The sequence below is a fragment of the Vibrio sp. SCSIO 43132 genome (assembly GCF_019904195.1).
In the GTDB taxonomy this organism is placed as follows: domain Bacteria; phylum Pseudomonadota; class Gammaproteobacteria; order Enterobacterales; family Vibrionaceae; genus Vibrio; species Vibrio nigripulchritudo.
In genome coordinates this window covers 1,268,771-2,191,516 of the sequence record NZ_CP063199.1, presented here as the reverse complement: position 1 = coordinate 2,191,516, position 922,746 = coordinate 1,268,771, and the positions used below count along the sequence as shown (strand labels likewise).

The window sequence follows — 922,746 nt, the reverse complement described above, 5'->3', positions numbered from 1 at the left end:
CAATTTCAGAAATAATGTCAAAAGAAGGCATGGAATTATCCTTTGGTTGCGCGTGATTTTATGGCGTCTGCCAGCATATCTAGCATATCGACCGTGTGCTCCCAGCTCAAGCATGGGTCGGTGATTGACTGCCCATAAGTCAAAGAGTGAATGTCGTTCATTGGCTGGTTACCTTCAAGAATGAAGCTTTCAGCCATAATACCTGCAATGTAACTTGAACCAGAACGGATTTGGTCACAAATATCTTGCGCCACTTCCAGTTGCTTACGATGCTGCTTTTGGCAGTTAGCGTGACTAAAGTCGACCACAAGTTTTTGTGGTAAGTCGAATTCTGCTAATTGCTTGCAGGCATTTTCAATCGATTCAGAATCGAAGTTAGGTCCTTTATCTCCACCACGAAGAATGACGTGACCATAAGGGTTGCCCGATGTACGGTAAACCGTCATTCGTCCATTCTTGTCTGGCGAGTAAAAGTAGTGAGACGCGTGGGAGGCGCGAATTGCATCAATGGCAATCTTAACGTTTCCGTTCGTGCCGTTTTTAAAGCCAACAGGGCAGGAAAGTGCAGATGCCATTTCGCGATGAATCTGAGATTCAGTAGTACGTGCTCCAATCGCACCCCAAGTGATGAGGTCGGCAATGTACTGACCAGTAATCATGTCGAGGAACTCAGTCGCCGTAGCCAATCCGAGTTTGTTAATGTCCAGAAGTAATTTACGCGCTTTGTTTAAGCCCGCTTCCAGCGCATAAGATCCGTCCAGGTTAGGGTCGGTGATCAAGCCTTTCCATCCGACAACGGTTCTTGGCTTTTCAAAATAAGTACGCATAACGATGAAAAGCTCATCTTTGTACTTGTCCTGGATGTCACTCAAACGCTTCGCATAATCCAGCGCCGCATCTGTGTCGTGAACCGAGCAAGGACCAACAATAGCGAGTAGTCGGTCATCTTCACCAGCTAAAATGGCTTCAATTTGTCGACGAGACTGTTCGATTCGCTCGGCAACGTCATCCGTGAGTGGGTGAGCTTGAACCAGCTCTGCAGGGGTAGGCATAGGACCTAGCGGCTGAGTTCTTAATTCGTCTGTCTTTAAGGGCATGTTCACGCCTGTTGTTGTACTACAAAGCGGTTAAGATAGCTGAAATCCATAAGGGAATAAACACGCAATTCTCCATATGAACAAAAACTTATCTTTACACGCGAAATATCGCAAAAAAATGCCCGAAATGTACAGCTGACTTGACATGCCGTTGTTAGAACTTGACGCAATATAGGCTTAAGTTATCCAGAATTTAGTTTGGTGACGCTGTCACTTATTTGAGGTGGCTTTAGAAGACGATCTTAATCTTTGTTTACATTTTGTTGACATTTACAGTGGCTTTTATTTAACTGGTCAGACAAGTTAAATAAATTAGGAGCAACGGATGCTCTCAGCTCTCCAAAAAGCCAATCTCTATCTTCAAATTTTTGGATTCTCTAAAGTGCCACTGATTTGGCTCTGCAGACCTAAGATTCTAAATATTGATGAGCAGTCTGTAGAAGTTCGCATCCCACTGCGAAGGCGAACCAGAAATCACCTGAACAGTATGTATTTTGGCGCGTTGGCAATTGGCGCCGATTTGGCTGGCGGCTTTATGGCGATGGGAAAGGCTCAAGAAAGAGGTGGAAAAGTTTCTCTGGCGTTTAAAGCTGTAAAAGGTGAATTTCTAAAAAGACCGGAGCGAGACGTTCATTTCACGTGCTCGGATGGTGAACTGATTGACCAGATGCTGGATGAGACGTTTTTAACAGGAGAACGGGTCAATAAACCAGTAACCATTACCGCCACTTGCCCATCCTTAAATGGAGATGAGCCCATGGCGGTATTTGAGCTGGTGCTATCAGTGAAAGCAATTAAATCGTGATTTGTTCAATGTCGACGATCTTTGAACGGTTTAGCACGATTTTCCAACGATAGTAATTGGGTTCAGCGTCGTGATTATCTTCTTTGATGATTAAGTTCAGCAAATGACGTTTTTCAACGGATTCTTTGCTTACCTGGCCATCTTTTAGCTGATAGATCTTGCTGGAGCCTTTGTCCATTAATCGGGCAATAGGGCTCAGACTAACGTTTAGTGTTTCTCTCGTTTGCTCGTAACCACTCATAAACAGAGTGGTGGTCATTTCAGTCTGGCTTCGGTAGTGCAAAACTTGCTCTTCCCGTTGAGCGACCCGGCGTTTGCGTATTTTCTGAATTCTGTCTGGCAGTTTGGAGTAACTAGTGTAATCGAGCCATTCGATTTTTTGCCCAACCATTTTATTAGTACTTGGGTCGAAATATCGACCACGCCATTTAGGTTTGCCTTTACGAATCCAGCGCCAAAGTATATCCCTGAGGTCGTCTTTGAATATCTCACGCAGCGCATAAATAAAAGACATAATGATGATGAAAGACACGGTAATCTCTCCCAGACGATCTCTCATCAGAATGGCAATGGTGGTTACAAATATCATCACAAACCCCGTCGCGATGCCTTTTACTGCACGCATCACGTTCTTACCCATAGAGCGGTTTTTCTTTTTCAGAACAATAGGGTATTCAATTAAGCGTCGCAGCAAGCGCATTTTGTTCGACATGCGGGTAATGTCGTTGCGCGCTTTCTTAGAGTTGTAGCGATTGAGTTCACGATGAGCCACCTCTTTTTCGCAAAGGACAATCAAACGTTCTTTGATTGCACCATACTCTTTGCCTCGTGGAAGGTGTGCCACCAGTGAGAGAAAGTGCTGTTCCGTGTACCAGGAAAGGTAGTTATCGATGTTAGCGTAATAGCGTTTCTGAGTTTCATCGTATGGAATGGAGCGGCGCAGTCGCTTAAGAATGTCTAATGCGATACCAATTACGTCATCCACCTCTTCTTCGGTGACGCTGTCACGAGATTGTTGATTCAATTCGTCTACGGCCTTATCCAGAGCGATAAGGTATTGGTAAGCATACAAACTCAAGCTAACACGATACTGGTTATTAGAAAGTTGTCCCCGTTTTGCTAACCGGCTGTGTACTAGTGGCAGGTGTGTTTTGTCACTGTAGTAGGCGCGTTTTTCACTGATCGCCCCGTAGTAAAAATCGTTTTCAGACAAAACGTCTGCGCTAAGCCCTAATTCCCCTGGGGCAAATATATACACGTCCAAATCCAACATCTTGGTGGTCGGCATAACGTGCGTAATTTTTAAAGTTAATGCGTCTTGTTTTTCAACCGTTATCAAATAGAAGTCCTTTCTTTTTATTTTTATGTCGTGAAAGCGTAATCAAAAGATTGGTATAGAATAATAAGTCAGATATCAATAAGCCAACAAGCACTGCTGTTGTTTGCTGCATCGTATTGAAAATGAAGAGTGATTTACCTAACCAATGATAGCAGAATTAACGTATAATCACCGCCAAATTTAAGATGAGTAACACCTTAACATGATAAAAATTGGTCAAACCAACACATTGGAAGTGGTTCGTAAAGCAGAATTCGGTCTGTTTTTGGATGCGGACGACTACGGCACTGTGCTTCTGCCCAACAAACACGTACCTGTTGGTGCAGATTTAGGCAGTGAGATTGATGTTTTTCTTTATTTCGACTCTGACAACCAGCTCTGTGCAACGACTGAAATGCCGATTGCTCAGGTAGGCGAATGGGGTCTGATGAAAATTGAAGGCATCAACAGCACAGGCGCATTTGCCAGCTGGGGGATTGATAAGAAAGATCTGCTGATTCCATTTAGCGAACAGCGTGCTCGTTTTCGCCCCGGTCAGGAAGTGCTTGTGTATGTCTATACCGATAAGGCATCAGGTCGAATTGTAGGAACAACCAAATTCAATAAGTGGTTGGACAAAACACCTGCGAAGTACACCAAAAACCAACAGGTTGAATTGATTGTTGCGGAGCGCAGTGATCTCGGCTTCAAAGCGATTGTTAATGGTGAGCACTGGGGAATGATTTTCCGCTCGGATGTGTTTGGAAAGTTGTTTATCGGTAAGCGTTTAAAGGGCTACATCAAGTCTGTGCGTGAAGACGGGAAAATCGACCTGTCACTGCAAAAAGTCGGTACCGCAAAAATGGACGACCTAAGCAACAAGATCATTGAGACTTTGGAAAAGAAGGATGGATTTTTGCCGCTTAATGACAAATCCACACCAGAGGCTATTTTTGCAATTTTCCGTACCAGTAAAGGTACATTTAAAAAGACCATTGGTGGGCTGTATAAGCAGGGAAAAATCGTTATCGAGAAAGATGGTATTCGCTTAAATAAGTGATTTTAAACGCCACTTATGTATTTCTCGAATTCCCGCCCAAAAAGAGCCCAGAACGATTCCTGTTCTGGGCTAGGGGAATGGCTCTTTTGTAAAGAGCCTGCGCTAATTGCTTTTACTAAAGCATAGTACACACAGGCTCAAATACCACCATATGTAGTGCCTAGAACAGGTTTCCGTCCCTAACTAGTTCTCTTGGAAGACCATTTTTTATTCGGTTTCCTACCCATTTTCCGATTCCGATGACATCTTCGCCAAATTTTACGATGACTTCACCTTTGCCGGAGAGGTTCTCAGGGCGGACATCTCTTCCCATAAACCATTCTCTGGCATCTTCGATATTCAAAGATATGCTTTGAGTTTCTTCACCTGTTGAGAGTGCCATGATGGCTTCATGTTGCCAGCGGTAACCTTTCTTATGCGCTTCTGCCAGCTTAATGCCCATGCGATCAAAGCGAATCTCGCCGATCATTGATTCTAGTGCGGTAGGAAACAGCCATACTTCTTTGTCTCGAAGCCATAGCTGAGTTTGGTCTGGTAACGAAATTCCTAGCGTTTCGGTTAGGTGTTTCTCCACATCCTGACCGACTTTTTTCGATGCTTTGTCAAAAGGGAACTTACCCAGACGCTTTTTCACTTCAGGAGATTCAACAGAATGGTGTTTACGAAGGCGAGCAACAAAAAAGCCTTCGCTATCAAAAATCTGTGGGTAAATATGAAGGAAACCATCTTCGGTAATCGCGTTTTCAGCGTTTTCGAACAAACCGTGTAATGGTTCAAAATCGACGGCGTCGCCAAATTTTTCTTTCAAGTGGTGACATACCTGCTGGTTTTCTTCCAGATTCAGTGTACAGGTCGAGTAAACTAATACGCCGCCGGGCTTCAATGCGTAGAAGGCACTTTCAATCAGATCTTTCTGGGTGTGGGCGATATCAAGAACCGATTCTTTGCTCCAGTTATTCATCGCATCAGGGTCTTTACGAATGGTGCCTTCACCAGAACAAGGTGCATCTAGCAAAATGGCATCGAACTGTTCTGGCAACCATCCACCGAATATGCGTCCATCAAAGTTGGTTAACGCAACGTTTCGCACACCACAACGTTGGATATTTGAGTACAGTCCCTTAATTCGGCTGGCAGAAAACTCATTAGCAACGAGGGCACCACGGTTATTGAGCGCTGCTGCAATTTGCGTTGTTTTTGAACCTGGCGCTGCTGCAACGTCTAACACGGTATTCAGAGCATCGACGTCGTTGTCTGCAAGCAATGCCGTCACGGGCATCATTGAGCTGGCTTCTTGTATATAGAAAAGTCCAGCCATATGTTCTGCTGTGTTTCCAAGAGGTACAGTGTCAGTTTCTTCTCTTTCAATCCAGAAGCCAGTATCGCACCAAGGTACAGGTGTCAAAGTCCAGCCTTTCGCCTCTGCTCGAACTAAAAAGTCCTCAACTGAAATTTTCAGAGTATTCACACGAATACTTCGACGCAGCGGACGTTTACATGCCGCGATGAATTCATCCATATCCAGATGAGAAGGCATAATGTCTTGAATTTGACTGATGAATGCGTCTGGGAGTTTGATGTTAGAGTGCAAAGTGGTATCTCTGAAGAAAAATTTGCTGCCAATTCTAACGGAATATAAAAAAAATGCAGCCTAAAGTAAGGCTGCATTATTAGTTTGAGGTGGCTTAAATTACCTAGGGATAGGTGTTCGCCATTCCAGCCATTCTGGTTGTGATACTGCATAAAGGAAGAACGCAGACTTTTCTTTCGCTTCAGGAGGAAGAGGGCGTGTATCCGGAGTAGCAAATGCAATGCCTCCGCGGACTAAGCTGTCTACCGTGCCTGCTTTGATTTTGGCGCCAGTAATGCCTATCGACACATCGACACCAGAAACGTTCCAAAATACTGTATTCTCACGTACTAAGTGTTCAAATTGATGATCAACCTGAATGGTGGTGATGATGCGATCGGCAAACGCCCCCAGATTTACGTCAATTACACGACCCACTTCCATGTCGCGGTATAAGAGAGGCGTACCAACGGATATAGAGTTTCTTCGCTCGCTCTGGAGCTGAAACTCTTTGCCCTGTAACTGGCTACTTTGCATATGAAGTTTGAAGGCGAAAGTGCTTTTCTTACCTGCCGGCTCAACATCGATGTATTTCGACAGCAAGGTTTCGATGTTTTTCACACCTCGTAAACCGACTTCCGGCTGAACAAGCCAGAAGTGAGATTTATCCAAAGCGATGTTTTTAACAAACTCAGGAAGAATCCGAGCTTTAATTTCGACCTTCTCTGCAGTGAAGTTTGGAGTGACCAGAGTGACTTCGCCAACTGGAACCCCTTGGTATCGAATTTCCATACCCGAAGCGACACCAAGAGCACTGTCGCTGGTCAGAGTAATCAAACGCCCGTACTTTCTCGCTTCATCGTAGTTGTCATACAGTTTCCAGTACTGTTTTAGTTTGTTTTCCACACCAGGTAGTGAATCAAAAGCAATACCGCCTTGAATCAAGGTTTTGACTGGCGCTGCTTTTATGTTGACTCCGTTGAGGTCGGCGTTGACTTCAATACCAGAACGATTCCAGAAAACGGTGTTTTTGCTTAGCAAATGTTTGTACTGGTTATCCATTTTTAAGTGGAGCAGTACGCCTCCGTTAGTCAGTTTGAAATCGGATACTTTACCTACCTGTAGATTGCGGTAGAGAAGTGGCGCACCTTTGGAAACCGAAGGTAAGTTTTGACTAAACAGAGTGAGGTCGTATGAGCCAGACTTGTTAAATTCAGCGAGTTCAGCGAGCGACTGACTGGCAAATAATGGGTAATTCGTTTTAGGTTTCTTACTACCAGAAGAAATAAAGCTGATCGAACCTGAAAGTAAGCGTTTGGCTGGTGGCACCGATACGCTGATCCCAGAGTCAGTCAGCTCGGCTTTTGCGCTTCCATCAACAAAGAAGCGGTTGCGGCTTTTGATTAAGTGGGCGTATTGCGCATCAATCAGTGCCTTCATCTGAACCTGATCATTGTCCAGTTCTATGTCGATGATACTTCCGACCTGAATTCCGCGGTAGAGTACATGAGTTCCGTATTCCAGCCCAAAAGAATCCTTCGACGTGAAGGTTACTTCCAAAGAACCGGGCTTTTCCAGTGCAAATACGGACTTTCTGATGGCGGTAAACTCGCGTGATTTCTCACCCTGACCGGGTACCAGTGTCAGGAAGTTACCTGTCACAAGGTTTCCGATGTTTTCAATCCCGGTTAGGGAAACTTCTGCTTCTTCCAATAAGAAGCGTGTACCTGTATTCAGTGTGTCGGCGAAGCTTGGTTGAATGGACGCATAGGCGATGATTTTCGTTCTATCGAGAGAAAGCTGAATATCCGTGATCTGACCAATTTCAATGCCGCGATAAACAATCGGAGCACCATTGGTGCTGACCTTGTTGTCGTTCGGTAACTCTATCTGAATAGGGATACCGCGACCTGCGGTTTTGAGATCGGGATAGAGTTTAAACTCGGCCCCTTCAGTAATCGGTTGTCCTTCGTCGGGCGAGTCCACAGCAATTGCACCGCCCAGCATAGCACTCAGGCTTTCTACCTTAACGTCTACGCCGTCAAACCCAACGTTTGCACCTATTCCGCTTACGTTCCAGAAACGGCTTTCACTGGAAACCAGATGACGGTATTCGTCTTCTATGAAAGCTCTGATACTGACTGAGTTACCGTCAGGGTCTAGCTGATAACCGTATACTTCACCAATTGGGATTTTCTTGTAGACAATTTGGGAGCCGACTGAAATCGAACCCAGATCGGAAGAGTGGAGCACAATGTTCAGCCCCTGATTTGCTAGCAGATCTGTCGGGCTGTTTTCCAACGCGGTGTAGACGGTATCAAAGTCGTCATCTTCGTCATCACTGGCGCCTGGGTGAATGGCAATGTAGTTACCGGATACTAAAGCATCCAGACCAGATATGCCGGATAAGCTGGCTGTTGGTTTAACCAGCCAGAATCGTGTCTGACCGCTCAGTAGTTTAGTGGCTTCCGGGTAGATATCTGCTTCTACAAAAATATTATCCAGTTCAGGGGAGAGTTTGATATCACGCACCATGCCCACTTCCAGACCTTGGTAACGAATCGTGGTTCTGCCTGCAATAAGCCCCTGAGCGTCTGAGAAATAGATCTGAATTCGCTGACCCGCTTCGTTGACGGCTTTAACGACCAGCCACCCCGCGAGGCAGATGGTTATGATCGGCAAAAGCCAGAGAGGGGAAATGCCAATATCCCGTTTTACACGTGGTGTATGGGCGCTTTGATTGTTGTCTAAACTACTCATTTAACGTCGCTTTCCGTTCCGGGACTTCTTTATGGTCCCATATTAACCGGGGATCCAAGCTCTCAGTTGCCAGCATAGTCAATATGACAACAATCGCAAAGGCAACAGCTCCATATCCCGGTGTAAAATCAAGAATTTGTCCTCTGTCTACCAGAGTCATCATGATCGATATGACAAATAAATCCATCATCGACCATTTACCAATCCATTTCACAGCAAAATAAATGTTCATTCGTGTTCTGTGACGTGTTTTCTGTTTGAACTGGACACTCAAAAGGATGTACCCAAGCCCAAGAATTTTTATGGCAGGAACCACAATCGATGCGACAAAAATAATCACCGCGATGCCGGGCATTCCGTTTTTCACCAGAGACGCCACTCCAGAAAAAATCGTGTCTTCCAGTCGCTTTCCGTTGGTCAGTAAAATGGAAATAGGAATAACGTTAGCCGGGATAATCGCAATGGAAGCGGCAATCAAATATGCCCACGTTTTCTGAACTGAAAAGGGACGCCTGTGATTCAGAGGGCTATCGCAACGGTCACAGCGAATCGAATCTGGTTGCGACAAATGGCAACTGTGGCAATGAATGTCTTTTCTGGGGTAGTCGAACCCTGATTCTGGCTGCCATGTTTCCCAATATCGGCGAACGCTGATTCGGGTGACAAGCATGAGCGAAAACAGCTGCAACATAATGAGCCCCAGCAGCCCCCAGCCGACAAAAATATCCGCATAATCCTGCAACTTGAAGCAGGAAATACCAATGCTGATCAGGAATACATCCAGCATCATCCAGTGTTTTAGGTGCTGAATATTAAGAAGAGAGTATTGAAGGGGGCGAAACCAGCGGTAGCGTAATGAAAGATGAGCAACCACCACAGACATGCAAACAATAAAAGGTGCAATTGAGGCGCAGAACAGAACCAGCAACCCAAGCCCGACAAACCCTTCCTGCATTAATGAAAACGTGCCGTCGGGAAGAGTAGCCGGAATCATCACCCCAAACAGGCGAATGCTGATAAAAGGAAAAAAGTGAGAAGGGATAAAAAGCAAAAGGCAGGCGACAGCTAATGCTAAGTTGCCATTAATAGAGCGCTCACCACCGCGGTACAACTGAGTGTTGCAACGGGGGCAATGTGCGCTTTGCCCCTTAGAGATGTCCAGCTTATCGACAGGGAGCTCACAATGCTGGCAAAGGCGTACTTGATTGACTTGCTGCGAGTGCTCCTCAGTCAGCGTCATCTTACTTTCCGCGTTGTAATCTTTATCGATTTCTTGTGACAATGTCACGCTCCGGTTTGAACGCTACCATAGAGTGTTTGATACAGCCCATCTTGTTGAACCAATTCAACATGCGTACCTGCTTGAGTTACTTGCCCGTCTTCTAAAACATAGATCAGATCAGCTTGTTTTACGGCAGACAATCGGTGAGCGACAATCAGTGTTGTTCTTCCAGCGAGGAACTGATTCAGAGCAGAATGCAAAGCAGACTCAGTAGCTGTATCCAGCGCCGACGTGGCTTCGTCCAGAATAACGAACTTCGGATCGCTCAAAACCATGCGGGCAATAGCCAGCCTTTGTCGCTGTCCTCCCGATAGCCTTACACCCTGTCGACCGATTTGAGTATCCAGACCATCGGTCAGTTGCTCTGTGACATCTTGTAGCTGCGCCACTTCCAGTGCTTTCCAAAGCTCTTGGTCACTGTGGTTGCTGCCTAAAGTCAGATTATGCCTTAAGCTGTCATTAAAAAGTATAGGTTGTTGTAATACAACGGCAATTTGTTTACGTATGAGCTCAAAGCCTATATCGTCTGAAGAGTGACCATTAAACGATATTTGCCCCGAACTTGCTCTGTAAACCCCGATTAAAAGCTGAATCAGGGTAGATTTTCCTCCGCCACTTGCTCCAACAAGCGCTACCTTTTTGCCTGCCGGAATTTGAATCGACAACTCATTGAGTACCGTTTTTTCATCGTTGTAAGCGAAAGTGACGTCTTTGATATCTACATCCACGCTGTTGCTCATGCCAAACGGATCCACTTTACCACCTGAGCGTTTTTCTTCTTCAAGGGCAAGTAAAGAGTTAATGCGTTTCAAAGCAGCTTTTGCGCTATACCAGGAAAATTGAATTCCCAGAAGCTCCTGAACGGGCGTGAGCATAAACCAAAGGTAACCGAATACCGCAAAAATCTGACCGATGGTCAGATCACTGAACAGAACCATAAGCATGGCAACAGCCCTGAACAGTTCAAAGCCAAGTAAAAATAGTAAGAATGATACTCGACCAGCTGCTTCCGACTGCCACGCGTATTTGTCGGCGTCGACTCGGATGTCGTTCGCTTGCTCTTTCAACTGGTCCAAGAAAATACGTTCTTTGTTAGCAGCTCGCAGTTGGTAAATGCCGTCGAGTGTTTCAATCAGTCGGTTTTGGAAGCGTTCAAAAGATTGGTTTTCTCTCTTCTTTAAGTGCTTTACTTTGCCGCCAAGCTTACGAGAGAAGTAAATAACAATAGGGTTAACAAGCAGAATAAAGAGCCCAAGTCGCCAGTCTAGCCACAAGAGAATACCCGCAGTACCGATTACAGTAAGAAAGCTGACAATAAACTTGCTCAGTGTCGACCCGATGAACTGATCGATGGTTTCGATATCAGTGATTAAGTGGGCATTGATGCCGCCACTTCCGCGCGTTTCGTACTGTGCAATGCTGATTCGACCCAGTTTGTCGATCATGATTTCACGCATCTTACAAGTTATTGTCTTGGAAACGAGTGTGAACTGCCGACTTTGAAGAATATTAAGCGCCTGCGATGCGCAACGCATCAAAATAACCAGCAACAGGGTAAGACCTATATAACCCGTTGGAGTTTGCCAGTATTCGGGTAAAACCTGATTCATTGCAGCCAAACCACCGGCTGGCTGGTCCATAAGTACTTCGTCGACCATAAGTGGCATAAGTAGGGGAATGGGCACACTGATTAAAGTCGCAGCAATTGCAATCAAGTTAGCGACCATCAAGCGTTTTTTGTGTTTTTTTGCTTGTGTTAAAAGCCACGAACGGCTAATAGTGTGTTCTCTCATAACGAATTTTTTACAAATGCCAGTTTTATTACATCAATGTGGCATTGTACGTACATCTCAGGGAAAAAGAAGAAAATGATAGAAAAGCAGTACCAGACTCTGACAAAGCAAGCACAGGCGATCATTGAAGGAGAGACGGATTTAATTGCCAATTTGTCGAACCTAAGCGCCTTGCTGAATATGGAGCTGGACAGGCTTAACTGGGTTGGTTTTTATCTTATGAAAGAAAACGAGTTAGTGCTCGGTCCATTTCAAGGTAAACCTGCTTGTGTGAGGATTCCGGTTGGGCGAGGTGTTTGTGGAACTGCTGTTGCAGAAGATAAAGTTCAGCGAATTGAAAATGTCCACGATTTTGAAGGGCACATTGCCTGTGACGCAGAAAGTAACTCAGAAATTGTGATTCCATTTCGAATTAATGGAGAAATTGCTGGAGTACTGGATATTGATAGCCCTGAAATCGAGCGTTTTGACCAAAAAGACGAAGCGGGTTTGACCTTCTTAATGAAGGAAATTGAAAAGCTGCTCAATTCCCACGCGAACAACGATTAATTTACAACTTGGTTGTGGTTTTTCCTAAGCATGTCACTATAATAGCGAAAATATTTACATGAACGCTTTGCGGACAGGCCGCAACAACCAGGAATCCTCATGGAAAACACTGAAAAGTTAAAAAACAGCAAAGAAGTTATTGCATACATTGCTGAATGTTTCCCTAAGTGCTTTACTTTAGAAGGTGAAGCTAAACCATTAAAAATTGGTATCTTTCAAGATTTAGCAGATCGTCTGAGTGAAGATCCGAAAGTAAGTAAAACTCAGTTACGCGCTGCTCTAAGACAATACACGTCGTCTTGGCGTTACCTACATGGTGCAAAACCTGGCGCAGTTCGTGTGGATCTGGACGGTAACGAATGCGGTGCCCTAGAAGAAGAGCACGTTGAACACGCTAAGACTGCACTTGCAGAAAGCAAAGCGCGAGTTCAGGCTCGTCGTAAAGAGAAAGCAGAAAAAGCACGTGAAGAAGGTAAAGCGAAAGCGAAGGCAAATAAGCCTCAAGCTCGTAAAGCGAAGCCTAAAGCACAAAAACCTCAGAACAATAAAGCAGCAGCGCCTACGCGTCCGTTGAATGACGATGACATGATCATTGGCAACTCAGTGAACGTAAACATGGGTAAAGGGAATATGGCTGCTACAATTGTTGAAATTAACAAGGATGATGTGCGTGTGCAGCTGAACAATGGCCTGCAGATGGTCGTAAAAGCGGAGCACCTACGCGCTTAAAGGAGAAATTCCTACGCATGAAATGTCGTTCTAAATTGACTCTGATTGCTGCCAGCTTTATGTTGGCGGCGTCAGCCCAGGCTCTCGAAGCCAAACTTTCCAAAGCCGACTTGCCACTTCTTGCTCCTGAAGTCCAACACACCACAGCGAGCAAACGAGTGACTTCCAGACTGACTCGTTCACACTACAAGCATTTCAATCTTAATGATGAATTCTCTCAGGCGATGTTTGATCGCTACGTAGAAATGCTTGATTACAACAAAAACATCTTCACTCAAAGTGATATCAACTCATTTGCTGAATGGTCAGTACAGCTTGACGACCAGTTGAAATCTGGCAGCAATATGATTGCGTTTAAGTTGTATAACCTGGCAAACGAAAAGCGTTTTGAACGCTTTGCTTACGCGTTAACCCTGTTGGATCAAGAGATCAAGTTTGATACCGATGAATCGATGATGGTTGATCGCTCTGATGCCAAATGGCCTACAAGCCAGGAAGAGATTAATGAGCTTTGGCGCAAGCGAGTGAAATACGATGCGCTAAACCTGAAGCTGACAGGCAAAGAGTGGTCAGAAATTAAAGAAGTGCTCGAAAAGCGTTACAACAACGCAATGAAGCGTATTTCCCAGACCAAAAGCGAAGACGTTTTCCAGCTTTACATGAACGCGTTTGCCCGTGAAGTAGACCCGCATACCAGTTACCTTTCTCCTCGTAATGCAGAGCAGTTCCAGTCAGAAATGAACCTTTCACTGGAAGGTATTGGCGCGGTTTTACAGATGACCGAAGATTACACCGTGATTCGGTCGTTGGTTGCTGGTGGTCCGGCTTCTAAAAGCAAGCAATTGTCGGAAGGCGACCGCATTATTGGCGTCGCGCAAGACAAGGAAGAGATGGTTGACGTTATCGGATGGCGTTTAGACGACGTAGTCCAGCTCATCAAAGGTCCGAAGGGAACAAAAGTACGTCTGCAAATTTTGCCTGAAGCAAAAGGTGCGAAAAGTTACGATGTCACAATTGTTCGCGATAAAATCCGACTTGAAGACCGCGCTGTAAAATCTGAAGTATTTGAAAGAGATGGCAAGAAAATTGGCGTACTTGAAGTGCCAAGCTTCTATGTTGGTCTTTCCAAAGACACAGACAAATTGATCAGCGAGCTAAAAGAACAAAACGTAGACGGTATTGTTGTTGACCTGAGAAACAACGGCGGTGGTGCGTTAACTGAAGCAACTGCCTTATCTGGTCTGTTCATTAAGAGCGGTCCGATTGTTCAGGTTCGTGACAGCTATGGTCGCATTGAGCAGAATAGTGATACTGGCGGGCAGATCAGTTATGACGGTCCGGTTACTGTTCTAGTCAATCGCTACAGTGCTTCGGCATCTGAAATCTTTGCTGCGGCACTTCAGGATTATGGTCGAGCCGTTGTTCTGGGTGAAAACTCGTTCGGTAAAGGTACGGTTCAGCAACACAGAAGCTTGAATCATATCTACGATCTGTTCGAGAAAGAGCTGGGATATGTTCAGTACACCATCCAGAAATTCTATCGAATCAACGGTGGCAGTACGCAAAACAAAGGCGTTGTTCCAGACATTGCATTCCCAACTGCCGTTGAACCCGAAGAAACGGGTGAAAGTGTAGAAGACAATGCACTGCCTTGGGATCAGATCAAAAAAGCCGAATATTCAGTATTGGATGACAAGTCTAAGTTAATTGCCGAGCTTACTGCGCTTCATGACAAGCGTATTGCTTCTGACTTGGAATACTCCTTCATTAATGAAGATATTGCTGAATACAAAGCAGAGAAGGAAGAAAATTCAATTTCTCTGAATGAGGCTGCTCGTAAGCAAGAACAAAATGAAGCAGAAGATAAGCGTTTGAGCCGAATCAATCAGCGCCAGAAGGCGATGGGAGAGAAGGTTTACAAGAGCTTAGAAGACCTGCCGAAAGATTATGAGGCACCGGATGCTTACCTTGATGAGGCGGTAGCGATAACGGTAGATATCGTCAAGAAAACAACCTCTTAAGGTTAAATAATTTGAAAAGCGAGCATCGTGCTCGCTTTTTTATTGTCAAAAATTAATGTGATATAGATCTAAAATTTTGGGTGTTTACTCAATTCACTTCTAAGCTTAAAGAAAAAGCGAGGTAGAAGTGATGAGAGTATTACTATTAATTCTTACCTGTTTTTTGTTAGGTTCGACTCATGCCGAGGTGAAGCAAAAAGCGGATTTGACCCAATTTACCCATCCATTTTTGCTGGGAGACTGGTATCTTTTCAACCCTGAACCAGACGACTCATCAGAAGATTTTCTCGCTATCCGTCTGACCCTTGAGTCTGACTACATCTTCACTATAGAAATTCAGAAGAAAGACCACAGTGTCGATTACTGGCAGGGTCGATATGAAGCGGATGAATCCACACTCGTATTGGGTCTGGATACCGACACTCCTCAAATCTACCAATACCAAAACAATCACAATCAGCTCAATTTAAACGGTGTTGTCTTCCAAAAAGCACTTCCTTCAGCACTTGTAGGGAGCTGGACCAGCGAGTCACTGGGTGGTGATGACATTCTAGCGAGTGACGTGAGCAAAATGGACTTAGTGTTGAAAGCAGATTTTGTCTTCTCATTCCGGGTTGAGTCCAGCGAGGGTGTGGAAGCTATTCATGAAGGCATCTATATAATTGAAGGCGACCACTTAGTCCTAATGTACAGTGACGGCGAACACGATTCCCGCTACACACTTGTCGATGATCAGCTCACCTTAGACAGCCAGTCGTCAGATATGTACGCTGTCCTTAATCGAGTAAAATAACCCCATCCAACTTACCGGAATAGCAGCGTATGCTTTTCCGGTATCATTTTGTGAGACTTGCTGTTTTCCATTATCTTCTTTAGCCGTCTTGTCTTATGATACACCTGTCGAGATATACCTAAGTAACCTCATACCTGATCTAAGTTCAAATACTCCTATTTAGGCTACAATCGTTTAAGCCGCTTTGTTGCCATGCAACACAAAGATATCTAAAAGGAAATTTCATTATGGCTCAGAACCCTCAAGCCAAATATCGTAAAGATTACCAGTCACCAGAATTCACTATTACACACGTGGATCTAACGTTCGATTTGCACGATACAGCAACGATCGTTACTGCTGTTTCCACTGTAAAAAAGCTTAAAGGCAGCACAACGTTGTTTCTAGATGGAGACGAGCTGAAATTACTGAATGTTAAAGTTGATGGTCAGGACTGGACTGATTATCAAGAAGTGGAAGGTGGTCTCGAAATCAATGGGTTAACTAACGATTTTGAGCTGTCTATTCAGACAGAAATTAATCCATCGGCTAATACGGCGTTGGAAGGGCTATACAAATCGGGTGGTGGTTTTTGTACTCAGTGTGAAGCAGAAGGTTTCCGTCGAATCACCTACTATTTAGATCGTCCAGATGTATTGGCAATTTTCACAACAACCGTTATTGCAGACGAAGAACAAAACACTTACCTACTGAGTAACGGTAACCGAGTAGAAGAAGGCAAGCTGGAAAACGGTCGCCACTTTGCAAAATGGAATGATCCACATCCAAAACCTGCATATCTGTTTGCGTTAGTCGCCGGGGATTTTGATGTTCTGCGTGATAAATACGTCACCGCTTCTGGTCGTGAAGTCGATTTAGAGATTTACGTAGACAGAGGAAACCTGGATCGAGCACCATTTGCGATGACTTCGCTGATCAATTCGATGAAATGGGATGAAGAGCGCTTTGGTCTTGAATACGACCTGGACATTTACATGATCGTTGCTGTTGATTTCTTCAACATGGGGGCGATGGAAAACAAAGGTCTGAATGTTTTCAACTCTAAATACGTTTTGGCGAATGACAAAACCGCAACCGATGATGACTACCTTGGAATCGAAGCGGTAATTGGTCACGAGTACTTCCACAACTGGACAGGCAACCGTGTCACTTGCCGCGACTGGTTCCAATTGAGTTTGAAAGAAGGGCTGACCGTATTCCGAGATCAGGAGTTTTCTTCTGATTTGGGTTCTCGTGCTGTCAATCGTATCAACAACGTCCGTGTTATCCGTGGTCCTCAGTTTGCGGAAGATGCAAGTCCAATGTCTCATCCGATTCGCCCTGAAAAAGTGATAGAAATGAATAACTTCTACACTTTGACTGTTTATGAGAAGGGTAGTGAAGTGATTCGTATGATGCATACTTTACTTGGTGAAGAAGGCTTCCAGAAAGGCATGAAGCTTTACTTCGAACGCCATGATGGCACCGCAGCAACTTGCGAAGACTTTGTCGCAGCCATGGAAGATGCATCTGGTGTCGATCTCAAGCATTTCCGTTTGTGGTACAGCCAGTCGGGAACACCGGTTGTGGATGCCGAAACCGAATACAACGCTGAAGCAAACACTTTTTCGTTAACGCTAAAACAACATACACCAGCAACACTAGAGCAAAAAGAAAAACAGGCTCTGCATATTCCGTTTGATATAGAGCTTTACAATCAGGATGGCAGTATTGTTGAGTTACGCTGTAACTCTGAAAAAGTTCATAATGTTCTGGACTTCACTCAGGCAGAACAAACCTTTGTGTTTGAAAATGTTGAAGAACGTCCGGTCATCTCGATGCTTCGTGAGTTTTCTGCACCTGTAAAACTCAACTACGAATATTCAGATGAAGACTTGAGTTTCTTGATGGTTCACGCGCGTAATGATTTTGCTCGTTGGGATGCAGGGCAAATGTTGCTGGCAAAATACATTAAGCTGAATGTAAGCCGTCACCAGAAAGGTGAATCATTTGAACTGCCAGAAAATGTCGTTGATGCATTCCGCGGTTTGTTGCTGGATGATTCACTAGAGCAAGCATTTATTGCTGAAGCGATCAAAGTACCTAGCGAAGTCGAAATTGCAGGTTGGTTTAAACCCGCTGATGTCGATGCTATTCGATTCGTTCGTGAGTCGATTCGCAAAACTTTTGCAGCAAGCATGAGTGATGAGCTAAGTGCGATTTTCCACAGTAATAGCCAACAGAATTATGTGGTAGAGCATGATGCCATTGGCAAGAGACTGATCCGCAATACTTGTTTGAATTATCTCGCGTTGACAGAGCAGGGTAACGACTTGGTGAAAACAGTTTACCAAGAAGCAAACAATATGACGGATACTCAAGCGGCATTGATGGCAGCAAACGCTGCGCAGTTGGCTTGTCGTCAAGAATTGATGAATGACTTTAGTGACAAGTGGAGTCATGATGGTCTTGTGATGGATAAGTGGTTTGCACTTCAAGGCACGAACCCAGCAAACAATGTGCTTGAGACAATTCGAGATGCAATGAACCATCAGGCGTTTGACCTGAAAAACCCTAACCGCACTCGTAATCTAGTAGGGACATTCTTTGGTGGCAACCCAGTTAATTTCCATAACAAAGATGGTAGTGGTTACCAATTTGCAGGGGAAATTCTGGCAATAATGAATGAGAGTAACCCTCAAGTTGCGTCTCGTCTGATTGATCCGCTGCTGAAATACCGTAACTACGATGAAGAGCGTCAGGCATTAATGCGCAAAGAGCTGGAAAAACTGTCCAAACTCGACAATCTGGCCAAAGACCTCTTTGAAAAAGTAACAAAAGCGCTAGAATCTTGATAAAGACTGATTAGTAAAAGAAAATAAGTGGCAGTTTTTACTGCCACTTTTGTTATCCATGAACCAGTATCAATTTTCTCTAAACATCACCTATCAAGAGTTTTTGAATCACTATTCTGGGGCAGCCAGTTCCGTAATTGTGTATACAGACCAAGGATTAAAAATCCAATTACCTGCATCTCGTTTCAGACCGTTTCTTAGTCAAATTGGTGTCAAAGGGCGATTTAGACTAACAACTGACCAGAATAATAAGTTTCTCAAGTTAGAAGCTCTGTGAATCAACGAGTTTTCAGAGAGTTAAATAGGTACCTTAATCACAGATTCAGACTTTTTTCTCTTTCCCACACGCAATTCATTTAACCTTTTATCAATATTGCTTTTACAATATATGTATGCCTGATTTTTCTAGTCAGGTTAAGGCATTACCAAGTTGCAGTAAGGGCGAAAGACCCAAGCAATAACCCTACAAAAAATTCTAAGATTGGAGCGTTAATATGACCGCACGAGAAAACGTTGTGCCGGTTCTTCTTGAAAAAGTTTACAAACTGATTCAAGACAAACTCGAGCTTGCCCACCAACCTTTAGTGACAAAACTTGCTCAACACCTGTTTAGTACCATAGGTCAGGAAGACCTGGTGCAAAGGAATGAGTCCGATCTCTACGGTGCCGTTGTCAGCCTTTGGCATCACATCAGTGAGAAACAGGCGAAGGATATTTCGGTAAGAGTATTTAACCCTACGGTAAGCCGACATGGATGGAAGTCTACCCATACGATCGTTGAAATTGTGGTACCTGATAGCCCATTCCTAGTGGACTCGGTGAAAATGGCGTTAGCTCGCTTAGATCTTTCCAGTCACTTAATGCTCCATGGTCCCACTCGAATTGCTCGCGATAAAAACAATAACATCAAAGGCGTAAACGAAAAGTCAGGAGACAGCCTGTCTCTTTTCCATATCGAAGTCGATATGCTGGCAGACAAAGCCAAGATGACAGATCTGAAAAATGAACTTGTCTCTATTCTGACGGATACCGGTTTAGTGGTTGCGGATTGGAAACCAATGGCAACGAAACTGAACCAGGTAATTAAAGAAATTGAAGATCAACGCGTTGCGCTTCCAGTTGAAAAAGAGCGCGTTGATGAAACCATTGCGTTCTTAAAGTGGTTAGGCAATCACAACTTCACCTTTATGGGATACAAGGAATACGACCTTGTTGCCGTAGAAGGGGATCACGAGCTGCGCCCAACTGAAGAAAAGGGGTTGGGAATATTCTCTGTTGATAGCCGAGTCCGCGCTGTGAAACTTTCGGATCTTGCCGATTCGGCGAGACTGGAAGCCAAAAAGCCTTACTTGCTGATCGTCACCAAAGGTAATACCGCATCCCACATTCACCGTCCAGCCTATACCGATTACATCGGTATCAAGAAGATTGGTAAGAATGGCAAAGTGATCGGTGAACACAGATTTACTGGTCTTTATACGTCGGCAGTATATAACCAGAGCGTGGCGAACATTCCTCTGATTCGTGACAAAGCGAACCGTATTCTTGAATCAAGCGGCTACTTGCAAGGGGCGTACTCTTACAAAGCACTTCATAATATTTTGGAAAACTTCCCGCGTGACGAACTGCTTCAGGCAACTGAGCAAGAATTGCTGCAAGTGGGGTCGGGTGTTGTGCAAATGCAAGATCGTGATTTGCTAAGACTCTTCATTCGCAAAGACCCATTTGGTCGTTTCTTTAGCTGCATGGTTTACGTGACTAAAGAGCGATACAACACTCAGCTTCGCCGTCAGACTCAACGCATTCTTGGTCAGTACCTGAATTCCGATCAAGAAGTAGAGTTCACCACTTATTTCTCTGAAAGCCCACTGGCGAGAACGCATTACATTGTTCACGTTAAGAACAACAACATCGATATTGATGTCAAAGAGATAGAGCAGAACCTTATGGAAGTATCTTCATCCTGGGATGACCGACTACAAGAAGCGATCATTGCCAACACTGGTGAAAGCACAGGTTTGCCATTATCCAAAGAATATCTGCGAGCTTTCCCTCGTTCTTATAAAGAAGCTATGCTGCCAGGTTCTGCAGTGGCAGACATTGAACGCCTTGAAGCATTAGATACACCAGAAGATTTGGGTATGCTTTTCTACCGTCCTCAGGAAGAAAGCCATGACTCAAAAGCGGTACACCTTAAGTTGTACCATCGCGAACAACCTATTCATTTATCTGATGTTCTTCCAATGTTGGAAAACCTCGGATTGCGTGTCATTGGTGAAGCACCGTATGAAGTTCGCAAGTCTAATGGGGTGACATACTGGATCTTAGATTTCTCAATGTTGCTGGCTTCTAATGTATCCGTCGATCTTCGCGAAGCACGTGATCGTTTCCAACAAGCGTTTGCCGACATCTGGTCTGGCACTCTGGAAAGCGATGGCTTCAACCGGTTGGTATTGGGCGCAGGTTTGACCGGGCGTGAAGTGACGATTCTTCGAAGCTATGCACGTTACATGCGTCAAGTCGGGTTCCCGTTTAGCCAGAGCTACATTGAAGAGACGCTCGCGCATCACCCTAATATTGCAAAAGGGCTGGTGGATCTGTTTAGCAAACGCTTTGAACCTAAGTTCAAAGGGGCGAAGAAGAACCAGACTGAGCTGATCAACAAGATCAACGAGCAGTTAGATGCGGTTGAGAGCTTAGATGATGATCGTATCATTCGCCGTTACATGGATATGATCCTTGCAACGCTTCGTACTAACTACTACCAAAAAGCGGACAATGGGCTGCCAAAACCTTGGCTGGCTCTTAAGCTTAAGCCGACGGAAATTCCGGAAATCCCACAACCTGTTCCTGCGTTTGAGATTTTCGTTTATGCCCCTGACATCGAAGGTGTTCACCTGCGTGGCGGTAAAGTGGCACGTGGTGGCTTGCGTTGGTCAGACCGACAAGAAGATTTCCGTACAGAAATTTTAGGATTGGTGAAAGCGCAGCAAGTTAAGAACACGGTTATCGTTCCAGTTGGTGCAAAAGGTGGTTTCATCTGTAAACGCCAGCCAAATCTAACGACTCGTGATGAGATATTTGCGGAAGGTCAGCGTTGTTACAAACAATTCATTCGTGCTTTGCTAGACGTATCGGACAACATTATTGAAGGTAATGTTGTATACCCAGACAATGTGGTTCGCCACGATGAAGACGATGCTTACCTAGTTGTTGCGGCAGATAAAGGTACAGCAACATTCTCTGACCTTGCCAACTCGGTTGCAGATGAATACAACTTCTGGCTGGGTGACGCATTTGCTTCTGGCGGTTCTAATGGTTACGACCACAAAGCCATGGGTATCACTGCGAAAGGTGGCTGGGAGTCGGTGAAACGTCACTTCCGAGAAATGGGCGTTAACTGTCAGACAACAGATTTCACCTGTATTGCCGTTGGTGATATGGCGGGTGACGTGTTTGGTAACGGCATGCTGCTTTCTAAGCATATTCGTTTGCAGGCAGCGTTTAACCATCTGCACATCTTCATTGATCCAAATCCAGATTCTGCCAAGAGCTGGAAAGAGCGTGATCGCTTGTTCAACCTTCCTCGTTCAAGCTGGGAAGATTACAACAAGAAGCTTATCTCTAAAGGTGGCGGCATTTTCTCCCGCCGAGCGAAGTCTATCGACCTGACACCAGAAATTCAGAAAATGCTAGGTACTCGTAAGAGTTCGATGGCACCGAATGACCTGATCAAAGCGATCTTACAGATGGAAGTTGATCTGTTCTGGAACGGTGGTATCGGTACTTACGTCAAAGCGTCCAGTGAGACTCACACCGATGTAGGTGATCGCGCTAACGATGCATTGCGCATTGATGGTCGTGACATGAAAGCCAAAGTTGTCGGTGAGGGCGGTAACTTGGGTATGACTCAATTGGGTCGTATTGAATACGCGCTTAATGGTGGTCGAGTCAATACCGACTTCGTTGATAACGTTGGTGGTGTGGACTGCTCAGATAACGAAGTGAACATTAAGATCTTCCTGAACAGTCTGGTTGCAAACGGTGATCTGACAGTTAAACAACGTAACCAGATCTTGGATAAGATGGAAGACGAAGTGTCTGAAATCGTATTGAAAGATGCGTACTGGCAGTCAGAGTCCATTTCGGTCAGTGAGCAGCAAGGTCCTTCTTTGGTGAAAGAGCAAATTCGCTTTATTCACACTATGGAGAGAGCAGGCTATCTTGACCGTGCACTGGAATACATTCCAGATGACGATACATTGCTTGAGCGTGAGAAAATGGGTCAGGCACTGACGCGTCCTGAGTTATCAGTATTAGTTGCTTACGGCAAAATGGTACTGAAAGAGCAGTTGGTGTGTGATGAAATCTCGCAAGACGAATTCCATGCTCAGCAATTGGTTAGCTACTTCCCATCTGAGTTACGCCGTAACTATTTGGATCAGATGGTTAACCACCCACTGAAAGCCGAAATCATCGCAACTTGCCTTGCAAACCAGATGGTTAACGAGATGGGATGTAACTTCATCACTCGAATGCAGGAAGAGACGGGCGCTTCAGTTGTTGATATTGCCAATGCTTATTCTGCTGCGCGTGAGATCTTCGAGCTTGGCGGCATAATGAAACAGATCCGCGATTTTGATAATACAGCGACAACGATCGCACAGTATGATCTGATGTATGCGATCCGCCGAATCCTTCGTCGCTTGAGCCGTTGGTTGCTAAGAAACCGTTCGAACAAGTCGACAGTGAAAGAGTTGGTTGCTTTGTACCATGATGATGTTCAGGCAATCATGAAGAATCTGGATACGCTTTTGGTAGAAGAAGAAGTGAAAGAGCACAACGATCTTGCTGACCTGTGGATCGCGCAGGGCATTGATCGCTCGGTTGCGAACTATGTCGCTCGTTTATCTAGTCTCTACTCAGCACTGGATATATCCTCAGTGGCTCGTGAGCAGGGTAAAACAGTGGAAGAAGCCGCGAAAATGTACTTCACATTGGGCGATCGTCTTTCATTGCACTGGTTCCTTAAACAAATCACCAATCAGGCAGTCGAAAATAACTGGCAAGCGTTGGCAAGAGCGTCATTCCGAGAAGATCTCGATTGGCAACAGCGTTTGTTAACTGCACAAGTACTTAACTGTGATTGCAGTTCTGGAAAAGTGAAAGTAGACAAAGCATTGGATGAATGGATGGAGAACAATAAATCGTCATTGGTTCGTTGGGAAAACATTCTAAACGAGTTTAAGGTCGGTTCTGTCCATGAATTCGCTAAATTTTCCGTCGCTCTGAGAGAATTAACGTTATTAAATTTGAATTGTGCTTCAAATGAGTAAATAATACAGCCCCGTTTAACGGGGCTTTTTTCTTTCGGAGGCACAATGCTTTACCGTCTAGCCAGAACTGGCTTTTTCCAACTCGATGCCGAAAAGGCACACGATCTCGCTATCGAAAACTTCAAACGTTTCAACGGCACACCTTTCGATCTTTTCTATCGTCAGCAACTTCCTAATCGTCCAGTCGAATGCATGGGACTTACTTTTAAAAATCCAGTCGGTTTAGCGGCAGGTCTGGATAAAAATGGTGAGTGTATTGATGCGTTTGGTGCGATGGGTTTTGGTTTTGTTGAAGTTGGAACGGTCACACCACGTCCACAACCTGGAAACGACAAACCTCGTTTGTTCCGTTTGGTTGAAGCTGAAGGCATCATTAACCGAATGGGCTTTAACAACATGGGGGTTGATCACCTTGTTGAAAATGTGAAGAAGTCAACTTACGACGGAATCATCGGAATCAACATAGGTAAGAATAAAGATACGCCGATCGAAAAGGGAAGTGAAGACTACCTGATTTGTATGGAAAAAGTGTATCAGTACGCGGGCTACATTGCTGTGAACATTTCCTCACCAAATACTCCGGGACTTCGCTCGTTGCAATACGGTGAAGCATTGGACGAATTGCTTTCGGATCTGAAATCCAAGCAAGCGGAACTGGAAATCAAACATGGTAAGTATGTACCGTTGGCACTGAAAATTGCTCCGGACCTAAGCGATGATGAAATCGTACAAATTTGTGATTCGCTAGTGAAGAATAAAATCGATGGTGTAATTGCAACTAACACCACACTTGACCGTTCTATTGTTGATGGGATGAAACACGCAAATGAAGCGGGTGGTTTAAGTGGTCGTCCTGTTCAGTCTCGAAGCACAGAAGTTGTTCGCAAGTTACACGAAGAGTTGGGTGACAAACTGCCAATCATTGGTGTGGGTGGTATCGACTCGTACGTTGCAGCCAAAGAAAAACTTATGGCTGGTGCGTCTTTGGTGCAAGTATATTCTGGCTTTATCTATAAAGGTCCTGGTCTGGTCAGAGATATAGTGAAAAACCTATAAATTTTCTTCTGAAAATCACATCATATTCACAAAAATGAAAGGGGAGTTTTCCCCTTTTTTTTTGTCGATCGCTTTGTAGAATAAATGAGTAAATGGATTTTAGTGAAGTAGGCTGAAATCTAACTTACTGATCACTATAAAGATTAAAGAGACAGGACATGTTGAAACCAAGCGACAACTGGAAGTGGTACTTTGATAACGAAGTAAGCGCCCTGGTATTAGGGCTTGATGGAGACATGGCCTTCAAAGTAGAAATTCCTCAAAAATTTCTGGTGGATTGTGCATTTAAAGACAGCGAGTTTTCTGTCGACGACGCATCCGTATTCCAGCAATTCAAGGAATCTGTAAGCACTTTGCCTCTGAGTGAGCCTAGACAAGCTCAACTTATTCTTAATTGTGTTGCCACAAATCGTTTTCATAAACCTGTTCAACCTAAGAGCTGGTTCTTCGATCACCAAGGTGGGGGACACGCTCCTTCACAAGGCGAGCTGGTCCACTTGAAGAATGAGTTGAACAGTGGTCTGTTTATGGTGGTTGAAGTTTGCGACAACGCGAGTGTCTGTGCTTCGGTAGAGTTAGATGGATTCCAGTTGACGTCTTCGAAATCCTTAAGTTTTTGTCAGTCTGTCAAAGTCATGCATGACCGCATAGCTAGGGCAGAAGTATTCGACAACTATGCGCCAATAGCTCTGGTAGGCTAAAACGCGCTTTTACATCCCTAATGAAATCGTTCCTTTGAGCTGCTGGCATTGCCAACAGCTCTTTTTTTGCTTGCTCACCACCAACCGTTCGTTACAAATCTCTCTCTAGTTCTTCATCAAGTTGAGTAAAAACTGAGCTCAAATTTGAGAACTTTGAACCGCATCAAATATTTTTTTCCTTCCATATTTCCTCAAATCTGGGGATTAACGTTCGATTTTTCATCAAAAAATTCCCATTTTAAGCCTGAATGTAGTTAACTTTCAGCTCTAAATTTGTTCTGGTATATACCAAAAATTGCTCGAATAAGTATTCACTATCTACACGAGCCTTTATTTAACGTCAATTATATTGTCACTAAGTACTTACCAACATAATTAGCGTAGTTTTATGTAATGGCTCGCTGGTTTTTGATGGAAAAGTGGTCAATTGAATGGATGGGAAGAATAATTCGTCATAATGGGTTCGGCATGCCAAGTTAGGTCAGGTATAATCGAGCTCATTTTTGTTATTAAAAGACCAGTATGAATCAGTATTTAGCCGTCACTTCTAACGGACTTGAAAACCTGCTTGTTGACGAACTTAAAACGCTAGGGATTAGCGATCCAAAACCTGTACAGGCAGGTGTGAAATTCAAAGCAACCAATGCTCAAATTTACCGCGTCTGTTTATGGAGTAGGTTAGCTTCGAGATTCGTTCGCATACTTGCTGAATTCAATTGCCAGGACGACATGGATTTATACCTGTCTGTGACCGCTGTGAATTGGGCTTCTCACTTTGATAGCAACAAGACGTTTGTTGTGGATTTCAATGGTACAAATAGAGAGATTCGCAACAGTCAGTATGGTGCGTTAAAAGTTAAAGACGGAATCGTTGATTCCTTTAACAAGAAAAACCTTTCTCGTCCCTCGATCCGCAAAGATCAACCAGATCTTCGTGTTCATGTGCGTCTATTCAAAGACAAAGCGCTGGTGGGCTTCGATATGGTGGGCTCCGGCTTGCATCACAGAGGCTATCGTACTGAGTCTGGTCGTGCCCCCTTACGTGAAACGCTCGCGGCGGCGATTATCTCGCGCTGTGGCTGGGAACAGGGCATGCCACTGCTAGACCCTATGTGTGGCTCCGGAACATTACTGATTGAAGCCGCAATGATTGCTGCCAATATGGCACCTGGTGTTCATCGCAAATACTGGTGTTTTGAATCACTGAAAGACTTTGAACCGGAAACGTGGGCTGAGATCAAATCTGAAGCGAATGTACAAGCGCGCAGAGGCACCAAAAAGGTGGAATCTAAGTTTTATGGCTTTGATAACGATACCCGCGTTCTGAAAACAGCGCGTGAAAATGCGAAACGTGCGGGTGTAGAGTCTCTGATTCACTTCGAGAAAGGGGATGCGGCTCAGATCAAGCGCCCGGGGTCGTTTGATAACGGCGTGATTGTCTCTAACCCGCCGTATGGTGAGCGTTTGGGTACTCACCCTGGTCTAATCGCACTTTACACAGCCTTTGGTGGTCAACTTAAGACTGAATTCGGAGGTTGCAAAGCGTCCATCTTCTCCTCTTCAGATGAATTACTGAGTTGTTTGCGAATGAGAGCCGACAAGCAGTTCAAATTGAATAATGGTGCGTTACAGTGTCACCAAAAAAATTATAGCATCTCAGAGCGTGCGCCGGGTGATACAGCTAAAGCAGCAGACAGCGAGACTCTGATTGCGCCTGATTTCGCAAACCGTCTTAAGAAAAACTTGGGTAAGCTAGGTAAGTGGGCGCGTAAAGAAAAACTGGACTGCTATCGGGTCTACGATGCGGATCTACCTGAATACAACGCAGCGATCGATATCTATCAGGATCATGTTGTGATTCAGGAGTATGCTGCCCCTAAGAACATTCCTGAAGAGAAAACCAAACGTCGTCTAACCGATATGATCCGCGCAACCATTCAGGTTACAGGCGTGGAGGCAAACAACGTTGTTCTTAAAGTCCGAGAGAAGAAGAAAGGCAGCAGCCAGTATCAGAAGCTGAGTCAGGATTCGGAATTCATGCAGGTAACCGAGTATGGCGTAGAACTACTGGTCAACCTCCACGACTATCTCGATACCGGGTTGTTCCTGGATCACAAGCTTACACGTCGCAAACTAGGTCAGATGGCAGGGGGTAAGGATTTCCTTAATCTTTTTGCTTATACCGGCTCTGCAACCGTTCATGCCGCTTGTGGTGGAGCAAAATCTACAACAACTGTCGACATGTCGAAAACCTATCTCGAATGGGCTCAGGAGAACCTGAACATCAATGGTGTGGGTGGCAACGAGCACGAATTCATTCAGGCGGACTGTCTGCAGTGGTTAGAGCAGGCGGAAGAAGACTTTGATCTGATATTCATCGACCCACCAACGTTCTCTAACTCTAAGCGCATGAAGCAATCTTTCGATGTTCAGCGTGATCATATTCAGCTAATGAAAAATCTAAAGCGTCTGTTACGTGGTAACGGAACTATCGTTTTTTCAAACAACAAACGCCATTTCAAAATGGATGTGGACGCACTCAACGAACTTGGGTTAAGGGCAGAAAATATTTCTTCGCAGACCTTGCCACTGGATTTCGCGCGTAACAAGCATATTCACAATTGCTGGATCATCACTCATCAAGGATAAGGTGTGATAACTCTCTACAGCACAGAAGGATGTCATCTCTGTGAGATGGCATATGACCTTCTTAAACAGGCTGGGGTAACCAGCCAAGTTGAAATCATCGATATCGCATTCGACGATGAGTTATTTCAACGTTACGGGGTCACTATTCCTGTCATTTCTGTTTCTGAATCAGGCGAATCTGAGTTAGGTTGGCCTTTTGATTTACCACAATTACAACAATGGTTAGACAAACATGGCATTAATCACCATTCATAATGGTCAGCTGGCTTTTGGCGACCACCCATTACTGGATCATGCAGACTTTGCATTGCAAGAAAACGAACGTGTTTGTCTGGTTGGTCGTAACGGGGCAGGCAAGTCAACACTAATGAAGGTGTTGGCGGGCGACATTCTTCTCGACGATGGCAAGATGCAGGTTACTCAAGACGTGGTGGTATCACGCCTTGAACAAGATCCGCCGCGCAACGAAACAGGTACAGTTTTCGATTATGTGTCTGAAGGCTTAGCTGAAGTGGGTAAGCAACTTAAGATCTACCAGGATCTGCTCGATCTGGTTGCTAAGGACCCGAGTGAAAAGAACATCAACAAGCTCGCGAAGACGCAGGAATCCCTTGAACACTCTGGTGCCTGGCGATTCGAAGACCGTATTCAGAACGTTCTGGCGGCATTAAAGCTTGATGGGCACACTCTACTCACTGATTTATCGGGTGGATGGCAGCGCAAAGCTGCTCTGGCGAGGGCTCTGGTTTGTGATCCAGACGTACTGCTTTTAGATGAGCCTACCAACCACCTAGACGTAACTACCATTGAGTGGCTTGAAGGGTTCCTGAAGGATTTTCGTGGTTCAATCATCTTTATTTCGCATGACCGCGCATTTATTAAGTCGATGGCAACGCGAATTGTTGATCTTGACCGCGGGCAGCTTGCCAGCTTCCCGGGTGACTATGAGAACTATCTGGTCGAAAAAGAAGAGATGCTTCGTGTTGAAGAAATGCAGAATGCAGAATTCGATAAAAAACTAGCTCAGGAAGAAGTTTGGATACGTCAGGGTATTAAAGCGCGACGTACGCGCAATGAAGGACGTGTTAGAGCGTTAAAAGCGCTTCGCAAAGAGCGAAGTGAGCGCAGAGAAGTGCAGGGCAAAGCCAATATTCAGATTGACGATGCAGCTCGCTCAGGAAAAATCGTATTTGAAGCCCAAAACGTTAACTTTAACTTTGAAGGCAACAAGATTGTTGATGATTTCAGCTTCAACATCATGCGCGGCGACCGAATTGCGTTGATTGGTCCAAACGGTTGTGGCAAGAGTACAGTGCTTAAGTTGCTGTTAGGGGACTTAGAACCTGAATCCGGACGTCTTCACTGTGGGACTAAGCTAGAAGTTGCGTATTTTGACCAGTATCGTGAAATCCTGGATCCAGAGAAGTCGGTTATCGACAACCTGGCTGATGGCAAACAAGAAGTTATGGTGGGTGGCAGGCAACGACATGCATTAAGCTACCTGCAAGATTTCCTTTTCTCACCAAAGCGTGCCCGAACTCCGGTGAAAGCTTTGTCCGGGGGCGAAAAAAACCGCTTATTGCTGGCTCGTATTTTCCTGCGTCCGAACAACTTATTGGTGCTAGATGAACCAACTAACGACCTGGATATAGAAACTCTGGAACTTTTGGAAGATTTGCTTGCCAACTATCAGGGTACATTGTTGTTGGTCAGCCACGATCGTCAGTTTGTGGACAACACAGTGATGACCAGTTGGATTTTCGAAGGCAACGGCAAAATAGAAGAGTTTGTTGGTGGCTATCACGATGCCCAGCAACAACGTCTGCAAGTTAAGGCGGTTCGAGAGGTTGAAAAACCAGCAGTAAAAGAGAAACAGGTTGAGGAAAGTCCCAAAAAGTCTCAGGCTCGTAACAAGCCTAAGAAGTTATCGTATAAGCTACAGCGAGAGCTTGAAGCCTTACCGCAACGACTAGAAGATCTGGAACAAGAGATCGAAGATTTGCAGGCAAACGTTAACGATCCTGACTTTTTCGCCAAGTCAGTGGATGAGACTCAGCCTGTACTGGATAGATTGTCCGCTGCGGAACAGGAATTAGAAATTGCCTTTGAGCGCTGGGAAGAGCTCGAAGCGATGCAACAGGAATAAGAAAGAAATATGAGTCGTAATAAAGTATTTAAACTTTCAGCGATAGCGTCACTGGTTATCGGTGCCACGTCTGCACAGGCTGCTTTGTATAACATTGAAGTTGTAGAGCAGTCTCAGAACGAAAACTTCGGTTCAGCAATCAGCGAAGTTAGCACAGTGACTAACTGTTTTACTGAAGACTGTGCTTCTGCTAATCCGAAAGTCGCGTCTCGCGGACGTATAGGTGAAGCAGGTCAGTGGATCAATGATGAAATGGACTTTCTGTTCGATAATCGATTCAGATTTGTCGACCAAACTAGCAACCGCGACGAATACCGTAAGTACTGTGACTACAACCTTCGCTACAACACTTGTGAAGCGTGGGCAGACAGGTTCTTCTATGGTACTAACGATTCAGGCGGTGCGCGCCGCGTTCTGAACTCTTTCAGCTGGTCAACACCATTTACTGCGGCTAACAACAACACCAAAGCCTTCGTTACAGGTGGCGTATCATTAATCTCTGAGGTGTCTGGAAACATTACAGGCACAAATGAAATCGTCGTGAATAACTTTGACGGCGATACCGCGATTGGGAACTCCAGCAGTGGCTATATGCATACGGGCAGCAGCAACTTTGCGCGCCAGTACAAAAGCCGCGGCTTTTATGGCACAACCGCGCTTGAGCCTATCGTGACGTCACAACCACTTGATACCATGGGTGTAACTCGCGCCTTTGATTCATTTGAGTACAACGGCAAGAAATACGTCGTTGGATCTTCTGCTTTCTCCATCTTCGGTGATAAGTCGGATTGTGAAACAGTATCTGATCCGCATACTAAAGCGCAGTGTCAGAATCTACGATTCAACAATCAGGCTGTAGTTTGGGATGTGACAAACACCGGAGCGATTACTGTCTCTAAGGTGACAGACACGTCTACAGGTACTCAGTCCTATCAGGCAAGTGTGCGGGCAGCGACAATCAATCCAAACGATTCGAACAAGCCAGTATTGGTAGGGTATTACAACCGCAAAAACTCTTCGGACATGCTTCCTGAAGCGGCGGTATTCTTGCCAACGTTCGATACCGGAGGTGAAATCAACGGTTGGAGCACGAAGGCAATCAGTGGTACCACTCTGAATCCTGATGGTTACATCTACCACAACTCCGTGGCTACCGATGTGAACCAAAACCTTTTAGTGATCGGCAACACAAAACGCGGTAATTACGATTACAAACGTAGCCGAACGGATGTTCCTGTTGAGGAGGGCTCACTGAACAACCGACTATGGGTTGCAAATGCTTCTTCCAGCAGCCCATCTGCGACGTACCTTTCTGGAGGAATCTTCTTTGCTGGTGCTGGTGGTGATATGCGTTCAGTGAACGATTTCAACGAAATCGTTGGGCGCATCGACGCGGAAAACGTTCGTGAAGTGGATGGAAAGATCCGACGCAAACGCGGATTTATTTTCCCATATGCAGCAACCGGCATTACAGGAAACCGCTCTGGTATTTTCCAAAATCGCGCGTGGTGGTTGGATGATCTAACTAATGATGGATCCGTGGGTGGCAATAATAACCAGTTCCGGATCATCGATGCCAATGACATTAACAATGCTGGCATTATTTCTGCTTCCGCAATGATGTGTGCTGGTGGTTACAAAACCACGAGCCACAACGCTTCGTGTGACGGAACGGAAAAGCTTGTTTCTGTTAAACTTACTCCGATTAACGGCGCAACGGCTGCCAATATTCAGCAAAGATCGGCTGATAAAGATCCCGTTGAACGCAAAGGTGCAGGGGTAGGGATCTTACTTTTAGCAGCCCTATCACTAATTAGTTTCCGCCGTAAATAAATTAATTGTTAATAATGGGCATGGGTTCACAAAATTGGATCCATGCCTTTTTTGTGCCTTGAGGATCGAGTTCGATTGGACGATTCTTAATACCGGAGTCATAAAAACTCCATCTAAAAGTAACAGTAGTAAGATAACGATTTACATTGTATGAGGACTGTACTATGAAGAGACAGAAGCGTGATCGCCTTGAAAGAGCTCAATCTCAAGGATACAAAGCGGGTCTGAATGGTCGATCTCAGGAGGCTTGCCCCTATCAGCAGATGGACGCGAAATCGTATTGGCTAGGCGGTTGGCGTGATGCCAGAGATGACAAGCAAGCTGGTCTCTATAAATAACCACCCATTTCCTCACAGACCCCTAAGACAGGGGTCTTTTTAAAACAATTTAATGCACTATAACTAAATATATTACATCAAAAAATACAGTGGGCAAGCCACTGTATTTTAGAATCTGGGGTGATTAAAAAGCAGAAGTGTCTTGGAACAGACCTACCTTCAAATCTTTCGCTACGTAGATCTCTTTGCCATCAACTAGAACACGACCATCTGCAAGACCCATAACCAGCTTACGGTTCACAACACGCTTCATGTCGATTTCGTACGTGACTTTTTTCGCAGTTGGCAGGATTTGACCCGTGAATTTCACTTCACCAACACCAAGAGCACGACCTTTACCTTCGCCACCAATCCAGCCAAGGAAGAATCCAACTAGCTGCCACATCGCATCCAAGCCAAGACAACCTGGCATTACTGGGTCACCTGGGAAGTGGCAATCAAAGAACCACAAATCTGGAGTAATATCCAATTCAGCTTCAATGCGACCTTTACCAAAAGCACCTTCAGTTTCAGACATCTTCGTCACACGATCCATCATCAACATGTTTGGCGCTGGAAGTTGAGGACCAGTAGGACCGAACAACTCACCACGGCTAGACGCTAGAAGTTCTTCGCGATTGTATGATTCACGTTTGTTTTGCATTGTTTATTACTCCAAAAATACGTAGGGGCATCTTAGTGAACAGGTGTACGCCAAACAAGTCGGATCAGTTATGGTCGAACCACTGTTTTATTCTATCAATCAAACGATTACCATGCTCCGGTTTATCTGACCCGGCAAGCCTTTCTTCAATCTTTGCAAGAATGGTATCTTCGCCTTCGCCACGGAACTCTTTGCCCGTCAGAAGTGGTAACGCTTGGTCTACGGATTCCACCGTCCAGATGTGGAATTTCTTCTCTTTGATCGCTTCTACCAGCTCATCTTTAAGAGCCAGATGCTTCAGGTTGGATAGGGGTAAAATCACGCCCTGACCACCAGTTAAGCCCTGATGAGCACATACATCATAGAAGCCTTCTATTTTTTCGTTTAAGCCGCCTACAGCCTGTACACGACCAAATTGGTCGACGGCACCAGTGACAGCTACTTGCTGATTCACTGGTTGCTCCGCCAATGCGCTTAAGAAGGAGCATAGCTGAGCAAGAGAGGCGCTATCGCCATCCGTTTCGCAATACGATTGCTCAAACACAATAGAGGCAGAGTAAGGCAGTGGCTCTTCAAGTTCCAGTGCGCGGCTAACAAAAGCCTGCATGATCATCATGCCTTTCGCATGAAGGTTACCCGCTAGATCGGCTTTGCGTTCGACATCCGAGATATCGCCATCACCAAAGTGGATCACACAGGAGATACGGGCAGGCTCACCATAGGAAATAGGGTGACCGGCAACATCCACAACCGTCAGACCATTAACCTGACCGATTTGTTCTCCCTTGGTTTCGATAACGACCTGACCATCCAAAATGTCTTCTAAAGCACGATTCGGCAGGTAAGACTCGCTGTAGCTTTTTTTCGCAAGGGATGCCTTGATGTGTGTGGCTTCGATTGTTTTCCCACCTGATTCAACGGCGGCTTCACTCAACAGAGTATTGTGCCAAAGGGGACCAAGTGGAAAGAATTGCTGATCCTCACATTCACGAGCACCCGCACGAAGCAACTCTTCAATACCCGACACAGATAAAGAAGGCAGTGAGAATTCCGTTGTCAGAGATCGAACGTAACCTAGGTATCTCTCCATAGACTCGTCTGAGATTCTTGAGTCTGCTTCAATCTCGGCAAACATACAGAATCCGCTAGCAATGTCTGCGTCCATGTAATCAAGGTCGCTCATTTGGCTACGGTTTCCAACAATTACCAGTTTTACATCAACGTGACGAGTTGGGATCTCATCGACCAGAGCTTTTGATGAAGTGGGCTCGAGTGAATAGGACTCACCCAATAGAGCGGATTTGAGCTTTGCCCAGTTAGAAAAGCTAGCAAAAAGAAGACTGGCAGACACAATCAGGTAGCCGCCATTTGCCTGTTGCAGCAAACCTTCTTCAACTCTTGTCACTTCTCCGTCTTTAGATTCAAAGCGCCCGAAAAGTACTTTGCTATCAAGAGATTCGGTTTTAACTACCGGTTTGTTTTCGATCTCACCGATACGCTGTAACTCTTGAAACGAAGCGACTAATGTTTGGCGGTATATCGCGTTGTCGGGAGCGTTAACTAGAAGGACACGGGTTAAGTTGCTAAGTTTATCAAAGCGGATCAAGGCAGAAGAGACGCGCGGCTGCATTGCGATGAAGGATTGTGAAGGGATGGTTTCAAATCGTTCGAAAAGCGCATGATACGCATCGTATTGAGGAGTAACTTTCTGCCAAGTTTGCTGCATTTTTTGTGTTTCGTAAATTTAAAAGAGCCAAAGTATATACCCAAACAACGTGAAGATGCAGTGTTGAAAAGGAATTAATTGCTCAAACTGCAACAGTTTGATTTTTAAAACAGACATAGTTAGCGAATAGCCGTACGACTGCACTAAAAAAGTGGAAGTCTTTTGAGCTTAAAATCGACAAAACCAGAAGGATGTTAGGGCAAAGTGTGATCGTTATAAGATTGTATTTTGGCATGTTCTGGGTTACGCTGTCACACAGGCATACGTTAAGGACAGGTTCATGAAATATCAACAGCTTGAAAACCTCGAATGTGGTTGGAAATGGCAGTATCTCATTAAGAAATGGAAAGATGGTGAGGCGGTTACGAAACACATTGATTCCAGCGAAGCAGATCAAGCCATAGAGCAGTTAAAACGCATTGAACATGAACCGACGTTTGTCCTTGAGTGGATCGAAAGGCATATGTCGCCTGAGCTCGATAACAAGATGAAACAGGCTATTCGGGCAAAACGAAAGAGACATTTCAACGCTGAGCAGGTTCATACGAAAAAGAAATCCATCGATCTTGATTATCGAGTGTGGGAAAAACTGTCCAACCGCGCTAACGAGTTAGGCTGTACTTTGTCAGATGCCATTGAATACCTGCTAAGTGAAGCTTCGCGCAGTGAGAAGGCGAGCAAGAAAGTAAGCAGCCTGAAAGAGGACTTGAGCAAACTGCTCTCAGATTAATATAGGAGACAAGCATGTTATGGCTATTACTGGTCGCTGCCGTTGTCATCTTCTGGTTAGTAGGTGTCGATCGACCAAAACTGAAAATGGAATTCAAGGACGGGGAGCTGAGCAGCCACAAAGGGCATTTACCAGCAGGCTTCAAACATAATTGCCTTGAAATCGCTCATAAAAATCCATTTTCCGGTGTAATCAAAGTCTATACGACAAGAAATGGTGCAAGGCTGACTTTTACTAAATCCATCCCAAATAAAATTCAGCAAAGAATCCGTAATGTGTTCCCTCACCAAGGATTCAAAAACGACTCTTCTAAAAAGTCCGCATAATCACAATGCCAAGTTGGTGATACTCATCAGCTTGGTTCAAATCTTTTATAAAACCTTTGCAAGTCCCAGGCTAACAACACGAAGCGGATCGTAATTCGACTTTTGTGAGTTAGGTCAATAGCTTCGAAAAGCGTAAGTTTCTCTGCAGTGAAAGGGGGAAGCATGATCCTTAGAGCCTTACTTATTGCTTTTATGTTCAGTGGTATTAGTGGTGCGGCAATTGCCGATGATTCACATACCAACAAAGTTGCCGAGAAAATCAAAAAACGAGTCGAGAGATCAATTAAACGTTATAGAAAGCCCTTGCAGGGATACTGTAACTATATGATTGAAATGGAGCATAAGGGAAAGTATGCCTACATTAAACGCATACGTTATGCAGGAGACAAAAAGATCTGCAAAGTAGGCAAGAAGGGTCTCAAGAAAGGTATGCGCTTCAAATATAAAGTTCCTGAAATGTATATCCGTATCCATGTCTCCGAGTAAGTGGATTTTCATGAATTTAAAGCATCTATCTACATCATAATGCACTATAACTAAATATATCTTGTAAGATTTCAATAAACCTTTTGGTGAATAGCTCCATTTCACTGGCACTTTTCAAGTGCGTAGCTATCCAGAAAAACGAGTTCATCCGTTGTTAAAGATGATTAATAAATCTTGGATGATTTTCGATGATTTCTGTCACACAAATATTTTTGTCGATAAACGCAAAAAAGGAGCCTAAAAAGGCTCCTTAACCCCAGCGCAGCAAGCAAAGGTGTGAGGTCGGGTGTAATAATGCAATCGATTACATTTCTGTGTAAATCATTATTAACCAGTGTTTGATTTTGATCGCAGCAAAATCTTTAAGTTTCATAGATATACATAAATGAAACAGAAAAATACCGTATTTAGACCGGAATAGAGACAAAAGAAAACTTAATTAAGAATGGTACTAAAAGTGTAAGAATGGGATGACACTGAATACGTGGGCAAAATACATTTGTATGAGGGCGTTATCTGTTCTGGTTCTGCTCAAGAAGGTCTAAATTTTCAGGGAATAGTTGCGAGAATATTGTAATCAGCGAATCGAGGAACCTTGACGTTTTCACTAGAGGCAAAAAAAGACGATGGGTTATCCATCGTCTTTCATTTTGTAGAGCTCAAGTTATCCAGAGTTCAGGTTAGCTAGCTCAATTCAAAGTCCAGATACTCTGAAACTTGCTTTAACAGATCTTTCATATCCTCTTCTTCGCGCACGATTGAGTAATGATCACCTTCCAAATTCAGGACTTCCATCCCGGGCAGATCGTCATGCCAGGTCGCCGGGTTAGGGTACCAGGCCATAGGGTTTTCAATACTTGGGCTGGCGTGCAGGTAAAGAATATTGCCTTGGATGCTTAGGGGCTCAGGAACATAACCATGAACGGCATCTTTAGTGGTGTTTTCCATCGCGAGCAGACGGGCAAAATAATCTACAGTAAGAGCTGGTGGGAACAGGTTGAGCTTCTGACCCTCACCAACTACGTAATTTAGCCTCTCCAGGTCTGTTTCGTACTGCGTTAGCTTTTCAATATCCACGTCCAGCTTAAAAGCGTATTTAAAGAAAAGGTACATTGTCTCGACTGGATCTTCTTGTTCAGGTTCATACATTACACCGTTAAGAGCATCGTGCAGACGCTGGTATTGATCAGCTTCTACCAACCTTGCCGTTACTGCTTGATCAAACAGCAGTTCAAACTGGTCTTCAGGGTTCAGGCTGTGATTTCGAAGTTCCTCAGCGCTGGTGTTCAATCCGTACATCTGGCGGAAGAAGGTTGTTAACCCCTGAGCGATATCTGTGTTTTCTCTTTTGTGGTAACCGTTAGGGAGGTCAACCAGTGCAAGCGTACCGACTTTCCTGCCATAGCTTTCAAGGATGCGAGCAATTTCAATCGAAATCGGGGCGCCAGCACAGTAACCCAGAATAGAAATATCACCTTCTGGCTGCTGTTCAACGATCAAGTCGGCGTAACGCTGAGCGTATTCATTGACACTGAATCGGGCGATCTCTTCGTCCGATTCCGCGCCCGGAGCCCTTAATCCATATACGTTTACGTTTTCAGGAATCAGACCCACCAGCTTGTGATACACCTGAACGTGACCATCACCAGGGTGAACGAGGAACAGATAGTGGTCGCTCGTACTTGTTTGCATTTCAATGAGCGAATTGACCGCTTCAGGTGGGACAATTTTCCCTGTGTCAGGATTGCGAACTGCCTGCTCTACAGCATTAGCCAAATCAGCAAGCGTATCCTTATTCATCAGGGTATCGGCTTTAATTTTCGTATTGAACTCCCGGTTAACCTCAGACAGCATCGACAGTGTTTGCAAAGAGGTTCCGCCCAAGTCCGTAAAGCTGTGTTCAAGATAAATCTGGTCACTAATAGAAAGAACATGCTGCCAGATACTGGCGATACCCAACTGCGTGATGGTCTCAGGGAGGGTTTGTGGTTCCAGCGCGATTTTTGAATCTTGAGCGTGACTGATAACAGCTTGCGTATCCAGTTTACCTCCAACTTTAATGGGGAAGCTCTCCATCCAAGCATAGCGTTTTGGATGCATGTAAGGCGGTATCTGGCTAACCAAGTAGTCACTTAACTGACAGGCAATGTCGTTGGCGTCTTCCGGATCGTGCGCGGTGTGATATGCCGTCAGAGATGTGGGTGTTCCTTTGGAGTTTCTTTCTACAGCAATGTAAATATCAATGGCTCGGTCACCAAAGAGAGCAGTACACGCATCCTTAAGTTGATTGGCAACTTCGTCAGTCACAACCAATTGTCCAGAAAGTTTGATCTGGTTGTCTTGCCTGCCTACAAACACCAGTTCGCCGTTAGGAGTTATCTCGACAATGTCGCCAGTTCGGTAGAAGCACTCGATGTTATCTGTTACCGGATCCGGAATGTAAATGTATCGAGACTGGTTGTTTTTCTGATCTTTGTAGACGTTCTGAAGACGATTACTCACCAATAATTCGCCTTTCTCTCCCTGTTGGCAAAGATGCCAGTGTTGAGTGTTTTCATCGAAGTGCATGACTCTGGCGTCTACACCGCGAATCGGCTTGCCCAAGTGGGTGGGGATGACTTCGCTAGAAATGCTTTCGTCATAAAGAACCGCACTCATCACCCAGATCCCAGCTTCTGACGGACCGTAGCCATTCACAATGCGAGACACACCCGCTTTAGCCAATCTATGCGGAAGATCGTCGCTGAACGCCTCGCCGACCAGCATAATCGTATTAACGGGAGCAAAAATGGGGTTCGGGTTACCCTCATGAGTCTGAAGGAGGTGGCTGACGTGGGATGGGGTAATCGTGATATGGGTGATATGAAAATCATGGATAAAGTCGATAAAACCCATATGACAGAACATTGTCTGCTCATCGATCAGAACCAGACAGGCTCCGTTACCCAACGCAATCGCCAACTCATGCACGACTGCATCAAAGTTGCGTCGTGCCAGTTGTATGATTCGGGCTTCGTGGTTGAGTTTTAGCTCCTCATTGCCCGTACGAGTCAGGTTTGAAAGAGGGAGCATTGGCATAGAAATGACTTTCGGTTCCCCCGTGGTGCCAGAGCTGCAGAACACGCAGGCGTCGTGCCTTGCACCAACCGCCGATACCGATTCGTCGGAAGTTTGGGATATGTCAGACTCATGCTCACTAAGCAATAGCGTTTTAAATCCAGAGAAATGCGAGCTTAGGTTGGCGTTTTCATCGTCCAGAAGAATGATATCGGGTGCAATTTTATGCAGCCGTTTAGTATTTACTTCTGCCCCAAGCTTGGGTTCCACCAGATGGATGGCAGCCCCCAGTTTTAAAACTGCCACAAAAACGGTGGCAACTTCTATATTGGTGCGTGATGTACACAGGGCAATCACATGTTTACGGTGACCTAGTGAAAGGCGTCCTAGCTCTTCACGAAGGTAATTTGCTAGCCGGTTCGCTTTTGAATCGAGTTCCCGGTAGCTGTAGCTTTCTCCTGCTGGGTTTAAAATGGCTTTATTGTCAGGATATTGTTTTGAGATAAGTTCGAACTGATGAATCCAGGGCAAAGCTACATGATCGCTTTTTGCCGACAGCTTGCGAAGATGGATTGAAGCTTCCATATTTGATTGATTTCCACTCAATTTAAGTCAAATACAAAGTTCACCTCATAGAAAGATAACCTCTTGCTTGTCCTTGTTTAGCGGAGGCACGTGGTAAAACTATCTTTCATAAAAACAGCGTTGAGGTGGGTTGGTTTAATCAAGTGCGAAAGCTAGCAGAACTCAGTTGCATATTTTACCGTTTCATATTCCCTTAATATAAAATTTGCACCAAAGATGGGGAATATTGAAATCTAGAAATACGTCATTTACACCAATCGGGCATATTTGCCCAACTGGTAATATTATCAATGAAATCTTGAGGTTAGCATTGAGTTTGGAGAGGCTGGAGAATGCGAATCATTTATAGTTTGAGCTTGTCGAGTGGTTTAACTTCAATACGATAGTCGATGTAAAGCGTGGAGTCAGGACTCAAAGAAACGCAAGTTGGTGATGCTTTTTGCTGGTAAGGGTTAGCGGTTTGAGCGGTATTCGGAGACAAGCCAAAAGGTGAGCAAACCGGTTCCATTCCTAAACAGACATTGCGTCCATTCCACGGCTCTGCTTTAAACCCTCGGTTTGAATACCAAAGTAACAGATCTGGCAGTACGTCAAAGTCCCAATCCAAGGTCACCATCCAGTCTTCTTCAATATGGTGTAACGCGGCTTTGCCATCTGTCCTCTCCAGTTGCATCACTTCTTCTATGTCTTCTTTAAATGGAACGCGGGAGGCATCAATATTTCCACCCAGAATATGAGGCACGTCCTCAAGAGACAGAAAGGTTCTATCTGGCTGAAATTGCTGAGACCCTGGCAGTACGATAGATGGATGTGTGTGTCCTTTAGTGAATTTACCGGGGGCAATTTTTGCTCCTTGTGGTTGGTTGGGTAACCTTAGGCATGTATGCAACGACACAGGCTGGCAAGTAGGGCGTCTGGCTTGAATGCCAAGACGAAGATCCACCGCGGGAGCGTTAGGATCGGGTCGTAAAGTACGGGTCAGCCGGGCGATATCATGGTCGCTGGGGTAGTCTATGTACATGGAAATTTCGTTGTCTTCTGATGGCTCGAAAGTCCAGTTGTGATGAGAGCCATAGCCATGAACAAAATCTATCGATTCGTTCTCGTCCAAAATATCACCCCACGTTTTGGGAAAGTGTTCAGTTGGCATTGGATAACCAAAAGGCACACATGGCCATTCCCCCCTTAAATGTCTGGTGAGGTTATCCACTTCATCTCCGACTTCTTCGCCATGCCACGGCGCGATGTAGAAAGGGTTGACCTGTTTCCCATTGGGTAGAATGAAAACGCTTGGTCCGATCATGGCACCCATAGACTGTACGCTAATAGTGCCAAACTCCCACGCCAATGCGCGGGAGTCTGTATTTTTAGGTTTTTTCTTATTCATCTCAGACTCTCTGTAATCGGGACCAGTTTGGAATGTTCGCCCTATAGGTAGGCAAGCCTGCGACGTCACTGTGATAAAGCTGAATTTCTCCCGCTCGCTCGTCACCCTCCAACAGATAAGCGGCAGTCGTAACCAACAGGGTTTTCATATCTCTCCCTCCAAAGCACACATTGGTAGGGCGAGACGTGTTGACCTTGTACAGCGTCTCTAACTCGCCAGAATGGGTCAATCTTGCAATGCCCGAACCGTCCCATCTGGCACTCCAGATATGTCCTTCGCTATCCATGGCAGCGCCGTCCGGCACTCCATAGCTGTCGCCAAGTTTAGAAAACACTTCAGGTGAACCGATCGAACTCGTTTGCGCATGGAAAGGAGAGCGATAGATTTCACTCTTCATTGAATCAGCAAAATACAGCCATTTATCATCGGGTGAAAACACCATCATATTGAATACGCCAATGTGCGTCTGATGATTGCGAATGGTGTGTCTGTTGACCATAGAGAAGAAGTTGCCGTTTGCACCAATATCAAGAGGGCTGCCATCATCGGCGATGTTTTTCTGCATCGAACCCAGCCAGATATTACCGTTTCTGTCGACACCGCCATCATTCATCCGATTTAACGGATCAGAATCAATTTCAGTCCAAAGCACCCACTCGCGCTTCTTTAAATCGAGCAGATACAAACCGTCATAAAGGGTGACCAGCAATTTGTCGGGATCTTCTGAAGGCAAGGTATTAACGGGTGGTGCTGGTGTGGAGAAGGTAACCAGTTCTTCTTCATACAGTTTGTATTGAAACAGCAAAGAGCGAGTCACGTCTATCCAGAAAAAGGACTCTGTTTTATCGCACCAGCAGCATCCCTCTGCTAGATCGCAGCGGTCACCAATGGTTTTTTGAAAGTTCAGCATAGAGGTTACCTCTCTGTTGATTAGAAATGGTAGAAAAACTCATGACCGCCACCAAAGTGCTAATTCGGGGAATACGATCAATAAAACCAGAGCGACAATTTGCAGCGCGATAAAAGGAACCACGGCTTTGAAAATCATCCCTAGTGATATTTCAGGAGGTGCGACCGACTTAAGATAAAAGGCGGCAGGACCAAAAGGAGGTGTAAGAAAAGAAAGCTGCATGTTGAGTGAAAACACCACCCCAAACCAGATTGGGTCGTAGCCGATTTGATTGATGATCGGCACAAAAATAGGGAGGGTCAGTAAGGCGATGCCTACCCAGTCCAAAAACATGCCCAGAATGAACAAGATACCCATCATCAAGAACAGGATGTAAATCGGCTCGCCATCACCAAATGAAAGAATGAGTGATTCAATAAACCGAATCCCACCCATCAGGTTGTAAACCCCAACCAGTATCGATGCTCCGATACCAATCCAGATGATCATCCCAACGGTCTCGAGCGTTCGTATCGTGCTTTCTTTAATGAGTTTGAATGTGAGCTCTTTACGCACCCAGGTAGAAATCAGGATCCCGATAACACCCAAACCGGAGGCTTCGGTTACTGATGCGATACCAGAGTAGATAGAACCCAAGACCATAAAGGCGACGAGAACCGGAAGAATCACGCCTTTGAAAGCGACCAGTTTCTCTCTTAATGGTGCGTCGAGCTCCTGATCAGAGGCGATAGGTGCAACTGAAGGGTTGCTGTAAGCACGCACCAGAACATACGCCACATACATGGATGCCAGCATGAATCCAGGTACAAATGAAGACGTAAAGAGATCACTGATCGAAACGTTGGCAATCAACCCATAAATAATCAGTACAATGGATGGCGGCACCATAGAGCCTAATGCACCACCAGCAACGACGGTTCCTATCGCCAGGTTTGGATCGTATTTTTGCTTTAGCATTTGCGGTAGTGCGAGCAAGCCGAGTAATACGATTTCCCCCCCAATAATGCCAGACATGGCAGCCAGTAACACGGCAACCAGTAGTGTCTGGATGGCGACACCACCTCGCAGGCGACCTGAAACCAACCTCATGGCGTTAAACAGATCGGTTGCGATAGACGATCGATCAAGTATCGCCGCCATCAAGACAAACATGGGCACGGCAATAAAGACGTAGGAGGATATAAAAGCGTAGATTCTGCTGGCGAGCAGTGGTGTGGCTTTTGGTCCAATCCAGAACAGCAGAAAGAACATGGCGACAAAACTGGTCACGAAACTCAATGGCATGCCAAGAAGCAACAGCACGAGCAGCATGCCAAGTAATAGCAGGCTGCCCCATTCAATACCGATGGCAGAGAGTTCAAACATGCGACCCCCGAGTTAGTTTGTTGATTAATCGGAAAACAAATTGAATGAACATCAGGCAAAGAATGAGAAAGAGGGTGATTTTAATGAAAGCGGGAAAAGCGGGGTCCCACGCACTGCCCGTTGTTTCAAATCTAATGTCGCCATTGGGAGCAAACACAGCACGAAGAAGCACCTGCCAGGCTGCCCAGGCTAACATCCCGGTAGAAACGCAGCACATCGCATAAATAATGACATCAAGCCAGCGTCGGACTTTGGGAGAAACGGCGTCATAGATGATGACGACACGAATGTGCTTATCTTTTGCGACGCAGTGACTGCCTCCGTACACAAACAACAACGCGCCGATCATCACCGTGGTTTCGTGCACCCAGAAAGTAGGGCTGTCGAACACATACCGCTGAATGACTTCGTAAAATATAACGAGAGCACTAACCAGAAATAGAAAACTGATGGTGTGACCGACTTTTACAACCAGCCTGTCCAGGTAGTTCAAAGGTTCTTGCTGTTCACTTAAATCCATAAAACCTTCCTTGGCTTAAGGGGCTGTGCAAAAAAGCACAGCCGTGGTGTTGGACGGTTAACGGTTCAGCTAAAGCATGCCGTTGTCTGCCAAAAACTTGGTTATCGCTTTATAGACTTTTTGAGCATTAGGCGACTTTTTGGCGTACTTCTCCCACTCATTTTTGGCAATGGATCGGAACTTATTGCGCTCTGTTGCCGACCAGTCGTGAATCGTGATTTTTCCACCGGCTAATACTTCTGCCACCGCTTTCTGATCCGCCATTTTCAGGCGAGAAACCATCTGGCGGGCAAAATCGCGAACCGAAACATCAAGAATGGTTTGCAGATCGGCAGGCATGCTGTCCCAGGTTTCTTTGTTGATTGAAACCTCTAAGACTGGAAGAGAGTGGAAGCCCGGATAAACGGGGTGAGGGGCGATGTCGTGCATGCCTTGCTGGTGGTTGGTTGAAAACACCGTATAGTCTGCCGCATCAATAACGCCTTTATCGAGAGCGGTAAACACTTCCGAACCGGGTAAATTCACAGGGATTGCACCAGCCGCGGTGAAGATCGTCTGCACTAAACCTTCTGGCGCGCGCAACTTCAAGCCCTTAAGATCTGCTACTGAATCAAGTGGTTTCTTTGAAACAAAAGCTTCAAGACCTGTAGCGGAAGCACCAATAAAGTGAAGCCCGTAAGGCGCTAGCAGTTCCTGATAAAGTTCCTTGCCGCCGCCGTGTTCAATGAAGAGCAACATCTCGCTTGGGTCTGACCAGGCACCCACAGGGTTACCCAAAAGCCCGAACGCTGGATCTTTTCCTGAAAAATAACCTGTAGCCGTAATATGACCATCAAGGATGCCTGCGCTGATTGCGTCGATGGTTTCAGTGTGCTTCACCACAGAACCCACGGATAACACTTCAATCATCACTCGGTTATTGGTCATCTGAGCAACGCGTTCTGCCCATTCTTTTTTAAGCAGGAAGTTAGGGTTCCCAGAATTATCACTGGATTGGAACTTGAGTTTGTACGTCTCTTTGGCTGCATATGCAGTGGTGCCCACCACACAAAGCAGAAGCACGAGTAAGATTTGCTGTATCTGTCGTTTCATTGGTCTATCTCCATGTATAGTCAATGCTCCTTCCTTCTGGAGCCGTAAAACCTAGCCTCGACGTTGTTGTTTTATCTCTCACTTGTATTTTTTGTGTGGGTTATTTATTTGCGTGAATAACCTGCTGTTCTAAAAGTGTTTGTGTTTCTTCTTTGCTAAAACCAAATTCGGTGAGTACCTCAACAGAATGTTCTCCATACAGAGGAGCATGAGTGAGATCGCTACGCGACTTCTCCCCAAATCTGATTGCTGGTGAAACCGCTTTGTATTTCCCGCCGATGGGGTGTTCGATTGTGGTGATATGAGGTGCCGCTTGCGGGTGAGACAAAAACTCCTGATAGGAATTCACCACGTTGCACCAGACACCCAGAGGAGTAAGCAGTTCATCCCAATCCTGTGCTGAACGTGTTTTGAGTGTGTCGGCGACAAGGAAATAGATTTGGTCGCGCCACTCACACATATCGTCAATATCACTTTGCGAAGGGCGTTGAGATTTCAGAGTTTCTAACTCAGGTTTTTCCAGAGCCTGTGCGAGTACCGACAAGTCCGCCTGCGCAATGGCAAAATACCCAGACTGACATTGGTAGATCCCATAGGGCGGTTCCTGATATATCGACACGTGAGGCGCTTTGCTTCGTTTGGGAGGTGTGTCGGAGGCAAACCATGTGGCGATCTCCTGACATTGCATTTCCATAATGGCACCCATCATGGTGACAGACACTTCTTCGCCAACCTGAGTTCGGCTTCTGGCAATCAGAGCAGCTAGCACTCCTTCACACAGCATGTGAGATGCCGTGACATCCACCATGTAAAGAGGTGAGGGCATGGGCAAACCGTCTTCCCGGCCACCGTGCATGGTTAAGCCAGTAAACGCCTGCAACAACAAATCCTGACCGGGGCGATCTTTCATAGGACCGTCACTGCCATAACCACTGATTGAACCGACCACCAGAGACGGATTGATCGCCGAAAGCGATTCGAAATCTATACCCAGCTTTTTCGCTACTCTCGGGCGAAAGTTCTGAACCAGCACGTCTGACTGTTTTACCAAACGGTACAACGCGTTTCTGCCTTCCTCAGACTTAAGATCCATCACCAGCGAGCGTTTGTTTTGGTTCAAAGTCACATAGCAGGTGGCGTCACCAAACTTGGTGACATCGGCCATTGGGGCGTGGCGGGAAAAATCTCCGCCGCCCGGTGCTTCAATCTTAATAATATCTGCGCCCATTTCTCCCAGGCGCTGAGTGCACAGGGGACCAGCCATCGCAATCGTTAGATCCAGTACTTTTATTCCCTGTAATGGACCTTTATTTGAATTGGAGTTTTCCATTTATCGCCCCTTAAACACCGGTTCTCTTTTCTCGCCAAATGCTGCAATCCCTTCTGCGGCATCGTCCGTCATCATGCACAGCGTATAGCCGTCGTTTTCCCAGGATAAACCTTGCTCAATCGAGGTTCCCTGACTCTGGCGAATCACATTTTTAGCCGACTGAACCGCAATCGGCGGGTTCTGTGCGATGCGCTTTGCAAGACGTTTTGCTTCCGACATCAGGTCATCTTCCGAAACGATTTTCTGAACAAAACCCACTCGGTGAGATTCTTCTGCGCTCATTAGCTCGCCCGTAAGGATCCACATGGCTGCGTTTCCAAACCCAACCAGACGAGGGAGAATAGAGGTGTTACCACTCCCTGCGTGCCAGCCTCGCTGTATTTCAGGAGCACCAAACCGGGAACGTGGTGTCGCGATTCGAATGTCACAGCAAATCGCAACTTCCAGTCCGCCTCCTAAGCAATAGCCATCAATGGCTGCAATCGCAGGCTTGCGCAAATGGAGAAGTGGGGCGATGTAATCACGGTCGTAATTGGCGCGGTTTCGTCCTTCCCACGCAGTGCCAAGATCATCAAGCATGTTGACGTCACTGCCAGCAGAAAAAGCGCGTTCACCCTGACCCGCAATCACCAGCACTTTGATGTCGTCATCCGTGTCGACCTGCTTGGCATACTGGACGATTTCTGTCCCCATCGCGGCAGTAATCGCATTGAGCTTGTCTGGGCGATTGAGCGTGAGCGTCGCAATGCCATCTTCGACGTTGAATAAAATATGGTCCGACATAATTCCTCTCTATAGTTCGTAAATTGGTGGCGTTATTTAGATTGTTGTTTTTCAGAGCGGGCGAGACGCCACTGACCAATAGCAACAGCAAGAACCAGCAATAAGCCTTTAGCCACGAGTTGATAAAACGTTGGAATACCGAGTAAATTCATGCCATTTGATAGTGTGGCAAGAAGCAATACCGCCAGCATGGTGCCAAAGACGGTCCCTTTACCGCCGGCGAGTAATGCGCCGCCCAGAAACACGGCGGTGATCGCTTCCAATTCCAGCCCTTGTGTTCCGGATGCGGGTTGACCAGAGCTTGTTCTGGCCGTCACGATGACGCCTGCTAATCCGGAAAGCGCACCCGAAATGGCGTAAATGTAAAAGCGCATACGAGTCAGGTTGATACCCGCCAGTCTTGCGGCGGCGGGGTTGCCCCCCATGGAGTAAATGGAACGACCAAATACCGTGTAGCGCATGATGAAGTGCCCCATAAGCGCCACAATCACGAGGATGATAAAAGCGACGGGAATGCCGGGAAAATCGCCGAATGCCATCACTCTTCCTGAACCTAAATAGGCAAGCCCCTGATCCAAAACACCTACAGGTCGGCCACCGGGCGCAATTAAGAAAGCGACTCCCCGAAAAGCCGAGAAAGTTGCCAGAGTTGCCACCACCGGATTGACTTTGAGGTGGGAAATAATGGCAGCATTGACCAGCCCGAGTACCAAGCCAATCGCAATGCCTCCTGCGATACCCCCAGCCACGGTTCCCATTTGGGTCACGATAATGGCGCAGATAACCGACGCGCAGCCCGCGATAGAACCGACGGATATATCAAGCCCTTGGGACACGATCACCAGTGTCATCCCGACAGCAATAAGCCCGACAACCGCCATGTTCTGACCAATGTTGAGCAGGTTACGGGGTGAAAAAAAGTATTCGGTTTGGGTGGTGATTAAAGCCACCATGATGATCAGAGCAATAATCAGCGACAGGTTTTCTACACCAACCAGATCGGTCATTCTTTTTAGCAAAGAAGGTTTCGGGTTGGGCGCTTTAACTGAAACCGAGGCTGCTTCATTTTTGGGCATGTGACTCTTCCTTGAACACAATATTTAATGAACGGCTTTACCGCTAATGGCAAAGTTAACGATGGACTCTTCGGTGGCTTCCTGACTGGGAATAGGGGCAGAGATTTCACCTTCATGCATCACGATGATGCGATCAGACATAGACAGCAGCTCGGGCATTTCAGATGAAATCATCATGATGGCCATGCCTTGTTGTGCCAGTCGATCTATCAGACGGTAAATTTCTGCTTTAGCACCCACATCCACCGCCCGAGTGGGCTCATCAAGAATGAGCACTTTCGGGTTTGCGGCAAGCCAGCGAGCCAGAACCACTTTTTGCTGATTTCCTCCAGATAGCTTCCCAACCTCCTGATCTAAACTCGGGGTTTTGATTTCTAACTGATTAATGAAGGGGGTGATGGTTTCGCCCATTTTGGCGTAGCGTAAAATGCCAAAGCGAGCCAGAGCCGAGTACACCGCCATAGAGGCGTTTTCCAAAACGGAGCGAACTAAGATCAGCCCCTCCGCTTTGCGGTTTTCTGGGGCAAATCCAATGTTGGCTTTAATGGCATCGGCAGGGGATGAGATTTTCTGTTCTTTCCCTGCGACAAAGACCTGCCCAGAGTTTTTTGGGAACTCTCCAAACAGCACTTTTGCCAGTTCTGTTCTTCCAGCACCGACCAGTCCGGCAAACCCTAAGATTTCGCCTGCCTTGATTTGAAAACTGATGTCTTTATGCCAGTGGCTCGACAAGTTTTTCACTTCAAAAACGACGTCTTGCTGGCTTGCATTCTCTCTTTGAAAACTGTGTACCAGTTCACGTCCTACCATCATGCTGACGATCTGATCTTCATTGGTCTCAGAGGCGTTAACGTCTCCTGTGACCAAACCGTCTTTTAACACCACAATGCGATCCGCGATTTCCATGATCTCGTGCAAACGGTGAGAGACGTAGATAACCCCAAGCCCTTCGGCTTGTAATGTCCGAATCAGGCGAAACAGCTTTGTGCATTCTTCGGTGGTTAACGACGAAGTGGGTTCGTCAAACGCCACCACTTTCGCACCGTGTTTGACGGCTCTCAGGATCTCAACAATGTGCATCTGGGCAGGGGAAAGCTTATGCCCTAAGGTATGAACATCGAGCATGCCAGTGAAGCCGTATTTCTCCAGCAATCGCTCTGTGCTTTGCACTATTTCAGAGTGATCCACTCTGCCATCCTGAGTCTGGGGGTATTCACCAATAAACACGTTTTCAGCGGCAGAAATGTAAGGCACTATTTCCGGTTCCTGACGGACAAGACGAAAGCCAGCATCTCTGGACTGAAGCGGTGTTGCTGCACTGATGTCAGAGCCGTCTAAACTGACCTGACCTTTATCCAGTTGGTAATCACCGCACAATATTTTCAGGAGTGTTGATTTGCCTGCTCCGTTCTCACCGATAAAGGCGACTACTTCCCCTGAATCGACCTTCATCGAAACATGAGAGAGGGCTTTGACGCCTGGAAAAGATTTCCAGACGTCCTGTACAGACAATACCGTTGCCGATTCCATATTGATTCCTCAATTACAGGGCATGAATGTCTGATAGTTTGAGGCATCGACTATGGTGGTGTTCGCGACCGTTTTAAGTGGCAGCGGCTGACCAGACTCAATGGATTTAATTAACGCGCGGGCAGCCGCTTCACCAACATCAACTCCGCTGATGTAAAGCGCGGCTTTGAACCCGCTTGGGATATTGGCTTTCCAAGGGCGGCACGCTTCATAAGCACCAAGACCAACTGCGATAACATCTTTAGCAGGGAAGCCTGCATTTTTAAGAGCATTTGTTGCACCGAGTACACCTTCATCGTTACAGGCAAAAACAACCCACTTATTGATGCTTGGATGTGAGGTGATAACAGGTCCCGTTGCTGTCAGGCTGCTGTCTGTAGTACCTGAATAGGCGACAGGGTAGATCTTGCTGGCATCAGCACCCGCGGCGATCACTTGCTCCCGAGACGCGTCAGTCCGGTCATTACACACCGATACTGTCTGCACTTCGACACTCAGGACACCGTAATCGTTTTTCTCCAGCCACCCAGATTCTTTCAAAAGTTTTCCGGCTCGCTGACCCACTTTTGTTCCCATCGCTTTGCCATCGAATCCGGCGAATGGAATCGGATTTCCATCTCCATCCTTAAGCGGATCATCGGTGGCAATGACTGGGATCCCGGCTTCTTTCGCCGCGCGAGCGACTGCTGGACCAAGAGCCTGATCCGGCGCCGTAATCGCGATGGCTTTCGCACCAGACGCAATCGCATCGGTCACCGCATTGATGGCGAGGTTAGCGTCGAGTTCCACATTAATGATTTTTGCTGAGTAACCCAGAGACTGGGCAGCGTCTTTAAATCCGTTGCCTTGATCAATGAAGTATTGCTGAGTACCACTTTTGTAGATGGCAACAATTTCTCCATTACTTGCACTTGCGCTCGCAACTGCCAGCAACGCAGACAAGGCAACGATCGAACTTCCTTTGTTCATGTTTCTTTCCTTGTGGTGGTTGGTTATTTTTTGTACTTTAGATTATTATATGTTTATCAGACAAAGATGATGTGATCAAGCACAGGAAAAATAGAAATGCAGCGTTTAACAGGGAAAGTAGCAATCGTGACCGGAGCCGGTCGGGGGATCGGAAAAGCCATTGCACATCGGTTTTCAAGTGAAGGTGCAACAGTGGTAATCGCAGAGCGGGATGGCAGGCTGGGCAAGGAAAGTGCAGCGTCCATTCAGAGTAAAACAGGGAACCCCGTGGTCTGTATTACAACGGATATTTCGGACTCTAATTCGGTATCCGCAATGGTCAAAGAGACGAGCTCATTATTTGGAAGTGTGGACGTTCTGGTAAACAACGCGGGTATTGCGGTATTCAAAGAACCACTGGATATGGCTCAGGATGACTGGGACTTATGCATGAAAGTGGATCTTGAAGGTGCCTGGTATTGTTGTAAGGCGGTATTGCCTTTTATGCTTGAGAAAAGAAATGGGGCGATCATCAATATCATTTCTAATCACGCTTTTTCCATCATTCCTAAAACGTTTCCATACCCTGTTGCCAAACATGCTCTGCTGGGGATGACGCGCTCTTTGGCTCTGGAATACGCAGGGGAAGGCATCGCTGTTAACGCCATTTCCCCCGGATACACCGATACTCAAATCGCACAGGATGAATTTAATAAATCGGACAATCCAGACGAAGAACGGGCAAAGGTAGAAGCCAAGCAACCCGTTGGGAGGTTATGCAAACCCGAAGAAGTGGCGGCGGTCGCCGCGATGCTCGCTTCTGAAGAAGCGCGGTTTATGATAGGAGAAAACCTAGTGATGGATGGTGGCGTGACGATACGAATGTACGAGTAATACATTTCGCGAAATTTGAAAGTAGATATTAAACACAGCTCCACCTACTGGAGCTGTGTTCGTGTATTGATCTATGCGGATTCTAAATACGCTTTTCTTTCCGCTAACGCTGTGAGCACTGGTCCTTGTCCCCAAGGAACAATTTTATTCAGAGGGACATGCCAATAGTGTTCATCCACTAGAGCGGACATCACTGCCGCAGACACACCCATTAAGTTTCCGTCGTTATCCAGATTTTTAACCATCGCCTCAAATGCGAGGTTGGCAGGCTTTTCAAAGGTTTCAGGATCCAGAATGCCTGCTTTCATTCCACGATAAAAAGCGGTCGCCATAAAAGCAGCAGTGGAAGATTCAGGACCTGATCGCTCTTCGTGAATCATCGCGTACCAGTTGCCATCTGGAAGCTGGAATTCCAGCATCTTACTGGCTAATTGCTGAGCCTGTTCTTTAACCGTGTTTGCACCTTCTACATGAGAGGCGTAGTGAGCGACGTCCAGTAAGCCCAGCAGCGCCCATCCTTGCCCACGACCCCAGCCATCAATGTACGATTGCTTGGTGTCTTCCAGCCAGTAGTGACGATAAAGCCCAAGCTCAGGGTTAAACAGAAATTGTCGATAACCGAGTATTTCGCGAACTGCTCTTTCTCCCCAGTTGCCTGAAGGGTCGATATGAGACAGGTGAGCATAGAAAGGTGGATCGAAGTGCATGCAGTCGAGCCAGATACCAGCCCCCGGATTGAGCATTTGTTTTTGTTGCTCCTCAGATAGCGGAACGCCGCCGTATGGCTGTCTGAGTGAGCGAAGGGTGTCTTCAAAGGTGACGGGCACACCATCAATATTGCGTCTTTCACTCAAATGGTGCGCTAAGTCGATGGTGGCCTGTTTCAGGTTTTCGTCTTTCTTTCTCTCGATGATCGAGCACATGATGTGACCTGGTGCGGTATTGTCATCCAGTTGAAACGGGGTTCGTCTGGTAGCCCAGCCGCGGAAAAATCCCCAGGTAAAGTCAGACCATCGGTTATCACCAAGATAATCTGACGCTGCCAGTAAACCTTCAAACCCTACAGAATCGCCGTAGAACCACCCCTGAAAGGGGTGCTCTAATAATCGGTCGGCGACATTGGCAATGATTTCATTTCCTAATACATCCTTGTTCATGTAAGTCCTTTAAGGGTATACAGACCCTAGTTGTTAACCAATTTCATTCCCTCGTGAGCATCACTGATTGCACGATTGATAAGCGCTTTCATTGCTTCCTCTGCAACGGTCGCGTCTCCTGCCATAAAGGCGTCGTATACGTCTTGGTGAAGAACGTGGCTTTCTTCCATCCCTATCATTTTGTCGGTGTATCCTTTGCCTTTCATTTGCAAATCAATGAGCAAGGCGAGGGCCGCTTCAATAACAAGAAACAGGTGATTGAGCAGTTCCGACTGAACGCACGCAATTAACGCACGATGAAATTCCAGATCCGTTTCAATAAAGCGGTTTCGTCTTTCCTGCTCAGGTGCGTTATCGTCTTCAAACACTGCCACTTTTGCATTCCATGCATCGGTAACTCGCTGGCGGTCTGAATCCGTTGCGGTTTGAGTGGCAGAAAAGGTAATACCCGGTTCGAGGACGAGTCGGGTTTTAAGCAGATCGTTCAGCAGGTCGTGAGTTTCGCCAGACTTGATTCGCCATTCCATTAAGTCTGGGTCGAGCAGACGCCATTTTGAGCGGGGCTGTACGCGTGTCCCATCCGAAGTTCGGCTAAAAATAAGCCCTTTGGCAGAAAGCATACGAAAGGCTTCTCGAATGACAGAGCGACTCACACCCAGCTCTTCAACTAAGGCGGCTTCTTTGGGCACGGCTTCATTCTCACTCCATTCACCGCCCACAATGCGAACACCAAGGTGTTCAACAACGGTTCCGAGAATGCCGCGGTGTTTGATTGATCCTTCAAGCAAGCTTGCGCGATTCAGTAAGCTATTTTTACTCATGTACGCTCTCCATATTTATATGTTTATCATATTAACACACAAAATAAAGCGCTGCTTACTTCATAACCAGATGAGAAATGATCGGGGAGGAGAGAGGTGTTATTGAAATGCCTTTTGCCTTTATATCAAAAATTGAGCAGGAGCGATCCATCGGTGCTGATAAACAAGATTTGGGACAAGTAAAGTCGCCGTTTTTCAGACGTTAAAGGAATAGTTTTACGTGAGAAAGGTCGGTGGAAAACAAAGAAGCAGCAACACGGGGAAGCTGCTTTTTAATGTGAATTAGAATGGGAGTGGATTACCACTCTGCGAAGGAGCCGTCTTCATTTGTCCAATGTGGGTTTCGCCATTTAGGTTGTGAAAGGGCTTTTTGATGCTGCTCGCGCATAAAGTCTTCGTCTATGTCGATGCCTAACCCCGGTCCTTCAATGTTAAGGCAGTAGCCTTTTTTAAAATCGAAGACATCTTTATTGGTTACGTAATCGAGAACATCGTTTCCTTTGTTGTAGTGCATCCCGATACTTTGTTCCTGAATGATGGCATTCTGGCAGGAGGTATCAATATGAACAGACGACGCCAGCGCAATTGCGCCCAGTGGGCAGTGAGGGGCGAGTGCGACGTCGTAAGCTTCTGCCATCGAGGCGATTTTTTTCAGTTCGGTAATACCGCCACAGTGACAAACGTCAGGCTGAATAATGTCGACGCCACCATGTTCCAACAGCTTTTTGAAATCCCATCGAGAATGTAATCGCTCACCAGTAGCAATAGGAATGGCACCATAGCGGGCAATCTCGTGGATACAGTCGAAATGTTCTGCCAGTACGGGCTCTTCCACGAACATAGGGTGCATTGGCTCCAGCTCTTTCATCATGACTTTCGCCATGGCTTTGTGAACCCGCCCATGAAAGTCGATTCCAATACCAAAATCCTTACCCAGTGCATCGCGAATACCCTGAACTCTATCGAGCAGCGCGTCTACCTTGCTGTAATTGTCGATGAAATTCAGCTCTTCGGTGCCATTCATTTTGATGGCATTAAACCCTAATGATTTTCGTTCCTTTGCCATGCGGACTACATCGTTGGGTCTGTCACCTCCAATCCAGGAGTAGGTTTGGATTTTGTCGCGGCACTTGCCTCCGAGAAGCTGATAAATAGGAGAGTCTAGTGCTTTGCCTTTGATGTCCCAAAGTGCCTGATCAATACCTGAAAGGGCGCTCATCATTACTGCGCCACCTCGGTAAAAGGTTGACCGGTGAAGGTAGTTCCAGTGCAGTTCTATGTCTTTTGGATCTTTACCAATAAGGTATTCCATTAACTCATCAACGCAGGTATGAACTGTGTGCGTTCTGCCTTCTAAACAGGGCTCTCCCCAGCCTGTAATGCCTTCGTCGGTGGTGATTTTTAAAAAGCCCCATCGGGGTGCCACTATAAATGTTTCGTAACCAGTAATTTTCATATAACGCCTTCAATAAGTCTTTGAGTAAAAGGGAATTCGCCTTTAACGTTCTGTGGAATTTAAGGATGCCCAACAATCCCGAAACGCTTTGGCACGCGTTCGCAAATCAGATGGCGTAATCCCTTTCTTATACAGCCCCGACCCTAAGCCAAACCCGTCGACACCAGCATCAATGTAGGACTGCAATTGATCTTTGTCGGCTTCAATACCACCTGTTGGGCAACAAATCATGTTTGGAGGCAGAACCGATTTAATGGCTTTAATGCCGATTGGTTGAATCAGTTCGGCGGGGAAAAATTTCAGTGCGCTTGTGCCATGTTCAATGGCAGAAAAGGCTTCCGAAGGAGTTTGAACCCCAGTGAAGACAACGCAATCGTGCTCTCTGGCTGTGGAGACCACGTCGGGGTTCAGGTTAGGAGTGACGATCAGTTTGGCACCGGTTTCGATAACGGGCATCAGCTTATCTACCGTTGTTACGGTTCCTGCACCTATAATGGCTTTATCGCCAAAGTGCTGCACCAGCTTTTCTATGCTTTTTACTGCATCTGGAGAGTTCAGCGGTACTTCAATAAATCGAAAATCATACTCCAGAAGCACGCTGGTAATGTCGATGACTTCATCAGGCTTTACGCCGCGAAGTATGGCGATAAGTGGCAGGGTGTTAAACCATTCATTATTTCTAAGCTGATCAGTGTTCATTGCAGTTCTCGCTGTTGTAAATGGTTGTCATACCTTTCAAAAAGCACTGGTCGCCATCATGAATCTGGTGGCGAATATTCAGATAACTCAATGCGTTGGAATAGCGGTTGCTTAAACCTTTTGAGCCGACCAGGTGGACTTCTTCCTGTTCATCGATCTTGGAGAATTCATGACCAATGAGAAGCCCAGAAATGTATGAGTGGACATGCGCTTCTTTGATGTCTTTTGTTAAACGGAATGATCTCGCGCTGAACAAAACGTGATTTAAAGGGTGGCTGATGCCGATATCCAGACCTTTGTTAAACACAGCTTCATCGGGTTCCTGTTCTGGTAAGGCTTTGCCTAACAAGCTATGGCTGGTCAGAACGGAATAGAGTTCACCAGTCATCACAGTAGAGAAGTGCATCAGTTGATCGTTTTTCCAGACCGCATGCTTGCTGTGTGTGCCGCATAAAATAGCTGTGAAATCCTGCTGGAGTTGGTCACTTAACCCCACCAACTGAACCTCTTCCCCCCGCATCACATCTGGGTGACCAAAAACATTCTGGCAAAGAACGCCAGCAACAATCTTCGCCTGGATTCCCGAAAGCAAGGTCACGGTTTTAGACCTCTTAGCAATATCAGAAATAGTCGCGGGGGCAGGGAGGTAAGGCACTTCACGCCAGCCCTGTTGAGAACCAACCATTCCAGCCATTATGACGGGCAGCGGACCATGACTCTCAGTCCAGTGGTGAATCAGCCCGTCAAATTCTTCGGGGAATTGTTGGTGTTTAACGGAAAGCAACCCTTTAGGAGCCTGAATGGTGTCCAAACAGTCGCCTGATTCAGACATCAGAAATGCTCTGAAATTGGTTGTTCCCCAGTCTACGGCAATCCATTGCCCAGTCATAAAAACTCCATGTATTACTTTAAATTCAATCTTGTAATACAAGATTGATGAGTGTGAGAACACTCCAAAAGCCAGGTGCCTGCAACTCAGGCTAGCGAATCAAATCGCTGGCTTTCAGCTCTTTAACGGTTTTACTTGTTGCGTCTAATACAATCTCGCGCATTGTTTCCCGAGCTTGTTCGGGGTTTCTCATTCGCACTGCATCCATCACTTTGTAGTGATCTTGCAAAGCAGGTTGGCTTAGCGTCATGTTTTGCTCTAGCGTTCGGGTAAACGACACCGCCATCGTTGTTGTCAGAGCATCACCAAGCGAAATCAAAAACGGGTTTTTGGTCGCCACTAAAAGCTGCTTATGAAATTCCATATCACCCATTCTGACTTTCTCTCGGTCGCCCTCCGCCAAACCTGTTTCCATCAGGTTGTAGCCTTTTTCTATAGCGGCTAGGTTGTCTCCGGTGGCATTTAACGCCGCTAACGCTGCTGCGTTTGGTTCAACCATTAAACGCACTTCAAGCAGGTGGGGAATAAAGGTATCGGACTCTTTGAATTCAGCCACCCAGCGCAAAACGTCGTGATCCAGCCAGTTCCATTTATCCGGTGTGTTGGCAACACTTCCCACCTTGGGGGTTATGGTAATCAGCCCTTTGCTGGCTAACGTTTGTAATGCGCTTCTTACCGATGTTCTCGATACGCCCATGGCAAGTGCCAATTCGTTTTCTCCTTTAAGAAAGGAGCCCGGCTGAATGTTTTCTTTCAATAGGTCATAAACAATCTGGTCAATTGCCAGTTTCGATTTAGATATTCTCATTTATGAATTCATTAATTCTGTTCTTGTCATACATGGTGGGTTAAAAAGTAACCAAAAACAGTGAGAGATGTCTTGTTTTATTGTTTTTATTGTCAATAACGGAGGGAGAATCAATCAATGACTATCCATTAACATTCATTGATCTTTAAGGTGTGTATGGAGTTGAGAAACCTTTAGCAACACAAGAGAATATGCGTCGCTAAAGGCGAGGGTGTAGGTAATAAAGCTTATTTAACAGGTTTTTAAGCAAAAGAAGCTGCTGCTTCAGGTGTGGTTTCATCAAAAAGCGAAGCAATGTGTTCTGGGTTGTAACCCGAACTCACAGGTACACGAATAAGTTTTACTCCGGCACTTTCACAAGCGTGTGATAATCAATTGATTTCATGGTAATTTATCCACTAAGAATTTGAATGGGTTTAAGTTCATGAAGGCGATTTTTATCAAAGCTATCAAAGGTGCAGCATGCTGGTGGGAATGGGTTTTCAATAACAGGAAGCATGCCGATAGCTGGCGAAAGGCTTCCATATTTATGTTTACCTTAGCTGCACTGACGTTTATGCAGCTGATGTTGGTTATTTTACCGATTGAAAAGGATGGAAAGTTCAACCTTTACGAAACAGTGAGGATTGAGCAAAAGGACATCCCAAACATTTTAGAATATGAATGCAAACTCGATAGTGAAGCATACACACAATGCTCGATGGCTAAGTATCAACTAAACAATGTCAAAGTGCTGCTGCCCATTTTTAGTTATGGCACTCAAATAGCTTTTGCGCTTGGTGTTTTGCTACTCATTTTGTCTTTTATAAGTGGTATAGAAATCAAAGAAGATGAGTATGACCAATGGAAGAAAGACTTAGACAAAGCTTCGAGCGGCAAGTCTGAAAATGATGAAACGGAAGAAGAGATGAATGAATTAAGCTGAGACACATCAAGCGACAGTAAGAATTTTTCTGCCATCAGATTGATTGGAACGGCGCCATCAAGCCAACGGGTAATCGTCGGTTTGGACACTTTTAGCTTTGTTAACAATTAATCTTGTGATGCGCATTATGTGGTCTTTATGTTAAAACCTTGATGTATTGATATTTATAACAATATCAATGAATTAAATGCACTTTGAATGACGTCTATTTTCAAGAAGTCTTACATAAATGAGTGCTTTGATTACTATCCCTGAGATATGCAGTGAAAATATGATTTTGAGTTCCAATTCGCAGTATGGGACACAGATCACATGAATAAAGATATTAAGAACGACCTCTACAATACAGGCTTCTACACGAACCAAATTCTAGACCTTTTCATTTGGCACTTTGACGATGACAAACAAGCTGCCAATTTCTTCGGCGTAACCCCTAAAACTGTCCAATCCTGGAGAAACAAACGTAAATGGCCTGTCGCGGTCATTAGGCTGTTGTTGATCATGCACAGGGGATATTTGCCACCAGATAGAGCGTGGCGAGGGTTCAAGATTCGGGGAGATAAGCTTTACACGCCAGGTGGACGGGAACTTTCTGCTTACGACCTCCAGGAGTTGGATATCAAAGTTTCTTTAGGTCAGAACGTCGTAGAGTTCAGGCGTAAAAAAAACCGTGTCAGAAAAAGTAACTTGATGTTGCGTAGACAAAAAAATAGGGCGCTTTTGCGCCCTAGGTAATGATTATTTTGATGTTTTTAAATTCTCAACTAATTCTTTCAATTCTTTAACTTCAAAATTTTTATTATTAATTTTAATTTCGTTATCATGTATTTTTTTATTCAAGTTATCTATAGAGACTGATTTATATTGGTGGTCAATGCAACTATTTGGATCACTAGATATAATACCATTGTATAGACGTTCTTCCATTTCTCTAGTGGCAATCAACATGTTCTTTCTATCTTTCAATAAACCGAGCTGTCTTATGTTTTGATCTAGTATTGAAATAACATTGTTGATATCAAAACTTTCATTAGATTCCTCAATTTCTATACTATCAAGTCGTCTTACTTCTCGTATCTCGTTGACCAGGTCTTGATTTAATTTTTCATTTAAAAATCCACTTGAATACTCTATAAATCTGTCGGTTTGATACATATGGAAAGAATGTTCAGTATTAGCTTTGAATTCCTCTATAAGTTCTGGTCTAGGACCTATAGTCTTTCCTTTAAAATTTATCCACCAGTCTTCTTTTTTGTCATCAGTTATAAGAATTATTGCTCTCTTTTCTTGTTTGGATTTATCAATTACTTGCTTCCAAACAATTAAATCACCAAACATTTTGTACTGGTTTGCTTTGGAGTTACTTTTATCAGATTTACCAGAATCCATATAGCCCGGAGGGATTTTGTTTTTATATCGCTCTTCTCCCTCTTTTATTAATTCTCCTAATTTATCTGTATTGTAAGGTGAACCCACACGACCACTAAATATTTCAGATATAGAATCTTTTATTTTATCATCATGTATACGTTTAGTATGAGTTTTTTTATTTTCTTCTAATTCATATTTTAACATGGAGAAAATTCTATCAACTTTTCTCATCGTATTTTTACTAACGAATGGATGTTGACGAGAATTTATTAATCCTTTGTGTAAAGAATTAATTGAATTTATGGTTTTGTCGTATGATTGCTCTTGTGAATCTATGACAGAGAGTCTGTTGTTAAGGTACTCCTCTGCGGCTCTATGTGGTAGCCACACTCTATTTTTAAGTTTTTCCAATATTTGCAAAAACTCATCCCTTGATGAATCGGAGTATCTATAAAGGTTAAGCAAAACATTTGTATCAAAAGCAAATATACAACTTTGCCAAAGTTCCTTTATTTGGTCTTCATCTTCTTTAAAATGTCCAGGAAATAAGTCTTTCATTTCTTATGCTTTGCCTATCAAGTCTGTTAGATAGTTGTATTCTAACGATTGAGCTTTTATAAGCAACTACTTGATATAAGCCATTAACAATATGGATGTTTTCTGTGCAAAAGGAGCCTTTCGGCTCCTTTTTCATTCCATCCGAGCAGCAAGCGAGGGCAAGGAGGTTTGTAAGGGGTTATCGTGCGCTTTGGTTCTTACCTGTGTAAATCGTCATTACTCTCGCTTCGAGGCGCTTCACCTGTTTTCTACGTGATTACATCATATTTCAACAATATCAATTAATTAGTCAATATCATGCTGTTTCATTGTGGCTTTTAACCTGATAGCAAAAACTGCTTTGCCTGGTTGCTGCAGCTGGCTGGTTTGATAGCATTCTTTGAAGTTTTTAAGCCAGTATCGTTTGATTTTGATGGCATTTCAGGGAGAGGAATATGGGAACGTTGACGATTAGACTCGACGATAAGCAAGAAGAGGTCATTGATACACTGAAAAAGCACTATCGCGAGTCTGCCAGTACCAAAGCCGTGTTGAAAGCGGCGGCAAATGTGCCAGTGATGCAGAATGAGATCAATAAGCTGGAGCGCGAACTGAGCCAGGCATTAAGAGAGCTTTCCCAGCTTCGCTCTGCCAGTAACAATTTTTTGTCCAGTCTGGAGCAGTTAAAGGTGGCGAGTGATAGCAAAAAGACGTCCAGGAACCGGCTCGATCAGTTGGATTTGATAGCAGATTAGCGATACCGGTTCGACTCGAGACGGAAAAACTGATAGCAAAAAGGCGCATTACGCGCCTTTTTCTATGTCTGCCAGTCGCTTTTCTAACTGCTTGATGCGATTAGCGTGCTCTTTCAGAGTGAGCTTAATCCAGCCTATGTCCACTTTAATGGCGGCGATTGTGCCCACGCTGGAGATTAAGCCTGTCACAATTGCAATGATGTAAGGGTCTTCCATTATTGCCTCCCAAATCGTTTGTCTAACCAGTGCTCAAAGCCCACACGTAACATGCGCCGGAATCCAAAGGTATCAATGTAAATCATGGCGAGCACGTACCAGTAATATTCTGGTGTGCTTTCCAGGGCCTCAAAGCCTGCTTCAACGAACGGCACACACTGAGGAATAAACGCCAGCAGTACGGGCAATGTGGTGATGAAAAGCAGGTAATCAGCTTCCCAGCCACGATTTGCCAGGCTGAGCTCGTCCAGGCGTGTGGCGTTGGCGTCACCTTGCTCCAGTCGCTTGATGGTGGCGACGGTCTTGGCTTCGTCTAAACGATCTTTTCTTTCTTTGGCTTTGTGCTTGGCGTCCTGGTGCGACTGAAACAACCCGACCAGGGGCGAGAAAAGGGCAGTCAACCAGGTCATATCAGCCCCCAGTGTTTCAGCAGTTTGAGGGAGTAGGCGGCGGCAATCGCGCCGGCCACCGTTATCCCGATTTTCTTCAAATCTTCACGGGTCATGCGAGCGCCACTCCTTGCCTGGCGTCATCCAGACTGTAATAACGACCTACTTCCATGATGCTCATGGCGTGCATGACTTTGGCGAGGGTTTCATCGTCGAATAAATCGATATGATCATGAACTGACACCCCCAGGCGTTTTGCCACGAATCCGGCGTAATTCTTGGTGTCGTTTTCGTTTGGCGGCGCAAAGCGGTGGATGATTTGTTCCAGGCTGTAAAGGTGATACAGGCGCTGATAGTTGCGCAGCAATTTGGCGCCGGCCCGGAAGCCGTATTTGTGGTGCTTGAACGTTTCAAAGGCTTTGTCGCGTGGAATGGCGGCTTCGCCATGCCAGTCGTTACCAATGCGGATATTAAGCGGGTTGTTGTTGCGAACGCCGCGAACGGTGTGCTGTTTTGCCATGTAAAGGGCTCCTAATACGATAATCAAGGCGAGGGCATAGCGCATGGCTATACCCCAGCTAGAACATTTGAAAAGTTGATGTACAGGGGTGTTTCGGAATAGAACGCCGACAAGTCAACCGAGGTATGCCCGTCCTGCGCCACACCCTGCACGCGAATATGATGCTCGTCGTGCTTGGTCACTGAGAGCTGATTAAAGGCGTGAGACCGCTGTTTCCCTTGCGTGTAAGCGAATACCCAATGCTTTTCCATCCCATAGGGCGTGTGGTATTGCTTCATCGGCACCAACTTACCCGTTGCCACTTCGGACGCGGGGAAAGTGCCGATCACTTCCGTGCATTTGTGCATGCGTGTTGGTTGCGGCGTCATATCCGGCACAACGTCCAGCTTTTCGTAATTGATGAACACGCCCGCTTCAATAATCAGCGCGGATTTGCCGTTGCTATGTCGCGAGTTGTCGGCAGAATCGGACTCAACGAAATAGGCGTATGCCTGGCTCGGGTCTAGCTCAATTCCATGAATCCACTGTCTTTCATGCTCATCAAAGGAATGCTTTGTCAGCACCTTTTCAGCCACGATTTGCTTGGCGTTGCCGTCAACGTCCAGCTCTACAATACCGAATCGCTGTCCCTGGTTTGTCTGCCCGAAGAAATACACGCTGTAGTATTCCGGCAGCTCATCACTTGGCGCTACCCAATCCTTTGAATACAGTGCCTCATCACGATGAGTGGTAAACATTGAGAACATGACGATTTTGCTTTTGCCGCTGGCACCATCGGCGAGGACGCCCGTTGCAAAGTTCCCGTACTTCTTGGAATACAGCGCAACAGGGTTTATCACGTAGTAGCTCAACCCAATGCTATCGGTATCTGCACCCGCCAATAGGGTTTCGATACCCCAACCAATCGGCGCGGGTCTGCCAAGACTCTTGCCAATGTGCATATTGGAGGCACTCAGATTGGCAAATTCACAGCCTTCCGTTAGCCAGCGCGCACCCTTATATCCGGTGTCTCGCGCCGTGGTGTTCATGGTGGTATTCCAATCCGTAGTTGATTGAGTCAAATCGGGATTGCAAAGCAGGTTTCTAGGGGGAGCAGAGGCGCCTTTTGCGTCGGCTTTGGCGCTGTCTATCGCTTCTGCCAGATATTCAATTTTGTTTCGGCTGCTGCCTTGTGGGAGGTTGTCTTTCACTTCACCCATAATTAGTACTCCAGAAATTGAACGTGGTCGGTCGCTGCGCCAGTGACGGCTATGGCACTTTCCACAAAGAGTTCGATGGATTCCCCAGCATCCAGCTCAAAGTCACCCAGATGAATGGCTCCGGTGTTGGCTTTGGGGGCTTTCACCGTAATGCGCCCGCGCTTTTTGGCAGGGATGGTATAAGGGAGGGCATGCTTGCCCGTGGCGTAGCTGGAGCTGGTACGCTGGCGCACGGTGAACGTCTGCTTAGTGCGCACCATGACATCACCGGCCATCCCTACTTTTTGCCCTGGCGCCAGCTCAACGGCCGGCAGACTGGCAATGACCAACTGCTGCCCGTTAGCCAGCTCAATGGCGGGTAGGGAACGGATGTCAATTTGCTGCCCGTTCTCTAGCTCAATTTTGGGCAGACCACTTACGGCTACGCTTTGATTTGGCGCCATGACCATGGGCGGCATTTGCCCCACAATCACTTCTTGCCCATCGGCGGGCGGCACATAGCGACCCATGCCCACTTCGATTTCAATCAGGCCGTGCTCGCCCAGGTTCTCAACGGTTATCAGACCGCCCAGCGCTTTATCCAGAATCTGGGCGCCACGGCGCAAACGGTAGTTACCGCGCTGAGTTTCAATCGAGACTTCTCCTGGGCAATTTGCCACATACAGAAATTCGCCAATCGCTTGAAATTGCGCCCGCTGACGGGGCGCTAAGGTTTGTTTGAGACTCACTTAATTGATCTCCTTTGCAACGGTGACCAGGACAACCGCACCGACAACCAGACCCAGACCCCAGATGATGTACTTAGTGCGCGTCTCTGCGCCGCCGTCCATCTTCTTAGAGATGAGTTGACCCATCATTTTGAGGTTTTCGCTGTTTTGCGCCGCCTGATTGCCCGCCAGCCCAGCAATGTATTGCAGGTTTTCACTGTGAGCATCGCTGAGCATTTCAGACGTTTCCAGGCTGAGCTCCATCGCGCCTTCGGCAACGTTTTCCCCCATATCAATGGCGGCGGTGGTCACTTCCGTGTTGCCATTGATGGCCATTTCTCCCAAGTCTTTGGCGGCCTGAATGGCGCCGTGGTCGGTGGCCGTCACATTGATGTTGGAATTACTGACCCCAGAAACCGCCACGCCCAGGTTGTCACCCTGGATGGCGTTCTGACCGTTGGTCTGTTCGGTGTTGGTGGTGTTACTGCTGCTAGAACGTCCGCCCATGCTCACCTCCCAGCTCTAGCGTCAGATGAGTGATGCCGTCTTCGACGACTTCGGAGAATCCGATTTTCTTATAGATTTTGATGATGCCTGGGCGGATAGCCTGACCTTTCAGTCTGGCGTAACCCTGGCCTTTCACCGTATCGATAAAAACGGGCAAACCTTTCTCTAAACCCTGACCACACAGCGCCGACACGTAATAGCTGCCGTCTTGCTGGGCTTCACCCACAAAGCGCAGTGAGACACCATCGCCCTCAAGGTGGTAGAAGCAGGCGCGTTTCTCCCTGACCAGGCGAGTGGTGTGCTCAAATTCTACATTGGCATCGGAGAGCCCGCCAAACGCGGGTCGCAGGTGTTCAAACTGCGCCTCAATGTCGGCGCGGTTTGGTTTGATGAGAGTGAACTTCATTTCTTTTTCACTCCTATGTAAAACAGAGCAAGGATCAACAAAATCCAGGGCAGGGCTGACGCCTTACCCCCCATGTTGATAGCGCCCTGTGACGCGCCGCCAATACTGTTGGAGCTTTTCGCAGCGCTTGGACCGCCACTTAAATCCATTGGCATGGCGCCGCTGTTAGTAAATGGAGGTATCATGCGGTCACCTCCTTAGCCACGCGATAGGCCAGGTAAGCCCCGCCGCCCATCACGCCGAGTTTTACGAGCTTTCCGGCGCCGGAGCCTGTCCACAGACCCGCCCCGAAACCGACACCACCCGCCGCCAGGGGAAGCAATACAATCAATGGCATGACTCACCCCCGTTTTGCGAGATAGACAATCCCGCCAACCACCAACACACCCAACAGGATGTGTGTGGTATTGATGGGCAAAGTCTGTTTGTAAACAATCGGCTGACCGTTGGGCTGCTGCGCAGGCACGTAGTGAGGGCGCTGCTCCTCTGGAGCGGCGCTTTTCACCTTGTCGGCTTCATTTTCGAACCAGGCATGAACAAACTTTTCGCCGCCGCTTATCACGGAGTCGGTCAGTCCTGCCAGGGATTCGCCCCAATCATCTAGCATGGCGCCTCCTTAGCTCTTGGCTTTGGTTGGCAGTGGCGTGACTTGCTGAACCGACTCGACCACGACAGGAACTGAGCCAATGGCACTTTTGTCGAGCTCAAACGCGAGCTGGGACTGCGCCGCAGTGTTGAGCATGCCATCCGAGCCAAACCCATAGCGGATAAAGTCCAGGCTGAACCATCCGGCGTTTTGCTCTTTCTTGGCCTGCGCCAGGTCAAACGCGTTATCTTCTTTGGTTACGTTCAGCTCTTCCAGGTTGTCACGCAGCACACGAACGCGATCAATGGTGTCGCTCAGGAAGTGAATGCGCTTGAGCCAGTATTCCGGGCTGCGCTCGGCAAAGTCGAACGGGGTACGACCGGACGCCGACGCAAACCAGGTCATTTCATACAGGCGAGGCATGTAGTAACGGATGGATTGTGAGGGCAGCACGTGAGCACGAGCGCGCATCACTGGCGCCGCTGGCAGATTTCCGTTGGCGTCAGCGGCTTTTTGTTTAAGCTGAATGTAAACAAACCACACTTCGCCAGGCAGAGTGACCAGGTCAGTCTGACGGACGCCGACTTTGGTGCGCAGAGTCGGATCACCAAATGAAATGATGTAGCGACCAGACTCAGCAAAGTTCTTGCGGTGTGCCTGGAGCTTCACCAGGGATTCGCCTGATATGCTGTATTTCGCTGAGCCATTGAGCGCCACTTCCACGCGCTCAATGTCGGCGGGGTTGGTGATGTTGGTGATCAACTCAATGGAGTGATAGGTAGGGCCGGCAACCATGCGCAAAGAGGCACGATTACCCCAGCCAACGCCTTCAATCGGGTCGAGCTCTTTAGGGCGAGGAGCGAACTGCGTAGTTAGAATTTCCATAGTCACCCCTTAACCAATGGTGTCTTCAACGGCGTCAACGTTGTTGGATGCCCAAACCACGCCCACGGAAACGACCAGCGCCACAACGCCCACAATCGCAATGTTTTTCGGTGTTACTTTCATAAAAATGATGTCCTGATTAGTGAAATAAAAAACCGCCCAGAAATAGGGCGGTTTCATCTTTGCCTAACCTTGGCGAATCATTCCTAATAGGGATTAGCTAAGGGTTCGTAATAAGTGGGCTTTGGTTCACATCTACCATCGTATTTTGCCTGGCTTATAGGGCTTTCCTTCCTGCAGGAGATACTCCAGTTTGCTCAGCTGATTGATGTCAGTGGCTAAAATGCCCGTCATGTTCTCCAGATAGATGGCGCTTTTGACCGTCTTTTGCATCATGATGCAAGCAAAATGGCAGTTGTCTATGATGGTCTTGGACACCTCCTGACCCCGCTGAAACATGTTGATGCTGTGCAGATTGAACTTACGGCCCAGGCGCAGTATTTTGCCGTGATACCCCGTTGCCTTGCCTGCGTTTAAGCTGTGCTCGGCGACTTCTTCACAGATGATTTTCAAGGGCTTTCGCTTACCATTGCCCACGCCCCAGACCACACGACAGAAGCGATCAAAATCTTCCGGCGTGGTTTCATGAGTGGGCTGATACGCAATCTTAAAGCTCTTATTGGTCTTACGTCCGGCTATCAGCGCCGCCGCAAAGTCGCGCAGCTTGGTGTAACCGCGTACCACACGGTTGCACAGCTCGCCGTGGTAGTCGCCAAGCGGGTCAAAAATCGCCACCTGGTCAGACGATTTGATAAAGAGCTTCTTAGCGGCTGAGGTCTTGCCACAACCGGACATGCCACACACGTAGACATGGTGATTGTCTAACGCATTGTTGGCGTTAATCGGTCTCATGGTTTTCTTCCTTGCTCTCTTTGACCTTGGCGGCTTCTTCTGCCTGCTTAATGGCGCGGTACTGGAAGAACATTGAGCCGCCAGCCGTTGCCAGTGCCACCACAAACCCCAGCTCCTCTTTGTAAGGCTTTAACCAGGGAGGGAGCTCACCGCCGTATTTGTGCAGAATTGGCGCCGTAGCTTTTGCCAGTGCTGCGGAGTGGGGCTCCCCAAAACTCAAAGCAGGGTGTACCGCTTGCTGAATCAGATACTCCGCGCCGCCCACCAACATGGCGGCGTCTTCTTCCAGGGCTTCGATTTGCTGCGCTTTGGTTGGGGGAGGTGACGCCGCTGCACTGACCGCCGCATCGGGGTTAAACTCGTCGTCTTCGGCGCCCATTGCCTGGATTAGCGCTAGCTCCTCATCGGTGCTGTGGGTATCCACCGCTTCGTGTTCGTCAATCACCTGATCCATTAATTCTGTGTCTACTACGCTCATTATGCTGCCGCCCTGATTACTGTAATTGTCTTGCCTACTGCCCATCCCAATACACTGCCAATGCCCACGCAGAGCGTGGTCACTAATAGCTTGCTTTCTTCTTTGGGTGGCTCGCTGTTTTGCTCATCTTTTGGCTTATCATTTGCCAACGGTTTGGTATCGGTTGGTTCACCTTTTGGTGAATCATCCGCAGTCGATAAGCTATCGCTCTCTTTGGGTTTGTCCTGGTCAAGCCTGGCGCGCATCATTGCCAGCTCGGCTTCCACTTCTTCGAGCGGTTTGTACTGGCTCATGAGTTGCTGTGGGACTGTAGCGGTGCGGTTGTCTGTCCCGCATTCGCACCGGCCGACGTAATACGCTTTGCGTTTACCCGTTCCCTGGCGAATGGATTTTGGGGTTAAGCAATCAGGGCAGGCGATATAGCCCAAAATCGGATTCTTATTACTTACCGTCATAGCCATGTCCCCTGAATTTCGCTAACACATTGCTTTATCGCCGCTTTTATCTTGAGGTGTCTAACGGTCTTATCCCAATCACAGTCAAATTGCTGAAACGTTTGCAGTAAGCTTCTCAAGTCGCTTGAATGCTCATTAACCAGGTCTTTCCCTATCACCTGACTGAGAAACTGGCGATTGGTGTACTCACCTTTGAAGTCTTCAAACGTTGATACAAGTTCGCCGCAGGTGATGTCATAGAACCGGATTTCAGCAATCGCTTGCTCTAACGCTTTCATCATGATTTGCGCGTGCTGCTTAGGGGTTGTATACACCTGTGACGACATCTCAATCAGGCGCTTCAATATGATCGTAAGCTGCTGGTTTTTAATCATGACTGGCTTTCCCTGGTTTGATGGGTTTCACCAGGTTCAGCTCAATCAGAACTGCCAAAGGCACTTGGATTTCACCTGTTTCCCAGCGCGACAATGTGGCTTGAGTCACGTTGATGCCATGCTGTTTTAGAAATTCAGCTTGAGTGAGCCCCGTTTCGGCGCGAGCTTCGGTAATAAGCGAAGCGGTGATAGGGTGCTTACAGTTAGGCGTTTTCATTGGTTCGCCTCCACAAAATCGCGGAGTTTATCGACGCAGGTTTGCTCAAGTTGAGCCAAACGCTGCTCCAGGTCTTGGACTTCGGTTTCGAGTTTACTGATTGCGCGGCTGGCTTCGTCCTGGTTGTCACTGGACTCGACGCAAAAATCGGTAACGGCTTTCGCCCAGTTTCGCACCTGGGTGAACGGTTTGGTGAGTTGGTCTATAAAGCCTTTTGGGATAAAGGATGGTACTTTGATATCAGACGGCGAATATTGCTCAACCCCTTGAGCATAATCAGCAATCCTTTGGACAGTTTTTTTCATGTTGTTTCCTTAACTAGAAGCTAGGAAACCGGACTTTCTTTATCTATCAGCTAAATATTACCAATAGTAAGTAATCGATTGCAAATGATTGCATATCTATATGTTGTATTTAGTAAACTCTTCAATTTCAACCCCTTTTCTTGCTAAGCCATCGCGAAGCGATAGAAACGACCTGTACACGCCCTGAGTGCGTGAAAGCTTATTGTCTTTGAACCTGAACATATCACGTCTTGAGTCTCGTCAGCGTTAGTTGTAGGGGAGGGAATATGACAATTCTTACCGCGTGGCTAAGGAGCCAGCTCGCTTGCGAGCAAGAAGCTCCGCTTCATCATCTTATCCCCGATTTTCAGGGGATAAGGATATAAGTTCTTTATTTCTATTAATACCATCGTTCTAGTCGAAGACTATGTTGGCTACTTATTAGGACTATCAACTAATAGTGACAACTAGGAGTAGTTAGAAATGGATATACAGAGGCTTATCCACAGATTGAGTGAATAATGACCGCGCATCCTGTGAATACTCGCAACTGTCACCCTGTCATGTTTTGGTTTGTATTGATTTTTGAATTGTATGGTGGTAGCGTGAGACTAATCATGATTCAATTTTTATTTGCTTCTTGAATCATAGAAAACACGAAAACCGCCACTAAGGCGGTTTCTTTGTTTTTGTCGGTCACTCAGACCTAGACGGGTATCGGTTCGGGCTCTGGCTCGCGCTCTGCTGCTTCTTTGCGGCGTCTGGCAAGTAGGGTGATTGGGGTTTGAATGTACTTGATAGGGCGTTGCAGGCGTCTTGCCAGCAGTTTCAGCCACTCTTTAGACGCTTTCTTGGCTTCCTGATACTGCTCAAGAATACCTAGGTCGATAAAGTAAGCTTCCTCAATGCGCTTGATGGAAGCCAGACCGCGCCATTTGGTCTGGTTGTTTTTGCCTGTATAACGTTCGCGAGGTTGCTTAGAGCTGATCCAACCTTTGGCAAACGCAAACTTGATGCACTGCTTAACGCGCCACAGGGGCAGGTTGGTTTTCTCTGCCACAAATCCCCACGTACGAAGCGCAAAGCCGTCTTTGGTCGCGATACCAATCTTGTTAGAGGTGTAACACATTTCCTCAACCAGAAGGGTCATGACCTTGGCGATGTCCTGAACGAAAGATTTGCGCATACCGCGCCCGTTGGAAGTCAGGAACGCGGCGGAGCTGGAAGGGCACTCGGCTATTTTCTCAAGAATAACGCGATTCAGACACGCCAGCGGGCGGTCTTTGCGTTGTTTTGATTGAGTAACCTGTTGTTCCAAGTTCTTATTCCTGACGTTAAAAAGAAGCCACTATCGGTGGCGAATCGGCGGCGATTAATTCGGTTACTTTTGGTGATTCCATCTCGCTTCCCCTAAGCCAACATCATGTCTAGAATTGCTTGCTTAGCTACAATAGCGGCTTTACATGCATTCAAGTTTGGTAAGTCGTTGCGATGGTCTGCCCAGTGAAGCGTGGACACTAGAACTTCGTTTCCGTCTTTATCAAAGGTATATTCGCCGTCTTTACTCAGGAGCACCTTAGGTGAACCAATGAGCTTGGCGGGTTCGAAATTGGGTTTGGTTGGTGCAGCCATGACGTTTCCTTTTAAAAATCGTAAGTCAAAGGCTTATAAGCCTGCTAGACTTGTCTGAGTGTTGTATTTAAAAGAAATCTGTTAGAGCCAACGAGGACAGAGCGTTGGAATGTAATACCTTGTTCATGCGTAATTCATGAACAAGTTGATAGCATTTCAACTTATTGTGTTCTAACAAATTTTTACCCGGTCTCACCGTAGTTTCATTCATCTATCAGTCGGGTGCTCCTTAAACTGCCGTTCATATCTCACCATGTCAGGCAGAGAAAGGAGCGATTTGATAGATATCAGACCATCTCGGTTTCGACATCCGCATTTAAAAACATCAACTTAATGATTTCAACCGATTGGCTACAACGTAGAGACTGGTCTATGCTAGCGATCGGAGGGAGAAAACATGATAACGACGCTAGAGCTTTTAAACCGATTACGTGTTGAAAAACAATTACCTAGCGACAACCAGGTAGCCAAATACTTAGACATTTCCCACAATGCAGTTCATAAATGGAGAAATGGCGGCACAATGAGTGATGAACTTGCCGCAGAGATAGCTCAGTCACTAGGTTTAGATGTAGATTTGGTTGTCCTAGCGATTATTGCTGAAAGGTCTAAGAACCAGCGAGCAATAGAAAAGCTAGAAAAGATATTAGAGAAGTTTGATGCCGCTTAGGTATCAACTAGAAAGCAAAGCTAATCATTTGATTTAATTGAGTTATTAGCTTTCTTTTTTGGTGTTCTCAGTGCGCATTATGTATATTATGTTAAATAAGGCATCAATCTACGTCGATTCTGATACATTCAGCTCTCCCTTTCCCTTCAAAAGCCATGCAATTTAACAATAATCCTATTTACCATAAAATACCTAATAGTCATTTCTTTAATCAGAGATTAAGTAAATGACTATTAGCTTTAGTTCATTTGGGCTCTTGCATCTACAACTTCAACTTTGCTTCGTGCCGTTGGCTTGTACATTAAACTCTTATCACGCGCACGTAGCTTTGCTCTAGCAACATAAGTTTGATTGAAGTCCTTTTTCTAGCTTGGTTCTGACCTGATATGAAGCGTCTGCTATGGTTATCTTCCCTAACTTTTTGCGGTCGAGCCCAGCGTTCTGGCGATAAGCTATCGTTCCTTTCTTGAATAACACGTGAGACGCCGGCTTTCCGATCGCTGCGGGATAAAGAATCGCCATGTACACATCTTCCAGTGAGCGCATCCTACTACGGTACGGTTTGAAATAAGCTTCGACATAGTCAAGTTGGTCTATAGCATTCATTCTAGCCAACTTTTTTGTGCATGTTCCCAATCCTTTTGCTGTCGCAGGCATAAACTGAATCAAACCGGTAGCTCCACTGCCCGCTCCATTTTTAATGGCTGGGCTGAATGTTTCTGCTGTTTCGAATGCCATACAAGCCATTAGGAAGTTAGGATCGATATTAATGCGCTTACTTATCTCTTCGACTTTGACTCGAAATTCAGGTGAAACTTTCTCTCCCCAGGCGAGCTTTCCTGATGCGCGATAAGTTTTTGATACCGGTGGCTTTCTGCTATTTGAACGGCTTGATGTAAATGGGATGACTTTTAAGAATTTTTGAACTTTCGATTGGATTCGCTTGGGAAAGGAAAAGAACTTGTCTATTTTGCGTTGAAGCTTTTTAACTTTTAATAGTTTGTACAATAACTTGGAAATGGCTTTCACGATACAACCTTACTTGGAAAACACAGCAGAACAGTAATTCATTTGATTGGCTTTTGATATCAACCTTGGGTGTTGAGTACAAAAGCGTGAAATGAATCACTGTGCGTTGTAAGCAAAGGCTAAGGCTTGTAACTAAACGCAAATATTGTCGTTTAGCAATAGGCTTTTAAGATTTCCTGTATGTCTTTTGCCCTGATTGGTTTGGCGACAAATCTGTCCATGCCTGCCGCAAGACATTGGTCTTTGTCGGTATTCATCGCGTGTGCGGTTAGCGCAATGATAGGTAGCGTTACCCCTTGTTTGCGAAGTACTTTGGTGGCAGCCAGTCCGTCCATTTCTGGCATCGAGATGTCCATAAATATCACGTCCAGGTTGTTCTGGTTTTTCTCGACATACTCAACGGCTGCGACGCCATTAGGCACAATGTGGACGTTGTGACCAAGGTTAGACAGCATCAGTTTTATCACCATCTGGTTTGCTGGGCTGTCTTCTGCAACAAGAATGTTCAGTTTGTTCTGAGAATGGATAACGTCGCTGTTGCGAGCGTTTTTTCCTACATCATTTTTGGAGCCGATTATCGGTAAGGTTACGGTGAACTTGCTGCCTTGGTGGCGGGTGCTGTTTACCGTGATATCACCGCCTAGTAATCTGGCAAGCTGCTTAGATATTGCAAGCCCTAGCCCTGTGCCACCGTATTTTCGGGTTATCGAACCATCGGCTTGGACAAATGGTTTAAACAGCTTCTCTAGTACGGAATCATCCATGCCAATACCAGTATCGGAGACCTGTATCACCAACGATTGATTGCCCTGTGTGCGAACATCAACGTTGATCTCTCCCGACTCTGTAAACTTCACGGCATTGCCAACCAGATTAAACAGAATCTGCGACAATCTGGTCGAATCGGTGTGGATTTCTTTCGGAATGTCTTCTGCTAGATTCAGAGAGAGCTGTAGATTTTTATCGTTAGCAAGTGACTGATAATGCTGTAAGTTTCCTGTGACAATGTCACGTAAATTGACGTTCTTTGTATCCAGTTCAAAGCTGCCCGACTCTATTTTTGACAGATCGAGTACATCACTGATAATGGCAAGCAGAAGCTCAGCAGATGACTCCATCATTCTTAAGACTTCGGTATTGTTTTTGTTAGTGCACTTGGAAAGCTGAACATCAATCAGCCCAAGAATCGCATTCAGGGGCGTTCGGATTTCATGGCTCATCATTGCAAGGAATTGGGATTTTGCCTGATTGGCTTTTTCCGCTTCCATTCTTGCACGCTGTAGCTCAAGGTAACGCTGCTTACTCTGAGAGATGTCTTTTACCGTGCCACGGTAACCAAAGAACTCACCTTCTAAATCGTAAAGAGGAGCGCCGCTTATGCTTAGCCAAATCCCTTCTTCTTGGTTGTAGCACCATTCTAAATCGCGTATCGGTTGACGAGATTCCATTGCCGCATTGAGCTTTTCAAGCTCTGGAATGTTGCCCAGCATGGCTTGAATACACTGACCGTGATAATCCACTTTAATAGGTGAAATATCGGAGATGTAAGTGACGCGGTAACTACTGTTGGTCTCCCACAGACAATCCCCTACACTGTTGGCGAAGTCTCGGAATCGTTCCCGGTTTTGTCTGAGTTCACTGGTTCGGGTTGCGACCAAAGACTGCAATTTCTCTTTGTAGTCGATATCAATAACAGCCCGTTCAATAAGCGGTATCAGTCTGGCGAGAATATCCTTACAGGCAACGGAGAACTGCCCCTTGCGGTTGCCAATGAACAGAATCACCGACTGACTGGCTTCTGACTCTACGCCTGTCATCAGTAGAGATTTGACCTGATCTTGCAGGATGGAGTTGAAATGGCTGAATTGCAGCAGAGATTCGGGCTGGTAGATGATGATGCTTTCGCCCAGAATAGCGCGGTCGAGTTTGTCGTCCTGTTGCCATTCCTGGTCGCGGAATACTTTGTTGGTGCTCAGCAGAGTCTGAAAAGCAGTTTCCCCTGGGCTGCGGGAAAGTACGATGGCATCTTCAAAATTGATGTATTTGCGCAGAACGGTAAGCAGACCATTAAATATCTGGTGTTTGTTACTTGCCCCCGTCATCGATGAGAGAGAGGCAAGGATCGCTCTGTTTTCATCAAGCAGTTTTTGTTCTTTTTCTTTGCTTTTTTGTAATTCAAAAAGGGCTTCTTGGAGCTGCTCTTTATCAAAAGCGTTCATTAGACTCTCTTACTTTGATGAAACACAACGGAGGACACCATAAGGTTGCCGTGCGCATTTATACCGTTTTCAAACCTACCCTGTTCGCCATACGTGAATGGGCAGATAAAAGGTTGATTCTTAAGTGCACTGTGTACCTGTTCGCACACTGTATTCATTGCACTTTCTATGTGAAGCATGGATCCCGCGCAGAATATGTTGATGGCACCTAACGGTTCGCCCATATCGATACAGGCGTCATTAGTTAATTGAATGACTTTGCCAGCCCGGCTGATGAGTCGTTCTTTGGACCCCGTCATGAGGTGGACACGTTCGCCTTCTGCGATTTCTGTAAACAGCTCTATCCCTTCCCCATTGCTGGAAGTTTTCACTGGATGAGACAATTTGTAGATCGGCTGATAATCGATGCTGCCAACGATTCTTCCTAATGGAAATAAGTTGGTGGTGGCAAACAGGCTTTGTTCATCGACAATGTGATTGCCAAGCGACTGGCACCATGTCTGATAAACGTCTAGTGCGGGTTTGTGGTCTATTTCAAGTATGGAGCGGTGCCCTACTTTCGTGACTTCTCCGCTGACACCTGTTGTGGAATAGCCTGTGTGGAACCCGGTTTCGCAAGGCGACGAAGGAAACAACACCGAAATGGATATCCCTTCCTGAGATGTGGCTTGCTCGGTGAATACGTGCCATTTGCCTTCAAGCGAATGATCGGCGGCGCTGCCACCAATGAGAGGCACCAGAGTACCAAACTCTTGGTAGATGGCGTCGATAACTGGTTCTTCAAACCCTGGGGTGGCATGCACAATAATAAGGCTTGGCAGTTCGCCAACTCTTCCGCTGTTCTGAATGGCTTCTCTCAATACCTTTTTGGTGTTTTGCGCAGCTGAGGTCAGGCAGCCGTCGCTTATCCCCGTTCCATAAGCTGAAGTACTCTGAGAGTCGGCAAGTATCATAAGCCCGACAACGGGTCCTCTATGGAACCCCTTTTCTGTCAAAATGCCACGGCAGGATGTACACCCTTGAATCGGGGTATCCGGAAACTGTTGAGTCAGTTGATTTTTAAGTGCTTTGGCGGAGTATTCTTCAGTGAAGTAGCAAAGAATGAGAGATGGGTTGATATCGTCAGGAATTTGCGAACTCAGATCAATTACAGCTTCAGACTCATCAGAGCAATGGGAAAACGCGGATATCAACTTCATTTTTTACGGTATGAAACAAGTAACTAATTCTATTTTGTTTTATACAGGAATAAACGGTTCACCGCATCTATTTATTACCAATTGCTCAATAATATGAGAGCGCTATTTTTCTTTATGAATGACCTTCACATAATCCCCGTTTTCTTTATTTGTTATCAAAATGTGATCATATTTTTGTTGTTTGGAAATTAACCAGTTTGAATTATTTTTATCCGCACTAACTATATTGTTATTAACAGATACGCGAAACTTATCAGAGTCACCTACAATATAGATGTCATGTTCGGTAACGCGTATTTCGAATGGTTGCTTGTTTAGTGAAAATTGGCATGTCTTAACCACACAATTGATAATGTTTCCTTGATCTTGATCAAGTGTGCGCCACGTAAATGCTGCTATTAAAATCAATAACATGACGACAATTTGAGTGAGTCGGGCTGGTGTTAATTTCTGTGCGGGCATTTAAGTTTTTCCTCTATGTAACAAACTTCAAATTTTTAACAATTAGTTGAATGACCGGAGTATAAGTGAGGTTAATTTCCTGTCATTGATATGTTAGTTCCAGTATAGTGGCACATTGAAAATGCCGCTTTTTATTAAAATCGTTAAAAGGAATTAACAGTATGAAAAAACGACAATTCCTCGACCGATTTGGTGGCATTACGACAAATGTCGTGTTGGAAGCAAAAGTGTAGTTAATAAAAATTTGGAAGCATGCAAATGAGCCAAGAAAAGCAGCTAGAACAAAACTACAACTATACGGTCGTTCGGCAGTTTACCTTAGTTACCATACTCTGGGGAATTGTCGGAATGGCAGTTGGTGTTTTGATCGCCGCTCAATTAGTCTGGCCACAGCTTAACTTTGATACGCCGTGGTTGACGTACAGTCGCTTACGTCCCCTCCATACTAATGCGGTTATTTTTGCGTTTGGTACTAGCGCCCTTTTTGCAACGTCCTATTACGTTGTGCAGCGTACGTGTCAAACTCGTTTATTCGGTGGTCCTCTTGTCGCCTTTACCTTCTGGGGATGGCAGGCAATTATCTTAGCCGCTGCAATTACTCTGCCTTTGGGTTATACCTCGGGTAAAGAATATGCAGAGCTTGAGTGGCCTATCGATATCGCAATCGCCCTTGTTTGGGTTGCCTATGCCGTCGTATTCTTCGGTACTTTAATCAAGCGAAAGACCTCTCATATTTACGTAGCAAACTGGTTCTTCGGTGCCTTTATTATTACTGTCGCGGTTCTTCATATCGTGAACAGTATGGCCATTCCAGTTGCAATGGGTAAATCTTATTCTATTTACTCCGGTGCCGTCGATGCGATGGTACAGTGGTGGTACGGTCACAACGCCGTAGGTTTCCTTCTTACCGCAGGTTTCCTTGGCATGATGTATTACTTCGTTCCAAAGCAAGCTGAACGACCAGTTTATTCTTACCGTTTGTCTATCGTTCATTTTTGGGCACTGATTTCTCTTTACATCTGGGCTGGTCCTCACCACCTACATTACACAGCACTACCCGACTGGACTCAGTCTTTGGGTATGGTGATGTCTCTTGTTCTGTTTGCTCCATCCTGGGGTGGCATGATCAACGGTATTATGACTCTGTCAGGCGCGTGGCATAAACTTCGCCATGACCCTATCCTTCGATTCCTGATCGTTTCGCTGTCTTTCTACGGCATGTCGACGTTCGAAGGTCCTATGATGTCTATTAAGACGGTCAACGCGCTGTCTCACTACACCGATTGGACAATCGGTCACGTACACTCTGGCGCACTTGGCTGGGTTGCGATGGTTTCTATCGGTTCGGTTTACCACCTGATTCCGAAACTGTTCGGTCAGGAGCGTATGTACTCGGTTAGCCTGATCAACACGCACTTCTGGTTGGCAACTATTGGTACGGTTCTATACATCGTCGCAATGTGGATCTCCGGTGTAATGCAAGGTCTGATGTGGCGTGCGGTTAACTCCGACGGTACGCTAACTTACAGCTTCGTTGAATCTGTAGAGCAATCTTACCCGTTCTACTTTGTTCGTTTCCTTGGTGGTTTCATCTTCCTGGCTGGTATGTTCTTAATGGCATACAACGCTTATAAGACAATCACTGCCCCTAAAGACAGCTTAAAAGCTGTAGCGCAACCGGCATAAGGAGATTGACTAATGAGTTCGAATTCAAATAACCGCCACGAGATTGTTGAGAAGAACGTTGGTCTGATGGCCATCTTGATTGTCTTCGCAATCAGTCTGGGTGCGTTGGTAGAGATTACTCCGTTGATTTTCCAAGATCAGACAACAAAGCCTGTTCAGAATCTTCGCCCATACAGTGCGTTAGAAATGGAAGGTCGTGATATCTACATCCGTGAAGGGTGTAACGTTTGTCACAGCCAGATGATTCGTCCGTTCCGTGCTGAAACTGAGCGTTACGGTCACTACTCCATTGCTGGTGAAAGTGTTTGGGAACACCCATTCTTGTGGGGTTCCAAACGTACTGGACCTGATTTGGCACGTGTGGGTGGTCGTTACTCCGATGAGTGGCACCGCGTTCACTTGATCGACCCTCGCGAGTTGGTACCTGAGTCCAACATGCCAGGCTTCCCTTGGCTGGAAGAAAACGTATTAGATGGCAAGCTGACTCAGAAGAAGATGACTGTCTTCCGTGATCAATTTGGCGTTCCTTACACCGACGATCAAATCGCAAATGCAAAACAAGACGTAGAAGGTAAAACAGAGATGGATGCCATCATTGCTTATCTTCAATCTCTTGGTCATGCGATGAAGTAAGGGGGAATTATGGATATCGGTACTATTCATAGTATATGGACCATAGTGTTGTTCGTTAGCTTTTTAGGCGTGGTTTGGTGGGCTTACGGTAAAAGCCGCAAAGAACGTTTTGAAGAAGATGCAAACCTGGTGTTTGCCGACGAGCAGAAACCCTCTGAAAGTGACGAAGGAGTGACCAAAGAATGAATACGTTTTGGAGTCTCTGGGTAATTGTTATTACCGTAGGTACGTTGCTGGGTTGTGCTGCCCTACTATACTGGTGTGTAAAGGACAAAATGGGCGTGGAAGATGGTGTTGATATGGGGCACGAATACGATGGTATTCGCGAACTGAACAACCCTCTTCCAAAGTGGTGGACGTATCTGTTTGTAAGCACCTTTGTGTTTGCTGTTATTTATCTGGCTTTGTTTCCGGGTTTAGGTAACTTCAAAGGTTTTCTGGGTTGGCAGAGTTCCGACCAAACTGTAACAACGATCCAGCAATCTCGTGATCGAATTGCGCAAGCGCAAAAAGACAAGCGACTGGATCAATACGCTAAAGAGCTGGACGATGCAGATACCTATTTTGGTGAAGCGTTCCGCAAACTAGCATACAACGAAGCGGGTGAACTGAACGACATTCCTGAAATCGCTAAAAATGAAGAAGCGATTAAGGTTGGTCAGCGTTTGTTCCTGCAGAACTGTTCGCAGTGTCACGGGTCGGATGCTCGTGGTCAGAAAGGTTTCCCTAACCTGGCTGACAATGCGTGGCTATACGGCGGTGAACCTCAGGCTATCGTTAATACGGTAATGAATGGTCGTATCGGTGCGATGCCAGCATGGGGCGAATCGTTCGGCGAACAAGGCGTACGTGAAGTTGTCACCTACACCTTGAGCTTATCTGGTCGTAAAGTGAATGCACGTGAAGCCGCGGCAGGTAAAGCGCGCTTTGCAGCATGTGCAGCGTGTCATGGTACAGATGGTAAAGGTAACCCAGCGTTTGGTGCTCCTGATCTGACTGACCAGATATGGTTGTTCGGTGATACACGTGCCGACATCACTGAGACGGTTATGTACGGTCGTCAGGGTGTGATGCCAGCTTGGAAAGACATTCTGGGCGAAGACAAAGTTCAGCTTGTTTCTGCTTATGTCTGGAGCCTGACTAACTCAGACAAATAGTACATATCTATACAGCCCCTTTTCATGGGGCTGTCTTTTCTTTAAGTTAAATCTATATTCCGTTGTTGAGAATTTTTCTATGGTAAAGCCTTGGTATAAACAGTTTTGGCCGTGGTTCCTGATCGCGCTTCCAGCTACCGTTGTTGTGGCAAGTTTCGTCACGCTTGGTATTTTTTCTAAAAACTCTGTGTCTCTGGTTGCCGAGGATTACTATAAAAAAGGAAAAGGTATCAATATCGATATCTCGAAACAGAATGTAGCAAAAGATTTAGGGTTAACCGCAAGCGTCTCAACCAGCAGTGACCGAATCATTGTGGACTTTAACAAAGGGGAACTGGATCATTTCCCTGCACTTATTGTGACATTTTCTCACCGTACTCTGGCCGACAGAGACTTTTCTCAAACCTTATCTGCCAATGGTCGTGGTCAGTATGGTTTTAGCCTCGATAACGAAATTCAGGGTCCCTGGTTTGTAGAAGTTGAACCTCACAACAAAGAGTGGCTCATTCAGGGCAAAGTCACGTTCCCTTCCCAGACTCCGACGCAACTAGGTAACTGAATCGATGACAAAAGAGTGTTACCACTGTGGTGAAGATGTACCAGCCAACACTGAGTTTAAAGTCGAAATTTTAGGGGAAGAGCGCGATATGTGCTGCCCCGGTTGTGAATCCGTCGCCCAAACCATCGTTGATAGCGGTTTGGTTTCTTATTACCAGTACCGAACTGCCCCTGCGGAAAAAGCCGATTTAGTTCCAGAGCAACTCAGAAACCTGATTCATTATGACAATGAGGAAGTACAGTCTGAGTTTGTGCGTCAGTCAGAACATCAGTCTGAAGTGACATTGTCACTCGAAGGGGTGTCTTGTGCTGCCTGCGCCTGGCTGATTGAAAAACAGCTGGTAAATCAGCAAGGCGTGTTGTCGATTCGTGTGAACACAACCACCAACCGAGCCATACTGGCATGGGATAAATCCAAAGCAAAACTGAGCGACTTGCTGTCGACTGTACACCAGTTAGGATACAAAGCGGCACCATTCGAAGCGGATCAACAGGAAGCCAGTTACCATCGAGCGATGAAGCAATACCTTTACCGCTTGGGGATCGCAGGTTTAGCCACCATGCAGGTAATGATGCTTGCTGTCGCACTTTACCTTGAAGTGTTCGGGGATTTGGATGCCGAGTTCAAACAGTACTTCCGCGTTGTGAGCCTTATCTTTGCCACCCCTGTTCTGCTCTACTCTGCCCTGCCTTTTTACATGAATGCCTGGCGCAGTCTGAAAGGACGAACTCTGGGTATGGACGTACCTGTATCGCTTGCGCTTATCTTTGCCTATATCGCCAGCCTAGTCGCAACGGTTACTGAGCAAGGTGAAGTCTTTTTCGAATCCATTACCATGTTCACTTTCTTCCTTCTATTAGGGAGATTTCTGGAGATGCGCGCCCGAAGAAAAGCGGCTGCTGCCAGCGCAAACCTGCTAAAACTGATTCCGTCTATGGCGACCAAGCTGGATGGTTCACAGCTGCCAGTAAAAAGTCTGAAGATTGGTGATCAGGTTAGAGTATTACCCGGCGAACATATTCCCGCAGATGGCGTTATTCTGAATGGTCGTGTCCATATTGATGAATCCATGCTGACAGGCGAGTCCATTCCTGTTGTGAAAAAGCAAGGTGATATGGTCTTTGCCGGGACGTTAAACGGTGAAGAGTCTTTCGACTTGGAAGTGAACACCAGTAAAGCCAACTCGATGATCTCCAACATCGTGCGCCTTCAGGATGAAGCGCAAATGTCCAAACCTAAAATTGCAGAAATTGCGGATGTGGTTGCCCGCTACTTTGTGGCAGCCATTTTGATCATTGCGGCAGGCACTTGGGCATACTGGCATCAGACCAAACCCGATGATGCGTTCTGGATTATGCTTGCCGTGTTAGTTGCGACCTGCCCTTGTGCGCTTTCACTTGCAACACCAACAGCGATAACCTGCGCAACTTCCCGGATGGGTAACCTTGGTATTCTTCTTCGCAAAGGTCACGTGTTCGAAACCTTATGCAAAGTTAACCATTTGGTTGTGGACAAAACGGGAACACTCACCGAAGGCAACATTCAGATAGATAGAACCGAAGTGGCGAGTGAGAAACTCACTGAACACGAGTGCCTTGCTATCGCTGCCTCACTGGAGCGGCACGCCAATCATCCGATTGCCAAAGCGTTCAAGACCTTTGTCGAAGAAGGCGTTGAAGTGACTAATGTTGAAAACCGAATTGGCTTCGGCATTGTCGGTGAGTATCAAGGTGCATCCTGCAAAATAGGTAGTGCTGCGTTTGTACTCGGTGAAGAAGTGAATGCCTCACAGCCTTGCGTCTATCTCTCTCTAGACAATCAGCACGTTGCCACTTTCTACTATCACGACCCTATTCGTAAGCAAAGCAAGACACTGGTTTCAAAACTTGCTGAAGCTGGTATTAAAACCACGCTGCTGACTGGCGACTCGATGGCAAATGCAAAACTTGTTGCTGAAGAAATTGGCATTGAATCTGTGGTTGCTGGTGCGACACCGGAAGATAAGCTTGCGTTCCTGTCAACACTTGGTGACAACGAAGTATCCCTAATGATAGGTGATGGGATTAACGATGCCCCTACACTTGCTGGTGCACACCTTTCTGTAGCAATGGGTGGAGGTGCGGATGTGGCTAAGTCGTCCGCCGATATGGTGTTATTAGGTGACAAACTGGATAAATTGATTGAAGCACGTTCACTCGCCCTCAAAACACGCAAAATTATTAGAGAAAATCTTGCGTGGTCGCTAGGATACAACTTATTGATTTTGCCCTTGGCAGTCGCGGGCTTAGTTGCTCCTTATATTGCCGTCGTCGGCATGTCTGCCAGTTCCATCATTGTTGTTACTAACTCACTCAGGTTGCTCAAAGAAAATGGCTAGTCTTTATATATTGATCCCGATTGCGATTGTTCTTGTCTGCCTGGCAGTTGCCGTTTTCTTGTGGGCGGTAAAAAGCGAGCAATTTGAAGATCTGGAGCGTCAGGGACACAGCATTTTGTTTGATGAAGATGAAACGAATGACAAGCCGGAAGACAAAAATGCTCGAAGCCACATTGAGCAAAATAGAAATGATCAAAATAGCAATGCTCAAAGTAGTAAAGAGTAACGGTACTTATGGCTGATTGGTTAGGGGCACTGATCATCGGTATTTTAGGGGCTGGTCACTGCATGGGAATGTGTGGTGGCATCGCTTCCGCAGTTGCAGTAGGTAACCCGAATTCAACTCGTACTCTTTTTATCACCTTATTTTATAACCTTGGTCGTCTATCCTCCTATGCCGTAACTGGTGCGGTGATTGGTGGCGCGGTGTCGTCTATCGCACAGTTTTCAGACTTTAATCTCGCCCTCACATACCTGCGTTTGGTGTCGGCTGTGTTTATGGTTTTACTGGGTTTATACATTGCCAAGTGGTGGCAGGGTTTGCTGGCGGTCGAAAAACTGGGGCAAGGCATATGGAAGTTCGTATCCCCTGTTGGTCAGAAGCTATTACCACTGAGATCCCCGCTTCACGCACTGCCATTCGGATTTGTCTGGGGGTGGCTGCCTTGTGGGTTAGTTTATTCAACCCTCACCTGGGCAGCGGTATCTGGCAGTGCACTTGATGGTGCCGTAATTATGTTTTCATTCGGGCTTGGCACCTTACCCGCCATGCTTTTAGTCGGCATGAGCGCGGTGAAATTTCAGAAGTGGCAAAGAAATGAAACGTTCCGACAGTGTGGCGCAATCATACTGATTGCTTATGGGTTATACACTGGTTACGATGCGTTCACGTTACTTTCATAAATTGTCACATCCCTTTGTTTCGATAAATCTTTTTTCACTACCCTTTAGTATTAGGAAGTGTTAAAATATTGATGTATATCAAAATAGCGTTTGGAAGTTATGATTTCAGATAAGCCAGCAACAAAAAGAGTTCAGTCCGGTGGATGTGCCATTCACTGCCAAGATTGTAGTATTAGCCAACTTTGTATTCCTTTCACTCTCAATGAATCTGAGCTTGACCAATTAGACGAAATCATTGAGCGAAAGAAACCTATCCAGAAAGGTCAGGAAATCTTTAAAGCCGGTGATGAACTTAAATCACTGTATGCTATCCGCTCCGGCACTATCAAAAGCTACACCATCACAGAACAAGGCGACGAACAAATTACTGCTTTCCACCTGGCAGGTGATTTAGTCGGCTTTGACGCCATTACTGACGACTCTCACCCGAGCTTCGCACAAGCGCTAGAAACCTCAATGGTTTGTGAGATTCCATACGAAACCCTCGACGACCTTGCTGGTAAAATGCCTAAGTTACGTCAGCAGATCATGCGTCTGATGAGTAATGAAATCAAAGGCGATCAGGAAATGATCCTGCTGCTATCCAAGAAGAACGCTGAAGAGAGACTGGCTGCATTTTTGTATAACCTTTCTACTCGTTTCTCTCAACGTGGATTCAGCCCACGCGAGTTCCGTCTTACCATGACGCGTGGCGATATTGGTAACTATCTTGGTCTGACAGTTGAGACCATCAGCCGTTTATTAGGTCGCTTCCAAAAAGCTGAAATGCTGAGTGTTAAAGGCAAGTACATCACTATTCTTGATCACGACGCACTGCAAGAATTAGCAGGCGTTTCTGCTGAATAACCAACTCTCAATCCTAATTGTTGAACCTCGGTTCCATGAAGTGGCTCAGTTCTGAGCCACTTCATATTTCTCTTCTAATAATCTCTGTTTTCCTAAATTTTTCTGCTCTACTAAGCTACAGTTAACTTAAACCATGCCTCTAACCTTTTGGTTTCTAAGGAGCTGTTATGAGTATTTACAATAAGATCCTCGTTGTTGCTGATGTTAATAGCGATCAGCAGCCAGCACTGGCCCGGGCGATTCAGCTGAGTGAAAGTAGTCGTTCTGAAAGCCACATCACGTTCTTCTTATCGATTTACGATTTCTCCTATGAAATGACTTCCATGCTTTCCGTAGACGAGAGAGACGCAATGAGACGTGGCGTTATTCAGCAGCGCGAAGCCTGGATGGAAGAAGTGGCTGAACCTTACCTCAATGAGTCCGTTAAACTGGACATCAAGGTGGTTTGGCATAATCGCCCTTATGAAGCGATCATCGGCGAAGTGTTCGCAGGTGAGCATGAAATCGTAGTCAAGGCGACTCGTAAACATGACGTATTGGAGTCGGTGATCTTTACTCCAACCGACTGGCATATCTTACGCAAGTGCCCCTGCCCCGTGCTTTTAGTGAAGAACCACGATTGGCCTGTAAACGGTAATGTTATGGCGTCTGTCCACGTTTCATCTGAAAACCCGACCCACCAAGACCTGAACGATGCAATGGTTGAGCAACTGCAAGACATTAGCGGTCGCTTGAACGCTCAGTATGTACTTGTTAATGCTTACCCAGTTACGCCAGCGAACATTACCATAGAACTGCCTGAGTTTGATCCAACTACATACAGCGACGCGGTACGTGGTCATCACCTTACGGCAATGAAAGCATTAAGGCAGAAACACGGAATTGATGAGAGCAATACCCGAGTTGAGCAAGGTCTGCCAGAGGAAGTGATTCCCAAAATCGTAGATGAACTGGATGCGGGTTTGGTTATTCTGGGAACGACTGGTCGAACGGGTTTGTCAGCCGTCTTTATTGGCAATACGGCAGAACACGTTATTGATAAGATTAATTGCGATGTTCTGGCGTTAAAACCGAAGGGCTACATCAGCCCGCTGGATCCTAATCAGTAACAAATTACTTCTCAGATAAAACAGGCAAGCCATTGGCTTGCCTGTTTTGTTTCTATACTTTTAGTTCGCTATGCCTTTCGCACCTTAAAACACTGGCATCTAGCGCGGATATCCGTATTATACGCACTTCAATTTCTTGTCGAGATAACAACAGAAAAAGCTGGATATGACTGAGCAAAGTAAAGAGCGCACCAAAGCTCAACAGTACAACTTTAACAAGTTGCAAAAACGCATTCGCCGCAACACTGGTAATGCCATCAAAGACTTCAACATGATTGAAGATGGTGATCGCATTATGGTGTGTCTATCTGGTGGTAAAGACAGTTTTACCATGTTGGATATCTTGATGAGCCTGCAAAAAAGTGCGCCGATTAACTTTGAGCTGGTTGCAGTAAACCTTGACCAGAAACAGCCAGGTTTCCCAGAGCACATCTTGCCAGACTATTTAGAAAGCTTGGGTGTCGAGTACAAAATCATAGAAGAAGACACCTACTCTATTGTTAAAGACAAAGTACCAGAGGGCAAAACCACCTGTTCGCTTTGTTCTCGTCTGCGCCGTGGTATTTTGTACCGCACAGCAAAAGAACTGGGTGCAACAAAAATCGCGCTAGGACACCATCGCGATGACATCATTGAAACCATGTTCCTGAACATGTTCTACGGTGGAAAGATCAAAGGCATGCCACCAAAACTGGTTTCAGACAATGGCGAACACGTGGTAATTCGTCCACTGGCTTATTGTCGTGAAAAAGACATCATCAAATACGCTGATATGCGTGAATACCCAATCATTCCGTGTAACTTGTGTGGCTCACAGCCAAATTTGCAGCGTCAGAATGTGAAGCAAATGCTGAACACTTGGGATAAGCAGTTCCCAGGTCGAATTGAGACCATGTTTACTGCGATGCAAAACGTGGTTCCTAGCCACCTTGCAGACTTTGAACTGTTTGATTTCAAATCCATCAACCGCGATTCAGGTGTCATTAACGGTGGTGATATCGGCTTTGATAAAGAAGAGATGCCGCAAGTTCAAACTACCGACGAAGATGCGGTAGAGTTTGATCCGAAATTGCAGTTGGATGTAACCAACATCTGATTTAAAGAAGGGGCTCAGTTGAGCCCCTTTTCATTTCTTACTTTCTTGCCCATTCAGGCAACCAGTCTCCGTGCGCCTGACGCAGTTCATCCACCAACTGCCAGATCTGTTCAAGGTCCAGTTCCGCTCCGGTATGCGGGTCCATCATGGCGGCATGGTAAATATGTGCAGGGTTTTCCGTCATAAGAGCTTCCACAACCAACGCCTGCACACTCACGCTACTCTGGATAATGGCGTTAAGTTGTGGTGGCAGACTTCCTACTTTGGTTGGCTGAATACCCATAGCATCAACCAGACATGGGACTTCAACGGCACAGCCCTCCGGCAGCGAATCGATTAGGCCGTTGTTTGGAACATTACCGTAAATCACTTCTGGCTCATTGGTCCACGCCGCATTAATGATTGCCGAGGCATATTCGTTGCTCTTGTGAACTTCGATAGTGTCTTCAGACATGAGTTTTTGAGATTGCTCGTGCCATTTGTCTATCTGTTCAATACATCGTTTGGGGTATTCATCTAAAGGAATGGCGAATTTTTCAATAAGATCTTCCCTACCCGATTTGATAAACCATGGCGTGTATTCCGCGAAGTGTTCAGAGCTTTCGGTGACAAAGTACCCTGTGCGCTTCAGCATTTCGTATCGCACAATATTTTGGCAGCGTGGCATCTCCTGGCTTTCTGGTCTTGGGTATACGCCCGATTCATAGCCTTCAAGAAGCTTCGGATACAAATCTGCGTACTCACCATTTTCCAAACGCTCTTCAAAGCTCAGAAAAAACGCAATGTGGTTGATGCCGGCGCAGCGGTATCGGATGTTCTCGATTGGTATTTGCAAATCAGACGCTAAACCCTCAGAAGTGTGTTGCACAGAATGGCAAAGACCGACCTGCTTGATCTGCGGGTATTTCTTCGCAATCGCCCAAGTATTGATTGCCATTGGGTTTACATACTGAAGAAGCAACGCCTCTGGACAGACTTCAAGCATATCTTCACAAACCGACCACAGATGTGGAACGGTGCGCAAGCCACGCATGATGCCACCAATGCCTAAGGTGTCAGCAATGGTTTGCTCAAGTCCAAACTTCTTGGGGATCTCAAAGTCGGTGACGGTACAAGGTTCAAAGCCCCCAATCTGAAAAGCGACGATAACAAAGTCTGCGCCTTCCAGTGCTTCTCTCTGGTTGAGGTGAGTTGAAAGTGTCGCTTCACACTTCAACGTCGACACCATTTTTTGAGCGACAATATGGGACTCATTGAGTCGACCTTCATCAATATCCATCAACGCCACATGAGCGCCCTGAAGGGATTCTCTTTGGAGTACATCGCCAACGATGTTCTTCATAAACACGGTAGATCCCGCGCCAATAAAAGCTATTTTGGGGTACGATTTCATTTTTATTGTCCTTAGAGTTTGTTGACCTTAATCTCACGGTGGTAATTCAGATTATTGGCAACGAAGTGGACATATTCTTCCTAAATAATCTTATAGCTTTCCAGAAAGGCAATAAGAGCAATTCTAGAAATGCCAAAAATTCTTCAGAAAAATGAATCTATACTTGTGAAAAAGCATTCAAGCTGACAATGTTGTAGGCACATACGAGCAGTACTGATAAAGGCGGATATGAAACAGTCGACACCTTCTCATGAGTTTTCCAGCACCTATCGTGTAGAGGACCCTGATTACCCGAAAGAATGTGGTGTCGTGTTTGAAGACATTCAACCGAGGCAGTTCGAGCCTTCGTACTATCATCACCATGCTTCTATCGAAATGAACTATCTGCACCAAGGCGAAATGACGTATTCGTTTTCTGGAAACGATGTCACCATAAAAGGTGGCGTTTTCACTCTTTTCTGGGGAGCTAACCCCCATAGGGTGCTTAGCGTGAACGGAGCGAAACAAATTACCAACGTTTATATTTCCCTCTCTCAGTTACTTCAGTGGAATCTGCCTTCCTCTTTTATAAGTGCATTACTCAGCGGTTCGGTAATTTGCGCCCGGGAAAATAATGACATCGACCTTAATTTAGTTAACCGATGGGTAAACGAACATAGTACAGAAAGTCCATGGCATAGACTGCACGCTCTGGAAGTTGAAGCGAGGTTGTTACGGCTTGCGACCGAGGGTTGGTCGACCATCTTGAGAAGAGACATACAAGATGCCAACTCTCTGATTGGCGGTAAAGCTATCCTCCACTTTGAAGCGATGCTTCGTTTTATGAGTGAACATTTCTCAGTTCCAATAGGATTAGATGAAGTGGCAGATAATGCAGGTGTATCCAAAGGGTACGCTATGTCTTTGTTTAAAAAGCTACTCGGTAAGACCATTAAAGAACATCTTACCGATTTACGCTTGTATCATGCGAAAATGCTACTAGCAGAATCGGATACTAAGATAGTGGCGATAGCGCTAGACAGTGGTTTTGGGTCTCTGTCTGCATTTTACGATGTGTTTCAGAAACACGAAGGGATATCGCCAGCGGCTTTTCGCAAAAGGAATATCAATGAATCACGCCTGCACTCCAGTTCAGAAACTTGAAATGCAGGCGAATAGCGATTAGTCCGCTTTAGGCAGGTATGGAAGCACACGGGTTGTTGCTTCAGGCAAAGTGAAGCTCCCGTTTTCTGTGATTTGGTTCAGTGCTAGGTATGCACGACCGTCTACCACATCGATAGTTTTGCCGTTAGAAAGCTTGATTTCACTGTTCAGTTCGTTAGCAAACTCCAGTGTTACGCCTTCCACATCCGGTGTAAACCAGCTTGCGAACATACCGCCTAAATCTTCCAGCATCACCTGCATCTGAGGCAACAGCTTCTCGACATCACCGTATTGAACTGTTCCGCTAAACTGCTCTTTTGCCATCACAACCATGGAGAAGTCGCAGCGTTTGTCTTTTTCGGTACGCACAAATACCAAAGGGTTTGCCGATTTTAAGTTCTTATCGACAGGTACTTTGAGTTCAAAACCAGAGGTATCAAACTCTTCGTAATGTTCTTCCTTCTCCATCCACGCCTTCTCAAGTTTGCAGAGCTTTTTGGTGTCTGCATCGATAAAGAAAAGCCCGACTTTAACGTCATCGTGCCCTTCTTTGGCGTTGTTTTTCATTTGGGTATAGAGCTTGGAATAAGTGAACATGTATTCCTGCGCTTGAGTTGGCAGCGCTAAACCTAGCGAAACAGTTAGGGCTAATAAAGATTGAATTTTCATTATTGTTTTCCGGACTCAGACCAATATTTCTTGTTGTGTCTGATCATGGCTTGCAGTTCATCTACGTACGCCTGACCACGCTCCGAATAGTGACTTAATCCTTGCGTCAATGCGAGTGCCGTCTTCTCACTTTTCAGGTCTTGTCCTGTTTGTTCCAGCTCGGCTCGGATTGTGCGCAACTCCGCATACGCTCGGTTGCGGTTAACGTTCATAAAGTAAGCGGCAACAGACTCTTGCGCGGAATTGAACTTCGCCACTTCGTGGGTTGCACCTTCTGTTCTTCTAAGTGGCACTAATCCACACCCTGCGCGATAGCACCACTGACCAAAGTAGTTGTTTGCCTGAGTCGCGAATCTTGACGTTCCCCATGCGGATTCATTGGCAGCCTGCGTTAGAACAAGCGCTGGAGGTAACACGTTCACACGAAGCAACATGGCTTGGATCCAACTCTGAGTAATGCCTTCAGAAGGGGTCGCGTATCGATAGGCTTTCGCGAGTTTTTCAGCTTTGGCGAGATTATCTGGGTTTTGGCGAACGGTTGATTCCGCTTCTAGCATTGAACTCAGAAAATCTCTTTCTTGTTGGATTCGGTGATTTTCTATTGCGATTGCCGGGGAAAGAAAGCCAAAGAATGCCGTCTTTTTCTTGCCTACATTGCCGATGGCTGCGAAATCAGGCGTAGCGCCCATTTCAGGTAGTGGCTTGACTGGTGGTTGTTGAACAACGGGGGCTGGTTCTTTTTTTGGGTAGAAAGGAAATAAAATCGCCACTGTGAAAAACACAGCAGCGATAAGTTTTAGCAGGTTTTTAAGCATCAAATGTTCCGGAATTATCTGGACCTTGTTGAGGTTTCGCTGGAATATCAGAAGCAACGATTTTGAGCTGAATGCCAAACATGTTGCGATACAGTATGCCTTTGACATGAAAGAAGAAAGGCACAACAAAGATAAGACCAATACCATAGAAAATGGTCGCCATAAAGAACATGAAAGCGACAACGAGATAAATGCCAGCTATTGGAAGTAATTTTTTGTTTACAGCTCTCAAAGACAGCAATAAAGACTGCATCGGCGGAATTCGTTTTTCGCAAATCAGCAAGATTGAATGGCTAAACGCAATGGTCAGATAAATGGAGAGGAAAGGCAGCAACTGCCCCGCTACGCCCTGCAAAAGCAGGTTGAACATGGTCGCCAGGATGATCGGAATCGTGTATTGAAGACCTTTTGCCATATGACGAGATTTGGTTCTTAACCCGGCGGCGTGGCTCATCGCCATCAAACTGATACCTGCGGAAAGAGGTGCACTGATTAGCTCATAGCTGAAATTGGCAAAGAGGAGTGAACTGACGATCTGCGGATCCATCTTCTCTGGGGTTTGAAGCAAACTGAGCAACACTGATGGGTCACCAAGCTGCATTTTTAGCGCGATAAAGAAAATCAAAGCCTGAATGACGATCAGTGCCATAATTGCTGGGGAAAACGAGAAGAAGTTTTTAACCGTATATTTCCAGGCTTCCTGAATGACGTCGCTGGGTTTGAGTTCGTAATTCCCTGAAAGAGCCTGTTCGATGCTCCCCCCCAGATTGAAATCTTTTACTATCTCATTATTCATAGATACTTCCGGGTCAGTGCCCTGACCTTATAGCTTTCTTGGTACAACTTGCTCTGCGGCAAGTACTAAATGATGGCGATTATACGTGCGCTCTGCGAAGTCTTAAAAGCAAGAATGCAACACTTGTTTAATTTTAGATTCAATTGACCAATAATTGCACTTTCTTGCCATTTCTTTTGGTTCGATTCCGTTGTCGGGCAAAAATTCCGTCTATAAATCGAAAGATTAGGGGTATACCCAAACTACCTGAAGAGTCTATGTTCAGCGAGAATTGCTTGATTTTCAGACAAGGCAGCGATTTGTGGATTTAGTGTACTAAATCGAAAATCGATAACGACGTATGAAAAGCAAGCAAACTCGCCCTTGGGAGCTTATCTTCTATTCCATTTCTTCGTCAAAGAGCTTGGAAAGGGTGGACCATTACACAGCGCACTTTTCCTTGAACTGAAAAAGAAGATATAGCTCTGAACCATGAATCTTCAGGTAATTTGGGTATATAGTTTAATGCTTAAATCAGCATTCGAACTCTTGATGAATAAGGGTTTAGAGATGAGGTACAAACAGGTAAGCAAAAGCCGCAAAAATTTTTAGGTTTTTGTGTAAGAAAATGCTTTGCGAACACCGTTTTGAGGAATATGATTCGCTCCCCACTCCACATACGTTCTGGGATGTTTTTTTAGAATCAAGCAGACCAGTGCTGGCTTTTAATTAGGAGAAAAACAGACATTGAAAAAGCCAACTCATGTTGTACAACTGTCGTCCATCGAGAAAAGCTTTGATGGTAAAAAAATCATTGATGGATTCGACTTAAACGTGAATCACGGCGAGTTCCTGACCATTCTTGGTCCGTCTGGCTGTGGCAAAACAACGGTACTGAGGATGATCGCGGGCTTTGAAACCAGCGATCAGGGAACCATCAAACTTGATGGTGTCGATGTTACGGCTACACCAGCAGAACAGCGCCATGTGAATACGGTTTTTCAGAGCTATGCTCTGTTCCCGCACATGACGGTGTTCGACAACGTCGCATTTGGTTTGCGCATGCAAAAAGTGCCTTCGGCTGATATTGAACCTCGCGTAATTGAAGCGCTAAAAATGGTGCGCCTGGATCATATGGCTGCGCGTAAGCCGCATCAGCTTTCTGGCGGTCAGCAGCAGCGTATTGCGATTGCACGTGCAGTAGTGAACAAGCCTAAAGTACTGTTGTTGGATGAATCTTTGTCTGCACTCGACTACAAACTGCGTAAGCAGATGCAAATCGAGCTGAAACAGCTGCAACGTCAGTTAGGTATTACCTTTATTTTCGTTACTCATGATCAGGAAGAAGCGCTGTCTATGTCTGACCGCATCATCGTGATGAAAGACGGGAAGATTGAGCAAGACGGCTCCCCTCGTGAAATCTACGAAGAGCCGAAAAACCTGTTCGTGGCGAAATTCATCGGCGAGATCAACGTATTTGATGCTGATGTGATTGCACGTATCGACGACAAACGCATTAAAGCAAACATCGAAGGTGTGGAGTCCACCGTCTATTACGACAAAGCCGTTAAAGGTGGCGACAAGCTACAAGTATTGCTTCGTCCAGAAGATTTAAGACTTGAAGAAATTAAAGAAAATGAGTCAAAAGGCATTGTCGGGCACGTAATTGACCGAACCTATAAAGGCATGACACTGGATTCCGTGGTGGAACTGGAATCGGGCATGCGCGTTATGGTCAGTGAGTTCTTCAATGAAGATGATCCGGATGTAGACCATTCTCTGGGTCAGAAAGTCGCCGTAACTTGGGTTGAAAGCTGGGAAGTGGTACTGGCAGATGAACAAGAAGCTTAATCTACAAAATGCCATCATCGGCCTTATTGTAGGCTGGCTGGTGATATTTGTGCTGTTTCCGAACTTAATGATCATCGGAACCAGTTTTTTGACCCGCGATGAAGCCAATCTGATTGAGATGACCTTCACGCTTGAAAACTACGCTCGTTTAGCGGACCCGCACTATTTCAAAGTGCTGTGGCATTCGTTCTATATGGCGATTGTTGCGACACTGCTTTGTCTGGTGATTGGGTATCCGTTTGCCTACATCGTGGCAAAAATGCCTGAGAAATGGCGTCCGTTTATGTTGTTTTTGGTGATTGTGCCGTTCTGGACTAACTCACTGATTCGCACATACGGATTGAAAATTGTGTTAGGCACACAAGGCATCATAAACAAAAGCCTAATTGCGATGGACATTATCGATAAGCCGATTCGTATTATGTACACCGAATCTGCTGTAATGATTGGTTTGGTTTATATCCTGCTGCCGTTCATGATTTTGCCGTTGTACTCCGCGATAGAAAAGCTGGATGACACCTACCTGGAAGCAGCTCGCGATCTGGGTGCAAACAAGCTTCAGACGCTGTTGAAAGTGGTATTGCCACTGACTATGCCAGGCATCATCGGCGGTTGTTTGTTGGTTCTGCTTCCTGCATTAGGGATGTTCTACATTTCTGACTTGCTGGGTGGTGCGAAGAACCTGCTTATTGGTAACGTCATCAAGAGTCAGGTGCTTAATGCTCGAGATTGGCCGTTTGGTGCCGCAACCAGTATTGCACTGACGGTTGCCATGGCGATTATGTTGTATGCCTACTACAGGGCAGGAAAACTATTGAATAAGAAAGTGGAGCTAAGCTGATGGGCAAGTCAATTAAGTTTAGCTTTATGACGTTGGTGTACGCGTTTTTGTATCTGCCAATCATTGTGTTGATTGTTAACTCCTTCAATGCCAGCAAGTTTGGTATGAAATGGGGAGGCTTCACCACGAAATGGTACGAAGCGCTGGTGAACAACGACAGCCTGATGCAAGCCGCATGGCACTCACTGAATGTGGCGGTGTTCAGCGCAACAGCAGCCACCATCATAGGAAGCCTGACAGCGGTTGCCCTATTCCGCTATCGCTTTAAAGGCAAAGGTATGGTGAATGGCCTGCTGTTCATTGTGATGATGTCTCCAGACATTGTTATGGCGATTTCGTTGCTTGCTCTGTTCTTAGTAGTGGGCGTGCAATTGGGTTTCTTTACCCTTTTCTTTGCTCACATCACGTTCTGTTTGCCATTTGTGGTGGTAACGGTTTACTCCCGCCTGAATGGTTTTGATGTAAAAATGCTGGAAGCGGCGAAAGATTTGGGTGCGAGTGAATGGGTGATTCTAAAGCAAATCATCCTGCCTCTGGCGAAACCTGCGGTTGCGGCGGGTTGGCTGTTGAGCTTTACGCTGTCTCTGGATGACGTAATCATCAGTTCATTCGTCACCGGTCCAACGTACGAAATTCTGCCATTGAAGATCTACTCAATGGTCAAAGTCGGCATCTCGCCAGAAGTGAATGCACTGGCAACTGTGATGCTGGTGGTATCTCTTGTGTTGGTTGTGATTTCACAATTGCTTGCAAGAGAAAAAGTGAAGTAAATTAGAGTGATAAACTTATTTTACTCATTCGACAGCGCAGTGTTTGACTGCGATGTTTTCTTATCCCGTTTAGTTTGGAGCTAACGTTAATGAAAAAATGGGCTACTTTTTTAGCTGGTAGTGCATGTGCGCTTTCTTTACTGACTCAATCAGTACAAGCGGACGAAAACAAAGAATTGGTATTCATGAACTGGGGACCGTACATTTCGAGCGATCTCTTAAAACAGTTTACCGATGAAACAGGCATTAAAGTGATTTACTCGACCTACGAGTCGAACGAGACCTTGTATGCCAAGCTGAAAACTCACAATAAAGGTTACGATTTGGTGGTTCCGTCGACGTATTTTGTTTCCAAAATGCGCGATGAAGGCATGTTGCAGAAAATTGATAAGTCTAAGTTAACTAACTTCGACAAACTCGATACCAACTACCTCGATAAGCCTTATGATCCAAACAACGACTACTCGATTCCTCATGTTGTCGCTATTACGGGCTTAGCGGTGAATACCGATATGTATGATGCAAGCCAGTTTAACAGCTGGGGCGATCTATGGAATTCCGATTTGGAAGGTCAGTTGATGCTGATGGATGACACACGTGAAGTGTTCCATATTGCTCTTCGCAAGCTCGGCTATTCCGGTAATACCACCGATGAAAAGCAAATCGATGAAGCGTATGCAGAGCTGCAAAAACTGATGCCAAACGTGCTGGTGTTCAACTCAGATAACCCAGCCGCGCCTTACCTTTCTGGTGAAGTGGGTGTTGGTATGCTCTGGAATGGTTCAGCCGCTGCTGCGCAGGCTGAAGGTTTGCCGTTGGAACTGGTTTTCCCGAAAGAAGGCGGTATTGGATGGGTGGATAACTTTGCTATTTCTTCCGGTGCAGCAAATGTGGATGCCGCGCATAAGATGATCGACTTCCTGCTTCGCCCGGAAGTCGCAGAGCAAATTTCAAAAAACGCAGGCTATTTAACCGCGGTAAAAGAGTCTAACGAGAAATTTAAAGACGTGTCACCACTCTTCCCTTCTCAGGAAGATTTAGACCGAGTGGAATGGCAGGCAGCGGTCGGCGATAAGACAGTGAAGTATGAAGAGTACTTTATGAAGCTAAAAGCTGGTCAATAAAATATCATCTGAATGTTATTTCTAAGGGCAATTTCGATTGCCCTTTTTCATTTTTCATAAACTGGAGTACAATTCTGCCACCTAATTTTGAGAGGCTGAGCACATATACTCAAGTTACACATAACACGTGCCACGACGCTCTCCCACTAACAGATAAAGGGAAACAATGAAAAATTGCTCTAAGCTGTTTGCTGGTCTTATCAGTGCTGCATCTATCCTTTCTTTCAACGCTTCTGCTGCAGACGAAGAACTGTATTTCTACAACTGGTCCGAATACATCCCAAGCGAAGTCTTAGAAGACTTTACCAAGGAAACCGGAATTAAAGTTATCTACTCTACTTACGAGTCTAACGAAAGCATGTATGCCAAGTTGAAGACTCAGGGTTCAGGTTACGATCTTGTGGTGCCTTCTACTTACTTTGTATCTAAGATGCGCAAAGAGAAGATGCTGCAAAAAATCGACAAAGAAAAGCTGTCTCACTTTGCCGATCTCGATGCTAATTACCTAGACAAGCCTTTCGATCCAAACAATGACTACTCTATCCCATACATTTGGGGCGCGACGGGCATTGGCATTAACTCAGACATGCTAGACAAAGACAGCGTGAAAAGCTGGGATGATTTCTGGGACACCAAATGGGAAGGTCAGCTGATGATGATGGATGACTCTCGTGAAGTCTTCCACATTGCGTTAACCAAGCTGGGTTATTCCGCAAACACTACAAACCCTGATGAAATCAAAGCCGCGTACGAAGAGCTGAAAAAATTGATGCCTAATGTGTTGGTGTTTAACTCAGACTTCCCTGCGAACCCTTACCTAGCTGGTGAAACTTCTTTGGGTATGCTTTGGAACGGTTCGGCGTACATGGCACGCCAGGAAGGTGCAACCATCGACATCGTGTGGCCAGAGAAAGGCACCATCTTCTGGATGGATAGCTTAGCGATTCCAAGTGGTGCGAAAAACATCGAAGCCGCACACAAGATGATCGACTTCCTGCTTCGCCCTGAAAATGCAGCGAAAATTGCGGTAGAAATTGGTTACCCTACACCAGTGAAATCGGCTTACCCTCTACTGCCAAAAGAGTTTGCGAATGATCCGAGTATTTTCCCTCCTCAAGAGGTGATGGACAGTGGCGAATGGCAAGATGAAGTGGGTGAAGCCAGCACACTCTATGAAGAGTACTTCCAGAAACTTAAAGTGAACCTGTAAGTCACTTAAAGATTCTAGAAAAGTATCGAGACAAGAGGAGCGGATTTCCCCCGCTCTTTTTTATTTCTTTTCAACCATATACAGACTCAATTCTTATACAGGAAAAATATTTGTATAAAAATCGAGCTTTCAGTGATCGTTTCGTTATTTATGTCAGTAAAAGTTCATAAAAAGAACAAACTCTAAGAAAAGATCAAAGGAGCTGGTTATGGACAACAATAAACACGACTTCAAAGTCCCGACAACCTATCGTGAGCTTATGAAACTTGCAGAGCAGCTTCTTTCTGATATTCGTGCCTTGCAATCCAGCAAGTATCATCCTCATAGAGATTCACTCATCTCTCTTAAGAACTTTCATCTAGACATAGTTCATAGCAAAGCGAGAGAAACTTTAAACTCGCCTTCCGAAAAGAAAGTTGAGAAAAAAGAGACCAAGCCAGCTGTCTCGCGTGTCCCAACAGAACTGAACCACTTGGTTCAAGAGCTCGTTTCTCTATATGCTTCCTCGGACTCAAACTGCAAAACCGAAATGCTGGAACATATCAAGGATGTGAATCGGTTCGCTGCCATCAACAATGGCTCATTGGCTCTGGATTAGCCCAAGAAGTTCCCAGTTCAATTATCCTTTTTAAGTTTTTGTGCACATGTTGATAATGTAGTTAACAAGTGATTGAGAGGGATTATATTTTGTATTAGTTTTAATTCTCCGAATAATAAAACAACAATACAAATGAAATTACTTCAATCAAAAACTTATGCTTCGCTGTCTGTCCTTTTAGGAATGGGTCTAGTGTCGGGTTGCTCCTCCCTCCCAACCGAAACCAGCCATGACCCTGTGATGACTGCGTCGCAGCCCTCTTCTCACGCCTTAATCGTTCCCGTTGTTATTGATGGAAAACGCTATCACTTTCTGCTGGATACAGGTGCAAGCGTCACTTTTATTGATCCCGACGTTGCCAGACAAATTACTAAGCAGATATCTCTAGACACGTTTCCACCTATTCTTCGCCGAGATTTTGGAAACATCACTGGGGTTTCCGGTGTTGTAGAACCCGATCGCTTCTCCTTTTTTGAACCGGTGGAAATGTCAATTGGTGACAAAGTCATTCACGACCATGACCTGTGGATTGGGTTTGAATTTGATGTTATCACCGAAGGTAACGGCATCCAGATAGACGGCATTTTAGGCGCTGACACATTCCGAAAACTCACCTGGCTCAAAGACAATCGTTCGAATCAGCTTTTTGCATACGATTACGCCCTTAATGCTGCAGACTTTCAACAGTGTGTTGGCTATTCAGATACATACAACCGTGCTCCTTGGCTAGTCATGAACTACGGGGATCTTGATGTGACCGTTATGACGGATACTGGTGCGACCGATTCTCGGTTTGGAGAGGACTTTATTCAGTTGCTTGAGCAGGAAACCAAATCGATATATCAAAACCCTGAGCCACAACTCTCCTATGATGCAAATGGTTTTAAAGAGGAACACAGTTACATAGTGAAAGATCTCTATTTCGAAGGGATGCCTCTGGGTGAGATTGAAGTGTCGGCGAACATTAGCCAGTATGCGGTTGGCATGGACTTTTTCTCGCGATTTGATCGCTTTGCTTTTATGCCAAACAAGCTCATGTTCTGTTATGACGCGACTTCTATAGAAGAAACCTGGCAGCAGCCGGAAAGACTGATTTATGTGCGTTTTTCCAATGAGCAGTTAGAGATCTTCTACAACCCAGAAGAAAGGCTGACTCAATACGGGCTGCAAAATGGCGACGTGGTTTTGGAAGCGAATGGAAAACACTACAAGCCTATTGAAATACGTCAACTGGGTGATTTGCTCCGAACTGTACCCAAGGGTGAGTTAACGATGAAGATTCGTCGAAATGGTAAAGAACTGACAATAGAGATCTGACGGCCTTTGTTAGTAGAGAAAACAACTAGTAACGATAAACAAAAGGCAGGCTCATACAAGCCTGCCGTATCTGAAATCTTTCATTAAAGAAGTTGATTATGCATGAGCACGCAATGCGTCGGGTTCGCTTAATAACTCTTCGACCAGTTTTGGTACTTCAATGCTCGCTTTTCCATAGCGTTTTTCTTCGAATTCACTTTCGACCGCACTTGGTTCAAGGTTAATTTCGATGGTGTGTGCACCATGCATTCTTGCGTCGTGGACAAAGCCCGCAGCTGGATACACAACACCGGATGTGCCAATCGAAATAAATAAATCGGCCTCTTCGAGTGCCAGATAGATTTCGCCCATTCGGAGCGGCATTTCGCCAAACCAAACAATGTGAGGTCGCATCTGAGTTGGCATCTGACAGCAGTGGCAAAGATCGCCAGATAGGATGTCTTCAGAGCAATCCACCACCTGATTCGATTCACTGCATCGCGCTTTCAGCAGTTCACCGTGCATGTGAATGATGTTCTTGGTGCCACCGCGTTCGTGAAGGTTGTCTATGTTCTGGGTGATAACGGTGACTTTGCCGTCCAGTTGTGCTTCCAGCTTTCCTAGCGCTTCGTGCGCAGTATTCGGTTTTATAGCGGGATCTTGCAGTTTTCTGCGTCTTTGATTGTAAAACTCTTGCACCAGTTCAGGGTTACGCTGAAACCCTTCAGGGGTCGCCACATCTTCAATTCTGTGGTTTTCCCATAGCCCATCCTGAGCTCGGAAAGTCTGAATGCCTGATTCGGCGGATATCCCTGCTCCAGTGAGAATCACAATGTTTCTGTAGGGGAAGTTCATACGACACACATCCTTGTAATTATGTCCCCTAACCTTAGCACTAAAGACACAATGGTAAAAAGGGTATGGCGCTAGACCATAGTCGTAAAAAGGGCGACTATCGTCGCCCTTCTGAAGAATGTTTTATTTTTGAACCTGATTTCAGATTAGTCTTCACTGGTTGAACCGATTTTGTGAATCGCCAGATCTGCACCGTTGAATTCGTCTTCTTCAGACAGTCTTAGACCTGTCACTGCATTGAGTATGCCGTAAACAATGGCTGCACCAATCAGAGCAACCACGATTCCGATAACCGTACCCAGAACCTGCACAGTTAAGCTTACGCCACCTAAACCGCCAAGACTACTCTGACCAAAAATACCGGCAGCAATACCACCCCATGCACCACAAACACCGTGCAGTGGCCAGACGCCCAGTACATCGTCAATTTTGGTTTTGTTCTGAAGGTAGGTAAACAGGTAAACAAATATCGCGCCCGCAACGCCACCTGTAATGAGAGCGCCAATTGGGTGCATCAGGTCGGAACCCGCACAAACGGCCACCAGCCCGGCTAAAGGACCATTGTGGATGAACCCCGGGTCATTGCGCCCTGCAACCAATGCGGTGAGAATACCGCCAGTCATCGCCATTAGAGAGTTCATGGCGACCAGACCACTGATTCCTTCAAGAGTCTGAGCTGACATCACGTTGAACCCGAACCAACCTACGCATAAGATCCACGCGCCAAGTGCCAGAAACGGGATGTTAGAGGGCGCAAAGTTGGTATGCTTCCCTGCCCTGACACGGCCGTTACGCATGCCTAAGAAAATAACCGCCACCAGCGCAATCCAGCCACCTACGCCATGAACCACAACAGAACCAGCGAAATCATGAAAACCTGCGCCAAATGAGGATTCAAACCAATCCTGAAGACCAAAGTTACCGTTCCAGATCATGCCTTCAAATAGCGGGTACACCAGACCAACCGTAAAGAAGGTCGCAATCAGTACCGGATAAAAGCGAGCACGCTCTGCGATACCGCCAGATACGATGGCTGGAATGGCTGCAGCAAAAGTAAGTAAAAAGAAGAATTTAACCAACTCGTATCCGTTGCCTGCCGATAATGTCTCTGCATCAGCAAAGAAGTTGGCACCGTAAGCCATCCAGTAACCGATAAAGAAATAAGCAATGGCAGACACTCCGAAATCCGCAAGAATCTTTACTAAGGCGTTGACCTGATTCTTTTTACGCACGGTACCCACTTCAAGAAAAGCAAAGCCTGCGTGCATGAGGAAAACCATGATGGCACCGAGAAGAAGAAATAAGGTATCTGAACTCTGAGTGAGTGTGTGGACTGCTCCCTGCAAGTCCGCAACGGTATTACTCATCTTTAACTACTCCTTTATTATTTTTGCACGCTTCCTGTGCACTCTGAGTCTTATTCCCCAAATCAGGGAAAGATAATTCTCAGCTATAACGCAAGGATCATTCCAAAGAGAATTGGATTCGTTAAAAATGATTTAAGGTATTGTTATAAATAATAAAAATATTATTGAGGAAGAATAAATTCAAAAGATGCGAATACTCAGGTGCACTATTATGGTGAGATTGCACCCGGTTGGGTTGATCAAATTGGTGCAAACTCTGCGCGTCACTCACGCAGAGCGGTTTACACTTCAGTCTGGCTTTTTGAGAGCTTGTACAAAATCTCAGCAGCTTGCTTGGGCGTGAGTTTGTCTGGTTCAAAAGCGTCAAGGTTGAGCTCTTGTAGCAGAGACTGCAGCAACTCACTTGACCCTGCATAACCCATCTGCCAGTTCTGGAACGCCGGCTTCTCTATCTGCTGTACCGACATAATGGCCACCCTGTCGTGGCGAACATCCTGACCAATCTTAATAAAAAGTTCACTCACTTCTTCACTGTCTCCTTCCAGAACCTGTAAGAAGAACTGGTTGTCATAGCAGAGCATGCCGCATATATCCTGTGAAGAGTTGTTGTCTCTGGCTGTGCCAAGAATCTCTTTCAAATCCGCTAAAGACATCTCTTTGGTTGCTTCGCTGTAGTATAAAAGACGAATTGTTGCCATATGCCATTTCTCCTGAGCGCATTTCTGTATTCTTTACTATTCTAAAATATAGTCCAACTATATGAATTTGGGAAAATATGTCTGTTAAGGTTTTGCTGTCTGAAGAGCTCAAAAACACTTTTCAGTTTGTGAATAGTGCAGCCAACGTCACCATTGAGCACACCCCGTCCAGAAGAGTCATGCGATCCATTCGTTCGTTTGAACCAGATATCGCTATCCTGCATTGTAATATTGATAGTTTTGATGACATTCCTGAGATTTGCCAATACGCAAGGAGTACGCTAGGCAGAAAGACCATGACCATTTGGGTTGTTTTTGACGGTGAACTTACCCAAGCGCTGACCATGTCAGGTGTTGATCACTGTTTAAGCCTCACAACCACTCCGGAGAATATATTCCAGTTCTATTTCCAGCGAGATGTAGAGCGCCACAGCGCTATGAATGAAAACGAAGCCATGCTTCAGAGCCGGTTAACCATGCTCCATCAGGTCGGGCGTTCAGACACAAAGAATGCAGACGAGAAGACGTTTCTTGCGCTCGTTATCGATGCCATCAGCAATTTCTGTTCGGCAAAGCATGCGTTTCTTTACGACGTGTCCAAGGAGCGACTGGTACAGAACGTTTTCCAACTTAAAGATAAAACGTTGTCACTGGCGAGTGAAAACGACAGTCAAACACTCAAAGCCAATGTCTCGATTGAAAAGCTAACGACGCGTCCTTTGGTAAATCTTGACCCGCCAGCTCCAATTCACAGTGCATTTGGTGGTGCTGCCATACTGCTCTTCCCCATCAGTATTTATGAACGAGTCAGATACGCTCTGGTTTGTCTTATCGAGCAAAAGCATCTGGATTTGCTTACCGTTACCAACCTGAAAGTGCTCGAAGAAGTCGCGCATCAATTGCACTCACGTCTTGAACGCCGTTACGCCATGGCAGAAGTGAACCAAAGATTCCAACAGGCACAGGTGTCGCTGGCGCATATCAAAGATGATAACGAAGAGCAGATTCAGTCCGAGAAAATGCTTTCGCTCAGTAACATTGCTGTTGGCTTGTTGCATGAAATGAATAACCCAATCAGTTCTACGCTGGGAAATTTCGAACCTTTAAAGCAATACATTGATTCCATTCTGGAACTGCTGGAATTGCACAAGCAGTTATTTATGGAACCTAACAATGAAGCTAAGCACGAAGTGGTCGCTATCTACTACGAAGAAACCGATATAAGCGAGATCCTCGAAGACATTCAGTCCGTTATTTCGGATTCAGAATCCGGGCTGATGCGAGTGAAAGACGTGTTACTAAGCCTGCGGGTGTTTGCCGATAAATCTCTCGATGCCAGACTCACGCCTTTCAAATTGTCGAGCGCGTTTTCCAAGGATGATGCCTTCTTAAACCCTGAAGGGATTTCGGTAGAAAATCAGATGGACGAGAACTTAATGGTGACGGGCAACCGAAACATGCTGCGAAAAGTGCTGGAGCTGGTGTTTAGAAATGCAATCGACGCGATTGATCGCAAAGACCAACAAGGTGCCTACATTAGTATTTCGACTCGCGCAGACGACCAGTATGTAAGGCTTCTGATAGAAGACAACGGAACTGGTATGGATAGCGAGGTTCTGGCTAAAGTCTTTGAACCGTTTTACACCAATAATGGCAAGAAGAACGCAACTGGCCTGGGGTTAACTATTGCTCAGTTTGTTATGCAGAAACTGCATGGTTCGATCCGAATCGAGTCGGAGCCAGAAAACTTCACTCGCGTCATTTTAAAAATGCCAGTTGGTTGATTTGATAATCATATCTAAATCTCATAAAAAATAGTCATCGCCATGTACATTGGAGAAAAAGCGACATTGAATTGTGTCGCTCCAAAAACATGCAGGTGGTTAACTATTTATGAGTAGCGTTTCTTGTGACACGGCTGATACCCGAATCCTGAATCAAACCCAATGGCTGAGTATTGCTTTTCTCTGGTTTGCGGGAATATTTGCGGCAATGCAGTTTGCCAAGTTTTCCATATCCTACGAGTACTTACTCACGGCTTACCAGATTGATGGAGCTTCAGCGGGCACTTTGCTCTCAGTTGTGGGCATGGTCGGGCTGGTTCTGGGTGTGATTGGTGGCGTGCTGTCTGGAAAAATAGGCTACAGCCGAGTCCTTATAGGCTCTTTACTTATCGGTGGAGGTCTTTCTCTGCTTCAATCTACGCTCCCTAGCTACCCAGTTTTGCTTATGAGTCGGTTTATCGAAGGGGCATCGCATTTGGGTGTGGTGATTGCCGCCCCAACACTTATGCTTCAACAGGCGCAGAAAAAGCATCACTCTCTAGTTATGGGGATCTGGGGGGCATTTTTCGGAGTTGCGTTTGCCGTTACAGGTTGGCTCGGAAATCAAATTCTATCTGTGTATGGTCTTTCTGGGCTGTTTCTTGGTCATGCATTGCTGTCCATTCCTTTGATCGTGTTCTTTGTCTTACACCACCCTCGTAATCAAAATGGTGAAGGAGGCGGCATAGGAAGCCTGTACACGCTTTTTCAGACGACAATTCGGGTTTATCTGAATCCCAGAACGTGTTTCCCGGGTGTTGTGTTTTTCTTCCACACCTTCATGTTTGTGGCGCTCCTTACATTTATTCCGAGAACATCGGCTAATGAAGAAATAAGAAGCCTGCTGTTCGTCGTACTCCCGCTGGTGAGTATTCTTGGTACTTTTCTGGCGGGTGCCCTGACTCAGTATTCTTTGAAAGCGCCTGTTCTTTTGTTTGTCGCGTATATCGCTATTGCCTTAGCGACGTTCTCTACCATCAAGTTACAACATCAGGAGTTTTACTTTGTCGCTGCGGCAGTGGTACTGATGCTGTTCTCGGGTATGGTGCAAGGCGCTTCTTTTACCTTGATTCCCTACTTATCCCAAACCGAATCAGAACGAGCGATGGGAAATGGCGCAATTGCTCAGTTAGGGAATTTAGGTGCAACCATCGGTCCACCTGTATTTGCGTATGCCATTGATTCATTCGAAGGTAACGGACTGTTTGGTATCACAGCTGCTCTTTGTGTAGCGGGTTGTATTACTGCTGTCTTTATCTGGCGGCGGCGTGACTAAATGAAAGAAGCCCCGTAAAGGGGCTTCTTGTTTATTTTCATTGCTGGCTTTCGCCTTCCTGCTTTTTGACTCTTTCAAACCAAATGTTGTGGTGTTGCTTTGCCCACGTTTCATCCACATAACCGGTTTTCATGCCTTCCAGAGCCCCCTCTGTACCGACCGTACCGATATAGATGTGCCCAAGCGAAGCGGCGATCAATCCGAGTGACGAAATACCGTGGAGGATGTTGACCACCATCATCAGTTCTCGGGTTTGATTGAATATAGGGAAATCCATAATCAAACCGGTCACGCATACTGTTACCCCTGCCGTTGCCAGTAGCCAGAACCAGATTTTCTCGCCCCCGTTACAGAAATCTGCTTGAGGGTGCTTTCCGTTTGGCAGTATACCGCCGCCCTGTTTAAACCATTCCAGATCCACTTTGTTGAAGAAGTTGTTCTTCATCCATTTTATCAACATGACGACCAGACCAATCACAAACAGCGGACCCAGATAGTTGTGCGATACCTTAGATGCTGCAATAACGAAATCCCAGATTCCGTAAGGCACAACGGGTTTCATGATGTACTTACCATACATCAACAGCAGACCGGATAAGGCAAGAATCAGAAACAGTGATGCCGTATACCAGTGAAGCGCGCGCTCAAACGGCGTCCATCTTAATACTTTGTTTCCGGTTCTTTCTTTAGAGAGCTTGATTTGCCCTGCCCAGAGATAAAACGCCAGTAAAGAGGCGAAAGCCCCCAGGATGACGTAACCTCCGATGGGCGTCACCCATTTGTTACGCACTTCTCGCCAAAGCTGACCGCTGGCATTGATCAATACGCCGTGTTCAGAGGATTGAGACGTGGTATAGCCCTCTTCCCCATTTTTGACCAAACGCCAGTAATCCGCTCCGGCGAGCTGAGCGATCTCTTTTTCCGCGCTTGCAGATTCGTTGGCAAGCACAGGCTTGCCAACAAACACAAGAAACAACGAAAAGAAGGTAACGATGATGCGTGGTAACATTTTGGTCCTCTAGCTTTTGGTTGCGTCGAATGCGAGATCTTCACCGCTTGTCCAGCCGGAGCTAATGCCGCCTCTTTCCACCATACGCTGGCGGAAGATTTCAGACACGGTATTCGCATCGCCTGCTAACAAAGCTTTGGTAGAACACAGCTCGGCACACATAGGCAGCTTGCCTTCCGCAATGCGGTTAGCTCCGTATTTCACTTTCTCTTCAGAAGATCCGTTTTCAGTTTCAGGACCGCCAGCACAGAAGGTACATTTGTCCATTTTTCCACGCTCACCAAATGCAGAGGTTTGCGGGAATTGTGGCGCACCAAATGGACAGGCGAACAGGCAGTATCCGCAACCGATACACAAGTCTTTGTTGTGCAGTACGATGCCGTCTTCGGTTTGACGGAAACAATCCGTTGGGCAAACCGCCATACACGGTGCATCGGTACAATGCATACACGCAACTGAAATGGAGTTTTCACCCGCTTCACCGTCGTTTAGTGTGACGACACGTCGGCGTTGAAGCCCCCATTCGAGGGCATCGTCGTTTTCGTTCTTACATGCGGTGACACAGCCGTTACACTCGATACAACGTTTGGTGTCACATAGGAATTTCATCTTAGCCATTTTATGACTCCTTACGCTTTACGAATGTTGCAGAGAGTTACTTTGGTCTCCTGCATCTGGGTCACTGGGTCATAACCATAAGTAGTGGCGGTGTTTGCCGCTTCACCAAGGACATACGGGTCTGTCCCTTCTGGGTATTTATCTTGAAGATCTTTACCCTGGAACTTTCCGCCAAAGTGGAAAGGAACAAACGCCATTCCCGGTTTCACGCGTCTTGTCACCATGGCTTTCACGTGAATACGCCCTTTCTCGGCACCTTCAACCCAGACCATGTCGCCATCCCTAAAGCCAAGATCGTTGGCGTCTTTCGGATTCACTTCTACAAACATTTCCTGTTGAAGTTCAGCCAGCCAAGGGTTGGAACGCGTTTCTTCGCCCCCACCTTCGTATTCAACCAATCGACCAGAAGTAAGAATGATGGGGTACTCGCCCGACTTATCCTGATCCTGAATGGATTTGTATAAGGTAGGTAAACGATAGATGGATTCTCTGTCGTCCCATGTTGGGTAGTCGGCAACCAGATCGCGTCTTGGGGTGTACAGAGGCTCGCGGTGTAGTGGCACTCGATCTGGGAACGTCCAGACCACCGCTCGTGCCTTGGCGTTACCAAACGGGATACATCCGTGTTTAATGGCGACGCGTTGAATGCCACCCGACAAATCGGTTTTCCAGTTTTTACCCTCTGCGGCGGTTTTCTCGGCTTCCGTTAAGTCATTCCACCAACCCAGTGCTTTAAGCAGTTTGTCGTTGAACTCTGGATAGCCATCTTCCAGCTCACAGCCTTTCGAATAGCTGTCCACCGCAAGCAGATTCTTTCCTTCGAATTCCACACCAAAACGTGCACGGAAGTTACCACCCCCTTCTGCAACTGGCTTGGATGTGTTGTAGAGGATGTGCGTACCTGGGTGTTTCATTTCCGGCGTGCCCCAGCAAGGCCAAGGTAGACCGTAGGTTTCACCGTGTGCGGGTCCGCCTTCTGCTTCCAGTGAGGTTTTGTGGAAGGTATGCCAGTTTTGCTGATGTTCTTTCAAACGCTCTGGGCTTTGACCTGTGTAGCCAATCGTCCACATACCACGGTTGAATTCGCGAGTGATGTCTTCAATCAGAGGCTGGTTGTTTTCGACTTTCACGTTTTTAAACAACTGATCGGAGAAACCCAGTTTCTTCGACAGCAGATACATGATCTCGTGGTCGGGTTTGGATTCAAACAGCGGTTCTACTACTTTGTCACGCCATTGAAGTGAGCGGTTAGAAGCGGTAACACTGCCATAAGTCTCGAACTGAGTGGTCGCAGGAAGCAGATAGATACCGTCTTTGCGATCATTCATGACAGCCGCAACAGTCGGATACGGATCGACGATGACCATCATATCCAGTTTTTCCATCGCTTTTTTCATCTCTACGCCACGAGACTGGGAGTTCACCGCGTGTCCCCAATAGAACATGGCTCGGATGTTGTCTTTTTGCTCGATGTTGTCCTTGTTTTCTAAAACACCGTCGATCCAGCGAGACACGGGAATACCCATGTTGTTCATTGGCTTCTTGTCACGGTATTTGTTCTGATCGAAGCGATTCTGAACCCACTCGAAATCGACTTCCCAGACTTTAGACCAGTGTTTCCACGCGCCGTCAGACAGACCGTAATAACCCGGAAGCGTATGAGAAAGCACGCCCAAATCGGTCGCGCCCTGTACATTGTCGTGACCACGGAAGATGTTGGCACCGCCACCACTCTTACCAATGTTGCCAAGCGCCAGCTCAAGAACACAGTAAGCACGGGTGTTGTTATTACCTGTGGTGTGTTGGGTACCGCCCATACACCAGACAACACAACCCGGGCGGTTTTCAGAGAGCAGCTTAGCGGTTCTGTATACTTCCGCTTCATTCACACCTGCAACGCGTTCAACTTCAGCCGGTGTCCAGCGAGCAACCTCTTCTTTGATTTCATCCATGCCAAATACGCGTTGGCGAATGAATTCTTTGTCTTCCCAGTTGTTTTTGAACACATGCCAGAGGATGCCCCAAATAAAGGCGACATCAGAACCCGGACGGATAGAAACAAAGTGATCCGCTTTGGCTGCGGTTCGGGTACGACGAGGATCCGCGACCACGATTTTGCAGTTGTTCTTCTCTTTGGCGATCAGAATGTGCTGCATGGCGACTGGGTGCGCTTCAGCAGGGTTAGATCCGATAAACAGCATCGACTTGCAGTTGTGCATGTCGTTAAAAGAATTGGTCATTGCCCCGTAGCCCCAGGTGTTTGCCACACCAGCTACCGTTGTGGAGTGACAAATCCGAGCCTGGTGATCGACGTTATTGGTGCCCCAAAGCGACGCCATCTTACGGAACATGTAGGCTTGTTCGTTGTTGTGCTTGGCACTGCCGAGGAAGTAAACCGAATCGGGTCCAGATTCTTTGCGAATTTCCAGTGTTTTGTTGCCAATCTCTTCGATGGCCTGATCCCAGCTAAGCTGTTTCCACTTTCCGCCTTCCAGCTTTATTGGATATTTCAGCCTGCGTTCGCCGTGACCATGCTCACGCAGTGCCGCGCCTTTCGCACAATGACCGCCAGCATTAAACGGGTGGTCGAAAGCCGGTTCTTGACCCGTCCAGACTCCGTTTTGCACTTCGGCATAAATGCCGCAACCCACTGAACAGTGGGAACAGATGGTGCGTTTAATTTCTACGGGGGTATTTGCCGACACACTCTTTGCTTCTGCTTTACGCATCATGCCCGGCGCAAACATAGAAGCCCCTACAGCGGCTCCCCCTGCGGCGAGTGTTGAGTTCTTCATAAAAGAACGGCGGCTAAGTCCGATTTGGCATTCTTCCTTGTTGACGCTATCGGAACGCTTGGTAAGTTTCATTCCATTGCTCCTTATAAGGTGTCGTAATAATCACGGATATGTTGCGTTTCTTTGTATCCGGTGGTTGGTTCGGTCACCTCTGGTTGTGTTTCCTCAGCAGCAGCGACTTTGGAAGTGCCAGCGGCAAGTGCCCCTGCTACCGTGACTGTGGTCATTCCTTTGAGCAGGTCCCGGCGTCGAGGATCGATGGCTTGTTTGTCTTTCATACATTGCTCCAGTTACGTAAATGGATGCTTTGCATCTCTGTTTTATTGTTCGGTTGCGATCATCTTTGTTTCTCGAACAGGAACACGGGCGAAGCGTGTTTGCTCTATCAACAAAAACTGATTCATCACAGTCGCCAAGGCTGCGTAAAATTGCGCATGCTCAGCTTGTTTTATCTGTACCGTGAGTTTTTCAAACCAAGGTTGTATGTGGCGGTTAAAGAACGCGTTTTGCTCGATTTCAGTTTCCAGAAGCGACATAACCTCGCACAATGCGGCGATATGATCTTCAGGTTCTTTGGTGGTTTCATTGCGTTCAAAACCCAGTCTTTCTAAATCCTGTCGAATTAGAGCCAGAGGCTTTTCCATGAGCGACCCTGTCAGGTGCCAGGATGCGAATGGCATCACTTCTCCTCTGCCAATTCCGATGAAGAGGAGTTGATATTCATCTGCAATGTCTTGTGGGCTGTATATAGCGGCCGCCAGACTGAGTTGCGTCCATGCATCAGACATTCGGCTGTCGGCACCTTCACTGATTTCAATGCCTTGAAGCCAGTCGAGCACGTCTTCTTTAGGAGCGGAGCGCATCAGAGCCGCAAACAGTGCGTAGATGTCGCTTCTCATTGACTCATTTTTTGTAGACTGTTCTGAAATAGTCATTAGACGCCCCCTACACATTCAGCTGTTTTTCTGGATGTTCAGCAAAGTCGTTGAACATGTCGATAACACGGCAGTCTTCACACATCGCGATGCGGTTGATGGCGATTTCATCGCTAAAATGGGAGTGACCACGTAACTTATTCTGTAGCATGGTGATCATGGACTGAGGCGCAAAAGGTTTACCGCATCGTAAACATTCCGCTGCTTTCTCCTGATGGATCACTTTCGCTTGTATTCGTTCTTCTTTATCCCAGTTGAATCTCGGTTGGAGCGATAACGCACTTTCTGGGCATGCTTTTTCGCACATCCCACATTGAATACAGTCTTGCTCTACAAACCTGAGCTCCGGTGAAACTCCGTCATTGTGTAGTGCGCCTGTTGGGCAGACGGCTACGCACCCCATGCACAGCGTGCAGTCCTTGCTGGCACAACTTACGTTGCCGAAAGGCGCGCTGGCGGGGACTGAACTTTGAATTTTTTCTGGTATATGGAGGGAAGAAAGGTGGTCTAGCGATTTAAATAATCTTTCACGCTTCGTGCCCTTTAGTTCACCGATGGGTGTACATAAAGACGAATTCAATAAAGTGGGGCTAGAATCTTTTAAGTCTTCGAGATACAAAACTTGAATTCGTTCACCCTCAATTCCTAACTGCGAAAGCAGCGCCTGTGCTGTGTCTATCTCCTGCCCTAAAACACGCAAAATGGTTTCTGGCATTTTACGACTCGCTGCAAACATCACTTGAGCCGCACCATTGGTCAGCGCCGCAAACCAGGTATCGATGCCAACAGACGGCAATTCTTCCAGTTCAACCGGAATCACATTGTCCGGTAGCGCATTAAGTGCCATCAGGTTGTATGTTTCATGGCGACTGCTGCAAAACAGGATAATTGGGTTATCGCCCTTAGCTTCACGGTAGTTTTTTAGCAGTCTTTCAACAAATGCCTGAGTTTGAGTAGGTTCGGGAATGGCATAATGAATGGCTTCTGTCGGGCAAGCCGTAGCACAGGTTCCGATACCCTGACAAAGGTATGGGTTGATTTGAATTTTGTGCCCAATTTCTTCATTACCATCACTGGTTAACGCTCCGGCTGAGCAGGCATCAACACAACGATCGCATCCTTTTACACCGCGAGAGCTGTGTGCGCACTTATCGGTGTCCAGCCGAAAATACTTTGGTTTATCAAACGTGCCCATCATGTCGGGGATCGACTCCAGTGCTTCTGGTAACGTCGGATACCCTCGTCCACACGGGAAATAACCAGGAACCGGTACTTCTTCTGTCATAAGCCCCTGCAAGGTCATGTCCAGCACGACATCAAAGCAGTCATGCCCAATCGCCGCAGTAGCTAAATTTACGGTATTTCCAGCGTGATTAACGGTGACTTTAAAGGCTCCAAGAAAACCATGAATGTGTGGCTGGTGACCAAAATACAGTCGGGATGGATCGATTAATTGGTCGGATTCTGCATCATGCTCGGTACAAAGCAGAGTAAGCGAGTCTAGATGGTTTAGCTGCGTTTCAATCTCAGCAAGAATTGGAAAAGGACCAATCACTAATGTATGACCCCCACTGTGGTAGCTGACCGTTGGGGGAATGAGGTTGGTCAGCTCCACAGTGTTGGTTAACGCTGCTTTCCTTGCGAATCCGTTTGCACTTGTTGGCTCAGGAAGTTTCTGTTTTAACATTGCTTTATGTTCCATTTTTGAACGTATCTTCGTCCTATATCGGAGGTATAAAGCAATTTGCGATCCAACCGCTCCTAATTGATATTTTGATAGCTTCTAGTTTGGGAATATGTGCGCAATGTTAAGCAGTTGTGACATTTTGTCGCAGGTTAATTTTCTGAGCCTTAGTCAAAATGTACCTACTTTCCATGTGGTATATTTTGTCCAGTTGGATGGCTTTCTTGCATGTTGTCTGCAGAAATTTCCGACTGAATATCTTCACAGTCATTAGTGTTTTGGACGGCTTCATCTTGTTGTCCGATACTCTGAGGATTCTCCTCCTCTTCAAGCTGTTCTTTCACCCATCCGCGGAGTTTTTCGGAGACCTCTTTTGTCAGGTTTCCTACTGATGCGTAGTCGTGGTCGTAATCGTTTAGTGCGTCGACTTCACTGAATTCACCACTGAGGAACAGCTTTCTTAACGCTGCTTTTTTTATCGCGGCGTCAGCGCCCTCTTTTAAAAGAGAGGCAACGCTGGGCTCGTCGGTCTCGCTTTGTTCAGGCTCTTCGATATCGTCTGGTATTTCTGCTTTATCTGGCGCTTGTGGTGAGGCTTCCTGCTCTGCCGTTTTCTGAGTATCGGCTTTTTCAAGATCAAGGATTTGCTCTGATTCAGAGTCTTTATCTTCTTGTAATTTTCGTGCGCTCCAGCGCTTTAAGAAATCAGTTGCCACTTGCTCTGCCCGCCCCTCTGCGCTTCTTACGTCGTTGTTCCAGAAGTTCACCATGTCTGCCAATAAAGGCTTCCATCCACGCCTGAACTGGTAATGGCATATCAATGGAAAGAACCAGATAGTCACCATCCATATAGCTGCCTGCCACCGCCTGAGACGCTGTTAACGCAACAGGTTTTAGCTGGTCAAGGTTTTCAAGAGCCAGGAACAGTTTGGGCTGCACCGAGTTCAGGTTAAAGCGGTAGTCAGTGCGTTCATCCCGATGAAGTTCTAAAGGCATAGTCAACTCAGAGTGGTTTTCGGGTTTCAGGTTGATGCTCTTCCATTCCCACTGTTGAGTAACCCATCGACCTGTGCCCACATTCTTACTATCAAGGACACATTCAACCATCCAGAGGTCTTCGTTTTTATCTAGTGACATATTGCTTCCAATCTTTGTGTTGGTTAAAAGTCTTAAGGGTTAAAAGCAATTCTTGCGCCAATTGGCAAGGTAATTGCTGTTTGAACGTAGAACACACAAGAATAAGGAAGCTGCTTTGTCTTATCAGCCCAAAATAATAAAAACAGGAAACTCACCTTCTCCTACCCAAGAAGTTGAGGTATTTGACGAATATGGCGAGCGCATGGTGAAAGAAATAGCTTGTGAGCGCCCTATTACCGTAATGCTTAACTGGAAGGAAATCGTGACTCTGATGACGTTAGGGTCGCGACCCGACGCTTTGGTACTGGGTTACTTAAAGAATCAGAGTTTTATTGAAGACCCCTCAGCCATTGAGTCCGTCATTATTGACTGGGAAACCAACACCGCTGCCGTTATCACTAAAGAAAATACGGATCATTTAGAAAAAGCGCTGAAAAAGAAGACTGTTACTTCGGGCTGTGGTCAGGGCACTATGTATGGCAACGTAATGAAAAAGCTCGAAAACTACCAGGTACCTCAGGTTGTGACCAAGCAGTCGGATATTTATGCTTCATTAGAGGCACTCACCCATCACAATGACACCTACAAAAAGGCGGGTGGCGTTCATGGCTGTGCGATTTGCCGAAAAGAAGAAATATTGTCGTTTGTTGAAGATGTTGGTCGCCACAATGCCGTTGATACACTGGCGGGAGAAATGTGGCTTAAACAAGAAACTGGTGACGACAAAATTTTCTACACGACAGGTCGCTTAACATCCGAAATGGTCATCAAAGTGGCACAAATGGGAATACCGGTTTTGCTTTCCCGTTCTGGTGTGACGCAAATGGGGTTAGATCTGGCAAGGCAATTTGGCATTACCACTATCGCCCGAGCTAAAGGCTTGCGTTTTCAGGTCTTTACCGGTGCTGAAAACATAAAGTTTGATGTAAAAGGCAATCACTGAGTTTTTCCTTTCTCTTCCCTTCTAAGGTGCGTTAAGCGCACCTTCTTGCAATCCTCTAATACTATGCTATCTGTTAATAATACTGACTGTCATGAAAAATACACATAAATGAAACATAAGGCATTCAGTGGAACAATACTTCAGCGAATTCAGTTGTATCGTTTTGTTTAACGTCAGTCCAAACCAAGAATGGTCGTTGCTCTATCGGGTCTTTCCGAGGCGGCGGCGATAAGTTATTGGTGGAGGAGCTAGGTTATGCCATTGAATATGAAAATCGCAGGTGCCCTTTCTCAGTACACGATTAAGGCGAAATTGCTTGCCGTAACTGGTGCATTGTTAGTTTGTATTGGTACTTACGCAGTTTATGAAAGCACCATAATACAAGAGCTGGAAAGTCTGCAGTTTGCTGCTGAGCAAAACGCACAAAGTGAGACAGAGTTACTTCTGTTACGGCGTCATGAAAAAGACTTCTTAGCGCGCAAAGATCCCAAATACATCAAGAAATTTGAGTCCAGTTACCAATCCCTGCAATCGAGAGTCGGTAATCTGGACACACTGCTCGCCCAGTACGCGACCCAGAGCAACACGGATTTTGCTGATATTGAGCAAACGTTAGAACAATACCTTCTTCAATTTAACCGGCTTGCTACTCAAATGTCCTACATCGGGTTGGACGAAGAATCCGGACTGCTCGGCGAGCTTAATTCTAAGGAAGAAAAACTCAATAACCTTCTGGTTACCGCGGATCGCCCTAGCCTTTCTAATGAATTTTTGCGATTAGTGGATAGCCAGAATCGATTTTTCCTGACTCAGCGACATGAGCAATATCAACAGTTCCAGGAAAACTGGCAGGGGTTTCATTCAAAGATTCAGGAACAGCCTCTTTCAACTGCGATGATCGATGCTCTTAGCCTGGCTTCTGACGACTTTAGAGGGGCTTTCGATGAGCTCTATAAAGCGTGTGTAGCATTGGGGTTAGATCATAACAGTGGGATGCGTGGCGAACTCAGGAAAAATGTTCACGGTACTGAAGATAGTCTGAACCGGATGCAGACTCAGATTGGTGAATTGGTTAATGAATTGCGGGTAGAAGCAAAAGTCAAACTCAGAAGTTTTGGTATCGGAATCGGTCTGTTTATCTCAACCTTACTTATTTTACTGAGCATTCAGATCTCTGGTCGGTTGATTAATGTTCGAAACATGATGCGCAATATTGCTGAAGGTGAAGGCGACCTTACGGTAAGAATGGAAGACAAAGGTAAAGATGAGCTGGCCCAGCTTAGCCAGTCCTTCGACAAGTTTGTAGGTAAACTTCAGGGCAGCGTGCTGGAGTTGGCTGCTGTAACCGTTCAGCTCGCTCAGGCGGCGGAATCCTCTCAAAAAGCCGCTAACACCAGTTTGGATAACGCCGAGCAGCAACAGATGGAATCCTCCTCTATCGCTACTGCGGTCAACCAAATGCTAATGACCACCAATGAAATTGCTTCAAACATTGAGAATGCTGCCAGTACCGCGCATAAAGTAAAAGTTGATGCGGAAGAAAGCATGCGGCTCAGCCATATAGCGGGTGACAGCATTCAAGGGCTCACCGATAACATTACCAACTCGCAAAATCTGGTGCGTCAGTTGGAAGAACAGAGCACCGAAATCCAATCTGTTGTGTCGGTGATCAGTGAAATTACCGAGCAGACGAACTTGTTAGCGCTAAATGCAGCGATTGAGGCTGCCCGGGCTGGAGAAAATGGCCGTGGTTTTGCGGTGGTTGCTGATGAAGTGCGCCAGCTTGCAAAACGTACATCTGATTCGACCAAGGTGATTGAACGAACTATTAGTGGGCTATCTACTGGTGTACAAAGCACCGTGAACCTGATGCAACAAAGCTTAACTAAAGCGGGAGACACTAATCAGCAGACAATACACGCCGTAGAAGCAATTCAAAGGATTGTGGAAGAAGTCAGCGCCATCTTTGATATGAACTCTCAAATTGCCACCGCTTCCGAAGAGCAGGCTATGGTGTCTGCGGACATTGATCGAAACATCACGCACATTGCCGATCTGGCAAATAACACCAAAGACGCCGTGAATGTTTCGGTACAAAACAGCAGTGAAGTCCGTCAGGCTGCGGATAGATTGGAGCTGATTGTTGGGCAATTTAGATACTAGGGTTTAACGATTGAAGTCATTAGAAGAGAAATCGCGTTTTGCTTCTAGGAGTAACATGCTCCTAGAAGCATCGGAATAGGCGCATGGTTTTACCCTTCTGCCATTACCCGCTTAAGTTTTTGAAGTTCCGGTTCATCAAATGTTACGTAGCCAATGGGTATTTGGGTATCGACCTGAGTGATAATCAATTCTGCGCTCTCTTTCCCAAAGCCGCCACACAGCTCAATGACCTGAATGCCTTGCTCCACCATTTCCTTTGCTACGATCACCGCTTCTTCATCGCTGCTGACACAGGTAATATTCGTTGAGAAGCCTTGCGTAGCGATTTTTGCTTTGTGTTCCGAATGATTGTAATTGTCTGCTTTTACAATAAAACCGTATCTTTCAAGCATGATCCGCTCCATCTTTGTCAATTGGGCGTTGGGATTTCACGAGTTTTGCCACCCGACGATACCAACGCTTTTTAGGGTAATGTACCGTCAGCTCATAATATTCAGAGTCGTTAAAAATCAGCTGATACTGGTCCGTTGCTAACTTACTGAATGAAGTTAAAACATAGCTGTTGTAGTACGGTGTTAAATTGCAATCGCCGACCTTTTCGAACTGCTTATTGATAACGACGACTTCACAACCTTCTTCAAATAAGCAGTCCCAGCTTAATATGAGTAGAAAATACGCACCGCAGTCGTACTGCTTTTCAATAACATACCCTGGGACTTTGAAGCTTAGTTGCTGTCCACGAAAATAAAGGTGTGACTCTAGAGGCCTATCTTCATATCGACCTTGATGAGTTTGTATTGTAAACGTGTCGACAGCTTCCATGTTCTTCTGTTCTGCGGTTGGTTTAGTACTACATTATCACCAAGACAAATTCGAATCATGATCTGCTGTGCCATAGAAATCTATGGCGCTTTTATGACAAAGCCTTTTTCAATACCGGATTGAAAACCGACTTTTTCATACAGCCGGTGAGCCGAAAAACGAGTCTCGCCAGACAGAAGCACTACTTGATAGCAATTCTGTTCCCAAGCCAGTTCTAGCGCTTTTTCCAATACCTTCTGGCTGAGCCCACGGCGTCGGAAATTTTCACTGGTAATCACATGTTCAATAATTCCGAAGGGCTTGCCTGCGTTGGTCACGGTTGGTACTAACCCTAGTTGACATGTCGAGGTTAGATGTCCATCTACTTCAGCGACAACGAGCGTTGTATGCGGATTATTTTGCATGGTTGTCCAGGTTTCCGAGAGTTCCTCCTCCGTAACAACCGGATCGTTGCCGCGCAGTTCTTTATACAATTTAAGAATACCCGTTAAATCGTCTTTTTTCGCAATGCGGATAAGCTCCATGCATTTATCTCCGTGAAGTTATTTGTTTAAATCTCTTAAAATCTGAGCGACCAGCTCTTCTATATTGGAAGACCCTTTTATAACTATTCCTCTTTTTTGATTCAGAGAACTCAAGATCGCTGGTTTTCCTAAGCTGGGAAAATTCCAGATAAGTTTTAGCAAACGTGGAAGTATCATAATTTCAGGGCAGTTAGCAGGAAGTTCAGGTCTGGAGCGGAAAAGGTACGGTAAGTTACGTTTTAAGCAACGAAACACACAAATGGTTCGAGGTACATCTAGAAAAACAACATAATCTGAATTGTCGCGGACAAGTCGAGAAACGCCTTCGATAACCCAGTGATCATGCCCGATTAACTCATTCTCACCTTGCGATCTCTCTTCTTTTGAAGCCGCAACCCACCCCTCTTTCCAGACGACGCTGTCCAGGCTATAGACAGGCAGATCTAATGCCTCACCTAATCTGCTTGCCAGCGTTGTCTTACCGGAACCTGCGTTGCCTGTGATGTGGATTTTCATTTTAATGGGGTGACTCTTCAGAGCACTTTTGAAATTGCTTTTTGAGCTGCTGGCGCACAAAGTTCAAGTTGAGAAAGGTCTAGCCAATCCATCGACTCAATCTCTGAGCTGGTAGAAATTTCTCCCATAAAGTCAGCGTAATAACAGTGCATTTCAAGCGTTGTACCTTCAAATCCATAGGCCACATCGCAGATGGAAAACGCGCGTTTTATCGTAGCTGGATCTAAATCAACACAGAGTTCCTCTTTAATCTCTCGAATTAATCCAGCTTCATGGGACTCCCCGGGTTCCAGTTTTCCACCCGGAATAAAATATTTGTCTTTTCCTTTGGTTTTTACGCAAAGTACTTTTGAGTCACGCGCAAGAACCCAGGCAACACTTTCTAGTTTTTTCATTTTTAAGCCAAAAATATCAATCGAATAATCAGAGCAAACACATAGAGACCAATACAAATTGCCCACACTCTTGCCAGGGCATGGCCAATATTTCTTTTTGGATTATTCGCCGAGGTCCACAAGGATTTCACAGCAAAAATACCAAAACCGATAAACAACAATGAAGAGATCGCATATTGTGTTGTCTTGAGAATGGACTCAGAGTTGGTGAAAAATTCAAATTGCATAGCCACGGCGCCGATTGCCAGAGCGGTTAGCGTTGTTAGAACATAGCCAACCAAACTGACGAATACGACAGATTGCCAAACCGCGATGTCACCTTTCCATGCTCGACGTAGAAACACTTTATTCTCCAAAAAATATCATTTATTTAGATTCTAACTCTTTGTTAATTATTATTTTTAATTCACGGGTGGGGTCAACACTTAATGGATGGCATAGAGTGCGAAAGCTCGCAGAAAAGGAAATTTGGAAGTACAGCGGGAGAAAATATCCCGCTGCTCGTTTAGGAATGAATTTAATCCGCAAACACCAATTTGTTTTTATCGAGATCTCTGACATAAGCTGAGAATCGGGGACCTCTCTGGTTGGGCTTCCCCTCGCAGGTACCACCTAGCTCAAGTGCCTTATTGTAAAGCCTTTTGACTTCATCAACGGAACCCACACTAAATCCAACCATGGTTCCGTTTCCATTAGTGGCGGGTTCTTGGTTAAATGGGATCGCGACTGCGAACGCAAAGTCTCTGGATTCATCTTGCCAGTAAGTCATTCTTTCGTTGGATAAAACCTGACTAAATGCGGTTTTCTCAAACAGCGCATCATAAAACTGTGTAGATCTGTCCAGATCGTTCGTGCCAACAACAAAATAGTTCATTTTCATGGTTCAGTTTCTCCTACTCAATGTTAGGAGAACTATATATTCACACCGCTGACAAGGAGTGTCAGCAGACCCTAGATGCTGAAGGATTCCGATACTTTAAGGCGGTATGTCGAATGGTATGTATCAATCGAAATTTGATGGTTATGGCTTTGCTTGTTTAGTACTTCTACCACCTTGGAAAACGAGCTGTCTTTACCAAATCGCTCGGCAAGTGCCGAATAGCGCCTTGAAGACGAAAACAGCACGTGTGCCAGCTCTTCAGATGTTACCGGAAGAGTGATTTCTGCTTTCGAAACGTTAAGTTCATGAAGGTTTGAATCTCCTTCAAAGTTCTCAGCGTGGTTATAGCTAGAGGATCTGGGTGGAATTGCAGCGCCCAGCTTATTTAGAAACTGTTCCAGTTTTACTTCAAAATCATAAACTACAATCAACGCGTCTGGGCGACAGACCCGAGCCAGTTCAGTACTCAGTGTTGAGGATTTTGCGTATGACAAGGAGCCTGCAAAAGAAACGACATCAATAGACTGTTCACCAAGCGGGATACTTTCTGCTGTACCTTGTAAAAAGCTGATGTTCTTATGAGGTGTTGCCTGAGCGAGCATTGCTTCACTGGGTTCAAGACCTATAACGTTCTCACAGAAATGGCTGAGTGCTTCTGTCGATATGCCTGTACCGCAGCCTATATCCAGACCGGTAGAAAAGCGTTGGTTTTCTGGAAAAATATCTTGGAGAATTTTTCTATGAATAGGTGGTCGATACGCTGCGTAATGTTCTGATACCTGGGTGTTATATTGCTCGCTCACATAGGTTCCTTATTTTGGTTAACTTAACCCGATTGAGTCCGATGTTCTCCTGCTAAAAGCCCGAAGAGTGCGGAATCTGAAACAACTCCGCCTATTTCCCATCTTTGCCTTAGAAGCCCTTCTTTCACAAAACCCAGACGTTCTAAAGCGTTGCCTGATGCGACATTCAGGGGATCAATTTCAGCTTCGATTCGTCGCAATTCTAATGTGCTAAACGCGTACTCAATAAGTACACTCGCTGCTTCAAACACTACGCCTTTTCCCCAAAAATTGCGGCTAATGCCAAACCCAATCTCGGCTCTTCTGGACTCTTGCTCTAAATTAAACAGCATTATTTTACCTAACAGGTTCCCGCTGTCTTTGAGGTATATTCCAAGAGTGAGTTCTTTGTTGTTATTCATCGATTCACGGCTGGTTTTGATGAACTGAGTCGCGACATCTAACCCATCCCAAGGCGCACAATTCCAATACTTCATGACTTGGTGATCCGAAAAAATGTCGTAAAGGTCTTGTGCGTCGTTTTCGCTAAGCGCTCTCAATATCAAACGCTCTGTTTCTATTTTTGTTGTAATCATTCAGTGAAAAAGCTGCCTGTATTATTGAGTTGAAGAGATGGAGCCACTGCCGTTAAACGAAGCTTTCAGATGCTCAGGTACTCCGGAATATTCAATACGACCAGAGCCATTCGCTTGGGCGTCTAGTGTCTCTGAAGCATGGACCTTCACTTGCCCTGAACCATTGATCCTGACTTTCACTTTTTTAGCCTTCAGTTCAGATGCATCGACATCTACGTCACCGTCTGCAGTGACGGATAAGTATTCTGCATTGCCAGATACTTGCGATGTGGCAGAACCATAAACCGACAAGTCGAACTCATTTGCCGTCACTTCTGTGATGTTTGCCTCTTGGTCACCATTTAAGATCACTTCATTCACAGATCCATTGGTTAGGTTGAATTGATATCCTTTGCTGATTCGGACATTGTTTTTAGTGTCTATTACGAGCTTTCCGCTAGAACATTTGTATCTAAGATACCCAAGTTCTTTGTCTGTTCCTTCAACGCTACCAGATGATTTCCCTTGAGCCACAAGATTCACGGTTGAAGGTGCGTTTACCACCAGCTTTGTGTAATCGCAGTCCGGTACGCTACCACCTGCGAAGGCGTTACTTACGAATGCTAATTGACTGCTCGCCAGAGCGAAAGCCAGATAATTCCAGTGCCGAATTTTCATTGTTTTTCCCTTTAATTTAACGCTACAGAAAGGTGTGGAGGACACCCTTTTTACCAACTGAATTGTGTTTGAACCACTCGATTGTCGAACCAAGGATCGCAGCGACTTTAGAATAGAATCATCGGTATTAATTCAACAAAAAAGTATGGAGTAACAGGTCTAGCTTTTACCTTCTGCAATCAAAAGATGCCATTTGTAATATACCTTGTACCGCAATCGGAATTGATATAGAAATCGAAACAATGGTCTTTCCCTTATAAGTAACACAACTTTTCGATATGAGAGGTATCGCTTCTCACTACATTGCTGATCAGGAGACATCCAATGAAAGTCGATTCTCAGTTAAAAGAAGTACCAGAAACCATGCTATGGACATTGCATAACCGTGCCAATGAAGCGATGCGTGAAGATTCGGTGATACAGGACGACAAAGCCATTCAGATCTACCAGAGTATCAACTATGACTACGAAAAGAGCTTCGGTAAGGCAGATCCTTCACATGCGATTCGGTCTCTTGATTTTGACCGTGAAATTAGTGCTTTTCTTGATGAGTATCCCGATGGCACTATTGTTAATCTCGGAGAAGGGCTTGAAACACAACGGTTTCGAATAGATAACGACAAAGCATTATGGTTATGTGTTGATTTACCTGAATCAATCGAAAACAGAGAACAGTTTATTCAGCCCGACTCGCGTCATCTCCATATTGCTCTTTCTGCCTTGGATCTGACTTGGTTTGAAAGTGTTCCCAAGGACAAGCCCGTATTCATTTCTGCGCAGGGACTATTTATGTACTTCGCCGAAGAACAAGTGAGGTCTCTGCTTCAGGCAATAGAACAGAACTTCGATAACTGGGTAGTTATGTTTGATACCATCCCTGCGTGGCTTTCCAAGAAAACTATCTCACAAGATGGCTGGCAGAAAACGCCAGATTATAAAGCGCCTCCCATGCCTTGGGGGGTGAATCGTAGTCAGATAAGGCAAACATTTAGCCGATGGCTTCCTGAACATGTGAGCGTGAGAGATATTGGGTATTCAACTTTCCCCAGAGGAATCATGAAGTGGGTATTTTTATTGTTCACGTCAACTCCCGGTCTGAAAAACGCTACCCCAACAATCGTTAAGCTGGAAAGCTGGCAATAAATTCTCCAGCCTATAGGTAGCTAGTAACCAAGTCAGAATCGCGAACTTAGCGAAGTGTTTCTACACCCTATTGCTGTCGAAAACTGAGAACGTAAAAGTGGTACTCTTTTCCTGTTTTTGCGAATTCCTTCGCACGAAGATCCAATCGATCTAATATCTGAATTCAGTTTAGGTAGTTAAGCTGCCCATACCAATCAATAGGTTATCTCCCACTTTCAACCTCATGAACAGAAGATAAATTTCATTCGCACAAATGATAATTACTATCATCTTTGTTAGTTTGTGATATGTTATAACATCTCAAATATTCAAAGGATGAGATTGTAGTTTGAAAGAGATAAATGTGGTCATCATTGGAGCAGGTCCAGCAGGTTTAGGCTGCGCTGCTCTGCTTAAACAAATGGAGATCGAAAACGAAGATATGTTGGTCATTGATGCTAATACCATTGGTAGTAGCTTTGAAGCGTGGCCAAAGGAAATGCGAATGATCACCCCGTCATTTCCCAGTAACGGCTATCACCAGACCGACCTTAACGCGATCACACCGGATACTTCCCCTGCATTCAGTTTAAACAAAGAGCACCCAAGTGGTGCAGATTATGCCCAATACCTGCGTAGCGTGGCGAAGCATTACGACTTACCGGTGAAGGAAAATACTAAGGTTGTTGAAGTGACACCTCATAGCGAAGACCGCTATTTGGTAAAGACAGAATCCGGTGAACCTATCCTATGCCAATACTTGATATGGGCAGGTGGGGAGTATGCCGCTCCTCGGTTGAAAGCCTTTGAAGGCAGTGAACTTTGTTTACACAACAGTCAAATCGATTCCTGGGCTGATTGCAAAGAAGAACATTACGCCGTAATTGGCACATATGAAAGTGGTGTTGATGCCGCATTTAACCTGGCAAGCCAGGGAAGGCGCGTCACCTTGATTGATTCGGGTAGCGAGCAAGAAGATACCTATGACCCAAGTAGAGTGTTGAGTCCTTACACAGCCGAGCGTTTATCGTCTATGGCAAACATGGATTTAGTCGAACTTGAACAGGGATTCAAAGTATTGGAAGTTCGAGCTTCAGAAGATCAGTATGAACTGATATCAACCACAGGTGACACACTTATAAGCAAGGGAAAACCCATCAACTGCACGGGTTTCGATACCCACCTTGGTCCGGTAACTGATCTCTTTGATATAGCAGAAGACGGATTTCCTATCGTCAATAAATTTGATGAATCCACCCTGCATCGCAACTTATTTTTGTCTGGTCCCAAACTGGTTCACGGAAACAATTTGCTTTGCTTCATATACAAATTCCGCGGTCGATTCGCAACACCATGCAGCATTATTGGTGCTGAGCTAGGGCTGGACACGTCTGTCTTAAATCACTACGAGCAGGCAGGAATGTTATTGGATGACTTTACGTGTTGTGAAACTCAGCAGTGTTTCTGCTGATTAATAGTGTGAGGATTTTATGTTTAAGAAGCACGTTACTAAAACGATCAGCTTATTCACTCATTCAACAAGCCTTTTAATATTGGCCATTGTGGTGGGTTCGATAATTGGTCTTACCTCCCCTAGCCTTGGCAGTTCTGCAGGCAACTATATCGACCCCACTATTATGGCGTTAGTGGTTCTGTTGCTGTTTGAAGTACCGCTGAAAGGTGTGTTTAAAGGCGGAACCAATGTTCGTTTTATCGGATTGGCTTGGGTGATGAACTTTATCATCATACCCGTAGTTGGATTCGGTATTGCGTCGGTTTTCTTGTCTGGTGAAGCGCTGTTTTATACAGGTCTTGTTATTTACTTTATGGCGCCATGCACCGACTGGTATTTGGGCTTTACTCGCCTTGCTAAAGGTAACGTAGAATTGGGAGCCACTTTATTGCCAATCAATATGGTGAGCCAGCTTGTTTTGTTCCCGGTTTATCTACTTGCGTTCAATACAGTTATTGAATACAAAATTGACTTAACAGTTCTGCTTGAATGGTTTATCAAACCTTTGATCGCCGCCACTGTTTTGCGATTTGTTCTGCATCGCTTTATCGATAAATTATTGCCTATCTGTAATGCGTTGATTCCGTTGGTGTTGATGCTTTTGGTTGGTCAGATATTTGCTGCCAACATCAACCAGCTAGCGGCACACTTATCTATCGTTCCTCTATTGCTTCTTGCGATTTTCGTCTTCTTTATCGTGACATTTGCATTAGGAGAACTGGCAGCGAAGTTTGCAAAGCTAGAGTACCCAGAGCATTGTTTGCTCACCTTCACCACCGGAGCAAGAAACGCCCCTCTGATGCTTGGTTTAACGACGGTAGCTATACCTGACCAACCGCTGATTTACGCGACCATCACGATCGGAATGCTAATTGAGTTCCCTCATTTAACGGCATTGAAAGCGATATTCCTGAAGCGTTTTAAATCTGAATCGTCCAGCAATTTAGCAACGTCCAGTTAATTACTTGAAAAGTCAATTAAGCCGCTTACCCTTGTTTAGCAAAGAGTAAGCGGCTTTTTACTATCACGCAGCTCTTGGAGCAAACATGATGATTGCCATGCCTAACAGTGCGACAGACACCCCAACAATATCCCAAAGTGTTGGTCGGATCCCATCAACTAGCCACAGCCACACGATGGCAACAAAAATGTAAACACCACCGTATGCCGCGTAAACCCTGCCCGCCGCAGTCGGGTGAAGAGATAACAACCAGGCAAAAAGAGCCAGGAATATAGCGGCAGGTACCAAAAGCCAAACTGACTTATCTTCTTTTAGCCATAAATATGGCAAATAACATCCTAATATTTCTGCAATCGCTGTGACAAAGAACAAGCCAAGTGTTTTTACTTCTAGCAACCGAATTTCCTCAATTTTTTAATACTGTTCATTCAACAATCATTTTGGTTTCGCCAGTGTTATGGCTACTAAGCCAAAGTGTTCTGATGATCATCCATTGATTAACCCAATCTAATTGGAATCGAAGAGTAAGTGAAATAGCTTTACATTGGCGTTACCGAAAGCGCGACACTTAGGTTACTCTTCAGCAAAGAAATGATATCTCATTAAGGTCGAACAGTTTTCAGACCACTAACCCAAGTGTGACGTGGGCTTTCGCCTTGATCCTGTATTGCCTCAACCACAAAATCCACAAATAGCTTTACCCGCAATGGAAGAAGTTCTCGCCGATGATAGAGAATGTAGACCCCTTCGTCCGCAGACCGAATGCCAGGGAATAGCGGGAGTAGTTCACCACTGTTGATCCAGTCTCGGGCTATGAAATGCGGAATCTGCGTCAGTCCAAGCCCTTGAGCACAAAGTTCCGCCATCGATTCTCCATCATTAACGATGATGTTTTTGTCTACCGCTTGCGTTTGAGCCTCATCTTCAGGAGAGAGTTTTAGCCCAAGTATCTTTCCCGTTTGTTTATAGCGAAACCGAATCCAGGTATGCAGATGAAAATCCTCTGGTCCACTGGGTGTTCCGTGCTGGTCGAGATACTCTTTGCTTGCACAAATAAGGAAATCAATCGGGCTTAATTGCCTAGCAATTAACTGGCGATCCTGCACCGAGCCGGAACGAATAGAGACATCAATGCCCTGCTCTATCATATCGACATAGGAATCGTCGTAATGAATTTCCAAATCTATACTGGGGTATTGTTGGCGAAACTGCTTAAGTAAAGGCTGGATATAGCGGCGGCCATAAGAAACAGGCAAATTAAGCTTTAGCGTACCCGACGGCGAACTATTCAGATGCTGTAACTTTTCCTCACAGGCGATAAGCTCATCTAACACAAGCTTTGCTGTACGCGCATATTGGTGACCTGCCAATGTCAGGCTGAGTTGGCGTGTTGACCGTTGAAACAACTGCACACCAATCTCAGCTTCTAATCTATGCAAAGCTTTACTCACTGTTGATGGATCGGTGCCGTATTTTTTCGCTGCACCAGCGAAACTCCCTCTCTCTAATGTTGCAACGAAAAATCGCAACGAGCGTATTTTGTCCATGCTAAATCCATATCCATTCGTGAATTATATTCACTTTAGATGAGAGAAGTCGGCACTTCAATCATGAAAATCGCTCGTTAAGATGGTTGCAGCTATTTATTAAATTAAAGGATGACAAAATGTTTGATGGCAAATTGAAGGGTCGTATCATTGCTCTGTTCACCGTTTTTCTCGCATTGTTTGTCTTGGTACCTACGGCATCAGCGGAAAAAAAGAAAATAGGTATCTTGGTCTATGATGGTGTGCTTACCTCGGACGTTACGGCACCACTTGAAGTGTTTGGCGTTGCAAGTCGACTAACTTGGTTCAGTGACTATGAAGCGGTCACTATTTCTGTCAGTGACAAACCCATGATCACCACTGAGGAAGGTTTAAAAATTGGAGTTGATACCTGGATTGGGCAATCACCAGAGGTTGATGCGTTAATCGTTACATCGAGCTATGACATGGATCCGCTGATCGAAAACAAAGTGCTGATCGACTATATCGCTTCAACGTCAAAAAAAGCGGAATGGATGGCAAGCAATTGTTCGGGTGCTTACCTGTTGGCAGAAGCTGGTTTGCTAAATGGTAAACAAGCAACCACCTGGGCTGGTGGTGAAAGAGATTTTCAACGTGACTATCCTAAAGTGAAGGTATTGAGCGACACAAACTATGTCGTCGATGGGAATGTCCTCACATCCAATGGCAGCCTTGTGAGTTATCAGGCAGCACTAAAGCTTTTGAATTTGATGACTTCACAATCTAAAGCTCAGGAAGTGGCGGATGCACTGCAATATTCTCGCTTCTCTCATCAGACTTTTTAAGTGCTGATATTTATTGAAACAGCCTCAAGAGAGGGTCAGCTGCCCTCTCTTGTAGTCCGACTAAAATATTTAACTTCCATTCGAAAGAAACCTGCACGCTAGTCGTCATAACTTTCTGGAAATATCTGAAAAAAACAGTTTCCAGCTTTCAGACTTTGTATCGTAAGTTTCATATACATGTTTGATGTTCCCTTTATTGTCAACGTTCCATGTTCCCCTGAAAGGCGTTTCTTTTCCTGTAGAGTGGTTAACAATATTTCCTTCAAAAAACAAAACGTTTTCAGATGTCGGTTCGCCAAACACTTCGAAAGTAAATCTTTCGCTACTCCAAAAGTGCCTCCATTTCCCTTTGTTAACGTCTAAGCTGAGCACACCGACAGACAGGTCACCCTTATTATTTTTGAATTTTTCCAGAATGGCACAACCGCCAGAAGTAGTCTGATATTCTGTCCGACCAAGTTTGTTGCCGTTTTCCAGATAATAGTCATATTTTCCCGGCAAGAAGTTTAGAGCGTTAGAAAGTCGGTGAGATGACTTACAAAAAGAATCACCACTAGGTTTGGCTAAATCGTTTGCTTCAGAACGTTGGGATGGTTTCCTGGCTACACCAATAAAAAAGCGTTTCCAGTTATTTTCTTCTTTACCAAGTTTGAGAAACTCTTTGGTAACTGAGCCATCAGAATTTCGGGTGTATACTCCTTTTACTGCGGAGCTTGCTTCCCCATTGTTAGGGTACATACGCCCTTCTAGGATAAGATTGCCCGACTCATCTAATCCTCCGGAATAATCAATATGAAAACGTGGACTCATCCAAACCTGACGCCATTTTTTTGATTCAGGATCAAAGAAGTTCATTCCCGTACCAGTTTCACCTGAAATTGTCTTCCATTCTTCTAGGATCAGGCAGCCTTTCTCCTTTTTATGGTACGTTTGGTTGGCTATCAGCTTTCCATCCAGAGTATAAAATTCCCACTCTCCAACCAAAAAATCCAAATCTCTATACGGAGAAGTATCTTCAGCACAAAGAGGGGGTTGAGCAAATCCTGAATTTATTGAGCAAATCCCTGCTAGCGTAAATATAAAAAACCTTACGAAAATATTCTTCATCCGTTCATTTCCCTTGAATTTAACGCTAGGGCTCTTCGCTACTCTCGTATTGGCAGACACAACACTTATGACAGCCGAGCTACCCTACTCTTTTTTGATAACAGGGACCCACCAACGAACACCCATTTCACTGAAATGCCTATAAGGCATCGGAAAATAAGCGACAATATCGGGTTTGTCTCCATCCCTTTCGTAACCCGTAGCAGAAAACCATTCACCGTAGATATATCTGTTCGTTTTCATAGCGCTTCTATAAGTGCATTCAAACTCGGCATAAGTGGCAGTTGGCACTGTATGAACTTCGAATTCTTCTGAGTTGCTGTCTGGAATAAACTCTATGCCAAGCACATCCAAAAATTCATCGAGTTTGTCTGCTTCACTTGGGAAATAGGCGGTGAGAAGTGGAGCGCCAGTTATTGATCCCGGTCTGCCATGAGTTAATTGACAAAGCGCTTTATACTCATTCGACTTGACGTACTCTTTCCAAAAATTCTGACCATTTTTTGCAAAGTCATCGAATTTAAAGCTCTTGCTTTTCCCAACAATCTTAAACGAAGGTCTTTCTACTATTTTATAATCCATCTTTTCGGCACCTATAGCTTCAGAAGGAAAAGAGGCTCGCTTGTACGTGGCGATTTTTGCCTGAGATGTTCGAGCGTCGCTTGGATTAATCCCATGCACGCTGCGAAATGCTCGGGTAAAGGCGTTTGGGGAGTCGTATCCATATCTTAAGGCGATATCAATGATTTTTTCCTGACTACTTACCACATCAACAGCAGCCAAGGTAAATTTACGCCGCCTAACGTACTCAGCAAAGGTTACATTGAAATAGGCATAGAATACTCTGTGAAAATGATATTTTGAGCAGTATGCAATTTTGGCTGCCTCATCTATCGAAATTTCACCATCAAGGTTTTCCTCAATGTAATCAAGAACTAAATTCAATCTTTCAAGCCAGCTCATACAAAGCCTCCACATGAGAGAATATAGTAGTTATCAAGCTGAATTCGCGTCTCACCTTTTTTTGCTGTCTGGTACTGAGGAAGAGGAAAACGCGTAGAGCCGAACCCTTTGGGCAGCAGACTGGTAGACAGTTAAATACGTCAGGCGTGGCTCTCATCTGATTCTTTGGGGTCTGCACCATACTCATTAGTACCTTTAACACCTTCTGTCGCGGCAAAAATAATGAGTACTATCCAGCCGATGAGCGGTATTAGCGCAATTAAAACCCACCATCCAGTACGACCTATATCATGTAAGCGACGCACGTTTACCGAAATTCCCGGAACGATTAGCGCCAACCCATAAATGATGCCCAGAAACTCAATCCCTAAAATTTTGTCAATTAGCCCCAAAATAGACGTGAAGATCGCGTTGAACAAAATGAACATCCAGTATTCTTTTCTTCTCGCCCTCCCCTCAAATATCGCATACTTTTTTAAGACAGCTATATACCATTCCATTTCCCATTCCCTATGGTTTGCTTTTAATGATAGATACCGTAATAAGTTAAGTGAATGGTCCCTCCAAGTGGCTTAATACAGCCTTAAACTCGCTCTGGTTAGGGGGATTCAAATAGTTCACTACTAAATCGATACTGACATAAGCATCAAAATTGAATAAGGCATGTAAAGTGCTGAACAAAATTAGATGTGAGCTAAACAACATAAAGCAACTTTGGAAATTTAATTTTCACATACACGCATTCGCTGAACCATTTCCAATTGCCTTCCGTAGTACAGATAGTTATCTAAATACGGATCTAAATATGTTTTCTTTTTTTAAGAACAACTCGGCTAAAAAGCTCAAAAAACGACACTCGATGCTTCTTGAACAAGCGATGCAAGCTCAAAGGCGCGGAGACATCCGAACTTACTCACTATTAACTGCTGAAGCTGAAGAAGTTTTTGAGCAAATTAAGGGCATGGGCAACTCCAGTTCTTAAACTATTGCCCAGTCAAAAGGACAAGGATCCTTTTAAATGACGTGGTTGATTAAGGATCCGTCACGTCATTTGAATTACGAAAACTCAGCTTAGGCTAGCTCACATCTTCACTGGTAAGACAGACTAACCATCCACCGAGTTTTTCTTGCGGTATGCGAGCGGGGTCAGACCTTTAATTCTTCTGAATTGGCGACTGAAATTGGCGAGGTTTGCGAAGCCGACTTGCTGGCTAATGTTGGCAATACTTTCTTTTGATTCAACCAGTTTGATGCAGGCTCGCTGGATGCGTATTCGGTTTACAAAATCGGTGAATCGATGTCCTGTTGATTTGTGAAAGAAGCGTGAGAAATAAGATTCCGTCATATCGATAAGATCGGCGACATCTTTCACACGAATGGTTTTTTCGTGGTTAAGCATAACGTAGTCCAGCACAAGGTTAATTTTGTTGTGCATGACTTCGGAATCTTTCTTCTCAGAGGGCGGAAGCGTGGACAGAATTCTTGTTTTCTGTTCGTTTAGGAAATCCATAAACCTCAGGAAGTTAGTTAGCTTCTCAACGCCCCGGGTATTACGGACCGATTTCATAAATTCCATGCTGGTTTCCATGGGCACGTCCAGAAACTCTACCCCCATTTTTGCCTGTTCTATCAGTTGCTTAAACAAGGATAATTCAGGAAATATTTGTGCCGCTCTCTGTATCAGTTCAGGTTCAAACAACACCACCATGTCTCGCAGCTTGTGAGTTTCCCCTTCTGCAAGATAGCTCACCCAGTTATGGGGAAGCCAAGGACCCACCAGTATAAGTTGCCCCGGCGAAAATGGCCCTACGTGGTTACCTATCATGGCTTTACCTGTTGTTTTCACAATCAGATGGAGTTCGTATTGCTCATGCACATGCCATTTAATTCGGTGATGAGGTACGCCATGTTCCGTATACGCCACCGATTCTTTGTCGAACGCCATGAACTCCCAAACGGGTTCTTCGCCCAGGCTTTCCCGATGATACGGCTTAATTTCATAGGTGGACATAAGAAGCTCCTACTCGACTCGAACGCTGTTTCTCATACTCTGAATATAGCGTCTTAAACTCTTGGTATTTCTTTTTATAGACGGCTTGATACTCTGGGTTGGGGAAAATCTCTTCAAGCACTCTAGGTGCATGACAAACGGATGAAACAGGTTCTCCGGTATCACACAGCCTGGCCAGCCTCGCCGCTCCATAAGCCGGACCGCTCTCTCCACCTTCGTAGCGAAGGATCTTTATGCCTAGAATGTTGGCGATAATCTGAAGCCATAATCGGCTTTTGGTTCCGCCACCAATGGCACCCAGAAATTCGACTTTAGTGCCGCTTTCCTGAATGGCGTTCTGACAGTCTAGCAGTGAAAAACCAACACCCTCCAATATTGCCTGAGTCATGTGGTGCCCTTTTGTCGCCCATGTCATATGGTGAAAACTGGCGGTCGCAAATGGATTGTTATGAGGCGTCCTTTCCCCCATCAAATATGGGAGGAATAGCGTTGGTTGAGTGGGATCGTAATCGGCTTCGAGCTCAGCAATAAGCTCACCAATATCTTGCTTGGTTAAATCGGCGAACCACTTTAACGGGCTGGCACCGTTCAACATGCACGCCATTTGAAACCAACGTTCAGGAACAGCATGAGCAAAAGAGTGGACTAAAGCATGAGGATAAGGTTTGTAGGTTTCAGTGGTCACAAAATACTGAGCGGATGTCCCTAAAGATATGAACGCGTCTCCCTGATTTATTGCTCCAATACCAATGGCTCCGCATGCTGCATCTCCCCCGCCAGCGCATAAGGTGACCGAAGTGGATAAGCCAATTTCGGACGCAATCTCTGCTAAAAGCTGACCAGTATCTTCTGTGCCTTCTTTTAAGGTAACCATCTGATCTGGTCGAAGCCCACTGATTTCGAGCATTTTGTCCGACCATTCACGGCTTTCTTCATCAAGCCACAAGGTGCCTGCAGCATCACTGACGTCTGTCGCAAGCTCGCCAGTCAGCTTTAGCCTGACGTAGTCTTTGGGAAGGAGAATATGTCGAATAGACTTAAACGCGTCCGGTTCATGCTCTGCCATCCAGCGCAGTTTAGGAGCGGTAAATCCAGACATCGCGGGAACACCCGCTACGTTCCCGAGTTCAGGAAACTCACGATTCATATCTTCTGCTTGCTGATGTGAACGTCCATCATTCCAAAGGATGGCGGGTCTTACTGGATTGAGCGACTCATCGAGCATGACGGCGCCATGCATTTGCCCAGAAAGCCCTATGCACTGAACATCGGAAAATGGCACTGGGAAATCGTGTTTGATTTGCTTCAGAGTGTTAAGCGTTGCATTCCACCATAAATCGGGTTCCTGTTCGGACCATAGTGGTTTAGGAGTGGATGCAGGATAGGATTCGCCAGCGGTGCCAACGACGGTTCCATTCCCCCCCATAAGCAACGTTTTTACCGATGAAGTACCAATATCAATTCCCAGGTAGTGCGCCATTTTCCTTCCTTATGCTGCGTTAAAGTATGCCTTTACTCTTAGTTCATCGCGTTGCCGCCATCGACATTAAATGTCTGAGCGGTAATGTAGTCTGACATTGGTGACGCCAAAAACAACGCCATTCCCGCCATGTCGTCTGGCAAGCCCATTCGTCCCAACGGTACTTCTTCACCAACCAGCCTTTTCTTTTCACCGGGCTGACGGTTTTCATACTTAGCGAACAATGCATCCACCTGATCCCACATTGGAGTGTCGACGACGCCCGGCGAGATACTATTTACATTAATGCCATTGTCAGCCAGTGCCAACCCAGCAGACTGGGTGTAGCTGATAACCGCTGCCTTAGTTGCGCAGTAGTGAGCAACTAAAGGTTCACCGCGCCTTCCCGCTTGCGATGCCATATTGATGATCTTACCGCCCTTACCTGCTGCAACCATTTCTTTTGCGACTGCCTGCATCATGAAAAACATCCCTTTCACGTTGACGTTGTATAAGCGGTCAAACTGTTCAGATGTAGACTCAAGAATCGGTCCCATATCGAATATCGCAGCATTGTTGAACAGCACGTCAATTTGACCATACTGTGTTTTTGTCTTTGAAATTGCCTGCTCAATCTGATCCAAATCCGTCACATTGGTTGGGCAGTAACTTAGCGAGTCTGGGTATTGCTTTATTAACTCGCGTAGCTCTGCGGATGGAGAATCAGCAAGATCCAGAACCATACAGCTTGCGCCATTAGCAAGATAAGTGGCGCAAACCGCTAATCCAATTCCTCCGTTTGCGCCGCTAAGCAGAGCGACTTTCCCTTTCAAAACCAGTTGGTCTTGATTAAAAACGGTGATACTCATTTCATTTCCTTATGATTTTAAGCGTTCTACCTGATTTCTTGGCTTTGCGGCTGTTTTTGAATGTGTAGACACGAGAATCGCCAAGATGCTTAGAGTGAAATAACCCTAAGGTATATCTATATAATTCCGACCCAAATTTGTCTGAGAGCTGGGCTTTCCTATCACTATCAAGCCTGTCACATATTTTAGACAGACGTACGAATTGACCTTTACTCATTAGCTCTCGGATTCCTCATATTCTTTTGATTGGGTTTCAATCTGCTTTTTAAGCTGCTCGGTAAATTCAGGAAAACGCGACGTCAGCCCCTGCCAGACATCTTCATTTGATAAAAATATAGTGACAGGGTCACTAGAGTTAAGCCATTGTTCTGCTTTACTGAAATGCGGGTCTTTATAGTTAAACGCGAGCTTTCCGTTATGGAATCGCTCCAGAAAGCAATACCAGTGAGCGATAAGACAAATCGCATATCGTGGCATATGGTTTCTTTCGAGATTAAAGCGCACAGTGGGCAGTATGAACTGAGGAAACTTGCTCACGCTGTCCATCGCGATCCTCTCTATTGAGTCGGCAATATGGCTATTGCTGAAACGCTCAACAATTTTCTGGCGATATTGCTCCAGATCGACAGGCGGATGGCTGATAGTCGGGATAACCTCGGTTTGATGATAACCCTTTAACCAATCGGCAAGCTGGTCGTCTTCCATGTTCTGATCGAAGGTGATGTAATTTCTTAACGCACCCACATAAGACAACAAAAAGTGACCGCCATTTAAGATGCGTATCTTGGTTTCTTCGTATTGATGGACCTGACTGGAAAAAGTTACGCCGACTTTTTCTAACTGGGGAAAGTCTGAAGCGAATTTGTCTTCAATGACCCACTGTTCGAAGTCTTCGCCCATAATTGGGCACTCGTCTTTTTCATCGATGATGGTTTCAAGCTGCCTCGCCAGTCCTTTTGGAGGAACGGGCGTGATTCGATCGACCATACAACAAGGGAATGTGACGTGTTTACTGACCCATTCTAAAAGCTCAGTTTCCTGCTTAGCCGAGAGAAACTGTTTAAACGCATTTTCTAATAGAGTTCCGTTGTCGCGTAGGTTATCGCAGGTCAAAACGGTAATTGCTCCCGCCTGGCTCGCCGCTCTCTGTTTCAAAGCGTAACTTAAGTATCCGTAAACCGTTTTTGGCGCATCCGAATTAGCTAAATCTGATGCAATTTCCACATCCCTTAAGTTAACGTCGTTGGTATCTGTCAGATAATAACCGCCCTCAGTAACCGTTATGGTTAACGCCTTTACGTTCGGATCGGTGAAGATGCTATCAAGTTCGGAAACGTCACCGGAAGCGTCGACAACGGTATCCATCGCTTCAATTTTTCGGATTTCGATATCACCGTATGCGGAGATTTTCTTTAGATGATATCGACCGCCCTGCTGTTGCAAGGTTTGAGTGATTGTTCGTGATTCTGGGCGAAGGTTGACGCCGGTATAGTGCCAATGGTCAGAAGGTGGAACCAGACGATTAAATCTGTCGACGTAATACGCCTGATGTCCACGGAAAAAAGATCCCACACCAAAATGAACCAGTCTATTCGTCATAAGAGAGCTCCTCATAAATATTGAGCGCTTGCTCTTGTGAATCAAACAGATAGATTTGCTCTTTGTCCAAAGCCAACCCTACTTCCTGATTCAGTTTCGGGCTGTCTGCGGGCGCATGTTTAGAAACCAGAGTCTCGCCGTTTTCAATGCGGACGTAGCTTAGGGTTTCCGAACCCAGTTGTTCGATTACTTCAACCACACCTGTTACGTCGCCTTGCTCTGTTGGGACAATGGTGACGGCTTCTGGTCGAATTCCCAGCGTTTTTGCTTGCAAAATCGAACTACTGTATTTATTTACAGGTAGCCGAATTTGAGCATCGTTAGTTAACTGCGCTGTCAGATTTTCGCCTTCAGAATGAACGGTTCCGAGGTTAAGCAGGTTCATTTTTGGTGTACCGATAAAGGATGCAACGAACAGGTTTGCTGGCTGATGATAAAGCTCTAGCGGAGAACCAATTTGTGCCACTTCCCCTTGTTTCATGATCACCACTTTGTCGGCGAGCGTCATGGCTTCGACCTGATCGTGTGTTACGTAAATCATGGTGGTGCCAAGTTCATGATGGAGGCGAGAAAGCTCGATACGCATTTCAACACGAAGTGCAGCATCCAGGTTAGAAAGTGGCTCATCAAACAGGAATACTTTCGGGTTACGTACGATGGCGCGCCCAATTGCCACACGCTGCCTCTGACCACCAGAGAGTGCCTTTGGTTTGCGATCAAGCAATGGCTCAAGTTTCAGTGCCTTAGCGACTTGCAGTACTTTTTTGTCGATCTCATCTTTTGGTATGTTTGCCAGCTTAAGGGCAAAACCCATATTTTCTTTAACCGACATATGTGGGTACAACGCGTAGCTTTGGAACACCATGGCAAGGTTACGCTTAGATGGGTGCACTTCGGTAATCAGTTCACCATCTAAATGAATTCCACCAGCAGAAGATTCTTCCAGCCCTGCAATGGTTCTCAATAGTGTCGACTTTCCACAACCGGATGGACCAACGAAGACCACAAACTCACCCTTTTGAATTTCAAAATTGATGTTTTTAAGGGCAAGTGCATCGCCGTATTTTTTGTCGAGTTGGTTGACTGTTAAATAACTCATTTTACTGCTCCGAAGGTCAATCCTTGTACCAATTGTTTCTGACAGAACCAGCCAAGCACGACGATAGGTGCACAGGCTAATGTGGATGCGGCAGATAACTTCGCCCAAAACAATCCTTCCGGGCTGGAATACGTTGAAATCATGGTGGCTAATGTGCCGGCATCTGCGGATGTTAAGTTGATCGCCCAGAAGGCTTCATTCCAGCTCAAGACAATAGACAAAAGCGCTGTAGACGCGATGCCACCAAATGAGAGCGGAAGCAGCACATAACGAATTTCACCTAACGTGCTCGCTCCGTCTAAACGAACGGCTTCGAGAATGTCTTTTGGAATGTCCTTAAAGTAAGAGAACAACATCCAGATGACGATCGGCAGATTGATTAAGGTGTAAATAATAGTCAGCGCCAAACTACTGTCGAGCAATCCTGCCTCTTTGCACAGTATGTAGATCGGCACCAAGACCCCGACGGCAGGTAACATCTTGGTTGAAAGCATCCAAAGGAGCATATCTTTGGTACGTTTACCCGGGTAAAACGCCATTGAATACGCCGCAGGAACCGAGATGATCAAGGCGATCAACGTGGAACCAAATGCTGTGATTACTGAGTTTTTGGCGAATTTCAGGTAATCGCTTCGCTCCTGAACGATGCCGTAGTTTTCAACCGTAGGCTCAAAGATAAAGCTCGGTGGAACCGAAATGGCCTGTTGTTCCGTTTTGAATGAGGTAATCAGCATCATGATGATCGGGAAAAACACGATCAACGCTATCACCCAGCTTAAAACGGCTCTAAATCGAAATGTCTGATTCATAAAGCTCTCCTAGGCGACTAAGTTTTTGCCAATGGCACGGATTAAGAAGAAAGCCACAATGTTGGCGAGAATAACCGCAATCAAACCACCCGCAGACGCCACGCCGACATCAAATTGCATTAAGGCTTGAGCGAAAATTAGGAATGCGAGGTTGGTTGACTCGTACCCAGGTCCACCACTGGTGGTCACAAAAATTTCCGCAAACACAGAGAGTAAGAAGATGGTTTCGATCATCATCACTACCGCGATAGGTCGTGCCAAATGTGGAAGCGTTAAGTAGCGGAATACTTGAAATCCGTTGGCACCATCCAGCACTGCTGCTTCTTTTTGTTCGGTATCCATCGATTGCAGTGACGTCATAAAGATCAGCAGGGCAAAAGGCATCCATTGCCAGCTCAACATGGCGATAATCGAGCCCAGCGGGTAATCCGAGAGCCAATCTACAGGTTCTAACCCAACCGATTCCCAGAGTGACGCTAAAACGCCATAAACCGGGTGCATCATTAGGTTTTTCCAGATCAATGCGTTCACCGTTGGCATAATGAAAAACGGTGAAATCAGCAATACCCGAACAATGCCCCTGCCCTTAAACGGTTTATCCAGTAACACGGCAATCAAAACCGCAGCAATCACGGTTACGACCAACACCATGCCAACTAACGTCAGTGTGTTGGTCACCGCTGGCCAGAAAGCTTCGTCGGTATAGAAAAATTCAAAGTTAAGTCCGCCAATGTAATTATTCTCTCCCGGATACAGGAGGTTGTATCGGATGACGGAAAAATAAATGGTCATGGATAATGGCACGACCATCCACAGCAATAAGCTGATGAAGGATGGAAATACCAATATTTTGGGTAACCACCTTTGCATAAAGACTTCCTTGTAAAACGAATTGGGGTGAAAGCCCCAAAAGTACTTCTGAAGTGAGCAGGAGCGGTATCGCCCCTGCTACTGTCTTGCGATGGAGCTTGGCTAAGCTAGCCTCGCTCGGTTACTTGTAGTAACCAGACTTACGCATCTCACGGTCGGCAGACTTGTTCGCATTTTTCAGCGCCTCCTCTACCGAAACGTTTCCTGCTAAGGCGTTAGTAAACTGCTGTCCTGCAGCAATACCAATCGCCTGGAACTCAGGAATTGCGGCGAACTGTACGCCCACGTAAGGAGATGGCAGCAAAGTACTGTTTTGAGGATCAGCAGATTGAATCGCTTTCAGTTCTGCTTCAGCAAAGACCGCGGCATCTTTGAATGCTTGCGTGTCGTAAGTTGACTGACGAGTACCTGTTGGTACGTTCGCCCAACCGTTCTCTTGTGCTACAAGCTTGATGTAGTCCTGAGAAGTCGCCCATTTCACGAACTTTTCAGCTTCAGCTTGGTTTTTACTGCCAGCTGGAACACCAAGTGCCCATGCCCAAAGCCAGTTAGCGCCGCGATTGGTTACCGCAATTGGTGCTTGCGCAAATGCGACCTTATCTGCAACTTTACTTTGCTTAGGATCGGAGATGAAAGAAGCTGCGATGGTGGCGTCGATCCACATGCCACATTTACCTTCATTGAACAGCGCGAGGATTTCGTTGAAGCTGTTGGAGGTTGAACCGGGAGGGCCATAAGTGGTTAGAAGGTCAACATAGAAAGATACAGCGTGGTTCCACTGAGGAGTGGTGAGCTGAGGTTTCCATTCTTCGTCAAACCAGCGGGCACCAAATGAGTTGGCCATTGTAGTAATGAATGCGGCGTTATCACCCCACCCTGGCTTACCACGCAAGCAGATGCCATAAACCCCATTGTCTGGATCATGGATGGATGCCGCAACGTCACGGATGTGACCCCACGAAGCGTTATCCGGAATTGCCATGCCTGCTTTATCGACCAGATCTTTACGGTACATCACCATCGAGCTTTCGCCGTAGAATGGGACCGCGTACATCTTGCCGTCGACAGACAAGCCAGAACGAATCGCCGGTAAAATATCGTCAGCGTTGTAGCTGGCGTCGTCTTTGATTTCTTTGAGCCAGCCTTTCTTACCCCAGATTGGTGCTTCATACATACCAATCGTCATGATATCGAACTGACCACCTTTGGTTGCGATATCTGTGGTCACACGCTGGCGCAACACCCCTTCTTCCAGAGTCACCCAATTGAGTTTCACCCCTGGATTCGCCTCTTCATATGCTTTGCTAAGCTTCTGCATTTCAATCATATGACCGTTATTTACCGTCGCGATGGTTAGCTCGGTAGCCGCAATAGCGGGCGCACTTGAAATGGCAGCAAGTACAGAGGCAGAAAGTAATGTCCTGAGTTTCATGTTCATTCCCTCGACTGTTTTTAGTTTATTTTGAGGTATGTTGCTTATTAACATCCCCGCAACAATCACAATTCAAAAATAGTCAAAAGAGAAATTATTGAGTGCAGAAAAGTACTTTTTAGTCTTTTAATGATCTTTTTCTGCGCTAAAAGTATTATTTTTGAGACTAAAGGGTAAAAATTTGATAACAAAAAGGCGCTCAATTAATGAGCGCCTTTTTCGTGGTTTATCGAATAATTTGAGTGATTATTCTTCTACACCGCGAGATTTTAGGAACTCAGAATAGGTTCCTTTGAAATCAGTGATCTTGTTGTCTTTGATTTCGATGATTCGGGTCGCCAGAGAGTCAACAAACACACGATCGTGCGAAACGAAGAACAGTGTGCCTTTGTATTGCTCAAGAGCAGTATTCAAAGATTCGATGGATTCCATGTCCATGTGGTTGGTTGGCTCATCCATCAACAACATGTTTGGTTTGTGCATCATCAGTTTGCCAAGCAACATACGACCTTGCTCACCACCGGAAAGCACTTTTACTGACTTTTTGATGTCGTCTTGCGAGAACAACATTCTGCCCAGAAAACTACGAATGACTTGCTCGTCGTCGCCTTCCTGACGCCATTGCCCCATCCAGGTCATCAAATCCATATCGGCTTCAAAGTCTTCGGCATGGTCTTGCGCGTAGTAACCGATGTTGGAGTTTTCAGACCACTTGAATTCACCTGAGCGCGGCTCATGAACGCCTGCTAGTGTGTTCAGAAGTGTCGTTTTACCCACGCCGTTTTCACCGATAATCGCAACCCGCTCACCCACTTCAAAAATGGCATTGAAGTCTGAAAACAGGTCGTTTTCATAACCCTGACTTAGGTTTTCTACAATCAGTGCGTTACGGAATAGCTCTTTAGACTGTTCAAATCGAATGAATGGGTTTTGACGGCTTGATGCTTTTACTTCATCAAGCTTAATTTTATCGATCTGCTTAGCACGGGATGTTGCCTGCTTGGCTTTTGAAGCGTTGGCAGAGAAACGCGCCACAAACGTTTGAAGTTCAGCGATTTGCGCTTTCTTCTTGGCGTTGTCTGCTAACAGACGATCGCGAGCCTGAGATGCTGCCGTCATGTACTCATCGTAGTTACCTGGGTAAACACGAAGTTCACCGTAATCCAAATCTGCCATGTGAGTACAGACACTGTTCAGGAAGTGACGGTCGTGCGAGATGATGATCATGGTGCAGTTACGTTCGTTCAGCGTTTCTTCCAACCAGCGGATGGTGTCGATGTCCAGGTTGTTGGTTGGTTCGTCGAGCAACATGATGTCTGGGTCTGCAAACAGGATTTGAGCCAGAAGAACACGCAGTTTCCAGCCCGGAGCGACTTCGCTCATCAAACCGAAGTGTTGTTCCAGCGGAATACCTACCGCAAGCAACAACTCGCCCGCTTTGGCTTCTGCCATGTAGCCATCCATTTCGGCAAACTGGGTTTCCAGATCAGCAACCTTCATGCCGTCTTCTTCGCTCATTTCAGGCAAAGAGTAGATACGGTCACGCTCTTGCTTAACTTCCCACAGCTCTTTGTGACCCATGATAACCGTGTCGACAACGGTGAATTCTTCGTAAGCAAACTGATCCTGGTTCAGTTTCGCAACGCGCTCATTTGGGTCGTAGCTGACGTTACCAGAAGTCGGGTCGAGTTCTCCGCTCAAAATCTTCATGAAAGTGGATTTACCACACCCATTTGCGCCGATTAAACCGTAACGGTTGCCTTCGCCAAACTTAACTGAAATGTTTTCAAATAGTGGCTTCGCGCCAAATTGTTGTGTGATATTCGCGGTAGAAATCAAAACCGAACCCCTTAGATAGTAAAAAGCGCTGCCACGGTACTTGGCAACGCGTTTTGATGCAAGTGTTTATTGGGTTTCAGACCAGAAGGGACTGGCTTTGGTCTTGAGATTTCTTCAAAAGTTTACTGCCTAGTAACTTCTCTATTAGCTTTTCACCTGCAATCCACTCGCCATACCCCGCATTGGTGTGGATATGACCCGCTCCGGGAATCTCTACAATTTCACTTCCCCATGATTTCGCAAATAAATGAGCTCTTTCCAGTGAAAGATGCTCGTCGTTATCGCTTGTAACAAGAATACTGGGGAATGGCAGAGGTTTAAATGTTAGAGGACGTAGAGTATGGATCTCAGAGATTGCACTGGGTGAATCAACATCAGCTGGCGCAACCAATAAAGCACCAATTACTTTGTTGGAACTGAACATTGATGACCACTGAGTAATGGTTACAGCACCACAACTGTGTCCAACCAGAACTACCTTAGAGTCAATAGAAGCAATTGTTTTTTCAAGAACATTGACCCATTTATCGCGTTCTGGCATATCCCAGTTTTCTTGTTGAACCCGAACAACATTTTGATATTTTCGTTCTATGAAAGTTTGCCAATGCTGTGGACCTGCGTTTGTGTATCCGGGTACTAAAATGATCGTAGTCATTACTGAGTTTTCTTTCCTTATTTTATTCCGTCATCACCAGTTCAACGGCGTTAGCCTTCTGTGGCAGATACACCGAGAACTGGCTCCCTAAACCAACTTTGGAAGTGACTTTAATTTCTCCACCCGTCTGGCTGAGAATGCTTTGCGAAACGGAAAGACCAAGCCCGGTTCCGTCTCGTTTAGTTGTATAGAAAGGATCAAACACTCGCTTGAGCTGTTCTTCTGGAATACCGCAACCCTGGTCAATCACATGAACGACTGCGCCTTTGGTTTCGTCTTCTTCCTGCCAGTCTTCGGTGCGAATGGTTAATACCCCTTCTCCATTCATGGCGTGGATGGCATTCATTTCCAAGTTTACCAGAATTTGCAGCAGGTGATGTCGGTTGACTTCGACAACCGATTTGGCATTCAGCTCGGTAACAAATTGAACGTCGCGTTTTTTGGCGCCAGTTTTAACCAAGGTCAGGCTTTCTTCGACGATTGGGTTAACGTGTTGCCAGGTAATTTCGTCTTGCACACCACCCTGACGGCTATACTGGAGCAGGCTTCGCGTAATGTTTCGAATGCGATCAATCTGATTCAGAATGGTATCAATTTCTTCTTCAATCGAATCTGCTTTGTCACCCAGTTCGAATTTCAATAATTCTACGTTTCCTAGTATTACCGCGGTTGGGTTGTTGATTTCGTGGGCGATACCGGCGGTCAGCTCACCGAGTGCGGCTAGTTTCTCGTTCACCACTAACTTATCGCGGGTCTGGTTCAGCAGTTTGATATGAAGTTCGAGTTGTTCTGTCTTCTCATGAAGTTTGGCGGTTCGTCGCTCTACTTTGCTTTCTAGCTGATCGGCTGCCTGACGGATTTCGGCGTTACGCTGAGCAAGCAAGTCGAGCATGTTGTCGAACTGGCGCGCAAGCTGAGTCAGCTCATGTTCGTCATCCAAACCTAATTGTCCGATGCGCTTGTCTCTGCCCGCCTGCACTGATTTTACTACATGGTGAATCCGCTCAATCGGGTGGAACAGATCACGTGAACCACGATACACAATCATCCCAGATATGAGCAGCAAAGTAAGAATGGTGAGACTGATTTCGCCAAGGTTGGTGATGTAAACTTTGATAAGCGGCCAGATCAGATACCCTGTGTAGAGCATGCCAATGACATCGTTGTACTGGTTGTAAATGGGCTGGTAAGCGGTGATGTACCAGTCGTCATAAACATAAGCGCGGTCGATCCAGTTTTCCCCTCTGTCCAGAACCGCTTCTTTAACCTGAAGGGAAACCGTTGTGCCAATTGCTCTGCCTTTGTGTTCCTGACTGTCCAAAGGCACGTTGGTACTGATTCGCAGGTCATCCATGAATAGAGTTACTGTACCGATTTGAGGCTGAAGTGCGTTGGGTTTGGCGTAGATCAGGTCACGGATTTGGTCGACCAGACCGGTGCTGTTATTAAGAAGCAAGCCACCATCGAGATACCCTACAACCCGTTGGTCTTCATCTTTTACTGGCAATACGCTTCGACTGATTAAACCACGTGTTTCCACCCCTTCTCCGTTTAACAGAGGAATCTGGGCTTTGGTCGCGAGGTCGCGGTTGAATTCTTTCATCTGATCAACGGTGAACACGTCGAAGAAAGACGCTTTCTGAGCGAGTAACTCTTGGTTGGTTGAGTGTTCAATAGGGATCCAGCGAAGAAAATCGAGCTGGTAACTGTGCTTTTGTGCCGATACCCAGTCACCGAGTTCGAGAGCATCGCGATGAGCCGACATCAACCGAATCTGAAATGGATAGGAGTTTGCCAGCGATTTCATACTCTGGACTTGTTTGTCCTGAAGTATCTGAATGCTGTTGTCGGCTACAGAAAGCTTTTCGGAGACATTCACTAAAGCATTCTGCCAAGTGTAATGGGTCGACCAGTAAAAAGTGATACCCACTAAGGCAAGCAATGTTAGTAATATTGGGGCTGACGTTAAGAAAAGTAGCCTGTAGCGCACCATTGACTTAAGGCGCAGTCGCCAGACTTTGAATACATTAGATACACCGGGTTTATTATTCGGCATCGTCCGATCCTTCTGATTCCCATTCTTTGTATTTTCGTTCTAGGGTTTTTCGAGCAACACCTAACTGCCGAGCGGCAGCAGATTTATTGCCATCATGGTGGCTCACTACTTGCTGAATATGTCTTTTTTCGACTTCTTTTAAACTCCATTCGTTGGGGTAACCAAGGATCTCGTCGCTTCGATAATCCGGAAGCTTAGGCATAACAGTTTCTAGTGACGTTGTCACTGATACAGTTGGCTGAACGGGCTGTGAATAGTCTGCGTTCAGTTCTCTCCAATGATGTGCCGGCGGCTTGCCAAGCAAAATACATCTTTCCATTAAGTTTTTGAGTTCCCGAATGTTTCCTGGCCAGTCGTAGTCGTGCATGGCCAGTATGTCTTCGTGCGCCCACTTAGGTTCTGGCATACCGAGTTCTTTCGCTAGCGACTTGGTAAAGAATGGAACAAGATCGATAAGGTCAGATTTACGTTCTTTAAGTGGTGGAACATCAATTTTCAGTACATTCAGCCGGTAATACAGGTCTTTTCTGAAAGTGCCAGCTTCAACCTCATCTTTCAGGTTTCGGTTGGTTGCCGCGACAATCCGGACATCCACACTGACTTCTTTTTCACTACCGACAGGTCTTATGGTTCTTTGCTCTAGCACCCGCAGTAACGACGATTGCATAGCGATGGGCATTTCACCAATTTCATCCAAAAACAACGTCCCACCACTTGCCACGCGAAACAGACCTTCACGGCTTTTCTTCGCCCCGGTGAACGCACCTGCTGTATGACCGAATAGCTCACTTTCCAATAATTCAGGCGCTATTGCGCCACAGTTTATAGGAACAAAAGGACCTGTTCTTCCACTCGCAGCGTGTACCCCACGCGCAACTAATTCCTTCCCCGTACCCGACTCTCCTTCTACCAGAATCGAGGCACGCGATGGTGCAAATTGTCCCATTAACTGTTTGAGTGACTTGGTTTTTTCTGAGTTGCCAATCATTTCACTGCTGATGAGACGATTCACATCTCGGGTAAGTGCGTGATGAAGACGTGTTGCCAGTCTTTTATCCATGCATCGCTGCACTGATTGCAACATCTGTTCCAGATTAAACGGTTTGAGTATGAAGTCAGTCGCACCGAGCTTAAGTGCGCTTATCGCGGTTTCGAGGTCGGCATATCCCGTCATAAAAATCACATCACAACGACGGTCGTCATCGTTAAATGCTTCTTTCCACTCTATACCCGAACGACCCGGTAAGTTGATGTCCAGAATGATCAGGTCGTAATGATTTTCCAGCCTGAATTTTTCGGCCTGCTCGATGCTGCCGCAGCAGTCGACTTTGGAAAACCACTTGCCTAATGCCTTTTTCAATATGGCTTGCATGCCTGTTTCATCATCGACTACCAATACAGAAAACGCCTGATACTTACCAACATGATTGGGTTGTGATTGAGAACTGGAAAGATAGGGATCGTGTGAAACTGACATATATGGCTCATTTAAGGTCTGTTGAACTGGGACAGAGTGTACCAATCAAGATCAATACAAAAAGAAAGTATGTGCGACATTTTGTCCTAGCTCAAATTTTTCGATTGTATTCCGGTTGCCAATTGAACGACCTACTTCACAGAAACGGGCTAAATTCATACCCAAGTGTCTTGGGCTTACTTGGGTATAGTTGGCACTGAGCTTGCTATATCCCTATAAGCATCATTGATATGCCTGACCACCAAACGTATTGAATCCGTTTTGGCTGGAAGCAATAAGAAAAACGTCTAACAAAAACAAAAATGGAATTGAGTAATGAAAAAAATAGCGATGACCCTCGCCTTTTGTACAACTGTCAGTTATCAGGCTTTTGCCGACCAGGAAAAACCTCATATTCGTTTAGCGACGACCACCAGTACTTACCACTCCGGTCTTCTCGACTACCTGCTACCAGAATTTGAAAAAGAAACGGGTTACAAGGTTGACGTGATTGCAGCTGGCACGGGGAAATCTTTGCGCATGGGGCAAAATGGCGATGTCGATCTTGTCATGACCCACGCGCCAAAAGCGGAAGCTACGTTCGTTGAAAAAGGTTACGGTGTGCTTCCCCGCTCCCTTATGTATAACGACTTTGTGGTCGTAGGACCTAAGAATGATCCTGCGAAAGTTTATGGTGGTAATGACGTGGCTAAAGCGTTCAAACATATCGCGAATAGTCAGTCGACGTTTGTTTCTCGCGGTGATGATTCAGGAACGCACAAAAAAGAGCTTAACCTGTGGGCGCAATCTTCTATTGAACCGAATTTTGGCGGCTATCGCTCGGTTGGGCAAGGCATGGGTCCAACGCTCAATATGGCGTCTGAAATGCAGGGATACACGCTGACTGACCGTGGTACATGGCTCGCATATCAAAATAAGGTGGATTTAGGCATTGCCGTTGAAGGTGACCAACGCCTGTTCAATCCTTATCAGGTCATTCTGGTTAACCCCAAACGCTACCCAGACATAAATTATCAAGGTGCTAAAGTTTTCAGTGACTGGTTAGTTAATTCCAAAGGACAAACTTTGATCAACAGCTTCAAGCTACAGGGCAAACAGTTGTTTGTGGCAAACGCAAAGAGTGAATAACCGTGAATCTATGGCAAACCACATTAGAAGCATTGCAGCTGCTGGTCAGCTTTGACCCGCAGCTCTGGACGATTGTTACGGTATCGTTCAGCGTTTCTCTGTCTGCGTTAATGCTGGTTATTGTGCCTGCTCTACTTTTTGCTTTCCTCCTTGCTTATTGCGAATTTCCCGGTCGCTGGTTTGTTCTTTCACTGGTGAACACCCTTCAGGCTGTGCCTACGGTTGTCATTGGTCTTTTGCTATACATGATGCTTTCAAGAGCAGGACCACTTGGCGACTGGCAAATGTTGTTCACTCAAAAAGCCATGATCTTCGGGCAAATGCTGATTTGTTTCCCCATACTGGTTTCCATGATGCACGGTGCCCTTCAGTCCAGTGACAAAAGAGCTGTGGAAACGTCTTTAACACTGGGTGTATCCATTCCACATGTAGCGGTCACTTTATTGTGGGAGAACCGTTTCCCACTGATGGCCGCAACCATCACTGCTTTTTCCCGCATCATTACCGAAGTAGGCTGTTCGATGATGGTGGGTGGAAACATCATGGGAGTGACTCGAAATATTCCGACGGCGATTGCTATGGAAAGCCAGAAAGGTGCATTTTCTCAGGGGGTTGCTCTGGGCATTGTGCTTCTTTCACTCGCCTTATTACTCAACTTCACCCTTTCCTCGGTTCGGGGTAAAGGCTATTTGCGGACTTAGGAGGCAGAGGGATGACGCTAAAACTGTCTGCGCGCAACTTATCGATGCGGTTTAAAGATCGAGTTCTGTTTTACATTCCTGAAATTAAAATAGGACCAAACGAAGCGGTTTACCTGAAAGGTGATAATGGGGTTGGAAAAACCACCCTGTTGAAAATCTTTGCTGGCTTGGTGGAACCAACGGATGGTGAGATTGATTTCCCCTCACCTTCCTGGTTCAAACGTGCCCTTGGTATTCGTACCCGTCGAGACATCATTTACCTGCACCAGTCACCCTATCTATTTGATGGTACGGTGTATCAAAACGTTGCGTATGGCGTAAAATACGGTGGAGAATGCAAGCTGGAGAAGCGTAATCGGGTCATTACGGCGCTAAGAATGGTTGGGTTAGAAACTTTGGCTGAAGAACATGTGTCTTTGCTCTCCGGCGGTGAAAAACAAAGAGTCGCCATGGCAAGAGCGTGGATTCTTAACCCGTCTATTCTGTTAATGGATGAACCAAGTGCCAGTCTGGATCAAGAATCGATTGATCGATTGGTGGTAATGTCAAAAGACTTATTAAGCCGTGGCGCGAGTCTGGTGATCACCAGTCATCAAAGTAATGCACTGACTCAGCTCTGCCAAAAACAGTGGTGTATAGAAAATAAATCACTGTCAGAAAAACCATTATTACAACTCATACAAGAGAAGCACTATGCAATTTCCAACGCAAATTAGTTGGGTCATTTTAGCTGGCGGAAAAGCAACACGAATGGGTGGACAGGACAAAGGTCTGGTCACCCTTAACAACATTCCTTTGATTGAGCATGTTCACTCTATTCTGAGTGAACAAACAGACGATATCCTCATTAATGCGAACCGAAACCAATCACAATACGCCAAATACGCGAAGGTGATAAGTGACGATTTCGCAGACTTCCCCGGACCACTTGGTGGTATCCACGCTGGCCTCAAACACGCCAGCCGTGACTGGGTTGGTTTTGTGCCTTGCGACAGCCCGAATATTTCAAACGATCTGGTTTCACGATTTCAATCTGCAATTCAGGTCGATTCTGACATTTTAGTCGCACACGATGGCGGTCATTTACAGCCCGTTTTTACGCTTTTCCATAAGCGTGTTCTGCCTAAACTAGAAGCATTCCTTGAGCGAGGCGACAGAAAGATCGTTCTGCTTTATGACGAGTGTGTGACCCACCGAGTGGATTTCAGCGATGTAGCAGAAAGCTTCATTAACCTGAACACACCAGAAGAATTACAAGAGTTTGGCACCCTATTATGAACGTAAAACAAGTGAACAACCTGCCTGTACTGGGCTTTGCTGCTTATAGCGGAACCGGAAAGACCACCCTTCTTGAGTCTCTGTTGCCTAAGCTTACGGAGAAAGGTATCCGAATTGGTGTACTGAAACACGCCCACCATAATTTCGATGTCGACAAGCCGGGGAAAGACAGCTACCGCCTGAGAAAGGCGGGCGCAAGCCAGATGTTAATTAGTTCACGTTATCGTCATGCCCTGATGACAGAAACTCCCGATTCAGAAGCCAATTTTGAGTATTTGCTTTCGCGTTTTGACCACAATGAACTGGACTTGATTCTGGTCGAAGGCTGCAAAAACATCGCCTTCCCTAAAATCGAGCTAAACCGAGAAGAAGTTGGAAAGCCTTGGCTGCATCCGAATGATGACAATATCATCGCGATTGCGAGCGACAGAAAAGTCGAATCGCCTCTTCCTCAAATAGACATCAATGATCTGGATGCCATTGCCGATTTTGTCATCCAGTTTTCACAAGACAGCTTCGCTACGTCGAAGCCAGCTTCAACCGAAGCCTGTTGCGATACGCTTTCTCCGGTATTTCTTTCGGTAGAACAAGGGAGAGAGGCGATACTCAGCGCCATTACTCCTCTAAGCGACACCAACGAGACATATTTGAAGAATGCTTATGGGCATGTTCTGGCTTCGGATGTGCATTCTCCGATTAATGTGCCTGCTTACACCAATTCTGCTATGGATGGTTACGCAATCAGAAGTGATGACATAGGGCGAGCTGAATTTCAGATCGTTGCCGAAGTCATGGCAGGAAATGCATTCAATAGCAATCTTGAAGTCGGGCAAGCGGTAAAAATCATGACGGGTGCACCTACCCCAAGTAACGCTGATACGGTTGTCATGCGAGAGCAGGCAACAGAAGATGGTGACATTGTCACATTTGGTAATTCATCCATAAAGGCTGGTCAAAACGTTCGCCAAGCGGGAGAAGACCTTGCAGAGAATCAAACCGTATTTCAGCAAGGCAAGCGCATTGAGTCAGCTGAAATGGGCATGTTAGCTTCCTTAGGTATTGATACTTGCCACACATTTCGCACGGTCAAAGTGGCACTCTTCTCAACGGGAGATGAGGTTCAGGCTCCCGGGGAACCGCTAAAAGATAGCTGCATCTATGATTCGAATCGATTCACCCTATTGGGAATGCTTGAGCGACTGGGTTGCGAGGTGATTGATTTAGGTATTTTGGAAGATGATCAGGCGAGTATCACTCAAGCCCTCAAAGACGCGTGCGTTGATGCCGATGTCATTATTACTTCTGGTGGTGTATCGGTTGGGGATGCAGACTTCATCAAAAATGCGCTAGAAGAACTGGGCAGCATTGATTTCTGGCGCATCAGTATGAGACCGGGTCGCCCACTGGCTTTTGGAAAGATAGAAGACAAGCCATTCTTCGGGTTACCTGGCAATCCGGTAGCCGTGATGGTGTCTTTCATTAACTTTGTTGAGCCTGCACTTCGTAAACTTCAGGGTGAGACAGGTTGGAACCCATTGAAAATCAAAGCAATCGCCATTGAGAACTTACGTTCTCGTCAGGGAAGAACGGAATTTAGCCGTGGAATTTACAATGTAAACTCAAGTGGGCTACTGGAAGTTAAAACAACAGGAAAACAGGGTTCAGGCATATTACGTTCCATGAGCGAAGCGAACTGTCTTATCGAAATTTCACCTGAAATCGACACTGTGAAAACGGGTGAAAGCGTCACCATCATTCCGCTTCAGGGCAGAATATAATTGGCAACGTTCTGCTGTCTTGGTAGAGTGAGCCCAAATTTTCCAGATGAGTTTAAACAATGGCGCGTACCATTATTTACACATATAAAAAGCAAGAGAAAACCCTACTCTTCTCTTACGAAAAATTTCGTAGCATTCATGAAGCGGTAGCCGATGCTGAAGGCATTGATATTTCAGACTATTTAAAGATGGAACAGCAAGTTGAAGCCGTTTCTGATACCAAAGCCGTACGTGACTTTCGAGACAATCATTTCAAGAAACTGGGTTTTGGAAAGATAACCCTAGCCCAGAAAGAAAACCTAGGTGTTGGTAAGAAGAAATCTTAAAAATCCTTGTAAAAAAGAGCCGCGAAATATCGCGGCTCTTTTAGTTTTGGGTTTTAAGACCCTAAAATTATTTGATATTCAGGAATGCTGCACCACGAACACCGCCTGAATCGCCGTATTTGGCTTTCACAATTTTCGGTGCTTTGGCAATTGAAAGAAGGTATTTAGGCACACGTTTCGGCATTTCTTCGTAAATCAGGTCGAAATTAGACAGTCCGCCACCTAGTACCACTACATTCGGATCAAACGAGGTAAACAGGTTACCCAGGCAAATTGCCAGAAGCTCCATAAACCTTTCAACGTGCTCTACCGCTTTCTCTTCGCCTTCGGCATGCAATTTGATAAGTTCAACCGCTTTGATACGTTCACCATAGTAGTGCTCGTACAGCAGTTCAAAGCCACGACCCGAAAGGTAGCTGTCCAGAGAGCCTTTCTTACCACTTCCGCAATCAAACAAAGGAGCGTTATCTCCTAGATGGAACCATGCATCAATAGGTAGACGTGTATGCCCTATTTCGCCAGCAACGCTGTTGAGACCAGAATGGGTTTTACCTTCAAAGACAAAACCGCCACCAAAACCTGTACCCAGGATAAGACCCATAACGACCGGTTCATCTTTTAAGTCTTCGTCCATCGCTTCAGACAGTACAAAACAGTTCGCGTCGTTTTCGATTTTTACGCTTCGACCAATTTTTGCCTCCAAATCACTGCGCAGCGGTCTGCCTTTTGCGGCTGGGACGTTGACAGTCAATACCGTGCCGTCGTCCGCGTTTTCCATACCCGGAATACCAATGCCGATAGTACCTTGAGTGCCAAATTCGGCGTCGTATTTCGCGACCAAACCCGCGATTGTTTCAACCAGCTTTTCGTAATCGTCACCGGGAGTCGGAACGCGCTCAGTTGCCTGACGCTCCAACTTGTCATTAAACGCCCCAAATTCAATCTTGGTGCCACCGACATCAAAGCCGTAGTACATGTTTCTCTCCTGAATACGTATAAATGGTGTAATTTAACTACCCATGCATTATCCACAAACCGCGCGCACAGTCCGTGATATAGCACCAATTAATGTTGTCAGTAAGTTTAACTGGCGACTCTGTGCTCAATGTTTGCGGTGCATTCGAGGTATTTGGTTAGCATAGGTTTACTGAGGTCTGGTTTTATTCTTGTTTTGCTGAGTAAGTAGCTTTCTTTGAACACATCAAACCACAAAGACAAGGTTTCAGACGCTTGCTTTTCGTTAAATAACGCCAACACCATACTCGCCACCTCAGCAGTAGCCAGGTGAGTTTCATTATCTGATTTTCTCATCATGTAACTTGAAACGGTTTCTGGACGAATAGACAACACAGGTAATCTGGACAGGTATTCTGATTTTCTGAACATCTTTCTTGCTTCGCGCCAACTTCCATCAAGAAAGATCAAAAGAGGCGTTTTGTCCGAATGAAAATGGCGAACGGACGGGTCTTCTATATCAATAAGACGCGACTTTTCATCAACATAGTCTTCCGGGAAGACGACGACGGGCTGATATTGGTCGTCTTCAAGCAATCGAATCAAAGCTTCATCAGGTTCTGTGCGTGTCCATTGAAAGGCGTAAGTTTCTTCAACGGTGTCTGCTATCAGCCGACCCGTATTACTGGGTTTCAGAATCTCGTTATCCGACATGATGATCAAAGCCGCGACTTTGGTGGCAACTTTGGGTTGGTGTTCGCAAATACAATGTAAGGTAGCGACCTGACAGTATTGGCAACGTACAACTTTTGCACCACGGGCATTAAAAGGCTTTGTGGCTTTCGCAAGACGTTGCTGAAAAAGAGAGTGAACTTGATGGATGCGCATGAAAACGGACGAATTGAAATTTTGGACAATTATATATGCTGCTTGCCTCTTTGTGCAGAGCTCACAGATAAATTAATCAGTATGCGCGTATACTGAAGCAACACGCTAATTAAACAGGCGTATCAAAAGGACGTATAAATGGAAGATCCAGCAATCATTCGATTAAGCTTTTTTATTGGCGGGCTACTGCTATTTGCCTGTTGGGAGTATTACGCTCCACGTAAAAGTTTAACTCAAAGCAAATGGACTCGCTGGACGAACAACCTGGGGTTGGTGGGGCTGAATAGTATTTGTCTGGCGATCATTATGCCCATCGTTGCTTTCGATAGCGCCCTGCAGGCACAACACTTTGGAATTGGCTTGTTTCATTACTTTGCCCTTCCCTGGTGGTTGAATGTTCTGTTGTCCGTTATTTTGCTGGACTTCGCCATCTACGTTCAGCACGTTCTGTTTCACAGGCTTCCGTTTTTGTGGCGCTTGCACAGAATGCATCATGCCGATCAGGATATAGACGTCACCACAGGAAGTCGTTTCCATCCTATCGAAATCATCCTGTCGATGTGGATTAAAATATTGCTTGTATTGGCGCTCGGTGTATCCCCAATTGCGATAGTGGTGTTTGAGATTATTCTTAACGTCAGCGCAATGTTCAATCACAGCAACGGAAAGCTGCCTTTAAAACTGGATAGCTGGTTGCGAACCTGGTTGGTCACACCAGACATGCACAGGGTTCATCACTCTGTGGTCGTCAAAGAAACGCATTCAAATTTTGGCTTCTTTTTATCTATCTGGGATCGATGGTTTGGAACCTACCGCGATCAGCCAGTCAAGGGGCATCACGATGTAGAAATTGGGCTTCCTTTATTCAGAAAACCCAAAGAGCAACATTTATGGAAGATGCTTACTCAGCCATTTAGACAAAACTGATATAAATCTCGAAGCTAAGAAGTCTTACTCCCTCCATAAGCGCTAATATTTAAATTCTAGAGTTTGGGTGGGCGTTTTTATGAGAGTGAGTTTCGTTGTAGCTTTGACGATTGCAGCATTAACGTTGATGAACCAGGGATTAGCTAATGCTGACCTAAAGACAAAAAAAGAGGAGTTGGATACCCTTTTGTCCAAAGCCAGCGAGGACAAAAAGATTTCATCACAAGAATATTTGATGCTGGAGCAAGCATATCAAAGCACCATTCGCGATTATCCCGATTCATATATTGGCTATGATGGTCTGTCGACGCTTGCGCTATTTAGAGAAGATTGTGTTCAAGCGATAGAATATTCAAAACAAGCTCTCCGCATTCAACCTAATATCCTCTCCTATTTTACGTTGTTAAATTGCTACAACTCTCAACAAGATTACCTAAAAGCGGTTTCCGCTGCTGATTCGGCTTATTCACTTAATTCAAATATCGCTAACAACACGCGCTACCTCATTGCCAGTTCTCACGCCTATACAGGTATTGGCAAATATGATGTATCTAAAAACCTTCTCGCAATGGCGTTAAAGGTGAACCCAGAGATAAAGAAGAATGAATCATTTCTCCAGGCGGGAAGGCGTCTGTCGGAGGCGGTACATCAATCACAAAATGTGAGCTACAAAGTAAGTGCCAAAGAACAGCTGTTGTCTAGAATGGCAAGTTCGTGTGAAGAGGAAGTTCATGCCAGTGTAGATAAAGCAATTGAAGTAAAAGGCTTTTCCTATCAGTCGAATAAAGACAACGGGCTTTGGCGAGAAGCCATTTTTGAAAAGCAATTTAAGTTCGTTGAACTTTGCGTGGGCAATGATTCTCGCTCATCAGAGGATTTAGCTGCAGGATGCTGGAGAATATCAAGCCAAAGCAAAGATGTTGGCGTTTGCAGCTCTCAAATTAACAAAAAGTACTCTAGCTGGGAGGGATACAAAGATTTCTATCAAACTCGTTGTCTTACCGTGTCAGAAACAAATTCTCCAAGTGCTAAGTATGGTTTTTGGGCTGATGAGGTTCCTATCTTAGATATGGGAGGACACGGAAAGATCACACGGCATACTCAGCTAATCAAAGATGGCGTAGGCAACATATTGAGTAGGGATATTCGATTTCTCTTTTACAAACCCAATAAAATGACCGGGAGACTTTCGAATAACCGCTGTGCTGGGAGCGGAGGAAGTTGGGACTGGCATTCATTACTGTTTGAACAACTTGTCCCAACCACTGATTGAGTTCACTCAATCATTAAGCAAGTTCGTATTTGTGGAGCATTGCCTGTTGATGTCCGGCAATGTCTGCCACCTGTTCTGCGCTTTCTATCATGGACTCGAGTTGAAATTTGGTGTTTTCACCTAGCTCTGAAATAGACTGAATGTTGTTGTTTACGTCTGTCGTCGAGCGCTCCTGCTGCTCAGTCGCGACCGAGATTTGTTCAACACGTTGCTTTATTGCTTCTACTGAAGCTTCAATTTTTGCGAAGGTCTCTTTCACATCTATGCTGGATTGCATTGCCTGGGACATTTCTTTTCGGCTATCCGTTACGCTTTGCTTAGCTGTTGCTGCGGCACTGTGAAGTGCTTCCATCATTTCGCGGATGTTAGTGGTCTGGCTGCTGGTGTCGCTGGCCAGTTTTCTTACTTCATCGGCGACGACTGCAAACCCTCTGCCCTGCTCTCCTGCCCGAGCGGCTTCAATGGCAGCGTTTAATGCGAGTAAATTGGTGTTTTCAGCAATTCCACTTATCAAGTCAACCAACTCGCTAATCTCACGGACTTTTCCGTCCAGCTCCACCATAGATTTTTCATTGGTGGTCAACGTGGTATCCAGTTTTGCTAGGCGACTGGAATTCTGCTCAATGACTGATGAACCTCGAACTGATTCCGCTGCTGCGTTTCTTGATTCATCGTTCGACTCCGATGCGACTTTGGCAATTTCGCGAATGGCGCTTTGCAACTCAAATACAGTAGAAACCATTTCGTTTAAAGAGTGGTTTTGATTTTCCAGACTTGATTTCGTTTCTTCTGCTGCGGAGTGACTAATCTCTGCTGTCTTATACAGGGTTTCACAGTTCTCTGTTACGGTTTTGAGAGAGTCGCCCGTCGAGTCGACAACTTTATTGAGTTGGGAAGCAACAACGCGCATTTCAGAAGGACCCACTGCAGAGACAGAATGTGCAAACTTGTGCTCGGTCAGCATTTGAAGCGCGCCTGTTATGTTGCGAACCCCTTTGTTAATCCAACGCCTCAGCAATACACCGGTGACCAAGATGATGACTACCAAAGCTGCGCCAACCGCGAGTAAAATGACTCGAACCTGATCTATAGTCCGCTCTACTTCGTTCTCACTTTTCGTAATCAGTGTATGAGCGGTAGAGGATATATTGCTCAGCATTTCAATCGTTTCATCGGCGCTGACTGTGGCATCTCGTACGAGTTGTTTTTGCTTCTCTACTTTCTCAAGTTTGGTCAGAATCAACTGTAGAACACCCCCCTCCTGAAAGCCTTCTTTTACCATTTCGTAGGGTGCCGTTAAGCTTGCAAATTCGTTGATGTCTGGGTACCACTCAGCAAAATCGTCGTAAGCCAGGTTTATTCCAGCTATACGGTTTCGCATTTCTTTGTATTCGCTGGTCGCTTTTTCAATATCTTCTGCCATCATCATGACCAGAAAAGTACTTTCCATCGAACTGGCACTGGCGATAAACCGGTTCGCCGCGTCTGATGCCTCGGGGTTTTCCTGTACCAGGAAAGAAGCAACCCGATTCATTTCAGGTCCAATTGAGCTCAGTCCATAGCGAAAAGACGGAATCATTTCATCGAGTTCCGCTTGCGTTTTAAACACCGCTTTTTGATTTTCCAATACTTGCACAGAACCTTTTCTTAAGGATTCGACAGATTCAATCAGTCGCTCTTTCTGCTGATTGGAAACCACACCGCCAAACGCATCGGATAGCCGGAACAGGGAGTCGATCTTAGACTGCCCCTGTGCCGAGAGCGTATTCAAAACTGTCATCGTATCTTGCAGTTCTGCCTCAGTTTCGCTTTGAATACCTTGATTTAAGCGCTTAACCTGAGTCAATATCCCTTGAGTTAACTCTGCATTATTCATTGCAAGAGGAAGTGCCTGATTAGAAAGGTGATTGAATTCCGAGCCTACTGTGTCTATCCCTCGCTGGCTGATCACTGAAAGTGACACTACCATTAGCGTGATAATAGCAAACACGGCAACGATGGCATGGATGAGTGAAAGAGAGAAACGGGTCTTGCTGGTTCTACTCATTGAGCGGTCCTAAAAACTTGTCCACATTGGTCTTGATGTGAAAGAGTCTATGGTGCGCTCGTGACAGCTATATTTCAGTAAAGGAAAAACTAAGAATTAAAACTTATATGAATTTTCAAAGGATTATATCGATAAAAGCCATATTTGTGACCCTATTACTTGTAGGGTGTTCGCAAAGTGTCCCGTATAGCTCGTCACCACCTTTTGAGCTAAACAGTGAAAACCACACAGTTACTCAACAGGCTTTGTCTAAGGTTTATACCCGATGGGAAGGTGTGCCCTATCGATTTGGTGGAAATGACCGCTACGGTCTGGATTGCAGTGCGTTTACCAAGATTGCGTTTAGCGAGGCATTCTCCAAAACATTGCCACGCACAACCGAAAGTCAGAGCCAGCTTGGTACTAAAATCCGTTATCGGGACGCACAACCCGGTGATCTCGTGTTTTTTAAAACAGGATTCAAACAACGTCATGTCGGGGTTTACATGGGAAATAACGCGTTTATGCACGCATCCACCTCGAAAGGCGTCATCATATCGCGCTTAGATAACCCTTATTGGGCTGACGCTTTCTGGCACTTCAGACGAGTCCATTGAGTCTATACCCAAGTAACCTCATGATGCTAGGTTCAGCGAGATTTAACTGGCTTTCAGGCAAGGCATCGATTTGTAGATCTAGTGGTTCTAAATCAAGAATCGATAACGCAGTATGAAAGCCAGTTAAACTCGCCCTTGGGAGCCCATACTCTGTTCCATTTCATCGTCAAAGAACTTGGAAAGGACTCGTCATTCCGCTGCGTTCTTTTCCTTGAATTGAAACAGAATATGAGGCTCTGAATCCTGCAACTTGAGGTCACTTGGGTATATAGGCTACAGAATAGAAAAAGGCTGGTGATTCACCAGCCTTTTTCACGTTTGAACCGACCATTTGCTTTAGTCGTATTGAGCAACCGCGCTGTCGAACAGGTTTTTAAGTAGCGAGATATACTCGTCTAAGAATGCGATTTGCTCATTTGTCGCTTTCTTGCTCCACGCACCTGCTAACACTTCCCCTAAATCTTCAGCAACGGAGTCTGCTTCTTTCAGCAGTTTAAAACGTACGCTTGAATGCAGTTCGGGGTTCTGTTCGAAAATGGCCATGATATTGGTTGCGATAAGATCGGTGACGACATCTTCGATACTTTCTTCTCCAGTATCGCCGTCGACTTGGGCAAAAATGTCAAGGTTCATTGTCAGGTGCTCAATCAGAGCAAGGTAGCCATCTGTTTCTACAACCACTTTATAATCTCCACCGAGTTTGGTGTTTTATTGTTTCTACCTAAATTTTAAGACATATCTGACCAATTTGATATATCCAAAAGGTCAGTTGCTTAATAAATAACTCATTTTGAGCTGTAAAGTAGAAAGAACGGGCTTTTAAGTTAATACGTAAGCGGGCAAGTTTTCGCTTACTCAGTCATGAATTGTAGATTGGTTTCGACCATTTTGTTTTGAGCTGTATAACGCTTTATCTGCAAATTCCAACCAAGCTAGGTAGGTTTCCATTTCAGGGCGGAACTCACTAATTCCTAGGCTAATAGTAAAGCTTATATCTCCCTGCTCGGTAGAAACGGCAGTTTCTTCGATACGCTGCCTGAGCCTTTCGGAAAAGTAGTGTGCTTGTTCTGAATTGGTATTGGGGAGCAATACGGTGAATTCTTCGCCGCCGTATCGACCGCAACAATCTGCTTGTCTGGCGGTTTTTTTCAGAAGATGTGCCGTTTGGCGTATAACGCCGTCTCCTGAACTGTGACCATAGGTGTCATTGACCTTTTTAAAATGGTCGATATCAAAGATCACCAGAGACGCTGGCGTATTGAGTGTCTGGCACTGGATAAACTGATCGCTAAGGCACTGTTCCCAATGCGCACGATTGTACAAACCCGTTAAGCCGTCGGTTCTGCTCAGGTGGCTGAGTTTTTGGTTGGTTTCTCTAAGGTGGAGTTTCTTCTTAGCAATGTCTGACACATCGTGAATCATTAGACAGACATGAGTCACTTCGCCGGTCAGTGCTCTTAGTGGCGTAATCACTACGTTTTGGTACATCACTGCCAAACCATTTGATACCGGGGAAAAGTTATTAAACTCGAACAGATAAGGTCTGTCTTCCCAGCTTGAAAAGCCTCTCATCTTTAATTTGATCGAGGCTTCAATTTTGGCTTTTAACCATTCGCTTGGAAGCTGAGGAAACAAATCAAACAGGTTGTGCCCCATGATGATGTCTGCAGTAATGCCGCTGTATGACTGCATGAAACTGTTCCAGGTGCAGACTTTGTAATTGGTGTCGAGTACCACTAACCCGGCGTCCATGTTATCCATCACCTGTAATGCCCAGTGAAATTCGGATATGTCCAGAGTCAGGTCTGACATTACATCGTCTCCAGTATTCGTTTTATCTTACCGACCGATCGAGAATCGATAAGGAACAGCACTTCACATTCAAAATGAATGGACTCAGCAAAGTAAGTGTATTCGACGGTAAAGAGCTCCCCTACACCGCCGACATTAAGGGAATTGATTTCTTGGTGAAAGTGGTCGATGACCGCTGGCTGGCGGAGCGCAAACTGGGTGCACATCTGTTCCCCAAGGGACACTAAGTAAGAAGCCACCAGCAAGTTGGCAATATTGATAACCACTTCGTTATATGACGACTCTTGAACCTTGTAGCCCAGGCTCTGCCCCATTTCTTCTATTTGGGTGCCTCGCATACAAACCAGAGCTTCGCCGTGAATACCGCCACCTACAAAACGCTGAGCGACGGCCACAGAGCCTTCACGGTGCAAAACGTCTTCAAGCGTCATCGCCAACTCGCCTGGGCTGAGCAGACCGACGTTTGGTATTGGTATATGAATGAACTCGCCCAAGTGGTCAGAGATGATGGCAGCCCCGCGCCCCAATGCGATATTGGTCAACTCTTTAAACTGAGTAATAGGATCCAGCTTTGGAAGTGGTGTGGATGAAGAAGACTGGCAAAAGGTTAAGCCGATACTGGGAAAAAGCGGTCTCGCGGTTTCCGGATTCAGAGGCTTTTCAATGAATTCGTAAGCCCCAAGTTCTTTACATCGCTTTTTGGCGGCTTGCTGCACGTCGCCGGAAACGACGATCACTTTAGTCGGGTAATCACTGACGGGCATTGCGGATAGGACTTCGTACCCGTCTAGTACAGGCATAGTGAGATCCAGAAACATAACGTCGATGTTCTGCACTTTGAGTATGTCTAGTGCTTCCTGACCATCCCCAGCGAACAGAATCTTCTGATGCTCGGAATCAGCAATACAACGCGCTACTGACTTACGAGCCAGTGCTGAATCGTCACAAATTAGTACTTTCATAGAAAACGCTTGGGATTACTTTCCTGAATCAACATCACACTATAATGGTTACACTTTACAAAACTATGCTTTAGTTTAGTTTTTGTTTCCAAAATCGGATTTGCTTCACATCTGATCCTGAAAAGAAGATCTCGATCAGATCATTTGATCTTTGTGTTATTTACGAGTCAGTTAGGCATATGTGGCATATTTAACAGTAACCACAAAAAGTATTGGGCTAATATTGGGGTGTAGAATCCAACCGACGGCAGGAATGGGATATGTGGCAATCTATTTCTCAGCAACTCTCTGAAGTATTGGTATTTGAATACAAGATTAAAGAAAAAGTTCGGATTAGCGGTGGTGATATCAGCCAAAGCTATATGATCAGTGATGGCGAACAGCGGTATTTCGTCAAAACGAATGATCGTTCCTTTCTGCCGCGTTTCGAGCTTGAAGCTGAGGGGTTACAGTCTCTTACCCAAACTGATTCGCTATTTTTACCCGAGGTGGTTCACGTTGGGCATTGTAAGGATCATGCCTTTCTGATCCTCAATTACATACCCTGCAAACCTTTAGAAGGCGCAAAAGCTAGCTATCGCTTCGGTCTTCAGTTAGCAAAACATCATAACTGGGGTGACCAGAAAGAATTTGGCTTCGATAGCGACAACTACATCGGAGCCACACTCCAGCCGAATTCCTGGCACAAAAACTGGGCGCGTTTTTTTTCAGAGCAGCGTATTGGTTGGCAGCTTCAACTAATGAAAGAAAAAGGCGTGGAGTTTGGCAATTCAGACCTGATTGTTTCAGCGGTCTATGACCGACTTTCGCACCACCACCCTCGCCCTTCACTCCTACATGGTGATTTGTGGAGTGGCAACGTTGCGAATACCCCAGTAGGGCCTATGGTGTACGATCCGGCGCCGTATTGGGGAGACGCCGAGTGTGATATAGCAATGACAGAGCTTTTTGGCGGGTTTATGATCGACTTTTATCAAGGCTATGAAAGTTTGAGACCGCTTTCTGAAAGCTACTCATCTCGGCGAGACGTCTACAATCTTTATCACATTCTGAATCACTGTAATTTGTTTGGTGGTCACTATCTGGATGACGCGCAAACTATCGTAGATAGCTTACTGTCTGAAATTTCGTAGCCACATTAGCTCAAATTATTGGATGGATTAAATCCATCCAATTACATAATTAATATTTCAAAATATTACGTATCTGATTTTATATAAATAAGGCAATAATCAGCCTGTTTCTACGCTGACTTCACATCTTTCTTTTCTTCTTTCATTGGCTCAGATGCATTTTTCTGACCGTCAACACGTGATCTAGGTCGTTTTTCTCTGAAATTTTGCACTTATTCATGTTTCATACTTAATTCAATTCGAATAGTAAGACGAAGAGCTAGTATGAATAAGAATTCAACAGGGGATTCTAATTGATGTAAGGACCGATGTTATGAAAGCTTACACAGAAAAGAGCGTAAAGTGCCCTCACTGCGGATATACAATACGTATTACCTTGGATTCATCAAATGGCAGCCAGGAATTCTACGATGACTGCCCTGCTTGTTGCCATGCGATTCACTTGAATATGCTGGTGGACGAACAGCATGATAAGGTACAGCTATTCATTGACGCTGATGACGAACAAATATTCTGAATTGAGCCTTGAATTTGCCTTTTCCATAGTCAATAACATTGATATAAAAATAAAGAGCACCTTACTAAAGGTGCTCTTCTTTTGTTTATATAATCAAATAGTTAGTTTAGACGTTGCGATTTTTTAACACGCGCTCTACTGTATCGACAATTGCTTGTGTTTGTGGGTCAAACTCTATATTGACAGGCTCACCGATTTTGCGATTTCCGAACAGAGTCCTTGTTAAAGTTTCTGGAATCAGATGAACACAAAATTGATTATCCTCAACCGAACCTATCGTCAGAGAACAACCGTCTATCCCGATGTAACCTTTTTCCAAAACATATCGCATATGGTCGTTTTCAAGTTCAAACCAGATGGTTTTGTTGTTCTCACTTTCTTCGATTTTCGAAATAGTAGCCGTAGTGGAAATGTGACCAGACATTGAATGCCCGCCGATTTCGTCGCCAAACTTTGCAGCTCGTTCAACGTTAACGTAATCACCAACATCGCAGCCGCCCAAATTGGTTAACTTAAGTGTTGCCTGCATGAGATCGAAGGAAATACGATTCCCATCGATATGTGTAACCGTTAAACAGCAACCATTGTGCGCAACCGATGCGCCAATTTTAAGGTCTGAACCTAGCTCTCCTTCCAGCTCTAGAACGTGAGTTTGAAATTCCTGTTTTCTCTCTATCGATACAATCTTCGCTGTACCCTGCACAATTCCGGTAAACATTCTTGTCCTATCAATATATGTATCAAAGTTATTGGTATCTTACGATCAAAGCAGTATCATTCGCCACTCTAAGCTATGTTGGAGTTTTGTGTGCACCGCTATAAAAAAGAAGCTTCTCAATTAGTTAAGCTCGCTACCCCAGTACTCATTGCGTCTGTTGCTCAGACGGGAATGGGATTTGTCGACACCGTTATGGCAGGTGGTGTTAGCCCTACCGATATGGCAGCAGTTGCTATTGCTACCAGTGTTTGGCTGCCCTCTATTCTGTTTGGCATCGGCTTACTTATGGCATTAGTGCCCGTTGTCGCCCAGCTTAACGGTTCTAACCGTCAGGTAAAAATTCCTTTTGAAATTCATCAGGGCATCTTTATGTCCTTGCTACTTACTGTGCCTATCGTTGGCGTCCTTTTCCAGACACAGTTGATCCTGGACTGGATGGATGTAGAACACCTTATGGCAGAAAAAGCCAACGGCTACATGTTCGCTGTGATGTGGGCAGTCCCTGCTTTCTTACTGTTTCAGACTTTACGAAGCCTGACAGATGGTATGTCCCTGACCAAGCCCGCGATGGTGATTGGCTTTGTGGGATTACTTCTCAACATTCCGCTTAACTGGATTTTTGTGTACGGAAAGCTTGGCGCTCCTGCCCTTGGTGGTGTGGGCTGTGGCGTCGCAACGACCATCGTCTACTGGATTATGTTCCTGATGATGTTGTTCTACGTCGCGAAAGCCAAAAAGTTACAACACATTAAGTTGTTTGATGAGTTTCATGCGCCTCAATGGAAAGCACAAACACGACTATTTAAGCTCGGCGTACCTGTCGCAGCCGCGCTATTTTTTGAAGTAACGTTGTTTGCGGTTGTCGCGTTACTCATAGCGCCTTTAGGCCCAACGATCGTTGCTTCCCATCAGGTGGCGATCAACTTCTCTTCCCTTGTATTCATGCTTCCAATGAGTATCGGCGCAGCAGTAAGTATTCGTGTCGGTCATAAATTGGGGGAAAACAGTACTGAAGGCGCAAGAATCTCTTCGCATGTCGGCATTTTTGTTGGTCTGGCAACGGCGTGCATCACTGCTCTGCTTACCGTGCTATTCCGCGAACAGATTGCCCTGTTGTACACAGACAACAAGGAAGTGGTAGTCACCGCAAGTACTTTGTTAGTGTTTGCCGCGATTTATCAATGTACCGACTCAATTCAGGTGATTGCAGCTGGTGCGTTACGTGGATACAAAGACATGAAAGCCATCTTTAACCGTACTTTTATAGCGTATTGGATATTAGGTTTGCCCGTTGGTTACGTGCTAGGCATGACAGACTGGGTAGTCGCCCCAATGGGTGCGACTGGCTTCTGGATTGGCTTCATAGTGGGTTTGTCTTCCGCAGCCTTTATGCTTGGTATGAGGCTTCACTGGATGCACAAGCAGCCAGATGACACCCAGCTCGAATTCTCCGCGCGATAATGTCAGCGTAAACGTTCGATTTTTGTTATAGCCCGGTTTTCCGGGCTTTATTCTATTTGGTTGATACATTTCAGTCTCAGTGGCGTAGAATTAGAAAAAACAATGGAATGTAATGCGTTGCTACGAATCACTTTTTTCGCCTCTATCTTCTTTCTGACAGGATGCTCTGATCCTGTCACCAACATGTATCAAGACTATCTGGAACGAGTCGCACGTGTTCAGGATGCCCCTGAAATGGACGCCCCGGAAAAGCGATTTACTTCATTGCCAGATAAGAAAGTGCTTCAATTGACCATTCCACGTCTGTCACTTGGTCTGCTTGAATCGTATGAATTGCGTAATTGTGGTTTGTTTGAGTTGATTGCAGAGCGCAACTCATCTCTTGGAAAGGTTCAGGATGAGTTTCGTCAGCTGGATTACGAAACTCAATTTGTTTCCAAAGCCAGTGAATGCCTTTCGCACCCAGAAATTTCTGAAGAAGTGAAATCCAAACTTACTAAGGCATACCAACAGAAAGTCAGGCAGTACCCTCTTCATTTCCAACATGTGTTTACTCAGAGTAGTGCCTGGCGGGCTCAACTAACCGGGAAAGACTGGTTGCCTGAAGATTCGATGTCTTCGGTAACAGAAGTAAAGCTCGCTTTGGACCCGTTCATCAAGATATCTCAGTCCATTAGGGGACACGACACATCTGCATCGAATAGTGTTACACCGTCACAGGAGGCCATTGAAACAATCCCTGTAATTGGGAATCTTAAATACAGTCTGGATAACAGTACGCTTTGGCTCGAAACCCTGACAAGTCAGCTTAAAAAATACGACGGTAACATCCGATGTGGGGCAAACATCAACAGTACGCAGTTCAAATATCTTAGAAACGTTTTCCAGTCTCAATATATCGAGCAAGTGCAGCCTTATCTGGCACAGTTGGATTCCGCATACGTGAAAATTGGCGAGGACATTAACTTCTTATTAGAGGAAATAACCGAGCAGCATGGAACGTTTTTTAACATTGAACAGAGCCATAGAGAGTTTAAAATTGCGACTCTTGAACACGTTAAATACTGGCAAAACCTATTCGCCCGGTGTGGTGTAAAGCCCGGGCGTTAGAATCATCATAAACTCAGATGTGCTAACTCACAGCTTACTCTATTCTTTCCCTTACAAATCTCGCGAATCTGGGCTTTCCTGTCGACGTTTTACCATTAAAGCGATAAGTGATTCGAGCTCCCACTGGTAATGGGTCTTTCCTCATCGAATCTTTTAACCCACTGCCAATATAAAATTCCTTACCGTCAGCACATCTTACAAAGTAAGAACCAAGCATTCCGTGGTACTTACCCTCACCCGGTTTGTATCCGATGATTGTGGCTTCTGCATCCTGATACTTTTTAAGTTTGAGTAGGTCATCAGAACGACCTGGTCGATATCTTTGGTTCACTTTACGCAGCATCACACCCTCGCCGTAATTACCGTCAATGGTGTCGAGCATGTGCATTAGCTGAGAATGATTACCTGCAGGATGGTGTTCGACATAGCGAACATGATGTTGGTTGATCACCTGAACCCAGTTTTGAATGTCGTAATAGCGTTTGGCGTAATCACCAGCAGAATGTGGAAGGTCAAAAACCATGAACTGAATGTCCTGCCACGCACGATCAGATGGCGTTTTGTCCATCACAGTTTGTTGAACAACGTGAAATTTACCTCGACCAGCCCAAAGTTCACCCTCCATCATGACGGGAGGCAGGTTTTCAATAAACCAAACAGGAGCATGAATCTTTGTACCTTTGCGGCTGTAAAGTGTTTCACCATCCCAAACCACGCGTATTCCGTCGAGTTTCTCCGAAACCCAGTATTCATCAAGATTGACTTCCGATTTGTATTCGTTCGCCAGGAGCAGTGAGTGCTCGGTAGGTCGTTCTGCAATTGCTGACGTTCCGCTCAGCGCAGCGATAATCACGCACGCTAAAATCCTTTTCTTCATTCCTTTCCCTAGTCCTTTGGGTACGACATTAGATTGAATAATGTCATTTATATTTATCGGAATCCGAATCCCGGAGCGAATTATCAGTTGATCAAATGCGATCTATTCTCACCTATTTACTTAACTCTTTGAAATGATTACAACGCGATCAGACGGTTGTCACTTTTTCAATTTATCTGGTTAAAAGCCTCAAACATCCATTGTTTAGAAACTCAGAGACTAATTTGGTCGAATTTATAACCAAGGTGATCACAAAGACGCCAACCAGTTCAAAAACCTCAAATTTCCACTTGCACCCCTCGCCCGCAGTGGTTAATATCCTCCTCGTTCCAAGGGAATGCGTCCGTAGCTCAGTTGGTTAGAGCACCACCTTGACATGGTGGGGGTCGGTGATTCGAGTTCACTCGGACGCACCATTCCTTGTTGAATGAATATGTATTTTGGGTCCGTAGCTCAGTTGGTTAGAGTACTACCTTGACATGGTAGGGGTCGGCGATTCGAGTTCGCCCGGACCCACCAAATTACTGAAAAGCCTGCTTTTATAGCAGGCTTTTTTACGTTTAGAAGAAACCTCAACCTGCCTTCCGTCATTAATCTCATCATCTATGTATTGAATTAACATTCAAGCGAATGAATACTCGAAAAATAGTGACGCTGTCACTGTGGTAATTTCGTGGTAATTTTGTGGTAAAATACAGTAGTTAGATTTTCGCGATTTATTCAGAGTTATTAGAAGTTCGGAATTGAGGGCTTGATAGCTTTTAACTCGCTGCGATTGAGAACTCTTGAGGTGTCATAATTATGTCTACAAATTTTTTCACATCCACAGATTGTGTATAGTTGTCCGCTATCCAACTCAAATTCTAACTGCTAAAGATACGCAATGGATAAGTAAATAGTGACTGCAATATACCAATTGATGGAGCTTCCTGAAGACTTCAGAACTATTAGCCTCAACGTTATTTCCTTAGCGTCTATGCTAAATGGCGTTAACTTTAATGAATTGCGTAAACAGCCAGCATCAAATATCAGCTTGCAACCGTATTGGAGTGATAATGTATCGTGCTCCAGTAAAGAAGTGTTAGGTGATAACACTAGCATTCCGGACATCTTTGTCTGGCTTAGAACCTATCTCGTTTTAAGTTCAGAAGCGGCCAAAACTCTATCCCCCTATCTTGAATCGAAAGGAGAATTACTGCCAATTCGAGTGGATGAAGAACCAATGTACATATTTAACTGTCTGCAGTTTGGCAAAGAGGATTTGGAGTTGTGTGCCAAAAGATATCTCAATGGTATCGAGGATGGGTATGATACCTTGGCATTTGACCAGGATGATGTTTCCGAAAAACTGGTATTTAAATCCAGATTAGTGGGTCCAACTTTGTTTGTAACCGATGAGTTTAAGTCGATGTGCGAAAGTCATAAATTTAAGGGGCTGCGCTTTGAACCCAACCTATTGGCGGTGTTTTAAGACTTTATACCTTGAAGTAAGTCATATCTGAGCTTTTCGAGTTTCATACCTAAAGTTTTGAAAAGCAGTTTTAAGGGTTCATTATGACAACATTCAACCGAGTTTTCATTGTCACTGTTAACGCCAATGAGTTTGCCATTCTTCAGGAAAGTAACCTGGAAATGTCACTTCAGGCAACCACTCATAATTTTCCAGATTTGAATGGAGAGTCTTTAGCTTCTGACTGGCATTCTATTGATGTTGGTTGGCTAGAAGTTGACGGTGAACCCACGTTACCTAAGCCCGACATTGTCGCTTGGGGAGCCACTGCCCTCGCCGCCTCAGAAGAGACAATGAAAAAGTTTGATGGATTGAAAACATGCAGCGAGTTCTTGCCGTTAAATCTTAATGGGGAGCGCTGGTTAACATTGAACATCACTAAAACTATTGATGCCATTGATAAAGAAAAAACCGTCGTGAACCTTCGTAACGGTAAGCCAAGTCGCGTGCGTCCTTTCAAGAAGTTGGTCCTAGCCAAAGAGTCGATTTCGGACGGTGGGATTTTCAGAGTCCACGGAGCAGGCTTACGCACTTTTTGCACTGACCAGCCGGGCGGTTTTTTCGATATAGTGACCTCTAATAACTTATCTGGCGTTAACTTCACCGAAGTCGATTCTGAGTAAAACCTTACTTTGCTTGTTATCTTTTTAAACACATCCACAAAAAGTGACATTACTCACTTAAATGAATACTGTTTTTATATACAGTTTTATGTATAAGGAACAAATCCAAAAGCAAGAAATCCGTCTAGTTAGAATATCAAGCAAAGAAATCACGTAGATAGAACAGAGTCTCAGCTAAGTATTCATTTTTCTCAAAATCAGCACGCGTAACCTAAGCTTGCTCTTAGCCTTTAACTGCCTAACTTGATGTTTCGTATTGCATTACTTTTTTCTTTTGACCCGCACATGGACGTGACCATTGATCAAATCAAGGATGAGAGGTTTCGCTATGCGCTACATATCAAAGAGAATCAGAAATGTTGAACCCAACGATTTGGCATTAAAGGTTGGTGATCTGGTCGTGGTTGACTCTGGGGAATTCCCCCCTAGCGGAGAGTTTGGGTTGTACAAGGACAGTGACGGACGAGAATATCTGGGGTGGGAAACTCAGTATTCTCGCCCTGTTGGCAAACTCATCGGGATATTGAGATACCCGTATTGAGCAAGTGTTCCCAAAAAACTACTCAGTCTCAGTGCCATAGCCCTGAAGGGATGTTTCTAGGATCTCTTGGAAGCTTCTTAAGTGTATATATGTCTTTCAAATAGGCTTTCCGAAAATGTATTCTCCTCGCTCCCCATGCCGGCAATTCACTAAGAATAGAAACAAGCCCTTGAATTTCTGCTGACTCAAACCTGTACCCTTTCATCAGTAACTCTTCTAATACAGGGTATAGGTCTCTATAAATGTCGTTTGCATTAACTTTATTGTCTATTTGTCCTTTCATTTTCAGTAAAACTGACAATAAAGGCGAAGCCGGACTAAGCTGACTGAGAGTTTTGTTCACTGCGAATCACCTTCACGATGTAAATGTTTAGGAGTAATTGTAAAAAGAACAGCACTAGATAATCATTGGGCAACGTCTGATCACGATATAGATACATCGGATAGACATTCTCGAGGATTGTAAAAAGAATAAAGAGGACAGAGAAGTACGAAATGAACTTATCACTGAATATCTTCACTTTTTGATAAATTCCAACCAAAGCAATAATGGCTATGTAGGCAAGAAGAGGAGTGACAAAAGCAATGGCTTGTTCCACTGTATCACCGACAGTGCTATAAGCATTCATAAATGCTGAGCCACCAGCCAATATGGCAAGAAGTACGATAACTCTTATATTCAAGCTGCCTCCTGTTATAGCAATAGATACGTGCTCGTTGAGGCTAAATCGTAACATTAGGGAAGTATATATCTAGGCTAGTCTTTAAGACTTATGCAGCATTTCACATACAGGCAATTTCTTGCCTGAATTACTCACGAACCAAGTCGCCGCATTGCAGCTTAAAAAACAACATTCAACGCAAACCAAAACTGCCACACGTTGGCTATCGAGTTGAGGTTTTTGCTAACAATTACCACGACTGGAACACCAGACCTGGCAAACACATCTTATGCAGTTTTTCTGGAAGATTAATTACTAGAGCCTCCAGTTCTGAGTAAGGTATGAATTTGCCAAAAGAGCCACCATGTTTTGGGGACGGGTGCTCCACCCATAACTGCTCAGATTCTTCAAAACGTACTTGGAGAACCCTCTCATTCGAATCTATAAAGCCTATAAAATCGTCCGGTTCTCTTAATATCTGTAATGCAACGCTGACCGCAGTATATTTATCGATAACAATCGGGTTTGAACTCGGAATATGGTCGTCCGATGAATGACAGCTGTAGAATACTTTGGCTTCCATATTAACTTCATCCTAAATAGTGTTAACGCCATCTAAAACCGCAGACAACGAACAAACCAAGCCGCTGCATTACGCCTTAAACACTAAATTCACCGCAAACCCAAAATGCCACGCGTTGGCTGTCGACTTGAAGCGCTTGTATGGATTAATAACCCACCTCATGCTTAAACCTAGCTGCTTCTTGAGCATCAAGACCTATTCGTTGCGAATATTTGAACTCTTCACCATATATTGACTCGTATTCCAAGCTAATGGTCAACTCTGGGGATGAGATAAGCTTCAGAAACTCTATTGGGCAACTAGCATCCAGAGGACTTGTTGTAGGACCAATAATCTTTATCTCATACCCTGCCTTCAGCGATACACCCTCTTTAAACCAGCGTTCAACATAACATGAACTTTTTAGATCAAGGTGTGCGTAAATTGCTGGCCAATTATTAACTGTCATGTCAAATTCGTTGCCGTTCGCCTTAATATACACCTTTTTAATAAACGCTGGACCTACACCAGCGTTTGATATGAAAACCCCATTTTCGCCACCAATTCCAGGAACGCGAGGAGATGAAGTAATAAACGGTTTAACTGATAATCGATTGTGCTCTCTTGCAACAACACCTTGCCAAATTGAAACACAAACCGCAGTCAGGGCAATAACCACTGAAGATATACTCAGAATTCTGTCCGTTGTCATTGTGACCTCTATAATCTAACGCCTTAACAAGGTGCAGCTAACAGCCACGAAACCGAAGCAAAGCTAATGTAATCACTAAAATCAACCAAACCAAAAATGCCAAAGGTTAGCTGTTGCTCTTGAGAAATTTGTTAGTTTACAGAAGTTCACTATCTACATTGGATAATGATACCCGCTTCTCAGCTTCTTCTGTCATAGTGTCTAAACTATATGTGGAGCCTGAAAGGCTAAAGCGAGAAACTTTAAAGTGACCACTCTCCATCGGGATGGCAATCCCTAATTGCTTACTTTCTTTAGCAGTCTTCTCAATCTTGTCAAAGTTATCAAAAACCAACACATTCTGGTCACCGACCCTATCTCCACAAACAAGATTAAGATTTAGAGAGCCAGATTCAGCATTGATTAACACTGGATATTGATTACCTGTAGTACAAACAATATCAACGCCAATTAAGAATAAGCACTGCTGGTCTTTAAAATAACAATATTTCCCAAAAATATGATCGCTACTATTGATAGTTGCTGCGTAATAGTAGTCATCACCATCCGTATTAATAACCCAGTCTTTGTGAATGACCTCAGCGGCAAAGGTTGTTAGGCTCGACGTGATAGAAAGCAAAGTAAATAGCAGTTTTTTCATTCAGATGACCTTAGATTTGAATATTGTGTCCGTAGTATAATCAATACTCCTTTGTATCGTATAGGAGATTAATAAGTGTGCTGTAAGCTAACACCTTGCAAAGGTGCGGCTAACCACACGAAACCTAAGTAAAGCTACCGTAACCACTAAAGCCAACCGAACTAAAAATACCAAAGGTTAGCCGTCACTCTATAGCAATTTGTTTTGTACCATTCACCCGACTAGACTAAACATCAAATTTGCTAACGACTCTGTTTTTGCCTTTATAAAGGCGCTATTATCAAAAGCATAAGCTTTATGATTGTATATACCCATGCATTCAATCCAAGTTAGTTTTTCACCAAAGCGATCGATTACATGCGTACATTTTCCTCCGCGAGTCCTTGTCGCACAGAATATGATATTGCACTGCGACTCAATAGCCGACTCAATAGCGTTGAGGTTATCCTGTACTTGTTTGACTACATCTCCTTGAGTAGAAACCCCAACATACTTACCATTGATGAGGAAAATAGCTATACGATCATCCTCATCCTCATCAGCATCTTTTATTGGGATGGTTTTTTCAGCTTTCTTTGTCAGAATTTCTATAAGTGCATTCAAACACGATGTTTTACCAGCGTTTGAAGTTCCGCATAGCGCGTAAACACGCTCTAACGCCATGTTTACTCCTTGTAAATAACTAATGACATGACTCCCCTTCTCCTAGAATCTGCCACACTGATGTGGTACTGATTAACTCTGGAGGCACCATGTCTAATTGTTCTTAATTTGGCGGTATAGACTTGGCGAAAAATCACTTTAGCATCCACGTCGTTGACTCCAACGCGAAAATCATTCTCCGCAAATTCGATATCTGCCCTAAACTGCTGACTACTTAAGCAAATACCCACCTAAACGCATATAGTTAGTAGCGTGTGGCGGCGTGTATTCATGAACGAAATGACAAAACGAAGTGGATAGCTATGTTGTGTGAGAAGGATTGGCTGCTATCGCAGCCAAGAGAATGTTATTGCCTATTAACAGGCGGAAGGCTTATATGTATTACGGATACTTTTTCCACGCAAGGCATGTATTAGGTTTGCCGAAAATATCCCGACTTAGCCTGTGTCCTAAACATTTCAGTTTGTCATTTTCAAATTTACGCAGATATGTAGATAGCTGCTTGTGAACGTGCATAAATGGGTGCTCGCTGTCACTATAGGCAGCTAGGGCTTCTATATATTCCTTTTGGTTATTTTGAGCTATTTCTAATATTAATTCGTGCGAATTGAATTCAGAAGCCATAGCTTCAATAGCTACCGGAACTTGACTATAAAGCGTAGTGAAATCAAATTTTGCCATGAAACCTCCTTGTATTGATAAAGCCAAATTAAGCAGCCCAAAAAGGCTCAAATAGTGTTTCTGCAAACCATCATAGTCACATAACCCAATGCAAGCTAAAACTGCCTTGTATTTTTGGTCTGCTTGAATTTCTTGTTATGCCCACACACCTAACTCAAAGCGGCTTGACTGCCTCACCAAGATGCCAAACGTTCGCGATGAACTGAAAGCGCCTCGAGACCTAAAGCTAAGCAATTGGTTGAGATTTCGCTACCCAAAGAAAGCGCTGAACTACCAACGAATGCAAAACCGAAAGCACTAGAAAACAAATGAGCTATAAAGCCCTGTTAACAGGCAATAATATTGTTGGCTAGAATAAGCGGCGAAGGAGCAAAGCCAATTATATTTTGTTCTGGTTTAACAGCTCGTTAGCCTTTGATTTGTAGTTCAGCCTGTAAAGTAGATCTAAGTATCTTTTCAAGCATTTTCATTCCTCTTGGTGTATACTCGTATATAATTGTGCGAAGGTGCCGCAAATCGAATGGGATGTCATCTATGGATTGTGCAAGCAAGATACATCTTTTCCCGAGTGAGTGTGCCATTCCAATTTCATAGAAAACATTGGGATTTCTCCCCGTACAATCTGCAATACCAATTTTACAATAATATATTGCGGACCAAACTTCTTGCATTATTGAATTACTTGAAAAAAAATCGTCTCCACGACTACATGAAATTTTCAATTTTGAAGCGATAGGCAAAATATGATCCGTGTAGACTGGCTCCATTTCATCGAGAAAAGGCATCATTACAAATATGTCTGACCATGGGTGGGCTTCCTTTTCAATTGGCTTTCCAAAAATTGGAGCGACTCTAATAGAGTAATCGGGTCTAGCGACCTCTTCTGTCAGACTTACGTCCAATATCGTTTGAATTGCGTGTAAGCTTTGAGAAGCTGTTAATGAGATTTTTCCAAGTTCATGCAGAAGCTCGACAGGAGAAACGGAGACAAAAATATTACTATCAATACCCTTGACGTCCACTAAACCTGATTCGACTAGGTCTCTTACTTTTAGAAGTAAATGACCTAAGAAGCGGGACCAGCTATCTTTAGGACGGTTTTCACCAAATATCAGTTGTTCTAATTCAGTGAACAATATCGGACCACGTTCTCTGATTGCCAATAATGTAATTACCGAGCCTTTGTTTCCTTGGAAAAAATTATAAGGGTTTTTCATTGGGAGAAACATAGTAGACGTCCTTTTGTTTAACATGTGCAAATTTTCTACTTAAAAGGCTAATGCCTAATTAAGGTTTGAATAACGCAATACCAAAGATTCTGCATGCCATTCTAAACACTAAAACCACCGAATAGTGAAAATGCCAAGCATTGCAAATCACTCTTAAGCAGATTGTTAGCACTCAGTCTTCAGAGATTTCAAATTTCTTAGCTTTGATTTCAAGAGCTTTTTGCGTAGCCCGTCGCTCATCTCGCATTTTGATATAATAGTGCGCAAGACCAGAAATAAGACTTAAGGCAACACCACCAAAAATGAACGCCATTTGCTCAGTCGCACCACCATGAATAAACTCCATGATTTGATCATAAAACACTCCATAAGTGACCATGACCAGCCCAAGAAACATATACACTTTCAGTAAAGTTGCTGTCATAGGTAAAGAAGATCTTCTACTTGATTTAACGTAGGTAATTTCTTTTTCCGCATTCTTGATGTCGGTTGCGGTAATTTCGACAAATTCGTCACCAAATACATACTTTTCTTTTTGAAGAAACTCTTCAAGTTCACGTTTACGCAATGACTGATAATTTTCTAGTGCTTGAGAGCCAGATTCTGTATATATAACTTTCATTTTTTACTCTACTTCGACTTTGTATTGGAAATACGGGTTGCAACTAGAACTCCAGCCAAGACAACTGCAACGACAAAAACGGGAGTTCCCCAGTTTTTAGACAAGTTGGCAGCGGCATATGCAGAAAGTGCTGTCAGAGCATATTCTGAAACTTGACATACAATCCACCATTTAGAAGTTTTCTCTGCGCCGAATGTATGGCTAATTACATTTGCCGAAGACCTTACATGATCATGCGTTACCTCTCTGGGCATATCATCAGCTTTCGCCGCATCACCAAAATTAAGTGACTTTTTATAAAGAACAGTAGCAAAATCGCTTACTGTTGACTGATATCGCTGAATCCCCGACTGTGTGAAACCAGCTTCTTTTAATTCTTGATCCGTTTTCAAGATACCTAACCTTATGGGATTATTTATAATGCTTAAAAATCAGATAATTATAACACATCAAAATTCCAAATAACTAGAATCAAACTTCTCACCATGTGGAGTGAGTGCTAACGCTTAATTAAGTAGCCAAGAACGCACCCATGCTGTTTCTGTAAGCCACCTTAATCACTCAAAGCAACACATTGTAAAAATGCCATGCATTGTGAATCAATCTTCAGCGGATTGTTAAGCAACAATTTCTGACTCGCCTAACAGGTTATAATTATTATTATCTTCTAAAGTATCTAATATTTTAACCGTATTGATCACTTCAAACAAAATCCAAGCATGAGGAAAGTCACTCTCTCCATGATTCAACTTGTAGGCACGAATTATAACTTCATCTTTTACCGCTAAACCAGATTCTGAAAATTCAAGTTTAAATTCTGAATATAAATTTTTGTCCGACACGTGTATTAGTTCATCATAGACTATTCTTTCACCGCATATTGTTTTTACTTTGACTTTTTTAGGCAGATCCTCTGAATTAGAAACTAAAAATAACTCCCCAAGAATATATTCGTCTATATTATTAGATAACTGAGAGATAGGTTTATACTTTTTATCCTCTAGATCTCTTTCCATATAGTAAACTAACTGACACATTAAACTATCCTTGATTCAATATTTACGTTTTGGCATTGCTTATTCATAACATTTTCTGATGACTTCGAATCAAACTTATATTGAGTAACACATACGTATCTACCCTTTCGACCAACAACCGGACCAACTATATAATCATGATTTGGGTAAAAAGTATAGGAACCTGTAGTTTTAGGTTTAGCAGACAATTTATTAAATAATCTTCGCCCTTGCTCTATATCCAGAGTCTTTTTCTTATAAAAATTATCTAGGTCGAGAATGTTTATTTTTACTTCCAACGTATTATTAAAATAGTTCATTGCATCATTAGCAGTCCCATAGACGCCTTTAGTCTTGTGGTAAGCTCGCCGCTTAGCTAGACGTCGACTGTTTCCTAAATAAAATCCTTTACCAAACTCACCTCCACCTTTATCGACATCAACCTTACAGTTTTGTAAATCCCTTACAATATTAGGATCCGTACCGTGATATAAAGTAATTTCCATTGTATCCTCTTTTTACTTAACGCCTAGCATAAGGCGTATCAACACCAAACTAACCAAGCGCACTATGCTCCATCCCAGAACCGCCGAATAAAAAGCATTACATTGATGACTTTATTATGTTCATTCTATTAACGTCGGTTTTCATATACACGCGTGGTAAACCCCCATAATCCGTCAATATCATCAACTTCAATATTGAGCATACAATAAGCAGTACCAAAATCTTCTAATGTAAGATTGTTCCCATCAAAACCTTCTATGCTACGAGCAAAGCCAAATAGCTTATTTATCAGGGCTTGCAACTCAGCTAAACAATACATATATGACATAATATTTTCTGGTATTTGAGAAACATGCTCATCTTCTGAAAATTCATTTTGCAAAGAACTTAACCTTGAATGATGAATTTGTAACCTCATCAATATATATGCTAGGTACTCACCAACTTCATTTTCTGCACTTGCGATACATGAACTAAATACAGCTCTATACGATTGGGGCAATTCTGGATGAGAATGAACAAGAGGAGTTGAACATCGATCACTACAGTCACTTGCTCTTTCCCAAGCATTAACAAGCATAGGAGTGCACTTTTTTAGATACTTAGTAAGTTCACTTAAGGACTCTGGTAAGAGGGCTTTAGCAGCAACAAATTCCCTCTCCCTTTTCTTTTTACCGTTATATTTAGATATGTTAAATGCTATTACACTTGAACTAAACGCTAACATACCTACATTTAAAGCTTGCCATGAATACCAAACACTATGCACATACTTCCAACTACCTCCGCTATTAATAACAGGGTGAATGAACATCGCATACGCATATGCCAAGAATGTAACGAAGCAAACCACATTAACCACTTTAATAACTTTATCCATTTAGCATCTCAATATCTGTGCACCTAACGCCTTGCCAAGGTGCGGCTAACTGCCACGCCCCCCAAACAAAGCCGCCGTAATCCCTAAACGCAACCAAACCAAAAATGCCAAAGGTTAGCCGTCACTCTTAAGTAATTTGTTACATAGCTTTATTTCGGTAATTTGATATTATTTGCATTACCTCACTAAGCTCTTGGTTTAATAGCATGTTTGCTTGCACTACGCTCTGATTAAAAGCTTCATAGTTAACCTGCTCGGATATTAGTTCAATTATTGGAAGTGTAGGAAAAGCAGTTATCTGAGACAGTTTTTCAAGTGCAATATTTTCCAAAGGATATAAGTCAGACACCCTTTTTTCTGTTTGATTATTTGCAAGAGTCACCCTGCTACCACCAACTTGTCCAGTCCGAAACGCCAGCTCTGTATAAGCGACATCCAGTGACTTTTTAGTTTCTCTTGCAACATTTACACCGTGACAAATTGCCTGTAACGAACTCGATATTGACTGAACCAAAATTAGCTTTTGTTGTGACTCTGCAAGGTGTGCTGATTTTGCAGCTGAAGATGCAGACCTAAATGAAGCAACTGATGAAAGTGTTGCGACAACAACTGCAAGGATGTTTACTAGATCTTTCCAGTTTTCAGTGACTATTTTTAAAACGTCCAATTTTACCTCGACTTTGATTAGCCACATAACGCCCAGTTAAGTAGCCAAAAACGCACAAATGCTGCTTTTGTAAACTGCCCTAAACACAAAACTCAACGCAAACTAAAAGTGCCACGCGTTTTTGGTCTACTTGAACTGTTTGTTAGGCATTTGCGCATTCTGTTAACCATTGATATACCGCTGAACAAAAGGGTAAAATAAAAATCCTCACATGCCATTCCCTACAATTCGTATGTTCTCCTGATAAATAAATTTCCGGCAGATGCAGCAATTCATGCTCCATACTTACTGAATGAATTACCTTATTGAAACATTGCCGCAAATTTAAGAGGTTGCCGTCGCTATCATCTCCGATGAACTCTTCGAATGAAAAATTCGATGCTGAAAGGGTAGGTATAATCTTAGAAATTTTGTCGTCTAGTATTCTTGCGGAAATACTTATACTTATTAATTTTTCTGAGACTATCGCTTCATAATTATGCCCATAATCAAGAAATATATTCGCACTACTCCTTGAGCGTACATCACCTTCATCATCATCTTGAAACCTGTTTAACCCATAACCTAAATTGAGAAGGATGAATGTATCTCGTTTAATTTTCTCGTAGTCCACAATCAGACTGGATTTTTTAGGTAATATCATCTACTTGCCTATCATTCATGCCTAACAATCATTATGGGACAAAATGTCTGAATAATTCATCAACAGCGTGCCCAATGATACTCAAACACGCGCACAAGAATAGCATGCAATTCATTGTGTAATCTAGACTTATGCACTTCATAATGTCGATTGTCTGGTGTGAAAGTGGGCGTTGTTCAATATTTCATCAAATGTACGAGAATACAGCTATCTTGAGTTACTTCTCACAGCTGTTCTCCCCACCCCTTTTATGAAATCCATACTTGTCACGAAGACTCTGAATACGCTAAATGGATTTCTCTCGGCTTAGCGGTGCTTTCAAAGGTTTGCTTGGTAGTGATTTGGGAACAGAATCAGTAAAGGATTCCCCTCGAATTATCCGAGTTAAAACCTTTTGGTATTGACTCTGAAAAATAGGATATGTGTGTTTCTCTGAGCGGGTTTTAAGTGCATCCCAACCAGTTTTGCTTCCCATTACGTATAGTGCTGGATGTGTCCAATTAGCCCTGGTGGGTTCAGAGGCATGTCTGCAAACTTCCAGGTACGCACTGCGAACGTCAGGGATACCGTGTTGCTCCGAACTCCCGTGGCACCAGTCAATAAACTGCCCTGCACTCGGGAAAAATGGGCTGCTGTGTCTTCTCGCTTCCCTTAACCCCTGTTGTAACTGGGCTTGAGTAACAACTTGATTTTCAATAAATGCCTTGGTCCAGGTTTTCTTGGTTCGGGCAAGCGTTTCCTCATCCGGCAATGCGTGCCGCCACGATGGAAAAATCGATTGCAGCTCCGCAAACAACGTATTCACTATCTTGGCAGCATTGTCTTCAACTGATTGTTTTGCCGCAGGTTGACGCGCGTATTTGTCCGCAAAACGCTTCGGGTTTTGGCGGTATTCCTGGCTCAGTTGATTAACATTTTTCATCTCCCCATCTCCTACCAACCAAGGTCTTTCGCCCAACTCGTATCACCACTATGAAAATCTGGGTAAGGCTTTGAATGGAAGCGCTCTTTAGGGGCGACCCATGCTGCTTTGAACGACTTCCAACTTCGTGTTTCCCATTCAGTCAGGCAGTCATCAAGTGTAAATCCGTATTGCCTTGCTCGAATAAATTCTTTCGCAAGCTGGTTAGCCACTCGCTGGCTAATGGGACCGCCTCGGTTGGCTTTTCGAATCCGTTTGAGTTCTGAGATCTGCTCTGAAGTGATGCCTTCGAAAACTGAAAAATCCACAGGAGGGGGTGATGATTTTTGGTCTGGAGGTTTGAGAGTCTTTTTTTTGTTTCTTTTTTTTATATTTGCATTTTGTAATATTGTATTCTTTTGTGGTTGTCTATCCGCATAACAATTGTTATCTGTTTGGATAACAGCGTTATCCATTGGCATAACTTTTTGTTCATGGTCGAGTTGTCTATTCGCATAACAATCGTTATCTATTGGCATAACTTTCGTTATCTGTTTGGATAACGTTCTGACTTTGTCTACCCACTCCGATATCGTTTGATTGATACCCAATTTCCGCCCTTCTCTTATAAGGATTCGCCTTTCTAAAAGGGTCTTGATGGTCTTACTCAGATTAGGCTTTTTGATACCGGTCATCTCGTGAAGCTGTTCAAGAGAAACCCAATCCACTAACTTGTGGTATCCAATGGTTCTTCTCATCACAGCAAACAAAACACGATGCTCTTGATCACTTAAACGGGTACTGCATAGTTTGTCTGCCAGCTCATTGGGAATACTAAAGAATCCAGATACGCAGATAGACCTTTCTTTGTTTTCAATTTCACGTTCAGGAAAATCTAAGACATTTTCTTTGCCAGTCACATGGTTCATGATGCCCCCTCTGCATTCTGCTAATTTGAGTTGAGTTCAGGATGACACTCTTCAAGTAAGTTGATAGCAGCGAGCGATGTTGCTACAGACTCTCTGAGTTCCTTATGTGTTTTCCGGATTAACGGGATTGACTCAGGACTCCCTTCAAGCTCGATCATTGAAATTTGAGCTTCCATGTTTTCCTTCGTGAGAGATGCTGCAATTGTCGAACAACAAAGCTCATCATTCATTTTGATGGGACTGACACCAATGTATAAACCAGGTATATCGTAGACTTCGTTTAGGTAAGAAATACGGAGGTCAAGGGGCATGGCGGCAACAATGGCTTGTTCAACAAAAAATAGACGGGCGGGCAAACGTTTAGTGCCTTCGCTTGCGCACTCGCTACCAGGTTAAGCTGTCCTGGTAGCCCCTTTCCAGATTCCTAACCAAATCCACGGTTTTGTATAACAAGGTTTCCCAACTTAATAACAGTTATATCTATAATTCTGCGCCAGTTGGTTCTGATGGAAATGTTGCAATGCCCACCTTGTTGGTTTCTTTGTTATTTACTTTTTGCACCTTGACTGTTTTCTCACAATTTAATTTGGAGAATCAGCTACTTGCAAAAGACAAGATAAGCTTTTCAAGCACAAGTTCTATTGCCATACCCAGCTTTTCAGATGGCTGGAATAAGAACGGACATTGTACTCCCAGGCTTATGGAAAGCTGTTGGTTTTCCATAGAAATTTCCGAGCAAGAAAGACAACATTATTCGCTGTACCTGGTGAATCGAACTCTCAGTAACGGTCAACTTTTCTTTTTCGAAGATCAACGACTCTTGCTGACAGAAGACTTCAAAGGCTTTCGAGCCATTCAACTGGATAAGCCCTTTTCGTATGATCGCATTTACCTGAAAACGCCCAACGAACAATATGCCCTGTTTAACCCAATTTTAGTCAACAACGCACATCTACTTGGTCAACTCATCACGAGAGACATTTTTGTTGTTGCCCTGATGACAGTCTTTGCCGTTTTATCTGTCTTTTACGCACGATTTAAATGGCATGAAAGTAAAATATCTTCAGTGTCATGCATTGTCTATATGGCAGCACTTACCCTCTTTTATCTATACGGTTACGGCTTTTTGCCTTTGAGTCACGTTACAGAGAAAGGGATTCAAAATGTAGAATGGTTAAGTAACGATTTTTGGTATTCCTGCTACATCGTCTCTGTTTTTGCATTCTTTCTGACGGTGTATTGCAAGGAAAACAGCAGGCTTAACCCGACTCACATCGTCATTATGGTCGGATTCATCGCGGCTCAAGTTGTCGCGTTGAATGTACTTAAAGCGAGTGAACCGAATTTAATCATCAACATGGCAGGTGGTGCGTTGGTGTTCTATCACCTAATCACCCACAAAGATACGCGATATAAACCTTTTATTATCAACATGTATGCGGCGTGTTTTGCGGTGTCGGTACTAATAGCCATTGCCACTTACCGCAATAGCGAAGTAACCAAGTATCTTTTCCTGTTGCAGGCGATGTTTTATCTGTTCCACGTATTGATCATCACGCTTTGTATCTATGAACTGGCGGATATGCGAGTGGTTAATTTCAATGACTACGGACTTATCCTTCGCAAATCCAACAAAGATCCGCTCACAGGCTTGCCAGATGTTGAAATATTGAAAGACAAAGCAGTCTTTGATGAGAAACAGTTTCTCTATTTCATTACCATCAAAAACATTGACTCAATCAACCGACAACTGGGTCGCGCAAGCGGTAATCACATATTAATCAAGCTCTCTAGGGAGCTTAAGAATGTTGCGCGAGTGAATCAGGGGCAACTCTACAGGGTAAAGTCTTCTAGCTTTTTACTAATTACATCTCAAACCTCGTCCAGCCGCATAATCGACTTGGTTAAGAGCAACCTGACATACTCAACGGACATTAAAGTTGATATTTGCTTTGGTCGCTACGAGACCCAACCGTCTGATTCTTGTCAGACAAGCATGTTCAAAGCTCAGTTGTGTTGCTTAAATGCAATCGAGCAAGATGCCATGTTTAAAGACTGGAATGACAACGATCACTTCATGCTTTACTCACTTCCAGAAAGAAAGCAAGAAGCAAAGTCTCTCATTCTTTCCAATGCTTTGCGGCTGTATTCGCAACGAATATTTCCTCTTTCTGAAAAAGCCAATACAAACAAGTTTGAAGTACTTTGCCGCTTACACTATGAAGGTCAGAATCAACAGGTGATTCCAGCTGGTCAAGTTTTGAAAGTTGTGACACTGCATGGTCTCGAGCAACTACTTGATAAAACCATTTTGTCCAAGGCAGCTTCTTATCTCGCTCAACATGAACGTTTGGAACTCGCCGTTAACATCACACCTAAGTCTTTGCTCGACCCCGAGCTCGTCAGGTTTCTAAAAACATTACCCCACTCTGTCCGTTCCCGCATGTGTTTGGAGCTGACAGAACAGGATTTTTACGCCATGGACACGAGTTTTTCTTCCATCCTGCAAGAACTCCGAAAGTCTCAGTTGAAGATTGCTCTTGATGACTTTGGCTCGGGTTTTTCCAGCTACGCCACTCTCTCTAATGACGTGTTCGACTTCATTAAGATTGATGGTTCTCTGGTTCAGCACGTTGAGCACTCAAAATTCCAACAAAAAATGATTGAGTCGATTGTAGAACTTGCAGAAATCAATGGTGCAAAGGTGGTTGCAGAATTTATTGAAAACAGACATCAACGCGAAATACTAGAAAAGCTTGGAGTTCACTACGGTCAGGGATACGCCGTACATAAACCTCAGGAAATAAGCGCAGTACTGAATGAGCTGGAGGCAAGTCGTGAAGCAAGCTAACGATCTTGATAATCTTAGAGAGCGTGTGTTTCTGAAGCTTTCCATCTTTCTGGGACTTGTTGCCATTCCATTAGCTGCGCTGAATTACTATCTTGGGGATATGACATTGGCGCTTATTCAACTGACATACACGTTTACTGCGATTGTTACCTGGAGAATATTTGATCGTTTTCAGACCAAGAGATCATTAATTCGCACACACATTTTGATTCTTTGTGCGGTGATTTTACTCTCCATCATAACCAAGCCCATAAACGAAGGTGTATTTCAGTGGTCCATCTGTTTGCCTGCGATATTTTTCTTCCTTTTGGATAAGAACGAAGGTGTTACCTATTCGCTGCTGTATCTGGTCATCAAAATCATTGCACTCATGTTTATCTGGGAACCTGAGATACAGATATCCGTGGTTAACTTTGTTCTTTCCTACCTGCTGACGGCATCGGTATGTTTCACGTACGAAAGCAAACGCACAAGTTATCAAAAAGACTGGAAAAAGCTGGCACACTTCGATTTTCTGACAGGAGCACTAAACCGACGTGCTCTGGATTGCCACCTTAGCGAGATTCAGAAAAATGAGGTTGATGTACCTGCCGTAGTGAGCTTTGACATAGATAACTTTAAGCAAATCAACGACAGACACGGTCATGATGGTGGCGATCAAGTGTTAATCGAGCTAACCAAGCGACTACAGAAATTTTGTGGAGAACAATACGTCTATCGCGTCGGTGGAGAAGAATTTGTCGTCGCACTATCAAGAGAGTTGCTTGCGTATTCTGGATCAGTAAAGAGCGCCGCTGAGTCAATTTTAAGGTGTGTCTCGATTCATCCTGTCTGCCACAATGAGAAAAGTATTTTTGTCACTGTAAGTGGCGGTTTAGTTACAAGAGACAACTTCGATACCGGAATGTGGTCGGTGTTGGATGAAAATCTTTATATGGCTAAAAAGCACGGTAAGAGCCGGATCTACAAAGACAAAAATCTGCTGGCGTTGTTTGAATAGTATAAATAAGAAAAGCTGCATTATGCAGCTTTTCGAATTTCTGAGTAATTGTGTTTTTACCTACACGTTTTGCAGTACACCGCGCCTGATCTGGTCTTCTTCAATGGATTCAAACAGAGCTTTGAAGTTACCCTCACCAAATCCTTCGTTTCCTTTACGTTGAATAATTTCGAAAAACACCGGTCCGATGACCGTCTGAGTGAAGATTTGCAGTAAAATGCCGTCTTTCATTGGCGCGCCGTCGATCAGGATTTGCAAGTCGCGCAAATGGCTCACGTCTTCTCCATGCCCCTCAACACGTTCGTCTACTTTTTCATAGTAAGTATCCGGGGTTGGCATAAAGTCCATTCCGCGATCGCGAAGTGTCTGAACGGTCTTGTATATGTCGTCTGTCGTTAAGGCAATATGCTGAATCCCTTCCCCGTTGTATTCCTTCAGGAACTCTTCGATTTGGGATTTGTCATCTGATGATTCATTAATCGGGATACGAATCTTGCCACATGGCGCTGTCATTGCCCGGCTGACCAAACCCGTAAGTTTGCCCTCGATATCGAAATAGCGGATTTCGCGGAAATTGCCGATTCGCTCATAGAAGCCAGACCAAACATCCATGTTGCCCTGACGCACGTTATGAGTAAGATGATCAATCACATTCAAACCGACGTCTTTGTTAGCAAGCCTTTGTGCCGCATCTTCATAGAAGGTGAAATCTACATCGTAGATCTCGCTTGTGCCGTATCGGTCGACAAAATAGAGCAAACTTTCTCCAATGCCATAAATCGCAGGGATGCTGAGCTCCATTGGACCAATTTGGGTTACGTACTGCTTGCCGCCATTCTCAAGTGCATGAGCCAGAGCCTGTGCTGAGTCCTCAACTCTAAAGGCCATACCACAAACTGAAGGACCATGCTCGGCTGCGAACTTTTCAGCCTGACTATGAGGCTGTGCATTGACGATGAAGTTAATGTCGCCTTGGCGATACAACCAGGCTTCTTTTGAACGGTGTTTTGCCACTTCTGCAAAACCTAAAGACGAGAAGAGATCTTTTAAATCCTGAATCCCTTTGTTATCTGCGGCTGTGTATTCAACAAACTCAAATCCATCTGTACCTAGCGGGTTGTATGAAATATCCATAACCCTATCCTCCGTTGTATGTTCACGTTTAAATACAACATGGATGATTTTTTATCGGGTGGAAACAGATGTTAATGAAATGATAAATTTGGTTAAAGGTTTAAAATCTGTACAGATAAATTTACAGTACATCACATTGGCAAAAAATGCATGAAAGTAAAGCATGTTACGGGTATTTCCTAGCCGTAAATTTTACTGCCCAACATCAAGAATGGGCTTTACATTTAATTAACATCCATAACTTCGCCACTTTCGGCATCAAGATAAATTTTGTTCTCTCGCTCAATGCCACCACAGTAGGTGTAGTACACATCTCTTGGTTGATAATCCACAGATTTAAGCCAGCCGCGCATTTCTTTGAAATCGCCATTGGAGCAGACACCATCGTCGATTAAAGCCTGAGACACTTTTAAGAACAAGTTTCGGTGGGTAACAAAATTGTCTGAATGTTTGATGGCGATTTCGAGTCTTCCTGAACGAACCGTTGCCAAATTCTCAGGTATGGAGGATGAAAGAAACTGTTCAGAAACCCACTGAGCGAAGTTACCATCGCCAAATTCGTAATACTCTGAGATGCGAGCCCAGCCCTGATTAGATTCCAGCACGTTTACCTTATCGCCAATATCAAGGACTCGTGAAATCGGAGCATCGATGCCAGGTTCCCTTCGAACGTTAAGACGGCTTGAAGTGACGTAGTATTCACCCAATTCAATGGTCGCCACATTCTTCTTTTCTTCAAGCTCCATCATAGGCTTTTCTGCTTGCTGGTCTGGCTCTATAACCTGGCCGTCCGAAACGGCTACCATAGCCATTTGAGGCATCATGACGAAATAGTAGTATGCACCACCTCCGCCCAAACCCAATAAAATCAATAACAACAGAAGCTTTTTCATTCAATACCATCCTGATTGGTTCTCTTAATCTTAGCAGCTATGAAATTTCGAGCGTGATATTGATCTGGCTCAGCCTTAAAAAAGAGAGGTTTCATGTAATGTGCTTGTACTTCCGTGATGTAGCGTGCGGTTGCTTCGCCCGTTTTACGTCCATACCTACTCATACAGAGGTCTTATGTCAAAAGTAAATCAACAAAGGCTTGTCGAACACTTCATGTCACTGGTCAAAATCGACAGTGAATCCCGCTATGAAAAACAGATGGCAGAAGCAGTCTCAGAGGAACTGGGGCAATTGGGCTTTGAAGTAAAAAAGCTTCCCGTTACAGAAGACATTTCAAACGGTTTTAATGTTTATGGCAAGCTTGCTGGGAAACTGGAAGGCAGCGTTCTTATAAGCGCCCACCTTGATACGGTAACACCGGGAAACGGTATTGTTCCGATTCTCGAAGATGGGGTTATTTGCTCAGCAGGTGACACCATTTTAGGTGGTGATGATAAATCGGGTATTGCTGCACTGATCGAAGCGGTTCGCACCATTCAGGAAAATCGTCTGGATCACCAAACTATCGAGGTAGCCTTTACTGTTCACGAAGAAGGCGGTCTGCATGGTTCACGCCAGTTCGATATGAGCGTTATCGAATCGGGTAATGCGATTGTTCTGGATTCAGGTGGACCGATTGGCAGTATCATTACCACAGCACCCGGTCAGCAAAACTTGAAAGTGACGATTAAGGGCAAACCAGCTCACGCAGGTCTGGCACCGGAAGAAGGCATCAATGCCATGGTTGTGGCATCGGATGCCATCTCAAACATGACACTGTCACGTATCGATGAAGAAACCACTGCAAATATTGGTGTCGTTACTGGTGGTCAGGCAACCAATATCGTTATGCCTGAAATTTACATAGAGGCAGAAGCCCGATCTCTCAAAGACGATAAGCTGTCAGCACAAGTGAAGCATATGGAAGAAACATTCAAAGCCGCGGCTTCAAAACATGGTGCAGAGGTAGATATTGTTTCAACTCGTGCGTACGACGCCTATCAAATTGATGATTGTGACCCTCTGATTGTATCTATCAAAGAAAGCTTCGAGCGCGTTGGTATGGTAGGACAAACCAATTCAACAGGCGGTGGTAGCGATGCCAACATTTTCAACAGCAGAGGATTGAAAACGGTAAACCTGTCCACGGGAATGGCGAAAGTACACACCACAGAAGAGTTCATTAAAGTCGAAGATATGGTGAATATTACTCGTTTCCTTGTGTCCCACCTTACCAACTAACCAAAATTAAAAAAAGGCAGCGTAATAGCTGCCTTATTCCTGCCAGTTAGACTTCATTTTTTCAATGGTATCTGATGGCACATCATGTATTGAGCCGAATTCTTCTCTGCACACCATGATGTCGATTTCAAAGCCGCTCGTTTTTGCTAAAAGAAGATAAGGCTCCATTTCCCATTTCTCGATAAAGGTGTTCGATACGACGACATCTGATCCTTTGTTGAGCCATTTCTTAGTCTGGCTAAAACACCAGCTATGGGCTTGTTTTAACTTCCTGGGCTGAAACCGGTATTCCCCTTTTCGGTCAACAAAATACATGTCCGCTTCGATGTGCTTCGCATTCATTGTTTTTGCTAAAGTCGACTTCCCTGAACCGGGTAAGCCGCGTACCAGTGTTAAGCGCGGTTTCGTCATGATCTGGATGTGTAAATTGCAACTGTGTGCATGTTAGCGTTTGAGTCATGACAAAACAACGGCAGATCGATTATTCCACCTCCGGTTGGACATATACCTTGTTCCTTCCGGTTTTCTTGCCCTCGTAAAGCAAATCATCTGCTCGGTGCATCAGATTGTCCATGGTGTCACTTTTGATCAGTGTTTCCGCCAGTCCGATGGTAACGGTAATGGATGTTTCAATCCCTTCATGACTGATCACCAAAGTGCTCACCTGTTTTCTGATGGTTTCCGCGACCTTCTTTGCCCCTTCTAGCTGGGTGTCTGGCAAAATCACGCTGAATTCTTCACCACCAATCCGTGCAAACACATCATTCACACGAAGCCGATTTTTGATGAGTGCTGCCACTTCACGCAATACTTCATCTCCGAATAGATGCCCGTGTTGATCATTAACCTGTTTGAATTCATCAAAGTCGATCATCATTAAACAGAAACTTCTGCCTGCCCGGCTAAAACGTTCAAACTCAGCGTTCAGGCGTTCCAGATAGAAACGTCGATTATAAGCGCCAGTTAGCGGGTCGGTTATCGCTTGTTCACGAAGCTGAATCTCAAGGATTTTCTGATCGGTAATGTCTCTGATGGTGCCAATGAGCGTGTTTGTACCGACCTGAAAGTCCGCCATTTCGTGTACCCAGATAAGTGTTCCACTGGCATGCTTAATCATATGCTGCACGTCGTATTTACCGCTTATTTGGGCGGCGCGTTCACTTTCATCCACTCGGTTTCTGTGCTCTTCGGCAACTAAGCTTTTAAAGAACGACAGGCTTGGTTGAACCTGTCCCCGTTCATAGCCCAAAATGGTGTACACCATATCCGACCAATAAACATCGCCTGTATCTAAGTTGCATTCCCAGTGCCCCATCCTGCCAATTTGGTGCGCGGTTTTGAGCCGATACTGGCTGTCTTGCAGTTTGAGTTCCAGATTCTTTTGAGAAGTAATATCAGCTACTGAACCTATGTAGCCGTTGGTGTTGAAAACGGGGCTTTTGAATTTGCGCACAGAGTCGGAAAGCCATAGATAGAATCCATCTTTATGACGGAATCGATACTGCCTTGTGAGTACGCTGTCTCTTCCTTCTTTCTGCCATTGTACAAACTCTGTTCTCGCTTCGTCGTACACACTCTGAGGTAATTGCTTTCCCCAGTAACCTTCGCTTTCAACAATCTCAGATTTATGGTGCCCTGTCATTTCGCTCACATCTTTAGATATAAAATCAATGCTCTCCAGTGGATCGCCTTGGCAGCGGTAGATGACGTTTGGGCTGACATCTATCATTGCATCAAGCTCATGGTTCATAGACTCAAGTTGGACGGCTTCAGACTTATTTGAAGTTACGTCTATATGGGTGCCAACCACCCACTCGGGGTCACCCGTAGGTGTTCTGGTCATGAGTTTGCCAAAGTCGCGCACCCAGACTTCCCTACCGTTTCGGTGTTTCATACGCACTTCGCATTCATAATAAGGAGTGTCTCCAGAAAAATGCGCCATCAATTGTTCTTCTGAAATCGATAAATCGTCTTCATGCACATGTTTAATCCAAGTATCGATGGAAAGCGGTTTTAGTTCCTCTAACTCGTATCCAATGATTTCCGCCCAACGTTCATTGAACACGACTTCTCCCGTCTGAACATTCCATTCCCAAGTGCCAGCGCGAGAACCTTCAAGCATGGTTCGAAACTTAAACACATCTGAAGATTCCTGATAAACAGATTCGCTGTCCTGACAGGCAAACCGTATCTGCCACAAATTATCATCGCTAAGTGAGATGGGTTCGATGACACCTTCGCTAAGCCCTTCTTCACTTTCCACCATGACTTTTTGTTGCTGGCGATTTTCCCTTGAATAAAGGTGTGTTGGAGTGATCACCTGCCCAGACGTCAACCAGGTAATTTTTAAAGAGGTACCAATAAGTGATGTGGCAGAGGGAGTAATTAACCCACTTTCTGTAAAGCGTCGGTTCTTCCCCAGGATATTGAGTTCACTATCCAAAATAATGGCGTATTCGCTGTGTGACATGTGTCGCCTCAGGACGTTTTTATAATTTGTTTTTCGTGATGGTCGCTGTGGAGTTTTTATTATCGTCCGAGCAAAAATGCGCTTTAGGCAGCCACACTTTCCCTGCAGCCGCAGATAGACTCTCGAAGCGTTTCTTTAATAAATGTAGACACAGACTCGACGAACCCCATAAAAATAGGGCGACATAACATGGCTTTATGCCAAAACAGAGACGTCTGGCACAAAAATGAGAATTCGGAAATTAAGATCTATAAAATTCAATCTACAGCTCACTTACGTCGGATAAACAATTTGAAACGAATTGAACCTCATATCGAATGTTGTGTCCGTAGCTCATAACTGCTATCTATGTATTTAACCTTCTGATAACCAAACGGAACTTAACAAACATGATAACTAAAGGACGGTTGGCTGCCTCCCTTTTATTGCTTCTTTCCGGGGCATCACAGGCTGGCGACCTGAGTGTGAAAGTGGGTGGTTTTTACTCCAGCGCAGATACATCCATGGGGGCTTACTCTTCAGATCTATCGAGAAGTTTCGATCTGGATTTTGAATCCGACTTAAGGCTAAAAGAACGCGAGGTCTTACCCTACCTTAAAGTTGAATACGCGTTTAACTCAAAGCATGCAATGTACCTTGACTGGCGTAGCTTACACCGAAATTCTTCGGTCACCTCAGAACGCGCTTTTTCTGTCCCAGTTGATGGGGAAATCTACGACGCTAAAATTGGTGCAACCATTCAGTCCACGCTGAACATCGACCTTGCACGATTGGGTTACTCCTATTCGTTTTTTGAAAACGAAAACTGGGACCTGGACCTGACGGCTGGTATCCACATTATGCAAATGCAGATTGGACTGGGGGGCGAGCTGAGTTTACAAGGTGGTAATCAGAATGTTGTGTTAGGTAAAGGAAACTATGCGTTTACCGATGTCACAGCTCCACTTCCAGACATTGGTTTGGAAGCGGAATACAAGATTAACGAAAACTGGCGCGCAATTTCCCATGCTCAAGTGTTTTACATTGAGTTTAATAGCATCAAAGGTTTGTTAGTAGACGCCAATTTGGGTGTGCAATACCAGTTCAATGAAAACTGGAACGCCGAAGCTTCCTACAGCTATTACGAAGTCAATGTGAATTATGGGTCTGAGCGAACCGATCTGAACGTTAACTTCCAGTTCTTTGGTCCTATGGTGACTCTTGAATACCAGTTTTAAAATCTGACTTAAGGAAAAGCCAGTCGTGTTGACTGGCTTTTCTAGTTCTATGTGTCTCGGTATATATTCGCGAGGCGGTTATGAAGGAAGTTTTCTATGAAAGAGTCTAACTCTTCCAGCTTTGTGCCAATAACCCAAAAGCTTTCGTACTCAGCGACCAGAAAATCGTGCCCCGCTTCTGTTAACTGATAGTCTGAGATGGAAGTGCTGCCGGCTTTTTCGCTTTTTTCTATCAGACCTGCATCAATCAGATCTTCAAACCGAATCCCAAAGTCCAGACAAAAATCGAAAAGAGGTTTGCTTCCCCTTTTCATTTGTGTGCTTTTCCATATGTCGCGCTGTTCAAAAAAGCATGCTGATACAGTCATTTGCTCATTAGTGATGATTTCTACATTAGATACAGACATGGTATTTCTTCAAACCCGGTAGTTGAATGAATTCAGAGTATCTTGACGTAGAACTGACAGTTATTTCGTCGCGACTCCTACGTCCAGACCATCTAGCCACATCAGGAAACGTTTTACGTCGTCTCCTTTGAATATGCCGCCGTGTTGTGGGCAGAGCATATCAATTTCCAGCTTACTGACTTTTTCAATCCATGCGGTCTTGGCTCTATTTGAGGGCATCCACCTACGATGAAAATACTCCATTTTTGGTATGTGAGCATCAAAATCCTGAACAAACATCGGCGCATCTACAGCGTCTAGTGCTGCTCCGATGTCTCCCGACATTAATATTTTAGCTTGTGGATCGTAAACTGAGAAATTTCCTGACGAATGCATGTAATGAGCGGGAACGAATTGCAACTCTAACCCTGCCAGGCTGAGCGTTTTTCCTTCATCAGGAATCGGCATGTAATCGACGTTCTCCATACCAAAATGCTTAATGAACCCTTCCCACAACCAAGGCGAATGAAGTTTGGCTTTTGGAAGAGCCTGATCCCATAAACCCAGGGATGAAATAATGTCGGGATCCTGATGAGACGCAAACAGGTGGGTAATGTTTTCGACTGGTACTTCTTTAACAACACATCCCAGCATGGCGGAAAACAGCTCAATACCTCCTGGGTCAAGAAGGATGGCTTCGTCACGGTGGGTAATCATGTACTGGTTAGTGTCTATGATGCCGTCTGGTTTTTCCGGATCCCGTCCAAAAACTATCCAGCGATGAGTTCCTTGGTTAAACAGCACTTTTGTTTGCATAGACTACCCTTGTGAGTTCAGAGAATAAATTGAGTGACTGAAGAACATGGCTTTGAATTTCTTTTGCAGAATCTGCCACGCTGGTCGCTATGCAGTTTAGCTGCTCCTGATGCAGTTCTTCAGCCTGAGAAGCTTCGACACTGAGCATGGTGGATATGATTTGTGCGGTTTTCAGCTCACTGTAAAGCTCATCCAGCATGTCATTGAGACCTCGAGCTTCTTTCTTAAACTGAGCAATAAGTTGGGCGTGTTGTTCACGGGTTTGTGTGATTGCGGGTGCAAGGCTTTCGATGTAGCGAGCATCGGTATCTCGGCAAATTACATTATTGAACTTGGTGAGCGCAGAGGATGAACGTGTTTCGGAGGTCGCTATTCGACTTAATAGTTGCGCCTTTTGATTGATGACTTTGGACGTATCCAACGTTTTTCTAACCAAATCATCTATAGAATCCGTAATTGGTCTGAAGCCAGCTGCGCTTTCCCCTGCCCTTAGCGCCAGTGCCCGCGCATTGCTGGCTATTAATAATAAACGTTTGGCAATCACCATTCCTTTATTAAGCTCTGCAGCCACTTCCGCAGCAATCACAAATACTTTCTTCTCTGACATGCTCTTTTACACCAACTGTAGTTAGAGTTATTTTTTCTCTTTCTTTTGAATATAGTTCAGAGAGCTCACTTAACCATACATAAGCGGTGGTTAATTCCTAAAGATTACGAAAATTAGGTGTTTGGGATTTCAATCGCTAATCCTTTGATTACAATAAGGCTGTAACCATCGGAGTGAATATGCTTTCAACCAGTCGATTAGCAGAAAAACTTAATGTGAAATCTGGCGCCCTGTTTCATGCACTTGAGCGTTATGAGTTCATCGTGAAAAAGGATGAATCCTGGACCTTAACTGAACTTGGTGAAGCCCAAGGCGGCAAGTATCAGGAATCTAAGCAATACGGAAAATACATTGTCTGGCCTGAAGATATGTATGTGCCGGTTTATGAGCTCAAAAAAGACAAGCTGACCGCAAGCCAGGTGGGAGCTAAGTTTAAGCTCTCATCGCACCAAATGAACCAATTGTTTGGCGAGTTGGGGTGGATTGTACGCTCAGGTAAAGGATGGGTTACCACGCCGCTGGGCAAACGTATGGGGGCAGACCAGCGCAATAATGCAAGTTCGGAAATTGACTATGTTGTTTGGGATTCAGGAATATTACTGAATGCCAGACTGCTTGCTTCCGCGGAAGAGCTACTCGGCTGCCACGTAAGCCAGCGATCCACAGATAAGTCTTATTCTAACTTCCGCCAGAAATTCGAAGCCAAATACCACTGTGCCGATGGGCACTATGTACGCACTATCGAAGAAATGCATATCGATAACTGGCTGTATCTCACTGGTGTCACACACGCCTATGCCCGGACTCTGCCAATCGAGCAAGATGTGCAGTCTTCTTTCTACCTTCCCAGAGTGAATGTTTATCTTGAATTTCAGTCGGCTGACCAATCGACCGAGCAAGCAACTGAATTTAAAGAGAAGCTAGAAACATACAGAAAATATGGGCTTAAGGTGCTGGTCATCTCAGAGGATGAGCTGTCCGAACTAGACAAGTCGATGCCAACAAAACTTTCCAGCATTGGCGTGACAATGTCACAATTAAAAAGTCAAAAATAGCCAGCTTATTCGCTGGCTCCATTTATCTGCTTTGCTTAAGATTTAAGACCAATTGATTTCTTCAATGAAATCTTCAGTGTGCTTACAGTTTGGATAGCGGCTACATGCGTAATACCGTTTTCCTTTGTAAGCGCCCTGAACGCCAACTTTCACCACCATTGGTGACTGACATTCTTTACAGAATCTCACCTCAGGTTCAATTTCCAGCGTATCAATGTACTCGGCCAATACTTTGCGTAGTCTCCCTACCTGGTACGCGTATTTTTCATTAGCGCCTATCAGGGGGATACCAGACGTTTTACAAACATGCATCAGAAGCTTTTCGCGCTCTGCTTTGGTTTTATTCAGCTCTTTTCCGTTATCGAATTCAATTATGCACATCACTTCTAACGTACCGGGGCGGCAAATCACAAAATCCAGGTGCTTTCGCGCAATCTTGTTAAAGGCAGCAAGCCACTTCTTTTTGTCCTTGTTAGGGACGGGCATGATCACGTCCGCCATATGGACTTTTGAAAAGACGATAGCGCGGTTATCTAATGCGGCAATCAATGCATTGTAAAAGGCAATTTCTTTGCTTCCCATTAAACTGCCGACCTTCTTATAGGGGTACGTTATGGGTGCATAGCGTTTCGCAAAATATTTTTGGTAAATGATGAATACAGTGACCAAGATAAAGAGCAAAATGGCAACGCTCTGCATATTGATTCCTTCTTGAAGTGGATAAGTCAGTTGGGAAGCCCAATTCAACAAGTAATTGAGCCTTATGGATTATGAGCCTTATTTTGCCCTTCGGCAATAAACATCTATACATAACCCATGGAGGATTAAGGTATAATTCGAGAGATGAATATTGAACTCTCTCTTAATGCGCTTCTTTTTGTTGCGCTCTGCATTCTTGGTATTGCTATTTGCGTTTCGGACATCCGTCATCGACGCATTCCCAACAAACTGGTACTGCTTGTTGCCCTTTGTACACTTCCTCTCGCTTTTAACAATGGTTTTATCTGGGACTCACTTCCCTACGCGGTGTTGGTTTTCGTTATAGGCTTTGTTGCGACTGTGATTGGAATCTGGGGAGGTGGTGATACCAAGCTACTCACTGCTTTTGCCATTGGCATTCATCCAGACTACTTACTATTAAGTGTGATGAGCATGTTTTTACTTGGTGGTATTCAGGTAATCATAATGGCGCTGTACTACCGAAGCCTGAAAACATTTCGGGAAAAAGGCATTGCCTATGGAATACCTATTGTAATCAGCAGTACAGCGATGTGCTTTATCAGTGTGATCAGTGGCTTTTAAAATGCTGATCCATATAGTCTCTCATGATTTGATCAGCATCTATCTTTCCTAGACCTTGGTTAAATACTTCTAGCCAACGCTCGCCTTCAGGACCACGTGTAAAGGCAATATACAAATCTTTGTACACCAGCGGCTTTTTGTTTAACTGAAGTTTCTCTTTAACCTGAGAAACTTCAGGATCATGCATTCGAAGGTACCGGAGTACATTTTCATCAATGACAGCGAGATCAAGTTCAGAACTCGCCACTTTCAGTACGTTTTGCGTGTCTGTCATCGACTCTTGTGCTTCGAGCTGACCACTGTGGATCATTTCATCAAATTCGCGGGTGTTTCTGTAACCACTTACCACACCAATTGTGTATGGCACCAAATCGGTAAGCGCACGCCATCGAATCGGCTTGTCCACATTTTCGACCAAACCTAACATCCCGCTCCCCATGGGTTCTGAAAGCAGTAACTTGTTGGTTTTGAAATAATAGGCAGGAAAATAGCCAACGTAATAATCGCTGGATTTGGCGAGAGAAACAGCTCTGTTCCAGGGGAAGAAGTCCACTTCCAGTTGGTGACCCATTGCGTCAAACGCCGCTTTAGCCACGGCGACACTGGCACCTTGCTGCACCAGTTCTTCGCCCGTGTATGGGGGCCAATAGAGTGAGGTAAGCCTGACGGTGTCCGCCATTACGCAACCGGATACCGCTGCGGCAGCCGTAAAGATACAGCTATGCCATAGTCTTCTAATTTTAGGTTTCATGTGTTTAGCAACTAACGTTTTATGGTGAGATCAGTTCAATAATTGTCCGATCTTCTGGTTTTATGGTGTTGATTGTTTTTTTCCAATGCTTATCAATAAGCTGTTGCATTAAACCACTCTCTTTGGCTTGCTTCAATGCCCTTTCGATCAGCAACTTGTATTCTATTGCTGATTCACTCAAATAGAACACCATGCTGCGGTTGTATTTCAGGATGAGTCGGTCTTCTATTTCTAACTGTGGTTGCCCTTCTGCTTCAGCAAGAACTTCATGCATTCCCCGGGGAAAGTAGTTCACGCCACCGGTTTCAGAGAGCATTTCATACAGCTGTCGCCATTCTCCATCTTTTACATGATATGGCAGGTTACTCGCCTTCCAAACATCTATGTCATACCAGTTAGCTCCTAGCCCAGCTACTAGCCCGGATTTTTGCAAGTCCAGTAATGTGTTGATGTTTTTATAATGATGCTGCGCACCTTTAGGAATGAGTAAAATTCTCTGCCCAATCATGCCATTCGTTAATGGCACATCGACTAACGCGTACTTCTTATCGCGTTCATTGGTCTTAACTAGCCAGTAAAGGGAGATCTGATTTTTGTTCAACATGTGAACAGCACGCTTTTGGGGAGTGTGACGGGAAGGAGTAATAATGGTGACTTCAATACCCTGAGCTTTTAAGGATTCAGTTAGCAGCTCATGGAAAAATTCATGGCCATTATCTTTGAAAGCAGGCAGCGTTAAAGTGACTTTGTTGATTGCAAACACGTTGAATGCAATTCCGTAGCATAATGAAAAACCTACCAGCCAATGACAAAGCCTCATACACCTCTTCCTAAAACAAAGACCCTCTTATTTAATATATACCTTAATAAGCTCTATGCTTAATTTCTGGTCAGATTTATGTTTAAGAATTATTAAGAATGAGGACTTTACATCTAGTTTGCAGTAAGTTGAGGCGGAAGTGGCTTGGGTCGACCAAGGTAAAAGCCCTGGAACATATCGATATTCATGTCTGCAAGCTTATCAAGCTGCGCTTTTGTCTCTAGCCCTTCAAGAATCACTTTAGCGCCAATGCTGTTTGCTAGCTCAAGCGAATCCACCAAATCGAAGTCATTATGACTTACGAAATTGTCCAACAGTGACTTATCTAACTTTATGATGGAAGGCAATAGAATTTTGGCTCTCGCCTCGTTCGAAGCACATTGCCCAAAGTCGTCCATTGCGATGGTAATACCATATCGGCTTAGTACCTGAGCACCTTTGAGAATTTTATGTACATCACCCTCATCGAATTCCATGATTTCGTAGACCAGTTGTTCTGGATTCAGGTGAACTGCTTGTAAGAAACCTAATAGAACGTCTATTGCGTTGTCATCGTGTGAAAGTACTTGAAATACTAATGGCGATGCATTGATGAAGATTTTCTTTTCGCGATGGGAGGACTGGGCAAAATTTCTCAAATGTATGCTTGCGCATAACAAAGAGACGTTAATCATATCAACAAAAGTGAGCTCTGCGCTTCTGAAGAAAAGGTCAGGTCTTACGGGTTCCTGATTTTCGTTTTTAATTCGAACAAGTCCTTCAAACCCAAACACATCTCCACCTGCTATTAAGATAGGCTGAAAGACACTACTAAATGTGTAGTTTTTGTAGTGAGCACACAAGTACCCTTCTTCATCCCTAAATAGATGTTTTTGAAAATCTTCCGGGCTTGAGAGATACATGCAACTTTTCCAAGTGAGAGCGCGTGAGTATCAAGTCATTATGCGTATGCTTTTTCATAAAATCAAACAACTCAATAACTGGTTGTACCTTAAACGTAATTCATATAGGGCGATTTATAAGAGATAAATCGTTTTAAGGAAACGTCTTCTGAGCCAAAACTTCAAAACCTTCTCGTCGCAACTTAAACCGAACAAAAAACAATCAAAATATAAATCTTCCCCCTCGCTGACAAAATCCATAATGAGCCAATTAGAAAATATGATTATACGGTAAATATAATTGAAACATCTTGTAATGATTTATTGCACAGTTTCTGTTAACTTGCTTCCAATTATCGTTTACACAAATGAAAGATCTCCCTATTCTCTCAGATTAGCCGAACTCACTTTTTGTTGTTTTTAGAGGTTCCACTTTTCATGAAAATCACAGCTTCGACATTGCTGTCTTCAGCAACCATTGCATGTCTGACGATTGCAAATCCCGTGTATGCTGAATTGAGCAACCAAGACTCTATCCAATTGAATGACAAACCTTTTGTTGTTGGTGCTGTGTCTCAAAAGGTGAAATCACGAATTAAATGGAGCTTACCACTAGCGAACTATCTTGCAGATTCACTCAAAGAATTTGGATACACGCACGGTGAAGTCGTGGTGGTTTCAACTCTGGAAGAAATGGAAGAAAAGCTAAGAAATCACAAGGTTCACTTGCTTCCTGCAACTGTGTATAGCGCCCTACTTTATGAAAAGAATGCTGATGCAAATATTCTTACAAGACGTTGGAAAAAAGGCAGAGCCACATACAGCTCTATAATTTTTTCTATAAAATCAGAAGATTCAAAATCTTTTTATGAGCTAAATGGAAAATCTATACTTTTTGAAAAGCCAAGTTCAAATAGCTCATTCTTTATACCTGCGGTTTCGTTACTTAGCCAAGGGTATGAACTTCAATATTTAGACAGCCACCGCCAAAAACCAGATTCGGACAAGGTGGGCTATATGTTTATTGATCAACAACTCAAACAGTCTAACGAAATTAACATCTCCTCCTGGGTCTATCAGGGAAGAGCAGATCTTGGTGCCTTCAGTGACAGTAATTGGAACGCCAATGAAGATATGCCAGCAAAGATTAAACAATCTGCGGAAGTTGTTTACGAATCGTCCCCATACCCTAGGGATCTGATGCTGTCTTCTCCTGAATTTTCTGATGAAATGAACAATGCAATCAGACACACACTGATGAACATGCATAATACTGCTGAAGGCAAGGCAACGTTGGTTAGATTCCAGAAAACCACAAAATTTGATGAACTCAATGAAGAAACAAGGAAAGTTTTGGATGAAGCGCGCCTGCAACTACCAAAAATTGAAGCCCTAACAAAATGAGCCGTATTTCTTCGATAAAACTGAGCACCCGCTACATTATCGCGACAGCGAGCATCATTGCTGCGCTGTCGCTCAGTCATTTTATCCTGCAAAAAAATCTCTATAACGAGCACACCGATAGCATTATCGAAGAACTGAACAAACACACCCACAACAGCTTAAGCCGACAGCTTCAACTTCGTGGCAAGTCGATTGCACTTTATCTGTCTGAACACCTGTTTGATCCGCTGTACAACTACAATCTTGAGGCGACCTATTTAGCGATTCAGCCTGCCCTTTCACAGCGAGAAGTGATGGTCGTTAATGTCATTAACAAAGATGGCAATGTGTTCCACGATGGTACTGAAGAAATGCTTTCATTTGGCGCGGTGCCGCCGAATCAGGACCTCATTAAGCAGTCGATGCGTAAAAACAAACCCTTTATCAAGCAGACTAGTTCCAAGCTGATATACATTCAGCCCATCTCCCAGTCTGGTATGTCAATGGGTGCGGTCTACATTGAGTTAAGTCTGGAAAAGCTCCTGAACGATATATCCGACAACCAAAAGATCATTGGTGAAGCTTACAAAGAGAACATTCGAAGCCTTTATCAGGGGCACTTCTGGATTACTTTTGCCAGCTTTGCATTTAGCCTCCTTCTCGCCACTCTTATGGCGCGCTCGCTTACTAAACCCATTCGCCGGCTGACCACACACATACAGGAAACGGGGCAAGGCAAGTTCAGAACTATGCGCGCTTTGCGTCGTTCAGATGAAATTGGTGAATTGGTTAACGCCTACAATGACATGGGAATGCGCATTGAAAAGCATACTGAAGATATACGCTTTATGGCGTACCACGATGCTCTCACAGGTTTACCAAACCGAACGTATTTTATTAGCCATGTAAATGAGCTAATTCAATCCGGTCAACATCAACAAATTGACGTTTTCTTTATCGATCTGGATGAGTTTAAACAGGTGAATGATCACTTTGGGCATGCCTCTGGCGATCACCTGCTCGAAATCGTCTCAACTCGATTATCACGTGAAGTGGGATACGGTTTCCCTGAAACTGAATCAAACATGGTAGCTCGCCTTGGTGGCGACGAATTTTTGATTTGCTGCGCGGGATTGTCTCCAAAACAACGTGAATATATGGCGGGCAATATTCTTTCTACCCTTCAGAAAGACATAGTGATTGAGAGCGACACCATTGTCGCCGGTGGCAGTATCGGGCTTGCTTCATACCCAAGCCACGGTCAGGATGCCGAAACCCTAATCAAAAATGCAGACATCGCGATGTACCACGCCAAAGAACGTGGGAAAAACACCTACAGTTTGTTCACCAACGTGATGAACCAAAAGATAGAGCGACGCATCGATATTGAACAGGAACTGCGCAAAGCATTGAACCAGCCGGAGCAATTCGAACTTTGGTACCAGCCTAAGATTGATATGCAATCTGGAAAGCTTTTGGGAGCAGAGGCTTTGGTCAGATGGCGACACCCTACTCGTGGGATCATCATGCCAGACGATTTTATCCCTATCGCAGAAAATACCGATATGATTCTGCCTCTGGGACAACATTTGATCGATCGCGCCTGTCAGCAGCTCGTTACCTGGGAGTCTACGCTTCCAAAAGACTTTTACGTAACTATTAACCTTTCTGCAAAACAACTCTACAGGCAGGACATAGGTGGCATTCTGGCAAAAAGCATGTTGAAGGCGGGTTGTCGTCCAAGGCAGTTACAACTGGAAGTCACAGAAAGCCAGCTGATTCAGGACATCGATACCGCACGCGACATCATTCGAAATTTACGCGAACACGGTATACAGGTACTGCTAGATGACTTTGGTACCGGTTACGCATCGCTTAGCTATTTGCAAAAACTTCAATTTGATGGGGTGAAAATAGATCGATCATTCGTTTCCAATACGGATACCAACGCCAACGATCGCTCTCTGGTAGAAGCCATTGTGTCTATGGCGAACAGCTTGGGCATGAAGACAGTAGCGGAAGGAATTGAAACTAAAGAGCAGGCTGAGTACATCCGTGGTATCGGATGTGATATCGGTCAGGGTTTCTTCTATTCAAAAGCACTACCTGCTGATCAGTTCACCTCAAAGTGGATTTCTCAACCAGAAGCAACAAATTAAGCTGATACAAATCGTAAAAAATATCGTAACAACAGCACCTACATCGTTTTTGATATTTTTCACAATGCATTTTGAACGGTAACTTATTGAAACTGGCTACCGTTTGTTAAGGTCAACAGGCCCTAGTGATATATGTTCAAAAAGTGCTTTTTAGTGTTGTCTGCAAGTTACCCTATTAGCGGTATAGCCGACATTGTTTCTTTGTCTCCAAATCCAAATAAGGTTGCTCCGGCAGTTTCCGGGCAACTATTTGAAAATCAGCAGCCTGTGCCGGGGGCAACGGTCGTTCGTACCATCACCACCAACCGAACCATTGTGGAGATTGTGAAAACCGATAAGAACGGCTATTTCAAATTCACTCCGTTTCACTACGACTTTCCTATCCACACAAAGTCATCCGACACTATTCGTTCAATGATAAACATCACCGCTGAATACGGAAAAAACTCAAAAGCGATATGGTCTTCTGAGCATGCAGGAAGTCATTACCTGCCCTTTATGCCGCCAGCAATGAAAGACTTAAGCTGTGATATGAGTGAAACTGTTAGCCTTTACGAATTCTCATCGGGCTACCAGCAAATTCTTCCAACACGGGTAACCAGTGTCTGTCAGCTTTCAATAGAGTAAGGCTGTCACTCCCCTTTACTACTCAACAAAAAGCCCCGCTAAAAAGCGGAGCTTGGTTTTTGTGAACGAAAAGTAAGGTCTGCCGACCCTAGATACGTCTGAACTGGCTTACCAACTTACCTTGCGAATCAAGGTTAGCTACCAAGCCTTCACATTCATCTCGCGTATCGCTCGCTAGAATATTCGTCGCGGAGCAAACCTCACTGATGGATTGAACGCTTGAGTTCATATCCTCTGTTACCCTTGCCATCTCTTCTACTGCTGTTGCAATCTGGCTATTTCTATCTGAAATGTCTGAGACTTGACCCATCAGCACGTCCAGCTTGTTACCGGAAATTTCTGCGCTATCTACACATTGTTTAGACAGGCTGTTGCCTTCTTGCATTGCGTTAACAGCACTTTGCGTACTGGACTGAATCTGGGTAATCACCGACTGAATCTCTTCTGTCGATTCATGGCTTCGCTGTGCAAGTGTACGAACTTCATCTGCAACGACTGCGAACCCACGTCCTTGTTCACCAGCACGTGCCGCTTCAATTGCCGCATTCAGCGCCAGCAGGTTGGTTTGTTCAGCGATTCCCTGAATCACGGTCAGCACATCGCCAATGGTTTTACCATGAGCTTCAAGTTCGGAGAACAAACCAGACGCTTCATCCAACTGAGCAGACAGCTTCGAAATTGCGTCCTTCGTTTGGCTAACCGCGCCAAGCCCTTCCGTTGCAGCCGTATTTGCGTTAGCTGTTGCCTCTGATGCGCTCTGCGCGTTTTCTGCAATTTCGTTTGCCGTTGCGTGCATCTGGTTAACAGCAGCAGCGACTTGTTCAGTTTCTGCAGTTTGCCCTTCGAGGTTAGATGCAGTGGTTTCACAGTTATTGGAAGAGGACTGCGCCGCTTCACCAATCTGATCGTTCGAATCCTGTATGCGCCCTACTACGGCATTGAGCTCTGACTGCCTCATCTTAAGAGCCAGCTTAATTTCCGAAATGTCATCAATATGATCGTTGTAAACCAACTCCATCAGTGGGTTGTCGAAGACTTTGCGAGATTCCTCAGATAACGCTTCCAACCTTCTGGTTAGGGAATACACCGACGCAATTGCAAGAAGAAGCAAAGCCCAGACGCCAACGCCTGGAACAAAAGTGTTAGCAATTGCAGAAAGGATGGTCGCGGGAACAAAGTACATGGTGGCTCTTTGCCACAATCGTGTTCTTGGAAGCTTTAGCTTAAATGGCGTTTTACCAGCACGAATTTGTGCGTATATTTTTTCTGCGTTATCAACATGATTACGTGCTGGGCACAGTCTTACAGACTGGTATTCAACGGTTTTTCCGTTTTCCTTGATTGGTGATGCAAAGGCATCTACCCAATAATGGTCACCATTAGCACAGCGGTTTTTAACCAGCCCCATCCAGGACTTACCTTGTTTGAGGTGTTCCCACATGTCTTTGAAAGCTTCGGGCGGCATGTCCGGGTGCCTGACCATGTTGTGCGGCTGACCAACCATCTCGTCCAGCTTATATCCAGCGACTTCGCAGAATTCTTTACTGGCATAAGTGATGTGACTGCTTGTTGAAGTTACTGACAGCAAATTATAGCTGGGTGGATACATGACTTCTTTTTGTGTAACCGGTTGATTTACGCGCATAATAACCTCAGTTGTGAATCATATTTCTATTTCGATTTTTTTGGGGTAACACTTTGTTTAGCAAAATCTAATGTCATTTATATGAATAGCTCTCATATTTCTATAGACGCAAAATTAGTGAAACTCAAACCAACGAATGAGACTTTTTGAATATTGATACTAAGTCGATTAAAAAGACGCATATTGACCACAAAAACACTGGGTTATTAAAACTCGACTGCTTTAATTACATTAGAAATCCATTGAAAACGAAGCTACCTTCTTAATAGAGCGATATTTACTATTTAGCTCAAAAAGTTATCTAGTAGATTTTTCGTCTCGAGGTCGGTAATAAACTTTATAAATACCGCACTCTTTCCTGTGAAATCAGATGCTTACATAAGCTTACAAATACATGTGCTACAAATCGAAAATATAGAAATGCACAGAAAAAGAATGATCTGCCGTGATTGGTTTGATCTCTACAATTAACTACTAACTTTGGCGGATTCTAAAAATTATTTGCTTATCCTGCGACGCAACACAGGCATAGATTTTATATTGCGACAAATAATCAAATTAGTGCATATGGATCGGGCATAGCATTCAAGTCAATAATGGTGAAATCGATTACTCCAGTAAGAATCCAAAGAAACAGGCGTAGTACATGCGAGAATATGAAGACTTTGAATTACTTCATAACCCGATATGGATATTTGATCTCGACAGCAAGCAAATAGTCTGGGCGAATTCCCCGGCGCTGGTCTTGTGGGAAAGCGACTCTCTCGACGAGTTAAAGAAACGAAACCTCCGCTCTTCAATGTCGATGGCCGTCGAAGCCACACTGGAACAATATCGAAAGAAGTTCAACAACAACGAAAAAGTGCGTACCTGGTGGAGTTTTACGCCGAAACGCAAACTCAAATGCGCGCTTTGCGTGTTTTCAGGAATCGAAATAGCCCCAGGTAAAACTGCCATGCTGGTTGAAGTTGTGGCGGAACGAAACAGTCTTAAACGTGATCTCGCATTTTCTGGAGGCGGTAGCCTCTCACTTCTTTTTGATCACAAAGGCAACCTTGTCAGCGCCAATGAAGCATTTCGACTCACGTTTGCAACCAGCTTTTACACCTTGGGTGATTTACTTTCTTCAAAAATCCGAGCTTTTGAATGGCTAGAGTCCGCACCTATGAAGCAGGAAATTAAAGAAGAAATTAGCTATGACATGGATGGAAAACCCCATCACTTCGATGTGACCGCACAATGGTTGTTTGACAAGAACCAGTTGCTACTTACTCTGGTCGATATAACGGAAAAGAAACAGCGATTAGAAGAAGCCAGTTTCAATGCCTGTCACGATTACCTCACCGGATTGTACAATCGTCGTGGCATGTTAGATGTTATATCAGAACACACCATTCAGCAGATTCCCTTCACACTCGCCTTTCTCGACCTCGATGGGTTCAAATTGATAAACGATACCTACGGTCATGAGGTAGGTGACGAACTCCTAAAAGCCGTGACTCAGCGTTTGAAGCAGTGTGTGCCTGATGGGTGCATATTAGGCAGATTTGGAGGCGATGAGTTTGTACTCCTGTTTCCGCAAAAAGGTCTTGATCAGGTCTCTTCTACACTGGGGCAGATCATTCACCTAGTTGCCAATCACTATCCTATTAATCGGATTGGCGACCTTTCCATTACTGCCAGTATGGGGGCCAGCCATTATCCAACCAACAGCCAGGATGTTGAAACACTTATAAAGCAATCTGGAATGGCAATGCATCAGGCTAAAAATGAAGGTCGCAATCGCTTTGAATTGTTCTCTCCTACCCTTTCCAGCACTCTCAACCGAAAAGTATTGGTCAGACAACGACTTTCTCACGCGATAGAAAGAAAAGCGTTTACATTGGTTTTCCAACCCATTTTGGAAACTCAGTCAGATACCATGGTTGGTGTTGAAGCACTTCTGCGCTGGGAAGATGAAAAGCTCGGTAACGTACCACCAGAAGAGTTTATTCCACTCGCAGAAGAAACCGGGCAGATCATCGAAATTGGCAATTGGGTTTTGAATGAAGCATGCAAAACGTTAGCAGAGTGGAAACACGTTCTCCCGAAAAATTTCACCATGAGCGTGAATATCTCTCAAATTCAGGTCAACAATTCACTCAGCAAGCAGCTGGAAACCATGCTCAATTACTATCAGATTCCATCAACACGTCTGGCTCTTGAACTGACGGAATCTGCCATGGTTTTGAAGCATGAGGAATGCGGTAAGTGGCTAAATGACATCGTGGATCTGGGGGTTAGGATTTATCTCGACGATTTCGGCACTGGCTACTCTTCTCTTTCGGTGTTGGATGCACTTCCGATTTCAACCATCAAACTGGACAAAAGCTTTGTCCATAAGTGTCATAAAGGAAGTGAAACCATCATTAAAGCAACAGTCTCCCTTTGCAACGCTCTGGGTATGACGCTCATTGCGGAAGGTATAGAGACAGAGGAGCAACTTTCAATGATTGAATCTCATGGTTGTCGTTATGTACAAGGCTTTCTTCGCAGTTATCCGCTACCGAAACACACTTTGGAAAGTCGATATTTGAATGCTGGCAATGATGAACTCATCGAAGTTTGTTCGGAATGATCAGTTTTTAACTATAAATTAAGGGATTACTAATGTAATCCCTTTTTATTTCTTTTGACTCCCAGTTTTCAATCAGTTACTCGTTTTGTGGCACAAACAGTGAGCTCAGAACGAATACAAATCCTTATTATTTCTTGTTCGCATTAGACCTTTGTCTAATAAAACACTCAATACGATATTGATGTAGATCAATAAGACCCACACAGTCGATAAGGTATTGTTAACCCCGTTACAGCAATGTGAAATATATGAACAAATCATGCCGCTCGTAACGGTTTTCCCTACTTTTACTAAACACCCATCGGTGTTTATTTTGTAAGCTCAGGACACTGCGGGCGCCTGAGCTTTCTTTTTTTAACCCATCAGTTCTTATTTTCAGTGACCTTATTCAAGATCGCTGCTAACTTGTTCACCTCTTAACACCAATTTTCCCAAGGATGCGAATGTTCGAGCAGGTCGTTAACATTATTTTTCCGGTTATCGCTCTGGTTTTTGTTGGCTTTATCGTTGCCAAATTCATTAAACCCGACTTTAAACCCATTAACCGAATAAATATGGATGTGTTTACACCCTCGTTAGTATTTTCATCCTTGGCAACCATGTCGTTAGATGCGCAGCAACTGCCATTGATTGGTGCTGCCCTGATTGCCATTCTGGTCCCGGGAATCCTGATGATTCCTGTCTGTAAAGTTCTGAATCTGAACTACAAAGCCTGGGCACCACCCCACATGTTTCGCAACAGTGGTAATCTGGCTATCCCGTTATTTACCTATACGTTTGGCGATACGGCACTAGCACCAGCGGTACTGCTATTTGTTATGTCAGCCAGCACCCATATTAGTGTTGGGCTGGCATTGCTGAGTGATGGGAACCCGTTCAAACAAATTATTAAAATGCCTGTATTCATCGCGGCTTCGTTGGCACTGGCATTCAACCTGTCGGGAATTGAGTTGTGGCGACCTGTCTACAACGCCACTTCGTTGCTCGGCCAAGCAGCCGTTCCTGTAATGCTTCTATCGCTTGGTTCTCAAATGTGTCATATGAAATTGGCGGGATTGAAAGCGGGTGTGATGTGTTCACTACAATCACTAGCGACCGGGCTCGTCGCCTTCCTGATAATTTATCACTTTGTTCCGCTTCCACCGATGCAAATGCAGATGATGGTGTTATTTACCATGCTGCCACCAGCCGTAATGAACTATCTGTTTGCCGAGCGATTCAATGTCGAGCCAAGAAATGTTGCGTCTATGGTTCTGTTCGCGAATTTCTTCAGCATCTTCACTCTTCCGATCCTACTGATGACTGCACTTTCGATGGGAACGTAATTATACCCAAGTAAACTCAGTCATGTGAGCTATTTGGATACAAACCAGTTTGCCTGTTCGTGTTCATCCAGAAACGTCCAGGCAACAAACCGAGTGATCTTCTGACCGTGCGTCATTTCCACGATGTGCACTTCATGAGCCTCTAATTTTTCCAGCGCTTTTCGTAATGGTCGAACGTTGTCTTTCTTAGAAACCAAAGTCGTGAACCACAGGCACTGTTTAGCAAAGTGCTTACTTTCAAAAGCCATGTTACGGATAAATTTTTCTTCTCCACCCGGACACCATAGTTCTGCTTTTTGTCCACCAAAGTTGAGTTTCGATGCCGTGCACTTTAGCTCACTCCCTTTCTTTGCTCGGTTCTGTGAAAGGTTTTTCAGCTTTCTCTCCGTGCCTTTCGCGGCTTCCTGAAGTGACTTATGAAACGGAGGATTACACATAGTGAAATCTACCCTTTCATCCGGTTTTAGAATGTTTCTGAAATAGCACTTTGGATCGCTTTGCAGTTCCACCAAGAGATTACGTTTTAACGATGGATTGCTGTCGGCAATCTTATTCACGTTCGCTACGGATTTTGAGTCGATATCAGTCGCTCTCATCACCCAGTTGTACTGGCTTATTCCAACTATTGGGTAGACGCCATTTGCTCCGGTACCTATATCCAGCCCCGTCACTTCATATTCTTTTGGCACATTGATTAGAAGATCAGAAATATGATGAATGTAATCAGCCCTTCCCGGTAGTGGAGGACAAAGGAAGCCTTTGGGAATATCCCATTTTGTGACACTGTAATGCTTGGCTAACAAAGCTCGATTCAGAGCAATCACAGCCTGTTCATCAGAAAAGTTTATCGATTCGTCACCCTTAACCGTTTTAATTACGAACTTCTGCAGCTCTGGAGATGCTTTACACAAAGACGGGAAGTGATACTTGCCCTTATGAGGGTTTCTTTTATGTAACGCTCCGAAGCGTTTCTTGGTTACTTTTGTTTTAGCCGTCTTGTCAGAGGCTTTGGACTGGCTTTTTGAAGGCACGAAGCGATTTTCCTGTTAAGAAAGTTCTTGATAAGTAAGGTACAAGCGAGCGTCCAGTTCTAGTTGGTGATAGTCTGGCTCCATATGACAACAGAGTTGATAGAACGCTTTGTTGTGCTCCTTTTCTTTTAAATGTGCAAGCTCATGAACGACTAGCATCCTCAAAAGCGGCTCGGGTGCATTTCGAAATAAAGTCGCTATGCGAATTTCGTTCTTGGATTTGATCTTGCCACCATGAACCTTTGATACGTAGGTATGAAGCCCAAGAGCATGATTGACCGTGTGGATCTTCTTGCAATACACCACTTTGCTTAAAGGCGCTGACTTCTTAAGATATCGATTCTTGAATTGCATGGTGTATTCAAAAAGCGCTTTGTCAGAAGTGATGTTGTGGTTATTTGGATAGCGTTTTTGTAGCCAGGGTCCGAGATTACCCTGATTTATGAGCTGCTGAATCTGATCGAGAATGTGTTCAGGGTATCCCTGAAGGTACTGGAGCTGAGTGTTCATTGTCTCTTCCCGGCTGGAACGTCAGGCATTCTACACCTAAAAAGAGCATTTAAAAAAGCCCCTTTATCAAGAGGCTCACAGTGTACGAATTAAGAATACTCGTTATTGCTGGAATGATTCGCGTGCAGAAACGTTATCAAACCACTTCTTAATTGCTGGGTAAGATTCAAATACTTCAATCTCTAATCCATTCGCCGCAAAGCCAACAAAGATAGCACCAGTGATGTCTACAATTGTAAAGTGGTCTGCCGCAACATACTCAGATTCCGCCAAACGTTTTTCAAGTTTTGGTAAAAAACTCTCTACACGTTTCTTAGACTCCACACCCCAGGCTTCAACACACGTCTCGCGATCGCTGTAGATGCCTGTCAGGTTTCGAAACGCCTGAAAACCGGCATACAGACCTTCAAACTCCATGACACGATGCCACATTTCTACGTTAGCCTGCTCAAGTGCATCTTTACCAAATAGAGCTTTGTTGTTTTCTGTAACAGCATCCAAATAACGACAAATTGCCACACTCTCCGAGATCACTTCGCCGCCATCCAGTTCAAGTAGAGGCACCTTACCGTTTAACGACTTAGCCAGATATTCAGGTGTCAGGTTATCGCCTGCTCTTACATTGAGCTGTTCTTTTTCCATCTCAATTCCCAGCTCTTTCATAAAGATAGTTACGCGACGCGAGCTAGGAGTCATTGCTGTTTCGTAGAGTTTCATTTTGTTTTGTTCCTTTATCTGAACGTTCGTTTAGATTTACTTTAAAAGAAACCTAAACGATCGGTCAAGTATTAAATTTTTCTTTCAAAGCTGATATACTCCGTCGAGCAAGAAGTGAGAGAAACTATGCCTAGAAAAAGTAACTTTGATAAACAAGAAAAACTCATTGAAGCCATGACCCTGTTTTGGGAAAAGGGCTATGCCAATACATCGGTAGCGGATCTGGTCGATACCCTAGGTATCAACCGTTTTAGCCTTTACAACACCTATGGCGACAAACAGGCACTTTACTATTCCGCTCTGGATTTCTACCTGGACAACATTTCGTTCCCTTCAATGAAATCACTTCTTGAAGAAGATGCTGACCTAATAACTATAGAAGAATTCCTAACCCGCTTTGCCAGTATTCAAAAAGATCAGAAAAGCGGCTGTTTTTTGCAGAATGCGCTCATTGAGCATGGCGGAACCGACGATATGGTGAAAAATCGTGGAGAAGGTGTGTTTGACTTGCTTCTGAGTAACTTTGAAAAAGCGTTGATTAACGCGCAGTCAAAAGGACAAATTGACAATAAAAGTGATGCAAAAGCCTTGGCGTCGCTACTCCTGACTCAGGTTCAGGGTGTCAGGGTACTGGGGAAAGCCAAAGCGTATGACCAGTTAGAAATGGCAGTGAAATCCCTATTTCTGCTGCTCAAAGCCTATAAAATTTAACGTCAGTTTTGTTTCTCTGACCTTTCTTCTGGCTCATCGGCAAACCGGTGAGCTATTTCATCGAACGTCTGCTCTACCCGTCTGAAAGCTTCTACTACATCCGGATCAAAATGGGAGCCGGATGAAGATTCTATGATCTCGACGGCTTTGCTGTGAGGAAATGGCGGCTTATAACACCTTGAAGAAATAAGCGCATCGTACACGTCTGCAACAGCCATCAACCTTGCGCTTAATGGTATATCTTCACCAACCAGATGGTCTGGATAACCTGAGCCATCCCATTTTTCCTGGTGGTAATAAGCAATGTCTTTAGCATGCTGTAAAAATGCGCAGGTCACTCCCAAGGTTTTTTCAACCGCATCTATAGTGTCGCCACCAAGCTTGGAGTGCCCTTTCATGATATCGAATTCTTCGTCGGTCAATTTACCGGGTTTGAGGAGAATATTGTCTGGAATGCCGACCTTTCCTATATCGTGCAGAGGCGCAGATTTATACAAGGCTTCGATGGTTTCAGAGTCCAGTTTACTGGCATATTTAGGGGATTCAGCCATGGTTTCGGCAAGAATCTTCACATATTTTTGCGTGCGTCGTATGTGGTTTCCTGTGTCGTTATCCCGAGTTTCCGCTAACGATGCCATCGCCAGTATCGTCGCATCCTGAAGCAATTCCAGCTCCTCGGTTCTTTCCTTAACTCGCTGCTCCAAAACATCGTTGTGCTCTTTCAGGCTTTCCATCGCGAACTTGAGCTTGAGGTGAGTCTGCACGCGAGCAAGCAGAATCGGCGGGCTAATGGGTTTCAGGATGTAATCCACTGCCCCTACATCAAACCCTTTCTGCTCATCTTCAATCTGCGATTTTGCGGTTAGAAAGATGACGGGAATCGATTCCGTTTTTGGGTTCTTTTTAAGCTTGTAACAGACTTCGTACCCGTCCATTACAGGCATCATGATGTCAAGTAACACCATGTCCGGGTTGAATCGTTCGCATAACTCCAGAGCTTGCATACCACTGACAGCCGCAAGCACTCGATAGTCGTCTTTAAGCAAACCGGTAATCAGAGTCCGGTTTTCAGCTGTATCATCGACAATCAGAATTGTCTTTTTGTCACCCTGCTTAAACAACATTAGGCTCCTTGCACTTTACCCATGTCCAAAGGGTATAAATTCACCAAGCTCCTGAGAATGGAAGCTGCTTGGTCAAAATCACAGTCGTGGATCAGCTGGCAGCAGCGTTCAAATTCCTCGCCACCTAATACCGCCTCAAAATCGTGGTGATGTTCTTCCAGAAAGTCGATGGCACTTGCATCAAAGTTTTGCAGCAGTTCATCAAGCTTGTGTGCCCTTCCTAGAATATTGGCATCTACTTCTTGTTTTTTGGTCGGCAGTTCGTGCCCAATAACGCTCGACAGCTCAGGGAAAAGATCTTGAATGTAGATGTCGATGTCATTGAGTAAAACGCTCATTTCATCTGGCTTTTCACTTTCTATCAGCACTTCCAATCGGGAAGCCATGTCTGACAGCCTCATTAATCCCATATTCGAACCAGAACCTTTAAGAGTATGGGCAGCCATTGATGCACTTGCGCTATCCCCTTTCTCTATCATGATCTCGACGCGCTTGCGGAAATCGAACTCTTTATTGATCAACTGACCAAGAAGTTTCTTAAACAAGGCTTCATTGCTTCCAACGCGTAGCAATGCATTTTTATAGTCGATAGCATCCATGTCGTATAAGGTGCGATTTTCACGTTTTACCTCATTAACGATCGGTGCTGGTTCAACCGTTTGAACCTCTTGTTCTTCTTTAGGTTCAGTTACAGCTTCTGGTGGGGGGCTCGGTAACTCTTTTATTTTATTACCAACCCACTTGCGAATAAGTTGGTACAGAGTCTCCGGGTCAATAGGTTTAGATATATGGTCATTCATGCCTAAATTGAGGCATCGTTCACGTTCCTCAACCATGGCATGAGCCGTCATGGCGATCAGTGGAATGTCTTCATAACGACAGTTCGAACGAATTCTCTTACTCGCTTCGTATCCGTCCATGACCGGCATCTGTAAGTCCATAAACATAATGTCGAATGGTACTTCGCCTTCCCCGGACTCCGACAGATGCTCCAACGCTTCTTTCCCGTTGTTTGCAATCGTGACTTCCATTCCTTTGCCCGACATGAGTTCGAACGCAATCTGCTGATTGATTTCGTTATCTTCCGTTAACAGAACTCGCAAACCTTTAAACTCATCGTTATCTTCAGAGCGGACTTCCTCTGCTATTTCAAGCGCTCTGTCCACATCCGTAAATAACTCAATCAGGCAGTCGTACAATGAAGACTGGCTCACAGGCTTAGTCAGATAATTTGCTATTTCAATGTCGTTAGATGCTTTCTTTACTTCGTCTTTGTCATAGGCCGTCACCATAACCACTTTAGGCAGGCTCTCGTTGCCAATGCTGTCACGCATCATAGATACGGTTTCAATGCCATTGAGTTCCGGCATATTCCAGTCCATCAGCACCAGTGAATACGGGTTTTCGTCCTTGATGTGTTGCTCAACCATATCGAACGCTTCTTTACCGTTGTGTGCCACCTCTGGCTGAATCGGCAATGTTTCGAGCATTTCAGACATGATCTCTACCGCATGTCGGTTGTCATCTACAATAAGCACTTTTAGCTCATCCAGCATATCCGGGCGTAAAGCCGTTAAGCGGTCTTTGCTGCTTGCAATTTGATCTGCCAGATCAAACCACACATTGAAAACAAACCGGCTTCCTTCATCAGGTTCGCTGTCTACCCGAATGGTTCCGCCCATTAGCTCTACCAGTCGGCGACATATGGAAAGCCCAAGCCCAGTTCCGCCATATTTTCGTGTGGTACTTCCATCCGCTTGAGTGAATGCGGTGAACAGTCGACTGGATTGCTCTCTGGTCATCCCTATGCCCGTGTCAGCAACGGTGAACTCCAGTTCTATGCGGTCGCCAATCTGCTCAAGCAAGTCTACGGATACTGTGATTTCCCCCTGCTCTGTAAACTTAACCGAGTTGTTCACCAGATTTATGATCACCTGACCAATACGCAGTGGGTCACCAATTAGTTGCTGAGGAATCGTTCGTGGGATGTGGAACAGAAGCTCAAGATTTTTTTCAAACGCTTTTTGCCCGGTTACGGTCGACACATTTCGGAAAACGTCATCTAAGGTAAACTCGATGCTCTCCATTTCGAGCTTGCCTGCTTCGATCTTCGAAAAATCGAGAATGTCATTAATGATGCCAAGTAACAACGTGCCCGAACTGTGAATTTTCGAAACGTAGTCTCTCTGCTTTGGCGACATGTCGGTTTTAAGGGCAAGATGTGCCATACCAATAATCGCGTTCATTGGTGTACGAATTTCATGGCTCATATTGGCAAGGAACATGGATTTTACTTCGACCGCTTCTTCGGCTTTCGCCATCGCCGCATTTAGCTCCCGCTCCGAGAGTTTTCGCTCGGTAATATCACGAATAAATAATGTCGCCTGACATATGTCGCCAAGCTGAAAAATGGTCATGCCTATTTCAGCGGGAACCAAGCGCCCAAATTTGTCTTTGGTTTCAACTTCAAAAAACTGCCCCGCAAGACTTTGCTGTACCTGTAAGTCAAGCTTGGCACCAAGAACATCGTCCAGACGACTTTCGCCTTCCATGTTCAGTAGTTGCTTAATAGGCTGATCCAACGCTTCATCGGCGGTGTAGCCATAAAGCTCCTCGGCGTTCTTATTCCAACTGATGATTTGGCAATCTTTGTTAAGCAGGATCACACCTATTGGTGCACTGTCGACAATGGTTCGGGAGAGTTCTTCTGACTTTTGCAGATCCAGTGTTTGCGATTCGATCTCTTTCTCTAAACCCTCCTGATGGTGAGCAAGGGCGGCATTTTTAGCCTGTAAATCAACCATCAGTTCTTCGACGGTTTTTACTGAAAGCTCGCGTTCCAACAAATCCAGTTCAAATAAATCAAATGGGGTTTTGGCTTTAAGTTCGATTTCAATGAGAGAGTCAGAATGCTTAAATGGAATTCGGGCAGATGAAATGAGATTAAAATCGATTTCCTGTTCAATGGTGTCACTGACAAACCGAATCGAAGCTTCATTCGCCAGAATTTTGAATGTGACGGGCGCGTAGTTCTCGTTCACCACTCTAAGAAGCTGTGAGAACTTAAAGCCCCACATATCGACTTCGACGGGAGTATAGCCACTGCTTTTTAATATGCTAGTGATTTTTTTGCGCGCCAGAAGCAAACTGGCGTCGCTACCGTCTATTGTCAGTAATCCAATTTCATTCATCGCTGCACCTAACTACTATTACCGTTGCATCGTCATGCCGTTTGCTGAAACGTTCCATGATGATGCCAGAGGCGCTATCGGCAGTTTCGTACTTCAACGTCGGGCACTCGGACAAATCAAAATGTTCCTTGATTCCGTCTGTGGTGAGTACGAACATATCTCCATCAACGTAACGGTCGGAAAATGGATTCAGCGTTGGGATTCTTTCGCCCACGATACCCGGCTGGGAGCCAAGACTCATCGTTGATTTAGAGAAAACCCTGACGCTATTGTTTCCGACACCTACACACTCAAAGGTTTTTGTTGCCCGGTTAAGGGTAAACAGTGTGATTGCCGCGCCAATACTGCCTTTAAATTCTTCATTTAACTTGTTCAGAAGCCATTTCAGGTCAAACGAACTCTCGTTTTGAATCGACTCTTCAATCTTGCGAGACAAGCTCGCTGCATGCTGACCATGCCCTAGCGAGTCGATTACCGCGACAAACAATCCTTCATCACTTTCGAGAATGACCGAGCCATCACCACACACGACTTCGCCATAGAAAGGTCGGCTTCTGACGCTATAACTAAAAGGACTCATTGCACCCATTTACTCGCCACCACCTGTGTCCCGTTACTGGAAGACTCAATGTGAAATTCGTCCATCATTCTTTTTACACCGGGCAAACCCAGACCAAGCGTTCCAGACGTACTTTCACTGTCTTTGAGTGCGCGTTCGATGTCCTCAATACCTTGACCTTTGTCGACTGCGCGAATCTCTAGCCCTTTTTTGGTCGAGCTGTTCATAACATGCAGGAAGATGTCCCCATGGTTTGCATATTTCACGATGTTCATGGCAAGCTCTGAAACGCTGGTAGAGATTTCGTTGACTTCAACGTCGTTGAAACCAACCTCTTTCGCCATTACGTAGGAAGCCATCACGACCGTCATGACTTCAGACTCGGATGACACATGGTAGACTTCTTCCCGATAGTCCTGAGATTGCTCTAGAAATGCTCCCATTAAGCTCCTCCTGTCCGGCGCTGGTTAATGAGCTCGATACCCTGTTCAAGACTCGTCACCGTTTGAAGACCATCGGTATTCACGTTTAGCTCAACCAAAGCGCATACCAACCCGGGTCTAAGCCCGACCAGAACGCATGTTGTTCCCATTATTCCCACCGAATCGATGATCTTTCTCAAATGCTCGAAATTGGTTCTGTCTAATGTTCCGACGCCCGAAAGATCGAGTAACACGCCATCAACCGAACGTTTATGGATCTGTTCCAATAACTGCTGCTGAAATCCCAGCAGTACGTTATTGGTCAAATCCACCTGAATTGAGGCAATGAGTGTTGAATCCAGACTATTGATGGTAATGGCTGATTCCATGTCTACCCTCAGCTAGCTTTGTCTTGGACGTCCAGACCGACTATGTTGAATGCTTCTTCCAGTGCATCCCTTAGCGTTGCGTTGGTTCTGACTTCACCCACGTTTATTCCCAACTGCACCATGGTTTGGGCTATCGCCGGAGAGACACCAGACACAAGACATTCACACCCCATAAGGCGTGTCGCTTTAGTAATTTTGATGAAGTGATTGGCGACAGCGGTATCTACCACTGCAACACCCGAGATGTCCATGATGAAGATTTTGGCGCGTGCATCGGCTATTTTTCCGAGCACCGCACTCATGATGTCCTGAGCACGTTTTGAATCGATGATCCCCACGATTGGCAACATTAGAATGTCCTGCCAGATCATGGTTACTGGAGTGGACATGGCAAGAAGCGCTTCACTCTGCTCCGAAATACGTCGGTTGATCAGATTTGAGTAGGTTTCCACTACTATGGTGGTGTCCATATGAAGAAGTTTAGTGAACGCCGTGACCAAAGCGCTGTATTCATCGCTGTATAAGCTACCGTCGTACATTCTTTTGGTGAAAATGACGAGCGACATATTCATACCAGCAAAATAGGTAGGAAGAGAAAGCCCAACCCGCGCATGAACTTCCCCCAATGCAATACGCTCTGCTATGTATTTGTTATTGATATCGGCTTCGAAGAAGGATTCCCAGTAGCGTAGTTGCTGATTCTGAACCCGATTGAGGCGACTGCTGTCGTTGAAAAACTGCTTATATTCCGGCAGCGTTTCAAGCCAGGTGTAAAAATGGCGTACGTACTCATCCATTTTTGGGGTCATGATTTTGCCAAATTTACGGATCAGAGCGAGGTCTGTCTCCGTTAAATCGTGTAACTCCATTAAGGCTTTTGGATCAGCTTGAACGCCTTGACTTGAACTCATACATTCCTCCCAAAGAGACAACATTCACTCTAAAAACCCCGTCAATAGTAATGTTTTTAATTGGTGACGGAATTCACACTACTTTTTCTTAATAGTAGTAAAAGATCTTGTAAGTGAGATGTTTTCTTAAGCAGAGGACAGGAGAATACGGTTTCAATGAGTTTTTACTCATTGCTTTTTCAAACGGCGCAAATCCGTTAGAATGCCGAACTTTCCACAAGCCAGAGACAGTTATGAAACGCGTTGTTCTCTACATTAAAGATAAGTGCCCTCACTGCAAATCAGCACAGCAATACCTTGATTCGAAGGGAATAAAATACCGCCTGTGCAACGCTAAGATGCAGAGAGGAAGAAAAGAGCTGGATGCCATCGGCGCACGTTCAGTACCAGTACTAAAAATAGGCGATCAGGTGATGATTGGCTGGAACCTGAAAAACTTTGAAAAGATGTACAAATCTTAAGTTTCTCACCCTTGGCTATTCTGTTTTACAAACTCAATAAACGTCCGGTTGGCTAAAGACAAATACCCGCCTTTTCGCCATGCCATAGCAAGGTCTAAGTAGACAGGCTCTGAAAACGGAATCCCTTTGATGCCCGTTTCATTGTCTGTCACCAGTTCAAGTAACGCAGTTACTGCAAACTCCTGCCTAACGATTTTAAGAATCATGGTGAGTAGGTTGCTTTCAAACGAAAACTTCGCCTTCAACTGATTGGATTCACAGATTTCATCGATAAAATCACGGTGAAAGTAACCTTTCTTAAACATCACCAGTTCCTGTTCAAAAAACTCCTGATAAGAAATGGATTCTTTTGTCGTTAAAGGGTGATGCTCCCCGACGACAGCCACCATTTGCGACCGAAATATAGGGTCGACGTCTAAAACATCTGGCACGTTTTCATTGATCACCACACCGATATCCAGCTCTCCGTTTAGGAGCATCTTCCGAACAGATTGCGTCCCAGCTTCAACGATGGTCAGTTTTAAGTTGGGGTACGATGCTTTGAATGCCATTAATATCTCGGGAAAATAATAAGACCCCATCATGCTCGGCACGCCTAATCGTACTTCACCTTTTTCCAGCCCTTTCAGCTCTTCCATGGCCAGTTTTGCGTCGTTGAGTTGCTGCAATATCCCTTTTGCGAAAGGCAGAAGCACTCTGCCTTCATCAGTTAATGCAAGCTTGCGTTCATCACGATGAAACAGTGAGAGTTCCAGTTCGGCTTCTAACTTTTTGATGGCAATACTCAGGGCTGGCTGAGCAATGTTCAGTTTGGCGGCGGCTTTAGTAACGTTGCCGGTTTCAGCAACAGCAACAAAATAGCGAAGAGGTTTGCTTTCCATATATTTTAGATATAGCAGTGATATTTTTTATATATTTTCACTATAGAGTACAGATTGCTAGTCTTTCCTTGACGTTTTTCAGAGTAAGTCCGCATGATAGATACCCATTCCCCTTCTTATCGTTCTGTGAGTTTCGCATTAGCTTTTGGCTCATTCATTGTATTTAACAACCTCTACCTGTTTCAGCCTATGCTGCCTCTGATGGCAGATCATTTCGGTGTCTCCTCCACACAGGTTAACTGGATTTTAGCTGCAGGTACTTTTGCTCTTGCGTTTTCCCTAGTTCCTTGGGCGGTCTTGTCGGAAAAGATCGGTCGCCGAAAAGTGATGCTTATTAGCTTATTTCTGCTTCCGTTCGTGGGCTTAACACTATTAACTTCTGAAAGCTTGCTTACTCTTACCCTTTCACGAGCAGCAATGGGCTTTGCACTGGCTGGCTATGCAGCGGTTGCGGTTGGGTACATGGCAGAAGAGTTTTCACCTCAGGCACTCGCATTGGCAATAGGCACCTACGTAAGCGCCAATTCTCTTGGCGGGATTGCAGGTCGTTTATTTGGAGGATTAGTCACTCAGTATTTTGACTGGCAATCCGCGGTGATTGGAATGGCGATATTCAGCTTATTGGCAGCCATTTTGGTGTTAAAGCTATTGCCACCTCAAAAACACTTTAAACCTCAGCCCGGTTTGTTTTTCCACCATAACCGTAGCGTTTTAAAACATCTTAAAAATCGAGAATTACTGCTTGCGATGTTACTCGGTGGCGTTAATTTCGCGTTGTTCGTTAATCTCTACAGTGTGGCGGCGTTCAGGTTAGTTGAACCTCCTTATGAGCTTCCTGTCGGGATCGTCTCTATGATTTTCCTTTGTTATCTGGCGGGCACCATCAGTTCGCGACTGAGTGGCAACTGGCGTAAACGCTTTAGCAGTGTTTCAGGCATGGTATTGGGTACAGTCATCAGTGCTTCAGGAATGCTACTCGCCTACGTCGATTCTACCTCAGCGCTGGTTGCGGGATTATTGCTAGTAGGATTTGGCGCTTTCTTCGTACATTCGCTGGCGTACGGATGGGTAAGCCAAAGAGCCAAACACGCCAAGGCGACCGCGACTGCTCTCTATCTTGTTCACTATTACATAGGTGGAAGCTTAGGCGGCTTCCTATTGATTTACTGCTGGCAACACGGTGGCTGGGGAAGCGTCATTCTTGGGGGAAGCGGTCTCTATATCGCTATGTTTTTGCTGTGTTACAAGTTGAAAGGGTTTGAAAGGCTCAAATCAGACTCAATGATGCATTTGAGCAAAAAAGCTGGTTGAAGGTTAGTACACTTGGGATTGCCGTTTTGAATGTGGTAGGCTTGCGCCAAAATTTGCCTAAAGAAGTCCGAGCAATGTCGAATTCAAAAGATCAACAAATCCACCAGCAGGTCACTCAATGGCTGGAAGATGTCGTTATTGGTCTCAATCTGTGCCCTTTTGCTGCCAAACCCAACCGCAACAAGCAAATTAAGATCGCCATCAGCCATGCCACTCGCGAGGAAGCGTTGCTTGAAGATATTCTTACTGAGCTGGTTGAGTTACACAGTTGTGAACCAGAGAAGCTTGAAACGACCTTAGTTGTTGTCCCTGACATGCTGTCTGATTTTATGGACTACAACTTTTTCATCGACTGGGTCGAGGCTCTGATTAAACAGCAAGACTGGGAAGGGATCTATCAGGTGGCGACATTCCATCCAAACTACTGCTTTGGTGGTGCAGATCCAGAAGACGATGAGAACCTGACTAACCGAGCGCCTTATCCAATATTCCACCTTATCCGTGAAGAGAGCATGGAGAAGGCCCTGAAACATTACCCAGATCCAGAGTCGATCCCAGACACCAATATAGAAAGAGTCTCAAACCTTTCGGAAGCGGAACGAAAAAAGCTGTTCCCTTACCTCTTTGTCTAGGGTCTACAGCCCGCGAATAACCCTTAATCCAAAATCTAGGAAAACACTTTGTCTAACACATCATTTAAATCTTTAGGGTTAAAACCTGAACTTCTGACCAACCTTGATTCACTGGGTTATGAGGAAATGACTCCAATACAGGCACAAAGCCTGCCTTTTGTTTTAAAAGGTCAGGACGTGATTGGGCAGGGTAAAACAGGCTCTGGTAAAACGGCAACATTTGGTTTGGGTTTATTGCAGAACCTGAATGTGAAAAAGTTTCGCGTACAGTCATTGGTTTTGTGCCCTACCCGTGAGCTTGCCGACCAAGTAGCAAAAGAAATCCGAAAGTTAGCGCGAGCAATCCATAATATTAAGGTGCTAACGCTTTGTGGTGGAATGCCAATGGGACCTCAGATTGGCTCCCTTGAACACGGCGCACATATTCTGGTTGGTACACCAGGTCGTATTCTGGATCACTTAGATAAAGGTCGAATCAGTTTAGAACACCTTAATACGCTGGTGCTGGATGAAGCGGATCGCATGCTAGACATGGGATTCCAGGATGCGTTGGACGCCATCATCGAACAAGCCCCTACAGACAGACAAACTCTGCTGTTCAGTGCTACCTTCCCTGACTCCATTGAAGCGATATCCAAACGTATTTTGCGAAAACCACAGCGAATCACCGTGGAATCGACACACGATACCGTGAGTATTCGCCAGCATTTTTATGACGTAGCAGGCTGTGAAGAAAGACTCGAAGCGACAAGAAGAATTCTAATGCAGGATAAACCTGAGTCGACGGTCATTTTTTGCAATACCAAACGCGATGTAGATGAAGTAGCGGACGAACTTCGTTACCACGATTTCAGTGTTATCGCACTGCATGGAGACATGGAACAAAGACAGCGTGATCAGGCTTTGGTGCAATTTGCGAATAAAAGCGTATCGATACTGGTTGCAACTGACGTTGCCGCCCGTGGGCTGGACGTCGACAATTTAGACGCCGTTATCAACTTCCACCTAGCACGCGATCCGGAAGTTCATGTTCACAGAATCGGGCGTACTGGTCGTGCAGGGGCAAAAGGTTGCGCGCATTCCTTTATCAGTGAAAAGGAATCTTACAAAGTTGCTCAAATTGAAGAGTATTTTGATTTCGATATTCGAACAAAAGATCTACCAAGTGAAGACGTACTTAACCAGCGCGCGTATTACGCAAAGATGGTGACACTTCAAATTGATGGTGGGAAGAAGCAAAAAGTTCGCCCGGGTGACATATTAGGCGCGCTAACTGGCGACGACGGCATCCCGGGGAGTCAGGTAGGAAAAATCAATGTATTCCCTATGAGCGCGTACGTTGCTGTTCATACTGAAAGTGCCAAGAAAGCCTTCAAAAAGCTTGAGAAAGGCAAATTAAAAGGTAAGCAGTTCCGCGTAAGATACGTGAAGAACTAGTAGAGATAGATTTAAGCAGCGCCTCACGCACTGGGGCGCCGTGAGAATCTATGATTAGCAACACATACCCTGTTTCGCCCTTTCGCTTTTGCTTCATACAGAGCATTGTCTGCCGTCAGGATAAAGTCATCAAGTAAGCTCTTAGGGTCGTTAACTTTAGAATCTGAAAACTCAAAGAAACAGACACCAATGGAGACGGTGATCGTTGATGTCCCGGATTTGATTTTCGACACGCTCGACATGATTCTGTCGCAAATTTTCATGATGTCGTTTTTGTTGGTTCTTGGCAGCCAAACCACAAACTCTTCCCCACCAAACCTCGCTATTAAATCGATTTCACGAATCGCATCCGCGATACTATCGGCGGTTTTCACTAAAATCTTATCGCCATACAAATGCCCAAACGAATCATTTACCAATTTGAAGTGGTCGATATCAATCAAAGCCAGTGCACCTTCGGTTTTGTCAAAAGCCAGACGGCGAATGGATTTGGGCACAACATCCAGTAACGAGTGGCGGTTTGGCAGCTTGGTCAGCGGATCGAACAGAGCCAGTTTTTCTAATTCTCTGTTCAGTTTCTTTAGCTCTGTCTCGTGTTGATGTCGCCTCAGTTCTACAGAAATCCAGGACGCCATCAATTGCAAAGCGTCGACATCCGACTCGTTGAATTGCCTTTTATATGGCTTATGGCTAGAAAAATTAAGAGTACCGTAGAGGTTGCCTTCAATGTATATGGGCACGCCGATGTACGATTCTAAACCAAAATTTCTGTAAGCCGGATGTTTGGCTAGTTCGTCATTTTTGCTCATATACTCTATTGCCACAGGCTTATCTGATTGGCAGGTGATCTGGCAGTAAGTGTTAAGGAGAGGAAACGAGTCTCCGGCATTGAGCTCGATATGGTCAGGGCGCTGGACCTGTAATACAGTGTAATCTTCACCTTCGATATGTGAAAAGATGCCTATATCCAGCTTAAAACGTTCGCATCCGAGTTTTAGCAGCCTTTGGATCTGTGCGTCTAATCCGTTTGAGTAATTATTCGTTATTTCATAAAGGCGTCGTATAACCTTTTCACTTGAGCTCGACTCACTCATAATGACATTCCCAGTATTTCTGCCTATCTGTTAGTTCACGTGCTTATATTTATTGATTTGGTGATGTTCCCCACCCTTTTAATAATCTTAGTTATAAAGCTCACATTTTAAAGCCAATGAAGAGAATTAATTTTTCTGGTAACATGCGGAAAAATTCAAACGAGAAGCATACAATGCAACTGACCAAGCTGACTCAAGACCTATACGATCATCTATATCAAGACATTACTGAATTCCGCTCTACTTTTGACCTACCTGTCGCACAGCCAGATTCACTGGATGAAAAAGCCGACCAACTTCATTCTTCTCTAGCGATTGAAGAGCTCACAGAACTGGCAGAAGCTGACTGCAAAACTGAGCAGGCAGATGCCATTGTGGATACGGTATACGTTCTTATGGGTCGTTTAGTGCACCTTGGGCACAGCAAAATGGAAGACAACATTGCAATCAGCTACCTGATTGACCTGCTTCTTCACGTTGCCGCTAACCGTGAGATTGATTTTGTACCTTGTTGGGATGAAGTGCATTCCAGTAACATGAGCAAAGTGTGTCGCAACGAGAATGAATACAGCGAAACAGAAGCGCATTACGCCAAACAAGGCGTGAAGCTGGTAGCGGTAACTAAGGGCGAATACATCATTGCTAAGTGTGCAGAAGATGTAACGATTGAAGGCAAAACGATTCGTCAGGGCAAAGTACTTAAGTCGGTTTACTACCGCCCTGCCGATCTAGCGAAACTGACGGCTTAAGCAAACAGCTAATCAGAGTTATAAAAAGCCCGAGTCTCAATACTCGGGCTTTTTAAATCCAACACACGCCAATCCTATCCGTTTCACTATTTCTTCATTTAACCTTTAAACGTCATGTGCTGAACGCAGTACTTCTCTACCGTTTTGAGATGAACGTCTATGCCTAAACCCGGTCTATCGGAGGCAGCAACCCACCCTTGATTCTGTACTATAGGCTCACTCACCAGATCAAATTGCGCGGGACCCGGAATTGGCTTCAATTCGAATACGATGGAGTTATTGCTGGCATGAGAACAGTGCAAACTGGCCGCCGTCGTAATGGCTGTACTCCAGGCGTGGGCGTTAATAAATCGGCGCTTCGCAGAGATATGATATTGAATCTTCATGTATCCGGTGATGCCTTCAACACGCCCCGGATCTACCCCGAATACATCTACCGTATCTGTGTCTAGCAAAGCTTGATAGCCTTCGACGTTCCATTCGCGTTCTCCACTGGCAATGGAAACTCCGACCTTTGACCTCAGTTCTTTGTACCCCAGAATGTCAGTTGGATATAGAGGCTCTTCCATCCAACGAATATTGGATTCCATCATTCTTTGTGTGGTTCTGACGGCAGTAGGCACATCCCATTTCACGCCATTCCCTGCGTCGACCATGATGTCTGGTGTGTCTCCTAGAGCTAACCTTAAATCCGCAACAAACTTAACATCGATGTCTGGTGAGACTTTACCAATAGGTGAAGGACCTTTCTTGGCGAATCCCAGTTTGCAAGACTGGTATCCCTGATCGTGTATATAACCTTCCAGCACTTCGACGGTCTCTTCTGGCGTAGGATGGTTGACGTGGATACATGCGTTTGCTGGCAGTTTTTCCGTTACTTTTCCGCCAAGAAGTTCGTATAAAGGTGCACCGAGTACCTTGCCTTTGATGTCCCATAGTGCGATGTCTATGGCACTTACGGCAAAGTTCGCAATTCCGCTTCGACCATACCACCAGGTATGATCACGCATCTTGTGCCAGATCTTTTCTATTTCCAGAGGGTTTTCATCTTTTATTACCTCAAAAAGCCCTTCCACAATCGGCACTGCCGCTTTTGTTGCCTCAGGAAACTGAGCAATACCTTCTCCCCAACCTTCAACGCCATCACTGGTGGTCACTTTGACTAACAAGGCACAGCGCTGTGAAGAGTAATCATTCGGCTCTGGGTAGAACAGCACATAGGTATCAATCGATGCAATTTTCACAGTATTCTCCTTAAATCTTCCCATTAGGGTCTGTTGACCTTAGTGCTTACGTATTGGGCATCGCAGTGTTTGCCCTTTTAAACCCCGAACAATCTCTTCCGCGGCAAGGCGTTGTAGTCGCTGCATCGATTGAGTGGAATACCAGGCCGAATGGGGGGTCAACACCAGATTCGGTGCTTTCAGCAACGGAGAAGCAAAGCTCATGGGTTCCTTGCCAAATACATCCAACGCAGCAGCACCAATCGAACGTGTTTGAAGTGCTTCCGCCAGCGCCGCTTCATCGACCAATTCGCCTCTCGCGGTATTCACTACCAGCGCGCCTGATTTCATTTTCGCCATTGTCTGTTTGTTGATGATTTTTATGGTCTCTTCCGTCGCGGGCGCATGAAGCGTATACGCATCAGCGGATGACCAGAATTCGTCAGAACTCGATAACGTCACACCAAGCGATTCTGCTTCGCGCTCCGTCATCAGAGGGTCACAGACCAGAAAATGAAAACCAAAAGGTTTTAACCTGTCTAACACCGCTTTGCCGATGCGACCGAAACCGAAAAAGCCGACAGTGGTTTCTTCAAACGGTTTCAGGTCGCCTCCGACTTCTACTGCTCGCCAGTATCCGTCTCTAATCGACTGGTCGAAAGCGACGTTTTTGCGAAGGCACATTAGAAGCAAGCTGGCGGTATGATCCGCGACTTCGTTGGTGCAGTAATCGGGAACGTAGGCGAGTTTTAACCCATGCTCATGCCCAGATAACACATCGATATTGTCATAACCCACACCGTACCGAACGACAGTTGTACCCGGATTAACTGCGTTTACTGCCTGACGACCAAACGGAGCAAACTGCACCAATACTGCATCGGCGTTTTTAACGACTGAACAGACTTCCTCTTCGGACCGACATTGATACGCTTCGAGCTCGTAGCCCTGCTCTTCCAACACTGCTTTTTCGATGTCCAGATTTGGGAAGGTATAGTCCGTACAGACTACTCGTTTCTTTTCACTCATAACCCCTCATCCTCGTTCTCAAAATCTCCGATTAAAGGGGGATGTCTGACATCAAGCTCTTGTCCGTTGTATTGCTTTTCAGTATCACGAATCAGCCTTGTGATGCCTTTGGCGGCATGAATCGGAGGCATAAGACTTTCTTTCGGAATGATCGCATGCGGAATGTCGTTGATCTTGGCGGCGCGAATTTCATCCTGCATTCGGGAGTTCACACCACCTGGTCTTAAGCTGTAGACACGAATGCCGTATTCGTTGACTTCCTGATGAAGGACCGAAGAAAAAATCTTAAGTGCGGCTTTACCACAGTTGTAACCGCTCCAACCGTCTAGCGGCGCTTCGGAAGCACCCGAGCTGATGTTGATGATGCTTGAGTCGGCTTGTTGTTTGAAATGAGGTATAACAGACTTTACACAATGAAAACTGCCGAAAATGTGGGTGGAAACACACTGCTTCCATGCGTCTGAATCGGTATCTTCGATCAAAGCTAATGGCTGAATGACGCCCGCGTTATTGACCAGATCGGTGATTTTGCCAAATTTTTCGACGGTTTGATCGACCACGCTTTGGACGGCTTCTCCATCTTTCACATCACAGGTTAACGCAAGGCAACGTCCTCCGCTTTCAAGAATAGCGCTCTCCACTTTTCCGAGCTTTGATGGTTCATTCGAAATGATAGTGACCGCAGCCCCTTTCTTCGCCAGCAGCTTTGCCGTTGCTTCTCCAAGACCACGGCTTGCCCCTGTGACCAGTACGACTCTGTTTGAAAAATCCATTGCACCTCTCCTTATGCCTTAAATGAAAACTGATTGGGAAGTAAAAACGGGAAGCCAGTTTGCGTATCCACTTCTATCTTCATAATTGGTGTCATATAAGCGCCCCATTTGGCATTCACCTCACTGTTGCTGAGATAGTCGATGGTTCTCTGTAAATTATCCGTTTCGAAATAGCCGAACAGCGTCAAACCGTGACGAAAAATCTGATAGTTAGTAATGCCCGATTTTGTAAGTTCTTCACTCATTTCTGGCCAAATTTCATCATGGCGCTTTTTGTATTCTTCTTCGTATCCGGGTCTGACTTCCAAAACCCATGCGTAGCTTTTCATGGTTCATTCCTCAAATTTAGGGTGCAAAAACCCACCTCCACTAAGCAATAGCCGTGAAGTCCCTGATTTCGTTATATCTTTACTTTTCGTTTTTTAAATAGTCGTAGATGATTTCACCCTCCACCAGGTCAAAATCACCCTTCCAGTAAAATCCCTGCAGCATTTCGACCACCGGCAGACGAAACAGAGGTGCCTGCGCATTGGGTCTCAGCTCTACAGTACAAGGACCCGACCAACACTCCGTCACTCTTACGTTTGCCAGTTTGCGAGAAGTAAGCTGTCGAATTGCAGGCTTGCCGTCGATATGATTTACCGCTTTTAAATTAATGTTGGTGGCAAAATCCATGTATTCGCTTAACGATTCGATTTCGTCTTTTTGCTGCTTGTATGCAAGTGTTCCAGTGAAAATGTCGATGCCGTTTCGGGAGATCGTCCCGACCATCAGATCTCCACGAAACTGAATGTCTGGAGAGCCTAGTTTTTTAGGTTGACCATGCACTTCCCGACCATGGCAGACGCCCACTTCTGAGTTCAGAAACAGGTAAGGCGAATATGCGCCGCTATGTTCTTTATCGGAAAAGATAGCATTTGGCAATCTAGCACCGACCATGACATTGGACTCACGATAGTCCCCGATGTAGTCGGTGTCGTTCATTCGATAGATGTGTACCATCACCACATCGCCTGTCACCTCAAGCGGAGGAGGAAGCAAGCCTGCAATTGCCTGTTGCGTGGTTCGGTAGGTAAACGTCAGCACTTCTACGTTGCGAAACGAAAACGGAAAAGGCGGAATGGTTGGCGCGTCCCAAGGCGTCGAAAACTGATCCGCGAGGATATCCGCTTCGGTCAGCGTTTCGGAAAATGTTTTGCGTTTAACCATGAGCCGCCTCTTTCCAGTTAGAAAATACATCTCTCAGCTTGATGGTTTCTGAAAGCACATCTTCATGCAGCGTTCCCATGTAGTCTTGATGTACGTATTCCAGCGCCAAATAGCCTTGGTAGTTCAAGGCGGCTAACTGCGCAAATACATCGAGATAGTTGATTGTGCCCTGCTCCAGACGAGTTTGCAGATAGCCCATTTTTGCCTGACGAAGATGGATATGCGCGGCATGCGCGAGTAATGGATCGATCTCCTCCTGACGATAGCCCAAACAGACGTAATGAGCATGATCCAAAACCAGCTTTAGTCCCTCTACTTCATCCAATAAGGCTTCGGTTTGGGCAGGCGATTCAATGCACGAATGAACATGAGGCTCAATGGCGACCTGAACACCCGTCCCTTTGGACATCTCAACCAGCACATTTAGGTTTTCCGCACTTTGTTTTATTGCATCACCTCGCGTTTGTCCGGGATTAACTACCCCAGGAAGAATGAATGCCGTTTCAATACCTGCCTGCTGGCAGAATTCCAGTACCTTACTGAAATCCTTTTTATTCTTGTCGAGCGAACACGCCAGCGCCAGATTCCTGTCTTCCAGAGATTCGCCAAACAGGTGATAAAGGCAAGGAACATCAAGTGGCCGTTCTTTAATGGTTTTGGCGTAAGTGTCTGGTGATGAAAGCACTGCGGATTTATCTATAGCTGAACGATAAAAGTAACCGATATCCAGACTACCGATACCCAGCGCGTTACTGATTGCACACGCTTCGTCCAGACTGCATTGCGGCATCGACCATGATGTGAGTGACAAACGCATATCAGACTCCTTCCGTTTTTCCGCTAGAAAACGAGCGATACATGGCATCTAGCACCGCAACCGACTTCATGCCTACCGTGCCTGACGCGTATACCTCGGCATTCTTGCCCGAACATAAATCCACAAAGTGATGTATTGGCAGCATGCCGTCGTAATCTGTCGCGCCAGATTCCAATTCGATTTCTTCATCCTGTCCGTCATGGCGGAAAACAGACACACGAGGTCGCTCGATATCAACCGTGAGCACGCCTTCGGTGCCAAAGATTCGAATATCCAGCATAAAGCCTTTGTGCTTAGGCATGGTCGAGGCTCCGGATAAACTGACCAGCGCCCCTTCTTTTGTCGAGACAATGGCGGCATCGTAATAGTCAACGCCTGCTTTAGACTGCGTTTGTTTGGCAATTACGTCGGCTGGTGTGAGATCCGCGATTTCAAATAGAAGACCAAGCGCATGAGTAAGCTGGCCCCAACCGTATCCCCCTGCGTTATTAGGATCAGACCAAGTAGAGGTAGGCGGTCTGAAAAGATGTGACTCTGTGTCGACCATTTCTTCGCCGTTGAACAAGTCCGCGAGAGGTGATGCCATCTGACAGACAACGTGAGAGACCTGACCGATCTTGCCCTGAGAAACCAGCGCTTTTGCAGAGTGAGTAAATTCAGCAAAGTTCCAGCCGTGGGGCATGGTGATGAATGTGTTGTTTGATTCTGCGAGGGAAACCAGTTCCCTCGCCTGTTTGATGTCTGCTGTCAGGGGCTTTTCGATAATACAGGGAATGCCTTTTTGTAAGCACGGTTTGGCACAGGCAAAGTGCGCCGTATGAGGAGAACTGACTACGACACCATCGACGCTTTCCTGCTCCAGCATGGCTTCGACATCGGTGTAAGTAGCGTCGATTTGAAACTTGTCCGCTACAATCTTTAAACGTTCTTGGTCTTTATCTACCGCAATAATTCGTTTAACCGATGGGTTTTGCTCTAGCGCAGGAATGTGGTTAAAGGTTGCCCACCATCCTGTTCCAATGACTGCAATGGTTGCTCCTGTATTCGCTGATCCTTCCTTGGACATCATTTTCTCCTGTTTTCATTCTATTCGTTTGCGACAGACTCTCGGGTCGAGATACGAACATGTTCCATGTGCAGCCTCATCGCAGACTTTGCCATTTCGGCATTTCGCAGCGTGAGTGCTTCGACGATCAACTTGTGATCTTCGATACTGCGCTGGATAAGGTTCGGAGTCTCACTCGCCATTTTTCGATATCCCATGCCAAGCACATTTAAACTCTCAGACATGCGCTGCATAAATGGGTTACCGGACGCATTGGCAATCACTCGGTGAAATTCGGTATCCAGCTTTCGAAATAGCGATGGGTCGTCCGTCGCTTCGCATTGCTGCTGAATCAAGTCGTTCAGGCGATTTAAATCTGGTTCCTGAATCAACACACTCGCCGATTCAACAATTCCGCACTCAATTACCACCCGTGCATCATAAAGCTGGTCTACACTCAGCTTCTCTAACGTCATATAAAACTGGAGCGGGCTGAGCAGTTCAAACGCATCCAGTGAAGACACGTAGGCGCCGCCTCCCTGTTTGCTTTGTACTACCCCTAAAATCGCTAACCCTCTCAACGCTTCCCTTACGCTCGGGCGAGACACTTCCAAAGCGTTGGAAATTTCTCTTTCGGTGGGTAAACGCTCTCCCGCCGCAAAGTTCCCTGTCTGGATCTGCTCCAGAATGTACTTTGCTACTGCTTCTGAAACTGAAGACGCTTCTATGGATTTGTAAGAGTCAATGTGCATTCCGTTTTCCGTTCTCATTACGCCAACGCTTTTCTTCGAATAGCATCCACACCTACCGCCAGAAGCAATACCGCTCCGCGAGTGATGTCTTGCCAGAAACTCGAAACATTCATTAGCGTTAAGCCATTATTTAATGTGCCTAACAGTAACACAGCGATCAGCGTTCCCCACACGCTGCCAACACCACCTTTGAGACTGGTCCCGCCTAAAATAATGGCGGCAACTACCGTGAGAAGGCTCTGCCCAGCCGCATCAGGCGCACTCGCACCCAGCATTGATGCGAGCACGATGCCAGCTAAGGCTCCGGCTAAACCTGACATGATGTACCAAAGCATCTGTGTACCCACCACAGGAACCCCAGCAAGATAACTGGCTTCCTGGTTGCCACCGCAAGCGTAGACGTATCTGCCGTATCGGGTTTTCGCCAGTACAAACCAAATTACGGCAACGATTAAAACCAGCAGGATGAAGGGTACTGGTACACTGGCGATCTGACCGTTTCCAATAAACTGAAATGCATCGTCGAGCAAAGGTTTAGAAAGCCCGCCCGTCATTACTAATGCAGTACCCGTAAAAATACTCATGGTGCCAAGTGTGACGATGAGTGGGTTGAGTTGTAGCCGTGTTGCGAAGTAACCGTTGATATAGCCGCAAACCGCGCCAAGCACTAAACCGACGCCACAGCCGAGCCAGATGTTTCCATAGCTCTCATAAACCATTGACACGGTTACACCAGAGAGCCCTGCAACTGCAGCCACAGAAAGATCCAACCCGCCGGCGATCATTAAAGGCGTTCCTGCTGCTGCCATCAATCCAACGACTGCCATGTTGGTGCCAATGCTCATTAAATTGTCATAACTCAGAAACCAAGGGGACAAAGTGGAAAACGTCACCAAAATGCACGCATAAAAGAATGCCAGTACGATCAAGCTTGCCCACTGCCCGACTAATAGAGAGCGAAGCCAGGAATCACCTTCTGGTTTAATTGAATTGGGCTGACTTTTTTTCATTAATTCCATGTCCTACTCCAATTAATGCAACGCTTTGTGGTGCGTGGCAGCAGCGTGCATCAATTCATGCACCGTAATATCGTTATTCGTGTCCAACACCACATCTCCGTGTGCAAGCACCATTTTTCTGTCTGCAATGCCAGCGATTTCCTCGGCATCGGTAGAAGTCACAACGATGGCGACACCTTCTTCTGCAAGATCGCGCAGGCATTGGTAAATGTCTTTTTTAGCGCCAATATCGACGCCTCGGGTGGGTTCTTCCAAGATCAACACCTTGATGCCAGAAACCAGCCAGCGCGCAAGGCACACCTTCTGCTGATTCCCTCCTGAAAGAAAACGAATCTCCTGTTCTAAATCAGCCAGCTTTATTCCCAAGTTATCGATCCAGCGCGTGACCAACGTTTTCTCTTTTTCCCGATCCACAATGGATGTGTTCTGAGTAAACTGATGGATGTGAGCTAAAGTCATATTTCTTGCAACTGACATATCGGGGATAATGCCATCGCGCTTTCGCTCTGCCGACACCAAGCCAATGCCTGCTCCAATCGCGGTTTGCGGGTCTTGGGTATGAACTCTTTTTCCCCTGACCTTTAGATCCATCGTTCCGCCCAACGCTTTGCTGTCGAAAATTGCCTGACCAAAATATTCCAGCCCCGACCCTATCAACCCAAACAGACCGACAATCTCGCCTTCCCGAAGTTGAAATGTAAGCTCGTTGATGTGTCCAGGAACCTGCATATTAGAAAGCGAGAAAATGGGCTCTCCTTTTGTGTCATCAGAATCAGGGAAAAGAGGTCCGGTTGTGGTTCCCAGCATGGCGTTGAGTACTTCATTCACGCTGGTTTCTTCTTTGGCATAACTTCCGATCATCTGCCCGTCACGCAACACGGCAATGCGATCAGAAATTTCAAACACTTCATCAAGATAGTGAGAAATAAACACAATGCTTACTCCTCTGTTGCTCAGTTCGCGAATCGATTCAAACAGAGCTTGAGATTCGTTTCGGTTAAGCGATGCAGTTGGTTCATCCAGTACGATTACTTTTGCCTCGCCATCCAGCGCACGCGCCAGTTCGACAATACGTTTTTGCTGAGTGGTGAGCACAGACACCAAGCTATCCGGCTTAATGTTTGAAACCCCGAGTTGCTTTAGTAGCCTTAGCGTTTTTCCGTTCATTGCGTCGTAATCCAGGGTTTTGATAAACCCAGACTTCTCGGGTAAGTCGCCCAGACAAATGTTCTCTGCGACTGTCATATCAGGCATGACAGAAATCTCCTGTGGCAGCAGCTTAATGCCCTTTGCAATGGCGTCTTGCGGCGTCACAAATGAAATCGACTGCCCTTCGACTTCAATATCACCAGAGTCTTTGGTGTACACACCGGTCAGAATCTTCATTAAGGTCGATTTTCCTGCCCCGTTGGCTCCTAGCAGGGAGACAATTTCTCCCCGCTTGAGGTCGAAGTTCACATCGCTAAGAACACGAACTCCGTTGAAGGCTTTGTTTATGTTTTTTAGATTGAAGACAACGTCTTTCATTAAACAAACCTCGATTGCGCTTAAGGCTGAGCCGGAACCAGACTTTCAAAGCCCTTCAGATTTGGATCGCTGCGCAGAGAATCCAGATGAGCTGAAAGCTTCGCGGTATCCAGTTCTAACTGCATGCCTTTGCCATCACGGCATTTATGTTCGTAATAGAACTCACAGATGTTGTTTTTGGTCACCATGACGTGATTCACCAATACAGAATCAGGAATGTCTAGACCAGCTAACGACATCAGTGCGATAGGAACCAGATAGTTTCCGTAGCGTTCAGGGAAATAACCCACAGAGGCAACAAAACGATCTTCACTCACTAATGGTTCTAGTTCATCTGCCCCCATACCAACGAATAAGCTTTGATCTTCCCTTTGCGCTTGCTGTACAGCACGCAACATACCTAATGCTGATTGGTCGTTAATCGCAATTCCCATTACCACTGCGTCTTTTGGAATTCGCCCCAGAACGTTTTTCATCTGATTGAACGATTCCTGAAGGGTGTTTTTGGTATCGATAATGATGATGTTATCTTCATTGAAGCCGGGAAGTTTGGCTTGAAAACCTGCTATCTGACCGCCTGTTCTCATACCCACAACGGCACCGGATTGTGCTAAACCGCCAACAACCAGATACCCTTTATTCACCTTGTCTTCGCCCCATTCAGCTACCGCTGCTTGTGCTAAGAAAGTGCCACCCATAAATCCGGATTTGGGGTTGTTTGCTCCGAAGAATGTTGCACCCTTCATCGGAATATCGATGGCAGTAACACCAATACTCTTTTGGTTAAAAGGCTTCATTACCGCGGGACCAAAGTTGATGTCTGTTTGGAACTCGATTGCGTAATCCACATTTCGGCGAGCAAACGACTGTGCGTTTTTAAGAGCCGTTGGACCATCAAGACGGTTGTCTGCAATTACCAGCGCAACTCCCGCTTTATTGGCGTTCTTCTCAATCCCTTGTTCAACCTTTACGCCAAAGGCAATGTTTCTTTGAAGATTGGCAAAGCCAAACACATATTGTTTGCCATTCTTTGGTGGATTCTTTTCTTTTGCCAGCGCGACCAGATCCGCGTACTCGCTGTCACTGAGCAGTTGCCCTTTCAAAAAATCCGTAGATGCGCTGACACTAACACTGGTTAGCGACAGCGCGACGCCAAACACAAAGCTAGGCGCAAAACTCAATATCCCTTTCATGGTTTTCGTCCTTGGTGTTGTTTTAGTAAACAAACTTGCCTTACCAATTACGCTAAACAAAAAATATTCAGTTCGCAACACTAAATTAACAAATTTATCACTAAGCAATCACAATCACCTGCTTATCAACATGTTAACGATTTTCTCACTTTTGAAATTGATTGAGAGGACCGTTTTAAATGATAATAGATTGTAAAAGTTGCCTTACCAAAAGAGGATTTATGATCGAGTTACGCGAATACAAGCTTTTCGACGGTGAGAAAGAAAACTGGCTGAAATTCATGGACGAGGTTGTGCTACCTCACCAGATAAAATGCGGAATGAAGATTTTGTTCCAGAGTATTTATGAGGACGAAAGTAAAGACGTTTGGTTTGTCTGGGCTCGCCAATATGACTCTGAGGAACACAAAATCAAGGCAAATAAAGCAACTTACAACGAGTGGTGGATCAGGGAAGTAAGACCTAAGGTATTTACCATGATCGACAAAGATGCAGTGCGCGTTCGCTGGTTGGAAGAATTGGGCTAGCCCCGGTATTTGAGTTCTAGCCCAAACTGCGGTTACTTCCGGGATATAGAAGGCGGAATGGCTCGCGGTCAACCTCTCCAATCGGCTTTGTTGGGTGATTGAACCCAGTCACTGGTTTTCCATCGAGATCAACCTGTTCAATACAGAGAGCTTATGTTTTGGTTGTTGTGTATACCCACCCAGCCGACTGGTCTTTAATCCCATTTTCACAATGCTTTCGCACATTGACACTGCACAGGAAACACCATCTAACACAGGCAAACCAAACTTCTCAGACAATGCTGCTGCTAGGTCTGTCATTCCCGCACACCCTAGAACGATAGCTTCCGCTTTGTCTTCTGAAATTGCTCGCTCAATTTCATCCCCAAGAATCTTCATCGGCTTAACGATTCCATTTTCCAGTTCCAGAACCGGGATTTCAGAAGCTCGCACTTTCACACAGCGCCTTTCCATCCCATATCGCAAAATATTGTGTTCCAACGCTGGCACAGATCTAGCCAACGTAGTAACAACGCTAAACTTATTGGATAGGACTGACGCGATGTGATATCCCGCTTCGCCAATGCCTATTACGGGTTTGTGCGTAAGACATCGAGCCGCGTCCAACCCAGTGTCGTCAAAACAGGCGATGATCACTGCGTCAAAGTCATCTGATGCCTCTATGGTTGCTAGCATGCCAGGTATTGCCATTGCTTCATCAAAAAAACCTTCAATGGAGACAGGTCCTTCAAGCGAAGAAACCGCAATGATTTCGGTATCTAGAGAAGCCGTTTTCTGTGCGGAGAGACGAATTTTTTCTGTCATGCTCGCGGTTGTATTAGGGTTTACAATCAGGATTTTCATGTTGAATTATAAATCCCCGCCTAAGTAAGCTGCCTTGATACGGTCATCGTGAATCAGGCTCTTTGAAGGACCTTCTAAAACGATGGAGCCAGTGGACAAGGCGTAAGTCCGGTCGGATATTGACATTGCCATACGGCTATTCTGCTCAACCAGCAACACACTGACATTCTGATCTTTTGAGATCGAGACTATCGAGCGGGCAATGTCCTGTACCAGTTTTGGTGCAATCCCAAGACTGGGTTCATCAAGAAGAAGTAGATCAGGTTTTGCCATCAACGCCCGACCAATTACCATCATCTGCTGTTCACCTCCTGATAAGGTTCCGGCATGTTGTGAAAAACGCTCTCGAAGCCGAGGAAACCGTTCAAGCACACTATCCAGTGACTCTGAAATTTCCTTTTTGTCTGAGCGTGTGAATGCCCCCATTAAGAGGTTGTCTTTCACTGACATATATGGGAAAACTCTTCGTCCCTCTGGAACCATCGCAATTCCCCGTTTTACTATCTCCGCTGCTGGCGTCCCGTCTAAACGTTTATTGTCGTAGTAAATCGAACCTGACTTGATTTTTGCCAAACCCGTTATGGCTCTCAAGATAGAGGACTTCCCTGCACCATTGGCTCCAATCAACGCCACTGTTTCACCTTTCTTAAGATCAAGTGATACACCTTTCAAGGCATAAACGTGGTCGTAATAAAGCTCTACATTTTCAAATTTAAGTATCTCGGTCATAGACTACATTCCCACCGCTGCATCTTCCGACCCTAGGTAAGCCTCTATGACTTTTGGGTTGTTTTGAATTTCAAAGGGTGTCCCTTCAGCGATTTTTTCGCCAAAGTTAATCACTACAAGGCGGTCCGAGATTTTCATAACAGCAGGCATATCGTGTTCCACCAGCAAGATGGTGACTCCCCGTTCGTCACGAAGACGTTTGACTAAGTTGACCATCCGCATTGTTTCGTCATGATTCATCCCAGCAAAGGGTTCATCCAAAAGAATAATTGACGGCTCTGTAGCCAAGCCTATCGCCATACCCAATGTTCTGAGGTGTCCTTGAGGTAAGTTTGAAGCCATCTCGTCCGCAATAGATTCTATTCCAAGAAACTCTATTAATTTGTCTGATGAATCTTTGAATCTTGCTTCGTCTTCCCTGGCGAGTCTTGTCCTGACAAAGAAGCCCAGTAGCGAAGACTTTGAACGTAAATGATGGGCAACGACAATGTTTTCCCTCACTGTCATTGAACGAAAAATTGTGGTCTCCTGAAAGGTGCGAACAACACCTAACCGGGCAACCTTATGGGGAGCTTGATTGCTGATTCTCTGCCCTCGAAAATAGACTTCTCCGCTGCTTGTCTTTAGGAACGAAGAAATAAGTTTAAACAGCGTGGACTTACCCGCGCCATTTGGTCCGATAACGGACAGAATTTCACCTTTTCTGACCGAGAAACTCACGTTGTTTACTGCGGTGAGACCACCAAAACGTTTGGTTACCCCTCGTAGTTCTAATAATGGCAACATTAGCGTTCTCCCTTTTTATCTAGCAGGCTTAAGATGCCATTTGGCAAAACCAACATCACAACGATTAAGAGCCCCGAATAAACAAGCATCTGGTATTTGCCTATGCTGAACAACAGATCCCATCCGAAGTAAAGCATCAGAGTCCCGAGCATAGGTCCGAACACATATCCAAGCCCCCCGAGAAAGCAATTGAGCATAAAGTTGATGCTGTCTGCAATTTGGAAAGAGGAGGGATAAACAGACTGCGTAATCGCAACGAAACTTGCGCCTGCAACCCCACCAAAGAAAGACGAAATTGAATAGGTCAACACCCGCAGATAAGTCGTATTCACACCAATCGAGGAAGCCAGTTCCTCATTCTGCTGGAGCGAGCGGCAAAGGTGCCCAAGACGAGAGCTGACTATCCGCCACAGAACAAAAAAAGCCAAAACCATCAAAGTCACAGCCATCACGTAAAACGCAATCTTAGGTCTCTCGAAAGTGTCGAACCCCGGAATCAACGTAAAGTTAAATACTTTCAACGCTTGAGGCAGCGGAATCGAGGTAATGCCTTTTGCGCCTTGCGTAATTGGTAATGCCATTGCGGTCAATCGCATAACTTCTGTAAGAACCAGCGTCACCATCGCGAAATACACTCCGCGAAGACGCAATATTGGCAACCCTATAAATACTGATAACACGGCGCAAAATACACCTGCCAATGGCAATGCCAGCCAAAAATTGACGTCTGCCTGAGTCACGAGAATAGCGGCAACGTAACCACCGGCTAAAGAGTACGCACCTTGACCAATATTGATCCGTCCTATGTAAAAGGTTAGCCAGACACCCGCGGATGAAATTGAAAGTAGAGCAACAGACGTCAATGTATAGTAAAAATCTGTGCGACCGGTTATCTCTATAATGAAAGGAATGACCAGGTAGGTTGATACCAAAAAGACGGCTACCCAACTTATTGTTTTCTTGTTCATTTTATTACCCCCATGGTTTTCCCATCAGCCCGTGAGGGCGAATGACCAAAAAGAGCATCAAAGAGGCAAATATAACGAGATAGGTAATATCACCGTATTGGGATAAAACAGACAGACCGACACTTTCCATCATACCCAGAATAAAACCGCCGACGATGGCTCCCGGAATAACCCCTGCTCCACCAATCATGATCATAATGAATGCTTTGGTCGAAGTGGGTCCTCCCATGCCTAGATTGATGCCAGTTATAGTCACAAGTAGCCCCCCTACAACACCTGCAAGCATCGCCCCCAATGCAAAACCAATCATCTGATAGCGATCTACATTTACCCCCATCAAAGTTGCAGCAACCTTATCTTGAGCCAGTGCTCTCATAGCTCGTCCTGATTTCGAATGTTGCATCACCAGAATAAAGACCACGATCATTGCGATAGCCAGGAATCCGATGAATATACGGTCGTAAGGCATGATGATGCGAAAGTCCCAATTAAAAACGCCGTCGATGATTTTCGGAACACCTCGTTGCTTCTCGCCAAACACCAACAAGATAACGGCATCCAGAAAAAAGCCAATCCCTGCCGCTAGCAACATGGTACTTTCGTCTCTTTTGGTTTTTTTGATAACTGGACGAAACAGAAACCGTTCCACCGCAGCACCTACAATCGCCAAGACAACGGCTGAAACCAGTAATGCAATAATGAAAGGAAAGCCAAATTGAGAGACGAATGTATAGGTAACGAATCCGCCCAATACATACATCTGTCCATGGGCAAAATTGAGAACATTCATCAATGAAAATATAAGAGTCAGACCCAATGCAATCAGTGCGTATTGCGCGCCAAGATACAGCCCGTTGGCGATAATTTGTTCCATAAGTAATCCCTAACTAAAGAACAGTAGTCCATGGCGACACACTTTGTGCTTCGCCATGGAGTGGAGAGTTCGACTTTTAGTCGACCTTTGCAACGAACAAGGTCTTAAACTCGCTATCCTGATACACATTCACAACCAGTGGCACCGATATCTGACGCTTCTGACCGAAAGATGTTTTACCAACGTAGCTAAGCTTAGATTCGCCTTTGATATAGGGATTTGGCGCTTCAAACGAATCCATTGTCTGCTTGAATTCGTCCACGTTTGTGATAGCCGAAGGATTGGACTTCAACGTCTCCAGGATGTATTCCAATGCATACACTTTGGTGTTTGACTCGTCGTTGTACTCACCGTATTTGTGGGTATAACGCTTAACAAATTCACGCATAGCGTCTGAAGCAAGTTCTGGTGTTGATGCTCCCCCGACAGAAATAAATCCGTTAGCCAGATCGCCAGCCCCTTCCCTAAGTACGCTTGCGTCCTGTGCAGTTTCAGTCGATATCAAACCGCTGTATCCAAGCTCCCGAGCAGAACGAATTAGCTGAGGTGCGCTAGCCGGGGATACGCCTGAAAGAACAAGCAGGTCAGGTTTAGACTTAATAACCGGAAGTAGAACAGGAGTGAAGTCCGTAGTATCTACCTGATAAGTAACATTACCCGACACCACTTTCAGACCAAGAGCCTCAGCCGCAACAATGCCGCTGTCTCTTTGACTCAACGGATCCGATTCGTTAGCCGCAACAAAAGCAACCTTTTTAATACCTTTGTTTTCGATGAGATACTTGTAGATAGCAGGACCAGATTGGTAGTTTGCAACCATTCCCAGTACCGCATTAGAAGCAGGAGCTTGATAGAGGGTCTTAGGGAATGCATAAGGGAAATACATGATACCTTTTTGCTCAGCCACCGGTCTTACTGCAGCAGCACCATCGTCTACATTAGGACCTACCACATAATGAATGCCCTCTTGCGCCATCTTTTCCATACCTGCGACAGCGCGCTTAGGGTCCTTTTGATCGTCAAAAGCAACAATTTCAATGTCGTAGGTTGTGTCTCCGATGGTGTAACCACCTGTTTCGTTGATCCACTCGGCACGCGTTTCCATTGATCGTTGATTAGAAATACCCCAAGCGGCAGCAGGACCAGAGGTCACTCCTACAAAACCGATCTTCAGCACTGGGTTTGCAGCAAAAGTAGCTGTCGATATCACAGCACTCATTGCACTAGCAATTATGCCGGCTTTAAGAAAACCACATTTATTCATTCCAATTACTCCTTTTCTTTTATGTGCAACTGAATTTGGTCTCCGACCAAAAATTAGTAATCTGTACCAGCGCACGCTTATTGTTAACAATGAATAGTCACATTGTTAACAATCCTGTTATCAATAAAGCAAATTGGATACCACTTTTTCAGCCTATAAAAAGTCCAATTAATACAAAAAGATAAAGCGAACTACTTTATAACCCCTGCTGTTGCATATAGTTTGATTGGTCTAAATGTGTGCAAAAACCATTGAAAACTGCACTTGTTTGGACATACTGTTTAGAAATTGAGTGGGACTTTTAAACGGAGTGATTTCTTTAATATGAAAGCGACGACCGCTAAAGATATGGCTGAAGAAGAAGCAATTGTTGATCAGATATATGAAGCAATCATCGATCAACGCCTTACCCCCGGAACCAAGCTCTCTGAGTCTGAATTGGGCAAAGCATTTAAAGTGAGTCGGATGCGCGCCAGACGCGCAATTTTTATGCTGGCTGACAGAGGTCTTATCAACCGCCAGCCCAATAAAGGCGCCTTTGTTGCTAGCCCGTCCGAAAAGCAGGCTCGTGATATTTTTGATATGAGGCTCCTGATAGAACCGTCTATTGCAAAACTTGCCTCTGAAAGGGCGAAGCCCAAAGATATACGGCTACTGGAAAAACATTTAAAAAAGGAATCTGCCGCGCGTGCTGCTGATAATCGTCGTGATTCGATAAAACTTTCAGGACAATTCCACACCCTTCTTGCTCAAGTCGTCGACAACGAAGTGATGTTACAGGTTGTCAGAGATCTGATTACACAATCGTCTTTAATAATAGGTATCTATGATTCAGCTGGAGCGAGTGCATGCAGAGAGGAAGAGCATGCGGAATTAGTAGAAGCGATACGAACAAAAAATGGCGAGCTCGCTCATGATCTGATGTTAGAACACATCCATCACATAAGGGACAATATTGATTTCGATAGCAAGACAAAGAAAAGCACAGATATCGTGAGCTTGTTTTCTTAGTTAGCCGGAACAAATTCCCGATAAAATGTCCCGGCTATTTCATTTGCTTAATTAGTAGTACTCACCGTGGCGATAATCCCATGACTGGAAACTGTCAGACAGGTTGATCAGGATTTGTTCAATATCCAGACCTTTACGAATCAGAATTGGGGCCGGAGAGATCGATCTTTCACTTCCCTGCTCTGGGATTAGAATGCCGTCGCTGTCGACCATAGCAACCATCACACCTTGTTCGTATCGAGTTTCTACCGTCTTATCTGGCTGAATTGATGCGACGTAGTCGTTGGCTTCAATAATCAGGTCTGCCGCAGCTTCAATACGGTCGCCGATGTACTCAACCTGCCCCCTGTTACCTTTGCCTGAAGGGTTAGCTGAACTGGCGAAAGTAAGAATCCCTTTGTCCCAGTTGTGCGCGACAATCTGTTCTGATGGAGTACCAAATTTAACCACAAAACAGCTGGTATTACGGTGGTCTGTAACCAGCTTTCTTACTTCTGGATCCAGTTTTTCAAGCGCTTCTTTTTTCCATGGAACAATACAACCCATCAATACATCTTGATCCCAATGTAACTGATAGAAAGCCTCAACCTCTTTGTTGAGTTCTGCCAGTTCTTTCAGTTGCTCCATTGAACCGCAAAGCACGACCGCGGGTTTGTTAAGCTTGCGTTGCTTAGCATCGAATTTACGCTTAAGCCCTTCTTCATTTGCCGCCATAATGATGTAACCTACTTTAGTCGGGCTTACGATCATCTTGCCTTCTTCTAAAGACTTGGCTGCGCTTTCAACCAGGCTTCCATCCCACTTCACTCGTTCTGTCATACTTTCACCAAAAGAATATCCATATAAAATTAAATGATAATGATTATCATTACCATGAATAGAAAAGTAAACTTAATGGAATGCATTGATGAAATCAACACTTGTTTTATTTATGTTCAACAGAATAGAAAACGCCAACCTTTTATGGGTTGGCGTTTGTTATGCGAACTTACCGATCAAATGTGAATTGCCGTTGTATTGGAGTAAACCTTAATCACCTTGTTAACGGGCAGCCTACAGCGCGAGCTTGAACCCTTCATGCGTTGCTTTGAATCCGAGCTTCTCATAAAACCTGATTGCATCAGGACGCTGCTTGTCACTTGTTAGTTGAACGATCGTACAACCTTTGCTCTTTGCCAGTTCGATAGCATGCGCAAACATTTGTTCACCTAGCCCTTGCCCCCGATAGTCGCTATGGATCCTCACACCTTCAATAAGGCATCGCCAGCTACCTATATGTGTAAGATAAGGAATGAATGTAACTTGAAGCATTCCAACTAGAGCATGTTCAAATTCAACAACCAACAATTCGTTGTTTGGATCTCGCATAATTGCTTCGAACGCTTCAAGATATGCGCTATTTAGCGGAATAGAAGTGTCTTCTCTCTGACTACCAAGCGGATCATTTGAAAGTAAAGCGACAAGGCTTTCTTCCAAGTCTTCAGATTTAGCTGAACGATAGTTTAATTCCATAGACAGTACCTTTTTTTAATTCTTGTAAATAACACCTTATCAAGGTGTAAAAACCGTCCACTACACTCTAACCCTAGCAAGACCAAAATGCCAAAGGTTAGCAGTCATCCTTAAGCCACTTGTCAGGCATCTTGCTGCCTCTGAGACGAAATTAACCCCACTTTCAAGTCTTTCGCTTCACTACGTCTTAAACATCAAAAATTACTGTACACCAAAAGCGCCATGTATTGGCTGTCGGTTTAAAGATTTTGTTAGCTGCACGTGGCAAGCTTGAATTCCAAGCTTTCTTTAACGCTCAGCCACTCTGTATTTATGATTGAAAATACAACGGTATCCCTGTAGCCGCCATTAGCAAGCTTTTGATGATTTCTAAGCACACCATCTTGCTTTGCACCAAGACGGGCGATAGCAGCTCTTGAGGCTTGGTTATGCCAGCTCGTACGTAATTCAACTGCGATAGCATCAAGCGTCTCGAATGCATGTTTCAAGAGTAGTAGCTTACATTCAGTGTTAACTGATGTGCGTTGGAAGCTTTTGCTGTACCAAGTATAACCGACCTCGACTCGTTTATTTACAGAATCCGCATTACAGAAACGTGTGGAACCAATAACTTTACCGCTAGATTTTTCAACAACTACAAATGGTAGAGCTAATCCTTTAGATTTTTGCTCTAGTGCATTTGAGATGTATTCATTGATATTTTCTTTACTAGGAACTGAAGTGAACCAAAGCTTCCAAAGTTCACCATCTGTCGCAGCCAGCACTAGCTCGCTCAAATGCGCCTCAGATAACGGAACTAATTTTATAGTCATTGAGTCAAGCTCAACGTCGTTTAACCACATGTTACTCTCCATGCTTGTGTGATTTTGATTGAATAGAGATAACGCCCAAATAAGGTGATGAGTTGGTCTCCCCTACCACTTCACTCATGCTAGAACATGTTTGAAGTGAGGACATCGAAAATGATGAAAGTGTCAGTCATGTAACATCACTAAATTGTTGACATTGATTTAGCCAAAAACGTACAAATGCCGCTTTTGCAAAGCACCTTAAGCAAACCCAGCGAAAACTAAAAATGCCACGCGTTTTTGGTCTGTTTGAATTGTTTGTAAGGTAAACTATTTACAGAACCTATTTGACTTGTATAAAAGAAACAAACCAATTGAGACTTCTATCATTTCAGTCAACAAAAAAGTAATTTGAGTACTACTAAAAGTACCGGTTAAATATGAACCAACCAACCGAAACACAATGAACGAAGTTATAATCACTGTTGCTACTAAAGCGGAGTGAACCCATGTGTTACTGAAATAATACAATAGGGCGATACTTACACCTATTCCAATCATTAGACTGCAATAGATTAAGATAAATGCAATCTCCCCATCAGAATCAACTGCACTTAAACCTATTCTTTCCAGCTTGCTATCAATATCCCAAAGCGCATTAAATCCGGAGAAAATAAAGTATATCGACATTATTCCTATATAAATTTTTCCCCAAAAATCTATTTTCATATTAATACTCATAATTTAATGATTGACCTAACAAACGACATGGATTCCCCTTTCCTAGAATCTGCCACCCAGAGGTGGTATCAATTAACACTGGAGGCACCATGTCTAATCGTTCTTGTTTTGGCGGTATCGACTTAGCGAACAATCACTTTATCATCCCAGCCATTAATTCCAACGAAAAGGTCATTCTCAATAAACCAGAAAATCACTCTAACCTACTGATTAAATTAAAATAAAATTCCATCCATGCTTATGTGTGGCGGCGCGCATTATGGCGGTTAAATATGTGGTGCAACATACCAAATGTAGAGTGGCAGACCAAAAGCCATCGCTTGAAGTTTACATTTTCTTAAACTCTACAACCATTTGAGGATAAGAGCCTTCCGGGTGAGCATAAAAATCAAAATTAAGTTTTTTATAAAACTTAATTGCCACTTCATTTTTAGGGTTGACGCCTAGCCGAATACCTGGGTACAAGTGTTTAACACGTGAAAGCAGCTCGTTATACATTAAAACCCCGATCCCCATTCCTTGATATTGAGGTAAAACAGAAATAGCTAACTCCGGATACTCTGAGTATTGCTTAGTAATTGAATCTTTAACTCTTAACTGAATAAATCCAGCTGCTACTCCCTCAATATAAGCAACTATTCCAACATCATCCTTTTCGCCCCAATCTATGTAGTACTCTTTCACCTTAGGATGATCCAATACATCTCTGGAACGTCTAGGTTCGTCAGGCGAGTCCCATAAAGCAATGTAAATAAATTCTCTATGTAAATCGATATCACATTTAGTTAATTCTTTATAAATAATTTCCAATTCTAAACTCCGAAAATTGTGTAACGCCGATCTAAGGGGTGAGCGACGCCACCACCTAGCCAAAATCATTCTGCCGTAGACACTAAAGCTAAATCAAACCGAATATGCCAAGCGTTGCGAATTGCTCTTAAACAGATTGTTATGTTTTTTAATACGAACGAAGGTCATTATAATAATTTATCGCTTTCACAATATTTGGCATTTTCTCTTGTAAGAAGTCCGCTTCGGTTGCTAAAAGGTGAATTTCTTCATTTTTAAGAACATTTTCAAGTAGTGCTTTTGAAGCTTCTTTATCAAATTGTCTCCCCATATCTAAACCATCATCCATTTCATAGAAGTACCTTAATACTAAGTCTGTATTTTTAGATACCTCTGAAACATCAAATGTAACAATCGCGGACATAATATTCGATTTATTCATAATTAACACATAACGCCCAACCAAGGTGTGAATCACAGAACCACAACGCCCAACTTACCACCGTAAACACTAAACTTAACTCAAACCAAAAATGCTAAGTGTTGCAAATCAATCCCAAACAGATTGTTAGTTTTATTTCTACAAGTCTGTTTTATAACGACCTTCCAGCGCTCTATCAGTTTCACGTATGAATTCTTGGTCTGAATCTGTATTTTCAGCTATTTCTTTACCAAAAGACACTTTCATTGGTTCCATATAAGTGGCTGAATCCCATGCTTTACTGCGTAACAACGGCTTACCACAATGGAAGTAAGCGTTTTGTACCGATATTTCAAGAACCATTAGCGCTCTATGTGTTGTACCTGAGACTTCATCACATATACCGCCTTCCACCAAGCGACAACACCCATGCACTCGTAGTGTTTCAACTGTACCAGGCCGGAGAAAAATTAAGCCTACTTTATTGGTCGTCTCAACGATATTTGTCAGTGAAAAAGCTAGTTTGTTTCCACGAAGTTCGGGTAACAATAAAGTGTGTTCATCACGAACTTGTACAAAGCCTGCTCTGTCAGCCTTTGGGGAAATAGTAGGAAAGCCAAATTCGTCAACAGTAGACAACATGACGAGAGGAGCAGTCTGAATGAACTCCTGCATTCTGCTATTTAACTTCTTGTAGATCTTTTTGCTAGCTAGAGGGTTGGGCTCGCCAATAATCTCTCTAATTTCTTCTAGTGAAGCTAATTCATTCATATTTCTTCCTTGATAAAACTAACGCCGGCTAAAACCGCAGACAACGCACAAATCAAGCCGCCGCATTGCACCTTAAACACTATAATCACCGCAAACTAAAACTGCCATACGCTGGCTGTCGGTTTGAAGATTTTGTATGGATAATCTTTCCTGAATTCGGGTAATGTGAGACCCAGGCTTTAGCTGCAACTAAAGCTTTCTATGGGGTAGTTCGATTGAAGCTAGGCTCCTCTGTCGAGAGACCGATAACAAACATGAACACCCCATAGGATTCCAAGCACAAACCTCGAATAGTCGACTGGGTCTCGAACCCGCATTTCGCAAGCAAGAGTTAGCTTATTATGACAACACACTTCAAAACATTAATATCGGCGTTGATACTGGTAAGGCGCAACTCGATATTTTTATACGACCACTTAATCTCTTTTTCACTGTGTCAAACAACGACAAAGGCATCAAAGACGCCATCAAAATTATAAAGAAACACTCACCTGAACGTATCGTTATTGAAGCAACCGGACGCCTAGAAATGCCCTTTGTCCTGGCATGTGCTGAAGCCAAATTACCTATTGTTCGCGCCAATCCCATCCACATTAAACGCTTCGCAGGAGCCATTGGACGAAGAGCTAAAAACGACCGATTAGTTGCTGAGCTTATCGCTCATTACGCAGAAGCAATCAAGCCCGACATCTCCATCATAAAAGCAGAAAACATACGATTGATGAGTGACTTAGTCATACGTCGCAATCAGCTACTCTCTATGCAAACAATGGAGAAGAACCGTATTCAGGTATTGCCAAAATCTCTCCATTCGACCATCAAGCCAATGTTAACCGCCATGAAAAAACAGATTTCAAACATCGAGGATAAGCTGGTTAAACTCATCGAATCATGTCCAGACTATCAGACCAAAAACGACATCCTGCAAAGTGTTCCTGGCATTGGAAATATCGCAGCTGCATCAATCATCAGCAACGTTCCCGAGCTGGGTTACATCACCAACAAACAAGCGGCCTCCCTCATTGGTGTTGCACCTATTACTCGAGAAAGTGGGCGTTACAAAGGCAAGCGGGTGATTCAAGGAGGAAGGGCACAAGTTCGAACCGTTCTATATATGGCGATGATGTCTGCTATGTAGTGTAACCCTATTTTCAAAGCGACTTATACACGCCTCGTTCAATCAGGAAAACCGAAGAAAGTCGCTATCATCGCCTGCGTTCGCAAGATGGTTGTCATCTTAAACTCAATGCTAAGAGATGGCGTCATGTGGGATGAAAATATAGCTAAAAATTAGCTATTGACGCCATAGTCGTTTGTTATGTTCATTTTCCAAGTTTTCTCGCACATATTTTACAAATCGGGGATCTTGAAAGAGCAAGACTTGAATAAATAGTAAAACAAACAACTATCAAGCTAAAGCCAGACAACACTTCGAACACTGTTAAAAATTGAAGAAACCATATGCTTGGGCTTATATCGCCGTAACCAACAGTAGTAATGGTAACACCACTAAAGTAGATAGCTTCGAGGACGGAGTTGAATTTATAAAAATCCTTAAAAAAGCACACTGGCATTAAGAAGTACAGCGTTCCAAAGTTAATAATTAGTTCAATGTAACTGGTCAAGGCTAACTTTAACCTCTCGCCATACTTCAAGTCACTATTAGGTAAGTCACCGTTCAACTTATCAATTGCGTCACCCAAAAATGCTTTGGTTATTTCGATTGCTCTTGAGAGCAAAAAAGACCAAACAACCAAAACAATCATGAACCAGTATATGTATTTAATAACTGGTTGAGACTCAAACCCGTAAACAGGAAACAGCTTAAGCTCTAATATTGATAGTAATTGAACCGCTAAACAGATCATTAATGAAGATATAAAGTATCGCATGTTGTACTTTTTTAAAGCACTTGAGAGCTCTGTGGAACTTGCACCTTTTTCGATAAGGGCATTCTTACTGTATTCTGCATACTTATACGTTGGGGTAACAAGCCACCAAGCACATGATGTTTCTTTCTTCTGCATTAATTTTTACTTCTTACTCATATGAACATAACGCCTAACATAAGTTGCGCCACGACTAACTAGCCAAGCGCATCGGACTCCATACCAAAACCGCCGAATGTAACGCGTCAACTTGATGTTTTTGTTTTGTTTATTTTAATCCGTATCGCTCAAACATGAACTTCTTCGGATCTTCGAGGAATTCTTTACCAAGTAATACTTGAACTGATTTTCTATCAAGTTCTAGGAGCTTATTTAGCTTTAGTAATTGCTCCGATAAATGAGTTACTTTAATACCAGCAATGTTCAAGTTTCTATGTGAAAGTTCTTTCGTGATCACTTGAGACGGACTAACAAAATCACCCTCTTGCCAGTCAACATACAGGCACTCATTTTTTCTATGGTTAGCGAACTCGACTCCAGAAAAAAGCTCTTGTTCATTAAACTCATTTTCGCCACCATTGAGCTTCAAGTACCAATAAGTTAAAGCCTTATCGTGTTCAATTTTTTCTTTATGATCTCGAAACTGACGATTAAGCTGCTTCCAGTCTACTTTTCCTTTATTTACTACTTTGATCATTGCTACATAAAGCATCAAAGCCTTACTCAATTCTTCACGTGCGAAATGCGACAAGGCATATGATCTGCTGTACATTTCATGCTCGTGAAGTAATTTAGATTCTTGGCAAAGTTCCTGAGCATTGATAATGCACTTCATCGCGCCCTCAGCCAGTTTTTCAGGCTTTAGATTATTTATTTTTGATTGAGTCACGATATTCCTTAATAAACATAACGCCAGCAATAAGGTGTGTCCCATTGAACCAACAAAGCGCACTAAACTCCGCACCAAAACCGCCGAGTGTAACGCATCACCTTGATTGCCTTGTTATATTCGCTTTCCAATGATGCTCAAACGCTTAGCTTCCATTTCTGCGCCAAATTTTCGACCAGCCGCCAGCTCTTCGGGACTTAGTTCTGCACACATAACCTCTCTTTTTCTCGCCTCAACGATCAATGCGGACATCTGTCGCGAGATTCGAAAATCAACCGATTTACTCAAAAGACGCTCTCTCGTTTTAGAAAGTTCTTCTGAAGTAGAATCCCGTTGAAGAAGCCACAAGAAAAGGTCAACAACTTGCAAACCATATGTCTTTTTTGATGATGCAAGAATGAACTCACCTGTGTTGTGTACAAACTCTTTTAATAGCGGGATGCCACCAAAAGGCATGGCTTCTTGCTCGTGAGGAAAGTACAGTTTGTGAAACTCACGCATAGTTCCTCTAAATTCATCGTTCTGGTCATGCACAAACTGTTTTACTCCGAGGCTATGCTTATTACAAAATACGTGAATTGAGTTTAACAGACTAGAAAATGCCACCATATTGGGCGTTTGCTTTTTGTACGCACTTTTTCCTTTTGCACTCACAAGAGTAAATAATTCAGGGTTCTTTACTGCATAACCAAGAGCATCACTCACTACTTCTCTTACTCTGATATCTGTGATGTGTCTTGAACGATTTAGTAGCTCTTTGCATATAGCCATGAGACCCTCAAGGTCATCATTCAGATAGCATTGCCAAAAACTCTCATCTAAGCCATCGTGCATCATGCTATCAATGACCAAACAGAGTGTATGTCTATATAAATCAATTACATACCATGTCATCGGGACTACTGGGTTGTCCCAGCAGTCAAAAAAGGTATCAACAAATTTAGTAGGTGCAAGGTACCTCTTTTGGACAATTGTGTAATGGAACTCCCAGTGACTAGAATCCAATGCATCTAACAGTTTAATACAAAGATTATTTGTTCGTTCTTCGCCTAATTCAAAACCATGTAATCTTTCTAACCCATTCTCGTTACAATACTCTTCAATAATGCTGGCTACCAATGACTCAATTTCTTCTGTAACTAATACTGCCCCTTGGTAGTACTCTTTAGAGCCATCTTGGAAAAGATGTTTTCCACTATTACCTGACTCGTCTGCATAAATATATACGCCATCTTTTTTCATTTTATTTCGCTTATTTTTAACCCTAAGAACATAACGCCGGGCATAAGGTGCGCCACGCTAAACTCACCAAGCACACCGGACTCCATACCAAAACCGCCGAGTGTAATGCGTCACCTTGATGGCTTGTATGGATAATCCTCCCTGAATTCGGGTAATGTGAGACCCAGGCTTTAGCGGCAACTAAAGCTTTCTATGGGGCAGTTCGATTGAATGCTGGCTCCTCTGTCGAGAGACCGATAACAAACGTGAACACCCCATAGGACTCCAAGCACAAACCTCGAATAGTCGACTGGGTCTCGAACCCGCATTTCGCAAGCAAGAGTTAGCTTATTATGAATACCAACACACTTCAAAACATTAATATCGGCGTTGATACTGGCAAGGCACAACTCGATATTTTTGTACGACCACTTAATCTCTTCTTCACTGTCTCAAACGACGACAAAGGCATCAAAGATGCCATCAAAACGATAAAGAAGCACTCACCTGAACGAATCGTCATTGAAGCAACCGGACGCCTGGAAATGCCCTTTGTCCTGGCATGTGCAGAAGCCAAATTACCTATTGTTCGCGCTAACCCCATCCACATTAAACGCTTTGCAGGAGCCATTGGACGAAGAGCTAAAAACGACCGATTAGATGCTGAGCTTATCGCTCATTATGCAGAAGCAATCAAGCCCGACATCTCCATCATAAAAGCAGAAAACATACGATTGATGAGTGACTTAGTCATACGTCGCAATCAGTTGCTCTCTATGCAAACAATGGAAAAGAACCGAATTCAGGTATTGCCCAAATCTCTGCATTCGACCATCAAGCCAATGCTGACTGCCATGAAAAAACAGATTTCAAACATCGAGGATAAACTGGTTAAACTCATCGAATCATGTCCAGACTATCAGACCAAAAACGACATCCTGCAAAGTGTTCCTGGCATTGGAAATATCGCATCAGCATCAATCATCAGCAACGTTCCCGAACTGGGTTACATCACCAACAAACAAGCGGCCTCCCTCATTGGTGTTGCACCTATTACTCGAGAAAGTGGGCGCTACAAAGGCAAACGGGTGATTCAATGAGGAAGGGAGCAAGTTCGAACCGTTCTATATATGGCGATGATGTCTGCTATGCAGTGTAACCCCGTTTTCAAAGCGACTTATACCCGTCTCGTTCAATCAGGAAAACCGAAGAAAGTCGCTATCATCGCCTGCGTTCGCAAGATGGTAGTCATCTTAAACTCAATGCTAAGAGATGGCGTCATGTGGGATGAAAATATAGCTAAGAACTAGCTATTGACGCCATGGTCGTTTGTTATGCTTCCTCTAACTTAATACCAACCTGATAAGTCATTAATTTTATTGAGCTATTAGTTTCAGCCGCTTGAACTAAACTATCATCAATTTGTCCTGCAACAATGGCTCCCTCGACAGTATGCTCACAAAACTCTCGACTAACGAGTCCCATATACATGGATATTTGACCAAACACTCTAAAGTCTGCGACTCCTGACTTAAGCTCTACAACTAATAGTGATTGGTCAGAGGTTTTTTCTAACAATACATCTATTCTTCTCGACCCAACCGGGTACTCAATACCAACCTCTACACCACCAAATATTTCATAACCTGGGAACAATTCTGCCACTTGCATACAAAGCAATTGTTGTAGGTCTCTTTCATATGTGAAGCACATCGTTGACGCATCAAGTTCAATTCCATTACTTTTCGATGCAACTGACGGTAGTTGCTCACAATACTGCTGCACTTCCTTACGATATTCGTTCAATTCATTACTTGAATTTTCTGTACAAAAGTCTTCAACCGCTTGCATCAAAATCTCATTCTGTTGATGTACCATCTGCTGCGAGCGGAATTTTGTGTAATAGGACAATGCTGTCCTTACGCTTCCATTTTTTTCGTCACCAATCTCTGAAAATTTGCCCTTCTTAGCATATAGTCGCCGTAACTTGTTTAATTCACGGCAATCTTCAAGCTCATAAATATCAAACTCTTCGCCTGTTTGGTTTGAGTAATGATTTGATAATCTATTTATAGAATCCGAGTAAGCAGGGAAATCTAACGCTTTACCCGACTCAGTTAACCAATGTTTAAATTCTTCTTTCATTGTCTCAAGTTTCCTCGGAAGCATAACGAATGACATGGATTCCCCTTTCCTAGAATCTGCCACACTGAGGTGGTATCGATTAACACTGGAGGCACCATGTCTAATTGTTCTTATTTTGGCGGTATCGACCTAGCGAAAAACCACTTTAGCATCCACGTCGTTGACCACAACGGAAAAGTCATTCTCCACAAATCTGTTACCCGCCCTAAGCTACTGACTACCATAGCAAATATTCCGCCTATGCGTATAAGATTAGAAGCGTGTGGCGGCGCGCATTATTGGGCAAGAACACTCAATAAACTGGGACATGATGCTCGCATTATGGCGGTTAAATATGTGGTGCCACACCGAGTGAAAGGAAAGAATGACCTCAATGATGCGGTCGCCATATGCCAAGCCGTTCAACACACATCCACTCGCTTTGTGCCTGTAAAATCCTCCGAACAACAAGCCATATTGTCGGTACATCGAATGAGAGAGCACTGGGTTCGTGAGCGAACGGCATTGATGAATCGCATACGAGCCTTGCTGTCCGAGTTTGGACTTATCATGCCCGTCGGTCAGTCCTCTTTAATGAAGCAAGTCCCACTCTTCCTTGAAGAGGCGGAAAACGAGCTGCCACAACTGGCAAGAGCCACCATTGCTGATGCCTACCACCACTTGGAGCACCTGAACCAGCGTATCGCCGACACAGAACAAGCTTTTCACGCATTCGCTAAAGTCAGTGACAATGTTCAGCGCATTATGAAAGTCAGAGGCATCGGTCCACAAACTGCCACCGCAATCCTCGCTTCCATAGGTAATGGCGCTCAGTTTGATAAGAGCCGAGATTTCTCCGCTTGGTTAGGGTTGGTTCCCAAACAGTATTCGACAGGAGGGAAAACTCGACTGGGCAGGATAACTAAGCATGGTGACAAGTACTTGAGAACCTTGCTAGTTCATGGAGCACGAACCGTGATAGCCAACTTAGGCGATAAGCAAGACAGGCTCAGCCAATGGTGTCGCGGCATATTAGAACGAAGAGGGATGAATCGGGCGATTGTCGCACTGGCGGCTAAGAACGCTCGAATTATCTGGTCACTGTTACACAACCAGACGGAATATGAGAATTACGCTGCTTAGTTCCCAATCAACCAAGCAGCAGAAAGAGAATACCCACCGGGTCAGAGCAAACGCAATGGATGGAGATAGGTTAAGACCAAGAGCGGAGAGCCTGTTAATGCGGCGGACATACCCAATGTCATCTAACGAATAAGGCACCGCAGTCGCGCAAAGTCATCAGGGTCATGGTGAGCATAAATCACCAGCAAACAGACCGAATGTAGAGCGGCAGTCCAAACCCCATCACCTGAAGTTTAGCGGATGTTTGACAGCCGGGGGAATCCATGTAGCCCTGTTAAGGGGTGAGCAATGCAATACCAAAGCCGCCGCATACCACTTTAATCACTTAAACTAACGCATAGTGAAAATGCCACGCGTTGCGAATCCCTCTTGAACAGTTTGTTAACTGAGCGCCTTTCAGTTTTAGCCTATCTTTCAGCCACTTTCGCCAAAGCTCGTTTTGCTAATTAATGATTAACAAAGCTAACTCAAATATGTATTTAACCAAAAAATTACCGTTTATCTTTAGTTTGAAATGCGTCTCACAACACCATACTTCGGCGATGTAAGTGCGCCGAACTAATCGCGAATGCCTTATATTATTAGAAGGCTTTGTGCCGCCTTTCACATCAGTAAACTTAAGTATCAAACTGAAATTAGTCGCATTAGCTCAGCTAAGGAAACCGACCGAACACGCTAAATCTCTGAACCTAGAAACTGTACCATTGTGCTTTCGTATTTTCTGCGCCAGTTAACGCCTTGCTAAGTTGCAGCTAACTGCCACGATACTCAAGCAAAGCCACTGTAATCACTAAACTCAAACCGAACCAAAAGTGCCTAAGGTTAGCTGTCAGCTTGAGCAAATTGTTATGAGTCTAGCCCAAGAACCTTGAGATCTAACTTCAGCCCTCTACGAGTTCTATCTGCGACATAATACGCGGCGTTCAATGCGTTAACTAACTGCTTTTCTCTCGGGTCGATTTCACGTACGGCGTAGTGTCCAAAAGTGAGAGTAAACAACTTCTCCCGATCGTTAGACACACTGCTAAAATATGAAACCAACCACTGCAACTGATTTTCAATTGACTCAGTTACTTGTGGTAACATCACCGAGCGACGATCTTTTAAAACTTCTAATGCATGATTACAAATATCGATTTTGATTTCTTCTTGACTCATAATTCCATTGACTTATAACGCCAGCTTAAACCGCAGACAACGCACAAAACAAGCCGCTGCATTAAGCCTTAAGCACTAAACTCACCGCAAACTAAAATTGCCACGCGTTGTTTGTCGGTTTGAAGCTTTTGTTAGCTATTAGACAGCCTTGATGCAGCTATATATGCCAACACCGAAAAAATGGCAACAACTATAAAGCAAGGTAAGACATACTCAAATATGTATGGTGCATTAGCGACTCTTTGTTCTTCACTCATGTATGGGAACGATAGCTTTCTATATGCAACTAAGAACACCCCAAAGTTTAGACCACCTACTAGAAGGACACTGATAAAAAGGGAGATGATTTTTTTCATTTATTTCACCTCCCAAAACCAAACTTCACGACTATCATTGAAGTCAGACACCACACCAAAGAACTCATACAGGGATCGTCTAAACATTCCACCGCTAGTAATTTTGTCCTTATTCCATAAATCAATATGATCTCCACTTCGGTTAGAAAATGCTTCGTTCCCTCTCTGCCAATAGTCTTTGAAGAAAATAATCCCTGTTCGACCATCTAGGTCATCGGAAAATGTTGAAGGGTTTATTTTCTCTCGTTTTCCAACAAACGATAGATTGGATTTGTTGAGCCAGTGTGCCATTTCTTGCGCTCGAATAATGTGTTTTGAACCTGAATGAGACCAACACTTGGTCACTTTAGCACTTTTTGTTGAAACCCCTGTCCTTATGAAAGCTTCACTAAGCAAGATAGCACAGTAATTATCAAAGGGTCTTGTGCCGTTTGGTTGCTTGTTCTGACAGCGACCTCGCATAACATCACCATCTGGAAACTTTTCCCATAGTTCCTTAAATTTAGGCATATTCATTTCTCTGTAAACGTAATTTGTTTAGAGAATATCAACTCGAAAATAAGTCACCTATTTATCAATATTTATTTTGCGACGCAGCCTGCGGTTCCAGCCAATAGCTAACAATTATTATGGGACATAATGTCCGAATAATTCATCCACAGGCGCGCTTTTCATCCTGTGGGAATTCCCAAAGACTAACACATAAGACAATGTAAACAATGAGGTTTTTACCGTATCGCACAATACTAATGTCGTGAAAGATCTCCGTGTTTCAAAACAAAGTGGACATTGATCAATATTTAATCGACCTGTACTTGGATACAGTATTAACGCGCTAAATAATCACGCTTATCTTTGGCACTTGAAATTGTATGTTTGTTAGAAAATATCGCTGCCATAACCACAAACACAAAAACGCCAACCTATTAAAGGTTGGCGTTTCTTAATTAAGGGGGTGTTTTAAGCAAATTGGTTCATGGTGTTGTTTTCACCAGAGGCTTTCAGTGCCTGATCGCCCGAGAAGTATTCTTTATGGTCATCACCAATGTTGGAGCCAGACATATCCTGGTGTTTAACCGATGCCAAGCCTTGGCGAATTTCCTTACGCTGCACTTCTCGTACATATGCCAGCATACCTTTCTCGCCGAAGTAGTCTTTTGCAAGGTTGTCGGTCGATAGTGCTGCTGTGTGGTATGTAGGCAGTGTAATCAAATGGTGGAAGATACCCGCCTCTCTTGATGCATCGCGTTGGAAGCTTTGAATCTTCTCGTCTGCCGCCGTCGCCAGTTCAGAATCATCGTACACGCTGCTCATCAGTTTTTCGCGCTCGTAGCTTGATACGTCTTTACCTTCAGATGCCCACGCATCAAACACTTGCTGACGGAAATTCAGTGTCCAGTTGAACGATGGGCTGTTGTTGTAAACAAGCTTCGCGTTCGGAATTACTTCACGAATTCGGTTAACCATTCCGGCAATTTGCTGAACATGCGGCTTCTCTGTTTCAATCCAAAGCAGGTCTGCACCGTTTTGAAGTGACGTAATGCAGTCCAGAACTACACGATCTTCACCGGTATTCGGTTTAAATCGAATCAGACCATTTGGCAGGCGTGTCGGTTTCAGGTATTTGTCGCCCTGCTTCATCACCATATCGCCGCTTTCTAGTTGATCCAGAGATGTGATTTCTTCGCCGTCAATAAACGCATTGTACTGGTCAGCCAAGTCACCTGGTGTTTGTGACACAGGGATTTTTTGAGTCAGACCAGCGCCCAATGAATCAGTACGGGCAACAATTACGCCATCGTCCACACCCAATTCTAGGAAAGCATAACGTACCGCATTGATTTTCGCCAAGAAGTCTTCATGTGGCACCGTTACTTTACCGTCCTGGTGACCGCACTGTTTGGCGTCAGATACCTGGTTTTCAATCTGAATACAGCAAGCGCCAGCTTCAATCATCTTTTTCGCCAACAGGTAGGTGGCTTCTTCATTACCAAAGCCAGCATCGATATCCGCAACGATTGGCACTATGTGCGTTTCAAAATTGTCGATTTGATTTTGCACTGCTTGCGCTTTTACGGTATCACCTGAATTGCGTGCCGCATCTAGATCTTTGTACAGATGGTTAAGCTCACGTGCATCCGCTTGTTTCAGGAAGGTGTATAGCTCTTCGATCAACATTGGGACTGTGGTTTTCTCGTGCATGGATTGATCAGGCAGCGGACCGAATTCTGAACGAAGTGCCGCGACCATCCAGCCAGACAGGTACAGGTAACGGCCGCGCGTCGTCTCGAAATGCTTCTTAATAGAAATCATTTTCTGCTGACCGACAAATCCATGCCAGCAACCAAGAGACTGCGTGTAGTTCGCACTGTCGTTGTCGTAAGACTCCATGTCTTCGCGCATGATTTTTGCTGTGTATCTTGCAATATCTAACCCTGTTCTGAAGCGGTTCTGCAATCGCATACGCGCTACGTATTCTGGGTTGATCGCTGCCCAAGTCTGACCTTGTTGTTGGATCAGTTCATCAGCATTTGAGGTCTCGGTTCTGTAGTTTTCCATGCTATCCCTCTTTTTATAGTCTTGTTGTGTTCACGTTATTGGATGATTGTTTGTACTTATGAGTTTTTTGCTTGTTTTCGGTATTCATGAAGAAGTGGCTCTGTGTATCCACTTGGCTGAGCTGCTCCTTTAAAAATCAGTGCTCTGGCGGCTTGGTACGCGGTGCTGGATTCAATGTCTGGCGTCATTGGAACGTAGCCTCCTTCACCCTCATTTTGAGCATCCACCACTTCTGCCATTCGAGCCAGAATGCGTTCAACCTGATCTTTCTTACACACTTTGTGCGCTAACCAGTTGGCAATATGCTGGCTGGAAATTCGAAGTGTGGCGCGGTCTTCCATCAAACCGACGTTGTTAATGTCTGGCACTTTGGAACACCCTACGCCCATTTCCACCCAACGAACCACATACCCCAGAATGCCTTGAATGTTGTTTTCCAGTTCTTTCTCGATGTCTTCTATGGTCAGGTTGGTTTCTTGCGGCATTAATGCAATTTTGAGCATGTTGCCTTTAAGCGAAGCAGTGTCGATATCGAGCGCTTGTTGACAATCGAACACGTTTACTCTGTGGTAGTGCAAAGAGTGAAGCGTCGCGGCTGTTGGTGAAGGCACCCACGCCGTTGTTGCGCCAGATAGAGGATGAGCAACTTTCTGCTTCATCATCTCTGCCATCTCGTCTGGCATTGCCCACATCCCTTTCCCGATTTGCGCTTTACCAGAGAAACCACAAGCAAGACCGACCGACACATTGTTTTGCTCGTATGCAGCAATCCAAGGCTGGTTTTTGATCTCACCTTTAGGAAGAAACGGACCGGCTTCCATACTGGTATGAATTTCGTCACCAGTGCGGTCCAAAAATCCCGTGTTGATGAACACCACCCGCTCTTTTGCCTGGCGTATACACTCTTTAAGATTTAAAGAAGTGCGGCGTTCTTCGTCCATAATCCCGATTTTTAAAGTGTAGGGTTCGAGACCTAACATGGACTCAACACGGCTGAACAGCTCACAGGAGAACGCGACCTCTTCAGGTCCGTGCATCTTGGGCTTCACTATGTAGATACTTCCCGTTCTGCTGTTCGTTACTCGGCAGGCGCCGGAATTTTTGATGGCAATGCTGCCTATCAGTGAAGTAACGATGGCATCCATAATGCCTTCCGGTACTTCATTGCCCTCTTCGTCGGTCATCAGGTCGATACCCATTAAGTGACCCACATTGCGAATCATCAGAAGTGATCGACCATGAAGTACATAATCATCACCGTTTCGACCGGTAAATACTTTGTCTTCTGCTAGGCTGCGAGTCAGCGTTTTACCGCCTTTACTGAACTCGGACGTCAGTGACCCGGTCACTAATCCTAGCCAATTGGAATAAGCTTCTACCTTGTCTTCGCCGTCTACCGCAGCGATTGAGTCTTCAAAATCCAGAATGGTCGACATAGCAGATTCGATCTGAATGTCATCAATCCCTGCTAAATCCTGACTGCCAATGGTTCCGCAGCTATTAATGATGATTTCTACATGCAGCCCATTGTTTTTAAGAACAATGGAAGTGGGCTCTCTGTCTAAATCGCTTGCGGCAACAAATTGACCCGGTTCTTTAAGACCCGTTTGTGTTCCATCTGGGAAGAAGGCCAACAGGTTTTTGAAGTAAACGGTGTAGCTTTCAACGTCGTGGTGCGAGCCTTCATTCAGGGGGAAGGTTTCATCCAGAAAGTCTTTTGCGAAAGCGATGACTTTCTTCCCGCGTGCTGGATTGTATTTTTTCCCCGCCTGCATTCCTGCGCTCGATTTCGAAATAACATTGGTTCCGTATAACGCGTCGTACAAACTTCCCCATCGTGCGTTTGCGGCATTCAAAGCAAAGCGTGCATTGCGAATCGGTACAACAAGCTGCGGTCCTGCAATTTTTGCGATTTCATCGTCAACGTTGCGTGTTTCAATTTGGAAGTCCGGACCTTCTTCTTCTAAGTAACCAATGTCTTTCAGGAACTCTTGATACTGGTTTTGTGAAAAAGAACGATTGTCACGATGGTACTCATCAATCTTGGTTTGCAGTTCATGGCGCTTTGCAAGAAGAGCCTGATTGACTGGAGCAAGATCCGAGACCAGTTTCGCCACGTTGTTCCAAAACTCGTTTGCGTCTAATTCTGTGTAAGGCAGTACTTCTTGGTTAATAAACTCATAGAAGCCTTGATGAAATTGACATTCCTTTGTTTGCGGTAGATTCATCGCTTCGTCCCTCGTGACCGTTCTCTTCTTTTGCGTTATTTCCATAATGAAAGTGTTGATTAAGTGAGCAACCTCTCTTTTTGGTTACGTTTTGCTCGCTTATTGTTCACTACATATTCACTTTAACTAAATATTTACTAAAATTTCACAAAGAAAATTTCACAATGTAAATTTTACAACTATGAAAAATACAAAAAGTCTATTTAGACAATCCCACTTTCTTGGGACAAAAATCCGTAACCTACGGAAAAGAAACAATTTAACGCTGGAAGATCTGTCGTCACGCTGTGTAAAACTGGACCCTGAATCTGCCCCGTCGGTCTCGTATCTGTCGATGATTGAACGCGGAAAACGGGTACCCAGTGAAGACATGCTAGAAGTGATCGCCTCTGTTTTTCAGAAAAATGTACAGTGGTTTCTGGATGATGCGCATGAACAGCAAGAGATTGTTCCGGAAAAAGGAAGCCGAGGTGGTATTCGGGGAATGGCACTAGAGCCAAGCTTTCTTTTCTCGAACGAAATCCTTCAAATTGCGATTCCAGAAATGCTTTCTCAGACTGGTACAACGGGCAGACAGTTCGCTCACCTGCTGATTCGTGCTCATCAGGAGCATCACCAGAATCACTTTCCTGACTTAGAGCGTGCAGCAGAGGAGATCGGCAAAAAGCGGATGCCACTCAGCGTGGACGATCTACTGGAGATCTGTGACAACATTGGTCTGAAAATTAAATGGTTTGATGAAACGCCTGAAACCAGCATCAGCTCAAATGGTGTTGAAATTAAGCGAGTGGTTCGATCGTATTTTGAAGCGCCTGATGTTCTTCACATGAATAAGATGCTGAAAAAGGATGCGATTCGACTAAAGTACGACCTTGCGGTGAACATTGGTCATATGGTATTGCACGACGGTGATGGTGAAAAGAGCATGGTTATCGCAGACAGTAACCCCAGCTATGGTGTTCGCGATCAGTCAAACCCCGGAGGTTCAGTGGAGCTGGATTCCACGAAGATTCTTCATGCGTGGCGCGACTTTGAGTGCTCTTTTTTTGCTGGTGCACTACTCTGTCCCAGAGTCCCTTTCAGGCAACTGCTGGACAGAAACGGTTATGAAATCAGTGTGTGCAAGCAAGCGGGGGTTTCAGAATCTATCGCTATGAGGCGCATGACCGCGGTTTCTCCATATCCGCACTGGCACTATTTTGATGCTTACAACCCAGGAAAGCTGAAAGCGGTCTATCGAGGAAACGGGATTCCTTTGCCCTGGGGCAACATGAGAATGGTGGAGGATCCTTGTCAGCACTGGTCTGTATTCAGAATGGTTTCAAATGAAGATAAGTTGAACGATGACCGGACTGTCGCTCAGATTTCCATTTTGATGCAGAACGATGTGCCTCATATTTACTGTTGTGAGTCTCAAAAGGTGACGGATCTCGCCGGAAACCCTCACGTGCTTTGCACGGGTGTCGATCTTAACCCGGCAATTGATGCGCAGGGGCATGATTCTATTGCAGTAGCTACTCTGTTAAAAGAAGCGTGCGTTCAGAACGGTGGCACCGCAGTAATCCCATTGAAGGTACGTAAGCTTCTAATGACGGTGGCGAGAATTCTGAATATAAACTGGGTAGAACGGGGAATAGACAATCGGGCGAGGTTGATTTGTTCGCGTGGTGCTGTTTGCCCTCGGGTTCCTAAATGCTACAGCAACGAGGATTCCTGCTTAGAGCAGATCTGAATGAGCTAAAATAAGTCCATATTGAAAGAGCGCCAAAAGGCGCTCTATTCTTTATGATTTTTAGCTAAGGTTACTTGATGGTATTGGTCGGCTTTGGTTTACGACGACGCTTTGGCTTGTTAAAAGGTTTGCCACCCTCTTTTGAAGGAGCGCCTTTCTTACCTGCATCTTTGTTGGCTACGTTCGCTTTGCCGTTTGGACCTTTTCCATTTTCATCTTTTCCACGACGTCCTGCTGCACCATTTCTTGGATTAGGCTTGCGTTTTGGTTTTGAAGGTTTCTTACCCGTTTCATCTGTGTTGTTAGGATTAGCACTTCCTTCTGGTGCAAATTTCTTTTTCTTCTTAGGCTTTTTCGGTTTAACCGGTCGAGTGTCCAGCTTAGATTCTGGAAGTGCGTGAACTGGCGTGTAACCTTCCACAGTTTCACGAGGAATAAGCTTCTGAATTAGACGCTCAATCGCAAACAGCTCTTTGGCTTCATCGGCACAAACTAATGAATAGGCTTGGCCTGACTCGCCGGCACGACCTGTACGACCAATACGGTGAACATAGTCTTCTGGCACGTGTGGAAGCTCGAAGTTAACAACCTGTGGCAATTGAGGAATATCTAACCCACGAGCAGCGATGTCGGTTGCTACTAATGCCCTAACCTGCCCGGTTTTGAAATGCTCCAGAGCTTTGATTCGAGCGCCCTGACTTTTATTACCGTGAATTGCGGCAGCAGAAATATTCTCGCTTTCCAGGAATCGGCTTAGTCGGTTCGCACCATGTTTGGTTTTCGAGAAAATAAGTACCTGAGACCAGTCGTTTTCTTTAATTAGCTTGGCAAGAATGGACGGCTTCTTCTTTTTATCGACGTTGTACAGATACTGTTCGACGGTTTTTGCAGTCGCGTTAGGTGGGCTAACTGAGATTTGTTCTGGGTTATGAACCAAGCCTTTAGCCAACGCGCGAATATCGTCTGAGAACGTAGCCGAGAACAATAGGTTCTGACGCTTCTCTGGCAGCAAAGCCAAGATCTTTTTGATGTCGCGAATAAAGCCCATGTCTAGCATGCGATCCGCTTCATCTAGGACCAGCACTTCTAGCTGTGAAAACTTCACGGCGTTTTGCTGGTAAAGATCGAGTAATCGACCTGGTGTTGCGACCAGTACATCTGAACCTTTACGCAGTTTCATCATCTGTGGGTTAATTTTAACGCCACCAAATACCACGTTTGAATTCACGTTCAGATACTTGCCATATTTCACCACGCTGCCGTTAACCTGTGCAGCCAACTCTCGGGTCGGAGTAAGAACCAGCGCCCTTACGTGGTTACTTTTCGCACTTTTACCACCAGCCAAACGCTGCAGCAAAGGCAATGTGAAGCCTGCAGTTTTTCCTGTTCCGGTTTGTGCGGCTGCCATCACGTCTCTTCCTTGAATCACTGGAGGAATGGCTTGTGCCTGAATTGGTGACGGGGTTTCATACCCCAATTCCTCAATTGCTCTTAGAAGTTCTGGTGACAGCCCCAAAGAGGAAAAACTCATAATATTGTACTCGTTAGAATGATGGCACAGAGTGCCCAAAAAGGGCGTTATTCTCAGGGTTTAACGCTTTTAAAGCAACAACAGTTTTGATTTTATACCCAAGTAACCTCAACATGCTTGGTTCAGCGAGAATTAACTGGCTTTCAGGCAAGACACCGATTTGAAGATCTAGTGGCTCTAAATCAAGAATCGGTAACGCAGTATGAAAGCCAGTTAAACTCGCCCTTGGGAGCCCATATTCTGCCCCTTTTCATCGTCAAAGAACTTGGAAAGGACCAGTCATTCCGCTGCGTTCTTTTCCTTGAACTGGAACAGAATATGTGGCTCTGAATCCTGCATCTTGAGGTCACTTGGGTATATCTATTTTAGTCGTTTATGTTTCTGAACTTCACATTCATCTTTCATTCATAGATCTTTCCTTATTATCAATTTCAACAATAAAGAAGGAGACAAAATGAAAAGATTCTTAGTTTCTATCGCATCCATAGTAGTGGGATTAATTACGCTGTTCACCGGTCTGTTTATGGCGGTATTCATTGGCATTGCCGCATTGATTATGGGCAAGAGAATGGAACAAAAAATGGCAAAAGAAGGTTTTGCACCAAGACGAGCTGCTGTCATAGAAGGAGAATATGATGACATCACAAGCAAGTAAGCGAACTCGTATTAAGCAGGCATTACGCAAACAAAGTGTATTTGTGTTTTATTTGGCGGCATTAGCCACAACTATTGTACTGACTTACCCTGAGTCGGATCACAAAAACAAAGATTCACAACTGGCTCCTGAACCTCAAATTGAATTGCAGCAAGTAAATTTTGAGTTCAGCGATTTAAAAAGCCGTAACGAAGGACAAATATTCTCCATTTAACGGCGGCAAGGCGAAATTGCCGCCAACCTCATCACAAATAATGATGTAACGATTTCATCTATAATTAATATTATGTGACACCAATCGTTTACGTCGCAAAATAAGCCTCTTCAAATGTAAATATTTTGTTGTATTTCTATTTGATAATTCCCGGGTTACAAGAAACTTTAATCCATTAAGTCTCTCATACATCGCACTTCACACCACTATTAATTTTACTAGCAGAATAAGCCACTCAACTTTACACTCTTCACGCAAAATAATAACAAACACCCTACAAAATACGATTCCCTAATCCAGCTTATGATTGAGCCGTGAGGCTGTATCTAAGCTAAAAAACGTGAAAAGGTCCAAAGTAAAGATGAGTCCAGAAAAATACCTTCTAGACTGGCAAACCAGCCAAACTAACGCTGAATCCATCTCCCCTCTTCTTGGTCAGCTTTATCGTCAAAAAGGCGTAGAAGTGTTGTTGTTCGGAAGACCACTGATCAACGCATCTACCATTGATATTGTTAAAGCTCACCGTTTAGCCCGACGTTACGTCGGAGATGATCTTTCTCCAGCTCAAACACTGCCCGTTTTAAAGCAACTCAACGAGATGTCCCTATCCCCTTGCCGAGTTGACATTGGTCAGTTAGCCCATGGCTATTGGCAAAACAATGAAGATGAAAGCAACCTTAACGATTACCTTGCTAGCGCATTAGTGCAACCGCTAAACGGCGAACCAATGACAGAACCACGCGACGTCGTGCTGTACGGTTTCGGACGAATTGGTCGCCTTCTGACTCGCCTATTGGTCGAGAAAAGTGGTCCTGGTTACCCACTAAGATTGCGCGCTATTGTGGTTCGTGGTGGTAAAAAAGGCGACTTAGAAAAACGGGCAAGCCTGCTACGCCGTGATTCTGTTCACGGACAGTTTAATGGCAGCATCATTATCGATGAAGAACGTAAGGCACTTATCGCTAACGGAAATTACATCCAGTTTATTTATGCGAATAGCCCGGAAGAAGTCGATTACACTCAGTACGGAATCCAAAACGCTCTGGTTGTCGACAACACAGGTGTTTGGCGCGATGCAGAAGGCCTTGGTCAACATGTCGCTTGCGCAGGTGCATCCAAAGTGTTGCTAACCGCTCCGGGCAAAGGCGACATTAAAAACATTGTATTTGGTGTTAACGAAAACATGATTCAGCCTGAAGACAATATTGTGTCTGCTGCGAGCTGTACCACCAATGCGATCACACCTGTATTGAAAGCGATTAATGACAAGTATGGCGTTGATTCCGGTCATATTGAAACTGTTCACTCATACACCAACGATCAGAATCTGATTGATAACTTCCATAAAGGTGAACGCCGTGGACGCAGTGCTTCGCTTAACATGGTTCTGACCTCTACCGGTGCGGCGAGCGCAGTGGCTAAAGCGCTGCCAGAACTGGCTGGAAAGCTTTCTGGTAACTCGATTCGTGTTCCTACACCAAACGTTTCAATGGCGGTAGCCAACTTGAACCTGAATGCTGAAGTATCCAAAGAAGAGCTGAATCAGTACCTGCGCGAGATGGCACTCAACTCTCCACTGGCCGGTCAAATCGACTACACAGAATCTACAGAAGTGGTCTCTACAGACATCGTAGGCTCACGTCATCCAAGTGTTGTCGATGGCGCTGCCACTATTGCTCAGGACAATCGCTGTGTTTTGTACATTTGGTACGACAATGAATTCGGATACAGCTGCCAGGTCGTGCATTGTATGGAACAGATGATGGGTGTGAGATACAAGACTTACCCTGTTGTCTCTTAGCTAGAACTTATTAAGTCATTATTTTAACTATAATAGTCCCACTATTCCGCCCACGCTCCACTGGGCGGTTTTTTGTTTCTAGCGGAAGATCAAATGCGGGTGTCTGTCTATGTCTACTCTTCGAATCGAGGTCTGGTAGGTTTTTGCCAACAGTTCCGGCTGCATAACATCATCTGTATTGCCAAATCCTTTCAGAGTACCGTTGTCTAACAAAAGAACTTTTGAAGCATATTGAAGGGTGCGGTTTAAATCGTGGTTAGCCATTACAACCGTAATGCCAAGCTCTGATATTTGCTGAATCAATTCATACAATAAAGCTTCTTGCCCTATATCTAAGGGCGCGGCAGGTTCATCCAGAATCAGTAGTTTCCCGTATCGATTCCATTCCGGCATGATTTGAATACACATAGCAGCTAACCTGACGCGTTGCCACTCTCCACCCGACAAAGTATGGGTTTCTCGGCTTAGCTTGTCCGATATGTTCAACTGTTCCAGTAATTCGTCTAGGGATTTTCCAAGATCATTCAAGGTATGCCCGACGGGCACAGACAAAGATAAGAATTGAATGACGGACATGGAGAACGCTGGTCGCTCTTGCTGAGTCAGATAAGCTCGCGCGAGTGCCAACTGTTCTAGCGTGAGCGATTGAATATCTTCGCCGTCTAGCTCTACGTTTCCTTTGAAAGGCAACAAACCGGAAATTGCCGAGAGTAATGTGCTTTTCCCACTTCCATTGGGACCAATTACATGAAGCACATCCCCCTTCTCTATCTGAAAGGAAAGAGGAAGTAATCTTGTGCCAACGGACAGTGAATTAACGTAAATCATGATTTCGTAATAGCATCCAGATAAAGAATGGTGCACCAATCGTTGTTGTTACAACACCCAGCGGCAATTCCGCCGAATCAAGAGAGATACGCGCCAGTATGTCGGCAAAAACCAATAACCCTGCCCCTGCAATCGCAGACATTGGCAGTAGATATTTATTTTCCGTTCCAAACGCTAAACGCAGCAAGTGAGGAACCACCAAGCCAACGAAGCTGATAATGCCACCAAGGGCAACAGACATGCCCACCAGCAAAGAAACCGCAAGAATTAAACGCCAGCGAAGTCTGTCTACATTAACACCCAGTTGCTTCGCGTGTGTTTCACCAACCATGAGTTTGTCGAGCTTGGTGCCTTGAAAACAGATCCAAACAATGACGGGGATCATCAGCAGAGTCAGGGTGTGCTGTTGCCAACTGGTTCCGCCTATGCTTCCCATCAGCCAGTACATGAGCACACGCATACTCATATCGTCACTGAAGTAAAACGCCCAGGTTACGACCGCGCCAGACAAAATACCCAGTGCCACGCCAACAAGCAGCAGTCTTGGCGTGCTCAATTTCATGCTTCTCGCCATGCCCACGATGATCAGTGTGAAGCAAAGAGAACCGACAATTGCAGCTAACATCGAGACTTCTGGTGTTGGCATCACGGGTAACAGAAACAGTACGACGACCATGGCTAAACTTGCCCCTCCCGAGATCCCTAACACCCCAGGCTCAGCAAGCGAGTTCCCCAGTAAAACCTGCAAACTGGCACCGGATATAGCCAGTGCAGAGCCAATCGCAAGCGCAGCAAAAAGCCTTGGCAGGCGCAGCTCAGTCAAAAGCATGTTATTGAGAGGTTCAAGGTAGTTGAACGGGGAGATAAAGACTTCACCAATAGAGAGGTAAGCCAAACTAAGAAACATGAGAGCAACTGCGCTTATCAGAAAGGACTTTTTCCAGCGTTTTTGCTTTTGTTGAAGAAGATGATTAACGTTCATATCGGCATGGTTAGTCAGTATCCCGCTACCATACCGATATCAAACCGGGTTAGGCAAGTATCAATCCAAGTTATTTGATACTAACTGTTCGTTTTCAAAGCGAGTTTCTGTTTCGACAACTATGACAACCGCACGTTGCCCCAGTGCGACTTTTGGGTTTGGGAACACAATCGCTTCACTCTGCGCTTCTGCATAAAGAAGCTCATCGCCATCAAATCCCAGCAACTCTCCTTTATCAAAACGAGTAAAGTTCGCTACGTCATCTTTAAAGGTGAAACTGAAATCCAAATGATGCTTAATAATGGTTCGGTTTACCGCATAAACCTTCATTGATTTTGGATCTTCAGAATAAGAAGAGTGCGAAATCAGCGCTCGGGTAGCGGAATCAAATTGGCTAAGAACAGACAGATCGTTTTCACCCAATTTAGACACTCGCCCAAGCTCCATTGTTAATGCTTGAGCACCATAAAAATGTCCGGTGTGCCAGCTAAAGGTACTGGTAGGTGAATTGGAAAGCAGTAAGGCCTCAATGTGCCCCGCTTCCAGGAATTCACAAAGGGCTCGTGAGCGTACAGGGTGGTCAACATAAGGGCTAACTGCGAACGTAAAGTGCTCCGAAGCTCGGATGGCACAATGTAGATCCAAATGCCAGCGAGCCGATTGCTCTGTGCCTTCGTAAAATGCCTTTACGTGCTTCTTAAGCTTTTGAGCTATCTCGGTTTCTATCGTCTCAGGGCGTTCGGTTTCATCAAACAGGCGGTTTAAATTCTCTGTCACAAAGCGGGTATGCTGATTGGTCGCCTGAGGGTGACCGAGAATAAACAAACAACGAGCAGAAGGTTGAAAAGCATCAGAAACAATATCGTTAACCAAGCGGTCAACTAACTCCATCGGTGCGGTTTCATCACCATGAATACCAGCAGAAATGATCACCTGACGAGATTCGGGCGAAGTATTTACCGGCTCCCAAAGCAGAACCCCACGATCAATCCAGTTTAACTGCCCAGAAGAAAGAGTTAAGGTTTTCGACTCAAAAGCACTGTCTGTGTCCAGTGTGTCGTAGAGAAAAGACTGATTAAAAAACGAACCTTGCATTGTACAACTCCCTGTTCGGCTCATGGCTTGTTGCAGCAATGTTACATCTGGGTAAAGTGGAAGTACATACAATATAGAAAAGATTTAGACATAGTCACCGAATAATCAAATTGTAAGCGTCATAAACTCTAACAACTTTGAAATTCACAAAATGACTTACTATTCATGCTATTAGAATATTTAGTTTTAAAGGCAGGTAAAAAGGCTTTCGACTAACTGGTTGAAAGCCTTATCTTCAGTAGATAAAAACTACTTAAATACCTTTGGTAAAAGTACATCAGGAAAGTTCTGGAAACAGACTGGACGCAGAAAGCGTCGAATGGATAACGTACCGACCGAAGTTGCACCAAAATTCGTTGAAGCCGGATAAGGTCCACCATGCACCATGGCATCAGCAACTTCTACTCCTGTAGGAAAACCATTAACCAGAATTCTACCCGCTTTTCGTTGCAACACTGGAAGCAGCTGCTCTGCCTGTATTATGTCAGCTTCTTCCATATGAATGGTACAAGTAAGCTGACCTTTGATTTTCCGTGCAATGGTAAAGACTTCTGATTCGTCCTCTGCCAGAACGACCAAACCCAAGGGACCAAACACCTCTTCCTGAATGTGTTCGTTTTCAATGAAGTTCTGACCGCTTGTTATATATAACCCCGGAGATGCATTCCGTACTCCTGCTTTCGCCGCGATAATTTTTTCCACACCAGTAGATTGACTCATCGCTTTGCTTCCATCGCAATAAGCCGACGCGATACCTTCTGTTAGCATGGTTTGATCTGCAGTTTCGGCTAACTCCAATTCAGCCAGTTGGAGAAATTCTTCAACTCCTTCCGATTCTCTCACCAAGACCACTACCCCCGGATTTGTACAGAACTGTCCTGCTCCCATTGTGAGTGAAATCGCCCAACCCTGCGCCAGCTCTTTTGCTCGCGCTTTAAGTGCACCTTTGAGCACAAAAACAGGGTTTACGGAACCAAGCTCGCCAAAGAAAGGGATAGGTTCTGGTCTGGCTGCACATAAATTAAATAGCGCACGACCTCCAGCTAAGGATCCGGTAAAGCCGACTGCCTGTATATTCGGATGAGTCACCAACCGTTCACCAACACTCCGATCCCCGCCCTGAACCAAATTCAGTGTGCCAACGGGAATACCGCATCGAATGGTTGCTTTTTCCACAGCGGTCACCACCAGCTCACTCACTCCCGGGTGAGCCGAGTGCCCTTTAACAACCACAGTGCAACCTGCTGCTAACGCGGCTACGGTATCCCCACCAACCACAGAAAATGCCAAAGGAAAGTTTGATGCCCCAAATACAGCAACAGGACCTACAGGCATCTGAGCCATATTTAATTCTGGGCGTGGAAGTGGTTTTCTTTCAGGTAGTGCCTTATCTTTTCTGATATCCAAGTGCATACCTTCCCGGATATGCTGGGCGAATAATCTAAGTTGGCTAGTGGTTCGCCCGCGTTCCCCTATAAGCCTTGGTTCTGGAAGACCTGTTTCTAAAACTCCGATTTCAGTGATGTCATCACCTATTAGATCCAGTTCTTCGGCAATTGCATCCAAAAAGTCCGCCCGCTGGTTAGCACTAAGATGATTGTATTCTAAAAACGCCGATTCAGCCGTTTCGCAAGCTTTATCTATAAGCTCTGCAGTTCCACAATAAAACTGCTTTGGTTCTCCTTGAGTTGGAGCGGAATAAAATCGTTCTCGCCCTTCCAACCAATTTCCACCAATGTAGTGTTTTCCAGTCAATGTTGAATTCATTGTTCTTTCCTTGAGTTAACGATCCTAAAACAACTCGGGCTTACCTTAGAGGCAGGTATATCCACCATCTACGTTCACTATGCTTCCCGTCATCAAGCTGGCTGCTGGTGATGCAAGAAACTGCACAACGGATGCAATTTCATCTGGGTTACCCATTCGCTTCATAGGCGTCATATCAATCCATGTCTGTTTAAGTGCGGGATCGATGTCTACATCATTGAGCAGTGGAGTATTAACATAAGTAGGCGCAATAGCGTTCACTCTGACTCCTCTATCTGCCCACTCTACTGCTAGTGATTTTGTCAGTTGATGCACAGCGGCTTTGGATGCGTTGTAATGACATTGTGGCTGTGGCGTATTAACCACAAACCCAGACATGGAACCGATATTGATTATGGAGCCTTTACCCTGTGCCAACATCCCTTTACCAAACGCACGGCATACTCTGAATACACCATTTAAATTGACGTTGATAAGGTTATTCCAGGCATCATCTGCCATCTCCTCAGCTGCATAGTTATTGGCGATACCAGCGTTACAAACCAGAATATCTAAAGTGGGCAGCTTTTCGGCCAACGCTTCAATCGCAACCGTATTTGTTACATCAAGTTCAAACGCTTCAGCCTTATATCCCAACTCCCGAATGTGAGTCGTTGTTCTTTTTGCTGCCTCGAACGAAAAGTCGGTGCAAAAAACTTTTGCGCCCATTTCTGCCAGAGCCTCAGCGCAAGCAGCACCGATACCACGTCCCGCACCTGTTACTAATGCTTTACTATTTTCAATACTCAGCTTATCTCGGTAACTCATCATCTGATTCTCCTTTTTCAAAAGCGAGTTAGCTCACATCGCAGAGGTTCATGATTGATTGCTCGCTCTCCCTCTTCGGCGGCCAGACGTTGCAGATTTCTGACCGATGCCTCGGAGTAGAAGGCTGCGTGAGGTGTTAACCAAACATTAGGGCAATCTCGAAGCGGGGAATTTTCAGGTAAAGGTTCTCTTTCAAAGACGTCTAACCCGGCACCAAATATATGCCCTCTTTGAACAGCTTTCGCCAAAGCCTCTTCATCGATTAATCCGCCACGAGACACATTGATCACTATCGCCCCTTGTGGCATCCGCGCGATCATTTCTGCGTTTAAAACATGGTGGGTTTCTGGGGTGTAAGGTAAATGGAATGAGACAATATCCGAGGTTTCAACTAGCTGCTCAAATGTCACCATGTCTACGATTACGTCAACTTGATTAACATAAGGGTCATAAGCCTGAATTTTGCACCCAAAGGCTTCTAATCGTGTTGAAAGAGACCGGGCGATTCTGCCAAAGCCTACAAGCCCGACCTGGCAGTCTCGTAATGATTTGAGTTCTCCAACAATTTGTTTTATTGACCAGTGTTGGTTTCTGATGCCTTTGTCATACAACGCCAGTTTTCGGGCTAACGCTAGTATCATCGCCATGGCATGATCAGCCACTTCGTCTACTCCGTAATCTGGCACGTTGCAGACATGGATACCAAGTTGGTTAGCCGCAACCAAATCTACATTATCGACACCCACACCATAACGAATCACAGTCGCACCGGGTTCCATCATTTTCATAACTTCCGGTGTAATCGGGGCAAAATTGTTGAACACAACCGATGCCCCCTTCACAGCGTTCAGAGTCTCTTCTTCCGTTACACATTGATGATCGCTAAATTGCGCGCCGACACGGGAAGCCATGCGTTGCTCATTTTCTACCGAACCAAAAGCCTGATCGGTGACCACGACTTTTATCTTTTCGACCGTACTCATCACAAAAGACCTCTTTGCGCCAGGCTGGTCATCAGAGCCCGTGTTCCAAAACGCCAGGGAGCGGCATGGTCGGAACTCACAACGGTATTTTTGAGTTCACCAAGATATTGACTGCTTATAGTGACAACGTCACCGTACTCATGAGTAAAACCACCACCTTCTGAATACCTATCCTGTGTTGGGGCAAACATAGTACCTAAAAACAGCATCAATCCATCCGGGTATTGGTGGTTACTGTTTATTGTCTGGCGCACCAGATTGTCGGGTGAACGGCTGATTTCACTCATATTGGAGTTTCCGTTGAGTTGAAAACCCTGTGTTCCAACTATGGTCAGTGCTATTTCCTCATTTGCCACATCAGACAAAGAAAAAGATTCATCAAATAAACGAATAAAAGGTCCAATCGCGCAGGATGCATTGTTGTCTTTGGCTTTACCTAACAGGAGCGCAGAACGCCCCTCAACATCACGCAAATTCACATCATTGCCTAGTGTCGCCCCTCGGATCACACTCTTTTCGTTTACAGCGAGAACCACTTCAGGCTCAGGATTGTTCCAGTTAGAGAGTGGGTTGATGCCTATCTCAGCTCCATACCCGACAGCCGACATAGGTTGCGACTTGGTGAACACTTCGGCATCTGGTCCTATTCCAACTTCAAGGTATTGAGACCACAGCCCCTCTTTTATGAGTGTTTCTTTTACCTGACTGGCGAGTTCTGAACCGGCTTCAAGATTGGATAAGTTAGACCCTATTGTTTCTGCAATCCGTTCTCGAATCACATTTGCCCGTTCAGAATCCCCCTGCGTTTGCTCATCGATTACTCGCTCGACCATGCTTTTAGCAAAGGTCACACCGCATGCTTTAATTGCCTGAAGATCACAAGGTGCGAGCAGACAGTTGTTAGACGTATCAGGGCACATAGCTTCTGGCGAATGAACAAAGGATTCAATGCCTCCTAAATCCTCACCATTTAGGTCATCGTAAAGAGCCGATAGATCAGCGTTCAGTGCATCCGTTATCGTTGGGAAGTGATGTGTAATGTCGAGTAATCTGTCTTCCTTGACTATGACAATTGATGGTCCAGAGTGTTTGGAACGCCACACTCTTCCCAATAGTTTTGCGCTTTTCCTGTCCTTAGGTAACATACCGACTCTCCTTATAAAGTAGTTTAACTACATTCATAATGACAAATCGATCAAAAAACAACCAGTAATATTTATTTTTACTAGATTTGTTCTTAATTATTTATTATCAATTAGTTAAACAAATTTACCATTCTTCCATCTTGCCTTTACGGTTAATTCATTACCACATCTCTCACATTTGAAACACCCATTAAAGTAGTTTTACTATATATTGAGTAACAAATCGGTACCGTACTTGACAGAAATGCCGTCAAAAACCACCAAGGATAAGGTGACATTCATGATCGATGAGTTATCAGAAACCACTTACATTAATGGTCACTGGATACGTCCAGCAGGTAAGTTGACCCCTGTCGTTAACCCTGCCACTGGGCAAGTAATTGGCTCAATTTGCACATCTACGCCAAAAGAAGTGGACGGTGCAGTTGAGGTAGCCGAAAGTGCATTTCAACATTGGTCTCAACTCTCTGCTAAAGAACGAGCGAATTTTCTTCACCAACTTGGCGACGCAATAGAAGCGGACGCAAAGTCTATCGCACAGGTGATGACAACCGAGCAGGGCAAGCCGTTAAACGAAGCAAAAGGCGAAATCCTTAAGCTCGCCGAGACCTGTCATTTTTACGCGGAAGAAGCGGTACGCATTCATGGGGAGTCCTTTCCGAATGACAGCAACGATTTTGAAAGCCTTGTTATTCGCGAACCCATTGGGGTGGTTGCTGCGATTACTCCCTGGAACTATCCCGCAGAATTAGTGGGTTGGAAATTATGTGCTGCTCTGGCGGCCGGATGCACCATCGTCATTAAACCTGCTGAGCTCACACCATTTACCGCATTAGCCATAGCTAAGAAGGTAGAACAAGTCAGCATTCCCCCTGGAGTAGTTAATTTTGTAACAGGTTCTGGCAGTACCGTTGGTCAGACGTTGGTTGAACATCCCACTGTAAAGAAAGTGGCATTTACCGGATCCAGTGAAGTCGGTTTGAAGATTCAGCAATCGTGTAGAAACATCAAAAGACTTTCTCTCGAACTCGGTGGGAACTGCCCAATGGTCGTGACTGGTTCTGCCAACTTGGACGAAGCCGTCAAAGGCGCATCAAGACGTTCGTTTAGAAACAACGGTCAAATTTGTATAGCGATTAATCGTATCTATGTTGACCGCAGCCTGTATTCCAAATTTGTAGAAAAGCTGGCTGAAAGTGCAAGCTATCTCACTGTGGCAAACGGGCTGGATTCGCCAGACGCAGACGTGGGCGCTCTTGCTTCTGAAGACGTATTGAAAAAGACACAAGAACATATTGCTGACGCGTTAGATAAAGGTGCAAACCTTTTAGAAGGCGGGCTACCTCCGATAGGTCAGGAGTTTAAGCAAGGGCTCTTCTTTCGCCCTACTGTGCTGGTTGACTGTACGCAGAATATGAAAGTAATGAGCGAAGAGACGTTTGGACCAGTGGTAGGTGTCGCGCCTTATGATTCTTTGGAACACGCCATAGAGCTTTGCAACGATACCCCTTACGGTCTCGCCGCCTATGTGTATTCCAAGCACATGGATGAAACCAAATTCCTGACCTCCCGGCTCGATTACGGAAATGTTGCCGTTAACAACGTAGACGCTGGCATTATCAACGCACCCTACGGTGGGAGAAAGCAGAGCGGTGTGGGATATGAACATGGTCGGGAAGGTATGCTGGAATACCTGCAGTTCAAACACATCAGAACGCGCTTTGAACAACCGGGGAGATCTGAACAATGAGCTCTGGGTTTCTGGGAATAGACATAGGCACGTCAGCTTGTAAGGCTGTGTTGCTGGACGAAAACGGCAATATCATCGCAAGCCAGACTCAAGCTTACGGTTTTGAACAGCCCTTCCCTGGCTGGGTTGAACAAGACCCAGAGAGTTGGATTCAAGCTGCAGCAAACGCAACAAAGCGAGTCTTATCCAAATCAGGAGCTCCTTCCGTGTCCTGCGTGGGATTGTCTGGGCAAATGCATGGTTTAACGCCCTTAGATAGCAATTTCAAGGTTATAAGACCTGCAATCTTATGGAACGATCAGCGAAATAAAGCCGAATCGGACGCCATTCATGACCATTTTGGCGGTGCAGAGAAGTTAGCAGAAAGCACAAGTAACCAAATGCTTGTCGGATATACCGGAGGAAAGATCCTCTGGATGAAAAATCACGAACCCGATAACTATCAGAAATTACGTCATGTGCTCAACCCAAAAGATTATCTTCGCTTGGTTTTGACAGGAGAGCTCGCGACAGAAGTGTCGGACGCTTCTGGTACTGGCTTGTTTAATGTCGCTAACAGGGTTTGGGCATGGGATGTTATCGACTCACTGGGCATCGAACGTTCACTGCTGCCCTCCTGCTATGAATCCAGTGTGATTTCGGGAAAAGTCTCCGCATCAGCCGCTCAAATTTTTGGTATCCCTGCAGGGACACCTGTCATTGGCGGGGGCGGCGACGCAGTGATTCAGACGTTTGGTTCAGGAGTTGTCCGACCCGGTGAATTACAAACCACCATCGGCACAGCGGGCATTTTAGCTACCGCACTTTCCTCGCCGATTACCAATCCACAAGGCAAAGTTCAGGTCTTTTGTAACCTCTCACCTGACAAATGGCATTGCATGGGAGTATCACTGAATGCTGGCTCATGCCTTACCTGGCTTTCCAGACTGATTCAGAGCTTTGGTGTAACCGCTCCCGATTACGAATCAATGGCAAAACTGGCGGCTCAGTCATCTGCAGGCGCAAATGGACTATTGATGATGCCTTATTTGAACGGTGAACGTTGCCCTCACCCAGAACCTGACGCACGAGGAGCTTTTGTTGGACTGAATTCAACCCATCAAGCGCCCGACTTATGCAGAGCGGTAATGGAAGGTGTGGCCTATTCCCTGTATGACATCTATTCCTTAATGAACTCAATGGGCATTAATAGCGACGTCATAAAAGCATCCGGAGGTGGTGCCCAATCTTCATTGTGGAGACATATTCAGGCAGACCTTTTTGATGCCGAAGTTCAGACAGTTTCCGGTGCTGCTGAAGGGGCGGCTTTCGGGGCAGCTATGCTTGCAGGTGTAGGTATTGGTCACTGGTCCACACTCGAAGAAGCCAGCCTATGCTGCAAGGAAATCACAACTCAGTCTCCTGACAAAGAAAACCAGATTATTTACAGGGACAGGTTCAAAGCTTATCAGGCTTTGTACCCTCTTTTAAGCCCCATCGTTCAGTCACTCAATTCAAGCGGAGAAACAGCGTTATGAGCGAACACTTAAAACAGTACGACGCATTCATCTTCGATCTTGATGGCACTTTGATCAACAGTGCTCCTGACATCGCAGCATCCATGAATAGAGTGCTGGCAGATTTTGGGCAGGAGTCGCTTTCTACCTCTGAAATTGAACGTTTTATCGGATTTGGTTCTGAGAGGCTGGTGGCTGATGTATTGGATATCTGCGGTCTTTCAATGACCCGTGAACAGTTGAAAGAAGCTGTGATTCAATACAACCAATATTACAACGAGTCGCCGGCAACTCTGACAACCTTCTACCCCAATGTAAAAGAAGACTTGGAAATGTTAGCCCAGAAAGGTTACAAACTGGGGGTTTGCACCAACAAAACCCACAAGCTAACACAGACCGTTCTTCGGCTTCTGGGAATTGATAACCTAATTGACGTAGCGATTGGGGCGGATGCAGTCGAGAGATGTAAGCCTGATCCGCTGCACTTGATTGAAGTCGCGAAGCGGATGTCATTGAATGGCAAGCCATGGGCATACATTGGCGATACCCCCGTAGACCAGCAAACCGCCGAGAAAGTCGGTGTCAGTTTCTTTGCTGTCCCTTGGGGTGGCGGATCAGAGCTAAAAATAAACGAGCAATACAGATTATCGCGCTTGAGTGATTTAACAACTTTTCGAAAGGAACCTTAATGAGTACCAGCCTGCTTCATAAAATCGTGCATGAAATGGATGACATGAAAAGCGCAGAGCGCCGTGTCGCGGAATTTGTCAGTGCAAAGCCTGACAAGGTCATCCATATGAGCATTGCGTCTCTCGCCAGTGAATGTTCGGTGAGTGATCCGACGATCATGCGATTTTGTCGTAGGTTTGGATATGACGGTTATCAGAGCTTCAAGCTGAACCTTGCGCAACAATTAGTCCCTTCAGCCCCTTTTGTTTATGAACAGATTACCGCTAGTGACAGCGTGGATCACATTGTTCGAAAGACCTGTCGCAACTCACTAAATGCCATCCAGAGAGCTATGGAAGACATCGCACCAGAACAAATTGAAGAAGGGGCAAAGCTTCTTTCTAAAGCCAGTTACATTGGGATTTACGCTTCTGGTATCTCGGAAGTCACGGCTCTTGATGCTGAACATAAATTCCAGCGATTAGGATTGAGATGCAACGCGTTAGTACGTAAACAAAGGCAATGGCTGCATGCAGAACGTTCTAAACCACAAGAAGTCGCCTTTATATTTTCTCAGTCCGGCGCGACTAGGCAACTGGTGGAGATCGCAACAGCAGCACGAGCAGGTGGCGCAAGAGTAGTTTCAGTCACCGCCAGCGATAGCCCACTCGCCGCAGTTTCAGACGTAACCATTGCAATCACACCCTATGAACGTACCGAGCTGTTGACCCCTTTGGCTTCGCGCCTAAATCATCATTTGGTTGTCAACATGCTGGTGACAGCTATAGCCGTTACAAGCGGAAGTGAGTTCCCGGACCAGCTACCTGCCCTGGACTCGTGGCAAACGGAAAAGCTTTAGCGTTCTAGTTAAGTAAAGGAATACAGAATATGTCTCAAGACGATGCGAAAAAACTATCGGGAATTAGAGCTATCGATGAATTTGTACAAGATGGCATGAAACTAGGGCTCGGTTCAGGCACAACTTCTCACTTCTTTGTTCGGGAGCTAGGAAAACGGGTCGGCGAGGGACTTAAAGTCACCTGTACCACGACATCACGCTCGACCAATGAAGTCGCACAATCGGTGGGGATTGAAATCATCGACCCCAACCAAATTGGCGAGATTGACCTCACCATCGATGGTCCTGATGAAATTGATCGCAACTTCAATATGATCAAAGGCGGCGGAGCCTGCCTGTTGTGGGAGAAAATCATCGCCCATGCCTCTAAGAGAATGATCACCGTATGCGACGAAAGCAAAATCGTGGAGACACTTGGTGCATTTCCTTTGCCTATTGAAGTGGTTCAGTTTGGCTGGAAACAGACCGAGCAGCGCATATCAGATGTACTTAATGCACATGTGGGAAGTCGCGTCAAAATCATTCGACGACATCAAGGCGAAAAGCCAGTCATTACAGACAGTGGACACTTTATTCTCGACTGCCATTGTCAGGCTATTCCGTCTCCGGCAGTGTTAGAAACGGCTCTAAATATGATTCCCGGTGTCGTTGAAAATGGACTTTTTACACGTGAGTCAAACGGGATGGTTGTGGGGCGGTTTGACGGAACCAGTTTTGTTGTTACTCAAAAAGCTAGTAAAACTTCATAAATTAAACAAACAGTTAGAATTCGCTTTTTTGTTTTGATTTTAAATGTATTGATGCCCTCGATAAAAAATACAAGGTGACCACCCAATAGGTTACCAAACCTTGGAACGTTAGATGGTAATTAACGAGATGAGCCTTATCAGGGTTTGTAGTCTTTGAAGACGACGCTCGCTGCCTAAAGAACCAGTTGTACTAGACAGCATCTATCGCCTGCTCTTTAAAAGCTATGCAAACCCAAACAGTTAAGTAGTAAAACTAGGTACTCTCACTTCACATTCAGTAACACGACATGGAGATGGTTGATATGACTGATGTAAGTAAACTGGACCGCCGCACCATTTTAAAAGCAGGTGCGGCATTAGGGGTAAGCATGCTTGCTGGACCCAACATGGCATGGGCAAAGGATCGCGTTTTTGTCCCTTACAGTAACAAGAGCCTTGATTATTATTTCTTCGTTATTCAGGAAGAAGCGGTAAAAAGAGCCGTTATGAAAAACGAATGGGAATTTCAGGCAACCAATGCTAACTTTGATAACACACGGCAATTGGAACAGTGGCAAAGCCTGATGCTTCGTAAACCTTCCGCCATTGTGAGCGACCCAATAGACAGCCAGGCAATTGTAAGTGTGATTAAGCGCTATAATCGCCAAAACATTCCGGTTGGTATCATTGATACACCTGCTGATGGTGGAGATGTCGCAATCACCGTGAGTTTTGATAACTACATTGGTGGTGTTATGGCTGCTAAGCAGATCATTCAGCGACTCGAGCAGAAATACGGCGAACCCAAAGGGACAGTGCTCAACTGTTTTGGCGCCCTACAAAGCGTGGCGTGGCGTTTGAGAAAAGAAGGCATGGACGCCGAGTTTGCCAAATACCCCAACATTAAGTATCTGGCGCGCCCGACTGAAGGTCAGCTCGAAAAAATGCTGTCCGTAACTTTGTCTACCCTTTCCGAATACCCTGATTTAGATGCGGTCCATGCGCCATCAGACTCCCCTTCCCGTGGAATCGTAACGGCGCTTAAGCAGAAAGGTCGCTGGAAAAAAGTGGGTGAAGACGGACACGTTATCTTCGTCAATATTGATGGTGAGCCTATAGCGGTGAAATGGATCCAAGAAGGCTATATGGATTCCTGTGTCTCTCAAGATCCCATTGCTTATGGGGAAATTGCCGTCGAGCTTTTGCAAAAGTACGCGATGAAAGGACAACCTGTCCCTATTGGTCCTTATGAAAACAAAAAGTACTTCTGGGAAAAGGCTGAAATTGTTAATGGCAAAACAGGTCCAACGATGATCATCCCTCCTTTTGTTATTGACGGCAGTAATGCAAAAGACCCAAGGCACTGGGGATCGGTTGCCGAAAAAGATTGGGGCATTGCCTACACCTAAGCTAGTTTCGCCTGAAAGAATTATTTTCAGGCGAGTTTTTTATACCAATCACAGTAAGTGTTCAGAAATAGCTTTTTAACAAGCCAAAATGGGCAGTTAATTATTCTGATTGGTGTTACGTCATTCGCAAAGGAACTGAAATGAGTGCCAATCTAGCAAGCCAAGGGAATGATCAAGAGATCGCACTGGAAGTCGTCAATCTGTCAAAACAGTACGGGCAGTTTACGGCTCTGGACAATGTCAGCCTACGCCTGAAGCAAGGGACAATTCACGGTTTACTGGGTGAAAACGGAGCAGGTAAAAGTACACTTGTGGGGCTGATTTCTGGTCAGAATACAGCAACATCGGGGAGCATTATTCTCAATGGACTTCGTGTTGAGAATGCCGACGTACGGGAAATGGAAAAAGCGGGAGTGTTTCTTGTTACACAGGAACCGATGATTGTTGATCACTTGACCGCTGCCGAGAATCTGATGCTCGGTATATGGCCAAGCAACCACGGCCTCGTTCAATGGGGAAAACTGGAATCCGACGCACAGGAGATGTTGGAAGGCACAGGGATCGATCACAATACTCTGGCAGGTCAGCTAGACGCGGTTGCCCGAAGAAAACTGAATATACTTCGCGCCATGTTCAGTGGTGGCAAAGTCATTATTCTCGATGAACCTACGACCTCTTTGAGCGTTGAAGATCGTACTCACCTATTCGATTTTATGCGCCGCCTTAAACGTCAAGGAGTCACATTTATCTTTATTTCCCACTACAACGACGAAATCCTTTCTGTGTGTGATGCGGTTTCTGTGTTACGTGACGGAAAACTTGCAGGCAGTTCCGAGCACGTTGACCAACTTAGCTCTGAAGATTTATCTGAACTCGTAGTCGGTCATAATCTTTCCCTGTTTCAACGAAAGCCACATAACTTCCAGCAATTGGACGAAGGTGTCAGTTTTAAAGGCATTCACAGTGATGGTGTTCACTTAGAGCACCTTCACATAGCAACTGGGGAAATTGTCGGGTTTACCGGGCTTCCCGGTTCGGGTGCGAAAGAAACCGCTCGCGCCATTTTCGGGCTTCAACCCGCCAAAGGCTTCATCAAACTTGGAGCTGAAAGTGCCAGAGCTTTACCTCAAGACCCACACGATGCCTTTGATGCCGGTATCGCCTTTCTCTCTGACGACAGAAGGAAGGACGGCTTACTCGGACAAATGTCTATTGAGCAAAATATATCGCTCTCTTGCTTAACTCACCTCTCTCATTCTGGGTTTATCGACTCTGAACAAGAACACCGAATCTGCGAACAATACTTTGCATCCATGAACATAAAGGCTGCCAATTCAGAAGCACTTGTTGACACTTTGAGCGGTGGAAATCAACAAAAAGTATGTTTGGGAAGAGTACTCGCAACCAAGCCTAAACTTCTGATTCTGGATGAGCCCACACGGGGGATCGACATAGGTGTTAAGCAAGACGTGCTCAGAATTATAGATGAGCTGAGTGAATCCGGAGTTTGCGTAATTATCGTTTCGACTGATACGGACGAACTCGCACGAATTACTGATCGCGTTTGCGTTTTTGAGCAAGGCTCGATTCGACGTGAGTTGACTGGTAGTGAACTCACTAGTAACAGCCTGAGAGCCAAGGAGTAAGGTTATGGAAATGGAAGTCACAGCCAAAGAAGAGAAACCGACAAAGCAAATTTCTAGTAGCCCGTCAAAACTAGGCTGGGTGCTGCACAACGTAGTGTGGATATGGTTAATCGCGTTGGTAATTTTGTTTGGTGCATTTAATGAGTTTTTCTTCACGCTCTTTAATATGCAAAACATTATGGTACAGGCAACCGTATTGGGGATGCTTGGGCTAGCTATCGCCTTGCCACTTTTGGTTGCTGAGATCGATCTGTCCATCCCTGCCAATATGGGTTTTTCGTCCGCCATTGGCGCAATGGCTCACACACAAATGGGACTGCCATGGTGGATGGGCGTACTCGTTGGACTTATCACAGCGACCGCTATCGGATTCTTTAATGGACTATGCATAACAAGACTGAGAATGGTCTCTCTCATTCAAACTCTTTCAATGATGATCATCCTTCAAGGTGCCTTACTTGCTCTGACTCAGGGCAAAACAATCACCAACCTTCCTGATGGATATGTCTGGATTGGGCAAGCGACCTTCGCAGGCGGATGGCCAATCATGCCAATGGTGTTCGTTTTATCGCTAATTGCTATCGCAGTCTTGTTGCGTAAAAGCGTTCTCGGACGTTGTATCTATGCGGTCGGAGGGAATCCAGTAGCATCCAAAGCTGCGGGGATTCGAGTAGAACGTACCAAGATCATCACTTATACCTTAGCGGGGTTTCTCGCAGGTTTGGCTGGATTTCTTCTGGCATCGTGGCAAATGGCGATCACCTCAAACCAGGGTGAAAGCTTTCTTCTATACGCCATCGCTGCACCAATCATCGGCGGTGTAAGTGTATTTGGCGGCAGAGGAAATGTTGTTGGTGTATTGGGAGGAGTGTTGTTGCTGACGGTAATCCAAGTGGGTCTGGCGATCATCTCCGTCCCTTCTTTTTATGTCGGAATCATCGGAGGTGTCATGATTTTCATAGCCGTTGCGATAGATGCAATCAGAGTTCGCTATTTTGGCTGAGCCAATTAAAAGCCCTTTCCTTAAAACAATAAGGAAAGGGCTAGAAATTTTTTTACTTCTCAGTTTTATTGCCTTCAACTTTTACAATCGAATCCGCAGTTAGCTCGTAGTAATAGGCATCTTTGTCGATGTTGAAAATTTCCCACTTATCATCAAAATCATGATGAGTTCCCGTAAATCTTATATTCACTTTAGCTCCATGATCGATGAATTCGATAATATCAACCACTTCTGGAGAATCATAACTGTCTTTGTCACCAGGGTTAATATTAAGTGAGTCTAAATATATGATATTCTTATCATTTAAGTTGTATACACGCACACCCCATGATTGATCGGCACCAATCTCAGCAATCAGAAGCTCATAGTTGCGTGTCTTAACAAAATACGGATAGTAGAAATCAGCATCCCCAAAGTCAGTTTCAGTGAGCAGAACTTTGCCATCACGCTCAAACGTAGTAGTCATTCCCCAACCCGCACACACAGAAAGCCGAACCGAAGAGCCGGGAATAACATACATATTTTTGCATTTTGGCTTGTCTGATGACCAAGATCCTTCGTTTTGAGAAAGCTCCTCAAGAGGAACTATTTGCAGCGAATTATTGGATTCAGAAAACCCACTAAAGCTCACGCTAAGCAAAAACAAACAAATTATGTATTTCATACCAACCCTATCTACTATCAGAAAGCCTATCTGAACCCGCGTGTTATACACCTACTTCACACCATGGAAATTCAAAATGGTTATCTTGTTTCTAACCAATATGCCACTTGTTACTTTTGGCAAACTAATTGAATCGGTATAACAAACCAATACCGCGTTACATATGTAGAGATACATGATCGGACATTTGCGAAGGACATCGCACTAGGATGGAAGTAACCCCAAAGTTTTTTCTTTGGGGTTAACAAGGAGTTAACTATTAATCTTCGCTAGAAGTGCTTCAAATTCTGAGATTTTTTGACCAACCTGATCAATGCTTTGCTGCCAGAAAGCTTTCTCTTCTAAGTTCATACCTAAGTGCTTGAGTACGACCTCTTCTGCTTTCATTCGACCCGTATCGCGTAGTAACTCAACATAATCTGGGTAGAAACTCTCGCCTTTGATTTCACGTTGGGCGTAGACCCCTTTACTGAATAGATAACCAAACAGGTACGGGTAGTTGTAGAAATTGACTTCGGGAATACTGAAGTGAAGCTTACTGGCCCAGAAATAAGTATCGGATTCTGGCATTACGCTGCCGTACCAGTCTTTCCAGGTTGTATCCATTAGTTCACAAAGTTCATCGGCTGTGAGCTCTGATTCTTTGCGCTTAGCGTAAAACTCACGTTCGAATTCAAAACGTACTGGGATATTAAGCATGAACGCCACGCAGGCAAACAACTCTTCCCATAGCATTTCCAGCTTGTCTAAATCGCTTTCTGCCTTTTCTAACAGGGCATCACGTACGATGTTTTCCGCAAATACGGAAGCCGTTTCAGCAAGAGTCATTGGGTAGTAGGTTTCTGCTAACGGCATGTCCGTCATCACCCAGTTGTGGAAGGCATGACCAAGCTCGTGTGCAAGCGTGATCAAATCTTTCTGGCTACCGTTCCATGTCATAAACACCAAAGGTGTTCGGGAACTTGGCAGTTTTGTACAGTACGCGCCCTGACGTTTGTTCGGCTGCGGCGCTGCGTCTATCCACCCGTTCTTCACCATAACGTCGACAAACTCAGCCATTTCAGGGGAAACTGAAGCGAACGCCTCCTTGATGATCTGAATGGCTTCATCGAACTCATAAACCTTGGTTTTACCGTTGGTAAGGGATGGCATCGCTGCGTGCATGTTCCATGGCGTTAAAGTTTCGCCACCACGAACGATTGCCATCAGACGAGCCGCTTTTTGAGATAACTCTTTGTTGTCTCTCGCACTTTCAATGAGTGCATCTAATGTATCTTCTGAAATTCGGCTGTCGAACAGGCTTGGAGATAAGAAATTGGATATTCCACGCTTTTCCGCTTCAGTGTGACGCCACCCCGCAAGGGCATTCACAATGGAAGCAAATGATTCACGATGCGTTTCCATGGCAGTCTGAATAGCTCGCCATGTTGGCTCATGCTTATCTACATTTCCACTGAACAACTCGCTTGATGCTTGGGAATACGCTAAGGCTTCCCTTTCACCATTTCCGTAATCCACATCTACTTTTAGAGTGCCAGTCAGGTTATCGTACATTCTTCCCCAAGCCAGTTTGCCATCAACTTCCAGAGCTGATAGCAACTGCTCTTGCCCAACCGAGAGACGTTCAGAGGCTTTCTCTCTTAGCAGACGAATTGCAAACTTCTGAGCCTGAACATCCGACACTTCGCTTGCCAAAACAGCATCAACGACAGACTGTTCAGCTGTAGCGAGTGTATCGAGGTATGGGCTATAGGCTTGCTGCAGATTTGCATCGAGCTTTACCGCTCGACCATATAACTGTTTAGCTTTTGCATGCGTCGAGTCAACTGACGCACAACAGCTCGCAAAATTGCCTACAGTACGGAGGATTTTTCTGATGTTTTCGTAGGTTTGGATCGCTTTCTGTAGGCTTACAACTAATTTATCGCCTTCGCCTAATCCTTTTTTTGAATGATAGTTAAGCTGATCGATACCTTGTTCAACAGTGTGAATGTCCTTTTCTATCTTGGCATCGTTAATACTTTGGTAGGCAACACTGAGGTCCCAGCTTGGAGCTGTCATTATTTTATTTCCTTATATTTGCGCCAATGCTCCTCACTTTAAGAAAAACCTGATCACCCCGACTGAGTTCTATATGAGTGATGGATGCATTCGCGATGGATAACGTAGAGTAAAGTGCAGGGTTTCGCCAATCTAAACCCAATACGCTTGCCAGTATAATTCTGATCACTCCACCATGAGTGATGATGTGCGTATCTTCCTGACAAGTATGGATTAATGATTGCCATTTGGTGTCAACTCGCTGCTGAAAAGCTTCCAGTGTTTCGGCATTAGGCAGTGGATTAGATGCAGGATCTTGCCAAAACTTTTCCAGAAGATTCCATTGCTCGCTGAGCTGAGAAAAAGGACGACCATCTAAATCCCCAAACGACATTTCCTGAAATGCGCTCTCAACCACTAAATCTGGTGTCGAGTAATCCAGTTCAGAAAGGTTTTTCCCTGACGATATCAGTTTAGCCAAATTCAAACAGCGCGATAACGGGGAACAAATGATAGATTTAAAAGTACCAAATTCCGATACCAGACTCTGAGCGATCTGAGCCTGAATTTTAGCGTTAACTTTCGCGTCGGTTATGCCGTTAAGAGCGGGTTCCCCCTCGACTTTTCCATGACGAATCAGGTAGATATTGTACGTGTCATAACTCATTGCGAACCCTTTAACACCAAAGGCAAGCTTGCTGCAACAAATGTGACATCGTCACTTATCTTTGCCACTTTCTGATTCATCCATCCTGCGTTATCCACAAATAGCCGGGTCACTCTTCCTAATGGAACGATTCCCATGCCCACTTCATTGGAAACAATGACAAGGTTCCCCTGACACTCTGATATGGCAACAAGTAATTCATCTATCCTGCCATCCACCTGATCTTGGTGAGCATTATCGCCTAATTCAAAAAGAACGTTGTTCAACCACAACGTCAGACAGTCCACCAGCGCAATATCTCCTGGATTTAATTGGCTGAGCGCAGTTGGCAGGTCGGTGGGTGTTTCTATTAATTCCCACTTAGCTCCTCTTCGCATTTTATGAATACCAATGCGTTCTGCCATTTCATCATCGAATGACGTTGCTGTGGCGATATAAATAAGCTTTTTACCAGACAAAACCTGCGAACTCGCCTGCTCTTCTGCGTAACTGGACTTTCCGCTTCTTGCCCCACCCAAAATCAGATGTGTTTTACCCATCAAAAATTACCCGTATTCAACAATGCCAGAACCACACAATAAAACAGCAATTCCATAAGTTGCTGACCAGCGCCAAGGCAGTCCCCCGTAAAACCGCCAAGGCGAGAGACCAACCAACGCTTAAAAGTAAATCGAAATGCTAGCGCGACTAATACTACTACCGCAGCAGCAAGTGGTGTTAACCACCATATAGAGAGCAAACCACAGCAAATGAGAAAAAGAAGCTCATAAGGTGATTGCTTTTGCGCAAGGGGTTTACTTTTACTCTGGTCAGAATCGGATACATATGGCGTATTAAATATGAGGGAAGCCGCGACAGTGCGGCTAAGCGTATATGCAGCGATCCAGATCCAAAATAACTCCGTTCGCACTGCAAGCTCTGAGAGTAATAGATACTTCCCAAGTAATGCCATGATAAGCGCACTGGCACCATACGTACCAATGCGGCTGTCTTTCATAATGGCTAAACGGCGCTCTGTTGTCATTCCACCGCCCACGCCGTCTGCCATATCCGTCAATCCATCTTCATGGAATGCACCTGTTAGCATCAGGCTTAAAGCCATGGTAAGGAAGATAGCGATATCAACAGAATAAAGAGTAGTCAGCAAAAGATAAGAGAGAGCGCACAGAAGACCGAGTAACGCTCCGACAAGGGCGAAATATCGCCCTGCCCGGTTCATACGTTCTTCTGAATAAGGTGTGGAGGCTGGAATGGGAAGCCGAGAGAAAAAACTCAACGCAAGAAAGAAAAGCTCAGATTGAGTTTTTATCCAGTTCACACAGTTACTCCAGCACTTTGAAAGCTCGCCATGTCATTGTAGAAAGCTGCAGCTGCCAGCACCAACGGATACGCGAGAGCTGCGCCCGTTCCTTCTCCTAAACGAAGACCAAGATCAATCATCGGCTTGGCTTGCAAAGCTTCCAGGACCAGTCGGTGAGCATGTTCTTCCGAGCAATGAGCAAACAGCATTACGTCCCGAACTTTTGGTTCGATACGAATAGCAAGTAAACCAGCGACAGATACAATGAATCCATCGACCAAAACAGGAATGTTTTTCTCCTGAGCGGCAAGGAAGGCTCCTACCATCTGAACGATTTCATACCCACCCACTTCCGATAGAATGTTGATGGGGTCATGTGAGACACCGGAACGTTTACAGCGTGAAATAGCTTTCTGCACTAGGTCAATTTTCTTTTTGAGCTGCTCTTGAGTAATCCCGGTTCCAACCCCTACCGAATCTTCCGCTTCGATGCCAAGCGCCAAACTCAGAAGCGCAGACGCACTGCTGGTGTTGCCAATGCCCATTTCGCCAAACATCAGCATGTCCAGACCGTCTTCGGACAATTTATCAACTACCTTGCGCCCCAGTTGTATCCCTTTCTCAGCGGTGTCGCGAGTCATGGCAGGCTGCTCGGCAAAATTTTCCGTACCGGAGCCAAGGCGTTGAACATGATAGTGATTTTGTTGAGACTCTATCGGAGTGAGGATTCCGGTGTCGATAACCGAAAGTGCAATATTATTCAGCTTACAAAAGCAGTTAATTGCTGCCCCACCAGCTAAAAAGTTCTGAACCATCTGATAAGTCACTTCGCTTGGAGCGATACTAACGCCTTCTCTCGCAATTCCATGATCGCCGGCAAACACCAACATATGTGGCTTGGAGAGTTCAATTTTGCTGGCGGGTTCGGATTTCCCCTGACTCTGAACTAATGCAAGGTGATGTGCAGTATCTTCTAAAAGACCAAGTGCCCCACGCGGCTTGGTTTTTTGGTCAATAACATCTTTTATATATTGAGAATGGGTCTGGTCTAACATTTTTTCTTCTTATTTTTACAACTTAGGCGAATCAGTCTAACCGTAAGATTCACCGTAGGCTATGCCGAATATCAAATATTTAAAGCAGCTCATACCAGAGCATTTATTGAACAAATTAGATGATTTAGTCAATTTGAAGGCAATGGACAATGGATTGCTACCATTTTTTCGGCACACGCAGAAGAACGCCATGTGTTATCACTGAAATACAAATACTGTAGGAAATTGAAACCAATCATTAATCTCCGGCTTCTAAACCGTACTTCACAAGGATTTCCCAGTAAGTTCCATTCTTTTTAATTTCTTTAAGACCGATGTTGAAAGCTCGTAATATATTATTGGCATTGGGGTGTTTATTACTGATGGAAACATGAAGAGCATTGATTGAAAGCGCGTTCTTGGTGAAAGCAAACTGGTCAACATCCATTCCTGCATTGCGCATGATGTGCTTGGCGACTAAAGGTTCTTCCAAAGTGAGGTCGATTCTCCCTGCTTCCAGCTTCTTCAGGTTTCCCAAGGTATCCACGACTGGGTGGCGTTCAAACAAAGGTGAGTTAGTAAACTCGTCTCCGTATCCATAACTACGTACAATTCCGACGACTTTTCCTTCCAGACTATTCATCCCGAAATATTCAAACCCATCACCCTTACGTTTGATAAATTTCACACTGTTGTAGAAATAAGGGTGACTGTAACTAAGATACTCAGTGCGTTCCTCGGTTAACCAGGTGGCGACTAAAATGTCGACCCGACTTCTTTTTACCTCATGAATAGCACGCGCAAAGGGCATCATTTTGAATCGAAGCCTGTACCCCTGAGATTTCAGCGCCTCAGTCACAATATCGACTGCTATCCCTTTGTTCTCGCCACTCATTGCAAATGGTGCCCACTCATCCTGAACGCCAATAAGCTCTTTCATTTGCGTGGCGTTTCCCGCTGGCACTAACAATAACGACAGGAAAAGAAAAACCGTTTTAAAGAACATACTCAACCCCGTCTCATTTGCTTAGCCTGATTGCGCTTGAGTAAAGATCAGCTCACCAGAACCGACCCTTTCTATACACTAGTAACACGAGATTTCCGTATCAATACACTGATACACCAACTGCCCTCTTTATCATAAATAAGACAATACTCATCGTCGTTTTCATTCTTTATCGGCTCAGCACCAATTGTGATCTAACCCCTTGTAAACAAAGATTTCTCATTTTGAATATAGCGATAATGAAACTCGTCACCTATTATCAAATTGACAAAATCTCTAAGTCTCAAATTGAGAAAAGGTCATAAAACCTTCTTATCCAACTGTATTTATTAGTAATTATTTTTGGCACACATCATGCTAACTCTAATAGCGTAACTTTCCCGATAGCAGGAGAAGCACCATGGAAATGCAAAGATCAGAACAGAGCCCTCAATTACTGACCCTTTCAGTTTTGGGTGATATGGATGCAATGGGTTGCAAGAGCCTTCAACCACAAATCGACAAAGTGATCTTTGAAGACACACATCATGAAGTCGAAATCGACCTATCGCAGGTATCTTTTTTGGATTCGTCCGGTGTTGGAGCCATCGTTTATCTCTACAAACGTCTGGTGGAGAAAAAACGAGTCATGCGTATTGAAAACGCACACGGGCAGCCGCTTGAACTGATCACCCTACTCCGAATCAGCAACGCGATTCCAGTGAACAACAACAGCTGACAGACCAGACCGCACGTCGAGGCACGTCATTTTTTTCGGGAGGCTAGGCATGAGATTAATCTACTTATCACTAATCATTATCTCAGTAACAGGATGTACCAGTTTTGCACCAGAGGGTGAAGGCGGTTTAGCAGAGCACTACCCACAAGCCAGTTTTGCAGCCGTTATGCCAGATGAGCCTTTGGGTCCCGAGCACGGCTTACGCTTTGAATGGGAACTGGCAGCAAGACACTTAGACGTTCTTATTCTGGAGCAAGCAGAATGGTGCTTCCCAGCGACGGTGCTTCATGCCAAGAACAACGAAGCCAGAATCGCCAGAGAACTTGAAGGCGGGCTTCATCACGATGCCGCAAACGACTTAATCATCCAGAGAAAGCTGCTTCGCCGTCTGGAAAATCAACTCGACTATGTGCTTTCAAAAGAAGAATGTGTGCCGCCGGGCAGCAATGAAAAAAGCCGTGTCGAAGTAAGCCTAGCGACGCGCTTATACGACCTTCTGAACGCCGACAACCAATTCGCTTTCAACAGTTACGAACTCAATCCCAAATATGTTGGGCGTCTTGCGGAAGCTTCTCATCTTCTCAAAGAGCACCCTGAATTTAAGCTACTGGTTACCGGGCATGCGGATTCAGTAGGCGGAGAAGACTACAACTCTGATCTTGCTATGGAAAGAGCCAAGCAAGTGAAGCGCTACCTCAGTATCTTCGGTCTGGCTCCTGAGAGAATTCATGTCGATTCTGTTGGCAAGTCCGATCCCCTATTCGAAGGAAACGAACCTCACGTAAGACTTACCAACCGCCGTGTAACGATTGAACTGCTTCAGGCGGATCAAATCCTGCCTGCGGAGGTGTCCAATGAATAGATCTCTGCTGTTCCTTATTTTAATGGTTTGTGCGTGCTTTTCAGAAGGCACTTATGCCAAGGAAGAACGTGTGAACGTGGGCGATCTGATAAGCGTGATGCTTCCCGGTGAACCAACATTGAACAAAGACTTTCAGGTAGACAAACGTGGACGTCTGATTCTTCCCGAAGTGGGTCCCATTCACGTGGCGGGAAAGACAGAAGACCAAATGGTGGCGACTGTTACTATCAGCCTTAAAACCGTATTGCAGGACTTGTCCAACTTAAAAGTATTTGTGAGCAAGAAGCAGCTGCTAGTGAGTATTCAGGGTTATGTTGAAAGCCCGGGTGAATACACTTTGCAGCAAGGCGACAGTGTTCAACTGGCACTTCATGCTGCCGGAGGTTTGCGTTCTGGTGCGCAGTTAGATCAAATCCAGCTTCGCAGAGGCGAACAAGTTCAGGTCTTTAATTACAAAGCATTTCTGGATACGGGTAACGAAAACCTGTTGCCAGATATGAAATCCCTCGACATTCTTTTCATTCCGGCATCTCCCATGGTGGGCAATATCGAACAGGAGTTCGACCCCGCCAAACTCGCTGATTCCGGTGATGCAGCCGATGGTAAAAATGCGATCAAAGTATTCGGCGAAGTGAATGCACCGGGTACGTTTTCCTACAAGGAAGAGAACAACTTGGTTGATCTTCTGATGCGCGCAGGCGGGGTCACACGCTATGCCGCTGTGGAGCAAATTCGGGTCATCACTCACAACGAGCCTACCCTGTTCAGCCTGAAGAAATATCTGGATACCGGTAATGCTAACCTGTTACCCAATCTGGTACCCGGGGCAACGATCTTCGTACCTAAACAGGAAGAAGAAATTAAGTCCGGTTCCAACACTGTGTATGTCATGGGTGAGGTGGCTAAACCCGGCGCGTTCGAGGGCAAAGAAGGCGCGACCTTTATGGACATTCTGGCAAATGCCGGAGGTCCTACACGTTTCGCCGAATCTCGCCAGATTCGGGTAATAAAGAGTAGTGGTCGAGTCATTAACTTTGACCTTTCTGGATACACCGAAGGGACACAACGTGTCGCACCACCAGCCATTGGTCCGGGTGATGCCATCTTTGTTCCTGAGAAAACGGACATCAACGAAAAGTCGTGGCTGAAAATTGCACCAAACCGCGCTGTGCGTGTCATCGGAGAAGTGAAAAGACCCGGTCGTGTCGAATGGTCTGATGAAATGAACCTGATGGATCTTCTAGCTCACGTTGGCGGTCCTGTCGGGCGCGCAGATACCAGCCGAATTGAAGTCGTCACTCCTACTCCTGCTGGGGTTCCTCAATTGACTGTTTTTGATCTGGACGATTTTATTAAGCGTGGAGCAAGCGACTCTGAACTCCCATTAATTCGTGCAGGCAGTACGGTACGAGTTCACGACCTTCCACAAGACCCTTCAGACAACAAAGCACAATGGGTTCGTCAGGCTTCCGATGCTTCTATTTACGTATTCGGTCAGCTTTCTGCCCCTGGTCGTTACCGATTTACTGAAGACATGCACTTTCTGGACATTCTTGCCGCGGCTGACGGTCCTACTCAAAATGCCGACATTCACAATATTCGGGTTACACATAGAAACGGAAAGTACGCCAGAGTCAGCAAGCTCAACCTTTCTTTGTACTTTGAAACTGGTGACGAGTCGCTGCTGCCAAAAGTAAAACCCGGTGACACCATCTATGTTCCAGAAAAGAACAAGAACTGGCTGGATGAAAGTAAAGAATCCACGATTCGAGTGTTGGGCGCGGTAAGAAACCCTGGTCGTTACCGCTTTAACGACACCATGACCATTCTCGACTTACTGGCTGAAGCAGGCGGTCCGGACAACAACGCCTACCTTGAAAAAATCAGCGTGGTCAACATGTCTTGCTGTCAGGGACAAGCCAGAACCTTTGACCTGATCGAGTTCAGCCGAACCGCTAATTTCCGTTCCCTGCCTGTATTGCGTGCTGGTGATACTGTGTATGTGCCAAGAATGGACGAAAGTATTCTGGAAAAAGTGCGAACAGGTTTAGACGACGTTTTCCGTGTACTCGCGACGATCGCCTTGATAGGAGCATTGTAATGTCTATACCTGCGTGCAATATGGAAATTGAGCAGGTGTTTCTGCAACTAGAGAAGCACCACTGTCGCTCTCTCTGCATTACATCAACCAACTGCGGTGAGGGTTCGAGTTCAATGGCGCTGGCGTTAACAGAACGACACCTGCTTGCTGGCTACCGAACATTGTTTGTGGATTTAAACCTTAAACACCCTAGCCTTATGACGCTTGATCTGCCAACCATGCTGCCAAACTCAGGCGACAGTGAAGACGTATTTGAAGATTTCGACGTGATAGATACTGACGGCAATACCATTGAACCCGAGCCTACACCGGGGCCTTGTCAGCATCTGGCTATTGTTGAAGGGACGCATGAAGTTATCACTGGGGTAAACGCCCCTACTGAGAAAGCTGAGATTATGGGCTTCCGCCAGCCACATATGCTGAAACAGAAGATTGAGGAATGGTTAAAAGACTATGATCGAGTGATCATCGATACCAGCCCCATTTCTCAGCTTAACGCCAATAACATACCCGCAGAAACCGTTGCTGGTGCCTGCGATGGAACCATTCTGATGTTGATGGCAGGCAAAACCAATCAGTCAGAGCTCTCTTCTGCGATGGCGCATCTTAATGACAATAACGCCAATCTGGTGGGCACCGTGATCAATGACCTTCATCACCCGAGCCTGGCGGATGAGCTATGCCGTCAGATAGAAAAAGCGAGATTCTTGCCCAAGAGTTGGGTATCCAAAATAACGCTGTCTATTCGCAAAGCACGTTTCTTACAGGTGAGCATATGAGTACACAAAGAAACATTCAGCTTTTCGAACACGAAAGACACACTGATTTAGAGTCGGTCACCGTACTCAGGCAATGTCTATCCAAAGCTCTAAACAGTACTTTGAGTGTTTCAAACCTTAAAAATAACATATTGTTGTGTTTCTCGGAGTGGGCTACCAATCTGGTTCAGCATGCATCACCACAAAGCCCTTCAATCAAAGTTATCTTAGAAAAGAATGCGAGCAAACTGTTCTTGTCTGTGTCGGATTCTGGTCAGCAATGGGACCCCACCCTGAAAGATTCGAAAGACATTATTAGTCAGTTTACGGAATCAGAGGAAGGTCGTGGTATAGCCCTCATTCAGACCTTTTGCGAACACCTTGAATACTCCAGCAACAATGGAATCAATACGTTATTGATGAGTTGGGACATTCCCATCCAGACTCGAAAACCAGATGTGCTGATCGTCGACGACGATCCACTATTGCTCAGAGTGTACAAAGCTTATCTTGATAAGGACTTTACCATTACCTGCGCGCAAAATGGCGATCAGGCTCTGGGGTTAATTAAGGTCAACAAATACGATTTAATTATCTCCGATATCCAGATGCCTACCATGGGTGGTCTGGAGCTTCGCCAGGCAATTAAGTCCGCTCAGGATGGTCAGTCGATTCCTTTTATTTTTCTCACTGCACTGGCGGGTGAAAATGTACAGATGAATGCCAACCACCTCGGGATTGATGACTACCTTATTAAACCCGTGGATAAGAAGTCGTTGTTGTTCTCGGTTCAGCGGGTTCTCGCCCGTTCTGAACAGGTTTACAACCATCTTTCTCATCGGCTGGATGAAAAAATCACCAACAGTTTGCTTCCTAAGATCCATTCCCCCGACTCAGGCTGGGATATCGCAGTACGCCAGAGGAACACGGGATGTGGCGGTGGCGACTTCCTGCTTTCAAAAGCCTTTGGCGAAGAAGATCTGTATGTTCTCGCTGATGTCATGGGTCACGATGTCAGCGCAAAATTTTTTTCGTATGCTTACGCCGGGTATCTGCGAGGGTTATTAAACAACACTCGGGAAGCAGACCCTTGCCTGCTGCTTGGTCAACTATCTGATAGTGCATTTGACGATCAGCTACTTTCTCAGGTTACCCTGACCAGCTGCGCCTTCTCTCTGCATGGGAACAACGAAATCGAGCTCGCTTCTGCAGGTCACCCTTGCCCACTTCTAATATCAGAAAACGAACTAGAGACCATTTCTGTTCAGGGCATGCTTCCAGGTCTGTTACCAGAAACTCTGTACTCACCACTCAAGCTAACCCTAGGGAAAAAGCAACGAATCGCATTATTTACAGACGGGTTATTTGAATCAGGTGACACCGTCACAGAAAGAACACAACTAACAAAAGAAATAGAAAAACAACTGCTTCACACACTTGAGCTTCCCATAGAGGAAGCCATAGATACTGTGATGGCAAACTTCGACGCATTGGCAGGCACTCCCCCTAATGATGACACCTTATTAATGCTCATTGAGCCAAAGCATGCGTAGGAGACAACAATGAATCTTCGGTTGAAAACCATCATCGGCATCGCGGGTATAGAAATCATTATGCTGATGACTCTGGTGCTGAGCGCAGTCAAATTTCTGTCTGATTCTAACGAGCAACAGCTTCTGCAACGTGCCGACACCACCCTGAAAATGTTCGCAGGAGCAACCAAGGATGCCGTGATCTCTTCCGACATTGCGACGTTGCAAACACTGGTTGATGACATTCTGGATCTAAAAGATTTGTGCTACGTCCGAATTTACAATGATCAGGGCAGACTTCTGGTGGAAGGTGGTGAGCAAAACCTGCTACAGCATTTTGCAGCCATGGACACAGGGCTTTCCTCTGCTAAGGATGGCGTGTTTGATCGGGCAACATCCATTACCACCGGCTCGCTAAGGCACGGTCATATTGAAATGGGGTTCGCAACCAAAGACATACACGGCATGCTAGACAATGCGAAAACCTGGATACTAAGTATCGCCTCGATTGAAGTGGCTCTGGTTACTCTGTTCTCATTGATACTGGGGTCTTACCTGACAAGAAATCTATACAAAATTAAGCATGCGGCGCAACTTGTCACTCAGGAAGGTCCCGGGGTGCAGGTCGCAATTGCAGAAGGAGATGAAATAGGCGAACTTGCCAAAGCGTTCAACTCCATGTCTCAGAAACTGGCAGACAAACAAAAGGAACTGGAAGTGGCTCGCAAGCAGGCTGAATCAGCAAGCGAAGCCAAAAGCCGTTTTCTTGCTTCAATGAGCCACGAGATCCGTACCCCAATGAATGGCGTACTCGGGCTGCTTGGAAGCCTGGAACAAACGCCTCTCGGTACTGAACAGAAAGAACTGGTTCATACTGCAACTAACTCAGGTCAATTGCTTCTTTCTATCATCAACGACATTCTGGATTTCTCCAAAATGGAAGCCAGTACACTGATGCTAGAACCTTCGGCTTTTGACTTAAATGAAAGCCTTACTCAGTCGGTTGATTTCTTTAAACCTCAGGCAGAAGAAAAAGGGCTTTATATTGATCTGAATGTCAGCCCGAGCGTTCCCGCTTACGTGTACGGTGATGCCTATCGCTTCAAGCAAGTCCTGCTTAATCTGATTGGTAATGCGGTCAAATTTACAGAGCATGGAGGTGTGGATGTTCACGTACATGCGGAATATCACGAATCGCGAGTAGAGTTGTTGTGTTCAATTAAAGACAGCGGAATTGGCATTGCGGAACACTACCTTCCTCATCTGTTTGATGAGTTCACCATGGTCGACCAGTCCTTCGCTCGTCACTATGAAGGATCGGGGCTTGGTTTAGCGATTACTCAAAGGCTTCTCCATTTAATGGATGGAAACATCAGCGTACAAAGTGTGGAAGGCATCGGAAGTGAATTTAAATTTAGTGTCCTGTTTGAAAAATCAAATCAGAGCGAAGTTGACCAGCATTTTCATCAGGCTCCCACCACCGATTTCACGTTGGCAGGTCGAAACCTGTTAGTGGTCGAGGATAACAGTGCCAATCAGCTTGTTATCAAAAGCACATTGCAACACGCAGGCGTCACCCCAGATATCGCCAATAACGGGCGCGAAGCAATAGATGCCGTTAAGCGAAAGCACTACGACCTGATTCTTATGGACATCTCAATGCCTGAGATGGATGGCATGACAGCGACGAAACACATTCGCGCCCTGTCTGAAGAATATTCCAACGTTCCAATCGTTGCTCTTACGGCTCATTCCTTATCGGGTGACAAAGAAAGATTCCTTTCTTCTGGGATGTCGGACTACCTTTCTAAACCTTTTAATCGCTCAACTTTACTATCTTGTCTAAGCTTACACTTAGGTGATAAAAAAAATGAGGATGTTATGGAAAACAGCTCAACTGAAAGAAAAAAAGACATCGCCGCGATAACGGCTTTTGAACACAATGACGACGGGGCGACTCTGGTCGACGAAGAAGTCATTCAACAGATCATCCGCGACACCGATGCCAGTGTGTTACCTGAACTGATCGAATTCTACCTACAGGAATCGAAAGATCGCGTTTCTCATCTGATGGAAGCGGCTAACACCCGGAACATCGAAGCACTTGAATTTGAATCTCATACACTAGGAAGCAGTTCCGTCACTTTGGGAAATCAGAGGCTTTCCAAACACGCTCGAAAAATAGAAATGCTCTGCGTCGAAAAGAAAGTTGAAGAAGCACTGGAATGTGCCGCTGCCCTGCCGAGAGTCGCAGACCTGTCTTTTGCGGCATTACGCGAACGAAGTGCAAGAGGATTTGAGTAACGAAATCTCTTATTTAAGTGGAACTTTTAGGGTCTGTTGACCTTTCGAGATGATTTTTGCAGCAATTTGTGGGTTCTTTATACAAGGCAGCGCTTATTCGATGTAGTCACTCTACATCAATAAGCGGTAACACAGTAGAAAGGAGCCACAAATGCTGCCCAAAGGGTTCGTTTCTATGTGCTTTACTCTTTGTTGCAAGGTATTTACTTAGAATGACTAAGCGAAAGACCTTGCGCCGCGATTAAAACACATAGAAATCGAACAAAATTTAACCGCGAAAGGTCAGCAGACCCTACTTAGCCCATAAAACTGTTTTAAAAAATATGGGCTTAACTTTGCATCCACCAGAGTTGTCTGCTTAACTTAATATCAAACTAGAATAATAGCGATTAATTGCTTACAAGATAAGACTACTTGCTTAAGAATCGGGGACCATGTCAGGGCATGGGAGATGAAAAACTATGACTCAACCTAAAGTTCTGCTAGTCGAAGACTCAACGTCACTGGCGATACTCTACAAACAGTACGTAAAAGATGAACCGTACGATTTTTTCCACGTAGCGACGGGCGCAGAAGCTAAAGACTTTATTGAAAAGAATCCACCTCAGCTCGTGATACTGGATTTAAAACTGCCTGATATGCATGGTCAGGATGTGCTTGCTTGGATCCGGGAAAACCAGATATCCACATCTGTCATTATTGCGACTGCTCACGGTTCAGTGAATGTCGCCGTCGATTTAATGCGAATCGGTGCTGACGATTTTCTGGAAAAACCCATCAATGCCGATCGACTGAAAGCCTCCATAAAAAACCATCTGCAGAGAAACAAGCTAGAGCACCTTGTTGAAGACTTGCAATCAACGCTGGACAGGAAGCGTTATCAGGGCTTTATCGGTTCCTCTCTGCCTATGCAGGCGGTATACAAGATTATTGATTCGGTTGCTCCTACCACCGCCAGTGTCTTTATCTGTGGTGAGAGCGGTACGGGTAAAGAGGTATGTGCAGAAGCCATTCACAATCAGAGCAACCGTAAAAACAAACCTTTTATCGCCCTCAACTGCGGGGCGATTCCACGCGACTTGGTAGAGAGCGAAATCTTCGGTCATATGAAAGGAGCGTTTACAGGTGCGACGACAGACAGAAAAAGGTGCAGCCTCTCAGGCGAATGGCGGCACACTGTTTCTTGATGAATTGTGCGAGATGGAACTGGATATGCAGAAAAAGCTGCTTCGCTTTCTGCAAACCGGACGTTTCACTCCTCTTGGTGGCACAAAAGAAATTCAGGTGGACTGCCGGATTATTTGTGCAACCAACCGGGACCCACTGAAAGAAGTTCAGGAAGGTCGTTTCCGTGAAGACTTGTATTACCGTGTTCACGTCGTCCCTATTAACCTGCCCCCTCTCCGTGAACGCGGAACTGACATTATCGACATAGCCAAATTCTTCCTGCGCAAATACGCCCGTGAAGATAAGAAGAAGTTCACTGGTTTTAAACGCGACGCTGAGTTGGTTCTGTGTAACTACGACTGGCCGGGTAACGTACGTCAGTTGCAAAACATTATTCGCAATATCGTTGTACTTAACGATGAACCTCAAGTGTCAATGGAGCACCTACCGCCACCAATTGAACACCATGTCGGCTGGTGTCGGCAGTACTTCAAGAGTTATTAAAGCACCGGTACCAAAACCTGAGCCAGTGGTTGTTTCCATTCCCGAGGTCGTACACCGCTGAAGCGGAAGTCGCGGTATCTACGGCAACCGCCAATTTTGAAGCACCTACCGCCCCAGAGCCTGCTGAAATGGGTAAGATGCCTGTCAGACCAATGGCAGAGATTGAGCGTGAGGCAATTCAGAACGCAATCGAATACTGCGATGGCAATGTACTGAATGCAGCTGTGCTTCTGGAACTTAGCCCATCCACCCTTTATCGTAAAAAACAGGCATGGGAAACCCATGAAGAAGAGGACTAACCCACTCAAGGTTTGGCTGACTCTCGATTCTCAGGGGTTCGGTGGTATTGAATCCCACGTAGTGCAACTGGCTATTGGATTACGCCAGTTGCATTGCGACGTAAGCGTTATGTTCTTACGTGAATACCCGACTCCCCATCCTATGCTCAAAAAGTTGAAAGAAGCCGATATTCCCTTTGAATTTCTTGATGGAACACTCTCGGGTTTCTACCAACAGGCAAAATCCCAAAAACCCGATATCGTGCACACCCACGGATACAAAGCAGGCATATTCGCCAGGCTGGTTTCATTGGTAACAGGTATCCCCGTCATCAGTACATTCCATGCAGGCGAAATAGGTTCTGGTAAGCTTCGTTTTTACGACTGGCTGGACAGGAAAACCGCTCGGATCTGCAAGCACAGTTTTGCAGTTAGCCCACTTATCGCAGAACGCTTTTCACATTCAGTTCCCGTAATTCGGAATTTTGTGAGTACAGATGACCTGCCATTTAGCGAAGGAAAACAGATCGCCTTTGTTGGCAGATTGAGTCATGAAAAAGCTCCTGATCGCTTTTTAGAAATGGCAGCTCTTGACCTTTCGACTGACTATCACATTTATGGCAGTGGTCCGATGGAGGAAGACCTGAAACCTCAGGCTTCAGGCAATGTTGTTTTTCATGGTCATCAAAAAGACATGTCAAAGATTTGGTCAGACATTGGACTTCTTGTGATTCCTTCTCGCTACGAAGGGCTGCCAATGTCAGCATTAGAAGCCATGGCACAAGGTGTTCCGGTACTTTGCACACCGGTCGGAAATCTGTCAGAACTGGTAATTAATGGCGAAAATGGCTGGATAAAAGAGTACGCCAACTTCCCTATGGCAATCTCAGATTGGCAAAACATGCCATGCGACAAAAAAATGGCAATCCGAATTGCCGCTAAAAGAGCTGTAGAAAAAGGCTTTTCAACTCAGGCAGTTATTCCATCAATTTTGCAGATCTACCATCAACATTGCTAGCATTTTCATTTTGAGAATGCATTTTCAAAATGAAAATGAACCTCTTCAACAATAAGAAACAAAGAGCACATCAATTTATCACTTTCATATAAATCAACAAGATAATTACAATCATTAGATTGGCACATCTATTGCTCCCTAATAATTCAAGCTAATCAGAAAAGCGATTCTTAGGGAGGCAGCATGGATACCACAACCAATATTTTGTTGGTCCAATATGACAATTCTGACGCGACTGACGTTGTTGCACGCCTCCGCGCAATTTGCTCTGGTCTGCAGACTCAATCTTTTACTGTCACTCTCTGGCACTGTCTGGATGCAGAAACTGAATTTCTCCTTCAACGAGAATTTCCTGAAGTTTTATTTTACTCGTCTGACTCCAGTTCTACGTCTTCTTTGGCCGGATGGTATCAAAAATACCAAGTTGGAAAGCGAATTGTACGCACAGAGAGTATTTCTCTGATCCATTGCTTAGACAGCTTAAGTTGTCAGTGGATGAACTGGGTAGCCAATCACTGTGATGTTCCCATTATGGTGGACGTAGAAGCCAAATTTACTTCCGTTGATTCTTTGCCTTTGGGTATTCGTTTAATGCCCAAACTTATCGCTCCGGGTAATCATGTCGCCTCAGCCTTAAAATCTCTGGGATACCCTGGCGAACAGATTGAAGTAGTACAAAGACCTGTTGCTGCGACGGTTTCACCTTCTCACCGCGCAAAGGTGCTGGATTTAAATACCCATTTTAATTTGGAAAATGACGCTTTTGTGCTGATTAACAGCGAGCCGCTGACTCAGGAAAGTGGGATTGACGCTCTGATACAAGCGTTGACGATGGCGCGTATGGAATACCCAAATGCACACCTTGTACTGCTTGGGCAAGGGGAAGAGCGCAGTCAGCTTGAGCAGCAGGCTATGTTGCTTGATATCAAAGATGCGGTCCATTTCGTATACAGCCCTGATGATCATACTCCCTACTTCGAGCAAGCTGATGCCTACATTAGCGGTGCGAGAAAAGACGGCGCAAGAGACCATATCGTCAGAGCCGGACGCTGCGGGCTTCCTGCAATCGCCCCAATGATTGGTTCTAACCCGGAAGTCATTCGTCAGGGAATGACAGGATTCCTGGCACTGGCGCATTCACATGTTTCACTCGCAGAAGCCATTGAGATGATGGCTTCTGATAACAACAGACTGACCTATTTCTCTGAACAGGCTCGCTATCTGGCACAACGCCTGTCTGACCCGAAACGGTACTGTGTGACACTTGCAGCGATTTACCTGCAAGAGATTGAGTCACATTACGAGTACCGATACTCAGCTCATCTATCCCCTTTGCTCAACAACTTAGGGTACATCACTAAGTTACTCACTGGTGGCAAAGCCTCTGGAGGTTCACTATGAACAAGGCATCACACATTCTAGTCGTCGCGTCCGGCGATCAAGGTCAAAGCACCAAATCCTTGACTCAAGATGTTCTTAATCAGCTTCAGGGTGATGATACAAAGATTACGGTTATGGCACCGGATCAGTCGCAGATCGAAGGTTACGCTGGCATCACGGTTAGCCAGAAATCCATGACACCCAGTAACAATCCACTCGTTCGCTGGTATCGTGCTTTGGCATTTTGTTGCTGCGTCATTTTTGCTCGCCTGCGTTACGGAGAGATATCCAGTGTTTTACTGACTTCTCAACCCAGTGCCAGCTACCCGGTATTTTTTCTTCGCAATTTGCTTAAATATCAGGTGGTTCAGTTAATCAGTCAGCCTGTGAGCTGGACGCCTAAAAACGGTCTATGCCTGACCAAAGCGGATAGAGTGTTCTATTTACAGAGCATGCGTGAATCCATGCTTGAAGCAATTGCATGTCAGTGGAAAGAGTGTCCAAACACAACAGCACACCAACAGGCTCAGGATATAATTCAGAGCGAAAGGTACACCCCTTTCAAAATGGGCTACATCTATGTTGATCAGCCCATGCAGGAAGAAAACAGCCTGAAGCGAGTATTTTGTGAAACTCAGACTCGCAACCTGGCCCATTTACTGGATGCACTTGCTCACATCAGAAAAGAAAATCGCCCTGCGATCTATCTGAAAGAAACTGGAGCAAACATCCACAAAAATACAGACATCAAACACCAGTCTACATTGCTTGGCTGTCAGCGCTGCGAAGAGGATGTTCAGTGGGCGCCTGGGAACATTTATCTGGCTCTGCCCGGTAATCTTGATAACGAACGTCAGGTGTTGAAAGCACTGAGCACGGGAATGTGCGTCATTATCCCTGCCGATGGTTCATTCTGGGATTTAGCGCTTTCCAATCAGGTTAACTGCCTGAAGTACAAACCATACGATATGTCTTCGCTAAAAGAAAAACTGGAGCAGGTGAAAACCAATCCGGTGGCACTACAAAGCATTGCCAAAGCGGGAGCGCACATTGCTCACGGGTATCGCGCAGACAAGTGCTACACCAGCATTATCTCGGCTTTGACTAACCGCTCAACGACAGAACAACATCACGATTGAGTGTCGCTCTGGCACTCTTCTGACTTTAAGAGACTTCAACATACTGGCAAAAGCCTGATGAAACTTTGTTGAAAGAAACATGGTCTATACTAAATGTGTACAATTTGTTATCAGGATGTACACGAATAGACGCATTCAGAATGCAAACATAACTTATGCTGCTCTTTTCAGACTAGACGTACGTAGTAGATAAAGAACAAAGCCATGATGTAGGAGGCGTTATGTTACCGAATCAAAAACCTAAAAAACCATCTAAGCAAAGATCATCAACCAAAAAAGACTCATCCAAATCGCGTGTCAAATTGAGAATCCCAATGTCATTGACATAGAAGACAGCGTATCTCACTGTATTTTAATACTTTATTTTCTGGCACAATCATTGAAAGAGCATAGTCAAACGTCACTGCATAACAGGACAGACTATGCTCTCATTACATTTACAATCTATAAAAAATTGGCTTAAGCATAGCGACAGCCCACTCGCCGAATTTCTATTTCGAAACATTAAACGTGTTTTGAATTTCGAACTTCCTCTGCCTCATCTGGTATGCAAGCTTGCTTACTTTATCCATCAGCAAATCAGTCTTGTTTGGCAGACAACGCTTCGCGTTCTTATTCACACACCGGTATTCAAAGGCCGCCTCAACCAATTTGGCGACAACCTGTATCTTTACGGTGGTGTCCCTTTCGTTTCAGGTCCTTTATCAATCGAAGTCGGAGACAATGCTCGTATCTCGGGTCACACGACTTTTTCGGGCAGAACGCTTACCGACAAGCCGCTTTTGAAAATCGGCAGTAATGTTGATGTAGGCTGGCAAACCACTATCGCCGTCGGCACTAAAGTGGTTCTGGGCGATAACGTTCGCATTGCTGGTCGCTCATTCATCTGTGGTTACCCAGGTCACCCGCTGGATCCGAAAAGCAGAGCTCAAGGTGCTCCCTGCTCGGATGACCAGACAGGAGATGTGGTTCTGGAAAACGATGTGTGGCTGGCTACTGGCGTGTCGGTTATGACTGGTGTCACCATAGGACAAGGCACTATCGTCGCAGCAAACAGCGTTGTCACTAAAGATCTTCCCCCCATGGTTCTTGCTGCTGGAAACCCTGCAAGAGTCATTAAATCCCTAACACAAGACACTATTGAGGAGGTTCGCCATGCCTCGTGATTTGATTGTATTCGGAGAAGACTGGGGCGGACTGCCTTCTAGCACTCAGCACCTTATCAACCGTATTAGCCACAACCGCAAAGTACTTTGGGTAAATTCGATTGGATTGAGAAAGCCTCGATTGTCAGTGCGCGACATGAAAAGAGCGTGGACCAAAATTACTGCCCCAACAAAGAAAAGCACCGATGCAATGCAGGTTAAACCTAATTTCCCGGTTGTAACACTGCGCACCATCCCAGCCCCATGTTCAATGTGGGCGCGCAACATGGCGAAAAACTGGATGAAGTCTCAGTTGCTGCCTGTGATAGAACATTACGGGATGAAAGACCCAATTCTATGGACATCACTGCCAACTGCCGCAGACCTGTGCGGTGAGCTGAACGAATCTGCTGTTGTGTACTATTGCTGTGACGATTTTGGCGCACTGACTGGCGTTGATCATGGCTGTGTGCTGCAACACGAGCAAAAGCTGGTCGAAAAAGCAGACATGATTCTGGCATCCAGTGAAAGCCTGATGAGCAAATTCCCAGAGAACAAGACTCAGTATCTGCCCCATGGTGTCGATTATTCTCTGTTTTCGACTCAGGTTCCTCGTGCACAGGACTTACCCACAGATGGTCGCCCTATCGCCGGATTCTATGGCAGCTTATCTAACTGGCTTGATTACGACATGCTGGATCAGGTATTTCGCTCGATGCCGGAGTGGCACTTTGTGTTCATTGGTCAACTCGAACTGGCAACCAACCCACTTCCGAATTTACCTAATGTTCATTGGCTTGGTCCAAAACCCCATCACGCCCTGCCAAGCTACAGCCGCCACTGGCAAGCCAGCATGTTGCCATTTGTCGATAACGAACAGATCAAAGCCTGCAATCCACTTAAATTGCTGGAATACATTACGGCGGGTACGCCGATTGTTACGACTGACTTCCCGGCGCTACAACCGTTCAAAAAGCTGGTTCACTGTGTGCGTAGCCCGAGAGAGTTCAAGTCTGCACTGGAAAACAGCCAGTTTATGATCAATCAATCGCAGCCTGAAGCTGCTGCCAGACACTCGTGGGACAACCGTGCTCGCGAGCTTGAAGTCTGGTTGGAGGCACTATGATGACATTAAGCCAGAGAGTCCTCATTATCTTGATGGGTGCATGGCGTCGACGCTACTTAATTGTAATGCCAACCCTCATTTTACCAATCCTGGGTTTCTTGATTGGTAAAACCACGCCAAGATATTACGACTCGCATACCAGTATGCTGATTCAAGAAACCGCGAAGATGAACCCATTTTTGGAAGATCTTGCCGTATCTACCATGCTGAAAGATCGTCTGGATGCACTAAAAACACTGCTTCATAGCCGTCATATTCTGGCTTCTGTCGCCAAAGAAAGAAATCTGGTAAGTGATAACCCTTCCCCAATTGAACTGGATGCGGTGATTCGTCAGCTATCTAACAATCTTAAAGTCACCAAGATTGGCAGAGACCTGTTAAAAATTGAGTATCGCTCAAACACGTCTGAAGGGATGAAAGAAACTCTGGAAGCCGTAAGCCATCACTTCGTTGAGCAGTTGCTTGCGCCAGAGCGTTCTTCCATGACCGATTCTCAGAACTTTCTTTCTGAGAACATCAAATACCGTCAGGCAGAGCTGGACGCCGCTGAAGCCGCGCTGGCGAAGTTTAAAAGCGATAACGGCTCGTTGCTTCCGGAAATGCAGCTTGAAGCGTTAAGCCGTCTGGCACAGCTAAAACAAAGACTGTTTGAGAGACAAGCCGAATACGCCGGAGCCAAAAGAACGTTAGGAAGCCTGGATGTTCAGCTTTCAAAAACCAATCCGGTTGTTGGCAAACTGGAAGAGCAGATCATTCTAATCCGCAGTGAACTGACTTTGCTCAGAGCCAAGTACACGGACTCTCACAGTAAGGTTCAGGCTAAAATTCGCAACCTGAGAAGGCTCGAGACAGAACGCGCGAATCTCCTTGCTCAAGGTCAGCCTTCTTTGGACAGCACCCAACTTTGGGACATCGCCAGTTCAGCGGCTATCGAAGATTCGGATCAGAACCAACCCGTTCTGATTTCTCAACTGGATGACTTGCAGAAAGCGCGTTCAAAGGTCGACAGTTTAGAAGAGGAAGTGAAAACCCTTCAAACCATGATCACCGAACTGGAAAAAATGACGTCTAAGTTTGGCGAGAACGAAAAAACCTTACTTAACCTGCAACGCGACCTTTCTTTGAAACGCCAACTGTATGAAAACCTGTTGGAACGATACGAAATGGCAAGGTTAACCAGTTCGCTAGGTGTTTTCGAACAAGAAAAGCGCGTAAAGGTGATTGATCGTCCTTACACACCAAGTGCGCCATCCAATTTGCCTCCCATCATCTTTCTGATTGCAGGTATCGTGGGAGGGCTAGGGCTGGGTGCAGGGATTGCCCTGATTCTGGAGCTAACCGACACAGCAGTCAGACGACGCGATGAAGTGGAACTTCTTACAGGCAAACCTGTGTTAACCCGTGTTCCTAAGATGAGAAATACTGACGATGACAGTGTGCTGGATCTTGGTTCAAATACCACTTCTATGCCAGTGATTGACATCACCCCCAACGCGTAGATCAGCGCATTAGAAAGACAAGCCCGCATTTCTGCGCAATGTAATTCATTTAAGCGGAGCTGCATTGCGATTAACAGGATATCGGTTTTTTGAAATTTTAACCGCCCTAGGTCAATTAAGCTTAGGGCGTCTGTTTATAAAGAGGACAGATAAATCGCCCCGAAAACTCTTTATGCGCTTTCAATGACCTTTTTCCGCAGTGGATCCCCCGAGTAGGTTATCGTTCACAATGATCGAGGTAGTCAGTATTGTTCAAAAGACTATAAAGACCTAATAACTACTTATAATCTTAAGCAAAGTATTAGCGGATAAAGGAAACTGCTGGGACAACGCTTGTGTTAAGAGCTTCTTCAATTCAATGAAAGTTGAAGCTATCCAATATGATCAGATCGCGACGCGAGATGCACCAGGCGATCTTCGAATACATAGAGGTTGATTGTAATCGGACGAGAAGACAGTGCTCTTGGGTATCTCAGCCCAATTAACTTTGAACAACAAAATGTCGCTTAATTATGCGTCCAGTCTGGCTGGATCAGATCACTGTGTTATCAACACGAGTATCAAACATACAAAGATTTAACTTATCATTATCCAGCTTTAGCGGCTGACCTTTTGAAGCCACAAAGAAACGTAGCAAAGCAAACTCTCAAATTAGACGGTGAAATGAGAGCAATAGAAATGGTACTTTCGCTATCAAGACTAAGTCAGTCTAGTATTAAGGTGAGATAATTTTAGACAAAGAAGCCATTGGAATGGGGCACATACAGTGGGATTCGAAACACGCATCATAGTGAAGATAAAATCAATATGCCACAGCTGACTGAAAAGAAAAGCATCGTCAGATTTATCTTCTTCCCACATAGAAAAAGAGCAAGCGACTTACACCACTTGCTCTCTTCTTATTTTTGTTGATCGCTTTGCCTATTTGAAACTGGCGTTATTTCGCTTCAGCTTCAAGTTTTAGGAAGTAATCAAAAATTACTGGTACGTCGTTGTTCGCTAGACCAGTATCTACCGCTGCTTGCAGACTCTTAGATGTGCCTTCTGCGATTAAAGACTGTGTACCTAGATCAGAAACCATCTCTAGGAAGTAACCAAGGTCTTTGTTTGCGTTTGCAATTGAGAAACCTAGCTTCTCTTCGCCGTCTACCGCGTAGAACTTACAGAACTGCATGAACGGTGAGTTGGATGGACCAGCAGACATAATGTCGAACAGTTGCTGACCATCAACGCCCGCTAGTTTAGCAACCGCAAATGCTTGAGACATTGTTGCAACTGTTGTCATACCCATAAAGTTGTTTACAAGTTTAGTCGTGTGACCTGCGCCAAGTGCGCCTAGGTGGAACACGTTTTCACCCTGCTCTTCTAGAACCGACTTCACTTTGTTAAACGTGTCGATGTCACCCGCAGCCATGATATTCAATAGACCATCTTTAGCGTGTGCTGGAGTACGACCAAGAGGAGCATCAATCATACCAGCGCCTTTTTGTGCCAGGTCTTCACCAATTTTCTTAGTCGAAGCTGGGATAGAAGTACCAAAGTCGATTAGCGTTTTGCCTTCAGACATACCCGCTAGGATACCTTCGTCGCCGTAAACCACTTTCTCAACAACTGCAGATGTAGTCAGACATAGCATCACGATATCGCTGTTTTCTGCTAGCTCTTTACCTGTACTTACTGCTGTCGCTCCACGCTCAACACATACCGCTACCGCATCTTTGTTTAGATCCATCACGTTTAGTTGGTAACCACGTTTTTGTAGGTTCTCAACCATGTTGCCGCCCATAAGGCCCAGACCGATAAAGCCGATAGTAGGTTTAGTCATTTTTGCCTCCAAATGCATTATTGTATGATTATATAACTAGAATAATATTGTTATATAATCATTAGATCAATCATAAAATACGTCGAGATAGACAATAGAGCGCCTTTTTGCGATCAAAAACGTCACTCATTCCTTTATTTATGGTCATCTCTTTTTAAAATGTTTTTGAAACTTTCTCTTTGACCTAGCTATTAAATCATACATATAGTACAAGCTTTGCCAAATCAGGAGCCAAAACATTAGATGAAAAGCCAGTCAGTCTCCGTGACTGGCTTTAGATTTGAATGACGAGTACAGGTTACTCCTGACTAGCCAGTTGTTGCTTTGGGTTATTTGCCGCATTCACCAGCAGTACCCCAACGGTTAGGACCATAGAACCACACAGTAGGAACAGTAGTCGTCCTGTTGGCTCGTTTGGAATCAGAGCCATTGCCAATATACCAAAGCCCGCTACGCTGATAAGTTTGCCAAGCATGCCACGTTGTTTTGTATCTAGGTTCTGCTGCTCTTCGCTGTCTGCCACAATTGGTGTGTTCCAGTTCTTGAACAGTTGGTCTACTTCTATCTCACGCTCTGGTGTTAGGCCTTTGTAGAAGCGAGTTGTTAGTAGGAAGAAGCCACCAGTAAAGACAACATGTGCTGCTAAGCTCAAGCCTACTTTAAGGTCAGCCCACTCACGACCAGTCAACACTTGCTCTAGACCAAAGATGCGTTCTACGTCCTCCGCTTGTAGTGATATGCCGAAGATGTAAGAAACAAAGCCACCGACAACCAAGGTTGCCCAACCTGCCCAGTCTGGCGTTTTACGAACCCACATACCTAGCAGCACAGGAATCAGCATTGGGAAACCAATCAGTGCACCCACGTTCAGTACAATGTCGAACAGACTTAGGTGACGCAGAGAGTTAATAAATAGACCAATACCGATAATGATAAGACCCATCATAATAGTGGTTAGCTTGCTGACGATAACCAACTCTTTTTGTGAAGCTTGAGGGCGTACAATCGGGCTGTAGAAGTTCATCACGAAGATACCTGCATTACGGTTTAGACCTGAGTCCATCGAAGACATGGTCGCCGCAAACATCGCTGACATCAGTAGACCAACCATACCTGCTGGCATAACGTTTTGTACGAACGCTAGGTAAGCTGCATCGCCACCCACGGAGCCATATTTCTCGGCGAAGTCAGGCATAAATGCCGCTACGTACCAAGGAGGAAGGAACCAGATGATAGGACCAACAATCATTAGCACACAAGCAAGACCTGCCGCTTTACGCGCGTTTTCACTGTCTTTCGCACATAGGTAACGGTAAGCGTTGATGCTGTTGTTCATTACACCGAACTGCTTAACAAAGATGAACACAACCCAAAGGATAAAGATACTAACGTAGTTCAGGTTGTTACCCAGCATGAAGTCTCCGTGGAAGTTCGACACGATGTTACCAATACCACCGCCGTGGAAGTATGCCGCTACCGCACAGGTAATGGTCACTGCCATGATAACCAGCATTTGCATAAAGTCAGACGCGACAACTGCCCAAGAGCCACCCGTTACAGCCATTAGCATTAGAACTAAACCAGTAACGATGATGGTCGCTTCCATAGGAATGTTGAAGACCGCTGCTACGAAAATTGCAAGACCGTTCAACCAAATACCGGCTGAGATCAAGCTGTCTGGCATACCAGCCCAGGTGAAGAACTGCTCTGAAGTCTTACCAAAACGCTGACGAATTGCTTCAATCGCTGTGACTACACGTAATTGGCGGAATTTTGGAGCGAAGTAAAGGTAGTTCATAAAGTAGCCAAATGCGTTGGCCAAGAATAGGATTACAACAACGAAACCGTCGTTGAATGCGCGTCCTGCGGCACCTGTAAACGTCCATGCTGAAAACTGTGTCATGAAGGCAGTAGCACCTACCATCCACCACAACATCTTGCCTCCCCCTCGGAAGTAATCACTGGTTGAGGTAGTGAACTTCCTGAACATCCAACCAATTGCGATTAAAAAGAAGAAGTAGGCAAGAACAACAAGAGTATCAATAGTCATTTTTTCAGCCTTTTAAGTATCATCATTAACTGACTCTTAGATTACTCCAATTAAACTTTATTTGTACTACAATATGTTTTTATTGTGATCTAAAACATAACTATTTTAGTGGCTAAAATCACCTAAATAGCGGTAAATCTGCCCTTTAAATGGCAAAAAAACCAGAAAACCTTAGTATACCGAGATGTATTGTAATACAAATGAAAAATTAAAAACTTGTATAAGCATGGAATAGTTTCGAGAGTTTAATTTTGTTTGGCGATAAAAAAAGCGGACCCTGAGGCTCGCTTTACATTCTTTTCGCTAATTCTATCGGGGCGCTACGACACTTATGCTACGTGAGCGACTGCGTCACGAACCAATGTACCTAGTTCATCCCACTTGCCTTCATCGATAAGCTTTGTAGGAACCATCCAAGTACCGCCACATGCCAGCACTGAAGGAATAGACAAGTACTCATCTACGTTACCTAGGCTCACACCACCTGTTGGCATAAATTTTACTGGGTAAACTGCCGTTAGTGCTTTAAGCATACCAATACCGCCAGATGGCTCAGCAGGGAAGAACTTAAGTGTACGCAGCCCCATTTCCATCGCTTGCTCAACAAGGCTTGGATTGTTTACGCCAGGTACAATAGCTACGCCCTTGTCTAGGCAGTATTGAACCGTACGAGGGTTAAAGCCTGGGCTAACAATAAAGTCCACACCGGCTTCAATCGCTTGGTCAACTTGTTCATTAGTTAAGATTGTACCCGCACCAATCAACATTTCTGGGAACTCAGCACGCATAGCACGAATCGCTTCTGCAGCACACTCTGTGCGGAACGTGATTTCAGCGCAAGGCATACCGTTTTCAACCAAAGTGCGACCTAGAGGAATCGCATCTTCTGCTTTGTTGATGGCAATAACAGGAATTACTTTTAGGTTTGCTAATTGTTCGTTTAATGTCGTCATAAGAGTGTACTCATCGTCGTTAACTTGAGTTCAATAAATCACTGCGGAGCGCCGATTATTCAACACTCCGCAAAAGAATTACAAAGGAAGATCGGGCATCACTTCACGTGGAATGATGGCACCTTTGTGCTGAATAACCTCACCAGCCATACAATGACCAGAGTAAGCCGATTCAGCCGCATTACCACCAGTCAAACGCTTCGCCAAAAAGCCTGCACTGAAAGAGTCACCTGCTGCCGTCGTATCAATCACGCTATCGACTTTGTTTGGCGCCACGTATTGCGCTTCGCCATTCGCCACAACCAAGCAATCTTTGCTACCACGTTTGATGATGATTTCATCCACGCCCAGTGCAGAGGTTCTTTCAATACATTGCTCTAGGTGCTCATCACCATACAGCATTTGCTCATCTTCAAATGTGAGTAGAGCAATATCGGTAAACTTAAGAATCTTAAGGTACCAAGACATGGCACTCTCTCGGCTTTCCCACAATTTAGGACGGTAGTTATTATCGAAAATAACCTGGCCGCCTTGCGCTTTAAAGCGTTCGAGGAATGCAAACAACTGCGTCTTACCTTCTTCAGTAAGAATCGCTAATGTAATGCCACTCAGGTAAACCGCATCATAAGAATAAAGCGTGTCGACTAGTGCCGAAGATTCGTTCTGTTCAAACAAAAACTTTGCTGCTGCTTCATTACGCCAATAGTGGAAGTAACGCTCGCCTGTCTCATCCGTTTCGATGTAGTAAATACCCGGCTGTTTACCATTAACAGTCAACACTAAGCTGGTATCAATACCCTCTTCTTGCCATGCTGAAAGCATTTCTTGGCTAAAAGGATCATTACCCAGGGCAGTTACATAGCTAGTTTTGATATCGTGAGCTTTCGTCAAACGGGATAAGTAAAGAGCGGTATTCAACGTGTCACCACCGAATGACTGACGCAACTGACCTTCCTTTTTCTGTAGCTCAACCATACATTCGCCAATGATCGCGATATTTAATGATTTCATACTGTCACCTTAGCAACTGAGGTTGCGCTATACGTTACTTTAAGAAGTCTTCACGAGCTGGGTTGAAGATATCCAGAAGAAATGCTGTCTTGCTCTAGTGCAACCGCGCCATGCATCATGTGCTTACGAGCAAAATACGCGTCACCCTCTTTCAGTACTTTCTTTTCGCCTTCGATTTCTGCTTCAAAGCTGCCACGTACTACGTAACCGATTTGGATCGTGAATCTCATGCGTATGTGGAGCACCAATCGCACCTTTGTCAAAACATAGGTGAACAGCCATCAGATCATCTGTGTAAGCAACAATTTTACGCTTGATACCGCCGCCTAACTCTTCCCACGGGTTTCTCATCTAATACAAAGAAAGAATTCATCGTCATACTCCTAAAAAGTCTCTATTAAAGCGAACCCTACTGCACTTCATTCTTAGCCATGCTTTTACAAGAAGGTTCTCTTAAAAAACCGTCATGTTGATAAAAGTGAAACGCAAAGCGAAAGGGGTCTGCTGTCGAATTGGTAAAGAGCATATCCGATCCATTTTAATTGTCATACAATATATCTAAAAATATGTGATATCCATCAAATGGAGAGACCTAAAGCATTCCACTTAGCGATTGATAACGTAGAAACATCAGCCACACAAAGGATTTCCACCACATTAAAAATCAATAAGTTAACTAAAATCACGTGATTTCACTCTCCCTTTTTGCCACAAAAACTACACCCAAACTTAATATTGTATTACTTTATAGAAAGTTTAAGAAAACAACACACTTCATCTGAGGGTGGTAAAGAAATGACTACACAACCGATTTTGTTGACTGGAAGCAGAAGTCGAACTACTAAGAAAGGAAGTCGGAAAGCCGAGCTTAATGGGCAAATCCATTGAAGCGAATCGCAAGGAACTTGAAGCCTTTATGCGTCTGCCTCTAGACGTACCAGGTCACGGCGAAGCGGGTGGCTACGAGCACAACCGCCACAAACAAAACTATACCTACATGAACTTAGCGGGTCGTTTGTTCTTGATCACTCAAGAAGAAAAGTACGCGCAGTTCGTTAAAGATCTTCTCGCTATTTACGGCAGAGAAGTACCTCACCTTTGATTTCCACGTACAGAAAAACACTAACCCTACAGGTCGTCTTTTCCACCAGATCCTTAATGAACACTGTTGGTTAATGTTTACTAGTCTTGCCTACTCATGCGTGGCATCAGTGATGACAGAAGAAGAGCGCACTGCGGTTGTTGAGCGCATTTTCGAACCAATGCTAGACATGTTCACCGTGAAATACGCGCACGATTTCGACCGTATTCACAACCACGGTATCTGGGCAGTGGCGGCTGTTGGTATTTGTGGTCTAGCTATTGGCAAACCTGAATATCTAGAGATGTCTGTGTATGGTCAAGATCGTGATGATACTGGCGGCTTCCTAGCGCAAATCTCACAACTGTTCGCACCTTCTGGTTACTACATGGAAGGTCCGTACTACCATCGTTATGCGATTCGTCCAACTTGTGTATTCGCAGAAGTGGTACACCGTCACATGCCTGAAGTAGACATCTACAACTACAAAGACAAAGTGATTGGCAACACAGTACAGGCGATGCTGGCAACAGCTTACCCGAATGGTGAGTTCCCAGCCCTAAACGACGCGCATCTCGTACCATGAGCATTACCGATATGGGTGTTCAAGTTGCAGTGAGCGTTTACAGCAAGCACTACGGCTTGGATGACAACATTCTAGGCATGGCGAAGATTCAAAACGCCGTTTGGATGCACCCATGCGGTCTAGAGCTTTCTCAAGCTTACGATAAAGCAATCGCAGACCGTGAAATCGGTATACCTTTCTGGCCAAGTGTGGAACTTAACGAAGGTCCAACTGGCAACAACGGTGCACAAGGCTTTATCCGTATGCAGGATAAAACCGGTGATGTGTCACAGCTTGTGATGAACTACGGTCAACACGGCATGGGACATGGTAACTTCGATACGCTTGGCATTACCTTCTTCAACCGTGGTCAAGAAGTGCTGCGTGAATACGGCTTCTGTCGCTGGGTAAACGTTGAGCCTAAATTCGGCGGTCGTTACCTAGACGAAAACAAATCGTACGCACGTCAAACTATCGCGCATAACGCGGTAGCGATTGATGAGCAATGTCAGAATGGTTTCGATGTAGACCGCGCTGATTCAGTGCACGGTTTGCCTCACTTCTTCAAAGTGGAAGGCACTGAAATCAACGGTATGAGCGCGTTTGCGAACGACCACTACCCGAACACAGACATGCAGCGCAGTGTGTTCATGCTTAACCTAGATGAACTTGAAGCACCGCTATTGCTAGACCTTTACCGCATCGAAGGTGAAGGCGAGCATCAGTACGACTACTCTCATCAATACGATGGTCAAATCGTACGTACTAACTTCGATTACCAAAGCTTTGGTGAACTGAACACGCTTGGCGATGACTTCGGTTACCAACACCTTTGGAAAGTAGCAAGCGGCAAAGTGCAAGATATGGCGCTAGTTAGCTGGCTACAAAACAGCACCTACTACACTTGGTTAGGCACAAGCAGCAGCGCGAAACAGAACGGCGATAATGAAGTGATCTTCACTCGCACTGGCGCCAATGACCCAAGCTTTAACCTACGTAGCGAACCGGCATTCATTCTGCGCAGCAAGGGCGAATCGACGCTATTTGCTTCTGTGCTAGAAACACACGGCTACTTCAATGAAGAGTTTGAGCAATCGGTGAATGCACGTGGTCAGGTGAAAGATATCCGCGTCGTGGGTTACAACGCCGTTGGTAGCATCGTAGAAATCACGACTGAAAAATCACTGGTTACTGTGATGATCAGCAATGTTCTAGGCGCTGACGACCAAACCCCACACCAAGTAGAAATGAACGGTAAAACCTACAGCTGGAATGGCTTCTACTCTCTAGAAGTGAACGCATTCGGGCAGGAGAAATAATAATGAGCTACCAAACCCAGTCTTACCAACCGCTATTAATGAACTTTGAAGAAGCGGCAGAACTAAGCAAAGCACTTGGCACGGATAGCCTATTAGGAAATGCACTAGCACGTGACATCAAACAAACTGACGCTTACATGGCAGAGGTCGGTATTGAAGTTCCAGGTCACGGCGAAGGCGGCGGTTACGAGCATAACCGTCACAAGCAAAACTACATCCACATTGATCTAGCGGGTCGCCTATTCCTTATCACTGGCGAACAAAAATACCGCGATTACATCGTGGACATGCTAACGGCTTACGCGAAGGTTTATCCGACGCTAGAGAGCAACACCAGCCGTGACTCTAACCCTCCGGGCAAGATCTTCCACCAAACTCTGAACGAGAACATGTGGATGCTATACGCGTCTTGTGCGTACAGCTGTATTTACCATACCTTGGAAGAAGAGCAAAAATCACTGATTGAGAACGACCTGTTCAAGCAAATGATTGAGCTGTTCGTGGTAACTTACGGTCACGACTTCGACATCGTACACAACCACGGTCTGTGGGCAGTAGCAGCTGTAGGTATCTGTGGTTACGCAATTAACGATCAAGATGCAGTCGACAAAGCGCTTTACGGCTTGAAACTGGACAAAGTCAGCGGCGGCTTCCTAGCGCAGTTAGACCAACTGTTCTCGCCAGACGGCTACTACATGGAAGGTCCTTACTACCACCGTTTCTCGCTGCGTCCAATCTACCTATTTGCAGAAGCGATTGAGCGTCGTCAGCCTGAGCTTGGTATTTACGAATTTAACGACTCGGTCATCAAGACCACGTCTTATGCCGTATTTAAGACGGCATTCCCAGATGGTACTTTGCCAGCGTTGAACGATTCATCGAAGACGATTTCGATCAATGATGAAGGCGTAATCATGGCTACGTCAGTATGTTTCCACCGTTACGAGCAATCTGAAACGCTACTTGGTATGGCAGACCACCAGCAAGACGTTTGGGTTCATATCTCAGGTAAAACATTGTCTGACGCAGTTGCAGCCGCAGATAACATCAAACCGTTCAACTGGGGTAGCCTATTCGTAACAGACGGTCCAGAGGGCGAAAAAGGCGGCGTAAGCATTCTTCGTCACCGTGACGAGCAAGACGACGACACAATGGCGCTTATCTGGTTTGGTCAGCACGGCAGCGATCACCAGTACCATTCAGCGCTAGACCACGGTCACTACGATGGTTTACACCTGAGCGTGTTTAACCGCGGTCATGAAGTGCTGCACGATTACGGCTTTGGTCGCTGGGTGAACGTTGAGCCTAAGTTTGGCGGTCGTTACATTCCAGAGAACAAGTCTTACTGTAAGCAGACGGTCGCGCACAACACAGTAACGGTTGACCAAAAGACACAAAATAACTTCGACACAGCGCTAGCAGAAACCAAGTTCGGTTCTAAGCACTTCTTCAAAGCTGATGACGAAAAACTGCAAGGCATGAGCGGTCGCATCTCTGGTTATTACAACGGCGTAGACATGCAGCGCAGCATCATTCTTGCTGAGTTGCCAGAATTCGAAAAACCGCTTGTGATTGATGTTTATCGCATCGAAGCAAATCAAGAACATCAATACGACCTTCCAGTGCACTACTCTGGTCAAATCATCCGTACGGATTTTGAATACGATGTCGAAAGCACGCTGCGTCCAATGGGCGAAGACAACGGCTACCAGCACCTATGGAACATCGGTTCTGGTCAAGTCGAAGGCAATTCACTGGTAAGCTGGTTGCACGACAACAGTTACTACTCGCTAATCACAAGCGCAACAAACGGCGGCAAAGTGTTCTTCACTCGCACAGGCGCAAATGATCCAGACTTCAACTTGAAGAGCGAACCAGCACTGATCTTACGTCAATCTGGTCAGAACCACGTGTTTGCTTCTGTGCTAGAGACACACGGTTACTTCAACGAGTCTATCGAAGCATCGGTTGGCGCTCGTGGCCTAGTTGAGTCAGTAACCGTCGTTGGCAACAACGAAGTGGGTACTGTGATTCGTCTGCAAACCACAACAGGCAACGCTTATCTGTTCGCTATTTGCAACTTAGATGAAGACAAGCAAAACGCCGCACATCGCGTTGAGTTCGACGGTGTGGCTTACACTTGGGAAGGCGCATTCGCACAAGTTTAATCTTTAGCTAGTCACTAAAAATTAATGTAAAAAATCGGGAACTAATTCAAAGCCGGGCATCATGCTCGGCTTTTCTTATCTCGGTGTAAAATTATGAACTTACGTTGGTTTTACTTGATTGTAGGTTAGCATCAATACTCTGATCGCCCTTTAGTCTTTCCCAAAGTTGCCCCATCAATTCAAAGCTACGTTCACTCGGATAACGCTGTGTGGAGTCCAGCAATTACCATTCTCCCCTTTCACTCTTTTCGGCAAATATAAACTCAAACGCAAGATTGTTAGACATACCTAATCGTAGGTCCGTGACAATCAAGGCATCGCCTTCAACACTATAGTTAAGGTAGTTGTGCGAAAATGCTTTCAATCCAATGAGTGTTTCAGGTTGCACTTCTAATGGCCATTCGCCCAAAGAGTGAGAAATAAAATCAATATTATCGTTACCATCTTACACGGAGGCTAAACCTTCCCAATACTTACCCTCGTCCATAACGACCACGCGCCATAGCAGGGTATTAAAAGGCGTTGGCGTAATCAAAACTTGTTGGTTTGGTAGATTTTGTGCACTCAAATTCTGTTTAACTCTGGATGCAATCATCTGCTGAGAGGCATATCCCCACACTAAATACAACGTTGAAATCAGTAACTCAGTTTGACACCAACGCCCGCCGCTGCTTTTCGAGAACAGCGCAACACCTATCGCAAACAACAAAGGTAACGTATAGAGAGGGTCAATAATAAACACGTTTCTCAACTCAAAATAGCCCTCAAATGGCAAGATCAACTGAGTGCCATAAGTGGTCATCGCATCCAACAGGGTGTGAATAACAAACACGCTGGCCGTGAGGAAAAACACACGCGCAAGTGTCCAAAACGAATCTGGGCGCAAACGGCAATAGAGCCAGGAAATCAACAAAACGAAAGGAGGTAACACAAGTAAAGAGTGAGTAAAGCCGCGATGTCTGATCGTATTTTGCACCGCATCGCCATAATCCAGTATGCCATCTAAGTCGGGCAATGTACCTAAAGCTGTACCCATTAAAAGCACTTTAACATTGCACTTCTTGCCTCCGATAACCCCTGCGACTGTGACCCCTGAGGCTGCTTGAGTGATTAAGTCCATCTATTTCATTATTAAATAACTAGCATTGAAAACTAATCGGCTAAGCGAATAGCGTCAAACACAACTGCCTTTTCTGCTCGGCTATTTACGAACTTTCACTTAATAATAGATCAGTCGGAAAACTGAGAATGCTGCACGGACCATAGAATTTAAGAAACCCTTACAGTTAGGGCTTCGAATAAGCGGCTAGTCATACATCAGCTTATCGGCTTTACTGATGTCAAACTCATTAAGCGACTTTCTGGCTAAATGTCTAAAAGGCAGTGCTTTGACCATCTCTTCAAACGGTAGAATCGCAAACGCCCAGAATATAGGCGCATCCAGCCCAATCACGACTAACGCACACAGTGGCAGTGACACCACCCATTGACCAATGAAGTTAATTTTAAATACCGCAGTTGTTTTACCGAGAGCTCTGAGTGCATGTCCATGCACCGCGTTATAGCCTCTGACAATGGGTAGGAAGATATACAGCGGCGCAATCACAGCCAATGCTTGATAGGTATCGGCTTCTAGATCTGGATAAAGGTCGGGTAAAAACCAACTTAAAATGAAGAAAAACAGTGCCGATACCATCGAAATAGCCACCGCCATATCAATACTGACATCGACATTTTTTTCTTAGGTCGTCAAGCTGGCGCGAACCAATCGCTTGGCTGATCGTAATGGCCGACGAATGCGCCCACGCCGTAATAAATTGCATACCCATTTTTATCCACGGCATCACTATCGTCATCGCTACGTAGGCATAAAGTGACATCTGCGAGAAAATCAACATATAGATGGTCGCACCCGCTTGAAGCATGGTTACATTAGCGGCAACAGGAAATATTTCTTTGAAGTGATTTCGGACATTTGTCTTCAATAAGGCGTCTAAGCATCGGATGTCCAGCATCAGTGATGATGTCATCTTAATGCACAGTGACAAGAAGATGAATCGCACGCTAATCGCAACCAAAGTGCCCGCAGCCGCGCCCTCAACACCCATACCTGAGTAACCCATCGATCCATGAATCAACACATAAGACACGACAACATTGACGGGGAGCTCAATCAAGTAGCCTTTAAACGGTACCTTGGTACGACCTAGAGCATTGAATAGTGCGATCATCACTTGCGTTGTTGCGTTGAACAAGATGATGTATTTTGCAACGGCAAGGTAACGCTCAGTTTCCGCGATAAGAGGCGGCTCATCGGTAAGCAATGCGATAAACGAAGCGCCCCTTATTGAAAGCGAAATCCAAAACAGCAGTGCAATCGCCATGTTGATAGATAGCCCAGCCCAAAACCCTCGGTTTAAACTGTCACTGTTAGATGAACCAAATGCTCGGCTTAATACCAATTGAGAGCCATTGGCTAAGGCCATTTGTACGCCCAAAACAAAGGCAACTATGGTAGAGGCGATCCCCATTGCAGCAAGGGAGATTTCACCTAATGGAGAAACTAAAAACGTATCGATCATCAGCATTGATTGCATCAAAAGTGCATTCAGCGCCAACGGCCAAGCGAGCGAAAGGTTCTTTTTTACATACGGCGTAGAGGTCATAGTAAACTTATGTTGGGTGTTTCAAAGGAATGCTCTGCCAGGAGAACCTTCCTATTTTGGGTTTACTCGGGATGAACAAACGCTTAACCGTTCACCACTAGAGCTAACTTTTGATTCTCATCATTAAGCAATATTTGAGAAGCAATACGCGCTTCATTTGGGTCACCAGCCATAATGGCATTGTAAATACGTTGGTGCTCTTCTAAGCAGAAACGACCACCCTCGGCAGACTCATCAATGAACTGTTTGAATATGGTCGATAAAATATTGCTGAACGGAATGTAAAACTGATTACCAGTACAAAGAAAAATGGTTTGATGAAACAGATGATCATTCTCTGTCCATGCTTGATAATCGTAGCTTTGCGCAGCAATGCTCATCGCCTGAAAAATAACGGAAAGAGACTTTCGCTGGCTCGCAGAAGCGTGTGTTGCCGCCAGCGCACATGCTTCAGGCTCAATCGCTTTACGCAACCCGAGGAACTGCCCCAAGAACGGTGCGGTATCTTCTAGGTCTTGTATCCACTCTAGCAATTGAGGATCAAGAAAGTGCCAGAGCTGACGGGGTCTCACCGTCGTACCGACTTTAGGCTTAGACTCAATAAGCCCCTTTGCCGACAGCAACTTAGTCGATTCTCTAAGTGCGGTGCGGCTCACTCCAAATGCTTCGCACAATTCAAGTTCACTGGGTAGCTTTTCTAGTTCTGCTATCTCTCTCGACAATATCTTGCGCGCTAATTGTCGTGCTATCTGAACGTGAATCTTGCGACTGGAGTTTTCTACCAACGAAAACGTGGCCATAACTGGCTCCTATAAAATGACGCCAGATAAATCATACAATACTATCATTTAATAGCAAACGATCAGATCTCATATTCCGCTATTTGTTAGTGATAACAACACTAGCCTGAACCATTTAGTGTTCAAATAGAAATGAGATTCACTTAGTATCAACTTGGAATGACGCTTTGTATCGCATGCAGGGACGGGACGATTTATTTTTACCAAAGGTTAAGTTTGTGAATCAAAGATTGCTTTAAGAAAAGAGTGCTTGGTGCGCCATAGTCCAAGTGCTAGAATTACACTTAAATAATACATATCAATTATAAGTTAGATTATGACTGGATCGTTTAGCTCTATCTCAGGCTCAAAACGCAGCCTGCACGTTCAAGTGGCGCGTGAGATTGCACGTGGTATCTTATCTGGCAAGTTATCTCAAGGCTCTATCCTTCCTGGTGAAATGGACCTGTGTGAGCAATTTGGTGTTAGTCGTACCGCATTGCGAGAAGCGGTTAAACTGTTAACGTCAAAAGGGTTACTTGAATCTCGCCCAAAAGTCGGCACTCGTGTTATTAATCGCGCTTACTGGAACTTCCTTGATCCGCAATTAATTGAGTGGATGGATGGTCTAGCCGATACCGACCAGTTTTGCGGTCAGTTCTTAGGTCTACGCCGTGCTATAGAGCCCGAAGCCTGTGCCCTAGCCGCAAAACATGCCACTGCGGAGCAACGTATTGAGCTATCAGAAACCTTCCAGAAGATGGTCGAAGTGGCAGAGGCCCCTGAATTTGACCATGCCAAATGGATGGAAGTCGACACAAAATTCCATAGCCTGATTTTCAATGCAACAGGTAATGACTTCTACCTTCCGTTTGGTAATATTCTAACGACCATGTTTGTTAACTTCATCGCGCACTCGTCAGAAGAAGGCAGTACATGCATCAATGAGCACCGTCAAATCTACGATGCAATTATGGCGGGTAACAGTGACAAAGCACGTCAAGCTTCAGCAAACCATCTAGTAGAGTCGAACCACCGCATTGCAACGGTCTAGTTGATCGGGACTTCAAATTCTAAGCACGCTCTCTGGCGTGCTTTTTTGTATCGAGCGCCATGGTTTAACCAAATTTTGATGCATTCAATGCCATAAGAGATATAATAATACAATTATATCTCTATCTATGGTTAGATATGACTGATCCGTTACTGCCTAATATTATCCAGTTCATTCGACAAATCGATCCGTTCGACAAAGTGCCTGAGTCTAACCTGAGGCAGTTAGCGGCGAATATTCATATCACGTACCTAGCCAAGGGCGATACTGTCAATCCATGTGATAATCCTGAAGAGAAGTCTCTCTACGTGATTCGGACTGGATCGATGGAACAAAGAAAGAGTGATGGCGTTCTTCGAGCTAAGCTTGGTCCTGAAGATCTGTTTGGTTTTACCTTTTTAGATAAACAGATTAATGATGAGCAAGGGTATAAGGCGATCGCAATTGAAAGTACGCTGCTTTACATCATTCCTCACTCAGCCCTACAAACTTTGTTCAAAGAGTTTCCCGCGTGCGCTGAACATTTTGCATCACAAGCACAAATACGGCTTAAATCAGCGTTAGATGTTGTTTGGTCTAATAAAGAGAAAGGCTTATTCATTAAACGAGTTGATGAAGTGGCCAGTGGCCGAGTTGCAGTAGTCACCTCAGATTTGTCTATACGGGAGGTCGCTCATACCATGTTAGTGCAGCGCTCTCCTTGCGCCGTAATCTATGAAGACAATCAGATTGTCGGCTTAATCACTGACCGAGATATGACCAAACGGGTGATTGCCGTTGGCGCTTCAACCGATGACCCAATTCGTGACGTGATGACACATTCACCGAGAACAGTAAAACCTGATGACTTGGTACTTCATGCCGCATCAATCATGATGCAATCTAACATCCGAAATTTGCCTGTCGTGCAAGACAATAAGGTGGTAGGTCTTCTGACCACTACTCATCTTGTTCAAAACCACCGTGTTCAAGCTATCTTTCTGATTGAAAAAATAAAATATTCTGGCAGCGTAAAGTCCCTGTCTAGCTTCACACCAGAACGCCAAGCCATATTTGAGGCTCTGGTTGAGGGTAATGTCGCGCCTGAAGTGATCGGCAAAGTAATGACAATGATTATGGATGCCTACACAAAAAGGCTTATAAAAATCGCCATCGACAAACTTGGTCCCCCGCCTTGTGATTTTTCTTGGATCGTCGCAGGCTCACACGCGCGAAATGAAGTACACATGCTTTCTGATCAAGACAGTGCGATCGTACTTGCCGATGACGCGACCGAAAATGACCGTATCTATTTTAAACACCTTGCGATGATGGTCACTAATGGCCTGGCTAGCTGTGACTACCCACTTTGCCCAGGCAAATTCATGGCAGCGACACCGAAATGGTGTCAAACACTGAGTGTCTGGAAGCATTACTACAAGAAGTGGGTGGCAAGCCCTGAGTATGAACGCCTACTCAATATCAGTGTGTTCTTAGAGATCCGCACCGTCTTTGGTGTCAGCGATTATGAGAAACAGCTCCGGGAAGCCCTGCATGAGAACATACGCAGCAACCGCGAATTCTTGAGTACGCTTGTAAACGATGCAGTGACAACAAATCCGCCGCTTGGCATCTTCAACAATCTCGTACTCGAGAAGTCAGGCGAAAATAAAAAGACACTCAACGTTAAAAAGTATGCGATCAACTTAATTATCGACCTTGCCAGAATCTACGGTTTAGCGGTAGAGACTGATGTTTATGCCACCGATGAACGCTTTAAAGCCGCCTATGAGAAAGGTGTCCTAAGCGAAGATGCGTTTAAAAACATCCTTGGTGCCTACGAGTTTATTCTGTCGTTTCGATTCAGCCACCAGCTCGAAGCATTAAAGAGCGGCCATACGCCAGATAATCACATCAACCCTGATAGTTTTGGTAGCTTTGAGCGCAAGCACTTAAAAGATGCGTTTAGGATCATTGCCGACCTTCAAGAGGCGGCGAAAGTGAGGTTTGGGAATCGTTGATGAAAATGCTCACAGACTTTTTTCATCCACTTTCAAGGTTTAATCGTAAGCGCGGGCACTACAGAGGGCAAGTTCCTTTACCCGCGGAGCTAAGTAGCGTGTTTAATTTCGAGCCAGTACCCGTAGACGCTAACGCTAAAGGCTTGGACTATTTAGTGCTCGACCTCGAAACAACCGGACTGGATGCCGAATCTGATCTCATCTTGTCGATGGGCTGGGTTGAAGTATCAAATGGTGTGATTGATTTGAGTACGGCACAGCATTTCTACCTCAGTAACGAATCGCAGATCAAACCAGAAACAGCCGTAATAAACCATATCACGCCTCAGATGCTAGAAGATGGCATATCAATCCACGACGCTATGAAGGCGCTTTTCGAAGTTGCACAAGGCAAAGTGTTGGTCGCCCACTCTTGCTCAGTAGAAAACAGTTTTATCCAACGTTATCTCTCGTATCGTTTTCAGCTGAATGCCGTGCCTTTGATGTGGCTCGATACACTTTGTATTGAGAAGAAATTAGCGCGGGCTATCAATAATCATCAAGATCTTGATGTATCACTTGGAGCAACCAGATATCGCTACCAACTGCCTGAATACATAGAGCACAATGCCTTGATGGATGCGGTGGCGACCGCAGAATTACTACTCGCTCAAGAAGCACGACTCGCCTCAAATAAGCCCGTTACCATAGGTTTACTCTATCGATTAAGCCACTAGAGATACTAAAAAAGCCAGCACATCGCTGGCTTTTCACTGGAAAGTTTGAATCAATTAGAAGCTGTAAGTCAGACCGACACGGCTACGTAGTTCACGTTTATCCGATGTAGAATCCACGTTTACATCACCAAATTCAACATACGGTGCCCATTGACCAAAGTGGCGGCGAGCAGTGGCATTCAGTTCATAGTTCGTGTCTGAATTGTCGAAAATATCGTAACCATCTGCTTTGTAATAGTTCGCTTCAAAGCCAAAGCGCCAATCGTCCATTCGGTAGTTCACGTTACCTGTTAATCGGTGACGGCGCTGATCATCCGCTTCGATGTTCTGACGAATATCGTAACGGTAACGGCCACTTAAGCTTAAGCCTTCTACGCTATCTAAATCATACGTTAGACGAAGTTGCGGTTTGTATGTCATACCACTTTCGCGACCTTCAATTGGCATACCCGGTTGAAGCGTCCAGTTATTATTTTCACCAAACTTGTAGCGGTAACCAAGGTCTAGCTCCCAACCATTGTTTTTAAGATCTTTAAGGAACTTTCCTTTTTCGCCTTTGAACTTTAATTCGCCAGAGTAATAGAAGTTATCGATGCTATCGCCCATCTTTACACGGGTCGCATGCTGCTCTGTACTGTGCTTGTACTCATGACGGACATCGAAAGAAGCTGCAGAAAGAGAGCCCGCAAATAGAGTCGCCACAACGGCTAATGAAATTTTATTGTAGTGTTTCATTGTAAAGTTCCACTTATTGGTGTGCCATTGAGTTGGCATTGTTACGCTTAATTTGAACTAATATAATACAAATAAAATACATATAGCAAAGAAGACTTTCTGTGAAATGGATCAAAATACCCCTTTCATTTCTCATCAAACAATTTTTTACAACATCAAAAACAACGTTTATCTTATTGTTATAACTAATTATTATTGATTTTTAAGGATTTATTTCAGTTTAAAAAATGTGCGCCAGCCCTTAAATTAATAAATTTAAGATACCGCGAATTTTGTATTATATTATTATTTATCTCGTTAGTTATTCAAAGCTCGGCAAACCATTTGAGTTACTCGTGGAACAGGAACTATCGACATGTTGCTGAGAATAATGAAGTCAATAATCTTAAGGACACGATGAAAGCCAATGAACGCATCTAATGCACTGGAAAGAAAACCTATGTTGTTGCGTTTACTGGCGAGAATAGTCCAGTGCTTAATGATATTCAGTGCAGCACTACTGTCTACTTCGGTTCCGATCATGATTACAGCTAACTGGATATAGGAACAAGCATGAACTGACGTCGAACGTGGGTTCATAGTGTATTCGCTTCAGTTGAATACCTGAGCGTGACAAAATTCTAGTCCCTAAAAACGTATAATTATATTTGCTGAGAAGGATTACTCGGCCGGTTACCTACACCGTTGACGTTCATGCGTGGCAGGCTCGCATGAACGTTTTTTATTACCCACGATAAATCACACAAATAATCAATAAAAACACAGTAAAACTTACAACCAGCACCATCACTCCTTGTAATAAGTTCTCTTCTAATTCATTCGCCACATTGACATTTTCTACGTAACCATGCTCAAAACAAAAGATTAAGATCGATTTTCGACCAATCTTGGTGCAATAGATCACCAGTTTGGTAATTTTAGATATTGATCACTTGTATGATTATTAATATCCCATCAACTGAAACACCCGTCACGGTTTTGAGTTATTGTACTACAAATAAGGGTATCGATAGTTACTATGGACTCGAAGACATAACAAAACTATCAAAAGGTCTAAAGATGGAACTCAATACCCTTATTGTAGGCATCTACTTCCTATTCCTTATCGCAATAGGTTGGATGTTCAGAACGTTTACCAGTACAACCAGTGACTATTTCCGGGGCGGCGGTAGCATGCTTTGGTGGATGGTTGGCGCAACCGCTTTTATGACCCAGTTTAGCGCCTGGACATTCACTGGGGCTGCGGGTAAAGCGTATGCCGATGGTTTCGCTGTTGCCGTTATTTTCTTAGCCAATGCCTTTGGCTACCTCATGAACTACCTCTACTTCGCTCCTAAATTCCGCCAACTGCGCGTCGTGACGGTTATTGAAGCGATTCGAATGCGTTTTGGTAAATTCAACGAACAGGTATTTACCTGGTCGGGTATGCCAAACAGTGTTATCTCTGCCGGTATTTGGCTAAATGGCCTTGCTATTATTGCATCAGGCATCTTTGGCTTTGATATGACAACGACCATAATTATCACAGGTCTTGTGGTGTTGGTGATGTCGGTTACCGGTGGCTCGTGGGCTGTTATCGCTTCTGACTTTATGCAGATGGTCATTATCATGGCAGTCACAGTAACGTGTGCCGTGGTAGCCATTATTCAAGGTGGTGGCGTTGGTGAGATCGTTAATAACTTCCCAGTACAAGAAGGCGCATCATTTGTTTCGGGTAACAACCTTAACTACCTAAGCATTTTTGGTATCTGGGCATTCTTTATCTTCTTCAAGCAGTTCAGTATCACCAACAACATGCTTAACTCATACCGTTACCTAGCGGCAAAAGACTCGAAAAATGCCAAGAAAGCCGCACTGCTCGCTTGTGTACTGATGACAATGGGCCCTCTGATCTGGTTCATGCCATCATGGTTCATTGCGGGTCAAGGTGTTGACCTAGCCGCTCAGTACCCAGATGCGGGATCTAAAGCGGGAGACTTTGCTTACCTTTACTTTGTTCAAGAGTACATGCCTGCAGGTATGGTCGGTCTACTGATTGCAGCGATGTTCGCAGCCACCATGTCATCAATGGATTCTGGCCTTAACCGCAACTCTGGTATTTTTGTTAAGAACTTCTACGAACCAATCCTACGTCCAAATGCAACTGAAAAAGAGCTAGTGGTTGTCTCTAAACTGACGTCTACTTTCTTTGGTATTTCAATCATCTTAGTTGCACTGTTTATCAACTCGTTAAAAGGCCTAAGCCTATTTGACACCATGATGTACGTTGGCGCTCTCATTGGCTTCCCAATGACCATTCCGGCATTCTGTGGCTTCTTCATTAAGAAAACACCAGATTGGGCTGGCTGGGGAACCCTAGTCGTCGGTGGTATCGTCTCTTACTTTGTCGGCTTCGTTATTACACCAGAAATGGTACAGAACTGGTTTAACCTAGAACCGTTAACAGGCCGCGAATGGTCAGATCTAAAAGTCGCTATTGGTCTAATCGGTCACCTAGTCTTTACTGGCGGATTCTTCCTACTATCAACCTTGTTCTACAAGCCATTGTCGGAAGAGCGTCAGAAGAACGTAGATAAATTCTTTGAAAACCTAGCCACTCCTTTAGTCGCTGAATCTACAGAGCAGAAGAAGCTGGATAACAAACAGCGCCGTATGTTGGGTTCACTCATCTCTGTCGCGGGTGTGGGCGTCATGGCGATGTTCCTACTGCCAAACCCACTATGGGGACGCATGATCTTCGTGCTGTGTGGTGCCATTGTCCTTGCAGTCGGCTTGCTGCTAGTCAAAGCAGTCGATGAGAGTATCGAAGAGAAGAATAACAACAAAGAGGTCATTCAAAATTAACCTCGTCTACCCTGCGCGGTTGTTCACACAGCCGCCTTAACCACTCACTCATCTGGGATATACTCAGAGAAAGTGGTGAGTTGGGCTACATCAACAGGACTTTCTTCGAGGAATTCTACAAAACAGTTTTGAATAGACATAAAAAATCGGAAACCTAAAAAAGGCTTCCGATTGTCTTTCATCAGAAGGATCGGTCAACCGATCCTTCTCTGACCTACATGGCGCATTTCGCAGACTTTATCTTTTCTGCTCTCTCAAACCGACTATCAAATTGAGAATTCAAATACCCACTTTCACAAACCTAACTTAATTCTTTGTATTTATTGTCAATATTTATTGGCACGCCTTTCGCTATAGAAGACTAAACCGAACAAAAAACGAGAGACACAATATGAAGACCATAGTTCATGTAGTTCAGCACTTAAGACCTGGCGGCATTGAAGTCATGGTATTGGATATGCTGCGTTTTGCCGATAAAGCGAACAAGGTATTCGTTGTTAGCCTGGAAGGGTCTAAAGATAAGGCGCTTAAGTCCTGGCCGAGATTAAAGGATCACGAGCATCAGCTTTTCTTCCTTAACAAAACACCCGGCATCGAGTTGGGGTTATTCATGAAAATGAAGAACTTATTGAGCTCACTGAAAGCCGATGTAGTGCATAGCCATCATATCGGTCCTTTGCTTTATGGAAATGTGACAGCTCGGTTTGCCAACGTTCCGGTACGTATTCATACCGAACATGATGCCTGGCATCTGAACGAAGATTCTGAAGTCAGAATTGAAAAAATCGCTCGTTATCTTTCTAAACCCAAAATGGTCGCCGATGCCGAGTTCGTGAAAGACAAACTAGTCCGAATTTTTGATGACATCCCGGTTGAAACCATTCACAACGGCGTAGATTGCGATCATTTCACACCTGGCGCAGCGAACATAGCAAGAGAAAAACTTGGGCTTCCAAACAATAAGCGAATCATCGGGTGCTCAGGAAGAGTTGAGCATGTTAAAGGACAGGATACTCTGATACACGCTCTAAAGGACATGCCATGCAATGTCATTCTGGCTATTGCAGGAGACGGTTCCGAGAAAGAGTCACTGATGGCATTGGCAAAAGAACTCAAACTGGAAGACAGAGTCCTCTTCCTTGGGTTCGTCAGTGACATGGTTAATTTCTATCGCTCGCTAGACCTTTACTGCCTGCCTTCTCGTAACGAGGGTTTCCCGCTATCAACTCTTGAAGCACAGGCGTGCGACATTCCGGTGGTTGCCACCGATGTGGGAGGAGTAAAAGAGTCACTGTGCCTTAAGTCAGGTCAGCTTGTACTTCCCGACAATGCCTCTCTTATGAGTGAAATTCTGGTAAGCATGCTGAACTGCCCTAGCCCGTCTTCACCAAGAAGTTACGTCGTCGAAAATTACGACATCCGCAACATGACATCTGCCTACGAAAAACTGTGTGATCAAGGGGAATAACAATGGAATGGTTACTAATTAGCGTGACAGCTCTTTGCATTTTTCTGGTTCTGTATCACCACGTCGGCTATCCGGCATTACTTGCCATGATCGCCAAACGTGCAGCGCCGCAACCCACAATGAAAGATACGCGTTGCTATCGTTCAGATGACATGGACAACCGTCTTCCTACCGTGACTTTGATCATTCCTGCTTACAATGAGGAAGAGTGGATTGCCGAAAAGATACGCAACGTATGCAGTCTGGATTACCCTTCGCACCTTCTTAAAGTCTGGGTAGCCTGCGACGGCTGCACAGATGACACCGCGAACATTGCTTACAACACGATTCAGGAAGCTATCTGCGAAGAAATCCATATCGAAATTTTCGACTTTGATGTCAATCAGGGAAAAGTCGCCATGGTGAACAAGCTGGTCAGTCAGGCAGACACGGATGTAGTCGCACTGAGTGATGTCTCCAGTCTGATTTCCTGTGATGCTCTGCTTATTGCAGCCAGACATTTTGAAGACCCAAATGTTGGCGTGGTCAACCCTAAATATCAAATCTTGTCGGCTTCACACGTTGAACAGCAATACTGGAATTATCAGGGTTCAATCAAACAGAGCGAAGCGATGCTGGGTTCCGTACTGGGCGCTCATGGCGCGTTCTACCTGTTCAAAAGAAAGTTGTTTGAAGAGATCGAATTCGACACCATCAATGATGACTTCATTATCCCTATGAGAATCATTTTGCGAGGGTACAAAGGCGTCTATGAGCCCCAAATGCTTGCGCTTGAAATGGAACAAGCCAGTTCGAAGCAAGATTTCAAACGTCGTTTAAGAATTTCCGCTGGAAACCTTCAGCAGATTCTTCGTCTGTTCAAACTATTTAATCCGAAATATAAGGGAGTTGCGTTTGCCTTCTTCTCTGGAAAGGGGCTGCGAGTGACTATGCCTTATCTGATGATGACGGCATTGGGAGGCTCCATTCTGTTGAGTGAACACCCGTTATTTATGGTAGCGACAGCGTTGCAAATTGCAGGATATTCCCTCGCATTGCTGGCACTTATCTTGCCTAGTGTATTTAGCTACAAACATTTTAAGACCTTAGCCTACGTAGTAAGCGGGCACGCAGCGAGCTTGATTGGTGGTCTTCGATACATCCTTGGCTTTGAAAAAGGCAACTGGGAACGAGTTTAGGAGAGAGAACTATGGATATTATGACATTTTCAGTTTCACCCACTACTGCATTGGCTAAACGTGTCTTTGACCTTGGATGCGCAATGGTAGGAATTGCCCTGACACTGCCTCTCTTCCCAATCATTGCACTGGCAATAAAGCTTAACTCTCGCGGACCTGTTTTTTATGCACAAGAGCGCGTCGGGCGAGTAACTCCAGAAGGCAGCAACGTTTTCAATATGATTAAGTTCAGAACCATGTATGTTGATGCTGAAGCCAAAACTGGTGCGACCTGGGCACAGGATAACGACCCACGTATTACCCGAGTAGGATTGTTTTTACGTAAGACTCGTCTCGATGAGATTCCGCAATTCTGGAACGTTCTTAAGGGGGATATGTCCATGATTGGTCCTCGCCCGGAACGCCCTTATTTCTACAATAAACTGGAGCCGCAAATTCCATTCTTCTCAGACCGTACGTATGGTGTGCTTCCTGGAATAACGGGTCTTGCTCAGGTTAATCAAGGGTATGACACCTGTATTGAAGATGTACGTTCAAAAGTCGGCTACGACCACAGCTACGCTCTGGCACTGACATCCTTCTCAAGCTGGATTCAGATGGATTGGGAAATCATCAAGAAAACCGTACTGGTTGTACTTTATGCTCGCGGAAGATAATCACATTGCCCAAGGTCTGGTATCAGGGCTTGGGCAATCAATTGAGGGAGTCAGTAGAAGATTAACTGGTAATAGTGAAATGCTGCTGAGGTGCATGACCTAGCGCTTCTTCATCGTTAAAATACTGCTCTAGCTCATCAACATTAATTGCTCTTGAGAAGTAGTAACCCTGCAGTACATCCGCATTGCAACTTTGCACAAACTCCAGTTCTTCTTCCGTTTCTATTCCTTCAGACACCACAACAAATCCAAGTCTTTTTAACGTCGATATCATTGAACGATAAAGCTCTTTGCCTTTCACTGTATTTGCCTGTTTCAGAAACAGCCTGTCGAGCTTGATGACGTCCGCATCCAACGCGCTGAGCATCGATAAGCTAGAGTACCCTGTTCCGAAATCGTCTATCGCCACTAAAAATCCAGCTTCACGCAGCATCCTTACGCTTTCACTGACTAACTCAACATTTTGAGAATAGATGGTCTCGGTGATCTCAAAACAGACAGGATAACCCGACATTTTATTGATAAGATCTTTAATGAATTGCTTATCACCTAGTGAGTCGACATTAAGATTCAGGCTTACCTTCAGAGCAAAATTCCTGAAAACGGGTTGCGTTTTTACGTCGCTTTCAACGGTATCCACCACCCATTTATCAATGTATTCGCCGATTTTGGCATTTTCAAAATGCCTTATAAAATCCGGAGAATTCAGACTCTGATCGCTTTCTAAGCGAAGCAGAGACTCAACACCAATCATTTGCAAAGTTTTGGATTCGAATTGGGGTTGATAATAAATCCTGAGTTCGCCCGCCAGTATGTCTTTCAAACTTTTATTAAGCTTATCCTGCTGCTCGACCAGTTCATTGTGCATTCCTAGAAAGCTCACTTCTTTCTGAACTGGAACGGCGTAACTGAACCTGAGTTTACGAATCAAAGTGTTGAGCAGGCTGTCGTTGCTGGTGTTTGAATACTTGCGTACGAATGGCATGTAGAGCATCACATCCAGACTAATGATCAAAACCTGCAATAGAATGGCTTTGACGTTACCTCCTGTGACGAGATAAGAGTCTAGAAGTGACGGCGTCACCCACTCAATACTTTCTCTGATAACGATTACATCCACTAATGACAAATACACCTGAGCAAACAGATGATTCACCATAGGGACCAGTACAAATGGAATCGCCAGAATCGGGTTAAATATTATCGGTAGCCCGAATACGAGCAGTTCATTAACGTTAATGATCGCAAAAGGAATAGAGATTTTTGCCAGGGTTCGTGCAAACTTCATGTTTGAGAACAACATGATGGCAATGATGAGTGCCCAGGTACTTCCCGCCCCTCCATAGATAACGAATACGTCAAAGAACATGCTGAATGACATGTTAGAAACGTAGATTTCTGAAACAAATGAGCTGTCGAAAAAAGTGTAGTACGCGGCTGCACCGTGAACGCCAGTGAGCCAGATAACGTGGATAATAAGCGTATGAAAATAAGCCTGTATCCACACTGGCCAGCCCGCAATCATTTCAATCACAGAATGGATACTGGTTTGTTCGAGAAGGAAATAAACCGCACCAATAACCAGAAACACCAGCAAGTGAGGCATCATACCGTTAATCGCACCTTCTAGAATTGGGTTGACGACTCGGGTTCGGATTAACTTGTATTTCATGTATCGATTGACAAGAAAATACCCTAAACAGACTAGAACTGGGATTAAAATGGCGTCATCCAACACGAACGCATCCGATATTACTAACCCACCATCTGTTTTGGATATGTAGCCTGAGAAGACGAGAAACATCGTTATAGCAAGCGATGTAACCAGTAATCGTTCGTCAAAGAAGTGGAATGAAAGGTGATAAGCCAACGTACAGGTAAGTAATACTGGGAATATTTTGCCAAGCAAAATATCTATTGTTGCTATGTCTTCATAAGGGACTAGCGAGTAGTTATTGTTAACTACAATGAAAATTATCCAAGCAGAACGGAAAAACAAATATGGGATCAATGAAACCATTGCCGCCCTAAAGGAGCTTAAAATGATTTGAAAAATTGCTTTCATTTCACTCTACGCCTGATTTATTGCGTTTCAGGTACGCAATATCTGCAAGAACATTAACCACAAATAATTCGTGGTTACCGAATGTCTCTTGCGGTGAGTATAGAGGAAACTAATGCGAATGCCGTTCTTAATTTAGAGAATGAATTAAGAAAAATTAAACATACTCTAACTAAGTATTAATAACTCTCGAATGAAATTAGCTTTATGAAACTTTTGTGACACCTTCTGGAGGCAGTTCTACCTTAAGTTTGTCGATGTTAATGATGGTGCTCAACTCGTGGATACGGTTAATAAGCCTCTCATTGAGTATCACGCCCGCAGCGATTAGGCGTGATCCATTTGCCGCACAAATGTCTTGTTTTAGACACATCCCCGCTTCCAGATCACTTAATTTTGAAACAAATCTCTCGTTTTCACGCAATATCGGTTCTGCTGGTTCCGGTTTTACCTCCTTAATCTTAGGCGGTTCCATCACCTCTTCTGTCATGCAGTCGAAGTCTGAGTTCACCTGATTGTATTCATGTTCATGAAACAATTGAGCTGATTCTCCAAATGCAGCAATGATCTTTTCTTTTGCCATATCAATCGTGATTGGCTTAACCAGAAAGGAATTAATATCCAGATTCATGCATGCTCGCAAAACTTCTGTGTTGGAATAAGAAGTCACGGCAATGACTTTTGTCGCTTTATCGTTGTTGGTCATCCCCGTTCGAATGGCTTTAAGCAGTTCAATGCCGTTCATTTCAGGCATATTAATATCTGTGATAACAATATCCACTTTATGGCATTCAAGCTTGTCAGCCGCTATCCGACCATTAGGTGCAGTCAGAATGTTTTCTACTCCTAAACGGAGCAACATAGATAATGTTGCTTTACGTGAAAAGTCATGGTCTTCCACGATCATGACCGTCATTTTTGCGAACATTTCTGAGGCTTTCATGTTTAATCCTTCCTAGCCCCAATGGGCTGTTACCTGGCTTTCAGACGTTTAAATTATCTTTTCTTGTTCTAAGTATTTTTGTATGTCGGTGACTTTAACAACGCTTTGCTGGTACACTTTTTCCAAATAGCTCCAGTCCTGCTTAAGCGCTTCGTTTTGCAAAGTGAGAAACGATTCCGCCAGCATTTCTGCCCCTGCTGAATTCGCTGCACCTTTTGCCGCGTGGGCAATGCTCTGTACTTCCTGACCATTCTTTTCCGTCAGTGCGCTTTCCAGAGCAGACATATCGTTCTGGAGTGAATCCCAGTACCCCTGAAGTAAAGGCGCAAGAAACTCGATTTCAGCTGTCCCTAAAATCGCCTCTAGCCGCTCGAAATTAATTACGTTTTCCAATGCATCAGGCTGGTCTTCGATCTCAGTCACTTCATTTAGTTGTTCTTCAACTTGCGGAGCAACATTTGGCAGATTGGCGACTTGTTGCAACTCCTCTTCAGGCACACCCAGCCATTTTTCCAGCATGTCACCCAATGCCGTGAGCTCTACGGGTTTGGAAAGGTAATCATCCATTCCTGCCTGAATGCACTCTTCACTTGCCCCCACCAGCGCATTGGCGGTTATCGCTATGACTGGAATTGGCTTCGGTATCTCCATTTCTTCTTCGTGCTTTCTAATGGCTTTTGTCAGTTCGAATCCATCCATAACGGGCATATGGCAGTCTGTCAGAACCAAGCCAAACTTCTCTCGCATCCACATGTTGTAGGCGGCGAGTCCGTCCTCTGCCATTACGCAGACATAACCAAGACGGTTAAGTTGCCTTTCCAGTACATCACGGTTTGTTGGCTGATCTTCAGCAACCAGAATCAAGCGCCCGTCATTTCTTGCTTTCTCTTTAGAAGGGAGATTTTGAGTGGTTTGCAGCGTTTGCCTTTTCTCTGCAATTGGGCTGCGTTTACCCAATAAGATGGCGATACCCAGTTCCAGCTCGCTAGGTTTCAGCGGGTGAGCACCCGATACCATGGTTCTGGAGGTGACAAACCCTTTGCTTGATGATGTGTCGTCTGACAATAGCAGCGTTTTAGTCTTTTCTTTTAGCAGCAGACCGACGCTTTTTTCGTAAGTGTCTTCTAAGTCTTTCGCACTATGTTCGGGACCTGCGACTAATATCGTGAAGTCTTGAGAGTCGTGGGTGAGCACTTTCTCGGCTCGGTCAAACGAAGATACCGATACCACATCACATCCGACACTCTCTAGATTATGTTTCACAACCTCGCCCAGTTCAGGGGAGCGGACTACCGACAAAATCTTCACTGCCGAGAAATCAATATTGTCTTGCTGAACGCTATCATCCATGTCGTAAACACAAGGTATTGTCATAATGAAGCAACTGCCCTCGCCTACCTGACTTTCCACACGAATGCTTCCTCCCATCATTTCGATAAGAGATTTCGTTATAGACAGCCCTAATCCAGTTCCGCCATATACCCGTGTTGTGGATGTATCCGCCTGCGAAAACGCCGAAAAAAGCTTGTTCATTTGCGCATCAGACATACCGATGCCGTTGTCTTTCACCCGAATTTCAATCATGTCACCGTCGGCGTTTTCGAGCAGTTCAGTCATGATCCAGACCTGCCCCTGATATTGCTCGTCACCACTGGTGAATTTCACCGCATTACCCACTACGTTCAGTAAGATCTGACCGAGCCTTACGCCATCACTCATGATGAACTTAGGAATCCTTGAGTCGTGTTTAAGGAGAAGGGAAATGTGTTTTTTCTGTGCCTGAAGGAAAAGCACATCTGCAGTACGTTCCATCACAACCTGGAATTCCACAGGAATGTTTTCGACCTGCATCTGACCCGCTTCAATTTTGGAGAAGTCCAGAATGTCGTTGATGATGTTAAGCAGCGTCATTGATGAGTCACGGATGGTTGTCGCCATGGTGCTTTGCTCTGGCGTCAAATCCGTATCACTGAGCAGGTTGATCATCCCGACCACACCATTCATAGGCGTTCGGATTTCATGGCTCATGTTTGCAAGGAACATGGATTTCGCTTCGTTAGCGGCGTTAGCCAGTTCACTTTCCCGACGCAACAGCTCCTGCGCTGTTTTCTCTTTGGTAATATCAATATTGACGCCACCCATTCCAATGGCGTTACGTGTCCCTTCATCAAAGACCACATCAGCGGCGGCTTTAATCCAGCGAACTTCACCATTGGGAAGCTGAATTCTAAATTCTGAGTAATAGCGGGAAAGCGAGTTTTTGGCTTCGATTAGCGCAATTTCAGCAAATTCCAAATCCTCTTCATGAACTCGGGCACGCCAGATTTCGTAGGTTGCGCCATCTTTGGTCTTTTTCAGGTCGTACATGAGATACATGCGGTCATCCCATTGCAACCTTCCGGTTTTGAAATCCCATGTCCAGATACCGATTTCACCCGCTTCTGTTGCCAGATTTAATCGATGCACCAGATCCTGTAGGTTGCGCTTACTGAGTTTGAGCTCAGACTCCGCGTGTTTGCGATCGCTGATGTCCCTGAGCGTTCCTAAGTAATAGGCCTCACCATTGGCCGCAACCTGGGTAATGGACATCTCCAGAGGTAAAAGTTGTTTATCCTTAGTCTGCCCGATGACTTCGTCAGTCTCTCCGCCTTTGTCTGTTGATTCTAAGCCAATCGAATGCGTTAAGAAGTTGATGTCTTTCTGACCAAAGTCGTCGGCGAGCAGCACATCAAAGGGTTTACCTAGCAGCTCCTCACGAGTCCAGCCAAATAGCTCACGGGTTGAGTCATTGATATCGAGAATCGTCTCGTCCAGCTTAAAGATGATGAGACAATCCACAGCCGACTTAAACACCGCTTTCATTCGGCTCTCTGTGTCTTCAAGCTCCATGGTGGTTTGAGTAATCAGATCTTCAAGTTGTCGGTTGGCTTCCTGAGCCTCTTCTTTTGCTTTATGAAGCTCAGTGACATCGGTTTGCACACCAATAAAATGCGTCAGTGCCCCTTCGTCCGAATACACCGGGTCTACATGCAAATGGCAATGGAAAATCGAGCTGTCCTTGCGCCGGTTCTGAAGATAAACGTTACAAGACTGCCCTTCGCCTAGCGCTGTTCTTAATTCAATTAAGCCAGGTTGCTGATGATCGGGACCATGTAGGAACCTTGGATTTTTCCCGATCACTTCCTCTTTTTCGTAACCGGTCATCGTTGTAAAGGCATGATTGACGTAAACAATGGGTAACTCTTTATCTAGCGCGTCACAAACCATCATCCCAGACTTAGCCGCCATAATGGCGCGCCTTTGCAGGTCGAGTTCCTGCTGCTGATCGAGTGTTTTTTCCAGCAGCTTTTCTCTGTCCTGAAGTCGGCTTTTAAAAATATCGACGGCTTTGATGATGTCACCCACTTCGTCGCTTTCACGGTATTTGGGTAACGGCGTAGAAAACTCATTTCGAGAGAGTTGAGCAAATATCACCGCGAGCTGTTTTAACGGAGAGCTGACTCGGTAGAACATATAAAGCCCAGTCACAATTAGCGCCGCAATGATCATGATGGAAATGAGCCAGAGTTTTATTTTCAGCTGCTCGGCTTCAACAAATGCTAATTCCGTAGGCATCTGAATAATGACTTTCCAGTTCAAGCCGGGAAAGTCGTACGCTCCTAAACTGTCAGCGTAGACCTGCAATTGCTCCACACCATTTTGGTCGTTCAGAATGGAGATGCCAGAGAACTTTTCTCTTGTTACGGCGTTAATCGAGGTATCCCCAATTTTGAACTGAGAACCGCGGAGTTCAGAATTTTCACGAAAGAACCCGGTAATCTGGGATTCCAGATGGAGCATATCGATAAGTACCATGTCTTTCGGGTCAGTCAGAAGTATCCTGACTTCCTCATAACCGTCCATAAGTAGTGACATGTAGTATTCATGGACAATGTCTTCCAGGAAACGAAAATCAAGCACATTCACCCAAACGCCCGTAACCTTGCCAGCGTCATCTTTGATTGCTGTTGCAAACATCATGTCGAATTGTTCCTGTCGCACATTCTCCTGACCAAACAGCGACTGGACAGGTCCGTAGACTGCGGTTCCTAATTCTGGATAGGCTGGATTGGGAGCAAGAGGACGGAGATACGCTTCATTCAATACATCGTTAAACCATTGCTTTAGCAACACTCGATCTGGCGATGTCACAACGGGTTTCACTCCTTCACCAAGGACATCAATTCTGTTTTGGGCAACCAACTCCCCATCTGCTGAGAACAACAATATGTGGGAATAGACTTTGTATTCGGTGATCAGTTTGTCGAGGTAATCTAGGTAGCGGTCTTTTACTGCATCGTTAGCATCAGAAAAGTATTCTGGTAATCGCGCATTCATGGCAAATGCACGGGCATCGTGAAATCGTTCGAAGAGATTTCGATCGATTTTTTCGATGATCTCTTTTGCAGAATTCCGCATTTCGTCCTGAACTTTGTTTTCAAGCTCGTGTGTTGCATTCCACGTTATATAATAGAGAACACCAAACAAGAAAGATGTAACAACGGTAAGTAACGTTATATTTTTAACTCTAATTTTCATACCTAGCCTAAACCCCAGTTGGTTTAACAGGTGGTGGCTTATGAACACGTTGTTAGAGCTGACTGATTTATTCTTAACTTATTATTATCTAAAGCACTTTGATTAGCTCAATCAATTTGTGTTACACCACACGCTCACACTGACACTTTTCAGTATAGCTCACACTTTTAGAATGCCATTTGGGATAGACGCTTTTTTAGCCAGAACAAAATGCCAGCTCATCGACAAAATTTAGTGACTTCAATAGCTAACATACGACTAATAAAGCTCATTTTTATTAATATAAGGCTCAAAATTGTAACTTTGTTGCGTATCGTTTGCACATCGCCCTCCCACTGCTTAACATGTGCGACGTTCTGGAAAGCACATCACTTTGCGATGTTTCCGTTCTTCACACTTTTAGGGATGTAAAGTGCATGAAAAATCTATCTTTTAAACACAAGATCGTTGGCCTTATAACGGTCATCGTTTCAATTACCATTCTTACTTCTTACGTCAGCGTTAATTATTTCATCAGTCAGTACATTAACGATTCAGACACCAAAAACATCAGTAACAACATTGAGCTTGTCAAAAACCGTCTTAATCACGACCTGCAAAGCAAAGTCGATTTGGCGAAGAACCTGAATTTCAGCATGATGGACATCGCGGAGACGAAAGAAAACGCGGGTTTCCATAAGATCATAAAGATTCTGCACGGTTACGCATTTGATGAGTCAGGCTCCGTTGACGATGAAACATTAACCCAGCGTTATCTGGATGCCGCTGAGTCCCAGACGGAGGTACCGTCAATCAGCGAAGTTAAGGTAGTGAATGGCAAGCCTTTACTCACTATTTCTATGCGCCGCCCTGACGACTCGGTTGATTTCTTTATTGTTGACCTGAGTGATATGTCGGAAGTGGTGGCTGACTACGCGGTGAGTGGCAGCTATATCGAGTTAATTTCCGAGAATGGCACGGTCATTTACTCCAACAAGACTGGCGACAACTTACTGCCTTTCCGAAAGCATGTCGCGCTGGGTTCTAAGAACTGGCAGCTAAACGGCTATATCGACCTGGATCTTATCGAGCGCAACACCGCATCGCTTAACTGGCTGATCACTATGGCACTTGTGGTTTGTGCTTTCGTTATTATCTGTTTGAGTATTGTCCTGCTGCATTTCGCCTTTAAACCTCTTCTAAACCTAAAACAGGTTGTCGCGGATCTTTCTAAGGGCAGCGGCGATTTGACTCAAAGACTTGAAGTGGTATCGAAAGATGAAATCGGTCAGATTTCTCACTCAATCAACCTGTTTATCGAAAAACTTCAAAGCATGTTTGTGGAAGTTTCACAGTCGAGCAAGAGCATTGATTCAGCTGTCGACCAGCTAAACACACAAACCGACTCCAATTTGCGCACGCTAAACAATCACAACATCGAAACTGAGCAAGCAATCACCGCCATCAATGAGATGAGTGCAACGGCTGAGTCCATTGCACAAAACGCTTCTGATGCCGCCAAGCTGACTGAACACACATCTGCAAACGCGGAAGAGTCGAAGAAGATTGTTTCTCAGGCAGTGAACAGTGTGTCTGCCCTGGTGGATGAAGTGAGCGCGATGTCGAACTCGATTGGCACCATGAGCACCGACACCAAACAAATCAGCACTGTGCTTGAAGTGATTGGTGAAATTGCAGAGCAAACCAACCTACTGGCGCTAAACGCTGCTATTGAAGCTGCACGTGCAGGTGAGCAAGGTCGAGGATTCGCTGTTGTTGCTGACGAAGTTCGCGCCCTGGCTGCCCGAACTCAGGACAGTACATCACAAATCAATGAGATGCTTTCTAAACTGCGTAGTGGCACAGAAAACGTCGTCACTGCCATGGAATCAACACGCTCTAGCTGTGAGCAGACGGCGGAAAACACCAATCAGGTGATGGATTCGTTAAATCAGGTTACCAACTCTGTCATTGAGATAAATGAACTTAATGCGCTTATGGCAACTTCTGCTGATCAGCAAAGTCAGGTTACAGAAGAAGTGAATAGAAATATGGTGGCTATCCAGCAGATCGTACACCAGCTTAATGACAACGCTTCTGATGCGAATTCTATCAATCAGGCGTTGGATTCGACTTCTAAAGATCTGAATGAGGTTGTCGGACGCTTTAAAGTTCAGTAATTTATCATTTCTGTATCGACTCAAGGCAGCTGGTATGGCTGCCTTTTTATTTTCACAAGGAAGCGAAAATGGATTGGAATACATGGATGATTTATGTCGCCGCAATTTTCATATTAACGGCATCACCGGGCCCTAGCGTACTGTTATGTCTGAGTAAATCTGTGACTCAGGGGTTCCGTTCTTCAATCTTTACCGCACTGGGCAGTTTAAGCGCCATTATGTGTATCCTGACTTTATCCTTCACGGGCTTGGGCATGGTGATTGCGACGTCGGAATGGGTATTCAACATCATTAAATGGACTGGTGCTGCCTACTTGATTTATCTGGGTGTTCAGGCGTTTATGTCTAAGCAGGAAAACTACGAAGTTGCCAAAGGAGAAGCAAACCGGCAGTCACATCGCAGTTTGTTCACTAGCGGATTTATCGTGGGTTCCAGCAACCCGAAAGCGATCGTGTTTTTTACCGCGTTATTTCCTCAATTTATTGATCCGCAAGCGTCTTTGTTAGGTCAGTACTTCGTTTTAGCCTCCACTTTTGCTGTGATGGAACTGTCTTGGCTTTTGATCTATGCCTATTTAGGTGCGAAATCTTCACATTGGCTGTTGCAAAACGGGCGCGCTAAATTGTTTAATAAGCTTACTGGTGGCGTGTTTGTAGGTTCTGGAGTGATTTTGTCCACAACCTCGCGTTAAGCATCTCGAGAGGTTGTATGAGTAAAATCGCGATTGTAGCTGGTGGCAGTGGATTAGTCGGTCACGAACTGATGATGCTTCTTCTTAAGGAAGATGCCATTTCTCAAGTCCACTCACTGAGCAGACGCCCTATCAACCTCTCTCATTCCAAACTCAAAGAACACATTCACGTTGATCTTGCTATTACTAAGTGGGATGACGAGACTCCTTCCCCAGAGCTGGGCTTTATCTGCCTTGGTACCACTCTCAAACAAGCTGGTTCAAAAGAAAAGCTCGCGCAAATAGATGTCGATCTTGTCTGTAATGTCGCTCAGGAAATGAAGCTCGTCGGTGTAAAGAAATTAGCCGTGGTGTCCAGCTATGGCGCAGATCCTGAGTCTTTTTCTCATTACCTTAAGTGCAAAGGAAAGATGGAAACTGCGGTTTCTAAAATGGGTTTCGAGCAAGTAGTCTTTGCGCGACCAGGACCACTAAAGGGAGAGCGTGTAACACCTCGTACCAATGAATTGGTGACAGAAAGCTTACTTAAAGTTCTAAGCCCTCTTCTTATTGGAAAGCTCCACAACTTCAAGCCTATTGGCGCGAAAGACGTCGCTCAATCCATGCTTTACGCGCTGTTTGATACTCATTCAAAACACGAGTACCCAACAATATTAGACAGCCGCGCCATGTGGCGAATGCTCTCCAGTTACAAGTAGACCTTCACTTCTATACTCAAGTAACCACCATCCAAAACTATATAACTTTTAGCTTGTGATATTTACATGCATAGAATTATTTTGCATATGTAATTTCAAATCACACTTTGCTAAATCTCTGACTTAATCTAATTTAGCGAACAGTCATTAATTCTACTTAAGATCAAATTATTAGAATTATATATATTCATTGTTAATAAAGGTTAATTATCAATGTCATTGGTTACATTTGTAAATCTCGCCATTTTTGGGCTTATTCTTCTCTTTCTGTTTAAACAACAACGCCAGTCAAGCACACTTTCTCGTTTGGTCCTTTTAGGTCTTGTTTCTGGTAGCTTGTTTGGTTTAGCGCTGCAACTTGTTCTTGGTGAAGGTCACGCTTCAATCAAAGAGAGTCTCGACTGGATCAACATTGTTGGCAGAGGCTACGTTGGCTTGCTGAAAATGATCATCATGCCTCTGGTACTGGTTTCTATGATTGCTGCTGTGGTGAAACTGGAAAACTCAGGTTCTCTTGGGAAAATCAGTGCACTGACCATTTCAGTCTTGCTGGTTACCACCATGATTTCCGCAGTAATTGGTATTGCCGTCACTCAAGCATTTGGATTAACGGCTGAAGGGCTAACGGAAGGCGCTCGAGAAACAGCTCGTATCGCGGTTCTTGAAAATCGTATCGATCGCGTTAGCGATTTGAGTATTCCTCAAATGCTAGTGAGCTTTATCCCAACCAACCCGTTTAAAGACCTGACTGGTGCGCGTTCTACTTCAATCATCGCGGTTGTTATTTTCGGAATCCTGACAGGTATTGCTGCGCGCAAAGTAATGCAGGAAAACAAAGAACTGGAATCCCCTATTCGCACCTTTGTAGACGCTGCTCAGTCAGTGGTTATGCGCTTAGTTAAAATGATCATGGCGCTGACTCCTTACGGCATCGCTGCGTTAATGACAAAAGTTGTCGCAACTTCCAGTGCTGGCGACATCCTCAACCTGCTTGGTTTTATTGTGGCTTCTTATGTTGCCATTCTTCTGATGTTTGTCGTTCACGGTTTACTGGTTTCTTTTGTTGGTGTTAATCCGACTGAATACTTCAAGAAAATTTGGCCAGTACTTACTTTCGCCTTCACATCTCGAAGCAGTGCTGCGACCATTCCACTCAACGTCGATGCACAAATCACCAAACTGAATGTGCCACCAGCCATTGCGAACTTATCTGCATCGTTTGGCGCGACAATTGGTCAAAACGGCTGTGCGGGTATTTACCCAGCTATGCTTGCGGTTATGGTTGCTCCTACCGTCGGAATTGACCCGCTCGACATCAATTTCATTCTGTCTCTAATTGCTATCGTGACGATTAGCTCTTTCGGTATTGCTGGTGTCGGTGGTGGTGCTACATTTGCCGCTCTGATTGTACTTCCAGCGATGGGGTTGCCTGTGACTATCGCTGCTCTATTGATTTCAATTGAGCCTCTGATTGATATGGCGCGAACCGCCCTGAATGTATCTGGCGCGATGACAGCAGGAACCATAACCAGCCGCTTACTGGGTAAGAAAGAAGAATCTCCTCAGAGCCAGGAAGCGAACGCTTAACTCCTTCAAAACCGTTATTTAATGTTTTAACAAGGCGACCTTATGGTCGCCTTATTTGTTTGTGTAAAAACATGCAGTTGTTTTTGTAAAATTTACACTGTGAAATTTTTATTGTGAAATTTTGACAGCAAAGGCGCTAATCTAAAGTTGAAGCAAGAGCAAAGGAAACGTCACAACCCTTTACTTGAGCTGGCAAAAGATAATTGATGAGGACATCACTATGACAATATCAACTGCTTCGAACAATCAGAATATACAAACCGAATCCCAGTTTGATGCGACTTCTGTCCTCGCTGCTGAAAAAACAAATGCGCAACGAGTGACAGAAAAGCAACAACGGGCAAAAGAGATACTGGACGCTTCATTTCCGCTTGAAAGTGGATCTCACAAAGACGTGGTGAACTATATGGTTTACTACTGCAATTTGGTCGCATGCTTCGCCGATGGCAAGCTTGTCGGTTTAGAGAACCCATCTCAGTTTGTCGCCTTGTCTGGTCACAAGCGCGAACCGGAAACCATTTTGTTAAAAGATGCGCAAGGCTGTCATCTTGAGATTTCTTTAGGCACTCATATGGGTGGTATCGATAATCTGGCGAACATTAAGGATATCCAGTTAGAGTCTCGCACATCTTTGTGCATGGAAACTCAATCCAGCCACCGTTACTGGATCAGCCTTCTGGAAACAGGTGCCAAAGGCGACCCAATCGCTCACAGTGTAGACAAAGAATATACGTCTCGCAGTGGTGATGACTATAGCCTCACTCGCATCTGCAAGAACTGATATTTAATTTGATAACAATTTTAATAAAGAAAGCCTTAACCTTAGTCTATGTCAATCTGACTGACCCCACTGACCGGGGTCTTTTTTTTGCCTCAAACCCAAATCTTCTACACCAGTTTTAACACTTCACCTTTTCCTGCTTCCTACACTCGGGCTCTAAAAAACCAAAATTTTTACTCAAACTGTCCCCGATTTTAGATTTCTCTCGTCTAGTTAGTAGTCAGTACTAAAAGCTGGCTTGAACTCAAGTTAAACAGCGTATCAAGGAGAAAGACGTGAGTATGAATCATGAAAAGAAATGGACCGAAGCCAAGCGATTAAATAAAAGGCATAAAACTGAAAAATCGATAGAAATCTCATCAGTTGCACCTTTCACCAGAGAGCCATCCACTGCATACACTTCGGTAGAAGGAGTTACGTCATGATTGCTCACCTTTTATCAATCCTCGCGTTTATGATCGTTACCTTTGCGGCGCAAGGGCTATCGCACTTTGTTCTCAATAAGGAACATTTTGATTCAGTGGGCTTTCTTCGTCCCGAGCCAATCATGGCGATGGGATTTACCGTTATGATTATTCAGGGAGCCATCATCAGTATCGGTCTAAGGGTCTGGAAAGGTGCCACTGCTCAAATAAAAGATGGAATATTCATTTCCCTGCTTTTTGGAGCGTTTCTTGTCAGCTATATCGCCATCACAGAACCCGCTAAATATACGGTGCCGTCAATTTCAAACTGGATTCAAATTGAGCTTACCGTCGGGTTATTGCAATTTGGATTTTTCGGGCTGGCTTTAGGTTGGATCCATCAAAAATTCCGTACTGGCAATAAATATCAAAATACCTACGTCAATTAGATAAGGAGCTGCTTATGAGAAAGCTTGCCGTTCTGGCATTTGTGACACTGGATGGAGTTATGCAGTCTCCTAGTATGCCCGAAGAAGATCCATCTGGTGGTTTTACACATGGGGGCTGGGCTGCGCCATACTGGGAAGGTGTAATGACTCAAGTTGAACGTTACGCGATGTCTGAACCTTACGATATGGTTTTTGGTCGAAATACCTATGATATTTTTGCAGGGCATTGGCCGAGCGCGCCAAAATCCAATCTATCAGACCAGATGAATGCTGCGAGAAAATATGTCATTACCTCCAACCCACAAACACTAACTTGGGAAAACTCCATCGCCATTTCTGGTGATGTCGTCTCCGAAATTCAAACCTTGAAAGACCAGAGCGGTCCTCTTCTCCAAGTACATGGGAGTACCAACCTGATACAGACGCTTCTAAAGTATGATCTGATTGACGAGCTTCGCCTGTGGATGTTTCCGGTCGTGGTTGGTAATGGGAAACGTCTATTCGAACCGGCAACCGGAACACGCCAGTTAACGCTTACAAAGTTTGAAAGGTGTAAAAACGGCGTGACGATGCACTTCTACAAACCTGCCTAAAATGGATTCTCAGAAGGTGTCGTCGAGTGATTTAGACTTTGTTCAAAGCCGCTTTAACCTCAGTCTGACTGACCCCTTAGTCGGGGTCTTTCTTTTGTGCTAAATCTCGCAGCAATACTTTTAAATCCTGAACCTCTTGCCTCAGTTCTACGACTTCATCTTTAAGGTTTGCCATGATGTGTTTACCTTGATCTTCTTTGTCGTCCTCCAAAAACCAGGAGGCAACGAACCCGGTAAACGTACCGAACAAACCAACACCTGTTGTCATCAAGATTGCTGCAACAAACCTCCCCTCTACCGTGACGGGATAATAATCGCCGTAACCCACCGTCGTAATCGTTACAAAAGCCCACCAGAATGCGTCTGTTGCGTTGTGAATGTTTGCATCTTCTACTCCTTGCTCAAGGAGTAGTAACGCGATAGCCCCCACTGTGAGCATAAGAATGGAGACGAATACAACAAAAGAGAATGAGCTTTTTACTTTGTTACGCATGAACACTTTAACAAGTGTCCGAACCGACCGAATTACGCGAATCAGACGAATGATCCGCACTATCCGCGCAAACTGCGGATAAAAGCCAAAGGGTATCGATGAGAGCAGATCTATCCATCCCCAGGTTCGGAAATAACGCCAACGGTCTGGAGCGTTTTTAAGCTGGATAAGAAAATCTATGAAAAAGAAAAAGCAGATAAACTGATCGGATAGCCTGAGTATGGCGTTGATGTCTTCAGGAAGCGGAATAGTCAGTTGCAGTAATACTGAAATAAGCACAAAGAGAGAAAGAAAAAGAACGAATACCTGAAAAGGTCCTAAACTCTCTCGCTGTTCGTCGATCATGCTCTGAGACTCACTGTATTGATTTTATTATGGCTCCACCTTAAGTTCCGTGCTGCCATTCGTCAATTGTGATTAAGAGAATGTCTCAAATTAAACAAGAGAAAAAAGAATTGGAAGGCAGCTCTTCGTGATTGAATTAAATACGACGAGCTGCCAACAAACCTTAGATGTAATAACTTAGACCTCGGACAGGTATTTCTCAAGACTTTCGAGGCCTGAGCCCCAACCTGCTCCGTGTTGCTCACGAGAAGAATCGAAAGCGGCAACTTCTTCAGAAGACGCATTCACTGGCTCCCAAATCAGTTGAAGCTTGGTTTTACTGCCATTCTCTTCCAGTTTCACCGTGGTTTTCATTTCTTTTGGCCAGCTAGGCATTTGAGGGCTTGGCAATATTTCCCCTTGCTCGTTCGAAACAGATTGTACAAATACAACTGTGTGTGGCTCCACAATCTCCAGGTATTTAGAATACAGCCACATTTCGAACCCATTTGGCATGGTCATTTTATGCAGTGATTCACCACCCGCTTTGATATCGGCTTTCGTAAATTCACAGGATACTCCCGGCATAGGCACCATCCATTTAGAGAGGTGCTCTACTTTCGTCCATGCCTCAAACACCAGTTGAATTGGTGCGTCGTATTCACGAGTTAGAATGGTCGGTTCTACGATTTGATCATTCATCCTTGTCCCCTTGTTGAATGTCTTGAAGGTAATCTCCCAAACTGTCTAAAGTATGGGTCCAGTATTGCTCAAATTGAATTACCCAGTTTTGGATCAATTTAAGTTGTTCACCGTTGACGCTGTATGCTCTAAACCGCCCTTCCTTACGTTCATGGACCAAGTCGACTGCTTTAAGAACACCCAAATGCTTAGATACTGCGGGTTGATTCCAACCCAGCAAATCTACCAGTTCAGTCACAGTCATTTCTTTCCCTGCAAGCTTCTCTAAAAGTTCTCGCCTTTTAGGTTCTGCAATTGCATTAAACGGGTCATAGGTGGTTTTTGCTCTAGCCATACAATCAATATATTCCAATATAGGAATATGTAAACCTCAATTATTTGGTTTCTTAAAAAAGAGACAGAAACGACTAATCGCTCGCTGGAAACTTTCCAACAACGATTTATCAGAAAATAATGAATAGAACAGCTTACCTCTATGAGTTTTGACATTATCGACAACTCCAATCATTTTGCTCATCTTGACGAAGGCACAAAGAATGCTTTGTCTGCATCCGCTAAACGCGTTTCGTTTGAACCACAGTCTGTTCTTCTTCATTCAAACCAACCGTGGACGACTGTATTTTTAATTGAATCGGGCTTAGTAAGGATGTATTACCTTGATATTGAAGGGCGTGAACACAACAAGTCTTTTTTCCTACCAGGTTCCATTCTCTGGCCAATTACCCCTTCTTTACGCACCAGTGAAGCTGGATTTTTCATTGAATCGATAGAGGCTACCCATAGCTGGACATGGAAGTTTGATGACTTTCAGCGTTGTTTTCAGCATTCAAACGACTGGAATGATTTCGCCTTACTCTGGATGGAGCGAGTGCTGGAAGATAAATTCAGCCGAGAGAAAGACTGGCTACAACTCACAGCAAGTCAAAGGTATCTAAAACTTTTATCAACGAGACCAGAATTCAGAGAGATCCCCGACAAACACATTGCCAGCTACTTGGGTGTGACAGCTGAATCGTTTTCACGAATAAAAAAATCCATCCGACTTACCAAATGATAAGTACAGCCGAATTCAATCCTTTCATGCTATTTAAAACTTCAAATACATGAACGGAGACAAACATGAAAGTGGCGCTTCGAGGGATTTCGACTTTACTACTTGGTTTAATGGCGGGTTTCTTTGCAACCTATAGCTTCAACGTTAACTATGCAATGCTGGAGGTTGATGGCGAGACTTATGCGACGGTTCAATCTCTCTTCAACATTAATGTCAGACACTCAGGATTTTTTATCTGCTTTTTTGGTGCGGGACTTTTGCCAGCAATAACCGGAGTCGCGACTTTTCAATCCTCAAAAAGAGAAGGTATCTTCTGGATACTTGTAGCGCTGGTTTATTTTCTGGGAATCATCATGTTTACTAAGTTCATTAACTTACTACTTAACTATTACACCGAGTCATGGGATCCGTCGGCTGTACCTTTGGATTGGCAAGAAGTGAGAGATAACTGGAACGCAGCGAATCTATTTCGAGTGGGAATCAGCATGGCGACTTTCCTTTCATCGCTGGCTCTGTTGAGCTTCTCTTCACCAGAGAAAGCCCGCCATGCACAAGAAGAGTTAGATTGCCACTCCCAGACTTCTTAAGTCCTCACGAGCTTGCTCAGCTGTTGTAAACTGAAAGGCTTCAAATCCGTGTTTTTTGGCGCCTTCAATATTTTGTGGCATATCGTCCAGAAAAACTGATTCCTCTGATCGAATGCCACATTTGTCGTTCACTAGCTGATAGATTTTCGGGTCTGGTTTGAGTACCGACCATTCAGCCGACACAATCGCACCATCAAATAGCGGCCAAAAATCGTAAGTGGTTTTGAGGTGCGACACTATCTCGTTCACATTGTCCGTCAAGCCAAACAGAGCGTACCCTTTCTCTTTCAATTCTTTCATCATATCGAAGGTGCCTGGGAGTAACTCCTGGGTCGCTTTCACCTGATAGAAAAGTACGTCGGTTTCGTTGGGAGTAAGCTGGAGTTGCTCCTGATAAGCGAGTTTCGCTTCTAGCTCGCTGATTTTCCCTTTATTGATATCCAGCCATATTTGATGTTGGAAAATTGTGTTTGCCATCGCCTGACACTCATCACCAGACAAATTGAATGTGCGAGCTATGATATCGGTAGGTGACCACTTCACAATGACGTTCCCGACATCAAAAATAATGTTCTTTATAGCCATAACGTTGTACCTCCCTCTGGGGGATTGAGTTTATAAATTCTTGATATAGATAGTATTGTCTTTGTCTGAACGAGTAAACCCAACTTTTGTCAGGTATTCGTGATGCTCAGCCGTTTTGGCGTGTGCTTCTAGCAACCTAACACCCCTCTCCTTCATGAATTCCGGATGAGACTGGTAATAAAACTGCGCCAACTTCATGTCGCGAAATTCGGGGGTTACGTAGTCCAGCAAGATACGAAACGTTCCTGCTTCACTTATATTGCCCACCAAAACACCTGCAATACTGTTGTTGCGAAGCATATAGAAAGCAGTACCTGCATCTTTAAGTTCATCAACCTTAACTTGCCGTTCAATATCATTTTGATTGGTCGACACAAAGTGGTCGAAATACTCTGATTTTACCGAGGCGGTGATAAGCTTGAAGCGCTCTTTGGTACTGTAGATATTCCAGAGATAATAGACATTGATTCCTGCAATACCGAGGTTCATAAACATGGTGGGATAGGAATCAATAAAATAAGCGAAAGCTGCAAACAAAAGGCAGCCGATGAAGTTGATCACTCTTAGCTTAATGATCGATGTCATTGTTAACGAAACCAGCACCACCAGAGATGCCAGATAACCAAACCACTCTACCCAATCAAAATCCATTTTGATGTTCCTTATAGTTCGCTTTATCAAAAAGATAGCATCGGTCAACGGAGGATGATAGATGCTCGCGCGTTCTCGTCACGCAATCTGCTTACTGATACAACTTGTGTCACATAAAACAATCGAAATTGCGAATGTGAACAAAAGTTAACTCAACAGAAAAAGCCTCTTAATTCTGCACTCTTTAGTCTTTTAATCAGGAAATGCCGAGATGAGATTCTCGGTAACTATTGATAACTAAAGAGGAAATAACGTGAATATTCTCGGGTACTTACAAAAAATAGGTAAAGCGTTGATGGTTCCCATCGCCGTTTTACCAGCAGGTGGATTGATGCTGGGTTTAGGCTACGCCATTGACCCTGCTGGTTGGGGCGCCAATAGTGCTTTAGCTACCATCTTAGTGTTTGGCGGAAAAGGGATAATGGATAATCAGGCGTGGCTGTTCGCGGTTGGCGTCGCGTATGGTTTGGCAAAAGATAACAACGGCGCTGCCGCATTATCGGGTCTTTTGGGTCTTCTGATTATCGAGATGATTGTCGGGAACGTAGCGGTTATATCCCAAATAACTGGCGTTCCGGTGGATGACATGTCCCAGGCTCAGGTCATCGCCTCAGGTGCAGCCGTTAGTGCATTCACTGGTATTTTGATTGGTATTGTGGCTGCAACACTCTACAACCGATTCCACAACATTCAGCTTCCTGCAGTCCTTGGCTTTTTTGGAGGGCGTCGCTTCGTACCTATCGTCACTTCGTTTGCCGCAATCTTAATTAGCCTTGTGATGGTATATGTCTGGCCGGTTGTGTACGGTTCGCTTGTTAACTTCGGTATCGCAATTTCAGAACTTGGCGCAACGGGAGCGGGTTTATACGGCTTCTTTAACCGTCTGCTGATCCCTGTTGGGCTCCACCATGCGCTGAATCAGGTATTTTTATTCGATCTGGTTGGAATCAGTGATATTTCAAAGTTCTGGTCGGGAACCGGCGAGCTGGGTATCACAGGTATTTACCAAGCCGGATTCTTCCCTGTTATGGGGTACGGGCTTCCAGCCGCATGTTTGGCTATGTACCATTGCGCAATACCGGAAAACAAGAAAAAGGTAGGCGGAATTTTAGGAGCTTCGGCATTTACTGCGATTCTAACAGGCGTTACAGAACCGATTGAATTCGCCTTTATGTTCGTTGCACCTGTTCTTTATGTCATTCACGCTATTTTAACTGCACTATCAATGTACATCGCAGCAAGTATGCAGTGGATTGCCGGCTTTACCTTCAGCGGCGGTCTTATCGATTTTGCCCTATCATTCAACCTGCCACTTGCTGTTAAGCCATACATGTTGATTGTTCAAGGGTTATGCTTCTCTGCGATTTACTACAGCGTATTCCGCTTTGCTATCGTTAAGTTTGATTTAAAAACCCCAGGACGAGAAGCGCTTGTAGAAGGTGATTCAGAAGAGATTGAAATCGGCGAAAAAGCGAGGCATTACCTGAAAGCACTAGGGGGACATGAAAATCTTACTAGCATCGATTCTTGTATCACTCGATTAAGACTGACACTCAAGAACCGTGATCTGGCAGACGAAACTACCCTAAAGAATATTGGTGCTATGGGTGTAGTAAGAATTGGAACCAACAATTTACAAGTCATCGTTGGAACAGAAGCTGAGCAAATAGCTCATGAAATGAAACAGATTCCGAGAATGGAAACACTGACTAAGGTTGTTACTTAGGTAAGGCTATGTGCTGATGTGGTAAGTAAAAAGACCGGTGTTTATGACCGGTCTTTTTTGTGAATTGAGAAATAGAAAACCTTATATGTAAGTTTGAAACTTCAAATCTTATATGTACTGATTCGGACCTGATCTGGCAGTTGCCCCTATCATTAGTACATGACTAATATATACTTACCTTATAGGTACTCTTCAGTTATATCCTCAACAATACGTTGAATAGCATCCTCATCTAGTTCACTATCTTTTACGATTTCTATTGCTTCGTTAGGTCTTTCAAGATTTGCAAGTGCTTCAGCATATAACAAATATACATCCTCATCTGACCTCAAGTTTACAGACTTAGCAAAGTAATCTAGCGAATCTGAATAGTCTTCTAGTACTACACTAAGATAAATTGCTAGCTTAGTAACAACTTCGTAGTTATCTTTATCAATTGCAAGAGCCTGCTTATAGAGGTCAATGGGTTTTTCTTTGTGGGACATATCAGTAACCGCTGCTAACTCATAATGCAAGTCAGCTTTCATGCAAAGTAATTCTGTGGAAACAGGAGACAACTCTAATAGAGATTCTAGCTCCGTGAGATTGTCTTCCATTGCAAGTCCCGGATTCTTTATATTTTTCTTTAGTTTGTTCACTCGAAACTCAAAAGAGTCATTGTTCATAACTTACTCACTCATAAAAGTATTTCTAACACTTTTTCCATCTATCTCAACTTTCTTTCCTACTCGACCAACCACTATCTCTAGCTGTATATTTGGTCTTGCCACAGCAAATCGTTTTATGACTTCCTCACACGAGCCACATATTTGTCTTTCAGAATATAATCGAATGCTTCCCGTCGAATTTTCATCTGTTTGCCTTAAAACGTTTTCAAGAATTTTATGTTCAGTGTCAGACCATCGGTCGTGCCCACCGTATACTTTGGATGGTAACAACTGCTCTTGCTTTGGTATAGCATCTAAATAACCAGGAATCTGAGCTTCATCTCCACTGAATGCTTTAAGAAACATATTATTACCATCTATTTCTACGTTAGCAAATGCAATATTTCCTTCGTTGAAATCATTAAACCTAGGTAAAACATCACCCACTTCTGAGCGAATTTCATTTCTTATCTGCTTATCCGTGGCAGTCGCTTTACCATTCCCTAATTTTCCACCAAAAACTACATTTTCAGGAAGTCGCTTATCTGGATTTTTTTCCAACCACAATTTGTATTGCTCATCCAACTGGGATTTTAAGTTGAATAATTGTTTTCCACTCTTAGGCACACTCTTCGATGACTTCATAAGCACTCGCCCGCCAGCCAACGTTCCAACAATCTCCACTGATTTATGAGTGAGTGTTGCTGCAAGTGGTGAGCCAGTAGCGTCTAAAACTGCATCTCCTGCACTTTCCATCGTGCTCTCATACGCTTGCACATAATCTGATAGGTGCTCCCCTATCATTTTTGCACCTTCAGTGTTAGGTGTGTAACTTAGCGTATCTTGTATGCCTTCAATCCAGTTTACAGAGGTTTCTAAGTCACCGATCGCTAATGGTGCTAAACCTGCCAGACCAGCAACTACATCCACTGCGGTGTTATAGACTCCTGATACCAGTAATTCAGCCGCTCCTTCGACATACTTGCCACCAATATTGGTTCCTGCTGATTGGGGATGTAGTGGGTATGTTGGCGAATTCACATTTGCCGTAGATAGAAGGTTCCCCGACCCCATTGCATAGACGACTCGCTTTTCTGGCTGCGAATCCGTATCTCCAGCTTTTACGGCAGTATCAGGCTGCTCGCAGCATAAACCTGATGGATCAATCCACATAATCGGGTTTGGGGCGTATTGGTAGTGGTTAATACCGCCTAGCAAACCAATTGGGTCTGGTTGGATAAAGCGTCCTGAGCAAGGGTCGTAATATCTCGCTAGGTTGTAATGTAAACCTGATTCTTCATCGAAGTATTGCCCTTGGAAACGAAGAGGGTTTCTGACTTCTTCAATGTCTATGCTGGCTTGCCCAAGTGGGTTGTGAGACGCTTGCCAAACTACGTTGCCAGAGGTATCTACCAGCCTTATGGGTGTGCCCAAGTGGTCATTCTGGTAGAAGAAACACAGACCATTTTCGATCAGCATCAAAGGTGCATGGGACTTAGGAAGGTAAACATACCAGCGGTAATGATTCGCGCTGACTTCACCAATGAGTTGGCTACCTTGCCAGATAAACTCGGTTGTACCGCTTTCTGTTGTTTTTTTGCTTCGCCTTCCCAAAGCATCATATTCATAGTGCGCGAGCTTCCCGTTGTGATTCACCATCACAAGCTGATTCAATGCGTTGAATTCGCGTCGCTGCAGGGAATCTCCACCCGAGACTCGAATCTGATTACCCTGGTCGTCGTATTGATAACGCAATCCACCATGCTCAATAAGACGGTCATGCTCTACGACCGATTCTTCGCTTTCTGGGTTGCCAAAGCTATCGAATCGATATTTGAATACTTCGTCAGGTGTTTTTACCCGAGTCAGTTGCGATAGCGCATCGTAGTGATAATGATGATGACCTAACTCGCTGTCGATGCTGCTTGCTAAGTTATCGGAAACATCGTAGCGATAGTGACGATTTCGTGTCCCCCAGTCTTGCTGTTTCAGCCTTCCAAGTCCATCGTAAGTACGAAGCTCGGACTGAGCATTCCCATATTGAAGGGTCTGAACCCTTGCCATATTGTCGTAGGCAATAGTCACCTTGGCAGGGCTTTGTTCTAACTTAGATTGGGACTGGTAGGTGACGCCAGTCAGCTCACCAAATTCGCTGTAATCAAAGTACAGCTCATCCCCGTTGGGTAGAGACTTCTTTTCGCAAAGCTTTTGATGGTTGTACTGGTTTTGAATGAGATAATTTGACTGCCATTCCTCAGTTAATAAACCATGGGGATCATACTGATTCTTTATCGCTCGGCTGCTGTTACTCGCCGTCAGCAGCTTGCCGCCAAAACTATGCTGAAAATGAGATTCGTTGAAATAGCCTTCATTTCTGGCGCTGATGGATGCCATATCACCATGTTGGTTGTATTCAACATGGATGGCTCGCTGACCAGAGATAACAGCATTTATCTGACCATTGTCATCGTAACCGTATTGGTTTTGAACACCATCGAATCCCTTGGTTTCTATTAGCTGCCCATCAGGAGAAAGAGAAAGCTGGTAACTCGCGTTGTCACTTCGATTGATGGCAGTGAGGTTTCTTTCGGCATCGTATTCAAATGAAAGTCCACTGCCATCTTGTTTGATGAGGCTGTCAGGCTGATTCAGCGTCCCCCACTCAAATTTGGTTGAACCATTAGGTGTGGTTATCGAAGTGACTCTGCCTGCGTCGTCATAATCGTAGGTATGTTCTCGCGATACACTTTTGTCAAAATCATGAAATGTTCTTTGGCGAGTCAACTGACCGTGAGCGTTGTGCTCCAGAGTCACATACATGCCATCTGGATAAGCCAAACCGTTGACTCGGTTTTCTGCATTGTAGCTGTACCGGATCAGCGAGTGGTTAATTTGAATACCTTGGATTCGGTTTTCTTCTCCCCACCACCAGCGTTTGAGAGAGCCTTGAGAACTTGCTGTTTCAATCAAGCGCCCTTTTTTATCGTATTGGTATTGTGTCGAGACCTGACTGGGGTTTTGGCTCCAGATGAGCTGACCTAAGCTATTGACTTCTCTTTTACTAACTTCACCATCGGGGTGAATCACCGCTGACAACACACCATACGAATCATATTGGTATTCTGTCTTTGCACCACTGCTGTGTTGCATGGCAGATAACTGTCCAAACTCGTTGTAGTAACGTTTCTTGTAAGTACCGTTGGGTTCGCTTTCTTTTGAAAGCCTTCCAAGGTCGTCGTATTCCCAAACACTTTTTCGCCCTTCAGGGCTTACTTTTTCTAGCAGCTTCCCATTGCCATCGTGTTTAAACTGCCAAGTATGACCTAAGGTGTCCTGATAGCTGGATTCCGTTTCACCAAATTCAAATCGGTAATCATAGATGCCTTCATCACCAAAGTTACGTACACATTTGGCTTTTGCCCCCTCTCCCTGCCATTCGAAGTAGTGGGTAAATCCGGAAGGTCGTTGGCGGGTCAGTAATAGTGCGCTGTCTGTGTAGGTATACTTCTCTTGCAGACCATTTTGATCAGACGCACCAATCAAGTGATCGTATTCGTCTATATCATACTCTACGACCAGCTTGTCGGTATGCGGGCAACGTAATCCAACCAACTTTCCTTCTTTGTCGTACTGACAACATAAATCGGACACACCGTTTGTCTGGACTTCAATCAGGCGACCGTTTGAAGAGTATCTCAGATCTATCTGTTTAAGAGCGTTTTCCCTTATCTGGCTGAGTTTCCAGTCTTCATGATGCTTGAGAAACTTGTATTGGTTACCGTCTGGCAGTGTAATAACTCGGTATCCGTTTTTATGGTTCAGACAAGACGAACCCGCTTTAATTTGGTAGCTCGTTGCGCCTTTTCCTACGGGAGGAAACTCAATGGCATCGCCCATGTCATCGATGAATTTCCAGGATGCAACCTCACCTTCTTCGTCTTGTATCTCGCTGAATTCAAGAAGGAACGAATGTCGCCATCCCAGACCCAATCCTACAGACTGTTTGCACTTTGATGAGCGATAATGGCGAGTCCACACCAAGCCACTTGAACTTGTGAAGTCATCCAGAGATAAAAGCTCTTCACCCGTAACCATAGAAACAGGGTCACCGCCGGTTTCGTGTTCTTTGGCACTAACAGGAGTGTCTTCATCACTGGTCGCGTTCTCGTTTTGTTCCTCTTCAGCTTTGCCGTCCGAAGGTCGTTTTTCTTCTTCTGGTTCACTGTATTCCAACTCAATGGGAACAGATGACGAAATGGGTGGTGCACTCACTTCAACACTACAGAATAGTTGCTGTTGATAGAGCAATTTCCCCAGGTGCTTTGCTTGAGCAGGCAGGCGTTCTTCAGGTTTTAACGGTGAAAGAGATTGGAAACCGGAAACATTGTTCAGTTCACCTAGTAATTGCAATGATTGAGAGTCTGAACGAGAAAAGAACTGCGCAACAAAGTTGATGGCTTCGTTTTCACTCTGGAATACCTTTGCTGTACCTTTCCCTTGATTCTGAGATGAGAATGTGAATTTCTCAGTTCCTCGTTGGATTGTATTGCTAAAATTTTCCCTAATCATTGATACCTAAGCTCTTTATAACTGCCATGTAAATGAGGCGGCTGCTCTAAAATTGTTATCAGAGACGTCCATTTGAAAATGACAAAAGCCATCCACAGGATCTTTCTCTTGCACATTTGAAGTGTGAATCACTTTCCATAAGCCACTGTTAGCGCCTAAATCACCAAATGTTGTCTCGAGAAATTTGAACTCTGTGTTTTCATTTAAATATTTATGTAAATGGTGTATTTCGCTGTTCCAGTCAGATACGGCATCTTTAGGAACTGTAAAAGGTAATGAGAGATGGCTATAACGCTGCTTTGCTCGCTTCGCACTGGCTCTGAATATAAAGCGAGTACTTTCTCCAACTTGCTTATCAAGAGTAGATACATCAATGAGCCCCCAACCGTAATTCAAGCCGTTTTTACTTTTCTTAACTTTGACTAAGAAAAAGCTGTCGTTGCACGCCACCTCTTTTGGCTCTTCTTCTTGCTCCTTTTTAAGGAACGCTGCATCTGTATCTATCCCTAAAACCCAGACTCCTGATTCGTGCTCATCCAGCAAACGGCTTAGCTTCTTAAAAGACATCAGAAATGACGCCCTGCCAAAGGGGTAGATAAGTTTTGGTGCACTGCTTTGCAGGGGACCAAAGTACTGCTTTAAATCTGTATACAACGCGCTGTAATCTTCCCCACTTTCTTTTTCAGGAAGCAAAACGACGCAAGGAGCAGACTCTTTATTCTGCTCCAAGTAATTGATATTCCGTTTAGCGATGTCGCGCAGGCGTTCTATCTTACTTTCAGATTGACCTTTAATAATTCGGTTAGCCACACCACAAAAATCTTTCGAGTCTTCCCAGTCAGATGAGAATTCACTCTCGCCTTTCAGAACATCCACCAAATCATGTTTTCCAACTTTGAGAACCAGTGGTTCAAATGTCAGTGGCATTCAACTTCCAACTTATTGCACTTCTAATAAATTGAACTTTCTGTCGTCCAAATAAGGTTTTCTACTTAGTTCAGAGCGATCTTTCCGGCTTTCAAATCTATCGCTGATCCGTTTATGGCGACTTGGTTGCCTTTGATGTTTATTTCTCCAGAACTCGACATAGTGATGGACGCGCCACCAACCTTTAGTTCAATGCTTTTTCCTGCGGTAAGAGAGAGAATTTCACCAACATCGACACTTAAATTCTTACCGACGTTATGTGCTTCATTGTTGGTGACTGTTTGTACTTTGTCGTTTTCAACAAGTATGTCTGCGTTGTTTTCCACAACCGATTGATAGTCTTTCTCTGCGTGAAGATACAAAAGCTCTTTTCCTGGCTTGTCTTCAAAGCGCACCTCATTAAAGTTGCTAGAGCCTCCTTTTACAGAGCGACTCTTGATACCACTTTGCGTTTTCTTGTCGGGCAGAGCATATGGGGTCGCATTAGCACCGTTGTAAAGCACACCCATAACAATCGGTTGATCAGGATCGCCGTTAACAAACTCGACGATCACTTCCTGCCCTACACGAGGAAGGAAAGTACTTCCCCATCCGTTACCCGCGCTCTGCTGCGCGACACGGATCCAGCAAGAGCTTTGTGCGTCTCGTTTACCTTCACGATCCCAGTGGAACTGGACCTTTATTCGACCATGCTTATCAACGTGAATATCGCCTTCACTCGGACCCGTTACTATGGCGGTCTGAATACCTTGGATTCTAGGCTTCGCTTTAGGCAGCGGTGGACGGAAAAGCTTTTTCACATCCATACAGTAGAATTGTACTTCTACTCCCTGCCCTGCATTTCCATGACTACCTGTCTGGTTAAACACCGAAGCATTCACAGAGACATGGGTCAGAACAAATTCTTTGCCGACAAACGCCTTGTCTTCATGGGCATCAAACTTAAACGTTTGGCCCGTGGTAAAAGTACGACAACTTGCCGTACCTGAAAAAATTTGGCTTTCACGTTGAAGCGATTCGAGAATGTGCTGGTTCTTGTAAGCATACTTATCGCCAGTTTCCTCTTCCCCCATGTATTCGTAGTATTCACTCATTGGAGGTGTGTAAGAGGCAGGCTTCATCTGAACGTTATGACTAGGAAGACTATTCGGCTTCAACATATCAAAGCCGGACAAACAACTCGCTTTTGTCGTGATCGATTGGGTTTCCTGCCAAGAAGAAACATGTGCGAATTCTGAACTGCCAGTGCTATGAGAAATAGCCGCTTCAGTACTAGGTTGGTAGAAACTTAAATCATCAAATAACTCTAGCTTGTGACCAGATTCTTCATGGACAAAACTAAAACTAATACCTTCTTCTGATAAAAGTCTTAGAATAAATTCAAGATCACTTTCATTATATTGAACTTTGAATGTATATTTTGGATAGGTTTTATTTAATTTCAGTGCAAACTCTACAGCATGTTCGCCTAATATTAATGAAATTATTTCTTTTACATCTTTATTTTGGAAAATTCGATTATTTTTCCGAAACTCACAAAGTGCCAGTCTTGGACGAATTGTAAGTTCAATATCTTTATAATTTTCACCTTCGTGCCCAGAAGTAACTCGGCTGCCTAAAATACGAGCATTGGTAACCACACCATGAAAATACCTTGGGTCTTCTGTAACAAGTGCGTTGTTATCCATAAGAATAACTGCTGGCTTGCCGATAACTTGGGATAAATCCCCTTGAGTGCCATTGAAATAGGCTAAAGCTTGTAGTGAGAAAAGTTCTGAAAGTCCTTCGTAATATTGGAAGCTATTCAGAATAATGGAGTCGTACCCAAATGCTGTAGAGATCTTTATAAAGTTATTACTTTGTGTCGCTTTTTTCATTACAAACTTCTTACTGATTGAAACAAGTGCGGGGCATCGCTGCCCCGCAACATGAATTACATTTGCTGACCTTTAACGCCGCTGTAACCGTAAACAAGAGGAGCAACAGTGTTGTTCTTGTCGTCAGTTGGAGTAACAGTCATCATCATTTCAGTGTAAGAAATAGTGATTGTTTCAACTGGACGGTCGTCTTGGATAGACACAGCGTAGTTAGAAATCATTGCATCAGTTAGTTCGATCTTCATGATTTCTTCCACTTTTTCACCTTGCTTAGTGATGTGGAAAACAGCTGGCTTACCTTTACCGATAGTCGCTTCTTTGAACAGGTCTGGAGAAGCACGGTCTTGAAGTTTAGTAATAGTCAAGTCGTAAAGACGAGTAGAACTTGCTTCACGGTCTTGTGCTGTACCAGTGTAAGAAGTAATTTCACGACCAACGCTCCAATCAACAGAAAGTAGAGTGATCAGATCCTTGTACTGCTCAGCAGTAGCTTCACCTTTAATATCAGCGTATTTAAGGTATGTATTTGACTGCATGCTAATCTCCTATAGCATTGATTATTTCAACTCAATTTAATGAGCAAGGAATTATCCCAATACAGAAATTTGCATTGGGAAGTTAATTACAATTAAGTCATTTACGACTAATTAAATATGCGTTTTTATAACTTATATTCAATCATTTTAATAGCTTAAATTAAGGAAAAAACACTTAATTTGAATTGCCCCGCATTTAATTCCATTTAATGACAAATGAGTTATTTAATATTGATGGATATATTATCTAGCTTGCCTTTAATAACTAGTTTATTAATAGGTTTATCTTCCGATATAGCGATAAGTACCTCATCTGAAATCTTAGGCAACAGACTATTTTGAATAATTGTCTGTATTGCACGAGCGCCGCTACCCTCTTCATTACAATTGTCGATAAGTGCACCTACGAGTTCATCAGAATATTCAAACTCTGCGCTGTAATTAGCTGCAAGGCGCTTACCAATTTTGTTCAGCTGTATTTTCGCGATTTCAGTCAGAACATCACGATTTAGAGGCACATATGGAATCACATTAACTCGGCCGAGGAATGCAGGTTTGAAGCTTTCTAGCAAGTCATCACGCAAAGCGGTTCTCAGCCCATCAATATCTGGGGCAAGCTCAGGATCCTGGAACAGCTCCATGGTGGTATCAGTGCCAGCGTTCGAAGTCATGATAATTATGGTATTGCGAAAATCAATGTCGCGCCCTTCACCATCTTTTATGGTTCCTTTATCAAAGACTTGATAGAACACATCCTGAACCCCAGGGTGAGCTTTTTCCATCTCATCAAGCAAAATAACGCTGTATGGCTTTCTTCTGACAGCCTCAGTCAGAACACCACCTTCACCGTACCCTACGTAGCCTGGAGGGGATCCCAGAAGCAGAGAAACTTTGTGCTCCTCTTTAAATTCCGACATGTTGATAACCGTTACGTTATCCTCGCTGCCATAAACCTGCTCTGCGATTGCCAGTGCAGATTCCGTCTTACCGACACCACTCGGTCCGGTCAGGAAGAAAATACCATTAGGCTTGGTTTCTTCATTAAGCTGGGCGCGAGCAGTCTTGATGACTTCAGACATAGTATGTAAAGCGTGATCTTGACCGACAACCCTTTCGCATAGCTTCTCTTTTAATGTCAGAAGACTGTTTATCTCATCATTCTGAAGTTTGCCAAGTGGAATACCTGTCCAGTCTGATACGATTTCAGAAACTAACGCCTCATTAACGTGTGAGAATACAAGTGGCGTCTTGTTTTCTGCTAGCGTCGCTTCGACTTCAACCAGCTTTTCTAAGGCACCTTCGATTTTGTCTTCCAGAACTTCTGTTTTTAATTGCTTAGACTGGCTAACTAACTCAGATTCTTTTTCCCAAACTGATTTAAGCTCAGAAATCTCCGCTTTTAACTCATCACTTTCACTGCTTAAAGCGGCAAGGACATCAGTATGGGAATGACCTAGAGCCTGCTCTTTTTCCAACTGCTCAATTTGAGCAACTTTTTGTTCGAGCGTTTTTTCAAGAGCTTCTAGCTGCCCAGGCATTGCCGACTGGCTAAGCGCTACACGGGAACAGGCAGTATCTAAAACAGACACGGCTTTGTCCGGAAGTTGGCGACCATGTATGTATCGGTCTGATAGATACACAGCGGCTTTTAATGCTTCATTGGTAATGTGAACACCGTGGTGACCTTCCATCACAGGAACTAACCCACGGAGCATTTCCACTGCGAGTTCTGGAGCTGGCTCCTCAACTTGAACAACCTGGAATCGTCGAGTTAAAGCGGCGTCTTTCTCTACGTATTTTTTGTATTCGGCCCATGTAGTCGCGGCAATAGTACGTAGCTCTCCACGAGCTAAGGCTGGTTTGAGAATATTTGCAGCATCACTTTGCCCTGCCTGACCACCACTTCCGATTAAGCCATGTGCTTCATCGATAAACATAATAATAGGTGTAGGCGAATCGTTCACTTCTTTGACCACAGACTTAAGTCGGTTTTCAAACTCACCTTTCATGCCTGCACCTGCCTGAAGCAATGCCAGATCCAGAGACTTAATTGAAACCCCTTGTAGCGCAGGTGGTACATCTCCCTGAACCACTTTTAACGCCAAACCTTCAACTACAGCTGTTTTACCTACACCTGCTTCACCTGTCAGAATCGGGTTGTTCTGACGGCGTCTTAACAAGATGTCGATCATCAGGCGAATCTCATTATCTCTACCTACAACTGGATCGATTTCACCTGCCTTTGCTTGATCTGTCAGGTCAATGGTGAACTGGTCAAGTGCCTTAGTCGACGCTTTTTGCGCTGGCGCAGCTTGCTGAGTCTTGCGATCAGCGCTGTGCCAGAAATGCAGCAAAGCTTCGGGGCTAATTTTATCGAGCTCCTGACCAAAGGCAGAGGTAACAGCAAACAACGTATCGTCGTTTAAAAGTGCATATAACAGGTGAATTACATCAATCTGTTCATCTGAAAACTCGATGCTGGACACCATCCAAGCACTCTTCAGAATAGTCACTGTATGCGCTGACAAGCCTGGTACAGTCTGGCTGCCTGTTTTCAGTTTCTCTAAGCTGTTTTGAATATCATCTTCAAGCTTGAAGACGTTCAATCCAAACTCTTCAGACACCGTCTGAATTACCGTACCTTGCTGTTGCAAGATAGTAATTAACCAGTGGGTCATTTCAATACTGTGGTGAGTTCGGCTACTCGCTAGTGCCGCTGCCTGCTCTAGTGATGCTTTTGCATCTGGAGTTAGCCTCTCCACTAGTGCAGCTAAAGATAGTGATGTCATGGATATTTCCTTATGTATCGCCTAACTGATGTTGCTTAAATTCGGATAGTGATAGTGTTGTTTTCAGATCGTTTGTGTGGAGCGAGTACGCTACCAAGCGCTAGCCTTCCCCCACTTTTTTTGAGTTGCACTTTGGGCAAATGCTTATATTCAGCCGTCAGAGTCCATTCAATTGATGCGGTTTCGCCCAGTAAATCCTGACAAAGCGCTTTTATTTCTGTGATTCGCTCACCTTTGGGCATCATGCCGTGCACTTGGTCCTGCCCTTTTGCGGTGAATTCAACGGTAAATCCAGCATTTACGTTCCAAGCCTTTTGCCCCAGACTCGCCCCCCGTCCAAGCTCGGAAAACTGCCCTTCTGGCATCTTCTTCGAACACAAACGTGTTTGCTCATCGCTGGTTAGCTGCATCCACCTCCCTTTAAAGTCATGAATTTCGACTTCACAACCGGAAAGGGATTCCAGGCAAGCCTGGATGGCACCCCGGCTTTTGACTGGTTTGCCAAAAAGCCCCCCCCAATGGATAGCCCTGTCACCAAGGTTGCCAGTAAGGGACGTCAACACCTGATCCCAAGGTGAGAACGTATTCTGGGATACTCTTCGATGCTGAACTGTTGGCTGAAAGTTTTGCCAGGTTCGGTAGAAAAGTGACAAGATTCGGTGGTTGAAAATGTCCAGAAAGTCCTGAAGCGTAGGATCATCCGCTTTCAACCTTTGTAGGATCAACTCGCTATAGTGCTTGGGTAGAACACCATTTTCTCCTGTTAGCCCAATCAGATTGGTCATTACAATCAAACTCTGATTGTGCTTAGGCTTTATTTTGGTGAATTCTCCAATCTCATAACCCAATTGCTGCGCAACTTTGAGTTCGATATTTTCCTGACTTGGAAGATGATCCGTTCCTAAATTCGACTCTGATTTCAGAAGAAATTGTTCAATCAAATGAAGCGATTCGAACAGTTTTTCTTTATCAAGGCTTTCCAGAAACTTTTCTTGCTTCATAGCAACACCTTGTCACCGCACAAAGCAGGCCAACGATGGAAAACGTCTCCTGAACTCTTTAAACGAATACAGAGCTTGGTAAATGTATTGATCTCGGCGTACTGCGCGAAGAACGTCGACAATACATTGCCCAGGAAGAAGATTTGTTCTTCAGATTGAGCACTGTCAGAAACTTCAAGTGTAATTTCGGTGCCATGGCAGAAACCCACTCGCCCTTTCTGATTCACCCGCCCGGTCGCAGGCTTGGCGTCCATAGATACGATTGAATCAATCATGGCTTTAGATTCTGGTGACGCTTTGAATGCATAGAGATTGAGCGTTTCTCGCAACGTTTTTAGTCCATCAGAACCAGAGAAATGTGACAGAGTCAGTAGCTTGGCAAATTGCCAGCGGGAACTTGCATCCATGGACGGACGAATCGTTTCTGTTGGTGCAACCAGACACTTGGTGCTGTCGAAGTTATCTTTTACGTCCGGTAAGTTGACGTTGGGCATTCCACCACCAAAAGGAAGCTTCTTAGGCAGGTTCCGATTACAACACCATGCCTGAGCTGACATCACCCAATTGTCTTTGCTGTCCGGTGTAAACAATTTGTGTTCTTTATCGACAAAAGAAACATAGACATCTCGTCCAGGCTCATCAAACCCACCAGCCCAGCTTTTGTCTTCACGGCGCATCGTCCAGTAGATTTCGTGCTCTGAAAGGTAGTTTGTATGTTCCCCTGCGTAAAACGGCGGCAGACTCTGATATTTCATCTGCCAGCTACGAACACCTATCTCCTGAATACCAATCACTTCAGTTGTGTCGGGTTCGAGGTGCTCTGGATAAAGCGGGAATTCGTACTCCGATGCTACAATTCGAGTTGGCTCCATCGCGTGGCTGAACATATTTATCACCGGTGTGCAGCCAAGAAGGACTGTGTCTTTTGTCACCTGCTTCTCTAGCCAGTCACAGCTTTGATCAAAGTAAATCCAGAATTCAGCCTCGTCTTGATCGCCAAACCAAGCGGATTCCAAGTTAAGCAAATCGGCAAACAGAAACTTTTCTGGGAACAGGAAGTATTCAACCAACAAGCGGCTACCAACAAAACTTCTTTTGCTGTAAGGCACAACGGAGTGTTCTGCCTCGTAACCCACAGGTTTAATATGGCGTGGAGTCAACTGACGCCGAGTTTCATCATCTACAACAACAGCCATACCGATTGCTGACTGAAGGAAAAACTGAAGTAATTTGTATGTGACCTGAGGTTGCCCGTTAAAGAACAGGCGCAGAGAATCAAAGTTCAGCCCATTGATCTCAATTTCTTTGCTCGCCCCTTTCAGAGTGAGCTTGAGTACCGATTTAGCCTCTTTTTCAATATCGAGCAACTGTCCTCTAAAAGGTGCGTTTTCAAACGACGCTTCACTGATATTTAACGGGAGTACGTCGGTTTCATAACATGTTCTGAACTGACAAGACTTAAACCCAGGGGCATCAAAAGTAACCGACTCACCTTTCTTTACTGTTACCTTAGATGTCGCCGACTCATCGCTGTCAATTTTAACCACACTCATCGATGGGATCGGAGCGTGGAAGTCGGGAAATAACTGACCTATAAGTGCTTCCGTCAATTGAGGGAAACTGTTATCCAGACTCTGACGAATCTGTGCAGTAAGAAAAGCGCAGCCTTCCATGATTCTGGCAACGTGAGGATCTTCAACCTGTTCCTCACTCAATTTCAGCCGTGCTGCGATTTTCGGATACGTTGCACCAAACTCTTGACCTTTATGTCGTAGATACGCGAGCTCACGGTTGTAGTACTTTAAGAATTCATCACTCATGCCGATTCACTCACCGTTATTCCTAAACTTACCGGTTCTACTTCGGAATCTAACACCAGTTCATGGTGCTTTTTACCTAACTCATAGACGGCATTAATCCGCAGGCGCAAAATCCTGTCTAGCTGTTCTTTGTCTTCAATAATCGCGACAAGAACTTCCTTGAACCGAGGCTCAAACTCTAAGATTGTTTCTCTCACAATCCGGCACAGGTGCTGCTGCCCATCCTTGCTGCTGAAAGGCATCGAAGAAAAGTCTGGCAAGCCATAAGTTAAAAGTGACTGACGTAATTCTGGTAAGTCATTGTCAACTTTTACCCAACTCAAACGAGTATTGAGCAACGCTTCTACGTCTCTTATCAGCCCTTTTACTACCTGTTGATTACTCAGTGGAAACTGAGTATCAACAGTTGTACTCGGGTCTAAATCGATAAGCTTGTCTAGCAAAGAAACGCCATTGCCAACATGGGATCTATTTTCCATCCGCTATCTACTACGCTTCAGCTTCTTGCTTTTCTTTCTCGATATTTTCGATGGTGGCTAATGGCAGTGCACCTTCACCCGCTAGCCAGACTTTTTGTCCATGACCGACAAACACCTTGTCTTCAACGACTGGATGCCAATCCGTCTCTTTACCTAGCTTGTTCGCGTCTCTGTCGCTACGAGAATATGTCAGAGGTATATGAGCTTCACCTTCCGTGATGCCTTTAATCGAGAACTCGACTGGTCGCCAGATGATTTCCAGCAAGTTGCTGGCAGGTTTAATGTTCAGGTATTCAACCTGATCAAGTGGTGCCAGATAGTAGTTACCTGTTGAGCTATAGAGTTCGATAAAGCCGTTTAATGAATCATCGATATCACGCACATCCGGATACTCAGTACCGTTAATGGTCAGTGTCGTTTCTGGTCTCAAAGACTCAAGTTCTTCACTCAGACGTTCTACTTCTTCTTCATTCCCCTCGTGAATAGCGAGATTCAATTGGGTCAATGTGGCGTACTGCTGTTCATTGGAACCTAAGAAGTTTGCCGTAGCTCCACCCTGAACAAAATCAACTCGCGCTTGTGCGGCTTTTACCAGATGGCGAATCTGGCTTGCACCAGCCAGGAATTCCGGGAAGAGTTTTGTCGCCTGCATCAGTTGTTCGTCAGCTCGTTCTAACTGCCCGTCAATACAAAGCAGCTCAATAAAATAGCTTCTGAGAGCGGCATCTTTTGGGTTTGACTTGATTGACTGGATGACCGAATCCAGTGTTTCCTGCAATTTTGCTTGACGTACTAATTGCTGCCAATCTGACATGAGACTTTCCTTATTTATATCGTTTTGTCCGGAGCAAGTTCGGTGATTAATCTGACACTTGAAACCATCTGATCGAGTTGGAAATGTGGTCTCAAATGAATGATCGAATAGTAATGCCCAGGACTGCCTTGTTTTTCTTTAACCTGAATTTTTGCTTCGTTGAGCGGGTACTTAGCCCTCAACTCATCTGAAGCTTCATCTGACGCTGTGGTGTACTGATGCAACCAACGTTGGAAATCGCCCTCAATGCTCGCTGCATTTTGATAGCTACCCACTTTGTCGCGCCCCATTACCTTGATGTAGTGAGCAATGCGCGCGACACACAATGTGTATTGCAGCATCGAAGACAGCCTTGAGTTCACCGTAATTCCCTTTTCTTCATACACTTTTGGCTTGTGCAATGAAGAGTTAGAAGTAAAGGCAATCAGCGGGCTGTCTGATACTGGTGAAAGTGGAATAAATCCACAGTCAGATAGCGCCAACTCTCTTGATTCAGAGATTTGATAATTCACTGGGGAGCGGTGTCTTTTCGCTTTACCCGGGAATTGCATCTGGCTACCTACAGGTGGAAGTATCACTCCCTGTCCGTAACTTCCTGCTTTCAATCCCCTGATATGGGCAAACCATCCCGATTCGCTGTAGGCCCTTAGAACTGTAGCAGCGAAACAAAACGAAGCACTGCCCCACAGCATATCGCTTTCTGAATTGGTCACCTTTTCTTTGAACGCAAAAGCATCCAGTCGACTACCATCGTATTTGTACGGCTGACGCATAAGAACGTAAGGCACCGTAACCGCGACGAATTTAGCATCTTCACTGTCACGGACTGCCTGCCAGTTCTTATATTCCATTTGGTCAAATTGCGCATGCACATCCAATATCGTCGCCAGTTCTGAAAATGCATCGACTCCGAATAAACTAGGAGTTGCTGAAATCAAAACCGGGCAGAATGCGGCTGCCGCTGTCTGGCTGATCTTCCGAACCAGTGTCATGTCTCTATCAAGCTTGTTAGTTCCCGCTTGATGAGAGATGCAATAGTTCCCCACAATCAGACCAAATGGCTCCCCTCCGGGAGTAGAAAATTCATTTTGGTAGACAAGTTTAAACAGGCCACTTTGGTCAAACTCGATAGCTCGCTGACTATCCCGTCTGAGCTCTTCCCAGCTGCACGATAAAATCTTTATCTTGGAGCTTTGCTCGGAGCCAAAACTGTCTTTTTGATTCACCAAATATTCGACGCCACGCCAACCCGCTTCAAAAGCCTGGAACTCCTCGTGATGAAGAATCGCATTTATCTGCTCATTCAGTTGCTCATCAATCAGATCAATAACACTCAGTAAACTTTGATGCATCTCTTCAACACTGCGAATGTTGTTTGCGTCGCACCAATATTTCAGAGATTGTGAATCGGACTGTAAGTCAAGAAAACGGTCGAGCCATATGGCATCCAAGGTTGGGTCTTGGGGTGTCTGCACATCGTGAATCAACAGCTCTGGTTCTACAAAATGAAATTCTGTCATGATGATATGGCTGACCCGAGGGTCAGCCGTCTATCCTATTAACCGCCTGACTCAGGGATCTTCGCAACAAGACGAAGAGACGTAGTCAGTTCTTCCATTTGTAGCCATGGTTTCAACCACGCTACAGCGTTGTAAGCACCTGGGCTTCCAGGAATTTCTTTAACCTGTACTTTTGCATCAGCCAGAGGGTACTTAGCACGGATTTCCTGACCGCCACCTTCTGATGCGTTCACGTAAGACAGGATCCAACGGTTTAGCCATGACTCAACGTCTTCTGCTTCCATGAAGCTACCGATCTTGTCACGTGCCATAACCTTTAGATAATGAGCAAAACGCGAAGTCGCCATCATGTATGGAAGACGTGCAGAAATTGCCGCGTTTGCCGTTGCTTCAGGGCTGTCGTACTTAGCTGGCTTCTGACACGTCTGAGCACCAAAGAACACCGCGTAGTTGGTATTTTTGTAGTGACAAAGAGGCAAGAAGCCCAGTTTACTCAGCTCTGCTTCACGACGGTCAGTAATGCCGATTTCTGTTGGACATTTCATATCCGGGTCACCATCGTCACTCTGGAAGAAGTGCGTTGGTAAGTTTTCTACGCGACCACCGCCTTCAGCACCACGGATAGCAGTACAGAAGCCATATTTAGCGAATGCATCGGTCAGTTTTGCACCCATCACGTAAGACGAGTTCATCCAGCAGTAATCATTGTGGTTTGCGTTGATCGCAATGCCAGATACTGGGTCAACTTCAAACTCTTCATAGCCAAATTCTTCAACCGGAGCTGTTGCTTCACCGTATGGCAAACGAGCAAGCACTTTTGGCATAGTCAGAGAAACAAAGCGAGAGTCCGCACTTTCACGGAAAGAACGCCACTGCGTGTATTCCAGAGATTCAAATACTTTTTCCAAATCACGTGGTTTAGAAAGTTCTGTCCACTCATCAAACCCGAAAAGCGCAGGAGATGCCGCAGAAAGGAACGGAGCAAAGCCCGCTGCTGCGACGTTAGACATAAGACCAAGAGTCTCAATATCTTCTGGGTGGTTAGTAAATTCGTAGTCACCAATCAGTGCACCGTAAGGTTCACCACCAGCGCTACCAAACTCTGATTCGTATACTTTCTTAAAGATCTGGCTTTGGTCAAACTCAACCGCTTTACTCAAGTCTTTGTGAAGCTCTTTCTTCGTCATGCTCATCAGACGAATTTTTAGCGTTGCGCTTGTTTCTGAATTTGAAGTCAGATATTGCAGTCCACGCCAAGTACCCTCAAGCTTCTGAAGTTCAGGGTGGTGCATTACCGCAGCCAACTGCTTTGAAATTTGACTATCTAAAGCTGCAATCGCTTCACGGAAAGTTACGGTCAAGTTCTTGTTCCAGGTTACCGTACCTTTCATCGCTTCTTCGGTTAGCGTTTTGATCAGCTCTTCCGCACGTGAAGCTTCTGTCTGCTTAGTCGCACCAATCGCCTGCTCTAGAAAAGAAGCACTCTGTTCACCAACGGTAGGGTCTAACTGCTGTTCAGTTTGAGTACTCATTACTCATCTCCCTCCTTCTTATCACCTTCATTGAGGTTCAGTTCACCAGCCAACTTCTCTAAGTTGTCTGTGTTATTCAATACGGACTCCAGTACGTCTTCCAGCTCTTCAGAACGGTCTACTTTCGTCATCAAGTCACGAAGTTTGTTTCGGGTTTCCATTAGCTTACGTAAAGGATCAACCTGATTTACGATGGAAGCTGGCTCGAAGTCCTTCATGGAATTGAAGCGCAGATCAACGGTAAACGTTGAGTCATCATCAGCAAGCTTGTTATCCACTTTAAACGACAGAGTCGGGCTCATTTTCTTTAGAACGTCGTCAAAGTTATCGCGATCAATCTGGATAAAGCGACGGTCTTTAAGCGGCTTTAGCGCTTCAGTGTTGTGTCCCGCAAAATCACCCATTACACCAAGAACAAAAGGCAGTTCTTTTTTAAGTGAAGCATTTTCAGTTTCTACGTCATACGTAATATGAACACGAGGCTTCCTTACTCGTGAAAGTTTCGAGTGGATACTCGTCATAGGATTCTCCCTTATTTGTTATTCGCCATCTTGGTCTACTATGCCAACCAAACGGAAGTAGCCGTTCTTGGCTTCTCCATCAGAAATAAGCTCTGCCAACAAATCTGGCAGAGGCATATCACACCACCTCACTACCTGTTCGATTGAATACGAAACGGGAGAATGTGGTTCAGTTTCCTTAAAGAACTCCGCAATCTTTTTGAGCTGCTCTATGGCATGCTCTCTCGATGCCAAGTTCGCCGCTAACAGCTGACCTGCAGGTACCGCAACCGTTTCTACTGTTCCGTCTGCAGCCTCTTCAACGACTTCTTCTAATTCTGTTTCTACTGCCACATCTGCTTTAAGCCTGTCACCAGCCAAGTGGTTAAGTGCAGATTGAATGGCTTCAAGCTTCTTCTGGATATGAGAACTTGGCATTACTTCGCCACAAGCATCATCCATGGACTGGCTGTATCGATTAAATGCTTCAATGGCTAACGCAAGGTCTTCTCCAAGCTGCTGGTAGAACTCCTTCGAAGACTGGTTAACCGCGTCTTGAATCGACTTAAGCTCTACAGCACCGCCATCCAGTTTTTGACGTTTCTTGTCTTCGTCTAAACGTTCCAGATCGACCGCCTGCTGGTACTCCCAGTAGGCGTATGACTGCCCAGTATGAGTCTCAGTAAGAGGGATCGAAGACAGAGGAAACAGCAAAGTGCCCTCTTTCTCTATTCCGTTTAATCCAATGATTGGAGTGACGCGTGTCTCGATTCCATCTTCATCGGGCATCGGATGAAGATGATCCCAGAAGTTTTCAATGAGTTGAGCGGCTAATTGGTAGCCCTCTGCAAATCCCTTGAACCCATAGGCTCGCGTCATCGCCTCAATCACCCAGGCAACCAGTTCCAAATCTTTTGAGTGATTGGACAATTGCTCTGGAACGGTTTCAAGAAACGGAATCCAGAGATTGACGTAATTGAGTAGAGGTTCTTCAACGATGATCGCATTGCGTTCTTCATTTCGTGCGACCATGCGCTGGTCTTTCAAACGGAAGTAAGCCGACTGTGGGCTTACATCAGAACGCGGATCTGCACCTGCTGGCGCTTCTTCAGATATAGGAAGAAGTGCTTGTTCGATCCATTCAAAATCGGAGGCTTCGTACATCATTATCGACTCCTTGAGAAAATTGGAACCGTTGCATCATCAGATTGTGCAACCTCAGATGAATATTCCGCAGCGGTTGCTTTTATCAGTGCGCAGGTTACGTTGTCTTGTGCGCCTTTCACCAAGGCTGAATGCATAAGTGCCAAACCAGACTGAGCAACAGCATCTGCCTGAAGGCTTCTCGCCAGTTCAGCATTGTTTAGCTCTTTAGTGAGACCGTCACTGCAAAGCAGAAATTGATCTCCGGGTACCAGTTGCCCAGACACCTGATCGACGACAACATCGGGTTCCACCCCTATCGCTCTGGTGATCACATTTGCCAGAGGGTGACTCTCGGCGTCATCAAAATTCAGCAGCCCTTGATCAACCAAGTCCATGACTTGGCTGTGATCGCGCGTTTTTTGGACTAACTGATGGTTTCTCATAAGGTAAATACGGCTATCGCCTACCCACAAGCAGTGGTAGAACCCATCCTGAATGTACAAGAGCACCAACGTTGTCCCCATGGTTTTCCCATCGAGGTTACTTCTTGCGTAGTCATATATCGCGTAGTTCGCTTCTAAAACGGCTTTTCTCAGGTCATCAATAGAAAAGTCCTGATGTTCATTCGCGTACTTTTCGATGGTATCAACCAGCATTTGACTGGCAATATCACCGGCTTCATGACCGCCCATTCCGTCCGCTACAACCCAGACACGCTTTGCAGATAAGTCCAGTAGAGAATCTTCGTTGTAGGGTCTGACCTTCCCTGGGTGCGTTTTTGAAAAGGTAAAGAAATTCCAATTCATTTCGCGTTACTCCTTACCAATTCCATTGATCCCAATTGCCATCTAGCATGGCTGCAAATTGTCCGACGGCCGGCAAGCCATCTGTAAACGTTGAAATTGCCGGAATAGTCTCTGAACCTTCGGTCCACCAGTAGCATGTACGCGGCAACTGAGTTTTGAGTAAATGCTGAAGCAGATGATTGCTTTCAAGCGGAATTTGTTCTTCAAACAACAGGTTTTGAAACTCACCGTTTACTGGTGTTGCTTTAAGCACTGGCGAACGGGTTAAGACTGCTTCCCAGTGCTCATTTGTAAGTAGTGGAGTCCAAGCTTCTAGCTGGAAGTTATCATCAAGCACTTCTAATGCGCGATCCTCCGTGGCTTCGCTCCATTTCCTGTCTTGCCAATAGCTGATAGCAGAGCCTTCAACAGGTCTTGCCAGAGTAAAGAAGTAGTATCTTCCAACAGAATCAACACTCGGGATCATGGTGCCAATAACCGTGCTCTCACCACACACATTAGGTGAAAGCGCAAAGTGCCAGATTGGCGCGTTCATGTAGTGCTGTGTCCAGGATTCTTCCATTTGTTCCCGGCTAACAGCAAGCACCGCTTGCTGCCAGTCTTGCCAAGATTTTAAGAAGTCTTGTGGAAGGGATTCCTGAATGAAATCCCCTTTAGCCGGCACTTTCCCAAAATATCCCCATTGTGGTGTTATAAGGTTTGAGGACATGTAAATCGCTCCATATCGTTCGACCAGAATGGGTTAATGGTGCTGCTCGGTATTAACTCCAATTGAACTTTGTTCCCCTTGAGATCAATCATGACAATGTTGTCCTTACGTGTTTCAGGACGAGCCTTAAGTGACTGATCGAGCATCTTGTACAGACCCCATTGACCTTCGTAGGTGTGTGAGATCTCTCTGGATGAGTTAGGCGGAATAAAGATAATTCGTGTTTCCGACTTGCTTGATGGCCAAGACAAATTCTGAGTTCGCTCTGGACCATGGCTGTAAACCAGTCTTTGTGAACCCAGCTCTAACTTGAACTTAGAAATATGTTGGTCCAGATACTTTGGTCTCAAGCCGAACTCAATCTTCACTGAGTTATCGGTTTCGAAGAAAGTCTGTCTGATTTTCTCTGCACGCTGGAACACAGCTAACGTCTCAGGGCTCACTCCAATTTCTTTTTCGAAGCGCCATACACGTCCGGATGTATCGACAAACGGCTCCAAGTAGTCTGAGAAGAAACTGTCTAATGTACCGCCGTAACCAAAGAAGCGTTTGAAGTCTTTCAGGTTCACTTCATTCTTAGCAGAAGGATTGAATGGGTATCGACCTTCAATGCTTCGCTCATAAGCTTTAACCACTTGAGTTTTCCAAATCTGGTTCAAGTGATTCTGAGAACCCTTTTCTGCCAAGCGTGTTGATTCATGAGAAAGACCAACTAGCCAACGGTTAAACGGAGCAGGCAGAATCTGATTGGTGCGCTTAAGTGAACGCGCAACGTCTTCAGTTACTGTTCCATCCAAAATGCTCTTGTATGCCAGTTTCTGGTTATTACCTGAACTTGATAAGTCGGACAAGTATTCTCTCAATCCAACAAGAGACTGGTTGATCAATTCAAAGTCCTGTTGCTCGATTTTGATGATACCTTCGAACGCCCTTTCTACCTCTTTACCTGGAAGGTTGATAGCCAGCTCTGTGTTTTCGGTAGGCATGAATCGACCAATAGCGTTTTTCTTGTTGTGCAGCGCAACGTCGGCAGCTTTTGTCGCGACTTCAGCAGCCACTTTTTCGTTTTGGCTTAGCGACACTTTCGTTAGCGAAACTTCTTTCTGAACTGCTTTCAGGAAAGATTCTACCGGACGCTCAGAACTCGCGAGAATTCGGCTTTGAATCAAACTAAGCTCCAGACTTGGTGTCGACTTAAGTGCAATGTCGTTAATCAAAGATTCCCATTCATAGATGTAATCTCTGTAGTAACGCTCGCGTACACCTTTAACCGCAAGATCATGATCTACCGCCTGAATATCGATGTTGTCGCCATAGACCCAGTTATCTTCCATCAGGTTTTTAACTGTACGTCCAATCTGCATCTGGAAAATACTGTGGAAACCATTAAAGGTGTAGAATCCAGGTATTCCTGCTGAAAGTGGTTTGCCGCTTTTACGCTCAAACTGACTAAGGCTTTGTGACCCCATAACATCTGTGATTCGGAATGAAGGTACATGACTCTTAATGAATTGCAGTTTCATTCGCTGATAAGCACGCTCTGCCAACGGCAACTGAGTAAGTACATTTCGCGCGTCTTGGACTGCGTCATTGTTTACGTATAACCCGAGGTCGTCGTTAGCCAACAAGTTCTTGGTATGCATCATCAGAGAAGCACGTTTTTCTTCGTTGAACTCACCTGGGAAGTTGTTCTCGAAATAGAGTTCGAACCAACTTTCCACATGGACGATATCGAAACGCTCCGGATTAAACAGCATCAAGTATGTTTTAAGAGTTTCGTACAAGTATTCCCGGTGAGACTGACTCGCTTCCATCTCACTGATAAGCGCCGATTCCAACAGCTTAGAGAAGTAGCCATTTAACGCCTGGTGATAGGCAGCTTTCGCTGGCTGCCCTATCTTGTCGCCCTGATACAATCCAAACTTCTTAATGCCTTCAACGTCTTCGTAGTATCCGGCATACCCCATAGGTAGCCCCATGATTTCATCGAGCAACTCAAGGGATTCCACTAAGTTGTCTTCGAAATCAAAATCGATTCGCTTCACTTGTTCATCGATATTGGCAATGCGGTCATCGGTTTCAGTGATAAGTTGCTTATTCCATTGGAAACTTTGGAACCAGATTGCGCCAAAAGCCGCCACACTCGCCAAGCTGAATGCCAGTGCACCATGCTTGACCCAACGATTCTGCTTTTGATGATGACGGTTCACACTGCCAAGGAATTGCTCTCTGAATATAATGTCTTCAAACAGAGAACGAATGAAGAAACTCGCTGACTCTTTAGAGCTGGTTTTAAGCGATAGCTGAGAAAGCCCAAGACCTGATGATGTTTCATTCATTACGCGGTCAATTGGCATGCCTTCCTGAACCGCACTCACGATAAACACACCACGAATCATGGTTGACTCTTCGAAGGCGTTCTTTGCAAAGATGTCGCTTAGAAACTCGTCAACATTTGCCTGAAGCATTCTTAACTGCTTTGGAAACTCAAAAATCAGTGCTCGCTTGTCTAGATCAGTTTCCTGTTCTAAACGCTTGTTCATGCGTTTATCGAGGCTTTCCAGAAGATGGTGAAATTCTTTGTTAAACAGAGAAATAACACCTTTCTCATCTTCTGAAGATTCGGGGAACATGAAGCCAAGTAACTGATCGCGCTCTTCGTCCTCTAAATCGGCAAAGTATTCATTAAAGCCAGCTATCAGGTCAGCTTTGGTTAGAACAATATAAATAGGGAACTGCATACCAAGCTGATTTTTCAGCTCCTGAATACGCGCCTTAATTGCTCTTGCATGCATGCCTCGTTCTGTACGAGTCTGGCTCATCAAGCTCACCAAACTTACTGCCACGATGGCACCATTGATAGGACGTTTCGTACGGTACTTTTTAAGTAACCCAAGGAAACCCAACCAAGCTTTGGAATCTTTTTCTGAATGACTGTCTTGCGTGGTATAGCGGCCAGCCGTATCAATCAGCACCGCTTTATTAGTAAACCACCAGTCACAGTGACGAGTTCCACCAATCCCAGACAAAGGATCTTGCCCTAAGCTGTCAGAAAGTGGGAACTCCAAACCAGAATTTGCTAGTGCCGTCGTTTTACCTGTTCCCGGAGGACCAATTAAAACGTACCAAGGCAGTTTGTAAATGCTTTGCTTTCCGCGTTTGCCCGTCTTGTGTAAGACTTGAATTGCCTGATCAATTCTCTCTTTAAGCAAGTCAATTTCGGCAGCGGATTCTTCATCGTCTTGCGCATTGACTTCCAGAAGATTCTGAATACTTTCATCTTCTTCTTTCTTTTCTTTCTTCTGCTGGCGGATGTTCACGACACCCCAGCCAAACATTAGTGCTAGCAGTACTAGAAGACGAGAGGTTTCACTTTTTAAAGGTTCATGACCAGCAACGGCCACAAGCGGACCAACCAGCCAGATCATAAGTGACAGAGCAATCAGACCAATTAAGCTGACAAACCATTTTTGGCTGACAAATTTCCCTACAGCTTTAAAACTCACTGTTCCTCTCCTCCTACAGCTCTTTGTGCCACTAACAAGTCGATTTCAACACGGCGATTTTTCGCTCGATTTGCTTCGGTGTCGTTATCAACGAGTGGTCTTGCGTCTCCCATGCCTTCCGGGATCAAACGACCGGTAAGATTACTGCTGTCAGCAAGATGATTAGTTACCGATGTGGCTCTGGCTAAGGACAGGTGCCAGTTAGACGGGAACTTACTAGTAAAAATTGGCTTGTTGTCGGTATGACCAACAATCATAATTCGACCTTTCGTTCCTTCTAAAGAACGACCTACTTTGGACAATACTGGACGAATATGTTGGGTCAGCTCAGCACTGCCAGAGTCAAACAGTTCGTTTGCTGCAAATGAGATTCTGACTCTATCTGGAAGCTGTTGAATCTCTACAACACCACGATCCATTTCGGTAGCGAGATAGTCCTGAATTCGTAGGGCAACAGGAGCAACATCTGCCAAAGGTGCCGATTCAGTTATTTCAACAGAAGGGACGAGGTTAAGTAAGTTGGTAAAGGTCCTGTTAGACTCTTCATTGATCTTGTAATTGAATCCCATATACGTAGCAGCAAGGATGGCTCCCGCAATGGAAAGCGTAACCCAAACAGGTGTGCTTTCGGTGATTTCCTCACCCACGCGTACCTTATCCTGCCAACCATCACTCAGAACTTTAGGTGGACGCTCGCTTACGGTGGTAATAACGTCGAAAACACGCTGTCGCAAGCTGCGATGAGATTCCACACCGTTCTTTTCTAATCGGTAGCGCCCAATGAAACCAAGAGACATACAAATATACTGAAGTTGCAGAATATCTAGGCTTTCGGTTGGCGCGGACATGGCTTTGTCCAGGTAATCATAAAACTGCTCACCGCCCTGAGTATTGGCATAGAAAGTTGAAAGCAGAGAGTTGTCTACCCAAATTGACTGACCACCCCAGACTGTGTTCAGCACGGTTTCATCAATTAGACAGCATAGGCAGAAGCGTGCGATATCAATATCCTGGTTTCTTGCGTTTTGCAGTCTTAAGCGGGTTTCGTAATCTCGAATTTTCTGGACAAAAGCTTCTCGCAGCTGTTGAACATCACCGTACTGGCTGGTAGCTCTGATTTGACCAATCAATGAGAGAACCACGTTTGCTTCGGCCAGAAGAAGGTTTTTGCCAAACGCGATTACACTAGAGGATTTCTCCTCTTTGATTACTTTTGTAAGCAGTACAGTGCTGTCTCCCTCTTGGGGCGGTGGTGGAGAAGCGGGGGCTGCTGGTGCTGGCTTAGCACCACCTCTACGTCCGGGAGTAGGTTTCATTACAGTGTCTTCCATCAGTCTACTTCAACTTATTGATTAATCGTCCATAACTCGACATCGATCCCCGGGTAGTTACCTGAGATATGAATTGCCAAACCACCACTTTCAGCCAGTCTTTGCCAGTAAGGACCTTTCTTGGTTACTTCAAAGTATTGGTAACCTGCCTGATACGGAATTTGTCTTGGAACCACAGTCAGCGGCGAAATTGCGATACCGTGAAGCTGGTTGTTGATGAGATCGCGAATGTTTTCGACAGGTCCGATCTTGATTTGAGACGGTAAGCGTTTACGCAGCTCTTCACTTGCCACGTCAGCTTTGATGGCAAGAACAAATTGACACTTCGAAAGAATGTTTTTGTCGGGAATACTGGAAACACGGATACCGTATTGTCTGATCTCAAGTGGTAGCTTAGTCGCCGTTTGCTCAAGTACTACACTCAGATACTGGCTGAGCATCTGATGCACTACATGGAAAAGTTCTGCCATGTCACCATGTTTGTATTTCGGTAACACAGGCGGACGCTTAGACTTGGTCGAGAAAGTCGCTAGCTCTCCAATCAAACCGTACAGTGCCGTTGTCAACTGGAAGGGATGTAAATCCGAACACTGGCTAAAATGCCTTAAAGTTGTCTCATGACGGTTGAGCATTTGAAGCATGACAAAATCAACAGCAGATGCTGATGCCGACTTCCCCTGCCCTAATCTTTGAGCAAGAGCATCGGCACGGATTTTAATCATTGCAACAATGTTGTTGAGATACTTATGAATGGTTTCGTTCTTGTTCGCATTTAACGAAGGTGGGATGAAGTCCTGATCAAGCAGAACTTCTCCTTCCGTCGTGACTTCCTTAATTTTGGCAACTCTAATGGAATGGTAACCAGGAAGTTTGTCATTGGTGACTTTCAACTGAACTCGCAAGGATGCAAGCTGAAGGATTTCTTCGTCGTGTCCGGTGACATTGTCCGTGACAGATTGATCAGAATATATATAGCGAGTAACCAACTCTTCTGAGTCGGATGCGATGTTCTGACCATTCACCTTGTCAGCGGGAATAGCGAGAGAAATGTATGTGTCTTTGGTTTCTGAATCCACCATTAAAGGTTTCGGCGCATTGTCTTTAACCGGTACATTAACCAAGGTCATATCGGGCATGATTGCCTGACATTGCTCTAGATGAAGCTGACCTTCTTTAAGCAGTGCCTGGTTAAATTTAATTAAAGAAACACCCCAGGAATACGGCGACAGCAATTGCTGGATTTCCTTGGATTCAAAATTAATCGCTCGCTCTTGCTGCTGAAAATGTTGAGGGCGCAAAAACATACCCTCACACCATGCGATGGGAGAAAAATCACTCATTAAATTAGTAAACCTATTCGTACAACAATTTATTTAACAGCTATGGACAATTCACCAATAAGTAACTTGTGTTTTTCATAACCCGTTTTGTCTACTGGAATTACTTTTCGCCAGTTTGCATTTTCAATATCTCTGTAAGCTGCAATAACACCGACATATTCCACTTCAGGCTTCATGCTTACTTCATATAGCTCAGTACTACCAGGAGCAAAAGTAAATTCTTGCTTAGCAATTAGATCAGGACCTAAAACTTCTTCAGGTTCTTCATACAGAGAAAAGAAATCTTGGCTTTCAAATAACGTGTTTGACGTTAATTCGTACACGTGAATGACTACGGGAGAAGGTCGACCATTTAAATCTGGGTTTGCCTTATTGCTAACCTCAAATTCAAGTGTTGAATACGCTGGTACAACATAGTTAGCTACTGAGCATCCTGCCAGAACGAATGCAAATAATAGCCCCATTATTGATAATTTTGTTTTTTGTTTCATTTTCTCAACCTTTTTTCAAAGCCATTTCGTAAGATTTAGCGAAGTCTTCTAAATAGAATGGAGTGGAACTCTCTTCAAGTTCATTGGACAAATCTGAATATTGTCTCTCGTAGTTTTTCCAAAAATTAGCTTGGGTTTTACCCGGTATTATTTTCTCTAATACACCGTCACCCGCATTCATGGTGGAAATATAATCTGGATTCAGTAATCCCATAACACCACGTACCGCGCCATCTACACCCAGCATTAACGCTTTTTCGTGTTTTTCAATGTCATCAAAAGCTTCTTGAATAGCGTGCTGTGGTGCCAAAAAACTCGCGGTATTACGGTTGTAGAGGTTGTGGATCGCGTCTTCCAGGTTTGCAGAAAATTTAAGTGGGTTATTTTCATGCCTTTGGAATGCGGTGTGATTCAAACGATTTGTCTGTTTAAATTCTGCTCTGTGATGAAGTGTATCCATCAATCCACCTAGCAACAGCGCAAACGATTCACCGAGTTGCTTAAACCACTCTTCGGAGTGTTGGGCTGGGACCATATTTCGTGTGATTCCCAAACCACTCAGAAACGCATCCATTTCTCCTGAAGTGCCACCTACCACGTGAGGTTTTGACGCTTGAGGTGCTTGACTAGATTGATTTACTTGCGGTTTTTCTGTCTGAGTTTGAGGAGCCGCTCTGCCCGGCGATGGGCGTTCTACTCTTGGAGTTGCAACCGCTGCCTGAGCAGGTTCATTATGTGCTTGTGGCTGTACGTGTTGCTGGGGAGGTGGCTCAGGAATGAAATCCGGCGCAACCTGTGGCTGTGCGGGTTGAGGAGGAGTATCCGCTACTAGATCGTCTGTAACATGTGTTTCTTGCAAGTTAAAGAAATCGTCAGTTAGCCCGATATCGCTTTCGAACACAGGATTGCTCTGCAAATTCGAAGATAAGTCGCTGGCAAAATTGTGGTCTTGGGTGTGATTATTAAACCCAGTTGGCGCATTAAAATCATCGTTGGGAATTTGGTTAAAGACGTCACTTGCGTTAACTTCCTGATGAGGGTGAATGGTCGTTTCACCAGAGTTCTTTAACTCAACCAGAATTTCGTACTCACCAAATGTAATTATATCATTATCATTAAGCTTAATTTCATTACCATTACCAACAGGCGTTACCGACCTATTTAAGAATAATCCGTTTGTTGACAAATCTCTTATTAAATAATCACCACCAAAGCGAATAAGTTCACCATGAACACTTGATACAACTCGTTCTGGATCAGGCAATGTCCAATCACAGCTATCTGAGCGACCGAATTTAACTGAATCATTTACATTATTATCATTAAATTCAAACTCACTCTGAATCTCAGATGTAAATTTATGAAAGCTGTTAATAGACAGCACGATTCCCATAATAACCTCAAGCCAACATTATATAAATTCTAACGTTATTAATAGAAGCAACTAATTTACTATTTTATCAATGATAAATATAACAATAGAGCGTCACTAAAATTAGCCTGAACTATGATTAAATTGGCTTTTAATTTGAAATATATTTTGCAACGAAAAATGATTTATACAGCGCAGATCAAATTTTAAAAAATATTTACTTCACCAAATTTCGTTTGATTGTTATCTAAGCCGAAACTTTAATTCCTACTAATTGTTTCAAATTGCTGGGTGCCTAACCTTACTGACATTCAACTTGGAGTTCGCTAAATGTCAAAAGATAATCTTCCCCCTAAAGAGCCAACCAAACCACAAGATGGTGATCGCACTCAAATCGTGAAAATTGAGCGCAAAACTGCAGCACCCGCTGATAAGCCTGAAGAGAAAAAAGCAGAGCCTAAAAAACCAGTCTCCTCAAAGGAAAAAACCAAGGCACCCGGAACAGCAAAACCAAAGCCTGCTGAAGAGCCAGTAAAAGCTCAGTCTAAATCTCCTACTCAGCCACCAGCATCAGTTGCGAAAAAAGCCGCTAATCCAGGCAACGCAACCTCAAACGCCGAGAGCTTAGTAGGCACATTGGTTAAGGGAAGATACAAACTCGAATCATTAATTGGACATGGCGGTCTATGCGATGTGTATCGGGCAAAAGATAAGGTACTCGAATCTTCTGGCTCCGAATCTCCATACGTGGCACTGAAGATATTGCAAAAAGAGTATGTAAATCAGCCGGAAACAGCCCGCATGCTGATTCGTGAGGCTCAGAACACTCAAAAGCTAAGTCACCCCAATATTATCCGCGTTTTCGACTTTGGCGTTGATCAGCAGATTTACTATCTGGTAATGGAATACCTTGATGGAGAAACACTGGAGCAATTGATTCAGCGTTCCCGTCCATCCGGTTTGCAATACACCAAAGCGCTCGCCGTTCTTGACCAAATCTTGGATGCACTGCACTACGCCCATCACCAAGATATTGTTCACGCTGATTTGAAGCCGGCGAACATCATGCTCAACTCTGATGGGCAAATTAAGATATTCGATTTTGGCGTATCAAAGACTTTCAAACTCAAGCAGGATCAATATGCTGCGGCAAGAAAAGAGAGCAACGACAACGTGGGTGGCTACACGCCAAACTATGCGTCAATTAACCTGATTAATGGTTCCGATCCAAAGCACACGGACGATCTATTCGCGTTTGCTTGCATCGCATACGAACTGCTTAGCTGCAAACACCCTTATGGACGCAAACCAGCGAACATTGCGTTAAAAGAAGGGTTGAAAGCGAAGAAGCCTGCCAACATTCCTGCGTCTAAGTGGAAAGCGCTTAATGACTATCTAGACCTCAGCTCAGAACCAAAACTTGATTCAGCAGAAAAGATAAAAGAATTCCTACATAAGAACTACACACCAGCCATTGCGGCAGGTGTGGCGATATTGGGTCTGGTCGGAATGCTCGGTTATGGCTACTCACAAATGAGCTCCGAAATCGACACCCACAAAACTCACATTGCTGCATTAGAACAGCAAATTGATGCCCAAAACGCGTTACTCGATACCCCGTTCTCCGACGTGCTTGCTATGATCGATGCACAACCTACTCATCATGCTGTTATCTCTCAAGGATTACTTCGTCATCACAAAGAAGCCATCATTTCAGAGTTTGAAACCAGAATTGATGAAATTCTGAATGACAGAGAAAGTTCGTATCCAAACTACTACTCTATTGAGAAAGTTCTGGAAGACGCTAAGAAGTACTACCCTGATTCTCACGAACTTGAAACCATTGCCGCCGATATTCGTTCGAGTAAGCTGTCTACGCTGTCGGTACTTGCTCAGAGAATTAATACCCACCTTGAGAAAGGTCGCTACAGTAAATCGGACAGTAAAGACAATGTGTTCACCCTGTATCTCGATCTGCAAACCATTAATTCCGACTATCAATTTAAGCCTTCTTCACTGGCTAATGAGGTATTCGGTTCCAAGTTTGACACTGCATTGAAAGAAAAAGATACAGTGACTCTCGCTGAACTTATCACCGTTGGTAATACTTTGTTTGATAGCGTAGAGGAACATAAAACACTGCTTGTTCAGGGCAACAAAATGTCCAGTGCTATCAGCGCACTCAGCACTTATCAATTGGCTGTGAATTCAGGGCAGTCTGCGGCCTATCCATATGAGGCGGCGCGTGTACTTTATGGCGAAGAATTGTCAGCACTTAGAACTACACTAGAAGGCTCTAATACCATTAAGGAACTTGATAGCTTAGTTGACAATATTGATAATTTCGCGAGCAAAGTACCTTCTGATTTTCGGGATGTCGCTAAAATTCGCTCAGAAACGGCAAACCGTTACCTCGAATTGTCTGACATTTTGCTGAACAAACGTAAAGCGTCTCAAGCCCGCGCGGCGATGAAGAAAGCAAACGATCTACTTCAAAAAGTAGAATTATCTAAACAAGGCGGATAACAGAGCCAACTAAAGCTTTCGATACGATTGCAATAAATCAAAGCCAGCTTCCTTGTGGAAGCTGGCTTTTTGTTTATTAAGATAAATATTGCCCAACTTTAAAGTGATATGTTGATTCAATTTACAATTTAATAGAAAGCATCATAAAACAAATTTATTAGACATAAATCCCAAATAAGCGTGCCCTATAGTTAATCAATCAAGCTAATTATGTAAACCAATTGTATCGAGTGCGAAAATTGACTGATATGCCTCTGTTTTTATAAACCTTCTCAAAAGTGAAAATTATCAGTGGAATGACTTCAAAATTTTGATGTTTCATTGAACACAACGCCGTCTCTGGGCAATCGTTTTTTAAAAAATTCGTCTAAAGTTATGTGCTAACTCAATCAAACTGTGAAATGTGTACGTCATTTTGCTCTTTAGATTTGTATCATTAGTGAGAACTCTATATCTTGATGAGCTTTTAGTAAGTTAAACTTGAGCCAATCGAGTAATTTTGTATGACTTTCTAAGCAATTCGATATTATTATAACTATCAATATACTTGCGACGTCGGTTTCTCTAAAATAAGACAAAAAAACGCTAAGTTGTTTTTTAAAGCGAAAAATGGGATGAGGAAGGTGCTCTTTGAGTGCCAATGCATTTTAATGACAAATATAGAATCAAGGATGTTGCCGAGCTCTTTTGGCATCTTTGCAATGTTTCTGTTGCAGCTTTTAGTATCATTTGGTGCTTCCGCCTCAGTCTTTCCTATTGAGGTTTCAGGAGACGAAGAAGGAAAGCGAATTACAGGTCGCTACCTTTTATGGCACGACGCTTCGGGGGAAGCAAAATTAAACGATGCCGTTAAAGCTTTTCGTAACCAAGAGTTTAAACCTCTTAGTACCAAAGGTTCCACTGGGCTACAGCCCGGTGCTTTCTGGAGCATTTTTGCTCTCACCAACACCACCAACACCGCTATCACGGTTCATCTTGAATACATCGATCATCAGTTGATTTACCTCGATGCGTATCAACGCTCTGTCGCGGAAAACAACTATGAAATGCTGGCAAGCTTATTCCTTGGTGACTCTTTTTCAGAGCGACTGATTCCACACCAAAGGTTTGTGGTGCCTGTTACGCTGGAGCCAAACCAAACTTATCAGTATCTTTTCCGTTATGGCTCTGACGGTCAGGGCTACGTTTTTCCTGACCTGAGAATATGGAACCCTCAAAAGCTCAACTACGCGCAGTCTGTTGAAGTTGCACTGATCTCCATTGGTGTGGGCAGTTTATTGCTTATGGCATTAACATCCTTTGTTGTGGGTAGTGCATCCAATGATCGTGTTTATATGGCCTATGGCGTCTACGCCATAGCAAAAACCCTTACGTGGCCAACGATTCTCGGCTTTACACACATGTTTGTGCTACAGGATAACTTCCACTGGAACCTGATGTCTCTGGGTGGAGCATTGTCAATTATGACCGGAATCATTTTTGTACGTTCCATGTTACAAACCAGGGAAAAGACACCAAAGTTAGATTGGGTATTGAAGTTCATGATACTCAATACACTTTTCCTGGCGTTAGCCGCAGTATTTCGTGAGACAGCCCTTGCGGTCATTTTCATGACTATCGCCCTACTCCTTTATCCGTTCCTTGCGATTGCAGGCATCATTCGCTGGATCCAAGGCTCCATAGTTTCCGCAATCTATACGGTCGCCTGGGGTATTCTGGTTGGCGGTTTATTTGCACAAGCGATGCGAGATTTGGGTTATGTCGAACATAACTTCTTCACCTATTACTGGCCTGTCTTTGCTTCCTTTGGTGAAATGGCGGTCATTCTTATTGCAATGGGCATTCGATTACTTCAACTCAGAAGAAGAAAAGACAACGCAGAGACACTTTACCGACGCCAACTTGAGCGAGCTAAGTACGAACTGGAAATGCTGGTTTCCGAGCGTACTCACGCACTGGAGCAAGAGAAACAACGAGCGGAAATTGAAGCACGTACAGACCCGCTGACTGGAATCAGTAACCGACGTAACTTTATGAAGCTCGCTGAAGAGTCTTTCGACAAAAGCTTACTGGAATCCAAACCATTGGCGGTCATCATGTTTGATCTCGACCACTTCAAAGAAATAAATGACAGATATGGTCATTCAACCGGAGATAAAGCACTGAAACTGTTCGCGAGTACTATTTCAGGGAACATTCCCGACAATGCCATCTTCGGTCGACTCGGTGGAGAAGAGTTCTGTATGGCATTCCACGGCGATCAGGTCATGGCGATGGACATTGCTGAATTTCTCAGAAGCACAATAGAAAATATATCTATCGATAATGGTGAAAGGCAGGTTAGATTTACCACCAGCGTTGGGATTTCAGTATTAGACCACGAGAAGCACATTGATCAATTGATCACTAACGCCGATAAAGCTTTGTATCGCGCCAAGTACTCGGGTCGGAACAAGGTTGTCGTCGCCTAGTAAACGGGTTGCGACACTCTACAGGAAGGCAAAGAGGAGCAGATACCTGCTCCTCTTTTTTATATTCAATATTTCTCATCACCTAATGGTCTGGCTAAATAGTCAAAATCACGCTTAAACGGCCAGTTTGGTGTTGTTTCTATCAGCCTCTCCGTTTTACATGCTTCCGTCTGTTCTTCTTTTAAACACCACGAAGTGGGCTCGGGAGTCGGAACTTTATTCATCATATGGCGATAATCTGAGACAGCTTTATAGACCAACCTTCGGGCACGATTTAAGCTGCCTAAAGGCTCCCAACCATCAACCGCCCTCCAGGGGTTCATTGAAACATTCTCACAAAACTCTGTTTGTTCAGGGCTGTTAATCAATTGAGGTGGAATATGAATCGTGGCGATAGGAATAAATGGCGATGCTTTCTCTGACCATATCACCGTCGCATCATCGATTGGCATGTATTTACCTGTCACTTTTTCCTGAACCATAAAATCAAAGCATGCTCCGTCAGTTAAAAGCTGCTCCTGGAGTTGGGTATTGAGGTAATTTTCGGGTGAGCGGTCGACTTTTCCTGGAAAAGTCATTCCTTTGCAAGGTTTGGTCGAAAATTTGATGGTATTTTTCCCTAGCTGATAAGGGAGCATTGAAAAATACTGAGCATCCAATGGGGTATCAATCACTGTCGATACGGTCTGTATCGCCCGATAGAACTGTTTCGGGTGAAACCGTGGTGGAAATATGCTGATGAACCATTTAGTACGTTCAAACTTTGCCAGGAAAAGCATGTCCTCGGCATAATCAAAAATATTGCGATTAAAAAAGGCGGGAACGTTGGTCATGATGAAATCCTGATTGCCGGACGCGCCAAGCTCAGGTGCAATTGGGTCCCCAGGTACATTCATCACCTTAATCGCCATCCCCCGGGCATCACCTTTCTTATCTGCTTGAACCAGCATGTCCCCATTGGAAAACCGAATCCAAGCGGGATACTGGTGTCCTTCATGCTCAAACAGGCTAGCTTTAAACCTCGCAGGAATGTCGGGGTTGACTGTAAAGGTCGCTCTCACGCATCCAGTCGCTTTAGCATGTGCATCTCGCCGATAAGGTCTTCCGTTGTATTCCTCTGCTCTCCGAGATATTTCTCTCGCGCTTAGAATCGATGACTGAACAGCATCATACTCCGGTTGCGACATGCCCATTTCGAGCGCCGTTTCATCAAGCGCATGTGCTTTAAACCCGAATAGAGCGGCGAAAACACTTACACTCAAGGTCTTTAACTTGTTCATTAATGTACCTCCAGTGGATGACTTTTCGCAGACTCAAAGCGAGATTCACAAGCAAGCTGCTCTGATTCAAAGTACGGAGCTTCGACGTATTGATTCCAGTTTTGAGGGTCACCGCCAAGTGCAACGTCAAAATCTGGGTTGCCCATGACTTTGATGTATTCCAGCAACTTCATTCTTTCTTTGACGGTCAGAAGTTTTCCAATTCGTCCTTTAACGTCTGCATCAGTGAATAAATGCCCGTGGTTTCCATTACCTTCGATACGAGTGTCATGAAGAAACGCACCTTGCTTGATGTCAGTCGCGTATCCCAAACGAATAGGATCGTATTCTCGATTGCCAACATAGAATTCCTGAGGTCTCTCACTTTGCGGTGAAATCATGTGATAGACGGTTGGTACTGACCCATTGTGAAGATATGGTGGTGTAGCCCACACACCATGCAGAGGTCTGGCTTTATAAGCCCTTTTGTTCACAATTCTAAATGGAATGTTAAGACCGTCGTATTCGGGTATCAGTGACTTATCGATGTGTTCATCCTGATAGAGCTTTGGAATAAGCCGATTGAGTAGAATCTGTAATCCATCACCTGCATTAACTGGCTCCGAATCTGGGATGATCTTGTTGGCATCGTATTTGTGGTCCATGTAGTTGTTCGCAGCGGTCGCATCAGTACCAATAGTGTCGATATCAATCCAAGGCAACGCCCAGACAACTTCACGCCAGTCCTGGCGTATTGCGCGACCTGCTACATATGTGATATCCCCATCCATATCCCACTCCCAGTTCACATCAATTTGGTGAGCCGGGTTAGCACCTTCGTGCGATGCTACAGGCCATTGGTAAGACTCGCTTCGGTGCGGACCGTGACAAAACTGGCAGTTCTTGGCAAACAGATCTTTTCCGTCTCGTGCCATGGCAATGTCAATGTCTCCAAGAATATGCTCTGGCCATTTAGGCGGTTCGAGTGTTCTTAATTTTCCTTCGATGCAGTGCATTCCCGGCAAATCAATCACGGTTTCACCAAACTCATCAGAAGTCAGAAGTTCACCGTTTTCATTCACCAACTTTATCGGCGCGAGAACCCCCAAACTTTCCCCTATGTTTCTTGCCATTGGCTGATTGGTAAATCCGGTATACTGAACCCAGTCAAATCGCCACATATCCCACAAAAAAGGATAACTGACAGGCGCATTTGCAATCGTCAGGTTGGAAGGTTCATCAATGTCATAGCCAAACACCACATTTGCAATCCTGCCTACGGCATCGGTACGACCACGTCCTTCCTCCACTGGGTATAAAGATGGATTCCCCGCAGAATTTGCGAAGCTCATACCTTTTTCAATAAACGCACGCAGATCTTTTCTAAGCTTCATGCGTTTATCCATATCCTCTCCAACTACCCTGTCTGCAAAACGGTTGAACTTAAATGGGTCGACATAGGTAAGAAAGACTGAAGCACCAAGCGATACAATAAACTCGCCGGTTTTAATACTGGAGATGCTGTGAAGTGCCTGACCACCATCAACCCGCATGGCTTTTCCTTGATAGTGAAGCTCTCCGGTATGACACGCCGCGCAGGTGATATCCAATTTTTCGCGCTGTGTTTTTGGATCGATGTGCCGACCAAAACCAACAGGCAAATTACCCGGGTTCATAATGGTAGGCTGCTGACCGGGGTCAACAATAAACCCCCACCCTCGCATATTGTCTGTGCTTGCCAGCATGTCTTTAGAAAAAGGCAGCTCAAGATTCACAAGCCAGTTGTATTCTAAGCCAAGTAGCTCAGTACCTTGAGGAGTGAAGTAATACGTCTCTCTGTCTTTGTCAGTCCAGCCACTGTTCAAATAGTGAACTTCATTAACGGTTTCTACTGTCAGATTAGGCGCTAAAAAAGATTTAATCTGAAAGTAAAGGAAAGAAACAATAACGACAGAAAATAATGTTACCCGGAACCATTTCGGTCCAAGAGATAACCATAAGTTCCACAAAGCGATTATTATACCTTTCGCCCATCGATAAACTTTTAATATAATTGTAATTATTGCTCTGAATATTGCTTTTAGTGCAGTGAGTAACGCCTTAAAAAACCATTGGAATGGTAAAATCAGCCACTGAACTGTTTTTTCTAATTGCACAGCGTCTTCCTGACATTTGTAAACACTCTAATTCAACAATGTTAATAAACATTATTAAAATACCCAGATTTTTACCTCTAAAAGGAGATCTGAACATCGAATTAACCGTATGATTGGCTAGTATTTACACATACAGCTCAGGGACTATCATTTAATTGCTTACAAAACTCCCGCCAATCCCAATAAACCTACCGGTAGAAGCAAAATCCACTGAGGAAGAGAGAGCCAAAGGTTTGGTAATTTCCAGCGCCAGGAAATCCACAAAAATAAAAATGCAAAAAGAATGTATTGAACAGAAATAAAGCCAACGCTTAAAGACTTATCTCGGTCAAATGCAGACAAAATAAGCCAAAAACCAGTAGAAAATAAAACGATGGTGACCATATGCCAGCATGCATACATTACACTTTTTACCGATATTTTCATTTCGGTCGCCATAAATGGTCTTACCGGATCGTAATGCCCCGCAATTAAATGAACAAACGCACAGAAAATTGCAGCAGCTCCTGAAGCTAACCACCAATAATTTGCAATAGCCATAAATTCATCCCTTACAATTGAAACGTAATTTGAGCGTTTGCACGCTGAAAAATTTGTAAATACCCATACAAAACCCGTTCATAAAAAAGAACATCTCCTCTCGGATTGAAAGGCATTTTTTCATCATGATGTGCATGAAAGGCTATGGTCATCCCCTGCTCCATATAACCGGGATTAGATTTAAAGCAGAACCCTTTATCACTCAGTAATTTTGATTTCCACGCAACAAACTCTTTAAAACGTTCTTCAAAACCATCAAGTCTTTCTGTATTCACACCAGATAGATAAAAGTGACCAACCCACTTTTTAACTTCAGAAAGGTTTTGTGACTGATAGGCTTTTAACATTGAAAGAAACCCGTCAGCCGTTTCTCTGTCGATGGGAAATGTGCTACCAAAATCCAGCAGTTGAATGGTTTGATCTTCTGAGATTAGGAAGTTGCCTATATTCGGATCGGAATGAAAGCGTTGCCCGCTGCGAAGCGTTTCCAAAAAGAGCGTTAACAAACGCTGGCACACTAAATTTATATTGTTCTGGCTTGGTTGTGTTGCCAGCCATTCGTCTAAATGCATTCCCTCAACATAATGAGTAGTTAACACTTTTGCTGTACAGAACTCTTCTACTGGATTAACAACGCCAACACCATCAATCTTCATTGATGAGAAAAAATGCGTTTGCTCCAATTCATGAAGGTAATCTACTTCCTCAAGTAAGCTTTTTTCTATATAGGGCAAAGATTGTTTGAAGTTGTATTCGCTAGGCAAAAGCTTTAATAGCTGGCGCAACGTTGTCATGTCTGACCGAATGGTCTGGTCTATTCCCGGATATTGAATTTTCACAGCCAGTCTGTTGCCATTGTGATCTTTCGCCAGGTGAACCTGCCCCAAACTTGCCGCTGCAAAAGGTGTATTTTCAAACGACGCAAACAATGTTTCCGGGTACTGACCAAACTGACTATGGATGATTTTTCTGACCAGAGCCCGGTTGATACCAGTCACCTGATAGCACGATTTACCTAACTCTTTTCGAATCGATTCAGGGACATGAACCTGATTCATGCAAAGCATCTGAGCAACTTTTAACCCGGTACCACGAAGTTTGGTTAACGCTTTGAATAATATTTCCGCCACTTCCTGATCAACCAGTTCATCGCTAGAAGTGTCCGAAGCGTTGTTCAAACCGATCAGCTTTTTCGCCTTTTGAGACACTTTCTTGGATCCAGCCCGAACCACTGCCTGAACAACAACAGAGCTTCGACCAATTTTCCCAGTTGGAATATCCGTCATAATGGCTATCTCCGTTTAATGGTTCTGACTGTACTCATCGCTTTAGTCAGATAGTCAAAACCAGAGAACAGATGATGACGGAATAGAAATGAAACCATGTCCCCAGCACGATTCAACACACCACTTTCCAGAACCGACATAGCAAACGCCAGACTAAGATCAATCAATTGCGTGGTTTGCGTGAAGTCTTCGCTGTCGTCTTTAAGCCAGTAAGCCAGAATTCCAACATAGTAGTCCCAGAATAAAGATGGGAGAAAGCTGCTTCCAGCTTGCGGTTCGAGTTCTTCATTCTCATAGGCTAAATGCAAATATCCTTCAAATGTTTCGGACACCTTGGCTCTGATTGGTGCCATTGAACCAAATTTTGCTAATGGAGATAGATAAGCCAGATCGAATGCTTCTGAAACAAATTCGCGATTCGACAGAAGTAAACTCAGGTTGGTTTCAATAAAGCACTGAACTTTTTCATGTAATTGGTAGGATTCAAATTCTTCAATAGTATCCAGCTCTTTCAAAGTGTCTTCCATCACCACTTCAAAATAGCCATAGAGAATCTTCTCTTTACTTGGAAAGTAATTGTAGATCGTCGCATCACCCACTTCTGCAGCTTTTGCAATTTTCCTCATTGAGACATTTTTAAAACCGTCCTCTGACATTAAATCGACCGCCGCATCAATAATTCTGCGCCTAACCTCTGCCTTTTTATCCTTCATTTTCATATCAAATTACCAAAACCGAAAACGCTACGATTAAAATATGATCAATTTGATGTTTTGTCTATAGTATTTTCATATATTGTATTTTACGTCTGCTATTTACAGATCGCTAAAATGCAATTCATCACCAACACAACGATGAAACAATCCAATCAAATACCTAACAAAATGATGACATTAGATATCTCTGCCTATGCAACAATTCACACCATCACCTACAGTTTGAATTAGTCACAAACTGTGTTTATCCCTAATTGAGACTCATGAGCCATTTGCTCTAGCCCGCTTTTAGCGGGCTTTTCTTTTTTCAGCACGCCGAAGCTGTCGAAAAATTCTTCATTCCACAATCAAAATCTGCACAAACGCTTTTCGAAATCACTCTAAATCTTGAGTTCTGGTTTACCTGTCACGAATGCGGTGGTCTAATACAGATGAACGCTTAATTTATTGGAAACCATTCATGTCAAAAGAAAACCAGCCGACTCTGTTCTTTTTCGATTACGAAACCTGGGGGACCAGCCCCGCTAAAGATCGACCTAGCCAGTTTGCCGGAGTTCGCACAGACATGGATCTGAATATCATAGGTGAACCGCTTGTCATTTATTGCCAGCCTCCCTCTGATTACCTCCCTTCACCTGAAGCCGCGCTTATTACCGGAATCTCACCACAAACAGCTGTGAGTAAAGGACTACCAGAGCCTGAGTTCATTAAAAAGATTCACGACGAACTTTCTACGCCAAATACCACAAGCCTTGGTTACAACAGTATTCGATTTGATGACGAAGTCTCTCGCTATACTCTTTATCGAAACTTTTATGACCCGTATGCCTGGAGCTGGCAGCACGGAAACTCTCGATGGGATTTGCTGGACGTAATGCGAGCCTGTCACGCACTTCGACCTGAAGGTGTGAACTGGCCTCAACGTGATGATGGCTATACAAGTTTTAAGCTAGAGCATTTGTCTGTTGCCAATGGCATCGAACACGAAAATGCACACGATGCAATGGCAGATGTAATTGCGACCATCGAAATGGCTAAGAAGGTTAAGGAAGCGCAGCCAAAGCTGTTCGATTACCTATTTAGCATGCGCCACAAAAAGAAACTCAATGAGCTTGTCGATATCGTCAACATGACACCTTTGATGCATGTCTCCGGTATGTTGGGTGCAGAATGCTCCTACACTTCGTGGATGGTTCCTGTCGCGTGGCACCCAACCAATCAAAATGCAGTTGTCATGGTCAATCTTGCCATGGACCCAAGCCCGCTTATTGAACTGGATTCCGCACAGCTGAAAGAACGTCTCTATACAAGAAGAGATCAGCTTTCTGAAGGGGAACTTCCAGTACCGATAAAACTCGTTCACCTGAACAAATGCCCTGTCCTCGCTCCTGCAAAAACGTTAACTGCGGAAAACGCAGAAACGATAGGTATTGATCGCGAGCAGTGCTTAAAAAACCTTGCCATAATTCGCCAGCACCCTGAAATTAGGGAAAAGCTTATTGAGCTTTACCAGAATCAAAACCAGTATGACGTAGACCCAGATGTCGACACTCAGCTCTATAACGGATTCTTCTCTCCGGCAGACAAGACAGCAATGGAGATCATTCGAGAGAAATCACCTGAACAACTCGCTGGCTTGGATTTGAATGTAAAAGACGCACGAATCGCACCTCTGCTTTTCCGCTATCGTGCTCGCCACTACCCATGGACTTTGGACGAAACGGAACAAGCGAAATGGGCAGCACATTGTCGAGAGTATTTTGAAAGTAACCTACCGGAATACATGCAGAATCTGGAAAACTTAGTTCACGAACATGACGGTGACGAGAAAAAGATTGCCTTGCTAAAATCCGTATACCATTACGTTGAAAAATTGGTCTCTTAAGGATTCAGCAATGCTACAACGCGTCTTAGGGTACGCAATTTCATTCCTGGTTATTATGGCCTGCCTGATGGTGGGTCTTACTATTCAACATTTGCTCGGGCTCGCCATTCCTGGCAGCATTTTTGGCATGCTGATTTTGTTCTTTCTTCTTGTAATGGGTTGGATCCCCGTTGAGTGGGTAAGACCAACATCGCAACTGTTTATCCGTTATATGGTTCTGCTTTTTGTCCCAATCAGCGTAGGGCTGATGAACCACTTTGACATGCTGGTGGCAAATGCGCTTCCCATTCTGGCGAGTGCCGTTGGTGGGACAGCCATTGTGCTTATCTTGTTGGCGCTCGGATTAGAAAAGCTGTTAAAAGGAGCAAGCTAATGTGGGTGCTTCTAACTGTAGTGGTTTTCTTTTTTGCGCGAAGTATTGCAAGAAAATTCAATAGCCCAATCGCGAATCCGCTGGTTATCAGCGTTTCTATCATCATCCCTGTCTTAGTTTATTCTGGTGTAGACTTCGACACCTATTATGAACAGAACAAATGGTTTAGCTACTTACTTCAGCCTGCTGTGGTGGCACTCGCCTACCCTCTATATGAGCAGTTGCCCGAGATCCGAGCTCGCTGGAAGATCATTCTTCTTGCTTGTGGAGTGGGTAGTGTTATGTCTATGTTTTCATCTTCGATGATTGCGCATTATCTAGGTACAGATCACGCTCTGATAGCAAGTTTACTGGGGAAATCGGTGACGACACCTATTGCGATGGAAGTATCCAGCTATCTGGGAGGCGAACCCGCCGTTGCCGCTATTCTGGTATTACTTGTTGGCGTTTTTGGAGCGGTTTTCGCTTACCCAATTTATAACTTAATTGGTATTACACACCCTATTGCACGAGGTCTAACCATGGGTACAGTGTCTCATGCTTTAGGTACGGCTGCGTGCGCAGATAAGAACCCTAAAGACGCGGCATTCAGCTCCCTTGCTCTCGTCGTGTGTGGTGTGCTCACGTCGGTTCTTGCTCCCGCTTTCTTCGCTCTTGTTGTGTGGTTGGGATAGTTCTCCCAGCCATATAAAACTGCTCAAATATCGCACTATCAATCATTCTGTTAATAATTTTGACTTCGCTCGCACCTTTATGTGATGTAATCAATTACAAGTTGAATATCACTCACAAAATGCAACACAGCAATCCATTACACAATTTTACGTGATTTACATCACTGTGTGAGCGTGTATATTTCCTAGAATAACGTTGTATGTACCCAAAAGGATAAAAAATGAACGCTAGGATTTTAAAGGCGATTAAAGAACTTCCATCTGCTCTCGCACATGCGCTTGAAGAAATTACCTCTCAGCCAAGTTATGATGCGACTCTGTCTTCTGAGCAGTTTTCTCACCTAATGGAAGTATCCGGGCTTAAAGATGAAGACCTAAGGGTCGCTCTGTTACCCGTGGCTGCTGCCTACTCTCATGCTCCTATTTCTAATTTTTATGTTGGCGCTATTGCCCGTGGTCTTTCTGGCAGACTTTACTTTGGTGCGAATGTTGAATTTCTGAACGTCCAACTCGGGCAAACCATTCATGCGGAGCAATGTGCAATTTCACACGCCTGGATGAAAAAAGAACATGGCATCAAAGACATTACTGTTAACTTCAGTCCGTGCGGGCATTGTCGCCAATTCATGAACGAATTGAACACAGCGACGGAGCTCTCTGTTCAGCTTCCCCATCGCCAGCCCAAAACTCTGCATGAATATCTGCCAGAGGCATTTGGCCCTCAGGATATCGGGATTGAGTCTGCATTGATGACAGAAATCGACCATGGCAAATCGTTTGAAAGCGACAAGTCTTTGGTCAATGCGGCCCTGAATGCCTTAAACATGAGCCACGCGCCATACTCACATAATTTGAGTGGTGTAGCGGTACAGACTGAGAGCGGTGCTGAATATTCTGGCGCGTATGCTGAAAATGCGGCCTTCAACCCTAGTCTACCCCCGCTTCAGGTCGCACTTATTCAACTGCTTCTGGCTGAAGATTCTTTGGAACTCATCACCAATGCCGTCCTAATCGAATCGAATTCTGGCACGTCAAGCCACTTCGCGAACACTCAGGCAACGCTTCAAGCCATTAATCCAGACATATCTCTCGAATACATTTCGCTATAAAAAACAACATTTCTTTAAACATTAAGACCTTGTTATCACAAGGTCTTAATACTTTTTATCTGATTGAAGACCATTGAAAGCAAACGATTGCGTGGCACGTAAATTTCAGTATGATTCGCGTCAGGTTCTCGAATAAAGGTTTAGGAAAATGTTTGGTACTGCGACAAGTAAAAATGCAACTCGTGTCCTCCTGCTTGGTTCTGGTGAGCTTGGTAAAGAGGTAGCGATAGAGTGTCAAAGGTTGGGGCTAGAAGTCATCGCCTGTGACCGTTACCCTGACGCACCAGCGATGCAAGTGGCTCACCGTTCACATGTTCTGGATATGCTTGATGCAAAAGCATTAAGTGACATCATTGAGCAAGAAAAGCCAGATTATGTCGTACCAGAGATTGAAGCCATTGCCACGGATAAGCTGGTCGAGCTTGAAGCACAAGGGTTAAATGTCGTTCCAACAGCAAATGCCACCAAGCTCACCATGAACCGTGAAGGAATCCGACGTTTAGCTGCGGAAGAACTTCAGATCCAAACATCTCCATACCGTTTCGCAGACAACTACGACGACTTCGCCAGTGCGGTTAACTTTGTAGGCATCCCTTGTGTTGTTAAGCCGATCATGAGTTCATCAGGTAAAGGACAAAGTGTGATTAAGAGCGAAAGCGACATCCAGAAAGCGTGGGATTATGCTCAGGAAGGGGGTCGTGCTGGCGCAGGTCGAGTCATTGTAGAAGGCTTTATCGATTTCGACTATGAAATTACGCAGCTCACTGTGAGAGCTTCAGATGGAGTGCATTTCTGTGAACCTATTGGTCATAGACAAGAAGATGGTGACTACCGTGAGTCATGGCAACCGCAAGTGATGTCAGAAGCTGCCAAAGAAAAAGCACAAGAAGTCGCCGGTAAGGTAGTTAATGCGCTTGGAGGATTCGGTATTTTTGGTGTGGAACTGTTTGTGAAAGGTGACGACATCATCTTCAATGAAGTGTCCCCTCGCCCACATGATACTGGTCTTGTTACTTTGATCTCTCAGGAGCTTTCCGAGTTTGCTCTGCATGTTCGTGCATTAACCGGTCTGCCTATCAATCAGATTACTCAGTATGGACCTTGTGCATCAGCCGTTATCTTGGGGCAAGGCACATCAGAGAACATTCGGTTTGAGGGCGTTAGTGAAGCGCTGAATGCCCCTCAGACTCAACTTCGTCTTTTTGGTAAGCCCGATATTGATGGAAGACGCCGACTAGGGGTTGTCCTCACTCGTCGCGATGACACTGATCAGGCGATTTCAGACGCCGTAAACGCAGCCTCAAAAGTGAAGGTTGTCTACTGATTTATCGCTATTAAAAAATTAGAGCAGCCGAATGGCTGCTCTTCTCTTCTCACTCAATTAACCAAGTCTCTTCTGCAAATCGCGAAAGCCCTTTCTTTATCCGATGATGTGTTTCGTCTGCATCGTCTCGCGCTAGATGCGTAACCTTGAAGCCATCAAACAAACTCAGTACTTCATCTTTCGGAACACTGAATGGAGGTCCAGCCATTTCTTCCTGTGGGTAGTCCAAGGTGACCAACAAAATCTTTCCACCCGGTAAAAGCAAGGATTTCAATCTTTCTACGTAGCTCGATCTCAGATCCTTTGGCAGAGCAATTAACGCTGCTCTATCATAAATCAGCTCTACTGGTTCAATGGGCGCTGTGAAGTAGTCACCGGTGTAGATGTTCAGCTCGTCAAACTGATACCAGTCATGCTGAGATGACACAGTAGTCACAGTTGGAGTATAAAAATGTTCCGCGAAGAAGGCTCGTACGGCAATATCACTTAACTCAACACCTTGCACGTTGTCATGCTTTTGTGCCAGCCACACCAAATCTTCTGATTTTCCACACAAAGGGACGAACACCTTTTGCTCTCGACTGGGAGATAGTTTCTCCCAGTATTTAATCAACAACGGGTTGACGTCTTCCAGATGAAAACCGATCTGGTTTGATGCCCATTTTTGATGCCAAATCTCTTGGTCTTGCATGTTCTTGCCCTAAGCTACCGTTTTGTAAAGCATATCTAATAGCACTCGCTTGGAAAAGTCTGATATGCCGTATTTATGCGGATAAATATGATATTCCTAACGCCCCACTTCTGTGTTTTGTTCGTTTGAAAGTGAATAAAAATGTGGAACGCACACTAGAAAATTAAGTTCACACTATGTCTTTGGCAAAAAGATCAAATTGGGTGAAGCTCACACTTTTAACATGTATTGCGTTAAACCTTAATGTTTATCATGGATTTCAAACGGCAATCCTCGTAGCTTGTGCGGCATATAAACAAATAATTATTACGTCAGGTTCAAATATGGCTAAGCGCACCCTTATATTTGGGAATATAAGTGCTGGCAAATCTGCTTTGGCTAAGCAGATATCTGCCCAAACCGGACAGCGGCACATTGAACTGGATGAACTGGCATGGCGAGATCAGAACCATTCTATCGCTGAAAAAATCCAGGTCATTTCAGATGAACTGCAATATCTCAACGAGTCAGGAAACTGGATTGCAGAAGGTGTTTTCGGGCACCCTATATCTCAGTTATGCTCTCACTCCAATCAGGTTATTTTCCTCGATATGCCACTTTCTGTGTGTATTGAACAACTCGAACAGCGCTATGGCAATGAACTGAGTGCGTCTGATCTGGAGCGCCAAAGGCTTTGGGCAGAATCTTATTATCACAGAGATACTGCAAATTCTTACGCATTTCACAGTGAGCTATTCGATCGTTTTTCAGACTCTAAAATCAGAATTTCATCTAAAGAGCAGCTGAAGTCTTTCTTATCCGAACTTGCCACACAAAATTCTGAGCACAACCTCACACTTATTAGCTAACATTCCCAATTGGGGTTGGAACTTGTTGTTCTTATCCCCATCTAACTATTATTGTCTGGCAAATAAAGACAATTCAAATTCTTAGCAACGCAGTGCCCTTTGAGTACCCACTTTACTGTCGCTTACTAGGAGTGTGAATGAACCTGTTTCTCAAAACGACGGCTTTGATGCTTTTGCTTCTGAGCAAGGCACCTCTCGCAGCCGTTACATCACCTGCTTATAACTCTGACTCTCCTCGTTCTGGTACGTCTCAAAACCAGCTTAATCCCAATCGATTCAGGCACAGCTTAAGCGGTCTTTACAGCATTCAGTCAATGAATACTCAGCCTGTTCAGCCTTATTCCGATTTTGATGTTTTATACTCGAAAGCACATCAAGCTCAGTTTGAGTTAGAAAGCTTGTGTAAGACAACCGCAATGCTCAGTGGTACTTCCCCTTACTTCGCAGGAGTGAAAAGCAAAGAAAGAGCGCAAGAGAAAATTGAAAAAGAACTGAATGGCGAAGTTTCAAGAATTACCGATCTTGCCCGAGCTACTTTAGTTGCAGACGATATTTCCAGCCTGGTCGCTTCTTATGAAATGCTTCATCAAAATGCCAAGATTCTGAAGGTCAAGAACCGCTTTAAGTCCCCCACACCTTCAGGCTATCGAGACCTAAACGTGTTACTGGAGCTTCCGGGAACCAAAATCGTAGCTGAAGTACAGCTTCATCTGAGTGATATTGCTGAAGTTAAAAGCGGAGCTGAGCACAAAATCTACCAGAATATACAGATGATAGAACGAACCGCGACAATCGAATCTCGCGAGCTCAGTGTAAGAGAACAGGAAAAGATCAAAGCATTGAGGTCACAAGCGAAAACCTTGTATCAAAGAGCCTGGCAACCATACATTGCCCCGCAAGCTGCATAACCCTTCATTCAAATACTTCAAATAGCAAAAAGGCACGGTTACCGTGCCTTTTGTTCGAAATATGCCAACTACCTTGAGCAAACTCGCCTAAACAAGACCATCTGCCTCAGAATATTATTGACCTTCGAAAACCAAGAAGTTGCCAGACTTAAGGTTTGTACCTTAAGTCAAGCAACTTCAACAGTTGAACACTGCAAGCAGCAAAGCGAATGAGTCGTAAACCAGTGTAAGTCAAAAAGACCACGTCGAAGTGGTCTATTTGCTTAGGCTACTTTTCAACCTTGATGTTCTCGACTCGGGCTTTTAATTTCTGACCTGGTCGGAACGTAACTACGCGTCGAGCAGTAATCGGAATGTCTTCGCCCGTTTTAGGGTTACGACCTGGTCTTTCATTTTTATCACGAAGATCGAAATTCCCGAAGCCAGACAGTTTTACCTGTTCGCCACTTTCTAGGGCTTTTCGAACTTCCTCGAAAAACACTTCAACCGTTTCCTTGGCATCCCGTTTACTGTATCCGAGCTTTTCAAACAGGTTCTCAGCCAAATCGGCCTTTGTGAGCGCCATAAAACTTCCCTCAAAGCTGTGTTAAACATTAGCTACAAAACTTGTAGCGCCAAAGCATTTTGTAGAGCCAATTTAGTAACTTAAGACCCCACAAACAAAAGTGTATGCCAAGCTTATGATTTTCGCCAATTTTTTTCTTTTGAGATCTTACGCAATATTTGTAAGTAGCTGATAATTTACTCAACAGATGGAATGATTTTAAGAAAATCCACCCAAGAAACAACCATTAAGAAGAGCATTAAACTAATAAAATACAAATAAACAACATAATAATCCAATGTAAATTTTGTGTACTTTTTCTGTTTTTTCCCAAACAATTCATAAAGTTGAGACAGTTTTTGCGATCTTTTGCGATTAAAAACACATCAATTATGAAACACAAATCAGACCATTTGAACGCATAGCAACTTGTTCATTCTGTGCTCCATATATAAACAATAGACTTGTTTCCCAAAACCGATGAAAACTACCTCCTGAAGACATAATAAACAGAATTCCGCATCCACCAGCGGACTAGAAACTCCACTTTACCTGAGCGTAGAATGCCGTTCCGGGGGATTTTCCAAATACGCTATTGCTTCTGCCGTCAAAGCGCTGAACAACACCTATCAACTGGGTATTATCCGACAATGAGTAACTGGCGTTTCCGCCATAGAATATGGAACCATCACTATATATCGTCGAACTCAATGTCGCTCTGAGCAACGGAGACACATCAAAACCCAAATCTGCATAGCCCGTAAAACGAGAAAAACTCATTGTTCTCGCCGTCAAAGGCATGTTCAGAAACTTGATGGCATTATCAACTTCTTGCGGTTGTGATATATAAAGTGCTGCAATTCGCCCAAGCCAGTTCTGTGTTCCTCCAAAACTGTAATCGCTTTCCAGGCTAGCAATCACACTGTTTTTTAACTCTATTTTATTGATTTGGTTTTCGTCGGGCTTGAAGTAGCTGATCTCGCCCTTTAAGCCTGCGCCTTTAACATCCCCGGCAAACCCAGTTCCAATTACTCTATCGGTCTTGGATTTACCTACCATTACCTGATAATCCCACCCAGATTCGTTACCTAAATAGCGAATAGAGTAGCTATTACTCTCATCATTTTTACCGGGAGAGAACACAATATCGATACCACTGGCAAATCCCAGATTCTTACCAATCAGTATTGCATCGGTGCCGCCCTTTTCTTCATAGTCGAAATCGTAAATAGAATAGGTATTGTAGATATCGTTCGGATTCCAGAGCGTGGTCATCGCCCAATTAACCCGAAATCGCCCTGCTCTGGCGTACCAAGAGTCCTGATTCCAATTTACATAGGCTCGATCAAACTGAGTCGTTCCAATCACTTTGTCTTTCTCAAGCCAGTTTGTTGTGAGGTCGATATACCCAGAATCTTTACCAATAAGATCCGCATAGTTTGGCGCACGGCTTACAGAATCTCCCCACAGTACCCGGTTACGCATGCTGACGTTAGCACGCCATTGAGAACTGAAGCGATATTCAAAATTGAATCGCTGATGCACTAAGTGGTCAACAACATTTTCACTCCCAGAATCTGGTACATTCACCGTTGCCATGTACTTTGCGTAACCACCTAAGTCCCAATTGCTTTCGGGTGCTAGCCCCGGAACTTGTGCAGCGGCAGATAGTGAAAGTAAAAAGCCTACTAATCCACAAAGGTTTCTCATGCGAGTTCTGCCTCGTGAACAGGAGATTGAAGCTTGTCTTCTTTCAAAGAGCCATCTTCAAAAACAATGACGCGTTTAGCACGCTTGATGACTCGGGGATCGTGGGTTGAAAATATGAACGTTGTCCCTTCTTCTCGGTTTAACCTTTCCATAATGTCCAATAACTCAGATGTACTTTTGGCGTCTAAGTTAGCCGTAGGTTCATCTGCCATTACAAACCTTGGAGCAGGTGCTAAAGCTCGCGCGACAGCCACACGTTGCTGTTGACCTCCTGACAGCTTCGCTGGCACTTTATGCATTTGATCTTCCAAACCAACTTTAATAAGAAGGTCCGTTGCACGCTGAACACATTCAGACGAGCCTCTGCCCTGTAACTGCATAACAAACTCGACATTTTCCAATGCCGTAAGAACAGGAAGCAGGCTGTAGTCCTGAAAGATAAAACCAATATTGTCGCGACGAAATGCAATCAGATCTTTTTCAACCAAATCGCAGATATTGCAACCTTCGATTTCAACGCTGCCAGACGTCGGTTCGTCAATTCCACCCAACATATTGAGAAGTGTTGTTTTTCCCGATCCAGATGGTCCCATTACCGCAACAAACTCACCTTGTTCAATAGTAAGGTTTAAGTATTTTACTGCATGTACGGGAAAGTCACTGTCCTGATTATAGGTTTTTCGTAAACCTTGAATTTGAATAGTCATAATTAATGTTTCTCCGACATGGCTTGAACGGGTTGCTTTTTCAGGATTTGACGCGCGGGGTAAAGGGCAGCAACGATACTCGCGACGACCACAGTAACAACAATAAGCTGGTATTCATCTAGCTGGATTCTCGGGTATAGCATGGTATCAACGCCATAGGCGCCCAGTGCATCAGACATAATGCTAAGATCCAGCCCAAAGGCATGAAGTGTCGAAATCAGAGCTATGCTGCTCACAGCACCCAACAGTGCACCTAAAGCGCCAAGCAATGTCGCTTCAAGCAGAATCAACGTGAAAATACGATGTTTTTGCATTCCGACCGCCATTAGAACACCGAACTCTCGTGTACGTTCAAAGACCGACATCAACAGTATATTTACAATGCCAAAACCCATAGCAATGACAAACACACCTAGTATCAGAGTGTTGCTGGTTGCCATGCTCCCCTGCATCGACGCCAGCAAAGGCTGAACCTTCTGCCAGCCTCGTACTTCCACCTCCGATGAGACAAGCTTTTCTAAGTCCTGCACCATAGCTTCCAAAGACGGTTTGGAGGCATCTTTCAACAGTATCGCAATTTCGTGTGCACCTTCTAAACCGGCTAACTTGGAGAGATCGGATTTCCTTACATAGACGTTTCCGTCGTCAAAGCTGCTTGAAGGCGTTTTGAATATACCGCGAACTCGAAATGCTGCCCCTGCGACTTCGTTGTCTGCTCCAGAGAAAGTCAAAACCACTTTGGAACCAATTCTGAGCTTTAATCGCTGTGCGGTCTTTTCTGAGACCAGAACGGGATTTCTCCCCTCCTCTGACAGCCACTCACCTTCAGTAAGATGATCCGAAAGAGGAGTAATGGCTTTTTCATCATGTAAATTGATGCCGTTAATCCGAGTTCCGCGAGTACTTCGGGCAGAAGCAATCATGCCATTGACCAAGAAACGGGATGACACCGCTTTTACCCCAGCCATCGATTCAATGCTTTCTTTTAAGGAGTCACTGTTTGGGATAAGTGCGTGTAGATCTGGGTTATCAATGTAAGAGCGTTGATGGATCTGGACGTGGCTTGTCTGCCAGGAAATAGCATTACTGAGCATGCTGTCCATCAGACCATTCATAAAGCCCATAATGGATACCACGCCGAGCAAACCAAATACCATTGCACCGAGCATGATGCCGGTACGAATCTTGTTGCGCCAAAGGTTGCGCCAGGCAAGTTTAATCAGCATGGGCACCTCCTTTCAGGGCACTCACCAGGTTGAGCTTGTAAACTCTTATCAGAGGGTAAATCAAACAAAGCAGGAGCAGACCGAGCACAATCATGGCTTGATTTAAATAGAGCATCCCTGACAGGGCAAACGGTAAAACTGGCTCCATCCCTGCTTCCAACATTAGTGTGGCGGTTTCTCCGGTCAGCTCTATTGGGTTGAAATGAAAATAAACAAGCACAGGTGTCGCCAGTATCATTCCCATTACTGACCCCAGAAGCCCAATCAAAACCGATTCAATACCAATTAAGGTCAGTAAGCGAGAACGCAACAATCCCGTTGCCAGCATCACGCCAAACTCACGTTGCCTTTCGAGTGTCATCATTAAAATAGTGGCGAACAGACCAAATCCAACGACTCCATAGAGCACCAGCATCATAAAAATGCCGCCGGCTTTATCCATCTGAATATTTTGGGCGGTTTCAGGGGACAAATCAGTCCAGTCACGAACTCGAGTATGTTCGCCATACAATATTTGAAGTTCTGATAACTTGGTTGATAGTTGGCTCAGCGGTTCAATGTGGAGTACCCAACTAGTGACCTCGTCACCTGTACTGAACATTATCTGTGCCTGATCGATGGGTATATAAACCAGCTGACTCTCAAGCTGGGGAATGGGTAAAGAAATGATTCCAGAAACAATAAATAAGCCAGCGGCTGTCTGCCCTCGATAACCTTGCCCATACAAAACCAATTCGTCGCCAACGGAAAGTTGCATGTATCTTGCGAGAGATTCTCCAACCAATACTTGCTGCTTTCCGGCTTCAAGATATTTGCCTTGGGCAACCTTTTTCCCAAGACTTGAATACTGGTCTTCTAAGTCAGGTTCAACGCCGACCACCATGATTCCTTTCGACTTATCTTTAGCCGCCGCTAACGCGAAGGATTCAATTCTTGGTAGTAAGTTGGTAATGGCTTCGTCATCTTTAATTGGAGCAATAAATTCTTCAGTGCCGGAGACAAGATCATCAATACTGTTGCTTTCGCCAAACTCTGGATGCTGAAGCTGAATTAGCCCAGTAGAAAGCCGTGCACTGTTGTCGATGCTGTTTTGGTAAGTACCTTCCTGAAGTGAGCGCATGGATAAAGACAGAAAGAGTGCAAGTGCCAGCGCAGACGCAGTTAAAATAGTTCTGCGTTTTTGTCGCCAAAGATTTCGCCACGCTAATGTGAGTAACATGCCTAAGCCTCCTGATTTAATCTCGCAAGGCTTTCATCTGCGACTGGGAGAAGAAGTCACTGTCAATCTCAAAGTCAAACTGGGCGTCATGGGTAATCATTTCGGTTTTCTGACCCGGTTTGTCGGCTGGCACCATTTCCATCCGGGTAGATACCATTCTTCCGCCCAGTTCTTTCACTTCATAAGTACTTAGTGTATTCACGAGCTCGTCAAACTCATCATAGAATTCCACTTTGCGCTGTAAAAACGTTTTTTGAGAAATCCAGAGTTTCACCTTGCTCCAGACCACAGGAGCATCTGGCTTTGCCGTTGCCTCTATCAGCCACATATCTGCGTCATCAAAGGTTTCAGAGCCAAGTAGCTCGTGCGTGTAGTCCACCACGATTGAAGACTGGTTTATCAAATCATCATTGGTGAAATCTGATCCCATCCAGGACTGACCCAGCATAGAGGGGGCGATTTTAATTACTCTCTCAATCCCCGGAAGCCAGTTCCACATTTCTCGATAGCGTTTTAAAGAAGAAGTGCCTTTGTCTTTGGCCGGAGCAGTCACAAGAACCAGAGACAAGTCCTGTCCTTTGCTCCAGGATTTCATGCTCATTGAACGCGTCCAGTCAGGGCGAACAATGTTCATGGTAGAAACGGTATAACTCGATTCGCCTCTCATTTGCTGATCGGAACGCTCAATAATTTCTGTTGCGGTCAGTATTTTTTCAGACGAGATACTTGTTAACGGAAGTACTAATAATAGTGTCGCTAGCCAACGCTTCATGTTGCCTCCTGTATAGGGATATAAACATGATGATATAATTTGGATTAACGATGCGTTAAGGAAGATCAAATTGCCAGACGATTTACAACCTTCTGAATGAAAACGAGATTGCAAGTACAAAAAAAGCAGGCTAATCAGCCTGCTTTTATCGTTTTGGTCGGTATCAGTTAGTCACGTAGTGAAGCGCCAAACTTCTCAGAAACGTGAGCAACGATAGCGTCAACGGCACCTGCGATATCTGCATCTTCAAGCGTGCGCTCAACAGACTGCAGAGTCAGTGCGATTGCCAGGCTCTTCTTGCCTTCTTCAACACCTTTACCTACGTAAACGTCGAATAGCTTCGCGTCTTTCAGGAACTCACCACCTTGCTCAAGACAAGCACTTACGATGTCGCCAGATGCAACCGCTTCGTCTACCACAACCGCGATGTCGCGACGGTTTGATGGGAATTTAGAAAGCTGAACGGCTTCTGGGATCACCTTAGAGTTGATTGCAGACCATTCGATTTCAAATACGATGGTGCGACCGTTTAGACCGAACTTACGCTCTAGCTCAGGGTGAACCGTACCAATTACACCCACCTCATTGCCGTCTACGATGATGGCAGCAGACTGACCCGGGTGAAGCGCTGGGTTAGCTTTTTTGCTTTCAGGAGACAAGGCAGCGAAAGAGTATGCTTTTTCGTTAGCAGATAACTCAAGAATCGCTTCCAAGTCACCCTTAAGGTCGAAGAAATCAACAGTATTTGTTTCGATATCCCAATGCTCTTCACTGCGAGTACCAGCAATAACACCAGCAAGCATAGACTCTTGGCGCATACCGTTCTCAGCAGACTCACAAGGGATGAAACGCAGACCGTATTCGAACAAACGAACACGTGGCTGTTGACGCTTCTGATTATGAACAACCGTGTTAAGCAGACCTTGGATAAGACCAAGACGCATCGCAGACATTTCCACTGAGATTGGGAAAGGCAGAACTAATGGCTCAACATCTGGCACGATAAGCTTTTGCTGCTCTGGCTCTACGAAGCTGTAGGTAATGGCTTCGTGATAACCACGGTCAACAAGAAGATCACGAACACGTTTAAGAGGAAGATCCGCTTCAACATGATTGTGCATCTTAAGCGCAGCAGCTGGGTTTTGGTTAGGAATATTGTCGTAACCGTAGATACGACCCACTTCTTCAACCAGGTCTTGCTCGATAGCAATATCAAAACGCCATGTTGGCGCAGTCGCTGTCCAGCCTGCCTCTGTCGTTTCAACAGTTAGACCAAGGCGCTCTAGGATTTCAACGACATCGCTGTCTGCAATGTGGTGACCCAATAGGTTGTCAAGCTTAGTGCGACGTAGTGATACTGTATTCGCTTTTGGTAGGTCAGCTTCAGACTCTACTGCAACAACAGGTGCTACTTCACCGCCACAGATTTCAACCAGAAGCTCTGTTGCACGCTCCATTGCGCTTGTTTGCAATGCGAAATCCACACCACGCTCGAAACGCATAGATGAATCAGTGTGTAGACCGTAGCTACGAGCGCGACCACGGATGTGGTCCGGTGCGAAGAATGCACACTCAAGCAGAACGTCTTTTGTTTCTGTAGTTACACCAGACTCTTCACCACCGAAGATACCAGCAATAGCAAGAGCTTTATTGTGGTCTGCAACAACCAGAGTATCTGCGTTTAGTTCAGCCTCAGTGCCGTCCAGAAGAGTTAGCTTCTCGCCCTGCTCTGCCATACGAACAACAATACCGCCTTCGATCTTAGCCAGATCAAACGCGTGCATTGGCTGACCTTGCTCCAGAAGTACGTAGTTAGTGATATCTACAACAGGGTCAATTGAGCGAATACCACAACGACGCAGTTTTTCCTGCATCCAAAGCGGTGTTTCAGCCTGAACGTTTACGTTCTTAACCACACGACCCAGGTAACGAGGACATGCTGCAGGTGCTTTAACTTCGATAGACACTTGATCGTCAATCGCAGGAGCAACCGGGTTAACAGCAGGCTCTGTCACGTCAGCGCGATTTAGTACGCCCACTTCACGAGCAAGACCGCGGATGCTGAAGCAGTCTGCACGGTTAGCGGTTAAGTCTACGTCTACTGTTACGTCATTCAGACCAAGGAATTCACGGAAATCTGTACCGATAACAGCATCTTCAGAAAGCTCTAAAATACCGTCTGATTCAACATCAATGCCCAGCTCTGAGAAAGAACAAAGCATGCCGTGAGAAGGCTGACCGCGAAGTTTCGCTTTTTTGATTTTGAAATCGCCAGGTAGCACTGCGCCAACAGTCGCAACAGCAACTTTCAGTCCCTGACGACAGTTAGGTGCGCCACAAACGATGTCCAGTAGCTCGTCAGCACCAACATCAACTTTGGTTACGCGAAGTTTGTCTGCGTCTGGGTGTTGTCCACATTCAACAACGTGACCCACTTTAACGCCAGTGAATGAGCCCGCAACAAGAAGGACATCGTCAACTTCCAGGCCAGCCATGGTAATTTGATGTGTAAGTTCGTCAGTAGTAACCGAAGGGTTTACCCACTCACGAAGCCAAGTTTCGCTGAATTTCATAGTGATAAACCTCTGGATTACTTGAACTGTTTAAGGAAACGAAGATCGTTCTCGAAGAACGCACGCAGGTCGTTTACGCCATAACGAAGCATAGTCAGACGTTCAACACCCATTCCGAATGCGAAACCAGAGTATTTTTCAGGGTCGATGCCTACAGAGCGAAGTACGTTCGGGTGAACCATGCCACAGCCCAGAACTTCTAGCCATTTACCGTTTTTGCCTTTTACGTCTACTTCAGCAGAAGGCTCTGTGAACGGGAAGTAAGAAGGACGGAAACGCACTTCCACTTCTTCTTCAAAGAAGTTGCATAGGAAATCGTGCAGGATGCCTTTTAGCTGAGCGAAGTTTACGTTTTCGTCAACCAGCATACCTTCCACCTGATGGAACATTGGTGTATGCGTTTGGTCGTAGTCGTTTCGGTATACACGACCCGGAGCGATGAAACGGAAAGGTGGTTTGCCGTTTTCCATTGTACGAATCTGTACACCAGACGTGTGAGTACGCAACATTAGATCAGGGTTGAAGAAGAATGTGTCGTGGTCAGTACGCGCTGGGTGATCTTCTGCAATATTCAATGCATCAAAGTTATGAAAAGCATCTTCAATTTCAGGACCAGACTCGGTGTTAAAGCCAAGTTCACCAAAGAACTTCTCAATACGCTCAACAGTACGAGTTACTGGGTGCAGACCGCCATTTTCAATGCGGCGACCTGGCAGAGTCACGTCGATAGTTTCTGCCGCTAGTTTCGCTTCAAGTTCAGCACGTTGAAGTGCGTCTTTTCTTGCTGCGATAGCTTGCTGAACTACGCCTTTTGCTTTGTTGATCTCCTGACCAGCGCTGCGGCGCTCTTCAGGTGGCAATTTACCCAGGCTTTGTAGCTGAGCAGTTAGCTCACCCTTTTTGCCAAGGTACTGAACACGCACTTCATCAAGTGCGACAAGCGAGTCGGCAGCGTCGATGGCTGAGCCCGCATTAGCAATGATCTCTTCTAGATGTTGCATCGTTTCCTCATCTACCTATGCTTCCCTCAAAGGAGTCGTCATAAGTGGTAGTGTCCGTAAGGTTTCCCTGATGGGATTCTTGGGTATTTTCAAATAGCTCTACATAGTAATCAAAGCGATGCTCAAATCCAAACCCTAATCTGCGATCATTGGCTTTACGGATGAAAAAACATCAAAAAAGAAGCTTTAGAGGCGTATTTCAGCCAATACATCTCAAATCTCATGATTTCCTGGTTAAGACTAATCAATCAGCATTGAGTAACTCGACGGAAGAACACCATACTCAAAAATGAGAAAAATCAACACGGTGATCATTCCGATTTTAATCTGCTCACAAATTGCCAACTAATGGTCAAGTCTTTAATCAGTAGCTCAGATTTAAAGCGAATTTGATCCAAATACGATTGAAAAGTTTTAGGTATGAACTAGCATTATTTATGTAGCCAAGGCTACATAGTCTTACTCGCAAAACACAAAAGCCGGGCAATGCCCGGCTTTGTTTTGTCATCTTTCAGCTACTTTAACTAAAAATAGTATTCAAGTGACAGTTCCACAAAATCATCTTGTCGACCGAAATACAGCAAGTCTGTCGGTGTATCGTTTTGTAGTAGCCAGGCATCAACACGCCATTTCCACTGATTATTGATACGGCTAGATGCTTCTACCCTTCCGTTATAGACATCACTGTTATCCAGGTCCTGAGTCATTCCAATAAGAAACTCTGTTCCTTCTGCGTCATTAGCGACAAGACGAGTACCAAAAAACACATCATTTTGTCCTATGTTTTGCGCGTTGTTACCGCGAGAGTCATACAGGTATTCGGCAATCACTCCCACGTCCCAGTCGGATTCAGCTATACCAACAAAGGTATATTCAAAACCCGCAACAACACCGGTGTGGTTGTCATCGCTGTCCCGGTAAATGCTTTCCAGTTTCCAAAGCCAGTCACCTACGATCCCCTGAACATCCAGACCTACTTGAGACATCTGCGCGTAATACGGTTTAAATTCACCATTTACCTTTCTAAAGTATGGATCTCGATTCGTTCCGTTGAAGTAAGACAACCCTACATCCCAGTCTCCGAACATTTGAGAATATCGAAACGCAAAATCGACGTGTTTTTCCTCTTTAGAAGACTCGTACAAGGCATCGTCTGAGACAGGTAACCTCAATCGTCCATCTTCGCCAGCAAAGGTTCTCTCCCTAAAATAGGGTAAGACAAGTGCGTCCACGATTCCCCAATCTCTTTCGAAGGTAAACTGAACCATAGGTTGTCCCAGTTTCTGCTCACCATCCAAAGACTCAACGGCATCAGACTGATTGACCACATCGACTAAATGCGCCGATTCCGTGACTCCCCAGAAAACCTTACCTATGCCTGCCCTCACTTCGAAATCTTCAAATACATGCAGATATTGAAGTTCTCGAATGTCGTAATGAGTACGTTCACTGTCCATGCTGTCAAAGCGAGCAAATGGGGTAAAGCTCCATTCGCCATCTCCTGATTCGGTCGTCCAGTACCATTGAGGCTTTAGCACTAGGGATGTCTGCTCTTTTCCTTGACCGTCCAATCCTTCGTGGAAAAACTGCCTGTGCTCCAGGTTCACCTGCCCAGCCAGTTCAGCAAAAGCAGGTAACCCAACAAGCATCGATAAGGCGGCTGCGATTCTTAACTTCATAAACCGTCCTTAGCGAACGCGCTTAAGCGTGTTTTTGGAGAAATCGCCATCGTCCAGCCCATTTCTGAACGCCATTTCTTCAGTATTCAGAATGGTGCTTTTACCAGACTGGTGGTTCACCATCAGCATTTTGTGTGCACGCCAGTATTGATCTTCATACACTTGATATTCTGAGAACGTCAGAGTTTTCAGAAGCGCACTTTTACGATCGTAGAACTCCACTTTCAACGGGCGATAGTGGACCTTGTCTAACCATACGAGTTGTTTGGTATAGCCTGAGTTTTTATCTGTCGGAATTTGCTCCAGAAGAAATACGGGTTCGCCATCCACCATATCGTCCTGAATATAGTTGAACTTGTATTTTTCCAGCTCAAACGAGCTTAAATCTTCATAGGCAAATTCACTGCCCATAAACGGACCTGACTTGTTTCTGGAAGAAATGCGTTTCACTCGTTTCAACGCTGGCAAATATAGCCACTGATCGTCAGGTTCTGTTGTATGTGAATGGTTCAGAAATGCCGTGCCTTTCACGTCACGTGGCTCATCAAAAATGGTCAGTCCTTTGTCTCCGTCTCCGTCGACTTCAAGCGATTTCAAGCGCATCTGGCGTGTGCTGCTTTCACCCTGTGCATTTTTCAGAATCATGCTCATTGTTGCTACCGAATCGCCCCAACCTGTATCTCTTGCTTTTCTTTCATTAGCGATTTCCATTCCTTTTACTGCATCAGCAAGTACGTTGCCCGACATGAGTAAGCCAGCCAGTAGTAAAGAGGTGTATTTCATTTTCATCATTCATTCCTTTTACTGACGGGTGAATCTCTTCACCCGTGAAATTCAAATTATTAAGAGACGGTTTCTGTCTTGTTCAGAGAAATGGCTTCTTTGGTGTCTTCTGCCGGTGCCTTGTCTTTGTCAAACAGCATTAGCAGTGTTGGCAGGAATAAGAAGTCCACCACCAGCGCGAGGAAAATCACTAACGCGCTAAGCTGCCCCATATCGGCATTCAATCTAAAGCTGGACATCGCAAGAATAGAGAAGCCTGCGACAAGGACGACCGTGGTAATACCAAGTGCCCGACCTACTGTGTTGAAGGCGTAGCGAACGGCCTGTTCGGCGTCTTTGCCTTCTTTACGTGCACGTTGGTACTTGCTAAGGAAATGCACGGCATCGTCAACCACGATTCCCAGAGTCAAAGTCACAACTACCGAAAGACCAAGATTGATTTCACCGGAATACAGTGCCCACATACCAAATCCGATCACGGCAGGTGCCATGTTTGGAACCAGGCTGATCACACCCAGTCGGAAAGAGCGAAGCGCGAATATCATGAGTGCTGAAATCAGAATCAGAGTAATTGGCAATGTGGACAACATACTCGCCATGTTGGTCTCGCCAATATGAGCGAACATCAAGGTCGGGCTCGAAGCAGAAATGTCGTATTGCGGTGCGTTGGTCGCAAACCAGTCATAGATACGGTTTTCAATATCTACCAGCTCTTTACTGCCCAGATTTCGAGTCGTAAGCACCAATTTGACTGAAGACTTATCGACATTGATTTGGTTGTTAAGATCCAAGCCATATGGCAATGACATCTCGTACATCAACAGGTACTGAGCCGCCAGCTCTCTTTCCTGAGGAAGTGTGTAGTAGCTTTGGTCGTCACCATGCATGTTCTTATTCAGGCGCTTATACACATCCGCCAGAGACGCAACATGATCAGTTTCAGGTTGAGCGCGCAGCCAGTCTGTAAATTCACCCAGAGTAGTCAGGAATGTAGGGTCAGCAATACCCTGAGACTCGCCTGTCTTAATCGCGATGTTGATATTGGTCATGCCAGAAATATGTTCTTCCATGAAGTCCGCTGCCTGACGGAACGCACTGGTCTGGTCGAAATACTTCACTGATTCATCGTTGATTTTGTTTTGTGGAACCAGCGCAGCGGATACTGCGATGACAACCACGGAAAGTGGAAGCAGCACTTTACGTTGACGGACAACGAATGCGCCAAATTTGTCCATGTAAGTCGCTTTGTTTTGAGCTTGAGGTTTGACCTTAATTGGCAACACCTTCAATAGTGCTGGCAGTAGAGTTACCGACAGAATACAAGCGATCATCACACCCAGAGCCGCCAGATTACCAAAGTCACGAAGCACCGGAGAGTCGGACATATTCATCATTAAGAAGCCGATTGCCGTCGTTACCGAAGTAATCAGAATTGGCATGAAGTTCAGCCAGATACTGTGAGAAATGGCTTCAGACTTACTCTTACCTTCCAACATTGCCTGACGCATTGTCGCAATGACGTGAACACAATCCGCCACGGCAAGAGTCAGTACGAGTGTGGGGATATTAACTGTAGCCGTGCTGAGGAACATGCCCGCCCAGCCAGACAATCCCATGGTTGCCGTGACAGAACCAATGATAACCACCAGCGTTGCCACCACGCTTAGGAAAGAGCGCAACATGATTGTCAGGAAAACCAAGACCACAGCTAGCATTGCCGGGACCAGTGTGGAGGTATCATTCTGGGCAGAGACCATAAAGGCATCATTCATTGCCACTATACCTGCTTTATGGAAAGTGACGCTCGGGTATTGCGCCTGATATTTCGCAAGCAGCTGATCGGCAAATGCGACAACCTGAATAAGTTCCGCGGTTTCGTCTATTTTAGGCAGCTGTAATGTGATGTTAACTATGGTGACATCACCACTTTCAGACACAACGGATTTAAGCAAAACGGGCTCTGAAAGTGCAATTTGCTTAACCTTTTCAATTCGTTCCTGCGTTAGCTCATAGTCTTCTAACAACAGGTCTTCCACTAGAAGATCGTCTTCAAACGCTTCGGTATGCTGATAGTTAGATAAAGAATCCACTCGGCTAGAAAACGGAACTTGCCATGAATCTTCGGTGAAGTCTCTAACCAGGTTTAGAGTTTCAGGAGTGAAGACATTGCCATCGGCGGGTGCAATAACAATGGCGAGATTATCGGTTTTATTAAAGGTAGCTTGAATCTCTTCAAAAGCCTGGAGCTGTGGGTTGGCTCCATCAAAGAAGATATTGTAGTCCCCTCGGAAATATAAATTTTTACCGCCAATAGTGGCGACAACCAAAAGTATCGTTGTTAGAAGAAGTACCCATGGCGTGTGGCTAATAGGACTTCTCAGTAACCTTGTAAGAAGGTTTTGTTGAACTTTCATCACACTCTCCGTTTGTGACGTTTCGTCATTTATCTGTAATATTAAACCAGCTCAAGCTGGTCTCATCTACTCTGCTAGATCGATTTGCGGAATAATCCCGCAATCTCGTGTCTTTCTTGACGAATCGTCACTGAAGAGTCTAAATAAACCCACTTTCGTGGGTTTCATCTGGGGCTTATAGGGTTATCGACCGATTGATTCCAGGTAGGCAATCTCTTCGGCAAATATCTCCTGCTCTACCTTTTGACAGGTTTTGCGGTAGTCCCACTCAGTAGACAATGGTTTCCACTGAAGTCCATCCAGTACAATGTTGGAATTCTGGAGTACAGAGAAAGGGTCTTGCAAGCGGGTAATACAGTAACTGTTAGTAGAGTTCTTCGCCAATGCGTTCGAGCCAAATGCCACCGACCAATTCGCAAAGACAATTGCATCAGAGCTTAAGCCTGGACCGTATTTCAAATCCCCGACTTCTACTGCTTTCTGAACCAGTTTGTCAGCGCCATCAATAACCTGCTCTTCCAGATCATTAAGCTCTTTCACTCGTTCAGGTGATGCTTTCTCCAGTACCCATGGTGTTTTGGCGGTAATCACGCAGTCTGATAAAACGGGCTCTAACCGAACATAGATTCGATATGCTGTATGCATTGCCATCACTTTCTCTCGAGTGTTGCCATCAAAGGTCAATGCCCGATTAAACATCATGGCTTCTTTTTTCAAAGAATGAATGCAAAGCGCTAAGATCACGTCTTCTTTACTGCAAAAGTGATTGTAGATAGTACCTTTAGAGTATGGACTACGGGCAGTAAGCTTATCCATAGTGAAGTTCGCAAAGCCTTGCTCTTTCACCAGCTCTTCCGCTAACTTCGTCAGTTCCATTTCTCTGTTTGCAATAGCCTGTTGCTTCTTCGTCATCGACAAAGCGCATTTCGACTTCGCATTTTTACTGTCTTTACTACAACCAAAACCGAACATAGGTCTTTCACCGTATAATTTACACTTGCTCCTATCTCATTGTATCACGTCCAGTATTCCTGTATAGGACGACAATTCATGACGATACGTCATTTATGACACTTCGTCATAATAGTTTATTAGATAAACATAGCAAGCGTTTTTTATGATTTAATGAGATTTAATTCGTCTGATAAATAGAAAAAGGAAACTCGCATGGTCAGGAAGGTGAATTGGCTTATCGCTACTGCTGTATTTTTGGCAAACCCAGCGATTGTTGCTAAAGAGAAGTTTGAGTTATCGAAAATAGCAGAACTGACTGGTGTACCGTGGGGGCTAGCATTTATTGACGAGCAAACGCTGATTGCTACAACAAGAGACGGTAAAGGTTACATCCTGAATGTAGATAATGGCAGCACGAAAGCTTTGACTGGTTTGCCCGATGTTTACGCCAGAGGTCAAGGCGGTTTGATGGACGTAGCTGTGTCTCCTCAAAGCGCCAACACGCTTTATTTTACTTATAGCAAGAACCAGTCTGGGGGCGCTGCCACTACGTTAGCTTCAGCAACACTAAATGGAACAGAGCTGACCAACTGGACAGACTTACTGATTACCGATTCAGTCACCAGCACAACCCGACACTTCGGCAGCCGAATTGCATTTGATAATAGTGGTCACCTGTTTTTCAGTGTGGGTGATCGAGGTGAACGCCCAAATGGTCAGGATGTGACAAATCATGCCGCCACCATTCTTCGTTTGAAGCTAGATGGTTCATTACCCAGCGACAACCCAGACATCTCATCTAACGCAAAACCGGAAATTTGGAGCTACGGTCACCGAAACCCCCAAGGGTTGTATTTTGATTCAAAGACTAGTGCATTGTGGTCTGTCGAACACGGACCGCGTGGTGGCGATGAAATTAACCTGATACAGAAAGGCAAAAACTATGGCTGGCCCGTAACGTCTCACGGTAAGGAATATTGGGGTCCCATTTCTGTCGGAGATGCTAAAGAGAAAGAAGGCATTGAATCTCCGAAGAAAGTGTATGTTCCTTCAATCGCACCAAGCAGCTTGGTTCTTTATCGAGGTGAACACTACCCTTCTCTCGATGGCAAGATCTTAATTGGTGCGTTAAAGCTCACGCACATCAATGTGGTTAATCCTAACGGCTTTAGTGAAGTTCGCTTGTTTGAAGATCTGGGTGAGCGCATACGTGCAATCGCGATATCACCTAGTAAGCACCTGTATTTCAGTACCGACAACGGGAATATCTACAGAGTTGAACCTTCAAAGTAAATATATGAATTAACTTAATAACAGGTAGTTGATGAAGTAACCAATCGACTTCACACCCATAGAGCAACAGGGGTAATCACTCCTCCTACCCCTTGTTGCTAGTGGTCTTAAATATTGTTTGAGGCCTTCTCTCCTGATAGTATTCGCGTCCTTTAATTTTTACCCCTTATGAGGCACTTGCCTCTGCTGTTTTGGAACACCCATGCGTTTTTATATTTCTTATCAAAATGGTGGCTTGTCGTGAGTACACCAAAAGGACAACTATTAACCCGAACACTTGCCATGCCAAGCGACTGCAATGCTAATGGCGACATTTTTGGTGGCTGGATAATGTCTCAGCTTGACTTGGCTGGCGGAATCTTGGCAAAAGAGATTTCCGGTGGACGCATCGTAACCGTGTCAGTCTCCAGTATTGCGTTCAAAAAGCCCGTTAAAGTGGGTGACGTGGTTTGTTGTTATGGCGAATGCTCCAAAATTGGTAGAACGTCCATGAGTATAGAGTTGGAAGTATGGGTGAAACCCGTAAAAGAAGATGGCGTAAAAGATCGTTTTCAAGTGTGCGAAGCCACATTTAACTATGTCGCCATCGACAGCAATGGAAAGCCTCGCCCGATTGTTACTAACTAAGATCTGTTGAGACAATACGATAAGGCACTACATCATTTTTAGCAGGGAACACTATGATTACATACCAATATGGAGGGTCGCGCTTTAATTATCGCAGTGCCGCCGTAATATTTCATCAAGACCATGTCTTGCTTCATAAGAGCAGCCGAGATGATTTTTGGTCATTACCCGGTGGTCGTGTTGAGCTTTTCGAACATTCCGATGAAACCCTGTCACGAGAGCTAAAAGAAGAAATTGGCTTAGATTCTTCTGTCAGAAGATTGCTGTGGCATATGGAAAACTTTTATCTTTACCGAGAGCAAAAATACCACGAGCTTTGTAACTACTTCCTTGTTGAACTGGACACTCCGGAGGCGATTCCATTTGGTGCTTCAGTCCCCGGGATAGAAGAAGATAATGACCTCATATTTCGCTGGTTCCCATTAAGCGAAATAGATTCGATGATCATTTACCCTACGATCTTAAAGAAGAAATTCAAACAAATTCCAGATTCGACAGAATTGCTAAAAGCTAATGAGCTCCCTGCTTAAGAAAAAGAGTGCTTTAATGTAACGATTAGAGCGCTACATTGCCAAAGTCGGATCAATATCTCCTTGTTATTTAAACGCTTTATTCATGAACAATTAATATGAATGAAGCATGCCGCAACTAGCATTGTGGTCGAATTAGCCCAAGCCTTTTCGTATGGCTGGGTTTTAAATAACAAGAAGGGATACTCACAGATGTCTATTAAATACTTGTTCGTGCTTTTGGGGGTGTTAACCCTGACAGCATGTGACGACAACAAAGAAATGCTATTCGATTATGGTTCTGAATGGCGTTATCTGGATACGGGGTACGCCCCTGATTCGGACTGGAACCAAACTGACTTCAACGACACCTCATGGAAACAGGGAGAAGGTATCTTCTCCTACGGTTACGACCACCCGGCAGACGGCAATACCGCTCTGACCGATTACAAAACTCTCAGTTTTCCCGACAAAACACCAAGCGCTTACTACTTCCGTAAAACCGTTAAGGTAAACAACATTCTGACTTTGAAAGATGTTTATCTGAAAATGAAGATTGATGACGCCGCCGCTATCTACGTTAACGGTGTGGAAGTGGCTCGTTCCCCTCTTCTAAAAAGAGATGAAGTGCTCACCAATACCACCAAGCCACTTCGCTATTCCAAATATGGAGAAGAAGCCGAAAACATATTTGTGTTGCCCGCTAAGGCCTTTGTTGAAGGTGAGAACACCATAGCGGTGACAGTATTTAATCAGGTTTATCATTCAACGAATGACGTTCAGTTTAACGCCTCTCTAACGGATACATTCCAGTATCTTGGCGAACCTGATGGACCTTACGTCACGCTTTTATCTGACGACAAAGTGCGCGTAGAAACATTGGATAAACGAGGACATAAAGAGAGAACCTACTACAGTGCCTCCAAAGCAAGAGTTATCGTTAACTTGCCGGGTGGGCTCGGCAGTTTCCGAGTTAACCTGAGAGACGACTACACGCCACCAGCATACCAATACAACAAGCCTTCAGAGTATTTTGTTACGTCTGATCTGGAAGGTAACATCGAGGCATTGGTGTATATGCTGATTCAGGCGGGCATCATGGATGAAGACTACAACTGGACTTATGGTTCTGGACATCTTTACCACTTAGGTGATCTGTTTGACCGTGGTGAATACGTTACCGAAAGCTTATGGCTTTTCTATCACCTAGAAGGTCAGGCAAGGAGCATGGGCGGTGATGTTCACTTTATTCTGGGCAACCATGATTTGATGAACTTCTATGGCGATTTCCGTTACGTTAATGCCCGTTACTTTGAGAATGCCAGCTTAATGGGGAAAACCTTCCTGGAGCTTCACAACAAAGATACCGTACTTGGTCAGTGGCTTCGCTCTAAAAACATCATGGAGGTCGCTGGCGACACATTATTTGTGCATGCCGGGTTTAATAACGATCTGATCACTGCGCTAGAGAACAACACCTTGCCTTTAAGCGACATCAATCCATATGGGCGTCAGCATATGGACGCAGGATACATCCGATATGATGACCAAGGTAAGCTGATTAAAGATGCCTACTATCTCCCTTCACGACTTTACTGGGATCGCTCTGTGCCTCGTGAGTCCCTTTCGCAGGAACGTCTGGAGCAAGGGTTGGCGGCGTTCAATGCAGAGCAGGTGATCATTGGTCATACCGTATTTGAGAAACCTTCGTACCTATACAATTACAAAGTAATCGCCGCAGACGTTGATCATAAAGATAACTTTGAACTGGAAGGTCGGGTACAGGGCTTAGAATATGTGAATGGTGCCTACAATCACTTTATTGCAGACAAGGTGTCTGGTGTCTCTCGTCTGCCTGTACAGCTACTTCCGTCCACACCATAATTCAAATTAAAAACACCTCAACGCCCCTTACATCATGATGGGGCGTTATTCGGTAAAACTCATCTATAAAACTTTTCTCGTTGAAACTCACACTTTTACGTCAAGTAAAAGCAAATATCTTTTATAGAACAAGATCTTTACGTTGAATCGGTTTAGTATCTCCCTAACCGAAACAATTGGAATGGGAAGTCTTACTATGTGGTACGTGATTTTTTCTCAGGACGTTGAGAACTCACTGGAAAAACGCCTGAGTGTTCGTCCGCAGCATTTGGAGCGTCTTCAAAAATTACAAGATGAAGGTCGCTTGCTTACCGCAGGTCCAATGCCTGCTGTAGACAGTAATGACCCAGGTCAGGCTGGCTTTACTGGTTCTACTGTTATCGCCGAATTTGATTCGTTAGAAGCTGCGCAGCAATGGGCAGATGCCGATCCTTACATCGAAGCGGGCGTTTACGAAAAAGTTATCGTCAAGCCATTCAAAAAAGTGTTCTAGCTTTATGTCGAAATATTCAATTGCAAAAATTGCAGGTACCGCCCTTTTATCCATTGGGCTTCTGGCGGGTTGTGCTTCATCCGACGACAAGCAATCTCAAATTGAACTGATTGCCCAGCACCGCGCGAGCGTGCTTTCTGCTGGCCTTCCATTAGAGTTTGGCGCGTTAAACGTCATGAAAGCTTCTTCAAAAGGCGGCGTGGTTGAAATACTCATGCTCTACAACCAGGATCAAGGCAAAATTGCACCTCAGGAACTGATGCACAATGCGGTGCGTTATTACTGTTCCAGTAACGAGGTAAAAACCAATCTGGAACAAGGGGTGCGTTACCGCTTGATGCTTCGCAATGCCCGCGGTCAGTTGATTGTTGATCAGGCTGTTGGTATCGAAACCTGCGAAAGTAAGTAACCTGAACTCGGGATAAGTAATTTAGCTTGTAGAGCCATGCGCTTTCGAAAGCATGACTGCACTGAACATCAAAACCTGAGCACTCGCTGCTCAGGTTTTGTATTTATGAAGCAAAGGTTTGGGAATGTGGCAATAATCGTTAGGGAAACGGGTTAGTCTGTCCTGATGTTCGTCGTCACTCGCAACAAAATTGTTCAGTGGTAACACTTCCACCGCAATCTTTTCTGCGTCTTTTCGGTTGCTAATGTAGCGTTTTGCCTGTTCCAGATGCGCCGATTCAGTACTGTAAACACCCGTACGGTATTTCTCCCCTACATCTTCCCCTTGCTGATTCACACTATACGGGTCGATTATCTCAAACAAATAGCCCATTAACTGAGTAACGTTAACTTGCTCAGGTTCAAACAGAATCTTCACGCACTCTGCGTAGCCATCGTATTCACTTTGCGTGGTATTCGTTTTCCCGTTTGCTCTACCTGCCTGAGTGGAGACAACACCGGGCAGATGCCTGACAAACTCCTGAACTCCCCATAGGCAACCGCCTGCAAGATAAATTTCTTCCGTTCTTTTCATTCGCATTGTTTCAATTGTTCGCTCTGCAATGAACCTTACTCGATCACTACCCTGTTATGCCAGCAGGAATAATCCAAATCCTCCACCTGAATTGCTCATTAAAACGGCGACCTTCTGTTATTTAGACAAAAATGAATCACTTTCAGCGTCTTAAAGTTAAATTTTTGAAATTTTAAGCCATAATTGAAAGGAAACTGTCTTGAGGTTGGTCTGGTATTTCGAAGACTCGAGTCTTGTACTCAAGCTTTTTTCAAATCATTAAGGGGATTCGTTTCTCAAACGAAATTTGGATTCGCAGGGTGGTCTCAAGGTGTTGGAGTCGTCGCCAGGGAATTTTCCACACCCTAGCATTTACATTTAAAAGGATAATCATGAAAAAGCTCATTTCTTCTTTGTGCATTGCATTGCTTTCGCTACCTACAGTAGCTTCAGAGCAGTGGAAGGACATTGAAATGAAAGCCCGAGGTCAAACCGTTTTCTTCCATGCGTGGGGAGGAAGCCAGCAAATAAATAACTACCTTCGCTGGGCAGACAAAGAGTTACAGCGTCGATACGGTGTTGAGTTAAAACATGTAAAAGTGACCGACATTGCAGAAACCAGCTCTCGTCTTCTGGCAGAAAAAACCGCAGGAAAGAACAGTGGTGGTAGCGTCGATATGGTTTGGATTAACGGTGAGAACTTCAAATCCATGAAGACCAACGAACTGCTACACGGTCCGTTTGTCGATCAATTGCCTAGCTGGGAGTTTGTCGACAAGTCTCTACCTGTCGACAGCGATTTCTCTGAACCGACATTAGGCTTAGAAGCGCCATGGGGTGTAGGACAGCTGGTGTTTATTCATGACTCTAAACGCCTGAACAACCCACCAGCGAACTTTGCTGAGCTGTTAAGCTACGCACAAGCGTATCCAAACCGCATTAGTTACCCGAAACCACCTCAGTTCCACGGCACTAGTTTCCTAAAAGCATTGCTAATTGAACAAACAAACAATGATCCGCGCCTGATGAAGCCAGCAAACGACGTCGATTTTGCACAGGTGACTGAGCCTCTTTGGCAGTACCTGGATAAGCTTCATCCAAACGCTTGGAAGAAGGGTAAGCAGTTCCCATCCGGCTCTACAGAAACTTTCCAGCTGTTAGATGATAACCAGTTGGATCTGGCGATTACCTTCAACCCGAATGCCGTTTTCTCCGCACAGAATGAAGGCACGCTTGCGGAATCAACTAAGGCATACGCGATGGAAACAGGTGCATTGTCCAACATCCACTTCCTGGCTATTCCGTGGAATGCGAACGCAAAAGAAGGGGCAAAAGTTGCCATCAACTTCCTGCTTAGCCCTGAAGCACAATCTCGTAAAGGTGATCTGGACATTTGGGGTGACCCGTCCGTACTAAAATCTGTTCACCTGACAGGCAGTGCGAAAAACACCAAGCTATATAAATCTGTTGCTGAGCCTCACCCAAGCTGGCAGGTAGCTTTGGAAAAAGAGTGGCTTAAACGCTACGGTCAGTAATCTAACTCCTCCCTCTTTGAGGGAGGAAAACGACAGAAAGTCATGATGTTAAGACTCCTATATTTATTGATGATTGTTGTATGTATCGCGCCAACCGTTCCCGGTTTTGTCGGCGTGATACTCTCATCAGTTAACTACATCCCTCCTCTTGGCTATACCTCACCTTCGGTGAACGGGTTTGCTGCTGTCTTTGAATGGAGTGGTGTCTGGGAGTCTATTTTCCTGACTCTGTTTACAACATTAGTCAGTACCATTCTGGCGTGTTTATTTACCTTCTTTATCTTGCAGGCATCCTGGCGCTCTACGTTCTGGCGTAAAGTTGAATTTACCTTGTCGCCTTTGCTGGCTTTGCCACATGTTGCTTTTGCTATCGGGTTTTCATTCCTGTTTGCACCTACCGGAATGATCGTTCGGGCACTTCACCCTCTGCTTGATATGATGCCGATATTTGGCAGTACACCATGGGACTTCAACATTGTTCACAACCAGCAAGGTTGGGGATTGATTGCGGTTCTGACCCTAAAAGAGATTCCTTTTCTGTTGCTGATGAGTATTCCTATTCTGCAACAGTTGAAAGTCAACAAAACTACTCAGATCGCACACAGCCTGGGTTATAACGACGCACAGATGTGGTGGAAGTGCATATTCCCACAATGGCTGCCCAAACTGCGTTTTCCTCTGCTGGCGGTATTAGCGTATGGTGCATCCGTGGTTGATCTGTCGTTGATTGTTGGTCCTACCAACCCACCTACGTTTGCCGTCTTGGTTTGGCAGTGGTTTAACGATCCTGACCTTGCGCTCTTACCTCGCGCCGCAGCAGGAGCAGTAATTCTATTCTTGGTGTGTGCGTTACTTATCGCCGTATTGCGAGGCATTGAAACGGGTGTCGTTAAGAAGTGTCGTAGCTGGCAGTTTTCTGGGCGCTTTGGTTTACGAGTTCCCGGTAAAACCTTCTTTCTTGCGACGACAGCCATTGCGTTTATGACCCTACCACTAATGGTAATCTGGAGCTTTGCTCAACGCTGGCGTTTCCCTGATCTGTTCCCAACCAAGCTGAGCGAACGCTTTTGGGCAACAGAATGGGAAGGCATTGTACCGACTATTTTGGACAGCCTGTCGATAGCCATTATTTCTTCTACCATTGCGCTGATTCTGGCATTGATTGGACACGAATATCGCCTGCGCTATCGCATGCATGTACCGGGTTTCATCATCGCAATTCCGATGCTGGTACCTCAACTCTCCATTTTGTTTGGATTACAGATCACTACCCTATTGTTTTCTACCGATGCTTACTATTTCTGGGTATGTTGGGCGCACGTATTCTTCGCGTTCCCCTATGTATTCCTTTCACTAGACGGTCCATGGCGCAGCTACGACAATCGCTTAACTCAGGCAGCACTAAGCCTGGGCAAATCCCCATTCCGTGCCTGGTGGTCGGTAAAAGCGCACATCCTTTTCCCGGCGATTATTTATGCTTGGGCGGTGGGTATCAGTGTCAGCCTTGCGCAATACCTGCCGACGCTGATGTTAGGCGCTGGCAGAATTGCCACCATCACGACGGAAGCCGTTGCTCTGACCAGCGGGCACGATCGCCGAGTTACCGCAATTTATGCTCTATGGCAGGCGTTATTGCCATTGATTTTCTTCTCGTTTGCAATGCTGACGAACCAATTACAAAACAGACGTTTACGTCGTACACAGATAGTAAGGACTCAAAGCCTTCATGACGCTTCAGCTAACAAACCTCGTCATCCATGACAGGCACAATAAAGCTCTATTTAATCCGGTTTCCTTTGAGGTAAAAGACGGAGAAGTCTTCACATTAATGGGACCAAGTGGCTGTGGTAAATCCACATTGCTTAGTGCGATTGCAGGGCATTTATCCGATGACTTCTCCTTTGATGGGGCTATTCAGATCGAGGGGAAAGACGTGGGTAAAATCAGCCCACATCTTCGCCGAGTCGGATTCCTGTTTCAGGATGATTTGCTTTTCCCTCACCTGAACATCTGGGAAAACTTGGCGTTTGCATTACCAAACACCGTGAAAGGTCAGGCTCGCAATCAGCAAGCTATGCAAGCACTAGAAAAAGTCGGTTTGGCAAAGCTGGCGAATTCCTTCCCGAATCAGGTTTCCGGTGGTCAGCGTGCGCGTGTGAGTTTGCTAAGAATGCTATTGGCGCAACCAAGAGTTGCTTTGCTGGATGAACCGTTTAGCAAGCTTGATAAAGACTTACGAGTTCAATTCCGTGAATGGGTTTTCCAGCAGTTAAGAGAAGCCAATATTCCAACTTTGATGGTGACGCACGATGAAGCCGATGTGCCAGTCAACAGTTCGTGTTTAAGTTGGCCATGGGAGAATGCTCATGCTTGATAGATTCAGCGTAAAAGTGATTCGAGCGCCGCTTAATCTTGTGGCGCAATCATTGGACAACCTCAACATCACTGCCAATCAGGCAACGTTTGTCGGGTTTCTGCTTGGTTGTCTCGCACTCCCCGCCCTGGCTTTGCAGGAATATGGCTGGGCGCTGTTCTTTATTGCTTTAAACAGAATTGCCGATGGCGTAGACGGAGCATTGGCAAGAAGACACGGGATTACCGATTCAGGCGGTTTTCTGGATATTAGCCTGGACTTTCTCTTTTACTCTCTGGTCCCTTTTGGATTTGTACTTGCAGATCCGGAAAGCAACGCCATCGCTGGCGCATTCCTGATCTTTTCATTTATCGGAACAGGCACCAGTTTCCTTGCATTTGCAGTAATGGCAGGCAAACATCAAATCGATAACCCGGTTTACACTAACAAATCACTGTATTACATGAGCGGCATCACCGAAGGGACAGAGACCATCGCCTGCTTCGTTTTCTTCTGCCTGTTCCCGCAGTACTTCGCAGTAATCGCCTTCGTATTTGGTTCACTCTGCTGGATAACCACCTTCACTCGCATCTGGTCTGGTTTCCATACGTTGAAGAATATTGAGTTGGAGAAGAGTCAAAAAGTTAGTGCTACTGAGCCTCAAGGAACTGGTGCTGAGTAAGAATAGAGTACTAGCTGTAAACCAATTGAATACATGAATCTAAATAGATAAATGTCACTCACAAGGCGTATGTTAACAGAGAGGCTTCGCGCCTCTCTCCTTCAACAAAGTCACCCTTTTAAACCGCCACAGGCTTTTTCTCTCGGTTGCTGATCTTCTTGGCTCGGCGGATCGCGGATTTCTTAGAGACTTTCTTTTGAGCAGCCTGAAATGATTGCGCTTGCTTGAGTTCTTTCTTGGCTTTTTTTAGCTTTGATCTGGCTAGGTTAGCGGCTTCTTCCGCTTTTGCTGCTTGCTCCATCGCGCGTTTGGCTTCTTCAGCTGCAGCTCTGGCTAGCTGAGCCGTTTTTTCCACTTCTTTTTCGCTTTTCTCGAACAGTTTTTTAAGCTTCTTTAGTTCCTTTTCAGCCATGGGTTACTCCTTATTTTTATTTCTATTACGGTTTATCTCGTTAGCCTGCATTTGTCATATTTTTTGGGCTGCCCACAATTTGAGGGTCGAGCTGATTAACGACATCGTGATCCTTACCTGGGTAATCAATTAAGCTTAAGAAATGACGCATACAGTTGATTCTGCCGCGCTTTTTGTCATCTGAGCGAATAATGGTCCATGGTGCGTCTTTGGTATCGGTGTGGAACATCATTGCATCTTTCGCTCGACTATAATCGTCCCACTTCGAAAGAGACGCCATATCCACCGGGCTCAGTTTCCACTGTTTGAGCGGATCATTCTGGCGTGATTTAAAGCGGCGGAACTGCTCTGCCCGGCTCACCGAGAACCAGTATTTGAATAAGCGAATGCCTGAATTCGCCAGCATGCGTTCCAGCTCTGGGGTTTGGCGCAAAAACTCAAGGTATTCGTCATCGCCACAGAAGCCCATCACTTTTTCAACACCTGCCCTGTTGTACCAGGAACGGTCGAACATGATAATTTCACCCTTGGTTGGCAAGTGCTGAATGTAACGCTGGAAGTACCATTGATTCCTTTCACGGGCATTAGGTTTTTCTAACGCGATCACGTGTGCACCACGAGGGTTCAGGTGTTCCATAAATCGTTTGATGGTTCCGCCCTTACCCGCCGCGTCTCGTCCTTCAAACAAAATGACAATACGCTCGTTATTCTCTTTTACCCAACCCTGCAGCTTGAGCAGCTCAATTTGCAGCTCGTGCTTGTGGCGTTCATATTCCACTACGTCCATCTTGGTTTTGTAGGGGTATTCTCCATCTGCATTCCAAGGGATTTTGCCGTTTTTGGCATTTAGGTCGAACAGAATTTCAGAGGACTTTTTCTTCTTCGATGGCTTTTCATTTTTGGTTGTCTGAACAGCAGACAAAGGGACTGAATTGGCTTGATTCATAGACTGCGCATTCCTTTTCACTGGCTTGCCTTTTTGTAGGCGACTGACGTATCTATCAGCTTATACCCATATCAATATAACTTCTGTTTATTCACCTTAATTATGCTATGGTTATCCATGTAAATTAAATGTTATTATTCTATAACTTCAATAACTTTTACTTATAGACATGAATTTGATTCAACTTAAACTTTTCAGTGACTTAGCAAGAGAACAGAGCTTTGTGAAAGTGGCAAAGTTGAATCATATTAGCCAGCCAGCAGTTAGCGTACATGTTAAAAAACTTGAGGATGCGCTTGGTCAGCAACTCCTTTCCCGAACTTCACAAACCACTCAACTCACCCCCGAAGGTTTACTGATATTGGAAGATGTCAGGGAAATTCTTCGACTATGTGAAAACATCAAAATTAAGTCCAATTACAGTGCCGGTGTTCTTGAAGGGCATATTCGAATCGCGGCTATTCACAGTGTGGGAATGTACGAATTGGGAGACTTTCTTTCCGGTTTTATGAAAGCCTTCCCTAAGGTGTGTGTCCACTTAGAGTACGAGCACAGCGAAGCGATTTATGAAGCGGTCAGGAAAGAACAGATTGATATTGGTATCGTCGCTTACCCTAAACCAAACCATTTGATCGAATCTATCCCGTTTTCTGAAGACGAACTGGTCTTAGTTACCGGGAAAAAGCACAAACTCAATGGTAAAAAATCGGTTTCTATCAGTCAGCTTAAAGGTGAACCCTTCGTCGCGTTTGGTGAACGCATTCCTACCCGTGTTGTGATAGACAAGCTCCTTGCCGAAAAGGGTATTGATGTAAACATTCGAATGACCCACAACAATGTGTACACGTTGAAAAAAGCGGTAGAAGCTGAAATAGGTGTGTCGATTTTGCCAAATGAAACGGTAAAGGAAGAGGTCGCTAAAGGTACGTTGCATAAAATCAACATTACCGACATCAACTCTAAGCGACCGTTATCCATTATTCGGCTGGCGTCGAAAGACATTTCGACGCCACTGGAAGTCTTTATTAAAGAGCTTTTGAGTTTCGCTCAGAAGTAATTTACAACGCGATCTGTTGTATGCCAGTTGCCAGTCGGGTTACCGCTTCTTTAAGCTCGTCTTCGCTCGCGTTGGTGAAATTTAACCTGATTGCGGGCTTCTGCCCTTCAGGACTGGGGTAAAACACAGGGCTTGGTACGACTGCAACGCCCTTTTCCAACAAAGCTTTTGCCAGAACGTAGGTATCACATTCCGGTAATGTTGCCCAGACAAACATCCCACCATCGACGCTTTGCACATTGCAGCCTTCTGGCAGTTGCCTATCCAACTCTGATTTTAGGCATTCATAACGTTTGCGATAAAGGCTACGGATTGAAGCTAGGTGATCATCGAACCCATTATGAGTGAGCAAACCTAACAGTACTTCTTGCATTGGCACGCTAGAATGCAAATCCGCCCCCTGTTTGATTTTAAGCAGCGGTTCAATGTAGCTTTGCTTGCCAGTTACTACGCCCATCCTTAAACCCGGTGAAGCAATTTTGGAAAAGGATCTAAGGACAATTGAGTGCTGAGGGCAGAACTCAGACACCATTGGCAACATTTCCCCACGAAACCTCAGCTCTCGGTACGGTGCATCTTCAATAAAGGCAACATTGTACTCTTCACACAGGCTCGCCACAGCTTGCCTCACTGACAGCGACCAGCAAACTCCTGTCGGGTTGTGGAAGTCAGGAACCGCGTAAAACATTTTTGGCTTTTCAGAAGCAAAGTAAGATTCCAGCTCCGTAAGATCAGGACCACACTCATTCTGTGACACCGTCACTATATTCGCTTGCACTAAACCGAATACCTGCATTGCGCCGAGGTAACTTGGTGCTTCCATAACGACGGTATCCCCCGGATTTACATAAGCTCTCGCAATCAGGTCTAACCCTTGCTGCGAGCCTGTGCATACCATCGCTTGATGCGTATCAGGAAGATTGAAAGCCTGCTCCAGGTGTTCAAGCAATGGCGGATAACCCGCCGTCAAACCATATTGAAAAACAGCGGATTTCTCGGTCAAGCTTTCCAGAACTGGCTTCATTAGTGCAATAGGAAACGTTGATTCGTCCGGTAAACCACCAGCCAGCGATATGACATTTTCGTCGCTTGCCGCGCTTAGAATTTCACGGATATAAGACGATTGGATCTGTTTTAATGATTGTGCGACTTCCATTTGTTTCTCATTGCAGCATTGAATTCTGTATTAGATATACCCAAGTAACCTCAAGGTGCAGGATTCAGAGCCTCATATTCTGTTTCAATTCAAGGAAGAGAACGCAGTGGAATGACCCGTCCTTTCCAAGTTCTTTGACGATGAAGTGGGACAGAATATAGGCTCCCAAGGGCGAGTTTAACTGGCTTTCATACTGCGTTACCGATTCTTAATTTAGAGCCACTAGATCTTCAAATCGGTGTCTTGTCTGAAAGCCAGTTAATTCTCGCTGAAACGAGCATCTTGAGGTTACTTGGGTATAATATGACCTATTGCGAAAACATGTTTGTCCATTTATGCTCTTCATTATGTCCGTTTATGCTTTTTTAGAATTTTGAGCTATCAACATACCTCTAGGATGAATGATGTTCTGTTCCACATTCATCAAGACATAAGTAAGACGCATTCTGTAAAGGAATTGATGTCGATTGCGGCCTATTCTGAGCAGCATTTCCACCGTGTGTTTAAGGAAGTGGTTGGCGAACCCATACATCAGTACATTCGCCGGGCGCGCATGGAATACGCTGCCAATCAGCTCATGTTTGATACCTCTTCTCCTATTCTGGATATCGCTAACAACTGTGGTTTTTCTTCTCTTTCTTCCTTCAATAAAGCTTTCAAGGCAACATTCGATATGTCACCGGGCAAGTGGCGTAAACACGATCTACAGGTATCCGATAAACCCTATTTGAAAGATCCTGAAATCGCAGCGGGCTACAAGAGGGTAGCAAGCCGCCCTCTTCCCGTTCCGAAAATAAAGGAAGTCCCAGACAGAATGGCGGCGTATGTTCGCCACAATGGTTACAGCCGTTCGATTCGCAATGCATGGCTAACGTTGCAGGCGTGGACGAAAAACGACGGGCGAGATTTTTCGCAACAGTTTGGCTTACACCATTCAAACCCAGCGTGGGTGGAGCTGGATCAGTGTCGATACGTTGCATGTGTGGGCATTTCAGAACCCCTGAAATATCGCGGAGTCGTCAACCAGATGGTGATTCCCGGCGGCTTACACGCAGTATTTAAACTCAAAGGCATCTACGGGGAACTGCTTCCTCAAATAAGCACAGTGCTGGAAACCTGGCTTCCACAATCTGAGTTTAAGCTTCGTTCTACACCAGCTTATGTTCACTATCATAAAAACCACTTTCTTAGCGAAGATGAAGCATTTGAATTGGATTTCTACCTTCCCATTCGTTTTTTCTAGACATGTCATTGATGAGCAAGAAGATGCATTTTAATTGCTAACACATCAAGTCGTCATAATTGATATTTTGCTCATTAATTAGACGTACGCACCAAGCCGGGGATCAATTCGTTGCCCTTTTAATGAAAATTGTTATCATCGCGAATAATAGTCGGGGAGCCTTAGGCTGAGATCGCATAGCGAGACCCGTTGAACCTGATTCAGTTAACACTGGCGTAGGGAACTATGAATCTTACTGTCGATGGGTTGATCTCACTACCATTCCATTCTTTAGTCAGAAGAGTTCCTGCTCGCCTGTATTGCGGGAGCACTTATGACCACACAAAACAGCCACCCTTCCCCCACAGGTGTGAATACGCCAATCGTACTTACTATTGCTGGTTCCGACAGTGGTGGTGGTGCCGGCATTCAGGCAGATATCAAGGCCATTTCAGCAACGGGCAGCTTTGCTTGTTCAGCTATCACGGCAATTACATCTCAAAACACACAAGGCGTTTCCGCGATTTTCCCTATCCCACTAGACCATGTGGAAAGCCAACTAGACGCCGTATTTACCGATCTCAATATCGCAGCTGTCAAAGTCGGCATGCTGGCAGATTCGGGCATCATTAAAGTGGTTGCCAACAAAATAAAGCAGTACAAACCAAAATATCTGGTGGTTGACCCGGTTATGGTTGCAACCAGTGGCGATCTGCTTCTCGAACAAAGTGCTATCAGCACCTTGAAAGCGGAGTTATTGCCGCTTGCTGATGTCATCACCCCTAATCTGCCCGAAGGCGCAGCCTTAACCGGTAATCCAGTGCCTGAAAGTGAAGCCGATATGGAAAGCATGATTGACCAACTTCGCTCTCTGGGTTGTCAGTCGGTACTGCTCAAAGGCGGGCATTTAGAAACCAGTGAATACAGCACAGATTTATTGATATTTCCTGACAAGGTTGAATCGTTAAACGCCAAACGTGTCGATACTCAAAACACTCACGGCACAGGTTGTACGCTCTCTTCCGCTATCGCCTCTTATCTCGCTCAGGGCTATGAACTGCCAGAAGCCGTCAAGCTGGGTAAGTACTACATATCCAATGCCATCGCTCATGCCGATGAACTGGATATTGGTCAGGGACATGGTCCGGTCCACCACTTTTTCCCCGGACATGAAGATGTACGCTGAAGCTTCGAGTTTTACGACTCTTGCAAAGGATAAAGCGTTCATCGCGTTAGAAAATGGTGAACTGCAATATCTGGATGCCGAAACGCCAACATTAGCCGACCTGAATATGCGATTTCCTGTCGGGTACTGGACGTGCATTCTTGGAAGAAGCGGTTGCGGTAAATCGACTCTGCTTCGCCATTTTGCAGGGCTTCTCAACGCCAAAGCCAGCTGGAAAGGTGCGCTGTTGTTGGAAGACCAACAAGGCATAAAACACCCTTTGTCGGTTGACAATGAAATCGCGTATATGGGGCAGCAAGATTTACTGATGCCCTGGCTATCCGCATTAGACAATGTCTTGCTCAGCACACGATTTGGCAAGCAATTGAAAGGCAAAGAAAGCCAGAAAAAAGCACTGCATTTACTGGAACAGGTCGGTTTGGCAGACCAAAGGGATCTCCTTCCACAGCAATTATCTGGTGGCATGCGACAACGTGTTGCTATCGCCCGAACTCTGATGCAGGAAAAACCCATCGTTCTAATGGATGAACCCTTTTCGGCGTTGGATGCAGTAAATCGTCACAAGCTTCAAAACCTGGCACATCAGCTACTTCAAGATAAAACCGTGTTACTCATTACCCATGACCCGCACGAAGCCATTCGACTGGCTTCCAAGCTATACGTGATGCAGGGCGCTCCTGCCTTTGCTCACGCTATGGAATTACCTCAATCCGATATCCCAAGAAAACTGGATGCCGAGTCCGCCAAGCTTCAACAAAGCATTATTGAAAAGCTGGAGAAAGACTATGAGTAACGTAAACCAGCTTTCTACCGTTGCCAGAGCCATTAAGCGAAGCGAGAAAATTTCCTTCCCGCTAATGCGCGTGATCATTAGTGCATCGGTGATGATTGGGTTGTGGCAAGCAATTGTGGTGATATTCGAGATGCCAGCCTTTATATTGCCAGCACCGTTTGATGTCTTTGAGCGCCTGATTCAGCGTCAGGATGTGTTGCTCAAACACACCTGGGTCACAGCTCAGGAAATCTTGCTTGGCCTGCTTCTTGGCTTGTCTATGGGGCTGATCTTTGCTCTGCAAATGCTGATGTTCAACCCCCTTAAACGCTGGTTGCTGCCGATTCTTATCGCCAGTCAGGCAATTCCCGTGTTTGCGATTGCCCCTGTTTTAATGCTCTGGCTTGGGTATGGCATTACCTCCAAAGTCGTTATGGCTGCCATCATCATCTTCTTCCCTGTCACCACCTGTTGTTACGACGGTTTACGCAACACCCCAACAGGCTATCTGGATCTGGCGAAAACCATGGGTGCATCGAAATGGGAAACCCTTCGTCATATTCAGCTACCCGCTTCCCTACCGACTCTCGCTTCAGGAATCCGAGTTGCGGTTGTCGTGGCTCCGATTGGAGCAGTTTGTGGCGAATGGGTAGGTTCAAGCGAAGGGCTTGGGTATCTGATGTTACAGGCGAATGCCCGCATGATGATCGACGAAATGTTCGCGGCACTCTTTATTTTATCCGCTTTGTCGGTGTCGCTGTATTTTGCAGCAGACGAAGCACTTAAAAGACTTATCCCTTGGGAAAAGTAATCACACATTCAATAGGAATGATCTATAGGGTCTGTTGACCTGAAAATCATTCAGCGATTTAAAAAGGAAAATATTGTGAAAAAGAAGACCATTTTCAGTGCTATTGCACTTGCTGCCTCTGCGGTTGCTTTTAATGTAAGTGCGGAAGAAAAGAAACTGACTCTGATGCTGGACTGGTTCGTTAACCCGAACCACGGTCCGATTGTCATCGCTAAAGAACGCGGTTACTTTAAGGAAGAAGGCATTACGGTAAACGTTCAGGAACCTGCTGACCCAAGTACACCACCAAAACTGGTTGCAGCGAATAAAGTCGACCTAGCGATTTCTTACCAGCCAAACCTGACCATTGACGTTGCTGCTGGCTTGCCACTGATTCGCTCAGCAACACTGGTTGCAACACCACTGAATACACTGACGGTTCTGAAAGGCAAGGTAAACAACCTGTCTGAGCTTAAAGGCAAAAAAATTGGTATTGCTATCGCGGGTAATGAAGAAGCTACCATTGGCACCATGCTGAACACTCACAACGTTGACTACAAAGACGTAGAAATCATCAATGTTGGCTGGGCGCTGTCATCATCACTGGCTTCTGGCAAAGTTGACGCTATCTGGGGTGGTTTCCGTAACTTCGAAAGCAACCAGCTGGCTCTTGAAGGTTACGATGCAAAAGCTTTCTTCCCGGAAGAGCATGGCGTACCTACTTACGACGAACTGGTTTTCGTTGCTAACGCCAAAACACACGACAAAGAAGCCATCAAAGCGTTTAATCGCGCTCTGGAAAAAGCGACAACCTACATCGTTAACCACCCTCAGCAATCGTGGAAAGAGTTTGTTGCCTACTCGCCAGACACACTGAACAACGAGCTGAACAAACGTGCTTGGAACGACACTCTGACTCGTTTTGCACTTCGTCCTTCAGCCGTCGACCACAAACGTTATGACGATTACGCCCAGTTTATGTACGACCAAAAGATCATTGAGACACTACCAAAAGCAGTGGACTACATTCCAAACTTCAACTGATCGAGGCTTACTATGAATCATCAAGATCTCATTAATGCGTGCCGAAGTGACTGGGAAGACTACACTCAGCACGAGTTTGTAAAGCAGTTGGCAGACGGGTCACTGGAACAGCCTTGCTATCTTCATTATTTGAAGCAAGATTTTCTGTTCTTAAAACACTACGCCCGCGCTTACGCGCTTGCGATATACAAAGCGAAAACGCTGGAAGACATGCGTGATGCACTGCCTAGTGTTCATGCCCTTCTGGATTCTGAAATCGCTCACCACGTGGAATACTGTCAGAACTGGGGATTAACAGAAGCGGATCTGGAAGCCGAACCGGAAGACTTCGGTACAGTGGCTTACACCCGATACGTTCTCGATGCTGGCATGATGGGCGATCTGGTCGATCTTTATGCTGCATTGGCGCCTTGCTCTATCGGCTATGCGGAAATCGGCAAACAGCTCCTGAATGACCCGAATACCAAGCTAGAAGGTAACCCTTACGCAAGCTGGATTAAGCTTTACGGCGGCGAAGAGTTTCAACAAAGCGTGGCGCAAGGCGTGAAAACCATCGACAAATTATTGGCTGAAGTGGAGCTTAACAGCCCACGAGGCAAGCATATTATCGACGTTTTCAGAACCGCAACGCGAATGGAAGTTGCGTTCTGGCAACAGGGATTAAACGCTATCAAGGAAGGTAAAGTATGAACAAACAAACTATTGCCGAACTGCTCACCAAAGTCAGAGAAAACAAACCGCTCGTCGTTAATGTCACCAACTACGTGGTGATGAACAATACGGCAAACGCACTGCTTTCTGTAGGTGCTTCGCCTATTATGGCGCACTCTCGTGAAGAGATGGCAGAAATGATGAGCTTTGCAGGCGCGCTTGTCATCAACATTGGTACGCTGGATTCTCAGTGGTTGCCTAGAATGGAGTTTGCGGTTGAGCAAGCAAACAAAAATGGCAAGCCTGTCGTGCTAGACCCAGTAGGATGTGGTGCAAGTGCCATTCGAACTAAAGCCTCCAGAGATATTGCCAAAGCAGCCGATAGACTGATCATCCGTGGTAATGCTTCTGAAATCATCGCGCTGGCTGATGAACAGGCGCAGAGCAAAGGCGTCGATGCGCTAGACAGCAGTGATGCAGCTTTAGAGGCAGCAAAGTTCCTTTCTGAAGAGTACCAATGTTCAGTGGTGGTATCCGGGGCTACCGATTACATCGTAAGTGCAGATCAAGTAATGTCGCTGTTAAACGGGCATGAAATGATGCCTTATGTGACCGGAATGGGGTGCACTTTGAGTGCGCTTACGGGCGCATTTGCTGCCGTTGGTGACAACAGTGGTGTTGCAGCAGCGGCGGTATTAGGCGTAGCTGGTGAAATAGCGGCAGAACAAGCGAAAGGCCCTGGCAGCCTTCAGTTGGAGCTGCTTGATGTACTCTATCTGTTAGATGAGAAAGTTCTGGCTGAACGCCTGAATATCTCCTAAAAACAAACGCTGCTTCGAGCAGCGTTTTTGTTTGAGCCACACAAAGACAACTTACCTAAGAAGGAAACCCAATGAACCCATATCCACTCTATCTGGTTACCGATGACAGACAAAACTTAGACACGTTCTGTCATGTGGTTGAACAGGCAGCGAAAGGCGGCGTGACCATGATTCAGGTTCGAGAAAAGCATGGTGACGTTCGAGCATTCATTGAACGTGCAGCTCGCGCCAAATCTATCCTTGAGGGGACCAATATTCCTCTTATTATCAATGATCGCGTTGACGTTGCTCTGGCGGTCGATGCGGATGGCGTCCACCTTGGGCAATCGGATATGCCAGCCGAAATCGCACGAAAATTGATAGGCGACAATAAAATTTTAGGGTTATCAGTAGAAAACGAAGCTCAGTTGGAAGAAGCAAAATCCCTTCCTGTCGACTATCTTGGTGTTAGTGCCATTTTCTCAACGCCAACCAAAACGGATATCAAACGTGAATGGGGAATCGACGGGCTTGCTTACGCTGTCCGCACCAGTCCTTTTCCTACAGTGGCTATTGGTGGCATTAACCACACCAACTTATCGGACGTATTGGGCACTGGTGTTAATGGCATTGCGTTAGTTTCGGCTATTTGTCAGGCGGAAGATCCAAAGTCAGCGTCCGAATCATTACTTAAAAGCATCAAGCTATGCCAAAACCAATAAGCCGATGAAGGTTGAACAATTACCGTACAATATCACCAAAAACACTCTAAAAAGCCAACATACCGTGTGTAATGTTGTAAGAGTAAAGCTCGCATAGTAACATTTCACCGCTTTGAAACTGTGGGAGCTCTTGGTCAATGAGAAAAAGTGTGTTGTTCTTTCTAGCCTGTATAGGGCTGGTGATCCTGAGCGTACTCACAGCATATGTCGTGTTGTTCGAGCCGAGTATCAAAGACATACGCGGAGCTCAGGTCAAAGCATTTAATCCAGAAGACACACTTGCGAATACTGAGAATGGTCGCGAAATTTTAAGGATTCGCAAACTCCTTGATGCATCACCAAAAGATGCACAAGCCGAAATGGTTGCTTTCGATAAAAATTCTAAGGCGACACTCACTCCAACAGAGAATGCCTATCGATTGTTTACCTTGCGAAGCATTGCAAGCGATAAACATGAACCAGAAGTAGCGAATGAGTATACCCAGAAGTTGTACCAGCTAACAGAAACTGAAGACCTGCCTTGGTTAACACTGGTCATGATGATAGACAAAAGCACCAACCTCGCCCGTAAAGGCGAGATTCAGGATGCAACTAAACTCATCAACGAGGCAATCAAATACGGAACGGAAAGGCATATCCTTTATCTCCTGCCAAAAGCCCACAACACAGCTGGGTTCCTAAGTAATGCTGACAACCAGTTGATGGATGCACAACGCCATTTCTTACTAGCTATACAGGTCTCAAAAAGAATTGGTGACGACAAACTGCTCGGCACTTTTTACAACAATTTGGGTTTGCTGTACCTGCATATTGAGAAATGGGACAAAGCTTTGGACTTCATGGAAAAAGCGCGTAAAGCTCCTACCCCTCCAGGTAGAGACATGAACTCATTGCATCAGGTTATTCATTTAAACGAAGCCTATATTTACTATCAACTAAACAATCTGGAAAAGCTTCGTGAATCGTTTGAGGCAGCTTCCAGGTATTACGATGAAAAAACCAGTAGCCCTCGGCACAACATTCTTCAGATAAAAGGCGAAACGCTTCTTTATATAGCGAACAAACAATACGAAAAGACAATAGAAGCCGCTGAACGATGTCTCGAAGCACCCAAGATATTTGAATTACCTATACAGCAAGGGCAATGTCAGCTAATCAAATCGAAAGCGCTTCTGGAGCAAAACCAATATCAAAAAGCGCTCTATGGGGTTGAAGACTCCATAGCAACGTTTTCTTCGATCAATCATAAACGCTGGTTAATCAAAGCCTATGAGCAGAAAGCCGACATTCTGGAAGCTTTAGGAGAGACAGACCGCGCTTTGGCTGTGTACAAGCAATATTACAAACAAGATAAAGCTCATCTCCTAAGTCAGGTTTACGATTTAGAGCACGCCTTTGTCACTCAGCATATCCGTCAGGAAAAAGAGCTGCTTAATATCGAAAACGAGCTCGCTGCTGCCCAACTCGCGAAAGAAAAGCTCCGATTCCAAATAGCCTGCACCTGGATTTTGATTGCCGCTATCACCATCATCTACGCATTCAGAAAAACATCTCACGTACAGAATAAAAACGCAGAGCTGCAAAACCTTTCTTTTGTCGACGAACTGACCACACTGCACAATCGACGCTATTACACGCAGCAACTAGAAACTTGTCAGGAAATCGATGGGGAAATTGGCTATCGCATTGCCCTGTTTGATTTGGATAATTTCAAATCTGTTAACGATACGTATGGTCACGATGTAGGTGATGAAGTTCTGGTTGAGACAGCTAGCCGGCTAAAAGAGCTGGTTTCAAATACCGAAATGCTGATTCGCTGGGGAGGGGAAGAGTTTTTGGTATTGATGCGCGATGACGAACACATTGGCACTCGCGTAGACGCAATGCTCGATGCCATAGGGCTAACTGCATTCAGTACTCAGGCAGGACCACTCAACATTACCGCCTCTATCGGTGTGAGTTCGGTCGCCCTGCCCGCTTCACTTGCTCAAGATGATGGTTTCTTTCGCAAGGCTGATCAGAATCTTTATGAGGCTAAACGCTCAGGAAAGAACCGAGCAATTTTTCCAAATTAAAGCCTTTTTTGATGGTACTCTTTTAAGAAAATACGAGTGCCTTCAGGCTTGCATTTTCATCTTTATCTTTGAACTCTGATGGATTTTCCAATCGATATTGAAACGCCAGTTCTGGTGCTTCAGCTTTCATTCCATCAATCAAAAATTCAGGTGTTACGCTTGGTGAATTCACACAAGCCAGAACCTCACCATTGTCTGCAAGCAGACTTGGTAATCGACGCAATATCTTCTGGTAATCTTTGGTCAGGGCAAAACTGCCTTTCTGAAACGATGGTGGGTCAATCACGATAAGATCATAGGGTCCATTCTTTTTGATTTTCCCCCACGACTTAAAAATGTCATGCCCCATAAACGATACCGCGTTAACGTTGTGTCCGTTCAGTTTGTGATTGTCCCTACCCCGACTCAGGCTTGATTTCGCCATGTCGACATTGACTATTTTATCTGCTCCACCTTCAATGGCAGCGACAGAAAACCCACAAGTGTAGGCAAAAAGATTGAGAACAGTCTTGTTACACGCTCTCTCCCGAACCCAGTCACGTCCATTTCTCATATCCAGAAAAAGACCGAAGTTTTGATTCTTTCCCAGTTCGAGCTGGTATTTCAGACCAGACTCAATCACAACAGGTCTTAAATTTGGTTCTCCCAGAATACTTTCAAATGGCGCGCCATCCTGATATCTGTGCTGTAACAAAATGGTTGATAAGCCACGTGACTTCGCGGTATCACTCTGGCTAAACGTAATAAGCCCGCTTTTCAGATGAGTCAGAAACTCTTCATCCACTGGCTTAAACAAGTTAACAACGAGCTGCCCCTGTAACCAGTCAACTGTGAGTTGCTCTAACCCTTCCCAGCAGCGCCCGCGACCATGAAATAATCGACGAATTTCGTCTGGAACATTTGAAAGAGCCGAGTCTAACTCGACCCAAAGTAAATCTAATGCTTGTTTGTTCATTTTGTTCTCACACCCGACCAATTCAGTTGCTAGGGTATATTCCAGGATGATTACTCTTATGGTTCAGAGCTTGTCTGTATGAGGTTCTGAGTGTGTTTGAAGTTGTCATGTAGTGAATGTGTAGTGTTTTACCACAAATACAGTTTAATGTCGTCTGAGATGAGCTTCGGGTGTAAAACAGCAAGATTTTTTTACATAACTCAACAGATGAAGTGAAAGATTTCTGGTGAATAACGTTCGAAAGTGGAGAAGTCATAGAGTTGAAAGTTTTGAGCCAATTAGAAAATACATAATCACAAGTGAGAATGCGTTACACAACACAATGTAACAATTAAAAACAATTTAAATTCATAAAGATAAAGTCATAAAAAAGCAAAAATGGAACGAATGTTACATTTTGAAACATCAACCACATAAATGTCGGATAATCCAATAAGTAAATTACGCGCTCCTTTGCACAAATTTACATCACCACGTAGTCAGTAGTGTTGGTTTTGCAATAACTCAAAAGATTATGGAGTACCCATGTTTAGTACATTTCTATTAAGTGCTGTCGCTACTGTAGCACCAGATCAAACTCATGTTTATTTTGGCGAGACCGTCAAAGTGTGTGGTGAGATAACTGAAGTGTGGCCTGGCAAGAAAGCGTCCTACCTTAACGTCAATGGTGCTTATCCGTTCCAAGAGTTTACATTTGTTGTGTGGCACAGTGACAGAAAGAACTTCTACCGCCTCGATCTAGTTAACTATGAACGCACTGATTTGTGTGTTACTGGTGAAATACGTGAGTATAAAGGAAATTATCAAATGTACTTAACCCACCCATCACAACTGGATCCTGAACAGTAACTGGTATTCCACATTGGCATCCTCGGAGTAATTCCCTCTTCGGTACTGTTCAATAGCCATTTACAAGCTGCAACAAGCATTTCAGATAAGACCAATTCAGCAATAGCAATTGATTGAAGAGTTAAAATCACCAGCTAACGCAGATTTAGAATTAAGCATTGGCAACCGTAGCCGCTGACCAGTTGAAAATGATTGAGTCTGGGCTGTACTCACCTCAAGAAATTGCAGAACACGAATTTAAATAATGGCGGAACTCCGCCACTTTTGAACCACAGCAAAGAGAATTGAATCAGTGAAGAAACTAGCACTACTAGCAACACTGTTTACAGCTCCTGTAATGGCAGATTACAAAATCCAATATGAGTGTAAGACCATCATGCAACCTAGTATGCAAGGCATGGTTGATATGATGCTTGCTATTCTTGAGTTGGATAATTCAAACCCTAAAGCAGGACGTGAAGAGGCTTATAAAATTATCGACAATGTAGAGACTGAAATTCTCCCTATTGATTTTGTAGTCACCTTTACAGAAAGTTCGGTTACAGAAGTTTCAAAATCAGGAATGCAAACTAGCCCTACTGTAACGACCCTAAATAGATTCCCTGTAGGCAATACCCATTTGACAGCAAGAGAGAAAATATCTTATGGGCTTACTAAGCAATACAGATATGAATGGGGTAACTTCGGTTCACAGAAGACAATAACAAAGCATGTTGCCACTGTTTCAACTCTGGAAAGGGAAAATGGAACACTGTACTCAGTAGATAAAACCCTTTACGGGCAATGTAAAAAGACTGTAGACACAAGATAATTTAAAAACGACAAGCGTGACGCTTTTAGAATAATTACCAAAAAATGGCAAGATCCTGCTGTTTTCTACCAACAACAAACCAGTGAACCAACTATGAACAGTTTTAATTTTCCACCTACACCTGAACCCCATGAAAGCTTTGGGAGGTGGTTTAACGAATTTCTAAATAGCTATCTATGTTTCGGGGATGCTTTTAGAGATGCACACCCCACAGGTTTTTTTTCATTCTTCAACGAAGATTCAAGACAAGGTTTTAGACTTGATGTCCTGTCTACTGGAGTAAATACAGGACGGATTAACCACAGCGAGCTGGGGGAGTTCACCATCACTGATTTTTATATCACTAACCAATTAAGTGATGGGGAGGCGGTTTTTGTATATATAACAGGTGAGCGTTTTAATGTTACCTCTAAAATTGAACAAGAGGTTTTAGGGGTTGTTGTCGCCAATGGTGACGTAAATGACCTTTGTTGGGAGTTATCTAAGTTTGAATTAACAGGTGATGGTTGGGTTAAGGTTGGTGAGGAAATAACAGGTCATGAACAGTCATATAGTGAATTTATCGATCCAGAGATAATCAAACCATCAGAGAGTGCCTTGGAAGAAATGCGCCTACACGCCAAATTTTATTCAAAGAAATATTCAGATGAATTAAAAACTGCGTACTCAAATATCAAAGAAAATAACTCTTCCATCGAATTACAAAATGACTCTGATTTTATTGGTATGTATTGGAAACGTGGGGAACCAGTAGAAGAAACGGAAAAATAAACGATATCTACTATAGGTATTTTCTCAGATGACCCTGCAAATAAATTAGTCGGGACGTTATTAATAGGGACATATGGACGCCCGTATTTAACCGATGGATGGGAAACACACCATAGATGGGTGTATGTGGATCATGTTAAGCATACGTCCACCCTATACGCACACACAAATGAATCAATAACCTACGACACTGTTGCTATTGACTCCCCCAGTTTCGGTGAAGTTTCTTGGGGAACACATAACCAATCGTCTTGGAAAAACTTCATAGTAAAATCTTAATTAACCAAACCAGTGGAAATTATGAAAATTAAAACTCTCCTACTCACAGCGTTGCTTGTAACCCCTGTAATGGCTAATGCTTCAATAAAGCTAAACCAACTCACTGTCAGATGTGATGATGAGTTAAAAATACTCAAAGAAGTGAATAGATTTACGCTCACTCTCAAGGACGGTAAAACCAACGGTAAAGTAGAAAAATTTACCAATAAAGGTGAGTTATTAAAATCTAGAGAAGATACAGGCGAGTATCACACAATTACTTTTTTTCCTACTCTGGACAGCATACACATAGCTTTTCACGCTTATTACACCACTTATCGCGGTTCAAATGTTCTTGTCGCTAAAAATTGGAGTATCAACACAGCTTTAAGAACAGGGGAACTCGTTACAGTAATAATGAATACTGACGAGGATAACCAACCTACTCACATTAACCACACTAGACGATCAGATTATATAAATTGCTCTGCGTGGAACTACAAATAACAACCAACTAACCAACGAGAAAAACCAATGAAAATTAAAACTCTCCTACTTGTACCGACCAATCACAAATGACAACGCAATATAGATCTGATATTCGAGCCTACTATTAGATTATCTGACCAGTTTCGAGTGTTATTGCCTGTTTCTGGTAGTTGAGATGAAGATGGGTAAAACATATACCCTCATCTTTGTTAGCGATATGAAAACAATCATTAAGGAATTTACTCAATTATAGTATTCCCTCACTTTGATGATTTTATTAATCAAAAAAAACTTCCTACCCCTGAGGTCCCAAGGAAAGTTAGCTAAATCTAAATTAGCAATCACTTCATAAAAAATCCACCAGAGTTATGGGTACTACCATCGCCATAATTATTTCATTGGGTACATCTGTCTGAGCGCAGGATAAAAGTTCCAGAGTTCAGTGTGTGTAAGTTGATTGAGCATAACGGCGTTTCACTGTAATGCTTCATTGCACTGATTCAGGGTCATGCTGTCTCCTCACAATGGGATGTCAGTTACCGTCGTGAAATACGTCGGCATTACATAAGTTAAATCAGGGTATACCTTGTTTGTTCATTTTGTTCTCACACCCGGCCAATTCAGTTGCCAGGGTTTATTCCAGGATTCTAGCGAGTTGCGCACGCCTTCTGTTTGCCAATGCTCACCCAGTTCTCTCATTTCTATAGGATTACAGACAAACTCAAATGGTTGACCTTTGTGTTCAAACCTTAACGCAAAGGCATGAAGATAGCCTCTGTCTGCGTGTGATGAGGGATTATAAATTTCATCGCCCAGAATGGGAGAGCCGACCGATTTCAGGGCTACACGGATTTGGTGTGTCTTTCCAGTGTGTGGTTTGCAAAGGAAGACCCTTTGACCAGGCTCGCCAGCATGAGAGAAAAACTGCGTAATGGCTGGGTTAGACATTTGGCTAGTGAGCTTCCAGGAAGCGCGTCTGGAGCGCTCCATATCTCCCATTACCATACCCTGCTTCTTTTTTGGCTTTTTAGAACCAATTGCGAGGTAGTATTTCTCAACGTTTCGATTAGCAAACAGTTCCGATAACTCCCGAGCCGCTTGCGAACTTCTTCCTACAATCAGAAGCCCCGAAGTCATTTTGTCTAATCTATGAATCAGATAGAGCTGAACATCGCCAGTGACTTTACACATCTCAGTCAGCAAGGCTGTATCACCCTCGTCTTTGTGAACGCTGATACCTTGGTGTTTATTGATGATGTAGAAATCGGGATGAGTAAAGAGGATGTCAAACATAAATGGCTCCTTCGCAGGCGCTGAATTATAACGCCTAATGCAGAAGAAGCCATTGTTTATAAAGGTTAGTACTGGTTTTACGCGATCTTAAATTTAGAAACCAAGTCTTTAAGCTCGTCTACGCGCTGAGTAAGCCCGCTCACATCATGTGAACTGCGTTCGACCAACTCCAGTGAACGTGCCGAGATATCATTGATGGTATTGATGTCGTTGGCAATTTCCTGTGTAACCGCGGTTTGCTCTTCTGTCGCAGTAGCAATCGAAGCAATCATGCCCTGAACCTGAGTTGCACTGGATACGATTTGATCCAACGCCGCACCTGCTCCAGCACTTTGTTCAACGCCCTTCTCAACCAATTCAACGCTTTCAGAGGTTGAACCCATGACTTTCTGCGTGCCTTGCTGAATTGCCTGAATGATCTCTGATACTTCTTGAGTCGCTTGAGTCGTACGTTCTGCCAAGGCGCGAACTTCATCGGCCACCACGGCAAAGCCTCGACCAGATTCACCTGCACGCGCCGCTTCGATAGCCGCATTAAGAGCCAGCAAGTTGGTTTGCTCTGCAATGCCTTCAATCACTTTGATAACACTGCCAATTTGCTCACCGTGATCATTCAGCTCACGCATACTTACCGACATTTCTGCCATTTGTGTTGATGCTTTTTCTATGCTGCCAACCATTTCCAGAATCACACCTCTACCGCTTTCCGCTGCATCGCCTGATTGAGAAGCACTTTCCGCCGTCGCAACACTCTGCTGCGCCACTTCGCCAATGGTTAACGTCAGTTCTTCTGATGCCGTTGAAATGAGGCTGGCTTTATCAGCCTGCTCTGCAGCACCATGCGAAATAGACGTCGTCACTTCAGACAAATCCGTGGTTACGTTGTTCACCTGATCGCTCACCTCGCAAATAGAGGTCAGAAGCGTTTTCAGTGAATCTTGCATCGCATTAATCGATTTCGCCAGGTTGGCCAGCTCATCACCCGAGTTATCAACAATCTGATCAGACGTCAGGTCACCTTCCGCAATGCTTTTCGCAACCACTTCCAGCTTCTCAATTCGATTTGTCAGAGACGCCGACAAACGGTAAGCAATAACAATGGCAATCAGTGAACCGACGACCAATAGACCAATCATGGTCTGGCTCATGGTTGAAAGGGCAGAGTTCAGAACATTTAGTCCCGTCTCAACATCACTTTTTTCCGCTGCGGATTCACGATCAAGCATTTTTTCCATCGGCACCATAGTTCTGGCATCGATAGACATCTTTTGCTGATAAAGCTCTCTCATTTCATCAGCACTCAAGGACGAGCCAGATTGCTTGAATAGCTTCTCCAGTTCTCGCGCATAATCTTCACCGTAAGAACGAATTTGGCGAACGGTGTTTTTGGCTTCTGCTGAACTTTCGATTTGCGCAAGGCTATTAAGAGCAGTCTGGAACTGTCCGTAGTTTTTCTTAAAGTCCCCTTTTGCGGATTCATCGCCCAGAATGGCTCGTAGCGCATCTCTTTGCATGTCGCCTGACTCATCAATCAGTGTGAGGTAAAGCTCCATACCAGGTACATCATCAGTTCGAATGGTGTTTTCCAGCTCATGCGCTGATTTCACCTGAAAAAAGACAACGATTACCGAAATCGCCATCAGCAAAATGATGCTCCCAAAAGCAGCAGCCAATTTTTGTTTGACTGATAAATTCATACAACAACCTCACGAACCAGTCTGCTAACGAGACCGGTATTGAAAAAACTCATAGAAAATGAACTAGTATCAAAAGTGATACTGTAAGTTCAACTCAGGGGTGAAATAAAGGAGATTTCCTACAATCTTGTTAGCATTTATTAAGCAACAATATGCCATACGTTTAGTATGGGAACACAAAAAAGCCCTAGAGACTAGGGCTGGAGTGTTAATTTTTAATAGTTTTATTAGTAATCAGTTAAGTTCTACGCGAAGAAGACCATTAACATCAGTACTGGGCACACTATGCGAACGTAAAGAGGCCAGATTTTCCAGAACAGAGAATTTTCTACATCAGGGTAGCCCTGACGAATTTCCTCTAGAACCTTATTTCTATGCCAAATCCATCCTACAAGTAGTGCCCAAACTAAGCCCAGTATCGGCTGTGCGTACACTGTCGTAAGCTGTACCACAAAACCAAACAGTGAGCCGAAATTCAGAACGATAATCGCTGAAATTACCGTAATTACTCCACCTATCCATATAACGGCAGCAGTACGGGTTTGCTTTAATTCTTCTATCGCACATGCGACGGGTACCTCAAGCATTGAGATTGAGGAAGTAAGCGCAGCGATGATCATCAGGGCAAAAAACATCATGCTTGCCGCAATGCCAACACTACCCATCGTATCGAACATTGCAGGTAAAACGGTGAACACCAAAGTATCTGAACTGAGCAGCGCTCCAGTTTCATCGAATATTTGAACGCCGTGATTTTTTGCCACAAACATTGCAGGTAGCACCAGTAAGCCTGCACAGATTGCAATACCTGTATCGACCAGAGAAACCTGAACCGCCGTTTTCGGGATATTGGTATCTTTCCTTAGGTAAGAGCCATAGACCATCATGGTGGCAACACCGAGAGACAATGAGAAGAACGCCTGCCCCATTGCGCTAACCAGAAGATCCGAATCAAAGTGAGAAAAATCAGGGATCAGGTACATTTCTAACCCTTCTGACGCACCTTCTTGAGTCAGGATGTACCCAATCATCACAACGAACAGTACAAGCAGCACTGGCATAAGGCGAGTTGACCAGCGCTCAATACCGTCTGCAACACCACTTCTTACCACGTACATGGTTGCAATCATAAAGATAACCATGAGAACAAGGTTGCGCGAATCTCCAAAGCTCGTCAGCCACTGAGATGCTTCATTCATTCCGACAATTTCCAGGGCACTTCCTGCAAATTCACCAAACAACCAACCCGCAATGATGGCGTAAAAACTGAGGATAAGAGAGACTGCCGTCATTGCTGCAATACCTAAAAGCGCAGCGCCTATTTTGCCTTTTGGCCAAACAGATTTAAGTGACTGAATTGGGTTGGATTGACCGTATCGTCCAATGGTGAGCTCTGCTATCAGCATTGGACATGCCAGAACAAATACCATGATCAAGTAAGTGATCAGAAATACTGCACCACCATTACTTGCTGCTTGAGTAGGGAAACCCCAGATGTTACCGAGTCCGACAGCACTGCCTGCTGCCGCCATGATGAACCCAAGTTTTGAGGAAAACTGGGCACGTGATGTTGTTGCCATATATTACCGCCTGGTTTGAACATGGATGTACAAAATAATTTACACCCAACTTAGTTCTTATTTTCTTTTCAATGATGGCAAGTAAAACAGTTTGCAATTAAAATTGGAAGCGCGCGCAGCCTAATTTATTAACAACACCCTCAACATAAGCACTGATCGCTGCTTTTTTACTCAGTCCAAGTTAATTTATCCACTCGTTTACCCAAAAGCTGCATATTTCACTTTGTAAGTTCTGCTATGTTTGATTCGTGTTTAGAAAATAAAGCGCCATTCGGTAAAATTTGGGCTATTCCACCAATTTCTCATTCTTAATAGCCATATCTGACCAGCAATCATTTCTTCTTAAGCTCTTGTTGTTTATAGTTAAGCTATCTTTATCGCTCTTACCTACTGGGGAAAATGGAAAAGTTCTATCAGTTTGTTGCTCTGTTTGGGTTGGTCGCTTACTGGGTTCTCGTGGCCGGGGTAACAATACGCGTGGTTCTTAAGCGCAGAGCCGTCAGTGTTTCTCTTGCTTGGTTGATGATCATCTACATCATTCCAATTCTTGGCGTAGCGTGCTATTTCCTGTTTGGGGAATTAAACCTTGGTAGAAAAAGAGCCGAGCGCGCGCAGCGCATGTTCTCTCCATACGAGTACTGGTTCAATCAATTACACGATTGTCAGGCGCACCTTCCGGAGCTGATGGAAGGTCAGATTTCTCAGATCCACGACCTGTGTTCTAACCGCACGGGCATTCCAGCTCTGTGTGGCAATACCCTTTCATTGCAAACGTCACCTGTAAAAATTCTTCAGTCGGTGATCGAAGACATTCGAAACGCCAAACACCACGTCAGAATGGAGTTTTACATCTGGCACCCCGGGGGATTGGCAGACTCTGTTGCCTCTGCTTTGATTCAGGCAGCAAAACGCGGCGTTAAAGTGCAGCTGCTTCTGGACTCAGCAGGCAGCCATCGTTTCTTCAAAAGTCATTGGAAAGAAATGATGGAAAATGTCGGCATTGAGGTGACGCAGGCTCTTGCCGTGTCTCCAATGCGGGTATTTTTAAGACGTCTGGATCTCAGGCAGCACCGAAAAATTATCGTTGTAGACGATGAGATTGCCTATACCGGATCCATGAACATGGTTGACCCTGCTCACTTCAAGCAAGGCGCAGGTGTCGGTCAGTGGATAGATGTCATGGTTCGAATTACCGGACCGACCGTAAACGTCCTTTCTGCTATTCACGCTTGGGATTGGGAAGTTGAGACAGGTTCGCGAGAGCTGCCTATGTTCCCTCAATGCCCGATCGATCGTGAAAACGGCTTGCACCCGATTCAGGTTGTGCCATCAGGTCCCGGAATGCCAGAAAACCTGATTCAGCAGGTTATGGTTCTCTCCATCAATCAGGCGAAAGAATCCGTTCGTATTACCACGCCTTATTTTGTTCCGAGTGAACAACTGCTGGAAACCCTCAAGATGACGGCTCAGCGCGGCGTAAAAGTTCAGCTCATCATTCCTCATCGTAACGACTCAATAATGGTTAAGTGGGCATCCAAAGCGTTTTACAGCGAATTACTGAACTCCGGTATTGAGATATATGAGTTTCATGGCGGGCTGCTTCATACCAAATCCGTGGTCATCGACCGACACCATTGCCTAGTAGGCACCGTAAACCTCGATATGAGGAGCCTGTGGCTTAACTTTGAAGTGACACTGGCCGTTGACGATGCAGCCTTCACCAAAGAGCTGTATTGGGTGCAGGAATCTTACATTGAGAACGCACACAAAATCGAATCAGCCACATGGTCGGAACGCGGTTTCATCCATCGTATCTTCGAACGTGCTTACTTCTTGCTCAGCCCAATTCTTTAAAGGGAAATTTCTCTTGATCTCATGCGGCGTAAAATGGTTTAAATAGAACCAAATAGTTATCGGGACAAGGAAAAAGGATGTCTGAGAAATACCAGACCAAGTTAGTCACTGCTGGTCGCAGTAAGAAGTGGACAAATGGTGTTGTTAATCCACCTGTTCAACGTGCTTCAACCGTCGTATTTGATACCGTTGCAGAAAAACACCACGCAACAACAAAGAGACAAGAACACACGCTCTTTTATGGTCGTCGGGGCACACACACCCATTTCGCCTTTCAGGAAGCAATGACGGAAGTGGAAGGTGGTGCAGGCTGTGCGCTCTACCCTTGTGGCACAGCGGCTATTACCAGCTCTATCCTTTCCTTTGTCGAATCCGGTGATCATATTTTGATGGTCGACACCTGTTACGAACCTACACGCGACTTCTGTAATGTGATGCTTAAAAAGATGGGTGTAGAAACGACTTACTACGATCCAATGGTAGGCGAAGGTATTCGTGACCTGATTCAGCCAAATACGAAGATTCTTTTTACCGAGTCACCGGGTTCCATCACCATGGAAGTGCAGGATCTCCCTACCCTTTCGCGTATTGCTCATGAACACGATATCGTTGTTATGCTCGATAACACATGGGGAGCAGGTGTGAACCTTTCTCCGTTCGAGCATGGTGTCGACATTTCGATTCAGGCGGCAACGAAGTACATTGTCGGGCACTCAGATGTCATGTTGGGAACAGCTGTGGCAACTGAAAAATACTGGGATCAGCTTCGTGAACAAAGCTACCTGCTGGGTCAGTGTGTTTCTCCTGACGATGCCTACCTTGGCCTTCGTGGTTTGAGAACACTTGATGTGCGTTTGCGCCAACACCACGAAAACAGTATTAAAGTAGCCAATTGGCTCGCTTCACGACCAGAAGTAGATCACGTTCGTCATCCTGCTCTGGAAAGCTGCCCGGGTCACGAATTCTTTAAGCGTGATTTTAAAGGGGCAAACGGCTTGTTCTCATTTGTGTTGAAAACCAGCTACCCACGCGCAACGACCGCTTTACTGGATGGCATGAAACACTTCAGCATGGGTTACTCTTGGGGTGGTTTCGAAAGTCTTATCCTTGCCAATGAACCAAAGAGTTTTAATTACCTGAGAACGATTTCAAACCCGAATTTCGAAGGTACGCTCATTCGTCTGCACATCGGTTTAGAAGACACCGATGATTTGATCGCTGATTTAGAAGCTGGCTTTGAAAGATATAACGCATTGATTCTGGAAAAAGAAGCGTCAAACCAATAATCGAAATACAAAAAAAAAGCCCCCAGCAATTCGCTGGGGGTCTTTTTAATTCACATTATATCTCGGGCAATCAACCAGATGGTCATTCACCATTCCTACTGCTTGCATAAATGCATAACAAATGGTCTCGCCAACAAACTTAAATCCTTTCTTCTTCAAGAATTTACTCATTGCCTTTGACTGCTCTGTCGAGACTGGCACCTGATCCATGGTTTTCCAACAATTGATGAGCGGTTTACCATCGACAAACTGCCATAGTGCTTTTGAAAGTGAGCCATACTCTTTTTGCAGTTCAATGGCTGCACGTGCATTGCTATAGACTGAAGCGATCTTTCCTTTGTGTTTCACCACATCGAAATTTTCAATGATGTGAGGCACATTTTCTTCGTCAAAAGTCGCCAGTTTCTCAATATCATAATCTTCAAAGGCAACGCGGTAGCCTTCACGCTTTTTCAGAATGGTAATCCAGCTCAATCCAGCCTGAGCCCCTTCCAGAGTAATGAATTCAAACAGAACTTTGTCATCATAAACAGGAATGCCCCACTCCGCATCGTGATACTCCCTTTCTAGCTCATGATTCATTGCCCATGCACATGTTGTGTCTGACATAAGTTCTTCCTTCTGTTGCTTTAAAAAACCCGCCAGCTGGCGGGTTTGTTCATTAGAGTTTGTTGATCCTAGTTGTGAACCTTCACCTTATGGAAAAGACGATACAACACAGGCACGACAATAAGTGTCAGTACAGTCGCAAAGCCAAGTCCAAACATGATGGTTACCGCCATTGGTTTAAAGAAAATATCTGGCAGTAGTGGAACCAAACCAAGGATAGTCGTGATCGCTGCCATGCATACTGGACGAACACGACTTAATGCTGCGTCAACAACGGCGACATAAGGGTCCTTGCCTGATTTCATTTCGATCTCTATCTGGTCAAGCAGTACGATACCGTTTTTCAACAACATCCCCGACAGACTCAAGAAACCGAGCAGGGCCATAAAGCCAAATGGTGTGTCGAATAAAAGCAGACCACAGGTAACACCAATTACTGCCAATGGAACAGTCAGCCAGACGATCAGCGGCTCTTTCACTGAGTTGAACAGGAAGATGGTGATCAGGAACATGAAAAGATAGCCAAGAGGCATGGTTTTGAACAGAGATTCCTGAGCATCGCGGGAAGATTCATATTCCCCGCCCCACTCAAGGTAGTAGCCAGACGGCATTTCAATCGCTTCGATTTTTTCCATCAAGCGATTTTGTAACGTCGATGCCGTTTCTTCACCGAGAGGATCTGGGTCTGCCATGACTGTCAGCATGCGCTTGCGGTCTTTACGTACGATCAAAGGGTCTTCCCAACGAATGTCGTAGCCTAGAGTCACTTGTTGCAATGGAATGAATTCGCCAAGTGCCGGACTCCAGATCTTCATGCCTTCGATGTTGCGCAGATCCACACGTTCTTCTTCTGGAAGACGGGAGACAATCGGCATCAGAGTAGTACCGTCGCGGTAAACACCGATGTTCTTACCTGAGAAGGACATCATCAGCAGTTCATCGACATCAGACTTGGTAATTCCGTATCGGCGAGCCTGACTTTCGTTGAACACAGGCTCAAGCACCTTAGTGCGTTCACTCCAGTCATGACGGATGTTATGAGCCCCATTATCGGCGTTCAATACATCAATCACCTCGGCTGCGATTCGGCGAAGCTCAGTTGGATCGGAACCAACAATACGCGCCTCGATTTTTGCACCGCCACCTGGTCCCAACTCAATACGTTTTAGTTTGTAATTGATTTCAGGGAAACTGGATTCGATGTAGCCACGGAATTCAGCCATCAGAGGTTCTAGTTCTTCATAGCTTCTTACACGCGTTGTAATTTCACCGTAGGCTGCATAGGCTTTTTCTGGCGCATAGGTCAGCATAAAGCGTTGCAGACCCTGACCAGCCGTGGTGGTGATGTGTTCGACCGCTTCTTTTTCTTCTAGCCAGTTGGCTAGCACTTTCAACTTGGTATTGGTTGCACGAATGTCGGTGCCTTCTGGCATCCACACATCCACCATAAACATTGGTGTCGTTGAAGACGGGAAGAACGACTGCTTGATTTTAGTGAAACCGTACAATGAAGCGACCAAAGCGACGATCAGAACAATCACCGTTAACCAAGCGCGCTTCATGCAGAACTCTAGGAACCCGCGATAAAGGACAAACACCATACCGTTGTATGGGTCAGAGTGTTCATCATCGCCTTTGGACTTCTGATCTTTGAAGAAGATATCTGCAAAGAATGGGGTTAGGGAAATAGCGGTAAACCAGCTCAACATCAGTGAGATGAGAAGAACGGTAAACAGAGTTCCACAGTATTCACCCGTTGCATCATCAGAAAGCCCGATAGGCGCAAATGCCGTTACAGCAATCACCGTTGCACCCAGTAATGGCCATTTGGTTTGCGTGACAATATCGGTTGCAGCTTGCAGTCTCGTTCGCCCTCGCTGAGTCCCTATGAGTATCCCTTCCACGACAACAATGGCGTTATCCACCAGCATACCCAATGCAATAACCAATGCACCTAGCGAGATTCGCTGCAGATCAATGGCGAAGTATTGCATGAAGATGAATGTACCAAGTACAGTCAGCAACAGGATGAGACCAATCAGCAACCCAGAGCGTAACCCCATAAAGAACAGAAGCACGATGATAACAATGGCAACAGCCTGTCCAAGACTTACCACAAATCCACTTACGGACTTATCTACTTCTTTCGGCTGGCTGTAAATCTCAGAAATTTCGATGCCCACTGGTTGCTGGAATTTCAATTCTGCAAGACGACGGTCAAAACGCTCGCCCACTTCCACCACGTTAACGCCCTGGCTAAACGATACGCCAAGGTTTAGTGCTAAGTGACCGTTGTAGGTGATGATGTTTTTCGGAACATCGATATAGCCACGTTTGATTTCCGCTACATCTCGCAAGAAGATAAGCCCTTGAGCACCACCTTCCGTGAGAATCAAATCGCCTAACTTATCAACGTTTTCAAATTCCCCGGTTGGCTGAATTCGAATGTATTCGTCTCCAATCCGGATAGCACCTGCGTCACTTACGGTGTTTTGCGTTGATAGCAGGTTGAATACGGTGTTAGGTGCAATACCCAGCGTGCTCATACGCTTCATGGAAATCTCAATGAAAACCTGCTCTTGTTGCTGACCGGAAACATTGACCTTGCCAACACCGTCAACTAATTCCAGCTCACGTCGAAGATAATCGACATAATCCAACAGTTCTTTGTAGGTATAACCTTCACCCGTAACCGCGAGCAAAATACCGTACACATCACCAAAGTCATCAATAACCTGAGGCGGATTTACACCCGGCGGAAGCTGAGACTGAATGTCGTTCACTTTACGGCGAAGTTCATCCCAGATCTGCGGTAAATCATCCGGACCATAATTACTCTTCATGGTCACACTGATTTGTGACAATCCACGTGAAGACGTCGAATTCACTTCATCCACATAGGTCAGCTGTTGAATTGCTTTTTCAAGCGGGTATGTTACTTCCTCTTCAACCTGAAGCGGTGTCGCTCCAGGATAAGAGGTAATAACCATCGCATCTTTGATGGTAAACGCCGGATCTTCCAGTCTTCCCAAACCAAAGAATGCCGATACACCACCAATCAGGAAGATAAGCGACACCATCCAACTGATCACACGATTTTTGATAAAGTATGCTGCTACGCCTTTTTCTTCAGGGTTTACAGGCTGGTTAGATTCACTCATTTGCCTGCCTCCTGACTAATCACTTCTACTTTCATACCATCTCGTAATCGGGCAACACCAGCAATCACTATCTGCTGCCCCTGCTCAAGACCATTCACAATCTGAATTTCGTCAAAGTTGACTTTACCAGTCTCAACTTTCGTCTTTCGAACTTCACCATTATCACCAAGTACCCAGACATACTTATTGTCGCGAGATAGCTCATCACCATCGGCATTAAATATGGCTTCCACAGGGATACTGATACCACGCTTCAGATTAAGCCCGGTGTTTTTGCCCTGAGCAGCAACTTCAACGGCCATGCCATCGAGAATAATGCAGTCATCTGGCATAGGCATGGTTAACGTAACGTTGTAAGTGGCCGTTTTTGGATCAGGTTCCGTGGTGTATTCTTTTATCGCCGCTGGAAACTCAACCCCTTCTTTGACCCGAACCATGACCTCAATTTTGGTGACGTCCATATCTTTGGGTTGTTCAACGAACAGGCGATCTGGAATTTGGATGAGTACATCCACCTGATCAAGGCTGTGAATGTTCACAATCTGCTGACCTACCTGAATGTTTTCAAATTGATCTACCGCCACACGTGAAATCACACCGGAGATTGGAGCTTTTAACTGAGTAAAGGACAAATGAAGTTTTGCCAGCTCCAGCTCGGCTAACGCGATTTGACGCTGTGCTGCCAGCTCGTCGAATTGGGATTGAGCTAACAACCCTTTTTTCACCAAAGGCTCCGAGCGGCGATACTGGCTATCGGCGACAGAATATTTAGCCTGAGCATTGTTCACTTTAAGCTGGTAATCCGTCGGGTCGAGTTGAGCAATCAACTGACCTTTCTTCACCTTGTCGCCTTCTTTCACAACAAGTTTGCTGATTTCGCCAGAGACGCGAAAACTCAATGCGGATTTATCCGCGGCTTCAGCTACGGCCGGGAAGAACATCTGGTCTTGCTGCAACTTCTCACCAAGCTCAATTGCCTTCACCTTTGGCAAAGGTTTATCCGGTGCGACTTCAATCTGACCACATCCGAAAAGAACAGAAGTAGCAAGAAGCGTTAATGGTACTTTCAAATTCATTTTACAGTCCTCGCTCCTTGATCCATTCACGAACTTTCATGCCCTCTTTTAATCCGGAAATACCAGAGATAACGATTTGATCGCCGTTCTCTAGCCCACTTACAATTTTGTAGCTGTCATCTAGCTCGACCTGAACGGGTTCAACGCTGCCATCTTCTTTCCTTTTCCACACCATGGTTGATCCATTTTCATCAGAGATGGCTGTTGGCGGAATGGTGGTTACTCGACCTTCTGGGATTTCCACTCGAACAACACCGGACATGCCCGGAAGCAAGCCGACATCGTCCGGTCTTTCCATTACCATGGTCACTTTATAGCTGTTGGTTTTAGGATCGGCTTCAGTATCTATCTCCTGAAAAGTCAGCGGGAAAGAACGATCGTGATAGGTATCAAATTTCATTTCGGCCGATACCACATCACCAATGGTGAAACGCCTGAAAAGGTGTTCAGGCAGTTGGAAAACCACTTTCAGAATCTGGTCAGTTTGAATGTTCATCACGCCCTGCTGAGCAGCGACGAATTCAAAATTGTTGGCATTAACGATCGAAATGGTTCCATTGTAAGGCGCACGAAGCGTGGCATACGAAACGTTCGCTTTAGCCTGATCAAGGCTAGCAAGTGCGGTTTTATGATTAGCTGCCGCTTTATCGAAATCCTGCTCAGAAACAACTTTGTCTTTACGCAGTTTTTTAAAACGCAAATATTGCACTTCAGCAAGCTTAAAATTGGCTTGTGCCTGCTTTAAAAGCTGCTGATATTCATCAGGATTGAGTGTAGCCAGTACATCGCCTTTATTTACACGCTGACTGGCAAAAGCTGGAATAGTCTGCAACTGACCCGGAACTCGAAATGCCAATACGGCTTTATCGCCTGCTTCAGACGTCGCAGGAAATTCTCGAACGAGTTGTTGTTGACTAAGGGAGATAGTAAGAAGTTTTGCTGGTCGGGATTCTGGTTCTGGAACAGGAGGTAACTCACGTCCGCATCCAGCCAGAGTTGCTACGGATAGCGCGAGAAAATGAAATTTGAAACGCATAGCGTGTTCATCCATGTTTCGAAACTTGGTAATAACATAGATGAAAACGGATATGCGTTCCAGTTTAAAAATAAGATAAATGTATGAAATCTAACTTCTTGTTTCAGAACTCATTCATACATCTGGCTGACATCAGAGATTCTTGAACTCTCTGTTGACTTTGAAAGCGTCTGACGTGACATACGCTTCCATTTTTTGAAGAGATGATTCGAGCTCAGATAATTCTCTATCAATGTTATGAATCACCTGAGACGGTGTACCACCAGATTGCCAAGGTTTACTCTTCACTTTGTGCTCGAACTGCGATGTCTTCTTTTGCTCAATAAGTACTGGCTTCTTATCTAACATCAAAGCCATTGCGATGTAAGCCAGTACAACAAAGAATCCGAAACCTAATAGCGCGGCGGAAACAACTAAGATTCTGACCAACCAGGTTTCTGCGCCAAAGTACTGAGCTACACCGGCGCAAACGCCGGCTAGCTTTCCATTTTCAGGGTCTTTATACAGGCTCTGTCTACTCATAGATTTTGCCTCCAGTTTGGCGATTCAGCATCCAGAATGCGTTCCAGTGTCTGGACTCTTTGCTGCATCGCTTCTGCCTGACGCGTTAGGGATTGCAGTTTCTCAAAGTCTTCGTCTGACAATCCTTGCGCCGTTTTTCGTTTGCTGCGGTAGTGCAGCACTAGCCATATTGGTGCCACAAAGATTAGAAATACAATCAGTGGGGCGGTGATAAACGCTGCTGACATACAGAGACTCCGTTAGTGAATTACTTGTCTTCTTTATTCTGACCCATTTGCTCTTTCAATTTTGCGAGCTCTTTTTCAATCTCGTCCTGAGCTTGAAGTTCTGCGAACTCTTGATCGAGTGAACGGCCTGTTGAGGTGTAGGTATCGGCTTCGGCTTCCAGTTCGTCAATTTTACGCTCGTATTGCTCGAACTTTGACATCGCCTCAGCAGTGCGACTGGTATGAAGGTGCTTTTGCACATCACGGCGGTTCCCCGCAGCCTGACGACGAATCACCAACGCTTGTTGCTTAGCACGTGTTTCGTTGATTTTCGCCTCTAGTTTGCCGATTTCGCCAGTAAGCTTCTCGATGGTTTCTTCAACCAGCGTCTGTTCTGTATGAAGACCAGCAACCATTTCTTCCAGCTTTTGCTTTTCAATCAACGCTGAGCGAGCCAAGTCTTCACGTTGTTTAGTCAGTGCCAGAGTTGCTTTTTCTTGCCACTCTGAAATTTGACGCTCTACCGATTCAACGCGGCGAGCCAGTTCTTTTTTGTCTGCAATAGCACGAGCAGAGTTAGTGCGAACCTCTACCAATGTGTCTTCCATTTCCTGAATGATCAGTCGAATCATTTTTTCAGGATCTTCAGCTTTATCCAGAAGTGCGCTGATGTTTGAATTCACGATGTCCGCAAAGCGAGAGAAAATACCCATAATTGATCTCCTGTTATGTGACTGTTCAACTTGGTATGGTTTCTTTAATACACAATGCGTGCCAACTTTTATTTATTTTAAATACAACAAGTTAGCTGGCAATCATTTTTTATACTGAGTATGCTATGATAATTCACACCAACACTTGGTAAAATTTACCACACCTAAGGAAAATCTCGTGAAGCAGCAGAATCTCATCGGTGAATCCCCTTCCTTTTTATCCGTTCTGGACAAAGTATCGCGCCTTGCTCCAATTGAAAGACCTGTACTGGTACTCGGTGAACGAGGAACGGGTAAAGAGCTGATCGCTCAGCGCTTACATTACCTATCCAGACGTTGGGATCAGCCTTTAGTATCCATGAACTGCTCCACTTTAAGCGAAGGTTTGATAGATTCCGAGCTGTTCGGTCACGAAGCGGGATCTTTCACAGGTTCCAAAGGCAAACACCAAGGTCGATTTGAACGAGCGGAAGGTGGTTCTCTGTTTATGGATGAACTGGCCACAGCCCCGCTTTCCGTTCAGGAAAAGCTGCTTCGAGTTATTGAATACGGTGAATACGAGCGCGTTGGCGGCACTCGTACTCTCTCTGCTAACGTACGACTGATTTGTGCAACCAATGCCAACCTGCCAGAAATGGCAGATAATGGTGAATTCAGAGCCGACTTGCTCGACAGACTGGCATTTGATGTTGTTCATATTCCACCTTTACGCCAACGGAAAGAAGATATTCTGCTTCTGGCGGAGCACTATGCCATTAAGATGTGCCGGGAATTATCGCTGCCTATGTTCGTAGGCTTTACGACCAATGCTGTCGGCTCGCTCCTTGAATACCAATGGCCAGGTAATGTTCGAGAGCTTAAAAATGTTATTGAGAGAGCGGTATATCAGCAGGGTGCTGGCGAAGAACCAATTGATGAACTGGTCTTCAATCCTTTTGGCAACGACTGGTCTGAAACCCATTCAGATATAACTGAGCCTACTGAACATAACGCCTCCTCTGCTGCCGATATTCAATTCCCTATCGACTACAAGAAATGGCAGGAAGAGCAGGACTTAATTTTGCTCAACAAAGTGCTTCATGAATCCAAACATAATCAAAGACAAGCGGCGAAAATGCTGGGCTTGAGCTACCATCAGTTAAGGGGAATGCTGAGAAAGTACAATCTTGTGGGTCAGCAAGCCGAATAAACCTGTGCGATGATTCTCATTTGCCCCTTTGGATTCAGACTAATTGTTTGGTCTGACAAGTAAAAAATGTTAGATTAGCCGGATCGAGAGGTATTGGTGAGTAATTACATTATTACCTCGTTAAGTGCCAGAATTCTCGTTTGTATGAAATCGTTCCTACATTTCTCTTTTACCGTTGCCAGTGCGTGGCTACTCAGTGCATGCAGTGACGACATCGACCATAGCACGGTCAGAAAACAAGGCTTTGTCTACTGTGGTCAAAGTTCTCCTTCGTCTTTCAATCCTCAACAAGTCGACAGCGGTCTGACAGCAGAGGCGTTAAGCCAACAGCTTTTTAATACCTTGCTGACTTTAGAGCCTGAGACTCATAAGCCAGTGTCCAGCCTGGCGACCAGTTGGGACGTGAATGAAGATGGTACGGAATATCTTTTCCAACTAAGAGAAGGTGTAGAATTTCAAACAACCCCATGGTTTATTCCTACTCGCACACTAACCGCGCAAGATGTGGTTTTCAGCTTCGAGAGAATTCTAAACAGCAGTCATCCTTTTCATTACCTTGGTCAAGGGCGTTACCCCTGGTTTGAGGGAATAGATTTTAAAGGTCTGGTTAAATCCGTCGAAGCCATTGGCGACAATCAGGTGAAGTTCACTTTGACTCGCGCCGACAACACTTTTCTTCCGAACATTGCTACTCCGTATGCTGTGATTCATTCACGCGAATACGCTGACCAGTTGATAAAGAATGGCACAAAACACTATCTCGACACTCGTCCAATCGGCACTGGTCCCTTCTATCTTGATGAGTATCAGACCGGTGATTTGATTAGAGTGAAGAAGCACGATGGCTATTGGCAGGGTGTCCCAGCCATGCAGCAGGTTGTGTTTGATATTTCTACACGAGGAACAGGTACTTTAGCAAAACTGCTTCGAAAAGAGTGTGACGTACTCTCTTCTCCAGTTTCCAGCCAGTTACCCATCATTATTGACGATGAAAATCTCGTCTTGCACGCCAAGCCGGCAATGAATGTGTCTTTCATTGCATTGAACACATCACACCCTGCACTCAATGATCGCCGGGTGAGAAAGGCGTTGAACCTTGCCATTAACCGCCAGGTAATCTTAGATTCCGTCTATTACGGTACAGGTTCGATTGCCTATACTCTGTTGCCACCAAGCTCCTGGGCGTATCAAAAAGACAGCATTCAGATTCGGTACGATCGAAATTACGCATTGGCATTGCTTGAAGAGGCAGGATTTTCAAAAGGGTTAGAGATGTCGATGTGGGTACCACTTGAACCCAGACCTTACAACCCAAGCCCTCGGAAAACCGCTGAACAGATTCAGGCAAGCTTTGCAGATATCGGTATCACGCTGAATTTGCTGACGGATGACAGGTTCAACCGGGCTGAATTGAATACCAACCTGCCTAATGTCGATATGCTGCTGACTGGATGGACAGCCAGCACTGGCGACCCAGACAACTTTTTACGTCCTTTGTTGTCATGTAACGCTGAAAAAGCGGGGCTGAACGTTTCTATGTGGTGTAACCCAGACTTTGATTTTTTGCTCGATTTGTCGCGCGAAACGAACCAGCCTCGGTATAGATTGAATTTGTACCGTCAGGCACAAAACCTGTTGAATCAGGAGATGCCAGTCATTCCATTGGCTCATGGCATTCAGTATCAGGCCAACCATAAATCATTGACTGGTTTCCAAATGAGCCCATTCAACGTTCGATCATTCCACACCGTCGAGAGGAGCGAATAATGTTTCGGTATACGGTTCGACGGTTGAACCTATTTATTATCACCTTGTTTATACTGACTTTTGTCGGTTTCAGTATATTGCGACTGGATCCTACTTCGCCAGCAGCACTCGAAGACTTGATTCCAGGGTGGTTACAGTACATTGGCGAAATCAGTCAGCTGAACTTTGGACAGAATGAACGAGGTGAACCGATCTGGAATGATATTCTGGTCGTGTTTCCTGCCACTATTGAGCTTTGCTTTTTCGCATTTTTAATTGCCCTTTTGATTGGTATTCCAATTGGAACCGTTGCTGGCACCCGTCAGGGTAAATGGATCGACACCGTGATTTCATTTACCTCAATGTCAGGATTCTCAGCGCCTTTGTACTGGATTGCCCTGATGCTGATATTCGTGTTCTCACTGACAGCGGAGTGGTTTCCGGTTGGCGGGCGTTTTGACCTCTTGTATCAAATTGATCATGTGACTGGCTTTGCGATTATCGACGCCCTGCTCTCTGATCGCCCGCTCAAAGCGCACGCACTGCAAAGTGTACTTGAACACCTGATTCTTCCGTGTATCGTTCTGGCACTGGCACCGACCACCCAAATCATCAGTCTTATGCGCGCTTCCGTCGCAGAAGTCATGCAGCAGAACTACATTCGCGCGGCCAAAATTAATGGTCTTTCAAAATATGAGATTGTTATTGAGCACGTTATTCGTAACGCGCTGCCACCCATTATTCCAAAATTCGGTGTTCAGCTTTCCAGTATGCTGACGTTTGCGATCATCACTGAATCCATTTTTAACTGGCCGGGTATCGGTCGCTGGCTTCTTGATGCATTGTCGAATCAGGATTATGTCGCTATTCAGGCGGGTGTGATGGTTGTGGCTACCTTTGTACTGATCGCCAATATTCTCTCAGACCTCATTGGTGCATTCGCCAATCCGCTGGTAAGGAAGGAATGGTATGCTGACAGATAATGTATATCAGGAAGAACGCATTCCAACTCAGTTTGAGTTTTTCTGGAGTAACTACCGCAGTAACACGTTGGCAATGTTTGGGCTGTGGTGTCTGGTTATTCTACTTCTGATTACTCTTTTTTCGCCGTGGCTGACGCCTCATGACCCACAGGCACAAACAGCGAATCTTAGGCTGCCACCTTCATGGCACCAGGAAGGTACCGTTGAATTTTTCCTGGGAACTGATGATCTTGGCAGAGACATTCTCTCTCGCCTGATTGAGGGCTCTCAGCTGACTCTGGGTGCAGCCATTATCATCACAGCCATCGCTGCGCTCATCGGTTGTGCCATTGGTATTCTTGCAGGTATGACCAAAGGCTTGGTGTCCAGTACCCTGAACCACCTTTTGGATACCGTCATGTCCATCCCTTCCCTGCTTCTTGCGATTATTTTCGTCGCGTTTCTAGGGTTTGGAGAATTCAACATTCTGCTGGCGATTTGTCTTGCACTGATCCCAAGGTTTATCCGGTCTGTGTATGTTGCGGTACATAACGAAGTCGAGAAAGACTACGTGACTGCTGCTCGTCTCGACGGCGCTAAAAATATCCATCTTATGTGGAACTCGATTTTTCCAAACGTGCTGCCAGTCATCGCTGCCGAAGCAACCATGGCTTTGTCCGTCGCAATTCTGGACATCACGGCACTGGGCTTTTTGGGTTTGGGCGCACAAGCACCGAGCACTGAATGGGGTGCAATTCTGGGCGATTCAGTTGAACTGATTTACTCTGCTCCCTGGACGGTAACCTTACCCGGTTTGGTCATTATGTTTACCATTGTTGTCATTAACTTGGTTGGTGAAGGGACCCGACGCGCACTGAATGCGGGGATTGAATAATGCCTTTACTTGATATTCGACACCTGACGATTGAAATCGAAACCCCGCAGGGGAAAGTCAAAGCCGTCGACCGCATGAGCCTGACCATGAACGAAGGAGAAATCCGAGGGTTGGTAGGCGAATCTGGTTCGGGGAAAAGTCTGGTTGCGAAAGCCATTCTGGGTATTGCCAAAGACAACATGACTGTTACTGCAGACAGGCTGCGTCTGGGCAGTATTGATCTGTTACAACTGACACCTCGTGAAAGAAGGCGGATCATCGCGCGCGATATCGCGATGATTTTTCAGGAGCCTTCAACCTGTTTAGACCCTTCCGAACGAGTTGGCAGACAGTTGGCTGAATCTATACCTCGTGATTCTTACGAAGGTCGCTGGTGGCAGGCGTGGAAATGGCGTAAAACGCAGGCAATGGCTCTGCTGCATAAAGTGGGCATTAAAGACCACAGACGAGTGATGCGCAGCTACCCTTATGAGCTGACTGACGGTGAATGTCAGAAAATAATGATTGCGATGGCTATCGCAACCAAGCCCAAAGTTCTGATAGCAGACGAACCGACCAACGATTTAGACGCCATTACTCAGTCTCAGATTCTCCGTCTGCTTAGCCGGATGAATCAGGTGAACAACACGACTATTCTGCTGATTGGGCACGACCTCACCACCATTACTCAGTGGGCAGACAGAATTACCGTGATGTATTGCGGTCAATCCGTCGAATCAGCAGCAACCAAACAGATTCTGAATGCACCTAAGCACCCCTACACCGTGGCACTGTTGCAAGCGATGCCAGACTTCAATGACTGGATCCCTCACAAGTCCAAACTGCAATCTCTGCCGGGGTCCATTCCTCCACTTCAACACTTACCTATTGGTTGCCGACTAGGACCAAGGTGCCCTCATGCGCAGCGCCAGTGTGTTGAAATTCCACAGACTCAAAAAGTGAAAAATCATAAGTTCAGTTGTCATTTCCCTCTGAACACGGAGAAGCGTTCATGAGTGCGTTGTTAGAAGTCAGCAACCTAAGCAAAACGTTTATCAGTCGTTCGGGGCTGTTTAGCAAGAAAGAGCAGTACGCGGTTAAACCCGTCAGTTTCACGCTCGAAGCAGGGCAAACTATCGGCTTTATCGGGCAGAATGGCTCTGGCAAGTCGACTCTGGCAAAAATGCTCGCAGGTGTTGTTGAGCCAACATCTGGTGAAATAAGAGTTATGGGCGAAAAACTGGAACACCGAGACTACTCCACTCGCTGCAAATTAATTCGCATGATTTTTCAGGATCCCAATACCTCTCTGAATCCTCGTTTGCAGATTGGCACCATCTTAGAAGGTCCACTGAAACGTAACACCAGTATGGCTTCGGAAGATCGTAAAAAGCGCGTAAAACAGACACTCATGAGAGTGGGTCTGCTGCCTGAACACGCTTACTTTTATCCTCAAATGTTGGCGACTGGACAGAAACAACGTGTCAGTCTGGCACGTGCACTCATTCTACAGCCGTCTATAATTGTTGCTGATGAGGCGCTTAATGGTCTGGATATGGCGATGCGTTCTCAGATCATTAATTTGCTTTTGGAGTTGCAGGAAGAGATGGGTGTGTCGTTTGTGTTCGTTTCTCAACATATCGGAATCATAAAACACATTACCGACAAAATTATGGTGATGCATGAAGGCAACGTGGTTGAGTCTGGCTCGACGCACGAAGTAATAGCCAATCCATCCCATCAAATTACACAACGCCTGATCGAGAGCCACTTCAATAAAGCCCCAGCACATTAAGGCAGCCTATGTGGAAAAGCATCAATCCTCTGAATCACTGTATACTCTGTTTGGTGCTTTTCACGTTTTCTTCCCCTTCCTTCAGCGAGTATCGGTGGCTTGATCCAGCATATCTAGAAGAAGCATTTTATGAAGTCGCCTTAAAAAATGAGTACGATGCTGGCGGGCAAAACGTCAGGAAATGGCGAGAACCCGTAAAAATTTATTTGGAGCATAAAGTCCCGGACGAAGACATTCACACCGAACTGGCTCAAATGCATGTAAAGCACCTGTCGTACCTCACCAATCACCCAATCGAAATTGTTCCCACACCTGAAGAAGCCAACGTTATCTGGGTCTACACAAGGTTGAGTGAATGGGAAGAGGACATTGAAAGAGTATTGGGAAGACCTTCGCTCCAGCATTCAAAGCGAGCGATTTGTATCGCCAATTTTGAAACCGCACCCGACGGGCAAATGATTAAAGGGGGGATTATTATTCCTGTTGATCAGGCTCGTTCAAAAGGAAAACTATTGGGCTGTGTAGTGGAAGAAATTACCCAACTTCTGGGCTTGCCGAACGATTCAGAAAAAGTCTACCCATCCATTTTTAACGATGAGTCTCCTGAAGATCTGCTTTCCCCTCTTGATGGTCTGCTGCTTAAAATTCTCTATCACCCTTCTCTGGAACCGGGAATGAGTAAAGACGAAGCACAACCTATCGTCAGAGCCATACTTTCAGAATTCCAACAAAATGGCACCTTAGAAGGTGCCATTCGAGAAATCAGAAAGGGAGAACTTTACCCACTGATGGGCTTTTAGTTTAAGTGACTTATTAGCGCTTGCTCGCCTGTTTTTTTAGTTCAAAGTCAAATTCTTCTGGGTACAGAATGACGCCTTCCTCGTTGTCATTTGGGAAGACAACCACTGAAAGCTCGTCGTCTTCCAGACCATAGGTCCAGCGGCTGTGCCATTTGTTGATTGAAATCGCTTCAGGCTTACACTCTTCCCAATCACCTGTCGCCCAGGCTTGGGCAAACTCTTGGTTTGGCCATACAGGTACGCAATCTTCGTCTTCTGTGTTTAACATAACGCAGCCATGCTCGTCGGTTAAAATCCAAATCTCGCGATTGGCAACCACCTCTTTAATGCAGTATTTCAGACGTTGTTCTGTGTTGTAACGGTTGATGGTTTCAATTTGTTCTTGATCGAGTTGTTTAGACATTTGGAATGCTCTTAGAAGACAGGAATGCAGGAAGTACTATTATACCAAAATCCTCAAAGACATCACGCTCAGCGACAGACGATTTGGGCAAATCTACGACATCAGCTCAGACAAACTTTTTAAATAGTTTGGCTTTATCGAGAAGCACTTCCAGATCTTTCATTCGGTTGCTGGTTTCAGACCAGGTTGCAGACTGAATCGCCTCCACCAAGGCTTCCACTAAAAAAGTAATAGCTACTGTTGAATCCCACGCTGAAGGCGCTTCAATTCGGGCATGAAAAACGTGCTGAGCCAGCTTCACAACTGGCGACCCCCATTGATCTGTAAACAGAATCAGGTTCACTTCTCGGCTGCGGGCGATTTCCGCCAGCGTGAGAATGTCGTTCTCGTATCGGCGAATATCGAACACCACCAGCGTATCGCCGGGCTTCATGTTAATCACATAGTGCGACCAGCTATTGGCGTTCGGTTCCACCATGGTGACGTTGGCACGAATGACCTGCATATGAGTAAACATATATTCAGCAATAGAGTGGCTGATTCGCCCACCAACTATATAGAGAGAGCGGTTTTGGTCACTTAGTGCATCCACAACATCGTTAAACGTTTTCTCATCGATTTGAGTCACGGTCTGCCGGATGTTGTTCACCACCGCATCAGCAAAACGATCAAGAAGATGGGACTTTTCGTCGATGCTGGGAATAGAATCATGCTTTTCAATCGGGCTTTTTAGGGTGTCGCCTATCTCCTCATGAATGCTGCGTTGCATCTCTGGAAAGCCGCCAAAGCCAAGCTTTTTCGCCAAACGAACCACGGTTGGTGTCGATACCTTCGCGGCTTCCGACAAAGACACTACCGTCCCTAGACTGGACGCCGGGTAATTCTCCAGCATCACATTGGCGAGCTGCCTTTCTGCCCGAGTCAGTGTGGCAAACCCTTCTTTAATCCTTTCCGCTACCGTCAAAACATTCTCCATACCGCTTTGTAGCTCCACCGTTATTGAGAACATTGTAACAAACATAACATGACATCTTAAAATGAAAAAATATTTTCTGTAATTTTATTGACAGCATTTTTATTTCTGTAAATATAGGTACAAACAGATCATTATTTAACCAATAATCTGAAATCATTCTAAGAAAACATTCTGGGAACAGTGACGTTCCTTGAGCAGTCTAGTGAACATGGAGTTGTTGATGGAGCAGGATCCAATCCTTTCGCTTCCCTCGCCTATTCGGGCGTTTGTAAAGGGAGTGGAAACAGTGAACCGAAAGATCGGTCGGTTTGCGATGTATCTGGTATTCGTGATGATAGGGGTATTGCTCTACTCATCCATTTCAAAAACCTTTTTCTACCCTTCGCTTTGGACGTTGGAAATGGCGCAATTCGTCATGGTGGCGTTCTACATGCTCGGAGGACCTTACTCTATGCAGTTGCAAAGCCACGTCCGAATGGACTTGGTATACGGTAACTGGAGCCTCCGCAAAAAAGCCATGATAGACAGCATCACCGTTATCATGTTGTTCGTTTACTTAGGCGTGTTGCTGTATGGCGGAATATCCAGCACCAGCTACGCGGTCGAATACGGTGAACGCAGCTACTCAGCTTGGCGACCTTATATGGCGCCAATAAAAATCATCATGTGCATAAGCGTGTTTCTTATGTTGCTTCAGGCGATTGCGGTCTGGATCCGTGATATAGCCACTGTCATCTATGGCAGCGAAACGGAGGCAAATTCATGAGCTACGAAATGATCGCCATGTTGATGTTCTCTGCCATGATGCTGATGCTGCTTACAGGGCAGCGTGTCTTTGCGGTTATCGGCTCTATTGCTGTGATCGCCGCTCTGCTTCTCTGGGGCGACGGAGGCTCAGAAATCGCCTTTAGTTCAGCCATCAAACTGATGAAATGGTACCCACTGCTTACTCTTCCCCTGTTTATCTATATGGGATACATGCTGTCTGAATCAGGTATCGCAGAAGATTTATACCGCATGTTCCATGTCTGGATGGGACCATTAAATGGCGGGCTTGCGATAGGAACCATAGGTCTGATGGTGGTGATCTCCGCCATGAACGGTTTAAGTGTTGCCGGAATGGCCATTGGTGCCAGTATTGCATTACCTGAGCTGTTGCGACGTGGTTACGACAAAATCATGGTAACGGGCGTCATACAGGCGGGAAGTTCATTGGGAATATTGGTTCCCCCGAGTGTGGTTCTAGTGCTGTATGGCATGATTGCCCGCCAGCCCGTTGGGCAACTTTGGCTCGCCGGTGTTTTTCCCGGTCTGCTGATGGCGACTCTCTTTATCGTCTACATTGTGATTCGATGTAAATTGCAGCCGAATTTAGGTCCAGCTCTCCCAGAAGAAGAAAGAAATGTCAGCTTAAAAGAGAAACTACTACTGCTACGCGCTGGCATTACCCCGCTTCTGATATTTGTTTCCATGACCGGGTTGTTTTTGATGGGCGTGACCAGCTTGGTAGAAAGTTCCGCCGTGGGTGCAACCGCCGCGACCATTGCCGCCATCGCCAAAAGACGCCTTAATCGAAATGTCATGGAAGAGACGTTAAGAAAAACGTTAGCCATAAGCTGCATGTTTATGTGGATCATTCTTGCAGCACTTTGCTTTGGTGCAGTGTTTGACGGAATCGGCGCAGTAAAAGCGATTGAAGGATTCTTCATTGATCGATTAAACCTGACACCTTGGCAGGTGCTGATTCTGATGCAGCTTTCTTATCTGCTAATGGGAACATTCCTTGACGACACTGCGATGCTGGTGATTGTCGCGCCGCTTTATGTTCCGCTAGTCGGCGCGCTGGGATTCGACTTGCTCTGGTACGGCGTGCTTTACACCATTACCTGTCAAATCGCCTATATGACGCCACCATTTGGCTACAACCTCTTCCTGATGCGAGCGATGGCACCACCCGAGATTTCCCTGAAAGACATTTACCTATCCATCATTCCGTTTGTGCTGATCATGATATTCGGTCTGATTCTGGTGATGGCTTTCCCACAACTGGCTTTGTGGCTACCGGAGTACCACTACGGCCAATAAAACACGACCTGATGTGACAACCTTAAACTTGGACAAGGACACACATTCCATGGAGGAATAAAACATGTCTAGTAGAAGAGATTTCCTTAAAAAAGCAGGGGCGGTGTCAGCCGCAAGTGCAACAGCCATTGTGGGCGCACCTGCTATTGCAAACAGCAAAAAGACCATCAAATGGCGTTTGCAAACCTACGCGGGTCCAGCGCTCGGTGAGCACGTAATCAAACCTGCTGTGGATGCATTCAACAAAGCCGCCAATGGCGAAATGGTCATTGAACTGTTTTACGCCGATCAGCTTGTACCTACGGGTGAGCTTTTCCGAGCTATGCAGCGAGGGACAATCGATGCGGTGCAAAGTGATGACGACTCCATCGCCGCTCCTGTAGACATTTCTGTATTCGGCGGGTATTTCCCCTTCGCTACTCGATACAGCCTGGATGTTCCTGTGTTGTTTGAACAATACGGTTTAAAGGAAATTTGGAAAGAAGCGTATGACGAAGTGAAAGGCGTCACCTGGTTGTCAGCAGGTGCATGGGACCCCTGCCACTTCGCTACGGTAAAACCGATCCGAAGCCTGTCAGATTTGAAAGGAAAACGCGTCTTTACCTTCCCAACAGCAGGTCGCTTCCTGTCTCGTTTCGGTGTTATTCCGGTCACCTTGCCCTGGGAAGATGTCGAAGTTGCCATTCAAACTGGTGAGCTTGACGGCATCGCCTGGTCAGGCATTACCGAAGACTACACCGTTGGCTGGGCTGACGTCACCAAGTACTTCTTAACCAACAACATTTCCGGTGCGTGGTGTGGCTCGTTCTTCGCCAACAGCGAGCGTTGGGATGCCCTGCCAGAACACCTGAAAACGCTATGGCGTCTCTGCATGGACAGCTCTCATTACTACCGCCAGCACTGGTATTGGGGTGGAGAAGCTAAACTTCGTGTAGAAGGCAAAAAACTTGAACTGACCACCATCCCAGATGAGGAATGGAAATCAGTCGAACAGGAAGCGCTGAAATTCTGGGATGAGATTGCCAAAACCAGCCCAAGGACAAAACGCGTGGTGGACATCTTCAAGAAATACGCCGCCGATATGGAGAAAGCGGGCAAACCATATCGTTACAGCTAACAGGGTATCGCACCGGCAGATAATGCCGGTGCTCAGAGGAACAGGAAATGGATGCAAGATCAGTAAAAACCATCGAAGACGCCAAGAAAATTGTTGAAGAACGTGGGCTAAGCCACATCAAAGTTGGGCTGTTCGATAACGATGGGATTATGCGCGGAAAATACATGTCGAAAGACAAGTTCTTCTCGTCACTGGATAAGGGCTTTGCCTTTTGCGATGTGGTTTTGGGCTGGGATGCCAAAGACCAACTCTACGACAACACCACCTACACCGGATGGCACACAGGCTATCCAGATGCGCCTGTCAGAATTCTGCCTGAAACCTGTCGAGATGTGCTGGATGAAGAAGGCATGCTGTTGTTTATTGCCGAGTTTGATGAACAGGCATCCTCTGTCTGCCCCAGAAGTACTTTAGCGCGCGTATTGAAAAAATATGACGAGCTAGGATTAAACGCCTTTGCTGCCTTCGAATATGAATTTTTTGTTTTCAATGAGACGCCCCACTCTGTGCGAGAGAAGAATTATCAGGACCTCGAGCCAATTACCCCAGACTGGTTTGGCTACTCGATGATCCGAAATTCCACCTATCTGGAACTGTACCAACAACTGCTCGATTTAGGTGAAAGCATGGACTTCCCCATTGAGGGCATTCATTCCGAAACAGGTCCCGGCGTAATTGAAGCCGCTCTGGCAGTTGATGAAGCCATGAGTGCTTCGGACAAAGCTGCCCTATTCAAAACTTACACCAAAGTGCTGGCTCAACGAAATGACCTTATGGCGACCTTTATGGCGAAATGGAGTAACGATTACCCCGGACAAAGTGGTCATATACATATTTCTTTGCAAAACAAAGATGGCAGCTCCGCTTTTTACGATCCTAAGACCGAATACAACATGAGCACGCTACAGCGTCACTTTGTTGCGGGTTTACAAAGACTTATGCCTGACTTCTTATGCATGGTCGCACCAACGGTTAACAGCTACAGACGCATGATCCCCGGCTTCTGGGCACCTACCCACTCTACCTGGGCAGTGGAAAATCGCACAACGTCACTCAGGGTGATTCCGGGTTCTGCCAAAAGTCAGAGGGTGGAATATCGAATTGGTGCTGCTGATGGCAACCCGTATCTTGCTCTCGCCGCCGCATTGGCATCTGGTTTGTGCGGGATACAAAACAAATGGGAGCCCGGCGAACCTATCTTAGGTAATGCCTATGAACAAAACATTCCTGAAGATTTGAAACTGCCGGGCACTCTGTGGGATGCAGCGCAAAGGTTAAAAGCTTCTGCTCACGCGAGGGAGATGTTTGGCGATGAATTTGTCGACCATTTCGCGGCGAGCCGAGAATGGGAAGAACGAGAATTCAGAAAAGCAGTGACCGACTGGGAGCTGAAGCGCTACTTCGAAATCATATAAACGGCTAAAGGTATAGGACATCATGGAACAGAACACCCTATCTCCGATCAATGGCAAAGTGTGCGTGACGCGAGAACTGGCAACCGCAGAACAGATTCAGGCTGTGATCAGCAGCGCCAGCCTTAGCCAAAAGGAATGGCAGGCCACTTCGCTTGAGAAACGTAAAGCCATTTGCTCTCAGGCAATAGAGAATTTTGTTGCCAATAAAGAAGAGATTGCGAAAGAAATTACCCAAATGATGGGGCGACCTATTGCTCACACACAGGGCGAAGTGTTCGGTGTGGAGGAACGAGCACTCTCAATGATTGCGCAGGCTGATGATGCGTTAGCAACGATTGAACTACCTGAAAAAACAGGATTTACGCGATACATAAAGCGCGTTCCTGTGGGAAACGTACTGGTCATCGCCCCTTGGAATTACCCATACCTCACTGCTATCAATGCAGTAATACCTGCTTTACTGGCTGGCAACAGCGTAATAATCAAGCACTCGGCTCAAACTCCGCTCTGTGCTGAACGATTAGTGGAAGCTTTCGAAGGAACTGGGTTACCAAAAGGCGTTTTTCAGTTTGTTCATACCGATCATGCGTCCACTGAAAAAATGATTCAGAGCCTCGGTATCGACTACGTTGCTTTTACCGGTTCTGTAGCTGGCGGTGCCATGGTAGAACGCAATGCGGCTGGTCGGTTTATTGGTGTCGGTCTCGAACTCGGCGGAAAAGACCCGGCGTATGTTCGTTCGGATGCCGATCTTGATCATGCCGTAGAAACACTGGTCGACGGAGCCTTTTTCAATTCAGGTCAATCCTGTTGTGGGATCGAACGCATCTATGTTCATGAGTCCGTTCACGACCAGTTTGTAGATAAAGCGGTAGAACTTGCAAAAGAATACACATTGGGTGACCCGACAGATCCTGAGACCACACTAGGGCCACTGGTTAAAACCGCTGCCGCAGATTTTGTGCGCGAACAGATAAAGCAGGCCGTTTCACAAGGTGCAAGGGCACACATAGACGAACACCTTTTCCCGATGAGCCAAAAGGGAACCCCTTATTTAGCACCTCAGATTCTGACAGAGGTGAACCATTCAATGAGTGTGATGAACGAAGAGTCCTTTGGTCCAGTTGTCGGCATTCAGTCCGTAACTAGTGACGAAGAGGCGATTTCGCTGATGAACGATTCAGAGTTCGGACTGACTGCCTCAGTTTTCACTAAAGACGCGCTAACCGGAGCCCGGATAGGCGAACAGATTGAGACAGGAACATTCTTTGTCAATCGCTGTGACTATCTCGATCCCCAGTTGGCATGGACTGGTGTAAAAAACTCCGGTCGTGGCTGCACGCTTTCAAGCATAGGGTTCGAAATGCTGACCCGCCCTAAATCATTCCATATCAAAACTCTGGGAGAAGGCTAATGACCATCGCAAACTGGAACTACCCGACAGCCATCAGTGTTGGAAAAGACGTTCTAAAGTCGCTTCCTGATCACTGTAAGAGACTTAATATTCAATCTCCACTTCTGGTGACTGACCCTTTTCTGGCAGATATGGATATCGTGATAAACGCCATAAAGAACTGTGAAGAAAAGGGGTTGGCGATTGCTGTGTTTGCCGATGTTCAGGGAAACCCGACCGACACCAACGTGAATCTGGGCATTGATGCTTACAACGCAGGTCATCACGATGGGATCATCGCATTTGGTGGTGGTTCTAGCCTGGACGCGGCAAAAGCCATCGCCCTTTGCGCAAATCAGAGTCTGCCTCTCTGGAGCTTTGAAGATGTTGGTGACAACTGGGCTCAAGCGGATGAGAGCAAAATTGTACCTGTTATCGCTATACCTACAACAGCTGGCACGGGTTCAGAGGTCGGGCGCGCTTCGGTGATCACCGACTCCGATAGTCACATCAAGAAAATCATTTTTCATCCCAAAATGATGCCTGTGCAAGTATTGCTCGACCCAATGGTGACCGTTGGTTTACCTGCGCACATTACGGCGGCAACGGGAATGGATGCACTCTCTCATAGTTTGGAGGCATACTGCGCTCCCGGATACCATCCCATGGCGGACGGTATCGCTATCGAGTCAATCAATCTTGTTAAGCACTTTCTCTACCGAGCTTATTTAGACGGTGATGACATCGATGCCCGAACTCAGCTACTGGTGGCGTCAAGCATGGGGGCGACGGCTTTTCAGAAAGGCTTAGGAGCCATGCATGCCCTAGCCCACACCTTGGGTGGGCTATACGACAAACACCACGGGCTGCTGAACGCGATTTTGATGCCGTATGTGCTGGAAGCTAACCGCAGCGAAATCGAAGACAAAATGGTGGTTTTAGCGCGTGCGCTTTCGCTTCAATCTCCGGGCTTTGACGCGGTAAACAACTGGATTCTGAGCATGCGAAAAACACTGGCGATACCACATACACTGGCTGAAATTGGCATCACGGGCGATGAAGTTGAAAAAGTTGGGCAACTAGCGGTTCAGGATGCAGCCGCAGGTGGTAACCCCATACTATTTACAGCAGAAGAGTACTCTCAGCTATTTGTGCATGCGCTGACAGGTCAGAAAATACAACAATAACCATAACGGTGATGGCAATGAAAATTTGCATATTAATCTGTGACGATGTAAACCCAGCTCTGGAACCCGAGCATGGAAACTACAAGGAAATGTTCAGCCGACTTCTGCATGCAGTAGACGACTCTATTGAACTCGCTTTTTACTGGGTAAATCATCGGCAGTTTCCTGAAGACATTACAGAGTGTGATGCCTACATTACCTCGGGCAGTAAGTCTGGTGTGATGGACAACGATCCGTGGATAAACGATATGGAATCGTTAGTGCGCGAGATCCATCAGGCTCACATTCCATTCATTGGGATATGCTTTGGTCACCAAATGCTGGCAAAAGCGTTGGGGGGAGAAGTATCCCGCGCTGAAGTCGGCTGGGGTGTAGGCACTGCCGTTACCAAGGTTTTCATTCCTCAGCCTTGGATGGAACCATTTCAGCAGCAGATCAACTTGCTGGTCAGCCATCAGGATCAGGTGATTTCCATGCCGGATGATGGACAAGTCATTGCGGGCAATGATTTCTGCCCTGTTTCAATAATGTTGGTAGGAAAAACTTCGCTTGGAATTCAGGCACACCCAGAATTTTGTGCTCCCTACTCCAAAGCGTTGATTGAGATCAGAAAGGATTCGATACCTAAATCCGTTCAGGAAAAAGGTATCGCGTCGCTTAAATTACCAACCGATGGATTGCTGGTCACACAGTGGATGCTGAATTTTATTTGTGAGTCTTTGAAAAGCTAGCGTTCAAACAGATTGAGAATATTTTCCAACTCTCTCTGTACCAGATAATCGGGTTTAGACAGAAGTTCAGCACGAAGCACCTTGATGACTTCCTGAGCTTTCAGTTTCTGATTTGAACGCTCAAGCCAATATAGGGTTTCTAGCTGAATTTCTTTTTCACTGCGTTGTGAACCAACCATGGTATTCATTTCCAGAGCCTCATTCAGCGCCATGATTATGGTTGTAGTGTCCAGCTCGCCCGAACGAGCCAGTGCAAGACGCGAGCGAACCTTTTGCGGGAAACCTACACTTTCTGACGGCGGTACATTCACATCAGTGGAATTCGCATCCCTGAAAGTGTGCCATGATGGAACATCTTCAAAAGAAATGGTAAGCCCCTTTTCTTTGTTGTCCTGAACAGGGATGTTTCCGCTTAGATACTGAACGTAATACTCCGTTTTTAATGCCTGAACATACCAGGAATAATTCGATTGAATTGTCTCGCCATAATTACTTTGGGTTACGTGCCAGAGTGCTTTGTCCAAATTCCCCGTTCTCATGTGGATTTCAGCCAACCAAAGGTGGGAAAGCGAGAGCACAATTGGGTCTTGAGAACGTTCCAGAAGATATTCCAGCTTAGGTTGTGCAGACAGCCGCTCACCCACATCCACCATGCATATTGCCCTTTGTAGCGCACTCCATTCGTGGCTAGCATCGATAATGCTGGAAGCGGCGAAATAGTGTTGAGCAAGCAGGCACCCTCTCTGGCTTAGGGCTTGCTGCCCTTTCGCATATTCGTGCATCGCGCTGACTTCAAAATCGTATTCCGCCAATGTATTCAACGCTTCTTCTGGACGAAGTTGTTGAAGAATCGTAGAGGCGATCCCCGGCATGCTGAGCGCCAGATCCGATTTGGTTATGGAGCCAGTCTGGCGAGCTAAGTGTTTATCAAGAATGGTGTATTCAATGGATTGCCCTTCTTCCTTCATGGTGACAGAGGCATAAACAATGGCATCCAATTCCAAACGCTTAAACTCTTCGCCGGACCAGTTTGAAATATCCGTCTCATGAGCACCAATCTGACTCGGTGGGAAAACTTGTATGTCTGGGTAGAGCATCAAGTCGGTCGCCAGCATATCGCTGAGCCCATATTCCACCCAGTCGTAGGAGTCCAAGGGAGTCGCGTTATGGAAAGGCAGCACTGCAACTTTGATGCTCTGATGGGAAAAGTCTATTTTGTCCTTGCCAGTAACCAGCCAGAAAGCGGCAACCAAGGTTAATACAATGCATAGAGGTAGCAACAGAGTGAGTTTTTTGTTTGCAGATTTAGAATCAGGTTGTTTAAACGGCGCGATTTCAGCTATCCATTTGTATCCCTGATTGGGAATCGTCCGGATAAATTTTGGGTTAGATGCAGAGTCACCGAGCAATTTTCTGAGCTCCAGAACGCTTTGAGAAAGTGATCGTTCCCGGTATTCGCCGTTGACCCATAACGCTTCAAGCAACTCATCTTTTGAAATGATCCTGTCTGGGTTCTCGATAAAAAATGCCAACAGCTGTGCTACTTTGTTTCTTATCGTAATGGGCTCTTCTTCTTTGAAGAGTTTCCCTGATGTTGCGTCAAATCTAAACTCACCGAACTGAATCACACTTCGCCTTTTCCCGTATCCCTGATTGTTCACACCCGCAGCCTAACGCGCTGGTTTTTACCTTTCAACGCTACAAATCACTAAATTTGATAAAATTTGTCATCCTTTGTCTTTGATTTGATGCGATTTTTAACCATTTGAATTGAGCTCAGTGCTGAAAACAAACACCTTGAAATGACCAGACAACAAGGAGTCGGTCATGAATCAATCGGTAAAATTATGCACTGGATTATTACTCTCTGCATTGATCTTTTCGTCGAAGTCTATCGCTACGGAGAATTTAGTTTTTGTTCACGGAGCTCACTTCGATGCCAGATCCTGGAAGCCTGTTTCAAGCTACTTATCTTCTGACGTTAACGTGTTAGCGGTAAACTTACCCGGTCGAAATACAGGTGAGGACGCGTCCAAAATTGGGCTAAGCAATTCAGCTAAATCACTTTGCGAAAACATTCGCTCGCTAGAAGGTAACATTCATTTTGCTGCGCACAGTCAGGGCGGAGCTGTGGTTCATTCCGCGATTGGCATCTGCCCTTCTCAATCCATTAAATCCATCACCTACATCACCTCGGTCGCTCCACTCGTAGGAGAGAGTGCTTTTGCTTCCCTAAACGCCGACGACGAAAAACATTACTTCAAAGGGGTGAGTTACAACGAAAATAACCATCGCATGGAAATTCGGGATTGGACGCACTTTAACGCCACCTTTGCGCAGGATGCATCATCAGGTCAGACAAGGCAGCTGCGTAAATTAGCCATTGATGAGCCTGCTCATATCGGGGAAGAAGCTGTGAAATACGGCAAAGCGGAACTGGACCGAATTTCGAAGCACTACGTGTTCGCTAATCAAGACAAAATCATTTCTCTTGAATCGCAGCTAAAAATCGCAAACTCATTAAATATTCATAGTGTTTATTCTTTACAAACCGGTCACTTACCTATGCTGACCAATGCAAAAGAGTTAGCGATGATATTAGATGGAATTGTTGAGAATGTGGCATCTGACTGATCGCCAAAGGCAGTAGTTCGCCCTAAAGAAGAAAAGCCCTGACTCCTTTCGGAATCAGGGCTTAAATTGATCTGTTCGGCAAGCGGTGACTAATCGCAATTCAAGTTATATAGGGGGAACTCTAGCCGAACAAAATTCTTATGCGGTCAGGTTTTTCATTGCCGCAGCAACTTTATCAACCTTACCGACACCAACGATAACCTGAATAGAAGTTTTACCCAGTTTCACTACACCAGCAGCACCCAGTGCTTTTAGCGCTTCATCGTTAATGTTTGCTGTGTCTTTCACTTCAAGACGCAGACGAGTGATGCAGTTATCGATAGTAACCAGGTTCTCTTTACCGCCCAGCTCTTCAATGTACTTAGCAGCAAGAGCACTGATGTCGCCTTCGCCTTCTTCTGCCATTTCTTCACCGCGTCCCAAAGTCTTAAGGTTGAACTTCACGATAGCAAAACGGAAGATCACGTAGTAAAGCACACCAAACACCAGACCTTGAGCAATCAGCATATACCACTGAGTCGCAAGTGGGTTTTGGCTAGACAGAACGAAGTCCACCAGACCTGCAGAGAAACCAAAGCCTGCCATCCACTGCATAGAGGCTGCGATGAATAGGCTGATACCTGTCAGGATTGCGTGAATAACAAACAGAACAGGTGCCAGGAACATGAATGAGAATTCTAGAGGCTCTGTGATACCTGTGAAGAAAGACGCCGCACCTGCTGCCAGCATTACAGAGAATACTTTCCCTTTGTTTTTCTTGTCTGCGCTGTGGTAAATCGCCAGAGCAGCAGCAGGAAGACCAAACATCATGATTGGGAAGAAGCCAGCCTGGTACATACCCGTTACGCCTGGTGTTGCAGTACCGTTCGCGATTGACTGTGCGCCGCCAAGGAAGTTAGGAATGTCATTGATGCCTACTACATCGAACCAGAACACAGGGTAAAGCGCATGGTGCATACCAACCGACAGGAACAGACGGTTAAAGAAACCAAACAGACCTGCACCAAGAGGACCAAGCTCCTGCAAAGACGTACCCAATGTCAGTAGTGCACCGAAGATGATTGGCCATACTGTCATCAGGATGAACGCCAGAACCATACCTGCAATTGAAGTCAGGATAGGCACAAGGCGCTTACCACTGAAGAAAGCCAGGAATTTTGGTAGCTCGACGTGAGAGAAGCGGTTGTAGATTTCTGCAGAAATAATACCAACGATGATACCCACGAACTGGTTATCAACGTTTTTAAACGCCGAGTTTACATCTTCGGCTGAAATGCCTTGAAGTTGCGCAAGCGATTCCATAGAAAGGAGTGTTGTGACGACAAGCCACATAACAAAACCAGAAAGAGCTGCAGAGCCATCTTTGTCTTTTGATAAGCCAAATGCCACACCTACGGCGAATATTACGGCCATGTTTTCGATGATGGCGCCGCCAGACTTAATCAAAAATGCTGCCAGAATACTTTCACTGCCCCAACCCACAGGATCAAGCCAGTAACCCACACCCATTAAAATCGCTGCTGCAGGTAAAGTAGCTACTGGCACCATAAGTGCCTTACCTACTTTCTGCATATAACCTAATACGCTCACTCGATACCTCACGAAGCTTTTAAAAAATCTTCGGCGGATTTTACGAATGTAATTTTACTGCGCAAAAAAACTCTTCACTATTGTGCCTAGTGTCACTAATATCGATAAAAATATCACTAATAAGCGTGAGTTTATTGATATTTTTATCTAAATAATGTATTTTCATCAGGCGTAACAACCAATTAACAACGATTTATCAGAATTATAAATCAATCTTAGTTATCTCTTTTTAGCGAAATACTCTTACATTTTTGAAACAAAAATTAGAGTCACTTTGCTCTACTCAATGCGATGGGCATTACTTATCTATAAGAAAGATAAAGAAAAAGCCGAAGCAACAGCTTCGACTTTTCAATTTTGAGATGAGAATTAAGCGAGCTTAAATCGGTTGATCATACGCATCATATCTTCCGATACCTGACTCAGCTCTTCACTTGCCGCTGCCATTTGTGTCGATTCACTGGCGAGTGACGTTGAGCCATCATTCAGACTAGAGACATTTTGGTTGATGCTATTGACGGTAAGAGTTTGCTCTTCAGTGGCCGCAGAAATCTGCTGATTCATTCCCTGAATCGCATGAACTTCCTGAGCTATTTCATTCAGAGCATCACCCGCTGAAGAGGAAATTTCTGAGGTATTGGTTGCTTTATCGGCCCCCTTTCTCATTACGCCAACGGCTTGCTCAGCTCCCGCCTGAAGTTTCTCAATAATGGTTTGAATTTCAATGGTTGATTCTTGTGTCCTTAAGGAGAGCGTTCGAACCTCATCGGCAACCACAGCAAACCCGCGCCCTGCTTCACCTGCACGAGCGGCTTCTATCGCGGCATTAAGCGCAAGTAGGTTGGTTTGCTCAGCAATGCCACGAATCACTTCCAAAACGGTGTCTACGTTGCGGCTGTCAGTGGCTAGCTGGCTGATCACCTGGCTCGCCTCACCGATGTCTTCTGCCAGAAGTTGCGACTCTCGAATATTACGCTGAATTATATCCAGGCTCTCTTCCGTCTGTTTCGCAGCTTTGACACTAAAGTCGGATGCGTCAACGGTTCTTCCTGCCACTTCCTCAACAGCCGTGAGCATTTCGCTCATTGCACCAGCGAGTTGCTCCGTGTCACTCTGCTGTTGATTCAGATTCACGTCCACCGATGAAACAGAAGATGACAATTGGTTCGCGGAAGCAGCTAACTGAGTCCCCGCATCACTGACTCCTCTCATGATGTCCTGAATCGAACTCACGAAGCGATTGAAGTACTGAGCCAGCTCAATCAACTCCTGGCTGCCTTCTTCCTTCAGACGTTGGGTAAGGTCCCCTTCTCCGCTGGAAAGATCTTTCATTGCCGAAACCGTGCTGTTGATAGGCTCAGTAATACTCCTTACGAAGTAGACGATCAATGCAGAAAGAATCACCAGCACCATACCCGCGTTCATCAGGGAAATCATTTGCGATTCCTGGATGTCTTTTTCCAGCGCATCCATGTTAATACCTGTACCTATCATCCAGCCCCACGGGTGGAAGTAATCGGCATAACTTGTTTTAGGCGACAGCTCTGTTGCGTCCGGAGAAGTCTTCCACATGTAATCAACAAAGCCTCCTCCCTGCTTACCTGTAGCGTAAAGCTCTTCTACGAACAGTTTCCCGTTGCCGTCCTTAAGCGGCAGAATGTTCGTCCCAAGCAGCCTTTTCAGACCTGAAGCGAGCTGTATACCGTCTTTATCCGCAACAAAGATGTAGTTGCCATTATCAAACCGCATTGCTGAAATCGCTTCCAGCGACAGACGCTGAGCTTCGTCTTTGGAAAGTGCGCCATTAACACTTTGCTCATGGTAATAACCAAGAACACCGACCGCGCCTTCAACGATTTGCTGAACGCCACGCTCATAATTGGCTCGCATGTGTGTTTTCGTTTTGGAAGCATCCAGAAGTGAGTTGGCAATCAAACCAATAGCAAACAGAACCAGAATCATCCGCGCTCGGGAACTGATTGACGCGTTTTTAAATGAAAAATTCATAGTGCCTCCCTGTTACTCATGCGGACCAGTCACTTTCTGACTGGAAAAGCAGGACTCATGGCTTTCGTACAACTTACGAAGTGCATCTCTGCATTTGTCTTCGTCCTTTGCGTTTTCTTCAAAATGTTGGATAACATCCTGAAACTGCTGAAGCAGCTGACGAGAATCCGCTTCTGACTTCTCGCAGACGCCGCTTGAGTCTTGTGCCTTTCGATGCGACAGTTTTTTCCCCTGTGCACGCTTGAATACACTATTCATACCTAACCCCTGACGTTGTATCTGTACTGCCTGCTATGTTCAATTAATTACGGTCCAGTCATAGCCTCATACAGGTATTGTTAAATGTTAAACTTGTATACGTTCACTCTGTTCAATGCACAGTCTGGTAAATAGACTTTGCTATTTTTCACGTGCAGGAGATAAGGCAGCCATAACTGTCCTTTCTCTCTGTCTGCGCCAAAACCGCTGAACGATTCCACATACTCACCTGAGCAGTTGAAGATCTTTATTGCTCTGTTCACGAGATCAGACACAAACAAGTAGCCATTCTCGTGATCGATGCTGGTAGGAAGCAGGAAGTTGTCGTTATCTGTTCCATACCCTTCTTTACCGAAACTGCGAATCCATTTTCCGTCCTGACCATAGACTTCTATGCGATTGTTATTTTGATCCGTAATGAAACAGGTGCCGCTGGCATCAACCGTAATGTCTGATGGAGTATGGAATTCTTCGTGCTCAGACCCTAATTTCCCGAACGTATGAACCAACCCGGCGGATCCTGTTTCTGACAGCCTCCAGCGGCAAATTCTGTTATTGCCGGAATCGGCAATTAAGATGTCATTGTTCGTTGGGTCTATCGCGATGCCCTGAGGCTTGTTCAACTGCTCTTCGCCGGCTCCTAATCCGCCAAAGACGGTGTAAGGCACCAGCTCGCCCAACACATCGTTGTACTGAAGTATCGTAACAATGCCACTCAAGTAGTTGCTTACGACCAGCAGCGGAACTTCAGGGTCCATTTGACCCGGTAGTGGCTTACTTGGCGTAAGTGCTGCAATCCCCAAAGAGCCAGGAAGCATTGGCAGGCTGATTGGTCTGGCAGAGTTGCTCTTGCCATCTTCTGTTGCTTGCAGTTGATAGTTACCTGCATCCACCATCCAGAGTAAATCTTCCGGGTCTTCAAATTTGTCATTCAGGAAAATGCGGATCATGGTTTGTTGCCATCTTTGAACCCATTCTGTTTGTGCCGACAAAGCGATACTCAACCAGGAAGGGATACCCGCTGGCTGCATGGCTTTTAATATTTGATCCTGAATCGAAAGCTGCTGTTCCACCCAATTTTGAAATGCTGGCGCATTGCCAGAATATCCGGGCTGAGTATTGGTGACGTCTCCGACAACAGAGGTCACAAAATGGAGCTGACCCGGATTGTCTCGTTCATCGCCAATGGATTTGAGTACTTTAGTTGCGCGAGTTTTGCCGCCTTTCAGAGTAGACAGGTTGATTTTGTGCTTTTGCAGAGACGCAAGAAACGGCTCTGTAATCAACATGGTCTGCGATTCGGTAAATTCCGTAATCTGAACAGGGGCGAAAAACCCATCCAGATTACCCATAAACCGCCCATCTAAGTTATAGACAGCGATAACGTTAGGACCTCCACCCGGAATCAAGACCCGGTTCTGGATCACGGAGACACCGCGAGACAAATCCAATCCGTCGATATAGCACTTGTCTCGTTCACTGAATACGATGCCATTACCTTGCCAGTCACAACGAACAACGGTCGCAAAGCCTGTATTGGCAATGTAGATGTTGCCTTGCTTGTCCAAGCTAAGCCCTTGTGGCCACAGCAAGTGGACAGGCTCGCCACCGTTTTCTGGTTTTATTTCGTCGATGGTGTATTCAAAGTCCCCGTCTTCGCTAAAAACGACGAGACGAGACTGGCTATCCAGTCCCTCATAAAATTCATCAGCGACACAGACTTTTCCATCATGGACGACAATGCCATTAGGACCTTTAAGATCAACTTCTGGCTCGTTACCAAAAACTTTTATGGATTTGATACCCAGGTTTTCTGAGTATTCGAGGATGTGAACCCGAAAATTACCAATATCGGTAACGTACACTCGATTTTTATCGGGATGAGCTAGTAACCTGAACGGCATATTGAACTGCTGGGGACCCGTGCCTACAGTGCCAAAAGAGGCAAGAATCTGATCCATATCAGAATCGAAAATCAGCACTCGGTTGTGTGCGGTGTCTGCTAACCAAATGCGACCGAAGCGATCTACGCAACTGCCAACTGGCGTATTTAGAGAGAGGTGACCGCTCGCCGAACAAGGCAACTGCGGCAACGTATCGACGGTTGTGCCGATATAACTGTGATATGCGATTCCCATAATTCCTAGCCTGTAAAATTCTTGTTTTTCCGAGTATCTGAATTTGTTCGCAACAGATTACTTGGGGATACAATGATTTATATTTTTATGCGTACTGACTCATAAAAACGTAGCAGCTAGTAGGTAAGTCGCCAGTCAAGAACGTGGTAAAAGTCGAATTTATTGAAGATTTCATACTAACGTCATATTTTTCAATCGAAATGACGAGCATAAAAAAACCGGAGCCAAGGCTCCGGTTTATTAACTTTATAATTAATAAAGAGTTACGCGAGTTCAGTCTGAAGCCAAGGCCAGCCCTGCTTCTTACGGCTTAATGTGTTTTCCATCATTAAAACGCCGTCTTTCTCGTGCTTAACCAGTTTTTCTGCCCACTCGCCTTTGTAAATTAGATGAGTTTGAGAAGTAGTGATGTCGGTAAGCATTACTGCAGCAAATGCCAAACCTTCTTCCTGGCAACGACGCTCTAGATCTTGCTCAAGAGATTCAATCATGCCGTCTACTTGCTCAAGAGTAGCCAGTTCAACCTGACCAACAACAACATCACGACCATTGAATGGGTATGCTTTCAGATCTTTATCGACAAGTTCAGTTGCAGACAAACCTTCGATGTTCGTTTTTGCAATCAGAAGATCTTTGATGAACTGATCCAGGTCTTCAACACCTGCAATTTCAGCCAGAGCGTAAACCGCATCTTTATCTTTTTGTGTACAAGTTGGAGAAGCGAAACCGACAGTGTCAGACAAAATTGCAGACATCATCATGATTGCCAGTGGCTTAGTGATTTCTGTTTCTTCCATTTTGAACAGTGCGTACAGGATAGTACATGTGCAACCTACTGGCCAGATCCAAGCTTCCAGCGGGTTCACTGTCATCACATCACCCAGACGGTGATGGTCAACAATACCTAAGATTTCTGACTCACCGATATCGTCCGGTGCCTGAGCCAAATCAGTGTAGTCGACTAACCAAATGTTTTCGCCCGCAACTGATGTACGCAGTTCAGGTTGATCCACACCAGCAACCTCAAGAACGTGTTGAGTTTCGCGGTTGATTTCGCCCTGACGAATGCCTTTTGCTTCAAGTCCACGTGCTTTTAATAGCTCCGCAGTAACAATTGCACTACAAATGCTGTCCGTATCCGGATTTTTGTGACCAACAACTAGAATCATTTCGCTTCCTAATTACTTCAAGTTTGCCCTCACCTTCACTGTAAAACCTCGATTGATTAAATCAGTCAGTGATGGTCGATTTTTCAAAAGTGGTTACTTTACCTTAATGAACGAAAAAGTCATTCAAGATCACACTAATTTCCATCATTTTGCACAGTCAAACTTGTAACTCGTCACGATTGTAGAATTAAGAACCTTACAAATGATAATTATTTGCATTCGCATTATCATTTATTTAAAGTTAATAACATACCAAGTAACTCTTGGTTACAAATACAAACGCTTTCCTGTCTGATGTCTAAAAGCTGATGCAGAGAAAAGCAAATAAAAAGTCAACCAATAACAAGGATAGATAGTCATGAGCTTCCTAATCGGCGTGAGAAACCTCATTCTGAGAGTCCTCTATCGCATCGTTCGCCCATTAATTTTTCTTATGGAACCAGAGCAAGCGCACTCCGCACTGAAAAAAATCGGTATTGCACTGGGCTCCAATGGTCTAACGCGAGCTTTAACGAGCTTTTTCTTTAATTACGAAAACCAGGCACTGAACACCAAAGTCGATGGCGTTACCTACCGCAACCCTGTCGGCTTGTCCGCTGGCTTCGACAAAGATGGTGAGCTAACCAAAATTTACCCTTCTCTGGGTTTTGGATTGGCAGAGCTAGGTTCATTCACAGGTGAAGTCTGCCCGGGTAACCCTGGTCGTCGTCTTTTCCGCATGGTGAAGTCCAAAGCCATCGTAGTCTGGTACGGTCTGAACAACCAGGGCGCAGAAAAAATCGCTAAGCGACTCGCTAACGTAGATTTCGGTCCACTGCGCGTCGGTATCAACGCCGCGAAATCCAACATTACTCCAGATTTTGTTCTTGAAGATTCTATTGAAGATTATCTGAAAACCATGCGTGCTTTTAAGGACATCGGTGATTACTTCACTATCAACATCAGTTGTCCGAACACACAGGATGGCGAACCCTTCGTCGACAGAGGCAATCTAGATGCCCTACTAACCGCTGTGAACGAAGAAATTCGTCCACTGACGGACCGACCAATCTACGTGAAACTTGCGGCAGATATGTCTCTTGAAGAGATCAACATTATTGTTGATGCCTGTGTAGAACATGGAATGGAAGGTGTGGTTCTGACTAACCTTGCGAAACCGGAGGGTAACGAAGAGCACCTTCCAGAAGAATACCCTTCAGCACAAGGTAAACTTCCGAAAGGAAAAGGCGCCATGAGTGGCTTACCACTTCAGCGTATTTCTACTAACGTTATTCGTCATGTTTACCGTCGTACACGTGGCGAAATCACTATCATTGGTGTGGGTGGCGTGTTCAGTGCACGAGACGCTTACGAAAAAATCACGTCTGGAGCAAGCCTGCTTCACATGATTACGACTATGATTTTCGATGGTCCACAGAACATCAATGAAATTAACCGTGGCTTGGTGCAACTTCTGAAACAAGATGGCTTCAACTCTATTGAAGAAGCTGTTGGTTCCAGAAACCCGCTACCGCCGCTGAAACCGACTGAATTGCAGAAACAGGAAGACAAGGCAGCTTAATAATGAACGGCAATAGCTTTAATCTTATCGTACATGGTCTACCCGACGAGGTTTACTCAGAATTTAAACGTGCCTTAAGAAAAGGCTATTGGCGTAACGGCATGCTACTGACAGCCAAGCAGAAAGAAGCAGCACAGCGCGCTATCTTAGTCAGAGAAACGCAAACCACTGCTGCTCTGCAATAACGGCTTTCCTGCAAGCATTAAAAAAGGTTCGGTAAATACCGAACCTTTTTCTTTTATTGCTCCAAACGCAACTGTTTAGGCAACTTCAATTGGACCGCCGAATGAGGTCACTGGTGGCACTTCACCAGAGAACTTCTCAAAGTCCACAATACAGGTATTCGCCGATGTTGCCTGAGCCAGCTCAGAGGTCGGGATGTCCTGAGTAAGTGTATTCGGGTCACCGTAAGTACAGATCGCCCCTTCTTTCTCGTTCAAAGGTCCATACCAAGCGCCCTCTTCAATACGAATAACGCCTTGAGGGAAGCTGTCTGTTACCACCGCACCAGCCATTAGCTGACCACGGTCGTTGAACACACGAACCAGGTCACCGTCTTTAATGCCCTTCTTCTTCGCATCCACCGGGTTAATGTACACTGGCTCACGCCCCTGTACTGCATAGGTTGCGCGGAATTCTTCCGATTCACACATCTGCGAGTGTAAACGCTTATCCGGGTGGCAAGACTGCAGCCAGTACGGGTGTTTTTCAGAACCCGGACCACCGTGTGAACGTTCCGTCTTCTCAAACCACATTGGGTGGTCCTGACAGTGCTCATAGCCCATGCGACCAATGGTTCGGCTCGAGATCTCAATGAAGCCAGAAGGCGTGCCTAATGCATTAATTTCCGGGTCTTTACGGAAATCGGCATGGCGAACCCAAGGCTTACCTGTACCAAAGTCCAGAACCCCTTTCTCCCAGAACTCATCAAACTCAGGCATGTCGAACTTAGCTTTGTTTGCGTTGCGACAGTCTTCATAAAGCGAGCGTACCCACTCCATTTCGTCCATTCCGCGTGTGTACTCTTTGTGACGACCAAAGCGACGAGTCAGCTCTGTGAAGATGTCGAAGTCGGTACGAGACTGGAACAATGGATCCACCAGCTTCTGCATCGCCACTAAACCGCGACCAGAGTATGAACCGTACACATCGATGTCGTTACGTTCCCATTGCGTACAAGCTGGCAAAACGATATCAGAGAATCGACAGGTTGCTGTCCATGCGAATTCAATGGTTACAACAGTTTGAAGCTTGCGGAACGCCTTCTTCATGCGGTTGCGATCCTGATGGTGGTGCCACGGGTTGTTCCCTGAAATCACCATCATTTTGTAATCTGGCAGTTTGACCTTAGAGCCGTTGTAGCGGATCTCTTTGCCCGGTTCGAGCAAGCAGTCAATCCAACGAGCAACAGGAATGGTTCGGCTGTAGCCGTTGAAATCCTTGTTGTCCCACTTTGGCTTCATACCCTGGTCAAGGTTACGAGGGAAACCACCCGGAGCCGCAAACCCTGTAGAAGGCACACCGATACCAGAGTAATGGTGTCCGTAGGAGATACCACCACCCGGAAGACCGATTTGACCCACCATAGCTGCGACTACCGCCGCCGCCCAGTATGGTTGCTCGCCGTGCTCCTGACGCTGAATACACCAGCCCATCAGGATTTGAGTACGGCCGCTGACCAGCATGCGGGCAAATTCGCGAATCTTATCTGCTTCTACACCACAGATTTCTGCCGCCCACTCTGGGGTTTTCTCGATCTTGTCTTTGGTTTCACCCAGAACATATTGAATGAATGGGTCAAAGCCCAAGCAATATGTCTTGATGAACTCTTTATCGTGCAAATCTTCTTTGTAAAGCACGTGTGCGACGGCCAGCATAAACGCCACATCAGTCATCGGATTGATGTACATGTGATCATTTTGCAGGTAGCGCTGAGTCTTGTTCTTCACTGGGTCAACCGACAGAACGTTAATCTCACCTTTGGCGACTTTTTCTTTAAGCTGCTCAAGGTAAGGGAACGACTCATGAGTCTCACAGTTCCAGCCAACCTGTAGGTTTTTCACTGGATCGTTTGCCCACAAGATGATGTTGTCGCTGTTTTCCAGAATTTCAGACCAGGATGTGCCTTGTGCATAAACTTCTGTAGAGCCCAGAACGTAAGGCATGATGGTTTGACCTGCACCTGTCGAGTAGTCCCCTACTTTGGTGATGTAGTTACCGTGCATGCCCACTGCGCGCTGCATGTGGCTGGTACAGCTGTGGAACTGACCCGTCTGACGCCAGCCAGTCTGACCTGCGTGCAGTGCCCATGGACCATAGTCTTTCTGAACACGCTCAAGCTCGCGGTAGAAGAGGTCTAACGCTTCATCCCACGTTACGCGAATAAAGCGGTTGTTACCGCGTGTGTCTGCGCTGTATTTGTGCTTTTTCAGCCAGTCGAGACGCACCATCGGATAACGAACACGAGATGGGCTGTAAATGATGCCCTTAATGCCGTTGATCATATCTGTTGGGTGCGAATCCATCTCCAGCGGTTTGATTTCTTGTACTTTACCGCCGTAGATGTGGGCGCGAAACGCGCCCCAGTGAGAACCGGATACTTTCCAGGTTCCTGTTGTTTCCGCTGCATTTGCTGAAGCTGATGCCAATAAGCTTGGACCAATCACAGATGCGGCGCTTGTTGTTGCAACACCTTTAAGAAAACTTCTTCGTGTAATAGCCATTTCTTATACTCCGACTGACGCTTAGTGGTGACCTTCAGCAAAATCTGAAGAGTGCTTCTGTAGGTATTTCAATACCAGTGCTTCACTGTCTTTATCAAAGTTCACGAATGCGAGCATACCGTTGAACATGCCCGGCCAGCCATTAGCTGTGAAGTGAGCTTCGTCTGGTTGGGTATGACATACCGAACAGTTGGTTTGGTAAGCTTCTCTCGCTTTGTCCCAAATCGGTGTCACGTCACCCAGCATCGCCGTTTTCTCCATCCAAAGTTTGGTTTCCACACGCTGCCAAGGCAGACCAGTCAACTCGTCTTCTTTGGTTTCAAACGTCTTCACTAAGTCTTCGTTGGTTGCAGTTTCTTTTAGCAATGAACCCACTGCGATGTTCAAACCAAAGTCTTCCTGAATAACGCGACCAAAGCCTTTTGCTTTACGCCAGCCTGAAATTTCAACCTGAACGGCGTCACCTTTCTCATCCACCACTTTCACAGTGGATGCAGGGTTTAGAAGACCCGCTTCTTTAGTCATTGCTGCATCTTCATACATAGGCAGATGACGCACGCTGGTGATAGCGTTACCCGCTGAGTAATCGGTGCTTGAAGCCAACTGCTCCAGCTCACCAATCAGACCACCTGAGCTGTCCATGTTTTTCGGCAGGCTGTGAGCAATGCCTTTGTGACAGTCCAGACAGCTCTGGTCGCGCTCTGCGGCGTTTTTCATTTGAATACGAGCCGCTGGTTTCATCTTGTCGAAGTCCATCGATTCGTAGTTGTGGCAGTTCTTACACTCCAGAGATTTGTTTGCAGAGAAACGATCCCATTCGTGCTTTGCCAGCTCGATACGGCGCTCTTCAAATTTCTCTGGGGTATCCAGGTCGCCAAAAATTTGTGCGAAGACTTCTTTTGAAGCCTGCATTTTACGCGCGATTTTCGCCGTCCATTCATGAGGAACGTGACAGTCAGGGCAAGTAGCACGTACACCAGAGTGGTTTTTCCAGTGGACGGTTTCCTGCAACTCCTGATACACGTTGTCACGCATGGTGTGACAGCTGATACAGAACTCTTCTGTGTTGGTCGCTTCCAGTGCAGTGTTAAAACCACCCCAGAAGATGATGCCAGCAATAAAACCACCCATTGTCAGTACACCCAGGCTGATGTGTACCGCAGGGCGAGTCATAGTGCGCCAGATTTTTACGATAAACGATTTCATGATTTGTTCTCTTTAAAATTCTTCGTTCAGATGGTGGTTTCGTTTAGCCGTGTGCACCTGGAGGCCCTAAGAAAAAGACCTGTAGCATCCACACAATAAACCCGTAACCGCCGACAAACATGACGCTAAGAACGGGAAAGAGAACTACGGTAATGAGGAGGAAAGACTTCCACTCCAAAGAGCGGGATTCTTTAGACTCCACTTTGTTAACATTACTCATACATTTGCCTGCTATTAAGTGATATTTTTGTCTGTACTCGGTTCGATAAACCCAATACACCTACAACTTATAATGAGAAATTTTAGAACGATCGAATCTTACGATTCAACGATAAGATGCCCTTCAAAGCACGCTATTCAACACTTTTTTGAGCTCATCCAGAGATGTGTTTAATTAACATTTTATGTGAAGAATAATGAACAGATATGAAAAATTAATATTGTTTCATATATGTTTAATTTGAAAGTTTTTTGTAAACAAACGCTCTGCCAATCCGTTCAAAAACACCCATTTCTCATCGATTTTTACCACTGCTTCCGCCGATAAATGTAGCTCAAATGTTAAATTTGGACGCTTCATTTGTGAGAAACCATCTGCAAAAAGTCACACAACTTTTTCCAAATTCACGATAAAATACGGTAAAAAAATTTAGGGGTCTCCATGCAGGAATCCATAGACATCAGTTGGGCACTTTTACTGCTGTTTTCTCTCACTTTGTGCGTGCCTTTGTACATCAATCAACGCTTTCAACTGGGGTTGGCAAAAGATGTGGGGATCAGTGTGCTTAGGATGAGCGTTCAGCTCATTCTGGTTGGGGTTTATCTGGAATTCGTGTTCAAGCTAAACAGCCTTACACTTAACATTGTCTGGGTTCTTATCATGGCAGGAATAGGCACCAGCGCTATTCTGGACAAAGCCAAGCTCCCCGCAAAACCTCTGTTTTCTTCCATATTGACTGGGCTCGTTGTTGGGCTGTCGCCTCTTATTGCTATTTTGTGTGTCGTGATCGTTCAGCCTGAACCTGTTTACAGTTCTCAGTATGTCATTCCCCTTAGTGGCATGCTGATAGGGAATAGCATGCACGCGAACATCGTCATGCTTCAAAACCTCTTTACCTCTTTCAAAGAAAGAGAAGGCGAATACCATGCTGCGCTTTCATTGGGAGCTTCACCTACTTATGCCTCGATGCCGTTTGTACGAGTGGCGATGCAAAAAGCCTGGTCTCCTATCCTTGCCTCCATGGCGACAACAGGCTTAGTCACCCTCCCCGGCATGATGACAGGGCAAATCCTTGGTGGCGCCAGCCCACTCGTTGCCATCAAGTATCAATTGATCATCTTACTGGCAATATTCGTGATGCTAACGATCTCTCTTTCTTTATCTACGATGATGATTTTGCGAAGGGTTCTGACAAAAGAAGGCAGAGTGCTTGTATCAATAGAGTGAAGGGCTCACTTTGGTAGACGGCTGATTTTGTTCAGACTGGAGCTGGCTAACAATCGTTGCTTTTAGCCGAACTGGCGAAACTGGCTTGTTAAGTAATAAGTAGCCGCAGTCTCTCACTTCATGCTTTAGCTCTTCGCTGCGGTTGGCACTCAATACAATTGTAGGGATGGGACGAGAACGGTTTTGATGAACATGACGAGCCACTTCAAGACCTGTCTCTCCATTATCCAGATGATAATCAACAATCAGCATCTCCACAGACTCACTGGCAATGTCACACTCTAATTGCAATGCGGAAAGCGAGTCAGCAGTGACAACGTCACAACCCCATCCAGTCAATAATTCATTCATCGCTTCACAGATATTGTTGTCGTTGTCCACCACCCAAATACGACTCCCCTGTAGTATTGCGCTGCCATTCAGTTCTTTAGGGGCAACCAGCGGAGCACTCTTCGTTTTTACGATTCCATACGGCAACATAATTGAGAACCTGGATCCTTTATGGAGCTCTGATTCCAGACTGATTTGATGACCAAGGACATTTGAAATTTTATCGACAATAGCTAAACCCAACCCTAACTGCGTCCGGTTCTCCGCTTTTCTCGGGCTGAGTCGTTTAAATTCCTGAAAAATCTCTTTCTGCTTGTCTTTTGGAATGCCGTCTCCCGTATCAAGCACATCTATTCTTACCCCGTTTGGGGTTCTGCGACTGCCCAGCAATACCTTGCCCGATTCAGTGTATCGCAGGGCATTGCTCATGAGGTTTCGAATGATTCGTGAGAGCAATACGGAATCGCTGTAAACGACAATATCACTGGGCACATAACGTACTTCGACGTTAGTTTGCAGAGCCACCTGATGAAACTCATTGGCGATATTGCCAAGCAACTGATCCAACGAGAACGGCTGTTTGTCGGCTCGAATCGTCCCTGCATCTAACTTGGAAATGTCCACCAGCATGGTGATCAGTGATTCAACGTCGGACAGAGAATGCTCTAAAGAGTCCACCAGACGGCTCGCTGAAGAGCCTATTCGCTGCGCTCTTAAAGACCCCAAAAACAGTTGGGCCGCATTCAAAGGCTGAAGTAAGTCATGGCTGATTGCTGCGAGGAATTTCGTCTTGGATAAATTCGCCAGCTCAGCTTCCTGTTTTGCTTCAAGCAACCGGCTTTGAACGGCACGCCGCTCTTTCACTTCTTTACTGAGCTGCGTGTTCAAATCTTCCAACTGGGCGGTTCTTAGCTGAACCCGTTTCTCCAGTGTTTGATAGGACTGACGCAGCTTCTCGCTGATCGTGGCTTCATAACGGGCAGATTCCGCCTCTTTCAGCAAAGTAATGTCGGTATAGAGCATCACCAGTCCACCATCAGAGGTTTTACGCTCACTGACTTGTACCCAGCGATTGTCTTTTTGCTGAAAAACGCGACCACCGTGTAAATCCGAATAAGGCAGCTCTTTGATGATCAGCCCCTTGGAGTGCGCCAGTTGTTTCACTTCCGAAAGAGTAATGCGGGGCATATCGAGGGGAATGTCGTTATCTAGCCAGAATCGCTGGAAACGGCTGTTAGAGTGAACGAGATACCGGTCTTTATCATACAGGGCAAAACCGTCCGATATGGACTCAATAGCATCGACGAATCGTTGCTGGGCTCGCTCTACTTTTTGGTTTGCATTGGATAATTCACAGTTGATAGTTTCAAGCTCATGAAGCGTGGTATTGAGTTCTTCCGTTTTCTCTCGCACCTGATCTGCAAGCATCACTGAGTGCTGGAAGGCGGCATAGGGGTCAACTCTATGGCTGCTGTCCTGCTCGACTCTTCTTACTAGCGAATCGATGATCTTCTTCTGGCGCGCGTTCTCTTCTAGCGCGGATTCTAACTGGCGTTTTAATTCCTGCTCGCTATCCATTTAACTCGCCTTATCACGCTTAAGAAGTTCGTCCGAAGAGATTGGGTAGACATTTTTCTGCCGACCAATCGCCACACCGGTCAGAGTCTGATTCATATGCACACCACCAAGCTGCTCACCATAAGTATTGAACCCAACCATCCGGAACGCGGAAAAGATTTCTCGGATGGTCTCCAAGCCGTTGGATTGTTCTATTTCTTTTCGTCTTAAGAAACAGTCACATCCGATGATGATTTCCAGATCTCCGATTCGTTCAGAGACTTCATTAAGCTTTTCTTTGACGTTGGCGTAGATGTCTCCCGGTTTCATCGCAGTAATCACGATGCCGTCATCTACCGCACAATAGAAATCCAGACTCAAATCTTCGTTCACTTTCTGGATAGAACGAATGTAATAATCCCCCCCCACTTTCACTGCCAGGGGGTGCAGCGCGTAAATTTCCGGGCGTAGGTCTGCTAACTCTATCCCGACTTCACGCGCATATACTTTGGCGGCGGGTTCAGCGTTAAATTCGTAGACTCGTCGGCATTCGCTGTCTGCTTTGGTGACCACCAGCTTGCTGCCAAGGCTGTTGATATGGTGGGTAGTAAACACTTCAAAAGGACAGGTCGTATTAAACATCACAACGATGGCAGAACTTGTATAGAACTTGCCATCACAATAGACATGTGTGTTAGCAAGGTTTTCATCATCCCCTGCCGAACCTCCAAAGTGAGGAATACGACCGAGCGCGGTATCCAAAGTGACCAGGAAGTTCTCTTCTTGCGGGGACAAGCCATCAATCAGGGTGAGAACAAAACTGGAATGCTTGATCGGTGCTCTGAGCTGGCGTCGGCAACCATCAAACAGGTTTTCTACGCAGCGTTGGGCAACATTCAGCTCAAAACCTTCAAGGGGTATCACCATTCCCGAGACCGTAAACGCGTCTTTCGCAAACCCTATGGCACTAATACTGCTTTTTGCGTATCCCGCACTGGTTATCTCCCCTGCTGTCGTACACCCCATTACTTTGCAATGGGTAAAAGCTCGGTGCATTTCAGTTTCCAGTTCTCGCAATTCGTAAGCTGCTGAACAAAAAAACAAAACAAACCCAATATTGGGATCATTCAGCCGGGAGGCTAACTCGCGAACCGCTTTCACTGCATCCAACTGATAGGATTCTGCTGTGACGACAGAGGTTTGCTGAGGAAGAGGATTGGCAGAAAACATAGGGAACCTCGAGATTTTGGATACCTTCAGTCTATCGTGCTCGCAATATACGGATATCCTACTTAAGGAGGATATTCTCCTTTCAGAAGCTCCTCATATGGTCGATGTCTCAGTTTTAGTACGTGAATTCTGAGCTCAGGTTAATAAACTGTATTTAAAAGACAGTTAAAAGAAATGCGGCTCACATCTCGCTTTGCGTGAAATTGAGTATAGAAACACAAAAACTGAGGTTAGTTGGGCAAACATCTGCATCAGTGGTAATAATAAGAATCAAAAAAGAAAACCTTAAGGAAGAGGGATTCGTATGTACAAATTCTTAATTGCCGACGATCATCCATTGTTTCGAGACGCTCTGGTGTCTGTTATTCAAAGCAAATTTCAGGACTGCACCATTCATCAAACTGAAGACGTTGCCACCACTCTGGATTACGTTCGCGATCACGCCGACACCGATCTGGTGCTGCTCGACCTTAATATGCCCGGAATGGAAGGGTTGAATGGGCTGCTTGAGCTGAGAAACCAAGCACCTTCTATTCCTGTTGCCATCATTTCTGCCGAAACCAATAAGCAGACCATTCTGCAAACTATGGCGTACGGCGCGATTGGTTTTATCTCTAAATCGTCCCCCAGAGAAGAAATGAGCAATGCCTTTTCTCAAATCATCAATGGCGATGTGTACCTCCCTGCCAATATCATCCGTGCGACCGAAGAGAACAAACCCTTTAACCAAAGAACAAGTAAACCCGCGTTTTCGGCTGACATGTTAAACACCCTGACCCGCCGACAATTATTAGTACTTAAGTCTATGTCTCAGGGAAGCGCCAATAAACAAATCGCCTATGATCTCAATATTTCTGAGACCACGGTGAAATCTCACGTCTCGGCCATTTTGAAAAAACTTGGGGTCCACAACCGAATTCAGGCAGTAGTTGGGGTGACTAATATCGACTTTGATCGCTATTTACGTCGATAGGTTATTTATCAACTGCGACGCTGAGTTTTAAGATAAGGTGTCAACGCGGTCTTCCACATAGCAAAAGTAAATGCCAGATTCGATGCACTTTCTGATTCTGGCTCCTCCAACGAAATCCCCAACAAATGATAAGCTGTTTGGTAGAAACTGGGGCGATGTTTTTGAAACATAGAGAGCATCAATCCTTTGCCTCCCTGAAATGCTTGAATGACTTCCTTCTCTTTGACATTTTTCAGAGAAAATGCCTGTATCTCTTCTAATATCAATCGTCGGGATTGCTCTGGCTGGCGGTCAAAGTGGCTGGTAAATACCAAAGCATTTCGCTCTGGTTTTACCGTGGCACTCAAGCTGTAAAGCTGACCAGATAACCGTAAATCAATGATGGATTGCCGGCTTAATACCCACTGGGCAGCGGCTGACTGAGCATACAAGGATACCCCTTTAGGCAAGCGAAACTCTGCACTAAAACCATCGCCTCTCAGCTCAACAGTTAAAGAAGGTTCCTCTGGAGACGTGGCTGAAACAATATGAGGAAGATTGGCGGGGGTAAATATAGCCTGATCAGATTTCAACTCGCTCAAATGAAAACCAGTAGGTAAATGCTGACGCAGGTGCTCATCAAAGTGCTGCCAGAATATCAATGCTGAACAAGACAGAGTGATCGTCAGGCACTGGATGTCGCTGAGCAAGCCGATGATGCTTTGTTCGTCAAAAGAAACGGATGCGTTTCTCGCCCGAAAATATACCGACATGTAATGCATCAGTTCTTTCAGCCATTGACGGTAAACACGGCTAAGCACTGAGTTATCTCGCGGCAATCGGGCAAACAGCGTGATGGTATGGTAGTTCATCGGTTTTGGAAGCCAGTCACCAATGGGTTCACGTTTGCTGACGGGAAAAAGCAAGCCTTCATTGACGGCAGTAACAGACTGATAAAGCTTAACCAGACTGTCTCCCCACTTCTTTTTATAGAGGTGATTTTGCTGACTATTGAATTCATGCCAGATGTTGATGGCTTCACGGCTCTCAGTCCATTGGCTAACCAGCAGACTCAGGTATCGCCCCATCAGTTCATCGTATTCTCCGGTGTCGCTTTTCATTCGTATCGTCGGTTTGGGATCCAGCATGGTAGAAAGCGGAAACAGTGAATAGCCCAGTGTCTTCAATGTTGCCTGAACGTGTCCTTCGCTGAGCATTCGATAAAGCTGAACCGCTTTTTGATCCGACATTCGAATCGTCAGTAAGTGCGAGTCATTGATTTTTCGTGTTTTACTCAGCCATTTTTCTGGCATCGGCAGGTCTTTGGGTTGCATGACTTCACGGTACAGTAAGGCGGTGACAATGCCTTCCCAGATACTGCTGACCGACCACTCACCAGCAGTGATTAACGTCATGTTTTCAGGTTGGTAGTGTCGCCAGTAGTAGCGGGTCAGATCCTGATGAGTCAGAGAAGAAACAGAACCTGGGTCACCACAATAAAGTGGGTATTTGAGCTCAGTAGACATTGAGCAAGCCTGATTGAATTCATCGAACCCCTGATAGCCCACCAATTCCTGATACAACGCATTTCTTTCACCCTGCTGAATGCCTTTATCGTGGTTTTGATTCCAGTCCGTTTCTCTGAGTAAAGGAGTGAGCACGCTTTGTATGAAATAGTTGAGACCATGCCTTGCGTCTTCTCTGTGATGACCAGACAGATGGAACCGAGTATTTCCACGCCGGGTAGTGGCGTTAAATTCCGTTAAAGCCAGCGATGCCTTTAGCTGCCAAAAACGGCGAGAGGATGGAAGTTTGTGACACCCACGAAGCACCATGTGTTCAAGTGCGTGAGCCACTCCGCTGCCATCGGAAGACGGGGTATTGATCTTGACAGAGGCAGAAAATGTTTCCTTTGCTGCACCGCGATAAAGATTCTGGCAATGCCAGTGTGTTAGGCCAGATGTGTGTTTCCAGCATAACCAGACATCGCCATTTGAGGTTATCTTCTCATCCGTTAGATAAAACGGTGGACTATCAAGATCACTCATCAGGGTTTCGCTATGACTCTTTGACCAATGAAACTAAAACTTCATCAGTAAGTATTTGAAGTGACAGACAGAAGCAAAGGTATCCATTCTTTTAACCATGCTACTTCCTTTTACTTTTGTCTATTTGTTCCATATTGCGGTGAAGACCAAACATCATTCTGCGTCGTTCATCGCTTTATCAGCAGGTCGTTTCTGTTTTTTATTCCCTGCCTCATTTATAAGACTGTCATATTTGTGTATTTCAATGAGAGCGGACGGCGAGTGAGAGAAGAGTGAAGAGTGAAGAGTGAAGAGTGAAGAGTGAAGAGTGAAGAGTGAAGAGTGAAGAGTGAAGAGTGAAGAGTGAAGAGTGAAGAGTGAAGAGTGAAGAGTGAAGAGTGAAGAGTGAAGAAGGTATTGGGTTGCGTCAGGATTGTTCAACCAGAAAAAGTGGCATAGTTTCAAAGAAAGAAGCTCTTGGAGGACAAGAGCTTCAAAACAGGAAAGAAGGTTTAGAAGAACCCGAGCGGGTTAACATCGTAGCTAACCAACAGGTTCTTAGTTTGCTGATAATGCCCTAGCATCATTTTGTGGGTTTCACGTCCAATACCAGATTTCTTGTAGCCACCAAAAGCAGCGTGAGCCGGATAGAGGTGGTAGCAGTTGGTCCAGACGCGTCCTGCCTGAATAGCACGACCAACACGGAATGCGCGGTTCATGTCTCTTGTCCAGACACCTGCGCCCAAGCCATATTCCGTATCGTTGGCAATCGCAACTGCCTCTGCTTCATCTTTAAATGTGGTGACACCAATGACGGGACCAAAGATTTCTTCCTGGAACACTCGCATCGAGTTTTCACCTTTAAGAATGGTTGGCTGAATGTAGTAACCACCACCGAAATCTTCCGGCATACCGCCCATCACAACCGATGCGCCTTCGTTTCGACCGATTTCCAGATACTTCTTGATCTTCTCAAACTGCTCGTCGGACGCCTGCGCCCCAACCTGAGTTTCTGTATCTAAAGGATTGCCGTGCTTGATAGCTTTCGCTTTCGCCAGGACCCTATCCATAAATGCATCGTAAATGCTTTCCTGGATAAGCAATCGGGAAGGACAGGTACAGACTTCGCCCTGGTTGAAAAATGCCAGAACTGCTCCTTCTGCCGCTTTCTCAATAAACGCCTCTTCCTGTTCCATGATGTCTTCGAAGTACACATTTGGAGACTTGCCCCCCAGCTCTACGGTCGACGGAATCAAATTGTCTGCCGCACAGCGTAGCACGTGATTACCGATTGCAGTGGACCCGGTAAAAGCGATTTTAGCGATACGCTTAGACGTTGCTAAAGCTTGCCCTGCCTCTGGTCCCATACCATTCACCACATTGAGTACGCCCGGTGGCAGTAAATCGCCAATCACTTCCATCAACAGTAAAATCGTGGTTGGCGTTTGCTCTGCTGGCTTAAGTACTATGCAGTTACCCGCAGCCAGCGCCGGTGCTATTTTCCATGCTGCCATGAGCAACGGAAAGTTCCAAGGGATGATCTGCCCTACTACACCGAGTGGCTCAGGAATGTGATACGCCACTGTATTCGCATCCAGTTCGGCGGCTGTCCCTTCCTGCGCTCGAATGCATCCGGCAAAGTAGCGGAAATGGTCGACACAAAGTGGAATGTCCGCGGCTAATGTCTCTCGCACCGCTTTTCCGTTTTCCCAAGTTTCTGCGACAGCGAGCATTTCAAGGTTCGCTTCAATTCGGTCGGCAACCTGCAGCAGTATGTTGGAACGCTCAGTGACCGAGGTGGTGCCCCACGCGTCTTTGGCTTTGTGAGCTGCATCGAGAGCCAGTTCGATATCCGCCGCCTCTGAACGAGGGATTTCCGCAATCACATCTCCCGTACATGGAGATGTATTGGTAAAGTACTGACCGTTTGTGGGTTCTACCCACTGACCGCCAATGTAGTTTTGATAGCGGGGTTTAAAGCTAACAACTGCGCCTTCCGTCCCTGGTTTCGCGTAAATCATAAGCACCTCTCTAGTGGTAGTCGTTCTGTCTATATTTGGTGATCGCTCTGTATCACTTGTTTTAGATAGCTCATTCTCCCAGTAGACACTTTGATGCTCCATCCGCAGTTGGTTGGCAAAACCTCCTCCTTTCGGATGAGAAAAAGCTGCAATGATAGAAAGCAAGCTTTTCCCATTTGATATTAAATTGACCCGGATGAAGTTTAGACTTCCCTCATATATAACCAAGTACCTCAGCTTCTATTTCTCTTTAAATTAAATTATCGAAATCCCAGCCTATTTAGGCGTTGATATAAATTATTTGCAACAGACAGAATTTAAAATTAGCGCACTTATTTTTGTTATGATATAACATATTAAATTAAAGAAATTTAAATTATATCGATTCGATTTTTTCCTATTATTAATCATCTCAATTTCAAAACACTTACACGAAAATCAAAATTCAACCAACCAGTTTAATTATTCTCTTTTCATATTTTCTAAAGTTACTTTAATAAAGTTTCAGCTATTGATAAAAAAGCTCAACAAATACCTATTCAATGGCAAATTTTGTTTCAGAAATTTTGTTCTTCCATTGACTTGAAAGGCTGTGCTTTTAGCCCTTACTCATAAGGCGTTTGAAAATCAGGCTCAGAACAATATTCTGCCTTTTCAAACTCTGAACCAGCCGCACAAAATTCAGTGTATGCATATTTTTCTGTTACACGCACAGAAAGCATTTTTATTCAAAAATAAAGAATGAAAAGTGGCATTTTCACTTTCTCAATATTTATGCTTCACTTTCACAATTTAATTATTTTTGCCGTGAAAGATTTTAATAAAATTTGAAATGCCCAATTTTCGATAACTAACATGTGTTGTTTCGTTCGCAAAAGAAACAACCTTTCAGTCAACTTCAAAGGAAATGAATAATGAAAATGGCGAATAATAAAAAATCTTTGCTCGCGGTTTCGGTCGCCTCGGTTATGCTCTCCGGCTGTTTTTGGGATGACCCGAAATTCGTCGCAAAATACGTCAGTGACCAGATCGATAAAGATGCCGTGGTAAAGCACCTCGACAAACTTGAAAAACGCGCAGTCCCTACCCCAGATGGTAAAGCCATGACTCGGGCTGCTGGCACCAAAGGTTATAAAAAATCCCTGAAATACATTGCGAAGAAATTAAGAAAAGCCGGATATAAAGTCACTAAACAAGAATTCGATTTCAGAAGCTGGCAGGAGCTGGGTAATACCAATGTGGAAGTAGACGGTAAAACACTGCTGAGCTCCAAAGATGCGGGTGAAGGAGAAGTTCCAGACTACGCGACCATGTCCTATTCCGGCTCGTCGAATGGCACGGTGACGGGAGATCTTGTCTTCATCACGCCTGATTTCAGATTCGATCAGCCCGATTACGATGATACTGACGGCTGTGAAACTACCGACTTTAACGGCAAGGACGTGACAGGAAAGATAGCAGTCATCCAGCGCGGGGGCTGTTCATTCAATGCCAAAGCCACCAATGCTCAGGCTGCTGGAGCAAAAGGTGTGCTTATCTTCAATCAAGGTAATAACGATGGTCGAAAAAGTGTGGTTCAAGGCACTTTAGGTCGTGACAGCACGGTGACCATTCCAACCTTTGGGCTGCGTTATGATTTAGGTAAGCAGTGGTATGACGCGCTCGCGAGCGGTGCAATCAGTGCTTCCATGAACGTTATTACGATGAACCAGATGGTGAAAACGAATAACTTGCTGGCAGAGACACGCCATGGTGACGACGATCAGGTCATTATGCTTGGTGCGCACTTAGACTCTGTACCAGAAGGGCCAGGGATCAATGACAACGGTTCGGGCTCCGCAGGTCTGCTGGAATACGCACTGACGCTTTCAGACATTGGTGTTAAACCTAAAAACAAAATCCGTTTCGCATGGTGGGCAGCTGAAGAAGCCGGGTTGATAGGTTCGAATTACTATACCGAAGAATTGTTTAAACCGCTCCTTGATGAAGCTCGCAAGCAAATCATGGAAGAGCTGGGAATCGATAACCCAGACGATCTGACGGAAGAACAGCAGGACATGGTGGAAGCACGTTATAACGAGCTTAACAATGTGAAACTGTATCTGAACTTCGACATGATCGGATCACCGAACTACATCTATGGCGTTATGGATGGTGACCTTTCAGACACCAAAGATAGCCCGGATAACGCGTACACAGGTGACTTCACTCCACCATTTGGTACTTCGGATATCGAGGCACAATTCATTGAGTTCTTCGGAAACAATGGAGAGAAGACCGTTCCTCAGGCGCTGTCCAAACGTTCCGATTACGCTGGCTTTGCTGACTGGGGCGTGGCATTTGGTGGCTTATTTACCGGTGCTGAAAAACTGAAATCAGCGGAAGAAGTGGGTGACTTTGGCGGCGATATCGATGTGGCTTACGACAAGTGTTACCACCGAGCGTGTGATGATTCCACAAACGTTAGCCATAAAGCGTTGTTTATGAATACTAAGGCGCTGACCTATGTGACAACTTATTACGCAATGAGTGAAGAGCTTTTCCCTGAACCAGAAGCTACAACACAGGCTGCTGCGAAATCTGCACGCAGTTTCGCCATCTCTTCAGAGCCTACTGCACCTAAGCAGACTCTGCGTATTGGCGAGCGCTTAAAAGCGGCTGACAGCGTATCTGACCACGACCACTTCCACGGTGATTTTGATCAGGACATGGAATAATCTCCTTTAAGCTCGGGTATATCACCCGAGCTCATTTGTTCCAACCTTCACGCCCCTTCTCTGGGGCGTTTTTTTGAGTTCTCGAAAAGTTTCTGTCATAAAATCTACATGACCTATCTCTTAAACTTTCGAGAGATTCATCTCTAAAACCAACCAAGCGATACGGAACATAAAAATCGTATGACCAAACCATTATTCGTATTCGATCTAGATGAAACCCTAGTAAATGGCGATTGCTCGATGATCTGGAATCAGTTTCTGGTTGATGAGGGAGTGGCTACTCAACCTAACTTCCTTTCAGAAGATAAAAGATTGATGGCGATGTATGCTCAGGGCGACATGGATATGCAGGAATATCTGGATTTCTCTCTCAATCCGATTACCGAGCATTCTATAATTAAGGTCAACCAGCTTGTGGAAAAATGCGTACTACAACGCATATTGAAGCATGTTTTTCCACAAGCAAGAGATCTGCTAGCCCAGTTAAAGCAAGACGACGTCACCATATTGGTTATTTCTGCATCAGTTCATTTCTTGGTTAAACACGTCGCTAATCAACTGGGAATTGAGCATGCAATCGGTATTGACCTGATTGAAAATAACGAACGCTATACGACGAAAATCAGTGGCGTTGCAAGCTACCAACATGGCAAGGTAACCCGTTTAAAATCATGGCTTAAAGAACAAAACGTGTCTTATGATCGCATCATATTCTATACAGATTCGATAAATGACTTACCACTCTGTCAATACGCTGATGAAGTCCACCTTGTGAACCCCTGCCCACAAATTCGTTCGTATGGATTTGAAAATAACTGGAATATCATAAACTGGTAATGAGTGTTAACTGGGTTATCCACAGAAAATGTGGATAACCTTTTGAATGCGAAGCCAGATCACAAATCAGTCATAAAATCCGGTGACTTTTTAATTTTTTACTACTGTCATTAAAGTGAAAACTGAGTGGGGCATTCTCCCCAACATAAAAGATGCAAGGATTGAACTTAGCACATGGAAATTCAAAATCGTCTGGCTAGACCATCAACAAAAAGCAACGTGGGCTCTGAACCCACAGGTGACAGCAAAAACTGGCTTAAAGAACCAGTTAAAGCCATTGTGAAACCTGCGCTTCGTGTTAACCCTGAAGAAGGTGTTACCACGGGCTTTGTCGGTAGCAGTACCGACACTCTGGCAGGCGTCATGACTCCAGAAAGCTTAATCTGGTATTAGGTCACCTCAGAACAATTCGCTTAAAAAGACTGTAAAAGCGGGCTCAATCGAGCCCGCTTTTTTGATTCGTTCTAAATCTGCCAATCTTTAGGATCTGTTGACCTAATCACGCAGATAAATAAGCCAGTATCCCAATCCGACGAACACGCCTCCGCCAATGATGTTTCCTAAAGTAACGGGAACAAGATTATTGATGATGAAGGTGGTCAAATTCAGATCAGCAAAGCTTTCTGGCGTTGCCCCTATCATGGTCCAGAATTCTGGCGTTGCGAGCTCTTTTATCCCTATTGCCATGGGAACCTGAAACATGTTGGCAATGCAATGCTCAAAACCAGCAGAAACAAACATGGCAACAGGCAACACCATCACGATAATTTTGTCTGTCAGGGTTCTGCCACTGAATGTCATCCAAACTGCAATGCATACGAGAACATTACACATGATGCCTAGAGCAACAGCCTGCCAGAAGCCATGGTGAAGCTTGTGCTGAGCGATGTGCATTGTGTTTAAACCAACCTGCCCTGCATCGAACATGTATTGTTTCGCGGTAAGCATGATGCCTACTAAAACCAGCGCCCCAACCAGATTTCCGGCATAAACCACCAGCCAGTTTTTAAACAGGCACTTCCAGGTAATTTTTCCACTCGCTCGCGCAACTAGCGTCAGCACCGAACTGGTAAAAAGCTCGCCTCCCGTAATGATCACCAAAACAAGCCCCATGCTGAATGCCAACCCGCCGACAAAGCGGGTTAATCCCCAGGGTAAGTCCTCTGCCCCTGTGGTGATGGTGGTATAGAACAAAAATGCAATTCCGATATGCAATCCAGCTGTAATTGCCAGCAGAAACGATTTCATTGGATCTTTTGTTGCCTTGCCAACACCGATTTCTGCCGCACGCTCGGTCATTTGAGGTGGTAACAACGCATCGAATTGGTTCATATTCATGGTGCCTGAAACATTTTGAAACATGGAAGAGGCGCGGATAATCGCTCTAATCCCACTAAGTTTCAAGGGATATTTTTATGTTTTCAAAAATTGTTGAAAGCCTTGTAAAACAGGCGCTGAGAGGCAGGAAAAAAAGCAAATGAAATTCATAATCTTGGCTTAAGAAAAAGGCAGATCAGCAAAACCCGTAGTGATATCACAATCCCAACCAGACACTGGCTAGTTTGACACCAATTTGATTCAACCTAACAGATCTTTATTCTCATGGTTGTACATGATCTTTCAGAGCTTTATGGTGGGGTCAGACATTTCGCTCTGAGGAATTACGATGAAATACACCCAAGACCATATCGACGAGCTTAACCTTCTTCTTCAATTTGATATCAGCAGTGCAGCAACGGGCATAAAAGTGCACCACGACGCTTCTGAGTCTGCTCAAAATGCTGTTCAGCGTCTCTACGAGAAAAAATTATGTACCCTGCCTGACGGTGGCTACCTAACAGATGAAGGCATTGAAGTGGCAGAACACGCAGACAAAATTCTTCGCGTGCTGTGTGCTGGTGCTTAATCAATGAGCCGTATTGTAATTGTAGGGGCAGGCTGGCTAGGTCTGCCTCTGGCCAAACACCTTATCTCCAATGACCATCAGGTTATTGCGACCAAAACCTCTCAGCAGGGTATCGAGCAGCTAAACGCTCAATCAATTGAAGGCGCTGCTTTTTCATTTTCCGACCGCTTAGAAGACAACATCAAAAGCCTGACCCAGATATTTACTTCTCATCAAGCAGATATTGTCGTGGGTGCATTCCCTCCAGGTTTTCGAAAAGGAAATGGTGAGCAGTACGCTTTGCACTGGCAAGCTATGTCTGAAGCAGCAAATAAAGCTGGGGTCAAAAAGATAGTAAAAGTCAGCTCTACCACAGTATACCCTGAACAATCACTGGACATGACCGAGGAAAAAGCATCTCTATCTATCGCTATAGAAAATAAAGAGTTTTCAGAAAAGGCTGTCATCATGCTGAAAGCTGAGCAGGCTATTATCGACTCTGGCTTGGACTACGTTGTGGTTCGATGCAGTGGATTAGTAGGTTCAGATAGACACCCTTCTCGGTTTGCGGGTCGACTTAAATCGGTGAGTAAGTCTGCACCTGCCAATATGCTGCACCAGGATGATGCTGTAGGCGTCGTCGCTTTTGCTGTGACCAATCTCCATAACACCGTTGTCAACGCAACCAGCCCTTCAACCGTCAGTAAAGCGGAATATTATCAACGAGCGATCGAAGCCATCGACTCGGATGAAGAATGCACTCTTCCACCCGTGGTTGACCAACCCGGAAAACGAATTGTGTCTGACAAGCTGGTTTCTTTGGGCTACTCATTCCTTTATCCGAGTACGCTGGACGCGCTATAGGAGAATTTATGTCTACGCGCCTTTATCAGCATATTGAGACTCTGTGGGATTACATGCAAATGCATCAGCATTTTCAGAAAGCTGACTGCATTTTTTGTATGTGCAGTAACGACGAAAGAGTCGCTGAGTATGCAGCGCAACTCTATCTGGATGGCATTGCCCCCAAACTGATTTTTTCTGGCGCTCAAGGCAGACTAACAGAAGGTTTGTTTGATGTAACAGAGGCTGAGCATTTTGCTGATATCGCCAAACAGTTGGGTGTCCCTGAAAGTGACATCGTTTTAGAAACCAAAGCCACCAATTCTGGAGAAAACGTCGCCTTTACCGCCAGTATTCTGGAACAGCTGGATTTCGCCCCGGAAAAAGTACTCTTGGTACAAAAGCCTTACATGGAAAGGCGCGCCTACGCGACCTTTGTGAAGCAGTGGAAGTTGCCTTATAAAGAGGTCTATGTCACATCCCCTGGAGGTCGATTTTTGGACTACTTCAACGATACGATACCCTCTAACCTAGTGATAGAGGCGTTATTGGGCGACTTTGAACGTATTCAGACGTATCCGGAAAAAGGGTTTCAGATAAAACAGGAGATCCCTGAATCTGTCATGCGTGCATACAACAATATAAAAGCGTTCCCTTCATTTGCCTAAATGCTGGGTTTTGCTTTTTCGCAACAAAATTGGACAATACCCAGAGACGATAGCCTCTGGGTATTTGGGTTCTGGTGGCCTCAGAAATAGCACTTCAAGGGGCTATTGATCTAACAATAAAATCAAATTACTTAGGAGTGAACGAATGGAAGTCTTGGATCAAGCTGTCGGCTTTCTACTAGAAAATAAACTTCTGCTGAGTGCCTTAGTCATTTTAGTGATCGTTCTGATTCGCAAGTTCATCATTTCTATGATCCGGGGTGATGTCAATTTCCTTTCTGAAGATCAACGAAAATGGATTTCCCGAACCAAAAACGGCACCTTTTCCGTCATCATTATTACGTTGTTTTTGCTTTGGCAGTCGGAAATCAGCGAATTTGCGCTTTCATTAACTGCAATTGCAGTTGCCGTGGTTGTCGCTTCAAAAGAGATCATTTTATGTTTTACTGGCTCAATTCAACGCGCCAGTTCACGGTCTTTCCGTATCGGAGACTGGATTGAAGTCGGGAATTTATGTGGCGAGGTGATTGAACACAATTTGATGGCTACGGTGATTCAGGAAATTGATCTTCACCATGGGAATTACAATTACACAGGTAAAACCGCTACCCTACCCAACAGTATGTTTTTCAGTATTCCAGTTAAAAACCTGAACTTCATGAAACGTTACGTTTACCACAGCTTTAATATTGTGGTAGGTGAATTCCGGAATCTGTACCCAATGTTCCCTAGCCTGCTGGCTAAAATTGATGACCACTGTGAAGATTTTATTGATGTCGCCAAACGCTATAACGTTGTCATCGAACGTCATGCTGGTGTGGATCTACCTGGTGCTGAACCGCATATTTCGATATCCAGTGCCAACACCGGAGAGCAGGTTGTTCACTTTATGCTGTTCTGCCCAACCGACCGGGCTTTTGAAATTGAACAGCTGGTTCGCGAAGATTTCATGGCAATGTATCAGAGGCATTTCGGTCAGAAAGCGTAATGAGCGGATTCGATCAATTGATATAACCCAAGCTTCGGCTTGGGTTTTTAGTAGGTGTAAAATACAAAAAAACCTCGATATTGCTATCGAGGTTTTTTTAAAAATTTGGAGCGACACACGAGGTTCGAACTCGTGACCTCAACCTTGGCAAGGTTGCGCTCTACCAACTGAGCTAGTGTCGCATATATATGATGAGATGGTGCCCCGGGCCGGACTTGAACCGGCACAGCGCGAACGCCGAGGGATTTTAAATCCCTTGTGTCTACCAATTCCACCACCAGGGCACACAATATTCATTGTGATGGAGACACCATCTGGATACCGCTATTCAAGCCATACCACTTTAATTTGGAGCGACACACGAGGTTCGAACTCGTGACCTCAACCTTGGCAAGGTTGCGCTCTACCAACTGAGCTAGTGTCGCGATGGAGGCGCGTCCCGGAGTCGAACCGAGGTCCACGGATTTGCAATCCGCTGCATAGCCACTCTGCCAACACGCCTTTGACTCTTTTTGAAAAACCTTGGTGAGTTCCTCTTGAGTACGGGAAGGCATTCTACGCATTCCCGCGAGAGCGTCAACTGTATTTTTTAGTTTTTTGATTCGTTTGGCTATTTTCCATTCAAAAGGAGCAAAATAGATTATTTTTGTAGCGACATTTACCCAATATCGACCTCTTTTATTTGTTTAAAACACATTAACAGAGTAGCGAAGAAGGTTAAGGTCATTGCACAAGAAATTCAGCCTGTGGGCACATTACAACTGAATCAAGATTGATACGAATTTGAAAAAAATACGACTCCTACCCTTTTATCTTGATCGGCTCATCATCCATACAGAAAACGCCCGTCCAATCCTTATTATTGACCTTAATATCAAGTAGTATTGAAACCAAACAAACCGCCAGATTTGTTCACCTCTTTAAAAGCAAGTCTCTGTGAAATCTATAGTATTAGCACGCTCTTAACATAGATAGCAGTTCCATAACTAAGGAGCTCAATAGTTTACATTTAAAGCTCAAATCTGAGGTGAATAGAGAATTAGCTCTTTGAACTGGCTGAGTTTTATATAGTATGAGATATCTTAATTTTCGACATTGTCACCACAGGACCCCATCATGACAGATCCGCAATGGCAGACAACATTAATGCAAGAGGTCAGAAACCTAGTGACCGCAGCCTCTGCAAACGATGTTAAAGAAAGGTATGCCGATATACAAAAGCTGTCTGAAACTACTGGGCAATCCATTCCTGTCGAGATTCAGAGTGTCTTCAATGCCTACTCCCGATACCGCGAAGGTCACCTGATCCCTGCTATAAAAGAGTTCTTCGACTGTGTCTCTTTGTGCCAGACCCATAATCAAGAGTATCTGGCTCACATTGGTTACTTTCATATCGGTACGATTTTCGGCTTACTGGGCGATCATTCCCATGCGAGTGAATTTTTGACCAAAGCAGAAAGAGTCGAACAGTTTGGCGACCAGCGCCTGCTGGCTTTTATCCGCAATAATATTGGTGACCTGCTTATGAATGTTGAGCAGTATTCATCGGCATTGAAATACTTTGAGCAGTCACTTGATGCGTTGAATGATGAAGAGCTGGAATACAAGCTGGTTCCTTACATCAATATCATTGGTGTCAAAGTAGAGCTCAATCAGTTGGATGAAGTCGCTGCCATATCGGATCTGATAGAACCTCATATACACGGCAATCTAAGATACCTTAGCTTCTATCATCAGGTTCAGGGTCGCTACCATATGGCAAGGGGGAACTTTGAACTTTCCGAGACCCACCACCTTGCTGCAATAGACGCAATTAAAGTTTGTCAGAACGATTACTATCTGTCTGAAATGATGCTGGATTACTGCTATCTGTTAGTAAAGCAGTCTAACTGGACTTTATTGGATCAATACCTTGAAGAAGGCTTAGGTTATGCAAGGAAAGTCGGTACAGACAAACTTATCGACAAGTACAACCATATCTTATTGAGTCGACTGGAAACCATGCCTTCAGGAGAAGAAAAAGATGAGCATTTCAGTGCGCTCTTTGCTTCTTTCAAGAAGTCTCGCGATGCTGCACTGAAAAGGGAAAAAGATTACCTTAGCCAGATTTACCAACTCAATATGGATCGACTGGCACTGGAATCAGCTCAGGACATAAATAAAAACCTGGCATTGATCAACCGGGTTGGGCAATACTTGAGCACGTGCGACAATTTTCGGGATGTACTGCCCCAGCTAGTTGATGATCTGAGTAATCTTTTCACCATCGATACGCTTGCTATTGCGTTTTATGAGTCTGACAAGCCAAAGCTGTTTGTGGAACATTATTACGAAGACAATGCCATTAAGAAGCCAACCTACGTCGATTTTCTGCAGAAAGCGACATTCTTTGAATACTGCGCCAAGAACAACTCTTCACTTTATTTCAACGACATGACGGCAGAGAAAAAGCGTGAAATGCTAGGTGAAACCTCAGAGCACGATAACATGAGCTCGTTGTTATTCTCTCCAATCACCATCAATGGTGAAGTAAAAGCCGTCTTCACGATTCAGGCCGGGGCTTGTTATGCCTATCAAACGTATCAATATGAGCTATTTCTTCAGTTGACCAACTATCTTTCTATTGCACTGGAAAATCAGCTCAACCGCCATCAGCTCACCCTGATCTCTCAAACAGATCATCTGACCAAGTTATGGAATCGCCAGTCCTTGGATGCTCATTACCGAGAACTGCAAAACAAAAAGCAGTCTGGCTACAGCATCATCATGCTGGATATTGATTGCTATAAGCAGCTCAATGACCATTACGGTCACGTTAAAGGCGACGAAGTACTCATCACCATCACTCAGCAAATTAAGGAGCATTTTAAGCACCTGAGTGCCAAGTGTTACCGCTACGGTGGCGACGAGTTTGCTATTGTGGTCGGAGGTAGAATATCGGCGAAGGTAAACGATGCAGTTCAGAACCTTCAGCAAGCCGTCTTCAAGTTGAACCTACCCAATCTGAATTCGTACTGTGCTGACCGCGTATCGCTTTCAATAGGCGTGGCTCACTTTGATGAGTGCCCTTCTTCTGTTTCCCTATCTGAATCTCTGCAGCACGCTGACAGCGCGCTATATCACGCCAAACGTGGAGGAAGAAATCAGTACGCGGTATCCGAAGTCGCTAAAGCGGAAGCATAAAAAAACGGATGATTTCTCATCCGTTTATTATTCTTTGTCAGCTTGGCAATCTATTGATGCTTTTCATCCAGAAGATCATCTTTTGCGGCAACCAGATACTGAACCATTGACCAGTAGGTCAGAATCGTAGCGAAGTACAGCGCCGCGTAACCCAGCCACACCATCCAGTCATCATAACGCCAGATAAGAACCCAAAGTGCGAACATCTGGGACAGTGTTTTTACCTTGCCTACCCATGACACTGCGACACTTGAGCGCTTGCCTATTTCTGCCATCCATTCACGCAGAGCAGAAATAATGATTTCACGAGCAATCATGGTTATCGCCGGAATCGTAATCCACCAGGTCGCGTAATGTTCTGTAATCAGAATAAGAGCTGTTGCAACCATCACTTTGTCTGCAACGGGATCAAGAAACGCTCCGAAGCGAGAAGTTTGCCCAAGCCGACGCGCTAACATACCGTCTAGCCAATCAGTAAATCCTGCTACCCAAAACACCATTGCGGCGGCAAAAGGAGCCCATGGCGTGGGGATGTAAAACACGATGACAAATACAGGAATCAGTACTAATCGGAGTAAGGTAAGAATGTTCGGTATGGTAAAACGCATATATTTTTTAAGCTCTTAGTCATTGCGCGCTTAATGGTGCGTCAAAACGTCTATTGTTTCAATGCTTGATGAATGTTTTCTGCCAAAGAAAGGCTAATACCTGGAACTTTGGCGATTTCTTCGACAGTTGCCCGCTTTAACTCCTGCAAACCACCCATGTATTTCAGTAAAGCCTGACGCCGTTTAGGACCGACACCTTCAATGCCTTCCAGTGCGCTGGTGCGACGGGTTTTACCTCGTTTGGCTCGGTGACCTGCTATAGCATGGTTGTGGCTTTCATCCCGAATGTGCTGAATCAGGTGCAACGCAGGTTCATCAGTCGCCATGTTGAACTCATCACCTTCAACCGTAATCATGGTCTCTAAACCAGGTTTTCGGGTTATGCCCTTAGCAATACCTATCAGCCTTGGTCGCTTAGGCCAGTCTTCCCAGTGCTGAGAAATGATTTCGTGAGCACGATTTAACTGCCCTTTACCGCCATCGATAAAGATAATGTCGGGAATCTTTTCAATGTCCAACTGCTTTGAATATCGACGATCCAGAACCTGACCCATGGCGGCGTAATCGTCTCCCCCCGTAATACCTTCAATGTTGTATCGACGGTATTCCTGCTTGACCGGGCCTTCACGATTAAACACCACACAAGATGCTATGGTGCTTTCACCCATGGTGTGACTGATATCAAAACACTCCATGCGCTGAATAGAATCCATATCAAGATGATCCTGAAGCGCTTTCACACGCTGATTAATCGTCATCTTGTGGTTAATTTTGGTGGTTATCGCTGTCAGTGCATTGGTGTTTGCCAGTTTAAGATAACGCGCTCGCGTACCTTTCGGGTTTGTCAGAATGGTGATCTTCCGCCCGGCAATTTGAGTCAGCACTTCCTGAAAAGGTTCAGCATCCACAAACAAGTCCTGCTCCAGAATCAATCGAGTCGGAATGGTTCGCGCTTCGTTATGACTCAAATAGTACTGGCTCAGAAAGCTGTGAAAAACTTCATGTCGGTCAGTGTTATTTGGGATCTTAGGAAAGTGGCTGCGACTTCCTAATACCTTGCCCTGACGAATCATCAAGATATGGATGCACGCAATGCCATTTTCCTGAGCAAAGCCCAAAACATCTAAGTCATCCATGGAATCTTCAGAAACGAATTGCTGCTCCTGTACCCGTCGAATCGCCTGAATCTGATCCCTTAGAGTTGCGGCATCTTCAAAGCGCAGCTCCATACTGGCTTTTTCCATCTTGGAAACCAGTGTTTCTAGAACTTGCTTGTCCTTCCCATTCAGAAATAGGCGAACGTAGTTCACCAGATCCGCGTACTCTTCATCAGAAATTACCGACGAAACACAAGGTGCGGCACATCGCCCAATCTGATACATCAAACAAGGGCGAGTACGGTTGCTGTACACCGTGTCTTCACACTGGCGAACAGGAAAAATCTTTTGGATCAAATGCAATGATTCGCGGACAGCACCGGAATCTGGGTACGGTCCAAAGTACTCCCCTTTGCGCTTCTTGGCACCTCGGTGCATCGAAATGCGAGGGTGTTTATGACCGCTCAGAAAGATATAGGGGTAGGACTTGTCGTCTCGCAGCAATACATTGTATTTGGGTAAGTATTGCTTGATGTAGTTGTGCTCAAGGATTAACGCTTCTGTCTCGGTATGCGTAACCGTCACATCAATCTTGTTGATGTGACTGACTAACGCACGCGTTTTTTCGTTATCAACCTTTTTACGGAAGTAACTGGAAAGACGTTTCTTGAGATCTTTGGCTTTGCCGACATAAATTACCGTCGACTCGGCGTTGTACATTCTGTAAACGCCGGGTTGACTGGTAACTGTCTTAAGAAAGGAACCGGAATCGAATTGCTGAGACACTACAAAGTCTCGGTATCGATCATTCCGTGACGGATTGCTAAGTGAGTCAGTTCAACATCACCACTGATATCCAGCTTGCTGAATAAACGGTAGCGGTAGCTGTTTACGGTCTTCGGGCTCAGGCTTAATTGCTCTGAGATGTCGGTAACCTTCTGACCTTTAGTAATCATCATCATGATTTGAAGTTCTCGTTCCGAAAGGTCTTTGAAAGGATTTTCAGATGCGGAAGAGAACTGGCTCAACGCCATTTGCTGCGCAATTTCAGGTGAAATGTAGCGCTGCCCGGAGTGCACCATTCGAATGGCATTCACCATTTCGTCTGGACCCGCCCCTTTTGTCAGATACCCCGCAGCTCCGGCTTGCATAACCTTCGTCGGAAACGGGTTCTCTGTGTGTACGGTCAGTACAATGATTTTTACATCAGGGTTAAAACGAAGCACTTTTTTCGTTGCCTCCATACCCCCGATACCTGGCATGTTCATATCCATTAAAACAACGTCAGCATGGTTATTTCTGCACCACTTGACGGCTTCTTCACCGCTGTCAGCTTCCCCTGCTACGTTCATACCACGGACGTCTTCAATAATACGTCGTATCCCTGTGCGAACCAGCTCGTGATCATCTACAAGGAAAACATTTATCAAACTTGTATCTCCACACTATTTTTTGGTTCTATCTATTCCTTCAGTTCACACTCCGGTGAACTGAATTCATAAATTCAGTTGAACTCATCATATCTCAATTCTGGGTTAAAAATTACAATGAATATGCGTCACAACGCAAACTTTCGTCATAACTTATAATCAGAGTCGTTAACTTACCCCTCGTTTGTACTGATTTTCGCCAATTGTTGTGGCAATTTTAGTCAGCAATGTGAGAGAGCGCGAATTTGTTATTTATTGATATTTCAGTAAACAAATCATAACGTCTTAATTCCCATCAAATAATTCGACACAGACCTCAGATCCAAAAGTTCTTATTTATAACTATATGTTAGGTTGTACGGTATTTTGCGTCCTGTTTGTAACGAATAAGTTTCAATAAATTCAATCGACTCAGATATAATTAAAGCGGTTTTGAAGTGTAAGTTGATGCATTTCTGGTCATCAATACCTCAAAGTTGCTAAACCATAAAAATTGTAAGAAATTCACAAGACCAGCGAAGTAGAGATAGACACATTGAGTATTCAAGACGGATTCGTATTAACAAGACAAGCAAGGGACGTGTCCGGCAAAGCTCAGATTGATTTATGGGTAAAGACGGCACAAGGACCCGCCCATCTTGTCATCCCAGACCAAAAGCCTGTGTTCTTTATCGAATCTGAGTACTCACTACTGGTAACCGAGTTATTGGATGCGGCTGCAATTCCTTTCGATATCAAGCCTCTTCCACTCAAGACTTTTGACCAGGTTGCTACGGCAGGAGTTTATTTCACTGCCATCAAACACGCGACTGCTGCCTCTCAATTACTTAATAGCAATGACATCCTGACCTACGAATCCGACGTAAGGCTCGCCGACCGATACCTTATGGAAAGATTTATTCAGGGAAGTATTCAGTTTCAAGGCAATGCTCAAGCTAGAAATGACCATATAAAGGTCAATAATACGCAATGTAAGTCTGGAAACTACCACCCTCACCTCACTCAGGTATCTCTGGATCTTGAATGCAGCGAGAAAGGGAGCCTTTACTCCATCGGGCTAGCCAGCGAAATGGACAGTCGGGTCATCATGATTGGTGAGCCTCAGCCTGCGACCACCAATATTCAATGGGTCGAAAACGAGTACGCACTATTGAAAGCTATGTTTGACTGGTTTCAAATGTTCGATCCAGACATTGTAGTTGGCTGGAGTGTCATAGATTTCGACTTTAGGCTGCTTAACAGGCGCTGTGAGTGGCACAAACTTCCCCTGAAAATTGGCAGAGGCAGTCAGAATGCGCATTTTCGCCAGTCCAATAACAGCAACCAGAGCTTCATTACCATTCCCGGTCGGGTTGTGTTAGATGGTATCGATACTTTGAAAACCGCGACCTACCACTTTCGCTCCTGGTCGCTGGAATCCGTTTCTCAGGAGCTTCTCGGAGAAGGAAAAGACATCCATAACGTTCATGACCGCATGGATGAAATTAACCGGATGTTTGCCGAAGACAAACCCGCTCTGGCGAAGTACAACCTGCAAGATTGTGTATTGGTGAACCGTATATTTGAACACACTCATCTTCTGGAATTTGCCATAGAACGCTCGAAACTCACTGGAGTAGAACTGGACAGGCTTGGCGGTTCCGTTGCAGCCTTTACCAACCTATATTTGCCTCAGCTACACCGTGCAAATTACGTAGCGCCTAATCTGCAGTCTGAGAACTGGCTAGCCAGTCCCGGTGGTTATGTGATGGATTCCATCCCGGGGTTGTATAACTCAGTGCTGGTTCTGGATTTTAAAAGCCTGTATCCGTCTATCATTCGGAGCTTTTTGATTGATCCGATGGGCTTAATTGAAGGTCTGAAACTGGACGTCGGGAATACGCCAGATAGTGCCGTTGAAGGTTTTCGAGGTGGACAATTCCACCGTGAGCGTCATTTTCTTCCCAAGATGATCGAGCAGCTCTGGGCAGCACGAGATGTGGCGAAGAAGAACAATGAGAAAGCCTTCTCGCAGGCAATTAAGATCATCATGAACTCCTTTTATGGAGTGTTAGGTTCATCTGGCTGCCGTTTCTTTGATACTCGTCTGGCATCGTCCATTACAATGCGAGGGCATGAAATCATGAAGCAAACTCGTACACTCATCGAAGACAAAGGCTATCAGGTCATTTATGGGGACACCGACTCGACTTTTGTCGCGCTAAACCAGCCTCATTCACAGGAAGATGCAGACAAAATAGGACACGCTTTAGTCGAGCACATCAATCAGTGGTGGCAAACGCACTTAACCGAAGAGTTTGGTATTACTTCCCATTTAGAACTGGAATACGAAACGCACTATAAGAAGTTTCTGATGCCGACCATTCGTGGTTCAGAAGCCGGCTCTAAAAAGCGCTACGCCGGTCTTATCGGTGACGGAGATAACGAGCAGATCATCTTTAAAGGGCTGGAAAGTGCAAGAACGGATTGGACCCCCCTATCCCAAGAATTCCAACAAACACTGTATGACATGGTCTTCCACAATCAGGACCCCGAGCAATACATTCGAGACTACGTTGAAAGCACCAAAAACGGAGAGTTCGACCACCAGCTCGTATACCAAAAAAGACTTCGAAGAAAACTGGCTGACTACCAGAAAAACATTCCACCACAGGTCAGAGCCGCTCGACTTGCAGACGAAAAAAACGAGAAGCTGGGAAGACCTCTGCAATACCAGAATAAAGGGCGTATTGAATACGTCATCACACTGAATGGTCCTGAGCCCAAAGAGTATCTGGAGAGCCCCATCGATTATCAGCATTACATCGATAAACAATTGCAACCCATCGCCGATGCCATTCTGCCATTCATCGGCTTGGATTTTGAAAGATTAAATGCCCCTCAGTTGGGTCTGTTTTAATCCATATTCTTACCATCAATTTTTTTGTTCTTTACGACAAAAATGTTTGTATGACGGCATAAAAATTAATTGCTACATTCGCTTTCCCTGAGTATCCCAGAGGACAATTCACTCTCCTCTGCTCAGGGAAACGCAGCGTGTTGAACCCCATATTACGGCACCTCAACATCGCTTCATGGCTGCTCCCAGCCTTTTATTCACATACAGGTCTCAGACCTAAGTTATCGAAATGAAAAAGAAGATCATCGTAGGGTGGCGAGAAGTGCTAAGCCTACCTGAACTTCGCCTAGATCGTATCAAAGCGAAAATAGACACAGGTGCGCGAACTTCATGCCTCCACGCTTATAAGTTGGAAACGTTCACCAAAAATCATGCGCTTTGGGTTCGGTTTTGGATGCATCCAGCGCAGAACAACACTGAGCTAAGCCAGATATGTGAAGCAAAAGTAATTGATGAACGCATAGTGCGCGACTCAGGCGGTCATGAAGAAAAACGATATGTGATTGAAACGCTTCTCTCAGTAAATGAAGAGCAGTGGCCAATCGAAGTGACCTTAACCAACAGAGAAAATATGAGATTCCGAATGCTACTGGGCAGAACCGCCATGCATGACCGAATCATTGTTGACCCAACCGAATCATTCTTAGTGCCATTTGAGGAGAAAAAATAGTGAAAATTGGCATTCTTTCTCGTAACGAATCTTTGTACTCCACTCGCCGTCTTATTGAAGCGTGTGAAGCTCGTGGTCATGAGGTTAAGGTAATCGACGCACTGCGTTGTTACATGAATATCAATTCCGAAAAACCCGAAGTTCACTTTAAGGGTGAGGAATTGACAGGGTTCGATGCCATGATCCCTAGAATTGGTGCGTCTGTGACTTTTTATGGCACTGCGGTACTGCGTCAGTTTGAAATGATGGGCGTCTTTCCGGTCAATGAGTCTGTGGCGATTACTCGTTCGCGCGACAAACTGAGGTCTTTGCAGCTGTTGTCACGCAAAGGCATCGGGATGCCAGTAACCGGATTCGCCAGCAAACCAGATGACGTGAAAGACCTACTGGATATGGTGGGGGGTGCGCCCGTTGTGATTAAGTTACTTGAGGGCACTCAGGGCATTGGTGTTGTTTTAGCTGAAACCCGCAAAGCGGCAGAAAGCGTTATCGAAGCGTTTATGGGCTTAAAAGCCAACATCATGGTGCAAGAATTCATCAAAGAAGCAGGTGGTGCGGACATTCGCTGCTTCGTGATTGGAGACAAAGTCATTGCTGCTATGAAACGCCAGGGCGCGGAAGGTGAATTCCGTTCAAACCTGCATCGCGGTGGCAGTGCTTCACTGGTGAAAATCACCCCGGAAGAGCGCAAAACAGCAGTAGCTGCGGCGAAAGCTATGGGGCTGAATGTGGCTGGCGTTGATCTGCTTCGCTCAGAGCGTGGACCTTTGGTAATGGAGGTCAACTCTTCTCCGGGTCTGGAAGGCATTGAGAAAGCAACTGGCAAAGACGTGGCTGGCATGATTGTGGATTTCATTGAGAAAAACGCGTCTTCAAAAGGAACAAAAACTCGTGGTAAAGGCTAAAAGAAACTCCGATTTCCATTTGCTGGATTACACAGTCGCTCCCGGTGAGCGACTGAAATTTGAACTGGAAGCTGCGAAGCTTTATACGCATTCGCCACTTTCGATTCAGATTGAAGTGATTAATGGTAAATACGCGGGTCCGGTCATGATGGTGAATGCGGCAATCCACGGTGATGAGCTGAATGGTGTAGAAATGGTACGCCAGTTATCTAGCATACTGGATCCGAACAAACTGAAAGGCACGGTTATCGCTGTGCCCATCGTCAACGTGTTTGGATTTATTCATAAGTCTCGTTATCTGCCCGACAGACGGGATCTGAACCGCTGTTTTCCCGGTTCCGAGAAAGGTTCGCTGGCATCGCGTATGGCGAACTCATTCTTTACTAACATTGCTCAGCGTTGTGACCTGATTCTGGATCTGCATACGGGTGCGATTCATCGCACCAATTTACCGCAGATCCGTGGCAATCTGAGCAACCCTGAAACACTGCGTCTGGCAAAAGCATTCAACACGCCAGTAATTGTTGATGCGGCGCTAAGAGATGGCTCTCTGCGCAGCGAAGCGGAAAGAATCGGCATTCCAACGCTTACTTACGAAGCGGGTGAAGCTCTGCGGTTCGAACCCATTTCCATCAGTGCAGGAATGCTAGGTATCAAGCGTGTGATGCAGGCAGCCGGAATGTTAAGGGTCAGCCGCAAAAAGTACCCGGAACCTGTAATTGCCAAATCAACAAACTGGGTGCGGGCGAACAGCGATGGCATGCTTCGAACTGTCGTCACCTTGGGGGAAAAGGTAGAAAAAGACCAGATACTGGCTTATATCAGCTCGCCTCTGGGAGACACTGAAACCCAAATTATTGCTCCTAAAGAAGGCATTGTTATCGGTCAGCAAACTCTGCCGCTGGTGAATGAAGGCGACGCCGTTTTCCATTTGGCGTACTTCACTCAGGACACCGATTTTGTTGAGCAGACAGTAGAAAGCTACATAGATGAAGTAAGTGACGTAGACTCAGAAACCATTACCACAGGTCAAATCACCCTCTCACAAAGCTAGTTCCAAAATCCCGGCAAGTTCAACTGTCGGGATTTTTGCCTCCCTTTCACAGAATATCTTCATCCGTTTCTTTGAAACTCTCGTCACTAAAAATTACAATTAACATATTAATAACAATTACAGTGGAACGCGTATGTTGTCGATTTTTGATATTTTCAAAGTGGGTGTAGGACCATCAAGTTCTCACACCAACGGTCCGATGATCGCTGGTTATCAATTTGGCAAACTGATTCAGCCCGACTTAGGGAAGATAACCAGAGTGAAGATCGAACTCTTCGGTTCGCTGTCTCTCACTGGTATTGGTCACCACACCGACCGGGCTACTTTATTGGGTCTGATGGGTTACGAGCCTGCGAATATTGATATTACCGAAGCCAATGAGCAGCTTGAAACCTGTACGAAGCGAGATCTACTGTTGCTATGCGGAACGCAGTCCATCGCCTTTAATCGGGAAAAAGACATGCTTTTTCACAAGCACGCGTTACCCCATCACGAAAATGGCATGACACTAACCGCCTGTGATCAAGACGGTAACCCTGTCGCGAGTGAAACCTATTACTCCATTGGAGGTGGGTTTATAAAAACAGAAGAGGAATTGAAGAACCCAAAACCGCTTGATTCTGTTGCCATTCCCTACCCTTTTCACAGTGCAGAAGAATTGCTGATGCAGGCAGACAAGCATGGGTTGAGTTTAGGTGGTCTGGTTCAGCAAAACGAACTCGCCATGCGCTCGAAGGCAGATTTGGATCATAAAGCCGATCAAATTTGGGATGTAATGAGCCGCTGCATGGAGAAAGGGTTCGAAACGGAAGGTATCTTGGATGGCGGTTTAAACGTGACGCGCCGTGCCCCTGCTCTACTCAAAAAGCTTGAAGCCAATGCATCGCTAGAAAATGACCCAATGGAAGTGATGGACTGGATCAACCTGTTCGCTTTTGCGGTGAGTGAAGAAAACGCCGCAGGCGGGCAAGTCGTAACGTCTCCGACTAACGGAGCTGCTGGTGTCATTCCCGCAGTGCTGATGTACTACCACCAATTCCTGAGACCTTTAGATAACAAACAGATACGTGATTTTCTGGCCGTGTCCGGCGCAATAGGCATGCTTTACAAAATGAATGCCTCGATATCAGGTGCCGAGGTTGGGTGTCAGGGTGAAATTGGGGTCTCCTCTTCTATGGCAGCAGCCGGACTAACGGCACTGCGCGGGGGCAGCAACGAACAAATCTGCATAGCGGCTGAAATCGCGATGGAACACTCACTAGGCATGACCTGTGATCCCATAGGTGGGCTGGTTCAAGTCCCTTGCATCGAGAGAAACGCAATGGGTGCAGTAAAAGCCATCAATGCATCCAGAATGGCGCTCAAACGCACCAGCAAATGTTTGATCTCTTTAGATAAGGTCATCGAAACCATGTATCGAACCGGTAAAGACATGAACAAAAAATACCGTGAAACGTCATTGGGTGGACTGGCTATGATTCATCTTGCTCCGCCTTGTGAGTAAGGTTGAAATGGACACTTATGATCAGTATTTTTTCTCTGATTTGTTTTCCAGATAGTAATTAACGAAGTCATTTCTAGAAAGGGATTTGCTGAAATACCAACCCTGAACAGAGACACCCGATTTGCAAGGAACTACTTCCAATTGGGTGTCTTTTTCTACCCCTTCAACCACCACATCTAGCTGCAATTCCTCTGCAATACTGAGCAGGCTGTTAAAGACCTTGAGACCTTTTTCGGTATCTAATGCGATGACAAAACTTCGATCGATTTTTATCGCGTCGATATCAAATTTATTAAGGTAACTGAGCGAAGAGAATCCGGTTCCGAAATCATCGATATGAATTTTCACACCCAGAAGATGGAGTCGGTTCAGTGCCAGAGTCATTTTTCTTCTGTCAGACAGCAACGTTTGTTCTGTAATTTCGAAATGGATTTTTCCGGCAAAAGGTACGACCAACCGTTCCACTTCCTGTAGCATCCGATCATCCATTAGCGTCTGTGGCGTGATATTTATGCTGACTTCCAAATCCACGTCTTTTCTTATCCAGTAGTCGATGTCACTTACGACGCGCTTAACCACCCACAAATCCAGATCTTTCATCATTCCCGCCTGTTCCAGCCAGGGCAAGAAACGATTTGGATACTCAATGTTTCCATGTTTATCTACGGCTCGGACTAACGCCTCGCAGCCAATTATTTCCATGCTTTCAGCATCGACCTGAGGCTGATATTCAAGGCAGAACTCTTTGTTACTGATGCTTTCCAGATGACTTTGCAGGCTGATCTCCTGTTTGGCTTTCGCCTGCATAATTGAAATCGGGTCATCGTTAAGGGTCAGTGCCTCTTCCTGCCGTCTTGTGTAGGTCGTATCCAGTGCAGAAAAATAGATTGAGTGCTTTGAATAGGAACGCTCTAAACCAAACACAAAAGGTGCGTAAATTAGTGCTCCAAGCAAGATATTAAATAGCTGGAGTCCAATGGCTGCCAAGTCTCCATGAGTGGCAATCCACGCATTAACCAAAATGGGGCTGTTAAAAGGCAGAGATACGCTAGGAGACGCGACCCACCCACTTTCAACGGCAAAGAGGCTCACGACAACGTTAACCAAGGGCACCAAAATGAATGGCACCAATAGCCTCGGGTTAAATATTATGGGCAACCCAAAAAGAAGAAGTTCGTTCACGTTGATGGCAGCAATGGGGATACTGGCGAGCGCAATAACGCGTAGAGATTGCTGCTTTGATATCACCAGCATGGCAACGATCAATGAAAAGGTGGCGCCGCTCCCTCCGATGAAAACAAAACTTCCCATCAAAGATAAATTCATATGGTAAAAGGCTTCACCACCAGAAATCACAACAGAATAGTTGAGGTCAATGGCTTCGTTTAAAAGCTCCACCATCGGCAGCAAGGCGTAATAGCCGTGTATTCCAAAGAACCAGAATACTGAGTTCAGCACGCTGAAAATCATTCCGAACGAATATGGGTCGTTTGCATAATCCAGAGACCGAAAATCAAAGCTCGTCATGCTGGATACAAAAGCAATGAATCCGGTATTAATCAGAATGGTAATGCCAGCTACCACAATAGCGGGCAGAACGAGGTTCAGCGTTTCTTTAACTATCTGCCCTGCACTGTCCAGGCTGGTCAACTCGAACCATTTTTGTTTAACGAGCCAACTAATGATTGGAATGAAGTACAAGGGAGTCACGATCGCCATGATGACGCTGTACATCAGCATTACATTCTCTTCGGGAATCAACTGGCGCAGCACCACTAAGTACGCTATCGACAGAAGTGCTATGGGAGGTCGTGGCATGCGGTATTGCATGGCAAGAATATATGAAATGGCGGCGGTCAGAAGGAATGGAAAAATAGCCGTCAGCTCTGAGTGCAGGGTAAAACTTGCTTCAACCCAAGAAGGTCTTTCGGTGTAAAGGAAATCCCCAATAGACGCAACGAATAGAATCAGAGAAGACAACATTAAACATGGAACCATCCACAATAAACCTTCCCGCAGCGCCAACAGAGAAGACCACAAATGCTTGGTGAAAGACTCATTCTCCCCCCAAATCACCAGCATTTTTAGCTTGTCTGCCCGATTCCATAGCTGCATGTGAGATCTCAGCAAAATCTACCTCATTTAACATTAGCACATGGCAATGTAGCAACGCTTTCCCGAAGTTGAGACGCTCCGAGCTTCTCCTGAAACATCGAGCGGTCTCATTACTTCACAAAAAGGTTTTATATTAAATTTATATTGACAAGGTATTACGTAAAACAATATGCTTTGCACGCATTCTAATCACACACTGCTGGAGTAATTTAATATGAGCCGCCAAAACGGTTTCTCACTCATCGAACTGGTCATTGTTGTCGCTATCATGGGAATTCTTTCTGCCGCTGCGTTACCTAAGTTTACTGAGGTAAGTTCTCATGCAAAAAGAGAAACATTAATATCTGCTGAAACAGCCTGGAATTCTGCTGCGAAGAATATTACCGGACAGGCGATGCTGGAGAAAAAGGAAAAGAACAGCGTAATACGTTTTAATGGCAAAGAGTTCAAGCTATCAGGTTTAATGCCGTACCTAGACGAAAAAAACTTAGACAGAGCAATGAGTACGAAACTCGCCTACAAAAATGTCACGCCCAAAAACAAAAATGAAAATGGCTTTAAGGAAGGCACCAGTGACGAAGATGATAAAGTTAAGTCCGTAATCTTCTGGCATCATAAAATGGACGGAGAAAAAATATCGGATATGACTCCAGAAGTCATACGTGAAAGCAAGTGCTACATAGAAATCTCATCCAAACCAAACCACCAGAGCTACCGAACAAAGTCGAATTTCAAAGGTTGCTAACTGAAAAACTTAAAACGCCACTCCGAGGAGTGGCGTCTTTGCTTTAACCAATTCTGAATTCGGTTTTATCGTAGGCTTTGACCAGCCACTTGCCGAATCCATCCAAAATACCAATTATCGATCGCTTGGGAACAGGTTTACCCTGAAGCAAGATGACCAGTCTTTGTACCTCAACCTTTTTCTTGGGATAAAAACGCAAAAAGTGCTTCCCACACTCCACCGGGTTTTCAATCCACTGCTTATCCTTGTACATGATCAGCGAATAGCTTGCTCTGAGCAGTTTCTTGGCAATGATCTTTTGCAGGTAGCGTGTTTCGGTATCTGAATGCGACTTAGCAATCTTATCTCTATAGAGCGTTACCCACTCACCGACATCCATATTCCAGTGCTTGGCAATTTCCCAACTGGGTTCAAAATCTCCGAAGCTCTGAGACAAATCTTCCCCATGAACGCAAACACAGCAGTGGCGGAGCATAAAGCCCCAAGTAAAAATCCCATCAAGGCTGAGAATTTCAGGCATGGTGCCAAACTGAAACTGAATGCCTGTTATCAGATGATTGTATTGTTTTGAGAAACGCCACTTAATGGTTTTTACAATGGTGTGCTCTTTGTCGGAAAGCGGACGTTGAGTAACGACAACAATATCCAGATTAGAATGCCCTACCCTAGCTGTTTTTCGTGCAACGCTGCCAAAGACATACACGCTATGAAGATTGGAGGTTAGTCCACGTGTGAGAAAGCCGAGAACTTCGTCGATGACCGGTTGAAAATCAGGCTGGAATGCGTCTTTAGGGTCAATGACGGGCAGAGAAGTGGTTGTGTTCAAAAGAATATTCCGAATTTTAGACTCCAGTATATATTCGCCCAGCATTTCCATTCGATCAAGTGTGGGGATGCAAATTAAGACCATGGTTCCGGTGAATAAAATCCCCTTTCGATTCAGGCAGTTTTCCTCATATGGCTCAGCAAAGTAAACATGGGTTGCGGGTTGGCTTAGACTAATGCCAAAAATATAAGCATTCAAACCTGCAGAAAGGCGCTTGGCAGTTGTTAGCCTATAAGGTTTCATGCTAGTTTCAGCCTGAAAACCAAGCAATTGCCAGAGATGTGGCAACACGCTTGAGTACCAAAACATTTAGGAAATAGACATGCCAAAGGCTAGCGAATTAAAAAAAGGGTTTGCCATTGTTTCTAACGGTAAAACGCTTCTGATTAAAGACATCGAAGTCACGACTCCAGGTGGTCGTGGCGGTGCAAAAATTTACAAACTACGTTGTAACGATTTAACGAATGGTGCGCGAGTAGATGAGCGCTATAAGTCTGACGACGTTGTAGATACTGCGGACATGACAAAGCGCAATGTCGCGTTTTCATACGTAGACGGTGATGAGTACATCTTTATGGATAACGAAGATTACACTCAGTACACCTTTAAGCAGGACGAGATTGAAGACGACCTGCTGTTCATTAATGAAGAAACACAAGGGTTGCAGGTTCTTCTGGTTAACGATCAGGCAGTAGGCCTTGAACTTCCTTCATCTGTTGAACTGGTCATTGAAGAAACGGATCCGTCCATTAAAGGCGCTTCGGCTTCTGCACGTACTAAACCTGCTCGTTTTGCCACAGGCTTGACCGTTCAGGTACCAGAGTACATTTCTACTGGTGATCGCGTGGTAGTTAACACCACTGAACGTAAATACATGAACCGAGCGTAACATTATGTCAGACCTAATTTCTTTTGATGATGTCATCGATACTGCCTACGATATTTTTCTTGAAATGGCGCCCGATAACCTCGAACCCGCAGATGTAATTCTGTTTACCGCTCAATTTGAAGATCGCGGTGCGGCAGAAATGGTTGAAACGGGTGACGACTGGGTCGGACATGTCGGCTTCGATGTAGATAAAGAAATTTACGCCGAAGTACGCATAGGCTTAGTTAATGAAGAAAGCGACGAGCTGGATGACGTATTCGCCCGAATGCTGATTAGCCGAGACCCGGATCATAAGTTCTGTCATATGCTTTGGAAAAGAGACTAACCCTCGTCTCATCTTCATTCATTAGATACAGAAAGCCCGCTAAACACAGTTAGCGGGCTTTTTTTGTTGCGTTAAGCTGTTACCACAGCTTCATCATATTGATGGTGGCGCTGCTGCCATCAGCCGCCTGATCCACCACCTGAAGAACGATACCGTAATGTGGGGTTAAACGACCTGTCGCTGGACGGATTGGATTGGAATAATCTTCCCAGTCCGCAAACATTGGGTTCGCTACCACATATGGGTCATCCAGAGTCAGACCATTGCGGTCTACAAGATGAATCTGGTTACCTGTCTTAGTATTGAATGCGGCATCACGTACCTGATAGCGGGACGTCGCCGGAGTGCCATCGCTCCAGAATTGTGGGTTACGGTCAGCATCAACAACACCTAACCATCCCTCACCTGGGTGAGAAGACACACCGTTGTCCGTGTGAGACGTATCGACATACCAAAGCACCAGACCCGGATCGAACGTCATGATGTGGTTGTTGCGATTGATGTGTGCCAATCCCTTATCAACGCCTTCATGTTGACGCCATTCCGCCAGATAGTAATGCTCATGTTCAAAGCGACCATCATTCAGAATCATGCCGTCAAACGTCAGTTCTGGGTGCGCTGACTCTGCATTGTAGTGAGCAACCTGCTGTGCGTCAGCAGTGACTTTCACTTCATCAAACCAGTAACCATTTTTCACGTAACCGCCATCTGTAAGGTAGTTAAACGTGATGGTCACGGTCTGACCTGCGTAGGCTGTCAGGTCAAAGTTTGCGTCTACCCAACCGTCAGACACTCCGGTAAATCCGATACCGTATCCAATTTCATGCGGATCGTAGGTCGTTGTGATGTCACCCGCAATTGGAGTGCCGTTCACCAGAATTCGTCCAAAGTCGTATTCATCTTCGATGTCGTAGTTCACTTTGAACGTCAGAGCCGCGGATGTCGCAGCAGGGATAGCAACATCAAACTGAATGTTGGTGTTCAGGTTGTCCCCACGTTGAGAGTAAAAAGACTGAGTGCCCAAAACGTCCATCAGTTTCACAACTTTTGGTGGCAGATTGATTCGCAAGTAATCATGATTGCTGCCTTTCGAAGAAGCCTGATCTAACACCACAGGCTGCGGAGACGTATTCAATTGGTCAAACTCGACCGTCTTACCATGTAACCAGTTTCCACCTAGTGAATTTTGCAGGAACTGACGAGCCCATGGGCTAAAGCCTGTTGGTTCAGTGCCCGGAATCAAACCCGCCCATGAACCAGAAGACATGATCGACCAGTAAGAGACTGGCTCACCAGGCGTGCTGCCCCACTCATCCTCACCGTAGATTGTGTCGTATTCATCAGGCAGCCCCAGATCGTGACCATATTCATGGGCAGCCACACCAGCTGCTGCATCAATTGGCTGAATCGTGTAGTCGTACGCCGCCATTGAGCCACCCCAGTTTGGCAATGGTGACGTTGTACCTTCAATCGCAAACACTTTGCCCAAGTTCCAGCGGTGAGACCAAATAGCGTCAGACCCCAGATTACCGCCCCCAGCTTCCTGACCGACACCAGAATGGAAGATCATAATGTGGTCAACCAGACCATCTGGTTCACGAAGGTTGCCGTCGCCATCCAGGTCGTAGCGATCTTCCAAGTCATAATCACCCAGATTTACATTAGGATCTGCCGCCGCAGCCAAAAGTGCTTCACGAACCAGATCACGAGCATTCACATCTCTGGTCGTGCCTTGTTGTGCACCGTAAAATGCCGCCGGATGCTTAGCTTTATACCAACCAGCCACGCCACCTATTTGCGTGTAAGAACCACCTGACTGCTGTTCGTAGAACTGAACCATAGAAATCAGGTTATTACCATTGCTGCCGACGTAACCATCACGTCCGAATAACATATTTTGGTAGTGCGTTGGTGTGTAGTCTTCGTAGTAATTCGAGGTTTCACCCGGCGTCACCATGTTGGCTGGGTAGTCAGGGAACTCGATGAGAATTGCCAGCACCTTGTCCTGAGTTACAGGTCCTGTCCATGCGTTCTCTTCCTGAACACGAGCGATAGATGCAGGAACTGCGCTGCTGGAAGATTCCGAACCCATCAGACCAAGTAGTCTCTTGTTACGCTTCTCTTCATAAGAAGCAAGTTCGCCCTCTTCTGGCTTTTGAACATGAATAGCAGACAAATACTGATACAACGCCTTAACCGATTCGGTTTCGTTAGCGTCTTTTGCAATAACACCTGTCTTTTTCAACATCGAAATCATGCGATCTTGGTTAACGACACCAAAGTCAACACCGTGTGATTTCACCGGACCTGCCACCGCGGAGGTGGAAAGCCCAAGCAGCAGCGAAGTCAACACCCCTGCTGCCAATTTACTTTTTATTGGTAATGCACGTGAACTCATTTCAAGCCTTTCTTCCTGTTTATTAAAAGTGATTGGTTTTGAACGAATAACCAAAATTCCATTTATTAAAAAGGCGACATAAGCAAGTAAGGAGGCAATTTAGCCTCTATTACTTATCTCTGTCTTAAACCCAAAAACTCTGAATAAATCAACTATTCAAAATCGAAACAAACAATTAATACAAATGTTAAATCATGTCTACGTGAAATAATTTATAAACAATAACCACTCATTTATTACTTATAATTAAATCAACAATACAATCAGAATTATTGTTCTTTGTTGATTTAAATTTCAGTAAGAAACCATTAAAAACATAATTAACAACAAGATTGACGATTAAAATTTAAATCATAAAAATCAAAATCATAAGAAATAAAATAAGAATTAATAACAATAGTAACATTAAAGGCAGCAAGGAATATAATTCTAGACTAAAACGTTTTATTCAATTTTTATTAATAAAAATACAACATGTAATTAAGTTGTCATAATTGAATAATGATCTCAAACAAATGAAACTAATAATTTAATTAATAGATAATAAAAATAAAAAATTTAATTTGGATATCCGAAATTATTGTTATGTTATCACATTACAAATTTATATATTTACAATAAATGACGGAAATTTGAGAATATAATGTGCCTTTCTTTTCCTTCCCGATATTTTTCTACCTTGAGCGGTACTCCATACCACTGCTATTCAGTCTGAAGTCAAAGTCCATAGCCAACGACATTGGCAACGTCTCATTTCTAAAAATCCTTACTTTAACTCTGGTTTTGTGAGTTAAGTCCATTGATCATTTTTTATACAAATGATTAAACTATCATTAACAGTATTACTTATTAGCTGTTAAGTAATACTTATTGACATACCTCCACCTGATTAAGGTGCGAAGTCGAGAAGAACTTAAGGAAAGTTGAACAGCAAAAGGAAGATTGAATATGGATCGTTCAAACAAAAAAATGGGGCTTTACCCAAAAGGTATGGACCGCAGAACATTTTTAAAAACTTCGACCGCCGCCAGTGTTGCTCTGGCTTTTGGGCTACCGGGAATGTCGTGGGCAGATGCACATGATCATATGTTAAGTAAATTTTTGACCGCAGACGTAGACTGGAAAGCTCATGCCGGAGAAACCATCGTGCTCGGCGCAATGGAACACCCGTGGACACAATCAATTGCCCCTGTTCTTCCTCTGTTTGAAAAACTCACGGGCATTAAAGTCAAGCTGCAGAAACAGTCAGAAACTGAATATGTGGGTGAAATGCCCGTGAAACTCGGTGCCGGTTCGCCAGAACCTGATGTCATGATGGTTCATGCACTTGGTCAGTTCATCAGCTCAGGATGGTTAGAGCCTCTTGAGGAGTACTACTCAAATCGCGCCTTGTTCGATGCAGGCTGGTACGACGCCGATGACATTTTCTCCATGGCAAACGAATTCCCGGTGTGGTCAGACAAAGTACGCTACAGCATGGCGGTAACCGCCGAAGCTCAAACCATGTTCTGTAACACCAAAGCGTTCGAAAAAGCCAGGCTAGCCATACCTAAAACCTACGATCAGGTGTATGAAGCTGCCACTAAGCTCAAGTCGAATCAAATGGCGGGCATTGTCCTTCGCTCCAAATCCGATGGTACCGCAGGCACCTGGCCTTGTGGTGGATTCCTGTTCTCTTATGGCGGCGAAGTGATTAAAGATGGCCGTTGCGTGTTAGACAGTGATCAGGCAATCGCCGCCATTGATATGTACGGACGCTTGCTCAAAGATGCCGGACCGCTCGGCGTCGGAAATTACCACTGGTACGAAGTATTGAATGACTTCTCTGCAGGTGCGGCTGCCATCGCAATGGATTCTTCCAACTTCGCAACCGACTTCCAGAACCCAGAAAAAAGTCTGGTGCACGACTCCACCACTTACGCCGCAATGCCAACTCATGGTAACCATTCTGTAAAAGCCAATATCTGGACGTGGCAAGCTGGCATCAACCGTCACTCTAAAAAGAAACAAGCCGCTTTCTTGTTACTGACGTTCCTGAACTCGAAACCGGGCTGCGCGCTGACATCAGCCAACGGACTGGCCACCATTCGAAACTCAGCATGGGATTCAAAGGCCTTTAAAGATCGCTTTGGGGCAGATGCTGCTCAGGCGGCACTTGCCAATCTGAACTCTGGTGATGCAGAAGTCTTCAAAGCGTGCTGGTTCCATCCGAAAGCCGCGCAGATTCTGGATGCATGGGGCATTGCAATTAACGAGGTCGCCACCGGTGCAAAAACATCTAAGGCTGCCATGACAACCGCAACCAACAAGATCAACGACATTTTGTAACGCCAGTCGGGTAAGGAAGCTCGACCGATACAACACATAACATCAGGGAAGGAAATAAGATGAAGGCAATGTTGTCAAAAGGGATGGTCGGATCCAGTCCGCCTGTGCCGCTTCGCTCGGCAAGAGCACATCGTAGAAACTTTATTTTGGCGATGTTATTGCCCGCTACCGCGGTGCTGCTTTTGACAACATTGTTTCCCTTTTTGCTCAGTTTGTATCTGTCCTTTACCGACTACTCACTTTTAAATGCAGGGGAAAAAAGCTTTATCGGGTTCGGTAACTACAGCAAGTTGTTCCAGTCTGAAGAGTTTTGGTCTGCCACCAAAGTGACTCTGGTTTTCACCATAGTCGCCGTGACCCTGCAAACCATTTTAGGGGTTGGAATGGCAGCTTTGCTTCACTATGAATCTAAGCAAGCTCCGTGGTTAAGACTTCTGTTTTTGTTACCTATCGCTATTACGCCGGTTGCCGCAACCTTCACCTTCAGGCTGATGTTCAATCCTTCACTCGGGGTTCTGAACTATATGCTGACATCAATTGGGCTGGAACCCAGCGCCTGGACAGCCGCCCCTGAATCGGCGCTGTTTTCTCTTATTCTTGTCGATACCTGGCAATGGACTCCTTTTATTTTGCTGATCACCGCAGGCGGGTTGGCTTCCCTGCCATCGGAGCCAGAAGAAGCCAGCGAGGTAGACGGTGCAAACGGCTGGCAAACGTTCTTTTACGTAACCCTGCCACAGCTCAAACCTTACATTGCCTTAGCTTTGTTGTTTCGGGTTATCGACGCATTCAAGACCTTCGACATCATCTTCGTGTTAACCGGGGGTGGTCCGGGGATCACTACACGAACACTGAACATTCTGGCGTACAAGCAAGGCATCGAATTTCTTGAAATGGGCTATGCCTCGTCCATCGCTATCGTGATGCTGATTTTTACCTTGATCGTCAGTCAGGTGTTTCTAAGAAAACTGGGCTTGTTTGATTTGAAAACAGGAGGCACATCATGACCGAGCGAAAAACAACGGTAAGCTCCATCATCGTCCGCCTTTTTGGGTCAATCTGGGCTCGCCGCGTGGTGCTGTATCTGTTCGCTATCTGGTGTCTGTTTCCGCTTTACTGGATATTTTTAACAGCACTGAAAACGCCGATTCAGGCAATGTCACGTCCGCCTAGCTTCTGGTTTGAAGCCACACTAAAAAACTTTGAAAAAGTGCTGGCAGACCCTGCCATTCTGGACTTTTTTATCGACAGCGCGATTGTCGCCGCCGGCTCCACCATTCTTAGCCTGTTAATTGGTGCACCCACCGCGTACATCCTCGCCCGCTTCCATTTTAAAGGCCGAGGAGATTTTGGGTTCTGGATTCTAAGCACAAGAATGACGCCCCCTGTCGCCATGCTGATTCCATTCTTCGTGCTATTTTTCCAGCTTGGTCTGCTGGACACGCATATCGGTTTAATCATCGCGCATGTGGTACTCAACCTTGCCATTGTCGTCTGGCTGCTGCGCGGTTTTTTCTCAGAATTGCCCGTAGAACTGGAGGAAGCCGCCTACCTCGATGGAGACACCTATTTCAGCGCATTTTTCCGCATTACCTTACCTCTTGCGCTTCCCGGCTTGGCTTCCGTTGGCATTTTGATTTTCTTACTGTCGTGGAACGAATTCCTTTTTGCACTGGTGCTAGGCGACAGTGAAGTCCGAACCGTCCCTATCGGGCTCTACGGCTTCATCGGGTATCAAACCATTCGCTGGGCAGAGCTCTCTGCCTCTGCCGCATTGATGATCGTTCCGATCATTATTTTCATTGTTATTTTCCAGCGTCACCTACTCAGAGGGTTGACGATGGGGTCATATCGATAAGGTTTAGGAGTTATTGATGACACAAGTTTCGCTAAATGCCGTCAACAAAGAATGGGCTGGAGTCAAAGCCGTCAATCAGTTTGACCTGAACATCGCACAGGGCGAATTTATTGTTCTGCTGGGTCCATCAGGATGCGGAAAAACCACGACCATGCGAATGATCGCCGGGTTAGAAACTCCTACTTCAGGCGAGATTCGCTTTGACGATACCGATATGACAGACCGCCTGCCAAGGGATCGAAACATCGCTATGGTGTTTCAAAACTATGCTCTGTATCCGCACATGACTGTGCGCGACAACATCGCCTACCCTCATAAGATCGCTGGGTTAGATAAGTCGGAGCGCTATCAGAGAGCGCTCTACGCCGCAGAAAAAGTCGGGCTTCTGGACTATTTAGATCGTAAGCCCAAAGCCTTATCCGGTGGGCAACGCCAGCGTGTAGCACTGGCTCGGGCGATTGTCCGAAACCCTTCAGTCTTTTTGATGGACGAGCCCCTATCGAACCTGGACGCCAGACTTCGGGTGGACATGCGTGCAGAAATCAAACGCCTTCAACGAGAGATGGAAGTCACCATGATTTATGTCACCCACGATCAGATAGAAGCCATGACGCTGGCTGATAGAGTCGTCATCATGTCTTCCGGAGAAATACAGCAGATCGGCACACCAGATGAAGTGTATGACGATCCGGCTAACTTATTTGTCGCGGGTTTTCTCGGCTCCCCTTCGATGAACAAAATTCACGGTCAAATTCTTAATGAGTCTTTTCAGACAAATGCCGGGGATCTCCCCGCTCAGGGTATCGGAAACAACACAAACGTTGTGCTGGGTGTTCGACCTGAAGACTGCGCACTTTCACATGAACCCGCCCATCTGACAGGAAAAGTCTATGCGGTAGAGCCTACCGGAGACGCCACACTGGTAGTCTGCAAAGTCGATGATCAATCCGTCACGTTGAAAGCTGATAAACATTTCCGCCCAGAACTGGACGCAGAAATCCATATTCAGGTAAATCCGGAACGTATTCTCTACTTCGACAATCAGACAGGTTTGAGGCTCCGCGCTCAATCAGAAGCTAGCAACTCAGGAGTACAAGAATGAAGAAAAGACGCTCCCAGGCTTGGTTTGGTCCCTTAGACAAAGACGGCTTTATCCATCGCAGTTGGATGAAAAATCGCGGCGCAACCGACGACATGTTCGACGGACGACCTGTCATTGGTATCTGCAATACCTTTTCAGAGCTCACACCTTGTAATGCACACTTTAGGGAGCTGGTTCAGGAAGTTAAAAACGGGGTTCTGGAGGCAGGCGGCTACCCTCTGGAGTTCCCTGTATTTTCTTGCGGCGAGTCCAATCTTCGCCCGACCGCTATGCTGTTTCGCAACCTAGCGTCAATGGATGTTGAGGAGTCGATTCGCGGTAACCCAATTGATGGTGTCGTGCTGATGGCAGGTTGCGACAAAACCACGCCAGCTCTTTTGATGGGTGCTGCCAGTGCCAATCTTCCGACTATTCTGGTATCTGGTGGTCCTATGCTTAATGGGCGTTTTCGAGGAGAAACACTAGGCTCTGGCACCGATGTGTGGAAGTTTTCTGAAGACGTTCGCGGGGGCAAGATCGACGTGAAAACCTTTATGGACGCAGAATCAGCCATGTCCCGTTCTGCCGGGCACTGCAACACTGTGGGAACCGCTTCGACCATGGCTGTTATGGCGGAATCTTTAGGTGTTACTTTACCTTATAACGCCACCTACCCCGCCGTTGATGCCAACCGAGCTCGAATTGCGCGTCTTTCAGGCAGGCGAATTGTCGATATGGTGGAAGAAGATTTGTGTCTCAATCAGGTTTTAGTCCGAGATGCGTTTTTAAATGCAATAAGAGTCAACGGAGCAATTGGCGGGTCGACGAATGCCGTAGTGCATCTGCTCGCTATTGCCGGGCGCGCCGAAGTGCCGCTGACTCTGCAGGACTGGGACGACTGTGGGCGAGATATTCCGACTCTGGTGGACTGCCTGCCAAGTGGTCGATTCCTCATGGAAGACTTCTGCTACGCGGGGGGCGTTCCGGCAGTGATGAAGCGAATTGAAGCTTCTATGAATTTGGATGTCATGACAGTGACGGGCGACTCGCTCAAACACAACATTGAATCCGCTCAATGCTACAACGATGAAGTGATTCGACCGCTGAGCCAGCCACTCGTTGATCATGGTGGCATCGCTATTCTCAAAGGCAATCTGGCTCCAAAAGGTGCGGTGCTAAAACCATCTGCTGCGACTCCTGAACTCATGAATCACCGCGGTAAAGCCGTCACTTTCTCAACAATAGAAGATTTCAAAGCTCGTATCGACTCGCCAGATCTGGACATAGATAAAGACTCCATTCTGGTACTAAAGGGAGCCGGTCCAAAGGGCTATCCGGGCATGGCAGAAGTAGGCAACTTACCCCTACCGAAAAAACTGCTTGAGCAGGGAGTCCGTGACATGGTCCGAATCTCGGATGCCAGAATGAGCGGCACTGCCTTTGGCACTGTGGTGCTTCACGTCGCACCTGAATCGGCCGCGGGTGGGGTTATCGGGTTGGTGGAAGATGGCGACATGATTGAACTGAATGTGGAGCAGCGAAAACTTCACCTTGAAGTGTCGGATGAAGAACTTCAGCAACGACGCAAACGTTACGAAGTAGAGCCAAGTTCCATAACCAGTGGCTACCAAAAGCTGTATATCGACCACGTGCTACAGGCGGATCAGGGGGCTGACCTGGACTTTTTAGTGGGATGTCGCGGCGCTGACGTTCCACGCGAAAGCCATTAGCAAATCAGGCTTCAGGAGAATAGAAGTTGACAGATTACATCATTGTGGGAGGCGGCAGCTCAGCGTGCGTTGCCGCGAATCGTCTGGTAAAAAAATACGGTGCCAGCGTTTTAATGTTAGAAGCTGGCTACGCGGACAATCATCCGTTATTTAGTATGCCCGCGGGCTTTATCAAAATGTTGGCGGGTTCAAAATATCTGACTTTTCATCATACCAAGCCACAATCTCAGCTTGGTCAGCGTGTACACGATATTCCACAAGGTAATGTGCTGGGCGGAGGCAGTACGGTCAATGCCATGGTTTACATGCGCGGTTGCGAGGAAGACTATCAAAGCTGGAATCAGGCGGTGGAAGGCGATGGCTGGAGCTACCAAGATGTGCTGCCCTACTACGTGCAACAGGAAGGGAATCAACGCCTGAACAACGTGCTTCACGGAATAGATGGCCCTTTGAAAGTGTCTGATCCTGTTCATATTTGCGATATGAGTTACATCTACCTTCAGACGATGCAAGCCATGGATGTTCCGCTTACACAGGATTTCAACTCTGGGAAGCAATTTGGCACTGGATTGATGCAGACCACCACCTATAAGGGTCGTCGCTGCTCTGCTTCAAAGGTCTTTCTTTCCGAGATCATGTATGAGAAAAAATTCGAGCTGCGTTTGGGGGCGAAAGTAACGCAGATCCTGTTTCTCGATAACACCGCCATTGGTGTGGAATATCAGCACAAAGGGCAGACTTACACAGTTAAAGCCAACAAAGAGGTTTTGCTGGCAGCCGGGGCGCTGGTGACTCCACAACTCCTTATGCTTTCCGGAATTGGTGACAAACACCACTTAGCCGACCATCAAATCGATTTAATTCAACATTTACCGGGCGTTGGGCAAAATCTGCAAGATCACCATGAAGTGCCTGTCGTCGTATCTACCAAAGAAAAGCTTGGTTATTTTGGCGAAGATAGAGGGCTAAAAATGATCAAAAATGGTCTTCAGTTTTTGTTGCTAGGTAATGGTCCTGTATCCAGTAACGGTTGCGAAGCCTGCTCGTTCATAAATCCAATTGAACCTGAAGCCAGACCGACGATTCAGCACTACTGCGTGCCCACCGTGTATTTGGATCGTGACGTAATGGGTATAGCGCCTACTCATGGCGCCACATTTAATGCCTGCGTGATACAACCCAAATCGAGAGGCAGTGTGCGGTTAGCATCCAATCGACACCAAGACAAACCCATTGTCGATTCCAACTATCTCAGTCACCCCGACGATATGGCACTCCAAATTGCAGGTTTTAGATATTCCCGTGAAATGCTTAAGGCTCCGCCTCTTTGCGATGTTGTGAAAGAAGAAATCTTCCCCGGTCTGAACTGCGTTTCTGACGAAGACATTGAGGCACACTGTAAACGCACGGTGAAAACCAACTACCACCCAGTTGGAACCTGCAAGATGGGGGTGGAAACAGACGAGTCTGCCGTTGTGGATAGCCACCTTCGTGTGTTTGGGGTGAAAAATTTACGAGTGATCGACGCATCAATTATGCCAACAATCATTAGCGCCAACACCAATGCTCCTGCCATGATGATTGCAGACTACGCGATAGACCGAATGATGAACGAACAGACAAGGAGCTCATCATGACCGTTGGTTATCCAGACCTGCGTAATAAACATGTGTTGATAACTGGCGGCGCAACGGGGATCGGTCAGGCATTAACGTCGGCTTTCGACCAGCAGAAATGCAACGTTAGTTTTTTGGATATTAATGCCGAAGCTGGTCAACAACTTGAGGAAACTCTGAATACGGCAAGATTTGCGTCAGTGGATATTCGGGATTTAGCCGCTCTAGAAAAAGCCATTAAAGATTTCGAGATAGAGTTTGGTCCGGTTGATGTGCTGATCAATAACGCCGCAAATGACAGGCGACATGCTTTGCCAGATTTAAACGAATCCGATTGGGATGAGTTGATGAACGTGAATCTTCGTTCCTGTTTTTATACCGCCCAATATGTGCATGAAAAAATGAAGTCAAATGGAGGCAGTATCATCAACCTGTCTTCAATCAGCCACTTACTAGGGATTTCAGGCTACCCCGCCTATTCCACCGCTAAGGCTGCAATTCATGGGCTGACTAAGTCTCTGGCTCGCGAACTTGGGGAATGGGATATACGAGTCAACACTCTCACTCTCGGCTGGGTCGTCACTGAAAAGCAGAAAAAGCTCTGGCTGACTGAACAAATAGAAAAAGAATGGCTGGAACAGCAATGCCTGAAGAGGATGGTTCAGCCACAAGACATTGCAAATACTGCTCTGTTTTTAGCATCGAATGCCTCATCCATGATCACCGGTCAATCTCTGGTGATTGATGGCGGGCGAACTTAGGATGAAAACAATTTGACCAAGAAACAGTTTTTACATGAACACGTAGCGACAGAAATCGGACAACGAGTGGTCAGTGGTCGCTACCCTCCAGGCGTAATGTTCGGCAATGAGCAGGATCTGATTGAAGAGTTTAATGTATCGCGCACAGCAGTACGTGAAGCAGTGAAAGTACTGAATGGAAAAGGCATGGTGGAATCTGTTCCCCGGCTAGGTTTAAGGGTTCGCCCTACTTCGGAATGGCATATGCTCGATAGCGAAGTGCTGTCCTGGGTGGTGCAAAGCTCGTTGAGTAGCGATTTAATTGTAGAGCTTTATGATCTGAGACTCGCGTTTGAACCAAGAGCAGCATACCTCGCAGCCAACCGGTTCTCGAAAGATGATGACATTGCCATTCGACGAGCCTTACAAGGCATGACCTTATACCTTGATGAAGAAGACAGAGTCCGACACGACCTTGCGTTTCATTGCGCGATTCTCGACGCCACTGGAAACCGATTTTATCGCTCGCTGGGTGACATGATATCCGTCGTTTTGCAGCACACATTCCGGCTTGCTCACAGAGATCTGGACGATGAATCCTGGGTGGACGAACACAAAAAAGTTTATGACGCGATTGTAGCTGGCAACGGTCAACTGGCCAGCGATTTAATGTCTTCACTACTCGAAAATGCCCTGAACGACTTAAAGCAAGCCACACGCCGCGCTTCTGAAGAAGCTTCAAACGAGTAACCAATACCAAATAGGTTGATAGCTATGAATAACGTAACACCACGCTTTGGAACTAACGACATTGTTGGGGTGAATCCCGTCTTCGCCATGCCTTTTACCCAGAATGGTGACGTTGACTATGAGAGCTTCGATCGTTTGGTGGAACACTTGATTCAGACGGGTTGCCATGGCATGACTTTATTCGGTATCGCCAGCGAGTTTTACAAGCTATCGTTCCCTGAAAAAGAAGAGCTGGCACTTCGCTTTCTGAAAAACACAGAACATTCAAACGTGTATCGCTGCCTGTCTGTAACCGATCACGCAACTGAATTAGCAGTTCAAACTGCCCAGCATTATCAATCTTTAGGTGCAGATGTGCTGATGTTGCTGCCCCCCTACTTCCTAAACCCTCAAACCTGGCAAATCGAGGAGCATATCGAAGCTGTCCTTTCTTCTGTTTCAATCCCAGTTCTAATTCAATACGCGCCCACTGAAACGGGTGTGCCAATTCCCCCTGAAAAGATGGCGGCATGGGGCAAGAAATACCCAAACGCAATGTTTAAAGTTGAATGCAATCCGCCAGTCGAATACGGCCAGACGTTACTTTCGATGCTGCCAGACGCAACCCTTCTCAACGGTTACGCAGGCTTGTACATGTTGGATATGATATCCATTGGCGGAAAAGGCGTCATGCCCGGCAGTTCGTTTGCCGAAGTATATGTGGACATCTATAACCTCTGGCAAAACGGACAGCATCAGGCAGCCAAAGACAAGCACCAGCAACTTCTCACTTTCATAGAAGTCTGGATGAGTAACTGCGAATACCTGATAGATATAGAAAAGAAAATATTAGCCAAACGAAACGTCATTCAATCCGACTATTGCCGCAAACCGGGGTACCCAACTACTGAAGAAGATAACCAGCAGATAGAAGAGTTTTTTCAGTTGTTTGGTTTGGGGTGAAATAAGTGGAAATTTAACTTCTTTGGAGGCTAAATTTCCAAAGTCTTGCGTGCCTGTATGATCTGCCCAAAATTGAGAACAGCTGTGCGAAGCCTCAAGTGAAACGCTAAATCTATATGTCTAGCTTTGTGCCAGCACCATGATTCAAAGAATAATTCCACTTTGAGATTAACCTCTAAAAGCCATCAGGATTTAAGCCATATTCTGCATATTTAATATGTTATCTTTCTTCTCTTTATCAACATGTTAGATATTGAAAAGGACTTGAGATGAAAAAACTATTATTTGCATTCTTGTTGATAGCATCATCCGCCTCTTACGCCGATTGGCATCATGGAAAAATTGAAATGATAGCCATAGGTTATGATGGAAAAACCATCTCTATAGGTCAGGCAGGCTCAACGAAAACAAGCTGTACATGCTATCCGACATGGCCAAATCGATACTGTCTAAATAGAGATCGTATCTCATTTAATGAAGAGTACGCTTTACTTCTAGCGGCTAAATCTCGTGGTCAGTCGGTTGCTTTAAATATTGACGAGACTACATGCCAAGTAATCGCTATGTATGAGAATTGAGACTACGGAATAAAATAACGTATTGTTTAACGTTTATTTTAAATATGAAGTTTTGGCTGCACTGGCAGCCAATTCGCTTTCAATAATGTGCACAATCACACGCTTTTATCAATACGACAATAATTAATATTTGCTAAATTACTCTGTCATTTAGATAAAGTGATAAGTTAAGAAAAATCACTTTACTGCCAGGTTCTAGATATGAATACAGAGTATTTTGAGCGAATACAATTCCAACAAGATAAAAAGTTAGATTCGTACTCTAACTAACACCAGTATTGTGATTCCTCCAAAAGAACATTTTCGTCATTCGTTATATTTTCGGAGTTATACATGAAATTTTTAATTGCTATGGTCATTTTTCTAACTAGTTTTAGCTCATTTGCAGGCTTCTCAAATTATTGTGGAACCGTGGATAAAATGTATACATGGGTCGGAGGCGGTGAAACATATGGCGTATGGGTGATGTTTGACAATAACCCTTCTGTTTGTTCTGGAGGGTTTTACTTATCTCAACAAGGTAATAATAGGGAACTTGTTTATAGTTTTTTACTATCTGCCAAAATGGCCAAGACGCCCATTTGCATTCAAACTAACCCAGAAGTAGGTAAAATCTCTTCACGTTGCAAAATAAACTACGTTGTGGATAAATAATTACCATCAAAATGATATTGAATAAGCATTAGGCTTTACAGTTGTTTATTTTGAAAAGATAAGAGTTATGTTAAAGAAGATCTTAGCTACTTCCATATTTTTAGTTTCAATAAATGCGTGGGCATCAGACGGAATTTACTGTAATGCTGGAACGGTAAAAGACATTCAGTCTGAACAAACTAATGTTGTTATTAATATATCAGGTCTGGGCTGGCATCAACTAGGTAGGTATGAGGAGCTTTCTTTCCAGAGCCGTTTGTCTATGGCACTTTCAGCACAAGCAAGTGGAAAGAAATTGGTTTTGGTATTTCCTTTAGAAAGTGGTGTAGATTGTAATCAACACAACTGGAATGTAAGTCCCTTAAAGGTTCGTATTTCTAATTAAGTTCTATAAAGAAATAGAGTAAGTATCGCAAGATATTGAAAGTAAAAAGCCTCGCACTATGGCGAGGCTTCGTATTTTTTAATAGCTCAGTTTAACCTTGGCGACGTGTTTTCGCTTTCGCAGGCTTTCTGCGTTGGTTGGCACGACCACCTGAGCTGTTTACGCGCTCTTCATGACGTTTCACCGCTCTGCGGATCTTCTGGCTACGTGAACGGTCACGTTTGCGAGATGTGTTATGAGGGTCAATCAAGGACGTTTTTTCTGGTGCAAGCTCTACCATTTCACGCAGGTAGTTCACTTCTTTAAGCTCCAGTTCCATCCATCCGCCGCGAGGCAGTTTCTTATCCAGGAAGATATCGCCGTAACGAACACGTTTCAGACGGCTCACTGTCGGACCTTGTGATTCCCACAAACGACGAACTTCTCGGTTACGACCTTCATTGATCACAACGTAGAAAGTGTGATTCATGCCTTCGCCGCCAGTGTATACCACGTCTTCGAAGCGCGCTAAACCATCTTCCAGTTCAACACCGCGAACCAGGTTCTGAATCATTTTCTCGTTCACTTCGCCGAACACGCGAACCAGATATTCACGTTCAACTTGACGTGATGGGTGCATCAAACGGTTAGCAAGTTCACCATCGGTTGTGAACAGTAGCAAGCCAGAAGTGTTGGCATCCAGTCGACCTACAGACACCCAACGTGCACCTTGAATTTTAGGCAAGCGATCAAAAACGGTACGACGACCTTCAGGATCGTGACGTGTACAAAGTTCGCCTTCCGGTTTGTAGTATGCCAGTACGCGGCAGACCACTTCTTCTGAAGCTTTTACTGAAACATTGTGTCCGTCGATTCGAACTGTCGCGTTTTCATCTTCTAAGCGTTCGCCTAGTTTAGCCACGAGACCGTTAACGCTCACGCGTCCGGCTTTGATTAGCGCTTCCATTTCACGGCGAGATCCATGACCTGCTCGCGCTAAAACTTTCTGTAACTTTTCGCTCATTAATTTACCTATGTGTCGCCTTCACAGACGTCGAGTGCAAAATTTGATGCCACCAGTTTTGGTGGGCGCGTATTATCGCAGATATTCTGGAAAAATACCCATTTAAATTTTGATTTTTTTATTACTCGAACGGCGTGGTATCCCCTGCCCCGACACGCGCAATCACAGCTTCATCTTCACTAAAATCAATAACTGTGGTTGGCTGCTCACCTAAGTAGCCACCATTGAGAATCGCATCTACGGCATGCTCAAGTCTGTCTCGGATTTCTTCAGGGTCGGATTCTGCAACGTCGCTGCCTGGTAGAATCAAAGAAGTCGACATCAAAGGTTCACCCAGAGCTTCAAGCAGATCCAGCGCTATGATGTTGTCTGGCACACGAATTCCGATGGTTTTCTTTTTGGAATTCATTAACCTGCGTGGAACTTCTTTCGTGCCTTTGAAGATAAAGGTGTAAGGACCAGGCGTATTATTTTTTAATAGTCGAAATGCTGTATTGTCGACGCGAGCGTACAAAGACAACTCTGAAAGATCACGACATAGCAGCGTGAAGTTGTGTTTATCATCCAGTTTGCGGATTCGGCAGATGCGTTCAAGTGCCTGCTTGTTTTCAAGCTGACAACCAAGCGCGTAACCAGAATCGGTGGGATAAATGACGACACCGCCATTGCGAATAATGGCAACGGCTTGAGTAATCAATCGGGCTTGCGGGTTTTCTGGGTGAATGTAAAAAAATTGGCTCATTATTCTTCCTCGCTTGCGAGCTCTTCGTCTCTTGCGAACTCCTCGTTTCTTGAATCTGGGGATTGTTGATTCTGAATCAAATCCCAATCTTTCCACACTGGCTCTACACCAGCGGGCAGCCATAAGTTTCTTCCCAGTTCCATCCAGGGTGACGGATAATGAAAGTCGGAACCTTGAGAAGCTAATAGTTTGTATTGTATAGCATAATCAGCAAGATTGCGTCGTTCTTGTTGGGCTTGCTGAGGCTGAGCCACTTCCATGGCATCTCCTCCTGCTTCACAAAACGCCGTAATCAGACGCTTAATCCATTTAGCTGTTAACTGATATCGCCCCGGGTGGGCCAGCACTGCCTGACCACCAGCCGCATGAATTGCGGTGACAGCATCTTCGATGGAGCACCAGGACGGCGGAACATAGCCAGGGTTATTACGAGTCAGATACTTTTTAAATACCTGCTGCATGGTTTTAGCATAGCCGTTATCCACCAGCCATTTGGCAAAATGCGCTCTTGTTACTGAAGCGTCACCCGCGATTTCACGCACTTCCTCTAACACACCCTCTCGCGTCGCTTTTGCAAGCCTTTGAGCGATGAGTTCGGAACGTTCTGCTCTTCTGCGTTTTTGTTCGTGAATCAGCGTTTGAAGAGCGGGATGATCACGGTCGATATTCAACCCGACAATATGAATATCTTTATTCTGCCAAACAGTAGAGATCTCGATACCATCAATCAAAGTCAGATCGATGTCATTTTTCTGGATATAACTGTGCGCCACACTGAGCCCATCGACCGTGTCGTGGTCTGTAATGGCTAATACCTGCACTCTGAATTCAATCGCTCGATCAATCAATTGTTCAGGTGAAAGTCTGCCGTCGGAGGCAGTGGTATGGCTGTGGAGATCTATTTTCATATTAATGCTTGACTTTTTACCCTTGCACTAGTTAACTAGTACGCAATGACAGACAGCGTACTTAGGAAGCTCATGTTACAGGAATTTAACCAACAACATAACGACAAAGTTTCAGTGGTTTGCACTGTTGCTTCGTGGTGGCTTGTGTGGTGGAAACCTGCGCGGGCTATTGTGCGTATCTGATTTATAGAATTTCAGTCAAATAGCCCGCTCCCTGAGCGGGCTTTTTGTTTTGTCGACTTACTCACACTCAACCGGACAATATTGCAGCAAATCAAGGCGCTCAAAGATTGGGGCTGAGTGACGAATATGCGAGTATGTAGTTTCTCCAAATCGCACCACAAATTGAGATTTTTATCTGGGGATTTGGAAACGTGTTTATTCAAAAGGAGGGCTTGTGAATAAGGCCATAATGATTAAAGAAAAAGGACAGGTCACCCTGCACCCAATGTCCGTGCCTTACAGTGAAGATCCTACGCGCCTTTTTCAGGTACTTTGCGGCGATAAAACCAATAGTCTGTTGTTGGAATCGGCAGAAATTGATTCCAAAGAAAATTTAAGCAGTTGGTTATTAGTTGATGCCGCTGTCCGCATCGTATGCCGAGGTCATCAGGTCACTTATGAAGCCCTGACTGAAAATGGTCGTCATTTGATTAAACGCCTTTCTTCCAACCTTCATGAGCAGGTTTCGTGTGAACTGTCACCGGATGCACTGATCCTGAATTTCGAGCAGCCGGATTCCGAGTTAGATGAAGACAGCCGTTTACGCGAAGCATCCAGTTTTGATGCTCTGAGACTGGTTCAGCACAGTTTCGATTTGGAAGGAAAAGACAAACATTCAATCTTTATGGGTGGTCTGTTTGCTTATGATCACGTCGCCAACTTTGAACCTTTGGGTAGTGCTCTGCAGGGCAACCAGTGCCCAGATTACGTTTTCTACGTCGCTGAAACTTTGATGGTAGTGGATCACCAGACTCGCACCTGTACAGTACAAGCCACACAGTTCGACGGTGATGCCTCCACCGAGTCTGCTTTAAAAAAAAGACTGAACGACATTGCTGAGAAAAGTGACAAGCCAGCGCCACTTAAAGAGGCAGTGAAGCTGAAAGATGTCTCAGCAGTACCAAGCATTTCAGATGACGTTTTCTGCCAAACCGTTACCAACTTAAAAGAATATGTTGTGAAAGGCGATGTCTTTCAGGTGGTTCCGTCTCGTCGGTTCACCTTACCTTGCCCATCACCACTAGCCGCTTATAAAGAGCTGAAGCGCAGTAACCCTAGCCCTTACATGTTCTACATGCACGACGAACTGTTCACACTGTTCGGGGCTTCTCCAGAAAGTGCGCTCAAGTATGAAACCAACACCAATCAGGTAGAAATTTACCCAATTGCTGGTACGCGTCGTCGCGGCAAGAATGCCGATGGCAGCATCGATTTCGATCTGGATAGTCGTATTGAGCTTGAACTTCGCGCTGACATGAAAGAAAACGCCGAGCATATGATGCTGGTCGATCTGGCTCGTAACGACGTTGCACGTATTTCTGAAGCAGGTACACGTCACGTTGCGGACTTACTCAAAGTAGACAGATACAGCCACGTAATGCATCTCGTATCGCGTGTGGTTGGTCAACTGCGTGAAGACCTTGATGCTCTGCACGCCTACCAAGCATGTATGAATATGGGAACATTAACGGGCGCACCAAAAATTCGTGCGATGCAGCTGATTCGAGACGTAGAGAAAGCACGTCGCGGCAGTTACGGTGGCGCAGTCGGTTACCTGACAGGTGAAGGCGATTTAGATACATGTATCGTTATTCGTTCGGCGTACATTGAAGATGGTATTGCGCAAGTTCAGGCAGGAGCAGGTGTTGTTTATGACTCCGATCCTCAGGCAGAAGCAGACGAAACCCGCGGTAAAGCACAAGCGGTAATTTCAGCAATTCAAAGTGCCCACAAGGAGTAAAAGATGGCGAACCTAGTATTTGTAGATAACTTTGACTCCTTTACGTACAACCTTGTTGATCAATTCCGCTCTCTGGGACATGACGTTACCATCTACCGCAACCATATTGCTGCGGAAGTGATTGCCAACGCAGTCGAGAAGCTGGACAACCCAGTAGTAGTACTGTCACCAGGTCCCGGTGCGCCATCCGAGGCAGGCAGCATGCCAGAACTGATTCAAAAGCTAAAAGGCAAAGTGCCAATGATTGGCATTTGCCTGGGGCATCAGGCAATTGTTGAGGCGTATGGAGGCACGGTTGCCGGAGCAGGTGAAATCGTTCACGGAAAAGTGTCGATGATGGCGCATCAAAACCATTCCGTTTATCACGACCTGCCCTCGCCTATTGCCACTGCTCGTTACCACTCACTGGTTGCCACTTCTGTACCTGAGTCACTAGAAGTAACGGCAGAAGTCGACGGACTGGTGATGTCTGTGGTAAATGAAAAAGACAAAGTGTGCGGATTCCAATTCCATCCCGAGTCCATCATGACGACTCAAGGGGCGAATTTGCTTGCCAATACCATTCGCTGGGCACTGGCTTAATCAAGAATAAGAAATTACGGATACTCAGCTCGGCTTTAAGTCAGAGCAAGAAGAAGGAAGATTTTATGGAACAGATTATAAATAAGCTTTACGACCAGCAATCTCTGACCAAAGACGAGAGCCAGCAACTGTTTGATGCCATCATCAAAGGTGAAATGGATTCTATTCTGCTTGCTGCTGTTCTAACTGCACTAAAAATCAAAGGCGAAACGCCAGAAGAAATTGCAGGCGCAGCATCAGCACTATTAGCTAATGCTAACCCGTTCCCTCGCCCGGATTACGATTTCGCAGATATCGTCGGCACAGGGGGCGACGGTTCTAATACCATCAATATTTCAACTACCGCCGCTTTTGTTGCCGCTGCATGTGGCGTAAAAGTCGCAAAACACGGCAACCGAGGAGTATCGAGCAAGTCCGGTTCTTCTGACCTGTTGGATTCATTCGGCATCAACCTTGCGATGAGCGCGGAAGATACGCGCAAAGCTGTGGACGATTTAGGTGTCGCTTTCCTATTCGCACCGCAATATCACGGTGGTGTTCGCCACGCCATGCCTGTTCGCCAGACCATGAAAACGCGCACCATCTTCAATATCTTGGGTCCTCTGATTAACCCAGCCCGTCCTAACATCGAATTGATGGGTGTTTATGATGCGGCTCTGGTTCGCCCAATTGCTGAAACCATGCTGCAAATGGGTATGAAGCGCGCAGCAGTCGTTCACGGAAGCGGTCTGGACGAAGTGGCTATTCACGGCGAGACTCTGGTTGCAGAAATCAAAGACGGCAAGATTGAAGAGTACACCCTTTCCCCGTCAGACTTTGGTGTGAACACGCACCCATTAGACGCCATCAAAGGGGGCGAGCCTGCAGAGAATCGCGCCATTATTACAGATATTTTGACAGGCAAAGGTACGGAAGCGCAGGTTTCTGCGGTTGCTGTAAACGTTTCTCTTCTTCTAAAGCTGTTTGGCAACGAAGATTTGAAAGCCAATACTCAAAAAGCCATTGATGCCATGAATTCTGGCGCGGCTTATGAGCTGGTGAAACAACTGGCAGAGAGAGGCTAAATCAATGTCTGAGCACATTACTCAACAAAACCGTGAAATGGCACAGGTGCTTGCTAAAATCGTTGCCGACAAGCATATATGGGTGGAAGAACGCAAAGTCAGCCAGCCTTTGGAAAGCTTTCAACCGTCACTTAAGCCATCGGACAGAAGTTTCTATGATGCGCTTTCTCAGGGTCAGTCTGCTTTTATTCTGGAATGCAAAAAGGCATCCCCTTCCAAAGGTTTGATTCGTGATGACTTTGATTTGGATTACATCGCTTCTGTGTACAAGAACCACGCGAGTGCCATCTCAGTTCTGACGGACGAAAAGTACTTTCAAGGCAGTTTTGATTTCCTTCCTCAGGTAAGGAATCAAGTAACACAGCCTGTTCTTTGCAAAGACTTCATGATCGATACGTATCAGGTGTATCTTGCAAGGCAATATAACGCCGATGCCATTCTTCTTATGTTGTCTGTGTTGGATGATGAGCAATACCAAGCGCTGGCAGAAGTGGCAGACAGCTTAAATCTGGGTATTTTGACAGAAGTCAGCAACGAGGAAGAGCTAGAACGTGCGATACGTCTCAAAGCGCGCGTTGTGGGCATAAATAACCGCAACCTGCGTGATCTTTCTATCGACCTCAACCGAACCAAAGAGCTGGCACCAAAACTGCCCGAAGGCACCATAGTTATCTCTGAATCCGGCATCTACAACAATCAGCAAGTTCGCGACCTCGCCAACCATGCAGATGGCTTCCTGATTGGAAGCTCATTGATGTCAGAAGACAACCTTGAGCTTGCTGTTCGCCGCGTTCTACTCGGTGAAAATAAAGTATGCGGCCTTACTTCACCAGAAGATGCCGCCAAGGCTTATCAAGCTGGTGCGGTGTTTGGTGGGCTTATTTTCGTTGAAAAATCCAAACGCTATGTGGATCTGGAAAAAGCTCGCTTAACCATGAGCGGCGCACCTTTGAACTTTGTCGGTGTATTCCAGAATCATCCATCTGACTTTGTTTCAGAAACCGCATCCACACTTGGCTTATCTGCGGTTCAGTTACATGGCGATGAAGACCAGTCTTATGTCGATTCACTCAGGGCTGCACTGCCAGAACAATGCAAGATTTGGAAAGCATACGGCGTATCAGAGTCTGCACCAAGCCTATTGAAAGCGAACGTGGATCGTCACCTTCTAGATTCAAAAGTGGGCAATCAATCTGGCGGAACGGGTGTTGCATTCGACTGGTCACTGATTGGCGACGAAAGAAACATCATGCTGGCGGGAGGGCTTTCGCCAGAAAATGCGAAAGAAGCGGCGAGTATTAGTTGCCTGGGTCTGGACCTGAATTCCGGCGTAGAAAGCGCACCGGGGCAGAAAGATCAAGCGAAACTGAGCCAGGCTTTTAAAGAAATTCGAAATTACTGATCACTGGCGGCTTGCCCGCTATCAAGAAAGTTTAAGGAAATACCATGGCAAAATTAGATGCCTACTTCGGAGAATATGGTGGTCAGTATGTACCACAAATTCTGGTTCCAGCACTTGAGCAACTGGAACAAGCCTTTATCGACGCGCAGGAAGATAAAGAGTTTTTTGCTGAATTTATGGGTCTGTTGCAAGAGTACGCTGGTCGTCCAACTGCTCTGACACTCACTCGAAACCTCACCAAAGGTACGAAAACCAAACTGTATCTGAAGCGAGAAGACTTGCTTCACGGTGGTGCTCACAAAACCAATCAGGTACTTGGTCAGGCACTGCTGGCGAAACGCATGGGTAAGAATGAGATCATAGCAGAAACAGGGGCTGGTCAGCACGGTGTTGCAACCGCACTTGCGTGTGCATTGTTGGGTTTAAAATGTCGCGTTTACATGGGTGCGAAAGACGTGGAGCGTCAGAGCCCTAACGTATTCCGTATGAAGCTGATGGGTGCGGAAGTGATTCCGGTTCACTCAGGTAGCTCTACTCTGAAAGATGCGTGTAACGAAGCGCTTCGTGACTGGTCTGCCTCTTACGAAACCGCACACTACCTTCTTGGTACTGCTGCAGGTCCACACCCTTTCCCAACCATCGTTCGTGAATTCCAGCGCATGATTGGTGAAGAAACTAAGAATCAGATTCTGGCTCGCGAAGGTCGTCTGCCCGATTCTGTTATTGCCTGCGTGGGTGGCGGTTCAAATGCCATCGGCATGTTTGCAGACTTCATTGATGAAACCGACGTTGCTCTTATCGGTGTTGAGCCAGCAGGCTTAGGTATCGATACCGATCAACACGGAGCGCCATTAAAGCATGGTAAAACGGGGATCTTCTTTGGAATGAAAGCCCCTCTGATGCAAGACACTTACGGACAGGTTGAAGAGTCTTATTCCGTCTCTGCAGGTCTGGACTTCCCTTCCGTCGGGCCTCAGCACGCACACTTGAACGCTACAGGCCGTGCTGAGTATGTCTCTATCACCGACGATGAAGCTCTGGATGCTTTCCAGGAACTGGCGCGCAACGAGGGCATCATTCCTGCTTTAGAATCTTCTCACGCACTGGCCTATGCCCTGAAACTGGCAAAAGAGAACCCAGAAAAAGAACAGCTACTGGTTGTTAACCTGTCTGGGCGTGGCGACAAAGATATCTTCACAGTACACGATATTTTAGAGAAGAAAGGAGCGCTGTAATGGATCGTTATCAAGCTATGTTCGCCCGTCTGGCGGAAAAAAATCAGGGTGCATTCGTTCCCTTTGTTACGGTAGGCGATCCTAACCCGGCACAATCTTTGAGAATCATGCAAACCTTAGTGGATGCAGGAGCAGACGCATTGGAGTTAGGGATTCCATTCTCCGACCCACTGGCGGATGGTCCGACAATTCAGGGTGCAAACATTCGTGCCCTGGATTCAGGTACCACACCGGATATCTGCTTCGACAGCATCGCAAAAATTCGTCAGGACAACCCTGAACTGCCTATAGGTTTGTTGATGTACGCAAACCTTGTGTATGCCAATGGCATCGACAGCTTTTACGAGCGCTGTGCCAACGCAGGGATTGATTCGGTGCTGATTGCAGATGTGCCAACCAATGAAAGTCAGGAATTTGTAGAAGCCGCGCACAAGCACGGTATTCATCCAATCTTTATTGCCCCGCCAACAGCGTCAGACGACACCTTAAAGCAGGTCTCAGAGCTCGGTGGAGGTTACACTTACCTACTTTCACGTGCTGGTGTAACAGGCGCAGAAACCAAAGCTAACATGCCTGTAGGCGATATGCTGGATAAGTTAAACCAGTTTGACGCGCCACCTGCATTATTAGGTTTCGGCATCTCGGAGCCTGAGCAAGTTAAGAAAGCTTTGGAAGCAGGCGCTGCAGGCGCGATTTCTGGCTCTGCGGTGGTGAAAATTATTGAAGCTAACATTGCAGATGAAAACGCTATGCTGGCAGCCCTGTCAGAATTTATCTCTCCGATGAAAGCTGCCACTCAAAAATAACAACATAAACGCAACATTTACCTTAATGTTGCGTTTTTCTCTTCCCCTGTTTAACGCGATCTCTTGCCCCACTTTTCAACCGAATAAACAACCTAACTCATATCAAAAGCAAACGTTTGGCATGAATAGTTATTCAAAAAACCATCAAATATGAATTTTTTCTTACTTATTCGTCTGCGTTATATTGATCGCATTTCCAATTCGGTGTAAAAGACCAAACCAGATTTTCATCCGATATTTTTTAACATATCAGATGCAATATCTAGGTTTGACGATATTTATAGCACAGAGGTTATGGAAGTGTTAAAGAGTAAGGGTTTATTAGGCAATATCGGTGTTCAAGTCGTTATTGCTATGATTCTTGGTACCTTAGCGGGTGCTTTGATGGGCAATTCAGCATCTATGTTTGCGCCGTTGGGTTCAATCTTCATCGCATTGATAAAGATGCTAGTGATCCCACTGGTGGCAGTGGCGCTGATTTCTGGTGCAGCAGGTCTTGGTGATAGTCACTCAGCAGGGAAAGTGGGCATCTTTACCCTAGGGTTCTTCGCAGTTACGTCTGCATTTGCAGTGACGCTGGCTCTGGCAATGGGTGAGATTTTCGAGCCGGGTATCGGTGTAGATGTATCTGGTGTTGAAGGCATGTTCTCAAACCAGTACGCATCAAAAGGTGAGTTGCCAACGTTCTGGGCAACCGTTATTGGCATGATCCCTACCAACGTTTTCCAATCTCTGAATGAAGCGAACATTCTTCAGATTCTGGTATTCTGTCTTTTCTTCGGGATTGCCGTATCTAAGCTGGAAAAAGAGCGTCGTGCTCCACTAATCAATGGCGTTAATGCCATCGTTGACGCTATGGTCTGGATGATCAACTGCGTGATGAAGATTGCTCCAATAGGTGTCTTCGGTCTGATGGCAGACGCAGTCGGTACATTTGGCTTCAGTGCTCTTACCGTTGTGATTAAGCTTTTCTTCGTTTACGTGGCAGCCATTCTTATCTTTGGTTTCGTGGTTTACCCTACTCTGGTACATGTATTCACTAAAACATCCGCTAAGAAATTCATTTCTGCGATGAAAAAGCCTCAAGCTGTCGCGCTTTCTACTGCATCTTCAATGGCGACACTGCCTGTTACTCTGGATACCGTTGAGCACGAGCTGAAAGTGCGTAACTCAACAGCGTCTTTCGCGCTTCCATTGGGTGCAACCATCAACATGAGTGGTAATGCAATCTACTACGGTCTGGTAGCAATTTTCTTTGCTCAGCTATTCAACGTAGATTTAAGCCTTGGCGCTTACGCTGCAATTATCGTGACTGCGACTATTGGTGCGGTAGGTCAGGCAGGTGTTCCTGGTCCTTCGTTCCTTGTTGTAGCAGTACTTCTTGCGGCTGGGATTCCAATTGAAGGTCTTCCACTGCTGTTCGCACTGGATCGTGTTTTTGACATGATTCGTACTGCGCTGAACATCACTGGTGACGCAGCTTGTGCTGTTATCGTTGATTCTTTGATTGATGAAGACGAGAAAGCCGCTGAAGCGAAAACTCAAAGCGCTTAATTGGCTTACGCTAGACAACAAGAAGGGAAGTCTCGGCTTCCCTTTTTTATTTCTTCATTCGCTTTTCGATTTCCCTTTTCTCCCAGTCGTCATCGAAAAAGCTGAATACCTCGAATACCTTCACCGCTTGCAACGCAATACTTAATCCCCAACCTAACGCAACCCAAATCGTCCATATATAACCTGGACTGGTGATGAGGTTGATGATGAACAAGAAGCCTATCGTTGCCACATAGCTCAGCAGGCTTGAGTAAAACTTTTTCAATCGTTTTACTTTTTTAGCTGCGTCTTTCTCTTCTGTTGAAATGACAATGTTTTCGTTACTCAGGCTTTCTGTATTGGTCATTGGTGTCTCCTGCTGCAAAGTATGAATATCAACTTCAAACACTGCGGCTAAAGATTTGAGTGACTCCATTCCAGGTTTGCTTCCCTGTTCTATTCTCTGAATGGTTCTGACACTTAATCCGCTCATCTGAGAGAGTTGTTCTTGAGACCACCCTCGGTCGGTTCTAAGAGCTTTCAAATTCATAGCAACGCCTTGTTGATGCAACTTACTTTAGCCGGATTTCGACCTGACATGGAACGACATCAAGCCGACACCGACCCGACAGTTCCTATTTTTCAATCAGTTAGCATAACTCACGGTAACTCCGGAGCATATTGCGAACATCTCAATTTCAGACGATAACATCAGAATTTTGCCTGGATGTCGAATAGAAAAAGGCAAAGCTTAAACCTGAACTTTGCCCGATATCTTGCCTACATGCGATTTACACATCGCTCTCTGTTGTGAGTTCTCTGTCTTTTTTAAAGCGTTTAGAGAACCAAAGATTTTCGATTTTTGTTGCTGATTTTCCTAAACAGAGCACTCGGGTGATGTTGGTCCCTAACAACAATCTTTCGGCAACAATAGGTCCCACGATTCCGGCTAGCAATGACACTGCAAAAAGCAGGTGAGTATTCTCAACACCAACTTTGGTGAGGATGATTCGAAAAGCCGCAGTAAAGAAAACATGGAAAAGATAAATTGAGTAAGAATACACACCTATTCTGGCAAGCCACTGGCTCCTTCCGCGAACAGACAGTGCACCAACGCAAAATACTGCTCCTACCAATAACCCATAGACAGATCGTTTGTCGTGCACATAAAGGTAGCCAAGTGCGTTTAGCATGAGCGACGCCGAAACCAAGGTCAATAACATCCAACCGTGCCAAACCGAAAGATACCGAATCAAGTTAAACCTGTGTATCGCTACACCGAGCAAGAAGAATGGAAATAAGTAAACAGCACCAGACAAAGCAAAATACGGCACATCAAAGCTAGAGGTATAGATAAAGGTCGCCAATCCAAAAACGGCCGAAAACAACAGTGGATTACTCAGGAATTTCAATGCTTCAAATATTGCTACGAACACAAATATGATGAATAGTGCCTCGACAAACCAAAAATGTGCCACAGGTAAAACATGTAACGTTGACCAATTGTATTGCTCGGCATTCGCACCAGGGGTGAATGATTGCAAAACCGCAAAGCACGTCCCTACAACCAGCATAGGGAAAAGTAATCGTCTCGTTTTTCCGGAGATAAACTTTCGATAATCGCCATCAAACGGGCGATAGGCGTAAACCAATCCCGATAAAAATGTAAAGATGGGCATCCTGACATAGCCGAGAAGATCATTCACTTCTCGATACAAGCCCTCTTCAAGCCTTAATCCATTAAAAGGTGTATTACCAACTACATGGTATGCCACAAGTAAAATACACGCGAAGCCACGCAGCGTGTCGATTGCCAGTCTGTCGTTGTTCATTTTTGTTCTTCAGTAAAGAAGCCCATGGGGCAAATAGGGAAAGAAATTGGAAGGGACGATCTCAAGAGCGCAAACCTGAGTACCACGCTGGAGACATTTCAATCTGGTCATAGATTAATTCGCCTTCCACCGAGTATTTCAACACGCTAAATTCGATTATATGACTGATTTTTCATGTATGTTTGATATGAATTTATTGAGATTTTTATTTTGTATTTGTCATACTTTTAAACATTCCAATAGTAAGATCTTCTTATTTTAAAATTAGTCTCATTTTAAAATATTCAATAACTCACGCTTTCGTTGATAAGGTTATTCGTTAGACAAAGAACCGATGACCTGATGAATACTTTCGACCACAAGTGGGACGTTTTGCCACAGTACAAAGTGCCCCTCATCCGGTGGCTGAATGAGCTTTACAGACTGCTTGGGAAGTTTATTGATGGCGAATACAGAGTTGCCGGGATCGGCAATATCATCCTCAACACCATGGACAATATTGATGGGCATAGTTAGGGCAGACCAATCACGGGATGCCAAGAGTTCCAGTTCCTTAGACAGTGACATCATTTCTACGTTGGACTGATTCCATTCTGTAGGTAACACCCACTTTGCCAGCAAAGTATCTGCAATGCGGTTGTACCATTTGGGGTGTTCCAGTTCCGGATCAAACGCAGGTGCGACAAACACCATCCCACTAACCTGATTAGGTGCAATAAGCCCTAACTGAAGAGCAATTGGTCCCCCCAGAGAGTGTCCAACTAATATATTCGCTTTGTTTTTGGATAAAAAAGGAAGAATGGCCTGAGCTTGCTTTAAGATAGATGGTTCTGGCAGTGGGTCAGATTCGCCATACCCGAGCCTGTCAATGGACACTAAGTCCGCACTTTTACGGAGATCCGGGCGCTTAAGATAAGCGGAATAGCCTTCTTTGGAACCGGGAGAACCATGAATAAAAAGAATCTGAACCTGTGTCTGTGGTGAAGTAACGCTGGTCACGCCAAGCGATTCGGGCACGGAAACAGGCACGTCGCTATGACGCATTTGGGCACTGGCTACAACCACAATCAAAACAAGACCCAGCAACCATCCCCAATACTTCACTTTTCTTCTCACATTACGTTCTCTTTAGTTCCACTGACCTACCCAGTCTAGGAGACGGGTACATACAAAATAAAACATGATTCGAACTTGCGCCCGAATCATGCTTATAAAGAACGAAATGTGTAGGAATTTATTTCACTAAACCGCGATTTCTTCCAGCGGCTTTACCCAGTTCTTGCGCCATTCAGGTGCCGGGTAGTTGTCTGGCCAAAATTCGGTCTGCTTAGTGATTCTGCCATTGAATACTGTATGGAACGTAATGGCTCGACCAACGACTTTACCGTCAGAAACGGTGACATCGCTGACAACCTGAGTGCCTTCTTCAATCAGGCTATTTACCTGAAACGTCCATTTGCCCTCTGCTGGGTATTCACTATTGATAGAGGCAAAGTTCTCCTGCCCAACAATGAGTTCATTAGATTGTGGCCAGGAACATTCAAAATCTTCACTCAACCATCGTTTCGCCACATCATGAAAATCGTTTTCTGCCATGGCTTTCCAGTAGTTGGCGACCACTTGCTTGGGAGTTACATAAGAGTTTTTTTTCACTGAGATATCCTTTATCTGCTATTGGATTACAGTGCGTCTTTTATTAGGTTCTGTTGACCTAGCTATTTTTATTGCTCAGGCAGCGACACTACTCTGGCACAGACGGCACTTTTCCCTTGCCCGTCTGGAAAATCAGGAAGATGGCGCTCGCCAGAGTTCCTCCAAAGATCCACAGGTTAGACAAAAAAGAGTCAAACTCATATTGCTCATGAGTCATAAACGCGGAGTGCAATATGCCATGAATGACAATAAAAGTAGCCATCGCAGTTTGAAGTTTTTCGATCTTACTCAGAAATTCCGTCGGTAACATAACCATCATCACAAGAAACAGAGGAATATGCGCCGCGACAAACAATGTCATAGCATAATCCTGCGGTATCCAGACGGTAAGCGGAATCACCAACCACTCGTGGTGCATCATGGCGTCAATCTCGTGAATCACAAAGAAAGCAAACCCAAGAAAAAATAAAACGTTCTTCATATCTATCGTAATGTTCAGGGTCTGTTGACCCCCTGGTTAAATCCAACGACGGACTTGCGTTTGGTATTCTGGATAGGAGTCTGGAAAAAGTTCTGTCAGGAACCTTTCTTCTGGCAGAATCTGAAATTTCGTTATGTACGCGACAAACACCACGCAAAACGTAAAAGAAAGCCAGTTATTGAACAGTATGCCTAGCCCCAAAAGCGCAAGTAACATTCCGAGATACATAGGGTTTCTTGTGTACTGATATATGCCCGTTGTTACCAGAGAGGTCGTTTTCTCTGTCAGCGTAGGATGGAACGTTGTCTTCTTTTTGTTAAAGGCAATCAAGCCAGAAGTGGCAAGCAAAATGCCAAGCGTAAACAATAGAAAACACAGCAGATATGTCACAAGATTGTGTTGTTGGAATATTTTCGCAGCAGGCAACATCCACATACTTATGGCGCAAGTGAAAGCGATGATTGGAGGAGGAATCTTCAGCTCAAGTGCCTGCATTGACTTCCCTATCAGTTTTCCCGATAAGCTCAAACTACCCGAATCAAATCCGATTGAAAAGAGTTGATATGCCTATATGATAAGAAATGTGCAATTTGGCATAACATTCGTACTTTTTTGAATAAAAATATTTACAATACGCATGCCAAGTAAACCCTTAATTTCAAAGAGGTTTAACTATTGAAAGAATACGACATTGCGTTTCTGCATACCGCGAAGATTCACGTTGATACTTTTACCAATCTTACTAGCCAAATGGCACCAGACTTGCGCCAGATCCATCGGGTTGAACCTGAGCTGTTAAGTAAAGCCGTGTCAGAAGGATTGAATCACTCTGTAGTTGCAAACACCGAAGAGATATTACGCGATTTAGCCAGTATCGCGAGAATCACAATATGCACTTGCTCTACGCTGGGAAGCATCGCTGAACAGTTGGTGTCGAGAGAAAAGTTAGATGTCAGAAGAATCGACCGGGCAATGGCAGATGTTGCCGTCGGTCATCAAAAAATTCTGGTTCTGGCGGCATTAGAAAGTACGCTACCGCCCACCAGGCAGTTGCTGGAAAGTTCAATGCATACGCAATCGTCGATGGTGGACATTCACTATCATCTGATTGAACAGGCTTGGGAAGACTTCCAATCCGGCGATATGCCTGCGTATTTAACGAAGATAAGAAATGCAATTGTGGACCAGCAGTCAGGCTATGAAGTCATTGTACTGGCACAGGCATCTATGGCAGGAGCAACAAATAACCTGGCTGCCCAAATTCCGGTGCTGAGTAGCCCGGAAATTGGGGTAAAAGCAGCAGTAAAGACGCTATTGAATCTATAAGGAATGGCTAGAACGCCATCAAACCTACGACAAACAGCCCCACCAAGCTCAGTGCTGTTACCGCAAACACCACACTGCGAGCAATTTTAAAATTGAGGTAATAGCAGAACATGTGAGCCACGCGAGAGCCAAAATAAATCGAGGCAAGCAAGTTGACCCAATACGGGGATGCCGAAGTTAAAACGGCAAACAGAGTGACAAGAATAAAAATGGCAATACTTTCATTGGTGTTCAGATGTGCACGCGCAACACGAAACAAGACATCATCGTGGTTTGACGCGATGGTGTGCCCGGGTTTGTGCTTTTTGATAATACCGACAACATCTGCAATCAGAAGCTGAATAAACATCAACGCTCCCATTAAGCCCACAACCAACACCGTGGTCTGATACTCCGCTAAATAGATCATATGAATCTTCCTTGATATAAAGATGCCTACAAACTTACCCTGCCACTGAAGAATATCCAGCACATACCTATAGAAATTATGAAAACTGAGAGAAAGAAACCAAAAAAGCCATTGCTTCACACAATGGCTTTTCATAATTATCTCTCGATAGTGCTGATCAGTTTTTCAGACGTTCCTGGTATTCTTCATAACTCATCTTTGAATCTTGCATGCACTGCTCGTATTCCAGCTTGTCGGCAATACTCTGGCACTGATTCTGTTGAGAACTGCGAGTGCCGTAATACGCCTGAGGACCAGAGCATGCAGCGATCAACATTACAACTGATGCTACGGTGATAATCTTAACTTTCATGTCTTGAGTCACTTCCTTGAAACCATTTCATGGGTTTGTCACGGAATAATTTAGACCACTTCACCCTGCTTTGGTTCATCAACTTCCAGGAAGCAGTAAACGCGGAATGTGTAAGCTGTGATCATGACCATTAGAATAGTGCTGATTGCCCCAATCACAAAGTCTACAACCGCATTTTCTAACTCAAGAATACCAACCAGAGAACCTAACAGATAGGTCGGCATTGCCTGCAACAGAGCCACCAGCAAATAGCCACCGAGAATTGGCCATTGGAATTGCTTGGTCGCATTCCAGCTTAAGGTTAATGACTCTGTGTACGATTTCTCTTCAAGCACGCAGAAATAGTCTGCTAGGCAGAATCGTCCGATAAGATAGATTCCTGGAATGATCAGCAGCATAAAGCCGAAAAATACCGCTATACCCATAACGATGTACATGACCAGTAACCTGACATAAGCATCACTGCCGTGACGGTAACACTGTCCTGTTGTTAAGTTTGCCCCGTCATATCGCGACTTCAGAAGAACCACAATCGCAGCCTGATACAAAGGAAGAAGAACAAAAGGAGCAAGGGTAAGAAGAGAGCCCTGAAGCGCAGTTATATTTTTCAAGTCAATAGGGATGACTGCATTAAACAAGTCGACAATGCATATCACTGGCAGCATGACGAGCGTTATGGCATACAAGTGACGTCGATAGTAATTCCAAGACTCCTGAATGATCTTAAAAATGTCCATGTTTTTCCTTTGCAACTTAAAATGCAGCCTCAAAATATAGTGTTTAACACGATCTTTCAAACATTTGTCTTTTCTAAAGTGTGTAATTTTGTAGCTTTGGTACAGTTCGCAAAACTCATGAGCGTTTATTGAACTGTGAAGGAAAACGAAAAAAGCCCCTATCCGGGGCAAGACTCACTTACAGAGAATTGAAATTGGCGCAACTCAGGCACAGGCGATATGGGGGTTGTGTGCCTGACTGATGCACCTCTTTAAAGTATTAACACGCTTTGATTCAGGAAGTTTCGTTAGCGGAGTCTTCTGCCTTACTGGCTGCTCTGACGGCTAAATAGCAGATGACAACCATAAAGAGTGGAATGACAGCGGCTGCCGTTTCAACCCAGGCAAAACCCAGAAAGCTCTTAGCCAGTATCAGATGACCGAATACCAACATCAGGGCACATACAATAGCAACAACAATCAATTTTATCTCTTGAGAGGCGGTATGCTTGCTCATGGGAAGACTCCTTAACTTAACCACCCCTTTTATGCCATACAGAACCTAAAACGCTGTAGAACAGTTACTTCGAAAAAGAACCGAACAGTTAAAAAAACGCCTCAAATCACTTTGAGGCGTTTGTTGGTTCTTGATGTTTGTTCAGATTATCTCCAGACACCCCACTGACCAGTCGTGCCAGGTTCTTCACCTCGGGTATGCCACTGCGCAGTCCACGTTTTGCCAGCGTGTGTTACCGTATCACCTTCCTTATAAACTTTGGTTGCACTCCATGCATCTGTTACCGGAGGCGTAGGGTCCGTCGCTTTGATAAGAGACAGCTGATAGGTAGGTTCTGCATTCGTTGCATGAACCTTGTTCGCCAGCACATTTGAACTGTCGTACATATAGTGATTCATTTCAGCATGCCAGATACCGATGAACCACTTACCTTTGTTCTGGTCATTGAATTGAGTAGCAATCAAGCCCGCCCAGTTCGACTGGTTGTTGGCTGTGATTGGCAGTTGAATGTCGTTTGTCTCTTGTCCTGTTGGGCTAAACGTACGGAATCTCACCGTATCCCCTACTTCTACAGGTCCAAAATCGGGAGTCACAAAGTAGCCAAGTTCCGTCAGGTTCTTCGCTGGAGGAGTTGGATCAACTGGACCCGGATCTGGGTTAGTACCGCCACCACTGAAACTGATGTCACTACAGTTGTAGAAACCTTCACCGCCTGGATCTTTGCGCTGCCAGCGGGTGTAAAGTACTGCGTCACCGGTTCTTCCTGCCGGAATTTTCACTGTGAGTCGGTATTTCTTATCCGGTCCAAGCACCACGTTGTCATTCCTGACCAGTCGATCGAGATCTGACCAAGTTAACGGTGCGTCACCTGTGTAAGCGGCGTTGGATAGGTACACTTCCCAGTACGATGGATCATGAGGTGTCGAAGCGTTAAAGACTAACTCAAACTCATTGTTCGCATCCAACTGAAGGGCTGTCTTTTGCCAATTTGGTGACGCCACATCCAGCCCGGCTTTTGAGCTAGCGCCAGCGGAACATAAGCTGCCATCTGCGATTACAGCTCTTACGTGTGCCATATCTTCATAATTGGCAACGTTCGCTGCAATTTCGTTTCTTTGTACGAACGGGAATGCCCCCGAAACATCGTAAGCTGCCTGACAAGCCTGATTAGGGATAGCGTTATCCCAAAATCCACCGTCTAGGTAACAGGTGTTTTGTCTCGCGCTTGGGTATTCTACCCAGCCATGCGCATTCGCCAAACCTGGCAATAAAACCTGCGATAGCCCTGCCAAAGCGACAGAGCATAGTGCTAGTTTTTTCATTGTTTCTCTCCGTTTTATTTTCCTGAACATGTCCACGGTGGCGAAAATGGCTGAGCCAAAATAACCGCGAACTCATTCAGGTTAACAAAGGAGAAAAAGAGAGGAGTCGAATGCAAGTTTATAAATGCAAAGGATTTGTTAAAACGATAAAGTGATTCCATAATCAACTTTACACAATGCAACTGCATTTATTGATTTGCGCCTGATTTCAAACCTCAGATCAGTTGTAAATTGCCTCACTAATCCGGGCGCCCAATTGCCGTATCGCGTGCTCAATTTGAGCATCCCACTCAAATGAACAGTTCAGCCGAATATGATGTGCATAGTGTTTATCTGAGCTAAAAAGAATACCAGGCGCAATACCGATGTTGTCTTCGAGAAGTTGGGTATATATCGATTCCGCATTTACGCACTCCGGCATTTCAACCCAAACGAAATACCCCCCTTTTGGAGAAGTTACCTTTACCTCCTCAGGTAGGTAAGCTCTCAGCCCCTTCAGAAAGTCCTGCTGACGCTGTTTAAGAGTTTTGCGAAGTTTGCGCAAGTGTGTGTCGTAGCCACCAGACTGGAGGTAATCAGCAATACCTAACTGAGTTGGCATACTGGCAGAAAGCGTCGACATCAGCTGTGCACGCTGCAACTGCTTGGCGTACTGACGGTTTACAACCCAACCCACTCGGTAGCCAGGGGCAAGGCATTTGGAAAAAGACCCACAATGCAAAACCGAATGCTGACTGTCAAAGGCTTTGGCCGGCTGGGGTTTTGTGTCATCAAAATAGAGTTCCGAATACACATCATCTTCGATAAGAGGAACATCGTGGCTGCACAACAACTTAACCAGCTTTTGCTTTTTCTCTTTTGGAACAGTGTGACCCAGCGGATTCTGAAAATTCGTCATAAACCAGCATGCCTTGATTGGCAAAGTGCTCAGCGCCTGATCCAACATTTCTAAGTCGATACCTGACTTCGGGCAACTGGGAATTTCAACCACTTTGAGTTTCAGGCGCTCAATCGCCTGCAATGCGCCATAGAAGGTTGGTGACTCTACCGCGACCAGATCACCGGGATTAGTGACAACCTGCAAGCTCAGGTTCAATGCTTCCATTGCCCCGGAAGTTACAACAATATCGTCGGGCAATACGTGAATGCCTTCGAGATTGTAACGCTGGGCTATGCATCGTCTTAAACTGTCGTTGCCGGGAGGAAGGTTATTCACCGTGGACTTTGGCGCCATCTTACGCCCGCTGCTCGCCATGCATCGCGTCAGTACTTTGAAGGGGAACAACTCTGGGTCTGGAAACGCGCTGCTTAAAGGGATCGCATCGTTTTTCCGAGTTTGCTGCAAAACATCAAAAAGCACATCATTGATGTTCACCGTATCTGTCTGGCTGAGTGATTCTCGGGTACTTGGCAGCGAAGGCTCTGGCGGTTTCGGCGCGACGTAATACCCCGACTGCGGGCGAGCCGTAACCCAGCCCTGACTTTCTAGCAACTGATAAGATTGCATCACGGTTGCAATACTGAACCCTGAAGTTCGGCACGTTGCCCTGACGGATGGCAGTTTGTCTCCTGCCCTCCAGACGCCATTTTCGATTTGTGATTTGATGTCCTGAGCCAATTGTTCGTATCTGGTCATTCCGTGAGCCTTTGCTTGTTCGGTGCTTCGAACAGTATCTTGTTATTATGCTTTTTTTCAGAAGCTCGAATAGTAGTCTTTCCGCGACGATTTTTCATGGCATCAGCCTCGTGCAGCGTCCATTTTTGTGAAGATGAGCACCGAATGACACCCCTTAAAGATAAGGCTCGCCGTTGTCACAATCTTGCGGTATCTTGAGGAGTAAATGTACCCAACCTCACGGTTGAACGCAGACAAAACCGATTCATATTCAAAGTGGTATCATAGGAATGGAATTCAGGCACCAATTTATTGACGTCTCTCCCTATCAACGCGTTTTTGTCATTGGCGACATCCATGGCAAGCTTGACCATTTAAAACACACACTCGATGCCATTGAGTTCGATTCATCGAATGATCTTCTTATTTCCGTCGGCGACCTGATAGACCGTGGTCCTCAGTCTATTGAAACTCTGGAGTTTTATCACCGGACACCCTGGTTCCTTTCAATCGCTGGAAATCATGAACTCATGATGTCTAATGCCCTTTCTGTCTGGGATCTGGAAGATAAAACTAGCGAACAGAGACGCCTGATTGAAGTGTGGTGTAAAAACGGTGGAGACTGGGCGTTAACTCAGCCAAGAGCGACGCTTGAGAAGTTGGTAAACATCGTTAACCAAATACCCTGTGCCATCACTTGTGCGCTGCCTGATGGGCGTAAGGTGGGAATCAGTCATGCCCAGCCACACTCGCTTGTGTGGGAGGAAATGCAGAACTGGCAAGGAGATATGATGGACAACCCACGATGGATTTGGGGTCGAACTAGAATCCAGGGGCAGCCTTCTGAGGCCGTATCCGGCGTTGACTTCACCATTCATGGGCACACTCGTAGCGACAAAGTTGTGCGGATAGCAAACAGCTATTTTATCGATACCGCATCACGCAATGACTACACCGGCGAATTCACGCTACTGGAACTCTATTCCGGCGAGTTTTACTCAGCATTAACCTTGACCGAATGGGAAAATTTGTAAGACTCCCAGCATTTTTTGACAAAAAGCTCACATTTCATACTGATCAGTTCGATTTCATGTCATATGCTCGTTTTATATCCAAGTTATCAAAGTAACTTCATGGGTATAAAACTTAGAATAACGATGCTCGAAGGAATGAACATGAGAACACTTTTCGCTTTGCTGGCGTGTGCAATGGCTTTTCAGGTAACCGCTAAACCCAACATCAACGATATGCAGCAATGTCAGGCACTGCTGGATTTTCTAGAGAAAAAACTGGCAACACCCCCGACCCAATATTCTAAAGAACAGGTTCAAACAGCCAAACTTGGCTTAGAAGAATACGACGCCTTTATCCAAACAGAGATCGTTACTCCCGGTTTACTGGCATTTAATGGTGGTGACAAAAGCAAAGCCGACGCCATGCAGCAACAAGTCGATGCTTTCAAGTCGACCGTTGTTTCCGCTCTGGACAAACGCTACCCCAGTCAAAAACTGGTTATGGACCACGTTATCTCCCTTAACGAATGCACCAAAAAAGCGGTGCCTTCAGGCGAAGAACTGGACGATCTCAAGCGCTCAATGGAAGCACTGATTGCTTTGGTCAGGACTCAGTAACATTATGACGAGAAAAGTCTTTTGGGATGATCCTTATCTCACTACCCACTCCACCACGGTGCATTCGGTTTCCGGCTCAAATATTGAGCTGGAATCAACGATCTTCTATGCCGAAGCAGGCGGACAGGAAAGCGATGAAGGCTCCATTGGCGACTATCAGGTAAAGAAAGCCACTAAAAATGGTAAGCAGATTACTTACACTTTGGAAGATAGCCACAACCTACAGGTTGGCGATCAAGTAGAAGTGAAAATCGACTGGTCTCGTCGATATCAGTTGATGAGGCTGCATTTTGCTGCGGAAGTCGTGCTGGAGCTTTTTTATAAGCAGTTAGCCGGGATTGAAAAGACGGGCGCGCACATTGCTGCCCACAAAGCGAGAATCGATTTTCACTACCCAGATGGAATACGCGAAACCATTCCTCTGGTTCAGGAAACGGGACAGGCTCTGATCAATCAGGGGCTTCCTATTATTTCCGCTTTTTCGGATGAAAACGCAGAGAGGCGCTATTGGAAAGTCGAAGGATTTTCTCAGGTTCCCTGTGGAGGCACTCACCTGAAAACCACAGACGAAGTGGGTACGCTCAGGTTAAAACGAAAGAACCTAGGAAAAGGCAAAGAACGGGTAGAAATCTTTGTAGAAGATGCCTAGAGTCTGTTATCTACAGCACCAGAATCGTTGAGTTATCGATGAAATTCCAGTCCAAATCAACACCAAGCCCTGCCGATTCAGGAAGTGTCGCATAGCCATTCTGAATCGGAAGAGGCTGCTTTAAACCAAATGAAAAGGTATGCGTCGGGAAAAGCAATTCGGCATAAGTGGTGTTATTGATGGCAGCTGCCACATGCAAATTCACCATTTCTAACGGATGAAAAATAGTGGTGTGCAACTCGCAATTCATATGGAATGCGTCTGCCAGATGCGCTGTTTTCAATACACCAGTGATACCGCCCGACCAGGACACATCTGCTCTAACGGCATCGAAGACTTCGCTACTTATCGCTTCTGCCACAGAATATGGGTGGTGCGGTAACACCTCCGCTCCCACAATGGGTATCGATACTTTGGATTTCAATTTCTTCAGTGCACTGAATGATTCATCTGGCAATGGTTCTTCCAGCCAGAGATAGTTAAGTTCTTCAATGGCTTGTGCAAATTGAATGGTCTCGCTCAGTCGGTATGGCGCAACCGGATCAGACATCAAAGCAAACTCTTCCCCGACCGCTTGCCTAACTGCGCGATGAATCTCGATATCTTCTTCAACCTGTTTACCGGGAGGATGAATCTTATAACCGCAGAAACCCGCGTTTTTCACCGCAAGCGCTTCTGCCTGATAAGCCCCGGCATCGGGCAAAACCAAAGAGGATGTATAAACAGGAACCCGATTTCGCAATCCACCGATGTACCGCCACAAAGGTTGCCCCGCGTGCATAGCACCAAGGAGCCACAAGCAACAGTCGAATGGTCCGAAACTGTACATAGGCAGGTGATGCCACCAGCGATTAGCAACCCGAAACTCCTGCCAGATCTTTTCTCTGTCTAAGGCATGTTTACCAATCAACAAGGATGGCATACAGGACGCCGCTAAATGACCAGAACCCACTGCCGACTTACCTGCAAAGCCGAACATAGAGGTACTGAGACCGCACTCGGTAGTAAGCGTAACAACCAGAAAGTCGATAACGCTTTGTGTTTCAGATGCATTGACAGAGTGTGATTTTAGGCTGCTTGCGCCCATATCGGTTGATGTCTGACAGCAACGTATTTCTACGTTTTTGATGATCATATTGAAAAAACCGCTACTTATAGGTGATTAGGCATTCAGCATGACCCAGTGCTTCGGATTTGGTTTTGTTGCCGCGTGCCACCGCAATCACCAGATCCGTAATCTCATCGGATACCGAATCAAGAGAGGAGCCTTGCAGTACTTTACCGGCGTTGATGTCCATATCACCGGACATCCGCGCGTAGGTTTCTGGATTGGCACACACCTTAATCACCGGAGAAATCGCACTTCCAACCACCGAACCGCGCCCGGTTGTGAACAGGACTACATGCGCGCCGCAAGCGATAAGCTCCGTAATTTCTGCATTGTCCGCAATATTCGGAAAACCAAACCTCACTTCCCCGTCGGGCACTACATCCATAAGCCATAACCCGTTTTTATTGGGAAGTTCGGCAGGTTTGATGATGCCTTCAATTGGGCGAGAACCACTCTTTGAATACGCGCCGAGTGATTTTTCTTCGATGGTGGTTAGCCCTCCGTCAGCATTACCCGGAGCAAAACTGGCGAACCCGAGCACGCTGTAATATTCAGCTGCCTTGTTGACCGATTCAACCAAAGCTTCTGATATTTCCGGCGTTGCCCCTCGCTGGCTCATATGCGATTCACAACCAATCAGCTCGCCTGTTTCTTCGAAGATACAAGTCGCGCCCATATCCACTAACTGGTCGAAACTTAAACCCACTGCCGGGTTAGCAGAAATACCCGATGTGCCATCAGAGCCACCACAAATTGTCGCCACAGAGAGTTCACTTATGTCCATCGGCACTTTGGTTTGCTCACTCAGCGTTTCTAACGCACCCGACACCCACTTAATACCAAGATCAATGGCATTTTGCGTGCCTCCCACTTCCTGAATACCAATAGTTCTGGAAGGGCGACCACTGTTTTTCACCATGGTGTCCAGCTTTTCGCGGTTCATGCTTTCGCAGCCGAGAGAAACAAACAGCACCGCCCCAACATTCGGGTGGGTAGCCAGCCCAGATAAAACCCGTTCTGCATGCTCGTTCGGATAGCAACCCGGAAAACCCACTTCATGGACCAACCCCGGCGCAGACGTTTCAAAGTGACGAACAATTTTGCTTACTACGAAATGGCTACATTCCACTAAATAAGCCACCATCACCTGATTACGGATCCCTTTGCGACCATCGCTTCGAAGATAACCCTGAAGTTGAACACGTGGTTTGGATTCAGCCATGCGTATGCCCTCCTCGCTGATGGGACGGAATATACCGGCTGTGCAGATTGTGTGTGTGAACCATTTCGCCTGCCTCTACATCTGACATACATTCGCCAATAGGCACGCCGTATTTGATGATCAGGGTGCCTTTTTTCAACGCAAAGCGAGCCAGCTTAAATCCAACCGGTGTGGGCTGTTGAACCACCACGCTCTCATCGCCAACCGACACTTGCTCATAAGGAGCGAGTTCTCGGCAGGCAATGAGTACGTTGTCCTCCGCTTTTAACAGAATCACAGACGCCATCAGAACTTTCCGTACTGCAAATACGCTTCTTGCGCGTCCATTCCGTCGAGAATCGCGGTTCTGACCTTGTTCTCGACCTTGGAAGCATCGTAAGCCGCCTGCGCGATGTGTTGTGCTTTGTCTCTCGGGATGATGATGGCTCCATCGTCGTCCGCCAGAAGGTAGTCGCCAGTATGAATAGAGACGCCTCCGATCTGGATAGGTACATCGAACCCTTTAGGCTTCCAGTACCCGACAATGTCTTCTGGCGTGTAGAACCGATGCCAGAGCTGAAAACCGATTCTGCGAATAAAGCCTGTGTCTCTCGCTCCGCCATCCACGACGCACCCCAGCACACCTTTGTGTTGCAGCGTTTCGGCAGACAACTCGCCCATATGCGCAACTTTGTTGTCGTTAGGCTGACAAACCCAGATATGCCCGGGTTTGGCTTTTGACAGCAGCCCTGTCCACTCCAGCAGGCTTTGATGCCCGTCCAGAGTTTCATCCACTTCCCCTTCAATGGTGAAGATGGGGCCAGCCAGAGTTTTGTCCATAAGGAGCGGCCTGATTTCGCGTGGTAACACGTAGTTACTTAACCCGAGGTCGCGCATTACATCGTTCACCACGCCGGTGTAGCATTTCTGCAGGAGCTGCGTAATGGCATCCAGCTCGATTGTTGATTGAGTCATGATGATTCCTTTAAAGCAGCGACTGCTCGGTTTCCTTGTCAAATAAATGAATGCGATCCAGCCCGATAGCGAACTCCAGCCTTTCGCCGTTTCGCACATCTCTGGGGCTCAGCATTTTGGACTGCACTTCTTTCTGACCTATCTGAATAAACAGGATGGTTTCCGTACCCTGCGGCTCGGAAATGATGACGCTTTCGTGGAAAGAAGAACTTTGCACGCCGTTTTCCATGCCATGCCCAACGGGATACAGATCGTCTGGGCGAATGCCCACTACTACTTTCTGTTCATGTCGGACTTTGCCACGGAAGCGATCCGGCAATTCAATCTCGTGAGCACCTTCAAGATGCAGAATCCAGCCACCGTCTTGTTCGTAGGCGATAGCGTCGATCATGTTCATTGGCGGGCTGCCAATGAACGAGGCAACGAACATGTTGACAGGCGAATGGAAGATCTCCATTGGCGAGCCTACCTGTTCGATATAGCCGTCCCGCATCACCACCACGCGATCTGCCAAGGTCATGGCTTCAACCTGATCGTGTGTTACGTACACCACGGTAGTCTGCACGGTTTGATGCAGTTTCTTGATTTCCGTGCGCATCTGTACCCGTAATTTGGCATCCAGATTTGAGAGAGGCTCATCGAACAGGAAAACATCCGGCGTTCTCACAATGGCGCGCCCCATTGCCACACGCTGACGCTGACCACCAGATAGTTCAGCGGGCATTCGGTCCATCAGGCTATCCAACCCTAGAATCTGAGCCGCGTTGTCGACGCGTGTTTTGATTTCAGCATCGTCGATACCTGAAATCTTCAACCCAAAGCCCAGGTTTTCCTCTACCGTCATATGCGGATAGAGGGCATAGCTCTGGAACACCATGGAGATGTTTCTGTCCCTTGGCGGCAAGTCATTCACCACTCGATCACCAATGGTCACTTCACCGCTGGTAATACCCTCCAACCCCGCAATGATTCGCAATGTGGTGGACTTTCCGCAACCAGAAGGACCGACTAACACCACAAATTCGTTGTGTGCGATGTCCAGGTCGACACCGTGCACCACTTCGATTTTGCCGTAACGTTTTACAACTTTGCTTAGCTTTACATCAGCCATAGATGTCTATCCTTTTACACCACCAAATGTCAGCCCTGAAATCAGGTGCTTCTGTACTAAAAACGTCAGTATTAACGCCGGAATAATAATGATTACCGCCATGGCACACATGCCAGCCCAGTCAATGGTAAATTGAGCGGTAAAATCCATTAGCCCTACAGGAAGCGTTTTACTGTCTGTCGAGCGGGTTAACTGGCTTGCCAGTGCGTATTCGTTCCAGGAAGTCAGGAATGCGAATATTCCGGCAGACGCCAGCCCGGAGCGAGCAAGAGGAAATTCAATTTTCCAGAATGCCTGCCAGCGGGTACATCCATCCACTTGTGCCGCTTCAGATAAATCCTTGGGGATCTGGCGGAAGAATCCATCTATCAACCAGATAGTGAACGGTACGTTAAGCGCAACGTAAACCAAGATCACCCCAAACTGAGTGTCTATCCAACCGAGCTTACTCCATAAGATAAACACGGGAAGGCTAAGGGCAATTCCCGGAATGGTGCGTGACAGCATCAAGCCAAGAAACAGCGCATCTTTCCCTTTGAATCGATATCTCGCAAACGCGTACCCACCTGCGATTCCGATTAAAATCGCAATCGCGGTACTGGTTACCGAGATAATCAGTGAGTTCATAAAATAGCTGCCCACGGGTATGGCAATTTGCTCTGCACCCATGCCGAATATCGACATAAAGTTAGAGAGCCCGATTTCCTCCGGCATCCATACTGGTGGTTTGGCAAGAATTTCTGAATTGGGTCGAAAGGCAGAAAAGATCACCCAAACACCCGGAATACACATCAAAGAGATAAGGACGAACACGCCCACTCGTATCGCGATGTTTTGCATTCTGACTTTCATTGAAGCAGCGATCATTGCGCACCTCCCATGTAGCGGCGTGCCGCAACTAACTTACGGAAGAAGTAAAAGGTAAAGAAAATCGACAGCAAGATAGACACATATGCCATGGCATTAGCCTGCCCCATTTTGGCGTTGTCGTACCCTACTCGGGCGATCAGCGTCCAGAGCAATTCAGTTCGCCCAGCGGGACCGCCCCCCGTCATCACGTCTACGATGTCGAATGCTCTTGCGACATCCAGAGAACGGATAGTCATGGCAATGAACACAAACGGCATCAGAAATGGCAAGGTAATGTGCCTGAACACCTGTAGCGGCGTACAGCCATCCACCTTTGCTGCCTCAATTGGGTCTTGCGGCATCGCGTAAAGACCTGCCAGTAGTAAAATGGCAAACACGCTGGTACTCATCCAGATCTCTGCCACCATAATGGACATCATGGCGAGCGTTCCGTCCACCAACCAGGGGATAACCTGATCGGTCAGCCCAAGGGTTTGCAGCAAGTTATTGAGAATTCCTATGTTGTCGTTGAACACGTATTTGAACTGGAAGCCCACCAAAATGGGAGAAAACATCATTGGGAACATCATTACCGTTCGTAACAGACGTTTTCCTTTGGTTATCTGATTCACCAGTAGTGCAATCACTAACCCCAGAACCAGCTCGACATTAAGCACAATGGTCAGGAAAAAGACCGTTCTGGCAAACACCCACCAAAAGTCAGCATCAGAAAAGATTCGGGTGTAGTTCCTGACCCCGATAAACTTCCACAGTGTTTCCGGGCGAATAATTTTGTATGGCGTAAAACTTGTGTACAGCGAGAAAATCAACGGCAGTAACACCACCACCAGAATGGTGATGATTGCTGGCAAAAGCAGCATATACGGAACCGATTCTTCTCTGTGAACAAAACGCCGAAGTGCACGAATCATACTTATCCCTGTATTCGTTAAACCTCTAAAAAGTTAAGGGTGGGTTGCCCCACCCGTCTCGATTACAAGTAACCCGCATCCTCCATCACTTCACGCGCATCTTCAGCTGCGTCGTCAAGCGCTTGTTTGATGGTTTTCTCACCGACAATGGCCGCCTGTAGTTGTGGCCAAATTTGGTTTGATACTTCAATCCACTCTGGGATAAGAGGCGGTGTGAACGCATCGTCTGCCATCGACTCCTGATAGGTCTTAAACACTTTCACCATAAAATCGTTCTTCAAAGCACGGTTAGCTTCGATGATGTCTTGCCATACACGAGTACGAGTCGGCAATAATCCGCGACGCGCTTCCAGAATCTGTCCTTCATAGCTGGTAAGGAAGGTAATAAACGAAGCTGCCGCTTGTTTGTTTTCGCATGCTTCAGTGACTGAGAAGGTATGTGAACCCGACCAACCCGTACGCTTGCCGCTTGACCCGACAGGTGCTTTCACTAAGCCGATATCACCAGCGATTTTGGAGTTTTTCGGATCGTTGAAAAACGCAGCCCAACCCGCCCAGTCAAGGTTTAACGCAACCGTGCCCGACGCAAAGCCCAGACCCGTGTCATCCCATAGGTAGTTTGGCACACCCGCTGGTACTGCTTTGGCTTCGTACAAGTCGACGAACCATTTCAATGCACGTTGACCGGCTTCGGAGTTGAATGTCGGGTTCCAGTCTTTATCGAACAGAGCACCACCCTCTGCTACCAGCATTTCGTAGAAACGACCTGTGATCGCCTCATCTTTACCCACGTACTGAGTACCGTAGAAGTTAGGTGGATCGGCAAAGAAAATCGCCTGGTCTTTTACCTGATCCCAGGTCGCTGGTGGCGCTAAGTCGTAGCCGTATTTGGCTTTGAACTTCGCCTGATTGTCCTGATTCTCAAACAGAGATTTTTTGTAATAAAGGTTGGAGATGTCACTATGACGCGGAAGCTGAACCAAACGACCATCAATGGTGCCGTGCTCAAGAGTTAACGGTACAAACTCATCCAATACGTTTGAACCGATCAGTTTTCGAAGATCGGTATAGATAGAGCCGTATTGAGGGGCAAAACTGGTGTGGTTAGACGCCACACAATAGTTGATGTTGTTGGCTGCTATATCCTGTTTGATTTCGCGGTCTAACTCGAAGTGGTTCTTACGGGACAATACCTCTACCTTCATCCCTGTTTTCCGTTCCCATTTCGGGATCAGGGTATACAAAGGTTCATACTGTGCCCCACCAATTAGCTTGACGCGCAGTACATTGTCATCTGCTGCATACGCCGCAGACATCGAGGTTGTTAAGCAGGCAAATCCAATTGCCATTTTCAGTTTGTTCGATCCTAAAAAACGCTTCATCACGTCCTCCATGACGCCGATTTCCCAGAGGCGAGAATGTTCGGCTGTGTGTTTAAGGGTTTATTCAAGTGTTCACTTAAGTAAAAACTCCTTAATGATTGATTCCGTATGCTGGCCTAAAGAAGGTGCAGCAACGCTACTGTTCATAACGTGACCATCAAACCGAATCGGTAAGCGGGTCGTCATCAATTCTTCTACTTCTTCATGGTCGAGCTTTTGCAGCATATCCAGATGCTTAAACGCATCGCTTTCCAATAGCTCGTCCCAGTTCAATACTTCGGATGCCCATACGTCGTGCTTGGCGAAAATCGACATCCAGTGTTCTGTGTTTTGCTCTAACAGTTTGAGTTGGATCAGTGCCTTGATTTCGTCTCTCTTGCTAAACCACAAGCTGCTGTCCGTAAAACTGGCAATGAGCTCGTCTTCCATCAGTTTGCCTAGCCTGTCGACCGGTCCCATGGCAATCGCTATATAGCTGTCTTTGGTTTCGTAGATGCCATAGGGAGCCGATAAATACGCATGAGCGTTGTTCACTTTTGCGCGATCCGGATCGCGCTTACCGTCATTCAAATAAGTGGTCAGTACTTCAAACTGGAAATCCACCAGCACTTCCAGCAAACTGGTTTCGACCTTCCCACCTTCGCCCGCTTCGTTACTTCTCACCAGTGCCGCTAACACCCCCTGCACCAGTGCATTGCCCGCAAGCATGTCAGCAATCGCTAAGCCCATTGGCGTCGGTGGCATATCTTTGTTGCCGCTCAGCCAGGTAACACCAGACAAAGACTGCGCAAGCAAGTCCTGCCCCGGTCGGTTTACCCATGGTCCGGTAGTACCATAACCAGAAACAGACCCATATATAACTGTAGGATTAAATTGACGAATTGTTTCATAATCCAACCCAAGCCTTTCAATGACACCCGGTCTGAAGTTTTGCAAAACGATGTCGGCTTTTTTAAGCAGTTCCTTTACTACAGCGACGTCGTCAGGGTTCTTCAGATCCGCACAGAAGCTTTCTTTATTGCGATTGATGGCCTGAAATAAGGAATTCACACCACCCACATCGGTGTCGGTTAAATAGAGATGACGACAAAGGTCACCTGTGCCGGGGCGTTCGATTTTAATCACTCGCGCCCCTAAATCTGCGAGCTTTAACCCCGCTAATGGTCCTGCCAGAAACTGGCTGAAATCGACAATAATTTTGCCTTCTAAAGGGCGTGTCATCGCATACTCCTTGCAAACGCCTGCTGGATGTTTTCTACCGTTTGCTCTGGTGACAATTTTCCTTGCAAGCAAGCGTTCACCCAGTCGCCTGCCTCATCCTGAAACTTGAGATAACCGTTGTGTCTCGGTCTTAGATACGCGTTTTCCAGCGTTGCTAATGTGTCTTTGAAGAATTGATTAGAAGCAGCATTACAATGCTCATCCTGCCAGGCTACCAAGTTGCCCGGCTGACCACCTGAATTAAAATAGAAGTCTTTCTGCATCTCAGCAGAAGCAATCCAGAAAGCGTATTTAAGCGCGATGTCTTTGTGCTGAGTGGTGGAAGAAATAGCGATACCTGTACCACCAAGAGTGGTGCCACCAATGGCGTGATTCCCAAATGCGGGCGCGTCACAGGAGCGAACTACGTGCTGGCGGAATCCTTCTCTTCCATAGTTGCTGTAACCATAGAGATAAGGGATATAGACCGCATCGTCGCGACTCGCCAGCCATTCATATGCACCAATCGGGTTCATTGCAAAGCATCGTTCATCAACGTGCTTACTCATTCTGAGCAGTTGATTTAACGCATCGACACCCGTTTCGGTATCAATACCGTCCGCTGATTTACCAAAGGGGGTATTTCGGTTTGCCAATACATTGTAAAAGCACATCAACGCATCAATGGGTTTGAGTGGGCAAACCACTTTCCCCGCTTCTGCCAGCGCGACCACTTCTTCCCACTCTTTAGGCGGATTAGGAAGCAAGTCGGGACGATACGCTGCGACCGGCGTTGCTGCATCAATCGCCAGCGCCCACTGGTGTTTGTCGAAATAAGAAGGGTGAGACTGACCAACAGACTGCTTGGCAAGCAGTTCCAGTTCTTTGTCGTAGCCGTTACCATCCAGTGGAAGCAGCAAACCGCTTTCCGCAGCCGCTCCCGCATGGGGATGGTCGATCACCATAAGGTCAAATTCTGATGTCATCTCTTCCAGTGGTCGGTCTGCAAAAGCCTGAAGCGAGCGTTTGTGCCAGATGATTTCTACGTTTGGGTGCAATTGTGCAAATTTATTCGCAGTTGCCACCATTGGGTCATAACCTCGGTTGTGATCCCAGGTCATGCCATGCAATGTCACCTTACTCACTCGCTTTCTCCTTTTACGCTGGCTTTGTCTTTGTAAAGCACCGTCATCAAATGCTCACAATAGAGCACCAACTCGCCATCTCCTTTGTAAACGCTGTAGCTGACTCGGATCAGACCCATTTCGTCATACTTAGGTTCTTTAGCCAGATTTTTGCGAACGGTGTAGATGGTGTCGCCAATAAAGGTGGGTTTGATGAAACGAAGCTTGTCGTAACCGTAAGAGAAAGAGTTCAGGCAGTTAGTTGCGACCAACCCTAACCCGTAAGAGAAAACTTGAGCACCGGCGACTAATCGCTTACCGAAATGCCCTTCTTCTTTGGCAAATGTGTCGTCTGCCACGTAGGGGTGAAGGTCCATCACCAGGCTATTAAATAGCATGGCTTCCCCTTCTGAAATTGTTCGTCTTAACGAGCGAATGGTATGACCGACTTCAAAATCTTCGTAATACCAGTCTTCTGCGTTCCAAACGGGGATATCAGAGTGTTCTTCCGGCATCCCTTTTACGGGGCGTGATGCCACGCCTACCGTTGGTTTTCTATCCATGACAACCTCAGTCGAATTTCATATCCAAAACTAAATTTCAAAATCAACACTAGCAGTTGATTAAAAAATGATCAACAATAAATTTCAAATATAAATCTACATTGTGAATATGAAATTTATATAGGAAATCACATATGGAAAGAGTGAGATATTTTGAAGACTACATCATGGAAGAAACACGAGAGACGTTCGGCAGAACCATCACCGAAACCGACTTTGTGGTTCATGCTGGTCACACGGGCGATTTTTTCCCCCATCATTTAGACGAAGAGTTTTGCAAAACTAAGCCCTGGAAGAAGCGTATCGCTCACGGCACCATGACCTTTGCCATCGGCATTGGCTTAACTGCAACCGAAATCAACCCCGTTGCCTTTACTTACGGTTATGAGAGATTGCGCTTCCCTGCGCCCGTTTATATTGGCGATACCATTCGAAGCCGAATCCGGATTTCTAAAAAAATTGAAGATCCAAAGCGTGCAGGTTTTGGTCAGGTCACAGAAACCGTCGAAGTACTGAATCAAGATGAGAAAGTGGTGCTTTTTTGTGAACACATTCTCTTGGTAGAAATGCGCAATAGCTAAGGTCTGTATAAATTTATATCTCAGGAAGAGGAATTGAAAATGGAACTGCAACAATCTTGGCCTTTACCCTCCAACCCCAAACCCATCGTCATTATTGGCGCGGGTGGGATCGTACACGATGCCCACATGCCAGCGTACCGAAAAGCTGGGTTTCAGGTTCAGGGGATATTTGATATTGATACCGACCGAGCCCAAAAAGTCGCCGAAGACTGGGGAATCGAGACGGTTTATCCTGATTTAGACAGTGCGACAGCCTTTACCGATGTGGTCTACGACCTGCCACTTCCCCCAGTTGCGGTTCCGGAAGTATTAGAAGCATTGCCAGACGGTGTACCTGTGTTAATTCAGAAGCCTCTTGGGCTGGATTTAGAGCAGGCAAAAGTGATTCGCGAGATATGCGAGCGTAAGTCCTTAGTTGCCGCCGTTAACTTTCAGCTTCGCTACTCTTCCATGATGCTTGCGATGCGAGATGCCATTCAAAGTGGAAAGTTAGGTGAGCTGACCGATATAGAAGTTCATCTGAACATTCTTACCCCCTGGGAAATGTTCCCGTTTTTACTCCAAATGGAACGAATAGAACTTCTGGTTCACTCGATTCACTATATTGACCTGATTCGTTCCGTAGCTGGCAACCCGAAATCCGTTTATTGCCGAACCATGGCAGATCCACGCTCTGAGGACTTCAAGCAGACCCGAACCAGTGCAATTCTGGATTATGACTATCCACTTCGCTGCCTGATGTCGATTAACCATAACCACAACTATGGTCGCAGAGCGCAGGATGCTACCTTCCGCTTCGAGGGTACAGAAGGCTGTATCACCGTTAAAATGGGTGTGGCGTTGAATTACCCACATGGTGAACCGGATGAGTTCTGGTTCTGCGAACATGGTAAGGAATGGCAATCTATTCCATTAGAAGGAAGCTGGTTCCCAGACGCCTTTATAGGCACCATGAGCAACATTCAGCGATTTGTCGCTGGCGAAGATGAAATTCTGAATACCGCCGTCGCCGATGCTTTCCAGACAATGGCAGTAGTAGAAGCGTGTTTTGAAAGCAGCGCAGCGAAAGGGACGGATATTCCTTACTAGAATACGTTTTACCTTTCACCTGAATACGCAAAAGCCGAGTAGTGTTGAATCTACTCGGCTTTTACGTACATTGAAAATGCTAGTTCGCTTGATGTTTTTCCAAGAAAGGGGTCAGTTTCTCGATAAGTTGTGGTTGAGCACGCTCCGCTTCTTGCATACCTAGCTGGGCACCTGCTCGCACCAACACAGTCGATTTTTCAACAAACTTCTGCCCAGTAGGTGTTGAATAAAAATCGATCAACGCTTCTATTTCTTTCTGACTGAAAGTTTTGGAATAAAGGTTAGCAAGTTCATTTATAATGCGGTGGCGATCAATGTCGTTTATATACCAGCTCCGATAGATATCAGTGAGTTCTTCTTTTTCTGCTTTGTTCAACTGAAGACTGTTCGCTAGCTGATCAATCATCGGTATCATTGCCTCAAAACCGCCAGAAAGCTGTTCTTCCATTTTCATCACTTTTAATAAGTGGCTTACAGACTCTCCTTTATCGATAGCCAAAGCACTCATCGGAGTAGACACTAGCAGTGATATAACTACCCATTTCCACAGATGTTTCATTTAACTTTCCTATTTGCTTAACGAGTAACAGCATGGAGCACGAATAACCAACCCATACCACGTTGAAATTTACTTATTATTTCCACCCTGTTTACCAAAGGCAGGAGATAGCTCAAAAGAAATACCATCTTCAATGAGCTGGATTATTTCAGACGGAGCATCGTATTGAAGAATTCTTACTTCATAAGCACCTTCAAACCAAGCATACATATGAAGTGAATAAGTTTTATCAGGACAACTAATCAAGTGTTGTTTCAACCTTTTCTTTAGCCCAGTAGTAGATGAGCCTACATATAAAACGCTAGAGGGAGCGTTTACTCTGCTACACGCCTTTAGCTTCTTTTGTTTAAAATCAACAAAAGACTGATACGTGAAGTCTGAATTACCACCAATTTCTTGAATGATATAGATCCCTCTTTCAATATCAGGAATATCATCAAAACTGGTTGCTTTAAATTCAGCAATTGAAGAAGTAGTTTTTGCTTTATTACATGTATCAATCAATCTATCTAAGTATTCCATCGTTAATTAGCTATATTTTGATTCTTTAATCTGTTTAAAAATAACTTTTCTTTAAACACTGAGGGTTAAATCATATAGGAACATTCTTATTTAGAAGAAGATAACGACCTTATATTGTTAACAACCCAGTCAGTTACATGCTTTTTGGCATTTCTCTCAATCGTTTTTCGACCTTGTGTTCTACGCCAAATTTCTGAAGAAACCATAGATTCATTAATCTCATTTATTATTTCAACGGGTCTTTGAAAGCATCCTCTCCTATCGTAGAACTCTTCTGATATATATCCTGTGATTTTACATAGAATCACCTTTTCTTCTTTATTTCTAACAAAGACTAAGTCACCTTCCTTCATTTCTAATAGCCAATACCTCAAAGCAATATCACAACGTCGCTTTCCAGACTCTTCTAAGCTAAAGAGTTTTTTTTCAATTAACTTTTGCTTGGCCTTTCGAATGAAATTAGCTAGCTCTTTACCTCGCATAACAAGCTCAGGAAAGAGTTTGCTTTTGTATCTGTGAGCGACATCTATACCACCACAACTACCATGTGCGCTGTGGATATATTTATAATTTTGGTTCAGGTCAAGATCATCCCAGCCATCTTTGTCCATTCTAAGAAACCAAATGTTCATTGATTAATTTTCCCTTAGATATATTGAGTGTATGTAAACAAAAAATGCAACATATCACATATCAAGTATTGACCATAGGAAAATAACTCTTTGAATTAGAAAGGTGATCGCAGATTTAGCCAAACCACTGAATCTGCGAAAAAGTGAAGTTAAGTTGAGTTATTTGGTTGCGCTGACTCAACCCAACAGCTCAAGGCAAATCGCTACGCCTTGTCCGCCGCCAATGCACATGGATGCCAAGCCTCGTTTTGCGTTTGCTCTTATCATTTGATGAATCAGAGACACAACAATTCGACAGCCCGATGCTGCTAAGGGGTGACCAAGCGCAATGGCACCGCCATTGGGGTTCACTTTTTCTGGATTCAGAGACAAATCTCGCATTACCGCAATGGATTGAGCAGCAAAGGCTTCATTCAGTTCAACCACATCTAACTGATCTATGGTCCACCCTGCCTTTGCTAACGCTTGTTTCGATGCCAGTACCGGTCCCAATCCCATGTCTATGGGGTCCAATGCCGCGGATGCGTAAGAGACGATTCGAACCATAGGTTTTAGCCCAGCGGAGGCCAGCGCACTTCCTCGCCCAACTAAAACGGAAGCTGCACCATCGTTAATACCTGAAGCATTTCCAGCGGTAATAGTTCCTTGTCCGACAAATGCAGGGAGCATTTCTGACAACTTCTTGAGGGATGACTGAGGGCGCGGTTGTTCATCATGGGAAACAATGGCGTCACTTTTGTTTGTCTTCACCTTAATGGGAACAATCTCTTGTTCAAAAAGGCAGGATTCCATCGCTCTTTTGGTTTTTAACTGCGAGTTCAGAGCAAACTCATCCTGCATTTCTCTGGATATGTCATACCGACTGGCAATGGGTTCGACGGTTTCCCCCATGTGTATGTTGTAGAACTTATCCCAAAGCCCATCAGTGATCATGCTGTCTTTCATTATTTGATCGCCTAGCTTTTTGGGTGCGCGGGCATGCAACACGTGCGGGGCTTGTGTCATAGAATCTTGCCCACCCGCCAGCACCAGATCCGCGTCTCCCGCTTTGATAGCCTGCGCCGCCAGATGAATCGACTTCTGCCCTGCGCCACAAACCATGTTGACTGTCATTGCGGGGATACGGCTTGGCAAACCCGCCCAAACCGCTGACTGACGAGCAGGATTCTGACCCGCACCTCCTGTCAGAACCTGCCCTATAATGACTTCATCGATCAGCTCGTGGTCAAAGTCATGTTCTGCCAGCATTCCTTTTATGACCTGCGAACCGATTTCCGCCGCCGATAAGCTTGCGAACACACCATTTAACTTTCCAATGGGGGCTCGCTTTGCTGCGGCAATGTATATGTCGTTGTCCTTCATAATCAGACCTTAGACGTAACCCGCCGTCGATTTGACTTCAAGATAGTCTTCCAGCCCCCACTCACCGTGCTCGCGACCATTTCCGGATTGCTTGTATCCGCCAAACGGCGCATTCGCATCCCAGTCTGCACCATTAATCCAGATAGATCCGACTCTGAGTTTTCGGGCAATCTGTCGGGCTTTTTCCATATCTAAGCACTGTATGTATGCAGAAAGACCGTAAACAGTATCGTTAGCAATCTCAATGGCTTCGCTTTCCGTTTTATAACCAATCAACGCAATGACGGGGCCAAAAATCTCTTCCTGAGCAATGGTCATTGAATTATCAACATCGGCGAATACGGTAGGTTTAACGAAGTAGCCTTTTGAAAGACCGTCAGGCCGCCCTAAGCCACCAGTCACTAAAGTGGCTCCTTCTTCGATGCCAGCTTTGATTAAGGACTGAATTCGCTCGAACTGGATCTCATTAACAACCGGACCTAGCGATACATCTTTCATCGGGTCGCCCACGCTGTGAGCATCGGCAGCTTCTTTGGCGAAGCGTTTAGCATCTTCCATTTTTTCTTCTGGAATCAGCATTCTTGCTGGTGAACGACAAGCCTGACCGCAATTGACATAACAAGCCGTTACCCCATCTTTTACCGCTTTTTCCAAATCCGCATCTCGCATGATCAAGTTGGCTGATTTCCCGCCTAACTCCTGTGCCACCCTTTTGACAGTTGAGGCAGCGGATTTTGCTACCGCAATCCCTGCTCGGGTTGAGCCCGTGACCGAAACCATGTCGACATCAGGATGACGAGACAGAGCTCCACCAGCACTGTCCCCAGCGCCGGTAATATGGTTGTACACACCAGCGGGGTATCCCGCCTGATGAACCAGCTCAGCAAATTTAATAGAGGATAACGGGGAAAACTCAGACGGCTTCGCCACCATGGTGCATCCTGCTGCCAGAGCTGGTGCGGCTTTCACGACCAGCTGATTCATTGGCCAGTTCCAAGGCGTGATCAGAGCGCATACACCAATGGGTTCTTTTGAAATTAATGTGTTTCCGCGAACCTCCTCAAACACTTCTTTCTCTAGTGCCGCGATAGTGGCTTCCAGGTGCGCTGTGCCCACCCACGCCTGAGCCGCTTCTGAAAACGCTTTGGTAGTGCCCATTTCGAGTACCATCAAATGCGCTATTTCTTCGTATGCGTCGTTATAAAGGGACAATAAACGCTTCAGCAAAGCTAAGCGCTCTTCTTTGGAGGTCATTGAAAAGTCATCAAACGCTGCTTTTGCAGCCGCTACGGCTCGGTTAACGTCCGTCTCATTGGCCATAGGGATCTGACTGGTTACGGCTTCCGTCGCCGGATTAATCAGCGTATGAGTGTCGCTGGAATCGGGTGTGACCCACTGACCATTGATATAAAATTTTCCTATATTTTCCATCATGATTCCTTCCTTACAGGGCTTGTAAACCCCAATTATCCTTTACCAGCGGCCAGCCTGACTGAATCCGGATGCTGACGTAATTTCAACATTGCCCACGTTCCCACAAAGGGACCGGGTACTAAGATTAGAAATGTCCACTGCCAACTGCCTAGCCACTCGGCAACTTGCGGCGTTATCCAGATAGCAAGAATCGTAATCGCAAACCCGATGCCCATTTGCAAAGCCAGCGATGACCCCACCAGCGACGAATCAGACAGCTCCGTTACCGCTGCTGAAAACTGAGCGCTGTCGGCCACAACCGTGAAGCCCCAGACCATAGCAACAAGGGTAAATACCCAAACAGGACCATCGAAATAAAACCCCACTAAAAGTGCCGCGCTCCCAGAGCAAATCATCATTATCGACGTGGCGTAACAACGACCGATTTTGTCGGCAAGCCAACCACAGAAAACACACCCCGGAGCGCCCAGTGCCACCACAGAAAAAGTGAGCAATGCGGCATTACTCACTTCCAAGCCATTCGATTGCGCCGCAGTGATGTAAGCCAGAAGCCAGCCCCACATGGCGTAGAGTTCCCACATGTGCCCGAAATAACCAAAATTGGCGAGCATGACAGGTCGATTCTTAACAACCTGACCAAGTTGCCTCGGGTTAAACTTTGTCTTAGCAAAAGAGTGAGGTCCTTCACTGAGCAAAAATCCGAAAATGATGGCTGCAATAAAGCTGCACGCCGAGCTGCCGATGATCACCAGCCGCCAGTCGATGTTGGCGGTGTCTCCTCGAAACAAAAATGGCAGAGCGGACCCTAAGGTTAATGCCCCTACCATTGCACCCATTGCCAATCCACGCCCTTTAACAAACCACGTAGCAATAAACTTCATCGCAGGCGGGTAGATGAAAGCCAGAGAGACACCCGTGATAAAACGAAGAAACATGGCGAGACCACCCGTTGGTTCGGTTAAAAGCAGTGCGTTGGATAATGCGGCTACCAGACTCGCGGTTGCCATCAACCTGGTCAGTTTCAATACATCCGAAATGGACATCAGGCTCGATGTCAGAGCGCCGGCGACAAACCCAACCTGAACAGCATTGGTTAACCAGGATGATTGCTCTGTCGTGAGTTCAAATACAACAATCAGCTCTGGGAGAATGGCAGTTGCCGAAAACCACGTGGTTAACGACAAAATCACGGCTGCAGCCGCTAAACTCAATGCTTTCCAATGTTCGGGGATCACGCTCATTTACAATCCTTCTAGCGCCACCGTAAACGTGGTTGCACTGCCCTCGACACACACATCCCCTTCACTGTCCGAAATGGTGGCTTTCAGTTGGCAAATGGGTTTGTCGTCTCGCACAGACTCAACCACTACAGTCGCAGTTATTGTTTCGTTCACGCCAACCGCTTTCAGAAATTTAAGGTCCGTATGCAAAAATACGGTTCCCGGACCAGGCAAATCCTGCGCAACAGCGGCATTTAACATGCCTGTTGTTACCCCACCTTGCACAATCAATTTTCCGAAAGGCGTTTTTTTGGCAAGTTCTTCATCAAAGTGGACCGGGTTTCTGTCCCCTGTCATTCCCGTAAACGCTTCAATATCTTCCCGTCTAGTGGTTCGCTTCCTTGAAGCCGTCTGCCCCACTTCAGGTTTGCCTTTGATAACCCCTTTCCAACCATCTTCATGCGTACTCATAACTCAGTTCCTTTGTTAGGGTCTGATGACCCTAGTTAAACCTGCTCGAAGCAGGGCAAAATCCGACCACCCAAGTTTGTAGGAGCAAACTTGAATCTGTCCCCGATTTGCATGTCCTTTTTTGTCCTAAACAGATGACTTAACAAAGTTGGTCCTTCATCCAGTTCAATCAAACCAACATAGTAGGGTGTTATGTCTATCCATCCGGGATGCCCCGGTTTGTTTACCTGAGAGTAACTTTTTAATGTCCCGCCTCCTGTCACCCGCTGCCACTGCAAGTCTTCTCCCCAGCAGAATGGGCATTGTGAACGCGGATAAAAAATGTGCTGATGACAGGATTGGCACTGCTGTATTTCCAGTTCGTCTTCAGATACAGCCCGCCAGAAAGGCTGTGTCAACGCGGTTATCGTTGGTCCTGGAACTTGCAAATGCTCTAAATGATCCTTATTCATTGCTCCGCTCCTAAAACCAAAGCCACGGCCTCGCTCATGGTGGCGCCATTTCCTGTTACTAATGCAGTACGACAAGACGGCATTTGACGCGCCTCTGCCGTACCCCGAATTTGGTGAACCGCTTCCACCACATGCGTCATGCCACCAGCCAGATCCGGCTGCCCGTAACCCAGCTGACCGCCATGTGTGTTAATCGGCTGTTTGGCTTCAACACCCATTCCGCCGTTATTCGACAGCCACTGCCCAAACTCGCCGGGTGCGCACAATCCAGCGTCCTCTATCGTGGTGGCGACCATGATGGTGTAACAGTCATAAAGCGAGAGAAAATCGATATTTTTAACGGACAATCCAGACTGTTTTAATGCACGTTGAATGGCAGATTTAAGAGGACCGGACGTGAGGTTTGGTGCCTGACTGACAGCGCGATGGGTGACTTTTTCCCCCGCTCCCAGAAGATAAACCGGAGAATGATTCGCCTTTTGAAAATGGCGGCTGGAAGTCACAATCACCGCCTCAGCCCCTGCCACGGGCATCACTATTTCAAATAAGTGGAGAGGTGAAGCGATGATTGGCGACGCCAGCACATCATCAACACTTGCTGGCTTTCCGTGAAAAATGGCATTGGGATTAAGTTGTGCGTTTTGCCGCGAACCTGCTGCTATTTGAGCGTAATCTTTAGCGCTGCACCCATATTTGTGCATGTGTGCCTGCATAAGCAGCGCGTATGAGATGTTGGCACCGGAAGCACCGAAAGGCACATCAAATTCCCGAATCGGATTCCTGTTGGGGGAACGGCTGGATTCTGGATTGCGATGATTGCCAATCACACACAACACGGTTTCGCACATTCCGGCTTGAATCGCAGCCACGGCACGCCAGATCATTCCCGCCCCGGAAGCACCACCAAGATCGACAACGTTCGCCATTGTCGGCTGAAGCCCCATGTACTCGGCGATAGTTGCTGGCACATGCTGGGGGGTTTCACCCACTTGCGGGCAAACCAGTAACCCATCGATATCAGATGGAGACAAGCCTGCGTCTTTTGCGGCGTAACTTGAAACCCGCATCAGCAATTCCAGCGTTGTGACACCCTCGGTTTGCCGTTGAGGTTTCAGAGAAGCGACACCTGTTATCCCAATCGCGTTATTCACCAGGCATTCTCCCGAGTCAGTTGTCTGTACTCTTCAAGGCATGCCTGATTGGCGATCGACCCGATATTTTTAACAACGCCACCCGCTACTACCGTTCTTGCTGCGCCTTCTACACGTTTTCCATTCACGGTATAAGGAACATCAGAAACGATGTGCACTCTCGCGGGCACATGTCGTGGAGAAGCGCTCTGTCTGATCTGATTGCGTATTTCAGCCACCAACATTTTTGATATGTCTTCCCCGGGTGCAGGCTTTAAGCAGAGTACGACGTCTTCGTCGCCATCATGCTGATGACCGAATGCAAGGTAATCGTCCACTTCTTTATATTGTTCGCAGACAGCGTAAATTTCAGAAATGCCAATTCGGACACCACCGGGTTTGAGTGTGTTGTCTGACCGACCATGAACGTATCCGCCACCTGAATAGGTGAATTCAACCACATCACCGTGAGTCCACACCTCGTTCCGATCGCCAAAGTACGTATCGTGATATCGCTTATCACCATCCTCTCCCCAGAACGTAAGTGGCATTGAGGGAAAAGGTTCAGTGCAGACTAACTCGCCACGCTCTCCAATAACCGGAATATCCCGATCATCTAAAGCCGCTATGGAATGCCCCAGAGCTTTAACCATAAGCTGTCCGCGGTACACGGGATGAACCGGTGACCCAATTAAGAAGCAACCTAATATCTCCGTTCCCCCTGAAATGGAGGCAAACATCATGTCTTCTTTTATGGCCTGATACACCCAGTCAAACTGGTGAGGCAGTGTCGGCGCACCGCAAACCATAAGTGATTTCAGGCTTGAAAGTGCGTAGTGCTGATTCGGAAGAAACGCTTCCGCCGCTAAAGTTGCCAGATACTTGGGGCTAACACCCAAGTGTGTCAAACCAAGATCAGAGGCTAAATTCCAAAGTGGTGTGGAATCCAAACCGTTCGGAGTTTTCAGAATGGGGGCGCCGTCATACAGAACAATAGCGGCTCCGGCAGCGAGCGCCGACAGGTTCCAGTGATACATCATCCAGGCGGTGTTGCTGTACCACATTACCCGATCATTACGTTGAACATCGCCATGCAAAACATGCTCTTTCAAATGCTGTAGCAATACCCCACCAACCCGATGAACAATGGCTTTTGGCGCACCGGTTGTTCCTGAGGTATAAAGCACATAAATGGGGTGGTCAAAAGGAGTTCGGGTATACGTCAACGGCTCTTGACGACCATAATCGCTTTGACGAATCACACGATCACTGACTAATTCACCTTCACCACTTTGCACAATGGTTTGAATGCTCGGAATGCCGTCTACGACCTGATTAATGCGATCAGAAATATCAAATGATTTGCCGCCATACTGATAACGCGGTTCAACGAATAATACTTTGGGTTCTACCTGACCGATTCGGTCAATAATTGCAGACTGACCAAAATCTGGCGAGCAGGAAGTCCATACTGCCCCAATGCTCACAGTACTCAATAAGGCAACCAAGGCATCCACGTTGTTTGGTTGAACCCCTGCCACCCTATCGCCCTGCTGAACTCCAGACAGACGCAAACCATCGGCAACTTTCGCCACTCTCATCCTGAGATCTTTTCGCGTAAACTGCGCCTGCTGACCAGATTCATTAGCGGTAAACACCACGACTTCGTCGTCAGGTCCTTTGAGCATGTTCTCCGCTAAATTCAGCTGAGCATCTGGGAAGAAGCGAGCTCCCGTCATTCTTGCTGTGGGGCTGGGAACATAGAAGGTTTCTCCTTTATCGCCCACAACATCACAGAAATCCCAGACCGACGACCAGAAGCCACCGAGGTCGCTCACCGACCAGCGGTGCAGTGCATCGTAATCATTCGGGTCGAAACCAACGTCCTTTGCAAACTGACTCAACCTCGACTGACGAATTCGTTCTGCAGATGGTTTCCAAAGTATTTCCTTGTTCATCATTAACTGTCCCTAGCTTTCCTTAGCTTTCCCGAGTCTTATCCATTCCCACGGCATCCCATACCAGCTCTGCCAAATCCTGAACAACGATTTGCTCTTCCACACCCAATGCCTGAACCGCTGCGCTGTACATCACCACGTCTTTCGGGCAGGACACCACAAATCTGGTCACCTTCCCAAGGGACAGGGCTTCGCGAATTCGATTCTCACTGGGTCGCTCTTTGAAATGGGTATCGTCCATAAAAATTCGCCCACCGCCTGCACCGCAGCAAAAGCTGTTTTCTCGATTTCTCGGCATTTCGTGGAGTTCATGCCCCAGTGCCTGAATCAATGTTCTTGGCACATCAAACCCATCGTTATACCGACCGAGATAACAAGGATCGTGATATGTCACCTGATGTGAGGCGCTTTTATCGACGGTCAATTTCCCTTGCTGAATCAGCTCCAGCAACAGCTCGGAATAATGGAGCACATCGTATTTCGCACCCAAAGCGGGATACTCTGATTTCAGTGCATTCAGGCTGTGCGGGTCGGTTGTCATAATTCGATTGAATTCGCACGCTTCTAATTGAGCAATGTTGTGTTGTGCCAGCAATTCAAATAAGCCTTCGTCGCCTGCTCGTCGAACGTCGTTTCCGCTGTTTCGTTCTCCGTCGTACAGAATGCCGACATCAACACCCGCCTGTTGCAGCAGTTGTGCAACCAATAAAGACAATTTCTGGGCTCTTGCATCGAAGCTGGCAAAATCGCCAACAAACCAGAGAATGTCGACAGGTTCCTTACGGGCGTCCTTGAGTTTCGGCTTCAACCCCTTAGTCCAGCGAGCTCGCTGCTTGGCTGGCTTTCCAAACGAATTACCGTGAGATTGAAAACTGGTGAGAGACGTTTGCAGCATGGGCTCTACGTCCCCGGCTTCTACCATGGTGCGACGCAACGACACGATTTTCGGCACATGTTCAATTCTTACCGGACACGCCTGCATGCATGCCCGACATGTGGTGCAAGACCAAAGGGTTTCTGTCGCAATAACTCCGCCAACAATTGGTACATTCGCTTCTGGTTGGGAGTTAGCTTTAAGCATCCCTTCGCGGAGATCCATAATCAGCGTTTTGGGGCTTAATGAAGAACCCGCCGCATGAGCGGGACATACCGCCTGACACCGACCACACTCGGTGCACGACAAAGTATCGAGCAAATCTTTCCAGGAAAAATCATCAAACGTCTCAACGACCGATGCGCTACTTTCAGTTTTTTGGCTGGAATCCGGTGAACGCAGCTGCCCTTTGGGTTCAAGAGGTCGGAAGAAAATGTTGGGTCCTGCGGTAAACATGTGGCGATGCTTTGACCCGGGTATGTAAATCAGAAAGCCCAAGATCACCAGAATATGTAGCCAATAGAAAACCCCAGTGGCGACTTTACCTGCCTCAGGCGTCATTCCCAGTGTTCGCATGCCATTAGCCAGCATGCTTGATATGGGTCGAAAGTCATGACTTGGGAGTTGTGAAGCCACAATGGAAGCAGAAAACTCCAGAATCATGGTGAATACAATCCCGAGCACCAGACAGTAAATGATCACCGCATCTTTTTGGTTTGAACCTTCAAACCGCGCGGGTTTTAGAATCAATCGCTGCCATGCTGCCAGACCGACACCAATGACTATGATGACGGTAAACAACTCCTGCAGCAGCGCAATCCACGTTTCCCCACCATAAGCAGCCAAGCTGAAACCCGGAAACAAACCCGAGCCAAACGCCTGAACTATCGAGGTAAAAAGGACAATAAAGCTGCTGAATATCATCAAATGCAACACACCTGAATAGCGGATCTTTAGAAGGCGTTTGTGCATTCCTACGTCCCCAAACACGCCTTTCAACCGCTCACTCATGTGGTCAAATCGCTCTATCGATCTGGCCTTTTTTAGCGGTTTGAGTCTTTGCCAAAAACGCCAAAACGTAATCGCAAACGCCAGAAGCGTGATAACCCAAAGGAGAAGTGTCTGCATTGATGACATTGCCGTTTACCCCCCAGCTTTGATTCGCTCGGTTAGCGCTGGCAGAACATTAAACATGTCGCACACCGCACCATAGTGGGCTTTATTAAAAATAGGCGCTTGTTCATCCGAATTTAATGCGATGATCAAGTCCGATTCCTGCATGCCTTCAAGATGCTCCGGAGCACCGGATACACCCGCCATCAAATACAGTTTCGGTTTTACTTTTGTTCCCGATTTCCCTACCTGATGCGCTTTGGGTAACCAGCCCGCATCAATAACAGGACGCGACCCACCAACCTCGGCTTCCAACGCTTCAGCCAGTGCTTCCACAACAGGTAACTTTTCCTTTCCACCCAAAGCACGACCTACACATACGATCCGATCCGCTTTCGTCAGATCAACGCCATCACTATCCGGTTCAAGCATTCCTACAAACTGAATACCTGAATTCCCTAATCCGGAAACATCAAAAGCGACAATTTCCGGTGCTGGACCTGCTTCCATCTCATATTTGACGGCTCCGGGCATAACGGTCACAACAGCGGGTAGTGAAACATGGTTTCGAGCAAGTACTTTGCCGCCATAAACCTGAGAAGTTACCGACAGCGCATCGCCATCAATCGCCATTTCAAGGGCGTAAGCAACCAAAGGAATAGACTGTGCGTGTGCAACACCACCTGCCAAATCAACCCCGGCAGTGCTGTAGCTCAAGAGGACTAAATCAGGCTGAACCTGTTCAACGGCCTGGTTCAGACAAACCATTACCTCACCCGATAAGTAATTTGCGAACAGGGGATTCTCAACAGCCAACAGTTGCGAGACAACGGGAAGCTGCGATGCAATGGTGCTGACTGCCTCCCGATCCTGAGCACACACCAGCGCGGTGATTTCATGGTTCAGGTGAGACGCCATCTGAATCAGCTCCAGTGAGGAGTCCGCAACTCGCCCTGAATCATGTTCGATAAGAATTAAACTCTGCATCAGACAAATCCTTTTTCCTTCAACAGTTGATAGAGCTGCTCTGAGATCTCTTCAGGTTCGCCTTCCAGCATCTCTGCACCATCTTCCAAGTCAGGCAGTGCAAGCTGAGCATCTTCAGAGGCGTCGTCAGGCAAATCTAAATCCAGCGCCAGATCAGGCACCTCAACCTTGAGCAATTCTCTCAAGCGGCTTCCTGAAACAAATCTGGGAGGCTGAGTTGCAGCCTGAACACCAATGACCGTGGGAGTTGTCAGGCTAAGAAGCGCTGCACGACCGCCAGAATATTCCTGCCGGACAATGACTTTGTTTTCGTCAATGCGAACATCAGAGACCGCACTCACCTGAGACCACCCAAGGTGCCCCGCCAGATGCGGAGCCAGTTCGCCATACACATCGTCGGTTGAAAGCACACCAACCATGACGACATCTGGTTTCACTTCCTGAATGGCTTCCGCGTAAGCAGAAGCGACCCGGCGAGATGAGCGGCTCTCTTCTTCATCTATGTCCACGGGAATTTGATAGACAGCGTCAGCATCTCTTGCCAATGCGGTTTTAAGCATTCGGTTACTGCCTTCATCTTCCAATGCAATGGCTGTTACATGAGCGCCATAGGATTCCTTGAGCAGGACTGCCTGCTCAAGTGCCTGATCATCGAACGGGTTTAAATCCAATCCGATCCACTCTCTATCAATGTCACGCTCATCCTCAGTCAGTTCGATTTCTTCCGAAAGGACTGGGTTGAGCCTCAAAATGACCGCAATTTTCATCATTCCTCCTTCTGTGCCTCTACCGAAGGTGTTGGCCGATAAATAGAACCGCGCCTTGCCACTCTGGCCAGCATGCCGTTGGTCATGTACTCTGGCGTTTCATAAGGGTCATAGGGCGCTGGCTCCTGTCCGGGATAGCCGATGACTTCTCTGACTCGCTCTGACAGCAGGTAGCCACCAGAAACGACATTGGTTATGGCATCAAAGGCGCGTCGGTCTTCATTGCACAGTGCATTCATCGCTTCAGAGATGTCTTTTCCATCCACAAAATGAACGCCACGCATAAAATCCGGAACGAGGTCGGGTCGAACAGAGAACACCTTATCGAGTATCTCCTTGTGAACGCCCACATCGGACGCCGCAGGTTTTTCACCATATTCAGGGATCAGAAAATCTGCGATTTTGGCGATGGTCTGCCGGATTTCTTCAGTCAGTTGGTTTGCTCCAGACATTATGAAACCTCCACATTTCTTGCTTCACGGATAATATGCATGGTCTGACGGTGGGCTACCGCCATGATGGTTGCTGTTGGGTTGACCCCGCCAGATGTTGGGAAAGTACTGCCATCAAAGATGAACAGGTTGGGCACATCATGCGCCTGCCCCCACTGGTTCACGACGGCATTTTCACGCTCGTTCCCCATTTTTGCCGTACCTAGCAAGTGCCAGCCGGATTCACGCATTTGCGGACATACCTGAGTTTCGATGGCCCCTGCCGCCAGTAACGCTTCTTCAGCTCGTGCGTTATGGAAATCAAGCAGCCTCGTTGAGTTTTCAGATGTTTTGTACACAATTTTGGGGGCTGGAATACCGTCAGAATCCGTAAGATCGCTGTCAATCGTGACCTGATTGGATTCTTCTGGAAGGTCTTCACCTATGATGGCGTACAGCCCTGTTCGGCCAAATCGGCGTTCAATCATGTCGTGCCAGTTGTTACCCCAGGCATCTTCTACTTTTCCGCCATCTTTAAAGACTTCAGATCCAACAAATCCTTTTGCACTCAATGGACCGCCACCGGACATGCCACCCCACTTGGCACCACGGACAAAGCCGCGGCTCTCATCGGTTTCATAGAATTCGAACGAATCAATCAGCATGCCGGATGGTCCTTGCCAGCTTTGCAAGTCATCAGGGAAGTGCCCCATGACCAGTCCGAATGGATGCATCATTAAGCGTTTACCTACCAGGCCTGAATTGTTGGCTAAACCGTTAGGGAATGTTTTGGAGATCGAATTGAGCAGAATACGTGGCGTACCAATGGTGTTGGCGCAAAGAATCACAACCTTTCCGCGTTGACGACGCTCCCTGCCATTTTTGTCGATGTAAATGGCTCCGGTTACGCGCTGTTTATCGTCGTCGTACTCAATTTCACGCACACGCGCGCCAGAGATAAGTTTCAGGCCACCTCTAATCGCTTCCGGGAAAAGCGCTAAGTCTGGCGACCATTTCGCTTTTTCGTTACAGCCGAACATGCAGGTTCCCCTTCTGGCACAAGGGTTGAGCCCGTTGTAGGGAACCGAAGGAATCGCATTGGAACCCGGCCACCAGTGCCAGCCAAGTTTGTCCAGACCTTGTGCTAGTCGATTCCCGACTTTACCTATGGGTATGTTGGGTGTCGGGTAACCAGACTGAGGCGGATAGGCAGGGTTGCCTCCTGTTCCAGACAAACCAATATCGTGTTCAACGGCAAGTAAGTGCGGCAGCAAGTCTTCGTAGGTGAATGGCCAGTCATCCGCCACACCATCTAACGTTCTTACTTTGAAATCAGAAGGAAGGAAAGGCACCCAGTGTCCAGCCCAGATGGTTCCGCTTCCACCGACTGCCGAGGCCATCAATGGTTCGATGTCACTTTCTGCTGTATTGATTGGGTAATCACGTTCGCGATCACGAATATTCGGAGCGGGATGCCATTGCTTACCACCCGCCAGCTCAAATTCCGGTTTATCGCCAGGGTATTCCCCCGGATCAACCCAGTCACCCTGCTCCAAAGTGACAACAGACATCCCCGCTTTAACCAGGTATCTTGCTGCCACAGAACCAGACGGTCCTGAGCCGATAATGACTACATCAGCGATTTCAGATTCTTTGACTCGTTTGCTCATGTCTTACCATCCTTACAGTGTTCAGCAGAGGCAGTATTTCGGAACCGCACTGTGCCGTTCTATGCGTTATTGATGTGTTATCTTTAATCCATTGTGTATTTTTCTAACTTGTTATTTTTATTTGTATTTTGCTTTTTTAATGTGCTTCTTCCGGCGCGTTACCTAAGTAGATTTGATGTAAATCGTCCCTTTGTGCGAGATCCTGAGCACTTCCTGAAAGCACTACTTTTCCGCTGTCTATCACGTAGGCACGATGCGCGTATTTCAGGGACTGACGAATGTTCTGTTCCGCAACAAGAAAGGACATCCCTTCTTCTTTGTTGAGTGAGGCAATGATCGAAAAGATTTCCTGAACCAGAATGGGAGCTAGCCCCATTGAAGGCTCATCAAGCAAAACCAACTCTGGTCTGGTCAGCAGAGCCCGACCAATGGCTAACATTTGCTGTTCGCCACCGGAACACATACCCGCCTGAGTGGCGCGCTTTTCCTTAAGCCTTGGGAACCAGTGATAAACGCGTTCCAGATCCGTTTTCACTTGCTGGTTAGATAGCTTGTGCAGAAAAGTGCCGCTTTTCAGATTTTCTTCAACCGTCAGGCGCGAAAAGACGTGTCTGCCTTCAAGTACATGAACAATATTGCGATGCGCCAGCCGGTGAGCAGCCACACCGATATTGCTTTCACCTTTGAACTGGATGCGCCCTTTGCTTACCTTGGCTCGGTCTGCATGTACTAATCCGGAAATCGCTTTTAATGTGGTACTTTTCCCCGCTCCGTTTGCGCCTAAAACCGCCACAATTTCGCCACGATTTACAGTAAGAGAAACATCCGACACAGCGAGTACAGATTCGTCATAAATGACTTCAATCTGGTCTACCACTAGCAGATCCTGACTCGCTTCATTTCCGTTCTGCTGACGATTCATGCATCCTCCCTGGATTCACCTTGTCTATCGGCTTCGGTCTTGCCCATCGGAGATGTGGACAAGCCTGAAGGCTCATCCACAATTCCAGTCCTTATGGGTTGCTTGGATCCCGAGGTGTGATTCCCTGCTCTTTTGCAAACGCCGCTGATTTTTCTGCGATGAGCGGAGCAATCAGCGATTGGTCACCTTTGATCCAGTCAGTGATGAGCTTAAATTTAGTGCCATCCCATTCCTGAATACGCGCGGCGCCACCACCTTCGTGATCACCCGGCGTTACTTTCAGCTCCTGCAGCAAACCAACCATGCCAAGCTCTTCAAGGCGCTTGTTGTCTATCACCATGTTTTCAAGACCCCAGCGCATTTCTTCGCCATTGATTGGACGATTTCCGAACTTGGTCATCGCGGTTCGCATCCCTTCAACAGCAAGTGCGGCATTCACCATACCGATGTTGTAATACACGGTGCCGAAGCCCCTCAGGTCTTTAAGGTCGGTTTTGCCTGTGTTGATGATTTCTTTGCGAAGACGCTTATGGATGTCAAAGTCCGTACCACCTGGATAAGGAGCCAGAGCTTTGTAGCCGATTGCCGCAGCACCCGCTGGAATCATGTCGGTTTCAGAACCCGCCCAGACATCACCAATCATCTTGTTGATATCAATACCGAATCGCTTAGCGGTTTTGATGCCGACAGGGGTCATGACACCCCAGGTTCTCAGTACCACCCAATCCGGACGAATACCGCGAACCTGACGCCATATTGCAGACTGTTCACTACCGGGGTGTGCGACTGGGATCTGAATGTTTTCAAACCCGTATTTTTCAGCCAGTTTCACCATGATGGGTTGAGACGAACGTCCGTACCCTGAGTCGTGGTAAACGGTAACGATCTTCTTGCCCTTGAGAGCGTCAAACCCACCTTCCTGCTGAGCAATGTATGCCATAGCTACATAGCCCTGAGAGTAATAAGTAAACAGCAATGGGAATTCATAAGGGAACACCAAGCCGTTTAACGATTCAGGTCGCCCTCCAGCGGGGTCAATCAAGGGGATTTTGTCTTTTCTGGCGCGTTCACCCAACGCATAGGTGGCGGGGGTTGAGTGCGTCATAAAGAAGGCGGTTGGCGAACCGTCCTTTCCGTTTTTAATACGCTCGTAAACCTCAACCGCTCGGTCGGGGCTGTATTCTGTCTCAAACTCTTCGACGTTCAGTTTCACGCCATTAATGCCGCCTTCCACTTCATTGATGTAATTGAAGTAGTCGATTTCGCCAGCAAACCAGGGGGCACCACTTGAGGCGTAGGGTCCGACCCTATAAGTCGGGAGTGGTACAAATTGTTCTGCTCCGTTCGCAACCGAAGACACAACGGGTGCAAGCAGTGAGGACAACACAATACCGGTGACGCAAAGACTCCGTGAAATGTAGTTTTTCATCATATGCTTCCTTGTTGATGGTAGCCGAATCCGCGACTACTCAGTCGTTGTGGAAAGAAATGCTCAACCTTTCCGTTTTGCTTATATTCTGAGTGGCCAGTTCCTTATGCGTGCTGACAAGTTACTGACCATTCGGGTAATTCCCTCTGGCTCTTTAATCAAGAACCAGATGATGAGTACGCCAAATATGACTTTGTTGAGGTTGGACAAAATGCCCGGGTCGATGCTGCCGCCGAGAAAAGTCTTCACGAAATAATCAATGGAGATTGGCAGTAAGAAGATGAAGGCTGCGCCAATGTAGCATCCGCGAATTGAGCTCATACCACCAATAATAATGATGAACAGGATCTGAAATGAGCGTTCAATCTGGAAACTTAACGTACTCGCCGTTCCAAGAAAGATGAAAGCCCACAAAGCACCAGCAATGCCGAGATAAAAGCCACTAACAGCAAAGGCTAAGGTTTTGTATTTTCGGGCATTGATCCCGATGACTCCGGCGGCGGTATCCATATCCCGTATCGACATCCAGTTTCTTCCGATCGGGCTTTTAACCAGATTGCACGCCACCCAGGTGAGACCGAAGATGACAAGAATGGAGAAGTAATAGCGAACCGTTGAAGAATCGTTAATATCCAACCCAAACAATTCCATAGGTGGCAAAGAAATAGTGGGGACAGCGCCATAGTTGTAGAACCACGCAACCTGAGTAAATAACCACTCAATAAAGAACTGAAGCGTCAGGCTTGTGACCATGACATAGAAGCCTTTCAGCCTCGAACTCGGTAGACCAAACAGAAAGCCTACAATTGCCGCAACCACTCCACCCAGCAAAATGGTTAAAGGTAAAAACAGAATGTTTCCGTGCACGGCAAAGGCGTAGGTTGCGTAAGCACCAACAGCCATAAAGCCACCCGCACCCAGCGACACTTGACCTGTGTAGCCCGTCAGTAAGTTCAGCCCTATGCCTGCCAGAGCCAGAATCAGTACGGGCAGCAATACCGCGGAGACCCAGTATTCAGACATCACCGCTGGAAACAGAACCGCGAGCCCAATGACTAAGATAAGAGAAAGCCGCTTTTGAGGTCTCTTAAACGTATTGGAGGGTAAAAATTTGTTGGCAACCTGTACTTGCGCGTCCATGCTCGACATTTTCAAACCCTCTCTACCTGAATTTCACCGAATAACCCGGCTGGGCGAACATACAAAAACAGCAGAGCAAGCAAGAACGCAAACCAGGATGAGATGCCACCGCCAATGAGTGGTCCCAGATAAGTTTCTGCTAACGCTTCACCTGCACCCACAATTAAACCACCGACAATGGCTCCGCCTATTGAGGTAAAACCACCAATAATCAGCACGGGCAGTGCTTTAAGCACAACAAGCGACAGTGAAAACGCAACTCCCTGGCGTGCGCCCCAGACCATTCCGGCCACCAGTGCCACTACGCCAGCAACAAACCAGACAATCTGCCAGATGCGGTTCAGGTTTATACCTATGGTTTGTGCCGCTCTGATGTCGTCGGCAACTGCCCGAAGAGAAATACCCAATCTTGTTTTGTTGAACAGGCTGGCCAGAACCGCAACCAAGGTAACGGCAATGAGGGCAGCATAAAGGTCGAACTCACTAATCAGTATGTCTCCAATAAAAATCGGGAGATCTTCAATGCCGATATCAAGAGCCCGAACTTCCGCGCCCATTAGCCCCTGAGCAAGCCCTTCGACGACGTAAGACAAACCCAGGGTTGCCATAAAGAGGGTCATTGGGCTTCGGTTTGCCAAAGGTCTCAGTACCGTTCTTTCAATCACAACGGCACCCATGCCAAGAACAAACAAGGTGAGAATAATCGCGATAAAAAACGGTATGCCGGAATCTATCAGGGTGACTAACGTTAGGGCCGCAAACAGAAGAATCGAGCCCTGGGCATAGTTGAACACGCCGCTGGCTTTGAAAATCAGAACAAATCCTATCGCCACCAGGGTATACATGGTTCCTGCCAGTAATCCGCCTATCAGCGTTTCGATAAAGATATTCATAGCCAGAAACTCCATACGAAACAGACAGAGAAGACAGAATTAAATGAATTGAAGTTACTCATTATCTTCTCCAAGGTAGGCCGCTATAACCTCAGGGTTGTTTTGAACATCTTCCGGAGTGCCGTCCCCGACTTTTCGTCCGTAATCAAGTACAACAACGTGATCAGACAGATTCATCACCATATTGATGTCGTGTTCAATCAGGACAACCGTTACGTTCAATTCCTGATTGATTGAAAAAATGAATTCTGCCATTTCGAGTTTTTCATCTTTATTCATCCCTGCCATCGGTTCATCCAGCAGCAACATATCTGGTGACGATGCCAGTGCTCTTCCCAGGCCGACGCGCTTCTGGACACCATAAGCAAGGTTTTCAACCACCGTGTCTCGGTGCGCCTGAAGATCCAGAAACTTCAATACGTGCTCCGCTCGTTCACGAAACATTTTCTCTTCACGCTTGGCAGAAGGCAGGTTCAATGCATGAGCGAAAATGCCAACGGTTGAGTGTCTGGATAAGCCAGTGAGAACGTTATCTAACACACTCATTTTCTTGAACAGTGCGTTGTTCTGAAACATTCGCCCGATTCCCCGTTTTGCCGCTTCCAGGGGATGCATCTTTTTGAAATGCTCCTGGTTAAACACTATTTCCCCAGAATCCGGTCGATAGACACCATTCAGAATATTCAGCATTGAGCTTTTTCCCGCGCCGTTAGGACCGATCAATGAGCAGATCTCGCCTCGGGCGACTGAGAAGGAAAAATTGGAAATCGCTTTTACCCCTTTGAAGGATAATGAGATATCACGAACGTCTAAGATGCTATCCATGAGCGTTCTCTCCTTCTAAATGAACAGAAGCAAGACGTGAGTTAACCGGATTGACTGCGGACAAATCCGTATTATTTAGCCGACTGAAGCCGTTAATTCTTTTCAGACGTGTCATCAAAAGTTGTGACCACCAGCTCCGGTATCCCTTGAGCGCTTTAGTTGAAAGTGAGAGCGCCAAGCCCTTTTTTGTGGGGAGCCGGCTTTGAAAGTCCTTCGCATATTTACCAAGACGATCTTTGGAACAAATCAGGTGGGTAGGTTGAATCTCAACCCGGTCGCGACCAGATGACTCCGACGACTCTGGAAATGCAATAGCGAGATGATCTTGTGTGGTGGTATCAAAAAGAACCTGAATGCCTGATTGCCAATCGGTAGATTCGTCGCACCAGCCAATCTTGGTCTCTCCTGTTAACAATCCGTTCAAGTGTTCTGATACAGGCTGCAACTCTGGGCAGACTAGAACATTATCTATTGGTAGCGTCGTCCACTGCCCTACGGTGCGAGGCTCGCTTCCCGTAGTAAAGCAGGTAATAGAGTTTGATAACCGGAGGGACAGGCAACGATTCAAAGTTTGCCTTTTTTCAATGTAACAATGTGTCGGGGAATGGGCTTCAATCAGTTCCGACAGTTCTTTTTCATTGGCTGTCGACGGGATGGGGACCACTCGCCCTCCCATCGAGCAAACCGCCAAGCTCAAAACCAGAAGTTTTGGCTCATAGTTACCACTCACCAACAACACCGAATCAGACGAGAACCCTTTCTGGGCCAAACACAACACCGTGCTTTCGAGTGTTTTATGTAGCCAGGACCAATTAAATCCCAGCCACTCTCCTCGTGATTTGTGCACAAATACGAACTGATCTGGTGACTGGTTTGCCTTGAGCGCAATGTTATTCAAACCACTCGCATCAATGGAAACCTGTTCAGAAACTTTGGTCACGTTGGTCTGCAATCGACTATTCATATGCTTCCCTGGCTATGCCTTCAACACTTATTCGCTATCCTTGCGATGGTGCATGATTTCATATTTCTGTACCGTTCGGTCTGTACACATTTAAAGATCCTGTTTAACATTTTGTCAACAATTATTTTTCATTTAATTAATTTAACCTTGCTTTTTATCTAGATTTTATTTAACTTTCCAAACATATGGCATCGGAAGCAAAGTTGGGAATAGTCATCCCATTACATATATAATTGTACCGAACAGTCCGAATTTTCCGGACAAGGAGCAAGATTCTGAAAGATACAAAACAGGCAGCAAAAATCCGACAGATTGCTGCAACACTATTTGCTGAAAAAGGGTTCAATGGTGTGGGTGTGGCAGAGCTTGGTGAAGCAACCGGGCTTGGGCGCGGTGCGCTTTATCACCACATTGATACCAAGGAAAACCTGCTGTATGACATTTCCTCACGCTATATCGTTGAACTGGTTGAGGCGGGGAGAGAGATCACTGCGAATCAGATTGATCCGGCAGAGCGCGTGAAAAGCCTGAGTCGTCACCTGATGCACGTTATTAGCATGCACCTAGCGGAAATGACGGTCTGTTTCAGGGAAATTCACTCTTTAACCGGGGATCGATACCAGGCGGTTGCAAACCTGCACGCCGAATACCAACAGATTTGGGAAGATGCTTTTGCAGCAGGATCAGCTCAGGGACAGTTCAGAAAGATAGACAAAACTGCCGTTAAAGGTCTGTTAGGTATGTTTTTCTACAGCTTCCTGTGGCTTAAACCCGGCGGACGCCAGTCGGAAGAGGAAATAGGCAATATATTCAGTGATTTGGTACTCAGAGCCATTGGTGCACAAGGGTATTTAGAGGAAAATCAGTTCTTCGAATAAGAATACGCTGTTCTATTTGCTCAGAGTTCAAAAAATGCATGAACATGACATGTATAGGGAGTTTGCTGCTTGGTGCTCAAAGCAGCATTCTCCTGAGTGTATTTACCAACAATCGCAGGAACAGTCAGAGCAATCTTTTTTCAATGACAACGCGTCTACACAGCAACTTGCATTGTCACAAAATTGACCGTTTTCTTTTTTGTCTTTTTTCTTTTTCCTCTCTCGCTTCAAAGTATCGTTTGCGACTCTGCATGCGGAAAAACGCTGTGAAATTCTTGTTCTTGATGAAAACACGCCGTGTTTCTGAATGATCTTTTTTACTGCTTCAGAACAGGAATCCCCTTGGTGTAAACAGGCATGTGCGCATCGAAACCCCTTATATGGAGAGATAAAGCGTTGATAAAACTTAATCAGCAGAATCGCCATGTATTTCATTGAGTACCCTTTTCCCTTAGCTGTTCCCACTCTTCTTTTAGTATTCCGTATCTTATGGAATCGTAATATTTCCCGTTGTAAAAGCGCACTTTGCGCAGTTGTCCTTCGAGCTTAAAACCAAGTTTTTCGGCGCATCTCATCATCGCTGGATTGCCCGACCAAGTTGTCAGCCCCACTCTTTCTAGCTCTCGTGTGGCAAATATGTGTGAGACCCACTGAGTCAGTGCCTGATGTGCTATGCCCTGCCCCCATGCTCTGGAGTCGTAGATCACCACACCAGATTCTAACCAACGGGTGTTTTCGTCTTCCCAATAGCAGCTAACTGTACCCACTGGCTTGCCATTCCATTCAATGACCTGTATGTCTTCACCTTTGAGAAGCCGCTGGAATGTGGTTGTTCGAAACACGTCTTCCGTTGGGCGGGTGTAGCCAAAGTAAGGACCGTTGTATTTCGTCCATTCTTCGTCTTTGGTGACCAAGTTATGCAGAGCCTGACATTCGTCTGCAAACGCTTTTCTGATAATGACAGTCATGGAAATTACCTAAAAACAGAACTCAGGATAAAAAGAAGCTCCCCATTTGGAGAGCGTTCAGTTTTATATCTTATAGGTTTAACTTACTATTAATTAAAGCAATTTCTTCTCGCCATTGTGACTGAAGCTTTGGTTTTTGATGCTTAGGCTTTCGAGCCAGATCGTCTTCAAGCAGAGTCTCCAGTTCAAAGAGCTTTTCCAGTAGTTGCTCTTCGTCCGTCTCATTACCCCCTTTAGACTCGACCGACGCTTCAACAACGGTTTCGCGCCTATCTGAAACCAGTTCTGATTCAGCCAGTTTCTGATAAGCCAGATTCACGTCCAGAAACGACTCAAGTTTGCCATCATCAACCAGCCAAAAGCGATTGCACGCCGTTTCGATCAACTGACGATCGTGGCTAACCACCAGTGCCCCACCTTCAAATTTTTGCAGAGTATCAAAGAGCTCTTCCTTGCCTTCTAAATCGAGGTGGTTGGTAGGCTCATCCAGCATCAGTAAGTGGTAGTTTGCCAATGTCAGACCGATGAACAGCAAGCGCGAACGCTCCCCGCCGCTCAACTCACCGACTTTTTGGTGATGCCGCTGAAATGGAAAACCTGCACTAATCAGCGAGCGTTTACGCGTTTCTTCTGGCAGATTGCCATAGGGGTAAAGTGCATCCAGTAAGCTGGCATTCCCGTCCAGTTGTTCAAGGCTCTGGTCGTAATACCCGACACGTGCCCGGTTATGGATCGTAATGCCTTCTGACGAAAGCAAGTGTTCGTCACTGTTAAGAAGATGGCTCTGCCATAACATCCTCATTAGCGACGACTTACCGCTACCATTACGTCCAAGAATCGCGACCTTGTCGCCACTTTTTACCTGTTGGTGCATTACGTCAAACAACACAGCAAGTTCAGGCTGAGCCCTCACCTGAGTATTTTCCAACTCCAACAGGCGATTGGCTGGCATACTTTCTCCTGATAAGGAAAGTGTCCAGGGCGAGCCTTGTGTCAGCTCAGTTTGTTGCTCGACTAACCGTTCCTTTCGCTTTTCCATGGTTTTGGCTTTACGGGCTAAGTCTTCGTTATCGTAAACCTTTCCCCATATCGCCAGCCGCTTGGCACTTTTTTCAATGCGATCAATTTCCTTCTGCTCAGCTTTATGGCGAGCTTCATCGGCGATGTCTTTCTCTGCTAATGCAGCTCTCGCTTTGCTGCAAGGCAAATCAAAACAATGCAGTGTTTTGTCTCGCATGATCCAAGTTGTGTTGGTTACGTTGTCCAGTAACGTCTGGTCGTGCGAAACCAATACAAAACTGCCTCGCCACTGCTTGAGGAACTGTTCAAGCCAGAGTAATGTCGGCAGATCCAAGTGGTTACTTGGCTCATCCAACAGCAGTAAGTCTGGCTCCTGAATTAACGCCCGAGCAAGCAACAACTTCATGTGTTGCCCTCCACTTAGGGAAGAGGCGGCTTGTTGCCATTGGCTTGGTACAAACCCAAACTCCGCCAGCATGGCTTCAACGCGCCATACTTCATCGACGTTGGTGAGCTTTTCTGCCAATGCATCTAACAGGCTTGCGTGTTGAACATCTTGTGGCAGTGTTTGTTCCACGCTTGCCACTACACATCGTCTTGCTTGGGTAATGGTTCCGGTATGAGTGTCATTTTTGCCGCTCAATGCGCTCAGTAATGAGCTTTTACCGCACCCATTGTGTCCAATGAGTCCTATTTTGTTACCTTGTTGAAGAGTGAAAGAAATCGCTTCAAACAGAGTGTTCGAAGGTTGTTCAATAGTAAGAGATTGTGCTGATAATAAAGTACTCATGAGTTTCTCAAGAATTGCAGGCACGAAGCCTTTGTCAAACTACGCTGACAACAATCCAGAAGCTCGAGAGAAGAGCACTCCAAATAGAAATGTATTTTGTCTTTCGCTCAAGCCAGGATTATCGCAGCACGATATCGCAATGTCTTGAGTGGTTCACTATAGCAAAGTGACGTGCGCTGAATGGGCGACACACTAACATAACTAAATCCTCCTTTTCTTCGTTACAGGCACAGTGCCTTGGTGATTCGGTAGCGTGATAATAGATATATCACCAGACAAAGAACAGCTTTGCGAAACGTCACGCATAAAAAAAGAGAGGTGGGTCACCTCTCTTTCGTAATCGATTGTCACTGACTTACATCCTTTTCGCTTAGGATCAGCCAATCAGCACCGTTGGATTTCCTGCGACGATTTTGCCACCATGGTCGGTGCCATCTCCCATTCTTGCAGCAGGTTTACCGTTGATAAAAACAGAGCCAGAGCCTTGTTTGATGGTATCTGGAGGACCGATACACACTAAGGTATCGCCTTTTCTCGCAGCGGGTAAACCGCCAATCAGAACATTTCCAGAACCGCTGACCACGGGTCCCCCTACATGAGGAACTTTAGCTGTAACCTTAGGGCAGACATGCATTGATGTAACGGTGGCAGCAGGTTTTCCCATCACCAACTCCTAACATTTATATAAAATTGATTTAATAACCTAGAACACCAGGTGGTTTATATCAATGCCAGGAATTAGTGGTATGGACAGTCATCCGGTAAAGTTGCAGCTCAATCACACTTTGTCGATTTAATAACCAAAAATGTACAGGCAAACTTTTACTTTGCTTCAGTATCCAATCCCAAAGAAATGAAAGAACAAGATAATTTAGGGGCTTAGTGATGCAAATTGCCACCCAACTGGTCGCTTAGGTAATCCGCCGCCTCCTGCATTGCGTCACGACACATTTTGCGCTTGGCTCGGTTGTCGCCTTCCACACTCTCAATCATAGGAATAGTCAAACAGGCGATGGCTTGCCCAGAGTAATCCACAAGCGGGACAGAAATGTTGACCACACCTTTAATCACGTAGCTTTTGCGCTCTTCGTAGCCCTTCTTGCGAACTTTGGCTAACTCTTCACGAATCGCATTGGTCTCTTCATCAGTACCAGGAGGGTGAGCAACAATAAACTGGTCCAGCTCGGATTTAGGAGAGTGCGCCAATATTACCCGACCAGACGACGCTTTCCAGACATCAAGTTTTGCGCCTAGGCGAACACTCATCAAGTGATAACCCGGTGAATCTACCTGCCCAATCACGAGCACACTGCCCTCAGAGATGATCGCCAGATGCACAGATTGCTGTAGCTTCTCCGACAGTGCATTCATTACCGGCACGGCAAGTGAGGTCAGTCGTTTAATTTTTGGATATCGGTGCGACACTTCAAACAGCTTCGTTGTGAGTGCGTAACGGTCGGTGTGGGGATCAAGGGAAAGGTAGCCTCTGTCGCAGAGTACCACCAGCATTCGGAATATTTCCCCGACGCTGCGCCCTAGCTCTCGGGCGATTTCTACCTGCGATAAACCGGATGCGTGGTTAGATAAAACTTCTAGGATATCCAACCCCTTTTCCAAAGCGGGAGCTTGGTATTTTTTCTCTGCTTTCGTGTCCAAATGCTTTCCTTAATGAATGAACCAACAGGGCTACGCCCATGTTACTCAATCGGATAACAAGTTTCATCAGAGAAAACCAGTTTCGTATCACGGCTGTGACCTAGCTTTTCAGAGACCACTATTTACATAAGGACTTGCTCTGTGATCTGACTAAGTAATCACCTTATTAGTCCGAGTTTCCGATTGAATTTTGTCCCAGTCCCAAGCAATACCCAAGCCGATATCGGTTGGTGCCTGTGCCTTCCCATCAATAATGTTGAGCCTGCTGCTGGAAATAGAACCTAGCTGAGGAATGAACTCCAACCAGCGACTGTTCGGAACCGCACAACAGAGTGATACGTGCAATTCCATTAAAAAGTGCGGGCAAACTGAAACGTTGTACGTTTCCGCTAAATGCGCCACCTTCAACCAAGGGGTAATACCGCCAATTCTCGCCACATCGACCTGTACAATATGACACGCGCCTTGCTCCAGATACTCTCTGAATCCTCGTGTTCCATACATGGATTCACCCACCGCAATTGGCAGACCAGCCGTTGCACAAAGCTGCGCGTGACCTGAAATATCTTCTGCTGGCATAGGTTCTTCCAGCCAGCTTATGCCTAAATCGGCAAATGCCCGACCGCGTTTTATCGCCTCGTCTCGGCTAAAGCTTTGGTTGGCATCAACCATGATGTGGTAGTCATCCCCAACCTGTTTTCTCACGTGTTCTAGCCTGCGAATGTCTTCTGCCAAAGAGGGCGAACCCACTTTAACCTTTGAACCACCAAAGCCTTGTTTCTGCACTTCAATCGCATCTTCTGCAAGCTGTTCTGGCGTGAGATGTAGCCAGCCACCTTCGGTGGTATAGAGCGGGATTTCGGGTTTGGCTCCACCAGCAACTTTCCAAAGTGGAAGCTGTGCTTTGATGGACTTTCTGTCCCAAAGAGCCGTGTCTATCGCGGCCAATGCCAGAGAAGTTATCGCCCCCACTGACGTTGCGTGACTGTGGAAATACAGATCACGCCAGATTTGCTCAATGCAGTCTGGATCTTTGCCAATAAGCTGAGGAAGAAGATGATCATGAAGCAAAGCGACGACCGACGACCCACCAGTGCCGATGGTGTAGGTATACCCTATCCCCGTTACGCCGTCACTATCTGTAATTTTGACCATTGGGGTTTCCTGGCACACAAACGACTGAATGGCGTCGGTGCGCTTAACCTCTGGTTCTAGATCTACCCAATACAGCTCTGCTTTCTCAATGGTTGCCATGGTGGTGCGTCCTTTGCTCCATGTTTTTTAAAAGTGTTTCACTTAGTTTTGCGAATTCTCGTAGGTAATCGCAGTCTGACTTGAAGTGCCAAGCCCATCGATTCCAAGTTCGACAATATCGCCCTCTTTCAGGTAGCGAGGAGGGTTAAAGCCCAACCCCACACCAAAAGGCGTGCCTGTGGAAATCACATCTCCGGGAAGTAAGGTCATATACTGACTGATGTAACTCACCTGTTTAGCAATGGAGAAAATCATGTCGCTGGTGTTGCTGTCTTGCAGCATTTCACCATTCAGTGACAGCCAGAGCCTTAGGTTTTGCGCATCCGAGCATTCGTCTGTGGTCACAACATAAGGACCAAGCGGCGCAAATGAGTCGCAGCTTTTTCCTTTCACCCACTGACCTTCCTGCTCAAGCTGGAATTCTCGTTCTGAATAGTCATTGTGAAGCACGTAACCGGCGACGTGCTCTAACGCATCTTCTTCCGACACATAACTTGCACGCTTACCGATTACAATCGCCAGCTCAACTTCCCAATCGGTTTTCTGGCTGTTTTTAGGGATGATGATGGGATCGTTCGGACCACATAAAGAACTGGTGGCTTTCATAAATAAAACCGGCTGCCCCGGGATAGGCATCCCAGATTCTTCGGCGTGCTTTTTATAATTCAACCCGACACAAATGATTTTCGAAGGTCGGCAGATTGGGGCTCCATAACGTTCGTTCTCGCCAAACTCTGGGCAATTCCCCTGATGTTCATCAAGCCACTCACTGAGGCGTTTTGGTCCGTCTGAACCAAAGAAAGATTCAGTATAATCCTCACCAAACGCACTGACGTCGATGCGTTTTCCGCTATTCAGTTCGACGCCAGGCTTCTCGCTGCCGGCTTCTCCTACTCGAACAAGTTTCATGGTTGTATTCCTTCACTATCAAAATGATTTAAATCGATAAAAATCAGCGTAACTGGGTGACACCGCCGTCAATGTCATACGCAGATCCTGTAATAAATCTCGCTTTGTCACTGCACAAAAACACCGTGAGATCGGCAATTTCTTTCGGGGTTCCCATCCGACCAATTGGCTGGTATTCGCTGAGCGTTTTAAACATTTCCTCTTTGGTGTCTGGGTAGTGTTTCTCCAGATACCCATCAACAAACGGAGTGTGTACACGTGCCGGACACAGGCAGTTGCAACGAACACCTTTCGCCACGTAGTCTCTTGCGATACTTAAGGTCATTGCGAGTACTGCGCCTTTTGACGCGGAATAGGCAAAGCGGTCGGATATGCCCACTTTGGCGGCAATGGAAGAGAGATTGAGAATGGCACCCTGTGCTTTTTCAAGCAGTGGCATGGCATGCTTTGAGAAAAGAAATAACCCATTGACATTAACAGAGAAAACTCGCTCCAGTTCAGAAAGAGAGGTATTTTCAAGCGAGCCGATAGACGCAATACCCGCATTGTTAACCAGAGCATCCAGACGACCGATTTGGCTTTCTATTGCAGCGCAAACACTGGCAACATCACTTTCACTGGACACATCACACTGAAAGGTAGAAACCTTATCCGTATTGAACTCTTTCGACGCATCTTCAAGTTGCTGTGAATTCACATCAACCAGCACAACGTGCGCTCCGGCATCATGAAACCCTTTGGCGATAGCCAGACCAATACCCGATGCTGCCCCGGTTACTAACGCAACTTTTCCCTGCAACATGTCATTCTCCTTATTTCTGTTCGAAAACCTGTTCCATTGTCAGCCACCAGTCTTCACCTGCTTCTGGCAGAGGTTGCTGCATGGGTTTCATCCATGCCCACCATTTTTGCGTTGTCGGATCGGCTGCCATCTCCGCCATATCACTTTCGAAGTCCTCTCCTACATATTCGAAGTAGGCGAAGAGCAAGCCGTTGTGATGAAAAATGGAGTAATTCTGAATATGTGATGCTTCGATCTGAGCCAGTACTTCAGGCCACACTTCGGCATGGGCTTTTACGTATTCATCGTAATGTTTTGGCTTCAACTGGATGACCTGACCAAACTTTTTCATGGTATCTCCTCAGTTCCCTACTCGAGACAAATAGACATTTTCCGCGGTTTTGAAATAGAGGTTTTGCTTTTCCGAGTCGCTCCAATGCGCCACAAGATCATCCAACCTGGATTGCCACGCTTGTGCAGGCTCAACCAAGGTGCAGACTGGCCAGTCGGAACCAAACATTAAACGTTCCGAACCAAAGGACGATTTCAGCCAGGCGATCACTTCCACTAACGTTGCCTCGTTTTTCGACAAGTCCCCAGCCTGCGTGACTAATCCAGACACTTTGCACACTACGTTGGAGTGCGCCGCGATGGAGGCGATGTTCTGTTGCCATGTTTTATACGCAGATTCGTCTTCAACATAAGAGGCAATGGCGGGTATGCCACCGTGATCCAGTACAAACTGGGTGCTAGGGCACTTCTTAATTAACGCAGCCGCATCGGCGAGTTCTTGAGGTCGAATACAAATATCAAAAGAGAACCCCTGTTTCCCCATCGCCTGCACACCTTTGACAAACGCTTCTGAAAGGCAGTGACCTGCTTCCATTTCTGGGGTATGGAGTACTTGCCTGAAACCGGCGACATGAGGCGCGTTGGTTCGAACAGAAGAAAGGTATTCATCAATATCTGCTCTGGTCACTTCAATGGATGCCACCATTGCCGCAAGCGGTAATTCAGGGTTCTGACAAAGCTTGCCTACGTACTCAATTTCCGCATCTCTCTGCTCCGGAACCACATCCACTTCTAAATACACCGACTTATCAACTTTCTTAAAATCAGAAAGATAGGCGTCGATACTGAACGTTTTGTTCAATGGTTCAAAATCGTTCACCCATGGAAGATTGAACTCGTCCAAATCCCATAGGTGCAGATGACTGTCAATGATCATCGCAGATCTCCTTATCGCGAACGACATTTTAAATATAAAATTACATTTTAAATACGATATGTAAATTCATTTTGGCTATTATTTGATCAATTTAGCAACTAGCGTGAAGCTGATCACAAGATCGTTCTCTTAAAGAATAGGACTACAAGCAGTAACTGGTTTGAAAGATAGGATTAGGCTTATGAAATGATGTAGAAAGCAGGATGATGGAAGGGGGAACAGCCAAAAAGTTAAATTGGTCACAAAATATAAAATGAATAAAATTGCAAAGGATTACAAAAAGTTAAGTTAACACAAAATTAATACTCGGCTCCCTACTTTACCTGACAGCTCAACTTTCTATTAAAATGTCAGGAAACCATAATGAAAAACGCGTTGTTAGCTTCCGCTGCACTTGGCTTATGTGCCTGCGGAGGAGGATCCGATTCTGGAGGCACTTCGCCTACCGACCCAGTACCCACTCACCCAATTCAACCTGGCAACGCGTTGGCCTGGACCTATGGTGCCCAAATCGATATTACAAATGGCGACTCTGTCAGAGCAAGAACCGATAATAAAGTGCACAAGATTACAGTGTTCAAGCCCGAAGCAAATGATGTCAATTCAATAACACTCAGAAATGCTCAACATCAATTACTTAAATCTGCACTTTGGACGGTGAAAAACCCAAGTGGCACAACAAATACGTATACAGAATTAGACTTTATTGTCCTACCCATAAGCGAGGTAGGCATCTACCATGTCGAATCTTGTGTGTCGCGAAGCAACACCATTACAAAGGCGTATCCATTTTGTGCGAAGCTTGAAATTGAAAGCGTAGAACCTACGGTGATAACCCCACCACCTATCATCAAATCACAAACAAGGACATTTAGCGCTTCAGATTTTGTAAGTGGATCAAACGCGCGGTTCGAACAAGCAAACTTCAGCACATCCAGCTCCAGACTCAGCCAGAATTCAAATCGAGGCTTGGTCACGGTTAACGCATCCCGAACCCAATTCACCTATGAAATGTTCGATGAATACGATTATCTTGCTACGGATTCTTCTGAGAACGTTAAAATTGATGCAAAAGTTGTCAGTGATACTGAAACAAGGCTTGTTAGGTTCGACCTTGTTATTAGTGGTGCAGATACTCAACCCACGTGCCATGCAGCGAATAGTACTCCTATTCCAGCAACGGCTCTTACAGACGAGACCTACACTTCTATAAATGTGGGAAATTGCATTGCTATTGGCGACCAAAACTTAAGTGAGACTTCTGGTTGGAAGGCATACAGTAAGGATACTAATGCGGTACAGTTGACAGGATTATTCCGTTACGCGGGCGTAGACTTTTCCGATAACGTGAAAGTGCTCTATTTGAAAACAACGGCGACTGGCAAGATCTCTTTTTCTAAGGAGGTTTATGGCGGTGACAGCGATGGGAACAGGAGTTGGAAGGTTAATGTAACGCCAGCCAACGTTGCGTCTCCAAGTGTCGACAATTGGCAAGACAAGCTATCCGCGCAAATCCAGCAAATTCCAACCATTTCAGCGACCGAGCCAGCTCAAGCTACAGAGTGGATATACCACTGGCGAGTGTATGACGAGACATTCGGCAAATCTCTGATAACCGCTGTTTCGACCAAAACACCTGAGCTCAATCTCGATAAGTTCTTAACCAGTAAGAACCTTAGCGTTGAACTGTATGTAGACAATAGGAATTTTACCAAGCACGTTTCTTTCCCACCCGGAGCAAAAGGCGAGCTTAAGAAATACGATCTGGACTTAACCGTAAGGGGAGATGAGCCTCAGCCGCCAAAAGCCATCGTATTGTTCAATGGTAAACGCTATGAAGCTCAAGCGAGACCGCATTCAATTAGGCTCGACAAGTCTATGGAAGCAGTGTTTGACGGCAGCCAGTCCGTATACAGCACGCAGGATCCATATTTAAGCTTCCACCACATACAAAACTCGAGCAACATTCACAATACCAATCGATTTAATGGCGTGGTTAAAACCTTTGATAATCTGGAAGACGTAAACCGATACTCTTTCTGCATCGCAGGTACTTTCCCTTGGAATAGCACAGAAAATCCGTGCGTGAATTTCATATTTTATTCGGCTAAGTAGCACTCAACAAAATCACCGTGGAGCAGAAAGCTTCACGGTGATTTTTTGTTTAATTGCCCTATATCTAGAGCCAAACGAAGAAACGTTAACGACGACAAGATCGTATTATGGCTTCCACTTGTCGTAAGCCATGCTTAATGAACGAAATGACAAAACAAAGTAGATAACTTTATTGTTCGAAATGAATTGGCTGCCAACGCAGCCAACTTAGAATTATTGCCAATTGATAGGCGGAAGGCTCACATGTGTTAACTGTCAATTGATGATCCGTTCTCGTCCTAAGACATGACGTAACCCATCGAAATTTGCTGAAACATTTCCTTTAGAGAAACGTATCTGACCGGGTGGGTGCTTGTATGGTTATTTCCTAATGGTAATGTATACAGCATGATCGCAAGTATCATCTCGGTAGTTGTGTACTCTTATTTTTGAATCACTAGCAAATGCAGTCAAAGCCATAGAAAAAGCGCGATCGTGTATTTCCTTGGTAGCAGCATCAGAGCGAGGGAACTTAATAGTTTTTCCTGAGCACGGTCCCGTGCCATTACTTACTATGATTTCAAACATATCCATGTTATTTCCTGTGTTTCTTACTTCAGTTATTACTCCATTGGTAACGATATCACCTGATAGCGCAGAAGTTGAAAATAACAATAATGGTAAAACAAACCTCTTCATATCATCCTCATAATTTAAACTTACTTATACCTAACGCCAGCTTAAACCGCAGACAACGCACAAAACAAGCCTCTGCACTGCGCCTTAAACACCTAATTTTCACCACAAACCCAAAATGCCAAACGTTGGGCTTATGCTATCTGTTAAACCCTTTTTAGGGGTTGAAATGGTTCCTCTGGCAACTCAACCACTATGCTGTCACCTGTCGATACTCGCCCACCTACTTTAACGATACCCATTACTCCAGCCTTGCGGACTAGTTTTCCTGAGTTGTCTTTACCTAAAACGGCAGACAATAACCCTGTCTGGTACCCCTCAATTTGCGGACAAGGGTTGCGGAGACCTGTAATTAGTACTTCCGCTCCACTGCTAAACCTAATTACAGTGTCTTTTGGTAAACCAAGCAAATCAATACCTGATGTTGTAATGTTTTCACCAAGTGATGCAGGCTCAACTATGAACCCTTTAGCATCAAGCTCGGCGAATAACTCATTATGAAGAAGATGAACTTGTCTAAGATTTGGCTGAGTTGGATCAACTTTGACTCTGGAGCGATGTTTTACAGTTTTCCCCCTATGAGCATCTCCTTCAACACCTTCCCCCTCAATCAGTAATATGGAATCAACAACCAATTTAGAAAAGTTATGCTCGGCACATTTACTCACTGAAACTACTTTTGGCATCCTTGCCTCCCTAGAATTAATAGACCTAAGGCGTTTATTTTCACCTATTGATTCTGAGTTTACTGTTATTTCATCATGAAATAGAGTTGAAGACGTTAACTTCTTGTGCTCTGATTTCAATTAGTCATCTTGTTAACTGGGGTGAATTAGATGTTATGCTTTTCCTTCAAATTTGGCTATCAAGCTGTCGATAAGCATTAAGTCATTAGCTTTTTCCATATACTCATCTGTGTCTTCATCCATTCTTGCCAATTGAAGCTGTTCTTTTTCCAGTCTCTCTTTCAAACAAATAGCTATGATACGCAGTTCTTTCGGATTAAACATTTTAACCTACCTTTGAATCCGAACTTTCAATAAAACAAGGTTGATCACAAGATTTATATGTATTAATTGGAATCGACGGGCGCCAGATTTAATATTTTTTCAATTTTCTTTTCAGCCTTATAAAAGTTTGTGCTTTTATAGCTTTGGATAAATTCTTTTTCTATATCATCCCCACGACCAAAGTCAGATGATATATCTATTTCATTACAATTTATTGTTTCGAGCAGCTGCCAAGATATTGGTTTTGTTAATTCAAAGTCACTTGTCATGCTTTTACAGAAAGGTCCATACTCCATACCTTCAACAAGTGTTGGTGGTATTACTACATTTATTCCAACTTTAGACTCTCGAAGTTGTTTTGTTTTGGTTGATAAATACATAATTCCATCAACACTTGGAGCATCGGTCGTAATCCACTGAAGCAGCATATTAGGAACCACATACTCAACATTGAAATTTGCACTTTCATTGACCTTGATATAGCTACAAGCCATTAGTAGAGGTCATAAAACAAAATGTCCTATTTGTTGCTCAAGGGATGGCTCATCACTCTCGAAATCGAAAAATAACAACTCCATGTCACTTTTCTTCATAGCTTCTAGAGAATATGCAAAATTTAAGAGACGTTTAGGGTTGTTATAATTGGCTGCATTTAATTGATAACTAGAGATGTAAAGAGAATCTAAATTTGGCTTGCCCATCTCCTGCCAGCAAACATAAATAGATGTTCCTAGGTATAGGCATGGTAAACCAGCAATCGAATACCTTTGAGCACCAACCAAGTGTCTCATATTAAATGGAATGTGGAACATATCTTTTCTTGCTGTCAAAGGCGACTCGCTCACCCTGACTCTATACAAGTAGTTAGGTTTGACACATACTTGCTTTAACTCCCGACTTAAATGTGAAATTGCATCTTTTATTATTTTATAACCCATCATTCTTTCAAATGTGTCATATGCTTTTCCAGAGTTACCGTTTAAGTATTCATCAATACACTTGAGAATGAGCTCGTTATTGCGCTGTATTTGGGGCAGATTCTTTTTCAATGTCTTTGCTAAACGTCCCCCCTTACGGGTGTACCTATCCAATTTATTCTCAAAGTCATCGAGCCTCTCCTGTAAGTCCTTTCTATATGACGACTTTGAAGAATCATAGCTAAATGGATGCCTTTGCTTTTTCCCTCTAAGTAAAGCAGTTAACAAACTTTGGTACTCTGACATACTTCCTCTTACACTTAACAGCTCTTAAACAACAAAATGTCCATATGATTTATCCACAAGTTGTCGTATAACACTCTTACAAAGTCTTTAGGTTAGCATGTAATACACTGAATTTTATATAAGTATTTGAAAACTGTTTAGTCAGTAAAAACATTGAAATGGACAAACTTGGGTAGAAAGCAGGCAACAAAAGTTTTAACAGAACTGTAAAAAAGATCAGTCGCTTTAAATTAGGTGTCGAATACGACTCGAATCTACGCACTGGTTCGGACGCACAACTCACTGTCTATCACACAACTCTTTAGAGGTTCTTTCCCTAAAATCATATGGGCGGCCAAGCGTCCTTTTTCTCTCTGAGCCTGGTGAATGGTGGTTAACCCTGCTGTTTTGGCTTGGGGAATGTCATCAAAACCTGAGATTCTTACATCCGTAGGAACATTCAATCCTGCATCTTGGCAAGCTTGCATCGCCCCTAATGCAATTACATCGCTCATACAAAGAATGACGTCTGGTCTGGTGGTTTCAATGGCTCGTTGTGCAGCGGCGTAGCCTTGTTCAAATTCGTTGTCTGGCACATTCCAGATGAACTCGTCCGACAGAAAATGACCTGTTTTGGCTTTCAGCACATTTTGCATACCCAGCAAGCGGCGATTTGAAACCGACAGATTTGGTGCAAGCAGATCGGACGTTTTTATCTGTTCGACTTCACGGGATGCGGTCAGGCGCAGCCCAAGAATACAGACTTGTTGGAACGGTTGACTCAGTGTGTGGGTGGCTATAAGCGAGGCGGCCCCTTCGTCGTCGGTATTAATGTGGCAGACACCATCGATATCGACGTCGACGGAAACCATGGGTTTATGCTGGCGTATCAGCCTTGCCAGCATTTCGTCATCTTTGGGGGGACCGTACACAATAAAGCCGTCGGCATACGCATCGAAAGAACGGCTTTCAGCAAACCCAACACGGCTGGGAAGCAGAAGAATATTGATATTTTCTTCATCAAACACTTCCGATACCCCCGTCAGAAACTGAGTGGCAATTGGGTCACTGAAGTTGTATTGCAGGTGCTCAGCCAGCGACACACCAATAATGCCTGACTTACCAATTTTCAGACTTCTAGCTGCCGCATTGGGACCGTAAAACCCCATTTTTTCGCACTCAGCGAGAATGTGTAAACGGAGTTTTTCGGACAACTGATTAGGGCGGTTGAACGCATTAGAGATGGTCGCCGTGGACACGCCCAAAGCGAGTGAAACGTCTTTTAGTGTCAGTTTTTTAGCGGTCATAATGCGTTCAACGTCCTGTTTTTACTCTATCAAACCACAAAAAGTGGGTCGGATAGACTAACAAATTATCTGCGTAATGTTTGTCCTTTTTCTGCGTCAAACAAGTGAATTGAATTCAAATCCAGATAGCCAGTGAAGAAATCTTCATCGGGCGAAAAATCATCGTCAGCTGGCACTTCCAGTGACAAAGGCTGGTCGCCAATTTCCGCACGGATCAGCATGCTGGCTCCCAGCAATTCGTAATCCACCAATTTGCATTTCACGGACACGTGATTGTCGTGTCCAACAAATTCAGGTTTAAGATGAATATCGGTCGGTCGAATACCTAACGTCACCTGGTTCCCAGCAGTTACCTGGTCAAACTGCTCTGGTATCTGAATACTGCCGCCATTCAGCGCAAGAGACGCTTTTCCTTCCGACTCGGAAACCGATGTGTCGATCATATTCATGCTGGGATTACCGATAAACCCTGCAACAAACTTGTTCACTGGCCGATTGAACACCTCTTTTGGTGAGCCGATTTGGGCAATCACTCCCTTCTCCATAATCACAATTCGGTCTGCCAGCGTCATTGCTTCAACCTGATCGTGTGTGACGTAGATGGTGGTGGTTTCAAGCTCGCGATGAAGCCCTTTGATTTCCGCACGCATCTGAGCACGCAGCTTGGCATCGAGATTGGACAACGGCTCATCAAACAAGAAAAGCTTAGGCGTTCGAACCATCGCCCGCCCCATCGCAACACGCTGGCGCTGACCACCCGATAGTGCTTTGGGTTTTCGCTCAAGCAGTGGGGTGAGTTCAAGTAAATCCGCCGCCCATTCGACTCGCTGGTCGATTTTATCCTTCGACATCTTTTTCAACTTGAGGGAAAACGCGATGTTGTCGTACACCGACATATGGGGGTAAAGCGCATAGCTCTGGAATACCATGGCGAGGTCGCGATCTTTCGGGTCGACGTCGTTGATGCACACATCATCAAGAAAAATTTCTCCACTGCTGATGTCTTCCAACCCTGCAACCATGCGTAAAGTTGTCGATTTACCGCACCCCGAAGAGCCCAGCAATACAACGAATTCCCCATCTTGAATTTCCAAATCAAACCCTTTTACTACCTGGGTTCCGCTGTAGTCCTTCTTGACATTTTTAAAGGTTACTGATGCCATCTGTCACCCCTCACTGCTTTTCAGGTTTGCGATGAATCCACCCGCAGATGGAAGCGTAAACACGCCATCGGACTGGCTGTAAGGCAAACCGATTTCTTCTAATGACTCAATAGCCAGCCCATGCTCACCAAGCTCTGGCAGAGCGATTTCTTCACCAGTCAGGTTCAGCACAATAAGCATTCTCTGATCCTCTAGGTATCGTTCAAAACTGATCAATTCCGGATGCAGCGAGTGCCACTTGAAGTCTCCACCTTTCAGCAGTGGTTTGGTCTTACGCCACGCCACAAACTGCTGCACAAAATTCAGCATCGAGCTTGCCTGTTGCTGTTGATCTTCCGGATTAAGTGGCTTATGCGCCTCTTCTACTGGCAGCCATGTCGACTCGGCTGTGCTAAAGCCGCCTTCTTGGTTCCAAATCATTGGGGTACGACATCCGTCACGACCTTTGAAGTCCGGCCAAAACTCGATTCCAAATGGATCTTGCAAGTCTTCGAAACGCACATTCGCTTCCGGCAACCCGAGTTCCTCTCCCTGATAGATGCATGCACTGCCTTTTAGAGTAAGCAGGAACACCATGCTGGCTTTCGCCAGCGACTCTCGCTCTAACTTAATGCCATTGCTGTCGGTGCTCCAGCGAGTAGCGCTACGCACCACATCATGGTTGCTTAATGCGAAACATGGCCAGCCCGACCCCAGATTTTCTTCAATTCGCTCCAGCGTTCCCTGAATGTGGGAAGCGCCATGCTCGTCACCAAGCAGTTCGAAGGTGTAAGCCGAGTGGAGTTTATCGCCACCAGACGTATACTCCGCCATCACTTTAAGCCCTTCGGGTGCACCAATTTCACCAACAGTGAATCGATCCGGATACTCATCCAGCACCGCTCTCAGTTTCTGCAAGAATTCAAGGTTTTCTGGCTGAGTCAGTTGGTGGCAGTGATATTGATAGCTGAATGGATTTTTCTTATCCGTACCCACAAACTGCTCTTCCGGTTTTCTCACTGGTGGGTTGTCTCTCAGTTCCTGATCTTGGAAAAACATGTTCACCACATCCAACCGGAAACCATCGACGCCCAAATCCATCCAGAACTTTGCGGTATCCAACGTGGCTTGTTGCACTTCTGGATTGTGGAAATTCAGGTCTGGCTGCGAGGCTAAAAAGTTATGCTGGTAATACTGCTGACGACGGCTGTCCCATTGCCATGCTGAACCACCAAAAATACTGAGCCAGTTGTTCGGCGGCGTACCGTCTTCTTTTGCGTCTGCCCAGACATACCAGTCCGCTTTCGGGTTGGTTCTGTCTTGTCGGCTTTCTTCAAACCATGCGTGTTGATCACTGCTGTGGCTGTAAACTTGGTCGACAATCACTTTCAGCCCGAGCTTATGCGCTTCATCCAGCAATGTTTTGAAATCGTCTAGTGTGCCGAACATAGGATCAATTTCGACATAGTTGGCAATGTCGTAGCCAAAATCATTCATAGGTGAAGCAAAGATGGGCGATAGCCAGATCGCATCGACACCCAATTTCGCGATGTAAGGCAGTTTGCTAGTAATGCCGTTTAAATCGCCAATCCCATCGCCATTGCTGTCCATGTAACTGCGCGGGTAAATTTGATAAATCACTGCTCCACGCCACCATTCCGAATTTGAAATTGCCATTATTATCCTCCTTTAACCGAACCCGACAGCAAGCCGCGAACAAAATATCGCTGCAACGATAAAAACACGACCAGTGGCACCACTATGGTAATAAACGCGCCACTGGTTAAGATTTCCCAGTTGTCTCCCCGAGACCCTAAAAGCTCACGAAGCTGGGCTGTTAATACAATTTTGTCTCCGCTGTTCCCTAGGTACACCATGGCCACCAACAGATCGTTCCAAACCCATAGGAACTGGAAGATGGCGAAAGACGCCAATGCCGGAAGCGACAGCGGAAGCACCACTTTTGTGAACGTCTGGAAATGATTTGCCCCATCCATTCGGGACGATTCCATGATCTCTTTTGGCAGCCCCGCCATGTAATTTCGCAACAGATAGATCGCCAAAGGTAGACCAAATCCGGTATGCGCCAGCCACACTCCGGGGTAAGACTTGGTGGCAACGTCGAACAGGTTGCCGAACTCGTTATACAAGCGCAGCACGGGAATCAAAGACATTTGCAAAGGCACCACCAGCAAACCAACGATGATCGCCAGCATGATGCTCTTTCCTCTAAAATCCATCCACGCCAGACCGTAGGCCGCAAATGCCGCAATCATGATGGGAATAAAGGTCGCCGGAATCGTCACCGTTAGGGAGTTCACAAACGCTTGCCCTACCCCTTCCGATGCCAGCACTTCCAGATAGTTTTCAAAAGTGAACCGAGGCGGAATGTTGGCAACATGAAAAATGCGTTTGCCGCGTTTGTGGGTAAAAGGTTCGTCCGACTCCCATCGGTAGTCGCCGTTTTCCAGAACCGTCAGCACTGTACCGTTTTTCAGTTCAACAGAATCTCCGGGATTATGGGCGTCGATTTCTTTGGCGCGTTCCCCCCAGCTTTTTACTGTTCTTCCCGACTCTTTCTCAAATAAGTTGCCTTGAATAACAAACTGGTCGCCTTCACGAATTTCGCTGCCTTTTTTGCCCGTGCGCACCACTTCATTGCGTTCAGTGGTGATCATGGCTGTCCACCAGCCACTCACCGCCAGTTGATCTTTGTCTCGCACCGAACTGACCAACAGCCCTAGAGTTGGTAAAGTCCAAGCCAGCACAAAGAACAGGATCAGCCCATGTTTGAATAGCGTTCCGGCAGAGAGCTTTTTCTTATTTCTTTCCATTATTCTTCCCTTGCCTTTTTAATGTTCCATAACATCACCGGAACCACGGCAATCATCAAGACAACGGCAATCGCACTGCCTTTCCCGAAGTCGCCTCCTCCACGGAACATCCAGTCAAACATCAGGTTCGCCATGACTTCTGTGTCCCACTGCCCGTTAGTCATGGTCAGAACAATGTCGAAGACTTTTAGCACCAGAATGGTAATGGTCGTCCACACCACCAAAATGGTGGGAATGATTTGAGGAACAAGAATTTTCAGGAAGATTTGAAAGTCATTCGCCCCATCCAGTTTGGCCGCTTCCAAGACTTCTTCGGAAACTCCACGCATAGCCGCACCAAGCAGCACCATGGCGAAACCAGTTTGAATCCAGATAAGAATGACCATCAATAGAAGGTTGTTCCAGAAAGGTAAGGCTATCCAGGCTTGTGGTTCGCCCCCCAGCGCCACCACAATGGCATTTAATAATCCGATTTGGTCACTGTCTGCGCCTCGGTAGTCGTAAACAAAACGCCAGATAACACTCGCCCCGACAAACGAAATCGCCATGGGTAGGAAAATGAGCGTTTTGGCTACTTGCCCCCACCAGATCCGGTCAGCAAGGTAGGCGATCACCAAACCCAGCCCAGTGCTCAGTGTGGGTACAAATATCAGCCATAGAATGTTGTTAATAATGGCTTGTGAAAATTCTTCGTCGCCGAATGCCCATGAGTAGTTGCTGAAGCTGACAAATTCGGTCGCGGTTCTGTCATACATAGACAGACGAAATGTCTCGATGACGGGGTACACCAAAAAGATTGTCAGCAATATTAAGGCAGGACCGACAAAGATAAATGGCTGCACTTTCAGCCTTAGCTGATCACGCTTTCTTTTCTCTTCACCCTGCAAGTTCTTACTGGATAACGCTTTCTCTAAACCAAAATACGCGGCGTAGTAAAAGGCGATAGAAACCGTTACCGCGATAAGCATGGCAGACAGAGAATCCAGGAGTTGATCGATCACAATCTCTCTCCATCAAACAAATTGAGATAGGAGGGTGAGCAAAGCCCACCCTTGAATTCACTAAGGCTGGTTACTTGTTATCGTCCCAGCTTTTCTGAATAGACTGAGTGACCTTTTCAGCAGACTCGCCACCGACGAAATCGACCATGCCAGTCCAGAAAGAGCCAGCTCCGACCGCGCCCGGCATCAGATCAGAACCATCAAAGCGGAATGTAGTAGCATTCAGCAGAATTTCGCCCTGTTTTCTTTGTGCGTCGTTTTCATACGTCGCGACATTTACGCCTTTGTGAGCAGACAAGAATCCACCCTGCGCCATCCACAATTCGTTCGCGAGCGGTGTCAGTAAGTAATCCATAACTGCACGGGTAGCCGGAGAGTCTTTGGTTACCGCGTAAGCCACACCTGCGCCTAACACAGGGTTGCCCAAGTCTTTCGATTCATAAGATGGGAAGTAGAAGAAGTCGGCATCTTCACCAACAACGGTGCCTTTCGGGAAGAACGCAGGAATGAAGCTCGCCTGATGGTGCATAAAGCACTTAGCTGGCACCGTGAATAAGCCTTTCGGGCTGTCGCGGAAATCGGTGGTACCCACAGATGCTGCGCCGCCAGCGACGTATTTGTCGTTTAGTGCAAACACACCAAATTTTTCGATCGCATCGACAATTCGTGGGTCGGTAAACTTAATACTGTTGTCCACCCAGCCGTCGTACACTTCAGGCTTCTGAGTTCTCAGCAGAATGTCTTCCACCCAGTCTGTTGCTGGCCAGCCAGTTGCACCACCAGAACCTAAACCGATGCACCATGGTGTATTGCCGTCTTTTGCCATTTGTTCCGTCAGAGCTAGTAGGTCTTCCATGGAGTGTGGGACTTCGTAGCCTGCATCTTCAAAGTTGTCTGGCGAGTACCAGACCAATGATTTGATGTCTGTTTTGTAGAAGACACCGTAGAATTCTTTGTCGCCAGACTTGTTTTTGTAGGTGCCGAGATCAACCCAAGAATTTCCCGCCGCATAGTTCTTTTTCACGTAGTCGGAATACTTGTCACCGAGAGGAACAAGCAGATCTTTAGAAGCGAGGTCGGCAGCTAAGCCAGGCTGAGGAAAAGCTGCGATATTAGGTGGGCTACCTGCCTGGGTATCAATAACAATTTGTTGTTCGAATCCATCGGACCCTGAGTACTGAACATCAATGCCTGTGACTTTCTCGAAGTACGCAAAAACATTTCGGATTTTGGTGTCTTCTGGAGCAAGGAAAGGACCGGCAACCGTAACGGTTTGTCCTTTCAGATTCAGGTTTTCAAAAGCTTTCAGATCTCCCCATGAGAAATATCCTTCTCCCTCTGGAAAAATCAGATCCTGCGACCATACACTTGTAGACAGAGACGCAGCAACAGCGGCTGTGAGTAACTGAACTTGGTAGCGTTTCATTTAATGTTCCCTCTTAACATGTTTTTTAGTGTTGTGAATGCTAAGAAACCCAGCTCAATACCTAAAAAGGGAAACATTAGAAGGCGAGGTAAAAAGCCACTTTCTCTTAACATTTAATTAACCTTAAACGTTTAAGAAGATTTAAAGCGTGATAAAGATCGAATTTTGGTCACCAAGATCTGTCTCAATTTCAATACAAAAACTTTTGGGTTTTCACTGCAACCCTCCTATGCATCCCGTTTACCAGTGCAAACCAAATAGTCTGTTTTGTGACCTGTTCAATGACCGAACTAACGTTTTGTGAAACCCGTGTCTTGATATCGGGTTTCAAATTCCGCATCATTTGTATAGTCAATAAGCATTGGTACCAGTAATGGCAAGCACTCCGCTCTACATACAAATCAAACGTTATATTCTGGATAAAATTGAATCTAACGAATGGCCAGTGGGTCAACGTATCGCCACAGAACTCGAATTGACGGATCAGTTTGAGGTGAGCCGGATGACGGTAAACAAAGCGATTCGGGATTTAGTATCAGAAGGGAAATTAAAACGAACTCCGAGATTAGGGACTTTCGTCTGTGCTCAGGAAGAAAAAGCAGAATCTCCCCTGCTCGATATTCGAAATATTGCAGACGAAGTGTCTTCCCGCGGAAAGCAATATCATAGCCAGGTGCTGAAGCAAAAATCACTCAAAGCGGACGATGCCATCGCGACCAAGCTTGGTGTCATGTTAGGCAGTGATATTTTCTACAGTGAGATCATACATTTTGAAGACAGCACACCCATCCAACTTGAAGTTCGGTGGGTCAACGCGGCTTATGCGCCAAAATACTTAAAGCAGGACTTTTCAACCATTACGCCCAACCAGTACCTGTCGGATAACTGCCCATTAAGTGCCATTGAACACACGGTGGAAGCCATAAACCCTGATGTTCGCATTCGCGATGCCTTAGAGCTAAAAACATACGAACCCTGCCTGTTGCTGAACCGAAGAACCTGGAGTGGCGATAAACTTGTGAGTTCTGCCCAGCTTTACCATCCGGGCTCCAGATATAAATTAAGCTCTAAAATCGATATTTAGCCGCATAATATTCCGCTCTCTTACGAGTACTCAGGTGATAGCGCCTGAGTACTCAATTTTCGACTCAATGATCACACTTTTATAACATCTGTCTTGCCCGCTTTTCTGATTTCATCTATTTATTTGTATATACATTTGAACTTCGAAGAAGAAATCATGCTGCGGAAACTGATAAACGCAAAACTGGTGACCATGACAGAAGGCGAAGCTGGGTATAGAGTGTCGTCTCCGAAAAGTGTGCTGATTGAAAACGGTAAAATCATTGCGATCTCTGATGAAATTGATGTTTCGCTGCCTGATTCTCAGGTTATCGACTGTCAGGACAAGCTGGTCACCCCGGGCTTGATCGACTGCCACACACATCTGGTTTTTGCTGGTAACCGCGCCAATGAATTCGAAATGCGCTTAACAGGCGTACCTTACGAAGAAATCGCCAGACAAGGTGGCGGCATTCTTTCAACGGTGAACGCCACGCGCCAGTCCAGCATTGAGGAACTGGTTGAGTTGTCTCGCCCTCGCCTTGAAGCGCTGATGAACACCGGTGTAACCAGCATTGAAATCAAATCAGGTTACGGGTTAACACTGGAAGACGAACTCAAGATGCTCCGTGCAGCAAAACGTCTGGCTGAGGAATACCCGATCCATCTTGAGACCACTCTCCTAGCTGCGCACGCAGTACCACCCGAATTTAAAGACCAACCAGATGCCTATATCGATCTGGTTTGTGAAGAAATCATACCCGCAGCTGCGAAAGAAAACCTTGCGGACGCCGTCGATGTGTTTTGTGAATCCATCGGTTTCAGCCTGGAGCAAACTCAGCGTGTATTCGAAGCCGCAAAAACACACGGATTGAAAATCAAAGGGCACACCGAACAGCTGTGTAATCTGGGCGGTAGCAAGCTAGCGGCTGAACACGGTGCACTGTCGGTTGATCATATCGAATATTTGGATGAAGAAGGTGTAAAAGCAGTTGCTAAAGCAGGCTCGGTGGCGACCTTACTTCCAGGTGCTTTCTATTTCTTGAGGGAAACTCAGCAACCGCCTATCGAACTGCTTCGTCAGCATAATGTACCCATGGCGGTTTCGACCGATTTGAATCCGGGCACCTCCCCTTTCGCGAACTTGCCCCTGATGATGAACATGGCGTGCACCCTTTTCCGCCTAACGCCTGAAGAAACGCTGCGTGGTGTGACCTGTCATGCTGCAAAGGCGCTCGGTTTAGAAGACCAGAAAGGTCAGATTGAAATCGGGTTTGATGCGGATTTTGCTATCTGGAACATCGCGCACCCCGCAGACCTGAGCTATCAGGTAGGCATTCAACACTTACACGCTCGAATCGTAAATGGAGAGATTCACCATGTCGGATAATCGCTTTCAATGGCAGGGTCGAAATGATGTGGAAGATGCAGAACTTGGGCATCGTGTTCATCACATAATTCAACACGGCACGCCAACCGATGCACAAGCAGGTGACGTGACGATTCTCGGTTTCGCTTGTGATGCTGGTGTTGCGCGTAACAAAGGTCGCGTTGGCGCACAGCAAGCGCCCGACAAAATTCGACAAGCACTGGCGAATATGGCGTGGCACCAAGACACGCGGCTGTTCGATGGCGGTACAGTAACATGTGAAGGCGACGAGCTGGAGCGAAGCCAGAGTGCCCTTGCAGATGTACTCTCTTCAACTCTTAAACACACTCCCGCAATTACTTTAGGCGGAGGACATGAGATCGCCTGGGCGTCTTTTTCTGGTCTGGCTCGCTACTTCAAGCAGCAGGCGTTAAAGAAAAAAGGGGCGTCAGAGAAAGAAATAAAGTCACCGCGTATTGGCATCATCAATTTTGATGCTCACTTCGACTTGCGCGCGTTTGAATCCACCAATCCGGAAGCCAATGCACAACCAAGTTCTGGCACACCATTCAACCAAATTCATCATTACTGCCAGCAGCAGGGTTGGGCGTTCAATTATGCTTGCTTGGGGATCAGTGCCGCCAGCAATACCAAAGCGTTATTTAAGCGCGCTGATGATTTGGGCGTCTGGTATGTCGAAGACACCCAAATGCACGCTGGCACCCTGACAAAGCAGCTCACTCAGCTGCAACGATTTATCGACCAGAACGATGTGATTTACCTGACCATCGATCTGGATGTATTTCCCGTTGCGACGGCACCTGGTGTCAGCGCGCCCGCAGCAAAAGGAGTAAGCCTAGATACCTTCTCGCCTTACTTCGCCTTAATTCTGAATAACTACAACAAACTCAAAATTGCAGACATTGCAGAGTACAACCCGAACTTCGACATCGACGGTCAAACCGCGAGGCTCGCCGCTCGGCTTTGTTGGGATATGGCGAACGCTATGTCTCGATCTGCTTCTTCTGCCCAATAACTGAATTCAAAAGGAGTATCCGATGACGGATCCAAGACTCGATACCACTCGCACTATTCGTGCACCACACGGCACAGAGCTTCGCGCCAAATCCTGGCTGACAGAAGCGCCACTGCGTATGCTGATGAACAATCTGGACCCGGATGTGGCTGAACACCCTCATTCACTGGTTGTGTACGGTGGCATTGGTCGCGCTGCTCGCAACTGGGAATGCTACGATAAAATCGTCGAAGTGCTGGAAAGGCTGGAAGACGATCAAACACTGCTAGTGCAATCGGGCAAACCTGTGGGCGTGTTCCCTACACACAAAAACGCACCTCGTGTTTTGATTGCTAACTCAAACCTTGTTCCTCACTGGGCGAACTGGGAACATTTCAACGAGCTCGATAAAGAGGGCTTGATGATGTACGGGCAGATGACGGCAGGATCTTGGATCTATATCGGCTCTCAAGGCATTGTTCAGGGTACTTACGAAACCTTCGTCGCTGTGGCGAAAAAGCACTTTGATGGAGAAGCAAAAGGTCGTTGGATTCTGACTGGCGGTCTTGGCGGCATGGGCGGTGCTCAGCCTCTCGCAGCAACCATGGCTGGCTTCTCAATGCTTGCCGTAGAGTGTGATGAAACTCGAATCGACTACCGTCTGCGTACCGGTTACGTTGACAAAAAAGCCACCAGCCTAGATGAAGCGCTACAAATTATCCAAGACTCCGACACCCCTGTTTCTGTTGGTTTACTTGGCAACGCAGCCGATGTGTTCCCAGAACTGGTTAAGCGCGGCATCACTCCTGATGTAGTGACAGACCAGACTTCTGCACACGATCCATTGAATGGTTACCTGCCTCAAGGCTGGTCGATGGAGGAAGCAAAAACTCGCCGCACCGAAGACGAAGCTGGCGTTGTCAAAGCGGCAAAAGAATCCATGGCGGTTCAGGTGAAGGCCATGTTAGAGCTGCAAACTCGTGGTGCAGCGACACTGGATTACGGTAACAACATTCGTCAAATGGCGCTGGAAGAAGGGGTTGAGAATGCCTTCGACTTCCCAGGCTTTGTTCCGGCTTATATCCGTCCACTTTTCTGCGAAGGTATCGGTCCTTTCCGTTGGGCAGCACTATCCGGTGACCCGGAAGATATCTACAAAACCGACCAGAAAGTGAAAGAACTGATCCCAGATAACCCACATCTGCATAACTGGCTAGACATGGCTCGCGAGCGTATTCACTTCCAGGGTTTACCAGCACGTATTTGCTGGGTTGGGCTTAAAGACCGTGAGCGTTTGGGTCAAGCTTTCAACGAAATGGTGAAAAATGGCGAACTGAAAGCGCCGGTTGTGATTGGTCGTGACCACTTAGATTCCGGTTCGGTCGCCAGCCCTAACCGTGAAACCGAAGGTATGATTGATGGCTCTGATGCCGTATCCGACTGGCCACTTCTAAATGCTTTATTGAATACTGCGGGTGGCGCGACATGGGTATCTCTGCATCACGGTGGTGGCGTAGGCATGGGCTTCTCCCAACATTCAGGTATGGTCATTTGCTGTGACGGCACCGATGACGCTTCTGAGCGCATTGCACGTGTGCTTCATAATGACCCGGCGACAGGGGTGATGCGTCACGCCGATGCGGGCTACGACATTGCCAAAACCTGTGCAAAAGAGCAGAAATTGGATCTGCCAATGCTAAACGAAGAACTAAGCCGTCTGTAATGAGTGAGGGAAACATGATCAATCTAACGCTGAATCCAGGACATATCAGCCTGCACCACCTACGTCAGGTCAGCCGCGCTCCGGTTAACCTGTCACTTGACCCGGAAGCCATTCCAGACATTGAAGCCAGCACAGAAGTGGTGAATCAGGTTATTGCAGAAGATCGCGTGGTGTATGGTATCAACACCGGATTTGGTCTGCTTGCCAATACTCGTATTGCACCAGAAGATCTGGAAGTGTTACAGAAGAGTATCGTTCTTTCTCACGCCGCCGGTATTGGCGAGTTTATGCACGATGAAACCGTCCGTCTGATGATGGTATTAAAAATCAACAGTCTGGCGCGCGGGTACTCGGGCATTCGCCTTGAAGTGATTGAAGCACTGATTAAGTTAGTCAACTCTCAGGTTTACCCATGTGTGCCGCAGAAAGGTTCAGTGGGTGCCTCAGGCGACTTAGCCCCACTTGCTCACATGAGCACAGTACTGCTGGGTGAAGGTCAGGCACGCCACAACGGTAAGATCATTTCAGGCATCGAAGCACTGAAAATTGCAGGGTTAGAACCCATCACGCTGGCACCGAAAGAAGGTCTGGCATTGCTGAATGGTACTCAGGCATCCACAGCATTTGCTTTAGAAGGGCTGTTTGCAGCAGAAGACCTATTCGCCTCTGCCACCGTTTGTGGTGCCATGTCGGTAGAAGCAGCATTAGGCAGTCGCCGTCCATTCGACCCACGCATTCATCGCGTTCGTGGTCATCGTGGTCAGATGGATGCAGCGGAAGCGTATCGCTTCCTGTTAGATGGTTCCAGTGAGATCGGTGAATCGCACACCGACTGTGAAAAAGTACAAGACCCGTACTCACTGCGTTGTCAGCCACAGGTAATGGGCGCGTGTTTGCAGCAGATTCGAAATGCCGCCGACATTCTGCAAGTGGAAGCTAACTCGGTTTCCGACAATCCACTGGTATTTGCTGAAGACGGTGACATCATCTCTGGTGGTAACTTCCATGCAGAGCCCGTTGCCATGGCTGCGGATAATCTTGCTCTGGCGATTGCTGAAATTGGCAGTTTGTCTGAGCGTCGAATGGCACTGCTTATCGACAGCGCACTGAGTAAGCTTCCTCCGTTCCTGGTGGACAACGGCGGTGTAAACTCCGGCTTTATGATTGCTCAGGTGACTTCCGCAGCCTTGGCGAGTGAAAACAAAACTCTCGCTCATCCTGCGTCTGTGGACAGCTTGCCAACATCTGCGAATCAGGAAGACCACGTTTCTATGGCGACATTTGCGGGTCGCCGTCTGCGCGACATGGCGGAAAACACACGTGGTATTCTGGCTGTCGAATACCTTTCAGCAGCGCAGGGACTGGACTTCCGAGCACCACTTAAATCGTCACCGCGAGTAGAAGAAGCAAAGCACATTCTTCGTGAAAAAGTCTCGTTTTACGATAAGGACCGCTATTTCGCACCAGACATTGAAGAAGCGAATGCCTTGCTGAAACTTGCCGTCCATAACCATCTGGTACCGGAAAAAACACTTTGTTCTGTTTAACAGCAGATTTTGCAGCAACATAAAGTGCCTTTGCGCACATTAATTAACGCTAACCTCCCTTCGGGGAGGTTATTTTTCACTGGATAGACCATTTACCCATAAATGTCGGATATAATCGCCGCAGTTTTTGTAATTAACCGTGAATTATGTTCCTGACTCCTTACTTTTCAATCGAAGACAACCAATTCCAGTTCACCCGCCAGCAAGCAAGCCACTTTGCTAAGAAAGTTGCCGGCGACTACAACCCAATCCACGATGAAGATAACAAGCGTTTCTGCGTACCTGGCGACCTGCTATTTGCTGTGCTTCTCAACCAAGAGGGCGTAAGCCAGAAAATGCGTTTCGACTTCTCTGGAATGGTATCGGAAGGAATTGCCCTGTCGGTAGAAGAGAAAGGCGATACAGAAAGTGCACTTGTGGATGCGAATGGCAAAGAATACCTGCACATGCATCACGAAGGTGAAGTATCGAAAGACGCTAAGTTCATTGAACACCTGACCAAGTCTTATGTTCAATTCTCAGGCATGAACTTCCCTCACATCATGGTTCCTCTGATGGAAGACAAACAGATGATGATCAACTGTCAGCGTCCGTTGGTCATGTACGAGAGCATGGAAGTAGAATTTGACCGACTGGATCTTTCAGAACCAAGCGTAGAATTTGCTGGCGCAACATTTGAAATTGAAGGCAAGCGTGGTCAAGTCACATTGAACTTCAGCTTTACTGACAACGGTGAAGTGGTCGGTAAAGGTGTGAAACGCATGGTCGCATCTGGATTGCGTCCATATGAAAAAGAAGCGGTTGACGATCTGGTTGAACGTTTTAATGCTCGAAAAGACGCCTTTATTGAATCCCAAGCTGTAGCAGCATAAGCCTGTAAAAAAAGATTCAAATCCCGGGTTATCGCCCGGGATTTTTGCTTTCTGCCCCCTTCCAATCCCCACTTAATTACAATCAACTCAGTTTCTGTGCACTCCTTTGAAACCATTTGTTACAGAGTTTGATATACTTTTATAAAAATAATATTGCTTGCTGGCATCGAAACCTTGCAATTAAAGGGGTGCGATGCTCCCTACTCCACGGGGAACCTGTATGCTAAGAAAAAGAACGCCAGAGTGGATGGCGTCACATTACGGGCTGCTGGAGCTTAACGAACATCATAAAGTCCTACGCTTTATTACCATTGTATCGTTGCTCGTGTTCGTACCATTTTCGATCAAAAATGTTGTATTGGGGGAATATATTTATGCAGGTCTGCTGATTGCTTTTCAATTGTCACTGCTTCTGGAAGTGTACTGGTTTTACACCCGACGCAGACCTTTGATTACTTACCTCCTACCCGTAATGCTACTCATAGCATGTGCGGTATTCGCGATCCCTGTTCTTGGCATTATCGGTTCGTACTGGGCATTCCCTATCGCGGTTTGCGTGGTATTCGTCGTCCCTACCCGAGTATCTTCAATCTGCAATGGAATCATGATCGTTGGTATCGCGGTGGTTGGGTATTACTACCTTGAGCACGCAACGCTTCTTCGATTAGTGGGTGCCCTAAGCATTACCGCAATTTGTGCGCAATTTATGATGAGCTCGCTGATCAAAACGCAGGATAAGCTGAAAGAACTTTCGATCACCGATGCGATGACAGGTGCACTGAACCGTTCGCAGCTAGAGGCTTATCTCGGTACGAGTCTGGAACTGCACCGCAAAACAGGAATGTCTTCCAGTATCGCTTTGATCGACATTGATAATTTCAAACAGGTTAATGACAGTTTCGGTCACGATGTTGGTGATCAGATGATTCAATCGGTAGTTAAGGTCATCAAAGAACACCTTAGGTCGAGTGATTTCATCTTTCGATTGGGTGGCGACGAGTTTCTGATTCTGTTTCGCAAATCGGGCTTAAAAGACAGTTACATCCTGATGGAGAAGCTGAAACAGAAAATTTCTGAGCTTCACCACCACAACGAATTGGAAGCATCCATCAGTGTGGGAATGGCTCCTTCCTGTGTCGACATCAAGGTGAACGAATGGCTAAAACACGCTGACCTTTCACTCTATGACGCCAAAAAACAAGGTAGAAACCGGATCGTCATTCACCGCGACCATTGATTCATTCCTTTGATAAAAACTATACCCATATATGGGTATAGCCTCTCCAGCTCATTCATCTCTACAGCCCGTTCATATTGTGTCCCAGATTTGGGAAGTCACTGAGTGGAAACATAACTATCAATATAGATTCACAGATCTGACAAGCCCGGTCATTACTGTCTGTCGTTGAACCACTCAAACTAAACAGGATGTAATGATGAACAGCAAGTATCTCTGGGCAATGATGCCCCTACTCTCTTTATCTGCATTTGCAGAGACCCAGTTCGAAGCAAAATTAAAAGGTCATGTGATCATTCCGGCGCAAAGCTTTATTGTGCCCCCCAAGGATGCACCATACTCCTTCAGCCATTCAGGTCGCTTTACAGGAAAGGGCAACCAACGCGTTGAGCAGACGGGTGCCAATAAAAATAAAACCGGAATTGGTACTCCCTTCGCCGGGCAACCGTTGCAAGGTTTCTCAGGCATTAAGACCTTAGGAGATGACCGATTTTTGCTTCTTACCGATAACGGCTTCGGGCGAAAATCTAACTCTGCAGACGCCATGCTGTTTTTCCACATCGCTAAAATCGACTTCGAAAATGATGAGGCATTGATTGAGAAAACCCTATTCCTGAGCGACCCAAATAGAGTCGTTCCATTTCCCATCCAGACAGAACACTCCGAAACGCGTTACCTGACAGGAGCAGATTTCGACCCAGAATCGATTCAACCTATCGAAGGCGGTTACATTATTGGTGAGGAGTTTGGTCCCTACATTCTGACAACCGATTCTGATGGTGTGGTGACATCATTTCACGAAACGCGGGTCAACGGTCATCTATATCGATCGCCAGATAATCCAATGGCGGACTTCACTTCCGGTAAAGACAAGTTTGATGTTCCTCGCTCTGGCGGGTATGAAGGCATGGCTGCAAGCCCTGATGGCAGATTTGTGTACCCGATGCTGGAGAAACCAACCATTGGTGAAAAATCTGGACTTCGCTACTTAAAAGTTTTTGAATTCGATGTCGCTAAAAGAGCCTTTACCAGCAACGTGTACAAATACCCACTGCATGAAAACGCGCCTGCAATTGGTGATTTCAATTTGATTGATGACAGACGCGCACTGGTCATTGAAAGAGACAACGGGCAAGGCGATGAAGACAAATCGTGTAAGGTCTCTGCTAAACCCTGCTTTTCTAACCCCGCAAAATTTAAACGTATCTACCTGGTGGATTTGAAAGCAAAAGACGCCAATGGTTTAGCGAAAAAGTTAGGTTACATCGACCTGATGGACATTCAGGATCCTGATAAGCTAGCGAAACTGGGCGCCAGAAAGGATGGTCGATTTACTTTCCCTTTTGTCACTATTGAAGATGTTGACCGCTTTGATGACAACCACATCATTGTCGGAAACGACAATAACTTCCCATTCAGTCAGGGAAGACATCCGGTGAATGCCGATAACAATGAATTTATTTTGTTAGAAGTAGGTCCATTCCTGAAACAGAAGTAACGGTCAGAGACGATTGAGTTCAAGACAGAACTCGTAACAATCAATCATATTGCCGTTGATGCAGGTAAAGTCATTGACTTTGCCTGTCTGTTTAAACTGATTATTGAGCAGCACGCGCTGCGATGCGACGTTTCCAGTTGCCGCGTAAGCTCTGAGTTTAGTTAACCCCCTGTAGGTGGTTGCATAACGAATCAGCTGTTGCGTCGCCAGAGTTGCCAAGCCTTGTCCGGTTGAACGCTCAGCGATTCGGTAACCTACCCAGGCCTCGCCTTTCTTAAGGTCAATGCCATGCAAGTTAGCTCGCCCTAATATCTCCCCACGTCCATTTTTGATGAGTGTGGGTAGCATGGTCATGCTTTCGTAGTCTCGTAGGCATTCTCGAATATGAAGGTTAACTCCTTTCAAGCAGTAGAAACTCTCTGGTCTGCCATCGATGTAAGACTCAAACCAGTGGCGATTAGCTCGTTCGAATCGAAGTAAATCTTCACAATCGTGGTAACTGAGAACAGGAAATGTGAACAGATTATCTTGCATCGCACCTATCTTTTTCATTGAGCTCAACGAGTCCAAATATTGAACTCTATGCAATAAAACCACAAATTAAGAAATGGGATTTTTTCTAGATTGTTGAGACTGATAACAAAATTAAGAAACGATGGTCGGTAAGCGACAACCGATTCTCTTACCACATTTCATTTTCTGAGCACGTGGTCATCCAAAGCAATATGGATACTTTTAACCAGACATCCTGTTATGCTATAACATCACAAAAGACTTAATCAGTAAAAACGAAAAGGAAACCTGCTTCATGTCTAAATCCGCAATTCCAAGTACCTATCACGAATGGCGACATTGTATTACCGTTGATTGCGGCATCCCACTAACAACAGAATACGTTGAACAGCGTATCGACGCACTTCAGTCCGACAGGGATGAGCATACTAAGCAGTTTGTGAAGCTATATGGCGATCAGTACAGGCAGCAAGTGGTTAACTGGTTCAAAGAGGCACAAGCTGAATTAGCCAACGGATAATCAACCCATCTCCAAATCAAAAAAGCGAAGCTCAATGCTTCGCTTTTTACATAACCGAACCGGATGAGAGGTTGGTTAAACCAATGTGAGTAGTGCCTGGAGTGGATGTTTCAACCTTTCATTAGCAAAACGTTTCACCTGACTTCGACAGGAATACCCAGTTGCCAAACAGTGGGACTTGTCCAGATCATCCATTTGAGGCTCCCAACTCAAACCATAAATGTCGCGAGACATTTCCAGTTTATCGACTTCGTGCCCAAACGTACCTGCCATTCCACAGCACCCCACTGGGATGGTATTCAGAGTTGCTCCAAACTTAGTGAAAATCGCTCCCCACTCTTTTTCTGCATTTGGCATTTTGGTTTTTTCTGTACAGTGTGAGAACAGATACCAAGGCTGTTCGTAACGTTTGTCAGACAAGGTGATGTCGTCAAGTTGCGGCGTCAGCCACTCGTGAACGGTAAGCACCTCAAAATCACCACGTTTGTCCCCCAGTACTTCTTTGTATTCGTCGCGATAACAAAGCACCAGAGCTGGATCGACCCCGACCAGTGGAATACCGGTATCCGCTACCATCGCCAGAAAATCAGATGTGTTCTTTGCCGAAGCCGCAAATTGCGATAAGAATCCTTTGATATGTTGCGCTTTGCCGTTGGGTTTAAAAGGCAGCAGGACGGGCTTTTTACCTAAACGTTGTGCCAGAAGCACAAAGTCTTCTACCACTTCAGCATCGTAGTAACTGGTGAAAGGATCCTGAACAATCAGCACATAGTCTTGCTTCTCTGAATCCGATAAGGCGTTCAGTTTCTTCAGATCAAACTGAGTATCATGATGAGGTTTCAACCTCTGAATCAAAGTTGGTACGCTCATGAGCGGCGCATCAACGTACCCCACGGTTTTCGCCGTGAGCGACTGAACCCAATTCTGATTGAGCGCCAGGTTAACGGTTTTCGGAATCTTAGCCATAAAAGGCAAGAGGGTTTCAATGTTAGCAACCAGATAGTCTTTGGCTGGGCGCTGGTATCTTGAGTAATAAATGTTCAGGAAGCGCGAGCGGAAACTCGGCACATCGACTTTTATCGGGCACTGGCTGGCGCATGCTTTACAGGCTAAACATCCATTCATCGCTTCGTACACTTCATGGGAGAAGTCATACTCGTGACGTTTATTGATGGTGTTTCTGACACGATCAAGCAATGTCTTTATACTGGCGCTCCCTTTAAGGGTCTGCTTCTCCAGATCCAGAATATCGATACCGTGATCAGTGAGCTGTCTTAGCCATTCACGCACCATACCCGCTCGTCCTTTGGGAGAATGGCGGCGATCAGCGGTAACCTTCATAGAAGGACACATTGGTGAACTGGTGTCGTAGTTAAAGCAGAGACCGTTGCCATTGCATTCCATGGCTTGCTTAAAGCTGTCTCTTACCTGAACCGGAATTTGACGATCAAAGGTGCCGCGTTTAGCGTCCGTCACCTTAACCAGTTCAGCGTCACTCCCCAAAGGCGTACAGATCTTGCCTGGGTTCATTTTGTTTAATGGATCAAAAGCTGCCTTTACCCGGCGAAGTTCCATGAATAGAGACTCACCGAAAAACTCTGGTCCGTACTCTGAACGAAACCCTTTACCGTGTTCGCCCCACATTAAACCGCCGTACTTGGCCACCAGCTTCACAACTTCATCCGAGATGCGATGCATCAGGGCTTCCTGCTCAGGGTCACAGAGATCCAGCGCAGGACGTACGTGCAGGACACCAGCATCGACATGACCGAACATTCCGTAGTTCAGCTCTTTCTCGTCCAGAAGATCACGAAATTCCTGAATAAAGTCCGCCAGATTCTCGGGAGGCACACAGGTATCCTCGGCAAATGCCACAGGTTTTGCCTTCCCTTTGGCAGCACCAAGCAGACCAACTGCCTTTTTACGCATGGCGTAAATTCGCCCAATACTCGCGAGATCGGTACACACCTGGTAACCAATGATGCCACCGTCTTCATTTTCCAGCATCTGATCCAACTTGCTCGTAAGCTGAGCAACCTGATCCTCCACTTTTTCGGGGTCTTGCCCGGCAAACTCAACAATGTTAATGCCGAGCATTTCTTTACCCGGAACATCGGTCAGAAGATCGCTAACCGTATGCCAGACGATGTCTTCTTTCGCAAGGTTGAGGACTTTTGAGTCGATGGTTTCTACTGAAAGCGCATTCGCTTCCACCATAAATGGGGCGTTACGGAGCGCGGAGTCGAACGTGTTATATTTTACGTTCACCAGCGTTCGCGCTTTAGGGATTAAAGTAAGGTTGAGTTTTGCTTCGGTGATGAATGCCAGAGAACCTTCTGCACCACAAAGTACGCGAGTTAAATCGAAGGTATCATCCTCTTCATTCAGCGCATTTTTCAGATCGTAGCCAGTCAGAAATCGGTTAAGTGGCGGAAACTTTTCAACAATCTCGGGGCGTTTCTGACGGCAAACCTGCTCAGTAACGGTCAAAGCCTGCTGAGCGTACGTCCCTTCTTCTGGGCTTTCACCACTTTGGTCACTTTCAATTAATGAACCATCTGCAAAAACAGCTTGCAGAGACAACACATGATCCGACGTTTTTCCGTAAACCAGTGACCCCTGACCAGACGCATCAGTGTTAATCATGCCACCCAGTGTGGCACGGTTACTGGTTGAGAGCTCTGGAGAGAAGAAGAAGCCATAAGGACGAATAACGTCATTAAGCTTATCTTTTACAATACCCGTCTGTACCCTAACCCACCCTTCTTTTTCGTTAATTTCCAACACTTTGTTCATATGACGAGAAAGGTCAACCACGATGCCTTTTGTCAAAGATTGCCCGTTTGTGCCCGTTCCGGCACCACGTGGGGAAAAAGTAATGGTTGAGTAATCAGGCTGACTTCCGATTTGCCCGATTAACTGAACGTCTTGGGTAGTCTTGGGATGAACAACAGCCTGAGGTAGCTGCTGGTATACACTGTTGTCAGTGGCGACGGCTAAGCGGCTTGAGTACATGGACTCGATATCACCAGTAAAGCCTGCTTGTTGAAGTTCTTCGAGGTATTGTTTAACTAAAGGATCAACATCCGATTGGTGTTGTAGTCTTGGTAACATTATGCTTCCTGCTCCCTGATGGCTGTTCCGTTCAGCCGGGATAAAAATGGTTTAAACATTGCGATTTATTTTTTGATTTTCGTCACTTTACAACATTTCAGAGCTTGATAAAAACAGAAAGTACGCATGAAATTAAATCGTTTGCTTACATTTTTGAATTTTTCGTCCACACTTCAATACAAGCAAACATTTTCTCCTATCGTTGTTAAGCGAATTCCATATGAAAAAAAATAAGATAGTTACAACAGAAGATATCCTTTTAAAGCTGTGCCAATCGGTTTCTGGTGTGCTGCAGTCGGCAACGGATTCAAAGATTTCATACTCCGCAATGGTGCAAAAGATCAATAAAACTTGCTTAAAGCCAGACTTTGGCTGTTTCGTACTTTTCGATGGCGGGTTTTCGGGGCTAGTCGTTATTAACTTTACTGCGCAGTCTGCGCTAGAACTTTACCAAAACTACATGCGTAACATGGGAATGCCCGAAGATGAATTGGCTATTCTCCATACTTCAGATGAAGTGGGTGACGTACTGGGTGAACTGATGAACCAGTTGGTGGGTGACTTCACCAATAAGATCAGAAAAGAACTGCAAACCAATATCACACAAAACCAGCCGAAGATGTTGGCGATCAACAAGCAGGTCATGCTGTCTGTTGATACTAACCTTGACCGTCCTCAGGCAAGGCGTGTGACTTTCTCTACCGAGAAGAACAACATCTTTTATCTTGAGCTGGCAATGGATAAAACGGAGTTCATCCAGCTTGAAGAATTTGAAGCCGAAGATGACGCTAGCGTTGATGACATTTTCGAGCAGGCAAAGACAAGTGAAAAGAAAGTCGACGATATCCCACCTGCGGATGACGTGGCTGATGACCTATTGGACGAATTGGGCATCTAACTCTTTCTTTCATAAGAAAGCATTGAAAACGCCACGCTTGATAAGAGCGTGGCGTTTTTGCTTTATGCTTCCACTTGCGTTTCTAACACGTTAAAATGGTCGACTTTTCCAATTGAACAGCTGTGGACATGGATAAAAAGAAAGCCCTGAAAAAAATTGCCAAATGTTTAGAGCTAGGCAACTCTGCCAACGTAAACGAGGCCGCCAACGCCATCAAAATGGCGCATCGTTTGATGCTCAAATATGGACTTGATAAAGACGACATCGAATTTATCAAGATGGGGAAAACTCAGTCCAGCCACCTATTACCTTCGAGTGTCTCGTCTAACCTGCTGCGCATTATCCGCGGCATCAACACTAAGTTTGGTGTTGAAGCAGTGTTACTGAACCACAAAGGTCTTAAACGCCTTGAATTCATCGGCGAAGCAGACAGAGCCATCTTTGCTGCTTTTGCTTTTGACATCATCTATCGTGAAATGAACGAACAAACTGGACAATTCAGAAATAGCTTTGCTGGTTCTGGCACAAGCAGTGCTGAAGTCACGCGTCGAGTTTCTTCATTTTTATCAGGCTGGATTGAAGGTGCGTTAGAGAAACTACCAGAAATCACGCCAGACGATGAATCCAACAACAAGATCAACAATTACATCGACAAAGAATTTAAAAACATCGACCGCGAAACTTTTAAACAGCAGTTAAAAGAAGCAATGAAGAACATCACCGCAGATTATGAAGTGGGATTGAAAAAAGGCAGACGGGTTTCAGTGAACCGACCGATTGACGGAGGTCAGGCGCCCAAGCTCCTCAAGTAAAAAATATGCCAACTGATAAGCACCCTTATTAGGGTGCTTTTTTATTGTCATTGAATATTAATGGAACGACGTATTGTATAATTAAAATAATATAGTACGATACCTCTATATAACTTAGAGGTACTTATGAAATACATTTCTACTCTTCTTGCAACTGTGGTTATTCTTTCCGGTTGCCAAGCCACTCAGAGACAAAACGCGACCACAGGTCAAAATGAAACTAATTCTGCAACCAAAGGCGTGATTTTAGGTGCTTTAGCTGGCGCAGCCGCTGGGGCAATCACCGGAGACGACAGCAAAGACAGGCAGCGTCGCGCTTTATATGGCGCTCTTGGTGGTGCAGCTGTAGGTGGTGGGATCGGTTACTACTTCGACAAACAGGAAGAAGAACTAAGAACATCATTAGTTAACAGTGGCGTTCAAGTAGAACGTTTGGACGACAACCAGCTTCTACTGGTCATGGAAAACGGCATCGGGTTCCATTCTGGATCTTACGCTCTCGACCCTTCTATTCACCAAACGCTAAACAATGTTGCGAAAGTATTCAATCGTTACCCAGACACGAAATTAGTTGTTAATGGACACACGGACAGCTCTGGAAATGATTCTCGAAACCAGGTGCTGTCCGAGCAGCGTGCGACGCAAGTTCAGTCTTACCTGATTGGTCAGAACATCCAACCCGGTCGCGTTGACGCAAAAGGTTTCGGAGAGCGTTATCCTGTCTGCGATAATACGACGACTCAGGGACGAGCCTGTAACCGAAGAGTTGAAATACAAATCCTGCCACTTTAAGGAAAAGAGCAAACTGCAATTACGCGTTGAAATTTCAGCACATTCGACAGTACTCAGCTAAGCTTAAATTGTCGTTGTTACTTCCAACAACGGAGAAACTCAGGTCATTTGGGTATATTGAGTTTAATGTTAGAATCAGCCCCAAAGGGGCTGTTTTTATCTCTATCGAATTGTCTATGAAACGTTTTTTTATTCTTGCTGCCACTATTTACTCTATCGTGCTTACCAAAGCCTTCGCTGTTCCTATTGAAGAGCTCGAAGCGAAAGCTAACAATCAGGATCCGGTAGCCCAGTATTCTCTGGCTCAGGCATTCTTTCAGGGTAATGGTGTGCCCAAAGATCCACAGTCGGCAATTGTCTGGCTAAGAAACTCCGCTGAAAACGGGTATCCTCTTGCGCAGCTAAAACTGGCTAATGCGTATGATTCGGGCTTAGCGATAGAAGAAAACCGCGCGCTTGCTATCTACTGGTATACAAAATCTGCGGTTCAGGGCTTAGCAAGGGCACAGCTTAAACTTGGCGCCATCTATGAAAGAAGTTTTCGCGAAACGAAAAGCGTCGCAGCTCTGGATTCTGCCGAGATCTGGTATCGCGTTGCCATGGAAAACAACAGCCATCAGGCTGAGGCAGCCTATAACAGAGTATTAGAGTCCAAATTCAATTACCGCAAGGCTGCACAATTGGGGCAATTTGAGGAGTTGGACAAGGCTCATGAAGACTCACTCACGACACTAGATAACCCCATCCCCCCACCGCAGCCGGTAGTTAAAGACTTTCAATGGTATCTGAAGACTTATCAGCAAGAGCTGATCTATGGCGGTGCCGGCATTGTGGGTGTTCTACTTCTTCTCATTCTATTTGTATTGATGCGGAAAGGTCGACAGAAAAACAAAAATGCGGAACTAGAAAGCAAGGTTTCAGAACAGAATCAGCAGTCGAAGAAATTAAGACGAGAGCTCGAAAGAGCTCATAAACAGATCTTAAAGCAGAATGGACTGATTGAAGAAATGAAGTCTGCATCCCAAGATCAGAAGTTCCACATCGCTTGTGCAGTCTTTGGTTTTAACCCCAAACGTTTGCCTAAAAAAGATGTGATCAAGAACCGTTACAAAAAGCTTTGTCGCGTATATCATCCTGACGCCAATGGCAGCGATGAAGAGATGAGAAGGCTAAATACTGCGCTAAAGCTCATTTTGCAACAAAATGTTAATTAAATGTAACTATTGCTTAACATTTTCTGCGTCGGCATGTCATAATTCATTGCTTATATGTACCCGGAGTCTTTGCTCACAGAACACACCGCTCCACCATAGCGCGTGACTTTGATTGGTTTAGGTAGCTGACTGACTCATATTGAAAGCGTAGGAATGGCAAAAGCCCGTTCCGCCTGTTAATTGAGACACACCACCTTTTCGACAAGCTCACCATGCATAGCACGAGTAAAGACCAAGCTGTTTAAAAAGGGGGAAATAGTGTTCGATATTGAAGGCATATGTGATTGGTGTAAAAGACCAAGTCTTCTTACTCGCCATGACTACATTGATGGCAAGTTTCATCACTCTTGTGAAAAGTGCAATGATCTCGCGAGACTGGATGTACGCCAGTTTAACATTGCCGAGCAGCAGCTCATTGATAAACGCGAAGAACAACGTTGATTCAAAATCACGTAAAGAAGGCGCCTGTATAGGCGCTTTTTTAATGCCTACACAGTAAATAGGACGAAAAATACTGTATAAGAAACCAGTATTTTTTAACTAATAATTTCAATCAGTTAAACAAACTAGCCTATTATTTAATCAAAAAAGCAAAAAATTTTGCTTGCTAAACGAGCAAAATATAGTTACTGTTAATTCATACAGTATGTATAAGGAAACAGTAATCATGTATAACTTTCAGCGCACTAACCAAGTTCAAAACACATCGTCTGACCGTTTCGCTATCGCTGAATATCAGCGTAATACCGCTAGCAATGATTCGGATTGCTGCGTTGAAATCGCAAAGTTATCTCAAGGTTCTAAATGGGTACTGTTAACAAGCCAATGTCGTAAACCTAAGTCTTCCATGCTTAAGCAGCATAAGGTCAACGCAGAGCACCTGCTTCAAATGATGCCTTCAAGAGTCATGTCTGAAAAAGAAGTCGTGCTAAAAGCTATGTTGTCTGGTAACGCAAGTGCAGTTATCGCCAGTAAGAGCATTTCGGCAATTGACCAAAAACACCTTCTTAGCCGTGCTGCTCAACTAAACTGCGCTCTATTCTTTACCAACGACGCATCTGAACTGTTTTCTCACAAAGAATCCATTCACTAAATACTAACTCTTACTGCTGCTTCCACTGCCGAGCCCTTCAGCTTTAACCTGAAGGGCTTTGCTTTGATGCCAACCCTCGATTACAACCTTCACATCTGTACTGAAAATAAACGAGTAATACGCTCGAAAGGCAATCGTTTGCTTTTTATCTGGAAGAGAAAAAAAGTTCTGGTATCATGCGCATCATTCGCACACAGCAAGTTTTTACTCTTTACTTGCGTGCCCTCTTTGACGTTTGAACATAGATAGGAATGTCGTAATGAGCTTAGCTGATCAAGTACTCGCAGTTAATGATGATCTCCCAATCCGCACTAATAAACCCGTCCACAGTGGCAAAGTCCGTTCGGTGTACTGGTTAACTGAAGAAGACAGCAAAAGACTGATTAAAGAAAAAGGGTACGATGTCGCCCCTGATGCCCCACTTGCTATCATGGTCATCAGCGATCGAATCTCGGCGTTCGACTGTATCTGGCATGCAGAAGGTGGATTGAAAGGCGTTCCTGGTAAAGGTGCTGCGCTGAACGCTATCTCCAATCACTGGTTTAAACTCTTCAAAGAGAATGGACTGGCTGACAGTCACATTCTTGACATCCCTCACCCATTTGTCTGGATCGTGCAAAAAGCCAAACCCGTTATGATTGAAGCCATTTGCCGCAAATACATTACTGGTTCTATGTGGCGTGCCTACGCAAACGGCGAACGCGAATTTTGTGGTATCGAACTTCCGGAAGGTCTGGAAAAAGATAAGGTGCTTCCAGAATTACTGATGACACCGTCTACTAAAGGCATATTGAGAGGCATACCTGGTGTGCCTGAAGCGGATGACGTCAACATTACTCGCGCAAACATTGAAGACAACTTCGCAGCATTTAACTTCTCTAAAGCCGAAGACATCCCTCACTACGAGAACCTGTTAAAAGAAGGATTTGAAGTCATCAGCAAAGCACTTGCAGATGTTGACCAGATTTTCGTAGACACAAAGTTTGAATTTGGCTACGTCACAGACGCGTCAGGAAAAGAAAAACTCATCTATATGGATGAAGTGGGTACACCCGACTCTTCACGAATCTGGGACGAAGCGGAATACAACAAAGGCAACATTGTTGAAAACTCCAAAGAAGGGTTCCGTCAGTTTCTGCTGAATCACTTCCCAGACCCAGACATCCTGCTTAACAAAGAGCGTATGGACGAACGTTTTGCGCTTGCACAAGACAACGAACTGCCTGGGCAAGCCTTAATCGATATCTCTAATACTTACATCGGTATTGCTGAAAAGATCACTGGGAAAGAGATAACGCTCAGTGCTAATCCGAAGCAAGAAATCATTGATGTACTGCGCAAGGAATACGACCTCATTGCAGATTAGTGATTCAAAGTAATCAAATAGAAACCAGCCCTGATTCGGCTGGTTTTTTTATGTCTGCGTACTTCTCGCACTTCCGGTAGAAGATTTAAGTCTCAGAAAAGTGTGACAATGATCCTCCATTTGAAACCTAACATACTGTAAACGGAACTAACATCTCTTTGTAATATCGACTTATTGCATATTTGCATATAACTTACGAATCAACAGCACAGCATTGATTTGTATTTGTAGATGAAGTCTTTCAACAAGAAGTTTCAGCAATGTCCTATCTCCGAATTAACACAACTCTGTTTCCAAGTGACCTCTATACACTTGGCTCAAAGCAAGACATCCGGCTCTATATTGAGGCGTCGAGCTAAAGGTCAATTGAGGCAAAATCCAGATTCGACCTCGAATCGTAAAAGCAGCTTAGACTGGCTCACGGGTGCATTCATCCTTCAGTTTACCTGACGCGTTGACAGATGGTTCACGGTGTACTCTCTCAAGTAATACGAAAGGTCTTTACCCAAGTCCTACGGTATTGATAGAACACCACAAAGCTCTGTAAAAAGCCGCGTATACGCCTTTAGGCACTCTGTGTCTGGTCAACCTATTTCGTTCTATGAGTTGGTAAATCTCAATGGTTATCTATCCAATTGTCTGGGTGTTGCTCATCCAAAAATCGCCATTAAACATAGAGTTACCTCTTTATTTCATTAAGAAAAAAGTAATAATCAAATTGAGAACTTTATTACTTAAATATGAATGAAACATTAGGTCAATATAAAAACAAACACTTATAACACTTTATTATCAATTGGTTATCAGTGTTTTATAAATAAGAATAAATATTATTTTGTCGATTATTTAACAAACTTTTAAAAGTTTGTGTTCAATCGAATTTGAATCATACCTTCAATTCAATAACGCAGAGTTAGTAGATCATATCGATTTATTAATCATTTCTAATTAAAGCAATTGCTAATTAATTCTTTAGTCAATTTTAATAAATGCAAAATAACAACTAAATCAATAGAAGCCTTTAATATGAGGAGAACTATTAATGACATAATTAACATTTAAATATATCAAAAAAATGCGACGCACTACTAATTCTTCTAGTCAAAACCAAGAGGAAGGACCTGCTTCGTCTAAAGAAAAGTACTGTAACTTTTTGTTTTACAAGTATTTTTTATTTGTGATAGGGTTTTAAAAGTCGTCAAAAGCAAACTAAAAAGGAAACTATGATGTTATTAAATGAAGTAAGTGAAATCCTTGTCGAAGTATTAGGTGTGGAGCCAGAAGAAGTCACAGAAAACGCAAACCTGGTTGATGACTTAGCTGCTGAATCAATTGACTTTGTCGATATCATTTATTCAATAGAACAGAAATATCAACTTAAAATATCAGCAGGAGATATTTTTCCAGCATTTTTGCAAGAAGAAAACTTTTTAAACCAAGACGGTAAGGTTTCTGAAGATTCAATTGAAAGACTTAAAAAGGAATATCCACATTATTCCGATGAAGTTATTCAGGAATTTATAGAGAAACAAACCGCTGATGTATTTTTCAATGTGAGCTCTCTGGTTAATTTCGTATCACACAAACAGGCTGCGTAACATGATTCCTTCAGATGTCGTCATTACTGGAATGGGCTTATTCACATCGCTTGGTACTTGCGTACCGGATGTATGGAATCAAGTTCTACTCAACCGTTCTGGAATTAAAGATATTCCTCGTAGCTCTTGGTTATCTGGTTATGGTGTTCATCTTTTGGCATCGGCTCCGTCTTCATCGGACTTTTCGTCTTTTACCACGAAATGGAATGTCAGTAGAAAGACCGTCCGAAACATGGGCAGAGCCAGCAACATGTTTTGCTATTCAACCTTAAGCGCCCTTGAACACGCGGGTTTTCATTCCCCCTCATCATTACCGGAACATCGATCCGGCATAATTGTGGGGACTGGCACATCACTGTGTGATGAATACCATTCAACGGCGCTTTCGGAACGAAATCCTACCTGGTTTCTTGATACCTATCCCAACATCGTTTTAGGTCAAGCTTCACTGGTTACCGGAATCACAGGCTTTGGCAGCACCATTGTGAACGCCTGCACAAGCGCAAGTTTGGCTATTGGCCAGGCTTATCGAATGATTCAGTCAGGTGAAGCCGATGTCATGGTCGCAGGAGGCAGTGACAGTCGTCTGTCTCCATCTTTTCTCTCTGGTTTTAGTCAGCTCAGTATGCACACCAACAGCGATGATGCTGAAAGAGCCATGCGCCCCTTCGACAAACTGCGTAGTGGCTTTGTGCTCGGGGAAGGTGCCGGCGCAATGGTACTGGAAAGAAAAGATCACGCAATTCAACGCGGGGCCAAGATATTGGCTCGGGTCGCAGGATTTGCCTCCTCTATGGATGCATTTCGAATGACTGACCCCTGCCCTGTTGGCAAGCTGAAAGCCATGAGACGTGCTTTGTCGGATGCCCAGTTGCAACCGTCACAGATTGATTACGTCAATGCACATGGTACATCAACTCTTGCCAATGACCGGGAGGAAGCTAAAGCAACCGGAGATGTTTTCGGAACATCCCGACCTTTAGTTAACAGCAGCAAATACATGATTGGGCATACCCTGGCTGCAAGCGGCGCAATTGAATCCATTCTTTGTATTCAAAGTCTGCTTACCCAAACTGTCCATGGAAACCCCAATCTGGATCAGCCTGATCCAGCCTGCACCCTCAACTTTGTGGGCAAGGAAGCCGAGAAACACGCGCTTCGCTACTGCATGAATAACTCAAGTGGTATCGGGGGCACGAATACATCACTGATATTTGAACGTGAGCTCGTCGAGCCATAACTCACGGACTCACGCCATCTAAGCACTACCAACGGTTTAATAAGGAAATTTCAATGCCTAAACCTAACGCGGTTATTACCGGATTAGGCGGACTCACTTCGCTCGGAATAACCTCAGAACAACATTTAGCTGGTCATCAGCAAGGGGAATCGGGAATTCGTTTCAACGACGATTTCCCCTACCCGCTGGGAGCAGTGCCTGACTTTAATCCACGTGAATTCATCAAAGACAAAAAGTCAATTCGCATGATGACTTTGCAGGTAAAACTTGGGGTATCCAGCGCCTCCCTTGCATTTGAAAACGCAGGGTTAGAGCAGGACTATTTCCAAAAATATCAGGAAACATGCGGAGTAATATACGGCTCTTTTCTGTGTCAGGGCTTCTATAACAGCACCAAACCTTACATGTCATGCCTTAAAGAGGATTTAACCGTCGACTACGACAGCCTTGGCAATGAACATTATCGTCAGTTTCCTCCATTGTGGATATTGCCACGCCTGCCAAACACGGCAGGTGGTCAGGTTTCTATTCAGTATGGATTACGCGGAATGAGTTACAGCGTAGTGAACGGTCCTGCCGGTGGCATGATAGCGGCAGGTGAAGCTATGGAAGCCATTGAAGATAAACGCGCAGACATGATCCTCGCCGGAGCAACAGAATCGGAAGCGATGCTCGACCATGCATTTCGTCTGGAGCAACGTTTGCCTGTCGCTAAATCCCTTGAAGACACTGGTTTGGTGACTGGTGAAGGTGGAATAAGTTACGTCATTGAAAACAGCGACATCGCGCTTCAAGACAATCGCGCCATCTACGCCCATGTCCTCAGCTATCAAAACAATTACCTGCCTAACTTGTTTTCAGATTCGGCGGAGTTATCCATCTCTTCCATTGAAGCCAACATGCGTAAAGCCATCAAAAAAGCTGGATTGACTCCCGAAGACATCGATGCCGTTCAGCTGACACTAGCAGGCATTCCAGATCTGGATGAATGGGAAGCAACCGCAGCGCAGCGTGTATTTGGTAACCGCGCCGCCGTTGTGTCTTCCACTGATTACACCGGGTTTTCTTTTGGCGCAGCCGGAGCAAGCTCCCTTTTCTATGCCTGTTTGCAACTCAAGCACCAGTATCTTGCCCCTGTGTTAAATCTCAGTCGAAAACCTCTTCAAGGTGCTTTGAACTACGTTAAAGAGCCCAAGCTGAACACACCAATCCAACGTGTTCTTTGCCATCACATTGATTACCTGGGTAATCAAGTCAGTTTGCTTCTCGCTAAGGAGTCAAAAGAATGAATCGAGTTGTAGTGACAGGAATGGGTGCCGTTAGCGCTTTTGGTGCGGGAAGTGAGCGCCTTTGGCAATCCTTGCTGGCGGGGAAAAATGGCATTTCGCACATCGAACACTTTCCCATTCGCGGCGAGATTGTGTCGATTGCGGCATCAATGCCTGATTTGTCAGAAGACATTAAAGCGCACCCCAAATTGGCATCGATGACAACAGAAGATCCTTCCATTAAGAAATTCTTCCTGGCGGTAGACGAAGCCGTAACGCAATCGGGGATTGACTTTGGCAACGCTGAATACAAAGACACGGCATGCATGATTGCCGATCGCCCTTACAGCCCCACACTTCACGTTGACACATACATTAAAGATTACGCGAAAGCCTGCCCAAATGGTGAGCACGATTCGGCTAGCTGGCTGGCTCAGCTGCGTAAAAGTCCAGCCATGGCAAATCGCCCGTTTCTCGATGACGTGGACAGCATCAATCACTTTGTGGCTCGCTTTTATGGTCTGACAGGTCCAAGCCTAAGTATCGGAACGGCTTGCGCATCCGGTAATAATGCCATTGGCGAAGCCTTCGAGAAAATCCGTCGGGGCCGCTTGAATTCCGCCATCGTTGGCGGTGCATACGACTTCGACATTAACGGCATGATTGGGTTTACTCGTATCGGTGCTCTTACCACAAATCCAGATCCTGAAACTGCCTGTCGCCCGTTTAATGCACAGCGAAGCGGGTTTGTGATGGGGAGTGGCTGCGGTGTACTTGTTCTGGAAAGTCTGGAGTCTGCAACCAAACGAGGAGCAACCATACTGGCGGAAGTAACGGGTTACGGTTCATTCACCGACGGATACCGCGCCACAGACCCTGATCCAGAAGGCAGAGCGGCATTCCGAACACTTGCAGGCGCGCTGGAAACGTCAGGTCTTAAACCAGAGCAAATCAGCTATATCAATGCCCACGGTACATCCACCAAGATGAACGACAAAACCGAAACTAACGCAATCAGAAAGGTTTTCGGTGAATACGCAAATCAGGTTCCGGTGTCTTCAACCAAATCAATGATTGGTCACGGCATTATGGCGGCGGGTTCACTTGAAGCTGTGGCCTGTATCAACGCGATTCGTGATAACAAAATTCATGGTACGCGAAACTACCGGACAGCCGACCCAGAGCTGGATCTGGACTACGTAGGTGAAGGCGCGCGCGAGCTGCCAATTGAGCATGTCATGTCAAATAACTTTGGATTTGGTGGGCAGAATGCCACGGTCATCTTCTCTCGTTTCGGGGGTGAAAAATGAGCGTAGGTCTTTTAGACAATAGCATTGTTTCCAAAGAGTTTAGTGAGACAGAGGTCAGCTTCGTTCTCAACCTAAACCTGATAGAACACCGCTATCTTTACTCTCACACTATCGATGGCAACGTGGTGATTCCAACAGTCTTTCTTTTGGAGTACGCCGTCGTTCTGCTGCAAAAAAGCCCTTTGGTTGACCAGCTTGAGCTTGATAGCTTCGCCATTAAAAACATCGATTCGAAGCGCTTTATTCAGATCCAACCTGATATGGACAACCGCTTGTATTTGACATTTTCAAGAATGGGAGACGCTTTCGATATCGTCATAGGGTGCGACAAGCTGTCTAAAAATGGAAAGGTCATCCGCACCAATGTCGCGGCCTTCTCCGCAACACTGGATTTTGAACGTACTGAAGGCACCGAAATCGTGCCTGTTGATGAACTGGAACCATTGCCACTTCCTACCGTCAATAGGTTTCGCAATAAAAGCTTAGCCGTCATGGGGCAGCTGTTTATCACCCCTAACGATGACTATCGCTGGGCGGAAGAGAAAAAGTGCCTGATCAGTTTCTCAGACATGCTTGATACCACCCGATATTACCTTGGTAGCTCGCCAGACGTGAAGCTAACCACACACGTTAACGCGACGATTTCCGGCATCCAGTATCTGGTGTTTTACGCTTTCCTCAGAGATCGCCCAGCCTGGCCATCCGATGTGGAAGAAATCTGCTTTCATGGTCCGCTTACTGGTCGCATTGTGGTCACGCAAATCATGCAAGGGAAAGACGAAAGTCACGTCAATCTCACCCTTCGAAATCAGGAAGACAACAGCCTGATTGCCGAATTCAAAAACTATCAACTACAGGAGCAAAGAGGTCGATGAGTCATTCGTCTCCTTTCTTTATTCATTGGGCAGATTCCATCGAGAAAAGCGAAAACACTTCGCTGCTCAGCCTGACTATAGATCCAAACAAAATGGTGGCACTAAAACATCACGTATTTGGTGGTGTCTGCCTGTTCCCATTCGCCTACACGACCGAGCTAATGCTGCAAGCTGCGGTGCATTGCTCTGGGCTGGATAACCCTTATCCGCTGTTCTTCAAAGAAGTGGAACAACTGCGCGGTATCGCTGTTCCATTCGGAAAAACCCAGAGTGTAAAAGTTGAATGCACCCGAACAGATAACGGCGAGTTTGAAGTTCGGCTCATGATGGATTTGACTAACAAAAACGGTAAAGTCATCCGAAAAGACTGCACGGTCGCGACCGCGGTCATTGAGCTTAACAAGGCGGTCTTGCCGGAATCGGATTTTACTGCACAGCCTAAAACGCTTAATCCTATCGAGTTACCGCAATCTCTGTATTACCAAAAGATTCACCCTACCCATGGTCCGCTGTTTCAAACCATCACAGGTCACATCTATCTGGATACAGAATTGGAAGGGATCGCCGGCAAATTCAACCTGAAACTGTTAGATAACTGGCAGTCAATTGATCAGGGGCTGGGCTTCTGGTTATCTCCACTGGCGTTTGATTCCGTCTTGCAACTTTCCGTTCTGAATTGCATTCAGATTGAAAGCACAACCAAACCCGACTTTCACGCCAAGCTACCCGTTAAGCTGGAAAATGCCTACTTCCCCGCTCCGTTTAACCCAGAAACAGAATACACAGCACGCGGCTATGTGAATGACATAGACGACAAAGATCAGCGTTCTCGATTCGTTGTTTCAGACGGCAGTGGTGAGCCTTCGGCTCTGATTTCACAAGTCACACTGCGAAGAGCACCGCACAAGCACTTTGAAGCATGTGACTTACTAAGGGATTTTGCAAAATATCGTAAGGAAGAGGTGGTTCTGTGAAGTACACCACGCCCCAGTTTGAGCTGAATTACACCGAGAAAGGCAATCAGAATGCAGACCGCGCCCTGGTCTTCCTTAATGGTGTTTTTCATGGTGAGCCGTCTTGGATTAAGCAGAGCCGTTATCCGTTTTTCAAAAAGCAGCACCGTCAGCTGTTCATTGATTACCCGGGTTGTGGAGAGTCAAAGACCTTCCAGCCTTTTACTTATGACGATCTTTGCCATGCCATCGCCAATCTTATCTCTGAGCTGAAGCTGCCAAACGTAACGATAGTCGGGTATTCCTTTGGCGGTATTTTAGCCTTGGAGTTGGCAAAGCGATTCCCTGCTCGTATTCAGCAACTCGTTTTGGTCAATTCCGGGCTGGATATCTCAGCCAGAGGTAAAAAGATGATGGCAAGTGTCCAGCATATGATGGAAACAGATGTAGCGCTGTCGACGATATTCTTGTCTATCTACCCTTGGTTTTTCAGCGATCAATATGTTCAGCAACTCAGTGAGTTTCAGCCTGTTGTGGTACAACGATACGTCGAATACAACCACTCGAAGGAAGCGGTATTAGGGTTTCTGGACACAATAAGTCGCCGAACCTTATCTGACGCCGATAGTCTCAAGGCGCCAGCACTGCTGGTCGGAACGGAAGGCGACATCATCTGCCCGCCCGATCAGCAAAAAGCATTAGTGGATTCGCATCCCGGTTTTCAGTGGGAGTGTCTGCCAATCCACACGCACGCTGCAAACATCGAATCTCACTCCGCAGTGAATCAAATCATTCAAGGCTTTCTGGAGTCCCACTATGACTAATTCATTTGATTTTTATCTCAAACATCCAGACGGGCAGCTTCAAAGCTTTGCTGCTTCAGAAGAAAGCACTCTGGACGAAGAGGCAATCAATACCATTGCACAATCAAAAGATCCCATTGTTCTGGCATTTACCGGAAACGCGACACCAGCCACCTTGGACAGTCTGTTTGCGTTGATGCAGCAACTCTATCGCCCATTAATGCGAAAACGCGGTTGCCAGTTTTGGGTCTACTGGAACAAAGGAACGGATCCCGTTATTCAAACTGGTGCTCAAACACTGTGTCAGATAGCTGCAATGGAGCTGGCAGGAAAAAAAGCACGCATCAACTTTCTTTACGGAGATACGCCTTTCACCGCTGAAAGTTACCCATCGCTGTCTCGGATGCAGGGGATTGAATACCTTACCGCTCAATCTGTCGAGTGGTCACCGCAACCTTTGCAAATGGCATAAGGAGTTGAAATGAAAACCATTTTAATCACAGGAGCAGGAAAAGGAATCGGTGCAGCCATCGCCGAGCATTTTGCTCAAAAGGACTTTGCGGTGTACCTGAACGTACGAACGCTAACACCAGAAGTGGAAGCCAAAGTGGCAAAGTTACAAGCCAATGGTGCCGTCATCATCCCGCTGGTTTTTGATATCAATAATCCAGAGCAAACAGAAAAGGCACTGGCTAGCATCAACCACCTGGATGTGCTTGTTAATAACGCGGGTATTTTGCGAGACAACCTTATTCCTCAGATATCTCAGGAAGACTGGCAAGCGGTTATCTCGACAAACTTTCATGCAGCTCAGGCAATGTTTGACCAATGCGTACCACTGATGGAAAAGTCCGCGTCACCTTGTATTATCAACTTGGGCAGCATTTCAGGGGTTCGACCGCGAGCAGGGCAAGGCGCATATGCTGTCGCTAAAGCGATGATCATCGAATGGACTAAACAACTTGGGTTGCAGCCACCAGCGACATTGCCAAATTTAGTCAGCTACGCGATCTCTCCAGGACCCGTTGCCACAGAGATGATAAGGCAAGCTCCATGGTATAAACAGAAAGGTGCGTTTGACCGGATCCCACTCAAAAGATTCGCCGAACCGGAAGAAGTCGCTCAGCTTGCGTTTACACTTGCAACACAGCGCCCTTTCAAAAGTGGCGACAATTTGGTTTTGGATGGCGGATTCATACAAACCACCAAAACGGCATAGTTGTTCAAATTCATGCCGAATTCCAAGACTATCGGAATGGAACAACCGCAACCAGATGAAGCTCATGTCTGGTTGTGGCTTCCTTCTCAGAGCTGGGTGTCCCAGCACTTAGATGACTTATCCGATTCAGAACGAACCCAATATGAGCTCAAACCCGATAAAAGCCGCTGGCAATTTGCATCCAGTAAGCTTTTCCAGCGACATGTTCTGTCCTTATACACTGGGCTGTCACCCAAAGCGCACCAAATAAGTAAAAGCACTTACGGAAAACCCTTTCTGGAAGGCTATGACCTTAAATTTAACGCATCTCACAGCCAGAAAATCATGGTTGTTGGGATTACCTGTCGCTGTGAGATAGGTATTGATATCGCAGTCCATAACCATGCATCTCGCTGGAAAAAACGCGCAAATCATATCCTTCATAAAACAGAAGTGGCGAAGGATTCCACTGAGTTCTATAACTTATGGGCTTTAAAGGAATCGTTACTCAAGGCAACGGGAGACGGTCTGGTTCATGGTTGCCATCATTTAGCCCTTCAACCATACGCGGAGGAGAATTCGGTTCTGAAATCATTCCGAAGCTCGCTTGAAGGCTGGCACAGTTATCTTCTTGAGCCACCAACGCGACACGCGAGTCTGGCTTTGTCATCCAGTAAGTCATTGACGCGAGTGCGTATTATGTGCTTTGTTACCAACTCAAATTAGATTTAATTTCGCTGTATAAGGATAGTAAAAAGTGGAAATCAAAATCGACCTTCTGGATGGACAAGAGATCGTCGCCCTGCTCAATGAACATTTGGAAGACATGTACGCCACTTCCCCGCCAGAAAGCGTTCACGCACTGGATCTGGACGCATTAAAAAAGCCAGACATCACATTTTGGTCAGCATGGGATGAAGGAGAACTGCTCGGCTGTGCTGCACTAAAGCAGTTGGATGCAACTCATGCCGAAATCAAATCCATGAGAACAGCGCGCACTGCCAGAAATCGAGGCGTCGCCTCTCAACTTTTAAAGCATGTATTGAACGTGGCAAAAGAGAGAAACTATTCAAGGCTCAGTCTGGAAACAGGGTCAATGGAATTTTTCAAACCTGCACGTACTTTGTATGAAAAGCATGGATTTGAGTACTGCCCTCCCTTCGCAGATTACCAGCCAGATCCTAACAGTGAGTTTATGACCAAAAAGCTATAGTTCTGAACGAGTTCAACGTTAGGAGTAAATATGAACAACGTCGTGATTGTGACCGGAGGAAGCAGAGGAATTGGGAAAGCAACATCCCTACTGCTCGCCTCTAGAGGGTATAAAGTGTGTGTGAACTTCAGAACCCGTTCAGAAGAAGCAGAAGAGACCGTCCGGTCAATTGAAGAGAAAGGTGGTACAGCCATTGCCTGTCAGGCAGATGTTTCCGTCGAAAGTGATGTGATTCGCTTGTTTGATACCACAGAGCAAGCACTCGGTAAACTGACACATTTGGTGAATAATGCGGGTGCGTTATTTACTCAGTCCCGACTCGTCGATATGGAACTCGAACGATTTAACAAGGTGATGGCTGCCAACGCCACCAGTTGTTTTTTATGTTGTCGGGAAGCCGTTAAGCGCATGACCGATGGCGGGGCAATTGTTAACGTATCTTCTGCTGCTTCAAGGTTAGGCGCACCTTTTGAGTATGTCGATTACGCCGCATCAAAAGGCGCAGTAGATTCAATAACGAAAGGTTTATCTCTGGAAGTAGCAGCTCAGAACATTCGGGTTAATGCGGTGAGACCGGGGTTGATTTACACCGATATTCATACTGATGGTGGCGAACCGGGACGAGTTGACCGGGTGGCACCTTCATTACCAATGCAAAGAGGCGGAACACCGGAAGAAGTAGCAAATGCGATTGCTTGGTTACTCTCAGACGAAGCTTCCTATGTGACTGGCTCTTTCACCGAAATTGCGGGTGGACGCTAGGGTCTAACATCTACCTAAATTACCCAATAAAAAAGCGAGCCATTGGCTCGCTTTTTCTACACCGTTTCCAATTCAATCAGAAACTCATCTTCCTGTAGGTCTGTAATTTTAGCGTGACCTTTTTTCCCGATATTCACTTTCTGATCCGGTTCTAGCTCGTAAGGCATGATCAATGTAATTTTACCGATGCCCTCTGCTCTGGCGAGCTTCACCAATCGAATAAGGTTGGTTTCATCACTGTTCTGTGCAGATAAAGAAGTCAACGCCTGATCCCAAATCCGGTCCTGAGGCGACTGAAGCTGATTCAGACTGTCTTTCCAGACCACTCCAAAAATGGGCGCAAAAGATTGCATGGCTTCGATAAAAGTCCATTTTCTCCGGCAAACCACACCTAAAAATGTGGTGTAGTCGAACACAATATCTGCCGTTTCTTGTTTATCCATGATGCCCCCCGACACTAAGAATACTAAAACATGCAAATTGATTTCACGCTTCATGGGTCGATTTAACCATAGAAGCGGCTTATTACCCAAGTAACCTCAAGAGGCTTGGGCAGACAACAAAAGACGCTTACCAAGCGAAAACTAAACGTCTTTACCAACTGACATAGATCGAGTTGGCTCTAACATCACTATCAACCACAAATCTACATATATCAATATGATATAAAACAATCATCTGTTATAGCTATATTTCCTTAGAAAAGGCTATAAAAAAGTAGGGTTATTTACAACATATGAACATAGTTGAAATGATTGTGATACGGGGGTTCACCAGTTTTGGACCAAAGCTAGTTTTTAATATCCACGACCCGGCTGGCTTTGCGATACTGAACGCGCCAACCGCTCCATCTTGGCAATTCCCATCGCTTGGGGTCACCTTTACGTAAGCCTTGTGCGTATACGACATGGACGAGTTTTCTTGCCGCAAAGTATTCAACTGTCAGTTGCAAATCGCCAATATTCAGCCAGGTTGGAAATTCGCTGTCGAAATCTTCTCGTTCCCAATAGGGAATGCCTTCAAATGCTATGTCTTCCTGATCAAGCAACTCCATGTCTTCTAATGATTCAACACCAAGATCAGACAGTTGTTCAGTTAGCCAGCTTTCCGGGCTTTCAACTTCAAATGGTGACTCTGCTCTTCCTAACGCTTTATAGAGATTCCACGCATCAATATCAGCCCGAAGTTTGTCGGCGAATCCTTCCCAGATTTTTCCACTCAATATCGCATTGGTCACAGAAGCGAGCCCTTGTGGAACAGACAGCTTTTCGCAAATGGTTCTGCCCGCATATTGGTACTGAGAACGAATAAGAATTTCACCATCTTGCTCTAGGGTTTCGCCTTCTTCCCATTCTCCCAACTCTAGCTTTTCAATTTCTTTCAGCGCGAGTGGTAACATTATGGTCGCTAGATTGAGTGTCTGTTTCACCCCTCTGCCGGGAATACTGTGTTGATCAAGTACTACTGCGGCTTCTTCTTTATCGGGGAAACGGGAATCGCGACCGACTGTCAGCTCACTGTATCCATTCCCTAACGCCTGACGTCGCTTTTCCCGCCTGACAAAAACAAGCTCTGGATGTAAGCTGGCGATCCCGGAAGTAAACTCGGCTATGTTGAAGCGTGAGGCAACATCTAGATCGGGAAGAGAAAGCGCCTCTCTCATCTGCCTAGCCAAGGCTTGTGCTTCGGAAAGTACTTGCTGATCCACAGTCAATGCATCGCATTGTTCTCCACGAATCAGCTTGATTAGCGTTAGGGCATCACAGCCTCTTGGCTCCCATTGATCCAGCTTTTCTCTTTTTTCTTCACCATCTGGCAGTTTGAAAAGCCTTGCTGGGGTACAAAGGACAGCACTAAGATCGACCATGGCTTCCCTTAACGCCTTGGTTGGCAAACGAGTCAGCAAATCGGCATACAAGGCATCAATGGGTAACGGATAGAGTATTTTTCCATGTTCTGTAATGGCGTGGCTTGCATCAATAGCGCCCATTTTCTGCAATCTTTCTGTTGCCTGATGCACGGATTTCTCTGGCAACTCATCCAGAAACTCAAGTTTGGAAATGGGATAACCACAGCTGGCACTCGCAAGCATGGCTTCCGTCAGTTCTTCTCGATGAAGTTCTGGTGGGGTGACGATTTCAAGAGGTGCGTGCTCGCCATAAAGACGAATACAGATGCCATCCTGAACACGCCCCGCGCGACCCGCTCGCTGCTTGGCGCTTGCTTTAGATATGTTCTTTAAGCTGAGTACGGTTCGACCGTTGCGCTGCATAGTGCGTCGTTCTAGCCCGGCGTCAATAACGGCAGAGATATTTGGAATGGTCAGTGACGTTTCAGCAACATTGGTTGCCAGCACCACCTTTTGCTGTGTTTGCTGATTCAGTGCTAGGCTGCGCTGGGTATCGGAGACCGAAGCGTGAAGTGGAACGACCAACACATTCTCTAGTTGAGACAAAGCTTGCTGGCACTGGGTGATTTCCTTTCTGCCTGGCAGAAATACCAGAATGTCTCCCGCTACGTCTTCAAGGCAATGTAGTACTTCATTTTTTACTTTTTGCTCCAGACCTCGAATGTCTGGCAAGTGTCGGCTATCCATTGCCCGATGACCAATCGCCACAGAGTAAACTCTGCCATCAGCCTTCAATCGCTTTCCGCCGATGTAATCCACCAGCTTCTGCGATTCAAGTGTGGCCGATGTGATGACAAGACGGTGCTGATTTTCTTTCTTTAAAATGGAAACCAGCAAGTCGGTGTCCCATCGACGTTCATGGAACTCATCGACCATTACGATATCAAAATCGCAGAGTTTGTTTTCTGAATACCACCTCAATGCCACTCCTGGCGTCACAAACACAACTTTGGTGGACTCGTTAAAGTGCGCCTGTAATTTGATGGCGTAGCCAATTTTATCTCCTAATGGACTGCCATCTTCACTTGCCAAGAATTCAGCGAGAGACGTGCAGGCAATACGACGAGGCTCAACCACCAAAACCCTGCCCTTCTCGGCACTCCAAAGAGGCAGACGCGTTGATTTACCAGAACCTGTTTCCGCCTCCACAACGAGATGATGATGAGAAATTAAAGCGTCAAATTCGTTTTTTATGGAATCAATTGGGAGCATCGGAGACATTTTTATGAAGGGCTAATAACTGAAGCGAGAGTATATACCCAAATCAAACACGTCAATGGCTTATGCAAATCTACACTCAGTCGTTTTAAACAAACCATTCACAAACTTGTCACAAAGCTCACTTTCGTCCTTAAAAAGGTCCTGAAGCAGTACAATGTTCAAAGTATGGGGAATTTCTTAGCGTTTTAAAGAAGTTCGGTTTACAACAATGTAACCTAACCGCTATCATTTCAGTCTATGCCCGACACTTGTCTTACCGAGTCATTAATGAATAACGATAAACGCCCTTTATATATCCCGTTAGCGGGACCAGCCCTACTCAGTACACCACTTTTAAACAAAGGCAGTGCCTTTACCGCAGAAGAAAGAAGCTCGTTCAACCTTGAAGGTTTGTTGCCAGAATCTACAGAAACCATTCAGGAACAGGTAGACCGCGCTTACCAGCAGTATAAAAATTTCGAAAGTGATATGGATAAGCACATATACCTGCGCAATATCCAGGACACCAACGAAACCCTATTCTACCGTCTGGTTCAGAACCACATCAGCGAGATGATGCCTATCATCTATACACCAACGGTTGGTGCGGCATGTGAAAACTTCTCAAACATTTACCGTCGTGGTCGCGGGATCTTTATTTCTTACCCAAACAGAGACCGAATTGACGACCTGATTAACAACGCCACCAACCACAATGTTAAAGTCATCGTAGTAACCGATGGTGAGCGAATTCTTGGCTTGGGCGATCAGGGCATCGGAGGCATGGGGATTCCTATCGGTAAGCTGGCGCTTTACACCGCATGTGGTGGTATCAGCCCTGCTTATACACTTCCAATCGTTCTGGATGTAGGCACCAACAACCCGCAGCGCCTTGCAGACCCAATGTACATGGGTTGGCGACACCCTCGCATTACTGGTGCGGAATACAACGCTTTTGTTGAAGAATTCATGCAGGCGGTTCAGCGCCGCTGGCCGGATGCACTTATCCAGTTTGAAGATTTTGCACAGAAGAACGCAATGCCGCTACTCGAGCGTTATAAAGATCGCGTTTGCTGCTTTAATGATGATATTCAGGGCACCGCTGCGGTCACTGTAGGTTCTCTGATTGCTGCATGTCATGCAGCGGGCAGCAAGCTTTCCGAACAGCGCATCACTTTCTTAGGTGCAGGTTCAGCGGGTTGCGGTATTGCCGAAGCCATTATTGCACAGATGGTATCTGAAGGGCTTTCAGACGAACAGGCGCGTTCTCAGGTATACATGGTTGACCGATGGGGTCTGTTGCAGGAAGGCATGCAGAACTTACTCGATTTCCAGAAAAAGCTGGTGCAGAAGCACGAGAACACCAAAGGCTGGGAATCGGATGATGCTGGTTTCTCACTGCTGGAAGTGGTGAAGAATGCAAAACCAACCGTACTCATTGGTGTATCTGGTGCGCCGGGGCTGTTTAGCAAAGAAGTAATTCAGGCAATGCACGCCAACTGCGAACGCCCAATTGTCTTCCCTCTTTCTAACCCAACCAGCCGTGTAGAAGCGACACCAAACGACATCATTCGCTGGACAGATGGTGCTGCGCTGGTAGCAACGGGAAGCCCGTTTGATCCAGTTATCCATGATGGCAAAACGTTCGAAATTGCTCAGTGTAATAACAGCTACATCTTCCCAGGCATTGGTCTGGGCGTGCTGGCTGTTTCCGCTTCACGCGTTACAGACGAAATGCTGATGGAATCCAGCCGTGCGCTTGCAGAATGTTCACCACTTGCTCAGCAAGGTACTGGTGCTCTGTTACCACCACTGGAAGAAATTCATCGTGTTTCTAAACGCATCGCCTTTGCGGTTGGTAAAAAGGCAATCGAACAAGGTGTGGCACTGGAGATTACAGACGAGACACTGGAGAAAGCCATTGACCAGCATTTCTGGCAACCAGTTTACCGTCGATACAAGCGCACTGCATTCTAAAGCAGGAGTATCTGACCAGTTTGTGCGCGCTTTGCACAAACATTCGGTACAAATGCACGTTTCATTCAGAAAAGCCCTAAATGGGCTTTTCTTTTTAGGATGAAACCGTAAGATTAGTGGTTATGTTAGAGATACTTACACCACTTGGAACCAAGCTCGTTCCCTACCTGCCAGAAATATCCACAGCCGTTGTTGCCTGTGGTCTGGTGGTCTTTGGTTCAGACATCAACCGTACGTTAAGACGTGTTCTCGCCGGGCATCATTTCATCGTTAGAACCTTTGCATTCATTCTAATCAATGCCTTTGGTTTCGGTCTGTTCATTGTAAAAGTCTCCCCTATGCTCTCTGACTGGTTGAAGCAGATTGATCGCAGTTGGCTGGTACTGGGTTTGCTCCTGTGGTTTACTTTGGTAGGCATCTGGGCTCAACGAAATCGGCAGGTTTAATGTTGGAAGTAGTATGCTGAAATTGTCATCTTTTCCCAAAGTCTGGCTTTGGTTAAAAAAAGCATTATTGATTGCTTTCGTGTCTGCATTCACTCTATCGGTCGCGTTGATTCTGGTGGATCGCTGGGTCAGTTGGCAAACTCAGGACAAAATATATTACGAAGCCGAGTCCCTTCCTGATCATGATGTAGCCATGGTACTTGGCACCAGCAAATACATCGGCAAAAAACTGAATGACTTTTATACCAACCGCATTTCAACCGCTATTCAGTTGTTTCAGGATAACAAAGTCACCTCCTACCTTCTGAGCGGAGACAATGCACATCGCTCTTATAATGAACCTTGGACAATGAAGCGTGATTTGCTTAAAGCGGGTGTACCAGAAGATGCTATCTATCTGGATTATGCGGGCTTTCGTACATTGGATTCAGTGGTGAGAGCCAAAGAGATTTTTGAAGCGGATGACTTCATCATCATCACTCAGGCTTTCCATTGTGAACGGGCACTCTATATCGCTGATTACCACGATATCAATGCCGTTTGTCTTGCGGTTCCCGGTCCTGAAGGAACATCTGGCTGGTTTGTTCGCCTGCGAGAAGTACTGGCAAGAGCCAACGCGCTGGTCGATCTTTACATCATTGATAAGCAGCCTAAATTCCTTGGACCTAAGGTGCCTATCGAGAACATTGAAGGTCCACAGAAACCCAGTGAGAGCATATCAGGTGGAACATCTACAGATGCAGATACAGAATGAGCCAGCATTGCTGGCTCATTTATTAAGTTAACCTATCTGTCAGCGACAATGTACTTCCACCCTGTCTCTGCCTAAATGTTTCGCCTGATAAAGCGCTTCATCTGCTCTTGCCATGGTTTCCGTCATGCGCTCATCTCGCATTTCTGCCACTCCTGCACTGCATGTCAGTTCTTCCCCATGCAGCCAAGTGTGTTCCTTAACACTGACCCGAATACGCTCGGCAATTTCCTGCGCTTGTTCAAGCGAAGTATCACGACAAAACACAATGAACTCTTCCCCACCCCAGCGAACCAGATGGTCTCCTGGGCGAATCATAGAGCTTACCACCAGAACGAATTCTTTGAGTATGTCGTCACCAATCTGATGCCCATAGGTATCGTTGATTTTCTTAAAGTGGTCGATATCTAAGTAAATCATCGACAAAGCATCAAGACCATCTTCTGCTTGCTTGGCAGCGTCATCCAACCAGTTTCGAACAGAATGGCGGTTTCTCGCACCAGTAAGTGCATCTACCTGTGCCATTTCTGCAAAGCGACTGTTTTGTTGACGCAAACGGTCATTCACCGCTTTCAAGTGTAAGTGCCTTGAGTTGGCCTGGCTAATTACGTGACGACTGCGGTTGTGATCAAACACAAAGTAAACCCCACCCAACATCGCCCAGATCAGAACCAATGTCAGCATCAACAATTCGCCGTCAACAAAACGACCTTCAAATTCAATGCTATTAATGACAATGTCACGCGTTCCCAATGTCGATCGCGATCCAGTCGCGATCTCAAAAAGGACAACGTTACTGAACTCTGGAGCGGCATGAGGAATATCGATATCCAGATCTGCCAGCCACCAGGTCATTACCTGAAAGTTTTTCATCGGAATCACAACTTCGCCCTGACCAATGCCGGGGGCATACTCAAGCCCGTTGTACTTTATCGAGTACTCATTGTCAGAGTTAGAATACGCTGAGTTAAAGTTGCGAAGATAAACTCTTAATCTGCCTTCTGGGTCGTCGGTATGGTAATCAATATTAAGCCTAACTGTATGATAGTTAGATAAATTGATTCCCTTCGAAATATCATCAGAAAGCTGAATTGAAACAGAGCAGTACGGCCATGCGTACTCACTTTGCTTTAAATTACATTGAAGAGACGCGCGAGAGCCTTCAACCGACAGGTTTGTATCTGTTTTTCCGCCAGACTGCCTGTCATCTGCGGGTATAAACTCAAACTGCTGTGGCGAAATAACAAGGCGCTGTGTATCCCCAAATTGGTAATAAAGCGTTATTACCGTCAATGTACCAAACAACAACACCAAGAAAACCTTTTGTATCAAGCTCAATTGATGTTTTCTACTCATGCTATACCTCAATCTACAAACGTAGAAACTAGCAAAATGGAACTAAAATCACACTATAGTGCATATGTGTAACATACCATAACCAAGCCATTTCGCACACTATTTGTATGTTCATTCAAGAGAAAATACGTAAAAAAAGATGACGGGCTTTATAAATCAGTCACAAAGAAGAAATGTTTACCAAATAGCTCAACTATGCCAGTGCGTAAAATTTGCTAAAATATCAATTACACTGATTTCCAAGCGATAAAATTGAGCCAGCAAGAGCTCTTTACACCGCTTGACGCAATAAAAACAACGAATACGCCATAAGTGCGTAGAAAACGAGTAATGTCATGTCTATAAAAACTACAGGCACTCTGAGAAAGCTTGCATCCGAGCTCTCAGAAGGTGTCGACTACTTCCTGCCAATTGGTAACGAGCGTGTGGGTCTAAACACCTTTATAGGTCAGCCGATCACCCTGACTCATACGGGCAACATCTTTTGCAGCTCCTGTGGCAAAAAAACCAAGAAAAGCTATTCGCAAGGTCACTGTTTTGTTTGCATGAAGAAACTGGCTAGTTGCGATATGTGCATTATGAAGCCGGAAACTTGTCATTATGAGCAAGGCACGTGTCGAGAGCCTGAATGGGCCGATGAAAATTGCATGGTTGACCACTATGTCTACTTATCTAACACCTCCAGTTTAAAGGTAGGCATCACCCGACACACTCAAATTCCAACTCGTTGGGTTGATCAGGGTGCGACTCAGGGGCTCCCCATCTTTAAGGTGAAGAATCGTCATATTTCCGGGTTAATTGAAGTCGCTTTAGCAAAGCATGTGGCAGACAAAACCAACTGGCGAACTCTGCTAAAAGGAGATGGAGAGCCAATGGCATTAGAAGGGTTGGCGAAACAGCTAATGCCTCATGCAGAGGAAGTCATCTCTGAAATCAAAGCAAAATATGGTGAAGACTCAGTGACACCATTAGTTGAAGATATAACGGAGATTCAGTATCCCGTTACCGAGCACCCTACAAAAATTGTATCGCACAACTTTGATAAAAACCCGGAAGTAACAGGGGTGCTTAAAGGCATTAAAGGTCAGTATTTAATTCTGGATACAGGTGTCATCAACGTCAGAAAGTTCACTTCATATGAAGTAACGTTTGAAGGTTAAATGAAAGGAGAGCTAAGCTCTCCTTTTTAGTTGTTGACGAGGGATTCAAGAGCCTCAAACAAATAGTCTATTTCCTGAAAAGTGTTGTAATGCATCAATCCAATTCGCACTACGCCGCCACTTTCTTCCAGTCCCAGTTGGCGAATCAGACCCAAAGCGTAAAAGTGCCCGTTCCAGACACAGATGTTCTGCTCTCCCAACGCTGAAGCTACGGCTTCAGGCGGAATCCCATCAAGACGAATAGCAAACGTAGGCGTTCTGTCGTTTGAAGCACGGTCAATGCCATAGAGTGTGGCGCTGGGTAAATCTGACAGTTTTTTCAGGAAGTACTCGGACAATACCTGCTCATGGCGAGCATACTGGGAGTAACTTTCCACCAATCTTTCTCTTAATGATTTCTCTTCCGAGCCCCACTGCGATAGGTATTCCAAGGTTTGATTGAATCCGGCTATAGCTTCAAAGCTCTGAGTTCCTGTTTCAAACCGACCGGGACCGACATTCGTTGCAGGCTCAACTTTGTAAGGAACCAGAGTTTCTACCCACTTTGGCGATACATAGGCGATCCCGAGATGAGGACCGAAAAATTTGTACACACTGCAAGCCAAGAAATCACAACCCAGATCCTGAACATCAATCAGGTGGTGGGGGGCATAGTGAACGGCGTCAATATACACCAATGCGTCAACCTGTTTAGCCAGTTCAATAACCGACTTCACATCCACAATAGATCCTGTCGTATTCGAGGCGTAAGCCACCGCAACAAGACGCGTTTTATCAGTCAAAAGTTCCTTAAAGTGAGCCATATCCAAGGTACAGTCTTCTTCATTTACCCGAACTTGCTTAACCGTTACGCCTTTATCCTGCGCAGCTTGTTGCCAGCTGGACACATTGGAGTAATGATCCAATGCCGTTACGATGATTTCATCCCCTGCTTGCCATTCTCGACTAATCGCTCGGCTGAGTTGGAAAGTCAGTGACGTCATGTTGGGACCAAAGACAATGTTGTTTCCAGATTCGGCATTCAGAAACTGCGCAGCCCCTTCCCTGCCTTGCTGCATCATCGAGGTGGTGATTTCGCTTGAAAAGAACTTTCCACCCAGATTGGAGTTGAAATGACCTAGATATCGGGTCATCTCATCCAATACGGATTGAGGAACCTGACTCCCTCCGGGACCATCCAGAAAGCTTACCGGTTTGTCATTGTGAAGCTGGCTCAGAGCTGGAAACTGGGCTCTCGCGCTTTCGACATTAAACGTCATGACTCGATTCCGTCGCGGTTAACACAAACACATCCATATGACCTTCGTTGTCTCGAATCACTGAACGAATTGGCTGGGCGTTATGCCAGAGTTTATGGTCATCCAGCATAGCGACTTCACCATTTTGCAGCACCTTTCTAAAAAACGGCGCTTCATGGTTGTCTTGGTACAGCATGATTTCGCCGCCAACAATGTTATGACGGTCAATACCGACAATCGCAATATGGTCGAAACCATCCTGATGCACACCCTCTGGTGCTACCGGCGTCTCTTCGTAAACAGTCGCAATTCTGATCTGATGGATCTCTATCTCCTGCCCCTCTGGTAAGCTGTTGGCATCAACAAATACCTGACACAGCTCAAGCATCGCATCACTCTCTAGGATTCGGTTTTCAATCGGCTCAAATTGACGAATAACGTCACCCTGAAAATGATTAATGTCCTCAGATTGAACGAAACTATGACGATTTACTTCCGTTAATCTGTTTTGTTGGAACTGAACCACTGAGTAACGGCGCAATCTATATTTGCCGTCCGCGTGACTTGTGTTAGGGAGAGAATCAAAAGATGGAGATAATTGTGCTATCGCAGCATGGCTGAGCTGCGTTAACTGCAAAGTGCTTTCATGCGAAATCATTTAGGACTCCTGAGAATTACAGATACATATTTTTCACATATTCATTACATTTAGATTTACCCATATATCCTGCAAGATCAACTTTAATTAATTAATTATATTGATAAAGAGTCAATTTAAGCATTAAAATCCAAAAATCAAACAAATACCAGTCTTTAAGGCTGGTTTTTCGATCTCACAAATGTTAAAACCAAAACTCTTCACTACCAGAACTTGTAACATCTTGATTTAAATGGATTTAAACGTGAAAATAGTGACCCAGTTCTTATCTGTAGGAACTGATTCGACTTTATGCAATCATCTGATTGTTATTTAGATCAATAAGTTCTATTCTCGAACGCTATATTTATAACAGGAGTAGGCTAGTGAATAAGTTAGTCATTGCTGCAGGTATTGTGGCAGTTGGAGCTGGTGGATATTTTTATACTCAGCAGCAGGCATCTCAAAGCGTTTCAATTCTCGATCAAATTCCAGCAGATTCTGCAATCGTAGGTGTTCCGCTGAAACCTGTACAGTTGGACAAGTTTCTTGGTTCTGTCGACACCTTCCCGACCATTGATGAGTTCATGGAACTGTCGCAAACCGATCCTGAGCGCATGACTAACCGCGAAACCTTCTTCTATGCGTTGGCTGAAACTTACATAAAATCGATTGAGAGCGTCGAGGCTTACAAAGCAGCTTTCGGCGCACCTGATATGATCAACAGCTACATCTACATGGTGGGTATTGCACCTGTCATGAAGTTTGATGTCGAAAACGAACAGGCTTTCTGGGCGACGTTCGACAAAGCTGAATCAAGCAGCAATTTCAAGCACACAGCTAAGAAAATCGGCGATGTATCTTACCGCTCGTACAGCATTGCGGATGAAGATGGTCAGACTAAGCTGGAGCTGGTTGTAGCCGTTCATCAGGGAATGGCGACGCTAACTCTGGACTCAGCAGATTTCGGCGAGCTTAGCCCGCTTAAAATTGCTCTAGGTATCGAAGCACCTACGCAATCTATCGCTCAGGCTGAAACCATCAAGCAACTTATTGCTAAACACCCGAACCTAAGTGACGAGTCTGTTGGTTACTTTGATCATCAGCAACTGGTTACTGGCTTCACTACAACGGATGGCAACCTACTTGCTAAGCATGTGGCAAAAATCAGTGAGTTGGTGAAAGCTGACGACCCATCTGCGATTAATCCGTTTGCAGAAATTCAGACTGAACAGTGTAAAACTGAGTTTGCTGGCATTGCGGCGAACTGGCCTCGCACCGTATTTGGAGCGACAGTGAATGATGGTGGTCTGACAATGGACGCTAAGTTTGTTGTCGAGAGCAACAACAAAGTCATTCTGGATGCACTGAAAACTATTCGTGGTTTCATCCCAAGCAGCGCACAAGATAGCGCACTATCATTCGGGTTAGGTATTGATGTAAACAACCTGACTCCTGCACTGAATGCCATCTGGCAGGACAGCCTTTCCGTACAATACTCATGTGCACCACTGGCAGAAATGCAAGCGGGTCTTAGTCAGGCAAACCCTGCAATGGTCGGTATGGCAACAGGTTTTGTTAATGGTTTGAAAGGCATCAGCTTTAACTTGTTCGATTACGGTTTCGGTGAGACTGAATACGGTGAAGAACTGAATAAGCTAGACGCATCAGTCTCTATTTCGTCAGACAACCCAGTCGCGCTTTTCCAAGCTGCACAAATGATGGAACCGTCACTGGCTCAAGTTCAGATCCCAGCAGATGGCACACCAGTCGAGTTGCCACCTCAGTTAGCTGCACAGTTTGCTGACATCGGTACTGTTTACGTTGCCTCGAAAGGTAGCCACCTGACAATTTACACTGGTGAAACAGCAACAAAAGAGTCCACCAAACTGTTTGACCAAACGCTTGAAGCGAACGGTCTGTACAGCATCTACTTTGATTATGGCAAGTTGTTTAAGCCATTTGTCGATATGGTAGAACGCAGCGGTGAACCTGTTCCTGCAGAGCTTGAACCATTCATTCAAGATGATGTAAAAGGCGACGTTAAGATGGACGTAACCGATAAAGGCATCGTTTTCGAAATGAACAATGTCACTTACTAACCGACATTTTTCTGAATAATGAACAAGAAACCACCAATTTTTGGTGGTTTCTTTTTTGGCTCTTATAAAACAACACCGCAGACCAGTCAGAAGCGGGATCTACGTTCTAAACTATAACCATTTAATTGCTTTAACTGCGTTGCATTTCCTTTCTTTCGTCCCCACTATTTTTTACAATCTAGCCAAAATATTATTATTCAAATTTCGGAGTCCAAATGAGCGACGTAAAGCACTGTAGTCTTCTAATTCTCGGTTCTGGTCCTGCGGGTTACACCGCGGCTGTATACGCTGCCCGAGCAAATCTAAATCCGGTTCTTGTTACTGGCATGCAGCAAGGTGGTCAGCTAACCACAACGACTGAAGTAGAGAACTGGCCAGGCGATGCAGAAGGCTTGACTGGACCAGGTTTGATGGAACGAATGAAAGAACATGCTGAACGTTTTGAGACCGAAATTTTGTTCGATCACATCAATGAAGTAGATTTCAGTAACCGTCCTTTCCGCCTGAAAGGTGATTCTGGCGAATACACCTGTGATTCACTCATCATCTCTACTGGCGCATCGGCAAAATACCTTGGTCTTGAATCTGAAGAAGCGTTTAAAGGTCGCGGTGTATCAGCATGTGCTACATGTGATGGATTCTTCTATCGCAACCAGAAAGTAGCCGTAATCGGTGGTGGTAACACTGCGGTTGAAGAAGCACTTTACCTTTCTAATATTGCTTCTGAAGTACACCTGATTCACCGCCGTGATTCGTTCCGCGCAGAAAAAATCCTAGTGAAGCGCCTGATGGATAAAGTCGAGAACGGCAATATTGTTCTTCACACGGATCGTACTCTGGACGAGGTACTCGGTGACGACATGGGTGTAACTGGTGTTCGCATCAAAGATACTCAGTCTGACAACACGGAAGAGCTGAACGTAATGGGCGTCTTCGTTGCTATCGGTCACCAGCCAAACACTGGCATGTTTGAAGGTCAGCTAGACATGAAAGACGGCTACATTGTCGTAAGATCAGGTCTTGAAGGTAATGCTACACAAACGAGCATTCCTGGCATTTTCGCTGCGGGAGACGTGATGGATAACAACTACCGTCAAGCCATCACTTCTGCTGGTACAGGCTGTATGGCAGCTTTGGATGCAGAAAAATTCCTAGATGGTCTGACTGACTAATGAATCTCTAGTTTTGATGAAAAATCCGGCACAAATGCCGGATTTTTTATTTTTATTTTTCCCACTTCACTCCGTAATCCTGCACAAGCTGATATAATCTCCCCCCACAAAACATAATGATTTGAATTTAAAGTCTTCTTCCATGGACAAACATAAGCAGCGCGCCTTAAATAAATGGCTCAAGCAGCAAAGCAAACTCGCCAAACGCTGGTTAATGATTACCGTCAGTCTGGGCGTCGTTTCCAGCCTGTTTCTTCTTGTTCAAGCCGCTTTACTGGCTTCGATTCTTCACCAACTAATTATTGAAAACGTCGACAAATACGACCTGATACCGCATTTCGCTGGTTTAGCAGGAGCCGTGGTTGGACGCGCCATTTGCAGCTGGGGGCGTGAACTCGCCGGTTACCGCTGCGGAGAGCAAATTCGTGTTTACGTACGCCAACTGATCCTAGACCGCTTACGCGAGCTTGGTCCTGCGTATGTTAAAGGCAAGCCTGCTGGTACATGGGCAACATTGCTACTGGAGCAGGTAGAAAATCTTCAGGACTTTTTCGCTCGATACCTTCCTCAGGTGTCGCTGTCTGTACTTGTCCCATTTGTTATTCTCGCCGTGGTTTTCCCGACCAACTGGGCAGCAGGTTTAATTTTCCTGATTACTGCACCGTTAGTACCTTTATTTATGGCATTGGTTGGCATGAAAGCCGCCGATGCTAACCGCAAAAACTTCAAAGCATTGCAAAGACTTTCGGGGCATTTCTATGACCGTTTGCAGGCAATGACCACAATCCGTCTTTTTGACCGTGCAAAGTCAGAGACTGAGGTTATGCGAGGTGCTTCTGAGGTACTTCGCTCCCGAACGATGGACGTGTTAAGAGTTGCGTTTCTGTCTTCCGCTGTTCTTGAGTTCTTTACGTCGCTCTCCATCGCCATCACCGCGGTATATTTTGGTTTCGCCTTTATCGGTGAACTGAACTTCGGCTATTACGGCGCGACCATTACCCTTTTCTCTGGTCTTTTCATCCTAATCCTAGCTCCGGAGTTTTATCAGCCTCTTCGCGACTTGGGCACCTTCTATCACGCAAAAGCACAAGCGATGGGCGCGGCTGAAAGCTTAGTAGAGTTTTTGGAAACCGATGTCGACAAAATCACATCAGGCAGTCAGCCTGTTGAGGCTAACGCACCAATCTCCATAGCGGTGAAAGACCTGAAAGTATTCAGCCCTGAAGGCAGCCAGTTACTTGGTCCTGTTTCTTTCAATCTTGATACTAACCAGACCACAGCCATTGTGGGTCCTAGCGGTGCAGGTAAAACCAGCCTGATTAATGCGATTTTGGGCTTTTTGCCTTATGAAGGTCGCATCGAAATCAATGGGACTGACATGAAAGAAGTCGACCTGGAAAGTTGGCGTAAAACCATCAGTTGGGTGGGTCAGAACCCGCTACTACTCAATGGCTCCATTCTGGAGAACGTGACATTCGGTCGAGATGTTTCCAACGACGAATTGACTCACGCGCTAAAAGACAGCTATGCAGATGAATTTGTTGATCAACACGGCCTTGAATACATGGTCAGTGACCGCTCTGGCGGCTTGTCTGTTGGTCAGGCACAACGCTTGGCACTTGCACGTGCAATGTTGCAAAACGGTCAGTTCTGGATTCTCGACGAACCGACGGCAAGTCTGGATGCACGAAGTGAAAAGCTCGTATTGGCAGGTTTGGAAAGCCGAATTGCAGAGAAGACAACGTTAATGATTACCCATCAGCTTTCTCCTTTGAAAGACGTAGACAACATTCTCGTGATGGAGAATGGGTTGATTGCCGAACAAGGAAACTTTGAACACTTGAAAGCGCAAAACGGGCTCTTTGCCGAGATGCTGAAGTCACACCAAGAATCACAAAATGATAAGGGGAATCTGGATGCGTGATTTACTGCCTTATCTAAAGCTTTATAAGAAACACTGGTTTGGACTGTCTCTTGGCATGTTGCTGGCGTTTGCCACACTGTTCGCATCCATAGGTCTTCTGACTCTTTCTGGCTGGTTTATCGCCGCTTCTGCTGTCGCAGGTTTAACCATTGCGCGTGAAACCTTCAACTACATGTTACCCGGAGCCTTTGTCCGCGGTTTTGCTATGAGCCGAACGGCAGGTCGCTGGGGAGAGCGTGTGGTCAGCCACAACGCGACTTTCAAGCTACTGACTGATTTACGTATTTTCTTTTATGAAAAACTCACCCCTCTTATCCCAGGTAAAGTCGCTAACATTCGTGATGCAGACCTTCTAAACCGTTTGGTTGCCGACATCGACGCTATGGATCACGTCTACCTGAGACTGATCAGCCCACTGGTTGTGAGTGTACTGGGTATTGCATCCCTCACTCTTTTCCTGTGCTGGTTTGACCCGGTGCTGGGGCTGACGCTAGGTGGAATTCTTTTAGCTCTTGTTCTTATTTGGCCTGTGATCTTCTACAAGCTGGGCAAACTGAATGGACAGCAACTGACGCTGAATAAATCTGAACTTCGAATTGCAACGCTGGACTGGCTTCAAGGACACTCTGAACTGGTGCTGTTTGGTGTGGAATCGCGCTACCGTGACAACATCGACAGCAAGCAATCCGCGTTAATGGAAAATCAGGCTAAACACGCGCGCATAACTGGCTTGGCAAGCAGCCTGCTGATGTTAGCCAGTGGTTTAACCTTGGTTCTGATGCTCTGGATCGCAGCCGATGGCGTGGGCGGTCGAGCGCCAGATCCTTTCATCGCGATGATCGCTTTCGCCACTATGGCAAGCTTTGAAATTCTGATGCCTGTCGCGGGTGCATTCCAGTATCTGGGTCAGACGGTAACGTCTGCTCGTCGACTGAACGAAATCATTCACGCAGATCCTGAAGTTCAATTTGTTACCAATGAAACACCTCAACCTGACAAGTTTGATATCCAGCTTTCTGATGTCACCTTTGGATACGAAGCGGATGCACCTGTTCTGAATAATCTGGATCTGCACGTCGGGCACGGGCAAAAAGTAGCGATTGTCGGTCAGACCGGTTCTGGAAAATCGACCCTTTTGCAGTTGGTAACGCGAATTTGGGATGCGCAGTCTGGTCAGGTTGCCATTGGTGGTCGCGATGTAAAGCAGTGGAGTGAAAGTGCTCTTCGTACCTCTACTTCGGTCGTCAGCCAACGTGTCGACGTTCTCAACGGCTCACTCAGGGATAATCTCACCATTGCATTGCCAGATGCGGAAGACGCTCAGCTGATTGATGTTCTTGAGCAGGTTGGATTATCCAAACTGAATGAAGACAAAGGGCTGGATACCTGGTTAGGTGAAGGCGGTCGTCAACTTTCTGGAGGAGAAAAGCGCCGAATCGGCATTGCTCGTGCGGTGCTGCGTCAGTCGCCTATTGTATTGATGGATGAGCCGACAGAAGGTTTGGACAAGCAGACCGAACAGCAGATGATGCAGTTGTTTGATAAACATTTCAGCGATAAGACAGTTATCTTCATCACGCACCGCTTGGTTGGGTTGGAGAAAATGGATCTGGTTTGTCTGATGGAACAAGGTCAGTTTATTGAAACGGGCAGCCACGCGGATCTGATTCGCGAACAGGGTCGCTACTATCAACTCTGCCAGACGCTTTAGTCAGTAAAACTGTAGTGTAAAAGCCAGAGCCAACAAAGCTCTGGCTTTTTTCTACCAGCGCGAAAACTGATGGTAATTGGATACGTCGATGAATTCGGGCTTAATCAATACCAGCTCTCTTTCAACTTTTCCGCCGTTCAGCAGACCCAAACCAATTTGTACTGCTTCCCTACTCATTCGCTTAGGAAATTGCGCTGATGTACCCAACCAGTTAGGGCGCTTTTCCTCCAAAGCCTGAATAGCGGAAGGCGCACCATCGACCGAAGCGATCCAGACTTGCTCACCGGACTGAAGCATCGCCTGTTCAGCGCCCAAAGCCGTCGGGTCATTGATCGCGAAAACGCCATCGATGTCACTGTAAGCCTGAAGCGCGTATGCCATGGCTTCCAAGCCGCCGTTATAGCTGCCCGTTCCATTGATGTCTGCGTCCAATAAATTGATGTCTGGGTAGTCATTTAGCACCGACTTACACCCCGCCACTCTGTCGAGACTGGCTGACACGGGTGGACCGTTAATGATGATCACCCTGCCCTTTTCATTCAGCTTCTTCACTAATTTTAGGCACGCCATTTCTCCAGCCTGAATGTTGTCGGTAGTAATAGTGACATCAGCACCCGTTGCCCTTACATCGACCGCAATCACTCGGATGCCAGCCCTTCTCGCCTTATTCACAGCCGGAGCGATTCCCTGCTCATCAGATGCTACCAGCAATATCAAATCCACCTTGCGCTCAATAAACAGATCGATCTGCTGGTTCTGACGATCTAAGTCGTACGCGCTGGAGCGGACAATCACATCGATCTTTTTATCAGGTATCTGGTTGGCTTCTGCCTTAATGCTTTTCACCATAGTGACAAAAAACGGATTGGTCAGATCAGACACGGACACTCCGATTGAATAATCGGAACTCGCGGATGCGCGACCGTTAATCAGGAAAAGCAGGAAAACAACACACAACACAGATTTGTACATAGAAGAAACCTTATCCTTATATAGCTGGTTACCTATACAGAGTAATCGCTGTCCGATCTGGCTGCAAACTAGGCGACATAGAACCCCCTTTATCAAGCGGCAGTACCTGCTGTTCCCGGTTCCACCGCCCCCGTCATGATCGCCACCGCATCCGACATTGTATGAGTCTTTGGCGTGATGATGTCGGCTCGCTTGCCCAAGCGATGAACGTGAATTCGATCAGCAACTTCAAAGACATGAGGCATGTTGTGACTAATCAGTACCACAGGCAAACCTCTGTCCCTCACCTGCCGGATCAGGTCGAGCACTTTTCTTGATTCTTTCACACCCAATGCCGCTGTAGGCTCATCCATGATCACAACTTTACTGCCAAACAAAGCAGAGCGAGCCACTGCCACCCCCTGCCTTTGACCGCCAGATAGCGTTTCTACAGTTTGAGTAATGTTCTGAATGGTCATCAACCCGAGATCGGCAAGTTGCTGCTTTGCACGCTCATTCATGGCTTTTTTATCCAGCATTCGAAAAACCGAACCTAACACCCCTTCTCGGCGGATTTCACGACCGAGAAATAGGTTATCGGAGATATTCAAAGCGGGTGCGACAGCAAGGTTCTGATACACCGTCTCTATCCCCATGTCTCTAGCACTCATGGGAGTTTTGAAAGACACCGTTTTGCCGTCTAGCTTAATCTCCCCTGCATCCGGTATCAGCGCGCCTGAAAGCGCTTTAATCAAACTGGATTTACCTGCGCCGTTGTCACCGATAACAGCCAGAATTTCCCCTTTGTACAAATCAAAGTCTGCGCCATCTAAAGCGGTAACCCGACCGTAACGTTTAACCAGACCTCTTGCCTGCAATACTGGTTCACTCATACTGATACCTTCCTAATCCAGTGGTCGACACCCACAGCAACGATGATTAATAACCCGACGGTAAACTCCTGCCAAAGCACGTCTACCCCTAAAAGTGCGAGACCATTTCTGAATACTCCGACAATTAAAGCGCCAATCAGGGTGCCAAATATGGACCCTCGCCCTCCAAACAAACTTGTTCCACCAATGACAACGGCGGTAATGGAGTCCAGGTTAGCGGTGTAGCCTGCCTGCGGGCTGATGGAGCCAATTCGTCCGATCAATACCCAGGCTCCGATAGCACAGATGAAACCCGCAACGACATAGACCGACAGCAAGATCTTTTGCGTTCGTATGCCTGCTAACCTTGCGGCGTCTGGATCATCACCTGTGGCATAGACGTGTCGACCCCATGCCGTCCAGTTAAGGGCATACCAAATCACTGCAAACAGTAAGATCATCAAAATAGAGCCGTAGGTGATTCTGGCACCAAAGAACTCGATGGTTTCTCCCATCCACTGAAGCAACGGGGCGTTTTTAGCGATGGCTTGAGAACGTATCGTCTGGCTATTGAAATACCAGAGATTCAGCGCAAAAAAGATGTTCCACGTACCAAGTGTTGCAATGAACGGGGGCAGTTTGAACCGAGACACCAGCAGACCGTTAATCAAACCTGCGAGCGTCCCGACCAGCATTCCAATGGCAAACGCGATAGACGGTGGCAGCCCAAAATCCATTGCCATACGCCCCATGACAACAGAGCATAAAACCATAATGGCACCGACCGATAAGTCGATCCCTGCAGTCAGGATAATAAGAGTCTGTGCAATACCCAACACACCAATGATGGTGACCTGCTGGAGAATCAAAGACATGTTAAATGGATGAAGAAATCGCTCTCCGATGAGGAAGCTGAATATTGTGACCGCGAGAATGAGCACCAGAAAAGGTGCGGCAGTCGGCTGATTGTGCAAAAAGCGCTGCACAGACAAACCCACAGATGCCGATTCATTGAACTGGGCAAAACTTTTGTCTGCGTTACGTTCGGCGGCTTTTTCAAAATTGGGCTCGGTCGAAGAAGGGGGTTGGCTCATAGTGTTGTCCTTAACTCTAATCTGAGAGAGCCAAAGGCTCTCTCAGGTAATCACTTGGTTCTTTCCTCAGACATTAGCCCCAGCACTTACCAAGACCTTGCGCAGAAGTTGATGATTCAACACCGTTAACTGGCTCATCCGTGATCAGTTCAACCCCTGTGTCAAAGAAGCCTTTACCCGGAGTCGCGCCCGGTTTTACGCCCGATTTAGCATACTCAGCAATCGCTTCAACACCGAGCGAAGCCATTTTCAACGGGAACTGCATGGAAGTGGCACCAATGACTTTATCTTTGATGTTTTCCACACCTGGGCAGCCTCCATCAACGGAAACTAATAGGACGTCTTTTTCTTTACCCACCGCTTTAAGTGCTTCATAAGCCCCTGCCGCCGCAGGTTCATTGATGGTGTACACCACATTGATGCCCGGATCTTTTTGCAATAGGTTTTCCATTGCACGGCGACCGCCTTCTTCTGATCCCTGAGTAACATCGTTACCTACGATACGTGGGTCATCTTCGTCACGCATTTTGTTGGCGTCTTTCACATCGACCCCAAATCCTTTCAGGAAGCCCTGATTACGTGCAACGTCAACGGTGATGCCTGCGGTGCTGAGATCCAGCAAAGCAATTTTGGCATCTTTGGCTTTTGCGCCCATTTTTGCTTTCGCCCATTTCCCGATCAGTTCGCCTGCTAAGAAGTTATCCGTTGCGAATGTGGCATCCGCGACATTGGCTGGAGAGAAAGGCGTATCAAGTGCAATAACCACAATACCCGCTTTACGTGCTCGCTCAATGGAAGGAGTTAATGCAACCGGATCACTCGCCACAATCAGAATGCCTTTAGCACCCGATGCAATCAGGTTTTCGACTGCCTGAATCTGTGAGTCGTTATCGCCATCGTAGCGACCAGCAAAAGAACGTAACTCAAGACCAAGCTCGTTCGCTTTCGATTCTGCCCCTTCTTTCATTTTTACAAAGAATGGGTTTGTGTTGGTTTTAGTGATAAGTCCGACGATGGTTTTGTCAGCAGACAGAGCGGATGGTGCGCTGAACATGGCAGCAGCCAGTGCTGCAACAGTGAACATCTTTTTCATGATTGATTCCCTTTATCGTTATGCCAAGGTGTTACCTTCCTTGGTCGGCTACCCAAAATTGAATTGGGAGAGACAAGAATCAAATGAAAAAACTAATGAATGATTTCAGAGTAAGGAAATCTCGTTAACAATTGTAATAAACAACTTAACTGATTGTTCTTTAAGTTACTTTGATAAGGGTTTGAAGGGTTTCAAATTGGAAAGGTTTCGGGATAAATGCCCATTCAGTATCAAACTGGTGATGTTTGATCAGTGCTTCGACAGGTAGTCCGGAGGTGAGTATTACAGGGAGATCCGGGTGCGTTTTCATCATATGCTGCTTTAAATTAACGCCGTCTTCCGGAGTACCCAAATTCACATCAGAAACCACCAGATTACATTCGTTTTGTTGCAAAAATTCCAAAGCGGACTGAACCGTTGGAACGGTGGAAACTCTCAGATTCAGGGATTGCAATTGTTCATGGATAACCTTCCCAACTTCTTCGTCATCTTCCACTACCAGTACTTGAGAGCCAGAAGATAGATTCACGACTGGTGAAAGCGATTTATCTTCCGGCTCTTGGTTATCTGGGGTAACACCAATAGGTAATATCAGGGAGATTGTCGTTCCCTTTTGCGGGACAGAATCTATTTCAATCTCTCCGCCACTTTGGGTGACAAAACCATAGACCATACTCAGTCCAAGACCACTTCCTTCACCCGTTTGTTTTGTTGTGAAAAATGGCTCCAGTGCACGCCGCTGGGTCTCTGAGCTCATTCCTACTCCAGTATCCGACACTTTTAAACAAACACTGTCCTTGGTTGTTTGGGAGGTCGAAAGCGTGAGTGTTCCTCCTTCTGGCATTGCGGCTGCACTGTTTAGAACCAAATTCAGTAAGGCATTTTCCAACTGGGATGGATCTACATGAATATGCGTGTCTTTGAGTTGAAGAGAGGTTTTTACCTGAATACTTGGTGTGACACAGTACGCAGACAGATCCAGCATACCCGCCACCAAGTCATCCACCGCTATCCACTCCGGATACAGCTGTTGCTTGCGACTGAACGCCAATAAGCGCTGCACGAGATTGGTCCCTTTCTCAGATACCATTAGCGCGCGAGCCAGATACTTTGCCTGACGTTCATCTACGCCTTCAGACATTTCCAGTAACTGAAGATTGCCAATCAGTGATGCCAGCAAGTTATTAAAATCATGTGCGACACCACCGGTTAGCTGACCCAACATTTCCATTTTTTGCGATTGGTGCAGTTGTTGCTCTATGGCTTTACGTTCAGACAGGTCGCTGTACAAAGTAACAAACCCACCTTCTGGCATGGGCTGGCTGCGAAACTCAATGATTCGTCCATCATTAAAATAGCGCTCAAACACCGCTGATTTGTCTTTGCGTTCCCGATTCAGCCTTTGCATCTCCAGGTTTTCCTGCATCAGATTTCGTGTTCGAAAAGGAGTTCTGGCCATTAAATCCTGCAGTTCATCAAGCGACATTCCAAAGGAGACTTCATGCGCTTCAAGCTTAAACAACGTCAAGTAGCGATGGTTCCACGCCACTAGCCTGTCCTGGTCATCAAACACACTCAAGCCATCCTGAATGTTGTTAAATATGGCTTCCAGCAAATTCTTTTGAGCCTGCAGGTCTTCCGTCATTCTTACCTTTTCGACCGCTTCAGACTGAAAGGCCTCAAAGGCTCTCGCCAGTTCTCCAATTTCGTCATTACGCTGGATATTGGCGACCGCTACGTTGGTGTCGCCTTTGGCAAGGCTGGACATTTCATCGGTAACCGTTTTCAAATCACGAGTAAGTACAGAGTTAAACCGGTGAAGGTAGATACTGCTTACTAGCAACAAAACAATAATGATCGAGATAAACGTGGTCGCCCGGTCAATGGCACGCTCCGACTGTTTCTGCTGAAACCGTAAATGTTGCTGGAGTGCGATAACGAATTCGTGTACAGATACCGTCATCTGATCTGACTGGGCGCGAATGGATGAGAGAAGATAAGCATTATTACGACGAATCTCCGCGACCTTTGACTGCTGAAGCCTTAGCTCGACCAATATCTTTGAGATATCCTCAAAAGAAAGCACCTGCGCAAAGTCTTCCATCTGCTTGATCAGTACTTCTGGCACACTCATCGGGTTGGTCGTAAACGCATCTAAGAAAATATTGCCTTGTGAATGCGAGGATAGTGGTTGCAGCTCAAATTGTAGAGCCAGTAAATCCTCTCGCGTAAAGAGTTCCTGAGTCACGTTAGACAGAAGACCCTGTATCGATGCATCCAGAGTTTCTACCCGCTTCAGTAAGGTATCTCGGGCTTCGACGTTGTTTAAATGTCGGGCAACGGCGTTAAGCTCGGCAATTTTTTCTTGCAGGCGCTGAGTTTCATTCTGTACATGAAAGGGACGGGCAAAATCTGCTGCGTATGGTGCCATAGCGGCGACCTGAGCCACACTCTCTGAAAGGCTGAGCGCAGTATTAATGTCTTCCAAAGTAGCAGACGCGATGTCGTCAATTAGTGCTTGGTTTTGCTGTGTGGTATAGATAAAAACACTCGCCAGCGACAGAGTAAGAAGCAAAGTGCCGACAACGGAAAGCAGTAACTTGGTGCGAATACTCTGCAAGTTAACCATGGGTTAGCCAAGCATCACGACTTTGCTATTGAAAACATAGCCCACCCCGCGCTCGGTCTGGATGAAGTTGGGAAGGCGCGGGTTGGTTTCTATCTTTCTTCGTAATCTGAGTATCAGAACATCAATAGTTCGGTCCTGAGAATCTGACGCGAAACCCTGTGTTTTATCGAGCAGTTGGTCACGAGACAAAACACAGTTTGGCGAAGAAACGAAAGCTTGAAGCAGAGAGAACTCACCATAGGTAAGGCTGACTTCTTTCCCTGACTCATGATGTAACTGACGGGTGGTGATATTGAGTGTCCAGGGACCAAACTGATACTGGGTATGATCCGATATGACTTCTACAGGTTTAGGTTGAGTCAATTCTGAACGTCGTAGTAGCGCGTTCACACGGGCAATCAGCTCACGAAGATTAAAAGGCTTCATCATGTAATCGTCTGCTGCCACCTCCAGCCCAATTATCCGATCCGTTTCGTCCCCCTTCCCAGTAAGCATCATGATGGGAACAGCACTTTCTTCGCGAATGGATTTGGCAATCTGTAAGCCGTCTTCTTGCTTTAATCTAAGGTCCAGTAAAATTAAATCTGCCGTATCAGCTTCTAGAGCCTGAAAAAGTTGGGTACTGCTTTCAGCCTGTACGACATTATGCCCCTGCTGTGTCAGGGCATCATCCAACACATCACGAATATCCTGATCATCATCGACCACTATGATTCTTCTTACACTCTGTTCCCTGAGTTGCAAAATTCGGCTTCCTTAATTAAAGGTTCAGAAGTTATTTAATTAACACTCAATAACAACATTTGGCTAACAAACACTCGAAAATTGTGATTTGTATTAAGTCTAGCTGAATATAAAAAAACCCAGCGCAAGGCTGGGTTTCAAAGTAATTAGAACGAGAGATTAAGCGTATTCGATTTCGAACTGCTTCATAAATTCTACCAAAGCTTGTACGCCTTCAAGTGGCATTGCGTTGTAAATAGAAGCTCGCATACCACCTACTGCACGATGCCCTTTTAGAGCTTGAAGACCTGCCTCTTCCGCCAGTTCTAAGAACTTGCTATCCAATTCAGGTTTCGCTAGTTGGAATGGGACGTTCATACGAGAACGGTTAGAAGGATGAACCTGATTTCGGTAAAACTCAGAGCCGTCGATGTAGTTGTATAGCAGCGCTGCTTTTTCTTCGTTCACCTTTTCAATAGCTTCAACACCACCTTGCTCTTTCAACCACTCAAAGACCAAGCCAGACAAATACCAGGCGTAAGTTGGTGGCGTGTTGAACATCGAGTCTTTTTCTGCCAGAACTTTGTAGTTCAGGATGCTTGGCAAGGCTTCCGACGCCAGTTCAAGCAAGTCTTCTCTTACAATCACGATGCAGATACCAGCAGGGCCGATATTCTTCTGCGCACCTGCGTAGATAACACCGTACTTCGACACATCGATTTTACGAGACAGAATGGTTGAAGACATGTCTGCAACAATCGGCTTGTCGGTAACAGGCAAATCTGTGATTTCTACACCATCAATAGTTTCATTCGGACAAAAGTGCACATAAGCAGCGTTTTCATCGATTTTCCACTCCGAAGGTGGAATAACTGCAACTTTTCCGTCGACTTCGGTTTTAGCGTTAATCACGCGAGGAGTACAATACTTCTTCGCTTCTTTAACCGCACTTTCCGCCCAGTAACCTGCGTCTACATAATCTGCGGAAGGTTTGTCGCCTATCAGGTTCATAGGCACGGCTGCAAACTGAGCTCGCGCTCCACCATGGCAAAACAGTACTTTGTAGTTGTCTGGAATGGACAGAAGGTCGCGTAAGTCTTGCTCTGCTTTATCGGCTACTGCAATAAACTCTTTGCTACGGTGGCTGATTTCCATTACCGATGTGCCAATACCGTTCCAGTTAACGTATTCGGCTTGTGCCTTTTCCATGACTGCTTTAGGTAGTCCGGCTGGACCAGCACTGAAATTGTAGATCGGTTCCATGATGAGGGATGCTCCTGCTAGGTAAAACGTTTCCCAAGTAATAACACTTTTTCACATATTGAAAAAGTAAAAATCTACAGTAAACACAAAAAAAGAAGTCTTTTGACTTCTTTTTTTCTTCAGTGAGCTATTTCCTGCAAATATCTCTATCTTTGCCCAGCCATTAACGGCATAAACAATGCAAGAAGAGGAACCTGTTTTCCACTTTCAAAGGTCACCTGACCACCATTCAGGTTGGCATTCAGGTCGACTCCTTTGTCAACTTCCGTTGCAAACTCCATAATCAGCAATTCATCAATGTTTTCGCGAACATATGGGTATGCTTGCAACAATTCATTGGAGATATGAGCATCCAGCTTGCCTTCTACTACGTTCAGTAGAATGGAAGCATTTTGTGAAACATTTTTCTGCCCTGCTGGAACCACTAGTTTCCATGCAGACTGAAAATCGCCGCCATTGAGGTTAACAGCAAATTTATTCAGCTCTACTTCAAGCCCAGCCTCAACCAGTTGATCAAGCAGTGGCATGCTTTGCTCAACTTTTTCTGGAGTTAACTCTGCACCAGATTGGTAAATGGACAGTAGCTGCTCTAATGCATCACTGCGAATGCCGTTAAATGCAAAGTCCAGCTTCACTTTTTTGGCTACATTCTCACCCGAAGTCGCTTCTTCAATCGTTAGCACTTGCTGGTTATCGAACGTTTCCCCAGTTTCAGCTTTCACAGAGGTAATCATGTAATCCAGTTCACTTAGCTGGAAATCATTCTGGCCACCGACGGTTTTTAGCGAAATACCCGCTAAATCCATCTTCTGTTCACCAATCCAGATCCCTTGCTCTTTTTGCCCATTGCCTTTTGCGGTGAACCCTGAAACCACAAGTTCATCACCATTGGCAAAGTTAACCGAAGAGAAAGGAATGGAGGCTTGATAGTCTAAAGCACCAGAAATGGATGCACTGCCAGTGGCAGAATACTCGCCGACGATAAGCTCTGATCCACTTGAGTCAGTAAAGTTGAACTTGCGACCCACCAACTCAAAATCGGTATCACCATTAAGTTTGCTTTGGGTGGCTAATTCGAACTGCACTAACTTCGAATCTTTCACATAGGAATGCGCATCTATTGAGAACAATCCATGGCTGATGTCATGAACAACATCAATAGAGGTTGGTAACCCATCTTTCTCAAGATTCTCTGCCAACAGTGGATCTGTGATGGTGTAACGTGTGATTGCCTGAGCATAGAAATAGCTTCGGTCGTACTCAACCACTTCGGCTTTCACGCCTTCACTGTTGAGCTGCTGAATACCATTTTCAACGATAGTTTGTGCAATTTGACCAACAGCCAAAGGCCAACAAGCAGTTAGCGCAATAGCACCACCAATGGCGCCAAGTTTCTTAAGAGAGTGCATGCGATAGGAAATTAACAATTAAAAATGGCAGTCTACCCTAATTTGTTCAGCAATGGGAAAGCCGAACAATGAATTTTTGTTAAGAATAATCTTTGAGTTACGTCAGCGTTTTGTCAGATAACTGCAGCTATCGCCTAGAATACTAACCACATCTCATATCGAACTGCATCTTCTTGGTAGATTTAATTTATCTCAAGGAGGTGCTGTGAAAGATTTTGCGATTTTATTTATCGATGATGACCACGAAAGTGTTCGTCGCTTTGAATCGGTATTCGCCCCTTTTTACGATCATTTCGATGTTCGTTTCACGTGCTCTATTACAGAAGCGAGCAGCGTGGTTGAAAAGCTTTCTCAGGCTCAATCTGAGCTGGCAATGGTGATAGCCGCGAACAGAGCAAACATTCTGGCTTCTGATTATCTTATTCAGATTGGACAGATTCCCGAAACAAAGCATGCCCGTAAGGTGCTGTTAAGTGATGGAAATGACCTTGAGGACATTCTTACCGCAGTAAATAAAGGCAGGCTAGATCACTGCATAACTGAGTCGTCTAATACGCAGTCCATTACCAAAAGCCTGGTGCAGGAACTGACTGACTTTATTCTGGAATACCCTGAACAGGACTGGCTGAAATACAGCAAAATCCTCGACCAAGGGAGGCTAGTTAGAGCGCACATTGAAAACCGTATCCATCGATTTCAGTCTGGCTTTCTTCATGATTACCATAACCTCACTGATGAAGCACTGGCTGAAAAAGTTATCGGCGCCCTAAGTGAGTTTTTCTCTTCCAACGATGAAACACAAGCGATACGAACGTATTCCGCAGAACACCTCCTCACAAGGGAAGGAACACCCAACCACTTTTTGTGGTTTATTACCTCTGGTCAAGTCGCGCTGTACAAGAAGGATGAACTCGGGATTCAGCGGGAGGTGGTTCGACATCAGAAGGGCAACTTAGTTGGCGGCATGTCTTTTGTTACAGGAGAGATGTCTTTTTCTACGGCAATTACTTTGAGCAAGACCCGCGTCATTAAGCTTAGCCGAGCCGAGTTCAATAAAGTGATGCATTCAGACTCCGAACTGCTTCCTCTCTTTACGAATCTGCTCTTGCGTCACTTTAATCGCCGCTTGCAGCGCAGTATTGATACCAAACTTGAACTGCAAAAGTCACTTGAGTCTTTGGAAACCGCGCAAACTCAGTTGATCGAGAAAGAGAAGATGGCGGTGCTTGGTCAGCTTGTTGCGGGTGTCGCGCATGAGCTAAACAACCCTGCCGCCGCTATTTTAAGAGGCGCGGAATCCCTGAGCCTCGCCATTCAGGCAATTGTTGAACCTGATCAGCCGTTAGAAGATTCCGACCTTGCTCGGCAGTTGCTTTTGTCTTCATTAAACAATCACCCGGAATCTACCGCCACACAAAGGGAACATGCTAAAGCGATAGAGAAACAGATTGGTGATAGAAGGATCGCAAAGAAACTGGTGAAACTAGGGCTACATAAAGATGAGTCAGTGCTAAACAAGCTTATCGCGTCAAATGAATTAGATAAGATATTGCCAAAGCTTGAACACTACCACACAGTTGGAAATACCCTTCGTTCTTTGAATGTGTGCGCATCACGAATTACCGACATGGTTAAAAGCCTAAAAGGCTACGCCAGAGATGAAGGGGAATCCGTTCAGGAGTGCAATATTCTTGAAGGGTTAGAGGACACTCTGACGATGTTTGAAAACCGGCTTAAACGATACAAGCTCACAAAACACTATGAAGAGTTACCTATGCTGCGATGCAACCCCAATGCTTTGCAGCAAGTCTGGACGAACCTCATCTCTAACGCACTCGATGCGTTACCTGAAAAAGGCGAGATAGTCATATCGGCGAAGCAAGAACATTCAGACAAAAGAAACTGGGTGGTGGTTGAGATACAAGACTCAGGGCACGGAATCCCCCACAACATTCTTCCAAAGATTTTTGACCTGAACTTCACCACCAAAAAAGAAGGTAACTTCGGCTTAGGCATCGGGCTGTCTGTCTGCCAGCAAGTTGTTAAACAGCATGGAGGTAAGTTGATCGCAGAGTCAGAGCCAAACCAATACACCCGAATACGAGTGATGTTACCCTCCCATTCTGAATCCAAGGAGCACACACAATGAATCAGTATCTAATACTCTGTGTAGACGATGAGCGCGAAATTCTGGACAGTGTCATCCATGATTTAGAACCGCTAGATGAATTTTTTGTGCTTGAGGCTGCAGAGTCCGTTTCAGAAGCAAAAGAGATCATCGATGAGAATGCAGAAAAAGGTATAAAACTGGCTCTGATACTGTGCGACCATATTATGCCTAAGCATTCTGGTATCGACTTCCTCATTGAGCTCAATCATTCAGATGAAACCACCCACGCCCGAAAAGTCCTGTTAACGGGTCAGGCTGGGCTCGAAGACACGATTCAAGCGATAAACCAAGCTAATCTGGACTTTTATATTTCAAAACCCTGGCAAGGTGAAGACCTTCTTAACACCATAACTCAGCAGCTCACTCAGTTCATAATTGAAAATGACACTGAACTTTTACCCTGGGTTCGCATTCTAAACGGAGAGAAAATCCTCGAAGCCATCGCCGCAAAACGCACTGAATTTGGTGAATAGTGGGCATTTTCCATCAAATCGAGCAGAAAACGCCCACAGAAACGGAATTTCTTTCAATTTTTTGATGAATCCTCGTTAGGATGCATTATCATAAACCGTAATAATTCAAGGAACTTCATGGTATTGCTCTTGAGGCACTACCAGAACCAACTAAAGAAGGTTTGTCTAAATTATGCGTAAGACACTGTTAGCCATTGGTCTGATGGCAGTATCTGCTTCTTCATTTGCTGCAGACAAAGACGAAGTCGCGTCAATGAGCAACTTTAACTACGACTATGCTGAAGCGCGAATCGGCGCCAGCCCAATGACTTTTGGTGGTGGTTTCAGTAAGTCAATTCACCCTAACGCACATATGGTTGCAACGGTTGATTCCAAATTTAAAGGTGATTTCAACCTGTCTGCTGGTTTCGGCTTTCACGCTCCGGTAAACAACTGGGCTGATCTAACAGGTGAAATGCTATTCCGCGCAGTCGATAACAAAGATCAGGACATCGACACGGGCATGCAGATCAACCTTGGTGTTCGCCAATGGTTAGGTCCACAGCTAGAAGTAGGTGGTAAAGTGGGTTACGTGTCCATTAAGCAAAAAGACGAGTGGACAGGTTCAGTATACGGTCGCTTCCACTCTACTGAGCTATTTTCGATTGGTCTGGAAGGTCTGCTTAACGACTTCTACGGCGACCAGTTTATGATGACGGCAAGATTTAAGTTTTAATCTTTCTTCTTATCAAAAAATAAAAGCCAGAGATTTTAGTCTCTGGCTTTTTTGTTGGTGTAATAAAAAACCCCAACCTAGTGGTTGGGGTTTTAGTATTTAAAGCTTATTAGAAGCTTGATACACGATCATGTTCGTCCACAATTACCAAGTTTCGGAAACCCGCTCTATCTATTACCTCTAAGCGCAGTGCTTCACGCGTAAGAGGACTAGTTACGTATTCTTCCAACAATTTTGCATCCATCGCAAACATGGGCTCAAATTCACTCGGCAGTTTCACTAACTCGGCCATGTAGACAGAAAGATAACTCACTGTCGCATTGGCAAATCTTAAATCATCTAACCAAATTGCTTTAATTGCATGAGCTGCTGTTAGGGCGTCCGTTGTGAGTAGACCTGACGTAAAACTATAGACACACAAATTGTCCACGTAAATACAAGATCCCTCTGAGCGGGCTAGACCATTTTCAAACAAGTAACCAAACATAGCGTTCCATTCATTGCTAGTAACAATGAGTCCGTCATCAGTAAAACTTGCTAATGCACCCGCTACAAATTTCTCAACCCCTGGACCAATATTTTGCAAACTTGCAACTTCGGAGGAATTTCGGAATCTTTCAGAAAATTCTGAGCTACCAATAGCTGTCTCCATAACAGCAGTTCTCCTGTTGTTAAAATCAGCTAAATCTGAAAGAGGATAATCTGCAAATTTAAAGACATCACTTTGTTGAATTGTTCTTAGCATTGCCTTACCAATCGCGTTAGAGTCTACACGAGTATCTACGGCGTATGTTCTTCCTAGAATTTCTATACCTTCAAAACCCGTTGGGATGTGACCATTGTAGTCATAAACAGCAACTTTTGAGCGCATTGCAAATGCTTCAGGTTTGTAGCTGTCAGTGCGAATGCTATCGTAGCGCGCCAGAACCTGACTCATAGCTTTCGGGAGTGGAGTATTACTGTTGAAATTGAAGCCGTATCTACTACCAAACCACCATGAGAGACCTCCTGGAACAGAAATTTCTTTTGTTCTCCAGTTAGGCGTCCATGAAATTGCTACTTTGTCGCCTTGGGAATTCTCAAATTTATAGACATCACCATTAGCATCAACCATTTCATAAGGATTAATCACTTGACTGAATTCTGTCGCGACATCATTTGGTAACGGGATTGGTCTCGATAGATTCCAATGATCAATAAGTTCGTTCAATTGCTCTCTCACCCCTGGAAGATCGATGAGCGCAAAATCAACACCACGAACACGTGCAGGTGATAACAAATACTCTAGTGCCAATACCTTATCCATCCAGTTACCCAGATGTTCAACTTCGTATCCAATTCGTGACGCATTATCTTTACTCGGTCTATCAAACAAACGAACTTGGTTTAAGAACTCTCCATATTTAGATTCCGCAGTTACGTTAAAGGAGAGTTCGACACGTTTTCCGTCATTAGTGGTGAAGCTGTAAGCGCCTTGTGAAAGAGCATCTGTTAGCTTCTCATCAAAACATGACGTTGGAAGATGAAGCTTACCTTTGTATTGATCTCCCGCGATCAAGCCAGCATATATGTTGAGCAACTGTAGCTCAAACTGTCTGTTTGAAAGAGGAGTTGTTTTGGTAACACCGTTGGCGATGTCAGTTCTGACAATGTCAACGTTACAGGTTTTTGCTGGTGTCTTCAGCAAATCTAGGTAGAAAAATGCCTGTTCATAAGCCGCGATTGCGACATCACAACGCCTTTGCTGAACAGAAGTACGAGGAGATGTATCATCTGCTGCAGGGCAAACTTCGCTTGGCTTTAGAGGTTCACTTGGGAACGCTGAATAATAATCTGTCAAGACCATATTCATACGAGAGAACATACCGCGTGTAGCAAAGTACTTGCTCACTGCACTCTTGTTTTCGTTAAATTCAATTTTGTCTTTACGCGTGCTGAATGATTCAAAACGCTCAGTATATTGCTCAGAATAGTAATCTGTAATCTGGGTCAGGTTTGTACCCTCGTCAAAAATTAGACAACCTGAATTTACCGGCGCTCTCCCACTACCGTCAGTACAGTAAGCGTAATCACGTAGCTCTTTTCCAGTTTCATCCAACTCACCAGAGAAAATGATAGAAGCCAACGCAGAATCTTTAGTTAAATCCGCTCTTTTAGCCTCATCTCGAACGGATAGGTCGATCATTGTAATGCCATCATCGCTGTTACGATATTCTACAACCTTATTAGCGACTTCCTCATCGGACATCGAATTTTCATCGATTATTTCGTGCGACTCAACTTTACGCTGATAAGCAAACCTCAAAGCCGCGCGATCGTATAATCCAAATGCAGGCTGCGAGTTCAAGGATGAAGGCATATAATCCATGACCGATGAAGTCGCGGATAGACCATTTAAACCAAGTGCCAGTGATTCTTTAGCAGAGTAAAAGTTGTGACCATCATAGCTTCCAGCAAAGTTGTGTCGTAAGCCGAGGTTATGACCTATCTCGTGAGTCAATACATGTAGGTAATAATGAGTAGAGATTTGTCTAGTCACCGCCTCACGTTGTTCTATGCTGAGATCTGCCCAGGATTTAAGCTGTTTTGGTACACCCGCAATTATCTCATCTTGCGTTTGTTCAAAGTAAAAACCTTCGCTGATGAAATCTAAATCAGTTACGTTTGTTTTCTTAATAGAAGTAGATACTGAATACTGGTCGACTGGGTAGATGTTATTCTCAACCATCTTAGCCAGTTTCATCCCTTTCTCTTCTTGCAATTCTTCTAGATTTAACTTTTGAATTACACCTTCATCGTATGCATGTTCAAAATTATCGATTGAATCGTTAAGGTCTTCCAAAAACTCGTTACGATACTGTTCTGCCTCCGCGTCAAATCTAACGTCACTCAAAGAGCTAGAAGCATTGCTTGTAAACCCTTGGGTAGAGGTATCTGAAGCAGGTGTATCTTCCTTTAACTGCTCTTCCAAAATGCCTTTGTTGTAATGACGAGCTAGAGTATCCCACTGCCTGCCTGTACCTGGGATAAGGTTACCCGGGAACATAATTGTGTAAGCACTAACAATTTCACCAGTTAATGGATTAGCGTAACTAGGACCTAGCCCACCGCCACCACCATCGCTGGCCTCAGGTACTATGTGAATGACATTTTTACGCAGGTCACCTACACGTACACCGCTAGGTTCGGTAGCACCAGCATTAACTAGAACTAACTCAGGAACAATTCGGTTATTTTTCGAAAAATCATCCTTTAGGCTATTGTTAATAATACTGAAGCCACGAATTGTCGCATCTAGCCATTGCTTATTGAGCAGATTACCATTCTCGTCTTTTCGGAAAAACTCATCACTTAGGTAGTACTCAATTTTCTCCTTCTCAGGATTAAATCGGTTGATGAAATGGCCTTCATAACCACGTTGATTTCTATTGTTATTCGGGTCTAACTTTTTGTAGTCTGTTTTAAAGAAGCCAAACTTATCATGTTCAGCCAGATCATAGTGCACTGGCTGGTAACCCGGCGATGCAATCGTATCAAGGCGAACCAGTGAGTAAAACACAGTGTTTTTTTCAGGCTCTCCATAATCACCCTCACTCACAATGTTATGCTCGAATTCGATGTTGATGACACCTTTCTTAGGATCAAATTCAACATGAGTCAGGTTTTTATTTATTAGATTGTCGAAGTATGCTTTGAACAGAGTTTGATCATCATGAACAGTTAGTTCGTCAAAGCTTGGAGTAAAGTGTGTTTTTTGCCACCAGCGCACTGCTGGATCAGACACTTCCTCTTCTTTGTTAGTACAATCGCCATACGAATCTTCCTTACATTGATAAGCTTCGTACGAACCTTCCAAAGTAAGAAGTCTTGGCTCATTATGATCACCAGGGAACCTAGTAATTTCCCCTTCAAATGTAATGTCACCTTCAAGCTTCTCAGCAACTAGACCTTCTTGAGTAAACTTTAGAGTGACAAGATTTTCTTCATTAAGAAAATCATACATATAAGGGTGGACGTCAGAAGTGCGTGTTACATCACCAAAAGTCTGCTGAAACATCCAGATACCCTCTAAAGGTATCTCGTAACAATCTGAGCAGTTTCCAACCTTTATAGGTGCGTTGCCTGTTAAGCTAGACAACGAAGATTGATTTATATCTTTGTCCACATATTCGTACGCTTGATCATCAGCACCACAGCCCACTAAAGCTGCTCCCACTGCTGTCACCAAGCTAAGTTTCTTAAAATTCATAAGTAACTACCTGTTGTTGTTTTTATTTCCTAAAAAGAGAATGTTGCTGTTGCAACATAGGTGGCATTCTCACTGTCAAACAGATCGATGTTGCCTAATGTGCCTCGTTCTGCATCGGTGTATACACCACTGGAAGAAGCACTCAATGAAAGAGATAAGTAATCGGTGGCTTTATAGCTACCCGATAAATTACCCGCATAGGTAAAACTGCTCCGTCGAGTGCCTTGATAACTTATAGAGTTACCGCCGAGCAGTGACGCATTGAATGAGAAGTCACCTATTGAATAACTCGCACAAGCAGAAATAGAATAGATCCACTCATTTAAAGACTCACCGGCAATAGTTTTGTATTGGTGGAAGTTCTTTCTTACTCGTGGAGTTACACAAAATCCCACGTCAGCAACTTTAAAGCTGACAGGAACCGATAATCTAAATGCAGTATTTAACTGTTGTTTGCGCGAATGTTCAGAAGTAGGAATGGTCAATTGTCCACTCATAGAAACATTTACTGTTTCACCAAACTTGGCCAAATTTGAGTATGAAAGCCCGATTACAGAGTCTGTGAAAAAGTCTCCAGTTTTGTCTTCCAAGCTTCGGTAGGCTCCTGTTGAAAGAAATGCAGAGTATTTGTCTCGAGTAGCATTAAAACTTGCATTCCAGTTAAGTGCGCGCTTTGAACGATGGTCGTCTGGGTGGTAGATGTTGGTTTGATAACCAAGCGACAAACTACCTCCGTATTTTGTTTCAACGACTTCTTCCTTAGCGACACTTTTCGCAGCGTCGTCCTGTTCTGAGTTACCTGTTTCTTCAGCCATCGTGCTAAACGAGGCTAGAGCTCCAGTCATCAGAACAAGTCCGTGCAACGAGGTTATTTTTGTGTGCTGCATAAACGTTTCCGTTTCGTTCCTGTTAAATTTCCTAAAATTTGAAGTGCAAGAGCCCTACCCTTAATTAACTAAAGGGTACAAAGGGTTATCCGAAAATATTCAGCCCTTAATCTTCAAAATATCAACAACATACTCAGAACGTAAAAGGTCGCTTATTACTAAAATTTTAGTAATAAGGGTTAAGTACTTTGTATGTTTAAATAAATATTCAAATAGATTAAATAATTAAAAAAAGTAATTACATCTTAAAAACATAACAACCTGTTACTTATTTTCATTATTTTAAATATTTAAATAGATCTATGATTCAATTTGATTATTTTTCATAAGCTATCCTGTAATTCCTTTTACATGTATCAAACTACTGGTGTAGTTGGTTAGCCTAGCCAAGACTTAATATTTATTAGATGTGTAAAATAAGATAAAGCAGATTCCATACGCTTTATTTATTCTTTATATTGAAGGTAATTTCTAGTCTTTAATATCTCTTAATTACTTTCAAATTTCACTCTGTATATTGTTTCTAAGTATTAATATTCGAGTTAGTTCATCTTTTAAATGTAAATATTTTCAACCATCGGTTAAAGAACGCTCGTTTTCTTCTTTTATTTTTTCTTTAGTATTCTTATGTTCTCTATATTTTGGATGAGTAATGGGTATTGCTGATAAAAGTTTCTTTGTGTAGTCCGCTTGAGGGTTATCGTAGATTTCTTTTACTCCACCCATTTCTACAATTTTTCCAAAATACATTACGGCAACTTTATCCGAAATATGGCGAACGACAGAAAGATCATGAGAAATAAAAATCATCGCCAAATTCATCTCTTTCTGAAGACGAAGCAACAAGTTCAAAATCTGAGCCTGAACAGACACATCCAGTGCAGAAACAGATTCGTCACATATCAGAAGCTTAGGCTTAAGTGCGATAGCTCTCGCAATGCCAATTCGCTGCCTTTGCCCACCAGAAAACTCGTGAGGGTATCGCTCTGTTGAGTTGGCTGGAAGACCGACTTTTTCAAGCAAGCCCAGTACCCATTGTTTTCTCTCTTTAGGTGTACCGACGCCGTGTATGATATAAGGCTCTTCCAAGATCATTCCGATGGTGTGTCTCTGGTTAAGTGACTCCATTGGGTCTTGAAAGACAATCTGCATGTCTTTCCGAAGCGAGCGCATTTGTCTTGGTGAAAACTGAGTAATGTCTTCTCCTTCAAAGAAAATTCGTCCTTCCGTCGGTTCAAATAACTTGAGTATGGTACGGCCGAGGGTACTCTTTCCGCATCCCGATTCCCCGACTAAGCCGAGTGTTTGCCCCCTCTCGACTGAAAATGAAACGCCATCAACGGCTTTCACTGTATAGCCTTTTTTAAACACACCTTTGCCAGAAACAAAGTGCTGTTTTAAATCAACAATTTTAAGTACTTCTTCCATTGCTGTGCTTACCCTTTGAACTCTGGAAACGTGGTAATATCGATAGGTTTTATCTCGATAGGCTGCTTGGGCTCGTTATCTAGGTTAGGCATAAGCCCCATCAATCGCTCGGTATATGGATGTTGAGGATTATCAAATAGATCAAAGACATCAGCGAATTCGACCACTTTGCCGCCATACATCACCGCCACGTCATCACAAATCTCCGCAACCACACCTAAATCATGAGTGATGAATATCATCGCCATTCCTGTTTCTTCCTGCAGTTCTCGCATAAGTTCAAGAATGGATGCCTGGACGGTTACGTCCAATGCCGTTGTAGGTTCATCACAAATCAAGATGTCTGGCTTACAAGCCAGTGCCATGGCAATCATGACTCGCTGGCGCATCCCACCAGATAAGTTATGTGGATATTCATTCATCCTCTTCTCTGGCATTGGAATGCGCACTTTTTTCAGCATTTCTAGCGAATAAGCGTTTCGCTCAGATTTTGATAAGTCTGGTCGGTGCAACTCCAACACTTCGTTAAGCTGTCGCCCAACGGTGTGAACAGGGTTTAACGCTGTCATCGGATCCTGAAAGATGATGGAGATATTATCTCCACGCATCTTATACATTTCCTCGGCGGGCAACGTCACCAAATCGGTCCCGCGATACAATATTTCGCCGTTAGTCACCCGACCGTAAGGCTTGGGAAGCAGCCCCATGATCGACATGGAGGTAACACTCTTTCCACAACCCGACTCTCCAACTAAACCAAGTGTACGCCCCGCTTTCACATCGAAGTTAACACCATGAAGAATCTTCACCACACCATCATCGGTGGTGAATTCGGTTTCCAGATTTCTTACGCTTAATATTGTTTCCGCAGACATACGACTTCTCCTGACTGACTCAATTACAGCTTGTAGCGGGTGTCCATAACCGTAACCGGCTCGAACGTCTTTCCACTTTTCACTGCTTTTTTGGTTTCTTTCTTCATTTCAGAATCAATCCAGAATGTATGCAAACCTAAAACCCTGTTTGTTGGGAACATTGCCTCTGTCATTCGTGTCATCGCATTTTTCGGAAACTTAATGTAACGCCAGTGAGCTTCACGTGAATATGGCACCATGTAACCCGGCACGATGACATGGGCTTCTGTAATCTTCTGTTGAATTTGATGAGATAGGCTATGTCTCTTTTCTACATCAAATTCCTTTCTATATTGCTCAATAAGCTTGTCTAATTCTGGAGAACTAAAGTTGGTGTGGCTGTTGGTTTGAGCTTTATTTGCATTGGCTGAATGGAAGTATTCCCAGTAAGCTGGTACTTCTTTCCCGCCCATATTAAGGAATGCAAGTTCATGCTTTTTCTCTAAAACGAACTTAAATGCTGATGAGCCATCAACTAAATTAAGATTAAACTCAATTCCAGCTTTCTTACCTTGCTCTTTCAAAAATGCAATTCTGGGTGTCCAAGAGTTGTAGCCATAAGTAATTGCAAAACTTAGACGCTCACCATTCGCGTTAACACGAATACCATCAGCTCCGATTTTGTCGAATCCAGCTTTGTTAAAGAATTCCCCAGCTAGCTCTGGATCAAATTTAGGAGGTACTGGATTAGGCTTGTCGTATTTCCCATGTCCAAATCCCATTGCATGCGGTTTGCGCGAGTAATCACCTCGAGTGATTTTCTCGATCATGCCGTCATAATCAGTTGCATGCATAATGCCCTGACGCAAATTGATGTCTCCAAGGTGCGTTTTTGACGTATTGATCCATAGACCACCAGCTCCCTGAGGTCTCTCATTGAACCCCCAGAAACGGTGTATGTAACCCTTCTGGTAAGGCTCAGAGTTGGTTTTTTCATGCCATACGCTTGGAAGAATAGTTGGGAATGCGTCTAGGTCACCCTTCTCAAAATGTTTACGTGCGATATCGTTATCGCGTATTACTTTGATTCGGATCTTATCCACATTGAAGCGATTCTTGTAATAAGGATTGCTGTATCCCCACCAGTCATCGCCAACGTGTTTGAATGTTAGGCTCTTACCTTTCTTTACTTTATCTAGGTAATAGGCGTAAGTCGTTGGTTCACCTTTGAAATTGTATTTACGGACAAAGTTATCATCAACTCCATCCCCATTTTCATCCTTTGAAGGCTTATAAAAGTGTTCTGGACGAGGGCGCAGAGAACCTAGAGCGTAAAGCAGGTCGTCCGGGTTCTTTTCCACACCCGAAACAGCTGCTATAGTATGCTCATCAATCTTGATTATTTCGTCGATCTGTTCTGAGTAGTAGGTGTTATACCAAGGTTCTACAATGTCTTTCGAGCGGTAGAAATTAAGCATAAAGACAAAGTCATCTGCGGTAACTTTCTCGCCGTCGGACCATTCTGCTTTTGGATTAAGTTTGAAATAGATGGTCTTATTATCACCTGCATAAGCCCACTCATTGGCTAGGTCAGGAATCCATTCAAGTGTGTCTGGATGCTTTCCAACCAGGGAAGGCACTTTATCTAAAAAGTAGTGGCGCAAGCCAGAGTTTGAATCCGGACCGACGCTTCTTAGTGTCTGAGGAAAGCTAAGGATAAATGTTCGATAAGTTCCACCGCGTTCGGCTTCTTCCGAACCTATATTCGGTTCATCCCAATTGGTGTTCCAGGTCAACCCTTCAGGTAGTGTCGTTGCTTGTGCTGTAAACCCGACAGCAGAAAGCAGCGTAACCATTGCTAATTTTTTCATAAACATTCCCTATTTAATTATTCTAGTTATACGTAACGTGTAAATTTCTTAGGATCGAAGGCTGCACGTATCGCTTCGCCGATAAATGTCACCATAACCAATACAAAGACCAACGCAGTCACAACTGACGTAACAATCCACGGCGAATCCAAGTTTGACTTACCTTGCTGGAGCAATTCTCCCCAGCTTGGCGTTGGAGGACGAAGACCGAGTCCCAAGTAATCCAGCGCAGTCAGAGCAGCAATATTTCCTGCAATTGTGAAAGGTGCCAGAGTCACTATCATTACCATGGTATTAGGCAAAATGTGCCTGAATATGATTCTGAAGGTACTCGCCCCCAATGCACGCGCCGCCATTACGTACTCACGAGCAGATTCTTTGTAAGTCATGGTTCGCATATACCAGGTAATACCGATCCATCCGAACAATACGTTTATAGCAACGAAGAGAGTAAAAGTTGGCTGAGTGACTGAAACCAGAATCATGATCACATATAGGAATGGGACCAAAGACCAAACTTCTATCAGTCGTTGAGTGATCAAATCAAATTTGCCACCAAAGAAACCCATAGCACACCCCACAGCAGTCCCTATCGCGTAAGAGAATGCCATGGTGATCAGCGCAAACCCAATTGCTGTACGAAATCCGTATACCAGCCTCGCAAGAATGTCGCGACCGATAACGTCTGTCCCCAGATAATGCTTAGTTTCTGCGTCTGGTGCAGTAGGAGGGAAATCACCGCTAAAGTCCTGCTCATAAGGGTTCCAAGGGACTAACGGCATAACCACAAAGTTATCTGAGTTTTGATTTTCAAATGTCTGTGCCAGAAGCCTGTAATCTGCTTCCCCTGAATGCGTCTGACCAAAGCGCTCAGCTAAATGCACATCGCTCACGACCGGGAAGTACCAATCGCCTTGGTATTTAACGACTAACGCTTTGCTGTTCACAAAGAATTCTGCAAGCAACGAGAGTAGGATCAATGCAGACAAAGTCAGAAATGACCAGTACCCGCGTTTAATCTCTTTGAAGCGTTTGATCTTTTTTCTTGTTAATGGAGTTAAGTTCAACATCTTTATTCTCCAAACTTCACACGAGGATCAACCAGTGCCACACAGATATCCGACACAATGTTTCCAATAAGTAATAAGACGGCATTGATAGCCACAATGCCCATAACCACTGGGTAGTCCCGTTCGATAATTGATTCGTAACCCAATAAACCAATGCCATCGATGTTAAAAATAACTTCGATAAGGAAAGAGCCCGTCATAAAGAATAAGAGAGAATTACCAAAGTGACTTGCAATCGGTATTAAGCTATTTCTAAGCGCGTGCTTTTTAACTGCTTGACGAAATGGTAGACCTTTTGCGATAGCGGTACGGATGTAATCTGAAGAAAGATTTTCCATCAGGTTATTTTTCATCGTCATGGTCAGTGTTGCGAAATCACCGATGAGGTAACAAATTAAAGGCAATACTGCATGCCACATGACGTCTTGTGCGCGCTCGAAGAAAGTTTCGTAGTCGTCATAATCATCCCCTACGAATCCCCCCATAGGGAACCACTCTAGGTTATAACTAAACCAGGTAATGAGAAGCACACCGATAACGTAACCAGGCAATGCGTAGCCTAGGAAAATAAGAATGGATGAAGCGGAATCAAAAACACTGCCGTGTTTAAGCGCTTTAAAATAGCCGAGAGGAATAGAGATAAAGTAGCTAATAAAGAAAGTCATACCGCCGTAAAACAGAGATACGGGCAGCCTTTCTGCAATCATGTCACTGACTGGCTCGTAGTAGCGGGTTGACTCACCAAAGTCTAAAACTGCCAGCTTACTCAACCATTCAATATAAGCTTCAAAGACTGGCTTATCTAAGCCATAAAAAGCGTTGAGCTCCGCCATTTGCTCTTCAGAGAGTGCGGAGTTGTCTCCCGCTACTGATGAAGATTGTGCTGCATCACCCTGAGGCTGCATGTTGGCAAGCATACGCTCGACTGGACCACCAGGGACAAATCGAGTGATGGCAAATATTAAAATTGTTACTCCCAAAAACGTTGGAATAACAAGCGCTAAACGGCGTAAAAAATAAGATAACACGTACCGACCTTCTCCGAGTCTTATGTCCGCTTCGTCATAAAAGTGTCATCCTTTCAGGTTAAGTTAGGATTCGTACACTTCTAGGGAAGCCTAGTTGAACATCAATGTCCCAGTACCTTTTCGAATTCATCACATGAACTTTTTCGAGTTCAATAGGTCAGACAAAATCGAGACTACCTTATTCCATTATATTTACACGTCTTATGGATGATACTTGGTATCACTTTTGAAATTATGCCAAACGTTTACGCCAAATTCACATCCATATCAGTCCTTAAATCTACAAACTGATGACTATAAAGACTTATTGACCAACTAATAGATAAAATAAAAGTCAATTTTACTGACTAACAAATCAATATCAGTTTTCTTATCTTTATAAAGATCCGTTCACATAAACTGTCATATTACTTCATACCTCTGTCTGAATGTTAATGGACAGTCAATAAAGCCTGAGTAAGCATTTCATATAGAATAATTCTCCACAAATAAACACTTAAACAGCCTCTGAGTTTAAGGCTCACTAAGTGGTTCACTTATTAATACCCTATTGACATACTAAACATAAATAGGTAAATAGTCAGAAAAGTCTATTTTTCACACAATTTCTGTGTCACGCCTAAACCATCAAAATATTCCGGCTTTGTTATTCTCTTTTGGTTGTTAGAAATATCCGTTTTCTTTTTATTTAGTTTTATAGAATTAAAAAAGGCTCGCATATGCGAGCCTTTATCAAACTAACTGAAATTTATACTTCCTGACACAAAGCGAGCAATTCTTCCTTTTGCTGCTCTTGAATCAGTTTCCAATGGCAACCTTTCACAGCACCAGCAAACTTCCAAAGTAAGCGAATATCAACTTCACCACCGTAAGTCTGCTTCACGCGTCTAAACACATCAACAGGACCTAACCGCATGAAAGTACTGACATCATCAATACCAGACTTCTTAACCATACGTTCCAGAGTCAACTGCATATTTGGAAGATCACGCAGTCTCCTGCTGTCTTTAGACTTTTGAAAAGCCCTTTGCTGCTTTGAAAAGTTGATAGATGCACGGACGATGCTTTCAAGCTCTTCATGCTGTGAATCGAACAAATCAGTAATATCGTAATAATTAACGATAGCTGTTGTTTGCTTCTTCACATGCTTATATTTTTCGCATCCGAGATCTGTCAATTTTTTGTCTAGGTTACCACCGCCACGAATAAAGATTGTTTCATTAGTCAGTAGTGCGTACATCGCTCCTTCATTGAATAAGCCAATTCCACCAAACATTGATCGCTTTTGATAACTGCCAAACTGATCAACAAAATCATAGAACATAGATTCCTTCATGTTCCGTAACCTCCAACTTATGTGTTAACCCCCCGATCAATACACAAGCGCCGATCATGAAATATCGACTTCAGAGACGTAACCAATAATCGGTTACAAAAATATTTCCATACCGGAAAATATACGATGAAGTTTATGACGAATAAGATCTTTATGAAACCGCATACTTAGCCCAATGAAATAAGTTAAGATGTTGCTCACAGTAAGCCCTCTGATCCGACCCAAAAAACGCATCAAAATCACAACTTAATGCAACAAGAAGTTAACCAATCAACAAAAATGATGTGAACGCTCTGTAATTTTAGGGTTTATTCACTGAATTACTGGACTTTTTTTCTAATGCGTTTTGTTGCGCGACCTTGCCATAGCACGTTAAACTGACCCTCAGAACAGATTGATCAAAGTACCCAAAATGAACCACTTATCATTTTACTGGTTACCTCATAACAACCAGTTACTTCTACAAGGACTAGAGTCCGAATTTGCTCAACTCGTTGAGCAATCCATAAGCACTGGCAAGATCAGTCTTCCGCCTATTCCAGATGCTGTGCTTAAAATTCAGCAACTCTGTACGTCAGATACAACAGGGATTCCGGATATTGCAGAATGTCTGATGGAAGATCCTAGTCTCACTGCGGTGGTGATCCGTGTTGCTAACTCTGTTGTGTTCAACCGCAGAAACATCACCTGCACAGATCTCCAGACAGCAGTTTCGCGCTTAGGGATCTTAAGAGTGCGAGACATCGTGACCGCTCAGGCAATCGAGCAGCTTAAAAATTCGGTCAACCTGAATAAAGAATGCAACCATGTACTGACACACAGTGCGTCAGTTTCCCGACGCTTAGCAGCGACCATGGTGCTGGTCACACGTTCTTTCCTGGCAACTGAATCGGGTGAGAAATACGAATATTTGGAAGAAGAAAAAGCACTTCTCAGTGGTTTGCTTGCGGATATTGGTATTTTCTGTCTGGTCAACGAATACCACATGTATCTTGATAGAGGTAACTATCTGGACTACGACATTGCACTTCAGATTTTCCAGTCTCGCTGTGCGGTCACCAGCCAGCTAGTGCTAAACAGTTGGGGATTCGATCAAGATTTCTTAGAAGTTGCCACCAACAAACGAACTGAAACTCAGGAAGTTCCTGTTAGCTATTTGGATGTCGCCAGAATCGCAAATCACCTACTGATGTTCAGAGACGACGACGATGCGATAGAAGAGCACGAAGTTGAGTTCGATGTAGATGGTGCTGAAGTGCTTTACGAATTGAGTAACCTATCTGATGCTGATTTCGAAAGCGAAATCAAAAAGATTATGAATTCTACTGGTTTTTAACCCTAAGTACTTTAGCTAGGGAGCTATATACTCCGAGTCGCTTTCTTCAAAGATCCCATACGCCTTTGGTTTTCCTTTTTTAAAAAACCAAAGGTGATTGTTTTAATCTTTCCACTTCTTACCTTTTCTTATTTGCTTCCAAGTCGGACATAGCAGCGCTCAAGCATATCGATTAGCACTGGGAAACTCCTGTTCTACTGATTTTTTAGGTATCTGTTTCGGGCGTGTAAGTTTTATATCTCAAAGAGTTAGAGCTATGACGTTTACCAAAGTTTAACCAACGATTAATATAGGGTTATTCGGGTATAGAAAAATCAACACAATTCACCCGACATAAATAACCAAAGGAACATGTGATGAAACGTCTTGCTTTAGCCCTAATACTCGCCAGCTCGTCCACTACTGTGTTGGCAGATCAGACTTTATGCCTGGAAAAAAAATACGATTCTTATGTAGATGCTTCACTTAACTGGTATGAAGATCTAGTTGGAATTACTACTCAGCTTAACCCAGAGCTTACCGATGTTGGTCAATGGTTCTTAAAAGGCAGAACCAATCACTTCGAATTAAATCGCGAAGCAGTTCATTACTATTTATCTAACGATCCGAGTAAAGTCGCGACAGAGCAACCCGTTGAGGCCTGGCTAAAGCTGGAACAAAAAGAAATTAAAGTACTGGCATCCAGAAGCGACAAATTAGGGCAGTTAGCGAAAAGAACGTTTGAAGATCGTCAGTCTAAACCTCACAGCCAAAACTACGAACTGAGAACGGCGTTTGCCGAACTGCTGAGCCATCCTAAAAAAATCGATAGCGCCCTGAACAAATACAACCAGTCAGTTACTAAACTGGAAGAACAGCGTTGCAATTAGCAGATTGCCACACAGCTCAAAAGTTCAACAAACATGCGGTTAACAAACAATAATAACGGGACTTTGCGCCCGTTTTCGTTTAGATTGACCCGCTCGCGAACGTAGAAATATAAGTAAATAAGGTTATGGTATCTGAGAATAAAACAGCAGATGTAAGCTTTGAAAGTTTGCTGAAAATCTTTACTGTGCCAGAAGCGCCAGATTCCACATTAGGTCATATCGAAAACAAACTCTCGCAAAACCTGAACCAGTTTTTGCGTGAACATATTGTTGCTGAAGAAAAACCGCTGGCGGATATTGAACAGCAGTTTTCGAACCCTTATTTGCCCGAGCAACCTCAGTTTGTATCTGAACATACGCAGAACTTGCTCGATAACCTCGTTTCACAATCCGTTCATACGTCTGCACCCAGTTTCATCGGTCATATGACTTCGGCCCTGCCCTACTTTTTGATGCCACTATCAAAAATTATGATCGCGCTGAACCAAAACTTGGTGAAGATCGAAACCTCAAAAGCTTTCACCCCATTGGAAAGGCAAGTTCTTGGTATGCTTCATGGTCTTATCTACCATGAAAAGCCAGTGTTTTATCAGCAATGGATGCACAGCGCCAATCATTCACTAGGCGCGTTCTGCTCTGGTGGCACCATTGCGAATATCACTGCTCTCTGGGTTGCAAGAAATAACACACTAAAAGCAGATGGCGAATTCAAAGGGGTAGAAAAAGAAGGCTTATTCAAAGCCATGAAGCATTATGGCTACGAGGGGTTAGCTATTTTAGTTTCAGAGCGCGGGCACTACTCTTTGAAAAAAGCAGCAGATGTTTTGGGATTAGGTCAGGAATGCCTCGTTTCAGTTAAAACAGACAGCAAAAACAAGCTGTGCCCTGACGACCTTGAACAGAAAATTGCTTTGCTTGAAAGCCAGAACATTAAGCCATTTGCTATTGTAGGTGTCGCAGGTACTACCGAAACAGGAAACATTGACCCGCTAGAACGTATCGCGGTGATCAGCCAGAAACACGGCTGCCATTTCCATGTGGATGCCGCCTGGGGTGGCGCAACCCTGATGTCGAACAACTATCGCCATTTACTTAAAGGGATTGAGCTGGCAGATTCGGTCACCATTGATGCCCACAAGCAACTATACATACCAATGGGTGCTGGCATGGTTCTGTTTAAAGATCCAAGCGCTATGACCGCCATTGAGCATCACGCACAGTACATCCTCCGTAAAGGGTCGAAAGACCTAGGCAGCCATACACTGGAAGGCTCCCGTTCGGGAATGGCGATGCTGGTTTATTCGAGCATGCACATCATAAGTCGCCCAGGTTATGAACTCTTAATTGATCAGAGTATAGAAAAGGCAAAATACTTCGCCTCGCTGGTTTCTGAACAAGATGATTTTGAGCTGGTGACGGAACCGGAGCTTTGTCTTCTTACGTATCGCTATGTTCCAGAAGTCGCGAAAAAAGCGCTGATTAATGCAAATGAAGACGAGAAAAATGCCCTTCACGAAGCTTTGAACAATTTGACGAAGCAAATTCAAAAGAAACAGAGGGAAACAGGTAAAACCTTTGTATCAAGAACCCGATTGAACCCGGTACAGTGGCAGCACAGAAATACCATTGTTTTCCGCGTAGTTCTGGCTAACCCACTTACTACACATGAAATATTGCAATCGGTGTTATGTGAGCAAAGGGAAATTGCTGCCGGTTTTCCTAATCTGATGACTCAAGTATCTGAGCTTTCTATGGAAATTTTGAATAAGAAGGCAAGCTAAGTTTTATAGCGCAACCCATCTCATATCTTTAGGTGGGTTACAAAAGTGAAATTTTCTTCCTAACATTGAAATTTGATCACACCAAATCGAGCGCAAATTTAGCGAATTGAGCGAAATCTCGATCAATAAGATTTCGGAACTGAAATTAAGTTTGAGGCTTGTCATATTATAGACATTTAATTCTCGTTTTGCGGGTCTTTTAGTCACTCAACGGACCTCGTTCGTTTATACTCGTTTGTATAAAAGCCACTGATCATACGAGATTATTCAGACTCGCTCTTTGCGAATCTCATCTTGTAAAAGATGACCAGATCCGGTCAGTGAAATGTTCTCTATGCCCTTGTGAACGTTATGAATACATTAGAAAAAATACAGAAAAATTTGGAGAACTTCAGTAAATCTGAGCGTAAAGTTGCTGAAGTAATTATGGCTTCTCCTCAAACTGCCATACACTCCAGCATTGCCACGCTTGCTAAGATGGCTGATGTCAGTGAGCCAACGGTTAACCGTTTCTGCCGTAGGTTAGACACCAAAGGATTTCCGGACTTCAAACTCCACCTTGCTCAGAGTTTGGCTAACGGAACACCTTATGTGAACCGTAATGTGGAAGAAGACGACGGTCCAGACGCCTACACGCATAAGATTTTCGAATCGACTATGGCGTGTTTAGACGTTGCCAAAAACAGTATTGATGCAATGCAGGTTAACCGAGCGGTCGATTTGCTAACGCAAGCCAAGCGTATCTCGTTTTTTGGCTTGGGTGCTTCGTCTGCCGTTGCCAAAGATGCACAAAACAAGTTTATTCGCTTCAATATACCTATCAGCTGCTTTGAAGATATCGTCATGCAGCGTATGAGCTGTATAAACTGTACTGACAACGATGTGATCGTTCTTATCTCTCACACTGGTCGTACTAAAAGCTTGGTAGAGATTGCCAATCTGGCGCGTGAGAATGGCGCAACGGTTATTGCCGTAACAGCCAAAGATTCACCACTGGATAGAGCGTCTTCGCTCTCGATTTCTCTGGATGTTCCAGAAGACACCGATGTGTACATGCCAATGGCAAGTCGAGTTGTTCAGATGACAGTTATTGATGTTCTGGCAACAGGGTTTACATTGCGACGCGGAACAGGCTTCAGGGAAAATCTGAAGCGAGTCAAAGACGCACTGAAAGACTCGCGATACGACAAAATCGCACAGTATTAAAAAACGGAGCCTTCAGGCTCCGTTTTTATTTTGTTGATTCACTCTTCTGTTTCCAGATCATCATTAATGGATGTTTGCGTTTTCCTGCGTTTCTTTAGGTAATGCTCAGAAAGGTTTGATATTGGGTGCGGAACAGAACCAGTCGTACAAGGACAAACCTGAGCCAAAATATAGATAAGGCGGTCGTAGTTCAGTGGAATTGGATTACCCTTAATAGCGACAGATCGCATGGCGTCTTCGGCAACTTGTTCAAATGAAGTGCTGCATACACCAAAGCTTTTTAGTTTCGGTAGCTTCAACTTATCTAGCATCGCTTTTACCCAAACAACACTGTCTTCTATATGGGCGTCTTCCTGTTTGAGTAGTATTGACGCTATTTTCTGGTAGCGTTCAAGAATGTCTTCCCTACCCAGCTGCTTTGCTGCATGGATATTTTCCGACATCACGTAAGGTGCCAATTGAGCTGCGATCACGCTATGAGGCGCATCCAGTTTTCCACCAAGTGCAGATGCCAAACCATGCGCTGCTCCAAGTTTGGCATTGGTGATTGCCATTCCGCCTAACATGGCGGCAAAGGAAAGATCGCCGCGAGCCTCATGTTTGTCTTCTAAACACGCCGGAATAATCGCCCCAGAAAGCCGGCGTAAGCCCTCTTCGCAGATCATGTCTGTTAGAGGATTGGGATCGCTACTTACGTACGCTTCCATCAAATGCGTAAATGCATCCATAGCTCCACGACCAGACGTGTATGCGTCGGTTCCATAAGTCAGCTCCGGATCGACAATAGCAATATCTGCCAACATATCTGGACTTCTTAGACTGACTTTGACCTGATCTTGCCCAGAGCGTAAGACGGCATTTCGCGTCACTTCTGCCCCTGTACTCGCTGTTGTTGGGATAGCAATGAAAGGCAAAGGTTTGGATTTTAGCGGGACATCGCGTCCAACGACTTCAACATAGTCATAGAGATCGCCTTGATTCGGAATAATGGCGGCAAGTGCTTTGGCGGTATCGATAACACTTCCTCCCCCAAAACCTATCACCATATCGGGTTGGAATTTACGACCTTGAGAAGCAATCTCTTCCACCATGGCGATAAACGGCTCACTGGAGATGGCAACCTGCTGAAAACGTATCGCCTGTGCGTTGAGGTATTCAATAACAGGCTGCGCACGGCTGATATCCTCACCTGTCACAAGTAGCGCACTGTAGCCATATTGCGAAATCGTAGACAAAGAAGACGCCAGCGCACCTTCACCGAATACAATTTTTGCGGATGTCATAAACTGGAACATGTTAACTCCTTTCAGCCCAGGTTAAGCTTTAAATCAATGAGTTAAGTTCTAAACGAAACAAATAAAATCGCGCTAAGTTACACCGAAACAAAGTCCATTTTGCAGTATGGACACTATATGTTTTACGTTCAAATGCGTCTTCAGTCTATGTCTCAGAACAAAATCTGTCGCATCACGCTAAGAAGCAGATCGCAAATGTAGGTGCAACTTTACTCTTATAAAAAGACCGCTCCAACTGAGCCAAAATCTCAACGAATTTGACAAGAATTAACCAGACAAAGTTTGATAGGCAAAACCTATTGAAGCAAATGGTTTTTCGAGCTTTATTTCCCACGTTTGATCAGGCATAGTGGCACCATTAGAACAAAGGAGAAGAATATGTTTGTAGTGATTTTTGGTCGTCCTGGTTGCCCTTTCTGTGTGCGTGCGAAAGACCTTGCTGATAAATTGAAAGATGAACGTGACGATTTCAACTATCGCTACGTTGATATTCACGCTGAAGGCATCAGCAAAGCCGATTTGGAAAAGACGGTAGGTAAGCCTGTAGAAACCGTTCCTCAAATTTTTGTCGACCAAGACCACGTTGGTGGTTTCACAGAATTTGAAGCTTACGCGAAAGAAAACCTAGGTCTTTACGACTAATATCAAGTCGCTGATTTTATTAAAATACAGCCCGCATTTGCGGGCTGTATTTTTTTATCTGAACAACGCGTAAAAATTTAGTCAAAAAAGCTAATAAATCACTTATTACAGCAGTAACTTTCGGTTACACTTCACCTTCCTTTTCCATTCCTTCACAGCGATTCCGAGTTAGAGAGCAGTGAACATCGATATCGTTATCTTACTTGAGCAAAACCCAATTTTGCTCATCTTCGTCGTCCTGGCCATGGGGTTGGGTATCGGCAAAATTCAATTTGGTCGAATGCAGCTAGGCAGTGCCATTGGTGTGCTCATTAGCGCCATATTTATGGGCAATTTGGGTTTCTCATTTAATGCCGATGCGTTAACCATTGGCTTTATGTTATTCATCTTTTGCGTCGGCATCGAAGCCGGACCGAACTTCTTTGGTATTTTCTTCAGAGACGGCAAGCACTATTTTATTCTCAGCCTGACCGTGCTTTCCTCTGCCTTGGGGTTAACCTACTTTATCAGCAGTTATTTGGAACTAGACTTTGGTTTCTCTGCTGGAATGATGGCAGGTTCGCTTACCTCTACCCCGATATTGGTTGGTGCTCAGGATGCGTTAAAAACTGGTCTCGCTTCTGTTCCTGCTGACATCACCATGGATAAGGTGAGAGAGAACTTGTCGGTAGGTTATGCGATTGCTTATTTGGTAGGTTTAACCAGCATGATCCTGCTTGCCAAGCTTTTACCAAAGCTACAAAAGCAGAACCTGCACGACTCAGCAACTCAAATTGCCCAAGAACGTGGGCTTGATACCTCTGCTCAGAGAAAAGTCTACCTGCCTATCATTCGTGCCTATCGCGTTGGTACTGAACTGGTCGACTGGACGGATGGTAAAAACCTCCGTGAGCTGGGTATCTACCGTCAAACAGGCTGTTATATCGAGCGTATTCGTCGAAACGGTATTCTTGCCCACCCGGATGGTGATGCCATTCTTCAGGAAGGCGACGAAATCGCCTTGGTTGGTTACCCCGACAGCCACGCCCGACTCGACCCTAGCTTTAGGAACGGCAAGGAGGTTTTCGACCGTAACCTGCTCGACCTCCGAATTGTTGAAGAAGAAATCGTTGTAAAAAGTGACAGCATCGCAGGCAAAAAGCTTTCTGATTTGAACCTCTCTGAATACGGTTGTTTCCTAAACCGAGTCGTAAGAGCGCAAATTGAAATGCCGATGGATCTTAATATCGTGCTCGCGAAAGGCGACATTCTTCAGGTCAGTGGTGAGAAAAGTCGAGTGATGGGGCTAGCAGAACGAATCGGTTTCATCTCTATTCATAGCCAAATGGCCGACTTATTGGCGTTCTGTAGCTTCTTCATTCTCGGTATTTTATTTGGCTTGATTACCATGACCTTTGGTCAGGTTACCTTTGGATTGGGTAATGCTGTGGGGCTTTTACTTTCAGGAATCACACTTGGATTTTTGAGAGCCAACCACCCTACCTTCGGTTACGTTCCTCAGGGTGCATTGAATATGGTCAAAGACCTGGGATTGATGTTCTTTATGGTGGGTATTGGATTAAGTGCCGGTGACAGCATAGTGTCTTACATGACAAAAGTCGGTCCTCAGATATTAGGGGTAAGTTTACTGGTGAGTATTATTCCGGTAATGATTGCTTACCTGGTTGGAGCCTACGTTCTTAAGATGAACCGAGCACTTCTGATTGGCGCAATTGTCGGGGCACGAACCTGTGGTCCGGCAATGGACGTGGTTAACGAACAAGCTAAATCAACCATTCCAGCACTGGGTTACGCAGGTACTTACGCTATCGCTAATATCCTGATGACATTGGCAGGTACATTCTTGATCATCATTACCTAGAAATTGTTATTTAACGCAGTCACAAAAAAGGCGCTCACTGAGCGCCTTTCATATATCAAAGGTAATCGTTAGATGTCCTGAACATCAAACTCTACAGCGGGGTTAACATCCGCTTCGTAGTCAACACCTTCACAACCAAAGCCAAACAGCTTCAAGAACTCTTCTTTGTACTCAACGTAGTCAGTCAGCTCTTTCAAGTTTTCGCTGGTAATCTGAGGCCATAGATCACGACAGTGTTGCTGAATGTCATCACGCAGTTCCCAGTCATCCAGACGCAGACGGTTCTTCTCGTCTACTTCAGGTGCTGAACCATCTTCTTTGTATAAACGCTGGCTGAACATGCGGAAGATCTGTTCCATACAACCTTCGTGTACACCTTCTTCACGCATTTTCTTGAAGACCATAGCGATGTAAAGAGGCATAACTGGAATCGCAGAACTCGCCTGAGTGACAACCGACTTCAGTACCGCAACATTTGCACTACCGCCAGTCGCTGCAAGCTTGTCGTTAAGAGCAGACGCTGCACGATCCAGATCCATTTTCGCCTGACCCAGTGCGCCGTCCCAGTAGATTGGCCAAGTCAGCTCAGTACCGATGTAGCTGTATGCTACTGTCTTACAACCTTCTGCCAGAACACCTGCTTCAGACAGGGCTTGAATCCACAGTTCCCAGTCTTCGCCACCCATCACGGTAACCGTGTCTTTGATTTCCTGCTCTGTCGCTGGTTCAACACTCGCTTCGATGATCACATCTTTGTTAGTGTCTACCGCAGTTGAAGTGTACGTGTCACCGATAGGCTTAAGAGACGAACGGATGAGTTCACCCGTTTCAGGAAGCTTACGCACTGGAGAAGCCAGAGAGTAAACTACCATATCAATCTGACCCAAGTCTTCTTTGATCAAATCGATGGTCTTTTGTTTCGCTTCGTTTGAGAATGCGTCGCCGTTTAAGCTTTTAGAGTACAAGCCTTCTTCTTTTGCCAACTTGTCAAAAGCCGCTGAGTTGTACCAACCCGCTGTACCAGGCTTTTTCTCTGTACCAGCTTTTTCGAAAAACACACCAATGGTTGATGCACCACCACCGAATGCAGCGGCAATACGAGAAGACAAGCCGTAACCGCTTGAAGAACCAACAACTAATACGCGCTTAGGAGCATTTTTGATAGGACCTTGCGCTTTGGTGTATTCGATTTGTTCTTTTACGTTTGCTTCACAGCCAACTGGGTGTGTCGTCGTACAAATGAAGCCACGAATTCTTGGTTTGATGATCATATTCATTTCCCTTAAAAAAACTTTGCTAGGATAAAAGTTTACAAAGCGTTTCGCACCTAATTTCTTGTGAAATGAGAAAGTGGTTGGAGCTGTTTGTACAAAAAAGCGCTGCATTACTGCAGCGCTTTTGAAGTGTATGCTTTGTCAGCGTTTAAGCGACGCTATTCAGCGATACCGAGTTGGTTTTATGAGTTCGGGTTTCAACCATATCGTGGCTGAAATGATCTACTTGAATTGCCTGATAACGCAGCTTGTCTGCACTCAAGATTTCGTCCACTTCAACTTTGTTCAGGATCTTGTGTTCCAATGCTTGCTCAAGCCTTTCTTGAAGCGGTGCTTTCTTATCAATCTTGCCGTCTTTGATGCCCTGAATCACTTTACGTTCATGACCACGCACTTTGTACATTGCCATTAATGCGTTTTCCATCAAGCCAACTGGGTCATCGTTGTCTTTTCCTACGTAACACAGGTGAGTCAGACGATCGCGATGCGCCCCCGGGGTCATCAAACTATTGGCGATAGAAACCGCGTTATCATCGGTCGACTTGTTAAAATGATTACCCAACGGGAAGACGAGGAAGCTCAGGAACTTACCTGCCACCTTAGATGGGAAGTTCGCATACGCTTCCTGCAACGACTTCGCGGCGTTATGCAGACAATGATTCATGGCGTAGTGCACATAGTCGAGATCCGATTGCTGCCTGCCATCATCTTCATACTTTTTGAGTACTGCAGAGCCCATAAACAAGTAGCTAAGACCGTCGCCTAAGCGCGCCGAAATCATTTCTTTACGCTTCAATTCACCACCGAGAGTCAGCATCGCGACATCAGAGCTTATTGCTAAAGCACGGCTCAAACGCGTCATGTGTTGGTAGTAAACTTTGGTCTCGCCGCTCATAGATGCAGAAACAAACTTTGAACCCGTAAGCGCCGCGCCAAATGCACCGAATGCATTCTTGGTGGCGTGCCCAATGTGCTTAAACAACAGCTCATCAAACTCTTTCGCGCCTTCTTTACTGTCTGGGTTGGCTGCCGCTTCCATCTCTTTCAAGACATATGGATGGCAACGAATCGCTCCCTGACCAAAAATCATCAAGTTTCGTGTCAGGATATTCGCCCCTTCCACTGTAATCGCGACAGGGATCCCTGAATAATGGTGCGCCAGGTAATTCATTGGTCCTGTCTGAATCGCACGCCCTGCATGAATGTCCATAGAATCGTTCAAAACCGTTCGTGCGATTTCCGTCATATGGTACTTAGCGATAGCGGTAACAATTCCCGGCTTCTCTTTCATATCCAAAGAGGTGGTTGTGAGTGTTCGGGTCGCTTCGAGCAGGTAAGTCAGACCACCGATGCGCCCCATTGCCTCTGCCACACCTTCAAATTTACCAATCGACATGCCAAATTGCTTACGCACATAGGCATACGCCCCAGTTGTACGTGAAGTGAGGTGTCCAATTGATGTACCCAACGCGGGCAGTGAAATACCACGCCCCGCAGACAAACATTCCACCAGCATGCGCCAGCCTTTACCCGCGTAATCGGCACCACCGATTAGCCATTCCATAGGGATAAACACGTCGTTACCACGCGTTGGACCATTCATAAACGCCAGCCCAAGCGGGTCGTGCCTTTCTCCCAGTTCCACCCCTTTGTGGTCGGCTGGAATCAAAGCACAGGTAATACCTATATCAGGATTGTCACCCAATAAGCCGTCTGGATCTTTTAGCTTGAATGCAAGACCAAGTACGGTCGCAACAGGGGCTAACGTGATGTAGCGCTTGTTCCAACTTAGACGAATACCCAGAACTTCTTCGCCCTCGTGTTCCCCCATGCAAACAACACCCTGATCAGGAATGCCGCCAGCATCAGAACCCGCTTCTGGACCGGTTAATGCGAAACAAGGAATATCACGACCATCAGCCAGACGCGGCAACCAGTAGTCTTTTTGTTCCTGTGTTCCATAGTGTGATAACAGCTCACCAGGACCAAGAGAGTTCGGAACCATCACGCAAACTGCCGCACTAATACTCTTGGTAGCGATTTTGGTAACAATGGTTGAGTTTGCCAGCGCGGAAAATTCACGCCCGCCGTACTCTTTGGAAATGATGAGCGAGAAAAAACGTTCTTTTTTCAGGTATTCCCAGACTTCTTCAGGTAAATCGCGATCGTGTCTTACGATCTGGTCATCATTGAGCATACCCAGCAAGGTTTCGAGTTCGTTATCAACAAAACTTTGCTCCTCGTCCGTCAGCTCCGGTTTCGGGTATTGATGAAGCATATGCCAGTTCGGAGAACCGCTGAACAGTTCACCATCCCACCATACACTGCCGGCTTCCATTGCTTCGCGCTCTGTATCAGAGAGTGGTGGCAATACCTTCTTAAAGAATTTGAAGGCTGGGTCACTGACCCATTTCCTTCTTAGGTTTTGTAGAGAGCTCATGTTTCAGTCCTTTTGTTTCTTTATATAACTGATCTTTATTTTTGTTATGGTTGGTCATTGACCGATTATTTTGCTGCGACGCCAGCCGCTAAATAGGGAATCAGTTGATCGATGATGGCTTCTGAGTCCACCTGTTTATCAAAATCATTAAAGGCAATTTCTGCCAAAGCCTGGCTCGATGCCATTGTGAATACACAGGTTCCTAACGTGAAGTGTAGTCGCCAAAATAGAGTTTCAGGTGTCAGGGCTGGGTTTGCCTTACTCACAGATCCTGTGAATTGCCCCAGAACTTCTTCGTATCGAGTGGTGATGAACCAGCGAAGGTGACCTTGTACATCGGTATAACCTCTGCCAATCAAAGACATAAAACGGCTCGCCCCGTTCGGACGTAAAGAGTTAAGCGATAGCAAAGGTTGTTTCAGTGAGAGGAATACCTCTTCCATGGAAAACTCTGATTTTTTGTTCAGTTCAGTCAGCGCTTCACCAAGTGCTGGCATAAAGGCTTCCAGATAACGATTGAGAACTGCTCGTACCAAAGTCTTTTTGTCTCCAAAGTGATAATTCACAGAAGCCAGGTTGACGTTTGCTTTACTTGTTATGGTTCTTAGAGAAGTATCGTTAAAACCATGCTCTGCAAAGAGCGCCTCAGCCACATCCAAAATTTTGTCTTTCGTTTTATTCTTCGCACTCATTTTAATCACTCGTATTAAACGCTTGTTTGAAAATATACCGCCACACAGTTTATTTAACAAGGTGATAACATCACAATTCCATAACCTTGTGGCTAAGCGCTTTATGAATAAGAAAAAAAATTTGAAAAAATTTTGAACTAACCGAATTTGGTCCGGTCATAAAATATGTAGCAAGCAGGGCATTCCGAGTCTGCGGTCGTATTGGACTGATTTATTTACTGCAACTTGTTACAAACGCTGCTTTTTTCTTATTAACTCCTATTTGTATCCGCCCAAACCCAAGTGGTTTGGGCTTTTTTTATCTCGCACCAATAGCCAACATGAGGCATAAGCTCATTGTTTACTTAAAAGCTCAATAATGTATAAATATTAACTACCAAAAATCGAGCCAACCTCTCAACCTCACCCCTATGCCTCTGTTTAAAAACAATTTTAAATAACATTATTTTTAATGATGATTTCCTAAATAAGCGTTCTATATTTTTATTGTATGGCTTACCAAAGGGAGACATTACAATGAAAAAAGCCCTCTACAGCAGCTTAGCTGCTTTGATCATGGTATTAGGCGTCAGTGGCTGTGACAGCAGTAGCTCAGCCGCTCAGTCCCAGGCAACACCAACATCTCAGTTGGTTCTTCCAGAGCAGTTGGAGGTTGTGACCAATGAAAATAACTAAATCTTTGCTCGCATCGAGCATTTTTATTGCGACTTCAAGTTTCGCTGCCTTTAATGACACTGGAACCGATTATTCAAACGCAACTCAACGTTCTCATGTCTGGATAGAAGCGCTAGAGCCCATTGAGCTGGTTAACAGCATTTTGTGTTTTACCGCTCAATTCAAAGCAACAGACTTTGCAAACCAGGGACCTTATCTGGTACTCGCAGATGAAGCGGCGTGTTTCGATAATGAAGACGACGGTTCAACCGGTCAGTCTTCAGGCGCAGCCAATACCCCTTCCTATTTAAAAGCGGTTGCTAACGTGACACGAGAATCAGACAGTGATCCTTTAGTTATTAGCGTCTGGATTCCAGAAATGTCTGGCGGAGATAGCGATCAGGCCATTAAGTTCAAAGCGGAGGTCACATCGGGTGCCAGCGAGAGTAACCCTTTTGGAGCATTCACATTCAACTTCGAAATGTTTGACCAGTTAGAGGGCACACAAAATGGCGCTGGCGAAATTGTCGCGTCCGATTCCGTCGCTAACTCCATTGGTTTTACACTCTATGAAACCAGTAATCGAGGCGCTGATACGTATGTCCAAAGTGCCAGTGTCGTGATGAGCGCTGATCGATCTTCTGGTAACGCCATCACTTCAGCTGACAGAGGCAGCAATTCCGGAAACGCCTACGCATTAGCGTTCAACGCAAACAATGTACTTATCCAGTCCGCAAATGATGTTGCCAGCCTACCTTTCAAAACTGGCAGTAATTCAGGTCAATGTCTTGATAGAACTCAGTTCACAGATTCTGTTCATCGATACGACCTTTACAACGCATCCACTGGAGCCGCGGTTTCTTTGAATAGTGGTTTCTCTTTTCGTTACGATAGCGACAGCGATAACCAAGTCGATGCTTACGGACATGTAGGCTATTGGGGGGTCTGGACGGAAGGTGATTCCAGCTTGGCAAACGGCACCACTTTGGTTAGAGAAGATCAGGGTTCTACCGAGAATTACACGCTGGTTACCGCCCCAGGTCGACTGATAAAGAATGAAGTGAAAACACTCGCACTCAGCAACGTAAGAGGTGTATCGTTCTCCTATTGGGATTCCAACGTGTACAGCTCGGGTTACAATCAGTGGGTAGTGAAATACCTTACCGTTAATGACGACTCAGTGGGAACCGACGGCTTTTACATTACAGCAGGTCTGAACTGGGGAGACAGCGGTCAGCAGATTACTGATGTAACCGACCAGCTCATTTCGCTTAATGCTGGTGAGTCTTTGTACATGTGGTCTGAACAACTCGGTGGGGAAGTGAAGTATCTTTATGGTTCTTCCAGCCTGACCTACTATGAACAGACCTTCTTAAATGGCAGCGAGACTGGCACTGGCGAGCTACTGGAAAATGCTTCTGTCACCTTGAAGTGCTTCGACCGGTGCCCTATTGGTACATTTGATCTGACCGATCTCGCTAACTTTGAAGGAAGTGGCAGCCCATTCTCGACTCGGGCGTCTAACGTGGCGTCAGCCATAGACTTTTCCTTCTCCAACTCAGGAAGCAATGCCCTGACTCTGGTCAGAGACAGCAATAGCGAACCTGTTAGATACAATTCCTCCATAACCAAGCAGCAACTGAACAGCTCACCTCACAGCTGGGGAGTTCGCTCAGGCCCTATGGTCACTAGTACCGTAGCGTCGAGCATGACAAACGTCTGGGATATTTACGACCCAAGTGTCGTGACTACTTACTACGTTTGGGAGACGGGAATCAGCAGTTGGAATCAGTTATCTGCCGTTCGTAATAGCCAGAACAACATTGTGACCTTTGATAAACCGATACAGTTCAGTTATTCGCACAGTAACGCGAATGACCGCTCTGGCAATGCAGGGAACTACGATGGTCAAACCTTCCTGCTCAATTACGGAGGAAATGGGGATCTGTGGGGTATTCCTTATGAGAAACAGGGTAATCAATACAGACCTAAATTCTCAATAGCAGATGGCACCTTAATGGGGTCCAGCAACCAATACGTGATTAAAGCAAAAGAGATAGAACAGCAGATGCAAAACGCAACAGGACAATGCACCGCACTCACTCTTCAAGATCCGGCGGTCGCTGTGCCAACATCGATAACAGGCAATGCCAATATCGGTGTCATGCCAACGGTCACGGGTGAGCCTTCTGTCATTGCAGGAGAAATCGTCTCTAATAATTAGAGTCTTATATCGATACAAAAAGCTCAATGGTTTTCGCCATTGAGCTTTTCTTTTTTTAAGGTATTAAGAGAGCGGTCTTAAGTACGCCAGGAATTTCTTCTCTGCGACTTTGAAGCATCCCAGAATGATAAAGGTCAACGCCATATAGAATAGACCTGCAGTGAGGAAGGACTCAAAAGGCGCGTAGTATCGAGAATTCACTAACCTTGCCGCACCGGTTAAATCAATAATGGTCACAATCCCGGCCACTGCCGAACCGTGAAGCATAAAGATCACTTCATTACTGTATGCCGGAAGTGCCCTTCTTAATGCGCTAGGTAAAATGATTCGACGATACGTCTTCCAGGTACTCATGCCGTATGCTTTTGCCGCTTCCACTTCACCTTTAGGCAACCCATTAATCGCACCCCGGATGATTTCGGCGGTATACGCGGACGTATTCAACACAAAAGCCACCAAAGCACAGAACCACGCGTGTTCCCATAGGGTATCTTTCACCGGGAAAAACTGGTCCATACCATAATAGATAAGGTACAACTGCACCAATAATGGTGTGCCTCGGAAGAAATAAATGAATGCCCAAGAAGGCATACTGATCAGATAATTCGCGCTATTTCTTGCCACTCCTAATGGAATCGCAACCATCAAACCGATAACAAGCGCTAATCCAACTAACCAGACTGTGGTCCACAACCCTTCAAGATAAACAGGAAAGCTTTCTACAATTAAAGAAAAGTCCATGGTTTACCTCGCGTGAATACTGAATTTGCGCTCAACAAGCTTGAGTAAACCCGTTGATACACTGGTAAAGAAAAGAAAGATAACGGCAACCGTCATGTAGAAAGTAAACGGCATTTTTGTCGAACCAGCGGCCAGTGAACTCACACGTACCATATCCTCAAGACCGATAATTGACACCAGTGCAGTGGTTTTTAGCAACACCAACCAGTTATTGCCAAAACCCGGTAATGCGTGTCGAATCATTTGTGGAAGAAGAATACGACGGAAAGATAAGAAACTGCTCATCCCATATGCCTTCGCCGCTTCTAACTCTCCCTTATCCACGGCCATAATGGCGCCACGGAAAGTTTCAGCCATATAAGCGCCAAAGATAAAGCCTATCGTCAGTACCCCAGCAATGAACGGGCTGACATCAACATAATCTGGAAGGTAAGAAACCCACTCATGGTCTGGATTACTTGAGGTCATCCATTCATTTAGCCACTCATTCATTGAGTAGAGACTGTTGTTCAGTAGTATTTGTCCGCCGAAGAAAATCAGCATCATCAGCACGAGATCAGGTATACCTCGAATAACCGTGGTATAAAGCGTCGCGATTGCACGTGCCCAGCGATAGGGAGCTAACTTCGCCAGTGCCCCTAACATTCCAAGGAACATGGCAAGAATAAGAGACAGAACCGCCACTTCAATGGTAAGTAGCGCTCCCTTAAGAATTGAGACTTCGTATCCTTGAAGATCCAGCATATTTACATCCAGTAATACAACGAGCTGCAGAAGGCGAAAATCGCTCAGGGCATTAAAGTTGCAGAGGCACACATTGCCTCTGCATTTATTATTGTTGCCTTCTGTTTAAGAAGAAAAGTCAGCGATTACTCGCCGTAAACATCGTACTTAAAGTACTTAGCTGCAATTTCCTGATAGATGCCCTTCTCACGCAGAGCAAGAATTGCCGCATCCAGCTTTTTGGTCAGATCTTTGTCTTGTTTACGAACGGCAATACCGAAACCGTCACCAAACCACTTAGGGTCTGTCAAAGATGGACCAACAAATTCATAAGCGTCGCCGCCATCTTTGTTAAGTACACCCTCTTCAAGTGCAGATGCATCACCTAACACAGAAGCGATTCGACCATTAGCTAAGTCCAGGTAAGCTTCGTCAAACGAACCGTAACGCACGATTTCCACTTTCTTGTAGTTATCGGTTAGATATTTGTCATGCGTAGTTGCACGTTGTACACCGATCTTCACACCATCCAGGCTGCTAAAGTCAATGTCTGCACCTTTCTTAGCAATGAATTTGTTAGGAATAAGTGCGTACTTGCCTGTGAAATCGACTTTCTTCTTACGCTCTTCAGTAATCGACATTGCTGCGATAATAGCGTCGTATTTGCGCGCCAGAAGTGATGGAATAATGCCATCCCAGTCTTGTGGGACGATCTTACATTTCACTGCCATCTCTTTACAAAGCGCGTTCGCCATGTCGACATCAAAACCTTTAAGCGAGCCATCGGCTTCCGTCCAACTAAATGGAGGGTATGCACCTTCAATTCCAAAGCGTACTGTTTTCCAATCCTTCGCCTGAACAGTACCTGCAACAGCTGTCGCTGCCAAAGTCGCAGCAAGTAACCATTTTTTCATATCCATACTCCTGTGAATGGTTTAAATGTTGTGTTTGTTTTAATTAGTCTTATCAGACTGGTTTTAATAAATAGAAGAGATAAACTGCTGAAGTCTTTCCGACTCAGGGTTTGTAAACAGTTTAGATGGATCTCCCTGTTCTTCCACCAAACCCTGATGCAAAAACATAACGTGGTTAGAAACATCCCGGGCAAATGCCATCTCATGAGTGACCACCAGCATGGTTCTTCCCTCTTCGGCGAGATCACGCATAACACCAAGCACTTCACCAACTAATTCTGGATCAAGCGCCGATGTAGGTTCATCGAAAAGCATAACTTCAGGATCAACGGCCAGTGCTCTGGCTATAGCGGCGCGTTGTTGCTGACCGCCAGACAGGTGCCCTGGATAATAATCTTTGCGCTCAAAGAGACCGACTTTCTTTAGCAGTTCTTCTGCCTTGTCTCTTGCTTCTGCTTTAGGTACACCCAATACGTGAACTGGCGCTTCCATAACATTTTCTAAAACGGTCAAATGAGACCAAAGATTAAACCCCTGAAAAACCATTGCCAGACGAGAACGGATTCGTTGAACTTGTTTTTCGTTAGCGGGTAAAGATTCACCACGACGGTTAGTTTTCATCTGAATCAATTCACCATTGACCCAAATTTCACCAGCGGTTGGCGTTTCTAAAAGATTGATACATCTGAGAAAGGTACTCTTACCGGAACCGGAAGAGCCGATAATGGAAATGACATCCCCTTTGTGAGCTTCAAGCGAAATGCCTTTTAAAACTTCGTTCTGTCCGAACGTTTTGTGCAGTTCTTTTATATCCAGCGCGATTACATCCTTCATGCGCTTAACTCCCTGTGTAATTCCGACTGCAAGGTACTCCGACCTCTAAGTGTGTTACAAGCTAGCATTCAAGAAACCTTCTTGCAACATATTATTAACTTTAAAGTTTTTATTATTCAGACAATATATCTGAATAAGTATGCATCCACCAGAGTTTATTTTCAGCTTTTCTGGATATTGATGTAAAAAGAGCCTCAATGATGAGGCTCTTAAAGGTTAATTTTTGTGAACTTGAAAACCATCAGTTCACAATCTTCGTCAGTTAACGCTATTTGATAGCGTGACACTTGTTTTGCCCATTAATGAAATATAGCGCGTCTTTTCAGATGAAGGCTGTATTACCGGACCATTTACGTCGAAGTTGTTGCTCGCCGTACCTGATGCCAGATTTTGGACATCAATATAGTTGGACATAAAGTGCTGAGTCATTGCTGTACTTGTCTCACTTAATGATCCCAACCCAATTTCTATTCTGTTGGAAGAAGATGGCGCTAACGCTGAATACTTGCTCTCCATCAGTACCTGAGTACTGCGGGGCATTGAGATAATCGTTTGGTAATAGTTGCTTCCATCCGACGTATTGGAACGGACATGAACACGCTGGATATTGTAATTTGAAGCGGTATACCCTTGGCTTTCTACACAGTGTGTACCACTGCAGTTTGCTGTTGTAACCGATGCGGCAAAATTAGTCAGAGTCGGCGGAGTGATAGTCTTCGCGGTTGAATTAACAGGATACATTCCTTTATACGCCCAAGACCCGTTCGTTGTTGTGCCGTTAATTTTCATCGCCCATGCACTGAATGGACCGTTTCCATCAACAAATGAAAAGTTTGAGCTTGACTGATAGATTGGCTGCCACTGATAAAGATGCCCATTGTGAGATACTTCTACCTCGTTTCCACTGGATAAGGTTAAGTCCGTAAAGCTTAAGCCTGGCTGAACTAAATTGGTGTCGGAAAGCGTAACCGTTTTGCTATCGGGGTGAGTGTTCTGATTATGTGCAAAGTCACCGCCAACAAACGCGTAGTTCCGTAAATCTAGCGCCTGAGAACTGGTGTAGGTTTCATACTGTGTGAGTAGGATTTTTTCTGTCGCCGGAATTGGCGCGATAACAGGAATTTTGTTTGGAAAATTTGCCACTGCTCCCGAAGTGCCTTTATCGATATAACTTGATTGCACATATTTCGTCGCAGGTGCATTTACTGTTACGCCAGCATTAGCATCAGGGGTGACGCTTGCCGGTAGCCCCTCACCAGTATAATAACAAGAGTAAGCGCCAGGCTTGCGTAAGTTGAAGACCATATTGTTCACAAATGGTTTTTCAACAGAATAAGAATACAGAGCTCTTCCTGAACCAATTAAGCCGTCCACTTCTTCTACAGTGACATATCCATTTGTTGGGATGTCATCATAGTTAATGCTTACCGTACCGTAAGCGTTGGGGGAGAGTTCTTTTACCAGTTTACCAACCGAGTTATGTATTGAAATCACCACATTTTGTGTCGCACGGTACGCATAGATGCGCTTTGAACTGTCATTCGTGTCTACGGCGTAAACAGCACAATCGGCATTTACTGAACTAGGCACTTCTGAACGCAGGTTAACAAGCTGCCAGTTATAGATTGTTGGCGCTGGCGGCGGAGTCGGCGTCGGTGCAGGTGGTGTGGGTGGTTTACTGTTACTGCCTGTGCTGCTCTTACTTTCTGAACCGCATCCAGACAACATAACGGCTGTAGCCAAAGCAACAACACTGAATTTGAATTTTGTCATCTTTTCCCCTCGTGAGCGGCAAGCCATTGCCACCGCTCTTTCATTTCTCTGTCTGAAATATGAAGAGCAAAAACCAAGCCAGAAAAGAGCGTCATCGTAAATTAGCTTAAAAACAGTGTGTTGCGCTGTTAGATAATCTCAAACAGGCAAACCAATTGCTGCTCACTTTCTCATCCCTTGCATCACGTTAATGATAAAGATCATATTTTTATTTCTCTGGCTGATAGATGCTTCGCATAACTTGTATTTTTTCGAAAATAACCGTAACCAATTTACATAATTTGATGCAGACACACGCATTATTAGCATCATGTTGTAGTTTTATTTCAACAATAGCCTTTAAGTGATCAAGATCAATCATGCTAAATAGGCCCGTTGATACACTCGGAACGAATACAAAAAACAACAATTTAATCAACAAAAGAGTTTCATATTGTGCAACACTAGCCCATATAGCTCGTGCCACAGTTTAGCGAATGCAACCGCTTATTTGCGGTTGTTTCAATGTTTAAAGAATTACTAACTTTAAGAAAACGAGGAATCTATGTCCGACGCCGTCAAAACAGACAACTCAGACGCTATGGATGAGAAAAGCTATAGCGAGCTGCACAGACCAGCTTCAGAGTTCAAGAGTCGTTCAGATTATCTAGACCATGAACTTCAAATAATGAAGCCTCGCCGCTATGGTCTGAACCTTCCCGGTCGCGACTTCCGCTTTGAATTGGAAGATTTAGTTCCAGCACTTGCTGGCACAATCGGTATCATTGCCATGTATTCAGCAGTAATGATGTCGTGGGCAGATGGTCTATCCGCCGCTTGGGAACACGTCAATTTAGGTAAAGAATTTGCCATTGAAGTTGCTCGTGTTGAAATGCTAATCCCAGCTCTACTTTTCTGTGTACTCGCATCCGGTTTCATTAACCCTCGTGCTAACCTCGCAGGTAACCACGGACCAATGATCCCGCTCATCGGCACCATTGCTTTAGCCGGTGCTCACCCTCTTGCGCTTGCCATTCTTCTTGGGGTATTTGGTCTTCTTTTAAGTTACTTCAAGGGCGGTTCTAAACTCGTTAACTTAACTTCCCAAGGCACCGCTGGTGGTCTCCTGATATTCCTCGGTTTTACTGGAACCATGAGCCAGATCGGTTCAATTCAAAGTTGGGCAACGGGTCTTGAATCTGCGGAAGTGGCTGCAGGCAGCATGGGTTATGTCGGTTTGGTTGTACTCGCAATTACCATCGTTATTTATGCGTTTCTAGCTAAAATCAACATGCGCTGGCTGGCGATTCCAGTGTGTGCGGCAGTTGGTCTGGTCGTTGCGTTAGCATTGGGCGCAAGCTTTGACCTGAAATTTGAAACTGAAATGGGCTTGCCTAACCTAAACCCTGTTTACTGGTGGGGCAGCACGGAAACGGGCTGGCAGCTTGGCTTGCCAACGCTTCAGCATTTCATTGCATCACTGCCATTTGCGATTCTGGCGGTAGCGATGTGGTCTCCTGACTTCCTTGGTCACCGTATTTTCCAAGAGCTTAACTACCCTAAGCGTACTGAAAAAGTACTTATGGATGTCGATGACACAATGACCATGTGTTCAATTCGTCAGATGGTTGGTACAGCAGTCGGTGGCGGTAACATCACTTCTTCTTGGGGTACGTACATGATCCCAGCCGCTATCGCCAAGCGCCCTATTCCTGGTGGTGCAATCCTGCTTGGCTTAATTGTTATGGCTGTTGCGATTCTTGGTTTCCCAATGGATGTCGCTGTTTGGCCTCCTGTCATGCGTGTTGCTCTTCTGGTTGGTGTATTCCTTCCATTGCTTGAAGCAGGCATGCAGATGGTGAAAGACACGAAAGATTCACAAGCAGCTGGTATCTGTATCTTTGGTAGTGCCGTGGTTAATCCTGTTCTGGCATGGGCTATCACAATGCTTCTGGATAACAACGGCCTAATTGGTGACAAAGAGCGCGCGAAGAAGCTTTCTTTCGTCGACAAAGTTGTGATCCCAGGTGGTGTACTGGTTATCTGTCTGATTGCTATGCTAGCGGTAGGTATGCTTGAAAGCCAATATGGCATCAAAGCCTGGCTTTAAATTCAAATAAATTTGTGGGTGGCAACAATTGCCACCCAAATTTTATCGACTTTTTTTAGGATTTATTGATTTAGTTTAAGGTTTGCAACTTTTTTTTAGACTATCTTGGAACTGAAGAAAAGAGACAGAATCTTAAAACTAGTGACAATATGTATGGCTTTAAGACGAAAAAAGCGAAGCTATTCATATTGTTATTCATAAAGAGTGTACTGCCCTCCCCGTAGGAGGTAGCTGGCTCAACGGCTAAAAACAGTACGTGTTTTTTCTACTAAAAAGGTAGGTATGTCATGGCAGAGCAATTTGCTAAAGCTTGGGAAGGTTTTGCACAAGGCGATTGGCAAAACGAAGTTAACGTTCGTGATTTCATTCAAAAGAACTACACGCCGTATGAAGGTGACGAATCTTTCCTAGTTTCTGAAGGTACTGAAGCAACGAATACGCTTTGGGCTAAGGTAATGGAAGGTATCAAACAGGAAAACGCCACTCACGCACCTGTTGATTTCGATACTTCAGTTATCTCTACCATCACTTCTCATGATGCTGGCTACATCAACAAAGACCTAGAAACCATTGTTGGTCTTCAGACCGAAGCGCCTCTTAAGCGTGCAATCATGCCTAATGGCGGTGTACGTATGATCGAAGGATCATGCAAAGCGTACGGTCGCACACTAGATCCACAAGTTTCTAAAATCTACTCAGAGTACAGAAAAACACACAACCAAGGTGTTTTCGATGTTTACTCTCCAGATATTCTAAAATGTCGTAAGTCTGGTGTTCTGACGGGTCTTCCTGATGCATACGGTCGTGGTCGTATCATTGGTGACTACCGTCGTGTCGCTCTATACGGCGTAGACTTCCTAATGAAGGACAAGGTCGCTCAGTTCCACTCTACTCAAGAAAAACTTGAAGGTGGTGACGATCTACAAATGACCATGCAATTGCGTGAAGAGCTTCAAGAGCAGCACCGTGCACTAGGTCAATTGAAAGAAATGGCAGCGTCTTACGGCTTCGACATTTCTGGTCCTGCAACAACAGCTCAAGAAGCAATCCAGTGGACTTACTTCGGTTACTTGGCTGCGGTTAAATCTCAAAACGGTGCGGCTATGTCTCTGGGTCGTACTTCGACTTTCCTAGACGTATACGTTGAGCGTGATATCGCTGCTGGCATCATCACAGAAGAACAAGCTCAGGAAATGATCGACCACTTCGTAATGAAGCTGCGTATGGTTCGCTTCCTACGTACTCCTGAGTACGATGAGCTATTCTCTGGCGACCCAATCTGGGCAACAGAATCTATGGGTGGTATGGGTGTCGACGGTCGTACTCTTGTTACACGTACAAACTTCCGTTTCCTAAACACGCTATACACTATGGGTCCTTCTCCAGAGCCAAACATCACTGTACTTTGGTCTGAGCAACTACCTGACGGCTTCAAGAAGTTCTGTGCGAAGGTATCTATCGATACTTCTTCTATCCAGTACGAGAACGATGACCTAATGCGTCCAGACTTCGACAACGATGACTACGCTATCGCTTGTTGTGTATCTCCAATGGTTATCGGTAAGCACATGCAGTTCTTCGGCGCTCGAGCAAACCTAGCTAAGACTCTACTTTACGTTATCAACGGCGGTGTAGATGAGAAGCTTAAGATGCAAGTTGGTCCTAAGACTGAACCAATGCTTGATGAAGTTCTGGACTTCGACAAAGTTTGGGCTGGTCTGGACAACTTCATGGACTGGCTGGCGAAGCAATATGTGACTGCACTAAATGCTATCCACTACTCTCACGACAAGTACAGCTACGAAGCAGCCCTAATGGCACTTCATGATCGCGACGTTCGCCGTACAATGGCGTGTGGTATCGCAGGTCTTTCTGTTGCTGCTGACTCATTGTCTGCAATCAAGTACGGTCAAGTTAAGCCAATCCGTGACGAAGACGGCATTGCTATCGACTTCGACATCTCTGGCGACTACCCTAAATTTGGTAACAACGACGCACGTGTTGATGACATGGCTTGTGAACTTGTTTCTATCTTCATGGGTAAAATCCGTAAGCTTAAGACTTACCGTGATGCAGTTCCTACTCAGTCTATCCTTACTATCACTTCAAACGTGGTATACGGTAAGAAGACTGGTACAACACCAGATGGTCGTAAAGCTGGTGCACCATTTGCACCGGGTGCAAACCCAATGCACGGTCGTGATGAGAAAGGTGCAGTAGCATCTCTAACATCTGTCGGTAAACTGCCATTTGCTGATGCGAAAGACGGTATCTCTTACACATTCTCTATCGTTCCTAACGCACTAGGTAAAGAAGAGAACTCACAGCGCGCTAACTTGGCTGGTCTGATGGATGGTTACTTCCACCACGAGCAAGGCATTGAAGGTGGTCAGCACCTGAACGTTAACGTTCTTAACCGCGAAACTCTAGAAGACGCAGTTAAGCACCCAGAGAACTACCCCCAGCTGACAATCCGTGTATCTGGTTACGCTGTACGTTTTAACTCTCTGACTGTAGAGCAGCAAAAAGACGTAATCGCACGTACATTTACTGAGTCTCTATAAGATTCTTAGTTACCAATGACAAAGCCCCGCAAATGCGGGGCTTTTTGTTTTTCTGCAATGATATGTTGATGGCTACACTGAAAACTGGTTGCATTCCTGCATCAAAATGCCAGAGCGTTCATCTACCCGACCACTGGTTTGACGCAATTGAGTGTTGTTGTCCTCAATAGTACTCATTGAACCGGAAATCTGCGACATGCTGTCTGCCATAGACTGGCTTGTAGCCGCCAGCTCCCGAATTGCCTGGAAAATACCTTCCGTCTGTTCACTTGCTTCGCTAACCTGCTCGGTGATCAAACGTAATGCTTCCATGGCTTCGTGCCCTTTTTCACGTCCTTTTCGCATAGAAACTTCAGACTGCCCGATATACTGAATCACCTCGGCGCTCTCTTTTTTCATTGTCTCAATGGTTCCGGAAATTTCTGCCACCGCATCTACGGTTCTTACAGCCAAGCTTCGAACTTCATCGGCAACCACAGCAAAACCGCGCCCTTGCTCCCCTGCTCTGGCAGCTTCAATCGCGGCATTCAACGCCAATAAGTTAGTTTGTTCTGCAATACCATTGATGATTTCCATAACAGAGTCGACTTTTGATGACGCGTCTTCAAGTAACTTGATATGGCTTGCCGCGTTGCCAAGAATTTCCCCAATATCTTCAATTGAATCAATGGCGCTGGTGATCACCGAGGCACCTTTTTGTGCAGATTTACTGGATTCTTCGCTCACCTTAACCACAAGTTCCAGACTACCTGAAACATCCTGGGTCGTCGCATTCACTTCTTCGGTTGCCGAAGCAAGCACTTGCGTCTGTACAACAACGTCGTGCTGACTTGCAACCAAATCATCTAGACCGGAATTCAATTCCGTTGCATTAGACGAAAGCGCTGTACTGCTTTGTTGCACTCCCTTAACCAACTCACCAAGATGCTGGCAAGCCAGATTGATGTTAATGGCCAGACGGTTAAATTCATCATTTTTGTTTGAAGAAACGGGCATTCTCTTTGAAAGATCACCTGAAGAAATTCGCTCCAGCATTTCTGTTACTTTCTTTAGAGAGCGAGAAATAGAGAGGTTTTGAGAAACAAAAATGAACAGCGTAAACAGGGCTAGAATCAGGCAGGCAATCAGCGTTGAAAACTGAACGGTTGAGGAAGTTTGCTGCGCCGCTTCACCGAACTGGGCGCTGATGATATTCATCTCTTTTGCCAGGTTAGAGACCGTTTTCTGAACATCTTGCTGACGTATGAATAAGTTTTCTTCGACTGTTTTCAATTCGACCGACAACTCACTCACCCGAGCAGAATGCTCCTTAAACAATTCGACTTCCTTCTCATAGAGGTCGAGCATGGCATATGAGTTAGACATATTGATAAACATCGCTAACGCACGGTTAAAAAACTTCAAATTCTCTTCGTTAGGTTGAAGTAAGTACGTTTGCTGCGTTTTGACCATATTTTGAAAGTCTGAGTTGATGCTCACCATGCCTGTTTCTGCAATTTTTGCTTCAATGGTGTTGGCGAGTTGTTTAAGTTGTCCCAACTTGCCATCATCAACGTTAAATCCCATCTCTTCACGAATGGACAACCACGGAGACATGGCTGCTTTGTAAGCGGACACCGATTCCACAAACTCCACGGCTCCCTGATTTAGCCCAACGTCTGAAAGAATGTATTTCTTTGCTTCCGCTTTTTCAGAAATAGTGCTTAGCAAAGCTTTAATTTCAGGCACTTGGTCAACTGTTAAGTTATTTAGCCTAGCCGCCAGTTCCAGAAGTCCAATCTGAGTTTCGCTAATTTGAGAGACTCCTTCTTGAATGTCACTTTGTTTTTTATATTGTCCAGTAACCGCTCCAATTTTGACTGAAATAAACAAAGACAACCCGATGAAACCTGCCATCAAAGCCGCCAGATATATCCATACCTTTTGCTTTTGTGAGAGCGCAAAGCTTTTCATCACTCCCTCCTTTTCGGATAAAAAAACTTAGAACACAACAAAAGCCAAGCACTTTGGTTGTATTTACATTTTTCTAACATTTGACAATTGACATTTCCATCAATTAATTTTTAACACTTCCTTTTACGTGAGGATGTTCAAAACTGTTACTGGCTGAATTGCATAAAAAATGAAATCAGTTCACATTGCTATTATGAGCTCGATAGCTAAGGAGTAGAATTGCTATGAAAACTGCGTCACTTCTCTTTGTTTCCTTGGCACTTGCGCCTCTTTTTTCTCACGCCAAAACGCTTTGGTCTCTGACCATGGATAACGACTCCATGGTAACCAGCGACAGGGATTACAGCAGCGGCATTACCCTCGGATTTTCCACTGAATTAGAAAGCGAACCCAGCTATCTAAGTTGGTTTGGTAAAAGTAGCGACCGTCTCTACTTTGGTATCGATTTCGGGCAAAAGCTCTGGACACCTGACGATATTGAATCCACCACCCAAAAACCAAATGAACGCCCTTATGCCGGTTTGAGCTACCTGGACTCACATCTGGCATCAGGAGACAGCAATACCTACCAAAATATTCATGTTCTCATGGGAGTGATGGGACGTAATGCTCAGGCAGACAGTGCCCAAACTTTTGTCCATGACATCATCGGCTCCCCTAAACCGCGAGGATGGGAACATCAGATCGAAGAATCTTTTGTTTACCAATTGGGCTATTCACATCAGAAACTCCTTAGCCGCAGCTCTGGGCTTCTTGGAGAAACAGAAATATCCTGGACGAATCGTCTGGAACTGGGAAACTTCCGCTCGGAATTAGGCAGTGGCGTGCTCTTTCGCTGGGGTGATGCGCTGGGCAATTCCTTTGGCTCCATTGCAATAAAATACGACAATCCCGCTCATCGACTGAGGCTGGATGATGGACGTTCTGGATGGTTTTTGTTTTCTGGCTTAGAAGCAAGGTACCGACACAATGACGTTACGATTACAGGTCAAAGACCAGATGAGAAATATCCTGTTTCTGTAACTCACTTTCAGTCTACAGCGATTTTAGGAGGGTTAGCTCATTATAAAGACGTTGGCGTATCACTGACTTTTTCGCTCAAGACTCCCGATTTCAAAGAAGATCAGTTTGATTTCCACGGTACTGGCTCGCTTTCACTTTTCTGGCTATTTTGATGTTTTATAAACAGTTATTACTCAGTTCATTTCAAATAAGAATCATTCACTAAGTCAAAATGGAAATTCGAAATTATTTCCTCTCTTGGTGAAAAATAACCTCAGTTTTTCCTAGGGTAAGCGTGCATTTTGTAATAAAATGACAATAAACAAATCCTAAGAGATGAGCTCATGTCTACTACTGGTCGTATTCATTCATTCGAATCTTGTGGCACTGTGGATGGTCCTGGAATCCGCTTCATCGTTTTCCTTCAGGGATGCCTGATGCGATGTAAGTATTGTCACAACCGGGACACATGGGATACCCATGACGGCAAGGAAGTTAGCGTCGAAGAAATCATCAATGAGGCAAAGTCCTACAAACACTTTATGCGTGCTTCTGGTGGTGGTGTTACCTGCTCTGGCGGTGAAGCCATGTTGCAACCAGAGTTTGTTCGAGATTTCTTCAGAGCAGCCAAAGAAGAAGGCATGCACACCTGCCTCGATACCAATGGCTATATAAGAAAACACACCGATGTGGTTGATGAGGTTCTGGAAGCCTCTGATCTGGTGATGCTGGATCTCAAACACATGAAGGATGAAATCCATCAGGATTTTATTGGTGTCTCCAACCGAAGAACACTGGATTTTGCTCGCTATCTACACAAGATTGGGCAAACCACCTGGATCCGTTATGTTGTTGTTCCCGGCTACACAGATGATGAAGAAGCAGCACATATGCTCGGTGACTTCATCAAGGATATGGATAATATTGAAAAGGTTGAGTTGCTTCCCTACCACAAGCTAGGCGCTCATAAGTGGGAAGCGTTGGGTCATGACTACCCGTTAGAAGGTGTAGAGCCTCCTTCGAAAGAAGTCATGGACTCCATCAAAGGTATTCTTGAGCAATATACCGAAAATGTGAAATACTAGTTAGACACTAAGCCAGCATTCTCCATGCTGGCTTTTTCTTTGTTGGGAAGGACAGGATGTCGGTTTTTCAATTTCTTTGTTTTTTAGCGTTAGTCTTCACATGTTATCGGTGCTGGCATGACGTGAAAAGCGTGTTCATCCCCAAGTTCGTACAGGAACGCAGTTTTCAGAACCTCACCATTGTTAGTTGCGCAATTCTGTTTTTCCTTTGGCAAACTAAAGCCGGAGTGAAAAGCGGTTTAGATATTCATTTCCTTGGTTTAACGGCTTTCACGATGATGTTTGGCTGGCGAATTGCGTGCGTTTTGCTAATCCCTATTTTTGCTTTGATAGCCATTTGGGATGGCTGGTTAATCGCCGACTTTTCTGTGCAGGTTTTAATATCCGGTCTAATCCCAGTGTTGGTCAGCTATGGCATTTTTTCTCTTAGCTATCATTACCTTCCTAAAAATGTATTTGTTTTTATTTTTGTCGCAGGCTTCTTCAATGCCATGTTTACGGGCAGTGTTCACTTGTTAGTCAGAGGCACTTATTACCTTTGGCAAGGCACTTACGATCTCACTACCGTGGTAGATAATTTCTTTGTTCTCATTCCATTGATGGCTTTTCCCGAAGGGCTGTTGAATGGCATGACACTGGCCATTCTTTGCGTTTACAAACCCGAGTGGTTACGAGTTTTTTCTGACCGTCACTACCTCTATTCCAATAAGTCTTAAAAACTATTCTGGCAAGTCCTGAAACTATCCATAGAAGCACGAAAAAATCGTTCAAACTCTCAACAAACCTTATTAAACATGTGTTGAGATCATGTTTCTGGTCGGATACTTACTGTTACTCTGGTTCGCAGATTAAGTAATAAATTTTGAGAGACCATGCTATGGAAATGACTAACGCTCAACGCCTGATCCTGTCGAACCAGTATTACCTGATGTCACAAATGGACCCTGACAATTCAGCGAAGTATCAGCGTTTACAAACCATCGTGGAACGCGGTTATGAATTGCAAATGCAGGAACTGAACAAAGAGTACGGCTGCCTGGACGAAACTCAGTGCCGTGAAGTTCTGGAAATCATGGAAATGTATCACGCGATGCAGGAGTCCAATAAGATGCTTAACGACTTAGATCGAGAGCAAGTGGACCAGCGCCGTTTGAACTTCCTTGGATTCGACATTGCATCCGAGGCGCAACTGGTGAATTACGTTCGCTTTTTGGTTGATTCCGAAGGCTTGTACACCCAGTTTGATAAGGCTGACCACCACTTCAATGCTCAAATGCCGATGCTAGAAAAATATCGCCGAATGTTGAAGACTTGGAAGTCATGTCCAAGACAGTATCACTTGTCTGCCGCTGAATTTGCACAAATCTTTAATGCTTAGCGCATAAAACTAATGTAAGTCTTTCACATTATTTGAAAATATTTTTAAAGCACCACATGAATGTGGTGCTTTTCTTTTGCCACGTTAGGCAGGACAACGCTTCACAGCGTTTGAAACACATAAATCCCACCAATACAAACCCTTACCGAGCTCATATTTTTTTAGTAAAAAATCGAAATAAATATCGAATTAATAAGCAGAATTCAAAATCTGGGTCTAACCTTAATCAGTGAAGGACGTGACATTTTCGCTGTTAATTAGTCGATTTGACAGGTTTAGAGGGGTATTCGCTATGAGCATTTTTGACCACTACCAGGCTCGCTATGAAGCAGCCAAGGATGAAGAACTATCACTGCAGGACTTTTTATCGTTATGTCGTGACGACAAAAGCGCTTATGCCAACGCTGCTGAGCGCCTCTTGTTAGCGATCGGAGAACCTGAGGTTATCGACACCGCACTCGACCCGAGACTGAGTCGTATTTTCTCCAATAGAGTGATTTCCCGATACAAAACATTCGAAGACTTTTATGGCATGGAAGACGCCATTGAGCAAATCGTGTCTTACCTAAAGCACGCCGCTCAGGGTCTGGAAGAACGCAAACAGATTTTATACCTTCTGGGTCCGGTGGGTGGCGGTAAGTCATCGTTGGCCGAGAAACTGAAAGCGCTGATGGAAAAAATGCCAATCTATGTGCTTTCTGCAAACGGGGAGCGCAGCCCTGTTAACGATCACCCGTTCTGTTTATTTGACGTGAACGAAGACGGTGATTTGCTGCAAAGCGAGTACGGCATCGAGAAGCGCTACCTACGCTCCATCATGTCACCTTGGGCGGCAAAACGCCTGACGGAATTCGGCGGCGACATTTCAAAATTCAAGGTGGTGAAAGTCAGACCATCCATTCTGGCACAAACTGCGATCGCTAAAACCGAACCAGGCGACGAAAACAACCAAGACATCTCTTCCCTTGTTGGTAAAGTGGACATCCGCCAACTTGAGCATTTCTCTCAGGACGATCCAGATGCATACAGTTACTCCGGTGCATTATGTCGAGCTAACCAAGGTCTGATGGAATTCGTAGAGATGTTCAAAGCACCAATCAAGGTGTTGCATCCGCTACTAACGGCAACTCAGGAAGGCAACTACAACGGCACCGAAGGTCTGTCTGCCTTACCATTTGACGGCATGATTCTGGCGCACTCAAATGAGTCCGAGTGGCAAACCTTCCGAAATAACAAGAACAACGAAGCGTTCCTTGACCGTGTGTACATTGTTAAAGTCCCTTACTGCTTGCGCGTGTCGGAAGAAGTCAAAATCTACCAGAAACTGCTTGACCACAGTGAGCTATCCAAAGCACCGTGCTCACCCAGCACCTTGGACATTCTGGCGCAGTTCAGTATCTTGTCTCGTCTGAAAGATCCTGAAAACTCCTCCATCTTCTCTAAGATGCGCGTTTACGACGGTGAAACGCTCAAAGATACCGATCCAAAAGCGAAGAGTTACCAAGAGTACCGCGATTTTGCAGGCGTTGATGAAGGCATGTCCGGTCTCTCAACCCGTTTTGCGTTCAAGATTCTCTCTCGCGTATTTAACTTCGATCAGTCTGAAGTGGCAGCAAACCCAGTTCACCTGTTCTACGTGATTGAGCAACAGGTAGAGCGCGAGCAGTTCCCACAAGATACTGCCGAGCGCTACCTTGAATTCTTGAAAGGCTACTTAGTACCTAAATACGTCGAGTTTATCGGTAAAGAGATTCAGACTGCTTACCTCGAATCCTATTCTGAGTACGGTCAGAACATTTTCGACCGCTACGTGACCTACGCTGATTTCTGGATTCAGGATCAGGAATATCGCGACCCAGAAACAGGGCAACTGTTTGACCGTGCGGCTCTGAACAACGAGCTTGAAAAAATCGAGAAAACAGCTGGTATCAGTAATCCGAAAGACTTCCGAAATGAGATTGTGAACTTTGTATTGCGCGCTCGTGCCAATAACAAAGGTCAGAACCCAGTTTGGACCAGCTACGAAAAACTCAGAACCGTTATCGAGAAGAAAATGTTCTCGAACACAGAAGAGTTACTTCCTGTTATTTCCTTTAATGCGAAAACCTCAACCGACGATCAGAAAAAACACGACGACTTTGTCGCTCGTATGATGGAGAAAGGCTACACCAAGAAACAAGTCAGACTGCTGTCAGAGTGGTACCTACGAGTTCGTAAGTCCTCTTAATACTAAGTGTCTGAAAAATGGGGACTGGCATGCATTGCCAGTCACTCATGGCACACAGTTCGACACTTTGACGTTTCAGAGGGATTAACGTATGGCGCAATTTATCGACAGAAGGCTCAATGGCAAGAACAAAAGCACGGTCAACAGACAGCGCTTTTTGCGTCGCCATAAAGAGCAAATAAAGGAATCGGTAGCCGATGCCGTGAATCGCCGTTCAATCACCAATACCGAAACTGGTGAGGACATCTCGATTCCGCACAAAGACATCAAAGAGCCTATTTTTCATCAGGGACAAGGAGGAGTGAGAGAGCGTGTTCACCCAGGCAATGACCAGTTCATTACCGGTGACAAAATTGAACGCCCAAAAGGTGGCGGTCAAGGCGGAGGCTCTGGTGAAGGTGACGCAAGTGCAGACGGCGAAGGTCAAGACGATTTTGTATTCCAAATCTCCAAAGATGAATATCTCGACATTCTGTTTGAAGATTTAGAACTACCCAACCTGCAAAAAAATCAAATCAACAAAATTACGGAATGGAAAACCCACAGAGCTGGTTTCCAGACAGCCGGTATTCCTGCCAACATCAGTGTTGTGCGCTCTCTCCAGCAATCGCTGGCTCGCAGAACGGCAATGACGGCTGGCAAGAAGCGTCTGCTTAATGAGCTGGAAGAAGAGCTTGAGCGTATAGAGAACAACGAACCTGCTCAGCCTTTGGAAGAAAAGCGTCTTCAACAGGAAATTGAAGAACTTCGTCAGAAAATCAGCAGTGTTCCGTTTATTGATACATTCGATCTTCGCTTTAAAAATTATGAAAAGCGCCCTATCCCATCCAGCCAGGCAGTCATGTTTTGCTTAATGGATGTGTCCGGCTCTATGGATCAGGCAACCAAAGACATCGCAAAACGTTTCTATGTCCTGCTTTATCTGTTCCTGACTCGCACCTACGAGAACGTGGAAGTGGTCTTCATCCGCCATCACACTCAGGCAAAAGAAGTGGACGAACACGAGTTTTTCTACTCGCAGGAAACGGGTGGCACCATTGTGTCCAGTGCACTGAAGCTAATGGACGAGATAGTGAAAGATAGATATCCGACCAACGAGTGGAATATTTACGCCGCGCAGGCATCGGATGGCGATAACTGGGCAGATGATTCCCCTCGATGTAAGGAACTGTTGGTCAACAACATATTACCCGACTGCCAATACTACTCCTATATAGAAATTACAAGAAGAACCCACCAAACCTTGTGGCATGAATATCAGAAGCTGGAAGAAGCTTTCGACAACTTTGCCATGAAAAATATTCGTACTGTGGATGATATTTTCCCAGTATTCAGGGAACTGTTTCAGAAAGAAACAGCTTAGGGAGGCGCGCTATGGCTACTAAAACAGCTAAGAAAAAAGCTACCGACAGCAAGCGCTTGCCAGATGGTCCGGACTGGACGTTTGAACTTCTGGAGCGCTACCACACTGAAATTAAACGTGTTGCTGAACACTATCGACTGGACACTTACCCTAACCAAATCGAAGTGATCACGGCAGAACAAATGATGGATGCTTATTCAAGTATTGGCATGCCCATCAACTACCATCACTGGTCATTCGGTAAAAAGTTCATACAAACCGAACAAAACTACAAGCACGGTCAGATGGGTCTTGCGTATGAAATAGTGATCAATTCAGACCCCTGTATTGCTTACCTGATGGAAGAAAATACGGTAACCATGCAAGCACTGGTTATGGCTCATGCCTGCTACGGTCACAACTCTTTCTTCAAAGGTAATTACCTTTTCCAAACCTGGACAGACGCAAGCTCAATCGTCGACTACCTGCTCTTCGCAAGAAACTACATTACCGAATGCGAGGAAAAGCACGGTGTAGAGGAGGTCGAACAGCTTCTCGATTCTTGTCACGCACTAATGAACTTTGGTGTAGACCGATACAAACGCCCGGAGAAAATCTCCATTGTCGAAGAAAAGGCAAGGCAAGAAGCTCGCGAAGCGTATTTACAGTCTCAGGTAAATGAGCTTTGGAAAACCGTTCCAAAAAGTGAAGAAAAAGAAGCGTCTCAGAAAATTCGTTTTCCGAGTGAGCCTCAGGAAAACATCCTTTACTTCATTGAAAAACACGCGCCTTTACTGGAGCCTTGGCAGCGCGAAATCGTACGAATCGTAAGAAAGGTCAGCCAGTATTTCTACCCTCAGAAACAAACTCAGGTTATGAATGAAGGCTGGGCTACCTTCTGGCACTACACCATCTTGAATCATATGTACGATGAAGGCTTAGTGTCTGAGAAGTTTATGCTGGAGTTTCTTCACAGCCACACAAATGTGGTCGCACAGCCTCCTTACAATAGCCCGTACTTTAGTGGCATCAACCCCTATGCCTTGGGCTTTGCAATGTTCCAGGACATTCGCAGAATGTGTGAAGATCCAACCGATGAAGACAAAGAGTGGTTCCCAGATATCGCTGGTGGCGACTGGTTAGAAACAGCACACTTTGCCATGGAGAACTTTAAAGACGAAAGCTTTATTAGCCAGTATTTGTCTCCCAAAGTCATGCGTGACTTTAAGTTGTTTGCCATCAATGACGATGATCGTAAAAACCACATCGAAGTCAGTGCAATACATGATGAAGTTGGCTATCGCCAAATCCGGGAAAAACTGGCAGCACAATACAACCTAAGTAACCTGGAACCGAATATTCAGGTCTGGAATGTGGACGTGCGCGGCGATCGCTCACTGGTTCTTCAATATGTTCCACACGATCGAATTCCATTGGGCAAGAGCTACCCGGAAGTTCTCAAACATCTTTACCGCCTATGGGGTTTTGATGTGATTCTTGAGCAAAGAAACGAATCTGGTCGAAAAGAAATTCTAGGTACATGCCCAGAAAGAGAAGAGTACAACTCTGAGATTTAAACCTTAAATCGTCCTCCTATTTGCCCATGAAGTCTGTGGGCTTTTTTGTGCCAGAACTTTTTTGTGCCAGAACTTTTTTGTGCCAGAACTTTTTTGTGCCAGAAAAAGAAAGCCAGCTTAACAAAGCTGGCTTCAAAAAGTGTAAACCTATTTTAAGACTAAGCAATCAGAACTTATTTAACACCATTCCAAATAGTTACATCAACAGATCTTTCGTTGTGACTGATGCTACTTGGAGTAAGAGCTATAATGTTCTTTAACGCTTCCAATTCATCTGCATCAGAAGCAGTGTATTGGAAATCTGTCTTACCATCAGTAATGGTAAACTGATTTGGTGATATTGCTCCTTTCACCGCAAGGCTTGCCGAATTCACATCAACTCCTTGTTCTTCCATGTCTTCTTTAATGCCAAACTGCCCTACCAAGTTCAAAAATTTCAGGCTGTCCGAAGTTGCCAAATGAGGTGCTGAAAGTTGAGAATCGTAGCGTCCAACAACCAGCTCCTTTTCAAGGTCAAACTTATCTACCACCACTCTCAGAGTAGAGTTACCAGCGCTTGAGAAGTTTAATGTAGCATCAACCAGATATGCATCACTTAAGGATTCATCAATAAAGCCCGGAATCAGGTTTCCAGCTGAGTCTTCAGTAGCGGTTGCAGCGACAAATGCGTTGTCAATAACCCCATCGCGGTTCCCTTGTCCTGCATAATCCGACTCATAGCGAGATTCCACTTTAAACTTCTCGTTTGCACCATTGCACTCCTGACAGGAAATATTGCTGGAATAGTAATATGCATCCTTATTTAGCACAGTTGGCACGGTTGCACGGTAGCGCCTGAAAACACCTTCACTTGGCGTATCATCCGATGAAGACTGGTAAAAAGTGAAGGATTCGAATCTTTCTTCAAAGCCCACTTCTTCTTCGATGTCATTTTCAAGAATGTAAACTAACTCACCACCCGTGTTTCCAACATTGTCAGAGTATGCAATCAACTCAAATGGAATACTCTGGAAATCAGCCTTTGTCGAACCTTTGCGTAATTTCGAAGCCCAATCTGATGTTGGAGCACAATTATCATTTTCATCTGGCATGTAAATGGTAGAGACCAATACATTTGTAATACCATTTTGGGTGCCAAATTGGCTTTTTACATCATCAATGCCAGGCCAGTTTGTAGCATCAACATCATCGGCGCTACAGAAGGTCATTTTCTGAGACTCTATACCTTTAGTGTTTCCGTTACTCTTCAAGTAATCAATGACCATACCGACTTCATTTGAGGCATCAGCCAGCTCCTGACGCTGCTCACCTGTGTATTTCGGGTCTTTGTAGGCTTTTTCTAGCTGAGATTTAAGTTCACCCGGGCTCGCAGAATGCTTAGCTACATTTAGAACATCCATGTAAAGCGCAGCTGAAGAGAAGAAAGATGCTTTTAGTTTCGCGGTAAGCATCTCATCAATGCTTTCTTCCATTGCGGTGCTAACCTGATAAGCGCCAACATATAAGTCTGTGCCATTTGCATGAGCAGCGTTCACACCGCATGCTGCAAGTGCAGCGACCAGTAAATTCTTTTTCATTGTCATATCGATATTCCTTATACGTTGTTATTTTTTGGATTTCTTAACAGAACTGAATTTACTTGGAACAGAAATAGATAGACTTGTTTTTCCAACAGGCAAATTCATTACTGATTCAATAGCGTCTGTACTTAAAGCCTTACCATTTGACTTCAATTTGCTTAACTGCTGAGAAAGTCCTTGATTTTTTGGCGCTATGGAACTGGAAGGTTTTGCCGGTGTTGTTTTACCAGCACTGTTTTCTTTAGAGCTAAAACAACCAGCTAAAAGAAATACAGAAAGTATTGGTACAATCGTAACTAGACTTCGTTTCATGCTCTCTCCTCGTACACACTAAACAATGAGCTTAATAAGAAAATAAAAAGCAAGGTGAACTGGAATAAACCATTAGTAACATCAAGCTTTAAACTCAATCTAATCGATTGCTTACTGCGAAGACATCTATGCTACTAAACAGATCAGCACTTACATTCAGAGCGGTCGAATTTAAAGGGGTGAAGGCATGTAGGAAATATCTGAACGGCACATTCCTGATGTTAAGCAATTCCAAAAATGAGCTTTAAGTTAAAATCACAAAATTTGGGGGATATACCTGCATTGGAAGCAAATCTAAATATCACAGGTCCTTTATTTAATACTAAGGTCAAACCTGTATATAATGTCGCGTTATTGTCCTTCATGGTTTAAGTGAAGGTGAAGTCTACATGGGTGATAAAAATATGAGCGCTCCAAACGCCCCTCTTACTGAGAGCAAAAACCTTCGTGATCTGCCAAATATGATCACTTGTTTGTTGCCTGCCTATAACGAAGCTGAGAATCTTCCACAGGTAATTCCAGAAACCTACAACTACCTCAAACAGTTTTGTAATGAGGTGGAGATTCTTATTGTTGATGATGGCAGCCAAGATAACACTGTAGCCGTAGCTCAAGAGCTCTCTCAAAGCTACCCCATTTCTATCGTGAAGTTTTCTAGAAACTTCGGTAAAGAAATTGCGCTAAGTGCAGGTTTAGACAATGCTCGCGGCGATGTGGTCATCATTATGGATTCGGACGGTCAGCACCCTCTCCCAGTCATTGCTGATTTCATCAAACATTGGCGCGACGGCTACGATATGGTTTACGGAGTTCGTGCTAACCGAGACGACGAATCCTTTGCCAAACGAGCCTTCACGAAAGTGTATTACGGGCTGCTAAAACGCATTTCCGATGTAGAGATTCACCCAGACGCCGGAGACTTCAGACTACTTGGTCGTAACGTTGTAGATGCGCTGATTTCGCTTCCTGAACGCACGCGGATGATGAAAGGTCTTTACGCGTGGGTTGGATTTAAGAGCAAAGCGGTTTCATTTGAAGTTGTAGAACGTTTAAGTGGCGCCAGCACCTTTAGATTTCGCGACCTGACTTCTCTGGCGATCACTGGACTCACCTCGTTCAGCAGTATCCCACTCAAAATCTGGATGGTCGTAGGAGCTATTATTTCAGCCATGTCTTTTGGCTACGGTATGTTAGTTCTGCTTCGTACTCTCTTTTTTGGTACTGATGTTCCAGGTTGGCCATCACTGATTGTTTCCATCTTTTTCCTAGGAGGTATTCAGTTGCTTTCCATCGGAATCATGGGAGATTATCTTGCTCGTGTGTTTTCTGAAGTAAAAAGGCGTCCGTTGTACATCATTGAAGAGTACCAGAAGAGCGAAGACAAACGCGAATCAGGCAGTGAAGACGAGAAAGCATGAAGCAAGTAATTGTCTGTGCAGATGACTATGGCATGTCGGCAGAAGTCGACGCTGCCATTCTTGAGTTGATTGAAAACTCACGTATTTCCGCCACTAGCTGTATGACATTGATGCCTGACTGGTCACAATCAGCTACTCAGCTAAAACCTTTAGAAGGAAAAGCCGCTTTTGGTCTTCATTTTGACTTAGGCGAATTTGCCAGCCTTGGCAAGTTAATGCTTGGAGCAATTACTCGGACACTTAACACGGAACAGCTTACCAATACGCTAAAAAAACAGCTGGATCGATTCGAGGATGAAATGAATCGCCGCCCAGACTATCTGGATGGTCATCAGCACGTTCACGCTTTTCCTGTTGTTCGTGACGTCGTTGCCAAAGAACTAAGACAGAGATACGACCAAGATATGCCTTGGGTCCGAAATCCTTGTGTCCCTCTAAGCGGCCACGACTCAGCATTGAAAGCGGTGGTGATTAAAGGAATGAATGCCGGGTTTAAAAGCATGATTCAATCCGAAACTAAAGCGGCATTAAACTCGGATTTTTCGGGCTTATATTCCATCAGTGAGAAAGCCGATTTTGCTGGCATGATGGAGGGCTGGCTAGACAAGATATCCGGTAATGGGCTTATTATGTGTCACCCTGCGACCCAGGGGGCGACAGTGGAGCACGGGCTGGCAAGAGTCAATGAGCACGACTACCTAATGAGTGAGCGATATCAGGAATACCTCCAAGCTAACCACATTTCATTAGCTCAATCACCTAAGCAGTAAGGGTGAGTTTCTACAAAAAAGAGCAGCGAATTCGCTGCTCTTTTGCTATCAATTGCGCTTTCTATTGAGCCAGAAGCTTTCTGACTACTTCTAAATCTTCCGGAGTATCTACGCCTGCTGCCGGGGTTTCTTTTGCCACCGCCACATGAATTTTCTCACCATACCAAAGCACTCTGAGTTGCTCTAGGCATTCGATTCTTTCAAGGGCACTTGGCTCCCATTCCACATAGGTTTTGATAAAGCCTGCGCGGTAAGCGTAAATGCCGATGTGACGCTGCAATGGCTGTCGAATGCTTGGCGATTCTTTAGAGAAGTCGTCTCTGTCCCATGGAATAGAGGCTCGGCTGAAGTAAAGTGCATAACCGTTTTGATCGGTAACAACTTTAACCGCATTAGGGTTGAATACCTCACTTTCGTCTTCGATCTCTACAGAAAGCGTTGCCATTGGCGCATCACTCATTTTCAGGTTTTCTGCCACTTGAGTGATGATAGATGGCGGAATCAGGGGCTCGTCACCCTGAACATTCACGACCACATGATCGGCAGGTATCTGCATTTTTTCAACCACTTCTGCCAGCCTTTCCGTCCCGGATTCATGCTTATCTGAAGTCATGCAAACCTGCGCACCAAAGCGCTCAGCCGCACTTTTCACCCGTTCATCATCGGTCGCAATAATAACCTGATCAGCTCCAGCCTGAATGGCTTGCTGATACACCCATTCAATCATAGGTTTGCCGGCAATATCTGCCAGTGGTTTACCCGGAAGTCTGGTCGACTGATAGCGAGCTGGGATGACGACAGTAAATGCCATTTATTTTCCCTCGTCCATGGAAATACTACGAGCTTCTGATGCTAAAAGAACGGGAATACCATCTTTAATTGGGTACGCGAGGCGAGCAACCTTGCTAATAAGCTCTTGTCTGTCTTTATCGTAGGTCAATTTGCCTTTACAAACCGGGCACGCAACGATCTCAAGCAGTCGATGATCCATAATCTTTCATTACCTCTTTGATTCTTTGTAATATTCTTTCTGCGTTTTGGTCTGCAAGTTTTGCAGACACAGGCAAATACCACCAATTGTCCTTCGCAAATGACAGACATTTAACCGCATCCTTTTCAGTCATAATAATAGGAGTGTCTGGCATTTCAATCTCAGCGATCTGCCCCTCTGTCATTTTTTGGTGGTCAGCAAAACCGTGTTCAGCTTTCAACGACACGCCTAATCGTTTGAGTGTGTTGAAAAAGCGAGGGGGATGACCGATTCCAGCCATAGCCACCACGCTCTCTAAATCCAAGACATTGAGGGTTTCACCAGTAACCAGGTTCTTGGCGAGAGCAGGCTCTAATGTCATGGCGATTTCCTGTGATTTGGGTTCGCCACCATTGGTTACGATAAAATCGACACTTTCCAATCTTGATACCGGTTCGCGCAGCGGTCCCATCGGAATCAGCTTTTCATTGCCCATTCTTCTCTTACCATCGACCACTGCAATTTCAATATCACGCTCTAAAGCGTAGTGCTGCAACCCATCGTCGGTCACAACAACATCGACACCTTGCTCAACCAAAGCTTTTACCGCGTTGCTACGAACCGGGTCTACGGCAACAGGCGCATGAGTCCGTCTGTGAATCAACAAAGGCTCATCACCACAATGTTCAGGGTTGGCGTTTTCTGAAACTAGATAAGGGTATTTAGGCGCTTTGGCTCCATAACCACGAGAAACAACCCCTGGGTTCAGCCCCATTTGTTGTAACTGTTCAACCAACCAAACCACCATCGGCGTTTTTCCATTTCCGCCCGCGGTGATATTTCCGACCACCACAACCGGAACCGGAGCGCGATATCTCGGTTTCGTGCCAGCCTCAAAATCTCGTTTTCTGTTTTCACTGATCTTCCGGTACAAACAAGATAGCGGCCAAAGAATCGGCCACAACACAACACCCAACCAGTGATTCTCGAACCAGATTTTTTCTACCATTTAATGCGACTCATCAAACTGAATAGAATAGAGCTGAGCATAAGATCCACCCAGTTCAATCAACGATTCATGGTCACCACGTTCGATCACTTCACCGCTATCAACCACCAGAATTTCATCTGCATTTTCAATCGTAGACAACCTGTGAGCGATCACCAGAACCGTTTTGTCCTTTTGAAGTTCATCCAGCGCAGACTGAATCGCTCTTTCCGATTCGGTATCCAGCGCAGATGTCGCTTCATCCAATATCAACACAGGCGCGTTACGTAGCAAAGCACGTGCGATGGCAAGGCGTTGGCGCTGTCCGCCAGACAAGTTCACACCGTTTTCACCTATTACTGTGTCGTAGCCATTATCGAGCTTCTCGATAAAATCATGAGCATAAGCCAGTTTTGCGGCTTCAACGATCTGCTCTCGGGAGTATTGCTCTTCTGCGGCGTACGCAATGTTGTTGGCGACGGTATCGTTGAACAGATGGACATGCTGAGAAACCAAACCAAAGTGCTGGCGTAGGTTCTCTAGTTCAAAATCTCTTACATCAACGCCATCAAGGGAAATCGTACCTTCATCGAGTTCGTAAAAGCGAGTAAACAGGCTAGCGATGGTACTTTTGCCCGAACCAGAGCGACCAACCAATGCAACCGTTTTTCCCTGTGGGATTGAAAAACTCACGTTCTTGAGGGCTGGTGTTTCTTTTGTCGGGTATGTAAAGGTGACATTGCTGACTTCGATATCGCCTTTGACCGCATCTTTCTTTACCTTGCCTAAATCCGTTTCAGTCGGCATATCTAGCAGACTAAACAAAGTTTGAGACGCTGCCATACCACGTTGGAAATCGGACATCACCGCAGTTAAACCACGAAGCGGACGAAGCATACTGAGCAGAGAAGAGAAAACCACAGTAAAAGCACCTGCCGTCAGCTCAGCACGAATTGAATCCATGGAAGCCAAGAAGAGAACGGTCACGAGAGCGGATGACCCAATCATCTGTACAACCGGGCTTGATATCTGCTGCACCACAACCATTTTCATGTTTTGCTGACGCATGGCATTGCTGACGTGATTAAAGCGCTGCTCTTCAACTTCCTGACCACCACAACTGAGCACCACTTTGTGACCATTGAGCATTTGCTCGGAAGACGTAGTCAGGTTACCCATCTCTGTTTGCATGTTTTTGGAGATTTTTCTCAGCCTACGAGAAACAGTACTGATCGCAACGGCGACAACAGGTCCCACCACCAAAACCACAAGAGAAAGCTGCCAGCTTGTGTAAACCATAAGACCAATAAAGCCCAATAAGCTTGCTGTTTCACGGACAATATTCACCAAAGCCTGGCTGGTTGCGCCAGCGACTTGTTCTGTATCGTAAGTAATTCGGGAAAGCAGGCGCCCTGTCGACTCTTTATCGAAGAATGAAACGGGCATCTTCATAAAGTGATTAAAAATTTCGCGACGTAACTTCATCACAACGTGGTTGGATACCCAACTCATAAAGTAAGCAGACAGAAATCCGCTACCGCCACGCACCAGCATCAAGACAAGGATGATGATTGGCATCGTTTTCAGAAAGTCAGAATCTGCACTGCCGAAGCCTTCGTCCAGCAAAGGTTTAAGCAGAGAAATCATATAAGTGTCACTTAGGGCGTTAACCACCAGTGCTATCGCTGCTATGACTAGGCCAATTTTGTAGTTTGAAATGTAAGGCCAAAGGCGCTTAAACGTCTGAAAGGTCGATTGATCGGATTCTTGCGACATAAGAAAATTGTTTTTCAAAAAATTCCGCTCATTCTACTCCTTTCCTTACGATCTGCCTATACCAGCGTGCGGATTGTTCTTGCCTAACTGATTGTACATACCGATGGTTTTCATCAAACAGGATAGAAATTTGCCCTTGCTCTCCTGTATCCAACCATTTTGCTCCAACCTCGCTATAAGCGCTCAGTACTGCAGGAGCGGGAAGATTCCAGCGATTTCCTTTGGCAAGAGAAGCAATAGCGAGGTCTGGGCTGACGTATTGGACAAACTTCGATTTGGATGATGTAGAGGAACCATGATGAGGAACAATCATGATATCCGACTTAAGCTTTGCCCCTTCTTTCGCCAGCAAATATTCACTAATGGCGTCAATGTCCCCGGTCAAAAGAACAGAATGGCTTCCATCACTGATCCTGATTACACAGGAATGGGGATTGTATGCCCGATTCACTATTTTGGGTGGCCAAAGTGCTTCAAATTTCAAACCCTGCCAGTTCCAGTTCTCCCCTTTAATGCATGGTTGATAGTTAGGCAGGCTTTGGCTTGAGCGTGACCATTCGGGATGTAGGTGATTTTCAACGAACTTCCTGCCACCAGCATGATCAGAGTCCAGATGACTGAGAATCAGTCCATCCAGTTTGGATATTCCACGATTAACAAGAATCGGATACACCACACTTTGCGCATAACTGCCACCTTGCCAACCGACACCCGTGTCATAGAGTACAACTTTGTTGTTTTTCTCAATCAAAATCGCTAGACCATGCCCCACATCTAATACGTCTAATTGCCAATTTGGCTCTGGTTTGCTGGGGAATAACCAGAGTAATGCGACAGGTAATAACAACATAGGATTTAAGCTTCTGAGTAGATAACTTATGAATGCTAGAGCCAGACCAACGACGATTATCGCCGTATACATTGGGGAAACACTTATCCAACCCGCCGAGCCTATATCCAAAACCCAAAGAATAGGAGCGAGAGATTTATCAGCTAACCCCCAAAATAGAGAAGCGAAATGCTCGCTTATTGGCGTAAAAGCAAGCGCAATAGAAATTAAAGGCAGTGTGACAAAACCAACCAGAGGCACAAATACCAAGTTGTAGAGTGGCGACAAATAACTGAATCCGGAAAAGAACAGCATAGATATGGGAATGAGCGTCACCAACAACCAAATCTGCATTCCGATAAGCAGCCGCAGTTTATGAACCCAAGAGTAAGCTCGGCGTTTCTGTAGCCCCAGAAACAAAAAGATCACGACCACAGCAGCAAAGGATAACCAGAAACTGGCGGTCAGCACCGAAAATGGATCTAGCGCGAGTATCACACTGCACACTATGAGCAGAATCTTCCAGCGTCCAAAATGCACGCCTAATGCTTGTATCAGAGAAACGCTCAGACAAGCCAAAAGCGCTCGTTGAGTTGGAAGTGAAAAGCCAGCGAGTGCCGCATACCCCACAGCAAAAAGCAGCGCCATACAGATAGGGCTCCAGGCTTTCGAACTTCCTGGAATAAAGATGGAGATGCAACGACCGACAACCCAACCGAAACCGAAGACTAAACCAATATGAAGCCCTGAAATGGCCATTAAATGAAGCAAGCCGCTGCGTTGCAAATTAACCCAATCTGAAGCCTTCAGAAGACTACGTTCACCAAAACTTAATGCAATAAGAAACCGCTGTGATCCCAGTCCAGAGGTGTACATTAAACTGTGGTCAAACAGATGCTGCCGCAAACTTGGTATGTTTCGGTGCATGACAACCGCATTGATAACAGCCTTACCGTGCCAGCCTTCACTAACAAACTGTTTTTCCTGATCAACCCCCGTCTCATTGAGACGCCCATAGACAGGTTTAATAACAACTTCGAGGGTCAGCTCATCATTAATTTCTGGTCGATTTTCTGTCTGAGACCACACAATTCGCACTTTAGGCTGAAGAAAGTAGGGAATTTCCCGGTCGTTAATTTGATGGACGACAAAAGTCGCTACATAACCATGGCTAATTTGTTTAAAAAGGCTGTCAATTCGGCCAGTTATGGTACTATTCTGACCCTCAGAAAAAAGCACACGTTGCTGTAATTGATAGAGGATGGAATGGACAACCACAATTATCAATCCTAGCAACACGCCTTTGAGGCAAGCAGTACCTGACCTGTTCCAGATAAGCAAGCATAGGATAATTGCGGGAACAAGCCAGAAAGCACCCGGCATGGTCGTCCAAAGTGCAGACGAAGCCACTGCTGCCGTGAATGAAATTAATGTCCAGTTAGAAAAGTGAGTTTTCATATCCTATGCCAAAAAAAATGATCCGACGCTTCTTACCCGATCACGATTTAATCAAGCGTCAAAAAGCACTTAAAATATTTGGCAACGTCCTTTATAACCCTAACTTATGGTGTCTCAACCGACGCTCTGCTGCTGGCGCATTTGCCGTTGGCTTATTCATGGCTTTTGTTCCTCTTCCCAGCCAGATGATCATGGCTGCGGGTTTAGCCATTGCGTGTGGGGTCAATCTTCCTCTTTCTGTTGCATTGGTTTGGGTGAGTAACCCTATTACCATGCCCGTGTTGTTCTACTTTGCATATAAGGTCGGGGCACTGGTAATGTCTACCCCACCTCAAAAATTCCACTTCGAGCTGTCTTGGGACTTTATAGTGGAACAGATGTCGACCATTGGTCCTCCGTTTCTGCTCGGCTGTGCCATCTGTGGCGTCGCAAGTGCCATGCTTGGTTATTTCGGCATTCGCGGTTTATGGCGCTATTCCGTGGTCAGAAGCTGGCAAAAACGTGGGCTTCGCCTTCGTTTGAGAAGATAAGAGAAATCAAATGGAATGAAAATGAGCGAACCGATAGCTTACGAGTGATATGGAATCACAATGTAACTGAGCTGTTTCTCATATTGATAAAAAAGGCCCCAATCTTGGGGTCTTTTACGTTTAAAGCAGTTTATTAGAAAAGAAATTACTTACCACTCAATACACTTGCTGGGTGGATCTTGCTGGCTCGTGATGCCGGGTACAAAGTCGCGAGTAAGCTCAAGAACACGGCTGTACCGGATACAATGACGACATCTTGCCAAATAATTTCGGATGGCAAGAAATCAATAAAGTAAATGTCCCCAGACAGAAATTGATGACCAACAAGCGATTCCAGACCTTTTATCAGAGTCGTCAGATTACTCGCAACAAATAACCCAAGTATGCTTCCAGCCAAGCTTCCTGTAACACCAGAAAAGACGCCTTGCCATATGAACGTACGGCGAATTAGACCGTCACTTGCTCCCATGGTTTTTAGAATAGCAATTTCCGACAACCTGTCTTTCACTGCCATCATCAAAGTCGACACTATGTTAAAGCAGGCCACACCTATTACCAGCACCATAACAAGGTACATAATGGTGCGAACCAACTGAATATCGCGATACAGAAACCCAAATTTATGCTGCCAACTTCTTAGGAATACAGACACGGACAACGTATCCCCTACCTCTCGGACAATGGACTGTGCGTCAAACACGTTTGTGGTTTTGATGGAAACACCCGTGACACTTTCACCTATGTTGGCGTAGGTTTGAGCATCAGCTAGTGGCAAAAGCACCAGACCATGATCAATTTGACCGCCAAGGCTAAGGAAGCCAATCACATTCAATCGAACTCTTTTGGGCGCACGTACTTTCAACGAATTGTTTGCCTGAGGAATAAGCAGAGTAATGCCCTCTCCTACTTTCACGCCCAAGTGGTCGGCAATGCCTTTTCCGAGGATGACCTGGTTGTTCCCAGGTTGAAACTGTTCCCAAGCCTCCTGGTCGATAAATTCGGTCAGATTAGACACGCGTTTTTCAAGCTCAGTATCAACGCCTCGAATTTCTACCGCTTTCAGAGTGGCGCCTTTTTCAGCCAGCCCCGTCAATTTCACGTATGGCGCTGCAGCAATCACTCTGTTGCTTTTCTCAGCGTCGGTTACTACTCGCTCCCAATTTTTGATTGGTCCTCTTGCACCTTCAAATTCACCATGGGCAATGACTGAAAGCACACGATTTTCTAGTTCTCGCTCAAAACCATTCATCGCTGAAAGCCCAATCAAGACAACAGCCACGCCAACGGCAATACCTATGGTTGAAGAAAGAGAAATAAAGGATACCAGCTTGTTGCGTTTTTTTGCGCGGCTGAATCGGCTACCTAACAGTAAGGAAAGTGAAAACATGATTCTCCGCCTTATCGCGCTGAACGCACTTCATGTTCATCCACCAACAAACCATCTTGCATATGAAGTTTGCGATCCATCTTGTCTGCCAGTTCGTTGTCGTGAGTCACCACTAAAAATGCCGTACCAGACTCCTTATTCAGCTCTCGCATCAAGTCATAAATCGCCAAAGCAGAGGTGTGGTCCAGATTACCCGTAGGCTCATCAGCTAACACTAGGGAAGGCTCATTTACCAACGCGCGCGCAATCGCTACTCGCTGTCTTTCACCGCCAGACAACTCCGCTGGTCGGTGTTCAAGCCGATGCTCTAACCCAACCTTGGCAAGTAATGTTTTTGCCGCACTCTTGGCTTTTGCTGGGCTTTGACCACCAATCATCAACGGCATAGCAACGTTTTCTAACGCGGTAAAGTCTGCCAGAAGGTGATGAAACTGATAAACAAAGCCTATTTCCTGATTTCGCAGCTTGGCTTGCTGACTGCTATTCAGTGTTGCCAATTCCTTTGACTGAAAGGAAACCTTCCCCTGTGTCGGCTCATCAAGAGCACCCAATACATGCAAGAGCGTGCTCTTTCCTGAACCGGAAGAACCAACGATGGAAACCAGTTCTCCTGCCTTCAGGGAAAAACTCACACCTTTTAGCACTTCGGTTTCAAAATTGCCTTCGCGATAGGTTTTACAAACAGAATCACAAAGTAATAAATCACTCATATCGAAGTGCCTCAGCTGGTTTTACGGACGAAGCCCGGTAGGATGGATAAAGCGTTGCTAAGATGCTTAAAGCAACTGCCAGAGAAATAATGATAAAGACTTGCGTAGGGTCAATTAGCACGGGCAATTTCCCTCCCACTGCAAACAAATTCAGGTTGAAAAGTTGCAGCAGGCTGTTGATGTTGGAAGCCAGCAACACGCCCACCAGACCACCCACAATCGAGCCAATCACTCCGCTACTTGCTCCCTGAACCACAAATACCGTCATAACCTGAGAATTGGTTAGCCCCTGAGTTTTCAAGATAGCGACTTCAGCCTGTTTCTCCATGACCACCATTATCAGCGCCGAAATAATATTAAACGCGGCGACGCCAACGATAAGCCCAAGCATGAGACCCATCATGTTTTTTTCCATTTTGACTGCCTGAAACAACTCACCTCGCTGTTCGCGCCAGTCGCTCCATTTCCAGTTTTCAGGAAGCGGCTTTGTTGCCATTTCTGACACAACAAACGGGTCATCAAACGTCAAACGCCAGCCGGATACCGTCCCTTTTGGGTATCTAAGTAACCTTGAAGCATCTTGTATATTGGTCACCATTAGCTGTGAATCGATATCAGAACCAGTGTTAAACACACCTGCAACGGTAAAGTTACGCTGGCTTGGTATGCGACCTAATGGCGTGAATCGACTCGCGCCAGTTACCATAATCCGTACTTTGTCACCCACTCGCGCCTTAAGCTGTCTGGCGAGCGTATGACCCAGAACGACCCTGTACTTTCCTGCCTCCAAAGCTTGAAGGCTTCCACCCAGCAGATGTTTACCCACTGGATCATTCAACGTAGGGTCAATGCCCAGTAGCATTCCAGCGTTTAATCGGACCGGGCTTTGAATAACCGCTTCAGACCGAACTATCGGGGTTGGCTTTGTGGAAGTTGGGTATTGAGAGAGAAACTCGGGGGGCTCAGCGCTGAGTTGGGTTTTACCCGAATCTTCACTGACGACTGCATTAGGCAACACCCCAAGGATACGTCCTTTGAGTTGCCCTTCAAATCCGTTCATGACAGAAGTTACGGTTATCATAGCCATCACACCAATAGTGATGCCCGCCGTAGACATGAACGAGACAAACCGGCTAAAACGATCTCCTGACCTTCCGCGTAAATAGCGCAATCCGATATAAACCGATATGGGATGGAACATATAGAAAGAACCTTGATAAATCACTGGTCGGTAATGTAACGAGAAAGCCACTGATTTAGTAGTCTTTACTTAAGGCTGGGCTCTTAAAATGACGAAAAAAATACATATAACGGCAGATTTCTTGATTCATGCGCTTACATGACGATAATCAATAGAATAGAAAGAAGGGAATTGCAGTATGAGCCAACAAGAGTATTTTACCGTTCAACACGGACTGACCGTTAACATCGAGCCGCTTGAATCCGATTTTGAGCTGCCGGATAACGAGCAGTTTGTTACTGAAATCCCTGCCCCATTTTTGGTTGCTACCGAATTCAGTTCTCTGGATAGCGTGACTGAAAAAGCGATTGGGGAATTAAGAAGCAGCGACCTTTCGCACGTAGTCCAGTTGCTGGAAACTCAAAACAGCAAGTTGAACCTTTTGCTTACGTATATGCTCTCTCAGCAGAATGACCCAGCATTTAGCAACACTACGTCTTCCTTTGGTGCCAGCCAGTTTACTTACACAGCGAAAAGCGCCCTTGCTATTGGTCAAACCGTTCGTACAAAAATCTTTCTCGAATTTCCAGCCGCAGCCATTTACTGTTACGGCAAAGTTTCTGAGTGTGAAGGGGATGACCAATCCTATAAAATCACGATATCATTTACTCTATTGCGCGAAGAAGATCAGGATTTGCTGATCAAAGCCGCGCTTCACCAACAACAAAAATTACTAAGACAACGTTCATTGGAACGCGATCGTAAATAACGTTATGCCTAATTCACATCTTCTTTCTCTGGCGCTGCCTAGCGGCGCGGGAGATAAAAAGCACGTCGGTAATCTAAAAGGCTCGGCTTTATCTGTTGCCATTGCTCAGTTGTCTGAGCAACACAGTGGGCACACACTCCTTGTTGTCCCCGATCCTCAGCTTGCGCTCAAGCTTACGGCTGAAGTCGAACAGTTTACCCAACAACCCGTTCATATGTTCCCAGATTGGGAGACTCTGCCTTACGATAACTTTTCTCCTCATCAGGACATCATTTCTGATCGAATTTCGACGCTGTATCAACTGCCAACTCAAAGTAACGGCATTACCGTGATACCGGTAAGCACCTTGCTTCAGCGTCAGTCACCACGTGACTTTTTGATGCAGCATACCCTGATGGTTAAAAACGGAGACCGCTATTCGCTGGAGGCACTTCGTCTGCAACTGGAGAAGTCGGGCTATCGACACGTCGATCAAGTGTTCGGACCGGGTGAATACGCCAGTCGGGGTTCCATCATTGATTTGTACCCGATGGGCAGCAGCGATCCTTATCGTATCGATTTCTTTGATGATGAAATTGACAGCATCCGCACTTTCGACCCTGAAAATCAGCGTTCCATAGACGACATTCCGGAAATTCGTCTGCTTCCTGCTCACGAGTTTCCAACAACAGATCAGGCGATTGAAGACTTCCGCGGACGCTGGAGACAAAAGTTCGAAGCAAGACGCGAACCCGAATCCATCTATATGCAGATCAGCAAAGGAACCTGGCCGGCAGGTATTGAATACTGGCAGCCCCTTTTCTTTGAGCACACAGAAACCTTGTTCGACTATCTGCCTGATAACACGCTGCTCATCTCTGTAGGCAATTTGGAAAATGCCATCGACACTTTCCTTGGTGACGTTGATTACCGATTCGACCAACGTAAGGTGGATCCACTGCGTCCGCTACTTGAGCCTGAACTACTGTGGCTCAAGAAGGACGAACTCTTTTCACACTTCAAATCGCTTCCACAAAGCCTGTTAAGCGCAGAAGAAGTCGCTAAAAAAGGCGGAAGAAGTAACGAAAAGATTGATGCTCTGCCAGATTTGCATGTTCAGCATCAGAACAAAGAGCCAATGGCGGCATTGAGGCAGTTTGTAGAGCAGTTCAGCGGGAAAATCATATTCTCCGTTGAATCAGAAGGTCGCCGCGAAGCATTATTAGAATTACTTCAGCGAATCAAACTCAAGCCTGTAGAGTGCACGAGTTTGAATAACGCTCTCGCTGCCGATACCAAGATCAATCTGATTCTTGGCGCGGCGGAGCATGGTTTTATTTTCGAACCATCCCAAATAGCACTGATCTGTGAGAGCGACTTGCTCGGCGATCGGGTGATTCAAAGACGTAAAAAAGATCGAAAAGCCGTTAATTCGGATACGGTGATTCGTCATCTGGCCGAGCTAAAACCCGGTCAGCCAGTCGTTCACCTAGATCATGGTATTGGGCGATACACCGGTCTTCAAACATTAGAAGCAGGTGGAATGCCCACCGAATACGTGACCTTGGAGTACCAAGATGGTGCCAAACTTTACGTACCCGTTTCTTCACTGAACCTGATCAGCCGCTATTCTGGAGGTGCAGAAGACAGCGCGCCACTGCACAAACTCGGTGGTGAAGCCTGGGCAAAAGCAAGACGCAGAGCCGCAGAAAAAGTCCGTGACGTCGCAGCCGAGCTGCTCGATGTTTACGCCAAACGCGAACTCAAACCTGGTTTTAAATTCAAACTGGACCGTGAAGAATACGCGACATTTAAATCTACATTTCCTTTTGAAGAAACCGATGATCAAGCCACGGCGATCAACGCGGTGCTTTCAGACATGTGTCAGCCAAAAGCAATGGACAGACTGGTTTGTGGTGATGTGGGCTTTGGTAAAACAGAGGTAGCAATGCGTGCCGCGTTTGTTGCCACTGACAACAGCAAACAGGTCGCGGTTTTGGTTCCTACCACCCTACTGGCCCAGCAGCACTTTGAAAACTTTCGAGATCGCTTTGCCAACTTACCGATTCGGGTTGAGGTTCTTTCTCGATTTAAATCGGCAAAAGAACAGAAGCAAATTCTGGCGGATGTGGAAGAAGGCAAAGTCGACATCATCATCGGAACGCACAAACTGCTTCAGAATGACATCAAATTCAAAGATCTTGGTCTGCTCATTGTAGACGAGGAACACCGATTTGGCGTTCGTCAGAAAGAAAAAGTGAAAGCCATGCGTGCGGATGTGGATATCCTCACACTGACTGCCACCCCTATCCCTCGAACCCTGAATATGGCGATGAGTGGAATGCGTGATTTGTCGATCATTGCGACTCCACCAGCAAGGCGTTTAGCCATCAAAACCTTTGTGCGTCAGAGCGAAGACAGCGTCACCCGTGAAGCAGTGCTCCGTGAAATCATGCGTGGTGGACAGGTTTACTTCCTACATAATCAGGTTGAAACCATTGAAAAAGTGGCAGCGGATCTGGAAAAACTGATCCCGGAAGCCCGTGTAACAGTGGCACATGGTCAGATGCGCGAACGAGAACTTGAGCGCATCATGAACGATTTCTACCATCAACGTTTCAACCTGCTGGTGTGTACCACGATTATCGAAACGGGCATTGATGTCCCGACCGCCAATACCATCATTATGGACAGAGCCGACAACCTTGGTCTGGCTCAGTTACATCAGTTACGTGGGCGTGTGGGTCGTTCTCATCATCAGGCATACGCTTACTTGTTAACGCCTCACCCGAAAGCGATGACTAAAGACGCCATCAAACGTTTAGATGCGATTGCATCACTGGAAGATCTGGGGGCGGGCTTCACGCTGGCAACTCACGATCTGGAAATTCGCGGTGCAGGTGAATTACTAGGTGATGAGCAAAGTGGTCAGATTCAGTCTGTTGGCTTTACGCTCTACATGGAAATGCTAGAACAAGCAGTTGAAGCGTTGAAGGAAGGGAAAGAGCCATCTCTCGATGAACTGCTTCGTGACCAGACCGAAGTCGAGCTTAGATTGCCTGCTCTACTCCCTGATGACTATATTCCAGACATCAATACGCGTCTTTCTATGTACAAGCGCATTGCCAGCGTCAGCAATGAAAACGAACTGGCAGAAATGAAAGTGGAACTTATTGATCGCTTTGGAACCTTACCTGATGCCGCTAAGAATTTACTGGCGGTCAGCGAGGTCAAACAGAAAGCGGGAACCATGCATATCAAGAAAATCGAGGCACATGCTAAAGGAGGATTTATAGAATTTTATCCTACCGCTGACATAAACCCTGCGTTTCTTGTTAAATTGCTGCAATCGGCGCCGCAAAAATATGGCATGGAAGGTCCAACCAAGTTGAAGTTTGCGCTACCATTAACCGATCGTCGGGAAAGAGTGCGTTTTATTAACGACTTACTTCAACAGTTTGCAGAGAATCGCCTGCCAAGTTAATCAGGAATTTGGTACGCTTACCGGACGCGTGTTTTAAGCAAAAGAGTGGTGAGTCGCCGCTCTTTCTATACGGAGCAACAATGAAAAAACTGATCCCCTTACTGCTATGCCTGTTTTCATTTGAATCACTGGCAGCCCGACAGTTTGATATAGAAGTCATTTTCTTCAAGCGAGCAGTGGATCCTGAAACCATTAACGAGTCCTGGCCAAATCAAAACCCAGAAATTAATCTGGAACGTACGTTCTCTTTCCAGGACTCTGAGGGTATGAGACTAAAAGGAGCTGCATTACTACCACGCTCTAGCTATCAGTTGAATGCCCAGTACAACGCATTAAAAAAACACGCTGCGTTTACACCACTTATGCATGTTGCATGGAGGCAGGGTGACCGTGGTAGCCACAGTGCCCCAGTGTTTCGAATTAATGCTGGTAAAGACTACTCGAAGCAGTTTGATGAAACAGGCAGAGCACGCGCTGAAAATCAGCTAGTGGCGGATTTAGGTGACGGTATCACTGAAGAAACCACCTACAAGCCAAATTACGAACTGGAAGGCAAACTTCAGGTTTATGTGCAGCACTACCTCTTTGCCGATGTAAAACTGGATTTGAAAAAGCCGAGTGTCAGAGACATTACCTTTGAAGAGAAGTCTTTAGACTTGGCGGATACGGAAGGTGACGACACTATTCAGGTTGGTAATCTTGAGTCCGTTTCTCCAACACTTCAGGTGGAAGAATTCCTTAAGTCTTACCGTATGGATCAGAAACGTCGTATGCGAAGCAGTGAAACCCATTACCTTGATCACCCGCTAATGGGAATGATCATTCAAGTTCGTCGAGTTCAAAGTTAAATCTGAGCAATATCACCTATATGCATTTTGCTCCAGATTTCTGCATCATCACCAAACGGCTCGAACTTCGACTGATTAAAAATGAAGAAGTCGGGTCGTTCACTCAAGCAATTAAAAACTCCCCTTCTCTGCATCAATGGCTCGATTGGTGTGACAGCGAGTTTTCAACCGAAGACGGTTATGATTTTCTGATCGCCAACCGCCTAAACTGGCTAAAAGGGCTTGCTTATGGCTTTGGCATATTTAGTCGGGAAACCAATGAGTTTTTAGGAATGGTCGCTCTCACAGAACGCTATTTGTCATTCAATATGGGCAGTTTGGGATATTGGATATCGGATGCTCAGCAAAAGAAAGGCTATGGTACAGAGGCGTTAGACGCACTCATCGAATGCTGTTTCAGCAAAATAAAGCTTACGCGGTTGGAAATTGTCTGTGACCCAGAAAATTTTGCCAGCCATAAGATTGCTGAAAAATGTGGTGCCGTGTGTGAAGGGTTGGCTCGTAACCGATTCATTCACCACGGAAAGCCAAAAGATGGCATTGTCTATTCCGTGATACCTGAATAGACACCTGATTAGAATCCAGATAAACGAAAGGGCTCATATGAGCCCTTTTCTTTGTTTGAATGTTTCTTCTTAGTGCAGTTTCAGGTTTGGACGCAACACTCGGTTAATTCGCCCTACCAGCATCATCAAACCGGTCTTGATCACACCGTGAAGTGCCATCTGGTGCATTCGATACAGTGAAATGTACACAACACGAGCGATGCGACCTTCAACCATCATTGAACCTTTGGTCAGGTTACCCATCAGGCTACCGACTGTAGAGAAACGGCTTAGTGAAACCAAAGAACCGTGATCCTTGTAGATGTAAGGCTTTAGATCGCGACCATTGATTTTTGCCACAATGTTAGAGAATGCCTGACTCGCCATCTGGTGTGCAGCTTGAGCACGAGGCGGAACAAACTTACCGTCTGCCTGAGTACATTGTGCCAAGTCACCAATGACAAAGATGTCATCGTCGCGCGTCGTTTGCAGCGTATCTTTAACAACAAGCTGATTGATGCGGTTAGTTTCCAGCCCAGCGATGTCTTTAATAAAGTCCGGAGCTTTGATGCCTGCAGCCCAAACCATGATTTGCGCTTTGATTCGCTCGCCATCTTTGGTCGTCAAACCGTCTTCATCGGCTTGCGTTACCATAGTTGCTGTACGAACGTTCACACCTAGCTTTGTCAGCTCTTGATGCGCTGCCGCAGAAATACGAGGAGGAAGTGCAGGAAGAATACGTTCACCCGCTTCAATCAGGTTAACGTTCAGTTTGCTTGAGTCTAGGTCGCCGAAACCGTAGGTACGCAATTCTTTCACTGCGTTATGAAGCTCAGCAGAAAGCTCAACACCCGTTGCACCGGCACCGACAATAGCAATGTCTACAGAGCCCTGACCGCTTTTTGCGTGCAGCTTCAGGAATTCGTTGTTCATTTCAGTACGGAAGCGGTGTGCCTGCTCAGGGCTATCAAGGAAGATGCAGTTGTCGCGAACACCTGGTGTATTGAAGTCGTTGGACGTTGAGCCGATCGCCATCACCAGAATGTCGTATTCCAGTTCACGCTCTGGCATCAGAAGTTCATCTTGTTCATCACGCAGTTCACTCAGGTAAATGACTTTGCGCTCACGGTCAATGTCTTTGAGGCTGCCCATTTGAAAATCAAAGTGGTGGTTTTTTGCATGAGCACGATAGCTTAGAGCATCCACACCCTCATCGAGAGAGCCGGTTGCCACTTCATGCAGAAGAGGTTTCCATAAATGGCTGGCTTTACGGTCAACTAAGGTTACGTTTGCACGCCCTTTTCGACCTAAAGTTCGTCCTAGCTTGGTCGCAAGTTCAAGTCCGCCTGCGCCACCGCCAACAACAATAATACGCGTCACAACGACACTCCTATGTAATATGAAAAATATTTGCTCTCGCTTTTATGCAAAGCCAAAGCATTGAATTCTTAAGTGCTTTTTAAAAGCCTCATATCAACGAAGTGAAGGGGACCCTTTTTATACAATCACGGATAGGATCAAAGTGTGCTCTAGCACATAATACTTGGGCAAGTTATCTTCTTGCTCTCAAATTTTTTTGATATTTATCAAAAATATCTTCAAAAAGCATTATAAAGACCCATATCATCTTGGCAACTTAAGTTTGTAAGAAATCACTGGTTTCCCGACTAACTGACGAGATTTTGCACCATTCGAACCCGTCAATTTCTTTCTGCGGTATTTCACGTCCTTACCATTCAATTCTGTTTTATGTATGGTTGATTTCGTTTAACTGTTACCAAGCTTTCATATTGAGTGACTCTTCTTCAATGCCTACCATTTTACGTCTTACTAACTTAATGCTCGATTAAAGAACAGACCAAGAAATGAAGAAAACACAGAGTGGTTTTACCCTTTTAGAAATGATTGTTGTAATTGCCATTTTAGGGGTGCTCGCTTCGTTCGCGACCCCAAGATATGTGGACGTGGTAGACAAATCTAAGACCAGTATTATTGAGAGTGCTAGTAGTGCGGTAAGAAGTGCAAACACTTTTGCAAGAGGGGTGGCGCTTACTGAAAGTCTTCACAATCTTCCTGAAAGTTCGATCACCATAGAGGGAAAAGAAGTAAAGCTAACCCACGGCAACCTCATTACTTCTTCTGACAACTTAATCAACGCGATTGATACAGGGATAACCATGACAGATTATGTGCCGCGAGGTGATCTCAATGGTCAAAAAGGTGTGCTGTTCCATTTTGGCGGAAAGGATGACAATGTCGACAGTATTCGAGCCAAGGGCTGCTACTTGGATGTGAGAAACAACAAGCTGGGTCTGATTGAATACGCTTCTGAAAGCTGCCAAGGTGATAACACATAAAAATATGTGACGCCGGAAAAATGCCACTTTCAAAAAGTGGCATTAGGTTCTGTTGATCTAGTATGTTTATGATTGCAAGTCGTGAGCTGGCGGTATCTCTTTAAACACTTTCATTGCTTGCAGGTGTTGAGAAATCTTCTTGAACTTGTGAGTCTGTGTCTCATCCCAGATGATGCGATAGTATGGGGAAAGCTCATCAGCAGAGAGTTGATTGTCGCGAATTTCGTCTTCTCTCGACAGCACGACTAAACAGTTATCTCGATTCTTTTCTCTGAACTTCTCAACGCATTTTGTGGCAATGTCTTCGTACTCTTCAGGTCGGTCAATCCGACCTTGCATATTCTCTTCTGGGTGAAGATTAGGATTAAAAATCACTTGCTTGATGCCACACAGAAACCCGATGCGTTCAGACCAATAACCACCAAGCCCTACCCCACAGATTATCGGGTTAGGATCGTTTGAAAACTCCATGGTTTTATGGACTTCTTTGAGCAGATGTTGCATGTCGTGTTTGGGATGCAATGTGCTGTAGTTAATAAATCGCACATCATCATCAATAAACTGAAGCTGAAGCACTTTCTCATGATTTCCTGGGCTGGTGGAATCAAAACCGTGCAAATAAATGATCATGGGACCTCCCGCGGTACCAATGCTTTTGTTATGACTTCAATCTACCACGAAGACTAGGGTTTTAAAGAGGTGAGGTTTCAGGAATGTTGGGGAAAGTGATCGCACTAGCATTTTAAGAGTGTATTTTCATAAGCTGATCTTGCAGTTCCTCTGCTCTTTCCTTGTAAAGGCTTGTTCCCCAGAGCTGATGACCAAGAAGATACCAAAGCAAACCTAAGAGACGAATTTTTGGCAACCAGTCTTTCACTCCCTCTTGCCACTCTTCCATTGCATCAAACCCAATTCCTCGGAACTGACAATACATCGCAACTGCGACTTCTGGGTTCAAATCAGATACCTCAATGGTCATTGCCAAATCCATTCTTGGGTCGCCAATCGCCGAGTATTCCCAGTCAATTACACCCAGCCCTTGGTCTGTACGGATCAAGTTATAAGCACCTAAATCAAAGTGGCAAAGTGTTCTATCCATCTCTGCCAGATAAAGTGGCTCACGGTGCTTTTTGTATAACTTTTCGAGAGACTCGGTTTTGAATTCCGGCTTAATCTGCATCCAGTAATGGTCTACTTTCTCTGAAAAAAGTAGCTTCTGGATAGGCTTGTCGTTGATTTTAACTTTGTGGACAGACGCAAGAATGTGGAGCAATTCATCTTGTGAGATCTGATCCTGAACAGGCTCTCCCTCAATCCACTTAACCAGTAGTCCACTCTCATTAAGAAGGACAGGATTGGGTGAAAATGAGTAGTTATTCAATGCATTCAGCAGATGGAATTCATTCGCACGTGAAATGCCAAAGGAAAGTGTGCTTTTAGATACTGGTCGCCAAACGTAATGGCATTCATCCTGTGAGATTTTCCAGCAACGGTTACTGAGACCGCCTGACAGAAGTTCCATCTGCTCAGGCGGTGAATCGAAATAATCGCTAAGTGAATTCAAGGAATTATCAAGCTGAAGCGCTTCTTGCCATCCCATTTTTGCCACTTAGCGCTACTCCCTTACAGTCCTAAGAAACTCTTAGATTTTTGCTTACGAATTTCAGTTTCGTCAGCCCATTCGATTAGACCAGTTTCCAGATCCATCAGACGCATAGTCATTTTGTAGTAAACGTCCTGATCGCTGCCTGCGTTTTTAACGATGCTCGCAAGGTTACCGTAGAGCATGTATTGAGCACCCACCATTTTACCGAACTGGATAGCACTGCTCTGGTTAACAAGCTCATCGTTGTTTTGGAAATTCAGTTGGTCGCGAACAGCTTCAACGCGGTCCATATCAACAAAACGGAATTTGCCTGAATTCAGCATTTTCGTGCTGATGGAGTCTGTGATGGATTCCGTATCAATGTGCTCACTGGTTTTGTTCTTGATACTCTCAACAAACACAATCGGACGGCTGTCACGAGTGATTGCAGCAACAGACCCAGACATCAGCATGCTGTCTACCATCTGACCCGCAATGGTTTGCAAGTCGGTAGAACCAAAATCGATGGTGGTTGTTTCTACAGCCTGAGCGTCACCGTAAGACACCTGATTAGAACAACCACCCAGAATTGCGGCTAAACCAAGTAAGGCGATAGCACTTTTTTTCATAATGTTTCCTTAGTTATTAGCTTGGCGAATTTGAACACGGTATTGAGTCGCATTAGGGTTCACAGACACTTCGGATACCGAAATGGTCTCGAAACCACGAATGATGACCTTACGCCAAGGACCCGGTTTACTGTTTACTTCTAAGCCCTTGTCATCGTACCAATAGAAACGGTACTGAACATGCTGGTCGCTTTTGTATTTGCTAGCCAGGCTAACAATGCCTCGTGCATGCCCATTGACTAGGTCAGTATCGATATTTTCGATATCCAAACGACCACCTAAAATGTTGTCGTTCATAATAACTCGTTGAGATTGTCCATCAATGCTAAGCCCCGCAGTGGGTGTCTGAGCACAGCCGAAAACGGCGGCGGACAATAGTACAATCCATAACTTTTTCATTAGATAGCCCCTAATTGTTTATGCCATACTGACGATCCAGTCCCTTGTCGAGAAACCCACACCAACGTGGTTTGTCCGGCTTTAACATTGAAAGTATAGTTTTGACCGTTAACAACAAGGGTATGTTCCCCTGGGTTCACCTGCTCACTGCTGCTAAATACTTCTGCAGGCAACGTTTGCCAGCTACGAGTGTCAGCTTGTTCAGTTAAGGCATTCCAGATACTGAATAGTGCGTTTCCTACGTCGTCACCTTTTGTCGCCTCTCTTCGAAGCTGATCTTTGGCAACCACTCTTAATGCCTGTCGGATAATAATACCCGGCATGCGTTCACTTAAATTGTTTTGCGCCATCAGATTCACATCTACCAGTTCGGAACGGTTCAACGCCGTACCGTTTAACATCAAAGATGGCGATGGATAGGTTTCTGTATTCGGGTAATAAGGTAGCGCAATACTGTAAATAGATGTCAGATTTTCTTTAGAGTTGTAGACAGGCAAGGAATAGTTAAATGAATCCATCGCCTTCACCACCCTTTGCTCATCCAGAACAATGACGCGACCTTTGCTTTTCGATGGTTTCTTGTACTTCCCATAACGCGCTTCAAAGGTTTTCAGATCCTGACGCATTCCAAGTTTATGACCAACACGCAATACCGCATCAATCACTTCCTTATTGTCGGGCATGACTGCCAGAGCTCGCTTGTAATCAATATAGGCACTATTGAGGTCGCCGTCGGTCTCGTAAAGAAGTGCCGAAAGATAAAGCAGGTATCCATTCTGAACAGCTTTAAGTTTGTCACCAGCATCTGGGTAATTCGCCATGATTGCCGCAATGTTTGGTGACACCCCTTCTCGCTCGGCGGAAACTTGCGCTGACTCCAGTTCAGACTGACGACGCTTCTTTGCCTGCTCCTGAACTTGGTTTGCACGACGCATTTCAACCAATGCACCAGACAGATCATTTCTTTGCAGATAGTTCAGACCAAGGTATAAGTGTAGGAAGCCCAACTCGTAGTCGGCGGGTTCATAGGTCGTCATGTTGTCGTTAGTCGCGAGCGCGCCAACGGTGTTCGCAGTTTCGCTGAGAGAGATGGTTGCTCTGTCATTCAGCACTTTGACTGCGTTGTCGCTGACCTTTAGGTAAGACATGCTTTGCGCGTAGTCCTGATTCAGCAGAGAAACGCGTCCTTTTTCCATGTTGTCCAGAATCGGACCTGCAATCTCCGTGTTGAGCTTTTCCTGAGCCTCGGCGTAGTTACCGTTACGGACAGCAAAATACGCCTCTTGTGTCTGAGCACTGTAGTGACTGAATAGATTGCCTGCAGACATAGTGGCGCACGCACTGAGTAAAGCGCTTGTACCAGCTATAAAGAAACTGCGGACGGGTAATGATTTTCGAGCAAAAAACACTCTTGCCTCTAACGTTTAATTATTCTTTTTCTGATGATTTCCGATTCTACCAAACTGATGTTAATCAGCTGATAAGCATAGGACCAAGCGGCTGACCGCCAACCAGATGCATGTGAATGTGGTAAACCTCTTGTCCACCGTGTGCATTACAGTTCACGATCAAACGATATCCGTCTTCTGCAATGCCCTCTTCCTCTGCAATTTTGCGAGCCGCTGTAAACATTCGTCCCATCATGGCTTCATCTTCCACTTCGACTTGGTTAGTAGTTGGGATCAGTTTATTTGGAATAATAAGGATATGCTTGGGAGCTCGAGGGTTGATGTCGCGAAAGGCTGTAACTAGCTCGTCCTGAAATACGATATCTGCTGGAATTTCTCGATTGATAATCTTTGTGAAAATGGTTTCTTCAGCCATGGTCTTGAGCTCCTGAGTGATTGACCGTAAAAATGAGCCTGTGCTTATTTATATACCCAAGTGACCTCAATGTGCTGGATTCAGAGCTCATATTCTGTTTCAGTTCAAGGAAAAGAACGCAGCGGAATGACGAGTCCTTTCCAAGTTCTATGACGATGAAATGGGACAGAATATGGGCTCCCAAGGGCGAGTTTAACTGGCTTCCATACTGCGTTACCGATTCTTGATTTAGAGCCACTAGATCTTCAAATCGGTGTCTTGCCTGAAAGCCAGTTAATTCTCGCTGAACTAAGCACCTTGGGGTCACTTGGGTATACATCGCGAATATCTTTTTGATATAGAACCAATAGTATGGCTGAACCCGTTTAAGAAGACAATAAAAAACACTGTACATAACCATATCAATATACAAGATAACGTAATAATAAAACTGTTAACTAGATACCTTTTGTGACCGTACTACGTCAGGAAAGTTTAAAGCTGGTCAAAGTAAAACTTTGAGACACGCCGTAAAATAAGGGCTTTGATTTAATTTATTTTTTGGCTCAGCCGTTACTTTGTATTGGAACGACCATCACAAGGTCCGGCACTTTTGAGCTTTTTTGATCTGGGAGAGAAACGTATGAAGGGATCAGTCATACGGCGCATGTATGCGGGCTTTGCGCTCATCGTAGTGCTATTCATTGCAACCATCACCATCATGATGGGAGGAATGGAAAAAATACACACCAACTTCGAGACGGTAACCAACACGTCTTTACCTTTAGTATCCATGTCTAACCAAACCAGCGTTCGGCTGCTCTCTGCTGACAAAGCGTTTAAAGACTTTTTAACCACACAAAACCAAGAGCGCATGGAGAGCTCCAAAACAGCATTTGTTGAAGCTCAAAACAGTTTTCAGGATGCTTTGAATGCGTTAGAGAATGCGAGCCGCAATATTCCTGAAATTGCACCAAAAATTGAAGATTTACGCCAGATGGAAGCACAGTATTTTGCCGAAGCTCTGGAGGCAATGGATAACTACGCTGCCATGTTTTCTGCTCAGGAGGACGTACAAAAGTCGTCTCGCAACTTCCAAAGGTTGCACACAGAGCTCAGTGTTCGCATGAAAGAGTACGTCGACAAGCAAGATAAAATTGCCGTCAAAGTGATGGCTGGCAGCTATTTCGACAAGTTAAAAGACTCTCAAACCGCCACTTCCGACGCGTTAGCAAGTAGCGACACCGAGTTTGTAAAAGCCGCAGTAAACAAAAATAAAAAGGCGGTAACGCACCTCAACTATGCCTATCGAGGGCTGGTCAACCAACTTCCAGAGTTAAAGGAAGTGTTCGATGAATCCGTTAAGCAGTTTACTCGCGACGTTGGTAAAGCCGGTGGCGTGTTGGATCAGCACTATACCTATCTGGTTGCCCGTCAAAAGCTATACGACAATATCGCCAGCCTTGCAGTCAAGATAGATGAGTCCATGTTTATCTTAGGCTCCTTTAATGATACTGCTTCAGCTCAGCTCAATGTCTCACTTGAAGAAGCCGGAGTGGTTTATGAAGAGGGATACGTTAAAGCCATTGGGATTGGAATTGTAGTCTGCGCCATTGCATTGGGTATTGGTTATCATGTTGCTCACAGTGTAAGGGAGCCTTTGACGCGTATTCTTGCCACGCTTGAAGCTCTGACAGCCGGAGATATGACGAAAAGAATTGATATCCGCTATAACAATGAATTCAGTCGTGTTAGCCGCCATATCAACACCCTAGCCGACAGCCTGCATGACATATTGCAGGAGTTGAACGATGCAGCAGACGAACTCACCGAAGTTGCGAATACCAACCGTAAAACTTCAGTCGGCGCACAAGAAAAGTTGAACGCTCAGCGTGAACAAACCGCAGGTGTCGCTACCGCTATGACCGAAATGGAGCACTCGGTGACCGAGGTTGCTCAAAGTGCACAAAGCTCATCCGATATGGTTCATCAGGTAGAAACGGCTTCAGAGTCTGGCAGAAAAGTCATGAATGCCAACATTTCTACCATCAATCAACTGGAAAGCCGCTTGAACGAATCGGTTGACGCTGTTTCTCAGCTTCAGAAAATGAGCAGTGAAATTGGTTCCATTCTGGACGTGATTCGCAATATTGCAGAACAGACCAACCTTCTGGCACTGAATGCTGCTATCGAGGCTGCACGAGCTGGTGAGCAAGGGCGTGGTTTTGCGGTGGTTGCCGATGAAGTTCGTGTACTTGCCCAAAAGACAACGCACTCCACCAGCGAAATTGAAAGCATGATCAGCAATCTGCAAACCAGTTCGCACGCTGCAAGCCAAGTCATTAAGAGCTGCATGACCGACATGGAACAATCTGTGGCACAGGCGTCTGACGCGAATAGCGCGATGGAAGAAATTCAGGCACTTATTCTGGAAATCAGCCATATGAGTAATCACATTTCTCAGGCAGCGGCTGAGCAGCAGTCAACCACCACAAGTATCGCAAGAAGCCTGAACGACATTAATAGCATTGCTAATCAAAGCTATGAAGCCATGTCTGAAATCGCTTCCGTCAGTCAGGATCTCAGTCGACTGTCATCTCAACAGGGCGACATTGTTCATCGATTCAAACTGTAATTCCTACCCTAATAGAAGCTCGCAAACGCGAGCTTCTTACTTTCTGTTACACCCGCTCACCACTTGTTTAATTTTTAAAGCAAAAAAATACCGTACAAGTGCAACTCATTGCTCTTGTTATTTAAAACGAGCATCCCCATAACTTAATTGCTTGCTGACTTTTATACCCATGAAATCTAATACTTGGGTTTACCCTCTCATTCTCCAGCAGGCCACTTTATTGAGGACATGAAATGGCCGTACATGTAGGTATTATTGACCAAGACCCGGTGCGCTTGGTGACACCGCTTTTGGACAACCGAACGATCAGCACCCATATCGTTTTCATTGGTGACAAACATCAGGAGCCAATGTATCAACGACTGTACTCTGTATTACAACTGCGTGGCATTACGTCGGAGTTCTACGAAATTCCCAGCGTCGTGAACACATCAAAAATCAAAGAGTCCATTCAAATCCTCGCCGAAGACCTCAAAACCAGAAACGTCGATGTCAAACTCAACGCCAGTTGTGGCTTGAGACACCGATTACTTTCTGTTTACGAGGTATTCCGTACTTATCACTGGCCAATTTTTGTTGTTGAGCCTTTTAGTGACAAGCTTTGCTGGCTATACCCGGATGGTCGTGAAGACGCTCAGGTTGAAGACCACATTAAGATTGAAGATTACCTGACCATATTTGGCGCGCGCAGTGAATTCACTGAGCAGGAACTGCCAGAACAACTGGATCAAAAACTTTACCAACTCGGCGAGCGCTGGGCGGGAAATGCTCTGGAATTAGGTCCGGGTCTAGCGACATTAAACTACCTGGCAACCACGTGTCGTAAAGAACAGAAACTGGATGTCGCTCTGACTGAGAAACAGCAAAGCTACAAAGAGCTGGATATGTTGATTTCGGATCTGGTTGAAACCGAGCTCGCGACCTATGAAAAAGGAATTCTGACGTTTGCCAACGAAGACGCAAGACGCTTTTCGAATGGTGAATGGCTTGAAAACTTAGTTCATAGCACCGTAAAACAGATTCAGGACGAACTCCCAACCATTCAGGACCGTTCTCTGAATGTTCAGGTTTATCGCCAGTTGGGTGAAAAAGAAGTACGTAATGAACTGGACGTAGCGACCGTCGTCAATAACAAACTGCATATCATTGAGTGTAAAACCAAGGGTATGAGAGACGATGGCGACGATACGTTATACAAACTGGAGTCGTTACGCGACCTGCTAGGAGGGCTTCAGGCACGCGCTATGCTTGTTAGTTTCCGTCCTCTTCGTCACAACGACATCACTCGCGCAGAAGATTTAGGTCTGGCACTGATCGGTCCCGAAGAACTGAAAGATCTGAAAGCAAACTTAACCGCCTGGTTTAAAGACGCTGGCGGTCACGAAGAGCTCGATTAATTTTGAGTGAGATTTAAGCATGAAAAAGGGCATCAGATGATGCCCTTTTGTTTATCAAACTTTATATCAAAGCCTTACAGCATTATTTTACGTGCAGCTTCGACCACCACTTTAATAGAGCGAGCTTCTGTTTCTTTTAGCGTGGCATGATCAGGAATTTCTTTTTGTGTGCGGTTAATGATAACCCCAGCAACACATCCTGCTTTGAGACCCGAACTTGCACACATAGTCAGAAGCGTGGCTGATTCCATTTCAAAGTTCAGCACCCCCATGTCTTGCCACTCTTTCATTGAGCCCTGGAAGCGTCTTACAACACGACCTGAAAACGTATCGTAGCGTTCCTGACCTGGATAGAAGGTATCACTTGATGCAGTAATACCAGTGTGAACCGTAGCGCCTTCTTCCAGAACCGCGTCTTTCATTGCAGTTGCAATATCAAAGTCGGCAACAGCTGGGAATTCCATAGGAGCAAAGTGTAGGCTCGCACCATCCAGACGAACAGAACCGGTAGTCACAATCATGTCGCCCACATTTACGTGAGGTTGGATAGCACCAGTAGTACCTACTCGCAAGAATGTTGTTACGCCAAGTTGAGCCAGCTCTTCCACCGCGATTGAGGTAGATGGCCCACCGATACCAGTGGAACAAACGACAACCGGTTTACCATCCAGCTCAGCTTTGTAAAGCGTGTATTCTCGGTGGCTTGCCAAAAACTCTGGGTTATCCATTTCTTCAGCAATCTTCTGTACACGTGCCGGGTCTCCGGGAATGATTGCTAAAGTAGCACCAGCAAGATCTTCTTGGGTAACACCTAAGTGAAAAACAGCTTGAGACATAAAGGACTCCTTGGTTGTCGATTTGTTCTCTTTCACCCCAGTAAATTATATAAGGCTTTTACACCTTCATTTATATTTTCACTTTTTTCAGAAAAAAGGATAACAAGCCGAGGTCAGTTGAGCTCAGCTTGCAGAAAAAAGTGTTGGGGTATTTGATTGATTAATGGGTACCCGTTTACTCTATCGAACAAACCCCAAACAATTAGTGATCAGATTCACGATATCGTTTAAGTATTAACATTGATTTTCAAAGGAAATCGATTTGCATCACACAAAAGTGCAACTTTGTGGCTAATTTACCATCAACGCTTCAGAAGTATTGCCCCTCACTTCAGCAAAAAAAGAAAAGCCTTGCTATTTAGCAAGGCTTAAAATTCGAAAAGCTAATGTCAGTCATCAGTCCTTAGGTGTAAACCTTAGCAGGCGAAGCGCATTTAATGTCACCAGCGCAGTAGCACCGCTATCCGCAAGAACCGCCACCCATAGCCCAGTGATACCAAACAGGCTTGTAAACAGAAAGACGCCTTTTAACCCCAATGCTAACGCAACGTTTTGCTGGATATTTCTCAGCGTTGCTTTGGAAAGCTCTATCATTGCAGGCAACTCTTCTAACCGGCTGTGGGTTAGAGCAGCATCTGCAGTCTCAAGTGCGACGTCTGTTCCGCCGCCCATTGCAATCCCTACCGACGCGGCTTTCATCGCTGGAGCATCATTGATGCCATCTCCCACCATTGCTACATGCTTATGCTGGGCAAGTTCATTGACGTAACTTACCTTATCAGCGGGTAACAAGCTGGCTTTGAAATCCATGGCGACTTTGCTTGCCATTTCTTTCGCTGCAAGTGGGTTGTCTCCTGTAAGCATAACGGAATCAATTCCGAGATTTTTGAGCTTTTCTATTGCTGGAGCGGCATCGTCTCTCAGCGTATCCTGCCAGGCAATCAGGCCTTCCAATGCACCGGAAACAGACACTAGCACCACCGTTTTACCGCGCGATTCCAGCGATTCGATTTCAGTCTTCAGGTCAGACGAGACCTGACCCTGAAACTTAGAAGGTGAAATCAAGATAACGGGCTTGCCGTCTACCTCACCAGAAATACCACTTCCGATCTGTGCCTGTTTGTTTTTCGCCTCAGGCAGTACCAAACCGGAGGATTCTGCCTTCTGAACCAGAGACTTTGCCAGTGGATGAGACGAGCCTACTTCTATAGCAGCAGCCAATGTCAGCAATGTATTTGTATCCAACTCATTGACTGGTTTAACGTCTGTGACCTGCGGCTTACCCAACGTCAGAGTACCGGTTTTATCAAACGCTACGGCTTCAATTTTTCCTAGCTGCTCTAAAGCAGCTCCGCCTTTGATCAACGCACCACGTTTTGCCGCAGTCGCTAACCCAGACGTGATCGCCGCGGGTGTGGATATCACCAAAGCACACGGACAAGCAATCAGTAAAAGTGCCAGACCACGATATACCCAAGTCTCCCAAGGTTGTTCAAAAAATAATGGCGGGGTAATGATCACCAGCAGAGATACCACCATCATTAATGGCGTGTACCAGCGACTGAACTTGTCTAAGAATCGCTCCAAAGGAGCTTTGCGAGATTCCGCCTCTTCAATCAGGTGAAGAATTCGATCGATGGCATTCTCACCTTGCTCAGAAGTAATGGACAGTCGCACAACTTTATCGACCACCACCGATCCAGCCATTACCTGATCACCAATATCTCGCCCGACAGGAACCGACTCCCCAGTGAGTGCGCTTTCATCAAAACTTGCATTGGTATCAACAAGCTTACCGTCTGCCGGTAATCTGTCCCCTGGAGCGACTTCAATTATGTCACCAACACTGAGTTCAGACGCAGCGACTTCAACCCGAAGGCCGTTTTCAATGCGAATAGTATTTTCAGGCACCAACGCCATTAAAGACTGAACGCCACTTCGAGCCCTTGACGCCGCGTACGCTTCCAGCCTCTCCCCTAATAGAAACAGTAAAAGAACCATTGCGGCTTCAATGGTTTCACCCAGATAAAGCGCACCAAGTGCTGCCACGCTCATCAGGGTTTCAATGGCAAACGGAGTGCCGCTTTTCGCCAGCTGAATGGCTTTTCTGGCGACAGGATACAAGCCTGCAATGCACACAAAGGTGAACATCCACGCACCAACTTGAGGAGACACTTGATTGATAATGGCGGAAATTGCCATCGCAGCGGAAAGCGAAATGATGTTCAGGTTCGCTTTCAAAAATGTCAGAGTTCGGTTTTCAGTGGTCTTGGGTTCGACCTGTTTTTTTGGTTGTTCAAACTGAAATCCGGCTTTGCGCACCGCTTGTTCGATGAGAGGTAAGGTGGCTGCCTCTTGATATTGCACAACGAGTTTTTCGGTGGCAAACAGCACCTTGGTATGGGAAACATCCTTGATTGCAGATACAGCATTTTCAACTTTTCGCGCGCAGGACGGACAGTCCATACCCAGAATTTTCCAACTGCCAGACAGCGTATCACCGCCTGGCGACCGCTCACCCTCGTCTTCTATCGAAGCTGTTTCGCCTCCTCCAGAGCAGGAATCACTGTTACAACAATGACCCGATTCTGTATTGCTTTCGAGAGGTGCTATGGGCGTGCAGCTACTAATAGAAAGGGTTGGTCCAGTGTGTTTGCTTTTGCAACTTTCGTGTTTGATGCACATAGTCTTTATCCTTATAAGTATTGGAATGAAAGCTGGGAACTTGGTTTTGTTATGCCGATTCAAGTCCTGCGCATTTCACTCTCATATGAACCATAGATAATATTTGATTTTGACTATACACCTTGGAGTCGAGTCTAAGGTCAAGCAAATTTTAGAGAAAACCCTTTTTTGTGAAAATTACCTCAAACGACTGAATACAATTTGTTGATCAAGCTGAAGCTGATACGATTCGTATTCCAGACCTGCGTCAAAAATGTATTCAGTCACTAAGCGCCTTGCGCATTCAACCAGTTCTTTCCCAACCCATGGCTTTTCGAAGTAGCTTTCAATACGAGCCTGATTGATGGCCGAAATCGTATCCTGATGTGTCGCCTGCCCTGTCAGAAGCACTTTTTTGGTATGAGTAAAACGACGATCCTGAGAAATTTCGGTTAAGAGCTCAACGCCTGACTGTCCCGGCATAACATGGTCCGAAATAACCAGTGCAATATGCTCACCTTGTGCATCCAAATCTTCGATAAGTTCCAGTGCTTCTTCTGCCGACTCGCAGTCCTCAATAGTCAGCCATTCTTCTAAAGGTGCGAGATCTTGCAGCACCGCACTCAATACTTCCCGCTGGTCATCCACACACACGATGTTAATTTTTTCCATAACCAACCTCCTTTGGGTTTGTCGATTTAGGTAACTTGATCCGAAAGACCGTTTTTTCGTCGTCGCTCTTCACGACAACACTTCCCTGATAGCGGCTAACCATTCGTTTCACGATGGATAACCCCAACCCAAGACCGAACGAAAGCCCACCTTTCTTGGTGGTAAAATTGGGTTGGAATATTTGCCTGCGAACGCTTTCTTTTATTTCTGGGCCATTATTGGCAATCGTCACTTTGATGTGGTTGTCGCTCTCTCGGGTTAGGATCTCAATACCGGGATGAGGCGTAGACGACAGAGCATCGCAGGCATTTTTGATGATGTTTGCCCATACCTGAACCAAGTCACTTTCACTGCCTTTTATCTTACTGGTACTAGCGGGGCTGAATCTTACATCGACTCGCCGAATATCACTTTGCAGCAAAGCCAGAGACTTATGAATGGTGTCGTTAACGTCTACCCATTCTTCGGCTTCGGTATCAGAGCGCCCCAACTGCTTCACCGATTTAACGATGCTAACAGAGTGTCTTGCCGCCACCCGCATGTCGTGCAAGTCTCGTCCTACGCTCCAGTATTTCACTGCGTCTTCAGGCGATTTAAGCCAGTCGTCTGATAACTCGGAGGGCGAAACGGCTCTCGCTAACGCCTTCGCCAGTTGCTTTTCAATCCCAAACTCACTGCTGATTTGCTTTGCTCGTGCACGAACTTCCTGAGAGCTGGCCGTCTGTCCTTTCAGAAGGCCAGCATCAACAAACTGACTGGCTCCGGGGTGTAATTCTTCAAGCAACGCTAGAATGACTTCCTGCATACGTTCAGTTTTGCTACTGAGTACCCCAACTGCATTGTTCAGTTCATGCGCAATGCCTGCCGCTAGCTGCCCAAGAGTAGTCATCTGTTCTGCGGTGTGGAGCTGAGTCAGCACTTTTTCTTTCTCAATTGCTTCTTGCATGGCGCGCTTCTGGCGCCGTGAAAGCTCGTTGAGAATCACAGGAGTAAACTGTTGAGTCAGTGAACCCAGTCGTTCTTCATCAACGGGAGGTGTTTCGTTATCTATCCAGGCGAGTACGCTTGGTGACTTGCTTACAACGCTGGAAGACGCCACAAAATCTCCGGAAAAGAAACTGTGAACACCAATAAATGCCCCCTCAGACGCACTGAATACTTTGGCTACCGATGAAGAGTTTTCTGTTTTTACAAACCCTTCTAGCTCGCCCGAAACCACATAAAATAGACGTCGGTTTTCTTCACCTTCCGTCAGGAGTGCTTCTTCAGTATCCAGTTCCAAGTGGCACATCGGGTTGGAAAAATAATGCTCAATCACCTTGGCTACACTGGTATTCATGTCGCTACCCTATAAAACCAGACAGGTTAAGAACCCAAACCAACACAAAGCTCAGAACTACCCCAACCAAACCGAGAATAACCCCGACTTTTGCCATCTGGTTCGTGGCCACGTTTCCGGTGGCGTGGGCAAGCGCATTAGGAGGAGTACTAATAGGAAGCGACATCCCCAAAGAAGCTGCGAATGTCACAACCAGAATCAGCGTCACTTCTCCACCCAGAGGTGACAGCGTTGCCATAGACGTCCCCAACGCAGCCATGATTGGCATAAGTAAGTTGGCTGTAGCGGTGTGAGACATGAAATTAGCCATCAGCAGGCATAAGAAAGCTGCACCAAGCAACACAATATAAGGAGAGAATGAATCGAAAGGTATGCTGTGCACCACCAGACTTGCCAAGCCGGTTTTATCCAGCGCCAAGCCAAGGGCAATACCACCTGATACTAACCACAATACGTCCCAGGAAATCTTTTTGAGATCTTCCTTGTTTATGATTCCGGTTAACGAAAATACCGCCACCGGAATTAACGCCACGGTATAAGAATTCATACCGTGGGCAGAGCCCATCAACCAAAGCAAAATGGTGAGTGCGAAGACAATGTAAACAGTGATGGCTTTGGGTGTTTTAAGGAACTTGCCTTTAATTTTGAGATTGATGTGCTGTTCGTCAGCGGGATAAAGCCTTCCTATCAGAACCCAAGCAAGCGCCATCATAACAATCACAAATGGCACACCAAAGGTCATCCATTCACCAAAGGAGATCATATTCTCACCCGAAAGGTATTTTAGTGCTATGGCGTTTGGTGGCGTTCCAATAGGAGTGCCAATTCCACCTATGTTAGCGGCAACTGGTATAGATAGTGCGAAGGCGATTCTTCCCGGATCGTTCAAACCAAACACGGCAATCACTGGCGCGAGTATCGAAAGCATCATTGCTGTAGTCGCGGTATTGGACATAAACATGGAGAAAACGCCGGTAATCAGCATTAAACCCAGCATCACATTTTTTGGATTGGAGCCAAATGGCTTGAGAAGCACTCTGGCCAGGTTGACATCAAGCCGGTATTTGGTGGCGGCCATCGCCAGAAAAAAACCGCCCAGAAACAACATGATGATGGGGCTGGCAAAGGTTGCCATGATGTCACTGTATTTTAGAAGCTCCCCGAAATGCGGCTGCCCGGCATCAAGCCGGAAGAAGATCAGACCTTTATCTGACAGCAGCAGTAACTCCAACACGATAATGACAACAGATGTGGCATAGATGGGAATTGGCTCCAATACCCAGCACAAAGCGGCAAGCAAAAAGATAGCAACCACCCGCTGTTGCAGTATGGTCATTCCCTCAAAAGGAAAAGCCGAGAGTGGCATGATGAGAACGATCAAAGGGACAATGATGGGGATGAGAAACTTGCTATATTGGCGCATATGACAACCGTGCTTCCTTATACTGCGAACGCACACATTATGTGCGATATAAGGAAGACGGTTTATGGCGTCAGATCAATGAATATGCAAACAGGCTATGTCTCTGAGAGAGGACGATCCCCCTGAGCTCGTGCCCTGGCCATTTCACACACGTGCTTTTGGGCTGTGACTTCTTCCATCATTACCGGATCACAGTTGCAAAACGGCGCCATATTCACAGTTGTCGTCGCGGGATCGATTTCATCTGGCACGTTCTCGGGTTCAGACTGCTCGGTTTCCATCATGGAATGCACATGGCGCTGCAGAACACCGATACCAATAATACCGAAGACTACTGCCCCCACCGCCTGTCCGTACAGCACACCTAATGCACCAAACCATTCTGCTCCCAGATAGACAAATGGCAGAGTACCGATAGTGGCTTTACCTAAATTCAATGCGGTTGAATAGACTGGCTTGCCCAGATTATTGAATGAAGTGTTCGCGACAAAAAGTGCGCCATTAAACACAAAGCTTAAGGATACAAAGGTACAGAATGCCGCAACCATGATTTGCGCATCGCCCGTCAAACTGAACCCGGAAATGATGTATCCCTGAACGAGATACAACAACACCGAGACCGCCAGACAGTAAATAGTGACAAAGATAAGCGAGTTTTTAAGCGTATCTTTTACCCGATCAATTCTCTCGGCACCGTAGTTCTGACCGATGATAGGACCAACCGCACCGGAAAGCGCAAAGATCACAGCAAACGCAACGGGAATAACCCGACCAATTACAGCGAAACCGGCAACGAAATCTTCGCCAAATTGCGCAATATTTGCCGTGACGATAGCGTTACCAATTGGGGTTGCTGTATTGGTAATTACCGCCGGGAAGGCGATGGTCAGAATGGTACGTAAATCTTCCAGCACTTCTCTTGGTACCGGTACTTTTACCAGCTTGTGGACTTTGAGAAGCGGCATAAATGAAACGTATAGAACAGTGAATCTAGCTACCACAGATGCTGCGGCCGCGCCTTCTACATTCCAGCCAAAACCAAAAATGAAAATCGGGTCCAGAATGGCATTCACAATACCACCAGACAACGTCGCCCACATACTACGTTTGGCATCTCCTGATGCTCTCAATCCAGCACCACTTGCCATGGCTAATGCCAGAAACGGGCTGCTGGGTAGTATGATTTCCAGGTAGGCTCTTGCGCGTTCCAATGCCATCCCTTTCGCACCTACCGCACTCAAAAGTTCATCAAGGTAGGCATACATAAACAAGGTGACGCACAAAGTGATAACGAATGAGATGACCAAGGTGTTACTGGCAAGACGAATCGCTTTGTCGTGCTGTTTGGCTCCCAGGGCTTTTGAGACCAGCGCACCCATTGCGATGGAAGAACCAATAGATACCGAAGTGGAAAAGAACAGTAATGTTCCGGCAAATCCAACGGCCGCCGCCAGTTCGACTTGCCCCAACATACTGATGAATAACATGTCCAGTAAGTCGACCGCAAACAGCGCCAGCAAGCCGACTGAGCCTGCGCCTGACATCGTCAGGATGTGCTTCATAGTCGAACCAGTGACAAATTTGGCTTCTTCTGTTGCCATATGAGAACCTTTGTTTTTATTTTTTGTTTATAGACAGTAACAAAAAAGGCGCTATGTGCGCCTTAATAAATTCATCAGAAACCAAATTGTCACAAACTCGCGAATGCTTAAACCGGGTGCTGAAAACAGTCCTTAAGATTAATCCCAATCGCCCTGAGCACTTCAGTTCGGGTCACAATCCCCAATAATTTCCCGTCTGAGTTCACGACTGGATACACTTTCGGCTTACCCACTTTCATCATGTCTGCCAGCTCAATAACGGACATTTCAGGAGAAACGGTTAACACATCTGTGCTCATGCAGTCGGCGACAATGTGCGTGTCTTGGCAGTAATAGCTGACTTTGACCAGTTTATCGAGCAAATCCTGCTCCGATAAAAATCCTATCACCTGCTTTCGTTCGTCTAAAACCGGACCACCCATGTGCTTAGAGCTCATAACCTTATCCAGCGCAGCAGTCAGAGACATATCTTTAGTGAAGGTAACTGCATGGTGCACCATGTAATCTTTTACTTTTAATGATTCCATCTTTGCTCCTTAAATTGCCCTTTTGGCGCAGCCAACCAAACGAACAATGTTGCTCTTAGTTTTAATCCGATTCGTATACCCCAGACTTCATTAAGCAGAAATCAACGCATATTTGTGTGGGTATAAAGTAAGTGTTGCCTAATTTCTTGTTTTTACTAAATCGAATTGAACAATTTTATTAATAGGTGAGCCCTATCTCACTATTAATACCTTCTGCAACCCAGAGCTGAACCCTCTTATTAAACATTTACTTAAAAAAAACCGAGTTAACTTATTAAATTCTATTACACTTTTTAGGAGGGCTTTTATAGGCGATAAACGATTGGAGAGAACTTGAGCTTTATTCCAATTTTTCACTTAAAACTCACGAATAGAACTGAATCGCCGAAATAATGATTTAAAGGACAATTATAAAGCTAAAAACATGGAAGCCGCCAAATGGATAGCAATATGCACGCAGATGCGCCAACTCTATGTTTTCACAAAATAAATAGAAAAACGACATCCGATGTATCACTATTGACTCTTACATCAAAAAAGAACTTCAATTGTTACTTTTCGGTTAGTTTTAGTCGTATAACAGGCTAGGATATTGAAAAATATATGTAACTAGGGTCAACGCACAATAACCTGAAGTTATGTAAGGAAATATCTCACGGACATGGGGTCTATGCGAAAAGAATTCGTCTCAATTGCCAGCAAGGTCGCGACTCAGGTCAGGCAACCACTTTTATGGTTGACACTGATGGCGTTGTTGCTGCTTTCGGTTGCCAGCTATTACCTTTCTCTTAGCGAGATGAAGAAAAATGCGTCTTCCCGAATTCACTCCGTCGAGCGTTCTACGGCGTCTGCCATCTATAATTTCGATTTCGAACAGCTCTCCGCCATTACCGCTACTTTTGACAATGACAGCCTTTTCGAGCATTTCTCTATTTGGTCAGAAGGCGAAATGCTGGCGCAAACCCGAGAGCTGGATGTTTCGCGAAAGGATCTGATTTGGAACGAATGGGAGCACCGTTTCCCCCTCACCTACATCAATAATTACGGCGAAGAGATGGTGGTGGGTCATATAGAAGCCTATGTAAACCCAGAGTACCTGCTCAGTTTTTTCGCACTCTCTATATCGATTTTTCTCGCCTCTATTTTGTTTATTGCACTGTGCATACTGATCATCGTAAGGCGTTCATTTCACAAAACCGTGGCACACCGCTTAACGCACCTCTCCTCTCAGTTCAATTTGCAGCGTGAACATAACGAATACGAACATCTGACCAAAATTGAGGATTACCCGCAAAAAGAACGAGATGAAATTTCTGATCTGGTTGACGCTTACAACCTGTCATCTTTGCACGCAGCAAGGTACATCGAGGCCATCAACAAGAACAATGAACTGCTTGCGACATTGGCGCAAAAAGACCCGCTAACGGGAAATCTTAACCGTCAGGCTTTCTTAGAAAACATGAGCCAGACACTTGAACAGCCAGACGTGCACGGAACGCTAGTCAGGGTCAATATTCTCGATTTCTCGTCCATCAATCTGAAATACGGCCAACACCATGGCGACGATATTTTAAAGAAAACCAGCCAGACCTTGGTTCAATGCAATCCATCCAATGCTTCCGTGTGCCGCTTAGGTGGTGATGATTTTTTTCTCTTTTTGCCAGCATCAGAACCGTCAGACAGCGAGACTATTTATCGCAATATCAAAGAGAGCATGAGTGCGCACGATCTCAATATCAACCTAGGTATCGCCCGCCACCCAACCAACGCCTCGGAAGCTGAACTTCTTATTCACTGTGCAGAAATAGCCCTGCTGGAAGCCACAGAGCTCAAACTGGATTACTGTGATTACCACGAACAATACGAGAGCGCGTTAAAACATAAGATCTATCTGGATTCCTTTATCGAAGAGCTGATTGCCACTCACAAATTCCATATGCATTATCAGCCACAAATGCACCTGGCGACGTTCGATATTTTCGGGGTGGAATCCTTGCTGCGACTGGATGAAAACGACCAGTCTTCCCCCTGGGAAGTCATCACTCGGGCTGAGAAAACCGGCACCATGCATGATTTAACGCTGGCCATCATTGAGAAAGTATTCAAAGACTGGCAGCATCACATCCATTCCTGCCCGAATAGCTTTACGCTCTCTATTAACATATCGCCTTTGTCTCTCAGCAAAGAGCGTTTTTGCCAGCAGGTTTTAAACTTAGCTACGCGCTATAACTTCCCGCTAAATAAGCTGGTGTTGGAGCTGACCGAGCTTGCTAAGGTGCAGCAACAAAAGGAAGTGAACGACAACCTACTGCAATTGAGAGCAAGTGGCGTTCGTTTCTCACTGGATGATTTCGGAACCGGATTTTCTTCGCTGGAATACCTGCTTAGCTACGGCTTTGATGAAATAAAAATCGATCGTAAGTTTGTGATGGATTTGGATTCACGGGAAGAATCGGTACAGATAATCAAAGTGATCAACTTCCTTTGTCAGACATTAGGAATGCAGGCAATAGCCGAAGGCATTGAAACACCAGAAGAAGAGCTGACATTGAAACGTCTTGGGGTGACTATTGGACAGGGATTCCGCTACTCTCGAGGGCTGCCTATTAACCAGTTAATGGACTACATTTCGCAGCGCAAACACGCTGAGTTAAAGCGAACGTTGAACTAAGTTTGCACCTTTACTATCAGGCAAAAATATTTATTATCGCTGGGTATAAAGTCCGCACTGTTTTTGCCGATAAATTACGAGTGCCAGGGATATGATTTAGCCTTTGCATCATGTTGCGCTTGTCTTCAGCGAACATTGACTATACTGTCATTACAACGCTAAACAAGCCCAGCTTTAGACTCAAGAATTTCGTTGTGACACTGCACCTTGAGGTTCCTTGGGTATATACTAAAATAAATATCAATTAACTGCCTGACAGTACTAACTTGAAATGTGGTATCTATGAGTAACAACCTTAACAGTACGGTTTTAACCGAAAGCGGTACAAATGAGCTGGAAATTATAGAATTTCATCTGCAGAAACTACTCCCGGACGGTACAACTAAAACCTGCTATTACGGTATTAACGTTGCGAAAGTACGTGAAGTAATTCAGGTTCCTGAAACGACAGATTACCCAAATGCACAGCCACATATGGTGGGTGTATTTTCCTCTCGCGAAAAGCTGACTCCCCTTGTTGATTTAGCAGGCTGGTTGGGTGTTCCTACCAAACAAGACATCGACAGAAAGTTCGTTATCGTTACCGATTTCAACCGCATGACTAATGGCTTTCTGATAGACAGCATCAGCCGTATCCATCGTATTTCCTGGGAAGATGTAGAATCGCCTAGCCAGTTCTTGGAAGCAGGTGAAAACGACTGTGTGGTTGCGGTAGTTCGCCAAGATGGCAACCTGATCATGATCCTGGATTTCGAGAAAATCATCGCTGATATCAACCCAGAGCTCAGCATGGAGAAATACGACGTTACCATCGACAAGAGTGTTGATCTTAACCAGCGTATGGTTACAAAACGTCAGGCAAGAACCGTAATGGTTGTGGACGACTCAGCCTTTATTCGTAGCCTGATTGAGAACACGCTACGCTCTGCAGGTTACAATATCATCACCTGTAAAGATGGTGGCGAAGCTCTGGAGAAGCTCACCGAATTTGAAGGTCTGTCGAAATCAGAAAACCTACCTATCTCCGAGTTTGTTGATGCTGTGGTAACAGACGTAGAAATGCCTCGAATGGATGGCATGCACTTGCTGAAGCGTTTGCGTGACAGTGAAACCTTCGCGCAGATGCCAATTGTTATGTTCTCGTCTCTGATGAGTGACGATAACCGCCAGAAAGCACTGGACTTAGGTGCCAACGACACCATCACTAAACCGGAAATCGGTCGTATGATTACAATGATGGATCAGTACATTTTCGTGTAATGAAATAATAGGTATTAGAAAGGTCGCTCTATAGCGACCTTTTTTGATCTCATGACTTTTTATCTCATGATAAGTAACGTTTTATCCCGAGTTTGGCTTAAATAAACAAAACCCCGAAACGAGTTCGGGGTTTTATTAAGTTAGCGATATTGTCTAACCTTCAAAGTCGTGTCACTACACGCGGAAACGACCCACTAAGTTGTCCAGACGCTCACACTGAATCGCCAGATTTTGCGAAGACTCATTGGCTTCTTCAACAACATGAACCATTTGTTGACTGTTGTCTGCAATGCGCTGAATGTTGCTGTTCACATCTTCACTTACTGTGGTTTGCTCAAACGCCGCAGTCGCAATCTGAGAGTTCATTTCATTAATGATGCCTATCGAACGACTGATTTCATTCAGAGAGTCAGACGCCGTATTTGCCTGCTCAATGGTGCGTTCACCACCCTGCTGGCTGGACTCCATTGCGGTCACCGCTTCTTTCGCACCAGCCTGAAGCTTCTCAATCATGATCTGAATTTCACCGGTGCTGTCCTGAGTCTTACTTGCCAGGGCACGCACTTCATCTGCTACCACCGCAAAGCCACGACCTTGTTCCCCTGCTCGTGCCGCTTCAATCGCCGCATTCAGAGCAAGTAAGTTGGTTTGCTCTGCGATGCCACGAATAACATCCAGAATCGAAGCAATGTTTGAGACGTCAGAATCCAGTGTATGAATGACGGAGCCTGCATGTTCAAGCTCATTAGCCAGCCCCTGAATTGAGGTGACTGTCGCGCGAAGCACGTTCGCAGCTTGTTGAACTTCATCGTTGCCAGATTCACTGGCAGATGCCGCTTCCTGAGCATTCTGGCTGACGCTCTCACTGGTGGCTCGCATTTCATTGATAGCAGCCGCTACCATTTCACTTTCTTGCTGCTGAGACGTAACGCCAGAGACCACATTTTCGGTCAGCTGGTTAAACTGATTCATCTCATTGCGAACCTGGTGAGTAGCATCCACAACTTCACCAATGGTCTTTTGCAGTGAAGACACAAAGGTATTGAAGTTTCGACCCAGTTCGCCCACTTCATCAGTGGATTCAATATCGACACGTTTGGTTAAATCGCCCTGACCAGATGCGATTTCTGCCATGTTTTCGTTCAGGCGACGAATCGGACCAATGATCCAGCCGGACAGTAACCAAGTCAGAGTGGCACCCAGTAATACTGCAAGACCACTGCCCAGCTCCAGAGCCAGTTCAGAGGTACGTGCCGCATCACTCGCCTGTGTACGCAAGTCGCCCTGTACTTTTTCAATATCTGAGCGTACAGATTTCAGTGCTTTACGCATGACGGAAAAGTCATTCATCATCGCGCTTTGGTTCTGGTCAAACAGAGCTTTTGCACGGTCTGGGTCTGCAAACATGGTTTCGTATTTGCCAATCCAGCTTTCTGTAGCTCTGATAAGCTTGTCAACGGTTGGCTTGGAGCTTGCTGGCAGTACATCGGCATCGAGTAGATCGTAAAGGCTCTTTAAACGAGGGAGCGCTTTGTAAGCGTTGTCTTCAAATTCAAACTTCTGCTTTTTGATTTCTTCCTGATCACCGTTTGCCAGCATTAGCCCTTGCGCTGCTGAAATCACCTGATACAAATCGCGATACGCATCCTCAATTTTCTCAAGAACAGGTTGAATCGTATGGTTGAGCTTTTGGTTCGCTTGGTTTTGAGCACCAAAAAGAACGACGTTATAAATAGTGATTGAAGAGAACAAAACGATCATCACTCCAACCGGAAGTGCCATTTTCATTCTCAGAGAGAGGTTAGATAACCAATTCATACTTTACCTACAATAGAGCAATTACTCTAAAACATTGATATTACATACCCGCACAGGCATCGCTGTGAGCGGAGATAACAAAATTTTAATTCATAGAACTGCGTGTTTTCGTTATCTGAATCAAAGCAACATGCGGGCTAAAAATTCCCTTGAGTTACTTTTGACTCGTATAGCCTTTCCCCTAAATTTTCACCGCCAGCAAGCAGCTAATCGTTTGCGCAGCATTAAAATAAGGCTATATATAACAGTAGCTTATAATAAGCCTTGCTTCTTTCCGTATGGGTGCACTAAATACCATTTATTTCTAAATTAAACAATATTTTTTATGAGGAGAATTGCCGTTAACTGAAAAATATTCGTGCACGAAGACCCGGCTGATTATCTTTGAAAATCAACTTAGCCTGATGCTGTTTCACCACAGCTTCAACTAACGCTAACCCAATTCCGTTACCCGTCTCACTCCGGCTTTTGTCTGCCCTGAACAGCGGTTGACACACTTTGTTTTTATCGATGTCTGAAATGCCGATGCCGTTGTCACTGACCACGACACCACACTGATCCGTCACCACTTCGATACAGCCTGATTCGGGTGTGTACTTCACCGCATTTTCAACCAGGTTAAACAATGCCCGGAACATCAGTGAGCGGTCACCTTGTATTTGGCAAGGTTCGTCTTCTCTTAAGGTCAGAGTTTGGTTTTTTTGCTCTGCCAATGGCATTAGAAAATCCACCACATCTCGAGTAACCTGCCCCAGATTGACTACCTCTTTTTTTATTGCCACCTGCCCGCTATTTAGCCGTGCAATTTCAAGCATGCTATTGAAAAGAGAAAGGATAAGATCCAGTTCATCCTGACACGACATAAGCTCTTGGGCGTGACTTTCATCCAAATTTTCTGAAAGGGTTAGCTCCTCAAGTCTCAATTTTAAGCGAGCCATCGGCGTTCGCATATCGTGTGCCATACCAATTGAGAGAGATTTGAGAGTCTCTTCATTCTTTTCCATCTGCTCAATCATAAAATTGAGATGTATTGCCAAAATATCGAATTCATCATCATTGGCTGATACAGGCAATTTCACCTTTTTTTCACCACACAGGAATCGATTCATGGCGTGATTGACCCGATGAAGCTTACGCAGTACCACAATGGCAAAGCCGGCCACGCCGATAAACATGAAGGTGACTGGAATAAGGACACCGGACAGGATCATGGGTACGACTTTGGAGCGGTAAGATTTCAGCAACTCAGGTTTGATTCCGATTTCCAGAGTTCGTCCATCAAAAAGAATAAGCTGATTATCTCCGACACTGTTGCGCATTACCGGATAGGACTGGGGAATGGATACTCGAATGATGTTATAGGTGAAGGGGCTGTCGGATTCTCGCTTTCGGGTAACGAGTCGCTCTATCTCGTTGCCACCACGTAGATTGGCATCGCCAAACTCCTGGAGTTCATCCTGAAGTTGCTGGTTAAGCTGATCGCGGTGAAAGCGTTCTGAATGAAGAAAAACCTGATGAACAAACAGGGAGTACAAAATCCCTATCGCCAGTACCAACAACAGAAGTATTTTGAATACAGAGGAACGGGTAAGGTCGTGATTAACAGCGAAGGACATAACCGGCCCCACGAACCGTATGCAGCAGGTTAGTTCCCCCTACTTCATCAAGCTTTTTCCTTAAGTTGGCAATATGAACATCAATCACATTGGTTCGGGGATCAAAATGATAGTTCCATATCGCCTCAAACAAGCGCATTCTGGAGATCACCTGCTCTTCGTGCTCAAGGAAGTACTGCAAAAGCTGAAACTCTTTGGGCTGTAAGTGGAGTTCAGTCCCTTCGTAGCTGACCTTGTGTGCTTTCAAATCCAGTTTTAAGCCTGCGTACTCCAGACTACTGACAATCTGAGTTGTTGGTTTGTGGCGGCGGACTATGATGTCTGTTCTTGCGATTAACTCGGCAAGGGCAAAAGGCTTGGTGAGGTAATCGTCACTCCCCGCCTGTAAACCACTTACCCGATCTTCCACGCTATCCATGGCGCTTAGAATCAGCACAGGAACCTGTACTTCAGCGGCTCTTAACGCGGCAAGTACTTTCATTCCATCCAGACCCGGTAACATTCTGTCCAAAATGATCATCTGATAGTCGCAGCTTACCGCCATCATCAAACCATCCTGACCGTCGGCGGCTTCATCAACGATGTAGCCATGCTCTTTCAGCCCTTTAGAAACAAATTCTCTTGTGGTGGCATCGTCCTCAATCACCAGAATTTTCATACAGTTACCCTTCAAGTACTCAACAAAGTGAATACTATCAAAGGGGTAACGATAAAACTTTGTATAAGGACAAAAATGCGGGGTTAATTGGTCATCTTAAATAGCCAAGGCAATGCAATATCATGGAACGGCGTATCTCTCACGGCAAAGACAATCTTAACTAATTGAATTTATTTGAATAAGTAGATCAAGGAGAGGTTAGCCAACTGCGATGAAGATAGGATTAATTATTGTTAATGTGGATTGTCGTGAAGTGCGGGTTGGGCGTTTTCGCAGTCATGGTTCGGATTTGGTCCATCTGAATGAAAGATTCGTCTTCGTCCAGATGGCTTAAAACAAGATACTCAATGCGGTCGGCACCTATTTTTGTACTTGTGGCAACGCCTTCTTCTGTTTCTCCATTTAACATTTCCAAAGTCACTTTGAATTTGAACACACAAGCCAGTTCAATAAAGTCGTACTTGTCACAGCTGATCATAAGTTCTTCCATTTAACAACGTCCTATTAATCATGGCATAGATTCCGCTGTTAGGGAGAAAATAAATCCGGTTTAAGCGCACAAAAAAGCCGCCTTTTCAGGCGGCTATCAAATCTGTCATACGACCATATATACCCAAGTGACCTCAAGATGCAGGATTCAGAGCATCATATTCTGTTTCAGTTCAAGGAAACGAACGCAGCGGAATGACCCGTCCTTTCCAAGTTCTTTGACGATGAAATGAGACAGAATATGGGCTCCCAAGGGCTAGTTTAACTGGCTTTCATACTGCGTTACCGATTCTTGATTTAGAACCACTAGATCTTCAAATCGGTGTCTTGTCTGAAAAGCCAGTTAATTCTCGCTGAACTTAGCATCTTGAGGTTACTTGGGTATAAGATAAATTATCTTTCCCAGTATGCTTCTTCTAAGCTGTCTTCACGCTCTGGCAATCCTCGGGAAAGACGAGGTGAATGCTGAACCAATACTTCATAGCTGGCGCGGTTTGAATACTTGCACACTTGTGAGAACGATGAATACGTCAGATAAGGATACTGGTGCTTGCTTGAATTAGGCACGTTTTCCTTGTGGTAACGGTTTGCTGCCATATCGTGAAGGAGCGCAGACAATGCCGCGTCTCCGGCACCATTGGTGTTTTTAATTTTCTCTGGCCCCCCCATATAAGGAGCGATGTGAGAATAAACTTTGACTGGGTTATCAGTATTGGCTTTGCGTACCGGGCGACTGAATTCGTAACGGTTAAACTCCGCAATTGCACCAGGAAGAAGTGGCAGTGAGGTTTCGCGCTTTGCAGTATCTTCAGCAAATCCTGCCATGTAAAGACCAACAGGGCCTGCGGTACACAGAACCAGATCCACCCATTCCAGAGTCTTGTCCGAAGCTAAAAGCGGGTCACTTTCCCCCGTCAGTGCTTCAGCTTCATCTTCATTCATGGCAACAACGCTGACGTGCTCAGCCAAAAATTCCTGCCAGAAAGTAGGATCATCCTGAATCACATATTTAGTGCCCAGAGTTAGAACAACTGGCACATCGTATTTCTTCGCATACTGGATAGCCTGCATTGTCGCTTCCGGCATTGGATCACCCGGTTTACAACGAACCAGATAAGCGGTAAGAACTAGCGCAGAAGCTTTCTGGAAAATGTTCTCGGGTATGCTTTCCGGTTTCAGTTGGTTCATGTGACCTTCACTGATTGCGAAAGTACGTTCGCCATCTTCACTAATAAGTGCAAAACAGCGACCGATAGCGCCGTCTACACCCTGCAGGTAGTTTAGGTCCATTCGGCTAGAGGTATTGCAAAGATAGCGATAGCCGTAGCTGCCAATTTTGATGTCCTGACTCATCACACCAAGCAGGATAGATTTATCGTCAGCTAAAACAGAATAGTTGTGCAGAGTGTTACCGATAGTGCCACCAGCAAATTCATTGGTGACCAGCCCCTGATCTTTCAGTTCGTTATAGAGGTTTTCAGCCGTTTCATCATCGATAACCAGTGAGTGTCCCTTACTCAGTGCAAATTTCTCAATGAATTCATCGCTCACTTTCGCTTCAATATCCACCAGAGTCTGGTCGATACCAACGATGTGAGTACGAGCCATTTTCTTGCTTTCCTGTGCTTGAGTAACGAGTGGATCACGCGCGTGCACAGGGAAATAATGTTTGGATTTTCTTTGACCGGGAAACTTCATAGTAAATAAAACTTTTTAAGGGACAAGTCGGGAGCGCGATTGTAGCTCGCCTGTATATACGCGGCAATAAGCCCCAAAAAGGCAAACGTTTGCTTGTAGATATATAGCATAAACCCCTGTTTGTACTTCGTTTACATCGTTTGATTTAGTGGCTTTGACGGTTACAGACGCACAATTTGCGCATCAGGATTTAAAGAATTGTAGTTCATGCTGAGCAAAATTTTTGAGATTGGGAAAGACATAATCCAGCCCAGTTCCAGTAACGCCCATCCACTTAGCCAGAGTTGCTCCTACCTGATCGTTCGATAAAGTTGGGATGATACGTCCAACGCCAAGATCATCTGCACCTTTTAGGGAGATGTCCGGATATACACCAATAGCATTCTCTGTTTGTACACTGCCACCCACTATTAGCTGATGACTTCCCCACCCGTGATCAGAACCTTTTCCATTTGCCGCAATTCTTCGACCGAAATCAGACATAGTAAATGTCGTCACCTTCGAATCGAGTCCCAGTTTTTCTAACTCAGCATATAACTGCGCAATACCCTGACTCAGCTCTCTAAGCAGTGCTGGATGCCTTTCTAGCTGGTCATCATGAGTATCGAAACCGTTCAGACGAACAAATATCGTCTGCCTTGAGTGGCTAAAATTTGGTGCGAGCCTTATCAACTTCAGAGCTGAGTTAAGTTGGGGACCCAACGTTCCTATGCTGAGCAGTGATTCTGAATCAGCAATTGGGGCAAGTTGATCAGATAGATACTCGCTTTTTTCCAGAGCCTGTCCTTTTACATCTGAAAGGTACTGATGAAAGGGACTTTCTGGTGACTTGTCATTCATGGCAATGAAGCTTTGCCGAGTACGTCTGTTTTTATCCAGCATTCTCAGCTTGGTGATTTTGCCGATCTTGATGACGTTTTGCTGAACTTGCTGTGCCCGAAGCCAGTACGTTTCTCTGCCCAAGCTGAAAGAAGGTTCTATCTTCCCGCCCAATTCAAGAACATCCAGCATACGACCTGCCCAGCCATAGGCATTACTTAGCCCGACAGCACCTTTCATCCATTCCCCCGCCTGTGAATTATGAGAAAACAGCTGCGGGGGCAGTGACTGGCCATTGTTGATGCTTTGCTTGCTCAGAGGCTCTCGTAGAATCCCAGAGTTAAGTACCACGTTACCTTTGCCCTGCTGGATAAGATTTTGAAGTTCAGGCATGGCTGAGTGTAATCCTAAACTGACGGCTTCTCCTTCTCTATCTTTCACCTTTAAATCAATCGGCAAAATTTCATTGCGTTCTAAAGCAAGATCGGAACGCGCCTTCTGGTATTGAAGGTAGTGTTTCTCGTCGGTTGGAATAACAGTGTTAAATCCATCGTTTCCGCCGGCAAGATAGATGCAAACCAATGCTTTAAAGTCTTTGTTGTCATCTCCATGCGCCCCCATTACCAAGGGAGAATTCAATAGCGCAGGGAAAGATAAAACGGATGCAGAGCGTAAAAACTGGCGGCGGTTAAGCTTCATTTCAAACCTCCCTGAACAAAATATTCATCACTGGTGAGAGTCAGATAAAGCAACTCCTGAAGCAGACGCTTTTGCTTACGTGTGCCTTTCACATTCCCATATTTGGCAGAATGAATGACCAGAATATTTTTCATTTCCTTAGACATGGTTCCACCAAGTAACACGAAATCGAGCGCTGAAACCAGTGACTTCGGCTGGCTGGTCAGATCCAGCCAACCTTGCATGTTTGCGGTGGGGGCATTTTTGTTGGATTGCACAAGGTAAGACAACGTGATGTTGACCATCTCGGTGTAACTGTTCCAGTTCATCAAGGCCAATTCCGGCGCGACCAGATTATGCTGTGCCAAATCCCCTGTTGGCTGATAATCGGGAGAATAGAAATTAAATACCGAAGGCGAGCGAAGCGGTCCCTGTTGTGTAACACGGTATACCCGTCGAACATCCACTTCCTGTTTGTTCTGGGGTGGAAACGCCCTATATAACTGAGTCATGGCAAGTAAAGGCTCTTTAACTTTAATTGCCTGTTCGCTGAAGGCTTCCGGGTCCATAAGAATGGCTTTAAACACCGCTGACAGGTCTCCCCGAATGCCCATTCCATTGTTCACAAATACGTTGGCGACGCGCTCAATATACTGTGGTGAAGGGTTTGAAGACGTCAGTCTTTGAATCAATAAACGGGATATATGGGGCGGCAAATTTGGGTGATGAAAGAGAATGTCCAGTGCCTGTTCGAGATCTTGTTTTGGGGTTTGCCAGGCTTTAAACGCATACCCCATAAACCGCTTAGTCTCGTAATCATGATGATTGCCATTGTTTTTCATTGGCTTAACTAGCGATTTTTCACTGCGGGTCCAGCCTGTCAGAATTCTCGCCAGCTCTTCAACATCATTCTGGCTATAAGCTGGGATCGGCTCTCCAGCATTTCTTTTCACGCTGCCATCAGGGTTAAGCTGATATAAACCGAGCGTAAAAAGCTGCATCACTTCTCTGGCGTAGTTTTCATCCGGAAAGCGCCCTTTTTCAGGGTTGGCTTTTTTGCTTCCCATCATGGAAAGATATTTGCCCATAGCGGGGTGTAATGTCACCTCTTGCAGTAAATCCCGGAAATTGCCGAAAGCGTGTTTTACCAAGACATCGTAATAGCTTGCGAGAGAATCTGGATAACGCCCTAATCCCCCAAACCGAGAGACAACAAAAATCTGACTGAGAGCGAATGCGCTACGTTGACGCAATTGATCAGGCGATTCGGTGACAACCTGCCACCATACGTACTCACGCCTTGCCTGTTTTTCAAAAGCTGTCGAGTTAGAAAACCGTGGGTAATGATAGGTGGGAGTCTCACTAATCTGCAGATCAATCCATCCTGACCGCCCCAGTTTTTTCAGTTCATTGAAATCACTCTGAGTTGGACCAAATGTTGCTGAAAGCAAGACCTGAAAATGGGTTTTGTCGTCATCACTGGCTTGTGCCGAATGGATGAATGCACTCGCCAAAACAACAAGTAGCAGGGGCAGATTTCGTATTGTCCTCATACTTAGCCTCGGTCATTTCCCTTGAATTAGTTATAGGACAAATAACCGAAGAGCCGAGTACTTTTACTAAGATTTACATGTAAAAAAGCCAGCAGGCGCGAACCTGCTGGCTTTTAAAAAGATTGATTTACTGTGGTTAGCGCTCTTTAGTGTATGGCTTAGCAATCGCTTTAGGTGCGATAGCCTTGCCAATAAAGCCAGCAAGAAGAACCACGGTAAGTACGTATGGCAGAGCAGAGAACACCTGAGTTGGAAGAACACCAACTAACGGTACTTCGACACCTTGCATACGTGTTTCAAGGGCAGACAGGAATCCAAACAGCAGACAGGCAAAGAATGCCGCTTTCGGATGCCATTTACCGAAGATAACGGCTGCCAGTGCGATATAGCCCTGACCTGCAGTCATCTCTTTACCAAACCCTGCATTCTGGGCAGTAGAAAGGTACGCACCAGCAAGACCACATAGGACACCGGTTACCATAACCGCACGAAAACGCAGAGAGTACACAGAGATACCAGCTGTATCTACAGCGTTCGGTTCTTCACCTACCGCACGAACACGAAGCCCAAATCGAGTTCTGAACAACACCCACCAAGTCGCAAACACAGCAACAAACGCAAGATAAACCAGAATGTTGTGACCAGAAATCAGCTCTGAGTAAATAGGTCCAAGAACAGGAATGTTTTCCCCCAACCACTCTGCTCCTGGCAGGTCAATCGGTAGGAAACGCTGCTCATTTAACAAAGTCGGCGTCTGACCACCGCGTGAGAACCAGGCGTGCCCAAGTGTAATCGTCATACCGGAGGCAAAGAAGTTAATCGCCAGCCCTGAAATGATCTGGTCCCCTTTCTGAACGATTGAAGCATAGCCATGCACCAAAGACAGCAAAACGGATGCAGCAATACCTGCTAGCAAGCCTAACCAAGGAGAACCAACGGCATAGGCGGTTGCCGCTGCAACAAAGGCAGAAAACAGCATTTTGCCTTCAAGACCAATGTCGGCAATACCAGAACGTTCCGAGAATATCCCTGCCATCGCAGCAAAAATAAGCGGAATAGCCAAACGAATGGTTGAGTCGAAAGTGGACAATAGCCAGTTAAATATTTCCATCGTCGCACCTCCTATGCTTTCGCTTGACGAGTGAAGAGTTTTTCAACAGGTTCGCGAATTAACCTGTCCATCGCACCAGTGAAGAAGATCACCAAACCCTGAATAACCATGATCAGCTCTGGGTTGAGGCTCGGCATTTCAAATTGGAGTTCTGTTCCCCCCTGATACAGGGCGCCAAACAGAATTGCAGCGATAATAATTCCTACCGGATGGTTACGCCCCATTAGGGCAACGGCAATACCAATAAAGCCAAATCCACCAGTGAAGTTCAGAATCAGACGGTTGTGCGCACCAAACACTTCATTCACTGCCATCATGCCTGCCAGCGCACCTGAAATGGTCATGGCAATAATGATGATCTTCTTGGCATTAATACCTGCGTATTCCGCAGCCGAAGCATTCTGCCCCACTACTCGAATGGCATAACCCAGACGAGAACGGAAAAGCAGCAACCAAACCAGCCAAGCCATTACCAGAGCAATAAGCAAAGACGGGTTAAGAAGAGAGAATGGCAGTTCAAATCCGTGAGCGGCTCCCCATTCGTGCAGTTTAGGGAATACGGCTTCTGGGTTGAAATAGCGGGAATCCGTGGAGTTACCACCGTATTTGGCGATGTGTTCCACCAAGGCGTAACCCATGACAGAGAACGCAATAAAGTTGAACATGATCGTAGTTACAACAATGTGAGAACCACGTTTTGCCTGCAGATAACCTGGAACAGCGCCCCATAGTGCACCGAATGCAGCAGCAACAATAATAGCCAGTGGCGCCATTAACCAAACCGACAAGATGCCGTCAAGTAGCAGCATCAAAATACCGATACCCAAACCAGCGATATACGCCTGACCTTCACCACCGATGTTGAATAGCCCGGCATGAAACGCCACTGCAACCGCCAAGCCAGTGAAGATAAAGTTCGTTGAGTAATACAAGGTATTGCTCAAACCACCGTATTCAAGGTTGGTTGCCCCCTGAATCATTACCGAGAAAGCCGCTACCGGGCTTTCACCGACCAGTAAAACCACAAGACTTGATACCACTAACGCCAAAACAAGTTGGAGAAACGGGACTAAAGCCACATTTACCCATGCGGGTACGGTTTTGTTCATTGTACTTCTCCTTCTGCACTGGCATTGGCCATCAGCAGACCAAGTCCTTTCTCATCCGTTTCACTTGCTTTTACTTCACCGGAAATCTCGCCGTCTACCATCACGATAATGCGATCAGACAGAGACATAATTTCGTCCAGTTCAGTTGAAACGAGAAGTACCGCAGCGCCGTTGTCACGAGCTGCAATGATGTTTTTATGGATAAACTCAATCGCCCCGATGTCTACCCCACGGGTAGGCTGCCCAACCAGAATGACATCTGGATGTTTCAGCATTTCACGAGCAATGATCAGCTTCTGCTGGTTACCACCAGAGAAGTTGGCGCTTTTAAGATTCGGATCAACGGGTCTGACATCATACTGTTCCATCATGTCGCGTGTAGCGCCATCGATGGCAGACAAATCAAGAAGCTTCGCTCCATACTCGTCGTTATGATGGAAGCCCAAAATCGCGTTTTCTGAAGCAGGCATCGTTTTCACTAAGCCTTGTTTAATTCGGTCTTCAGGTATATGACCAATGCTCAGTTCACGCATCAGAGCGGCATCACGGGATGTCGACGCACTGAAGGTTTTAGAACCTTGAGAAGTCGTCACCTTAGTTTCACCTTCCTGCGGTACTAACGTACCAGCCAGAACGTGCAACAACTCGGACTGACCATTACCAGATACCCCAGCAACACCCAGTATTTCACCGGCTTTCACTTCAAAGTTCAGATTTTTGAGTCGTTTGACGCCTCGATCATCGAAGTAACTGACATTGTTCACTTCAATGCGTGTTTCCTGCGGCGCTGCTTCTGATTTGTCGACGTTAAGAAGCACTTTTCGACCAACCATCAGCTCTGCCAACTCTTGAGGGTTGGTTTCCGATGTTTGACGATGCGCGACCATTTCACCTGCTCGCATTACAGAAACACTGTCGGTTACTGACATGATTTCTTTCAGCTTATGGGTGATAAGAATAATGGTCACGCCCTGCTCTTTCAGGGTTTTCAGGATGTCGAATAACTGCTCCGTTTCTTGCGGAGTCAGTACCCCTGTGGGTTCATCCAAGATCAAGATTCTTGCCCCTCGATACAGGGCTTTCAGAATCTCTACACGCTGCTGTAAACCTACAGGTAAATCAGACACCAAAGCATGGTTGTCTACATCCAGACCATACTTGGTTTCAATTTCATGCAATGCTCTTTCAGCATCTTTTGTACTGTGAGAAATCAGGCTGTGACTTTCCGCCCCAAGCATAATGTTTTCAAGCACGGTAAAGGTTTCCACTAACATAAAGTGCTGGTGGACCATACCGATACCCAAATCGATAGCATCTTGAGAGTTTTTGATGGCAACTTGCTTTCCATCCACGTGAATGGAACCGGAATCTGCTTCGTAAAAGCCATACAAGATCGACATTAGAGTCGACTTGCCTGCACCATTTTCCCCCACGATGCCGTGAATGGTGCCCGGCTGGACAGCAAAATTAATATCTTTGTTTGCCCAAACCGCGCCAAAGCGCTTATTAACGAGTTTTAACTCAATGGCAGGACTGCTCATTCTCTCTCCCTGAGTGACTGAATGAATCGGAAACTAACGTTGGCTCGTGACTCGATAAGCCAGATTCTGTTATCTACGGTTGTATAAACCCCAGCAATGACAAATTCGTGGATTTACCGGGCTAATACGCAATTCATTGAAACGGCTTGACGAAAATCTCTTATTTTGAATGCAGCCATTTAACGCGAATTAGCTTAGTCATCGGTATCTGTCAGACTACTGCTGAAATATAGTCAATGAACCTGATTTTGGGTAATACAGGTTATTGCTTGCTTCTAAGATCTGTCATCCTAATCAATTCGATAGATCTTAGCTTTTATGCCCAATCTATTGGGTCTGAAAATAAAAAACCGGACACAGTTTAGCCATGTCCGGCATTACTACTTACGTAATTAGTATGTACAAGCGCTGTTTGAGAAGTAGTCGTGTACCACTACTTTACCCGCGATAATGTCATCACGGATTTTCTCGATCTTGTTTGCCATGTCTGGCGTGATAAGGGTTGCGTTGTGCTCATCAAGTGCCCAAGCAACACCTTCTTCTTTAAGACCTAGAGACTGAACGCCAGAAGTGAAAGTACCAGCTTTCGCATCCATGAATGCATCTTTCACCGCTACGTCTACACGCTTAACCATAGAAGTCAGCATTACGCCTGGGTGTAGGTAGTTCTGGTTTGAATCAACACCGATTGCGTATTTCTTTTCATCAACTGCTGCCTGGTATACACCGACACCAGTACCACCAGCTGCTGCGTATACAACGTCAACACCTTGGTCGAACTGAGACTTAGCCAGCTCTGCACCTTTTGTTGGGTTGTTCCATGCCGCAGGCGTAGAACCTGTCATGTTCTGAACAACTTTAGTGCTCTTATCGATGTACTTTGCGCCTTGCTCGTAACCACAAGCGAATTTACGAATCAGAGGAATGTCCATGCCGCCAACGAAGCCAACTGCATTTGAATCACTCTTCAGTGCCGCTAGTGCACCAACTAGGAAGGAACCTTCATGTTCTTTAAATACAACACTACGAACGTTAGGAAGATCTACAACTGAATCAATGATAACGAAGTTAGTTCTTGGGAACTGCTTCGCTACTTTTTCAACGATTGGTGCTTGCTGGAATCCAACAGCAACGATTGGGTCAAAGCCACGCTGAGCCATGCGAAGCATCGCCTGCTCACGTTGCGCTTCGTTAGTGATTTCAAACTCACCGTACTCAATCCCCGTGTCCTTCTTAAATGCTTCCGCACCGTTGTAAGCCGCTTGGTTGAAAGATTTATCGAATTTACCACCCATATCAAAGATAACTGATGGTTTAAAATCATCTGCTTGTGCTGCAAAAGCTGCCAACCCAAGCGCTACACCCACCGCGACTGACTTAAAGGTCATCATCCAATTTCTCCATGTCATTTGGTATCAAAGTAGTAAAAGTTAGCACCTATCCCTCATGAGCAGTGTAATTATCGCTCGTTTTTTTACAGATTCTTGACATGATTCACGACTGTGATGAAGAACATATTCAATTCGAACAATAGTTAATCGTTTGCATCTTTAAATTGAGCACAATTCTTGTATACAAAGTGAACTTTTTGTTTAAATTTCGTATGCGAAGTTAAGAAATTTCACAAGGAAAACAGAAGTTAAACCGAGCTCCGTCCGGTGAGTTTATCAGCTCAATTCTACCTTTGAGATATTGAGTAACTAAAATATAGGCGACGTGTAATCCGAGCCCGACAAATCCCTGACCACGTTCAGTTGTGATAAAAGGCTCAAAAAGCGTGTGTTCAACTTCTGCAGAAACGCCTTTTCCATCATCAGAGTATTCCACCTCTAATTCGCCATTTTGATGCCTTACTTTTAACCATACCTGCCCTGAATTACTGCCAGAAAACCCGTGATGGTACGTATTCAAAACAAGCTTTTGCAAAACGTCATGAACAATCCAGGTATTGAGCTTCACGGTGAGCGTCGGATCGCACTCGATATTGAACTTAGTTTCGATACTCTGTGTGGTGGAAACCGATTCAATCCCTTCCGAAAGGAAGCGACCAACATTCACAGGCTGAACCTTGGTTTCAGCACCTGCTGCATCCAGCTCTCGGAAAGAATCTATTAAACGGGTCTGTTTAGACGTGTTGTTGAGACCTATGGTGGTGAAGTCACGAATCGACTCTAAGGTAGAAATCATGTTGTTTTTGGAGAGCGCCCCACTCTCAATGCTATTTTCTAGCGTCGCGACCGTGTCACGAATCGCAGAAAACGTACTGATGCAATTACCTATTGGCGTATTCATTTCATGGGCGACGCCAGACACAAGTTTCGCGAGTGACGCCATCTTTTCAGATTCCACCAGCATATTTTGAGTGTTGCGAAGCTGGTCCAGAGCATCTGACTTTTCCTGAACCAGACGTTCCAGCTCGCGCTTGGACTGACTGATGCTCAAGTGATTTTGCACCCGAGCAATCAACTCTTTCTTCTGGAAGGGCTTGCTGATGTAATCCACAGCGCCGGAAGAAAATGCCTTTTCTTTCGCATCCTGATCCGTCAGTGCAGTGAGGAAAATGATAGGAATATCCACATACTCTGGATTTCCGTTCAGAATTTGGCAAACCTCAAAGCCATTCATTTCCGGCATGTTTACATCCAGAAGAATAAGAGAAGGCTTAATTCTTTCTACGCGACTCAATGCGGTTTTACCGTTGTTTGCCGTCGCGATTTTGTATCCTAGCTCACGAAGAAATCCGGACGCGACCCCGAGGTTAGAAGGGCTGTCATCCACGATAAGAATAGAGATTTCATGGTTGCTCATTGACGTAATCATCCACCATGTCGATTATTTTCTGATCGTCGAATTCATGTGCAAACTTGACGACACGCTCGGTAAATTCTGGAAAATCGGTTGAAAGGGGTTGCATCAGCTCTTGAATATCATCGATGTAGCCGTCTACCGCTAATGCACGGATTTTAGTTAGGATTTCCCCACCTGGTACTCGAATTTCCCCTTCTACTTCAGCAGGTTGTGACTGTAATGCAAGTGCACTATTAGCAACTCCATTAACTCTAGTATAGGCAAGGAATTTCTTAAGCTCCTCCGTCAGGCTATCTTTATCGACGGGTTTTGTTATGTAGCCCTCACAGTGCTGGATATAAGTGTCCAAGGAATCCGACAAAGCCGATGCAGTCACAGCAATGATAGGAATATCTTTGAAGCGGGGATCAGTCTTGAGCTTTTCAGATGCTTCACGCCCATCCATGTTGGGCATTTTGATGTCCATCAGAATGAGGTCGGGAACAAACCTTTCTACGCGCTCTAATACCTGTACCCCATCGTCTGCGTAATCGAGAGAAAACGGAGAGTCCGACAGGAATTGTGCCAGAATTTCCTGGTTGTAATCGACATCATCGGCAATCAGGATTTTCGCTGGTTCAAACACCACTTTCTGGTTCGGGCTGTGTTCACCTGAATCCTGTTCAACTTCCTGAGCACTCTTAACAATAGGAAGCGTAACGCTAAAGGTGGTTCCAACTCCAAACTCACTCTTCACGCTGATTTGACCGCCCATCAGTTCAATAATCTGTCTGCTGATGGCAAGTCCAAGCCCTGTGCCTCCAAAGCGGCTTTCTGTGGCTTCCGCCTGCTCGAAGGAGCCGAAGATCTTACCTATCTGATCTTCTCTAATACCGATACCTGTATCTTCTACATCAAATTCGAGTCGGAAATCGTTATCTACAGGTATGGCTCGGGACGTTACCTTAACATAGCCCTGCTCGGTGAATTTTACGGCATTACCGATAAGGTTAATGAATACCTGACGCAAGCGGTTTTCATCCAGCAATAAGCTTTCTGGCATCCCTTTTTCTATTTCATAAATCAGTGCGAGGTTACTGCTGGTTGCCTTATGTTCAAACATGTCGTGCAGTTCTTCGAACATTTTGGGAACCGAAGTCGCCGCCATGTGGAATTCCAGTTTGCCCGCTTCTACTTTCGATAGATCCAACACGTCATTGATCAGGTGAAGTAGTGCCTTACCGGACGTCCTGATTTTATTGATAAAGTTGAGTTTTTTCGGATTGGTTTCTTCTGAATGGAGAATTTCAGAAAAACCTAGAATCGCATTCATGGGCGTGCGAATTTCGTGAGACATGTTCGCCAGAAACTCCGACTTCGCCTGATTGGCTTTCTCTGCCCCTTCTTTGGCTTTTTCCATTTCACCCACGGCATGTCGAAGCTCTTCTGTGCGCTGCATGACGCGATCTTCCAGCTCTTCATTCAGTTTTCGAACTTTCCGCTCTGCCACATCCCGTTCCTGAATTTTCAGGTTCAGTTCGGTAATGTTGTCTTTGATTGCGCTTTGCATGAAGTAGAAGTTTCGCGCCAGCTCGCCAAACTCATCACGGCGGCTAATGTTGATTTTATGATTGATGTTGCCGTTCGCAATGGCGCTGAAATCTTTAATGAGCTGCGAAATGGGTTCAATGAAGGAGCGCGCCATCAAAATGGCAATGGCTACGGCGAGTAATACCAGGACCAGACCAGATAAAATGAGCAGAACCGCGACCCGCTTAGTTGCGTCTTCAATCACCTGTTGAGAAATCGATGTCACCAGATAGCCAAGAATGACACCTTTATCCCGAATGGTGGACGCCAGCCCAGTGTGTATCTGACCATCCACGTCCTGAAGTTCCATTAACTTCTTTGGTGTTCCGACTGGCACCTCGTCAGTGAGCACCCGGAACAGCTTAGAACCATCAATTCGCTGGCGGTCTTCATCGTATAGCGTTATCTCTACACCAAGGTCAACTTCCTGAATCGCCAAATCGAAATCCCAGCTTCTCTGAAGAACCAGGATTCCACCGTTGTCGAGTTCAAAGCTGTAACTGATACCGATACTGCCATCAGATAAGGTGGCGAGTTCCGTTCCCGCTGAACCAACAAACTTTTTCGGAAAGTTGAGGACTGGCGTGATCTCTTTCTTGCGCAAAAAGTTTCTTGCATCCCAGCTTATCAGGGTACTTTCATTGAGAATAATGCCGTCTAGCTCGGCATTGTACTGGGCATATAGATAATTTACGCCTTCATCAAATACAGGGGCTTTGGAATTCGGATCTGCTGGTAAATAAATGGCATAGCTGGTGATGTCATAGAGACGGGCAAACTCCAGTAAATACTCCCGAACATCTGGATAAAAGGTCAAGACTCCTAAAAAGTCTTCAGCAGTGAATACGCTTCCTCTTTCCACCCCCATTAAAAACTGAGTGGAACCGCTGTTGCGAAATGCTTCATATTGGCGGTGTATATGAGGAAAATCGTCCAGTATGCGACGCTGAAGTGAACTAGTGGCATTGTGAAGACGCGCCTCATTCTGCCGGTTAATCTCGCTACGCATCAGGACATTGGACGCGACAATAGACAAGACTATCGTCAGCGCCACGAGCAATGGAGTGAATACAAAGAGTTTGGTCTTAAACGTCATTTAGCCTTCCAGCTACTTACCAGATTCTTGCGTAAAAAATGAGTCACGTTTTCTTGGTTTACGACAACTGCACCGATGTTAACCACTTCGGGTAATAGAGTAATCCCTATGGTTGCAATATCACTGGCGACCGGAATATCGTTCTCCACTCGGCTGTGATAATCCTCAAGCAAAGAAACGGAGAGATAACTCATCATTGCTGTTTTCGCGACAATGGTGGAGTCGATGACCCCGCTTTCGATAAATTCAAGCACGGTATCTTCACGGTCATGAACGACAATCGCCAACTCTTTGTCCATCAAACCCAACTGCCCAATGGCGTTTCCGATTCCTACACCAGAACTGGAGTTCAGACCAATCAGCCCCGTAATTTCGGGGTTATCCCGCAGCAATTGCATGGTGACCTGACTTGCCTGATCCGTGTTGGTTTTGTCATCTACCTCGGCGACGATTTCCCACTCGCTTCCTTTCAGCCCATCTATAACACCCTGACGTTTCAATGCTGTGTTACTGGCTTGGTTTAATACCAGCCCGAGCTTGCCTTTGTTTCCACCAATGCGAAGCAGCTCTTTGGCGGTAAGCAGACCGGCTTGATAATTGTCTAAACCGATGTAGGTATTCGCATTGTGATCATCAGGCGCAGCTTCTATCGCAATGACCTTTATCCCTTTCTTACGCGCCTCTACAATGAGCGGTACCACTTTGTCGACCCACAAGGGCACGATGATGCCATCTGGGTTTGCTGCAATGGCGGTTTCCATCGCTTTATATTGAGCATCCCAATCCGGACCTTGTGGTCCTAGAGTGGCAATATTGACGTTGAGTTTCTGGCTGGCGTACTTGAAACCAAGTTTGATATCACGCACGTAAGGATGAGCTAAAAACGCACCTACGAAGTAGTACGTTCTCTTTTCGGTTTTCTCGGCTATTGCACTGGGTACCAGACACAAAACCAGCAAAACCGGGGCTACAAAAAGGCGCACAATGACTCGCCTCAAGGTTGAAGTAAGCATAGGAAGTTCCATCTCAATCACACTTTTTATTGAGTATAGACAGTCCTTTTAACTTTTGTGGAACAGGTCAATAGATTGAATCAATGAGCTATTAAAGAAAAAGCCCACCTTGTTCAGGTGGGCTTTGAAATTGATATTACGAATCGAGGTTATTTAATAATACCCGCTTCTTTGTAGTATTTTTCTGCACCCGCATGAAGTGGTGCGGAAAGACCGTCTTTCGCCATTTCTTCTTTCTTCAGGTTGTTGAAAGCTGGGTGAAGACGCTTAAATGTGTCAAAGTTTTCAAACACTGATTTTACGATTTCGTACACCACTTTGTCTTTCACAGCAGTCGAGCTTACGAACGTTGCACCCACACCAAACGTAGTCACATCCTGGTCGTTACCACGGTACATGCCACCTGGGATAGTTGCTACACGGTAGAAGCTGTTGTCTTGAATTAGCTTGTCTACAGCCGCGCCACTTACTTCTACAATCACACTGTCACAAGAAGTTGTCGCTTCTTTAATTGCACCACTTGGGTGACCAACGGTGTAGATCATCGCATCAATTTTGTTGTCACACAGTGCTTTAGACTGCTCAGACGCTTTCAGCTCCGAAGCCAGTTTAAAGTCTTTCATTGTCCAGCCAAGTTCGCCCATCAGCACTTCCATGGTTCCGCGCTGACCAGAGCCCGGGTTACCAATGTTGACACGCTTGCCTTTCAGGTCTTCAAACTTTTTGATACCACTGTCTGCACGAGCAACCACGGTAAACGGTTCTGGGTGAACAGAGAACACAGCACGAAGATCTTTAAATGGTCCTTTGTCTTCAAATTTGCTTGAACCGTTGTATGCATGGTATTGCCAATCTGACTGAGCGATACCTAAATCCAGTTCACCAGCACGAATTGTGTTGATGTTGTACACCGAACCACCCGTACTCTCTACAGAACAGCGGATGCCATGATCTTTACGCCCTTTGTTTACCAGACGGCAAATAGCACCTCCAGTTGGGTAATAAACACCAGTAACACCACCCGTACCGATAGTTACGAAGTCGTCGGCAGCGTTAGCAGATGCCGCCATACCTAATGCGCCACTCAGCCCCATCACAACACAAGCCGTTTTAAAGAACGTCATATCCCTTTCCTTCTGTTGATTTGCATGCAACACACATGCGTCTTGTCTCTGGAAACATAGTTCCGTTTACGTCAGCTTTACAACTTTAACAAATACCACACTCTATATGAGGATGCGAAATTTTCATCTTAAAACATGAAGTTATTCGCTACTTCTCAATTTTGACTCAAACTGTTCAGAAGGTATCACGCTCAGGTTAAGCGCCTTTGCCTGACGAACAAGTTGAGTCACCTGGTATTCGTTCCCCGGAGACATTTCTCCATTTGGTAAAAAATGGTTATTTTCAAATCCGACCCTAGCGTCCCCACCCAATAACATAGCAGACAAAAGGCATTGCTGTTCCATTAGGCCAAACGCGCAAGCCCCCCAACGAATACCTGAACTCATCAGTTCAGGAGTCAGGAGCGGGAGTAAATCTTTAGGGTGGGATTGTAAGCCTTTCGAATATCGCCCCAACACCAGTAGCAAATGTTGATTGGTTGCAGGGATGACGCCGCTTTCAAGAAGCCGGAAATAACGGGCAAGATCATTCGGGTCATAGACAATCCACTGCACCAGAATGTTCTGGCTGTTCACAAGGTGGAAAAAGTCTCTGGCGGTTGGCTCGGCTTTGCTATCAGGAATGAGCTCTTTGACTGCACAGGAAATCGCAGGAGGACGAACTTTTTCTATCAACATCATCTGTTCGTAAGGAGTGTATTGCCCTATGGCTTCTGTTGTCAGTTGAATCAGAATATCTTTACCAACTTCTGCTAACAGCTCTTCGAGCAAAGCAGCATTTTCCCGAATACCCAAAGTATGTTGCCCATCAGAGGTTCTGGCGTGAACGTGAGCCATTGCAGCTCCGGCAGCCTGACAGGCTTTAACATCCTGAACAATTTCATCAATAGAAACGGGTAATGCTAAGTGGTCTTTCTTCTGTTTTCTGGCACCATTCGGAGCAACAATTATGGCTGGCATACCAATTCCTCAGTGAAGAGAGCTTCTAACGTTGCCTCCAACCTATCCACCAGCTCAAAAACCTGCTCATCCGACATGATAAAGTGAGGCGCGAGTAATACGTGGTGCCCATTTTTTCCGTCTATGGTTCCTTTCATTGGGTAACACATCAACCCTTTTTCCATCGCTGTTGCTTTGACTTTTTTCTCTAGCTGGCTAGACGGCGAAAAAGGTGTCTTTGTGGCTTTTTCTTCCACCAGTTCAAGACCGATAAACAGCCCGCGCCCGCGGATATCTCCAACGTTGGGGTGATGGTCAAATCGAGCTTTCAGCTCTTCGAACAGACCCTCGCTCAAAGCTTTTACCCGCTGGAGGTACTTGCCATCAACGATCTCTGTAACGGTTGCCAATGCAGAGGCACAAGCCATAGGGTGCCCGTTAAAGGTGTGACCGTGCTGAAAGTACCCCGTCCCCTGCGCAATTGTCTGATATATCTTGGAGCTCACTACAGTCGCACCAATCGGCTGGTAACCTCCCCCAAGCCCTTTAGCAATGGTCACCATATCCGGCACAATGCCCTCTTGTTCGAATGCGTAAAAACTGCCTGTTCTTCCAACGCCACACATCACTTCATCTAAAATCAGCAGCACATCGTATTTGTCGCAGATTTCCCGAATTCGTTTGAAATAACCTTCGACCGGAGAAAGCGAACCTGCGGTGGCTCCCACGACGGTTTCAGCCACAAAAGCCATCACGTTATCAGCACCAACGTCCAGCAGAGTCTGTTCCAGCTCGTTGGCAACTCGCTGACCATACTCAAATTCGGTTTCGTCCGTTTTTTTATCTCGATAAGGGTAACAAGGCGAGATGTGATGGGTAGCCTTAAGTAAGGGTCTGAAAGGAGCACGTCTCCATTCGTTTCCACCAACTGACAATGCCCCCAGTGTGTTGCCGTGATAGCTTTGCCTGCGAGCAATAAACTGGGATTTACTTTCTTTTCCTTGCTCAAGAAAATATTGGCGAGCCAGCTTAAGAGCGGACTCTACCGCCTCCGAACCTCCACTAACCAGATACACATGATTAAGAGGTTCAGGGCTCAGTTGCACCAGTTTCTCGGCGAGTTTTTCTGCTACTTCAGTGGTGAAAAAACCGCTGTGAACAAAAGGCAACGAGTCAAGCTGCTGAGAAATTGCCTGTTTAATGACTGGGTTGTTATGACCTAAATTAGACACCGCTGCACCTCCGCAGGCGTCGAAGTAACGTTTACCCGTCTGATCGAAAAGATAAACGCCTTCGCCTCGCTGCGCGACAGGCGGCTGGTGGTGACAGTGGCGATGGATAAGCTGAGTCATAACACTCGTCCTCTTGGGCGGTTAATATGTAACCAAGATATCGCTTTGTATTTTATCAACAAGCGAATTATTCTCAGAGGTATGAGCATATGGAATACCCTCCGATATGGATTTGGGCAAAAAGAAGAGAAATCGTCAATGGAACTGACTAAGCACTTACCCTCCAGCCGATCGCTACAAGCCTTTATTGTTGCGGCGCGCTGCCTGAGCTTTTCTGAAGCCGCAAAGCAGCTTCACATCACTCAGGGGGCAATCAGCAAACAAATTCAATCTTTAGAATCTCAACTCGGACAGGCACTTTTCATCCGCAATGGAAACGGTTTGCAGCTTACCGAAGCTGGTAATTTGTACCTGACTAAAGTAGTCCCCGGTCTCGAAGCCATTCAGGCTGCCAGTGCCGAAATTCAGCAGTCGCAGTCAGATACCAGTACTCTGCATTTGAATATCTCTCCCTCTGTCGCCAACCTTTGGCTTTTGCCAGAGATTCATGATTTCCTGACTGATAACCCAACTGTTCGGCTGTCTGTAAATACTGGAGATGGTCGCTTGCCTAAAGGAGGAAACGATGCAGACATGTCAATCCGATGCTTACCCATTGCCAAGCATTATGAGCATTCGGAATGGCTATTTAGAGAAAAGCTCATCCTGGTCGCTCACCCTTCGTTGAAAAACCTAAGATCAGTAGAGGAAGTTTTTCGTCAGCCGCTTTTACCTCAATCGACCCGTCCACAACTTTGGGAACTGATGTTCAGGCAATATCAAATTGAATTCACCCCGAATTACTACCCCGTCGCGTACGAGCACTTTTACATGTCGATACCCCTGCTACAAAGAGGCTGTGGAGTCGCATTACTGCCTGAATTTATAGTGAAAAAAGAATTGAAGGCTGGAAGGTTGGTAAATCCGCTTGGACTGAATTTTGAGAGCCCGTATGGCTACTATCTGATATGCCCCATCTACAAACTCAGCGAGCCAAATGTTGCAGCATTTGTTCGATGGATTCATTCACTCATAGCTCACATCTGAGTGAAATAAAAATCATCCAGCGAATTTTTATGCCTGAATGTTCATTTTTTATGTAAAGATCAACATCGCGTACCATTTAGTTTCATATCAATTACAGTCATTGTTTCCAATGATCCAAGTATGTAAATAATTTCTCTTTACCGCATTACACGCCGATATAGTTAATTTAAGACTCACCGTAAATGAGTGGGTTGTTTAAAACACATTATAAAAACCAGTGTAAATCGGATGAAGCGAAGACTTTCACCGTTTACACGGCAACTACGTCTATTGGCAGAGATTATGAGCATAACAACGCGGCTTAAAGAGTGGGCATCGAATAATGTCCCCTTGGTATTTTCCATCCTCAGATTCATTCAACCGAATGTCATTTATAAAAACAATGCGGTGATCACCCGCTTCAAAGACGTTCAGGAAGCCCTTTCACGGCCAAACGAGCTGGGCGTTACTTATGCCGAAAAAATGCGAATTATTACCGATGGAAAAAACTTCTTCCTCGGTATGGATGATATTCCTGATTACACCCGCGACGTGTCCAACATGCGGCTGGTGGTAAGAAGAGACGATTTAGAGAAAATCGTTAACCCGATGACCGAGAAAATGGCTCGCGTCATTATGGAAAAAAGTTCTGGGCGCATTGAACTGGTTTCGGAGCTCACCAGTGTTGTACCGAGTCAGTTCACAGCAGAATACCTTGGCGTATCTGGCTTAGAGCCTAAGACCCTGTTTGACTGGACCTGTAACCTTTTTCAATACCTCTTCTATCCGGATTGCCCTAAAGAAGTTGAGGACGCCGCCATTCGCGATGCCGCGGAGCTTAGGGCTCACATCGATGAACTGATCAAACAGCGAAAACAACAACCTGAAAAAGACGATGTTCTTGGCAGGTGCCTGAAGCTTCAGGAATCCGGTACGCCCGGGATGACGGACATCGATATCCGAAATAACCTGATTGGTATTATCATCGGGCTTGTGCCAACCACATCAAAATGCGTCATACAGGTATTGGACTATCTGTTAGACAGACCCGAGCTGTACAAACAGGCACAACGCGCAGCACATCTGGACGATATACATACGTTGCAACAGTTTGTGCTTGAAACACTCAGATTTACTCCGTTCGGCGCAGGCTTGCTCAGAACCGCTAACTGTGATTACACCATTGCCAAAGGGACTTGGCGCGCTAAAAAAATCAAAAAAGGAAGTCAGGTATTCGTCGCTACTCAGTCCGCCATGATGGATGGTCGGGATGTGAGTTCACCCAAATCCTTTAAGCTCGACAGACCAAGGCATATTTACATGCATTTTGGCTATGGAATGCACACCTGCTTCGGTCAGTACATCAACCTGATTCAGATACCTAACATTCTTAAAGCCATATTGAAGTGTGAACACGTTCAGCGAGCGGCAGGCAAAGAGGGTCAGGTGACTTACCGCCAGCCCTACCCCATTAGCCTCACGGTTACCCATGAGGTTATGACCCGTCCCGCTGTTAAGACGAAACAAGAAAGCAAGGAAGCAGAACCATCAAAGGTCGCATAATGATACTCAGCTCCCGTTCTGCATATCGAAACGGGCAGCGCAGCAGTGTCAAACTGAACGATTAAGCTACCTTCTATCTGGACAAAAACACATTACAGGAACAAAGCATGTCAAATATTGCAGGAAAGGCGTATGCGATGAACGTGGTCACGCCAGTTAAGTGGTACTGGCGCTGGCTCAATAAATTTATATTCTGGGCAGTAAACTCAAACGCTATGAGTCTGGTTGGCGCTTCTCTGAACGGTCTCCTCACCCTTTCTCTGATCCATTACGCGCGTTGGGCAATCGTAAAACCGAGTGAATTCCCGCGCCTGTCGGAAGACCAGCCCAAAGAGACCATCAAGTACAGCTACATGTTTTTCTTCAGTAACTTTAATGGAAGCTGGGCACAATATGTGGACTCATTCCACAGCTCCATACCTTCAGGGCTAAATCTGTTCTGGTACAAGAATGTGAAATACCCGGGTTCTGTTCCTCTGCAACCTTTTCATGACTACATCACCTACAACCAGGTCTGGACCAATCACTACTACAGCGCTTACCCAATGGCAGCCTCTAATGATGTGAAGTCAGGTCAGCAGGTTCGTGATTCTCTGTCTGATTTCATCAAAGGCACACCTGCCAATGAAACTGCTGATGACTTTAAGAAGCGATATGAAGCACTCACGCTCGATCTGCAAGATCACATTGGCATGATGGCACCAGCTCCGATTGTCAGCCTGTCGGCAGACGCGGTAGAAAAACGTCTGGCACAAGCGAGCTGACAGGAGGAAAGTTTAATGGCAAATAAAAGCGGCAATGCCTACGGTCTGACGGTGTTAAGCCCGATCATTAACGGCTGCAAAAACGATACATCTTACGGAGCGCTATTAAGAGATCATCTGAACTCTCTCCCTTTGAATCGGTTCAGCCCGATGGCAAAAGTACCCAATACATATCTTGCCCGATTCTATGTACTGGCAGACGTGTTTTATCAGGGCTACCCAGCTCGTGAAGAACATTTGCAATCCCAGTATCTGGTATTCAGTACTAACTTCTATGGCGATTTGGATTCCTATCTACATGATATGTGGCGCTGTGCGGAAGCGGATGTAAAAGCCATCTGGCAACATTGCGTTGCATTTGATCAGGTTGATAGCGCTGAAAAATTTGTCGAATACATTAAGAAATGTCAGATAGACAACCAGCTTTTCTTTAATGGTTCAAACGATCTGTCTCTTAAAGCTCAGCTAAAAAGCCTCTATCTCAAGCAGGAGTTTTCGCGCTTTGTCTACGCCAATCAAGGCAAGAGCGCGGAAGAGCTGCAACAAGCATTTCATCAGTTTGTTCGTGCTATCGACATCGACAATCTCTCATCCCCAAGCTGGAGTGCAGGTGCAAGCAGTCTGGAAGAAGTCGCAGACACCGTGCACATCTATACCCAGCCAAGTACAAGCAACGAAACGACACCATCACTGGAGATCGAATAATGTCTCAAGACTCAACACCTACAAAGCTCGATCTGCATGATATTCAGGGAAACATCGTCAAAGGCTATGGTCGATACGGCTATCCATATGCGCGTTACCTATTCCTCACCGTACGTAAAGAATCTGACGCCAGGCGATTTCTGAGGCAACTGACTGATCGCATTACATCATCTGTGCCATGGGGTCACATCGCGCCCAATCATGAGCCAGTTAAAAAGCCGTTGGCGACGACCAATATCGGTTTCACGTTCGCAGGTTTAAAAGCATTGGGTGTGCCACAGAAGTCACTTCAGACATTTCCTCAGGCTTTCGCCATGGGCATGCCTGCGCGAAAAGACATTCTGGGTGATGACTTAACCAGCAGCCCTGAGCACTGGGATCCTGTATGGGAAGATCCGCAAAAAGTACATATCTGGATGTCCATCAACGGTCAGACGCCAGAAGACGTGGAAATCCGTTACAAAGAATTGCTGCGGCTAATTGAGATTTGTGACGCTGGCGTCGCCCTGCTAACAGGGCATCGGGCTGACGACGGTCAGTTACTCCCTTATCAAGATGCTGCGGCTTTGATTGAAAATGGCGATCCTACGCCAAAAGAACACTTTGGCTATGTCGATGGCATTAGCGATCCTTTTTTCAAAGGAACTGGCGCACCGCCAGAAAGAGTACTGGGTACAGGAAAACCAACGGGTAAAAACCCAGCAACAATGGAAGGCTGGGAACCACTAGAAACAGGAGAGTTCATTCTTGGTCACCGAGATGAAGCTTTCGAATACCCCAAAGCTCCGATGCCCCCCATGCTGGGCAAAAATGGCACCTTTATGGTGTACAGAAAACTCCACCAGAACGTGGCTTCATTTCATCAATACTGCGAAGAAGTCGGTAAAGATTTTGAAGGCGGTAAAGAAGCATTGTCTGCCAAATTTGTGGGTCGATGGAAAAACGGAGCGCCCGTTACTTCGTTCCCTACAGAGAAACAAGCCGAGGAATTCGGGCGCGCTTATGAGGAAGCAAAGCAAAACCGGAAAGATAACCCGACACCAGAGAATATTCAGAAATACAACGACTTGAAGCGACAGCTAACGGCTTACAACTACGAAGATGATCTTAAAGGTTCTGGCTGCCCGATGGGCGCGCACGTTCGTAGGGCAAATCCAAGAGGCTCACTGGAATTCGGAGTGAAAGGTGCATTCAATACACCGGGAGCATTGGTCAACCGTAGGCGTATTCTGCGCAGAGGGCTTCCATACGGCAAGCAAGAAACCACTGCTACCGATTCTGGTAATCACGGCATCATCTTCATGGCACTTAATGCAGACATCGAGCGTCAGTTTGAGTTTGTGCAGCAACAGTGGATGAACTACGGCAACGACTTCAAACTTTCTAACGAGAAAGACCCGATTATCGGCAATATGTCTGACAAACCCGGTGTCTCGGCAGACGGAACCATGTTGATACAGGGCGACGAAAATACCGGGAAGAAACCTTTCTTCTGCTCTCATATCCCTCGGTTTGTTGAGACTCGGGGTGGTGACTATTTCTTTATTCCAAGCCTTACAGCACTTCGAATGATTGCTGATGGCATTGTCGATCCAACTTAAGCGCTGCTGAAAATGTGCAAATGATGACAAGGACGTCAGATGGCTGACCAGAGAACAAAGCATAACCATTACCTTCACCAGGTTGTACTACCGGAAGAATTGAAACACGTCTTGCAGCGCAAGGTAATAAACAGAGATGGTCGGGCAACCGAGCGTTCCCCCCGTTCGCTGCCCGATTTTGAGCAGACGCTGACTCCTTGCGAGCAGCGCTCTGCTCCTCTGAACCACGTGTTGAATAATCTGAAAGCACCAGAGCAGGAAGCAAGGTGGCAGGAAGACTCTAACGTTCTTCACCCTGGCTTGGTTGGTTTGTGTTTTTCTGGTGGTGGGATTCGCTCTGCGACATTTAACCTAGGAGTAATTCAAGGGTTAAAGAAAAGTGGCTTGCTCAATTGTGTCGACTATTTATCTACCGTATCTGGTGGTGGCTACATGGGTGCAGCATTAGCCAGCACCATGTCGGGCGCTTCGTCTGACTCTCAGAACGCCGACAAAAAAGAGGAAGCGGTCAGCCAGCTGTTTACTCATCGGCAAGGAGACGTCGAACCCAGTGAATTTCGCCACCTTCGAAATAACTCCAACTATATGGCACCCAACGGCGGACTGGATACGATTCGCGTACCCGCGATATTTTTGCGCGGGATTGTTCTGAACGCTCTGGTCGTTTTGCCCTATCTGTTGATGTTTGCCATGTTAACCGCGATGTTAGTCGCTTCTCCGCTTGGGATTTACAGCAGCTATTCTGCCTGGCTTGGTCAATTGGGAGTAGGAACACTTTATCCGATAACCAAAACACTGATATTTGCCCTGGTTATCAACTATATCGTGTCCTCAATCACCACACGATTCAGTGAAGCTTTGCCAGCTGAAAACCAGTCATGGCGTTGGAGAAACACCATTACTTATGCCATTGCTATCAATGTTGCCGCTGTTTTTGGCTCAGCCGTGATTGAGACTCAGCCACTGGCACTCAGCGCCTACCAGAGTGTAGTGACATGGAGTATATCGCTTCAGCAGATGGGGTTAAGTGGTGTTGTTATTGCTGCTCTGTGCAGCCTTGTCCTTGCCAAAATCGTCTCTAACCTTCGTAAGGTCAGCAACCAACTCGTTGTAGGAATCATTGGTCTCTCGGCTGTATTCGCATGCTGGCTGGTCGTGTTAGATGTTGGCAGTGATTTGCTCTCTGGTCACACTAGCTATCAAGGTGTGATGGTATTGTGTGTGGTGTTACTGTTACTCAACCATTTCACTGGGAGCGCCAACTTCACAGCAGTCAACCGCTTTTACCGAGACCGTTTAAGCAAAGCATACATCTTCAGAAAAAGTGGACCTTCCCCTCAAGCTCCGGTCGAACATACAGACAATATCAAGTTGTCGGAGCTCGACAGCGATTTCACGCCTTTTTCCATCATTAACTGCACAGTCAATACTGAACAAACCAATGATGCCTACAGGAAGGATCGCCACGGAGATAACTTTGTCTTCACCAAATGCTACAGCGGCAGCAACCAGACAGGTTATTGTAAAACCGAAGACTTAGAAGCTACTCAACCAAGCATAAATCTGGGGACAGCAACCGCAATATCAGGCGCCGCTGTTGCGCCAAACATGGGAAGAAACACGGTCAAAGCACTGACGTTTCTTCTGGCTATGCTCAATATTCGCTACGACTTCTGGGTTAAACACCCCAGTAAAGTCCGTCAGGCGGCATCCCAGAACCCACTTCCCTTTTGGAAAAAGCTTTTGCAGACCAATCGGGTCGGACCCAGTTACTTCCTTCGCGAACTGGTAGGAAAGGTTGATACCAATCATCCCTATATCAATCTGTCCGATGGTGGGCATTTTGAAAACCTCGGGCTCTATGAGCTGGTAAGGCGCGAGTGCAGACTGATCATTGTTTCAGATGCGGAAACCGACCCCAGTTTTTCATTTTCCGGTCTTATGGACGCCATTCGTATGGTGCAAACCGACTTTGGAATAAAAATTTCCATATCTGGGTTAGACAAAATTCGAGCTAAAGAAACCGCCTACGCCGTAGGAGAGATCGACTATCAAAACGGTCGCAAGGGTCAGATCCTCTATATCAAGTCCACCATGATTCAGTTTAAGGATGATGAGTCGGCTCACTACCGTGGCTACTTCGACCATTATCGCTATATCGCTAATTACCAATCGAAAAACCCAGAATTTCCTAACCAGTCTTCCGGCGATCAATTCTTTGATGAAGCTCAGTTTGAAGCTTACCGGGCACTTGGTTATGAAGTTGCCAGTCAGGTGTTATTTACATCTGAGTCATCAACACAAGTACAACAAGATTCGTTCTCTGGAAGGCGAAGCGCATAAACTTATGGATAAGTAAAAGTGAATAATAAAACTTCAAACAACGTCACATTAAAAACTCTGGCTTTAACCACTTTGATTTCGCCTGCTTTACTGCTTGCGCCCGTCAAAGTTCACGCCAATGGCTATCACTTTTTGCACCAAAGTGCAGAAGGCTTAGGCAGCGCCTATTCGACCAATGGAACCGCGGCAAACGATATCAGTGCCATGTTCTCTAACCCTTCTTCTATCGCCCGGTTCGACGGCACGCGCTTTTCTATTGGTGGGGTATTGGATATGCCGACGTCCAAGTTAAAAAATCCCGTCGCGACCGCGCCATACAGCAGTGGAACCGTTAGCGTAACGGGTTACCCTGCCGAACCAGAGCAACCTATCGACACTGCATACGGCAGTGCCTTGTATTTCACCCATGAATACCAACCAGGATTGGTGTTGGGAATCAGTGTGGGTGCACCTTACGCATATGTATCGGATTATCCAGACACCGCAGTGTCACGTTACACTGCAACGAAAACCGCCCTGTTTGCGTACAACGTCAGCCCGACCGTTGCCTGGCAACTGAATGACCAATGGTCTGTCGGGGCTTCCATCAACATGCAATATTACACAGTTGAACTGGGCACTATGGTTGCGACTTCTGTGACCTCTCCCAGTATCAGCACCGATGTAACCAGTACCATAACGGGTAAAGATCTGGCGTTTGGATTCTCATTGGGTACTGAATATCAGATGACCGAAGATACACGCTTCGGTTTGTCTTACCGCTCAAAGATCTCTCATTCCTTTGATGGTGACGTCGAGCTATCGGGAAGCGATGCGAACTACGCTGCACTGGTATCAGCCGCATCGGCTCTGGGCGTCACTATTACCGGCAGGACTGGTAGTGCACAATTTGATATTGCTACACCGTCTATGCTTCAAATCGGTGTTTTGCATAAGCTGAACGACAAGTTTGAACTCTATGGCAACGCCAACCGATTTGGCTGGAGCGCCTTTACCGATACAACGGTGACCTATGGTAATGGGCTTGCAGATACCGTTGTCGATAATAACTGGCACGACAGTTGGTTTGTCGCTGTTGGCATGGGCTACCAGTACAGTCAGGACATCAAACTGAGAACGGGTTTTGCCTACGACTGGAACCCCACACCAGCGGATGCAGTAAGCCCTCGTGCACCTAACAATGATCGCTGGAATGTTGGCTTAGGCATGAGCTACCAATACAGCGAACAAGTGAAACTGGACTTCGGATACCAGTTCATCAAATTTACGCCTGTCACCATCGACCTGGAAGGTGGAAACAACATTCCACGTGGGACTTTGTCGGCAGATCTAGATCTATACGCTCATATATTTATGGCGCAGTTTAACTATGCGTTCTGATTGTAGAACGCCCTAACTGCCAGGAGGAGTCTGCTATGGACATGCCGCACACAGATGAATTGGATACACAGCAAAGAAAAGCGAATCATCCGGAACCACACATTGTCGACAGCGAGTTTCTTAACCAGCTGGAAAATGAGTGTGAAGTACTCGCACATTATGCGTTTTCTAAAGGGCTGACCGTTCCTGGCAAGCTGATGCGGTTACTCAACTCTGATTTGTCTGAGGAGACAGACGTGAGAGCTCAGCAGATTACCGACATCTACAATCAACTCGCGGAACTGGTTGCACCAGCCAAACCGCAAACCATTTTATTGATGTACGAGGAAAACAAAGAAGCCTCTCCTTTTCTGTTTCTTGGTAGCGTCCCGCTGATTCGAAGAATGATGGCAGTTGCACTGATTTCACTGTTTTCTTTGATTGGACTTAGCCTGTCGGGTTCGATCAATAATGAAAACATGGTCAGCAGCATGTTTGATTTAGAAGGCACCGATCTGCTTTATGTTCAGGCAATGTTACTTGCATCCGCGGCTATCGGTGCTTCCTTTGCAGGTTTGTTCAAAGCCAATAGCTACGTTACTCAGGGCATCTATGACCCAAAACACGAAAGCTCTTATTGGGTAAGATTTGTTGTTGGCTTGATATCGGGTATTACTCTGACGCAATTAATTCCGATTAACTTGGACTCCGTCGCGCAATCCAACGATCTGATTGCAGATTCCGAAGCAAACCATGCTGCAATTCGCATTACCACGGCACTGCTTGGAGGGTTCTCGGCAAACTTAGTTTACAACCTGCTGGATAGAATCGTCGAAACTCTAAAATCCTTTATTACTCCTAAGAAGGTACAAAATCCAGCGGTGCTCAGGCAGCAACTGGAAAACCAGTACCGAAAAGAGAAGCTTCAGTTTGTGACTCAACTGTCTCAGGAGTTGTTGCTCATCAAGCAGGAACTCGCCAGCGATGAAAACATGTGCAAAGAAAAAATGCAGGACAGGCTAACCCAATACCTGGAGATTCTAGTAAACGGAGAGAAAAGTTCTGCACCTAAAAAGTAGTTTTTTCTCAAAGATTTATACGCAAAGCTAAATTAACTCGGCAAAGTGTTCAAAAAAAAGACAGGATTTTCTGCTTTTGGCATTTACATCTTGAAATAGAATGATGTATTGTGAAGGAAGATGAAAATCTAAAATTTAGAGCACCTTTGCTTGCGAAACTAACCGACAACAAGTCGGTCTCTGACATCGTCAGATAACTAAAAATAGAAATATCTAAAAAAAACCAAGATACATCTAAGTCAAATCCCCAGCATCAAACTGGGGATTTTTTTGTTTATAGACATAAACTTATAGCTTATTCCCTATTTTACTCTGTGACTTTAGGCTGACTTGAGTAAGTCGCGCTACCATCTTTTCTTAGCTCAATGAAAGCTTCGCTTTCACCATTGTCACAAGCGTAGCGAGCGCTATCTTCCGTTTCGGTCATAAGATCGCAGTGTTCCTGAACAGATCCGGTGTCCTGTGGATCGTATTCAAACGTTGCCATCACGACATTAGTATCCATGTCGTGTTTTTCTTCAATATTCACTGCAGATTTTGGTAGATAAGGGGGTAACCAACCTTGCTCAAAAATACCGGAAGAAGCCATCTCCTGATAATTTTCAAATTTTGCTGAAGCACTGTCCCCAAAAATGCCTGCCCAGACAGGAGCAGACATTAGCAGTGCCAAAGACACCATTACGTTGCGAGTTTTCATGATGATTATCCTTTAGTAATTTTTCCAAATTTCCCGTACAGCAAGGATGTTTTATAAAATGAAAGTGCAACCTTTGTCATAATAAAGTCATAGGCAAGTAAACGTTTTTTGAGCGATTTTAAGCGGTGTTTTCTATCCAGGTCGACAGTTGTTTTGCCTGTTTTAGTGCGTTGAAGTGAGTAACCACTCGTTCTCTGGCGCTGTGCCCCATTCGCACTCTTTCCTCAATCGAAAGTTGAGCAAACTCCACCAATTTTTCGGTTAGCTCAGCAGCACTTTTCTCATTCACCAGGTATCCCGTCTCTGGAGAAACGATTTCTTTGCACCCCATGATGTTGGATGTGATCACAGGCGTGCCAACTGCCATCGCCTCTTTCAAAACCAGCGGACCGGTATCGACACAACCGGTATCGGAAAAACAAAATGGCGCGACCAGACAGTCGTATTGCGACAGGTTATCTTTCACCCAGGAATGCGGTTGAGAACCCAGAAAGTTTACATGGTCGGTTAGCCCTAAAGACTCCGACTGCGCTTCTAACTGAGCTTTCATATTTCCGTCGCCCACAATATCGAGCTGAATATTATAGCGTTCAACCACCGGTACCAGAGCTTCAAGTAAGTATTGAACACCTTTTGAGACCACCAGCCTTCCCAGAAAAACCAATCTGAGTGTATCCGATGGCATTTTTTCCTGCAGGACAAAGCGTTCTGTTTTTACGCCACAATGCAGAAGCTTGATGTTGCCTTTCGCCAAATCAGCGAAGTCTCGCATCATGTCTTTACATACCGCGACAACGAAGTCGCTTGCCTGTATTTTCTTGTCGATATCGAATGCCGATTCATACACGTCGTGTCCATGCCCCACAAACGAACAGCTGATACCCAGGATTTTGGCTGCAACAATGGCGTGTGCCGCAGTATGCTGGCAGAAATGCGCGTGAACATGATCAACTTTCGCTTCCGCAAGCTGTAACGCCAACTTCAAGCCATAATAGAAAAGTGATTTCTTAGGCATGCCTTCCTGTTCATTCACAAAGCCCATAGCCGCCATAATCCCCGTTAGCCTTATTCTGCGGTACATGGATTTGGAAGCATCCTCTCCAACTTTGAACACCTCGTAGCTAAACGCTTTGTCACTTGGAACTTTCTCAAAGGCAAAGACACATACTTCATGTCCGCACGCTTGAATGGAATCCACCTCGGTTTGAATAAAGGTTTCACTGAGCACTGGGTATTTCGGAGTGATGAAGGCTACTTTTTTCATAGTCGTTCTCTTATGTCGATTTGTGCCTAGGTCTTGTTGATTTAGCCGTTGACCTCGCTTGCTAACTTGTTACTAGGCAAAATCCGAACCAACTCAAAATAGTCTTATTTTTCTGACATCTACGATATGATCATTGTGCTCTTGTCGTCGCGACCAAATGAATTTCTCATTCTGACAAGCAATCTGAATTCCGATGCGTCAAATGATTCAGCTGGCGCTTTAGTTTGCTTTGCGATCTAATTTAAACACATAAAATCAATAGGTTATGAAATGGCATATTTTCTGCTCTGTACATTCAGTAACGAACCGACAAAAAGGTAACCTGTCTATGAGAGCATTGACTCAATCTGCCTATTACGCTGTTGGAATCATTATGATGAAAGGGGTATCGCTGATGATGATCCCTTACCTGACCCGTAAACTGTCGCTGAGTGAATACGGCTCTTTGGAAGCCTTATTACTGCTGGCAGACATAGGTACGATAGTGTTTAGCTTTGGGTTGGTTAATGCCATGTATCGCTATGTGGGCACCGCAAAAGGTGAAGAAAAACGTACCCTAATTTCAAATTGCTTCTCACTCAGTACCATTTTTTGCGGCTTAGGTGCTTTGCTGTTAATTGCAACCGTCCCGCTCTTGGTTACTCTGCTCCCTGTAGCGGTATCCGAATATCAGATCTTGCTTTTAGCCGTGCCAACTTTGTTGGATGGTCTCATTACCATTCCACTGACTTTGATGAGAATGAATGAACTGGCTAAGCGATTTTGCGTATTGAACGTAGGTAAAGCTCTTGGTCAGGCATTTTTAACGTTTGTTTTGTTGGAATTGGGGTACGGCATAGATGCGGTCCTGATATCTGGTGCAGTATCGAGTAGCTTGCTCTTACTTTGCCTATTTGGGTATCAGTGGCAACAAATGGGGCGTTTTGGTTATCTTAAGCATTCAAAAATGCTGCTCCAATTCAGTTTGCCTACACTCGCTGGCTTCTTATCCATGTATATGATTACAGGTTTGGACCGATGGCTGCTCGCCAGCTATGTGGGTGTAGAAGAACTGGCGGTGTACGCGATTGCCGTAAAGTTTGCGTTGATCTTAGGTTTAGTGTTGCAACCATACTCGCTCTGGTGGTTCCCCAATCGAATCTCCTTGTTACAACAACCAGATGGCAAACAGATTTGCGCCGACAAAGCCATGCTTGGCACTAATTTGGGAATATTCTTTGGTTTGGGAATGATCCTGACCGTACCAGGTTTTATTGCTTTTGCTCTTCCCGAGAGCTATCAGCTATCCAGTACCATTGTGGTCGTCCTGCTCGCGATAAACGTGATTAAAAACGCGGGCGATTATCTGAACCTGGGTTGCTACAGCGGAGACTCCAGCCAAGCACAGATGTGGATTCAGGGGATATGCGCTGTTGTCGCCACTGCGGGGTATTTCATCTTTGTACCTATTTACGGATTGTGGGGAGTGGTTGCCGTACTCGGTAGCGCATACACAATGCGACTGTTGCTGCTCTATTCTGTAAGCCAGTCAATGGAATACCTTCCGTACAATCATTCCAAATGGATATTAAGCACTATGCTTTCTGTTGTGGCTTGGGGAGTGTATCAATGGCTAGTTAAACTCTTACCCGCAGTACCTGAAATAGTTATGGGAACAGGAGTTGGTCTGGGGGTATCTGTTGCCTTCATTTATCTAAAGATTCTGCCTGTACCTGAGGCTCTGCTGTGCAAATTGAGCTTGAAGAAGCCATCTTCAAAATCAGTCGCGTAAGCACCGCTCATAAACGTGAGTTCTTTCTGCGCTTTTTACATTTGTATACAGAAGCGGATACGAGGTTTAAGGTAATATACTCACCTTAAGATGCTTGCGTTCCTATAGAGAGTTTATGAATCAGCAAAAAGCGCTTCCTTTCTTAATATCTGGTCCCATTTTACGTAAAGCCACTGCGAGTGAACTGGTCTTTTGGCTGGTTACCAGTGAGCCCGTAACCGGCACATTTGAGTTGTTTTTGGATAAAGCCGACATGCCTTGGCTAAGCCATGACATGGCTGATGTCTCTACCGTTAAGGTCGGAAAGAATGCTTACGTCACTTTGGTGCATCTGGAAAATGACTTTCCCGTCGACCAAACACTTTCCTATGACTTCAACACCCAATATGGAAGCCTCGCTGCTCAGTACCCTCATCTAACTTATGATCAAGAACAGCGAATTGAGTTTAAGATTTCTACATCCGCTGAATACATCCTTCATGGTTCCTGTCGCAATCCTCATCACAATGGCAAAGATGCATTGGTCGCGGCTGACAATAAAGTGCTTTCGCAAAAGGTGACAGAGCGACCAGACATGCTTTTGATGTCGGGTGATCAAATTTACGCCGATCACGTTGCCGGACCAATGCTGAATGCTATTTTGCAGGTTATAGATTTGCTCGGTTTGCCAGAAGAAACCTTTGAAAGTGCTCCCTTTGGTAAGGCTTCTGAACTCTACTCCCACCCTCAATGCTTTTATGGTCGGGAGTCGCTGCTTCCCACTTATATCGAAGAACGCAGTTGGTTGTGGTCGTTTTTGCCGCAGTCCGAAACCCCAATATTCAGTTCTCGCGACTGCGGAAACCATCTGATCAGCTTTTCAGAATTTTTTGCCATGTACCTTCTGGTGTGGTCGCCAACGCTATGGGAGCATCTTGGGTATACTCAGGCACCGGATTCATTAAGCGACAGTAACAAGCAACGCTGGGCTAAAGAGGCAGAACAAATCAGCTTGTTTGTAGCTGGGTTATCTAATGTTCAGAGGCTGCTGGCACACATTCCGACCTACATGATTTTTGACGACCATGACGTCACCGACGACTGGAACCTCACCATTGGGTGGGAGCAGGCCATGTATGGTCACCCGTTCTCGGAACGAATCATTGGCAACGGGGTCATCAGTTACTGGCTCTGTCAGGGCTGGGGAAATGACCCTCATCAGTTCAATTCCGAATTTATGGCGCTGGCAAACGCTTATTTTGATTCGCCAGAATCAGAATCTCAGGATGCGTTTATACGATACCTGTACCAGTTCGAGAGGTGGCACTACACCATTCCAACCTCCCCTAAAGTCGTGGTATTAGACACCCGTACCCGACGCTGGCGTTCAGAATCGAAGATGAATAAACCTTCTGGCTTGATGGACTGGGAAGCCTTGATGGAATTTCAACATGAGCTGATGCATCAGGATAAGGTAGTCGTTGTGTCTGCTGCACCAATGTTTGGGGTGAAATTTATTGAAGCGCTACAAAAGGCCATGACCATGCTGGGTCAGCCACTGGTGATCGACGCCGAGAACTGGATGGCACACCCGGGAAGTGCCAATACACTCCTGAGCATATTTACGCACACCAAAACACCGACTAATTTTGTAATCCTGTCTGGGGATGTTCACTACTCTTTTACCTACGACATTAAGCTCAGGTTTAGAAAATGCAGCCCTAATATTCATCAGATCACGTGCAGTGGTATTAAGGCTCAGTTTCCAGAGCCTCTGCTGGGCTTTTGTGACCACGCGGACAGGTTACTCTATTCCCCTCGCTCTCCACTGAATTTCTTCACCAAACGTAAGCGGCTGAAAATCCAAAAGCGCGACCCAAGCACAGAAGGCGTGCGCAGGTTGGTAAACTCCACCGCTATCGGTGAAGTAAGACTGGATTCAACAGGAAAACCCCAGCGAGTGTCCATTCTAAAAGGGGACGGGGATGAAGTGGACTTCACACCAACAAAGCAAAGTTCTTAGAGCTTATACCCAAGTAACCTCAAGATGCTAGGTTCAGCGACCTATTCATCTAGAAGAAAGGAACTGGCTTTCAGACAAGACACCGATTTGAAGATCTAGTGGTTCTAAATCAAGAATCGGTAACGCAGTATGAAAGCCAGTTAAACTCGCCCTTGGGAGCCCATATTCTGCTCCATTTCATCGTCAAAGAACTTGGAAAGGACGGGGCATTCCACTGCGTTCTTTTCCTTGAACTGAAACAGAATATGAGGCTCTGAATCCGGCATCTTGAGGTCACTTGGGTATATATTGACCTTTTGCGATTAAATTTTGTTCCCTTTCTGACGTGAACTCATCTTTACCTTTAACACCCAGAAAATTGGCTGGGTGATAAAGGAGAAAAAGAATGAGTACCAAAGAAGCAATCAATGTCTACCACAAGGATATGTTTAATCGCCGAGGTTTTCTTAAAGGCTTTGGCGCAGCAACACTTTCTGCCACAGCACTAACCATGATGAGCGGTTGTTACACTGCTCGGGCAAACCATCATGGTGGTTATGCCTCCGATTCTACCGCTCAAAACGATATCGCCATTCTGAACACAGCTATCTCCGCGGAACAGGAAGCCGTTGCGGCCTATCAGTTAGGAGCGGAAAGCCAGCTACTAAGCCCAGAATTACTTAAAGTTGCCGTGCAGTTTCAGGGACACCATAAAGAGCACATCGAACTGCTCGCATCGGTTGTCACCCAGCTTGGTGGCACACCCAATACGCCCGAAGAGCAGTATCAGTTCCCCGTCGAACAACTCAAACGCCCTTCAGACGTTTTAATGTTTGCTGCCCAGTTAGAGCGCGGAGCAGTCAGTGCCTATGCTGGTGCCATTCCATTATTCGATAACAGGGATTACTCCAAAGCAGCCGCCAGCATTCTGGCCGACGAAGCCATGCACTGGGCTATCCTCAGAAATGCACTCGGATTGGATCCAGTTCCAGGCGCATTCTTTTCTTAATAGCGTTTACCTTGCGCATCAGAACAGCGAAATCGGCTGAGCGTACCTCTCAGCCCGTTTCCCCACGTTACCAGGAGAAGTTATGCGTTGTATTTTGTTATTACTGGTTTTAGCCCCACTTGCTCAGGCTAAAGCTCTTGAACAGGGTGAAGTTCTTGAACAGAGTAAAGTTCTTGAATTAGGTAAAGAGGCGTATCAAACCTGTCTTGGATGCCACTCCCCTACCTTTCATCGCACGGGTCCGAGGCACTGCTTTTTATTTGGCAAGGAGGTTGGCAGTCAAAAAAACTACCGTTACAGCCAGGCGATGCTTGATTCTGAAAGCGTATGGAACGCAGAAACTCTAGATCGTTTTTTAGAAAACCCAAGAAAAACCATTCCGGGGACTAAAATGACAGTAGCGGGTATCAAAGATAGCGGGCAAAGGGAGGCAGTGATCATTTACCTGAAATCCCTCAATCACGAATCAGAAGAATGCATAGGATTAGATAATGACGGATAACGATTTGACCTCTTATTCTGATATCGACCTTATAGAGCGAGTATTAGAAAAAGACAGCCAAGCCGCAGAGGTATTGGTTCGTCGATATAATCAGTTACTGTTTCGCATTGCCCGAGGGTTCACTCAAAGTAACGACGACGCAATGGATATTGTTCAGGAAGCCCACCTGCGTGCGCTTCAAAATCTGCCCTCTTTTCGGGGACCAACAGGCTATTCCAGCTGGTTAACAGTGATCACTCGAAATGTCGCCCTGAATAGACTACGTACCGATCAACGTTTAGAGTTTTTTGGTGATGACGAACCCGTTTCAAGCTGTCCCACTTTTTCTGTATCGGAGCCAGTGATGAACCAAAACATACTCCAGTTGTTAGAAAAAGAGATAGACCAATTACCCGTCATGTATCGAACCGTATTTATGATGCGTAGCGTACAGGGAATGACATCGCTAGAAACAGCAGACTCGCTTGGACTGGATGTAAATGTCATCAAAACTCGCTATCGACGTGCCCGGCTCCAGCTTCAGTCTCAGTTGATTGCTCATATGGAACGAGAGTCGATGTCGCTCTACGAGTTTGCTGGTGAACGTTGTAATACAGTGACCAGAAACGTGCTATCCGAGTGGCAGAAGTGTAGACCCAAAACTCTCAACTGATAAACACTATCGACTCGAAATCAATTGCTGGATGAACGTATCGACCTGGTCGGTGTAAGTGGACTTTGCTCCCAGAGACACATTCAGTTTTCGGTGGGACAGGTTCACAGGTAGCAGCTTTCCCTGCCCACCGAACTCACGGAGCTTCTCAATAAAATCTTGAGACTGGGAACACGAATCCTGTTTTCTGTTCGTTGAGCATACGGCTAAAAATGGAGGGATGGCGGTTCGGAGCTGACTAATTGGTGACGCCTGCTCCCAATAAATGGGATTATCGCCAAAGGCATTTCTATAAAACCAGCTTACATCATCTCCTTTCATTATCTTAGTCACGTCATAAGCCATAGTGTCTAGGGAAACTGTTCCAAGCCACGGCTCGATTTCCATTGACTCCGCAACGGCAGGAGTAGAAGAAACTAGCGACACCAAATGGGCACCGGCAGAGTGTCCCATCAGAATAAACTGGCTGGCATCGGCTCCCCACTCACCAGCTTGTTGCTGGGAAAAGCGCAGAGCTTTTCGAACATCCTGAGCCTGTTCTACTGGTCGAATATCAGGCAGCATCCGGTAGTTAATCGATACCACTACCATTCCCTGAGATACCCATTTCTCTATCTTGTTTTTAACCTGAGATCGCGTGCCTTTGTCCCCAATTCGCCAGGCACCACCATGGACAAAAAAGATCACCGGTGCACTGCGCGCAAACTTTGGAAAGTACACATCCAGCTTCTGCTTTCGATGCTCTCCGTAAGGAATATCTAAAAACTTATGGTGATCAACGGCAAAAGCGGGCTTTACCGCAAAAGCAATAAGAGAGACAAAGAAACTGATAACGAATTTAGATCTATTCATTTCTTACTTCCGAACCCGACCTAATCTAAGTATAGATAATGGCGTATCCTCAATCAGAGCGGCATCACCATAATATGCTGTGGTCCGGCAGCGCCGCCATGATAGAGCTCTTGGGTATCTTGAAAACCAGCAAGATCGTAGCAACGATATGCACCGGGATTCTTGCAGTTCACGGTTAGATAGATGGAATGATGGCTCGGGTATTGATCATTGAGAAAAGGTTTTAAGCTCGCAACGGCTTGCTTCCCGTATCCATTTCCCTGATATCGACTATCAATAAAAAATGCTCGAAGCCCCAAAGAACCAGATTGGGCAAACTCGTAGCTTGCAGGGTAACTGGTATCTATTAGGAAAAAGCCAACAATTCTGTCACCTGAAAGCATCACATTCGGGTGTACCTTGTCGTCTACATTGACCAGAATTTCTTCCATGGTCCCTACAAACTTAAGTTGCGACTCTTCGACACGTAAATCGGAAACCTGCTCCAGATGCTTAGGTTCCATCGGTTGTAAGCTCAACATATTAACTTCCCTTTTTCTCATTCCATTCTGATTTCAATATTGCGTAGATAACCGTGTTCCACCAACGTTCTTTGAAGAACCGATGTTCAACAAACTCAGCTTCTTTTCTCATTCCAAACTGACGGCACATTGCTATGGCAGCTTTGTTCGCACTGATGGTTTCGGCATAGAGTCGATGCACATTCAATGTTTCAAAGCCAAAGGCAGCTATCGCTTCGACGGCTTCCTGAGCGTATCCGGCTCCCTGAAACTCACGAGCTACGCCACATCCCATCGATGCCTGATGATCGGCTTCCACCCGAATGCCACAAGTACCGATAACCTGACTGGTATCTTTGAGCACAATGGCTAATTGATATTTGGAGCGAGGATGTTCTGATGCTTGTTCAATAAACAAGTTAACCAGAAACTCTGCTTTCTCGACAGAACAATCCTCTTCATCGTAAAAGCGCTGATACTTCTCATCTTGTGTTAAGCGAACATATGAGGATACGTCCCCGGGTATAAAGTCCCTTAAAATCAGCCGTTCTGTAACGATTTCAAACACTTTGAACTCCTTTTCTCTTTGCGCGGGAATATAATCAATCCGATATTAATTAACTACTAATTTGTTTGTGTCGGCATGACCAAGCCGTTGATGACAGACATTGTAGTGAAATGAAACAAAGGTTTTAATTCTTATACAACATAGCTATTCTCTTCGTTCTCTTGTTTTGAAAGGAATGAAAATGCAAGGTAACACCTCTTTAAATCGTTGGTTTGCCATCCCAAACCCTAAGCCCGACGCCGCTTTACGAATTTTCTGCCTTCCATATGCGGGGGGTAATGTCAGTTCTTTCCTTCCTTATGCATCTATAGAAGGGCTAGATGTAGAGCTTTGCGCAGTTCAATTGCCGGGTAAAGGCAGTCGATTAAGAGAAGCGCCATACGAAAATATGAGTGCCTTGGTCAACGATCTTGCAACAGCTCTAATTCCACTGATGGATAAACCTTTCATTATTTGGGGACACAGCCTAGGTTCAAGAATCGGGTACGAACTGATTAAGCTGCTAAAAAGTAAAGGGATGAGACTGCCCGTTCATTTCATTTTGGCCGCTTCACGTGCACCGCATGAGTTTAACTCTGAGCGACCTATGCACGGATTGTCCGATGAAGAGTTTAAAGGAAGGTTGAAAGAGATGGGCGGGACGCCAGATGAAGTCATCGAACATGATGGATTGATGTCTATGTTGCTTCCAGGTCTGAAAGCCGATTTTAAACTTGCCGAAACACACAAGGTCTCAGAAATCATTCCACTCGATATTCCAGCAACATTATTTGGTGGCACCAAAGATACCACCATTCCATCGCATACGCTGCCAAGATGGGAAAACCACTTAACAGCGGGATTTGAGTTGGTGATGATTGAAGGGGATCACTTTTTTATCGACAAGCAATTTGACTCAGTGAGTAAAAAGCTTGTCGATATCGTTCAACCAATTACAGAACAGCTACTTGCTGACGCTTAAACCTTTCGGGTTTAAGGACTAAGCAGGTACGCGTTCCCAGCGGATATTGACGCCATATTGATTGAGTGTTTTGACTGAAGCGAGCACACACTGGCAGGCGAAGTTTTGCGGTAATGCGATGTCTTCAGCAAGCAGCTCGGGAAGGAGCGGAAAGGCACACAAATCATCGTTGCCTTGCTGCTCAACCAGCTTGGACATGCTTTCCCCAAGCCCGATTTCGACCAGCATACAATTCCCGAGCTCTTCAGATACGCACCTTAACCCGTCTTCCAGTTGCACGGTTTGCCGAATTTGATTCGCCCAGTAACCCGTGCTCTCTACCTCACTCTGTTGAGCCCACCTGCCTGTAACGGTGGACACAAAAGGGGTCTTAATTGGGTGGCTTGGGAGACCTTCTATATAAGATGCCAGGGTTTTGCACGCCTCCGACATCAAGTCTGAATGGAAAGCGTACCTTTGCGATACGTACTGGCCCCGTATTGCTTCTTTTGCGTGCTGTTCGAGCCAATGAGTTAAGGGGTCTGAACCGCCAGACACAACACATTCGTTTGGCGCATTAACGTAAGCAAGCGAGAGCTTTTGTTCCATTTCCGTATGCTCGTCATTCCACTCGTCTAGCCACTCGTTTACCTGCTCCTTGCTTTCTGGCACAGCAAACATCGCCCCGGATTGCGCACTTTCCATCAAGCGTTGGCGAGAACAGACCATCGACAACGCATCATCGATATCCAGCAATCCGCTGATGCAGGCAGCTACGCATTCCCCGAGGCTTTCACCAATCAGGGCATCGGGTTTGATTCCCCAGTGAATCAAAGTCGAAGCCAAAGCATACTCAAAAACAAACAGTTGAACCTGACTAACAGGTCTCCCCTCTTCGGTTTGGCACTCTCCAAAAAATCGCTCCGTCTCCCCGGCAAGATGTCCATCAATCTGAGTTAAATGCCATAAGCATTCCTCTACCCTTTCATGAAAGAAATCGAAGTTTTCATACAATGGTTTTGCGCAGCGATGAGGTTCAGATTCGTAACCACTGAACATGAAGACGACACTGGGTTTGCCATTGCTTATTGTGGCTCCATCTTGGGAATCACCTTGACCTGTTTGATGATATTTTGTGCCCTGTCCTCCCTGTGCCGACTCTGGTGTTAGACGTTGTGAAACCTTTGTATTTGTGTTGCCAAACTGTGCTGAAAAATGACTTGCTTCCTGGTTGCTCACCTCTGAAGCATGGGTCTTATCTAAATGGAACATTGTTTTCGCTCCTTGAATGGAACTTCAGGTCTGAAGGCGCTGAAAATCGGAGGGTAATCCTCAAAATACAGAACACCTGAAAGCGCACCCGAAAAATTCAGACCGTAATCCCAGATTTTTTATAGTGAATTGAATGATCGAGCAAATTGACGTCGAATCTACGAATATCATGCTCATTTGTAAAAATTTGAAAGATTTTCATGCATTAAGCTGGTCTTCTAGCTTCTATACACTTTTCTACCTGAGAATCTTGTCGATACTCAGATATCTTCAATTATTTATAAATTCACAATTATCACTAGGTGGTATAAAAGACATGGAGTGTTGCAATTTTGAATGCAAGTAACTTCGCCCATTTAAAGCGCATGGCAATGTTTGCTGCTATTGTCGAAGCTGGCAGCTTTTCTGCCGCGGCCAGAAGACTCAAAACTGACCGTTCAAAGCTGAGCAAACAACTGACCGAACTGGAAATTCAACTGGGCTCTCGACTCATTCACCGTTCTACCCGGAAGTTGTCTGTCACCCTCGAAGGACAAAAGGTTTATAACGAGGTCAAGCAGTTACCCTACCTGTTAGCACATGTGGAATCTTTGATTGCACCAAAAGAAGTGTCTGGTCGCGTTTCTTTGACCATGACATACGACATCGCCATCAATCAGGTGCTACCCATCCTTGAAACGTTCAGAGAAGAATACCCAGATGTTGAGCTCGACTTAATCATGAATGACCACAAGTCAGATATTGTCGCTGAAAACATCGATCTTGCCTTACGTGTCGGCTCCCCTCAGGACAGTTCACTTATTGCCCGACAAATGTTCGAGCAAAGTGCTCACATATTTGCCAGCCCCGATTATATTGAAAAACACGGAATGCCATTATGTGCCGACGATCTCGAATCCCACTATTGGATCCTGCTTGAGCAGCAATCGGCGAGCAACAATCTGCAAAAACTCTTCTATGAGGGAAAGCCCGTCACCGTCGCACCTAAGCATTATCACTGTTGTAATTCTCCATTGGTGATGCAGACACTTACTAAAATGGGCGTCGGAATAGGTCTGCTTATACCCTGCACCATTCAAAAGGAAATCGAAGCTGGAGAACTGGTTCAAGTGGCGTGTGGTGTTCGTAGTGAACCCAAAATATTCAACCTTGTTTACCCATCCAGAAAACAAATGCCCGCCAGAATCAGGCATTTAATTGATTTTTTAATGGGGGCAGACATCTTTTCAGGAATGAACTATACGAGCTGCTGACTCAATATAAATTTTAAGGTCTACCATATGTTAAATTATCGAGCTTAATATCTATAAAAAATTCAGGGGTATTTTGCTCGATCTTTTAACATTTGAATGCAAATTAAGCATCTTTATGAAATATTGATAATATTAAACTGGTCAATAAATAACCTGAAAGGTTTATTAGCAACCCTTTAACCACATATTTCAAGTGGTTTATTTTCTCTCTTAAATTGACAGAAATATCAAGTTACAGTTCTTTCGACATTAGGCTCCAGACAATATGAAAAAGCCAACTTATATATCCATATAAATAAAAAGGCTTTATTGGAACTATAATTATCTGGCTCATTAAATTACACGTGAGGAGCAGATTAAATATAGCAATGCTTTGGCAGAGTGCTGTTTAGTAGATTCACGGCTTATCTGACTAATTGTTTGATTCACACAAGCAGCGAGATCGTTTTTCCGCACAATGAAGAGCTTCTTACGCTCCCGAAACCCTCTGAATTACTAGTCAATACGCTGACCATGCTGATATGGTTTTATATAAAACGATAACCAGTATGTCATTAGCTACTTCATCAGTTTTTCCTGGTTAAAGCGTATGCAAGTTGAATGAAATCGATTTGAACACAGATCTCAAAATTTACCACAACAAGAGAAAGGTTATATCAGAAATAATATGAGCATTAATACTAAGACCAGAAAAATGGCACACTAATATTATGGGAATGGTATTTTTCTTAATTTATTTCGCTCTGTAAAACAGATTGTTGCTAGGAAAACCACGCATTACCTCATTTTTTGAAAAAATGAAATTAATATTTTTGTAATTTATACATAGATTGAAATTTACAGTTCTGAACAAGTAAAAGCTTGCTAATTTAACAATTTGGTACTTTAATTCACCCTTTAGTATCTAAGTTCTAATATCACTGCATTTTGTAAGAGATTTGTTTCAAATGATAATGAATTGTTAACGAAAACTTAGGTTTTTGTTTGACGTCATTTCACGCACAAATTTTTTCTAATTTCGCATCTGATCCGCGTATTTGGGTGCTTCGTATTTTAAGTATTGTCTTTGAATTTATTCTGGCGTGAGCTCCAGGGAGGACAAATGAAAATAAAATGTAACATAAAAGTTGCATTAATATTAACTTCAGTCGTGGGGCTGATTTTATTAGGCGTACTATTCTTCGGCAGTAACATGGTGTTATTCGATCCTAAGGGACCAATAGGTCAAGCTCAGGAATCGCTGATTATCACTTCCGTTTTGCTTATGGCAATCATCATCGTTCCGGTGTTGTTCCTATGTGTGTACTTCCCATACAAGTATCGTGCATCTAACAAAGATGCTGAATACAAACCTAACTGGGAACACTCAACAAAAATCGAAGTGATAGTTTGGACTGTACCATGTTTAATCATTCTGGCTTTGGGTTGGGTTACTTATGAAACCTCCCACTCTCTTGATCCACGCCGTGAGATTGAATCTGATAAAGAGCCTCTGACTATCCAAGTCGTTTCAATGAACTGGAAGTGGTTGTTCATTTACCCTGAACAGCAAATCGCAACGGTAAACGAACTGGCTTTCCCTGTTGATCGTCCTGTCGAATTCCTTGTTACCTCTGACACCACTATGAACTCGTTCTTCATTCCTCAACTGGGTAGTCAAATCTACGCAATGGCAGGCATGGAAAACCGTCTTCACCTGATGGCTTCAGAAGAAGGTGTCTACCGCGGTCTGTCTGCAAACTACAGTGGGTTTGGCTTCTCTAACATGCACTTTAAAGCGCACGTAGTCGACGACTCAGAATTCAACGACTGGTTGAGCAAGGTTAAGACGTCTGAGCAAGCACTTAACGATGCCAGCTACCAAGTATTGATAGATAACGAGAAAGAACAAATCCGTACACCGCACCCGGTGACGTATTACTCGACCGTAGACCCTTTGAGATTCAAAGACATTATTGAGAAACATTCAGGAGTCCAAAATGGCCTATAAAGGCGACGTACATGCCGAACCTGATTTAATTTTCGGGAAACTTAACTGGGATGTCATCCCTTATTATGACCCAGTAATTTTGCCCGTAATGGTTGCAGCTATTTTGGGTGGATTAGCACTGTGTGGCTTAATCACCTACCAGAAAAAATGGACATACCTGTGGAATGAGTGGTTTACGTCTGTCGACCACAAAAAGATAGGTATCATGTATATCATCGTGGCTTTAGTCATGATGTTCCGTGGCTTCTCGGACGCCGTTTTGATGCGTTCTCAGCAAGCCCTAGACACCATCGATGCAGGCTACTTGCCTCCTGAGCACTACGACCAGATCTTTACCGCCCACGGCGTAATCATGATCTTCTTCGTAGCGATGCCATTCATCGTTGGTCTGATGAACGTTATCGTTCCTTTGCAGATCGGTGCTCGAGACGTTGCCTTCCCGTTCCTGAACTCTTTGAGCTTCTGGCTATTCGTTGTGGGCGCTATCCTGATTAACCTGTCTCTGTTCGTTGGTGAATTCGCAGCAACAGGTTGGTTAGCATACCCACCACTTTCTGGGATGGAGTACAGCCCTTGGGTAGGGGTCGATTATTGGCTCTGGTCTCTCCAAATATCAGGTATTGGTACGCTTCTGACGGGTGTTAACTTTGTCGTAACTATTCTGCGTATGCGTGCGCCTGGCATGAAGCTAATGCAAATGCCTGTGTTCACATGGACATCTTTGTGTGCGAACGCCCTGATTGTTGTTGCTTTCCCAATCCTGACGGTAACACTGACCTTACTGACTCTTGACCGTTACATCGGTACTCATTTCTTTACGAACGACATGGGCGGCAACGTCATGATGTACGTGAACCTGATTTGGGCATGGGGTCACCCAGAAGTTTACATCCTGATTCTGCCTGCTTTCGGTATCTTCTCTGAAGTGTGTGCAACCTTCTCACGTAAACGTCTGTTTGGTTACACTTCCCTAGTATGGGCAACCGCAGTAATCATGCTGATGTCGTTCATCGTATGGCTACACCACTTCTTTACCATGGGTGCTGGCGCAAGTGTTAACGCCTTCTTCGGTATAGCCACCATGATCATATCCATACCCACCGGGGTTAAGATATTTAACTGGCTGTTTACCATGTACAAAGGTCGTGTTGAGTTCACAGCAAGTATGTGGTGGACCTGTGCCTTCCTAGTGACATTTACCATTGGTGGTATGACAGGTGTAATGCTGGCAGTTCCGGCAGCAAACTTCGTACTGCACAACAGCTTGTTCGTAATCGCTCACTTCCATAACGTAATCATTGGTGGTGCATTGTTCGGTTACTTCGCTGGCTTTACTTACTGGTTCCCGAAAGCAACTGGCTTCAAGCTCAACGAGAAGTGGGGCAAGATCTCCTGTGTACTTTGGACTGTAGGTTTCTTCGTTGCCTTCATGCCTGTATACGTACTTGGCTTCAACGGTATGACTCGCCGTCTTGCAACTATCGACAACCCAGAGTGGGCTCCATTGCTTTGGATTGCGGCTTGTGGTGTAGGCATCATCGCTCTTGGTGTTGCGGCTCAGGTATGGCAGATCTTCATCAGTATCCGTGACCGTAAGGACAACATGGACACAACAGGTGACCCGTGGAATGCGCGTACTCTTGAGTGGGCTACGTCTTCACCACCAGCGTTCTACAACTTCGCTACGCTACCTAAGATCCACGATCGTGATGAGCACCAATACCGCAAAGAACACGGTATGGCTTATCAGAAACCTGACCGCTACAAGCGCATTCACATGCCTCGTAACACTTGGGCTGGCGTTGTTATCAGTGCATTCTCACTAGTATTTGGCTTTGCGTTTGTATGGCACATCTGGTGGATGGTAATTGCTAGCTTCCTGGGTATGGTTGTGTCCTGGATTGCCTACAGCTTCCAGCGCAATAAAGACTACTTCGTTGAAGTATCTGAAGTTGAGGCTATTGAAGGACCTCATCTAGCTCGAGTGTATCAGGATCACCCTGAATTCAACTCAGCGAATCAAAAAGATGCTGATAACAATGACGTTAAATCTGGTTCCCCAGCGGTTTAAGGAGTGAGGAAATAAAATGACTGCACATGATAAATCAGTGCTGGATACCAATAGTTCGTTTGAGCATCATGGCTCAGATGGTGGTCATGATGATCATGACCACCACGACTACGCTGGCGATACTATCTTCGGTTTCTGGGTCTACATCCTAAGCGACTGTTTATTGTTCGGTACTTTGTTTGCGGTATTTGCGGTGTTCTCTACCAGCTTTGCCGGCATCATTGAACCAACTGAACTGTTTAACCTGTGGTTCGTTGCAGGTGGTACTGCGCTTCTACTACTCAGTAGTTTCACTTTCGGTATGGGTATGCTGAAAGCTAAAGAGCGTGATGAAAAAGGCATGTGGTTCTGGTTATGGACCACCTTTGCCCTTGGTCTTGGCTTCTTGATTATGGAAATCTACGAGTTCCATCACTTCAGCGAAGCAGGTGCCACTTTCGACAGCAGCGCCTACTGGTCTTCATTCTATGCACTTGTTGCTACTCACGGTCTGCACGTATTTGCAGGTCTGATTTGGATGATCATTCTTTACTTCCACTTCAAACGTGATGGCTTCACAGAAGACAACCATGCACGTCTGTCTTGCCTGAGCTTGTTCTGGCACTTCCTGGACGTTATCTGGATCTGTGTGTTTAGTGTTGTTTACCTAATGGGAGTTATGTAATGGGACAATCTGCAGAACATGGTCACGGCGGCCAAGCTCATGGCAGCGTTAAAGAATACGTACTGGGTCTGATTTACTCTATCGTATTGACCGTTATCCCATTCGCTATGGTGATGATGGACGTAGGTTCTCCGCAGTTGAAAATTGGCGTAATCCTGATCTGTGCTGTTGCTCAGGTTTTGGTTCAGCTTGTTTTCTTCTTGCACATGAACACGTCTTCCGAGCAAATGTGGAACACCACCTCCGCTGTTTTTGTGGTGTTAATAGTCGCCATCGTATTGATTGGTTCGCTCTGGATCATGGAGCACCTGAACCACAACATGCTGATGGGTCACTAATCGGAATACATAATGATTTCGAATTATTTACAACTGACTAAACCTGGCATCATCCGCGGCAACCTAGTTGCCGCGGCTGGCGGATTCTTTCTGGCCTCTCAGGGCCAGATTGACTGGCAGCTTTTCCTTGCCGTGTGTTTAGGTACTACGTTCATAGTGGCATCTGGCTGCGTTTTCAATAACTTCATCGATAAAGACATCGATGCAAAAATGAAGCGCACATGCCAACGTGAACTGGTACAAAAAGTCGTTCCCGTGTCGAACGCGCTTATTTGGGCGACGATTCTGGGTGTAGCAGGCTTTGTTACTCTATTTTTCTACACCTCTATTGTAGCCTTCTGGTTTGGTGTGCTTGGTTTTGTAGTCTATGTCGGTTTCTACAGCCTTTACTACAAGCGTCACTCCGTACACGGCACTTTGATTGGTGGTTTGTCTGGTGCATGCCCGCCTGTTATCGGTTACTGCGCAGTCACTAATCAGTTTGATGTGGGTGCAGCCATTGTTTTCCTAACATTCTGCATCTGGCAAATTCCGCACTCATACGCTATTGCGATTTATCGCTTCGAAGACTACAAAGCGGCTTCTATCCCTGTTTTGCCTATCAAAGAAGGGATCGATAAAGCCCGTACGCATATTATGGCGTACATAGTTGCATTTGCGATTGCTTCTCTGGCCCTAACCTATCTGGGGTATGCGGGAAGCTGGTACGCACTTGGAATGGGTTTGGTTAGCATGTACTGGTTGTACCTTGCGAAAGTAAGCTTCCAGAAGATGCCGACAGAACAGTGGGGTAAGCAGCTAATGCTCTTCTCTATCGTCTGTATTATGGTTTTCTGCGTTCTAATCTCTATCGATTTTTCACCATCAGAAATCCATGAAACTCATCAAGCTTCTTTGAATGCTCTCCAACTTAAGGAGTTTATCTAATGTCTCGAAACCCAGTGAAGTTAGTTTTAGCATTGGGTGTCCTTGCTCTGGCAGGTCTTCTTGCACTTTACGTGGACAACTCAACGATTCCAATCGGTGAGAAGCCTCGCCAGTTCAAAGACTTAGGCGGTCAATTTCAACTTGATAGCGCAACTGGTGCGATCAATTCCGAAGAATTCAAAAACAACGTTGTTGTGATGTATTTCGGCTTCTTAAACTGTGCGGAAGTATGCCCTTCTTCAATGGGTGTGATGTCCGCGTCGTTCAAGTATTTACCGGAAGATGTGTACAACAAAACACAAGGTTTCTTCGTAAGTGTTGACCCTAAACGAGACGATTTAGATTCTCTTCATGAATTTGCTCAGCACTTTGATAAGCGAATTCTTGGTCTGACAGGCACAGAAGAAGAAATTAAAACCATGACAAACCAATATGGTGTGTATTTCGATTTGGTTGACATGGAATCTTCAGAGCTAGCCTACACAGTAGACCATGCCTCGCGTTTCTACGTCATTGACCCAAGCGGTCAGTTAATCGATTCGATGAGTCACAGCACAACGCCAATTGAGCTTGCGGCTCGAATTGAGCGTGCATGGGAAGAGTACAATTCGAAAAAAGGTGACGCTTCATGAAACTAGCCAAAATAGGGCTAGTTTGTTTTGTTGCGTTTCTGCTGGCTTTCTCAGTCGCTTACTACGAAAAAACCAAAAAGCCGTTCTATCAGCCTGACCCTCGCCCTTCAAGCAAGGTTCAAAAGCTCTCCGGCGAGGTCTACGTTGATTACGCACGAATGAAAGCCACCATTCCCGGTATTAAGGTGACATCAGGTTACTTTACGCTAACAAACAAAAGCTCTGAAACCATCAGATTTACAGGCGTTGAGACCAACGCAGCCAAACATACGGAATTTCACCGAATGTTTCTGCGTGACAGCAGAATGGCGATGCGCAAAATTGATGTTCTTGAAGTCGGTGCTAACGAATCTTTGGAGCTGAAGCCTGGTGGCTATCACTTGATGCTATTAGGTATTAAACAGCGATTTGTTGAAGGTGATACCGTCGAAGTCACGTTGATACAGGATACTGGCGAGCGTTATACTCTCAACTTCCCAGTCATGACCATTAAGGCAAAATAAGCCTTATTCTACGGAGCGTTACATGAAACCCGCTTTGATTTTACTTTCCGGTTTAGTGGTATTTTCCCCTACAGTTTTGGCAGAAGACGAAGCGCCCGTAAAAACATCGATGGACAGTATTGCTGAAAAGCAAACCATCCCCTGCTCTCAGGAGCTTCGTCAACTGGCAAGAGCCAGCCTTAAGAAGAACCCTCATCGAATGCTGTCTTACAACAGCGAGCCCGATGATATTCACTTATACAACGCATTAGCCGTCACAAATTACCGCGACCGCGATAGTCATGTGACTTTTCACGGTGTGAAAAATACAAGTGGTACCTGCGATACTTCGGTTACCGAAAGTTATGTTTTACAAACTTCATGTGCTGATGCCCGACACGAAGCGTTCAGTAAATGGGATTTCCAAGGCAAGTTAACCGACAGAACCTTTGTACTCACCAGTAAACGTATTGCTGGCAAACAGGCGTTTCTGACGGAGCAGTTTTCGACACTTTGTCTGGTGACTACCCGCCAGGTAGTTCGCAACTGATTTGAAACATCATGAACCTGAATCAAAACCATTGGTTCGGGTTCTTCTTTCTTTTCCCCCTCTATTCACCTCCTGTCTCCCATAAAAACAAGAGCCCATAAAAACAAGGTCACTTCTCGCAAAGCGTTGTGAGATATCATCTACTTATCGTCGTTGCCTGTTGGTATTTTCAACCTCGCCAACCAAACAGCTATCACTAACACATCTCAATGTAACCATTTGTTTTTATTAAACTATCGAGGTAAATGGATTCGAAAGTTCAAATCTGAAGACACGCAAAACTGCACCAGTTTCAAACAAATGTAAATTTTTCACTCTCCAGCTCTCCCTTCCACTTCACACTGAAGGAAAGTTAAGTAATTGTATTTGTTAATTAATAAGTTAAGAATTTGGACATCTTAGTTAAACGGGTCAATGTCCTACATATTTTGAAGCATTATCTGTCTTGTCGCTTCAATTCATTGAGCCGATAATGCCCTACATGGGAACATTCCCCAGTTGATGCAAGTGGAATTCAAACTACTGAACGTTCGCCGGTATCTGTTGTTCCTTAATCAATCTGGGCTTATCGCCCTTTTAAAGCCAGACGCATGTCTGGCTTTTATTTTGACTTGCACACTACTCCCACTAAACAAATCAAGACATTTGTTTAAACCAAATACATAGAACACCGATAGAACTAAGAATTAAATGATTATTAATTAATGAGTTAACTCATTATAGAGTGAAAAACAACGCCATTTAATAACCCTTCTTGAATTCATAAAATCGCTGACATTTTATTCAAAATGGCGGACAATTCGCGACGTTAAATTTGATGATGATAAAGCACGATCTACCAGCATGTATGTTTCCATGTTGCCTGCGCATGTTATCGGTCAGTTAATAGAGATGATTTGAATGAACTCGAATATGGCTATGTATTTAGTCTCGGGTTTCCGCTACACTTCTCCGCTTTGCCATTGAACCTCAAAGGAAAGTGAATAGGTATTGTGTTGGATTCTGCTTGGCAGCTCAGCAACCAGGTTAAATAAATCAAACACCTTGGCGACACTTTAATCGCTTCAACAGAAGAAATGTATGACTAACAGCCCTTATTACCCACCACTCTCTTCGCTGCTTTTCCTGCTGTTTTGTCTGCTCTATGCACAAGGTTTTTACTCACTGGTAGAAAGCTCGGTTTGGGTAGGGTTCTTTCTCACTATAATCTTGCCAGCTCTTCTGTGGCCTTTGGTTAAGCCTGTCGATAACGCACGCGAACTAAAACGAATCTTCTTCTTAGAAACAAGCTTTAACTTGCTTTGTTTCATGCTGCTGACTGAGCTCATCAGCCTTGAGAGCTTTGATAAAGGCATGATGGCTTTCATCATTGCGCATACCATTGGCTTTTTGTACGTGCAATGGAAAAAGCAAGCGCATGCCTCTTTCTTTCTATCGGCTTACCTCGCTATTTCTATTTACGTTTGGCTGGCGGGCAGCAAACAAACTTACTTAGACGACAGTGGTTCCATCATCTTGTTTGGCACCAGTGTTCCATGGCAACTTATCGTGCTCTACTGTGCGTGGGTACTGCAAATGCTGTTAGTAGAGTACAAGTGGGTTCTGCCTAAGCTGACTCTGCTCATCACACAAACTGCGTCTATCGCCATTGCGATATTTGCTGACGATTTTTTCCATGCACGAATCGTAACCTCAAGCCATCTGATGTTTCTGAGCTTGTGTTTCCACATGAAAGACAGAGACTGGGGCGGCTCCAACTTTATGGTTGCCCCTAATTTAACCCGGCATATCATCACGCCTAGTGCGCAGTACGGGATCACTGCCACTCTTGTCGTCATTTCTGGCGTTACTTCATTTAGCTTATTTTTCTGACGATTCTAAAGTCTGTAGGTCTTAGCGCCTCAATCTATTTGGCTTCTGACAGCAAGTTCAGAAGCCAGCTTTACCATTTCTCTTTCTGAAAGCTCCTCCGTTGTCTCAATAAAAAAGATGAGCCCAACTCATTACTGATATTATTGATAATAATTATCATTTCTGATAGCGTAACGCGCAGTTATCACAACGGAATAAAATAATGACAAATTATAAAGTACTAGCTATTTCAGCTATTTTGCTTGCTTCAGGCACTGCCAATGCGGAAGTTACGTTTAAAGACAGCCGTGGCAAAGAGATTACCCTTAAAAACCACCCTGAGCGCGTGGTCGCTATCGCAAGCTCTGCGCCTATTATTTACAGTGCCGTGACTTTAAAGCCGGAAACCATTGTCAACATTACGGAAAAATCTCAAAAGAGCATCAACAACGGTCTCTATGCAGAATTTTTCCCTCATTTTAAAACCGTTCAGGCTAACGCCGCAAAGGACAAATTTGTTCCTAACGTAGAGGCGATACTCAAGAACAACCCTGACATCATTTTCCAGTGGGAATACGATCCTAAACTCAGCGAACCACTAGAGCGTGTTGGTCTGACTGTCGCTACATGGGGATGCTGCAGCAATGAAGACAGAGAGAATACGGTCATCATGTCTGGCGAAATTTCGGGGCAATCTGAACGAGCTGAAATGATCGTGAACATTGCACGCGATGCCAATAGCCAGCTAAAGGGCACGCTAAGCTCTGTCGCGAAAAGTGCTTATCCTAAGATGCTCGAAGTAGACAAGCTTGGTCAGGACATCCGCATTGTTGCCAACAACTCAACTGACCACAGTATTGCTGGTATCAATAACGTTGGCCAGGACGACAAAGCCGAATGGTGGAAAACCATCAACCTGGAACAGATGTACATCTGGAACCCTTCGGTGATCGTTATCCCTGCCTGGGCAGAAGAACTTACACCAAACGATTTTTACAGCAATGAATTGTTAGCAGACGTTGATGCGGTGAAGAAAAAGCAAGTGTACAAAGTGCCTCTGTTTAACCGCTCTCCAGACGCTTCTGAAGCCTATCTGACCATGCAGTGGCTTGCTCAGATCGCGCACGCAGATCAATTCGAAAAAACTCAGTTCTCATCAAAAGTTAAAGACGCCTACAAAACCATCTACGGCGTGGATATTACTGACAAGCAATACACGCAGATCATGCAGATGGATCAAAACGGTGTCAGCACTGGATACACTGAGAAGTTTGGCTTGAAATAATGACGGTTCACACCAATTATCGGGTGACCAAAGACAAAGCGATCTATGCACTGCTGATCGCTTTGTTCTTTCTGACCCTCTATTCCGCAACTCTCGGGCGCTACGAAATAAGCCTTTCAAAGGTGATGTTCATTCTGCTGGATAATCTGGTTGCTTCAACCGATGTTGACTGGTCCCCTATTGAACAACGCATCGTCGAACTGATTCGCATGCCGAGAATTTTGGCTGGCATCCTGATTGGTGTTGGTCTGGCTGTTTCTGGCGTTGCCGCACAAGGTCTGTTCCGAAACCCGCTCGTTGACTCCAGCATTATTGGGGTGACGTCAGGCGCGGCATTTGGCGGAACACTCGCTATCCTGTTATTTGAAAACACACTCATCACACTGCTTCTGGCATTCGTGTTCGGTATGTTAAGCGTTTTTGCGGTCATGCTTCTGGCCAGAGTCAATGGCAGAACTTCAGTGCTTTCGCTGGTTCTGGTTGGCGTGATCATATCGACTTTCTTTGGTGCGGCTATCTCCATCATTAAATTGCTGGCAGACCCGTTTTCAAAACTGCCGTCCATTACGTACTGGCTGATGGGCAGCATAGCTTCCGTCGGTTACGACTCGCTTGCCTTACTTGCCATTACCGTGATCCCAGCGTCCATTATGATTTATCTGCTTCGTTACCAGATGAACATCATCTCAATGGGTGAGGAGAGAGCCAAAGCTCTGGGCTCGCCGTTCAACAAAATACGGTGGATCATTTTGGTTGCGATGGCTGTGATCTCATCCGGTGTGGTTGCCACCGCTGGCGCTATCGGTTGGGTCGGATTGATCATCCCTCATATTGCGCGCTTTCTGGCAGGGGCGAATCACATTCGGCTTATTCCCGTTTCCGGGCTTATCGGTGCCATCTTTATGCTGGTCATCGATAATACGGCACGAACGGCATCTGACGCTGAAATTCCAATTGGAATCATGACCTCCCTTATCGGTGTTCCCCTGTTCGCGTTCATTCTGCGAAAGGCGCACTCAAACAGCGGGTGGAACAATGATTAAAGTACAAAACCTCGTACTCAAAGCGGGGGATACTGAGATCCTAAGCGGTTATGAGCTGAACATCACTCAGGGAGAAGTTCTCGCCATTATGGGGGCAAATGGTGTAGGAAAAACCACCTTGCTCAATGCTTTGATTGGGAATAAAAAGCCAGACAGTGGAAGCGTCAGTACCGATGGAATCATTGGCTATGTACCTCAGCTTTTTGATATGCCATTTAGCTACTCCGTGCTCGATATTGTTCTGATGGGACGGGCGCGATATCTGGGACTGACTGGCTCACCGAGCACTAAAGATTTTGAACTGGCTCATCATTACCTGGAAATGATGCAGATTCATCACCTTCACGAACGCAACTTTAATCAGCTTAGTGGCGGGCAGAAGCAACTGGTGATGATCGCTCAGGCACTGACATCAGAGTGTGACATTCTGATCCTAGATGAGCCATGTTCTGCGCTGGATTACCACAATCAGGCGATAGTACTCAGTAAGATCCGACAGCTTAATCAGGAACTGGGGATGACGGTGGTTTACACCACTCACATGCCCCAACATGCTCTGGAAACCGCCACTCATGTGCTTTTGATGAATGGTCAGAGCCAGTATCTGCACGGCACTACGGAGACCACTCTGAATTCAGAGAATCTCACCAAACTGTATGGCATCAGAGTGGATAAAGCGGTATTTCAGTCCGACGACTCCGTGACCCTTGCCCCTCGATTTGAGATGTAACCCATGAATAAAAAGATTGCTTATATTACGTGGGGCTGCGGCTCCCAAATCTTGTCATTCCGAGATTACGCCCATTGGATGGATGACATGATCTACCTGAATGACCTGCCGAGTACGGACTTAACTCAGTACGCGGCGGTGATCATTTCTTGCCACACAAACGGCTCGCAGTTGGAAAAGCATGCCCGGCAAATCAACGCCTATGTCGAATCCGGAGGTTTCTTAATTGCCTTTCCTGTTAAGAACATCGACCAATGGTTGACCGCAGTCGATGTGACATGGGAAAACAAACGGATCAGTGACTGGCTATGGTGGACAAAACCCGATGGGCACATTGAGCTTTACCTACCTAATCCAGAACATAACCTGTTTGATTTCGTCTCGTTCGACGACATGAAATGGCACTGGCATGGCGTATTCAATACGAATCACTCGGGCATCTCTCTTCTTAACATGGAAGAGGACCAAGGCTCGGTTATGGTCGATTTTCCCGATCTCCCAAACGGTGGCCGTGTGTTGTTAACCACGCTTGATCCACATAGCCACAATGGTCAGAGATTCATGCCTGCTGCAAAGCGTTTAATTGATGGGTTCTATCCCTGGCTGAACCGAGAACTCGGGATCGACAGAGAACAGGTGCCTGAATTTACAGTGACCTATTTATCTAGCAGCGACATTGAAACGGAAAACGAGCCGCCGTATTTACAAGACACATTTGTGAATACCCCCGGACGCATACGTTTCCAGTCTGTTTACGAGATTGATGAAAGGGTTTGGAACAGTGATGTGATTGTTGTTCCCAGAATCTGCGACCAGATCTATCTGCGCACACGACAGGCAGAGTTTATGAACTATCTCAAGCAAGGTGGTCAGCTCGTTATCAATACCGAAACTGTCATTGAATGGCTACCAGTGTTGAAACCATTCAGAACCGTGCCACCCAGACCCTTTCCAAATCTGAAAGTTCGCGTTGCCAATGATCCATATGGCTTCTTCAGCAAAATGCCCGAAGGCTTTGACGGCTGGGAAGGCGTATTCGGTCAATACAGTCGCGGCTATTCCGACATGCCAGAAGATGGTATTGCGTTAACTCATGTGGGAACGGAAAGCGATCCCAAGCCTTCCGACTGGCTTTGGCAATACCCGACTGATGACGGTCGCGGTGGGAAGATTGTCGTTCATAACGGAGACGACTACCATCGCTACCCGGATCACGGCGCTAACAAGAATGGATTGCTAAGGGACATTTGTATCGGTCTGGTTCGTCACCGGAAACACGCCATAGTCAATGTATAAAAAACAACCCCGCATCGCTGCGGGGTTGTTTTTCTTAAGCGCTGATTACTTGCTTAATGGATCTGTTGGGTCAGTCTCTGCCTGATATTCCTTAAGGTTAGTGACGCCATCACCATCGGTATCCAGAGCCGCATCCAATGCTGTAAGATCGTTCAAACCGTATTTCGTTTCAAACGACTTAGGCATACCATCGTTATCCAGATCTTCAATGTAGTTGAACGATGCATTCAAGCCGATGTTGTAATACACAGTTGAGCGGTCAGCAAAATCTGCATGGTACATTTCCAAGTGTGCTCGAATAGGTTTTTGGTACTCGTTCATTTCACTGAAGTTAACCTGTCTTGGGCGATCACAGCCATACATACCAATCTGCGTGTTTGTTGCATCGTATAGACGAATACGACAGTTCAACGATGGGCTGATGTCACTACGAGGCATGATCACAAAGGATTTCAATGTATCGTATGGCGATGCAGCATTGAAGTACGTATTTTTGTTCACTCGACCCTGTAGGCTCACGCTACCAGAGAAGTTGCCCGGTGCGTATTTGTAGTCTGGAGACACCACCTTCGGAGCTCCCACAGACAACGCGTAAGATTCGGTTGTTGCGGTTGCCGCAGGGTTTGCTGTAACACGAACCAGCATTTGTTCATCTTTGGCTAGACCAAGAATCAAGTGCTCAACACCGCCTTGGTATTCAACCCAGTTGTTGGCATTCACACGCAGAACTTCCAGCGTCCAGCTGTTCGGAGCAAGCTGGTCATCTAAGAAAAGTTTGATACCATCTGTGCTGTTCGCCTTGTAAAGGAAATAATCGGCATCAATTCCCGTATCCATGTTGGCAGTCACACTATGCCAGCCATTCAGGAAAGGCGTCGATGTTTCAAATGTGTCGTTTACTTCATGCTCATCGAAATGTTTTGTTGTAATAGAACCAAATAGAATCGCGTCGTTTGTTGCTTTGTTTACCGTGATTTGCCAGTAGTACTCACCCGGCTGATTCAGGCTATGCAGAACTTCACTGCCTGTACCAGCAGCTACCGATTCCGTACCAATCTGCTTAAATTGACCATTTGTATGATGGTAAAGCTTGAGCGACGCATCAGTAGCGGCATCAAGTTGCGCCATAATGCTGGTGATTTTGGTTGGCTCGGTTACAGAAAAATGAACGCACACGCCGCCGTTTGTGTTTAACGTTGCGTTATAAGATGAATCCAGCTGAATAGTCTGGCAGAGAGGGTTGTATGCTGCCTGATTAACAGCCTGAGCCAGAACCGATGTTTCTGCTTCCAGTAATGCCGGAGCTTCTGTTGATGCTTGATCAAGTGGGAGAAAAGACGTTGCCAACGCCGACATTAGAATTGCATTTATCATAATCATTTCCATTGGTTATACAATCACGCTCATATGTAATGGAAACAGATTTTTCCTGCAGTATTAAATATCCCGTAGCCAATCCAAAGTCACACTTTAATTTCATCACTCGACTAGCTCATCAGCCTGTATATTGATCATTATCTTAAATTGATCACTATAGAAATAAATCTAGCCAGCACATTTCACTATTTACAGTTTTATTACTTTGATGCTTGGTGTCATCTTACACGAGCCAGATACTACCTTTGTCGAATCAAAATCAATGAGGAAAAGTGAAAACGACTCTTCGACGTTTCAATGTAGCTGCCGCGAATAGCGCAACCAAAGAGCTGCGCTAAATCGAAATAAATCAGATCGAGAATGAGCTAATCACGAACGAGCTATTGAGAAACTTTTGCTCCGGGGTGAAGCGATTGCCAAACAGGTCTGGATGACGCATGTTCCTGATAAGTCACTTTCATTTCTAGGTCTGTATCCAGAGTATTCGCAGCAATAGGAAACGATTCAACATCAGAAAGCATTTCACCTAAGTTAGATCCGCATTTACTGCAAAAACAGCGATCATAGATAAATGGAGGTTTTGCCCGGTATACCTCAACAAACTCTTTACCCTCTACCCACTCAAAGCTCGCTTTATCGACCATAAAAAACTCTGACGTGCCAAGCTTTCTACAGCGACTGCAATGGCAAATACCTAAAAATTTGGGTTTAGCATTAAGAACAAACTTAACGGCACCGCAACAACAACTTCCCTGAATCATGAGATTTCCTCCACTCCATCCGTGGTCTATGCCCACTCAGAGAGTAGATCCACAAGCTGACAATAACTGTCAGCAGAGTTGTGGATTGTTGGAGCGTTCGGTTTTCTTTCCCAGCACAACATTCAGGATTAGCCAAATTGCTGCTCGATGAAGCCTTTTAGATCTGCGACAGAGCGAATAACATGCAGCGACTTCCCTTCAGAGATACTTTCCAAACGACTTTGAAAGTCTTCATTCCAAAACTTTGGTGACAACTTGAGCATTTTGTAGCTTTGTATGCTTCCCTTCAGTACTGAGCTTCCGTCTGGCCAACCCTCTGGTTTTACAAGTACCCCTTTCAACAACCGCTTTGTCACCCACCAGTAGCTGGCAGAATAGGGAAGATTTATGTAGATCAAGGTATCCGCTGCTTCCAGCCTTTGGTTAAAAGAGCCAAGAGGTCCTAACCCATCGATGATCCAGGATTCAGAAGTCAGTATTTCCTGATGCTTTTCGTCAAAAACCTTTCGATCTGTCAGTTCTCCGTTTGGCTGATAAACGATCGAATCCAGCGGATGCAAGGGAATACCGGTTGCCGATGAAAGGCGCTTACTTAAAGTGGATTTCCCGCTGCCTGGTTTCCCAAATACCGCGATTTTTTTCATACTGCCTCCTTAATGTTGTTTGCCACCAAGAGACAGATACAGAAAACCCACCTCTTGGGTGGGTTCAAAATACAACGCGTCAGAATCCCACCATTCCTATGGAATGATGATAATTCGAGATTTAAGTAGCGTTGTCGTCATATTCATTGTTTTATCCTTAACCAGCGCGAGCACTCTGTCAACCACTATATAAATTCACACTCATATTCGGTGTGTCTTTCGAGAGCTATCTATTATGAATTCTTTTGCGCTAGGATTGGTTTGCCTAAATGGAAGTGGGTGACTCAATACCGATAACTTTAGGCAGAACCTGGAAATACCTAATGAAATTCAGGCTTCTAAGACTTGTCTTCTCTTACATGTGGGAAGTGTTTGTATATAAATTCACTCGTAATGTTTCTAGTATCATCCGAGAAGGAATAATACGTTGGCTTATGATCAACAAAAACCTGCCGATTCAGCGTCAGACCAGTTTCATCCTCGAACAAGCCAGGAGGAATACCATACTCACCAGTGTTTTCGTCTCGAATAAACAAATGGCTGCCGCATTTTTTACAGAAGCCTCTTACAGCCCATTTAGACGACTGATATTCAGCAATGTATTCTTCACCTTTAAAACGCACATTTGTTCCGCCCTCGATTTCAAACAGTGGACCGCCACTCCACCTCTGACAGTTCGTGCAATGACATACCCCAAGATCTACTTGGCTTTTTGGAATCTCAATTTGAACAGAACCGCAAAGGCAACTCCCTACCCTGAAATCGTCTTTTTCCATAAGATAGCTCCCGTTTAAGAATACTAGTTCGTGTCTCTGGTCTTCTATCTGTATACATCTGGCTGCCAAATTTGCATCAGAATATCTGGATTTTCTACCGCTTCGAAACCGAATTGTTTGTAAAGACCATGAGCATCTCTTGTGGCGAGAAACATTCGTCTCAACCCTTGGAGTTCAGAGTGAGAGACTACTGTCTCTATTAGCCATTTACCTATCCCTAAACCTTGATGTTCTTGCGTAACAAATACATCACCCAGATAGGCAAATGTCGCCCTATCAGTTATTACACGTGCAAACCCTACCTGCGCTCCAGCAGAGTCATACACACCAAAACAAAGGGAATTTGATATCGCTTTCTCAAGAGTTTGTTTGGGTATTCCAGCCGCCCAATAACTGTTTGATATAACGTCATAAACGACTTCTATATCCAGATCTTCAGGATTTGTAGTTATTGTATACCCTTGCATCAACGTATCCTCCTTGATACATAGATACTGATGAAACATGAGATAAACTCTGTCTAAAAATTCTCTTAATTTCAACAAAATTGAATAGTAGGGTAATGAGAAAACCAAAATACTCCCCTTAGTTTTGAAATTTCCTCCACTCCATGAAATGTGGCATATACCACACGTTTTAATCAGTAATGATCAATAAGAGCGCATCGTCTGACACGCTCCTTACGATTGTTATCGTTCTTCTAACCTACTGCTAATAGACTTCGTAGAGTACAAAGCTTTCAATATGACTATTGTTGCCTGGAATTGAGGATTTTCTCAGTGCCTTCACATTAAGTGAACCATTGTCGCGACTGGTTAAAACCCACTCCCATTTGAACTTACCTTGATCAGCTGCATCTTTAATGATCAATCGATTTGTTAATGGCTCCAACTCCCAAGTCATTTCTGAAAGCAATTCATGCTCTGAGCCAAAACCCACTACTTTATTGTTACCATAAACATCTGACTTAAACTCAAGTTCGTCAATATCTAAATGTGGGTTGTACTCCAAAGCAAAGGTTTTATTACGAATGTCTGATTCTTCAAAATGAACATCAGGTTCGATGTTACATCCCCCCGCTGCATTCTGAAGATCAATCGACGACAAACTTGAATCGCTTAAACTTTTGTCACCCTTGTTACAAATAGCTTGATTAAAGGTAAGGACCTTAAGAATGTCCTGCTTGGCTTCCTCATTAAAAAAATAGCCATTTTCAATGATGTAATTCCTATCATAAGCACTAGGGACTTTCTCTGTAAGCAGAGATCCCGACGGTAATTTACTTCCATGCACCACCTGACCATTTACTAAGGCGTACATAGATTTAGGAACAGAAAAGTTCTTATGAATATCAAGCGAAAATACAATGGCATTCTGACCGTTAAGGTCTTCCCACTGCCAAGTGCCTGAATGGGCTTCTTGAGCTGTTGCAAAAGAGCTGTCTTTATCGCCAACACGATAAAAAGATTTGAGACTCCCATCGGCAATCATCTGAGTCTTATAGGCACCGTTGGTAAAGCCTTCAACAGAGTTAAATAGATCGTTTGTTTTACTCGCCTCATTAACAAGGTGTGATGGAGATAAAGTGGTTAATTTTACCGCATTACCATCTCCATAATCGTAATGGACCAAGGCTTCCTCATTCAATAACCTAATGCGCGTGCTGTTGAGCCAAGCAAAGTAAGTATCTTGAAGTATATACTCTTTTGTCTCTATCGCTTTCGCACCAGGACCAAAAGTAGCGGATTGGGGAATCATATCATTCGACGATGGCAAATATTTATACATAGGCAATCCCGCTAAGCTCACCACTTTACCCTCGAATAAATGCTGGGAATCACTAATGAAGTCTTCGTGCATGCTGCCTAGTAACCTATCGTTTTCAATAACCAGGATGCGCTGGCTTTGAAAGGTGCGCCACTCATTATTGATGAACTGAGTAACAGATTGAGTCGCATCCGTGCTGATGTTTTCTAAGCTTCCATCTGAGTTAATTCTTTCAATCTTATCTTCGCGATAGGTGTTATTAACTCTTGTAAGGCTACCTAGTTCAGCAGAGTTGGAAAAAAACTCTAAATAGAAGAGCTGAGTTTCTTTTGATGCGTACTCAAGTACTTCTGTTGAAGTGGTTGTAGGTACTTTTGTACTTGGTGAGTTGTCGCCCAAATTGTTAGTGGTATCGTTTCCGTCACTCGATCCACCACCACAAGCAGTCAGTGAAATTGATAGTACGGCTAACATGAGCTGAGTTGAGATTTTTGATGCATTTGGTTTTGTTACATTTGGCTGACTAACCAACTGAAGTGTATTATCGATTGAAGAGGTCATAAGCATTCTTTTAATTTTTTGAATATTTGCGAAGCATTGATTTTTAAAAGAAAAAACACCTCGCACCTATGCAATAAAGCACCTACATTTTCATTGAAACGATAATCATTACTATTGTTTTTGTTACAGTATTATCAAAAATCTCAAATTAGAGACAGCCGACATTCACGTAACTTATTGAAGAGACTCATATCTCTAATCTGACATCAAGAATCGGGGTATAAAACCTTCGCGGTCAATGAAGTGGCTTAATGACTCTGGAGTAAATTTTTCTAGAGGTATTTCTCAAAATACTGAACGGGCATGTTTTGATAGTGTCCTTTCTCACTAGCTTCAAAGCCGAGTTTATACAAAATATGATGTGATGCGGCATTATCCAATTCAGCTAAAGCAATCACTTGCGTGTAACCAGATTGTTTTGCAAAACGTAATGCTGCTTGGCTTGCTTCTTGTGCATACCCTTGCCCTCTTGCCGACTTCTTTATGCGATAGCCCAGCTCTACAACCTCTTCTTCTTTGTACTGAAACGACTCGATTCCGCAATAACCGATAAGTTCAGCGCTCACACTCTCAATGACCGCAAACTTACCGATGCCTTTTTTTGAAAAGGCGTCGAGCAAGCCTTGGAAACGTAACTCAGCTTGCTGCTTTGTCATGACCCCAGTAGGAGAAAACGCCATAAAGTCTTTATCCTGCAGAAGAGAAAGCATCGGTTCCTTATCGCTGGGAATAAATTTCCTAAGCTCTAGGCGCGCAGATTTGATCATTGACACTTTCTCTCCATATCGATTGGTTTAGCCAGCTCAAGGGTTTAAGAGCGTGCGCATTGTTAGTAACTAAATACGCCTTACTCGTCAGACTGAACAATTGAAAACGAGTTCTTGCTGCAATCCTCTATGTGCGTCATGATGCCACCCCAGTCTTGCTTTTCAGGCGAGCCAATGAAAGTCACACCCTTTTTCTTGGTTTCTTCGTAATAGTGATTTATATCCTCAACTTCCAAACTGAAGCCAAGGTATCTTCCACATTCGAATTCACCGATTTCTTCAGGCTCCAAAAGCACCTGAACATTATCAAGTTGATAGCCAATATAACCCTCAGGCTCTGAACCAAAAATTTTCTGCCATCCCAGTTTTTCTGAATAAAAAGCTTCTGCCTCTTTCAGGTTTTTGCATGGAATTCTCATCATCAAAATTTTCATGTTTACCTCCGCTTTATCGGTTGTATTTAGCTTTGTTCAACACTTCTTTAAGTTCATGTGTTCTTTCTAGGTCCACGTCGTAGATGTTGGCGAGCGCGCATACGTAATACAGAACATCGTAGAGCTCTTCAGCCACAGACCCTTTCAACTGACTTAACTCCGGCTGACCCGTTCTTCCTCCGCGAATCGACTCAGACAGCTCCCCTACTTCTTCAATCAGCTTAAGAAAATAATGCTCTGGCTGATCGGGTGCATGATCAAATTCTTTAATGTGCTTTTGTAACTCAGATAATTTCATAACGTTCTAGTTGTAATTTCTTCAGATTGGTAACGCTTACATAAATGGCAATGTAATACGCCGTTAGAGTGCCACAAGCTACTAAAATATTTAAGCTATTCGGCGAAATTCGTTAGATTGGTTACGGGGATCTAATTTGTCTTAATTTTTACCTAGCAAAGATTCTTAAAAAGTGAGGATAAAAGCGATAGTGAACGCAATGCCATACGCGATGAGAGTCGCACCTCTATCCATATGTGAGATGCGGTACTTCAGTAAGCCAGAAAGTGTCGGAACTGCTTCTTCCTGAAACGACTCCGCTACTTTTAGATCATTTACCCGGACACCAAACGTAGCACAGAGAGACTTAACAGATTCAGGAGAAGCAATACCCGATTTTTCGATGCGTTGAATAGTTCTCAAGCTGATTCCGCTTACCTGAGCAAGGTGTGCCTGACTCCACGCATTTGATTTTCTCAGTCGCTTTAGCGTCTCTTTATCAACTTTCATCTATGCCACCATATCCTTCGTATTAGAGCTTTGTTCATTATCTTAGAAAATCCTTTCCCCGATACGACACTATTGTGACAACACTACGTCATTACAGCGCCATATCTCAGCCCTAATGCCCTGCTTTCTATGATTTATTGGCTAGCTCTTCTTTGATTTTTTCTACACTTTTTCCGCCAACGGCAATGTTTTTGTCTGGTTGTTCACGTATGGAGACAAGAAAGAGCTCTTTGGGTATGCCTGTAATTTCTACAGAAACTTCGGTCAGCTTTTCAATAAGCTGTTCTTTTACTTCGTCGGTAAGTTGACCGGATTCAAAAGCAATGAAGGGCATGATTTACTCCTTTAAATTCATTGGTTGCACAAAACCATCGTATCAACATCTATTCTATTTAACTCTCGAAAAACTGAGAATCTGGTGGATACCTCCAGTCAATGTGTCGTTTTTGACTGAAAACTTTTTAGAGATTCCAGACCTTTTGCCATCACCACAATAAAAACAGAACCCATCAATACCGGAGTTAACAAGAACAGCCACCCCTGCCCAGACAACATAATGAGAATAGGGTTCGCGCCAGCAGGTGGATGAGTCGTTTTAGTAACCAACATTGCGGTAACGCCTAAACCAGTAGCAATCCCCAGAGTTACAGGCGTCACATCCATATATTGAGAAAACGCCACTCCAATAAAAGCGGTAATCAAATGCCCTAAAATCACATTCTTTGGTTGAGCCAGTGGGCTATTTGGCACCCCAAACACTAAAACAGCCGTTGCACCAAATGGTGCCATAACCATCGCCACATCGTGAATATTTGCATCAAAAAAGGACAGCAGACCAATGGTTAACGCCGCACCAAGCCCAGCAATCACAGAAAGAGAATAATGATTCATACATACCTCGATAAAAGTAGAACAAGTTGTCTACTTTCGATAGTAGACAGACTGGTATACTAATGTCAAGATACTCTCAGACTACGGAGGATCAATGAGCAAGAAGAGAGAGCAGTTACTGGACACCGCGTTAGACCTTTTTTATCGATTAGGCATAAATTCTATTGGTATCAATGAAATACTAAAGGAGTCTGGGGTAGCCAAAAGAACGTTATACAGCCATTTTAATAGCAAAGATGAATTGGTCCTTGCTGCGTTGAATCGAAGACACCAAACCTTCATAAACTGGTTGGAGGGAAAACTTGAAGGAGTAGAGTCTGACCGAGAGCTTGTGGACGTGTTATTTACTTCACTGAACAGTTGGTTCACCAACAATGAAAGACAACTTGGCGATTTCAGAGGCTGTTTCTTTATCAACACGTCAGCGGAATTCAGCGATCCCAACAGCGATATTTCGCAATACTGCAAGCATCACAAAGAACAGGTTCGGCAGTTGATTAAGAGTAAATTAAAAAGCAATTCCGAAGAACTTTTGGATGCCATTTGTTTACTCAAGGAAGGGGCAATTACAACAGCCTATGTCACCGGAAATTACTCTCATGCCATCTCCAGCAGCTTGAATATTTTGCGGTGGTTTTAACGATCAGGCGCAAGTAGCTATCATGTGTTCACAAAGCCAGCATCCTCTCATTGCTCTTGACCAGAGCAAAGATAGCCTTTTTGAGAAGCAACAACAGCAAACTCAACTGTATTCAATGCATGCATTGGATACAAAAAAACATGAGCTCATTATCGATAAATTGTTAACTGCTTGCTGGCAAATATCAGCAACTATGTTTTAAAGAAGTAAAAGCTGAGTAAAACCACAAATTAGACATTGATCACATTTTGATCAGCGAGTATCTTTGCGCTCGAATTTTAGTCACTTTGTTACAACAGAAGAAACTCATGCTAGCATCTTTAAAATCACTATTTGCTTCACGCAAAGATCACTCTGGTCGCAACATCAATACTGTAATCGCTCGCCTTGCGATTCAGACCGGTTCTAACGTTCACGCTTGGTCATACATTGAACAAGACGCAGTGTATGAAAATACCTTCAATGGTCAGAAGATATACTCACACGAACTGGCTAGATACGCTCTTTAATATCAGCGCTATCTTCTATTCAGCCCCGTCCTTGATGGGGTTGAGTGTAGTAAAAAGTACGTCTCGAACTAGCCTTTAGCTCAGACCATAACTACTTCTCTTGTTCAAGAGTAACACTATACTCATTGAACCCTACTGATTTCCAAAATCCTAGTGCACGCTTGTTGTGGACTAATACTTCTAAGCGTAACCTTTTCGAATTCCAGTACTCTTCTTTAACTACCTTGAATGCTCTTCCGCCAAAGCCACGCTTTCGAAACTTATCACAGATAAAAAACTGACGGACATAGACAAAATCTGCATGATCTCGCCACAAAACATAACCAAGAGTCTCGTTGTCGTACTTAAACAATGCTGCCGAATACTCATGAGTTAACCAACGTTCCATTCTAAGCAGTAGCTCTCATTTATTCTTTAAGTACCTGTGTCCTTCATCTCGGATCAGTTGTTTGTTTAAATCAGCCAGAACTTCCAAGTCATCTTTTGTTGCGGTGAATATTTCCATTACCCATCCTTATAAAAACATCTTAATGTTAGATGAATTTTACTTTCGAAAAAGATAAAAATGCAGTACAACAGCGAATATCTCTATCACTAAAATTGGCTATCAAGTAAATTTTTGAGCGATTATTTATTCAAGAAACATCGACCGGATATAATTATTTTTTCAATATCTACTTCAATACTCTCTGTACTATTAAGTACAAACTTCTTATTAGAAGAATAATCTAAGGTTTTACTAAATAATTCTCTAACAAAGAACGTTTCAATCACTTCCGCAAGCTCTCTAGGGTATTTAAATGCGTCATCGATGGCTGAATAATTCATTTTACCAAATACAGAAACCTCATTGTAATTCAAATCATCCTGCATGATTTCATCAACACATTTTTCATAAGAGCCAGACATTAGATCAATAAAATCGAATTTTGAGATAACATATTCATAGGGATAAACCTGAACTTCTTTTGATACGAACCGCCCAAAGTTAAGTCCATCATTATAGGTAATATCTCTAGAAAGGGTTTCAATACTATCTATTGTGATCTTCATTTAAATACTATGATTCGTCGAAGAATTGCCAAGTATCAGCGCCGTCAAAGAGCCGAACTTTAACGTCTGACGTAAAGAAACCTGGAAACATTCGATAATTAACAGCGAGTCTGGAATCAGGACCTGGAGTTGTCGATGTGTAGTGTGTGATACACCCGCATTTGCTGCATCTATTGAAGTTAATGTATTTATCACCGTGACAATAGCTGTCTATGCCATCATGCCCTACCGACACTTCAACCGTTGCCTCAGTATAAAACCCCCAAATGGACGCATACCTTGAACAAATTGAGCAATTACAGCTCACCGCTGTCTGGTTGAACTTTTCAACCGACAACTGAACATTCCCACAATGACAACTTCCTTTAACCATCTAACTTCTCCGTAGCCCATCTATAAACACGCCTAAAAAGCATGCTAGAAATAACACTAGCACTGTATATACAAACAGTAAAGATTCAAATCAGTTCGATATGTCGGATGTATTTTCGTTAGAAACCGTAAACTTTTGTGGCACATTATTTACGAAAATACCGAAAGCTCCTTATTTTCATGAAGTCACCAACGCCAATTCATCACTCCCTGCACATAAAATTTTGGAGAGTATATGGGGCAATCTTCTCTGTCTTCAGTAGATACAGACCATCGACCATCATGAACTAACTTAAGGTCGCTTGATGTCAGCTCAAGCTCCGAAAGCTTGGCTTCCCATAAACTATCTTCTTCATCATCATCTAAATCAAGCGATTCTAATTCCTGATCATAGATCTGCATAGAGGTAATATTTGTGAGTTTCATCAGAATAGAGATATCTGAAAACTCAGCATTGCCGCTAGCCCAAGGTGTCTCGAAACTGTAGTCCGTTATTCTTGCAACTGTCTTGCCATCTAGTTTTAAATAAGTCGGTGTTCTCAAAATGAAATGTTCCTCATACAATTTTGCTTTCAATTGTCACATGCTACGGAATGAATGGTGCACGTCGAAAGCACCACTTTCTCGAATAAAGCTTAAATACGAAACTCAGAACATAAATGCCAAGAGTTAAAATTCATAACTCAATCAAAGCACCATAAACTCCTGACGTGTGTGCTTGTCAAAGTTTTCTAATGCGTAACGAAAGGCTGTTCGAGGCATCTGATTGTGATTGGATTTCAAATAGTCTTTGACTAGTTGAGGCTCTTTTCTAGAAAGTACTTTCAGCAGCCAGCCATAGCCTTTCTGAACCAGATAATGTTCGTCTTTGAGTAGCAGATCGCTAATTTGGAACGCATTCAACCCCTTATACGAACCTCTGTTAATTGGGTATATGAGTACTACAGCCGCCGCTCTTCTGACGGCAAAATTATCGTGCTCGACCCAACTTAGGATCTTTTCAAACAACTCATTGTGTTGTCTAACCAACTCTCCAAACGCATGAGTACAAAAGTCGTCGCAATCGTTCCAATCGGTAATGAACGTGAAAAGCCAGCGTTCAAAAGTAGTGAATGTTTCCAATGTGTATTGGCTTTTCACCCGAAATGCCCAATCGTAAGCAATAACACCGTACGCCCAGTCTCTCTTTTCGAGTAACTCTTCACAAACCGAAAGCACATCGCGAATATCTTTGCTTTCGAGGGTTTTGTATACCTTCGCCGAGATACCACGCACCTGACTTGTGCGCACCCTTTGGTTTGGATAGTCAACCTTACTCAGCTCCGCCTCAATAGATTGGTATATGCTCACGAAAACTCCTTTTAAAAAAACGACATACGAACTATTACTTCGCTTTAGGCTACCACACAATCCCATAAGACGACTCAGAGTAACGTTATGCCACGCATTCTGCATCTATTTAACCAATACGATGGCTTCAGGCACCTTTTCCCGAGTTGTCACGTGAAAAATAAAGCCAGATATAACTCGTAGTTAAACTTTAATTCATCGTGATCTTTATTCCATTAACTCCGCTTTAACGATTAACCTTTAAGGCTATTTAATAATCTTTAGAGACTGGTCTGGGAATTAATTTATCACCATCAGACAAATTCAAAAAACAAACAAAATGTGATTAAGTTAAAAGTTTATTTTTAGAAATTAATTATTTGAAATAATAATCACATTAAATAGATCCGAATGTCTTACTTCTATGACAATTTTCATTTATTTCATAAACAATTCAGTTATAAAACCAAAGTTAAGTACTAAATATCAATCAGTTAACACAAAAACAAAACAATATAAGCGCATAAGAAACAGACCGCAATCGCTAGATTGTGACATCCATCTTAATGAGATTGGAAATAAATGTAGCATTTTAATGACAGACAAGTTTCGTTTTCAAACTAAAATTTTCTTTTCTTTCCATATTACTCAATAACTTAATTTCTCACTCCCTAAAATTCAGATTTCGATTTAGTTAAACTGAAAGTTAATTTCATTTTTAAAAGAAGTCCTTTAAGTGTGATCCACCTTAATAATATTTATATCTCTAACTGTTTAAATATTGCTTTAAGCCCTCAATTCCTATGTTAAGCAAGGAGAAAACATGAAACACAGATGGTTTACAGTATGTCTGCTTAGTAGTTTTAGTATTGGTACTTTAGCGGATACAAACTCAGCATTTCGTGTCCACCCGTATTTGCAGAACCCAACAGATAGCGGGATGACAATCATGTGGCTATCGAACGAAAACGCACCAGGAGAAGTCAAATTGTGGCAGGGAAATAAGCCTGTCTCGTTCGAATCAACACCTCAGTTAGCGAAAGCACTGGAGTACTTTCCAACTGAAATTGAGAAATTTGGCAGCACTTTGCCCAACCAGAAAGCACCTTATATCCATAGCATCACAGTAACAGGGTTGGATGCAGGTACTGAATACAACTATAGCGTGACTCAAAATGGTCAAACCTATAACGCGACCCTTACGACAGCGCCAAATCAGGATGGCAGTGTTCGGTTTATGGTGTACTCAGATTCTGAAACAGAGCCAGAATCTACTGGAAAAACCCGCCGCTGGTCAGAACCTTTTGGTGACTTTAACAGGCAGTACATTGTTGATCAGACTGTCGGCTACCAACAGAATCTCAATGTCATAGCGGACCGAAAACCAGACTTTGTCGCCATTGCCGGAGATTTGGTTGAATCAGGCAATGAGCAGCGAGACTGGGACGAGTTTTGGCGACATAACTCTGGAGAGTTAGGTACTCTCGCATCACGCGTTCCGATCCTTCCCGCACTTGGAAACCATGAAAACTACCCAGGACCAGACGGAGGAGCGAAAGAATACGTGGAAGAGTTTTCAGCACAAGCCATCGCCCGTTATCAAGCCTATTTTGATGTACCGGACAACGGCAGCAAGCGTTCTGCATTTAAAGACCGATACTACCGTGTCGACTACGGACCTGTAACCTACATCACGATAGACACGTCTGATGGCAAAAAAGACAAGTCCAGCCAAGACACCAACTGGCGATTGTCTGGGATAAATGCCCCCGACTTCAACCCGGGTTCTGAGCAATACCAATGGTTAGAGAAACAACTGGCAGATGCCCAGAAAACCAGCCAGTTTACCTTTGTTCAGTTCCATCATGTTCCTTACTCAGTAGGGCCACATGGGTTCCCGACAGGAAGCCAGGGGTTTGAAAAAGGCGAAGACAACCAGTCTGGTGTACCCGTTCGAATACTGACTCCACTGTTCAAGAAATACGGCGTAGACGCGGTATTTGCCGGGCATGATGAAATGTACGAGCACTCGGTTGTCGAAGGCATTCATTTCTACGATGTTGGTATTGGTGGTGACGGGCTTCGTGGTCCTTACTTTGGTAAAGACGGAAAATACGATGTGCCTCTGGATAATCCGCATCAAGTCTTTCTGGCTCACCTTGATGCGCCTGAAACCTGGAAAGGCAAAAAGCTGGTCAGCGGCGGAAAGCACTATGGTCACCTTGAAGTTAACGTAAGCAAGGACACCAAAGGAACATGGTCGGCAGAAATCTCGCCTGTTTATGTCTTCCCAATCATGAATGATGCTGGTCAAATTCAAAGCTGGGAGCGAAGAGTTTACGACGACGTAGTCACCTTAACTAACTAGGATCTGTTGAGCTACCTGTGCCAATAAAGACAAGCAACCTTTATTGGCACTTTTCTTTTATTAGATGCCCTTTCATAAGGCATTGATATTGAGCATTTTGAGAATAAGCGCATTGTGGCTCCGATATCTCGTAAGCTAAACTGAGTTTAGTAACAATAACAACTCAAATCGCAATGACCGAAACCGAAAAGCGCCGAGAAGCTATTTTGACTCATATTCAAACCCACCAGCAGGGTGATGTGAATGAGTTTGCAGCGCGGTTCAACGTTTCTAAAGTCACCATTCGCCACGACCTGAACTGCCTTGAAAAACAAGGCTGCGTTACACGTTGCTACGGCGGAGCTCGGTTAAATCGCCAGTTTGCTTTCGATCAGCCTCTCAACGACAAACAGCAAATCAACAACCGCATCAAATCGGCATTGGGGGCTTATGCGGCTAACCTGATTCAGGATGGAGACACCATTTTGCTGGACTCTGGCTCCACCACTGAGCAGATTGCCCATCACTTAAAAGGAAAACGCAACCTCACAGTGATGACCAACGGCATCAATATCGCTTACCACCTCGCCAATCAGAACGAAGTAGACGTGATGGTTACAGGCGGAATGTTGCGCAAGAACTCCTACTCTCTCCACGGTTCTGCTGGGGAACACCTGTTGGGTGGTTATCACTTCAATATTCTGTTTGTCGGTGTCGATGGTTTTGATAAAGACGCAGGGATCAGCACGCCGCATCAGGGAGAAGCCGCTATTAACCGAAGAATGCTTGAAGCGGCGCAAACCGTGATAGCCATTACCGACTCTTCTAAGTTCAATCGCCAGAGCTTCTGCTCCATCGCCCGCCCCGAAGAAATCGATATGCTGATTACCGACAGCGGAATACCTCAAGACTATCTTGAGAGCCTAAAAGCCAAAGGGGTCGACGTACGGATAGTAGATATTCCGAAAGAATAATCCACTCACCGTCTCCACCCATTTCACTCAATTTTTTCTTTTCAGCTCGATCAGAAATCGCCCTCACTTTCATAAATTGTGATCTCACGCATGAGCCAATTCGAAATTTAATGATTGAGCGTGGTTTCAATTCGCCTTTCAGTTCTGAAACCCCAAATCCTAACGAATAAACAAAATTCCACCAGAAAAACGAAAGTCAAGGCTTTCACTTACCCTGAAACGAAAGGGTTTTCACCTCCAAAACGAAAGAAGACCTCCTGTGATCGACCTTTCATTTTTGATTCAAATTGCCTGCTGTAATGCTCCACAGAAAACAGCAACACCAGTTGGAAACTGGTGAATAACTGAGAAGGCAATGCGATGACCAGTACTGAAAGACGGCAAAAAATCATGGAGCAGATTCGTTCTAATGGCTCAGGAAAAGTGGAGACTTTTGCCAGCCAGTTTGATGTGTCGACCGTGACCATTCGCCATGATCTCAATGTGCTGGAAAAAGAAGGTTGTGTGTTCCGCTGCTACGGTGGTGCAAACCTCAATCCCAATTTTGCATTCGACCAGCCACTTTACCGAAAAGACCAACTTAACCGCAGTACCAAACAGCAAATCGCCTTTGCGGCTGCACAGCTCATACAGGACGGCGAAGCCATCATTATGGATTCAGGTTCCACAATCGGGCTGATGCCACAGCACCTGACTCAAAAGAAACACCTTATCGTTTTAACCAACGCCCTGAACACGGCTTACCAACTGAGCAGCAACGAGCAAATCGACCTGCACGTAGTTGGAGGAAGCCTGCGCCGCGCTTCGTGTTCACTGACTGGACACCATGGCGAGCAGCAGATCCGTTCTTATCTGTTCGACAAACTGTTTCTGGGTGTCGATGGTTTTGACCTCGCGGCTGGCATCACCACACCGGACAGTCAGGAAGCACAAATCAACCGCACCATGTGTGATGCCGCGCGCCAAATCATCGCGGTGACCGACTCAAGCAAGTTTGGGCGCAAAAGCTTTTGCATGATTCGGGCAGCAAGCCAGATCGACATTCTGGTCACCGACAGCAACATCCCTGCTGCAACTCATCAGGCATTAATCGACATGGGTGTCGACGTCATTCTCGCGGACCAAACCGTTAACTAGGAACCAATATGAAAACGCTACAGTCATTGATTGAACAACATAAACAAGGGCATTCCACTGGGATCTATTCCGTGTGCTCTGCCCACCCTCTGGTTTTGGAAGCCGCTATCAGGCAAGCCGCCAGGGACAATCAATTGGTTCTGATCGAAGCCACCTCCAATCAAGTGAACCAGTTTGGAGGCTATACAGGAATGACACCCAAAGATTTCGCCAGCCACGTTTATCAGCTCGCAGGTCAACACAACTTCCCAGTTGAAAAGATTGTGCTGGGCGGTGATCACCTTGGTCCAAACTGCTGGCAGCACCTTAGTGCTCGTCAGGCAATGGAAAATTCAGCGCAGATGATTCACGACTACGTGAGTGCCGGATTCAAGAAAATTCATCTCGACTGCTCTATGTCCTGCGCTGACGATGTTACGCCACTGGGTGAAACCATTATGGCGGAACGCGCAGCCCAGCTTTGTCTGGTGGCTGAAAATGCGTGGAAAGAAACTGGCGGAGAAGCACCTTTGTATGTGATAGGGACAGAAGTTCCGACTCCCGGCGGGGCTCTTGAATCTCTCGAACAAGAAGGGTTGGAAGTCACCAAGCCAGAAGAAGCCACCGCCACCCTAGATGCGCATTATCAGGCATTCACTGACGTAGGTTTAGAGCACGTCTGGCAGCGCATTATTGGGCTTGTCGTACAACCCGGCGTGGAGTTCGACCATCACTCAATTCATCACTACCAGAGCGACGCCGCTCAGTCGCTAAGTAAGATGATAGAGGAACAGCCCCATCTGGTATTCGAAGCGCACTCGACCGATTACCAGAACCCAACGGCATATCACGAGCTGGTTCACGACCACTTTGCCATTCTGAAAGTCGGTCCTGCCCTCACTTTTGCTCTGCGTGAAGCCTTCTATGGTCTGGAACGTGCCGAACGGGAATGGCTTGGCAGTCATCAAGCTTCTCACCTTCGCGATACAGTAGAACAGGTGATGCGCGAAGAGCCGGACTACTGGCGCTCCCACTATGCCAGCAAAGGTCATCAACAGTTTCTGGATTGCAGCTACAGCCTAAGCGATCGCATTCGTTATTACTGGACACACCCTGAGGTTCAGAGCGCACAACAGGTTTTATTTAGCAACTTACTGGCAAGTCCATTACCTCTGACATTGCTCAGCCAGTATCTGCCCAATCAAGCGAAAGCCATCCTTCAAAACCAAATTCAAAATCAGCCCGCTGACATTGTCATTCACAAGATCATGGAAGTGACTCAAGTCTACTCCAGTGCGTGTTATTCCAATTCAGCGGCGTGCAAGGAGACGATTTAATGACCACATTTTTAGGCTACGAAACCGACTGGCTTGAGAGCCGAAATGGTATTCACACCGCTAGGGAAATTGAGCATCAACCGCGACTATGGCGGAAGCTTGCAAGCCAGATAGAATCGCAAACCGAAACCACCAGCGCTTTTCTGTCGCCTTTGTTATCAAGACCCGATCTTCGCATCATTCTGACTGGTGCGGGAACTTCTGCTTTTGTTGGCGACGCTGCGGTGCCTTTCCTTCAGGCAGGATTAGGTTTTCAGGTTGAATCCATCCCGACGACCGATTTGGTTTCTAACCCGGAGCAATACATTAATCCGAATTGCCCGACGCTTCTGGTCTCGTACGCCCGTTCTGGAAACAGCCCAGAAAGTGTTGCGGCAGTGGAACTGGTCAATCAGCTCGTTCCAGAAAGCTTTCATCTGTTTTTAACCTGCAACGCAAGCGGTGCGCTGTCCCGATACGCGGACACGGTTTCCAATGCTCATTGCCTGCTTATGCCAGAAGGCTCAAACGACCAAAGCTTTGCTATGACATCCAGTTTCACCTGCATGTTGATGTCGACCCTGACCTTGCTAGGTGGTCACACAACAACCCGATCTTCAGAAAAAATCAACACCATTGCCGATTTGTGCGAACAAAAAATCAAACAGTGGCAGGTCGCGATTAAGTCACTGGCAACCTTACCCTACGAGCGCCTGATTGTGCTTGGAAGTGGTGGATTCAGTGGGTTAGCGCGCGAAGCTTCTCTGAAGTCATTAGAACTCAGTGCTGGAGCAGTCATGACGGCTTTCGATTCTTCTTTGGGCTTTCGTCATGGTCCGAAATTCACCATCAACGACAAAGCACTGGTTATCCAGCTTTTTTCCAGTGACACCTATACCCGCCAGTACGACATGGATCTGTTCAATGAAATTCGCAGAGATAAGCAAGCGCTGCGCCATATCGCGATTACTGACGGCGCATTAGACAACAGCGACGTATTCGAACTGGGGAAAACCAATCTTGGCGAAGCCTGGCTCTGCTTCCCCTACATCTTGTTCTGCCAAATGCTGGCATTTGAAAAATCCCTTCAGTTAGGGCTGGGACCGGACAACCCGTGCCCGACCGGAGAAGTTAACCGTGTGGTGCAAGGCGTCACCATCCACCCATTTATCCACGGCAATAAAAGGAATTAATCATGGCAAATATCGTTTTAAGTCGAATCGACGAACGTCTGGTTCACGGGCAAGTCGGCGTGCAATGGGTTGGCTTTGCGGACGCCAATATCGTGGTGGTTGTTAATGACGAAGTCGCTGACGACACCATTCAACAAAACCTGATGGAAATGGTGCTGGCAGACGGCATCGCTATCCGATTCTGGACCGTGCAGAAAACCGTCGACACGATTCACAAAGCTGCCGACAGACAGCGGATCCTCCTAGTTTGCCGCACACCCAAAGAGTTCCGCCAGCTGGTTGAGGGCGGTGTGCCCATCACCAACATCAATGTCGGAAACATGCATTACGTGGAAGGTAAAAAACAGATTTCTAAAACGGTTTCGGTGGATGCCGGAGACGTTGAAGAGTTTCAAAAACTCAAAGCGCTTGGCGTGAGCTGCACCGTTCAGGGTGTGCCGACAGAAAGCGCGACCGACCTCTTTACGCTGATTCAATAAAGGACACACAATTATGGAAATAGGATTCATACAGGCACTGATGCTTGGCATCCTCGCCTTCTTTGCTGGTCTTGATTTATTCAATGGCCTCACTCACTTCCACCGCCCAGTGGTGCTTGGTCCACTTGTCGGGCTGATTCTGGGTGACCTGCAAACGGGTATTTTGGTGGGTGGTACGTTGGAACTGATATGGATGGGGCTGGCACCACTTGCCGGCGCTCAGCCACCCAACGTTATCATCGGCACCATTGTTGGTACCACGTTTGCCATCACCACCAATGTAGAACCCAATGTCGCCGTTGGCGTTGCCGTGCCCTTTGCTGTCGCGGTGCAAATGGGCATTACCTTACTCTTCTCTGCCATGTCGGCAGTGATGTCTAAATGTGATGCGTTTGCTAAAGACGCAGACACCAGAGGCATTGAACGAGTGAACTATTTTGCTCTCGCAGTGCTTGGCTCTTTCTACTTTCTGTGTGCATTTTTACCTATCTACCTTGGCGCAGAGCACGCAGGGGCTGTGGTCAGCACATTACCAAAAGAGCTGATTGATGGCTTAGGTGTTGCTGGTGGCATCATGCCTGCGATTGGCTTCGCTGTGCTGATGAAGATCATGATGAAGAATGCCTACATTCCATATTTCATCCTTGGCTTTGTCGCTGCCGCTTGGCTTGAACTGCCAATTCTTGCGATAGCCGCCGCTGCGACTGCAATGGCAATCATCGACTTTATGCGCAAATCAGAACCTACCCCTGTTACTGCACCAACCGAGGATCTAGAAGATGGAATCTAATGTAAGCAACGAAATTGACCTTCGCCGTCAAAACACAGGTGTGCAGCCAGCTCCGGGGGTTGCGCCAGACGAGTACGAGAACAAAGAGATTGGTGCCGAGCTGACCAAGGCAGACATCAACAAGATGGCATGGCGCTCTCTTTTACTTCAGGCTTCATTCAACTTTGAACGTATGCAGGCTTCAGGATGGTTGTATGGCTTACTCCCAGCCCTGAAAAAGATTCACACCAACAAGGCGGATCTTTCAAAAGCCATGCAGGGACACATGGGTTTCTTTAATACCCACCCTTTCCTGGTCACCTTTGTGATGGGAATTGTGCTGGCGATGGAACGCTCAAAGCAGAACATCAACAGTATCCAGAGCACCAAAATTGCAGTTGGCGCACCGATGGGTGGAATTGGCGATGCCATGTTCTGGCTGACGCTGCTGCCCATTTGTGGAGGCATCGGCGCAGATCTGGCGCTTCAGGGCTCCATTATGGGTGCGGTCTTCTTCATGGTTCTGTTTAACGTGGTGCATTTCGGTCTGCGATTTGGTCTTGCCCATTACGCCTATCGCATGGGTGTTGCCGCCATTCCAGTGATAAAAGCCAACACCAAAAAAGTGGGACATGCGGCTTCCATGGTGGGTATGACCGTTATCGGGGCTTTGGTTGCCACCTATGTTCGCCTGTCGACCACCGCTGAAATCACAGCCGGTGATGCTGTGGTCAAGCTTCAGGCTGATGTTATCGACAAACTGATGCCCGCATTTCTACCTCTGCTTTACACCCTTGCTATGTACGCACTGGTGAAACGAGGCTGGAGCCCGCTGAAACTCATCGGTATTACCGTCACGCTTGGCGTTGTGGGTCGCTTCATGGGCTTCTTGTAAACACACTTTTTTAATCGTCAGAAGGGGCTGAGCTTTCAGCCCCACAGAGGAATAACACATGATTGCTGTCATATTGTCTGGGCACGGTGGGTTTGCTTCAGGTATCGAGAAAGCGATGCTACAAATCATCGGTGACCAGCCACAATTTAAATCTATCGATTTTCCCGAAGAGGCAACCACGCCTCAGCTAGAAAGTGCCATGCGCGAAGCCATTGAAGCGATTGATACTGGCGAAGGCATCGTATTTCTGACCGACCTCCTTGGAGGCACTCCTTTCCGAACCGCTTCTCTGATCAGTCAAGAACGCGATGATATCGAAGTTGTCACCGGAACCAACTTGCAAATGGTCGCCGAAATGCTGCTTGAACGTGACGAACTCAACCTTACGGAGTTTCGAAACCAAGCTCTGGAATGCGGTCATCGGGGTATTACCTCGCTCGAAGCGGAAATGCGTCAAAAAGCCAACCAATCAACCACGGTAGAAGAAGATGGGATCTAGTCAGTACTATCGGGCTCAGCGCATCTTACATGGCAACCAGTGGTTGGAAGATGGCGTTATTGCAATCGATGAGCAGGGAGTGATTACTGCCATTGAGTCTTATGCCAATTCTGAGCATCACTCCGCCATAGATCTTGGTCAGGTCACCCTAATGCCGGGAATGATCGACACGCATGTCCATGGCGCAAAAGGGTGTGACGTGATGGATGCCAGTCACGATAGCCTGAATACCATGTCCCAATTCTTTGCCGAGCAAGGCGTAACTGCGTTTGTCGCCACTACGGTTACTGCGCCACCAGCAAAGATTCGCGCGGCTTTAAAACAGGTCGCCCAAAGCAAAAAACTAGGAGTAGACGGAGCGGAGATTCTGGGCGCTTATCTCGAAGGTCCGTATTTCACTGAAAAGCACAAAGGCGCACACCCGACCCAATGGTTCAGAGAACTGAGCATTGAAGAAATTGATGACTGGATTTCATACAGCGATAACCAATTGATTAGCTTCGCACTAGCACCAGAGAAGCAAGGCGCAATCGAAGCCATTCAATATCTTCGGTCTCAAGGGATAAAAGTCATGCTTGGACACTCCGACGCCAGTTTTGATCAGGTGCAGCAGGCATTAGACGCCGGCGCTAACGGTATCGTCCATTGTTACAACGGAATGCGTGGATTACACCACCGCGACCCCGGTGTGGTCGGCGCGGGTCTTGTTCATCCTCATTGCTTTGTAGAAATGATTGCCGATGGTCACCATGTTCACCCGGTTGCCATTGATGTCGCTCACCGCTGTTGCGGTTCTCGCCTGACTTTGATTACCGATGCCATGTGCGCAGCAGGCATGCCTGACGGAGAATATCGTTTAGGGGAATACACAGTAACAATGAAAAACGGTGTCGTCACAACAGATTCCGGTGGCTTGGCAGGCAGCACGCTTACTCTCAACAGCGCCGTCAGCAATATTCAGCAATGGCTGAACGTTCCCCTTGAACAAGCCTGGCTGATGGCTTCACTGACTCCCGCTCAGTCACTTGGTATTCAAGACCAACTCGGCACTCTGGACGTTGGCAAACGCGCTTCCATGGTGGCGCTAAATTCAGATTTTTCTATTCATAAAACTTGGGTAAACGGGCGTCTCGTATTCAACGCAGTTGCAACGCCCGATCAGGAGGCTCTATGTATCTAATATCTTCACGTGAAATGCTTAAACGTGCGCAACAGGGTGGTTACGCGGTGCCTGCATTCAACATCCATAACCTTGAGACTGTGCAGGTGATCGTCGAAACTGCTTCTGAAATGGGGTCGCCAGTCATCTTAGCTGGCACACCGGGTACTTACGATTACGCCGGAACAGATTATCTGGTGAGTATTTGTAAAGAGGCAGCGCACAAGCATTCCATGCCACTGGTACTCCATCTTGACCACCACGAAGACCAGCAGGACATTCACCACAAAGTTGAACATGGCATTCGCTCGGTGATGATTGATGGTTCTCACTTCCCATTCGAACAGAACATCGAAGTTGTCCAGTCCATTGTGCAGTTCTGCAACCGTTATGACGCCAGTGTGGAAGCGGAGCTTGGGCGCTTAGGTGGTCAGGAAGATGACCTTATCGTCGACAGTGCCGATGCCCTGATGACCGACCCGACATCCGCAGCAGAATTTGTTCGCAGAACAGGGATAGATTCACTGGCAGTCGCCATAGGCACGGCACATGGAATGTACAAAGCCGAACCTAAGCTGGACTTTGATCGGTTAGAAAAAATTCGCGCAGAAGTAGACATTCCTCTGGTACTGCACGGCGCTTCAGGAGTGCCAGACGATGCGGTAAAACGCTGTATTGATTTAGGGGTGTGCAAAGTGAACGTGGCGACAGAGTTAAAAATCGCATTCTCCGATGCAGTTAAACAGCACTTTTCCGATAACCCAGAAGCCAATGACCCGCGCAAATACATCACGCCCGGCAAAGCGGCAATGAAGCAAGTCGTGATCGACAAAATCCGAATGTGCGGCAGCGAAGGAAAGCTCTAAAGCTTTTTCATTCAGCCAACCTATTTTAAACACCCTCCCCCTATTAGGTGTTGATACCTGAGTCACCTACCCCAGGTCGAAGCTTGTCTACCGGGTTGCTCAGATATACAGGGGCTGAACTTTCAGCCCCTATTTTTTAGCTTCAGATATCATTTTTCGAATCCTTCACGCACTATAAACACGAAATTAATACGCCTTCTGAAATACTCCCTTGGATCGAGGTCCTCCTACGATTTCATATGAAGTTTTAACGCGAGTACATGCTGTATCAAACGCCGTGTTTTCAATGTATTGGACGTGTAAATCTAAGACCTTCATTCGAGATTGACATAACAAACTTCGATTAATATATTGACGGCTTGAACGACCTTTCATGATCAGGGTCGGTCCTCAGTACCGGTTCAAAATGAACTCGCCCAAGCCCTTAATTTTGAGCATCCTCTAAGATAAATTGTACGGATACCTTTCCGGTATATCAGGTGTTTTGAAAGCTGCTGTTTAACCTGTATCAGTTGGCGAATGTTGTGCGTAGCAGTTTTGTGGTATCGCTCTTCAATAAAAATAACGAAATGTAATAGTGTGGAGAAATACGATGAGTCATTGGACAGATTTTTTCCCTTACGTCGCCATGGCGTTCAAGGTTATCGTTTTACTAATCGGCGGATACTTCGCCATCAAGTGGCATTTTGACCAAGACAGGAAGTTAAAGAAAAAAAGAGAACAAGAAAAGCTGAACCAAGAACAGTAACCCCCCCCCCCCTTCTTTAACTTACTCCAAATCAGCCATTTAAAAACGTTTTATATAAGCGAGTTAAGTGGCTGAAATTGAAAATCCACCTTCATTGACTCCAACCAAACACCTTCACTAAACGATATTCTGTTGTTCAGTATGAACGGGGATAATATTCAGAAAAGCAAAACGCCGCTAAAAAGCGGCGTTTTAAATGGGTGGAAGCCCCAGCCACATCCCGGCACACGAGTCACACGCTGCGGCTGCTCCCTTCCGGGCCTGACCGAGTTCACGAGCTATCGTTGCGGGAGGACCAGGACCTCCATAGATTCTGTAGTGCCAAAGGGGTATCCCCGAAGGCAGGATGGATTATTCAGTATCCTTGCCCCGATTGCAACCCTATGACCGAATAATTAGCCCAATCTTGATCTGAATGATGAAAGATTACCCAAAGTGAACAATTTCTGAAAGTTAGCGAAGAATAAATGCCTTTTGAAAACCATCAGTTATCGACGGAAACAAAGGTTGGCTCTCCTTTGCGTTTAGATTGATACATGGCTTCGTCGGCTTTGATGAGAATCTCTCGGAGCGTGAACTCTTTGTTTCTGGGCTGAAACACACCAATTGAAACAGACACTGAAAGATCGCGATCTCTTTCTTCCAGATAGAAGGTAAACAAACGAAGGTTCTTAAGAACACGATTGATGTTTTCTAACGGGTTCGAGGTGACCAGAATAAACTCGTCCCCTCCGATTCGGTACCAATTGCCCTTCCAGTTTCTTCTGATGATGGAGGCGTAGGTCTGAATCACTCTGTCTCCTACGTCGTGTCCATACTGGTCGTTAATCTGCTTGAAATCGTTTATATCCAGATAGAACACCGTCTGCCAGGGCTTGATCCCACGGCGATATTTTAAGTTGAGTGCACGTCGGTTTTCTAACTTGGTCAGGCTGTCGGTATTCGCCTGGCGATAAAGCAGGTACGCCACCAGCAGGATAAACAGAAACGCGACAATAAATAGCCGTTTAGTCTGGTTTGCCAGTTCCTGTTCTTTCTCTAGAGTGTTCCGCCAGTCTGGCTGTTTGTCGTAAAAGTCGTTGATGCTTGATGTATCCAGCATTCTGATAGCACGAGAGAACAACGCGGCGAGCACTTCTCCCCGAGTATTTTTGGGAAAACCTAATGCGATTTCGGAACTGTGAAAACTCTCGATGCTGTAGTCCTGAGTAATGGGCAATAGCTCCTGCTCTTTCAACAGAATATTCAGGGAAGCTTTGTCCAACGCAATGTAGTCAATCTCATTGTTAACCAGCGCTTTCACCAGCTCATCCTGGCTGGAGTAACGCACAAAGGTTTTTTGCGGCAGTAACTGGCTTAGCAGTTCATCAAAAAAATCGTTTCTTACCACCCCAATTCGTTCGGTAATCAGTTCCGATACATGGGTGTAAACGTCCGGTTTGAAGCCCAGACGCTTTACGATGATCGCTTCTGGGAAGTAATGCGGAACACTGAAATAAGCGATGTTTTTGCGCTGTTCAGAGATGGTTAACGGCGCAAGAATATCGATTTTCTTATTGATCAAATCGCCATACATGCTCTCCCAGCTTTCGTAGGCGGTACTCACTACTTCACAGTTAAAAGTGAGGATCTGGCAGGCTTGCAGCAAAGTATCCGCACTGATCCCCTGAACATCACCTTCTTTGGTGTATTCAACATAGGGGTAGGCGTTTTCAAGTTTGACTCTGAAGGTCTGATTCGATTTGAGACCCAACACCAACATGTCTCGTCGGAGCGCCCTTCTGCGTATATCAAACTGGTACTCACTGATGTGTTTTCGAAGTCGCTTTTGCATGGATTCTGAATGAATGAATTTGACGATTTTTTCCATCATATAAGCGTGTTGCCCTCTGCGGGCAATGATTGACACCGGCTTAATGGAAATCTGATCATTCAATAGCTGAGCGTCCAGCCCTATCGTCAGCATGGCTTTCAATTGATTGATGGCATCGATTACACCGTTGACCTCTCCCGAAATGAGCAAGTTCTTGGCTTCTTCAAATCCGTTGTACTCAACTAGCCTGACATTTGGGAAATTTTGTTTTACTAAAGAGGGATAGATGGTGTTTTTTGGGACGCCAATCACTTCGGCATCTATCAGGCTGATGCCAGACGGGCTGAATAAGTAGGTGTACTCTATGTTGGTTGGGGCGGAAAAGTCGAAGAGCTTGGCTCTTTCTTCGGTATGGGTGACATTTGCAGCAAAGTCACTTTCGCCACTGGCAACGGACTCAAGAATGGAATCGAAATCCGGCATATCCCGGTACTCGACCCCAACAGAAAACTCTTCGGCAACGGCATCGAAAAGAAAGCGAGTCACTACATCATCTGCCTCTGTTGCGACAACATAGTAAGGTTTCTGTCCATAAACCACTTTTATTCCCATAAGTTGAAGCGCTAAAAAAGCACCCATCAGGGCTAATAGTTTTTTCACTTATCGCTCTCTGTGCCGTAAAACACACCTATCTTTCACATAAACGTAACAAAAAAAAGAGCTACTAGAATAAACACGAAACCTCACATCAAAAATGTGAGGTTAGTTCAAAAAGAGGAGGATTGATAACCTTGCTGAATCAAATTGAGCCGACAGCTAAACGGTTTTATGCATCCTCGTGCTCATCTGCGGAACGCAGGATGTAATCGGTTGCCCAAGCTGTGCCCAAAAAGAATATCCAGACTACGAATACCGGATTGGGAATTTCGACGGTATTCGATGTCACCATAGCGGCAAAAGCCACCGTAGGCAGGGTCCAGCAAAGCAGTTTGTTCCAATTGAATTTTGACAGTTTTGGTAATGTTTCAGCTGACGCAATGATGCCCACAAGGCACAAAGCGATCAGTGCGGCATGAGTCCAGCCTGCCAGCCACAGTGCCAATATGAGTGAAAGTGTCCACCAGCTGTGTTGAGATGAAGACTTCCAATGGCGAACTGCATACCAGGTCGCAATAACAGAGAGCGTTTGAACTAATGTCACTTCCCACGAACCGGGAATTTTACCTTCTGCCTGAGTCACCATAATGCCAACCTGCATCACCAGAACCGTTGCAGCCGTGGTAATCAGTACGTAAATACTGCTACGGCGGGAGAACGTCACCATCAGTAACGGGAATAAGATCCAGACACTTAATGACATGGCGATGGGTTGCAAAGGAAGCGTAAAACCATACACTGCCAAAGCACCAAGTAAAATGAACCCTGCTGCGCCCCCTTGAGGGAGTATCCACAAAGCAGGAATAACCAAAGCAAGAACTGGAATATCACCACCACTCATACTAATCGCCCTTGCACATACAATCGCAAGTAAAGTGGTAATGATGAACTGGAGCGTCGAAAACACCATAGCTCTCTCCTTCTATTCCATGGACGAACTAGGACCAATTCAGTATGGATCAATTTTTAAGCCAAATCTTTGCAGTAATTCACCAAATTCCATATGGCAAGGTCTCTACCTATGGTCAGGTAGCCCAGCTAGCAGGATATCCTGGCTATGCCAGACATGTAGGTAAAGCTCTCGGAAACCTACCCAAAGGCAGTAAGTTACCCTGGCACCGAGTCATCAATAGTAAGGGAGAGATCTCATTAAAAGGAACGGCCTACGACAGGCAGAAAGGAAAACTGGAGGATGAGGGGATTGTCGTGAACTTGGCGGGAAAGGTACGACTGAAAGATTACCAGTGGCAGCCCTAAGCCCTAAAGCAAGCCGGCAGCCACTGATCAGACTTAGATTTAACGTGTGCGAACCAGCATCAAATCCAGCTTGTGCGTTTTGCTTTCATCTGTGATGACAGGGAATACGGTATCCGTGATGTACCTGAGTTCGCCGCCGACCTCAATTCGTGCGCTTACACTGTATGTATGATGAGGCAGGATTTTCGCTTTGTCATAGTCTAACTTGAAATAGAAAGGAACTTGATTTCCGTTGGTTTCAAATTCTTGGCTAGTGATCAAAACCGCAGGGGCATCCGCTAGGGAGATGTCTTGCAGTGTGACTGTAACGTAAGCGTTGTCTGGCAGTGCCATGCGTTCCAGGTAGTACAGAGAGCCTTCAACAGACGCCATTTCCACTGGTTTTACCTGAACTGAAGCTTTCGATTCTTCTGCATTTTGACAGCCAGATAAGCTTAAGCCAGCGGCGGCGGTCATCAAGATAACCATTAGTTTTTTCATATCTTTTATCCTGGTTTAATGGACGCAATGAAAGAATGATTTCATCAAGTTTACACTTCGACTTGAATTGGTGCTGAGTATATCGCTACTACTTGTTTTTTGTCGTTATCCAAGGTATTTAATTGACACAACTTTGACGGAGGTACGATGAGTAAACCATTAGACGAACTGCTCGATTTATTGCAGTTAGAACAACTAGAACAGGGGCTCTTCCGTGGACAAAGTGAAAACCTTGGATTACCGCAGGTGTATGGTGGACAAGTTATCGGGCAGGCATTGTCGGCTTCCCGGTATACGGTAGAAAGTGACCGCACTGTACACTCTTTTCATAGCTACTTTCTGTTTCCGGGAGATCCGGAAAAGTCCATCATCTATGATGTCGAAAACCTGAGAGACGGAAGAAGTTTCAGTACAAGGCGCGTTAAAGCCATCCAAAATGGTCGCCCGATTTTTTACCTCACTGCGTCTTATCATGGAGATGCACCAGGATTTGAACATCAAAACGCCATGCCTGAAATTGCAGGTCCTGAGAACTATGCTTCAGAATCTGAGCTGGCGAGTCGAATTGCCGATTATTTGCCAGAAAAAATCAAACAGGCTTTCTGCGGTGAAAAACCAATTGAAGTTCGCCCTGTTACGGTAGTAAACCCGTTAAAGCCTCAGAAAGAAAAGCCGACTCAATACCTTTGGATTAAAGCCAATGGCGAAGTGCCTGATAATCAGTTAATTCATCAGTACTTACTGGCTTATGCCTCTGACTGGGGTTTTCTGGTTACCGCACTTCACCCACATGAAGTTTCTTTGATGACGCCTAACTTTCAGGTTGCCACTATCGATCACTCCATGTGGTTCCATCGTCCTTTCAAAATGGATGAGTGGCTTCTCTACGCGATTGAAAGCCCGACCGCCAGCAATACCCGCGGCTTAGTACGAGGTGAGATTTTCAATCAGCAGGGAGCAATGGTGGCAAGTGCCGTTCAGGAAGGTGTTATGAGGTTTACCAAGTAGAATCGACTAGCATCCACGCGAAACAGAAAAGGCAACTCAGTGAGTTGCCTTTTGTTTTTAGTGAGTATGATATTCCCCATCATGGCTGTGTGCTCGTGACAAACCAGAGAGTGAAAATGAGTTATCTACTGTTCCCTTAAAGCAGTTCAACACCCATGGAAAACTGTCGGTGATGTAATAACCGTACTGACCATTGACCGTCATTCCATTGCATTCGTCCAGGTCCCCCAACCCACTCACATATTCGTAGTCTCCTCGGAACTGCCCATCGTAGTTAGCACTTGCTACAACGCCTTGCCCTGACACAGGTGTGGTGTACCCAGACACTGCCTGCCTTGTTCCCGACTTCAGTCGATAGCTTGGTGTGGCTTTTCTGACTGTGCCATTGTCGGCAAAACAACTGCCGTAAATCGGGAATCCGTCAGCTGCGAAACCAATGACGGGAGATGCACTGCCACCAGCGCAGTTCTGTACAAACATGGCGACTGGGTTTCCGTGATAATGGTACTTTCCCGTTGGCTGAACATGCGCATTATGCTGATCAGTGCCAAAGCCATTCAGGCTAGACATAGGATCGTATCGCCATGGGTTGTTAATTTCGCTTTGCCCACAACCGATCTTTTCCCGTCCTAGAGGTTCGCTGCCAACGGCATAACAAGCAGCAGCCAACATATCGACGTTGACTCCATTCAGGAGTACACCTTCGGAAATCGCCATACTCAATGTGGTGGTAGAGGCGGCGAAACTTGGGTTAGCCGTAATCTCGTAGTCGGAGTCCTGCTCGCTCACATTGGTCGCAAACGACGCAGACTGATCATTAAAATCGTGATTAGGAATGTGATTACTCTCAATCACGCATTTGTTGCCTGCCGAAGAGATGCTGACAGAACCATTGAAAGCGAGGGAGCGCTGAATATCCGTCACGCTGGAGGTAAGGGAACCAATGTAGTCTAAGCAATCACCAGAAAGGGAAGTAAAATTGTAGTTGGTGATATTGCCATCCTGAGGTAAACCGGATGAGCTGTTGTTGATATTGGATGGAGAAGCAGAACCTGAGTCTGAACTGCCGCCGTTGCACCCGACGAGTGTGGAGGTAAGCATCACTGCGTAAATCAATTTCATCTTTTTCCCTTACTGAATCTAAATCTTATTAATGAGTTTAGACAGAGAGTTAATGAAATCGAGGTCCTTTACGCAGCTTTACATCGATTGACTAAGCTTGACCTATACAGGCAGGGCTGTGGTGTACTTTAAGGATTCCATCGCGAATGTGGAGGTCACATTGGTAATGCCATCAACACTGTTAACGAGCCGCTTATAAAAGCTATCAAAGGTTTTCATATCTTCAACCAGAACCCGCATCATGTAATCGTATTCGCCTGCCATACGGTAGAATTCCATCACTTCAGGAAATTCAGAAACGGTTTCCACAAATGTGCTGTACCACTCATGAGAGTGATCACTGGTTTTCACCAATACAAACGCCGTAAAGCAAAGACCTAGCTTTTCTGGGTTAAGCAGCGCGACCCTTTTGTCGATAAACCCTTCTTCCTCCAACCGCTTGAGCCTTTTCCAACAAGGTGTTGTCGTCAAATGGACTTTCTCTGCCAGTTCGTTTAATGACAACGTGGAATCTTGCTGCAACAGGATAAGAAGCTCTCTGTCGATTCTGTCCAGTGATGGTTTGCTCATAATAAATTCAATTGTAGAAAGAAATTCCCCTAATTAGGCCATAGCGAATAAAAACAATAAACACTTTCTTTCGATTAAGGAGTAACCTGTTTCTTTATTGAACAATGATTGTATTGAATGACCTAGGGATACAGAGATTCGAGCTGTATACGAAAACCTGACCAAAGGTAATAAGGAAGGATGAAATATGTGTTTAGACCACGACTGGATCAACAACGCGGTTCGTAAAATCGAAGCCGATTTTCAACGTAGTGCCGACACGCATCTTATCAAGTTGAATCTACCCAACCTTCAAGGCATCGACATCTACCTGAAAGACGAAAGCACTCATCCAACTGGGTCGTTAAAGCATCGACTGGCTCGCTCTTTGTTTCTGTATTCCATCTGTAATGGATGGGTGGGTCCGGGCACCCCAATCATCGAGGCTTCTTCCGGCAGCACCGCGGTTAGCGAAGCGTATTTTGCGCGTTTGCTAGGGTTAAGGTTTATCGCGGTTGTACCGAAGAAAACCGCTCAGTCGAAGATCGACCTGATCCAATTCTACGGTGGTGAAGCGCATTTCGTGGAAAGAACAGACGAAATCTATGAGGAATCCCGACGTCTGGCGAAAGAATTAAATGGCCACTACATGGATCAGTTTACCTATGCTGAACGAGCGACCGACTGGCGTGGAAACAACAACATCGCCAACAGTATTTTTGAGCAGATGGCATTAGAAGATTATCCGGTGCCAGAGTGGATTGTGATGAGTGCAGGAACCGGAGGCACATCTGCCACCATTGGCCGGTTTATTCGTTATCAAAAGCACCACACAAAACTGTGTGTAGTGGACCCTGAGCATTCCGTATTTCACTCATACTATAAAACAGGTGATGCCGATTTAAGTCTGGATATAGGCAGTCGAATTGAAGGGATTGGTCGCCCCAGAGTCGAACCGAGTTTTATGCCCGGCGTCATCGACGAAATGAAAACCGTTCCGGATGCAGCCAGCGTTGCTACCGCGCGGTGGATGGAAACAATCTTAGGCAGAAAGGTCGGCGCGTCGACTGGAACTAACTTATATGGTGTCTTGCAGATAGCTGAAACGATGCGTGAACGTGGGGAAACAGGCTCGATTGTCACGCTATTGTGTGACAGCGGTGAGCGCTATCTGGATACCTATTACAACGAAGAGTGGGTTAACACTCACATAGGTGACCTGTCGCCCTATACCAAAGAACTTCAGGAAAAGTTTGGAGTATAAAATCAAAAACGCCAGCTCAAACTGAGCTGGCGTTTTGCATTGCAAGTAACCTTTAGAGCACTATTTCTTCTGGCGGGCTTCGAACGCTGCCAGCTGTTCAGGTGTAGCCGGAAGCTGATGGTTTTCTTTCCACTCATCGTAAGTCATTCCGTAAACTCGCTCTCTGGCATCATCGATAGAAAGTGCCAGCCCTTGCTCATCGGCTTCTGCTTTATACCACTTACTGAAACAGTTGCGACAGAAACCTGCCAAGATCATCAGGTCAATATTCTGAACATCTTTGTTATTGTCTAAATGGCTGAGTAAGCGACGAAACACCGCTGCGTCCAGCTTATCCTGTTCTTCCTGGCTTAAGTTCTTGTAATTAAAATCGGCCATTATCTGTTCCTTGTTGGTTTCTATTCTTTGCTGCTGCCCATTGTAATCTCACCATGTGATGAACGGGCTTTTACGTCTTTCGCTAACGCGGCATTGAGTTGTGATTCTACATAGCCTGGCGAATGCGTGCGAGCAGAGATCAGCCGATACATCGCCGGAATCACAAACAAGGTCACCATGGTAGCGAATGCCATTCCGAAGAAGATGACAGTACCCACAGCCACGCGGCTTTCGTAACCGGCACCGCTCGACAATATCAGCGGTATTGAACCTGAAAGTGTGGTAAACGCCGTCATAAGGATCGGGCGTAAACGTCTGGCTGACGCATCGACGATCGCTTGCTCAAATTCGATACCTTTGTCCCGTAACTGGTTAGCGAACTCGACGATCAAAATGCCGTTCTTAGTCACCATCCCAATCAGCATGATCATACCTATCTGGCTGTATATATTGAGCCCTTGCTCCATAAAGAACAGCCCCAGGAATCCGCCTAATACGCCCATAGGAACGGTAAACATCACAACCAGCGGGTTTACAAAGCTTTCAAACTGAGCGGCTAAAACAAGGTAGGCAACTAACAGGGCTAACGCAAACACTATAAGCACACTGGCTTGGTTTTCTTTGAATTCCTTGGATTCACCAGAGTAAGCGACGCTAATGTCACTCGGCAGGCTATCAATCGCCAGTTTATCTAAGTGATCCAGAGCCTGCCCCAGAGTGACCCCTTCATTGAGATTAGCACTCACGGTAATCGACTTTTGCTTGTTAGTATGAGAAAGACGAATCGATGCGCCTACTTCTTCAATTTTGGTCACCGCATCCAGAGTAACCAGTTGCCCAGTTTGCGTCCGCATGTATATTTGGCTGAGATCGGCTGCGCTGTTGAAGTGGTTTTCATCGCCACGAAGATAGACATCATATTCTTCACCTCGCTCGATGAATGTGGTTTCTGTTTTACCGCCAAGCATCACTTCCAGTGTGGTAGAAATGTCGGTGACTTTAATCCCCAACTCTGCCGCACGTTGCTTATCAACACTCACCACCAGTTCCGGCGTCTTTTCGGAGTAGTTGATGTCTGCCCCGTTCATCAAATCGCTTTCGTTGGCTTTGTCTTTGATGAGATTTGCCCATTTCTGTAGCTCTTGATAGTCAGAGCCACCGAGTACAAACTGAACGGGTTCGCTAGAGCCTCCACGAAAACCTGGCATCATTGGAAAGACTCTGGCGTCTGGAATATCACCCAGGGCTTTTCTCACCATTCCTAGCGCTTGCTGGGCGGTTTGAGTTCTGTCCTCCCAGTCTTCCAATATCATAATAACGAAGCCAGTCTGGTCACCAGCCCGACCTCCAAACGCCGGAGACTGAACGCTGAAAGACTTAAGTACACCCTGCCCTAGAAGTGGCAGTAACCTTTGCTCTACGATATCGATATTGGCATTCATTCGGTTATAACTGGTGCCATCTGCTCCTCTTACAAACGCAAACAACACACCACGGTCTTCTTTTGGTGCCAGTTGAGAAGGCACCTGCTCCATCAGATAAACACTGCCACCAATACAACCCAAAATGATGATTGGAGCCAGAACTCGCCACGCCATGGCTTTGGATAACGCTCGGCGATACGCTCTCTCAAGTTTGCCAAACATATTGTCGATGAAGGTATTGAACCGGCTGGCTTTCACATTCGCCTTGAGGATCTTACTTCCCAGTACTGGCGTAAGAGTCAGCGCTATCAGGGAGGAGAAAATCACTGACATAGAGAGCAAGACAGAAAATTCGGTAAACAAAAGACCGACCATACCTTCCATAAAGGAAATGGGCAGGAACACCATCACCAGCACTAACGTTGTCGCGACAACGGCGAAACCCACTTCGCGTGTGCCTTTATAAGCAGCCAGTAAGGGAGATTCACCGCGTTCGATATGGTGGTAAATATTTTCGACCACAACGATGGCATCATCCACCACCAATCCGATGGAAAGTATTAGAGCCATTAGGGTGATAAGGTTGATAGAAAACCCGAAATAATAAGCCGCGATAAAAGAAGAAATCAGAGAAACTGGCACCGTTACCGCAGGGATCAGCGTTGCTCTGACTTGTCCGATAAAGATGTACAACACCAATACCACCAAGCCACCTGTGATAAAGAGGGTGTTATAGACTTCAGAAATCGAACGGTCGATGAAAACCGTTGAGTCGTAGTCGATGGCTAAACGCGTGCCTTCTGGCAAGAATTTCTGAATCTTCTCAACTTCATCATGTACCGCTTTGGCAACTTGCAATGGATTGGCATCAGACTGAGGGACAATACCTAGACTGACGTTTACTACGCCGTCACTTTTGAAGGTAGAGTTTTCGTTTTTCGCTCCGATAAACACATCCGCAACATCGCGAAGATAAATTGGGGATCCATCCTTGGCTTGCTTGACGACCAGATAATCAAAATCTTCAGGTGTGTTGTATAAACGGGCGGTGCGAACCGACATGACCATGGTGTCGTTTCGGACTTCCCCACCTGGGTTTTCAACGTTTTCACTTCTAAGTGCACTGGTAATGTTGGTTGTGGTTACACCGCGCCCCGCCATAAGCTCTGGCTTGAGCTTAACGTACATCACCTTATACAATCCGCCCGAAATGTTGACGGAGCTGACACCAGTGATAAGAGAAAAACGGTCGACCAGCACACGCTCGGTATAATCCGTTAACTGGGTGCGATCCATTTCGGAAGAACTTAGGTTGATATATACCGAAGCTTCGCCACTGCCGTTATCTTTGTAGACGATGGGATCATTGGCTTCATCGGGCAAACGGCGCTGGGCTCGGGCGACCGCATCACGCACATCGCTCGCGCCAGTGTTCAGGTCATAGCCAAGTTCGAATTTTATGGTGATGCGGGAAAAACCATTACGCGAAACAGACGTAATTTCGTCTATGCCACTGATGCCGGAGAGCTGGTCTTCCAATACGGAAGTGACCTGACTTTCCATGATGGAAGCCGATGCGCCATCATAACTGGTACTGACGGTAACCACAGGGCTTTCTATGTCCGGCATTTCCCGAACAGAAAGCTTGGTGAAAGAAACAAAGCCAAACACACAGAGCAGCAAACTCAGAACAATGGCAACAACCGGCCTTTTTACCGATACATCAGACAGCCACATGATTACTGCTCCTTACGGGAAGGTTGTTTCCCACCCTGTGGCTTTTCGCCAGCTTCACGAACTTTAACGCCATCACGCATGTTCACCACGCCCTGAACCACGATCTTTTGTCCGATCTCCAGCCCTTTTTCAACCACGACCTGATTGTCGATACGAGCACCTAACAGAATTTCGGTACGTGTGGCTTTGTTGTTTTCACCAACCACATAAACGTAGCGTTTGGTGCCTGAATATTGCAGTGACTGAACAGGAATAATAGGCGCACTCAGAGGTGGAAAATCCAGAGTTGCCGCCATCAACATCCCTGGTTTGAGCTGCTTACTGGCATTTTTAAAATGTACTCTGACACGCAGATTAAGGGTTTCAGGATTGATTCGTGAGTCAATCGCCACGACTTCACCATCAAACCGTTTGTTCCCCCAGGCTTGGTTAGTCGCAACGACAGGCATGCCAACGGATAACTGAGCCAAATAGCGCTCTGGTACTTGAATATCCAGCTCCATTAAAGAGAGGTTGTCCAGCGTAAGTAAGTTCTCACCCACGCTTACTAACTTGCCTCGGCTAAAATCGACAAACCCGACTGTGCCGGAAAATGGGGCTTTGATGTGAAGATCATCCAGGTTAGCTTTTGCAGCACTCAGTCTTGCACTGGCGATGTCTACAGATGCTTTCTGACCATCAATCTCGGTTTGAGTGATAGCGCCCCGTTTTAACAGGCGTTGATACTCCTTAAGTATCCTTTGCTGGTCCGCCAGATAAGCAGTGGCTTCTGAAACTGAGGCTCTGGATTTATCGTCATTGAGTGTGATGAGCACTTGCCCTTTTTTCACATCCTGATTGGAACGAATCTTAATAGATTCAACTTTCCCAGCCGCTTCTGGAGCGATAATGACACTTTCACTCGCCTCTAATTTGCCAATAAGAGACAAGGATTGGGAAATTTGATGTTCCGCGACCAACTCTGTTACTACAGCTACTGATCTTTCGCCTCGTGATTCTTTTGCAAAAGCTGAAGGGGCTAAGAGGAATAAAGTAGAGAAAAGAATAGGAAATATCGATTTAGTTTTCATACGGAAAGCCCGAAGTTTGTATAAACACAATTTTATCAAGTGATACGGCTTTGAGCGTAAAGGAATGTAAAGTTTGCGAAATATTCAGTAAGTAACCTGTTGCTACGTATAAATTTAGTACAAAACGCCCATTTTTTGTTGCTCCTGCCCAAAAAGGAAGCATTCAAGTCAAATTTCCAAGAAATCTCTTTACAGCATATTCGAGTTTGCTATCATGCGCTCCGCACTTGGTTACTGAGTTGGGAAAATAGTTACTAAGTATAAAAAGCACCCTGGAGGGGTTCCCGAGTGGCCAAAGGGAGCAGACTGTAAATCTGCCGGCACTGCCTTCGATGGTTCGAATCCGTCCCCCTCCACCATATTTCTTCTGTTGTTTATTCCTTTTAAACATCAGACAACTTGATTGATGAGTTGGGAAATCATCTCTTAAGTATAAAAACACCCTGGAGGGGTTCCCGAGTGGCCAAAGGGAGCAGACTGTAAATCTGCCGGCACTGCCTTCGATGGTTCGAATCCGTCCCCCTCCACCATATTTCTTCTGTTGTTACTCCTTTTAAACATCAGGCAACTTGATTGATGAGTTGGGAAATCATCTCTTAAGTATAAAAACACCCTGGAGGGGTTCCCGAGTGGCCAAAGGGAGCAGACTGTAAATCTGCCGGCACTGCCTTCGATGGTTCGAATCCGTCCCCCTCCACCATATTTCTTCTGCTGTTTACTCCTTTTAAACACCAGACAACTTGATTGATGGGTTGGGAAATCATCATTTAAGTATAAAAAACACCCTGGAGGGGTTCCCGAGTGGCCAAAGGGAGCAGACTGTAAATCTGCCGGCACTGCCTTCGATGGTTCGAATCCGTCCCCCTCCACCATATTTCTTCTGCTGTTTACTCCTTTTAAACACCAGACAACTTGATTGATGGGTTGGGAAATCATCATTTAAGTATAAAAAACACCCTGGAGGGGTTCCCGAGTGGCCAAAGGGAGCAGACTGTAAATCTGCCGGCACTGCCTTCGATGGTTCGAATCCGTCCCCCTCCACCATATTTCTTCTGTTGTTTACGCCTTTTAAACACCAGAAAACTTGATTGATGAGTTGGGAAATCATTTTTTAAGTATGCTCTTTGTAGCGAAAAATAATACCCTGGAGGGGTTCCCGAGTGGCCAAAGGGAGCAGACTGTAAATCTGCCGGCACTGCCTTCGATGGTTCGAATCCGTCCCCCTCCACCATACACAAGAAAACCAGCTCATTGAGCTGGTTTTTTCTTATCTGAAAAACAAAGCCAGCACACTATGCTGGCTTTTCTATTTCTAGCCTCTACCGTGAGGGCTATCCAAATCCAAAGCGGGTCCTTTCGGTACAACCTGAGTTGGGTTGATTCCAGTATGGCTAAAGTAATAGTGCCTTTTGATGTGGTGGAAATCGGTGGTGTCTTTCACCCCTTCTACCTGATACAGCTCTTTTAAATAGCCTTGAATGCTTGGGTAATCCGCAATGCGTTTTTTGTTGCATTTGAAATGCCCTACATAGACAGCATCAAAACGCACTAAGGTGGTGAATAGACGCCAGTCGGCTTCTGTAATTTGATCGCCCGCCAGGTATCGACTCGAAGAAAGATGGGCTTCCACTTTGTCTAACGCGTCAAACAACTGGTCATACGCTTCTTCATAAGCTTCCTGAGTTGTCGCAAAGCCACAACGATACACACCGTTATTGATATTCGGATAGATGAAATCGTTCCACTTCTCGATTTCTGAGTGAAGTGCTTCAGGGTAATAATCGTCGTGGTTGCCGGTCAGATCATTGAATGCTGTGTTGAACATGCGAATGATCTCGGAAGACTCATTGCTGACTATGGTATTGGTTTTCTTATCCCACAGTACAGGAACCGTGACCCTTCCGGTGTAATCGGATTTTGCTTGGGTGTATATCTGATGCATGCGAGTGAAGCCAAACAAAGGCTCTGGTTTATCAAACTGCCACCCCTCAGAAAGCATATCCGGGCTTACCACAGACACATCGATATGAGGTTCCAGACCTTTTAACTTACGAAACACTAGGGTTCTGTGTGCCCACGGACACGCCAGAGAAACATAAAGATGGTATCGACCCGACTCTGGTTGAAACTCAGCGTCTGACGTGTTTTCAACCCAGCTTCTGAAGCCAGCATCTTCCCGAACAAATTTACCATTGCTTGCTTTGGTGTCGTACCAGACGTCGTGCCAAACACCTTCAACTAACTTGCCCATCTCATCCATCCTTTGTTTGTAAAGATATTGAGTTGAATTATAGGTAACCCAATGGGTTATGCGACCAGTCAATACCGTTCAACATCATCAAAATTTTTGAATGATCTTTTAGAACGCCCAAAAAACAACACCCAAACACAAAAAGGGTTGGCACCTTGCCAACCCTTTTTGTTTGTAAACCTGTTTAATCCGGTATCGGTGAACCTACACTTGAGCAGTCCGCGATAAACTCGGCTTTGGGATGGTGCTCAAGAATTTCTTCTATGCGATGTGCCTGACTTCGCTCGACATCAATGACAATCACGACTTCTCCATCATCTAAGTGCTGGTTAAACATCGTCATAAAATAATTATCAAACGACCCTCCCGTCATTTTGACTATGACTGTTGTTGTGATCGCAATGATGCAGATAAGAGCGAATGGTACAAAACTAGAGCTTTCGAACAAGCTGGTGAAAAAAGTCAGAAACAGAATCAACACGCCCGCGGCGACAGCTCCTGCAATCAGCGCCTTCTGCGCCCCGGTAATAATGTGTGCACGCTCAAGTGAACTGCCGCCATGGAGGTGGTGGGTCTTAATCCCATTATCATCACGACTTAGAACATAAAAGTGGTGGTCATCAATACCACTTGCATGAACTTCATCTGATATTTCTTCTGCGTCGTCCAAGTCTTTCGTGATGTAATACAGTCTTTTCATCTGAGCCTCCAAGCGCAATGAATGAGCGTAGCTACTCTTAAGTTCTAGTACATTTTCACGCTCAATTAAACCCAATTAAAACATTTTATTTACATTTTGTTTACATTATCAGATTTAATACGTCTTTCATCACGAAATGGATTGGCTCAGGCACAAAAAAAGCGCGGACCACGAAGGCACCGCGCTTAAGCCTGTCACAGGCTGAATTTAGTCAACCATCAAACAAGAAACGGCATGAACGTCGTCACCTTTAATTTGAGGTTTTTGCTGTGAACAAGCCTCTGTCGCCTGAGGGCAACGTGTGCGGAATACACAGCCAGATGGTGGATTCATTGGAGATGGCAGATCGCCTTCCAACATATCAATCTTCTTGGCTCGCTCCAGATCTGGATCTGGGATTGGAACTGCCGACATAAGAGCACGCGTATATGGATGCTTTGGCTCGGCAAACAGAGCTTCAGATTCGCCGAGCTCTACCGCATTACCCAAATACATAACCAGTACGCGATCTGAAATATGCTTAACGACAGAGAGATCGTGCGCGATAAACACCAAGCTCAGACCAAGTTCTTTTTGCAGCTCTTTCAGAAGGTTAACTACCTGTGCCTGAATCGATACGTCCAGTGCCGATACAGGTTCGTCACAAATGATCATCTTAGGACGAAGAATCAAAGCACGTGCGATACCAATACGCTGACACTGACCACCAGAGAACTCGTGCGGGTAACGGTTGATAACGTTAGGCAGAAGACCCACCTTTGTCATCATCTCTTTAACGCGGTCTTTCACTTCATCAGCAGACAGCTCTGGGTAAAACGTCTCCAGAGGCTCAGCAATGATGTCACCAATAGTCATACGAGGATTAAGGGACGCCAGCGGATCCTGGAAAATCATCTGGATCTCTTTGCGTGTGTTACGGCGTTGTACGTCCTGCATCTTAGTCAGATCCTGACCAAGCCAGACAACTTCACCGTCGGTTGCTTCAACCAGACCAATTACGGCGCGGGCAAAAGTGGATTTACCGCAGCCAGATTCCCCTACTACACCCAAGGTTTCCCCTTCGTATAGGCGAATGTTAACGCCATCTACTGCTTTTAAAGGTGTTGGTTTAGTCCATGGCCATGCTGATTTAGGTGCAATGCTGAAATGAACTTTCAGGTCTTTTACATCTAGAAGAAGTTTTTTATCTGTACTCATCGATTCCAAGCCTCCCAGTCAGAAAAACATGCGCGTTGACGCCCTTCACCAAAGTTAACCAGTTTTGGAGCTTCAGTCTTACATTGCTCTGTCACGCGGTGACAACGCTCTTGGTAAGGACAGCCTTGTGGCAAACGAAGCAGGTTTGGTGGGTTGCCTGGAATGGTTGGCAGAATTTCGCCTTCCGTATCCAAACGAGGGATCGCCTTCAGCAGACCTTCTGCATAGGGGTGGCTCGGATTGTAGAAGATTTCGTTAACTGTACCGTACTCCATAGTACGTCCAGCATACATAACCAGTACTTTGTCACATGAACCTGCTACCACACCCAAATCGTGCGTGATCATGATGATTGCAGTGTTGAACTCGCTCTTAAGTTCGTTCAACAAATCCATGATCTGTGCTTGAACCGTTACGTCCAGAGCCGTTGTAGGCTCATCTGCAATAAGCAGTTTAGGACGACACAGTAGCGCCATGGCAATCATCACACGCTGGCGCATGCCGCCTGAGAATTCGTGTGGGTACATGGTGATACGCTTACGGGCTTCTGGGATTTTTACCGCTTCCAGCATTCGAACTGATTCTTCAAATGCTTCCGCTTTGCCCATGCCTTTGTGCAGCATCAACACTTCCATCAGCTGGTCGCTGACTTTCATGTACGGGTTCAGTGAGGTCATTGGGTCCTGGAAGATCATGGCAATCTGTTCTGCACGAACTCGGTTGAGTTCGTTTTCTTTCAGATTCAGAATTTCACGACCTTCAAATTTGGCACTACCAGAGATAATTCCGTTTTTTGCCAAAAGCCCCATGATAGCGAATACAGTCTGGGATTTACCCGAACCAGATTCGCCCACGATACCAAGGGTTTCCCCTTGGTTCAGTGAAAAATTTAAGTCATTCACTGCGGTGACGATACCATCTTGTGTGGTAAATTCGACTCGCAGATCTTTAACATCTAACAAGCTCATCATTGCTTTCCTGTGTAATTTTTATATTGCTCTAAAAGGATCCGATATTATTTTTTTATCTATCTTTTGGATCCAGTGCGTCACGCAGGCCGTCGCCGACATAGTTAAAGCAGAATAGCGTCACAACCATAAACGCGGCTGGGAACGCAAGCTGCCAAATTGCTACTTCCATCGTCTGAGAACCTTCCTGAAGCAGTGCGCCCCAGCTCGTCATTGGCTCTTGTACACCAAGACCAAGGAACGATAGGAATGACTCTGTAAGGATCATGCTCGGAATCAACAGAGTCGAGTAAACTGCAACAATACCCAGTACGTTTGGAACGATGTGGCGTGTAATTATTTTCCATTTGCTCACACCGCATACATGGGCTGCTTCAATAAACTCTTTGCTACGTAGGCTTAGTGTCTGACCACGTACGATACGCGCCATATCCAGCCATGCAATGGCACCGATAGCAACGAAGATCAGTACAATGTTACGACCGAAGAACGTTACCAGTACGATAACCAGGAACATGAACGGAACCGCGTAAAGGATTTCCAGGATACGCATCATGATTCGGTCAGTTTTGCCGCCGATGAAGCCAGAAGCTGCACCGTAAAGCGTACCAATCAGTACCGCAACAAGTGCACCAAGTACACCTACCATCAATGAGATACGACCACCAATAAGGGTACGAACGTACAGGTCACGACCCAGGCTGTCGGTACCAAACCAGTGCTCGGCATTTGGTCCAACATGCATCGCATACCAGTCGGTATCGTCGTATGTGTATGGAGCAAACATTGGCAAGAAAATCACTGCCATTGTCATTACAAATAGAATGGCTAAGCTCACCATAGCCGCTTTGTTACGCATAAAGCGGATACGGGCATCTTGCCACAGGCTGCGACCTTCTACTTCTAAGTCCTTAGAGAACTTTTCGATCGCTTCAAGGTTTTCTTTTTTAGTCAACATATCAATCCGTTCCCTTTAGTAGCGAATTTTCGGGTCAATCATAGCTAGCAAAATATCAACGATGGCGTTGAATAGAATGAACAGGAAACCAATCAGTATGGTTACACCCATTACTAGCGAGTAATCGCGGTTGAATGCTGCGTTTACGAATAGCTTACCGATACCCGGCAAACCGAAGATAGTTTCGATAACTACCGAACCAGTGATGATACCTACGAACGCAGGTCCCATGTATGAAACAACTGGAAGCAGTGCTGGACGAAGTGCGTGCTTGATTACGATGTAACGGTAGCTCAAACCTTTTGCGCGTGCAGTACGGATGAAGTTACTGTTCAGGGTTTCGATCATGCTGCCTCGGGTAATACGTGCAAAGGTCGCTACGTATAGAAGAGACATACCGATTACCGGAAGCACTAGGTATTTCAGGCTGCCGTCATGCCAACCACCTGCTGGGAAAAGGTTCCAATGCAGAGAGAAAAGATAGATAAGTGCAGGTGCCAAAACAAAGGATGGCATTACCACACCAAGCATTGCAGTGGACATGATGGTGTAGTCAACCCAGGTGTTCTGCTTCAGTGCGGCAATGGTACCGACTGACACACCCATGATGACAGTGAATATGAATGCGATGAAACCTACTTTCGCAGACACTGGCAGTGCCGCATGGATCAATTCGTTTACTGAATAGTCTAGGTATTTGAAAGAAGGACCAAAATCGCCTTGAACAACATTGGTAAGATACGTGGTGTACTGTTCGAAAACAGGTTTATCCAAACCGTATTTTGCTTCAATGTTTGCCATTACTTCTGGTGGTAATGGCTTCTCGCTCGAAAACGGGTTACCTGGCGCAAAGCGCATAAGAAAGAAAGATACTGTAATCAATACCAACATAGTTGGAATTGCTTCGAATATCCGTTTCATAATGAATTTAAGCATAAACTCACTCTTTCAGTCTGTGACAATGAATAATAGAAAAGACGCTGCATGTGAATCTCACATGCAGTGTCCGTGTTATTTATAATTTTATCAGCGGAGGTATTTTACTTCGCTTTGATGTAGAGATCTTTAGAGTAGATCTTCTCTTCTGCGTTGTTTGATGGGAAACCACCAACTTGAGGGCTTAGCAGACGAGCACGTACGTATTGGTAGATAGGTGCGATTGGCATCTCTTTAGCAATCAGGTCTTCAGCTTGAGTGTAAAGAGCAGTACGCTCAGCTTCTGAAGTAGAGTTCAACGCTTTGTCGATCAAAGCATCGTAGTCTTTGTTACCCCAGTGCTGACCAGCAGTCGTGTTCTTGCTTACCATTAGAGTTAGGAAAGAAGACGCTTCGTTGTAGTCACCACACCAGCCAGCGCGAGAAACTTCGAAGTCACCTTGGTCTTTAGTAGACAGGTAAGTCTTCCACTCTTGGTTTTCAAGAGTCACGTTCAGACCCAGAGTTTTCTTCCACATAGAACCTAGAGCAACCGCAATTTTCTTGTGGTTCTCGTTCGTGTTGTATAGAAGAGTGAACTTCAGAGGGTTGCTCTTACCAAAACCAGCTTCTTCAAGTAGACGAGCCGCTTCTGCGTCACGCTCTTTCTGAGTCATCTTCGCGTACTCTGGCAGTTCAGGGTTGAAGCCAGCAGTAATTTCAGGAGTCAGGAAGTAAGCAGGTTTTTGACCTTGAGCCAAAATTGCATCCGTTACGATATTACGGTTGATTGCGTAAGAGATCGCTTTACGAACACGTACATCATCAAATGGTTTCTTCTTCGTGTTGAACGAGTAGTAGTAAGTACACAGGCTGCCTTCTACAGAAACAGACTCTGGGTACTCTTTCTTAAGACGCTTGAAGTGTTCAACTGGCAATGCAGAAGAAGTGAAATCCAGTTCGCCAGAAAGGAAACGGTTCATTTCGGCAACTTGGTTTTCAATCGGAAGGAATGTTACTTGGTCTAGAACAGTTTTGTCATTGTCCCAGTACTGGGTATTACGCTTAAGAACCATACGTTCGTTAAGTACCCATCTGTCTACTACGAATGCACCGTTAGCAACGAAGTTTTCAGGCTTAGTCCACTGATCACCGTGCTTTTCAACTGTCGCTTTATGAACAGGCTTAGTTGTAGTGTGACCAGTCATCATTACAAAGTAAGGAACAGCAGACTCAAGTTTCACTTCTAGAGTGTGATCATCTAGAGCTTTAACACCAAGAGTACTCTTGTCTTTTTTACCCGCAATGATGTCAGCAGCGTTAACCATCTTGGTGTATTCCATGTACCAAGAGTAAGGAGACGCAGTAGCAGGATCTACCGCACGCTGCCAGCTGTACACGAAGTCGTGTGCAGTTACTGGGTCGCCGTTAGACCATTTAGCTTCTTTACGTAGGTGGAAAACAAACGTTTTGTTGTCTTCAGTTTCCCAGTGCGTTGCAACGCCTGGAATAGTGTTGCCGTCAGCATCTTGATTTACAAGACCTTCCAATAGGTCACGAATTACGTGAGACTCTGGAACACCTTGAGATTTGTGCGGGTCGATAGTTGCTACTTCAGTACCGTTACCACGTACCAGTTCCTGAACCTTCGCTAATTTTGTGCCTGCTGGAACGTCAGCAGCAAGAGAGGAGAACGAAGTGGCAGCCACTGCCATACCAGCACCAAGAAGAAGTGCCTGAGTGATTTTGTTCTTATACATGCATTAAACTCCAAGTTTTTTAGATTGCATCCATGACGTCTTCTATAGTTGCCAGAACGGAGGGCATTTAGAAAAATTTAGCGCAATAAGCGTACAGCGTTTTCTAAACCTAAAGAAGATTGCGCAACACACTACCAATCATTGAAGTAATTTGCCATAAAAATGTAGTAAAAAACCGTTTAATTTTTTGGATAACGGTCTTCTTCAGACAATTACTCTGCAAAGATTGAAAACGACGGTTCAAACAAACTCAGATATCGCCCGAGCCAATCTTAACCACCAAATTGTTTCAAAAACAATCAATTTAGCAGAATCTTATCCTGCTTTAGAACAAAAACTTAACATTTCACACATCTCAAGTCGACCAGAGCACCACAAAATGCCACATAATTTCAACATAAATGTGACTTTTATCACCACTGCTAAAGTGGGTAGTGCAAATGTTCATAAGTGCAACAGAACTATGTCAGGTTTTATAAAAAATCGAGGCACCAGCACTTTTTTTGTAACGCGCAAGAAACGATTTTTTTGTTTTTTTATATCGATTCAAAAGCATTTTATTTTTCTTTGTCAAAAGCTTGCCTCTCGGAAAAACTGACCGGGATGGCGGAAATTGAATGCCATCGTTACTTTCGCCTCTTTGTTTTTGAGGCAGTTTTTTTACAAGGAATGAGAGAAATACAATGAAACATCTAAGCTTATGCGCTATCGGTGTTGGTCTGGCTCTTTCGGGCTCCGTAATTGCTGCACCAGCGACGCCAAGCATCGACGTATACGGGTCAAACAATCTCCAGTTCTCTAAAATTGAACTGGCTATGGAAACCACAGCAGGTTATAACCAAATGGTTAAATATAAAGACCTTGCTGATATCACAATTAAGTTCAACCAGTGGAGTGGTACTCCTGGTGATACCTACAAAGTCTTCTTTGATGGTATAGAAGTCGCTACTGGTCCAATTACAGGTTCTCAAACTGCCGCAACTTTCCAATACGGAAAAGGTGGTGTTTACTCTGTAGAAATCGCTGCATGTGACGCGACAGGCTGTAGCAAGTCTGCACCTCAAGAACTTGTTATTGCAGACACCGATGGTGCTCACCTTAAGCCATTGGTTATGAATATCGATCCTAACAACAAGACCTACAACACAGATCCAAACACCGTTGTGGGAACTTACTTTGTTGAATGGGGTATTTACGAGCGTGGGTACACTGTAGATAACATTCCTGCTGATAACCTAACTCACATCCTTTACGGCTTCATTCCAATCTGTGGCCCTAACGAATCACTGAAATCTGTTGGCGGAAACAGCTACAACGCTCTTATGACAGCGTGTAATGGCGTAAACGACTACGAAGTTGTTATCCATGACCCATGGGCTGCATACCAGAAGAGCTTCAAACAAGCTGGTCACGAATTCAGCACACCTATCAAAGGTAACTACGCAATGCTGATGGCGCTTAAGCAGCGCAACCCAGATCTGAAAATCATTCCTTCGATCGGTGGCTGGACACTTTCCGATCCGTTCTTTGATTTCACAACAAAAGCAAACCGTGACACGTTTGTCGCTTCTGTAGAGCGCTTCCTGAAAACATGGAAATTCTACGACGGTGTTGACATTGACTGGGAATTCCCTGGCGGCGGCGGTGAGAACCCGAACCTAGGTGATCCTCTAAACGATGGTCCTGCTTACATTGCTCTTATGCAAGAGCTTCGCGCTATGCTTGATCGCCTTGGCGTAGAAACTGGTCGTACTTACGAGCTGACTTCAGCTATTGGTGTAGGTTACGACAAACTTGAAGACGTAGACTACGCAGCTGCAGTTCAGCACATGGACTACATCTTCGCGATGACTTATGACTTCTACGGTGGTTGGAACAACGTACCTGGACACCAAGCTGCGCTTTACTGTGGTAACTTCATGCGCCCTGGTCAGTGTGACGGTACAGGTGTTGATGCTGATGGCGTACCATACAAAGGTCCTGCATACACAACTGACAACGCAATCCAGATCCTGCTTGCACAAGGTGTTCCAGCAAACAAACTGGTTGTTGGTGCTGCGATGTACGGACGTGGTTGGGATGGCGTAATGCCTTCAAGCCTAACCGATCCAACGGATCCAATGACTGGTACTGGTAACGGTAAGCTAACAGGTACTAAAGCTCAGGGCGTTTGGGAAGCTGGCGTTATCGACTACAAAGGCATTAAAGGTCACATGCTTGGTGCAAACAACCAAGGTATCAATGGCTTTGAGTACGGTTACGACGAATTGGCTGAAGCGCCATACGTATGGAACCGTTCAAACGGTAAGCTAATCACGTTTGATGATGAGCGTTCTGTTAAAGCGAAAGGTGCTTACGTACGTAACCTAGGTCTAGCTGGTCTGTTCTCATGGGAAATCGATGCAGACAACGGTGACATCCTAAACGCTATGCACGAAGGTCTGGCGACTATCGGTGGTAACCGTGCACCAATCGCTTCTGCGGGTGCGGACGTTGCTGTTGAAGGTCCTGCTCAGGTTACTCTAGATGCTAGCGCTTCTAAAGACCTTGATGGCACAATCGCAAGCTACGCTTGGAAACAAGTAACTGGTCCGGCTGTAACTATCACTAACGCAAACGCGGCAGTTGCTACGGTAGACTTTGCAAGTGTTACTGCGGCTCAGACTTACACGTTTGAAGTCACTGTTACTGATAACAAAGGTGCAGCATCTACAGACAAAGTTCTGGTGACTGTTTCTCCTAAAGGCGTGAACTCTGCACCAGTAGCAGCAGTTTCTGCTCCAGCACAAGCAGCAGCAGGTGACGTAGTAGTAGTTGATGCAAGCGGCTCTACAGACGCTGACAACGACACTCTAACTTACACTTGGGATGTTCCAGCAGGCGTTAACGCGACTGTTCAAGGTGCAAAAGTGACCTTTACAGCAGCAAGCTACGATGTGGACACTACTCTAAACTTCTCTGTAACAGTGAGCGATGGCAAAGCATCAAGCTCTGCACAAGCAGCCGTTGTTGTTAAGAAGAATGTTGTAGACCCAACGTGTGACGTGACTGGTATCAACGTTTACCCGAACTGGCCTCAAACAGATTGGGCTGGTAACCCTAGTCACGCGACTGGCGGTGACCAAATGGTTCACAATGGCGTGATTTACAAAGCGAACTACTGGACTAACTCTGTACCTGGTTCAGACGGTAGCTGGTCAACAGTTTGTACTGTAGCTAAGTAATACCGATTAGTGCCTGCTCTTGGGTAGGCACTTAAAACCAACACTTAAAACCAAAGAGCCGGTCAGAATGATCTCCATCTGACCGGATCTTTAGTGTCTGCTGTCTAGTATCTAAAGAAGTGGGTTAAGGCTACTCGCCTTGTTCCGCCCATCGGCTGGCGGCGGCTGCGTCTGACTCTCTCGACTCAACCCACCTCACTGAATCCGTCGTTCTCTCTTTTTTCCAGAAAGGTGCCTGAGTTTTCAGGTAGTCCATAACGAATTCACAGGCGTTAAACGCATCTCCGCGATGTGCGCTAGAAACACCAACAAATACGATCTGATCGCCAATATCCAAATCACCAACACGATGTATGACTCGAATATTCTCAATAGACCACCTTTGCTTGGCTTGCTCGCATAGGCTTTCCAGCGATTTCTCGGTCATTCCCGGGTAATGTTCCAGCGACAATCCAACAACGTTGTCCCCTAGGTTCATATCTCGTACTTTTCCAACAAATGTCACAACCGCACCAGAAGATGTGCCCTGCGCGAGCACGTCATATTCGTCAGCCAGAGAAAAATCTTCTTTTTGAATCGATACCTGTGACATTCGTTACCCTCCGGTGACTGGTGGGAAAAATGCGACTTCATCGCCGGACTGTATAGGAGAGTCCAGAGGGGAAAGCGTTTGATTAATTGCCACCAGCAATTTCCCAGCTTCCAGCGCTAACGCCCATTTGTCGCCTTTTTCAACTAAATGAAGGCGAAGCTGCTCTGCCGTTTCATAACTGCTATCGACTTCGATTTGATCGACACCAACCAACTCTCTGGTTTGCGCAAAAAACAATACTTTGATCATCATTCCGCCTTAAAGTGACCGGATTTGCCACCAGTTTTCTCAAGCAAACGCACTTGCTCGATAACCATGTCTTTTTGAACCGCTTTACACATATCGTAGATGGTCAACGCCGCCACAGACGCTGCTGTCAGTGCCTCCATTTCGACACCTGTTTTACCAGCCAGCTTGCACACTGATTCGATTCGGACCTTGTTCTCTGACTCAATGGCTTCTAGCTGAACTTCTACTTTAGACAGCAGCAAGGGGTGGCAAAGTGGAATCAAATCCCAAGTTTTTTTCGCTGCCTGAATCCCGGCAATTCTTGCTGTCGCAAAAACATCGCCTTTGTGATGGGAACCTGAGACGATCAGCTCCAAAGTTTCTGGTGCCATGTGAACAAAAGCTTCTGCCCTTGCCTCGCGTACCGTGTCTGCCTTAGCAGACACATCCACCATGTTAGCTTCGCCCGACGCATTGATGTGGGTAAACTGAGTCATTCAATTCCCCTACTTGCTCAGGTGAGGCATAAAGTTACAAGGACGATGGCTGGCATCCATCTGTTGTTTTATGATCTTAGTCCAGGCAGTGCGACACGCACCAGTTGACCCTGGCATAGCGAAAATTACTGTATGGTTGGCAAATCCTGCAATCGCACGAGACTGAATAGTGGATGTCCCGATTTCCTCGTAGGAAACCGCTCGGAACAGTTCACCAAACCCTTCAACCTGCTTATCGAAAAGTGGAACAAGGGCTTCAGGAGTACTGTCACGAGAAGTAAAGCCAGTGCCGCCTGTAATCATAATTGCCTGAATCGAATCATCGGCAATCCACTGAGATACGACCGCACGAATTTGGTACATATCATCAATCACGATTTTCTTATCAGCCAGATTGTGACCAGCTTCCTGAAGATGTTCAGCAAGGTAACCACCTGAAGTATCGTTTTCTTCTGTACGCGTATCAGAGACGGTTAACACTGCAATGTTAGCTGGTTGAAATTTGCTTTCAGCGTGACCCATTTAGCTCACCTTTTGTATTTATTAAATTGAAATTGAATGGCTGGTCGCTTTGCCACCAGCACAAATATTTAACTGACTATCCGCCGATCGACGCCAGGTGCGGTGTGATGCCTGAGTTTCCATCATGGAGGAAATGGCTGACCGACTTATTCTGAAGCTGCTGAGAAATTCTCTGAATCAACTCAGATTCCTGATCATCTCGCTGCAAAAGATCGCGCAGCTCCACCCCTTCCTCACCAAACAAACAGAGGTGAAGCTTGCCTTTGGCGGAAATACGTAGGCGGTTACAGCTTTCGCAGAAATCCTTTTCATAAGGCATGATCAGACCAATCTCGCCCTGATAATCCGGATGTATAAAGACCTGAGCAGGTCCGTCGTTTAATGCCTTAGGTTTCAACAGCCAGCCATTGGCAATCAGGTGATTGCGGATACTCACACCGGACTTGTGATGATTCTTAAAGAGATCATCCATTTCACCCGTTTGCATCAACTCAATAAATCGGAGTTGAATCGGGCGATGCTTGATCCAGTGAAGAAAGGCTGGCAACTCCAGATGATTCAGATTCTTCAGGAGAACAGCGTTTACTTTGACCTGCTTAAAGCCCACTTCAAACGCCTTATCAATCCCAGCCATCACCTGCTCAAATTTATTCTCACCCGTTATCTGATGGAACATTCGGGCATCCAGGCTATCGACACTCACGTTGATATTGGTGAGACCAGCATCTTTCCAGGAAGCGACTTGCTTTTCCATGCGGTAGCCATTGGTGGTCGTCGCCACTTTGCGAATACCCGTAGTCGTCGCTACCTCATGAATGATCTCAGTGAAATCTTTACGCAGGCTAGGCTCACCACCGGTTATACGAACTTTGTCGGTACCACAATCGGCAAACGCGCGAACCACGCGACGGATTTCAGGGAGGGTTAAAAAAGACGAGTTTCGTTGACCCGAGGGGTGTCGATACCCATCAGGCAAACAATATGTGCATTTAAAGTTACATACGTCGGTAACTGATAAGCGCAAGTAATAGAACTTGCGATTGAAATTATCTTCGAATTGTTGCGCCACGGAACACCTTTCCAAACACGGGAGGCTTGCTCATTTCCAAACAAACCCTTGTGACAAAACGTCACTGGCTGACACTTCATATCCGCATGTTGCGAACTTAGCAGTGAAAGCTCGGAGCTATGGCAGCCACGCACTATGCGTGGCAGCTTCTAATAAAATACTTAATATTATTGTGGGATACCAGCTTAACTTTGCAAAAATTCGAATTTGTGCAGTTCAATCGCTAGAATTTTAGTAAATCAGCAGGCAAAGTATCGGCATCTACTCTGTTCAGCTTTGCTCAATGACAACGCTGGCCGGGAATAACAAAAAACGTGAACATGTATGACTCTATATAAAAACAAGAAAGTGGTCGCCATTGGTGGCGGTCACGGGCTAGGAAGAATGTTGGCTGCACTTAAAGATTTCGGCAGCAACGCGACTGGAATCGTTACTACTACTGACAACGGCGGCTCTACAGGTCGAATCCGAGACTGTCAGGGTGGCATTGCCTGGGGCGATACGCGTAATTGCATTAACCAGCTGATTACCGAACCCTCTATCGGCTCTATGATGTTCGAATACCGTTTCAAGGGTGTTGGCGAGCTCAACGATCACAACCTGGGTAATCTGATGCTCACGGCGCTGGATAACCTTTCTGTTCGCCCTTTAGAAGCCATCAACCTTATCCGGGATATGCTCAACGTGGATGTGAATATCGTCCCTATGTCTGAACACCCTTCAGACCTGACTGCCCTTTCTACCTCTGGCGAAAGAGTTCGGGGCGAAACCAGTGTTGATGAAATGGAGCAGGATCTTCAGCGGCTGTATCTTGAACCTCAGGTTCCTGCAACCAAAGAAGGATTACGAGCAATAGAAGAAGCCGACTGCATTATTTTAGGTCCGGGCAGCTTTTTAACCAGTATCATGCCGCCGCTGCTGATTCCGGAGCTGGGTAAATCCATCGCCAGAAATGAACAAGCCAGACTGGTGTTTATTGAAAACCTTTCACCTGAATATGGACCTGCAGGTCGAATGTCTCTACAGGAGAAACTTAACTGGTGTCAGCGCGCGTGTGATGGAAGGAAAATAGATCTGTTATTAAGCAGCGAGCAGCCGCAGGATTTGGATGGTGTGGGTGAGATTGTCACCATTGACCTTGCTTCAGCAAACCATCAATGGCGACACGATCGCACCAAACTACAAAAGGCGATAGAAAACTTACTCGGTTAACTTGATAAACTCGTCTTTCGTAATGTGAAGACAGGTGATCATGGTTTCTCGGTTTTCATCCGTGTTAATAGGTTCACCTGTTTTGTATCTGGCATCTAGTCTTGTGGCAAACTCACATAGTCTTTCTGCTCCAAAACTGGCGGCACTACTTTTTAAAGAGTGGCTGATGGCTTTCAACTGCTCTTCAGCTTCACTTTGTTCAGTTGGTCCATTGGCTAACGCCTCGGCATAGTCCACCAGCTCCCCAATAAAAATAGAAAAAAGCATAGGGAGATTTTCTTCCCCAATATCCCTACTCAATTCGTCTATTTTGTCTGTATTGACAACCGCTTTCATCCTACCCTCTTAATCTTCTTAGTTTTGCTCTTATTGTTCTTTCCAAGCTTGTAGCTTGCGATACAAGGTAGATGGGCTGACATCCAAATAACCCGCAGCCTTTGGAATATTTCCTTCACAGGCCTCTATTGCTTGTTCTATCGCACTTTTTTCGGTAAGCCACAGTGGTCGAATTTCTTCTACTGAGAGTTTAGTTGATTTTGCGTCATATGCATTTACTTGCTTCAAATCTGATACGGAAGGCAAATTTAATGGCGGTGGCAACATGTTTAATGTGATCTCGCTACCATGATTGAGTACTACGGCATTACGAAGCACATTCTGAAGCTGACGAACATTACCCGGCCATTCGTATTCAATAAATTTATCAACGACTTGCTGCGAGAATCGAACAAACCCTTTACCCTCTTCATGAGACATGTAACCGAGTAACGAATAAGCAATCTCAACCACATCTTCTCCTCTGTCTCGCAAAGGAGGAAGGTGCAGTGGAATGACATACAAACGGTAATACAAATCTTCTCGGAAGCGCCCTTCCTGAACTTCTTTCCAGGGGTCACGGTTAGTCGCACACACAAAGCGTACGTCTACACTCTTCATTTTAGAAGAACCAACCTTTTGGAAGGTACCCGTTTGAATAAATCTAAGCAGCTTGGTTTGCAGATCCAGATCCATTTCACACAGTTCATCCAAAAACAGCGTACCGCCGTCTGCAAGCTCTGCGGCACCCTGCCTGTCGGTTGATGCCCCGGTAAACGCCCCTTTCACGTGACCAAACAGTTCACTTTCAATCAGGTCTTTTGGTATTGCAGCACAGTTGATGGCAATAAACGGGTTTTCACCACGTTTACTGGCGGCATGAATCGCTTCTGCACACACTTCTTTACCGGTACCACTTTCGCCCGTAATAAATACTGACGCTTTACTGGGAGCCGCGGAGTCGATAGTTCGGTAAACAGCCTGCATGGTCTGGCTACTGCCAATAAAGCCCTGGTAGTTGTTATCGGGTTCGCTGCTTGGAGAACGAAGTTTCCCTGCTTTGCGAATGGCGTTATTGACCGTTACACGCAGGCGGTCTGCCTCACAAGGCTTAATTAAAAAGTCCTGAGCACCCTTACGCATTGCCTCAACGGCGGTATCAATCGAACCGTGTGCGGTCATAAAAATAACAGGAACATCGGGGTAGTTTGATTTCACCGAAGAAAGGACATCCATGCCCGTCATATCAGGAAGGCGTAAGTCGAGAAGAATCAGGTCTGGTGTTCGCTCTTCCAGGCTTTCAACTGCATCTTTACCTGTTCCGACAATAGTAATGTCCAGCCCCAGTGGACTGAGGTAAGATCGATAGAGCGCTGCTACTGAGGCGGTATCCTCCACCATCAATAGGTATTTAGGATTGGGGTTAGAAGTTGTGTCTTGCATATCCTAGCCGTTGCACTTTAGTAATATAGTTGCAATATGAATCGCATTTTGCGAAAAATGATAGCCTAAACTGGGGAAAATGTAAAAGAAAGGGTGAAATAAACATGGCATGCAATGTGCAACTGCATGTATGACCCTAACGGGTCACCTAGCCAACTGACGTTGTTAGTGAACAAAGTATTCACGAAATGAAGCCAATAGATCGATTTCTATTGGCTATTTTTTTATCTTAATCACACTACGTTAGCAAACTAGCTATTCACAATGAACTGTGCTTTCAGTTTTTCGATTTCATCTCGTTTCTCTGCAGCCAGCTCAAATTCCAAGTTTTGGGCATGTTGATACATTTGACCTTCCAACTTAGCAATTTCTTTCTCAAGTTCTTGAGGTGACAACACTTCGTATTTATTCGATGGCTCAGCCACCTTAGAAAGCGGAACTTGTTTGTTGTGACGTTTTCCTTTCGCCTTGGCAATATCACCAAGCTCCATGATGTCTTTAACGTTGGTTTGCAACGCCTGCGGGGTGATACCCTGTTCTTCGTTATAAGCTTGCTGCTTCTCGCGACGACGGTTCGTTTCATCCATGGCTTTTTTCATGGATTTAGTAATCGAGTCTGCGTAAAGAATCGCTTTACCACTCAGGTTACGCGCAGCTCGGCCAATGGTCTGAATCAGAGATCTCTCTGAACGAAGGAAACCTTCCTTATCCGCATCCAGTATCGCCACTAAGCTAACTTCTGGCATGTCCAAACCTTCACGAAGTAAGTTAATACCAACTAACACGTCGAACTCGCCCAAACGAAGATCTCGAATAATCTCTACGCGCTCAACGGTATCGATATCCGAGTGAAGATAGCGAACTCTTACATCGTGCTCGTGCAGGTATTCCGTCAAGTCTTCCGCCATGCGTTTGGTGAGTGTCGTAACCAGAACACGCTCACCCTTCTGACTCCGGATACGAATCTCAGATAACAGGTCATCCACCTGAGTGGCAACAGGTCTCACTTCGAGTTGCGGGTCTAATAACCCAGTCGGTCGAACGACCTGATCAGCGACGTCACCGTCTGATTTTTCTAATTCATAATTACCAGGAGTGGCAGACACGAAGATAGTTTGCGGTGCCAAGGATTCAAATTCCTCGAACTTTAATGGTCGGTTATCCAACGCTGACGGCAACCTGAAACCAAATTCAACCAAGGTTTCTTTACGTGAACGGTCACCTTTGAACATGGCACCGATTTGAGGAACCGTAACGTGGGACTCGTCAATAATGAGCAGACCATCATGAGGAAGGTAATCAAACAAGGTCGGAGGTGGCTCTCCCTCGTTACGTCCACTGAGATAACGTGAATAGTTTTCGATACCAGAACAAAAACCAAGCTCGGTCATCATCTCAATATCAAATTGAGTACGCTGGCTGATTCTCTGTTCTTCCAGAAGTTTGTTGTTTTCAAGCAGGTGCTTTTTCCGCCCTTCTAGCTCAACCTTGATGTTTTCAATCGCTTCTAGAATCCGCTCTCTTGGCGTGACATAGTGGGTTTTAGGATAAATGGTAAATCTTGGCAAATCCCGCTGTTTAACCACACCCGTAAGTGGGTCGAAAACGCTGATGCAATCGACTTCATCATCGAACATTTCGATACGAACCGCATCCTGTTCAGACTCTGCCGGGAAAATGTCAATCACCTCCCCTCTCACCCGAAACTGACCGCGCTCAAACGCCACGTCATTTCTGGAATACTGCAGCTCTGCAAGACGACGAAGGATATCGCGCTGATCGATCATGTCACCACGACGAACGTGAAGCATCATTTTGAGGTAGCTGTCCGGATCGCCCAATCCGTAGATAGCAGAAACAGAAGCAACAATGATGGCATCTTTACGTTCAAGTAGCGCTTTGGTAGCAGACAAACGCATTTGCTCGATGTGAGCGTTCACCGACGCGTCTTTCTCGATAAAAGTATCGGTTGTCGGAACGTAAGCTTCAGGTTGGTAGTAGTCGTAGTAAGAAACAAAATACTCGACGGCATTGTTAGGAAAGAACGCCTTCATCTCTCCATACAGCTGGGCAGCCAGAGTTTTGTTGGGGGCGAGTAAAATTGCTGGTCGTTGTGATTCTGCAATCACGTTGGCAAGGGTAAATGTTTTACCCGAACCTGTTACACCTAATAATGTCTGATGTGCCAGACCAGAATCCAGTCCATCCAGCAACTGCTTAATCGCAGTAGGCTGGTCACCCGCTGGGGTGTATTTGGAGACCAAATCGTACGTCTTACTCATATTTTATCCCTAACCATAATTTGCCCAGTATTGTCTTTGCTAACGTCTCTTAAGGTCAATACGTATAAACATTAAAAGTCAGATCTATGACACATTTACTACTAGAACCTGACAAGTTTATCTGATATCTTTCTTGACCCTGCTCGGAAATCCCCACAAAAAAACACCATTTTCTATCCACTAGTTTTCCCCAAAATTTCGTGCCTTGTTGCTATATGGTCATATATTGCATTTTTATTCACAAAGCATTTCATTGATTCACCTAAACGCATTCTCATTATAAAACATCAAGTTAAACTGCATTCTTTCGACAAAATCACTCTTTCCTAATATTGAAAAAACAGAGCTCTGTATTTTGTCAAAAATCAATTAACACACTTATCCACAATTTTGGTGGATAACTGCGACTAGGTCTTATTCTGCAAGGCTTACATGAATGTAAAGCCGTTTTTATTCATTTTTTTTCGGTTTTCTTTTCATTTGAGTGTTGACAGAAAAATCGGGTATCGCTAAGATTCGCACCACTCAATTGTTCCCCCTTAGTTCAGTTGGTAGAACGGCGGACTGTTAATCCGTATGTCGCAGGTTCGAGTCCCGCAGGGGGAGCCACTATTCCAAAAGCCATGTCGCAAGACGTGGCTTTTCTCGTTTTTAAGCAACTGGCTTTTACTAGATTACATTGTCGCTATCCACACCGAGCTAATCTCTCAATCAAGGTGAGCAAAAAACCAACACCAAACATCATTTTTTGACCGCAACTTTATGTTTTCATTGAGAACCTCAAAGTCCTACTCTTGATGAAGACAAGAGAGACAATTTTCTGAGCCGTAATTGAAGAAACCCCACCTGCAACTCACTGTAAATGATATTAATTCTCAACAACTTGGCTATTTTCCAATTCTTGAATCATAATTCTATAAATAACCGACTAATAATCAGCCAAATACCCAAAAACCTTGCTCTATCTTGGTTGTTAATTCCGTAACAAAGCAGGATAATATTAAGATCTGATTTATTTGTTTAGAGATGCCATGACAGAATATCTGTTGCTGCTTGTTGGCACTGTATTGGTCAACAACTTTGTTCTTGTAAAATTTCTAGGTCTGTGTCCGTTTATGGGAGTTTCAAAAAAACTTGAAACTGCGATCGGCATGGGTCTGGCCACCACATTTGTGCTGACTCTGGCATCGGTTAGCGCGTACCTGGTAGAAACCTACATTCTTACACCGCTTGGTATCCAGTATCTACGCACCATGAGTTTTATTCTGGTGATTGCGGTTGTTGTACAGTTCACAGAAATGGTTGTGCACAAAACCAGCCCGACTCTATACCGCCTATTGGGCATCTTCCTGCCCCTGATCACCACCAACTGTGCGGTATTGGGTGTCGCTCTACTCAACATCAACGAAAACCACAACTTCATCGAGTCCATTGTTTATGGGTTTGGTGCAGCAGCAGGTTTTTCAATTGTTCTTATCCTGTTTGCTTCTATGCGTGAGCGGATTGCAGCCGCTAACGTTCCTACACCGTTTCGGGGAGCCTCAATCGCTATGATTACGGCAGGATTAATGTCTCTTGCATTCATGGGCTTTACTGGGTTGGTGAAACTGTAATGAGCGGAATTTTAATCGCGATCATCGCGTTAGCTGTACTTGCCGCAATTTTTGGTGCCATTCTTGGATTTGCTTCTATCAAATTCAAAGTGGAAGCCGACCCTATCGTCGACCAGATAGACGAAATACTTCCACAGACCCAGTGTGGTCAATGTGGCTATCCGGGCTGCCGCCCCTATGCAGAAGCCATTGCTAACGGCGACTCCATTACCAAATGTCCTCCGGGTGGACAGGCTTGTATTGAAAAGCTTGCAGATTTAATGGGGGTTGAAGCAGGAGAGCCGGAACACGATCCAGAAAAAAGCATCAAAAAAGTCGCTTATATACATGAAGATATGTGTATAGGATGTACTAAATGCATCCAAGCTTGCCCCGTGGATGCAATAGTTGGAGGAACCAAAGCACTGCATACTGTCATTAAGGATGAATGTACAGGATGCGATTTATGTGTAGCGCCTTGTCCGACTGACTGTATTGAAATGATTCCAATTGCTCAAACAACGGATACATGGAAGTGGCAATTAAACGCAATACCGGTGGTGAACGTCACCGACTCTCAACCTCAAGAATTACAATAAGAAGGATTGGGTATGTTGTCACTCGTCGAAAAAATCCGCTCTGGTTACCTCTGGGACTTTCCCGGCGGTATTCATCCACCAGAAAACAAACGTCAGTCCAACCAAGCGGCAATGCAACCACTGCCGTTGCCAACCGAGTTGGTATTGCCTGTAAAGCAACACATTGGTAAGCCTGGCGATCTCGCTATAAATCCGGGTGATCGCGTTCTTAAAGGGCAAGCACTGACCAAGTGTTCTCTCAGCTTTATGCTCCCTGTTCATGCACCAACATCCGGTGTTGTAACTGCTATTGAGCCTAGAACCACGGCGCACCCTTCTGGCTTAGCCGAGCTTGCCATCGTTATTCAGCCTGATGGCAAAGAAGAATGGATTGAAAAACACCCTATCGCGGACTTCAAGCAAGAAACACCGGACGCGCTCATTGAAATTATTCGCAATGCCGGTATTTCCGGAATGGGTGGTGCGGGCTTCCCGACCGCTAAGAAAATTCAGTCTGGTCTGGCAAAAACAAAGATATTCATCGTCAATGCAGCGGAGTGTGAGCCATACATCACAGCCGACGATCGTCTGATGCAGGAACACGCGGAAGAAATTATCAAAGGCATTGAGATTGTCGAACACATTCTCAAACCTGAACTCACCATTATTGGCATCGAAGACAACAAGCCAGAAGCCATCGAAGCGCTGCAACTGGCAGCAACGGCAAAAGATTTGGTGATACGTGTTATTCCGACCAAGTATCCTTCCGGGGGCGAAAAGCAGCTCATTAAGATACTGACTGACAAAGAAGTTCCCGCTAATGGAATTCCTGCAGACATAGGAATTCTTGTACAGAACGTCGGTTCCATGCATGCGGTTAAGAGAGCGGTAATCGATGGCGAACCTTTGATTCAGCGCGTAGTGACGTTAACAGGCAAAACCTTCAAACAGCCTAAGAATGTCTGGGCTTTGCTCGGTACTCCTGTTTCTCATTTGCTAGAGCACAGCAATTATAAAGCAGATAAGAAATCACCAAGGCTCATTATGGGTGGACCGATGATGGGGTTCACCTTGCCGCACGCTAATGTCCCAATCACAAAAACAGCAAACTGCATACTTGCCCCCTCCAGACGCGAACTTCCTACCGAGCGATACGAAATGGAATGTATTCGCTGCGGTGAGTGTGCGGATGTATGTCCGGCATCGTTGCTACCGCAGCAATTGCAGTGGTACGCCAAAGATCAGGATTACGATAAGTGTGAAGAACTTAACCTAAAAGACTGCATTGAGTGCGGTGCCTGTGCATTTGTGTGCCCCAGTGAGATTCCACTTGTTCACTACTATCGTGAAGCAAAAGCGGAAATCCGAACACGCAAAGATGAAGCCATTGCTGCGGAAAGAGCCAAACGTCGCTTTGAAGAAAAAAATGCGCGTATGGAGCGAGACAAACTGGCTCGAGAAAATAAATTTAAAAAAGCAGCCGAATCAAGGCGTAAAGACCTTAAAACTAGCGATGGTGATGATGCAATAGCCGCCGCCATTGCACGTGTTAAAGCGCAAAAAGCGAAAGAGCCAGCCAAAGATGAAGTGAAACCTGCCGTGGCAGCCGCCATTGCTAAAGCAAAAGCCAAACAAGCTGAAGCTATGTCGGCAGGCAAATCAGAGCCAGATAACAGCGAGATGGCTAAGCTTCGCGAAAAGAGAAAACGTCAGGCCAGAGAGCGTAAGGCGCAGAAAGCGGCTGAAGCAGGTAATACAGATAGCGAGACTGGCTCAGACGATAAAAAGGATGCAGTCGCTGCTGCCATCGCAAGAGCTAAGGCGAAAAAAGCAGGCCAAGCTGCATCTGACACGAGCGATAAAAAAGACGCAGTTGCAGCCGCAATTGCGCGGGCTAAAGCTAAAAAGGCGCAGCAAAGTGGTACTGAGGCACCTGAAGATGTTACATCTGAAGGAGACAGTAAAAAGCAGGCGGTTGCTGCTGCGATTGCTCGAGCCAAAGCCAAAAAAGCACAACAAGCTCAGGAACAAGACCAATCTTCTGATACCAATGAAGATGGCGATTCCAAAAAAGCGGCAGTGGCTGCTGCTATCGCCAGAGCGAAAGCGCGTAAAGCTCAAAAAGAACAACAAGCTCAACCTGAATCAGAAAGCGTTGAGTCAACCGTTGAAGAAGATCCAAAGAAAGCTGCCGTCGCTGCTGCTATTGCCAGAGCGAAAGCGCGTAAAGCTGAAAAAGAACAGCAAGCTCAACCTGAGCCAGAAAGCGCAGAGCCAGCCGCTGAAGAAGATCCAAAGAAAGCTGCAGTCGCCGCTGCTATCGCCAGAGCCAAAGCTCGCAAGGCAGCAAAAGAGAAAGAAACCGAATCTGAACCAGAAAGCGCAGAGCCAGCCGCTGGAGAAGATCCAAAGAAAGCTGCCGTCGCTGCTGCTATTGCCAGGGCAAAAGCGCGTAAAGCTGAAAAAGAACAACAAGCTCAACCTGAGCCAGAAAGCGCAGAGCCAGCCGCTGAAGAAGATCCAAAGAAAGCTGCCGTTGCCGCTGCAATAGCCAGAGCAAAGGTTCGCAAAGCCGAAAAAGAACAACAAGCTCAACCTGAGCCAGAAAGCGCAGAGCCAGCAGTTGAAGAAGATCCAAAGAAAGCTGCCGTCGCTGCCGCTATTGCCAGAGCAAAAGCGCGTAAAGCTGAAAAAGAACAGCAAGCTCAATCTGAACCAGAAAACTCAGAGCCAGCCGCTGAAGAAGATCCAAAGAAAGCAGCCGTCGCTGCTGCTATAGCCAGAGCAAAGGCTCGCAAAACTGAAAAAGAACAACAAGCTCAACCTGAGCCAGAAAGCGCTGAGTCAGCCGCTGAAGAAGATCCAAAGAAAGCTGCCGTCGCCGCTGCAATAGCCAGAGCAAAAGCTCGCAAAGCTGCAAAAGAGCAAGAAACCGAATCTGAACCAGCAATTGAAGAAGATCCAAAGAAAGCTGCGGTCGCTGCTGCTATAGCCAGAGCAAAAGCTCGCAAGGCTGCAAAAGAGCAAGAAACCGAATCTGAGCCAGAAAACTCAGAGCCAGCTGCTGAAGAAGATCCGAAGAAAGCAGCCGTCGCCGCTGCAATAGCCAGAGCAAAAGCGCGTAAGGCAGCAAAAGAACAAGAAGCAGCACAACTAATACAAAATCAATCTGAGGAGAATGAGTAGTGGCATTTTTTATTGCAAGCTCTCCGCATGCCCGAAATCGCCGCAGTACACCAGACTTAATGAAATGGGTTGCGATTTGCGCCACTCCGGGTCTGGTCGCTCAAACCTACTTCTTCGGTTGGGGAACGCTAATTCAACTGGTATTTGCTATTGTCGTTGCCTTAGCGCTCGAAGCTCTGGTCATGCTGGCTAGAAAGCGTCACCCCATTTCTGCTTTACGCGATTACAGTGCAGTGGTCACAGCCTGGTTGCTCGCAGTAGCCATCCCTCCCCTATCCCCTTGGTGGATGATGGTGATTGGTCTTATCTTTGCCATTGTCATTGCAAAGCACCTTTATGGTGGGTTGGGGCAAAATATCTTCAATCCTGCCATGGTCGCATACGTGGTGTTGCTGATTTCATTCCCCGTTCAAATGACGAGTTGGCTGTCTCCATCCACAATGAGTCCGTTTCAGGTTGATTTCTCTGATGCGCTGTCACTGATATTCACCGGTTTCAATCATGATGGTTTCTCATTGCAGCAGGTAAGAACCGGGATCGATGGCATCACAATGGCCACGCCTCTGGATACCATGAAGACCTCGCTTCAGGCTGGTATGACAGTAAGTGAAATTACCGCTCAGCCGCAGTTTTCAGGCGTAGCGGGAGCTGGATGGGAATGGGTAAACCTGGCTTATCTGATCGGTGGTTTAGCCATGATAAAGCTGCGAATCATCCAGTGGTATATCTCAGTCGCGTTTCTCGGGGCACTGACCATCATGTCAGTGTTGTTTATGCTGCTTCTGCCCGGTCAGACTGCACCAGTCACCATCCAATTGCTCTCAGGCGCTACCATGCTAGGGGCATTCTTCATCGCAACGGATCCAGTGTCTGCCTCTACCACAGTAAAAGGCAGGATTGTCTTCGGCGCTATCATTGGTGCCTTGGTGTTTATTATAAGAGCCTGGGGCGGCTTTCCAGATGGCGTGGCATTCGCTGTATTGCTGGCGAATATGTGTGTACCATTGATCGATTACTACACAAAACCAAGAACATACGGACACCAAAGGTAAGTTGAATGTTGAATGCAATTAAGAAAAATGGCGCTGTACTTGCTGTCTTTGCCTGTGCATCAACAGGGTTGGTTGCCATTACCAACGCACTTACCGCTTCCACTATTCAGGAACAGGAGCAGGCACAACTGATGTCTGTCCTGAATGAAGTGGTACCAGAAAATATGCACGACAATCAGCTATTCTCTGCATGCACCATATTGGAATCACCAGAACTTGGGTCTGAACCTGTTCATGCTTATATTGCTCAGAAGCAGGGCGAAACCTCCGCCATCGCTCTGGAAGCCATAGCGCCAGACGGCTATAGCGGAAAAATAAAGATCATTGTGGGTGTTGCAGCTACGGGTGAAATTTTAGGTACGCGAGTTCTTTCTCATAAAGAAACACCGGGGTTAGGTGACAAGATTGACTTAAGAGTATCAGACTGGATATTGGGCTTTAATGGCAAATCGGTGCCTGATATAGAAGACCCTGCCTGGGCAGTACGAAAAGATGGCGGACAGTTTGACCAGTTTACTGGCGCAACCATCACTCCACGCGCGGTCGTAAAGGCGGTCAAGCAAGCCGTGTGGTACGTTAATCAAAATCAGCAAGCTATCGCATCCAGACTACTGAATTGCGGAGGACAGTAATGACCGACCACAAAACACTGATAAAAAATGGTATTTGGGACAACAACCCTGCTCTGGTTCAGTTACTGGGGCTTTGCCCACTGTTAGCGGTTTCTTCAACCGTAACCAATGCATTAGGTTTGGGTCTTGCGACTTTACTGGTTCAGGTCGGCTCAAATGTCGCCGTCTCTCTGGTCAGAGACTACGTGCCAAAAGAAGTTCGTATTCCTATCTTCGTTATGATCATTGCATCTCTGGTTACCTGTGTTCAGCTTCTGATGAATGCTTACGCGTATGGTCTGTATTTATCACTGGGTATTTTTATTCCGCTGATCGTAACCAACTGCATCATCATTGGTCGCGCCGAAGCATTTGCGTCAAAGAACTCTCTTCTTCCATCGGCTCTAGACGGCTTCTGGATGGGTATGGGAATGATGCTCGTACTTGTGGTACTAGGCGCAATGCGTGAAGTGATAGGTAATGGCACCTTATTCGACGGCGCCGATGTACTGCTCGGATCATGGGCGACTGTGCTTCGAATTGAAGTGTTTCAATTTGATAACAGCTTCTTACTCGCCCTACTGCCACCTGGTGCCTTTATTGGCGTTGGCTTCTTAATTGCGGGTAAAAACCTGATAGATAAGCAAATTGAATCGCGTCAGCCGAAGCAAGAAAAGCCAGAAATAGAACGTGCGCGCGTAACCAACGCTTAGAACGAGAGTCTGTTGACCTAAATATATAAAGCAACATTGGAAGCTGCCTTAAATGAATCAATCCATAACAAAAAAAGAGAAAGTACAAGCAATTATCAACATTCTTGATGAGCTGTATCCTGAAGTTCCGATTCCTCTAGACCACAAAGATCCCTACACCTTATTGGTGGCGGTTTTATTGTCAGCACAATGCACCGATGAAAGAGTAAACCAGATTACTCCTAAGCTTTTCGCGCGTGCTGATAACCCATATGACATGGTGAAACTGAGTATTGAGGAAATAAAAGAAATCATCAGACCTTGTGGCTTGTCACCGATGAAATCGAAAGGTATCTGGCATTTGTCGGATATGATCATCAAAGAGCATGGTGGCGAAGTCCCTCAAGACTTTAAGGCATTGGAAGCGATGCCGGGTGTCGGACACAAAACAGCTTCGGTTGTCATGGCTCAGGCATTCAACATCCCTGCTTTCCCTGTTGATACGCATATACACCGATTGATGTACCGCTGGGGTTTATCTAACGGTAAGAGCGTTGAACAGACAGAACGTGACGGTAAACGCCTTTTCCCGAAAGAGAGATGGAACGATCTGCACCTTCAGATCATTTACTATGGGCGTGAGTACTGCCCTGCCAGAGGCTTCGACTTAGACAAGTGCATTATTACTAAACAGTACGGGCGTAAAAGCTTTATCAATGAAGTGCTGAAAGCACAAACAAAAAAGAAGAAATAAAAGTCCCGTAGGATATAAAGGTAAATTGAGCGATATAAGTAAAGGGAGTGATTTTCACTCCCTTTTTGTTGAGGTTTAGATTTGAATAACCTGATCGCAAAGCTTATTGAGAGCCACTTTATCATGGCTGATTAACAACAGAGAAAACCCTTGCTCTTCGCTTAGCTCAACCAGTAATTTAAGCGTATTGGCTGCCGTAATGGGGTCGAGTCTGGACGTTGGCTCATCCGCAATCAGCAAACTAGGCTCCATCAATAATGCACGTAAGATTGCAAATCGTTGAAGTTCTCCCCCAGATACCTGAGTCGACTTTCTAGCAAGCAGACTTTCATCTAAATTCAGTCGCTTCAGATATCGCCTGACTTGTCCGTCATCGAACTGACAGACCTTTCGAATGTCGTCGAGAAGTGTTTGCAAAGGCACGGCACGTGACAATGCACTCGGTGGATCCTGATATAGCTTTAGCGCTTTTCCTTTGGCAAGCTTTTCCTGAAACTTCAGAGATCCAGCGGTTGGGGTCACCAACCCGAGCACGATATCGGCAAGCGTTGACTTCCCCTTTCCGCTGTCTCCACTGATGCCAATTACGCTATTCTTAGGAATAGCGAATTCAAGATCTTCAAAGAGTGTTTTGCCATTACGAACCATTTTCAGTTCGCTGGCTTTTATCATTGTTTCCAACTTTGAAGAAACCTGACGTTGTTGCCAATTTTTAGGATGAGCAGAGATCAGTGCTTTGGCATAATCCGATTTTGGTGCCTTTAACACCTCTTCGCTTTTCCCACGCTCCACCACCACGCCTTTTCGCATGACGATCACTTCCCCACCAAGGGATTCAGCCAGCTCAACATCATGGGTGATAACCAAAACTGCGCCTTTCGACTTATGTGCATTGAGCTGTTCACCAATCTGCTTTTGACGACTGGCATCCAACCCTTTGGTCGGCTCGTCTGCAATCAGCAGCTTTCCTCCACCCTGAGTTGCGCTTATGTACGCTACTCGCTGTGCCATTCCCCCCGAAAGCTGACTCGGCAGTTTGCTTTCGTCCCCACTGAGGTTTACCTTCTGAAATGCCTCTTTTAAGCGATTCAAAAGTGTATTGCCGGAAATACCGTTGACCAGTTGATCCACTTCTTTTACCTGCTCACCTGCCGCCATAAGAGGGCTAAGCGCAAACCAAGGTTCCTGAGGTAACACGGAAATGTCTCGCCCCCACAAAGATTCGCGTTCTTCCTGAGTTCGTTCTGACTGGCATCGGTCAAACAGGCGTACCTGCCCAGAGGAAGTCAGAGTATCTGGCAAATTCCCGATGATCGCATTGGCGAGCAAACTCTTTCCTGAGCCGGTTTCTCCTAAAATGACTAACGCTTCCCCGCTGTTCACGTCGAAAGAGACAGGTTCAACCAGACGATCATTTTCAACCGATACGGAAAGATCTTTGATTTCAAGAAGACAACTCATGACTTATCTCCTTTTGCCAGTAAATGGAATCCCATAACCAATAAGAACACCACAACAATAGGCTGCGCCAATACCCAGGGAGCCTGCTGGTAATAGCGGAAAAGCTCAACCATCATCAGACCAAGTTCGGCTTCAGGCGGCTTAAGCCCAACATACAAAAATCCTATAGAGGCGAGAGTCAGAATCGAATTACCTGCGCCAAAGCAAGCCAATGTGTAGATATCGCGTTTTAGTTCAGGCCATAGGTGGCGCTTAAATATATAGAAATCTGAGAAGCCATACAGCTGAGAGGCTTCGACTTCAGGAGACACCACTAGGCTCATAACACGGCTTCTGACCACACGAAAATACTCAACCCATAAAATCAAGGAGATAGCGAGATAAAGAATCCAGAATGATCCGGGAACAATTGCTCCGAAAAGCAGCACCAGAATCAAACCTGGCATTGCCAGCACAAGGTTTACCAGCCAGGAGAGTGTTTTGTCCCACCAGCCGCCTTTCCAACCAGCCAGAATACCCGCAGCCAGTCCCATGATTGCAGACGTCAGCACGCAGGTAATTGCCATAAAGAATGAAGTTTGAATCGCGTCGGAAAGCCTCGCGATATTACTTCGACCGTAGTGATCCCGACCCAGTGGTTCTGCCCAGTCAGGTGCAGAAAAAGCCAGAGCAAGGTTTTGCTTATAAGGATCACTACTAAAAAGAAGATTTTCCGCCAGTACAAAAACAAACAGCAGTGAGATGAGAAAAAGACCAATTTGCTGAGAACGTGTCGCTATCATTACACTCCCTCCGCCGTTTTTGCTCTTAAGCGAGGATCGAGTATGTAGTTCACCACGTCAACCAAGGTATTTATCAGGACAAACAGTAGTCCCATTAACAAAGCGGCTCCCTGAATCATAGGGATATCACGAGCGAAAATGGCGTGTGAAAGCGCATGACCAATACCCGGCCATGAGAACAGAGACTCCACCATCACAATGCCTTCAATCAGAGTGACTGTCTGAACACCGATAAAAGCAATCACTGGCAAAGCAATGTTCACTTTTCCGTGGCGTTCGAAAGCTTGTGAGTAACTTAGCCCTTTTAAGCGAGCAAACAGAAAGTACTGAGATCCGGTTACCTGCTGGGTAGAGTTTCGAATAATCCGGTTAGACATTGCCGCCATGCTGAGTGCCAGAGTCACGGCTGGCAGCACAATAAAGCTTGGTCCCCCGAACCCTGCCACAGGTAGCCAGTTTAGTTTCAATGCGAAAATGATGACTAATGCCAACCCAATCAGAAATACTGGCTGAGCTTTCATCACAATTGAAGTGAACAGTGAGAAGGTATCCGGTAGCTTTCCGGCATGACGCCCACAATAAACACCAATTGGAACCGCAATGAGCAATGAAACCACCATTGCTGTCGCGGCGAGTAAAATGGAATGACCGAGTTGATGAGCAAGCTCGTTTATCACCAGCTCTCCGCTGACCAGAGAACGACCCAGATTAAACTGGACCAATTCCCACAACCAGTTGAAGTAAAGCTCAATGGCAGGTCTGTCTAACCCTAGTTCTTCTGAAACGGCTTTAGCCGCATCAAGATCAACGTAATCGTAACCGTAGCGACCGGCGGCAATGCGATAAGCAATGTCGCCGGGTATCAGTCTCATCAGAACGAAAGTAACTGTGCCTACAGACCAGGCGACGAATATCGCCTGGCACAAACGTTTGTAGAGGAAGCTAGTCATTCAGCTTCATCTCCGCCACTCGGTAGTTAAGTTCAAATGGGTCAAAGGAGAAGTTTTCAACTCGCTTATTCACCGCAATAATCTGTTGGTAGTAAGTGATTGGAATCAATGGCATTTCATCTGCCAGCAGCTTTGACGCATCTGGAATCATTTTGCGGTACTCAGTGACATCATTTTGTACCGCAAGTTTGTTCAGAATATTAGTGAATTCAGATGAAGACCAGTTAGTTGGTCCCCAGTCGCTGCCTTTATGCGTTGCGAAGTCGTTCAGCAACAGAGTAAGCGGGTCCGCCAATATTCCGTAGTTACGGGCGATCAACGCCATTTCCAACGTACCATCATGGTGTCTGGATGGAATCGCACTGGAGTTGTCGATGGTGATGTCTACGGTGATCCCAACTTCAGCAAGCTGAGCCTGAATTGCTGTAGCAATCAGTGGAAGTTCAGGACGATCAGCATACGTTGTCAGGTTTATCTCAAATACCTGCCCTTCTTTTTCCAGCTTGTTCTCATTGTTCAGAGCCCATCCATGCGAAGCCAGCAATTGTTTCGCCTTTTCTACGTCACGCGCTTTTGCACCGTAATCCCCTAGGTGCCACACACCCAGAGCTGGTGAGAACAGTTGATACGCTTCTGAACCCGGCAGGCGAAGTACATGATCCGCAATACCTTTTCTATCAATCACTAAGCTGAGTGCCTGACGAATATCGGCATGGTTTAGTAAAGGATGCTCGTTATTCAGTTTGATCATCACGGTACGCGGCATAGAAATCACGTGCGTGTTTAGATTTTCGGAAGCATTCAGGCTTTCAAGGCTAAGAGGATCAAGCGTGTAAACCAGATCCGCCTGACCTGACTGAGCCAGTAACGCTCGGCTTTCAGAACGGTGCCCTGCCAGGTAGCTGACCTGCTGAATGCTTGGTTTCTCACCCCAATATCCGTCGAATGTTTTCACCAATGCTTTGTGAGGAGGAACAAGTTCACTGACCTGATAAGGTCCGGTGCCTTGCAGGTTCACCACTTCACCCGATTCATCGTAGGAACTTGGTGCGGCAATGGATGTTGAGAAGTGCGCCAACACAGAAAGCATAGGAACAAAAGGTTTGGTTAGCTTAATGACGACCTGATTACCATTTGCCGTAATCGACTCAATAGGAGCACGTTTCAGAACACCAGGTTTATCGAGTGCACGTCTTAGGGAAAGCGCCACTGTCTCAGCAGTCAGAGGCGTACCATCGTGAAAAGTGACGTTACCCCTGATGTTGAAAGACCAGCTCAAACGGTCTTCACTTTGTTGCCAGCTCTCTGCCAACACGGGGAAAAGTTCAGACTTCTGGTTGATCCCCACCAAAGGCTCGACCACCTGAAGTCTTGTAAATAAGAACCCGTCCTTCGATAAATCCTGGCTGCTGAACTCAAAAGGACCAGAGATAGATAGCGTCTTAATCTCGTCTTTCTGACCTAAAAAAAGGTAGGCTAGTATGGCGAGACCAACCAGCACTACCAAAGTTAACTTTTTCAACTTTAACTCCGTTGTTACGTTATAACATATTTGTTTTTATTCAATCTCATATTGACATTCCTGTCTATATGCAACCATGAGATTTATTAAAACTGACGGAATCTTCACTGAATTGCTTTGAGTCTTGAAGGCATTTCGCTAATCTATTGTTCACATTTACCTCCAACACAATCTGGGGCAATAACAATGTCAAATGGACGAATTCTTCACACAATGATCCGTGTGGGCGATTTGGATCGCTCTATCGAGTTTTACACCAAAGTGCTGGGTATGAAGTTACTTCGCACCAATGTCAACGAGCAGTACAAATACACGCTCGCTTTTTTAGGTTATTCGGATGAATCGGAAGGTGCGGTAATTGAACTGACCTATAACTGGGGCACCTCGGAATACGAAATGGGTACCGCTTTTGGTCATATTGCACTTGGGTTTGATGATATTTACCAGACTTGCGATGCAATCCGTTCTGCTGGTGGTAACATTACGCGTGATCCGGGCCCAGTAAAAGGCGGCACAACTCACATCGCTTTTGTTAAAGATCCCGATGGCTATATGATTGAATTAATTCAAAATAAGTCCGCAACTGCCGGGCTTGAAGGCTAAACTTTTCTCTGCGTTTCAAAGAGGCAAATCTCACCGACTTGCCTCTTAATTAGAACACCCTAATAAACAACGCTGTTACTTTACATGATAAGTATTATCATTTAATATATTCGGAATATATGTTTTACGAAATACGGAAGAATTGACAATGAATGTTAGAGAGTGGGAACAGCATACACTGAAGGCAGATGTTGCCCTGCAAGAGCAGGATTTTCTGCGCAGTATCATTCATTACCAAAAAGCACTGGCCATTTCAGAAAAACTGATCGATGAGCAGGAAGTTGAGGTAGATGATCTGTTAACTATCAACGTGATTTCTTGCCACAACCTCGCAAAGTTTTGGCGTGAAAACGGTGATAACGATTACGAGCTAAAATATCTTCAGCTTGCGTCGGAAAAAATTCTTTCGTTGGTTCCACAATGTCCAAAAACACATTGTGACAGTTTCATCGATTCTTTGGGCTGTTGCCGTAAAGCGCTTATCGATTTCATGAAACGCCATCCGAACCCTAAAGTCGCTGAGCAAGTGCAACATATTGACACAGCAACTAACTGCGAAATCATTGCTAGTTTCCGCCTGAACTAAAGCAAGCAGAATTTAAAGAGAATAAAAGCTCCTTATTTAAGGAGCTTTTATTTTGTCTGATACTTTTGAACAAAACTGAAAATCAGACTTGTGTTCTTCCCAATGAAATAACCACGCGTCGGTTTTTGTCTTTGCCTAGAGGTGAACTGTTGTCGGCGATCGGTCTTCTTTCACCAAATCCTTGCACCTCGATGCGATTTGGTGGCAATCCGATAGACTGGAAATAATCTCGCAACACATTTGCACGTTTTTCAGATAAGCCCTGATTGCCTTTTTTACCGCCACTTGAGTCGGTATAAGCTGCCACCAGCACCAAATCAATGTCTTTATTGTGCTTAACGTACTCTGCTATTTTAGCCAAACGCTTTTGCGATGCTTTGTTCAACTGAGAACTGTTGCGATCATAATGCAGTATGGTAAATGAAATGTCTTCGAAACTGTAAGGCAGTAGCTGGCTGACACACATGCTAAACGCATTATACGAAGACTGGAAAAGTACAGAGGACAGCGCAACTTCTACTCTTTTATCCCGGCTTTGCCAGTCTGCGTATCCAAACGTCGGGTAGCGTCCTTTCTCTAGTTCAGACAATAAACCCCATGCCGTCTGACCACCAATGTAACCGTCAAACTGTTTAAAGAACTTCAGGTTGGAAATCTGCTCGGCATTCTCACCAGCTCGCCAAATCGGCGGCATCGAAACCAATGAAACATTTCGCGTTTCACCCATTGGGCGATACATCTTTAATTCAAAATCGAGGTTAATCTTTTTACTGGCACGAGACGTAAACACCGCAGAACCATAATTCGGGATCGGGTGCACTAACTGACATTCAAGTGGCGTATTCACCGCCATCTCCCAGTTCGACTGCTCAGGCTTGGCGACATATCGGGTTTGAATCGCAGACGCACTCCCCGACACTGCCACAGCTACGCCCACTAAGCTAAAGGTTAACCACTTGTTTTTCTTCATTGCTATCTCTTTATCTTTCAAAGCGGCGCGGTATTGCCGCTTTTGCCACAAATGCGCCTTTATTTGACGCTTTCATGTAAATCTAATCGGATAATGCAAAAATCCAGCCAAATTTGTTTTTCTCTTCGGGTCTGATTGGGTATCGCTTATCCCCTGTGCTTGGGTATAATGCGATGCTTGTCACATGGAACAGAACAAACATGACTGAAACAAACTGCGACCTTACATTGAAACAACGCTTTAGAGGTTATTTCCCCGTCGTAATCGACGTTGAGACTGCCGGATTTAATGCAAAAACCGATGCACTTTTGGAAATTTGTGCTGTGACATTAAAAATGAACGAAGAAGGCGATTTAGTCCCCGCTTCAACCATACATTTTAATGTTGAGCCATTTGAAGGTGCCAACCTTGAAAAAGAAGCACTTGAATTCAATGGAATTCGCGACCCTTTCAGCCCTCTTCGCGGTGCAGTTACCGAAGCCGAAGCTCTGAAAGAAATCTATAAGCTGGTTCGAAAAGAGCAAAAAGCCGCAGACTGCAACCGTGCAATCATGGTCGCTCATAACGCGAACTTCGATCATAGCTTTGTGATGGAAGCCAGTAAGCGATGCAGCTTAAAACGCGTCCCTTTTCACCCTTTTGCTACGTTCGACACAGCAACGTTAAGTGGCTTGGCTTACGGGCAAACGGTGTTAGCGAAAGCGTGTAAAGTTGCGGGGATGGATTTCGATAATAAAGAGGCGCATTCTGCACTTTACGATACTGAAAAAACAGCCGAATTGTTCTGTGGCATTGTGAACAAGTGGAAAGCTCTTGGTGGCTGGCCACTACAAGAAGAACTTGAAGAAAAATAATCATACCTAAATAACCCAGTCCCACTGGGTTTTAAATGCAAACACATCATTGGGTCTCACGACCCTTACTTTAATCTGAGAAAAATATGAACCCCGTAGTTATTTCTGTGTGCATCATGTTGGTTCTCGCTTTAACGCGAGTCAATGTTGTAGTTGCACTCACTTTTAGCGCCATTGTTGGCGGACTTGTTTCCGGAATGTCACTGACTGATGCTGTCTCCGCTTTTGAAAGCGGGCTGGGTGGCGGTGCAACCATTGCTCTAAGCTATGCCATGCTCGGTACTTTCGCCGTCGCGATCTCTAAATCAGGGATCACCGATTTACTCGCGTCCAGCGTAATTCGCAAAATCAATGGCTCAAATGCAGAATCAGCTTCCACTGGTCTGAAGTACTTTATTCTTATCGCATTGATTTTGGTGACCATGTCATCCCAGAACATCATTCCTGTACACATTGCATTTATCCCTATTCTGATTCCACCTTTGCTGCAAGTGTTCGCAAAATTCAAACTCGACAGACGCCTGGTTGCCTGTGTTCTGACTTTTGGTCTGATTACCCCGTACATGGTTCTCCCCGTTGGGTTTGGTGGGATTTTCCTTAATAATATCTTGCTAAAAAATCTGCACGACAACGGACTGGATGTTGTAGCTTCGCAAGTACCTGTGGCTATGCTTCTGCCCGCTGCAGGAATGCTTTTTGGTCTGCTTATGGCGATTTTTGTCAGCTACCGCAAGCCACGAGAATACAACCAACTTAGTGTGAATGCTGAATCTTCCGATGTGCCAGAAGTGAAAATGAAGAACATCTGGATTGCGTTGGCGGGTATCGTGATGGCACTGACTGTTCAACTAAGCACCGGGTCGATGATTATTGGTGCATTGGCAGGCTTTATGGTCTTTACATTTGGTGGCGTGATTGCGTGGAAAGAAACGCAGGATGTATTCACCAAAGGCGTGCATATGATGGCTATGATTGGTTTCATCATGATCGCTGCGGCCGGTTTTGCTGCAGTGATGAAACAAACAGGTGGCGTAGAGTCTTTGGTTGAAGCGTTATCCACATCCATTGGCGATAACAAGCCTCTTGCTGCTTTGCTGATGCTCATTGTTGGTCTGCTTGTGACCATGGGAATCGGTTCATCTTTCTCGACCATCCCAATTCTGGCAACCATTTACGTTCCACTGGCTATTGCTTTTGGGTTTTCACCAATGGCAACCGTTGCTCTAGTGGGTACTGCTGCCGCACTAGGTGATGCTGGTTCACCGGCATCCGACTCAACATTGGGTCCGACTTCTGGTTTGAATGCTGATGGTCAGCACGAGCACATCTGGGAAACAGTAGTGCCGACGTTTGTTCATTACAACCTACCACTGATCGCATTCGGCTGGCTGGCTGCAATGACCCTCTAGGCTTTGTGGCGAGAAACAAAAAAGGCTTGGTAAATACCAAGCCTTTGTCATTTATGGGAAAAGTAAAATTACTCTTCTTCAGCAGAACGAGCTGCCGCTTCTTTGATTAGAGGTTGCAGTTCGCCTTTCTGGAACATCTCTAGAATGATGTCACAACCACCGACCAACTCACCTTCAACCCAAAGTTGTGGGAACGTAGGCCATTGTGCGTATTTTGGAAGTTCAGCACGGATATCCGGGTTTTGCAGGATATCAACGTAAGCGAACTTCTCGCCACATGCCATTAGCGCCTGAGAAGCTTGAGAAGAAAAACCACAGCTCGGAAGCTTAGGTGAACCTTTCATATAAAGAAGAATTGAGTTTTCAGAAATTTGCTGTTTGATTTTTTCGATGGTTTCCATTGCGTCCTCATTCATGGATGCTTTAACTATTCGGTTCATTCTACTGGTTTAAGTCAGAATAAAAAGTCCTTAATGACTAGGGTTATTACTTTTTGATCTATCGGGCTCAAAGTTCCTATCCTAAGTTTTAAAAAACTCTGTGCTTTTTCTTTTAATAAAGTAAAAACTTGCTAAACTGATTCAAAAAATTTGTGCTGAACTTTATACCCTAAAAATCTCAAGTCGCTCTGGTTAGCTTCTCGAGATTACGTCGAGATATAGAGTATTGGCACATACAAAAGTCAGTCAAAAGACGACTAAATAATAAAATACACATTGGAAGCAATCGAAAGAGGTAGCTCTCTTTCACACATAATGGAGAATCGAGCAATGGCATTTGAACTACCAGCTCTTCCTTACGCAAAAGACGCGCTAGAACCGCATATCTCTGCGGAAACTCTGGATTTTCACCACGGCAAGCACCACAACACTTACGTTGTTAAATTGAACGGTCTGCTGCCCGGAACAGAGTTTGAAAACAAGTCTTTGGAAGAGATCATTAAAACTTCTACTGGCGGCGTATTCAACAACGCAGCACAGATCTGGAACCACACGTTTTACTGGCACTGCCTGGCGCCAAATGCAGGTGGCGAACCAACAGGTGCAGTAGCTGACGCAATTAACGCTTCTTTCGGTTCATTCGACGAGTTCAAAGCGAAGTTTACAGATTCAGCAATCAATAACTTCGGTTCGTCTTGGACATGGCTTGTGAAAAAAGCGGACGGCTCTTTAGACATCATCAACACGTCTAACGCTGCAACACCACTAACAGAAGAAGGCATCACTCCACTTCTTACTGTTGATTTGTGGGAGCACGCTTACTACATCGATTTCCGCAACGTTCGTCCAGACTACATGGGCGCGTTTTGGGCATTGGTGAACTGGGAATTTGTTGCGGCTAACCTGGCAAAATAACTCAGTAGAGCACAAAAAATTCGAACCCACGCTAATGCGTGGGTTTTTTTATACCAGAAAGCCATTTGTAACTTGATGTAAATAGGTAAAAAGGTAGGATAATCGTCAATTGAATATCTAAATTTACTAAGGCTTGAAAGTGAAATTTGACGCGTATTTAGAAAAGCATTTTCACATTCTCTATTTTGTCATACTGGCAGCGGGCACGGTTTTCTCTGTGTACTACGCTGGAAATCAGCTTCTGGATGGCGACCAAGACCAAATGCTGATTAAAGGGTACATGGGCGCTTATGATGGCAATTGGCTGCCATTTGGTAACTATGGCAGTACCGTGGGCAATGTACCTGGCTACCTTTCCGCTCTTGTCGTCGGATTGCCTTTGATGGTTTGGGATTCTCCATGGGCACCTATGGCTTTCTTAATTGCTTTGAGAATCGTTTCCGTCCTTATGCTGGACTCCGTTATTAAGCACTATTTCTCCAAACCAGTTCGATTGGTATTTGCTTTACTGGTCTGGTTCTCCACGTGGATGCAGTACGACAATGTGCTTTACAACCCTTCTTACTTACTCTTCTTTGCTGCACTCCATTTCTGGACAGCATTTAAGATGCGTGAAGAAGTTTCCTTTGGTTACAGCTTCTTGCATGTACTTGCCATCGGTATGGCAATGCAACTGCACTTCTCATGGCCTTTGCTGGCATTTGTTTCTATTTATCTTCTGTATCGTGGCTTAGGCAAGGTTTCTTGGTTTGGCGTCATTGCAGGAGTCTTAGTTACAGGTCTGTCTCTGGTCCCTTACTTCTTAGAAATGATGAACAACGAGCAGATTGTTCAGGAAAGTGACCGCTACATCGGCTACGGACTAACACACGTTTACCCGGTTTTAAAATCCATTCTGTACTGGATTCGCTATGGGTCTATGATGTTCTCAAACAAAGCGATAGCCAACAGCACGTTTGAATGGATCACCACCATCGAATTTGCTCGTATGGCACTCGTTTATTTATGGAAAGGATGGGTATTTGGTGTAGGTGCTTTCACCGTCGTCATCTCAGCACGATACAGCTGGAGACTTTGGAAACGAGTCAAGCCGATGATCCGTAAAGGTGAAAACCCACCTTCCTTTGATGACTGGCTCCCGCTTTACACATTTGGCGTCTTTATTGCCATTCTGGCGTGTGCCGCATTGGCTCCTATCACGTTCAACTATTGGCATTTAATGCTGGCTTACCCATTTGCCATCATCCCAATCCTTTACGGTGTCGCCGCGTTTATGGAAGCCAAGCCAGAACGCTTTAAACTGTTTGCGATTATTGCGATTTGCCATTTAGTTGCGGTAAATGTTGTCGCGTCTAACGACAGCCGCAAGTACAAGTCATCTGCAAGTTACGTTGAGCAGGTAAACCAGTTTGTGAAGGATAATCACTCCGTTATCTATCAAAGCAAGCAATAAATCTAACTCTCAAAAAAACGGGCTGATTAATCAGCCCGTTTTTTCTTAGTTTATTTCCTAAAGTTCTGTATTTCCTTGCCGTTAATAGTGTATTCAGCGAGGAGCATCATGAACATTCATACCCTAGACAAAGCCGCAATCATCAGCGAACTCAATGTTGGCAATGGCATCAGCCAGGCTGTTAACACTGGGCGTCGTGCTGACTTTGCTTTGTTGGTGTCGATGTTCTCCAATGATGTTCGTGACAACACACCCGTTGAAGTCATCGAATCACCAGAGAGCAGCGAGCAGAAACTCAGAAAAGAGTTCGACCTCGCGACGCCTCAACCTTTACGCTCTAACGAAGAAACCTTCACTCGGTCTGCTCAGCAAGCCGATTTATTTCATAAGTCTGGGTTGGCAAGTGCAAAACTGGCGCACGGTCTTTCACCGGATGCTCTTGCTTACATGCCTGAGGAAACGTTCGATTTACCAGAAGAGGTTTACCACAACCTGTCTGGTCACGAGCGCCGTAAGCTAGAGAAGAAAGAGAATGCTGCCGTGGTTCCTCAAGAGATCTACAAACAGATGTCAGAAGCCCACCTAATGCACAAGCTGCAACTATCAGCCTAACCCACCATCATCCAGTATCATTTTTGATACACATTACATAGTTCAAGCACTAATCGCGCGATACAAATCATAAACAATGACACGAAAATCACGTCATTAAAAAACTATGATTTTATTCACATCACGGGCTGCTTATTTTTCCCATGATAGTTATTCACATGTTACTCCACGCTTAGTCACGACTTATCAAGAGTCTCATGTGAATAAATTAAAAGATAAATAATAACAATACATTAACTAGAGTGAGGTATCCCTATGGATATACGAAACTCAGTGATATTAATCACCTCTGCAGGCTCAGGGCTAGGCAGTACATTGGCAGTGCACTTTACCTCTTTGGGGGCACGCGTTGTTGTCGCGGACACAGATTCGATAGCGCTTTTGGATACAGTGAAACGTTGTCGGACTCTGTCTGATGGTATTTATTATTATCCGCTACCGGATCACTCTTCTGAGAGTATCCAGTCTTTGTTTAACTACATTGATGAGCGGTTCCCGAATGGTGTTGATGTACTGATCAACAATTGGCCCAGCATGCCACTACCAAGGCTGTTTGGAAGTGAACAGGGAGAGGAGTTCACTCACAAGTTGTCGTCGTTGGCTTCTTCGTTATACGGTTACGGGAAAGCCAGTGCTCTGAGAATGCGCATGCATAAAAAACCGGGAGTCATTGTAAACCTGACGTCTCACCAGCAACAAACTCTGCCTGAAGGGCTTGAGAATGTGTCGGCGATGATCGTTGGATTTACTCAGACATGGGCTAAAGAGCTCGACCCGTTTAACATCCGAGTTGGGGGGGTTATACCCGCTCAGTTTCGCACTAGGGACAGTGCCAATGGTGATTGGGCATACGTGCAGGATGAGATGATTAGAAACACTGAATATATAGTCTCTAACGACTATTTTAACGGACGGGTAATGGCTGCTGAAGCATAGCCTGCTGAAGAGCAACGTCCGACGTTAATCAGGAACGATATGTAATGAAATAGAAAAAGCTCCACCAGAGGTGGAGCTTTGTTTTTCCCGTTAAAGGTTATCGAGTGCTAGCGAAAACCTTTTTACATCTTGCTTACGCTTCAGCTTTAGCTTTCTTTGGTGCCTTCGCTGCTGCTTTAGGTGCTGCTTTCGCTGCTACCTGATCGGCTTTCTTCTTGATTACCGTAGTACCTTCGAACGTTTCACCTTCAATGTATGGCTTACCGTAGTATGCCGCTAGCATAACTTCTTTAAGCTCAGAGATTAGAGGGTAACGTGGGTTCGCACCAGTACATTGGTCATCGAACGCGTCAACTGCTAGGCGGTCAACTACTGCCAGGAAGTCTGCTTCGTTTACACCCGCAGCCTGAATAGACTTAGGAATGTCCAGGTTAGTTTTCAGTTCATCTAACCAGCTTACTAGGCGTTCAATCTTCTGAGCAGTGCGGTCACCAGGCTGAGACAGCTCTAAGTGGTCTGCAACTTCTGCGTAACGACGGCGTGCTTGTGGACGGTCGTATTGAGAGAATGCAGTTTGCTTAGTTGGGTTGTCGTTAGCGTTGTAACGTACCACGTTGTCAATCAACATTGCGTTAGTCATACCGTGTGCTAGGTGGAACTCAGCACCGATTTTGTGAGCCATTGAGTGACAAACACCTAGGAATGCGTTAGCAAACGCGATACCAGCGATAGTTGCAGCGTTGTGAACCTTCTCACGAGCGATTGGGTCGTTTGCACCGTTCGCGTAGCTTGATGGTAGGTACTCTTTCAGCATCTTAAGCGCTTGTAGAGCCTGACCGTCAGAGTATTCGTTCGCAAGTACTGATACGTAAGCTTCAAGTGCGTGAGTTACTGCATCGTAACCACCGAATGCACATAGAGACTTAGGCATGTTCATTACTAGGTTAGCATCAACAATCGCCATTTGAGGCGTTAGCTCGTAGTCTGCTAGTGGGTACTTAGCACCAGTCTTGTCGTCTGTAACAACCGCGAATGGAGTAACTTCTGAACCTGTACCTGAAGTTGTTGGGATACATACCATTTCAGCTTTCTGACCCATTTTAGGGAACTTGTAGATACGTTTACGGATGTCCATAAAGCGCATTGCAAGGTCTTCAAATGCTGTTTCTGGGTGCTCGTACATTACCCACATGATTTTCGCTGCATCCATCGGAGAACCACCACCAAGTGCGATGATTACGTCTGGCTGGAAGCTGTTCATTGCATCAGCACCTTTCTGTACAGCAGACAATACTGGATCCGCTTCTACGTCGAAGAAAGTTTGCACTTCCATGCCGTTTGCTTTCAGGATGTTGATGGTTTCATCAGCGTAACCGTTGTTGAATAGGAAACGGTCAGTTACTAGGAACGCACGCTTCTTACCTTCTAGGTCACCTAGTGCTACAGGTAGGCTGCCGCGACGGAAGTAAACAGATTTTGGTAGTTTGTGCCACAACATGTTTTCAGCTCGCTTAGCTACAGTTTTCTTGTTGATTAGGTGCTTAGGACCTACGTTCTCAGAGATTGAGTTACCGCCCCAAGAACCACAACCTAGTGTTAGTGATGGTGCAACGTTGAAGTTGTACAGGTCACCGATACCACCGTGAGTTGTTGGAATGTTGATTAGAATACGTGCCGTTTTTAGCTTGTCACCGAAGTAACGAACACGGTCTGCATTCTTATCTTGGTCAGTGTACAAGCCAGATGTGTGACCGATACCACCAATCTCAACCATAGTAACCGCTTGAGCAACTGCGTCTTCGAAGTCGTCTGCACGGAATAGACCTAAAGTCGGAGACAATTTCTCGTGAGCGAACTCATCGTCGTAAGAAACTTTACCCAGACCTTCACCAACTAGCACTTTCGTGTCTGCTGGTACAGTAACACCAGCCATTTCAGCGATTGCCGGAGCAGGCTGACCAACGATTTTCGCGTTTAGGTTGCCATCGATAAGAAGAACTTTACGTACTTTCGCTGCTTCGTCTTTGCTCAATACGTAAGCTTTGTGAGAAGCAAAACGCTCTTTCACTTCGTCGTAAACTTCATCAACAACGATTGCAGCCTGCTCAGAAGCACATACTACGCCGTTATCGAATGTCTTAGACATTAGGATAGAAGCAACAGCACGTTTGATGTCAGCACTTTCATCGATAACTACAGGAACGTTACCTGCACCTACACCGATTGCTGGCTTACCAGAAGAGTAAGCAGCTTTAACCATGCCTGGGCCACCAGTTGCTAGGATAAGAGCAATGTCGTCGTGCTTCATTAGCGCGTTAGAAAGCTCAACAGAAGGTTGGTCGATCCAGCCGATGATGTCTTTTGGAGCACCTGCTGCTACTGCTGCTTCCAGTACCAGTTTCGCTGCATCGTTAGTTGAGTTTTTCGCACGTGGGTGTGGTGAGAAGATGATTGCGTTACGAGTCTTCAAAGAGATTAGAGACTTGAAGATTGCTGTAGACGTTGGGTTAGTTGTTGGAACGATACCGCAAATGATACCTGCTGGTTCAGCGATAGTCATAGTACCAAGGCTTTCGTCTTCATCCAGAATGCCACAAGTTTTTTCGTCTTTATACTTGTTGTAGATGTATTCAGAAGCGAAGTGGTTTTTGATTACCTTGTCTTCAACAATACCCATACCAGACTCTTCTACCGCTTGCTGAGCTAGAGGGATACGAGCTTGGTTAGCCGCTAGAGATGCAGCGCGGAAAATTTTATCTACTTGCTCTTGAGAGTAAGTAGCAAATTCTGCTTGTGCCGCTTTAACGCGAGCAATCATTGCATCTAGTTCAGCCAAATTAGTTACAGGCATAATGAATCTCCTAAAATAGAAAAATATTAAAAACTTTTTATTAAGGTTGCTGCCTTAAGCTTTTAACGTTCAGTCAATCACTTATCAAACTACAGACTTAGTAAATTGCTTTCAGGACTGAGTATATTATTTCAAGGTATGAAAAAAATTGACTCAGATCAGTTCTGAAAAACTAAATACTACTTACTGGGTAGACAGGTTTGTAAAACAATTTTAAATGATTGATATATTTAAACTTTTAACCACAATGACAATGTGATTAAAAAAGAATCAAACAGTCTAGTGAATACAAAAAACTACAACACACTGTAATAAAATTTCATTTCAGCTCAAATTAGCAACAAGAACAGCCTGTTTTTTCGTGTTACACGCAACTGGTTACCTAATCATTTGAGCATTTCAAACAGATGAAGATGTTCGTTTTTTCACAATTTTTCATATTCGTACAAAACACATTTCATTTCCACCAATTTCACTTCCTGTAACACATACGTTACCCGATTCTAAAGACCTCATTTATATCGTTAGCTAACAGAGGAATTTGTTAGAAATCACTTGGTATTTAGAAGATAATTCCCTTACATTTATCACCCTTTTTAAGGTGGTATTTAGATACCTCTTTTTTTTAATTAAATCGCGTTTGAAGTTTTAGAGCTTGTACACAATGCAGACATTTGAAATCGCAATTTATTTGCAGTTCTTTTTAGGTCTTATCGCCGCAGTGAACCCAGTTGGCATCATGCCCATTTTTGTTTCTTTAACAGGGCATATGTCGCCAGAAGAAAAAGTGAAAACCGCCACCACTGCGAATATCGCAGTCGCGGTCATCCTTATTGTTTCTTTACTGGCTGGGCAGGCATTGCTGGATATGTTCAGCATCTCTTTGGATTCGTTCAGAATTGCTGGCGGGCTACTGCTTATGAGCATCGCATTTTCAATGATGAGCGGTAAGCTAGGTGAAGATAAGCAGAACAAACAAGAGAAATCTGAATACGTGAGCCGAGAGCAAATTGGCGTAGTGCCACTGGCTATGCCTCTAATGGCAGGACCTGGCGCTATCAGTTCAACGATTGTATTTGGGGCGCGCTACCCGACATGGATGGACACATTTGCCATTGCAGGAACAGTGATCATTTTTGCGTTTTGCAGTTGGCTATTGTTTCGCTCTGCGCCTTTTATTGTGAGATTCTTGGGTCAGACAGGCATCAACGTAATCACTCGTATTATGGGATTGATCCTAGCCGCTCTGGGGATCGAGTTTATCGCCAACGGCGTAAGAAACCTGTTCCCGGGTCTTGCCTAGTATCCAGTTACCC

832 protein-coding genes, 13 tRNA genes, 1 other RNA gene, 9 pseudogenes and 2 riboswitches (1 of these 857 running past the window's edge) are annotated in these 922,746 nt (G+C 45.4%); of the genes and pseudogenes, 373 read left to right on the top strand and 482 right to left on the bottom strand.

Features of this window, described 5'->3' with window-relative positions; translation table 11 throughout:
• Both INR79_RS09980 and INR79_RS09975 read right to left on the bottom strand, forming a co-directional pair.
• Window positions 1-31, bottom strand: the beginning of a protein-coding gene (locus INR79_RS09980) for a YajQ family cyclic di-GMP-binding protein (RefSeq protein ID WP_004399699.1). It extends 452 nt beyond the left edge of the window; 31 of the gene's 483 nt are visible here — the first part of the coding sequence; its start codon is at window positions 29-31; the stop codon falls past the left edge of the window.
• Window positions 32-35: 4 nt separating this feature from the next.
• Complete coding sequence (locus INR79_RS09975) at window positions 36-1,097, bottom strand: 3-deoxy-7-phosphoheptulonate synthase (RefSeq protein ID WP_022594893.1); 1,062 nt, start codon at window positions 1,095-1,097, stop codon at window positions 36-38.
• A gap of 325 nt (window positions 1,098-1,422) precedes the next feature.
• Here INR79_RS09975 and INR79_RS09970 point away from each other — a divergent pair, with 325 nt between their 5' ends.
• Entirely contained in the window at window positions 1,423-1,902 is a 480-nt protein-coding gene (locus INR79_RS09970) for a DUF4442 domain-containing protein (protein ID WP_223093949.1), read from the top strand.
• Here INR79_RS09970 and INR79_RS09965 read toward each other — a convergent pair.
• On the bottom strand, window positions 1,892-3,241 hold the full coding sequence (locus tag INR79_RS09965) for a hypothetical protein (RefSeq protein WP_004399696.1): 1,350 nt from the start codon (window positions 3,239-3,241) through the stop codon (window positions 1,892-1,894). The genes INR79_RS09970 and INR79_RS09965 overlap by 11 nt on opposite strands.
• Before the next feature lie 202 nt (window positions 3,242-3,443).
• Here INR79_RS09965 and INR79_RS09960 point away from each other — a divergent pair, with 202 nt between their 5' ends.
• The gene (locus INR79_RS09960; protein ID WP_223093948.1) at window positions 3,444-4,280 is read left to right on the top strand and encodes a S1 RNA-binding domain-containing protein; all 837 of its coding nucleotides are present in this window, start codon (window positions 3,444-3,446) and stop codon (window positions 4,278-4,280) included.
• Between the two features lie 160 nt (window positions 4,281-4,440).
• On the opposite strand, the gene rsmF is transcribed toward INR79_RS09960, so the two are convergent.
• From rsmF to INR79_RS09940, 4 genes are all read right to left on the bottom strand, one after another.
• On the bottom strand, window positions 4,441-5,871 hold the full coding sequence (gene rsmF, locus INR79_RS09955) for a 16S rRNA (cytosine(1407)-C(5))-methyltransferase RsmF (protein ID WP_223093947.1): 1,431 nt from the start codon (window positions 5,869-5,871) through the stop codon (window positions 4,441-4,443).
• A gap of 99 nt (window positions 5,872-5,970) precedes the next feature.
• Window positions 5,971-8,610 carry an MlaD family protein gene (locus INR79_RS09950; protein ID WP_223093946.1) on the bottom strand — a complete coding sequence of 880 codons (2,640 nt, stop codon included), beginning with the start codon at window positions 8,608-8,610 and terminating at the stop codon, window positions 5,971-5,973.
• Entirely contained in the window at window positions 8,603-9,850 is a 1,248-nt protein-coding gene (locus tag INR79_RS09945) for a paraquat-inducible protein A (RefSeq protein WP_223096986.1), read from the bottom strand. Before INR79_RS09945 ends, INR79_RS09950 begins: the two co-directional genes overlap by 8 nt.
• A 44-nt stretch (window positions 9,851-9,894) precedes the next feature.
• Complete coding sequence (locus INR79_RS09940; RefSeq protein WP_223093945.1) at window positions 9,895-11,685, bottom strand: ABC transporter ATP-binding protein; 1,791 nt, start codon at window positions 11,683-11,685, stop codon at window positions 9,895-9,897.
• 75 nt (window positions 11,686-11,760) lie between these two features.
• On the opposite strand from INR79_RS09940, the gene INR79_RS09935 reads away from it, so the two are divergent.
• The 14 genes from INR79_RS09935 to rmf all read left to right on the top strand — a co-directional run bounded on the left by INR79_RS09935 (window position 11,761) and on the right by rmf (window position 32,670).
• Window positions 11,761-12,234 carry a GAF domain-containing protein gene (locus tag INR79_RS09935; RefSeq protein ID WP_223093943.1) on the top strand — a complete coding sequence of 158 codons (474 nt, stop codon included), beginning with the start codon at window positions 11,761-11,763 and terminating at the stop codon, window positions 12,232-12,234.
• A gap of 99 nt (window positions 12,235-12,333) precedes the next feature.
• Window positions 12,334-12,963 (top strand): RNA chaperone ProQ, encoded by a 630-nt coding sequence (proQ, locus tag INR79_RS09930; RefSeq protein WP_004401684.1) that lies wholly within the window; start codon window positions 12,334-12,336, stop codon window positions 12,961-12,963.
• Window positions 12,964-12,980: 17 nt separating this feature from the next.
• The gene (gene prc / locus INR79_RS09925) at window positions 12,981-14,984 is read left to right on the top strand and encodes a carboxy terminal-processing peptidase (RefSeq protein ID WP_223093941.1); all 2,004 of its coding nucleotides are present in this window, start codon (window positions 12,981-12,983) and stop codon (window positions 14,982-14,984) included.
• A 130-nt stretch (window positions 14,985-15,114) separates the two neighbouring features.
• On the top strand, window positions 15,115-15,777 hold the full coding sequence (locus INR79_RS09920) for a hypothetical protein (protein WP_022594905.1): 663 nt from the start codon (window positions 15,115-15,117) through the stop codon (window positions 15,775-15,777).
• Between the two features lie 227 nt (window positions 15,778-16,004).
• Window positions 16,005-18,611: an aminopeptidase N gene (gene pepN, locus INR79_RS09915; RefSeq protein ID WP_223093939.1), complete on the top strand. Its 2,607-nt coding sequence runs from the start codon at window positions 16,005-16,007 to the stop codon at window positions 18,609-18,611.
• Between the two features lie 58 nt (window positions 18,612-18,669).
• The gene (locus tag INR79_RS09910) at window positions 18,670-18,888 is read left to right on the top strand and encodes a DUF2835 domain-containing protein (protein ID WP_004409160.1); all 219 of its coding nucleotides are present in this window, start codon (window positions 18,670-18,672) and stop codon (window positions 18,886-18,888) included.
• A 217-nt stretch (window positions 18,889-19,105) separates the two neighbouring features.
• Window positions 19,106-23,947 carry an NAD-glutamate dehydrogenase gene (locus tag INR79_RS09905; protein ID WP_223093937.1) on the top strand — a complete coding sequence of 1,614 codons (4,842 nt, stop codon included), beginning with the start codon at window positions 19,106-19,108 and terminating at the stop codon, window positions 23,945-23,947.
• Between the two features lie 45 nt (window positions 23,948-23,992).
• The gene (gene pyrD, locus INR79_RS09900) at window positions 23,993-25,003 is read left to right on the top strand and encodes a quinone-dependent dihydroorotate dehydrogenase (protein WP_004409163.1); all 1,011 of its coding nucleotides are present in this window, start codon (window positions 23,993-23,995) and stop codon (window positions 25,001-25,003) included.
• A 158-nt stretch (window positions 25,004-25,161) separates the two neighbouring features.
• Window positions 25,162-25,704 (top strand): cell division protein ZapC, encoded by a 543-nt coding sequence (locus INR79_RS09895; protein ID WP_223093935.1) that lies wholly within the window; start codon window positions 25,162-25,164, stop codon window positions 25,702-25,704.
• A 522-nt stretch (window positions 25,705-26,226) separates the two neighbouring features.
• The gene (rlmKL, locus tag INR79_RS09890) at window positions 26,227-28,353 is read left to right on the top strand and encodes a bifunctional 23S rRNA (guanine(2069)-N(7))-methyltransferase RlmK/23S rRNA (guanine(2445)-N(2))-methyltransferase RlmL (protein ID WP_223093933.1); all 2,127 of its coding nucleotides are present in this window, start codon (window positions 26,227-26,229) and stop codon (window positions 28,351-28,353) included.
• 3 nt (window positions 28,354-28,356) lie between these two features.
• Entirely contained in the window at window positions 28,357-28,608 is a 252-nt protein-coding gene (locus INR79_RS09885) for a glutaredoxin family protein (RefSeq protein ID WP_022594915.1), read from the top strand.
• Window positions 28,586-30,499, top strand: a complete 1,914-nt coding sequence (locus INR79_RS09880) for an ABC transporter ATP-binding protein (protein ID WP_223093931.1) — start codon at window positions 28,586-28,588, stop codon at window positions 30,497-30,499. The genes INR79_RS09885 and INR79_RS09880 overlap by 23 nt, the downstream gene beginning before the upstream one ends.
• 9 nt (window positions 30,500-30,508) lie before the next feature.
• Complete coding sequence (locus INR79_RS09875; protein ID WP_223093929.1) at window positions 30,509-32,332, top strand: DUF3466 family protein; 1,824 nt, start codon at window positions 30,509-30,511, stop codon at window positions 32,330-32,332.
• A gap of 164 nt (window positions 32,333-32,496) precedes the next feature.
• Entirely contained in the window at window positions 32,497-32,670 is a 174-nt protein-coding gene (rmf, locus tag INR79_RS09870; RefSeq protein ID WP_004409177.1) for a ribosome modulation factor, read from the top strand.
• 124 nt (window positions 32,671-32,794) lie between these two features.
• Here the strand turns inward: rmf and fabA are convergent, their stop codons facing one another.
• A complete protein-coding gene (gene fabA, locus INR79_RS09865; RefSeq protein WP_004409178.1) occupies window positions 32,795-33,313 on the bottom strand; it encodes a bifunctional 3-hydroxydecanoyl-ACP dehydratase/trans-2-decenoyl-ACP isomerase in 519 nt (172 codons plus the stop codon).
• A 64-nt stretch (window positions 33,314-33,377) separates the two neighbouring features.
• Window positions 33,378-35,039, bottom strand: coding sequence for a Lon protease family protein (locus INR79_RS09860; protein WP_223093927.1), 1,662 nt, complete (start codon window positions 35,037-35,039; stop codon window positions 33,378-33,380).
• Window positions 35,040-35,319: 280 nt separating this feature from the next.
• Here INR79_RS09860 and matP point away from each other — a divergent pair, with 280 nt between their 5' ends.
• From matP to INR79_RS09845, 3 genes are all read left to right on the top strand, one after another.
• A complete protein-coding gene (gene matP, locus INR79_RS09855) occupies window positions 35,320-35,769 on the top strand; it encodes a macrodomain Ter protein MatP (RefSeq protein ID WP_004409182.1) in 450 nt (149 codons plus the stop codon).
• A 14-nt stretch (window positions 35,770-35,783) separates the two neighbouring features.
• On the top strand, window positions 35,784-36,095 hold the full coding sequence (locus INR79_RS09850; RefSeq protein WP_022550758.1) for a DUF3634 family protein: 312 nt from the start codon (window positions 35,784-35,786) through the stop codon (window positions 36,093-36,095).
• Window positions 36,096-36,257: 162 nt separating this feature from the next.
• Window positions 36,258-36,581, top strand: a complete 324-nt coding sequence (locus INR79_RS09845) for a hypothetical protein (protein WP_223093925.1) — start codon at window positions 36,258-36,260, stop codon at window positions 36,579-36,581.
• Window positions 36,582-37,265: 684 nt separating this feature from the next.
• Here INR79_RS09845 and INR79_RS09840 read toward each other — a convergent pair.
• The 11 genes from INR79_RS09840 to INR79_RS09790 all read right to left on the bottom strand — a co-directional run bounded on the left by INR79_RS09840 (window position 37,266) and on the right by INR79_RS09790 (window position 51,185).
• Window positions 37,266-40,223, bottom strand: a complete 2,958-nt coding sequence (locus INR79_RS09840) for a non-ribosomal peptide synthetase (RefSeq protein ID WP_223093922.1) — start codon at window positions 40,221-40,223, stop codon at window positions 37,266-37,268.
• 343 nt (window positions 40,224-40,566) lie between these two features.
• Window positions 40,567-41,610: a hypothetical protein gene (locus INR79_RS09835; protein WP_223093920.1), complete on the bottom strand. Its 1,044-nt coding sequence runs from the start codon at window positions 41,608-41,610 to the stop codon at window positions 40,567-40,569.
• A 1-nt stretch (window position 41,611) separates the two neighbouring features.
• Window positions 41,612-42,520, bottom strand: coding sequence for an SMP-30/gluconolactonase/LRE family protein (locus INR79_RS09830; protein WP_223093918.1), 909 nt, complete (start codon window positions 42,518-42,520; stop codon window positions 41,612-41,614).
• Between the two features lie 39 nt (window positions 42,521-42,559).
• Complete coding sequence (locus INR79_RS09825; protein ID WP_022550753.1) at window positions 42,560-43,885, bottom strand: TRAP transporter large permease subunit; 1,326 nt, start codon at window positions 43,883-43,885, stop codon at window positions 42,560-42,562.
• Entirely contained in the window at window positions 43,878-44,405 is a 528-nt protein-coding gene (locus INR79_RS09820) for a TRAP transporter small permease subunit (RefSeq protein ID WP_004398192.1), read from the bottom strand. The genes INR79_RS09825 and INR79_RS09820 overlap by 8 nt, the downstream gene beginning before the upstream one ends.
• 69 nt (window positions 44,406-44,474) lie before the next feature.
• Window positions 44,475-45,497 (bottom strand): TRAP transporter substrate-binding protein, encoded by a 1,023-nt coding sequence (locus INR79_RS09815; protein WP_223093916.1) that lies wholly within the window; start codon window positions 45,495-45,497, stop codon window positions 44,475-44,477.
• Window positions 45,498-45,597: 100 nt separating this feature from the next.
• Window positions 45,598-46,827: a CaiB/BaiF CoA transferase family protein gene (locus INR79_RS09810; RefSeq protein WP_223093914.1), complete on the bottom strand. Its 1,230-nt coding sequence runs from the start codon at window positions 46,825-46,827 to the stop codon at window positions 45,598-45,600.
• The gene (locus INR79_RS09805) at window positions 46,828-47,610 is read right to left on the bottom strand and encodes an enoyl-CoA hydratase/isomerase family protein (protein WP_022550750.1); all 783 of its coding nucleotides are present in this window, start codon (window positions 47,608-47,610) and stop codon (window positions 46,828-46,830) included.
• A 32-nt stretch (window positions 47,611-47,642) separates the two neighbouring features.
• Window positions 47,643-48,686, bottom strand: a complete 1,044-nt coding sequence (locus tag INR79_RS09800) for an ABC transporter permease (RefSeq protein ID WP_223093912.1) — start codon at window positions 48,684-48,686, stop codon at window positions 47,643-47,645.
• 24 nt (window positions 48,687-48,710) lie between these two features.
• Window positions 48,711-50,216 carry a sugar ABC transporter ATP-binding protein gene (locus tag INR79_RS09795; protein WP_223093910.1) on the bottom strand — a complete coding sequence of 502 codons (1,506 nt, stop codon included), beginning with the start codon at window positions 50,214-50,216 and terminating at the stop codon, window positions 48,711-48,713.
• Between the two features lie 9 nt (window positions 50,217-50,225).
• Complete coding sequence (locus INR79_RS09790; protein ID WP_223093908.1) at window positions 50,226-51,185, bottom strand: arabinose ABC transporter substrate-binding protein; 960 nt, start codon at window positions 51,183-51,185, stop codon at window positions 50,226-50,228.
• Between the two features lie 96 nt (window positions 51,186-51,281).
• On the opposite strand from INR79_RS09790, the gene INR79_RS09785 reads away from it, so the two are divergent.
• Window positions 51,282-52,058, top strand: coding sequence for an SDR family oxidoreductase (locus tag INR79_RS09785; protein ID WP_223093906.1), 777 nt, complete (start codon window positions 51,282-51,284; stop codon window positions 52,056-52,058).
• A gap of 71 nt (window positions 52,059-52,129) precedes the next feature.
• On the opposite strand, the gene INR79_RS09780 is transcribed toward INR79_RS09785, so the two are convergent.
• The 6 genes from INR79_RS09780 to INR79_RS09755 form a co-directional block, all read right to left on the bottom strand.
• Complete coding sequence (locus INR79_RS09780) at window positions 52,130-53,215, bottom strand: glycoside hydrolase family 88 protein (protein WP_223093905.1); 1,086 nt, start codon at window positions 53,213-53,215, stop codon at window positions 52,130-52,132.
• Between the two features lie 26 nt (window positions 53,216-53,241).
• Entirely contained in the window at window positions 53,242-54,036 is a 795-nt protein-coding gene (locus INR79_RS09775) for a FadR/GntR family transcriptional regulator (RefSeq protein WP_022592603.1), read from the bottom strand.
• Between the two features lie 298 nt (window positions 54,037-54,334).
• Window positions 54,335-55,492 (bottom strand): galactonate dehydratase, encoded by a 1,158-nt coding sequence (gene dgoD, locus INR79_RS09770; protein ID WP_223093903.1) that lies wholly within the window; start codon window positions 55,490-55,492, stop codon window positions 54,335-54,337.
• Between the two features lie 42 nt (window positions 55,493-55,534).
• Window positions 55,535-56,191, bottom strand: a complete 657-nt coding sequence (locus tag INR79_RS09765; RefSeq protein ID WP_223093901.1) for a 2-dehydro-3-deoxy-6-phosphogalactonate aldolase — start codon at window positions 56,189-56,191, stop codon at window positions 55,535-55,537.
• Complete coding sequence (locus INR79_RS09760) at window positions 56,181-57,080, bottom strand: 2-dehydro-3-deoxygalactonokinase (RefSeq protein ID WP_223093899.1); 900 nt, start codon at window positions 57,078-57,080, stop codon at window positions 56,181-56,183. Before INR79_RS09760 ends, INR79_RS09765 begins: the two co-directional genes overlap by 11 nt.
• 91 nt (window positions 57,081-57,171) lie before the next feature.
• Window positions 57,172-57,888 (bottom strand): FadR/GntR family transcriptional regulator, encoded by a 717-nt coding sequence (locus INR79_RS09755; RefSeq protein WP_022611457.1) that lies wholly within the window; start codon window positions 57,886-57,888, stop codon window positions 57,172-57,174.
• A gap of 424 nt (window positions 57,889-58,312) precedes the next feature.
• On the opposite strand from INR79_RS09755, the gene INR79_RS09750 reads away from it, so the two are divergent.
• Together INR79_RS09750 and INR79_RS09745 are read left to right on the top strand one after the other, a co-directional pair.
• Window positions 58,313-58,813, top strand: a complete 501-nt coding sequence (locus INR79_RS09750; protein ID WP_223093897.1) for a hypothetical protein — start codon at window positions 58,313-58,315, stop codon at window positions 58,811-58,813.
• A 312-nt stretch (window positions 58,814-59,125) separates the two neighbouring features.
• Window positions 59,126-59,548, top strand: a complete 423-nt coding sequence (locus tag INR79_RS09745; protein WP_223093895.1) for a DUF3653 domain-containing protein — start codon at window positions 59,126-59,128, stop codon at window positions 59,546-59,548.
• A 3-nt stretch (window positions 59,549-59,551) separates the two neighbouring features.
• On the opposite strand, the gene INR79_RS09740 is transcribed toward INR79_RS09745, so the two are convergent.
• Window positions 59,552-60,742, bottom strand: a complete 1,191-nt coding sequence (locus INR79_RS09740; protein WP_223093893.1) for a PIN-like domain-containing protein — start codon at window positions 60,740-60,742, stop codon at window positions 59,552-59,554.
• Window positions 60,743-61,176: 434 nt separating this feature from the next.
• Between INR79_RS09740 and INR79_RS09735 the strand changes: the two genes are divergently transcribed.
• Window positions 61,177-61,476, top strand: coding sequence for a hypothetical protein (locus INR79_RS09735; RefSeq protein WP_223093891.1), 300 nt, complete (start codon window positions 61,177-61,179; stop codon window positions 61,474-61,476).
• Window positions 61,477-61,524: 48 nt separating this feature from the next.
• Here INR79_RS09735 and INR79_RS09730 read toward each other — a convergent pair whose 3' ends face one another.
• From INR79_RS09730 to INR79_RS09635, 20 genes are all read right to left on the bottom strand, one after another.
• Window positions 61,525-61,692 carry a hypothetical protein gene (locus INR79_RS09730; RefSeq protein ID WP_200767248.1) on the bottom strand — a complete coding sequence of 56 codons (168 nt, stop codon included), beginning with the start codon at window positions 61,690-61,692 and terminating at the stop codon, window positions 61,525-61,527.
• Entirely contained in the window at window positions 61,692-62,063 is a 372-nt protein-coding gene (locus INR79_RS09725) for a hypothetical protein (RefSeq protein WP_262415330.1), read from the bottom strand. The genes INR79_RS09730 and INR79_RS09725 overlap by 1 nt, the downstream gene beginning before the upstream one ends.
• A gap of 130 nt (window positions 62,064-62,193) precedes the next feature.
• The gene (locus tag INR79_RS09720) at window positions 62,194-62,601 is read right to left on the bottom strand and encodes a structural protein (protein ID WP_410482879.1); all 408 of its coding nucleotides are present in this window, start codon (window positions 62,599-62,601) and stop codon (window positions 62,194-62,196) included.
• A 47-nt stretch (window positions 62,602-62,648) separates the two neighbouring features.
• Complete coding sequence (locus INR79_RS09715) at window positions 62,649-63,800, bottom strand: hypothetical protein (RefSeq protein WP_223093885.1); 1,152 nt, start codon at window positions 63,798-63,800, stop codon at window positions 62,649-62,651.
• A gap of 2 nt (window positions 63,801-63,802) precedes the next feature.
• Entirely contained in the window at window positions 63,803-64,528 is a 726-nt protein-coding gene (locus tag INR79_RS09710; RefSeq protein ID WP_223093883.1) for a hypothetical protein, read from the bottom strand.
• Window positions 64,529-65,014: a chemotaxis protein gene (locus INR79_RS09705; protein WP_200767253.1), complete on the bottom strand. Its 486-nt coding sequence runs from the start codon at window positions 65,012-65,014 to the stop codon at window positions 64,529-64,531. It abuts the gene before it with no gap.
• Entirely contained in the window at window positions 64,998-65,420 is a 423-nt protein-coding gene (locus INR79_RS09700; protein WP_223093881.1) for a hypothetical protein, read from the bottom strand. The genes INR79_RS09705 and INR79_RS09700 overlap by 17 nt, the downstream gene beginning before the upstream one ends.
• Window positions 65,417-65,605 (bottom strand): hypothetical protein, encoded by a 189-nt coding sequence (locus INR79_RS09695; RefSeq protein WP_223093879.1) that lies wholly within the window; start codon window positions 65,603-65,605, stop codon window positions 65,417-65,419. The genes INR79_RS09700 and INR79_RS09695 overlap by 4 nt, the downstream gene beginning before the upstream one ends.
• Window positions 65,602-65,757 carry a hypothetical protein gene (locus INR79_RS09690; protein ID WP_223093877.1) on the bottom strand — a complete coding sequence of 52 codons (156 nt, stop codon included), beginning with the start codon at window positions 65,755-65,757 and terminating at the stop codon, window positions 65,602-65,604. The genes INR79_RS09695 and INR79_RS09690 overlap by 4 nt, the downstream gene beginning before the upstream one ends.
• 3 nt (window positions 65,758-65,760) lie before the next feature.
• On the bottom strand, window positions 65,761-66,027 hold the full coding sequence (locus tag INR79_RS09685; protein ID WP_200767257.1) for a hypothetical protein: 267 nt from the start codon (window positions 66,025-66,027) through the stop codon (window positions 65,761-65,763).
• A gap of 9 nt (window positions 66,028-66,036) precedes the next feature.
• Window positions 66,037-66,891, bottom strand: a complete 855-nt coding sequence (locus INR79_RS09680; protein ID WP_223093875.1) for a major capsid protein P2 — start codon at window positions 66,889-66,891, stop codon at window positions 66,037-66,039.
• A gap of 9 nt (window positions 66,892-66,900) precedes the next feature.
• Window positions 66,901-67,071 (bottom strand): hypothetical protein, encoded by a 171-nt coding sequence (locus INR79_RS09675; RefSeq protein WP_200767493.1) that lies wholly within the window; start codon window positions 67,069-67,071, stop codon window positions 66,901-66,903.
• 75 nt (window positions 67,072-67,146) lie between these two features.
• Entirely contained in the window at window positions 67,147-67,803 is a 657-nt protein-coding gene (locus tag INR79_RS09670; protein WP_223093873.1) for a type IV secretory system conjugative DNA transfer family protein, read from the bottom strand.
• Window positions 67,790-68,281 (bottom strand): hypothetical protein, encoded by a 492-nt coding sequence (locus tag INR79_RS09665; RefSeq protein WP_223093871.1) that lies wholly within the window; start codon window positions 68,279-68,281, stop codon window positions 67,790-67,792. Before INR79_RS09665 ends, INR79_RS09670 begins: the two co-directional genes overlap by 14 nt.
• Complete coding sequence (locus INR79_RS09660; protein WP_223093869.1) at window positions 68,281-68,736, bottom strand: hypothetical protein; 456 nt, start codon at window positions 68,734-68,736, stop codon at window positions 68,281-68,283. The genes INR79_RS09665 and INR79_RS09660 overlap by 1 nt, the downstream gene beginning before the upstream one ends.
• Entirely contained in the window at window positions 68,733-69,110 is a 378-nt protein-coding gene (locus INR79_RS09655; RefSeq protein WP_223093867.1) for a hypothetical protein, read from the bottom strand. Before INR79_RS09655 ends, INR79_RS09660 begins: the two co-directional genes overlap by 4 nt.
• Entirely contained in the window at window positions 69,103-69,327 is a 225-nt protein-coding gene (locus tag INR79_RS09650) for a helix-turn-helix domain-containing protein (protein ID WP_223093865.1), read from the bottom strand. The genes INR79_RS09655 and INR79_RS09650 overlap by 8 nt, the downstream gene beginning before the upstream one ends.
• Entirely contained in the window at window positions 69,324-69,632 is a 309-nt protein-coding gene (locus tag INR79_RS09645; protein WP_223093863.1) for a hypothetical protein, read from the bottom strand. Before INR79_RS09645 ends, INR79_RS09650 begins: the two co-directional genes overlap by 4 nt.
• Before the next feature lie 685 nt (window positions 69,633-70,317).
• Window positions 70,318-70,929 (bottom strand): hypothetical protein, encoded by a 612-nt coding sequence (locus INR79_RS09640; RefSeq protein ID WP_223093861.1) that lies wholly within the window; start codon window positions 70,927-70,929, stop codon window positions 70,318-70,320.
• 92 nt (window positions 70,930-71,021) lie between these two features.
• Window positions 71,022-71,243, bottom strand: coding sequence for a hypothetical protein (locus INR79_RS09635; RefSeq protein ID WP_223093859.1), 222 nt, complete (start codon window positions 71,241-71,243; stop codon window positions 71,022-71,024).
• A gap of 397 nt (window positions 71,244-71,640) precedes the next feature.
• Between INR79_RS09635 and INR79_RS09630 the strand changes: the two genes are divergently transcribed.
• Window positions 71,641-71,913 carry a hypothetical protein gene (locus INR79_RS09630; RefSeq protein WP_223093857.1) on the top strand — a complete coding sequence of 91 codons (273 nt, stop codon included), beginning with the start codon at window positions 71,641-71,643 and terminating at the stop codon, window positions 71,911-71,913.
• Between the two features lie 333 nt (window positions 71,914-72,246).
• Here INR79_RS09630 and INR79_RS09625 read toward each other — a convergent pair whose 3' ends face one another.
• The 4 genes from INR79_RS09625 to INR79_RS09610 all read right to left on the bottom strand — a co-directional run bounded on the left by INR79_RS09625 (window position 72,247) and on the right by INR79_RS09610 (window position 76,822).
• Window positions 72,247-72,942: a transglycosylase SLT domain-containing protein gene (locus INR79_RS09625; RefSeq protein ID WP_410482878.1), complete on the bottom strand. Its 696-nt coding sequence runs from the start codon at window positions 72,940-72,942 to the stop codon at window positions 72,247-72,249.
• Window positions 72,943-73,094: 152 nt separating this feature from the next.
• Window positions 73,095-75,161 (bottom strand): PAS domain-containing hybrid sensor histidine kinase/response regulator, encoded by a 2,067-nt coding sequence (locus INR79_RS09620; RefSeq protein ID WP_223093855.1) that lies wholly within the window; start codon window positions 75,159-75,161, stop codon window positions 73,095-73,097.
• The gene (locus INR79_RS09615) at window positions 75,161-76,360 is read right to left on the bottom strand and encodes an FIST signal transduction protein (protein WP_045964173.1); all 1,200 of its coding nucleotides are present in this window, start codon (window positions 76,358-76,360) and stop codon (window positions 75,161-75,163) included. The genes INR79_RS09620 and INR79_RS09615 overlap by 1 nt, the downstream gene beginning before the upstream one ends.
• A 102-nt stretch (window positions 76,361-76,462) precedes the next feature.
• Window positions 76,463-76,822: a hypothetical protein gene (locus INR79_RS09610; RefSeq protein ID WP_022550734.1), complete on the bottom strand. Its 360-nt coding sequence runs from the start codon at window positions 76,820-76,822 to the stop codon at window positions 76,463-76,465.
• 258 nt (window positions 76,823-77,080) lie between these two features.
• Here INR79_RS09610 and ccoN point away from each other — a divergent pair, with 258 nt between their 5' ends.
• From ccoN to ttcA, 11 genes are all read left to right on the top strand, one after another.
• Entirely contained in the window at window positions 77,081-78,508 is a 1,428-nt protein-coding gene (ccoN, locus tag INR79_RS09605) for a cytochrome-c oxidase, cbb3-type subunit I (protein WP_022590816.1), read from the top strand.
• A gap of 12 nt (window positions 78,509-78,520) precedes the next feature.
• Entirely contained in the window at window positions 78,521-79,141 is a 621-nt protein-coding gene (ccoO, locus tag INR79_RS09600) for a cytochrome-c oxidase, cbb3-type subunit II (RefSeq protein WP_004402113.1), read from the top strand.
• 9 nt (window positions 79,142-79,150) lie between these two features.
• Window positions 79,151-79,327 carry a cbb3-type cytochrome oxidase subunit 3 gene (locus INR79_RS09595; protein ID WP_004402107.1) on the top strand — a complete coding sequence of 59 codons (177 nt, stop codon included), beginning with the start codon at window positions 79,151-79,153 and terminating at the stop codon, window positions 79,325-79,327.
• Window positions 79,324-80,298, top strand: coding sequence for a cytochrome-c oxidase, cbb3-type subunit III (gene ccoP / locus INR79_RS09590; protein ID WP_022595105.1), 975 nt, complete (start codon window positions 79,324-79,326; stop codon window positions 80,296-80,298). The genes INR79_RS09595 and ccoP overlap by 4 nt, the downstream gene beginning before the upstream one ends.
• Before the next feature lie 79 nt (window positions 80,299-80,377).
• Window positions 80,378-80,857, top strand: coding sequence for a FixH family protein (locus tag INR79_RS09585; protein WP_223093853.1), 480 nt, complete (start codon window positions 80,378-80,380; stop codon window positions 80,855-80,857).
• A gap of 4 nt (window positions 80,858-80,861) precedes the next feature.
• The gene (locus INR79_RS09580) at window positions 80,862-83,234 is read left to right on the top strand and encodes a heavy metal translocating P-type ATPase (RefSeq protein ID WP_223093851.1); all 2,373 of its coding nucleotides are present in this window, start codon (window positions 80,862-80,864) and stop codon (window positions 83,232-83,234) included.
• On the top strand, window positions 83,227-83,460 hold the full coding sequence (gene ccoS / locus INR79_RS09575; RefSeq protein ID WP_223093849.1) for a cbb3-type cytochrome oxidase assembly protein CcoS: 234 nt from the start codon (window positions 83,227-83,229) through the stop codon (window positions 83,458-83,460). The genes INR79_RS09580 and ccoS overlap by 8 nt, the downstream gene beginning before the upstream one ends.
• Before the next feature lie 8 nt (window positions 83,461-83,468).
• Entirely contained in the window at window positions 83,469-84,137 is a 669-nt protein-coding gene (locus tag INR79_RS09570; protein ID WP_223093847.1) for a sulfite exporter TauE/SafE family protein, read from the top strand.
• Between the two features lie 99 nt (window positions 84,138-84,236).
• A complete protein-coding gene (locus INR79_RS09565) occupies window positions 84,237-84,983 on the top strand; it encodes an FNR family transcription factor (protein WP_004400333.1) in 747 nt (248 codons plus the stop codon).
• Window positions 84,984-85,150: 167 nt separating this feature from the next.
• Window positions 85,151-86,092, top strand: a complete 942-nt coding sequence (gene uspE / locus INR79_RS09560; RefSeq protein ID WP_004400331.1) for a universal stress protein UspE — start codon at window positions 85,151-85,153, stop codon at window positions 86,090-86,092.
• A 166-nt stretch (window positions 86,093-86,258) separates the two neighbouring features.
• Window positions 86,259-87,188 carry a tRNA 2-thiocytidine(32) synthetase TtcA gene (ttcA, locus tag INR79_RS09555; RefSeq protein ID WP_004400327.1) on the top strand — a complete coding sequence of 310 codons (930 nt, stop codon included), beginning with the start codon at window positions 86,259-86,261 and terminating at the stop codon, window positions 87,186-87,188.
• Window positions 87,189-87,225: 37 nt separating this feature from the next.
• Here the strand turns inward: ttcA and INR79_RS09550 are convergent, their stop codons facing one another.
• Window positions 87,226-88,581, bottom strand: a complete 1,356-nt coding sequence (locus INR79_RS09550) for an alpha-glucosidase/alpha-galactosidase (protein WP_223093845.1) — start codon at window positions 88,579-88,581, stop codon at window positions 87,226-87,228.
• Between the two features lie 228 nt (window positions 88,582-88,809).
• On the opposite strand from INR79_RS09550, the gene INR79_RS09545 reads away from it, so the two are divergent.
• On the top strand, window positions 88,810-89,724 hold the full coding sequence (locus tag INR79_RS09545) for a helix-turn-helix domain-containing protein (protein WP_223093843.1): 915 nt from the start codon (window positions 88,810-88,812) through the stop codon (window positions 89,722-89,724).
• Window positions 89,725-89,742: 18 nt separating this feature from the next.
• Here INR79_RS09545 and INR79_RS09540 read toward each other — a convergent pair whose 3' ends face one another.
• From INR79_RS09540 to INR79_RS09530, 3 genes are read right to left on the bottom strand one after another with little or no spacing between them, the layout of a single operon-like run.
• Complete coding sequence (locus tag INR79_RS09540; protein ID WP_223093841.1) at window positions 89,743-90,393, bottom strand: DUF2987 domain-containing protein; 651 nt, start codon at window positions 90,391-90,393, stop codon at window positions 89,743-89,745.
• On the bottom strand, window positions 90,393-91,208 hold the full coding sequence (locus INR79_RS09535) for a glucosaminidase domain-containing protein (RefSeq protein ID WP_223093839.1): 816 nt from the start codon (window positions 91,206-91,208) through the stop codon (window positions 90,393-90,395). The genes INR79_RS09540 and INR79_RS09535 overlap by 1 nt, the downstream gene beginning before the upstream one ends.
• On the bottom strand, window positions 91,201-92,004 hold the full coding sequence (locus INR79_RS09530) for a hypothetical protein (protein ID WP_223093837.1): 804 nt from the start codon (window positions 92,002-92,004) through the stop codon (window positions 91,201-91,203). The genes INR79_RS09535 and INR79_RS09530 overlap by 8 nt, the downstream gene beginning before the upstream one ends.
• 726 nt (window positions 92,005-92,730) lie before the next feature.
• Between INR79_RS09530 and potA the strand changes: the two genes are divergently transcribed.
• The 7 genes from potA to INR79_RS09495 all read left to right on the top strand — a co-directional run bounded on the left by potA (window position 92,731) and on the right by INR79_RS09495 (window position 99,694).
• Window positions 92,731-93,834, top strand: coding sequence for a spermidine/putrescine ABC transporter ATP-binding protein PotA (gene potA / locus INR79_RS09525; protein WP_022604234.1), 1,104 nt, complete (start codon window positions 92,731-92,733; stop codon window positions 93,832-93,834).
• Complete coding sequence (gene potB, locus INR79_RS09520; protein ID WP_223093835.1) at window positions 93,818-94,675, top strand: spermidine/putrescine ABC transporter permease PotB; 858 nt, start codon at window positions 93,818-93,820, stop codon at window positions 94,673-94,675. Before potA ends, potB begins: the two co-directional genes overlap by 17 nt.
• On the top strand, window positions 94,675-95,445 hold the full coding sequence (gene potC / locus INR79_RS09515) for a spermidine/putrescine ABC transporter permease PotC (protein ID WP_022550722.1): 771 nt from the start codon (window positions 94,675-94,677) through the stop codon (window positions 95,443-95,445). Before potB ends, potC begins: the two co-directional genes overlap by 1 nt.
• Before the next feature lie 89 nt (window positions 95,446-95,534).
• Window positions 95,535-96,569 carry an extracellular solute-binding protein gene (locus INR79_RS09510; RefSeq protein WP_223093833.1) on the top strand — a complete coding sequence of 345 codons (1,035 nt, stop codon included), beginning with the start codon at window positions 95,535-95,537 and terminating at the stop codon, window positions 96,567-96,569.
• Between the two features lie 166 nt (window positions 96,570-96,735).
• On the top strand, window positions 96,736-97,779 hold the full coding sequence (locus INR79_RS09505) for an extracellular solute-binding protein (protein ID WP_004400474.1): 1,044 nt from the start codon (window positions 96,736-96,738) through the stop codon (window positions 97,777-97,779).
• A 208-nt stretch (window positions 97,780-97,987) separates the two neighbouring features.
• The gene (locus INR79_RS09500) at window positions 97,988-98,377 is read left to right on the top strand and encodes a hypothetical protein (RefSeq protein WP_223093831.1); all 390 of its coding nucleotides are present in this window, start codon (window positions 97,988-97,990) and stop codon (window positions 98,375-98,377) included.
• A gap of 132 nt (window positions 98,378-98,509) precedes the next feature.
• Window positions 98,510-99,694 (top strand): aspartyl protease family protein, encoded by a 1,185-nt coding sequence (locus tag INR79_RS09495; RefSeq protein ID WP_223093829.1) that lies wholly within the window; start codon window positions 98,510-98,512, stop codon window positions 99,692-99,694.
• A 96-nt stretch (window positions 99,695-99,790) separates the two neighbouring features.
• Here the strand turns inward: INR79_RS09495 and cobB are convergent, their stop codons facing one another.
• The 3 genes from cobB to INR79_RS09480 all read right to left on the bottom strand — a co-directional run bounded on the left by cobB (window position 99,791) and on the right by INR79_RS09480 (window position 102,593).
• Window positions 99,791-100,528 carry a Sir2 family NAD+-dependent deacetylase gene (cobB, locus tag INR79_RS09490; protein WP_022590831.1) on the bottom strand — a complete coding sequence of 246 codons (738 nt, stop codon included), beginning with the start codon at window positions 100,526-100,528 and terminating at the stop codon, window positions 99,791-99,793.
• A gap of 146 nt (window positions 100,529-100,674) precedes the next feature.
• Window positions 100,675-101,895: an ammonium transporter gene (locus INR79_RS09485; protein WP_223093827.1), complete on the bottom strand. Its 1,221-nt coding sequence runs from the start codon at window positions 101,893-101,895 to the stop codon at window positions 100,675-100,677.
• Between the two features lie 281 nt (window positions 101,896-102,176).
• A complete protein-coding gene (locus tag INR79_RS09480; protein WP_004400464.1) occupies window positions 102,177-102,593 on the bottom strand; it encodes a BLUF domain-containing protein in 417 nt (138 codons plus the stop codon).
• A gap of 77 nt (window positions 102,594-102,670) precedes the next feature.
• Here INR79_RS09480 and INR79_RS09475 point away from each other — a divergent pair, with 77 nt between their 5' ends.
• Both INR79_RS09475 and INR79_RS09470 read left to right on the top strand, forming a co-directional pair.
• A complete protein-coding gene (locus INR79_RS09475; protein WP_223093825.1) occupies window positions 102,671-104,377 on the top strand; it encodes a sensor histidine kinase in 1,707 nt (568 codons plus the stop codon).
• A 109-nt stretch (window positions 104,378-104,486) separates the two neighbouring features.
• Window positions 104,487-105,692, top strand: coding sequence for an MFS transporter (locus tag INR79_RS09470; RefSeq protein WP_223093824.1), 1,206 nt, complete (start codon window positions 104,487-104,489; stop codon window positions 105,690-105,692).
• 37 nt (window positions 105,693-105,729) lie between these two features.
• Here the strand turns inward: INR79_RS09470 and INR79_RS09465 are convergent, their stop codons facing one another.
• From INR79_RS09465 to INR79_RS09430, 8 genes are all read right to left on the bottom strand, one after another.
• Window positions 105,730-106,701, bottom strand: coding sequence for a formate dehydrogenase subunit gamma (locus tag INR79_RS09465; protein ID WP_223093822.1), 972 nt, complete (start codon window positions 106,699-106,701; stop codon window positions 105,730-105,732).
• A gap of 9 nt (window positions 106,702-106,710) precedes the next feature.
• Window positions 106,711-107,319, bottom strand: a complete 609-nt coding sequence (gene fdh3B, locus INR79_RS09460; protein WP_004401723.1) for a formate dehydrogenase FDH3 subunit beta — start codon at window positions 107,317-107,319, stop codon at window positions 106,711-106,713.
• A gap of 11 nt (window positions 107,320-107,330) precedes the next feature.
• Window positions 107,331-110,186 (bottom strand): formate dehydrogenase subunit alpha, encoded by a 2,856-nt coding sequence (locus INR79_RS09455; protein WP_223093820.1) that lies wholly within the window; start codon window positions 110,184-110,186, stop codon window positions 107,331-107,333.
• Between the two features lie 11 nt (window positions 110,187-110,197).
• Window positions 110,198-110,392, bottom strand: a complete 195-nt coding sequence (locus tag INR79_RS09450) for a transcriptional initiation protein Tat (RefSeq protein WP_223093818.1) — start codon at window positions 110,390-110,392, stop codon at window positions 110,198-110,200.
• A 42-nt stretch (window positions 110,393-110,434) separates the two neighbouring features.
• A complete protein-coding gene (locus tag INR79_RS09445; protein ID WP_223093816.1) occupies window positions 110,435-111,049 on the bottom strand; it encodes a molecular chaperone in 615 nt (204 codons plus the stop codon).
• Window positions 111,050-111,059: 10 nt separating this feature from the next.
• Window positions 111,060-112,736, bottom strand: coding sequence for a 4Fe-4S dicluster domain-containing protein (locus INR79_RS09440; protein WP_223093814.1), 1,677 nt, complete (start codon window positions 112,734-112,736; stop codon window positions 111,060-111,062).
• 179 nt (window positions 112,737-112,915) lie between these two features.
• The gene (locus INR79_RS09435; RefSeq protein ID WP_262415403.1) at window positions 112,916-113,503 is read right to left on the bottom strand and encodes a DUF3306 domain-containing protein; all 588 of its coding nucleotides are present in this window, start codon (window positions 113,501-113,503) and stop codon (window positions 112,916-112,918) included.
• Window positions 113,439-113,870, bottom strand: coding sequence for a DUF3305 domain-containing protein (locus INR79_RS09430; RefSeq protein WP_022550709.1), 432 nt, complete (start codon window positions 113,868-113,870; stop codon window positions 113,439-113,441). The genes INR79_RS09435 and INR79_RS09430 overlap by 65 nt, the downstream gene beginning before the upstream one ends.
• A 115-nt stretch (window positions 113,871-113,985) precedes the next feature.
• Here INR79_RS09430 and INR79_RS09425 point away from each other — a divergent pair, with 115 nt between their 5' ends.
• Together INR79_RS09425 and INR79_RS09420 are read left to right on the top strand one after the other, a co-directional pair.
• Window positions 113,986-114,813, top strand: coding sequence for a formate dehydrogenase accessory sulfurtransferase FdhD (locus INR79_RS09425; protein WP_223093810.1), 828 nt, complete (start codon window positions 113,986-113,988; stop codon window positions 114,811-114,813).
• A 255-nt stretch (window positions 114,814-115,068) separates the two neighbouring features.
• On the top strand, window positions 115,069-116,976 hold the full coding sequence (locus INR79_RS09420) for a methyl-accepting chemotaxis protein (RefSeq protein ID WP_022611427.1): 1,908 nt from the start codon (window positions 115,069-115,071) through the stop codon (window positions 116,974-116,976).
• Between the two features lie 89 nt (window positions 116,977-117,065).
• Here the strand turns inward: INR79_RS09420 and INR79_RS09415 are convergent, their stop codons facing one another.
• The 10 genes from INR79_RS09415 to INR79_RS09370 form a co-directional block, all read right to left on the bottom strand.
• Window positions 117,066-117,368, bottom strand: a complete 303-nt coding sequence (locus INR79_RS09415) for a DUF6506 family protein (RefSeq protein WP_223093808.1) — start codon at window positions 117,366-117,368, stop codon at window positions 117,066-117,068.
• Window positions 117,361-117,798 carry a hypothetical protein gene (locus INR79_RS09410; RefSeq protein WP_223093806.1) on the bottom strand — a complete coding sequence of 146 codons (438 nt, stop codon included), beginning with the start codon at window positions 117,796-117,798 and terminating at the stop codon, window positions 117,361-117,363. The genes INR79_RS09415 and INR79_RS09410 overlap by 8 nt, the downstream gene beginning before the upstream one ends.
• A gap of 80 nt (window positions 117,799-117,878) precedes the next feature.
• Window positions 117,879-118,322 carry a GNAT family N-acetyltransferase gene (locus INR79_RS09405; RefSeq protein ID WP_223093805.1) on the bottom strand — a complete coding sequence of 148 codons (444 nt, stop codon included), beginning with the start codon at window positions 118,320-118,322 and terminating at the stop codon, window positions 117,879-117,881.
• Between the two features lie 18 nt (window positions 118,323-118,340).
• Entirely contained in the window at window positions 118,341-118,838 is a 498-nt protein-coding gene (locus INR79_RS09400) for an AAA family ATPase (protein ID WP_223093803.1), read from the bottom strand.
• Window positions 118,839-118,855: 17 nt separating this feature from the next.
• Window positions 118,856-119,233 (bottom strand): NUDIX hydrolase, encoded by a 378-nt coding sequence (locus INR79_RS09395; RefSeq protein WP_223093801.1) that lies wholly within the window; start codon window positions 119,231-119,233, stop codon window positions 118,856-118,858.
• A gap of 2 nt (window positions 119,234-119,235) precedes the next feature.
• Complete coding sequence (locus INR79_RS09390; RefSeq protein WP_223093799.1) at window positions 119,236-119,577, bottom strand: hypothetical protein; 342 nt, start codon at window positions 119,575-119,577, stop codon at window positions 119,236-119,238.
• 173 nt (window positions 119,578-119,750) lie between these two features.
• Window positions 119,751-120,113, bottom strand: coding sequence for a VOC family protein (locus INR79_RS09385; protein WP_223093797.1), 363 nt, complete (start codon window positions 120,111-120,113; stop codon window positions 119,751-119,753).
• A 71-nt stretch (window positions 120,114-120,184) separates the two neighbouring features.
• Window positions 120,185-120,916 (bottom strand): class I SAM-dependent methyltransferase, encoded by a 732-nt coding sequence (locus tag INR79_RS09380; protein WP_223093795.1) that lies wholly within the window; start codon window positions 120,914-120,916, stop codon window positions 120,185-120,187.
• A 23-nt stretch (window positions 120,917-120,939) separates the two neighbouring features.
• Window positions 120,940-121,491, bottom strand: coding sequence for a GNAT family N-acetyltransferase (locus INR79_RS09375; RefSeq protein ID WP_223093793.1), 552 nt, complete (start codon window positions 121,489-121,491; stop codon window positions 120,940-120,942).
• A gap of 21 nt (window positions 121,492-121,512) precedes the next feature.
• Window positions 121,513-122,148, bottom strand: coding sequence for a GIN domain-containing protein (locus tag INR79_RS09370; protein WP_223093791.1), 636 nt, complete (start codon window positions 122,146-122,148; stop codon window positions 121,513-121,515).
• A 324-nt stretch (window positions 122,149-122,472) separates the two neighbouring features.
• Between INR79_RS09370 and INR79_RS09365 the strand changes: the two genes are divergently transcribed.
• From INR79_RS09365 to INR79_RS09355, 3 genes are all read left to right on the top strand, one after another.
• The gene (locus INR79_RS09365; protein ID WP_004398334.1) at window positions 122,473-123,291 is read left to right on the top strand and encodes a class I SAM-dependent methyltransferase; all 819 of its coding nucleotides are present in this window, start codon (window positions 122,473-122,475) and stop codon (window positions 123,289-123,291) included.
• A 328-nt stretch (window positions 123,292-123,619) separates the two neighbouring features.
• Window positions 123,620-124,741, top strand: a complete 1,122-nt coding sequence (locus INR79_RS09360) for an NAD(P)/FAD-dependent oxidoreductase (protein WP_262415329.1) — start codon at window positions 123,620-123,622, stop codon at window positions 124,739-124,741.
• Window positions 124,742-124,760: 19 nt separating this feature from the next.
• Entirely contained in the window at window positions 124,761-125,744 is a 984-nt protein-coding gene (locus tag INR79_RS09355) for an arsenic resistance protein (protein ID WP_022590854.1), read from the top strand.
• A gap of 63 nt (window positions 125,745-125,807) precedes the next feature.
• On the opposite strand, the gene INR79_RS09350 is transcribed toward INR79_RS09355, so the two are convergent.
• Window positions 125,808-126,140, bottom strand: a complete 333-nt coding sequence (locus INR79_RS09350; RefSeq protein WP_022550693.1) for a YnfA family protein — start codon at window positions 126,138-126,140, stop codon at window positions 125,808-125,810.
• 206 nt (window positions 126,141-126,346) lie between these two features.
• Window positions 126,347-127,291, bottom strand: coding sequence for a LysR family transcriptional regulator (locus INR79_RS09345; protein WP_223093789.1), 945 nt, complete (start codon window positions 127,289-127,291; stop codon window positions 126,347-126,349).
• A gap of 119 nt (window positions 127,292-127,410) precedes the next feature.
• On the opposite strand from INR79_RS09345, the gene INR79_RS09340 reads away from it, so the two are divergent.
• Window positions 127,411-128,097, top strand: a complete 687-nt coding sequence (locus INR79_RS09340) for a DJ-1/PfpI family protein (RefSeq protein ID WP_223093787.1) — start codon at window positions 127,411-127,413, stop codon at window positions 128,095-128,097.
• Window positions 128,098-128,202: 105 nt separating this feature from the next.
• On the opposite strand, the gene INR79_RS09335 is transcribed toward INR79_RS09340, so the two are convergent.
• The 3 genes from INR79_RS09335 to INR79_RS09325 form a co-directional block, all read right to left on the bottom strand.
• Window positions 128,203-129,204, bottom strand: coding sequence for a hypothetical protein (locus INR79_RS09335; RefSeq protein ID WP_223093785.1), 1,002 nt, complete (start codon window positions 129,202-129,204; stop codon window positions 128,203-128,205).
• An 84-nt stretch (window positions 129,205-129,288) separates the two neighbouring features.
• The gene (locus INR79_RS09330) at window positions 129,289-130,167 is read right to left on the bottom strand and encodes an AraC family transcriptional regulator (protein WP_223093783.1); all 879 of its coding nucleotides are present in this window, start codon (window positions 130,165-130,167) and stop codon (window positions 129,289-129,291) included.
• 140 nt (window positions 130,168-130,307) lie between these two features.
• The gene (locus tag INR79_RS09325) at window positions 130,308-130,667 is read right to left on the bottom strand and encodes a DUF805 domain-containing protein (RefSeq protein ID WP_223093781.1); all 360 of its coding nucleotides are present in this window, start codon (window positions 130,665-130,667) and stop codon (window positions 130,308-130,310) included.
• 305 nt (window positions 130,668-130,972) lie between these two features.
• Between INR79_RS09325 and INR79_RS09320 the strand changes: the two genes are divergently transcribed.
• On the top strand, window positions 130,973-131,149 hold the full coding sequence (locus tag INR79_RS09320; RefSeq protein ID WP_223093779.1) for a DUF6435 family protein: 177 nt from the start codon (window positions 130,973-130,975) through the stop codon (window positions 131,147-131,149).
• 123 nt (window positions 131,150-131,272) lie between these two features.
• Here INR79_RS09320 and INR79_RS09315 read toward each other — a convergent pair whose 3' ends face one another.
• The 12 genes from INR79_RS09315 to INR79_RS09260 all read right to left on the bottom strand — a co-directional run bounded on the left by INR79_RS09315 (window position 131,273) and on the right by INR79_RS09260 (window position 146,342).
• Window positions 131,273-132,178: an AraC family transcriptional regulator gene (locus INR79_RS09315; protein ID WP_223093777.1), complete on the bottom strand. Its 906-nt coding sequence runs from the start codon at window positions 132,176-132,178 to the stop codon at window positions 131,273-131,275.
• The gene (gene xylB / locus INR79_RS09310) at window positions 132,165-133,658 is read right to left on the bottom strand and encodes a xylulokinase (RefSeq protein ID WP_223093775.1); all 1,494 of its coding nucleotides are present in this window, start codon (window positions 133,656-133,658) and stop codon (window positions 132,165-132,167) included. Before xylB (INR79_RS09310) ends, INR79_RS09315 begins: the two co-directional genes overlap by 14 nt.
• A 38-nt stretch (window positions 133,659-133,696) precedes the next feature.
• Entirely contained in the window at window positions 133,697-134,506 is an 810-nt protein-coding gene (locus INR79_RS09305; RefSeq protein ID WP_316606908.1) for an L-iditol 2-dehydrogenase, read from the bottom strand.
• 216 nt (window positions 134,507-134,722) lie between these two features.
• Window positions 134,723-136,105, bottom strand: coding sequence for a mannitol dehydrogenase family protein (locus INR79_RS09300; protein ID WP_223093773.1), 1,383 nt, complete (start codon window positions 136,103-136,105; stop codon window positions 134,723-134,725).
• Window positions 136,095-137,204, bottom strand: a complete 1,110-nt coding sequence (locus INR79_RS09295) for an ABC transporter ATP-binding protein (protein WP_223093771.1) — start codon at window positions 137,202-137,204, stop codon at window positions 136,095-136,097. Before INR79_RS09295 ends, INR79_RS09300 begins: the two co-directional genes overlap by 11 nt.
• Window positions 137,201-138,013, bottom strand: a complete 813-nt coding sequence (locus tag INR79_RS09290) for a carbohydrate ABC transporter permease (RefSeq protein WP_223093769.1) — start codon at window positions 138,011-138,013, stop codon at window positions 137,201-137,203. Before INR79_RS09290 ends, INR79_RS09295 begins: the two co-directional genes overlap by 4 nt.
• 9 nt (window positions 138,014-138,022) lie before the next feature.
• A complete protein-coding gene (locus INR79_RS09285; RefSeq protein ID WP_022550684.1) occupies window positions 138,023-138,883 on the bottom strand; it encodes a carbohydrate ABC transporter permease in 861 nt (286 codons plus the stop codon).
• Between the two features lie 121 nt (window positions 138,884-139,004).
• Entirely contained in the window at window positions 139,005-140,315 is a 1,311-nt protein-coding gene (locus tag INR79_RS09280; protein ID WP_223093767.1) for an ABC transporter substrate-binding protein, read from the bottom strand.
• A 246-nt stretch (window positions 140,316-140,561) separates the two neighbouring features.
• The gene (locus INR79_RS09275) at window positions 140,562-142,154 is read right to left on the bottom strand and encodes an ABC-F family ATPase (protein WP_022550682.1); all 1,593 of its coding nucleotides are present in this window, start codon (window positions 142,152-142,154) and stop codon (window positions 140,562-140,564) included.
• Window positions 142,155-142,230: 76 nt separating this feature from the next.
• Window positions 142,231-142,809 (bottom strand): RBBP9/YdeN family alpha/beta hydrolase, encoded by a 579-nt coding sequence (locus INR79_RS09270; protein ID WP_223093765.1) that lies wholly within the window; start codon window positions 142,807-142,809, stop codon window positions 142,231-142,233.
• A gap of 22 nt (window positions 142,810-142,831) precedes the next feature.
• On the bottom strand, window positions 142,832-144,865 hold the full coding sequence (locus INR79_RS09265) for a cache domain-containing protein (protein ID WP_022595196.1): 2,034 nt from the start codon (window positions 144,863-144,865) through the stop codon (window positions 142,832-142,834).
• Window positions 144,855-146,342 carry a sigma-54-dependent transcriptional regulator gene (locus INR79_RS09260; protein ID WP_022612872.1) on the bottom strand — a complete coding sequence of 496 codons (1,488 nt, stop codon included), beginning with the start codon at window positions 146,340-146,342 and terminating at the stop codon, window positions 144,855-144,857. The genes INR79_RS09265 and INR79_RS09260 overlap by 11 nt, the downstream gene beginning before the upstream one ends.
• 315 nt (window positions 146,343-146,657) lie before the next feature.
• Here INR79_RS09260 and INR79_RS09255 point away from each other — a divergent pair, with 315 nt between their 5' ends.
• From INR79_RS09255 to INR79_RS09230, 6 genes are read left to right on the top strand one after another with little or no spacing between them, the layout of a single operon-like run.
• Window positions 146,658-147,470: a substrate-binding domain-containing protein gene (locus INR79_RS09255; protein WP_045964087.1), complete on the top strand. Its 813-nt coding sequence runs from the start codon at window positions 146,658-146,660 to the stop codon at window positions 147,468-147,470.
• A gap of 2 nt (window positions 147,471-147,472) precedes the next feature.
• Complete coding sequence (locus INR79_RS09250) at window positions 147,473-148,171, top strand: ABC transporter permease (protein ID WP_022591120.1); 699 nt, start codon at window positions 147,473-147,475, stop codon at window positions 148,169-148,171.
• Window positions 148,172-148,182: 11 nt separating this feature from the next.
• Entirely contained in the window at window positions 148,183-148,887 is a 705-nt protein-coding gene (locus tag INR79_RS09245) for an energy-coupling factor ABC transporter ATP-binding protein (protein WP_022550676.1), read from the top strand.
• Window positions 148,865-149,449 (top strand): molybdenum cofactor guanylyltransferase MobA, encoded by a 585-nt coding sequence (gene mobA, locus INR79_RS09240; protein ID WP_045964086.1) that lies wholly within the window; start codon window positions 148,865-148,867, stop codon window positions 149,447-149,449. The genes INR79_RS09245 and mobA overlap by 23 nt, the downstream gene beginning before the upstream one ends.
• A complete protein-coding gene (locus INR79_RS09235) occupies window positions 149,446-151,227 on the top strand; it encodes a bifunctional molybdopterin-guanine dinucleotide biosynthesis adaptor protein MobB/molybdopterin molybdotransferase MoeA (RefSeq protein WP_223093763.1) in 1,782 nt (593 codons plus the stop codon). Before mobA ends, INR79_RS09235 begins: the two co-directional genes overlap by 4 nt.
• Window positions 151,228-151,286: 59 nt before the next feature.
• Complete coding sequence (locus INR79_RS09230) at window positions 151,287-151,553, top strand: DUF2960 domain-containing protein (RefSeq protein ID WP_004400393.1); 267 nt, start codon at window positions 151,287-151,289, stop codon at window positions 151,551-151,553.
• Between the two features lie 67 nt (window positions 151,554-151,620).
• Here the strand turns inward: INR79_RS09230 and nagK are convergent, their stop codons facing one another.
• Both nagK and INR79_RS09220 read right to left on the bottom strand, forming a co-directional pair.
• Entirely contained in the window at window positions 151,621-152,529 is a 909-nt protein-coding gene (gene nagK, locus INR79_RS09225; protein WP_004400394.1) for an N-acetylglucosamine kinase, read from the bottom strand.
• Between the two features lie 107 nt (window positions 152,530-152,636).
• Window positions 152,637-153,395, bottom strand: coding sequence for a tRNA-uridine aminocarboxypropyltransferase (locus INR79_RS09220; RefSeq protein WP_004400395.1), 759 nt, complete (start codon window positions 153,393-153,395; stop codon window positions 152,637-152,639).
• A 138-nt stretch (window positions 153,396-153,533) separates the two neighbouring features.
• Between INR79_RS09220 and INR79_RS09215 the strand changes: the two genes are divergently transcribed.
• Both INR79_RS09215 and INR79_RS09210 read left to right on the top strand, forming a co-directional pair.
• Window positions 153,534-154,322 carry a sterol desaturase family protein gene (locus INR79_RS09215; protein ID WP_223093761.1) on the top strand — a complete coding sequence of 263 codons (789 nt, stop codon included), beginning with the start codon at window positions 153,534-153,536 and terminating at the stop codon, window positions 154,320-154,322.
• A 79-nt stretch (window positions 154,323-154,401) separates the two neighbouring features.
• Window positions 154,402-155,595 carry a tetratricopeptide repeat protein gene (locus INR79_RS09210; RefSeq protein ID WP_223093759.1) on the top strand — a complete coding sequence of 398 codons (1,194 nt, stop codon included), beginning with the start codon at window positions 154,402-154,404 and terminating at the stop codon, window positions 155,593-155,595.
• A gap of 13 nt (window positions 155,596-155,608) precedes the next feature.
• On the opposite strand, the gene INR79_RS09205 is transcribed toward INR79_RS09210, so the two are convergent.
• Window positions 155,609-157,642 carry a methyl-accepting chemotaxis protein gene (locus INR79_RS09205; protein WP_223093757.1) on the bottom strand — a complete coding sequence of 678 codons (2,034 nt, stop codon included), beginning with the start codon at window positions 157,640-157,642 and terminating at the stop codon, window positions 155,609-155,611.
• A 107-nt stretch (window positions 157,643-157,749) separates the two neighbouring features.
• Here INR79_RS09205 and INR79_RS09200 point away from each other — a divergent pair, with 107 nt between their 5' ends.
• On the top strand, window positions 157,750-158,238 hold the full coding sequence (locus tag INR79_RS09200; protein ID WP_410482877.1) for a C40 family peptidase: 489 nt from the start codon (window positions 157,750-157,752) through the stop codon (window positions 158,236-158,238).
• 336 nt (window positions 158,239-158,574) lie between these two features.
• On the opposite strand, the gene INR79_RS09195 is transcribed toward INR79_RS09200, so the two are convergent.
• The 3 genes from INR79_RS09195 to INR79_RS09185 all read right to left on the bottom strand — a co-directional run bounded on the left by INR79_RS09195 (window position 158,575) and on the right by INR79_RS09185 (window position 161,012).
• Window positions 158,575-158,919 (bottom strand): DUF3802 family protein, encoded by a 345-nt coding sequence (locus INR79_RS09195; protein ID WP_004401229.1) that lies wholly within the window; start codon window positions 158,917-158,919, stop codon window positions 158,575-158,577.
• 174 nt (window positions 158,920-159,093) lie between these two features.
• Entirely contained in the window at window positions 159,094-160,050 is a 957-nt protein-coding gene (locus tag INR79_RS09190; protein WP_223093755.1) for a diguanylate cyclase, read from the bottom strand.
• Entirely contained in the window at window positions 160,050-161,012 is a 963-nt protein-coding gene (locus INR79_RS09185) for a response regulator (protein WP_004401227.1), read from the bottom strand. The genes INR79_RS09190 and INR79_RS09185 overlap by 1 nt, the downstream gene beginning before the upstream one ends.
• 260 nt (window positions 161,013-161,272) lie before the next feature.
• Between INR79_RS09185 and INR79_RS09180 the strand changes: the two genes are divergently transcribed.
• Window positions 161,273-162,145, top strand: a complete 873-nt coding sequence (locus INR79_RS09180) for a fructosamine kinase family protein (protein ID WP_223093753.1) — start codon at window positions 161,273-161,275, stop codon at window positions 162,143-162,145.
• 313 nt (window positions 162,146-162,458) lie between these two features.
• Complete coding sequence (locus INR79_RS09175; protein WP_004401225.1) at window positions 162,459-162,662, top strand: CPXCG motif-containing cysteine-rich protein; 204 nt, start codon at window positions 162,459-162,461, stop codon at window positions 162,660-162,662.
• A 106-nt stretch (window positions 162,663-162,768) separates the two neighbouring features.
• Here INR79_RS09175 and INR79_RS09170 read toward each other — a convergent pair whose 3' ends face one another.
• Window positions 162,769-163,380 (bottom strand): riboflavin synthase, encoded by a 612-nt coding sequence (locus tag INR79_RS09170; protein ID WP_022593345.1) that lies wholly within the window; start codon window positions 163,378-163,380, stop codon window positions 162,769-162,771.
• A 90-nt stretch (window positions 163,381-163,470) separates the two neighbouring features.
• Between INR79_RS09170 and INR79_RS09165 the strand changes: the two genes are divergently transcribed.
• Window positions 163,471-164,841: an MATE family efflux transporter gene (locus INR79_RS09165; protein WP_223093751.1), complete on the top strand. Its 1,371-nt coding sequence runs from the start codon at window positions 163,471-163,473 to the stop codon at window positions 164,839-164,841.
• Window positions 164,842-164,943: 102 nt separating this feature from the next.
• Complete coding sequence (locus tag INR79_RS09160) at window positions 164,944-165,951, top strand: DUF3080 domain-containing protein (RefSeq protein ID WP_223093749.1); 1,008 nt, start codon at window positions 164,944-164,946, stop codon at window positions 165,949-165,951.
• A gap of 34 nt (window positions 165,952-165,985) precedes the next feature.
• Here the strand turns inward: INR79_RS09160 and INR79_RS09155 are convergent, their stop codons facing one another.
• A complete protein-coding gene (locus INR79_RS09155) occupies window positions 165,986-166,828 on the bottom strand; it encodes a DNA ligase (protein ID WP_022611191.1) in 843 nt (280 codons plus the stop codon).
• A 339-nt stretch (window positions 166,829-167,167) separates the two neighbouring features.
• Between INR79_RS09155 and INR79_RS09150 the strand changes: the two genes are divergently transcribed.
• From INR79_RS09150 to INR79_RS09130, 5 genes are all read left to right on the top strand, one after another.
• A tRNA-Val gene (locus INR79_RS09150) sits at window positions 167,168-167,244 on the top strand.
• 26 nt (window positions 167,245-167,270) lie between these two features.
• Window positions 167,271-167,347: transfer RNA gene (locus INR79_RS09145), tRNA-Val, on the top strand.
• 379 nt (window positions 167,348-167,726) lie between these two features.
• Complete coding sequence (locus INR79_RS09140) at window positions 167,727-168,299, top strand: hypothetical protein (RefSeq protein ID WP_022611193.1); 573 nt, start codon at window positions 167,727-167,729, stop codon at window positions 168,297-168,299.
• Window positions 168,300-168,382: 83 nt separating this feature from the next.
• Window positions 168,383-168,961 carry an imm11 family protein gene (locus INR79_RS09135; protein WP_223093747.1) on the top strand — a complete coding sequence of 193 codons (579 nt, stop codon included), beginning with the start codon at window positions 168,383-168,385 and terminating at the stop codon, window positions 168,959-168,961.
• A 328-nt stretch (window positions 168,962-169,289) separates the two neighbouring features.
• Window positions 169,290-169,502 carry a hypothetical protein gene (locus INR79_RS09130; RefSeq protein ID WP_223093745.1) on the top strand — a complete coding sequence of 71 codons (213 nt, stop codon included), beginning with the start codon at window positions 169,290-169,292 and terminating at the stop codon, window positions 169,500-169,502.
• 317 nt (window positions 169,503-169,819) lie between these two features.
• Here INR79_RS09130 and INR79_RS09125 read toward each other — a convergent pair whose 3' ends face one another.
• The 18 genes from INR79_RS09125 to INR79_RS28125 form a co-directional block, all read right to left on the bottom strand.
• Window positions 169,820-170,185: a hypothetical protein gene (locus tag INR79_RS09125; RefSeq protein WP_223093743.1), complete on the bottom strand. Its 366-nt coding sequence runs from the start codon at window positions 170,183-170,185 to the stop codon at window positions 169,820-169,822.
• A gap of 229 nt (window positions 170,186-170,414) precedes the next feature.
• Complete coding sequence (locus INR79_RS09120) at window positions 170,415-170,747, bottom strand: hypothetical protein (RefSeq protein WP_223093741.1); 333 nt, start codon at window positions 170,745-170,747, stop codon at window positions 170,415-170,417.
• 145 nt (window positions 170,748-170,892) lie between these two features.
• Window positions 170,893-171,438 carry a hypothetical protein gene (locus INR79_RS09115; RefSeq protein WP_223093739.1) on the bottom strand — a complete coding sequence of 182 codons (546 nt, stop codon included), beginning with the start codon at window positions 171,436-171,438 and terminating at the stop codon, window positions 170,893-170,895.
• Between the two features lie 136 nt (window positions 171,439-171,574).
• Window positions 171,575-172,078, bottom strand: a complete 504-nt coding sequence (locus INR79_RS09110) for a hypothetical protein (protein ID WP_223093737.1) — start codon at window positions 172,076-172,078, stop codon at window positions 171,575-171,577.
• Window positions 172,079-172,291: 213 nt separating this feature from the next.
• Window positions 172,292-172,741, bottom strand: a complete 450-nt coding sequence (locus INR79_RS09105; protein ID WP_223093735.1) for a hypothetical protein — start codon at window positions 172,739-172,741, stop codon at window positions 172,292-172,294.
• Between the two features lie 381 nt (window positions 172,742-173,122).
• The gene (locus tag INR79_RS09100; RefSeq protein ID WP_223093734.1) at window positions 173,123-173,422 is read right to left on the bottom strand and encodes a hypothetical protein; all 300 of its coding nucleotides are present in this window, start codon (window positions 173,420-173,422) and stop codon (window positions 173,123-173,125) included.
• 407 nt (window positions 173,423-173,829) lie between these two features.
• A complete protein-coding gene (locus INR79_RS09095; RefSeq protein ID WP_223093732.1) occupies window positions 173,830-174,651 on the bottom strand; it encodes a hypothetical protein in 822 nt (273 codons plus the stop codon).
• Window positions 174,652-174,823: 172 nt separating this feature from the next.
• Entirely contained in the window at window positions 174,824-175,273 is a 450-nt protein-coding gene (locus tag INR79_RS09090) for a hypothetical protein (protein WP_223093730.1), read from the bottom strand.
• A gap of 8 nt (window positions 175,274-175,281) precedes the next feature.
• Window positions 175,282-175,665 (bottom strand): hypothetical protein, encoded by a 384-nt coding sequence (locus INR79_RS09085; RefSeq protein ID WP_069492136.1) that lies wholly within the window; start codon window positions 175,663-175,665, stop codon window positions 175,282-175,284.
• Window positions 175,666-175,890: 225 nt separating this feature from the next.
• Window positions 175,891-176,310 (bottom strand): hypothetical protein, encoded by a 420-nt coding sequence (locus INR79_RS09080; RefSeq protein ID WP_223093728.1) that lies wholly within the window; start codon window positions 176,308-176,310, stop codon window positions 175,891-175,893.
• Window positions 176,310-176,795 carry a hypothetical protein gene (locus INR79_RS09075; RefSeq protein WP_223093726.1) on the bottom strand — a complete coding sequence of 162 codons (486 nt, stop codon included), beginning with the start codon at window positions 176,793-176,795 and terminating at the stop codon, window positions 176,310-176,312. Before INR79_RS09075 ends, INR79_RS09080 begins: the two co-directional genes overlap by 1 nt.
• A gap of 128 nt (window positions 176,796-176,923) precedes the next feature.
• Window positions 176,924-177,676 carry a hypothetical protein gene (locus INR79_RS09070; protein WP_223093724.1) on the bottom strand — a complete coding sequence of 251 codons (753 nt, stop codon included), beginning with the start codon at window positions 177,674-177,676 and terminating at the stop codon, window positions 176,924-176,926.
• Between the two features lie 139 nt (window positions 177,677-177,815).
• Window positions 177,816-178,343 (bottom strand): hypothetical protein, encoded by a 528-nt coding sequence (locus tag INR79_RS09065; protein WP_223093722.1) that lies wholly within the window; start codon window positions 178,341-178,343, stop codon window positions 177,816-177,818.
• A 142-nt stretch (window positions 178,344-178,485) separates the two neighbouring features.
• Window positions 178,486-178,986: a hypothetical protein gene (locus INR79_RS09060; protein WP_223093720.1), complete on the bottom strand. Its 501-nt coding sequence runs from the start codon at window positions 178,984-178,986 to the stop codon at window positions 178,486-178,488.
• A gap of 286 nt (window positions 178,987-179,272) precedes the next feature.
• A complete protein-coding gene (locus tag INR79_RS09055) occupies window positions 179,273-179,908 on the bottom strand; it encodes a replication protein P (RefSeq protein WP_223093718.1) in 636 nt (211 codons plus the stop codon).
• Window positions 179,909-179,919: 11 nt separating this feature from the next.
• Window positions 179,920-180,816, bottom strand: a complete 897-nt coding sequence (locus INR79_RS09050; RefSeq protein ID WP_223093716.1) for a replication protein — start codon at window positions 180,814-180,816, stop codon at window positions 179,920-179,922.
• 20 nt (window positions 180,817-180,836) lie between these two features.
• Complete coding sequence (locus INR79_RS09045; RefSeq protein WP_223093714.1) at window positions 180,837-181,172, bottom strand: hypothetical protein; 336 nt, start codon at window positions 181,170-181,172, stop codon at window positions 180,837-180,839.
• Between the two features lie 238 nt (window positions 181,173-181,410).
• Window positions 181,411-181,539: a hypothetical protein gene (locus INR79_RS28125; protein ID WP_262415327.1), complete on the bottom strand. Its 129-nt coding sequence runs from the start codon at window positions 181,537-181,539 to the stop codon at window positions 181,411-181,413.
• 43 nt (window positions 181,540-181,582) lie between these two features.
• Here INR79_RS28125 and INR79_RS09040 point away from each other — a divergent pair, with 43 nt between their 5' ends.
• Complete coding sequence (locus INR79_RS09040) at window positions 181,583-183,667, top strand: EAL domain-containing protein (RefSeq protein WP_223093712.1); 2,085 nt, start codon at window positions 181,583-181,585, stop codon at window positions 183,665-183,667.
• On the top strand, window positions 183,654-184,667 hold the full coding sequence (locus INR79_RS09035; RefSeq protein WP_223093710.1) for a GGDEF domain-containing protein: 1,014 nt from the start codon (window positions 183,654-183,656) through the stop codon (window positions 184,665-184,667). Before INR79_RS09040 ends, INR79_RS09035 begins: the two co-directional genes overlap by 14 nt.
• Before the next feature lie 60 nt (window positions 184,668-184,727).
• On the opposite strand, the gene hppD is transcribed toward INR79_RS09035, so the two are convergent.
• Both hppD and INR79_RS09025 read right to left on the bottom strand, forming a co-directional pair.
• Window positions 184,728-185,801, bottom strand: coding sequence for a 4-hydroxyphenylpyruvate dioxygenase (gene hppD, locus INR79_RS09030; RefSeq protein ID WP_022550613.1), 1,074 nt, complete (start codon window positions 185,799-185,801; stop codon window positions 184,728-184,730).
• A 224-nt stretch (window positions 185,802-186,025) separates the two neighbouring features.
• Window positions 186,026-186,694, bottom strand: coding sequence for an SH3 domain-containing protein (locus tag INR79_RS09025; RefSeq protein ID WP_223093708.1), 669 nt, complete (start codon window positions 186,692-186,694; stop codon window positions 186,026-186,028).
• A 175-nt stretch (window positions 186,695-186,869) separates the two neighbouring features.
• On the opposite strand from INR79_RS09025, the gene INR79_RS09020 reads away from it, so the two are divergent.
• Complete coding sequence (locus tag INR79_RS09020; RefSeq protein WP_223093706.1) at window positions 186,870-187,976, top strand: M20/M25/M40 family metallo-hydrolase; 1,107 nt, start codon at window positions 186,870-186,872, stop codon at window positions 187,974-187,976.
• Window positions 187,977-188,009: 33 nt separating this feature from the next.
• On the opposite strand, the gene INR79_RS09015 is transcribed toward INR79_RS09020, so the two are convergent.
• Together INR79_RS09015 and INR79_RS09010 are read right to left on the bottom strand one after the other, a co-directional pair.
• Window positions 188,010-188,387, bottom strand: a complete 378-nt coding sequence (locus INR79_RS09015) for an AAA family ATPase (protein WP_223093704.1) — start codon at window positions 188,385-188,387, stop codon at window positions 188,010-188,012.
• A 70-nt stretch (window positions 188,388-188,457) separates the two neighbouring features.
• Window positions 188,458-190,446: a sensor domain-containing diguanylate cyclase gene (locus tag INR79_RS09010; RefSeq protein ID WP_223093702.1), complete on the bottom strand. Its 1,989-nt coding sequence runs from the start codon at window positions 190,444-190,446 to the stop codon at window positions 188,458-188,460.
• Between the two features lie 389 nt (window positions 190,447-190,835).
• On the opposite strand from INR79_RS09010, the gene INR79_RS09005 reads away from it, so the two are divergent.
• Window positions 190,836-191,663, top strand: a complete 828-nt coding sequence (locus INR79_RS09005) for a DUF481 domain-containing protein (RefSeq protein WP_223093700.1) — start codon at window positions 190,836-190,838, stop codon at window positions 191,661-191,663.
• Between the two features lie 47 nt (window positions 191,664-191,710).
• Here the strand turns inward: INR79_RS09005 and INR79_RS09000 are convergent, their stop codons facing one another.
• The 3 genes from INR79_RS09000 to INR79_RS08990 are packed head-to-tail and all read right to left on the bottom strand — an operon-like array spanning window position 191,711 to window position 193,472.
• The gene (locus INR79_RS09000) at window positions 191,711-192,070 is read right to left on the bottom strand and encodes a hypothetical protein (protein ID WP_223093698.1); all 360 of its coding nucleotides are present in this window, start codon (window positions 192,068-192,070) and stop codon (window positions 191,711-191,713) included.
• Window positions 192,071-192,130: 60 nt separating this feature from the next.
• Window positions 192,131-192,865 carry an MBL fold metallo-hydrolase gene (locus INR79_RS08995; RefSeq protein ID WP_004407786.1) on the bottom strand — a complete coding sequence of 245 codons (735 nt, stop codon included), beginning with the start codon at window positions 192,863-192,865 and terminating at the stop codon, window positions 192,131-192,133.
• A complete protein-coding gene (locus tag INR79_RS08990; RefSeq protein ID WP_223096918.1) occupies window positions 192,843-193,472 on the bottom strand; it encodes a chemotaxis protein in 630 nt (209 codons plus the stop codon). The genes INR79_RS08995 and INR79_RS08990 overlap by 23 nt, the downstream gene beginning before the upstream one ends.
• 179 nt (window positions 193,473-193,651) lie before the next feature.
• Between INR79_RS08990 and INR79_RS08985 the strand changes: the two genes are divergently transcribed.
• The gene (locus INR79_RS08985) at window positions 193,652-194,527 is read left to right on the top strand and encodes a glycerol kinase (RefSeq protein WP_223096916.1); all 876 of its coding nucleotides are present in this window, start codon (window positions 193,652-193,654) and stop codon (window positions 194,525-194,527) included.
• Between the two features lie 42 nt (window positions 194,528-194,569).
• On the opposite strand, the gene INR79_RS08980 is transcribed toward INR79_RS08985, so the two are convergent.
• On the bottom strand, window positions 194,570-195,226 hold the full coding sequence (locus tag INR79_RS08980) for a DUF2726 domain-containing protein (RefSeq protein WP_004407781.1): 657 nt from the start codon (window positions 195,224-195,226) through the stop codon (window positions 194,570-194,572).
• 144 nt (window positions 195,227-195,370) lie between these two features.
• Here INR79_RS08980 and INR79_RS08975 point away from each other — a divergent pair, with 144 nt between their 5' ends.
• Window positions 195,371-195,829 carry a prepilin peptidase gene (locus INR79_RS08975; RefSeq protein ID WP_022601942.1) on the top strand — a complete coding sequence of 153 codons (459 nt, stop codon included), beginning with the start codon at window positions 195,371-195,373 and terminating at the stop codon, window positions 195,827-195,829.
• Here INR79_RS08975 and INR79_RS08970 read toward each other — a convergent pair.
• From INR79_RS08970 to INR79_RS08960, 3 genes are all read right to left on the bottom strand, one after another.
• Window positions 195,816-196,580, bottom strand: a complete 765-nt coding sequence (locus INR79_RS08970) for a substrate-binding periplasmic protein (RefSeq protein ID WP_022593378.1) — start codon at window positions 196,578-196,580, stop codon at window positions 195,816-195,818. The genes INR79_RS08975 and INR79_RS08970 overlap by 14 nt on opposite strands.
• Window positions 196,581-196,599: 19 nt before the next feature.
• On the bottom strand, window positions 196,600-197,400 hold the full coding sequence (locus INR79_RS08965; RefSeq protein WP_022613702.1) for a hypothetical protein: 801 nt from the start codon (window positions 197,398-197,400) through the stop codon (window positions 196,600-196,602).
• Window positions 197,401-197,513: 113 nt separating this feature from the next.
• Entirely contained in the window at window positions 197,514-198,302 is a 789-nt protein-coding gene (locus INR79_RS08960; protein ID WP_022601935.1) for an EAL domain-containing protein, read from the bottom strand.
• A gap of 417 nt (window positions 198,303-198,719) precedes the next feature.
• Between INR79_RS08960 and INR79_RS08955 the strand changes: the two genes are divergently transcribed.
• The 3 genes from INR79_RS08955 to INR79_RS08945 all read left to right on the top strand — a co-directional run bounded on the left by INR79_RS08955 (window position 198,720) and on the right by INR79_RS08945 (window position 202,450).
• Window positions 198,720-199,685: a phosphate/phosphite/phosphonate ABC transporter substrate-binding protein gene (locus INR79_RS08955; protein WP_223096914.1), complete on the top strand. Its 966-nt coding sequence runs from the start codon at window positions 198,720-198,722 to the stop codon at window positions 199,683-199,685.
• Entirely contained in the window at window positions 199,682-201,823 is a 2,142-nt protein-coding gene (locus INR79_RS08950; RefSeq protein WP_223096911.1) for an EAL domain-containing protein, read from the top strand. Before INR79_RS08955 ends, INR79_RS08950 begins: the two co-directional genes overlap by 4 nt.
• Before the next feature lie 153 nt (window positions 201,824-201,976).
• Entirely contained in the window at window positions 201,977-202,450 is a 474-nt protein-coding gene (locus tag INR79_RS08945) for a DUF4198 domain-containing protein (RefSeq protein ID WP_223096909.1), read from the top strand.
• Between the two features lie 88 nt (window positions 202,451-202,538).
• Here INR79_RS08945 and INR79_RS08940 read toward each other — a convergent pair whose 3' ends face one another.
• Complete coding sequence (locus INR79_RS08940; protein ID WP_223096908.1) at window positions 202,539-204,095, bottom strand: PAS domain-containing methyl-accepting chemotaxis protein; 1,557 nt, start codon at window positions 204,093-204,095, stop codon at window positions 202,539-202,541.
• A gap of 646 nt (window positions 204,096-204,741) precedes the next feature.
• On the opposite strand from INR79_RS08940, the gene INR79_RS08935 reads away from it, so the two are divergent.
• Window positions 204,742-206,712: an EAL domain-containing protein gene (locus INR79_RS08935; protein ID WP_223096907.1), complete on the top strand. Its 1,971-nt coding sequence runs from the start codon at window positions 204,742-204,744 to the stop codon at window positions 206,710-206,712.
• A gap of 443 nt (window positions 206,713-207,155) precedes the next feature.
• On the top strand, window positions 207,156-208,037 hold the full coding sequence (locus tag INR79_RS08930; RefSeq protein WP_004407768.1) for an AEC family transporter: 882 nt from the start codon (window positions 207,156-207,158) through the stop codon (window positions 208,035-208,037).
• A 29-nt stretch (window positions 208,038-208,066) separates the two neighbouring features.
• Here the strand turns inward: INR79_RS08930 and rlmF are convergent, their stop codons facing one another.
• The 3 genes from rlmF to INR79_RS08915 form a co-directional block, all read right to left on the bottom strand.
• Window positions 208,067-209,068, bottom strand: coding sequence for a 23S rRNA (adenine(1618)-N(6))-methyltransferase RlmF (gene rlmF, locus INR79_RS08925; RefSeq protein ID WP_223096906.1), 1,002 nt, complete (start codon window positions 209,066-209,068; stop codon window positions 208,067-208,069).
• A 15-nt stretch (window positions 209,069-209,083) separates the two neighbouring features.
• Window positions 209,084-209,578 (bottom strand): M48 family metallopeptidase, encoded by a 495-nt coding sequence (locus tag INR79_RS08920; RefSeq protein WP_004407760.1) that lies wholly within the window; start codon window positions 209,576-209,578, stop codon window positions 209,084-209,086.
• A 102-nt stretch (window positions 209,579-209,680) separates the two neighbouring features.
• Window positions 209,681-210,295 (bottom strand): glutathione S-transferase, encoded by a 615-nt coding sequence (locus INR79_RS08915; protein ID WP_223096905.1) that lies wholly within the window; start codon window positions 210,293-210,295, stop codon window positions 209,681-209,683.
• A 126-nt stretch (window positions 210,296-210,421) separates the two neighbouring features.
• On the opposite strand from INR79_RS08915, the gene INR79_RS08910 reads away from it, so the two are divergent.
• Window positions 210,422-211,006, top strand: a complete 585-nt coding sequence (locus tag INR79_RS08910) for a TetR/AcrR family transcriptional regulator (RefSeq protein ID WP_022550592.1) — start codon at window positions 210,422-210,424, stop codon at window positions 211,004-211,006.
• A 2-nt stretch (window positions 211,007-211,008) separates the two neighbouring features.
• Here the strand turns inward: INR79_RS08910 and INR79_RS08905 are convergent, their stop codons facing one another.
• The 6 genes from INR79_RS08905 to INR79_RS08880 are packed head-to-tail and all read right to left on the bottom strand — an operon-like array spanning window position 211,009 to window position 217,602.
• On the bottom strand, window positions 211,009-212,130 hold the full coding sequence (locus tag INR79_RS08905) for a two-component system response regulator (protein ID WP_004407755.1): 1,122 nt from the start codon (window positions 212,128-212,130) through the stop codon (window positions 211,009-211,011).
• The gene (locus INR79_RS08900) at window positions 212,130-215,321 is read right to left on the bottom strand and encodes a response regulator (RefSeq protein ID WP_223096904.1); all 3,192 of its coding nucleotides are present in this window, start codon (window positions 215,319-215,321) and stop codon (window positions 212,130-212,132) included. Before INR79_RS08900 ends, INR79_RS08905 begins: the two co-directional genes overlap by 1 nt.
• A complete protein-coding gene (locus tag INR79_RS08895) occupies window positions 215,314-215,901 on the bottom strand; it encodes a SpoIIE family protein phosphatase (RefSeq protein WP_223096903.1) in 588 nt (195 codons plus the stop codon). The genes INR79_RS08900 and INR79_RS08895 overlap by 8 nt, the downstream gene beginning before the upstream one ends.
• Window positions 215,898-216,323 (bottom strand): anti-sigma regulatory factor, encoded by a 426-nt coding sequence (locus tag INR79_RS08890; RefSeq protein WP_223096902.1) that lies wholly within the window; start codon window positions 216,321-216,323, stop codon window positions 215,898-215,900. Before INR79_RS08890 ends, INR79_RS08895 begins: the two co-directional genes overlap by 4 nt.
• A complete protein-coding gene (locus INR79_RS08885; RefSeq protein WP_223096901.1) occupies window positions 216,323-216,691 on the bottom strand; it encodes an STAS domain-containing protein in 369 nt (122 codons plus the stop codon). Before INR79_RS08885 ends, INR79_RS08890 begins: the two co-directional genes overlap by 1 nt.
• Window positions 216,692-216,699: 8 nt before the next feature.
• Window positions 216,700-217,602 carry a protoglobin domain-containing protein gene (locus tag INR79_RS08880; RefSeq protein WP_022550586.1) on the bottom strand — a complete coding sequence of 301 codons (903 nt, stop codon included), beginning with the start codon at window positions 217,600-217,602 and terminating at the stop codon, window positions 216,700-216,702.
• A gap of 233 nt (window positions 217,603-217,835) precedes the next feature.
• Here INR79_RS08880 and INR79_RS08875 point away from each other — a divergent pair, with 233 nt between their 5' ends.
• Window positions 217,836-218,063 (top strand): glutaredoxin family protein, encoded by a 228-nt coding sequence (locus INR79_RS08875; RefSeq protein WP_004401025.1) that lies wholly within the window; start codon window positions 217,836-217,838, stop codon window positions 218,061-218,063.
• A 5-nt stretch (window positions 218,064-218,068) separates the two neighbouring features.
• Here the strand turns inward: INR79_RS08875 and INR79_RS08870 are convergent, their stop codons facing one another.
• Complete coding sequence (locus INR79_RS08870; RefSeq protein ID WP_223096900.1) at window positions 218,069-218,944, bottom strand: LysR family transcriptional regulator; 876 nt, start codon at window positions 218,942-218,944, stop codon at window positions 218,069-218,071.
• Between the two features lie 93 nt (window positions 218,945-219,037).
• Here INR79_RS08870 and INR79_RS08865 point away from each other — a divergent pair, with 93 nt between their 5' ends.
• From INR79_RS08865 to dbpA, 3 genes are all read left to right on the top strand, one after another.
• Window positions 219,038-220,255, top strand: a complete 1,218-nt coding sequence (locus tag INR79_RS08865; protein WP_223096899.1) for an MFS transporter — start codon at window positions 219,038-219,040, stop codon at window positions 220,253-220,255.
• Between the two features lie 74 nt (window positions 220,256-220,329).
• Window positions 220,330-220,887 (top strand): DUF1415 domain-containing protein, encoded by a 558-nt coding sequence (locus INR79_RS08860; RefSeq protein WP_223096897.1) that lies wholly within the window; start codon window positions 220,330-220,332, stop codon window positions 220,885-220,887.
• Window positions 220,888-220,935: 48 nt separating this feature from the next.
• Entirely contained in the window at window positions 220,936-222,324 is a 1,389-nt protein-coding gene (gene dbpA, locus INR79_RS08855; RefSeq protein WP_223096895.1) for an ATP-dependent RNA helicase DbpA, read from the top strand.
• 23 nt (window positions 222,325-222,347) lie between these two features.
• On the opposite strand, the gene INR79_RS08850 is transcribed toward dbpA, so the two are convergent.
• Window positions 222,348-223,418 (bottom strand): sensor domain-containing diguanylate cyclase, encoded by a 1,071-nt coding sequence (locus INR79_RS08850; protein ID WP_223096893.1) that lies wholly within the window; start codon window positions 223,416-223,418, stop codon window positions 222,348-222,350.
• A 173-nt stretch (window positions 223,419-223,591) separates the two neighbouring features.
• Between INR79_RS08850 and INR79_RS08845 the strand changes: the two genes are divergently transcribed.
• Window positions 223,592-224,167, top strand: a complete 576-nt coding sequence (locus INR79_RS08845; RefSeq protein ID WP_004401015.1) for a nucleoside triphosphate pyrophosphohydrolase family protein — start codon at window positions 223,592-223,594, stop codon at window positions 224,165-224,167.
• Between the two features lie 98 nt (window positions 224,168-224,265).
• Here the strand turns inward: INR79_RS08845 and INR79_RS08840 are convergent, their stop codons facing one another.
• The 11 genes from INR79_RS08840 to INR79_RS08790 all read right to left on the bottom strand — a co-directional run bounded on the left by INR79_RS08840 (window position 224,266) and on the right by INR79_RS08790 (window position 234,754).
• Window positions 224,266-225,411 (bottom strand): mandelate racemase/muconate lactonizing enzyme family protein, encoded by a 1,146-nt coding sequence (locus tag INR79_RS08840; RefSeq protein WP_223096892.1) that lies wholly within the window; start codon window positions 225,409-225,411, stop codon window positions 224,266-224,268.
• A 39-nt stretch (window positions 225,412-225,450) separates the two neighbouring features.
• Window positions 225,451-226,419 (bottom strand): C-terminal binding protein, encoded by a 969-nt coding sequence (locus INR79_RS08835; RefSeq protein ID WP_223096891.1) that lies wholly within the window; start codon window positions 226,417-226,419, stop codon window positions 225,451-225,453.
• Window positions 226,416-227,192, bottom strand: coding sequence for an SDR family oxidoreductase (locus tag INR79_RS08830; protein WP_223096890.1), 777 nt, complete (start codon window positions 227,190-227,192; stop codon window positions 226,416-226,418). The genes INR79_RS08835 and INR79_RS08830 overlap by 4 nt, the downstream gene beginning before the upstream one ends.
• 11 nt (window positions 227,193-227,203) lie before the next feature.
• Entirely contained in the window at window positions 227,204-227,521 is a 318-nt protein-coding gene (locus INR79_RS08825) for an L-rhamnose mutarotase (protein ID WP_223096889.1), read from the bottom strand.
• A gap of 79 nt (window positions 227,522-227,600) precedes the next feature.
• On the bottom strand, window positions 227,601-228,401 hold the full coding sequence (locus tag INR79_RS08820; protein ID WP_223096888.1) for an acetoacetate decarboxylase: 801 nt from the start codon (window positions 228,399-228,401) through the stop codon (window positions 227,601-227,603).
• Entirely contained in the window at window positions 228,394-229,218 is an 825-nt protein-coding gene (locus INR79_RS08815) for a sugar phosphate isomerase/epimerase family protein (protein WP_223096887.1), read from the bottom strand. The genes INR79_RS08820 and INR79_RS08815 overlap by 8 nt, the downstream gene beginning before the upstream one ends.
• Window position 229,219: 1 nt before the next feature.
• The gene (locus INR79_RS08810) at window positions 229,220-230,287 is read right to left on the bottom strand and encodes a Gfo/Idh/MocA family protein (protein WP_223096886.1); all 1,068 of its coding nucleotides are present in this window, start codon (window positions 230,285-230,287) and stop codon (window positions 229,220-229,222) included.
• A 17-nt stretch (window positions 230,288-230,304) separates the two neighbouring features.
• Window positions 230,305-231,015 (bottom strand): FadR/GntR family transcriptional regulator, encoded by a 711-nt coding sequence (locus INR79_RS08805; RefSeq protein ID WP_038123755.1) that lies wholly within the window; start codon window positions 231,013-231,015, stop codon window positions 230,305-230,307.
• Between the two features lie 17 nt (window positions 231,016-231,032).
• A complete protein-coding gene (locus INR79_RS08800) occupies window positions 231,033-232,034 on the bottom strand; it encodes an ABC transporter permease (protein WP_004401449.1) in 1,002 nt (333 codons plus the stop codon).
• Between the two features lie 12 nt (window positions 232,035-232,046).
• Window positions 232,047-233,561 (bottom strand): sugar ABC transporter ATP-binding protein, encoded by a 1,515-nt coding sequence (locus INR79_RS08795; RefSeq protein WP_223096883.1) that lies wholly within the window; start codon window positions 233,559-233,561, stop codon window positions 232,047-232,049.
• Between the two features lie 20 nt (window positions 233,562-233,581).
• Window positions 233,582-234,754: a sugar ABC transporter substrate-binding protein gene (locus INR79_RS08790; protein WP_052704025.1), complete on the bottom strand. Its 1,173-nt coding sequence runs from the start codon at window positions 234,752-234,754 to the stop codon at window positions 233,582-233,584.
• Window positions 234,755-234,975: 221 nt separating this feature from the next.
• Between INR79_RS08790 and INR79_RS08785 the strand changes: the two genes are divergently transcribed.
• A complete protein-coding gene (locus INR79_RS08785) occupies window positions 234,976-235,281 on the top strand; it encodes a hypothetical protein (protein WP_223096881.1) in 306 nt (101 codons plus the stop codon).
• A 108-nt stretch (window positions 235,282-235,389) separates the two neighbouring features.
• Here the strand turns inward: INR79_RS08785 and INR79_RS08780 are convergent, their stop codons facing one another.
• From INR79_RS08780 to INR79_RS08755, 6 genes are all read right to left on the bottom strand, one after another.
• Window positions 235,390-236,124 (bottom strand): aspartate/glutamate racemase family protein, encoded by a 735-nt coding sequence (locus tag INR79_RS08780; RefSeq protein WP_223096879.1) that lies wholly within the window; start codon window positions 236,122-236,124, stop codon window positions 235,390-235,392.
• Between the two features lie 6 nt (window positions 236,125-236,130).
• Window positions 236,131-236,844, bottom strand: coding sequence for an ABC transporter ATP-binding protein (locus INR79_RS08775; RefSeq protein WP_316606963.1), 714 nt, complete (start codon window positions 236,842-236,844; stop codon window positions 236,131-236,133).
• A gap of 12 nt (window positions 236,845-236,856) precedes the next feature.
• Window positions 236,857-237,639, bottom strand: coding sequence for an ABC transporter ATP-binding protein (locus tag INR79_RS08770; RefSeq protein WP_223096978.1), 783 nt, complete (start codon window positions 237,637-237,639; stop codon window positions 236,857-236,859).
• Window positions 237,639-238,607, bottom strand: a complete 969-nt coding sequence (locus INR79_RS08765) for a branched-chain amino acid ABC transporter permease (protein WP_223096874.1) — start codon at window positions 238,605-238,607, stop codon at window positions 237,639-237,641. The genes INR79_RS08770 and INR79_RS08765 overlap by 1 nt, the downstream gene beginning before the upstream one ends.
• 4 nt (window positions 238,608-238,611) lie before the next feature.
• Window positions 238,612-239,481 carry a branched-chain amino acid ABC transporter permease gene (locus tag INR79_RS08760; protein ID WP_223096873.1) on the bottom strand — a complete coding sequence of 290 codons (870 nt, stop codon included), beginning with the start codon at window positions 239,479-239,481 and terminating at the stop codon, window positions 238,612-238,614.
• Window positions 239,482-239,557: 76 nt separating this feature from the next.
• On the bottom strand, window positions 239,558-240,745 hold the full coding sequence (locus tag INR79_RS08755; RefSeq protein ID WP_223096872.1) for an ABC transporter substrate-binding protein: 1,188 nt from the start codon (window positions 240,743-240,745) through the stop codon (window positions 239,558-239,560).
• 324 nt (window positions 240,746-241,069) lie between these two features.
• On the opposite strand from INR79_RS08755, the gene INR79_RS08750 reads away from it, so the two are divergent.
• Entirely contained in the window at window positions 241,070-241,756 is a 687-nt protein-coding gene (locus INR79_RS08750; protein WP_223096871.1) for a GntR family transcriptional regulator, read from the top strand.
• A gap of 51 nt (window positions 241,757-241,807) precedes the next feature.
• Here INR79_RS08750 and INR79_RS08745 read toward each other — a convergent pair whose 3' ends face one another.
• The 4 genes from INR79_RS08745 to INR79_RS08730 all read right to left on the bottom strand — a co-directional run bounded on the left by INR79_RS08745 (window position 241,808) and on the right by INR79_RS08730 (window position 244,785).
• Window positions 241,808-242,575 (bottom strand): L-threonylcarbamoyladenylate synthase, encoded by a 768-nt coding sequence (locus tag INR79_RS08745; protein WP_045964006.1) that lies wholly within the window; start codon window positions 242,573-242,575, stop codon window positions 241,808-241,810.
• 234 nt (window positions 242,576-242,809) lie between these two features.
• Window positions 242,810-243,268 (bottom strand): GNAT family N-acetyltransferase, encoded by a 459-nt coding sequence (locus INR79_RS08740; protein ID WP_223096870.1) that lies wholly within the window; start codon window positions 243,266-243,268, stop codon window positions 242,810-242,812.
• A gap of 251 nt (window positions 243,269-243,519) precedes the next feature.
• Window positions 243,520-244,110: a GNAT family N-acetyltransferase gene (locus tag INR79_RS08735; protein WP_223096869.1), complete on the bottom strand. Its 591-nt coding sequence runs from the start codon at window positions 244,108-244,110 to the stop codon at window positions 243,520-243,522.
• A 276-nt stretch (window positions 244,111-244,386) separates the two neighbouring features.
• Window positions 244,387-244,785 carry a hypothetical protein gene (locus INR79_RS08730; protein ID WP_004401495.1) on the bottom strand — a complete coding sequence of 133 codons (399 nt, stop codon included), beginning with the start codon at window positions 244,783-244,785 and terminating at the stop codon, window positions 244,387-244,389.
• 101 nt (window positions 244,786-244,886) lie between these two features.
• Between INR79_RS08730 and INR79_RS28120 the strand changes: the two genes are divergently transcribed.
• Window positions 244,887-245,021, top strand: coding sequence for a hypothetical protein (locus tag INR79_RS28120; RefSeq protein ID WP_004401496.1), 135 nt, complete (start codon window positions 244,887-244,889; stop codon window positions 245,019-245,021).
• A 103-nt stretch (window positions 245,022-245,124) separates the two neighbouring features.
• On the opposite strand, the gene INR79_RS08725 is transcribed toward INR79_RS28120, so the two are convergent.
• The 3 genes from INR79_RS08725 to INR79_RS08715 form a co-directional block, all read right to left on the bottom strand.
• A complete protein-coding gene (locus INR79_RS08725) occupies window positions 245,125-245,607 on the bottom strand; it encodes a GNAT family N-acetyltransferase (RefSeq protein WP_223096868.1) in 483 nt (160 codons plus the stop codon).
• A 148-nt stretch (window positions 245,608-245,755) separates the two neighbouring features.
• A complete protein-coding gene (locus INR79_RS08720; protein WP_038199488.1) occupies window positions 245,756-246,028 on the bottom strand; it encodes a hypothetical protein in 273 nt (90 codons plus the stop codon).
• A gap of 138 nt (window positions 246,029-246,166) precedes the next feature.
• The gene (locus INR79_RS08715) at window positions 246,167-246,778 is read right to left on the bottom strand and encodes a pyridoxamine 5'-phosphate oxidase family protein (RefSeq protein ID WP_223096867.1); all 612 of its coding nucleotides are present in this window, start codon (window positions 246,776-246,778) and stop codon (window positions 246,167-246,169) included.
• A gap of 361 nt (window positions 246,779-247,139) precedes the next feature.
• On the opposite strand from INR79_RS08715, the pseudogene INR79_RS08710 reads away from it, so the two are divergent.
• Window positions 247,140-248,072: pseudogene (locus INR79_RS08710) on the top strand (IS110 family transposase).
• 28 nt (window positions 248,073-248,100) lie between these two features.
• Here the strand turns inward: INR79_RS08710 and INR79_RS08705 are convergent.
• From INR79_RS08705 to INR79_RS08695, 3 genes are all read right to left on the bottom strand, one after another.
• A complete protein-coding gene (locus INR79_RS08705; RefSeq protein ID WP_223096866.1) occupies window positions 248,101-248,805 on the bottom strand; it encodes a potassium channel family protein in 705 nt (234 codons plus the stop codon).
• Window positions 248,806-248,935: 130 nt separating this feature from the next.
• Entirely contained in the window at window positions 248,936-249,556 is a 621-nt protein-coding gene (locus INR79_RS08700) for an AbiV family abortive infection protein (protein WP_223096865.1), read from the bottom strand.
• 114 nt (window positions 249,557-249,670) lie between these two features.
• Window positions 249,671-250,798 (bottom strand): DUF3800 domain-containing protein, encoded by a 1,128-nt coding sequence (locus tag INR79_RS08695; protein WP_223096863.1) that lies wholly within the window; start codon window positions 250,796-250,798, stop codon window positions 249,671-249,673.
• 332 nt (window positions 250,799-251,130) lie between these two features.
• Here INR79_RS08695 and INR79_RS08690 point away from each other — a divergent pair.
• Window positions 251,131-252,087: pseudogene (locus INR79_RS08690) on the top strand (IS110 family transposase).
• Between the two features lie 22 nt (window positions 252,088-252,109).
• Here the strand turns inward: INR79_RS08690 and INR79_RS08685 are convergent.
• On the bottom strand, window positions 252,110-252,922 hold the full coding sequence (locus INR79_RS08685; protein ID WP_223096861.1) for an endonuclease NucS domain-containing protein: 813 nt from the start codon (window positions 252,920-252,922) through the stop codon (window positions 252,110-252,112).
• Window positions 252,923-253,018: 96 nt separating this feature from the next.
• Between INR79_RS08685 and INR79_RS08680 the strand changes: the two genes are divergently transcribed.
• Window positions 253,019-254,044, top strand: coding sequence for an IS110 family transposase (locus INR79_RS08680; protein WP_223096860.1), 1,026 nt, complete (start codon window positions 253,019-253,021; stop codon window positions 254,042-254,044).
• An 846-nt stretch (window positions 254,045-254,890) separates the two neighbouring features.
• Here INR79_RS08680 and INR79_RS08675 read toward each other — a convergent pair.
• The 4 genes from INR79_RS08675 to INR79_RS08660 form a co-directional block, all read right to left on the bottom strand.
• Window positions 254,891-255,202 carry an immunity protein Tsi6 family protein gene (locus INR79_RS08675; protein WP_223096859.1) on the bottom strand — a complete coding sequence of 104 codons (312 nt, stop codon included), beginning with the start codon at window positions 255,200-255,202 and terminating at the stop codon, window positions 254,891-254,893.
• 356 nt (window positions 255,203-255,558) lie between these two features.
• Window positions 255,559-256,068: a type VI secretion system amidase effector protein Tae4 gene (locus tag INR79_RS08670; RefSeq protein ID WP_223096858.1), complete on the bottom strand. Its 510-nt coding sequence runs from the start codon at window positions 256,066-256,068 to the stop codon at window positions 255,559-255,561.
• Window positions 256,069-256,518: 450 nt separating this feature from the next.
• Entirely contained in the window at window positions 256,519-258,117 is a 1,599-nt protein-coding gene (locus tag INR79_RS08665) for an isocitrate lyase (protein ID WP_022550556.1), read from the bottom strand.
• A 56-nt stretch (window positions 258,118-258,173) separates the two neighbouring features.
• Entirely contained in the window at window positions 258,174-260,345 is a 2,172-nt protein-coding gene (locus INR79_RS08660) for a malate synthase G (RefSeq protein WP_223096857.1), read from the bottom strand.
• A 181-nt stretch (window positions 260,346-260,526) separates the two neighbouring features.
• Here INR79_RS08660 and INR79_RS08655 point away from each other — a divergent pair, with 181 nt between their 5' ends.
• Entirely contained in the window at window positions 260,527-262,077 is a 1,551-nt protein-coding gene (locus INR79_RS08655) for a DUF3612 domain-containing protein (RefSeq protein ID WP_022550554.1), read from the top strand.
• Between the two features lie 70 nt (window positions 262,078-262,147).
• Here INR79_RS08655 and INR79_RS08650 read toward each other — a convergent pair whose 3' ends face one another.
• The gene (locus INR79_RS08650) at window positions 262,148-263,608 is read right to left on the bottom strand and encodes a DEAD/DEAH box helicase (protein ID WP_223096856.1); all 1,461 of its coding nucleotides are present in this window, start codon (window positions 263,606-263,608) and stop codon (window positions 262,148-262,150) included.
• Between the two features lie 454 nt (window positions 263,609-264,062).
• On the opposite strand from INR79_RS08650, the gene INR79_RS08645 reads away from it, so the two are divergent.
• The 3 genes from INR79_RS08645 (at window position 264,063) to INR79_RS08635 (ending at window position 266,278) form a co-directional block, all read left to right on the top strand.
• Window positions 264,063-264,263 carry a hypothetical protein gene (locus tag INR79_RS08645; protein ID WP_223096855.1) on the top strand — a complete coding sequence of 67 codons (201 nt, stop codon included), beginning with the start codon at window positions 264,063-264,065 and terminating at the stop codon, window positions 264,261-264,263.
• Window positions 264,241-264,477: a hypothetical protein gene (locus tag INR79_RS08640; RefSeq protein WP_022606730.1), complete on the top strand. Its 237-nt coding sequence runs from the start codon at window positions 264,241-264,243 to the stop codon at window positions 264,475-264,477. Before INR79_RS08645 ends, INR79_RS08640 begins: the two co-directional genes overlap by 23 nt.
• 361 nt (window positions 264,478-264,838) lie before the next feature.
• Window positions 264,839-266,278, top strand: coding sequence for a glyceraldehyde-3-phosphate dehydrogenase (locus tag INR79_RS08635; protein WP_223096854.1), 1,440 nt, complete (start codon window positions 264,839-264,841; stop codon window positions 266,276-266,278).
• A gap of 78 nt (window positions 266,279-266,356) precedes the next feature.
• Here INR79_RS08635 and btuD read toward each other — a convergent pair whose 3' ends face one another.
• From btuD to INR79_RS08600, 7 genes are all read right to left on the bottom strand, one after another.
• Window positions 266,357-267,106, bottom strand: coding sequence for a vitamin B12 ABC transporter ATP-binding protein BtuD (gene btuD, locus INR79_RS08630; RefSeq protein ID WP_223096853.1), 750 nt, complete (start codon window positions 267,104-267,106; stop codon window positions 266,357-266,359).
• Window positions 267,093-268,088, bottom strand: a complete 996-nt coding sequence (gene btuC, locus INR79_RS08625; protein WP_223096852.1) for a vitamin B12 ABC transporter permease BtuC — start codon at window positions 268,086-268,088, stop codon at window positions 267,093-267,095. Before btuC ends, btuD begins: the two co-directional genes overlap by 14 nt.
• A gap of 60 nt (window positions 268,089-268,148) precedes the next feature.
• A complete protein-coding gene (locus INR79_RS08620; protein WP_223096851.1) occupies window positions 268,149-269,183 on the bottom strand; it encodes a succinylglutamate desuccinylase in 1,035 nt (344 codons plus the stop codon).
• Between the two features lie 249 nt (window positions 269,184-269,432).
• Window positions 269,433-270,950, bottom strand: coding sequence for an aldehyde dehydrogenase (NADP(+)) (locus INR79_RS08615; protein WP_223096849.1), 1,518 nt, complete (start codon window positions 270,948-270,950; stop codon window positions 269,433-269,435).
• Between the two features lie 45 nt (window positions 270,951-270,995).
• On the bottom strand, window positions 270,996-271,760 hold the full coding sequence (locus INR79_RS08610; protein WP_262415396.1) for an SDR family NAD(P)-dependent oxidoreductase: 765 nt from the start codon (window positions 271,758-271,760) through the stop codon (window positions 270,996-270,998).
• Window positions 271,761-271,774: 14 nt separating this feature from the next.
• Complete coding sequence (locus INR79_RS08605; protein WP_223096847.1) at window positions 271,775-272,740, bottom strand: C-terminal binding protein; 966 nt, start codon at window positions 272,738-272,740, stop codon at window positions 271,775-271,777.
• A complete protein-coding gene (locus tag INR79_RS08600; RefSeq protein WP_223096845.1) occupies window positions 272,740-273,885 on the bottom strand; it encodes a fumarylacetoacetate hydrolase family protein in 1,146 nt (381 codons plus the stop codon). The genes INR79_RS08605 and INR79_RS08600 overlap by 1 nt, the downstream gene beginning before the upstream one ends.
• Before the next feature lie 280 nt (window positions 273,886-274,165).
• Between INR79_RS08600 and INR79_RS08595 the strand changes: the two genes are divergently transcribed.
• The 8 genes from INR79_RS08595 (at window position 274,166) to INR79_RS08560 (ending at window position 283,445) form a co-directional block, all read left to right on the top strand.
• Complete coding sequence (locus tag INR79_RS08595) at window positions 274,166-275,635, top strand: aldehyde dehydrogenase family protein (protein ID WP_223096843.1); 1,470 nt, start codon at window positions 274,166-274,168, stop codon at window positions 275,633-275,635.
• Window positions 275,632-277,152 (top strand): xylulokinase, encoded by a 1,521-nt coding sequence (gene xylB, locus INR79_RS08590; RefSeq protein WP_223096841.1) that lies wholly within the window; start codon window positions 275,632-275,634, stop codon window positions 277,150-277,152. The genes INR79_RS08595 and xylB (INR79_RS08590) overlap by 4 nt, the downstream gene beginning before the upstream one ends.
• Entirely contained in the window at window positions 277,149-277,820 is a 672-nt protein-coding gene (locus INR79_RS08585; RefSeq protein WP_223096839.1) for an HAD family hydrolase, read from the top strand. The genes xylB (INR79_RS08590) and INR79_RS08585 overlap by 4 nt, the downstream gene beginning before the upstream one ends.
• Complete coding sequence (locus INR79_RS08580; protein ID WP_223096838.1) at window positions 277,820-278,659, top strand: MurR/RpiR family transcriptional regulator; 840 nt, start codon at window positions 277,820-277,822, stop codon at window positions 278,657-278,659. Before INR79_RS08585 ends, INR79_RS08580 begins: the two co-directional genes overlap by 1 nt.
• A gap of 29 nt (window positions 278,660-278,688) precedes the next feature.
• Window positions 278,689-279,408 (top strand): ribose-5-phosphate isomerase RpiA, encoded by a 720-nt coding sequence (rpiA, locus tag INR79_RS08575; RefSeq protein ID WP_223096837.1) that lies wholly within the window; start codon window positions 278,689-278,691, stop codon window positions 279,406-279,408.
• A 302-nt stretch (window positions 279,409-279,710) separates the two neighbouring features.
• On the top strand, window positions 279,711-280,796 hold the full coding sequence (locus INR79_RS08570; protein ID WP_004402924.1) for a sugar ABC transporter substrate-binding protein: 1,086 nt from the start codon (window positions 279,711-279,713) through the stop codon (window positions 280,794-280,796).
• A 140-nt stretch (window positions 280,797-280,936) separates the two neighbouring features.
• The gene (locus tag INR79_RS08565) at window positions 280,937-282,442 is read left to right on the top strand and encodes a sugar ABC transporter ATP-binding protein (protein WP_022592512.1); all 1,506 of its coding nucleotides are present in this window, start codon (window positions 280,937-280,939) and stop codon (window positions 282,440-282,442) included.
• Between the two features lie 4 nt (window positions 282,443-282,446).
• On the top strand, window positions 282,447-283,445 hold the full coding sequence (locus INR79_RS08560) for an ABC transporter permease (RefSeq protein WP_223096836.1): 999 nt from the start codon (window positions 282,447-282,449) through the stop codon (window positions 283,443-283,445).
• Between the two features lie 52 nt (window positions 283,446-283,497).
• On the opposite strand, the gene INR79_RS08555 is transcribed toward INR79_RS08560, so the two are convergent.
• From INR79_RS08555 to INR79_RS08525, 7 genes are all read right to left on the bottom strand, one after another.
• Window positions 283,498-284,109: a hypothetical protein gene (locus tag INR79_RS08555; protein ID WP_223096835.1), complete on the bottom strand. Its 612-nt coding sequence runs from the start codon at window positions 284,107-284,109 to the stop codon at window positions 283,498-283,500.
• A 252-nt stretch (window positions 284,110-284,361) separates the two neighbouring features.
• Window positions 284,362-286,170: a M3 family oligoendopeptidase gene (locus tag INR79_RS08550; protein WP_223096834.1), complete on the bottom strand. Its 1,809-nt coding sequence runs from the start codon at window positions 286,168-286,170 to the stop codon at window positions 284,362-284,364.
• A gap of 4 nt (window positions 286,171-286,174) precedes the next feature.
• Complete coding sequence (locus tag INR79_RS08545; RefSeq protein WP_223096833.1) at window positions 286,175-286,816, bottom strand: histidine phosphatase family protein; 642 nt, start codon at window positions 286,814-286,816, stop codon at window positions 286,175-286,177.
• Window positions 286,813-287,355 (bottom strand): bifunctional adenosylcobinamide kinase/adenosylcobinamide-phosphate guanylyltransferase, encoded by a 543-nt coding sequence (gene cobU / locus INR79_RS08540; RefSeq protein ID WP_223096832.1) that lies wholly within the window; start codon window positions 287,353-287,355, stop codon window positions 286,813-286,815. The genes INR79_RS08545 and cobU overlap by 4 nt, the downstream gene beginning before the upstream one ends.
• On the bottom strand, window positions 287,355-288,134 hold the full coding sequence (locus tag INR79_RS08535; RefSeq protein WP_223096831.1) for an adenosylcobinamide-GDP ribazoletransferase: 780 nt from the start codon (window positions 288,132-288,134) through the stop codon (window positions 287,355-287,357). Before INR79_RS08535 ends, cobU begins: the two co-directional genes overlap by 1 nt.
• Entirely contained in the window at window positions 288,131-289,171 is a 1,041-nt protein-coding gene (gene cobT / locus INR79_RS08530) for a nicotinate-nucleotide--dimethylbenzimidazole phosphoribosyltransferase (protein WP_223096830.1), read from the bottom strand. Before cobT ends, INR79_RS08535 begins: the two co-directional genes overlap by 4 nt.
• Window positions 289,172-289,409: 238 nt before the next feature.
• Entirely contained in the window at window positions 289,410-290,156 is a 747-nt protein-coding gene (locus tag INR79_RS08525) for a substrate-binding periplasmic protein (RefSeq protein WP_022606705.1), read from the bottom strand.
• A gap of 400 nt (window positions 290,157-290,556) precedes the next feature.
• Between INR79_RS08525 and INR79_RS08520 the strand changes: the two genes are divergently transcribed.
• The 14 genes and pseudogenes from INR79_RS08520 to INR79_RS08455 form a co-directional block, all read left to right on the top strand.
• A complete protein-coding gene (locus INR79_RS08520) occupies window positions 290,557-290,874 on the top strand; it encodes an STAS domain-containing protein (protein WP_004400645.1) in 318 nt (105 codons plus the stop codon).
• 49 nt (window positions 290,875-290,923) lie between these two features.
• Window positions 290,924-291,736 (top strand): OmpA family protein, encoded by an 813-nt coding sequence (locus INR79_RS08515; protein ID WP_004400647.1) that lies wholly within the window; start codon window positions 290,924-290,926, stop codon window positions 291,734-291,736.
• Window positions 291,737-291,758: 22 nt separating this feature from the next.
• Window positions 291,759-293,837: an SLBB domain-containing protein gene (locus INR79_RS08510; RefSeq protein ID WP_410482899.1), complete on the top strand. Its 2,079-nt coding sequence runs from the start codon at window positions 291,759-291,761 to the stop codon at window positions 293,835-293,837.
• Window positions 293,837-294,616: a chromosome partitioning protein ParA gene (locus INR79_RS08505; protein WP_223096826.1), complete on the top strand. Its 780-nt coding sequence runs from the start codon at window positions 293,837-293,839 to the stop codon at window positions 294,614-294,616. Before INR79_RS08510 ends, INR79_RS08505 begins: the two co-directional genes overlap by 1 nt.
• The gene (locus INR79_RS08500) at window positions 294,613-296,148 is read left to right on the top strand and encodes a SpoIIE family protein phosphatase (RefSeq protein ID WP_223096824.1); all 1,536 of its coding nucleotides are present in this window, start codon (window positions 294,613-294,615) and stop codon (window positions 296,146-296,148) included. Before INR79_RS08505 ends, INR79_RS08500 begins: the two co-directional genes overlap by 4 nt.
• Before the next feature lie 9 nt (window positions 296,149-296,157).
• Window positions 296,158-298,431 (top strand): response regulator, encoded by a 2,274-nt coding sequence (locus INR79_RS08495; RefSeq protein WP_223096822.1) that lies wholly within the window; start codon window positions 296,158-296,160, stop codon window positions 298,429-298,431.
• 461 nt (window positions 298,432-298,892) lie between these two features.
• A pseudogene (locus INR79_RS08490) lies at window positions 298,893-300,401 on the top strand (sigma-54-dependent transcriptional regulator).
• Window positions 300,385-301,398: a glycosyltransferase family 4 protein gene (locus INR79_RS08485; protein WP_223096820.1), complete on the top strand. Its 1,014-nt coding sequence runs from the start codon at window positions 300,385-300,387 to the stop codon at window positions 301,396-301,398. The pseudogene INR79_RS08490 and the gene INR79_RS08485 overlap by 17 nt, the downstream one beginning before the upstream one ends.
• Window positions 301,399-301,581: 183 nt before the next feature.
• The gene (locus INR79_RS08480; protein WP_223096818.1) at window positions 301,582-302,799 is read left to right on the top strand and encodes a glycosyltransferase family 4 protein; all 1,218 of its coding nucleotides are present in this window, start codon (window positions 301,582-301,584) and stop codon (window positions 302,797-302,799) included.
• Entirely contained in the window at window positions 302,796-303,917 is a 1,122-nt protein-coding gene (locus INR79_RS08475) for a glycosyltransferase (protein WP_022592500.1), read from the top strand. Before INR79_RS08480 ends, INR79_RS08475 begins: the two co-directional genes overlap by 4 nt.
• 422 nt (window positions 303,918-304,339) lie before the next feature.
• Window positions 304,340-305,083 (top strand): acyltransferase, encoded by a 744-nt coding sequence (locus tag INR79_RS08470; protein ID WP_004408124.1) that lies wholly within the window; start codon window positions 304,340-304,342, stop codon window positions 305,081-305,083.
• A complete protein-coding gene (locus INR79_RS08465) occupies window positions 305,073-306,188 on the top strand; it encodes a glycosyltransferase (RefSeq protein ID WP_022550519.1) in 1,116 nt (371 codons plus the stop codon). Before INR79_RS08470 ends, INR79_RS08465 begins: the two co-directional genes overlap by 11 nt.
• Window positions 306,185-307,687, top strand: a complete 1,503-nt coding sequence (locus tag INR79_RS08460; RefSeq protein WP_262415395.1) for a GumC family protein — start codon at window positions 306,185-306,187, stop codon at window positions 307,685-307,687. Before INR79_RS08465 ends, INR79_RS08460 begins: the two co-directional genes overlap by 4 nt.
• Window positions 307,688-307,861: 174 nt before the next feature.
• Window positions 307,862-308,197 (top strand): annotated as a pseudogene (locus INR79_RS08455) (IS3 family transposase); the annotation flags it as partial.
• A 427-nt stretch (window positions 308,198-308,624) separates the two neighbouring features.
• Here INR79_RS08455 and INR79_RS08450 read toward each other — a convergent pair.
• The 5 genes and pseudogenes from INR79_RS08450 to INR79_RS08430 form a co-directional block, all read right to left on the bottom strand.
• A complete protein-coding gene (locus tag INR79_RS08450; protein ID WP_223096816.1) occupies window positions 308,625-309,512 on the bottom strand; it encodes an NAD(P)-dependent oxidoreductase in 888 nt (295 codons plus the stop codon).
• Window positions 309,513-309,810: 298 nt separating this feature from the next.
• Window positions 309,811-311,562 carry a sodium:solute symporter family transporter gene (locus tag INR79_RS08445; RefSeq protein WP_223096814.1) on the bottom strand — a complete coding sequence of 584 codons (1,752 nt, stop codon included), beginning with the start codon at window positions 311,560-311,562 and terminating at the stop codon, window positions 309,811-309,813.
• A 329-nt stretch (window positions 311,563-311,891) separates the two neighbouring features.
• The gene (locus INR79_RS08440) at window positions 311,892-312,515 is read right to left on the bottom strand and encodes a bifunctional 4-hydroxy-2-oxoglutarate aldolase/2-dehydro-3-deoxy-phosphogluconate aldolase (RefSeq protein WP_223096812.1); all 624 of its coding nucleotides are present in this window, start codon (window positions 312,513-312,515) and stop codon (window positions 311,892-311,894) included.
• A gap of 78 nt (window positions 312,516-312,593) precedes the next feature.
• Window positions 312,594-313,526 carry a sugar kinase gene (locus INR79_RS08435; protein ID WP_199480093.1) on the bottom strand — a complete coding sequence of 311 codons (933 nt, stop codon included), beginning with the start codon at window positions 313,524-313,526 and terminating at the stop codon, window positions 312,594-312,596.
• A 34-nt stretch (window positions 313,527-313,560) separates the two neighbouring features.
• Window positions 313,561-313,899 (bottom strand): annotated as a pseudogene (locus INR79_RS08430) (cupin domain-containing protein).
• Window positions 313,900-314,321: 422 nt separating this feature from the next.
• Between INR79_RS08430 and INR79_RS08425 the strand changes: the two are divergent.
• Both INR79_RS08425 and INR79_RS08420 read left to right on the top strand, forming a co-directional pair.
• Window positions 314,322-316,491, top strand: a pseudogene (locus INR79_RS08425) (heparinase II/III family protein).
• Between the two features lie 2 nt (window positions 316,492-316,493).
• Window positions 316,494-318,659: a heparinase II/III family protein gene (locus INR79_RS08420; protein ID WP_223096810.1), complete on the top strand. Its 2,166-nt coding sequence runs from the start codon at window positions 316,494-316,496 to the stop codon at window positions 318,657-318,659.
• Window positions 318,660-318,750: 91 nt separating this feature from the next.
• Here INR79_RS08420 and INR79_RS08415 read toward each other — a convergent pair.
• The 3 genes and pseudogenes from INR79_RS08415 to INR79_RS08405 all read right to left on the bottom strand — a co-directional run bounded on the left by INR79_RS08415 (window position 318,751) and on the right by INR79_RS08405 (window position 322,125).
• Window positions 318,751-319,779: pseudogene (locus INR79_RS08415) on the bottom strand (metal-dependent hydrolase).
• Window positions 319,780-319,965: 186 nt separating this feature from the next.
• Window positions 319,966-321,325: pseudogene (locus tag INR79_RS08410) on the bottom strand (MATE family efflux transporter).
• 83 nt (window positions 321,326-321,408) lie between these two features.
• Window positions 321,409-322,125: a FadR/GntR family transcriptional regulator gene (locus INR79_RS08405; protein WP_223096808.1), complete on the bottom strand. Its 717-nt coding sequence runs from the start codon at window positions 322,123-322,125 to the stop codon at window positions 321,409-321,411.
• Between the two features lie 316 nt (window positions 322,126-322,441).
• Between INR79_RS08405 and INR79_RS08400 the strand changes: the two genes are divergently transcribed.
• From INR79_RS08400 to INR79_RS08390, 3 genes are all read left to right on the top strand, one after another.
• Entirely contained in the window at window positions 322,442-323,158 is a 717-nt protein-coding gene (locus tag INR79_RS08400) for a FadR/GntR family transcriptional regulator (protein ID WP_223096806.1), read from the top strand.
• Between the two features lie 137 nt (window positions 323,159-323,295).
• Window positions 323,296-325,158, top strand: coding sequence for a putative nucleotidyltransferase substrate binding domain-containing protein (locus tag INR79_RS08395; protein ID WP_223096804.1), 1,863 nt, complete (start codon window positions 323,296-323,298; stop codon window positions 325,156-325,158).
• Window positions 325,158-325,874, top strand: coding sequence for a 3'-5' exonuclease (locus INR79_RS08390; RefSeq protein WP_223096802.1), 717 nt, complete (start codon window positions 325,158-325,160; stop codon window positions 325,872-325,874). The genes INR79_RS08395 and INR79_RS08390 overlap by 1 nt, the downstream gene beginning before the upstream one ends.
• Before the next feature lie 54 nt (window positions 325,875-325,928).
• On the opposite strand, the gene INR79_RS08385 is transcribed toward INR79_RS08390, so the two are convergent.
• Window positions 325,929-326,609: an oligogalacturonate-specific porin KdgM family protein gene (locus INR79_RS08385; RefSeq protein ID WP_223096799.1), complete on the bottom strand. Its 681-nt coding sequence runs from the start codon at window positions 326,607-326,609 to the stop codon at window positions 325,929-325,931.
• Window positions 326,610-326,906: 297 nt separating this feature from the next.
• Window positions 326,907-327,188 carry a hypothetical protein gene (locus INR79_RS08380; protein WP_223096798.1) on the bottom strand — a complete coding sequence of 94 codons (282 nt, stop codon included), beginning with the start codon at window positions 327,186-327,188 and terminating at the stop codon, window positions 326,907-326,909.
• A 480-nt stretch (window positions 327,189-327,668) separates the two neighbouring features.
• Here INR79_RS08380 and INR79_RS08375 point away from each other — a divergent pair, with 480 nt between their 5' ends.
• From INR79_RS08375 to INR79_RS08360, 4 genes are all read left to right on the top strand, one after another.
• Window positions 327,669-329,453: a sodium:solute symporter family protein gene (locus tag INR79_RS08375; RefSeq protein WP_223096797.1), complete on the top strand. Its 1,785-nt coding sequence runs from the start codon at window positions 327,669-327,671 to the stop codon at window positions 329,451-329,453.
• Window positions 329,454-329,844: 391 nt separating this feature from the next.
• Window positions 329,845-330,921: a glycosyltransferase gene (locus INR79_RS08370; RefSeq protein ID WP_223096796.1), complete on the top strand. Its 1,077-nt coding sequence runs from the start codon at window positions 329,845-329,847 to the stop codon at window positions 330,919-330,921.
• Between the two features lie 2 nt (window positions 330,922-330,923).
• Complete coding sequence (locus INR79_RS08365; protein ID WP_004408111.1) at window positions 330,924-332,099, top strand: glycosyltransferase family 2 protein; 1,176 nt, start codon at window positions 330,924-330,926, stop codon at window positions 332,097-332,099.
• 11 nt (window positions 332,100-332,110) lie between these two features.
• The gene (locus tag INR79_RS08360; protein WP_004408109.1) at window positions 332,111-332,755 is read left to right on the top strand and encodes a sugar transferase; all 645 of its coding nucleotides are present in this window, start codon (window positions 332,111-332,113) and stop codon (window positions 332,753-332,755) included.
• Window positions 332,756-332,816: 61 nt separating this feature from the next.
• On the opposite strand, the gene INR79_RS08355 is transcribed toward INR79_RS08360, so the two are convergent.
• The 3 genes from INR79_RS08355 to INR79_RS08345 form a co-directional block, all read right to left on the bottom strand.
• Window positions 332,817-334,820 (bottom strand): EAL domain-containing protein, encoded by a 2,004-nt coding sequence (locus tag INR79_RS08355; RefSeq protein ID WP_223096795.1) that lies wholly within the window; start codon window positions 334,818-334,820, stop codon window positions 332,817-332,819.
• Between the two features lie 202 nt (window positions 334,821-335,022).
• A complete protein-coding gene (locus INR79_RS08350; RefSeq protein WP_022598910.1) occupies window positions 335,023-335,760 on the bottom strand; it encodes a response regulator in 738 nt (245 codons plus the stop codon).
• Between the two features lie 48 nt (window positions 335,761-335,808).
• A complete protein-coding gene (locus tag INR79_RS08345) occupies window positions 335,809-340,218 on the bottom strand; it encodes a PAS domain S-box protein (protein ID WP_223096794.1) in 4,410 nt (1,469 codons plus the stop codon).
• Window positions 340,219-340,754: 536 nt separating this feature from the next.
• On the opposite strand from INR79_RS08345, the gene INR79_RS08340 reads away from it, so the two are divergent.
• The 7 genes from INR79_RS08340 (at window position 340,755) to INR79_RS08310 (ending at window position 347,701) form a co-directional block, all read left to right on the top strand.
• Window positions 340,755-342,497, top strand: a complete 1,743-nt coding sequence (locus tag INR79_RS08340) for a methyl-accepting chemotaxis protein (protein ID WP_004408769.1) — start codon at window positions 340,755-340,757, stop codon at window positions 342,495-342,497.
• A gap of 68 nt (window positions 342,498-342,565) precedes the next feature.
• Window positions 342,566-343,189 carry a LysE family translocator gene (locus INR79_RS08335; protein ID WP_004408770.1) on the top strand — a complete coding sequence of 208 codons (624 nt, stop codon included), beginning with the start codon at window positions 342,566-342,568 and terminating at the stop codon, window positions 343,187-343,189.
• Between the two features lie 17 nt (window positions 343,190-343,206).
• Window positions 343,207-343,887, top strand: a complete 681-nt coding sequence (locus INR79_RS08330; RefSeq protein WP_223096793.1) for an NAD(P)H-binding protein — start codon at window positions 343,207-343,209, stop codon at window positions 343,885-343,887.
• A gap of 213 nt (window positions 343,888-344,100) precedes the next feature.
• Window positions 344,101-345,474: an L-cystine transporter gene (locus INR79_RS08325; protein WP_022550508.1), complete on the top strand. Its 1,374-nt coding sequence runs from the start codon at window positions 344,101-344,103 to the stop codon at window positions 345,472-345,474.
• A gap of 220 nt (window positions 345,475-345,694) precedes the next feature.
• Window positions 345,695-346,255 carry a malate synthase gene (locus tag INR79_RS08320; RefSeq protein WP_004408773.1) on the top strand — a complete coding sequence of 187 codons (561 nt, stop codon included), beginning with the start codon at window positions 345,695-345,697 and terminating at the stop codon, window positions 346,253-346,255.
• Between the two features lie 421 nt (window positions 346,256-346,676).
• Entirely contained in the window at window positions 346,677-347,108 is a 432-nt protein-coding gene (locus INR79_RS08315; protein WP_223096791.1) for a hypothetical protein, read from the top strand.
• A gap of 14 nt (window positions 347,109-347,122) precedes the next feature.
• Window positions 347,123-347,701 (top strand): dihydrofolate reductase family protein, encoded by a 579-nt coding sequence (locus INR79_RS08310; RefSeq protein ID WP_223096790.1) that lies wholly within the window; start codon window positions 347,123-347,125, stop codon window positions 347,699-347,701.
• A 76-nt stretch (window positions 347,702-347,777) separates the two neighbouring features.
• Here INR79_RS08310 and INR79_RS08305 read toward each other — a convergent pair whose 3' ends face one another.
• The 3 genes from INR79_RS08305 to INR79_RS08295 all read right to left on the bottom strand — a co-directional run bounded on the left by INR79_RS08305 (window position 347,778) and on the right by INR79_RS08295 (window position 349,554).
• A complete protein-coding gene (locus INR79_RS08305) occupies window positions 347,778-348,539 on the bottom strand; it encodes a potassium channel family protein (protein ID WP_223096789.1) in 762 nt (253 codons plus the stop codon).
• A 177-nt stretch (window positions 348,540-348,716) separates the two neighbouring features.
• Complete coding sequence (locus INR79_RS08300) at window positions 348,717-349,220, bottom strand: SRPBCC family protein (RefSeq protein ID WP_223096788.1); 504 nt, start codon at window positions 349,218-349,220, stop codon at window positions 348,717-348,719.
• The gene (locus INR79_RS08295) at window positions 349,213-349,554 is read right to left on the bottom strand and encodes an ArsR/SmtB family transcription factor (RefSeq protein ID WP_022550504.1); all 342 of its coding nucleotides are present in this window, start codon (window positions 349,552-349,554) and stop codon (window positions 349,213-349,215) included. Before INR79_RS08295 ends, INR79_RS08300 begins: the two co-directional genes overlap by 8 nt.
• Before the next feature lie 141 nt (window positions 349,555-349,695).
• Here INR79_RS08295 and INR79_RS08290 point away from each other — a divergent pair, with 141 nt between their 5' ends.
• Window positions 349,696-350,274 (top strand): Crp/Fnr family transcriptional regulator, encoded by a 579-nt coding sequence (locus INR79_RS08290; RefSeq protein WP_223096787.1) that lies wholly within the window; start codon window positions 349,696-349,698, stop codon window positions 350,272-350,274.
• Between the two features lie 65 nt (window positions 350,275-350,339).
• Window positions 350,340-350,861, top strand: coding sequence for a DUF1772 domain-containing protein (locus INR79_RS08285; RefSeq protein WP_223096786.1), 522 nt, complete (start codon window positions 350,340-350,342; stop codon window positions 350,859-350,861).
• On the opposite strand, the gene INR79_RS08280 is transcribed toward INR79_RS08285, so the two are convergent.
• Window positions 350,835-351,446 carry an HAD family hydrolase gene (locus INR79_RS08280; RefSeq protein ID WP_223096785.1) on the bottom strand — a complete coding sequence of 204 codons (612 nt, stop codon included), beginning with the start codon at window positions 351,444-351,446 and terminating at the stop codon, window positions 350,835-350,837. The genes INR79_RS08285 and INR79_RS08280 overlap by 27 nt on opposite strands.
• Window positions 351,447-351,476: 30 nt before the next feature.
• Window positions 351,477-352,097: a hypothetical protein gene (locus INR79_RS08275; RefSeq protein ID WP_223096784.1), complete on the bottom strand. Its 621-nt coding sequence runs from the start codon at window positions 352,095-352,097 to the stop codon at window positions 351,477-351,479.
• Window positions 352,098-352,350: 253 nt separating this feature from the next.
• On the opposite strand from INR79_RS08275, the gene nagE (INR79_RS08270) reads away from it, so the two are divergent.
• Window positions 352,351-353,823: an N-acetylglucosamine-specific PTS transporter subunit IIBC gene (nagE, locus tag INR79_RS08270; RefSeq protein ID WP_223096783.1), complete on the top strand. Its 1,473-nt coding sequence runs from the start codon at window positions 352,351-352,353 to the stop codon at window positions 353,821-353,823.
• Between the two features lie 179 nt (window positions 353,824-354,002).
• On the opposite strand, the gene INR79_RS08265 is transcribed toward nagE (INR79_RS08270), so the two are convergent.
• The 21 genes from INR79_RS08265 to tagH form a co-directional block, all read right to left on the bottom strand.
• Window positions 354,003-354,488 (bottom strand): RagB/SusD family nutrient uptake outer membrane protein, encoded by a 486-nt coding sequence (locus tag INR79_RS08265; RefSeq protein ID WP_223096782.1) that lies wholly within the window; start codon window positions 354,486-354,488, stop codon window positions 354,003-354,005.
• Between the two features lie 3 nt (window positions 354,489-354,491).
• Window positions 354,492-359,039 (bottom strand): RHS repeat-associated core domain-containing protein, encoded by a 4,548-nt coding sequence (locus INR79_RS08260; protein WP_223096781.1) that lies wholly within the window; start codon window positions 359,037-359,039, stop codon window positions 354,492-354,494.
• A gap of 15 nt (window positions 359,040-359,054) precedes the next feature.
• Entirely contained in the window at window positions 359,055-359,966 is a 912-nt protein-coding gene (locus INR79_RS08255) for a hypothetical protein (protein ID WP_223096779.1), read from the bottom strand.
• Window positions 359,967-360,031: 65 nt separating this feature from the next.
• A complete protein-coding gene (tssI, locus tag INR79_RS08250; protein ID WP_223096777.1) occupies window positions 360,032-361,843 on the bottom strand; it encodes a type VI secretion system tip protein TssI/VgrG in 1,812 nt (603 codons plus the stop codon).
• A 56-nt stretch (window positions 361,844-361,899) separates the two neighbouring features.
• Window positions 361,900-362,379 (bottom strand): Hcp family type VI secretion system effector, encoded by a 480-nt coding sequence (locus tag INR79_RS08245; RefSeq protein ID WP_004408945.1) that lies wholly within the window; start codon window positions 362,377-362,379, stop codon window positions 361,900-361,902.
• Between the two features lie 221 nt (window positions 362,380-362,600).
• Window positions 362,601-365,168 carry a type VI secretion system ATPase TssH gene (gene tssH, locus INR79_RS08240; RefSeq protein WP_223096775.1) on the bottom strand — a complete coding sequence of 856 codons (2,568 nt, stop codon included), beginning with the start codon at window positions 365,166-365,168 and terminating at the stop codon, window positions 362,601-362,603.
• A gap of 35 nt (window positions 365,169-365,203) precedes the next feature.
• Complete coding sequence (tssG, locus tag INR79_RS08235; protein ID WP_223096773.1) at window positions 365,204-366,169, bottom strand: type VI secretion system baseplate subunit TssG; 966 nt, start codon at window positions 366,167-366,169, stop codon at window positions 365,204-365,206.
• A complete protein-coding gene (gene tssF / locus INR79_RS08230; RefSeq protein ID WP_223096771.1) occupies window positions 366,166-367,989 on the bottom strand; it encodes a type VI secretion system baseplate subunit TssF in 1,824 nt (607 codons plus the stop codon). The genes tssG and tssF overlap by 4 nt, the downstream gene beginning before the upstream one ends.
• The gene (gene tssE, locus INR79_RS08225; protein WP_004408937.1) at window positions 367,986-368,468 is read right to left on the bottom strand and encodes a type VI secretion system baseplate subunit TssE; all 483 of its coding nucleotides are present in this window, start codon (window positions 368,466-368,468) and stop codon (window positions 367,986-367,988) included. The genes tssF and tssE overlap by 4 nt, the downstream gene beginning before the upstream one ends.
• Window positions 368,469-368,478: 10 nt before the next feature.
• Window positions 368,479-369,282, bottom strand: a complete 804-nt coding sequence (locus INR79_RS08220; RefSeq protein WP_223096769.1) for a type VI secretion system accessory protein TagJ — start codon at window positions 369,280-369,282, stop codon at window positions 368,479-368,481.
• Window positions 369,283-369,296: 14 nt separating this feature from the next.
• Window positions 369,297-370,802 carry a type VI secretion system contractile sheath large subunit gene (tssC, locus tag INR79_RS08215; protein WP_022550487.1) on the bottom strand — a complete coding sequence of 502 codons (1,506 nt, stop codon included), beginning with the start codon at window positions 370,800-370,802 and terminating at the stop codon, window positions 369,297-369,299.
• Between the two features lie 38 nt (window positions 370,803-370,840).
• Window positions 370,841-372,334, bottom strand: a complete 1,494-nt coding sequence (tssC, locus tag INR79_RS08210; RefSeq protein ID WP_022550486.1) for a type VI secretion system contractile sheath large subunit — start codon at window positions 372,332-372,334, stop codon at window positions 370,841-370,843.
• Window positions 372,334-372,855 (bottom strand): type VI secretion system contractile sheath small subunit, encoded by a 522-nt coding sequence (tssB, locus tag INR79_RS08205; RefSeq protein ID WP_004408930.1) that lies wholly within the window; start codon window positions 372,853-372,855, stop codon window positions 372,334-372,336. Before tssB ends, tssC (INR79_RS08210) begins: the two co-directional genes overlap by 1 nt.
• Before the next feature lie 18 nt (window positions 372,856-372,873).
• A complete protein-coding gene (gene tssA / locus INR79_RS08200; RefSeq protein ID WP_022550485.1) occupies window positions 372,874-374,001 on the bottom strand; it encodes a type VI secretion system protein TssA in 1,128 nt (375 codons plus the stop codon).
• The gene (locus INR79_RS08195) at window positions 374,001-374,786 is read right to left on the bottom strand and encodes a PP2C family protein-serine/threonine phosphatase (protein ID WP_223096767.1); all 786 of its coding nucleotides are present in this window, start codon (window positions 374,784-374,786) and stop codon (window positions 374,001-374,003) included. Before INR79_RS08195 ends, tssA begins: the two co-directional genes overlap by 1 nt.
• Window positions 374,787-374,799: 13 nt before the next feature.
• Complete coding sequence (tagF, locus tag INR79_RS08190) at window positions 374,800-375,495, bottom strand: type VI secretion system-associated protein TagF (RefSeq protein ID WP_223096765.1); 696 nt, start codon at window positions 375,493-375,495, stop codon at window positions 374,800-374,802.
• On the bottom strand, window positions 375,477-379,001 hold the full coding sequence (tssM, locus tag INR79_RS08185) for a type VI secretion system membrane subunit TssM (protein WP_223096763.1): 3,525 nt from the start codon (window positions 378,999-379,001) through the stop codon (window positions 375,477-375,479). The genes tagF and tssM overlap by 19 nt, the downstream gene beginning before the upstream one ends.
• Window positions 378,998-380,332: a type VI secretion system protein TssL, long form gene (gene tssL / locus INR79_RS08180; RefSeq protein ID WP_022550483.1), complete on the bottom strand. Its 1,335-nt coding sequence runs from the start codon at window positions 380,330-380,332 to the stop codon at window positions 378,998-379,000. The genes tssM and tssL overlap by 4 nt, the downstream gene beginning before the upstream one ends.
• A gap of 14 nt (window positions 380,333-380,346) precedes the next feature.
• Window positions 380,347-381,672 (bottom strand): type VI secretion system baseplate subunit TssK, encoded by a 1,326-nt coding sequence (tssK, locus tag INR79_RS08175; protein ID WP_223096761.1) that lies wholly within the window; start codon window positions 381,670-381,672, stop codon window positions 380,347-380,349.
• 29 nt (window positions 381,673-381,701) lie between these two features.
• Window positions 381,702-382,163, bottom strand: a complete 462-nt coding sequence (tssJ, locus tag INR79_RS08170; protein ID WP_004400057.1) for a type VI secretion system lipoprotein TssJ — start codon at window positions 382,161-382,163, stop codon at window positions 381,702-381,704.
• A 4-nt stretch (window positions 382,164-382,167) separates the two neighbouring features.
• A complete protein-coding gene (gene tagH, locus INR79_RS08165) occupies window positions 382,168-383,556 on the bottom strand; it encodes a type VI secretion system-associated FHA domain protein TagH (RefSeq protein WP_223096759.1) in 1,389 nt (462 codons plus the stop codon).
• A 309-nt stretch (window positions 383,557-383,865) separates the two neighbouring features.
• On the opposite strand from tagH, the gene INR79_RS08160 reads away from it, so the two are divergent.
• Together INR79_RS08160 and INR79_RS08155 are read left to right on the top strand one after the other, a co-directional pair.
• Complete coding sequence (locus INR79_RS08160) at window positions 383,866-386,061, top strand: serine/threonine-protein kinase (RefSeq protein WP_223096758.1); 2,196 nt, start codon at window positions 383,866-383,868, stop codon at window positions 386,059-386,061.
• 671 nt (window positions 386,062-386,732) lie between these two features.
• Window positions 386,733-388,532, top strand: a complete 1,800-nt coding sequence (locus INR79_RS08155) for a diguanylate cyclase (RefSeq protein WP_004400060.1) — start codon at window positions 386,733-386,735, stop codon at window positions 388,530-388,532.
• Between the two features lie 65 nt (window positions 388,533-388,597).
• On the opposite strand, the gene INR79_RS08150 is transcribed toward INR79_RS08155, so the two are convergent.
• The 5 genes from INR79_RS08150 to INR79_RS08130 form a co-directional block, all read right to left on the bottom strand.
• A complete protein-coding gene (locus INR79_RS08150; protein WP_223096757.1) occupies window positions 388,598-389,812 on the bottom strand; it encodes a catalase family protein in 1,215 nt (404 codons plus the stop codon).
• The gene (locus tag INR79_RS08145) at window positions 389,812-391,800 is read right to left on the bottom strand and encodes a di-heme-cytochrome C peroxidase (protein WP_262415394.1); all 1,989 of its coding nucleotides are present in this window, start codon (window positions 391,798-391,800) and stop codon (window positions 389,812-389,814) included. Before INR79_RS08145 ends, INR79_RS08150 begins: the two co-directional genes overlap by 1 nt.
• A gap of 306 nt (window positions 391,801-392,106) precedes the next feature.
• Entirely contained in the window at window positions 392,107-392,487 is a 381-nt protein-coding gene (locus tag INR79_RS08140; protein ID WP_022610340.1) for a hypothetical protein, read from the bottom strand.
• Window positions 392,488-392,498: 11 nt separating this feature from the next.
• Entirely contained in the window at window positions 392,499-393,773 is a 1,275-nt protein-coding gene (locus INR79_RS08135; protein WP_223096755.1) for an ABC1 kinase family protein, read from the bottom strand.
• 5 nt (window positions 393,774-393,778) lie between these two features.
• Window positions 393,779-394,492: a TetR family transcriptional regulator gene (locus tag INR79_RS08130; protein WP_022550473.1), complete on the bottom strand. Its 714-nt coding sequence runs from the start codon at window positions 394,490-394,492 to the stop codon at window positions 393,779-393,781.
• 457 nt (window positions 394,493-394,949) lie between these two features.
• Between INR79_RS08130 and sbcB the strand changes: the two genes are divergently transcribed.
• From sbcB to purT, 5 genes are all read left to right on the top strand, one after another.
• Window positions 394,950-396,374, top strand: a complete 1,425-nt coding sequence (gene sbcB / locus INR79_RS08125; RefSeq protein WP_223096754.1) for an exodeoxyribonuclease I — start codon at window positions 394,950-394,952, stop codon at window positions 396,372-396,374.
• Between the two features lie 10 nt (window positions 396,375-396,384).
• Entirely contained in the window at window positions 396,385-396,747 is a 363-nt protein-coding gene (locus INR79_RS08120; protein WP_223096753.1) for a CidA/LrgA family protein, read from the top strand.
• A complete protein-coding gene (locus tag INR79_RS08115) occupies window positions 396,747-397,421 on the top strand; it encodes an LrgB family protein (RefSeq protein ID WP_004400118.1) in 675 nt (224 codons plus the stop codon). The genes INR79_RS08120 and INR79_RS08115 overlap by 1 nt, the downstream gene beginning before the upstream one ends.
• A gap of 221 nt (window positions 397,422-397,642) precedes the next feature.
• Window positions 397,643-398,530, top strand: coding sequence for a cytidine deaminase (cdd, locus tag INR79_RS08110; protein ID WP_022602038.1), 888 nt, complete (start codon window positions 397,643-397,645; stop codon window positions 398,528-398,530).
• 148 nt (window positions 398,531-398,678) lie between these two features.
• Complete coding sequence (purT, locus tag INR79_RS08105) at window positions 398,679-399,854, top strand: formate-dependent phosphoribosylglycinamide formyltransferase (protein WP_223096752.1); 1,176 nt, start codon at window positions 398,679-398,681, stop codon at window positions 399,852-399,854.
• A 49-nt stretch (window positions 399,855-399,903) separates the two neighbouring features.
• Here the strand turns inward: purT and INR79_RS08100 are convergent, their stop codons facing one another.
• Window positions 399,904-400,545: a thiopurine S-methyltransferase gene (locus tag INR79_RS08100; RefSeq protein WP_022592458.1), complete on the bottom strand. Its 642-nt coding sequence runs from the start codon at window positions 400,543-400,545 to the stop codon at window positions 399,904-399,906.
• Window positions 400,546-400,868: 323 nt separating this feature from the next.
• On the opposite strand from INR79_RS08100, the gene INR79_RS08095 reads away from it, so the two are divergent.
• On the top strand, window positions 400,869-401,393 hold the full coding sequence (locus INR79_RS08095) for a hypothetical protein (RefSeq protein ID WP_038145083.1): 525 nt from the start codon (window positions 400,869-400,871) through the stop codon (window positions 401,391-401,393).
• A gap of 137 nt (window positions 401,394-401,530) precedes the next feature.
• On the top strand, window positions 401,531-402,301 hold the full coding sequence (locus INR79_RS08090) for a RelA/SpoT domain-containing protein (RefSeq protein WP_022592456.1): 771 nt from the start codon (window positions 401,531-401,533) through the stop codon (window positions 402,299-402,301).
• Window positions 402,302-402,569: 268 nt separating this feature from the next.
• Here the strand turns inward: INR79_RS08090 and ihfA are convergent, their stop codons facing one another.
• The 12 genes from ihfA to INR79_RS08030 form a co-directional block, all read right to left on the bottom strand.
• Window positions 402,570-402,866, bottom strand: a complete 297-nt coding sequence (gene ihfA, locus INR79_RS08085) for an integration host factor subunit alpha (protein WP_004400124.1) — start codon at window positions 402,864-402,866, stop codon at window positions 402,570-402,572.
• Between the two features lie 513 nt (window positions 402,867-403,379).
• Window positions 403,380-404,555 (bottom strand): hypothetical protein, encoded by a 1,176-nt coding sequence (locus tag INR79_RS08080; RefSeq protein WP_223096751.1) that lies wholly within the window; start codon window positions 404,553-404,555, stop codon window positions 403,380-403,382.
• Window positions 404,552-405,262, bottom strand: coding sequence for an ABC transporter ATP-binding protein (locus INR79_RS08075; protein WP_223096750.1), 711 nt, complete (start codon window positions 405,260-405,262; stop codon window positions 404,552-404,554). The genes INR79_RS08080 and INR79_RS08075 overlap by 4 nt, the downstream gene beginning before the upstream one ends.
• Before the next feature lie 2 nt (window positions 405,263-405,264).
• Window positions 405,265-406,488 carry an ABC transporter permease gene (locus tag INR79_RS08070; protein WP_223096749.1) on the bottom strand — a complete coding sequence of 408 codons (1,224 nt, stop codon included), beginning with the start codon at window positions 406,486-406,488 and terminating at the stop codon, window positions 405,265-405,267.
• Window positions 406,478-407,707 carry an ABC transporter permease gene (locus INR79_RS08065; protein WP_223096747.1) on the bottom strand — a complete coding sequence of 410 codons (1,230 nt, stop codon included), beginning with the start codon at window positions 407,705-407,707 and terminating at the stop codon, window positions 406,478-406,480. The genes INR79_RS08070 and INR79_RS08065 overlap by 11 nt, the downstream gene beginning before the upstream one ends.
• Before the next feature lie 16 nt (window positions 407,708-407,723).
• On the bottom strand, window positions 407,724-408,479 hold the full coding sequence (locus INR79_RS08060) for an outer membrane lipoprotein-sorting protein (protein ID WP_200765512.1): 756 nt from the start codon (window positions 408,477-408,479) through the stop codon (window positions 407,724-407,726).
• A 167-nt stretch (window positions 408,480-408,646) separates the two neighbouring features.
• Window positions 408,647-411,052, bottom strand: a complete 2,406-nt coding sequence (pheT, locus tag INR79_RS08055) for a phenylalanine--tRNA ligase subunit beta (RefSeq protein WP_223096745.1) — start codon at window positions 411,050-411,052, stop codon at window positions 408,647-408,649.
• A 17-nt stretch (window positions 411,053-411,069) separates the two neighbouring features.
• On the bottom strand, window positions 411,070-412,053 hold the full coding sequence (gene pheS / locus INR79_RS08050) for a phenylalanine--tRNA ligase subunit alpha (RefSeq protein ID WP_004401280.1): 984 nt from the start codon (window positions 412,051-412,053) through the stop codon (window positions 411,070-411,072).
• A gap of 524 nt (window positions 412,054-412,577) precedes the next feature.
• Window positions 412,578-413,732: a hypothetical protein gene (locus INR79_RS08045; RefSeq protein WP_223096743.1), complete on the bottom strand. Its 1,155-nt coding sequence runs from the start codon at window positions 413,730-413,732 to the stop codon at window positions 412,578-412,580.
• Between the two features lie 9 nt (window positions 413,733-413,741).
• Window positions 413,742-414,521: an outer membrane lipoprotein-sorting protein gene (locus INR79_RS08040; RefSeq protein WP_004401276.1), complete on the bottom strand. Its 780-nt coding sequence runs from the start codon at window positions 414,519-414,521 to the stop codon at window positions 413,742-413,744.
• 53 nt (window positions 414,522-414,574) lie between these two features.
• Entirely contained in the window at window positions 414,575-416,929 is a 2,355-nt protein-coding gene (locus tag INR79_RS08035; protein ID WP_223096741.1) for an efflux RND transporter permease subunit, read from the bottom strand.
• A gap of 183 nt (window positions 416,930-417,112) precedes the next feature.
• On the bottom strand, window positions 417,113-417,901 hold the full coding sequence (locus INR79_RS08030; RefSeq protein WP_223096739.1) for a TetR/AcrR family transcriptional regulator: 789 nt from the start codon (window positions 417,899-417,901) through the stop codon (window positions 417,113-417,115).
• Window positions 417,902-418,096: 195 nt separating this feature from the next.
• On the opposite strand from INR79_RS08030, the gene INR79_RS08025 reads away from it, so the two are divergent.
• From INR79_RS08025 to INR79_RS08000, 6 genes are all read left to right on the top strand, one after another.
• Complete coding sequence (locus tag INR79_RS08025; protein ID WP_223096737.1) at window positions 418,097-419,176, top strand: PQQ-dependent sugar dehydrogenase; 1,080 nt, start codon at window positions 418,097-418,099, stop codon at window positions 419,174-419,176.
• 177 nt (window positions 419,177-419,353) lie between these two features.
• Entirely contained in the window at window positions 419,354-419,803 is a 450-nt protein-coding gene (gene yciA, locus INR79_RS08020; protein WP_223880394.1) for an acyl-CoA thioester hydrolase YciA, read from the top strand.
• A gap of 53 nt (window positions 419,804-419,856) precedes the next feature.
• Window positions 419,857-420,333: an NUDIX hydrolase gene (locus INR79_RS08015; protein WP_223096736.1), complete on the top strand. Its 477-nt coding sequence runs from the start codon at window positions 419,857-419,859 to the stop codon at window positions 420,331-420,333.
• Between the two features lie 192 nt (window positions 420,334-420,525).
• Window positions 420,526-422,196 carry a metallophosphoesterase gene (locus tag INR79_RS08010; protein ID WP_223096735.1) on the top strand — a complete coding sequence of 557 codons (1,671 nt, stop codon included), beginning with the start codon at window positions 420,526-420,528 and terminating at the stop codon, window positions 422,194-422,196.
• A gap of 196 nt (window positions 422,197-422,392) precedes the next feature.
• On the top strand, window positions 422,393-422,689 hold the full coding sequence (locus INR79_RS08005) for a YciI family protein (protein ID WP_004398618.1): 297 nt from the start codon (window positions 422,393-422,395) through the stop codon (window positions 422,687-422,689).
• A 4-nt stretch (window positions 422,690-422,693) separates the two neighbouring features.
• Window positions 422,694-423,098, top strand: a complete 405-nt coding sequence (locus INR79_RS08000) for a GspS/AspS pilotin family protein (protein ID WP_223096734.1) — start codon at window positions 422,694-422,696, stop codon at window positions 423,096-423,098.
• A gap of 90 nt (window positions 423,099-423,188) precedes the next feature.
• On the opposite strand, the gene INR79_RS07995 is transcribed toward INR79_RS08000, so the two are convergent.
• Window positions 423,189-423,671, bottom strand: a complete 483-nt coding sequence (locus INR79_RS07995) for a peptide-methionine (S)-S-oxide reductase (RefSeq protein WP_038123840.1) — start codon at window positions 423,669-423,671, stop codon at window positions 423,189-423,191.
• Between the two features lie 371 nt (window positions 423,672-424,042).
• Here INR79_RS07995 and INR79_RS07990 point away from each other — a divergent pair, with 371 nt between their 5' ends.
• Genes INR79_RS07990 through INR79_RS07975 form a run of 4 tightly spaced genes read left to right on the top strand, consistent with a single transcriptional unit; the run spans window position 424,043 to window position 428,220 of the window.
• Window positions 424,043-425,185: an ABC transporter substrate-binding protein gene (locus tag INR79_RS07990; protein WP_004398615.1), complete on the top strand. Its 1,143-nt coding sequence runs from the start codon at window positions 424,043-424,045 to the stop codon at window positions 425,183-425,185.
• A 45-nt stretch (window positions 425,186-425,230) separates the two neighbouring features.
• Window positions 425,231-426,946: an ABC transporter permease gene (locus tag INR79_RS07985; RefSeq protein ID WP_223096972.1), complete on the top strand. Its 1,716-nt coding sequence runs from the start codon at window positions 425,231-425,233 to the stop codon at window positions 426,944-426,946.
• Window positions 426,912-427,559 carry an ATP-binding cassette domain-containing protein gene (locus tag INR79_RS07980; RefSeq protein ID WP_022550446.1) on the top strand — a complete coding sequence of 216 codons (648 nt, stop codon included), beginning with the start codon at window positions 426,912-426,914 and terminating at the stop codon, window positions 427,557-427,559. Before INR79_RS07985 ends, INR79_RS07980 begins: the two co-directional genes overlap by 35 nt.
• Window positions 427,552-428,220: a CDP-alcohol phosphatidyltransferase family protein gene (locus tag INR79_RS07975; RefSeq protein ID WP_223096733.1), complete on the top strand. Its 669-nt coding sequence runs from the start codon at window positions 427,552-427,554 to the stop codon at window positions 428,218-428,220. Before INR79_RS07980 ends, INR79_RS07975 begins: the two co-directional genes overlap by 8 nt.
• Before the next feature lie 118 nt (window positions 428,221-428,338).
• Here the strand turns inward: INR79_RS07975 and INR79_RS07970 are convergent, their stop codons facing one another.
• Both INR79_RS07970 and ppk2 read right to left on the bottom strand, forming a co-directional pair.
• Window positions 428,339-428,632 (bottom strand): hypothetical protein, encoded by a 294-nt coding sequence (locus tag INR79_RS07970; RefSeq protein ID WP_022550445.1) that lies wholly within the window; start codon window positions 428,630-428,632, stop codon window positions 428,339-428,341.
• A gap of 40 nt (window positions 428,633-428,672) precedes the next feature.
• Window positions 428,673-429,419: a polyphosphate kinase 2 gene (ppk2, locus tag INR79_RS07965; RefSeq protein WP_223880397.1), complete on the bottom strand. Its 747-nt coding sequence runs from the start codon at window positions 429,417-429,419 to the stop codon at window positions 428,673-428,675.
• A gap of 328 nt (window positions 429,420-429,747) precedes the next feature.
• Here ppk2 and INR79_RS07960 point away from each other — a divergent pair, with 328 nt between their 5' ends.
• Window positions 429,748-430,635 carry a LysR family transcriptional regulator gene (locus INR79_RS07960; protein WP_004398607.1) on the top strand — a complete coding sequence of 296 codons (888 nt, stop codon included), beginning with the start codon at window positions 429,748-429,750 and terminating at the stop codon, window positions 430,633-430,635.
• 1 nt (window position 430,636) lies between these two features.
• Here INR79_RS07960 and INR79_RS07955 read toward each other — a convergent pair whose 3' ends face one another.
• Window positions 430,637-431,791 (bottom strand): PLP-dependent aminotransferase family protein, encoded by a 1,155-nt coding sequence (locus INR79_RS07955; RefSeq protein ID WP_223096732.1) that lies wholly within the window; start codon window positions 431,789-431,791, stop codon window positions 430,637-430,639.
• Window positions 431,792-432,164: 373 nt separating this feature from the next.
• Here INR79_RS07955 and INR79_RS07950 point away from each other — a divergent pair, with 373 nt between their 5' ends.
• The 9 genes and pseudogenes from INR79_RS07950 to INR79_RS07910 all read left to right on the top strand — a co-directional run bounded on the left by INR79_RS07950 (window position 432,165) and on the right by INR79_RS07910 (window position 441,053).
• On the top strand, window positions 432,165-433,034 hold the full coding sequence (locus INR79_RS07950; RefSeq protein ID WP_223096731.1) for a GyrI-like domain-containing protein: 870 nt from the start codon (window positions 432,165-432,167) through the stop codon (window positions 433,032-433,034).
• Window positions 433,035-433,176: 142 nt separating this feature from the next.
• Window positions 433,177-433,273: riboswitch (TPP riboswitch) on the top strand.
• Between the two features lie 74 nt (window positions 433,274-433,347).
• Entirely contained in the window at window positions 433,348-434,199 is an 852-nt protein-coding gene (thiD, locus tag INR79_RS07945; protein WP_223096730.1) for a bifunctional hydroxymethylpyrimidine kinase/phosphomethylpyrimidine kinase, read from the top strand.
• Window positions 434,189-434,992, top strand: coding sequence for an ABC transporter ATP-binding protein (locus tag INR79_RS07940; RefSeq protein WP_262415393.1), 804 nt, complete (start codon window positions 434,189-434,191; stop codon window positions 434,990-434,992). Before thiD ends, INR79_RS07940 begins: the two co-directional genes overlap by 11 nt.
• A 58-nt stretch (window positions 434,993-435,050) precedes the next feature.
• A pseudogene (locus tag INR79_RS07935) lies at window positions 435,051-435,782 on the top strand (ABC transporter permease); the annotation flags it as partial.
• A gap of 75 nt (window positions 435,783-435,857) precedes the next feature.
• The gene (locus INR79_RS07930) at window positions 435,858-436,805 is read left to right on the top strand and encodes an ABC transporter substrate-binding protein (RefSeq protein WP_223096726.1); all 948 of its coding nucleotides are present in this window, start codon (window positions 435,858-435,860) and stop codon (window positions 436,803-436,805) included.
• A gap of 12 nt (window positions 436,806-436,817) precedes the next feature.
• Entirely contained in the window at window positions 436,818-437,495 is a 678-nt protein-coding gene (gene tenA / locus INR79_RS07925) for a thiaminase II (RefSeq protein ID WP_200765529.1), read from the top strand.
• The gene (thiM, locus tag INR79_RS07920) at window positions 437,492-438,277 is read left to right on the top strand and encodes a hydroxyethylthiazole kinase (RefSeq protein WP_223096724.1); all 786 of its coding nucleotides are present in this window, start codon (window positions 437,492-437,494) and stop codon (window positions 438,275-438,277) included. The genes tenA and thiM overlap by 4 nt, the downstream gene beginning before the upstream one ends.
• A 71-nt stretch (window positions 438,278-438,348) precedes the next feature.
• On the top strand, window positions 438,349-438,978 hold the full coding sequence (thiE, locus tag INR79_RS07915) for a thiamine phosphate synthase (protein ID WP_004408383.1): 630 nt from the start codon (window positions 438,349-438,351) through the stop codon (window positions 438,976-438,978).
• A gap of 137 nt (window positions 438,979-439,115) precedes the next feature.
• Window positions 439,116-441,053 carry a tetratricopeptide repeat-containing diguanylate cyclase gene (locus INR79_RS07910; protein WP_223096722.1) on the top strand — a complete coding sequence of 646 codons (1,938 nt, stop codon included), beginning with the start codon at window positions 439,116-439,118 and terminating at the stop codon, window positions 441,051-441,053.
• Between the two features lie 22 nt (window positions 441,054-441,075).
• On the opposite strand, the gene INR79_RS07905 is transcribed toward INR79_RS07910, so the two are convergent.
• Entirely contained in the window at window positions 441,076-442,008 is a 933-nt protein-coding gene (locus INR79_RS07905; RefSeq protein WP_223096720.1) for a class I SAM-dependent methyltransferase, read from the bottom strand.
• Window positions 442,009-442,533: 525 nt separating this feature from the next.
• On the opposite strand from INR79_RS07905, the gene INR79_RS07900 reads away from it, so the two are divergent.
• The 4 genes from INR79_RS07900 to INR79_RS07885 all read left to right on the top strand — a co-directional run bounded on the left by INR79_RS07900 (window position 442,534) and on the right by INR79_RS07885 (window position 445,204).
• Window positions 442,534-442,857 carry a hypothetical protein gene (locus INR79_RS07900; protein ID WP_223096718.1) on the top strand — a complete coding sequence of 108 codons (324 nt, stop codon included), beginning with the start codon at window positions 442,534-442,536 and terminating at the stop codon, window positions 442,855-442,857.
• 292 nt (window positions 442,858-443,149) lie between these two features.
• Window positions 443,150-443,668: a hypothetical protein gene (locus tag INR79_RS07895; protein ID WP_223096716.1), complete on the top strand. Its 519-nt coding sequence runs from the start codon at window positions 443,150-443,152 to the stop codon at window positions 443,666-443,668.
• A 93-nt stretch (window positions 443,669-443,761) separates the two neighbouring features.
• Window positions 443,762-444,439, top strand: coding sequence for a hypothetical protein (locus INR79_RS07890; protein WP_223096715.1), 678 nt, complete (start codon window positions 443,762-443,764; stop codon window positions 444,437-444,439).
• 300 nt (window positions 444,440-444,739) lie between these two features.
• A complete protein-coding gene (locus INR79_RS07885) occupies window positions 444,740-445,204 on the top strand; it encodes a hypothetical protein (protein ID WP_022607735.1) in 465 nt (154 codons plus the stop codon).
• 576 nt (window positions 445,205-445,780) lie between these two features.
• On the opposite strand, the gene INR79_RS07880 is transcribed toward INR79_RS07885, so the two are convergent.
• The 3 genes from INR79_RS07880 to INR79_RS07870 form a co-directional block, all read right to left on the bottom strand.
• Window positions 445,781-446,479 carry a TIGR01621 family pseudouridine synthase gene (locus INR79_RS07880; protein WP_223096714.1) on the bottom strand — a complete coding sequence of 233 codons (699 nt, stop codon included), beginning with the start codon at window positions 446,477-446,479 and terminating at the stop codon, window positions 445,781-445,783.
• 77 nt (window positions 446,480-446,556) lie between these two features.
• Window positions 446,557-448,176, bottom strand: a complete 1,620-nt coding sequence (locus INR79_RS07875; RefSeq protein WP_004408378.1) for a methyl-accepting chemotaxis protein — start codon at window positions 448,174-448,176, stop codon at window positions 446,557-446,559.
• Window positions 448,177-448,421: 245 nt separating this feature from the next.
• Window positions 448,422-449,756 carry a sodium-dependent transporter gene (locus INR79_RS07870; protein ID WP_080927866.1) on the bottom strand — a complete coding sequence of 445 codons (1,335 nt, stop codon included), beginning with the start codon at window positions 449,754-449,756 and terminating at the stop codon, window positions 448,422-448,424.
• A 399-nt stretch (window positions 449,757-450,155) separates the two neighbouring features.
• Here INR79_RS07870 and cls point away from each other — a divergent pair, with 399 nt between their 5' ends.
• Both cls and INR79_RS07860 read left to right on the top strand, forming a co-directional pair.
• A complete protein-coding gene (cls, locus tag INR79_RS07865) occupies window positions 450,156-451,610 on the top strand; it encodes a cardiolipin synthase (RefSeq protein ID WP_004408374.1) in 1,455 nt (484 codons plus the stop codon).
• 77 nt (window positions 451,611-451,687) lie between these two features.
• Window positions 451,688-452,896, top strand: coding sequence for a cystathionine beta-lyase (locus tag INR79_RS07860; RefSeq protein WP_022598937.1), 1,209 nt, complete (start codon window positions 451,688-451,690; stop codon window positions 452,894-452,896).
• A gap of 45 nt (window positions 452,897-452,941) precedes the next feature.
• Here the strand turns inward: INR79_RS07860 and INR79_RS07855 are convergent, their stop codons facing one another.
• The 7 genes from INR79_RS07855 to pspA all read right to left on the bottom strand — a co-directional run bounded on the left by INR79_RS07855 (window position 452,942) and on the right by pspA (window position 460,219).
• The gene (locus tag INR79_RS07855; protein ID WP_223096713.1) at window positions 452,942-453,505 is read right to left on the bottom strand and encodes a DNA-3-methyladenine glycosylase I; all 564 of its coding nucleotides are present in this window, start codon (window positions 453,503-453,505) and stop codon (window positions 452,942-452,944) included.
• Window positions 453,506-453,573: 68 nt separating this feature from the next.
• A complete protein-coding gene (locus tag INR79_RS07850) occupies window positions 453,574-456,666 on the bottom strand; it encodes an efflux RND transporter permease subunit (protein WP_223096712.1) in 3,093 nt (1,030 codons plus the stop codon).
• Window positions 456,663-457,742: an efflux RND transporter periplasmic adaptor subunit gene (locus INR79_RS07845; RefSeq protein ID WP_223096711.1), complete on the bottom strand. Its 1,080-nt coding sequence runs from the start codon at window positions 457,740-457,742 to the stop codon at window positions 456,663-456,665. The genes INR79_RS07850 and INR79_RS07845 overlap by 4 nt, the downstream gene beginning before the upstream one ends.
• A 1-nt stretch (window position 457,743) precedes the next feature.
• Window positions 457,744-458,778: an efflux RND transporter periplasmic adaptor subunit gene (locus INR79_RS07840; protein WP_004408369.1), complete on the bottom strand. Its 1,035-nt coding sequence runs from the start codon at window positions 458,776-458,778 to the stop codon at window positions 457,744-457,746.
• Between the two features lie 132 nt (window positions 458,779-458,910).
• Window positions 458,911-459,300: an envelope stress response membrane protein PspC gene (gene pspC / locus INR79_RS07835; RefSeq protein WP_004408368.1), complete on the bottom strand. Its 390-nt coding sequence runs from the start codon at window positions 459,298-459,300 to the stop codon at window positions 458,911-458,913.
• Window positions 459,297-459,527, bottom strand: a complete 231-nt coding sequence (gene pspB / locus INR79_RS07830) for an envelope stress response membrane protein PspB (RefSeq protein WP_004408366.1) — start codon at window positions 459,525-459,527, stop codon at window positions 459,297-459,299. The genes pspC and pspB overlap by 4 nt, the downstream gene beginning before the upstream one ends.
• A 20-nt stretch (window positions 459,528-459,547) precedes the next feature.
• On the bottom strand, window positions 459,548-460,219 hold the full coding sequence (gene pspA / locus INR79_RS07825; RefSeq protein ID WP_022592416.1) for a phage shock protein PspA: 672 nt from the start codon (window positions 460,217-460,219) through the stop codon (window positions 459,548-459,550).
• A gap of 178 nt (window positions 460,220-460,397) precedes the next feature.
• Between pspA and pspF the strand changes: the two genes are divergently transcribed.
• The 7 genes from pspF (at window position 460,398) to INR79_RS07790 (ending at window position 467,585) form a co-directional block, all read left to right on the top strand.
• The gene (gene pspF / locus INR79_RS07820) at window positions 460,398-461,408 is read left to right on the top strand and encodes a phage shock protein operon transcriptional activator (RefSeq protein WP_022610522.1); all 1,011 of its coding nucleotides are present in this window, start codon (window positions 460,398-460,400) and stop codon (window positions 461,406-461,408) included.
• A 144-nt stretch (window positions 461,409-461,552) separates the two neighbouring features.
• Complete coding sequence (locus INR79_RS07815; protein WP_223096710.1) at window positions 461,553-463,175, top strand: ABC transporter substrate-binding protein; 1,623 nt, start codon at window positions 461,553-461,555, stop codon at window positions 463,173-463,175.
• A complete protein-coding gene (locus INR79_RS07810; RefSeq protein ID WP_022550422.1) occupies window positions 463,175-464,137 on the top strand; it encodes an ABC transporter permease in 963 nt (320 codons plus the stop codon). The genes INR79_RS07815 and INR79_RS07810 overlap by 1 nt, the downstream gene beginning before the upstream one ends.
• Window positions 464,124-465,011: a putrescine export ABC transporter permease SapC gene (gene sapC, locus INR79_RS07805; RefSeq protein ID WP_022550421.1), complete on the top strand. Its 888-nt coding sequence runs from the start codon at window positions 464,124-464,126 to the stop codon at window positions 465,009-465,011. Before INR79_RS07810 ends, sapC begins: the two co-directional genes overlap by 14 nt.
• On the top strand, window positions 465,011-466,006 hold the full coding sequence (locus tag INR79_RS07800; RefSeq protein ID WP_004409215.1) for an oligopeptide/dipeptide ABC transporter ATP-binding protein: 996 nt from the start codon (window positions 465,011-465,013) through the stop codon (window positions 466,004-466,006). Before sapC ends, INR79_RS07800 begins: the two co-directional genes overlap by 1 nt.
• Window positions 466,003-466,785 (top strand): ATP-binding cassette domain-containing protein, encoded by a 783-nt coding sequence (locus INR79_RS07795; RefSeq protein WP_022550420.1) that lies wholly within the window; start codon window positions 466,003-466,005, stop codon window positions 466,783-466,785. Before INR79_RS07800 ends, INR79_RS07795 begins: the two co-directional genes overlap by 4 nt.
• Window positions 466,786-466,793: 8 nt before the next feature.
• A complete protein-coding gene (locus INR79_RS07790; RefSeq protein WP_022610520.1) occupies window positions 466,794-467,585 on the top strand; it encodes a DUF2927 domain-containing protein in 792 nt (263 codons plus the stop codon).
• 13 nt (window positions 467,586-467,598) lie between these two features.
• Here the strand turns inward: INR79_RS07790 and INR79_RS07785 are convergent, their stop codons facing one another.
• The gene (locus INR79_RS07785; RefSeq protein WP_022550418.1) at window positions 467,599-467,988 is read right to left on the bottom strand and encodes a DUF2750 domain-containing protein; all 390 of its coding nucleotides are present in this window, start codon (window positions 467,986-467,988) and stop codon (window positions 467,599-467,601) included.
• A 106-nt stretch (window positions 467,989-468,094) separates the two neighbouring features.
• Window positions 468,095-469,009, bottom strand: coding sequence for a MurR/RpiR family transcriptional regulator (locus INR79_RS07780; protein WP_004409223.1), 915 nt, complete (start codon window positions 469,007-469,009; stop codon window positions 468,095-468,097).
• 241 nt (window positions 469,010-469,250) lie between these two features.
• Here INR79_RS07780 and INR79_RS07775 point away from each other — a divergent pair, with 241 nt between their 5' ends.
• From INR79_RS07775 to INR79_RS07745, 7 genes are all read left to right on the top strand, one after another.
• The gene (locus tag INR79_RS07775; RefSeq protein ID WP_262415392.1) at window positions 469,251-469,730 is read left to right on the top strand and encodes a TRAP transporter small permease subunit; all 480 of its coding nucleotides are present in this window, start codon (window positions 469,251-469,253) and stop codon (window positions 469,728-469,730) included.
• A complete protein-coding gene (locus INR79_RS07770) occupies window positions 469,727-471,049 on the top strand; it encodes a TRAP transporter large permease subunit (RefSeq protein ID WP_004409227.1) in 1,323 nt (440 codons plus the stop codon). Before INR79_RS07775 ends, INR79_RS07770 begins: the two co-directional genes overlap by 4 nt.
• A 64-nt stretch (window positions 471,050-471,113) precedes the next feature.
• Window positions 471,114-472,166, top strand: coding sequence for a TRAP transporter substrate-binding protein DctP (gene dctP, locus INR79_RS07765; RefSeq protein ID WP_004409232.1), 1,053 nt, complete (start codon window positions 471,114-471,116; stop codon window positions 472,164-472,166).
• Window positions 472,167-472,213: 47 nt separating this feature from the next.
• Window positions 472,214-473,581, top strand: a complete 1,368-nt coding sequence (locus tag INR79_RS07760; RefSeq protein WP_223096708.1) for a glutamine synthetase family protein — start codon at window positions 472,214-472,216, stop codon at window positions 473,579-473,581.
• 22 nt (window positions 473,582-473,603) lie between these two features.
• Window positions 473,604-474,995, top strand: coding sequence for an aldehyde dehydrogenase family protein (locus INR79_RS07755; protein ID WP_223096707.1), 1,392 nt, complete (start codon window positions 473,604-473,606; stop codon window positions 474,993-474,995).
• Window positions 474,995-476,161 carry an iron-containing alcohol dehydrogenase gene (locus INR79_RS07750; RefSeq protein WP_223096706.1) on the top strand — a complete coding sequence of 389 codons (1,167 nt, stop codon included), beginning with the start codon at window positions 474,995-474,997 and terminating at the stop codon, window positions 476,159-476,161. The genes INR79_RS07755 and INR79_RS07750 overlap by 1 nt, the downstream gene beginning before the upstream one ends.
• Window positions 476,162-476,178: 17 nt before the next feature.
• Window positions 476,179-476,892, top strand: a complete 714-nt coding sequence (locus tag INR79_RS07745) for a glutamine amidotransferase-related protein (protein ID WP_223096705.1) — start codon at window positions 476,179-476,181, stop codon at window positions 476,890-476,892.
• Here the strand turns inward: INR79_RS07745 and INR79_RS07740 are convergent.
• The gene (locus tag INR79_RS07740) at window positions 476,889-478,553 is read right to left on the bottom strand and encodes a winged helix-turn-helix domain-containing protein (protein WP_223096704.1); all 1,665 of its coding nucleotides are present in this window, start codon (window positions 478,551-478,553) and stop codon (window positions 476,889-476,891) included. The genes INR79_RS07745 and INR79_RS07740 overlap by 4 nt on opposite strands.
• A 166-nt stretch (window positions 478,554-478,719) precedes the next feature.
• On the opposite strand from INR79_RS07740, the gene INR79_RS07735 reads away from it, so the two are divergent.
• Window positions 478,720-479,526, top strand: coding sequence for an alpha/beta hydrolase (locus INR79_RS07735; RefSeq protein ID WP_223096703.1), 807 nt, complete (start codon window positions 478,720-478,722; stop codon window positions 479,524-479,526).
• Between the two features lie 138 nt (window positions 479,527-479,664).
• Here the strand turns inward: INR79_RS07735 and nagE (INR79_RS07730) are convergent, their stop codons facing one another.
• The 5 genes from nagE (INR79_RS07730) to INR79_RS07710 form a co-directional block, all read right to left on the bottom strand.
• On the bottom strand, window positions 479,665-481,116 hold the full coding sequence (gene nagE / locus INR79_RS07730) for an N-acetylglucosamine-specific PTS transporter subunit IIBC (RefSeq protein ID WP_223096702.1): 1,452 nt from the start codon (window positions 481,114-481,116) through the stop codon (window positions 479,665-479,667).
• A 369-nt stretch (window positions 481,117-481,485) separates the two neighbouring features.
• On the bottom strand, window positions 481,486-483,123 hold the full coding sequence (locus INR79_RS07725) for a methyl-accepting chemotaxis protein (RefSeq protein WP_022592402.1): 1,638 nt from the start codon (window positions 483,121-483,123) through the stop codon (window positions 481,486-481,488).
• Window positions 483,124-483,135: 12 nt separating this feature from the next.
• The gene (locus tag INR79_RS07720; RefSeq protein ID WP_022550407.1) at window positions 483,136-483,381 is read right to left on the bottom strand and encodes a hypothetical protein; all 246 of its coding nucleotides are present in this window, start codon (window positions 483,379-483,381) and stop codon (window positions 483,136-483,138) included.
• 80 nt (window positions 483,382-483,461) lie between these two features.
• Window positions 483,462-485,519: an NHL repeat-containing protein gene (locus tag INR79_RS07715; RefSeq protein ID WP_223096701.1), complete on the bottom strand. Its 2,058-nt coding sequence runs from the start codon at window positions 485,517-485,519 to the stop codon at window positions 483,462-483,464.
• 263 nt (window positions 485,520-485,782) lie between these two features.
• Window positions 485,783-486,688 (bottom strand): manganese-dependent inorganic pyrophosphatase, encoded by a 906-nt coding sequence (locus INR79_RS07710; RefSeq protein WP_004399521.1) that lies wholly within the window; start codon window positions 486,686-486,688, stop codon window positions 485,783-485,785.
• A gap of 358 nt (window positions 486,689-487,046) precedes the next feature.
• On the opposite strand from INR79_RS07710, the gene INR79_RS07705 reads away from it, so the two are divergent.
• Both INR79_RS07705 and INR79_RS07700 read left to right on the top strand, forming a co-directional pair.
• Window positions 487,047-488,249 carry a quinone-dependent dihydroorotate dehydrogenase gene (locus tag INR79_RS07705; protein ID WP_022600310.1) on the top strand — a complete coding sequence of 401 codons (1,203 nt, stop codon included), beginning with the start codon at window positions 487,047-487,049 and terminating at the stop codon, window positions 488,247-488,249.
• Between the two features lie 2 nt (window positions 488,250-488,251).
• Entirely contained in the window at window positions 488,252-488,434 is a 183-nt protein-coding gene (locus tag INR79_RS07700; RefSeq protein WP_004399526.1) for a DUF1315 family protein, read from the top strand.
• Between the two features lie 75 nt (window positions 488,435-488,509).
• Here the strand turns inward: INR79_RS07700 and torA are convergent, their stop codons facing one another.
• The 3 genes from torA to torE are packed head-to-tail and all read right to left on the bottom strand — an operon-like array spanning window position 488,510 to window position 492,398.
• Window positions 488,510-490,972, bottom strand: coding sequence for a trimethylamine-N-oxide reductase TorA (gene torA, locus INR79_RS07695; RefSeq protein WP_004399528.1), 2,463 nt, complete (start codon window positions 490,970-490,972; stop codon window positions 488,510-488,512).
• Between the two features lie 21 nt (window positions 490,973-490,993).
• Window positions 490,994-492,178 carry a pentaheme c-type cytochrome TorC gene (gene torC / locus INR79_RS07690; RefSeq protein WP_004399529.1) on the bottom strand — a complete coding sequence of 395 codons (1,185 nt, stop codon included), beginning with the start codon at window positions 492,176-492,178 and terminating at the stop codon, window positions 490,994-490,996.
• A gap of 43 nt (window positions 492,179-492,221) precedes the next feature.
• On the bottom strand, window positions 492,222-492,398 hold the full coding sequence (gene torE / locus INR79_RS07685) for a trimethylamine N-oxide reductase system protein TorE (RefSeq protein ID WP_004399531.1): 177 nt from the start codon (window positions 492,396-492,398) through the stop codon (window positions 492,222-492,224).
• Window positions 492,399-492,839: 441 nt separating this feature from the next.
• Here torE and INR79_RS07680 point away from each other — a divergent pair, with 441 nt between their 5' ends.
• The gene (locus INR79_RS07680) at window positions 492,840-493,625 is read left to right on the top strand and encodes an ABC transporter permease (protein ID WP_223096700.1); all 786 of its coding nucleotides are present in this window, start codon (window positions 492,840-492,842) and stop codon (window positions 493,623-493,625) included.
• On the opposite strand, the gene INR79_RS07675 is transcribed toward INR79_RS07680, so the two are convergent.
• Both INR79_RS07675 and nosP read right to left on the bottom strand, forming a co-directional pair.
• A complete protein-coding gene (locus INR79_RS07675; RefSeq protein WP_223096699.1) occupies window positions 493,614-495,533 on the bottom strand; it encodes a NahK/ErcS family hybrid sensor histidine kinase/response regulator in 1,920 nt (639 codons plus the stop codon). The genes INR79_RS07680 and INR79_RS07675 overlap by 12 nt on opposite strands.
• Window positions 495,534-496,742 carry a nitric oxide-sensing protein NosP gene (nosP, locus tag INR79_RS07670; protein WP_223096698.1) on the bottom strand — a complete coding sequence of 403 codons (1,209 nt, stop codon included), beginning with the start codon at window positions 496,740-496,742 and terminating at the stop codon, window positions 495,534-495,536.
• Window positions 496,743-497,046: 304 nt separating this feature from the next.
• On the opposite strand from nosP, the gene INR79_RS07665 reads away from it, so the two are divergent.
• Window positions 497,047-497,715 (top strand): response regulator, encoded by a 669-nt coding sequence (locus tag INR79_RS07665; protein ID WP_223096697.1) that lies wholly within the window; start codon window positions 497,047-497,049, stop codon window positions 497,713-497,715.
• 8 nt (window positions 497,716-497,723) lie between these two features.
• On the opposite strand, the gene INR79_RS07660 is transcribed toward INR79_RS07665, so the two are convergent.
• Both INR79_RS07660 and INR79_RS07655 read right to left on the bottom strand, forming a co-directional pair.
• Window positions 497,724-499,742 (bottom strand): insulinase family protein, encoded by a 2,019-nt coding sequence (locus tag INR79_RS07660; protein WP_223096695.1) that lies wholly within the window; start codon window positions 499,740-499,742, stop codon window positions 497,724-497,726.
• A gap of 491 nt (window positions 499,743-500,233) precedes the next feature.
• On the bottom strand, window positions 500,234-501,742 hold the full coding sequence (locus INR79_RS07655) for an aldehyde dehydrogenase family protein (RefSeq protein WP_022550396.1): 1,509 nt from the start codon (window positions 501,740-501,742) through the stop codon (window positions 500,234-500,236).
• Window positions 501,743-502,656: 914 nt separating this feature from the next.
• Here INR79_RS07655 and INR79_RS07650 point away from each other — a divergent pair.
• The 3 genes from INR79_RS07650 to INR79_RS07640 all read left to right on the top strand — a co-directional run bounded on the left by INR79_RS07650 (window position 502,657) and on the right by INR79_RS07640 (window position 505,689).
• A complete protein-coding gene (locus INR79_RS07650) occupies window positions 502,657-504,459 on the top strand; it encodes a M20/M25/M40 family metallo-hydrolase (protein ID WP_223096691.1) in 1,803 nt (600 codons plus the stop codon).
• 180 nt (window positions 504,460-504,639) lie between these two features.
• Window positions 504,640-505,296, top strand: a complete 657-nt coding sequence (locus INR79_RS07645) for an HAD family hydrolase (RefSeq protein WP_223096688.1) — start codon at window positions 504,640-504,642, stop codon at window positions 505,294-505,296.
• Window positions 505,297-505,470: 174 nt separating this feature from the next.
• A complete protein-coding gene (locus INR79_RS07640) occupies window positions 505,471-505,689 on the top strand; it encodes a hypothetical protein (RefSeq protein ID WP_004404730.1) in 219 nt (72 codons plus the stop codon).
• Between the two features lie 102 nt (window positions 505,690-505,791).
• On the opposite strand, the gene focA is transcribed toward INR79_RS07640, so the two are convergent.
• Complete coding sequence (gene focA, locus INR79_RS07635; RefSeq protein WP_223096685.1) at window positions 505,792-506,634, bottom strand: formate transporter FocA; 843 nt, start codon at window positions 506,632-506,634, stop codon at window positions 505,792-505,794.
• Between the two features lie 328 nt (window positions 506,635-506,962).
• Here focA and INR79_RS07630 point away from each other — a divergent pair, with 328 nt between their 5' ends.
• The 4 genes from INR79_RS07630 to INR79_RS07615 all read left to right on the top strand — a co-directional run bounded on the left by INR79_RS07630 (window position 506,963) and on the right by INR79_RS07615 (window position 509,680).
• On the top strand, window positions 506,963-507,202 hold the full coding sequence (locus INR79_RS07630) for a TIGR02647 family protein (RefSeq protein ID WP_004404726.1): 240 nt from the start codon (window positions 506,963-506,965) through the stop codon (window positions 507,200-507,202).
• Between the two features lie 3 nt (window positions 507,203-507,205).
• Window positions 507,206-508,045: an NAD(P)H-binding protein gene (locus tag INR79_RS07625; RefSeq protein WP_022603394.1), complete on the top strand. Its 840-nt coding sequence runs from the start codon at window positions 507,206-507,208 to the stop codon at window positions 508,043-508,045.
• Window positions 508,046-508,053: 8 nt separating this feature from the next.
• Entirely contained in the window at window positions 508,054-508,692 is a 639-nt protein-coding gene (locus INR79_RS07620; RefSeq protein ID WP_022550391.1) for a YdcF family protein, read from the top strand.
• Window positions 508,693-508,837: 145 nt separating this feature from the next.
• On the top strand, window positions 508,838-509,680 hold the full coding sequence (locus tag INR79_RS07615) for a mechanosensitive ion channel family protein (RefSeq protein WP_004404719.1): 843 nt from the start codon (window positions 508,838-508,840) through the stop codon (window positions 509,678-509,680).
• 106 nt (window positions 509,681-509,786) lie between these two features.
• On the opposite strand, the gene INR79_RS07610 is transcribed toward INR79_RS07615, so the two are convergent.
• The 4 genes from INR79_RS07610 to INR79_RS07595 form a co-directional block, all read right to left on the bottom strand.
• A tRNA-Gly gene (locus INR79_RS07610) sits at window positions 509,787-509,862 on the bottom strand.
• Window positions 509,863-509,877: 15 nt separating this feature from the next.
• A tRNA-Leu gene (locus INR79_RS07605) sits at window positions 509,878-509,964 on the bottom strand.
• Window positions 509,965-510,029: 65 nt separating this feature from the next.
• A tRNA-Gly gene (locus tag INR79_RS07600) sits at window positions 510,030-510,105 on the bottom strand.
• Between the two features lie 2 nt (window positions 510,106-510,107).
• A tRNA-Cys gene (locus tag INR79_RS07595) sits at window positions 510,108-510,181 on the bottom strand.
• Window positions 510,182-510,796: 615 nt separating this feature from the next.
• On the opposite strand from INR79_RS07595, the gene INR79_RS07590 reads away from it, so the two are divergent.
• On the top strand, window positions 510,797-512,863 hold the full coding sequence (locus tag INR79_RS07590; protein WP_223096682.1) for a sensor domain-containing diguanylate cyclase: 2,067 nt from the start codon (window positions 510,797-510,799) through the stop codon (window positions 512,861-512,863).
• A gap of 50 nt (window positions 512,864-512,913) precedes the next feature.
• Here INR79_RS07590 and pgsA read toward each other — a convergent pair whose 3' ends face one another.
• The 3 genes from pgsA to uvrY are packed head-to-tail and all read right to left on the bottom strand — an operon-like array spanning window position 512,914 to window position 515,998.
• Window positions 512,914-513,471 carry a CDP-diacylglycerol--glycerol-3-phosphate 3-phosphatidyltransferase gene (gene pgsA / locus INR79_RS07585; RefSeq protein ID WP_004404715.1) on the bottom strand — a complete coding sequence of 186 codons (558 nt, stop codon included), beginning with the start codon at window positions 513,469-513,471 and terminating at the stop codon, window positions 512,914-512,916.
• A 50-nt stretch (window positions 513,472-513,521) separates the two neighbouring features.
• On the bottom strand, window positions 513,522-515,354 hold the full coding sequence (uvrC, locus tag INR79_RS07580; protein WP_223096679.1) for an excinuclease ABC subunit UvrC: 1,833 nt from the start codon (window positions 515,352-515,354) through the stop codon (window positions 513,522-513,524).
• Window positions 515,354-515,998 carry a UvrY/SirA/GacA family response regulator transcription factor gene (gene uvrY / locus INR79_RS07575; protein ID WP_004404710.1) on the bottom strand — a complete coding sequence of 215 codons (645 nt, stop codon included), beginning with the start codon at window positions 515,996-515,998 and terminating at the stop codon, window positions 515,354-515,356. Before uvrY ends, uvrC begins: the two co-directional genes overlap by 1 nt.
• A 535-nt stretch (window positions 515,999-516,533) precedes the next feature.
• Here uvrY and INR79_RS07570 point away from each other — a divergent pair.
• The 5 genes from INR79_RS07570 to INR79_RS07550 all read left to right on the top strand — a co-directional run bounded on the left by INR79_RS07570 (window position 516,534) and on the right by INR79_RS07550 (window position 523,030).
• On the top strand, window positions 516,534-518,897 hold the full coding sequence (locus INR79_RS07570; RefSeq protein WP_223096677.1) for a DNA polymerase II: 2,364 nt from the start codon (window positions 516,534-516,536) through the stop codon (window positions 518,895-518,897).
• Between the two features lie 229 nt (window positions 518,898-519,126).
• Window positions 519,127-519,567 (top strand): ATP-dependent zinc protease, encoded by a 441-nt coding sequence (locus INR79_RS07565; RefSeq protein ID WP_223096675.1) that lies wholly within the window; start codon window positions 519,127-519,129, stop codon window positions 519,565-519,567.
• A complete protein-coding gene (gene rimK / locus INR79_RS07560; protein ID WP_004404706.1) occupies window positions 519,567-520,472 on the top strand; it encodes a 30S ribosomal protein S6--L-glutamate ligase in 906 nt (301 codons plus the stop codon). Before INR79_RS07565 ends, rimK begins: the two co-directional genes overlap by 1 nt.
• Entirely contained in the window at window positions 520,459-521,526 is a 1,068-nt protein-coding gene (locus INR79_RS07555; protein WP_223096673.1) for a succinylglutamate desuccinylase/aspartoacylase family protein, read from the top strand. The genes rimK and INR79_RS07555 overlap by 14 nt, the downstream gene beginning before the upstream one ends.
• Window positions 521,527-521,659: 133 nt before the next feature.
• Window positions 521,660-523,030, top strand: coding sequence for an L-serine ammonia-lyase (locus tag INR79_RS07550; protein ID WP_223096671.1), 1,371 nt, complete (start codon window positions 521,660-521,662; stop codon window positions 523,028-523,030).
• Window positions 523,031-523,051: 21 nt separating this feature from the next.
• On the opposite strand, the gene INR79_RS07545 is transcribed toward INR79_RS07550, so the two are convergent.
• Window positions 523,052-525,112, bottom strand: a complete 2,061-nt coding sequence (locus INR79_RS07545; RefSeq protein WP_038122714.1) for an EAL domain-containing protein — start codon at window positions 525,110-525,112, stop codon at window positions 523,052-523,054.
• A 247-nt stretch (window positions 525,113-525,359) separates the two neighbouring features.
• On the opposite strand from INR79_RS07545, the gene INR79_RS07540 reads away from it, so the two are divergent.
• Window positions 525,360-525,890, top strand: a complete 531-nt coding sequence (locus tag INR79_RS07540; RefSeq protein ID WP_223096669.1) for a type IV pilin protein — start codon at window positions 525,360-525,362, stop codon at window positions 525,888-525,890.
• A gap of 43 nt (window positions 525,891-525,933) precedes the next feature.
• Here the strand turns inward: INR79_RS07540 and INR79_RS07535 are convergent, their stop codons facing one another.
• The gene (locus tag INR79_RS07535) at window positions 525,934-526,716 is read right to left on the bottom strand and encodes a nucleotidyltransferase domain-containing protein (RefSeq protein ID WP_262415391.1); all 783 of its coding nucleotides are present in this window, start codon (window positions 526,714-526,716) and stop codon (window positions 525,934-525,936) included.
• Between the two features lie 322 nt (window positions 526,717-527,038).
• On the opposite strand from INR79_RS07535, the gene yeiP reads away from it, so the two are divergent.
• Together yeiP and INR79_RS07525 are read left to right on the top strand one after the other, a co-directional pair.
• The gene (yeiP, locus tag INR79_RS07530; protein ID WP_004404694.1) at window positions 527,039-527,605 is read left to right on the top strand and encodes an elongation factor P-like protein YeiP; all 567 of its coding nucleotides are present in this window, start codon (window positions 527,039-527,041) and stop codon (window positions 527,603-527,605) included.
• 4 nt (window positions 527,606-527,609) lie between these two features.
• A complete protein-coding gene (locus INR79_RS07525) occupies window positions 527,610-527,930 on the top strand; it encodes an HI1450 family dsDNA-mimic protein (RefSeq protein WP_004404692.1) in 321 nt (106 codons plus the stop codon).
• Between the two features lie 79 nt (window positions 527,931-528,009).
• On the opposite strand, the gene INR79_RS07520 is transcribed toward INR79_RS07525, so the two are convergent.
• On the bottom strand, window positions 528,010-530,328 hold the full coding sequence (locus INR79_RS07520) for an immune inhibitor A domain-containing protein (RefSeq protein WP_223096667.1): 2,319 nt from the start codon (window positions 530,326-530,328) through the stop codon (window positions 528,010-528,012).
• A gap of 948 nt (window positions 530,329-531,276) precedes the next feature.
• On the opposite strand from INR79_RS07520, the gene INR79_RS07515 reads away from it, so the two are divergent.
• The 12 genes from INR79_RS07515 (at window position 531,277) to INR79_RS07460 (ending at window position 542,990) form a co-directional block, all read left to right on the top strand.
• Entirely contained in the window at window positions 531,277-532,656 is a 1,380-nt protein-coding gene (locus tag INR79_RS07515) for an ABC transporter substrate-binding protein (RefSeq protein ID WP_223096665.1), read from the top strand.
• Between the two features lie 59 nt (window positions 532,657-532,715).
• A complete protein-coding gene (locus INR79_RS07510; protein WP_022592123.1) occupies window positions 532,716-533,663 on the top strand; it encodes a carbohydrate ABC transporter permease in 948 nt (315 codons plus the stop codon).
• Window positions 533,660-534,514, top strand: coding sequence for a carbohydrate ABC transporter permease (locus INR79_RS07505; protein WP_223096663.1), 855 nt, complete (start codon window positions 533,660-533,662; stop codon window positions 534,512-534,514). The genes INR79_RS07510 and INR79_RS07505 overlap by 4 nt, the downstream gene beginning before the upstream one ends.
• Window positions 534,515-534,530: 16 nt before the next feature.
• The gene (locus INR79_RS07500) at window positions 534,531-535,616 is read left to right on the top strand and encodes an ABC transporter ATP-binding protein (protein ID WP_223096661.1); all 1,086 of its coding nucleotides are present in this window, start codon (window positions 534,531-534,533) and stop codon (window positions 535,614-535,616) included.
• Window positions 535,613-537,325, top strand: coding sequence for an IlvD/Edd family dehydratase (locus INR79_RS07495; protein WP_223096659.1), 1,713 nt, complete (start codon window positions 535,613-535,615; stop codon window positions 537,323-537,325). Before INR79_RS07500 ends, INR79_RS07495 begins: the two co-directional genes overlap by 4 nt.
• A gap of 26 nt (window positions 537,326-537,351) precedes the next feature.
• A complete protein-coding gene (locus INR79_RS07490; RefSeq protein ID WP_223096657.1) occupies window positions 537,352-538,962 on the top strand; it encodes a GMC family oxidoreductase in 1,611 nt (536 codons plus the stop codon).
• Window positions 538,959-539,702 carry an SDR family NAD(P)-dependent oxidoreductase gene (locus tag INR79_RS07485; RefSeq protein ID WP_223096655.1) on the top strand — a complete coding sequence of 248 codons (744 nt, stop codon included), beginning with the start codon at window positions 538,959-538,961 and terminating at the stop codon, window positions 539,700-539,702. The genes INR79_RS07490 and INR79_RS07485 overlap by 4 nt, the downstream gene beginning before the upstream one ends.
• Window positions 539,703-539,714: 12 nt before the next feature.
• Window positions 539,715-540,431, top strand: a complete 717-nt coding sequence (locus INR79_RS07480; RefSeq protein ID WP_022592129.1) for a FadR/GntR family transcriptional regulator — start codon at window positions 539,715-539,717, stop codon at window positions 540,429-540,431.
• A gap of 24 nt (window positions 540,432-540,455) precedes the next feature.
• On the top strand, window positions 540,456-541,373 hold the full coding sequence (locus INR79_RS07475; RefSeq protein WP_223096653.1) for a dihydrodipicolinate synthase family protein: 918 nt from the start codon (window positions 540,456-540,458) through the stop codon (window positions 541,371-541,373).
• 269 nt (window positions 541,374-541,642) lie between these two features.
• Window positions 541,643-541,951 (top strand): hypothetical protein, encoded by a 309-nt coding sequence (locus tag INR79_RS07470; protein ID WP_223096651.1) that lies wholly within the window; start codon window positions 541,643-541,645, stop codon window positions 541,949-541,951.
• 333 nt (window positions 541,952-542,284) lie between these two features.
• Window positions 542,285-542,605, top strand: a complete 321-nt coding sequence (locus tag INR79_RS07465) for a hypothetical protein (protein WP_022598229.1) — start codon at window positions 542,285-542,287, stop codon at window positions 542,603-542,605.
• A 67-nt stretch (window positions 542,606-542,672) separates the two neighbouring features.
• The gene (locus tag INR79_RS07460) at window positions 542,673-542,990 is read left to right on the top strand and encodes a hypothetical protein (RefSeq protein ID WP_022598227.1); all 318 of its coding nucleotides are present in this window, start codon (window positions 542,673-542,675) and stop codon (window positions 542,988-542,990) included.
• A 91-nt stretch (window positions 542,991-543,081) separates the two neighbouring features.
• Here the strand turns inward: INR79_RS07460 and rluB are convergent, their stop codons facing one another.
• The 3 genes from rluB to rnm form a co-directional block, all read right to left on the bottom strand.
• A complete protein-coding gene (gene rluB, locus INR79_RS07455; RefSeq protein ID WP_004409456.1) occupies window positions 543,082-543,993 on the bottom strand; it encodes a 23S rRNA pseudouridine(2605) synthase RluB in 912 nt (303 codons plus the stop codon).
• A gap of 121 nt (window positions 543,994-544,114) precedes the next feature.
• A complete protein-coding gene (locus INR79_RS07450) occupies window positions 544,115-544,735 on the bottom strand; it encodes an L-threonylcarbamoyladenylate synthase (RefSeq protein WP_223096649.1) in 621 nt (206 codons plus the stop codon).
• Complete coding sequence (rnm, locus tag INR79_RS07445) at window positions 544,735-545,643, bottom strand: RNase RNM (RefSeq protein WP_223096647.1); 909 nt, start codon at window positions 545,641-545,643, stop codon at window positions 544,735-544,737. Before rnm ends, INR79_RS07450 begins: the two co-directional genes overlap by 1 nt.
• A 412-nt stretch (window positions 545,644-546,055) precedes the next feature.
• Here rnm and INR79_RS07440 point away from each other — a divergent pair, with 412 nt between their 5' ends.
• From INR79_RS07440 to INR79_RS07410, 7 genes are all read left to right on the top strand, one after another.
• Complete coding sequence (locus tag INR79_RS07440) at window positions 546,056-547,606, top strand: anthranilate synthase component 1 (RefSeq protein WP_410482898.1); 1,551 nt, start codon at window positions 546,056-546,058, stop codon at window positions 547,604-547,606.
• A gap of 3 nt (window positions 547,607-547,609) precedes the next feature.
• A complete protein-coding gene (locus INR79_RS07435) occupies window positions 547,610-548,188 on the top strand; it encodes an aminodeoxychorismate/anthranilate synthase component II (protein ID WP_223096643.1) in 579 nt (192 codons plus the stop codon).
• A gap of 65 nt (window positions 548,189-548,253) precedes the next feature.
• The gene (trpD, locus tag INR79_RS07430; protein ID WP_223096641.1) at window positions 548,254-549,252 is read left to right on the top strand and encodes an anthranilate phosphoribosyltransferase; all 999 of its coding nucleotides are present in this window, start codon (window positions 548,254-548,256) and stop codon (window positions 549,250-549,252) included.
• Window positions 549,253-549,256: 4 nt separating this feature from the next.
• Window positions 549,257-550,654 carry a bifunctional indole-3-glycerol-phosphate synthase TrpC/phosphoribosylanthranilate isomerase TrpF gene (gene trpCF / locus INR79_RS07425; protein ID WP_223096639.1) on the top strand — a complete coding sequence of 466 codons (1,398 nt, stop codon included), beginning with the start codon at window positions 549,257-549,259 and terminating at the stop codon, window positions 550,652-550,654.
• A gap of 44 nt (window positions 550,655-550,698) precedes the next feature.
• Complete coding sequence (gene trpB, locus INR79_RS07420) at window positions 550,699-551,889, top strand: tryptophan synthase subunit beta (protein WP_022550361.1); 1,191 nt, start codon at window positions 550,699-550,701, stop codon at window positions 551,887-551,889.
• Window positions 551,889-552,695, top strand: coding sequence for a tryptophan synthase subunit alpha (gene trpA / locus INR79_RS07415; RefSeq protein ID WP_223096637.1), 807 nt, complete (start codon window positions 551,889-551,891; stop codon window positions 552,693-552,695). Before trpB ends, trpA begins: the two co-directional genes overlap by 1 nt.
• Before the next feature lie 294 nt (window positions 552,696-552,989).
• Window positions 552,990-554,249: a dicarboxylate/amino acid:cation symporter gene (locus INR79_RS07410; protein WP_223096635.1), complete on the top strand. Its 1,260-nt coding sequence runs from the start codon at window positions 552,990-552,992 to the stop codon at window positions 554,247-554,249.
• A 46-nt stretch (window positions 554,250-554,295) separates the two neighbouring features.
• Here INR79_RS07410 and INR79_RS07405 read toward each other — a convergent pair whose 3' ends face one another.
• The 6 genes from INR79_RS07405 to INR79_RS07380 form a co-directional block, all read right to left on the bottom strand.
• Window positions 554,296-554,778 (bottom strand): helix-turn-helix domain-containing protein, encoded by a 483-nt coding sequence (locus tag INR79_RS07405; protein WP_004400664.1) that lies wholly within the window; start codon window positions 554,776-554,778, stop codon window positions 554,296-554,298.
• A gap of 241 nt (window positions 554,779-555,019) precedes the next feature.
• A complete protein-coding gene (locus INR79_RS07400) occupies window positions 555,020-556,060 on the bottom strand; it encodes an acyltransferase family protein (protein ID WP_223096633.1) in 1,041 nt (346 codons plus the stop codon).
• Between the two features lie 312 nt (window positions 556,061-556,372).
• The gene (locus INR79_RS07395; protein WP_223096631.1) at window positions 556,373-557,176 is read right to left on the bottom strand and encodes an alpha/beta fold hydrolase; all 804 of its coding nucleotides are present in this window, start codon (window positions 557,174-557,176) and stop codon (window positions 556,373-556,375) included.
• 126 nt (window positions 557,177-557,302) lie between these two features.
• Window positions 557,303-557,713 carry a nuclear transport factor 2 family protein gene (locus INR79_RS07390; protein WP_223096629.1) on the bottom strand — a complete coding sequence of 137 codons (411 nt, stop codon included), beginning with the start codon at window positions 557,711-557,713 and terminating at the stop codon, window positions 557,303-557,305.
• Between the two features lie 88 nt (window positions 557,714-557,801).
• Complete coding sequence (locus INR79_RS07385) at window positions 557,802-558,194, bottom strand: DUF6713 family protein (protein ID WP_004400659.1); 393 nt, start codon at window positions 558,192-558,194, stop codon at window positions 557,802-557,804.
• 36 nt (window positions 558,195-558,230) lie between these two features.
• Complete coding sequence (locus INR79_RS07380; protein ID WP_022550355.1) at window positions 558,231-558,689, bottom strand: methyltransferase family protein; 459 nt, start codon at window positions 558,687-558,689, stop codon at window positions 558,231-558,233.
• A 180-nt stretch (window positions 558,690-558,869) separates the two neighbouring features.
• Here INR79_RS07380 and INR79_RS07375 point away from each other — a divergent pair, with 180 nt between their 5' ends.
• On the top strand, window positions 558,870-559,520 hold the full coding sequence (locus INR79_RS07375) for an aspartate/glutamate racemase family protein (RefSeq protein WP_022614025.1): 651 nt from the start codon (window positions 558,870-558,872) through the stop codon (window positions 559,518-559,520).
• Window positions 559,521-559,527: 7 nt separating this feature from the next.
• On the opposite strand, the gene INR79_RS07370 is transcribed toward INR79_RS07375, so the two are convergent.
• From INR79_RS07370 to INR79_RS07345, 6 genes are all read right to left on the bottom strand, one after another.
• A complete protein-coding gene (locus tag INR79_RS07370) occupies window positions 559,528-559,929 on the bottom strand; it encodes an MAPEG family protein (protein ID WP_004400653.1) in 402 nt (133 codons plus the stop codon).
• Between the two features lie 157 nt (window positions 559,930-560,086).
• Window positions 560,087-560,281: a hypothetical protein gene (locus tag INR79_RS07365; protein ID WP_022550353.1), complete on the bottom strand. Its 195-nt coding sequence runs from the start codon at window positions 560,279-560,281 to the stop codon at window positions 560,087-560,089.
• A gap of 50 nt (window positions 560,282-560,331) precedes the next feature.
• The gene (locus tag INR79_RS07360; protein WP_004400651.1) at window positions 560,332-561,018 is read right to left on the bottom strand and encodes a membrane spanning protein; all 687 of its coding nucleotides are present in this window, start codon (window positions 561,016-561,018) and stop codon (window positions 560,332-560,334) included.
• Between the two features lie 274 nt (window positions 561,019-561,292).
• Window positions 561,293-561,514, bottom strand: a complete 222-nt coding sequence (locus tag INR79_RS07355; RefSeq protein ID WP_004400650.1) for an asparaginyl- tRNA synthetase — start codon at window positions 561,512-561,514, stop codon at window positions 561,293-561,295.
• Window positions 561,515-561,660: 146 nt separating this feature from the next.
• Window positions 561,661-562,836, bottom strand: a complete 1,176-nt coding sequence (locus tag INR79_RS07350; protein WP_223096627.1) for a lytic polysaccharide monooxygenase — start codon at window positions 562,834-562,836, stop codon at window positions 561,661-561,663.
• 220 nt (window positions 562,837-563,056) lie between these two features.
• Entirely contained in the window at window positions 563,057-564,472 is a 1,416-nt protein-coding gene (locus INR79_RS07345) for a PLP-dependent aminotransferase family protein (protein ID WP_022592208.1), read from the bottom strand.
• 269 nt (window positions 564,473-564,741) lie between these two features.
• Between INR79_RS07345 and INR79_RS07340 the strand changes: the two genes are divergently transcribed.
• The 3 genes from INR79_RS07340 to INR79_RS07330 all read left to right on the top strand — a co-directional run bounded on the left by INR79_RS07340 (window position 564,742) and on the right by INR79_RS07330 (window position 566,731).
• Window positions 564,742-565,485, top strand: coding sequence for a metallophosphoesterase (locus tag INR79_RS07340; RefSeq protein ID WP_223096625.1), 744 nt, complete (start codon window positions 564,742-564,744; stop codon window positions 565,483-565,485).
• Window positions 565,486-565,626: 141 nt separating this feature from the next.
• The gene (locus tag INR79_RS07335; RefSeq protein WP_223096623.1) at window positions 565,627-566,082 is read left to right on the top strand and encodes a hypothetical protein; all 456 of its coding nucleotides are present in this window, start codon (window positions 565,627-565,629) and stop codon (window positions 566,080-566,082) included.
• A gap of 4 nt (window positions 566,083-566,086) precedes the next feature.
• On the top strand, window positions 566,087-566,731 hold the full coding sequence (locus tag INR79_RS07330; RefSeq protein WP_223096621.1) for an alanine--tRNA ligase-related protein: 645 nt from the start codon (window positions 566,087-566,089) through the stop codon (window positions 566,729-566,731).
• A gap of 10 nt (window positions 566,732-566,741) precedes the next feature.
• Here INR79_RS07330 and INR79_RS07325 read toward each other — a convergent pair whose 3' ends face one another.
• The 11 genes from INR79_RS07325 to INR79_RS07275 form a co-directional block, all read right to left on the bottom strand.
• Entirely contained in the window at window positions 566,742-567,866 is a 1,125-nt protein-coding gene (locus INR79_RS07325) for an enolase C-terminal domain-like protein (RefSeq protein WP_223096619.1), read from the bottom strand.
• Between the two features lie 13 nt (window positions 567,867-567,879).
• Complete coding sequence (locus INR79_RS07320; RefSeq protein WP_045964672.1) at window positions 567,880-569,064, bottom strand: UxaA family hydrolase; 1,185 nt, start codon at window positions 569,062-569,064, stop codon at window positions 567,880-567,882.
• Window positions 569,057-569,350 (bottom strand): UxaA family hydrolase, encoded by a 294-nt coding sequence (locus INR79_RS07315; RefSeq protein ID WP_004400371.1) that lies wholly within the window; start codon window positions 569,348-569,350, stop codon window positions 569,057-569,059. Before INR79_RS07315 ends, INR79_RS07320 begins: the two co-directional genes overlap by 8 nt.
• The gene (locus tag INR79_RS07310; RefSeq protein ID WP_223096617.1) at window positions 569,350-570,018 is read right to left on the bottom strand and encodes an RraA family protein; all 669 of its coding nucleotides are present in this window, start codon (window positions 570,016-570,018) and stop codon (window positions 569,350-569,352) included. Before INR79_RS07310 ends, INR79_RS07315 begins: the two co-directional genes overlap by 1 nt.
• A 10-nt stretch (window positions 570,019-570,028) precedes the next feature.
• A complete protein-coding gene (locus INR79_RS07305; RefSeq protein ID WP_022550345.1) occupies window positions 570,029-571,129 on the bottom strand; it encodes an ABC transporter ATP-binding protein in 1,101 nt (366 codons plus the stop codon).
• Window positions 571,130-571,135: 6 nt separating this feature from the next.
• Window positions 571,136-571,996: a carbohydrate ABC transporter permease gene (locus tag INR79_RS07300; RefSeq protein ID WP_004400368.1), complete on the bottom strand. Its 861-nt coding sequence runs from the start codon at window positions 571,994-571,996 to the stop codon at window positions 571,136-571,138.
• Entirely contained in the window at window positions 571,993-572,910 is a 918-nt protein-coding gene (locus INR79_RS07295) for a carbohydrate ABC transporter permease (protein ID WP_223096615.1), read from the bottom strand. Before INR79_RS07295 ends, INR79_RS07300 begins: the two co-directional genes overlap by 4 nt.
• Window positions 572,911-572,972: 62 nt before the next feature.
• Window positions 572,973-574,292 (bottom strand): ABC transporter substrate-binding protein, encoded by a 1,320-nt coding sequence (locus INR79_RS07290; protein WP_022550344.1) that lies wholly within the window; start codon window positions 574,290-574,292, stop codon window positions 572,973-572,975.
• A 72-nt stretch (window positions 574,293-574,364) separates the two neighbouring features.
• Window positions 574,365-575,513: a CaiB/BaiF CoA transferase family protein gene (locus tag INR79_RS07285; protein WP_223096614.1), complete on the bottom strand. Its 1,149-nt coding sequence runs from the start codon at window positions 575,511-575,513 to the stop codon at window positions 574,365-574,367.
• Complete coding sequence (locus INR79_RS07280) at window positions 575,510-576,637, bottom strand: extracellular solute-binding protein (RefSeq protein WP_223096613.1); 1,128 nt, start codon at window positions 576,635-576,637, stop codon at window positions 575,510-575,512. The genes INR79_RS07285 and INR79_RS07280 overlap by 4 nt, the downstream gene beginning before the upstream one ends.
• The gene (locus INR79_RS07275) at window positions 576,634-577,179 is read right to left on the bottom strand and encodes a MaoC family dehydratase (RefSeq protein WP_004398871.1); all 546 of its coding nucleotides are present in this window, start codon (window positions 577,177-577,179) and stop codon (window positions 576,634-576,636) included. Before INR79_RS07275 ends, INR79_RS07280 begins: the two co-directional genes overlap by 4 nt.
• Window positions 577,180-577,313: 134 nt before the next feature.
• On the opposite strand from INR79_RS07275, the gene INR79_RS07270 reads away from it, so the two are divergent.
• Window positions 577,314-577,760, top strand: coding sequence for a MaoC family dehydratase (locus INR79_RS07270; protein WP_004398868.1), 447 nt, complete (start codon window positions 577,314-577,316; stop codon window positions 577,758-577,760).
• A gap of 39 nt (window positions 577,761-577,799) precedes the next feature.
• Window positions 577,800-578,849 (top strand): Gfo/Idh/MocA family protein, encoded by a 1,050-nt coding sequence (locus INR79_RS07265; protein ID WP_223096612.1) that lies wholly within the window; start codon window positions 577,800-577,802, stop codon window positions 578,847-578,849.
• Between the two features lie 79 nt (window positions 578,850-578,928).
• Here INR79_RS07265 and INR79_RS07260 read toward each other — a convergent pair whose 3' ends face one another.
• The 21 genes from INR79_RS07260 to INR79_RS07160 all read right to left on the bottom strand — a co-directional run bounded on the left by INR79_RS07260 (window position 578,929) and on the right by INR79_RS07160 (window position 600,604).
• On the bottom strand, window positions 578,929-579,408 hold the full coding sequence (locus tag INR79_RS07260; RefSeq protein ID WP_223096611.1) for a DUF2059 domain-containing protein: 480 nt from the start codon (window positions 579,406-579,408) through the stop codon (window positions 578,929-578,931).
• A 69-nt stretch (window positions 579,409-579,477) separates the two neighbouring features.
• Complete coding sequence (locus tag INR79_RS07255) at window positions 579,478-579,930, bottom strand: GIY-YIG nuclease family protein (RefSeq protein ID WP_223096610.1); 453 nt, start codon at window positions 579,928-579,930, stop codon at window positions 579,478-579,480.
• 86 nt (window positions 579,931-580,016) lie between these two features.
• Window positions 580,017-580,562 (bottom strand): hypothetical protein, encoded by a 546-nt coding sequence (locus tag INR79_RS07250; protein ID WP_223096609.1) that lies wholly within the window; start codon window positions 580,560-580,562, stop codon window positions 580,017-580,019.
• Between the two features lie 177 nt (window positions 580,563-580,739).
• Window positions 580,740-581,924, bottom strand: coding sequence for an acetyl-CoA C-acetyltransferase (locus tag INR79_RS07245; protein ID WP_223096608.1), 1,185 nt, complete (start codon window positions 581,922-581,924; stop codon window positions 580,740-580,742).
• Between the two features lie 9 nt (window positions 581,925-581,933).
• A complete protein-coding gene (locus INR79_RS07240; RefSeq protein WP_022592219.1) occupies window positions 581,934-583,358 on the bottom strand; it encodes an aldehyde dehydrogenase family protein in 1,425 nt (474 codons plus the stop codon).
• Window positions 583,359-583,390: 32 nt separating this feature from the next.
• A complete protein-coding gene (locus tag INR79_RS07235; RefSeq protein WP_223096607.1) occupies window positions 583,391-584,599 on the bottom strand; it encodes an MFS transporter in 1,209 nt (402 codons plus the stop codon).
• On the bottom strand, window positions 584,600-585,049 hold the full coding sequence (locus tag INR79_RS07230; RefSeq protein WP_004398849.1) for a MaoC family dehydratase: 450 nt from the start codon (window positions 585,047-585,049) through the stop codon (window positions 584,600-584,602). It lies immediately after the preceding gene.
• A gap of 35 nt (window positions 585,050-585,084) precedes the next feature.
• Entirely contained in the window at window positions 585,085-585,501 is a 417-nt protein-coding gene (locus INR79_RS07225; RefSeq protein WP_223096606.1) for a Zn-ribbon domain-containing OB-fold protein, read from the bottom strand.
• Entirely contained in the window at window positions 585,498-586,652 is a 1,155-nt protein-coding gene (locus INR79_RS07220; protein WP_223096605.1) for a thiolase family protein, read from the bottom strand. Before INR79_RS07220 ends, INR79_RS07225 begins: the two co-directional genes overlap by 4 nt.
• Window positions 586,649-588,592, bottom strand: coding sequence for an acetoacetate--CoA ligase (locus tag INR79_RS07215; RefSeq protein ID WP_223096603.1), 1,944 nt, complete (start codon window positions 588,590-588,592; stop codon window positions 586,649-586,651). Before INR79_RS07215 ends, INR79_RS07220 begins: the two co-directional genes overlap by 4 nt.
• A 19-nt stretch (window positions 588,593-588,611) precedes the next feature.
• Window positions 588,612-590,591 (bottom strand): (Fe-S)-binding protein, encoded by a 1,980-nt coding sequence (locus tag INR79_RS07210; RefSeq protein ID WP_223096601.1) that lies wholly within the window; start codon window positions 590,589-590,591, stop codon window positions 588,612-588,614.
• Between the two features lie 15 nt (window positions 590,592-590,606).
• The gene (locus INR79_RS07205; protein WP_223096599.1) at window positions 590,607-591,563 is read right to left on the bottom strand and encodes an electron transfer flavoprotein subunit alpha/FixB family protein; all 957 of its coding nucleotides are present in this window, start codon (window positions 591,561-591,563) and stop codon (window positions 590,607-590,609) included.
• A complete protein-coding gene (locus INR79_RS07200; protein WP_022593541.1) occupies window positions 591,563-592,333 on the bottom strand; it encodes an electron transfer flavoprotein subunit beta/FixA family protein in 771 nt (256 codons plus the stop codon). Before INR79_RS07200 ends, INR79_RS07205 begins: the two co-directional genes overlap by 1 nt.
• Entirely contained in the window at window positions 592,330-592,782 is a 453-nt protein-coding gene (locus tag INR79_RS07195) for a hypothetical protein (RefSeq protein ID WP_022592228.1), read from the bottom strand. Before INR79_RS07195 ends, INR79_RS07200 begins: the two co-directional genes overlap by 4 nt.
• Complete coding sequence (locus INR79_RS07190; RefSeq protein ID WP_022592229.1) at window positions 592,782-594,431, bottom strand: GMC family oxidoreductase; 1,650 nt, start codon at window positions 594,429-594,431, stop codon at window positions 592,782-592,784. The genes INR79_RS07195 and INR79_RS07190 overlap by 1 nt, the downstream gene beginning before the upstream one ends.
• Before the next feature lie 136 nt (window positions 594,432-594,567).
• A complete protein-coding gene (locus INR79_RS07185; RefSeq protein ID WP_022592230.1) occupies window positions 594,568-595,353 on the bottom strand; it encodes an ABC transporter ATP-binding protein in 786 nt (261 codons plus the stop codon).
• Window positions 595,354-595,444: 91 nt separating this feature from the next.
• Window positions 595,445-596,785 carry an ABC transporter substrate-binding protein gene (locus INR79_RS07180; protein WP_200765609.1) on the bottom strand — a complete coding sequence of 447 codons (1,341 nt, stop codon included), beginning with the start codon at window positions 596,783-596,785 and terminating at the stop codon, window positions 595,445-595,447.
• Window positions 596,786-596,863: 78 nt separating this feature from the next.
• Entirely contained in the window at window positions 596,864-597,931 is a 1,068-nt protein-coding gene (locus INR79_RS07175) for a branched-chain amino acid ABC transporter permease (protein WP_022604459.1), read from the bottom strand.
• Between the two features lie 2 nt (window positions 597,932-597,933).
• A complete protein-coding gene (locus tag INR79_RS07170) occupies window positions 597,934-598,815 on the bottom strand; it encodes a branched-chain amino acid ABC transporter permease (protein ID WP_223096597.1) in 882 nt (293 codons plus the stop codon).
• A 54-nt stretch (window positions 598,816-598,869) separates the two neighbouring features.
• A complete protein-coding gene (locus tag INR79_RS07165; RefSeq protein ID WP_004401257.1) occupies window positions 598,870-599,640 on the bottom strand; it encodes an ABC transporter ATP-binding protein in 771 nt (256 codons plus the stop codon).
• On the bottom strand, window positions 599,633-600,604 hold the full coding sequence (locus INR79_RS07160) for a hypothetical protein (RefSeq protein WP_223096595.1): 972 nt from the start codon (window positions 600,602-600,604) through the stop codon (window positions 599,633-599,635). Before INR79_RS07160 ends, INR79_RS07165 begins: the two co-directional genes overlap by 8 nt.
• A 233-nt stretch (window positions 600,605-600,837) precedes the next feature.
• Here INR79_RS07160 and INR79_RS07155 point away from each other — a divergent pair, with 233 nt between their 5' ends.
• Window positions 600,838-601,482, top strand: coding sequence for a TetR/AcrR family transcriptional regulator (locus INR79_RS07155; RefSeq protein WP_004401255.1), 645 nt, complete (start codon window positions 600,838-600,840; stop codon window positions 601,480-601,482).
• A 102-nt stretch (window positions 601,483-601,584) separates the two neighbouring features.
• Here the strand turns inward: INR79_RS07155 and yidD are convergent, their stop codons facing one another.
• From yidD to INR79_RS07105, 10 genes are all read right to left on the bottom strand, one after another.
• Window positions 601,585-601,908: a membrane protein insertion efficiency factor YidD gene (gene yidD / locus INR79_RS28250; protein WP_410482897.1), complete on the bottom strand. Its 324-nt coding sequence runs from the start codon at window positions 601,906-601,908 to the stop codon at window positions 601,585-601,587.
• A gap of 5 nt (window positions 601,909-601,913) precedes the next feature.
• Window positions 601,914-602,450, bottom strand: a complete 537-nt coding sequence (locus tag INR79_RS07145) for a GNAT family N-acetyltransferase (protein WP_223096591.1) — start codon at window positions 602,448-602,450, stop codon at window positions 601,914-601,916.
• Between the two features lie 70 nt (window positions 602,451-602,520).
• Window positions 602,521-604,260, bottom strand: a complete 1,740-nt coding sequence (locus INR79_RS07140; RefSeq protein ID WP_223096589.1) for an ABC-F family ATP-binding cassette domain-containing protein — start codon at window positions 604,258-604,260, stop codon at window positions 602,521-602,523.
• Window positions 604,261-604,636: 376 nt separating this feature from the next.
• A complete protein-coding gene (locus INR79_RS07135) occupies window positions 604,637-604,924 on the bottom strand; it encodes a PAAR domain-containing protein (RefSeq protein WP_004401251.1) in 288 nt (95 codons plus the stop codon).
• A 215-nt stretch (window positions 604,925-605,139) separates the two neighbouring features.
• The gene (locus tag INR79_RS07130; protein ID WP_004401250.1) at window positions 605,140-605,916 is read right to left on the bottom strand and encodes an IclR family transcriptional regulator; all 777 of its coding nucleotides are present in this window, start codon (window positions 605,914-605,916) and stop codon (window positions 605,140-605,142) included.
• A 150-nt stretch (window positions 605,917-606,066) separates the two neighbouring features.
• Complete coding sequence (locus tag INR79_RS07125; RefSeq protein WP_223096587.1) at window positions 606,067-607,170, bottom strand: mandelate racemase/muconate lactonizing enzyme family protein; 1,104 nt, start codon at window positions 607,168-607,170, stop codon at window positions 606,067-606,069.
• A gap of 42 nt (window positions 607,171-607,212) precedes the next feature.
• Window positions 607,213-608,079, bottom strand: coding sequence for a fumarylacetoacetate hydrolase family protein (locus tag INR79_RS07120; protein ID WP_223096585.1), 867 nt, complete (start codon window positions 608,077-608,079; stop codon window positions 607,213-607,215).
• Window positions 608,080-608,122: 43 nt separating this feature from the next.
• Complete coding sequence (locus tag INR79_RS07115; RefSeq protein ID WP_004402973.1) at window positions 608,123-608,881, bottom strand: SDR family NAD(P)-dependent oxidoreductase; 759 nt, start codon at window positions 608,879-608,881, stop codon at window positions 608,123-608,125.
• Between the two features lie 10 nt (window positions 608,882-608,891).
• Window positions 608,892-609,212, bottom strand: a complete 321-nt coding sequence (locus INR79_RS07110) for an L-rhamnose mutarotase (RefSeq protein ID WP_223096583.1) — start codon at window positions 609,210-609,212, stop codon at window positions 608,892-608,894.
• A 9-nt stretch (window positions 609,213-609,221) separates the two neighbouring features.
• Window positions 609,222-610,088, bottom strand: a complete 867-nt coding sequence (locus INR79_RS07105) for an amidohydrolase family protein (protein ID WP_223096581.1) — start codon at window positions 610,086-610,088, stop codon at window positions 609,222-609,224.
• A gap of 363 nt (window positions 610,089-610,451) precedes the next feature.
• Here INR79_RS07105 and INR79_RS07100 point away from each other — a divergent pair, with 363 nt between their 5' ends.
• Window positions 610,452-612,203 (top strand): hypothetical protein, encoded by a 1,752-nt coding sequence (locus tag INR79_RS07100; RefSeq protein WP_223096579.1) that lies wholly within the window; start codon window positions 610,452-610,454, stop codon window positions 612,201-612,203.
• 360 nt (window positions 612,204-612,563) lie between these two features.
• Here INR79_RS07100 and INR79_RS07095 read toward each other — a convergent pair whose 3' ends face one another.
• From INR79_RS07095 to INR79_RS07045, 11 genes are all read right to left on the bottom strand, one after another.
• Window positions 612,564-612,881 carry a DUF5992 family protein gene (locus INR79_RS07095; protein ID WP_223096577.1) on the bottom strand — a complete coding sequence of 106 codons (318 nt, stop codon included), beginning with the start codon at window positions 612,879-612,881 and terminating at the stop codon, window positions 612,564-612,566.
• Between the two features lie 143 nt (window positions 612,882-613,024).
• A complete protein-coding gene (locus INR79_RS07090; RefSeq protein ID WP_223096575.1) occupies window positions 613,025-613,564 on the bottom strand; it encodes an MOSC domain-containing protein in 540 nt (179 codons plus the stop codon).
• Window positions 613,565-613,717: 153 nt separating this feature from the next.
• A complete protein-coding gene (locus INR79_RS07085) occupies window positions 613,718-613,888 on the bottom strand; it encodes a hypothetical protein (RefSeq protein WP_223096573.1) in 171 nt (56 codons plus the stop codon).
• A gap of 62 nt (window positions 613,889-613,950) precedes the next feature.
• Window positions 613,951-614,382 (bottom strand): hypothetical protein, encoded by a 432-nt coding sequence (locus INR79_RS07080; protein WP_223096571.1) that lies wholly within the window; start codon window positions 614,380-614,382, stop codon window positions 613,951-613,953.
• A 9-nt stretch (window positions 614,383-614,391) separates the two neighbouring features.
• Window positions 614,392-615,111, bottom strand: coding sequence for a hypothetical protein (locus INR79_RS07075; protein ID WP_223096569.1), 720 nt, complete (start codon window positions 615,109-615,111; stop codon window positions 614,392-614,394).
• Between the two features lie 254 nt (window positions 615,112-615,365).
• Window positions 615,366-616,397, bottom strand: a complete 1,032-nt coding sequence (locus INR79_RS07070) for a LacI family DNA-binding transcriptional regulator (RefSeq protein ID WP_022592247.1) — start codon at window positions 616,395-616,397, stop codon at window positions 615,366-615,368.
• Window positions 616,398-616,462: 65 nt separating this feature from the next.
• Window positions 616,463-617,560: an ABC transporter ATP-binding protein gene (locus INR79_RS07065; protein ID WP_223096567.1), complete on the bottom strand. Its 1,098-nt coding sequence runs from the start codon at window positions 617,558-617,560 to the stop codon at window positions 616,463-616,465.
• Between the two features lie 3 nt (window positions 617,561-617,563).
• Complete coding sequence (locus tag INR79_RS07060) at window positions 617,564-619,216, bottom strand: alpha-glucosidase (protein ID WP_223096566.1); 1,653 nt, start codon at window positions 619,214-619,216, stop codon at window positions 617,564-617,566.
• Between the two features lie 2 nt (window positions 619,217-619,218).
• Window positions 619,219-620,373 carry a carbohydrate ABC transporter permease gene (locus INR79_RS07055; protein WP_223096564.1) on the bottom strand — a complete coding sequence of 385 codons (1,155 nt, stop codon included), beginning with the start codon at window positions 620,371-620,373 and terminating at the stop codon, window positions 619,219-619,221.
• Entirely contained in the window at window positions 620,373-621,374 is a 1,002-nt protein-coding gene (locus INR79_RS07050; RefSeq protein WP_223096562.1) for a carbohydrate ABC transporter permease, read from the bottom strand. Before INR79_RS07050 ends, INR79_RS07055 begins: the two co-directional genes overlap by 1 nt.
• Before the next feature lie 70 nt (window positions 621,375-621,444).
• A complete protein-coding gene (locus tag INR79_RS07045) occupies window positions 621,445-622,800 on the bottom strand; it encodes an ABC transporter substrate-binding protein (RefSeq protein ID WP_022592252.1) in 1,356 nt (451 codons plus the stop codon).
• A 373-nt stretch (window positions 622,801-623,173) separates the two neighbouring features.
• On the opposite strand from INR79_RS07045, the gene hutC reads away from it, so the two are divergent.
• The 8 genes from hutC to INR79_RS07005 all read left to right on the top strand — a co-directional run bounded on the left by hutC (window position 623,174) and on the right by INR79_RS07005 (window position 633,123).
• A complete protein-coding gene (hutC, locus tag INR79_RS07040; protein ID WP_022592253.1) occupies window positions 623,174-623,884 on the top strand; it encodes a histidine utilization repressor in 711 nt (236 codons plus the stop codon).
• 156 nt (window positions 623,885-624,040) lie between these two features.
• Window positions 624,041-625,252, top strand: a complete 1,212-nt coding sequence (gene hutI, locus INR79_RS07035) for an imidazolonepropionase (RefSeq protein ID WP_022550294.1) — start codon at window positions 624,041-624,043, stop codon at window positions 625,250-625,252.
• A complete protein-coding gene (gene hutG, locus INR79_RS07030) occupies window positions 625,227-626,267 on the top strand; it encodes a formimidoylglutamase (RefSeq protein WP_223096560.1) in 1,041 nt (346 codons plus the stop codon). The genes hutI and hutG overlap by 26 nt, the downstream gene beginning before the upstream one ends.
• Window positions 626,268-626,289: 22 nt before the next feature.
• Window positions 626,290-627,969 (top strand): urocanate hydratase, encoded by a 1,680-nt coding sequence (gene hutU, locus INR79_RS07025; RefSeq protein WP_223096559.1) that lies wholly within the window; start codon window positions 626,290-626,292, stop codon window positions 627,967-627,969.
• A 14-nt stretch (window positions 627,970-627,983) separates the two neighbouring features.
• Window positions 627,984-629,516 carry a histidine ammonia-lyase gene (gene hutH / locus INR79_RS07020; RefSeq protein WP_004402669.1) on the top strand — a complete coding sequence of 511 codons (1,533 nt, stop codon included), beginning with the start codon at window positions 627,984-627,986 and terminating at the stop codon, window positions 629,514-629,516.
• Window positions 629,517-629,662: 146 nt separating this feature from the next.
• On the top strand, window positions 629,663-630,388 hold the full coding sequence (locus INR79_RS07015; protein ID WP_045964742.1) for a DUF3581 domain-containing protein: 726 nt from the start codon (window positions 629,663-629,665) through the stop codon (window positions 630,386-630,388).
• Between the two features lie 220 nt (window positions 630,389-630,608).
• On the top strand, window positions 630,609-631,625 hold the full coding sequence (locus INR79_RS07010; protein WP_022550289.1) for a GGDEF domain-containing protein: 1,017 nt from the start codon (window positions 630,609-630,611) through the stop codon (window positions 631,623-631,625).
• Window positions 631,626-631,821: 196 nt separating this feature from the next.
• Complete coding sequence (locus INR79_RS07005) at window positions 631,822-633,123, top strand: esterase-like activity of phytase family protein (protein ID WP_223096558.1); 1,302 nt, start codon at window positions 631,822-631,824, stop codon at window positions 633,121-633,123.
• A gap of 3 nt (window positions 633,124-633,126) precedes the next feature.
• Here the strand turns inward: INR79_RS07005 and INR79_RS07000 are convergent, their stop codons facing one another.
• Window positions 633,127-633,675, bottom strand: coding sequence for a GNAT family N-acetyltransferase (locus tag INR79_RS07000; protein ID WP_022613978.1), 549 nt, complete (start codon window positions 633,673-633,675; stop codon window positions 633,127-633,129).
• 256 nt (window positions 633,676-633,931) lie between these two features.
• Here INR79_RS07000 and INR79_RS06995 point away from each other — a divergent pair, with 256 nt between their 5' ends.
• Complete coding sequence (locus INR79_RS06995; RefSeq protein WP_022550286.1) at window positions 633,932-634,156, top strand: hypothetical protein; 225 nt, start codon at window positions 633,932-633,934, stop codon at window positions 634,154-634,156.
• A 75-nt stretch (window positions 634,157-634,231) separates the two neighbouring features.
• Here the strand turns inward: INR79_RS06995 and INR79_RS06990 are convergent, their stop codons facing one another.
• Window positions 634,232-637,270, bottom strand: coding sequence for an FAD-binding and (Fe-S)-binding domain-containing protein (locus tag INR79_RS06990; RefSeq protein WP_223096557.1), 3,039 nt, complete (start codon window positions 637,268-637,270; stop codon window positions 634,232-634,234).
• A 220-nt stretch (window positions 637,271-637,490) separates the two neighbouring features.
• On the opposite strand from INR79_RS06990, the gene INR79_RS06985 reads away from it, so the two are divergent.
• From INR79_RS06985 to INR79_RS06895, 19 genes are all read left to right on the top strand, one after another.
• Window positions 637,491-638,168, top strand: a complete 678-nt coding sequence (locus INR79_RS06985; RefSeq protein WP_022550284.1) for a DUF3334 family protein — start codon at window positions 637,491-637,493, stop codon at window positions 638,166-638,168.
• Between the two features lie 128 nt (window positions 638,169-638,296).
• Complete coding sequence (locus tag INR79_RS06980; RefSeq protein ID WP_004398359.1) at window positions 638,297-638,980, top strand: DUF2786 domain-containing protein; 684 nt, start codon at window positions 638,297-638,299, stop codon at window positions 638,978-638,980.
• 126 nt (window positions 638,981-639,106) lie between these two features.
• A complete protein-coding gene (locus tag INR79_RS06975) occupies window positions 639,107-639,772 on the top strand; it encodes an OmpA family protein (protein WP_223096556.1) in 666 nt (221 codons plus the stop codon).
• Window positions 639,773-639,948: 176 nt separating this feature from the next.
• Window positions 639,949-640,986: a J domain-containing protein gene (locus INR79_RS06970; protein WP_223096555.1), complete on the top strand. Its 1,038-nt coding sequence runs from the start codon at window positions 639,949-639,951 to the stop codon at window positions 640,984-640,986.
• Between the two features lie 258 nt (window positions 640,987-641,244).
• Window positions 641,245-641,427, top strand: coding sequence for a hypothetical protein (locus tag INR79_RS06965; RefSeq protein WP_004398356.1), 183 nt, complete (start codon window positions 641,245-641,247; stop codon window positions 641,425-641,427).
• Between the two features lie 226 nt (window positions 641,428-641,653).
• Window positions 641,654-642,079 (top strand): hypothetical protein, encoded by a 426-nt coding sequence (locus INR79_RS06960; protein WP_004398355.1) that lies wholly within the window; start codon window positions 641,654-641,656, stop codon window positions 642,077-642,079.
• 259 nt (window positions 642,080-642,338) lie between these two features.
• Window positions 642,339-643,445, top strand: a complete 1,107-nt coding sequence (locus INR79_RS06955) for a phosphoribosylaminoimidazolesuccinocarboxamide synthase (protein WP_223096554.1) — start codon at window positions 642,339-642,341, stop codon at window positions 643,443-643,445.
• 1,223 nt (window positions 643,446-644,668) lie between these two features.
• On the top strand, window positions 644,669-645,043 hold the full coding sequence (locus INR79_RS06950) for an acyl carrier protein (RefSeq protein WP_079655607.1): 375 nt from the start codon (window positions 644,669-644,671) through the stop codon (window positions 645,041-645,043).
• Between the two features lies 1 nt (window position 645,044).
• Window positions 645,045-646,283, top strand: a complete 1,239-nt coding sequence (locus tag INR79_RS06945) for a beta-ketoacyl-[acyl-carrier-protein] synthase family protein (protein ID WP_223096553.1) — start codon at window positions 645,045-645,047, stop codon at window positions 646,281-646,283.
• A 53-nt stretch (window positions 646,284-646,336) separates the two neighbouring features.
• On the top strand, window positions 646,337-647,572 hold the full coding sequence (locus tag INR79_RS06940; RefSeq protein WP_223096552.1) for a beta-ketoacyl synthase N-terminal-like domain-containing protein: 1,236 nt from the start codon (window positions 646,337-646,339) through the stop codon (window positions 647,570-647,572).
• Complete coding sequence (locus INR79_RS06935; RefSeq protein WP_223096551.1) at window positions 647,569-648,861, top strand: beta-ketoacyl-[acyl-carrier-protein] synthase family protein; 1,293 nt, start codon at window positions 647,569-647,571, stop codon at window positions 648,859-648,861. Before INR79_RS06940 ends, INR79_RS06935 begins: the two co-directional genes overlap by 4 nt.
• The gene (locus tag INR79_RS06930; RefSeq protein WP_223096550.1) at window positions 648,858-649,736 is read left to right on the top strand and encodes a hypothetical protein; all 879 of its coding nucleotides are present in this window, start codon (window positions 648,858-648,860) and stop codon (window positions 649,734-649,736) included. The genes INR79_RS06935 and INR79_RS06930 overlap by 4 nt, the downstream gene beginning before the upstream one ends.
• Window positions 649,733-650,710, top strand: coding sequence for a polyketide synthase dehydratase domain-containing protein (locus INR79_RS06925; protein WP_223096548.1), 978 nt, complete (start codon window positions 649,733-649,735; stop codon window positions 650,708-650,710). Before INR79_RS06930 ends, INR79_RS06925 begins: the two co-directional genes overlap by 4 nt.
• A complete protein-coding gene (locus INR79_RS06920) occupies window positions 650,707-651,513 on the top strand; it encodes an alpha/beta fold hydrolase (RefSeq protein WP_223096547.1) in 807 nt (268 codons plus the stop codon). Before INR79_RS06925 ends, INR79_RS06920 begins: the two co-directional genes overlap by 4 nt.
• Window positions 651,506-651,964, top strand: coding sequence for a hypothetical protein (locus INR79_RS06915; RefSeq protein ID WP_223096546.1), 459 nt, complete (start codon window positions 651,506-651,508; stop codon window positions 651,962-651,964). The genes INR79_RS06920 and INR79_RS06915 overlap by 8 nt, the downstream gene beginning before the upstream one ends.
• 9 nt (window positions 651,965-651,973) lie before the next feature.
• Window positions 651,974-652,711 carry an SDR family NAD(P)-dependent oxidoreductase gene (locus INR79_RS06910; RefSeq protein WP_223096545.1) on the top strand — a complete coding sequence of 246 codons (738 nt, stop codon included), beginning with the start codon at window positions 651,974-651,976 and terminating at the stop codon, window positions 652,709-652,711.
• Window positions 652,712-652,747: 36 nt separating this feature from the next.
• Window positions 652,748-653,416 carry a 4'-phosphopantetheinyl transferase family protein gene (locus INR79_RS06905; protein WP_223096544.1) on the top strand — a complete coding sequence of 223 codons (669 nt, stop codon included), beginning with the start codon at window positions 652,748-652,750 and terminating at the stop codon, window positions 653,414-653,416.
• Window positions 653,417-653,447: 31 nt separating this feature from the next.
• Window positions 653,448-653,903, top strand: coding sequence for a GNAT family N-acetyltransferase (locus INR79_RS06900; protein ID WP_022550269.1), 456 nt, complete (start codon window positions 653,448-653,450; stop codon window positions 653,901-653,903).
• A 30-nt stretch (window positions 653,904-653,933) separates the two neighbouring features.
• Window positions 653,934-654,665: an SDR family oxidoreductase gene (locus tag INR79_RS06895; RefSeq protein ID WP_223096543.1), complete on the top strand. Its 732-nt coding sequence runs from the start codon at window positions 653,934-653,936 to the stop codon at window positions 654,663-654,665.
• A gap of 56 nt (window positions 654,666-654,721) precedes the next feature.
• Here the strand turns inward: INR79_RS06895 and INR79_RS06890 are convergent, their stop codons facing one another.
• On the bottom strand, window positions 654,722-655,108 hold the full coding sequence (locus INR79_RS06890; RefSeq protein WP_004403387.1) for a hypothetical protein: 387 nt from the start codon (window positions 655,106-655,108) through the stop codon (window positions 654,722-654,724).
• 347 nt (window positions 655,109-655,455) lie between these two features.
• Complete coding sequence (locus tag INR79_RS06885) at window positions 655,456-657,786, bottom strand: helicase-related protein (RefSeq protein ID WP_223096542.1); 2,331 nt, start codon at window positions 657,784-657,786, stop codon at window positions 655,456-655,458.
• 276 nt (window positions 657,787-658,062) lie between these two features.
• On the opposite strand from INR79_RS06885, the gene INR79_RS06880 reads away from it, so the two are divergent.
• The 3 genes from INR79_RS06880 (at window position 658,063) to INR79_RS06870 (ending at window position 660,951) form a co-directional block, all read left to right on the top strand.
• Entirely contained in the window at window positions 658,063-659,751 is a 1,689-nt protein-coding gene (locus tag INR79_RS06880; RefSeq protein ID WP_022589510.1) for an NAD-dependent malic enzyme, read from the top strand.
• Between the two features lie 122 nt (window positions 659,752-659,873).
• Window positions 659,874-660,197: a DUF3392 domain-containing protein gene (locus INR79_RS06875; protein ID WP_004402448.1), complete on the top strand. Its 324-nt coding sequence runs from the start codon at window positions 659,874-659,876 to the stop codon at window positions 660,195-660,197.
• A gap of 13 nt (window positions 660,198-660,210) precedes the next feature.
• The gene (locus tag INR79_RS06870; protein WP_223096541.1) at window positions 660,211-660,951 is read left to right on the top strand and encodes a vancomycin high temperature exclusion protein; all 741 of its coding nucleotides are present in this window, start codon (window positions 660,211-660,213) and stop codon (window positions 660,949-660,951) included.
• A 39-nt stretch (window positions 660,952-660,990) separates the two neighbouring features.
• On the opposite strand, the gene INR79_RS06865 is transcribed toward INR79_RS06870, so the two are convergent.
• Window positions 660,991-662,286 (bottom strand): GGDEF domain-containing protein, encoded by a 1,296-nt coding sequence (locus INR79_RS06865; RefSeq protein WP_223096971.1) that lies wholly within the window; start codon window positions 662,284-662,286, stop codon window positions 660,991-660,993.
• 353 nt (window positions 662,287-662,639) lie between these two features.
• On the opposite strand from INR79_RS06865, the gene INR79_RS06860 reads away from it, so the two are divergent.
• Entirely contained in the window at window positions 662,640-663,464 is an 825-nt protein-coding gene (locus tag INR79_RS06860; protein WP_223096540.1) for a DUF2797 domain-containing protein, read from the top strand.
• Between the two features lie 26 nt (window positions 663,465-663,490).
• Here INR79_RS06860 and INR79_RS06855 read toward each other — a convergent pair whose 3' ends face one another.
• Window positions 663,491-664,723: a cysteine desulfurase-like protein gene (locus INR79_RS06855; protein ID WP_223096539.1), complete on the bottom strand. Its 1,233-nt coding sequence runs from the start codon at window positions 664,721-664,723 to the stop codon at window positions 663,491-663,493.
• Entirely contained in the window at window positions 664,713-665,360 is a 648-nt protein-coding gene (locus INR79_RS06850) for a 2OG-Fe dioxygenase family protein (protein WP_223096538.1), read from the bottom strand. Before INR79_RS06850 ends, INR79_RS06855 begins: the two co-directional genes overlap by 11 nt.
• Before the next feature lie 365 nt (window positions 665,361-665,725).
• Here INR79_RS06850 and INR79_RS06845 point away from each other — a divergent pair, with 365 nt between their 5' ends.
• The 4 genes from INR79_RS06845 (at window position 665,726) to cydC (ending at window position 672,248) form a co-directional block, all read left to right on the top strand.
• A complete protein-coding gene (locus INR79_RS06845; RefSeq protein WP_223096536.1) occupies window positions 665,726-667,441 on the top strand; it encodes a hypothetical protein in 1,716 nt (571 codons plus the stop codon).
• A 215-nt stretch (window positions 667,442-667,656) separates the two neighbouring features.
• Window positions 667,657-668,613 (top strand): thioredoxin-disulfide reductase, encoded by a 957-nt coding sequence (trxB, locus tag INR79_RS06840; protein ID WP_223096534.1) that lies wholly within the window; start codon window positions 667,657-667,659, stop codon window positions 668,611-668,613.
• A gap of 142 nt (window positions 668,614-668,755) precedes the next feature.
• Window positions 668,756-670,537, top strand: coding sequence for a heme ABC transporter permease/ATP-binding protein CydD (gene cydD / locus INR79_RS06835; protein WP_223096532.1), 1,782 nt, complete (start codon window positions 668,756-668,758; stop codon window positions 670,535-670,537).
• The gene (cydC, locus tag INR79_RS06830) at window positions 670,530-672,248 is read left to right on the top strand and encodes a heme ABC transporter ATP-binding protein/permease CydC (RefSeq protein ID WP_223096530.1); all 1,719 of its coding nucleotides are present in this window, start codon (window positions 670,530-670,532) and stop codon (window positions 672,246-672,248) included. The genes cydD and cydC overlap by 8 nt, the downstream gene beginning before the upstream one ends.
• A 51-nt stretch (window positions 672,249-672,299) precedes the next feature.
• Here cydC and INR79_RS06825 read toward each other — a convergent pair whose 3' ends face one another.
• From INR79_RS06825 to INR79_RS06790, 8 genes are all read right to left on the bottom strand, one after another.
• Window positions 672,300-673,220 carry an ABC transporter substrate-binding protein gene (locus INR79_RS06825; RefSeq protein WP_223096528.1) on the bottom strand — a complete coding sequence of 307 codons (921 nt, stop codon included), beginning with the start codon at window positions 673,218-673,220 and terminating at the stop codon, window positions 672,300-672,302.
• Window positions 673,221-673,312: 92 nt separating this feature from the next.
• Window positions 673,313-674,092: an ATP-binding cassette domain-containing protein gene (locus tag INR79_RS06820; protein WP_004408201.1), complete on the bottom strand. Its 780-nt coding sequence runs from the start codon at window positions 674,090-674,092 to the stop codon at window positions 673,313-673,315.
• The gene (locus INR79_RS06815) at window positions 674,089-675,165 is read right to left on the bottom strand and encodes an ABC transporter permease (RefSeq protein WP_262415389.1); all 1,077 of its coding nucleotides are present in this window, start codon (window positions 675,163-675,165) and stop codon (window positions 674,089-674,091) included. The genes INR79_RS06820 and INR79_RS06815 overlap by 4 nt, the downstream gene beginning before the upstream one ends.
• 73 nt (window positions 675,166-675,238) lie before the next feature.
• Window positions 675,239-676,258: a sugar ABC transporter substrate-binding protein gene (locus INR79_RS06810; RefSeq protein WP_022550254.1), complete on the bottom strand. Its 1,020-nt coding sequence runs from the start codon at window positions 676,256-676,258 to the stop codon at window positions 675,239-675,241.
• A gap of 160 nt (window positions 676,259-676,418) precedes the next feature.
• Window positions 676,419-678,887, bottom strand: a complete 2,469-nt coding sequence (locus INR79_RS06805) for a PAS-domain containing protein (RefSeq protein WP_223096525.1) — start codon at window positions 678,885-678,887, stop codon at window positions 676,419-676,421.
• A 3-nt stretch (window positions 678,888-678,890) separates the two neighbouring features.
• Window positions 678,891-679,631: a response regulator gene (locus INR79_RS06800; RefSeq protein WP_262415388.1), complete on the bottom strand. Its 741-nt coding sequence runs from the start codon at window positions 679,629-679,631 to the stop codon at window positions 678,891-678,893.
• A 159-nt stretch (window positions 679,632-679,790) separates the two neighbouring features.
• Window positions 679,791-680,873, bottom strand: a complete 1,083-nt coding sequence (serC, locus tag INR79_RS06795) for a 3-phosphoserine/phosphohydroxythreonine transaminase (protein ID WP_022613949.1) — start codon at window positions 680,871-680,873, stop codon at window positions 679,791-679,793.
• A gap of 146 nt (window positions 680,874-681,019) precedes the next feature.
• Window positions 681,020-682,282: a DUF945 family protein gene (locus INR79_RS06790; protein WP_223096523.1), complete on the bottom strand. Its 1,263-nt coding sequence runs from the start codon at window positions 682,280-682,282 to the stop codon at window positions 681,020-681,022.
• A 205-nt stretch (window positions 682,283-682,487) separates the two neighbouring features.
• Between INR79_RS06790 and INR79_RS06785 the strand changes: the two genes are divergently transcribed.
• The 3 genes from INR79_RS06785 (at window position 682,488) to INR79_RS06775 (ending at window position 685,640) form a co-directional block, all read left to right on the top strand.
• The gene (locus INR79_RS06785) at window positions 682,488-684,431 is read left to right on the top strand and encodes an ATP-binding protein (protein ID WP_223096521.1); all 1,944 of its coding nucleotides are present in this window, start codon (window positions 682,488-682,490) and stop codon (window positions 684,429-684,431) included.
• Window positions 684,428-684,925: a response regulator gene (locus INR79_RS06780; protein WP_223096519.1), complete on the top strand. Its 498-nt coding sequence runs from the start codon at window positions 684,428-684,430 to the stop codon at window positions 684,923-684,925. The genes INR79_RS06785 and INR79_RS06780 overlap by 4 nt, the downstream gene beginning before the upstream one ends.
• 172 nt (window positions 684,926-685,097) lie before the next feature.
• Complete coding sequence (locus tag INR79_RS06775) at window positions 685,098-685,640, top strand: hypothetical protein (protein ID WP_022599658.1); 543 nt, start codon at window positions 685,098-685,100, stop codon at window positions 685,638-685,640.
• A 109-nt stretch (window positions 685,641-685,749) separates the two neighbouring features.
• On the opposite strand, the gene INR79_RS06770 is transcribed toward INR79_RS06775, so the two are convergent.
• From INR79_RS06770 to INR79_RS06735, 8 genes are all read right to left on the bottom strand, one after another.
• Window positions 685,750-689,889: a zinc-dependent metalloprotease gene (locus tag INR79_RS06770; protein ID WP_223096517.1), complete on the bottom strand. Its 4,140-nt coding sequence runs from the start codon at window positions 689,887-689,889 to the stop codon at window positions 685,750-685,752.
• A 29-nt stretch (window positions 689,890-689,918) separates the two neighbouring features.
• Window positions 689,919-690,776, bottom strand: a complete 858-nt coding sequence (locus tag INR79_RS06765; protein WP_223096515.1) for a hypothetical protein — start codon at window positions 690,774-690,776, stop codon at window positions 689,919-689,921.
• A 570-nt stretch (window positions 690,777-691,346) separates the two neighbouring features.
• Entirely contained in the window at window positions 691,347-692,204 is an 858-nt protein-coding gene (locus tag INR79_RS06760) for an ABC transporter ATP-binding protein (RefSeq protein WP_223096513.1), read from the bottom strand.
• An 8-nt stretch (window positions 692,205-692,212) separates the two neighbouring features.
• On the bottom strand, window positions 692,213-693,079 hold the full coding sequence (locus INR79_RS06755) for an ABC transporter ATP-binding protein (RefSeq protein WP_223096511.1): 867 nt from the start codon (window positions 693,077-693,079) through the stop codon (window positions 692,213-692,215).
• Between the two features lie 23 nt (window positions 693,080-693,102).
• The gene (locus INR79_RS06750; RefSeq protein WP_223096509.1) at window positions 693,103-694,929 is read right to left on the bottom strand and encodes an extracellular solute-binding protein; all 1,827 of its coding nucleotides are present in this window, start codon (window positions 694,927-694,929) and stop codon (window positions 693,103-693,105) included.
• A 26-nt stretch (window positions 694,930-694,955) separates the two neighbouring features.
• Window positions 694,956-695,999 (bottom strand): ABC transporter permease, encoded by a 1,044-nt coding sequence (locus INR79_RS06745; protein WP_223096507.1) that lies wholly within the window; start codon window positions 695,997-695,999, stop codon window positions 694,956-694,958.
• Window positions 696,000-696,001: 2 nt separating this feature from the next.
• Window positions 696,002-697,027 (bottom strand): ABC transporter permease subunit, encoded by a 1,026-nt coding sequence (locus tag INR79_RS06740; protein WP_223096505.1) that lies wholly within the window; start codon window positions 697,025-697,027, stop codon window positions 696,002-696,004.
• A 748-nt stretch (window positions 697,028-697,775) separates the two neighbouring features.
• A complete protein-coding gene (locus tag INR79_RS06735; protein ID WP_004402628.1) occupies window positions 697,776-698,363 on the bottom strand; it encodes a TfoX/Sxy family DNA transformation protein in 588 nt (195 codons plus the stop codon).
• Window positions 698,364-698,775: 412 nt separating this feature from the next.
• Between INR79_RS06735 and INR79_RS06730 the strand changes: the two genes are divergently transcribed.
• From INR79_RS06730 to INR79_RS06715, 4 genes are all read left to right on the top strand, one after another.
• Entirely contained in the window at window positions 698,776-699,699 is a 924-nt protein-coding gene (locus tag INR79_RS06730; RefSeq protein ID WP_223096503.1) for an HDOD domain-containing protein, read from the top strand.
• Window positions 699,700-700,055: 356 nt separating this feature from the next.
• The gene (locus tag INR79_RS06725) at window positions 700,056-700,568 is read left to right on the top strand and encodes a hypothetical protein (RefSeq protein WP_022605614.1); all 513 of its coding nucleotides are present in this window, start codon (window positions 700,056-700,058) and stop codon (window positions 700,566-700,568) included.
• 125 nt (window positions 700,569-700,693) lie between these two features.
• The gene (gene panP / locus INR79_RS06720; RefSeq protein ID WP_223096501.1) at window positions 700,694-702,349 is read left to right on the top strand and encodes a pyridoxal-dependent aspartate 1-decarboxylase PanP; all 1,656 of its coding nucleotides are present in this window, start codon (window positions 700,694-700,696) and stop codon (window positions 702,347-702,349) included.
• 351 nt (window positions 702,350-702,700) lie between these two features.
• On the top strand, window positions 702,701-703,555 hold the full coding sequence (locus INR79_RS06715) for a MurR/RpiR family transcriptional regulator (RefSeq protein ID WP_004402620.1): 855 nt from the start codon (window positions 702,701-702,703) through the stop codon (window positions 703,553-703,555).
• 38 nt (window positions 703,556-703,593) lie between these two features.
• Here INR79_RS06715 and INR79_RS06710 read toward each other — a convergent pair whose 3' ends face one another.
• Complete coding sequence (locus tag INR79_RS06710) at window positions 703,594-704,850, bottom strand: iron-containing alcohol dehydrogenase (RefSeq protein WP_223096499.1); 1,257 nt, start codon at window positions 704,848-704,850, stop codon at window positions 703,594-703,596.
• 378 nt (window positions 704,851-705,228) lie between these two features.
• On the opposite strand from INR79_RS06710, the gene INR79_RS06705 reads away from it, so the two are divergent.
• A complete protein-coding gene (locus INR79_RS06705) occupies window positions 705,229-705,492 on the top strand; it encodes a GrxA family glutaredoxin (RefSeq protein ID WP_004402615.1) in 264 nt (87 codons plus the stop codon).
• Window positions 705,493-705,670: 178 nt separating this feature from the next.
• Window positions 705,671-707,353, top strand: a complete 1,683-nt coding sequence (locus INR79_RS06700; RefSeq protein ID WP_022594355.1) for an aspartate:alanine antiporter — start codon at window positions 705,671-705,673, stop codon at window positions 707,351-707,353.
• 68 nt (window positions 707,354-707,421) lie between these two features.
• Here the strand turns inward: INR79_RS06700 and fabV are convergent, their stop codons facing one another.
• The 3 genes from fabV to INR79_RS06685 all read right to left on the bottom strand — a co-directional run bounded on the left by fabV (window position 707,422) and on the right by INR79_RS06685 (window position 711,759).
• Window positions 707,422-708,624, bottom strand: coding sequence for an enoyl-ACP reductase FabV (fabV, locus tag INR79_RS06695; protein ID WP_022550236.1), 1,203 nt, complete (start codon window positions 708,622-708,624; stop codon window positions 707,422-707,424).
• A 151-nt stretch (window positions 708,625-708,775) separates the two neighbouring features.
• The gene (locus INR79_RS06690) at window positions 708,776-711,067 is read right to left on the bottom strand and encodes an acyl-CoA dehydrogenase (protein WP_223096497.1); all 2,292 of its coding nucleotides are present in this window, start codon (window positions 711,065-711,067) and stop codon (window positions 708,776-708,778) included.
• Window positions 711,068-711,132: 65 nt separating this feature from the next.
• Window positions 711,133-711,759 (bottom strand): TetR/AcrR family transcriptional regulator, encoded by a 627-nt coding sequence (locus tag INR79_RS06685; protein ID WP_004402609.1) that lies wholly within the window; start codon window positions 711,757-711,759, stop codon window positions 711,133-711,135.
• A gap of 516 nt (window positions 711,760-712,275) precedes the next feature.
• Between INR79_RS06685 and INR79_RS06680 the strand changes: the two genes are divergently transcribed.
• Window positions 712,276-712,434: a hypothetical protein gene (locus INR79_RS06680; RefSeq protein ID WP_004402606.1), complete on the top strand. Its 159-nt coding sequence runs from the start codon at window positions 712,276-712,278 to the stop codon at window positions 712,432-712,434.
• Entirely contained in the window at window positions 712,421-714,637 is a 2,217-nt protein-coding gene (locus INR79_RS06675) for a hypothetical protein (RefSeq protein ID WP_223096495.1), read from the top strand. Before INR79_RS06680 ends, INR79_RS06675 begins: the two co-directional genes overlap by 14 nt.
• 63 nt (window positions 714,638-714,700) lie before the next feature.
• Here the strand turns inward: INR79_RS06675 and INR79_RS06670 are convergent, their stop codons facing one another.
• The 5 genes from INR79_RS06670 to INR79_RS06650 all read right to left on the bottom strand — a co-directional run bounded on the left by INR79_RS06670 (window position 714,701) and on the right by INR79_RS06650 (window position 719,622).
• Window positions 714,701-715,378, bottom strand: a complete 678-nt coding sequence (locus tag INR79_RS06670; protein WP_004402602.1) for an ABC transporter permease — start codon at window positions 715,376-715,378, stop codon at window positions 714,701-714,703.
• 3 nt (window positions 715,379-715,381) lie between these two features.
• Entirely contained in the window at window positions 715,382-716,122 is a 741-nt protein-coding gene (locus INR79_RS06665) for an ABC transporter permease (protein WP_022594359.1), read from the bottom strand.
• Between the two features lie 125 nt (window positions 716,123-716,247).
• Window positions 716,248-717,015, bottom strand: coding sequence for an ABC transporter substrate-binding protein (locus tag INR79_RS06660; RefSeq protein WP_022550232.1), 768 nt, complete (start codon window positions 717,013-717,015; stop codon window positions 716,248-716,250).
• A gap of 63 nt (window positions 717,016-717,078) precedes the next feature.
• Window positions 717,079-717,849 (bottom strand): ABC transporter ATP-binding protein, encoded by a 771-nt coding sequence (locus tag INR79_RS06655; RefSeq protein ID WP_022550231.1) that lies wholly within the window; start codon window positions 717,847-717,849, stop codon window positions 717,079-717,081.
• Window positions 717,850-718,107: 258 nt separating this feature from the next.
• Window positions 718,108-719,622 (bottom strand): hypothetical protein, encoded by a 1,515-nt coding sequence (locus INR79_RS06650; RefSeq protein WP_223096493.1) that lies wholly within the window; start codon window positions 719,620-719,622, stop codon window positions 718,108-718,110.
• A gap of 544 nt (window positions 719,623-720,166) precedes the next feature.
• Here INR79_RS06650 and INR79_RS06645 point away from each other — a divergent pair.
• Entirely contained in the window at window positions 720,167-721,711 is a 1,545-nt protein-coding gene (locus tag INR79_RS06645) for a DUF3360 family protein (RefSeq protein WP_022550229.1), read from the top strand.
• A gap of 287 nt (window positions 721,712-721,998) precedes the next feature.
• Window positions 721,999-724,275: a formate C-acetyltransferase gene (pflB, locus tag INR79_RS06640; RefSeq protein WP_022550228.1), complete on the top strand. Its 2,277-nt coding sequence runs from the start codon at window positions 721,999-722,001 to the stop codon at window positions 724,273-724,275.
• A 72-nt stretch (window positions 724,276-724,347) separates the two neighbouring features.
• On the opposite strand, the gene INR79_RS06635 is transcribed toward pflB, so the two are convergent.
• Window positions 724,348-726,228 (bottom strand): methyl-accepting chemotaxis protein, encoded by a 1,881-nt coding sequence (locus INR79_RS06635; RefSeq protein ID WP_022589482.1) that lies wholly within the window; start codon window positions 726,226-726,228, stop codon window positions 724,348-724,350.
• 224 nt (window positions 726,229-726,452) lie between these two features.
• On the opposite strand from INR79_RS06635, the gene INR79_RS06630 reads away from it, so the two are divergent.
• The 7 genes from INR79_RS06630 (at window position 726,453) to INR79_RS06600 (ending at window position 734,839) form a co-directional block, all read left to right on the top strand.
• Complete coding sequence (locus INR79_RS06630; protein ID WP_223096491.1) at window positions 726,453-727,403, top strand: lipid A deacylase LpxR family protein; 951 nt, start codon at window positions 726,453-726,455, stop codon at window positions 727,401-727,403.
• Window positions 727,404-727,574: 171 nt separating this feature from the next.
• On the top strand, window positions 727,575-728,315 hold the full coding sequence (gene pflA, locus INR79_RS06625; RefSeq protein WP_223096489.1) for a pyruvate formate lyase 1-activating protein: 741 nt from the start codon (window positions 727,575-727,577) through the stop codon (window positions 728,313-728,315).
• A gap of 56 nt (window positions 728,316-728,371) precedes the next feature.
• Entirely contained in the window at window positions 728,372-729,031 is a 660-nt protein-coding gene (locus INR79_RS06620; RefSeq protein ID WP_223096487.1) for an energy-coupling factor ABC transporter permease, read from the top strand.
• Window positions 729,032-729,192: 161 nt separating this feature from the next.
• Complete coding sequence (locus tag INR79_RS06615) at window positions 729,193-729,693, top strand: YfbU family protein (RefSeq protein ID WP_223096485.1); 501 nt, start codon at window positions 729,193-729,195, stop codon at window positions 729,691-729,693.
• A 292-nt stretch (window positions 729,694-729,985) separates the two neighbouring features.
• Window positions 729,986-731,920, top strand: a complete 1,935-nt coding sequence (locus INR79_RS06610; RefSeq protein ID WP_004402573.1) for a PrkA family serine protein kinase — start codon at window positions 729,986-729,988, stop codon at window positions 731,918-731,920.
• Between the two features lie 91 nt (window positions 731,921-732,011).
• Entirely contained in the window at window positions 732,012-733,283 is a 1,272-nt protein-coding gene (locus INR79_RS06605) for a YeaH/YhbH family protein (protein ID WP_004402569.1), read from the top strand.
• A gap of 11 nt (window positions 733,284-733,294) precedes the next feature.
• The gene (locus INR79_RS06600) at window positions 733,295-734,839 is read left to right on the top strand and encodes a SpoVR family protein (RefSeq protein ID WP_004402568.1); all 1,545 of its coding nucleotides are present in this window, start codon (window positions 733,295-733,297) and stop codon (window positions 734,837-734,839) included.
• A 173-nt stretch (window positions 734,840-735,012) separates the two neighbouring features.
• Here INR79_RS06600 and INR79_RS06595 read toward each other — a convergent pair whose 3' ends face one another.
• Window positions 735,013-736,422 (bottom strand): hypothetical protein, encoded by a 1,410-nt coding sequence (locus INR79_RS06595; protein ID WP_223096483.1) that lies wholly within the window; start codon window positions 736,420-736,422, stop codon window positions 735,013-735,015.
• Window positions 736,423-736,443: 21 nt separating this feature from the next.
• Window positions 736,444-736,731 carry a hypothetical protein gene (locus INR79_RS06590; protein ID WP_022550221.1) on the bottom strand — a complete coding sequence of 96 codons (288 nt, stop codon included), beginning with the start codon at window positions 736,729-736,731 and terminating at the stop codon, window positions 736,444-736,446.
• A 389-nt stretch (window positions 736,732-737,120) separates the two neighbouring features.
• On the opposite strand from INR79_RS06590, the gene INR79_RS06585 reads away from it, so the two are divergent.
• Window positions 737,121-738,149 (top strand): glycosyltransferase family 2 protein, encoded by a 1,029-nt coding sequence (locus INR79_RS06585; RefSeq protein WP_223096481.1) that lies wholly within the window; start codon window positions 737,121-737,123, stop codon window positions 738,147-738,149.
• The gene (locus tag INR79_RS06580; RefSeq protein WP_223096479.1) at window positions 738,146-738,919 is read left to right on the top strand and encodes a ChbG/HpnK family deacetylase; all 774 of its coding nucleotides are present in this window, start codon (window positions 738,146-738,148) and stop codon (window positions 738,917-738,919) included. The genes INR79_RS06585 and INR79_RS06580 overlap by 4 nt, the downstream gene beginning before the upstream one ends.
• Before the next feature lie 61 nt (window positions 738,920-738,980).
• Here INR79_RS06580 and kdsB read toward each other — a convergent pair whose 3' ends face one another.
• Genes kdsB through INR79_RS06555 form a run of 5 tightly spaced genes read right to left on the bottom strand, consistent with a single transcriptional unit; the run spans window position 738,981 to window position 744,940 of the window.
• Complete coding sequence (kdsB, locus tag INR79_RS06575; RefSeq protein WP_022589474.1) at window positions 738,981-739,730, bottom strand: 3-deoxy-manno-octulosonate cytidylyltransferase; 750 nt, start codon at window positions 739,728-739,730, stop codon at window positions 738,981-738,983.
• Complete coding sequence (locus tag INR79_RS06570) at window positions 739,731-739,910, bottom strand: Trm112 family protein (protein ID WP_004402555.1); 180 nt, start codon at window positions 739,908-739,910, stop codon at window positions 739,731-739,733. It lies immediately after the preceding gene.
• Window positions 739,891-740,898, bottom strand: a complete 1,008-nt coding sequence (lpxK, locus tag INR79_RS06565; RefSeq protein WP_223096477.1) for a tetraacyldisaccharide 4'-kinase — start codon at window positions 740,896-740,898, stop codon at window positions 739,891-739,893. Before lpxK ends, INR79_RS06570 begins: the two co-directional genes overlap by 20 nt.
• Complete coding sequence (gene msbA, locus INR79_RS06560) at window positions 740,899-742,653, bottom strand: lipid A ABC transporter ATP-binding protein/permease MsbA (protein ID WP_223096475.1); 1,755 nt, start codon at window positions 742,651-742,653, stop codon at window positions 740,899-740,901.
• 28 nt (window positions 742,654-742,681) lie between these two features.
• A complete protein-coding gene (locus tag INR79_RS06555) occupies window positions 742,682-744,940 on the bottom strand; it encodes a DNA internalization-related competence protein ComEC/Rec2 (RefSeq protein WP_223096473.1) in 2,259 nt (752 codons plus the stop codon).
• A gap of 5 nt (window positions 744,941-744,945) precedes the next feature.
• On the opposite strand from INR79_RS06555, the gene INR79_RS06550 reads away from it, so the two are divergent.
• Window positions 744,946-745,470: a DUF2062 domain-containing protein gene (locus INR79_RS06550; protein WP_004400631.1), complete on the top strand. Its 525-nt coding sequence runs from the start codon at window positions 744,946-744,948 to the stop codon at window positions 745,468-745,470.
• 145 nt (window positions 745,471-745,615) lie between these two features.
• Here INR79_RS06550 and lolE read toward each other — a convergent pair whose 3' ends face one another.
• From lolE to lolC, 3 genes are read right to left on the bottom strand one after another with little or no spacing between them, the layout of a single operon-like run.
• Window positions 745,616-746,857, bottom strand: a complete 1,242-nt coding sequence (gene lolE / locus INR79_RS06545) for a lipoprotein-releasing ABC transporter permease subunit LolE (protein WP_223096471.1) — start codon at window positions 746,855-746,857, stop codon at window positions 745,616-745,618.
• 11 nt (window positions 746,858-746,868) lie between these two features.
• Complete coding sequence (gene lolD / locus INR79_RS06540; protein WP_223096468.1) at window positions 746,869-747,567, bottom strand: lipoprotein-releasing ABC transporter ATP-binding protein LolD; 699 nt, start codon at window positions 747,565-747,567, stop codon at window positions 746,869-746,871.
• Window positions 747,560-748,768 (bottom strand): lipoprotein-releasing ABC transporter permease subunit LolC, encoded by a 1,209-nt coding sequence (gene lolC / locus INR79_RS06535; protein ID WP_022589468.1) that lies wholly within the window; start codon window positions 748,766-748,768, stop codon window positions 747,560-747,562. Before lolC ends, lolD begins: the two co-directional genes overlap by 8 nt.
• 178 nt (window positions 748,769-748,946) lie before the next feature.
• On the opposite strand from lolC, the gene INR79_RS06530 reads away from it, so the two are divergent.
• The 4 genes from INR79_RS06530 to INR79_RS06515 all read left to right on the top strand — a co-directional run bounded on the left by INR79_RS06530 (window position 748,947) and on the right by INR79_RS06515 (window position 754,393).
• Window positions 748,947-749,516, top strand: a complete 570-nt coding sequence (locus INR79_RS06530; RefSeq protein ID WP_004400627.1) for a PilZ domain-containing protein — start codon at window positions 748,947-748,949, stop codon at window positions 749,514-749,516.
• A 4-nt stretch (window positions 749,517-749,520) separates the two neighbouring features.
• Window positions 749,521-752,979 carry a transcription-repair coupling factor gene (gene mfd / locus INR79_RS06525; RefSeq protein ID WP_223096466.1) on the top strand — a complete coding sequence of 1,153 codons (3,459 nt, stop codon included), beginning with the start codon at window positions 749,521-749,523 and terminating at the stop codon, window positions 752,977-752,979.
• A gap of 80 nt (window positions 752,980-753,059) precedes the next feature.
• A complete protein-coding gene (locus INR79_RS06520) occupies window positions 753,060-753,827 on the top strand; it encodes a peptidoglycan binding protein CsiV (protein WP_022589466.1) in 768 nt (255 codons plus the stop codon).
• A 20-nt stretch (window positions 753,828-753,847) separates the two neighbouring features.
• The gene (locus tag INR79_RS06515) at window positions 753,848-754,393 is read left to right on the top strand and encodes a GNAT family N-acetyltransferase (protein ID WP_200765695.1); all 546 of its coding nucleotides are present in this window, start codon (window positions 753,848-753,850) and stop codon (window positions 754,391-754,393) included.
• Between the two features lie 69 nt (window positions 754,394-754,462).
• Here INR79_RS06515 and INR79_RS06510 read toward each other — a convergent pair whose 3' ends face one another.
• A complete protein-coding gene (locus INR79_RS06510; protein ID WP_022550208.1) occupies window positions 754,463-755,752 on the bottom strand; it encodes an NAD(P)/FAD-dependent oxidoreductase in 1,290 nt (429 codons plus the stop codon).
• A 485-nt stretch (window positions 755,753-756,237) separates the two neighbouring features.
• On the opposite strand from INR79_RS06510, the gene INR79_RS06505 reads away from it, so the two are divergent.
• On the top strand, window positions 756,238-756,729 hold the full coding sequence (locus INR79_RS06505; protein ID WP_223096464.1) for a Tfp pilus assembly protein FimT/FimU: 492 nt from the start codon (window positions 756,238-756,240) through the stop codon (window positions 756,727-756,729).
• 66 nt (window positions 756,730-756,795) lie between these two features.
• Here the strand turns inward: INR79_RS06505 and ycfP are convergent, their stop codons facing one another.
• The 6 genes from ycfP to hinT all read right to left on the bottom strand — a co-directional run bounded on the left by ycfP (window position 756,796) and on the right by hinT (window position 761,166).
• A complete protein-coding gene (gene ycfP, locus INR79_RS06500; RefSeq protein WP_223096462.1) occupies window positions 756,796-757,359 on the bottom strand; it encodes an alpha/beta hydrolase YcfP in 564 nt (187 codons plus the stop codon).
• A gap of 112 nt (window positions 757,360-757,471) precedes the next feature.
• Window positions 757,472-758,329 carry a phosphotransferase gene (locus INR79_RS06495; RefSeq protein WP_262415402.1) on the bottom strand — a complete coding sequence of 286 codons (858 nt, stop codon included), beginning with the start codon at window positions 758,327-758,329 and terminating at the stop codon, window positions 757,472-757,474.
• 23 nt (window positions 758,330-758,352) lie between these two features.
• Window positions 758,353-758,943: a penicillin-binding protein activator LpoB gene (lpoB, locus tag INR79_RS06490; RefSeq protein WP_004401636.1), complete on the bottom strand. Its 591-nt coding sequence runs from the start codon at window positions 758,941-758,943 to the stop codon at window positions 758,353-758,355.
• 9 nt (window positions 758,944-758,952) lie between these two features.
• Window positions 758,953-759,342, bottom strand: coding sequence for a YcfL family protein (locus tag INR79_RS06485; protein ID WP_004401635.1), 390 nt, complete (start codon window positions 759,340-759,342; stop codon window positions 758,953-758,955).
• A complete protein-coding gene (locus INR79_RS06480; protein WP_262415387.1) occupies window positions 759,342-760,670 on the bottom strand; it encodes a COG3014 family protein in 1,329 nt (442 codons plus the stop codon). Before INR79_RS06480 ends, INR79_RS06485 begins: the two co-directional genes overlap by 1 nt.
• Before the next feature lie 145 nt (window positions 760,671-760,815).
• Window positions 760,816-761,166: a purine nucleoside phosphoramidase gene (hinT, locus tag INR79_RS06475; RefSeq protein ID WP_022589460.1), complete on the bottom strand. Its 351-nt coding sequence runs from the start codon at window positions 761,164-761,166 to the stop codon at window positions 760,816-760,818.
• A 622-nt stretch (window positions 761,167-761,788) separates the two neighbouring features.
• Between hinT and INR79_RS06470 the strand changes: the two genes are divergently transcribed.
• Together INR79_RS06470 and INR79_RS06465 are read left to right on the top strand one after the other, a co-directional pair.
• Complete coding sequence (locus tag INR79_RS06470; protein WP_223096459.1) at window positions 761,789-763,780, top strand: methyl-accepting chemotaxis protein; 1,992 nt, start codon at window positions 761,789-761,791, stop codon at window positions 763,778-763,780.
• 233 nt (window positions 763,781-764,013) lie between these two features.
• Window positions 764,014-765,177 carry a DUF1887 family protein gene (locus tag INR79_RS06465; RefSeq protein WP_022550202.1) on the top strand — a complete coding sequence of 388 codons (1,164 nt, stop codon included), beginning with the start codon at window positions 764,014-764,016 and terminating at the stop codon, window positions 765,175-765,177.
• A 74-nt stretch (window positions 765,178-765,251) separates the two neighbouring features.
• Here the strand turns inward: INR79_RS06465 and udp are convergent, their stop codons facing one another.
• The 7 genes from udp to INR79_RS06430 form a co-directional block, all read right to left on the bottom strand.
• Window positions 765,252-766,013, bottom strand: a complete 762-nt coding sequence (gene udp, locus INR79_RS06460; RefSeq protein WP_223096458.1) for a uridine phosphorylase — start codon at window positions 766,011-766,013, stop codon at window positions 765,252-765,254.
• A 396-nt stretch (window positions 766,014-766,409) separates the two neighbouring features.
• On the bottom strand, window positions 766,410-768,698 hold the full coding sequence (locus INR79_RS06455) for a zinc/cadmium/mercury/lead-transporting ATPase (protein WP_223096457.1): 2,289 nt from the start codon (window positions 768,696-768,698) through the stop codon (window positions 766,410-766,412).
• 177 nt (window positions 768,699-768,875) lie between these two features.
• Window positions 768,876-769,349 carry a response regulator gene (locus tag INR79_RS06450; protein ID WP_004399238.1) on the bottom strand — a complete coding sequence of 158 codons (474 nt, stop codon included), beginning with the start codon at window positions 769,347-769,349 and terminating at the stop codon, window positions 768,876-768,878.
• Window positions 769,336-770,688, bottom strand: coding sequence for an ATP-binding protein (locus INR79_RS06445; protein ID WP_223096456.1), 1,353 nt, complete (start codon window positions 770,686-770,688; stop codon window positions 769,336-769,338). The genes INR79_RS06450 and INR79_RS06445 overlap by 14 nt, the downstream gene beginning before the upstream one ends.
• 4 nt (window positions 770,689-770,692) lie before the next feature.
• Complete coding sequence (locus INR79_RS06440) at window positions 770,693-772,111, bottom strand: SLC13 family permease (RefSeq protein WP_223096455.1); 1,419 nt, start codon at window positions 772,109-772,111, stop codon at window positions 770,693-770,695.
• Between the two features lie 95 nt (window positions 772,112-772,206).
• On the bottom strand, window positions 772,207-773,712 hold the full coding sequence (locus tag INR79_RS06435; RefSeq protein WP_223096454.1) for an MATE family efflux transporter: 1,506 nt from the start codon (window positions 773,710-773,712) through the stop codon (window positions 772,207-772,209).
• Between the two features lie 107 nt (window positions 773,713-773,819).
• A complete protein-coding gene (locus INR79_RS06430) occupies window positions 773,820-774,239 on the bottom strand; it encodes a CBS domain-containing protein (protein WP_004399234.1) in 420 nt (139 codons plus the stop codon).
• Window positions 774,240-774,909: 670 nt separating this feature from the next.
• Between INR79_RS06430 and INR79_RS06425 the strand changes: the two genes are divergently transcribed.
• Both INR79_RS06425 and INR79_RS06420 read left to right on the top strand, forming a co-directional pair.
• Window positions 774,910-776,910, top strand: a complete 2,001-nt coding sequence (locus INR79_RS06425) for a GGDEF domain-containing phosphodiesterase (RefSeq protein ID WP_223096453.1) — start codon at window positions 774,910-774,912, stop codon at window positions 776,908-776,910.
• Window positions 776,911-777,192: 282 nt separating this feature from the next.
• Window positions 777,193-778,170, top strand: a complete 978-nt coding sequence (locus INR79_RS06420; RefSeq protein ID WP_004399232.1) for a chemotaxis protein CheV — start codon at window positions 777,193-777,195, stop codon at window positions 778,168-778,170.
• A gap of 174 nt (window positions 778,171-778,344) precedes the next feature.
• Here the strand turns inward: INR79_RS06420 and INR79_RS06415 are convergent, their stop codons facing one another.
• From INR79_RS06415 to INR79_RS06335, 17 genes are all read right to left on the bottom strand, one after another.
• Complete coding sequence (locus INR79_RS06415; protein WP_223096451.1) at window positions 778,345-779,988, bottom strand: methyl-accepting chemotaxis protein; 1,644 nt, start codon at window positions 779,986-779,988, stop codon at window positions 778,345-778,347.
• A 341-nt stretch (window positions 779,989-780,329) separates the two neighbouring features.
• Window positions 780,330-781,604, bottom strand: coding sequence for a sensor histidine kinase (locus INR79_RS06410; RefSeq protein ID WP_223096449.1), 1,275 nt, complete (start codon window positions 781,602-781,604; stop codon window positions 780,330-780,332).
• Entirely contained in the window at window positions 781,588-782,262 is a 675-nt protein-coding gene (locus INR79_RS06405) for a response regulator transcription factor (RefSeq protein ID WP_004399224.1), read from the bottom strand. Before INR79_RS06405 ends, INR79_RS06410 begins: the two co-directional genes overlap by 17 nt.
• Window positions 782,263-782,485: 223 nt before the next feature.
• Window positions 782,486-782,752 carry a Rho-binding antiterminator gene (locus INR79_RS06400; RefSeq protein ID WP_022589451.1) on the bottom strand — a complete coding sequence of 89 codons (267 nt, stop codon included), beginning with the start codon at window positions 782,750-782,752 and terminating at the stop codon, window positions 782,486-782,488.
• Window positions 782,753-783,144: 392 nt separating this feature from the next.
• Window positions 783,145-784,449, bottom strand: a complete 1,305-nt coding sequence (locus INR79_RS06395; RefSeq protein WP_004399221.1) for an inosine/guanosine kinase — start codon at window positions 784,447-784,449, stop codon at window positions 783,145-783,147.
• A 183-nt stretch (window positions 784,450-784,632) separates the two neighbouring features.
• Window positions 784,633-785,967 carry a DUF1501 domain-containing protein gene (locus INR79_RS06390; protein ID WP_223096447.1) on the bottom strand — a complete coding sequence of 445 codons (1,335 nt, stop codon included), beginning with the start codon at window positions 785,965-785,967 and terminating at the stop codon, window positions 784,633-784,635.
• Entirely contained in the window at window positions 785,964-787,499 is a 1,536-nt protein-coding gene (locus tag INR79_RS06385; protein ID WP_223096445.1) for a DUF1800 family protein, read from the bottom strand. Before INR79_RS06385 ends, INR79_RS06390 begins: the two co-directional genes overlap by 4 nt.
• Window positions 787,500-787,635: 136 nt before the next feature.
• Window positions 787,636-788,610 (bottom strand): ABC transporter permease, encoded by a 975-nt coding sequence (locus INR79_RS06380; RefSeq protein WP_004399218.1) that lies wholly within the window; start codon window positions 788,608-788,610, stop codon window positions 787,636-787,638.
• A gap of 11 nt (window positions 788,611-788,621) precedes the next feature.
• Entirely contained in the window at window positions 788,622-789,719 is a 1,098-nt protein-coding gene (locus tag INR79_RS06375; RefSeq protein ID WP_004399217.1) for an ABC transporter permease, read from the bottom strand.
• Window positions 789,716-791,260, bottom strand: coding sequence for an ABC transporter ATP-binding protein (locus INR79_RS06370; RefSeq protein ID WP_004399216.1), 1,545 nt, complete (start codon window positions 791,258-791,260; stop codon window positions 789,716-789,718). The genes INR79_RS06375 and INR79_RS06370 overlap by 4 nt, the downstream gene beginning before the upstream one ends.
• Before the next feature lie 392 nt (window positions 791,261-791,652).
• Window positions 791,653-792,651 carry a BMP family protein gene (locus tag INR79_RS06365; protein ID WP_004399215.1) on the bottom strand — a complete coding sequence of 333 codons (999 nt, stop codon included), beginning with the start codon at window positions 792,649-792,651 and terminating at the stop codon, window positions 791,653-791,655.
• A gap of 220 nt (window positions 792,652-792,871) precedes the next feature.
• The gene (locus tag INR79_RS06360) at window positions 792,872-794,068 is read right to left on the bottom strand and encodes a hybrid sensor histidine kinase/response regulator (protein WP_004399214.1); all 1,197 of its coding nucleotides are present in this window, start codon (window positions 794,066-794,068) and stop codon (window positions 792,872-792,874) included.
• Window positions 794,055-796,733 (bottom strand): ATP-binding protein, encoded by a 2,679-nt coding sequence (locus INR79_RS06355; protein ID WP_223096443.1) that lies wholly within the window; start codon window positions 796,731-796,733, stop codon window positions 794,055-794,057. The genes INR79_RS06360 and INR79_RS06355 overlap by 14 nt, the downstream gene beginning before the upstream one ends.
• Window positions 796,730-797,746, bottom strand: coding sequence for a substrate-binding domain-containing protein (locus tag INR79_RS06350; RefSeq protein WP_004399212.1), 1,017 nt, complete (start codon window positions 797,744-797,746; stop codon window positions 796,730-796,732). Before INR79_RS06350 ends, INR79_RS06355 begins: the two co-directional genes overlap by 4 nt.
• A gap of 149 nt (window positions 797,747-797,895) precedes the next feature.
• A complete protein-coding gene (locus INR79_RS06345; RefSeq protein ID WP_045961621.1) occupies window positions 797,896-798,840 on the bottom strand; it encodes a TAXI family TRAP transporter solute-binding subunit in 945 nt (314 codons plus the stop codon).
• A gap of 171 nt (window positions 798,841-799,011) precedes the next feature.
• The gene (locus tag INR79_RS06340) at window positions 799,012-799,830 is read right to left on the bottom strand and encodes a 3-keto-5-aminohexanoate cleavage protein (protein ID WP_223096441.1); all 819 of its coding nucleotides are present in this window, start codon (window positions 799,828-799,830) and stop codon (window positions 799,012-799,014) included.
• On the bottom strand, window positions 799,818-801,161 hold the full coding sequence (locus INR79_RS06335) for an aspartate aminotransferase family protein (protein ID WP_223096439.1): 1,344 nt from the start codon (window positions 801,159-801,161) through the stop codon (window positions 799,818-799,820). Before INR79_RS06335 ends, INR79_RS06340 begins: the two co-directional genes overlap by 13 nt.
• Before the next feature lie 138 nt (window positions 801,162-801,299).
• On the opposite strand from INR79_RS06335, the gene INR79_RS06330 reads away from it, so the two are divergent.
• The 8 genes from INR79_RS06330 (at window position 801,300) to INR79_RS06295 (ending at window position 811,580) form a co-directional block, all read left to right on the top strand.
• Complete coding sequence (locus tag INR79_RS06330) at window positions 801,300-802,187, top strand: LysR family transcriptional regulator (RefSeq protein WP_223096438.1); 888 nt, start codon at window positions 801,300-801,302, stop codon at window positions 802,185-802,187.
• A 282-nt stretch (window positions 802,188-802,469) separates the two neighbouring features.
• A complete protein-coding gene (locus tag INR79_RS06325) occupies window positions 802,470-803,729 on the top strand; it encodes a cytochrome P450 (protein WP_223096436.1) in 1,260 nt (419 codons plus the stop codon).
• A 107-nt stretch (window positions 803,730-803,836) separates the two neighbouring features.
• Complete coding sequence (locus tag INR79_RS06320; RefSeq protein WP_045961528.1) at window positions 803,837-804,493, top strand: hypothetical protein; 657 nt, start codon at window positions 803,837-803,839, stop codon at window positions 804,491-804,493.
• Between the two features lie 15 nt (window positions 804,494-804,508).
• Complete coding sequence (locus tag INR79_RS06315) at window positions 804,509-805,198, top strand: hypothetical protein (RefSeq protein ID WP_004399205.1); 690 nt, start codon at window positions 804,509-804,511, stop codon at window positions 805,196-805,198.
• Window positions 805,198-806,799, top strand: a complete 1,602-nt coding sequence (locus INR79_RS06310) for a Dyp-type peroxidase (RefSeq protein ID WP_223096434.1) — start codon at window positions 805,198-805,200, stop codon at window positions 806,797-806,799. Before INR79_RS06315 ends, INR79_RS06310 begins: the two co-directional genes overlap by 1 nt.
• Window positions 806,800-806,838: 39 nt before the next feature.
• Window positions 806,839-809,142 carry a patatin-like phospholipase family protein gene (locus tag INR79_RS06305; protein ID WP_223096432.1) on the top strand — a complete coding sequence of 768 codons (2,304 nt, stop codon included), beginning with the start codon at window positions 806,839-806,841 and terminating at the stop codon, window positions 809,140-809,142.
• A gap of 18 nt (window positions 809,143-809,160) precedes the next feature.
• On the top strand, window positions 809,161-810,522 hold the full coding sequence (locus INR79_RS06300; RefSeq protein ID WP_223096431.1) for an OmpP1/FadL family transporter: 1,362 nt from the start codon (window positions 809,161-809,163) through the stop codon (window positions 810,520-810,522).
• A gap of 35 nt (window positions 810,523-810,557) precedes the next feature.
• Window positions 810,558-811,580, top strand: a complete 1,023-nt coding sequence (locus INR79_RS06295; protein WP_223096429.1) for a hypothetical protein — start codon at window positions 810,558-810,560, stop codon at window positions 811,578-811,580.
• A 307-nt stretch (window positions 811,581-811,887) separates the two neighbouring features.
• Here the strand turns inward: INR79_RS06295 and INR79_RS06290 are convergent, their stop codons facing one another.
• Together INR79_RS06290 and INR79_RS06285 are read right to left on the bottom strand one after the other, a co-directional pair.
• Complete coding sequence (locus INR79_RS06290) at window positions 811,888-812,277, bottom strand: hypothetical protein (protein WP_022550177.1); 390 nt, start codon at window positions 812,275-812,277, stop codon at window positions 811,888-811,890.
• Between the two features lie 118 nt (window positions 812,278-812,395).
• A complete protein-coding gene (locus INR79_RS06285) occupies window positions 812,396-813,541 on the bottom strand; it encodes a glycosyltransferase (RefSeq protein ID WP_223096427.1) in 1,146 nt (381 codons plus the stop codon).
• 328 nt (window positions 813,542-813,869) lie between these two features.
• Between INR79_RS06285 and INR79_RS06280 the strand changes: the two genes are divergently transcribed.
• From INR79_RS06280 to INR79_RS06260, 5 genes are all read left to right on the top strand, one after another.
• On the top strand, window positions 813,870-815,312 hold the full coding sequence (locus INR79_RS06280) for a lipopolysaccharide biosynthesis protein (protein ID WP_223096425.1): 1,443 nt from the start codon (window positions 813,870-813,872) through the stop codon (window positions 815,310-815,312).
• Between the two features lie 115 nt (window positions 815,313-815,427).
• Window positions 815,428-817,314 carry an alkaline phosphatase D family protein gene (locus INR79_RS06275; protein ID WP_223096423.1) on the top strand — a complete coding sequence of 629 codons (1,887 nt, stop codon included), beginning with the start codon at window positions 815,428-815,430 and terminating at the stop codon, window positions 817,312-817,314.
• Window positions 817,315-817,699: 385 nt separating this feature from the next.
• On the top strand, window positions 817,700-818,302 hold the full coding sequence (locus INR79_RS06270; protein WP_004399196.1) for a ferritin-like domain-containing protein: 603 nt from the start codon (window positions 817,700-817,702) through the stop codon (window positions 818,300-818,302).
• 82 nt (window positions 818,303-818,384) lie between these two features.
• A complete protein-coding gene (locus tag INR79_RS06265; RefSeq protein WP_223096421.1) occupies window positions 818,385-818,804 on the top strand; it encodes a c-type cytochrome in 420 nt (139 codons plus the stop codon).
• Window positions 818,794-819,456: a sigma-70 family RNA polymerase sigma factor gene (locus INR79_RS06260; RefSeq protein ID WP_223096419.1), complete on the top strand. Its 663-nt coding sequence runs from the start codon at window positions 818,794-818,796 to the stop codon at window positions 819,454-819,456. Before INR79_RS06265 ends, INR79_RS06260 begins: the two co-directional genes overlap by 11 nt.
• Before the next feature lie 6 nt (window positions 819,457-819,462).
• Here INR79_RS06260 and INR79_RS06255 read toward each other — a convergent pair whose 3' ends face one another.
• The 3 genes from INR79_RS06255 to INR79_RS06245 are packed head-to-tail and all read right to left on the bottom strand — an operon-like array spanning window position 819,463 to window position 821,376.
• Entirely contained in the window at window positions 819,463-820,308 is an 846-nt protein-coding gene (locus INR79_RS06255; protein WP_223096417.1) for an alpha/beta hydrolase, read from the bottom strand.
• Window positions 820,309-820,361: 53 nt separating this feature from the next.
• Window positions 820,362-820,829 carry a GNAT family N-acetyltransferase gene (locus tag INR79_RS06250; protein ID WP_223096415.1) on the bottom strand — a complete coding sequence of 156 codons (468 nt, stop codon included), beginning with the start codon at window positions 820,827-820,829 and terminating at the stop codon, window positions 820,362-820,364.
• Between the two features lies 1 nt (window position 820,830).
• Window positions 820,831-821,376 (bottom strand): GNAT family N-acetyltransferase, encoded by a 546-nt coding sequence (locus INR79_RS06245; RefSeq protein ID WP_223096413.1) that lies wholly within the window; start codon window positions 821,374-821,376, stop codon window positions 820,831-820,833.
• Window positions 821,377-821,557: 181 nt separating this feature from the next.
• Between INR79_RS06245 and INR79_RS06240 the strand changes: the two genes are divergently transcribed.
• Window positions 821,558-822,337 (top strand): thioesterase II family protein, encoded by a 780-nt coding sequence (locus INR79_RS06240; protein WP_022590514.1) that lies wholly within the window; start codon window positions 821,558-821,560, stop codon window positions 822,335-822,337.
• Window positions 822,338-822,355: 18 nt separating this feature from the next.
• Here INR79_RS06240 and INR79_RS06235 read toward each other — a convergent pair whose 3' ends face one another.
• Window positions 822,356-823,588 carry an acyltransferase domain-containing protein gene (locus INR79_RS06235; protein ID WP_223096411.1) on the bottom strand — a complete coding sequence of 411 codons (1,233 nt, stop codon included), beginning with the start codon at window positions 823,586-823,588 and terminating at the stop codon, window positions 822,356-822,358.
• A 332-nt stretch (window positions 823,589-823,920) separates the two neighbouring features.
• On the opposite strand from INR79_RS06235, the gene INR79_RS06230 reads away from it, so the two are divergent.
• The 14 genes from INR79_RS06230 to INR79_RS06165 all read left to right on the top strand — a co-directional run bounded on the left by INR79_RS06230 (window position 823,921) and on the right by INR79_RS06165 (window position 838,700).
• Window positions 823,921-824,841, top strand: a complete 921-nt coding sequence (locus INR79_RS06230; protein WP_022601346.1) for a LysR family transcriptional regulator — start codon at window positions 823,921-823,923, stop codon at window positions 824,839-824,841.
• A gap of 1,102 nt (window positions 824,842-825,943) precedes the next feature.
• On the top strand, window positions 825,944-826,831 hold the full coding sequence (gene cyoA, locus INR79_RS06225) for a ubiquinol oxidase subunit II (RefSeq protein ID WP_004399187.1): 888 nt from the start codon (window positions 825,944-825,946) through the stop codon (window positions 826,829-826,831).
• Window positions 826,832-826,859: 28 nt separating this feature from the next.
• On the top strand, window positions 826,860-828,902 hold the full coding sequence (cyoB, locus tag INR79_RS06220) for a cytochrome o ubiquinol oxidase subunit I (RefSeq protein ID WP_045961617.1): 2,043 nt from the start codon (window positions 826,860-826,862) through the stop codon (window positions 828,900-828,902).
• 16 nt (window positions 828,903-828,918) lie between these two features.
• Window positions 828,919-829,566 carry a cytochrome o ubiquinol oxidase subunit III gene (gene cyoC, locus INR79_RS06215; RefSeq protein ID WP_004399185.1) on the top strand — a complete coding sequence of 216 codons (648 nt, stop codon included), beginning with the start codon at window positions 828,919-828,921 and terminating at the stop codon, window positions 829,564-829,566.
• Window positions 829,566-829,904 carry a cytochrome o ubiquinol oxidase subunit IV gene (cyoD, locus tag INR79_RS06210; RefSeq protein WP_004399184.1) on the top strand — a complete coding sequence of 113 codons (339 nt, stop codon included), beginning with the start codon at window positions 829,566-829,568 and terminating at the stop codon, window positions 829,902-829,904. Before cyoC ends, cyoD begins: the two co-directional genes overlap by 1 nt.
• 12 nt (window positions 829,905-829,916) lie before the next feature.
• Window positions 829,917-830,831: a heme o synthase gene (cyoE, locus tag INR79_RS06205; protein WP_004399183.1), complete on the top strand. Its 915-nt coding sequence runs from the start codon at window positions 829,917-829,919 to the stop codon at window positions 830,829-830,831.
• Window positions 830,831-831,463, top strand: coding sequence for an SCO family protein (locus INR79_RS06200; protein ID WP_022550162.1), 633 nt, complete (start codon window positions 830,831-830,833; stop codon window positions 831,461-831,463). The genes cyoE and INR79_RS06200 overlap by 1 nt, the downstream gene beginning before the upstream one ends.
• Window positions 831,460-831,966, top strand: coding sequence for a copper chaperone PCu(A)C (locus INR79_RS06195; protein WP_223096408.1), 507 nt, complete (start codon window positions 831,460-831,462; stop codon window positions 831,964-831,966). Before INR79_RS06200 ends, INR79_RS06195 begins: the two co-directional genes overlap by 4 nt.
• Window positions 831,967-831,988: 22 nt before the next feature.
• Window positions 831,989-832,495 (top strand): hypothetical protein, encoded by a 507-nt coding sequence (locus INR79_RS06190; RefSeq protein ID WP_223096406.1) that lies wholly within the window; start codon window positions 831,989-831,991, stop codon window positions 832,493-832,495.
• A 1,080-nt stretch (window positions 832,496-833,575) separates the two neighbouring features.
• Window positions 833,576-834,367: a hypothetical protein gene (locus INR79_RS06185; RefSeq protein ID WP_004399179.1), complete on the top strand. Its 792-nt coding sequence runs from the start codon at window positions 833,576-833,578 to the stop codon at window positions 834,365-834,367.
• 202 nt (window positions 834,368-834,569) lie between these two features.
• Entirely contained in the window at window positions 834,570-835,631 is a 1,062-nt protein-coding gene (locus INR79_RS06180) for an ABC transporter substrate-binding protein (RefSeq protein WP_223096404.1), read from the top strand.
• Entirely contained in the window at window positions 835,631-836,674 is a 1,044-nt protein-coding gene (locus INR79_RS06175) for a FecCD family ABC transporter permease (protein ID WP_223096402.1), read from the top strand. Before INR79_RS06180 ends, INR79_RS06175 begins: the two co-directional genes overlap by 1 nt.
• Complete coding sequence (locus INR79_RS06170; protein WP_223096400.1) at window positions 836,667-837,404, top strand: ABC transporter ATP-binding protein; 738 nt, start codon at window positions 836,667-836,669, stop codon at window positions 837,402-837,404. The genes INR79_RS06175 and INR79_RS06170 overlap by 8 nt, the downstream gene beginning before the upstream one ends.
• Before the next feature lie 3 nt (window positions 837,405-837,407).
• Window positions 837,408-838,700, top strand: coding sequence for a hypothetical protein (locus INR79_RS06165; RefSeq protein WP_223096398.1), 1,293 nt, complete (start codon window positions 837,408-837,410; stop codon window positions 838,698-838,700).
• Window positions 838,701-838,745: 45 nt separating this feature from the next.
• On the opposite strand, the gene INR79_RS06160 is transcribed toward INR79_RS06165, so the two are convergent.
• From INR79_RS06160 to INR79_RS06105, 12 genes are all read right to left on the bottom strand, one after another.
• Entirely contained in the window at window positions 838,746-840,074 is a 1,329-nt protein-coding gene (locus INR79_RS06160) for a thrombospondin type 3 repeat-containing protein (RefSeq protein WP_022550155.1), read from the bottom strand.
• Window positions 840,075-840,457: 383 nt separating this feature from the next.
• The gene (locus INR79_RS06155; protein WP_223096396.1) at window positions 840,458-840,838 is read right to left on the bottom strand and encodes a GFA family protein; all 381 of its coding nucleotides are present in this window, start codon (window positions 840,836-840,838) and stop codon (window positions 840,458-840,460) included.
• Window positions 840,839-840,966: 128 nt separating this feature from the next.
• On the bottom strand, window positions 840,967-841,482 hold the full coding sequence (locus tag INR79_RS06150; RefSeq protein ID WP_223096395.1) for an adenylate kinase: 516 nt from the start codon (window positions 841,480-841,482) through the stop codon (window positions 840,967-840,969).
• Window positions 841,483-841,820: 338 nt separating this feature from the next.
• Window positions 841,821-842,258 (bottom strand): GFA family protein, encoded by a 438-nt coding sequence (locus INR79_RS06145; RefSeq protein WP_223096394.1) that lies wholly within the window; start codon window positions 842,256-842,258, stop codon window positions 841,821-841,823.
• A 44-nt stretch (window positions 842,259-842,302) separates the two neighbouring features.
• The gene (locus INR79_RS06140; RefSeq protein WP_223096393.1) at window positions 842,303-842,725 is read right to left on the bottom strand and encodes a GNAT family N-acetyltransferase; all 423 of its coding nucleotides are present in this window, start codon (window positions 842,723-842,725) and stop codon (window positions 842,303-842,305) included.
• A 244-nt stretch (window positions 842,726-842,969) separates the two neighbouring features.
• A complete protein-coding gene (locus tag INR79_RS06135; RefSeq protein WP_223096392.1) occupies window positions 842,970-844,586 on the bottom strand; it encodes a hypothetical protein in 1,617 nt (538 codons plus the stop codon).
• A gap of 272 nt (window positions 844,587-844,858) precedes the next feature.
• The gene (locus tag INR79_RS06130) at window positions 844,859-845,353 is read right to left on the bottom strand and encodes a GNAT family N-acetyltransferase (protein WP_223096391.1); all 495 of its coding nucleotides are present in this window, start codon (window positions 845,351-845,353) and stop codon (window positions 844,859-844,861) included.
• Between the two features lie 80 nt (window positions 845,354-845,433).
• Complete coding sequence (locus INR79_RS06125) at window positions 845,434-845,787, bottom strand: VOC family protein (protein ID WP_223096390.1); 354 nt, start codon at window positions 845,785-845,787, stop codon at window positions 845,434-845,436.
• Between the two features lie 13 nt (window positions 845,788-845,800).
• The gene (locus INR79_RS06120; RefSeq protein WP_022612092.1) at window positions 845,801-846,085 is read right to left on the bottom strand and encodes a MazG nucleotide pyrophosphohydrolase domain-containing protein; all 285 of its coding nucleotides are present in this window, start codon (window positions 846,083-846,085) and stop codon (window positions 845,801-845,803) included.
• Between the two features lie 165 nt (window positions 846,086-846,250).
• On the bottom strand, window positions 846,251-846,574 hold the full coding sequence (locus tag INR79_RS06115) for a helix-turn-helix transcriptional regulator (protein ID WP_223096389.1): 324 nt from the start codon (window positions 846,572-846,574) through the stop codon (window positions 846,251-846,253).
• Between the two features lie 127 nt (window positions 846,575-846,701).
• A complete protein-coding gene (gene dmpI / locus INR79_RS06110; RefSeq protein ID WP_022550148.1) occupies window positions 846,702-846,908 on the bottom strand; it encodes a 4-oxalocrotonate tautomerase DmpI in 207 nt (68 codons plus the stop codon).
• Between the two features lie 98 nt (window positions 846,909-847,006).
• Complete coding sequence (locus INR79_RS06105; RefSeq protein ID WP_223096388.1) at window positions 847,007-847,465, bottom strand: HPP family protein; 459 nt, start codon at window positions 847,463-847,465, stop codon at window positions 847,007-847,009.
• Window positions 847,466-847,559: 94 nt separating this feature from the next.
• Here INR79_RS06105 and INR79_RS06100 point away from each other — a divergent pair, with 94 nt between their 5' ends.
• Window positions 847,560-848,105, top strand: coding sequence for a TetR/AcrR family transcriptional regulator (locus INR79_RS06100; RefSeq protein ID WP_223096387.1), 546 nt, complete (start codon window positions 847,560-847,562; stop codon window positions 848,103-848,105).
• Between the two features lie 308 nt (window positions 848,106-848,413).
• Window positions 848,414-848,614, top strand: a complete 201-nt coding sequence (locus tag INR79_RS06095; protein WP_022601326.1) for a hypothetical protein — start codon at window positions 848,414-848,416, stop codon at window positions 848,612-848,614.
• A 91-nt stretch (window positions 848,615-848,705) separates the two neighbouring features.
• Here the strand turns inward: INR79_RS06095 and INR79_RS06090 are convergent, their stop codons facing one another.
• The 4 genes from INR79_RS06090 to INR79_RS06075 all read right to left on the bottom strand — a co-directional run bounded on the left by INR79_RS06090 (window position 848,706) and on the right by INR79_RS06075 (window position 851,389).
• The gene (locus INR79_RS06090) at window positions 848,706-849,002 is read right to left on the bottom strand and encodes a GNAT family N-acetyltransferase (protein WP_223096385.1); all 297 of its coding nucleotides are present in this window, start codon (window positions 849,000-849,002) and stop codon (window positions 848,706-848,708) included.
• 239 nt (window positions 849,003-849,241) lie between these two features.
• Window positions 849,242-849,667 carry a hypothetical protein gene (locus tag INR79_RS06085; RefSeq protein ID WP_223096383.1) on the bottom strand — a complete coding sequence of 142 codons (426 nt, stop codon included), beginning with the start codon at window positions 849,665-849,667 and terminating at the stop codon, window positions 849,242-849,244.
• Window positions 849,668-850,225: 558 nt separating this feature from the next.
• Window positions 850,226-850,582, bottom strand: coding sequence for a hypothetical protein (locus tag INR79_RS06080; RefSeq protein WP_022601322.1), 357 nt, complete (start codon window positions 850,580-850,582; stop codon window positions 850,226-850,228).
• A gap of 144 nt (window positions 850,583-850,726) precedes the next feature.
• A complete protein-coding gene (locus INR79_RS06075) occupies window positions 850,727-851,389 on the bottom strand; it encodes a DNA alkylation repair protein (protein WP_223096382.1) in 663 nt (220 codons plus the stop codon).
• An 802-nt stretch (window positions 851,390-852,191) separates the two neighbouring features.
• On the opposite strand from INR79_RS06075, the gene INR79_RS06070 reads away from it, so the two are divergent.
• The 12 genes from INR79_RS06070 to INR79_RS06015 all read left to right on the top strand — a co-directional run bounded on the left by INR79_RS06070 (window position 852,192) and on the right by INR79_RS06015 (window position 863,729).
• A complete protein-coding gene (locus tag INR79_RS06070; protein ID WP_223096381.1) occupies window positions 852,192-853,736 on the top strand; it encodes a purple acid phosphatase family protein in 1,545 nt (514 codons plus the stop codon).
• Window positions 853,737-853,909: 173 nt separating this feature from the next.
• A complete protein-coding gene (agaR, locus tag INR79_RS06065) occupies window positions 853,910-854,689 on the top strand; it encodes a transcriptional repressor AgaR (RefSeq protein WP_022550142.1) in 780 nt (259 codons plus the stop codon).
• 360 nt (window positions 854,690-855,049) lie between these two features.
• Window positions 855,050-855,826, top strand: coding sequence for a transcriptional repressor AgaR (gene agaR, locus INR79_RS06060; protein ID WP_223096380.1), 777 nt, complete (start codon window positions 855,050-855,052; stop codon window positions 855,824-855,826).
• An 8-nt stretch (window positions 855,827-855,834) separates the two neighbouring features.
• Complete coding sequence (locus INR79_RS06055; RefSeq protein ID WP_223096379.1) at window positions 855,835-857,142, top strand: D-tagatose-bisphosphate aldolase, class II, non-catalytic subunit; 1,308 nt, start codon at window positions 855,835-855,837, stop codon at window positions 857,140-857,142.
• Window positions 857,142-858,314 (top strand): SIS domain-containing protein, encoded by a 1,173-nt coding sequence (locus tag INR79_RS06050; protein WP_223096378.1) that lies wholly within the window; start codon window positions 857,142-857,144, stop codon window positions 858,312-858,314. The genes INR79_RS06055 and INR79_RS06050 overlap by 1 nt, the downstream gene beginning before the upstream one ends.
• Before the next feature lie 2 nt (window positions 858,315-858,316).
• Entirely contained in the window at window positions 858,317-858,793 is a 477-nt protein-coding gene (gene agaV / locus INR79_RS06045) for a PTS N-acetylgalactosamine transporter subunit IIB (protein WP_045961470.1), read from the top strand.
• Between the two features lie 13 nt (window positions 858,794-858,806).
• A complete protein-coding gene (gene agaW, locus INR79_RS06040; RefSeq protein ID WP_004400443.1) occupies window positions 858,807-859,583 on the top strand; it encodes a PTS N-acetylgalactosamine transporter subunit IIC in 777 nt (258 codons plus the stop codon).
• On the top strand, window positions 859,573-860,457 hold the full coding sequence (agaE, locus tag INR79_RS06035) for a PTS N-acetylgalactosamine transporter subunit IID (RefSeq protein WP_022590593.1): 885 nt from the start codon (window positions 859,573-859,575) through the stop codon (window positions 860,455-860,457). The genes agaW and agaE overlap by 11 nt, the downstream gene beginning before the upstream one ends.
• 58 nt (window positions 860,458-860,515) lie before the next feature.
• Entirely contained in the window at window positions 860,516-860,956 is a 441-nt protein-coding gene (gene agaF / locus INR79_RS06030) for a PTS galactosamine/N-acetylgalactosamine transporter subunit IIA (RefSeq protein WP_045961469.1), read from the top strand.
• The gene (gene nagA, locus INR79_RS06025) at window positions 860,946-862,136 is read left to right on the top strand and encodes an N-acetylglucosamine-6-phosphate deacetylase (protein ID WP_223096377.1); all 1,191 of its coding nucleotides are present in this window, start codon (window positions 860,946-860,948) and stop codon (window positions 862,134-862,136) included. Before agaF ends, nagA begins: the two co-directional genes overlap by 11 nt.
• Window positions 862,127-862,981, top strand: coding sequence for a tagatose bisphosphate family class II aldolase (locus INR79_RS06020; RefSeq protein ID WP_022601309.1), 855 nt, complete (start codon window positions 862,127-862,129; stop codon window positions 862,979-862,981). The genes nagA and INR79_RS06020 overlap by 10 nt, the downstream gene beginning before the upstream one ends.
• A gap of 592 nt (window positions 862,982-863,573) precedes the next feature.
• A complete protein-coding gene (locus INR79_RS06015; RefSeq protein ID WP_004400448.1) occupies window positions 863,574-863,729 on the top strand; it encodes a hypothetical protein in 156 nt (51 codons plus the stop codon).
• A gap of 204 nt (window positions 863,730-863,933) precedes the next feature.
• Here INR79_RS06015 and ffs read toward each other — a convergent pair.
• From ffs to INR79_RS06000, 3 genes are all read right to left on the bottom strand, one after another.
• An RNA gene (gene ffs / locus INR79_RS06010) (signal recognition particle sRNA small type) lies at window positions 863,934-864,030 on the bottom strand.
• A 183-nt stretch (window positions 864,031-864,213) separates the two neighbouring features.
• The gene (locus INR79_RS06005; RefSeq protein WP_410482896.1) at window positions 864,214-866,154 is read right to left on the bottom strand and encodes a diguanylate cyclase; all 1,941 of its coding nucleotides are present in this window, start codon (window positions 866,152-866,154) and stop codon (window positions 864,214-864,216) included.
• Window positions 866,155-866,368: 214 nt separating this feature from the next.
• Complete coding sequence (locus INR79_RS06000; protein WP_004400451.1) at window positions 866,369-867,109, bottom strand: hypothetical protein; 741 nt, start codon at window positions 867,107-867,109, stop codon at window positions 866,369-866,371.
• 44 nt (window positions 867,110-867,153) lie between these two features.
• On the opposite strand from INR79_RS06000, the gene INR79_RS05995 reads away from it, so the two are divergent.
• Window positions 867,154-867,456, top strand: a complete 303-nt coding sequence (locus INR79_RS05995; protein WP_022550107.1) for an MGMT family protein — start codon at window positions 867,154-867,156, stop codon at window positions 867,454-867,456.
• Window positions 867,457-867,495: 39 nt separating this feature from the next.
• On the opposite strand, the gene INR79_RS05990 is transcribed toward INR79_RS05995, so the two are convergent.
• Entirely contained in the window at window positions 867,496-867,936 is a 441-nt protein-coding gene (locus INR79_RS05990; RefSeq protein WP_022593106.1) for a YbaY family lipoprotein, read from the bottom strand.
• 147 nt (window positions 867,937-868,083) lie between these two features.
• On the opposite strand from INR79_RS05990, the gene tesB reads away from it, so the two are divergent.
• A complete protein-coding gene (tesB, locus tag INR79_RS05985; protein ID WP_200765757.1) occupies window positions 868,084-868,944 on the top strand; it encodes an acyl-CoA thioesterase II in 861 nt (286 codons plus the stop codon).
• A 57-nt stretch (window positions 868,945-869,001) separates the two neighbouring features.
• Here tesB and INR79_RS05980 read toward each other — a convergent pair whose 3' ends face one another.
• Both INR79_RS05980 and INR79_RS05975 read right to left on the bottom strand, forming a co-directional pair.
• Window positions 869,002-870,066 (bottom strand): YHYH protein, encoded by a 1,065-nt coding sequence (locus INR79_RS05980; RefSeq protein WP_223096375.1) that lies wholly within the window; start codon window positions 870,064-870,066, stop codon window positions 869,002-869,004.
• Window positions 870,067-870,168: 102 nt separating this feature from the next.
• Window positions 870,169-870,636, bottom strand: a complete 468-nt coding sequence (locus tag INR79_RS05975) for an Lrp/AsnC family transcriptional regulator (protein WP_022550103.1) — start codon at window positions 870,634-870,636, stop codon at window positions 870,169-870,171.
• A 187-nt stretch (window positions 870,637-870,823) separates the two neighbouring features.
• Here INR79_RS05975 and INR79_RS05970 point away from each other — a divergent pair, with 187 nt between their 5' ends.
• Entirely contained in the window at window positions 870,824-871,879 is a 1,056-nt protein-coding gene (locus tag INR79_RS05970) for a PLP-dependent cysteine synthase family protein (RefSeq protein WP_223096374.1), read from the top strand.
• Window positions 871,880-871,939: 60 nt separating this feature from the next.
• Here the strand turns inward: INR79_RS05970 and INR79_RS05965 are convergent, their stop codons facing one another.
• Genes INR79_RS05965 through INR79_RS05955 form a run of 3 tightly spaced genes read right to left on the bottom strand, consistent with a single transcriptional unit; the run spans window position 871,940 to window position 876,488 of the window.
• Window positions 871,940-872,257: a DUF1244 domain-containing protein gene (locus tag INR79_RS05965; protein ID WP_004402102.1), complete on the bottom strand. Its 318-nt coding sequence runs from the start codon at window positions 872,255-872,257 to the stop codon at window positions 871,940-871,942.
• A 20-nt stretch (window positions 872,258-872,277) separates the two neighbouring features.
• Window positions 872,278-875,418, bottom strand: coding sequence for a multidrug efflux RND transporter permease subunit (locus INR79_RS05960; protein ID WP_223096373.1), 3,141 nt, complete (start codon window positions 875,416-875,418; stop codon window positions 872,278-872,280).
• A gap of 2 nt (window positions 875,419-875,420) precedes the next feature.
• Window positions 875,421-876,488 carry an efflux RND transporter periplasmic adaptor subunit gene (locus INR79_RS05955; RefSeq protein WP_022599123.1) on the bottom strand — a complete coding sequence of 356 codons (1,068 nt, stop codon included), beginning with the start codon at window positions 876,486-876,488 and terminating at the stop codon, window positions 875,421-875,423.
• 274 nt (window positions 876,489-876,762) lie between these two features.
• Between INR79_RS05955 and INR79_RS05950 the strand changes: the two genes are divergently transcribed.
• The 6 genes from INR79_RS05950 (at window position 876,763) to INR79_RS05925 (ending at window position 877,719) form a co-directional block, all read left to right on the top strand.
• Window positions 876,763-876,847, top strand: a tRNA-Tyr gene (locus INR79_RS05950).
• A gap of 86 nt (window positions 876,848-876,933) precedes the next feature.
• Window positions 876,934-877,018 (top strand) — tRNA-Tyr (locus tag INR79_RS05945).
• Window positions 877,019-877,103: 85 nt separating this feature from the next.
• Window positions 877,104-877,188 (top strand) — tRNA-Tyr (locus tag INR79_RS05940).
• Window positions 877,189-877,275: 87 nt separating this feature from the next.
• Window positions 877,276-877,360: transfer RNA gene (locus INR79_RS05935), tRNA-Tyr, on the top strand.
• An 87-nt stretch (window positions 877,361-877,447) separates the two neighbouring features.
• Window positions 877,448-877,532: transfer RNA gene (locus INR79_RS05930), tRNA-Tyr, on the top strand.
• 102 nt (window positions 877,533-877,634) lie between these two features.
• Window positions 877,635-877,719 (top strand) — tRNA-Tyr (locus tag INR79_RS05925).
• An 81-nt stretch (window positions 877,720-877,800) separates the two neighbouring features.
• On the opposite strand, the gene INR79_RS05920 is transcribed toward INR79_RS05925, so the two are convergent.
• From INR79_RS05920 to INR79_RS05890, 7 genes are all read right to left on the bottom strand, one after another.
• Window positions 877,801-878,739 carry a glutathione S-transferase family protein gene (locus INR79_RS05920; RefSeq protein ID WP_223096371.1) on the bottom strand — a complete coding sequence of 313 codons (939 nt, stop codon included), beginning with the start codon at window positions 878,737-878,739 and terminating at the stop codon, window positions 877,801-877,803.
• A gap of 184 nt (window positions 878,740-878,923) precedes the next feature.
• Window positions 878,924-879,439 carry a hypothetical protein gene (locus INR79_RS05915; RefSeq protein ID WP_004408149.1) on the bottom strand — a complete coding sequence of 172 codons (516 nt, stop codon included), beginning with the start codon at window positions 879,437-879,439 and terminating at the stop codon, window positions 878,924-878,926.
• 207 nt (window positions 879,440-879,646) lie between these two features.
• The gene (gene oppF / locus INR79_RS05910; protein WP_004408150.1) at window positions 879,647-880,636 is read right to left on the bottom strand and encodes a murein tripeptide/oligopeptide ABC transporter ATP binding protein OppF; all 990 of its coding nucleotides are present in this window, start codon (window positions 880,634-880,636) and stop codon (window positions 879,647-879,649) included.
• Window positions 880,633-881,604: an ABC transporter ATP-binding protein gene (locus INR79_RS05905; RefSeq protein ID WP_004408152.1), complete on the bottom strand. Its 972-nt coding sequence runs from the start codon at window positions 881,602-881,604 to the stop codon at window positions 880,633-880,635. Before INR79_RS05905 ends, oppF begins: the two co-directional genes overlap by 4 nt.
• Window positions 881,605-881,659: 55 nt before the next feature.
• Entirely contained in the window at window positions 881,660-882,562 is a 903-nt protein-coding gene (gene oppC / locus INR79_RS05900; RefSeq protein ID WP_004408154.1) for an oligopeptide ABC transporter permease OppC, read from the bottom strand.
• A 15-nt stretch (window positions 882,563-882,577) separates the two neighbouring features.
• Window positions 882,578-883,498, bottom strand: coding sequence for an oligopeptide ABC transporter permease OppB (gene oppB / locus INR79_RS05895; protein ID WP_223096369.1), 921 nt, complete (start codon window positions 883,496-883,498; stop codon window positions 882,578-882,580).
• Between the two features lie 104 nt (window positions 883,499-883,602).
• Entirely contained in the window at window positions 883,603-885,237 is a 1,635-nt protein-coding gene (locus INR79_RS05890; protein WP_022591753.1) for an ABC transporter substrate-binding protein, read from the bottom strand.
• A 683-nt stretch (window positions 885,238-885,920) separates the two neighbouring features.
• Between INR79_RS05890 and INR79_RS05885 the strand changes: the two genes are divergently transcribed.
• The gene (locus tag INR79_RS05885) at window positions 885,921-888,461 is read left to right on the top strand and encodes a glycosyl hydrolase family 18 protein (RefSeq protein WP_045966017.1); all 2,541 of its coding nucleotides are present in this window, start codon (window positions 885,921-885,923) and stop codon (window positions 888,459-888,461) included.
• Window positions 888,462-888,591: 130 nt separating this feature from the next.
• Here the strand turns inward: INR79_RS05885 and moaE are convergent, their stop codons facing one another.
• The 5 genes from moaE to moaA all read right to left on the bottom strand — a co-directional run bounded on the left by moaE (window position 888,592) and on the right by moaA (window position 891,369).
• Window positions 888,592-889,053, bottom strand: a complete 462-nt coding sequence (gene moaE, locus INR79_RS05880) for a molybdopterin synthase catalytic subunit MoaE (RefSeq protein ID WP_223096367.1) — start codon at window positions 889,051-889,053, stop codon at window positions 888,592-888,594.
• Between the two features lie 3 nt (window positions 889,054-889,056).
• Window positions 889,057-889,302, bottom strand: coding sequence for a molybdopterin synthase sulfur carrier subunit (moaD, locus tag INR79_RS05875; protein WP_004408164.1), 246 nt, complete (start codon window positions 889,300-889,302; stop codon window positions 889,057-889,059).
• Entirely contained in the window at window positions 889,302-889,778 is a 477-nt protein-coding gene (moaC, locus tag INR79_RS05870; protein ID WP_004408166.1) for a cyclic pyranopterin monophosphate synthase MoaC, read from the bottom strand. The genes moaD and moaC overlap by 1 nt, the downstream gene beginning before the upstream one ends.
• Window positions 889,779-889,787: 9 nt before the next feature.
• The gene (moaB, locus tag INR79_RS05865; RefSeq protein ID WP_004408168.1) at window positions 889,788-890,300 is read right to left on the bottom strand and encodes a molybdenum cofactor biosynthesis protein B; all 513 of its coding nucleotides are present in this window, start codon (window positions 890,298-890,300) and stop codon (window positions 889,788-889,790) included.
• A 76-nt stretch (window positions 890,301-890,376) separates the two neighbouring features.
• Window positions 890,377-891,369: a GTP 3',8-cyclase MoaA gene (gene moaA / locus INR79_RS05860; RefSeq protein WP_022591758.1), complete on the bottom strand. Its 993-nt coding sequence runs from the start codon at window positions 891,367-891,369 to the stop codon at window positions 890,377-890,379.
• Window positions 891,357-891,498: riboswitch (molybdenum cofactor riboswitch) on the bottom strand. (Overlaps the previous gene by 13 nt.)
• Window positions 891,499-891,693: 195 nt before the next feature.
• On the opposite strand from moaA, the gene yvcK reads away from it, so the two are divergent.
• Entirely contained in the window at window positions 891,694-892,581 is an 888-nt protein-coding gene (yvcK, locus tag INR79_RS05855; protein WP_004408174.1) for a uridine diphosphate-N-acetylglucosamine-binding protein YvcK, read from the top strand.
• Here the strand turns inward: yvcK and INR79_RS05850 are convergent.
• The 3 genes from INR79_RS05850 to uvrB form a co-directional block, all read right to left on the bottom strand.
• Complete coding sequence (locus INR79_RS05850) at window positions 892,570-892,917, bottom strand: Hpt domain-containing protein (RefSeq protein WP_022550093.1); 348 nt, start codon at window positions 892,915-892,917, stop codon at window positions 892,570-892,572. The genes yvcK and INR79_RS05850 overlap by 12 nt on opposite strands.
• Before the next feature lie 30 nt (window positions 892,918-892,947).
• On the bottom strand, window positions 892,948-894,339 hold the full coding sequence (gene luxO / locus INR79_RS05845; protein WP_022603175.1) for a quorum-sensing sigma-54 dependent transcriptional regulator LuxO: 1,392 nt from the start codon (window positions 894,337-894,339) through the stop codon (window positions 892,948-892,950).
• A gap of 251 nt (window positions 894,340-894,590) precedes the next feature.
• Window positions 894,591-896,621 carry an excinuclease ABC subunit UvrB gene (uvrB, locus tag INR79_RS05840; protein ID WP_022599744.1) on the bottom strand — a complete coding sequence of 677 codons (2,031 nt, stop codon included), beginning with the start codon at window positions 896,619-896,621 and terminating at the stop codon, window positions 894,591-894,593.
• A gap of 533 nt (window positions 896,622-897,154) precedes the next feature.
• On the opposite strand from uvrB, the gene INR79_RS05835 reads away from it, so the two are divergent.
• The 8 genes from INR79_RS05835 (at window position 897,155) to nth (ending at window position 905,086) form a co-directional block, all read left to right on the top strand.
• Window positions 897,155-897,230: transfer RNA gene (locus INR79_RS05835), tRNA-Asn, on the top strand.
• A gap of 422 nt (window positions 897,231-897,652) precedes the next feature.
• Window positions 897,653-898,234 carry an electron transport complex subunit RsxA gene (gene rsxA / locus INR79_RS05830; protein ID WP_022550090.1) on the top strand — a complete coding sequence of 194 codons (582 nt, stop codon included), beginning with the start codon at window positions 897,653-897,655 and terminating at the stop codon, window positions 898,232-898,234.
• A complete protein-coding gene (gene rsxB / locus INR79_RS05825) occupies window positions 898,234-898,812 on the top strand; it encodes an electron transport complex subunit RsxB (RefSeq protein ID WP_004408179.1) in 579 nt (192 codons plus the stop codon). The genes rsxA and rsxB overlap by 1 nt, the downstream gene beginning before the upstream one ends.
• Before the next feature lie 12 nt (window positions 898,813-898,824).
• Window positions 898,825-901,977 carry an electron transport complex subunit RsxC gene (gene rsxC / locus INR79_RS05820; RefSeq protein ID WP_262415386.1) on the top strand — a complete coding sequence of 1,051 codons (3,153 nt, stop codon included), beginning with the start codon at window positions 898,825-898,827 and terminating at the stop codon, window positions 901,975-901,977.
• Window positions 901,977-903,029: an electron transport complex subunit RsxD gene (gene rsxD / locus INR79_RS05815; protein ID WP_223096365.1), complete on the top strand. Its 1,053-nt coding sequence runs from the start codon at window positions 901,977-901,979 to the stop codon at window positions 903,027-903,029. The genes rsxC and rsxD overlap by 1 nt, the downstream gene beginning before the upstream one ends.
• Before the next feature lie 5 nt (window positions 903,030-903,034).
• Window positions 903,035-903,661: an electron transport complex subunit RsxG gene (rsxG, locus tag INR79_RS05810; protein WP_223096364.1), complete on the top strand. Its 627-nt coding sequence runs from the start codon at window positions 903,035-903,037 to the stop codon at window positions 903,659-903,661.
• Entirely contained in the window at window positions 903,661-904,353 is a 693-nt protein-coding gene (locus INR79_RS05805) for an electron transport complex subunit E (protein WP_223096363.1), read from the top strand. The genes rsxG and INR79_RS05805 overlap by 1 nt, the downstream gene beginning before the upstream one ends.
• A 52-nt stretch (window positions 904,354-904,405) precedes the next feature.
• Window positions 904,406-905,086, top strand: a complete 681-nt coding sequence (nth, locus tag INR79_RS05800) for an endonuclease III (RefSeq protein WP_022590782.1) — start codon at window positions 904,406-904,408, stop codon at window positions 905,084-905,086.
• Between the two features lie 75 nt (window positions 905,087-905,161).
• Here the strand turns inward: nth and INR79_RS05795 are convergent, their stop codons facing one another.
• From INR79_RS05795 to INR79_RS05780, 4 genes are read right to left on the bottom strand one after another with little or no spacing between them, the layout of a single operon-like run.
• A complete protein-coding gene (locus tag INR79_RS05795; protein ID WP_223096362.1) occupies window positions 905,162-906,547 on the bottom strand; it encodes an ABC transporter ATP-binding protein in 1,386 nt (461 codons plus the stop codon).
• On the bottom strand, window positions 906,544-907,329 hold the full coding sequence (locus INR79_RS05790; protein ID WP_022590780.1) for an ABC transporter permease: 786 nt from the start codon (window positions 907,327-907,329) through the stop codon (window positions 906,544-906,546). The genes INR79_RS05795 and INR79_RS05790 overlap by 4 nt, the downstream gene beginning before the upstream one ends.
• Window positions 907,329-908,279 carry an ABC transporter permease gene (locus tag INR79_RS05785; protein WP_022590779.1) on the bottom strand — a complete coding sequence of 317 codons (951 nt, stop codon included), beginning with the start codon at window positions 908,277-908,279 and terminating at the stop codon, window positions 907,329-907,331. Before INR79_RS05785 ends, INR79_RS05790 begins: the two co-directional genes overlap by 1 nt.
• Window positions 908,272-909,801, bottom strand: coding sequence for an ABC transporter substrate-binding protein (locus INR79_RS05780; protein ID WP_223096361.1), 1,530 nt, complete (start codon window positions 909,799-909,801; stop codon window positions 908,272-908,274). Before INR79_RS05780 ends, INR79_RS05785 begins: the two co-directional genes overlap by 8 nt.
• Before the next feature lie 186 nt (window positions 909,802-909,987).
• On the opposite strand from INR79_RS05780, the gene gloA reads away from it, so the two are divergent.
• A complete protein-coding gene (gene gloA, locus INR79_RS05775; protein ID WP_022550081.1) occupies window positions 909,988-910,404 on the top strand; it encodes a lactoylglutathione lyase in 417 nt (138 codons plus the stop codon).
• Window positions 910,405-910,552: 148 nt separating this feature from the next.
• Entirely contained in the window at window positions 910,553-910,990 is a 438-nt protein-coding gene (locus tag INR79_RS05770) for a DUF2753 domain-containing protein (protein ID WP_004399042.1), read from the top strand.
• An 82-nt stretch (window positions 910,991-911,072) separates the two neighbouring features.
• Here INR79_RS05770 and motY read toward each other — a convergent pair whose 3' ends face one another.
• On the bottom strand, window positions 911,073-911,960 hold the full coding sequence (gene motY, locus INR79_RS05765; protein WP_004399041.1) for a flagellar protein MotY: 888 nt from the start codon (window positions 911,958-911,960) through the stop codon (window positions 911,073-911,075).
• A 200-nt stretch (window positions 911,961-912,160) separates the two neighbouring features.
• Between motY and rnt the strand changes: the two genes are divergently transcribed.
• Window positions 912,161-912,814, top strand: a complete 654-nt coding sequence (gene rnt, locus INR79_RS05760) for a ribonuclease T (RefSeq protein ID WP_004399037.1) — start codon at window positions 912,161-912,163, stop codon at window positions 912,812-912,814.
• 86 nt (window positions 912,815-912,900) lie between these two features.
• On the top strand, window positions 912,901-914,223 hold the full coding sequence (locus INR79_RS05755; protein ID WP_223096360.1) for a Na+/H+ antiporter family protein: 1,323 nt from the start codon (window positions 912,901-912,903) through the stop codon (window positions 914,221-914,223).
• Between the two features lie 68 nt (window positions 914,224-914,291).
• On the opposite strand, the gene INR79_RS05750 is transcribed toward INR79_RS05755, so the two are convergent.
• Window positions 914,292-914,624: a Grx4 family monothiol glutaredoxin gene (locus INR79_RS05750; protein ID WP_004399023.1), complete on the bottom strand. Its 333-nt coding sequence runs from the start codon at window positions 914,622-914,624 to the stop codon at window positions 914,292-914,294.
• Between the two features lie 369 nt (window positions 914,625-914,993).
• On the opposite strand from INR79_RS05750, the gene sodB reads away from it, so the two are divergent.
• From sodB to INR79_RS05730, 4 genes are all read left to right on the top strand, one after another.
• Window positions 914,994-915,578 carry a superoxide dismutase [Fe] gene (gene sodB / locus INR79_RS05745; protein WP_022550078.1) on the top strand — a complete coding sequence of 195 codons (585 nt, stop codon included), beginning with the start codon at window positions 914,994-914,996 and terminating at the stop codon, window positions 915,576-915,578.
• A 139-nt stretch (window positions 915,579-915,717) separates the two neighbouring features.
• Window positions 915,718-917,031 (top strand): 3-deoxy-D-manno-octulosonic acid transferase, encoded by a 1,314-nt coding sequence (locus INR79_RS05740; RefSeq protein WP_262415385.1) that lies wholly within the window; start codon window positions 915,718-915,720, stop codon window positions 917,029-917,031.
• 108 nt (window positions 917,032-917,139) lie between these two features.
• Window positions 917,140-917,643: a VC2046/SO_2500 family protein gene (locus INR79_RS05735; RefSeq protein ID WP_200765776.1), complete on the top strand. Its 504-nt coding sequence runs from the start codon at window positions 917,140-917,142 to the stop codon at window positions 917,641-917,643.
• A 255-nt stretch (window positions 917,644-917,898) separates the two neighbouring features.
• Window positions 917,899-918,579 carry an SDR family oxidoreductase gene (locus INR79_RS05730; protein ID WP_004402149.1) on the top strand — a complete coding sequence of 227 codons (681 nt, stop codon included), beginning with the start codon at window positions 917,899-917,901 and terminating at the stop codon, window positions 918,577-918,579.
• Window positions 918,580-918,712: 133 nt separating this feature from the next.
• Here the strand turns inward: INR79_RS05730 and adhE are convergent, their stop codons facing one another.
• Entirely contained in the window at window positions 918,713-921,430 is a 2,718-nt protein-coding gene (gene adhE, locus INR79_RS05725; RefSeq protein ID WP_004402150.1) for a bifunctional acetaldehyde-CoA/alcohol dehydrogenase, read from the bottom strand.
• Window positions 921,431-922,094: 664 nt separating this feature from the next.
• Between adhE and INR79_RS05720 the strand changes: the two genes are divergently transcribed.
• Window positions 922,095-922,733 (top strand): YchE family NAAT transporter, encoded by a 639-nt coding sequence (locus INR79_RS05720; RefSeq protein ID WP_004402151.1) that lies wholly within the window; start codon window positions 922,095-922,097, stop codon window positions 922,731-922,733.
• Window positions 922,734-922,746: the final 13 nt, after the last annotated feature.

What these genes read in the sequence shown, in the direction of transcription:
- INR79_RS09975 (WP_022594893.1), bottom strand. Translation starts at nt 1,097, where the DNA reads ATGCCCTTAAAGACAGACGAATTAAGAACTCAGCCGCTAGGTCCTATG.
- INR79_RS09970 (WP_223093949.1), top strand. Translation starts at nt 1,423, where the DNA reads ATGCTCTCAGCTCTCCAAAAAGCCAATCTCTATCTTCAAATTTTTGGA.
- INR79_RS09960 (WP_223093948.1), top strand. Translation starts at nt 3,444, where the DNA reads ATGATAAAAATTGGTCAAACCAACACATTGGAAGTGGTTCGTAAAGCA.
- INR79_RS09950 (WP_223093946.1), bottom strand. Translation starts at nt 8,610, where the DNA reads ATGAGTAGTTTAGACAACAATCAAAGCGCCCATACACCACGTGTAAAA.
- INR79_RS09945 (WP_223096986.1), bottom strand. Translation starts at nt 9,850, where the DNA reads ATGACGCTGACTGAGGAGCACTCGCAGCAAGTCAATCAAGTACGCCTT.
- INR79_RS09940 (WP_223093945.1), bottom strand. Translation starts at nt 11,685, where the DNA reads ATGAGAGAACACACTATTAGCCGTTCGTGGCTTTTAACACAAGCAAAA.
- INR79_RS09935 (WP_223093943.1), top strand. Translation starts at nt 11,761, where the DNA reads ATGATAGAAAAGCAGTACCAGACTCTGACAAAGCAAGCACAGGCGATC.
- proQ (WP_004401684.1), top strand. Translation starts at nt 12,334, where the DNA reads ATGGAAAACACTGAAAAGTTAAAAAACAGCAAAGAAGTTATTGCATAC.
- prc (WP_223093941.1), top strand. Translation starts at nt 12,981, where the DNA reads ATGAAATGTCGTTCTAAATTGACTCTGATTGCTGCCAGCTTTATGTTG.
- INR79_RS09920 (WP_022594905.1), top strand. Translation starts at nt 15,115, where the DNA reads ATGAGAGTATTACTATTAATTCTTACCTGTTTTTTGTTAGGTTCGACT.
- pepN (WP_223093939.1), top strand. Translation starts at nt 16,005, where the DNA reads ATGGCTCAGAACCCTCAAGCCAAATATCGTAAAGATTACCAGTCACCA.
- INR79_RS09910 (WP_004409160.1), top strand. Translation starts at nt 18,670, where the DNA reads ATGAACCAGTATCAATTTTCTCTAAACATCACCTATCAAGAGTTTTTG.
- INR79_RS09905 (WP_223093937.1), top strand. Translation starts at nt 19,106, where the DNA reads ATGACCGCACGAGAAAACGTTGTGCCGGTTCTTCTTGAAAAAGTTTAC.
- pyrD (WP_004409163.1), top strand. Translation starts at nt 23,993, where the DNA reads ATGCTTTACCGTCTAGCCAGAACTGGCTTTTTCCAACTCGATGCCGAA.
- INR79_RS09895 (WP_223093935.1), top strand. Translation starts at nt 25,162, where the DNA reads ATGTTGAAACCAAGCGACAACTGGAAGTGGTACTTTGATAACGAAGTA.
- rlmKL (WP_223093933.1), top strand. Translation starts at nt 26,227, where the DNA reads ATGAATCAGTATTTAGCCGTCACTTCTAACGGACTTGAAAACCTGCTT.
- INR79_RS09880 (WP_223093931.1), top strand. Translation starts at nt 28,586, where the DNA reads ATGGCATTAATCACCATTCATAATGGTCAGCTGGCTTTTGGCGACCAC.
- INR79_RS09875 (WP_223093929.1), top strand. Translation starts at nt 30,509, where the DNA reads ATGAGTCGTAATAAAGTATTTAAACTTTCAGCGATAGCGTCACTGGTT.
- rmf (WP_004409177.1), top strand. Translation starts at nt 32,497, where the DNA reads ATGAAGAGACAGAAGCGTGATCGCCTTGAAAGAGCTCAATCTCAAGGA.
- fabA (WP_004409178.1), bottom strand. Translation starts at nt 33,313, where the DNA reads ATGCAAAACAAACGTGAATCATACAATCGCGAAGAACTTCTAGCGTCT.
- INR79_RS09860 (WP_223093927.1), bottom strand. Translation starts at nt 35,039, where the DNA reads ATGCAGCAAACTTGGCAGAAAGTTACTCCTCAATACGATGCGTATCAT.
- matP (WP_004409182.1), top strand. Translation starts at nt 35,320, where the DNA reads ATGAAATATCAACAGCTTGAAAACCTCGAATGTGGTTGGAAATGGCAG.
- INR79_RS09850 (WP_022550758.1), top strand. Translation starts at nt 35,784, where the DNA reads ATGTTATGGCTATTACTGGTCGCTGCCGTTGTCATCTTCTGGTTAGTA.
- INR79_RS09845 (WP_223093925.1), top strand. Translation starts at nt 36,258, where the DNA reads ATGATCCTTAGAGCCTTACTTATTGCTTTTATGTTCAGTGGTATTAGT.
- INR79_RS09840 (WP_223093922.1), bottom strand. Translation starts at nt 40,223, where the DNA reads ATGGAAGCTTCAATCCATCTTCGCAAGCTGTCGGCAAAAAGCGATCAT.
- INR79_RS09835 (WP_223093920.1), bottom strand. Translation starts at nt 41,610, where the DNA reads ATGAATAAGAAAAAACCTAAAAATACAGACTCCCGCGCATTGGCGTGG.
- INR79_RS09830 (WP_223093918.1), bottom strand. Translation starts at nt 42,520, where the DNA reads ATGCTGAACTTTCAAAAAACCATTGGTGACCGCTGCGATCTAGCAGAG.
- INR79_RS09825 (WP_022550753.1), bottom strand. Translation starts at nt 43,885, where the DNA reads ATGTTTGAACTCTCTGCCATCGGTATTGAATGGGGCAGCCTGCTATTA.
- INR79_RS09820 (WP_004398192.1), bottom strand. Translation starts at nt 44,405, where the DNA reads ATGGATTTAAGTGAACAGCAAGAACCTTTGAACTACCTGGACAGGCTG.
- INR79_RS09815 (WP_223093916.1), bottom strand. Translation starts at nt 45,497, where the DNA reads ATGAAACGACAGATACAGCAAATCTTACTCGTGCTTCTGCTTTGTGTG.
- INR79_RS09810 (WP_223093914.1), bottom strand. Translation starts at nt 46,827, where the DNA reads ATGGAAAACTCCAATTCAAATAAAGGTCCATTACAGGGAATAAAAGTA.
- INR79_RS09805 (WP_022550750.1), bottom strand. Translation starts at nt 47,610, where the DNA reads ATGTCGGACCATATTTTATTCAACGTCGAAGATGGCATTGCGACGCTC.
- INR79_RS09800 (WP_223093912.1), bottom strand. Translation starts at nt 48,686, where the DNA reads ATGCCCAAAAATGAAGCAGCCTCGGTTTCAGTTAAAGCGCCCAACCCG.
- INR79_RS09795 (WP_223093910.1), bottom strand. Translation starts at nt 50,216, where the DNA reads ATGGAATCGGCAACGGTATTGTCTGTACAGGACGTCTGGAAATCTTTT.
- INR79_RS09790 (WP_223093908.1), bottom strand. Translation starts at nt 51,185, where the DNA reads ATGAACAAAGGAAGTTCGATCGTTGCCTTGTCTGCGTTGCTGGCAGTT.
- INR79_RS09785 (WP_223093906.1), top strand. Translation starts at nt 51,282, where the DNA reads ATGCAGCGTTTAACAGGGAAAGTAGCAATCGTGACCGGAGCCGGTCGG.
- INR79_RS09780 (WP_223093905.1), bottom strand. Translation starts at nt 53,215, where the DNA reads ATGAACAAGGATGTATTAGGAAATGAAATCATTGCCAATGTCGCCGAC.
- INR79_RS09775 (WP_022592603.1), bottom strand. Translation starts at nt 54,036, where the DNA reads ATGAGTAAAAATAGCTTACTGAATCGCGCAAGCTTGCTTGAAGGATCA.
- dgoD (WP_223093903.1), bottom strand. Translation starts at nt 55,492, where the DNA reads ATGAAAATTACTGGTTACGAAACATTTATAGTGGCACCCCGATGGGGC.
- INR79_RS09765 (WP_223093901.1), bottom strand. Translation starts at nt 56,191, where the DNA reads ATGAACACTGATCAGCTTAGAAATAATGAATGGTTTAACACCCTGCCA.
- INR79_RS09760 (WP_223093899.1), bottom strand. Translation starts at nt 57,080, where the DNA reads ATGACTGGGCAATGGATTGCCGTAGACTGGGGAACAACCAATTTCAGA.
- INR79_RS09755 (WP_022611457.1), bottom strand. Translation starts at nt 57,888, where the DNA reads ATGAGAATATCTAAATCGAAACTGGCAATTGACCAGATTGTTTATGAC.
- INR79_RS09750 (WP_223093897.1), top strand. Translation starts at nt 58,313, where the DNA reads ATGAAGGCGATTTTTATCAAAGCTATCAAAGGTGCAGCATGCTGGTGG.
- INR79_RS09745 (WP_223093895.1), top strand. Translation starts at nt 59,126, where the DNA reads ATGAATAAAGATATTAAGAACGACCTCTACAATACAGGCTTCTACACG.
- INR79_RS09740 (WP_223093893.1), bottom strand. Translation starts at nt 60,742, where the DNA reads ATGAAAGACTTATTTCCTGGACATTTTAAAGAAGATGAAGACCAAATA.
- INR79_RS09735 (WP_223093891.1), top strand. Translation starts at nt 61,177, where the DNA reads ATGGGAACGTTGACGATTAGACTCGACGATAAGCAAGAAGAGGTCATT.
- INR79_RS09730 (WP_200767248.1), bottom strand. Translation starts at nt 61,692, where the DNA reads ATGGAAGACCCTTACATCATTGCAATTGTGACAGGCTTAATCTCCAGC.
- INR79_RS09720 (WP_410482879.1), bottom strand. Translation starts at nt 62,601, where the DNA reads ATGGCAAAACAGCACACCGTTCGCGGCGTTCGCAACAACAACCCGCTT.
- INR79_RS09715 (WP_223093885.1), bottom strand. Translation starts at nt 63,800, where the DNA reads ATGGGTGAAGTGAAAGACAACCTCCCACAAGGCAGCAGCCGAAACAAA.
- INR79_RS09705 (WP_200767253.1), bottom strand. Translation starts at nt 65,014, where the DNA reads ATGGGCGGACGTTCTAGCAGCAGTAACACCACCAACACCGAACAGACC.
- INR79_RS09700 (WP_223093881.1), bottom strand. Translation starts at nt 65,420, where the DNA reads ATGAAGTTCACTCTCATCAAACCAAACCGCGCCGACATTGAGGCGCAG.
- INR79_RS09695 (WP_223093879.1), bottom strand. Translation starts at nt 65,605, where the DNA reads ATGATACCTCCATTTACTAACAGCGGCGCCATGCCAATGGATTTAAGT.
- INR79_RS09690 (WP_223093877.1), bottom strand. Translation starts at nt 65,757, where the DNA reads ATGCCATTGATTGTATTGCTTCCCCTGGCGGCGGGTGGTGTCGGTTTC.
- INR79_RS09685 (WP_200767257.1), bottom strand. Translation starts at nt 66,027, where the DNA reads ATGCTAGATGATTGGGGCGAATCCCTGGCAGGACTGACCGACTCCGTG.
- INR79_RS09680 (WP_223093875.1), bottom strand. Translation starts at nt 66,891, where the DNA reads ATGGAAATTCTAACTACGCAGTTCGCTCCTCGCCCTAAAGAGCTCGAC.
- INR79_RS09675 (WP_200767493.1), bottom strand. Translation starts at nt 67,071, where the DNA reads ATGAAACCGCCCTATTTCTGGGCGGTTTTTTATTTCACTAATCAGGAC.
- INR79_RS09670 (WP_223093873.1), bottom strand. Translation starts at nt 67,803, where the DNA reads ATGAGACCGATTAACGCCAACAATGCGTTAGACAATCACCATGTCTAC.
- INR79_RS09665 (WP_223093871.1), bottom strand. Translation starts at nt 68,281, where the DNA reads ATGAGCGTAGTAGACACAGAATTAATGGATCAGGTGATTGACGAACAC.
- INR79_RS09660 (WP_223093869.1), bottom strand. Translation starts at nt 68,736, where the DNA reads ATGACGGTAAGTAATAAGAATCCGATTTTGGGCTATATCGCCTGCCCT.
- INR79_RS09655 (WP_223093867.1), bottom strand. Translation starts at nt 69,110, where the DNA reads ATGATTAAAAACCAGCAGCTTACGATCATATTGAAGCGCCTGATTGAG.
- INR79_RS09650 (WP_223093865.1), bottom strand. Translation starts at nt 69,327, where the DNA reads ATGAAAACGCCTAACTGTAAGCACCCTATCACCGCTTCGCTTATTACC.
- INR79_RS09645 (WP_223093863.1), bottom strand. Translation starts at nt 69,632, where the DNA reads ATGAAAAAAACTGTCCAAAGGATTGCTGATTATGCTCAAGGGGTTGAG.
- INR79_RS09635 (WP_223093859.1), bottom strand. Translation starts at nt 71,243, where the DNA reads ATGGCTGCACCAACCAAACCCAATTTCGAACCCGCCAAGCTCATTGGT.
- INR79_RS09630 (WP_223093857.1), top strand. Translation starts at nt 71,641, where the DNA reads ATGATAACGACGCTAGAGCTTTTAAACCGATTACGTGTTGAAAAACAA.
- INR79_RS09620 (WP_223093855.1), bottom strand. Translation starts at nt 75,161, where the DNA reads ATGAACGCTTTTGATAAAGAGCAGCTCCAAGAAGCCCTTTTTGAATTA.
- INR79_RS09615 (WP_045964173.1), bottom strand. Translation starts at nt 76,360, where the DNA reads ATGAAGTTGATATCCGCGTTTTCCCATTGCTCTGATGAGTCTGAAGCT.
- INR79_RS09610 (WP_022550734.1), bottom strand. Translation starts at nt 76,822, where the DNA reads ATGCCCGCACAGAAATTAACACCAGCCCGACTCACTCAAATTGTCGTC.
- ccoN (WP_022590816.1), top strand. Translation starts at nt 77,081, where the DNA reads ATGAGCCAAGAAAAGCAGCTAGAACAAAACTACAACTATACGGTCGTT.
- ccoO (WP_004402113.1), top strand. Translation starts at nt 78,521, where the DNA reads ATGAGTTCGAATTCAAATAACCGCCACGAGATTGTTGAGAAGAACGTT.
- INR79_RS09595 (WP_004402107.1), top strand. Translation starts at nt 79,151, where the DNA reads ATGGATATCGGTACTATTCATAGTATATGGACCATAGTGTTGTTCGTT.
- ccoP (WP_022595105.1), top strand. Translation starts at nt 79,324, where the DNA reads ATGAATACGTTTTGGAGTCTCTGGGTAATTGTTATTACCGTAGGTACG.
- INR79_RS09585 (WP_223093853.1), top strand. Translation starts at nt 80,378, where the DNA reads ATGGTAAAGCCTTGGTATAAACAGTTTTGGCCGTGGTTCCTGATCGCG.
- INR79_RS09580 (WP_223093851.1), top strand. Translation starts at nt 80,862, where the DNA reads ATGACAAAAGAGTGTTACCACTGTGGTGAAGATGTACCAGCCAACACT.
- ccoS (WP_223093849.1), top strand. Translation starts at nt 83,227, where the DNA reads ATGGCTAGTCTTTATATATTGATCCCGATTGCGATTGTTCTTGTCTGC.
- INR79_RS09570 (WP_223093847.1), top strand. Translation starts at nt 83,469, where the DNA reads ATGGCTGATTGGTTAGGGGCACTGATCATCGGTATTTTAGGGGCTGGT.
- INR79_RS09565 (WP_004400333.1), top strand. Translation starts at nt 84,237, where the DNA reads ATGATTTCAGATAAGCCAGCAACAAAAAGAGTTCAGTCCGGTGGATGT.
- uspE (WP_004400331.1), top strand. Translation starts at nt 85,151, where the DNA reads ATGAGTATTTACAATAAGATCCTCGTTGTTGCTGATGTTAATAGCGAT.
- ttcA (WP_004400327.1), top strand. Translation starts at nt 86,259, where the DNA reads ATGACTGAGCAAAGTAAAGAGCGCACCAAAGCTCAACAGTACAACTTT.
- INR79_RS09550 (WP_223093845.1), bottom strand. Translation starts at nt 88,581, where the DNA reads ATGAAATCGTACCCCAAAATAGCTTTTATTGGCGCGGGATCTACCGTG.
- INR79_RS09545 (WP_223093843.1), top strand. Translation starts at nt 88,810, where the DNA reads ATGAAACAGTCGACACCTTCTCATGAGTTTTCCAGCACCTATCGTGTA.
- INR79_RS09540 (WP_223093841.1), bottom strand. Translation starts at nt 90,393, where the DNA reads ATGAAAATTCAATCTTTATTAGCCCTAACTGTTTCGCTAGGTTTAGCG.
- INR79_RS09535 (WP_223093839.1), bottom strand. Translation starts at nt 91,208, where the DNA reads ATGCTTAAAAACCTGCTAAAACTTATCGCTGCTGTGTTTTTCACAGTG.
- INR79_RS09530 (WP_223093837.1), bottom strand. Translation starts at nt 92,004, where the DNA reads ATGAATAATGAGATAGTAAAAGATTTCAATCTGGGGGGGAGCATCGAA.
- potB (WP_223093835.1), top strand. Translation starts at nt 93,818, where the DNA reads ATGAACAAGAAGCTTAATCTACAAAATGCCATCATCGGCCTTATTGTA.
- potC (WP_022550722.1), top strand. Translation starts at nt 94,675, where the DNA reads ATGGGCAAGTCAATTAAGTTTAGCTTTATGACGTTGGTGTACGCGTTT.
- INR79_RS09510 (WP_223093833.1), top strand. Translation starts at nt 95,535, where the DNA reads ATGAAAAAATGGGCTACTTTTTTAGCTGGTAGTGCATGTGCGCTTTCT.
- INR79_RS09505 (WP_004400474.1), top strand. Translation starts at nt 96,736, where the DNA reads ATGAAAAATTGCTCTAAGCTGTTTGCTGGTCTTATCAGTGCTGCATCT.
- INR79_RS09500 (WP_223093831.1), top strand. Translation starts at nt 97,988, where the DNA reads ATGGACAACAATAAACACGACTTCAAAGTCCCGACAACCTATCGTGAG.
- INR79_RS09495 (WP_223093829.1), top strand. Translation starts at nt 98,510, where the DNA reads ATGAAATTACTTCAATCAAAAACTTATGCTTCGCTGTCTGTCCTTTTA.
- cobB (WP_022590831.1), bottom strand. Translation starts at nt 100,528, where the DNA reads ATGAACTTCCCCTACAGAAACATTGTGATTCTCACTGGAGCAGGGATA.
- INR79_RS09485 (WP_223093827.1), bottom strand. Translation starts at nt 101,895, where the DNA reads ATGAGTAATACCGTTGCGGACTTGCAGGGAGCAGTCCACACACTCACT.
- INR79_RS09480 (WP_004400464.1), bottom strand. Translation starts at nt 102,593, where the DNA reads ATGGCAACAATTCGTCTTTTATACTACAGCGAAGCAACCAAAGAGATG.
- INR79_RS09475 (WP_223093825.1), top strand. Translation starts at nt 102,671, where the DNA reads ATGTCTGTTAAGGTTTTGCTGTCTGAAGAGCTCAAAAACACTTTTCAG.
- INR79_RS09470 (WP_223093824.1), top strand. Translation starts at nt 104,487, where the DNA reads ATGAGTAGCGTTTCTTGTGACACGGCTGATACCCGAATCCTGAATCAA.
- INR79_RS09465 (WP_223093822.1), bottom strand. Translation starts at nt 106,701, where the DNA reads ATGTTACCACGCATCATCGTTACCTTCTTTTCGTTGTTTCTTGTGTTT.
- fdh3B (WP_004401723.1), bottom strand. Translation starts at nt 107,319, where the DNA reads ATGGCTAAGATGAAATTCCTATGTGACACCAAACGTTGTATCGAGTGT.
- INR79_RS09455 (WP_223093820.1), bottom strand. Translation starts at nt 110,186, where the DNA reads ATGAAACTTACCAAGCGTTCCGATAGCGTCAACAAGGAAGAATGCCAA.
- INR79_RS09450 (WP_223093818.1), bottom strand. Translation starts at nt 110,392, where the DNA reads ATGAAAGACAAACAAGCCATCGATCCTCGACGCCGGGACCTGCTCAAA.
- INR79_RS09445 (WP_223093816.1), bottom strand. Translation starts at nt 111,049, where the DNA reads ATGACTATTTCAGAACAGTCTACAAAAAATGAGTCAATGAGAAGCGAC.
- INR79_RS09440 (WP_223093814.1), bottom strand. Translation starts at nt 112,736, where the DNA reads ATGTTAAAACAGAAACTTCCTGAGCCAACAAGTGCAAACGGATTCGCA.
- INR79_RS09435 (WP_262415403.1), bottom strand. Translation starts at nt 113,503, where the DNA reads ATGGTGAACTTCTGGAACAACGACGTAAGAAGCGCAGAGGGGCGGGCA.
- INR79_RS09430 (WP_022550709.1), bottom strand. Translation starts at nt 113,870, where the DNA reads ATGTCACTAGATAAAAACGAAGACCTCTGGATGGTTGAATGTGTCCTT.
- INR79_RS09420 (WP_022611427.1), top strand. Translation starts at nt 115,069, where the DNA reads ATGCCATTGAATATGAAAATCGCAGGTGCCCTTTCTCAGTACACGATT.
- INR79_RS09415 (WP_223093808.1), bottom strand. Translation starts at nt 117,368, where the DNA reads ATGCTTGAAAGATACGGTTTTATTGTAAAAGCAGACAATTACAATCAT.
- INR79_RS09410 (WP_223093806.1), bottom strand. Translation starts at nt 117,798, where the DNA reads ATGGAAGCTGTCGACACGTTTACAATACAAACTCATCAAGGTCGATAT.
- INR79_RS09405 (WP_223093805.1), bottom strand. Translation starts at nt 118,322, where the DNA reads ATGGAGCTTATCCGCATTGCGAAAAAAGACGATTTAACGGGTATTCTT.
- INR79_RS09400 (WP_223093803.1), bottom strand. Translation starts at nt 118,838, where the DNA reads ATGAAAATCCACATCACAGGCAACGCAGGTTCCGGTAAGACAACGCTG.
- INR79_RS09395 (WP_223093801.1), bottom strand. Translation starts at nt 119,233, where the DNA reads ATGAAAAAACTAGAAAGTGTTGCCTGGGTTCTTGCGCGTGACTCAAAA.
- INR79_RS09385 (WP_223093797.1), bottom strand. Translation starts at nt 120,113, where the DNA reads ATGAAAATGAACTATTTTGTTGTTGGCACGAACGATCTGGACAGATCT.
- INR79_RS09375 (WP_223093793.1), bottom strand. Translation starts at nt 121,491, where the DNA reads ATGATTACAACAAAAATAGAAACAGAGCGTTTGATATTGAGAGCGCTT.
- INR79_RS09370 (WP_223093791.1), bottom strand. Translation starts at nt 122,148, where the DNA reads ATGAAAATTCGGCACTGGAATTATCTGGCTTTCGCTCTGGCGAGCAGT.
- INR79_RS09365 (WP_004398334.1), top strand. Translation starts at nt 122,473, where the DNA reads ATGAAAGTCGATTCTCAGTTAAAAGAAGTACCAGAAACCATGCTATGG.
- INR79_RS09355 (WP_022590854.1), top strand. Translation starts at nt 124,761, where the DNA reads ATGTTTAAGAAGCACGTTACTAAAACGATCAGCTTATTCACTCATTCA.
- INR79_RS09345 (WP_223093789.1), bottom strand. Translation starts at nt 127,291, where the DNA reads ATGGACAAAATACGCTCGTTGCGATTTTTCGTTGCAACATTAGAGAGA.
- INR79_RS09340 (WP_223093787.1), top strand. Translation starts at nt 127,411, where the DNA reads ATGTTTGATGGCAAATTGAAGGGTCGTATCATTGCTCTGTTCACCGTT.
- INR79_RS09335 (WP_223093785.1), bottom strand. Translation starts at nt 129,204, where the DNA reads ATGAAGAATATTTTCGTAAGGTTTTTTATATTTACGCTAGCAGGGATT.
- INR79_RS09330 (WP_223093783.1), bottom strand. Translation starts at nt 130,167, where the DNA reads ATGAGCTGGCTTGAAAGATTGAATTTAGTTCTTGATTACATTGAGGAA.
- INR79_RS09325 (WP_223093781.1), bottom strand. Translation starts at nt 130,667, where the DNA reads ATGGAATGGTATATAGCTGTCTTAAAAAAGTATGCGATATTTGAGGGG.
- INR79_RS09320 (WP_223093779.1), top strand. Translation starts at nt 130,973, where the DNA reads ATGTTTTCTTTTTTTAAGAACAACTCGGCTAAAAAGCTCAAAAAACGA.
- INR79_RS09315 (WP_223093777.1), bottom strand. Translation starts at nt 132,178, where the DNA reads ATGTCCACCTATGAAATTAAGCCGTATCATCGGGAAAGCCTGGGCGAA.
- xylB (WP_223093775.1), bottom strand. Translation starts at nt 133,658, where the DNA reads ATGGCGCACTACCTGGGAATTGATATTGGTACTTCATCGGTAAAAACG.
- INR79_RS09305 (WP_316606908.1), bottom strand. Translation starts at nt 134,506, where the DNA reads ATGAGTATCACCGTTTTTAATCAAGACCAACTGGTTTTGAAAGGGAAA.
- INR79_RS09300 (WP_223093773.1), bottom strand. Translation starts at nt 136,105, where the DNA reads ATGACGAATAGACTGGTTCATTTTGGTGTGGGATCTTTTTTCCGTGGA.
- INR79_RS09295 (WP_223093771.1), bottom strand. Translation starts at nt 137,204, where the DNA reads ATGAGTTATTTAACAGTCAACCAACTCGACAAAAAATACGGCGATGCA.
- INR79_RS09290 (WP_223093769.1), bottom strand. Translation starts at nt 138,013, where the DNA reads ATGAATCAGACATTTCGATTTAGAGCCGTTTTAAGCTGGGTGATAGCG.
- INR79_RS09285 (WP_022550684.1), bottom strand. Translation starts at nt 138,883, where the DNA reads ATGCAAAGGTGGTTACCCAAAATATTGGTATTTCCATCCTTCATCAGC.
- INR79_RS09280 (WP_223093767.1), bottom strand. Translation starts at nt 140,315, where the DNA reads ATGAAACTCAGGACATTACTTTCTGCCTCTGTACTTGCTGCCATTTCA.
- INR79_RS09270 (WP_223093765.1), bottom strand. Translation starts at nt 142,809, where the DNA reads ATGACTACGATCATTTTAGTACCCGGATACACAAACGCAGGTCCACAG.
- INR79_RS09265 (WP_022595196.1), bottom strand. Translation starts at nt 144,865, where the DNA reads ATGCCGAATAATAAACCCGGTGTATCTAATGTATTCAAAGTCTGGCGA.
- INR79_RS09260 (WP_022612872.1), bottom strand. Translation starts at nt 146,342, where the DNA reads ATGTCAGTTTCACACGATCCCTATCTTTCCAGTTCTCAATCACAACCC.
- INR79_RS09255 (WP_045964087.1), top strand. Translation starts at nt 146,658, where the DNA reads ATGAAAAAAATAGCGATGACCCTCGCCTTTTGTACAACTGTCAGTTAT.
- INR79_RS09245 (WP_022550676.1), top strand. Translation starts at nt 148,183, where the DNA reads ATGACGCTAAAACTGTCTGCGCGCAACTTATCGATGCGGTTTAAAGAT.
- mobA (WP_045964086.1), top strand. Translation starts at nt 148,865, where the DNA reads ATGCAATTTCCAACGCAAATTAGTTGGGTCATTTTAGCTGGCGGAAAA.
- INR79_RS09235 (WP_223093763.1), top strand. Translation starts at nt 149,446, where the DNA reads ATGAACGTAAAACAAGTGAACAACCTGCCTGTACTGGGCTTTGCTGCT.
- INR79_RS09230 (WP_004400393.1), top strand. Translation starts at nt 151,287, where the DNA reads ATGGCGCGTACCATTATTTACACATATAAAAAGCAAGAGAAAACCCTA.
- nagK (WP_004400394.1), bottom strand. Translation starts at nt 152,529, where the DNA reads ATGTACTACGGCTTTGATGTCGGTGGCACCAAGATTGAATTTGGGGCG.
- INR79_RS09220 (WP_004400395.1), bottom strand. Translation starts at nt 153,395, where the DNA reads ATGCGCATCCATCAAGTTCACTCTCTTTTTCAGCAACGTCTTGCGAAA.
- INR79_RS09215 (WP_223093761.1), top strand. Translation starts at nt 153,534, where the DNA reads ATGGAAGATCCAGCAATCATTCGATTAAGCTTTTTTATTGGCGGGCTA.
- INR79_RS09210 (WP_223093759.1), top strand. Translation starts at nt 154,402, where the DNA reads ATGAGAGTGAGTTTCGTTGTAGCTTTGACGATTGCAGCATTAACGTTG.
- INR79_RS09205 (WP_223093757.1), bottom strand. Translation starts at nt 157,642, where the DNA reads ATGAGTAGAACCAGCAAGACCCGTTTCTCTCTTTCACTCATCCATGCC.
- INR79_RS09200 (WP_410482877.1), top strand. Translation starts at nt 157,750, where the DNA reads ATGAATTTTCAAAGGATTATATCGATAAAAGCCATATTTGTGACCCTA.
- INR79_RS09190 (WP_223093755.1), bottom strand. Translation starts at nt 160,050, where the DNA reads ATGTCAGACCTGACTCTGGACATATCCGAATTTCACTGGGCATTACAG.
- INR79_RS09185 (WP_004401227.1), bottom strand. Translation starts at nt 161,012, where the DNA reads ATGAAAGTACTAATTTGTGACGATTCAGCACTGGCTCGTAAGTCAGTA.
- INR79_RS09180 (WP_223093753.1), top strand. Translation starts at nt 161,273, where the DNA reads ATGTGGCAATCTATTTCTCAGCAACTCTCTGAAGTATTGGTATTTGAA.
- INR79_RS09175 (WP_004401225.1), top strand. Translation starts at nt 162,459, where the DNA reads ATGAAAGCTTACACAGAAAAGAGCGTAAAGTGCCCTCACTGCGGATAT.
- INR79_RS09170 (WP_022593345.1), bottom strand. Translation starts at nt 163,380, where the DNA reads ATGTTTACCGGAATTGTGCAGGGTACAGCGAAGATTGTATCGATAGAG.
- INR79_RS09160 (WP_223093749.1), top strand. Translation starts at nt 164,944, where the DNA reads ATGGAATGTAATGCGTTGCTACGAATCACTTTTTTCGCCTCTATCTTC.
- INR79_RS09155 (WP_022611191.1), bottom strand. Translation starts at nt 166,828, where the DNA reads ATGAAGAAAAGGATTTTAGCGTGCGTGATTATCGCTGCGCTGAGCGGA.
- INR79_RS09135 (WP_223093747.1), top strand. Translation starts at nt 168,383, where the DNA reads ATGACAACATTCAACCGAGTTTTCATTGTCACTGTTAACGCCAATGAG.
- INR79_RS09130 (WP_223093745.1), top strand. Translation starts at nt 169,290, where the DNA reads ATGCGCTACATATCAAAGAGAATCAGAAATGTTGAACCCAACGATTTG.
- INR79_RS09120 (WP_223093741.1), bottom strand. Translation starts at nt 170,747, where the DNA reads ATGGAAGCCAAAGTATTCTACAGCTGTCATTCATCGGACGACCATATT.
- INR79_RS09115 (WP_223093739.1), bottom strand. Translation starts at nt 171,438, where the DNA reads ATGACAACGGACAGAATTCTGAGTATATCTTCAGTGGTTATTGCCCTG.
- INR79_RS09110 (WP_223093737.1), bottom strand. Translation starts at nt 172,078, where the DNA reads ATGAAAAAACTGCTATTTACTTTGCTTTCTATCACGTCGAGCCTAACA.
- INR79_RS09105 (WP_223093735.1), bottom strand. Translation starts at nt 172,741, where the DNA reads ATGGCGTTAGAGCGTGTTTACGCGCTATGCGGAACTTCAAACGCTGGT.
- INR79_RS09100 (WP_223093734.1), bottom strand. Translation starts at nt 173,422, where the DNA reads ATGGCAAAATTTGATTTCACTACGCTTTATAGTCAAGTTCCGGTAGCT.
- INR79_RS09095 (WP_223093732.1), bottom strand. Translation starts at nt 174,651, where the DNA reads ATGTTTCTCCCAATGAAAAACCCTTATAATTTTTTCCAAGGAAACAAA.
- INR79_RS09090 (WP_223093730.1), bottom strand. Translation starts at nt 175,273, where the DNA reads ATGAAAGTTATATATACAGAATCTGGCTCTCAAGCACTAGAAAATTAT.
- INR79_RS09080 (WP_223093728.1), bottom strand. Translation starts at nt 176,310, where the DNA reads ATGTGTCAGTTAGTTTACTATATGGAAAGAGATCTAGAGGATAAAAAG.
- INR79_RS09075 (WP_223093726.1), bottom strand. Translation starts at nt 176,795, where the DNA reads ATGGAAATTACTTTATATCACGGTACGGATCCTAATATTGTAAGGGAT.
- INR79_RS09070 (WP_223093724.1), bottom strand. Translation starts at nt 177,676, where the DNA reads ATGGATAAAGTTATTAAAGTGGTTAATGTGGTTTGCTTCGTTACATTC.
- INR79_RS09060 (WP_223093720.1), bottom strand. Translation starts at nt 178,986, where the DNA reads ATGATATTACCTAAAAAATCCAGTCTGATTGTGGACTACGAGAAAATT.
- INR79_RS09055 (WP_223093718.1), bottom strand. Translation starts at nt 179,908, where the DNA reads ATGAAAAATGTTAATCAACTGAGCCAGGAATACCGCCAAAACCCGAAG.
- INR79_RS09050 (WP_223093716.1), bottom strand. Translation starts at nt 180,816, where the DNA reads ATGAACCATGTGACTGGCAAAGAAAATGTCTTAGATTTTCCTGAACGT.
- INR79_RS28125 (WP_262415327.1), bottom strand. Translation starts at nt 181,539, where the DNA reads ATGGAAAACCAACAGCTTTCCATAAGCCTGGGAGTACAATGTCCGTTC.
- hppD (WP_022550613.1), bottom strand. Translation starts at nt 185,801, where the DNA reads ATGGATATTTCATACAACCCGCTAGGTACAGATGGATTTGAGTTTGTT.
- INR79_RS09025 (WP_223093708.1), bottom strand. Translation starts at nt 186,694, where the DNA reads ATGAAAAAGCTTCTGTTGTTATTGATTTTATTGGGTTTGGGCGGAGGT.
- INR79_RS09020 (WP_223093706.1), top strand. Translation starts at nt 186,870, where the DNA reads ATGTCAAAAGTAAATCAACAAAGGCTTGTCGAACACTTCATGTCACTG.
- INR79_RS09015 (WP_223093704.1), bottom strand. Translation starts at nt 188,387, where the DNA reads ATGACGAAACCGCGCTTAACACTGGTACGCGGCTTACCCGGTTCAGGG.
- INR79_RS09010 (WP_223093702.1), bottom strand. Translation starts at nt 190,446, where the DNA reads ATGTCACACAGCGAATACGCCATTATTTTGGATAGTGAACTCAATATC.
- INR79_RS09005 (WP_223093700.1), top strand. Translation starts at nt 190,836, where the DNA reads ATGATAACTAAAGGACGGTTGGCTGCCTCCCTTTTATTGCTTCTTTCC.
- INR79_RS09000 (WP_223093698.1), bottom strand. Translation starts at nt 192,070, where the DNA reads ATGTCTGTATCTAATGTAGAAATCATCACTAATGAGCAAATGACTGTA.
- INR79_RS08995 (WP_004407786.1), bottom strand. Translation starts at nt 192,865, where the DNA reads ATGCAAACAAAAGTGCTGTTTAACCAAGGAACTCATCGCTGGATAGTT.
- INR79_RS08990 (WP_223096918.1), bottom strand. Translation starts at nt 193,472, where the DNA reads ATGTCAGAGAAGAAAGTATTTGTGATTGCTGCGGAAGTGGCTGCAGAG.
- INR79_RS08985 (WP_223096916.1), top strand. Translation starts at nt 193,652, where the DNA reads ATGCTTTCAACCAGTCGATTAGCAGAAAAACTTAATGTGAAATCTGGC.
- INR79_RS08980 (WP_004407781.1), bottom strand. Translation starts at nt 195,226, where the DNA reads ATGCAGAGCGTTGCCATTTTGCTCTTTATCTTGGTCACTGTATTCATC.
- INR79_RS08975 (WP_022601942.1), top strand. Translation starts at nt 195,371, where the DNA reads ATGAATATTGAACTCTCTCTTAATGCGCTTCTTTTTGTTGCGCTCTGC.
- INR79_RS08970 (WP_022593378.1), bottom strand. Translation starts at nt 196,580, where the DNA reads ATGAAACCTAAAATTAGAAGACTATGGCATAGCTGTATCTTTACGGCT.
- INR79_RS08965 (WP_022613702.1), bottom strand. Translation starts at nt 197,400, where the DNA reads ATGAGGCTTTGTCATTGGCTGGTAGGTTTTTCATTATGCTACGGAATT.
- INR79_RS08960 (WP_022601935.1), bottom strand. Translation starts at nt 198,302, where the DNA reads ATGTATCTCTCAAGCCCGGAAGATTTTCAAAAACATCTATTTAGGGAT.
- INR79_RS08955 (WP_223096914.1), top strand. Translation starts at nt 198,720, where the DNA reads ATGAAAATCACAGCTTCGACATTGCTGTCTTCAGCAACCATTGCATGT.
- INR79_RS08950 (WP_223096911.1), top strand. Translation starts at nt 199,682, where the DNA reads ATGAGCCGTATTTCTTCGATAAAACTGAGCACCCGCTACATTATCGCG.
- INR79_RS08940 (WP_223096908.1), bottom strand. Translation starts at nt 204,095, where the DNA reads ATGCGCGTAAATCAACCGGTTACACAAAAAGAAGTCATGTATCCACCC.
- INR79_RS08935 (WP_223096907.1), top strand. Translation starts at nt 204,742, where the DNA reads ATGCGAGAATATGAAGACTTTGAATTACTTCATAACCCGATATGGATA.
- INR79_RS08930 (WP_004407768.1), top strand. Translation starts at nt 207,156, where the DNA reads ATGTTCGAGCAGGTCGTTAACATTATTTTTCCGGTTATCGCTCTGGTT.
- INR79_RS08920 (WP_004407760.1), bottom strand. Translation starts at nt 209,578, where the DNA reads ATGAACACTCAGCTCCAGTACCTTCAGGGATACCCTGAACACATTCTC.
- INR79_RS08915 (WP_223096905.1), bottom strand. Translation starts at nt 210,295, where the DNA reads ATGAAACTCTACGAAACAGCAATGACTCCTAGCTCGCGTCGCGTAACT.
- INR79_RS08910 (WP_022550592.1), top strand. Translation starts at nt 210,422, where the DNA reads ATGCCTAGAAAAAGTAACTTTGATAAACAAGAAAAACTCATTGAAGCC.
- INR79_RS08905 (WP_004407755.1), bottom strand. Translation starts at nt 212,130, where the DNA reads ATGTTGTTTAAGCAGGGTGACAAAAAGACAATTCTGATTGTCGATGAT.
- INR79_RS08900 (WP_223096904.1), bottom strand. Translation starts at nt 215,321, where the DNA reads ATGAATGAAATTGGATTACTGACAATAGACGGTAGCGACGCCAGTTTG.
- INR79_RS08895 (WP_223096903.1), bottom strand. Translation starts at nt 215,901, where the DNA reads ATGAGTCCTTTTAGTTATAGCGTCAGAAGCCGACCTTTCTATGGCGAA.
- INR79_RS08890 (WP_223096902.1), bottom strand. Translation starts at nt 216,323, where the DNA reads ATGGGAGCATTTCTAGAGCAATCTCAGGACTATCGGGAAGAAGTCTAC.
- INR79_RS08885 (WP_223096901.1), bottom strand. Translation starts at nt 216,691, where the DNA reads ATGGAATCAGCCATTACCATCAATAGTCTGGATTCAACACTCATTGCC.
- INR79_RS08880 (WP_022550586.1), bottom strand. Translation starts at nt 217,602, where the DNA reads ATGAGTTCAAGTCAAGGCGTTCAAGCTGATCCAAAAGCCTTAATGGAG.
- INR79_RS08875 (WP_004401025.1), top strand. Translation starts at nt 217,836, where the DNA reads ATGAAACGCGTTGTTCTCTACATTAAAGATAAGTGCCCTCACTGCAAA.
- INR79_RS08870 (WP_223096900.1), bottom strand. Translation starts at nt 218,944, where the DNA reads ATGGAAAGCAAACCTCTTCGCTATTTTGTTGCTGTTGCTGAAACCGGC.
- INR79_RS08865 (WP_223096899.1), top strand. Translation starts at nt 219,038, where the DNA reads ATGATAGATACCCATTCCCCTTCTTATCGTTCTGTGAGTTTCGCATTA.
- INR79_RS08860 (WP_223096897.1), top strand. Translation starts at nt 220,330, where the DNA reads ATGTCGAATTCAAAAGATCAACAAATCCACCAGCAGGTCACTCAATGG.
- INR79_RS08850 (WP_223096893.1), bottom strand. Translation starts at nt 223,418, where the DNA reads ATGAGTGAGTCGAGCTCAAGTGAAAAGGTTATACGACGCCTTTATGAA.
- INR79_RS08845 (WP_004401015.1), top strand. Translation starts at nt 223,592, where the DNA reads ATGCAACTGACCAAGCTGACTCAAGACCTATACGATCATCTATATCAA.
- INR79_RS08835 (WP_223096891.1), bottom strand. Translation starts at nt 226,419, where the DNA reads ATGAGTGAAAAGAAACGAGTAGTCTGTACGGACTATACCTTCCCAAAT.
- INR79_RS08830 (WP_223096890.1), bottom strand. Translation starts at nt 227,192, where the DNA reads ATGGATTTTTCAAACAGAGTCGTACTGGTCACAGGGGCAAGCCGTGGT.
- INR79_RS08825 (WP_223096889.1), bottom strand. Translation starts at nt 227,521, where the DNA reads ATGAAAAGCTACGCATGGGTTTTGGAAGTCAGACCCGGATACGAAGAA.
- INR79_RS08820 (WP_223096888.1), bottom strand. Translation starts at nt 228,401, where the DNA reads ATGGTTAAACGCAAAACATTTTCCGAAACGCTGACCGAAGCGGATATC.
- INR79_RS08815 (WP_223096887.1), bottom strand. Translation starts at nt 229,218, where the DNA reads ATGCGTTTGTCACTCACATCATGGTCGATGCCGCAATGCAGTCTGGAC.
- INR79_RS08810 (WP_223096886.1), bottom strand. Translation starts at nt 230,287, where the DNA reads ATGATGTCCAAGGAAGGATCAGCGAATACAGGAGCAACCATTGCAGTC.
- INR79_RS08805 (WP_038123755.1), bottom strand. Translation starts at nt 231,015, where the DNA reads ATGCACATTGACTCTTACAAATCCATAGAAGCGTCTTCAGTTTCAGAA.
- INR79_RS08800 (WP_004401449.1), bottom strand. Translation starts at nt 232,034, where the DNA reads ATGGAATTAATGAAAAAAAGTCAGCCCAATTCAATTAAACCAGAAGGT.
- INR79_RS08795 (WP_223096883.1), bottom strand. Translation starts at nt 233,561, where the DNA reads ATGAAAGACGTTGTCTTCAATCTAAAAAACATAAACAAAGCCTTCAAC.
- INR79_RS08790 (WP_052704025.1), bottom strand. Translation starts at nt 234,754, where the DNA reads ATGAAAGGGATATTGAGTTTTGCGCCTAGCTTTGTGTTTGGCGTCGCG.
- INR79_RS08785 (WP_223096881.1), top strand. Translation starts at nt 234,976, where the DNA reads ATGATCGAGTTACGCGAATACAAGCTTTTCGACGGTGAGAAAGAAAAC.
- INR79_RS08780 (WP_223096879.1), bottom strand. Translation starts at nt 236,124, where the DNA reads ATGAAAATCCTGATTGTAAACCCTAATACAACCGCGAGCATGACAGAA.
- INR79_RS08770 (WP_223096978.1), bottom strand. Translation starts at nt 237,639, where the DNA reads ATGTTGCCATTATTAGAACTACGAGGGGTAACCAAACGTTTTGGTGGT.
- INR79_RS08765 (WP_223096874.1), bottom strand. Translation starts at nt 238,607, where the DNA reads ATGAACAAGAAAACAATAAGTTGGGTAGCCGTCTTTTTGGTATCAACC.
- INR79_RS08760 (WP_223096873.1), bottom strand. Translation starts at nt 239,481, where the DNA reads ATGGAACAAATTATCGCCAACGGGCTGTATCTTGGCGCGCAATACGCA.
- INR79_RS08755 (WP_223096872.1), bottom strand. Translation starts at nt 240,745, where the DNA reads ATGAATAAATGTGGTTTTCTTAAAGCCGGCATAATTGCTAGTGCAATG.
- INR79_RS08750 (WP_223096871.1), top strand. Translation starts at nt 241,070, where the DNA reads ATGAAAGCGACGACCGCTAAAGATATGGCTGAAGAAGAAGCAATTGTT.
- INR79_RS08745 (WP_045964006.1), bottom strand. Translation starts at nt 242,575, where the DNA reads ATGACAGAACGAGTGAAGTGGGATGGAAGCCTGGTTGAAAGCGCAGCC.
- INR79_RS08740 (WP_223096870.1), bottom strand. Translation starts at nt 243,268, where the DNA reads ATGGAATTAAACTATCGTTCAGCTAAATCTGAAGACTTGGAAGAAAGC.
- INR79_RS08735 (WP_223096869.1), bottom strand. Translation starts at nt 244,110, where the DNA reads ATGTGGTTAAACGACGTTGAGCTTGACTCAATGACTATAAAATTAGTT.
- INR79_RS08730 (WP_004401495.1), bottom strand. Translation starts at nt 244,785, where the DNA reads ATGAAAATAGATTTTTGGGGAAAAATTTATATAGGAATAATGTCGATA.
- INR79_RS28120 (WP_004401496.1), top strand. Translation starts at nt 244,887, where the DNA reads ATGTCTAATCGTTCTTGTTTTGGCGGTATCGACTTAGCGAACAATCAC.
- INR79_RS08720 (WP_038199488.1), bottom strand. Translation starts at nt 246,028, where the DNA reads ATGAATAAATCGAATATTATGTCCGCGATTGTTACATTTGATGTTTCA.
- INR79_RS08715 (WP_223096867.1), bottom strand. Translation starts at nt 246,778, where the DNA reads ATGAATGAATTAGCTTCACTAGAAGAAATTAGAGAGATTATTGGCGAG.
- INR79_RS08705 (WP_223096866.1), bottom strand. Translation starts at nt 248,805, where the DNA reads ATGCAGAAGAAAGAAACATCATGTGCTTGGTGGCTTGTTACCCCAACG.
- INR79_RS08695 (WP_223096863.1), bottom strand. Translation starts at nt 250,798, where the DNA reads ATGAAAAAAGATGGCGTATATATTTATGCAGACGAGTCAGGTAATAGT.
- INR79_RS08685 (WP_223096861.1), bottom strand. Translation starts at nt 252,922, where the DNA reads ATGAAAGAAGAATTTAAACATTGGTTAACTGAGTCGGGTAAAGCGTTA.
- INR79_RS08680 (WP_223096860.1), top strand. Translation starts at nt 253,019, where the DNA reads ATGTCTAATTGTTCTTATTTTGGCGGTATCGACCTAGCGAAAAACCAC.
- INR79_RS08675 (WP_223096859.1), bottom strand. Translation starts at nt 255,202, where the DNA reads ATGAGTCAAGAAGAAATCAAAATCGATATTTGTAATCATGCATTAGAA.
- INR79_RS08670 (WP_223096858.1), bottom strand. Translation starts at nt 256,068, where the DNA reads ATGCCTAAATTTAAGGAACTATGGGAAAAGTTTCCAGATGGTGATGTT.
- INR79_RS08665 (WP_022550556.1), bottom strand. Translation starts at nt 258,117, where the DNA reads ATGGAAAACTACAGAACCGAGACCTCAAATGCTGATGAACTGATCCAA.
- INR79_RS08660 (WP_223096857.1), bottom strand. Translation starts at nt 260,345, where the DNA reads ATGAATCTACCGCAAACAAAGGAATGTCAATTTCATCAAGGCTTCTAT.
- INR79_RS08655 (WP_022550554.1), top strand. Translation starts at nt 260,527, where the DNA reads ATGAAAAATACAAAAAGTCTATTTAGACAATCCCACTTTCTTGGGACA.
- INR79_RS08650 (WP_223096856.1), bottom strand. Translation starts at nt 263,608, where the DNA reads ATGAGTTTTTCCTCTTTGGGGCTGTCACCAGAACTTCTAAGAGCAATT.
- INR79_RS08645 (WP_223096855.1), top strand. Translation starts at nt 264,063, where the DNA reads ATGAAAAGATTCTTAGTTTCTATCGCATCCATAGTAGTGGGATTAATT.
- INR79_RS08640 (WP_022606730.1), top strand. Translation starts at nt 264,241, where the DNA reads ATGATGACATCACAAGCAAGTAAGCGAACTCGTATTAAGCAGGCATTA.
- INR79_RS08635 (WP_223096854.1), top strand. Translation starts at nt 264,839, where the DNA reads ATGAGTCCAGAAAAATACCTTCTAGACTGGCAAACCAGCCAAACTAAC.
- btuD (WP_223096853.1), bottom strand. Translation starts at nt 267,106, where the DNA reads ATGATTTACGTTAATTCACTGTCCGTTGGCACAAGATTACTTCCTCTT.
- btuC (WP_223096852.1), bottom strand. Translation starts at nt 268,088, where the DNA reads ATGAACGTTAATCATCTTCTTCAACAAAAGCAAAAACGCTGGAAAAAG.
- INR79_RS08620 (WP_223096851.1), bottom strand. Translation starts at nt 269,183, where the DNA reads ATGCAAGGTTCGTTTTTTAATCAGTCTTTTCTCTACGACACACTGGAC.
- INR79_RS08615 (WP_223096849.1), bottom strand. Translation starts at nt 270,950, where the DNA reads ATGAATTCAACATTGACTGGAAAACACTACATTGGTGGAAATTGGTTG.
- INR79_RS08610 (WP_262415396.1), bottom strand. Translation starts at nt 271,760, where the DNA reads ATGATGAGTTACCGAGATAAGCTGAGTATTGAAAATAGTAAAGCATTA.
- INR79_RS08605 (WP_223096847.1), bottom strand. Translation starts at nt 272,740, where the DNA reads ATGAGTACGGTCGAAAAGATAAAAGTCGTGGTCACCGATCAGGCTTTT.
- INR79_RS08600 (WP_223096845.1), bottom strand. Translation starts at nt 273,885, where the DNA reads ATGTTACCTAAGGACAGGAAAAGCGCAAAACTATTGGGAAGAGTGTGG.
- INR79_RS08595 (WP_223096843.1), top strand. Translation starts at nt 274,166, where the DNA reads ATGATCGATGAGTTATCAGAAACCACTTACATTAATGGTCACTGGATA.
- xylB (WP_223096841.1), top strand. Translation starts at nt 275,632, where the DNA reads ATGAGCTCTGGGTTTCTGGGAATAGACATAGGCACGTCAGCTTGTAAG.
- INR79_RS08585 (WP_223096839.1), top strand. Translation starts at nt 277,149, where the DNA reads ATGAGCGAACACTTAAAACAGTACGACGCATTCATCTTCGATCTTGAT.
- INR79_RS08580 (WP_223096838.1), top strand. Translation starts at nt 277,820, where the DNA reads ATGAGTACCAGCCTGCTTCATAAAATCGTGCATGAAATGGATGACATG.
- rpiA (WP_223096837.1), top strand. Translation starts at nt 278,689, where the DNA reads ATGTCTCAAGACGATGCGAAAAAACTATCGGGAATTAGAGCTATCGAT.
- INR79_RS08570 (WP_004402924.1), top strand. Translation starts at nt 279,711, where the DNA reads ATGACTGATGTAAGTAAACTGGACCGCCGCACCATTTTAAAAGCAGGT.
- INR79_RS08565 (WP_022592512.1), top strand. Translation starts at nt 280,937, where the DNA reads ATGAGTGCCAATCTAGCAAGCCAAGGGAATGATCAAGAGATCGCACTG.
- INR79_RS08560 (WP_223096836.1), top strand. Translation starts at nt 282,447, where the DNA reads ATGGAAATGGAAGTCACAGCCAAAGAAGAGAAACCGACAAAGCAAATT.
- INR79_RS08555 (WP_223096835.1), bottom strand. Translation starts at nt 284,109, where the DNA reads ATGAAATACATAATTTGTTTGTTTTTGCTTAGCGTGAGCTTTAGTGGG.
- INR79_RS08550 (WP_223096834.1), bottom strand. Translation starts at nt 286,170, where the DNA reads ATGACAGCTCCAAGCTGGGACCTCAGTGTTGCCTACCAAAGTATTAAC.
- INR79_RS08545 (WP_223096833.1), bottom strand. Translation starts at nt 286,816, where the DNA reads ATGAGTTATGACACGTACAATATCTACCTGATTCGTCATGGAAAAGTC.
- cobU (WP_223096832.1), bottom strand. Translation starts at nt 287,355, where the DNA reads ATGGGTAAAACACATCTGATTTTGGGTGGGGCAAGAAGCGGAAAGTCC.
- cobT (WP_223096830.1), bottom strand. Translation starts at nt 289,171, where the DNA reads ATGTTAGACCAGACCCATTCTCAATATATAAAAGATGTTATTGACCAA.
- INR79_RS08525 (WP_022606705.1), bottom strand. Translation starts at nt 290,156, where the DNA reads ATGTTCTTTAAAACGGTTTTTCTTTTCCTGTCGTTATTGTTAGTGCCA.
- INR79_RS08520 (WP_004400645.1), top strand. Translation starts at nt 290,557, where the DNA reads ATGGAAATGCAAAGATCAGAACAGAGCCCTCAATTACTGACCCTTTCA.
- INR79_RS08515 (WP_004400647.1), top strand. Translation starts at nt 290,924, where the DNA reads ATGAGATTAATCTACTTATCACTAATCATTATCTCAGTAACAGGATGT.
- INR79_RS08510 (WP_410482899.1), top strand. Translation starts at nt 291,759, where the DNA reads ATGGTTTGTGCGTGCTTTTCAGAAGGCACTTATGCCAAGGAAGAACGT.
- INR79_RS08505 (WP_223096826.1), top strand. Translation starts at nt 293,837, where the DNA reads ATGTCTATACCTGCGTGCAATATGGAAATTGAGCAGGTGTTTCTGCAA.
- INR79_RS08500 (WP_223096824.1), top strand. Translation starts at nt 294,613, where the DNA reads ATGAGTACACAAAGAAACATTCAGCTTTTCGAACACGAAAGACACACT.
- INR79_RS08495 (WP_223096822.1), top strand. Translation starts at nt 296,158, where the DNA reads ATGAATCTTCGGTTGAAAACCATCATCGGCATCGCGGGTATAGAAATC.
- INR79_RS08485 (WP_223096820.1), top strand. Translation starts at nt 300,385, where the DNA reads ATGAAGAAGAGGACTAACCCACTCAAGGTTTGGCTGACTCTCGATTCT.
- INR79_RS08480 (WP_223096818.1), top strand. Translation starts at nt 301,582, where the DNA reads ATGGATACCACAACCAATATTTTGTTGGTCCAATATGACAATTCTGAC.
- INR79_RS08475 (WP_022592500.1), top strand. Translation starts at nt 302,796, where the DNA reads ATGAACAAGGCATCACACATTCTAGTCGTCGCGTCCGGCGATCAAGGT.
- INR79_RS08470 (WP_004408124.1), top strand. Translation starts at nt 304,340, where the DNA reads ATGCTCTCATTACATTTACAATCTATAAAAAATTGGCTTAAGCATAGC.
- INR79_RS08465 (WP_022550519.1), top strand. Translation starts at nt 305,073, where the DNA reads ATGCCTCGTGATTTGATTGTATTCGGAGAAGACTGGGGCGGACTGCCT.
- INR79_RS08460 (WP_262415395.1), top strand. Translation starts at nt 306,185, where the DNA reads ATGATGACATTAAGCCAGAGAGTCCTCATTATCTTGATGGGTGCATGG.
- INR79_RS08450 (WP_223096816.1), bottom strand. Translation starts at nt 309,512, where the DNA reads ATGACTAAACCTACTATCGGCTTTATCGGTCTGGGCCTTATGGGCGGC.
- INR79_RS08445 (WP_223096814.1), bottom strand. Translation starts at nt 311,562, where the DNA reads ATGACTATTGATACTCTTGTTGTTCTTGCCTACTTCTTCTTTTTAATC.
- INR79_RS08440 (WP_223096812.1), bottom strand. Translation starts at nt 312,515, where the DNA reads ATGACGACATTAAACGAACAATTAGCAAACCTAAAAGTAATTCCTGTT.
- INR79_RS08435 (WP_199480093.1), bottom strand. Translation starts at nt 313,526, where the DNA reads ATGAAATCATTAAATATCGCGATCATTGGCGAATGTATGGTTGAGCTA.
- INR79_RS08420 (WP_223096810.1), top strand. Translation starts at nt 316,494, where the DNA reads ATGAGCTACCAAACCCAGTCTTACCAACCGCTATTAATGAACTTTGAA.
- INR79_RS08405 (WP_223096808.1), bottom strand. Translation starts at nt 322,125, where the DNA reads ATGGCCACGTTTTCGTTGGTAGAAAACTCCAGTCGCAAGATTCACGTT.
- INR79_RS08400 (WP_223096806.1), top strand. Translation starts at nt 322,442, where the DNA reads ATGACTGGATCGTTTAGCTCTATCTCAGGCTCAAAACGCAGCCTGCAC.
- INR79_RS08395 (WP_223096804.1), top strand. Translation starts at nt 323,296, where the DNA reads ATGACTGATCCGTTACTGCCTAATATTATCCAGTTCATTCGACAAATC.
- INR79_RS08390 (WP_223096802.1), top strand. Translation starts at nt 325,158, where the DNA reads ATGAAAATGCTCACAGACTTTTTTCATCCACTTTCAAGGTTTAATCGT.
- INR79_RS08385 (WP_223096799.1), bottom strand. Translation starts at nt 326,609, where the DNA reads ATGAAACACTACAATAAAATTTCATTAGCCGTTGTGGCGACTCTATTT.
- INR79_RS08380 (WP_223096798.1), bottom strand. Translation starts at nt 327,188, where the DNA reads ATGAACCCACGTTCGACGTCAGTTCATGCTTGTTCCTATATCCAGTTA.
- INR79_RS08375 (WP_223096797.1), top strand. Translation starts at nt 327,669, where the DNA reads ATGGAACTCAATACCCTTATTGTAGGCATCTACTTCCTATTCCTTATC.
- INR79_RS08370 (WP_223096796.1), top strand. Translation starts at nt 329,845, where the DNA reads ATGAAGACCATAGTTCATGTAGTTCAGCACTTAAGACCTGGCGGCATT.
- INR79_RS08365 (WP_004408111.1), top strand. Translation starts at nt 330,924, where the DNA reads ATGGAATGGTTACTAATTAGCGTGACAGCTCTTTGCATTTTTCTGGTT.
- INR79_RS08360 (WP_004408109.1), top strand. Translation starts at nt 332,111, where the DNA reads ATGGATATTATGACATTTTCAGTTTCACCCACTACTGCATTGGCTAAA.
- INR79_RS08355 (WP_223096795.1), bottom strand. Translation starts at nt 334,820, where the DNA reads ATGAAAGCAATTTTTCAAATCATTTTAAGCTCCTTTAGGGCGGCAATG.
- INR79_RS08350 (WP_022598910.1), bottom strand. Translation starts at nt 335,760, where the DNA reads ATGAAAGCCTCAGAAATGTTCGCAAAAATGACGGTCATGATCGTGGAA.
- INR79_RS08345 (WP_223096794.1), bottom strand. Translation starts at nt 340,218, where the DNA reads ATGCGGAATTCTGCAAAAGAGATCATCGAAAAAATCGATCGAAATCTC.
- INR79_RS08340 (WP_004408769.1), top strand. Translation starts at nt 340,755, where the DNA reads ATGAAAAATCTATCTTTTAAACACAAGATCGTTGGCCTTATAACGGTC.
- INR79_RS08335 (WP_004408770.1), top strand. Translation starts at nt 342,566, where the DNA reads ATGGATTGGAATACATGGATGATTTATGTCGCCGCAATTTTCATATTA.
- INR79_RS08330 (WP_223096793.1), top strand. Translation starts at nt 343,207, where the DNA reads ATGAGTAAAATCGCGATTGTAGCTGGTGGCAGTGGATTAGTCGGTCAC.
- INR79_RS08325 (WP_022550508.1), top strand. Translation starts at nt 344,101, where the DNA reads ATGTCATTGGTTACATTTGTAAATCTCGCCATTTTTGGGCTTATTCTT.
- INR79_RS08320 (WP_004408773.1), top strand. Translation starts at nt 345,695, where the DNA reads ATGACAATATCAACTGCTTCGAACAATCAGAATATACAAACCGAATCC.
- INR79_RS08315 (WP_223096791.1), top strand. Translation starts at nt 346,677, where the DNA reads ATGATTGCTCACCTTTTATCAATCCTCGCGTTTATGATCGTTACCTTT.
- INR79_RS08310 (WP_223096790.1), top strand. Translation starts at nt 347,123, where the DNA reads ATGAGAAAGCTTGCCGTTCTGGCATTTGTGACACTGGATGGAGTTATG.
- INR79_RS08305 (WP_223096789.1), bottom strand. Translation starts at nt 348,539, where the DNA reads ATGATCGACGAACAGCGAGAGAGTTTAGGACCTTTTCAGGTATTCGTT.
- INR79_RS08300 (WP_223096788.1), bottom strand. Translation starts at nt 349,220, where the DNA reads ATGAATGATCAAATCGTAGAACCGACCATTCTAACTCGTGAATACGAC.
- INR79_RS08295 (WP_022550504.1), bottom strand. Translation starts at nt 349,554, where the DNA reads ATGGCTAGAGCAAAAACCACCTATGACCCGTTTAATGCAATTGCAGAA.
- INR79_RS08290 (WP_223096787.1), top strand. Translation starts at nt 349,696, where the DNA reads ATGAGTTTTGACATTATCGACAACTCCAATCATTTTGCTCATCTTGAC.
- INR79_RS08285 (WP_223096786.1), top strand. Translation starts at nt 350,340, where the DNA reads ATGAAAGTGGCGCTTCGAGGGATTTCGACTTTACTACTTGGTTTAATG.
- INR79_RS08280 (WP_223096785.1), bottom strand. Translation starts at nt 351,446, where the DNA reads ATGGCTATAAAGAACATTATTTTTGATGTCGGGAACGTCATTGTGAAG.
- INR79_RS08275 (WP_223096784.1), bottom strand. Translation starts at nt 352,097, where the DNA reads ATGGATTTTGATTGGGTAGAGTGGTTTGGTTATCTGGCATCTCTGGTG.
- INR79_RS08265 (WP_223096782.1), bottom strand. Translation starts at nt 354,488, where the DNA reads ATGAACAATGACTCTTTTGAGTTTCGAGTGAACAAACTAAAGAAAAAT.
- INR79_RS08260 (WP_223096781.1), bottom strand. Translation starts at nt 359,039, where the DNA reads ATGATTAGGGAAAATTTTAGCAATACAATCCAACGAGGAACTGAGAAA.
- INR79_RS08255 (WP_223096779.1), bottom strand. Translation starts at nt 359,966, where the DNA reads ATGCCACTGACATTTGAACCACTGGTTCTCAAAGTTGGAAAACATGAT.
- tssI (WP_223096777.1), bottom strand. Translation starts at nt 361,843, where the DNA reads ATGAAAAAAGCGACACAAAGTAATAACTTTATAAAGATCTCTACAGCA.
- INR79_RS08245 (WP_004408945.1), bottom strand. Translation starts at nt 362,379, where the DNA reads ATGCAGTCAAATACATACCTTAAATACGCTGATATTAAAGGTGAAGCT.
- tssH (WP_223096775.1), bottom strand. Translation starts at nt 365,168, where the DNA reads ATGACATCACTATCTTTAGCTGCACTAGTGGAGAGGCTAACTCCAGAT.
- tssG (WP_223096773.1), bottom strand. Translation starts at nt 366,169, where the DNA reads ATGAAGCAAGAAAAGTTTCTGGAAAGCCTTGATAAAGAAAAACTGTTC.
- tssF (WP_223096771.1), bottom strand. Translation starts at nt 367,989, where the DNA reads ATGAGTGATGAATTCTTAAAGTACTACAACCGTGAGCTCGCGTATCTA.
- tssE (WP_004408937.1), bottom strand. Translation starts at nt 368,468, where the DNA reads ATGGAAAATAGATCCCATGTTGGCAATGGCGTTTCTTTGCTAGACAAG.
- INR79_RS08220 (WP_223096769.1), bottom strand. Translation starts at nt 369,282, where the DNA reads ATGTCAGATTGGCAGCAATTAGTACGTCAAGCAAAATTGCAGGAAACA.
- tssC (WP_022550487.1), bottom strand. Translation starts at nt 370,802, where the DNA reads ATGACAGAATTTCATTTTGTAGAACCAGAGCTGTTGATTCACGATGTG.
- tssC (WP_022550486.1), bottom strand. Translation starts at nt 372,334, where the DNA reads ATGAGTACTCAAACTGAACAGCAGTTAGACCCTACCGTTGGTGAACAG.
- tssB (WP_004408930.1), bottom strand. Translation starts at nt 372,855, where the DNA reads ATGACGAGTATCCACTCGAAACTTTCACGAGTAAGGAAGCCTCGTGTT.
- tssA (WP_022550485.1), bottom strand. Translation starts at nt 374,001, where the DNA reads ATGATGTACGAAGCCTCCGATTTTGAATGGATCGAACAAGCACTTCTT.
- INR79_RS08195 (WP_223096767.1), bottom strand. Translation starts at nt 374,786, where the DNA reads ATGAATTGGAATTTCTTTACCTTTTCAAAAACGCACCCAGGGAAGGTC.
- tagF (WP_223096765.1), bottom strand. Translation starts at nt 375,495, where the DNA reads ATGTCCTCAAACCTTATAACACCACAATGGGGATATTTTGGGAAAGTG.
- tssL (WP_022550483.1), bottom strand. Translation starts at nt 380,332, where the DNA reads ATGGAAGACACTGTAATGAAACCTACTCCCGGACGTAGAGGTGGTGCT.
- tssK (WP_223096761.1), bottom strand. Translation starts at nt 381,672, where the DNA reads ATGAGTGATTTTTCTCCCATCGCATGGTGTGAGGGTATGTTTTTGCGC.
- tssJ (WP_004400057.1), bottom strand. Translation starts at nt 382,163, where the DNA reads ATGAAACAAAAAACAAAATTATCAATAATGGGGCTATTATTTGCATTC.
- tagH (WP_223096759.1), bottom strand. Translation starts at nt 383,556, where the DNA reads ATGGGAATCGTGCTGTCTATTAACAGCTTTCATAAATTTACATCTGAG.
- INR79_RS08160 (WP_223096758.1), top strand. Translation starts at nt 383,866, where the DNA reads ATGTCAAAAGATAATCTTCCCCCTAAAGAGCCAACCAAACCACAAGAT.
- INR79_RS08155 (WP_004400060.1), top strand. Translation starts at nt 386,733, where the DNA reads ATGTTGCCGAGCTCTTTTGGCATCTTTGCAATGTTTCTGTTGCAGCTT.
- INR79_RS08150 (WP_223096757.1), bottom strand. Translation starts at nt 389,812, where the DNA reads ATGAACAAGTTAAAGACCTTGAGTGTAAGTGTTTTCGCCGCTCTATTC.
- INR79_RS08140 (WP_022610340.1), bottom strand. Translation starts at nt 392,487, where the DNA reads ATGGCTATTGCAAATTATTGGTGGTTAGCTTCAGGAGCTGCTGCAATT.
- INR79_RS08135 (WP_223096755.1), bottom strand. Translation starts at nt 393,773, where the DNA reads ATGACGGATATTCCAACTGGGAAAATTGGTCGAAGCTCTGTTGTTGTT.
- INR79_RS08130 (WP_022550473.1), bottom strand. Translation starts at nt 394,492, where the DNA reads ATGAAAATGAAGGATAAAAAGGCAGAGGTTAGGCGCAGAATTATTGAT.
- sbcB (WP_223096754.1), top strand. Translation starts at nt 394,950, where the DNA reads ATGTCAAAAGAAAACCAGCCGACTCTGTTCTTTTTCGATTACGAAACC.
- INR79_RS08120 (WP_223096753.1), top strand. Translation starts at nt 396,385, where the DNA reads ATGCTACAACGCGTCTTAGGGTACGCAATTTCATTCCTGGTTATTATG.
- INR79_RS08115 (WP_004400118.1), top strand. Translation starts at nt 396,747, where the DNA reads ATGTGGGTGCTTCTAACTGTAGTGGTTTTCTTTTTTGCGCGAAGTATT.
- cdd (WP_022602038.1), top strand. Translation starts at nt 397,643, where the DNA reads ATGAACGCTAGGATTTTAAAGGCGATTAAAGAACTTCCATCTGCTCTC.
- purT (WP_223096752.1), top strand. Translation starts at nt 398,679, where the DNA reads ATGTTTGGTACTGCGACAAGTAAAAATGCAACTCGTGTCCTCCTGCTT.
- INR79_RS08100 (WP_022592458.1), bottom strand. Translation starts at nt 400,545, where the DNA reads ATGCAAGACCAAGAGATTTGGCATCAAAAATGGGCATCAAACCAGATC.
- INR79_RS08095 (WP_038145083.1), top strand. Translation starts at nt 400,869, where the DNA reads ATGGCTAAGCGCACCCTTATATTTGGGAATATAAGTGCTGGCAAATCT.
- INR79_RS08090 (WP_022592456.1), top strand. Translation starts at nt 401,531, where the DNA reads ATGAACCTGTTTCTCAAAACGACGGCTTTGATGCTTTTGCTTCTGAGC.
- ihfA (WP_004400124.1), bottom strand. Translation starts at nt 402,866, where the DNA reads ATGGCGCTCACAAAGGCCGATTTGGCTGAGAACCTGTTTGAAAAGCTC.
- INR79_RS08080 (WP_223096751.1), bottom strand. Translation starts at nt 404,555, where the DNA reads ATGAGAAACCTTTGTGGATTAGTAGGCTTTTTACTTTCACTATCTGCC.
- INR79_RS08075 (WP_223096750.1), bottom strand. Translation starts at nt 405,262, where the DNA reads ATGACTATTCAAATTCAAGGTTTACGAAAAACCTATAATCAGGACAGT.
- INR79_RS08070 (WP_223096749.1), bottom strand. Translation starts at nt 406,488, where the DNA reads ATGCTGATTAAACTTGCCTGGCGCAACCTTTGGCGCAACAAGATTCGT.
- INR79_RS08065 (WP_223096747.1), bottom strand. Translation starts at nt 407,707, where the DNA reads ATGTTACTCACATTAGCGTGGCGAAATCTTTGGCGACAAAAACGCAGA.
- INR79_RS08060 (WP_200765512.1), bottom strand. Translation starts at nt 408,479, where the DNA reads ATGAAGCGTTGGCTAGCGACACTATTATTAGTACTTCCGTTAACAAGT.
- pheT (WP_223096745.1), bottom strand. Translation starts at nt 411,052, where the DNA reads ATGAAATTCAGCGAAACTTGGCTTCGTGAGTGGGTAAACCCTTCGGTT.
- pheS (WP_004401280.1), bottom strand. Translation starts at nt 412,053, where the DNA reads ATGCAACATCTAGAAGAGATCATTGCTAATGCGGGCTCAGCCATCGAC.
- INR79_RS08045 (WP_223096743.1), bottom strand. Translation starts at nt 413,732, where the DNA reads ATGAAGTTAAGAATCGCAGCCGCCTTATCGATGCTTGTTGGGTTACCT.
- INR79_RS08040 (WP_004401276.1), bottom strand. Translation starts at nt 414,521, where the DNA reads ATGAAAATGAAATACACCTCTTTACTACTGGCTGGCTTACTCATGTCG.
- INR79_RS08035 (WP_223096741.1), bottom strand. Translation starts at nt 416,929, where the DNA reads ATGAAAGTTCAACAAAACCTTCTTACAAGGTTACTGAGAAGTCCTATT.
- INR79_RS08030 (WP_223096739.1), bottom strand. Translation starts at nt 417,901, where the DNA reads ATGTTCGGTTTTGGTTGTAGTAAAGACAGTAAAAATGCGAAGTCGAAA.
- INR79_RS08025 (WP_223096737.1), top strand. Translation starts at nt 418,097, where the DNA reads ATGGTCAGGAAGGTGAATTGGCTTATCGCTACTGCTGTATTTTTGGCA.
- INR79_RS08015 (WP_223096736.1), top strand. Translation starts at nt 419,857, where the DNA reads ATGATTACATACCAATATGGAGGGTCGCGCTTTAATTATCGCAGTGCC.
- INR79_RS08010 (WP_223096735.1), top strand. Translation starts at nt 420,526, where the DNA reads ATGTCTATTAAATACTTGTTCGTGCTTTTGGGGGTGTTAACCCTGACA.
- INR79_RS08005 (WP_004398618.1), top strand. Translation starts at nt 422,393, where the DNA reads ATGTGGTACGTGATTTTTTCTCAGGACGTTGAGAACTCACTGGAAAAA.
- INR79_RS08000 (WP_223096734.1), top strand. Translation starts at nt 422,694, where the DNA reads ATGTCGAAATATTCAATTGCAAAAATTGCAGGTACCGCCCTTTTATCC.
- INR79_RS07995 (WP_038123840.1), bottom strand. Translation starts at nt 423,671, where the DNA reads ATGAAAAGAACGGAAGAAATTTATCTTGCAGGCGGTTGCCTATGGGGA.
- INR79_RS07990 (WP_004398615.1), top strand. Translation starts at nt 424,043, where the DNA reads ATGAAAAAGCTCATTTCTTCTTTGTGCATTGCATTGCTTTCGCTACCT.
- INR79_RS07985 (WP_223096972.1), top strand. Translation starts at nt 425,231, where the DNA reads ATGTTAAGACTCCTATATTTATTGATGATTGTTGTATGTATCGCGCCA.
- INR79_RS07980 (WP_022550446.1), top strand. Translation starts at nt 426,912, where the DNA reads ATGACGCTTCAGCTAACAAACCTCGTCATCCATGACAGGCACAATAAA.
- INR79_RS07975 (WP_223096733.1), top strand. Translation starts at nt 427,552, where the DNA reads ATGCTTGATAGATTCAGCGTAAAAGTGATTCGAGCGCCGCTTAATCTT.
- INR79_RS07970 (WP_022550445.1), bottom strand. Translation starts at nt 428,632, where the DNA reads ATGGCTGAAAAGGAACTAAAGAAGCTTAAAAAACTGTTCGAGAAAAGC.
- ppk2 (WP_223880397.1), bottom strand. Translation starts at nt 429,419, where the DNA reads ATGGACGTAGTGGAATATGAACGCCACAAGCACGAGCTGCAAATTGAG.
- INR79_RS07960 (WP_004398607.1), top strand. Translation starts at nt 429,748, where the DNA reads ATGAATTTGATTCAACTTAAACTTTTCAGTGACTTAGCAAGAGAACAG.
- INR79_RS07955 (WP_223096732.1), bottom strand. Translation starts at nt 431,791, where the DNA reads ATGGAAGTCGCACAATCATTAAAACAGATCCAATCGTCTTATATCCGT.
- thiD (WP_223096730.1), top strand. Translation starts at nt 433,348, where the DNA reads ATGACCACACAAAACAGCCACCCTTCCCCCACAGGTGTGAATACGCCA.
- INR79_RS07940 (WP_262415393.1), top strand. Translation starts at nt 434,189, where the DNA reads ATGTACGCTGAAGCTTCGAGTTTTACGACTCTTGCAAAGGATAAAGCG.
- tenA (WP_200765529.1), top strand. Translation starts at nt 436,818, where the DNA reads ATGAATCATCAAGATCTCATTAATGCGTGCCGAAGTGACTGGGAAGAC.
- thiM (WP_223096724.1), top strand. Translation starts at nt 437,492, where the DNA reads ATGAACAAACAAACTATTGCCGAACTGCTCACCAAAGTCAGAGAAAAC.
- thiE (WP_004408383.1), top strand. Translation starts at nt 438,349, where the DNA reads ATGAACCCATATCCACTCTATCTGGTTACCGATGACAGACAAAACTTA.
- INR79_RS07910 (WP_223096722.1), top strand. Translation starts at nt 439,116, where the DNA reads ATGAGAAAAAGTGTGTTGTTCTTTCTAGCCTGTATAGGGCTGGTGATC.
- INR79_RS07905 (WP_223096720.1), bottom strand. Translation starts at nt 442,008, where the DNA reads ATGAACAAACAAGCATTAGATTTACTTTGGGTCGAGTTAGACTCGGCT.
- INR79_RS07900 (WP_223096718.1), top strand. Translation starts at nt 442,534, where the DNA reads ATGTTTAGTACATTTCTATTAAGTGCTGTCGCTACTGTAGCACCAGAT.
- INR79_RS07890 (WP_223096715.1), top strand. Translation starts at nt 443,762, where the DNA reads ATGAACAGTTTTAATTTTCCACCTACACCTGAACCCCATGAAAGCTTT.
- INR79_RS07885 (WP_022607735.1), top strand. Translation starts at nt 444,740, where the DNA reads ATGAAAATTAAAACTCTCCTACTCACAGCGTTGCTTGTAACCCCTGTA.
- INR79_RS07880 (WP_223096714.1), bottom strand. Translation starts at nt 446,479, where the DNA reads ATGTTTGACATCCTCTTTACTCATCCCGATTTCTACATCATCAATAAA.
- INR79_RS07875 (WP_004408378.1), bottom strand. Translation starts at nt 448,176, where the DNA reads ATGAATTTATCAGTCAAACAAAAATTGGCTGCTGCTTTTGGGAGCATC.
- INR79_RS07870 (WP_080927866.1), bottom strand. Translation starts at nt 449,756, where the DNA reads ATGGCAACAACATCACGTGCCCAGTTTTCCTCAAAACTTGGGTTCATC.
- cls (WP_004408374.1), top strand. Translation starts at nt 450,156, where the DNA reads ATGGAAAAGTTCTATCAGTTTGTTGCTCTGTTTGGGTTGGTCGCTTAC.
- INR79_RS07860 (WP_022598937.1), top strand. Translation starts at nt 451,688, where the DNA reads ATGTCTGAGAAATACCAGACCAAGTTAGTCACTGCTGGTCGCAGTAAG.
- INR79_RS07855 (WP_223096713.1), bottom strand. Translation starts at nt 453,505, where the DNA reads ATGTCAGACACAACATGTGCATGGGCAATGAATCATGAGCTAGAAAGG.
- INR79_RS07850 (WP_223096712.1), bottom strand. Translation starts at nt 456,666, where the DNA reads ATGAGTGAATCTAACCAGCCTGTAAACCCTGAAGAAAAAGGCGTAGCA.
- INR79_RS07845 (WP_223096711.1), bottom strand. Translation starts at nt 457,742, where the DNA reads ATGAATTTGAAAGTACCATTAACGCTTCTTGCTACTTCTGTTCTTTTC.
- INR79_RS07840 (WP_004408369.1), bottom strand. Translation starts at nt 458,778, where the DNA reads ATGCGTTTCAAATTTCATTTTCTCGCGCTATCCGTAGCAACTCTGGCT.
- pspC (WP_004408368.1), bottom strand. Translation starts at nt 459,300, where the DNA reads ATGAGTAGACAGAGCCTGTATAAAGACCCTGAAAATGGAAAGCTAGCC.
- pspB (WP_004408366.1), bottom strand. Translation starts at nt 459,527, where the DNA reads ATGTCAGCAGCGTTTATCACCGCCCCACTGATTGTATTTCTAATCTTT.
- pspA (WP_022592416.1), bottom strand. Translation starts at nt 460,219, where the DNA reads ATGGGTATTTTCTCTCGCTTTGCGGACATCGTGAATTCAAACATCAGC.
- INR79_RS07815 (WP_223096710.1), top strand. Translation starts at nt 461,553, where the DNA reads ATGAAATCGTTCCTACATTTCTCTTTTACCGTTGCCAGTGCGTGGCTA.
- INR79_RS07810 (WP_022550422.1), top strand. Translation starts at nt 463,175, where the DNA reads ATGTTTCGGTATACGGTTCGACGGTTGAACCTATTTATTATCACCTTG.
- sapC (WP_022550421.1), top strand. Translation starts at nt 464,124, where the DNA reads ATGCTGACAGATAATGTATATCAGGAAGAACGCATTCCAACTCAGTTT.
- INR79_RS07800 (WP_004409215.1), top strand. Translation starts at nt 465,011, where the DNA reads ATGCCTTTACTTGATATTCGACACCTGACGATTGAAATCGAAACCCCG.
- INR79_RS07795 (WP_022550420.1), top strand. Translation starts at nt 466,003, where the DNA reads ATGAGTGCGTTGTTAGAAGTCAGCAACCTAAGCAAAACGTTTATCAGT.
- INR79_RS07790 (WP_022610520.1), top strand. Translation starts at nt 466,794, where the DNA reads ATGTGGAAAAGCATCAATCCTCTGAATCACTGTATACTCTGTTTGGTG.
- INR79_RS07785 (WP_022550418.1), bottom strand. Translation starts at nt 467,988, where the DNA reads ATGTCTAAACAACTCGATCAAGAACAAATTGAAACCATCAACCGTTAC.
- INR79_RS07780 (WP_004409223.1), bottom strand. Translation starts at nt 469,009, where the DNA reads ATGTTTGTTACAATGTTCTCAATAACGGTGGAGCTACAAAGCGGTATG.
- INR79_RS07770 (WP_004409227.1), top strand. Translation starts at nt 469,727, where the DNA reads ATGAGCTACGAAATGATCGCCATGTTGATGTTCTCTGCCATGATGCTG.
- dctP (WP_004409232.1), top strand. Translation starts at nt 471,114, where the DNA reads ATGTCTAGTAGAAGAGATTTCCTTAAAAAAGCAGGGGCGGTGTCAGCC.
- INR79_RS07760 (WP_223096708.1), top strand. Translation starts at nt 472,214, where the DNA reads ATGGATGCAAGATCAGTAAAAACCATCGAAGACGCCAAGAAAATTGTT.
- INR79_RS07755 (WP_223096707.1), top strand. Translation starts at nt 473,604, where the DNA reads ATGGAACAGAACACCCTATCTCCGATCAATGGCAAAGTGTGCGTGACG.
- INR79_RS07750 (WP_223096706.1), top strand. Translation starts at nt 474,995, where the DNA reads ATGACCATCGCAAACTGGAACTACCCGACAGCCATCAGTGTTGGAAAA.
- INR79_RS07745 (WP_223096705.1), top strand. Translation starts at nt 476,179, where the DNA reads ATGAAAATTTGCATATTAATCTGTGACGATGTAAACCCAGCTCTGGAA.
- INR79_RS07735 (WP_223096703.1), top strand. Translation starts at nt 478,720, where the DNA reads ATGAATCAATCGGTAAAATTATGCACTGGATTATTACTCTCTGCATTG.
- INR79_RS07725 (WP_022592402.1), bottom strand. Translation starts at nt 483,123, where the DNA reads ATGAATTTTTCATTTAAAAACGCGTCAATCAGTTCCCGAGCGCGGATG.
- INR79_RS07720 (WP_022550407.1), bottom strand. Translation starts at nt 483,381, where the DNA reads ATGAATAGTGTATTCAAGCGTGCACAGGGGAAAAAACTGTCGCATCGA.
- INR79_RS07715 (WP_223096701.1), bottom strand. Translation starts at nt 485,519, where the DNA reads ATGGGAATCGCATATCACAGTTATATCGGCACAACCGTCGATACGTTG.
- INR79_RS07710 (WP_004399521.1), bottom strand. Translation starts at nt 486,688, where the DNA reads ATGATTCTAGTTGTTGGTCACAAAAATCCGGATACGGACAGCATTTGT.
- INR79_RS07705 (WP_022600310.1), top strand. Translation starts at nt 487,047, where the DNA reads ATGAGCTTCCTAATCGGCGTGAGAAACCTCATTCTGAGAGTCCTCTAT.
- INR79_RS07700 (WP_004399526.1), top strand. Translation starts at nt 488,252, where the DNA reads ATGAACGGCAATAGCTTTAATCTTATCGTACATGGTCTACCCGACGAG.
- torA (WP_004399528.1), bottom strand. Translation starts at nt 490,972, where the DNA reads ATGGCTATTACACGAAGAAGTTTTCTTAAAGGTGTTGCAACAACAAGC.
- torC (WP_004399529.1), bottom strand. Translation starts at nt 492,178, where the DNA reads ATGAAATCGTTTATCGTAAAAATCTGGCGCACTATGACTCGCCCTGCG.
- torE (WP_004399531.1), bottom strand. Translation starts at nt 492,398, where the DNA reads ATGAGTAATGTTAACAAAGTGGAGTCTAAAGAATCCCGCTCTTTGGAG.
- INR79_RS07680 (WP_223096700.1), top strand. Translation starts at nt 492,840, where the DNA reads ATGCAGGAATCCATAGACATCAGTTGGGCACTTTTACTGCTGTTTTCT.
- INR79_RS07675 (WP_223096699.1), bottom strand. Translation starts at nt 495,533, where the DNA reads ATGGATAGCGAGCAGGAATTAAAACGCCAGTTAGAATCCGCGCTAGAA.
- nosP (WP_223096698.1), bottom strand. Translation starts at nt 496,742, where the DNA reads ATGTTTTCTGCCAATCCTCTTCCTCAGCAAACCTCTGTCGTCACAGCA.
- INR79_RS07665 (WP_223096697.1), top strand. Translation starts at nt 497,047, where the DNA reads ATGTACAAATTCTTAATTGCCGACGATCATCCATTGTTTCGAGACGCT.
- INR79_RS07660 (WP_223096695.1), bottom strand. Translation starts at nt 499,742, where the DNA reads ATGAGTGATCTTGATAGTCCACCGTTTTATCTAACGGATGAGAAGATA.
- INR79_RS07655 (WP_022550396.1), bottom strand. Translation starts at nt 501,742, where the DNA reads ATGATTTACGCGAAACCAGGGACGGAAGGCGCAGTTGTTAGCTTTAAA.
- INR79_RS07650 (WP_223096691.1), top strand. Translation starts at nt 502,657, where the DNA reads ATGAAAATGGCGAATAATAAAAAATCTTTGCTCGCGGTTTCGGTCGCC.
- INR79_RS07645 (WP_223096688.1), top strand. Translation starts at nt 504,640, where the DNA reads ATGACCAAACCATTATTCGTATTCGATCTAGATGAAACCCTAGTAAAT.
- INR79_RS07640 (WP_004404730.1), top strand. Translation starts at nt 505,471, where the DNA reads ATGGAAATTCAAAATCGTCTGGCTAGACCATCAACAAAAAGCAACGTG.
- focA (WP_223096685.1), bottom strand. Translation starts at nt 506,634, where the DNA reads ATGAATATGAACCAATTCGATGCGTTGTTACCACCTCAAATGACCGAG.
- INR79_RS07630 (WP_004404726.1), top strand. Translation starts at nt 506,963, where the DNA reads ATGAAATACACCCAAGACCATATCGACGAGCTTAACCTTCTTCTTCAA.
- INR79_RS07625 (WP_022603394.1), top strand. Translation starts at nt 507,206, where the DNA reads ATGAGCCGTATTGTAATTGTAGGGGCAGGCTGGCTAGGTCTGCCTCTG.
- INR79_RS07620 (WP_022550391.1), top strand. Translation starts at nt 508,054, where the DNA reads ATGTCTACGCGCCTTTATCAGCATATTGAGACTCTGTGGGATTACATG.
- INR79_RS07615 (WP_004404719.1), top strand. Translation starts at nt 508,838, where the DNA reads ATGGAAGTCTTGGATCAAGCTGTCGGCTTTCTACTAGAAAATAAACTT.
- INR79_RS07590 (WP_223096682.1), top strand. Translation starts at nt 510,797, where the DNA reads ATGACAGATCCGCAATGGCAGACAACATTAATGCAAGAGGTCAGAAAC.
- pgsA (WP_004404715.1), bottom strand. Translation starts at nt 513,471, where the DNA reads ATGCGTTTTACCATACCGAACATTCTTACCTTACTCCGATTAGTACTG.
- INR79_RS07565 (WP_223096675.1), top strand. Translation starts at nt 519,127, where the DNA reads ATGAAAAAGAAGATCATCGTAGGGTGGCGAGAAGTGCTAAGCCTACCT.
- INR79_RS07550 (WP_223096671.1), top strand. Translation starts at nt 521,660, where the DNA reads ATGTTGTCGATTTTTGATATTTTCAAAGTGGGTGTAGGACCATCAAGT.
- INR79_RS07545 (WP_038122714.1), bottom strand. Translation starts at nt 525,112, where the DNA reads ATGCTGGTGATTTGGGGGGAGAATGAGTCTTTCACCAAGCATTTGTGG.
- INR79_RS07540 (WP_223096669.1), top strand. Translation starts at nt 525,360, where the DNA reads ATGAGCCGCCAAAACGGTTTCTCACTCATCGAACTGGTCATTGTTGTC.
- yeiP (WP_004404694.1), top strand. Translation starts at nt 527,039, where the DNA reads ATGCCAAAGGCTAGCGAATTAAAAAAAGGGTTTGCCATTGTTTCTAAC.
- INR79_RS07525 (WP_004404692.1), top strand. Translation starts at nt 527,610, where the DNA reads ATGTCAGACCTAATTTCTTTTGATGATGTCATCGATACTGCCTACGAT.
- INR79_RS07520 (WP_223096667.1), bottom strand. Translation starts at nt 530,328, where the DNA reads ATGAGTTCACGTGCATTACCAATAAAAAGTAAATTGGCAGCAGGGGTG.
- INR79_RS07515 (WP_223096665.1), top strand. Translation starts at nt 531,277, where the DNA reads ATGGATCGTTCAAACAAAAAAATGGGGCTTTACCCAAAAGGTATGGAC.
- INR79_RS07510 (WP_022592123.1), top strand. Translation starts at nt 532,716, where the DNA reads ATGAAGGCAATGTTGTCAAAAGGGATGGTCGGATCCAGTCCGCCTGTG.
- INR79_RS07505 (WP_223096663.1), top strand. Translation starts at nt 533,660, where the DNA reads ATGACCGAGCGAAAAACAACGGTAAGCTCCATCATCGTCCGCCTTTTT.
- INR79_RS07500 (WP_223096661.1), top strand. Translation starts at nt 534,531, where the DNA reads ATGACACAAGTTTCGCTAAATGCCGTCAACAAAGAATGGGCTGGAGTC.
- INR79_RS07495 (WP_223096659.1), top strand. Translation starts at nt 535,613, where the DNA reads ATGAAGAAAAGACGCTCCCAGGCTTGGTTTGGTCCCTTAGACAAAGAC.
- INR79_RS07485 (WP_223096655.1), top strand. Translation starts at nt 538,959, where the DNA reads ATGACCGTTGGTTATCCAGACCTGCGTAATAAACATGTGTTGATAACT.
- INR79_RS07475 (WP_223096653.1), top strand. Translation starts at nt 540,456, where the DNA reads ATGAATAACGTAACACCACGCTTTGGAACTAACGACATTGTTGGGGTG.
- INR79_RS07470 (WP_223096651.1), top strand. Translation starts at nt 541,643, where the DNA reads ATGAAAAAACTATTATTTGCATTCTTGTTGATAGCATCATCCGCCTCT.
- INR79_RS07465 (WP_022598229.1), top strand. Translation starts at nt 542,285, where the DNA reads ATGAAATTTTTAATTGCTATGGTCATTTTTCTAACTAGTTTTAGCTCA.
- INR79_RS07460 (WP_022598227.1), top strand. Translation starts at nt 542,673, where the DNA reads ATGTTAAAGAAGATCTTAGCTACTTCCATATTTTTAGTTTCAATAAAT.
- rluB (WP_004409456.1), bottom strand. Translation starts at nt 543,993, where the DNA reads ATGAGCGAAAAGTTACAGAAAGTTTTAGCGCGAGCAGGTCATGGATCT.
- INR79_RS07450 (WP_223096649.1), bottom strand. Translation starts at nt 544,735, where the DNA reads ATGAGCCAATTTTTTTACATTCACCCAGAAAACCCGCAAGCCCGATTG.
- rnm (WP_223096647.1), bottom strand. Translation starts at nt 545,643, where the DNA reads ATGAAAATAGATCTCCACAGCCATACCACTGCCTCCGACGGCAGACTT.
- INR79_RS07440 (WP_410482898.1), top strand. Translation starts at nt 546,056, where the DNA reads ATGATTAAAGAAAAAGGACAGGTCACCCTGCACCCAATGTCCGTGCCT.
- INR79_RS07435 (WP_223096643.1), top strand. Translation starts at nt 547,610, where the DNA reads ATGGCGAACCTAGTATTTGTAGATAACTTTGACTCCTTTACGTACAAC.
- trpD (WP_223096641.1), top strand. Translation starts at nt 548,254, where the DNA reads ATGGAACAGATTATAAATAAGCTTTACGACCAGCAATCTCTGACCAAA.
- trpCF (WP_223096639.1), top strand. Translation starts at nt 549,257, where the DNA reads ATGTCTGAGCACATTACTCAACAAAACCGTGAAATGGCACAGGTGCTT.
- trpB (WP_022550361.1), top strand. Translation starts at nt 550,699, where the DNA reads ATGGCAAAATTAGATGCCTACTTCGGAGAATATGGTGGTCAGTATGTA.
- trpA (WP_223096637.1), top strand. Translation starts at nt 551,889, where the DNA reads ATGGATCGTTATCAAGCTATGTTCGCCCGTCTGGCGGAAAAAAATCAG.
- INR79_RS07410 (WP_223096635.1), top strand. Translation starts at nt 552,990, where the DNA reads ATGGAAGTGTTAAAGAGTAAGGGTTTATTAGGCAATATCGGTGTTCAA.
- INR79_RS07405 (WP_004400664.1), bottom strand. Translation starts at nt 554,778, where the DNA reads ATGAATTTGAAAGCTCTTAGAACCGACCGAGGGTGGTCTCAAGAACAA.
- INR79_RS07400 (WP_223096633.1), bottom strand. Translation starts at nt 556,060, where the DNA reads ATGAACAACGACAGACTGGCAATCGACACGCTGCGTGGCTTCGCGTGT.
- INR79_RS07385 (WP_004400659.1), bottom strand. Translation starts at nt 558,194, where the DNA reads ATGAAGAACGTTTTATTTTTTCTTGGGTTTGCTTTCTTTGTGATTCAC.
- INR79_RS07380 (WP_022550355.1), bottom strand. Translation starts at nt 558,689, where the DNA reads ATGCAGGCACTTGAGCTGAAGATTCCTCCTCCAATCATCGCTTTCACT.
- INR79_RS07370 (WP_004400653.1), bottom strand. Translation starts at nt 559,929, where the DNA reads ATGATCTATTTAGCGGAGTATCAGACCACGGTGTTGGTTGTGGGCTTA.
- INR79_RS07365 (WP_022550353.1), bottom strand. Translation starts at nt 560,281, where the DNA reads ATGAAAGTTAAGATTATCACCGTAGCATCAGTTGTAATGTTGATCGCT.
- INR79_RS07360 (WP_004400651.1), bottom strand. Translation starts at nt 561,018, where the DNA reads ATGGACATTTTTAAGATCATTCAGGAGTCTTGGAATTACTATCGACGT.
- INR79_RS07355 (WP_004400650.1), bottom strand. Translation starts at nt 561,514, where the DNA reads ATGAGCAAGCATACCGCCTCTCAAGAGATAAAATTGATTGTTGTTGCT.
- INR79_RS07350 (WP_223096627.1), bottom strand. Translation starts at nt 562,836, where the DNA reads ATGAAAAAACTAGCACTATGCTCTGTCGCTTTGGCAGGGCTATCGCAG.
- INR79_RS07345 (WP_022592208.1), bottom strand. Translation starts at nt 564,472, where the DNA reads ATGACCAGATACGAACAATTGGCTCAGGACATCAAATCACAAATCGAA.
- INR79_RS07340 (WP_223096625.1), top strand. Translation starts at nt 564,742, where the DNA reads ATGGAATTCAGGCACCAATTTATTGACGTCTCTCCCTATCAACGCGTT.
- INR79_RS07335 (WP_223096623.1), top strand. Translation starts at nt 565,627, where the DNA reads ATGAGAACACTTTTCGCTTTGCTGGCGTGTGCAATGGCTTTTCAGGTA.
- INR79_RS07330 (WP_223096621.1), top strand. Translation starts at nt 566,087, where the DNA reads ATGACGAGAAAAGTCTTTTGGGATGATCCTTATCTCACTACCCACTCC.
- INR79_RS07325 (WP_223096619.1), bottom strand. Translation starts at nt 567,866, where the DNA reads ATGATCATCAAAAACGTAGAAATACGTTGCTGTCAGACATCAACCGAT.
- INR79_RS07320 (WP_045964672.1), bottom strand. Translation starts at nt 569,064, where the DNA reads ATGGCTGAATCCAAACCACGTGTTCAACTTCAGGGTTATCTTCGAAGC.
- INR79_RS07315 (WP_004400371.1), bottom strand. Translation starts at nt 569,350, where the DNA reads ATGGCGTCTGTGATTCTGTTAAAAGCGGAGGACAACGTACTCATTGCC.
- INR79_RS07310 (WP_223096617.1), bottom strand. Translation starts at nt 570,018, where the DNA reads ATGACTCAATCAACAATCGAGCTGGATGCCATTACGCAGCTCCTGCAG.
- INR79_RS07305 (WP_022550345.1), bottom strand. Translation starts at nt 571,129, where the DNA reads ATGGCTGATGTAAAGCTAAGCAAAGTTGTAAAACGTTACGGCAAAATC.
- INR79_RS07300 (WP_004400368.1), bottom strand. Translation starts at nt 571,996, where the DNA reads ATGATCGCTGCTTCAATGAAAGTCAGAATGCAAAACATCGCGATACGA.
- INR79_RS07295 (WP_223096615.1), bottom strand. Translation starts at nt 572,910, where the DNA reads ATGATTCGTGCACTTCGGCGTTTTGTTCACAGAGAAGAATCGGTTCCG.
- INR79_RS07290 (WP_022550344.1), bottom strand. Translation starts at nt 574,292, where the DNA reads ATGAAGCGTTTTTTAGGATCGAACAAACTGAAAATGGCAATTGGATTT.
- INR79_RS07285 (WP_223096614.1), bottom strand. Translation starts at nt 575,513, where the DNA reads ATGACACGCCCTTTAGAAGGCAAAATTATTGTCGATTTCAGCCAGTTT.
- INR79_RS07275 (WP_004398871.1), bottom strand. Translation starts at nt 577,179, where the DNA reads ATGGATAGAAAACCAACGGTAGGCGTGGCATCACGCCCCGTAAAAGGG.
- INR79_RS07270 (WP_004398868.1), top strand. Translation starts at nt 577,314, where the DNA reads ATGGAAAGAGTGAGATATTTTGAAGACTACATCATGGAAGAAACACGA.
- INR79_RS07265 (WP_223096612.1), top strand. Translation starts at nt 577,800, where the DNA reads ATGGAACTGCAACAATCTTGGCCTTTACCCTCCAACCCCAAACCCATC.
- INR79_RS07260 (WP_223096611.1), bottom strand. Translation starts at nt 579,408, where the DNA reads ATGAAACATCTGTGGAAATGGGTAGTTATATCACTGCTAGTGTCTACT.
- INR79_RS07255 (WP_223096610.1), bottom strand. Translation starts at nt 579,930, where the DNA reads ATGGAATACTTAGATAGATTGATTGATACATGTAATAAAGCAAAAACT.
- INR79_RS07250 (WP_223096609.1), bottom strand. Translation starts at nt 580,562, where the DNA reads ATGAACATTTGGTTTCTTAGAATGGACAAAGATGGCTGGGATGATCTT.
- INR79_RS07245 (WP_223096608.1), bottom strand. Translation starts at nt 581,924, where the DNA reads ATGAAGGACAACGACATATACATTGCCGCAGCAAAGCGAGCCCCCATT.
- INR79_RS07240 (WP_022592219.1), bottom strand. Translation starts at nt 583,358, where the DNA reads ATGATGGAAAATATAGGAAAATTTTATATCAATGGTCAGTGGGTCACA.
- INR79_RS07235 (WP_223096607.1), bottom strand. Translation starts at nt 584,599, where the DNA reads ATGAGCGTGATCCCCGAACATTGGAAAGCATTGAGTTTAGCGGCTGCA.
- INR79_RS07230 (WP_004398849.1), bottom strand. Translation starts at nt 585,049, where the DNA reads ATGAGTACGCATGAAGATGGTTGGAAAGGGGTTATCAAAGGCAAACCT.
- INR79_RS07225 (WP_223096606.1), bottom strand. Translation starts at nt 585,501, where the DNA reads ATGAATAAGGATCATTTAGAGCATTTGCAAGTTCCAGGACCAACGATA.
- INR79_RS07215 (WP_223096603.1), bottom strand. Translation starts at nt 588,592, where the DNA reads ATGATGAACAAGGAAATACTTTGGAAACCATCTGCAGAACGAATTCGT.
- INR79_RS07210 (WP_223096601.1), bottom strand. Translation starts at nt 590,591, where the DNA reads ATGCAGACACTTCTCCTTTGGGTTATCACGCTTCTGGCGTTTGCGATT.
- INR79_RS07205 (WP_223096599.1), bottom strand. Translation starts at nt 591,563, where the DNA reads ATGCAGAGTTTAATTCTTATCGAACATGATTCAGGGCGAGTTGCGGAC.
- INR79_RS07200 (WP_022593541.1), bottom strand. Translation starts at nt 592,333, where the DNA reads ATGATGAAAATTGCGGTCATTTTGAGGCTCAACCCAGTCCTTTCGGAA.
- INR79_RS07195 (WP_022592228.1), bottom strand. Translation starts at nt 592,782, where the DNA reads ATGTCTGGAGCAAACCAACTGACTGAAGAAATCCGGCAGACCATCGCC.
- INR79_RS07190 (WP_022592229.1), bottom strand. Translation starts at nt 594,431, where the DNA reads ATGAGCAAACGAGTCAAAGAATCTGAAATCGCTGATGTAGTCATTATC.
- INR79_RS07185 (WP_022592230.1), bottom strand. Translation starts at nt 595,353, where the DNA reads ATGAATCGTCAGCAGAACGGAAATGAAGCGAGTCAGGATCTGCTAGTG.
- INR79_RS07180 (WP_200765609.1), bottom strand. Translation starts at nt 596,785, where the DNA reads ATGATGAAAAACTACATTTCACGGAGTCTTTGCGTCACCGGTATTGTG.
- INR79_RS07175 (WP_022604459.1), bottom strand. Translation starts at nt 597,931, where the DNA reads ATGTCGAGCATGGACGCGCAAGTACAGGTTGCCAACAAATTTTTACCC.
- INR79_RS07170 (WP_223096597.1), bottom strand. Translation starts at nt 598,815, where the DNA reads ATGAATATCTTTATCGAAACGCTGATAGGCGGATTACTGGCAGGAACC.
- INR79_RS07165 (WP_004401257.1), bottom strand. Translation starts at nt 599,640, where the DNA reads ATGGATAGCATCTTAGACGTTCGTGATATCTCATTATCCTTCAAAGGG.
- INR79_RS07160 (WP_223096595.1), bottom strand. Translation starts at nt 600,604, where the DNA reads ATGAATAGTCGATTGCAGACCAACGTGACCAAAGTTTCTGAACAGGTT.
- yidD (WP_410482897.1), bottom strand. Translation starts at nt 601,908, where the DNA reads ATGGCGATTCTGCTGATTAAGTTTTATCAACGCTTTATCTCTCCATAT.
- INR79_RS07145 (WP_223096591.1), bottom strand. Translation starts at nt 602,450, where the DNA reads ATGACTGTCATTATCAGAAAAGCGTTTGCAGACGAATGTCAGGCTCTG.
- INR79_RS07140 (WP_223096589.1), bottom strand. Translation starts at nt 604,260, where the DNA reads ATGAGTACTTTATTATCAGCACAATCTCTTACTATTGAACAACCTTCG.
- INR79_RS07135 (WP_004401251.1), bottom strand. Translation starts at nt 604,924, where the DNA reads ATGGGAAAACCTGCTGCCACCGTTACATCAATGCATGTCTGCCCTAAG.
- INR79_RS07125 (WP_223096587.1), bottom strand. Translation starts at nt 607,170, where the DNA reads ATGGCAACCATTGAGAAAGCAGAGCTGTATTGGGTAGATCTAGAACCA.
- INR79_RS07120 (WP_223096585.1), bottom strand. Translation starts at nt 608,079, where the DNA reads ATGAAACTTGTTCGAGTAGGAGAAGCCGGCAGCGAGAAGCCTGGCGTC.
- INR79_RS07115 (WP_004402973.1), bottom strand. Translation starts at nt 608,881, where the DNA reads ATGTTGCAGGGAAAAGTTGCGTTAGTAACCGGGGCAGCATCGGGTATT.
- INR79_RS07110 (WP_223096583.1), bottom strand. Translation starts at nt 609,212, where the DNA reads ATGAAAAAGTTTGGTCAGGTCATCCAGTTGAAGCCAAAACATTACGAT.
- INR79_RS07105 (WP_223096581.1), bottom strand. Translation starts at nt 610,088, where the DNA reads ATGATCATTGACAGTCATCTGCACCTATGGGATTTGGACGAGTTCAAT.
- INR79_RS07100 (WP_223096579.1), top strand. Translation starts at nt 610,452, where the DNA reads ATGAAAAACGCGTTGTTAGCTTCCGCTGCACTTGGCTTATGTGCCTGC.
- INR79_RS07095 (WP_223096577.1), bottom strand. Translation starts at nt 612,881, where the DNA reads ATGAAGAGGTTTGTTTTACCATTATTGTTATTTTCAACTTCTGCGCTA.
- INR79_RS07090 (WP_223096575.1), bottom strand. Translation starts at nt 613,564, where the DNA reads ATGCCAAAAGTAGTTTCAGTGAGTAAATGTGCCGAGCATAACTTTTCT.
- INR79_RS07085 (WP_223096573.1), bottom strand. Translation starts at nt 613,888, where the DNA reads ATGTTTAATCCGAAAGAACTGCGTATCATAGCTATTTGTTTGAAAGAG.
- INR79_RS07080 (WP_223096571.1), bottom strand. Translation starts at nt 614,382, where the DNA reads ATGGCTTGTAGCTATATCAAGGTCAATGAAAGTGCAAATTTCAATGTT.
- INR79_RS07075 (WP_223096569.1), bottom strand. Translation starts at nt 615,111, where the DNA reads ATGTCAGAGTACCAAAGTTTGTTAACTGCTTTACTTAGAGGGAAAAAG.
- INR79_RS07070 (WP_022592247.1), bottom strand. Translation starts at nt 616,397, where the DNA reads ATGACCGCTAAAAAACTGACACTAAAAGACGTTTCACTCGCTTTGGGC.
- INR79_RS07065 (WP_223096567.1), bottom strand. Translation starts at nt 617,560, where the DNA reads ATGGCATCAGTAACCTTTAAAAATGTCAAGAAGGACTACAGCGGAACC.
- INR79_RS07060 (WP_223096566.1), bottom strand. Translation starts at nt 619,216, where the DNA reads ATGGCAATTTCAAATTCGGAATGGTGGCGTGGAGCAGTGATTTATCAA.
- INR79_RS07055 (WP_223096564.1), bottom strand. Translation starts at nt 620,373, where the DNA reads ATGGAAAGAAATAAGAAAAAGCTCTCTGCCGGAACGCTATTCAAACAT.
- INR79_RS07045 (WP_022592252.1), bottom strand. Translation starts at nt 622,800, where the DNA reads ATGAAACGCTACCAAGTTCAGTTACTCACAGCCGCTGTTGCTGCGTCT.
- hutC (WP_022592253.1), top strand. Translation starts at nt 623,174, where the DNA reads ATGGCAAGCACTCCGCTCTACATACAAATCAAACGTTATATTCTGGAT.
- hutI (WP_022550294.1), top strand. Translation starts at nt 624,041, where the DNA reads ATGCTGCGGAAACTGATAAACGCAAAACTGGTGACCATGACAGAAGGC.
- hutG (WP_223096560.1), top strand. Translation starts at nt 625,227, where the DNA reads ATGGAGAGATTCACCATGTCGGATAATCGCTTTCAATGGCAGGGTCGA.
- hutU (WP_223096559.1), top strand. Translation starts at nt 626,290, where the DNA reads ATGACGGATCCAAGACTCGATACCACTCGCACTATTCGTGCACCACAC.
- hutH (WP_004402669.1), top strand. Translation starts at nt 627,984, where the DNA reads ATGATCAATCTAACGCTGAATCCAGGACATATCAGCCTGCACCACCTA.
- INR79_RS07015 (WP_045964742.1), top strand. Translation starts at nt 629,663, where the DNA reads ATGTTCCTGACTCCTTACTTTTCAATCGAAGACAACCAATTCCAGTTC.
- INR79_RS07010 (WP_022550289.1), top strand. Translation starts at nt 630,609, where the DNA reads ATGCTAAGAAAAAGAACGCCAGAGTGGATGGCGTCACATTACGGGCTG.
- INR79_RS07005 (WP_223096558.1), top strand. Translation starts at nt 631,822, where the DNA reads ATGATGAACAGCAAGTATCTCTGGGCAATGATGCCCCTACTCTCTTTA.
- INR79_RS07000 (WP_022613978.1), bottom strand. Translation starts at nt 633,675, where the DNA reads ATGAAAAAGATAGGTGCGATGCAAGATAATCTGTTCACATTTCCTGTT.
- INR79_RS06995 (WP_022550286.1), top strand. Translation starts at nt 633,932, where the DNA reads ATGTCTAAATCCGCAATTCCAAGTACCTATCACGAATGGCGACATTGT.
- INR79_RS06990 (WP_223096557.1), bottom strand. Translation starts at nt 637,270, where the DNA reads ATGTTACCAAGACTACAACACCAATCGGATGTTGATCCTTTAGTTAAA.
- INR79_RS06985 (WP_022550284.1), top strand. Translation starts at nt 637,491, where the DNA reads ATGAAAAAAAATAAGATAGTTACAACAGAAGATATCCTTTTAAAGCTG.
- INR79_RS06980 (WP_004398359.1), top strand. Translation starts at nt 638,297, where the DNA reads ATGGATAAAAAGAAAGCCCTGAAAAAAATTGCCAAATGTTTAGAGCTA.
- INR79_RS06975 (WP_223096556.1), top strand. Translation starts at nt 639,107, where the DNA reads ATGAAATACATTTCTACTCTTCTTGCAACTGTGGTTATTCTTTCCGGT.
- INR79_RS06970 (WP_223096555.1), top strand. Translation starts at nt 639,949, where the DNA reads ATGAAACGTTTTTTTATTCTTGCTGCCACTATTTACTCTATCGTGCTT.
- INR79_RS06960 (WP_004398355.1), top strand. Translation starts at nt 641,654, where the DNA reads ATGTATAACTTTCAGCGCACTAACCAAGTTCAAAACACATCGTCTGAC.
- INR79_RS06955 (WP_223096554.1), top strand. Translation starts at nt 642,339, where the DNA reads ATGAGCTTAGCTGATCAAGTACTCGCAGTTAATGATGATCTCCCAATC.
- INR79_RS06950 (WP_079655607.1), top strand. Translation starts at nt 644,669, where the DNA reads ATGATGTTATTAAATGAAGTAAGTGAAATCCTTGTCGAAGTATTAGGT.
- INR79_RS06945 (WP_223096553.1), top strand. Translation starts at nt 645,045, where the DNA reads ATGATTCCTTCAGATGTCGTCATTACTGGAATGGGCTTATTCACATCG.
- INR79_RS06940 (WP_223096552.1), top strand. Translation starts at nt 646,337, where the DNA reads ATGCCTAAACCTAACGCGGTTATTACCGGATTAGGCGGACTCACTTCG.
- INR79_RS06935 (WP_223096551.1), top strand. Translation starts at nt 647,569, where the DNA reads ATGAATCGAGTTGTAGTGACAGGAATGGGTGCCGTTAGCGCTTTTGGT.
- INR79_RS06930 (WP_223096550.1), top strand. Translation starts at nt 648,858, where the DNA reads ATGAGCGTAGGTCTTTTAGACAATAGCATTGTTTCCAAAGAGTTTAGT.
- INR79_RS06925 (WP_223096548.1), top strand. Translation starts at nt 649,733, where the DNA reads ATGAGTCATTCGTCTCCTTTCTTTATTCATTGGGCAGATTCCATCGAG.
- INR79_RS06915 (WP_223096546.1), top strand. Translation starts at nt 651,506, where the DNA reads ATGACTAATTCATTTGATTTTTATCTCAAACATCCAGACGGGCAGCTT.
- INR79_RS06910 (WP_223096545.1), top strand. Translation starts at nt 651,974, where the DNA reads ATGAAAACCATTTTAATCACAGGAGCAGGAAAAGGAATCGGTGCAGCC.
- INR79_RS06905 (WP_223096544.1), top strand. Translation starts at nt 652,748, where the DNA reads ATGGAACAACCGCAACCAGATGAAGCTCATGTCTGGTTGTGGCTTCCT.
- INR79_RS06895 (WP_223096543.1), top strand. Translation starts at nt 653,934, where the DNA reads ATGAACAACGTCGTGATTGTGACCGGAGGAAGCAGAGGAATTGGGAAA.
- INR79_RS06890 (WP_004403387.1), bottom strand. Translation starts at nt 655,108, where the DNA reads ATGGATAAACAAGAAACGGCAGATATTGTGTTCGACTACACCACATTT.
- INR79_RS06885 (WP_223096542.1), bottom strand. Translation starts at nt 657,786, where the DNA reads ATGCTCCCAATTGATTCCATAAAAAACGAATTTGACGCTTTAATTTCT.
- INR79_RS06880 (WP_022589510.1), top strand. Translation starts at nt 658,063, where the DNA reads ATGAATAACGATAAACGCCCTTTATATATCCCGTTAGCGGGACCAGCC.
- INR79_RS06875 (WP_004402448.1), top strand. Translation starts at nt 659,874, where the DNA reads ATGTTAGAGATACTTACACCACTTGGAACCAAGCTCGTTCCCTACCTG.
- INR79_RS06870 (WP_223096541.1), top strand. Translation starts at nt 660,211, where the DNA reads ATGCTGAAATTGTCATCTTTTCCCAAAGTCTGGCTTTGGTTAAAAAAA.
- INR79_RS06860 (WP_223096540.1), top strand. Translation starts at nt 662,640, where the DNA reads ATGTCTATAAAAACTACAGGCACTCTGAGAAAGCTTGCATCCGAGCTC.
- INR79_RS06855 (WP_223096539.1), bottom strand. Translation starts at nt 664,723, where the DNA reads ATGACGTTTAATGTCGAAAGCGCGAGAGCCCAGTTTCCAGCTCTGAGC.
- INR79_RS06850 (WP_223096538.1), bottom strand. Translation starts at nt 665,360, where the DNA reads ATGATTTCGCATGAAAGCACTTTGCAGTTAACGCAGCTCAGCCATGCT.
- trxB (WP_223096534.1), top strand. Translation starts at nt 667,657, where the DNA reads ATGAGCGACGTAAAGCACTGTAGTCTTCTAATTCTCGGTTCTGGTCCT.
- cydD (WP_223096532.1), top strand. Translation starts at nt 668,756, where the DNA reads ATGGACAAACATAAGCAGCGCGCCTTAAATAAATGGCTCAAGCAGCAA.
- cydC (WP_223096530.1), top strand. Translation starts at nt 670,530, where the DNA reads ATGCGTGATTTACTGCCTTATCTAAAGCTTTATAAGAAACACTGGTTT.
- INR79_RS06825 (WP_223096528.1), bottom strand. Translation starts at nt 673,220, where the DNA reads ATGTACAAATCTGTGTTGTGTGTTGTTTTCCTGCTTTTCCTGATTAAC.
- INR79_RS06820 (WP_004408201.1), bottom strand. Translation starts at nt 674,092, where the DNA reads ATGAGTGAACCAGTATTGCAGGCAAGAGGTCTGGTTAAACGTTACGGT.
- INR79_RS06815 (WP_262415389.1), bottom strand. Translation starts at nt 675,165, where the DNA reads ATGAGCCAACCCCCTTCTTCGACCGAGCCCAATTTTGAAAAAGCCGCC.
- INR79_RS06810 (WP_022550254.1), bottom strand. Translation starts at nt 676,258, where the DNA reads ATGAAAAAGATGTTCACTGTTGCAGCACTGGCTGCTGCCATGTTCAGC.
- INR79_RS06805 (WP_223096525.1), bottom strand. Translation starts at nt 678,887, where the DNA reads ATGGTTAACTTGCAGAGTATTCGCACCAAGTTACTGCTTTCCGTTGTC.
- serC (WP_022613949.1), bottom strand. Translation starts at nt 680,873, where the DNA reads ATGGAACCGATCTACAATTTCAGTGCTGGTCCAGCCGGACTACCTAAA.
- INR79_RS06790 (WP_223096523.1), bottom strand. Translation starts at nt 682,282, where the DNA reads ATGCACTCTCTTAAGAAACTTGGCGCCATTGGTGGTGCTATTGCGCTA.
- INR79_RS06780 (WP_223096519.1), top strand. Translation starts at nt 684,428, where the DNA reads ATGAATCAGTATCTAATACTCTGTGTAGACGATGAGCGCGAAATTCTG.
- INR79_RS06775 (WP_022599658.1), top strand. Translation starts at nt 685,098, where the DNA reads ATGCGTAAGACACTGTTAGCCATTGGTCTGATGGCAGTATCTGCTTCT.
- INR79_RS06770 (WP_223096517.1), bottom strand. Translation starts at nt 689,889, where the DNA reads ATGAATTTTAAGAAACTTAGCTTGGTGACAGCAGTGGGAGCAGCTTTA.
- INR79_RS06765 (WP_223096515.1), bottom strand. Translation starts at nt 690,776, where the DNA reads ATGCAGCACACAAAAATAACCTCGTTGCACGGACTTGTTCTGATGACT.
- INR79_RS06760 (WP_223096513.1), bottom strand. Translation starts at nt 692,204, where the DNA reads ATGGAAGAAGTACTTAAAATTGTTGATTTAAAACAGCACTTTGTTTCT.
- INR79_RS06755 (WP_223096511.1), bottom strand. Translation starts at nt 693,079, where the DNA reads ATGTCTGCGGAAACAATATTAAGCGTAAGAAATCTGGAAACCGAATTC.
- INR79_RS06750 (WP_223096509.1), bottom strand. Translation starts at nt 694,929, where the DNA reads ATGAAAAAATTAGCAATGGTTACGCTGCTTTCTGCTGTCGGGTTTACA.
- INR79_RS06745 (WP_223096507.1), bottom strand. Translation starts at nt 695,999, where the DNA reads ATGTTGAACTTAACTCCATTAACAAGAAAAAAGATCAAACGCTTCAAA.
- INR79_RS06735 (WP_004402628.1), bottom strand. Translation starts at nt 698,363, where the DNA reads ATGAAGGAATCTATGTTCTATGATTTTGTTGATCAGTTTGGCAGTTAT.
- INR79_RS06730 (WP_223096503.1), top strand. Translation starts at nt 698,776, where the DNA reads ATGAACCACTTATCATTTTACTGGTTACCTCATAACAACCAGTTACTT.
- INR79_RS06725 (WP_022605614.1), top strand. Translation starts at nt 700,056, where the DNA reads ATGAAACGTCTTGCTTTAGCCCTAATACTCGCCAGCTCGTCCACTACT.
- panP (WP_223096501.1), top strand. Translation starts at nt 700,694, where the DNA reads ATGGTATCTGAGAATAAAACAGCAGATGTAAGCTTTGAAAGTTTGCTG.
- INR79_RS06715 (WP_004402620.1), top strand. Translation starts at nt 702,701, where the DNA reads ATGAATACATTAGAAAAAATACAGAAAAATTTGGAGAACTTCAGTAAA.
- INR79_RS06710 (WP_223096499.1), bottom strand. Translation starts at nt 704,850, where the DNA reads ATGTTCCAGTTTATGACATCCGCAAAAATTGTATTCGGTGAAGGTGCG.
- INR79_RS06705 (WP_004402615.1), top strand. Translation starts at nt 705,229, where the DNA reads ATGTTTGTAGTGATTTTTGGTCGTCCTGGTTGCCCTTTCTGTGTGCGT.
- fabV (WP_022550236.1), bottom strand. Translation starts at nt 708,624, where the DNA reads ATGATCATCAAACCAAGAATTCGTGGCTTCATTTGTACGACGACACAC.
- INR79_RS06690 (WP_223096497.1), bottom strand. Translation starts at nt 711,067, where the DNA reads ATGAGCTCTCTACAAAACCTAAGAAGGAAATGGGTCAGTGACCCAGCC.
- INR79_RS06685 (WP_004402609.1), bottom strand. Translation starts at nt 711,759, where the DNA reads ATGAGTGCGAAGAATAAAACGAAAGACAAAATTTTGGATGTGGCTGAG.
- INR79_RS06680 (WP_004402606.1), top strand. Translation starts at nt 712,276, where the DNA reads ATGAAAAAAGCCCTCTACAGCAGCTTAGCTGCTTTGATCATGGTATTA.
- INR79_RS06675 (WP_223096495.1), top strand. Translation starts at nt 712,421, where the DNA reads ATGAAAATAACTAAATCTTTGCTCGCATCGAGCATTTTTATTGCGACT.
- INR79_RS06670 (WP_004402602.1), bottom strand. Translation starts at nt 715,378, where the DNA reads ATGGACTTTTCTTTAATTGTAGAAAGCTTTCCTGTTTATCTTGAAGGG.
- INR79_RS06665 (WP_022594359.1), bottom strand. Translation starts at nt 716,122, where the DNA reads ATGCTGGATCTTCAAGGATACGAAGTCTCAATTCTTAAGGGAGCGCTA.
- INR79_RS06660 (WP_022550232.1), bottom strand. Translation starts at nt 717,015, where the DNA reads ATGAAAAAATGGTTACTTGCTGCGACTTTGGCAGCGACAGCTGTTGCA.
- INR79_RS06655 (WP_022550231.1), bottom strand. Translation starts at nt 717,849, where the DNA reads ATGAAGGATGTAATCGCGCTGGATATAAAAGAACTGCACAAAACGTTC.
- INR79_RS06650 (WP_223096493.1), bottom strand. Translation starts at nt 719,622, where the DNA reads ATGACAAAATTCAAATTCAGTGTTGTTGCTTTGGCTACAGCCGTTATG.
- INR79_RS06645 (WP_022550229.1), top strand. Translation starts at nt 720,167, where the DNA reads ATGTCCGACGCCGTCAAAACAGACAACTCAGACGCTATGGATGAGAAA.
- pflB (WP_022550228.1), top strand. Translation starts at nt 721,999, where the DNA reads ATGGCAGAGCAATTTGCTAAAGCTTGGGAAGGTTTTGCACAAGGCGAT.
- INR79_RS06635 (WP_022589482.1), bottom strand. Translation starts at nt 726,228, where the DNA reads ATGAAAAGCTTTGCGCTCTCACAAAAGCAAAAGGTATGGATATATCTG.
- INR79_RS06630 (WP_223096491.1), top strand. Translation starts at nt 726,453, where the DNA reads ATGAAAACTGCGTCACTTCTCTTTGTTTCCTTGGCACTTGCGCCTCTT.
- pflA (WP_223096489.1), top strand. Translation starts at nt 727,575, where the DNA reads ATGTCTACTACTGGTCGTATTCATTCATTCGAATCTTGTGGCACTGTG.
- INR79_RS06620 (WP_223096487.1), top strand. Translation starts at nt 728,372, where the DNA reads ATGTCGGTTTTTCAATTTCTTTGTTTTTTAGCGTTAGTCTTCACATGT.
- INR79_RS06615 (WP_223096485.1), top strand. Translation starts at nt 729,193, where the DNA reads ATGGAAATGACTAACGCTCAACGCCTGATCCTGTCGAACCAGTATTAC.
- INR79_RS06610 (WP_004402573.1), top strand. Translation starts at nt 729,986, where the DNA reads ATGAGCATTTTTGACCACTACCAGGCTCGCTATGAAGCAGCCAAGGAT.
- INR79_RS06605 (WP_004402569.1), top strand. Translation starts at nt 732,012, where the DNA reads ATGGCGCAATTTATCGACAGAAGGCTCAATGGCAAGAACAAAAGCACG.
- INR79_RS06600 (WP_004402568.1), top strand. Translation starts at nt 733,295, where the DNA reads ATGGCTACTAAAACAGCTAAGAAAAAAGCTACCGACAGCAAGCGCTTG.
- INR79_RS06595 (WP_223096483.1), bottom strand. Translation starts at nt 736,422, where the DNA reads ATGACAATGAAAAAGAATTTACTGGTCGCTGCACTTGCAGCATGCGGT.
- INR79_RS06590 (WP_022550221.1), bottom strand. Translation starts at nt 736,731, where the DNA reads ATGAAACGAAGTCTAGTTACGATTGTACCAATACTTTCTGTATTTCTT.
- INR79_RS06585 (WP_223096481.1), top strand. Translation starts at nt 737,121, where the DNA reads ATGGGTGATAAAAATATGAGCGCTCCAAACGCCCCTCTTACTGAGAGC.
- INR79_RS06580 (WP_223096479.1), top strand. Translation starts at nt 738,146, where the DNA reads ATGAAGCAAGTAATTGTCTGTGCAGATGACTATGGCATGTCGGCAGAA.
- kdsB (WP_022589474.1), bottom strand. Translation starts at nt 739,730, where the DNA reads ATGGCATTTACTGTCGTCATCCCAGCTCGCTATCAGTCGACCAGACTT.
- INR79_RS06570 (WP_004402555.1), bottom strand. Translation starts at nt 739,910, where the DNA reads ATGGATCATCGACTGCTTGAGATCGTTGCGTGCCCGGTTTGTAAAGGC.
- lpxK (WP_223096477.1), bottom strand. Translation starts at nt 740,898, where the DNA reads ATGGTAGAAAAAATCTGGTTCGAGAATCACTGGTTGGGTGTTGTGTTG.
- msbA (WP_223096475.1), bottom strand. Translation starts at nt 742,653, where the DNA reads ATGTCGCAAGAATCCGATCAATCGACCTTTCAGACGTTTAAGCGCCTT.
- INR79_RS06555 (WP_223096473.1), bottom strand. Translation starts at nt 744,940, where the DNA reads ATGAAAACTCACTTTTCTAACTGGACATTAATTTCATTCACGGCAGCA.
- INR79_RS06550 (WP_004400631.1), top strand. Translation starts at nt 744,946, where the DNA reads ATGCCAAAAAAAATGATCCGACGCTTCTTACCCGATCACGATTTAATC.
- lolE (WP_223096471.1), bottom strand. Translation starts at nt 746,857, where the DNA reads ATGTTTTCACTTTCCTTACTGTTAGGTAGCCGATTCAGCCGCGCAAAA.
- lolD (WP_223096468.1), bottom strand. Translation starts at nt 747,567, where the DNA reads ATGAGTGATTTATTACTTTGTGATTCTGTTTGTAAAACCTATCGCGAA.
- lolC (WP_022589468.1), bottom strand. Translation starts at nt 748,768, where the DNA reads ATGTTCCATCCCATATCGGTTTATATCGGATTGCGCTATTTACGCGGA.
- INR79_RS06530 (WP_004400627.1), top strand. Translation starts at nt 748,947, where the DNA reads ATGAGCCAACAAGAGTATTTTACCGTTCAACACGGACTGACCGTTAAC.
- mfd (WP_223096466.1), top strand. Translation starts at nt 749,521, where the DNA reads ATGCCTAATTCACATCTTCTTTCTCTGGCGCTGCCTAGCGGCGCGGGA.
- INR79_RS06520 (WP_022589466.1), top strand. Translation starts at nt 753,060, where the DNA reads ATGAAAAAACTGATCCCCTTACTGCTATGCCTGTTTTCATTTGAATCA.
- INR79_RS06515 (WP_200765695.1), top strand. Translation starts at nt 753,848, where the DNA reads ATGCATTTTGCTCCAGATTTCTGCATCATCACCAAACGGCTCGAACTT.
- INR79_RS06505 (WP_223096464.1), top strand. Translation starts at nt 756,238, where the DNA reads ATGAAGAAAACACAGAGTGGTTTTACCCTTTTAGAAATGATTGTTGTA.
- ycfP (WP_223096462.1), bottom strand. Translation starts at nt 757,359, where the DNA reads ATGATCATTTATTTGCACGGTTTTGATTCCACCAGCCCAGGAAATCAT.
- INR79_RS06495 (WP_262415402.1), bottom strand. Translation starts at nt 758,329, where the DNA reads ATGGGATGGCAAGAAGCGCTTCAGCTTGATAATTCCTTGAATTCACTT.
- lpoB (WP_004401636.1), bottom strand. Translation starts at nt 758,943, where the DNA reads ATGAAAAAAAGTGCTATCGCCTTACTTGGTTTAGCCGCAATTCTGGGT.
- INR79_RS06485 (WP_004401635.1), bottom strand. Translation starts at nt 759,342, where the DNA reads ATGAAAAAGTTATGGATTGTACTATTGTCCGCCGCCGTTTTCGGCTGT.
- INR79_RS06480 (WP_262415387.1), bottom strand. Translation starts at nt 760,670, where the DNA reads ATGTCTGCAGGCAATCTATTCAGTCACTACAGTGCTCAGACACAAGAG.
- hinT (WP_022589460.1), bottom strand. Translation starts at nt 761,166, where the DNA reads ATGGCTGAAGAAACCATTTTCACAAAGATTATCAATCGAGAAATTCCA.
- INR79_RS06470 (WP_223096459.1), top strand. Translation starts at nt 761,789, where the DNA reads ATGAAGGGATCAGTCATACGGCGCATGTATGCGGGCTTTGCGCTCATC.
- INR79_RS06465 (WP_022550202.1), top strand. Translation starts at nt 764,014, where the DNA reads ATGGCCGTACATGTAGGTATTATTGACCAAGACCCGGTGCGCTTGGTG.
- udp (WP_223096458.1), bottom strand. Translation starts at nt 766,013, where the DNA reads ATGTCTCAAGCTGTTTTTCACTTAGGTGTTACCCAAGAAGATCTTGCT.
- INR79_RS06455 (WP_223096457.1), bottom strand. Translation starts at nt 768,698, where the DNA reads ATGTGCATCAAACACGAAAGTTGCAAAAGCAAACACACTGGACCAACC.
- INR79_RS06450 (WP_004399238.1), bottom strand. Translation starts at nt 769,349, where the DNA reads ATGGAAAAAATTAACATCGTGTGTGTGGATGACCAGCGGGAAGTATTG.
- INR79_RS06445 (WP_223096456.1), bottom strand. Translation starts at nt 770,688, where the DNA reads ATGAATACCAGTGTAGCCAAGGTGATTGAGCATTATTTTTCCAACCCG.
- INR79_RS06440 (WP_223096455.1), bottom strand. Translation starts at nt 772,111, where the DNA reads ATGCGCCAATATAGCAAGTTTCTCATCCCCATCATTGTCCCTTTGATC.
- INR79_RS06435 (WP_223096454.1), bottom strand. Translation starts at nt 773,712, where the DNA reads ATGGCAACAGAAGAAGCCAAATTTGTCACTGGTTCGACTATGAAGCAC.
- INR79_RS06430 (WP_004399234.1), bottom strand. Translation starts at nt 774,239, where the DNA reads ATGGAATCATTAAAAGTAAAAGATTACATGGTGCACCATGCAGTTACC.
- INR79_RS06425 (WP_223096453.1), top strand. Translation starts at nt 774,910, where the DNA reads ATGCGAAAAGAATTCGTCTCAATTGCCAGCAAGGTCGCGACTCAGGTC.
- INR79_RS06420 (WP_004399232.1), top strand. Translation starts at nt 777,193, where the DNA reads ATGAGTAACAACCTTAACAGTACGGTTTTAACCGAAAGCGGTACAAAT.
- INR79_RS06415 (WP_223096451.1), bottom strand. Translation starts at nt 779,988, where the DNA reads ATGAATTGGTTATCTAACCTCTCTCTGAGAATGAAAATGGCACTTCCG.
- INR79_RS06410 (WP_223096449.1), bottom strand. Translation starts at nt 781,604, where the DNA reads ATGTCCTTCGCTGTTAATCACGACCTTACCCGTTCCTCTGTATTCAAA.
- INR79_RS06405 (WP_004399224.1), bottom strand. Translation starts at nt 782,262, where the DNA reads ATGAAAATTCTGGTGATTGAGGACGATGCCACCACAAGAGAATTTGTT.
- INR79_RS06400 (WP_022589451.1), bottom strand. Translation starts at nt 782,752, where the DNA reads ATGGAAGAACTTATGATCAGCTGTGACAAGTACGACTTTATTGAACTG.
- INR79_RS06395 (WP_004399221.1), bottom strand. Translation starts at nt 784,449, where the DNA reads ATGAAGTTTCCCGGTCAAAGAAAATCCAAACATTATTTCCCTGTGCAC.
- INR79_RS06390 (WP_223096447.1), bottom strand. Translation starts at nt 785,967, where the DNA reads ATGAAGCTTAACCGCCGCCAGTTTTTACGCTCTGCATCCGTTTTATCT.
- INR79_RS06385 (WP_223096445.1), bottom strand. Translation starts at nt 787,499, where the DNA reads ATGAGGACAATACGAAATCTGCCCCTGCTACTTGTTGTTTTGGCGAGT.
- INR79_RS06380 (WP_004399218.1), bottom strand. Translation starts at nt 788,610, where the DNA reads ATGGAAATATTTAACTGGCTATTGTCCACTTTCGACTCAACCATTCGT.
- INR79_RS06375 (WP_004399217.1), bottom strand. Translation starts at nt 789,719, where the DNA reads ATGAACAAAACCGTACCCGCATGGGTAAATGTGGCTTTAGTCCCGTTT.
- INR79_RS06370 (WP_004399216.1), bottom strand. Translation starts at nt 791,260, where the DNA reads ATGAGCAGTCCTGCCATTGAGTTAAAACTCGTTAATAAGCGCTTTGGC.
- INR79_RS06365 (WP_004399215.1), bottom strand. Translation starts at nt 792,651, where the DNA reads ATGATGACCTTTAAGTCAGTCGCGGTGGGTGTAGCGCTTGGGTTGGCA.
- INR79_RS06360 (WP_004399214.1), bottom strand. Translation starts at nt 794,068, where the DNA reads ATGAGCAACCATGAAATCTCTATTCTTATCGTGGATGACAGCCCTTCT.
- INR79_RS06355 (WP_223096443.1), bottom strand. Translation starts at nt 796,733, where the DNA reads ATGACGTTTAAGACCAAACTCTTTGTATTCACTCCATTGCTCGTGGCG.
- INR79_RS06350 (WP_004399212.1), bottom strand. Translation starts at nt 797,746, where the DNA reads ATGCTTACTTCAACCTTGAGGCGAGTCATTGTGCGCCTTTTTGTAGCC.
- INR79_RS06345 (WP_045961621.1), bottom strand. Translation starts at nt 798,840, where the DNA reads ATGGGGCTGAGTGGCGCATTAGGTATGGCGGCATCTGCTAACGCTGCC.
- INR79_RS06340 (WP_223096441.1), bottom strand. Translation starts at nt 799,830, where the DNA reads ATGCCAGCCATAATTGTTGCTCCGAATGGTGCCAGAAAACAGAAGAAA.
- INR79_RS06335 (WP_223096439.1), bottom strand. Translation starts at nt 801,161, where the DNA reads ATGACTCAGCTTATCCATCGCCACTGTCACCACCAGCCGCCTGTCGCG.
- INR79_RS06330 (WP_223096438.1), top strand. Translation starts at nt 801,300, where the DNA reads ATGGAACTGACTAAGCACTTACCCTCCAGCCGATCGCTACAAGCCTTT.
- INR79_RS06325 (WP_223096436.1), top strand. Translation starts at nt 802,470, where the DNA reads ATGAGCATAACAACGCGGCTTAAAGAGTGGGCATCGAATAATGTCCCC.
- INR79_RS06320 (WP_045961528.1), top strand. Translation starts at nt 803,837, where the DNA reads ATGTCAAATATTGCAGGAAAGGCGTATGCGATGAACGTGGTCACGCCA.
- INR79_RS06315 (WP_004399205.1), top strand. Translation starts at nt 804,509, where the DNA reads ATGGCAAATAAAAGCGGCAATGCCTACGGTCTGACGGTGTTAAGCCCG.
- INR79_RS06310 (WP_223096434.1), top strand. Translation starts at nt 805,198, where the DNA reads ATGTCTCAAGACTCAACACCTACAAAGCTCGATCTGCATGATATTCAG.
- INR79_RS06305 (WP_223096432.1), top strand. Translation starts at nt 806,839, where the DNA reads ATGGCTGACCAGAGAACAAAGCATAACCATTACCTTCACCAGGTTGTA.
- INR79_RS06295 (WP_223096429.1), top strand. Translation starts at nt 810,558, where the DNA reads ATGGACATGCCGCACACAGATGAATTGGATACACAGCAAAGAAAAGCG.
- INR79_RS06290 (WP_022550177.1), bottom strand. Translation starts at nt 812,277, where the DNA reads ATGAAAACTCGCAACGTAATGGTGTCTTTGGCACTGCTAATGTCTGCT.
- INR79_RS06285 (WP_223096427.1), bottom strand. Translation starts at nt 813,541, where the DNA reads ATGAAAAAAGTAGCCTTCATCACTCCGAAATACCCAGTGCTCAGTGAA.
- INR79_RS06280 (WP_223096425.1), top strand. Translation starts at nt 813,870, where the DNA reads ATGAGAGCATTGACTCAATCTGCCTATTACGCTGTTGGAATCATTATG.
- INR79_RS06275 (WP_223096423.1), top strand. Translation starts at nt 815,428, where the DNA reads ATGAATCAGCAAAAAGCGCTTCCTTTCTTAATATCTGGTCCCATTTTA.
- INR79_RS06270 (WP_004399196.1), top strand. Translation starts at nt 817,700, where the DNA reads ATGAGTACCAAAGAAGCAATCAATGTCTACCACAAGGATATGTTTAAT.
- INR79_RS06265 (WP_223096421.1), top strand. Translation starts at nt 818,385, where the DNA reads ATGCGTTGTATTTTGTTATTACTGGTTTTAGCCCCACTTGCTCAGGCT.
- INR79_RS06260 (WP_223096419.1), top strand. Translation starts at nt 818,794, where the DNA reads ATGACGGATAACGATTTGACCTCTTATTCTGATATCGACCTTATAGAG.
- INR79_RS06255 (WP_223096417.1), bottom strand. Translation starts at nt 820,308, where the DNA reads ATGAATAGATCTAAATTCGTTATCAGTTTCTTTGTCTCTCTTATTGCT.
- INR79_RS06250 (WP_223096415.1), bottom strand. Translation starts at nt 820,829, where the DNA reads ATGTTGAGCTTACAACCGATGGAACCTAAGCATCTGGAGCAGGTTTCC.
- INR79_RS06240 (WP_022590514.1), top strand. Translation starts at nt 821,558, where the DNA reads ATGCAAGGTAACACCTCTTTAAATCGTTGGTTTGCCATCCCAAACCCT.
- INR79_RS06235 (WP_223096411.1), bottom strand. Translation starts at nt 823,588, where the DNA reads ATGTTCCATTTAGATAAGACCCATGCTTCAGAGGTGAGCAACCAGGAA.
- cyoA (WP_004399187.1), top strand. Translation starts at nt 825,944, where the DNA reads ATGAAAATAAAATGTAACATAAAAGTTGCATTAATATTAACTTCAGTC.
- cyoC (WP_004399185.1), top strand. Translation starts at nt 828,919, where the DNA reads ATGACTGCACATGATAAATCAGTGCTGGATACCAATAGTTCGTTTGAG.
- cyoD (WP_004399184.1), top strand. Translation starts at nt 829,566, where the DNA reads ATGGGACAATCTGCAGAACATGGTCACGGCGGCCAAGCTCATGGCAGC.
- cyoE (WP_004399183.1), top strand. Translation starts at nt 829,917, where the DNA reads ATGATTTCGAATTATTTACAACTGACTAAACCTGGCATCATCCGCGGC.
- INR79_RS06200 (WP_022550162.1), top strand. Translation starts at nt 830,831, where the DNA reads ATGTCTCGAAACCCAGTGAAGTTAGTTTTAGCATTGGGTGTCCTTGCT.
- INR79_RS06195 (WP_223096408.1), top strand. Translation starts at nt 831,460, where the DNA reads ATGAAACTAGCCAAAATAGGGCTAGTTTGTTTTGTTGCGTTTCTGCTG.
- INR79_RS06190 (WP_223096406.1), top strand. Translation starts at nt 831,989, where the DNA reads ATGAAACCCGCTTTGATTTTACTTTCCGGTTTAGTGGTATTTTCCCCT.
- INR79_RS06185 (WP_004399179.1), top strand. Translation starts at nt 833,576, where the DNA reads ATGACTAACAGCCCTTATTACCCACCACTCTCTTCGCTGCTTTTCCTG.
- INR79_RS06180 (WP_223096404.1), top strand. Translation starts at nt 834,570, where the DNA reads ATGACAAATTATAAAGTACTAGCTATTTCAGCTATTTTGCTTGCTTCA.
- INR79_RS06175 (WP_223096402.1), top strand. Translation starts at nt 835,631, where the DNA reads ATGACGGTTCACACCAATTATCGGGTGACCAAAGACAAAGCGATCTAT.
- INR79_RS06170 (WP_223096400.1), top strand. Translation starts at nt 836,667, where the DNA reads ATGATTAAAGTACAAAACCTCGTACTCAAAGCGGGGGATACTGAGATC.
- INR79_RS06165 (WP_223096398.1), top strand. Translation starts at nt 837,408, where the DNA reads ATGAATAAAAAGATTGCTTATATTACGTGGGGCTGCGGCTCCCAAATC.
- INR79_RS06160 (WP_022550155.1), bottom strand. Translation starts at nt 840,074, where the DNA reads ATGATAAATGCAATTCTAATGTCGGCGTTGGCAACGTCTTTTCTCCCA.
- INR79_RS06155 (WP_223096396.1), bottom strand. Translation starts at nt 840,838, where the DNA reads ATGATTCAGGGAAGTTGTTGTTGCGGTGCCGTTAAGTTTGTTCTTAAT.
- INR79_RS06150 (WP_223096395.1), bottom strand. Translation starts at nt 841,482, where the DNA reads ATGAAAAAAATCGCGGTATTTGGGAAACCAGGCAGCGGGAAATCCACT.
- INR79_RS06145 (WP_223096394.1), bottom strand. Translation starts at nt 842,258, where the DNA reads ATGGAAAAAGACGATTTCAGGGTAGGGAGTTGCCTTTGCGGTTCTGTT.
- INR79_RS06140 (WP_223096393.1), bottom strand. Translation starts at nt 842,725, where the DNA reads ATGCAAGGGTATACAATAACTACAAATCCTGAAGATCTGGATATAGAA.
- INR79_RS06135 (WP_223096392.1), bottom strand. Translation starts at nt 844,586, where the DNA reads ATGACCTCTTCAATCGATAATACACTTCAGTTGGTTAGTCAGCCAAAT.
- INR79_RS06130 (WP_223096391.1), bottom strand. Translation starts at nt 845,353, where the DNA reads ATGATCAAATCTGCGCGCCTAGAGCTTAGGAAATTTATTCCCAGCGAT.
- INR79_RS06125 (WP_223096390.1), bottom strand. Translation starts at nt 845,787, where the DNA reads ATGAAAATTTTGATGATGAGAATTCCATGCAAAAACCTGAAAGAGGCA.
- INR79_RS06120 (WP_022612092.1), bottom strand. Translation starts at nt 846,085, where the DNA reads ATGAAATTATCTGAGTTACAAAAGCACATTAAAGAATTTGATCATGCA.
- INR79_RS06115 (WP_223096389.1), bottom strand. Translation starts at nt 846,574, where the DNA reads ATGAAAGTTGATAAAGAGACGCTAAAGCGACTGAGAAAATCAAATGCG.
- dmpI (WP_022550148.1), bottom strand. Translation starts at nt 846,908, where the DNA reads ATGCCCTTCATTGCTTTTGAATCCGGTCAACTTACCGACGAAGTAAAA.
- INR79_RS06105 (WP_223096388.1), bottom strand. Translation starts at nt 847,465, where the DNA reads ATGAATCATTATTCTCTTTCTGTGATTGCTGGGCTTGGTGCGGCGTTA.
- INR79_RS06100 (WP_223096387.1), top strand. Translation starts at nt 847,560, where the DNA reads ATGAGCAAGAAGAGAGAGCAGTTACTGGACACCGCGTTAGACCTTTTT.
- INR79_RS06095 (WP_022601326.1), top strand. Translation starts at nt 848,414, where the DNA reads ATGCTAGCATCTTTAAAATCACTATTTGCTTCACGCAAAGATCACTCT.
- INR79_RS06090 (WP_223096385.1), bottom strand. Translation starts at nt 849,002, where the DNA reads ATGGAACGTTGGTTAACTCATGAGTATTCGGCAGCATTGTTTAAGTAC.
- INR79_RS06085 (WP_223096383.1), bottom strand. Translation starts at nt 849,667, where the DNA reads ATGAAGATCACAATAGATAGTATTGAAACCCTTTCTAGAGATATTACC.
- INR79_RS06070 (WP_223096381.1), top strand. Translation starts at nt 852,192, where the DNA reads ATGAAACACAGATGGTTTACAGTATGTCTGCTTAGTAGTTTTAGTATT.
- agaR (WP_022550142.1), top strand. Translation starts at nt 853,910, where the DNA reads ATGACCGAAACCGAAAAGCGCCGAGAAGCTATTTTGACTCATATTCAA.
- agaR (WP_223096380.1), top strand. Translation starts at nt 855,050, where the DNA reads ATGACCAGTACTGAAAGACGGCAAAAAATCATGGAGCAGATTCGTTCT.
- INR79_RS06055 (WP_223096379.1), top strand. Translation starts at nt 855,835, where the DNA reads ATGAAAACGCTACAGTCATTGATTGAACAACATAAACAAGGGCATTCC.
- INR79_RS06050 (WP_223096378.1), top strand. Translation starts at nt 857,142, where the DNA reads ATGACCACATTTTTAGGCTACGAAACCGACTGGCTTGAGAGCCGAAAT.
- agaV (WP_045961470.1), top strand. Translation starts at nt 858,317, where the DNA reads ATGGCAAATATCGTTTTAAGTCGAATCGACGAACGTCTGGTTCACGGG.
- agaW (WP_004400443.1), top strand. Translation starts at nt 858,807, where the DNA reads ATGGAAATAGGATTCATACAGGCACTGATGCTTGGCATCCTCGCCTTC.
- agaE (WP_022590593.1), top strand. Translation starts at nt 859,573, where the DNA reads ATGGAATCTAATGTAAGCAACGAAATTGACCTTCGCCGTCAAAACACA.
- agaF (WP_045961469.1), top strand. Translation starts at nt 860,516, where the DNA reads ATGATTGCTGTCATATTGTCTGGGCACGGTGGGTTTGCTTCAGGTATC.
- nagA (WP_223096377.1), top strand. Translation starts at nt 860,946, where the DNA reads ATGGGATCTAGTCAGTACTATCGGGCTCAGCGCATCTTACATGGCAAC.
- INR79_RS06020 (WP_022601309.1), top strand. Translation starts at nt 862,127, where the DNA reads ATGTATCTAATATCTTCACGTGAAATGCTTAAACGTGCGCAACAGGGT.
- INR79_RS06015 (WP_004400448.1), top strand. Translation starts at nt 863,574, where the DNA reads ATGAGTCATTGGACAGATTTTTTCCCTTACGTCGCCATGGCGTTCAAG.
- INR79_RS06005 (WP_410482896.1), bottom strand. Translation starts at nt 866,154, where the DNA reads ATGGGAATAAAAGTGGTTTATGGACAGAAACCTTACTATGTTGTCGCA.
- INR79_RS06000 (WP_004400451.1), bottom strand. Translation starts at nt 867,109, where the DNA reads ATGGTGTTTTCGACGCTCCAGTTCATCATTACCACTTTACTTGCGATT.
- INR79_RS05995 (WP_022550107.1), top strand. Translation starts at nt 867,154, where the DNA reads ATGGATCAATTTTTAAGCCAAATCTTTGCAGTAATTCACCAAATTCCA.
- INR79_RS05990 (WP_022593106.1), bottom strand. Translation starts at nt 867,936, where the DNA reads ATGAAAAAACTAATGGTTATCTTGATGACCGCCGCCGCTGGCTTAAGC.
- tesB (WP_200765757.1), top strand. Translation starts at nt 868,084, where the DNA reads ATGAGTAAACCATTAGACGAACTGCTCGATTTATTGCAGTTAGAACAA.
- INR79_RS05980 (WP_223096375.1), bottom strand. Translation starts at nt 870,066, where the DNA reads ATGAAATTGATTTACGCAGTGATGCTTACCTCCACACTCGTCGGGTGC.
- INR79_RS05975 (WP_022550103.1), bottom strand. Translation starts at nt 870,636, where the DNA reads ATGAGCAAACCATCACTGGACAGAATCGACAGAGAGCTTCTTATCCTG.
- INR79_RS05970 (WP_223096374.1), top strand. Translation starts at nt 870,824, where the DNA reads ATGTGTTTAGACCACGACTGGATCAACAACGCGGTTCGTAAAATCGAA.
- INR79_RS05965 (WP_004402102.1), bottom strand. Translation starts at nt 872,257, where the DNA reads ATGGCCGATTTTAATTACAAGAACTTAAGCCAGGAAGAACAGGATAAG.
- INR79_RS05960 (WP_223096373.1), bottom strand. Translation starts at nt 875,418, where the DNA reads ATGTGGCTGTCTGATGTATCGGTAAAAAGGCCGGTTGTTGCCATTGTT.
- INR79_RS05955 (WP_022599123.1), bottom strand. Translation starts at nt 876,488, where the DNA reads ATGAAAACTAAATCGATATTTCCTATTCTTTTCTCTACTTTATTCCTC.
- INR79_RS05920 (WP_223096371.1), bottom strand. Translation starts at nt 878,739, where the DNA reads ATGGGCAAGTTAGTTGAAGGTGTTTGGCACGACGTCTGGTACGACACC.
- INR79_RS05915 (WP_004408149.1), bottom strand. Translation starts at nt 879,439, where the DNA reads ATGAAAAGACTGTATTACATCACGAAAGACTTGGACGACGCAGAAGAA.
- oppF (WP_004408150.1), bottom strand. Translation starts at nt 880,636, where the DNA reads ATGAGTACAGATAAAAAACTTCTTCTAGATGTAAAAGACCTGAAAGTT.
- INR79_RS05905 (WP_004408152.1), bottom strand. Translation starts at nt 881,604, where the DNA reads ATGAGCTTGTTAGATGTTAAAGATCTGCGAGTCGAATTTACCACACAA.
- oppC (WP_004408154.1), bottom strand. Translation starts at nt 882,562, where the DNA reads ATGTTGACTAAAAAAGAAAACCTTGAAGCGATCGAAAAGTTCTCTAAG.
- oppB (WP_223096369.1), bottom strand. Translation starts at nt 883,498, where the DNA reads ATGCTTAAATTCATTATGAAACGGATATTCGAAGCAATTCCAACTATG.
- INR79_RS05890 (WP_022591753.1), bottom strand. Translation starts at nt 885,237, where the DNA reads ATGTATAAGAACAAAATCACTCAGGCACTTCTTCTTGGTGCTGGTATG.
- INR79_RS05885 (WP_045966017.1), top strand. Translation starts at nt 885,921, where the DNA reads ATGAAACATCTAAGCTTATGCGCTATCGGTGTTGGTCTGGCTCTTTCG.
- moaE (WP_223096367.1), bottom strand. Translation starts at nt 889,053, where the DNA reads ATGTCACAGGTATCGATTCAAAAAGAAGATTTTTCTCTGGCTGACGAA.
- moaD (WP_004408164.1), bottom strand. Translation starts at nt 889,302, where the DNA reads ATGATCAAAGTATTGTTTTTTGCGCAAACCAGAGAGTTGGTTGGTGTC.
- moaC (WP_004408166.1), bottom strand. Translation starts at nt 889,778, where the DNA reads ATGACTCAGTTTACCCACATCAATGCGTCGGGCGAAGCTAACATGGTG.
- moaB (WP_004408168.1), bottom strand. Translation starts at nt 890,300, where the DNA reads ATGGGTCACGCTGAAAGCAAATTTCAACCAGCTAACATTGCAGTGTTA.
- yvcK (WP_004408174.1), top strand. Translation starts at nt 891,694, where the DNA reads ATGACTCTATATAAAAACAAGAAAGTGGTCGCCATTGGTGGCGGTCAC.
- INR79_RS05850 (WP_022550093.1), bottom strand. Translation starts at nt 892,917, where the DNA reads ATGAAAGCGGTTGTCAATACAGACAAAATAGACGAATTGAGTAGGGAT.
- luxO (WP_022603175.1), bottom strand. Translation starts at nt 894,339, where the DNA reads ATGCAAGACACAACTTCTAACCCCAATCCTAAATACCTATTGATGGTG.
- uvrB (WP_022599744.1), bottom strand. Translation starts at nt 896,621, where the DNA reads ATGAGTAAGACGTACGATTTGGTCTCCAAATACACCCCAGCGGGTGAC.
- rsxA (WP_022550090.1), top strand. Translation starts at nt 897,653, where the DNA reads ATGACAGAATATCTGTTGCTGCTTGTTGGCACTGTATTGGTCAACAAC.
- rsxB (WP_004408179.1), top strand. Translation starts at nt 898,234, where the DNA reads ATGAGCGGAATTTTAATCGCGATCATCGCGTTAGCTGTACTTGCCGCA.
- rsxC (WP_262415386.1), top strand. Translation starts at nt 898,825, where the DNA reads ATGTTGTCACTCGTCGAAAAAATCCGCTCTGGTTACCTCTGGGACTTT.
- rsxG (WP_223096364.1), top strand. Translation starts at nt 903,035, where the DNA reads ATGTTGAATGCAATTAAGAAAAATGGCGCTGTACTTGCTGTCTTTGCC.
- INR79_RS05805 (WP_223096363.1), top strand. Translation starts at nt 903,661, where the DNA reads ATGACCGACCACAAAACACTGATAAAAAATGGTATTTGGGACAACAAC.
- nth (WP_022590782.1), top strand. Translation starts at nt 904,406, where the DNA reads ATGAATCAATCCATAACAAAAAAAGAGAAAGTACAAGCAATTATCAAC.
- INR79_RS05795 (WP_223096362.1), bottom strand. Translation starts at nt 906,547, where the DNA reads ATGAGTTGTCTTCTTGAAATCAAAGATCTTTCCGTATCGGTTGAAAAT.
- INR79_RS05790 (WP_022590780.1), bottom strand. Translation starts at nt 907,329, where the DNA reads ATGATAGCGACACGTTCTCAGCAAATTGGTCTTTTTCTCATCTCACTG.
- INR79_RS05785 (WP_022590779.1), bottom strand. Translation starts at nt 908,279, where the DNA reads ATGACTAGCTTCCTCTACAAACGTTTGTGCCAGGCGATATTCGTCGCC.
- gloA (WP_022550081.1), top strand. Translation starts at nt 909,988, where the DNA reads ATGTCAAATGGACGAATTCTTCACACAATGATCCGTGTGGGCGATTTG.
- INR79_RS05770 (WP_004399042.1), top strand. Translation starts at nt 910,553, where the DNA reads ATGAATGTTAGAGAGTGGGAACAGCATACACTGAAGGCAGATGTTGCC.
- motY (WP_004399041.1), bottom strand. Translation starts at nt 911,960, where the DNA reads ATGAAGAAAAACAAGTGGTTAACCTTTAGCTTAGTGGGCGTAGCTGTG.
- rnt (WP_004399037.1), top strand. Translation starts at nt 912,161, where the DNA reads ATGACTGAAACAAACTGCGACCTTACATTGAAACAACGCTTTAGAGGT.
- INR79_RS05755 (WP_223096360.1), top strand. Translation starts at nt 912,901, where the DNA reads ATGAACCCCGTAGTTATTTCTGTGTGCATCATGTTGGTTCTCGCTTTA.
- INR79_RS05750 (WP_004399023.1), bottom strand. Translation starts at nt 914,624, where the DNA reads ATGGAAACCATCGAAAAAATCAAACAGCAAATTTCTGAAAACTCAATT.
- sodB (WP_022550078.1), top strand. Translation starts at nt 914,994, where the DNA reads ATGGCATTTGAACTACCAGCTCTTCCTTACGCAAAAGACGCGCTAGAA.
- INR79_RS05735 (WP_200765776.1), top strand. Translation starts at nt 917,140, where the DNA reads ATGAACATTCATACCCTAGACAAAGCCGCAATCATCAGCGAACTCAAT.
- INR79_RS05730 (WP_004402149.1), top strand. Translation starts at nt 917,899, where the DNA reads ATGGATATACGAAACTCAGTGATATTAATCACCTCTGCAGGCTCAGGG.
- adhE (WP_004402150.1), bottom strand. Translation starts at nt 921,430, where the DNA reads ATGCCTGTAACTAATTTGGCTGAACTAGATGCAATGATTGCTCGCGTT.
- INR79_RS05720 (WP_004402151.1), top strand. Translation starts at nt 922,095, where the DNA reads ATGCAGACATTTGAAATCGCAATTTATTTGCAGTTCTTTTTAGGTCTT.